The 922746-nt window shown below is 58.8% G+C and carries 822 protein-coding genes, 10 tRNA genes, 1 other RNA gene, 9 pseudogenes, 2 riboswitches and 1 other annotated feature (2 of these 845 running past the window's edge); of the genes and pseudogenes, 376 read left to right on the top strand and 466 right to left on the bottom strand.

The features are described 5' to 3' along the window. Together ACR2R1_RS18995 and ACR2R1_RS18990 are read right to left on the bottom strand one after the other, a co-directional pair. On the bottom strand, positions 1–1220 hold the beginning of the coding sequence (locus tag ACR2R1_RS18995; RefSeq protein WP_156879724.1) for a bifunctional YncE family protein/alkaline phosphatase family protein. The gene continues 1324 nt to the left of window position 1, outside the view; 1220 of the gene's 2544 nt are visible here — the first part of the coding sequence; the start codon lies at positions 1218–1220; its stop codon lies off the left edge, out of view. Between the two features lie 233 nt (positions 1221–1453). Then, the gene (locus ACR2R1_RS18990) at positions 1454–4408 is read right to left on the bottom strand and encodes a bifunctional YncE family protein/alkaline phosphatase family protein (protein WP_434111459.1); all 2955 of its coding nucleotides are present in this window, start codon (positions 4406–4408) and stop codon (positions 1454–1456) included. A 370-nt stretch (positions 4409–4778) separates the two neighbouring features. Here ACR2R1_RS18990 and ACR2R1_RS18985 point away from each other — a divergent pair. Continuing rightward, positions 4779–5394, top strand: a pseudogene (locus tag ACR2R1_RS18985) (IS3 family transposase). Beyond that, positions 4906–5020 (top strand) — a sequence feature (AL1L pseudoknot). (Overlaps the previous pseudogene by 115 nt.) Positions 5395–5551: 157 nt before the next feature. Here ACR2R1_RS18985 and ACR2R1_RS18980 read toward each other — a convergent pair. The 3 genes from ACR2R1_RS18980 to ACR2R1_RS18970 form a co-directional block, all read right to left on the bottom strand. Then, the gene (locus tag ACR2R1_RS18980) at positions 5552–6295 is read right to left on the bottom strand and encodes a site-specific integrase (RefSeq protein ID WP_434111457.1); all 744 of its coding nucleotides are present in this window, start codon (positions 6293–6295) and stop codon (positions 5552–5554) included. A 208-nt stretch (positions 6296–6503) separates the two neighbouring features. Further along, entirely contained in the window at positions 6504–8132 is a 1629-nt protein-coding gene (locus tag ACR2R1_RS18975) for an FAD-binding oxidoreductase (RefSeq protein ID WP_434111455.1), read from the bottom strand. Positions 8133–8140: 8 nt separating this feature from the next. Next, positions 8141–9757, bottom strand: a complete 1617-nt coding sequence (locus tag ACR2R1_RS18970) for a cytochrome P450 (RefSeq protein ID WP_434111453.1) — start codon at positions 9755–9757, stop codon at positions 8141–8143. Positions 9758–9898: 141 nt separating this feature from the next. Between ACR2R1_RS18970 and ACR2R1_RS18965 the strand changes: the two genes are divergently transcribed. The 4 genes from ACR2R1_RS18965 to ACR2R1_RS18950 all read left to right on the top strand — a co-directional run bounded on the left by ACR2R1_RS18965 (position 9899) and on the right by ACR2R1_RS18950 (position 15373). After that, positions 9899–10501, top strand: coding sequence for a hypothetical protein (locus ACR2R1_RS18965; RefSeq protein ID WP_077731475.1), 603 nt, complete (start codon positions 9899–9901; stop codon positions 10499–10501). Between the two features lie 167 nt (positions 10502–10668). Further along, positions 10669–12696 carry a 2,3-oxidosqualene cyclase gene (locus ACR2R1_RS18960; protein WP_434111451.1) on the top strand — a complete coding sequence of 676 codons (2028 nt, stop codon included), beginning with the start codon at positions 10669–10671 and terminating at the stop codon, positions 12694–12696. Positions 12697–12914: 218 nt separating this feature from the next. Further along, positions 12915–14267, top strand: coding sequence for an FAD-dependent oxidoreductase (locus tag ACR2R1_RS18955; protein WP_077731474.1), 1353 nt, complete (start codon positions 12915–12917; stop codon positions 14265–14267). A gap of 212 nt (positions 14268–14479) precedes the next feature. Continuing rightward, positions 14480–15373: a DUF72 domain-containing protein gene (locus ACR2R1_RS18950; RefSeq protein ID WP_077731473.1), complete on the top strand. Its 894-nt coding sequence runs from the start codon at positions 14480–14482 to the stop codon at positions 15371–15373. 62 nt (positions 15374–15435) lie between these two features. Here ACR2R1_RS18950 and ACR2R1_RS18945 read toward each other — a convergent pair whose 3' ends face one another. Both ACR2R1_RS18945 and ACR2R1_RS18940 read right to left on the bottom strand, forming a co-directional pair. Further along, entirely contained in the window at positions 15436–17601 is a 2166-nt protein-coding gene (locus tag ACR2R1_RS18945) for an amylo-alpha-1,6-glucosidase (protein WP_434111448.1), read from the bottom strand. Positions 17602–17628: 27 nt separating this feature from the next. Next, complete coding sequence (locus tag ACR2R1_RS18940; RefSeq protein ID WP_077731471.1) at positions 17629–18750, bottom strand: glycosyltransferase family 4 protein; 1122 nt, start codon at positions 18748–18750, stop codon at positions 17629–17631. Between the two features lie 331 nt (positions 18751–19081). Here ACR2R1_RS18940 and ACR2R1_RS18935 point away from each other — a divergent pair, with 331 nt between their 5' ends. Next, the gene (locus tag ACR2R1_RS18935; RefSeq protein ID WP_168175477.1) at positions 19082–20080 is read left to right on the top strand and encodes a TraB/GumN family protein; all 999 of its coding nucleotides are present in this window, start codon (positions 19082–19084) and stop codon (positions 20078–20080) included. A 16-nt stretch (positions 20081–20096) separates the two neighbouring features. Here the strand turns inward: ACR2R1_RS18935 and ACR2R1_RS18930 are convergent, their stop codons facing one another. The 9 genes from ACR2R1_RS18930 to ACR2R1_RS18890 all read right to left on the bottom strand — a co-directional run bounded on the left by ACR2R1_RS18930 (position 20097) and on the right by ACR2R1_RS18890 (position 29291). Further along, positions 20097–21977, bottom strand: coding sequence for a SurA N-terminal domain-containing protein (locus ACR2R1_RS18930; protein ID WP_156879730.1), 1881 nt, complete (start codon positions 21975–21977; stop codon positions 20097–20099). 108 nt (positions 21978–22085) lie between these two features. Beyond that, positions 22086–22162 (bottom strand) — tRNA-Asp (locus ACR2R1_RS18925). Positions 22163–22168: 6 nt separating this feature from the next. Beyond that, a tRNA-Val gene (locus tag ACR2R1_RS18920) sits at positions 22169–22244 on the bottom strand. Between the two features lie 11 nt (positions 22245–22255). Further along, on the bottom strand, positions 22256–22528 hold the full coding sequence (locus ACR2R1_RS18915; protein WP_077731468.1) for an HU family DNA-binding protein: 273 nt from the start codon (positions 22526–22528) through the stop codon (positions 22256–22258). Between the two features lie 219 nt (positions 22529–22747). Further along, a complete protein-coding gene (gene lon, locus ACR2R1_RS18910) occupies positions 22748–25174 on the bottom strand; it encodes an endopeptidase La (RefSeq protein WP_086135098.1) in 2427 nt (808 codons plus the stop codon). 512 nt (positions 25175–25686) lie between these two features. Beyond that, positions 25687–26967 (bottom strand): ATP-dependent Clp protease ATP-binding subunit ClpX, encoded by a 1281-nt coding sequence (gene clpX / locus ACR2R1_RS18905; protein ID WP_077731466.1) that lies wholly within the window; start codon positions 26965–26967, stop codon positions 25687–25689. 101 nt (positions 26968–27068) lie between these two features. Continuing rightward, positions 27069–27713 (bottom strand): ATP-dependent Clp endopeptidase proteolytic subunit ClpP, encoded by a 645-nt coding sequence (clpP, locus tag ACR2R1_RS18900; protein WP_077731465.1) that lies wholly within the window; start codon positions 27711–27713, stop codon positions 27069–27071. Between the two features lie 19 nt (positions 27714–27732). Further along, positions 27733–29055: a trigger factor gene (tig, locus tag ACR2R1_RS18895; RefSeq protein WP_077731464.1), complete on the bottom strand. Its 1323-nt coding sequence runs from the start codon at positions 29053–29055 to the stop codon at positions 27733–27735. Positions 29056–29206: 151 nt separating this feature from the next. Further along, positions 29207–29291 (bottom strand) — tRNA-Leu (locus tag ACR2R1_RS18890). A 239-nt stretch (positions 29292–29530) separates the two neighbouring features. Between ACR2R1_RS18890 and ACR2R1_RS18885 the strand changes: the two genes are divergently transcribed. After that, complete coding sequence (locus ACR2R1_RS18885; protein WP_156879731.1) at positions 29531–30151, top strand: class II aldolase/adducin family protein; 621 nt, start codon at positions 29531–29533, stop codon at positions 30149–30151. Here the strand turns inward: ACR2R1_RS18885 and ACR2R1_RS18880 are convergent. Both ACR2R1_RS18880 and ACR2R1_RS18875 read right to left on the bottom strand, forming a co-directional pair. Further along, positions 30143–33988, bottom strand: coding sequence for a GH36-type glycosyl hydrolase domain-containing protein (locus tag ACR2R1_RS18880; RefSeq protein WP_156879732.1), 3846 nt, complete (start codon positions 33986–33988; stop codon positions 30143–30145). The genes ACR2R1_RS18885 and ACR2R1_RS18880 overlap by 9 nt on opposite strands. A gap of 27 nt (positions 33989–34015) precedes the next feature. Further along, positions 34016–37228, bottom strand: coding sequence for a discoidin domain-containing protein (locus ACR2R1_RS18875; protein WP_168175476.1), 3213 nt, complete (start codon positions 37226–37228; stop codon positions 34016–34018). A 207-nt stretch (positions 37229–37435) separates the two neighbouring features. On the opposite strand from ACR2R1_RS18875, the gene ACR2R1_RS18870 reads away from it, so the two are divergent. The 3 genes from ACR2R1_RS18870 to ACR2R1_RS18860 all read left to right on the top strand — a co-directional run bounded on the left by ACR2R1_RS18870 (position 37436) and on the right by ACR2R1_RS18860 (position 39529). Continuing rightward, positions 37436–38227, top strand: a complete 792-nt coding sequence (locus tag ACR2R1_RS18870) for a polysaccharide deacetylase family protein (protein WP_086135094.1) — start codon at positions 37436–37438, stop codon at positions 38225–38227. A 192-nt stretch (positions 38228–38419) separates the two neighbouring features. Beyond that, on the top strand, positions 38420–38815 hold the full coding sequence (locus tag ACR2R1_RS18865) for a hypothetical protein (RefSeq protein ID WP_077731460.1): 396 nt from the start codon (positions 38420–38422) through the stop codon (positions 38813–38815). A gap of 9 nt (positions 38816–38824) precedes the next feature. Further along, the gene (locus ACR2R1_RS18860; protein WP_434111444.1) at positions 38825–39529 is read left to right on the top strand and encodes a class I SAM-dependent methyltransferase; all 705 of its coding nucleotides are present in this window, start codon (positions 38825–38827) and stop codon (positions 39527–39529) included. Here ACR2R1_RS18860 and queF read toward each other — a convergent pair. Beyond that, a complete protein-coding gene (queF, locus tag ACR2R1_RS18855) occupies positions 39516–39905 on the bottom strand; it encodes a preQ(1) synthase (RefSeq protein WP_133717136.1) in 390 nt (129 codons plus the stop codon). The two genes, ACR2R1_RS18860 and queF, sit on opposite strands and share 14 nt — an antisense overlap. 213 nt (positions 39906–40118) lie before the next feature. Between queF and smc the strand changes: the two genes are divergently transcribed. The 3 genes from smc (at position 40119) to ligA (ending at position 46479) form a co-directional block, all read left to right on the top strand. Further along, positions 40119–43625 carry a chromosome segregation protein SMC gene (gene smc, locus ACR2R1_RS18850; protein ID WP_434111442.1) on the top strand — a complete coding sequence of 1169 codons (3507 nt, stop codon included), beginning with the start codon at positions 40119–40121 and terminating at the stop codon, positions 43623–43625. Between the two features lie 101 nt (positions 43626–43726). Beyond that, on the top strand, positions 43727–44464 hold the full coding sequence (locus tag ACR2R1_RS18845) for a cell division protein ZipA C-terminal FtsZ-binding domain-containing protein (protein ID WP_077731457.1): 738 nt from the start codon (positions 43727–43729) through the stop codon (positions 44462–44464). A 2-nt stretch (positions 44465–44466) separates the two neighbouring features. Continuing rightward, on the top strand, positions 44467–46479 hold the full coding sequence (ligA, locus tag ACR2R1_RS18840) for an NAD-dependent DNA ligase LigA (RefSeq protein WP_434111440.1): 2013 nt from the start codon (positions 44467–44469) through the stop codon (positions 46477–46479). A gap of 72 nt (positions 46480–46551) precedes the next feature. On the opposite strand, the gene ACR2R1_RS18835 is transcribed toward ligA, so the two are convergent. Next, positions 46552–46986 (bottom strand): hypothetical protein, encoded by a 435-nt coding sequence (locus ACR2R1_RS18835; protein ID WP_077731455.1) that lies wholly within the window; start codon positions 46984–46986, stop codon positions 46552–46554. A 354-nt stretch (positions 46987–47340) separates the two neighbouring features. On the opposite strand from ACR2R1_RS18835, the gene ACR2R1_RS18830 reads away from it, so the two are divergent. Further along, a complete protein-coding gene (locus ACR2R1_RS18830; protein ID WP_205780825.1) occupies positions 47341–47580 on the top strand; it encodes an MBL fold metallo-hydrolase in 240 nt (79 codons plus the stop codon). A 49-nt stretch (positions 47581–47629) separates the two neighbouring features. Here ACR2R1_RS18830 and ACR2R1_RS18825 read toward each other — a convergent pair whose 3' ends face one another. The 4 genes from ACR2R1_RS18825 to ACR2R1_RS18810 all read right to left on the bottom strand — a co-directional run bounded on the left by ACR2R1_RS18825 (position 47630) and on the right by ACR2R1_RS18810 (position 50559). Beyond that, complete coding sequence (locus ACR2R1_RS18825; RefSeq protein WP_347257260.1) at positions 47630–48112, bottom strand: type II toxin-antitoxin system RatA family toxin; 483 nt, start codon at positions 48110–48112, stop codon at positions 47630–47632. 151 nt (positions 48113–48263) lie between these two features. Further along, positions 48264–48725, bottom strand: a complete 462-nt coding sequence (locus ACR2R1_RS18820; protein ID WP_077731453.1) for a PAS domain-containing protein — start codon at positions 48723–48725, stop codon at positions 48264–48266. 82 nt (positions 48726–48807) lie between these two features. After that, entirely contained in the window at positions 48808–49278 is a 471-nt protein-coding gene (locus tag ACR2R1_RS18815; RefSeq protein ID WP_205780824.1) for an SRPBCC family protein, read from the bottom strand. 126 nt (positions 49279–49404) lie between these two features. After that, positions 49405–50559 (bottom strand): NAD(P)/FAD-dependent oxidoreductase, encoded by a 1155-nt coding sequence (locus ACR2R1_RS18810; protein WP_347257261.1) that lies wholly within the window; start codon positions 50557–50559, stop codon positions 49405–49407. A gap of 274 nt (positions 50560–50833) precedes the next feature. Between ACR2R1_RS18810 and ACR2R1_RS18805 the strand changes: the two genes are divergently transcribed. The 3 genes from ACR2R1_RS18805 (at position 50834) to ACR2R1_RS18795 (ending at position 53638) form a co-directional block, all read left to right on the top strand. After that, complete coding sequence (locus ACR2R1_RS18805) at positions 50834–51205, top strand: response regulator (RefSeq protein ID WP_077731451.1); 372 nt, start codon at positions 50834–50836, stop codon at positions 51203–51205. An 835-nt stretch (positions 51206–52040) separates the two neighbouring features. Next, entirely contained in the window at positions 52041–53114 is a 1074-nt protein-coding gene (locus tag ACR2R1_RS18800; RefSeq protein WP_434111437.1) for a sialidase family protein, read from the top strand. Between the two features lie 41 nt (positions 53115–53155). Next, positions 53156–53638, top strand: coding sequence for a redoxin domain-containing protein (locus tag ACR2R1_RS18795; RefSeq protein ID WP_168175475.1), 483 nt, complete (start codon positions 53156–53158; stop codon positions 53636–53638). 476 nt (positions 53639–54114) lie between these two features. Here the strand turns inward: ACR2R1_RS18795 and ACR2R1_RS18790 are convergent, their stop codons facing one another. Continuing rightward, positions 54115–54933 carry a class I SAM-dependent methyltransferase gene (locus tag ACR2R1_RS18790; protein WP_434111434.1) on the bottom strand — a complete coding sequence of 273 codons (819 nt, stop codon included), beginning with the start codon at positions 54931–54933 and terminating at the stop codon, positions 54115–54117. Positions 54934–55371: 438 nt separating this feature from the next. On the opposite strand from ACR2R1_RS18790, the gene ACR2R1_RS18785 reads away from it, so the two are divergent. The 5 genes from ACR2R1_RS18785 (at position 55372) to ACR2R1_RS18765 (ending at position 60529) form a co-directional block, all read left to right on the top strand. After that, the gene (locus ACR2R1_RS18785; protein ID WP_077731447.1) at positions 55372–55782 is read left to right on the top strand and encodes a gamma-glutamylcyclotransferase family protein; all 411 of its coding nucleotides are present in this window, start codon (positions 55372–55374) and stop codon (positions 55780–55782) included. 265 nt (positions 55783–56047) lie between these two features. Then, entirely contained in the window at positions 56048–56383 is a 336-nt protein-coding gene (locus ACR2R1_RS18780; RefSeq protein ID WP_077731446.1) for an STAS domain-containing protein, read from the top strand. 13 nt (positions 56384–56396) lie between these two features. Beyond that, the gene (locus tag ACR2R1_RS18775) at positions 56397–56828 is read left to right on the top strand and encodes an ATP-binding protein (protein WP_156879738.1); all 432 of its coding nucleotides are present in this window, start codon (positions 56397–56399) and stop codon (positions 56826–56828) included. 94 nt (positions 56829–56922) lie between these two features. After that, positions 56923–60282: an NAD-glutamate dehydrogenase domain-containing protein gene (locus ACR2R1_RS18770; RefSeq protein WP_434111432.1), complete on the top strand. Its 3360-nt coding sequence runs from the start codon at positions 56923–56925 to the stop codon at positions 60280–60282. 170 nt (positions 60283–60452) lie between these two features. Then, positions 60453–60529: transfer RNA gene (locus ACR2R1_RS18765), tRNA-Arg, on the top strand. A gap of 102 nt (positions 60530–60631) precedes the next feature. On the opposite strand, the pseudogene ACR2R1_RS18760 reads toward ACR2R1_RS18765, so the two are convergent. Then, positions 60632–60780: pseudogene (locus ACR2R1_RS18760) on the bottom strand (transposase); the annotation flags it as partial. Between the two features lie 101 nt (positions 60781–60881). On the opposite strand from ACR2R1_RS18760, the gene ACR2R1_RS18755 reads away from it, so the two are divergent. The 6 genes from ACR2R1_RS18755 to ACR2R1_RS18730 all read left to right on the top strand — a co-directional run bounded on the left by ACR2R1_RS18755 (position 60882) and on the right by ACR2R1_RS18730 (position 71238). Continuing rightward, positions 60882–61259, top strand: coding sequence for a hypothetical protein (locus ACR2R1_RS18755; protein WP_077731971.1), 378 nt, complete (start codon positions 60882–60884; stop codon positions 61257–61259). 165 nt (positions 61260–61424) lie between these two features. Continuing rightward, on the top strand, positions 61425–62627 hold the full coding sequence (locus ACR2R1_RS18750; protein WP_434111429.1) for a TolC family protein: 1203 nt from the start codon (positions 61425–61427) through the stop codon (positions 62625–62627). After that, entirely contained in the window at positions 62624–63736 is a 1113-nt protein-coding gene (locus ACR2R1_RS18745) for an efflux RND transporter periplasmic adaptor subunit (RefSeq protein WP_077731969.1), read from the top strand. The genes ACR2R1_RS18750 and ACR2R1_RS18745 overlap by 4 nt, the downstream gene beginning before the upstream one ends. Before the next feature lie 3 nt (positions 63737–63739). Continuing rightward, positions 63740–66841 (top strand): efflux RND transporter permease subunit, encoded by a 3102-nt coding sequence (locus tag ACR2R1_RS18740; RefSeq protein WP_434111428.1) that lies wholly within the window; start codon positions 63740–63742, stop codon positions 66839–66841. A gap of 13 nt (positions 66842–66854) precedes the next feature. Then, on the top strand, positions 66855–67181 hold the full coding sequence (locus ACR2R1_RS18735; protein ID WP_077731967.1) for a P-II family nitrogen regulator: 327 nt from the start codon (positions 66855–66857) through the stop codon (positions 67179–67181). Positions 67182–67296: 115 nt separating this feature from the next. Further along, positions 67297–71238, top strand: a complete 3942-nt coding sequence (locus ACR2R1_RS18730; RefSeq protein ID WP_434111425.1) for an HAD-IC family P-type ATPase — start codon at positions 67297–67299, stop codon at positions 71236–71238. A gap of 47 nt (positions 71239–71285) precedes the next feature. On the opposite strand, the gene ACR2R1_RS18725 is transcribed toward ACR2R1_RS18730, so the two are convergent. The 4 genes from ACR2R1_RS18725 to ACR2R1_RS18710 all read right to left on the bottom strand — a co-directional run bounded on the left by ACR2R1_RS18725 (position 71286) and on the right by ACR2R1_RS18710 (position 77593). Then, positions 71286–71696, bottom strand: a complete 411-nt coding sequence (locus tag ACR2R1_RS18725; protein WP_434111423.1) for a hypothetical protein — start codon at positions 71694–71696, stop codon at positions 71286–71288. 347 nt (positions 71697–72043) lie between these two features. Continuing rightward, positions 72044–73345 carry a TolC family protein gene (locus ACR2R1_RS18720; protein ID WP_434111421.1) on the bottom strand — a complete coding sequence of 434 codons (1302 nt, stop codon included), beginning with the start codon at positions 73343–73345 and terminating at the stop codon, positions 72044–72046. Then, positions 73342–76434: an efflux RND transporter permease subunit gene (locus tag ACR2R1_RS18715; protein WP_077731963.1), complete on the bottom strand. Its 3093-nt coding sequence runs from the start codon at positions 76432–76434 to the stop codon at positions 73342–73344. Before ACR2R1_RS18715 ends, ACR2R1_RS18720 begins: the two co-directional genes overlap by 4 nt. 10 nt (positions 76435–76444) lie before the next feature. Further along, positions 76445–77593: an efflux RND transporter periplasmic adaptor subunit gene (locus tag ACR2R1_RS18710; RefSeq protein ID WP_434111419.1), complete on the bottom strand. Its 1149-nt coding sequence runs from the start codon at positions 77591–77593 to the stop codon at positions 76445–76447. A gap of 199 nt (positions 77594–77792) precedes the next feature. Here ACR2R1_RS18710 and ACR2R1_RS18705 point away from each other — a divergent pair, with 199 nt between their 5' ends. Next, entirely contained in the window at positions 77793–79286 is a 1494-nt protein-coding gene (locus tag ACR2R1_RS18705) for a sensor histidine kinase (protein WP_434111417.1), read from the top strand. Then, entirely contained in the window at positions 79283–80641 is a 1359-nt protein-coding gene (locus ACR2R1_RS18700; protein ID WP_077731961.1) for a sigma-54-dependent transcriptional regulator, read from the top strand. Before ACR2R1_RS18705 ends, ACR2R1_RS18700 begins: the two co-directional genes overlap by 4 nt. Before the next feature lie 83 nt (positions 80642–80724). Here the strand turns inward: ACR2R1_RS18700 and ACR2R1_RS18695 are convergent, their stop codons facing one another. Both ACR2R1_RS18695 and ACR2R1_RS18690 read right to left on the bottom strand, forming a co-directional pair. Next, a complete protein-coding gene (locus tag ACR2R1_RS18695) occupies positions 80725–81063 on the bottom strand; it encodes a DUF3147 family protein (RefSeq protein WP_156882028.1) in 339 nt (112 codons plus the stop codon). An 84-nt stretch (positions 81064–81147) separates the two neighbouring features. Continuing rightward, complete coding sequence (locus ACR2R1_RS18690; RefSeq protein WP_434111414.1) at positions 81148–82467, bottom strand: hemolysin family protein; 1320 nt, start codon at positions 82465–82467, stop codon at positions 81148–81150. 642 nt (positions 82468–83109) lie between these two features. On the opposite strand from ACR2R1_RS18690, the gene ACR2R1_RS18685 reads away from it, so the two are divergent. Next, positions 83110–84654: a PhoX family protein gene (locus ACR2R1_RS18685; RefSeq protein ID WP_434111412.1), complete on the top strand. Its 1545-nt coding sequence runs from the start codon at positions 83110–83112 to the stop codon at positions 84652–84654. Between the two features lie 48 nt (positions 84655–84702). Here ACR2R1_RS18685 and ACR2R1_RS18680 read toward each other — a convergent pair whose 3' ends face one another. Beyond that, positions 84703–87105, bottom strand: coding sequence for a tetratricopeptide repeat protein (locus ACR2R1_RS18680; RefSeq protein WP_434111410.1), 2403 nt, complete (start codon positions 87103–87105; stop codon positions 84703–84705). Positions 87106–87546: 441 nt separating this feature from the next. On the opposite strand from ACR2R1_RS18680, the gene ACR2R1_RS18675 reads away from it, so the two are divergent. From ACR2R1_RS18675 to ACR2R1_RS18660, 4 genes are all read left to right on the top strand, one after another. Next, complete coding sequence (locus tag ACR2R1_RS18675; protein WP_156881756.1) at positions 87547–88122, top strand: polysaccharide biosynthesis/export family protein; 576 nt, start codon at positions 87547–87549, stop codon at positions 88120–88122. A 61-nt stretch (positions 88123–88183) separates the two neighbouring features. Continuing rightward, positions 88184–89443, top strand: coding sequence for a hypothetical protein (locus tag ACR2R1_RS18670; protein ID WP_086135646.1), 1260 nt, complete (start codon positions 88184–88186; stop codon positions 89441–89443). Positions 89444–89460: 17 nt separating this feature from the next. After that, a complete protein-coding gene (locus ACR2R1_RS18665) occupies positions 89461–91212 on the top strand; it encodes a GumC family protein (protein ID WP_434111408.1) in 1752 nt (583 codons plus the stop codon). Between the two features lie 32 nt (positions 91213–91244). Then, positions 91245–92018 (top strand): CpsD/CapB family tyrosine-protein kinase, encoded by a 774-nt coding sequence (locus ACR2R1_RS18660; RefSeq protein ID WP_240502682.1) that lies wholly within the window; start codon positions 91245–91247, stop codon positions 92016–92018. 664 nt (positions 92019–92682) lie between these two features. Here ACR2R1_RS18660 and ACR2R1_RS18655 read toward each other — a convergent pair. The 9 genes from ACR2R1_RS18655 to ACR2R1_RS18615 form a co-directional block, all read right to left on the bottom strand. Further along, complete coding sequence (locus tag ACR2R1_RS18655) at positions 92683–93429, bottom strand: hypothetical protein (protein WP_077730074.1); 747 nt, start codon at positions 93427–93429, stop codon at positions 92683–92685. Between the two features lie 223 nt (positions 93430–93652). Then, positions 93653–95383 carry a putative porin gene (locus tag ACR2R1_RS18650; RefSeq protein WP_077730073.1) on the bottom strand — a complete coding sequence of 577 codons (1731 nt, stop codon included), beginning with the start codon at positions 95381–95383 and terminating at the stop codon, positions 93653–93655. 35 nt (positions 95384–95418) lie between these two features. Then, positions 95419–96081 carry a TonB family protein gene (locus ACR2R1_RS18645; RefSeq protein WP_156881686.1) on the bottom strand — a complete coding sequence of 221 codons (663 nt, stop codon included), beginning with the start codon at positions 96079–96081 and terminating at the stop codon, positions 95419–95421. A 21-nt stretch (positions 96082–96102) separates the two neighbouring features. Beyond that, positions 96103–96507: an ExbD/TolR family protein gene (locus tag ACR2R1_RS18640; RefSeq protein ID WP_077730071.1), complete on the bottom strand. Its 405-nt coding sequence runs from the start codon at positions 96505–96507 to the stop codon at positions 96103–96105. 3 nt (positions 96508–96510) lie between these two features. Beyond that, positions 96511–98325: a DUF2341 domain-containing protein gene (locus tag ACR2R1_RS18635; protein WP_156881685.1), complete on the bottom strand. Its 1815-nt coding sequence runs from the start codon at positions 98323–98325 to the stop codon at positions 96511–96513. Between the two features lie 143 nt (positions 98326–98468). After that, a complete protein-coding gene (locus tag ACR2R1_RS18630) occupies positions 98469–108659 on the bottom strand; it encodes a filamentous haemagglutinin family protein (protein WP_434111404.1) in 10191 nt (3396 codons plus the stop codon). A gap of 42 nt (positions 108660–108701) precedes the next feature. Then, complete coding sequence (locus ACR2R1_RS18625; RefSeq protein ID WP_434114267.1) at positions 108702–110294, bottom strand: ShlB/FhaC/HecB family hemolysin secretion/activation protein; 1593 nt, start codon at positions 110292–110294, stop codon at positions 108702–108704. A gap of 264 nt (positions 110295–110558) precedes the next feature. Further along, a complete protein-coding gene (locus tag ACR2R1_RS18620) occupies positions 110559–112127 on the bottom strand; it encodes a hypothetical protein (RefSeq protein ID WP_434111402.1) in 1569 nt (522 codons plus the stop codon). 31 nt (positions 112128–112158) lie between these two features. Then, positions 112159–112929, bottom strand: coding sequence for a VPLPA-CTERM sorting domain-containing protein (locus tag ACR2R1_RS18615; RefSeq protein ID WP_434111400.1), 771 nt, complete (start codon positions 112927–112929; stop codon positions 112159–112161). Between the two features lie 160 nt (positions 112930–113089). Further along, positions 113090–113167: riboswitch (cyclic di-GMP riboswitch) on the bottom strand. Positions 113168–114297: 1130 nt separating this feature from the next. On the opposite strand from ACR2R1_RS18615, the gene ACR2R1_RS18610 reads away from it, so the two are divergent. The 3 genes from ACR2R1_RS18610 to ACR2R1_RS18600 all read left to right on the top strand — a co-directional run bounded on the left by ACR2R1_RS18610 (position 114298) and on the right by ACR2R1_RS18600 (position 119116). Continuing rightward, positions 114298–114906, top strand: coding sequence for a transglutaminase-like cysteine peptidase (locus tag ACR2R1_RS18610; protein WP_434111398.1), 609 nt, complete (start codon positions 114298–114300; stop codon positions 114904–114906). Continuing rightward, on the top strand, positions 114903–116810 hold the full coding sequence (locus ACR2R1_RS18605; RefSeq protein ID WP_434111396.1) for a bifunctional diguanylate cyclase/phosphodiesterase: 1908 nt from the start codon (positions 114903–114905) through the stop codon (positions 116808–116810). Before ACR2R1_RS18610 ends, ACR2R1_RS18605 begins: the two co-directional genes overlap by 4 nt. 1622 nt (positions 116811–118432) lie before the next feature. After that, complete coding sequence (locus ACR2R1_RS18600) at positions 118433–119116, top strand: VPLPA-CTERM sorting domain-containing protein (protein ID WP_434111394.1); 684 nt, start codon at positions 118433–118435, stop codon at positions 119114–119116. Positions 119117–119364: 248 nt separating this feature from the next. On the opposite strand, the gene ACR2R1_RS18595 is transcribed toward ACR2R1_RS18600, so the two are convergent. Continuing rightward, complete coding sequence (locus ACR2R1_RS18595) at positions 119365–120564, bottom strand: PAS domain-containing sensor histidine kinase (protein WP_347258800.1); 1200 nt, start codon at positions 120562–120564, stop codon at positions 119365–119367. Between the two features lie 329 nt (positions 120565–120893). Between ACR2R1_RS18595 and pssA the strand changes: the two genes are divergently transcribed. Continuing rightward, positions 120894–121406 (top strand): CDP-diacylglycerol--serine O-phosphatidyltransferase, encoded by a 513-nt coding sequence (pssA, locus tag ACR2R1_RS18590; protein WP_077730081.1) that lies wholly within the window; start codon positions 120894–120896, stop codon positions 121404–121406. A 453-nt stretch (positions 121407–121859) separates the two neighbouring features. On the opposite strand, the gene ACR2R1_RS18585 is transcribed toward pssA, so the two are convergent. Beyond that, the gene (locus ACR2R1_RS18585; protein ID WP_077730061.1) at positions 121860–122909 is read right to left on the bottom strand and encodes a DUF2278 family protein; all 1050 of its coding nucleotides are present in this window, start codon (positions 122907–122909) and stop codon (positions 121860–121862) included. 30 nt (positions 122910–122939) lie between these two features. Next, positions 122940–124664 (bottom strand): phospholipase D-like domain-containing protein, encoded by a 1725-nt coding sequence (locus ACR2R1_RS18580; RefSeq protein WP_434111392.1) that lies wholly within the window; start codon positions 124662–124664, stop codon positions 122940–122942. A 753-nt stretch (positions 124665–125417) separates the two neighbouring features. On the opposite strand from ACR2R1_RS18580, the gene ACR2R1_RS18575 reads away from it, so the two are divergent. Beyond that, a complete protein-coding gene (locus tag ACR2R1_RS18575) occupies positions 125418–127217 on the top strand; it encodes a bifunctional metallophosphatase/5'-nucleotidase (RefSeq protein WP_434111390.1) in 1800 nt (599 codons plus the stop codon). 331 nt (positions 127218–127548) lie between these two features. On the opposite strand, the gene ACR2R1_RS18570 is transcribed toward ACR2R1_RS18575, so the two are convergent. Continuing rightward, positions 127549–129120 (bottom strand): choice-of-anchor I family protein, encoded by a 1572-nt coding sequence (locus ACR2R1_RS18570; protein ID WP_434111388.1) that lies wholly within the window; start codon positions 129118–129120, stop codon positions 127549–127551. A 314-nt stretch (positions 129121–129434) separates the two neighbouring features. Between ACR2R1_RS18570 and ACR2R1_RS18565 the strand changes: the two genes are divergently transcribed. The 4 genes from ACR2R1_RS18565 to ACR2R1_RS18550 all read left to right on the top strand — a co-directional run bounded on the left by ACR2R1_RS18565 (position 129435) and on the right by ACR2R1_RS18550 (position 132504). Continuing rightward, positions 129435–130151 carry a hypothetical protein gene (locus ACR2R1_RS18565; RefSeq protein WP_434111386.1) on the top strand — a complete coding sequence of 239 codons (717 nt, stop codon included), beginning with the start codon at positions 129435–129437 and terminating at the stop codon, positions 130149–130151. 491 nt (positions 130152–130642) lie between these two features. Then, positions 130643–130843: a hypothetical protein gene (locus ACR2R1_RS18560; protein ID WP_086134631.1), complete on the top strand. Its 201-nt coding sequence runs from the start codon at positions 130643–130645 to the stop codon at positions 130841–130843. A gap of 217 nt (positions 130844–131060) precedes the next feature. Beyond that, positions 131061–131240 carry a hypothetical protein gene (locus ACR2R1_RS18555; RefSeq protein ID WP_205780751.1) on the top strand — a complete coding sequence of 60 codons (180 nt, stop codon included), beginning with the start codon at positions 131061–131063 and terminating at the stop codon, positions 131238–131240. A gap of 727 nt (positions 131241–131967) precedes the next feature. Then, positions 131968–132504, top strand: coding sequence for a methyltransferase (locus ACR2R1_RS18550; protein WP_086134630.1), 537 nt, complete (start codon positions 131968–131970; stop codon positions 132502–132504). 384 nt (positions 132505–132888) lie between these two features. Here the strand turns inward: ACR2R1_RS18550 and asd are convergent, their stop codons facing one another. After that, a complete protein-coding gene (asd, locus tag ACR2R1_RS18545) occupies positions 132889–133767 on the bottom strand; it encodes an archaetidylserine decarboxylase (protein ID WP_210024316.1) in 879 nt (292 codons plus the stop codon). Positions 133768–134209: 442 nt separating this feature from the next. On the opposite strand from asd, the gene ACR2R1_RS18540 reads away from it, so the two are divergent. Then, the gene (locus ACR2R1_RS18540; protein WP_077730054.1) at positions 134210–134833 is read left to right on the top strand and encodes a hypothetical protein; all 624 of its coding nucleotides are present in this window, start codon (positions 134210–134212) and stop codon (positions 134831–134833) included. Positions 134834–135003: 170 nt separating this feature from the next. On the opposite strand, the gene ACR2R1_RS18535 is transcribed toward ACR2R1_RS18540, so the two are convergent. Then, on the bottom strand, positions 135004–136692 hold the full coding sequence (locus ACR2R1_RS18535; RefSeq protein WP_156881674.1) for an aminotransferase class III-fold pyridoxal phosphate-dependent enzyme: 1689 nt from the start codon (positions 136690–136692) through the stop codon (positions 135004–135006). A 577-nt stretch (positions 136693–137269) separates the two neighbouring features. Between ACR2R1_RS18535 and ACR2R1_RS18530 the strand changes: the two genes are divergently transcribed. Next, positions 137270–138034 (top strand): SapC family protein, encoded by a 765-nt coding sequence (locus ACR2R1_RS18530; RefSeq protein ID WP_077730051.1) that lies wholly within the window; start codon positions 137270–137272, stop codon positions 138032–138034. Between the two features lie 300 nt (positions 138035–138334). On the opposite strand, the gene ACR2R1_RS18525 is transcribed toward ACR2R1_RS18530, so the two are convergent. The 6 genes from ACR2R1_RS18525 to ACR2R1_RS18500 form a co-directional block, all read right to left on the bottom strand. Beyond that, positions 138335–140671, bottom strand: a complete 2337-nt coding sequence (locus tag ACR2R1_RS18525; protein ID WP_347258226.1) for a PhoX family protein — start codon at positions 140669–140671, stop codon at positions 138335–138337. A gap of 550 nt (positions 140672–141221) precedes the next feature. Beyond that, complete coding sequence (gene tatC, locus ACR2R1_RS18520; protein WP_347258227.1) at positions 141222–142010, bottom strand: twin-arginine translocase subunit TatC; 789 nt, start codon at positions 142008–142010, stop codon at positions 141222–141224. Then, the gene (gene tatB / locus ACR2R1_RS18515; protein WP_156881671.1) at positions 141991–142314 is read right to left on the bottom strand and encodes a Sec-independent protein translocase protein TatB; all 324 of its coding nucleotides are present in this window, start codon (positions 142312–142314) and stop codon (positions 141991–141993) included. Before tatB ends, tatC begins: the two co-directional genes overlap by 20 nt. Positions 142315–142337: 23 nt before the next feature. Continuing rightward, complete coding sequence (tatA, locus tag ACR2R1_RS18510) at positions 142338–142553, bottom strand: twin-arginine translocase TatA/TatE family subunit (protein WP_077730047.1); 216 nt, start codon at positions 142551–142553, stop codon at positions 142338–142340. 413 nt (positions 142554–142966) lie between these two features. Continuing rightward, entirely contained in the window at positions 142967–144472 is a 1506-nt protein-coding gene (locus ACR2R1_RS18505) for an alkaline phosphatase PhoX (RefSeq protein WP_434111381.1), read from the bottom strand. 667 nt (positions 144473–145139) lie between these two features. Further along, a complete protein-coding gene (locus ACR2R1_RS18500) occupies positions 145140–146156 on the bottom strand; it encodes a metallophosphoesterase (RefSeq protein WP_434114263.1) in 1017 nt (338 codons plus the stop codon). A gap of 535 nt (positions 146157–146691) precedes the next feature. On the opposite strand from ACR2R1_RS18500, the gene ACR2R1_RS18495 reads away from it, so the two are divergent. The 6 genes from ACR2R1_RS18495 (at position 146692) to ACR2R1_RS18470 (ending at position 155786) form a co-directional block, all read left to right on the top strand. Further along, the gene (locus ACR2R1_RS18495) at positions 146692–147099 is read left to right on the top strand and encodes a hypothetical protein (RefSeq protein WP_133718421.1); all 408 of its coding nucleotides are present in this window, start codon (positions 146692–146694) and stop codon (positions 147097–147099) included. Positions 147100–147191: 92 nt separating this feature from the next. Then, a complete protein-coding gene (locus ACR2R1_RS18490) occupies positions 147192–147794 on the top strand; it encodes an HdeD family acid-resistance protein (RefSeq protein WP_434111379.1) in 603 nt (200 codons plus the stop codon). A 694-nt stretch (positions 147795–148488) separates the two neighbouring features. Continuing rightward, complete coding sequence (locus ACR2R1_RS18485; protein ID WP_077730042.1) at positions 148489–148860, top strand: cupin domain-containing protein; 372 nt, start codon at positions 148489–148491, stop codon at positions 148858–148860. Between the two features lie 21 nt (positions 148861–148881). After that, positions 148882–151803, top strand: a complete 2922-nt coding sequence (locus ACR2R1_RS18480) for a glycosyl hydrolase family 65 protein (protein ID WP_434111377.1) — start codon at positions 148882–148884, stop codon at positions 151801–151803. A gap of 200 nt (positions 151804–152003) precedes the next feature. After that, entirely contained in the window at positions 152004–154031 is a 2028-nt protein-coding gene (ftsH, locus tag ACR2R1_RS18475; RefSeq protein WP_133718423.1) for an ATP-dependent zinc metalloprotease FtsH, read from the top strand. A 204-nt stretch (positions 154032–154235) separates the two neighbouring features. After that, positions 154236–155786, top strand: coding sequence for a phospholipase D family protein (locus ACR2R1_RS18470; protein WP_434111375.1), 1551 nt, complete (start codon positions 154236–154238; stop codon positions 155784–155786). Between the two features lie 20 nt (positions 155787–155806). Here the strand turns inward: ACR2R1_RS18470 and ACR2R1_RS18465 are convergent. Together ACR2R1_RS18465 and ACR2R1_RS18460 are read right to left on the bottom strand one after the other, a co-directional pair. Beyond that, positions 155807–156484 (bottom strand): annotated as a pseudogene (locus ACR2R1_RS18465) (integron integrase); the annotation flags it as partial. A 3-nt stretch (positions 156485–156487) separates the two neighbouring features. Next, the gene (locus ACR2R1_RS18460; RefSeq protein ID WP_434111373.1) at positions 156488–157060 is read right to left on the bottom strand and encodes a phage integrase N-terminal SAM-like domain-containing protein; all 573 of its coding nucleotides are present in this window, start codon (positions 157058–157060) and stop codon (positions 156488–156490) included. 133 nt (positions 157061–157193) lie between these two features. Between ACR2R1_RS18460 and ACR2R1_RS18455 the strand changes: the two genes are divergently transcribed. From ACR2R1_RS18455 to ACR2R1_RS18445, 3 genes are all read left to right on the top strand, one after another. Further along, on the top strand, positions 157194–157454 hold the full coding sequence (locus ACR2R1_RS18455) for a hypothetical protein (protein ID WP_434111371.1): 261 nt from the start codon (positions 157194–157196) through the stop codon (positions 157452–157454). A gap of 138 nt (positions 157455–157592) precedes the next feature. Then, positions 157593–158435, top strand: a complete 843-nt coding sequence (locus ACR2R1_RS18450; RefSeq protein ID WP_434111369.1) for a Dimeric alpha-beta barrel — start codon at positions 157593–157595, stop codon at positions 158433–158435. A gap of 114 nt (positions 158436–158549) precedes the next feature. After that, positions 158550–160190: a hypothetical protein gene (locus ACR2R1_RS18445; protein ID WP_434111367.1), complete on the top strand. Its 1641-nt coding sequence runs from the start codon at positions 158550–158552 to the stop codon at positions 160188–160190. A gap of 105 nt (positions 160191–160295) precedes the next feature. On the opposite strand, the gene ACR2R1_RS18440 is transcribed toward ACR2R1_RS18445, so the two are convergent. The 6 genes from ACR2R1_RS18440 to ACR2R1_RS18415 all read right to left on the bottom strand — a co-directional run bounded on the left by ACR2R1_RS18440 (position 160296) and on the right by ACR2R1_RS18415 (position 165305). Then, on the bottom strand, positions 160296–160931 hold the full coding sequence (locus ACR2R1_RS18440; protein ID WP_434111365.1) for a group II intron maturase-specific domain-containing protein: 636 nt from the start codon (positions 160929–160931) through the stop codon (positions 160296–160298). A gap of 9 nt (positions 160932–160940) precedes the next feature. Beyond that, entirely contained in the window at positions 160941–162593 is a 1653-nt protein-coding gene (locus ACR2R1_RS18435) for an IS1634 family transposase (RefSeq protein ID WP_434111363.1), read from the bottom strand. Between the two features lie 60 nt (positions 162594–162653). Beyond that, positions 162654–163115: a TIGR02453 family protein gene (locus ACR2R1_RS18430; protein WP_434111361.1), complete on the bottom strand. Its 462-nt coding sequence runs from the start codon at positions 163113–163115 to the stop codon at positions 162654–162656. Positions 163116–163157: 42 nt separating this feature from the next. After that, positions 163158–163451, bottom strand: coding sequence for a DUF1330 domain-containing protein (locus ACR2R1_RS18425; protein ID WP_434111359.1), 294 nt, complete (start codon positions 163449–163451; stop codon positions 163158–163160). Between the two features lie 75 nt (positions 163452–163526). Then, the gene (locus ACR2R1_RS18420; protein WP_434111356.1) at positions 163527–164207 is read right to left on the bottom strand and encodes a peroxiredoxin-like family protein; all 681 of its coding nucleotides are present in this window, start codon (positions 164205–164207) and stop codon (positions 163527–163529) included. A 48-nt stretch (positions 164208–164255) separates the two neighbouring features. Next, on the bottom strand, positions 164256–165305 hold the full coding sequence (locus ACR2R1_RS18415) for a haloalkane dehalogenase (protein ID WP_434111354.1): 1050 nt from the start codon (positions 165303–165305) through the stop codon (positions 164256–164258). A gap of 122 nt (positions 165306–165427) precedes the next feature. Here ACR2R1_RS18415 and ACR2R1_RS18410 point away from each other — a divergent pair, with 122 nt between their 5' ends. Next, positions 165428–166291: a LysR family transcriptional regulator gene (locus ACR2R1_RS18410; RefSeq protein WP_434111352.1), complete on the top strand. Its 864-nt coding sequence runs from the start codon at positions 165428–165430 to the stop codon at positions 166289–166291. 82 nt (positions 166292–166373) lie between these two features. Here ACR2R1_RS18410 and ACR2R1_RS18405 read toward each other — a convergent pair whose 3' ends face one another. From ACR2R1_RS18405 to ACR2R1_RS18380, 6 genes are all read right to left on the bottom strand, one after another. After that, complete coding sequence (locus ACR2R1_RS18405) at positions 166374–166655, bottom strand: hypothetical protein (RefSeq protein WP_434111349.1); 282 nt, start codon at positions 166653–166655, stop codon at positions 166374–166376. Between the two features lie 73 nt (positions 166656–166728). Then, on the bottom strand, positions 166729–167058 hold the full coding sequence (locus tag ACR2R1_RS18400) for a TfoX/Sxy family protein (protein ID WP_434111347.1): 330 nt from the start codon (positions 167056–167058) through the stop codon (positions 166729–166731). Next, complete coding sequence (locus ACR2R1_RS18395) at positions 167058–167435, bottom strand: nuclear transport factor 2 family protein (protein WP_434111344.1); 378 nt, start codon at positions 167433–167435, stop codon at positions 167058–167060. The genes ACR2R1_RS18400 and ACR2R1_RS18395 overlap by 1 nt, the downstream gene beginning before the upstream one ends. Positions 167436–167466: 31 nt before the next feature. Continuing rightward, positions 167467–167868, bottom strand: a complete 402-nt coding sequence (locus ACR2R1_RS18390; RefSeq protein WP_434111342.1) for a hypothetical protein — start codon at positions 167866–167868, stop codon at positions 167467–167469. A gap of 283 nt (positions 167869–168151) precedes the next feature. Next, positions 168152–168691 (bottom strand): carbonic anhydrase, encoded by a 540-nt coding sequence (locus ACR2R1_RS18385; protein ID WP_434111340.1) that lies wholly within the window; start codon positions 168689–168691, stop codon positions 168152–168154. Between the two features lie 123 nt (positions 168692–168814). Then, positions 168815–169954 (bottom strand): NmrA family NAD(P)-binding protein, encoded by a 1140-nt coding sequence (locus tag ACR2R1_RS18380; RefSeq protein WP_434111338.1) that lies wholly within the window; start codon positions 169952–169954, stop codon positions 168815–168817. 82 nt (positions 169955–170036) lie between these two features. Between ACR2R1_RS18380 and ACR2R1_RS18375 the strand changes: the two genes are divergently transcribed. Beyond that, positions 170037–170624: a TetR/AcrR family transcriptional regulator gene (locus tag ACR2R1_RS18375; protein ID WP_434111335.1), complete on the top strand. Its 588-nt coding sequence runs from the start codon at positions 170037–170039 to the stop codon at positions 170622–170624. A gap of 207 nt (positions 170625–170831) precedes the next feature. Further along, positions 170832–171125 carry a hypothetical protein gene (locus tag ACR2R1_RS18370; RefSeq protein ID WP_156879979.1) on the top strand — a complete coding sequence of 98 codons (294 nt, stop codon included), beginning with the start codon at positions 170832–170834 and terminating at the stop codon, positions 171123–171125. A gap of 131 nt (positions 171126–171256) precedes the next feature. On the opposite strand, the gene ltrA (ACR2R1_RS18365) is transcribed toward ACR2R1_RS18370, so the two are convergent. Beyond that, positions 171257–172591, bottom strand: coding sequence for a group II intron reverse transcriptase/maturase (gene ltrA / locus ACR2R1_RS18365; protein WP_205780748.1), 1335 nt, complete (start codon positions 172589–172591; stop codon positions 171257–171259). Positions 172592–174097: 1506 nt separating this feature from the next. Between ltrA (ACR2R1_RS18365) and ACR2R1_RS18360 the strand changes: the two genes are divergently transcribed. The 4 genes and pseudogenes from ACR2R1_RS18360 (at position 174098) to ACR2R1_RS18345 (ending at position 176238) form a co-directional block, all read left to right on the top strand. After that, positions 174098–174415 (top strand): hypothetical protein, encoded by a 318-nt coding sequence (locus ACR2R1_RS18360; protein ID WP_166642655.1) that lies wholly within the window; start codon positions 174098–174100, stop codon positions 174413–174415. A 143-nt stretch (positions 174416–174558) separates the two neighbouring features. Next, entirely contained in the window at positions 174559–175206 is a 648-nt protein-coding gene (locus ACR2R1_RS18355) for a LysE family translocator (RefSeq protein WP_077730030.1), read from the top strand. Between the two features lie 91 nt (positions 175207–175297). After that, positions 175298–175723: pseudogene (locus ACR2R1_RS18350) on the top strand (VOC family protein). A gap of 68 nt (positions 175724–175791) precedes the next feature. After that, positions 175792–176238 carry a GNAT family N-acetyltransferase gene (locus ACR2R1_RS18345; RefSeq protein ID WP_434111333.1) on the top strand — a complete coding sequence of 149 codons (447 nt, stop codon included), beginning with the start codon at positions 175792–175794 and terminating at the stop codon, positions 176236–176238. 73 nt (positions 176239–176311) lie between these two features. On the opposite strand, the gene ltrA (ACR2R1_RS18340) is transcribed toward ACR2R1_RS18345, so the two are convergent. Continuing rightward, a complete protein-coding gene (gene ltrA / locus ACR2R1_RS18340; RefSeq protein WP_205780748.1) occupies positions 176312–177646 on the bottom strand; it encodes a group II intron reverse transcriptase/maturase in 1335 nt (444 codons plus the stop codon). Between the two features lie 577 nt (positions 177647–178223). Between ltrA (ACR2R1_RS18340) and ACR2R1_RS18335 the strand changes: the two genes are divergently transcribed. From ACR2R1_RS18335 to ACR2R1_RS18315, 5 genes are all read left to right on the top strand, one after another. Continuing rightward, complete coding sequence (locus ACR2R1_RS18335; RefSeq protein ID WP_077730025.1) at positions 178224–178733, top strand: opioid growth factor receptor-related protein; 510 nt, start codon at positions 178224–178226, stop codon at positions 178731–178733. A 104-nt stretch (positions 178734–178837) separates the two neighbouring features. Beyond that, on the top strand, positions 178838–179227 hold the full coding sequence (locus ACR2R1_RS18330) for a GFA family protein (RefSeq protein WP_077730024.1): 390 nt from the start codon (positions 178838–178840) through the stop codon (positions 179225–179227). Between the two features lie 94 nt (positions 179228–179321). After that, positions 179322–179771: a hypothetical protein gene (locus tag ACR2R1_RS18325; RefSeq protein ID WP_077730023.1), complete on the top strand. Its 450-nt coding sequence runs from the start codon at positions 179322–179324 to the stop codon at positions 179769–179771. Between the two features lie 94 nt (positions 179772–179865). Next, positions 179866–180321, top strand: a complete 456-nt coding sequence (locus ACR2R1_RS18320) for a DUF4260 domain-containing protein (protein ID WP_346425841.1) — start codon at positions 179866–179868, stop codon at positions 180319–180321. 30 nt (positions 180322–180351) lie between these two features. Beyond that, positions 180352–180882, top strand: a complete 531-nt coding sequence (locus ACR2R1_RS18315) for a hypothetical protein (protein ID WP_077730021.1) — start codon at positions 180352–180354, stop codon at positions 180880–180882. Positions 180883–180967: 85 nt separating this feature from the next. On the opposite strand, the gene ACR2R1_RS18310 is transcribed toward ACR2R1_RS18315, so the two are convergent. Then, positions 180968–181567 carry a TetR/AcrR family transcriptional regulator gene (locus ACR2R1_RS18310; protein ID WP_133718439.1) on the bottom strand — a complete coding sequence of 200 codons (600 nt, stop codon included), beginning with the start codon at positions 181565–181567 and terminating at the stop codon, positions 180968–180970. Positions 181568–181708: 141 nt separating this feature from the next. Between ACR2R1_RS18310 and ACR2R1_RS18305 the strand changes: the two genes are divergently transcribed. After that, complete coding sequence (locus ACR2R1_RS18305) at positions 181709–182260, top strand: carboxymuconolactone decarboxylase family protein (RefSeq protein WP_434111330.1); 552 nt, start codon at positions 181709–181711, stop codon at positions 182258–182260. 472 nt (positions 182261–182732) lie between these two features. Here the strand turns inward: ACR2R1_RS18305 and ACR2R1_RS18300 are convergent, their stop codons facing one another. Next, the gene (locus ACR2R1_RS18300; RefSeq protein WP_434111329.1) at positions 182733–183125 is read right to left on the bottom strand and encodes a winged helix-turn-helix transcriptional regulator; all 393 of its coding nucleotides are present in this window, start codon (positions 183123–183125) and stop codon (positions 182733–182735) included. A 99-nt stretch (positions 183126–183224) separates the two neighbouring features. On the opposite strand from ACR2R1_RS18300, the gene ACR2R1_RS18295 reads away from it, so the two are divergent. From ACR2R1_RS18295 to ACR2R1_RS18185, 23 genes and pseudogenes are all read left to right on the top strand, one after another. Further along, positions 183225–183668 carry a GFA family protein gene (locus tag ACR2R1_RS18295; protein ID WP_077730016.1) on the top strand — a complete coding sequence of 148 codons (444 nt, stop codon included), beginning with the start codon at positions 183225–183227 and terminating at the stop codon, positions 183666–183668. Between the two features lie 6 nt (positions 183669–183674). Continuing rightward, positions 183675–184064, top strand: a complete 390-nt coding sequence (locus tag ACR2R1_RS18290) for a TfoX/Sxy family protein (RefSeq protein ID WP_434111326.1) — start codon at positions 183675–183677, stop codon at positions 184062–184064. Beyond that, positions 184061–184342: a hypothetical protein gene (locus tag ACR2R1_RS18285; RefSeq protein ID WP_434111324.1), complete on the top strand. Its 282-nt coding sequence runs from the start codon at positions 184061–184063 to the stop codon at positions 184340–184342. The genes ACR2R1_RS18290 and ACR2R1_RS18285 overlap by 4 nt, the downstream gene beginning before the upstream one ends. 123 nt (positions 184343–184465) lie before the next feature. Further along, positions 184466–184891: a VOC family protein gene (locus ACR2R1_RS18280; RefSeq protein ID WP_434111322.1), complete on the top strand. Its 426-nt coding sequence runs from the start codon at positions 184466–184468 to the stop codon at positions 184889–184891. A 179-nt stretch (positions 184892–185070) separates the two neighbouring features. Next, positions 185071–185469 carry a VOC family protein gene (locus tag ACR2R1_RS18275; protein ID WP_434111320.1) on the top strand — a complete coding sequence of 133 codons (399 nt, stop codon included), beginning with the start codon at positions 185071–185073 and terminating at the stop codon, positions 185467–185469. A gap of 75 nt (positions 185470–185544) precedes the next feature. Next, a pseudogene (aac(6'), locus tag ACR2R1_RS18270) lies at positions 185545–185985 on the top strand (aminoglycoside 6'-N-acetyltransferase); the annotation flags it as partial. A 137-nt stretch (positions 185986–186122) separates the two neighbouring features. Continuing rightward, the gene (locus tag ACR2R1_RS18265) at positions 186123–187184 is read left to right on the top strand and encodes an AbiJ-NTD4 domain-containing protein (RefSeq protein ID WP_086135729.1); all 1062 of its coding nucleotides are present in this window, start codon (positions 186123–186125) and stop codon (positions 187182–187184) included. Between the two features lie 135 nt (positions 187185–187319). Next, positions 187320–187724 carry an SgcJ/EcaC family oxidoreductase gene (locus tag ACR2R1_RS18260; protein WP_077730077.1) on the top strand — a complete coding sequence of 135 codons (405 nt, stop codon included), beginning with the start codon at positions 187320–187322 and terminating at the stop codon, positions 187722–187724. 567 nt (positions 187725–188291) lie between these two features. Continuing rightward, on the top strand, positions 188292–188717 hold the full coding sequence (locus ACR2R1_RS18255; protein ID WP_077730010.1) for a GFA family protein: 426 nt from the start codon (positions 188292–188294) through the stop codon (positions 188715–188717). 211 nt (positions 188718–188928) lie between these two features. Continuing rightward, positions 188929–189711, top strand: coding sequence for a class D beta-lactamase (gene blaOXA / locus ACR2R1_RS18250; RefSeq protein ID WP_077730076.1), 783 nt, complete (start codon positions 188929–188931; stop codon positions 189709–189711). A gap of 139 nt (positions 189712–189850) precedes the next feature. Next, positions 189851–190174 (top strand): hypothetical protein, encoded by a 324-nt coding sequence (locus ACR2R1_RS18245; protein WP_208110192.1) that lies wholly within the window; start codon positions 189851–189853, stop codon positions 190172–190174. 217 nt (positions 190175–190391) lie between these two features. Continuing rightward, complete coding sequence (locus ACR2R1_RS18240; RefSeq protein ID WP_077730008.1) at positions 190392–191039, top strand: dihydrofolate reductase family protein; 648 nt, start codon at positions 190392–190394, stop codon at positions 191037–191039. 76 nt (positions 191040–191115) lie between these two features. Beyond that, on the top strand, positions 191116–191523 hold the full coding sequence (locus ACR2R1_RS18235) for an SRPBCC family protein (RefSeq protein ID WP_077730007.1): 408 nt from the start codon (positions 191116–191118) through the stop codon (positions 191521–191523). Between the two features lie 218 nt (positions 191524–191741). Further along, positions 191742–192500, top strand: a complete 759-nt coding sequence (locus tag ACR2R1_RS18230) for a hypothetical protein (protein ID WP_086135723.1) — start codon at positions 191742–191744, stop codon at positions 192498–192500. Between the two features lie 109 nt (positions 192501–192609). Then, a complete protein-coding gene (locus ACR2R1_RS18225) occupies positions 192610–193044 on the top strand; it encodes a hypothetical protein (protein WP_434111316.1) in 435 nt (144 codons plus the stop codon). A 308-nt stretch (positions 193045–193352) separates the two neighbouring features. After that, positions 193353–193943 carry a GrpB family protein gene (locus ACR2R1_RS18220; protein WP_086135721.1) on the top strand — a complete coding sequence of 197 codons (591 nt, stop codon included), beginning with the start codon at positions 193353–193355 and terminating at the stop codon, positions 193941–193943. Positions 193944–194099: 156 nt separating this feature from the next. Beyond that, entirely contained in the window at positions 194100–194537 is a 438-nt protein-coding gene (locus tag ACR2R1_RS18215) for a hypothetical protein (RefSeq protein WP_434111314.1), read from the top strand. A gap of 414 nt (positions 194538–194951) precedes the next feature. Next, positions 194952–195752 (top strand): 4,5-DOPA dioxygenase extradiol, encoded by an 801-nt coding sequence (gene ygiD / locus ACR2R1_RS18210; protein ID WP_434111311.1) that lies wholly within the window; start codon positions 194952–194954, stop codon positions 195750–195752. A 573-nt stretch (positions 195753–196325) separates the two neighbouring features. Further along, entirely contained in the window at positions 196326–197498 is a 1173-nt protein-coding gene (locus tag ACR2R1_RS18205) for an MGDG synthase family glycosyltransferase (RefSeq protein WP_434111309.1), read from the top strand. A gap of 311 nt (positions 197499–197809) precedes the next feature. After that, positions 197810–198133 carry a hypothetical protein gene (locus tag ACR2R1_RS18200; RefSeq protein WP_434111307.1) on the top strand — a complete coding sequence of 108 codons (324 nt, stop codon included), beginning with the start codon at positions 197810–197812 and terminating at the stop codon, positions 198131–198133. A gap of 119 nt (positions 198134–198252) precedes the next feature. Beyond that, positions 198253–198945 carry a hypothetical protein gene (locus ACR2R1_RS18195; RefSeq protein WP_434111305.1) on the top strand — a complete coding sequence of 231 codons (693 nt, stop codon included), beginning with the start codon at positions 198253–198255 and terminating at the stop codon, positions 198943–198945. Positions 198946–199161: 216 nt separating this feature from the next. Beyond that, positions 199162–199971 (top strand): hypothetical protein, encoded by an 810-nt coding sequence (locus ACR2R1_RS18190; protein ID WP_434111303.1) that lies wholly within the window; start codon positions 199162–199164, stop codon positions 199969–199971. Positions 199972–200278: 307 nt separating this feature from the next. After that, a complete protein-coding gene (locus ACR2R1_RS18185) occupies positions 200279–200671 on the top strand; it encodes a lysozyme inhibitor LprI family protein (RefSeq protein WP_077729997.1) in 393 nt (130 codons plus the stop codon). A 648-nt stretch (positions 200672–201319) separates the two neighbouring features. Here the strand turns inward: ACR2R1_RS18185 and ACR2R1_RS18180 are convergent. The 27 genes from ACR2R1_RS18180 to nrtS all read right to left on the bottom strand — a co-directional run bounded on the left by ACR2R1_RS18180 (position 201320) and on the right by nrtS (position 231792). After that, the gene (locus ACR2R1_RS18180; protein ID WP_086134071.1) at positions 201320–201826 is read right to left on the bottom strand and encodes a YetF domain-containing protein; all 507 of its coding nucleotides are present in this window, start codon (positions 201824–201826) and stop codon (positions 201320–201322) included. Positions 201827–201912: 86 nt separating this feature from the next. Next, on the bottom strand, positions 201913–202410 hold the full coding sequence (locus ACR2R1_RS18175; RefSeq protein WP_434111301.1) for a hypothetical protein: 498 nt from the start codon (positions 202408–202410) through the stop codon (positions 201913–201915). Between the two features lie 15 nt (positions 202411–202425). After that, the gene (locus tag ACR2R1_RS18170) at positions 202426–205641 is read right to left on the bottom strand and encodes a DUF6519 domain-containing protein (protein WP_434111299.1); all 3216 of its coding nucleotides are present in this window, start codon (positions 205639–205641) and stop codon (positions 202426–202428) included. A 12-nt stretch (positions 205642–205653) separates the two neighbouring features. Beyond that, complete coding sequence (locus ACR2R1_RS18165; RefSeq protein ID WP_434111297.1) at positions 205654–207864, bottom strand: hypothetical protein; 2211 nt, start codon at positions 207862–207864, stop codon at positions 205654–205656. Next, positions 207861–210785 (bottom strand): putative baseplate assembly protein, encoded by a 2925-nt coding sequence (locus ACR2R1_RS18160; protein WP_434111295.1) that lies wholly within the window; start codon positions 210783–210785, stop codon positions 207861–207863. The genes ACR2R1_RS18165 and ACR2R1_RS18160 overlap by 4 nt, the downstream gene beginning before the upstream one ends. Further along, positions 210785–213358 (bottom strand): putative baseplate assembly protein, encoded by a 2574-nt coding sequence (locus tag ACR2R1_RS18155; protein ID WP_434111293.1) that lies wholly within the window; start codon positions 213356–213358, stop codon positions 210785–210787. Before ACR2R1_RS18155 ends, ACR2R1_RS18160 begins: the two co-directional genes overlap by 1 nt. Beyond that, positions 213355–213720 (bottom strand): GPW/gp25 family protein, encoded by a 366-nt coding sequence (locus tag ACR2R1_RS18150; RefSeq protein WP_156880484.1) that lies wholly within the window; start codon positions 213718–213720, stop codon positions 213355–213357. The genes ACR2R1_RS18155 and ACR2R1_RS18150 overlap by 4 nt, the downstream gene beginning before the upstream one ends. A 202-nt stretch (positions 213721–213922) precedes the next feature. Continuing rightward, positions 213923–215080 (bottom strand): integrase core domain-containing protein, encoded by a 1158-nt coding sequence (locus ACR2R1_RS18145; RefSeq protein WP_434110856.1) that lies wholly within the window; start codon positions 215078–215080, stop codon positions 213923–213925. 473 nt (positions 215081–215553) lie between these two features. Next, on the bottom strand, positions 215554–215874 hold the full coding sequence (locus tag ACR2R1_RS18140; protein ID WP_434111291.1) for a hypothetical protein: 321 nt from the start codon (positions 215872–215874) through the stop codon (positions 215554–215556). Position 215875: 1 nt separating this feature from the next. Beyond that, the gene (locus ACR2R1_RS18135) at positions 215876–216391 is read right to left on the bottom strand and encodes a phage baseplate assembly protein V (protein ID WP_077729989.1); all 516 of its coding nucleotides are present in this window, start codon (positions 216389–216391) and stop codon (positions 215876–215878) included. Continuing rightward, positions 216388–217530: a hypothetical protein gene (locus ACR2R1_RS18130; RefSeq protein ID WP_086134066.1), complete on the bottom strand. Its 1143-nt coding sequence runs from the start codon at positions 217528–217530 to the stop codon at positions 216388–216390. The genes ACR2R1_RS18135 and ACR2R1_RS18130 overlap by 4 nt, the downstream gene beginning before the upstream one ends. Then, a complete protein-coding gene (locus ACR2R1_RS18125) occupies positions 217520–217885 on the bottom strand; it encodes a hypothetical protein (protein ID WP_077729987.1) in 366 nt (121 codons plus the stop codon). Before ACR2R1_RS18125 ends, ACR2R1_RS18130 begins: the two co-directional genes overlap by 11 nt. Before the next feature lie 45 nt (positions 217886–217930). After that, entirely contained in the window at positions 217931–218293 is a 363-nt protein-coding gene (locus tag ACR2R1_RS18120; RefSeq protein WP_434111287.1) for a four helix bundle protein, read from the bottom strand. A gap of 95 nt (positions 218294–218388) precedes the next feature. Beyond that, a complete protein-coding gene (locus ACR2R1_RS18115; RefSeq protein WP_347258974.1) occupies positions 218389–219048 on the bottom strand; it encodes a hypothetical protein in 660 nt (219 codons plus the stop codon). Next, entirely contained in the window at positions 219045–219383 is a 339-nt protein-coding gene (locus tag ACR2R1_RS18110) for a hypothetical protein (protein ID WP_156880494.1), read from the bottom strand. Before ACR2R1_RS18110 ends, ACR2R1_RS18115 begins: the two co-directional genes overlap by 4 nt. A 53-nt stretch (positions 219384–219436) precedes the next feature. Continuing rightward, positions 219437–221182, bottom strand: a complete 1746-nt coding sequence (locus ACR2R1_RS18105) for an eCIS core domain-containing protein (RefSeq protein ID WP_347258975.1) — start codon at positions 221180–221182, stop codon at positions 219437–219439. 211 nt (positions 221183–221393) lie between these two features. Further along, on the bottom strand, positions 221394–222689 hold the full coding sequence (locus tag ACR2R1_RS18100; RefSeq protein WP_347258976.1) for an eCIS core domain-containing protein: 1296 nt from the start codon (positions 222687–222689) through the stop codon (positions 221394–221396). Beyond that, complete coding sequence (locus ACR2R1_RS18095) at positions 222686–222943, bottom strand: hypothetical protein (protein ID WP_434111284.1); 258 nt, start codon at positions 222941–222943, stop codon at positions 222686–222688. Before ACR2R1_RS18095 ends, ACR2R1_RS18100 begins: the two co-directional genes overlap by 4 nt. After that, positions 222940–224865 (bottom strand): ATP-binding protein, encoded by a 1926-nt coding sequence (locus ACR2R1_RS18090; protein ID WP_434111282.1) that lies wholly within the window; start codon positions 224863–224865, stop codon positions 222940–222942. Before ACR2R1_RS18090 ends, ACR2R1_RS18095 begins: the two co-directional genes overlap by 4 nt. Beyond that, positions 224862–226163, bottom strand: coding sequence for a DUF4255 domain-containing protein (locus ACR2R1_RS18085; RefSeq protein ID WP_434111280.1), 1302 nt, complete (start codon positions 226161–226163; stop codon positions 224862–224864). Before ACR2R1_RS18085 ends, ACR2R1_RS18090 begins: the two co-directional genes overlap by 4 nt. Next, positions 226160–226882, bottom strand: a complete 723-nt coding sequence (locus tag ACR2R1_RS18080) for a hypothetical protein (RefSeq protein ID WP_434111278.1) — start codon at positions 226880–226882, stop codon at positions 226160–226162. The genes ACR2R1_RS18085 and ACR2R1_RS18080 overlap by 4 nt, the downstream gene beginning before the upstream one ends. Then, the gene (locus ACR2R1_RS18075) at positions 226879–227592 is read right to left on the bottom strand and encodes a hypothetical protein (RefSeq protein WP_434111276.1); all 714 of its coding nucleotides are present in this window, start codon (positions 227590–227592) and stop codon (positions 226879–226881) included. Before ACR2R1_RS18075 ends, ACR2R1_RS18080 begins: the two co-directional genes overlap by 4 nt. 5 nt (positions 227593–227597) lie before the next feature. Continuing rightward, the gene (locus ACR2R1_RS18070; RefSeq protein WP_077729977.1) at positions 227598–228122 is read right to left on the bottom strand and encodes a phage tail protein; all 525 of its coding nucleotides are present in this window, start codon (positions 228120–228122) and stop codon (positions 227598–227600) included. A 16-nt stretch (positions 228123–228138) separates the two neighbouring features. Next, positions 228139–229737 carry a phage tail sheath family protein gene (locus tag ACR2R1_RS18065; protein ID WP_434111274.1) on the bottom strand — a complete coding sequence of 533 codons (1599 nt, stop codon included), beginning with the start codon at positions 229735–229737 and terminating at the stop codon, positions 228139–228141. Positions 229738–229798: 61 nt separating this feature from the next. Then, on the bottom strand, positions 229799–230191 hold the full coding sequence (locus ACR2R1_RS18060) for a hypothetical protein (protein ID WP_077729975.1): 393 nt from the start codon (positions 230189–230191) through the stop codon (positions 229799–229801). A 245-nt stretch (positions 230192–230436) separates the two neighbouring features. Then, a complete protein-coding gene (locus ACR2R1_RS18055) occupies positions 230437–231501 on the bottom strand; it encodes a cobalamin-independent methionine synthase II family protein (protein ID WP_434111271.1) in 1065 nt (354 codons plus the stop codon). A gap of 66 nt (positions 231502–231567) precedes the next feature. Next, positions 231568–231792 carry a nitrate/nitrite transporter NrtS gene (nrtS, locus tag ACR2R1_RS18050; protein ID WP_205780742.1) on the bottom strand — a complete coding sequence of 75 codons (225 nt, stop codon included), beginning with the start codon at positions 231790–231792 and terminating at the stop codon, positions 231568–231570. Between the two features lie 196 nt (positions 231793–231988). On the opposite strand from nrtS, the gene ACR2R1_RS18045 reads away from it, so the two are divergent. Continuing rightward, entirely contained in the window at positions 231989–232483 is a 495-nt protein-coding gene (locus ACR2R1_RS18045; protein ID WP_168175393.1) for a MerR family transcriptional regulator, read from the top strand. Positions 232484–232802: 319 nt separating this feature from the next. On the opposite strand, the gene ACR2R1_RS18040 is transcribed toward ACR2R1_RS18045, so the two are convergent. Continuing rightward, positions 232803–235628: a PAS domain S-box protein gene (locus ACR2R1_RS18040; protein WP_434111267.1), complete on the bottom strand. Its 2826-nt coding sequence runs from the start codon at positions 235626–235628 to the stop codon at positions 232803–232805. A gap of 546 nt (positions 235629–236174) precedes the next feature. On the opposite strand from ACR2R1_RS18040, the gene ACR2R1_RS18035 reads away from it, so the two are divergent. From ACR2R1_RS18035 to ACR2R1_RS18025, 3 genes are all read left to right on the top strand, one after another. Further along, positions 236175–237533, top strand: coding sequence for an SIR2 family NAD-dependent protein deacylase (locus tag ACR2R1_RS18035; protein ID WP_434111265.1), 1359 nt, complete (start codon positions 236175–236177; stop codon positions 237531–237533). Between the two features lie 389 nt (positions 237534–237922). Further along, the gene (locus tag ACR2R1_RS18030) at positions 237923–238258 is read left to right on the top strand and encodes a hypothetical protein (RefSeq protein ID WP_077729970.1); all 336 of its coding nucleotides are present in this window, start codon (positions 237923–237925) and stop codon (positions 238256–238258) included. Beyond that, a complete protein-coding gene (locus ACR2R1_RS18025) occupies positions 238210–238833 on the top strand; it encodes a hypothetical protein (protein ID WP_168183798.1) in 624 nt (207 codons plus the stop codon). Before ACR2R1_RS18030 ends, ACR2R1_RS18025 begins: the two co-directional genes overlap by 49 nt. A 447-nt stretch (positions 238834–239280) precedes the next feature. Here the strand turns inward: ACR2R1_RS18025 and ACR2R1_RS18020 are convergent, their stop codons facing one another. After that, complete coding sequence (locus tag ACR2R1_RS18020; RefSeq protein ID WP_434111263.1) at positions 239281–239922, bottom strand: hypothetical protein; 642 nt, start codon at positions 239920–239922, stop codon at positions 239281–239283. A gap of 489 nt (positions 239923–240411) precedes the next feature. On the opposite strand from ACR2R1_RS18020, the gene ACR2R1_RS18015 reads away from it, so the two are divergent. The 3 genes from ACR2R1_RS18015 (at position 240412) to ACR2R1_RS18005 (ending at position 241922) form a co-directional block, all read left to right on the top strand. Continuing rightward, entirely contained in the window at positions 240412–241170 is a 759-nt protein-coding gene (locus ACR2R1_RS18015) for a dienelactone hydrolase family protein (RefSeq protein ID WP_156880518.1), read from the top strand. An 82-nt stretch (positions 241171–241252) separates the two neighbouring features. Further along, positions 241253–241570: a hypothetical protein gene (locus ACR2R1_RS18010; protein ID WP_086134049.1), complete on the top strand. Its 318-nt coding sequence runs from the start codon at positions 241253–241255 to the stop codon at positions 241568–241570. Between the two features lie 43 nt (positions 241571–241613). Beyond that, positions 241614–241922 carry a hypothetical protein gene (locus tag ACR2R1_RS18005; protein WP_077729965.1) on the top strand — a complete coding sequence of 103 codons (309 nt, stop codon included), beginning with the start codon at positions 241614–241616 and terminating at the stop codon, positions 241920–241922. A 204-nt stretch (positions 241923–242126) separates the two neighbouring features. On the opposite strand, the gene ACR2R1_RS18000 is transcribed toward ACR2R1_RS18005, so the two are convergent. Further along, complete coding sequence (locus tag ACR2R1_RS18000; protein WP_156880520.1) at positions 242127–242504, bottom strand: thioredoxin family protein; 378 nt, start codon at positions 242502–242504, stop codon at positions 242127–242129. Positions 242505–242573: 69 nt separating this feature from the next. Next, positions 242574–242885: a Rieske (2Fe-2S) protein gene (locus ACR2R1_RS17995; RefSeq protein ID WP_077729963.1), complete on the bottom strand. Its 312-nt coding sequence runs from the start codon at positions 242883–242885 to the stop codon at positions 242574–242576. A 521-nt stretch (positions 242886–243406) separates the two neighbouring features. Between ACR2R1_RS17995 and ACR2R1_RS17990 the strand changes: the two genes are divergently transcribed. Continuing rightward, positions 243407–244558, top strand: a complete 1152-nt coding sequence (locus ACR2R1_RS17990) for a Glu/Leu/Phe/Val family dehydrogenase (RefSeq protein WP_156880522.1) — start codon at positions 243407–243409, stop codon at positions 244556–244558. 434 nt (positions 244559–244992) lie between these two features. On the opposite strand, the gene ACR2R1_RS17985 is transcribed toward ACR2R1_RS17990, so the two are convergent. After that, entirely contained in the window at positions 244993–246639 is a 1647-nt protein-coding gene (locus tag ACR2R1_RS17985) for a thiamine pyrophosphate-binding protein (RefSeq protein WP_156880524.1), read from the bottom strand. A 67-nt stretch (positions 246640–246706) separates the two neighbouring features. Continuing rightward, positions 246707–248071, bottom strand: a complete 1365-nt coding sequence (locus ACR2R1_RS17980) for an APC family permease (protein ID WP_347258734.1) — start codon at positions 248069–248071, stop codon at positions 246707–246709. Between the two features lie 315 nt (positions 248072–248386). Here ACR2R1_RS17980 and ACR2R1_RS17975 point away from each other — a divergent pair, with 315 nt between their 5' ends. After that, on the top strand, positions 248387–249835 hold the full coding sequence (locus tag ACR2R1_RS17975; protein ID WP_156880528.1) for a sensor domain-containing diguanylate cyclase: 1449 nt from the start codon (positions 248387–248389) through the stop codon (positions 249833–249835). A 337-nt stretch (positions 249836–250172) separates the two neighbouring features. Here ACR2R1_RS17975 and ACR2R1_RS17970 read toward each other — a convergent pair whose 3' ends face one another. Then, positions 250173–253589, bottom strand: a complete 3417-nt coding sequence (locus ACR2R1_RS17970) for an HAD-IC family P-type ATPase (RefSeq protein ID WP_205780741.1) — start codon at positions 253587–253589, stop codon at positions 250173–250175. Between the two features lie 374 nt (positions 253590–253963). On the opposite strand from ACR2R1_RS17970, the gene ACR2R1_RS17965 reads away from it, so the two are divergent. Together ACR2R1_RS17965 and ACR2R1_RS17960 are read left to right on the top strand one after the other, a co-directional pair. Next, positions 253964–254605, top strand: a complete 642-nt coding sequence (locus tag ACR2R1_RS17965; RefSeq protein WP_434111256.1) for a YsnF/AvaK domain-containing protein — start codon at positions 253964–253966, stop codon at positions 254603–254605. Positions 254606–254658: 53 nt separating this feature from the next. Further along, on the top strand, positions 254659–255750 hold the full coding sequence (locus ACR2R1_RS17960) for a DUF2382 domain-containing protein (protein ID WP_077729958.1): 1092 nt from the start codon (positions 254659–254661) through the stop codon (positions 255748–255750). Between the two features lie 669 nt (positions 255751–256419). Here ACR2R1_RS17960 and ACR2R1_RS17955 read toward each other — a convergent pair. Together ACR2R1_RS17955 and ACR2R1_RS17950 are read right to left on the bottom strand one after the other, a co-directional pair. Continuing rightward, complete coding sequence (locus tag ACR2R1_RS17955; RefSeq protein WP_156880532.1) at positions 256420–258570, bottom strand: molybdopterin oxidoreductase family protein; 2151 nt, start codon at positions 258568–258570, stop codon at positions 256420–256422. Positions 258571–258609: 39 nt separating this feature from the next. Beyond that, a complete protein-coding gene (locus tag ACR2R1_RS17950; RefSeq protein WP_086134041.1) occupies positions 258610–259287 on the bottom strand; it encodes a DJ-1/PfpI family protein in 678 nt (225 codons plus the stop codon). Positions 259288–259401: 114 nt separating this feature from the next. On the opposite strand from ACR2R1_RS17950, the gene ACR2R1_RS17945 reads away from it, so the two are divergent. Then, positions 259402–259998: a TetR/AcrR family transcriptional regulator gene (locus ACR2R1_RS17945; protein WP_086134040.1), complete on the top strand. Its 597-nt coding sequence runs from the start codon at positions 259402–259404 to the stop codon at positions 259996–259998. A gap of 356 nt (positions 259999–260354) precedes the next feature. Here ACR2R1_RS17945 and ACR2R1_RS17940 read toward each other — a convergent pair whose 3' ends face one another. Further along, on the bottom strand, positions 260355–262088 hold the full coding sequence (locus ACR2R1_RS17940) for an FG-GAP-like repeat-containing protein (RefSeq protein WP_434111253.1): 1734 nt from the start codon (positions 262086–262088) through the stop codon (positions 260355–260357). 526 nt (positions 262089–262614) lie between these two features. Then, positions 262615–264477: an FG-GAP-like repeat-containing protein gene (locus tag ACR2R1_RS17935; protein WP_434111251.1), complete on the bottom strand. Its 1863-nt coding sequence runs from the start codon at positions 264475–264477 to the stop codon at positions 262615–262617. A gap of 635 nt (positions 264478–265112) precedes the next feature. Here ACR2R1_RS17935 and leuA point away from each other — a divergent pair. Then, on the top strand, positions 265113–266825 hold the full coding sequence (gene leuA / locus ACR2R1_RS17930; RefSeq protein WP_434111249.1) for a 2-isopropylmalate synthase: 1713 nt from the start codon (positions 265113–265115) through the stop codon (positions 266823–266825). A gap of 112 nt (positions 266826–266937) precedes the next feature. Here the strand turns inward: leuA and ACR2R1_RS17925 are convergent, their stop codons facing one another. Continuing rightward, positions 266938–267285 (bottom strand): hypothetical protein, encoded by a 348-nt coding sequence (locus tag ACR2R1_RS17925; RefSeq protein ID WP_139841056.1) that lies wholly within the window; start codon positions 267283–267285, stop codon positions 266938–266940. Positions 267286–267397: 112 nt separating this feature from the next. Then, positions 267398–267709 (bottom strand): hypothetical protein, encoded by a 312-nt coding sequence (locus tag ACR2R1_RS17920; protein ID WP_077728724.1) that lies wholly within the window; start codon positions 267707–267709, stop codon positions 267398–267400. Between the two features lie 633 nt (positions 267710–268342). On the opposite strand from ACR2R1_RS17920, the gene ACR2R1_RS17915 reads away from it, so the two are divergent. Then, positions 268343–268813 (top strand): hypothetical protein, encoded by a 471-nt coding sequence (locus tag ACR2R1_RS17915; protein ID WP_434111245.1) that lies wholly within the window; start codon positions 268343–268345, stop codon positions 268811–268813. Here ACR2R1_RS17915 and ACR2R1_RS17910 read toward each other — a convergent pair. Further along, positions 268766–270085 (bottom strand): hypothetical protein, encoded by a 1320-nt coding sequence (locus ACR2R1_RS17910; RefSeq protein ID WP_434111242.1) that lies wholly within the window; start codon positions 270083–270085, stop codon positions 268766–268768. The two genes, ACR2R1_RS17915 and ACR2R1_RS17910, sit on opposite strands and share 48 nt — an antisense overlap. Positions 270086–270314: 229 nt before the next feature. On the opposite strand from ACR2R1_RS17910, the gene ACR2R1_RS17905 reads away from it, so the two are divergent. From ACR2R1_RS17905 to ACR2R1_RS17890, 4 genes are all read left to right on the top strand, one after another. Next, positions 270315–271115 carry a haloacid dehalogenase type II gene (locus ACR2R1_RS17905; RefSeq protein WP_168175342.1) on the top strand — a complete coding sequence of 267 codons (801 nt, stop codon included), beginning with the start codon at positions 270315–270317 and terminating at the stop codon, positions 271113–271115. 71 nt (positions 271116–271186) lie between these two features. Beyond that, positions 271187–271594, top strand: a complete 408-nt coding sequence (locus ACR2R1_RS17900; protein ID WP_086134036.1) for a GFA family protein — start codon at positions 271187–271189, stop codon at positions 271592–271594. Positions 271595–271679: 85 nt separating this feature from the next. Continuing rightward, positions 271680–272075 carry an MAPEG family protein gene (locus ACR2R1_RS17895; RefSeq protein WP_077728719.1) on the top strand — a complete coding sequence of 132 codons (396 nt, stop codon included), beginning with the start codon at positions 271680–271682 and terminating at the stop codon, positions 272073–272075. Between the two features lie 5 nt (positions 272076–272080). Then, positions 272081–273031, top strand: coding sequence for a ketopantoate reductase family protein (locus ACR2R1_RS17890; RefSeq protein WP_240506935.1), 951 nt, complete (start codon positions 272081–272083; stop codon positions 273029–273031). Between the two features lie 263 nt (positions 273032–273294). Here ACR2R1_RS17890 and ACR2R1_RS17885 read toward each other — a convergent pair whose 3' ends face one another. The 3 genes from ACR2R1_RS17885 to ACR2R1_RS17875 form a co-directional block, all read right to left on the bottom strand. Next, positions 273295–274176 (bottom strand): AraC family transcriptional regulator, encoded by an 882-nt coding sequence (locus ACR2R1_RS17885; RefSeq protein ID WP_347258159.1) that lies wholly within the window; start codon positions 274174–274176, stop codon positions 273295–273297. 454 nt (positions 274177–274630) lie between these two features. Then, positions 274631–275995: an ATP-binding protein gene (locus tag ACR2R1_RS17880; RefSeq protein ID WP_205781039.1), complete on the bottom strand. Its 1365-nt coding sequence runs from the start codon at positions 275993–275995 to the stop codon at positions 274631–274633. Positions 275996–276001: 6 nt separating this feature from the next. Continuing rightward, entirely contained in the window at positions 276002–276739 is a 738-nt protein-coding gene (locus tag ACR2R1_RS17875; RefSeq protein ID WP_434111237.1) for a response regulator, read from the bottom strand. A gap of 149 nt (positions 276740–276888) precedes the next feature. Here ACR2R1_RS17875 and ACR2R1_RS17870 point away from each other — a divergent pair, with 149 nt between their 5' ends. The 4 genes from ACR2R1_RS17870 (at position 276889) to ACR2R1_RS17855 (ending at position 279623) form a co-directional block, all read left to right on the top strand. Further along, positions 276889–278016, top strand: coding sequence for a methyltransferase family protein (locus tag ACR2R1_RS17870; RefSeq protein WP_166642692.1), 1128 nt, complete (start codon positions 276889–276891; stop codon positions 278014–278016). A gap of 15 nt (positions 278017–278031) precedes the next feature. After that, positions 278032–278445: a hypothetical protein gene (locus ACR2R1_RS17865; RefSeq protein WP_077728706.1), complete on the top strand. Its 414-nt coding sequence runs from the start codon at positions 278032–278034 to the stop codon at positions 278443–278445. Positions 278446–278548: 103 nt separating this feature from the next. Further along, complete coding sequence (locus ACR2R1_RS17860) at positions 278549–278986, top strand: VOC family protein (RefSeq protein WP_133718823.1); 438 nt, start codon at positions 278549–278551, stop codon at positions 278984–278986. A 223-nt stretch (positions 278987–279209) separates the two neighbouring features. After that, positions 279210–279623 (top strand): YybH family protein, encoded by a 414-nt coding sequence (locus ACR2R1_RS17855; RefSeq protein ID WP_077728703.1) that lies wholly within the window; start codon positions 279210–279212, stop codon positions 279621–279623. Between the two features lie 101 nt (positions 279624–279724). Here the strand turns inward: ACR2R1_RS17855 and ACR2R1_RS17850 are convergent, their stop codons facing one another. Together ACR2R1_RS17850 and ACR2R1_RS17845 are read right to left on the bottom strand one after the other, a co-directional pair. Then, a complete protein-coding gene (locus tag ACR2R1_RS17850) occupies positions 279725–280318 on the bottom strand; it encodes an MAPEG family protein (protein ID WP_086134033.1) in 594 nt (197 codons plus the stop codon). A gap of 152 nt (positions 280319–280470) precedes the next feature. After that, positions 280471–280908 carry a winged helix-turn-helix transcriptional regulator gene (locus ACR2R1_RS17845; protein WP_168183797.1) on the bottom strand — a complete coding sequence of 146 codons (438 nt, stop codon included), beginning with the start codon at positions 280906–280908 and terminating at the stop codon, positions 280471–280473. Between the two features lie 97 nt (positions 280909–281005). Between ACR2R1_RS17845 and ACR2R1_RS17840 the strand changes: the two genes are divergently transcribed. From ACR2R1_RS17840 to ACR2R1_RS17735, 22 genes are all read left to right on the top strand, one after another. Further along, positions 281006–281461: a hypothetical protein gene (locus ACR2R1_RS17840; protein ID WP_205780664.1), complete on the top strand. Its 456-nt coding sequence runs from the start codon at positions 281006–281008 to the stop codon at positions 281459–281461. A 30-nt stretch (positions 281462–281491) separates the two neighbouring features. Further along, positions 281492–281827 (top strand): TfoX/Sxy family protein, encoded by a 336-nt coding sequence (locus ACR2R1_RS17835; RefSeq protein WP_133718821.1) that lies wholly within the window; start codon positions 281492–281494, stop codon positions 281825–281827. A gap of 43 nt (positions 281828–281870) precedes the next feature. After that, positions 281871–283049 carry a methylated-DNA--[protein]-cysteine S-methyltransferase gene (locus ACR2R1_RS17830; RefSeq protein WP_077728699.1) on the top strand — a complete coding sequence of 393 codons (1179 nt, stop codon included), beginning with the start codon at positions 281871–281873 and terminating at the stop codon, positions 283047–283049. A 14-nt stretch (positions 283050–283063) separates the two neighbouring features. After that, the gene (locus tag ACR2R1_RS17825) at positions 283064–283696 is read left to right on the top strand and encodes a glutathione S-transferase family protein (protein ID WP_347258156.1); all 633 of its coding nucleotides are present in this window, start codon (positions 283064–283066) and stop codon (positions 283694–283696) included. A 36-nt stretch (positions 283697–283732) separates the two neighbouring features. After that, positions 283733–284296, top strand: coding sequence for a hypothetical protein (locus ACR2R1_RS17820; RefSeq protein WP_434111233.1), 564 nt, complete (start codon positions 283733–283735; stop codon positions 284294–284296). Between the two features lie 281 nt (positions 284297–284577). Further along, positions 284578–284922, top strand: coding sequence for a YciI family protein (locus ACR2R1_RS17815; RefSeq protein ID WP_077728697.1), 345 nt, complete (start codon positions 284578–284580; stop codon positions 284920–284922). 48 nt (positions 284923–284970) lie between these two features. Then, the gene (locus tag ACR2R1_RS17810) at positions 284971–285351 is read left to right on the top strand and encodes a YciI family protein (protein WP_077728696.1); all 381 of its coding nucleotides are present in this window, start codon (positions 284971–284973) and stop codon (positions 285349–285351) included. A 44-nt stretch (positions 285352–285395) separates the two neighbouring features. Then, positions 285396–286076 carry a DUF899 domain-containing protein gene (locus ACR2R1_RS17805; RefSeq protein ID WP_077728749.1) on the top strand — a complete coding sequence of 227 codons (681 nt, stop codon included), beginning with the start codon at positions 285396–285398 and terminating at the stop codon, positions 286074–286076. A gap of 68 nt (positions 286077–286144) precedes the next feature. Next, positions 286145–286579 (top strand): YybH family protein, encoded by a 435-nt coding sequence (locus ACR2R1_RS17800; RefSeq protein ID WP_086134029.1) that lies wholly within the window; start codon positions 286145–286147, stop codon positions 286577–286579. Between the two features lie 199 nt (positions 286580–286778). Further along, positions 286779–287225, top strand: a complete 447-nt coding sequence (locus tag ACR2R1_RS17795) for a YybH family protein (protein ID WP_086134028.1) — start codon at positions 286779–286781, stop codon at positions 287223–287225. A gap of 85 nt (positions 287226–287310) precedes the next feature. Next, positions 287311–287769 (top strand): SRPBCC family protein, encoded by a 459-nt coding sequence (locus ACR2R1_RS17790; RefSeq protein WP_077728693.1) that lies wholly within the window; start codon positions 287311–287313, stop codon positions 287767–287769. 35 nt (positions 287770–287804) lie between these two features. Continuing rightward, on the top strand, positions 287805–288221 hold the full coding sequence (locus ACR2R1_RS17785; RefSeq protein ID WP_077728692.1) for a VOC family protein: 417 nt from the start codon (positions 287805–287807) through the stop codon (positions 288219–288221). Positions 288222–288305: 84 nt separating this feature from the next. Next, positions 288306–288722: a YciI family protein gene (locus ACR2R1_RS17780; RefSeq protein WP_077728691.1), complete on the top strand. Its 417-nt coding sequence runs from the start codon at positions 288306–288308 to the stop codon at positions 288720–288722. Between the two features lie 68 nt (positions 288723–288790). Continuing rightward, positions 288791–289318, top strand: coding sequence for an SRPBCC family protein (locus ACR2R1_RS17775; protein ID WP_434111227.1), 528 nt, complete (start codon positions 288791–288793; stop codon positions 289316–289318). Positions 289319–289388: 70 nt separating this feature from the next. Continuing rightward, positions 289389–289790, top strand: a complete 402-nt coding sequence (locus ACR2R1_RS17770) for a YciI family protein (protein ID WP_133718811.1) — start codon at positions 289389–289391, stop codon at positions 289788–289790. Between the two features lie 87 nt (positions 289791–289877). Further along, on the top strand, positions 289878–290171 hold the full coding sequence (locus tag ACR2R1_RS17765) for a putative quinol monooxygenase (RefSeq protein WP_434111224.1): 294 nt from the start codon (positions 289878–289880) through the stop codon (positions 290169–290171). Positions 290172–290324: 153 nt separating this feature from the next. After that, positions 290325–290960: a DUF2239 family protein gene (locus ACR2R1_RS17760; RefSeq protein WP_077728687.1), complete on the top strand. Its 636-nt coding sequence runs from the start codon at positions 290325–290327 to the stop codon at positions 290958–290960. Between the two features lie 147 nt (positions 290961–291107). Then, positions 291108–291578 carry a VOC family protein gene (locus ACR2R1_RS17755; protein WP_086134022.1) on the top strand — a complete coding sequence of 157 codons (471 nt, stop codon included), beginning with the start codon at positions 291108–291110 and terminating at the stop codon, positions 291576–291578. 8 nt (positions 291579–291586) lie between these two features. Continuing rightward, positions 291587–292930 (top strand): RNA polymerase sigma factor, encoded by a 1344-nt coding sequence (locus ACR2R1_RS17750; protein WP_086134021.1) that lies wholly within the window; start codon positions 291587–291589, stop codon positions 292928–292930. Between the two features lie 308 nt (positions 292931–293238). Next, a complete protein-coding gene (locus ACR2R1_RS17745) occupies positions 293239–293667 on the top strand; it encodes a GFA family protein (protein WP_240502398.1) in 429 nt (142 codons plus the stop codon). 59 nt (positions 293668–293726) lie between these two features. Further along, positions 293727–294158: a GNAT family N-acetyltransferase gene (locus tag ACR2R1_RS17740; protein WP_086134020.1), complete on the top strand. Its 432-nt coding sequence runs from the start codon at positions 293727–293729 to the stop codon at positions 294156–294158. A 259-nt stretch (positions 294159–294417) separates the two neighbouring features. Further along, the gene (locus ACR2R1_RS17735; protein WP_133718806.1) at positions 294418–295113 is read left to right on the top strand and encodes a hypothetical protein; all 696 of its coding nucleotides are present in this window, start codon (positions 294418–294420) and stop codon (positions 295111–295113) included. Between the two features lie 172 nt (positions 295114–295285). Here the strand turns inward: ACR2R1_RS17735 and ACR2R1_RS17730 are convergent, their stop codons facing one another. The 4 genes from ACR2R1_RS17730 to ACR2R1_RS17715 all read right to left on the bottom strand — a co-directional run bounded on the left by ACR2R1_RS17730 (position 295286) and on the right by ACR2R1_RS17715 (position 300716). After that, positions 295286–296518, bottom strand: coding sequence for an HlyD family efflux transporter periplasmic adaptor subunit (locus ACR2R1_RS17730; protein WP_077728682.1), 1233 nt, complete (start codon positions 296516–296518; stop codon positions 295286–295288). Positions 296519–296626: 108 nt separating this feature from the next. After that, positions 296627–298126, bottom strand: coding sequence for an efflux transporter outer membrane subunit (locus ACR2R1_RS17725; protein ID WP_077728681.1), 1500 nt, complete (start codon positions 298124–298126; stop codon positions 296627–296629). Beyond that, positions 298123–299718: a DHA2 family efflux MFS transporter permease subunit gene (locus ACR2R1_RS17720; protein ID WP_434111221.1), complete on the bottom strand. Its 1596-nt coding sequence runs from the start codon at positions 299716–299718 to the stop codon at positions 298123–298125. Before ACR2R1_RS17720 ends, ACR2R1_RS17725 begins: the two co-directional genes overlap by 4 nt. A 104-nt stretch (positions 299719–299822) precedes the next feature. Beyond that, positions 299823–300716 (bottom strand): hypothetical protein, encoded by an 894-nt coding sequence (locus tag ACR2R1_RS17715; protein WP_086134019.1) that lies wholly within the window; start codon positions 300714–300716, stop codon positions 299823–299825. 538 nt (positions 300717–301254) lie between these two features. On the opposite strand from ACR2R1_RS17715, the gene norR reads away from it, so the two are divergent. Continuing rightward, on the top strand, positions 301255–302826 hold the full coding sequence (gene norR / locus ACR2R1_RS17710; RefSeq protein ID WP_086134018.1) for a nitric oxide reductase transcriptional regulator NorR: 1572 nt from the start codon (positions 301255–301257) through the stop codon (positions 302824–302826). A gap of 349 nt (positions 302827–303175) precedes the next feature. On the opposite strand, the gene ACR2R1_RS17705 is transcribed toward norR, so the two are convergent. Further along, positions 303176–304012, bottom strand: a complete 837-nt coding sequence (locus ACR2R1_RS17705; RefSeq protein WP_086134017.1) for a sensor histidine kinase — start codon at positions 304010–304012, stop codon at positions 303176–303178. 236 nt (positions 304013–304248) lie between these two features. Further along, on the bottom strand, positions 304249–304521 hold the full coding sequence (locus tag ACR2R1_RS17700) for a TraR/DksA C4-type zinc finger protein (protein ID WP_166642682.1): 273 nt from the start codon (positions 304519–304521) through the stop codon (positions 304249–304251). Between the two features lie 292 nt (positions 304522–304813). Here ACR2R1_RS17700 and ACR2R1_RS17695 point away from each other — a divergent pair, with 292 nt between their 5' ends. Beyond that, positions 304814–305455 carry a hypothetical protein gene (locus tag ACR2R1_RS17695; RefSeq protein ID WP_434111218.1) on the top strand — a complete coding sequence of 214 codons (642 nt, stop codon included), beginning with the start codon at positions 304814–304816 and terminating at the stop codon, positions 305453–305455. Between the two features lie 187 nt (positions 305456–305642). Here ACR2R1_RS17695 and ACR2R1_RS17690 read toward each other — a convergent pair whose 3' ends face one another. Beyond that, positions 305643–306041: a hypothetical protein gene (locus tag ACR2R1_RS17690; protein ID WP_347257294.1), complete on the bottom strand. Its 399-nt coding sequence runs from the start codon at positions 306039–306041 to the stop codon at positions 305643–305645. A gap of 231 nt (positions 306042–306272) precedes the next feature. Further along, positions 306273–307868, bottom strand: a complete 1596-nt coding sequence (locus tag ACR2R1_RS17685; RefSeq protein WP_168175340.1) for a GGDEF domain-containing protein — start codon at positions 307866–307868, stop codon at positions 306273–306275. A 145-nt stretch (positions 307869–308013) separates the two neighbouring features. Between ACR2R1_RS17685 and ACR2R1_RS17680 the strand changes: the two genes are divergently transcribed. From ACR2R1_RS17680 to ACR2R1_RS17670, 3 genes are all read left to right on the top strand, one after another. Continuing rightward, positions 308014–308247 carry a hypothetical protein gene (locus tag ACR2R1_RS17680; protein WP_077728672.1) on the top strand — a complete coding sequence of 78 codons (234 nt, stop codon included), beginning with the start codon at positions 308014–308016 and terminating at the stop codon, positions 308245–308247. A 232-nt stretch (positions 308248–308479) separates the two neighbouring features. Next, entirely contained in the window at positions 308480–308929 is a 450-nt protein-coding gene (locus tag ACR2R1_RS17675) for an RDD family protein (protein WP_240502397.1), read from the top strand. Between the two features lie 109 nt (positions 308930–309038). Next, the gene (locus tag ACR2R1_RS17670; RefSeq protein ID WP_077728671.1) at positions 309039–310859 is read left to right on the top strand and encodes an adenosylcobalamin-dependent ribonucleoside-diphosphate reductase; all 1821 of its coding nucleotides are present in this window, start codon (positions 309039–309041) and stop codon (positions 310857–310859) included. A 156-nt stretch (positions 310860–311015) separates the two neighbouring features. Here the strand turns inward: ACR2R1_RS17670 and ACR2R1_RS17665 are convergent, their stop codons facing one another. The 3 genes from ACR2R1_RS17665 to ACR2R1_RS17655 form a co-directional block, all read right to left on the bottom strand. After that, complete coding sequence (locus ACR2R1_RS17665) at positions 311016–311378, bottom strand: HPF/RaiA family ribosome-associated protein (protein WP_077728670.1); 363 nt, start codon at positions 311376–311378, stop codon at positions 311016–311018. A 335-nt stretch (positions 311379–311713) separates the two neighbouring features. Continuing rightward, a complete protein-coding gene (locus tag ACR2R1_RS17660; protein ID WP_434111215.1) occupies positions 311714–312952 on the bottom strand; it encodes an aminotransferase class I/II-fold pyridoxal phosphate-dependent enzyme in 1239 nt (412 codons plus the stop codon). 117 nt (positions 312953–313069) lie between these two features. After that, complete coding sequence (locus ACR2R1_RS17655; RefSeq protein WP_347257290.1) at positions 313070–314041, bottom strand: L-threonine 3-dehydrogenase; 972 nt, start codon at positions 314039–314041, stop codon at positions 313070–313072. A gap of 217 nt (positions 314042–314258) precedes the next feature. Here ACR2R1_RS17655 and ACR2R1_RS17650 point away from each other — a divergent pair, with 217 nt between their 5' ends. Then, positions 314259–314636, top strand: a complete 378-nt coding sequence (locus ACR2R1_RS17650; RefSeq protein ID WP_086134011.1) for a 4a-hydroxytetrahydrobiopterin dehydratase — start codon at positions 314259–314261, stop codon at positions 314634–314636. Here ACR2R1_RS17650 and hflD read toward each other — a convergent pair. Continuing rightward, positions 314623–315252 (bottom strand): high frequency lysogenization protein HflD, encoded by a 630-nt coding sequence (gene hflD, locus ACR2R1_RS17645; protein ID WP_156880572.1) that lies wholly within the window; start codon positions 315250–315252, stop codon positions 314623–314625. The two genes, ACR2R1_RS17650 and hflD, sit on opposite strands and share 14 nt — an antisense overlap. 51 nt (positions 315253–315303) lie before the next feature. Next, entirely contained in the window at positions 315304–315660 is a 357-nt protein-coding gene (locus tag ACR2R1_RS17640; protein ID WP_086134010.1) for a nucleotide pyrophosphohydrolase, read from the bottom strand. 154 nt (positions 315661–315814) lie between these two features. Between ACR2R1_RS17640 and ACR2R1_RS17635 the strand changes: the two genes are divergently transcribed. Together ACR2R1_RS17635 and ACR2R1_RS17630 are read left to right on the top strand one after the other, a co-directional pair. Beyond that, positions 315815–316123, top strand: a complete 309-nt coding sequence (locus ACR2R1_RS17635) for a hypothetical protein (RefSeq protein WP_077728665.1) — start codon at positions 315815–315817, stop codon at positions 316121–316123. A gap of 5 nt (positions 316124–316128) precedes the next feature. Beyond that, complete coding sequence (locus tag ACR2R1_RS17630) at positions 316129–317181, top strand: metallophosphoesterase (RefSeq protein WP_133718759.1); 1053 nt, start codon at positions 316129–316131, stop codon at positions 317179–317181. Here the strand turns inward: ACR2R1_RS17630 and ACR2R1_RS17625 are convergent. The 4 genes from ACR2R1_RS17625 to ACR2R1_RS17610 are packed head-to-tail and all read right to left on the bottom strand — an operon-like array spanning position 317178 to position 319231. Further along, positions 317178–317657 (bottom strand): CDP-archaeol synthase, encoded by a 480-nt coding sequence (locus ACR2R1_RS17625; protein ID WP_434111211.1) that lies wholly within the window; start codon positions 317655–317657, stop codon positions 317178–317180. The genes ACR2R1_RS17630 and ACR2R1_RS17625 overlap by 4 nt on opposite strands. 55 nt (positions 317658–317712) lie before the next feature. Beyond that, positions 317713–318378, bottom strand: a complete 666-nt coding sequence (locus ACR2R1_RS17620; protein ID WP_077728663.1) for a DUF1614 domain-containing protein — start codon at positions 318376–318378, stop codon at positions 317713–317715. A gap of 58 nt (positions 318379–318436) precedes the next feature. Further along, entirely contained in the window at positions 318437–318943 is a 507-nt protein-coding gene (locus ACR2R1_RS17615) for an Hsp20/alpha crystallin family protein (RefSeq protein ID WP_086134008.1), read from the bottom strand. Between the two features lie 33 nt (positions 318944–318976). Beyond that, a complete protein-coding gene (locus ACR2R1_RS17610) occupies positions 318977–319231 on the bottom strand; it encodes a hypothetical protein (protein WP_139841055.1) in 255 nt (84 codons plus the stop codon). Positions 319232–319285: 54 nt separating this feature from the next. On the opposite strand from ACR2R1_RS17610, the gene ACR2R1_RS17605 reads away from it, so the two are divergent. Continuing rightward, positions 319286–320575 (top strand): hemolysin family protein, encoded by a 1290-nt coding sequence (locus tag ACR2R1_RS17605; RefSeq protein ID WP_240502395.1) that lies wholly within the window; start codon positions 319286–319288, stop codon positions 320573–320575. A 50-nt stretch (positions 320576–320625) separates the two neighbouring features. On the opposite strand, the gene ACR2R1_RS17600 is transcribed toward ACR2R1_RS17605, so the two are convergent. The 3 genes from ACR2R1_RS17600 to ACR2R1_RS17590 are packed head-to-tail and all read right to left on the bottom strand — an operon-like array spanning position 320626 to position 322796. Further along, positions 320626–320811: a hypothetical protein gene (locus ACR2R1_RS17600; protein ID WP_086134007.1), complete on the bottom strand. Its 186-nt coding sequence runs from the start codon at positions 320809–320811 to the stop codon at positions 320626–320628. Positions 320812–320828: 17 nt separating this feature from the next. Then, positions 320829–321440, bottom strand: a complete 612-nt coding sequence (locus tag ACR2R1_RS17595) for an alpha-ketoglutarate-dependent dioxygenase AlkB (RefSeq protein WP_077728744.1) — start codon at positions 321438–321440, stop codon at positions 320829–320831. Between the two features lie 15 nt (positions 321441–321455). Next, on the bottom strand, positions 321456–322796 hold the full coding sequence (locus ACR2R1_RS17590; protein WP_434111208.1) for a nicotinate phosphoribosyltransferase: 1341 nt from the start codon (positions 322794–322796) through the stop codon (positions 321456–321458). Between the two features lie 112 nt (positions 322797–322908). Here ACR2R1_RS17590 and ACR2R1_RS17585 point away from each other — a divergent pair, with 112 nt between their 5' ends. The 3 genes from ACR2R1_RS17585 (at position 322909) to ACR2R1_RS17575 (ending at position 324679) form a co-directional block, all read left to right on the top strand. Beyond that, positions 322909–323202, top strand: coding sequence for a hypothetical protein (locus tag ACR2R1_RS17585; RefSeq protein WP_143735059.1), 294 nt, complete (start codon positions 322909–322911; stop codon positions 323200–323202). A 9-nt stretch (positions 323203–323211) separates the two neighbouring features. Then, on the top strand, positions 323212–323418 hold the full coding sequence (locus ACR2R1_RS17580) for a heavy-metal-associated domain-containing protein (RefSeq protein ID WP_077728659.1): 207 nt from the start codon (positions 323212–323214) through the stop codon (positions 323416–323418). Between the two features lie 280 nt (positions 323419–323698). Then, positions 323699–324679: a malate dehydrogenase gene (locus ACR2R1_RS17575; protein WP_347257286.1), complete on the top strand. Its 981-nt coding sequence runs from the start codon at positions 323699–323701 to the stop codon at positions 324677–324679. A 46-nt stretch (positions 324680–324725) separates the two neighbouring features. Here ACR2R1_RS17575 and argF read toward each other — a convergent pair whose 3' ends face one another. Then, positions 324726–325625 carry an ornithine carbamoyltransferase gene (gene argF, locus ACR2R1_RS17570; RefSeq protein ID WP_077728658.1) on the bottom strand — a complete coding sequence of 300 codons (900 nt, stop codon included), beginning with the start codon at positions 325623–325625 and terminating at the stop codon, positions 324726–324728. After that, positions 325622–326809 (bottom strand): acetylornithine transaminase, encoded by a 1188-nt coding sequence (locus tag ACR2R1_RS17565; protein WP_434111205.1) that lies wholly within the window; start codon positions 326807–326809, stop codon positions 325622–325624. The genes argF and ACR2R1_RS17565 overlap by 4 nt, the downstream gene beginning before the upstream one ends. A 307-nt stretch (positions 326810–327116) precedes the next feature. Here ACR2R1_RS17565 and ACR2R1_RS17560 point away from each other — a divergent pair, with 307 nt between their 5' ends. Next, positions 327117–327656, top strand: coding sequence for a ferritin-like domain-containing protein (locus ACR2R1_RS17560; RefSeq protein WP_077728656.1), 540 nt, complete (start codon positions 327117–327119; stop codon positions 327654–327656). A 66-nt stretch (positions 327657–327722) separates the two neighbouring features. Here ACR2R1_RS17560 and parE read toward each other — a convergent pair whose 3' ends face one another. The 7 genes from parE to alaC all read right to left on the bottom strand — a co-directional run bounded on the left by parE (position 327723) and on the right by alaC (position 334593). Further along, entirely contained in the window at positions 327723–329609 is a 1887-nt protein-coding gene (gene parE, locus ACR2R1_RS17555; protein ID WP_086134003.1) for a DNA topoisomerase IV subunit B, read from the bottom strand. Positions 329610–329933: 324 nt separating this feature from the next. After that, positions 329934–331025: a threonine synthase gene (gene thrC, locus ACR2R1_RS17550; protein WP_434111201.1), complete on the bottom strand. Its 1092-nt coding sequence runs from the start codon at positions 331023–331025 to the stop codon at positions 329934–329936. A gap of 34 nt (positions 331026–331059) precedes the next feature. Further along, a complete protein-coding gene (locus ACR2R1_RS17545; protein WP_086134001.1) occupies positions 331060–331353 on the bottom strand; it encodes a type II toxin-antitoxin system RelE/ParE family toxin in 294 nt (97 codons plus the stop codon). Beyond that, the gene (locus ACR2R1_RS17540; RefSeq protein WP_240506925.1) at positions 331350–331607 is read right to left on the bottom strand and encodes an addiction module protein; all 258 of its coding nucleotides are present in this window, start codon (positions 331605–331607) and stop codon (positions 331350–331352) included. The genes ACR2R1_RS17545 and ACR2R1_RS17540 overlap by 4 nt, the downstream gene beginning before the upstream one ends. Positions 331608–331724: 117 nt before the next feature. Then, positions 331725–331964: a hypothetical protein gene (locus ACR2R1_RS17535; protein ID WP_139841054.1), complete on the bottom strand. Its 240-nt coding sequence runs from the start codon at positions 331962–331964 to the stop codon at positions 331725–331727. Positions 331965–332063: 99 nt separating this feature from the next. Next, a complete protein-coding gene (locus tag ACR2R1_RS17530) occupies positions 332064–333374 on the bottom strand; it encodes a homoserine dehydrogenase (RefSeq protein WP_077728649.1) in 1311 nt (436 codons plus the stop codon). Positions 333375–333408: 34 nt separating this feature from the next. Further along, positions 333409–334593, bottom strand: coding sequence for an alanine transaminase (gene alaC / locus ACR2R1_RS17525; protein ID WP_077728648.1), 1185 nt, complete (start codon positions 334591–334593; stop codon positions 333409–333411). A gap of 178 nt (positions 334594–334771) precedes the next feature. Between alaC and thiD the strand changes: the two genes are divergently transcribed. Further along, complete coding sequence (gene thiD, locus ACR2R1_RS17520; protein ID WP_434111198.1) at positions 334772–335551, top strand: bifunctional hydroxymethylpyrimidine kinase/phosphomethylpyrimidine kinase; 780 nt, start codon at positions 334772–334774, stop codon at positions 335549–335551. Positions 335552–335650: 99 nt separating this feature from the next. On the opposite strand, the gene ACR2R1_RS17515 is transcribed toward thiD, so the two are convergent. From ACR2R1_RS17515 to ACR2R1_RS17505, 3 genes are all read right to left on the bottom strand, one after another. Continuing rightward, positions 335651–336409 carry a BON domain-containing protein gene (locus ACR2R1_RS17515; RefSeq protein WP_077728646.1) on the bottom strand — a complete coding sequence of 253 codons (759 nt, stop codon included), beginning with the start codon at positions 336407–336409 and terminating at the stop codon, positions 335651–335653. A 59-nt stretch (positions 336410–336468) separates the two neighbouring features. Beyond that, positions 336469–337035: an HPF/RaiA family ribosome-associated protein gene (locus ACR2R1_RS17510; RefSeq protein WP_077728645.1), complete on the bottom strand. Its 567-nt coding sequence runs from the start codon at positions 337033–337035 to the stop codon at positions 336469–336471. Between the two features lie 158 nt (positions 337036–337193). Continuing rightward, the gene (locus ACR2R1_RS17505; protein WP_077728644.1) at positions 337194–337688 is read right to left on the bottom strand and encodes a BCAM0308 family protein; all 495 of its coding nucleotides are present in this window, start codon (positions 337686–337688) and stop codon (positions 337194–337196) included. A gap of 287 nt (positions 337689–337975) precedes the next feature. On the opposite strand from ACR2R1_RS17505, the gene ACR2R1_RS17500 reads away from it, so the two are divergent. Next, positions 337976–339592 (top strand): NAD+ synthase, encoded by a 1617-nt coding sequence (locus ACR2R1_RS17500; protein WP_434111195.1) that lies wholly within the window; start codon positions 337976–337978, stop codon positions 339590–339592. Between the two features lie 885 nt (positions 339593–340477). Here the strand turns inward: ACR2R1_RS17500 and ACR2R1_RS17495 are convergent. The 8 genes from ACR2R1_RS17495 to ACR2R1_RS17460 form a co-directional block, all read right to left on the bottom strand. Beyond that, a complete protein-coding gene (locus ACR2R1_RS17495) occupies positions 340478–341254 on the bottom strand; it encodes a VPLPA-CTERM sorting domain-containing protein (RefSeq protein WP_434111193.1) in 777 nt (258 codons plus the stop codon). Between the two features lie 646 nt (positions 341255–341900). Next, positions 341901–344423 (bottom strand): hybrid sensor histidine kinase/response regulator, encoded by a 2523-nt coding sequence (locus ACR2R1_RS17490; RefSeq protein WP_434111191.1) that lies wholly within the window; start codon positions 344421–344423, stop codon positions 341901–341903. A 170-nt stretch (positions 344424–344593) separates the two neighbouring features. Beyond that, positions 344594–345385: an ABC transporter permease gene (locus ACR2R1_RS17485; protein ID WP_077728637.1), complete on the bottom strand. Its 792-nt coding sequence runs from the start codon at positions 345383–345385 to the stop codon at positions 344594–344596. Further along, positions 345372–346082, bottom strand: a complete 711-nt coding sequence (locus ACR2R1_RS17480; protein ID WP_156880602.1) for an ABC transporter ATP-binding protein — start codon at positions 346080–346082, stop codon at positions 345372–345374. The genes ACR2R1_RS17485 and ACR2R1_RS17480 overlap by 14 nt, the downstream gene beginning before the upstream one ends. After that, a complete protein-coding gene (locus ACR2R1_RS17475; protein WP_156880604.1) occupies positions 346069–346710 on the bottom strand; it encodes an MBL fold metallo-hydrolase in 642 nt (213 codons plus the stop codon). Before ACR2R1_RS17475 ends, ACR2R1_RS17480 begins: the two co-directional genes overlap by 14 nt. Positions 346711–346952: 242 nt before the next feature. Continuing rightward, positions 346953–348755: a sodium-extruding oxaloacetate decarboxylase subunit alpha gene (oadA, locus tag ACR2R1_RS17470; protein ID WP_347258058.1), complete on the bottom strand. Its 1803-nt coding sequence runs from the start codon at positions 348753–348755 to the stop codon at positions 346953–346955. Between the two features lie 7 nt (positions 348756–348762). Then, entirely contained in the window at positions 348763–350181 is a 1419-nt protein-coding gene (locus ACR2R1_RS17465) for an acetyl-CoA carboxylase biotin carboxylase subunit (protein ID WP_156880607.1), read from the bottom strand. 265 nt (positions 350182–350446) lie between these two features. Further along, complete coding sequence (locus tag ACR2R1_RS17460; protein ID WP_156880608.1) at positions 350447–351184, bottom strand: hypothetical protein; 738 nt, start codon at positions 351182–351184, stop codon at positions 350447–350449. 743 nt (positions 351185–351927) lie between these two features. On the opposite strand from ACR2R1_RS17460, the gene ACR2R1_RS17455 reads away from it, so the two are divergent. Next, entirely contained in the window at positions 351928–354117 is a 2190-nt protein-coding gene (locus tag ACR2R1_RS17455) for a TonB-dependent receptor plug domain-containing protein (RefSeq protein ID WP_434111186.1), read from the top strand. Between the two features lie 218 nt (positions 354118–354335). On the opposite strand, the gene ACR2R1_RS17450 is transcribed toward ACR2R1_RS17455, so the two are convergent. The 4 genes from ACR2R1_RS17450 to ACR2R1_RS17435 all read right to left on the bottom strand — a co-directional run bounded on the left by ACR2R1_RS17450 (position 354336) and on the right by ACR2R1_RS17435 (position 359427). Beyond that, the gene (locus ACR2R1_RS17450) at positions 354336–356027 is read right to left on the bottom strand and encodes an autotransporter domain-containing protein (RefSeq protein WP_434111183.1); all 1692 of its coding nucleotides are present in this window, start codon (positions 356025–356027) and stop codon (positions 354336–354338) included. Positions 356028–356302: 275 nt separating this feature from the next. Continuing rightward, positions 356303–357022 carry a response regulator transcription factor gene (locus ACR2R1_RS17445; protein WP_156880611.1) on the bottom strand — a complete coding sequence of 240 codons (720 nt, stop codon included), beginning with the start codon at positions 357020–357022 and terminating at the stop codon, positions 356303–356305. Between the two features lie 239 nt (positions 357023–357261). After that, positions 357262–358905 carry a sensor histidine kinase gene (locus ACR2R1_RS17440; protein WP_077728628.1) on the bottom strand — a complete coding sequence of 548 codons (1644 nt, stop codon included), beginning with the start codon at positions 358903–358905 and terminating at the stop codon, positions 357262–357264. 309 nt (positions 358906–359214) lie between these two features. Continuing rightward, positions 359215–359427 (bottom strand): hypothetical protein, encoded by a 213-nt coding sequence (locus ACR2R1_RS17435; protein WP_086133981.1) that lies wholly within the window; start codon positions 359425–359427, stop codon positions 359215–359217. Positions 359428–359864: 437 nt separating this feature from the next. Here ACR2R1_RS17435 and ACR2R1_RS17430 point away from each other — a divergent pair, with 437 nt between their 5' ends. Continuing rightward, positions 359865–361379 (top strand): CAP domain-containing protein, encoded by a 1515-nt coding sequence (locus tag ACR2R1_RS17430; protein ID WP_434111180.1) that lies wholly within the window; start codon positions 359865–359867, stop codon positions 361377–361379. Positions 361380–361900: 521 nt separating this feature from the next. Further along, positions 361901–362527 carry a hypothetical protein gene (locus ACR2R1_RS17425; RefSeq protein ID WP_434111178.1) on the top strand — a complete coding sequence of 209 codons (627 nt, stop codon included), beginning with the start codon at positions 361901–361903 and terminating at the stop codon, positions 362525–362527. A gap of 420 nt (positions 362528–362947) precedes the next feature. Here ACR2R1_RS17425 and ACR2R1_RS17420 read toward each other — a convergent pair whose 3' ends face one another. The 12 genes from ACR2R1_RS17420 to ACR2R1_RS17365 all read right to left on the bottom strand — a co-directional run bounded on the left by ACR2R1_RS17420 (position 362948) and on the right by ACR2R1_RS17365 (position 377149). Then, positions 362948–364246, bottom strand: coding sequence for an RICIN domain-containing protein (locus ACR2R1_RS17420; protein WP_168183861.1), 1299 nt, complete (start codon positions 364244–364246; stop codon positions 362948–362950). 348 nt (positions 364247–364594) lie between these two features. After that, positions 364595–364753, bottom strand: coding sequence for a hypothetical protein (locus ACR2R1_RS17415; RefSeq protein WP_208110268.1), 159 nt, complete (start codon positions 364751–364753; stop codon positions 364595–364597). A 98-nt stretch (positions 364754–364851) separates the two neighbouring features. Then, positions 364852–365028 (bottom strand): Mor transcription activator family protein, encoded by a 177-nt coding sequence (locus ACR2R1_RS17410; protein WP_434111176.1) that lies wholly within the window; start codon positions 365026–365028, stop codon positions 364852–364854. 381 nt (positions 365029–365409) lie between these two features. Continuing rightward, on the bottom strand, positions 365410–366555 hold the full coding sequence (locus tag ACR2R1_RS17405; RefSeq protein ID WP_434110624.1) for an IS701 family transposase: 1146 nt from the start codon (positions 366553–366555) through the stop codon (positions 365410–365412). Between the two features lie 389 nt (positions 366556–366944). Next, positions 366945–367814 carry an oxidoreductase gene (locus ACR2R1_RS17400; protein ID WP_434111174.1) on the bottom strand — a complete coding sequence of 290 codons (870 nt, stop codon included), beginning with the start codon at positions 367812–367814 and terminating at the stop codon, positions 366945–366947. Positions 367815–367956: 142 nt separating this feature from the next. Next, a complete protein-coding gene (locus ACR2R1_RS17395) occupies positions 367957–369111 on the bottom strand; it encodes a sensor histidine kinase (RefSeq protein WP_434111172.1) in 1155 nt (384 codons plus the stop codon). After that, positions 369101–369724, bottom strand: coding sequence for a chemotaxis protein CheB (locus ACR2R1_RS17390; protein WP_434111170.1), 624 nt, complete (start codon positions 369722–369724; stop codon positions 369101–369103). Before ACR2R1_RS17390 ends, ACR2R1_RS17395 begins: the two co-directional genes overlap by 11 nt. 8 nt (positions 369725–369732) lie before the next feature. Then, a complete protein-coding gene (locus ACR2R1_RS17385) occupies positions 369733–370551 on the bottom strand; it encodes a CheR family methyltransferase (protein ID WP_434111168.1) in 819 nt (272 codons plus the stop codon). A gap of 8 nt (positions 370552–370559) precedes the next feature. After that, positions 370560–373670 (bottom strand): response regulator, encoded by a 3111-nt coding sequence (locus ACR2R1_RS17380; protein ID WP_434111166.1) that lies wholly within the window; start codon positions 373668–373670, stop codon positions 370560–370562. A 236-nt stretch (positions 373671–373906) separates the two neighbouring features. After that, the gene (locus tag ACR2R1_RS17375; RefSeq protein WP_434111164.1) at positions 373907–374632 is read right to left on the bottom strand and encodes a sulfite oxidase heme-binding subunit YedZ; all 726 of its coding nucleotides are present in this window, start codon (positions 374630–374632) and stop codon (positions 373907–373909) included. Between the two features lie 481 nt (positions 374633–375113). After that, positions 375114–376046, bottom strand: a complete 933-nt coding sequence (gene msrP / locus ACR2R1_RS17370) for a protein-methionine-sulfoxide reductase catalytic subunit MsrP (protein WP_434111162.1) — start codon at positions 376044–376046, stop codon at positions 375114–375116. 278 nt (positions 376047–376324) lie between these two features. Continuing rightward, on the bottom strand, positions 376325–377149 hold the full coding sequence (locus tag ACR2R1_RS17365) for an SDR family oxidoreductase (protein WP_434111159.1): 825 nt from the start codon (positions 377147–377149) through the stop codon (positions 376325–376327). Between the two features lie 599 nt (positions 377150–377748). Between ACR2R1_RS17365 and ACR2R1_RS17360 the strand changes: the two genes are divergently transcribed. Beyond that, positions 377749–378276 (top strand): REP-associated tyrosine transposase, encoded by a 528-nt coding sequence (locus tag ACR2R1_RS17360; RefSeq protein ID WP_434111157.1) that lies wholly within the window; start codon positions 377749–377751, stop codon positions 378274–378276. Between the two features lie 128 nt (positions 378277–378404). Here the strand turns inward: ACR2R1_RS17360 and ACR2R1_RS17355 are convergent, their stop codons facing one another. Beyond that, on the bottom strand, positions 378405–380303 hold the full coding sequence (locus tag ACR2R1_RS17355; RefSeq protein WP_434111155.1) for a sigma 54-interacting transcriptional regulator: 1899 nt from the start codon (positions 380301–380303) through the stop codon (positions 378405–378407). A 395-nt stretch (positions 380304–380698) separates the two neighbouring features. Here ACR2R1_RS17355 and ACR2R1_RS17350 point away from each other — a divergent pair, with 395 nt between their 5' ends. Continuing rightward, on the top strand, positions 380699–381679 hold the full coding sequence (locus tag ACR2R1_RS17350; RefSeq protein ID WP_434111152.1) for a phage tail protein: 981 nt from the start codon (positions 380699–380701) through the stop codon (positions 381677–381679). A 44-nt stretch (positions 381680–381723) separates the two neighbouring features. Then, positions 381724–382908: a diguanylate cyclase domain-containing protein gene (locus tag ACR2R1_RS17345; RefSeq protein ID WP_434111150.1), complete on the top strand. Its 1185-nt coding sequence runs from the start codon at positions 381724–381726 to the stop codon at positions 382906–382908. 152 nt (positions 382909–383060) lie between these two features. Here ACR2R1_RS17345 and ACR2R1_RS17340 read toward each other — a convergent pair whose 3' ends face one another. From ACR2R1_RS17340 to ACR2R1_RS17305, 8 genes are all read right to left on the bottom strand, one after another. Next, entirely contained in the window at positions 383061–384872 is a 1812-nt protein-coding gene (locus tag ACR2R1_RS17340) for a sigma 54-interacting transcriptional regulator (protein WP_434111148.1), read from the bottom strand. A gap of 468 nt (positions 384873–385340) precedes the next feature. Further along, positions 385341–388001 carry a response regulator gene (locus ACR2R1_RS17335; RefSeq protein WP_434111145.1) on the bottom strand — a complete coding sequence of 887 codons (2661 nt, stop codon included), beginning with the start codon at positions 387999–388001 and terminating at the stop codon, positions 385341–385343. Continuing rightward, positions 387998–388453: a hypothetical protein gene (locus ACR2R1_RS17330; protein ID WP_434111143.1), complete on the bottom strand. Its 456-nt coding sequence runs from the start codon at positions 388451–388453 to the stop codon at positions 387998–388000. Before ACR2R1_RS17330 ends, ACR2R1_RS17335 begins: the two co-directional genes overlap by 4 nt. Positions 388454–388455: 2 nt before the next feature. Then, positions 388456–389499, bottom strand: a complete 1044-nt coding sequence (locus tag ACR2R1_RS17325) for a hypothetical protein (protein ID WP_139841126.1) — start codon at positions 389497–389499, stop codon at positions 388456–388458. Positions 389500–390059: 560 nt separating this feature from the next. Beyond that, positions 390060–390710, bottom strand: a complete 651-nt coding sequence (locus ACR2R1_RS17320; RefSeq protein WP_434111141.1) for a hypothetical protein — start codon at positions 390708–390710, stop codon at positions 390060–390062. Positions 390711–390744: 34 nt separating this feature from the next. After that, the gene (locus ACR2R1_RS17315; RefSeq protein ID WP_434111139.1) at positions 390745–391671 is read right to left on the bottom strand and encodes a UbiA family prenyltransferase; all 927 of its coding nucleotides are present in this window, start codon (positions 391669–391671) and stop codon (positions 390745–390747) included. 389 nt (positions 391672–392060) lie between these two features. After that, a complete protein-coding gene (locus ACR2R1_RS17310; protein WP_434111136.1) occupies positions 392061–392600 on the bottom strand; it encodes an IS630 family transposase in 540 nt (179 codons plus the stop codon). Further along, the gene (locus ACR2R1_RS17305) at positions 392597–393118 is read right to left on the bottom strand and encodes a helix-turn-helix domain-containing protein (RefSeq protein WP_434111134.1); all 522 of its coding nucleotides are present in this window, start codon (positions 393116–393118) and stop codon (positions 392597–392599) included. The genes ACR2R1_RS17310 and ACR2R1_RS17305 overlap by 4 nt, the downstream gene beginning before the upstream one ends. 418 nt (positions 393119–393536) lie before the next feature. Here ACR2R1_RS17305 and ACR2R1_RS17300 point away from each other — a divergent pair, with 418 nt between their 5' ends. Then, on the top strand, positions 393537–394493 hold the full coding sequence (locus ACR2R1_RS17300; RefSeq protein ID WP_434111132.1) for an IS110 family transposase: 957 nt from the start codon (positions 393537–393539) through the stop codon (positions 394491–394493). Positions 394494–394569: 76 nt separating this feature from the next. Here ACR2R1_RS17300 and ACR2R1_RS17295 read toward each other — a convergent pair whose 3' ends face one another. The 4 genes from ACR2R1_RS17295 to ACR2R1_RS17280 form a co-directional block, all read right to left on the bottom strand. Next, complete coding sequence (locus tag ACR2R1_RS17295; protein WP_434111130.1) at positions 394570–395409, bottom strand: carbohydrate ABC transporter permease; 840 nt, start codon at positions 395407–395409, stop codon at positions 394570–394572. After that, a complete protein-coding gene (locus ACR2R1_RS17290) occupies positions 395406–396275 on the bottom strand; it encodes a carbohydrate ABC transporter permease (RefSeq protein WP_434111127.1) in 870 nt (289 codons plus the stop codon). Before ACR2R1_RS17290 ends, ACR2R1_RS17295 begins: the two co-directional genes overlap by 4 nt. Before the next feature lies 1 nt (position 396276). After that, positions 396277–397845: an ABC transporter substrate-binding protein gene (locus ACR2R1_RS17285; protein ID WP_434111125.1), complete on the bottom strand. Its 1569-nt coding sequence runs from the start codon at positions 397843–397845 to the stop codon at positions 396277–396279. Positions 397846–397985: 140 nt separating this feature from the next. Beyond that, entirely contained in the window at positions 397986–398261 is a 276-nt protein-coding gene (locus ACR2R1_RS17280) for a hypothetical protein (protein ID WP_434111123.1), read from the bottom strand. Between the two features lie 896 nt (positions 398262–399157). Between ACR2R1_RS17280 and ACR2R1_RS17275 the strand changes: the two genes are divergently transcribed. The 4 genes and pseudogenes from ACR2R1_RS17275 to ACR2R1_RS17260 all read left to right on the top strand — a co-directional run bounded on the left by ACR2R1_RS17275 (position 399158) and on the right by ACR2R1_RS17260 (position 404347). Next, a complete protein-coding gene (locus tag ACR2R1_RS17275; RefSeq protein WP_434111121.1) occupies positions 399158–399403 on the top strand; it encodes a hypothetical protein in 246 nt (81 codons plus the stop codon). A gap of 59 nt (positions 399404–399462) precedes the next feature. After that, positions 399463–400197, top strand: a pseudogene (locus ACR2R1_RS17270) (DUF6531 domain-containing protein); the annotation flags it as partial. A 12-nt stretch (positions 400198–400209) separates the two neighbouring features. Beyond that, positions 400210–403911, top strand: a complete 3702-nt coding sequence (locus ACR2R1_RS17265) for an RHS repeat-associated core domain-containing protein (protein WP_434114258.1) — start codon at positions 400210–400212, stop codon at positions 403909–403911. After that, complete coding sequence (locus ACR2R1_RS17260) at positions 403904–404347, top strand: hypothetical protein (RefSeq protein WP_434111119.1); 444 nt, start codon at positions 403904–403906, stop codon at positions 404345–404347. The genes ACR2R1_RS17265 and ACR2R1_RS17260 overlap by 8 nt, the downstream gene beginning before the upstream one ends. A 203-nt stretch (positions 404348–404550) precedes the next feature. On the opposite strand, the gene ACR2R1_RS17255 is transcribed toward ACR2R1_RS17260, so the two are convergent. From ACR2R1_RS17255 to ACR2R1_RS17225, 7 genes are all read right to left on the bottom strand, one after another. Next, positions 404551–404709 (bottom strand): hypothetical protein, encoded by a 159-nt coding sequence (locus tag ACR2R1_RS17255; protein WP_434111117.1) that lies wholly within the window; start codon positions 404707–404709, stop codon positions 404551–404553. Between the two features lie 761 nt (positions 404710–405470). Then, positions 405471–405650, bottom strand: coding sequence for a type II toxin-antitoxin system HicA family toxin (locus ACR2R1_RS17250; RefSeq protein WP_434111115.1), 180 nt, complete (start codon positions 405648–405650; stop codon positions 405471–405473). Between the two features lie 99 nt (positions 405651–405749). Beyond that, the gene (locus ACR2R1_RS17245) at positions 405750–407306 is read right to left on the bottom strand and encodes a PAS domain-containing sensor histidine kinase (protein WP_434111113.1); all 1557 of its coding nucleotides are present in this window, start codon (positions 407304–407306) and stop codon (positions 405750–405752) included. Between the two features lie 205 nt (positions 407307–407511). Then, positions 407512–407790 carry a c-type cytochrome gene (locus ACR2R1_RS17240; RefSeq protein WP_434111111.1) on the bottom strand — a complete coding sequence of 93 codons (279 nt, stop codon included), beginning with the start codon at positions 407788–407790 and terminating at the stop codon, positions 407512–407514. A 271-nt stretch (positions 407791–408061) separates the two neighbouring features. After that, positions 408062–410695 (bottom strand): PAS domain S-box protein, encoded by a 2634-nt coding sequence (locus ACR2R1_RS17235; RefSeq protein WP_086134943.1) that lies wholly within the window; start codon positions 410693–410695, stop codon positions 408062–408064. A gap of 440 nt (positions 410696–411135) precedes the next feature. Then, on the bottom strand, positions 411136–411507 hold the full coding sequence (locus ACR2R1_RS17230; protein ID WP_077728601.1) for an exosortase system-associated protein, TIGR04073 family: 372 nt from the start codon (positions 411505–411507) through the stop codon (positions 411136–411138). A gap of 149 nt (positions 411508–411656) precedes the next feature. Continuing rightward, positions 411657–412352, bottom strand: coding sequence for an SDR family oxidoreductase (locus ACR2R1_RS17225; RefSeq protein ID WP_434111109.1), 696 nt, complete (start codon positions 412350–412352; stop codon positions 411657–411659). 133 nt (positions 412353–412485) lie between these two features. Between ACR2R1_RS17225 and ACR2R1_RS17220 the strand changes: the two genes are divergently transcribed. Genes ACR2R1_RS17220 through ACR2R1_RS17205 form a run of 4 tightly spaced genes read left to right on the top strand, consistent with a single transcriptional unit; the run spans position 412486 to position 415584 of the window. Next, complete coding sequence (locus ACR2R1_RS17220) at positions 412486–413106, top strand: DUF2076 domain-containing protein (RefSeq protein WP_077728599.1); 621 nt, start codon at positions 412486–412488, stop codon at positions 413104–413106. 44 nt (positions 413107–413150) lie between these two features. Next, positions 413151–413504, top strand: coding sequence for a hypothetical protein (locus tag ACR2R1_RS17215; RefSeq protein ID WP_434111106.1), 354 nt, complete (start codon positions 413151–413153; stop codon positions 413502–413504). Beyond that, on the top strand, positions 413501–414106 hold the full coding sequence (locus ACR2R1_RS17210; protein ID WP_434111104.1) for a c-type cytochrome: 606 nt from the start codon (positions 413501–413503) through the stop codon (positions 414104–414106). Before ACR2R1_RS17215 ends, ACR2R1_RS17210 begins: the two co-directional genes overlap by 4 nt. After that, positions 414106–415584, top strand: a complete 1479-nt coding sequence (locus ACR2R1_RS17205; RefSeq protein WP_434111102.1) for a cbb3-type cytochrome c oxidase subunit I — start codon at positions 414106–414108, stop codon at positions 415582–415584. Before ACR2R1_RS17210 ends, ACR2R1_RS17205 begins: the two co-directional genes overlap by 1 nt. A gap of 153 nt (positions 415585–415737) precedes the next feature. Here the strand turns inward: ACR2R1_RS17205 and ACR2R1_RS17200 are convergent, their stop codons facing one another. After that, complete coding sequence (locus ACR2R1_RS17200; protein WP_434111101.1) at positions 415738–416619, bottom strand: hypothetical protein; 882 nt, start codon at positions 416617–416619, stop codon at positions 415738–415740. 276 nt (positions 416620–416895) lie between these two features. On the opposite strand from ACR2R1_RS17200, the gene ACR2R1_RS17195 reads away from it, so the two are divergent. Next, a complete protein-coding gene (locus ACR2R1_RS17195; protein WP_139841128.1) occupies positions 416896–417201 on the top strand; it encodes a hypothetical protein in 306 nt (101 codons plus the stop codon). 202 nt (positions 417202–417403) lie between these two features. Here the strand turns inward: ACR2R1_RS17195 and mltB (ACR2R1_RS17190) are convergent, their stop codons facing one another. The 3 genes from mltB (ACR2R1_RS17190) to ACR2R1_RS17180 form a co-directional block, all read right to left on the bottom strand. Continuing rightward, positions 417404–418594 (bottom strand): lytic murein transglycosylase B, encoded by a 1191-nt coding sequence (gene mltB, locus ACR2R1_RS17190; protein WP_077728593.1) that lies wholly within the window; start codon positions 418592–418594, stop codon positions 417404–417406. Positions 418595–419155: 561 nt separating this feature from the next. After that, positions 419156–419737, bottom strand: a complete 582-nt coding sequence (sodB, locus tag ACR2R1_RS17185) for a superoxide dismutase [Fe] (protein WP_077728592.1) — start codon at positions 419735–419737, stop codon at positions 419156–419158. A gap of 271 nt (positions 419738–420008) precedes the next feature. Beyond that, positions 420009–420470 carry a YybH family protein gene (locus tag ACR2R1_RS17180; protein ID WP_086134892.1) on the bottom strand — a complete coding sequence of 154 codons (462 nt, stop codon included), beginning with the start codon at positions 420468–420470 and terminating at the stop codon, positions 420009–420011. A gap of 127 nt (positions 420471–420597) precedes the next feature. On the opposite strand from ACR2R1_RS17180, the gene ACR2R1_RS17175 reads away from it, so the two are divergent. The 8 genes from ACR2R1_RS17175 to ACR2R1_RS17140 all read left to right on the top strand — a co-directional run bounded on the left by ACR2R1_RS17175 (position 420598) and on the right by ACR2R1_RS17140 (position 427653). Further along, on the top strand, positions 420598–421521 hold the full coding sequence (locus tag ACR2R1_RS17175) for a LysR family transcriptional regulator (RefSeq protein ID WP_077728590.1): 924 nt from the start codon (positions 420598–420600) through the stop codon (positions 421519–421521). Between the two features lie 66 nt (positions 421522–421587). Further along, a complete protein-coding gene (locus tag ACR2R1_RS17170; protein ID WP_077728589.1) occupies positions 421588–422061 on the top strand; it encodes a CYTH domain-containing protein in 474 nt (157 codons plus the stop codon). A gap of 80 nt (positions 422062–422141) precedes the next feature. After that, positions 422142–422699 (top strand): SRPBCC family protein, encoded by a 558-nt coding sequence (locus ACR2R1_RS17165; protein WP_077728588.1) that lies wholly within the window; start codon positions 422142–422144, stop codon positions 422697–422699. A 363-nt stretch (positions 422700–423062) separates the two neighbouring features. Further along, on the top strand, positions 423063–423242 hold the full coding sequence (locus tag ACR2R1_RS17160; RefSeq protein WP_077728587.1) for a hypothetical protein: 180 nt from the start codon (positions 423063–423065) through the stop codon (positions 423240–423242). A gap of 43 nt (positions 423243–423285) precedes the next feature. Then, positions 423286–423669, top strand: a complete 384-nt coding sequence (locus ACR2R1_RS17155) for a hypothetical protein (RefSeq protein ID WP_240507080.1) — start codon at positions 423286–423288, stop codon at positions 423667–423669. A gap of 477 nt (positions 423670–424146) precedes the next feature. Beyond that, positions 424147–425541: a sodium:solute symporter family protein gene (locus ACR2R1_RS17150; protein ID WP_434111098.1), complete on the top strand. Its 1395-nt coding sequence runs from the start codon at positions 424147–424149 to the stop codon at positions 425539–425541. A gap of 9 nt (positions 425542–425550) precedes the next feature. Continuing rightward, positions 425551–426156 carry a CPBP family intramembrane glutamic endopeptidase gene (locus ACR2R1_RS17145; RefSeq protein WP_077728585.1) on the top strand — a complete coding sequence of 202 codons (606 nt, stop codon included), beginning with the start codon at positions 425551–425553 and terminating at the stop codon, positions 426154–426156. Positions 426157–426339: 183 nt separating this feature from the next. Further along, positions 426340–427653 (top strand): IS1380 family transposase, encoded by a 1314-nt coding sequence (locus ACR2R1_RS17140; RefSeq protein ID WP_086135644.1) that lies wholly within the window; start codon positions 426340–426342, stop codon positions 427651–427653. A gap of 170 nt (positions 427654–427823) precedes the next feature. Here the strand turns inward: ACR2R1_RS17140 and ACR2R1_RS17135 are convergent, their stop codons facing one another. The 3 genes from ACR2R1_RS17135 to ACR2R1_RS17125 are packed head-to-tail and all read right to left on the bottom strand — an operon-like array spanning position 427824 to position 431598. Next, positions 427824–428954 (bottom strand): XdhC family protein, encoded by a 1131-nt coding sequence (locus ACR2R1_RS17135; protein ID WP_434111096.1) that lies wholly within the window; start codon positions 428952–428954, stop codon positions 427824–427826. A gap of 11 nt (positions 428955–428965) precedes the next feature. Continuing rightward, positions 428966–431134, bottom strand: coding sequence for a molybdopterin cofactor-binding domain-containing protein (locus ACR2R1_RS17130; RefSeq protein WP_434111094.1), 2169 nt, complete (start codon positions 431132–431134; stop codon positions 428966–428968). Between the two features lie 2 nt (positions 431135–431136). Beyond that, positions 431137–431598, bottom strand: a complete 462-nt coding sequence (locus tag ACR2R1_RS17125) for a (2Fe-2S)-binding protein (RefSeq protein WP_347257982.1) — start codon at positions 431596–431598, stop codon at positions 431137–431139. An 86-nt stretch (positions 431599–431684) separates the two neighbouring features. Between ACR2R1_RS17125 and ACR2R1_RS17120 the strand changes: the two genes are divergently transcribed. Then, entirely contained in the window at positions 431685–432305 is a 621-nt protein-coding gene (locus tag ACR2R1_RS17120) for a nucleotidyltransferase family protein (RefSeq protein ID WP_077728581.1), read from the top strand. Positions 432306–432374: 69 nt separating this feature from the next. Here the strand turns inward: ACR2R1_RS17120 and greB are convergent, their stop codons facing one another. The 4 genes from greB to smrA all read right to left on the bottom strand — a co-directional run bounded on the left by greB (position 432375) and on the right by smrA (position 435398). Continuing rightward, positions 432375–432881 (bottom strand): transcription elongation factor GreB, encoded by a 507-nt coding sequence (gene greB, locus ACR2R1_RS17115; protein ID WP_077728580.1) that lies wholly within the window; start codon positions 432879–432881, stop codon positions 432375–432377. Between the two features lie 42 nt (positions 432882–432923). Further along, on the bottom strand, positions 432924–434015 hold the full coding sequence (locus tag ACR2R1_RS17110; RefSeq protein ID WP_077728579.1) for a phosphotransferase enzyme family protein: 1092 nt from the start codon (positions 434013–434015) through the stop codon (positions 432924–432926). A gap of 176 nt (positions 434016–434191) precedes the next feature. Then, complete coding sequence (locus ACR2R1_RS17105; RefSeq protein ID WP_086134898.1) at positions 434192–434473, bottom strand: GIY-YIG nuclease family protein; 282 nt, start codon at positions 434471–434473, stop codon at positions 434192–434194. A gap of 328 nt (positions 434474–434801) precedes the next feature. Then, positions 434802–435398, bottom strand: a complete 597-nt coding sequence (smrA, locus tag ACR2R1_RS17100) for a DNA endonuclease SmrA (RefSeq protein ID WP_156881105.1) — start codon at positions 435396–435398, stop codon at positions 434802–434804. 238 nt (positions 435399–435636) lie between these two features. Between smrA and ACR2R1_RS17095 the strand changes: the two genes are divergently transcribed. From ACR2R1_RS17095 to ACR2R1_RS17085, 3 genes are all read left to right on the top strand, one after another. Further along, positions 435637–436866: a CapA family protein gene (locus tag ACR2R1_RS17095; protein ID WP_434111090.1), complete on the top strand. Its 1230-nt coding sequence runs from the start codon at positions 435637–435639 to the stop codon at positions 436864–436866. Between the two features lie 240 nt (positions 436867–437106). Continuing rightward, positions 437107–438660, top strand: coding sequence for an MBOAT family O-acyltransferase (locus tag ACR2R1_RS17090; protein ID WP_133718354.1), 1554 nt, complete (start codon positions 437107–437109; stop codon positions 438658–438660). A 16-nt stretch (positions 438661–438676) separates the two neighbouring features. Next, positions 438677–439966 carry a hypothetical protein gene (locus tag ACR2R1_RS17085; protein ID WP_434111088.1) on the top strand — a complete coding sequence of 430 codons (1290 nt, stop codon included), beginning with the start codon at positions 438677–438679 and terminating at the stop codon, positions 439964–439966. A gap of 106 nt (positions 439967–440072) precedes the next feature. On the opposite strand, the gene ACR2R1_RS17080 is transcribed toward ACR2R1_RS17085, so the two are convergent. Further along, entirely contained in the window at positions 440073–441107 is a 1035-nt protein-coding gene (locus ACR2R1_RS17080) for an OmpA/MotB family protein (RefSeq protein ID WP_434111086.1), read from the bottom strand. 15 nt (positions 441108–441122) lie between these two features. Further along, positions 441123–441923: a motility protein A gene (locus ACR2R1_RS17075; protein WP_434111084.1), complete on the bottom strand. Its 801-nt coding sequence runs from the start codon at positions 441921–441923 to the stop codon at positions 441123–441125. A gap of 260 nt (positions 441924–442183) precedes the next feature. On the opposite strand from ACR2R1_RS17075, the gene ACR2R1_RS17070 reads away from it, so the two are divergent. Then, positions 442184–442429, top strand: coding sequence for a hypothetical protein (locus tag ACR2R1_RS17070; RefSeq protein WP_077728571.1), 246 nt, complete (start codon positions 442184–442186; stop codon positions 442427–442429). A gap of 8 nt (positions 442430–442437) precedes the next feature. Here ACR2R1_RS17070 and ACR2R1_RS17065 read toward each other — a convergent pair whose 3' ends face one another. The 3 genes from ACR2R1_RS17065 to ACR2R1_RS17055 form a co-directional block, all read right to left on the bottom strand. Next, positions 442438–443262, bottom strand: coding sequence for an NYN domain-containing protein (locus ACR2R1_RS17065; protein ID WP_077728570.1), 825 nt, complete (start codon positions 443260–443262; stop codon positions 442438–442440). After that, positions 443246–444019, bottom strand: coding sequence for a tRNA pseudouridine(65) synthase TruC (gene truC, locus ACR2R1_RS17060; protein WP_434111082.1), 774 nt, complete (start codon positions 444017–444019; stop codon positions 443246–443248). The genes ACR2R1_RS17065 and truC overlap by 17 nt, the downstream gene beginning before the upstream one ends. A gap of 64 nt (positions 444020–444083) precedes the next feature. Then, positions 444084–444998 carry a D-hexose-6-phosphate mutarotase gene (locus tag ACR2R1_RS17055; protein WP_086134903.1) on the bottom strand — a complete coding sequence of 305 codons (915 nt, stop codon included), beginning with the start codon at positions 444996–444998 and terminating at the stop codon, positions 444084–444086. A 244-nt stretch (positions 444999–445242) separates the two neighbouring features. Between ACR2R1_RS17055 and ACR2R1_RS17050 the strand changes: the two genes are divergently transcribed. The 4 genes from ACR2R1_RS17050 (at position 445243) to ACR2R1_RS17035 (ending at position 449846) form a co-directional block, all read left to right on the top strand. Further along, positions 445243–445674, top strand: coding sequence for a YcgN family cysteine cluster protein (locus ACR2R1_RS17050; RefSeq protein WP_077728567.1), 432 nt, complete (start codon positions 445243–445245; stop codon positions 445672–445674). Between the two features lie 28 nt (positions 445675–445702). Next, entirely contained in the window at positions 445703–446914 is a 1212-nt protein-coding gene (locus ACR2R1_RS17045) for a molybdopterin molybdotransferase MoeA (protein WP_434111080.1), read from the top strand. Beyond that, a complete protein-coding gene (locus ACR2R1_RS17040) occupies positions 446904–448850 on the top strand; it encodes a molybdopterin biosynthesis protein (RefSeq protein WP_434111078.1) in 1947 nt (648 codons plus the stop codon). The genes ACR2R1_RS17045 and ACR2R1_RS17040 overlap by 11 nt, the downstream gene beginning before the upstream one ends. Before the next feature lie 84 nt (positions 448851–448934). After that, positions 448935–449846: a substrate-binding domain-containing protein gene (locus tag ACR2R1_RS17035; protein WP_434111076.1), complete on the top strand. Its 912-nt coding sequence runs from the start codon at positions 448935–448937 to the stop codon at positions 449844–449846. A 326-nt stretch (positions 449847–450172) separates the two neighbouring features. On the opposite strand, the gene ACR2R1_RS17030 is transcribed toward ACR2R1_RS17035, so the two are convergent. Next, entirely contained in the window at positions 450173–450802 is a 630-nt protein-coding gene (locus ACR2R1_RS17030) for a hypothetical protein (RefSeq protein WP_077728564.1), read from the bottom strand. A 563-nt stretch (positions 450803–451365) separates the two neighbouring features. Between ACR2R1_RS17030 and ACR2R1_RS17025 the strand changes: the two genes are divergently transcribed. The 20 genes from ACR2R1_RS17025 to ACR2R1_RS16930 all read left to right on the top strand — a co-directional run bounded on the left by ACR2R1_RS17025 (position 451366) and on the right by ACR2R1_RS16930 (position 469846). Next, entirely contained in the window at positions 451366–452910 is a 1545-nt protein-coding gene (locus tag ACR2R1_RS17025; RefSeq protein ID WP_347258637.1) for a porin, read from the top strand. A gap of 65 nt (positions 452911–452975) precedes the next feature. Then, on the top strand, positions 452976–453758 hold the full coding sequence (gene modA, locus ACR2R1_RS17020) for a molybdate ABC transporter substrate-binding protein (RefSeq protein WP_434111073.1): 783 nt from the start codon (positions 452976–452978) through the stop codon (positions 453756–453758). Then, entirely contained in the window at positions 453755–453991 is a 237-nt protein-coding gene (locus tag ACR2R1_RS17015; protein ID WP_434111071.1) for a hypothetical protein, read from the top strand. Before modA (ACR2R1_RS17020) ends, ACR2R1_RS17015 begins: the two co-directional genes overlap by 4 nt. A gap of 100 nt (positions 453992–454091) precedes the next feature. Next, positions 454092–454856: a molybdate ABC transporter substrate-binding protein gene (modA, locus tag ACR2R1_RS17010; protein ID WP_434111069.1), complete on the top strand. Its 765-nt coding sequence runs from the start codon at positions 454092–454094 to the stop codon at positions 454854–454856. After that, entirely contained in the window at positions 454853–455266 is a 414-nt protein-coding gene (locus ACR2R1_RS17005; protein ID WP_205780655.1) for a TOBE domain-containing protein, read from the top strand. The genes modA (ACR2R1_RS17010) and ACR2R1_RS17005 overlap by 4 nt, the downstream gene beginning before the upstream one ends. Then, a complete protein-coding gene (modB, locus tag ACR2R1_RS17000; protein ID WP_077728561.1) occupies positions 455256–455927 on the top strand; it encodes a molybdate ABC transporter permease subunit in 672 nt (223 codons plus the stop codon). Before ACR2R1_RS17005 ends, modB begins: the two co-directional genes overlap by 11 nt. Continuing rightward, positions 455927–456835 (top strand): ATP-binding cassette domain-containing protein, encoded by a 909-nt coding sequence (locus tag ACR2R1_RS16995; protein ID WP_077728560.1) that lies wholly within the window; start codon positions 455927–455929, stop codon positions 456833–456835. The genes modB and ACR2R1_RS16995 overlap by 1 nt, the downstream gene beginning before the upstream one ends. Before the next feature lie 14 nt (positions 456836–456849). After that, the gene (locus tag ACR2R1_RS16990; protein ID WP_168175332.1) at positions 456850–457662 is read left to right on the top strand and encodes a TOBE domain-containing protein; all 813 of its coding nucleotides are present in this window, start codon (positions 456850–456852) and stop codon (positions 457660–457662) included. Between the two features lie 231 nt (positions 457663–457893). Next, on the top strand, positions 457894–458235 hold the full coding sequence (locus ACR2R1_RS16985; protein ID WP_077728558.1) for an ArsR/SmtB family transcription factor: 342 nt from the start codon (positions 457894–457896) through the stop codon (positions 458233–458235). Beyond that, on the top strand, positions 458232–458747 hold the full coding sequence (locus tag ACR2R1_RS16980; RefSeq protein WP_434111065.1) for an arsenate reductase ArsC: 516 nt from the start codon (positions 458232–458234) through the stop codon (positions 458745–458747). The genes ACR2R1_RS16985 and ACR2R1_RS16980 overlap by 4 nt, the downstream gene beginning before the upstream one ends. Before the next feature lie 42 nt (positions 458748–458789). Continuing rightward, entirely contained in the window at positions 458790–459362 is a 573-nt protein-coding gene (gene arsD / locus ACR2R1_RS16975; RefSeq protein ID WP_434111063.1) for an arsenite efflux transporter metallochaperone ArsD, read from the top strand. Between the two features lie 203 nt (positions 459363–459565). After that, positions 459566–459994, top strand: a complete 429-nt coding sequence (locus ACR2R1_RS16970) for an ArsI/CadI family heavy metal resistance metalloenzyme (RefSeq protein WP_434111061.1) — start codon at positions 459566–459568, stop codon at positions 459992–459994. 11 nt (positions 459995–460005) lie between these two features. Continuing rightward, complete coding sequence (locus ACR2R1_RS16965; RefSeq protein WP_434111059.1) at positions 460006–460497, top strand: arsenate reductase ArsC; 492 nt, start codon at positions 460006–460008, stop codon at positions 460495–460497. A 177-nt stretch (positions 460498–460674) separates the two neighbouring features. Next, complete coding sequence (arsB, locus tag ACR2R1_RS16960) at positions 460675–461832, top strand: ACR3 family arsenite efflux transporter (RefSeq protein ID WP_434111057.1); 1158 nt, start codon at positions 460675–460677, stop codon at positions 461830–461832. A gap of 22 nt (positions 461833–461854) precedes the next feature. Continuing rightward, positions 461855–462400: an aspartate carbamoyltransferase gene (locus ACR2R1_RS16955; protein WP_086134912.1), complete on the top strand. Its 546-nt coding sequence runs from the start codon at positions 461855–461857 to the stop codon at positions 462398–462400. Positions 462401–462907: 507 nt separating this feature from the next. Continuing rightward, entirely contained in the window at positions 462908–464596 is a 1689-nt protein-coding gene (locus ACR2R1_RS16950) for an FAD-dependent oxidoreductase (protein WP_434111055.1), read from the top strand. A gap of 584 nt (positions 464597–465180) precedes the next feature. Continuing rightward, positions 465181–466953: an SIR2 family protein gene (locus ACR2R1_RS16945; protein ID WP_434111053.1), complete on the top strand. Its 1773-nt coding sequence runs from the start codon at positions 465181–465183 to the stop codon at positions 466951–466953. Positions 466954–467135: 182 nt separating this feature from the next. Then, complete coding sequence (locus tag ACR2R1_RS16940) at positions 467136–468368, top strand: argonaute/piwi family protein (protein WP_434111052.1); 1233 nt, start codon at positions 467136–467138, stop codon at positions 468366–468368. A gap of 278 nt (positions 468369–468646) precedes the next feature. Then, positions 468647–469204: a hypothetical protein gene (locus ACR2R1_RS16935; protein ID WP_434111050.1), complete on the top strand. Its 558-nt coding sequence runs from the start codon at positions 468647–468649 to the stop codon at positions 469202–469204. A gap of 201 nt (positions 469205–469405) precedes the next feature. Beyond that, positions 469406–469846 carry a hypothetical protein gene (locus tag ACR2R1_RS16930; protein ID WP_077728549.1) on the top strand — a complete coding sequence of 147 codons (441 nt, stop codon included), beginning with the start codon at positions 469406–469408 and terminating at the stop codon, positions 469844–469846. Positions 469847–469929: 83 nt separating this feature from the next. Here ACR2R1_RS16930 and ACR2R1_RS16925 read toward each other — a convergent pair whose 3' ends face one another. Further along, positions 469930–470445, bottom strand: a complete 516-nt coding sequence (locus ACR2R1_RS16925; protein WP_077728548.1) for a V4R domain-containing protein — start codon at positions 470443–470445, stop codon at positions 469930–469932. A gap of 446 nt (positions 470446–470891) precedes the next feature. Here ACR2R1_RS16925 and ACR2R1_RS16920 point away from each other — a divergent pair, with 446 nt between their 5' ends. The 6 genes from ACR2R1_RS16920 to ACR2R1_RS16895 all read left to right on the top strand — a co-directional run bounded on the left by ACR2R1_RS16920 (position 470892) and on the right by ACR2R1_RS16895 (position 475051). Further along, positions 470892–471254, top strand: a complete 363-nt coding sequence (locus tag ACR2R1_RS16920; RefSeq protein ID WP_156881088.1) for a YceK/YidQ family lipoprotein — start codon at positions 470892–470894, stop codon at positions 471252–471254. Positions 471255–471284: 30 nt separating this feature from the next. Continuing rightward, positions 471285–472262, top strand: a complete 978-nt coding sequence (locus ACR2R1_RS16915) for a methionyl-tRNA formyltransferase (protein WP_086134920.1) — start codon at positions 471285–471287, stop codon at positions 472260–472262. A 312-nt stretch (positions 472263–472574) separates the two neighbouring features. After that, a complete protein-coding gene (locus ACR2R1_RS16910; RefSeq protein WP_086134921.1) occupies positions 472575–473303 on the top strand; it encodes a TSUP family transporter in 729 nt (242 codons plus the stop codon). Positions 473304–473305: 2 nt separating this feature from the next. Next, positions 473306–474016: a fluoride efflux transporter CrcB gene (gene crcB / locus ACR2R1_RS16905; RefSeq protein ID WP_205780654.1), complete on the top strand. Its 711-nt coding sequence runs from the start codon at positions 473306–473308 to the stop codon at positions 474014–474016. Next, on the top strand, positions 473992–474306 hold the full coding sequence (locus ACR2R1_RS16900; protein WP_077728544.1) for a DUF190 domain-containing protein: 315 nt from the start codon (positions 473992–473994) through the stop codon (positions 474304–474306). Before crcB ends, ACR2R1_RS16900 begins: the two co-directional genes overlap by 25 nt. 466 nt (positions 474307–474772) lie before the next feature. Beyond that, positions 474773–475051 carry a DUF5666 domain-containing protein gene (locus ACR2R1_RS16895; protein WP_077731555.1) on the top strand — a complete coding sequence of 93 codons (279 nt, stop codon included), beginning with the start codon at positions 474773–474775 and terminating at the stop codon, positions 475049–475051. Positions 475052–475760: 709 nt separating this feature from the next. Here the strand turns inward: ACR2R1_RS16895 and ACR2R1_RS16890 are convergent. From ACR2R1_RS16890 to ACR2R1_RS16870, 5 genes and pseudogenes are all read right to left on the bottom strand, one after another. Continuing rightward, the gene (locus ACR2R1_RS16890) at positions 475761–476249 is read right to left on the bottom strand and encodes a low affinity iron permease family protein (RefSeq protein ID WP_434111046.1); all 489 of its coding nucleotides are present in this window, start codon (positions 476247–476249) and stop codon (positions 475761–475763) included. A 207-nt stretch (positions 476250–476456) separates the two neighbouring features. Continuing rightward, the gene (locus ACR2R1_RS16885) at positions 476457–477146 is read right to left on the bottom strand and encodes an ABC transporter ATP-binding protein (RefSeq protein ID WP_086134924.1); all 690 of its coding nucleotides are present in this window, start codon (positions 477144–477146) and stop codon (positions 476457–476459) included. Then, a complete protein-coding gene (locus ACR2R1_RS16880; protein WP_434114255.1) occupies positions 477143–477547 on the bottom strand; it encodes an ABC transporter permease in 405 nt (134 codons plus the stop codon). Before ACR2R1_RS16880 ends, ACR2R1_RS16885 begins: the two co-directional genes overlap by 4 nt. 90 nt (positions 477548–477637) lie before the next feature. Further along, positions 477638–478387 (bottom strand): annotated as a pseudogene (locus ACR2R1_RS16875) (ABC transporter permease); the annotation flags it as partial. Continuing rightward, a complete protein-coding gene (locus ACR2R1_RS16870) occupies positions 478387–479406 on the bottom strand; it encodes an efflux RND transporter periplasmic adaptor subunit (RefSeq protein WP_077731493.1) in 1020 nt (339 codons plus the stop codon). The pseudogene ACR2R1_RS16875 and the gene ACR2R1_RS16870, both read right to left, overlap by 1 nt. A gap of 297 nt (positions 479407–479703) precedes the next feature. Here ACR2R1_RS16870 and ACR2R1_RS16865 point away from each other — a divergent pair, with 297 nt between their 5' ends. Then, positions 479704–480105: a hypothetical protein gene (locus ACR2R1_RS16865; RefSeq protein ID WP_133718698.1), complete on the top strand. Its 402-nt coding sequence runs from the start codon at positions 479704–479706 to the stop codon at positions 480103–480105. Positions 480106–480157: 52 nt separating this feature from the next. On the opposite strand, the gene ACR2R1_RS16860 is transcribed toward ACR2R1_RS16865, so the two are convergent. From ACR2R1_RS16860 to ACR2R1_RS16835, 6 genes are all read right to left on the bottom strand, one after another. Continuing rightward, complete coding sequence (locus ACR2R1_RS16860; RefSeq protein WP_077731495.1) at positions 480158–481210, bottom strand: AI-2E family transporter; 1053 nt, start codon at positions 481208–481210, stop codon at positions 480158–480160. A gap of 993 nt (positions 481211–482203) precedes the next feature. Then, a complete protein-coding gene (locus ACR2R1_RS16855) occupies positions 482204–483379 on the bottom strand; it encodes a DesA family fatty acid desaturase (RefSeq protein WP_434111043.1) in 1176 nt (391 codons plus the stop codon). Between the two features lie 136 nt (positions 483380–483515). Beyond that, positions 483516–483761, bottom strand: coding sequence for a GlsB/YeaQ/YmgE family stress response membrane protein (locus ACR2R1_RS16850; protein WP_133718699.1), 246 nt, complete (start codon positions 483759–483761; stop codon positions 483516–483518). A gap of 30 nt (positions 483762–483791) precedes the next feature. Next, a complete protein-coding gene (locus tag ACR2R1_RS16845; protein WP_133718700.1) occupies positions 483792–484226 on the bottom strand; it encodes a phosphate-starvation-inducible PsiE family protein in 435 nt (144 codons plus the stop codon). Further along, positions 484223–487969 (bottom strand): chemotaxis protein CheB, encoded by a 3747-nt coding sequence (locus ACR2R1_RS16840; RefSeq protein ID WP_434111041.1) that lies wholly within the window; start codon positions 487967–487969, stop codon positions 484223–484225. The genes ACR2R1_RS16845 and ACR2R1_RS16840 overlap by 4 nt, the downstream gene beginning before the upstream one ends. Positions 487970–488275: 306 nt before the next feature. Beyond that, positions 488276–489241, bottom strand: a complete 966-nt coding sequence (locus tag ACR2R1_RS16835; protein WP_434111039.1) for a CvpA family protein — start codon at positions 489239–489241, stop codon at positions 488276–488278. Positions 489242–489506: 265 nt separating this feature from the next. On the opposite strand from ACR2R1_RS16835, the gene ACR2R1_RS16830 reads away from it, so the two are divergent. Both ACR2R1_RS16830 and ACR2R1_RS16825 read left to right on the top strand, forming a co-directional pair. Beyond that, positions 489507–489977: a hypothetical protein gene (locus ACR2R1_RS16830; RefSeq protein WP_133718704.1), complete on the top strand. Its 471-nt coding sequence runs from the start codon at positions 489507–489509 to the stop codon at positions 489975–489977. Positions 489978–490149: 172 nt separating this feature from the next. Beyond that, a complete protein-coding gene (locus tag ACR2R1_RS16825; protein ID WP_133718705.1) occupies positions 490150–490491 on the top strand; it encodes a zinc ribbon domain-containing protein YjdM in 342 nt (113 codons plus the stop codon). A gap of 159 nt (positions 490492–490650) precedes the next feature. On the opposite strand, the gene ACR2R1_RS16820 is transcribed toward ACR2R1_RS16825, so the two are convergent. The 7 genes from ACR2R1_RS16820 to ACR2R1_RS16790 form a co-directional block, all read right to left on the bottom strand. Beyond that, a complete protein-coding gene (locus ACR2R1_RS16820; RefSeq protein WP_077731503.1) occupies positions 490651–491085 on the bottom strand; it encodes an NUDIX domain-containing protein in 435 nt (144 codons plus the stop codon). A 99-nt stretch (positions 491086–491184) separates the two neighbouring features. Then, positions 491185–492288, bottom strand: coding sequence for a DNA polymerase IV (dinB, locus tag ACR2R1_RS16815; protein ID WP_434101513.1), 1104 nt, complete (start codon positions 492286–492288; stop codon positions 491185–491187). Between the two features lie 668 nt (positions 492289–492956). Then, positions 492957–493340, bottom strand: a complete 384-nt coding sequence (locus ACR2R1_RS16810) for a DUF427 domain-containing protein (protein ID WP_086134932.1) — start codon at positions 493338–493340, stop codon at positions 492957–492959. 61 nt (positions 493341–493401) lie between these two features. After that, the gene (locus tag ACR2R1_RS16805) at positions 493402–493785 is read right to left on the bottom strand and encodes a VOC family protein (RefSeq protein WP_133718706.1); all 384 of its coding nucleotides are present in this window, start codon (positions 493783–493785) and stop codon (positions 493402–493404) included. Positions 493786–493845: 60 nt separating this feature from the next. Continuing rightward, positions 493846–495462, bottom strand: a complete 1617-nt coding sequence (locus ACR2R1_RS16800) for an ATP-binding protein (protein WP_434111037.1) — start codon at positions 495460–495462, stop codon at positions 493846–493848. A 340-nt stretch (positions 495463–495802) separates the two neighbouring features. Further along, a complete protein-coding gene (locus ACR2R1_RS16795; RefSeq protein ID WP_434111035.1) occupies positions 495803–496522 on the bottom strand; it encodes an RES family NAD+ phosphorylase in 720 nt (239 codons plus the stop codon). Then, entirely contained in the window at positions 496488–496868 is a 381-nt protein-coding gene (locus tag ACR2R1_RS16790) for an MbcA/ParS/Xre antitoxin family protein (RefSeq protein WP_133718708.1), read from the bottom strand. Before ACR2R1_RS16790 ends, ACR2R1_RS16795 begins: the two co-directional genes overlap by 35 nt. A 339-nt stretch (positions 496869–497207) precedes the next feature. Here ACR2R1_RS16790 and ACR2R1_RS16785 point away from each other — a divergent pair, with 339 nt between their 5' ends. Next, positions 497208–499712 (top strand): AMP-binding protein, encoded by a 2505-nt coding sequence (locus tag ACR2R1_RS16785; RefSeq protein ID WP_434111033.1) that lies wholly within the window; start codon positions 497208–497210, stop codon positions 499710–499712. Between the two features lie 226 nt (positions 499713–499938). On the opposite strand, the gene der is transcribed toward ACR2R1_RS16785, so the two are convergent. From der to ndk, 7 genes are read right to left on the bottom strand one after another with little or no spacing between them, the layout of a single operon-like run. Next, positions 499939–501330, bottom strand: coding sequence for a ribosome biogenesis GTPase Der (gene der / locus ACR2R1_RS16780; RefSeq protein WP_434111031.1), 1392 nt, complete (start codon positions 501328–501330; stop codon positions 499939–499941). A 3-nt stretch (positions 501331–501333) separates the two neighbouring features. Next, positions 501334–502689: an outer membrane protein assembly factor BamB gene (gene bamB, locus ACR2R1_RS16775; protein ID WP_434111029.1), complete on the bottom strand. Its 1356-nt coding sequence runs from the start codon at positions 502687–502689 to the stop codon at positions 501334–501336. Further along, complete coding sequence (locus tag ACR2R1_RS16770; RefSeq protein WP_156881118.1) at positions 502689–503324, bottom strand: YfgM family protein; 636 nt, start codon at positions 503322–503324, stop codon at positions 502689–502691. Before ACR2R1_RS16770 ends, bamB begins: the two co-directional genes overlap by 1 nt. A gap of 27 nt (positions 503325–503351) precedes the next feature. After that, a complete protein-coding gene (hisS, locus tag ACR2R1_RS16765) occupies positions 503352–504620 on the bottom strand; it encodes a histidine--tRNA ligase (protein WP_434111026.1) in 1269 nt (422 codons plus the stop codon). Between the two features lie 40 nt (positions 504621–504660). Further along, on the bottom strand, positions 504661–505431 hold the full coding sequence (pilW, locus tag ACR2R1_RS16760; protein WP_434111024.1) for a type IV pilus biogenesis/stability protein PilW: 771 nt from the start codon (positions 505429–505431) through the stop codon (positions 504661–504663). Continuing rightward, the gene (gene rlmN, locus ACR2R1_RS16755; protein WP_434111022.1) at positions 505428–506528 is read right to left on the bottom strand and encodes a 23S rRNA (adenine(2503)-C(2))-methyltransferase RlmN; all 1101 of its coding nucleotides are present in this window, start codon (positions 506526–506528) and stop codon (positions 505428–505430) included. The genes pilW and rlmN overlap by 4 nt, the downstream gene beginning before the upstream one ends. Beyond that, on the bottom strand, positions 506503–506934 hold the full coding sequence (gene ndk, locus ACR2R1_RS16750) for a nucleoside-diphosphate kinase (RefSeq protein ID WP_077731515.1): 432 nt from the start codon (positions 506932–506934) through the stop codon (positions 506503–506505). Before ndk ends, rlmN begins: the two co-directional genes overlap by 26 nt. Before the next feature lie 815 nt (positions 506935–507749). On the opposite strand from ndk, the gene ACR2R1_RS16745 reads away from it, so the two are divergent. Beyond that, positions 507750–508700: an IS5 family transposase gene (locus ACR2R1_RS16745; protein ID WP_434111020.1), complete on the top strand. Its 951-nt coding sequence runs from the start codon at positions 507750–507752 to the stop codon at positions 508698–508700. A 639-nt stretch (positions 508701–509339) separates the two neighbouring features. On the opposite strand, the gene ACR2R1_RS16740 is transcribed toward ACR2R1_RS16745, so the two are convergent. The 6 genes and pseudogenes from ACR2R1_RS16740 to iscR form a co-directional block, all read right to left on the bottom strand. Next, on the bottom strand, positions 509340–509663 hold the full coding sequence (locus tag ACR2R1_RS16740) for a YbbC/YhhH family protein (RefSeq protein WP_086133836.1): 324 nt from the start codon (positions 509661–509663) through the stop codon (positions 509340–509342). Beyond that, a pseudogene (locus ACR2R1_RS16735) lies at positions 509660–510292 on the bottom strand (RHS repeat-associated core domain-containing protein); the annotation flags it as partial. The pseudogene ACR2R1_RS16735 and the gene ACR2R1_RS16740, both read right to left, overlap by 4 nt. Positions 510293–510761: 469 nt before the next feature. Continuing rightward, on the bottom strand, positions 510762–515261 hold the full coding sequence (locus ACR2R1_RS16730) for an RHS repeat-associated core domain-containing protein (protein ID WP_434111018.1): 4500 nt from the start codon (positions 515259–515261) through the stop codon (positions 510762–510764). A 579-nt stretch (positions 515262–515840) separates the two neighbouring features. Then, the gene (locus ACR2R1_RS16725; RefSeq protein WP_077731521.1) at positions 515841–516164 is read right to left on the bottom strand and encodes a HesB/IscA family protein; all 324 of its coding nucleotides are present in this window, start codon (positions 516162–516164) and stop codon (positions 515841–515843) included. A gap of 61 nt (positions 516165–516225) precedes the next feature. Further along, the gene (locus tag ACR2R1_RS16720) at positions 516226–517386 is read right to left on the bottom strand and encodes a cysteine desulfurase family protein (RefSeq protein WP_086133839.1); all 1161 of its coding nucleotides are present in this window, start codon (positions 517384–517386) and stop codon (positions 516226–516228) included. Between the two features lie 12 nt (positions 517387–517398). Next, positions 517399–517887 carry a Fe-S cluster assembly transcriptional regulator IscR gene (gene iscR / locus ACR2R1_RS16715; protein WP_077731523.1) on the bottom strand — a complete coding sequence of 163 codons (489 nt, stop codon included), beginning with the start codon at positions 517885–517887 and terminating at the stop codon, positions 517399–517401. A 115-nt stretch (positions 517888–518002) separates the two neighbouring features. Between iscR and ACR2R1_RS16710 the strand changes: the two genes are divergently transcribed. Continuing rightward, positions 518003–521650: a hydantoinase B/oxoprolinase family protein gene (locus tag ACR2R1_RS16710; RefSeq protein ID WP_434111015.1), complete on the top strand. Its 3648-nt coding sequence runs from the start codon at positions 518003–518005 to the stop codon at positions 521648–521650. Positions 521651–521738: 88 nt separating this feature from the next. Continuing rightward, positions 521739–522338, top strand: coding sequence for a TIGR00730 family Rossman fold protein (locus ACR2R1_RS16705; protein ID WP_077731525.1), 600 nt, complete (start codon positions 521739–521741; stop codon positions 522336–522338). 270 nt (positions 522339–522608) lie between these two features. On the opposite strand, the gene ACR2R1_RS16700 is transcribed toward ACR2R1_RS16705, so the two are convergent. Both ACR2R1_RS16700 and ACR2R1_RS16695 read right to left on the bottom strand, forming a co-directional pair. Then, the gene (locus ACR2R1_RS16700) at positions 522609–522806 is read right to left on the bottom strand and encodes a DUF2283 domain-containing protein (protein WP_086133842.1); all 198 of its coding nucleotides are present in this window, start codon (positions 522804–522806) and stop codon (positions 522609–522611) included. Positions 522807–523081: 275 nt separating this feature from the next. Then, positions 523082–523219: a hypothetical protein gene (locus ACR2R1_RS16695; RefSeq protein WP_434111013.1), complete on the bottom strand. Its 138-nt coding sequence runs from the start codon at positions 523217–523219 to the stop codon at positions 523082–523084. A 358-nt stretch (positions 523220–523577) separates the two neighbouring features. On the opposite strand from ACR2R1_RS16695, the gene ACR2R1_RS16690 reads away from it, so the two are divergent. From ACR2R1_RS16690 to ACR2R1_RS16655, 8 genes are all read left to right on the top strand, one after another. Further along, positions 523578–524357, top strand: a complete 780-nt coding sequence (locus ACR2R1_RS16690; protein ID WP_434111011.1) for a hypothetical protein — start codon at positions 523578–523580, stop codon at positions 524355–524357. 695 nt (positions 524358–525052) lie between these two features. Continuing rightward, complete coding sequence (locus tag ACR2R1_RS16685; RefSeq protein ID WP_434110266.1) at positions 525053–526009, top strand: IS110 family transposase; 957 nt, start codon at positions 525053–525055, stop codon at positions 526007–526009. Positions 526010–526344: 335 nt separating this feature from the next. After that, positions 526345–526593 carry a hypothetical protein gene (locus ACR2R1_RS16680; protein ID WP_156881065.1) on the top strand — a complete coding sequence of 83 codons (249 nt, stop codon included), beginning with the start codon at positions 526345–526347 and terminating at the stop codon, positions 526591–526593. 696 nt (positions 526594–527289) lie between these two features. After that, positions 527290–527916 carry a PEP-CTERM sorting domain-containing protein gene (locus ACR2R1_RS16675; RefSeq protein WP_086133844.1) on the top strand — a complete coding sequence of 209 codons (627 nt, stop codon included), beginning with the start codon at positions 527290–527292 and terminating at the stop codon, positions 527914–527916. 618 nt (positions 527917–528534) lie between these two features. Then, a complete protein-coding gene (locus ACR2R1_RS16670) occupies positions 528535–531519 on the top strand; it encodes a beta strand repeat-containing protein (RefSeq protein WP_347258165.1) in 2985 nt (994 codons plus the stop codon). A 230-nt stretch (positions 531520–531749) separates the two neighbouring features. Next, positions 531750–533519 carry a type I secretion system permease/ATPase gene (locus tag ACR2R1_RS16665; RefSeq protein WP_347258166.1) on the top strand — a complete coding sequence of 590 codons (1770 nt, stop codon included), beginning with the start codon at positions 531750–531752 and terminating at the stop codon, positions 533517–533519. After that, a complete protein-coding gene (locus tag ACR2R1_RS16660; protein ID WP_434111008.1) occupies positions 533519–534841 on the top strand; it encodes an HlyD family type I secretion periplasmic adaptor subunit in 1323 nt (440 codons plus the stop codon). Before ACR2R1_RS16665 ends, ACR2R1_RS16660 begins: the two co-directional genes overlap by 1 nt. 3 nt (positions 534842–534844) lie before the next feature. Continuing rightward, the gene (locus ACR2R1_RS16655) at positions 534845–536188 is read left to right on the top strand and encodes a TolC family outer membrane protein (RefSeq protein WP_347258168.1); all 1344 of its coding nucleotides are present in this window, start codon (positions 534845–534847) and stop codon (positions 536186–536188) included. 51 nt (positions 536189–536239) lie between these two features. Here ACR2R1_RS16655 and ACR2R1_RS16650 read toward each other — a convergent pair. The 6 genes and pseudogenes from ACR2R1_RS16650 to ACR2R1_RS16625 form a co-directional block, all read right to left on the bottom strand. Further along, positions 536240–536470, bottom strand: a pseudogene (locus ACR2R1_RS16650) (IS3 family transposase); the annotation flags it as partial. 664 nt (positions 536471–537134) lie between these two features. Beyond that, positions 537135–537749, bottom strand: a complete 615-nt coding sequence (gene gmk / locus ACR2R1_RS16645) for a guanylate kinase (RefSeq protein WP_077731538.1) — start codon at positions 537747–537749, stop codon at positions 537135–537137. A 130-nt stretch (positions 537750–537879) separates the two neighbouring features. Beyond that, entirely contained in the window at positions 537880–538266 is a 387-nt protein-coding gene (locus ACR2R1_RS16640) for a c-type cytochrome (protein ID WP_077731539.1), read from the bottom strand. Continuing rightward, complete coding sequence (locus tag ACR2R1_RS16635; protein ID WP_156881115.1) at positions 538236–539090, bottom strand: quinoprotein dehydrogenase-associated putative ABC transporter substrate-binding protein; 855 nt, start codon at positions 539088–539090, stop codon at positions 538236–538238. Before ACR2R1_RS16635 ends, ACR2R1_RS16640 begins: the two co-directional genes overlap by 31 nt. Before the next feature lie 16 nt (positions 539091–539106). Then, positions 539107–540813: a methanol/ethanol family PQQ-dependent dehydrogenase gene (locus ACR2R1_RS16630; RefSeq protein WP_347258327.1), complete on the bottom strand. Its 1707-nt coding sequence runs from the start codon at positions 540811–540813 to the stop codon at positions 539107–539109. 1056 nt (positions 540814–541869) lie between these two features. Beyond that, on the bottom strand, positions 541870–542277 hold the full coding sequence (locus tag ACR2R1_RS16625; RefSeq protein ID WP_434111005.1) for a hypothetical protein: 408 nt from the start codon (positions 542275–542277) through the stop codon (positions 541870–541872). 506 nt (positions 542278–542783) lie between these two features. Here ACR2R1_RS16625 and ACR2R1_RS16620 point away from each other — a divergent pair. After that, positions 542784–543671 carry an alpha/beta hydrolase family protein gene (locus ACR2R1_RS16620; RefSeq protein WP_168183857.1) on the top strand — a complete coding sequence of 296 codons (888 nt, stop codon included), beginning with the start codon at positions 542784–542786 and terminating at the stop codon, positions 543669–543671. Positions 543672–544238: 567 nt separating this feature from the next. On the opposite strand, the gene ACR2R1_RS16615 is transcribed toward ACR2R1_RS16620, so the two are convergent. Further along, complete coding sequence (locus tag ACR2R1_RS16615) at positions 544239–545108, bottom strand: YicC/YloC family endoribonuclease (protein ID WP_434111003.1); 870 nt, start codon at positions 545106–545108, stop codon at positions 544239–544241. A gap of 163 nt (positions 545109–545271) precedes the next feature. Between ACR2R1_RS16615 and ACR2R1_RS16610 the strand changes: the two genes are divergently transcribed. The 3 genes from ACR2R1_RS16610 to ACR2R1_RS16600 all read left to right on the top strand — a co-directional run bounded on the left by ACR2R1_RS16610 (position 545272) and on the right by ACR2R1_RS16600 (position 547434). After that, on the top strand, positions 545272–546198 hold the full coding sequence (locus ACR2R1_RS16610) for a serine/threonine protein kinase (RefSeq protein ID WP_434111001.1): 927 nt from the start codon (positions 545272–545274) through the stop codon (positions 546196–546198). A gap of 162 nt (positions 546199–546360) precedes the next feature. After that, a complete protein-coding gene (locus ACR2R1_RS16605; protein WP_077731904.1) occupies positions 546361–546801 on the top strand; it encodes a sigma D regulator in 441 nt (146 codons plus the stop codon). A 78-nt stretch (positions 546802–546879) separates the two neighbouring features. After that, positions 546880–547434 carry an NUDIX hydrolase gene (locus ACR2R1_RS16600; RefSeq protein ID WP_077731905.1) on the top strand — a complete coding sequence of 185 codons (555 nt, stop codon included), beginning with the start codon at positions 546880–546882 and terminating at the stop codon, positions 547432–547434. A 374-nt stretch (positions 547435–547808) separates the two neighbouring features. Here ACR2R1_RS16600 and sucD read toward each other — a convergent pair whose 3' ends face one another. Together sucD and sucC are read right to left on the bottom strand one after the other, a co-directional pair. Continuing rightward, positions 547809–548684, bottom strand: a complete 876-nt coding sequence (gene sucD / locus ACR2R1_RS16595) for a succinate--CoA ligase subunit alpha (protein WP_077731906.1) — start codon at positions 548682–548684, stop codon at positions 547809–547811. Then, positions 548681–549841: an ADP-forming succinate--CoA ligase subunit beta gene (gene sucC / locus ACR2R1_RS16590; RefSeq protein WP_077731907.1), complete on the bottom strand. Its 1161-nt coding sequence runs from the start codon at positions 549839–549841 to the stop codon at positions 548681–548683. The genes sucD and sucC overlap by 4 nt, the downstream gene beginning before the upstream one ends. 248 nt (positions 549842–550089) lie before the next feature. On the opposite strand from sucC, the gene ACR2R1_RS16585 reads away from it, so the two are divergent. Then, a complete protein-coding gene (locus ACR2R1_RS16585) occupies positions 550090–551709 on the top strand; it encodes a sensor histidine kinase (RefSeq protein ID WP_086134856.1) in 1620 nt (539 codons plus the stop codon). Continuing rightward, positions 551706–553136 carry a sigma-54-dependent transcriptional regulator gene (locus ACR2R1_RS16580; protein ID WP_077731909.1) on the top strand — a complete coding sequence of 477 codons (1431 nt, stop codon included), beginning with the start codon at positions 551706–551708 and terminating at the stop codon, positions 553134–553136. Before ACR2R1_RS16585 ends, ACR2R1_RS16580 begins: the two co-directional genes overlap by 4 nt. A gap of 111 nt (positions 553137–553247) precedes the next feature. On the opposite strand, the gene ACR2R1_RS16575 is transcribed toward ACR2R1_RS16580, so the two are convergent. Together ACR2R1_RS16575 and msbA are read right to left on the bottom strand one after the other, a co-directional pair. Continuing rightward, positions 553248–553652 carry a hypothetical protein gene (locus tag ACR2R1_RS16575; RefSeq protein ID WP_077731910.1) on the bottom strand — a complete coding sequence of 135 codons (405 nt, stop codon included), beginning with the start codon at positions 553650–553652 and terminating at the stop codon, positions 553248–553250. Positions 553653–553907: 255 nt separating this feature from the next. Beyond that, entirely contained in the window at positions 553908–555710 is a 1803-nt protein-coding gene (gene msbA / locus ACR2R1_RS16570) for a lipid A export permease/ATP-binding protein MsbA (protein ID WP_086134869.1), read from the bottom strand. A gap of 99 nt (positions 555711–555809) precedes the next feature. Here msbA and ACR2R1_RS16565 point away from each other — a divergent pair, with 99 nt between their 5' ends. Both ACR2R1_RS16565 and ACR2R1_RS16560 read left to right on the top strand, forming a co-directional pair. Next, positions 555810–557126, top strand: coding sequence for an O-antigen ligase family protein (locus ACR2R1_RS16565; protein WP_434110996.1), 1317 nt, complete (start codon positions 555810–555812; stop codon positions 557124–557126). Beyond that, a complete protein-coding gene (locus ACR2R1_RS16560) occupies positions 557119–558198 on the top strand; it encodes a glycosyltransferase family 4 protein (protein ID WP_434110994.1) in 1080 nt (359 codons plus the stop codon). Before ACR2R1_RS16565 ends, ACR2R1_RS16560 begins: the two co-directional genes overlap by 8 nt. Before the next feature lie 78 nt (positions 558199–558276). Here ACR2R1_RS16560 and ACR2R1_RS16555 read toward each other — a convergent pair whose 3' ends face one another. The 8 genes from ACR2R1_RS16555 to ACR2R1_RS16520 form a co-directional block, all read right to left on the bottom strand. Beyond that, the gene (locus ACR2R1_RS16555; RefSeq protein ID WP_086134859.1) at positions 558277–559374 is read right to left on the bottom strand and encodes a glycosyltransferase; all 1098 of its coding nucleotides are present in this window, start codon (positions 559372–559374) and stop codon (positions 558277–558279) included. Beyond that, positions 559371–560429 (bottom strand): glycosyltransferase family 9 protein, encoded by a 1059-nt coding sequence (locus ACR2R1_RS16550; RefSeq protein ID WP_086134860.1) that lies wholly within the window; start codon positions 560427–560429, stop codon positions 559371–559373. Before ACR2R1_RS16550 ends, ACR2R1_RS16555 begins: the two co-directional genes overlap by 4 nt. A gap of 5 nt (positions 560430–560434) precedes the next feature. Beyond that, complete coding sequence (locus ACR2R1_RS16545; RefSeq protein WP_434110992.1) at positions 560435–561517, bottom strand: glycosyltransferase; 1083 nt, start codon at positions 561515–561517, stop codon at positions 560435–560437. A gap of 1 nt (position 561518) precedes the next feature. Beyond that, positions 561519–562202, bottom strand: a complete 684-nt coding sequence (locus ACR2R1_RS16540; RefSeq protein WP_077731915.1) for a sulfotransferase family 2 domain-containing protein — start codon at positions 562200–562202, stop codon at positions 561519–561521. An 18-nt stretch (positions 562203–562220) separates the two neighbouring features. Continuing rightward, a complete protein-coding gene (locus ACR2R1_RS16535; protein WP_434110989.1) occupies positions 562221–563366 on the bottom strand; it encodes a glycosyltransferase in 1146 nt (381 codons plus the stop codon). Then, positions 563366–564487 carry a glycosyltransferase gene (locus ACR2R1_RS16530; protein ID WP_434110987.1) on the bottom strand — a complete coding sequence of 374 codons (1122 nt, stop codon included), beginning with the start codon at positions 564485–564487 and terminating at the stop codon, positions 563366–563368. Before ACR2R1_RS16530 ends, ACR2R1_RS16535 begins: the two co-directional genes overlap by 1 nt. Then, complete coding sequence (locus tag ACR2R1_RS16525) at positions 564484–565602, bottom strand: glycosyltransferase (RefSeq protein ID WP_205780851.1); 1119 nt, start codon at positions 565600–565602, stop codon at positions 564484–564486. Before ACR2R1_RS16525 ends, ACR2R1_RS16530 begins: the two co-directional genes overlap by 4 nt. Before the next feature lie 106 nt (positions 565603–565708). After that, positions 565709–566425, bottom strand: coding sequence for a TVP38/TMEM64 family protein (locus ACR2R1_RS16520; RefSeq protein WP_166642674.1), 717 nt, complete (start codon positions 566423–566425; stop codon positions 565709–565711). Between the two features lie 108 nt (positions 566426–566533). Here ACR2R1_RS16520 and corA point away from each other — a divergent pair, with 108 nt between their 5' ends. Beyond that, entirely contained in the window at positions 566534–567499 is a 966-nt protein-coding gene (corA, locus tag ACR2R1_RS16515; protein WP_434110985.1) for a magnesium/cobalt transporter CorA, read from the top strand. 140 nt (positions 567500–567639) lie between these two features. Here the strand turns inward: corA and ACR2R1_RS16510 are convergent, their stop codons facing one another. The 3 genes from ACR2R1_RS16510 to ACR2R1_RS16500 are packed head-to-tail and all read right to left on the bottom strand — an operon-like array spanning position 567640 to position 570754. After that, complete coding sequence (locus ACR2R1_RS16510) at positions 567640–568578, bottom strand: glycosyltransferase family A protein (protein WP_347257758.1); 939 nt, start codon at positions 568576–568578, stop codon at positions 567640–567642. A 51-nt stretch (positions 568579–568629) separates the two neighbouring features. After that, entirely contained in the window at positions 568630–569601 is a 972-nt protein-coding gene (locus ACR2R1_RS16505) for a glycosyltransferase family 2 protein (RefSeq protein WP_434110983.1), read from the bottom strand. Then, complete coding sequence (locus ACR2R1_RS16500; protein WP_434110981.1) at positions 569588–570754, bottom strand: O-antigen ligase family protein; 1167 nt, start codon at positions 570752–570754, stop codon at positions 569588–569590. The genes ACR2R1_RS16505 and ACR2R1_RS16500 overlap by 14 nt, the downstream gene beginning before the upstream one ends. Before the next feature lie 382 nt (positions 570755–571136). Here ACR2R1_RS16500 and clpB point away from each other — a divergent pair, with 382 nt between their 5' ends. After that, positions 571137–573716 carry an ATP-dependent chaperone ClpB gene (clpB, locus tag ACR2R1_RS16495; protein WP_086134867.1) on the top strand — a complete coding sequence of 860 codons (2580 nt, stop codon included), beginning with the start codon at positions 571137–571139 and terminating at the stop codon, positions 573714–573716. 284 nt (positions 573717–574000) lie between these two features. Beyond that, entirely contained in the window at positions 574001–575389 is a 1389-nt protein-coding gene (locus ACR2R1_RS16490) for a sigma 54-interacting transcriptional regulator (protein ID WP_434110978.1), read from the top strand. Between the two features lie 263 nt (positions 575390–575652). Here the strand turns inward: ACR2R1_RS16490 and ACR2R1_RS16485 are convergent, their stop codons facing one another. Beyond that, entirely contained in the window at positions 575653–576345 is a 693-nt protein-coding gene (locus tag ACR2R1_RS16485) for an MgtC/SapB family protein (protein ID WP_077731927.1), read from the bottom strand. Between the two features lie 161 nt (positions 576346–576506). After that, a complete protein-coding gene (locus tag ACR2R1_RS16480; protein WP_434110976.1) occupies positions 576507–578873 on the bottom strand; it encodes a penicillin acylase family protein in 2367 nt (788 codons plus the stop codon). Positions 578874–578970: 97 nt separating this feature from the next. Between ACR2R1_RS16480 and rph the strand changes: the two genes are divergently transcribed. Beyond that, positions 578971–579699, top strand: a complete 729-nt coding sequence (gene rph / locus ACR2R1_RS16475) for a ribonuclease PH (RefSeq protein ID WP_077731929.1) — start codon at positions 578971–578973, stop codon at positions 579697–579699. A gap of 33 nt (positions 579700–579732) precedes the next feature. On the opposite strand, the gene ACR2R1_RS16470 is transcribed toward rph, so the two are convergent. After that, positions 579733–580311 (bottom strand): beta-class carbonic anhydrase, encoded by a 579-nt coding sequence (locus ACR2R1_RS16470; protein ID WP_156881457.1) that lies wholly within the window; start codon positions 580309–580311, stop codon positions 579733–579735. A 125-nt stretch (positions 580312–580436) separates the two neighbouring features. Between ACR2R1_RS16470 and ACR2R1_RS16465 the strand changes: the two genes are divergently transcribed. Continuing rightward, positions 580437–581036, top strand: coding sequence for an XTP/dITP diphosphatase (locus tag ACR2R1_RS16465; protein ID WP_077731931.1), 600 nt, complete (start codon positions 580437–580439; stop codon positions 581034–581036). Between the two features lie 17 nt (positions 581037–581053). Here the strand turns inward: ACR2R1_RS16465 and ACR2R1_RS16460 are convergent, their stop codons facing one another. The 3 genes from ACR2R1_RS16460 to rluD form a co-directional block, all read right to left on the bottom strand. Beyond that, complete coding sequence (locus ACR2R1_RS16460) at positions 581054–581887, bottom strand: ZIP family metal transporter (RefSeq protein ID WP_077731932.1); 834 nt, start codon at positions 581885–581887, stop codon at positions 581054–581056. A 251-nt stretch (positions 581888–582138) separates the two neighbouring features. Further along, positions 582139–582864, bottom strand: a complete 726-nt coding sequence (gene pgeF, locus ACR2R1_RS16455) for a peptidoglycan editing factor PgeF (protein WP_434110974.1) — start codon at positions 582862–582864, stop codon at positions 582139–582141. Next, positions 582861–583808: a 23S rRNA pseudouridine(1911/1915/1917) synthase RluD gene (rluD, locus tag ACR2R1_RS16450; protein WP_205780852.1), complete on the bottom strand. Its 948-nt coding sequence runs from the start codon at positions 583806–583808 to the stop codon at positions 582861–582863. The genes pgeF and rluD overlap by 4 nt, the downstream gene beginning before the upstream one ends. 57 nt (positions 583809–583865) lie before the next feature. Here rluD and ACR2R1_RS16445 point away from each other — a divergent pair, with 57 nt between their 5' ends. From ACR2R1_RS16445 to ACR2R1_RS16435, 3 genes are all read left to right on the top strand, one after another. Next, positions 583866–584711 carry an outer membrane protein assembly factor BamD gene (locus tag ACR2R1_RS16445; protein ID WP_434110972.1) on the top strand — a complete coding sequence of 282 codons (846 nt, stop codon included), beginning with the start codon at positions 583866–583868 and terminating at the stop codon, positions 584709–584711. A gap of 40 nt (positions 584712–584751) precedes the next feature. Next, positions 584752–585687, top strand: coding sequence for a carbohydrate kinase family protein (locus tag ACR2R1_RS16440; protein WP_086133769.1), 936 nt, complete (start codon positions 584752–584754; stop codon positions 585685–585687). A 202-nt stretch (positions 585688–585889) separates the two neighbouring features. Then, entirely contained in the window at positions 585890–586177 is a 288-nt protein-coding gene (locus ACR2R1_RS16435; RefSeq protein WP_133719098.1) for an RNA-binding protein, read from the top strand. Positions 586178–586328: 151 nt separating this feature from the next. On the opposite strand, the gene ACR2R1_RS16430 is transcribed toward ACR2R1_RS16435, so the two are convergent. The 30 genes from ACR2R1_RS16430 to ACR2R1_RS16285 all read right to left on the bottom strand — a co-directional run bounded on the left by ACR2R1_RS16430 (position 586329) and on the right by ACR2R1_RS16285 (position 617401). Beyond that, positions 586329–588176: a hypothetical protein gene (locus ACR2R1_RS16430; RefSeq protein WP_434110969.1), complete on the bottom strand. Its 1848-nt coding sequence runs from the start codon at positions 588174–588176 to the stop codon at positions 586329–586331. Between the two features lie 198 nt (positions 588177–588374). Continuing rightward, a complete protein-coding gene (gene phoU, locus ACR2R1_RS16425) occupies positions 588375–589067 on the bottom strand; it encodes a phosphate signaling complex protein PhoU (protein WP_166642721.1) in 693 nt (230 codons plus the stop codon). 39 nt (positions 589068–589106) lie between these two features. Continuing rightward, positions 589107–589940: a phosphate ABC transporter ATP-binding protein PstB gene (pstB, locus tag ACR2R1_RS16420; RefSeq protein WP_077731937.1), complete on the bottom strand. Its 834-nt coding sequence runs from the start codon at positions 589938–589940 to the stop codon at positions 589107–589109. Between the two features lie 105 nt (positions 589941–590045). Further along, positions 590046–591359: a phosphate ABC transporter permease PstA gene (pstA, locus tag ACR2R1_RS16415; protein ID WP_347257418.1), complete on the bottom strand. Its 1314-nt coding sequence runs from the start codon at positions 591357–591359 to the stop codon at positions 590046–590048. Beyond that, positions 591352–592731: a phosphate ABC transporter permease subunit PstC gene (gene pstC, locus ACR2R1_RS16410; RefSeq protein ID WP_434110967.1), complete on the bottom strand. Its 1380-nt coding sequence runs from the start codon at positions 592729–592731 to the stop codon at positions 591352–591354. The genes pstA and pstC overlap by 8 nt, the downstream gene beginning before the upstream one ends. A gap of 78 nt (positions 592732–592809) precedes the next feature. Further along, on the bottom strand, positions 592810–593898 hold the full coding sequence (locus ACR2R1_RS16405) for a PstS family phosphate ABC transporter substrate-binding protein (protein ID WP_240502616.1): 1089 nt from the start codon (positions 593896–593898) through the stop codon (positions 592810–592812). Between the two features lie 146 nt (positions 593899–594044). Then, positions 594045–595007 (bottom strand): alpha-L-glutamate ligase-like protein, encoded by a 963-nt coding sequence (locus ACR2R1_RS16400; RefSeq protein WP_086133750.1) that lies wholly within the window; start codon positions 595005–595007, stop codon positions 594045–594047. A gap of 4 nt (positions 595008–595011) precedes the next feature. Beyond that, on the bottom strand, positions 595012–596541 hold the full coding sequence (locus tag ACR2R1_RS16395) for an inactive transglutaminase family protein (protein ID WP_086133751.1): 1530 nt from the start codon (positions 596539–596541) through the stop codon (positions 595012–595014). A gap of 40 nt (positions 596542–596581) precedes the next feature. Beyond that, positions 596582–597145, bottom strand: coding sequence for an ATP-dependent zinc protease family protein (locus tag ACR2R1_RS16390; protein WP_348529981.1), 564 nt, complete (start codon positions 597143–597145; stop codon positions 596582–596584). Positions 597146–597360: 215 nt separating this feature from the next. Next, positions 597361–597975 carry a c-type cytochrome gene (locus ACR2R1_RS16385; protein ID WP_086133752.1) on the bottom strand — a complete coding sequence of 205 codons (615 nt, stop codon included), beginning with the start codon at positions 597973–597975 and terminating at the stop codon, positions 597361–597363. 231 nt (positions 597976–598206) lie between these two features. Further along, positions 598207–602400, bottom strand: coding sequence for a DNA-directed RNA polymerase subunit beta' (rpoC, locus tag ACR2R1_RS16380; RefSeq protein WP_077731957.1), 4194 nt, complete (start codon positions 602398–602400; stop codon positions 598207–598209). Between the two features lie 80 nt (positions 602401–602480). Then, a complete protein-coding gene (rpoB, locus tag ACR2R1_RS16375; protein ID WP_347257420.1) occupies positions 602481–606557 on the bottom strand; it encodes a DNA-directed RNA polymerase subunit beta in 4077 nt (1358 codons plus the stop codon). Positions 606558–606823: 266 nt separating this feature from the next. After that, a complete protein-coding gene (rplL, locus tag ACR2R1_RS16370) occupies positions 606824–607198 on the bottom strand; it encodes a 50S ribosomal protein L7/L12 (RefSeq protein WP_077731946.1) in 375 nt (124 codons plus the stop codon). A gap of 33 nt (positions 607199–607231) precedes the next feature. Next, positions 607232–607759 carry a 50S ribosomal protein L10 gene (rplJ, locus tag ACR2R1_RS16365; protein WP_077731947.1) on the bottom strand — a complete coding sequence of 176 codons (528 nt, stop codon included), beginning with the start codon at positions 607757–607759 and terminating at the stop codon, positions 607232–607234. 205 nt (positions 607760–607964) lie between these two features. Then, entirely contained in the window at positions 607965–608660 is a 696-nt protein-coding gene (gene rplA / locus ACR2R1_RS16360; RefSeq protein ID WP_434110964.1) for a 50S ribosomal protein L1, read from the bottom strand. Then, positions 608660–609091: a 50S ribosomal protein L11 gene (rplK, locus tag ACR2R1_RS16355; RefSeq protein WP_077731949.1), complete on the bottom strand. Its 432-nt coding sequence runs from the start codon at positions 609089–609091 to the stop codon at positions 608660–608662. The genes rplA and rplK overlap by 1 nt, the downstream gene beginning before the upstream one ends. A 94-nt stretch (positions 609092–609185) precedes the next feature. Beyond that, a complete protein-coding gene (gene nusG / locus ACR2R1_RS16350) occupies positions 609186–609719 on the bottom strand; it encodes a transcription termination/antitermination protein NusG (protein ID WP_077731950.1) in 534 nt (177 codons plus the stop codon). Between the two features lies 1 nt (position 609720). Next, on the bottom strand, positions 609721–610098 hold the full coding sequence (secE, locus tag ACR2R1_RS16345) for a preprotein translocase subunit SecE (protein WP_077731951.1): 378 nt from the start codon (positions 610096–610098) through the stop codon (positions 609721–609723). Positions 610099–610142: 44 nt separating this feature from the next. Further along, a tRNA-Trp gene (locus ACR2R1_RS16340) sits at positions 610143–610218 on the bottom strand. Between the two features lie 57 nt (positions 610219–610275). Further along, positions 610276–611466, bottom strand: coding sequence for an elongation factor Tu (gene tuf / locus ACR2R1_RS16335; protein WP_434110961.1), 1191 nt, complete (start codon positions 611464–611466; stop codon positions 610276–610278). A gap of 40 nt (positions 611467–611506) precedes the next feature. Beyond that, positions 611507–611582: transfer RNA gene (locus tag ACR2R1_RS16330), tRNA-Thr, on the bottom strand. Between the two features lie 24 nt (positions 611583–611606). Then, positions 611607–611680 (bottom strand) — tRNA-Gly (locus ACR2R1_RS16325). Positions 611681–611700: 20 nt separating this feature from the next. Then, positions 611701–611785, bottom strand: a tRNA-Tyr gene (locus ACR2R1_RS16320). 48 nt (positions 611786–611833) lie between these two features. After that, positions 611834–612430: an aminoacyl-tRNA hydrolase gene (gene pth / locus ACR2R1_RS16315; protein ID WP_156881173.1), complete on the bottom strand. Its 597-nt coding sequence runs from the start codon at positions 612428–612430 to the stop codon at positions 611834–611836. A 37-nt stretch (positions 612431–612467) separates the two neighbouring features. Continuing rightward, positions 612468–613076 carry a 50S ribosomal protein L25/general stress protein Ctc gene (locus tag ACR2R1_RS16310; protein ID WP_077732581.1) on the bottom strand — a complete coding sequence of 203 codons (609 nt, stop codon included), beginning with the start codon at positions 613074–613076 and terminating at the stop codon, positions 612468–612470. 43 nt (positions 613077–613119) lie between these two features. Beyond that, on the bottom strand, positions 613120–614073 hold the full coding sequence (locus ACR2R1_RS16305) for a ribose-phosphate diphosphokinase (RefSeq protein WP_077732582.1): 954 nt from the start codon (positions 614071–614073) through the stop codon (positions 613120–613122). 41 nt (positions 614074–614114) lie between these two features. Continuing rightward, a tRNA-Gln gene (locus tag ACR2R1_RS16300) sits at positions 614115–614189 on the bottom strand. Positions 614190–614211: 22 nt separating this feature from the next. Beyond that, positions 614212–615063: a 4-(cytidine 5'-diphospho)-2-C-methyl-D-erythritol kinase gene (gene ispE / locus ACR2R1_RS16295; RefSeq protein ID WP_434110958.1), complete on the bottom strand. Its 852-nt coding sequence runs from the start codon at positions 615061–615063 to the stop codon at positions 614212–614214. A 3-nt stretch (positions 615064–615066) separates the two neighbouring features. After that, positions 615067–615654 (bottom strand): lipoprotein insertase outer membrane protein LolB, encoded by a 588-nt coding sequence (gene lolB, locus ACR2R1_RS16290; RefSeq protein WP_168175540.1) that lies wholly within the window; start codon positions 615652–615654, stop codon positions 615067–615069. Positions 615655–615676: 22 nt separating this feature from the next. Beyond that, positions 615677–617401, bottom strand: a complete 1725-nt coding sequence (locus ACR2R1_RS16285) for a tetratricopeptide repeat protein (protein ID WP_240502656.1) — start codon at positions 617399–617401, stop codon at positions 615677–615679. A gap of 249 nt (positions 617402–617650) precedes the next feature. Between ACR2R1_RS16285 and hemA the strand changes: the two genes are divergently transcribed. From hemA to ACR2R1_RS16265, 4 genes are read left to right on the top strand one after another with little or no spacing between them, the layout of a single operon-like run. Further along, a complete protein-coding gene (gene hemA, locus ACR2R1_RS16280) occupies positions 617651–618913 on the top strand; it encodes a glutamyl-tRNA reductase (protein ID WP_086133756.1) in 1263 nt (420 codons plus the stop codon). A gap of 3 nt (positions 618914–618916) precedes the next feature. Beyond that, positions 618917–619999 (top strand): peptide chain release factor 1, encoded by a 1083-nt coding sequence (prfA, locus tag ACR2R1_RS16275; protein ID WP_347257452.1) that lies wholly within the window; start codon positions 618917–618919, stop codon positions 619997–619999. Between the two features lie 4 nt (positions 620000–620003). Beyond that, positions 620004–620918, top strand: a complete 915-nt coding sequence (gene prmC / locus ACR2R1_RS16270) for a peptide chain release factor N(5)-glutamine methyltransferase (protein WP_347257453.1) — start codon at positions 620004–620006, stop codon at positions 620916–620918. After that, on the top strand, positions 620908–621321 hold the full coding sequence (locus tag ACR2R1_RS16265; protein WP_077732587.1) for a Mov34/MPN/PAD-1 family protein: 414 nt from the start codon (positions 620908–620910) through the stop codon (positions 621319–621321). Before prmC ends, ACR2R1_RS16265 begins: the two co-directional genes overlap by 11 nt. 20 nt (positions 621322–621341) lie before the next feature. Here the strand turns inward: ACR2R1_RS16265 and ACR2R1_RS16260 are convergent, their stop codons facing one another. From ACR2R1_RS16260 to gatC, 5 genes are all read right to left on the bottom strand, one after another. Continuing rightward, a complete protein-coding gene (locus tag ACR2R1_RS16260) occupies positions 621342–621959 on the bottom strand; it encodes a DUF502 domain-containing protein (protein ID WP_077732588.1) in 618 nt (205 codons plus the stop codon). Between the two features lie 94 nt (positions 621960–622053). Next, the gene (gene trhA, locus ACR2R1_RS16255; RefSeq protein WP_156881168.1) at positions 622054–625578 is read right to left on the bottom strand and encodes a PAQR family membrane homeostasis protein TrhA; all 3525 of its coding nucleotides are present in this window, start codon (positions 625576–625578) and stop codon (positions 622054–622056) included. Between the two features lie 64 nt (positions 625579–625642). Next, positions 625643–627076 (bottom strand): Asp-tRNA(Asn)/Glu-tRNA(Gln) amidotransferase subunit GatB, encoded by a 1434-nt coding sequence (gene gatB / locus ACR2R1_RS16250; protein ID WP_077732590.1) that lies wholly within the window; start codon positions 627074–627076, stop codon positions 625643–625645. A 9-nt stretch (positions 627077–627085) separates the two neighbouring features. After that, entirely contained in the window at positions 627086–628540 is a 1455-nt protein-coding gene (gatA, locus tag ACR2R1_RS16245) for an Asp-tRNA(Asn)/Glu-tRNA(Gln) amidotransferase subunit GatA (protein ID WP_434110953.1), read from the bottom strand. 69 nt (positions 628541–628609) lie between these two features. After that, positions 628610–628897, bottom strand: a complete 288-nt coding sequence (gene gatC / locus ACR2R1_RS16240; protein ID WP_077732592.1) for an Asp-tRNA(Asn)/Glu-tRNA(Gln) amidotransferase subunit GatC — start codon at positions 628895–628897, stop codon at positions 628610–628612. Between the two features lie 105 nt (positions 628898–629002). Here gatC and ACR2R1_RS16235 point away from each other — a divergent pair, with 105 nt between their 5' ends. The 15 genes from ACR2R1_RS16235 to ACR2R1_RS16165 all read left to right on the top strand — a co-directional run bounded on the left by ACR2R1_RS16235 (position 629003) and on the right by ACR2R1_RS16165 (position 643959). Then, the gene (locus ACR2R1_RS16235) at positions 629003–630049 is read left to right on the top strand and encodes a rod shape-determining protein (protein ID WP_077732593.1); all 1047 of its coding nucleotides are present in this window, start codon (positions 629003–629005) and stop codon (positions 630047–630049) included. A 44-nt stretch (positions 630050–630093) separates the two neighbouring features. After that, complete coding sequence (mreC, locus tag ACR2R1_RS16230; RefSeq protein WP_077732594.1) at positions 630094–630978, top strand: rod shape-determining protein MreC; 885 nt, start codon at positions 630094–630096, stop codon at positions 630976–630978. After that, the gene (gene mreD, locus ACR2R1_RS16225; RefSeq protein ID WP_434110951.1) at positions 630965–631459 is read left to right on the top strand and encodes a rod shape-determining protein MreD; all 495 of its coding nucleotides are present in this window, start codon (positions 630965–630967) and stop codon (positions 631457–631459) included. Before mreC ends, mreD begins: the two co-directional genes overlap by 14 nt. A gap of 27 nt (positions 631460–631486) precedes the next feature. Next, positions 631487–633331, top strand: a complete 1845-nt coding sequence (gene mrdA, locus ACR2R1_RS16220) for a penicillin-binding protein 2 (protein ID WP_077732596.1) — start codon at positions 631487–631489, stop codon at positions 633329–633331. Beyond that, complete coding sequence (gene rodA / locus ACR2R1_RS16215; RefSeq protein ID WP_077732597.1) at positions 633328–634464, top strand: rod shape-determining protein RodA; 1137 nt, start codon at positions 633328–633330, stop codon at positions 634462–634464. Before mrdA ends, rodA begins: the two co-directional genes overlap by 4 nt. Continuing rightward, positions 634461–635468 carry a lytic murein transglycosylase B gene (gene mltB / locus ACR2R1_RS16210; protein WP_280858710.1) on the top strand — a complete coding sequence of 336 codons (1008 nt, stop codon included), beginning with the start codon at positions 634461–634463 and terminating at the stop codon, positions 635466–635468. The genes rodA and mltB (ACR2R1_RS16210) overlap by 4 nt, the downstream gene beginning before the upstream one ends. Positions 635469–635565: 97 nt before the next feature. Continuing rightward, entirely contained in the window at positions 635566–636711 is a 1146-nt protein-coding gene (locus tag ACR2R1_RS16205) for a D-alanyl-D-alanine carboxypeptidase family protein (RefSeq protein ID WP_434110949.1), read from the top strand. A gap of 19 nt (positions 636712–636730) precedes the next feature. Beyond that, positions 636731–637579 (top strand): aminotransferase class IV, encoded by an 849-nt coding sequence (locus ACR2R1_RS16200; RefSeq protein WP_434110947.1) that lies wholly within the window; start codon positions 636731–636733, stop codon positions 637577–637579. After that, positions 637576–637848: a YbeD family protein gene (locus tag ACR2R1_RS16195; protein WP_434110945.1), complete on the top strand. Its 273-nt coding sequence runs from the start codon at positions 637576–637578 to the stop codon at positions 637846–637848. The genes ACR2R1_RS16200 and ACR2R1_RS16195 overlap by 4 nt, the downstream gene beginning before the upstream one ends. Before the next feature lie 191 nt (positions 637849–638039). After that, positions 638040–639482: a magnesium transporter gene (gene mgtE / locus ACR2R1_RS16190; protein ID WP_434110943.1), complete on the top strand. Its 1443-nt coding sequence runs from the start codon at positions 638040–638042 to the stop codon at positions 639480–639482. Between the two features lie 10 nt (positions 639483–639492). Then, positions 639493–640140 (top strand): lipoyl(octanoyl) transferase LipB, encoded by a 648-nt coding sequence (lipB, locus tag ACR2R1_RS16185; protein WP_434110941.1) that lies wholly within the window; start codon positions 639493–639495, stop codon positions 640138–640140. Further along, positions 640133–641110: a lipoyl synthase gene (lipA, locus tag ACR2R1_RS16180; RefSeq protein ID WP_434110939.1), complete on the top strand. Its 978-nt coding sequence runs from the start codon at positions 640133–640135 to the stop codon at positions 641108–641110. Before lipB ends, lipA begins: the two co-directional genes overlap by 8 nt. A gap of 28 nt (positions 641111–641138) precedes the next feature. Beyond that, a complete protein-coding gene (locus ACR2R1_RS16175; protein WP_086133763.1) occupies positions 641139–642350 on the top strand; it encodes a carboxynorspermidine decarboxylase in 1212 nt (403 codons plus the stop codon). 47 nt (positions 642351–642397) lie between these two features. Continuing rightward, a complete protein-coding gene (locus tag ACR2R1_RS16170; protein WP_086133764.1) occupies positions 642398–642967 on the top strand; it encodes a C40 family peptidase in 570 nt (189 codons plus the stop codon). Beyond that, complete coding sequence (locus tag ACR2R1_RS16165; RefSeq protein WP_086133765.1) at positions 642964–643959, top strand: zinc-dependent alcohol dehydrogenase family protein; 996 nt, start codon at positions 642964–642966, stop codon at positions 643957–643959. Before ACR2R1_RS16170 ends, ACR2R1_RS16165 begins: the two co-directional genes overlap by 4 nt. Positions 643960–644023: 64 nt before the next feature. On the opposite strand, the gene rpiA is transcribed toward ACR2R1_RS16165, so the two are convergent. After that, positions 644024–644680 (bottom strand): ribose-5-phosphate isomerase RpiA, encoded by a 657-nt coding sequence (gene rpiA, locus ACR2R1_RS16160; RefSeq protein ID WP_086133766.1) that lies wholly within the window; start codon positions 644678–644680, stop codon positions 644024–644026. Between the two features lie 122 nt (positions 644681–644802). Between rpiA and ilvA the strand changes: the two genes are divergently transcribed. Continuing rightward, a complete protein-coding gene (ilvA, locus tag ACR2R1_RS16155; RefSeq protein ID WP_086133767.1) occupies positions 644803–646332 on the top strand; it encodes a threonine ammonia-lyase, biosynthetic in 1530 nt (509 codons plus the stop codon). A gap of 524 nt (positions 646333–646856) precedes the next feature. Here ilvA and ACR2R1_RS16150 read toward each other — a convergent pair. Continuing rightward, positions 646857–647315, bottom strand: coding sequence for an EVE domain-containing protein (locus tag ACR2R1_RS16150; protein WP_077732608.1), 459 nt, complete (start codon positions 647313–647315; stop codon positions 646857–646859). A gap of 135 nt (positions 647316–647450) precedes the next feature. On the opposite strand from ACR2R1_RS16150, the gene ACR2R1_RS16145 reads away from it, so the two are divergent. Continuing rightward, on the top strand, positions 647451–647582 hold the full coding sequence (locus ACR2R1_RS16145) for a hypothetical protein (RefSeq protein WP_347257465.1): 132 nt from the start codon (positions 647451–647453) through the stop codon (positions 647580–647582). Between the two features lie 21 nt (positions 647583–647603). Next, entirely contained in the window at positions 647604–648173 is a 570-nt protein-coding gene (locus ACR2R1_RS16140; protein ID WP_077732610.1) for a Uma2 family endonuclease, read from the top strand. A 56-nt stretch (positions 648174–648229) separates the two neighbouring features. On the opposite strand, the gene ACR2R1_RS16135 is transcribed toward ACR2R1_RS16140, so the two are convergent. The 4 genes from ACR2R1_RS16135 to ACR2R1_RS16120 form a co-directional block, all read right to left on the bottom strand. Next, the gene (locus ACR2R1_RS16135) at positions 648230–648832 is read right to left on the bottom strand and encodes a 5-formyltetrahydrofolate cyclo-ligase (RefSeq protein WP_077732611.1); all 603 of its coding nucleotides are present in this window, start codon (positions 648830–648832) and stop codon (positions 648230–648232) included. Positions 648833–648912: 80 nt separating this feature from the next. Continuing rightward, positions 648913–649098, bottom strand: a non-coding RNA gene (gene ssrS, locus ACR2R1_RS16130) — 6S RNA. 61 nt (positions 649099–649159) lie between these two features. Beyond that, complete coding sequence (locus ACR2R1_RS16125; RefSeq protein WP_240502661.1) at positions 649160–649462, bottom strand: cell division protein ZapA; 303 nt, start codon at positions 649460–649462, stop codon at positions 649160–649162. Beyond that, on the bottom strand, positions 649459–649671 hold the full coding sequence (locus ACR2R1_RS16120) for a TIGR02449 family protein (protein WP_205780892.1): 213 nt from the start codon (positions 649669–649671) through the stop codon (positions 649459–649461). The genes ACR2R1_RS16125 and ACR2R1_RS16120 overlap by 4 nt, the downstream gene beginning before the upstream one ends. A gap of 115 nt (positions 649672–649786) precedes the next feature. Between ACR2R1_RS16120 and ACR2R1_RS16115 the strand changes: the two genes are divergently transcribed. The 3 genes from ACR2R1_RS16115 to ubiH are packed head-to-tail and all read left to right on the top strand — an operon-like array spanning position 649787 to position 652839. Continuing rightward, positions 649787–650323 carry a UPF0149 family protein gene (locus ACR2R1_RS16115; protein WP_077732614.1) on the top strand — a complete coding sequence of 179 codons (537 nt, stop codon included), beginning with the start codon at positions 649787–649789 and terminating at the stop codon, positions 650321–650323. 12 nt (positions 650324–650335) lie between these two features. Continuing rightward, entirely contained in the window at positions 650336–651652 is a 1317-nt protein-coding gene (pepP, locus tag ACR2R1_RS16110; RefSeq protein WP_077732615.1) for a Xaa-Pro aminopeptidase, read from the top strand. Further along, a complete protein-coding gene (gene ubiH / locus ACR2R1_RS16105; protein ID WP_077732616.1) occupies positions 651649–652839 on the top strand; it encodes a 2-octaprenyl-6-methoxyphenyl hydroxylase in 1191 nt (396 codons plus the stop codon). Before pepP ends, ubiH begins: the two co-directional genes overlap by 4 nt. A 14-nt stretch (positions 652840–652853) precedes the next feature. Here ubiH and ACR2R1_RS16100 read toward each other — a convergent pair whose 3' ends face one another. Continuing rightward, the gene (locus ACR2R1_RS16100) at positions 652854–653252 is read right to left on the bottom strand and encodes a hypothetical protein (RefSeq protein ID WP_139841035.1); all 399 of its coding nucleotides are present in this window, start codon (positions 653250–653252) and stop codon (positions 652854–652856) included. A gap of 138 nt (positions 653253–653390) precedes the next feature. Here ACR2R1_RS16100 and ACR2R1_RS16095 point away from each other — a divergent pair, with 138 nt between their 5' ends. Further along, entirely contained in the window at positions 653391–653837 is a 447-nt protein-coding gene (locus tag ACR2R1_RS16095; RefSeq protein WP_077732618.1) for a hypothetical protein, read from the top strand. Between the two features lie 49 nt (positions 653838–653886). On the opposite strand, the gene rsmI is transcribed toward ACR2R1_RS16095, so the two are convergent. Beyond that, positions 653887–654756, bottom strand: a complete 870-nt coding sequence (gene rsmI, locus ACR2R1_RS16090) for a 16S rRNA (cytidine(1402)-2'-O)-methyltransferase (protein ID WP_240506860.1) — start codon at positions 654754–654756, stop codon at positions 653887–653889. Between the two features lie 37 nt (positions 654757–654793). Here rsmI and ACR2R1_RS16085 point away from each other — a divergent pair, with 37 nt between their 5' ends. The 4 genes from ACR2R1_RS16085 to ACR2R1_RS16070 all read left to right on the top strand — a co-directional run bounded on the left by ACR2R1_RS16085 (position 654794) and on the right by ACR2R1_RS16070 (position 659156). Then, positions 654794–656689, top strand: coding sequence for a penicillin-binding protein activator (locus ACR2R1_RS16085; protein ID WP_240502621.1), 1896 nt, complete (start codon positions 654794–654796; stop codon positions 656687–656689). A gap of 10 nt (positions 656690–656699) precedes the next feature. Beyond that, positions 656700–657062, top strand: a complete 363-nt coding sequence (locus ACR2R1_RS16080; protein WP_077732014.1) for a YraN family protein — start codon at positions 656700–656702, stop codon at positions 657060–657062. Positions 657063–657175: 113 nt separating this feature from the next. Then, on the top strand, positions 657176–657763 hold the full coding sequence (locus tag ACR2R1_RS16075; protein ID WP_077732015.1) for a phosphoheptose isomerase: 588 nt from the start codon (positions 657176–657178) through the stop codon (positions 657761–657763). Between the two features lie 4 nt (positions 657764–657767). After that, entirely contained in the window at positions 657768–659156 is a 1389-nt protein-coding gene (locus ACR2R1_RS16070; protein WP_086133675.1) for an FAD-binding oxidoreductase, read from the top strand. A 10-nt stretch (positions 659157–659166) separates the two neighbouring features. Here ACR2R1_RS16070 and nadC read toward each other — a convergent pair whose 3' ends face one another. The 16 genes from nadC to ACR2R1_RS15990 form a co-directional block, all read right to left on the bottom strand. After that, positions 659167–659997, bottom strand: coding sequence for a carboxylating nicotinate-nucleotide diphosphorylase (nadC, locus tag ACR2R1_RS16065; protein ID WP_077732017.1), 831 nt, complete (start codon positions 659995–659997; stop codon positions 659167–659169). Positions 659998–660019: 22 nt separating this feature from the next. Continuing rightward, positions 660020–660397 (bottom strand): DUF1499 domain-containing protein, encoded by a 378-nt coding sequence (locus tag ACR2R1_RS16060; RefSeq protein WP_434110931.1) that lies wholly within the window; start codon positions 660395–660397, stop codon positions 660020–660022. 49 nt (positions 660398–660446) lie between these two features. Continuing rightward, entirely contained in the window at positions 660447–661553 is a 1107-nt protein-coding gene (locus tag ACR2R1_RS16055) for a substrate-binding domain-containing protein (protein WP_240502622.1), read from the bottom strand. 163 nt (positions 661554–661716) lie between these two features. Continuing rightward, on the bottom strand, positions 661717–662748 hold the full coding sequence (locus tag ACR2R1_RS16050; protein WP_077732019.1) for an OmpA family protein: 1032 nt from the start codon (positions 662746–662748) through the stop codon (positions 661717–661719). Positions 662749–662876: 128 nt separating this feature from the next. Beyond that, positions 662877–663842 (bottom strand): PstS family phosphate ABC transporter substrate-binding protein, encoded by a 966-nt coding sequence (locus tag ACR2R1_RS16045; protein WP_156881161.1) that lies wholly within the window; start codon positions 663840–663842, stop codon positions 662877–662879. A 77-nt stretch (positions 663843–663919) separates the two neighbouring features. Next, positions 663920–665245 (bottom strand): phosphate regulon sensor histidine kinase PhoR, encoded by a 1326-nt coding sequence (gene phoR, locus ACR2R1_RS16040; RefSeq protein ID WP_077732021.1) that lies wholly within the window; start codon positions 665243–665245, stop codon positions 663920–663922. A gap of 200 nt (positions 665246–665445) precedes the next feature. After that, entirely contained in the window at positions 665446–666138 is a 693-nt protein-coding gene (gene phoB, locus ACR2R1_RS16035) for a phosphate regulon transcriptional regulator PhoB (RefSeq protein WP_077732022.1), read from the bottom strand. Between the two features lie 141 nt (positions 666139–666279). Then, positions 666280–666822 (bottom strand): disulfide bond formation protein B, encoded by a 543-nt coding sequence (locus ACR2R1_RS16030; protein WP_077732023.1) that lies wholly within the window; start codon positions 666820–666822, stop codon positions 666280–666282. A gap of 75 nt (positions 666823–666897) precedes the next feature. After that, positions 666898–667107, bottom strand: coding sequence for a dodecin (locus ACR2R1_RS16025; RefSeq protein WP_077732024.1), 210 nt, complete (start codon positions 667105–667107; stop codon positions 666898–666900). Between the two features lie 36 nt (positions 667108–667143). After that, positions 667144–668190 (bottom strand): formate dehydrogenase subunit gamma, encoded by a 1047-nt coding sequence (locus ACR2R1_RS16020; RefSeq protein WP_434110928.1) that lies wholly within the window; start codon positions 668188–668190, stop codon positions 667144–667146. Between the two features lies 1 nt (position 668191). After that, on the bottom strand, positions 668192–668374 hold the full coding sequence (locus ACR2R1_RS16015; RefSeq protein WP_077732026.1) for a hypothetical protein: 183 nt from the start codon (positions 668372–668374) through the stop codon (positions 668192–668194). A 5-nt stretch (positions 668375–668379) separates the two neighbouring features. Then, a complete protein-coding gene (fdh3B, locus tag ACR2R1_RS16010; RefSeq protein WP_240502623.1) occupies positions 668380–668988 on the bottom strand; it encodes a formate dehydrogenase FDH3 subunit beta in 609 nt (202 codons plus the stop codon). Between the two features lie 423 nt (positions 668989–669411). Continuing rightward, complete coding sequence (locus ACR2R1_RS16005) at positions 669412–669981, bottom strand: Uma2 family endonuclease (protein WP_077732028.1); 570 nt, start codon at positions 669979–669981, stop codon at positions 669412–669414. A gap of 1 nt (position 669982) precedes the next feature. Further along, complete coding sequence (locus tag ACR2R1_RS16000) at positions 669983–670213, bottom strand: hypothetical protein (RefSeq protein WP_077732029.1); 231 nt, start codon at positions 670211–670213, stop codon at positions 669983–669985. Next, complete coding sequence (locus ACR2R1_RS15995) at positions 670182–670472, bottom strand: BrnT family toxin (protein ID WP_347257469.1); 291 nt, start codon at positions 670470–670472, stop codon at positions 670182–670184. Before ACR2R1_RS15995 ends, ACR2R1_RS16000 begins: the two co-directional genes overlap by 32 nt. Then, the gene (locus ACR2R1_RS15990) at positions 670469–673369 is read right to left on the bottom strand and encodes a formate dehydrogenase subunit alpha (protein WP_434110925.1); all 2901 of its coding nucleotides are present in this window, start codon (positions 673367–673369) and stop codon (positions 670469–670471) included. The genes ACR2R1_RS15995 and ACR2R1_RS15990 overlap by 4 nt, the downstream gene beginning before the upstream one ends. Positions 673370–674074: 705 nt before the next feature. Here ACR2R1_RS15990 and ACR2R1_RS15985 point away from each other — a divergent pair. Genes ACR2R1_RS15985 through ACR2R1_RS15965 form a run of 5 tightly spaced genes read left to right on the top strand, consistent with a single transcriptional unit; the run spans position 674075 to position 676376 of the window. Then, a complete protein-coding gene (locus ACR2R1_RS15985) occupies positions 674075–674386 on the top strand; it encodes a nucleotidyltransferase family protein (protein WP_077732032.1) in 312 nt (103 codons plus the stop codon). Beyond that, positions 674361–674741: a HepT-like ribonuclease domain-containing protein gene (locus ACR2R1_RS15980; RefSeq protein ID WP_077732033.1), complete on the top strand. Its 381-nt coding sequence runs from the start codon at positions 674361–674363 to the stop codon at positions 674739–674741. Before ACR2R1_RS15985 ends, ACR2R1_RS15980 begins: the two co-directional genes overlap by 26 nt. Next, complete coding sequence (locus tag ACR2R1_RS15975; RefSeq protein WP_077732034.1) at positions 674738–674962, top strand: DUF4007 family protein; 225 nt, start codon at positions 674738–674740, stop codon at positions 674960–674962. The genes ACR2R1_RS15980 and ACR2R1_RS15975 overlap by 4 nt, the downstream gene beginning before the upstream one ends. Positions 674963–675013: 51 nt before the next feature. After that, positions 675014–675397 carry an HIT family protein gene (locus tag ACR2R1_RS15970; RefSeq protein WP_077732035.1) on the top strand — a complete coding sequence of 128 codons (384 nt, stop codon included), beginning with the start codon at positions 675014–675016 and terminating at the stop codon, positions 675395–675397. Position 675398: 1 nt separating this feature from the next. Next, a complete protein-coding gene (locus tag ACR2R1_RS15965; protein WP_077732036.1) occupies positions 675399–676376 on the top strand; it encodes an HNH endonuclease in 978 nt (325 codons plus the stop codon). A 122-nt stretch (positions 676377–676498) separates the two neighbouring features. Here ACR2R1_RS15965 and ACR2R1_RS15960 read toward each other — a convergent pair whose 3' ends face one another. The 3 genes from ACR2R1_RS15960 to ACR2R1_RS15950 form a co-directional block, all read right to left on the bottom strand. Next, entirely contained in the window at positions 676499–676876 is a 378-nt protein-coding gene (locus ACR2R1_RS15960) for a type II toxin-antitoxin system VapC family toxin (RefSeq protein ID WP_434110921.1), read from the bottom strand. Beyond that, the gene (locus tag ACR2R1_RS15955; protein ID WP_156881147.1) at positions 676873–677118 is read right to left on the bottom strand and encodes a type II toxin-antitoxin system prevent-host-death family antitoxin; all 246 of its coding nucleotides are present in this window, start codon (positions 677116–677118) and stop codon (positions 676873–676875) included. The genes ACR2R1_RS15960 and ACR2R1_RS15955 overlap by 4 nt, the downstream gene beginning before the upstream one ends. 95 nt (positions 677119–677213) lie before the next feature. Continuing rightward, positions 677214–679769, bottom strand: a complete 2556-nt coding sequence (locus tag ACR2R1_RS15950) for a DNA phosphorothioation-associated putative methyltransferase (protein WP_434110918.1) — start codon at positions 679767–679769, stop codon at positions 677214–677216. Positions 679770–679937: 168 nt separating this feature from the next. Here ACR2R1_RS15950 and ACR2R1_RS15945 point away from each other — a divergent pair, with 168 nt between their 5' ends. Genes ACR2R1_RS15945 through ACR2R1_RS15930 form a run of 4 tightly spaced genes read left to right on the top strand, consistent with a single transcriptional unit; the run spans position 679938 to position 683095 of the window. Next, positions 679938–680318 carry a DUF3306 domain-containing protein gene (locus ACR2R1_RS15945; protein ID WP_086133684.1) on the top strand — a complete coding sequence of 127 codons (381 nt, stop codon included), beginning with the start codon at positions 679938–679940 and terminating at the stop codon, positions 680316–680318. A gap of 13 nt (positions 680319–680331) precedes the next feature. After that, positions 680332–681966, top strand: a complete 1635-nt coding sequence (locus ACR2R1_RS15940) for a 4Fe-4S binding protein (RefSeq protein ID WP_434110916.1) — start codon at positions 680332–680334, stop codon at positions 681964–681966. Continuing rightward, positions 681963–682574 (top strand): TorD/DmsD family molecular chaperone, encoded by a 612-nt coding sequence (locus ACR2R1_RS15935; RefSeq protein ID WP_434110914.1) that lies wholly within the window; start codon positions 681963–681965, stop codon positions 682572–682574. The genes ACR2R1_RS15940 and ACR2R1_RS15935 overlap by 4 nt, the downstream gene beginning before the upstream one ends. Beyond that, a complete protein-coding gene (locus ACR2R1_RS15930) occupies positions 682571–683095 on the top strand; it encodes a CAP domain-containing protein (RefSeq protein WP_434110912.1) in 525 nt (174 codons plus the stop codon). The genes ACR2R1_RS15935 and ACR2R1_RS15930 overlap by 4 nt, the downstream gene beginning before the upstream one ends. Before the next feature lie 115 nt (positions 683096–683210). Here ACR2R1_RS15930 and ACR2R1_RS15925 read toward each other — a convergent pair whose 3' ends face one another. The 6 genes from ACR2R1_RS15925 to ACR2R1_RS15900 all read right to left on the bottom strand — a co-directional run bounded on the left by ACR2R1_RS15925 (position 683211) and on the right by ACR2R1_RS15900 (position 688126). Beyond that, a complete protein-coding gene (locus ACR2R1_RS15925) occupies positions 683211–683651 on the bottom strand; it encodes a molybdenum cofactor biosynthesis protein MoaE (RefSeq protein ID WP_077732043.1) in 441 nt (146 codons plus the stop codon). Position 683652: 1 nt separating this feature from the next. Next, positions 683653–683886 carry a molybdopterin converting factor subunit 1 gene (moaD, locus tag ACR2R1_RS15920; RefSeq protein WP_077732044.1) on the bottom strand — a complete coding sequence of 78 codons (234 nt, stop codon included), beginning with the start codon at positions 683884–683886 and terminating at the stop codon, positions 683653–683655. A 180-nt stretch (positions 683887–684066) separates the two neighbouring features. Beyond that, complete coding sequence (locus ACR2R1_RS15915; RefSeq protein ID WP_434110910.1) at positions 684067–684687, bottom strand: amino acid kinase; 621 nt, start codon at positions 684685–684687, stop codon at positions 684067–684069. Next, complete coding sequence (gene pabB, locus ACR2R1_RS15910) at positions 684665–686071, bottom strand: aminodeoxychorismate synthase component I (RefSeq protein WP_434110908.1); 1407 nt, start codon at positions 686069–686071, stop codon at positions 684665–684667. Before pabB ends, ACR2R1_RS15915 begins: the two co-directional genes overlap by 23 nt. Then, the gene (locus tag ACR2R1_RS15905; RefSeq protein ID WP_156881141.1) at positions 686068–687126 is read right to left on the bottom strand and encodes a hydantoinase/oxoprolinase family protein; all 1059 of its coding nucleotides are present in this window, start codon (positions 687124–687126) and stop codon (positions 686068–686070) included. Before ACR2R1_RS15905 ends, pabB begins: the two co-directional genes overlap by 4 nt. 1 nt (position 687127) lies before the next feature. Next, positions 687128–688126, bottom strand: a complete 999-nt coding sequence (locus tag ACR2R1_RS15900; RefSeq protein WP_434110906.1) for an ATP-grasp domain-containing protein — start codon at positions 688124–688126, stop codon at positions 687128–687130. Positions 688127–688137: 11 nt separating this feature from the next. Here ACR2R1_RS15900 and ACR2R1_RS15895 point away from each other — a divergent pair, with 11 nt between their 5' ends. Beyond that, a complete protein-coding gene (locus ACR2R1_RS15895) occupies positions 688138–688857 on the top strand; it encodes a HisA/HisF-related TIM barrel protein (protein WP_434110904.1) in 720 nt (239 codons plus the stop codon). An 81-nt stretch (positions 688858–688938) separates the two neighbouring features. Here the strand turns inward: ACR2R1_RS15895 and fae are convergent, their stop codons facing one another. The 6 genes from fae to ACR2R1_RS15865 all read right to left on the bottom strand — a co-directional run bounded on the left by fae (position 688939) and on the right by ACR2R1_RS15865 (position 694586). Beyond that, a complete protein-coding gene (fae, locus tag ACR2R1_RS15890) occupies positions 688939–689451 on the bottom strand; it encodes a formaldehyde-activating enzyme (RefSeq protein ID WP_077732049.1) in 513 nt (170 codons plus the stop codon). 107 nt (positions 689452–689558) lie between these two features. Further along, the gene (locus tag ACR2R1_RS15885) at positions 689559–690446 is read right to left on the bottom strand and encodes a triphosphoribosyl-dephospho-CoA synthase (RefSeq protein WP_434110902.1); all 888 of its coding nucleotides are present in this window, start codon (positions 690444–690446) and stop codon (positions 689559–689561) included. A gap of 11 nt (positions 690447–690457) precedes the next feature. Beyond that, positions 690458–691372 (bottom strand): ATP-grasp domain-containing protein, encoded by a 915-nt coding sequence (locus tag ACR2R1_RS15880; RefSeq protein WP_240502624.1) that lies wholly within the window; start codon positions 691370–691372, stop codon positions 690458–690460. Between the two features lies 1 nt (position 691373). After that, on the bottom strand, positions 691374–692369 hold the full coding sequence (gene mch, locus ACR2R1_RS15875) for a methenyltetrahydromethanopterin cyclohydrolase (RefSeq protein ID WP_133717975.1): 996 nt from the start codon (positions 692367–692369) through the stop codon (positions 691374–691376). A 42-nt stretch (positions 692370–692411) separates the two neighbouring features. Beyond that, a complete protein-coding gene (locus ACR2R1_RS15870) occupies positions 692412–693527 on the bottom strand; it encodes an ATP-grasp domain-containing protein (protein WP_139841036.1) in 1116 nt (371 codons plus the stop codon). A 45-nt stretch (positions 693528–693572) separates the two neighbouring features. After that, complete coding sequence (locus tag ACR2R1_RS15865; protein WP_086133694.1) at positions 693573–694586, bottom strand: beta-ribofuranosylaminobenzene 5'-phosphate synthase family protein; 1014 nt, start codon at positions 694584–694586, stop codon at positions 693573–693575. A 408-nt stretch (positions 694587–694994) separates the two neighbouring features. On the opposite strand from ACR2R1_RS15865, the gene ACR2R1_RS15860 reads away from it, so the two are divergent. Beyond that, the gene (locus ACR2R1_RS15860) at positions 694995–695459 is read left to right on the top strand and encodes a hypothetical protein (RefSeq protein WP_077732054.1); all 465 of its coding nucleotides are present in this window, start codon (positions 694995–694997) and stop codon (positions 695457–695459) included. Here ACR2R1_RS15860 and ACR2R1_RS15855 read toward each other — a convergent pair. Continuing rightward, a complete protein-coding gene (locus tag ACR2R1_RS15855; RefSeq protein WP_139841037.1) occupies positions 695456–695647 on the bottom strand; it encodes a hypothetical protein in 192 nt (63 codons plus the stop codon). The genes ACR2R1_RS15860 and ACR2R1_RS15855 overlap by 4 nt on opposite strands. A gap of 111 nt (positions 695648–695758) precedes the next feature. On the opposite strand from ACR2R1_RS15855, the gene ACR2R1_RS15850 reads away from it, so the two are divergent. From ACR2R1_RS15850 to ACR2R1_RS15805, 10 genes are read left to right on the top strand one after another with little or no spacing between them, the layout of a single operon-like run. Further along, positions 695759–696097, top strand: coding sequence for an SBBP repeat-containing protein (locus ACR2R1_RS15850; protein ID WP_086133696.1), 339 nt, complete (start codon positions 695759–695761; stop codon positions 696095–696097). Next, the gene (locus tag ACR2R1_RS15845) at positions 696094–697506 is read left to right on the top strand and encodes an SBBP repeat-containing protein (RefSeq protein ID WP_434110898.1); all 1413 of its coding nucleotides are present in this window, start codon (positions 696094–696096) and stop codon (positions 697504–697506) included. Before ACR2R1_RS15850 ends, ACR2R1_RS15845 begins: the two co-directional genes overlap by 4 nt. A 27-nt stretch (positions 697507–697533) precedes the next feature. Continuing rightward, positions 697534–699849, top strand: coding sequence for an Ig-like domain-containing protein (locus ACR2R1_RS15840; protein ID WP_086133698.1), 2316 nt, complete (start codon positions 697534–697536; stop codon positions 699847–699849). A gap of 11 nt (positions 699850–699860) precedes the next feature. Continuing rightward, positions 699861–700556 (top strand): hypothetical protein, encoded by a 696-nt coding sequence (locus ACR2R1_RS15835; protein WP_077732058.1) that lies wholly within the window; start codon positions 699861–699863, stop codon positions 700554–700556. After that, complete coding sequence (locus tag ACR2R1_RS15830; RefSeq protein ID WP_077732059.1) at positions 700553–700957, top strand: hypothetical protein; 405 nt, start codon at positions 700553–700555, stop codon at positions 700955–700957. Before ACR2R1_RS15835 ends, ACR2R1_RS15830 begins: the two co-directional genes overlap by 4 nt. 9 nt (positions 700958–700966) lie before the next feature. Next, entirely contained in the window at positions 700967–701815 is an 849-nt protein-coding gene (locus tag ACR2R1_RS15825; protein WP_077732060.1) for a hypothetical protein, read from the top strand. Positions 701816–701824: 9 nt separating this feature from the next. After that, a complete protein-coding gene (locus tag ACR2R1_RS15820) occupies positions 701825–702505 on the top strand; it encodes a carboxypeptidase-like regulatory domain-containing protein (RefSeq protein WP_077732061.1) in 681 nt (226 codons plus the stop codon). Further along, positions 702502–702819, top strand: coding sequence for a hypothetical protein (locus ACR2R1_RS15815; protein ID WP_077732062.1), 318 nt, complete (start codon positions 702502–702504; stop codon positions 702817–702819). The genes ACR2R1_RS15820 and ACR2R1_RS15815 overlap by 4 nt, the downstream gene beginning before the upstream one ends. A gap of 25 nt (positions 702820–702844) precedes the next feature. Then, the gene (locus ACR2R1_RS15810; RefSeq protein ID WP_434110894.1) at positions 702845–704719 is read left to right on the top strand and encodes a hypothetical protein; all 1875 of its coding nucleotides are present in this window, start codon (positions 702845–702847) and stop codon (positions 704717–704719) included. Positions 704720–704738: 19 nt separating this feature from the next. Continuing rightward, positions 704739–705158, top strand: coding sequence for a hypothetical protein (locus ACR2R1_RS15805; protein WP_434110892.1), 420 nt, complete (start codon positions 704739–704741; stop codon positions 705156–705158). A 198-nt stretch (positions 705159–705356) separates the two neighbouring features. On the opposite strand, the gene ACR2R1_RS15800 is transcribed toward ACR2R1_RS15805, so the two are convergent. Beyond that, positions 705357–706313, bottom strand: coding sequence for an IS5 family transposase (locus ACR2R1_RS15800; RefSeq protein ID WP_434110401.1), 957 nt, complete (start codon positions 706311–706313; stop codon positions 705357–705359). Between ACR2R1_RS15800 and ACR2R1_RS15795 the strand changes: the two genes are divergently transcribed. From ACR2R1_RS15795 to proB, 10 genes are all read left to right on the top strand, one after another. Then, on the top strand, positions 706305–707051 hold the full coding sequence (locus ACR2R1_RS15795) for a hypothetical protein (RefSeq protein WP_434110890.1): 747 nt from the start codon (positions 706305–706307) through the stop codon (positions 707049–707051). The genes ACR2R1_RS15800 and ACR2R1_RS15795 overlap by 9 nt on opposite strands. After that, positions 707048–707272 carry a hypothetical protein gene (locus tag ACR2R1_RS15790; RefSeq protein WP_077732066.1) on the top strand — a complete coding sequence of 75 codons (225 nt, stop codon included), beginning with the start codon at positions 707048–707050 and terminating at the stop codon, positions 707270–707272. The genes ACR2R1_RS15795 and ACR2R1_RS15790 overlap by 4 nt, the downstream gene beginning before the upstream one ends. Positions 707273–707439: 167 nt before the next feature. Further along, the gene (locus tag ACR2R1_RS15785) at positions 707440–708723 is read left to right on the top strand and encodes a formylmethanofuran dehydrogenase subunit B (RefSeq protein WP_434110888.1); all 1284 of its coding nucleotides are present in this window, start codon (positions 707440–707442) and stop codon (positions 708721–708723) included. Positions 708724–709324: 601 nt separating this feature from the next. Next, complete coding sequence (locus ACR2R1_RS15780; RefSeq protein WP_133717962.1) at positions 709325–710995, top strand: formylmethanofuran dehydrogenase subunit A; 1671 nt, start codon at positions 709325–709327, stop codon at positions 710993–710995. 84 nt (positions 710996–711079) lie between these two features. Beyond that, the gene (gene fhcD / locus ACR2R1_RS15775; protein WP_077732069.1) at positions 711080–711976 is read left to right on the top strand and encodes a formylmethanofuran--tetrahydromethanopterin N-formyltransferase; all 897 of its coding nucleotides are present in this window, start codon (positions 711080–711082) and stop codon (positions 711974–711976) included. Then, positions 711973–712785, top strand: coding sequence for a formylmethanofuran dehydrogenase subunit C (locus ACR2R1_RS15770; RefSeq protein WP_077732070.1), 813 nt, complete (start codon positions 711973–711975; stop codon positions 712783–712785). Before fhcD ends, ACR2R1_RS15770 begins: the two co-directional genes overlap by 4 nt. A 122-nt stretch (positions 712786–712907) precedes the next feature. Beyond that, positions 712908–713219, top strand: coding sequence for a 50S ribosomal protein L21 (rplU, locus tag ACR2R1_RS15765; protein WP_077732071.1), 312 nt, complete (start codon positions 712908–712910; stop codon positions 713217–713219). A gap of 20 nt (positions 713220–713239) precedes the next feature. After that, on the top strand, positions 713240–713503 hold the full coding sequence (gene rpmA / locus ACR2R1_RS15760) for a 50S ribosomal protein L27 (RefSeq protein WP_077732072.1): 264 nt from the start codon (positions 713240–713242) through the stop codon (positions 713501–713503). A gap of 77 nt (positions 713504–713580) precedes the next feature. Further along, a complete protein-coding gene (gene cgtA, locus ACR2R1_RS15755) occupies positions 713581–714615 on the top strand; it encodes an Obg family GTPase CgtA (protein ID WP_347258491.1) in 1035 nt (344 codons plus the stop codon). Continuing rightward, positions 714599–715723 carry a glutamate 5-kinase gene (proB, locus tag ACR2R1_RS15750; RefSeq protein ID WP_077732074.1) on the top strand — a complete coding sequence of 375 codons (1125 nt, stop codon included), beginning with the start codon at positions 714599–714601 and terminating at the stop codon, positions 715721–715723. The genes cgtA and proB overlap by 17 nt, the downstream gene beginning before the upstream one ends. A gap of 43 nt (positions 715724–715766) precedes the next feature. Here proB and rpsT read toward each other — a convergent pair whose 3' ends face one another. After that, entirely contained in the window at positions 715767–716045 is a 279-nt protein-coding gene (gene rpsT, locus ACR2R1_RS15745) for a 30S ribosomal protein S20 (protein WP_077732075.1), read from the bottom strand. Between the two features lie 224 nt (positions 716046–716269). Between rpsT and murJ the strand changes: the two genes are divergently transcribed. From murJ to lspA, 4 genes are read left to right on the top strand one after another with little or no spacing between them, the layout of a single operon-like run. Continuing rightward, positions 716270–717826: a murein biosynthesis integral membrane protein MurJ gene (gene murJ / locus ACR2R1_RS15740; protein WP_434114251.1), complete on the top strand. Its 1557-nt coding sequence runs from the start codon at positions 716270–716272 to the stop codon at positions 717824–717826. Between the two features lie 10 nt (positions 717827–717836). Beyond that, complete coding sequence (ribF, locus tag ACR2R1_RS15735; protein ID WP_077732077.1) at positions 717837–718793, top strand: bifunctional riboflavin kinase/FAD synthetase; 957 nt, start codon at positions 717837–717839, stop codon at positions 718791–718793. Further along, positions 718790–721609 carry an isoleucine--tRNA ligase gene (gene ileS, locus ACR2R1_RS15730; protein ID WP_434110884.1) on the top strand — a complete coding sequence of 940 codons (2820 nt, stop codon included), beginning with the start codon at positions 718790–718792 and terminating at the stop codon, positions 721607–721609. The genes ribF and ileS overlap by 4 nt, the downstream gene beginning before the upstream one ends. Before the next feature lie 4 nt (positions 721610–721613). Next, entirely contained in the window at positions 721614–722090 is a 477-nt protein-coding gene (gene lspA, locus ACR2R1_RS15725; protein WP_133717956.1) for a signal peptidase II, read from the top strand. Positions 722091–722300: 210 nt separating this feature from the next. On the opposite strand, the gene ampD is transcribed toward lspA, so the two are convergent. Next, positions 722301–722885 (bottom strand): 1,6-anhydro-N-acetylmuramyl-L-alanine amidase AmpD, encoded by a 585-nt coding sequence (gene ampD, locus ACR2R1_RS15720; RefSeq protein WP_434110882.1) that lies wholly within the window; start codon positions 722883–722885, stop codon positions 722301–722303. A 629-nt stretch (positions 722886–723514) separates the two neighbouring features. On the opposite strand from ampD, the gene ACR2R1_RS15715 reads away from it, so the two are divergent. Continuing rightward, complete coding sequence (locus ACR2R1_RS15715; protein ID WP_434110880.1) at positions 723515–725482, top strand: heparinase II/III domain-containing protein; 1968 nt, start codon at positions 723515–723517, stop codon at positions 725480–725482. Positions 725483–725575: 93 nt separating this feature from the next. Here the strand turns inward: ACR2R1_RS15715 and ACR2R1_RS15710 are convergent, their stop codons facing one another. From ACR2R1_RS15710 to ACR2R1_RS15695, 4 genes are all read right to left on the bottom strand, one after another. Continuing rightward, a complete protein-coding gene (locus ACR2R1_RS15710) occupies positions 725576–726211 on the bottom strand; it encodes an NADPH-dependent FMN reductase (protein WP_434110878.1) in 636 nt (211 codons plus the stop codon). A gap of 46 nt (positions 726212–726257) precedes the next feature. Further along, on the bottom strand, positions 726258–727583 hold the full coding sequence (locus tag ACR2R1_RS15705; protein ID WP_434110876.1) for an amidohydrolase family protein: 1326 nt from the start codon (positions 727581–727583) through the stop codon (positions 726258–726260). Positions 727584–727921: 338 nt separating this feature from the next. Beyond that, positions 727922–728896 carry a nitrate- and nitrite sensing domain-containing protein gene (locus tag ACR2R1_RS15700; RefSeq protein ID WP_156881820.1) on the bottom strand — a complete coding sequence of 325 codons (975 nt, stop codon included), beginning with the start codon at positions 728894–728896 and terminating at the stop codon, positions 727922–727924. Positions 728897–728921: 25 nt separating this feature from the next. Beyond that, positions 728922–730946, bottom strand: coding sequence for a methyl-accepting chemotaxis protein (locus tag ACR2R1_RS15695; protein ID WP_434110874.1), 2025 nt, complete (start codon positions 730944–730946; stop codon positions 728922–728924). 519 nt (positions 730947–731465) lie between these two features. On the opposite strand from ACR2R1_RS15695, the gene ACR2R1_RS15690 reads away from it, so the two are divergent. Continuing rightward, the gene (locus ACR2R1_RS15690) at positions 731466–732647 is read left to right on the top strand and encodes a hypothetical protein (protein WP_434110872.1); all 1182 of its coding nucleotides are present in this window, start codon (positions 731466–731468) and stop codon (positions 732645–732647) included. A 388-nt stretch (positions 732648–733035) separates the two neighbouring features. Here ACR2R1_RS15690 and ACR2R1_RS15685 read toward each other — a convergent pair whose 3' ends face one another. Beyond that, positions 733036–733407 (bottom strand): thiol-disulfide oxidoreductase DCC family protein, encoded by a 372-nt coding sequence (locus ACR2R1_RS15685; protein ID WP_434110870.1) that lies wholly within the window; start codon positions 733405–733407, stop codon positions 733036–733038. A 330-nt stretch (positions 733408–733737) separates the two neighbouring features. Between ACR2R1_RS15685 and ACR2R1_RS15680 the strand changes: the two genes are divergently transcribed. Further along, positions 733738–734652 carry a dihydrodipicolinate synthase family protein gene (locus ACR2R1_RS15680; RefSeq protein WP_434110868.1) on the top strand — a complete coding sequence of 305 codons (915 nt, stop codon included), beginning with the start codon at positions 733738–733740 and terminating at the stop codon, positions 734650–734652. 167 nt (positions 734653–734819) lie between these two features. On the opposite strand, the gene ACR2R1_RS15675 is transcribed toward ACR2R1_RS15680, so the two are convergent. The 11 genes from ACR2R1_RS15675 to ACR2R1_RS15625 all read right to left on the bottom strand — a co-directional run bounded on the left by ACR2R1_RS15675 (position 734820) and on the right by ACR2R1_RS15625 (position 746387). Then, positions 734820–736358: a cytochrome B6 gene (locus tag ACR2R1_RS15675; protein ID WP_434110866.1), complete on the bottom strand. Its 1539-nt coding sequence runs from the start codon at positions 736356–736358 to the stop codon at positions 734820–734822. Positions 736359–736661: 303 nt separating this feature from the next. Further along, a complete protein-coding gene (locus tag ACR2R1_RS15670) occupies positions 736662–738029 on the bottom strand; it encodes an FAD-dependent oxidoreductase (RefSeq protein WP_434110864.1) in 1368 nt (455 codons plus the stop codon). Further along, positions 738019–739290, bottom strand: coding sequence for a kynureninase (kynU, locus tag ACR2R1_RS15665; protein ID WP_434110862.1), 1272 nt, complete (start codon positions 739288–739290; stop codon positions 738019–738021). Before kynU ends, ACR2R1_RS15670 begins: the two co-directional genes overlap by 11 nt. Then, positions 739287–740105, bottom strand: a complete 819-nt coding sequence (locus ACR2R1_RS15660; RefSeq protein ID WP_434110860.1) for a cyclase family protein — start codon at positions 740103–740105, stop codon at positions 739287–739289. The genes kynU and ACR2R1_RS15660 overlap by 4 nt, the downstream gene beginning before the upstream one ends. Beyond that, the gene (locus ACR2R1_RS15655) at positions 740102–741112 is read right to left on the bottom strand and encodes an amidohydrolase family protein (RefSeq protein ID WP_434110858.1); all 1011 of its coding nucleotides are present in this window, start codon (positions 741110–741112) and stop codon (positions 740102–740104) included. The genes ACR2R1_RS15660 and ACR2R1_RS15655 overlap by 4 nt, the downstream gene beginning before the upstream one ends. Before the next feature lie 110 nt (positions 741113–741222). Further along, on the bottom strand, positions 741223–742380 hold the full coding sequence (locus ACR2R1_RS15650; RefSeq protein ID WP_434110856.1) for an integrase core domain-containing protein: 1158 nt from the start codon (positions 742378–742380) through the stop codon (positions 741223–741225). A gap of 90 nt (positions 742381–742470) precedes the next feature. Beyond that, positions 742471–742857, bottom strand: coding sequence for an endonuclease domain-containing protein (locus tag ACR2R1_RS15645; protein ID WP_347258746.1), 387 nt, complete (start codon positions 742855–742857; stop codon positions 742471–742473). Positions 742858–742987: 130 nt separating this feature from the next. Next, entirely contained in the window at positions 742988–743500 is a 513-nt protein-coding gene (locus ACR2R1_RS15640) for a 3-hydroxyanthranilate 3,4-dioxygenase (RefSeq protein ID WP_086133723.1), read from the bottom strand. A 15-nt stretch (positions 743501–743515) separates the two neighbouring features. Then, positions 743516–743935, bottom strand: a complete 420-nt coding sequence (locus ACR2R1_RS15635) for a RidA family protein (RefSeq protein ID WP_434110854.1) — start codon at positions 743933–743935, stop codon at positions 743516–743518. A 5-nt stretch (positions 743936–743940) separates the two neighbouring features. Next, positions 743941–745389 carry an aldehyde dehydrogenase gene (locus ACR2R1_RS15630; protein WP_434110852.1) on the bottom strand — a complete coding sequence of 483 codons (1449 nt, stop codon included), beginning with the start codon at positions 745387–745389 and terminating at the stop codon, positions 743941–743943. A 2-nt stretch (positions 745390–745391) separates the two neighbouring features. Further along, complete coding sequence (locus tag ACR2R1_RS15625) at positions 745392–746387, bottom strand: SDR family oxidoreductase (RefSeq protein ID WP_434110850.1); 996 nt, start codon at positions 746385–746387, stop codon at positions 745392–745394. Between the two features lie 123 nt (positions 746388–746510). Between ACR2R1_RS15625 and ACR2R1_RS15620 the strand changes: the two genes are divergently transcribed. The 3 genes from ACR2R1_RS15620 (at position 746511) to ACR2R1_RS15610 (ending at position 752599) form a co-directional block, all read left to right on the top strand. Continuing rightward, positions 746511–749420 carry an FAD-binding and (Fe-S)-binding domain-containing protein gene (locus ACR2R1_RS15620; RefSeq protein ID WP_434110848.1) on the top strand — a complete coding sequence of 970 codons (2910 nt, stop codon included), beginning with the start codon at positions 746511–746513 and terminating at the stop codon, positions 749418–749420. A gap of 614 nt (positions 749421–750034) precedes the next feature. Beyond that, positions 750035–750709: a carbonic anhydrase gene (locus tag ACR2R1_RS15615; protein WP_434110846.1), complete on the top strand. Its 675-nt coding sequence runs from the start codon at positions 750035–750037 to the stop codon at positions 750707–750709. Between the two features lie 189 nt (positions 750710–750898). Beyond that, a complete protein-coding gene (locus ACR2R1_RS15610; RefSeq protein ID WP_434110844.1) occupies positions 750899–752599 on the top strand; it encodes a SulP family inorganic anion transporter in 1701 nt (566 codons plus the stop codon). 78 nt (positions 752600–752677) lie between these two features. On the opposite strand, the gene ACR2R1_RS15605 is transcribed toward ACR2R1_RS15610, so the two are convergent. Both ACR2R1_RS15605 and ACR2R1_RS15600 read right to left on the bottom strand, forming a co-directional pair. After that, on the bottom strand, positions 752678–753766 hold the full coding sequence (locus ACR2R1_RS15605) for a saccharopine dehydrogenase C-terminal domain-containing protein (protein WP_434110842.1): 1089 nt from the start codon (positions 753764–753766) through the stop codon (positions 752678–752680). Positions 753767–753781: 15 nt separating this feature from the next. Continuing rightward, positions 753782–754957 carry a hypothetical protein gene (locus ACR2R1_RS15600; RefSeq protein WP_434110840.1) on the bottom strand — a complete coding sequence of 392 codons (1176 nt, stop codon included), beginning with the start codon at positions 754955–754957 and terminating at the stop codon, positions 753782–753784. Between the two features lie 341 nt (positions 754958–755298). Between ACR2R1_RS15600 and amaB the strand changes: the two genes are divergently transcribed. Next, on the top strand, positions 755299–756870 hold the full coding sequence (gene amaB / locus ACR2R1_RS15595; RefSeq protein WP_434110838.1) for an L-piperidine-6-carboxylate dehydrogenase: 1572 nt from the start codon (positions 755299–755301) through the stop codon (positions 756868–756870). 137 nt (positions 756871–757007) lie between these two features. Here amaB and ACR2R1_RS15590 read toward each other — a convergent pair whose 3' ends face one another. Beyond that, on the bottom strand, positions 757008–757829 hold the full coding sequence (locus tag ACR2R1_RS15590; protein ID WP_077730926.1) for a cyclase family protein: 822 nt from the start codon (positions 757827–757829) through the stop codon (positions 757008–757010). Positions 757830–758183: 354 nt separating this feature from the next. Here ACR2R1_RS15590 and ACR2R1_RS15585 point away from each other — a divergent pair, with 354 nt between their 5' ends. Then, positions 758184–759419, top strand: a complete 1236-nt coding sequence (locus ACR2R1_RS15585; protein ID WP_434110835.1) for a GNAT family N-acetyltransferase — start codon at positions 758184–758186, stop codon at positions 759417–759419. Positions 759420–759906: 487 nt separating this feature from the next. Here the strand turns inward: ACR2R1_RS15585 and ACR2R1_RS15580 are convergent, their stop codons facing one another. The 5 genes from ACR2R1_RS15580 to ACR2R1_RS15560 all read right to left on the bottom strand — a co-directional run bounded on the left by ACR2R1_RS15580 (position 759907) and on the right by ACR2R1_RS15560 (position 765237). Then, positions 759907–760344, bottom strand: a complete 438-nt coding sequence (locus ACR2R1_RS15580; RefSeq protein WP_434110833.1) for a nucleoside deaminase — start codon at positions 760342–760344, stop codon at positions 759907–759909. Between the two features lie 155 nt (positions 760345–760499). After that, complete coding sequence (locus ACR2R1_RS15575; protein ID WP_434110831.1) at positions 760500–761393, bottom strand: methane monooxygenase/ammonia monooxygenase subunit C; 894 nt, start codon at positions 761391–761393, stop codon at positions 760500–760502. A 68-nt stretch (positions 761394–761461) separates the two neighbouring features. After that, positions 761462–763873: a PAS domain S-box protein gene (locus tag ACR2R1_RS15570; RefSeq protein WP_434110829.1), complete on the bottom strand. Its 2412-nt coding sequence runs from the start codon at positions 763871–763873 to the stop codon at positions 761462–761464. Positions 763874–764039: 166 nt separating this feature from the next. Further along, on the bottom strand, positions 764040–764441 hold the full coding sequence (locus tag ACR2R1_RS15565) for an ATP-binding protein (protein ID WP_077730929.1): 402 nt from the start codon (positions 764439–764441) through the stop codon (positions 764040–764042). A 394-nt stretch (positions 764442–764835) separates the two neighbouring features. Further along, positions 764836–765237: a hypothetical protein gene (locus ACR2R1_RS15560; RefSeq protein WP_434110828.1), complete on the bottom strand. Its 402-nt coding sequence runs from the start codon at positions 765235–765237 to the stop codon at positions 764836–764838. Positions 765238–765997: 760 nt separating this feature from the next. Here ACR2R1_RS15560 and ACR2R1_RS15555 point away from each other — a divergent pair. Then, positions 765998–766627, top strand: coding sequence for a ribonuclease H family protein (locus ACR2R1_RS15555; protein WP_166642450.1), 630 nt, complete (start codon positions 765998–766000; stop codon positions 766625–766627). 47 nt (positions 766628–766674) lie between these two features. On the opposite strand, the gene ACR2R1_RS15550 is transcribed toward ACR2R1_RS15555, so the two are convergent. After that, positions 766675–767370, bottom strand: coding sequence for an SDR family oxidoreductase (locus ACR2R1_RS15550; protein WP_434110826.1), 696 nt, complete (start codon positions 767368–767370; stop codon positions 766675–766677). Between the two features lie 428 nt (positions 767371–767798). Here ACR2R1_RS15550 and ACR2R1_RS15545 point away from each other — a divergent pair, with 428 nt between their 5' ends. Then, positions 767799–768029 carry a hypothetical protein gene (locus ACR2R1_RS15545; protein WP_205780798.1) on the top strand — a complete coding sequence of 77 codons (231 nt, stop codon included), beginning with the start codon at positions 767799–767801 and terminating at the stop codon, positions 768027–768029. A gap of 197 nt (positions 768030–768226) precedes the next feature. On the opposite strand, the gene ACR2R1_RS15540 is transcribed toward ACR2R1_RS15545, so the two are convergent. The 6 genes from ACR2R1_RS15540 to ACR2R1_RS15515 form a co-directional block, all read right to left on the bottom strand. Then, complete coding sequence (locus tag ACR2R1_RS15540; protein ID WP_156879868.1) at positions 768227–769210, bottom strand: ribose-phosphate diphosphokinase; 984 nt, start codon at positions 769208–769210, stop codon at positions 768227–768229. Next, positions 769207–769872, bottom strand: a complete 666-nt coding sequence (locus ACR2R1_RS15535; RefSeq protein WP_077730935.1) for a dienelactone hydrolase family protein — start codon at positions 769870–769872, stop codon at positions 769207–769209. Before ACR2R1_RS15535 ends, ACR2R1_RS15540 begins: the two co-directional genes overlap by 4 nt. A 32-nt stretch (positions 769873–769904) precedes the next feature. Continuing rightward, a complete protein-coding gene (locus ACR2R1_RS15530) occupies positions 769905–770561 on the bottom strand; it encodes a phosphoribosyltransferase (protein ID WP_086134843.1) in 657 nt (218 codons plus the stop codon). Between the two features lie 62 nt (positions 770562–770623). Beyond that, positions 770624–770818: a hypothetical protein gene (locus tag ACR2R1_RS15525; RefSeq protein ID WP_086134842.1), complete on the bottom strand. Its 195-nt coding sequence runs from the start codon at positions 770816–770818 to the stop codon at positions 770624–770626. 24 nt (positions 770819–770842) lie between these two features. Continuing rightward, on the bottom strand, positions 770843–771358 hold the full coding sequence (locus ACR2R1_RS15520; RefSeq protein ID WP_434110822.1) for a type 1 glutamine amidotransferase domain-containing protein: 516 nt from the start codon (positions 771356–771358) through the stop codon (positions 770843–770845). 17 nt (positions 771359–771375) lie between these two features. Next, positions 771376–772134 (bottom strand): BON domain-containing protein, encoded by a 759-nt coding sequence (locus ACR2R1_RS15515; protein WP_077730939.1) that lies wholly within the window; start codon positions 772132–772134, stop codon positions 771376–771378. A gap of 249 nt (positions 772135–772383) precedes the next feature. Here ACR2R1_RS15515 and ACR2R1_RS15510 point away from each other — a divergent pair, with 249 nt between their 5' ends. The 3 genes from ACR2R1_RS15510 to ACR2R1_RS15500 all read left to right on the top strand — a co-directional run bounded on the left by ACR2R1_RS15510 (position 772384) and on the right by ACR2R1_RS15500 (position 777008). Continuing rightward, positions 772384–773016, top strand: coding sequence for a hypothetical protein (locus ACR2R1_RS15510; protein WP_205780799.1), 633 nt, complete (start codon positions 772384–772386; stop codon positions 773014–773016). 27 nt (positions 773017–773043) lie between these two features. Next, positions 773044–773949, top strand: a complete 906-nt coding sequence (locus tag ACR2R1_RS15505) for an alpha/beta fold hydrolase (protein ID WP_077730940.1) — start codon at positions 773044–773046, stop codon at positions 773947–773949. Between the two features lie 185 nt (positions 773950–774134). Beyond that, positions 774135–777008 (top strand): discoidin domain-containing protein, encoded by a 2874-nt coding sequence (locus ACR2R1_RS15500; RefSeq protein ID WP_434110820.1) that lies wholly within the window; start codon positions 774135–774137, stop codon positions 777006–777008. A 141-nt stretch (positions 777009–777149) separates the two neighbouring features. On the opposite strand, the gene ACR2R1_RS15495 is transcribed toward ACR2R1_RS15500, so the two are convergent. Next, positions 777150–778736 carry a glucan biosynthesis protein gene (locus ACR2R1_RS15495; RefSeq protein ID WP_077730942.1) on the bottom strand — a complete coding sequence of 529 codons (1587 nt, stop codon included), beginning with the start codon at positions 778734–778736 and terminating at the stop codon, positions 777150–777152. A 681-nt stretch (positions 778737–779417) separates the two neighbouring features. Between ACR2R1_RS15495 and ACR2R1_RS15490 the strand changes: the two genes are divergently transcribed. From ACR2R1_RS15490 to ACR2R1_RS15470, 5 genes are all read left to right on the top strand, one after another. Then, positions 779418–780917, top strand: coding sequence for a DUF4118 domain-containing protein (locus tag ACR2R1_RS15490; protein WP_434110818.1), 1500 nt, complete (start codon positions 779418–779420; stop codon positions 780915–780917). Beyond that, the gene (locus ACR2R1_RS15485) at positions 780914–781618 is read left to right on the top strand and encodes a response regulator (RefSeq protein ID WP_434110816.1); all 705 of its coding nucleotides are present in this window, start codon (positions 780914–780916) and stop codon (positions 781616–781618) included. Before ACR2R1_RS15490 ends, ACR2R1_RS15485 begins: the two co-directional genes overlap by 4 nt. A 218-nt stretch (positions 781619–781836) precedes the next feature. Beyond that, the gene (gene nhaD, locus ACR2R1_RS15480; protein WP_077730945.1) at positions 781837–783264 is read left to right on the top strand and encodes a sodium:proton antiporter NhaD; all 1428 of its coding nucleotides are present in this window, start codon (positions 781837–781839) and stop codon (positions 783262–783264) included. Between the two features lie 274 nt (positions 783265–783538). After that, entirely contained in the window at positions 783539–784996 is a 1458-nt protein-coding gene (locus tag ACR2R1_RS15475) for a TrkH family potassium uptake protein (RefSeq protein ID WP_077730946.1), read from the top strand. A gap of 16 nt (positions 784997–785012) precedes the next feature. Next, positions 785013–785219 (top strand): hypothetical protein, encoded by a 207-nt coding sequence (locus tag ACR2R1_RS15470; protein ID WP_434114249.1) that lies wholly within the window; start codon positions 785013–785015, stop codon positions 785217–785219. Here the strand turns inward: ACR2R1_RS15470 and ACR2R1_RS15465 are convergent. Then, positions 785179–785254 (bottom strand) — tRNA-Glu (locus ACR2R1_RS15465). The genes ACR2R1_RS15470 and ACR2R1_RS15465 overlap by 41 nt on opposite strands. A gap of 186 nt (positions 785255–785440) precedes the next feature. Then, positions 785441–786466 carry an isocitrate/isopropylmalate dehydrogenase family protein gene (locus ACR2R1_RS15460; RefSeq protein WP_077730947.1) on the bottom strand — a complete coding sequence of 342 codons (1026 nt, stop codon included), beginning with the start codon at positions 786464–786466 and terminating at the stop codon, positions 785441–785443. Positions 786467–786628: 162 nt separating this feature from the next. Between ACR2R1_RS15460 and grxD the strand changes: the two genes are divergently transcribed. Next, a complete protein-coding gene (gene grxD, locus ACR2R1_RS15455) occupies positions 786629–786964 on the top strand; it encodes a Grx4 family monothiol glutaredoxin (RefSeq protein WP_077730948.1) in 336 nt (111 codons plus the stop codon). Here grxD and rnt read toward each other — a convergent pair. Further along, the gene (gene rnt, locus ACR2R1_RS15450) at positions 786953–787603 is read right to left on the bottom strand and encodes a ribonuclease T (RefSeq protein ID WP_077730949.1); all 651 of its coding nucleotides are present in this window, start codon (positions 787601–787603) and stop codon (positions 786953–786955) included. The genes grxD and rnt overlap by 12 nt on opposite strands. Positions 787604–787754: 151 nt before the next feature. Here rnt and ACR2R1_RS15445 point away from each other — a divergent pair, with 151 nt between their 5' ends. Both ACR2R1_RS15445 and ACR2R1_RS15440 read left to right on the top strand, forming a co-directional pair. Next, positions 787755–788561 carry an MlaA family lipoprotein gene (locus tag ACR2R1_RS15445; RefSeq protein WP_434110812.1) on the top strand — a complete coding sequence of 269 codons (807 nt, stop codon included), beginning with the start codon at positions 787755–787757 and terminating at the stop codon, positions 788559–788561. A 146-nt stretch (positions 788562–788707) separates the two neighbouring features. Then, positions 788708–789853 (top strand): IS701 family transposase, encoded by a 1146-nt coding sequence (locus ACR2R1_RS15440; RefSeq protein WP_434110624.1) that lies wholly within the window; start codon positions 788708–788710, stop codon positions 789851–789853. A 406-nt stretch (positions 789854–790259) separates the two neighbouring features. On the opposite strand, the gene ACR2R1_RS15435 is transcribed toward ACR2R1_RS15440, so the two are convergent. From ACR2R1_RS15435 to ACR2R1_RS15425, 3 genes are all read right to left on the bottom strand, one after another. Next, entirely contained in the window at positions 790260–791420 is a 1161-nt protein-coding gene (locus ACR2R1_RS15435; RefSeq protein WP_434110810.1) for an alkaline phosphatase family protein, read from the bottom strand. 85 nt (positions 791421–791505) lie between these two features. Further along, complete coding sequence (locus tag ACR2R1_RS15430) at positions 791506–791916, bottom strand: EamA family transporter (RefSeq protein ID WP_086133008.1); 411 nt, start codon at positions 791914–791916, stop codon at positions 791506–791508. Continuing rightward, positions 791913–792785 (bottom strand): aldo/keto reductase, encoded by an 873-nt coding sequence (locus tag ACR2R1_RS15425; RefSeq protein WP_434110808.1) that lies wholly within the window; start codon positions 792783–792785, stop codon positions 791913–791915. The genes ACR2R1_RS15430 and ACR2R1_RS15425 overlap by 4 nt, the downstream gene beginning before the upstream one ends. Before the next feature lie 200 nt (positions 792786–792985). On the opposite strand from ACR2R1_RS15425, the gene minC reads away from it, so the two are divergent. From minC to ACR2R1_RS15405, 4 genes are all read left to right on the top strand, one after another. Continuing rightward, positions 792986–793723, top strand: coding sequence for a septum site-determining protein MinC (gene minC, locus ACR2R1_RS15420; RefSeq protein WP_086133009.1), 738 nt, complete (start codon positions 792986–792988; stop codon positions 793721–793723). A 29-nt stretch (positions 793724–793752) separates the two neighbouring features. Beyond that, positions 793753–794562, top strand: a complete 810-nt coding sequence (gene minD / locus ACR2R1_RS15415; RefSeq protein ID WP_077730955.1) for a septum site-determining protein MinD — start codon at positions 793753–793755, stop codon at positions 794560–794562. 2 nt (positions 794563–794564) lie between these two features. Beyond that, on the top strand, positions 794565–794843 hold the full coding sequence (gene minE / locus ACR2R1_RS15410; RefSeq protein ID WP_077730956.1) for a cell division topological specificity factor MinE: 279 nt from the start codon (positions 794565–794567) through the stop codon (positions 794841–794843). A gap of 557 nt (positions 794844–795400) precedes the next feature. After that, positions 795401–797089, top strand: a complete 1689-nt coding sequence (locus ACR2R1_RS15405) for an ABC1 kinase family protein (RefSeq protein ID WP_077730957.1) — start codon at positions 795401–795403, stop codon at positions 797087–797089. A 112-nt stretch (positions 797090–797201) separates the two neighbouring features. Here the strand turns inward: ACR2R1_RS15405 and ACR2R1_RS15400 are convergent, their stop codons facing one another. Together ACR2R1_RS15400 and thiC are read right to left on the bottom strand one after the other, a co-directional pair. Further along, positions 797202–797600: a hypothetical protein gene (locus tag ACR2R1_RS15400; protein WP_434110805.1), complete on the bottom strand. Its 399-nt coding sequence runs from the start codon at positions 797598–797600 to the stop codon at positions 797202–797204. Positions 797601–797818: 218 nt separating this feature from the next. Beyond that, on the bottom strand, positions 797819–799693 hold the full coding sequence (thiC, locus tag ACR2R1_RS15395) for a phosphomethylpyrimidine synthase ThiC (RefSeq protein WP_156879875.1): 1875 nt from the start codon (positions 799691–799693) through the stop codon (positions 797819–797821). 57 nt (positions 799694–799750) lie between these two features. Beyond that, a riboswitch (TPP riboswitch) is annotated at positions 799751–799899 on the bottom strand. A gap of 149 nt (positions 799900–800048) precedes the next feature. On the opposite strand from thiC, the gene ACR2R1_RS15390 reads away from it, so the two are divergent. Continuing rightward, positions 800049–800228, top strand: coding sequence for a hypothetical protein (locus ACR2R1_RS15390; protein WP_133716295.1), 180 nt, complete (start codon positions 800049–800051; stop codon positions 800226–800228). Positions 800229–800255: 27 nt separating this feature from the next. Here ACR2R1_RS15390 and ACR2R1_RS15385 read toward each other — a convergent pair whose 3' ends face one another. Beyond that, the gene (locus ACR2R1_RS15385; RefSeq protein ID WP_077730961.1) at positions 800256–800681 is read right to left on the bottom strand and encodes a hypothetical protein; all 426 of its coding nucleotides are present in this window, start codon (positions 800679–800681) and stop codon (positions 800256–800258) included. Between the two features lie 529 nt (positions 800682–801210). On the opposite strand from ACR2R1_RS15385, the gene ACR2R1_RS15380 reads away from it, so the two are divergent. The 7 genes from ACR2R1_RS15380 to nhaD (ACR2R1_RS15350) all read left to right on the top strand — a co-directional run bounded on the left by ACR2R1_RS15380 (position 801211) and on the right by nhaD (ACR2R1_RS15350) (position 811914). Then, complete coding sequence (locus tag ACR2R1_RS15380; RefSeq protein ID WP_434110802.1) at positions 801211–803457, top strand: CHASE2 domain-containing protein; 2247 nt, start codon at positions 801211–801213, stop codon at positions 803455–803457. Between the two features lie 435 nt (positions 803458–803892). Continuing rightward, positions 803893–807240 carry a tetratricopeptide repeat protein gene (locus ACR2R1_RS15375; RefSeq protein WP_086133014.1) on the top strand — a complete coding sequence of 1116 codons (3348 nt, stop codon included), beginning with the start codon at positions 803893–803895 and terminating at the stop codon, positions 807238–807240. A gap of 273 nt (positions 807241–807513) precedes the next feature. Next, positions 807514–807744: a hypothetical protein gene (locus tag ACR2R1_RS15370; RefSeq protein WP_086133015.1), complete on the top strand. Its 231-nt coding sequence runs from the start codon at positions 807514–807516 to the stop codon at positions 807742–807744. Positions 807745–807777: 33 nt separating this feature from the next. Continuing rightward, the gene (locus ACR2R1_RS15365; RefSeq protein ID WP_434110799.1) at positions 807778–808404 is read left to right on the top strand and encodes a hypothetical protein; all 627 of its coding nucleotides are present in this window, start codon (positions 807778–807780) and stop codon (positions 808402–808404) included. A 486-nt stretch (positions 808405–808890) separates the two neighbouring features. Further along, positions 808891–809142 (top strand): hypothetical protein, encoded by a 252-nt coding sequence (locus tag ACR2R1_RS15360; protein WP_077730966.1) that lies wholly within the window; start codon positions 808891–808893, stop codon positions 809140–809142. A gap of 253 nt (positions 809143–809395) precedes the next feature. After that, positions 809396–810061, top strand: coding sequence for a Crp/Fnr family transcriptional regulator (locus ACR2R1_RS15355; protein ID WP_133716301.1), 666 nt, complete (start codon positions 809396–809398; stop codon positions 810059–810061). A gap of 413 nt (positions 810062–810474) precedes the next feature. Further along, entirely contained in the window at positions 810475–811914 is a 1440-nt protein-coding gene (gene nhaD, locus ACR2R1_RS15350) for a sodium:proton antiporter NhaD (protein ID WP_434110797.1), read from the top strand. Between the two features lie 102 nt (positions 811915–812016). On the opposite strand, the gene ACR2R1_RS15345 is transcribed toward nhaD (ACR2R1_RS15350), so the two are convergent. After that, the gene (locus ACR2R1_RS15345) at positions 812017–812325 is read right to left on the bottom strand and encodes a hypothetical protein (protein ID WP_240502555.1); all 309 of its coding nucleotides are present in this window, start codon (positions 812323–812325) and stop codon (positions 812017–812019) included. Between the two features lie 242 nt (positions 812326–812567). Here ACR2R1_RS15345 and ACR2R1_RS15340 point away from each other — a divergent pair, with 242 nt between their 5' ends. The 3 genes from ACR2R1_RS15340 to ACR2R1_RS15330 all read left to right on the top strand — a co-directional run bounded on the left by ACR2R1_RS15340 (position 812568) and on the right by ACR2R1_RS15330 (position 813473). Further along, on the top strand, positions 812568–812939 hold the full coding sequence (locus tag ACR2R1_RS15340; RefSeq protein ID WP_434110795.1) for a cupin domain-containing protein: 372 nt from the start codon (positions 812568–812570) through the stop codon (positions 812937–812939). A gap of 15 nt (positions 812940–812954) precedes the next feature. Then, positions 812955–813230, top strand: coding sequence for a cupin domain-containing protein (locus ACR2R1_RS15335; RefSeq protein WP_086133021.1), 276 nt, complete (start codon positions 812955–812957; stop codon positions 813228–813230). Positions 813231–813314: 84 nt separating this feature from the next. Further along, the gene (locus tag ACR2R1_RS15330; protein ID WP_347258436.1) at positions 813315–813473 is read left to right on the top strand and encodes a DUF7230 family protein; all 159 of its coding nucleotides are present in this window, start codon (positions 813315–813317) and stop codon (positions 813471–813473) included. 462 nt (positions 813474–813935) lie between these two features. Here the strand turns inward: ACR2R1_RS15330 and ACR2R1_RS15325 are convergent, their stop codons facing one another. From ACR2R1_RS15325 to ACR2R1_RS15310, 4 genes are all read right to left on the bottom strand, one after another. Then, positions 813936–814622, bottom strand: coding sequence for an HAD family hydrolase (locus ACR2R1_RS15325; protein ID WP_156879879.1), 687 nt, complete (start codon positions 814620–814622; stop codon positions 813936–813938). Continuing rightward, positions 814619–814897 carry a hypothetical protein gene (locus tag ACR2R1_RS15320; protein ID WP_077730970.1) on the bottom strand — a complete coding sequence of 93 codons (279 nt, stop codon included), beginning with the start codon at positions 814895–814897 and terminating at the stop codon, positions 814619–814621. Before ACR2R1_RS15320 ends, ACR2R1_RS15325 begins: the two co-directional genes overlap by 4 nt. Positions 814898–815027: 130 nt before the next feature. Then, on the bottom strand, positions 815028–815990 hold the full coding sequence (locus tag ACR2R1_RS15315) for a nucleotidyltransferase domain-containing protein (RefSeq protein ID WP_434110792.1): 963 nt from the start codon (positions 815988–815990) through the stop codon (positions 815028–815030). 14 nt (positions 815991–816004) lie between these two features. Then, positions 816005–817249 carry a multifunctional CCA addition/repair protein gene (locus ACR2R1_RS15310; RefSeq protein WP_434110790.1) on the bottom strand — a complete coding sequence of 415 codons (1245 nt, stop codon included), beginning with the start codon at positions 817247–817249 and terminating at the stop codon, positions 816005–816007. Positions 817250–817317: 68 nt separating this feature from the next. Here ACR2R1_RS15310 and ACR2R1_RS15305 point away from each other — a divergent pair, with 68 nt between their 5' ends. Together ACR2R1_RS15305 and ACR2R1_RS15300 are read left to right on the top strand one after the other, a co-directional pair. Then, complete coding sequence (locus ACR2R1_RS15305; RefSeq protein ID WP_434110788.1) at positions 817318–818124, top strand: sulfite exporter TauE/SafE family protein; 807 nt, start codon at positions 817318–817320, stop codon at positions 818122–818124. A 91-nt stretch (positions 818125–818215) separates the two neighbouring features. Continuing rightward, complete coding sequence (locus ACR2R1_RS15300) at positions 818216–818512, top strand: SelT/SelW/SelH family protein (RefSeq protein WP_347257833.1); 297 nt, start codon at positions 818216–818218, stop codon at positions 818510–818512. Between the two features lie 56 nt (positions 818513–818568). On the opposite strand, the gene ACR2R1_RS15295 is transcribed toward ACR2R1_RS15300, so the two are convergent. The 7 genes from ACR2R1_RS15295 to ACR2R1_RS15265 all read right to left on the bottom strand — a co-directional run bounded on the left by ACR2R1_RS15295 (position 818569) and on the right by ACR2R1_RS15265 (position 827365). After that, entirely contained in the window at positions 818569–819042 is a 474-nt protein-coding gene (locus tag ACR2R1_RS15295) for a type IV pilin protein (protein WP_347257832.1), read from the bottom strand. Positions 819043–819076: 34 nt separating this feature from the next. Next, a complete protein-coding gene (locus ACR2R1_RS15290) occupies positions 819077–824044 on the bottom strand; it encodes a PilC/PilY family type IV pilus protein (protein ID WP_347257831.1) in 4968 nt (1655 codons plus the stop codon). Between the two features lie 24 nt (positions 824045–824068). Further along, positions 824069–824611 carry a pilus assembly PilX family protein gene (locus ACR2R1_RS15285; RefSeq protein WP_347257830.1) on the bottom strand — a complete coding sequence of 181 codons (543 nt, stop codon included), beginning with the start codon at positions 824609–824611 and terminating at the stop codon, positions 824069–824071. Positions 824612–824618: 7 nt separating this feature from the next. Continuing rightward, on the bottom strand, positions 824619–825779 hold the full coding sequence (locus ACR2R1_RS15280) for a PilW family protein (RefSeq protein ID WP_347257829.1): 1161 nt from the start codon (positions 825777–825779) through the stop codon (positions 824619–824621). Then, positions 825776–826288, bottom strand: a complete 513-nt coding sequence (gene pilV, locus ACR2R1_RS15275; protein WP_434110783.1) for a type IV pilus modification protein PilV — start codon at positions 826286–826288, stop codon at positions 825776–825778. Before pilV ends, ACR2R1_RS15280 begins: the two co-directional genes overlap by 4 nt. Then, the gene (locus ACR2R1_RS15270) at positions 826279–826842 is read right to left on the bottom strand and encodes a GspH/FimT family pseudopilin (protein ID WP_347257827.1); all 564 of its coding nucleotides are present in this window, start codon (positions 826840–826842) and stop codon (positions 826279–826281) included. The genes pilV and ACR2R1_RS15270 overlap by 10 nt, the downstream gene beginning before the upstream one ends. Positions 826843–827053: 211 nt before the next feature. Beyond that, the gene (locus ACR2R1_RS15265; RefSeq protein WP_133716313.1) at positions 827054–827365 is read right to left on the bottom strand and encodes a hypothetical protein; all 312 of its coding nucleotides are present in this window, start codon (positions 827363–827365) and stop codon (positions 827054–827056) included. Between the two features lie 285 nt (positions 827366–827650). On the opposite strand from ACR2R1_RS15265, the gene ACR2R1_RS15260 reads away from it, so the two are divergent. Both ACR2R1_RS15260 and ACR2R1_RS15255 read left to right on the top strand, forming a co-directional pair. Next, positions 827651–827851, top strand: a complete 201-nt coding sequence (locus ACR2R1_RS15260) for a hypothetical protein (protein WP_077728335.1) — start codon at positions 827651–827653, stop codon at positions 827849–827851. A gap of 91 nt (positions 827852–827942) precedes the next feature. Continuing rightward, a complete protein-coding gene (locus tag ACR2R1_RS15255) occupies positions 827943–828173 on the top strand; it encodes an acetyltransferase (protein ID WP_077728334.1) in 231 nt (76 codons plus the stop codon). A gap of 32 nt (positions 828174–828205) precedes the next feature. On the opposite strand, the gene nfi is transcribed toward ACR2R1_RS15255, so the two are convergent. The 7 genes from nfi to gcvH all read right to left on the bottom strand — a co-directional run bounded on the left by nfi (position 828206) and on the right by gcvH (position 834764). Continuing rightward, on the bottom strand, positions 828206–828868 hold the full coding sequence (gene nfi / locus ACR2R1_RS15250) for a deoxyribonuclease V (RefSeq protein WP_077728351.1): 663 nt from the start codon (positions 828866–828868) through the stop codon (positions 828206–828208). Positions 828869–829145: 277 nt separating this feature from the next. Continuing rightward, a complete protein-coding gene (gene mazG, locus ACR2R1_RS15245; RefSeq protein ID WP_434110780.1) occupies positions 829146–829940 on the bottom strand; it encodes a nucleoside triphosphate pyrophosphohydrolase in 795 nt (264 codons plus the stop codon). Further along, positions 829937–830881, bottom strand: coding sequence for a carbohydrate kinase family protein (locus ACR2R1_RS15240; protein WP_077728332.1), 945 nt, complete (start codon positions 830879–830881; stop codon positions 829937–829939). Before ACR2R1_RS15240 ends, mazG begins: the two co-directional genes overlap by 4 nt. Before the next feature lie 14 nt (positions 830882–830895). Further along, complete coding sequence (locus ACR2R1_RS15235) at positions 830896–831258, bottom strand: diacylglycerol kinase (protein ID WP_077728331.1); 363 nt, start codon at positions 831256–831258, stop codon at positions 830896–830898. Between the two features lie 10 nt (positions 831259–831268). Next, the gene (gene gcvPB / locus ACR2R1_RS15230) at positions 831269–832717 is read right to left on the bottom strand and encodes an aminomethyl-transferring glycine dehydrogenase subunit GcvPB (protein ID WP_434110778.1); all 1449 of its coding nucleotides are present in this window, start codon (positions 832715–832717) and stop codon (positions 831269–831271) included. A gap of 19 nt (positions 832718–832736) precedes the next feature. Continuing rightward, complete coding sequence (gene gcvPA, locus ACR2R1_RS15225) at positions 832737–834098, bottom strand: aminomethyl-transferring glycine dehydrogenase subunit GcvPA (protein ID WP_434110776.1); 1362 nt, start codon at positions 834096–834098, stop codon at positions 832737–832739. 279 nt (positions 834099–834377) lie between these two features. Then, positions 834378–834764 (bottom strand): glycine cleavage system protein GcvH, encoded by a 387-nt coding sequence (gene gcvH, locus ACR2R1_RS15220; protein ID WP_086133035.1) that lies wholly within the window; start codon positions 834762–834764, stop codon positions 834378–834380. Positions 834765–834882: 118 nt separating this feature from the next. Here gcvH and ACR2R1_RS15215 point away from each other — a divergent pair, with 118 nt between their 5' ends. From ACR2R1_RS15215 to ACR2R1_RS15170, 10 genes are all read left to right on the top strand, one after another. After that, complete coding sequence (locus ACR2R1_RS15215; RefSeq protein WP_086133036.1) at positions 834883–835344, top strand: hypothetical protein; 462 nt, start codon at positions 834883–834885, stop codon at positions 835342–835344. 379 nt (positions 835345–835723) lie between these two features. Next, the gene (locus ACR2R1_RS15210; RefSeq protein ID WP_133716318.1) at positions 835724–836392 is read left to right on the top strand and encodes an ABC transporter substrate-binding protein; all 669 of its coding nucleotides are present in this window, start codon (positions 835724–835726) and stop codon (positions 836390–836392) included. A 354-nt stretch (positions 836393–836746) separates the two neighbouring features. Beyond that, the gene (locus tag ACR2R1_RS15205) at positions 836747–836935 is read left to right on the top strand and encodes a hypothetical protein (RefSeq protein ID WP_077728326.1); all 189 of its coding nucleotides are present in this window, start codon (positions 836747–836749) and stop codon (positions 836933–836935) included. Positions 836936–837050: 115 nt separating this feature from the next. Further along, positions 837051–837623, top strand: coding sequence for a hypothetical protein (locus ACR2R1_RS15200; RefSeq protein WP_347257436.1), 573 nt, complete (start codon positions 837051–837053; stop codon positions 837621–837623). Positions 837624–838425: 802 nt separating this feature from the next. Next, complete coding sequence (hflK, locus tag ACR2R1_RS15195; RefSeq protein ID WP_347257437.1) at positions 838426–839400, top strand: FtsH protease activity modulator HflK; 975 nt, start codon at positions 838426–838428, stop codon at positions 839398–839400. Next, on the top strand, positions 839401–840381 hold the full coding sequence (gene hflC, locus ACR2R1_RS15190) for a protease modulator HflC (protein ID WP_077728323.1): 981 nt from the start codon (positions 839401–839403) through the stop codon (positions 840379–840381). Between the two features lie 127 nt (positions 840382–840508). Next, positions 840509–841318 carry a M48 family metallopeptidase gene (locus ACR2R1_RS15185; RefSeq protein ID WP_240506764.1) on the top strand — a complete coding sequence of 270 codons (810 nt, stop codon included), beginning with the start codon at positions 840509–840511 and terminating at the stop codon, positions 841316–841318. Between the two features lie 94 nt (positions 841319–841412). After that, positions 841413–841823, top strand: coding sequence for a YkvA family protein (locus tag ACR2R1_RS15180; protein ID WP_434110772.1), 411 nt, complete (start codon positions 841413–841415; stop codon positions 841821–841823). Positions 841824–841878: 55 nt separating this feature from the next. After that, positions 841879–842979 (top strand): YkgJ family cysteine cluster protein, encoded by a 1101-nt coding sequence (locus ACR2R1_RS15175; protein WP_347257438.1) that lies wholly within the window; start codon positions 841879–841881, stop codon positions 842977–842979. A gap of 155 nt (positions 842980–843134) precedes the next feature. Further along, positions 843135–843620, top strand: coding sequence for a hypothetical protein (locus tag ACR2R1_RS15170; protein WP_077728320.1), 486 nt, complete (start codon positions 843135–843137; stop codon positions 843618–843620). Positions 843621–843663: 43 nt separating this feature from the next. On the opposite strand, the gene glmS is transcribed toward ACR2R1_RS15170, so the two are convergent. From glmS to mnmG, 15 genes are all read right to left on the bottom strand, one after another. Continuing rightward, positions 843664–845496, bottom strand: coding sequence for a glutamine--fructose-6-phosphate transaminase (isomerizing) (gene glmS / locus ACR2R1_RS15165; protein ID WP_077728319.1), 1833 nt, complete (start codon positions 845494–845496; stop codon positions 843664–843666). A 3-nt stretch (positions 845497–845499) separates the two neighbouring features. Continuing rightward, positions 845500–846870: a bifunctional UDP-N-acetylglucosamine diphosphorylase/glucosamine-1-phosphate N-acetyltransferase GlmU gene (gene glmU / locus ACR2R1_RS15160; RefSeq protein ID WP_077728318.1), complete on the bottom strand. Its 1371-nt coding sequence runs from the start codon at positions 846868–846870 to the stop codon at positions 845500–845502. A 165-nt stretch (positions 846871–847035) separates the two neighbouring features. After that, positions 847036–847458, bottom strand: coding sequence for a F0F1 ATP synthase subunit epsilon (locus ACR2R1_RS15155; protein ID WP_434110769.1), 423 nt, complete (start codon positions 847456–847458; stop codon positions 847036–847038). 19 nt (positions 847459–847477) lie between these two features. After that, positions 847478–848860 carry a F0F1 ATP synthase subunit beta gene (gene atpD / locus ACR2R1_RS15150; protein ID WP_156879896.1) on the bottom strand — a complete coding sequence of 461 codons (1383 nt, stop codon included), beginning with the start codon at positions 848858–848860 and terminating at the stop codon, positions 847478–847480. Between the two features lie 45 nt (positions 848861–848905). Continuing rightward, on the bottom strand, positions 848906–849769 hold the full coding sequence (gene atpG / locus ACR2R1_RS15145) for a F0F1 ATP synthase subunit gamma (RefSeq protein ID WP_133716329.1): 864 nt from the start codon (positions 849767–849769) through the stop codon (positions 848906–848908). Positions 849770–849779: 10 nt separating this feature from the next. Continuing rightward, a complete protein-coding gene (gene atpA / locus ACR2R1_RS15140) occupies positions 849780–851321 on the bottom strand; it encodes a F0F1 ATP synthase subunit alpha (RefSeq protein WP_077728314.1) in 1542 nt (513 codons plus the stop codon). A gap of 13 nt (positions 851322–851334) precedes the next feature. Continuing rightward, positions 851335–851871 carry a F0F1 ATP synthase subunit delta gene (locus tag ACR2R1_RS15135; RefSeq protein WP_077728313.1) on the bottom strand — a complete coding sequence of 179 codons (537 nt, stop codon included), beginning with the start codon at positions 851869–851871 and terminating at the stop codon, positions 851335–851337. After that, positions 851871–852350 carry a F0F1 ATP synthase subunit B gene (locus ACR2R1_RS15130; RefSeq protein ID WP_086133831.1) on the bottom strand — a complete coding sequence of 160 codons (480 nt, stop codon included), beginning with the start codon at positions 852348–852350 and terminating at the stop codon, positions 851871–851873. Before ACR2R1_RS15130 ends, ACR2R1_RS15135 begins: the two co-directional genes overlap by 1 nt. A gap of 52 nt (positions 852351–852402) precedes the next feature. Next, positions 852403–852666: a F0F1 ATP synthase subunit C gene (gene atpE / locus ACR2R1_RS15125; RefSeq protein ID WP_026611179.1), complete on the bottom strand. Its 264-nt coding sequence runs from the start codon at positions 852664–852666 to the stop codon at positions 852403–852405. 42 nt (positions 852667–852708) lie between these two features. Then, complete coding sequence (gene atpB, locus ACR2R1_RS15120; protein ID WP_077728311.1) at positions 852709–853488, bottom strand: F0F1 ATP synthase subunit A; 780 nt, start codon at positions 853486–853488, stop codon at positions 852709–852711. 11 nt (positions 853489–853499) lie between these two features. Then, positions 853500–853877 carry an ATP synthase subunit I gene (locus ACR2R1_RS15115; RefSeq protein WP_077728310.1) on the bottom strand — a complete coding sequence of 126 codons (378 nt, stop codon included), beginning with the start codon at positions 853875–853877 and terminating at the stop codon, positions 853500–853502. A 66-nt stretch (positions 853878–853943) separates the two neighbouring features. Further along, positions 853944–854789, bottom strand: coding sequence for a ParB/RepB/Spo0J family partition protein (locus ACR2R1_RS15110; RefSeq protein WP_077728309.1), 846 nt, complete (start codon positions 854787–854789; stop codon positions 853944–853946). 9 nt (positions 854790–854798) lie between these two features. After that, positions 854799–855593 (bottom strand): ParA family protein, encoded by a 795-nt coding sequence (locus tag ACR2R1_RS15105; protein ID WP_086133830.1) that lies wholly within the window; start codon positions 855591–855593, stop codon positions 854799–854801. A gap of 7 nt (positions 855594–855600) precedes the next feature. After that, the gene (rsmG, locus tag ACR2R1_RS15100; RefSeq protein WP_347257440.1) at positions 855601–856221 is read right to left on the bottom strand and encodes a 16S rRNA (guanine(527)-N(7))-methyltransferase RsmG; all 621 of its coding nucleotides are present in this window, start codon (positions 856219–856221) and stop codon (positions 855601–855603) included. Positions 856222–856227: 6 nt separating this feature from the next. Further along, positions 856228–858102: a tRNA uridine-5-carboxymethylaminomethyl(34) synthesis enzyme MnmG gene (gene mnmG, locus ACR2R1_RS15095; protein WP_077728306.1), complete on the bottom strand. Its 1875-nt coding sequence runs from the start codon at positions 858100–858102 to the stop codon at positions 856228–856230. A 231-nt stretch (positions 858103–858333) separates the two neighbouring features. Between mnmG and ACR2R1_RS15090 the strand changes: the two genes are divergently transcribed. The 7 genes from ACR2R1_RS15090 to ACR2R1_RS15060 all read left to right on the top strand — a co-directional run bounded on the left by ACR2R1_RS15090 (position 858334) and on the right by ACR2R1_RS15060 (position 868625). Beyond that, positions 858334–859275 carry an NADH:ubiquinone oxidoreductase gene (locus ACR2R1_RS15090; protein ID WP_077728305.1) on the top strand — a complete coding sequence of 314 codons (942 nt, stop codon included), beginning with the start codon at positions 858334–858336 and terminating at the stop codon, positions 859273–859275. Further along, positions 859275–860789: a nickel-dependent hydrogenase large subunit gene (locus ACR2R1_RS15085; protein ID WP_434110765.1), complete on the top strand. Its 1515-nt coding sequence runs from the start codon at positions 859275–859277 to the stop codon at positions 860787–860789. The genes ACR2R1_RS15090 and ACR2R1_RS15085 overlap by 1 nt, the downstream gene beginning before the upstream one ends. 2 nt (positions 860790–860791) lie before the next feature. Next, positions 860792–861250 (top strand): hydrogenase maturation protease, encoded by a 459-nt coding sequence (locus ACR2R1_RS15080; protein ID WP_077728303.1) that lies wholly within the window; start codon positions 860792–860794, stop codon positions 861248–861250. Then, positions 861247–863868, top strand: a complete 2622-nt coding sequence (locus ACR2R1_RS15075; RefSeq protein ID WP_434110764.1) for an EAL domain-containing protein — start codon at positions 861247–861249, stop codon at positions 863866–863868. The genes ACR2R1_RS15080 and ACR2R1_RS15075 overlap by 4 nt, the downstream gene beginning before the upstream one ends. Positions 863869–864770: 902 nt before the next feature. Next, positions 864771–865685, top strand: coding sequence for an AAA family ATPase (locus ACR2R1_RS15070; protein ID WP_086133825.1), 915 nt, complete (start codon positions 864771–864773; stop codon positions 865683–865685). A gap of 1 nt (position 865686) precedes the next feature. Further along, positions 865687–866640: a DUF58 domain-containing protein gene (locus ACR2R1_RS15065; protein ID WP_086133824.1), complete on the top strand. Its 954-nt coding sequence runs from the start codon at positions 865687–865689 to the stop codon at positions 866638–866640. Further along, entirely contained in the window at positions 866637–868625 is a 1989-nt protein-coding gene (locus ACR2R1_RS15060) for a transglutaminase TgpA family protein (RefSeq protein WP_434110761.1), read from the top strand. The genes ACR2R1_RS15065 and ACR2R1_RS15060 overlap by 4 nt, the downstream gene beginning before the upstream one ends. A gap of 11 nt (positions 868626–868636) precedes the next feature. Here ACR2R1_RS15060 and ACR2R1_RS15055 read toward each other — a convergent pair whose 3' ends face one another. Together ACR2R1_RS15055 and ACR2R1_RS15050 are read right to left on the bottom strand one after the other, a co-directional pair. Beyond that, on the bottom strand, positions 868637–869077 hold the full coding sequence (locus ACR2R1_RS15055) for an NfeD family protein (protein ID WP_077728298.1): 441 nt from the start codon (positions 869075–869077) through the stop codon (positions 868637–868639). Next, the gene (locus ACR2R1_RS15050; RefSeq protein ID WP_077728297.1) at positions 869078–870001 is read right to left on the bottom strand and encodes an SPFH domain-containing protein; all 924 of its coding nucleotides are present in this window, start codon (positions 869999–870001) and stop codon (positions 869078–869080) included. Between the two features lie 517 nt (positions 870002–870518). On the opposite strand from ACR2R1_RS15050, the gene ACR2R1_RS15045 reads away from it, so the two are divergent. Beyond that, positions 870519–871154: a hypothetical protein gene (locus ACR2R1_RS15045; RefSeq protein ID WP_077728296.1), complete on the top strand. Its 636-nt coding sequence runs from the start codon at positions 870519–870521 to the stop codon at positions 871152–871154. Positions 871155–871169: 15 nt separating this feature from the next. On the opposite strand, the gene ACR2R1_RS15040 is transcribed toward ACR2R1_RS15045, so the two are convergent. Continuing rightward, on the bottom strand, positions 871170–871985 hold the full coding sequence (locus ACR2R1_RS15040; protein ID WP_156879905.1) for a tetratricopeptide repeat protein: 816 nt from the start codon (positions 871983–871985) through the stop codon (positions 871170–871172). 251 nt (positions 871986–872236) lie between these two features. On the opposite strand from ACR2R1_RS15040, the gene ACR2R1_RS15035 reads away from it, so the two are divergent. Further along, a complete protein-coding gene (locus tag ACR2R1_RS15035; RefSeq protein WP_077728295.1) occupies positions 872237–873487 on the top strand; it encodes an EAL and HDOD domain-containing protein in 1251 nt (416 codons plus the stop codon). A gap of 39 nt (positions 873488–873526) precedes the next feature. Here the strand turns inward: ACR2R1_RS15035 and cysE are convergent, their stop codons facing one another. Together cysE and ACR2R1_RS15025 are read right to left on the bottom strand one after the other, a co-directional pair. Beyond that, entirely contained in the window at positions 873527–874285 is a 759-nt protein-coding gene (cysE, locus tag ACR2R1_RS15030) for a serine O-acetyltransferase (protein ID WP_077728294.1), read from the bottom strand. Positions 874286–874291: 6 nt separating this feature from the next. Beyond that, a complete protein-coding gene (locus ACR2R1_RS15025) occupies positions 874292–875017 on the bottom strand; it encodes an RNA methyltransferase (protein ID WP_434110757.1) in 726 nt (241 codons plus the stop codon). Between the two features lie 88 nt (positions 875018–875105). Between ACR2R1_RS15025 and ACR2R1_RS15020 the strand changes: the two genes are divergently transcribed. Next, positions 875106–875939: an inositol monophosphatase family protein gene (locus ACR2R1_RS15020; protein ID WP_077728292.1), complete on the top strand. Its 834-nt coding sequence runs from the start codon at positions 875106–875108 to the stop codon at positions 875937–875939. Positions 875940–875946: 7 nt separating this feature from the next. On the opposite strand, the gene ACR2R1_RS15015 is transcribed toward ACR2R1_RS15020, so the two are convergent. Beyond that, positions 875947–878349 (bottom strand): DUF3772 domain-containing protein, encoded by a 2403-nt coding sequence (locus ACR2R1_RS15015; protein WP_434110755.1) that lies wholly within the window; start codon positions 878347–878349, stop codon positions 875947–875949. A gap of 86 nt (positions 878350–878435) precedes the next feature. Next, positions 878436–879899 (bottom strand): 4-hydroxy-3-polyprenylbenzoate decarboxylase, encoded by a 1464-nt coding sequence (gene ubiD, locus ACR2R1_RS15010; protein ID WP_086133819.1) that lies wholly within the window; start codon positions 879897–879899, stop codon positions 878436–878438. A 540-nt stretch (positions 879900–880439) separates the two neighbouring features. On the opposite strand from ubiD, the gene ACR2R1_RS15005 reads away from it, so the two are divergent. The 3 genes from ACR2R1_RS15005 to ACR2R1_RS14995 all read left to right on the top strand — a co-directional run bounded on the left by ACR2R1_RS15005 (position 880440) and on the right by ACR2R1_RS14995 (position 883991). Next, positions 880440–882032: a GGDEF domain-containing protein gene (locus tag ACR2R1_RS15005; RefSeq protein ID WP_434110753.1), complete on the top strand. Its 1593-nt coding sequence runs from the start codon at positions 880440–880442 to the stop codon at positions 882030–882032. Positions 882033–882227: 195 nt separating this feature from the next. After that, complete coding sequence (locus ACR2R1_RS15000) at positions 882228–882614, top strand: hypothetical protein (protein WP_086133817.1); 387 nt, start codon at positions 882228–882230, stop codon at positions 882612–882614. Positions 882615–882902: 288 nt separating this feature from the next. Beyond that, the gene (locus ACR2R1_RS14995) at positions 882903–883991 is read left to right on the top strand and encodes a tryptophan 2,3-dioxygenase family protein (protein ID WP_077728287.1); all 1089 of its coding nucleotides are present in this window, start codon (positions 882903–882905) and stop codon (positions 883989–883991) included. A gap of 100 nt (positions 883992–884091) precedes the next feature. Here ACR2R1_RS14995 and ACR2R1_RS14990 read toward each other — a convergent pair whose 3' ends face one another. Beyond that, positions 884092–884337 (bottom strand): hypothetical protein, encoded by a 246-nt coding sequence (locus ACR2R1_RS14990; RefSeq protein ID WP_077728286.1) that lies wholly within the window; start codon positions 884335–884337, stop codon positions 884092–884094. Positions 884338–884686: 349 nt separating this feature from the next. Between ACR2R1_RS14990 and ACR2R1_RS14985 the strand changes: the two genes are divergently transcribed. After that, a complete protein-coding gene (locus ACR2R1_RS14985) occupies positions 884687–885253 on the top strand; it encodes a class I SAM-dependent methyltransferase (protein ID WP_240502376.1) in 567 nt (188 codons plus the stop codon). Positions 885254–885351: 98 nt separating this feature from the next. Here ACR2R1_RS14985 and rpoH read toward each other — a convergent pair whose 3' ends face one another. The 5 genes from rpoH to ACR2R1_RS14960 all read right to left on the bottom strand — a co-directional run bounded on the left by rpoH (position 885352) and on the right by ACR2R1_RS14960 (position 888668). Next, positions 885352–886206, bottom strand: coding sequence for an RNA polymerase sigma factor RpoH (rpoH, locus tag ACR2R1_RS14980; RefSeq protein ID WP_077728284.1), 855 nt, complete (start codon positions 886204–886206; stop codon positions 885352–885354). 83 nt (positions 886207–886289) lie between these two features. Continuing rightward, the gene (ftsX, locus tag ACR2R1_RS14975) at positions 886290–887279 is read right to left on the bottom strand and encodes a permease-like cell division protein FtsX (RefSeq protein ID WP_086133814.1); all 990 of its coding nucleotides are present in this window, start codon (positions 887277–887279) and stop codon (positions 886290–886292) included. Between the two features lie 18 nt (positions 887280–887297). Next, complete coding sequence (gene ftsE / locus ACR2R1_RS14970) at positions 887298–887957, bottom strand: cell division ATP-binding protein FtsE (RefSeq protein ID WP_077728282.1); 660 nt, start codon at positions 887955–887957, stop codon at positions 887298–887300. A gap of 58 nt (positions 887958–888015) precedes the next feature. Further along, complete coding sequence (locus ACR2R1_RS14965; RefSeq protein ID WP_434110749.1) at positions 888016–888240, bottom strand: DUF3641 domain-containing protein; 225 nt, start codon at positions 888238–888240, stop codon at positions 888016–888018. After that, complete coding sequence (locus ACR2R1_RS14960; protein ID WP_434114306.1) at positions 888180–888668, bottom strand: hypothetical protein; 489 nt, start codon at positions 888666–888668, stop codon at positions 888180–888182. The genes ACR2R1_RS14965 and ACR2R1_RS14960 overlap by 61 nt, the downstream gene beginning before the upstream one ends. Before the next feature lie 193 nt (positions 888669–888861). Between ACR2R1_RS14960 and sodC the strand changes: the two genes are divergently transcribed. Next, on the top strand, positions 888862–889374 hold the full coding sequence (gene sodC, locus ACR2R1_RS14955; protein ID WP_434110746.1) for a superoxide dismutase [Cu-Zn] SodC: 513 nt from the start codon (positions 888862–888864) through the stop codon (positions 889372–889374). Between the two features lie 49 nt (positions 889375–889423). Here the strand turns inward: sodC and ACR2R1_RS14950 are convergent, their stop codons facing one another. The 14 genes from ACR2R1_RS14950 to gshB form a co-directional block, all read right to left on the bottom strand. Then, positions 889424–890704 carry a dihydroorotase gene (locus ACR2R1_RS14950; protein WP_434110743.1) on the bottom strand — a complete coding sequence of 427 codons (1281 nt, stop codon included), beginning with the start codon at positions 890702–890704 and terminating at the stop codon, positions 889424–889426. Continuing rightward, positions 890701–891696 (bottom strand): aspartate carbamoyltransferase catalytic subunit, encoded by a 996-nt coding sequence (locus ACR2R1_RS14945; protein WP_434110741.1) that lies wholly within the window; start codon positions 891694–891696, stop codon positions 890701–890703. The genes ACR2R1_RS14950 and ACR2R1_RS14945 overlap by 4 nt, the downstream gene beginning before the upstream one ends. Beyond that, entirely contained in the window at positions 891693–892211 is a 519-nt protein-coding gene (gene pyrR / locus ACR2R1_RS14940; protein ID WP_434110738.1) for a bifunctional pyr operon transcriptional regulator/uracil phosphoribosyltransferase PyrR, read from the bottom strand. Before pyrR ends, ACR2R1_RS14945 begins: the two co-directional genes overlap by 4 nt. After that, the gene (gene ruvX, locus ACR2R1_RS14935) at positions 892204–892677 is read right to left on the bottom strand and encodes a Holliday junction resolvase RuvX (protein WP_077728276.1); all 474 of its coding nucleotides are present in this window, start codon (positions 892675–892677) and stop codon (positions 892204–892206) included. Before ruvX ends, pyrR begins: the two co-directional genes overlap by 8 nt. Positions 892678–892680: 3 nt before the next feature. Then, positions 892681–893247, bottom strand: a complete 567-nt coding sequence (locus tag ACR2R1_RS14930) for a YqgE/AlgH family protein (RefSeq protein WP_434110735.1) — start codon at positions 893245–893247, stop codon at positions 892681–892683. Between the two features lie 216 nt (positions 893248–893463). Beyond that, entirely contained in the window at positions 893464–894210 is a 747-nt protein-coding gene (locus tag ACR2R1_RS14925) for a phosphate/phosphite/phosphonate ABC transporter substrate-binding protein (RefSeq protein WP_086133813.1), read from the bottom strand. Positions 894211–894237: 27 nt separating this feature from the next. After that, a complete protein-coding gene (locus ACR2R1_RS14920; RefSeq protein ID WP_086133812.1) occupies positions 894238–894711 on the bottom strand; it encodes a PAS domain-containing protein in 474 nt (157 codons plus the stop codon). 40 nt (positions 894712–894751) lie between these two features. Further along, positions 894752–895114: a roadblock/LC7 domain-containing protein gene (locus ACR2R1_RS14915; protein WP_077728272.1), complete on the bottom strand. Its 363-nt coding sequence runs from the start codon at positions 895112–895114 to the stop codon at positions 894752–894754. 58 nt (positions 895115–895172) lie between these two features. Next, positions 895173–895817: a hypothetical protein gene (locus tag ACR2R1_RS14910; protein ID WP_077728271.1), complete on the bottom strand. Its 645-nt coding sequence runs from the start codon at positions 895815–895817 to the stop codon at positions 895173–895175. Then, positions 895814–896356 (bottom strand): GTP-binding protein, encoded by a 543-nt coding sequence (locus ACR2R1_RS14905; RefSeq protein ID WP_434110732.1) that lies wholly within the window; start codon positions 896354–896356, stop codon positions 895814–895816. The genes ACR2R1_RS14910 and ACR2R1_RS14905 overlap by 4 nt, the downstream gene beginning before the upstream one ends. Positions 896357–896374: 18 nt before the next feature. Beyond that, positions 896375–897571: a hypothetical protein gene (locus ACR2R1_RS14900; protein ID WP_434110729.1), complete on the bottom strand. Its 1197-nt coding sequence runs from the start codon at positions 897569–897571 to the stop codon at positions 896375–896377. Continuing rightward, positions 897568–898326, bottom strand: a complete 759-nt coding sequence (locus ACR2R1_RS14895) for a type IV pilus assembly protein FimV (protein ID WP_434110727.1) — start codon at positions 898324–898326, stop codon at positions 897568–897570. Before ACR2R1_RS14895 ends, ACR2R1_RS14900 begins: the two co-directional genes overlap by 4 nt. Before the next feature lie 236 nt (positions 898327–898562). Continuing rightward, entirely contained in the window at positions 898563–899414 is an 852-nt protein-coding gene (locus ACR2R1_RS14890) for an energy transducer TonB (RefSeq protein ID WP_077728267.1), read from the bottom strand. A gap of 12 nt (positions 899415–899426) precedes the next feature. Continuing rightward, complete coding sequence (gene gshB / locus ACR2R1_RS14885) at positions 899427–900377, bottom strand: glutathione synthase (RefSeq protein ID WP_086133810.1); 951 nt, start codon at positions 900375–900377, stop codon at positions 899427–899429. 101 nt (positions 900378–900478) lie between these two features. Here gshB and rpmB point away from each other — a divergent pair, with 101 nt between their 5' ends. Then, entirely contained in the window at positions 900479–900715 is a 237-nt protein-coding gene (gene rpmB / locus ACR2R1_RS14880) for a 50S ribosomal protein L28 (RefSeq protein ID WP_077728265.1), read from the top strand. Positions 900716–900729: 14 nt separating this feature from the next. Continuing rightward, positions 900730–900885, top strand: coding sequence for a 50S ribosomal protein L33 (rpmG, locus tag ACR2R1_RS14875; protein WP_077728264.1), 156 nt, complete (start codon positions 900730–900732; stop codon positions 900883–900885). A gap of 321 nt (positions 900886–901206) precedes the next feature. Here rpmG and ACR2R1_RS14870 read toward each other — a convergent pair whose 3' ends face one another. The 11 genes from ACR2R1_RS14870 to ACR2R1_RS14820 form a co-directional block, all read right to left on the bottom strand. Beyond that, positions 901207–902157 carry an acetylxylan esterase gene (locus ACR2R1_RS14870; RefSeq protein WP_434110725.1) on the bottom strand — a complete coding sequence of 317 codons (951 nt, stop codon included), beginning with the start codon at positions 902155–902157 and terminating at the stop codon, positions 901207–901209. Between the two features lie 181 nt (positions 902158–902338). Further along, positions 902339–903289 (bottom strand): virulence RhuM family protein, encoded by a 951-nt coding sequence (locus ACR2R1_RS14865; protein WP_434110723.1) that lies wholly within the window; start codon positions 903287–903289, stop codon positions 902339–902341. Between the two features lie 158 nt (positions 903290–903447). Continuing rightward, positions 903448–904800 carry a hypothetical protein gene (locus tag ACR2R1_RS14860; RefSeq protein WP_347258577.1) on the bottom strand — a complete coding sequence of 451 codons (1353 nt, stop codon included), beginning with the start codon at positions 904798–904800 and terminating at the stop codon, positions 903448–903450. After that, a complete protein-coding gene (locus ACR2R1_RS14855) occupies positions 904797–907280 on the bottom strand; it encodes an N-6 DNA methylase (RefSeq protein WP_347258578.1) in 2484 nt (827 codons plus the stop codon). The genes ACR2R1_RS14860 and ACR2R1_RS14855 overlap by 4 nt, the downstream gene beginning before the upstream one ends. A gap of 690 nt (positions 907281–907970) precedes the next feature. Continuing rightward, positions 907971–909161 (bottom strand): DUF3322 domain-containing protein, encoded by a 1191-nt coding sequence (locus ACR2R1_RS14850; RefSeq protein ID WP_434110721.1) that lies wholly within the window; start codon positions 909159–909161, stop codon positions 907971–907973. 194 nt (positions 909162–909355) lie between these two features. Next, entirely contained in the window at positions 909356–912721 is a 3366-nt protein-coding gene (locus tag ACR2R1_RS14845) for an ATP-binding protein (RefSeq protein WP_434110719.1), read from the bottom strand. Between the two features lies 1 nt (position 912722). Further along, positions 912723–913364: a DUF4194 domain-containing protein gene (locus tag ACR2R1_RS14840; protein WP_434110717.1), complete on the bottom strand. Its 642-nt coding sequence runs from the start codon at positions 913362–913364 to the stop codon at positions 912723–912725. 2 nt (positions 913365–913366) lie between these two features. After that, a complete protein-coding gene (locus tag ACR2R1_RS14835; RefSeq protein WP_434110715.1) occupies positions 913367–914812 on the bottom strand; it encodes a DUF3375 domain-containing protein in 1446 nt (481 codons plus the stop codon). 48 nt (positions 914813–914860) lie between these two features. Then, positions 914861–915532: a ribonuclease T2 family protein gene (locus ACR2R1_RS14830; protein ID WP_434110713.1), complete on the bottom strand. Its 672-nt coding sequence runs from the start codon at positions 915530–915532 to the stop codon at positions 914861–914863. A 187-nt stretch (positions 915533–915719) separates the two neighbouring features. Continuing rightward, the gene (locus ACR2R1_RS14825) at positions 915720–916835 is read right to left on the bottom strand and encodes a methyltransferase (RefSeq protein WP_434110711.1); all 1116 of its coding nucleotides are present in this window, start codon (positions 916833–916835) and stop codon (positions 915720–915722) included. 11 nt (positions 916836–916846) lie between these two features. Continuing rightward, complete coding sequence (locus ACR2R1_RS14820) at positions 916847–917467, bottom strand: TetR/AcrR family transcriptional regulator (RefSeq protein ID WP_434110709.1); 621 nt, start codon at positions 917465–917467, stop codon at positions 916847–916849. Positions 917468–917719: 252 nt separating this feature from the next. Between ACR2R1_RS14820 and ACR2R1_RS14815 the strand changes: the two genes are divergently transcribed. From ACR2R1_RS14815 to ACR2R1_RS14800, 4 genes are read left to right on the top strand one after another with little or no spacing between them, the layout of a single operon-like run. Further along, complete coding sequence (locus ACR2R1_RS14815) at positions 917720–917872, top strand: hypothetical protein (protein ID WP_166642458.1); 153 nt, start codon at positions 917720–917722, stop codon at positions 917870–917872. 8 nt (positions 917873–917880) lie between these two features. Continuing rightward, positions 917881–918402 carry a cupredoxin domain-containing protein gene (locus tag ACR2R1_RS14810; RefSeq protein ID WP_077728254.1) on the top strand — a complete coding sequence of 174 codons (522 nt, stop codon included), beginning with the start codon at positions 917881–917883 and terminating at the stop codon, positions 918400–918402. 4 nt (positions 918403–918406) lie between these two features. Further along, positions 918407–920035, top strand: coding sequence for a cbb3-type cytochrome c oxidase subunit I (locus ACR2R1_RS14805; protein ID WP_434110707.1), 1629 nt, complete (start codon positions 918407–918409; stop codon positions 920033–920035). A gap of 1 nt (position 920036) precedes the next feature. Continuing rightward, on the top strand, positions 920037–920693 hold the full coding sequence (locus ACR2R1_RS14800; protein WP_434110704.1) for a c-type cytochrome: 657 nt from the start codon (positions 920037–920039) through the stop codon (positions 920691–920693). A gap of 257 nt (positions 920694–920950) precedes the next feature. Here the strand turns inward: ACR2R1_RS14800 and ACR2R1_RS14795 are convergent, their stop codons facing one another. Together ACR2R1_RS14795 and ACR2R1_RS14790 are read right to left on the bottom strand one after the other, a co-directional pair. Beyond that, positions 920951–922027, bottom strand: coding sequence for a cytochrome-c peroxidase (locus tag ACR2R1_RS14795; protein WP_168183836.1), 1077 nt, complete (start codon positions 922025–922027; stop codon positions 920951–920953). Between the two features lie 424 nt (positions 922028–922451). Then, a protein-coding gene (locus tag ACR2R1_RS14790) for an EAL domain-containing protein (protein ID WP_156879920.1) crosses the window boundary here: on the bottom strand, positions 922452–922746 show its end. It continues 1940 nt past the right edge of the window; only the last 295 of its 2235 coding nucleotides appear in the window; the start codon falls outside the window, past its right edge; the stop codon is at positions 922452–922454.

Below are 922746 nucleotides of genomic sequence, written 5' to 3'. Positions count from 1 at the left end.
GGGACGTCGATCACCGATAGCGAGCCGATCATCTGGTCGCCGATATAGGTCTGAGGATAGGCGTTCTGGCCCAAGCCCACGTCCTTGGAGTTGGCGACGTAGAGCTTGTCGCCGGCCGGGCTGATGCTGAGCGCCGTCGGGTACCAGCCGGTGGGGATGCGGCCCCTTACCCGATAGCGTTTTTCCGGATCCTTTTTCTGATCTTCCAGATCGACCACCACCACGGCGTTCTCGCCGGCATTCAACACGTAGAGGGTCTCGCCGCCGGGGGAAACGGCCAGGGCATTGGGTGTGCTGCCCGACGGGGCGTTCTTGTAGGGCTGCACGTCGATGTCGAACAGCCAGGCATCCGTGGCGGTGTCGATCACGGAAACGTTGTCGCTGTTGGCGTTGGCCACGTACAGCCGGTCGCCGGAGGGGCTGAAGACCATGGCGTTAGGGTGCTGGCCCACCGCGATGCGTTTGGTCACGGCAGCGGAATCCGGGTTATTCACATCCACAACGGCGACGTTGCCTTCCTTCCAGTTGGACACATAGAGCTTCTTGCCGTCGGCCCCGAGCAGTACACCGTAGGGAAACATGCTGGCGTTGTAGGGGTCGGCGCTTTTACCCATCGGGATGCGGTGGGTGACAGTGCCGGCGATGGGGTCTAAAACCGCCACGTCCCCGCCTTGGTGGTTGGCCGCGAACAGCCGGCTCTCGTCGGCCGACAGGGCAATGCCGGTGATGAAGCCGCCCTTGCGGCGGGAATCCACCTGGATTTGCCCGGTTTCGGCGATGCCGCTCTCCGTCACCTCATAGACGCGCACCAGGTTGGTATGGCCGCCCGAGGCATAGATACGCCTGCCGTCCTTGCTGTAGGCCAGTCCGATGAACAGGCCTTCCGGCGCGTCGTAGGGAAGGTTATCGCGAATGGCGAGATTTGCCCGGTCGATGCGCATGAGGGAGTGCTGGCCGTAACCGTTGTTGCTGATCAGCAGGTCGTTGCCGTCCGGACTGAGGATCATGCCCAGGGGCACGTGGCCGACCCGGATCTTCTCCCCGGCGGGGGTAACCTGCCAGTTATTGGGGGTGATGCCCGTCAGACCGTCGGGGCTGGGGCCGGCGGGGCGGGTCAACAGGTCGGGGGACGCCGCGCGAGCGGTATTGCCGAAACCGAGAAGGCCGACGGACAGGATGCCGCTCACTAGGCCGGCGATGATCTTTATTCTGGGTTGCATGTGAATTTCCAATAACGTTGTGGTGGGTACGGGGGAAGTTATTAATCACGCGGCTTGTCGCCGCGCCGGGGCATCCCTGCCCCGGATTAACCCGGCCTATATTTATAGGCCGGGTTAATATCTCCCCCCGACGAACATTGACTCTTGGGCGCGGGTCACCGTCCGGAGAAAAACCGGAACGATGACAGGGGCCTGCCCCTGTCATCGCTGCGTACCGGATGCGCGGCCAACGGCTAATGATTTGAAGCGACTGGAAGGGCCTCACAGTGCCGGGTCGCTGCCGCGAAATGCTCCTTTAGCAGCGCCGCGCGATTTTCGCGCAAATCCGCGCCGTCGCGGTCTGCCGGGTAAGGCGCGTTTTCGCCTTTCAAACCCTTCCACAGCGCGCGGTTGAAGGCGTCGACGTCGAGACGGTCCTCCACCGAGAAGTCCTGCTGACTCATGGCAGCCATCCAATAGGTCGCATCCCGTTTGGGCATGCCCGAGCAGTTGGGCGCCGAGGCGATCAGGGCGGCATCGCGTGGCGGCAATTCGAGCTGGGTGCTGTAAAGAATTTCCGGGACCACGGCCTGGTAGCTCCAGGATTCCTGTTTTTTGTCGAAAAGATCCGCCATCGGCGCGGTCAGACCGTCGTTGATGCCCAGCGGCGGAAGGCCCAGAACTTCTTCGATCGTTCGGATCATGCTGACCGTCGTGTAGCGGGTGGATACCAGCGCACCCTGCTTGACGTAAGGACCCACGACATAGGCGATGCTGCGGTGCGCATCCACGTGGTCGCCACCGTTCTGCGCATCGTCCTCGATGACGAAAACCAGCGTATCGTCCTTGAAGCGGCTCTTCGCGACTTTCTCCACCAGCCGGCCCACCGCGTAATCGTTGTCCGCCATCTGGGTTTCCACCGTATTCACGCCGAACCGGGCGGTAGCGAAATTGCCGAAGTGGTCGTGGGGCAACCGGACTAAAGAGAGATTGGGAAGCTGGCCACTCTCGACGTAATGGTCGAACTCCCGCTCCCATTCCTTAAACAGGTAAAAGTCCGAGTTGTTCTGATCGTAACCTCTGAAATATTCGTCGGTGTACGGTTTCAATGCCTGCTTCAGAGCCACCGCCTGTTTGACGCCTTGCCCGAAGGGTTTGTCGACCACCGGGGCACCGGGGAGGTTGGTCACGTAGAACCCGTAGTTCCGTATCGTCAAGCCGGCGCGCAGGGCGGCATCCCACAAATAACCGGTGCCCGCTTCGCCATCCCGTGAGTCCGGGGCCGCCACGTCGGCGCTGCCGGCGAGCATATCGGGATCGGTCAATCCGGATGCCTGTCGTTCCTCCGGCGTGAACGACACCGGGAAGTTGCGGTTGGCCCCTTCCCAGTCGTAGCTCAGGCCGCGCCCGGCGTAGTTGGGCGGCTGGGTCTTCTCGGTGAAGTCCGTAGTCCGCGCCGCCGTGGTCCAGTTCCAGCCGACGCCCGAGGTTTCGCCGCTGTCGTAGAAATTGTCGAGCGTCACGAACTGGCGGGCCAGCCGGTTGTGGTTGGGACTGTAGGGAGACAGGATTGCAAGGTCAGGGTCGCCGTTGCCTTTTTCCAGATCGCCATGGATCTGGTCATAGGTGCGGTTCTCCTTGACCACATAAATGACGTGTTTGATCCGGCTGCGCAGGAAGGCCATGGTGTCTTCCCATCTGGCGTGCTCGTGAACGGTGGGGAAGTCGTTGTTGTACGCGACCTGCCAGGTGAGCCGTGCCAGATCCTTGCCCTCCGGAACGGGCAGCGTTAGAAAGCCCGCTTTCTCCAGTTGCCAGACGTACTGGTTGGCGGCGTTGCAGGCGCCAAGAGAACCCGGCGCGGTGGAGAGCGTGTTGCGGCAGGCCTGGGTGTTTGGTCCGGCGACCCCTTTGCCGTTCACCACGTAGAGCGTGCTGCCGTCCGGTTTCACGCCGACCGCATTCGGATACCATCCGGTGGGGATGAGACCGATTAGCCGGCTCTTCTTATCCCCAGCATCGTCGCTGTCCTCCGCCTTAGTTGTTTTCTCTGCTCCGCCGCCTTCGAGCTGGATAACGGCCACCGAGTTGGTGCCGCCGTTCGTGACGAACAAGGTTTTTTCATCCGGCGAAAGCGCAACGTTGTTGGGATTTGCGCCCTTGAATCTTTTCGCTTTGGGGAAAACCTGCTCGGGTGCGGTGGTCAGGATCTCCTCGATGATCCGATCTTCGACGGTATCGATGATCAGCACCGTATCGCTGTTGTCGCTGGCGACGTAGAGCCGGTCCTGGGCTTTGTTCAAAGTCATCTTGCTGGGCTGCCCCTGGGTCTTGATGCGTCCGCGCACGGCCATCGTGCTGTCGTCCACGTCGAGAACGACCAGTTCGCGATCGCGCTGGGACGAAACATAGGCCTTCTCATTTCCCTTGAAAGACACCGCCAGGGGATAAGTTCCGCCCGGGGTGCCGGCTCGGGAAGGATCAGTCTTGCCGTGGCGAAGATCCAGCTCGCCGATCTTGGTGCGCGTGCTCAGGTCGACCAGACTCACGGAATCGTTTTCGTAATTGGCCACCAGCAACCGGTCGCCCTTGGCGTTGACGGATAAGCCCGCAGCCATCGGCCGAATATTCAGACCAGCACCCTGGTTGGCGTGTCCCAGCGGAATTTCCGCGGCCTCGGACCACTGCCCCGCATTCCGCGTGTACACGCGAACCGTATCGTCCACACCACCGGACACATAAAACTCGTGTCCGCCGGGATTCCAGGCCAAACCGTTGAAGGTGTTCGGCACCAGGATCGCCTGTTTCTGAACCGGTGCGAGCCCGGTTATGTCGAAGACGAACACATATTCCATGGATTCTTTTGCCACTCGGGATCCGGTGGAGCTGTTATTGCGGTTATAGCCGCTGGTCAGGATCAGCAGAGTGCTGCCGTCGGGGCTGACGGTCGTATCGACGGCGTGATCGGCCAGGAAATCGGGACGTGTGGGTAGGCCGGGATTGAGCGGCTGAAAGAGGGCATGAGGGGCGGCATCCGGTGTGATGCGCTTGCCGGTCGGCAGGAACTCTCCCTCGGTAAGGACAATACCGGCACGAGTGGAAGTACTCGCGTCGTCATTGCGGCCCCATGCAAGGGTCGATGTCCCGAGTGACAGTATCAATTCAATAGAAATAATCGCGGCAGTTCTTCTTTGCCATAGGCCATTCATATCTAGTCTCCGTCGGGTTGATCACAAGAAACGTGTGGCGCACGGTGAAGGTCGCGCTGGATCATAGGCGTACCACGTTTCAATCTGCTTACCGATGCGTGACAAAATGGAGGCCGTTCTGTGACATAACAGCATGGGCAACGAGAGAACGGCCGGAAATTGCGGGCCACTGAACCGCCCCGGGATTTCCGGAGACTCCGTTTCTCGAGAGGATGGAGTCATGAAAAAGTCATCGAAATTTTCACCAGAGACCTAAGAGCGGGCGGTCCGCCTAGTCCTTGAACATCAAGGGGAGTATGAATCGCAGTGGGCGGCCATCTGCTCGATCGCGGGCAAGAGGAGCGGCGCCGCGGAAACGTTGCGCAAGTGGGTGCGTCGGACGGAACGCGACTCCGGGCAAGAGGGCGCGTGTGCGGTTCGGAGCACGATCGGCTCAAGGCATTGGAGCGGGAAAACCGCGAGCTTAAACGGGCCAACGAGATTCTGCGTAAGGCGGCGGCTTTTTTCGCTTAAGGAGCTCGACCGCCGACTGAAATGAGGGTGGCGTTCATCGACAAACACCGGGTCGCCTATGGGGTCGAGCCGATCCGCGCCCTGTTGCCGATCGCCCCATCGACCTACCACGAGCACAAGACGCGACAGGTGGACCCAGCCCGGTTGCCGCCACGGGCGCAGCGTGACATCAAGCTCTCGAGGGAAATCCGCCGGGTATACGAGGAGAACTTCCAGGTCTACGGCGCCCGTAAAGTCTGGCGACAACCCGAGCGCGAAGGCATTCGGGTGGCCCGCTGCACGGTCGAGCGCCTGATGCGCGCCCCGGGCTATACAAAACCGAGGGCCTCCATCGCCGGGGGCCTTGGCGACACCTCGATGCGGTCGAGTACGCTACCCTGGAATGGGTGGATTGGTTCAATCACCGTCGGTTGCTGGAGCCGATCGGCCATGGGCCTCCGGCGGAGTTGGAACAGGCGTATTATCGCCAATAGGCCGAGTCGGTCATCGCGGCCTGACTCAACATTAACTGTCTCCGGGAAAACCGGGGCGGTTCATTCCGGAACGGCGCACCAGAATGAAACCCGTCAGTCCCGAGGATGTGCAAGCAGCCCGCGATGAGTTGCGGGACACGTCGGAGCCGGTACAGTCTTATTCGACCACCTGGTGAGAGGCACTACCTCGAGTGGTTAACTCTTCGAGCTGGCGGCACCAAACTTCAAGGGCAGCCCGCTTTTCTGCAACGTAGTCGTATCGATCATAGTGCTTCGCCGAAATATCATTCAATGCATGATTCTGAATTCGGTCCCGCACCAGTTTATCGATCCCCAATTCGCCCATCCGCGTCTTTACGGTACGTCGCAGATCCTTCGGGGTCCAGGGCAGCATCTTGGTTTCCTCACAAAAGTCCTGCACGGCATGCGGTAAAGTGGACTCGTTCCAAGGCTTCACAGATAACGGATTGTGGCGACCGGGAAACAACCATTTGCTTTCAGGGTAGATGCTGCGCAAGTCATTCAGAATATCTAGGGCGAGTCGGGTGAGCGGAATGAGATGATCACGTTTATTTTTCACACGAGCAGCAGGAAGCAGCCATAGACCGGCATCAAGGTCGAATTCCGACCAGGCAGCGCGGGTTACTTCGCCTGACCGTTGTCCACCGGTGGCCAACAATAGACGAATCGCCAAGCGATAAGGCAAATGGAAGCCGTCCGTGTTCCAAATCGTCCGGATCTCTTCCCAGGATAGAGCGTCGTACAGGGTAAGTGCCCAAGCGAAGAAAACGTCTGCGCCCGTGAAGTGTGTATTGATAAAAGAACGTTTTGACGCCGGCGGCGGTAACTTGGACACCGAAACTGGGATCACTGCCTCCCTCGTAGCGCCGATAATTAACACCTGTGACTGCCAGGCCCTTGATATTTTTATCCGAAAACGCAGCCATTTGACCTCATCCGTAGCGCATGGCGTTAGTCGCCTTGTAATTCTCCTGAAGCGATCGACGTTTACACATCGGGACTCATCCAGTTCTCTGCACGACCGAATGCAACAGGCGTTCTCTGGTAAAGAGCCTGGTCTTCAAGTAAACGGCGTTTTGAAAGCCGAATTACCGTGGATGCCGTGGCCTCACCTTATTCATACGCCTCAGCTCGACCGGCGAGGTCCGGCCTTTTGACGATACCTTGTCGTAAATCTCATCGAAGGCCAGCTTGCAATACGGCAGCTGCTCCCGCAGTCTGTCGTAGTCTTTGTGATCGAACATGGTTCTAAAATTCTCTCGGCTCAGGGTCGTTCTGGCGTACAGCGCCTGATAACCCCGATGGTCCAGGACGAACTTTTCGAGCGAGGGCAAGGCTGAGGCGTTGTCGAAACTGTCCTTTTTCGGTGTGCCATACGCGCCGATGTCGACATAAAGCTCATCCAGAATGTCACCCTCGCCTCGGAAGGGATGTATGAACCCGAGCTTCCGCTCGTTCTCGTAGACCGCCATGGGCGAAAGCCACAATGGATAGAGTTCGAAATGATCGTCGAAATATTGAATGGATTTGGCCAAGTATCGGATCGGCATCAACATATCCTGAACGACGTGATGTTTTTCCCGAAGCCTTCGGGTCGTTTCCGTTTCCGTATACTTCAATAGCTCGATCCGCGGCGGCAGCGCCCATCCCAATAGCCATCTGAAAAGCGGATGATTGCCGAAGGGAATGATTTCTTCCATCGCCCAAAAGTAGCTTCGAGTATGTCGATGAAAATAATCCCTGAGCGGTACGTACTCGAACCCTTCTTTTCGTTCCGTGAGGTAGGTTTGTGCGTGCTTGTAGAACCATGGCTTATACCATCGTCCGATGGCGTTCAACGGTCCGTCGGCCCCCTTCTCGTCGGTCATCATGCCGCACAGGATGACTGCGGTGTCGCGACTGTAGACCAACCCTTCCACGAAGTCATTTTTCTCCTTATTCCTGCTCTCCGCTTCGAAAACGTCGACCATATCGTCGAGTGAGTAAACGGGACGATAGTGAAGCCGGACGTATTTTTTAGCAGGGATTATTCTGAGTTGAACGGCGACCAGAAAACCCAGCGTGCCGTGGCTCCAAGGGATCAGGTAGTAGAGGTCCGGGTTCTCCGACGCACTGCACCGGAGCAGCTTCCCTTCGGCCGTCACAATGTCGAAGGATTCGCAGATGTGCTGAATCAACCCGTATTTGTGGCTGCTGCTTTCCACCCCGAAGCCCATGATCAAGCCGCCCACCGTCAGGTCGTCCAGCTCCGGTACTACGGGCAAGGTCCATCCGCGCGGCACCAGGCATCGTGAAATCTGGCCCATCGTAGCCAGCGGCTCCACCCTGAGAAGCATGCGTTCTTCGTCGATCTCGAGGATGTCGTAAAGACTGATGTCGATCTTTCGATGGAAAAGTTTGTACTTGGGCACCAACTCGCTCATGGATTTCCAGCCTGAGCGCGCGGTGCACAGCTTTTCCCGGCAACCGTCCCGCTTCCATGCCTCGATCTGCCCGATCACCTTCTTTACCTTTTGATCATGCTTCGCGGGAGCGCTCTTGAGGCGGAAGGCGATGCGGTCGCGAACCGAGACATACGCGCCATACAACGCCGAAACCGGCAAAAGGACGACGGTCGCGAACAGCCCCCGATAATGGGTGAGAATGTGTTCGACAACACGGGATGTAGGGTCGCCTGTCGCTTTCACCGGAACTTCGCTGGGTACGAGCTTGGTCATGCCTCGAATCAGGATTCCGAGTCGTTCAGTATTCTTATCGCCTGATTCGGGCAGTATTTTTCCGCAGCCCTCGCTTTCTCGATCAGCGCCACCGATGGCCGCTCCTCGAGCACCTCAAGACGGCCTTTTTCGTCGACCAGGAAGATTTCTGGCGCTTCCGCCACGCAATGGGCATGACCCTTACATAGATCGCGGTCGACAACGATCCTAAAACGCCCGGTGAGCGTGCTGCTTCGAACGCTTGCAGTCTCTTTTCGGGCTCTGTTCAGAGCCGAAACCTGCCGTCTCCGATAACGAACGAGACAAGGGGAGGCAGGCTCGACCACCATTTTTCGGTAATCGTCCCGGTAACTTTCAGGTGAGTTCACCAGTTCGAACTCATAACGCCTCAGCAGCACGCAGAAGATGGCTTTGATTTGAAACAGGGCAAAGGCGTTGCCCGAGCATTTGTGACGCCCGCCGCCGAAAGCCTGCCAGCCGAACAGGTCCCTGTCCTCGGCTCGTTCCGGCGAGTACCGGTCCGGATCGAACCGGTCGGGTTGGGGGAATAATTCCGGAATTCTGTGCGTAACGGAGGGCGCCGCGCAGACGAACTTGCCGGCCTTGATGACGTAGTCCTTGACATAAAAATCCTGCATCACCTTGCGCATGAGAATGATCAGCGGTGGATGCAGGCGCAGAACTTCCTTAATCACGTTTTCGAGTTTGGGAAGCTGCCTCAGCGACTCGAAATCGACCGCGCCGTCCATACCGAATCGTTCCTCGATTTCAGCAATGACGGCCTTCATGTGCTCGGGGTGGCGGAGCAACTCGATCAACACCCAGGCGGCGGTTCCGGAACTGGTGTGATGGCCCGCGAAAACGGCGGCGATCAGCATGCCGGTAATCTCGTGTGCGGTCAGTTTGCTCCCGTCTTCGTAGCTCGCGTCGATCAGCATCTGGAAGACATTGGTTCGGTTCTCCGACTGCTGCGCGCGCTTTTCCATGATCTGAGACACCAATTCTTGAAGCCGCGCCCGAGCCTTGTCGCGGCGGCGGAAGACCGGCAGCGGCAGATCGGGAAAGACGTAGGCGATGGGTTGAATACCCTGCTCCAGGTCGCGATAGATTTCGACGAACTCTCGGTTCAGCTCGTATCTAAATTCGGCTCCTAGCAAGCAATGGCTGGACGTGTAAATCGTCAGTTCCTTGGTGAACTCGAGCAGATCGATTTCGCCGGAATCGCCCCAGCGATCGAGCAGAGTCGCGACCTCGCCGACGATGATATCGGAATAGGTCCGCATGGGCTTGTCCCGGAGTGCCGGCATCAGCATTAGTAGCTGCTGGTTTTTTCTTGCGATGGGCGCGTCGAAAACCACGCCCTTGCCGAAAATCGGAGTCATGATCTTGTAGGCGGGCCCCTGGTCGAGCACCTCGTCGGGAGCGCGATAGAAAGCCTCGCTGGCTTCCGTGCCGGTCAGCAGCACCATACTTTGGTGGAAGAGCTTGAATTCGGCCACGTCTCCCAGTTGCCGGCGCAGCCGCATCATGAAAGCATGCGGATTCTTGCCGAAACTGAAAATATGCCCCGCGAGCGGGAACGCGCCCGAGAGTTTCGGGGGCTCTTTGAGTTGCCCTTTGGCCATTGCCGAGTCCTAGTCGATGGCGTTATCGTCCGCCGGTTGAAAAGATTAGTATCATGCTTCGCGATCAAGGTGTTCATGAAATCATTTTTTTCATGTACATCAAACCTTATTCGTGCAAGGACTACCCCGAAAGGAGCCGAAATGCCTGCCTATCCTCGTGAAGAGCTGGAAGAAATGGTCGAACGCTGGCTTGCCGCCAATCGTCAAGCCGAGCGGGAGGGCAACTGGATCAAGCACCTCGGCGTGATGTACACCGAGGATGCGGAATACGGCTGGAACATGGGACCAAACCGAGAATTCATCGCCAGAGGCAGAAAGCAGATCGAGGAGTGGGCGCTCGGGGCGCACATGGAGGGATTCGAGAAATGGCGCTACCCCTACGAGAAAATCCTGATCGATGAAAAACAGGGCGAGGTGATCGGCATCTGGCGCCAAGTCGCGCCGGTGAAAAGGGAAGACGGCAGCGATTACGAAGTCGCCGGCATCGGCGGTTCCTGGTTCCGCTACGGCGGAGGATATCAGTGGTGCTGGCAGCGCGACTTCTTCGATCTCGGCAATGTCAAGGCGATGTTCATGGAACTGGCGGCCGACGGCAAACTGGATCTTTCCGTAAAGCAGAGGCTGAGCAAACTGGCGAAAGGTCAGCCGCTCCCCGGGGTCGCTCCCATTCATACAAGCCGAGGCATCGGCAAAAAATTGAAAGGCATTGTCGCCATGGCGCGCACGGTACTATTCGGGGTTTAGTGGAACCGTATCGAGTGACTTCGTCCGAAGCAACTAGACGCAGGAGCGATATTCCCGCACAATCAACGCGATGTAACGTATTTTTCCATGCGCCATCGATAAGCGCCCGAAGGAGACAACGTGGTCCTTGTGCTTTGCCGGTCAATGATTTGTCTTGGACAACGTTCGTGAAGCATCAATGGAATGAAACCGCCGGCGGGCACACCGGGACGGAAACGCCCGTTCCGCCTCTCAGATGCGCGTGGGAAGCCAGCCGCCGCGCACAGCGGCGTTTGCTGGATCTGCAGCGGCCCTGCGGCGACTGGGAAGGGGAAATGGTCTGGTGCACCATGATTCTCGCCCAGGCCGTCATCGTGCGTACCATAGCGGCCCGCCCCTACAGCGACGCGGAAAAAGCACGCATCGTCATTCATTTCGAAGGTAACCAGATGAATGACGGCTCCTGGGGCATGCACCCCGAATCGCCTGGCTACGTCTTCTTTACCACTCTTGGCTATGTTGCCCTGAGGCTGCTCGGCGTTCCCGCCGATTCGCCGACGCTCGTCAAGGCGCGCCGCTGGCTGCATACCCAGCCCGATGGCGTAAAGGGTATTCCCACTTGGGGCAAGTTCTGGCTGGCCATGCTGGACCTCTATGCCTACGAGGGACTCAATGCCGTCCCGCCGGAACTTTTCTTGATGCCGGAATGGTTGCCGATACACCCGCGACATTATTACTGCCACACCCGTCAGATTTACCTCGGGATGGCCTTTCTTTGCGGCATGCGATTTCGCGCGAACCTGCCGGGCACGCTACGCAGCGAATTGCGCCGGGAGCTCTACCCGGAGCCTTACGAAACCATAGATTTCGCCGCTCTGCGAGACACCCTGGCCGCGAGCGATGTCTATGTCCCCATCAGCCCGGTATTGCGCCTGATTTACAAGCTGCTAGCCGCTTACCAGCGTCGCCATAGCCGGGCGCTGCGGCGGAAAGGCCTCGACCTGTGCTTCGACCGGATACTTTACGAGCAGCGGGTTACACGCTATCAGGGGATATCTCCCGTGAGCGGACTCCTCAACTGTCTGGCCATCTTCGCTCGCGATCCGAACCATCCGGACCTTTTGCCCAGCCTCGAAGGCGTCGAGGACTGGCGCTGGGAGGACGAGGAGGAAGGCATCCGTTATGCGGGAGCTCGCTCCAACACCTGGGATACCGCATTCGCCGTCCAGGCTCTGGTCGAGGGACCGTCGGCTGTCGAAGGGACGGCAAAAGCGCTCGAGCGGGCTCACGATTTTCTCTGGGGTGCCCAGATAACCGAGGAGCTTCCGGATTACGACGGCGCCTGGCGGGACCCGGCACTCGGCGGCTGGTGCTTTTCCGACGGGCAACACCGTTGGCCGGTGAGCGACTGCGCAGCGGAAGCCTTGAGCGCCCTGCTCGCGCTCTACGCACATCCCGAGTACACGGTGGCGTCGCCGCTCGAGCCCGAGCGCCTCCGCCAGGGGGTGATCTTCATTCTGTCGCGGCAGAATGCGGACGGCGGTTTCGGAACCTACGAACGCCGGCGCGGCGGCAAGCTGCTCGAAATGGTCAATCCGTCCGAAATGTTCGGCCAGTGCATGACCGAACTCTCCTATATCGAGTGCACGGGGTCGGCGCTGGCCGCCCTCGCGCATTATCGCAAGCGTTATTCCGATTTCCCAGGCGGAGAGATCGAGCGAGCGATACGCAAGGCCGTAGCCTTCCTGCGCCGGCGTCAGCTTGCCGACGGATCCTATCCGGGGTTTTGGGGCATCAATTACACCTATGCCGTCTATCATGCGACCAAGGGGCTGCGAGCGGCCGGCGTTCCCGCCTCGAACCCCGCGATTCAGGGTGCCGCCCTCTGGCTGGTCCGGAAGCAGCGGCCCGATGGCGGCTGGGGCGAGCACTATTCGAGCTGTCTCCAAGGCCGCTACGTCGAGCACGAGCAAAGTCAGGTGGTCATGACGAGTTGGGCCTTGCTCGCACTGCTCGACATCCTGCCGTACGATAATGAATCGATCAAACGTGGATTCGAATGGCTGATGAGCCGGCAACTGGAGGACGGCGGTTGGCCGCGGCAGGCGGTTAACGGCGTTTTCTTCGGCTCGGCGATGTTGGATTATCGCCTCTATCACACCTACTTCCCGACTTGGGCGATGGCCCGTTATGCGCGCCTGACGAGCCCGCCATAGCCGGAGTCTTCAGGGCATTTTTTCGACTTGGCGTCGGAAGATGTAATCTTCCGGCTCAGCTCCGAAATTCGGACCGAAAGTCCGATAAAAGGCCCTCGCAAATATCAGCGGGACCTTGAAATCGCACTGCAAGGGATTGTCGTCGGTGGATTCTGTGAAGTTCAACATTCGAGGCGCAGCCCGCCCGGGCTGCTCTCACCAATTATCGGAAAAGCATTATGCAAGGACGAGTCATTTATCAGGAACATATCGATGTGCTGATCGCCGGAGGCGGCGTAGGCGGCGCAGCGGCCGCTGCGGCACTCTCGCAATTGGGATTGCGCATCTTGATCATCGAACCCGGCCCGGCCCAAGGCAGGCGCCTCGCCGGAGAGCTCATCCATCCGCCCGGCATCGATGGCCTGTGTCGTCTCGGCTTGCTGAGCGACCGATCGATGCCCGGTTCGCCGGTAAAAGGCTTCGCGATCTTCCCTGCCGATAAAGACGACCCCGCAAGCTCGGTGACCTTACGCTACGGCGAAAAGCCGGGAACTCGCCATTTGGGACGGGCGATCGAGCACCGGATCCTGAAGGATCATCTGCTGGAAACCGTACAGCGGTTTCCCGGCGTTACGGCCTGGATAGGCGCACGGGTCACACGGATAGAGGAAAATCCCGACGGGTCATTCACGGCGATGGTACGAAGTAACGACGGCGAGGAAATACGAATTCGCCCTCAGTTATTCCTCGGCGCCGATGGACCGATGTCCAGAGTGCGCAAATTGATCGGAATTTCTCACGAGACTCGGCGCTATTCCGGCATGATGGGCATCGAAGTGGAAGACACCCATCTGCCCAATAACGGCTACGGCAATATCTTTCTGAATTCCGCCGGCGTCGCCTATGCCTATGCGATCGGGGGAGGACGGGCAAGGGTCATGTTCGAGGTGCTGAAAGGCGCCGATTCGAAGGAATCGATCAAGACGCACCTCGGTCTCTTCCCTCCCTTGTTCAGGCTCGATATCGAACGCGTCCTGGCCACGAGCAAACCTTTGGCGGCAGCCAATTTCTGCATCGTCCCGAATGCCAGCGTACGAGGTAATGCCGCACTGGTCGGGGACGCGAGAGGCTGCTGCCATCCGCTGACCGCTTCGGGGATTACTGCGGCGGTAAAGGATGCGCTGATCTTGCGGGATGCGCTTAGCGAGTCGAATCTCGATATCGCAACGGCCCTGCGACGTTATTCTCGCCGCTGCGGCCGTCTTGAATTGACCCGGCGCACCCTGGCGGAAGAACTGCGCGAAGCGTTTCTGGCCCAGACGCCCGAGGCGTTACTGCTCAGAGAATGCATCTTTTCCTACTGGCGCACCAGCGATAAGGCATGCGTTCGGTCCATGGCGCTACTTTCCACGGTGGACACTAGTATTTTTTCTCTGGCCACCCAGTATGGGACGGTTGCGCTGCAGGCCTTCCGCCTGTTGCCGCGTTGGTTTTTCGAAAAAACCGTCGTCGATTGGCACAGGGGAGTGCTCAGGCTGGTACACAAGAGCCTTGCCTTTCAATATGCCGCGATCCGCCAATGGTTATATTGATAGTCAGGATCATGGCATCCGGAATAATGGCAGCGCGGCATTGAGCAAAATCGCGTCGCCTCGGCGCCGAAGGGATGACTTTCCACCGGAATACTTGTCGAAATATCGAGATACCTGCTTCAGCCGACATTACCGCATTTCGGTAAAAGCGGATATTTGCTGTCGTATGCCGTAATTGGCGCGACTCATGCCATTCAAAGTCGAGGGAAGCGATGATTCTGGTAGGCACCGCCTCTTGGGCCGACAAAAATCTGATCGACTCCGGCTTGTTCTATCCGGCCCACATCAAGACGCCTGCGGATCGGCTGGGTTATTACGCCAGTCAGTTTCCTCTGGTCGAGGTCGACAGCAGCTATTACGCCCTGCCCTCGGAGCGGAATGCGGCCCTATGGGTCGAACGGACTCCGCCGGGCTTTGTATTCGATGTCAAAAGCTTTCGGCTGTTCACGCAACATCAAACGCCGCCGAAAGTGCTTCCAGTGGATATTCGTGCAGCCCTGGGGCCGGTCGAAAAAAAGAACATTTATTATGGCGACCTGCCAGAGGAACTCCGCGGCGAACTCTGGTCACGGTTTCGCTCAGCCCTTAAACCTTTAAAACATGCAGGCAAGCTTGGCGTCGTACTGTTTCAGTTTCCGCCGTGGTTCGTCTATCGGCAAAGCAATCTCGAGCATATCGCCGCTTGCGCCCGAGTAATGGAAGGATTTCGCATTGCCGTGGAATTCCGTCATCGATCCTGGTTTGACGATAGGCATCGCGAGGACGTGCTCGAATTCGAACGGAGCCGGGGATTGACGCACGTCGTCGTGGATGAGCCGCAGGGATTTGCCAGCAGCATTCCTTCGGTTTGGGAAACCACCTCCCCGGAAATAGCGGTGGTCCGCATGCACGGCCGAAACCGCGAGACCTGGAGTCAGAAAGGGCTCGAGTCGTCCGCCGATCGCTTCAACTATCTCTATTCGGCCGACGAATTGCAGGAATTGGCGGGGTCCATCGAGAAGCTCGCCGCAAAGGCGCGAGAAACACACGTCATTTTCAATAACAATTTCGGAAACTTCGCACAACATAATGCCGGAGAGCTGAAGCAGCTTCTGGCTAGGCCCTAAATTCGGTGTATTAGCCGCCCACTGTTGTGGTTAAACTTCCGTCGGGATGCGAGGCATCCGCATCAGACCACGACGGTCACTTCGATATCGCCTTCCTTGCGTTCTACATTGATGCCCACATCGTGGGCATGGCGAGTCAAGGCTAAGTCAATGACGCCATCGTCAAAACGCAAGTTGCTGATCCTGAGCCAGTTGAGATAATTCGGGAGTCGCGGATGATAAAACCTGATCTGCGGTTTTTCGGGTGAAAAGCTCAAGCCGAGACAGCCTTGCAAGAGCTGAAATACCGCTCCGCTGGCCCAGGCCTGCGGAGAACAGGCTACCGGATAGAGAGTTGGGCCTTGCCCCGGAAGCCTGGAGAACCCACAGAAAAGCTCAGGCAAGCGATGCAAATCGAGAAACACGGCGGCCTCGAACAAACCGGTCAAAATCTTCAAGGATTTGTCTTTGAAACCGTAACGCGCCAGGCCCATGGCCGCGATGGCAGTATCGTGGGGCCAAACCGAACCGTTGTGATACGCCATCGGATTGTAGCGGCTCTGCCCCTCTGCGACCGTGCGAATTCCCCATCCATTGAAAGATTCCACCGCCAACAGCGTCTCGGCGGTGCGACGAGCATAATCGGGAGCCGCAATCCCGCTGAATAAGGCATGGCCTGCGTTAGAGGTTCGCACCGCACAACAGCGTTTGTCGCCGTCCAGTGCGAGCGCAAATGTATCGAGTTCGTCGAGCCAAAATGCTTCATTAAAGCGTTTTTTCAGCGCTGCAGCCTCCTGCCGCAGCCGCTGCGCCCATTTTCCCCGGCCGAGCAATTCGGCCAGTTCGGCCGCCAGCAGTTTAGCTTCATAGACGTATCCCTGCACCTCGCAAAGCGCGACCGGTGCCGGCGCCAGGTTTCCGTCGGCGTGAAATACCGAGTCGTTGGAGTCCTTCCAGCCCTGCTGTATCAACCCGTTTGCGCTATGTCGGGCGTATTCCACAAAGCCGTCGCCGTCCCAATCGCCATGATGATCGATCCAGTCCAGGGCTCTTTCGATGTGAGGCCAAATCGTTTCCATGAAAGCCCGGTCGCCGGTACGCCGATAATAGTGGCCGGCAAGAACGATAAAGAGCGGCGTGGCGTCCACCGTACCGTAGTAACGCTTAAACGGAATTTCTCCTAAAGCGGCCATTTCTCCGGATCTCGCTTCATGAAGAATCTTGCCGGGTTCGGCATCGCGTTCGGGTTCCAAGGATTCAGCCTGGGTCGCGGCAAGATAGGTGATTACGCCCTTCGCGAGTTGCGGCCGAACCCACAGCGTCTGCAACGCGGTGATGATGCCGTCGCGACCGAAAGGCGTGCTGAACCACGGGACTCCGGCGTAAGGATAAGGTCCATGAGACGTTTCCGTGACCAGCATATCGAGATCGGCGGCAGACCGACCGAGCCAATCGTTGAACTGTTCATTCGAAGTCACGATGTGGGCGACGCTCGACCGGGAGGCTGCAGTGTCCGCCCCTATCCTATCGATCGCGTGGTAATAATCACCTTGCGATACGCTCGCATCGTCGCAAGCGCAGCTTACCGAGACGTGCAGATGAATCTCGTCGCGTATTCCCAACCGAAGCGCTGTGCTACAACTCGAGGCATTGAGCTGATCGGGTCGCCAATGGAATTGGATGTGAGTTCGGCGCATTTCGCCGTCCAATCCGCGATAACCGAGTATCGCGGCATCGTCCTTAATGTCCGGCGTCAGCATTGTTCCTCGGGCCGGTCGATGGACACCGCGCACTTCGAATATATCGCGATAATCGGCAGCGAACCGAAACTCGACGTTCAAATTTACCGTTCGATCGCCGTAGTTGACCAAACGCAAATGCTCATGCCTAGCCTGGCTTAACAACACCACCGATCGGAACACGTGCACGCTGCCTCTCGGGATGACTAGGACTTCGCTCTCATAGAGATCGGGCATGGTCATGTCGACCGCCAGCAAACTGTTGTCTTTCTTGATGGTGGAATTGAGCAAGAAGGGGCGTTGTCCGTTGATTCGCAGCTCCAGGTGAGAAAGATAGCGTGTCCCGCCTTGGTAAAGTCCCTGCTCGCTCGAACTCACCTGATAAATATCGCCGTGACGATCGAAGATACCGAACATATCTTCCGCTTTTAAGACTCGAGAGGGTTCATCGCCCCGTGGTGCGGTGGCAGCGACATACCACTGGTTTTCGGTGGAAGCCGGATCGTCCATGGATCACCCGTTCGAGGAATCGAAAAACTAGATCGTTTGCTTGCCCAGCATAGAAAGGCGACCGAGGTCCTTCTCGATGACGTCCATACCGAGAACCTTTAGCGCTGGAGAGACTTTCTGCTTACACTTTTCACCGAGCTGTCGGTAGATCTGAATATAGTCGCTCGCCATGCGGCGGGCGGAAAAGCGATTTTCGAACGCCTGTCGACACATTGCCCGATTGATCTCGCCTACCCGTTCGACTGCCGATACCGCTTGGTGAAGATTCTCGACAACGAAACCTGTCGTTCCGTGCCGCATAACTTCCGGCACCGAACCGTTCCTGAAGGCGATCACAGGCGTACCGCAAGCCATCGCCTCGATCATCACGAGCCCGAAAGGTTCCGGCCAATCGATGGGAAAAAGCAAGGCGTAAGCATTGCCGAGCAGCTCATTCTTTTCTCGCTCGTTGACTTCGCCGATGAACTCCACCAAAGGATGATTGAGAAGGGTCTTGATCTCCTGGTCGAAATATTCGCGGTCGGCCTTATCGACTTTCGCTGCAATCTTGAGCGGCATGCCGGCACGAATTGCAATTTCGATCGCTCGGTCGACGCGCTTTTCCGGGGAAATACGCCCCAAGAATGCCAGATAGGTGCCCGGCTCGGCACGGAACGTATAAAGCTCCTCCGGCAATCCGTGATAAACCGTAGCTACCCAATTCCCCCAACCGACCGGCGTGCGTTGGTAATCCGAAATGGAGATCAACGGCATGTCCCGAAAGGCTTCGAGGAGGGCATCTAACTCTCTGATGTCCAAGCGTCCGTGTAAGGTGGTAACGTGCGGGGTCGAGCATTCGCGAAATACCGGAAAATGAAGGCAACCGGTATGAAAGTGAATGACATCGAATTCACTGGCCGCTCTGCGCACCCGATCCAACATCAAGAGATGGGGTAGTAACGGATCTAGTACATCTTGGTCGAGACGCAGTGCCTTGGAAACAATCGGCTCGAGCTTGGCGCTCGTCTCCGAATCAGCACTGGCGAAGAGCGTAACATCATGTCCGGCGCCTACTAGCTCTTCGGTAAGATAATGCACGATGCGCTCGGTGCCGCCATAAAGTTTTGGCGGTATGCTCTCATACAAAGGCGCTACCTGCGCGATTTTCATACTCCTCCTTATACGCTGTTCACGTCCGGGCTGGCAGCAAGAGCGCCACCAGAGTTCGTCGTTTGCGCTATTAATTTTTGATCGAAACCGGGACTCAAGAGTTCACCATAGTGGCTCATCATCGAGACTCAAGACACGCGACGGCTACATCCCGCCCTCAACGGAACGACGGTTCACGTGACCAGGTCGGTCTTTCCGTCACAACATACCTTCGCCCCGTCTTCGTCTCCCATACTTCGGTCAAAAATTGTCAAGCTGGACACTTGAGCTACATTTTGGATGTCATCGAATCGCTTCGCCGACCTTTTGATCACTGGGAAGAATGACGCCTATGTTCCATCTCGTAACCCGCTCCAACCTATTGGTCTTCGCGCTCGCGTTGCTGCCGACCTCGATATTCGCCGATGTTTATAAGTGTCTGGATCAGAAAGATAAGGTCTTTTATCAAGACCGACCATGTCAGGAGTTGACGTCGGCTCAACTGCCGCCCGGCTTGTCTCAACTAGCAGCCAGCGATAACAAGCCGCACTTTCTTTGGAAGGCGACAATTGCGGAAGGCACGGTCTACCTCATGGGCGCCCTTCCTTATGGCGCGAGCGATATGTATCCCCTCCCGGAAGCGATAACGGACGCCCTCTCGGGGTCGGATGTGCTGATCGTCGGAGCCGATGTCGCTGCGCTGCCTCAGGCCGAACTACTTCCCATCGCCGCAAACCGAGGCGCGTACACGGACAATTCCGATTTAAGAGACCACATCAAAGCCGCCACCTGGGAAAGAGTGCTCAAGCTCTCCAAGGCTTTGGGCATGGCAGAGGAAACGATTCTCACCCAGAAGCCATGGATGGCGTCACTGAGTTTGATGAGCCTAGCCGCTAAACAGGCGGGCTATACGCAAGAGCTCAGCATCGAAAAAGGCTTTGTCAAGGATGCGCAGATGCGAAAGCCGGTACTTCAATTAGACTCGGTAGATGAACAAGCGAAACTGTTGGATGGCTTGTCCGAGATTGAACAGGAGCAAATACTCCTGCAATCGCTAAATGAGATTGAACGTGGGGACGACTATTTCAAATCGATGATCGAAGCCTGGACGAGCGGAGATTCCTCGACCGTTGAGCTGATCGTGCGTCGCCGCTTCGATAGTCTTCCGGCTTCGGACAAGCTCTTCAAGCTCTTGTTCACCGATCGAAGCGCAGCGATGGCGGAGAAAATCGGGGAATTGGCGGCCGATGGTAGGACTTATTTCGTTGTCTTGGAAGCCGGCCACCTGGTCGGTGAACACGGCCTCCTAAACCTGTTGCAATCGAAAGGCTTCAAAATTTCGCAGCTATAGCTCGAATCGATCCGGATCAGTTTTCAGCCTCGGGCTTGACGTAAACATCGGCGAGTTCACGTAATTGTGCCACAAAGGACGAAAATTCGCGCTGCGCGGCGTTTTTGGCGAGGAACTGGCGAGCAGCGTCCGCTTCCTTGGGATCTCCTTGCGAAGCGCCATCCTTGACGGCGATCAGCTTAAAGACGACTTGATCGCCGTTTTCAAGTTCCACCGTTGAGATAACGGGCTGCTCGGCTGACGGTCGAGCAGCCTTGAATACGGCATTCGTCAGCACTGGCGGTACATTTTTTGCATCGCGGCGCAGATTCGACTCCTTGGAAACCTGCATACCGTGCTCTTTGGCCAAACCCGTAAGCGGAGCACCCTGCTGCGCTTGGCGCAAAAGTTCTTCCGCTTGCTTGCGGGTCTCCTGTCTTGCGTCCTCGGCACGTAATTTGCCAACGATATCTTCCTTCACTTCTGCGAGGGGCTTATCGGACGCCGGTTGATGGTCTTTTATCCGCAAAACGACTGCTTTCTCGCTCCCCAATTCGACCGGATCGCTGTTCCGTCCGTTCAGAACGTCCTCACTGAACGCGGCTGCTCTTACCGTGGACTCGGCGGCGATACCGTCTCCTGCCTCACGCGTAAAGTATCCGGTGCTCTCGATTTTCAGATTGAGGGCTTTCGCGGCCGGCTCCAGACTGTCGGGATGTTCATAGCTGAGCTCCGTCAGCGTTTGTCCCTGTTCGTAAAACTTGTTTTCTGCCGCATTGCGCTGGAACGTTTTCAGCAGTTCGTCTTTTACTTCCTCGAATGGCTTGACCTTAGCCGGAGACAACTCGGTTACTTTGATCAAGTGATAGCCGAAAGATGTTTTGACAGGCTTGGATAACTCACCCTGCTTCAAAGCAAATGCCGCATCGGCAAAATTTTGCTCCATGGCCCCCTTGGTAATGAAACCCAAGTCGCCGCCGTTCTGAGCGGATACCGGGTCATCCGACGTTTCCTTTGCGGCCTTAGCGAAATCTTCGCCCTTAGCCAAACGGTCTTGAATCTGATTGATCTTGGCCAAAGCCGCCTGCTCGGCGGCTTCACCGCCTTCCGAATCGACCGCGACTAGGATATGGCTGACCTTGCGCCTTTCTTCGGACGCGAAACCAGACTTCTGCTCTTCATACAGATTGCGCAGGTCGTCTTCGGTGACTTGGGTCTCCTTCGCGATATCGTCAAGACGAACGGCGATGTACTCGATCGATACACGCTCGGGATTTTGGTAAGCCTGAAGATGTTTCCGATAGTAATCTTCGATTTCCGCATCGGAAATAGTGCGAGCCGATTTCTTCAAAGGTATTTTGAGATATTCGACCTCACGCTCCTGATTTCTGAGCCGAAAGAGCGAAGCGATTTGATTCGGGGTTACAAATGCGCTGTCAAGCAATCCGCGCTGGTATTGCTCCATCAACAAAGCTCTTCTGACCTGCGCAACGAATTGGGCAGAACTCAAGCCCTGAGATGACAGCATGATGTTGTATTTTTCCTTATCAAACTTGCCTTCGGTTTGAAAATAAGGGAGCGTCTGGATGAAGTCGCGCACGGCGCTGTCGCTGACGGCAAGGTCCTTAGCCTCCGCATTTTGCGCAATGATTTCTTCTCGAATCAGCCGCTCTAAAGCTTCATGTTTGAGCTGCCTATCGTCGACCTCCGCCAAACCCACCAGATTCGCAAGACTCTGCTGATAGGCCTGGTTTACCTCGCGCTCAAAAATATCCCTGTCACCGACGACAGCCAGTGGCTGCTCCTTGCCGGAATCCAGATAATTCTGAATTCCCCATAGAGCGAACGGCACACCGACAAGAATCAACATTACCCATGCGAAGATACCTTGGGCACGATCACGAATCGCTTGAAGCATATGCAGAACCTGATACGGCTTTAAGAGCAATCATTAAACGAAAAGACAGGCAGCCCCCTGCCCTCAAAAAAAAACCCGCTGCCTCAGGGGCGCGGGTTTTTTGAAATTTGGCGGAGCGGACGGGGCTCGAACCCGCGACCCCCGGCGTGACAGGCCGGTATTCTGACCAACTGAACTACCGCTCCAATTTATGGTGGGTGCTGTAGGGATCGAACCTACGACCCTCGCCTTGTAAGGGCGATGCTCTCCCAGCTGAGCTAAGCACCCGAAAGAGTCGACTAGCTTACAGCATCTTTAAGTGCTTTACCAGCCTTGAATGAGGGAATTTTTGCAGCTTTGATGGTAATCGTGTTTCCCGTCTGCGGATTACGGCCTTGACGCTCGGCACGCTCTTTAACCCCAAAGGAACCAAAACCCACGAGTGAAACGGTTTCGCCGTTTTTTAAAGCTATCGTGATAGCGTCAATCATACCGTCGAGTGCGCGCCCGGCATCGGCCTTCGTCAGGTCCGCCGACTTAGCGATCGCATCAATTAGTTCCGCTTTATTCATTCTTTCCCCCTTTGATCGATGATGTTGAATCTAAGTTCTTCACATGGCCGCAAGACTTCGTCCATTCCTATATGCTGTTGGCTACGCGTGAACTCGCCGGCCGAAATGTAGCAGTAGACAAAAAGCACTGTCAAGCCGCATAGCGTCTGGGATTCAGCGAATTTTAGCGATCCGTCGCATTTCTCTGAACACGCAAAAAGCAACTCCCTCCAATTAGGACTAATGAGCAACGATCATGCCTGCCGTACCCGTCGATTTAGTCACACCCTCGGATTCGGGAGTAACCGGCGGTTTCAACGGTTCCGGCATGTGTTTTAGTGCGGTCTCGAGGACTTGATCGATAGAGCGAACCGCGACGATTTTGAGATCCTGCTTAATGTTCTTTGGAATCTCAGCCAAGTCCTTCTCGTTTTCCTGCGGAATCAAGACGGTCGAAATACCGCCCCGATGCGCCGCCAACAGTTTCTCCTTTAGCCCTCCGATGGGCAAAACCTCCCCGCGAAGCGTGATCTCGCCCGTCATGGCAACGTCCGATCTCACAGGGATTTGAGTCAATGCGGAAACCAAAGCCGTGCACATACCGATACCGGCGCTGGGACCGTCTTTGGGCGTGGCCCCTTCCGGCACGTGTATATGCACATCGTGCTTCTGATAAAACGCCGGATCGATACCCAGCGTTTCTGCTCGGCTCCGGGCTACCGTGACAGCGGTTTGTATCGACTCCTGCATGACCTCGCCGAGTTTTCCGGTATAGGTTTGCTTGCCGGTTCCGGGCATAACGACCGATTCGATGGTAAGAAGCTCGCCTCCCACCTCGGTCCAGGCCAGGCCGGTAACCTGCCCGACCTGGTCCTTCTCCTCGGCTCGTCCGTAGCGATAACGCCTGACGCCCAAAAAGTCATCCACGTTACGATGAGTCACGTTCAGTTTCTTGGTGCTCGGTTTGAGGACCAAGCTCTTGACGACCTTGCGGCAAATCTTGGCTATTTCGCGCTCAAGGCTACGAACACCGGCTTCTCGAGTATAGAAGCGGATAATATCTCGAACCGCCGATTCGGTGATATGAATTTCGCTGTCCTTAAGCCCGTTGTTCTTGACCTGCTTTGGAATCAGATAGCGCATGGCGATGTTGACTTTCTCATCCTCGGTGTAGCCAGCGATGCGGATCACTTCCATGCGGTCCAGAAGCGGCGCCGGGATATTCAAAGTGTTCGCCGTTGCAATGAACATTACTTCGGACAAATCGAAATCGACCTCCAAGTAATGGTCGTTGAAAGTATGGTTCTGCTCCGGGTCCAAAACTTCCAACAATGCGGCAGCAGGATCACCGCGGAAATCCATCGCCATCTTGTCGATCTCGTCGAGCATGAACATCGGATTGCGGGTCTTTACCTTGGAAAGGTTCTGCAGGATTTTACCCGGCATCGAGCCAATGTAAGTTCTGCGATGGCCGCGAATTTCGGCCTCGTCACGAACCCCGCCCAAGGCCATGCGAACGTACTTCCGGTTGGTCGCTCGAGCAATCGACTGACCGAGCGAAGTCTTGCCCACACCGGGCGGTCCAACCAAGCACAATATTGGGCCTTTTAGTTTCTTGACGCGCTGCTGAACGGCCAGATACTCGAGGATACGCTCTTTGACTTTCTCCAAACCGTAGTGCTCGGTTTCTAAAATTTCTTCGGCACGCTGCAAGTCGTGACTGATCTTGGTGCGCTTCTTCCACGGCATGTTGACCATCCAGTCGACGTAATTCCTGACTACCGTAGCCTCGGCAGACATCGGCGACATCAACTTGAGCTTGTTCAACTCCGTCTCGGCTTTGGTACGAGCCGCCTCAGGCATGCCGGCCTTTTCGATTTTGCGCGATAGCTCCTCGAATTCGTTCGGCACATCGTCCATTTCCCCCAACTCCTTCTGGATGGCCTTCATTTGCTCGTTCAAGTAATACTCGCGCTGATTTTTTTCCATCTGCTGCTTGACCCGCCCGCGGATACGCTTCTCCATCTCCAGCATATCCACCTCGCCTTCCATGAGCGTCATCAAACGCTCCAACCTGGCCGTCACATCGCTCATCTCCAGAATCGACTGCTTGTCTTCGATTTTGATGGTCATATGTGCGGCGATGGTATCCGCCAACCGGCTCGGGTCGTCGATGCCGGCAAGCGAATTCAACACTTCGGGCGGTATCCGCTTATTGAGCTTGACGTAATGATCGAAGGTGTTGATGGCGGTGCGCATCAACACATCGATTTCTTGATCGGTGATGTTGATCTCGTCCAGCTGCGGCGAAACTACGGCTACGTAGTGCTTGTCGGCGACACGGTACTTATCGACGTTGCAGCGCTCGCTACCCTCGACGAGCACTTTCACAGTGCCGTCCGGAAGCTTCAGCAATTGCAGGATGTTGGATAAAGTGCCGATCTGGTACAGGTCATCGAAGCTGGGATCATCCAGTTCGGCTTCTTTCTGCGCTACGAGCAAGATTTGTTTGTTGTCCCGCATGGCAGAGTCTAGGGCCAGAATCGACTTCTCTCTGCCGACGAAGAGCGGTATGACCATGTGGGGATAGACTACGACGTCCCGTAAGGGAAGCACCGGTACCATCTTTTCCGGCTTTGCACGATTTTCAAGCGAGGTATTTTCCATTAGCCACCCATGGATATTAGTGAGTACGCGTTGTTACTGAGTATATAGGTAAGCTTCGGGCAAAAAACAAGACTAAGCCCGATAAAATCGGGGACTATTTGATTTGGCCAAAAACTTCAGATGAAGAGATCAGCAAAAATTCTGCGATCCCGTCCGGGTAAGTACGAAAAACTACTTAGATGCGAATGTATCGTCGAGATTCCCGAATCCGAACGATTTTCTATACAAAATGCGTAGATCAATGCGCGGTGACGCTTACGCGCTGAAATAAGCGACCGCTACCATTAGGATCAGTGAATGCAAACAGGTGTTTGTGCCGACAGGCGAGCAAGAACGCAAATTCAACTTGAAGGCTGCCCTAACGAGCTTTAAGACTGAGAAGCTATCAGCCATTAGTCAGACAGTGAAGTTCGGCCATCGATCAAGATCTGAAAATTGGCCGCATAACAAAACCCTGAATCGGCTACCGACGCCCGCTCGCCGCAAGGCATCGATAGCACTCGGAAGATATTTCACTCTACCGAAGCACAGTGCTTTTCTTCGGTTTGATAAATCAGATACGGGTCCGATTCGCCGCGAATAACCTTTTCATCGATCACAACTTTGGAAACATGTTCGGCGGAAGGCAATTCGTACATCGTATCCAGCAACACGTGTTCGAGAATCGTTCGCAGACCGCGTGCGCCGGTTTTCCGTTCCATTGCCCTTCGCGCGATCACCCGCAAGGCGTCCTCGCGAATCTCCAGATCGCAACCCTCCATCTCGAACAACTTCTTGTATTGTTTGACCAGAGCATTTTTCGGTTCGGTCAGAATTTGAACCAATGCCTGCTCATCCAATTCTTCCAGAGTCGCCACCACCGGCAAACGACCGACAAACTCCGGAATCAGGCCGTATTTGATCAGGTCCTCCGCCTCCACGTCCGCCAAAACTTCGCCGACATTGCGGCGTTCGTCCTTGGTCTTGACCTCCGCGGAAAAACCGATGCCGCCCTTTTCGGAGCGTGAACGAATGATTTTTTCCAGTCCGGCGAACGCTCCGCCGCAGATGAAGAGGATATTCGCCGTATTGACCTGCAAAAATTCTTGCTGAGGGTGTTTGCGTCCGCCTTGTGGCGGTACCGAGGCCACAGTGCCCTCGATCAACTTCAGCAGAGCCTGCTGCACACCTTCACCGGACACGTCGCGGGTGATCGAGGGATTATCCGACTTACGGGAAATCTTATCGATCTCGTCGATATAGACGATACCGGACTCGGCCTTCTCCACGTCGTAATCGCATTTCTGCAAGATCTTTTGGATGATGTTTTCGACATCTTCCCCGACGTAACCCGCCTCGGTCAGCGTCGTCGCGTCGGCGATCGTGAACGGCACGTCCAACAGCCGGGCGAGCGTCTCGGCAAGCAAGGTCTTTCCCGATCCGGTTGGGCCGATCAAGAGGATATTGCTCTTGGCCAGTTCGACATCGTTCTTCTTCAGGTGGTTATGCACCCGGAGCCGCTTATAGTGGTTGTAGACCGCAACCGACAAGATCCTCTTGGCTTTCTCCTGGCCAATGACATACTCGTCGAGTACGGCCTTGATCTCTTTCGGTTTGGGCAACTTATCTACGCTAGCGGCAACATTTTCCTGAAGCTCCTCGCGAATAATATCGTTGCACAACTCGACACATTCGTCACAGACGAACACAGCCGGACCGGCAATGAGCTTTCTGACCTCATGCTGGCTTTTTCCGCAAAACGAGCAGTAAAGAAGTTTCCCGCCCCCGTCTTTGCCGTGCTTATCATCACTCATCGCAAACCTCTTATTCGTCAGATGACTGTTGTAGCAACCTACGCGAACCAACCGCTACCGGCATACGTCCACTAGTCCTTCGAACTCGAATTCCAATGCGTTTAACCGCTAGAACCCGGTTCTCGGCTAGCGAGCACCTTGTCGATTAGACCATATTGCGCTGCGTCTTCTCCACTCATGAAATTATCACGATCGGTATCGACTTGAATTCGTTCCAACGGCTGACCTGTATGTTTCGCCAATATTCGATTCAGTCTGTCGCGGGTCGCGAGAATTTCGCGGGCATGAATGTCAATGTCGCTGGCCTGTCCCTGGAAGCCGCCCAAAGGCTGATGGATCATGACTCGCGAATGGGGCAGACAATATCTCTTGCCGGGCGCGCCGCCCGCCAGCAGCAACGCTCCCATGCTAGCCGCCTGACCGATGCACAGGGTGCTGACGTCGGGTTTGATGAACTGCATGGTATCGTAAATCGCCAGTCCCGAGGTGACTATGCCGCCGGGAGAATTGATATAAAGATGGATGTCCTTGTCCGGATTTTCCGATTCCAGAAAGAGCAGTTGAGCGATGATCAGGTTGGCCATGTAGTCTTCGACCTGCCCAACCAGAAAAACCACCCGTTCCTTGAGCAAGCGGGAATAGATATCGAACGCCCGTTCGCCACGCGCCGACTGCTCGATAACGACGGGCACCAACCCCGTCGCCCGAGTATTGACGGTTTTATCAAAATCGCCGGTAAACATCATGAGATCTCTCGGGTTAAAGTTACGCCGCTTGTGAGGAACTGCCGGTAACCTGCTGCATCAACTCTTGAAACGCGATCTTTTCCTCGGTCACCTTTGCCTTGTCCAATACCAAATCCACCACCTGATCCTCCATGACCACGTTTTCCACTTCGCGAAGCCGCTCCGGCTCGGCGTAGTACCAGCGCACCACGTCTTCCGGGCTCTCATAACTCGCGGCCAATTCGTCGACGGTCGAACGCACCCGCTTTTGATCCACGACAAGATTATTAGTTTCAATGATCTTCCCGAGGATCAGCGCCAAGGCGACTCTTCGTCTCGCCACTGGCTCTAGCTGCTCCTTCAGCTTGGCTTCATCGAGATCCTGCCGCCTTTTCTGGGCCGCTTGCCGGTAGGGCGCCAACAAATGCTCAAGCTCATCTTGGATTAAGGCGTTGGGCAGAGCAATCGCATTCTTGGCGAACAGAGCATCCATCACCGAGGATTTCGTTCTCGTCTGCAGCGCCCGCTTCATCTCGCGCTCCATGTTAGCGCGGATATCGCTGCGGAAAGCTTCCACGCCACCTTCCTCGATGCCGTAGGATTTTGCGAATTCCGCGTCCACCTCGGGCAATAAGCTTTCTTCGACTTTCAGCGGCTCGATGGCAAATTGCGCCGTGTTGCCGGCCAGCTTTTGGTTGGGGTAGTCGGCCGGAAACGGCAATTCGAATTCGAGCGTCGACCCGGCCACTGCGCCGACCAACTTATCTTCGAATCCCGGAATCATTTGGTTCGTGCCCAGGACAACGGGCAGATTCTCAACTTTTCCGTCGGTAAACGACTCATCGCCGATCTTGCCTTCAAAGGCGATCGTAACACGATCCCCCGTTGCCGCCGCGCGCTCGACCTCTTGCCAGCTCTTCCGCTGCTCTCTGAGACGTTCGATCATGGCATCGATATCCGGCTCGGTCACTTCCGAAACGAACCGCTTGACCTCCAATGTCTCCAACGGCATCAGCACGAACTCCGGCATCACTTCGAAGCTCGCTTCATATTCCAGCCCACTGCCCTCGTCGACTCGGCGAGCGGTGATCTGCGGCACTCCCGCTGGTTTGAGCCTCTCCTCCCGGACGGCTTCATAAAAGCTCGATTGGATCAGATCCGAAAGGACCTCCTCCCGGACCTGCTGTCCATAGCGCTTTTTTACCAGACTTTGAGGCACTTTGCCGGGACGGAAACCGTCGATCTTGACCTTGTTCGCCAAAGTTTTGAGGCGTGAGGCTATTTTTTCCTGGATCTCTTCTTCCGGCACCTGTACGGTCATTTTCCGGCTCAATTCAGATGTCGTTTCGACAGAAACTTGCATGTCGCTGTTACCTCAAGAATGGAAAAAAGTATCGGAGGGACTGGCTCGAAAAGCACAATCGCCTAAATTGCTGGCTGATGCGCCGAACTCTGATATCCGTAATCGGATATTTATGCTAGGAAGCTTGGCTTCTTGGTGCTTACTGAACATTTGGTGCGAATGGAGAGACTCGAACTCTCAAGGGTTGCCCCACTGGAACCTAAATCCAGCGCGTCTACCAATTTCGCCACATTCGCACATAAAATCTGCCCGGATTATACTCCGTTTGCCGAGGAATTTCCGGCTCGGTCCCGCTTCCCTTCAAGATTCGATCCAAAAACTCGCCCCGCCGATCGGATGCAAGCTTTCTATTATAAAACGCGCGAATATTTTTTCATCTGTTCGTTCTTTGGACGCATAGCGGATTTTGCCGTTTTTCGCTTTTTCGTCCGGCCTGTAGTAATAAATATGTTCGGCCAAGGCTATGGATTTAAAGATGGATCAGAAACAGGACAGAGAAGGCGTCGTCAAGTATCGCCTCGATTACACGACGGCTCCGCCGGTAGATTCGGAAATCGTCGCCGAACTGAATGCCTGGCGGACCATCCTCTATCGTCTCGGACTCACCGGGCAGGACTCTCGTCGGTATGACGGCCTGGCCTACGGCAACGTCAGCCTTCGCCGCGGTGAAACCGCCTTCCTTATCAGCGGAACGCAGACCGGCGGCAAGCCCAAGCTCACTAGCGAACATTACTGTCTCGTCACCGGATTCGATCTGGAGCAAAACCTCATCATCGCCGAAGGACCGATAGCGCCCTCTTCCGAAGCCCTGACCCATGCTGCGGTTTACCAAAGCGGAAGCGGGATCGATTGCGTACTGCATGTCCACTCGCCCGAATTATGGGAAAAGGCCGAAGCCTTGGCCATTCCCGTGACTGACCGGCAAGTCGGTTACGGCACGCCGGAGATGGCCCATGAGGTCGGGTTTCTGGTTCGAACTTCGAAAAGCCCGGTCATCGCCATGGGTGGCCATGAAGACGGCGTCATCGCGTTCGGCCGCACCGTCGAGGAAGCCGCCATATGCCTGATTCGCAGCCTGGCGCAGGCATTAGCCTAAGATCACGACAACGTCGTGAGACCGCCCGTCCGATAGCAAAGGAATTCGTGCCGTTTCCCCTTCGACCGGCATCGGCCGTCCGTCCAGATCCGCACTGAGAACACGCCGAGGCGTTTTATTCGGATTCGTTACCCTGATCGTATAGCGCGTCGGATTGCCCGGATGCCGATAGCGGATCACAAACTCCGGCCACTCGGCCGGTATACAGGGTTTGAGCTCGATGAAAGCGCCCTCCTTCACCCGAAATCCCAAAATCGATTCCAAGGCGACACGGTACATCCAGCCTGCGGACCCCGTGTACCACGTCCAACCGCCGCGGCCCACATGCGGCGGTTCGCCGTAAACGTCGGCGGCGACTACGTAGGGCTCGACCCGGTAAACATCGGTTTCTTCCTGCGTCCGCGCGTGGCTCACCGGGCTGAGCATTTCCAATAGCCGCGCGGCCCGGTCGTTCCGGCCGAGTTCTGCCACGGCGCGCACCACCCAGCACGCGGCATGGGTGTATTGCCCGCCGTTTTCGCGCACGCCGGCCACATAGCCCTTGATGTAGCCCGGGTCATGCGGTGTGTTGACGAAGGGCGGCGTCAATAAACGAATGAGACCATTATGATCGGAGATCAGGTGCTCCTCGACCGCATCCAAAGCTCGATTCGCCCGCTCCGCCGGCGCCGCGCCTGAAATCACCGCCCACGCCTGGGCCAAGGCGTCGATTCGACACTCATCGCCGTGTTTGGTGCCTAAAGGGGTACCGTCGTCATAGTAGGCGCGTCGATACCAGTCGCCATCCCATCCCGCGTCATTGAGCGCCTGGTAAAGATGCTCTCGATAAGCCCGGTAAGCTTCGATCCTCGCCTGGTCGCCGCGCTTCTCGCAGATGGGCAGGAATTCTTCGAGAACGTGGTAAAGAAAGAATCCCATCCACACGCTCTCGCCGCGCCCTTCGCGGCCCACCCGGTTCATGCCGTCGTTCCAGTCGCCCGTGCCCATCAAGGGCAAACCGTGCGCGCCCCGGGTCAGGGAGCGGTCCAGCACTCGACAGCAATGTTCGTAGATGTCCGCAACCTGACCGGCATCGTCGGGTTTCAGATAAGCCTCGTCCTCCCCCTCCGCCAGTAAACGGGCAGTCACAAACGGCGCGGATTCGTCCAGCACGCTCCAATCGCCGGTGTGACGGATATAAAACGCCGTGACATATGGCAGCCAGACCAGATCGTCGGAAAATCGGGTGCGCAATCCCCGCTCCAGGGGTTCGGGATGCCACCAGTGAAGCACGTCTCCCTCGACGAACTGATGAGCGGCGTGAAGCAGAATCTGGGCTCGAGTGAGCTCGGGGCGCAGATAGATCAGCGCCGAGGCATCCTGAAGCTGATCGCGGTAACCGAAGGCGCCTCCGGACTGATAGAACGCGGAGCGCCCCCAGATCCGGCAGCTCAGGTTCTGATATGCCAGCCAGCCGTTGACCATCAGATCGATCTCGGGAGACGGCGTCTCGATTTGGATTCCGGAGACAAAATCGCGCCAAAAACCTTGGGCTTCGGCCAAGGCGTTCTCGATGGCGCCTCCTTGCCGGTATCGCTCGATGATCGAACGGGATTCGTCCTCGGAGAGGGTTTCGCCCAGCAGGAACGCACATTCGAAGGTTTGCCCCGGTTCCAAGTCGATTTGAAGCTGAAGCGCCGCGCACGGATCGAGATTAGCGCCATTCCGTCCATCGAGCGATGCGCGTGCGAGCAAAGCCGCGGGGGCTTCCGGGCTGCCGTTCCGCCCGATGAAGCTCTCCCGATCGGCGGTGAAATACATGGCACCCGGCTGCCCTACCGCCGCCGCGAAGGCGACGCCGTCGGAAAACTCTCCGGCTTGGCGATTGATAGCGAACAGCGCCGACGTCTCCGGATCATGGCGGGTGATCACGAACCGGCTGCTGTCGGACGGCGTTCCGCCCAGAATTAAGCGCTGGTATGAAAACAGCGACAAGCGGCGGCGGCTAGCGCCCCCATTCGTCAGACGCCATCGGAAAATTTTGACCGGATCGTGGCGGGCCGCAAACAGTACGACGTCCTGATCCAAACCATCGTAGGTGCTGGTAAACCGGCTGTACCCGAACCCGTGGCGCGCCTCGTAAGCGGCGGGTGCCGAACAAGGCCCCGGCAAGGGAGACCAGAACGCGCCGGTTTCCTCGTCCCGGAGATATAACGCTTCGCCGAACGAATCGCTGACGGGATCGTTGAACCAAGGCGTCAACCGATGCTCGCGGCTGTTCCGATGCCAGGTATATCCCGCTCCCCGCTCGCTGACCAGAAAGCCGAAGTGTTCATTGGCGACTACGTTGATCCATGGAAGAGGCGGCCCTTGCAACTCGCCGTCGGTCAAATCCAAACGAACCACGTACTCGGTGCCGTCCGCGGCAAAACCGCCATATCCGTTGAAAAATCGAAGCGCTTCGAGCCCGGCCTTGAGTTTCGGCGTCTCCGGCGGCAAAAGGGCGCGCCGCGCTCTCGCGCTTGGAACCGGAAGCTCCGATCGAAGCGACGGCGCGCTTTCATCGACCACCAGGCGCGCAACGGCGCACAGCAATTCGAGATCGGCCGGCGCAATGTCTTTTTCCGCGCGAATAAAGATGTCCTGATCAAGCCCGCCCAACCCACCGAAGTCGGCCCCCTTGTCCGGACTCAAGATCATCAGCGCGAAACGTAAGCCTTTCGCCAGCCAGTAGCGCTGCGCCTTGATGAGTTCGGCAACCCGTGAATCCTCGCGACTGTCACTGGCCCGTACCAGAACGATCGGCCGGTAGAACGGCAAGCCGTAGCGGTCGAGCCGCGCAAGAGGACCGCAGGCGCTCCGCAGCACCGACTCCGGAGCCCGAAGCTTCGGATCGCCGTAAAGCAACGCACCGGCGAGGGCTTGAAAAAACTCCGCCTCCGTTCCGGTCATGTCGAGCCGCCGGACGAGTTCCCGCTCGCCTTCGGCCGCGCGGGCGTAGATAGTATTTATCGCTTTTTCCGCCGAGCAACGCTCGATGAGTTTCAGCGCCTGCATCCTGTCTTCGGCCGCGCCGAACAGAAACACCACATCTCCCTGCGTGTTGGGAGCAAGTTCCAAGCAGCGCCGCAGAGCGAAAACCGGGTCGAGCACGTTGCCGATCCCGCCGGACAGCGGCTGTGTTTCACGAAGCGCCTGCGGCTCCGCCGGCGTCCGGTTCCGGCCGAGGAAGCGCATCCGGTCGGTCTCGTACTCCAATTCACCCGGCCCGAACGCCGCGCCGACCAACCACGGATAAACCTCATGAGCGCTGCGCGGCCTGCGACGAGCGAGCAGCGCTTCTCGTTCCGCCACGAACTCGGTTTGCACGAACAACTTGGAGAAAGCCGGGTGCGCCGCATCGGCCGCAGGATGATTCAGGACCACTTCGAGATAGCTCGTGATTTCGATCCGTCTGGGCCGATTCGAACGATTTCGCAGCGTGACTCGGCGCAGCTCCAGATCGTCGTCCGGGCTGACGCACACATCCAAAACGGCCTCGATACCGCTGTTCTCGCACTGAAGCCTAAACCGGCCCGGCTCGTAACGAGCGGTCCGTGCATCGGCTTCCATCCCCGTCGGCTGCAAACCGAGCGACCACCAGTCTCCGCTATCCAAATCCCGGAGGTAAATGAACCATCCCTCGCCGTCTTCGACGCGGTCTCCGCTCCAGCGGGACAGCGCGTGGCCGCCAAGCATCGAAAACCCGGTGCCGGCCGATGTCAGCAATACCGTGTAGCGTCCGTTGGACAGAAGGCGCGACGCCGGGACCGAATCGTTCGGTCGATCGAGACCGGCCTGGTTAGGATCGAAGCTCATGCGGACTCCTTAGGTCAAAAATCGAAATCAATTGGCTTGCTGCGTAATTGCCGCCCCGTAGTTCACCGTCACTTCCGCCGGAAACTCGCCGATCACCGCTTGATCGGCGGTAAACGTATCGACCGGTTTTCCGTTGACGGTAAGCGACCGGATGGGCTGGTCGGCGGGTGCCTTGAGAACGATCTTGCCTGGAGGCAGGGCGAGATCGCCGGAGAGCACGAGCCGCAATTTATCGGGTTCTTCCTGGCGCAAGGTATAGTTCAAGGTTCCATACCACGTGGGCAAACGCTTCACGCCCACATCGCCGCCACCCTCCAGCCACGCTTTCGGAATTCCTGCCGCCAGAACCAATGCTTGATCGCTTTCACGTTCATACGCGTACAGAGCGCGCATCGCCCGCACGAATTCCGCCCCGATCCAGGCATGGGGCATATCGCCTATGAACTTGGGATGCTTGGGATCGCGCCAGACGACCTCCGCCCAGTGATTCCAGTCGGCGGGACGTTGATCCTTGAGCAGAAAATTCAACAGCTCCAGCGCCTGCTCGCGCCGCCCCATACGGACCAGCGCTTCTACGGTACGCACTTCGTACGGCGTGTAAGCGATCCATTCCAGCTTGTCGTCGCGCCGCTTGTTGAAATAGTCGTAGAAATTGTCGAAGGTCTTGTTCAGCGCCTCTATCGGAAGATTGGTCTGCTCGCCGCCGACCGCGACCGCCATGGCCGTGGCGGTGGCGTCGAAATCGCCCAGCTCCGCCGAACCCGGCATGAAGGCGATCTTGTGCTTGGCCATGGTGCGCTTGATGGATTGGTACAGGTCGCTGCGAAAATCGTCCCGCAAAGCGTCAAAATGCGCGGCATTGTTTTCGTCCATGACCAGCACGGCCAAGTCGGCGGCATCCTTGAGCCCGCGCAAGGTCCAAAAGCCGTCCCAGTAGGAGTGTACCGGATGGGCGCTGTAACCTTCGTGACTGATGGATTCGGGCATCATGCCGAAAAACATCGATTTATCGGAGGACTTGTACTCTTCGCTCTTCCGTTGATTGCGCAACTGCTCGATATAGTGCACCGATTTCACGATCGTCGGCCACATCTCGTATACAAAACCGATATCGCGCGTGTAACGGTAGTATTCGGCGACAACGTAAATGAACTCGCCGTGGCTGTCGTTCTCGGGGACGCTATCGGGCCCCCTGTGATCGACGCAGCAGGGAATCTTCCCGTTGGGAAACTGGAACCCGGCATACCATTCGATGAAGTGCCGTACTTCTTCGGTATACCCCATGCCGAGCAAGGCGGCGGACATCAAGGCCGCGTCGCGAATCCAGGAGCGGGCGTAGGAGCGAGAACCGGGATAAAGCGCGGCGCCGTCCCGGTTGATGAAGATATAGGCCAGATTGCTCCTCACCGTATCCCGAAGCTTTTGCGCCTCGGGCGGAACGATCAGATCGGCGCGGACGATCTTGGCCTCCCAGAAGTTGACGGCATCCCGAAACCGGGCCCGACCGAAGGCACTGCCGTTCCCCTCCACTATATTCGCCGCCTCCAGAATGGCCTCCGGATTCTGATACGGAATCGCCAGATAAATCTCCCGCGACGCGCCGGGAGGCAAATCCAGCTCGTATTCCAAGGCGGCGGACGCATAGCCGAAGGGGTCGTGAGCTTCGGTCTGCTGCGGCACCTTGCCTTCCATCAAGAAATCGGTAATCGAACCTTGGTCGAAGGTCGTCGCACCAAAGTGATGAGGCGGGGTCAAGGGGATTACCGAGCGATTCTCGTCGACCCGGATGATTCGCCCGTCCAGCGCGATATCGTGGATTTGCGCCACGCCCCCCACCATATTCAAGGCCTGCCAGGGCGGATTGACTTGAAACGGACGGATCGCGAGCAAGAGCTTCAACTGCTCACGCTCGCTGCCGTTGTTCTCCACCCGATAGCGCGCATAAAGCGCCTGCCCGGGCTTGCTGGCGGCGAAAGCCGTCGTCTTCATTTCGACCGAATCGGACCGCCAGGTCACCGAGGGCACGGGCAAATAACCGCGCTCGAGCTCCTGTACCGGAAACACGTCGTTCCAGGTAACGAGCTTGCCTTTGGTGTATAAGAAGGGTTCGATGGAAAATGCGTTCTTATCCACTTCCAGCGCCCCTTCCTCGTTCAGCAAACCCTCCTTGTCGCTGCCGTTGGCGCCGATGACGGTGAAATAACTTTGCTCGCCGTAAAAATATTTCGGGTAGATACCGCGGGGCGCTTCACGGGCAATGGTTTCGAAAAATGCGTTCGGCGAGGCGGAAAAGTCGAACGGTTTTATGGTCAGCGAGCTGATGCCGTATCCCCGGCCGCGGCTGCTTTTCTGCAACTCCAGCCGCAAATAGCGGGATTCGGCGTCGGGCATATAAATGTAATCGCGGCGCCCGTTGCCCAGACTGACCGTGTACACCGGCTGCCATAGCTTGCCGTCTTGGGAAATCCGAACCTGATAAGCGGTGGCGTAATCGTCGCGGTCCCACTCGATGATCAAGCCGCCATATTCGCGGCGCTTCAGAAAATCGACCTGCAGCCACTGGCTTTCCGCGAGCGCGCCGCTTTGCCATGAGGTTTCGGGCTTCGCGTCCAGCACCGACTCCGGGTCGTGATCCTTGGCGGTGGTCGAGGCCGTGACTTTGGGCGTGAGATTGTAGGCGGTAATCGGCTCGCGCTTCTCGAAGCGGAAATCGTCGAGCCAAATCGATCCCTTGCCGCCGGTGCTCGACGTGATCGAGAACTCGACGAATCCAACCTGCTTGAGTGGCGTATTGGACGGTCCCCACGCGAAGTCGAACATGCGTTTTTTCACGCGGTACTGTTGCCAGTCCACCGGCAACTTGAAATCGAAGCGCCGTCGCCACCAGACGTTATCCCCGGAGGGGTCGATGATCTTAAACTCGACATTGTTGGCCGGCGCTTCCGCCCGCGTATAAAACGTGAATGCGTAATTTTCGGGCAGCGGGATGGAGAACTTCTTGCGCACGGTAACAAAGCCCGTACCGCCCCTGAAATCGAAATCGAGGCGTAGACCCATGCCGGTCCGGCCGGTATCCTGAGCCAATTCCACATGAGTGCCTTCCGCGGCCACGGCGGTCCAGCCGCTCAGCGTTTCGAAATCGTCCAAAATCACTGCTGCGGAATTCGCCGCCCGCGCCAAACCGAACCCCACCAGACATGCCAAGCCCAACAAGAGCTTGATCAGTTTTCGTCTATTCATTTCTATCAATCGGAAAAGCAGGTCTTCTCTAGAGATATAGACAAGCTTCGAGACCTTCTTGACGAGAGCGTAAGCCTGATCCGCTCGGCCAGGCAAGCATGGAGGTCCCCGGAATATCGTTGATCAAGCGGCGGGCATCTCCCCACGGATAAGAAAATCGGTTTTAATCCTCAAGCTTTGCTCTCCGACTCGATACACATAACGCCGATGCACTCCGTCCGCCACTGGCTTCCCTCGCCTTTTCTGCGCTATTCCGCGGCTTTTCAAGTCATCGGCGGGTCCGCCGCGCTTCTTGCGCCCGATGGATCGACGCTGCTCGTCGAGGCCCTCGCAGCCAATCACGCGATCGTATTCGGCGCGAGCTTTTGGCCTACCAGCCCGCTGCTCGGCCCGAACCTCACCCGGCTCCCCGCCGAACGAGCGGAACGCAAGGAAATCGCACTGACCTTCGACGACGGCCCCGACATCGAAACCACGCCGAAAGTGCTCGATCTGTTGGATCGTTACCAAGCCAAAGCCAGCTTTTTTTGCATCGCCGCCAGAGCCGAAAAGTATCCGGAACTGGTTCGCGACATCGTATCGCGAGGCCATCGCATCGAAAATCACACATACCGCCATGCGCATACCTTCGCCTTGAGCGCCGTCGGCGGTTTCAAGGCGGAAATCGGGCGAGCGCAAGCGGCGTTAACAGCTCTCACGGGCGCCTCACCGCGCTACTTCCGGGCCCCCGTCGGCATGCGCAACCCGTGGCTGCAACCCGTGCTGAGCAGCTTGGATCTGACCTTGGTTTCATGGACACGCCGTGGCTACGATGCCGTGTTCGGCGACCCTCAAAAGATCGTGCGGCGTTTGTCCAAAAACCTCCGCGGCGGAGATATTTTGCTGCTGCACGATGGCTCTTCGGCCCGCGACCGGAACGGCCGCCCCGTCGTACTGGAAGCCTTGCCGAGATTGCTGGACGAAGTCGCTCGGCTGAACCTGATTCCCGTTCCGCTATGACGACTCCAAGCTTTAAAAAGCTGTTACGCACATAGAAGTTTCGGGATCGACGCTGACTTAATGTGAACGATTGTTGCCCTGAACGCGGATCCTTTGCACAATCGATCTGGGGGATAAAGGATCGTCGGAACAGCGATTCGTGCTTAGCGTCCTCTTGGGATTTTCCGTCAACCAACAAAAAGAGAAAAAACAATGAGACTCAAACCCGTACTCGTCGCCTTATTCGTCGCCGCTTTCGTTCTCCTGGCCGGTTGCCGGACTTCTCCGGTATACAACGTCTACGACGCGCCGGTCATGGTGACGGGCAACAAGCCTTATACCGCCGAGGACGTCGAGAAAGCCATCATTCGGGCAGGTGCCGGACTCGGCTGGCAGGTCAGAAAAGTAAAGCCGGGACAGCTCATCGGAACGCTGTTCATCCGCTCCCATATGGCGGAAGTGGACATCACCTACAGCAAGGACAAATACAATATCCGCTACAAGAACAGCAACAACCTGAACTACGACGGCACCAAGATTCACAGCAATTACAACGGCTGGATTCAGAATTTCGATAATGCCATCAAGCGCGAGCTGTTGAGCATTTAAAAACGCGCAGTGATCGTCGATTTCGGCCATTTGGCCGAACAAACCGCCCGCCGCTATCGGGCGGCGGGCCGCTTCACCGAAGGATTCGTGCGCGGCAAGCTGCGGCACGATCCCGTGTACGCCTATCTCCTTTCCAATCCCGATTGGCTTCCCCGGACCGGCGCGATTCTCGATCTCGGCTGCGGGAGAGGCATTCTCATGAGCCTATTGTCGGAAGCTCGGAGACTCGATCTGATTTCGCTGAGCAACGCGCAATTTTTCGGCATCGATCTGCGTCCGAACGACGTAGCCGCCGCCAGGCTGGCCTTGGGCGACGAGGCGAAAATCGCCGTCGCCGACGTGCGCACCGCAGCCTTGCCCGCCTGCCGAGCGGTTGTTCTGCTGGACCTTTTGCTTTATCTCGCGGCGGAGGAACAGGAGGCGCTGCTCGAGCGAATAGCGGACGTACTGCCCGATGGCGGTGCGCTGGTCATGCGGGAGGCGGATGCCGGTTCAGGCCTAAGCTTTCAAGCCACCCGAACGGCCGAGCGGCTGTGCGCGCTGGCGCGGGGCCATTTTCGGCAGCGTTATCATTACCGCAGCGAACCGGAATGGAAAGGCTTGCTCGAAGCCTTGGGATTCTCCGTGAAGGCCGTTCCGATGAGCGAGGGCACGCCGTTCGCGAATGTGCTTTTCATCGCCCGGCGTCGCAATCCGTCGCTTACGGCAGATTGACCAGCCGCGGCGCTTCCCAAGCGGGATCGCGGTGCTCGGCGACAACCGTGGTGTAGATACCTCCACGTACATTGAAGCGGGCGGTCACGCGCATGAAGTTCGGAGCGCAGGCCCTGACGAGATCATCGAGAATTCGATTGGTCACCGCTTCGTGGAACGCGCCCTCCTCGCGGAAAGACCAGATATAAAGCTTGAGCGATTTGAGCTCCACGCACGATCGGTTCGGCACGTACTCGATCAGAATGGTGGCGAAGTCCGGCTGGCCGGTTTTGGGGCACAAGCAGGTAAACTCCGGAATCTCGATGCGGATAGTGTAATTGCGGCCGGGTTGCGGATTATCGAAGGTTTCGAGGTCTTTGCTAGGTATTGATGGCATAGGAGAACGGTAAAGGATCTTCAGAAATGCGCGATGCGCAGTAGTGGCGGAACACAGACAGGACATAAACAAGTACGGAATGACGCCGTGACTTAGTCCGCTATAATAGCGCCCGGTTCCATTACAAACCAGACTAACGGACTTGCCCGCCATCGCGCCCACCATCATTTTCCTGCTGTCGTCTCGTACTGCAAAACTCATTTACACCCTCTGATGCGGCTGGACAAGATCAAACTCGCGGGCTTCAAGTCCTTCGTCGACCCCACGCCGATTCCGCTTCCCGGCAATCTGGTGGGCATCGTCGGACCGAACGGCTGCGGCAAATCGAACATCATCGACGCGGTGCGCTGGGTGATGGGCGAGAGCTCGGCCAAGCATCTCCGCGGCGACACCATGGCCGACGTGATCTTCAACGGGTCCAGCACCCGCAAGCCGGTGGGCATGGCCTCGGTGGAACTGATCTTCGACAACAGCGAAGGCAAGGCGCCGGGCGAATTCGCCAGATACCCGGAAATTTCCATCAAGCGCCAGGTCACGCGGGACGGGCAATCGACCTACCTCTTGAACGGCACCCGCTGCCGCCGCAAGGACATCACCGACCTGTTCCTCGGCACCGGGCTCGGCTCCCGAAGCTACGCCATCATCGAGCAAGGCACCATCTCCCGGCTGATCGAAGCCAAGCCCGACGAACTGCGGGAGATCATCGAGGAAGCGGCGGGCATCTCGAAGTACAAGGAAAGGCGTCACGAAACCGAGCTCCGCATGGGTCACACCCAGGAAAACCTAGACCGGCTGCAGGATCTGCGCGACGAGGTGGCGAAACAACTGGACAATCTCCGGCGGCAGGCGAGAAAGGCCGAAAAGTACACGGGCCTCAAGCAGGAGGAGCGGCGCTACAGAGAGCAACTGCTCGCCATCCGCTGGCGCAAATACGACGAGCTCCTGCGCGATCATCAAAAGTCCCTGGCAACATCCGAACAGCTGTTCCGACAACTGGTCAGCGAAGGCAACGGCTTGAACGAAACGCTGGAGCAATATCGAGACCAGCACGAAGCGCTGCAACACCAACTCGGCGAGCACCAAGGCCGCTTTTACGAGCTGGGCTCCGAAGTCAGCCGGCTCGACCAGGCGATCAAGCACGCGCACAAGACGCGCGAAACCCTGCGTCAGGAACAAACCCGGCTCCAAGGGGAAAAAGAACAGGCGCTGCGCGACCTGGAAAACGATCGACACCAACTCGAAGCCGTGCGGGAAGAGCTCGCGTCAGTCGAGACCGACCTTGATCGGGGTTTGGCCGCCGAAATCGAAGCGGTCAAATACCGAGACGAATCGGACCGGGCGCTCAGAAACCTGCGCCAGGCCTTCGAATCGCTGAGCGGCGAAATCAACCGTTGCAAAGGCCAGGCTGAGCTTCAGAAATCGCGGCTCAAGCAACTGGAACAACAGGAGCGACAATTCCAGTCCCGGCGGGAGCGGCTGGAAACCGAGCGCGACGAGCTCGAAGACACGCTGCAAACCGAGGGGCTGGAAGCGCTGCAACAGGATCTGGCGGAACTGGAAGCCGAACGCGCGGCGCTGCACGAGCAGCTGCAAAGCCTGGTCGAACGAATTCAGCAGGAACGCCAGCGAGCGAAAGTCTGCCAGGACGAACTGAACGCCAGCCGTGCCGAAGTGCATGCCATACAGGGCCAGATCAGCTCGCTGGAAACGCTGCAACAGCACGCCATGGGCAAGGACCGCGCCGCAGTCAGGACATGGCTGGCCGAACGCGATCTCGATCGTGCCGGGCGCCTGGCCGAACACCTGGACGTGCGTTCCGGCTGGGAGACGGCGGTCGAAAGCGTCCTCGGCAGCCATCTCGAAGCCCTGTGCGTCGAGGGACCGGCCGTCTATTGGCCGCATCTGGACAAACTTCCCGGCGAGTCGCTGAGCTTCTTTGAAACCCACTCGCCGAATGGGGCTGCCACGCCGGCCGCAGAGAAACTCATCGGACAAGTGCAATCGCCCTGGGATCTCGGTCCGCTGCTCGGTGCCGTATATTGCGCGGAAAATCTTGCGGCAGCGAAAACCGTGAGCGAGCGGCTGGCGGACCACGAATCGGTGGTGACTCCGGACGGCATCCGCCTCGGCCGGGGCTGGCTGGCCGTCCACAAGCCGGAGGACGGAAAGGCCGGCATGATCAAGCGGGAGCGCGACCTGCGGGAACTCAAGACCCGGCGCGACAGCCTGCTCGAAAGAAGCCGGATACTGGAGCACGATCTCGCGCAAGCCGATCAAGCAGTGAAGGATGCGGAGCACGAGCGCGAGCGCCTGCAGTCTCAGGAGCGTGCTTTGGGCGCCGATCAAACCCGTCTCAAGGCCGAGTTGAGCGCCGCCACGGCACGCTGCGAGCAGGCTGCGAAGCGTCTCCGGCAGCTCGAATACGAGCTGGACGATCTGGAAGAACACCAGTCTCAAATCGTCGAAGAAACCACCGAGGCCAAGACTGCCTTGCTCGAGGCGGAAGAACGGCTTGCCGAGCTGGAACCGAAAACCGCGGATCATGCCGCCCGGCGGGAGGCGCTGGAAAATGTTCTCGGCAACGCCGATGCGTCCTTGAAAGCGGCGCGCGACCGGGTCCACGAACTCAAGACCCGTCTCGAAACCCTGAAGTCGGCTGAAGGTTTAACCCGAAAACACCTTGAGCGGGCCCAAAATCAGTACGACCAGTCCCTGGGACGGCTGGAAACCGTCAGCGCACAGATGAACGAAGCAGAAACACCGGTCGAGGACGAACAAGCCCGGTTGGAAGAACTGCTGGAGCAGCGCGTCGAGGTCGAGCGGACACTGTCGGATTTACGCAAGCGCGTCGGCGACCTGGAAGCCGAAATTCGCCGCGTCGACCAAGCTCGGGTCCGTAATCAGAGGGACTTGGACGGCCTCAAACAGCGCCTCGAACAGACCAAGCTGGAACTCCAGGCCAACGAAGTGCGCCGACAGACGGTGCAGGAGCAATTCGATGAACTGGGCGCGGAACCGGACGCGGTTTTAGCCGAATTGCCCGAGGACGCGGATGAAAAGATCTGGCAGAAGCGAGTCGCCGAACTGGGGGAAGAAATCATCAGGCTCGGCGCGGTCAATCTGACGGCGATGGAAGAATACCTGGCGCAAGAAGAACGCATGAAGTTTCTCGATCAGCAGCACCAGGATCTGATCGAATCGCTGACCACGTTGAGAGAAGCCATCGAGAAAATCGATCGGGAATGCCGAGCCCGCTTCAAAGAGACCTTCGACAAGGTGAATGCCGGCCTGCAACGCATGTTTCCCAAGCTGTTCGGCGGAGGCCAGGCATCCCTGGACCTCACCGAACGCGATTTGCTGGAATCCGGCGTCAGCATCATGGCGCGGCCGCCCGGCAAGCGGAACAGCTCGATCCACCTGCTATCGGGCGGCGAAAAAGCGCTCACGGCGGTAGCGCTGGTGTTCGCCATCTTCGAGCTCAACCCGGCGCCCTTCTGCCTGCTCGATGAAGTGGACGCTCCGCTGGACGACGCCAACGTCGGCCGTTTCAGCCAGTTGGTCAAAGAAATGTCCGAAAAGGTACAATTCCTGTTTATTTCGCATAACAAAGTGACGATGGAAATCGCCCAGCATCTGGCCGGCGTTACCATGAAAGAACCCGGCGTGTCCCGCATCGTCGCGGTCGATATCGACGCGGCGGTGGAAATGTCGGCGGTTTGAGTTCCTGTGCCGTGTGCGGGCCGGTTTTCCGCACGAGATAACTTGGCCGCCATTGGCGGCTTCCTTGTTTGCAGGCTGTCAAGTGCCTTTGAGGAAAGGAGATGGATAGAGATACCGTACGTTTGGTCCTGCTGGTGATCGGCGTCATCGTCATCGCCGGCATCTATGTCTGGGGACGCCACAAGCAAAAAGTCCTGGATTTTCTACAACGGCGCGGCGAGTTCGACGAACTGGATTTCGACCCTTCGATCGATAAGGAGTCGCCTGATTACGATGAGGAAGAATTCGAAAGCGTTCGCGTCCTGAATCGAAACGAGCGGCATTTTTCCGATAATGAATTCGATTTCGAAGACGAGGCGGAAGACGTGATCGAGGCGCCGCAGGAACCGCCGCGAACAACGCAGAGAGAAGCGGACAGAACCGCCGCTTTGGGCGCCCCGTTTCTGATACAACTCAGCGTGGTGGCGGGAGACGAGTTCGTTTTTGCGGGTGACGAACTCAAGAATGCTCTGTTGGACCTCGACCTGGTCCATGGCGAGATGGGCATCTTTCACCGTTATGACCGCGAATTCCGCAAACCTCTGTTCAGCGTGGCCAGCCTCGTGAAACCCGGCACCTTCCCCGTCGACGACATGGCGTCGTTCGAGTGCCCCGGCGTGGTCCTGTTCTTTCAACCCGCCACGGTCGACGATCCCTTGGGCGTGTTCGACGATTTGGTCAACACTTGCCATGAGCTGGCCGTTCGATTGGACGGGATCGAGTGGGACGACGCCCGCCGTCCGCTGACCGGGGAAAAAATCGCCCAGATGCGCAACCGCCTGGAAGAAGCTTACGAGTAGCCGTGAACGCGCCGGAAGAGATTAAACGTCGCGCGGACGAATTGCGCAAAGAAATCGAATTCCACAATCTACGCTACTATCAGCTCGATTCGCCGCTGATTTCCGACGCCGAGTACGACCGCCTGATGCAGGAGCTCTTGGCGATCGAGCGCCAGTATCCGGAACTTGCCATCCCCGATTCCCCGACACAGCGGGTCGGCGCTCCGCCGGTGGCAGCATTTGCCGCGGTACGCCACGAAATCCCCATGCTGTCGCTGGACAATGCCTTCAGCGATGAGGACACCGAGGATTTCCATCGCCGCGTGAGCCAGCGACTCGGACGCAACGACATCGGATATCTGGTAGAACCGAAGCTCGACGGCCTCGCGGTCAGCCTCATCTACGACAAGGGCGTCCTGGTTTGCGGGGCCACGCGCGGCGACGGTCAGACCGGCGAGGACATCACCCACAACGTCCGCACGATCCGCGACATTCCGCTGCGGCTCAGGGGCAGCGGCTGGCCGGAACGCTTCGAAGTGCGGGGCGAAGTGTTCATGCCGAAAAAGGGTTTTCTCGCCTTGAACGAGCGGGCGCGGCAAAACGGCGACAAGGTCTTCGTCAACCCGCGGAATGCCGCCGCCGGAAGCCTCCGCCAACTCGACCCAAAGATTACCGCCTCACGCCGCCTCTGCTTCTTTTCTTACGGCTATGGCATCTTTCCGAGCGACCAGCTGCCGGATACCCAGAAAGAGTTGATGGACCGGTTCAAGTCCTGGGGCATTCCCGTCAGTCCGGAACTACACGTGGTCCAAGGCATAGCCGGCTGTCTTGCTTACTATCGGGACCTCTTGGCCCGGCGGCACGATCTCCCCTACGAAATCGACGGCGTGGTTTACAAAGTGGACCGTCTGGCGGACCGGAGCGCATTAGGTTTCGTCGCTCGCGCGCCGCGTTGGGCCATCGCCCATAAATTCCCCGCGGAAGAAGCCACCACCAAAGTCATCGCCATTGAGGTTCAAGTGGGACGCACCGGCGCCCTGACCCCGGTGGCGCGGCTCGAACCCGTTTTCGTCGGCGGCGTCACCGTAACCAATGCGACGCTGCACAATGCGGATGAAGTGCACAGGCGGGATATTCGGGCCGGCGATACCGTCGTCGTCCGGCGCGCCGGCGACGTGATCCCGGAAGTGGTGAAAAGCCTGCCGGAACTCCGCCCGGCCGACGCCCCGGTCTTCCAAATGCCTAGCCACTGCCCCGTGTGCGGCGCGGAGGTGGAATTGGAGCCCGGCGAAGCCATCGCCCGTTGCAGCGGCGGCCTCTTTTGCCCCGCGCAGCACAAGGAATCCATCAAGCATTTCGCCTCGCGCCGCGCCATGGACATCGACGGCCTGGGCGACAAGCTGGTCGATCAGATTCTCGAAAACAAGCTGATCGAGACGGTCGCCGATCTCTACCGACTGACCGCGGAACAGCTGGCGGCACTGGAGCGCATGGGGCGAAAATCGGCGGAGAACCTGATCAATGCGCTGGAACGGAGCAAGCATACTACCCTGTCCCGCTTCCTTTTTGCGCTGGGCATTCGGGAAGTCGGCGAAGTCACGGCGCACACCTTGGCGGCTCACTTTCGCACCCTCGACAACATCGTGGCCGCGGACGAGGAAGAACTGCAGAATGTTCCCGACATAGGCCCTTCCGTGGCCCATCATATCCATACCTTCTTCCGGCAAGCGCACAATGTCGGGGTGGTCCGAGCTCTGCTCGATGCCGGGGTGCATTGGGAAGAAGTCGCGGAGGTAAAAACCGAGCAACCGCTCCAGGGCCGAACCTTCGTCATCACCGGCACGCTGTCCTCCATGAGTCGAGAGGAAGCAAAAGCCAGGCTTCAGGCTCTAGGCGGCAAGGTCACCGGTAGCGTGTCCAAGAACACCAGCTACGTGATAGCCGGAGCCGATCCCGGCTCGAAACTGGCTAAGGCCCAGGAACTCGGTGTCGAGGTATTGGACGAAGCGGCGTTTCTGGACTTGGTAGGAAATTAAGGACGTAGGCGGATCAGGTTTAACCGGTCCGCGAACGGTCGATTTTTGCTCGGTCCACCGTGCGCCTTTCGATCAGAACTGAAAGTAGATCGCAAGAATGACGGCGATCAGCAGGCTGGCACAGATGGCCAGTCTTTGCCGGTTCGATATTCGGGTTTGATGTAGATTCAAGCGGTCCGACCTTAGCGCAATCCATTCGCGAAACAGGCTTACAGTCTTACGAAAAATGAACCAGCCGAGCAGCAGGAATAGGAAAAGCCCGGTCCAGGCCGTCAGGATCTGTGCTGTGCGTTGAGATACATGAAATGTCGCTTCGATCAGGTGCTCAAGGCCCAGTTCCAATACCTCGATCGCGTAATGCAATAACGATCCGATCCAACCCAGAACGACGTCGCCATAGAGCATTATGACGATAGAGCCGGCCATGAGCAGGACCATCCGTTCATCCATCTTGGCCTTTATCCAGAAAAGCAAATTATTCAGCTTCACTGAGAAGCGACCCATCATGCCTGATTGCCCTCCACGAATCAGCACCTTCGACCAGAGGATTTCGCGAATCGATTTGCAACCACAAAAAAAAGGTCGGCTGAGGAGGCTCGGGCCGACCCTATAAGTCTTCCTTCGCTAGTTCGTTGAGGTATTGAATCTAGCTACTGCCTTGAGGGGGACACGACGGCAGTGAAGTCATATTATAGTTTCGACTCGATATATTCAAGCATTTTTTAAAATAAGAAGAGCCCCGTTGAGGTCTTTTCATTATTAGCACTCATCGAGTTCCGTTCTCATGTCGACACCGCCAAGAATTCCATTCGCCATCCGGACATCGATCTGGGACTGTTTCATCTCGGTGGCACCCGGATTATGAGCATCCTGGTCACGATGGACGCTAAGGAGGGCATTGAAGCGATAAGAATCGTTAACCCTCGCGAGGCGATTCCTATCCACTACAACGATTACCGGGTTTTCAAATCACCGCTCGAAGACTTCAAGAAGGCCGTAACCGCCGCCGGTCTCGATGATCGGGTGAGATATCTGAGTCACGGCGAAACTTACCGCTTCGAGGTTCCGGATCGCCGACTTTCAGCCGGACCGCGCAGTTAAGGTTCAAGGACCGGGTTGCACCGCGCATGCGGCGAGGTGCCGTTGTCTCTTATGTGAGCTTTCCATGGCCATGAAGAGACTCGGGCGGATGAGTCTCCCGCTCGCCATATTTCTTGGCCGCCTGGCGGCAGAAAGCTTCGACAAAGGACTCGGTCACTTCCTTGAAAAAGCCGCCGAAGGCCATTCCCAGCAAGGCGTTGGCAAACTCGAAATCTAGGCGGAAAGTCGCCTCGCAACCGCCGGTCGCACTCGGCTCGAAACGCCAATGCCCGCGCAAGTGCTTGAACGGCCCTTCGACCAGATTCATCCGGATATGCCTGCTGTCCTCCATCGAATTTTCCGTCGTGAAGGAAAACTTGATCTTGCCTTTCGACAGCGTGATGGTAGCCCTGAGGGCATTCGGTGTTTTTGAATGCAGCTTTACATTGCTGCACAAAGGAAGGTAGCTGGGATAGGATTGAACGTCGTTCACCAAATCGTACATTTCTTTGGGCGTATAGTTGACGCAAACGCTCGTGCAAATAACCGCCATATCAAAACCTTAACTTGCTCATAATCTGCATTTACGGCGTCGGCCTAGCGACACGCACATTTGCGGCCGAACGCGAACAGCGCCGGGAAACTTCTTGACCACACCGTCTTATCGCTCATGCGTCTTTCACACGGCAAAGACGCCGGCTTTTTTATTTCGTCAGCCTAGAGACATTCTCCAAGTTTTCGCTCAGGCGCTTGATCTCTTCCTCGGCCCGTACCTGGTTGGTCACATCGTACTGAATCCCGAGATAATAAATCACCTTCCCGTCTCGATCGAAGAGCGGCGTGAGTGCGAGATGATTATAAAAGAGCTCGCCGTTCTTTCGATAATTGCGGAGCGTCACTTCAACCGGCTGAGCGTTCGCCAGCGCTTCGCGGATCTGGGTACGAGCGTCCTGATCTCTATCGTTTCCCTGTAAAAACCGGCAGTTTTTCCCCACTATCTCTCCCTGGTCATATCCCGTTATCTCTTCGAAGGCTTTATTGACATAAACGACGGGCATATCGTCCAAATCCGGGTCGGCCAGCGTTACGCCATTGACGCACGAATCAAGAATCTTAGCCAGCACCTGCGGGATCAGTCCCGGATCTTTTTCCACAATGAAGGCCATAATCGGTTCCTCCTAATTCTTCACTTCAATCTCTCGCTTCCGCTTATTGTTGATCGAAAAACCTCGCCAAATTCCTTTTGACTCACGAATGGCCCTCGATGAGGCCTTTTAGATTTTTCACCGTCTGCTCGGCACCATCCTGCACGGCGACTCGAATCAATTTCTCGAACGGACGCATGAACAGCTCGAGCTCCGATAACTCAAAGGTAAACGCGACCTGCGTGGATGGCGACTGCGTACTCTTTTGCTCGAAATCATAGACACAGCGGAAAGGGCTGGACACTCCGCTGAAGCAAAGCCGCTTGTTCGGTTGATAATCAGTCACCCTGAACGTGGATTCGGTCCGGTGCCCATGATCGACTCGAACCTGCCGCGCCAGAGTGCCAAGACGCATTGGCCCTTCCGACAAGGGTTTCAATTCGACGACTTCGGGTGACCACTTCGGGTAATTTTCGAAGAACTCGTCGCTTATAAAATGAAAAACTTCCTCTACGGGTTTGTTGATGACCGTGGTCGCCTTGGCTTTTACGGGCTGACTTGAGCCAAACATCATTTGCGCCTCCTGAATTTTCTGGCGTCATTATTGGACGCACCGATATCCCATATGAATCCAGTTCACCTGCTCACGCTTTGACAACAGCGCCGCAAATATACGCCTTGCCACCTTTCCTCCAGCCGGTCACAACACATAGGTATCGATGCCCGCAAGCAATAGATCGTATTGCGCTTCGACGATTTCTTTCACGACCGCTGCGGGAAATCCCCCGACCACATTGCGTTCCAACGCCACCCATCCCACGGAATCCTGAGGCCCCAGGCTGACCAGATAGCCCAGATCGCGATGCAGATACGGCTCCAGCAATTTGACGAGCCCCGAATGCCTGAGAATGTTTCGAGCGGCCAACTTGCCTTTGCGCACGGCGGACTGAGCCGTCATGGCGTTCGATCCCAATGAGCGATAGTACGAGCAGTCGCCGGCGGTGAAAACCCGGTCCAAAATGTCTCCGTCCACAACGACTTGGCCGAAAAAATTGGCGTGCAAACGGATGTTGGCGCTCTTGCCGACGAAAAGCAGGCTCAGCTGGGAATCGAGTTCGGACAGCTCGCCCGTCTCAACCTCCTCGAGCACGACACGATCCGCCTCCTGAGCGCGGAAAAAACGACCTGTCACATGCTCGATTCCGAGGTCCGCCATTCGAGCCTCCGCATACTGCCCCAATTTCGCATTGAACTGCGTCAGCACCCTGTGCTCGGAGTCCACCAGACGAAGCCGACAGGGAATGCGGCGCTCCCGCACGAAATTGGCGATCTCGAACAGATACTGGATGCCGGTCGCACCGCCTCCGACCGCGGTAATCCACGGAGCGGAAGAGTTCGCAGCCGCCAAGTTCTCTTGCAGGACCTCCGGCCCCGGCTTTTCGATGAAATCGTCGAGATCGATCACTCGGCTAGGTTTCTCGAGCTTCTTGAAACCCGCTCCGGTGGCGATCAGAAGATAGTCGAACCCGATCTCCTCCTGCCCGACCGGTATGACCCGGTCGCTTTGCCACTGTTTCAACGCCGTATCGTCGAATCTCAGATCCGCCATGACATGGCGAAAATTGAACCGCTTCTCCAAGGCCGCGAAAGACACTTTGAAGTCCGTCAGAGGACGGCGAAAACTTTCGTGCAGATGGGTAATCTTAAGGTGATAAGGCCGGCGATCGATCAAGACGATCTCGGCGTCGGAACGGTATTCACGGATCGTAATCAGCGCCGACAGCCCTGAATAGCCGCCGCCTATGATGACGAGCTTGAGCGCTTCCTTACTGGGGAAATAAAATGGCAAAAACATATCCGTTCTCTTCTTGTTGTTTCTTCTTGTATGAACTTCCCATGGTCGACGGACTGATTTCCAGAAGCACGGTATCTTGGCCGCCTTGCCGGGGAAATTCCCGCTCTTCATAAGACTTGCCGGCCCGACAAAGATTCCCCTTTGTTCGGCTCCCCATTGCTCCGGCTATTCACGTCTTATTTGTGTAGACGCGTCGCTCGACCTATGAAAGCCCCCGGTTAGATCGTATTGTGTTACCCGGCATTTCCGAACTGTGACAAAAAGGAACTGATGTATGACCGACCAAGACACCAAATCCAAGCGTATTCTCGTGGTCGATGACAACACGGATGCCGTCGAAAGTTTGGCTTTATTACTGGAACTCGAAGGCCATGACGTCCGAACCGCACTCGATGGGCCGGCCGCTCTCGATTTGGCATCCGAATTTAGGCCCCAGGCCGTGCTGTTGGACATCGGCCTCCCGGGCATGGACGGCTACGAAGTAGCCCGCAGACTGCGTGAACGTCCGGAGACGCGCGAAGCGCTGATCATCGCCATAACCGGTTATGGCCAGCAAGAAGACCGAGCTCTCACCAAAGCCGCGGGGTTCGATCATCACCTGGTAAAGCCGGTCGATCCGGAAGAATTGGGCGCCCTGCTCGGATAGCCCTACCGAGATGTAGCCCACGCTCTCTCGTCAGAGACATCAAGAAAATATGTGTGCGTCATTTCAAACACCTGACTGCGTGATTTGCCGCAGTTTTACGGATGGCTTCGGAACCGAGCGCCAAGCAACCTTGCGCCGCGCAACGGGTTCGGCATGCTTGGCTCGATTTCTGCGTGATGCTCCGCCCATTTGACCGGCCTTTTACAAAAGCCTTGGCGATCTGCGAAAACACACACTTCAACATTTACCGAAGCAAAGAGTTTTTCTTTACTCGTGGAGCAAGAAGCAAGAAATGCATGCCGTAACTTTGACCATCGGCCTTTGCAGCCAAAGGACTTCGATAACGGCGGCCAAGTTCTTTAAGGAATCTCTGATTAAGTCCTTCGACAGGCTCAGGACGAACGGTAACGTATTGATTCCGTTCGTGATGAGCCTGCCGAAGGGCATGACCGGAATCCACTTGTTCAGAGCTTCCTTAATGTTTCACCGGCTGGTGTTGTTGCGGGCAGCGAAACCTTAAACATGGCTTTTCGTACGATGTCCCTCATCGCGACCGAGTTGAACGGTTACCCGGCGGAACCGGGTTACCGCATCGCCGGTCGAACCAGGGTTACGTGCAGATGGGGCGGCTAATTTGCGAACCGGGGGTTTGATTTCAAGCGTGTTGTCGATCGGACTCAAACGAAGAGCGATTCGGACGAGGTCTTTCTCCGGCGTCCGCAATCATCTGGCCTCGCTGTGTTTCTGGGCTTTGTCCGTGGCGGTCTTGTCCGGTTGCGCGTCCATAGGTTCGCGAACAAAGCCGATTTCGGACGGATTTGAACATTATCGCGGCATGGACATAAAGCTTCCGGTCTCGGCGGCTTTCGGCCCCGACCGACGGCTGTGGCGCGTCGTGCCCACCACCGACCGCGTCTACGTCGATTTTTCCAGCGATTACGGCAAAACCTTCAGTCCCCCGGTAGCAATCAACCCGGAGCGCGTGCCGATCAGGACGCAAAGCGAATACCGCCCGCAGATCGCCGTCGATCCCGCCGGCCGAATCTACGTCGCTTACCCGGCCTTCGGCTTGCAGCCCTGGACCACCTATTTGAGCATTTCCGAAGATCAGGGGCGGCATTTCACCGCGCCGGAGCCCTTGAGCGACATGGCCAGAACAGCCAACTCGTTTCAGGCCGTACTGGCGGTTGATCCCCGCGGCGATTTGCACGCGTTTTGGCACGACGAGCGCGAGGGCGTCGACGAAGCACGGGGCAACGACATCTTTCACACCGTCCTGGGCGCCAACGGAAAGCCCCTTCAATCCAATCAAAAAATCGTGGACGACGTTTGCAGTTGCTGCCGCCTCGCCGTCGATTTCGATACCGATGGGCGGCCGGTTTTGATCACCCGGTTCATTTATCCCGGCAACATCCGCGATCATGGCCTTCTAAAGCCCGAGGACGGCCGTGCCGAGTGGGCGGCGACACGAGCCACGAATGACGGCTGGAAAATCGAAGCGTGCCCGGTTCATGGACCGGCACTTTCCATAGGCCGGGACGGCCGCTACCACGTCGCATGGTTTACCCAGGGAACGAAACGCCAGGGCCTGTTTTACGCTTATTCCGACGATCGGGGCCGCAGCTTTTCAGAGCCCATGGCCTTGGGCGATCCCGACCGATTGCCGGGACATCCGGACGTCTTGGCCGCGGGCGATCGGGTGATTCTCGCCTGGAACGAGTTCGACGGCCGGAAGAATCGGGCGATGGTCAAACAGTCCAGGGATGGCGGAAAAACATGGTCCGAGGCAGTCGCAACGGTGGAATCGGACGCCGAAGTCGATTTTCCGTTCCTCTTGACCGACGGCCAAGCGATTTTTCTATCGTGGAATAGCCAAGACAAGGGTTACCGCCTGATCCGCATCGATTAATCGATCCGCTTTTATCCCTTCCGATTCTTATGAATACCCATATGAAAAAATTATTCGCTCTGCTTTGCCTGTTCCTGACGCTATTTTCAGCTCCGTCATTCGCCGAAAATCAAACGCAGCCATTCAGGGCCGGCAGTCTCAGCGATATCTTGAAAACCCGCCAGGGAAAACCTTTCATTCTCATGTTCTGGTCCCTGGACTGCGCCAGTTGCATGAAAGATTTGGACGCCCTGGCAGCCTCGATGAAAAAGCATCCGAAGCTGGATCTGGTGATGGTCTCCACCGACGAAGCCGAATTTGCCGGCGAAGTGAGTGATATGCTGGCGAAACACAAGCTGAAGCAGGTCGAATCGTGGATTTTCAGCGATTCCAATGCGCAGCGGCTGCGCTACGAGATCGACTCGTCCTGGTACGGCGAGCTGCCCCGCAGTTATTTCTACGATGCGGGCCATAACCGTCTGCCGGTCAGCGGCGCGATCACGACCGAACACATCGACGCCTGGGTCGCCGCGGTCAAGCCTTGAGGAGTCTCTGAAAAAGCCTTCTCCCGCAAGGTGTCGCAAAAAACCCCTCTCCCCTTGGGCAGAGCGAAGCGAGGGAGATGAGGCCGGTCGGGGTTAGCTCCCCGGTAACTGATCAGGAAAGCATTTGAGAAGGCCTTTGTTTGCTCTCCCGGTTGTTATTAATCAGGCCCGTAAATACCCTCCTGGTATTTCGGGCCGCCGCCCAGGCCCGGTACACGCCCGGCCTGGACTCACGCGGCTTATCGCCGCGCCGGGGCATCCCTGCCCCGGATTAACCCGGCCTATATTTATAGGCCGGGTTAATAGATTGGGCATCGATTCGCAACGGCCAATGGGAGTGAAACCTGATTTGCCGGGATTTGCTTCGCTCTTCCAGCCCACATGGACTGCCCCTTTTCCCGTTGGAGACCAACGTCCGCCGAAGGCGGTCGGCTGGAACGACGAGTCGGGCATTGCAGCAAGCAGGGGGCGGGGCACTACTTTACGATTTGAGCGCTGAAAAGTATCCGGCCGGCCAGAAATGGCGCCATCGGCTTAAATAGAATGAGCAGAATGCGATCGATCTTTGCAAACAATTCAGATTGATCGGGGATAATTCTCGTAACCAGAAAGTTGAAGTGCTTCTCAACACGCCGCGCCTGCAGAGGCTTGGTGATCTCGGCAAGGTCGCTTTCATTGAGTTTCCGTTCATCTTCCGTGATATAGGGCTTCTCGGGACCATAAATCAATCGTCGCATGCGCGGATACAAGAACGACTCAACAAGAGAGGAGCGGCGGACCTTCTCGGTTATAGAATGTGAATAAATCTCGTTCACAATGAACTGAGCCCCTGGCTTTGCCACGCGAACAATTTCGCTCATGGTTTCGGGGATGTTGACGTGGTGGAGGATATCTCTGCAAATCACATAGTCAAAACTGGCGTCCTTGTACCTCATTCGTTCAGCGGGCATTTCGTCGAAGGCGATCTCCAAGCCCTCGCGAGCGGCGAGGGTCCTCGCGATCTGGAGCACGTCCGGACTCAAGTCGAAAGCACTTACTTTTGCACCGAGTTTGGCGAGCCGTAGAGCGTCGTCTCCGAAGCCGCATCCTACAACCAGTACATCCTTGCCCTTGAGATCGCAACTCACAAGGTAGGCGTACATCTGCCAGTAGGCGTTCCACCATCGACGACCGGGGTTCAGAAGCACATCCCACGAAAACGGCTCGGCAAGAATCGCTCCGTGTTTCTTCGCATGTTCTCGATGATAGTCGAGCTCTCTCTGCTGCCGTTCCGTTAGCTCAGGTTTCATGTTCATGAGTTGTTCCTATAGTAATGCTCAACTGGAAATAACACTCTAAGCGGCACAAACCATTGCACCTTCGAGGTGGAAAATGTTAGTCATGTGCCTGTATTGATACAAGCGTAACCTTGATTGAGTGTTACAAGCCGATAAGTTGTCGGGTTTCATAAGAGTCTGAGAAGGGAGGAGTAAATAGGATGGAACGGCTACAGGAGGTCGTGAGGACGTGTAAGGGGCAGTGTAAAAATCTGGCTTTTGTCATCTGTTTCTGTTTAAGCGATTCCGGTCTCCACAGTGGGAATTGACCAAGCCTACTGAGCCGGAAGGACGAAGACAAAGACGAACAAGAAAATCCTGACTCCTTTTCCAACGACATTGGGCCAAGGGCGCAGTCCCTTGGATCAGGGCCGGCGGCCGGTTAAGCTTCCGTTCTTTGCTCAACGTACTGCCGTCATGTTCAAGATTTTCGCCTATGGCACGCTCCAGGTTCCGGAGGTAATGCGAGCCGTCACCGGCAGTGTTTTCCCATCGCAACCGGCCCGGTTACATGGTTTTGCCCGCTATCGTATTCGCAACCGGGTCTATCCAGGACTTCGCAGAGAGACGGGCAGCTTTACCGACGGTGTACTCTACGAAGATGTCTCGGCACGCGCGCTTAAAGATCTGGACGCGTTCGAGGACGACTTTTATCGGCGCGAAACCCTGACCGTGGTCACCCGCACGGGGATTCAAGCCGATGCGGAAGTTTATATCGTTCCGCCCGCGCATTACCGGCTGCTCGTCCGGCGGAGCTGGAATCTGGAGGACTTCAAAGAAACGTGGCTCCGTGAATTTTTAACTCATTGCCGCCGTCTAAGTAATTAAACCAATCGTTTCACGCCGGTAGTTCCGGCCCGATAAGAACATGTGAACGGTAAGCTGCTGCAAGATCTGCTCTCGATACGACTCGCAATCGTCACAAGTCCCCGGATTAGAAGGCGCTGAAACACGACCCGATTGCCGCGCCGGTATTCGGCGCGAAAACTTACCTACAAGAACTTTGCGCCTATGTCTTTGCCGATGAATTCCACGTTATTATTCTCCGTGCAACTTGTCCTATAGAAACAATTGCGGATGCTGGAGCCAAACGATGAATATCTCGACTGAAAATCGTAACGGCAGGACCATCCTCAGCCTAAAGGAAGAGCGCCTCGATGCGCATAACTCCGGCGAACTGAAGGATTACATCCTCAAGCTTTTGGAAGACGGTCACACGCGCTTGGTTATCGATTTGTCGGGCGTCCGTTTCATCGACAGCTCAGGCTTGGGCGCTTTGCTGTCCGGTTACAAGAACGCTTCCTTGCGTTCCGGCAGCTTCGTACTGGCGGGACTACAGCCGCGTGTACAATCCATGTTCGAGCTTACCCGCTTGCACCGGGTGTTCGATATCTATCCCAGCCTTGGGGAGGTACCGAGCAGCAACTAGCCAGGAGATTTCGATGGGCGGCGAAACCGACATTATCAACGTCGAAATTGTGGTCCCGAACCAAACTCGGTATTTGAGTTTAATCGGCAATATCGCCGAACAGGTGGCCAAGACTTTGGATGTCTACACCGGCGACCGCGATGCGCTTGCCTATCATCTCAACCTGGTTTTGACCGAAGCGATGGTCAACGCCATTCAGCATGCGGCACCGGGCGACGCGAACAAGACCGTTAGGGTGTGCATGCGCATAAGAGACAAGGATCTCCGGATTTATGTATACGACCATGGTCAGGGTTTCGATTTGAATGCCGTACCGCCTCCTAATCTCGATGCCTTGAACGAACGCGGCCGAGGCATTTTCTTTATGCGGACATTTATGGATTGGGTCAGCTACCGTAAGGCGGACAACGGCAACGTGTTGGAAATGTACAAGAGGCTGGCCTAGACCTCATCAATCGGCCGAACTCGGATGCGGCGAAACTCTAACCATCCCAGCCGCGAATACAACCGGCATTCCGATTCGGCAGGAGAAAAAGACTATGCCCTGGGAACGCAGCTTCAGAATTTTTCTCGACCAGGCCGCTCGGGAATTCCATCAAACCGCCCCCTCGTTTCCTTATGAGCAGGCTTTCTCCGCCGAATACCGCGCGCTCGTTCCTCCACAGTTGGCGACTCGTGACGCATTCAAGGTAGAACAAGTCATCCGAACCGGCCGGGAAGCCGTCGACCTGTGGGAACCCGACCGGCAACTCGGCGATCCGTTCCATCGCCTTCAGCTTTACGGGCTGCGCGAGCGGAGCCTGGACGAGATCATTCCGATCCTCCAGGACCTGAACTTACGGGTGGTCGATCAGGTTCAGTTCAGGGGCGAGATCGGATCGCAGCGCATCTATATCCGCAGCTTCTCGGTCAAGCCCGCCGCGGACGGTTTCGATTCCCTGATACCCGTCAAAGAGCCGTTGCTGGAGGCCTTCATGGCACTGCTGACGGCACGGGCGGACAACGATGCCCTCAACGGTTTGCTGCTGCTGACGGGGCTTTCGTGGAAGGAAATCGACGTCTTCCGCGCTTACCGAAACTACTATTTTCAGCTCGGCAGCCGTTTCGGCCGTTTCCGCTTTCATCAGGCGCTGCTCAACAATCCCAAAACGGCCCTGCTGCTTTTTCACTATTTCGAGAGCCGCTTCAAGCCCGACAGGCGCTGGATCGATCTCGCCCGGCGCGAGGACGAAGCCATGTTGCCGATCCGCATGGAACTGGGCTCGTCGCTGAACGAGGTGGAAGATTCGAACGAGGACCGCATCCTCCGCGATCTGTTCAACCTCATCGACGCCACGCTGCGGACCAACTTCTACCGGAGGATGGATCAGCCGGACCATTTCGTCGCCTTCAAAATCAGCAGCCTCGGGATCATCAACATGCCGGCGCCGAGGCCGTTGTTCGAAATCTACGTCCATTCGGCGCTGATGGAAGGCATACACCTGCGCGGGGCCAAGGTGGCTCGCGGCGGCATCCGATGGTCGGATCGGCCGGACGACTTCCGCAGCGAGATTCTCGATCTGATGCAAACTCAGATGATCAAGAATTCCTTGATCGTTCCGCACGGGGCCAAGGGCGGATTCATCGTCAAGCAGACGGCGCGGGATCCGGCCGATCGCGAGCGGCTGGTCCAGGAAGCGTATTCCACACTGATTCGCGGGCTCTTGGACTTGACCGACAATCTACAAGGCACCGTCGTGACGGCCCCCTCCGAGGTCGTGCCCCACGACGATGCCGATCCCTATCTCGTGGTCGCCGCGGACAAGGGGACGGCGCGGCTGTCGGATCGCGCCAATATCATCGCATCGGAGTACGGATTCTGGCTCGGAGACGCCTTCGCCAGCGGCGGCTCGCATGGTTATCACCACAAGAAGCTCGGCATTACCGCCCGCGGCGCCTGGGAGTGCGTGAAACGGCACTTCCGCGAATTGGGCCAGGATATCGACACCCGACCGTTTACGGTGATCGGCATCGGCAGCATGGACGGCGACGTGTTCGGCAACGGCATGCTGCTGTCCGACAAGATTTGCCTGCGCGCCGCCTTTAGCGCCAACCATATCTTCCTCGATCCGAGTCCCGACCCGGCGCAGTCCTATCGAGAGCGAAAGCGCCTGTTCGATCTTCCCTACTCCAGCTGGGACGATTACGACCGCGGCTTGATCTCGCCCGGCGGCGGCGTGTTCCGGCGCGATGCGAAGGACATTCCACTTTCTCCGGACGTCCGCGAGTGGCTCGGGGTGCACCACGTCACGGTCGACGGCGAAGAACTGATCCGGCTAATGCTGACTGCTCCGGTCGATCTGCTCTGGCTCGGCGGCATCGGAACCTACGTCAAAGCGAGCACCGAGACCAACGAGGACGTCGGCGACAAAGTCAACGACAGCACCCGCGTCGACGCCAACCAGATCAAGGCGAAAGTCGTCGGCGAAGGGGCCAACCTCGGCTTCACCCAACTCGCCCGTGTCGAATACGCTCTGAGCGGAGGGCGCATCGATACCGACGCGATCAATAACTCGGGCGGAGTAGATCTGTCCGATCACGAGGTCAATCTCAAGATCCTCATGAATCTTCTGCAACACAAAGGACTGATCGCCGACCGGGAGGAACGCGACCGATGGCTGGCGGAAGTCAAGGACGATGTTTGCCGTTCGGTCCTGGCCAACAATTATTGGCAAAGTCTCTGTCTCTCGCTGGACCACCAACGCTGCCTACAGGATGCGGAACCGTTCCTCGAAGCCGCCGCGCGCCTGATCAACGCTGGACTGCTCGACCCGGCGGTGGAGTCGTTTCCGTCCCGCAAGGACATCGCGGCACGCTCCCAACAAGCCTTGACCCGACCGGAACTCGCGGTATTGATGGCTTACGCCAAACTAGCCTTGAAGCGGGCTTTCTTCGATAACCCCGAGTTTCTGTCGGCATCCTGGGCCGGGGATTGCCTGGCCGGCTATTTTCCGGCCGCGGTACGGGAGCGTTTCGCCGAAGCGCTCGACGAACATTCGCTCGCCATGGAAATCACCGCCACGGTGATCTGCAACACGCTCATCAACCAGGCCGGCGCGGGCTTTCTGGTTTGGGTCGACGAACTCGAGCCCTCTCTCCTCAATCAAGCCGTCAGGGCTTATCTCCTGTTCGACCGTGTACTCGACGGACGTACGTTGCGCTACAAGATCTGCGCTCTGGACGATCGAATCGCAGCCGCTCGGCAGCTCGAGCTTTTGCTGCGTTTGGAAAGCCTTCTGAACTCGTTCTGCCTCTGGGCGCTGCAAAAAGGCAAAGCGCTGCATCCGAGTCCCGAATCGGTAGCCCTGTGGCGCTCGGACCTGGCACAGCATCTAGCTTATCTGGCGGAAAGTCTCGCAACGAGCGAGCTCCCGGATTACGAGCAGCGTATCTCGGATTCGGAAGCTTTGGGCTTCACTGTAGAAGAAGCCCGTCTCATGGCGCTCATGGAACGGCTGCACAACTTTCCGGCCTTGGTCGACTTGACCGCCCGCACGGGCGAGCCGCTTTCAAAGGTAGCCGAACTGAACGATGCGGTCGCCGACTATCTGGACTTAAGACGGCTGATTCCCCGGCTCGATGACGTAAAACCCCGCAACCGCTGGGAACGCCGGGTACAAACTGCATTACTGGAACGGCTGAAGTCCGGCTCGGTTCGCTTCAGCCTTGCCATGCTGCGCGCCGGATTACGCGATCCGGCCGCATTTTTCACCGGACCGCGTCTCCAACAACGCCTGGCGAAACTGCGCCGATTCGGACGGGAACTCAACGAATCTACGGAAGTCTCCCTGATTCCGTTCACTGCCCTGGTTACGGCGTTGGACGCCTTGCGGGAAGCCTGCGACGATCCCAACGATTGACCGGACGCTCAAGGGTATTCCCCCTCGCCTTTGCGGGAGAATGCAGTCGAAATCACGCGGCAAAATATGAATTTACTGGCCTTCGGGCGGGTCTTAGAGGTACACTATAGCCGCTTTTTTAAAGCTATCCGCCTGATCTAAAAGCCTTTACGGCAAAATCAATCCGCTCCGCCCCGGTAGCTCAGTAGGATAGAGCGTCCCCCTCCTAAGGGGAAGGTCGTACGTTCGAATCGTATCCGGGGCGCCAATTAAATCAATCACTTAGCCAAACCTTGATGGTCTTTCACGACCGTCAACGTGACTATTTCGTGACTTATCCAAGAAACTCAACGCAGCCCTGGTATTTTCCCAGTTTTGAAAAGGCCTGCTCGATAGGATTGAGATCCGGACTATGGGGCGGCAGTGCCTTGAGAATGGCTCCACGGGCTTCGATGGCCGTGCGAACCTCGTTGCCGCGATGCGGGACAAGTTATCCCAAACGACGATCGAGCGTGATTTTCCAGGTCTCGAAATTACGGTTAGAATACCCGCCGTTCGATAGCCCATCTTTTTGGTTTCAAGCCCGAAAACTCCCGTATGTCTTCGGCTTGAAACAATACATGAAACAAGTAAAACAACGCGTTCGGCCTACCCGCCCTGCGGGACACTACTTTTATCTGCTCCTGTTGACGCTGAATGTCGTCACCGGTCTGTGGCGGATTCAGGTGGTTATGGATCTGGACCTGTCTTTGCCCCAGGCCGACTACGCGTCCCCGCTCGAAACCGCCGAGCGTTCACCGGATTGGGATGACGACGGAGAGTCGGATGCCGAGTCGCAGGACGAGGCGGATTATTCCAACCTGGATGACGACAGCCTGGCCCAGGATTCCTTGAGCTATTCGCCATGGGGGATAAAACCGGTGCGTTATCGGTCGGCCCCCGTCCTGTCCCGTTCCCAAGACATCATTCCCGAGCCGCCTCCCCCTCGCCGCTGTTAGCCCCCGATCCCGTGGATGAAGCTGGCCCCAGGCCATCTTTATCCGCCAGGCGCGATGAATGCTTATTCATCGCCTCCCGATCGACGACATCAAGCGAGAGCCATGACGGGTTCATCCCTACAAAAGACCCCAGCGCTACTACTGTGCGGGTTCTTGATTCTTTCCATGTCCGCCTCGGATTCGGCCGGTTCCTCGTTGAGCCTGGCCGACCTTCTGGCTTTGGCGGAAAAACATAATCCCGAGCTAACGGCTGCCCGGACCCAAATCGAGGGTGCGGAAGGCGATCTGATTACTGCCAAAGCCTATCCCAACCCGGAGATTCAGGTCGAGGCGGGCGAATCGGTGGCCCGTGATACCGGCGTCACCCGCGGCATTTTAACCGGCGCCGATATCGCCCAGCCGATCGAACTCCCGTATGTCCGCCGTCCCCGGCGGGAAGCGGGCGAAGCCGGCGTGGACGCGGCGAAGGCCTTTTATCGAACTATTAGCCTCAACGTGCTGACCCGGGTCAAGCAGGCGTTCTATAACGTGCTGCGGCAGCAGGAGCTGCTGGCGATGGCGGAGGCCAACCGGAGCCTGCTCGAATCCATCCGCGACAAGATCCGCATCCGCGTTGAAGTCGGCGAAGCCTCGCGTTACGAACTGGTCAAGGCGGAAGCGGAACTCCTCGGGGCCACGAAGAACCGTGAGAGCGCAGCGCTGCGCGTGGAGCAGGCCAAGACGGCCCTCAGGGCCTTGGTCGCCGGACGGCTCCCGCCCGACTCGGACCTGGTCGGCGAGCTCCCCGCGGCCCGCCGGGAACCGCCGAACCTCGATGCGCTCCGCGATCAAGTGCAGCGGAACCATCCGGCCCTCATTCAGGCGCGGGCGGAAGTCGACCGAGCCACGTCTCAGCTCGAACTGGAACAGGCGCTGCGCTATCCCCAGCCCACCATCAAGGCCGGCGTCTATCGAGAGCCCAATCTGGAGCAGTGGCGGGTCGACCTCATCGTGCCGCTTCCTCTGTGGAATCAGCGGCAAGGCCCCATCGCCCGCGCCGCCGCCGACCGCGCACGGGCGGACGCCCTAGCGGATCGGCAACTGCTGAGCCTTCTGTACGAACTCGACACTGCGATTACCGCCTACCGCATCGCCAGTCAGCAAATCGAGACCTTCGAGTCGGGTCTTCTCCGAGAAGCGGAAGCTGCCCTCAAGGTAGCGGAGGCCGCTTACCGTCTCGGCGAAAGAGGCATTCTCGATTATCTCGACGCCCAACGCACCTTTCAGGCGGTACGCGTCGACTATATCAACGCCTTGTTCGATAAGAACGCCGCGCTGCTCGAAATCGAGCGGCTTCGGGCTCAGGACTACCAGGATCAGTCGCTATGAAAATACTCATTCCCTTAGTGTTGTGCCTCATCGGCCTGGCGCCGGCCTACGGGCAGGACGCTGCCGGCGCGGTGACGGTAACCGCACCGTCCTCTCTACTCCAGAGACTAACCATCGCCCCGGTCGCTCCTAAGGAGACTGCCGAATCCCTGCATCTTCCAGCCCGAGTAGCCCTGGACGAGCATCGCGTGGCCCGCATCGGTCCCAGCGTCAGCGGACGGGTCGCCGAGATCAACGCCTTCATCGGCCAAACCGTCAAAAAAGGCGAGATCCTAGCCCGCATCAACAGCACCGAACTCGGCAACGCCCAAGCCGCCTATCTGAAAGCGAAAACCCGGGTGAATCTGTACAAACTTGCGGTGGATCGCGCGCGACGCCTGCTGCAAGCCGACGTGATCAGCCGGGCGGAACTCAAGGAACGGGAAAGCGAATTGATGGAAGCCGAGGTGGAGCTTCGCGCCAGTGCCGATCAGCTGCGCGTGATGGGCATGAGCGAGGGCGCCATCCAGCGCCTCGCGGCCACCGGCCAGATCGATTCGGTGACCCCGGTGACCGCCACCGTGGCGGGGACCGTGATCGAGCGGCATGTTTCCCTAGGCCAGATCGCTCAGACCACGGACGACCTGTTTACGATTGCCGACCTGTCCCGCGTGTGGGTGGTGGCCGAAGCGCCGGAACAAAAGGCCTATCTGATCGAACCCGATGGCCAGACCGAAGTGCAGATTCCAGCGCTGCCGGGACAGAAAATCAGCGGCAAGCTGATCTACGTCTCCGACATCGTGAACCCCACCACGCGCACGGTCACCGTGCGCATGGAGGTGAACAATGCGGAGCGCAAGATCAAACCCGAAATGCTGGCCACCATGGTCATCCGGAAGCCGGCTTTGACCGGCCTCGGTGTCCCGGCCAAAGCCGTGGTGAGAAGCGGCGATCAGGACTATGTCTTCGTCAGGATCGCCGCCGATGGGTTCGCCCTGCGTCCGGTTTCGCTTGCTCCCGAGCAAGGCGGATATCGCCGAGTGATCGAAGGGCTCACGGAAGGGGAACCGACTGTTGTAGATGGCGCGTTCCATCTGAACAACGAACGTATCCGCAAAGAACTGGAGTAGGCCATGATCGAAAACTTGATCCGCGCCGCCCTTAAGCAGCGATTGGTAGTCGTGATCATCGCGTTGTGCCTGGTCGCGTTCGGCTTTAACGCCATGCAGAACCTATCCATCGACGCCTTTCCCGACGTGACCAACGTCCAGGTCCAGGTGGCGGCCGAAGTGCCTGGCCGCTCTCCCGAGGAGGTCGAGCGTTTCGTCACCGTCCCGCTGGAAATCGCCATGACGGGGCTTCCCGGCCTGGTCGAGATGCGCTCGGTGAACCGCAACGCGTTGTCCCAGATCAATCTGGTGTTTACCGATGAGACTAACGTCTATTTCGCCCGGCAACTGGCGCTCGAACGGCTGATCGAAGCGGCGGAACGCTTGCCGGAAGGCGTTATACCGATTCTCGGACCGGTTTCCACCGGCCTGGGCGAAGTCTACCAATACACCCTGGAGCGGCCTGACGACGGCGAACGCGCCCTGACCGAGGAAGAACTGACCGAGCGCAGGACGATTCAGGACTGGGTGGTGCGTCCGCTGCTCCGCGGCATTCCCGGCGTCGCCGAAATCAACTCGATCGGCGGCTTGGAGCGTCAGTATCAGGTCCTTCCCAATCCCGACCGCTTGCGCCATTACGGCCTGACGCTAAAAGACGTCTACACGGCGCTGGCGCTCAACAATGCCAACAGCGGCGGCGGCAAACTGCCGCAATACGCCGAACAATACCTCATCCGCGGGATCGGTCTGATCGAAGACCTCGACGACATCGGCAATATCGTTCTCAAGGAAAGCGCCGGCACTCCGGTCTTCATCCATGACGTTGCCGAGGTGCGCATCGGTCATGCCGTGCGTTCCGGCGCGGTGATCAAGAACGGCTACACCGAGGCAGTGGGCGGTATCGTGATGATGATCCGCGGCGGCAACGCCAAGGAGATCGTCGGCCGGGTCAAGGAGCGGGTCCTGGAGATCAACGAACACGGCATGCTGCCGGGGAGCTTACAGATTACGCCTTATTACGACCGCACCGGCCTAGTCGATGCGGCAATCCACACGGTGACCAAAGTGCTGATGGAAGGCGTCGTGCTGGTGATCGTGGTCTTGTTGCTGTATCTCGGGGATATCCGCTCCAGCCTGATCGTGGTGGCGACGCTGATCATCACGCCGCTGGTGACGTTCATGGCGATGAACCACTACGGCATCTCGGCCAACCTCATGTCCCTCGGCGGGCTCGCCATCGCCATCGGCATCATGGTGGACGGCTCGGTGGTCGTGGTGGAGAACGCCTTCCGCCACCTGGGCGAGGCTAAAGAAACCGGCGAAAGCCGGAGCTTGATCGTTTTGCGCGCCGCCGCCGAAGTGGGCACGCCGGTCCTGTTCGGGGTGGGCATCATCTGCCTGGTGTTCCTGCCGCTGATGACCCTGACCGGCATCGAAGGCAAGATGTTCGCGCCGCTGGCCTACACCATCGCGATCGCGCTCTTTATCTCGCTCATCGTGTCGCTCACCCTGTCGCCAGTATTGTGTTCGTATCTTTTGAAAGGCGGCGCGGAGCACGACACGCGGATCATTGCTTTTCTCAAGCGGCCCTATCTGAGCCTATTAGACTTCGCCTTAAATAATCCCCGCAAAGTGATCATTGCCGCGATTCTGGTGTTGATCGGCAGCGTCTCGCTCGCGCCTTTTCTGGGGACCTCCTTCATTCCGGAGATGAAAGAAGGCTCCATCGTGACGGGCATCAACCGGGTTCCGAGCATGTCGCTGGATGAGTCCATCCACCTGGAGACGGAAGCCATGCGTCTGGTGACGGACGTGCCGGGCATCGCCCTGGCGGTGTCCCAGTTGGGACGTTCCGAAAACCCCACGGACACGCAACCGGAGAACGAGTCTACTCCTATCCTGACCCTCAAACCGCGGGAGGAACTGCCGCCCGGTTGGGATCAGGACGATGTAATGGATGCCTTGCGGGAAAAACTGAGCGTCTTGCCCGGCGTGCAAATCGTGATGGCGCAGCCGATCTCGGACCGGGTGGACGAAATGGTGACCGGGGTGCGCTCCGATATCGCCATCAAGCTGTTCGGCGACGAACTGGAAGTGCTGAAGCAAAAGGCCGATGAAATCATCAGGGTGCTCAACTCGATCGAAGGCGCCGCCGACATCCGCGTCGAACGCGTGAGCGGCCAGCAGTATCTCACCATCGATATCGACCGCCAGGCCATCGCCCGCCACGGCATCAACGTGGCCGACATCAACGACATCATCGAGACCGCCATCGGCGGCCGCGTCAGTACCGAAATCTACGAGGGCGAGCGGCGGTTTTCGGCGGTAGTCCGGTTTCCTGAAAAATTCAGAAACAATCCGCAGGCCATCGGACAAATACTGCTGAAATCCCCCAATGGCGCCCTGGTGCCGCTGGAAGATTTGGCCATCATCGAGGTCGTGGACGGACCGGCGCAGATCAGCCGCGACAGTGCCCGGCGCCGCATCGTGATCGGCGCGAACGTCCGGAACCGGGACCTCGGCGGCTTCGTCGCGGAACTGCAAAAGGCCGTCGCCGAGCGAGTGAAGCTTCCGGAAGGCTATTACGTCACCTGGGGCGGACAATTCGAAAATCTCGACCGGGCCATGCACCGCCTGATGGTGATTATCCCCATCACCATCGCGGCGATCTTCTTTCTGTTGTTTTTGCTGTTCAACTCGTTGCGCTTCGCCGCCCTCATCATTCTGGTGCTGCCGTTCGCCTCCATGGGCGGCATCTTCTCGCTGTTTCTCACCGGAGAATATCTATCGGTGCCTGCCTCGGTCGGCTTCATCACCTTATGGGGCATTGCGGTGCTGAACGGGGTGGTGCTGGTGTCTTACATCCGGGGACTTCGGGACGAGGGCTTGCGCCAGCGGGAGGCCATTGTCGAAGGCTGCAAGCAGCGCTTCCGGCCGGTGATGATGACGGCGACGGTCGCGATGCTCGGCCTGGTGCCCTTCCTGTTCGCCACGGGGCCGGGCTCCGAAGTCCAGCGCCCGCTGGCGATCGTGGTGATCGGCGGATTGATCACCTCAACCTTGCTCACCCTGGTGGTGCTGCCGGCCCTGTACCGATGGTTCGAAGAAAAACGTATCGAAGTTTGAAAGAGGAGAGTCCATGAAAGAGATCAAAGCCATCATCCAGCCCCAGCGGCTGAGCAAGCTCAGAAACGCATTCCGCCAGATGCGCGGCTTTCCGGGAATGACTGTGAGCCGGGCGGAAGGGTGTAGTCCGCATGACGAACCGGAAGTCGGGCATAACATCCGGGAAGAACTGACCGATTTTTCGCCCAAGGTTCGGGTGGAAATCGTCGCCCCGGACGATAAGGTGGAGGAAATTGTCCGCATCATCCACGCCCATGCCCATACCGGGCAGCAAGGGGACGGTCTCGTTTGGGTGACGGACGTGGTGAACGTCCAGTCCATCCGGCTGGAGCCGGTCTAAATTGGAAAGGGAGGCTCGAATCCGATGACTTCAGAAGCCTTCGGGGTGCGAATGCCTTTCAAATTTCGTCAACCCAACTAAACCGAGCATAGTGGTCAAAGGATACTTTAAACAGTTGCCGGGGATCATCGATGAAAGCATTCGTGCCGATTCCGGAAGCGTCGTTCAGCCGATGAACGATCTCGCCGCGTCTTGGCACTCGCTTCCGGTCGAGCAGGTCTTCGGGGAGCTGAACAGCTCGCCGGACGGGTTGTCGGCATCTGAGGCGGAGACGCGGTTACGCGAGCACGGCCCTAACCGGATCGAGCGGGGGCCGCGTCGGAGTTGGCTTAGGATCCTGTTGCATCAGCTCGCCGATCCGCTCGTGTACGTCTTGCTCGCGGCGGCGCTGCTCGCCGTGCTGATGGGCAAGGTAACCGATGGCGTCGTGGTCCTGGCGGTCGTCGTCCTGAACACGCTGGTAGGCTTCGTGCAGGAGATGCGTGCCGGCCAGGCGATCGAAGCGCTGAGCCGAATGGTCCCGCAGAACGCGACCGTTCTGCGCGACGGGGATCAGACCGCCGTGCCCGCGCACGAACTCGTGCCCGGCGACATCCTTATCCTTCAGCCGGGCGACCAAGTCTCTGCCGACGTACGCCTGTTCGAGGCCAATGGGCTCCTCGTGGAGGAAGCCGCGCTCACCGGCGAATCGGTGCCGGTTGCCAAACACGAGGCACCGGTCGAGCGCGATGCGGTGCTCGGTGATCGCCGTTCGATGGCGTTCGGCGGGACATTGGTCGTCTCCGGCACCGCGAAGGGCGTGGTCACCGCCACCGGGCCGCGGAGCGAGCTCGGCCGGATTTCCCGGCTGCTGAGTGAGACTGCGGAGTTGGAAACGCCCCTCACGCGCAGACTCGCCAGCCTCGCCCGCGCCATCATGCTGGGAATTCTGGTTGTCGCGGGACTGATCTTCCTCGTGGGTATGATGCGCGAATACCCGCTGCTCGACAGTGCGTTCGCGGCGATCACGCTCGCGGTGGCCTCGATTCCCGAGGGCCTCCCCGCCGTCATCACCATCGCCTCGGCGATCGGCGTGCGCCGCATGGCACGCCGCCACGCGATCATTCGGCATCTGCCCGCCGTGGAGACGCTCGGCAGTACGACGGTCATCTGCACCGACAAGACCGGGACGCTGACCCGGAACGAGATGACGGTGGAAGCGCTGTGGACGCCGGCCGGCCCGATCGAGGTGACCGGGATCGGCTACGCGCCGGAAGGCGAACTTCGCGCCGGTGACGAATCCGTCGATCCGCTGCCCGATGCCGTCAGGCACTTGCTCATTTCCTCCGTGCTCTGCAACGACGCGACTCTGGAGCTGGACGACGGCCGCTGGACAATCGTGGGCGACCCGACCGAAGGCGCGCTCGTCGTCGCGGCGCGCAAGGCGAAGCTGGACGAGACGGCGCTCCGCACGACGTTCCCGCGCGAGGACGCGATCCCTTTCGATTCCAAGCGGCAGTTCATGGCAACCCTGCACGTCGGTTCCGACAACCGTGCCCTTGTCTGCCTGAAGGGCGCACCCGAAGTCGTGGCTAAGCTCTGCCCGGCCTTCGCGGGCGGCCAGCCGATGACGCTCGACCTCGTTCACGAGGCGGCGCACGCCTTGGCAGCACGAGGCTTGCGCGTTTTGGGCGTGGCTTCGGCGATGCTCGACGAGCCGATCGCCAGCCTCGAAGGCACCGCGTGGCAGCGCGACTTGCGTTTCCTCGGGCTCGTGGGCATGGTGGATCCGCCCCGCGCGGAGGCCGTCGAGGCCGTGCGGACATGCGGGCGCGCAGGCGTCGCCGTGAAGATCGTGACGGGCGACCATCCGGCCACCGCGCGTGCCATCGGGGAGATCTTCGGATTGCTCGACCCCGGCGGGTCCGGTCCCGGAGTCATCACGGGGCATCAGATCGAGACTGCATCGGACAGGGAACTCGCCGCACTCGCGCAGACAGCCAATGTCTTCGCGCGGGTCGCACCCGAACACAAGCTGCGGCTCGTCAAGGCGCTCCAGGCCGACGGCGAGATCGTTGCGATGACCGGCGACGGCGTCAACGATGCGCCCGCCCTGAAGCGAGCGGAGATCGGCGTCGCCATGGGCATCAGCGGCACGGCCGTGGCCAAGGAAGCCGCGGACATGGTGCTCGCCGACGACAACTTCGCGTCCATCGGCGCGGCAGTCGAGGAAGGGCGACGGGTCTACGACAACCTGACCAAGTCGCTCGCGTTCATCCTGCCGACGAGCCTCGGCCAGGCGATGATCATCCTCGTCGCGGTGCTGTTCTTCCCCGTCACCGAGGGGCGCCTGCTGATGCCGATCGAGCCGGTCCAGATCCTCTGGGTCAATCTGGTCGTAGCCATCGCGCTCGCGCTGCCGCTCGCGTTCGAGACCCACGAACCGGACGTGATGGAGCGGCCGCCGCGGCCGCCGAACGAGGCGCTGCTCAGTCCCTTCCTGATCTTTCGCACCTTCCTCGTCGGTGCGCTCATGACCGCGGGCGCCGTGAGCCTGTTCTTCCACGAGTACAACACGGACCTGCGGGAAGGCGTCGCTGCGGAACTCGCGCGTGCCGAGTCGCAGACGGTCGCCGTCACGACCATCATCCTGTTCCAGGCGATCTATCTCCTTAACTGCCGCTCGCTCACCGAGAGCGTTTTTCGCATTGGACTGCTCAGTAACCCGTACGTGTATTTCGGCATCGCGGCGACGATAATGCTGCAACTCGGCTTCATCTATCTGCCGCCGTTCAATCAACTGTTCCACAGCCATCCGCTGGATGCGACGGACTGGATCGCCCCGGTAGCGGTCGCACTTGCCGGCTTTCTCGCGATTTCGATGGAGAAATGGCTCTGGCGTCAGCGGTGGAATGCCGACTTGACTGGTAGGCACGACACCGATCTCTCACCCGACAGGGGAACTCTGCACATGACTCCATCGGAACCTGCCACGCTCCCCGTCCTTCCCTCGCCTGAAGCAGACCGCTTCTGGTCGCAAAGAGGACTCTCCGACCTTGCGCTGCTCGCGCTCACCGTTCTCGCCCTGTTTCTCTGCTACCTGATCGCGCGGCCTTTCGTTTCGTCGCTCGCCTGGGCAACGGCGCTGGCGGTCGTCGGCGGACCACTGCATCGTCAGGTAACGAAATGGATTCGCTCGCCAAGCCTGGCCGCCGGGTGCTCCGTCGTCGCGATCGCGGTGCTCCTGATCGTTCCTGCCGGGATGCTCGTTCCAGGCTTCATCAATGAAGCGGTCAAGGGATTCACGTTGATCAGGGCGCAGATCGAATCGAACGCGTGGGACGATGCGATCGAGCGGCACGAATGGATCGGGCCCGCATGGGAATGGGTGAAGGAGCGCGTGGATCTCAGTGACTTGGTCCAACAGGCGGGCGCCCTCTTGACCGCGGCGGGGTCGTTCGCGGTGAAGACTTCATTCCTCGGCGTGATCGAGCTCGCGCTCGTTTTCTTCTTTCTGTTCTACTTCCTCCGCGATCGCGATTCGCTCCTCGGGGGCATCCGCTCGCTGCTTCCCCTTGCATCTGCCGAAATGGATCGCATCATCGGTGTCGCGGCGGACACGATCTTCGCGACGGTCTACGGCAAGGTGCTGGTGAGCATCGTGCAGGGTCTGCTCGGCGGCTTGATGTTCTGGTGGCTCGATCTCCCGGCGGCGTGGTTCTGGGCAATCGTGATGGGCGTCTTCGCGATCATTCCGCTGCTCGGTGCGCCGGTCGTTTGGCTGCCGGCGGCCGGGTTGCTGCTGCTCGATGGCCAATGGAGCCAGGCCGCGATCCTGGCGCTCTGGGGCGCCGTGGTCGTGGGGTTGGCCGATAACCTGCTTTATCCGATCGTGGTCGGGAAATATCTCCATCTGCACACGGTGCCACTCGTGATTGCGTTGATCGGCGGCATCATCGTCTTCGGGGCGGCGGGATTCTTTGTCGGCCCGGTCGTGGTCGCGATCACCTTTGGGGCGCTCGATGTATGGCGTTTGCGCGCCGCAGCCTCAAAGACTTCACCGGGACGGCAGGCATGAAGACCTTGCGCCTCCGTCGCAGTGGAAGACGAAACAATCCTAAACCTTCAATACAGGATAATCCGTTTACACTGATTCTGGTCGGCGAGATACGAAAGGGGCAAGAAAGGGGTCCCTGCGATCAATCCAGCGAAAGTGCCGAAGAACCAGGAGGCATTGCTGAGCGCTGATGCTATCGGTGGGGGGTGTTCCGAAGGAGGTTTCGGGGTGATGAAATAATCGATGGGGCCGCCCACCAGATAAAGCGGAAGAACGGCAACGGCTGCCCCGATGCCGACAAGGTGACCTACGACGGTGGCCGGCATACACACGATGGCGTTTCGTCCATACGGACCCTGCTCGAAAAGCTTCTCGGAGAACCGGTAGGCGGGCAGGGCTTCCGGATGCTGTTTCGGACTGACCGCGCATCCGGTTAGAACGACCATAGCCAGAAAGACGAGCATTCGTTTGTATCGCACGTTCGCACATCTCCATGAATCGTCATCCGTATCGTGCCGAAAGGCGTGAATCGCAGCCAGACTTCCTAAAGGATGCGCTCGGGGTAAATTGCCGTCAAGCAATGAGCAACGTAAGAACGTTCCGGCAAGGGTACTGGGCCGAGTACGCTTCGCCGAGGCTGATCGTGCGATAACCTCCATATTGGCGTAAGCCATTTGAGTACGGAAGCGGCGAATATCTCAAAAACACGATCGATGAGTCCTGGGCGCCTCGAATCTGCCGACCTGGTGGTACATCAGCACGGAGATCGGCGGCTTTTTCACGCTCTGTTGGCAACATCCCCGCTTTCCCAGTTGTTCGAGGTACGTCAGCGGGATTCCGGACCGGCCTGCATGGCGGCCGACTCCAACAGCCCAGCCGCCGCCAGCGCATCGATTTCCGCCAGCACCAAGGACTCGGTGAGTTCCACCCTTCGTAAGGCGATCTCGGTACGCGAACGGGTGGCGTCCAAGAGTTCGAGGAGGCTCCCCTTGCCGAACCGGTAAGCATCCTCCGCCATCTCTTTCAACTGGGGTAGACGCCCCGCCACATCCCGTTCGAACCGGACGAGGTTCTCCCGATTTGTCAGCAACACCCCCGCTGCGCGCTCCAATTCCGCCAGGATCGCATACAACAGGGCCTGCCGCTCGAAGGTGGCCGTACGCTTCTCCGCCTTGGCCCTGGCGATGGGACCCTGGCCATAATCGAAAATGGGTACTTCCACGGAAAGGCCGGCAAAGGAGGCTAGCCCGTAAGGATTGTTGGTCCAGACATTGCCCACGCTGATCACCGGGGTGGGCCAACGCTCCCGCTTGGCCTTTTCGATGCCGGCCTCGGCGGCTTCCTCCTGCCGGCGGGCGGCGTTCACGGCGGGGTTCATGGCTTCGGCCTGCTGCTTCAGGGCGGCAAGGTCGACGCTCACCCCGAGCGGCTGCAGCATTCCCTCCGCCCTGGGTTTCCAGCCGGGCAGGCTCAGCGTGGTTCCGATCTGACCGGACAGGTCGAGCATCTCCGCCCGTACCTGCTCGGTTCGGGCGCGAAGATCCGCCGCTTCGACGTCCATACGCACCACTTCGTAGCGGCTGGCGGCGCCGGATTCCGCGCGGCCGGTCACGATAGCTTTGAGCCGATCCAGCTCGCCTTCGGTCTGCTCCAATGCGACGCGCTTTTCCTGAGCCGCCAGCAATTTCACGAACAGTTGCCAAGCGTCTTTCAAGAATCCCGCATAGGCATTGAGAACTTGCGCCTCCGCCGCCGTCACGCCCCGCTCCGCCGCCTCCCGTCGGGCGGGGCGCTGGCCGGCGATGAGTACCGGGATGTCCAGCTGGGCCTGTTGCTGCTGGCTGCCGTCGAACAAGGTGTTGACGCCCCCCAGGAGATCGTAGCGGCCGTAACTGACCACGGGATTGGGCAGAACGCCCGCCGCCACTACGTCGGACCGGGCGATGTCGATGCGGGTGCGCTCCGCCTGAAGGCGCGGGCTTTTTTCCCTAAGGATCTGCACCAACTGCTCCAGATTCACCGATTCAGGCAAGACGGACGTTTCCGCATGGGCGCCGGAGAAGCCGGCGAACATACATAATACCCATCCCGCCCACCATTGGCGGAGGATCATCCGTTTTCGCATCATAGTTCGTCTTGTTCCTCAGGCGTCAAAAGCCGCTTGGGCGTCAGATAGGTGTAGAAGACCGGCAGCACGAACAGCGCGACCAAGAGGGTCGTCACCATGCCTCCGACGATGACCATAGCGAAAGGTTTCTGGGTTTCGCTGCCGACGCCGGTGGACAGGGCCATGGGCAACAGGCCGAACAGGGCCAGCAATGAGGCCATGAGAATGGCGCGCAGGCGTTCCCGCGCACCCGCCAGAATGGCCGGCACCAGTTCCTCTCCGGCACGGCGGCGGCCTTCGATGGCGCTCAGGATGAGCAAGCCCATGAGTGAGACCTGTCCGAGCAGGGCGATGAACCCCACGGCCGCGCTGATGGACAAGGCGATATCGGTCAGCAGCAGCGCGAACACGCCCCCGGTCAGGGCGAATGGTACCGTCAGCATGATCACTGCGGCGCTGCGGCCGGAGCTGAGCGCCCCGTACAACAGCGCCATGACGATAACCACGGCGACGGGAACCACCAGTCGCAGGCGCGCCATCGCACGCTGCTGGTTCTCGAATTCGCCGGTCCACTCAAAGGAATGGCCTTCGGGCGGCTTGACCCGCTCGCTCACCACGCGCATGGCGTCGTTCACCACCGAGCCCAGGTCGCGGCCGTCCACGTTGAACTTAAGAGCAAGGAAGCGGCTGTTCTCCTCCCGGAATACAGAAGCCGGCCCCATGGCGACCTGGATATCCGCCAGATCGACGAGGGGAATGTGCGCGTCTGCCGGGGTTTCCACGGTGATTTGCTCGATTCTCTTAGGGTCGGCCTTTTCGGCGAAGGGAAGACTGACCCGGATGGGTACCGGGCGTTCCTTTTCCCACAGCTCGGTCACCACTTGGCCGGCCAGCGCGGCTTCGACGGTTTCTTGCGCCGTTTTTACGCTGATGCCGTTCCTGGCCAGGGCTGGCCGATCCAGCTTGATCTGGAGTTGGGGCACGACGGCGTCCCGGTAAAGGTCGAGATCGACGATACCCGGCACCTCCCGCAGCGCCGCCTTGACCCGCAGCAAGGTGGCGCGCATGGCCTCGAAATCGTCGCCGAACAGTTTGAGAACCACCTGGCCGCGCGCGCCGGCGAGGGATTCCTCGACGGTATCTCGGATGGGTTGGGAGAAATTGAAGATCACCCCCGGAATCTGATTCAGATTTTCCCGCATGGAATCGATGAGACGGTCCTTGTCCAAGCCATTCCGCCATTCGTCCCGAGGTTTGAGCAGGACCGTCACCTTGCCGAGATTGACGGTTTCATTGTCGGTCCCCGCCTCGGGACGACCCTGTTCGCTCAACGCTCCGCGCACCTCGGGGAAGGTGAGCAGCCGCTTACGGATTTCCTCGATGGTGGCCTGCCCCTGTTCCAGAGAGATGCTCGGAGGCATTTCCGCGAAGATGAACATATCCCCCTCGTCCAGTTCCGGCAGGAATTCGGTGCCGAGGCGGCTGCCCGCTAGGCTGCCGAGGGCCAGCAAAACGAGCGCCAAGCCGATCGCCGCCCGCCGCCGGGTCAGGAGCCACGCCAGCAGGTTGATGTAGGTATTGCGCAGTTTTTCCAGGAATGCCGGTTCCTCGCCCTTGACATGCTCGGTTTTGAGCAGCAGCGCGCAGAGCGCCGGGACCACGGTGAAGGCGAACACCAGAGCGCTGACCAGAGCGAAACTGTAGGTGAGAGCCAGCGGCTGAAAGATGCGCCCCTCGACCCGTTGCAGGGTGAACACCGGAATCAATGCGGCGATGATGATCATCATGGCGTAGAAGGTCGGCTGCCCCACATCCAGCGCGGCGCGGATGATCAGCGCCAAGCGTTCGCGCCGGGTCTTGGGTTTGTGTTCCTGAATCTGATGGATCACGTTTTCCACCAGAACCACGGCGCCGTCCACCAGAATGCCGAAATCGATGGCACCCATGGAAATCAGATTGGCGGACATACCCAGCGCATAGAGACCCGTGAAGGCCGCCAGCAGGGACAGGGGAATGATCGCAGCCACGATCAGCGAGCCGCGCAGGCTCCTAAGAAACAGCCAGACCAGCCCTACGATGAAGACGAAGCCGTGCAGGAGATTGTCCTGCACGGTCTCCAGCGTCTTCCCGATCAGGCTGCTGCGGTCGTAGAGAACTTCGATCCGCATGCCTTCGGGCAGGACGCTCCGGTTGATTTCCTCCGCCTTGTCGTGGAGAGCGTCCAGAACCAGGGTGGGGTTCTGGCCACGCCTGAGCAGCACGATGCCTTCCACATCCTCCCGGTTTTCATCGAGCGCGACGGAGCCGCGGCGAGGGGTATGTGACTGGAGCACACGGGCGACATCGCCCACGGTGACCGGGGTTCCTCTCTCGCTGCGCAGAACGATCTTCCTGATATCGTCCGCGCTCAGCAAATACCCGATGCCGCGGATCACCAATTCCTGGTCGCCCTGCGGGAGAAATCCGCCCCCCACGTTAAGGTTGGATTGCGCTAGGGCCTCGGCCACGTCCCGGATGGAGAGTCCGTAGGCATTCAGCCGCGCGGGGTCGGCTTCGACGTGCAGTTCCTTGTAAAAACCGCCGAAGGTGAAGACGTCGGCGACCCCGGGAATCCGCCGGAAGAGCTTCGCGACATTCCACTCCTGTTCCGAGCGCAGCTCATAGAGCGTATGGCGGTCGCTGGTGAGCCGGTAGATGAAAATCTTCCCTAGAGGCGTCGCATCGGGCGCCAGCACGGGCACGATGCCGTCCGGCAGATCGGCGGTGCCCAAACGTTCGGAGGTCAGCAGACGGGCCTTGAAACTGTCGAATTTGTCCTCGAAGGTCAGGATCAGCATCGACAGCCCGAAATAGGTCTCGCTGCGCAGACCGGTCATGCCGGGGGTGCCGTTCAGTGCGCGCTCCAGAGGAACCGTTACCTGCCGCTCCATTTCTTCCGGCGCAAGGCCGGGTCCCTGGGCGATGACGAAGACCTGGACGTCGGTCACGTCCGGATAGGCTTCGATGGGCGTATTCAAATAGGCGCGGACACCGAACAGGGCGAATGCCAGGGTGAGTGCCACCACCGCGACGCGGCGGTGCACGCAATGCTCGATCAGGGTTCGCAACATGCCGGATTTCTTACAACAGTTGCTCGGCTTCGCCGTCGAGCAGCAAGGCGCCGCGCACGACCACCCGTTCGCCCGGCCGGAGGCCGTCCAGCACCGGCACCCGGCCCTCCGAGGACACGCCTACGGTAACCGGGCGTTGCTCGTACACGCCCTCGGCGGTTTCCACATAGACCACCGTGCGTTGGCCGTTTTTGACTAATACGGCGGAACTGGGCAACAGCACCCGCTCGACTTGGCGAGGCCGAATCGCCACCCGCGCGTACATGCCGGGCCGGAGGCTCGGTGCCGATTCGCTCAGCGTGATGTACACCGGAGCCCGGCGCTGCTCGTCCGCGAACACGGCTCCCAAGGCCGTGACTTTGCCTCGGAGCGGACGGGTCGGCGACACCGAGATCTCCACATTGGTCTCGTCGCCTTCTCCTAACAAGGAGAGGTCCCGCTCGAATACCTCGGCCACGATCCACAGGGCGCCCGCATCACCCAGCTCCACCAGGGCTTCGCCGCCCGGTTCCACCGCCGCCCCCACTGTGGTTTTCAAATTCAGCACGGTTCCGGCGATAGGCGCCTTGACGGCGACCTGTGCGCCATCCCCCTTACCCAATAGTTGCGCAGCGCGGCTGGCCCGGTCGAACTCGGCCTTCGCTTCCGTGAGCTGCCGGTCCGCCTCCAGTTTTTCCAGTTCCAGACCGACCCCCCGCGCCAGCATCTGCACCTGGCGCCGCGCAGTCTCCTCGGCCAACTTCAGGCCCGCCCGCGCGGTCGAGAGCGCCGCGCGGGCGGCATCGGCATCGGGGCTATGCAGCACCATCAGCACGTCGCCGGCACGCACCTTGTCACCGGCCTGCACCCGGATGGCGGCCACCCGTCCGGCGACCTGAGTGCCAACGCCGGATACCGCCTGTTGGCGAAACTCGACCCGGCCCGGCGCCCGCACCGGCTCGGTCGGTTGCAGGACAGAAACCGGCTCGACGGTCAGGAAAGGGCGAGACTCGGTCCGAATGCGGACGGTTTTGGTCTTCGAAGTCGGTTCATCGGGGATTGCCTGGCCGGGTTGAGCATCCGTCTCCGGCTGGGATTTTCGATCATCGGATGATGTACACCCGGCAACGGCCGACAAGATGAGCAATGGGACGAGATAGGCGCAACGAGAAATCGGCATGAGGATTCAAGGTCAGGGAAGTCATCCCTAGCCTTAAACAAAAGAAGTGCCAATTCCGCGCACCTCCGTGGAACGCCCGCCAGCGCAGGCGAACGGGATGGCTGGATACTTTGTATGGCGAAAGATACTGTTGCATTTTGCGGCATCCCTGTAGACTAACGCAGCAGTCAAGAATCTCTTTGGGGATCGAAGTCGAACCTTGCGTATCGTCACCAAACTCAGCCTGTCCCTGCTCGCTCTGAGCATGGCCGTATTCGGCGCCTACGGCGTCATTCACGTGCAGACCGAACGCAACGATCTGCACACCGCCCTGGAGCGGGAAACGCGCCTTCTGGCTTATGGTCTGCAAGTGGCCGTGGAAAATGCCCTGCGCGACCGGCAGCTCGAAGACGTGCGGGAACTGCTCCGTCAACTCGAGCGCATCGATCCTTCCGTGGATGTGCGCGTGTATATCCGTGACGGCCGCGTGGTCCGCTCCGACGCGGAATCCCTGCCTTGGGCCGCGCCGCTGGAAGCCGCCTTGCACGGTGCCGCCCTCGGGGGGGCGTCGCGATTGTTGTATTACCCGGATGCCGATCCCGAATTCATCGCGTTGTCACTCCCGTTTTCCGAAAAAGAAACTGCCGCCCACGGCAGCCTGGCGGTGGTGCGTTCATTGGAGGAACTCCGCCGCGATCTGCGCCGCACGGAGCGGGATATCCTGATTTCCCTCGCCTCGTTCGTCGCTTCGACCTCTCTGCTCTGTTTGGCACTGGGCCGGGTCTACATCTCCGGTCCGCTGCGAAGGCTCGGGGACGCCATGCGCCGGTTCCGGGGTGGGAACGATCCGCCCGATCCCCTGCCGATCGACCGTCGCGACGAATTGTCCGCCGTGGCCGAGGAATTCAACCGCATGGTGACGGAACTCTCGATGGCTCACCGCCGGCTGGATACCGAGACGGAAAAGCGGCGCCAACTGCAACGCGCCCTCCAGGAAGCCGACAAGCTGATCACCATCGGCCAGTTGTCGGCGGGGCTCGCCCATGAGATCGGCTCGCCGCTTCAAGTCGTCAACGGCCGGGCCAGAGCCCTGGCCGCGTGTGCCGACCGTCCCGAGGAAGTGCGACGCCTCGCGGACATTCTGGTCGCGCAGACCGACCGCATCACCCGCATCGTGCAACGGCTGCTGGAGTTCGCCCGCCGCCGACCACCAAACTTCGTGCGCATCGATGTAGCCTCCGTAATAGGCGACGTGCTCGACCTGCTGCGGCATGAAGCGGGCCGCCGCCGTATCGAGCTGAAGTTCGAGCACCCCGATCTCCTGCCGCCCGCCCGCGTCAATGCCGACGGCGTGCAGCAGATCATCTTGAATCTGGTCGGCAATGCATTGGCGGCGACCGAAGACGGGGGCGTGATAACCGTCGATTTGCGGGAAAGCGCCATGGTAACCAACGATACCGAAGTTCCGGCGCTACGGCTGATCGTGGCAGATACAGGCAGCGGCATTGCACCGGAGCACCTGCCGCGCCTGTTCGAGCCTTTTTTCACCACCCGCGGCGGCCGGGGCGGCACGGGTCTCGGGCTAGCGGTGGTAAAGACGATCGTCACGGAGCATGACGGCACGATCGCCGCCGAATCCAAAATGGATAAGGGCAGCCGCTTCACCGTCCATTTGCCCTTGAACGGGCCATCTCGTCTTAAGGAGGCAGTATGAAATCGGATCGGAATCGGCGTCTGCTGGTCGTGGACGACGATTCCGGCGTCGTGGACTTTCTGGTGGAGATGTTGAAGCAGGCCCGATACTCGGCGCTCGGCGTGACCGATGCCGGCCAGGCCTTGGACGCCCTCGCCGAAGAACCCTTCGACCTGGTGATCACCGACGTGGAAATGCCCGGCATGCGCGGCCTGGACCTCATGGCTGCGATTCATGAGAAGCGTCCCGATCAGTTGGTGCTGTTGATGACCGCTTTCGGCAGCATCGATCTGGCCATGCAGAGCGTTCGGGCCGGCGCCTGTGACTTCCTGGCCAAGCCGTTCCGCATCGAGGAGCTCTACGCCTCCGTGGAACGGGCCTTGCGCGACCGGCAGATGCGCCGGACGGCGGTGCGGGTGGGTGCGCCGGATACGGATACGGTTACGGAGACGGGCGAACTCGGCTTCACCGCCCGGAGCCCTCGGATGCAACAGGTATTGAAGCTGGCGAAACGGGCGGCGGCCGTGACCTCGACCGTGTTGTTGGCGGGCGAGAGCGGCACCGGCAAAAGCGCCATTGCCCGCTGGATTCACGAACTGAGCCCGCGCCGGACAGGCCCGTTCGTGTCCGTCAATTGCGCTGCGCTGCCGCAGACCCTGGTGGAAAGCGAGTTGTTCGGCGCGCGCAAGGGCGCCTACACCGACGCCCGCCAGGATCGGCCCGGTCTGTTTGCCCAGGCCAACGGCGGCACCTTGTTCCTGGACGAGATCGCCGAACTGCCACTGGAGGTGCAGCCTAAACTGCTACAGGCGCTGGAAGCGGGAACGATCCGTCCTCTCGGCCACACACGGGAAACCGTGGTGGACGTGCGGCTGATTGCCGCCACCAATCAGCCGCTGGAACAGCGGGTCAATGAGCGGCTGTTCCGGGCCGATCTTTATCATCGCATCAATGTGATCCGGCTGGAGATACCGCCTTTGCGGGAACGGACGGAGGATATCGACGACCTGGTGGATGTCCTCATTCGTCGGATCGGCTTGCGCCTCCGGAAGCCCTCGCCGGCGGTGTCGGTAGATGCCCTGCGTTGGATCCGCGCCTACCGCTGGCCCGGCAACGTGCGGGAACTCGCCAACACCCTGGAGCGGGCCATCGCCCTGGCGGAACACGACACTCTGCTGCTCGAGGATCTGGCGCAGGCGTCGCGTCTGCCGGGAAACGATCATTTCCTGCACGACGCCCTGGCCCGCGGCTGGACCCTGGAGGACGTGCAACGGGCCTACATTCGGCACGTGCTGGATGCGACCGGCGGCAACAAGATCCAGGCCGCGCGCATTCTGGGCGTGGACCGGAGCACGCTGTATCGTAAGTTAGGTTGAACTGTTCGGCGAAGGATTGAGCTCGATCGTCTCGCCAATATGCATAAAGATCGCGGCCTGGCCTTTCAGCTCATAAACCACGCCTATTGAAAAAGGCTCCGCAGCAATAACGCCAAGCCATAACACACGCTGGTCGTTATCGCCGCAAGCCCGAGTGCGAGCCAGAAATTCAGCGCGCATTCCAGCAGCAGAGGCAAGATCCAGAAGAAGGCCAGCGAAGGCAGCACCAGCCAGACGATTTGCCGCGAAAGCTCGGTTATCAGCTCGGTATCCCCGGTGTCGACATAGAGCCAGATGAGGGCCAAGATCGACGTGACGGGCAGGGAAGCAATGAGGGCGGCAACTAGACTACTCCGTTTCGCCGTCTCGGAAATGGCCGCGATCAGGAGGGCGGATATCAAGACCTTGATGGTGAAGTGCATGGGCTGTTTTTGTCGGCGTTCTGGACGAGGGCCGAGTGAGTATGCCAAAGTCTGGCGGCCGCGCAGCACTTTACTAACACACGCTCAGGGTTGATGTGCGGATAGGGATCTGGGTTCATGCAGTTGCGAGACCAGTATCTTGTCCACCCGGTTGCCGTCCATGTCGACGACTTCGAGCCGCAAGTCCTCGAATTCGAAACAGTCGGTGGCCTTGGGCACCCGGCCAAGTCGCAGCATGACGAAACCGCCTACGGTGTTGAAGCGTCCGTCGCGTTCCTCCGGCAATTCGTCCAGATCGAACAGTTCCTTCAGACGGTCGATGTCCACCATGCCGTCGATCAGCCAGGAACCGTCGTCCCGGCGGACGATGTCCGGTCTGTCCGCCCGCCCCCCGGCGGGCAAATCGCCGACGATAGCCTCTAAAACATCGCCAAGGGCCACCAGTCCATCGATTTCGCCGTATTCATCCACCACCAGCGCCGTGTGGAGATGGGATTTCCTGAACTCTTCCAGCAATTCCATGAGTGTCAGGGAATCCGGCACGAACAGCTCGTTGACCGCGATGGCGCGCAAGTCCGGCCGATCCCCCTGAAGCACACGATCCAACAGGTCCTTGGTTTTCACGAAGCCGACGACATCGTCTAGGCCGTCGTTGCACAAGGGCAAAACCCAGTGGGTGTGTTCCAGGATGCGCCTGCGGTTTTCCTCGAAGGGCTTTTGGAGGTCCAGACAAACGATGTCCTTGCGCGGGGTCATGATGGCACCCACCTTGCGGTCACCCAGGCGGAGGATGTTTTCCATGAATTGTTGCTCCGCTTCTTCGAAAACCCCTTCCTCGGTACCCTGCTCCAGCAAGATCTTGATTTCTTCCTCGGTGACCGTGGGCTCCTTTTTCGGTTTGATCCGCAGCAGCCACAACACCAGTTCCGTGGAGAGGCTGAGCAGTTTCACGGCCGGCAGCAACACCAGGGACAGCCCGTGCATGGGCCTGGCGATCCACGCGGCGATGCGCTCGGGGAAATTGAGGGCGAGGCGTTTCGGCACCAGTTCTCCGACGATCAGGGAGAGATAGGTGATGACGACCACGGTGACCGCCAGCGCCAGTTCCTCCGCATAAGGCGCGAGCTGCGGAATTTGCTCAAGGTAGGGTAACAGCGGCTCGGCAATGGCGTCCTCGCCCAAGGCGCCGCTCAGAATGCCGATGGAGGTGATGCCGACCTGGATGGTCGACAGGAACCGGGTCGGTTGCTCGGCCAGTTCCAGGGCCTTGGCCGCCCCGCCGCTCCCGCCCTCCGCCAACTGCTGCAAGCGCACCCTGCGGGCGGACACAATGGCCATTTCCGACATCGCGAATATGCCATTCAAGAAAATCAACAATAAAATCAAACCGAATTCAAAAGCCATTCGTTAAATACTCAAACCAAAAAAAATCGTAGCTGTTGATCTGGAAGCTGTCTTCAAACTGCCGCGCGTCGCCATACCGGCTTTGCTCAAGGGCTCGAAATGCGGATGAAAAACATCCCTGTTTCTCACTCACCACATCTCTGTGGTTCGCCCCTATGGGCGGCCAAGCCGTGCACCAATTTGCCGGGAGCAAATCGGAACGTGCGAAGCACGACCCGGAGGACGAGCCTCAAGGAAGAGGCGAGTAAATCGACCTCGCCACGCTACGCTGTCCCGCTTCGCTCGCGAGTCCGGGGCAGCCCGTCCCTGGCCTGCCCGCTCGTCGCGTTGCGCCTCGCCCTGCCGATTTGTCACCTTGCCGGGTGCGCTATTGCGCGTCCCATTTCTCTCCATGGACTTTACCAATCCAACGGCTTGTCATCATTTAGTAATGACACCGTAAATTAATCGTCAACGATATGTAACAGTGCTCGCCTATCGTCACGCTCTCAAGCATCTGGTTGGGCTAAAGCTACGAGCAGTGTAATGATGAGCGACCGACAATCTCACATTCAGCGGGAAAGCGCCGGCGGTAAGCCATCAAATTACCGATCCGGTAATCCCACCTTCCGATCGATTTCGGCAAAGCGCCCGATTCAGAGCATGGTTTTAAGAGGTGGCACGGCGCGTGCCCTCTCGTCCGGCCTTTTGGAGCAATCAGGCACATTCAACGCGCTCTTGGCAATCCCAGCGTCAAAACCCGGAGAACAGCCGTCCCTTCGCATCAATCCGTCGGTATTCAATGCGACACCGGTAATGCGAACCGCTACCGCCACAGCATCGGCCGAACACGCCGAAAAGCAGCTCATTCTCTGGAGTCCACCGCTAGCAGGCAGCCATTACGCAATCAACGCCAAACCCGCTCCCGGCGACGAACCGGAGCAGCAAATCGGCTCCGAGCATTACGGGATGTATCTTTTTCCGATGGCCCGCGCCACCTTGACCTCTCATGGCCTTCTTTGCGCTAACCGCCGATATCTTAGCCAGCGGCTGCTGCATCCCTGCACGATTATCGGCGGAAAGCGTCCGGTCGACCCGATATCGAAAAAAGTCGCCGCTTATGGCGTGACTATCATGGAAATCAAAAAAGACGGCGCAGGTGAATGGAGCGTAATACCCGGCAAATACAATCGACGGATCACCGACAGCACGCCGGTGGACATTGCGGGGCCGGCGCGAGGTTCCGGCTTGCTGAAAACCGAGTACAGCCCGGACGGAACCAAAACCCGCGGAGTCTTCGTCAATTGCGCCTATAGTTTCACGCCTTGGCGAACTTATCTGGTCTGCGAAAGAAACTGGGCCATATACTTTATCAACCGAACCGGTCGTCCGCGAGAACATGCGCGTTATGGCATCAATACCGGCGGCGTCCGCCGTGAGTGGAGCGAGGACGACAGCGGCACCGGCGAGCACGCCCGCTTCGATGCTTCGGCAAGAGGCGCCGACGCCACGGAAGATTATCGCAACGAACCAAACTGTCAGGGCTGGATTTTGGAGATCGACCCTTTCGATCCTGAAAGCACGCCCAAGAAACGTACCGCCATGGGACGGCTCGCCCATACCGGCGCCTGGCTGGCACCGGTGAAGGAGGGTCATCCGCTGGTCTGGTACATGAGCGATGACGACCCGGACGAGTACATCTACAAATTCGTCACCAAGGCTCGGTTCCACCGGCGAACCGCCAACGGCGACATGCTGGACGAGGGAACCTTGTACGCGGCACGGTTCAACGAGGATGGGACCGGCGACTGGCTGGCTCTGGACTTGGGCGATTCTTCCTTTCGAACCGCTGCCGCAGCTCGATCTGCGGTATTCAAGAACCAGGCCGATGTTCTAGTGAATACTCGTCTGGCGGCAGATGTAGTCGGAGCGACCGCGATGGACCGTCCGCAATGGCGTTCCGTCCATCCTCTATCCTGCGAGGTCTATCTCGCGATGACCGACGATCCCGACCGCACGGCACCAGGCACGCCGCGCGCCCCGAACAGCTGCGGCCACATCGTTCGCTGGAGCGAACAAGACAATCGCTCCTTTGCCACGAAATTCAAATGGGATCTCTTCGCAATTGCGCCCGAGAGCGACGCCCCCGCGCAGTCCGAGGCTCATGGTCCGGAGCGCTTGCCCAAGCGGACGGCTTCGCCGGCCTGAGCAACGTACGGATCGTTCCCTGAAAGTCTTCCCGGCCCGCGCATCCGCTTAGGTGGACGAATCGCCGGAAAACTGGCTCAACGCGCGTTGGGCGTCCTCGCGACCGATATAGTCGCCTTCGGTCCTTACGGCCTTTTCCAGGCGCTCCTTGGCCTGGGCCTTATCGCCCGCCTGGAGGTACACCATGCCGAGGTGATACTGGAAAATGGGTACCTCGGGCGCCTGCGCCACGGCCTTTTCCAACAGCCCCCGCGCCGTCGTCAACTCGCCCAACTGCCGGTAAATCCAGCCGAGCGTGTCGAGGAACGCGGGCTCGGTCGCCGTCTCGAACCGCTGGGCCAACGCCAGCGCCCGCTGGAGTTTGTCGCGGTCGGCCGCATCCAGGCTGAGCAGGGCGGCCAGGTTGTTGCGCGCCAGCGCGTCATTCGGGTTGCGGGCCAGGACCGCCTCATATTCCGCCATGGCCCCCGCCCAGTCCTTGCTGCGCTCCAGGACCCTGGCCAGTCCCATCCGCGCCGCGCGGTCCTCGGGCGCCGCCGCCAGCGCCCGCCGGTAGGCCGCCGCCGCGCCCTTCAGGTCCTTTTTCTGCTCATGGACCGCGGCAAGGTTGTGGTACGGCAGCCGCCATTGGGGATGGATCTCGATCGCCCGCTCAAAGGCTTGGATGGCCTCCGTCTCCTGTTTCCGCGCCAGATGGTAGAGCCCCAGTAACTGGTGGGCGGTCGGGTGCTTCGGATCGTCCTTCAGGGCTTTCCGGATCCGCGCCAGCGCCTTCTCCGGCTGCTGCGCGGCGAGGTGGAGCCCGACGATGGCCTTCAAGGGCTCGTAGTCGTTTTGGGCGCGGGAAAGCGCCGTTTCGTATTCCGCCAGCGCCGCCTCGGGCTGTTTCCGGCTTTGGTAGAGTTGGCCCAGGCGGAACGGCCCGACGGCTTTATCGGGGAAGCGGTCCTTGATCTCCTTGAGGAGCGGCTCCAGGGCGTCCGTCTGCTGGCTCGCCACCAGCAGGTCCGCCTTGAGGTTGAGCCCGTCGAGGTGCTTCGGCTGTTGCTTGAGGAATTCGTTGAGCTTGTCGAGGGCCAGGCTGGGGTTTTTCTGCCCGACCAGGAATTCGACCAGCAGTTTCCTCAGCCGGTAGTCCGCGGGATTCACGGCCACCGCCTTGTCCAGCTGTTCCTGGGCCAGGGCGGGCTTGCCGTCCAGGAGATAGGCCTGGGCCAGCCGGGTCAGCACCTCGGTCGACTCCGGCTGATCTTTCAACAAGGCCCGGAACGCGGCGATGGCGTCCTGGGCTTCCCGCCGCGCCAGCGCCAGCCGGCCTTCAAGCGATAGCGCCGGATGGTCTTTGGGGTTTTCCGCCAGCACCTGTTTCACCAGGTCCCGCGCCTCGTCGCTCCGCCCGCGCTTCGCCAAAAGCTCCGCCAGCTGCGTCATGGCCTTGAAGCCGTCCGGCTGGTTTTCGTGGTCGGCGATCAGGGCGCGGTAGACGCTTTCCGCCTGATCGGCTTCGCCGAGCTGTTGGTGCACCTGGGCAAGGCCGAAACGCAGGGCGGTGTGCGTCGGGCGGGCCGCGATGACCGCGGTCAGTTCGCTGACCGCGCGCGCCCCGTCGCCGCGCTTCACGAAAAACTCGGCGAGCCACAGCGGTGCTCTCGGGTCGTCGGGGAAATCCTTCTGGGCGGTGCGGAGCGTTGCTTCCGCGGCGTCGAAGCGACGCTGCTTGAGGTAAAGTTCGGTCAGCAGCCCCCGGTGTTCGAGGCGGTCGGGTTGGGCCGCGATCAGGGCCTTGAGGGTCTCTTCCGCCGCCTCCGCCTGGCCCTGTTGCTGGTGCAGCCTCGCCAGCGCCATCAGCAGCGCCGGCTGGTTCGGCTGGACCTTGAGCCCGGTTTCGAGCACCCCGATCGCTTCGGCCGGCTGTCCTTGCTGGGCCCAATGGAGGGCCAGCACCAGATAGGGGTCGGGCCGGGCCGGCTGCTCCGCCACGATCGCCTCCAGTTGCGCCCGCATCGACGCGCTGTCCCCCTGGAGGTTCGCGATCGCCGCCTTCAGCATCCGCACTTCGAGGTCCGAGGGCCGTTCCTCGGCCACCGGCCCCAGGAGTTCCTGGGCTTTCGCGGCGTCCTTCGCCAGCAGGTAGAACTTCGCCAGTTTGAGCTGGGCGTCGCGGTGGGTCGGGTCGAGTTCGACCGCCTTTTGATAGAGGGCGAACGCCTCGCGCCAGTGCTTCTGGTCCTCTTCGATCCGGCCCAGGTAGAAATAGGGGCTCGCGGCCTTGGGGTCGATCTGCAGGACGTTCTTGAACTCGACCTTGGCCTTGTCCAGATTCTGCGCCTCGACATACTGGAGGCCGCGCGCCAGGTGCGCGGCCTTGCGCTCCTCCGCCCCGCCGCACGCGGTCAACACCCAGGCCACCATCACCCAGGCCGGAACGGGCCGAACCAGACTCAATTTCATAAACGCTCCCTAGCTCGATAGAGACAGCATTGCAGAAAAATCAGGTAGGCTAGGTGTTACATAAGCAACACCGACAGCCCACCGTCTAAGCCGAATATGACAGCATGGCTTCATGTCAGCTTTGTGAAACGGTGTTCCGTCGTTGGAACGGAACTGTAACAATCGTCTGTTAGCGTAATGCTGGATAGGCGACAAGAAGCTGTCTTCAAACGTCACGAGCGACGTCAGGGCAAAGCGCGAAAGGGCGAGCCCCAGGGATGGGGCGAGTCAAAACCGGAGTGTACAGAGAAGTGCATGCGGATTTTAAGCCCTTGAGCAACGAAAGCATGGCGGCGCGCAGTAGTTTGAAGACAGCTTCTAAGACGGACCCATCGTCTGAATCGTCGGGCGAGTATTGCCCGCTGTTCCTTCATTTTCGTATTTCTCTGCGTCACAGCTCCTATGTATCTCCAATTGCTCAAATTTGCAGCACTCTTGGCATTCGCTACCGGCGCACTCGGAAATGGCGAAAATTCGCCGCCCCTGATAGAAAGCCACAGGGACTACCGCATTGTCCCCGGAGACGTGCTGGAGATTTCGGTGTGGCGCGAGGAGGGCCTTACCAAACAGGTCCTGGTCCGCGCCGACGGCGGCCTCTCCTTCCCCCTGGTCGGCGACCTCGCGGCCGGCGGCCTCACCGTCGAGGACGTCCGCGCCACCGTCACCGAACGCTTGAGCGAGTACCTCGCCGACCCGGTCGTCTCGGTGTCGGTGATCACCACCAGCCAGAAGATTTATGTGGTCGGCAAGGTCAATAAACCCGGCGAGTTCGTCACCCCCGGCCGGGTCACCGTGATGCACGCCCTGGCGCTCGCCGGCGGGCTCAACCCGTTCGCCGACCGCGACGACATCACCATCCTTCGCCAACGGGGCGATCAGACCACGCCCCTGCCGTTCGATTACGATGCCGTGGCCGCCGGCGAGGACCTGGAGCAGAACATTCTGCTGATGAACGGCGACGTCGTGGTTGTCCGTTGAGGCGCCGGGTCCGCGTGAGGCGCGATCCGGCCGGCCCCAGGCGCGCGCGAGGCGGCTGAGCATGCGGGGGACGATTCAGCGGCTGGCCTGGGCCGGCGTGGGGCTCGGTATGGCCGTCGCCCGCCCGAGCTTCGGCGTGGACTGGCACCTCGAGGCGGCGGCCAGCGTGAGCCAGCAGTATCATTCCAATATCCAGCTGTTGCCGGACCGGCTCGATCCTCAGGCGGTCTTCGGCACCGATCTCGGCTTCACCACCCAGCTCGTCGCGGCGGAGCCTCACTGGCAGGTGAAGAGCCGGGCGCGCCTGCAAAATCTTTTTTATACGCCGATCGACGCCATCGACACCCAGAATCAGTATCTGGACCTCGATGCCCATTATGCGACCGAGCGGTCGCGCTGGGCGCTCACGGTGAACCATACCGATGACGCCCTGCTGTCGTCGCAGTCCGATGTCCTGGTCGGAATCGTGTTGACCCGCGTGCAGCGGGCTGAAACCACCGTCGCCCCGTCCTGGACCTATGCGCTGGACGAGCGCACCCGGCTGACCCTGGGCTATGCGTATCAGGCCTCGGATTACGAGGCCCGGGCTGGGTTCGCCTTTGTCAGTTCGACCGCGCATACGGCGTCGTCCGGACTCGAGCATCAGCTGACCGAACGCTTGTTGCTCTCGGGGACGCTGGCTTATACCGCCTATCGCGCCGACCGGCGCGCGATCGATTATCTCAACGCCCTGGCGGGCTTTCAGTACGCCCTGACCGAGACGCTCGAGGTCGGCGTCTCCGGCGGCGGTCAGTTCAGCGATTCGGAGACTCAATTGGAAACCTTGCGCCTCGACGGTTTTCAGATCGTCAGCCTGGACCCGCTGCTGCTGGTGCCGGTCACGGTCCGGGAGACGGTCACGCTCAAGGACCGCCAGTTCGGCCCCTTGGTCACCGCGAGCGCGCGGCAGCGCTTCGACACCGGGGACGTCGAGCTGAATTACGCCCATCAGATCAGCCCTTCGATCAACGGCACCCTGTTCGAGTCGGATCGGGTGACGGTCACGGCCCGCCGGCAGGTGTCGGAGCGCCTGAACGCCGCCCTGAATCTGTCCTACACCGATCAGTCGCTGCCCGATGCGAACGGCGATCGCCTGACCCAGGCGTATTACCGGATCGGCGGCGATCTGTCTTATGCCGTGACCGAGCGCTGGCGCCTCGGCGCGTCGTATCAGTACACCCTCCGCGATCTCGGGGAGCGCGGCGGTTTGTTTTCCGGCCGTCAGGAGGCCCATGCCGTCTTTGTGACGCTCAAGTACGACTTCGACCCATTCCAGTTTTGAGTTTGAGAGACCGATCAATGGAAGAAAAAGCACTCAGCGATTATCTCGCCACCTTTCGCCGCCATCGCGCCGCCTTCGGCGCGATTCTGGGCGGATTGTTCACGCTCGGCGTCCTGACCGCGCTGCTGTTGCCCCCGACCTACCGCTCGACCGCGACGATTCTGATCGAGGAGCAGGAGATCCCGTCCGACCTGGTCCGCTCCACCATCACGAGTTATGCCGCCGAGCGGCTGCAGATGATCAGCCAGCGGGTGATGACCCGCGCGCATCTCCTCGCGATCGTCGAGAAATTCGATCTCTATGCGAATGAGCGCCAGAAGAAGACCACCGACGAGATCGTCGAAAAGATGCGCGAGGATATCGCCTTCCAGCCGATCAGCGCGGAGGTCATCGATCCCCGCTCCGGCCATCCGACCAAGGCCACCATCGCCTTCAGCCTGTCCTACGACGGCCGCCATCCCGATACCGTGCAGCGGGTGGCCAACGAGATCACCTCGCTCTATCTCGAGGAGAATCTGAAGACGCGCACCCAGAAGACCCAGGAAGCCTCCGGTTTCCTCACCGAGGAGGTCGAGCAGATCGGGGCCTACGTCACCGAGCTGGAACAGACGCTGGCGCAGTTCAAGGAAGCCCATCTGTACGCCCTGCCGGAGCAGAAGGCGCTGAATTTGCAGTTCCTGCAGCAGACCGAGCAGGAGCTTCAGTCGCTCGATCTGCAGCTTAGGACGCTCCAGGAGCGCGCCCTTTATCTGGACGCGGAGCTCTCGCAAATCGCCCCGGAGACGCCGATCGTATCGGGCACCGGGGAGCGCATTCTGAGCAAGCAGGACCGGTTGAAGCACCTTGAGACCGAGTTGGTCGCCCTGACCAGCCGGTATGCCGATAAGCACCCGGATGTCGTGAAGGCGCGGCGCGAGATCGAGGCCTTGGAGCGCGAACTCGGGCCGGTCGATCACGCGCTCGACACGGTCAAGACGCTCGCGCATCTGAAGGGGGAGTTGGCGGTGCTCGAGGACACCCATGCGCCCGATCACCCCGATGTCGTCGCCGTCACGGCCAAGATCGCCGCTTACGAAAAGGCCCTGGCCGAGCCTTCGGCCGAGACGACGGCGCGGGCGATCGCCGCCCGCCAGCCGGACAATCCGGCCTATGTGAATCTGTCCGCCCAGAAAGCCAGCACCCGCCAGGAGATCGAGGCGCTCAAACAGCGCCGGCTCGAGCTCGCGGCGAAGCTGGCCGATTACCAGGACCGGCTGCAGCGCACGCCGGACACCGAGCGCCAGTATCTGGCCCTGATGCGGGATTACGAGAACGCCGCCAACCGCTATCGGGAATTGAGGGCGAAGCAGATGGAGGCCCAGATCGGGGAGCAGCTGGAGCGCAAAAGCAAGGGCGAGCGCTTTTCCATCATCGAGCCGCCCCTGTTGCCGGAAAAGCCGATCAAGCCGAACCGCCCGGCGATCGTCATCCTCGGCCTGCTGTTGGGCCTCGCCGCCGCGGTCGGCACGATCGCGCTGCGCACCACCTTCGATCAGACCGTCCGCACCGCCCGGGCCGTCGCCGCCCTGGTCGGCACCGCCCCGCTCGCGGTGGTCCCGTATCTCACGACCGATGAGCTCGCAATCGATCAGAGCCGCCAGCGCCTGATCCTGGCCGGCCTCGGGTTCGGCGCCCTGCTCCTGACCGTGTGCCTGATCCATTGGTTCTGGACCCCGCTGGATGTGCTCTGGTTCCGGGGTCTTCGGAAGCTCGACACCGCCCTCGGCTAACCCTGTCTCTCTTTTTACCCGGAGTGCCCGTGATGGAATCGATTGCCCCTTCGTTCGCAACCCCCACCCCCGGTCCGCGCGGCGGATCGCCCGCGGCCCCGGCGCCCGCCGAGCGGATCGAGTACACGACCACCCGCTCGATCGAGGTCCGCCGCGAGGTGCTGCGCCGCCAGCGTCTCATCGCCGGCTACCCGCCCGGCCCCTATGTGGATGCCTATAAGGTGCTCCGCACCAAGGTCTTGCAGATCCTCCGCGAGCGCGGCTGGAACGCGCTCGCCGTCACCAGCCCCACCCCCCAGGCGGGCAAGACCGTCGCCGCGATCAACCTGGCCCTGAGCCTCGCCCTCGACGTCAGCCAGACCGTCCTCCTGGTCGATGCCAATCTCCGCCATCCGAGCGTCCACACCGCGTTCGGCTTCACCCCCCAGTACGGGCTCAGCGATTATCTCCTCGACGATGTGCCGATCGAGCGCCTGCTGATCAACCCCAAGGGCATCGGCCGCTTCGTCGTCCTGCCGGGCCACCGGCCCTTGCCCGATGCCTCGGAACTCCTCGCCTCGCCGAAGATGGCGCGCCTGGTGGACGAATTGAAGCACCGCTATCCGAGCCGCATCGTGGTGTTCGACCTGCCCCACTTGACCACCGCCGACGCCCTCGCCTTCGCCCCCCATGTCGACGCCGCCCTGCTGGTGCTCGAGGCCGGCCGCACCACCCACGCCGAACTCGAAGAGGCCCTCGCCCACCTCAACACCACCCCCCTCCTCGGCACCCTCCTCAACAAGGCCGAACCCGGACCGGGCAGCTGACGGCCCCACCGGCGGGAAAGGATGCCCGGCCTCAGTGATGTCCGGTCATCCCGTACATCGCCCAGTGCCGTTAAGTTAAGCCGTCATTCCCGCAGGGATTGCTCACCCCATCCCTGGGTTCGTCCTACGGACCGTGCTCCGCACGTCCAAATTTGCTCCTGGCAAATTTGTGCCGGACAAATCGGCAGGGCGAGGCGCAATGCGGCGAGCGGGCAGGCCAGGGAAGGACTGCCCAGGACTCGCGAGCGAAGCGGGACGGCGTAGCGTGGCGAGGCCGATTTGCACGCGAAGCGCCCGTAGGGTGCCGCACAGGGACTGTGCGGCATGAATCCAGTGCACAAGGACGTGATAGGCCTCTGCCATCCATAGCGTCTGGACCCCGGCATTCCAATCGCAAACGGTGTCTTCGGGAACACCAAGGCGACGATTTCCGACACAAAGCCCGTCGGCAAAGGATTGCCGACCTACGTTCTCCCCTCCTGGCACGAATCCGTACACCGGGATGGAAAACGCTCTAACGGCATTGGTACATCGCCTGGGTGGGCCGGAAGGTCGGCACCCATTTGATCGGGAAGGGATTTTCGAACTATATGGAGCCTCTATCCCGGTAGGCCCGCCAAACCCAGGCGTGCCGTCCGGCCGAGTCGTATGCGCCCGTTTCCGTTCACTCTTCGTCCTCCTCCTCATCGGGCGGCGGCGCATTCTCACTTGCGGCCGGGCTTGTTTCCGAAACGGCCACGCCGGCTTCCTGCCAAGGCGTGACCTGGAGGTCTTCGAGTTTGAATTGGAACTCCTGAGCTTCGTTTTCGGCCTTCACCGAACTGATTTGGGTAAAGGGTTCGCCTTCGGTGAGCGCATCCCAAAATCCCTTGCCTTGATACTTGTCCAGCAATTCGCGGTTTGCTTGGTACAAGCCTTGGTTTTTCTCCGTGCACGCCTCAATCCATCGGGATCGCTCGGCCACCGCGCCGACCAGAAGCGCATTGTCCTGCTGGTATTTCTTCAACTGGCCGACCGCAGCGCGCAAACGCTCGTTGAGGCCGCGAATGCGTTCGGAATCCTGATGGATGCGCCCCTGCAGCGATTCGTTACCGGCTCTCAAGTTATCGAGACTGGCCTTCTGCTGCTGGACCACACTCTCCAATCCTTCGAGTTGCTTGATCTTGTCTTCAAGCTTTCCGACCTGGTCCAGCAAGGCGCTCTTTTCCCCTTCCAAAGCCGTCTTCTCCTGGCTCAACTGGCGCAGCATGCCCTGCGCCTTGCGCAAGGCTTGAGCCGCAGCACTGTCTTGCTTGGGCGCCTGGGCGTGTACTGCCGAAGGGCCAACCACGGCGCACCACAGCAACAGAAAAAGGACGGCGTTTTTCGTCCGCCGAATCAAGAAAAGCGAACGCATGTCGAATGGGCTCATGACTCGATCTCGATGTTTTATTCCAAATCGCTTTTAATCAGGAATTGTTTTGTAGGGTGGGTTAGGCCGCGAGGCCGTAACCCACCGAGCACCCGCGGACCTGTCCTGAGCCAAGTCGAAGGGTCGGTGGGTTACGCGGAGCCGAGGGGCTAACCCGCCATCGATGGATTTCGCTTCGCTCTACCCATCCTACGATGAATGTTCTATCGAATGCCGAATGGAATTAGAACCGCGCGTTCAAGTCCACCAGCAGCACGTCGACCCCGAACGGAGGACCGTCGATTTCGTCGGCCGAGAGCCAGCGGATATTGGCCCAAGTGTTTTTCGCCAAGCCATATACCATGCCGGCCATCCATCCTTTCGCATCGGTCCCGGCCAAGTGGAAATTGGAGTCCGTGAACGCATCCAGTACCGAATCTCGCTCGAGATACTTGTATGCGAAGAAAGTGCTCCAGTCGCCGAATTTACGGATTTCCGGCCGGCCCACGTCGAGACGGACCTGAAAGGCGGTAGTCTTGGGCTTGATGGTTTCTCCGGTACGTTTCAGGATTTCCTTTTCATCAAAGCCGATGTTCTCCGAGTAATTGGCAGTGAACATCACGTGGTTTTCGCCGAAGCCACCGTAATCCAGGGCAAACATTGCATCTACGATATTAAAGTCGGATGCAAGGCCAACCAGACAAACGATTTCATTGACCGCGCACCCGTCTGGATCATTACCGGGACTGCGTATCGCAGCCAAACTATTGCCCTTGGTGAAGAATTCCGGCGCCGTCCAATCATTCCTGCGGCTACCGAGCGCATTGGGCTGCGCCACGATATTCTTGTAGTCGTAATAGGCAACGCCCGCCTTCACCCGAGTGTTGGTACCGAAAAGCCAATCCAGGCCGCTTTGTGCCGCCCACAGCCACTTGTCCTGAGATTCCAATTCGATTTCCTGCAAGGGAAAGGCGCCCAAGGTTAGGAAGGCCGTGTTAGGCGTCGAAAATCCCATATTGATTTGACGGTACTGAGGCCCCGACCTGAAGAAGTCCTGGGCAAGCTCTGCCTTGGGTCCGATAGGCAGGCGGAACGTGCCGGCGAAACCTTCGAAACTGAGGTCCGGGTCGAACAGGTTGTCCGTGGAAAGCCATGGATTGGCGAAACGCCCGGCCCATACGGTAAACCAGTCCGTTCCCTTTCCGTCCACGTGGTCGTATTGAAGAAAGGCCCGATCCAGCGCCACCTCATACTGTTTCCCGTATTGTCCCAAGGTTTGGTTGATGGAAATCGGGCTGCGATCGTTGCTGGTGGCCAGGCGAATGCCAGCTTTGAAGTGATCGGCGATTTGCGCCTCCAGTCCAAGGCGCACGCGAATTCGGTAACGCTGCCGGTCGACCGTGGTATTCAGGAAGGCATCCTCTCCCGCAGCAGTGATGCCGCCATCTTCATTGATTACCGGCCAGTTGAGATAACTGCCTTCCTGATTGTCGTCCGCAAATAACTGATCCTCGAAACGCACGCGAAAATCGCCCGACAACTTGAACCGGTTCACCCAATCCGGCAGAGCCGCCGGCACGCCCCATTTTTCCGTCTTGGCCTGGGACTTGACTTCCTTTACCACTTCGTCGCGCAGTTCCTTGCTCACCTCGGCGCGAATCTCGTCCTTCACGAAATCAGGGACGTAGGTCACCCGTACCGGTCCCGGCTTGCCCTTGTCCGGATTACCCTGTTTTGCAGCGACCTGCTCTTCCTTCGCGGCTTCCGCCTTGGCTTCCGCCGCAGCCTTGGTTTCCGCCTGCTTGATCATGTCCTCCGCTTTCGATTTGTCGATGATTCCCTGCTGCACCAGGATGTCGATCAAATTGAGCGTGGTGTTCTTGAGCTTCAGCAGTTCTTCTTTTTCTCCCGCCGCCGCGGTGGACGCCAAAATCAAGGCCAAAGGCGCGGCGAGCAGCTTGCGGTCTGCTTTCATGGAATTCCCCAAGTCGTGTTATTTCTGAGTCTGTTTTAGGAGCGGATGCGGATCTTCACCGGCTGCGGCATGTTCTCCGGAGGAGCTTTGAGCCTGGAGCGGAGTGTCCCCAAAGCCGAACGCAAGGCTTCGTCCACATCGCCGTCCCCGCTGGAAGAGGCCAGTTCGGCACGGGAAACGCTTCCGTCGGCGCCGATCCAGATATTCGCAATCACCGAAATCTTCTTGTCCCGCGCCTTGCTCTGGCTCAGCTTCTCCCGCAGTTCGTCCGCGATCTGGCGCTGCAACTGCTGGCCGTACCAGATGATGGCGTTGCCGCCGCCTCCCCCGATGAGCCCCCGTCCGCCTTTCTTGCCGACCAGCCCGAAAGCGTCGGACCCGGCGGCACCCTCGGCGTCGACGCCCAGATCCTCGCCGGGAGGCGGTTCATCCGCTTGCTGCTCGGGTTCCGGCTCGGGCTCCGGTTCCGGTTCTTCGATCTTCTCCTCCTTGATCTCCGGCTCCGGCGGCTTTTCCTCGGGCGGTGGCGGCGGAGGTGGCGGGGGCGGTTGGATCACGGTGATCTGCTGGACCTGTTTCTTGGTCTGCACCGGCTTTTCGAAAAGGTCCTTCAGAAAAAAAACCGCCACCGCGATCAGGACGATCAGAACCCCGCCGATCCCGAGCGGCAGATAGCGAAGCCAGGTTTTCTTGCTCATGGCGGGCGACGAAGAGGAGCCTTACTTCACCAGCTTCTGCGTCACCAGACCGAGCTGGCTGATCTGCAGGCGCGTGACCACGTCCAGCACGTCGATGACCTTTTCATACTGGATGGCGGCATCGGCCTTGAGCACCACCGGAAGGTCCGGCGTGGCCGCCTTGTACTGCGACAGACGGGTTTCGAGCTCCTGAAGGCTGACCGGATAGGTGTCCAGATAAATGGTGCCGTCCTGGGTAATCGAAATCGCCTTGGTCTTCGGCTTGGACAGAGCGGGCGTGGCGCTGGCCTTGGGCAGATTGACGGTGATGCCTTGCACCGTGGCGGTGGTCATGATGATGAAGATCAGCAGCAGCACATAGGCCACGTCCAGCATGGGCGTGATGTTGATGTCGTCGTAGACCTTCTCTTCGGATTCGACTTTCATGGCTTATCCCCCGCGGTGACGCTCGGCCAGGCGCTCCGACACCATGGCCAGAAACTCGTCGGTGAACACCCGCATTTCCGCGGTGAGATCCTTGATTTGGGTGAGCAGGTAGTTGTAGCCGAACAGGGCCGGGATAGCGACGGCGAGACCCGCGACGGTGGCGAGCAGCGCGCCGGAGATACCGGGCGCGATGGAGTTGATGTTGACGTCGCCTGTGGCGGCGATCACGGCGAAGGTGATCATCACCCCGAGCACGGTACCCAACAGGCCCAAGAACGGGCCGCCGGAGATGGCGATAGTGAGCAATACCATATTGCGGTTGAGCTTTTGCCCCTCGCGCACCACCGCCGCGTCGAGCCGCGCCCGCAGAACGTTGAGCGCCTCGTCGGTCAAGGGTTGGTTGGCCAAAGTGCCGAAGCGCTTTTTGAGCTCCTGAACCCCCGCGTGGTAGACGTGGTAGACGGGAGAACTCTGGAAGTGATCGTGCTTGCCCACCACCGCGGCAAGAAAATCCGATTCGCCGAGTTCCTTCTCCTCCTCGGTTTCTTCCTGATCCAGCGCTCCGGGATCGGCGGAAGCGTCCATGTTCCGGTATTGGTCGAGGAAGGCGCGGTTGTCCTTATTGGCCCTGGAGATAGCCAGCCCCTTGGTGACCATCACCAGGGCGCTGATCACGAACATGACGCCGCACAGGGCGATCACCACCCAGCCGTCGACGGTCAGACTTTGCAGGATGATGACGAAATAATTGGGACCGCCCGCCCCTTGCTTGGATTCGTCCTGGCCAAAACCGAGAACGTTGAAATCGGCGCTTTGGCTGCGCGCCAAGAGCTTGATCCAGTCGGCGGTACGCGCCGTGTTGGCAATCTGAACTTCGTCCAGAAAGCCGATGAGGCTATCGCCTGCGGCGCCGGCGCCCAGGGTCACCAGCGGATTCATCGGCCCCGCCGAAGCCGGCGACTCGCCCGCCTTGTTGCCGTCCAGGTACAGTTCCAGCTTGTCCGTCCGCAGAACCACGGCGATGTGCTGCCACTTGCCGAGTTGCAACGGCGCGGGAGGCGTCTCGACCCCTTGGCCGTTGTTCGCATATTTCGCGACCAGGCCGGTGTCCCGAACCGATAGCTCCAGCGCGTTCTCGCCTTCCGCCGCGTGCAGGACATAAGCCTCCGGCTGGGCCTGATCGATCTTCAGCCAGGCGGAAAAGGTCCAGCCTTTATCGGGCGAGAGTTGCAGAGCCGGATTGGCATTGATCGTAATGCCGCCCGCTCCGGTGAATTTGGCCGCTGCGCCGATCCAGCCCGCCGGCTCCGCCGCGGCCTTGGAATCCGCCGCATGGTTGCCGTAGGCGGTGGCGTCCTTTGGCATCGGGTCCGTCTCGTCGAAATGCAACACCAGCGCCTGATGCACGTCGTAGGTCCCGTTCGCGTCGCCGCCATCCGGCGCTTCGGCGTTGCCGTAATACATCCAGATCGAATCGGTGCTGATCCCGCCGCGGAACTGCGGCGCCTTGACCCAGACCAGGGCCATCTCGTTGATCGCGTCGAACTTCTCGACGTGATACTTCAAAGGCGTCTTGTCGTCCGCCATGAAGCGAATATCCTTGCCGTTTTCGGCCAGGTCCATGAAGTAGGCGAAGTTTCCGGTATGCAGGCGGACCAGCACCGGGAACTCGGCCAAGGTCTCCTGGATATCCGCGCCGGTAGCTCCGCCGTCCAGCGAAATCTGTTTGCGCGACGACCAGGCGTCGTTCCACCAGGCGTGAACGATGCTCGGAACGAGCACCAACCCCAAGGCCAGAGCGTAGACCCTCACTTTCATGTAAGTTCTTGTATTTACTGATTTTGAAAGCATGTATTGTGTTACATCAATGTTTCAGATACGTGACGATTTCGCCCCGATCGGGATGCCGAATTCAGGCACCTGGAGCGGAAAATCACCCGTCGATATCCCTGGATCGGAGATCAACTGCAGCCCGCCTTGCCATCCCTCACGTCGCCCACGCTGCAGTTGCCGAAGCCGATGACTTCCGTAGTAATCACGCTCAGCCCGGACTTGGCCTGGCCGGATTGAGCCTGCTGGCCATCGCCCGAACCGCCGACATTGGCCTGGTCCGTAGCCTGTTTGGCAGCGCCGGTTGCAGAATTGTCGACTCCTGCCGGTACAACCGGAGGGGGAGGGGCCGTGGGAACGCCAACCGTTCCCTGGGACGCCTGGATATTCGAGGCACCAATAACCGCGGTGGCCGCGATGACGACCTGGCCGCCGCGGATGCCCGCCTCGCCCGCATTCACCACGCCTTTCGGCGCTGCCAGAATGACCGATCCCTCGGGTTTGTCCGGCGTGCTGACGATCGCCTGGATGCCGCTGCCCGACACGATGGGAGGGAATATCGTTTTTTGGTTTCCTTCCTCGTCGAAGGTCGTAATAGGAGGCGGTGCTGAAATAGCGGCTTTCGCCCCCCGCCCGGCGTCGATGTCGCCTTCGGCCGACCAGATCACGATGTCGCCGCCGTCCATGGTAAACACGCGCGACTCATTGACCTGGAAATCTCCTTTGACGAAAGCGTTCAGGTCCCCCTCGCGCTGCACGACGATGCCGAGTTCGCTTGCGTCCTTGGCACCGGTAAACGCCACCGCCAGACCGGCGTTCACCAGCCCGCCCGGAACGGTAATATCGATGTCGCCGCCATCTAGCGTCTTGATCTTGCTGAAGAACAGTTTCAGATCGCCTTGGTATTCCTTATCCGGGAATAGCGTTTGAATCGCGTCGAAACCTCTCTTGTACTGCCTTGCGCGTTTGGCTTCGTCGCTCTCGGCCGCCGCCGCGGAGGCGGATTGGCGAATTTCGTTGAAGAGAATTTTCAGCAGCTCGCGCCGTTGACGCTCGATGGGCAGGGTCTTGAAGTAGGCCAGCGAAGCTTCGGGATCTCGTCCGCCGATGTCCAGCTTGTAGCTCCCGGAATCCAGATAACGCGCCATAAACGCTTCGACGTCCATTTTTCCGGCCAATCCGGTCTGCACGATGATGTTCGCGCCGCCGCTGCCCAAGGCCGGGTTGAACAATCCGCCGATGGTGGAAACGCCGTTCGACGACCCGAGATCGATGCTTCTCCCGGCGAGCAGTTGCAACTCGCCGGGACCCGCCAATTCAATCTGGTAGTCTACGTTCGCCAATCCGCCGACGGGATTGCGCGGGGACCTGAACCGAATATCCCGTCCGGCGTGAATGACGGTGATATCGTCGTCCCTCAGGTTCTGCCCCTTGAAGGTGAAATCGCGTATATCCCCCCCGGCCTTGATGACCGCAGCTTTTGGCGTGTACAAGCGGAGCTCGTTGCCGCGTCGGAACGCAATATTCCCGTGCTCCGCGACGACCCGCACCGGAACCGTATCGGACGCATGGACCGGCACCGCTGCGTGAATGAGCTCGGCGCGTCCGCGCGGATCGAACCGGGCGTCCGCCGTGGTATCACTGCCGGACATCACGGATGCCGGAATTTGCGGATTCGGGAGAAGCGCTGGATCGGCGTCGGACATGTTGATGTCGACGAACCCCCCTCCCGCCCCGGTGCTTATGTTATTGGCGGCGAGGAGCTCAAGCTGTCCCCGCGCAGCGGGATACATCTTGAACGAACGCTCGATCGAAATATCGCCGGAAAAGGCGGTGGCCTTGAGCGTCCCCGGATAAATCGACGCGGCGAATTTGCTCTCCGACGTCAAGCTCCCCAGGGCCAGCCGGTCGGTATCGTTCTGCAGCGTCACCTTGCCGCCGACGGACGACAAATCGATCGCACTGGCATCGCTGTAAGTGAAGAAATAGCTTTCGATTCCCGAAATATCCGGCTTCTTGATTTGTTCCAGAACCGTCGGATTGAAGGCCGCGCCCAAGGTGAGATTCTGCCGGGCGGAAAGCTCGAATTGGGAGGACCCCAGCGCCACTACCGGAGCGAGACCGTTCGCCCCGATCCCGAAATTGCCGCCGGCCTGCATGCGCCCCTCGCCAAGACCGGTGAAATAGACACCACCCAGGAGATCCTTGCCGGCCGAAACATCGATATTGCCGCCCCCCTGAACCACGAACTCGTTCGTCAGGAAGTTGACAGGGTCGTCCGGGCTTGCACGTTGCCCCACCGGCTTGCCGGTCGTGGGAACCATGACCGACAGATTCTCCACGCTGCCCCCGGCGCTGACCCGGACGTTGCCCCCGCCCAGGGCGCCGACGTTCTGATTGAAAAACCGGCTATCCGGTGCGTCGGGATCCCCGCTCAGATTGATGCCCCACATGGTCGGCCGTTCCTCGGTGTGGTCGTTCCGACGACTCCAGTCGCCGGTCCGCACCAGCCAATCGGTCATCAATTGGCCGGTAGCGGCGCCCTTAATGTTGCCGCCGGCTTTGATCGCGATATCGCCGCCGTCGACCGGATATTCCGCATAGAATCCTAGCGCCACCAGCAAATCGTCCATCGAGCCATAGCGCCGATCGGCCGCCGGATCGTCCGAATCCCCATCGGTCGGACGGCCGACGGTATAGACCGCCGCGGCGCGATCAGAGTCGGTGGCTCCTTCCTCGAACACGATATCGCCTCCCGCTTCCAGCGTGATGGTGCCGGTGCCCGTGCGAACCACCTGATTGGCCGCCAGATTGATGTTATTCGCGGCGGTCAGACGATAGCTCCAGGAATGTCCGGATTGCAGAAAATCCTGATAAACGGGATACCCGAAACCGAAGGGGTCCGGCAACGATCCGGGCGCGAAGGCGTCGGTCAGCGACGCCTCGACATCGATGTTTCCTTCGGTTGCGTTGAGAGTCAGGTAACCTGGAATGCCGTCCGGATGCCACGATGGATAGTCCGAGGCGAAATCCCAGGTCGACACGAGCTTCAGGTTCGCTCCGCGCACTTCCACCCCAGGAGTTAGCTTGATCGCTGCCCCGGATTCGTCTACCAACGCGGGCGGAGTGGCCATGAAGGTCTCGATATCGCTCCGGAAGGCTTCGATTCGGGCCGCGTTGATGTCGCTCTCACCCTCGAACACCCGTGTCGCTTCCAGATCCGCCTGCGACGCACCCGTGATTTTCGTGCGGATGTCCGTCACGGCGACGTTCCCTCCCGCGTCGCGCCCGCTGCGAAGATGCAAGAATCCGCCGGCGCCGCCGCTGCCGCCCGAGACGTCGATCAAGCCGCCGGACGCGGACAAGTCGAGCAGGCCCGATCCCGCGTCGTCGGGATGCACCGTATCCAGCGTCACGCGGCCGCCGCGCTCGCCTTCGCCGTGTGCGGCGGCTCGTAGACGGGCGCCGCCACCGAGCACGATCCCGTTGCGGGCCGCGATCTCGATCTCCCCGCCTTCCGTTCCAGACGCGTCGATCTCGCCCGAGATATCGACCGCGCCGTCGTCCGCCCGCAGGCTGAACCGGCGGGCAAGGACAACATCGCCCCCGCCGATCGCGACGTCGCCGCTACGCTGACGCAGATCGATTTCATCGGCAAAACCCGCATCGCGCAGATGAGCATTGAGCGCCGAGAATCCGCCGGGCCCGAAGTCCATCTCATCCAGCATCAACGAGCCCTGCCGGTAACCGTCGGCCGCACCCGCGGTGACCTGCCCTTCCCAGCGGAAGGTTCCGTGCGGTGCCCGTATGTTCAGGAGGCCGGCATCGCCGCCGCCTACGGCCCCCGCCAGATTGACCGATGCTCCCGATGCGAAATCGATATTCCCCGAGTTCGCGACCAGATTCAGCCGACCGGCCGGAGCGAACCGGACCTGATCATCGAATTTCACGCTTCGTCCGGAAAGGTCGATACTCGAGCCGGCTCCCACCAAGATATCGCCGGTCAAGGCGATGAGATCCAATGCGCCGCCCGGCAAATCGAAACGGCCTTGCTGCACGATCGCGTCGGCGGTAATCGACCAGGCCGCGCCCAGCGGCGCCGAAGTGGAATCGGGAACGTTGCCGGTCGTCCGGACTGCCACGGTGTGACCGCTCGCATCGATCGTCGTCGTCGATCCCGACGCCCCGGTGATCCGGCCGGCCGCGAGAACGAGGTCGCCGTCCGCCGAATAGTTTCCCTCTCCCTGCCCGCCGAGGTTTTCCGCGGCGTTGAGAGCGACCTGCCGAAATCCGGACAGCGCGAAGTTTCCGCCGCCCAGCGTGATGTTTGCGGCATCCAGCGTCAGCGTCCCCTCCCCGTTTCCCGCTCCGGCAGTCGCCGGGGAGGAAGTATTGGCCAGATTGATCGCCTCCGCCGAAATCCTTGCTTCGTCGGATACCTCGGCGAAGCCCCGCAATGCTGCGGCATCGATGGTAAGCCGCTTCAGACCGACGGAAACGCCGTCGTAAATATTGACGTCCGAGCGACTGGTCAGAATCAGGTTGTTCGCGCCCAGGGCGCCCACCTGCCCGGACGACAGGACCAAACCGCCCGTACCGGCAGGAGCCTCGCCCAAGCTGATCGCGCCGGCGCGGAACTCCAAGTCTCCTCCGGGAATTTCGACGGTTCCGTGGAACACGGTGTCCTTGGTGGAGTCTAGGAGAATCGAACCGGAAGACTTGAGGAGGGCTCCGGCTTCGACGGTCAAAGTCCCGCGGGCTCCGCTGACGGCCTTGTCCCTCGTGACCGTCGCAAGACCCGACGACGATACCCGGACCAAGGCGCCGTTGCTGTCCGCAGCTCCGGTCTTCGGATCGTTGCTCACCAGCAGGGTTTCGCCCGACGATTCCGTTTTGCCGACGCTCTCCACCGCCGCACCTTGTGCGATAGTCAGATTTTCCCGTGCGGCGAGAAGGAGTTCCTGTCCGCTCAGCCGCGCCCCGCTGCCAACGATCACCGAGCGCGAATTGACAGAGAGCCTTCTTCCCGTGTTTTCCCGGCTCCGGGAACCGCCCAACATGATACTTCCGACGTTCAGGTCATTGAGTTCCTCGGCGACCAAACCGACATAGCCTTCTCCGATCGCCGCGAGGTCCTCGCGGCGCCCCACCACCGCCAGCCGGTCGGCGCCGATATCCAGACGCCCGCCGAGCCCTCCCGAGGACGAAGACGCCAGAACCGTCCCGCGTAAAGACAGGCTGGCCTCCGCGAACACGGCGACGGTACCCGCGGAAGCGGACAAGTCCGGTACCGGCTTTTCTTCGGCTGCGGCTTTCTCCTCGAAGAACTCGTTAGCCAGATACTCCTGATATTCGGAGCGTGTTCTGGCGATGTCGCCGGTCTCCACGGCGAATCCGCTCCAGCGGGAGTCGCGGATGGCCGTTCCCGCCGCCTCCCATTGCCCGGCGACGATGGGTACGCCGTCGAGCCTGCGCGCGACCGAACCCGGCGTGACGTCCTGCGTTCCCGGCTCCGGCGAGATCAGGTAGGCGCCGGGCAGCAAGGCGTAATGGGCGGGCAGCAGTGTGTAGTGGCCTTCCGGCAGGCCCGATCCCCCGGCGAGGTAAACGCTGTCCCCGACCGTCAGGCCGGAGCCCGGAAATTCGATGGGATCATAAGGAGTCATGAGTCCGTTAAGACCGGGAATCACCGCAAACGACGGCCTATAGGCGAAACTGCCGTCCAGGAACCCCGGGTCGCCCGGATTCAGCCAGTCGACGGAACCCCCTTGTCCCTTGACGAATTCGAAGGCATAGAGATCGCCGCTGCCGGAAATGTCCACGGTGGCGCCTTCCTGGAGAGCGACCTGGCGGCCTCTCAGATTGATCCGCTTTTCCGGCAGCAGCTCGGTACCCTGTTGCAGGTCACGTTCCAAGCCGAACACGCGGTTGTTATTCTCGGCTAGGGGAAAAATCCAATCGAGACCGCCTTGCGTCCGGCCGAAAGGAACGATCAATCCTTCGCCGGAAACCGAGGCGAGGCTTCCGCTGGTCAGTTCGAGCAAATCGTCGGCGTCGAGCGTCAACGTGCCGAAGGGCGCTTTCAACACTCCCGAGCTGATGATGTTGGGCGCGTTGATAGTCAGGCTGCCTCCCGCCGAGAACACGGGGGAAGAAGCGCGCCCCGACGACTCGATTCGTATGGTGGCGCCCGGCGCATCCTCGACCCGGATCGCATAATCGGTGAGGGTCGCCGGATAGATCTGCGCGGCGCGCAGCTCCAGATCGCCGGCGATCCGGAACTCGCCCTTGTAGTCACGCTGGGCGTTGGCATTCGTAATGATGCCTCTAGCGCGTATATCACCCGAGCTGTTCAGGTTCGCACCGGAAAAGCCCTGGAGACTCGCACCTCCGATCAAGTCGATGGCTTGCGCATTGATGGCGAGAGCGCCGGCGCCGGAAGTCGCCGCCGGAACCACGCGGCTATCGGTGGACCCCAGCGCCGCATAGGCGGCTTCAAGTACGACCCGTCCGGCATCCGTCGAATCCTCCCGCTGCCAGGAAATCTTGGGCGCATCGAGCACGATTTGCCGCTCGGCTGCCAGGGAAACGTCCCCGGAAAACCGTATTTCTCCGACATTGCCGTCACCGTTGGATCTCAGCCTGACGGAAGCGAATCCCCCGTCTTGTATCTGAGCGCTCTCGACCAAGGCCTGTGCGTAGAACCGATCCGGGATTTTGGCGCCCGGAGCGAGACCGTCGGGAATCAGGGTCCGATCCGATGCGGAGACCTCGATGACACGAGGGATGGGAAGCTCTTGGTCGGAATTCGGACCATCGTCCGGGAACGGCACCCCCCCGATGTCCCGCGCTTTGAGGCGTAGACGTTTATCCAGCTCGATATTGAGACTGCCGCCGCCGGCGTTTGCGCCGCCTGATGCCGCGCGGAAAGAGCCGTCCCAGAGAATGCCCTCGGCTGCGGTCAGGTTCACCGTGCCGCCGCGCGAAGCGACCAGCCGGGGAGTGATTTCAAGGCCCAGGCCGCCGCTCGTTCTTTCGAGAATATCCAGCGTGCGGGAAGAGCCCGAGGCATCGATCAGCGAATCCTCCTGCGCGAGAATATAGCCGCGGCCGGCGACGAGACTGATTTTGCCGCCGGGCAGCAGTTCGCCCTTGCGAAGCCCGAGAGGATCCAGCTCCGGCTTGAAAGCGCCGCGCGCCAGCAACCGGCTCCCGGTCTCCAGCCAGATCGCCTGGGAGTCGTTGAAGCCCCGATCTACGTTCGGTTTAGTGATTCGGAGCGAGATTTCACCCGAAGGGGCGTCTATCGTGCCGCCGAGGGCAATCCCCGTATCCGAAGCCAAGGCCACTTTTCCGCCCGCATCGGTGCGAATTTCGGCGCCGCGTTGAACGGTCAGCCATTCCTTGCTGTCGTAAGTATTCGCCTGATCGACCGCCAGGCTCAGGATAGCGGCGGGGCGGAGAAATTCCGGCAACTCCACGATGCGGCTGTACACGGCCAAATCCCCGCCGTCGGGCAGCGACTCGAATCCCTTCCCCAACTCCAGTGTGCGCACCAAGGGATGGACCAGCCCCGGGGTGACGGTTATGCCGAACACGTTCGACGTCAGCCGGTAATCCGTAAACCCGCCTCGCTGGAAAAAATCGGACGGCAGCACCAGCGGCTTCAACACGGAACCGGCATGCGGAACCACCGGCCCGTCGCCGATGGCGATCTCGTTGGTGGTCAGGCTCAGGGTGCCGCTCCGGTCGATGCCGAATCCACGCAAATCCCCGTCCAAGACCAGACTCGCGCCGTTCAAACCGGTCGCGGCCAGACTGATATCGCCTCCCCGGCCGGCGGTAAGGCGGCCGTCCGCATCCAGCCAAGCCCCGCCGCTCACGTCGATTCGGCTGCCGGCCTCCAATACCAGATCCCCTTCCCTGGTCTTGATCGCCACCGTTCCGCCGTCTATGGCAATCGGAGAAAAGCGGTTGCTTCCCGGAAGATCGGGCGTATCGTTCACCCATGCTCCCCGTGCATCGATCGCCGCGCCGGAGGCCAGCGTGACCTCGCCGGACGTCGGTGTCCCCGCGCTCCCGAGAGATTCGAGACTGATCGATCCGGAGGGGATGCCAATCTCGCCGGCTACGTCGATTCGGTCCCCTGTAAGCTTGAGGCTGCCGCCGGCCGGAAGCGCCAGACGGGCGTCGTCCTGTATCGTGATTCCCCGACTGCTTTTCACGGCCACATGCCGGGACTCCGAATTCGCCAGGGCGCCGGTGTCCAGCACCAGGGGCGCGGGGATGTTTTCGCTGCCCGACCCGCTCTTCGGAAACTCATCTTTCTCGCCGATATCGCGAACGATGTGGTCACCGGCAAAGACGACCGCCTGCCGCCCCTGGCCGATGCCTACGTCGATCGTCAAGGAACTTCCCGGCACCCGCTTCCCGACGGTGCGCTGCAATCGGCCGTCGACCGTCTCTCCGCGCAGTACTCCGTCCAGCGCCACGCGGTAGCCGCTCAGTTCCAGAGCTCCGCCGGGCTTTCCCTCCACGTAGCCCGCCTCGAAGCGGCCGAGACCGAGCGGCCCCGGAATCGACCAGCGGCGGGTAATGCCCCACTTTTCGTAAACCTTGATCACTTCTCCGAACACGCCGTCGTAAATGCGGTTCGGATCCGCTTCGCCGATATCGTATAGCCGGCCCTGCGAAATCAGTTTGGTAGTGCTGATGTAGCCGTCGCGATACGAGACCGAGCCGCCCGAATAGTCCAGCACCGCGCCGGGTTTGACGATCACGTCGCCCTCCGAGCGGATTCGGATCGTTCCGCCGGCGGTGCTGCGCTCGTCGATATTCCGTTCGATGCGGGCCAAGGCTCCCGAAATATCGGCGATCTTGATCGGATCGCGGATATCCACACGCACGGTCTTGCCTTTCAGTATCCCGTTTTTCTGCAACGGCGAGTCCCGCAGCTCGAAAGAGCGCAACTCCACCTCCGCCACGTTTCGCTCCATCGGAAGGGAAACGTCTCTCAGGCCGGAAGCATCGATGCGGCTTCCCGACTCCATGTATATCCGGCTGTCGTTCTCGACCCCGGCTACCAGCGGCGTGGCCGGACTTTTCGTAGCGGTTAGCTCGATCTCTCCCGCCGGGGCGTAAACCGTCGAATCCTTGCGAAGCACGATCTTGCTGCCGCTGATCTCGATTTTCGAGCGTGCCTGGGGCTGGGCGTCCACGGCGGTTTTCGACTTATCCGAGTCCGGAATCACCTCCGTAACACTGTTCGGTCCCAGCTCTACCGTAGCTCGTGTCCCAAGTCCGTCCCCGAGATCCTGGACGCGGGCCGTGCTCATCGGGCGCAACAGCTTTCTGCCTCCGCTTTCAACGGTTTGGTGGCCCTCCCGCGCCAGCAAGCGTACCGACCCGTTCAGACTGACCGAGGTGGTAGCCGATACCCGGCCTTCTTGATTGACGGCAAAACCGATCAGGGTGGCATTGCCTCTTTCCGTGATGATCTTGCCGACGTTCTTGACGTCACCCCCGGTCTCAACCTCCACCAGAAGCCCTCGGATGCCGGAATCGGGATCGGCTTCCTGCAGATACACCTTGTCCTTAGCCGCCGCCAGGATCGTCTGGCCGTCCGGGGTCTCGATCGCCCCCTGGTTCACCACCGACGGCGCGGCAATGATGATCCGCCCGCCGGGAGCATTGGTTTTCAATTGAGCGCCCGGCTGGACGAAGATTTGGATTTTGACTTTTTCACCGTTCTGGTCGAAGACGAAACGGCCTTGCGCGTCCTTGAGATAAGTCTCGCCGCCCGCTTGCAGCGCGGCGGTTCCGTCCTGGTCGAACGCCTTGGTAATGCCGCGCTTGAATACGTCCTCGCTGATGTTGAGCGTGGTGGCAACCAGCGAATTGACGTTGACTTGGGCGTTCTTGCCGAATACGAAGCCGTTCTTGTTAACGAGATAAATCTGCCCGTTGGCCGTCAGGGCACCGAAAATGCGGCTGGGGTCGTTTTGATGGATGCGGTTCAGGGCCACCGAGGTAGCGGCCGGCTGATTGAAGTGAACGGCATTCTCCGCGCCGATGTTGAAACTCTTCCAGTCGAGAATGGCTTTGTCCGTCAACTGGTTGATCACCATCGTGCCGCCATTCACGCTGCGGGTGGCGTTTCCCAGGGCCGCCCATACGTCGGCGGCGACCGGCAGCTCGGCATGGACCGGCGGCGGGCTTGCGCTAAGCAAGATACCGCTCGCCATGCATGCCCGCACCGCGGCAGCGAGCGGCTTCAGGGCAATCGTCTTATTCTCGGGTTTATTCCGGTTCTTAACAGACATCCTCTTTACCTCGATACTTGCGCCCGTGGTACTGCCTAGGAATCAGAACTCGTAGGCCACGCGAAAATCCACCCGCTGTTCGCCCACGTCCACCGTGCCCTGCGAATACAGCGGATACCCCCAATCCAGCTCGCCCGTCACATGCTGAAACATCCGAAGCCTCAAACCCGCGCCGGCGGACGCAAGCCGATAAAAGCTCGGATTGGCCGGAAGCGGATCGACGATCCACAGATAGGCCCAGTCGAAAAACGCCAGCGCCCGCAGCTGATGCACGAAACCCCATCCTTCCGCGATCAGCGCCGGGCTTTGCAGTTCGACCGACAGGTTCACGCCATGGTCGCCCAACTGCTGGGTTTGGTAGTAACCCCGGACGCTCTGCGGTCCGCCCACCGCGAACTGCTCGTTGCTGATGAGGGGCGAGTCGGTTACCTGCCCGGCCCCCTTGGCGAGGAACCGCAAGCCGAGCGGAAGCTCCCGCTCGTGTCTCAAATCGGCCGTGAAGTACAGATAATTCGCTCGGGCGCCGAAGCGCTTGTCCTCGAATTCCTTCTGCTCGTTTCCGAGTCCGCGGACGGAAAAATGGGAGGCAAGGCTCATGGCGGTCACGGCGGACTCGTCCCGCCACGTGCCGTCGTAGCTCAAGGTAAAGGGAGCGTAGGTGATGGGCGTGTTCTGCTGATCCTGCCCCACCAGGCTCAGGCCCTGATTGAATTCCTTGTAGTCGAATCCGAAAGTGAGGCTGTGAAAATAGCCGTCGAGCGGCTCTAGCGGTTTCACCACGCGCAAGCCGAAAATGTTGCCGGTACCCACTACCGACAAAGCTCCCGCGGTGGCGATCTGAGTGTTGGAACTGATGCCGACGCCATACAGTGCCAGCCGGGTATCGGCGATTCCGGTGGGCAACACGTAGGTTCCGGCCCACACTTCCACTTCGTCGTAGTTTTCGGGACTTACTTGGTATTGCAGGGACGCGCTATGGAAGCGCTGCCAGAGATTGTCGTAACGCAGCGAGGCGATCAGCCGGGAACGGCTCGTGCCCTCGCTATTGCGGCCGTTCATCTCCACGCTGCCGTGCAGCGGCAATCGGTCCTTCACCTGCAACTCCACTTCCAGCTTGCCCGGCGTCGATCCCGCGCGGAGGATCGGCGTGATCTCCCGGTCCGGCGATTCGCCCCCCAGTTTTGCCAACTGGCCCTGCACCGCCGGCATATTGGGAATCTCCCCTTTTGCGAGTGCCGGCACGCCCTCTCTGATCTTTCCGAGAGAGTAATATCGCGATCCGGTGATCTTGAGCCGCTCCACCTGTCCCTCCGTCACCTGGAGCCGAACGATGCCCTGATCGACGTCCTGTTCCGGAATATCCACCAAAACCGTCTGAAAGCCGGCTTTGTGGTATACCGCTTCGAGCGCCTCCCGAGCCTTCTCCACGTCGTCGATGCTCTTGCCCGGCCCAAGAAAGGGGTAGACCGTCTTTTCGACGGTCTTCGATTCCAGCACGGTATTTCCCTCGACCAGGTATTCCATGACGTCGAAAATCGGCTGTTCCGCCGGAGCTTCTGTCGCCGCATCGGGCGCGGCGGTGCCGGCGCCGGGCGGTTCCGCCCAGGCTTCGCCGAACCCCGACAAGAGAAGCACAAACAAGGACGTGCAACTTATCTTCGGCAAGCTCGAATTCGGAAAACGTATAAACAAGGTTTTTCTACTTCTTCTATCAGCCCCTGCGGGGCACCTTCGCAATCGTGGCTCGCCGGACCGAAAACATCCGTTAGGCCTCTCTTCGATCGCTCGCCGCACAAACGCAAGCGGGGGATGGGCGAAAAGCCCCATCCCCCTTCCCTGCCTTGGCCGCGAGCCGAATGGCCCGCGGCCCTTCAGGCATCCCAGCCGGTCCCTTGTCCTTTACAGATCCAACAGATTTTTGTTGGCAGTGGTGTTGACCGTCGGCGCGCGGCAGTTGTCCAGCGAAGAACCCTGTTTATGGGTCAGGTTGATCGTCGGATTGTTGGCCGCATCGAATGGGAAGGTCTGGGCGTTGGTGCCGTTGGTGCTGAGAGCCAGGAAGCCCGACTGGCCGAACGGATGGTTGAACTCCACGTTCAGGTCTTTCACGATCGACGGCTTGCTGGCGTCCTGAGCGATCTTCTGCAGGATCGTCAGCACGTCTCCCGTCGGGCCGCCCACCGAAGCCTTGCGCCACTGGAAGGTCTGCTCCACCCAGTCCGGGTAGCGGCCGGCAGCGACCTCGGCCAGCGTCGGCGCGGCGCCGTCGATCTTCACGAAGCGGTAGTTCTTGCGGGCAATGGGATTGCCGTTCTTATCCCTGCCGGAGTTCTTCTCCAGGCTCTGGATGCCGATCGCCCAGCGCTTGGACGTGTTACCAGATCCGCCGGTGTTGGTGCCGTCGTTGAAATCGGCCAGGCAGTTGTCCACGTCCCCGGAGCCCGACTGGCCGACGCCGTTCAGGGCGAGGTTGGTCGAGGGCACGATCGGTCCGCTCAAGTTATTGGTACCGCCCACCGGATTGACCGCGCCGCTCATGCACGGATTGTTCAGGAACACCGCGTTGGCTTGCGCCTGCGTGCCAGAACCGTCGACGCGGCGGCAGATGGCCACCTTGTTGTCGGTCAGATTCATGCCGCCGGAATAATTGTCGAAAAAGTTGACGGACGCCGCGCCGATCTGAACCTTGAACCGGTTCCAGTTCTGCACCTTGCCGGCCAGCAGCGAAGCCACTTGCTCGGAGCTGAGGCTGGGCATGCAATCGGGATTGCTGTCATCCCCCAGCGCGCAACCGGCGGGGATCCGGCCCTGGTCCATCTGCGCGTCCTGCAGGGCGGTATAAAGAGACAGCGTTACCGGAATGCCGAACACCAGGCCCGCGGCCGGGGTCACGTCCAGCAAGCTCGAAACCTGGGCGGTCGTGACATCCGGCTGCTTCACGCCGTCCTCCCTGGGCGCGTTGACCCCGCGGAACAGATCCGGGTTGACGTCGCTTACGCCGAGATCCGACTCGTGCAGAATGGTGTCGCCCGCGCTGCTGACTCGGCAGCGGTAGAAGCTGTCGGGCGCGGTCTTGGTGCAGTTGCCGTTGTTGATCTCCATGTGCGTGATCGCCTGATCGAGAATCAGCGGCGTTACGCCCTGCGCCGAGCCGCCCTGAGAACGCTTGTGGAACAACACGTTCGGATTTACGGTGCCGAGGCCGGTCACCTTGGTGGAGTCGAGCCGGCAGAAATAAGCCGAGTGCTGCGCTCCCGGCTTGGACGCGTTGGCGTTGTCGCGGTAGATATCCAGAGATCCGGCCACGCAGAGTTCGGAAAAGAGCGCTTCCACGCCCTTGTCCTGTGCGGTGGCGCCGGATGCCCAGATTTCGATATCCACGGCCGCGCCGGGAGCGAGAGCGAAGGCTTCGCCGGCGCCGAGCAGCGCCGTTGCCGCCATGGCGACAGACAAACGATTGACTTTCATCGAATTTTCTCCGTTAAGGATATTTGGGAGATTACGCTTTCTGGCCGCGGCGGCTGACCAGGGTCAAGCCGGCCAGAGCGGAGCCAAGCAGATAGATCGCCGCGGGAACCGGTACCGGAGAGGAGCCGGCCGGGCCGAATTCCAGGGTGCCGTTGCTCGACAGCAGCCAGCGCCCGGCAATCTGATTGACGATGCCGTCGCTGTCGTCGCCGGTGTTATTGGTCACGTGGAAGAAAAGGGTTGCCAGGTCGACGCCGCCGGCGGTGGAGGCGAACACGCTGGGAGCGGCGCCCATCAGCGGACCCCAGTTGCCGTCGTCCCAGGACTGCGGCAGCCCGTTATCCACGACGCCCGACACGTTGTCGCCCAGCGCGGTGTTCAGTTTGCTGATATAGCCCTGAATGTTGGTAATCGTGGATAAAACATTACCGAAACCGCCGTTGAACGAAGACCCGGTAGCCAGAATACCCCATTGATCGATATTGGCACCGCCCTCGTCGAGGGTGTACACGGCGGCGATGTTGTACTGCAGGTCTGCCTTGCCGGCAAAGCCGGCATAATTGGCGTCAGCACCCAGATTGACGCTGAACGCCCAGTTCGAACCGGCGTTCAGCACGTCAGTGAGTGAAACGTCGAGATCGCGGAAGTAGGTGCGACCCAGGCCGCCGTTCGCGCTGGGATCGAAAATCGACACGAACAATTCGCCCACGTTCGGATACTGCCCATCGCTAATCGACGCTTCTGCGCCGGTGGCGCCCAAAGCCAATAGCACGCCGGCGGTAATCGCTTTCAGTTTGTTCATTTCCATGCCTTGTTTAAAATTGCGGTTGAAAATACCTTGCAGACGTCTTCTCAAGGTTTATCTGCAGGGCCGTTTTCGCCGGTCGCTTTTCGGCGACCGGCTTTTTTGTGCCGTTTTTCAGGCACCGAAAACAAAAAAGCCGGGCTGCCATCAACGTTGGTGTGGCAACCCGGCTATCTTGCAATCAAGACCCGTGGCTTTCCGGCCCCGCCTCGCGACGAGTGTGGCTTTGTCCTAGCAACCCTCCTGGACCGGGCTCCTGCTCCCCGGCCGCAACTGAACCGCACTGCGGTTTTCTTCCGTCCCTTTGAAGGCGAGACAGACTTTAATGTCGCTTTTTTACAACCAAGTTAAGTTTGTGTGACACCGATGAAATTTTTTGAAAAAACTCAACGCACGGCTCCCGCGCATCAACTAAGTCTTTGTTTTGGATTACATTTGCGTGCTGTGTTTTTTTTTCAAAACTTTAAGTCGCAGATGATTGCAAGCTGCCCCGGCTGTAGCTTTTTCGCTGAACGACTTTACGGATTCGCAACATGAAGGCGGGGGAATCGAGGAAGGGCACCGCCGGACCTGACTTCTTCCGAGCGCCTTGCCCGGTGTATCAGGTGGTAGGTCGGCAATCCTTTGCCGACAAATCCCGTCGGGAAGGGTCGCGATTAACGCGACCGTTTGCGATTGGAAGGGGCCGATTAAAGGCCCGTTTGCGATTGGAAGGGTGGCTCCGGCGCTCCCGGAGACACCGTTTGCGATTGGAAGGGATTCCCGACCTACTCCGCGGTTCGGTGCCAGCCGGCCTGCAACCGATTGATCCGGCATGCCTCCGTCGTTAGGCTGGTTCCCGAACTCCCGTTTGGGAACCGACGTTGAGAAGCTCCCGCTTCTCGATTCGAATGATGTTTCGAGAAGCTCGAGCTGCTCGGGTATAGCTCCCAGGCGGAAGCTTGGGAGCCAGCGAAAATCCATACCGGAATGGCGGTCCGCTGACCTGTATAGCAGCGACCGTTTGCCATCAAGCGCTGACGCTTAGCCGGGCCTGCATCCGGACGCCTTCGTCGGCAAAGGATTGCCGAGCTACGGCCGCTCGTTTCGGCCTACATTTAGAGCCTATCCCAGTAGGTTTCAAAAACCCTTCGACTCGGCTCTGGGCGAACGGCCTACTGAGATAGGCACTTAGAGGTACGGGGCGGCTTCCCAAGCCACGCCGCTACACTTCAGTGAAAAACGCTGAAGCACCGGGTTATGAGGTGGCGAAATTTCGCCGAGATGGGGCAAGATACGCTTCCTTCAAATCACCCCCCTTAGCTCTTGAAACGCTTATTGATATGGAGCGCCGCTTTTGCGGTCCTTGCCGTGGCGGGCGTCGAAATGGACCTGCTCCCCAATGCACGAACCTTGGAACTGGTCGGCCAGCGCTATGGCCTGGCGGCCGTCGAACGTCTGTCGGCGTGGCGCGACCTGGTTCTGCATCTGGGCAGTGCCGGCGAACAAGAGAAGCTGGCGCGAGTCAACGATTTCTTCAACCGCCTGCCCAATATCTCCGACCCTGACCAATGGGCGCGCCGCGACTACTGGGCGACTCCGGTGGAACTCCTGGCCGCCAACGGCGGCGACTGCGAGGATTTCGCCCTGGCCAAATATTTCACCCTTCGAGCGGCAGGAGTGGCTCCCGACCGATTGCGGGTCACTTATGTCCGGGTCTGGCGGCCACAGCTGAGCCGCATGGAGCCGCACATGGTCCTGGCCTACTATCCCGCCCCGGCATCCGAACCGCTGATTTTGGACAATCTGATCGGCGATATCCGGCCGGCCGCCGCGCGGACCGATCTAGCGCCGACCATGAGCTTCAATGCGGAGGGGTTGTGGTCGGCCAAGCAGCGCGGGCAGCATGGCAAACTGGGTGAAGCGTCCGACATACGCCACTGGAACGATCTGTTGGCGCGCATGCACCACGAAAAGACGGGAGCGATTCGATGACGACGATGAGCCTGAAAACCCTGCTGGTCCTGCTGCTCGGTCTGCTGTTTCTGCTGCTGGGGCTGGCTCTTTTCGCCACCGGCCTGGTGAATACCCACGGCTTTCTGCAACGCCAGTTGCACGCTCATGCGCAAGAAACGGCAACCACTCTGGCGCTGGAACTATCGCCCGCGCTGGCGAGCAACGACACCGCGGCGGTGGCCAATGCGGTGGACGCTCTCTACGATAGCGGCTACTACCGGCGTATCGCCGTGATCCGCCCCAACGGCGAATCCGTCGTGGAGCGGGAACTCCCCTTGAAAGTGGACGGCGCTCCCGAGTGGTTCATCAGCCGCGTGCCGTTCGACGCTCCCGCGGGTCGGGCCGAATCGATGGCCGGCTGGAAACTTTCAGCCGTGGTCGACGTGGCCAGCCATCCCGGTTTCGGATATAGCCAACTTTGGCAGATGACCTGGTCCATCCTGGGCTGGACTCTGGGTTTCTGGCTGATCTCCGCGCTGCTGTCGGTATGGCTGCTGCAAAAGGCATTACGTCCGCTGGACCGGCTGGAAAATCTGGCGCTTCGCATCGGCGAAGGCAAGTTCGAGCCTTTGGCGGAGCTGCCCCGTATTCGCGAACTGCATCATATCGGCTCGGCGTTCAACCGTATGTCGGAAGCGGTGCGGCGCATGCTGAACGCGAAGATGGAAACCATCGAGAAACTACAGCGGGATCTCCACCACGACCGGCAAACCGGTCTTTTCAATCGCGCGTATTTTCTCGCATCGCTGGACGCGGCCCTGGCAATATCCGGAACGCAGCACGCCATTGCCATCCTTCAGCTCACCGGACTGGCGGAATGCAATCGCCGATTCGGACGCGATACGGGAGATCTTGTCGTCAAATTTCTCGCCGATGTTGTGGAAGCTGTCGCCGAAAAGACGCACGGCTCGGCGGCGCGAATCGACGGCGCGCAGTTTGCCGTGCTGTTGGAGCACGCCGATGCCGATTGCCTGAACGATCTGACCCATCACCTCGCCCAATCGACGGTCATGGCTTTGCTCGAGACCGGAATCGCTTCGTCCTGCACCGTCCATATCGGGGCGGCCCTCTCTTCCGGCGATAGCAGCACGGCACTGCTCGCCCGGGCGGACGCTGCGCTGCGCGACGCGCAGATGGGGTCCAGCGGGAGCTTTCGGATTGCGGAGGCAGATCCGACGCCGGGCGGGAGCGGCCGGCTCGCATTGCTGCGGCAGGCTTTGGGCAACGGTCAAGTGGAACTGGAGCGGCAGCCGCTCATGTGCCGGAACGCTTCGGCACCCGAGCATTACGAGGTGTTCGCGCGCATCGTGACGGAAAACGGATTACGGCTTTCCGCAGGCGCCTTGGCGCACATTGCCGAGGAAACCGATCTGGCTCCGATGCTGGACAAACTTGTCGTCGCGCGCCTTCAGGAAGCGATGGCGGAAAAACCCGAAGCGGCGTGGTCCGTCAATTTGTCGGTGGCCACCATCATGCAGCCGGGATTCGCTCAATCTTTTAGACATAAAGTGCCCGCTCGATCAAATCTGGCCATAGAAGTCCCCTTGAATCGGCTGATTTTAGCCCCGCAAGCGGCCGAGTCCGTTAGCGAGCTCAGGAGAGACGGTTTTCGGTTCGTGCTGGATCGCTTCATGCCCTATCCCGGCGCACTGGCCTGGTTAAACGAATTGATGCCGGATTGGGTAAAGGTGGAAGGGGCTCTCTGCCGCCGGATATTCGATGACGCCGGCAATCAGGCCCTGCTCAAGGCGCTATGCCAATACGCACGAGAGTTGGGTATCCGCGTTGCCGCCACCGGCGTGGAACGGGAGGACGAGGCCGATCTGCTTTTTGGCCTCGGGTTCGACGCGGTGCAAGGCCGTGTGTTCGAGAAGGCGAGCTAGAACGTTTTCATACCTACTGTACGGGCACTGGCGAGTAGGTCGGGAATCCCTTCCCAATCGCAAACGGTCGCTTTAGTCGCGACCCTTCCAATCGCAAACGGCGTCTTCGGGAGCGCCGAAGCCCCCCTTCCCGACGCCGCCGTTGGGCCAACGGGTTCGTCGGCAAAGGATTGCCGACCTACGAAAGATTGAATCGATCTACCCTAGCCGAAGGCGCCAACGACGTCCGCCAAGCCTGTTTTGCCGTACGAGCGAGATGAAAACGCCCTAAGTACATTCAGGGAAGTCTTGCGGCATAGGCAACCTGCAGGACAACCCCGCCAGTCAAGCCAATCTGTCGAGATCCCGCAAATATTTGCGGAATGTACTTAGAACATTCTCCACCGTGGCTTAGCGGTGTGAATTGGGAAAGCCGCTCCGCACTCCAAAATGGCGGCCGGACTAAGTCAGTAGGTCGGGAATCCCTTCCCGACTTACTGGAGACGCTACACCAAACCGGAAAATTCGCCTGCCGGAGGGGATGTCTCTTCCCGGCGACGAACGGATCGCTTCAGACGCCTTGTAAATCCATTCAACATTCAACATTCAAGCGAACATTATCGTAGGGTGGGTTAGCGAAGCGTAACCCACCGATCCGAGGCCGTTCGGCGGGTTACGGCCTCGCGGCCTAACCCGCCCTACAAAACAATTCCTGATTGAAAGCGATTTGGAAAAATACCTGAAACGGTGCGCCTGGGGTATTTTCCTGGCGTCAGCGAATTTTACGCCCACCGTAGATTTTCATCCTATCCCATTGATTCAGCGAAACACGAGTCCTTGGCTCAGAGTTTGCAGCTGAATCCTTAGAAATCCGAATCCGACGGGAGACTTTTCACCTAAACGCGGATCGACGTCGGACTGCTATTCAGCAAGCAGCTCACGCCGCCCGTTACGAAAACACCGTATACGCCCTCTCGCATGTTCTGGTTCGCCATCGGTCCCGGAGCCGTCCGCCGGGGCCAAGAGCGACCACATTCCGAACCACCAATAGGCCGCCATCGAAATTTCTCAAAATGTCACAGACCCTTAACAAAATCTTCACAGAACTTCGATTTAATAAACAAAAACTGAAAGATTTTTTTGTCGTTGACCTTCTCGGCATGAAAGCGCCGGAAATCATCGAGCGACGCCCTGGAACCCAAAGGCATAGAAACCGTGCTGTCGGTTGAGGGTGTACGACTGAAGCGACCTGCACTGGGTGTGTGCTGGTTCCCAAACTCCCGTTTGGGAACCGACGTTGAGAAGCGGGAGCTTCTCGGGCGGGGCGCCCAAGCCGAAGCTTGGGCGCCAGCGGAGAGGCCGTTTGGGATAGGAACGGTATATCGAGGCTTGTCAGAGCATTTTGGGGGGTATCAAAGGTCGTTCGGAAACAGCCTTATCTTGGTTATCTCGCCGAATCGATAAACCAGGCAGGGATAGGTGGAATTGGAGTGTGGAAATCCGGGCATCGTCGCCCGTCATACCTCTACGCGCCTTTCGCAGACGTATAGGGTCGCCGCTTTTGTAGGACGAGAGATACGAGGGAATGTTTGGAATTCGGGTTTTTCGTTGCGTTTTAAACTGACTGTAAGGAGTCACTGCTCATGAAGACATTTATCGGTGCAATCACAGGCATTTTTATCTTTTTCAGCGGGGCTGCCGCGCAGGCCGCCCTGCTGGAAGGCCAATCGGTTTATTTCCAGTTTGCGGACGAGGACCTGGATTACTTCGGGACACCGTCCATCGACGGCGATACCCTGAGCTTCGCCTTTTCCGATCGTTTTGCCGCCTCGGCTTCCCAGCGCCTAAGGGAAACCATGGAATTTCAGGTCATCGCCAAGGACGGATTTCTGATCAATCAGTTTCACTTGGCCGAGGGCGGCGACTATGCGCTCGCCGGAAAGAACAGCGGCGTTTCGGCCAGCAGTCGGCTCCGGCTCGACGACTTTAGCAACGACGAGTTGTTCCGCGACTCGGGTGAAAAATCCTTCCGCCTCGGCGGCAGCGGCGGCGAAAAGGCGGGCAGCTGGACCACGCTGTTCGAGCAGTCGATCGCCCGGAGCGAAGAACTGGACGTCCTCTTGACGACGATGCTGGGGGCCGTTCCGGTGGGCAGTCAGGGTGAGGCCTGGATCGATCTGAACGCGATCCGCGTGACCATCGGCGCGGTTCTGTCCGGCGGCGAACCGGCCCCGGTGCCTTTGCCCGCGGCCGTGTGGCTCTTGGCCTCCGGACTCGCCGGTTTGACCAGCGTGATGGCGGCCAAGAAAAATCAGGCACGCTGCTGAATCAAGGCGCAGATCTCGCCATTTTGGATCAGACTGCTCTCCGAGCCGCCGCTTTGCACGTCGATCGCGTTTGTCGGCAAAGGATTGCCGACCTGCGACGGCTGCCGAACTGGAATCGTAAGATGCCACTTAAGGAAGCTCTGATTAAGTCCTTCGACGGGCCTGTCCTGAGCCTGTCGAAGGGCCTGTCCTGAGCATCGTCGAAGGGCATGAACGGATTCCACTTGTTCAGAGCTTCCTTAAAAGCATCAATCCGCCACGGAATCGGTGCTTGCCTCTTGCGGCAAGGACGTAGGCGAATCGAGCGGCAACCGCACCACGAATTCACTGCCCTTTCCCTGCCCTTCGCTGCGGGCCTCGACCTGTCCGCCATGCAATTCGACGATTTTTTGCACGATGGTCAGCCCCAACCCCAATCCTCCCTGAGAGCGGTCCAGAGTGCGGTCGGCTTGAGTGAAGGCGTCGAACAGGCGGGGCAATAACGCGCTGGGAATTCCCTCTCCGGTATCGCGAACGCAAATAACCGCATTCCTATCTTCAACGAATGCGGTAAGCCAAATGAAGCCGCCTTCCGGGGTGTACTTGGCGGCATTCGATAAGAGGTTCGAGATTGCTTGTACCAGGCGCGCAGCGTCAATCTCGAGCCGAATCGGATCAGCAGGCAACGAAACCGTAAAACGGTGGTGGCGCTGGTCCATGAGCGGCTTACAGGTCTCAACCGCCTGATCGATCACCACCGTCAAATCCATAGGCACTCTGCGCAGAGTCAGCTTGCCTTGAACGATCCGCGAGACATCCAAAAGATCGTCCACGAGCCTCGCCAACTGAGTGACCTGCCGGTCGACCACGTCCCGTACCCATCGAAGCTGGGAGTCCGGCGCATCGAGTTTCCGCATGATCGCCATGGCGTTGCGTATGGGCGCCAGGGGATTCCGGAGTTCGTGCCCCAGCATGGCAAGAAACTCGTCCTTGCGACGCTCGGATTCGTGCAGGGCGCGATTGGCGGCTTCGAGCTGGAGAGCCCGCTCAGCCAGTTCGATTTGCGCCTTTCGTACGGCCGCTTCGGCCTTCTTCCGCTCGCTGACATCGATTATCGAGACCCAGTAATGAACATCCGTCCCGGAATCGTCTGGCGCGCCCATTCGACTGTCCAGCACGACCGGCAATCCTCGCCCCTCGACGGTTAGCAAGGTGAGCTCGGTCAGGCCGGTGCCGCATATCCGGCAGTCCCGGAGATGTTGCAGGAACTGATGGCGGTCTTGTTCGGCGATGAGGTAAAGAAAGAGAGAACCGAGGAAATGATCCCGTTGACCACCGAGCAGGCGCGCGCCGGTCGCGTTCAGGGCACGAATGATGCCGCACGCATCCAAACCTACGTAACCCACGGGCGCGAACTCATAGAAGTCCGCATAGCGGTTGCCGGAGAAGCCGTTCATTTGACAAGGCATCACTGATCTTGACTCCAGTTCCGTATTAGGCGTGTGCCACTGGCGAATCCTTTCGGCTGATACGACATTGATAGCGCCCTTTTGTTTCGGCCGATCGGATGGCGCGTGGCGAAAGGTCTGGAAAACTTGCGCTGTCATGGCTGCGTCATAACGTCTGGGCATGATCCGATGAGCTCGCCGGAAAAGAGATGTGAGCGACGAGATCGAAGGACATCGTCTACGCCGCTACGACGAACTTCGATTCGCAAAAGTAATTGTCGTCTTATTCCGAGGACCAACGGCCGGGAGACATCGAGCAAGCGCGACCATCACGAGAAGGAATCTATCCCATGAAAATGCTGGAACTAATAAAAGTTGCCGATCTGTTTACCATCAGCAATCTGGCCTCCGGGCTGATGTCGATTTTCTTGGCCACCGAAGGCCATCCGGACTGGGCCTCCGGTTTCCTGGTGCTGGCCGTGCTCTTCGACAGCCTGGATGGCAAGATCGCGGCCCTACTTCACCAACAGAACCTGTTCGGCAAACAACTGGATTCGCTTGCCGACCTGGTGTCATTCGGCGTGGCTCCGGCGTTTCTCTATTTCTCGATCGACACCCATCACTGGATCAAGACACTGATCCTGATCATGTTCGTCACCTGCGGAATGCTGCGTTTGGCGCGCTACAACATTTCGCAGGGCAATGCCTTTGAAGGGGTTCCGATCACGGTCAACGGTGTCCTGTTCCCGACCCTGTTCCTGGTCGCCGCGTTCGTACCGGAAAGTGTCAATGCCTGGCCGATGATATTCCTGGTGCAAAGTTTCCTGATGGTTTCCAGCCTTAGAGTGCGGCGGCTTTTCTGAGTCCATTTGTCTCCGCTGTAACGGGAGCACCGGCTCCCCCGATCAAGACTAGGCACATCGAGACATGCAAGCTTGGCAGGCAACGGGGTCGCCGGCAAAGGATTGCCGGCCTACGAATGCTTGAATCCATTCACCCGAACTGAAGGCGCCAACGACGTCCGCCAAGCCTGTTTTGCCATACGAGCGAGATGAAAACGCTTTAGAGCGTTTTCCGAATCGGTGTAAGGGATTCGGATATGTAGGTCGGGAATCCCTTCCCAATCGCAAACGGGCCTTTAATCGGCCCCTTCCAATCGCAAACGGGCCTTTAATCGGCCCCTTCCAATCGCAAACGGTCGCTTTAGTCGCGACCCTTCCGACAAAGCCCTTCGCCGAGCCGATACGTCGGCAAGGGATTGCCGACCTACGTTCTCCCCTCCTGGAACGAATCCGTACACCGGGATGGAAAACGCTCTAAAACACGAGCGTCCACCCCGGCTCGCGGGCCTGATCGCGCGTGTAGCTCACGCCGTGCACTTTCAGCCCTTCGGCATTGAGAAGCGAGATGATTCCGCCCTGGTTGGACAATTCGATGTCGGGCCGAACGTGGATGATCATCGGTTCGCCCGGATTCAGGGTGCCCGTCAGCGGCTTTCGGTGCTTGGCGCGGTCCAGCAGTGCCCAGCCGTCGAGATCGATAGGCCGTGGCGAGGTATTGAGCAGGATCACGGTTTCGTCTTCCGGCGATTCGATCGTATTGACCTTTGCCGCTACGATACGCACCAGGCCGTCCGGTACCGCATGGGTGGGAGGCCATACCGGCGTCGGCCGGGGCGGAAGGCCGTGTTCGGCGGGAGGACCGCCCGGCTCTTCGGGCAACATATGCCCGGTACGATCATCGGTATGAATCGCCTGCGACTGAAATTTCAGGAAGAGGGCCACCCATTCCTGCTGGTCCGCGTACCAGAACAGCAGCCCGCCATCCTGCCAGACGCCGTCGTCCTTGACGAAATCGTCGGCATTGCCCTGATTCATGTGGATGTCGTGAACGCCGCGGCCGGGCGCGAAACCGAAGATCTTGTCGCGCTTGTTCTCCGGCCCCCAGGGCTCGCCGAACGCATACACCCAGGCGTTCTCGCTGGCCATGGCGCGCTGCACGTAGCGGTCGATCTTCTCGTTGAGGTCGTTGTCCGGGCCGGGCACGGAAAACGGGAGAGGCGTCATTTCGGCGAACGAGCCGAACAGATTGCCGCGGATGTAATCCAGCGCGACTCCGCCGGGCTTCGAGGGCAGCTTGTGCCAGCCCGGCTCCAGTTGTTCCAGCGACTCGGTTATGGGATGCCGGAAGTGCGGCACGATCAGGTAGGACAATTCCGACGGCCACAGCTTGGACTTGACGTTCACCGCCAGGCGGTACCGATCCTGATCGTCCACCGCCAGAATCTGATAATGGGGGTTGTCGCCGGTCCCGAGATGCCGATCGACCGGCGTCGCTCTCAAAACGCCATAATTTTTCAGGGGCATGGTGGCTTTCTCCGTGTTAAGAGATCGAGGTCATTCCTGCGCCATCGCGCGGCGCGATTTGTATTCCGGCGTACCCGGCGAGTAATGCTTGCGGGCCCATCCGGCATCGGGCCGCAGCTTGAACTTGCGGCGGCCGGAGGATGGGATTTCCCGGTCGCGGTAATACGCGGCGCGGGCCCGGTAGTGTTCGTACAGGCGGAAGAACTCCGCGAGATAGATCGCCGCGATGCGGCGGGAGCCCAGGATTTCCAGCAGGTTTTCGTCGTTCCGGTGCAGCGAGTTGTTGCTCATGTTGGCGGAACCGGAGTAGATCACCGGCTGAGGCGTTTCGCCGTCGATCACGATGAACTTGTGATGGATGATGACCGGCGGGAACGGCGGCGGCGCTTCCCCCGGAAACAGCATGAGTTCGGTATCGAAGCCCTCCGGGGTATCCGACCGGCGGAAACGCTCCGCGCCGATCACGTCGCGACCCTGGCGGGAGCGGTGGTAGAGTTCGAGCGCGGCGATCTGGTCCGCGCGGACGGCCTCGTCCGTTTTCGGCCTGGCGATCCGGTTGACCAGTCCGAACATCATCTTGCCGTTGTCCCCCGCCATGAAACAGGCGTCGCGAAGCTCGGCGTCGGTCGGCGTGAACAGGCAGAAAAGCACCGAACTCCTGGCCCGATGGATGGCTTCGACGATGGTGTCGATGGATTCGCGCTGGGAACTCGCTTCCGGCGAAAAGAAAACCCGCACCCCGGCATCGCCCACCGTAATCGGACTCGACCAGCGGGCATTCCGCGCCAGGGATGACAAAGGCGGATTGTCTTTGAGCCGCTTGAAGCGGTCGAAATACAATTCGGCCAAGGCGGACGAATCGAAGGTGTGCATCAAATTCGCCTGGGTCGACAAAGCCCCCGTGGTGTAGTTGGCGGAACCGCACACGACCCGCCCCGCCGACGGGCGGCGACCGGCGAACCCGCGGCCCGACACCAGGTATTTGTTGTGCATGATGGCGGCCTTGTCGCGGGGGAAAAACGCCACCCGGTCCTTCATCCGGTCCACCGCCGGTTGATTGGGCGAAACCCTGTCACCGTCCGCCGATTCCGTTTTCTTTGCGTCGTAGACCAGAGCCAGGGAATGATTCCGGCTGAAGGTGTCCAGCGCCGGAACGATGAACAGTTCGTCGGTCAGATGATAGATTGCCCCGACCGCCTCCCTCGCCTGCCTGAGAAATGCCGGGACCACGCCGTCCAGACCGTTGGCCAGCCATCGGCGCAATTCGCGCGCCTGCTCCGCGCTGGGTTTGTCGTCGAGCTCCAGCCCCATGCCGCGCAGCTTCCGCATGAAACCCTGGGAGCTCAGCACCGCACGGTTGAACCAGGTGCCGATGCCGTGTTCGATTTCCGCCGGAAGCGTGACGTCGAGCGTTCCCGCTGCTTCCGCAAGCGGCTGGAGATTCCCCGGCGTGCCGATCACCGGGAAAACCTCGTATCGAAAAACCGGATTGCGTCCGGCGCTCGCGGCCGCCCGGTCTTCATCGCCGATTCGTGCGTCCCACCACAGAAACTTCTGGATCGGCGCTTCGTTGCTGGGAAAATCGGGCTGTTCCGGGTCGGCCGGACCGTTGAAGTCGATGCGGTTCAGAAGCCAGCTGGAAGGGGCGTACCGGCGCGTCGCGGGATCGCGAAATCCCGGTGTGCGCCTGGCGGCGAAACCCAGGAAATCCTTACGCCGGCTCCCCTCGTCCCAATCGAAGGCGAGCAAGATCATTCCCGGTGCCGGATATGCACGGATGGCGACCTTTTCCATATGCCCCCTATTATGTGCCCGGCCGTCAAGCGGCCGATACCGTTATCTCAAGGCTGTTGGCGAACAACTCCGATAACCGGCGCCCGCGGCTCCTAGAGCATTTTCCAATTCGGTGTCAGAGAGCCCGATATGTAGGTCGGCAATCCCTTGCCGACGTACCGGCTCGGCAAAGGATTGCCGACCTACGTTTTTCCCGCCCGACACGAAGCCGTACACCGGGATGAAAAACGCTCTAGCCCCTCATTCCACTCGAACACGAGATCGCAGCTTTTGCGGTTCATTGTCCAGGCATCCGCCGGCGACCCGCATGCGTCGTTCGGTTTACCGTATTAAACACCCGAAACCATTACAGCCCTGTGAAGTTTTCACCCGAGACCGACACACCGGGCGGCTTCGCGCGGAGATATCCAAGCTCCGGTCTTCGCTGCTTACACTTTCGACGACCGAACTTATTATTAATCAGGCCCGTAAATACCCTCCTGGTATTTCGGGCCGCCGCCCAGGCCGGTACACGCCCGGCCTGGGCTCACGCGGCTTGTCGCCGCGCCGGGGCATCCCTGCCCCGGATTAACCCGGCCTATATTTATAGGCCGGGTTAATAACCTCCCGGTAATACAACTGTCAGGTCGCCTTAACACGGATGCTGTTTGATACACGGCGGTCCGCCGGGACTCGCCCGGCCTTTCTCAGGAACAAACCGAGGAATATGACACCATGAAACTCAACAAACTCGCCTGTGCCGTAACGCTGATCTTGGCCGGCGGCACCGCCTGCGCCGGCGCCGGGCCGGCCACGACGGTCAAGATCGTCGCTTTCAACGATTTCCACGGCCAGCTCGAATCGCCGGGCTCCTTCGGCGGCAAGCCGGCGGGCGGCGTGGACTGGATCGCCGGGTACGTGTCCAAGCTGAAAAGCGAGAACCGCTACACCACCGTGGTCTCCGCGGGCGACCTGATCGGCGCAACGCCCCTCGTTTCCGCCCTGTTCCACGACGAGCCCACCATCGAGACCATGAACATGGCCGGGCTGGAAATCAACGCCGTCGGGAACCACGAGTTCGACGAAGGCAAGGACGAGCTGAAGCGCATGCAGAAAGGCGGCTGCCATCCTACCGATCCGAACTCCTGCCAGGGCGCCTCGGTCGGCGCGCCTACCGCCGATGATGGTTCCTTTGCCGGCGCGGACTTCAAGTTCCTGGCCGCCAACGTGGTCGACACGGCTACCGGCAAGCCCGTTTTCCCGCCTTATGTCATCAAGAACTACGGCGGCGTCCGCGTGGCCTTCATCGGCATGACCCTCATGGAAACTCCCACCATCGTCACGCCGTCCGGCGTCTCCGGACTGGAATTCAAGGACGAGGCCGATACCGTCAACGCGTTGATCCCCAAATTGCGGCGGCAGCGGGTCGAAGCCATAGTCGTGCTGATCCATCAGGGCGGCACGCAGCCCGTCGCCCAGAACGCCACGACCATGAACCAGTGCGCCGGCAACCTGGACGGAACCCCCATCAAACCCATCGTCAATCAACTGGACGATGCCGTGGACATGGTGATTTCCGGCCACACCCATCAGGCCTACAACTGCAGGATCGCGAACCGGGAGGGGCGTGAAATCCCGGTGACCAGCGCCAATTCCATCGGACGCATCCTGACCGACATTGACCTGACGATCGACCGGAAAACCCGTGACGTGACGGCAGTCAGCGCCACCAATATTCTGGTGGACCAGACCGACGCGACGGTCACCCCGGACGCCGGCATCAAGGCCGTCGTCGACGGCTACAAGTCACTGGCCCAGCCCATCGCCAACCGGGTAATCGGCGCCATCACCGCGGATATCACCCGCACAGCCAATGCGGCCGGCGAGTCCGCTCTGGGCGACGTCATCGCCGACGCGCAACTGAAAGCCACAGAAGCTTCGGGCTTCGGCGACGCGGTAGCCGCGTTCATGAATCCGGGCGGAATCCGTGCCGACCTGAGTTACGCATCCGGCACGGCCGGCGAAGGCGACGGCCACGTGACCTACGGCGAAGCCTTCACCGTGCAGCCCTTCGGCAACAGCGTGGTGACCATGACCCTGACCGGCGCCCAGATCGAAATTCTGCTGGAACAGCAATTCACCGGCTGCGGCGCCGACAATGCAACGGCCGCCTTCAACTATCCGGCCGGAGACTCCGGCCAGGCGTTCGACCGCGTCCTGCAGGTCTCCAAGGGCTTCGCCTATCAGTGGTCGGCCAGCGGTTCGCCTTGCGACAAGGTCGACCCGGCCGGCATTCGGATTAACGGCGAAACCGTCGACCCGGCCGCGAACTATCGCGTCACCGTGAACAGCTTCCTCGCCGACGGCGGGGACAAGTTCTACGTCCTGAAGCTCGGCACCGATCGGCTCGGAGGCGCCCAGGACCTCGACGCCCTCGAAGCCTGGTTCAACCATCCGGAAGCCGATTCCGATCCGGCCGAGCCGGGCGTACAAATCGCGCCCGGTCCGCAAGATCGTATCGTGCGGATTCCCTGAAAAACCGGCGTCGGAGAGCTCCGGCCTCCGCCGCACCGTCTCTGAAACATAGAGCTCTACGCAAATTTTCGAATCCCGGAAACTCCGTTTTCAGGTTGTATTTATTCAACTCGGCATTGGAGTGAACATTCATCGTAGGATGGGTAGAGCGAAGCGAAACCCATCGATGGCGGGTTAGCCCCTCGGTTCCGCGTAACCCACCGATTGACGGTCGTTCGGTGGGTTACGCCGCACGCGAAGCACAGTGATCGGCGATCGGTCAGTGCTGATGTGCGCCTAACCCACCCTACGAAACAATGCGTAATTGAACGCGATTTCGAATAACCTGCCGTCACTCGCCCTTCGGTCCCCACAAGCTTACGGTGCCGGACACCTCGTTCGAAACGGCGATTAGAGGCTTGCCGGTCGGACTTTTATGGGCCGGCACGAAGTCGATCACTTCCGGGCCGCTGTCCGGCCCCACCGGCGTGGCTGCAAAATCGCGGTTTTGCAGATATTGGACGATGGCCGGCGAGGCCGGATCGCCCAAATCGACCACGACCACCCCGCCCACGCGCTCGAGGCCGATGAACCCGTAGGTCCGGCCGTCCACCACACCGGTGGCGGCGGCTTCGGGCTCGGGGCCCTTGTTGTCGCTGCGGTCGTCGAAGGTGTTGGCCTCGTTGTTGGAATTGAAGTTGGCGGGCAGCTCCGCGGCGATGATCTGTTCGAGCTGATCTCCGCTGTCATAGACCAGGTCGCCGGTTTCGCCGTCCCACACCGAAAACGATCGGGCGCCGAAAGCGTAGACCGTCGATTCCGCATCCGACCCGGCGGCGGGCATCTTCGTGGTTACGGTGAGACGCCCCAGCGCAGCATTGTCGCGCAGTGCCGCCGTGAAGGAGTCATTGGTCGTAACGCTGCGCACACGTGCTTCTTCGACCAGACCGGGGTATTCGCGGGCGTCGCCCTCGTTGGCGGAGAGCACATAGTCCTTGCCGCCGATCCGGAAAGCGGCGAGCCCATCCGGCTGGTACATGCCGTAGACCCGCCCCTGAGGCCAGGTGCTGATATTGACGGCATTGTCGCGGTCGCTGGCATCGAGGCCATTGCCGGCCTGCGAGTGGTCCTTGAAGCCGAGGTCGACGATTTTGTCCACCTCGAGGGCTTCGAGGTCGAGTATCGCGATGGCGTTGTTTTCCTGCAGCGACACCCAGGCCTTCCGGCCGTTTTCATCGACCGCGATGTATTCTGGCTCGAGATCGAGCGACGGCCGCGTGGACCCAAAGATGCGCACGCCCGGCGGCAGATCGCCGGCGCGCGGCTGATCCGGGTCGAAGGCTTGGAAACCGATCGTCTTCACCGAAAACTTGCGGCGGGGCAGTACGTCGATCACGCTTACCGAGCCCTCAGGATCGACATGGCCTTCTCCATATCCCGAAGGCTCGCCCTCGTTGGCGACCAAAACCCTCTTGCCGTCCGGCGTGAAGGTCACCATATCGGGGCCGGCGCCGACCTCGACCGCTCGCAGATTGGAACCGCCCGGCGAAAAGAAAACCACTTTGCCCGGTTCGGTGCCCGACTCCACTGCCGCCGCCACGAGCCCGTTCCCGACGGCGACGCTGGTGACTTCGGAACCGTACGCGGACAGGTCGAGCCGCTTGAGACGCACCGGTTGTTTCGGATCGGAGATGTCTACGATGTCGACCGAAGCGTTCGCGGCATTCGAAACGTACATCTTGTCGCCCTTGACGGCCACGACCTCGGCCGAGGTCTGGCCGGTCAGACCGGTGGCATAGCTGCCGACCGGCTCGAACGCGGGGCCTGCTGCGGCGGCCGGGCCGGGCAGGATTCCCGCAAACAGGGCGGCAGCACCGACCGAGGTCGTCCGCGCCGCATCGAGCGCGCGAATGCCGCTCGCCAAGGCCCCCTCAAATTTCAAACGGAACAGTTTGGTTTTCATTCTTGTGACTCCGAGTTAGCGCAGGTGAAATGAACGCGGTTCAAAACAATCCTTCCAATGGCTGGACTATCCGAAAGTCGGGACGCTACTGGAATCACGTTAAGGCGGTGTGACAAGCCTGCTCCGGAGTATCGGCTAAGCCGGACCTACGCCTAACGCGGAAGGTCGCTTCAAGCGGAAAAAACGAACACCCGTAACACAAACTTAACCCATTTGAAAGAAAGCGAAGATACAGTGTCGCCAGTCTTACAAACGAGAAGTCGAGGAGACCGATCATGCTTGCTCATGTCAGAAAACCGCCTGTCGTTTTTGCATTGGCGCTCGGTCTTGGGTTGAGCCCGGCAGGGCATGCCGCCATCTGGAAAGCGACATTGAATCAATCCAATGCCGAATCCGTGTTTCCGGACAATGCGGATTACCTGACCGTGTTCATCCGGGACGGCAGCGATGCCGCCGGACTTTTGCTGAACGGCTATACGACGACGAGTGATGACGTCGTGTTCAGCGTCGACGCGCTTTCCGTGCTGGACTCGAAAGCGGGTACCAACTACGGTATCGATACTTTTGCATTCAACACCACATTAAACCCTGGCGGTTTCACCGCTAATAACTTCAAGTTGCCCAGCGGATGGAGCCTCGGGTCCGGCAATGCCGATGGTTTCGGCGATTTTGAACTCAGGACAGGCGGCGGCCAAGACCGCTACGATCCGGTCTGGTTCGCCATCACCGGGATCAACGGCGATAACGCAAACCACTATTTCGCTCTTTCCGGTAAAAACGCCGGCCAGGGCAATTATTACTTCGCCGCCCACGTCGCCGGTTTCAACGAAGCCCTGACCGGCGGAACGGGCGGCGCGTGGTTCGCAGGCTCGAACGGTCAACCGGGTACCGCGCCCGAACCTGTTCCCGTTCCCGCAGCTTTTTGGCTGTTCGGCTCCGCTGTCACCGGTTTCGCTTTCGCCTCCCGGCACTCCAAACCACGCCTCGTGTAAAAAGGGAGTCTTGAAGGAGAAAGACGCGAAGCCTATCGCTCGTTGCCGGATGAAGAACGAGGTTGCGTGTAAATGGTGGCCGATAAACGCGAACCGAAACACCGGGACCGTACGAGCGCCACTCACTCCGCGCCAATGGCTGGAGGTGCTCCTTGCCGCAGCCTGATCCTCGGCATTAGCGGTGCGCGGTAGAGCATCCGCCTCACTTGGGATGAAAGACCGATGCCACCGGGCCACTTGCGTGCTTGCAAAATAAGCAGCCGGTTTGACGGAGGTCAAGTCTCGATCTGGATGCCGACTGCGGCGCTGGCTATCATGCCCTAGATGTTGACGCAGACCCGCCGGGTAGCCCGCAGACGGAGCGGATGATCCCCCGGACGTCTCGCCTGCGCCAACCACGCACCTCCCGCCTCACCCCGATCGTCCCGATCGCCGGGCGAAGCTTCGGGGAGGCCGAGTTCAAGCTTTCCAACTAACGAGGAGTTGTCCTTATGAATAACCACCTTGGCGACGACCGATCGTGCCGCGCTTATTTCCACATCGTCGACATCGACCCCGCCACCGAGAGCGTCGTGATCCAATACGTCGAGAATGATTGGCTGCGCGGAATGGACCAGACTCGGCACCTGCCTTGGGTGGAGTTCTTGAACGGCTTGAGGGAGGGGCGCTATGAAATTCATCGCGCGAACTGACGACTGAGCCCCTTCGGCGGCAGCCGTCCGCTTCCTCCATGATCTTCCAAACGCATCCCACGCGGCGAATCGCGATCTCGGTCCGGCCTTCCGAACCCGCCGACAATCGACTCGGATTTCGAATCATCGCTGCCATCCCGAAATCATCCTGACGGATGAACCATGTTCGGCGCTCGACCCCATTGCGACGGCCAAAATCGAGCACCTGGTCGCGGAATTGAAGCGTCAATTCACCCTTGTAATCGTGACCCATTCGCTGCAGCAGGCCGCGCGGGTTTCGGAGCGCATCGGATTTTTCCATCTGGGACGATTGATTGAAGTGGGGGAAACGGCCGAGGTCCTTACCCATCCGCGTCATCCCTTGACCAAAAGCTATATCACCGGCCGCATCGGCTGATTCCGAATTCCGATACCGGGCGCTTGACGCGACGACCGTATGCCCCTGACCTTTTTCGTAAAAGGGTTCTCGATGCCGCATTAGAGCGTTTTCATCTCGCTCGTACGGCAAAACAGGCTTGGCGGAAGTCGTGGCGCCTTCGGCTCGGGTGAATTGCTTCAATTCGTAGGTCGGCAATCCTTTGCCGACGAAGACGCGTGGCCGGGACGTGGCGTCGGGAAGGGATTCCCGACCTACAGGGTGCATGGTTGTAGGTCGGCAATCCCTTGCCGACGAACCCTTTGGCCCAACGGCGTCGTCGGGAAGGGTCGCGACTAAAGCGACCGTTTGCGATTGGAAGGGGCCGATTAAAGGCCCGTTTGCGATTGGGAAAGGATTCCCGACCTACTCGCGAATGCCCGTACAGTAGGTATAAAAATGCTCTAATCGAACTGCACGGCAGGATGGTCGATACTTTCAGCAGCCGAGAAGCGATCTCCACCCCCGGCCTACCGCCTCAAACGGTTCGCTGAACATGTGCCGTCGGCTGTCCGACGTTCACAATAAAATCACCGAGTATCCAGGTGAAGGATTCTCTTTTCCCGAATTCTTCGACGCGCCGAACGCATAGGTATTACCGTATTTTTATCGACAGGTTTGATGTTTTCCGTTTCGAGGTTGCGATCCGTTCTCTGATTCTGTTTAATTCTGTTTAATTCGATTAACTGGATTTTCAAGGAATAAGATTATGCTGCTTTGGTTATTTCTGACCGCAGCTCTATTGTTAAGCATAGAACGGATAACCTACCTGTGGATTTGGCATCATCCTGATACCTTTAAGGCTGTCTGCAAATATCCCGCAATCGTTCGTTTTGGCGAGCCGATTTCCGCCCTGGAGAAGTTATTTTATATATTCAAGATATTGCAAATAGGGATATTCCTTGCCTGGTGCATGCTGCTAGGGAATACCCTGATTCCACTCCCCACCAGCAGTCTGGTTCCAATGTCATTGGGGATTGGGTTGATTGTTATCGGCCAAGTATTTAATTTCGGCGTCTTTTATCGCCTAGGGCGGTCCGGAGTGTTCTACGGCAACAAGTTCGGTTATGAAATCCAGTGGTGCAACGCCTTCCCATTTTCAGTGCTTAACCATCCCCAATACGTCGGTACATTATTGTCGATTTGGGGCTTTTTTCTGGTCATGAGATTCCCTCATGACGACTGGATTCTGTTACCTCTTGTGGAGACTTTATATTACGGCGTCGGCGCGTACTATGAGCGTTGATCGATAAGGAAGCTCTGATTATTGCTTCGGCAGTTAAATCAGAATCATCGTTCGAATGCATCTCCGATCTTACCTTGCCCAATCAATGACTTGGGTTAATCGCAATTTGCCGAAAATCGCGCTTTAATTGCCGAAGCGATACTAAACGTAAACGAATGAATGTCACTTTGCTCGTCATTCCGGCATGGATTGCCGGAATCCAGAAACCAGGGATGGCAAGGCTGATACATCCATGTAACCTGGACCCCGGCATTCCCCGCCAGGGTGACGGTATAACTTTTCTTTCTTATCACTTAGTAAGTCCTTCGACAGGCTCAGGACGAACGGAAACGGATTGATTCCGTTCATGGTGAGCCTGTCGAACCATGAGCGGAATCGACTTATTCAGAGTTTCCATAACGGAAGCATCAGCAGTCGTCGCCCCATGCGGATGACGGTGCCCTGTTCCAGCTGAGGGCAGAGCTTGAACCCGTTGGGCGCCAAAACGATGATCGTCGAACCATGCTGAAACCACCCTAGTTCGTCACCTTTACGAAATGGCGCTTTGCATGGAATCACGTTAGGGCCGCGGTACTTGAGGTGCAGCAGAACATCCAGGAAATGAAGCCGTATGCTGGCCACGAGCACGGCGGCAACGGGCACCAAAGCGATTAGGTGGTTGCCGGGGCTCAACCGCGTCCGCAGTACGGCGCGCTCGTTCTTGCAAAAAAGACCCGGTATTCGCCTGAGGGCAACCGGATTGACATTCCAGGTGTCTCCCGAAATGTAGGTAACCTGATCGATCTCGCAGTCATACGGCGCGTGGAACCGGTGGTACATGCCGGAAGTGAGCCGTAAGGTCACGTAATAGCCATTACGGTAATGGCTTGCCAATTCCCCATCACAAACCAGTTCGTTCAGGGCGTACGGGATGCCTTTGGCCTGAAACAGCGTCGTGCCTTCGATATCGCCATGTGCCCCTATGATGGCGTCGCACGGACTGACCAGAACGCCGGGATCATCGTCGACGGGACGGGCGCCTTCCTTAAGTTCGCGGGTGAAGCATTCGTGCATGCTGCGGAACTTCGTTTTCTTGGCGTCGCTCAGGTCGACTTGGGCAAACAGCCGCCACAAGGCAATGGATAGACGACAGACCAGAGGATGCTCGATTTGGCTGAACCAACCCACGAACCGCGTGAGAAATTGGCGCGGAATGCGATTGGTCAGCAAAAAATTGACATCGTCCTGTTGGGTAATTTGCGCGATTAGGGAGCGTAAGGTCATTGTTTGTAGGGCTTTGTACTATCGGTGCTCATCTCCAAAAGCCACAGGACACGCATTATTGTTCCGGCAGTCGCGAGCGATGCCTGTCCTGAGCCCGGTCGAAGGGCGCTTCCCGATGGTCGGCACATCCTACGGACTGCATTTGTCGAAGATCGCTTCTTTGTGCCAAAGCAATAACTACGGAATCATGCGAGTCATCCGGCTGTCATCGTTCAGTCAGGAAATTGCATTAACTCTGTAACACTCGAATCTTATCCTTAATGGATGGATTGGCATCGAATGGTCAGCCGCCTTGAAGTGCTGTGGCAGCAGGGATGCTCGTTGATTCTTTGGGTTTCGGACTTTTTGCTTTGTCTCTTTCTCTCCTGTCCGCACGGCGCTGTTCGTACGCTTCACGCACGGACACACCGTGCTTTTTTTTGCGCTATTCATCGGAGGATCTATGCACGGTTTTCTTAAAGCTCTGGAAATACAACGTTGGGACGATCACCGTTACTATCATCACAGCCGGATAAACCAGTCGCTGCATTTCGTCAGCGCGCTGAGTTTCGTATTGGCTTACGCCTTGGTGTTCACCGATCCGGTCGCCGCGGCGCTGATCGGGTGGCTGTTCGCAATGCTCACCCGTCAAACCGGTCACTTCTTCTTCGAGCCGAAAGGATATGACGTCGTCAATCAGGCGACCCACGAGTACAAGGAACAGGTGAAGGTCGGCTATAACCTAAGGCGGAAGGTGGTCCTCATGGCTATCTGGGCACTCTCTCCGATCGCTCTTTACCTGGATCCAACGCTGTTCGGGCTTTTCGACTCCAACTCCACCGACAGTAGCTTCATGCACCACCTGGGCTTGTTATGGCTCGCGATCGGAATCGGCGGCCTGCTGTTCCGAACCGTGCAACTGTTCTTCCTGAGAGACGTCCAAACCGGGCTGGTTTGGTTGGCCAAAATCCTTACCGATCCGTTTCACGACATCAAGCTGTACTACAAATCCCCTATTTGCCTGCTCCGAGGACAGCTCATCGATCCCATGACATCTGAAAAAGAGGAATCGGAACAGCACGCTTGAGCTCCGCCAGGGTTCCAAATTCATTTTATGAAGGCCGCGACGGAAAGCGGCCAGCCCTTTCAAACCGATACAATCAACAAACTCTGAGCATACGTATCCGGACTCGTTCAGCATTTGTCACCCACAGATGCGTGTAGAACCAGCGAGGAAACGGAAGCTCGCGCTTAATCCTAGCCTTCTCGGTTTTGACGGTACTCGGAACCTACTAACCGGAAACGCTTGGCAAGCATCTCGCGAAGCACCTGTCGTCTTATGGCCTTGTTGGACAATCCCCCCTCGTACCACCACCATCCGTCCTGCCTCATCTTCTCGGCCGCGGTCACGAAGCGCTCCGCCACGGTTTTGAAATCGGATTCGGTGTAATTGAGGCTGAAGATGAGCCGGCCGGTTCCTACCCAGCTCAGGGTCAGATCCTGCGCACGCAGGTAATATTGAAACATCCAGTTGTAGCGGGAGGGCCGGGTATAGAAAACAGTCCAGATGGACGCCAGATTGGCCACCCGTACCGGCAGGTCCTGGTCGCGAAGCCTTTGATTCAACTGCTCGGCCCTGGCATTCCACACGGAATCCAGGTCCAGATAGAGATTCCGGATCTCGGGTTTGTCGAGACAATTCAGGAATTCATTCATCGCCGCCATCACGTAAGGATGGGAATTGAATGTGCCCCTGGCAAAGCAGATATCGGTAGGTCGGTCGTCGCGAAAGCGCTTCATCAAGTCCTTGCGGCCGCATACGACGCCGACGGGCAGGCCGCCGCCCAAAGTCTTGCCGTAGGTGACCATGTCGGCCTGAACGCCGAAATATTCCTGAGCGCCGCCCGGCGCCAGGCGGAAGCCGGTAAACACCTCGTCGAAGATCAGGACGATGCCCCTTTCACTGCACACCGTGCGTAGCCGCTTCAACCAGTCCGTGTAAGCCGCCCGATCGAAACCGGCGGATCGGCTGCTGTCGATCAGGGTTCCATCGCCCGGAGCGCTCGCATTCGGATGCAGCGCCTGCAAAGGATTCACCAGTACGCAGGCGATGTCCCGGCGCTTGCGAAGCACGCGCAGCGTATCGTCGTCCATGTCTTTCAGCGTGTAGGTTTCGTGCGCCGGCACCGGGTTGCCGACCCCGGGCTGCACGTCGCCCCACCAGCCGTGATAGGCACCGCAGAAGCGCACCACATAAGCTCGCCCGGTGTGGTACCGCGCCAGCCGCACCGCCTGCATCACCGCTTCGGTGCCGGACATGTGGAACGACACTTCGTCGAGTCCCGAGATGAGTTTCAGCCGCTCCACGTTGCTGACGATCACCGGATGATAAAGGCCCAGTACAGGTCCCAGCTCGTGAACGCGCTCGCCGGCCCGTTGCAGGCACTCCTTGTAAAAGTCGTAACCGAACACGTTGACGCCGTAAGACCCCGCGAGATCGTAGGAGACGTTGCCGTCCGGGTCGGTGAGGGTGACTCCCGAAGACGATTGAACGAAAGCGCCGGTTTTGAGGTATTCGCGGACCAAGCGCCTGAACTGGAAGGGTACGCGATAGGCGGAGGTGAACTGCAAATCCGAGATGCCGTCCGCCGCCGACTCGTTGAGCTCGAGCGTACGCGGAGACCGCTTGCGCAAGAACTCCGCAAGCCGCATGAATCCGGCGCGCCGTTGTGCGGCGATTTCTTCCGGAGCGCCATCGCAGCGAAAAAAATGTTCCTCGTCGTATTCGTAGAACGGCACCAGTTTGGCGATGCGGCGGGATAGATTGGAATGCCCCGCCAGGGAGGGGTGCTTGGCCCTCGACAGATCCAGTCTCAGTTTCAATTTCGGCAGCGCCGCCGCAGCGACAGCCGCGCCCAGCCAGTAAAGGGCTACGCTTGTATCCATTTCATTCCTCGGCGATGGGACATTACGGCAAGGGCTCGCCAAACCGGTAGGACGCGAAGAGCAACTTCATGTCCACCGGTGGCATGAGAAATCCGAGTTTCATATCGGCCAGAATGATGATCCCCAAAGGTGCCGAGGTTTCTTCGTGAAGGACTCCTCGGGCGTCAACGTGCTCCAAACTGTAACAATCGAATGTTTCAGATTTGTTGCATGGCAACCCCAGATCGCATTCGTCCGTTCTGGAACAAGATCTCGGTGTCAGCTTTGGAGAGCGGGACTCGGCATGCCGCATCCGAACGCGCTTGTGTTTCGGAAACTGTCACATGATCTTCAAACGGTCGTCACAAAACACCGCTACCGTTTCTCCGACACGGGTCCATCAACGGACTCAAGGGCGCGGATGTCGGTGTCAACGAAACATCGTCCGGCGCCGCTCTACGGCCGACCGCCTTGTGGTTTTTTAAGCTGCGGCCTGACACGGTTGACGGCAAGGGGCGCATTCAGGAAAAGCCTTGCGATCGGCGACGCCCGATAGACTTTTACATACTCGGCAACGATTGTTTTTTCAAAACCCGAAATGACTGCGGAAACAAGCAAATCACGCTCAGAACCGACCGGACTGCTCTTTTATCGAAACATCGTCGCTTTGAATGCCGAAAGGCATCAGTCGTTAAGAATCGGCGCCGCCAACGACCATCGTTTCGCGGCAAAGAGCCATTGGGTTCCGCTCCTCGCGGCGGAATTCGCCGAAGCCTGCAAGGACTACCCGATCGGTTTCGCCAAGGCGGGCAATGACGGTTGGGTTCCAGTGGCCGTGCTTGGATTCGAACGGGAGGAAAATCTTTTCATCGACGGACACGGACACTGGACGGCGGATTACGTGCCGGCCTTCGTTCGCCGATACCCTTTCATTCTGGCGGAAAGCGACGTTGATCCCGAACCGCAGCACGTGGTCTGCGTGGACGAAACCTGCGGGTGGTTGAGTGTTGAAGCGGAAGGGGAACCGCTATTCGTCGGCGGAAAGCCTTCTGCTTATCTGCGAGAAACCATGGATTTCCTCCAGGACTACCATCAACAGGCCAAGCGAACCGCGCGGTTCGGTCAAAAACTTGCCGACTGGAATCTGCTGATCGAGACGCAGGCGGCGGCCACCACGTCGGCCGGGCAGAGCTTCGGGCTGTCGGGCTTTTGGATCGTCGATGAAACGGCATTGAATCGGTTGACGATCGAGAAACTGCACGAGCTTCACACGGCGGGCGAACTCGGCTGGGTTTTCCTGCATCTGGCCTCGCTGACCAATTTCCGCAAACTGCTGGTGCGGAAGAATACTGCGGCTGCGTGACTCTCCGCGCATCTAACCCACGCTGCACCGGAAACATGAACGAAACCTTGTTTTCAGCCGTTACTAATTCCAAATCGCTTTCAATCAGGAATCAATTTTTGTAAGAGTGGGTTAGGCGGCGAGGCCGTAACCCACTGAGCGACCTCGGACCTGTCCTGAGCCAAGTCGAAGGGTCGGTGGGTTACGCTTCGCTAACCCACCCTACGATTCATGTTCATTCGAATGCCGAATGCAATAAGAATCCGGCATGACTATGTGTCGCGGCGGGGCATGCCCGCCCCGCCGCTGAACGCACGGATCCTACGAACCGATGATGCCGCCATCGTCCTTGGTGATGACCAGGACGGAGGAACGCGGACGGCTCAGGCCCGGAGTGTTAGGCAAGGGCTGGCCGGCGCTGTTGACGGTGAACTGGCTTTGCGGCCAGTTGCTGTACTGCGTCGGGTTAGACGCGGGCGAATCTTCGCCGGGATGCTGGACGCCGACGAATAGGGTCTTGCCGTCGGGCGTGCTGGTGACGCCGGTGACTTCGCACTTGTGGGGTCCGGTCAGGAAACGGCGCACTTCCTTGGTGTTGGGGTCCGCGCAGGCCATGATGTTGGCACCGATGTTGACCCAATCGCCGCTCGCATCGCCGGCCTGGTCGGTCTGTATCCACAGCCGTCCGAACTGGTCGAACCACAGGCCGTCCGGCGCTCCGAAATCGGCGGAGCCCGCCGGTGCGTCGACAATGTCGCCCTCATAGTACGGACCGGTGCCGGCGGCGCCGTTCACCAGATTGCCGGACTGATAATTCGCCCCCAGAGTCTTGGCGGTGATCGAATCGCCGCAGAGCATGAAGATGTCCCACTCGAAGCCGGTCGCGGTGACGACATTGCCGTCCTCGCGCCAGCGGATGATGTGACCGTAGTCGTTGTCCGGGCGCGGGTTGGCCATATCCACCGGCGGACGTGCGCTGGCGGCCGTCGTCGTGCCGTCGGCCTTGTTGGACGAGGTCGCCGGCGTACTGCCGCCACCGCCGCGGCGGTTGTTGTTGGTCAAGGTGCAATAGATTTCCAGCGGACGCTGGTCGTTGTAGACCGAGTAACCTTTGAACGAAAACTCGGGATCGTAATAAGTGCGCAGCGCGGTCCATTCCGGGCGGTCCATCATGGTGGCGCCGACCGCATCGGCGGCCTGACGGGTCTTGATCAGGATCAGGGCCTGCACTTCCGCGTCGTCCGCGCCGGCAAACTGCGGCAACTCGCGCAGCTTGTAGTATCCGCCCGCGCCATTGGGAATCACGGACGTCGTATCCGGCTCCAGCGCGATCCATTCGCCGCGATAGGTTTCCGCTCCGGCGCCAGGCATGTCGGTGAACCTGGCGACGTAGAGCGTGCCTTTGTCCAGCAGGTTGCGATTGTCGGCGCGTTTGTGGCGATTGAACCGTTTGGCGGCAACGAATTTGTAGATGTATTCGTTGCGTTCGTCGTCGCCCATGTAAAAGGCGACCCGGCTGTTGCCATCCACGGCTACCTGAGCGCTCTCGTGCTTGAATCGGCCCATGGCGGTGCGCTTGACCGGCTTGCTCTCGGGATCGAAAGGATCGATTTCCACCACCCAGCCGAACAAATAGGGCTCCAGCGGGTTGGTGGCTGCATTGAACCGCGGGTCGGCTTCATGCCAGCGATAGCCGAAACCCCCGGCCACGATGCCGTAACGGGCTTGATCGTTGAGAATTGCTGCGCGTTTCGGATCGGCCGCATCGACGCTTTCGCCGCTGTTCCACCCGAAGTAGCCGTTCCAGTTTTCTTCGCAGGTCAAATAGGTGCCCCAGGGGGTGTAACCGTTCGCGCAGTTGTTGAGCGTTCCGTGGCAATGGTAGCCGTCGTTGATGCCGACCTCGACCGAGCCCGCCGGCTGGATGTCGAACTTCTTCGACTGCATCAAGGCATGCCCGGCCGCCGGGCCGGATATTTTCATCCGGGTGTTGCCGGTGATGCGGCGGCCGAAGGGTGAGGTACCGATGACCTGCCATTTTCCGCGGTTCTTGCGCACTTCGACCACCGATATGCCATGGCCGGCCTGGGATTTGCGTACCTTCGCGATGGTGACGCCGGCGCCGCCGGCCAAACCTTCCGCGCCGTGCAGAATTTCTTCGTGAGTGTATTCGTGATTGACGCACAACAGGCCGCGCACCGGACTCCTTCCGTGACCGATGCCGTGCGAGGAAATTGGGAAGTAGTGCATGCCGTCGTTATGCATGCCGAACTGCTTTTCCTGAGCGGCGGCATCCTGGCTGGCGTCTTCGTCCCAAGCCGGCGCGCGCTTCATGATCGGATCTCCCCAGGACGCCAGTACTTCCACCGTATATCCTGCCGGGACCGTTACTTTATCGGCGACCGGCGCCAGGCTGGGCGGTACGCTCTCGAAACCGATCCCGGCGAAGCCGTTGCCGGCGGGCAGCGGCGCGGCTTCCACAGCGCCAATGATGCTCTTCATGTTGACGCCGCCGATGGCAGCCAGAACAGACGCGCTGATCGTCGTTTGCATGAAATGCCGACGCCCCAAGTCGGTACGCTCGATCACGTCGCGAATGGATTCGTTGCCCGACGGATTCATGGTCACGTCGTTTTTCGGATGTCGCTCACCTTTCATCGAATACTCCAGAGTTCTTGTTGGAATTGGTCACCACGCAGGAATAAGCCGCGGATATTCCGATGCGGTTGCCGGCACATTCACTGCGGGTCGGGCGTAACTTAGCCGACCATCATGACCGGCTAATGAATGTTTGATGACATGTGGATGTCGGACGCGGGATTTCCGAGGTGCGGTCAGGGGGAAGGCCGAGCGAGTGACAGGATCGGCGATCGTTATGTTGGAATATGCACATGATCGTTCGGCCAAGGCGTCGTAGATCGGGAATCCCGTCGCGGCCCAGCGTCGGCAAAGGATTGCCGACCTACGACACCTTGAGTCGCAAAATGGCAAACTTCTGAGGAATCGCCGTGGAGCATTCGTAGGTCGGCAATCCTTTGCCGACGCACCCGTTGGCCCAACTGCACCGTCGGGAAGGGCGGCTTCGGCGCTCCTGGAAGGATCGGTTCGGTGCTCCCGAACCGATCGTTTGCGATTGGAGACACCGTTTGCGATTGGGAGGGATTCCCGACCTACGCGCGAGTGCCCGTACAGTAGATATGAAAATGCTCTAGCCGATATCCTGAGTAACCGGCGTTTCCGCGTCTTGCGAGGATTTCGCGGTGGAAAAGTACGCGAGGACCACGCCGACCTCGAATAACAGCCAAATCGGCACGGCCATGAGAGTTTGCGAGATGACGTCGGGCGGCGTCAGAACAGCGCCGACGACGAACGCCGCCACGATGGCGTACGGGCGTTTTTCTTTCAGGTCGCGGTAATCGACTGCACCGCTCTTGACCAGGAGCAAGGTCAATATCGGAACCTCGAACACGGCGCCGAAGGCCAGCAAGAGAGACAGCACGAAATCCAGATAATGGGAAATATCGGTCATGACGGCGACTCCCTGCGGGGCGGCAGCGGCCATGAAGCCGAATATCACCGGAAAGACCGCGAAATAGGCGAATGCGATACCGACGTAGAACAAGATCGTACTGGCCAGCAAGAGCGGGATGAACACGCGTCTTTCATGACGATAAAGGCCGGGCGCGACGAAGGCCCAGGCTTGGTAGAGGATGAACGGCACGGCGAGGAACACCGCCACCGCCAAGGTCAGCTTGAAAGGCGTCAGAAACGGCGAGGCCACCTCGATGGCGATCATCTGCGAGCCCGCCGGCAAATGCCGCATCAGCGGTTCGGCCAGACAGGAATAGATGGGGTTGGAAAAATAAACCAATCCAAGAAAAAGCAGCAGCACGGCGAGGACGGATCTGAGCAATCGATTCCTCAGCTCGACCAGATGGCTCATCCAGCCCATTTCGCCAAGACTCTCGGACTCGATGTCAGGCTTCCGGTTCCGCATTTCTACCACCGTTACCGATTGTGGAGGCGTCCGTTTCCGGCTCGGAGCCCGTCCGCTTCGCGCGGGATGACGGCGTCTCTTCCAAGAGAGAGATACGCCTGCCGGCTTTCACCTTCAATGACTGCCTGATCTCTTCGAGTTCCAGTTCGCGATCGATATCCGCCTTGACCGACCCTATGGCGGACTTTGCCTTCCGAACCCACAGTGCCGTCTTGCGGGCCACGCGTGGCAACCGCTCGGGCCCCAGGACCAGCAGGCTGACAGCGCCCACGAGCACCATTTCCCAAAAGCCGATCTCGAACATAACGACGGGCAGTAGAAGAGAGATTAGGCCTTCGGGCTTGCGACGTCGGACGGCGAAGTCCCGAATTCCGCATCACGTTCGCCAACGGGAGACTTGTCGTCCTCGGCTTCGTTCATGGATTTTCTGAAACTCCGAATCGCCCCGCCGAGATCGCCGCCTATGGTCCGCAGCTTCTTGGTGCCGAAAATCAGAAGGACGATCATAAAAACCAGCAACAATTCCCAAACGCCTATGCCCATGTGTACCTCAAAAAAATTATTAATCAGGCCCGTAAATACCCTCCTGGTATTTCGGGCCGCCGCTCAGGGCGGTACACGCCCGGCCTGGGCTCACGCGGCTTGTCGCCGCGCCGGGGCATCCCTGCCCCGGATTAACCCGGCCTATATTTATAGGCCGGGTTAATAAATCTCGAACGAAGTCCGCGCACGCTAGCAGGCGCGCGTTACGAGAGAATGACCAAACGCCGTTCAGGGTTGTGCCGCCCGTGTCAGAAGCACATTGACGTGATCGGTCCCTGTCGTCCCCAAGACGTTCTTCGCGAACGCCCGGGGAAATGACGTAGCTCCAACCGTTGGAGCCGGCGTATCCCTCGCCGTCTTCCCTGCTTGACATCGCCCTGTGAGGGCAATCCACAAATCGTCGCCGCGCTGTTTTACAGCGCGCCGTTGCTCCACGGCCCGGTGATGGCAAAGGTAATGCCCGGATTGGCCTGGATATTGACAAACAGCCACTCGTCCTGGAAGGTCGCGCCCGCGAACTCCGCACCGCGCTGGTTTCTGTCGTAGGTGACACCGTTACGCGAAATCGGGCCCATGCCCTCGGCTCTGAAATCCATGTTGTTTTCGCAGAACGGGAAGATCTTTCCGTCGATGGTCAGGCCGTGCATGCGCGAGACGGCGTTGCTGCCGTCTTCGCAGAGGATTAGGCTGCCGCGCGGACTCCAGGCAATGTTGTCCGGGTTGTCCAACACGTTGCGATCGGCCGATTCGTAAACCAGGCTGAAGGTTTCGTTGACCGGGTCGTAGGCGAAGATCTGGCCGCGGCCCGCGACACCGCCGCTGGTCGAGCAGACGTAGATGATGCCGTTGCCGTACCACACGCCTTCGCCGCGGCGCAGGCTCGCGGCGCCCTGCATGATGCCCTGGGAAACCACGCCGCCGTACGTGGTGCCGGTGATGAAGGGCTTGTTCGGCTCCTCGATATCCACCCACTCGACATCCCATGTTGCACCCTCGGGCTGGGCGACGCCGGTGTCATAGTAGGGGTAAGAAACGCCATTGATGGTGCGGGTGGCATTGGGAGCAACAACGAGTTTCATCATCTGCAGCTTGCCACCCATGGCCGGCTTGCCCGGCACGTTGGGAATGAAGCGGTAGAAACCGGACGGCGTGCTGTCCTCGGTCTCGTAGATGATGCCGGTGGCCGGATCGACCGCAACGGCTTCGTGGCTGAAGCAGCCCATGTCGACCAGCGCGATGGGTTTGGCTTCGCCCACGGCGGGAACGTCGAAGCAGTAACCGTGCTGCTTGGTGTAGGCGGGGTTGGTGTGCAAGCCGTTGGTGGTTTCCTCGCAGCTGATCCACGAATTCCAGGGCGTGGGGCCGCCGGCGCAGTTGCGGATGGTGCCGGAAATCGAGGCCCGGCTCGATGCCCATTTATTGCCGCGCGAATTCGGGGCGAAGATGAGATTGGTCGTGCCGCCGTCGCAAGCCGGATCGTAAGTCAGTTCGGGAGCCGCGAAGGAACCGGTCACGCCGCCTTTCTCGTGGTTGCGCACCAGCACGTAGCGGCCGTGATTGGCGGCAACCACGGCCATGCCGTCGTGATTGCTCGGGGTGGGAATGCCGTCGTCCATGATGTCGCCGGTCCAGCCGTACGACCAGTACCTGAAGCCTTCCGGCAGATTCAGCAGCGGCAAGCCGGTAGCTTCGTCAAATACCGGCGAGAGCGGGCCGTAATCGGGACTGAAGGGAATGTTTTCGGCGCGGGCCTGCCCCGAACCGAGAATGCTGTAAGGCATGGCGACAGCGGCTGCAGCGGCGATACCGCTCTTGATGAAACCGCGGCGGCTGAGCGTCCAGTTGGGGTCGAGTTCTTTCCTGGCATCGGCGGCCGCGAGGTCGCGGATCAAGTCGATATGGTCGTCACGAGTTGTCATGTGATCTCCGTTATTTTGCGTTGCCATTAGTCGAGAAGCGTGTTCCAAGCGTTCTCCCGCCACGACCGTCCATCCCCATCGGAATCGATGGTGCGGATTTCGTTGCGGGGCATCCGTGTGGCTAATTCTCGAATTCAAAAATGACGGGTGTGAGTAGATCTGGTTACAGTTTGGCGACCCCGACGACTGTAGGGGAACTCGCGAGTAGGTCGGGAATCCTTCCCAATCGCAAACGGCCGTCCTGGGAGCGCCAGGACGCCCCTTCCAATCGCAAACGGTCGCTTTAGTCGCGACCCTTCCAATCGCAAACGCCGAAGTCGCCCTTCCCGACGGCACAGTTGGGCCAACGGGTGCGTCGGCAAAGGATTGCCGACCTACGAATGCTGGAAAGAGTTGAGCTCTTGGGATACTGCCGGAATGTCTGCAATTTCGCCCGTGCAAGCGAGCAAAAGAAAGGACCGCGAAAGCGGTCCTTTCACCGGCTAAAACGTACCCCGGAACTTCTCGCAGGGTGTTTCGTCGGCCGATTAGAACGTTTTTCATCCCGGTGTACGGCTTCGTGTCGGGCGGGAAGAACGTAGGTCGGCAATCCTTTGCCGACTTATCGGTTCGGCAAGGGATTGCCGACCTACATATCGGGCTCTCTGGCACCGAATCGGAAAATGCTCTAGGGCAACGGATGCTGTTCCAGGTTCTTTTCGACGATTTCCTGATGAACCGAGAAGACGTCCGCCGAATTCGGATCGACGACGACCCGCAGCCAGTGCACGTCGTCGGCACCGAAGGTTTCCACGCGCGTCGCGTTCTCGATGCGCCGCTTGCTGTTACTGCCCATCATGGGCTTGTCCACACGGTAATAATGCGAGTCGCCGTGAGCGAAAACGACCGGCTTCTCGAACTTGATCGCTTCCGCTTCCATGTCGGCGAGAATTTCCTCGAAACCGCGCCGCCCCGCGCTGCCCTTGGCCAGCTCGAAACCGGGATTGGCTTGAAACAGAAGCAGCACGCCGCGTGCGTCTTCCGCCTCGGCTTTCGCGAAGGTCTCGCTGATCCAGGCGCGGGCCGCCTCGATGCGGCGAGCGACTTCCTCGTCGTCGGCCGGGGTGCGGGCGGCGAACGGCGCCAGGCCGTTATTGCTGCCGACGATGTGCACTGTCGCGAACATGACGTGCTGTTCCATCCAGCGCGTGTTCTCGACGAATTCCGGATAGCTCGGATCGGCGGCCTGGGTTTCCACCGTCATGGTTTTCTCGCCCAGCGTCTGACCGGGCACCGGATAGAACATTTCTCGCAGCTTGGCCAGCCGTTCCAAAGGCTGATAGGAGCCATTGTTGGCGCGATGGCAATCCGTCCATTCATTGTCACCGGGGGTCAAAACGAAGGGAATCTCGAAACGCCGGAAGCGTTGCAGCCGATCCTCGAACACTTCGTCCGAGCACAGGGTGGAACCGTTCTTGATGTCGCCGGCATGCAGAACCCATTTCAATTTATGGTTCGCATTGATTTCCGCGATCACGTTATCGAGCTTCCAAAAATCGGCCGGGGCATACGGCACGTCGCCGATCAGGGCGAACTCGAACTTGCCGTAACCGTGGGCGTTATTGTGCTCCGGTGCGGCACTGGCGGTTTGGCCGAGTGCGACGGCGCAAGCGGCGGCGAAAAGCAGGGATTTGACTGGTGTCATGTTCACAATGAGCTCCGGGTTGGAAAGAAAATAAAAGGGCCGCAAGCGGCCCCTTTCCAATCGGCGAACTCGACGGTTACCAGGTGGTCGAGGCCCGACATTTGTTCAGAAGCGCGGCCATTTAATCGGCGGCGCATTACAGGTCTATTAGGATTTCGTAACGATTCGGTGACGGACTGGCTATCGTCGGTGCTCCCTTTTCACATCCATGCCTTGGTTGTGGGCGTTTCGGGTACGCCTCGTGGGATATCGGAGAAACATGTCCCGCGATCGGGTAACGAAACGTTTCATCGAGGAGCGGAATCCGACGCGTGGTACGCAAGGTTCCGGATGAGATCCAGAAAGAACCGCGGACCTTGATATTCCGGATCGCTGTCAATGAGGGATTGATTTTGTAGGTGAGTTAGGCCGCGAAGCCCTAACCCACCCTGGCGGCGCCAACGGCGGGAACAAACGCGGCTTTAGTATTCGCAGTCAAATTGCCTAATCCAGCTGTCTAAAGGACTAACGATGTCACGTCAAAGGAGCATGAATCATGAGCAATCAAGAACCGCGCACGCCCCCTAAGACCACGGACTTCGGCATTTTTTATCCTGTCGGCTACCTGGTCGTCGCGTTCCCGAAACAGGAGGACGCACAGCGGGTACAGCAAGATCTCCTAACCGGCGGTTATGAGCAGGCGGATTGCCAGCTTTATACGTGCGAAGAAGTGGCTGCCGCCGCGCAGCGTAATCTTGCGGAAAACACGGGCTTTCTCGCGCGATTGGGCTGGAGCGACGATGCGGTGCAAGCCCATCTGGATGCGGCCAGGCAAGGCTCCGCATTTTTGCTGATCTATGCACCCGGCGACACCGACGCGGCACGCGCGATGAACGTCGTTCGCCGCGTACCGTTCGATTTCGCGCACCGTTACCACCGGCTGGCGATCGAAGAACTGAAGTAATCGCCCGATCCTGACATGCCTGCCGAGAAAGCGAACGAAGCGCCCGACGCTGCGGTCAAACCCTGTCTGCATCTGACAAGGAGGACTTCGTCATGTCATATATGGAACGATTGACCGGCGCGGGCGGCCCGGACGTTTTCTTCGGCGAACTCAGACAGAATTGGGGTTGGCTCCTGGCCCTGGGAATCGTATTGATCATTCTCGGTACGATCGGGCTGGGCATGACGTTTTTCTTGACCGTGGCCAGCATGGTTTATTTCGGAGTCCTGTTGCTCATTGGCGGAAGCTTCCAGATATTTCATGCCGTCAAGGCCACGGGATGGAAAAGCATCATTCTGTCCGTACTCATCGGCATCCTCTATTTGCTTGCGGGTATAACCATCATTAACAACCCTGTGGCCGCATCAACCCTTCTTACCTTGGTCCTTGGCGGAGCGCTGATCGGCATCGGTATCGCGCGGATGGTTATGGCCCTTCAACTCCGCGGGCTCAAAAGCTGGGTTTGGCCGCTTGCAAGCGCCATCCTCGAAATACTGCTGGGCGTCATGATCGTGGCGAAATGGCCGGTTTCGGGACTTTGGGTCATCGGTCTTTTCGTCGCGATCGAACTGATCATGAACGGTTGGAGCTGTATCGCGATCGCACTGACCGCAAAGGAATCCGAAGCCTGGGAAGGATCGCCGAATAAGGCCTAGTCCTGCCACGAGTAAACGGCACGAAAACGCCATTTGGGTCGTGGGACGGGGCATGGGAGCGAGAGTCATCTTCGGATGGGTCAAAAAGATACCGGACCGCGTTTGTTTTCGTTTTCCCCCAAGCCTTTCCCTCGGCCCGTCCAACAAGAGGGATACGAAAGACCGAATAAGCGGAGTCCGGTTTACGCGGCTCGATAATCCTCCGGAATGCCCCGTCTGTTTTTTGTGGCCCCCTTCTGGGGACCGGTCGCCCGGCCTTCGCCTGCGAGCGGCGCACTTCTTATTGTCTCGCTGGTCTCAAGAATGGAATCATCCGCCAAGGAGGGCCGCACCATGCAGACTTGCCGCGTAGCCTTTATCTCAATATTCGTCCTGATGGGCTATGTGGGAAGCGCCGGGGCGCAGACGTCCGGCGGGAGGGGCTCCTGTCCGCCGTTCGAAGCGCGCGCCGGACCAGCGCCCGGCGTTTCCCGGTCAGGCCCGCACGTGCGCCGTCCAATCCAATGTCGCCTTCGACGTCGTCGTGCTCGCAACGGGGCTCGAGCAGCCGCGGATTGTACGTCGTCACCGACGAGACCGACGGTGAGCTTTGGAAAATCGTACCGGGACGATAGGCGCGAGAGGCGCTTCGAAGCCGGCGGACTGACCGCTCATTGAATTTTCGTCTTGCCGCAATCGTTTTTGGAGGTGACTTATGATCGGATACACAACGGACATCGAACGCGATACGCTGGCAAACCAGGACTACCGCCGCGTGCTCTATACCGGCCGGAACACCCAGCTGGTGCTGATGACGCTCCAGCCGCGCGAGGAAATCGGAGTCGAAACCCATGAGGAGCACGATCAGTTCATCCGCATCGAAGCCGGAACCGGCGTGGCCGTGCTAAACGGCGAAGAGCACCCGTTGAGCGATGGCGTGGCGGTGGTGATTCCGGCGGGCGTCGAACACAACGTGATCAACACCTCATCGGACCAGCCGCTCAGGCTGTACACGCTCTACAGCCCGCCCGAGCATCCCGACGGCACCGTGCACCGAACGAAGGCCGACGAGCCCGCAGAACACTGAGATCGGCATTCGAGTGCCGAGATGAGCACTGCCGGCCCCATCGTCACTCTTTTGCCGCGCGATTACGATGCCGTCTTGCTCGACCTCGACGGCGGATATTTTGCGCGATATTCGGAGCAGCATGGGGCCATCGAAGTCGATCAAGCCGCGATCGATCTGGTGCGGTCGCTCCGGGCGCAGGCGATTCGAACGGCCGTGGTAGCTACCGGCAACGACTTTGCAGCGGTGCAGGAGGCCGCCGGTATCGCGCCGCTGTTCGATATTTATGTGGACGGGTCGGAGATCATCCGTCCGGAGCTCGAGGGCAAGCCGCCGCTCGATGCGCTTCTGGAGGCGGCGCGGCGGCTCGGAGTGGAACCGCTGCGAACGGTCGTCGTGGCGGATACGGTCGGCGAGGTCGAGGCGGGACACATGGGCCGGTTCGGCCTGGTTATCGGCATCGACCGCAGCGGTCGGTCGCAGGCCTTGCGGGAGGCCGGCGCCGATGCCGTCGTGACCGGCTTGGCGAACATCCGCGTGTCGCTCGAACCGCCCTCTGCCTGGGTGTTGGCGTACGAGGACTTCGACCCGGCACGCGAGGGCATCCGGGAATCCTTGTGCGCCCTCGGAAACGGCTATTTCGAGACGCGCGGAGCAGCGCCCTGGGCGCGGGCGGACGATATCCGTTATCCCGGCACCTACCTGGCAGGCGGCTACAACCGGCTGCGGACCGATATCGCCGGACGGGTGGTCGAAAACGAGGACCTCGTCAACTTCCCCAATTGGCTCGCGCTCGAGTTTCGCATCGCCGACGAGGATTGGTTCGATGAGCGAAAGGTCAGAATCCTGTCACATCGTCAAGAACTGGACCTCCGCAGCGGCCTGCTGTCGAGGGCCATACGCTTCGAGGACGGCAAAGGGCGGCGGAGCACGCTTACGGAGCGGCGCCTGGTGTCGATGGTCGACATGCATCTGGGTGCGATCGAGCTCACCCTGACCGCCGAGAACTGGTCTGCACGCATCACGGTCCGCACGGCCATCGACGGGCGTGTTGTCAACGCGGGCGCGAAGCTTTATCGGAAATTCAACAATCAGCACCTGGAGCCGCTGACGGGTGAAATCGTCGGCGAGGACGGGGTGTGTCTCGAAGTGCGTACATCTCAGTCGAAGCTGCATGTCGCGCAGGCGGCGCGAACGCAGGCGTTCAAAGGCGGCAAGCTTGTCAAGACGCCGCGTCGAACGGTTCGCGAACCCGGGTATATCGGGCAGGCGTTCGGCATGCGGCTCAAGCCGGGGGAGACGCTGGTGCTGGAGAAACTCGCCATGCTCCATACCTCGCGCGATCGCGCCATCTCCCAGTGCGCCCTGGCGGCGCGCAAGGCGATGGCGCGAGCCGGACGCTTCGAGGCCGTGCTGTCGGACCACGTCCTGGCCTGGATGCACCTGTGGCGAAGGTTCGACATCCACATGGAACCCGCCGGACGCGATTTCGGGCTGAACGCGCCGATGATGCTTCGGCTGAACATGTTTCATCTGCTGCAGGCCGTGTCCCCCAACTCCATCGATCTCGATATCGGCGTGCCGGCACGCGGCTGGACCGGCGAAGCCTATCAGGGCCATATATTTTGGGACGAACTGTTCATCTTTCCGTTTCTCAATTTTCGAATCCCCGAGATCACCCGCTCGCTGCTCATGTACCGCTATCGGCGCCTAGACGAAGCGCGAGCTGCGGCGAAAAGCGCCGGATTCCGGGGCGCCATGTTCCCATGGCAAAGCGGAAGCGATGGGCAGGAGGAAACCCAGGAACTCAACCTGAATCCGCGCTCGCAGCGATGGGTGCCCGACAACTCTTATCTGCAGCGCCACGTCGGCAGCGGCATTGCCTACAACGTCTGGCAGTATTTTCAGGTTACCCGTGACATCGAGTTTCTGCAGTTCGCCGGTGCCGAGCTGATGCTCGAGATCGCCCGCTTCTGGGCTAGCATCGCGAGCTTCGGTGAAGAAAAGGGCCGCTACGAGATCCGCGGGGTGATGGGCCCGGACGAGTTCCACGAGGGCTATCCCGATGCGCCGACGCCCGGTCTCGACAACAACGCCTATACCAATATCATGGCCGTGTGGGTGCTGCGCCGGGCACTGGACGTGCTCAGGCTGCTCCCCGATCTCCGGCGGTTGGAGCTCATGCGCGAGCTTCCGTTGTCCGCGGAAGAAACCGCGCGTTGGGAGGACATCAGCCGGCGAATGTTCGTGCCGTTTCACGGGAACGGGGTCATCAGCCAGTTCGAGGGCTACGAAAAGCTCATCGAGCTGGATTGGGAGGACTACCGGAGGCGGTACGGCAACATCCAGCGCCTGGATCTCATTCTCGAAGCGGAGAACGACACGGCGAACCGCTATAAGCTGTCGAAGCAGGCCGACGTGCTGATGCTGTTCTATCTGTTTTCGGCCGAGGAGCTGAGCGATCTGTTCACGCATCTCGGCTATCCGTTCGAATATGAAACCATTCCGCGCAACGTCACGTATTACGACCGCCGTTCGTCGCACGGCTCCACATTGTCGCGGGTCGTGCACGCGTGGGTCTTGGCGCGATCGAACCGGCCGCGCGCGATGACCTACTTCGCGGAGGCGTTGCAGAGCGACTTGAGCGACATTCAGCAAGGCACCACGGCCGAAGGCGTGCACCTCGGCGCCATGGCGGGGACGGTCGATCTGATGCAGCGCGTAACGACCGGTGTCGAGGTTACGAGCGATGTCCTCAGGCTCAATCCGCAACTGCCTGCGGAATTGGAGCGCCTCGACATGCGCATCCGCTATCGCGGGCACACGCTCGATTTGCATCTCACCCGCGACACGCTTACCGTACACGGGCGCGAACCCGGAATTGCACCGATCCGCCTGGCATTCAAGGATGAAGTACACGACTTCCCCGGCGGCAGCACGCGGGTTTTCGATCTCGGCAAATAGGGGCCTATCCCGGCAGGCCGTTCGCCCTGAGCTCGTAGGATGTGGTGAACGAAGGGAACCGCATCATTCGCGGTGCGTCGGTGCGGTTCGTTCTTCACCGCACCCTACGAGCTTAGCTCAGGACAGGCCCGTCGAAGGGATTCTTGAGCCTACTGGGATAGGCTCTAAGACAGAAGAATGAGCACATCCTCGGAGGCACCATGAATTGGCCGACACCAAAGACGCCGCGCAACCGGGACTCGGCGCCCGACCCGCGCTTCCAGCCGGCCGAGCGCCGCCCGGAACAGCCGCAAGGCGCGCCGCGCAGAATTTGGCTGACGTTCCTGATCCTCCTCCTCATCAACTACCTGCTGATGCGGTCTCTCTTTCCGGAACCCGGCGAGTCGATCACCATCCCTTATACCGCCTTCAAGGAAGAGGTCGCGAGCGGCAACGTCGAGGCTATTTACAGCCAGGGGGCGAGCGTCGAGGGCCGGTTTGCGTCGCCCGTCACCTGGCCGCCGAAAGATAGAGAAGACGTGGCGCCCGACGAGCGGCGCCTGACCGAACCCGAGCCCAAAACGGCGGACACCTTCACCACCGAACTGCCCGCGTTCGTGGACCCCGGACTGGAGGCGTTCCTGATCGAGCACAAGGTCGAAATCAGCGCGGTGCCGATCCGGGAAGGCAGTCCCTGGATCACGCTTCTGTTCGGCTTCGGCCCCGCGATCCTCATCATTCTTTTCTATGTCTGGATTTACCGGCGAGCCGTGCAGCAGGGCGGCGGCATGGGCGGACTCATGAACATCGGCCGGAGCAAGGCCCGCCGCTACGACCAGGAGGCGAGCGCCAGGGTCACCTTCGACGATGTGGCCGGCATCGACGAGGCGGAGAACGAACTGGTCGAGATCGTGGATTTCCTGAAGTCCCCCGAAAAGTACACCCGCCTGGGCGGAACCGCGCCGAAAGGCGTGCTGCTGGTCGGCGCGCCGGGGACCGGAAAGACCTTGCTGGCGAAGGCGGTCGCCGGGGAGGCTGAGGTTCCGTTCTTCTCGATGAGCGCGGCCGAGTTCGTGGAGATGATCGTCGGCGTGGGGGCGGCGCGCGTGCGGGATCTGTTCAAGCAGGCGCGCGAGCACGCTCCGGCCATCATCTTCATCGACGAGATCGACGCGATAGGCCGCGCGCGCGGCCAGGTGGCGATCGGGGCCGCCAGCGAACACGAGCAGACGCTGCAGCAGATCCTCACCGAGATGGACGGTTTCACCGGCCGCGAAGGCGTGATCGTGCTGGCCGCGACCAACCAGCCCGACGTGCTCGACCGGGCGCTGCTCCGGCCCGGACGCTTCGACCGGCGCGTGGTGGTGAACCTCCCGGACAAGGTCGGCCGCGAAGCGATCCTCAAGGTTCACACCCGCGAGGTTCCGCTCGCGGACGACGTCCGCCTGGACGAGCTGGCCGCCACGACGCCCGGACTCTCGGGAGCGGACCTCAAAAACCTCGTCAACGAGGCGGCGCTGCTGGCGGCCCGGCGCGAAGAGAGCGCGGTCCGCCAGAAGGACTTTCTGGACGCGCTGGAGAAAATCGTGCTCGGCCCCGAGCGTCCGCTCCTCCTGACCCGCGAGGACCGGGAGCGCATCGCCTATCACGAGAGCGGACACGCCATCCTCGGCCTGGTGATGCCCGGCGCCGACCCGGTGCACCGGGTCACCATCGTGCCGCGCGGACAAGCGCTCGGGGTGACGTATCAGCGGCCCCAGACCGACCGCTACAACTATCCGGAAGCGTATCTCCGCGCCAAGATCGTCGGCATGCTGGGCGGCCGCGCGGCCGAGGAGATCGTGTACGGCACCCGGACCACCGGCGCCGAGAACGACATCGAGCAGGCCACCCAGCTCGCCCGCAACATGGTCACCCGCTGGGGCATGAGCGACAAGCTCGGGATGGTGCAGCTCGCGCCCCGCGAGAATCCCTACCTGAGCGGCGCCGGCGGCGGCTATGTCGGCGCCAAGCCCTTCGGCGAGGAGACCGCCCGCATCATCGACGCCGAGGTGCAAAGAATCATCAACGAGAGCCACGAACAGGCGAAGAGTCTCCTGAAGGCGCATCGCAAGGAGCTCGATGCCCTGGTCGACGCCTTGCTCGCGCGCGAGACGCTGGGCGAGGAGGAAATCCTCGAGGTCACCGGACTGCCGCCCGCGCCTCCGCTGGAGACCCGTCCCCTGGCGATGGCCGGGCGAGAAAAATGAGCGCCGCGCCGGTTCGGATACCTGAGACTGTGCCCTATCGCTTCTGCAGCAGGCGTTTTCGACCGTGGCCTTGAGCGCGGGCGACTGGCTGCGCTGCATCGCGGTGGCAAGCTCGGTGCTGTGGCTTCGCGAGTCGAGCAAGCTGGTTGCACGCGAGCAATCGAGCGGGCGATGCGGCATGGATAGCAACTGAGCAAGATTTGTGTGAGTAGGCGCATCGGTTTTTTCATTCTGGCGTTTGGCCTGGTCATAGGCCTTTTTGAGGGATGCAGCACTTTGCCGTCACTGGAAAACCGCAGCGTTTCGACCGCTCTGGTCGACACCGACACCACCCGGCTCGGGCGGGCGATCTCCTCGGCGGTCGCCGCGCATCCGGGACAATCCGGCCTCTATCCGCTGCCGGATTCGCGCGACGCGTTCGCCGCGCGGATGCTGCTCGCGCGGGCCGCGGAGCGCTCGCTCGACGTCCAGTACTACATCTGGCGCAAGGACCGGTCGGGCACCTTGCTGTTCGAGGCGCTGCACGCCGCGGCCGAGCGCGGCGTCCGCGTGCGCCTCTTGCTCGACGACAACAACACCGCCGGGCTCGATCCTACGCTCGCCGCGCTGGACGCTCATCCGAACATCGAAGTCCGGCTGTTCAACCCGTTCGTGATCCGGAAACCGCGCCTGATCGGGTATCTGACCGACTTCTCCCGGCTGAACCGGCGCATGCACAACAAGTCGTTCACGGCGGACAATCAAGCCACGATCATCGGCGGCCGCAATGTCGGGGACGAGTACTTCGACGCCGCCGAGGGTACGGTGTTCGTGGATCTCGATGTGATGGCGGTGGGGCCTATCGTCGAGGACGTGTCGAACGATTTCGACCGTTACTGGGCGAGCGGTTCGTCCTACCCCGTCGGCCTGTTGCTGCCGCCGGCCGACCCCGCGCGGCTGGAGCAGCTCGCATCTCAGGCGTCGTTGGTCGAGCGCGACCCCGCCGCGGCGGCTTACATGGCTGCGATACGCCAATTGCCGTTCGTGCGCGAACTGACGGAAGGCCGCCTGGCACTGGAGTGGGCTCCCGCCCGCATGGTCAGCGACGACCCCGCCAAGGCGCTCGGCCGGGCCGAGTCGGACGAGCTTTTGCCCCATCAGATGAACGAAATCATCGGCGAACCGGCCAGGGACGTCGAACTCGTATCGGCTTATTTCGTGCCCACCGCCGCGGGTGTCGAATCGTTCGCCGGCATGGCGGAACGCGGCGTGAACGTCACGATACTGACCAATTCGCTGGAAGCCACCGACGTGGCAGCGGTGCATGCCGGGTATGCGAAGCGGCGCAAACCGCTGCTCCAAGCGGGCATTACGCTCTATGAATTGCGGCGCTTGTCGCCGCGAACGAACCGACGCGCGGGACTGCCGGGCAGTTCCGGCAGTTCCGCGTCGAGCCTGCACGCGAAAACCTTCTCGGTGGACGGTTCTCGCGTTTTCATCGGCTCGTTCAATTTCGATCCGCGCTCGGCCAAGCTGAACACCGAAATGGGCTTCGTCATCGACAGTCCGGCCCTGGCGAGGAATATCTCCACGGCGTTCGACAGCCGCATTCCCGCCAACTCATACCAGGTGCGCCTGTCAAACAATGGGCAGTTGTACTGGACCGAGCACCGGTCCGGGGAGTGGGTGCGGCACGACGCGGAACCCGGCACGAGCTTCTGGCTGCGCGCCGGCATCCGGCTCCTGTCGGCCTTGCCCATCGAGTGGCTGTTGTGAGCCGCAGTCGATCATGGCGATCACATCCGATCGAGCGGACTGACCACGCCTTGTCCGCCGCGATTCAGCGCATGGGTATAAATCATGGTGGTGCTCACGTCCTTATGTCCGAGCAGTTCCTGAACGGTTCTGATATCGTAGCCCCCTTCGATCAGGTGCGTGGCAAAACTATGCCGCAACGTGTGCGGCGTCGCCGGCTTGGCTATTCCGGCAGCCTGGACGACTTTTTTCATGGCCCGCTGCAATAATTTTTCATCCACATGATGCCGCCGCTCGCGACCGCTGCGCGGATAGATCGAACAGCTCCCGGAGGGAAACACATACTGCCAGCCCCACTCTTTCGGCCTTTGAGGATACTTGCGCGCCAGGGCATCGGGAAGATACACCTCGGATTTCCCCTCGGCCGAATCCTGCTCATACAGCTTGCGGCGCTCCGCAAGGTGAGCCTGCAACGCCACTCTTAAACTCTCCGGCAACACGGTCACCCGATCCTTGGCTCCCTTGCCATCGCGAATGAGAATTTCCCGTCGCTCGAAGTCCACATCCTTCACCCGCAAGCGCACGCACTCCATCAATCGCATGCCGGTTCCGTAAAGCAAGCGCGCCATCAGCCCGTAAACGCCATCCATGCGGGCGAGCACTGATTGAACCTCGGAACGGGTCAACACCGTCGGCAACCGCGTCGGCCGCTTAGCGCGTTTTCATCGCGCTCGTACGGCAAAACCGGCTTGGTGGACGTCGTTGGCGCCTTCGGCTCGAGTGAATTGATTCAAGCATTCGTAGGTCGGCAATCCTTTGCAGACGAAGACGCTCGGCCGGGACGTGGCGTCGGGAAGGGGGGCTTCGGCGCTCCAATCGCAAACGGTCATCCCAGGAGCGCTAGGATGACCGTTTGCGATTGGGAGGGATTCCCGACCTACGCGCGAGTGCCCGTACAGTAGATATGAAAATGCTCTAGCCCGAACTACGTCTTTAAGTCCCGGTAAATTGATGCCCAATACCTCTCGATAGAGAAATAAGGGCGCCGCCAAGGCTTGATTTTGCGTCGAGGCGGAAACATTGCCTTCCACCGCCAGATGAGTAAGAAACGCTTCCACCTCGACGATGCCCATGTTGCGGGGATGGCGTTTGCCGCTAAATAGGATAAAGCGCCTGATCCATTGGATATATTGTGTTTCCCTACTAACATCGTAATGTTTGGCCCTGATACGGGCGCGTACCTGGTCCAGCAACTTCGGACCACCTACGCCAGGCGGTGTATTTGCTTCAGCCATGAGTCCTGTCTACATGAAACTAGTTTATAGAATACAGAAGCTTAGGATAGAACATCCCGAGTTATACACCTCACGGATCGGTGTTATACGCCTGGGCTAGGTGTCTAATACAAAGTTGGGCCGCACAAAAATAATGATCAACGCCAAATCACATCCTGTCGGGTGGGCTCTTATGCTCACGGAGCTAGAAGACGCGCAGGAACACTTGTCCAATCTTGTTAAACAGATGGATGCGGCTGGCGGGATCGAGGAAGAGGATTTTGCGGTTCAGCTAGGCCACGTGTATGCGCACCTAAATCGCATCTGGCATGCTCGTAATGAGGAAGAAGGCCTGAAGGAGGAACAATGGTCGGAGTTCAGCCAGTTTCCAAAAGACCTGAAGCCAGTCGGATGAAATCGGCAGGCCCAACAATCGGTTGCACCCGACCCGCAAAAGCGGCGCAGTTTTGGTGGCACGTTTCAGCTCCGGTGCAGCCGCTTTTGCAGTCGGGTGAACCGAAGCGTTAGGCATCACAAACGAGTACCAACTGGTATGGCTATTTCAAAAGATAAAGAATCATGCTGTAAAGCGTTGGAGGAGGCAGGCGCAAGAAAGGTGGCGTTTGTCTACCACTTGCGAGTCAGGGATTCAAATGGCTACGACAAATGGCTTAGTGATAGCGAAAATAGTTTTAATGGGAAAAGACTGTTTAGAGTTAAAGCCGATCAGGTCGCTCGAGAAGGGATGTTGATAGATGAAATTGTGATCGATGAATTCCCTGCGATCCAAGATGCTTGCAACTTCTTGTCGGCTTTCGATGAAACTCTAAAGCGGATTTTCACTGAATATACTGTTCTTGCAATTATCCCGGAACCACCGGCCACTTTTCATTTTGTTAAGGGTGTCTCATGGCTTGTTCGGTTGTTCAAAGGAGTTGTCGACAAAGGTACTCCTACTGCAAGGTGGAAAGCCGAAAATGTTGCTGTGTGGCCAGATGAAAATCAAATGAACGTGGCAAGAGCCCAAGACCTTGACGAGCCACTCTTTGTTTACAACTTAAATAAATACAAGCTCCTTGCTGATTATGATGATATTTATCACAAAGACGCCAAAAAGATCAGTGGCAAGGAGGCCTATGATCGCTACGCCAAGATTGCTGGATTAGAACTACTGCGCAGAGGTGCATATCCAGTCTATGGTGGAAAGCCCGCTTGTCTCTTTGGCAGTCGCGAGGATTGTATGCTGGCAGATAGCTGGGATCATTTTATATTTGTCCGTTATCCTCAGCGACGGAACCTTCTGGCAATGATTGAAAGTGATGAATTTCACAATGGGGAAGTCCACCGCGACGCGGGCTTGGAACGCTCGGCGATTTTTATGACCAAAAGTGCCTAACTATGCGTTCAACCAGACCAACCTCCGCTGCGCTCCGGTTGGCGGGTTAACGCAACGTTGGGCACCTCAAGAAACGTATTTGCCATCCTTGGACCTTCAGAGGGCACGACCTAGATGCTGACAATTGATGAAGCGCTTAAACTACTGCGTGACGGTGAGAAAAGGCAGTGGTTGATAGCTGACTGGGGCTGGCACATCAGCGGACGCGGAAATGGGGGTGTTTACATTGGCCTTGTCCGAGGAGACACGGCCGACAACTGCCTTGATGACGCAAGTTGGACTGTCAGTAAGGGCGATGGGCTAACCGGATTCTCAATGTGGTGGGAGGGCGGAGAAGAACGTACAGAATATTCTTACGATCCGGCATCGAGAGAATCTTGGCCCCTTGTTATTCATCGCGATTTTCACGGGTTGGAACAGGACCAATTCGATCTTCTGGAGGAGTTTCGCTTGTTCCACAACTTGTGGCACGACCGAAAAACAGATAACTATTACAAGATTCTAGAAGACGGAACTAAGCAGAAGGTTGTATTCCGCGATTCATCTGGCGCAATGCTCGTGGATACTGTGGCGATTCGAAAGTTCTGCGCAGCGCGGGGTTTGAAAATTCTTCTACAAGTTGATTCGGTGCAATTTTTTGATGAGCCTCAAGAGGAAAGCTCGGAAGAAATAACCGATTCCGGGCTTTGCGCGAGTCGGCATGTAACCAATGATTCAATTTCTGGAAAGCCCGCGTTTGGTCGGCTTCTGGGCAAGCGGCTGATAGAGGCGCTGCCAATTGAAAACTGTGGTGTCTGGCCGTACGAGGATGAGAGCACTTATGAAGCTTTCATCATCGGAACCCGCGATGATGGATCAGATGCGGTTTTTACGTCAGATCCTGATGAACTCGCAGATTATTTCGGAAACAATGCGGATAAGCCTCACTATCTCACCCCCATTCATTTCCGCAAGGATGTACTGAAAAAGTACCTTGAAAAGCCCAGTCTCTATTCAGTCGAGGATGGTTATCTACGCTGCGGGAGTATGTGGGGCCTGCGTATGGATAACGACCATGAAGATAAGGTGGTTGTATTCCTGGGTGACCTGGGGCGTGACCTTCCAGAGTCGGAGCAGCGGTACTGGCGCTCGTTCAACGTTCGACCTGATGGCGGACTCAGCGAGACTTGCTTCAAGCGCTCCTTTTTAGCTGAGTTTGCCGATCCAACGAATCCAGATCTCGCTATTAAGTTTGAGCGTCGCAGGCTTTTGGAAAAATGGCATGAGGCTTTCGGGTTCGAGCTTTACGTTGAATTTCACAAAGATGATGCGGGTGTGCTCACAGATCTGCGGGTGCCTATATCTGATGAATGGATCGAGTTTGATCGTTGCACAATCGCGGCAACCAAGGTCTTTATCGACTACCTGAACGAATCGCAGCTCGCTAAATTGGCAGCTACAGAGGTTGCAAGGATGAAGGCAAACGATCCTGACAAGCCTGTTCGGGGGATTGACAAGTTACAGGCATGGCTCCGCCAAAATGGAGGCGGCAACGCTCCAGAGGACTTGATAGCCTCACTTCGCCTGTTGCAGGAGCTTAGATCGAAATCGGCTGCTCACCGTAAGAGCAGCGCATTGACTGCCTTGCTGACTGATCGCGGGCTGGACGATGAGTCTCCACGAGAGGTCTATCGCCAACTGATATTGGAGCCAATGCTTGACTATTGCAGGCGTCTTTCAGAATTTTCTGAGAACCATACTCAGGTCTCGGAGTAGCCGGTGCCCAATTGGGTAACCCGGGGTTTCTAACCCCCAGTCCCCACACCACCACGGCATGCGGGTCCGCACCGGGCGGTTCACGAAAGGGAGCACACGATGATGTCAGGCATAACCATGGGCCTTCATCCAGAGATCACGGATAGAAATCAGCCCTTGGCTTCTCAGCCATTCGTTGGTCATCCCGGTCTGCGTCGCCAGTGTCCGCGACAGATGCCAGTAGCTCTTGCTGCTGATCGCGGTCAGGATAGCCTGGCGTTTGCTCGTCCCCAGACCCAGTAGGTTCTTGACCTTGGTACGCACGTAGCGCCACTGCTTCCAGTAGCACATTCGCACGCGGCGTCGAAGCCAGTGGTCGAGTTCGGGGATCGGGCGGTAGTAGTCGGAGATGCCAAAGTAGCCCATCCAGCCGCGGACGTACTGGGCCAGCTTGTGGAACCGGTAAGCCATCGAGACGCCCCAACTACGCCCGGTCAGTTTCCGAATGTGGTGCCTGAAGTCCTCGAAAGCCCGGTCGGACCAGCGCAGCTTGGTTCCTCGGAAATTGAACCCCAGGAACTTGGCCTCGTTGGTTTTGACCACCCGGCTCTTCTGCTCGTTGACCACCAGCCTAAGCTTGCCTGTCAGGTAGCGCGTGACGCTGTCCTTGACCCGCTCCCCGGCCCGCTGACTCTTGACCAGAATCCCTAAGTTCGACAGTTGCGCGCGTAAGGCTATGACTTTGAAGGTGTCGACCTTCAAAAAATGCCACTACAGGGGGTGTTTGGGTGGGGTGATCTCGAGTGCTGCGAAAAGGTCGAGTTGTGCCTTGGTCGCCTTGCTGATGCCTGTGTATTCCTGGGCGCCGACGGTGGCCTTGTGCTGCTGAATACGCCGCAGCCGTTCCAGAGCGGTTTTCGGACTGGCCGTGCTGCCATTCGCGCGCAGACGCATACGCATCACGCGGTAGAGAACCAGCGCCATGAAGCAGATCAGCGCATGGGCTTCGATGCGCTCAGGCAGGCGGTGGTAGACCGGCGCGATTTCAAGATCGGACTTCAGAACACGGAAGCCTCGCTCAATGTCGGCGAGAGCTTTGTAGCGGTAGACGATTTCCTCTGCCGAAAAGTCCTGCACGTTGGTCACGAGCACGAGTTTTCCGTCGAAGCGCTCCGCCTTCTCGATGGCCTTCTCGTCGAGCCAGTAGCTGAACAGCTCCGAGTTATAGTCCGCCTTGATAAAACGGGTCAACTCGGCCTCAGCGACGGATCTCACGAATCGAGAATAGGCACCCCGATCGGACGCCCGGCGTCCTGGCTCGGATTGCCCCTCATCCTGCGCATTGAGCTTGTTGACCAGGGCTTCCGCAAAATCGACTTGCTCCTGAATGCGTTCACGTCGACGCGCCGTTTGCTCGGCGGCCCGAACGGGATCGTGGGCGACGACCAGGCGGTGACCGGCGAACGTGGACTCGGCAAGCCCATCGGTCCAGGTGAGCGTCTCGAAGGTGTCGCATAATTCACTGTAGCGTCGCGCGGGAACCGCCAGGATGAACTGAAGTTGACGGGCCTTCACGTCGGCCAATTCCGTCAGTTCCGCGATATTGTCCACGCTGAGGAGTCCTCGATCAGCGACCAGAATAACCCGCTCGACCGGGAATTGCGCCAAGACCTGGGTCAGCATCGATTGCAGCGTTTTGGTCTCGGCGACGTTGCCGGGATGCACCGTGTGCATGAGGGGTATCCCCTCCGCACTCTGCACCACACCGAGCACAAACTGCCGGGCGATGCCGCCGGTCTCCTTGTTCATCCCGTGGGCGCGCAGATCGTTGTCAAGGCGTGCTTCGCCATGAATGCGGATGGTGGTCAGATCGTAAAAAACGACCGACAGCTGTTGATCGAGCAAGGGGCGCAGCTGCTCGGCCATGAGCTTCTCGATCTGTGTGCCGTGCTCTATCAGGGCATCCATGGTGCGCAGAAGATGCTGATGCGTGACCACTGCCGGCATGTCGGGAATGGAGACCGTTTCAAGCCAGTCCAGACAGCCGAGTTTTGAATCAGGGGCGCAGAGGCGATTGAACACCATCAGGCGAACGAGCGCCTCGGCATCCGTAGTTCTTTTCGACGAGCGCAGGCTCTTTCGAATGGCTTTGGAAAATCCCAGTTGATGCCAAAGTTGATGGAGCAAAAAGACATCTCCATAGGCTTTGGCACTCTCGTATTCCGGCGTGAAGGCCTCGTTGCGGGTGCGGCCTAGCGCCCGGTTCAGTCCATTGATGAGTGGATCAAGGTCCTTGGGCTCGAGTTGGTCGAGACGCCCCAGGTTCGCGATCACGCGTTGTCGCACGCTGCCGCCCGCAACTCGATAGGACTCTACGAGTTGCGGGTAGCTTCTACCGCCGGAGCGTGTAATGCGCGTGTACATGTTTGCACGATATCACCTAAATAAGCTGATATCAATGTTCATAAAGCCCTCTGCGTGACACTACACTTGCACGGCGGATTCAGCAATTCTCCAGGTATATCCCCCTGAATCACAAGGACTGCCGACATCAGGAACGGCCAGAATCGCCAAGCAAGTGTCGAACTTCGGGGCACCGGGCTGCAGGTGCAGGTAGAAGCCGAGCGCGTGCGCACTCTTGCCGGTGACGTGACGGAAGTGACAACCGACGTTCTCCTTGTACGGGCGTTTGTCATGGGAAAACCGCGTATCGCGGTAGATGCGGAACATGGAGCCGCCGTTCGGTCGCGGATCGGCAGTGAAATGGGGGCTAATCCTGTTCAGACGCTCGCCCATGGCCTGGATAAAATCGCTGACCGGCGCCACCACCGACGTCTGATAGCGCCGCTTGTTCGCAGTGAACCATTCCCGGTTGTTATTCATGGAAAGTTCTTCCAGGAAACGAAACAGATCTTCTGGGAAACCTACAAACCGGTTTTTAGTCATGTAACTAGCCTCACACAATCTGGATACGGATGCGGGGCTTCATTACGCTGCTGGCTCTTGATAACTAATCGCCGTTACGGTCGCCGCAGCATCCCGCACAGGAAGCAACGCCTGGTATGCCTTCGACGCATACCATTCGTGTGCTTTGTCCAGATTGGGGAATCGAATGATACCGACGTTGCTATGTTCGTGCTCACCGGAGAGGACCCTTTCCACTTTACCTTTGGTCAGGAGCGTGCCACCAAAGTGCGACAGTGTGGCTGGCACGGCACTGGCGTAACTGGAGAAGGCTTCTGGATTTGATACCGTGGAATGAAAAATTATAAATGCTGACATATTCTGACTCTCCCATATTGTGGTAATAAGTTGCGATGCACGTTCGAATTAGTGTGGGGGTTTTCAATTTTCCGCTCAGGATTTTCCCTGAGCCACGGCATCCAGTATCTGATCAACTTCAGCACGCTTACGGTAATTGTTGGGCACGAACGCCCAGACAATTTCCCCGGTCGGCTTGACGACATAGGTGGCCGGGTCGGGAAAGGTATATGTCGAACTGCCGGTCAAGGCCTCAATATCGACACCCAGCGATGAAAGCAGCGTTCGATGACTTTCAGGTAGCTCGAAGATGAGGCCAAGCGATTCCGCCACTGTGCTGTCGACATCGTGCAGTACATCAAATGGTACGTGCTCGACGGCCATGTCGATTACATCCTGCGGCGCACCGCTGTCACGCAAAATATTGACGGATCCCGGCCTTTCAGGGGTTATCGCCACCAGTGTCGCACCAGCGGCCTGAATGTCCTTATGCCGGTCGGCGTAGGCTTTGAGCTGCAGGTTACAATATGGGCACCACACGCCGCGATAAAAGGTGACAACCAGGGGGCCTTTGGCTAGGTATTCCGCCAGCGAACGGGCGTCACTATGCTGGTTCTTTAAGGCAAAGCCCGGCATTTGATCACCGGCCTTTTTGGCTTGCTCAATAATATCCAGGGCGCTGATTTCGCCGGCGCCCTGCTCAATGAGCGCACTGAGGTCGGCCGGAAGGTTTTCACGAAAGAATTGAATTGTTTCTCGAATTTGCTGATTTAACATTGGGTTCTCCGTTATACACTATGGTTTAAAATGCGATGAGAGTTCGAATCAGTTGCGATGCCGACGCAACCAGTCCTTAAGGGCGCGGCCTATCGCCTCGGGCTGGTCTTCCTGGACAAAGTGCAGACCCGGGCCGATATACACTGTCTCAAGGTTCTTGATCTTGTTCTCATACCAGGGCACCGCCGCCGGGGGTACCACCGCGCCAGGAGATGCATACAGCAACAGGATTGGAAAGCCCGTTGCCGACATGAACTCCTCGATCGATTTCAAGGTTGCCGTGGTATCAGCTGGTTGACCGCCGATCGGTATCTCCAGCGGCCATATCAGTGTCGGTGTCCGGCTCCCCGCACGGGTATAGGGGGCGCGGTAGACGGTCATTTCCGCATCCCCGAGTGGCCGGTTCGTGAATGCCGGCAACAATTGCTCGACGAATCCGTTGTTGTCGATCACCATCTCCCTGCCCTTGACCGGATCCTTCAGTGTGCGGAACAGGCCGCCCATGTCCTCGCCCATCGCCTCGAAGCTGGGTTGGGGAAACGTGGGCGGTAGAACGCCTTCCATAAAGGCGATCGACTTGACCCGATCGGGATGCCGGCGCGCATACTCGAAACCCAGGGTCGCGCCCCAGTCGTGGACAACAAAGGTGATATTGCGCAGGCCCTGTTTTTCGATGAATGCCTCCACGTATTGGTAGTGTTCACGGAAGGTATAGCCGATGTCGGGCTTGTCGGATTTCCCCATGCCGATCAGATCAATCGCGATGGCACGGTGGTGATCGGTGACGTAGGGGATGATGTTGCGCCACAGATAGGACGAAGTCGGATTCCCATGGATAAAGATCACCGGGTCGCCCTGTCCTTCATCGACGTAGTGCATACGTGAACCACGGACATCAAGGTATTTCGATTCGAACGGAAACGCCGCGGATATCGTGGCCGTTGGTAGCTTGTATCCGAGACTCTCCTTTCTGTTACCTTGTACATCCGCCTGTGCTGCGCCACCCTGCGTGTCGGCCGGCACCATGAAGCTGCACGCGCTCAAGCCCAGCACGGACAGGAAGGTCAGTCCTGATGACAGGAAATTTTTTGTCTGCATTGCTGTATTTCTCCTCTGTGAATTTGCCCGAAAATAGTGCTTTCATCCCGCTTGGATGCTATAAACATACTCAATGCAATAATGCATTGGTATGGACATATATACATATATGGTTTGCAAACATGCATAGCTGGGACGACATCCGTTTTTTCCTGGCCGTGGCCCGCACCGGCTCGGTCAGTGCTGCGGCTGAAAAGCTGGCGGTGAACCAATCCACCGTATCGCGACGCATCAACGGTTTCGAAGCGGAAATGAATGTCCGCCTGTTTGAACGCTTGACGACCGGTTATCAGCTCACGGCCGAAGGTGAAGAAATGCTGCGACGCGCCATGCGCATCGAGAACGAAGCGGTGGCGATCGAGCATGAGGTCATGGGGAAAAATATTGAACTGAAAGGCCCTTTGCGGGTGACGGTCTCATTGACCGTCGCCAGCTATGTGCTCATGCCGCTTCTGAAGGAGTTTAATGCGGCGCACCCGGGAATCGAGTTGCGGCTGGATCTCTCGGATAATCTCTACAACTTGACACAGCGCGAGGCCGATGTGGCGCTGCGGGTGACAACCGAACCGGTACCCGACAATCTCATCGGACGGGAGCTGGGCAAGATCGCCCTCGCCGTGTACGGTGAAAAGCACTATCTGAACAGATATCTCCGGTCGAGCAAACGGCAACCCTTACGCTGGATCGGCGAAAACAATAACGATCCACGACCCGCCTGGCTGCACAAACATACCGACCCACTGGAATTGGTCATGCGCACCAACGATGTCCTGGCAACCGCCTCAGCCGTCCAACAAGGCTTGGGCGTGGGCCGCTTGCCCACCTTCGTAGGCGATGCCTTATCCGGACTCAAACGATTCGAGAATGCACCTGTGTTGCCAAAGCGCCCCTTGTGGCTGCTGACACATCCCGACTTGCGGCGGATGAATCGTGTCCGAGCCTTCAACGCCTTCCTGACTGAGAGGTTGCCTGGGCAATTGGCATAAGGTGACTGATCAACGTACTTCGCCTCCAGTATTTCCCCTCATCCCATCGTTGGAAATCAGTCGTGCCGTTTCGCCGGCGACTTTACCTAAGTTCGTAGACTCGAATGCTGGAAATGAATGGATTCTTCTTGGCAAGTGCTTCTGCAGCTTCTAGGCTCTCCGCCTCAATGATGTTGTAACCAGTGATTGAGTCTTTATCCCACGACAGTTCGTTTGTGCCGGACCTGGAAATCTCCAACCCACCACTGAAGCCGCCTTGCGCGACCTGTATATCTGCAATGGACTCAAACCATGCCTGCCACGCTGACATGATTTCCGGAGTGGGTTGCACGAAGCCAAAATGTAATAGCATGTATTTTTTCATAGGGGTCTCCTGGTTTCAGTAGCCTGGTAAAATAGAGGATTTCTAGATCAAATCACTCGACAGCTGAAAATAGTTATTTCGGAGGTAAAATGCTGACAAAATCGAAGGCGTTTTCGATGAAACCAGCGAGAGCTTCTTCGTCCACGTATCCCGCTGGGGCCACCATCACCCATCCTTTCATGGGTTTTCCCGTGATATCCATGGGTTTTACATGACGCATCTTGAGAAGCCTATCCGCAGTTTCAGTACCGACACGCAATACTAGGTACTCCTTGTAGGCGCCGATACACATATTGCCACTGAGCAACCAACCGACGCCTCCGAACATCTTCGTTTCCTGCATGCCGTCGCGGCCGGCCAACAGATAGGCCAGCCGCTCGGCGAGTTCGGGATCGTAGGGCATCAGGCGGCTTGTCCTGCTTTCAGTTGTTTCAGGAACTCCTCGGGAAATTTTCCCGTATCGTAGTACAAATTGGACGAACGAATCCTGCCCTCCTCGACGACCAGCCATTCGCACATGGGGATCACCGCCTCGAAAGGTTCCCTGACATGCCAGTTCAGCTTTCTGACCACCACATTCACATTTTCTGTAAGCTCTACATCCTCGTCATCCGCGACGAAGGGCAATTCCTTCATCACCTGTTCCATTTGCGCCCGGCCTTGAACCTCCATGGTTGGCCCCATGAAGTGGTAATCCTCGTGCATCAACTTGGACATGCCGGGGATATCCTTGCGGCCAAAGGCTTCGAAATATTGCTTGACGACATCGATCGGTTGCATCGTTCTCTCCTTCCTATCGTTAGTTTACATATCACGCGCGTGATCGCGCACCGTAAATCAGCCCGATCGCGATACCGGCCAGAGTGAACTGCACCAACCCGGCCACCGCTTCTACCGCCATCCATGAAGGAACGGAAGGAACGACATACTTCGCGGGCTCCGCCAGTGCGATGTAACTCACGAGGATCGATCCTGTCATTATCCCGAACTTGCATCCTTCAACGACTGGTCGGCCTCTTCGGTAATAGTGGGGATACAGCCAGGCGAGCACAGTGCCCTGTATCACCATGGAGACGATACCGAGGGCGAAAATGGGCTCCGGCCGCAGATGAGGAATGGCGGCGTAGTGCTCCGTATTGATTCCAAAATGAGAGGCGGCTTGAACCGCGAAGGTCACTGCGATGTATGCGAGCGCGCCGAGGATTATTTTCATGGCTGCAGCCTTTTGATTAACGCCAGGCCTAATGACAGGAAGTTTTTTGTTTGCACCACTTTATTTCTCCTCTGTTAATTTGCGAGAACATACATAGTGCAATAATGCATTGGTATAGGCGTATATGCATAGTTTGTTTGCAGATATGCATAACTGGGTTGGCCCCCGTTTTTCTTGCCCAAATAGATCTCAATGCGCTCCGGGCAGATGCGCTCCCAGTTTGTTGAAGGCGCCTTCCCAGCCCCACTTGTGCAGCTCGCAGGCCTCGCGGCTGGCGAAACGTTCATGACGCAAACGACCCCAGTGGGGTCGGCGCGAAGACTTCGCGGACACGGCCGTTCTGCACGTCATAGAGCAATCCAGAAACAACGATGTACCCGGGCACACCGGGCGCACCGCGAAGGCGTTCGACATCCTCACGCAGGCTCTGTTCGTGGTCGGCGATGGCGGACGAAGATACGTCCACGCCAATGTGCTCCTTGAGGACGCGCTGAAAGTCTGGGTCGGCAAAGCGTTCGGCGCCGCATTTGGTATGTTGCATGAGGACCAGTTCCCACGGGCGGGGTTCGGGCCCGTCCATTTTTGCGACCATGAATGCCAGCGTGGCGACCTCTTCCACCACAGCCTCTGTCACCCGTCCGCCATTGTTGCGCATGACGGCGACCTCGCCGAGTTCAAGACCGAGGATGTGCGCCGGGTCGACACGCTGGTCGGCGCAGGTCAGCACCACGGTGCGCAAGCGTGGCAGGACAGGTAGATCGGCCGCGGCAAAATCGCTGGCGAACTGGCGGTTGCGATCAAGAAGGATTGTTGTGCTGGACATGAGTAATCTCCTGTTTGATTGGAAGTCGTGTAAAGAGGGGGGCGCGGAATATTTATTGGCGCTCAATTTGATCCGTTAACCGGTTCCCACTTTTCGGAATTATTGAAACCATAAGAGCGGTCATCAGTCGGCTCTTCCGGACTGGACGGCGGTGGCCCGAGGGGCGTGCGTCTCCAGCCATTCCGGCGTGTCCGGGCAGAGACGCGGTTTTCGTAGGCGCACGTAGTCCCGATCGTCCTGCACCTTGTTCAGGTCGAGCGGTTGGGTGAGCAGAATCTTCCCAAAGTCCCGCACTGCGCGGAGCCGCCTGGGCAAACTTGCGCTCAGATCGGGGCGTGCAGCGACCGTGCGTCTCACGATGCTCTCGAAATCCTCGGGAGTGCGCCTTCCCACCAACTCCACGTCGCGGGTTGGGGCGTTCACGGCGAAGCTGCCGCGGCGGTACTCCTCGGCATAGATTGCGAGTTGAGACACCATGGCCTCGGAATAATTCGACGGTGGCAGTGCTCTCAGCGCCTTCGTCATCATTTTTTCCGAAATGTCCATATATTTGACCTTGCGCCCCAAGGCGCGGCCCATCGCCGCCGCGATCTCATTGGGTGAAAGCAGTTCGGGGCCGGTCGGACGGTAGGTTTTCCCGGCATGGGTTCCCGGATCGATGAGCGCGGCCGCCGCGACGCTCGCTATGTCTTCGTTCGACGGAGGCGCATTCTTCTTCACCTTGCCATCACCCAACGGCATGGTGAAAAGGCCAAGATGCGCGGCCATGTCCAGAACCATCAGGTAGTTGTCTGCAAACCAGCCAGGGTTGACCGATGTGACGCTCATCTTGGGAGACATCCGGATCAGGATGTCGCTCAAGTAAACCTCGCGCGTGAAGAGCGATGGATGATCCGGAGCGGACAGCCACTGGCCAAGCGTCACGACATGCTCCAGCTCCGCTTCAAAGGCGGCCGCCGTGAAGACCGCATTGAAGTGCAGTCCGTTCGGGGCCGTGGGGGCGCATTGGTATGCGCGCTGAACGCCCGTCATTGCCCGGCGCATGTCGCTTAAGGAATACTGGTCCCCTTCGAAGATCTCCGCTCCAGCCTTCGCCAGGGTGTCGGCTCTTGCGTCGCGGCGGCGCACGAAGGCGCGGACTGGATATCCTTGTTCGAGCAACTGAAACGTCAGGGGCATACCCGTCTTGCCTGCTGCGCTGGTGACGAGAATCCTGGGAAGTGCTTGGATTCTGGCTTTATGCAGTTCACTGATAGTTGTCATGACATTCTCATTTAGATGATTAGTGACATCTATGCATAAAGATGATATATAACATCTAACTTGTCAAGCGGAGGCTGCGAACGTGCCCAGAGTGTCGGAAGCGGAGAAAACGAGGAGCCACGAGCGCATCGTCGATGTCGCGTCAACGATGCTGCGGCAGCGCGGAATCGAGGGGACAAGTGTCGCCGATGTCATGGCGGCAGCCGGAATGACGCATGGCGGCTTCTACCGCCACTTTCCCTCGAAGGAGGCGCTTGCAGGGGTCGCGATCGACCACGCCGTCGAGCAGTCCCTGGGGGAAGTGGAAGCGGATTTGGCGCGCGGCGCGGGACGCCGCGCCGTGCAACGCTACATTGATCACTATCTATCCGACGAGCACGTGGCGGCGCCCGCGCGCGGCTGTCCACTTGCCGCGCTGTCCAGGGATGCGGCGTTGTCCGGGGCGGAGGTCCGTGCGGCTTATGGCAGAGGCGTAGAACGCACGATCGAAGTCCTCGCCGCAGGCATGGAGGGAACCGCACTCTCGCGCCGTCGCCGCGCTCTGAAATTGCTGTCCATGTTGATCGGTGCCGTCAGCCTTGCCCGCTGTTCGGGCGCCGAAACGCGCGCCGAAATCCTTCTTTCGACCCGACAGAGCGCGGCAAGAATCATGGCGGCGACAAATAACTGAAAGCCCAGCGTGCGCGCCTTCCGACTACTTAGCCTGCTCGAGAATCTGCTATCGTGCCAAACGCCGATAACCGCGGACGCCTTGGCCGCCTCGCAAGCTGTAGCCCAGCCGCCCAACAACAGCATGCAGCGGACGGCGCTCCGCGCCGCCGCTGATGCTGAACGTTAGGCAGCCAATTCAATTAGGGGGGCTAGCGAGAGGCTGAACATGATCTTTGCCGAGCTAAGATATCCTGATCGCTATGAAGACTTTCACGATGAGCTGCTTGCGTTTGTCCGCACGAGGTTCGCTGACATTGAGTCAGGCCTCCAAGGAGATTCTTGGATATGGATCACGGACGGAGGTGAGAAGGTCGCGTTGGATACGTTTTCGTCCATGAAACATCAGGTAAAGTCGCCTAAGCCCGGCCCGCATGTCAAAAAAGTCATCGACGCCTTAAAAGAAAAATACGAAATTACGATATACGGCGCGCCGGAGTTGGAAGCGCATGAAGATGATTAGCCGCTTGGCTGCCAGTTTGAATGGCAAAATGCCTAATCGGGTAACCAGGGGTTTCTAACCCCCAGTCCCCACACCACCACGGCATGCGGGTCCGCACCGGGCGGTTCACGAAAAGGGAGCACACGACGATGTCAGGTGTAGCCATGGGCCTTCATCCAAAGATCACGGATAGTGATCAGCCCCTGGGTCTTCAGCCATTGGTTGGTCATCCCGGTCTGCGTCGCCAGCGTCCGCGACAGATGCCAGTAGCTCTTGCTGCTGATCGCCGTCAGGATTGCCTGGCGCTTGCTCGTCCCCAAACCCAACAGGTTCTTGACCTTGGTACGCACGTAGCGCCACTGTTTCCAGTAGCACATGCGTACCCGGCGTCGAAGCCAGTGGTCGAGTTCGGGGATCGGGCGGTAGTAGTCCGAAATGCCGAAGTAGCCCATCCAACCGCGGATATACTGGGCGAGCTTGTAAAACCGGTGAGCCATCGAGACACCCCAGCTACGCCCGGTCAGTGTCCGGATGTTGTGTTTGAAGTCCTCGAATGCCCGGTCGCCCCAACGCAGCTTGGTTCCCCGGAAATTGAATCCGAGAAACTTGGCCTGGTCGGTTTTGACCACCCGGCTCTTCTGCTCGTTGACCACCAGTTTGAGCGTGCCGGTCAGGAAGCGCGTGACGCTATCCTTCACCCGCTCGCCGGCCCGCTGACTTTTGACCAAGATCAGCAGGTCGTCCGCATAGCGGACGAACCGGTGGCCACGCCCTTCCAGTTCCTTGTCCAAGTCATCCAACAGGATGTTGGCGAGCAACGGCGACAGCGGTCCGCCTTGCGGCGTCCCCAACGCCGTTACCTGGATGGACTCGCCGACCAGAACACCCGCCCGCAAATACCGGCCAACCAGCGCCAACAGCCGCTTGTCGCCAACCTTGCGGGCCACACGAGCCATCAAGACATCGTGCCGGACGTTGTCGAAAAATTTCGCCAAGTCCAGGTCACAGGCGATGCGGTAGCCGGCCTGAAGATGACCTTGTGCCTGCCTCAACGCTCCATGGGCGGAGCGTCCCGGTCGGAAACCAAAACTCGACTCCGAAAAGCCGGGGTCGAAGATCGGCGTCAATACTTGCGCGATGGCCTGCTGGATCACCCGGTCCATGACGGTCGGGATACCCAGCAGTCGTTCGCCCCCTCCCGGCTTCGGGATCGACACCCGTCGTACCGCTTGGGGTTGATAACTGCCATCGGCCAGTTGCTGGCGAATCTCGGCCCAATGCGAGCGCGCAAACTCGGCGAAGTCCTCGATGCGCATCCCGTCCATGCCGGGCGCACCCCGATTGGCCTTCACCCGCTTCCAGGCCCGTCGCAGGTTCGCACGGTCCAACACCCGCTCCATCAGATCGTCGTGCAAGGCTGGCTGCGTGACGCCACGCCGGACATCGGCTCCCCCGGTCGGGTTCATCGTCGATACCGAGTCGCTCACGGCTCCTCCTTGTCTTCTTGTGTTCGGCCCTTCACCGTCCGGTCTTCCAGGCCGATGCGGCTAGTATGGCCTCTGCTGACTTCTGCCCGGTCACACCCTGCGTTGCCGCAGAACGCGCTGCCAAAGACAGGTCGTAGGGTCCGGTGGCTATTCCAAGGCTTTCGCCCTGGACCTCAGTCCGACTCCCATAACCTATCCCAGCCGCTCGCCGGACAGATCTCCCCGAATAAGAACATGAGCTTTCAGCGCACAACCGCCGCATTTACCCTATCTCCCGTACCCGGCGGGTTTCGTCATCATGTGCTGACTCACCCGGAGACTGAGCCTTCTATGCGGTTTCTGTTCGTCGGCTCGCACCTTTGCGCTCGGGCTTCCTTCAGACCACTCCTCGCGGAGTTGCCCTTGCCGTCGGCTAGTAGTTACATTGGCCCAAAGAATGGGCATTACAGGTACTCCTACAGGGGACTCTCACCCCATCAGTTCATGCCCATGTCGGGCGTACACCCATCATTCCACCGGACCTGCGCAAAGAGCCGCGCAGGCCGGTGAATTCAGACGTTATGCGTAACTCTCGATTGCGCTACTTAGTGGGTGCTGGGCTACTACTGGTCGCTGGCGCGACTGCCGCGGATGAACTGAGAAAAGGAATAGAGCGTCAAGCGGCCGAGATCTGCGGTTGCAGCCGTTCCGAACCTTGTCTGATCGAAATCTCGGAACGGGACCAAGGTTACAGTGTTGGAGTTCTGAAAATTGTCGCCATTGACGAGGGCGGAATCGCGAGAGTTCTTCCTTCAAAGACATACATCATGTTCGACTCCAAGGGGGGATTCGTGAAGAAGGTCGGTACTCCATGAAATTGTGCGACGCAGGCTATTCCATTGCGAGCTATGGAGATAATGGGCGCGAAATCTCGCATAACAACCGCATGCAGCCGACGCGGCTAATGCGGAGCGTTATGCCCTGAGAAGAACATGAGACTCAACGGGTGGCAAAGAGCGTGGGTCGTCCTATCAGTCGTCTGGATCGCCGCTATCTCGTCCGTGGCAATCACTTCGCAGCGTTCTGAGGAACAGAGATATAACGACTTGTTCAATGAGCTAATCCAGTATCTAATCGCACAGTCCACGGATCTACGTGGCCACACCACAGTATCGGTGCGGGCCGCTTACTCCGATATGTCGGATAGGCAGCTCGTAGAGGCCGCGCATGACAAATATTTGAACAAACATCCTGCATACAGATACGGCTTCTCGGAAATTGACGCGAAGCACAGCCCAGGAACTGCGAGCACCCTCACGCCAAACTTGCAGCGGGGCTTGGCGGCGTTGGGCGTGCCTTTAGCTCTATACTTGCTGGGTGTAGCAGTGGCGTGGGTGCGCGCGGGGTTCAGGCGTGCATAACAACGCCACCAACTCGGACGGCAAAAAGCGTCGCTTCTTCGTCGCGCCACTTTTTGCCGCCGGTTATGGCGAACGTTAGGCAACAAAAACTTAGGATTACGTCATCATGGACTTCAAGTGGTCTGATTCGGAGAAAAAAGTCGCAAGGCGAGCCTTTGATAAAGCGCTCGAGAAGGAATGCGCTTCAATCATGGCCAAGTTCAAAGATATGGCCGCGAAGGTGGAAAAACCCGAAGACCTTTGGGCGGTTCACGACTACCTCACCAAGCAACGAAGAGCGATTGATGAAAAATACGATTACCGCTATTCGCAACTGATCTTTGTATTTGCAAGGTTACTGGGCGAGAAGTGGATCGATGAAAAAGACCTACACGGTCTGAGTGCAGAGAAGCTTCAGGCCATTCAGTACATCTTGTCCAGGTAAGCGGCTATGAAAATACAGACAGTTTTGGCCGCCAGCCCTAACTATCCAGTCAACCGGACCGCCGGCAACCGTCGTCGCTCTAGCCTGCCGCCTCGCGCGGCGTCCGGTTACTTTCGCCGTTGGGCCTGTCAAGGAAAGTGACCATGACTACTTTGTTTTCATCCTGGTCACTGTTTTCCGCATTCTTGCTTGCGAGCGTTGTGCTCGCAGTTACGCCAGGCCCGGGCGTGTTCTACATCGTTACTCGGAGCCTCGTCCAAGGCCGCCGTTCGGGGCTGGTTTCAGTGGCTGCTGTCGCTTTTGGTAACCTTGGCAATGTATTTGCCGCATCTGTCGGTCTTGCAGCTTTGTTTGCTGTTTCCTCAGCCGCCTTCACAGTCGTCAAGTACGCAGGGGCCTTCTACCTTGTTTATCTTGGTGTGCAAATGTTGCGTGAGTCACAAGCCGAGGTTTCAACCTCCGTGCCTCAGGCAGCACCAGTTGGCCACATCTTCCGCGATGGCTTCGTTGTAGCGCTGTTTAACCCAAAGACCACAGTTTTCTTCGCTGCGTTCCTGCCCCAGTTCTTGAGCCCGGAGGCATCGCCGATGTTTCAAACTATGGCGCTCGGTTCGATCTTCGTTGCAATTGCCGCAGTCACGGACAGCACCTATGCCTTAGCGGCCGGTGCAGTCGCACCCGCGTTGACGCGCGCTCGTGGCGCCCGTCGTATCGGTTGTTGGCTTGGGGGTGGGGCGTTTATTGGCCTCGGCGTTTTCACCGCGCTGGCGGGGTCTCGCAGTGCCAAATAGGCCCAACACGGCGTTCGAGAGGGACGCGCCAAACGCGGCGCGCCACTCAACTTTACGTTAGGCGCTTTACCCACCACAGTCGGAGATCTTAGTGAAGCAATCGCTCGGCCTCGTTTCCCTCGTTGTTCATGACTACGATGAAGCTATCGACTTCTTCGTCGGTACTCTCGGTTTCAGACTCGTTGAAGATACGTTCGTACCTGAGCAATCCAGGCGATGGGTTGTCGTCTCGCCACCTGGCGCAACAGAATGCTAACTCCTGCTCGCGCGCGCCTCAAGCCCAGACCAGGAAAGCCGCATTGGCGGCCAAACAGGTGGTCGGGTGTTCCTCTTCCTCTACACTGATGACTTCTGGCGCGACTATGAGTCCTATCGATCAAAGGGCGTCGTGTTCGTCCGTGAACCAAAGCATGAGTCGTACGGGACGGTTGCCGTGTTTCTCGATCTCTACGGCAACATGTGGGATCTTCTTCAGCCAACGGAATCGCACATCAGACTTCGCAATGGCAGCGCCTAACAATTCATTCAAGCCGATGCCACTTCACGGCACGGCTTAACTCAAGCGTTGGGCGCAGGAAACACCGCATGAAAGTACAAATAGCAAGATCGGATGAAGAAATACTTGCCTGTTTCCCGTTAATGCCCGAGCTTCGGCCGCAACTGGACGAAGGCTCTTTTGTCGCAAAGGTGCGAGCCCTTGAGGAGTCCGGGTATCTCTTGGCCTATCTACAAGAGCCCGAAGGGCCTGTCGCCGCAGCTGGATTCCGGCTGGGCGAAAGCCTAGCGTGGGGGCGCTTCTTGTACGTTGATGATCTCGTTACGCTATCAAGCCACCGCTCTCGCGGCTTCGGCTCTGCCCTACTATCATGGCTCACCGAGTTTGCTGAGAAGCAGGGGTGCGAGCAGCTACACCTCGATTCAGGAGTTCAGAGAAAGGACGCTCACCGGTTCTATGAACGAGAGGGGATGCTATTGGCAAGCCACCATTTCTCCAAGCTCGTCGCGCCTAATCGGGTAACCAGGGGTTTCTAACCCCCAGTCCCCACACCACCACGGCATGCGGGTCCGCACCGGGCGGTTCACGAAAAGGGAGCACACGACGATGTCAGGTGTAGCCATGGGCCTTCATCCAAAGATCACGGATAGTGATCAGCCCCTGGGTCTTCAGCCATTGGTTGGTCATCCCGGTCTGCGTCGCCAGCGTCCGCGACAGATGCCAGTAGCTCTTGCTGCTGATCGCCGTCAGGATTGCCTGGCGCTTGCTCGTCCCCAAACCCAACAGGTTCTTGACCTTGGTACGCACGTAGCGCCACTGTTTCCAGTAGCACATGCGTACCCGGCGTCGAAGCCAGTGGTCGAGTTCGGGGATCGGGCGGTAGTAGTCCGAAATGCCGAAGTAGCCCATCCAACCGCGGATATACTGGGCGAGCTTGTAAAACCGGTGAGCCATCGAGACACCCCAGCTACGCCCGGTCAGTGTCCGGATGTTGTGTTTGAAGTCCTCGAATGCCCGGTCGCCCCAACGCAGCTTGGTTCCCCGGAAATTGAATCCGAGAAACTTGGCCTGGTCGGTTTTGACCACCCGGCTCTTCTGCTCGTTGACCACCAGTTTGAGCGTGCCGGTCAGGAAGCGCGTGACGCTATCCTTCACCCGCTCGCCGGCCCGCTGACTTTTGACCAAGATCAGCAGGTCGTCCGCATAGCGGACGAACCGGTGGCCACGCCCTTCCAGTTCCTTGTCCAAGTCATCCAACAGGATGTTGGCGAGCAACGGCGACAGCGGTCCGCCTTGCGGCGTCCCCAACGCCGTTACCTGGATGGACTCGCCGACCAGAACACCCGCCCGCAAATACCGGCCAACCAGCGCCAACAGCCGCTTGTCGCCAACCTTGCGGGCCACACGAGCCATCAAGACATCGTGCCGGACGTTGTCGAAAAATTTCGCCAAGTCCAGGTCACAGGCGATGCGGTAGCCGGCCTGAAGATGACCTTGTGCCTGCCTCAACGCTCCATGGGCGGAGCGTCCCGGTCGGAAACCAAAACTCGACTCCGAAAAGCCGGGGTCGAAGATCGGCGTCAATACTTGCGCGATGGCCTGCTGGATCACCCGGTCCATGACGGTCGGGATACCCAGCAGTCGTTCGCCCCCTCCCGGCTTCGGGATCGACACCCGTCGTACCGCTTGGGGTTGATAACTGCCATCGGCCAGTTGCTGGCGAATCTCGGCCCAATGCGAGCGCGCAAACTCGGCGAAGTCCTCGATGCGCATCCCGTCCATGCCGGGCGCACCCCGATTGGCCTTCACCCGCTTCCAGGCCCGTCGCAGGTTCGCACGGTCCAACACCCGCTCCATCAGATCGTCGTGCAAGGCTGGCTGCGTGACGCCACGCCGGACATCGGCTCCCCCGGTCGGGTTCATCGTCGATACCGAGTCGCTCACGGCTCCTCCTTGTCTTCTTGTGTTCGGCCCTTCACCGTCCGGTCTTCCAGGCCGATGCGGCTAGTATGGCCTCTGCTGACTTCTGCCCGGTCACACCCTGCGTTGCCGCAGAACGCGCTGCCAAAGACAGGTCGTAGGGTCCGGTGGCTATTCCAAGGCTTTCGCCCTGGACCTCAGTCCGACTCCCATAACCTATCCCAGCCGCTCGCCGGACAGATCTCCCCGAATAAGAACATGAGCTTTCAGCGCACAACCGCCGCATTTACCCTATCTCCCGTACCCGGCGGGTTTCGTCATCATGTGCTGACTCACCCGGAGACTGAGCCTTCTATGCGGTTTCTGTTCGTCGGCTCGCACCTTTGCGCTCGGGCTTCCTTCAGACCACTCCTCGCGGAGTTGCCCTTGCCGTCGGCTAGTAGTTACATTGGCCCAAAGAATGGGCATTACAGGTACTCCTACAGGGGACTCTCACCCCATCAGTTCATGCCCATGTCGGGCGTACACATGGCGCTCAAGCGGGACAGGCCAAATGCTGCGCATTTGTCCTGCCCCTTAGCTTTACGTTAGGCATGTAAACATGAACCATCTGATCTTGTTCTACATAGGGAGCCATCCAGATAGTCGAGGTCGGCTGCTCGCAGAAATTCTTGAGCAAGACGACTACTGGCTGGAAGTAACCCACGACTATATTCAATGGTTATTTCCCAACAAGGAAAAAAGCCGGGTTACCCCAGGTGCGCCAACCATCACAAAAGAGATTCAGGAGGAATTCTTAAATGATGAAATATTACAGCAGCATTTGAAGGCGAGCTTCAATCGTATGTTGGCTTTCTATGGTCTTGTCGACACTGGCAGTGGAATAAAGAAATCGGAAAATTGGGAGCGTAAAAAATCCAATTGGTTTGTTAAAGATACGCATAACAATTTGCGAATAACGAGAATTTTGAAAAGCCTTCGCAGTCTCGGTCTGGAAACAGAAGCAATTAAGTTTCACGAGGCTTTAGTGGAGCTGGCAGAAACTGAAAAAGATTGTGGCATAGGGGAAGCGGCGCAGCGTTTTTGGGCCGAGGCGGTGAAAAATGCCTAACAAGTGCATCAAGTTCGTTCGCTATTGCTCACTGGGACGCTCCGCTTCGCTGCGCGCCCCTTATGCATAGCGTTAGGCGTCGCACACCCACTCCGCATCCACCAATGACCCAGCGCACCGCTTCTTGTAGCTGCGGCCAATTACAGGCCAAGGTTGCTGCCGACCCAATCCGCATGTCCGTCTGTCACTGCCTGGCTTGTCAGCAGCGCACGGGAAGTGTCTTTGGTGCACAAGCGCGCTTCGCGCAAGAGGCCGTCACCATCTCTGGCACATCCAAGGAGTTCGTTCGCGTCGGAGACGAAGGAACACGAATCACCTTCAACTTCTGCCCACACTGCGGCTCCACGGTCTACTACAAGCTTCCAGAGGGCTTTGTCGCAATCCCCGTCGGCGCATTTGCCGACCCATCTTTCCCGGCGCCCAGCGTATCCGTGTACGAGGAGCGCATGCATTCCTGGGTGCAAATACCCGGCGCAGTCACCCACATAGCGTAAGAAGCCAGCGACGCCTAACCCTTCGCTGGAGCGGGACCTCCACCGGCATGGCACTTGGCCCCTCAGCTCAAACGTTAGGCCTTAGGAATCTACCGTGCTAAACGACGACGGTGACATTGTTGGGGGGCTCGGCTTCGTAGCGCTATACTCCGCATACTTGGAGGAGCAAATCGATAGTTTGCTGTTCATGCTGAACGCAGTGGAGGAATTCACTGAGGAAGAACAGCGGTGGCCGGTAAGTCGGAAAATTAAGAAGGCGAAGTCGGTCGCTGCCAAACTCGATTTCGAGGGCCGTGATGACCTAATGGCGGTTCTAGACAACGCAAAAAATGCCTTCGAGGACCGCAACAAAATTGTTCACGGGCGCATTTACGGCAACTTTGATAGGCCAGACACCTTGAAGTCTGGTAGGCCAAATATTCCCGATCAAGAAATCGCGTCCGATGAGCTCTATGCGTTGGCAAACTACTTTTCCGATTTCCAAGGAGAGGTACTCCGTCCAATGATTTTGAAAATTCCAAGGGCCTTAGCGGGCAATGGTTGAGCTAAGGCCTAACAACGCCATCAACGCGGACGGTCTTGGTCAACGCGTCCGGCGAGTCGCCCAAGCCTGCCGGTTATGGTGAACGTTAGACGCTATGCAAGGAGATCAAATGTCCGGTGAAACTACAGGTGCTGTACGTTTAATGCTTCGACTTGAGGGGCTGTGTGTTCTCCTCGCAGCGGTGCTTGCTTACTCGAAATTGGGCTTTAGCTGGGGTACGTTTGCATTGTTCTTTCTCACCCCGGACGTTTCGTTTCTAGGTTATCTCGCTGGGGCACGGGTTGGTGCCATAACCTACAATGCCGCACACTCGTATATCGGTGCGATTGCCTGTCTTCTCGTAGGGTTCCTCCTCCCTGCCCCTGTGCTTTCATGTGCGGGCGTCATATGGTGCGCCCACATTGGCTTTGACCGTGCTCTAGGTTACGGGCTCAAGTATTCAGTGGGGTTTGGTTTTACCCATCTCGGCATTATCGGTCGGTTTGCCAGGCCCGCTCCTAACCCTGCATTCGAGAGGGACGCGCCAAAAACGGCGCGCCCCTCAATTTGAACGTTAGGGGCTCACGCAGAAGGAAGCCTTATGTCCAGCCGAACTGAAAAGCTCCACACAATTACTAAGCGGCTTATTCTCATGACAGCCTGCGCTCTCGTGATAGTGGTTTCGATATTCGGGCTGTCATTCCTCTTTCACCAGCGACTCATGGTGTCGTGGTTATGCTTTGGTTGCGGACTACTTGGTGGTTTTGTAAGCATCCAGCAACGCCTGAAGAAGCTTGCCGATGAAGAACTTGAACTATTGTCCCGGTCATGGTTTCAGATTCTGCTAATTCCAATCTACGGTGGGATATTCTCTCTCGTTCTATACGTGGGCTTTTTGAGTGAAATCTTGAACGGACCACTCTTTCCTCATTTTGCATTTCCCCCATTTTCTGAGCCTCTACCAACAGCAGACGACCTGATCAGATTCATCAACTCTACCTATCCAGCATCAGGGCAGGATGTAGCAAAGCTTCTCTTCTGGGCATTTATTGCTGGTTTCTCAGAACGCCTCGTCCCACAGATTCTTCAGAAGAGCGAACAAGGGCTTTCCGACGAAAAGCCACACCCCTAACCATTCGGTCGAGAGGGAACCTGCAAGCTGCGCTTGCAGGTTCCCTCCGCGGCTACGCCGCTCCGGCGGCCCCTCACCTCAAACGTTAGGCGGCTGCAACAACTGTCACCGCCGATATCACGCGGCGAAATATCTGCGGGTCGTTTGCGACCTTTGCCAATAGGAGCGCCCCCTCCAGCAAGGCGAATATGTTCTTCGCTCGTTGCCGGTTATCACCCGCCGGAATTTCACCTGCCTGTTCCGCGCGGATAAGCGCGGCTTCGATGAACTGGCAGTGAGAGTCGAAAATCTTCTGCAACGCCTCTCGTATTTTCTCGTCCTGGCGCGCCATCTCCTGTCCCAAGTTGCCGAAGGGGCACCCTAGAACTCCTCCCTTTTCAGCGGAGACTTGGACCTGCAATTCATGAATTCTTTCAATCAGCTCACGAAGCTGAGTCAGGCCGCTCTCCGAGCCTGAAAAGACTGGCTCAAAAATCCCAGCTCTTGCGTGTTCCCAAAAGCTTTCCATGGCCGCAACCGCAAGATCGGACTTTGAGGGAAAGAAGTGATAGAAGCTGCCTTTCTTTGCGTTCGCACGCTGGCACAACTCATCAACCCCGGTAGCTTGGAAGCTGCGTTCCCACATCAGGGCGGCGGCTGTTTGGAGCAGACGGTCACGCGTATCGAGTGATTCTGCGGGTTTCATTTTGGGTTACCCCTAATTCTTGCTGAGTCATGGTGCAACGTTACCAACAGTTGACCGGTCTGTCTACTCTGCGCTAGTCTGTACCGACCGGTCTAGTCGGAGGGCTTGCCGGCATACTCAACTACATTTTCCGGAGAAATCATGAGCATCTTCACTCAACACTCAGACATGACCGCGCCGGCAGGTGCCGCCGAAGTTCTGGCGAAAGTCAAGGACCTCTACGGCTTCATTCCGAATCTGGGGGCCTATGTGTCCGAATCGCCTCTGGTACTCGATGCCGTACTTAACCTCGACAGGGCTTTCGACAAGGTTTCGCTGACGCCGCAGGAAAGACAGGTCGTTTTGCTTACCGTCAGCACGCTAAACGGGTGCAGCTATTGCAAGACGGTACACACCGCGTTGGGACGTAGGGCCGAAGTTGATGGCGCTGTCTTGAAGGCGGTTATTGCCCTTGAGCCACTGCCCGACCGGAAGCTCAATGCGCTGCGCGACTTCACTCGCAAGGTCGTGGAAGAAAAGGGATGGGTCAAAGAAGATGACGTGCAGAAATTCCTCATGTCCGGCTTTACCAAGGCTCAAGTATTTGAGGTGGTGATGGGGGTGGCCCTGAAAACGCTCACCAACTATAGCAATCACTTGGCCGGTGCCGTACCTAATCCCGAGTTCATTGCAATGGCGGAAGGCACGGCCTAATCCCCGAAGTATTTGCTGGCGCAATCGGAATACCGCTTGCGCCAGCTATTCCCTAACCGAACTCAGGAGCGCCGACGATGGCTGACAAAGAATGCGCACATGCTGGTCTTCCTCCGACCGGGGTACCATGTCCAAGCTGTAAACAAGGTACTTTGGAAGTCGCTCGGGGCCGTTTCGGTCCTATTTACAAGTGCACGTCCAAGGGGTGCGATTACTGGCTACCCGAGCGTCCAACGGGAAAAAGATGCTCGTTCATGCGCGACGGAAAGAAATGTGGTGCACTAATGGTCATGGGAACAAAAACCATCCCGGAGAGATGCAGTGACAAAACATGCCCAAATAGAAATCCGCACAAGCTGCGGGCATCCGCCTAACCGGACCGCCCGCAAGCTGCGCTTGCGGGTTCCCTCCGCCCTTTGGGCTCCGGCGGCCGGTTACCTCAAACTTAGCCATAAATTAGCGAATCACAACGCTATTTTTCCTGCGGAAGGTCGCCTGGCTTTGCGTTCAAGAACCAGTCGGGTGGAGACCAACTTCCTTGAATGTGCTTGTGTCCCCAAAGCGCCAGCTGTTGTAGTACTGGTAGCAAATCCGCCCCCTTGCGGGTCAAAGCGTATTCGTACCTTACGGGCTTCTCTTGATAAGGACGTTTTTCGATGATTCCGTCTCCTTCAAGTTTACGCAGGCGGTTTGCGAGAATATTTGTCGGAATGCTCTCTGGAGAATCCTGAAAATCCTTGTATTTTCTTTTGCCGATCATCAAGTCCCGAACGATAACTAGGCTCCACTTGTCACCCAGCAAATCGAGCGACGCAGCGACGGGACATTGAGAACGGAATGCGGGTACGTCAACTTCTTTGCTCATATCGTTACGCTACATGAGTCACTTGCAATATGCAAGTCTACATGTCATGATTCTGTCGCTTGCACTTTGCAAGCACCCATCTAATACGGAGATAAGAACATGAACACAGAGATAAATGCCTCAGTCGACATAAAAGGCGGCTGCCTGTGTGGCGCCGTACGATATGAAGTCACCGCAGCCCCGGCCATGACGGGGTTTTGTTACTGCGAAAGTTGCCGCAAGCTCAGCGGTTCAGGACATGCCTTTCACGCGCTGGTACCGGAAGCCGCAATGAGGATCAGTGGTAACGTCCGCGGATTTGAATGGAAGGCGGATAGCGGGAACAGCGTTATCACGAGTTTCTGCCCAACCTGTGGGAGTCCCTTGTTCGGAAAGAGTTCCGGCATGCCAGGCATGGTGACATTCAGGGTGGCGAGCCTGGACTCCCCTGCAGCCATATCGCCGCAAATGGCGATTTACACGAAGCGGTTGCAGGCATGGGATCACCTTGACCCGGCACTGCCTGCCTTCCAGGAAATGCCCCCCATGCCTCAAGAGGGGTAATCCGTGATGAATACGCACCAACATTCCGGTACCGCAAGTCTTGAAGACAGAATCCGGAACTCGCTCATCGGCTTGCCGGTTTCAGAGAAGCGCATGTTTGGCGGCGTAACCTTTCTGCTAAACGGCAACATGCTGTGCTGCGCTTCAAAGAAAGGCCTGATGGTTCGCGTCGGCAAAGATGCCGAACCGCAGGCACTTGCCAATGCCATGGCAAAGCGTTGCGACGGTGGCGGTCGTCCCATGCCTGGTTTCATATCGATTGAACCTGCTGGAATAAGCCAGGACAATGCTCTCGAAAGCTGGCTGCAAATGGCACTGACTTACGTTGGCACTCTACCCCCAAAGACAGAAAAATCCAAAATCAAGCCTCAATACTTTACCAGGAGAAACCAATGAAAAAGTTTATGTTCCTGCATTATGGATTTGAAAAACCCACCCCGGAAATCATGAAGGCTTGGCAGGCTTGGTTCGAGTCCATTTCAGACAAGCAAGTCGAGCGGGGCGGGTTCGCCGGTGGTCGAGAAATCTCAAAGAACGGCACCAGGGATCTACCCTGGAATATGGAGTCCATTACGGGTTACAACATCATCGAAGCAGAAAGCCTTGATGCCGCCGAAAAACTAGCCCAAAGCAATCCGTTTATTTCAAGTATTCGAATCTATGAGTTGAGGTAAGCATCACTGGCTAACAACGCCATCAACACGGACGGTGGAAAGCGGCGCTCCTTCGTCGCACCGCTTTCCACCGCCGATTATGGTGAACATTAGGCGCTTTACCCACCACAGTCGGAGATCTTAGTGAAGCAATCGCTCGGCCTCGTTTTCCTCGTTGTTCATGACTACGATGAAGCTATCGACTTCTTCGTCGGTACTCTCGGTTTCAGACTCGTTGAAGATACGTTCGTACCTGAGCAATCCAAGCGATGGGTTGTCGTCTCGCCACCTGGCGCAACAGAATGCCAACTCCTGCTCGCGCGCGCCTCAAGCCCAGACCAGGAAAGCCGCATTGGCGGCCAAACAGGTGGTCGGGTGTTCCTCTTCCTCTACACTGATGACTTCTGGCGCGACTATGAGTCCTATCGATCAAAGGGCGTCGTGTTCGTCCGTGAACCAAAGCATGAGTCGTACGGGACGGTTGCCGTGTTTCTCGATCTCTACGGCAACATGTGGGATCTTCTTCAGCCAACGGAATCGCACATCAGGCTTCGCAATGGCAGCGCCTAACAATTCATTCAAGCCGATGCCGCTTCACGGCACGGCATAACTCAAGCATTGAGGCCGTAGAAAACCCTCAACTCGAAAATTGAGCCCACGAACAATCAATCGGTTGTTTGCCCTAAAATGCTCGAAAATAGGGTCTTTCTACAGCTTCGTTAAGCGTCCAACACCAGTCGAGGTATCTAATGCCAACAGCCAGACCATTCCTCATGTTTCAGGGCGGCAGCGCGCAGGCTGCGCTTGACCTGTATTTCGCCACTTTCCCTGATTCCCGCATGGTGCGAGTCGAACACTGGACTCAAGGCGAGCCGGGTGCTGCCGGCACGATAAAGGTCGCCTTATTCACTATTTGCGGCCGCGAGTTCATGTGCTCGGATAGCCCGATAAAGCATGATTTTTCGTTCACGCCTTCGAGTTCCACTTTCGTGGAATTTGGTTCGGCAGCAGAGCTAGAGCAGGCATTTGAAACGCTGTCTGAGGGCGGCCAAGTCCTGATGCCTTTGGACAACTACGGGTTCAGCCAGCGGTTCGGCTGGGTCAATGATCGCTTCGGCGTATCTTGGCAGCTGAACCTTGCTGCCTAACACGGCACGCCAGCCGACCGTTTTGCCTCCGCTCCGCCGCGGCAAAACGTCGGCCGAGTTCAGGCGTTGGGCGGTATGAAGATCGAGCGGTTGGCCACTGCGCTGGATCCTGACTGGCTGCGCTTGCGCCTCGAGTTGTGGCCTGATGGGCGCGCAGACGAGCATCTGGACGAGATGGCCGCCTTCTTGGTAGAGCCGGAGCGCTACGCTCAGTTCATCGCCCGGTCAGCAGAGCAAGGAGCAGTTGGTTTCGCCGAAGCCTCCATCCGGACCGACCACGTGAACGGCACTAAGTCCGCGCCCGTCGCATTCCTGGAAGGTCTGTACGTGAGCCCAGGCGCCCGAAAACGAGGCGTGGCAAGAGCTTTGGTCGAAGTGGTGGCTCAGTGGGCCACTTCTAGAGGTTGCGTGGAGTTGGCTTCCGACACGCCCATCGAGAACGAGGTGAGTCAAGCCGTCCACCGCAAGCTGGGCTTCGCAGTGACGGAGCGAGTGGTGTACTTCAACAAGACGCTCAAACCCACGAATGCCGCCTTGCCCGCGCGGCCGGCCGTGGAGGGTCGCGTTAGCTCGAACGCTAGTGCGCGGAAGGAGATTCTTCGCGATTCTGAGTAAGATCGGATTCCAAGAGTTCGGACATAAATGGCCTGTCGATGCTCACAGACATCTTTGCTTATAGATACCTGGAAACTCCCATATGGGACGACTTCGACGAAAACGCGCGGAGATTGCTGGTTCAAGGGTTTCGAATCGTTGCCGAGCAACTGTTTCCCTACTACGACGCCAACGGCAAGGAAAAACCAGAAGCTAAGGTGATATGGGACGGCCTCAACAAGAGGCTAGCGATGGAGCTTGGCCTTAAGGATTTGTCCTCCCCGACTTATGGTTACTACACCGAGTGGAATGGGAATAAACACTGGACTAGCGGAACGTGGGCGAAAATCACGGTGTGCGAGAACTTTGTTCTTGCCGCATACGATGGTTCCGTGCCAGCCGATCAGTTTGTCAAGGAGCGCCTGAGCTTCATAGAACTAGCGTTCCGCCATCGAGAAGAACAGCTTTCAGCGCTCAACGCAAGCCTCGATAGACAGGTTCAAGAAGCTGAGCTAGAGGAGAAGCGGGGGCTGCATCGGGGGATACGCCTGCCCGGCAATCGAGCTGATGGACTTCGTGCGTGGAACAAAACTCAAAACGAGATGTTTCGGGCATCGTGCAACGAACTAAACGAGCGATTCCGTCGTTCTCGGGCGAAGCTTCACTATCACAATGGGTTCATTCAAATCTCGGAGGATGAAGTCATTGTGCGACACATAGAACAGCCGTTCTGGCTGTTGGTTGGCGATCCAATGTGGCAGAGCGTCGATCATGACATGAAAGAAGCTATTGATCTCCGGGATAGCGGAGGACGGGACCCGGCACTATTTGCGGCGAAGGCTCTGGAAAGCACCATCAAGATCATATCTGACACCAAGGGGTGGACCCGGGGTAACGAAAAAGGCGCGGCAAACTACATTGACAATCTTCGCGCAAAAGCAAATGGTGAGTTTATCAATGGTTGGGAGCGAGACAACTTGGTCGAGTTCTTCTCTAAGGTTCGCAATCCGTTCGGTCATGGTGCGGGGAGCCAACCAGTTCCAGAGCTTTCGCCCCCCCAAACAGATTGGGCAATTGAGTTTTGCATGATATGGGCGAAGAACTTAATTCGGCGGCTGTAATGAGCATCTCACGCCGCGCTCTAACAACAGCTTGCACACGGACACTTGTCCGCTGCCTCCCTTCGCTATCGCTCCGGTCGTTGCGGTCAAGTGCCGGTGAAGCTGGTCGTTAGGCGTCCCATCAACAAGATCAGTATGTTGAGCGATGAAGACCAAATCCGCGCGCTTGTTCAAACGTGGCAGTCCGCCACCAAGGCAGGCGATATAAAGACCGTGCTTGGTCTCATGACAGACGATGTTGTCTTTCTCGTTCCTGGCCGGCCGCCTATGCGAAAGGCGGAGTTTGCGGCCCTGTCACAGGTCCCGCCCGGCAGCCCTCGTCCGAAGTTCGAGGGCACGTCGGAGATTCAGGAGGTTCAAGTTTCTGGTGACATGGCGTTCGTATGGACCAAACTTTCTGTCGCGGTCACACCGCCAGGGGCGAGCCAGGCGATAGAGCGAGTGGGGTATACGCTTACGGTCCTGCGGCGTGAGCATGGCGAGTGGCTCCTGGCCAGAGACGCAAACCTCTTGTCACCAGTTCAGCGTTCTAGCACATGACGTCCAACCGATCGCTCCAACCGACGCGCTACAGCGAGCTTTGCCCGCTTCCGCGCGCGTGTGAGCTCAAACGTTAGGCTCAAGAATATGGCGCGAAGATACCTCACCCAGTCCGAAGCAGAGTCCGCCCTGAGTAGAGGGAAAGCAATTGAGTGCTTCCTCGGCGCTTGTGTCAGAGACGGGAAGCCAGGCATTCGGTGGCTTTCTGCGCGTGTCTCTAAAGAGGGCTTCACTGTCTCAGTCTATGAGAGCGCGAATATCGGGAGCGCAGAGTTTACTGACGTTTACGAATTCGGACCGCTCGACCCGGAACTTGAGTTTGAGGATCCGGTAGAAACGTTCAGCGCCGACTCCTTTTCCAAGCTTACCGCTGAGCTAGAGCGTCGGTTCTTTTGCTGCACAGAGCGCTTAGTGAACGAGTTCGTAATTCAAGATGAGTATGCAGACTATTTGGCGCAGAAGCGCTCGTAAGGTGGGGCCCAACAAGGCGCTCGAGGCGACGCCGCTAAGCTTTGCAGCTTTATCAGGCATCGTCATCGGCGCGCGTCAGCTTGGTCGTTGGGCGGCATGAACACACCGCGCGATCCATCGTCGAGCATTCGCTCGTTGTCGGGCAAATGCCTATGCGGTGCCGTCCGGTACACGGTCGAAGATAGCTTCTGCTACGCACTCAATTGCCATTGCTCGAACTGCCGCCGCGCTACTGGGGCTGCCTTCAAGCCGTTCGCGGGTATCGAGCGTGAGAAGCTCATCCTCAGCCAGGGGCCCGAATCCCTGCTCATCTTCGGAGAGGAACTTGCCCACGACGCACGGTGCGCGAAGTGCGGTTCCCTCCTTTATTCCGTGGTTCGAGAAGGTCAGTTCGTCCACGTACCGCTCGGGACGCTTTGCGATGAACCTACCATCCGTCCCTCGGCGCACATCTTCGTCGGCTCGAAGGCGCCGTGGTTCACCATCACCGACAGACTCCCTCAGCACAATGAGTTCGACTGAGAACCAAGGCGCCCGCATGCCGCCCGACCCTTCGTTGCACCCGATTCGCTACAGCGGGCTTCGCCCGCTTCCGCGAGCGGGTGAACTCAAACGTCGAGGGTGTAGAAAAACGCTCAACTCGAAAATTCAGTCCATGAACAATCAACGAGTTACAGACCCTAGAATGCGCGAAAAAAGGGTTTTCCACAGCCTCGATAGGCAGAAGGAAATTATGAAGCAGCTACTCGCTGTGGTATTTGTACTGTTTACATTTCGAGCCTATGCCGTTGGTTGGGAAGAAAGCGACAAAGTAGCTGCCATATTTAAAGGCTCCGGCGTGAACGGCACGTTCGTTCTCTATGATGTCACCGCGCAACGATTAATTGGCTACGGCAAAGCTCGCGCCGAAACACGTTTTGTTCCAGCCTCAACGTTCAAGGTTCCCCACTCGCTGATCGGACTCTCAGTTGGCGCGGTAGAGAGTGTTGACGAAGTCCTGCCTTACGGTGGTCACCCACAGCCGTTCAAAACCTGGGAGAAGGATATGGGATTGCGCGATGCGATTACCCTGTCCAATGTCCCGATCTACCAGAGTTTGGCCCGACGTATCGGCTTAACGCGCATGAGCGAGAATCTTTCGCGGCTTGATTTCGGAAATGGAGAAATAGGTACTTCCATCGATACCTTTTGGCTGAATGGCCCACTCAAAATCAGTGCAGTGGAGCAAACTCGTTTTCTTGCTAAGTTGGCTCAGGGGGCATTGCCGTTCCCCCGGTCGGTTCAGAAAAGCGTTCGCGAAATCGTTCTAATGGAGCGGGGAGAAAATTGGGCGCTATATGGTAAAACGGGTTGGGAAAACGCTCCTAACCGAGGTATTGGCTGGTGGATCGGGTGGGTACAAAAAGGCGATCGTGTATATGCGTTTGCATTGAATATGGATATTCAGCAAGCAACCGATGCCAAGAAACGTGTAGAACTGGGTAAAGCGAGCCTTAAAGCGTTGGGGATACTGTGACGACAAAACAGATGCCTAACAATCGCATGCACTCGGACAGCAAAAGGCGCCACATCGCTCTGCCTTTTGCTGCCGGTGATGCACAGCATTAGGCCACGCAAGCAGGACTATGCACTGACTCGTCGCACTCATGATTCACGTGCCTGTACCGTCAGAGGCTCGTACCTGGTATCAGCGGGCGTTCCCCGAAGCGGATCAGGTTCACTCCATCTCAGGACTCCAAGCGGTTCGTGTCGGCGATGTTCAGTTGGAGTTCGTGCCCTCCGACGAGAAGGTCTCCTCTGGTCCGGCGGGTACCGTCGCCTACTGGCAAGTGCCAGAGTTCAACGCAGCGTTGGCCGCACTCCAGGATCTCGGAGCCACGCTCTACCGCGGGCCGCTGAACATAGAGAATGGTCTCGTCATATGCCAAGTCCGAGCCCCCTGGGGCAACTGCATTGGCATCAAGGGCAAGAGAAGCTAGGCGCTCGCGCGGCGGTGGACTGCTCGTCTCACGTCAAGGCTGCTTTCGCCCGAACGCGTGGCCTTACCCTTCGCCAGAGCCGATCTCCACCTGCATGGCACTTGGCCCCTCGGCTCAAACGTTGGGCGTCATCGAAGCCATGGTTAAACGGCCGTGTCGAAATTGGACAGCACCGTTCGACTACGTAAAGAGCATTTCGCTCGCTTAGGAGATCACGATGAGTAAGGTACGCGTGCTGTGTTTCAGTCTTTCCCTTGATGGATTCGCCGCCGGGCCCGAACAGAGCCTCGAAGATCCGAATGGTATCGGGGGTCTGGATGTACACGAGTGGTTTTTCCCGACCGCAACGTTTCAGCAACTGCTGTACGGCAAAGAAACGGGCACAACCGGAATAGACAACGACTTTGCGGCGCGCGGCATCCAAAACATCGGAGCGTGGATTTTGGGCCGCAATATGTTTGGCCCGGTTCGCGGCCCTTGGCCAGACGAGCACTGGAAAGGCTGGTGGGGTGAGAACCCTCCGTTTCACACACCGGTCTTTGTGCTGACGCATCATGCACGCGCGCCCATCGCGATGGCAGGCGACACGACATTTCATTTCGTCACGGAAGGAATCCACGCGGCCCTAGAGCGCGCCAGAGCGGCGGCAGGTGGTATGGATGTGCGCCTTGGCGGTGGAGTGGCAACGGTTCAACAGTATTTGCGCGCGGGTCTAGTCGACGAACTCCATCTTGCTTTTGCGCCTGTTCTGCTAGGTTCAGGGGAGAACTTGTTCTCCGGCATCAACATGCGCTCGCTCGGCTATCGATGCGTGGAGCGTGTGGCTACCGACAAAGCAACTCACGTTGTCCTAAGAAAAACCTGAGTATCGAGATAATGCCGCCCAACAAGGCCCGTCGGCTGCACTTGGGCGTTAGCTGCAATCAAAAAGGAGACACGCCATGAAAATTACCGTTGAAACCACCGTAGCTGCACCCATCGAGGAAGTCTGGCGTGCATATACGACACCCGAGGACATCAAACAGTGGAATGCTGCATCCGATGATTGGCACACAACCGCTGCCACGGTCGATTTACGCGTTGGCGGTACCTTCTCCTCACGAATGGAGGCAAAAGACGGCAGCATGGGGTTTGATTTCGCTGGCACTTATACGAATATCGTGAAGCACAAATTGATCGAGTATTCCTTCGGCGATCGCGCAGCGCAGGTAGAGTTCGCTGATAGTCCGAAAGGCATTAAAGTACGCGTAACCTTCGATAGCGAGCCAACTCATTCTATCGAACAACAGCGCGAAGGGTGGCAAGCCATTCTTAACAACTTCACTCACCATGTTGAGGCAAGCAGGTAGTTTCTCGCGGCGCCAATCGCCGCCGACAACCCGTTTCGACACCGACTCGCAAAAGGGGCCGCCTCCCGCCCCTTTTGCTCGCGGGTTAACGCGAACGTTGATGCTGTAGAAAAACGCTCAACTCGAAAATTCAGTCCATGAATAATCAACGAGTTATAGACCCTAAAATGCTCGAAAATAGGGTTTTTCTATACCCTCGTTACACTTCGAGATCGTGTATGAGGAAAGTCGCCTTTTTTGGGATATTGCTGCTACTTTTCGGTAGGAATGCGGTAGCGGGGTGGTATCAGGTCACTAATTACATCGGCAAAATTGGTACGTACCCCATCCATTTTTCACTTCAGGAATACGACTTTGGCAGTGGCCTAGCCTTCCACGGGAGCTACTACTATGACAAGAACATTATTCCGATTCCGATCTACGGCAAACGCGGTAGCTCAGGCACTATTGAGCTTTGCGAAATTCATGACGAGACTGAATTTGATCGCATTATTGTTCAAGGTTCCCGATCTGGATTTGACACATCATCTTGCCAATTCAAGCTGAGCGCAGATGAGACTGGTGCTCAGGGAACATGGGTCAGTGGCGGAAAGAGCTACGATGTGAGCCTGCACCGAAACACTATTTTGGATGACAAGACCGGCGCGGGATTGACGAAAGGCAATATAGAAATCCCATTTTGGGGGCAAACCAAGAATCACGCATTCATTGGTGTTTATGAAGGTACCGAGTCCGGCGTGATTTTCAAAACGATCAAAGTGATAGACAAGCACACCCGAACCGTAACTCAGGAGTTTAATCCGCAAGACCACGACTGTTCATTCGGGTTCATCATGACGCCTATATACATGAATGTCGGGAGCTATAAATCTAAGGTAGAACAAATAACCCTTAGTTGTGACAGAAAAGACAGTGATTTTGCTTTTTACGTCTTCAATCAGAAATCCAAACAATTTGTATTTTCGCAGACGAGGTAATCCAACTTCCGGTCCCAGCTGCCCGGCAAAAGCCGCGTGGTTTCGGTGTTACGAGTCACTGTTTGGACGGCCGCTTTTGTGGTCGGATGAGTAATTCTTTAAGTCTGCCATGAAGAGATTGCTTGCGCTCTGTCTCCTCGGATCGCCGGCGAGCTTCTACGCCGCGGACTTTTGTGAACGCGATACAACAATCGATCCGGAGTTTCCTGCCGGTCTCGGTGGTTCCTACGAAATCGTCGGGAAGGACCCTCTTACGGGATCCGCCTATGCGGGATCGCTTATTGTCGATTACGGCAAATCCACCTATTCGCTCACCCGCTCGGCTCAGGATGATAAGGTCCATGGAAACGCTTGGATCGAGCGCTGCGGCGCCGACAAGATCGTCGTTTTGATCGCTCGCCACTACACCAAGCCCGCACCGTTGGATCTCAGATGTTCTCTCGGAGCAGATGGCGGCAACTATTATCGAACGACTTGTAGAACCCGTTACCTGGGCACCCACCGTTGGAGCGGTCTGGAAGCATGGTTTCAAGAACAGGAGTGAGCTTGCCTATCAACACCGTCAACACGGACGGCCACAAGCGATGCGCCTTCGGCGACGGTAAATTGATTCAAGCTTTCGTAGGTCGGCAATCCTTTGCCGACGAACCCGTTGGCCCAACGGCACCGTTGGGAAGGGATTCCCGACCTACGCGCGAATGCCCGTACAGTAGGTATGAAAATGCTCTAAGTACATTCAGGGAAGTCTTGCGGCATAGGCAACCTGCAGGACAACCCCGCCAATCAAGCCAATCAGTCGAGATTCCGCAAATATTTGCGGAATGTACTTAGCGTCATACGGAGAAAACGAGAATGCCGCTTTCTGACGATTCAAAAGCTCAGGCGGGCACGAGCAACGAATATCTTCTTGCGGTAACGGTCGGCGAACGCAAGCCTCTGAATAGCACCGTCTATCTGGCACCCTACGATCACTATTGGCCGAAACAGTTTGCGTTGCAAGCCAGCAGAATTCGTGACGCCCTATCCGAGAAGGTGCTGCTGCTTGAGCACGTCGGTTCCACATCGGTTCCGGGATTATCAGCGAAACCGCTCATCGACATGGTCCTCGCAGTGTCCGATTCCGCGGATGAATCGTCCTATGTCGCTCCGCTTGAGTCGCTCGGCTTTGTGATGCGCATTCGCGAGCCCGATTGGTTTCAACACCGAATGCTAAAAGCCCCGGAGCCTGACGGTAATCTTCACGTGTTCACTGTCGGATGCCCTGAAATCGATCGGATGCTGGCATTCCGGGATTGGCTCCGGACACATGATGACGACCGGAAACTCTACGAGGAGACCAAGCGTCAATTGGCAGCACGAATCTGGAAAGACATCCAGGACTATGCGGACGCAAAAACAGAGGTCATTCATGACATACTCGCTCGGGCACGGCGTTCACCATGAAAACCATAGCGACGTATTTAAGCTTGGATTGCGAGAGCGAAGCGAAACATAATCTAAGCTTATTCATTCGAGTTAGATGCCTTCCAACGGGCTTTGCCCGCTCCCAAGCGACCCTGAACTCGGGCATGTTAGAGGACATAATCGGAGTCCAGTCAAGTGAATGTATCTGAACAAAAAATATCGCCGTCAGCTATGGCGGCGGCGAAAAACGGAAACATCATCGAAGCCATTAAGATCGTTCGGGAAGATACCGGCCTGGATTTGAAACAGGCCAAGGAATTGGTTGAAAGAGAACTCAAGCATGATGGCCGGTCTTCATCATCTTCACCGCACTCGAGTATGCCGATCAATGCGCTTGTGGCATTGCAAAATGGTCAACTGATAGATGCCATTAGACATTACCTGGAACATAACAAAATTGGCTTGAAGGACGCGAAGGAAGCAATAGAAGACTACTTGGCAAAAAACCCATCGGTTCATCAACAGTTTAAGGCAGCCGCAGCTAAGGGGAGGAATCCTGTCGCAAGGATACTATGGGCAATCGTCGCAGTAGGCTTGATAGCCGTTGGAGGATACCTGGTTACCAAGAATTAACGCTTTAACCGGGAACCCAAGGTAACGAGCCTGACGAGAGCCGTTTGGAGAGTTGTTCTTATTTGCAGCTTTGGGTTTTTGAAGGATTTTCCCCGTCGAGCCCATTAGCTAACACGTTGACGTTTTATAAAACGTTTAACCCGCAAATTAAAATCATAAATAATCGATGAGCCCGCGCAGGGGCGCATTAGCTTAACCGTAACGCCCCCCCCTGCGCGAGTTCGGTCAATGGTCTTTGTCCGTTCACAGAGCCGATAGCGCCATATCCACCATCGACCACAACCCTGCCCAAGAGGTTTTTCATCGGCCATGGGCGATCAAGTCTATTGAAGCTCCTGTTCCGATACATTGGTCTAAGGGAGACGCGAAAACGCCGGACGCCGATCTACCGCCAAATTTCCCGCGAGTCTGCCCATGAACTCTGTACCTGCGACCAGCTATCGACAACCCATCGTATTTTTCGGCCACGGCAGCCCGATGAACACGCTACAGCACAATCGACATACCGACGCCTGGGCATCATTCGGAAGGCGGTTGCTGCAACACCCGCCGTCGTCCGTGCTCTGCATTTCGGCGCACTGGTATATCCACGGCACCGCTGTCACCGCAACGGCCGCGCCGCGCACGATCCACGATTTCGGCGGTTTTCCGAAGGCCTTGTACGAAGTGGAATACGCTGCACCGGGCTCCCCAGAGCTGGCACAACGCGTGGCGGAATTGTTGTCGCCGCTCGCCGTCGCACTCGATCGGAACTGGGGGCTGGATCACGGCACCTGGTCGGTGCTCACGCATGTCTTTCCGCAGGCGGAGATTCCCATCGTGCAGTTGAGCATCGATGCGAGCAAGCCGCCCCTGTTTCATTTTCAGCTCGGCCAGAAACTGGCGGCATTGCGCGATGAAGGCGTGCTGATCATGGGCAGCGGCAATACCGTGCACAATCTGCGAATGGTGAACTGGGACCATGACGCGCCCGCCCACGATTGGGCGCTGCGTTTCGACGAACGCGTGCACGATTGTCTCGTCAATGGGGACCATGCGTCATTGATCGACTATGAGCGACTTGCCCCCCAGGCTCTACTCGCCGTGCCGACGCCGGATCATTATTTGCCGCTGTTGTACGTCTTGGGCGCGCGCCAGCCTGGAGACGACCTCCAATTCATTACCGAAGGTCTCGAGCTGGGTTCGATCAGCATGCTGGCGTTTGCCTTTTCCTGACAAGCAATCGGGTGAATCGGTGAACACGAAAGGCATCGGCACGGCGGATTGGATGGAGCGTCAGCGAAACTTATCGCATCTTTAGCCGGTTTCTCGGGCGAATCTCGCCGGTTCGGTCGCTTAAGGCGGACCTGCCGGCAGCCTTTTCACGAAAAACCTGTAAACAAAAACTCACACGCCAAAACGGTCTCGCAAACGAACCCTTCCGCATAAGGTCCTAATTCACAGAAAACAACGCATAGTGTTGCAAAAAGCTATCGTGATCGTCTTACAGATGGCACAAGGACGCTAGAGCATTTTCCGATTCGGTGTCAGAGCGCCCGACAGGTAGGTCGGCAATCCCTTGCCGACAAAATCCTTTGCCGAGCCGATAAGTCGGCAAGGGATTGCCGACCTACGTTCTTCCCACCCGAACACGAATCCGTACACAGGGATGAAAAACGCGCTAGCTCATGAAACACGGAACCGCGCAAGAAGACGCATACCGAGAGAAAAGGCCAGGACGTATTGGGCGGCTTTTCAAAATCGGAGATTGATCGCGAATCGTTGTACCCAGTACACGGAAGGTGCTCTATGACGAAAACCGTTGAGATTTCATCGATTCACGAGAGGCCTGTAACCGAAGACGGCAAAAGCAAGAGAGTCGACATCGTTTACTTCAATGGTGGGGGCGCCCACAAAGGCGTAGCCATGGCTCTACAGGCCGAACTGCAACGCTCTCTTCCCGAAGCCGATGTTCGGGCGGTCAACACCGACCAGATTTTTTCTCACGTTTCTTTGTTGGATTGGCTCACCCGAGCGGGCATTAAGCTTTACAACACGGGTCTGCAATGGGAAACGATGATCGGTTTGCGGCAATACATCGCGCTCGGAAGGGGATTGATGACCTGGATGCAGCCAGCGGCCCCGCGCCTTGCCGCGTTTTGGAAACACGCAGCGCCGCATGTCGTGATCTCGACGATTCCTCTTTGCAATGGAATCATTTTCGCCGCCGCCCGCAAGAGCAACCCGGAAGTGCGTTGCGTGACGATTCCGGTCGATTTCGAAGAGTTCCATAGCCGGTACTGGTTCGACCCGGCCTTGATGTCCTACTACTTGTGCGGAACCGAGCGGCTCGTGCAGCAAGCCTTGCAAAGCGGCGTGCCGGAATCTCGTGTCTTTCCGCTCCGGGGTATGCCGGTTCACCCGTCTTTTCGCGAACCCGCCGATACCGACCCGGCGAATGCTCTCGAAGAATTGGGATTGCGAAGGGATCTTCCGACAGTCCTCGTTTTCTTCGGCGGGCAGGGCTCGAAATACATGGTCGATATCGCGCGGCGGCTGGATGCTTTGGCGACTCCCTGGAATCTGATCGCCATCTGCGGTTGTCACAAAGTGGCCTACGAGTCGCTGTGCCAGTGGCGATCGCGCAAGCCCAAGCTGATTGTGGGATACACCGCCAAAGTCGCGGAATACATGAGGCTTGCGGATGTCATGGTAGGCAAGCCGGGCCCGATCTCCATCCATGAAGCCATAGCCTGTCGCGTCCCGCTCGTGCTCATGGACAATCCGTCCATGCGCATACTTTTCGAATACAACATCCGTTGGGCAGAGGAAAACGGTATCGCTAAGCGGGTCCGGTCCCTGGCGGAAATTCCCGAGGCAGTACATGAAATCCTGGCATCGGACCGCTGGCATCGGAACGTGGCTCGCATAAACGTCGATGCCAATGCGTGCGTTGCTGCTTGTCTACGGCAATTGATGTAAGAGCGTTAGCGGTAGGATGGGTAGAGCGCCAGCGAAACCCATCGCTTCTTTAAGCTGCGCGGCTCGATCGAATAGAGCACTTTTATCTCACCCTTGGGCGCTGCCGTGAATATCACGTGTACGGGCGACCCGCCGGCCTCCTCTACTCCTGGCTTGTAAATACTCCGGCTCGAACTACATTTTTCAGTTCCGGAGATCGATACCTAATATCTCTCGCCAAGGAAACAAGAATGAGAATTGTCGACTTAATACACCTTCACGGGTTCGTTTATACGCCTGCTTAAGGTGCCTGATTAGAAAAGGAGTTTGAAATGGCTGCGGGTGGAGCGAATTTCTTACTGTTTGCCTTATTTAGTGGATTTGTAGCATTCCCATTTGGGTCGGCTATGGCAATTTTGGTGATGCGGCGTCGTGCAAAATTATCGGATCGAATCGCTTGGGGAATTGCGTCAGCCCTTCTTCCACTCTCCCTTATTTTTTTAGCACTCGCGTTGAGTCACCTGGAAACCATAAGAAACAATGCCATCATGGGTTTAACAGTGATGAGCCTGTTTGTAGTCGCACTTTTTTCACCTTTTCTCGTGCTGGAATTTTTTTTCCGCCGTTTTCCTTCCAAAAAGTTGGAGTCGCGTTAGCCATATGACTAATCGGAGACAGAGCAGGATTAAAGAACCTTTGCCTAACGAATGCTTCGAAAGGACGTGGCAAAGCGGCCGCGCCCCTCGAGCAAGTCGTTATATGACGAAACAACTTCATGATTGATTCAACCGCAGCCAAGAAGCTCAGAGCGCTGGTCGAGCGCTACAGGCTTGATGTGCCAGCCCCCGTAACCGGAAATTGGAAGCGGAAGAGTGACGGTGACCTATGGGCCTCTGTGATTGTACAAATAGCTGTCGTGGGAAGCGCTGCGTCTGGAACGGCACTGAATGAAGTCCTTTCAGACAAACAAGCTTGGTACGAGAGCCTTGTAACAAAGGCCCCGAAAGCTAGGTCCAAAGATATCCATCAGAAATTCCGAGAGGCGGGCGTGCGCTACTCATCAAGCGTTATCGATGAGTGTCGCAAAACTGCGGCAGCCGCCTACAACTTTGAGGTCCTAAAGGCCCATGGTGGACCGCGAGCCTATTTCACCAAGATTGCTGCGATTCCCGACGAACACTGGCGAATAGCGGTGGTCAGCGATGAGCTTTCCTACATCAAAAACAAAGGGGCGCGCGACCTTTTGATCGGCCTCGGAATGGTGGCCCGCGCAGTCGCGTTCGATAGCAGACTAATCAAGATTCTTGAACACATTGGGGTTCGGCTCCCCAAAGATCTGGCGACAAATAAGCCCAAGTATAAAGTGTTAGAGCGTGAGCTCTTGGACAAGGTCTGCGAGCCGTGTGGCATAAGTGGCGGGCATTTGGACCGAATCCTGTTTAATAAGTATGAAGACATAGTCGTGTAACAACTAGTTACACGCGGCCTACTACGCCAGCGCGTAAATCGGCACATTAGGCATCGAACCATGGTGACTTACCCGCAGGAACGAGCTCTCAGAGGCTCTCAATCTCGCGTCTGTACGGATACGCGAATCTAGCGGAGATGGAATAGCACACTGTGTCCTCGGCCCTCCCGTATGGACCCAATTCATATACCAACAAACCCTAACAAGAGGAGCCCCATGCCGGAGATTGAGCATCAATATCGTGGTGAAGCCGTATTCAACTTTGCAAACACGTTGAAGAATGCAAAGAATTGGTCCGGCGTTTCAGCGCAAGACATGGCCATCTACAACGCACTCGGTAAGGACTTGATGGAGTGCTTGTTCAAGACGGGCTCGCCTAACGCCTGGTTCGAGATTTCCGGAATCTATCGGCAAGCATGGCTCGATGAGATCAAGCGCCGGATCAGAGGCCGAGAACTCGTCCTGCTGACGAAGCAGGGCATCAACGACGAGACCCGGTTCATCATGAAGAACGGAGCACTCTACGGCGGCAGTGCGATGCCTACTTCTCTGCTTTTCTCTCAGTTCAAGTGCAATGAACACTTCCAGACCAACTACGGCGACTCGCCCGGCTGGATTGCCTCAAAACGAATAGTCGAAGTCGTGGCGGCGCTCCGTACGGAACCGGCAAAGAGCATTGATTTCCGAATCTCGGCCTCTTACCTGGGGGGTAAGTGGATTGCGTGGAACAATCGGGGATTCGCGACTCATTGCCTCGCCAACGTGATACCTATGCGGATCGTCCCGAATCCTTCGCCTTCGGAAGACGAACAGTTCCGGCTGAACGAAGTAATCGATGTAAAAACCTTCAAATATTCGACTTCGGTTCCGGAAAGCCGACGAACACCAAGTCACTGGGAACCGGGTGCGCCTTGTTCGGTAATCTCCATCGTGAACGGGGCTAACGGCACACAGGTTCTGTACACCATCAAAAACGGATTCCAGCGTGATAACGGAAACGAAACCGTTTTCAACTCCGTTCGCTGAAGCCTGCGTAGGATGGGTAGAGCGAAGCGAAACCCATCGCTTTCTGGCTGCTTGGCTGGCTCCTTGAGCCGGCTTGGCTTGCCGGAATGCGACGAATGGGGATGCAGTCGCTCGCAGCGTTCAAATTCCTGGTTGAAAACGGGACCCTACAAGGGCGATCATTCCGGGCTTCCGATGGCTCCGACCACATACTAACGGCAACTGAATCAACCCAACGAAACGACCAACGCTTCGCTGCACCGGACGGCAATTCCGCCGTGTTCCATAGCCGCCGGTGAACTTTGGCGTTGGGCATAAGGATACCTGCATGATTAGGCATCTCTCTATTGCACTGCTCGTGATTCCAGCGATTGCGCTCGCAGACAATCACCGCCCCGAGGACTGGCCAGAGGGCAGCGCGATGCACACGGGACGTTCCGCGCAAGTTAGTCTCGCCGCCGCTGATAAACGCCTCAATGAGATTTACCAGAAGCTGCTTCGATCCATGCCGGCAGATGAGCCGGACAATTTCCCAAAAACTGCACTCATAGCGGCACAGCGGGCCTGGATCAAATTCAGAGATGCGGAGTGTGCCCTGGTCGGTGAAACCGAGGGAGGTGTGCGCATGTGGAAGTCAGCATTCGACACGGCGTGCCAGTCCCAGATGACGGAGGAACGCGTTGAACGGCTGGAGAAGCTTCTTACCGGCTATGAAAATTAGAGCGTTTTCCGAGTCGGTGTAAGGGATTCGGATATGTAGGTCGGCAATCCCTTGCCGACGTATCGGCTCGGCGAAGGGCTTTGTCGGAAGGGCAGCTCTGGCGCTCCCAGAGATGCCGTTTGCGATTGGAAGGGTCGCGACTAAAGCGACCGTTTGCGATTGGGAAGGGATTGCCGACCTACGTTCTCCCCTCCTGGCACGAATCCGTACACCGGGATGGAAAACGCTCTCGAAGCAGCAGACAAATAGGGTCGATTCGCGATTGATGCTGGACTCGCCTGTCCCACGCTTTGCGGCGGAGCAGCCCGCAGTGGCGGATTGCAAGGCTGTTGTTCATCGGCGTTTCGCCTCCTTGAACAAGGCGGATATTGCAGCGCGTAGCAGTTTGAAGACGACTTCTTAGGACAACGATATTCACGAGTCCCGTTTAACCTAAAAACGGCGGTTGGACGTGCTCGAGTGTGCGGCGGGCGGGTCGGATGGCAAGGCGCGACGAGGCCGCGGGGTAGTCTCCCGCAACGAGGAGCAACACCGCCAGGCGGCCCGCCCGCCGTGCAATCGGGTGCGTAGCAACGTCACCCAAAGGGTGAGACCCCCGATGGCTATAAAGGGGTTCTCTCATAAGAGCTTATTTAGCCATCGAAGCGGTCAACCGCCGTTTTTAGGTTTAACCACGCTGATGGTGCCATCCCCTTCCATGTACGCTGCCTGTATCTGGGACAGGTCCGCTACCCCGCTCTCGCGGACCTTGCGCATCAGTTCCTCCTCGGTCAAGAACTCTCGGCGCAAGTTGCGATGCAGAATGCGCCCGTCCTTTATCAGTTCGAGTGCTTTAGGTGCCAGGACGCGCTCGATCCATCGGAACCGGTAAGCGGCCCAATCGAGCAGGAAATTCCAGAACACGATGGTGCTGATCAAAATGAGTCCGTCGGTGATGGACTTGTAGTCGGCCGCCATGGCGTTCTGTGCCGCATCGGCGATGATCACCACTACGATGAGGTCGCTGACGGCAACCGAGCCGATATCACGCTTGATGATCAGGCGGAAGATCAGGAATAAGAACCAGTAGACCAGCGTCCCGCGAATGATCGTCTCCGCGACGGGAGCGCTCGGGATGAAGAGTTCCGCCCAATCGATGTTGAGAAACGCGTCCACTGCTCGCTACCTCGTGACTGCTTTCCCCTAAATAGACTGCCGGAACCGGTAGCGAGTTTGTGAAAAGGTTAGAAAAAGCCGCTCGATCAGACGAGGGAGGAAAGATCCTTTTCGATCTGAGCGAACACCTCGTCCTGGCGTTTCATGTCTTGCGGCAATGTCTTGGCCGCCTGTTTCAGCGAATCGGTGAGATCCCTGGCCAGTTCCTCCGCGCCCGGCACGTTCTTCAGCAAGGCCGCGACCTCACGCTGCTTGAGCAGTTCCAGTTGGGCCTTGATTTCGCCGTTCTCGGCTTCCAGCCCCGCCGCCAAGCGGGCGCGATAGCCGGACACCGCCTCCCGGAGGCCGTCGATCAGATCGTCGCGCGGATCCTTGTTAGCCGCCGACGGCTTGGGCTTCACGCCCGACACTTCGGGGAGCCGCACCACCGCGCCCGGCTTGAAGGCGTCGGCGCGGGCAAGATGGGGGTTGGCCTTGAGCAGCGACGCCTCGACGGCCTTGCGCGTTTCCGGCGTGAGATTGGCGAAGAGGCGATCGGCCAGGGCACCGATATTGGCTTCGCTCCTGAGCGTAATGACACGCATGAATTCACTCCTTACCTAAATATGGACATTTAATGCGTTCCACGGTGCCGGCAACGCCGTTCCGTTGACCTCGATGGCACCGCTGGTCAAATTTCCGAGGACCGCAAAATTTCTCGCGGTCAGCGACAGGGTCGGAAATTCGGTCACGCCGACCAGACGGTTGTTGGCCACGCTCGCGTGATCGCAGCCGATGCGCCCGACCAGCGGCGCCGGTCCTGCGGTGACGACACTGCTCAGTTCGGCATCGTTCTGATCGAAGAGACAGCTCAGCACGTCATCGATTTCCACCAAAGGCATTACCGTAAGCGTCCCGCGCAGGCGGTTTCCCCTCAAGCTGGTATTGCCGCGCGCCAGGCTCGCCAGGATGCGCGCCCGAAAGGCGCTCAGGTAGAGGTAGCCTTCCTTCACGGGCAAGACCATCACCCCCGGCGCGGTCACCGTAGTCCCGCCCGCGGGTCCGCCCTGCGCCGCGCCGGACGGGGCGACGACGATCGCTTGCCAAGCGGCGGCACTCGTGGTTTCGGTCCCCTCCAGGCGCGCCAGCGAGTTGTCTTCCACCGCCAGTTGGCTGAAGCTGGCGCCCACCGCCAATCCCACGGTGCGCCCCAGGAAACTCTGGGGGCCGATGCCGAACATCCGGTTGCCCGCCACCCGCAGTTCCCCCGAAGCCACCGCCAGCAGTGCCGCGCGCAGCGGGCTCTGGTTGGCTTGACGGGCGACGCCGGCGAACAGGTTGTTGACCACATCGGCCCGCGCGACATCCGCCAGGAGCACGCCGAAAAAGGGCCGACCCTCCTGATTGAATCCCGCCCCCAGGTTCGAAAACTGGTTGTTTTCCAGGCACAGATAGGCGGCGCCGGCCTTGCGCTCCATGACCAGCGCGCCGAGTCCCGTGTCCTCGATGACGTTGGACTTGATCATGGCCCTGCCCAGCGTTTGGCGGATCGCCAGGCCGTTGCCGCGTAGTCCGCGAATCCGGTTGCCGTGGATCATGACCCGATCGATGGAAACCTTGTCCAGGCCGGGTTCCAGCACGATGCCGTCCGCCGCCGCCTCGCCCGAGCCCACGATCTCGTTGTCGACGATGCGCAAGCCGCCGGTGCCTGCGACCACCCCGGCGCCGGTGATGTGCATGAGGTTGCCGGCGATGGCGATGCTCGCCGCCGGCAGCGCTCCGCCCGTCACCACGACGCCCGCCTGGGAGCAACGCAGTAACAGGTTGCCCGCCAAGCGCAATTCGCCGTAATGGAGGCTCATGCCGGCGAAGCTCACTCCCCGCTGGCTGCACAGGAACACGTTGTCGGTCACCCGGCATTGCCCGGTAAGCAGATAATTGCGCTCCCCGGTCAGGGCCACCACGCCCTGCTCGGCGACCAGGGTGCAATCGCGGATCGACGCGGCGAGCACCGAGCCCGAGAGGCCCACCGCGGCGGAGGTCGCATCGCCGGCCGCCACGCCGAGCACGGCCAGATGCACCAGGTGCAGGTCGATGCAGGCCGCAACCTCGATCAGCGCGGTTGTGCCCCCGCCGGCGGCCGCCCCGACCAGGGCCAGGTTCTCGACGGTCACGCCGATGCCCTGGGCGATCCGCATCAGGGGCCCGGCGGCGGCCCCCTGCAGAAGAGTCTGCCATCCCTGACCGCGAATCCTCAGGGAACGGACGCCTTCCAGGTTGAGCGGCGCGTCCAGCCGGTAAGTCCCGGTATCCAGACAGATGGTGCCGCCGCGCTGGCGGATGCTGTCGATGGCTTGCTGGATCGTCGCGGTGCCCGCGTTATGTCCCTCGGGGTGGACGCACACGGTGCAGTCGCAGCTCTCGCCCACCGCTTCGGGCGGCCAGAATACCCGGCAATCGGTCTCGCTATCGGGCAGGGTTACCACCGCGAGCCGGGCATAATGGTGATGAATTCCCCGGGGCGGGGCATGGTCCAGCGGCTCGATGCTGCCGTCCGCCACCCGCGCCGCGAACACCCAGTAATCGCCGGCCCGGTATTCGCCGCCCGCCGGGTCCAGGTCGAATTCGACGAGAATGCCGTTCTCCAGCGCCAGCCGGGTTCCCGCGGGCGGCAGCGGAATGCCGTCCGAGCTCGCCGAGGCGTTCAGATCGTGGAAGGTGGAACCGTCGGCGCGACGCACCAGCCCCGACTGATCCCAGCGGCGGATGCGGGTATGACGGGTAGCGTTGGTGCGGCCCTGGGCGTCGACGGGAAAGAGTCCCGCGGGCAGCGCGTCTTCGAGCAAAATCGAGCGGGTGGCGGCGTCCACTCCGTCGCCGGACCGGATGCGCCGCAGCAGGCCGGGTCTCCCGTGCAACTCGTGCCAGTCGTCCAGGATTTCGATCCAGTCTCCGGCATGAAAGCCGAGCACTTCGTCACGGCCGACGCTATCCACCACCAGCCGGTTGCCGCCCTGGATCTCGATGACTCGGGTAGCGACCGTGGCATTATCGCGGGACCACTTGAAGGTGGCCGTTCCCTGCCCGCCACCGCGATGAATCTCCACCCGGTACAGCTGGTTCTCCAGGCCCTTGTAGCCCGCGGTGGGCGGTACCAGGCACGGATCGGGATCGCCCGGCACATCCCCCGTGGAATTGGTGAGCCGGCCCGCCGAGGGCCGGATGACCGCCGCCCAGCCGGGCACCTCGCCGTCCGGCGTGGCGCAATTGGCGTTGTCGATGCCGGCCAGCACCTTCACCTGCCAGACGGTTTGCAGGCGCGCCGTGGTGTCCACTCCCACCGCCTTCTCGACCAAGGGCGGTTCCTGCAAGTGGGTGACCTCGCGCTGCCAGACGTCGAGATACACCAGGTGCGGCCCCCCCGTGAGCACCGGACGGTTGAAGATATCGGCAGGCGCGGCCTGATCGGTCGCGTTGAACGGCAGGTACGGCTGCCCGAAAAACGGCACGTCGCCGGTGCCGGTGAGTTCGGCGAGCGTGGCGTCCCACCGCGCGGGCTGTGCGCCGTGATTCTCCGCCAGCAGGCCGTCCACATACAGGCGTCCCGGACCTATGGTCAACGCCCCGGCGGTGGCGAGGATGCGGAAGCCGTTGGGCGTGGTGCGGGGCACCACCGCGCGGCCCACGGTATCCAGCGTCCCGGCCTGGAGGCGGCGCGCGAGCTCCGCCACCCACTCGTTCCAGTCGGAATCCAGTTGCACCCTCCCCTGTTGCATCACCACCCCGAAGAAATCCTTCCACGGGTGAAAACTGAAACGGCTGCAGTCGAAGCTCATGGCTCGGGCTCCTCAAGTCTCGTAGAAAACGCCGGACGACAGCCCGACGCGTAGAAATTCGCGCAGACGAATCTGCAAATTGGCCTCGCGCTGGGCGGCGAACAGCGCGTGATAGGCGCCCATCTCGCTCTCGTCGTCCGCCCCGCGCCGGATTTCGTCCGGAGTGCTGCGCATGAGCTGGCAATACGCCGGGACGCCGTAGCGCAGCGAGGTGAAATGCGGAGCAATGTCGGACTCACCCTCCGCGCTCTCCGGCTGACAGCGATGGCGGCGCGGCACCAGCGAGGCGAAGGGCAGATAGGAAAAACGCACGCAGCCGGTCTGGCGGCGCCGCGCGTACACCGGCGGCAGGGTGTCGCCCGGCGCGGCGCGGGCCAGGAGGATGCTGTTGGAAATAAGACCCACGGCGTCCGCGTTGATCTTGCCGATTGCGGTGCAGGCGGCGAGGGAAAGTTCGCCCCCAGGCGAAACCTCGTCCGGCGCGCAATAAGCCGTGGCGGCGGAATCGTTGGCATCGAGAATGGCATCCGTGGCCGCGAGTCTCGCCCCCTCGGCCACCCGTAGGGCGCCCAGGATCGCCCGTTCCAGTTCCACGGCCAAGCCCGGCAGTTCGGCCACCAGGCTCGCGGCGCCCGGTGAAACGGGATCGCCCGCCCCGTCCAGCGCCAAACCGGGCACCAGGGTGGCATGGGCGATGCGAAGGCGCGCGAGTTCGTTGCCCGCGGCGGCGGGCACGTGCAGCCGCGCGCCGGCCACCAGCAGCCCCTCCAGGCTGAAGGCGCTGTTCGCCCCACCCGTGACGGGGAAATCCCCGCCGAGGATCAGCGTCGGCCGGCACCGCTCGGCGGCCCGCAGGATCACATGCCCGCCGGCATTCACGTTCACCGCCAGGGTTTCCTCGTAGCGCCCGCTGTCGGTGATTTCCACCACCCCGTCGCCGGCCAGGGCGGCCAGGGCGGCCAGGGCGGCCTGGATCGTGGCGTGGTCGTCGGGTACCCGGATCACGGAAGTTCCCGGCGCGTCGGCGCGACGTTCGCGGGGATATTCGCCGCCGCCCAGGTCCGCCGGGAACCCGTAGTGATAGGTGACCCGAAGGCTTTGGGGCACGGCCACGGAATCCCCCAGCGCGATTCTTCCCAGCACGGGATCGATGCCGTACTTGTCGCCCAGGGTCGTACCGTCGGGCAAGTTCCCGCTGAGCGGCGCGTGCGCCCAATCGGCGCCGTCGTCGGCCAGGTTGCAGGCCACGACGCTCCCTCGGGGCACCTCGACGCCGTCCGCGTACAGCACGAGACTGGGCTCGGCATTGTCGACCTCCGCCCCGGACGATTCCCGCGAACCGTAATAAAGGGCCTTGCGGGCATCCAGCATTCGGCGGCCGATCGGGTCCGGCACGTTGATGGGCTCGGCCAGGTGGGTGATTTCGTCCTCGGCCACGGGGTTGGCGTAAAGCTGGAGCGGATGGCCCAGGGGGCTCACCAGGTAACGCCGGTCGTCGACCCGCACCGCCGGGCTCCTGGTGTGCCGATAGGCGTCGATTCGCCAGAGGAATATCCCGACATTGGGGATGTTGAAGCGCCCGCGCCGGCTCTCGATCCGCCGGACGTCCACGGTGTGCGCCGTCGAATCGAAGGCCGTGCCGATCCGCGCCAGCGGTTCCCATTGCCGGAGGTCGGGCGCGTACCGGCTGTGCGGCCTGAGATGGTTCATGTACTGGGTGGTCCCCAGCAACTGGAAGAACTCCACCGCGCGGGCGTTCCACCCGGTGACGTCGCGGGCGAGCTGCTCCAGCACCGCCGCCGTACCCTTGCGGCGGCGCAGGGCGATGGTGTGGGCGACCTCGGCGCGGGCCAAACCGCGCGCTTCGCCCAGGGCGTGCAAGGGTTCGTAGCCGATCAGGTCGCCGATATAGGGAATCGCCCAGTCCGCGCAGGTCTCGATGAAAAGGTCGTCGTAGATCTGGTCGAGATTCTCCTCCAGGACCGCGAACTCGTCCGCGAAGGCCATCAGCAAGGCCTTGAGGGGGCCGCGGGCGGCTTTCCCGCGCAGCGCCTCGATCCGCTCCTGCTCGGCGACGGTCGCACTAGGCAAAGCTTCCAGGGCGGCGAGCTCGGCGGCTTCCGCCGGCGTCAGCAGGCTCTTTAAACCCGTGGCGAGCTCGGCGTCGCGGATGCGGTGTATGGCCGGCAGTAGCCGGAACAGGGTATCGGCGTCGAAGCTCATGACATCGTCTCCAGCACCAGGGGCGCGGCATCCAGGGTGAGCAGCTCGGCGGCCAGCGGCGTCTCGGCGAGCGAGGCCACAGGCAGCACCGCGGACAAGCGGGGCACGAACTTCGGAACCGGCGTGTCGCTCCGGTGCAGCTCGGCCACCTGCACCGCCTCGACGCCGGTTACGGCCTGGGCGACGGCGGCCACCTCGTCCACCGAGACGCCCTGGCCGAAGCCGCGCGCCTCGAAGCCGAAGGCTTCCCTGAGGCGGGCTTCGACGCCGGCAAGCACCAGTTCCGGCTCGGCCTCGGCGGCGACTTTCACCGCCAGCCGCGTCCGGAACCGCGCATCCCGATAGCTGACCAGGGTCAGCGGCAGGAGCGGATCGCCATAGCGGCGCAACGCCGCCAGCAGGTTGCGGAACGTGTCGCCGTTCGCCGGAACGGCGCTCCCCTCCTCGCCCGCGACGGTGAGGAACACCCCGCGGGCCGGACCGCTGGGCAGCCACAGGGCGTGGGCCTTGGCGATGCCGGCGAAGGCGCGGGCGAAATCCCGGTAGTCCCGGATCGATACCGCCCGCTCCAGGGTGAGCACTGTGAGCGGCGCGTTGACCCGCGCCCGCTCCTCGGCTTCCGGGTCTTCCCCGCCGCCCGCCGGCTCGGGATTGGTGGCGCCGGTGACGCCCAGGGGACGCGAGAGCAGGGTGGTGAGCTTGCCCGCCGCGACATTGCCCGCGAGCCCCAGTCCCTTGCGGTAGATGGCGCGCAGGTTGTGGTCGCCGGACGGCGGGCGGGCGCCCTCGATGCCGTCGCCGAACCGCACCATGGCTCGCGCCTGGTCGTCGACGGCGAGCTCGTAGACCCGCTCGTTCGGACCACGGGCGTAGAGGCTGGGAACCTCCTGCCAGAGGAGGTCGTTGGCGCGCAAGGCCAGGGTCGATTGGCGTCCGCTCGGGGTGGCCGCGCTCACGAAGGTGAGCGGCGCCTGGCGCAGGCCGAAGCCGGCGTTGGCCACGCGGGCGTCGCCGCTGCCCAGGATCTCGTTCACCGTTTCCCCGTGGGTGGCGCGCGCGACGTTGGCGTTGACGCGCACGGACTCGCGGTCGTAGACGTGCTTGAGGGGCGCCGCGAGGGTGAAATAGCTGCGGTCGCGGTCCTGGCTCACGGAAGTAGCCAGTTCCCCGACGAAAGCGATTTCCGACACCTCCTCGTCGCCCGGTTCCGGCGGCGCCGGTTCGATGGCCGCGGCGGCCGCCTCCAGCACCCCTTCCCGCCCGTCCCGGTCCAGCAGCCGGAGGCGCAACTCCGCGCTGCCCGGGTTGGCGAGCCGCTCGCCGAACTGCGGCGGGGAGAGCACCAGCCATGCGCTGCCGGATTTCTGCTCCGGCGCGGCCGCGAGGCGCAGGGAGTCTCCTTCCTCGACGGTCACGCTGCCCCCTTCCACGAGCGTCATGGTCACAGCGCTCCTGCCCTTGCGCAGCCGCACGCGGGCGCGCTTGCCGCCGATCGCCAGCGCACGGCCGGGGCCGATTCCCGGCGCGAGCCGGCCCAGCGCGAGCAGGTCGCCGTAGAGAGGAAATCCGAGCGGCGTCGAGGTCACCGGCAGCGGCTCGGACTGGGCCAGCACCAAGGTCTCGCGCAGACCGAACAGGCCGATGTTTTCGGTCGTGTCCGGCACTATGCGGGTAATCTTCCCGCTCAAGCCGTAGTCGCGGCGGGAAAGATGCGCGACGGATTGGGCGCGATAGAGTTCCACATACCCTGCGGCGAGCTTCGACGAAACGGCACTGGCTAAACCCGACGGCATCGAGGAGAGTGCGCTAGCGACCGGTGACGCCACGGCCGAGTTGGCGAAAGCCACCGGAATCAACTCGATGGGGCCCAGAATCCCGATATCCACAGAATCGGGCGGCGGCGCCGCGGCGACCAGGGCGATCCAGCTGCCCGGAACGATTTTCGGATACTCCGCGTCGAGATCGATTCGGGAACCCTGAATCCCGAAGTTAGCCCACTGCTGCCCGTTTGCCGTAAGCAGACCCTCGGGCGCGGGGTTGTTCGGGGTGAACAGGATACGCGGGTCCGGCGCATTGTGACCGAACAGCGCGGCGCGCTGGCGGAAGATGTAGACGGTGGCACCCGCGGCGGCCGGCTCGACATGGGGGCTGGTGCTGCCCAGGGGTTCGTCCCAGGCGATCCGGGTGCGCTGTTTCTCCCTGTCTTCCTCCACGAGGGTCAGCAGCCGGACGTCCCAGCGCTCGCTGCCGGTATCGTCGAGCCGCTCCTGGCCCACCACGAGGATGACATCGCCCGCCCCCACGCCGTTGCCCACTCCGGCCAGCCACAGCTCGCGGTCGCCGAAGCGCGGGCGCCAGGGGACCGAGGTCTGCACAGGAATGGCGTTCCATTCGGCGCGGGCTTCCACCGGCTCCACGGTCTCGAAGGTCTGGGGCTGCTCGCCCGGACCCGGCACGCTCTGCACCCTGGCACCCACCGGAATCTCCACGGGACCCGCGGCCAGCGCGGGACTGCCCGGAACCTCCTGCAGGGTGAAGGCGAGAAAGGTCGAGGCGGCCACGCCGGGCGCGAGCTCGTAGCCGATCAGGCGGGCCAGTTCGAGAATCGAGCGGCGCTCGGTCGCCGTGCGCAGGAAGTTCTCGTTGGCAATGCGTTCCTGATAGAAGGACAGCACGTCCAGGGTGGTGGCCAGCGCATCGCAAAGGGCGATGGTGAAATCGCCGCCGTCCCGGGTGGTGAGCCCCGCGAGGGCCGGCAAGCCGCTGCTCGAAAGCCGGGCGAGCAGGGATTCCCTGAAGCTCGCGTGCACGCCGACCCGGTAGGCGACGGCGGACTGGCCGGGCGGGTTGTCGATGCGCGCCGGCGTCTCGGCGTCGAGGCCCGCGCAGCATCCGCAGTGGTCGAGGCTGGAATCGGCCATCACTTGCCTCCGAATAGGGACAGACGAAGCACGCCGTGCTCCGGGAAATTGGGATCGTTGTCGAGGCGGGGAATCTCCAGCCGGGACAGGCGGAGAAAACCGTCGGCGAGCGGTCCGGTATCCTCGCTGCCCTGGCGGTGGAAGCGGGTCACCTGCACCGAACCCACGCCCGCGACCTGGCGGGCCGCCGCGTACAGCGAGCTCAGGTAGACGGTTTGGCCGAAGCTCAGGTTATCGGGATGAAACAGTCCGCGCCGCCCGTCGGGCAGCATCCGGTTGCCCAGGACCTCCAGCAATCCCGCGCGCACGTCGGAACGGAAATAGTTCGCCTGGACGCAGACCAGGAGATCGATTTCCAGGGAGACGAACACCGGATCGTTGATTTCGATGTCGTGGCCCGCCATTCGGTAACGCTCGAGGTGACGGGTGATCCGGGTCTCGAAGTCCGCGTCCACCGGCAGGCCGCCGGCCCGGTCCACGGTGACGAACACCGTGTGCCAGCTTCCGGTCCAGCGCAGGGTGGCCGCCGCCCGCTGCACGCCGGAATGGCGCTCGGTGACCTCGGCGTAGTCCTCCGGCGTGACCGCGCGTTCCTGGCGGCGGAAGGCTTGCGGAGCACGCCGGCGCACCACCGCGGCGTCTTCCGGGTCCGCGCCGCCCTGGGCGGCCAGGGGATTGCGCGCGCCGAGCACCGCGCCGTCGCCGCTCGCCACGTGGGCGATGGCGTCCGCGCCGACGTTCCCGGCGCGGCCGTTGCCGACCCGGTAGCGCGCGGCGAACGCCGTGCCGGCCTCGGGCCGCCGCCCGTGCACGCCGTTGCCGAAGCGCAAGGCGGCCGAACCGTCGTGCTCCACTTCGACGACAAAGTGGGGATCGTCCGGCTCGCTGTTCAACAGGTCGCGCCGCGCCGTCCAAGTGCCGCCGTTCAGGGTGATCGCGGGCAGGCAGTCCTCCATAAGCCATTGCATCGCGAACGCCGCCGGCGCTTCCGGATCGAAGGCCAGGCGTTCGGTGCGGCTCACACCCTCCTTCACGGTCGTCTTGAGCACCGTGCCCGCGTAGGTGAGCGGCAGGTTACGGAGCCTCGGCGCGAAACGCGGCGAAAGCTCCACGGGCTCGGCGCCGGTGCAGCGATTGGCGTCGCGCTCGGGCGGATAAACCAGCCGCGTCGGGGGCACGCTGCCTAGATCCTCGTCCGCCGGCAAGGTGAAACCGTGATCGGCGAGCACCAGGTTGCCGCGCGCGACGCTGACCCGGTCGAGTTCCACTTCGCCGTGCGCCTCGTCGGTGACCGAGGAAATGCACAGCGGGAATGGCAGGGCGTCCTCGGCGGCCCAGGCGATCTCGGTAATCTCCGCGCCGCTGACGGGATCGGTGAGCGGCGCCGCGGGGTCGTCCGGCGAGAACTTGCGTACCGAGACCAGCCGCACCACGTGGCGGTGCGCGGGATCGGCGTCGCCCGGCTCGCCGGTCGAAGGTCCCAGCACCTCCTCGAACAACAAGGCGTCGCCCGCTTCCAGCGCGGCGAGATGACCGGCGAGCGTCGCCCGGGTCGCACCCTTGGGCAGACAGCAGCGGCGATCGCCCCAGGCATGGAAATCGATTTCGTTATGCGCCGCGTGCAGCACGGCGTCGTGCAGCGGCTCGAAAATCGCGGGACTTTTCCGCAAGGCGGCTTCGTCATCCCGCGATCCGGGGACGATACGCGACGGCAAACCCGGCACCCGGCCGTAGAAGCGGGTGCCCGCCCGCGGCAAGGCCACCCCGTCCGCATTCACCGCCACGTGCAGCCAGACTCGGGCATTGCAGCCTTCGTGCATGGGATAGTCGACCAGCAGGGCATGGCGGCGGAGCGAAGTGCGCAGGCGCGCGGTTTCCAGGTAGGCTTCGGTGGCGATGGCGTCCTGCCGGTAGGACAGTTGATCCGCCACGTAGGCCATGAGTTCGGCGAGGGTCACGCCCAGGTCGGCGGCGCTGCGCTCGCGCCAGTCCGGCACCAGTTGGCTGATCCGGTCCAGGATGAGCCGGCGGAAGCTCGGATAATCCTTGGCGAGATAATCGATCTCCGGCGCCGGGACGGGCTCTTCGGGACAGTCCTCCCGCTTCCGGCAGTCGAACTCGCTGTCGCACTCGACCTTGAACGAGAATTCCACCTCGGAAAGCCGCGGGTCGAAGTTTTGCGGCGGCGTTTCGTCCAGCGCCGAGCGCACCAGACGCAACCGGTACGGCGAGAAATCGCCGTAGCGGTCGACGCGGACCAGCAGGACGTGGTCCGGCTCGGGCAGGCCGGCGAAGAACGCCGCTTCGGCGGGGGTGGCCTCCGCCGGCGGCGCGGAAGCCGGCGCCACCCATTCGACGCGGACGCCGCGCACCCGCTCGCCGCCTTCGATGCGGACCTGCTGGGCCGCGAAACCCGGCGGAACCGCCTTGAACAGCCGGACCAACAAGGTTTGCTGGCGCGGGCTGCCGAGCGGCGCTTCGCGGTCCAGCACTTCCAGATAGTCGATGCCGTTGAGGGTGGGATGGGCGGCGACCTTATTGCGGCGCCGTTCGTCGCAGCAATGGTAGATCATGGCAGCGCCCCTCCGCGTTCGAACGTCGCTACTTGGCTGGTACCGGTACGGCGGATCGCATAACGCACGGTCACCCTCAGGGTCGACTCGATCGCTTCCACCTCCACGCCGTCGAGCGCGATCAGATGGCCCAGCCATTGCTGCAGCGCGCCCTGCACCAGGAACTGGGTGGTCGCGGCCAGTTCGACGCTATTCGGCGCGAACACCAGTTGCATGAGCCCGCTGCCGAAATCGGGCCGCATCACCCGCTCGCCCGGCGAAGTGAACAACACCTGCTCGATCAGGCCACGAATGTACGCCTCCTCGCCGGCTTCGCCGGTACGCCCTCGATCGTCGAACTGGTAGGGGTATTGAAGGTTCATAGATGTTAGCTATCAGTTGTCAGCTTTCAGCCGTCAGCTTTCAGTTTTTCTTCTCGTTCCCGCGCGCCGCGTCACTGCCATTAAGTTAAGAAAATCCGCTGTCATTACTGAACACAGGCGGCTTATTCCTCCCTCTCCCCATACCGGTTTCGCCCTCCTGTGCAAGCCGTGCATGGTTTACAAATTAAACCGGGCGGATGGTTTACAAATTTTCTCCCTTTCCATGCCATTGGCTGGGAGAGTTTATTTTCTGGGTTTGCTCATCGAGCACCCCCAGAAGGTGAAAGCTATAGCGCACTTCCCACAGGAACTCGTCGATCTGGTTCAAGCCAAGCGGTTCCTTGGCCAAAAGGTCAGAGACATAGAGCAAATGCCCGTTCCACTTGATTTCACCGTTCTGCCGCACGCGGCGGACCGTTACTCCGGTGGCATACTCCACAGGCGGCAGCTTCGCGGGATAAGCCCTGGGCGAGGCGGTGTACAGCTCGCTGGGCGTGCGCCGCTCCAGCGCCTCGTGGCTGCGCTCGTCGTTATATTCCGCGACAAACCGGTGAAAACGTTGCTGCTGAGCCTCCAGGGTCGCGGCCGGGGGAACCACCACCGCCGCTTTCAACGTCCGATGCATCCGTTCATGCCGGCCATTTTGATCCGGGCGGCCGGGTTCAGTCCGCTCAGGACGGATCCCCAACCGAATCCACCAGGCCGACAGCCGACTCAAGCCGCCCACCGCCAACGAGGCAAACGGGGCGCCATTGTCGGTCCGGATGGCTTCGGGCAAGCCGTATTCCCGAAACACCCATTCGAACCACGGTTGGGTCTCGGCCCAGGTCGGTTGGGGCAACCCCCGGCACTGCAACAGGTAGCGACTGAAGTTGTCAGTGATCGTCAGGGGATAACACCGCCGCCCATTGCCCAGCGCAAAGTCGCCCTTGAAGTCCGAACTCCACACCGCATTAGCACCGTCACAATGAGCCAACGGCGGGCTGTGCGGCGGTACTCGCCGACGACGCCGCCGCGGCGCCACCAGACCGGCCCGCTTCAGAATCTCACCCGCGGTGCTGTCCGCAGGCCAGTTCACCGTCGGATCTTCCCGACGCAAACCATCCATGACTTTCTTCGGACCAAACGACTGATGCTTCAACTTGTACCGCACCATCCGCTCACACAACTCGGGGACAACCGCATTGGGGTGATGCTGGGCTGCCCGCGACAACTCTTGGAGCCCGTCCAGCCCCCACCGCTGATACCGATCAATCCACTTGTCGCCCGTTGGGCGACTGATCCCATAAAACGCGCACAAATCGGTCTTGGTGTACTGTCCACTCAGCCAGTCACCGATAAATTGAACTCGTTGGTCCATGGCACAGGTCTCTTTCCACGGCATCGGCGTTTCCTCCTCGCCAATACCTTAATGGATGTAAACCATGTGCCCGGTCTGTTTTGTAAAGGATCATACCGGTTTGTACCTCCTCGCTTCGCTCTCCCCTCGGGGGAGAGGGGTTGGGGAGAGGGGCTATGACACGGCAACTGCCTCAACTTAATGGCATCGGCGCGCCGCGCCCCTTACGGCCCGCAGCGCGGGCCGAATCGGTTCCCACGCCACACGTCACTGCCATTAAGTTAAGCAGAGATGTCCGTCATTCCGGCAGGGATGCCGGAATCCAGCGTCCATGGATGGCAAGCGGGCTAACATCCTTGTCCCTGGATACTGGCATCCCTGCCAGTATGACGGCTTAACTTAATGGCAGTGACGCCACACGTGGGAATCAGAAATCAACTCGCTGTCAGCTTTCAGTTCTCGGCTGACAGCTGATAGCTGATAGCTGTCAGCCATCAAGCTCCTATCACCCGCGTCTGTGCCGCCACCGGCAGGAGCGGCGTGCCGTTCGGCGCGCAGACGGCCTGACTGTCCATCAGCACCAGCGGCTGGCCGTTGGAAAAGACCCGCGTGGCCGCCACCACCCACTGTCCGGTGACGCAGGGCACCGGGCTGCCGCTCACGTTGAACGGGCAGCCGGCGATGGCGTAGGGCGCGGCCATGGTTACCGTGGGCTGGCCGCTCACCAGCACCCTCGGGTTCGGAGCGGTGGGCGTTGCCGTGCCGCCGTGCGCGCACAGTACCGAAGCGCCGACATGCAGAAGCGGTCCGGGCATCTCAGACCACCGTCAGCGCGCCGTTGTTGATGGTCACTGTCGGCCCGACGAGGGTGATCATCGCGCCCTTGCCGTTCTGGATGTAGATGCCGGTGTCGTTGACGATCAGCGTCGCCCCCGTGGCGCTTTTCAGCATGATGCCCCCGGTGGGGCCCGGCAGATCCGAAATCGTCAGTCCGTTCTGCAACGGCGTCTGCAGGGTGATGGCGGACAGGCCCGGCGGCGTGGCGCGGGCCAGCGCCGGCACTTCGGCCCCGCTGCCCCAGAAACAGCCCACCCAGATCGGATAGTCCGGATTGCCCTGCTCGAATTCGATCCACACGCCCGAACCGATGATGGGCAGGGCGAACATGCCGTTCTGGATGCCGGCGATCGGCACGCAGGGCATGGCCCAGGTCGCCGGGGCGAGGCCCGCCACGTCCGGCACCTGCACCTGCAAGCGGCCCTGCTGCAAGGGATCGATGTTGTTGAGCACCATGCCGCGGTACTTGCCGTAATATTTGCCGCTCTCGTTCATACGGGCACCCTCGGCGTGATGGAAACCAGGCCGTTCCGCGTGAGCCGAAAGCTCTGCTTGAACTCGCCGCGCTTGAGAGTGCTGGTGACGCTCTCGACGTAGTAGAGCCCGTCGTAGGCCACGCCCGCACCGCGTACTCCCACCAGTTGCCGGGCCTTGAGCACCCGGCCGTAGCGCAGCACGTCCAGGCTGCCGTTGGCGCTGACCGCGTCCTGCGACTTCTTGGCCTCCGCGAGTCCCATGGAAATCGCCTGCATGGGATTCATCTTGGCCGTGTCCTTGAGCACGGTGAGATTGGCGATGGGCGTCGGCAACGCACCCAAGGGCGGTTGCAAGGGATTGAGATTGGGGATGGGAATCGGAATCGGCACACGGGTCAGCTGATTCTGAATGAAGACCACCGGCAGCACCCCCTTGGTGGGATCGAAGGAAAAGCTCAGCGACTCCACGTTGGTCAGTGCGTCCATGTCCACGTTGAGCGCCGGCTGCGGCACGCCCACTTTGATCTCGGGTCCGAAGTAGGCGATGTTGGTGCCGGGCGTGGGCCCCGGCTCGATGTAGAAGACGTAGCCCACCTCGTCCGCCAGTTGCCGGATGTACTGGAGATCCGTGCCCTGCTGGGCGGGAATCTTGTCGACGGGGATGGGCACGTCCGGAAACAGCGCGGGAATCACCAGCGGAATGATGCCGAACGGCGCGTACTTGGCGCACAACAGCGCCACCCGCGCCTCGATGGGCAGCGCCGGGAACGGCAGGCCGCTGAGATCCAGCATGTCCATGGCCTTGGTGAGGTCTTCGCCGGTGACCGTCACCGTGCCCGGGGCCCCGTTGCTTCCCGCCTGCACCTGGACATTGGTCATGACGCCGTCGAACAGCGGCTGGGGCGTACCGTTCAGGGTCACGATCAGCATCACCCGCAAAGGCGGCGTCGCGGGACCGGTGCTCTGCGCCCCGGCGATCAGAAAGATCGTGTTCAGCTCCGACTTGCTGCCGAACTGGAACGAAAGCTGGAAACCGCTGTCCGCGCCCGCCGCGGTCCTGACCTCGACGCTGTCGAGCGCATCCATCACCACCCGCGGGGCCGGAACGGGCACCACCGGGCCCATCAGCAAGGTGAGCTGAATTCCTTTAGCCAGCATCCGCTACTCCCGGAACGCCTTCCGGCAAGGTGATGCGCAGTCGCCGCCCGGCGGTCTCGGTCAGTTCCTCCGGGCGCATGGCGCGGTTGGCGTCGCAGATGCGCCAGTATTGCAGCGGATCGCCGAGATAGCGCGCGGCCAGATTGTCCAGCCGGTCTCCCGCCGCCACCGTGTGCTCCTGGAGCAGCGCGAAGTTTTCCGGCGGCGGCACGAAGCGGCGTTTCAGATAAGCGACCGTCGTGCCGTCCGGCCGCACGAGCTGGGCCGCCGCGATGCCGTGATAACGGCTGGTGGCGGGAAACAGCGGCGTGACCAGGGCGTTGGCTTGCAGAAAGGCTTGGATTGGATCAGTCATTAGTTAGCTCTCGGTAGTTAGCTGTCAGCCGTCAGCTTTCAGCAATTAGCTGTCAGCTTGTCTCAGCGTCTTAAGGAAACCCGCTAGCATCCTCTTTATCTCCATAATGTCGTCTCCAAGTTGATCGCACGTTGCCTTATCTAAGTATCGGAGATCGCCGGCCAGTAGCGCTTGGTATTCGAGCTCACTCGCCGAGCCCATGGCGATTTGGAGAAACCGGGCAAGCTCCGCATCTCCGCTACGGCCACAACCTTCAGCAATATTGGCCGGGATCGAGGCGCTCGACCGCCGCATTTGGGTCATCAATCCGTACAGCTCTTCCGGGGGAAAGCGCTTCGTAACGTGATACACGATCAGGGTCGGTTGATGAGATCTTTCCCATACTTTCAACTCTCTAAAGTTCCGCATTGTTAAGCTATCAGCATTCAGCTATCAGCGATTCCAACTTATTTGCTGACCGCTGATAGCTGACGGCTGACCGCTGAAAGCTGATAGCTGACGGCTCATCCAACCCCTCCGATGCCGAGCGCCGCGAAACTGCCCGGCTGGGCCTTCGCCGCGAGTTGTTCCTTGGTTTGCAGATAGCTCATGAACAGGCTTCCGCCCTTGTGGGCGAAGCCGAGGTCGTCCACCGAGAGCACGCGCAGCCCCAGGCTCACCTTGGCGCGGATCGGGTTCAGGGCGGGGTCGAAAGCTTCCTCGGTGATGGAGAAATCCGTCAGCCGCACCGGCACCACACGGCTCTTGCTCCACACGAACAGCATCAGCGGCGCCTCCATGGGCGCTATTTCCAGCGTCCCGGAACTGGCCTCGGCATCGACCCGCAACAACTGGGCGCTGGTCGGATGCGCCAAGGATTCGAGCACCGCCAGTTGAGGCTGGATGCCGTGCTCGACCACGGCGCGATGCTGGTCCGGAAACTCCAACTGGTCGGCGGCATCGATCTCGGCGTCCAGCTTGATCGTCTCCACCGCCGGCCCCTTGAAGCGCATCGGCTCCGAGCGGTTGGCCGCTTCCCCCCCGGCCGACTGGATCTGCAATGTGCGCGACAGCGAGTCCGGGTTGTACTGCAGCGAAATGATGCGCAGCACTCGCGCCGACTCGGGATCGATCAGCACCAGGCCGCCCTTGAGGACACGCGGAGAATTGGGAAAGGTGGTCATTCAGGCACCTCGGGCACTCTCGGTTTGCGATCGGGCAGATCGACCTTGGGCGGCTTGGGTTTGGTGCCCGAACAATCCTCCGTATCGCCGCTGAGGTTGTAGATACTGCCGTTGCACTGATCACAGGGCGTATTGTCCGGCGGATTGATGAGGGTCCTCCCCCTGGAGTTGATCTTGACCAGGTTGGTCTGCCAGCCCAGGCACCAGGTGATGGCGTCCTTGAAACCGCGCGTGCATACCTTGAAGGCCGTGCTCAGCGCCTGTACCGGCGTTCCGGAAGCGCCGAAATTGCAGCCATGGTCGGAAGTCGGGAACCTAGTTGTGCTTGCGTGCATGTCGTTCTTCTACCGCTCTTCATATCAGGAAACTGCAAACCTCATCGGGAGATCTAGGGCGGCCCCCGGTGGCAGATTTTGTCGTGCCACCACACCGTATCGGTTCCGGACTTGAGGCCATACTTCGGCTTAACGCCGTAAGTGCTGCCCTTGGCATGGCCTAACGGAGCTAAAAAGTTCGCGATTCCGTCATAGAACCGTTGCAGGTCGAAGCAACGGGGGTCGCAGTGGCCGCCGGCAAACGCGTCTTCGACAAAGTGGGTCGTGGTCATGGGCCATACCCCCGCCGCGACTGCCGCTCTCAGATACATCAGGGTCGTATTCCAATATTGTTCGGCCGAGTAAGGGGGATCGGGGAGCGGCAAAATATCGGGATTCGAAGGATCGCAGGTGTTCTCGCTTTTCGCGCCTTTCTTGACACCCACCTGTACGAGCTCGACCGAAACCGTCGCTCTCGCCCGCTGCGCGCGGGCTTCGAGCACGGGTCCGATCACCTTGCAGCCTGATGTCAGGTCCGCCTCTTTACCCTTTACGGCGACCGCCGCCGCGCCTTCCTTCTTCTCCCGCCGGCAGATCTCTGCGACGGCCCAATTGCCCGTGGAGAAAATCTTCCCGCTCGTCGCATCCAACTTGTCCTTCGCACCTTTTTTCTCATCTGCAACCTCCTTTGCGCTCAAGGGAAGCCCAGTCAACGCATCAGCCAAGGCTTTGTCTTTTGCTGCCGTATTCGTTGCTTTCCAGACTTTGCGTAATGCGGTCTCACGGTCTGCTTCCCGAAGCAGGTCCTCGCCCTTTTCAAATTCGGTGGTGGTCGGGCGGCGAGGATCGTAGAAATCCGGGCGCTGGATGATTTCCTGCCCGGTAGCGGGCACGAAAACGTTTGGACCGCTGCCCAGAGGGCCCCGTGCTTTCTTGGCTTCCGTCTCCAAATGAGCCCGGGAGCTGGCCCCAGATGTGTCATGCAACAAGAACTTGGCGCCTGCGACGGAGCCGAAGGATTTGACGGGAGCAACTCCGATATCCTGAAACAGCGAGATGGCCAAACCCTGTTTTTCATCCTTAGGAATGGTTTTTCCCGCCCAATCATCTTTCTTCGCCTCCTTGGTACCCTTGTCGTCCGGGTCACGGAAAAGCCGATCCGGCGTGCCGCCCGCCAGGGATGAAATCGGGAGCCGGTCACTTCTATCGGCTCTTTGACCGGAGCCTGTTCCCGCCGCACCCGACTGCTGCACCACGTGCGTCAGCTCATGCGCCAGCAGGCGCTGCCCCTCGCGCGTCTCCGGCGCGAACCTACCGGTGCCGAACACGATGTCACGTCCCACGGTATAGGCGTGGGCGTCGACCTCCCGAGCCGAGCGCTCGGCGTTCGCGCCGGTGTGTATGCGTACCCTGGAAAAGTCATAACCAAAGCGCTGTTCCATATCCCGACTCAGTGCCGGCTCGAGCGGCCGGCCGGAACCGGCCAAGATCTGGTCGACACTGGTGGGCACCGCTTCGCCGGCTGACTGCCTAGCGAACCGCTGGATACGCAACGGCGCGACACGGACGGCGGGCCGCGCCGGCATCGCTAGCACCTGATCGGCGATCCGATCCGCTTCCCGTTCGTACGCGTCGTCGGGTTCGCCAACCGCCAGCTTGGTCTGGATGCCCGCCATGCGCTTCTTGCCGCATTCCTCGCATTCGCCGCTCAGACCAGGCGAGCCGCCGCAGGCGCACTTGCGCTGCAAGAGTACGCCGCGTCCCGTTACTGACGAGGCTCCGGCGGTGTTCTTCGGCTGTGTTCCCGTGTACGTAATCATCGGTCTATACCTTGGACGGCGCTCCTCAGAATCTCCGGTTTATTCTTAAAAACAATTCCGACGCTGACCTCGTTCGTGCGAAGCGGCCTCCATTCCTCTTGCACCGCTTGTCGGGATTCTTGTCCCTCGACCCCGACCAACGCTGCTATAGGGTGAGCCTCCCATTGATGGGTTTCGCTGCGCTCTACCCATCCTACGCAAGGCTCTCCAGCTACGGGCATTTCTTGGCGTCCTGACCCTTGCAGGGATTCGACACCATGAACCCCTTGGTCTTGAAGCGTTCACAACATACGTTTTTAAGCGCGGATGCACTGTATGAGACTTGGACTTTGGTGCCGCCCTCTACAGAGTGATAGTTGATCTTTCTGATCGTGTCCTGCTTGGCTACATGCACACAAGCCAGCGAGCCTAAACTCAGGCTGCCTTCGTGAATGGCCTGGTTGCCGGTCTTTGGCCCCTCGACAAAGAACACCGCGAAATTCATTGTCGCTTTCGAAGTGTCTTTGAAGTACTTGCCGGCGCGCTTATGGCCGGTGATTTGTTCCGCCTTCGGAACCGACGTGTGGTGATATCCACAGCCCTCGATGCGCGTGACGGTGTGCGCTCCACTATCGGTAAGTCCTTGGGACGCCTTCCCTCCGACGATTCCCACCTTGATATCAGCTAGGCTGACGGGGCTGGAAAAGTACTTAGCCGTAAGTTCGCCGGTTGGTACCAAGTCTCCGTCCGCGTCCGTCGTTGTTCCGGTGAAATCAATGCTTATCTTTTGTATCCAGGGCTTTTTGTTCTTGTCGGTTTTCATCGTGAATGAATCCTCGACGTCCGCCCCATGGTCGCAAACGCCGAAGTTGGCGCTAGTCTTTGGCCGATAAGGCATGATGGCCAGTTGTGGCTTGTTGTGAGCAACACTGCTCCAATCTGGATCTGATTGCTGAACGACATGGGTCAATTCATGGGCAATCAAGCGTCGTCCTTCGCGCGTCTCCGGTATGAACCAACCCGTACCGAACACTATGTTCTGACCAACTGTGTAGGCATGGGCGTTCACCTCCAGCGCCGATTGCTCGGCGGCTCCGCCCAAATGCACTCTTACTCGTGAAAAGTCGTGGCCGAAGCGTTGCTCCATGTCCTGCCGTAACGCGGGCTCCAGTGGCCTGCCGGGACTCGCGAGGACTTGATCGACGCTGGCAGGCGCAACCTCCATTTGCCCCGAAGGTCTCCCGGTAAAACGCTGGATGCGCAGGGGCGTCGCACCAGCCGCAGGGTGTACCGGCATCGCCATCACCCGATCGGCGATCCGGTCCGCTTCCAGCTCTAATGGGTCGTTACTCGCACCTACCGAGAGCTTGCGCTGCAACGCGCGTGATTGGCACTCGTCGCACATTTCCCCCAGTGGAGATTTCGAGGAGCCGCAGGCGCATTTGCGCTGGAGCAGTCCGTCGGCGACGGACACGGCCGAAGCTTTGGGCTTGGCGGGTGCGGTTTGAAGGGCTGCGGCGGCGCTCATCGCCCGGTCTCCCGCGCAATACCCCGAGCTAACTGCGCCCCCACAGTCACCGGTTTTGACTCCGTTTCGATGCGAACTCCGCCTATCTTGAGCCGCGGTAAACTTCCTCGGGACACGAAATGCGCCGCGGCATTCGGTTCGGCGAGGAGAAGACGGTTCAATTCCTCGCGCAAGCCCTTGGCAATGGCGTGTCGGTCCTCGTGCCGAAATCCTTTCAGCACCAGCCGATCGATATGCACTACGACACGCTTCATACCCACCCCCGCGTTTCCACGTCCGTCAGGGGCCGCTCGCGCTTGGCGGCTTCGTCGTAGGCGGCGCGCAACAGGTGCGGCATGCGTACCGGTTCCGCGGCTTCGGCGGCGAAAAAGGCGGCGTTGAGGGCGATGTTCCGGATGTTGCCGCCGGCGACGTGGAGCCGGGCGAGCTTGGCGGGGTCCAGCCCCTCGGTCGGGGTGGCGGCGGGAAAGATGCCGCGCCAGATGGCTTCGCGCTCCGCGGCGTCCGGGAAGGGAAACTGGACGACGAAGCGCAGCCGGCGCTGGAAGGCCGTGTCCAGGGCCGCCTTCTGGTTGGTGGTCAGGATGGCGAGGCCGCGATAGGCCTCCATGCGCTGGAGGAGATAGCTCACCTCGATATTGGCGTAACGGTCGTGGCTGTCCTTGACCTCGCTGCGCTTGCCGAACAGCGCGTCGGCCTCGTCGAACAGGAGGATGGCGCCGCTGTCCTCGGCGGCGTCGAATACCCGCCTGAGATTCTTCTCGGTTTCGCCGATGTACTTGCTGACCACCGAGGACAGGTCGATGCGGTACAGGTCCAGGTGCAGCTCGTTGGCCAGCACTTCGGCGGCCATGGTCTTGCCGGTGCCGCTCTCGCCGGCGAACAGCGCGGAAATGCCGAGCCCGCGCGCGCCTTTGCCGGAAAAGCCCCAGTCCTCGTAGACCTTGAGCCGGTGCCTCACGTGGGCGGCTATCTGGCGCAGCGTGGCTTTTTGCGGCTCGGGCAGTATCAGATCGTCCCAGGTGGCGGCGGAGTCCAGCCGCTGTGCCAAATCATCGAGCCGGGTTCGGCCCAGCGTCCGGCAGGCTCGCCAGAGTTCTGCGTCGGGATGGGAGCTCGCGGCCAAGGTCGCGCGCAAGGCCGTGCCGGTGTTCGAAATCGTCTCGGCGCCCAATCGGAACTGGCCGGCAACCCCCTCCAGCGCGCCGTTGAGCCGGGTAACCGCATTCCCCAAGGCCGCTTCCCACAGCCGTTTTTGCTCACTGGCGTCGGGTTTGTTGACGACGAACCGCAGGTTCGCCCGGTGTACGGCCAAGGGTTCGGGGGCGGAGAGGAACACCAGGCCGCCGAGCCGTTCGGCCAGCCGAACCGCCGGTCCGTAGGCCGTTTCTTCCCGGTCGCAGTCGATCAGCAGCGCGGCTTCCAGCAACACCGCCTCCCGCTGCCACAACACGGCCAGCGAATCCAGTTCGTGGACGGCGGCGGGAACGTCTCCGGCCCGCAGAACGCAAAGCTGCAAACCCATCGCCGAGGCGACCCTAGCCGCGACGTCCTGCCGTCCCGAGGCGTCATCCCCTGCCAGTTGCACTATGGGCCAGGATTCGCGTCTTTCAAAGGCTTCCAGCACCGCTTCGGCGACCCTGAGTTGAGATTCGGCCATCGCCCGGACCGGCGGGCGCGGCTGCAACAGCGGCTGCAGCCGAACATCGAGATAATTCACCCCGGCGAGATAGTGCAGGACCCGCTCATCCATCTTCAGGCGGGTGGCGCTGAGTCCGGCGTTCTCGTCCACCTCGATCAGCCGCCAGCGTCGCAGCGGGCGGGCCGGCGTAAGCGCGCTCCAATGGGCGTCTTCCAGGACGGCGAGCGCCAGGCCGAAAGTGACATGCGTCCTGGAAGGCTGACCCTGGGCAGCCGCGCAACGGGCGGCCAGTTCGCTGTCCATCTCCAACCCGGCGCAGAGGAGAATCAGGTCGCGCTCGAAAGGACTCAGATCGAACCGTTCGGCCAGGTGGTCGATGGCGGCGGGCGCGGGCATCGCGGCCCTTGCATTATCCAAAGCGGCCGGATTATCGCTCCCGTGCCCGTCGAGCCGTGCTTTCAGGCGGGCGAATTCCGCCGTCAGCAGGCGCTGGTTGGCGGCGGTCCAGTCGTGTTCGAACTCCCGGGCGTTCATGTGATGGTAATCCGGCGATCGAGGAACACCGGCGGTTTGGCCGCGCGGTCGATGATCGGGCTATCTATCCCGTCGATCCGGAGCCGTGCCAAATGGGAGCCGACCGGTGCGTCCTCGATCACGAAATTGAGCGCGGTAACCGGCGGGACGTAAGCCACCGGAGCGAACTCCTGATGGCCTAGCACCAGAACCGCCCGCTGTCCGGCGCGCAAGGCGGGATGGAAATTCAGCGTGAAACTGGCAGTTCCGTTGCCATCGCGGACCACGTTCATGGGCAAGCCGGTGATGTCCGGAGCCAGCGTCAGGGCGAGCCGGTTGGTCTCGCGCGGCTCGGTCTCACCCGGACGGACCAGCCGCGCGCCGACACGCCAGACCCCGACCGGAAAGCTGGCCGCCTGCGCCGCGGGAATGGAAAACCGAATCAGCGCGGCGCCCCCCGTTCCCATGGCAGCGATACTCTGCTCCACCTCGAAACGATCGTTGGTGAGCAACACCGTGCGCCCGGTCCCGTCCAGGTGGTGGCCTTCGAGATCGATGGTCTCGCCCAGCCGCGCCACAGGCTGACCGCCGGACGGCTTGACCGCTTCCAGCATGGGCAGCGACGGCACCAGGCCGGGTTCCACCACCACGCCGCGGTCACGTTGGGTGATCGGATCGATCGGACCGCGGGACAGCACCGGGAGGGGCGAACGGACGGGCTGGTCCGCCTCGATCAGCACCACGCTCGCCAGGTAGGCGGCGGTGGGCCGGTAGTGGCTCTGGATCGCGGTCCAGAGCTTGGACATTTCCTCGGTATTGAGGTACGCGGGGGTGATCTTGATCTGTTCGATCTGGTCCGCGAGGCCCGACTCGGCCAACGCGCGCTGCAGCGGGGTGCCTGGCGGCGGTGAGGGAGTCAGGGCGTTGCGGATCGCCTGGCGGGCGAGCACCGGGGTTTCGTGCAGGAATTGCATGGCGTAGCCGAGCAGGATCTCGGCGTGCAAGTCGCCGCTGCTGTAGGCCGAAATGAGATAGTGCAGGTCGAGTGCAAGGGGCGGATTGGAAAGGCGATGCCGACCCGAGGCGTCGCGCGAGGGCAGGCCCTCGTTGCGCCAGCCGGTGTTGGGCGTGACCTGGTGCAGGAACAGGTTGAGCTGGGAAGCTTCGCTGCCGTTGGGCGGCACCACCCGGTCGGGCGGGCCGACGCTCACCGACACCGAACTGCCGATGACGCCGGCCACGTTCTGATTGATCAGGCCGTCGTTGAGCAGGTCGCGCAACACGGCGGTGACTCCGGCGATGGCGAGCGCGCTGCTCATGGGCGCTCTCCCCGCCGCCGCGCCAGGTATTCTTCCAGGGTCATCGGCTTGGCCGACGGCGGCGTCCGGCGCTTGGACGGAGGCGCTTCGTGCACCGCGGTGACCTCGATCCGGCCTATGGTCACGTGCACCTCGGTGGATTCCCCGGCCCGGCTTGCCGAGACGGCGCCCCGTGAGGAATCCGGCGGCCGATTCCCCGCATTCCATGCCGGCGAATGCATGGCCCGTTGCGGAGGAAGAAGCGGCTCGACCATGTATGCCAGGCCATGGACATTGACTCGTCCTTCACGACCCGCGGAATCGCTCTCGATCATCCTGCGGGAGCTGCGAGGCACGAGGTCTGCCACGGATTCAGCAGACGATTCCTCAAGGCTTTCTGCATCCATAAAGCCCGCTTGTCCCGTCTCGGCTGTGAACGGCGGCGGCCCGATGCTCGCTCTCGGTGCTTCCGGAACGACCGCCGCATGGTCGGTAACGCGTGCTTCGAAAGCGGGCTTGTCCGGTACGTTCTCCGGAACATCGAGCCGCCGCACCGGGTCCTCTACGGTCCACTGGCGGGCAGACCGGCTGTCGCCGGGAACCGAGTTCGGCAGAACGGCTTCCGGCAACTCCGGTTCGATCAGGGTGGGCGGCGGCGCATAGGGCAGCCGCGCGGCGGAATGGACGCTTTGCGTAAGGCCCATGGCCCGTCCGACGAGACGCTGCACGAATCCGCTCATGATGCGTCCACCATTTCGAGATAGATCGCGCGCCGCTCGGGCGAGAGCGCCAGAATCTCGGGTTCGGTCCAACCGTAGGCGCGGGCGAGACGATGAACTTCGGTCAGCAGCGCGCGGGCACGGGCCTCGATTTCCTCCCAGAGCAGCGCGCCGATGTCGAGGCCCGCCACCCACCGGTGTCCGCAAGCGTCGCAGGCCAGCTCCAGGGCGATGTCGGCCATCGGGTCCAGCGCTTCCAGCCCGGCCTCGACTTCGGCCCGCAGATCGGCGTCTTCGGTCCAGGCCGTATTCCCGCCGTCGACCCGGCAGCGGTCGAGAAACTTCCTGCTCGCCGTCTCCACGTCGTGTTCCCCCGCGACCGCTGCAAGATCGCGGCTCGAAGGCGCGCGAAAACGGAAACCGGCGACCTCCAGCTCGGAACGCCCGTCGCCCTGCCCCGTGCCGGCGAGCAATTGCCGGCTATCGAGCGCGAACTCCAGCCGTTCGCCGCAGCGCTCGCAGTCCAGGTACGCCTCGATGCGGGGCCCGAAGCTGGCCTCGCGTAGGCCCAGCAACGCGGCGTTGATCACACCCAAGGGGAGATCGGGGAGGCGGGAGGACGGAAGGTCCGGACGGGCGAAACCGCCCAGCAACAGCGCCCGATCGATCGGGTGCCGCGTCCGGCCGCGCTCCCACAGCGCCAAGAGTTCCGCTTCGCTCGGAACCCGCATGAGCTTCAATCCGGTTCGGTGAAGCTAGTCTCGGCGGGCTCGGTCACGTCGTAATCGCGCTCCCAGCCCTCGTTCTCGAGCTTGATGGTCTGGATCGCCACGGCGTTGGCATTGGCGTCGAGATCGGGCAGCGCCTGGTACTCGGACACCCAGCAGCGGAACACCTTGTAGGCCAGCGCGAGTTGCCCGGCCTCGTTGTAGACCTCGATGATGATGTCCTTGCGGAAATCCTTCAGCGAGACCTCGGCGCCCAGGCCGGAGCCGAAGTTCCACACCTTGTTCGCCCATTTCTCGAATTCGGTATCGTGGGTGACGCCCCGTTCGAGCGTGATGGCCTCGAACTTGGTGCGACCGGGAGACTTGCGCGAGGTGGAAGGGTCGCCGCCTTCGCGGTGTTCGACCATCTCGGTGGAGCGCTTGAGAGCGCCCACCTTGGAGATGCCGGCGACGTAGCGGCCGTCCCATTTCACGCGGAATTTGAAGTTCTTGTACGGATCGAAACGCTGAGCGTTCACGGAAAACTGCGCCATCTTGAATTCTCCCCGGTTAAGCCTGAATCTGTCCGGCCAACTGCTGGATGCGGATCACCACGAATTCGGCGGGCTTGAGCGGAGCGAAGCCCACCAGGATGTTCACGATGCCCAAATTGATATCGTTCTGCGTGGTGGTTTCGCGGTCGCACTTGACCAGATACGCTTCCCTGGGACTCTGGCCCTGGAAAGCACCCTGGCGGAACAGGTTCTGCATGAACGCGCCCACGTTGAGCCGGATCTGCGCCCAGAGGGGCTCATCGTTGGGCTCGAACACCACCCACTGGGTGCCGCGGTAAAGACTTTCCTCGAGGAAGAGCGCCATACGCCGCACCGGCAGGTATTTCCATTCCGAAGCGAGCAGATCGGCCCCGACCAGGGTGCGGGCACCCCACACGACCTTGCCGGCGACCGGAAAGCTGCGCAGGCAGTTGAGGCCCAGGGGATTCAAGCGCCCGTTCTCGCCGTCGGTGAGGGTGTAGGTGAACTCCTGGACGCCGGAGAACGACGCTTCCAGGCCGGCCGGCGCTTTCCACACGCCGCGCTGGGCGTCGGTCCGCGCCATGATCCCGGCCACTGCGCCGCACGGGGCGAAGCTGCCCAGGCGATTCTCGTTGAGGGGGTCCGGCATTCGGAGCCGCGGGAAATACATGACCGCGTTGCGGGCGTCGTCGTTGCCGATGGTTCCGCGGACCACGTTCACCCCGGTCTCGGCCGTGGCGACCGTCGTGCTCGGATTCGCGGTCCAGGCCGCGGGCGGGTCGACGATCAGCATCGCCCGGCGGTCCTGGCAGTAACTTGCCGCGGCGGCCCAGGTCGCGTTGTCGACATCCGGCCACGACGCACCGGTGCCGGCCGGCGGCGTATCCCGCTCCGTTCCCAGAGGCGGAATGCAGAGCAAGTTGAACAGGTCGACCGGCTCCAGGGCATGGATCCCGGTGCGCTGATTCGGATCGCCGGTGATTTGCCCGTCGACCAGCGGGTCTCCGTCGTCGGTGGCGTTGCCTACCGCCGCTTGCGTGGCGTCGGTGGGGCTTTCGCCGTCCGGTGCCGAGGTACGCACCCTCACGAAACTCGACCCCTGGGCGAGAACGGTATCGACGAAGCGCGGATCCGTGACCTTGCCCGACACGTTGCGAAAACGCTCGGAGGCGATCACCCGTGTGCCGCCGGGGCGGTCGAGCTGCTCGACGGTCAGGTTGAACAGGGCCGTGTCGCCCGGATCGCGGGTTTCGTGATCCACCGTAGCGCGCAGGGCGGCACCCCAGGTGCCTGGGCTGGATGCTTCCAACACCAGGTTGCCGGTCGTCGTGACCAGGGTGATGGTCGCGGTGCTGGCCGCCACGTCGCCATTGAAGACCCGCACGATGATCGCATCGCTCCCGCCGTGCTGGAAGAAATGGCTGACGGCATAGCTCATGGTGCTGGCCTGCCACAAACCGCCGAAGAGGCGGGTGTACTCGGCGAAGCTCTGGATGCGAACGGCTTGGTTCACGGGGCCTTGCAACGCCCTTCCGATGAAGGCGGTAATGGAGGTGGCCACGCCCGTGATGGTTCGAACGCCGCTGGGCACTTCTTCGATATAGACACCGGGATAGGTAAGAGCAACGGGCATGGCGATCTCTCCGTATCGACTGGTTGGTTAAGAACGGGGACCTGCATCCCCGGCCGTCATATCAAGGCGTGGCATCCCGCGCGACGAGGATCTCGACGCTGGCGGGCTTGTCGGAGCTGCTATTGGTGAATTTCATTTGGCGTGGCGCCACGCCGAACAAGGCGACGCCGCCACCGGAGAAGATTTGGGGACTGTCCAGTGTCAGAGAGGAGGAATCGGTGGTCCCGTCACTGACCTTGAAGCTCAGATGCGTACCGTAAGCGGAAGACTTGATCACCAGAAGGTGAATGGCGCTGCTTCCCCCCGGTTGCAGGTCGATGACCTTATCGCTGTCGCCCGGCTGGATCGAAACCTCGATCCGGTCGGTTGCCTCGATCTCCTGAGGCGGGCGGGAAAGAGTCACCGCCGCGCTGCCACTGACCTGTATCGTGAGCGACCAACTCAGAGTTGCCATGAGCTTTCTCCTTTTTTATTTGAGCGTCATGAGCCTTTCCCGAGCGGTAATACGCCTCTTGAGGACCCTTTGTCAAGGCCGAGAGACATCCGTCGATATCTTGAGACGGAATACGAGATTTACGCAGTCGTAACCATCACGGCAGCCGGACATGGCGTACCGGGTGACGGGAGAACAGGCGGGCCATCAAAGCGCCAAAGCCTGACCGACTTTCCATGTCCCCGTCTTCCAACCCTCTCGATCGGCTATCGTTCCAGAATGAGCTCGGCTAGCTTCGTACCCAGCACTCTCGATCGAATCTTTCCGAACGCCGTATCGCGGCCGGTCGAGGTGTCGTCCTCGAACGGCGAAAAGCCGCAATCATCGGTCGTTCCCAGTTGATCGAGCGAAAGGTATTCTGCGGCCTTCAACACGCGATCGCGCACCGCCTCCGGCGTCTCGACCTCCGGATTGAGCACGTCGATCACGCCGACGAAAATCCTCTGCCCCGGCCACACATGCCGCCGAAGCGCGGCGAGCGCGCGGTCGGACTGTTTTTCGCTGGCCAGCTGAACGTAAAAATTGTCGGCCTTGAGCTCGAGCAAACTCGGCAAGAGTTCGGCATAGTCCACGTCCGCACTATGGGTCGAGTCGCGGTCGCCGCCGGGGCAGGTATGAACGCCGATGCGCCGCCGCTCCTCGGGAGTGAAATGATCGAGCACGCGATTGTTCAAAGCGATGAATTCCCGAAGCAACCGCTTCGAGGGATCGAGCTTGACCGCAAGCCGACCCTCCGTGAAATCGATCTGCACGCGATGGGCTCCCGCCTCGAGACAACCCCGGATATCCCGGGCGGCTTCCCGGACGAGGTCGTCGAGGAAAGCTTCCCGAGGATAGCCTTCGATCCCGTCGGGCGGATAGATCAGACTGAGCGCCGAAGCCGAAATGACGGCCTGCTTCACGGGCAATGAGGTCAGGCGTTGGGCAGCCCGGAGGTATTGGTCGGCGTACGTCGCGTAGCGAAACGGCCCCGCCGTCAACCGCGGCAACTGGCGCGTATGGCCATCGGCAAACGTAATGACCGCGCCGTCCGGGGCGATGTTGGGAAGGCCCTGTAGCGGATAAGTGGCAAAGCTCGGCTTGGTTTGCTCGCCATCCGTAACGACTGGCGACCCGGTATCTTCGAAGCGGCGGAGGGTATCGCGCAGAGCCTCCTCGGACACCGTCGCCAGCCGCTCCGAGGAAGCCCGGCCGGCACGAAATTCCCGCAATAACGCTAAAAGCTCCGGAGGACGGGGGATGCTGCCGATCGGTTCAGTTGGAATCGTCATGGTATTCTCCGCAAGGTAACGAGATGGAGGGGTTCACTTTCGGCCGCAAAATATCCGTATCGGGGTTCATGCCGAGCGGCCGTTCTGTCGGATGCTCCCGGACACGGCGCCATAGGTGGCGACAAGAAAAGGCACCGCATACGTCAAAATCGCCTGCGTCAAATTCCAGGGCGACGCGCCCAGGAGAGCCTCGGGTTGGTTGATAAGATTCAAGAGCGTGCCGACGACCAGGGTAACCCGCAGCGAGCGAGGATAAACTCCGCCCGTCAGCGCCAACCGGTGACAGGCCATCACTTTCGTCCTGTAACGGAATAACATGTCAACCCAAAAAGCCTTGTTTGCTCGCATTCCTGAAGCTCATCAATATCTATATTTAATTAAAATTCATTAATATAAAACCAATCTTGGATGGAAACCTTATAACTCGGCTCCATCCGATGCGTCAACAGAATCTTCCGTAAACGTCAAATATAGAGATGTAATGGTTATGCGCCTCCCTCCGCGCGACCAGCGCGACATGCTGAAGATCGGCGAGTTAGCCGAAGACCTGGGAACCACGCCCAGAACTATCCGCCTGTACGAAGAACTGGGCCTGATCGCGCCCGAACGGACCCGTGGCGGGACCCGGCTTTACCGCAAGAAAGACGTCAAACGCATGGCGATCGTCCTCCGGCTTGCCCGCTTGGGGATGGAATTGAGCGATGTGCAGCGGCTCGCTTGCGTTCGCGAGCAATGCGGCTCCGGGGCGGAAGCCGTATCGAAGGTATTGCCGCTCCTGGATGAACTGCGGGGATGGATTGATTCGACCCGGAGCGAGCTGGAATTGGTGGAACGCGATCTTGAACGGGCTGAGATGCTGATTCGCCAATGCAGCCGATGCCCGAATCGGCCCAATCGCCTGGATTGCCCGCAATGTCCCGTCGACCGGGATGTCGATTTGACGGATCTCGCCCGTCTTATTTGGGATCCGACCAGTCCCTGATCCGGAACGCCTATCCGGCTATGCCGCAGGACCGGCATTGCCCAAGCGGGCGATGCGTTCAATGTCACCGGCCCATCACGGGCTACCCGGATATCGCCGTCGGAAAATTCGAGCAGCAGGCCGCGAGGCCGTAACCCATCGCGCGACCTCGGATCGGTGGGTTACGCGGGGCCTGTCGCGAGCGGAGCCGAGGGGCTATCCCACCATCGATGGGTTTCGCTTCGCTCTACCCATCCTACGATGAATGTCCATTCGAATGTCGAATGGAATTAGCCGCCACCACGATTCAACGCGGCGACTCGTGCAGAGACGGCCTGGCTTACGGAACCGCGGCTTCCGAGATCGCGGCGTCGGCCGAAGCGGCGGCGGCCAGCGGCAGATACACCACGAACTCGCTGCCCCGTCCCGATCCCTCGCTGTGGACCTCGACCCGGCCGCCGTGCAGCTCGACCAGGCGGCGCACCAGGGCCAGCCCGATTCCCAGCCCCCCTTGAGACCGGTCGAGGGTACGGTCGACCTGGGTGAAAAGATCGAACACGTGGGGCAACATCCCGGCCGAAATACCGACGCCAGTGTCGCGGACGCGGACGACGGCCTCGTTGCCCATGTGCGCCGCCGTGAGATGAATGTGTCCGCCGGCAGGCGTGTACTTGGTGGCATTGTTGAGCAGATTGGCGAAAATCTGGGCAATCCGCACCGGGTCCGCATCGAGAAGCAAGGGTTCCGGCGGGAGGGAAACGCTCAGATCGTGGTCGTTTGCCTGGATGAGCGGCTGATTGGTTTCAACGGCATGACCGATGACAACCGCCAGATCGACTCGTTCCTTCTTGAGCTCGATCTTGCCGCGGGTGATGCGGGACACTTCCAGGAGATCGTCCACCAGCCGGACCAAATGGTTCACCTGGCGCTCCATCATCGTGAGCATGGCACGAGTGCGTTCGTTGGCCACAGCTTCGGCGTCGGATCTTTGCAGCACGTACAGGGCATTGCGGATCGGGGCCAGCGGATTTCTCAGCTCGTGCGCCAGCATCGCCAGGAACTCGTCCTTCTGGCGGTCGGCAGCGCGCAAGGCTTCCTCCATGTGGTGGCGCTCGGTCATGTCGGTTACCAGCGCCACCAGGTGCGCCGGCGCATCCGCCGATTCACGCAGCAGCGAAACGAACTTGCGCACCCAGACCGTTTGGCCGTCCTTGCGCAGGTAGCGGTTTTCCATTTCGAAGTAAGGAAGTTCCTCTTCCCGCAGGCGGCGGAGCGCGGAAAAATTGGCGGCACAGTCGTCGGGATGCACCAGGTCGGGCAAAACCAGGTGGCCGAGTTCCTCCTGGGTATAGCCGAGCAGAGTGCAAAATGCGGGATTGCACTTCAGAACATGTCCCTCTTCGTCGGTGATGGCGATGCCGGTCCCCGCATGCTCGAAGATGGCGCGGAAGCGCTGCTCGCTGGCGCGGAGGGCCTCGTCGGCGCGCTTGCGCTCGGTGATGTCGTTGAAAAGAATCGCCACTTTTCGTTCCTCCGGCGCGCCGATCCGAAAGGCGTAAACATCGTAATAACGGTGGAGCTGCGCCGCGCGGTTCTCGAAACGCATCGGCTCGCCCGTCAAGGCGATCCGGCCGTAAATCTCGAACCAGTGTTCCTCGTGCAGAGGGGCGATTTCCCGCATCCGTCTGCCGGCCGCGTTGGGAATTCCCGTCTGGCGTTCAAATGCCGGATTGACGGTCAGGAACCGGTAATCCACGGGTTTTTCGTTTTCATCGAACAACACTTCGATGGTACAAAACCCCTGGTCTATGGACTCGAACAGGGCTCGGTATTTCTCTTCCGACTCGCGCACCGCGTTCTCGGCGACCTTGCGGTCGGTGATGTCCTCGGTAAAAAGGATTATCCCGCCGATGGCGCCATCCGCCCCGCGCCACGGCCGCACCTCCCAATGCTGCCATTGGACGGTTCCATTGGTTCGGACGAAGTGGTCTTCGTCGGCGGTAACGACTTCGCCGGCCAGTGCGCGGCGATGGGCGTTTCTCCAGCGCTCGGGAATCTCGGGGAAGACGTCGTAATGGGAACGGCCCCGCACCTCGCCTTCGAGACTGTAATCGTCCAGCCAACGGCGGCTGACGGCGAGATAACGCATTTCACGGTCGAACATGGCTACCGCCGCGGGCGCATATTCGATAAACAGCCGTAGCCGCTCCTCGTTCTCGCATGCCTCCGCCGTACGTTCGAGCACGCGGGCTTCGAGCTCGCCGTAGGCGCGCTCTAAACTGAACAGCGCCTGCCGGTGTTGCCGGGTAAGGGCGGCGACCACGAGCGCCGAGAAGGCGACGATGACCAAGAACATCTGTACCAGCCACTGCCGCTCATCGGGAGCGAAGTCGGGATTTGCGAACAGCCCGAGCCCGCCCGCCGTGTAGCGCACCGCCATGACCGTCAGGATGGCCATGGTCAGCGCCATTCCGAAAATTTCGAAGCGCAGCGTGGCCCACAGCAGGGGCAGCATGATGATGTAGCCGTACGGAAATCGGCCGGTGAAGACGAGGTGGGCAATAGCGACGAACACGGCGATCATCGTCCCGGCTTCAACCCAGCGAGCGACTTGGATGTCCCGCCATTTCCATCGAGCCTGAAAGACCTCCAGGACCAGGGGAGCCACGATCAGGACGCCCACGCCGTCGCCGACCCACCAGAGCGGCCAAACCCAGGTGAACGCCTGCCACCCGAGCGCGGCCAAGATCGCGGCACCCAACGTCGCGCTGAGGACGGGGCTCAACAACGCGCCGAAGAGGATCAGCACCAGCACCTCCCGCAACCCGCGCAACTGAAACGGCGCGCCGCACCAGCCGCGCACCAGGCTTGCGCCGGCCAGTGCTTCGAGCGTATTGCCCAAATAGATGGAAAAAGCGGCGGAAAGCGGAATGTGGAACAGCCACAGGTCGCCGGCCGCTTCGGCGGGCAATCCGGCCAATATCCACCAAGGCCAATGGCGTTTCTCGCTCAACAACAGCACCGCAAGATAGAGACCGCTCGGCGGCCACAAGGTTACGCCCGATCCGGGCAGCAGCGTCAGCCAATGGCCGAGCCAGGAACCCAGCAGGTAGGCGGCGGGGAATAAGGCAAGGTGAAGGAATTTTGGGCGGGGCGACTCGAACACGGCTTTACCAGGGTCGTAATTACGGGGCAGGCAGGCAGATGGACCGATCGATTTCGGCGGAGTGGAAGACCGATCTTCCCCGCGTCACGCCCTGGATATCCAGGCGTTTGCCAGGCTCAACGGGCGCACCGGCAGGAGTTGTAGTCTCATCCTAATGTACAGAAAGGGTATTCCGTTTGAATCAACGCATTTTCGCATTTGGTTCGAAGCGAAGGAAGGGTAAACGGCTCGCGGTAACGGAACCGACAGGCGAGTGCACGGCCACCCGGCCGGGCAAAGACGTCTTTGGAGGTCGCGGATCGAAGCCTCAAACGCGCCATGGGAGTGCGGCCTCTTTATGGCGTTTCGACTGTTTCGGTTGAGCCGACAAATTACCGGCTGGACGGGGCCGTTTCCTCTTGGCCCAGTCCGCCTAAAAATCCTTGACTCGAAAATTCGGCTTTTGGATCATCGACGAGCTACCGTCCCCAATCTGTTCATACCATTGCGTTTTTCATGCCCGTCAGGGCGGCAAATGCGCGATTGCTGCAATCGGAGGACACGAAGATGCCGCAAGATCCGTCATTGGTCCCGCGCCCGTCGGAGCAGCACGCCGCCTGGCAAAGAGCGCTGCACGGCGGCGATCTTTCGCGATTGGAACAGCTCGCTCTCAACGACGATCCGGCCGCCGCGCTGTTCGAGCTCGAAACCTACGTCAACGGGATCTACCGGGCCAGTCAGCATCCGCTATCCAACCGTCCGCTGCCCGATATCCGCTCCGAAGTGCGTCTGGTACTGCCTTACATCGAGGAGATCCGGACCCGGCTCGGATGGCGCATTCGGGAGTTCGATCTCGGACCGCTGCGCCTGATTCGCCGATCGAGTGCGCTGTCGCCGGTGCTGGGAGCCGGAGTCTCGATGGGCGCCGGTGCGCCGTCCTGGTCGGATCTGGTGCTCTTGATGCTGGAGGAAACGCTCGACAAGGGCCTGGAATTCCATGAATCCGTGCCCGCCGCCGACAATCCTCCTCAAGCTCCGATCGAATTCCTTCCCGACGGCACCGTGCGCACCGGCGGGAGCGGCACCTGGCGCTTTGAGCAACGGGTCAGCGAAGTGAGGCGCTTTACCTCGGAGCAGGAGCAAATCGCACGAAGGATCTTCGCCGAGGTGAAGGCCAAACGCTCTTCCACCGATGTCGAGACCCTAATGCAGGGAGCGCAAGTGTGTTACGACCTTTGCGGTCAACACCTGTTTCGCCTGCTCACCAGGATTCTCTATACGCGCGCGAAAGAGCCCAGCGAGATCCACCGGGCCATCGCCGAACTGGCGCATGCGCAGGAGGTGCCGGTGCGCGGTCCCGGCCTGTTTCCGGGCTGGGACTCGATCATTACCTACAACTTCGATGCCCTCATGTCCGAAGCGCTCGCCGAACAGAAGATCCCGCATGCAGCCTGGGCCATGAAGGGCGATGAGCTTCGAGGCGACCCCGACGAACTGGCCCGCAACAGCCGGTGGCACCAACCGGTCTTTCATCTGCACGGCTACACGCCCAGACGCATTTTTTTGATAACGGACGTCCGCTTTGTCTTTTCGACGTCCCAGTACCTGACGGTGTACAAAGGTCCGCGATCCAGGATTCTGGAGACGGTTTATCGGGGATTTCTGGCCAATCCGGTACATATCGCGCTCTATATCGGTTGTTCGTTCACCGATGACGCGATGAACGACCTGCTTCGGGAAGCCATCGCGGAATACCCGGGCCGCTACCACTACGCGCTCCTGAAGTGGCCGCACGACAGACAGGGGAAGGAACCGGCCCCGGACGAGATCGAGGCGGAATCGGCCAAATACCTCGAATTCGGCGTGCGTCCGGTATGGTTCGACGATTTCAAGGAATTGCCGGGTTTGATCCGGCACTTGCAGTGATGATGGCTTCGGTAACGAGCGTACATGCCGGTGCCGTGTGCGCCCTTGCTGAATGATCATGCGCGCTCGTTGCCGGCGATCAACACACCCAATCGCAGGCGTTTCGGCGCGCATGAAAGCGTGCGGGCATTTCCGATCTTCGCATTCGTGGTCTTCGTCAGGAGGCCGCTTCGCGTTTTTTCCAAGATCATCAATCGCTCAGCTTCGGGCGGGTCGCGCCGACATCAGCCGTTTTCGGAAACAGTGCGCTGCTCGATAAGAGCGCGATCAGCGTCACCGGCAGCTAACTCTCGGCGGGAAATGCGGGTAATAATAAGCCGTCCCGGTCAAGGCCAAAGGTCGTCTTGGTCCATCGACCGGTCGAATCCGACGGAATTGTGTAGAAAGCGATGAATAACGTTACCTCATTGATTCGATTGATCGACAACGGGCTCTCGACCCAAGTGATGCTTAACGACGGCGGCATGATCTTCGGGTTTTGGCCGCACGACATCATCGCGCGGGGAAATGTAGAGGCGGGGGTTGTCGTGGTAAGGGGGATGGTTTGCGTTGATTGTCAGCCGCCGCAGGACCGCGTCATTCCGCTATGCGACATCGGCGGCGTGTTCAGCGAGCGGCCACGACAAACCTTCATGGCTGACCCGGCGTTTTTCCAGCGCAACCCGGTACCGAGGGGATGGACGACGATTCACACCTTGCTTCCGAGTACCGTCGCCGCGCGCTGAGAAGAACCGGATCAGGCCGGCATCTCCCGAACAATCCAGTGGTTTATGTTGAGCTCTCTCTTAGCAGGGAGGGGAGCGACAATGCCCACGGGCACATTAAAGGCAAGATTATGGCTTCATTAGTAAAACATATCGCTTCGATTGAACTGGCGCCCGCCAAAACCACTGGACTCAACGATCTGGGCGTTCCCATCGGCGAGACGACGCAGGTGAAAAAGGGAAAATTGCAGGAGTTCCTGCAAACCCTCGACACCGGCGCCGTTGCCCGCCGTTACCAGAATATCCGTGTCACCGCGGTCAAGACGACCGAAGCGGGCCGCCTGTTTTCCAAGCTATTCATCCAGTTCGAAGTGTTCGGCGATGACTGGAGCAGCCGTGGCGACAACACCGGGGTCGAATACGTGCTCTACCGAGGGGACAAGGTTTTGCACCACATCCATCAGGGGAGGATCTTCCTACCGTATTGCCGCAGCTGGTATGAAAACCAGTACGAGCACACCATTCCCAACGAGGTATTCGACGAAGTCACGCGCATCGAATTTGTCGCCAATACCGATGAAATGCAGCCTGGCTGACAGGAAAGACGAAGCCCGCGCGCTTGCGGCGGCAGAGAAGCAGGCTCACGCCAACATAACGCGGGCGCCGGGCTCCCTGCCCTGTGCTTAAGGTGCGTCCGAAAACAATGTTCCGATTCGTATATCTGGTGTAGGGTGGGTTAGGCGCGCACTCCCACGAAGCATTCGGCAGTCACGGAACTCTTCGCGCGCCGTAACCCACCGGTTGCGCGGCCTTGGTCGGTGGGCTACGGCGCGCGGAAACACCAAAGGAACTTTGCAGGTGTCGTGCGATACGCGCCTAATTCCATTCGGCATTCGAGTGAACATTACGTAGGGTGGGTTAGCGGAGCGTAACCCACCGATTCGAGGTCGCTCGGTGGGTTACGGCCGCGCGGCCTAACCCACCCTACTACGAAATCGTTTTCGGATAGAACAGAATGTTATCGGCGACCAAGTCCGTAACGATCAACTGCCGTTTCCGGTGTCACCGGAGCCGGTTTGCTTTTTCCTCGCGATAGCTTCAGCCAATTGATCCGCCGCGGCGGTGATTGCGGCGGCGCGCCTGCGCATTAAAGCCAGCATCTCGTTCAACAGGACTTGGGGATGGTCCTCTACCACGCTTTCGCCCACCAGCCAGCAAGCCAGTGCCGGTTCGTCCCGGCCCAAGGCCCGAGCAGTGTCCCGCTGCCAATCGCTGCCGAACAGAAACCGCGCCGCATTGCGAAACAGGTCCCGCTCGGACGCATCGGGGTCGAATACGCGCGTGGCGGAATCGCCCGTCGACGGGTTTGACTCATCCGCACGTGCGTCGAGTGGCGGCTCCTTTTGAGCGGGCGGAGCAGGCACTCTGAACTCCTCGTGAGTGGCCTCGGCCAGGCGCGAGATTTCAGGCAACACCGAACGTATCAGCTCGGCGCCGGCCAGGGGCACCTTCCAGTGGCGTTTCTCGGGAACCCATTGCACCTTCGGAACCCAGCGCAGCATCCGGTGCAGCGTGTCGCTATAGCCCGCCTTGATGATGATGCCGTCATCGGTAACTTGTACCCACGGGTTCGGCGGTAAGGGGTTGGCCGCCAGGGCGGCGCGCGCTTGGTTTTCGTCAGTCATAAATTCGGTACGGAGACTTGGCCTCGACAATCAAGTGAAGCGAATAAGGTAACGCAGCCTGTCAACCTGGAAACGGCAGTTCAACCTGCTCGAGTGTGCGGCTGGCCAGGTTCTTTTGTTCGAACAAACCCGCCACAAGTGTGGAGAATTGTCGACTAAATTACAAGGTTATTTGTGTGGAAATTCGCTGCGTTGCAGTATTCCGCAGCCATCGGCGAGGCCGGAGCGGCGATAAAATTCGTTCATTCGCCCGCTCGTAGTGCCTTATTTTTCCGTCCCGCAACGGCAAACTCGACTGACCGCTCCCGCCCTAATCACACCGAAAACATCTGCCTCACGCACTCAGACCACGGTTTGGCGCGACAACTGCTTAGTTATTCAAAAAGGCCCGAATCGTCCCGTTTGCCGGAATGTGCTTCGTCTATACGGTGTCGATGTGACGGCCTTCGCAAGGGTATCGATGAGGATTGACAGATTGCGGGGTGTGCGATGATCGAGATTTCTGCGGCCGACGGCCACGTATTTTCCGCTTATCGGACCGAGCCGCCGGACGCGCCCAAGGGTGCGGTGGTGGTGCTTCACGAGGTGTTTGGCGTCAACCGGCACATTCGGACGGTGACCGACGCATTCGCGGCGAAGGGTTATATGGCCATCGCGCCAAGCCTCTTCGATCGGGTAAAAAAAGATGTCGAGTTGAGCTATGACGACGCCGGTGTTGCCGAGGGTCTGGATCTCGCGCGGCAGGTAGGACTGACGAACGCCATCGCCGACATTCAGGCGGCGGTCGATGCCGTCGCCAGTGCCGGCAAGGTGGCTATCGTCGGCTACGATTGGGGCGGCTACCTGGCTTACCACGCGGCCAACATGGTGAAGGGGCTGGCTTGCGCCAGCATCTATTACGCCTGCGGGGTGACCCAGGATTTGTACGGAAAGCGGAAGATTCAGACGCAGCTGCATTTCGGGTCTCTCGATCCGTATATCCCTTTCGAGCTGGTCGTTCAATTCCGTTCCGCCAGACCGGACGTCAGCGTTTACGATTATCCGGCGGGACATAGCTTCAACTGTGAAGAGCGCGATACTTACGACGCTTCGGCGGCCCAGAAGGCATTCGAGCGTACCTTGACGCTGATTTCCCACAACTTGGAAGGCCCGCCTCCCGTCACCCTGAAGAACGCGGGAAGCTACGCCTCGGCGAAAGTCGAGAAGAAGAAAAAGCAGGCTTCGGACGACCTCGGACCGCCGCTGTAACGGGAAAGGTACGAAATCCCGAGCAGTTTCGGCGTCTTGAGTTCGGAGCCCGCCGAGAGTTTGAGAAAGAGTCGGAGTGGTTATGACGGTCATCGAGCGCAATTTCGGGAAGAGAACACGCCAGACGATAAGGCGCTTCGGGGAGCTCTTGTGCCTGGATGCCCTGCATGAAGCCAATATCAAGGCTAATCCGGTGCCTTACCTCGAGCGGGCGAGCGAACGCATCTTTCAATTGGAACGGGCTTTATTCGAAGCCGCCCAGGCCGTCGCGCCACCGGCGGAAGTCTCTCCGTCAGGCGAGTGGGTTCAAGTCGACAAAGCGGAGTACGAACGCCTACTGCGCTGCCGCGACATCGTCGAAAAAGCGCTCGCCGAGCATGCGAGGGATGAGGAGTTTTAATCATCGGGCGCGGCCCGGTGCTCGATTTTTGGAGACTTTTGTTATGGCCATGAATCTTAGATCGTTTTTCAACGGCCCCGAGTGGGCGGAAATCGGCATTCCCGACTGGTTTAAGGGACGAGCGGAGGCTTTGATCGCCCAGCTCGGCGACGACAATCCCGATGTCCAGGTATTCAAGGACATTCTTGCCGCCGGGCGGATCGGGCAGGAGGCCGTGATGCGTGCGGATAAGCTGGCCGGAACGACCAAGAACGCCGATGTCTTTCTCCTCGCCGTCGACATCGCGACCCATGGATTTACCGTATTGCAGGTGATCGCACAGATGGTTCCCCTGCGCCGGAAAGCAGCCTAGGGGCTTTCCGATCACGTACGCCGGAGCCCGGCCGCCCCCGTGCTGCCTGCCGGCAAGCCCACCGGTACGTGCTCATTCCTCCTGTGACTGGGAGTTGCGTACCGCCGGGGTGGCGGGAAACCGGGAGAGGTCGCGCCAAAGCGGTCAGGACATCCCCTGCCCCACGAACTGATCGGCCGGATAAAACAGAATGCAGCCGGGCGCTCAGCCCGAAACCGCGGCCTTGTCCCGAGCGTCGAGTTCCGCGCGGATCTTATCCATGTCCAGCGCCCGGACATGCTCGATCACTTTTTCCAGCGAACTGGCGGGCAATGCGCCGGATTCGCGAACCACCACGATCCTGTCTCGCAACACCATCAGCGTCGGCACCGAGCGGATATCGAATCCTTGCGACAGCTGGCGTTGTTGATCCGTATCGATCTTGCCGAAAAACAAATCGGGGTGTTTTTCGGAGGCGGCTTCGAAAACCGGCGCAAAGGCGCGGCACGGGCCGCACCAGGTTGCCCAGAAATCCAGAACGACGATGGGATGGGTTTCGATCAGCTGCTGAAAGGTGTCGTCGGTGACTTCGATAATGGCCATGACTCAAATATCAGGGTTGTTGGGGTGGAGAAAGAGGTCGGCGCAGGTTCGCTGCACCGATGGCGAAAGCTAGCCGGTGATGTCCACCTGCACCATGCCGTTCTGCAGGCGCATGGGATATTCCTTCATCTGCCATCCGGCAGGTTGCAGAGACTTGCCGCAGCGACCGTCGAACACCCATCCATGCGCGATGCAATAAAGAATTCTGCCGTTGAAATCGCCCTGCCCCAGGGAAACGCCTTCATGCGGACAACGCGCTTCATAGGCTTTCGGCTCTCCGCCGTCCGGCCACATGATGACGATCTCTTTGTCGCCCACCTTGCAGGGCACCAACTCCCCTTCGCCGATCAGGCTTTGTTTGCAAACGTCTTCATAGGCCATAAAGGGTCTCCGGATGATTCAAACCAGGCCGGGGTCGATGGAAATGCGCCATTTTCGGTTCAGACAGGACCATGCCTGCAACGACACCGTAGGAGCGGCCTCTTTGCACGGTATCCAGATTTTTTGTGGCACGTATGTATTGGAAGCGATAAACATGCCATCGGTTTGCAACGGCAATTTCTCAATGATTTCAGGACGATCGTCCCTCGATGCAATGTCCGGAACTGGACAAACCCGACAAACCTGATCGCTGTTTTCCGAAATCGGCAGAGCCTTACGACTATCTTCTTGAATGATGCGGCGCCTTACTCCCGCCTGGCACGCATGCAGGGTGACGAAAAAAGAGGCCGGCAGGACGGTCGGGAGTTTGGCCGAACGATAGGCCTCTCATTCAGAAAGCAGAACAGTGATAAAGTTGGTCGTAGTGCGTAGGCAGGGCTTCGCTCGGAGAATTTCCTGAACTTGGCCTGTCCGCGCGGCCTCCTTGACTGGGCATCAAACCGGCACATCGGTGAATCGAGATGAACGCGAGCGATGTTTTTGGGTTTGCGGACGCATTGGGTCCCGCCAGGATCATTCACGTTTATGAACCCTCCGCAGGGTTGAAAGGCATTCTGGTCGTAGACAATGTTGCGAGGGGTCCGGCCATCGGGGGATTGAGGATGGCGCCCGATGTCAGCGTGGCGGAATGCTTTCGTCTCGCCCGGGCGATGACGTTCAAAAACGCGGCCGCCGGTTTGCCTCATGGCGGCGCCAAGTCCGTCATTTTCGGCGATCCCAAAATGCCGGGACCGGATAAGGAAAGACTCATCCGCGCTTTCGCCTCGAGTTTGAGAAACGAGAGGGATTATATTTTCGCGCCCGACATGGGTACCGATGAAAACTGCATGGCCTGGGTGAAAGACGAAATAGGCCGTGCCGCGGGTTTGCCCAGCGATCTGGGCGGCATTCCGCTGGATGAAGTCGGCGCAACCGGCTGGGGGATTTATCAGGCCACGGAAATTGCGGCGCGCTACTGCAATATGAAGATCGACGGCGCCCGAGTCGTGATCCAGGGGTTTGGCGCCGTCGGCCGGCACTCGGCGCGCTTTCTGGCGCAAGCCGGGGCAGTCTTGGTCGGCGCATCCGATAGTCGGGGCGCCGTTTACAATCCTCGCGGCCTGGATGTCTCGGCTCTGATGGAACTGAAAAAGACGGGAAAGAGCGTTTCCGACGTTACGGCCGGGGAGAAACGGGACCGGGACGCCGTGATCGACATGGAATGCGATATCTGGATTCCCGCCGCACGGCCGGATGTGATCAACGCGGCGAACGCATCGCGTCTCAACACCAAACTGATTGTCGAGGGGGCCAACATCCCCGTCACCCCCGAAGCCGAAAAATTCCTGCACGAGCACGACGTGCTCTGCGTTCCGGATTTCATCGCCAATGCGGGCGGCGTGATATGCGCTGCCCTGGAATATCGCGGCGTCACTCAAGCGATGGTATTTTCGTCGATTGGGGAAAAAGTGCGAAGCAATACGGAGCAGGTCTTGGAGGCCGTCAGTACCAAAGCCATTCTTCCGCGGCACGCCGCTTTGGAGCTCGCCGAGCAACGGGTCAAAAAAGCCATATCTTACCGGCGCTGGTCTTTATTTTCCTCGGCGGATGATAATCCTAGAAGCGGCAGTTGACCGCTTCGATGCACCAGAAACGCCCGATGAATCCTGAACGCTCGGTCTGGTATCAGTCTCACCTGGTGGGTGAAACCGCTACGCACCCGATTGCACGACGGGCGGGCCGCCTGGCGGCGTTGCTCCTTCTAACAGGGGCCGACCCTGCCGCGTCGTCGCGCCTGGCCAGTCGACCCACCCGCCGCACACTCGAGTGCGTCCAACTGCCGTTTCTAGGATAATAGCCGTAGGATGTGGTGAACGAAGTGAACCGCATCGTTCGAGCGACCTCGGATCGGCGGGTTACGCTGCGCTAACCCGCCCTACAATAAATATTCATTTGAATACCGAATGGAATTACTTCACCCAAAGGCGCTTTCCGGCCGCCGCTCAGAACAGCAGCGATGGCCAGGAGCGGGTAGTCCAAGTTTGGTTCGTTTTTCGCTGACCCAGCTTCAGCCCTTGACCCTGGATTTCAAATGCTCCGCAAGGCGCCTCATGGCCGACGAACTGTCATCGGGCGCAAGGCGAACATTGATGATGCTTGGCGTGGCGCGGTCTGCGAGCGATTTGACGAGCGCCTCCTCAAACGCTTCCTCATCGGGCGCATCGTATCCGTTCAGCGGACCGAAAAGCTCGCCCAGCCGGTCGAAACGCCAACAGCCGATGTCGTTGAAAGGCCCGTCGAGGATGAACCGTTCGGTGCTGTAACCGCAATTGTTGAAAACCACCACGATGGGAGCCAGGCCGAAGCGTACGTGCGTCGAAAGCTCGGTGCCGGTCATTTGAAACGCGCCGTCTCCGACCAGGATGAGCGCACGATGATCCGGACGGGCGATTTGCGCGCCGAGCGCGGCGGGCACCGCAAAGCCCATCGTGGTATAGAAAGCGGAGGACAAGAACTCGCTCCGCTCGTAGACCTGTAGGTCGATCGCGGCAAACAGGCAATCGCCCACGTCGCAGACCACGATCATGTCGGAGGTAAGCGCCCGATTCAGCCGTTCGATCAAACGGGCGATCGTCATCGGCCGGTTCGGTTCGGGAAACCCGCTCGCTTCAGGCACGGCGGGCGCCGCCGGGAAGGTTTCGCTCCGAGCTTTCACCGAGCGCGCCAAGGACATGACGAAATCCGACAGGGTGACGCGGGGATAGCGGTGATAGCGGATCACGACTTCGTTTTGAGCCGCGCGCACGATGCGATGGGGATCGAGACGCGCGGTGTAGATGCCGGTATCGATGTCGTTCAAGGTGACGCCCAGCATCAGCAGCAAATCGGATTGTTCCACCATGTAACGCGCGTTCTCCGAACTCATCGCGCCTTCATAGACGCCGAGATAGGCCGGGTGCCGCTCGGCAATCACCGACTTGCCGGTCAAAGTGGCCGCCACCGGCAAGCGTGCCCGTTCGACCAGTTCGACCAGAGCGTCCTGAAGTCCGCGTCGATGCAGTTCGAGGCCCGCCAGAATCGTCGGCGATACCGACTTCGTCATGAGCTCCGCGGTCTCGGCGACCGCTTCCGATAAGGCGGCTCCATCGCTCGAAGGCTCTTCGAGCGGCTCTTCCGGCACCGAATAGCCTTCAGCCATGACCAGATCGCGCGGGAGCTCGATGTAAACCGGTTTGCACGACCGGCGGGCGGTCGCGATGGCGCGGTCGATTTGACGAAAGGCGATGACCGGGTCATCGAGCACGACCGTGGCGCAGGTGATGCGATCGAAAATCTCGCGCTGAAACGTGAAGGGGCCGAAGCGGTGATGAATCAGTGGATCTTCTCGCTGTTCGCGCACGCCCGGAGCACCGCTGATGACGACCACCGGCGAGGACTCCGCATGGGCACCGGCGACCGCGTTGACCGTATTCAGCGCTCCCACGCCGTAAGTCACCGCCAGCGCGCCTATGCCCTGGCAGCGAGCATAGCCGTCCGCGGCAAAGGCGGCGGTGTCCTCCCGCGTGGTGCCGATGTGCTGGATCGGGCTTTTGACCATCAAATCGTAGAAGCCGAGCACATAATCGCCGGGAACGCCGAAGATATGTTTGACACCGGCATCGTATAGACGCTTGAGGAGGTATTGTCCGATAGAATCCGATTTTGCAGTGCTCATGACGATTTCTCCGGTACTTTCAAATTTGACTGTTTTGGCCGCTTCCGATTGCGTATCCGTAAGTCCATCATCGTTTCCGGGCCAGCCTCGGCCGGCCGATCCACCACCGGTTGACTCCCCACAACACGATGCCGACGCCCAGCAGCGCGAGCGAGATCGCGTAGTCGCTGGCCGGCCGTCCGGATAGTACCGGTAGAGCCAGATAGCCGCAGAAAATCGCGCCAAGCACGGGCGTTCCAGGCGGCGCCCGGAAGTGCGCATGCTCGACTTTCTCCCGGCGCAGCACCAGACAGGCGATATTGACCCCGGTGAAAACGCACAGCAAGAGCAGGGCCGTGGTGCCGCCGAGCTTCCTCACGCCATCCTCGCCAGCCGTAACGACCAGCGCGACCGCAATCGCGGTGGTGAACAGGATCGACACCCATGGCGTGCGCCGGGTCGGATGCACGGCGCCGAACACCGGCGGCAGAATCCGTTCGTTCGCCATGCCGTACAGCAGCCGGCTGGCCATCATCATGTTGATCAGGGCCGAGTTGATCACCGCAATCAGGCCGATGCCGGCAAATACCTTCAGCGGAAACGCCGGCGCACCCACGGCGACCACCTTCAAAAGCGCATCGGATCTGGCGGCCGAAAGCGTCTCGGCCGGAATCAGCAGCGAAGCGGTAAGCGCCACCAGCTCATAAATCAGGGCCGCGGCAATCAGCCCCGATAGCAGCGACCGCGGGAAAATCCGCGCGGGGTCCCGGCACTCCTCCGCCATGTTTACCGCGTCCTCGAATCCGACCATGGCAAAGAAGGCCAAGGAAGTGGCCGCCGAAATCGAGAGCAGCAGGTTTCGGTCCTCGGTGTCGAATTCGAGGAGCCGGCTAGGCTCGCCTTGACCGCTCCCCGCCGCGTACACGCCTATGGCGATGACGATCACAAGGCCCGATATTTCGACGCCGGTCAGTACCATATTGATCTTCACCGACTCGGCCACCCCTCGAAAGTTGATCAGCCCGAGAACGAGGAGAAAACCGACCGCCACCGGCAGCACCGGCCAGGGAGCGAACGGCTGGAGGTAGGTAGCGGCGAATGCGCGAGCCGCCGCCCCGGCGGCCGTAATGCCCGAACTCATCACGGCGAAGGCGACCAGGAAGGTCAGGAACGGGATTTTAAACGCCCGCTGGGTGTACAAGGCCGCGCCGGCCGCGCGGGGATATTTGCCGACCAGCTCCAGGTAGCTGAACGCGGTGAGGAACGCGACTCCGAACGCTACGAGAAATGGCAGCCACAGCGCTCCCCCGATCTGGCCGGCCACGCTGCCGACGAGGGCGTAGATGCCGGTGCCGAGCACATCGCCGATCACGAAGAAGAACAGCAGCTTGGGACCTATCGCCCGCTTCAGCGCCGGCCGGCTCTCAACCGTGCGCTCGCCGGTCTCGCTCATCTCGTCGTCTCGCCATAGCGGACCCCGGCACAAAACAGCACCCGAGAATGTGTTTCGGCGATGCTCCGATCGTTCCCTTGCGGCACTGGGTGCTCCGAGGCAGTAATCCGCATTTCTCACGGATAGAGTGTGCATTAAGAACCGAAAACCGGGAAACTTGTTTTACCATGCTCGTTATCAGGTTATTGCTAAAATTCCATTTAACAAAGGCGCAGGTTGAAATGCAGTAAACTTATCCGCCACCTTAAAAACGCAGTCCTCGTGATCCCCTCGACGGTCCAATCGAAGCTCGTTGCCGCACTTCAGCACAAACGAATGATACTGGCTCGCGTGCTGACGCTCGTCGTGATGTTGAGCGTCGGCGGAGTCGGGGAATATATGGTACGGCTGGAACGACAAAACGCCGAACGCGAGCAGCGCAGCCAGGTCATCAGCGAAGTCGGCCAACTCAGAGCCGCGCTGGAAAGCGAGCTTAACGCCACGCTGTTTCTGACGCAGGGCATGATCGCCTATGTCACCACACGCTCGACCCTCGAACCCGAGGTGATCGAACCGATGCTCAAAACGCTCTACGAGTACGGACGGCATGTCCGCAACATCGGACTTGCGCCCGGCAATCGCCTGACCTACATCTATCCGCTCGAGGGTAACGACAAGGCGCTTGGACTCTACTTCCCGGATGTGAAGGAGCAGTGGCCCGCCGTCGAGCGAGCCATCCGCGAACGCAAACCGCGACTCGCCGGCCCAACCCAATTGAAGCAGGGCGGCGTGGGCCTGATCTACCGGATTCCGGTATTCCTCGGCGCCCAGGGAGACTATTGGGGGCTGCTCAGCATGGTGATCGATATCGAAAGCCTGTATGCGCACGTCGGCGTAGCGCCCAATGTACGGGGATTACAGCTTGCCTTGCGAGGCAGGGACGGCACCGGTTCGGAAGGAGAAACCTTCCTGGGCGACGACTCGTTATTCGATACCGATGCCATTATCGCCGAGGTCATTACACCGGGCGGAACCTGGGAACTGGCAGCGCGGCCCGACCGTGGCTGGGGCCGAGGCGGCCACTTCGGCTGGCTGCGCGGCGGCTTCTGGCTAGTCGGAATCCTGTTGGGGGGCGCCTTGCATCAAGTGCTGCTCTTCGCCGTCCGACGCGAACAACTCTCGGAGCAGCTGCGAGAACGTACGATCGAACTCGAACAAAGCCATGCCATGCTCATCGCGGAAGTCGACGAACGCAAGCGTCTCGAAGAAGAACTGCGCCACTTCGCGTTTTATGATGCTTTGACGCGGCTGCCCAATCGCCGTTTGTTGCTGGATCGCCTTCATCAGGCGCAGCTCGCGAGCGCGCGCCAAAGATCCCATGTTGCCGTGATGTTTCTCGACCTGAACAATTTCAAGGAGCTCAACGACAATCACGGCCACGATATCGGCGACCAACTCTTGATGGATGTCGCCCGACGCCTGCAAAGCACTGTCCGGGAAAGCGACACGGTCGCGCGTCTCGGCGGCGATGAATTCATAGTGATGCTGGAGGGACTCGGCCCGGAGGCGGAAAAAGCGCGGAATTACGCCGCCGCCCTTGCCGACGATATCCGCAATGTGCTGGGTCAAGAATACGTCCTGGGCGATATCCGGCACCAATGTTCGGCAAGCATCGGCGTCAAGCTGTTCCTGGGCACTAACGAAGACCCCGACCAGATTCTCAAGGATGCCGATATGGAAATGTACCGAGTCAAACAGCGTTCCGGCAGGGTGGCTTGGGGCTGAATGTAAACGATCGATGACGGTAAGACACACTGTCGGCAAAGGATTGCCGACCTACGCCCCTATGGCGCGGAGGTCGTAGGGTGGGTTAGGCGCACTATACCGCCGATCGATGCCGAACACTGCGCTTCACGTGCGCCGTAACCCACCATAGTAGGTCGGAAATCCCTTTCCGACACACGGTCGGCAAAGGATTGCCGACCTACCATCCTAGAGCAGTTTCCGTTCGTCGCTCAATCGCGGGCTAAAGCCTGCTCCCACAGGCCGTAAACCAATCCGACAACCACCCTATAATCCGGCAGAAACGGCATGGCAGTTGGCACATGGCCTCCCTATCGGCTTATTGGATGATTTCATGGCGAAAGGAAGACGCGTCTTCCAAAGGTTCGATATGGGTCACGATGAGGAGATTCGGAATGACCTCGCGGATATCGGACTCGATGCGCTCCAGGAGTTCGTGTCCCTCCTGGACCGTCATCGCGCCGGGTACGAGCACATGCAGGGTGATCAGCCGCTGGGTGCCGGCGACGCGGGCGCGGAGGTCGTGGAACTGGATGCCTTGCCGCCGGTAGTTGTCGAGAATGCGTTCGATGCGATGGCGTTCCTCGGGAGGTATGGCGGCGCCGAGCAGCCCGGAAAGCGAGCGCAGTATGAGCTGGGTGCCCGAGACCACGATATTGAGGGCCGCCAGAAGCGCGATGGCCGGGTCCAGCCATTGCCACCCGGTCAATGCGATTCCGCCCAGCCCTGCCAGTACGGCGCCGGTGGTCCAGACGTCGGTCATCAAATGCTTGCCGTCGGCCTCGAGCGTGATCGATCCGGACCGGCGTCCCGCCCGCAGCAGCACCCTGGCCACCGCCAGATTGACCAGCGCTGCCGCCACCGAAACCAGCATGCCCAGATTGATCGCCGCCAGCGCCTGAGGATGCATCAGGCGATCCCAGGCCGCCCAGGCAATGCCGGCGGCCGCCACGACAATCAGCGCGCCCTCGAAACCGCTGGAGAAATATTCGGCTTTACCGTGCCCGAACGGATGGTTCTCGTCGGCCGGTCGCGCGGCCAGCGTGAGGACGACCAAGGCCGCCGCGGCTCCGAACAGGTTCACCAGGGATTCGGCCGCATCGGACAGAAGCGCCACGGAACCGGTCACGAGATAGGCGACCGTCTTCAAGGCGATCGTCACGAGGGCCGCGAAGATCGATAGCCAGGCATAGCGGGTGAGCGGGGCCTCCGGCGATCGCGAAGCGGTTACTTCATTCCGACCATCCTCAGCGGCGCGACGAAAATAGCCGGCGAGAAAATTACCCGCCGCCCGGACGAGACGCCTCGCCGCATAGTACAGAACCATGGGGCCGGCGACGGATAACAGCCCGCCGAACATGGCGATCAGCCAGTCGTCCCGGTGTAAGGGTTGCAGACTCAAACGCGCGGCCAGCCAAGGCGTCTGCACCAGAACCAGCGACGATCCGACGGTCGCAACGACCATCAGCCAGGCGGTCTTCGTCCGCAAACGGCTCAGAACGGCAGTGGCCGCCGCACTGGCGCAGGTCAGCGCCACCATCGCCATGGCGCGCGCATGTTCGACACTGCCGCCCGGCAGAAGGCTGCGGTCGTAGGTCCACAAGATCAGCGCAGTGATCAGAGCTCCGATCGTGGCGATCAGGAACCACTCCCCACCCGAGAAAAATCGCGCCTCCCGGCGCTTCGGCACCAGCCGTAGCGGCCCGCGCGCCGGCAGTTCCTGAAACACCAAAAGCGCCGTCGGGTGGATGAGCGTCTCCAGCCAGACAATATGTACGGGCAAGTACAGGATGGGATGCCCGATCAGCGGAATGAAGGTGGCCGTAATGACCAAGGGAATGTGGATCAGCAGCAGATATTGGAAGCTGAGCTGGAGATTGCGGAATAGCTGCCGCCCCTCGGCGATGGCCCGCACGATGGTGCCGAAATTGTCGTTGAGCAGGACGATGGAAGCGATTTCCCGTGCGCTACGGGTACCGCGCTCACCCATGGCGATGCCGATATCGGCAGCCTGAAGCGCCGGAACGTCGTTCACGCCGTCGCCGGTGACGGCCACGATCTCGCCTTCCGCCTTCAATGCCCGCACCAGGGCCAGCTTCTGGGTAGGCAGGGCGCGCGCCACCACGTCGACATCCGGACGAAGAGAGGCACCATCATCGAGACGGCGGACCAGTTCGTCGCCCAGAACGATGCCGCCCTTCATCCCGATCTGCCGCGCCACGCCGCCCGCGGTCGCCGGGTGATCGCCGGTGACCATCACCACGCGGATGCCGGCGGCGCGGCATTCCCGCACCGATTCGATCACGCCGTCCCGGATCGGGTCCTCGAAAGCCAGCAATCCCAGGAACCGGCCGCCGCGGTCCGGTTCGCCGCCGCTCCAGGCGCCATCCAGATGCCAGCATGCGCAAGCGAGCACCTTGTGGCCTTCGGCGGCCAGGCGGTCGACCCGCGACGCCCAATCGGTCCGTTCCACCTCGCTAAGGTTTACCAGCGCCAGCAAGACTTCAGGAGCCCCCTTGCTGGCCACGTGTATCCTGTCGCCGATCCGCACCACCACGGTTTCGCGGCGGCGCTGCTCGGTGTAGGGATAGGTCTCGAGCACGACATCGGCAGCGGCCGAAATCGCACGTTTCTGAACGCGTTCGAGGATCGCCGTATCCATGGGATCGCCGGATTCCGCACGGGACGCAAACGCCGCCCATCGGAGCAGTTCATCTTCGGAAACGTCCGCGCCGGGGGCCAGATGTTCGAGCCGAAGACGGCCCTCGGTAATCGTGCCGGTCTTGTCGGAACAGATGCAGGTGATGCGACCGATGTTCTCCACCGATACGCCGCGCCGGACCAGCGCCTTCCGCCGCGCCAGCCGATACACGCCGACGCCCAGAAACAGGGTGAATACCACCGGAAACTCTTCGGGAAGAGCCGCCACCGCGAGGGTCGCCGCGCTGACCAGGGCGTCCACCCAGCCGTGGCCTTGATGCAGCCGCACGCCGGCCAGAATCAGGCAAAGCACTCCGGCAGCCGCGATCAAGAGCGTCACCAGGTTGGAAATGGCGGTCTGCAACGGCGTGCGCTCCCGTTCGCCGGCGGCCGCGGCACGGACGATCTCGCCGTAAAGCGTTTGCCCGCCCGTATACACTACAGTCATTTCCGCCTGGCCGGTCAACAGGCGGGTACCGGCGAATCCCCAATGCACATCGTCGATCCAGGCTGATTCGTCGAATCGCAGCGGCATTGCTCTGAGAGCGTGCTTCGGCACCGGATACGCTTCTCCGGTCAGAGACGATTCATCCGCCTGCAATTGCTCCCCGACGGAGATCAACCCGTCGGCCGGAAAAGCCTCGCCGGTCTCGATCCGCACCCGGTCGCCGGGAACCAGCTCGGAAGCGGAGATTTCCAATAGCGCACCGTCACGGACGACACGGGCGGTCTGAGCAAGCTGCCGGCCGAGTCCTTCAGTCGATACCTGTGTCCGGCGATGCAGAAAGGCATCCATGCCCAGCAACGGCAGAATGGCCGCCATTAGCGTCATCGCCTCGGCATAACTGCCGAGCACGGCATAAATGAGACCGGTTCCGACCAGGAACCAGATCATGGGGTCCTTGAGCGTATCGCGCGCCAGTTCCAGCCACGGACTGCCGGCGATTTCGAGAATGTCGTTCCGGCCATATCGTTTTCTGCGTTCGGCGATATCGATAGAGGACAGTCCGCGTGGGTCATGCGGAAGATCCTTCATTCGTACAGCGGGAATATCGCGACGCATGGCGGTGACGGTCTCTTTGGAAGGAAGCGGCCGGCCGAACCGGGCATTCTGGATAGTTGGCCCCGTATTATCGGCGTCGATGCCGCCGAATGTCACCGTTGCCGTCGCGACACAAGACCTGGATGGTTCTCCGCGTGCAAATAGCGTCGGAACTTGGCGGTTCGCGGGGAACTCCGCGATGCTGTCCGTTTCCAAATAGAAACATCGGCGTTACTTGATAAGGAATCGAGACATCAGGATGCAAAGAGGAATCACTTTAGTCTCGCCGCGCGAATCCGCATTCGCGGGTGTACAGAATCCACCGCCCTACCAGTCCGAATCGGAGACCTCAAGCTAAGCCGTACGCCATGGAAAGCTCATTCCAACCCGGTGCGGTAGTCGTCAGCAGAGACGGTTTACCGGGTTTTGTCGATCCCGCATTCCTTCCCGTCAACGAACAGGCCGTAGTGCAAGTGCAATTCGAGCGCGGCGAACGGCTGGTGATCCCCGTGAACGTCCTCGATCGGCAGGAAGACGGAACCTATGTTCTGCCCATGACCTTGGCCGAAGCCATGACCACTTGGCGGGACCCGTCGGAAAACGGCGAAACGCTGACCATTCCCGTAGCGGAGGAACGACTGGTACGGCAAATCCGCAAAATCGAAACCGGGCGGGTGCGCATCACCAAACGCATTTCTACCCGGGTCGAAGAGGTCGATGATCCACTAATCCAGGAAACGCTTCATGTCGAGCGGGTCGCCGTAAACCGTCCTATCGATGAGCCGGTGCCCGCCCGGCATGAAGGCGACACGCTGATCATTCCCGTATTCGAAGAAACCCTGGTAGTGCGGAAGCAGCTGATTCTGAAGGAAGAGCTGCACGTGACCCGACGCAAAACGGAATCGCACCGGCCGCAACAAGTGACCCTGCGGCGCGAGGAAGTGTCGGTCGAGCGGGTTCCTCCGGAGAGACAGACGACGGACCTTGAACAGCCTGGAGTCTCAAACTGAGATGCCTCAATGTTTTTGATCGTATTTTTTAACGTTCGGACGAGGAGAAAGCCATGATTAACACAGTGGTTGGATTACTGGATAACCGATCGGAAGCCGAAAAAGTCGTGCACGACCTCGAGCGTGAAGGCTTCGGCCGAGATCACATTCATGTCATGACCAGCGATGTCGAATACGAGCGCGAGCTAGGCGCAGCCGGTGGAGCCCAGAAGGAATCCGGCCTCCGCTTCGTCCTTTCCAAGCTCGGGCTGCTGGAAGAGCGCCGGCATGAAATCGGGCTTCCTGCGGAGGACATCCGTTATTACTCTGAAGGCGTACGCCGCGGCGGCCTCCTGGTCACCGTCGAAACCGACGAAAGCCACGCCGACCGTGCTGCAGAGATTCTGGAGGAACACGGCGCGGTGAATATCGAGGAGCGCGCGGGTCAATGGCAGCAGACCGGCATGACACAACAGCCGACCATGGGCAAAGCGGGCACTACTACAGAACCTATGCGTACCGCCGAGGAAGCGAAAATCCCGGTCGTCGAGGAAGAGCTGAAAGTGGGCAAGCGCGCCGTCAAGCGTGGCGGAGTCCGCGTCTATACCCATGTCAAGGAGCGGCCGGTTGACGAAGACATCACTCTGCGCGAAGAGCACGTCAACGTCGAACGCCACCGGGTCGACCGTCCCGTGTCGGACGCAGACATGGCAGCCTTCAAGGAAGGCACCATCGAGCTCACCGAAACGGGGGAAGAAGCTGTAGCCTCCAAGGAAGCACGGGTGGTTGAAGAAGTCACCGTCAGCAAAGGCGTGACGGAACATATCGAGACCATCCACGATACGCTGCGCCGGACCGAAGTCGACGTGGAAGAATTCGGCAGAGGCGCAGCCGAAACACCGTCCGGCTTCGAGCGTTTCGATGCCGATTTTCGCCAGCACTATTCGACCCATTTCGGCAATCAGGGACAGCCTTATGATCGGTACCTGCCCGCCTACCGCTTCGGCCACGCGCTGGGTAGCGATCCCGCCTACTCCGGCAAGGACTGGGCAGCGCTGGAACCGGATGTCCGGCGTGTGTGGGAGAAAAAACAGCCGAGCAGCAAATGGGACCAGATGAAAAACGCGATCCACTATGCTTGGGAACGCGCGCGGGGTCATCGCTGAATGCATCCGGCTCGCCTAACCCTTTAGGAATTTCCTGAGAAAGCCCTCTCCCCTCTGGATGGCGTCGCGAAAGCGCCCCCGCCACTGGGGAGAGCACAGCTGCCCGGTCAGGCTGGAATCCCTTCCCAATCGCAAACGGTCGCTTTAGTCGCGACCCTTCCAATCGCAAACGGTCGCTTTAGTCGCGACCCTTCCAATCGCAAACGGTCGCTTTAGTCGCGACCCTTCCAATCGCAAACGGTCGCTTTAGTCGCGACCCTTCCAATCGCAAACGGTGTCTCCGGGAACACCAAGGCGACGATTTCCGACACAAAGCCCGTCGGCAAAGGGTTACCGACCTACGACTGTAGCACCCTGTAGGTCGGGAATCCTTTCCCGACGCCACGTCCCGGCCGAGCGTCTTCGTCGGCAAAGGATTGCCGACCTACGCTCTCCCCTCCTGGAACGAATCCGTACACCGGGATGGAAAACGCTCTAAGTACATTCAGGGAATGTCTTGCGGCATAGGCAACCTGCAGGACAACCCCGCCAATCAAGCCAATCTGTCGAGATTCCGCAAATATTTGCGGAATGTACTTAGCAACAGGTCGACCATGCTCGGTCAACGACCTGCCCCGGCGGCCGTTAACGAGAATGAGCGCGTGATGATCCGGACGTGGATCCTGCTCGCTATTGGAGCCGGACATCCGCCCGCCGCACCTCGACCAGATTGTCCGAGAACGTCGGCGCATGACCGAAGTTGCAGTAGGCGGCCGAACTGATCACATTGACCGAGCCGTCGCTGCGATTGCGGCTCCGCCAGTATCCGAGAGTCGCGACCACCACGCCCGGCGGGGTATCCTCGGTAACCCGCGCGTCGGCTTCGAATTCGCCGCGGTCGTTGAATACCTTCACATTATCCCCTTCGCGAATGCCGCGCGGTTCGGCGTCGGCCGGGTTGATGAGCACGAATTGCTCGCCCTGGGCGCGAATCTTGTGCTCTTCGTTCGCGTAACAGGAGTTCAAAAAGCCGTGGCTTTTGGGCGAAAGGATATTCAGCGGAAACCGTTTCGCCCGCTCGGGATCGCTCTCCGGCCGCTCGCGGCAGGGCACGTAATCGGGCAAGTCGTCGATCGGTTCCGCGCCTTGGCCGCTTTCGTACATCTGCCGGAAAACGGCGCCGACGAAATTGCCCTGCGCGGCGCCCGAGGCCTTGAACTCGCACTTTCCCGAGGGCGTCGGGAAGTTGCCCTCGGCGTGCGGCGCCGAGGTTTCCGGTTTGCCGCCTCGGATATGGGCGTAACCGCGCCGCTCCAGATAAGCCAGGTCGATGTCCCGAAGCTGCGGCGCATTCCAGTCGACGTAGTGTTCGATCATCTCGCGATCGCTGCGCGTGAACTGTTCGTCGTCGAATCCCATGACTTTTGCCAGGCGCCGGAACAATTCGGTGTTGGGTACGGCTTCGCCCGAGGCCGGGACGGCTTTCTGGTTGAGGGTCAAATAGAGGTGGCCCCAGGACCACATGATGTCGTCCATTTCCCCCGCCATCGCGGCGGGCAGGACCAAATCCGCGTAGGCGGCGGTGTCGGTGATGAAGTGCTCGCTGACCACCGTGAACAAATCCTCGCGCTTCAGGCCCTCGACGATCCTGTTGGTTTCCGGCGCCTGCGACACCGGGTTGGCGTTGTAGACCATCAGGGACTTGACCGGCGGCGCGAGCGGCATGCGCCCTGTCAGCGCGTCGCCCAGCTTCAGGATGTTGATCACGCGGGTCCCCGGCTTGATCCATTCCGGCCGGCACACCCGATCCCAGTGAATCGGAAATTCCCAGACCGGCATCTGCAGCAAGCCGCCGCCCACGTGTCGCCAGGCCCCGGTCAAGGCCGGCAGACAGCACACCGCGCGGATCGTTTGCCCGCCTCCGTGATGACGCTCCAGCGCGACGCCTATGCGAATCGCCGCGGGCTGGGTCGTGGCATATTCGCGGCTCAACTTCCGGATGTCGTCGGCGGGAATGCCGGTGATTTCGGCTGCGTACTCGGGCGTGTAGCGCGCCGCCCTCTCCTTCAGATCCTCGAATCCGATCGTGTATTGGGCGATATAGTCGCGATCCAGCAAATCTTCGGCAATGATCTGATGAATCATCGCCATGGCCAGCGCGCCGTCGGTGCCGGGCTTCGGGGCCAGATGCCAGTCGGCCTGCTTGGCGGTGCGGGATTTGTAGGCGTCGATCACCACCACCTTGGCGCCGTTTTTCTGCGCCTCGTGGACGATATGCCAGTGATGCAGGTTGGTGCTGACCGAATTGCAGGCCCAGATGACGATGTATTTCGACTTGGCGAAGCTTTCCGGATCAACGCCGCCGGTGGGGCCGACCGTGAGCAGCCAGGCGGTGGACGAACCGCTCGCGCAGAACGTTTTTTCCAGCACGCTCGCGCCCAGCTTGTTGAAAAACGCATCGCCGACGGTCAGGCCCTGAAGAGTGCCCTGGTTGCCCAGGTAGTTGTAGGGAAGAATCGCTTCCGCGCCGTACTCGTCGATGATGGCAGTCCAGCGGGTCTTGATCTCGTCCAGCGCCTCGTCCCAGGAAATCCGCTCGAACCGGCGCGAGCCTTTCGGCCCCACGCGGCGCGAGGGATACAGCACGCGCTCCGGATTGTAGTGATGGTCGTGGAAATCCTTGAGCTTGGTGCAAAGGCCGCCCCGCGTTAGCGGATGATCGGGATTGCCGCGCACATTGACCAGCCGGTCGTTTTCGACTTCGTAGAGCATCGCGCAGGTGTCCGGGCAATCGTGCGGACACGCGCCGAATACGGTTTTCTTCTCGCTGGCAGCTGCCATTTCTTCTCCTCCGGTCAATCGTTTTTATACAAATTTCAATCAAGATGACGCATGGGAATCGTCATACTCGATGTCCGTCGCGTACACATCGTAAGCCTTGCTGTATTCCATGACCCGAGCCACCTCCGCGATGAAATCTTCGCCGTACCCGGCCCGGCGCAGCAGGTGAAATCCGACTTCCATGCCCGAACTGATGCCGCCGCCGGTAACGATCCGTCCGGCGTCGACCACCCGCGCCCGGCTGATGCGGCAGGCCGGGGCCAGCTCGGCCAGGCGGTCGATGGGCACTTTGCCCGACGGGGATTGTTCCACGCGATCGGGCTCCTTGCGGTTGGTCGCCGCTTTTCCGTCCAACAGCCCCATCTTGGCGTAAATCCAGGAACCGGTGCATACCGAAACCAGCAGGGTTCTCTCGGGCAAGCCGCGGATGAACTCGTGCAGATGCCCGTTGTTGATTTCCTGCCGCGTGCCGAAACCGCCCGGGATCAGGAAGGCGTCCATGTCGGGCCGGTCCGCAAAGGAATAGTTGGGCAGCACCGTAAAGCCGGCCTGCGCCTGCACCGGACGCAAGGACTCGGCGATGAAGAAAGCCTCCAGCTCGGGATCGAATCGCCGGGCGACCGAGAATACGCCATAGGGCGCTGCGAAGTCGACGATTTCCAGATCCTTGCAGATGTAAATGCCTAATCGGAAACCGGGTTTAAACGTGTAACTCATGGTCGTTTCCTTGTGCTGGTCGAGGAGCAATCCGCCATGTAGACAGATCTGTCTACAGCATTGATGAGACAGACCATTCTGTCAATAATCCCGTAAACGCTTTCAAAACCTCTTATGACTCAAGACGCCACGCCTATTACGTCCTCGGCACGCGACCGCATCCTGGAAACCGCGCAACGGCTGTTCTACCAATACGGCATCCGCGCCGTGGGCGTCGATCGCATCATCGCCGAATCGGGCGTCGCCAAGATGTCGTTCTACCGCCACTTCCCGTCCAAAAAAGACCTGGTGATCGCGTTTCTCGAACGGCGCCATCGATTCTGGATGGATTGGTTTACCCGGCGCGTGCGGGAATTGGCCGAATCCCAAACTTCGCCAGGCCTCGGCATCATCGCGGATGCCCTGAAGGAATGGTTCTCGGATCCCGACTTCCGAGGCTGTGCGTTCATCAATACGGTCGCGGAACTGAGCGAGGATTCGGCGGAAGAACGCCGGATCGCGGCGGATCACAAGCGGGAACTGCGGGATTTCGTCCGAACGATGATCCCGGAGCGGCCGGGACGCTCGGCAAACGACGCGGCGGAACTGGCTCTGCTGATCATCGACGGCGCCATCGTGCGCGCCCAAATGACGGGCAATGCTGAAGTGGCTGAGGAAGCGCGCACCTTGCTCGAATTTTTGGATGGGGAACCGTTCGGATCAACCGCTTAGAACCTACTCGAGCGCCGGAATCGAAGAGGCGACGGCTAGGGAGGAGACACCGCGGAAAACCAAGCGGCGACCAGGGCGTCGGAAGAAGGACTTGGTCGGTCCGCTGAACGCCGGCTTCGAAAGAAACGCGGCGATAGAAGGCGGCAGATCAGAACATGCCGAATCTCCCCAGCCCGAGGTGTCGTGAAAGGCTGCCATCAGAGACAATCAGCTTGCCCAATCGACGATCCGCGACGCTCGTCCCCGTCGCTGATTTCTTCCCGGAGGGGAAACGCTTTTACGGCACCCTCGATCCAGGAGAGGCTGCCAGGCGGAGAATCCATTTTCCGCCCCGCTCATCGGTAAAAAATCGTCGACTAGGGCGCGCAGTTCCGCACGGAATCCTGCTGGTCGGCAATGCAACGGTCGCCGTTGACATGGGGGCCGCCCTCGATCAGGTCATCGCCCGCGCCGCCCCAAAGGATATCGTCGCCCTCGCCGCCGTCGATCATGTCGTTACCCAGGCCTCCGCGCAGCACATCGTTGCCGTCGCCGCCGCAGATCAGGTCATCCCCGCCGAGGCCGTCGATCACGTCGTGGCCGGCCAAGCCGACGATGACGTCGTTGCCCGGCGTTCCCCGCAAGACATCGTTGCCCGGAGTGCCGATGATCGTGGCCGGAACGCCGAAGCACGCGGGCGAAGCGGGCGCGCTGACGAAAAGCACGGCCTGGCCCTGGAAAGCATTGCCGGCCACCGTTTGGCCCAACGCCCCCACCAGGAAGTCGGGTGCGCCATCGCCGTTCACGTCACCCGTCCCGGCTACCGCAGAACCAAACTCCGCGTTCGTTTGGGGCGTCGTATGATCGAAGGTGTGAAGGAGGGTCCCATCGGCCCCGCTGAAGACAAAGGCCTGGCCTTGTTGGCTGTTGCCGGCCACGTTCTGTCCGGGCGCGCCTACCAGGAAGTCGGATTTGCCGTCGCCGTTGACATCCCCCGCGCTGGCCACGGCGTTGCCAAAGTAGGCGTCGTCCTGAGGCGTCGGGTTATCGAGGGTGTGCAGCAGAGTCCCATCCGCCCCGCTGAAGATATAGGCTTGGCCCTGGTCAGCGTGGCTGCCCACATCCTGGAAGGGCGCCCCCACCAGGAGGTCGGAAATCCCGTCGCGGTTGACATCCCCAGCCCCGGCCACGGCAAAGCCAAACCGGGCATCGCCTTGAGGCGTCGGGTCGTCAAGAGTATGGAGCAGACTCCCGTCGGCCCCGCTGAGGACGAAGACATGGCCGTGAATCACGTCGCAGCACGTGACGCCTCCGGGCGCGCCTACCAGAAGGTCGGATTTGCCATCGCGGTTCACATCGCCCACTCCGGCCACCGCAGAGCCAAACTCGGCGAAGGATTGGGGCATCGGGTCATCGAGGGTCAGAAGCAGACTCCCGTCGGCTCCGCTGAAGGCGAAAGCCTGGCCTTGGTTAGTACGTCCCCCCACGTATTGCCCAGGCGCTCCCACCAGGAAGTCGGGGATACCATCGCCGTTGATATCGCTCACCCCGGTCACGGCAAAGCCGAAATAAGCGAGTTCATCGGGTATGGGCTGGTTGACGGTATGCAGCAGTCTCCCGTCCGCTCCGTTGAATATAAAGGCCTGGCCCCGATAAGCATTTTGCGATGGCGCCCCCACCAGAAGATCGGAGCTGCCGTCGCCGTTCACATCCCCCACCCCGGCCACGGCCTGGCCGAACTCGGCCTGCATCTGAGGCACGGGATCATCGAGGGTCAGGAGGACACTGCCATCGGCTCCGCTCAGAACAAACGCCTGACCTTGGTCAACATTGCCGGCCACCGGCTGTCCCCATGCCCCGACCAAGAGATCGGGGATGCCATCGCCGTTCACGTCCCCCGCTGCGGCCACGGCCTCGCCGAACAGACCGCCTCCCGTCATGGGATTGTCGAGAGTCAGTGGTGTATACGGGGCCTCGGCGCGGGCCGAGACCAGCCAAACCCCGGCCAGCAGGCCGAGACCGTAATTCAATACCCTGGGCCGGACTCCGGCCCTGAAGGCTGCATGGAGAACCGCCGACGAGCCGGTCCTTTTTCCGTCATCGCTTTTCATACGAGTTCCTCCCTAATCGAATTGGTATAACCGAACGAAAGCCTCGGCTTTTTGGAATTCTTGCCGGGGCTCGGTGATATTGCGAAATTGATGCCACCGAGTGACAGCAGGTCGGGTCGGATGGAATCCGGATTTGGCCGTCGAGCGTAAGACGCAGGCACTTAAAGCAAGCAACTCATTGATTAACGATTAATTTTTACCGGATTCACGCACGATATGGGGCCGTGCAAGCATCGTTCTTAAAAGACTCGCTAAACGTATGGGGAAGTTTGTGGATCATCGGGTTAGCTCACACCCAGGCTCGGAATCGAGGGAAGGATGGGCCGGGAAAAGACCTTGGGTCGCCCGCCCGGTTGCCGGTTTCAAGAGAAGGGCGACGATCTGCCTGGCGTCCGAATGCCGTCCACCGCTATGCCGGACCGGAGGATGCAAAGTCCCTCCCTCGGTGGAAAAGGGGTTAGTAGGTGCGGAATCCGTTTCCGACATCACCGATCTATCGGCCACGGCTTGTCGACCTATGGCGACATTACAGGTTACAGTTTTGCACGGTATCCCGGTTATCGGCGGCGCAACGATCGCCGTTGACATGAGAGCCGCCGTCGGCGATGTCGTTGCCACCGGCACCGTCCACGACATTCAGCATATCGTCCCCCTCTCCGCCCCGAAGGATATCGTTGCCTGAACCGCCGCTGGCCCGGTCTCGACCGGGGCCGCCCTCGAGCAGGTCATCGCCCGCGCCGCCCCAGAGGATATCGTTGTCCTCGCCGCCACTGAGCTTATCGTTACCCGTGCCCCCACGGAGCGTGTCGTTGCCGTCGCCGCCGCAGATCAGGTCATCGCCGCCGCGGCCGTCGATCACGTCGTGGCCGGCCAGGCCGACGATGACGTCGTTGCCCGGCGTTCCCCGCAAGACATCATTGCCCGCAGTGCCGACAATCGTCGCCGGCATGCCGAAGCACACGGGCGTCGTCGGCCGGCTGACAAAGAGCACGGCCTGACCCTGACCAGGATTGCCGTCCACGCTTTGGTTCCAGGCACCTATCAGGAGGTCGGTTTTGCCGTCGCCGTTGACATCCCCCGCGCTCGCCAGTACCTGACCGAAGTGGGCGTCATCCTTGGGCGTCGGATGGTCGAGGGTGTGCAGCAAGATGCCATCGGCCCCGCTGAAGATGAAGGCCTGCCCCTGATGTGCATTGCCGCCCACGGTTTGCCTGGGCGCTCCAACCAGGAGGTCGGATTTGCTATCGCCGTTCACATCGCCCGCGCCGGCCACGGCCGAACCGAAGTGAGCACCTTCCTGAGGCAGGGGAGTATCGAGGGTCTGAAGGAGGGTCCCATCGGCCCCGCTGAAGACAAAGGCCCGTCCCTGGTACTCGTTGCCACCCACGTCTTGCAGGTAAGCTCCCACCAGAAAGTCGGGGGTGCCATCGCCGTTCACATCGCCCGCGCCGGCCACAGCATCACCGAAGTGCGCACTTTCCTGGACTATCGGGTCATCGAGGGTGTGCAGCAGGGTGCCATCGATCCCACTCAGGACAAAGGCCCGGCCTTGGCCGCGATTGCCGGCTACAGTTTGCCCGGACGCTCCCACCAGGAGGTCGGGAACCCCGTCGCCGTTCACATCGCCCGCGCCGGCCACGGCCGAACCGAAGTGAGCACCTTCCTGAGGCAGGGGAGTATCGAGGGTCTGAAGGAGGGTCCCATCGGCCCCGCTGAAGACAAACGCCCGGCCCTGGCCGAAATTGCCCCCCAAATCTTGCGAGGATGCCCCCACCAGGAGGTCGGAAATCCCATCGCGGTTGACATCCCCCGCACCGGCCACGGCATCGCCAAAGTAGGCGTCGTCCTGAGGCGTCGGGTTATCGAGGGTGTACACCAAGGCCCCATCGGCACCGCTGAAAATATAGGCTTGGCCCTGGTCAGCGTGGCTGCCCACATCCTGGAAGGGCGCCCCCACCAGGAGGTCGGGAATCCCGTCGCGGTTGACATCCCCAGCCCTAGCCATGGCTCGACCAAAATAGGCGACAGCCTGGGGTGTCGGGTTATTGAGAATGTGCAACAGACTGCCGTCGGCCCCGCTGAAGACAAACGCCCGGCCTTGGGCATAGTTGCCATCCGCGTTTTGCCAGGACGCCCCCACCAGGAGATCGGAAATCCCATCGCGGTTGACATCCCCCGCACCGGCCACGGCGTCGCCAAAGTAGGCGTCGTTCTGGGGCGTCGGGTTATCCAGAATAAGGGGCACATAGGGAGACTCGGCGTTAGCCGACGCCAGCCAAAATCCGACCAGGACTCCGAGACCGCGCTTCAGGACCATAAGCTGGATTCGGGCACTCAAGGCCTCGCTTGAGAGCCGCCAACGGGCCGGTCCGTTTTCCACGCTTTTCATACGAGTTACTCCCTATCTCTATGGGTATCATCGAACAAAGGCCGCGGTTTTTTTTGCGTTTTTACCGGGCATCGGTGAGTGTGCGAAATTAATGCCATCCGTGGACGGTTGGGTCGGATCAATGGGATCCGGATTTGGCCGTCAGGCGAGGAATGCGGAGTTGGATCAATGTCACATTCGGAATGAACTTCTCTGTTCGCCGGATAGTCGCACCGCACTTGTCCTTGCAACTGCTGCCTTCAAGAAGCTTGCTTCGTCACATGCGACGACTTGCGGTTCGCGGAATTCGTATTGACACCATGGCGACCGAGCTGTTAGCGTGAAGCCATGAATCGACGGCAGCCCTCCATCCCTCCTCTTCTGGCTCTTACCCCGAGCCTCGGTCTGCTGCTGCCCCGCGCGGGCAAATAACTCACCTCATTTTTTCCTTCGATCGACTGAACACCCTTCATGGGATAACTGCGTCCGTACGACGCCTTTTCCTGGAGTACGACCATGAACCACCTGACGCCCGCCCTACCCCTGCTTCGACTTCAACCCGGTTGCCGGGCCTTGCGTTCGCGGCAGCCCGGCAGCCTTTCCGTCGCCGCAATGGACACTCATCGCATCCGACGAAAACCCAGGAGTCACCGATCATGTTGAAGCAGCCGAACACCAAATACCGTTCCTTTCCCAAGGTCCGACTCGCGGACCGCACCTGGCCCGACCGGGTCGTCACCCAAGCTCCCATCTGGATGAGCACCGATCTTCGCGACGGCAATCAGGCGCTGTTCGAGCCCATGAACGCCGAGCGCAAGATGCGCCTGTTCAAGAGGCTGGTGGATATAGGCTTCAAGGAAATCGAGGTCGCCTTCCCTTCCGCCTCGCAGACCGAATTCGACTTCGTCAGGACTCTGATCGAAGGCGGACACGTCCCCGCCGACGTCACCATAGAGGTGCTCACTCAGGCCCGCGAACACCTGATCCGTCGCACCATGGAATCGCTCTACGGCGCCCGCCGGGCCATCGTCCACGTCTACAACGCGACCGCCCGGCCGTTCCGGGAAATCGTTTTCGGCATGAGCCCCGACCAGGTCATCGCGATGGCGGTTTCCAGCGTGAAGCTGGTTCGGGAACTCGCGCAGGCGCATCCGGACACCGAATGGGTGCTCGAATACAGCCCGGAAGCCTTTACCGGCACCGAACTCGAGTTCGCCCGCGACATCTGCGACGCGGTAGTGGAGGCTTGGGGCGCGACGCCGGAGCGCAAGGTCATCATCAACCTGCCGGCGACGGTGGAGATGGCGACACCCAATGTCTACGCCGACCAGATCGAATGGATGCACCGGAATCTGGCGCGGCGCGAATGCGTCGTTCTGAGCGTCCATCCCCACAACGACCGGGGCACCGCGGTCGCCGCAGCGGAACTCGCGGTCATGGCCGGGGCCGATCGTGTCGAGGGTTGTCTGTTCGGCAACGGCGAGCGGACCGGCAACGTGGACTTGGTGACTTTGGCACTCAATCTGTACACCCAGGGCATCGATCCGGGCCTCGATTTTTCGAACATCAACGAGATCGCGCGGACCGTGGAAGACTGCATCCGCTTGCCGATCCATCCGCGCCACCCTTACGTGGGCGATCTGGTATTCACGGCCTTTTCCGGCTCGCATCAGGATGCGATCAAAAAGGGCCTGGCTCATCAGCGGCCCGATACATTCTGGGAAGTGCCTTACCTCCCCATAGACCCGGCCGATTTGGGCCGTTCCTACGACGCCATCATCCGGGTCAACAGCCAGTCGGGGAAAGGCGGCATCGCCTACCTGCTCGAGTCGGCCTATGGACTGGTGCTGCCTCGCCGGCTACAGGTCGAATTCAGCGGCATGGTGCAACGGCATGCCGACGCCACCGGCGCCGAAGTCATGCCGGACGAGATTTGGCGAATGTTCTCCGAAGAATATCTGGGACCGGCGACGACCATCCGCTATCTCGAGCATCATCTGGTCGAGCATGGAACGGTTCAGGGAATTCGCCTGATGCTGGAGACGAACGGCCGGCGGATCACGCTGACCGGCGAAGGCAACGGTCCCATCGATGCCGTGGCTCACGCCTTCGGGGGAATGGTGCGGGTGCAATCCTATGAAGAACGTTCCATGGGACAAGGAGCCGACGCCAAAGCCGCCGCCTTCGTCGAAGTCGCGATCAACGGCATTCCCGGCATCCGCTATGGCGCCGGCATAAACGCCAACATCGTCACGGCGTCGGTGCTGGCGATCGTCAGCGCCCTGAACCGCGGCCTCAACGGCATCGAACCCGAGGCGCGGGAAGAGGTTGTCGCCATTTTGGAAAAGTCCGTGCGACAGGTCGCTTGATTCGCCGGGAAGCGGAACGAGACGAACGGCGTTTGTCGCGAGAGCGAAGTCCAGGGAGGGACTTCGTCAAAAAAAGGAAACCGGCAAACCAATCAGGACGCTGAGAAGCTCATCATATTCTGCGTGCCCGTGTTTCCGTCCATTGGAAGACTTCCATGACGGGACTGCGCTCGGCACGCCAAATTGAAAATCGGTGTACGGACCGATGCGCCATCACTGTTCTTTCAAGCACCGCCGCTTGCATCGCGGCTTGTTGCGATGCCGGATCAACCGAGCCGGACGTAATATCCAGATCTCCTTCCACTCGATCGAGCGCGCTGTCGTCCAGCCTTGACGATGCAATACCCGTTTCTTGCCGGGACGGCTTATCCAAGGCACGAAACTCGGATTGACCATAGGCACTGGTTATGGATGAGAGCACAAGCGATAACAGACCACCCCGTGTGAATGATTTTTTCATCCGGCTCTTCATGATTTTCTGATCGAGGTAAAAAAGCGGGGGAGCGCATGACCGCTCCCCCGCCTGGTTCTCCGGCCCTCATCAGCATTCGATAGGGGCCCGAGGCTTCTCGTTATTTACCGCCAATGCTCTGCTGCGTGACCGACACGATAGTCTGATCGGCGCCGCCCTTACTAAAAAGGGCTAGATTGACCGCAGTTATCGTGGTTACGGCTATGTTCTGGTTAACGTTACCAGCGTTGACCTTACCACCGTTATCTTTCTTAAACGGTATCAAAGTCCCGCCTTCGACGGCAGAGAGTTGCCCTTCGGTCATCGGTTTTAAGCTGGACACCTTGCCCAACGCACGGAAGTCGTTATCGGCCATTGCAGGCCCGGCAACCATAACCGATGACAATACAGCCGCTAATGCATAAGACTTCATAATGGAACTCCTTCTCTCATGATCCAATAATTATGATGACGACGATTTGATCCCAGAGAAATCAAAGTATGCCGATTTTTCACGGAACCCTATCCAACCGGGCTCCGTAACCGAGCTGGCCCGGATTTTACGGACACTAATTCGAACTCCTTTTGCTCATCGTCCAAGTTTTCGATGGCCGCTTGATACGAGAGTTCAACGAAATTCTACGTACGCCGCTTGACGCAGCCGTTGCCCATCCGACTCGCGGCCGTCAGCTTACTGCACGCTTTTAGCCACCTGAGGAAGCTCTGAACAGTGGATTCCGTTCATGCCCCTTCGACAGGCTCAGAGCAGGCTCAGGAGAGCGTTCGACAAGCCTGTCCTGAGCCGAGCCGAAGGGCCTGTCCTGGGCCCTTCGACAAGCTCAGGACAGGCCTGTCGAAGAACTTAGAGCGTTTTTCATCCCGGTGTACGGCTTCGTGTCGGGCGGGAAGAACGTAGGTCGGCAATCCCTTGCCGACTTATCGGCTCGGCAAAGGATTGCCGACCTACCTATCGGGCGCTCTGACACCGAATCGGAAAATGCGCTCATCAGAGATTCCCTGACAGGCGTGACTGTAATCCGGCCGCCCCGATCGGAATAAGGCGGCCTTGGCTTTAATAGCGGAACACTGCGGGCTGGAACCGGATGCCGTCATCCGAAGCACCGACGACCGCTCGTCGCAGCGGCGCGTGCTGAAAGGCGTTGTTCGCGGCCAACGGGAAGGATTGTTCGGAGTGCCCTTCTTCGTCTACGGTCCGCACCGCTACTGGGGCAATGACCGTCTCGAGTGGTTGTGGCAATGGCGTATCGCCGATCTTGAACCGTTTGCGCAGCTGAACGCCGATCCGCGGGTGGCGGAAACGTTTCAACGCCCGGCCATCCGCTCCGTGAGCACTGTTTGTATCGCCTGCCCAAAGCGCGATGGGAATGCCCTCCCCGATTTGGAGGAGGGCGCAAAGTGCGCCGGTCTTGCCGATAAAAGCCAGACCTTTTACGGCATGCGGTGGTTTTCACTTGGGGCTCCGGCAAATTTACGGATTGCAGTTTTGGAAAGAATTCTTCGAATTGCCCGCGCATAAGTCCCGACCGGCGCCACCGTCGATTCGATCATTGCCCGGACCGCCACGAAGCCGGTCGTTACCCTCGCCACCACAAATCAGATCATCCCCGCCACGGCCGTCGATCGTGTCGTTGCCGCCCAAGCCGGAAATGACATCGTCGCCCGACGTGCCGCGCAACGCATCGGGGCCATCCGTTCCCTCGATCGCTCCGGCGGGTGGGGAGCCAGCGCACGGGTCCGTTGCCGAGGCTACGGCTATCCCTGACGGCTGGACAATGTGGGGATCGGTAATCGAAGTCAGCAAGACGCCGGTGCGCGCGTCATACACCTTGACATCATTGGCATAGTATTCCGAGACGTACAATTTCCCCTTGTAGGGATGCAGCGCGATCTGATCCCATCCGATCGATGCGAACGTACTGGAAACCGGAATTGAAAACAGATGCTCGGCGCCGAGTACCGCGGTAACTGCGTTATACGCAAAGACGTCGACGAGACCCTCGAAGCCGCTTCTGGCAAAGACCCGGCGTCCTGCGAAATCCACCAGGCCGGAAACGCCCTGTATACCGGATAACGGTCGTGTGTCGACCTGTTTTAGCCCGGGGATCGTGAACGACTTAATTTCAGCAGGAAAGCCATTAAGGACAAGGCCCGACGTGCCACCCGGAGCGCAAAAGACATTGTTGGGTTCATCGGAACCGAGAGACAGGCCCTCGCCCGTATCCCTCAACAGGCCCGCGCCATCGATGGTGAGGCGGCGCACCCTCCTGTCCGTATACGATACGGCCAGCACCGAGCCATCGCTGCAGACTTCGATCGAACTGGTATCAGAGCCCACGAACAAGGTATGGATCTCGGTCTGGCTGGCGATGTCGACGACCGAGATCGGTTGAGGATCAATGGAATCGCACACCAGCAGGAACTTGCCGTCCGGGCTGATCGCGAGCTCCTCGCCATGATTGGAAATGGGAATCGGGTTTGGGCCTTCGGCAAGTCGGGGTGGCAACGCGGTCAAATCGATGACGAAGACCTCGCTGTTGAAATTGGTCACAAAGCCCCGAGTCTGATCCGGCGTAATAACAACGTCACCGATACTGAAACCTGGGATTGTCGTTACCGAGCCCAACACCGTATCGGTGTCGGCATCGAATACCGTAACTGATCGTGTAGCATCATCCGCTACCATGCCGAGAGTCCTCGCGAAGAGCGAGGGGGCCTGTAAGGCCAGGACAAGAATAACGCCATTGAGCACCGCCGCCGGGCCAATCCTTGTCCCGTAATCGCTATCCATACGACTTCATCCCTGCAGGTGTGATTGAAAGGCGGTCTGCAAAATCCATTGAAGAAAAGGTGCATAATCTTGGACACACTCAGGATCGGACCATTCGTATCGGATCCAAGAATTAACGTGAAGCGCCGTATGCGCATCAGTCGGTCGACACGGACCGGACCCATCCAATTTCCACCCTTCGTTCGAGGTACCAAGAACTATGAGTTCGTCCATCACCCGGAGAAAGTTTATGCTTGCCGCGTCGTCACTCGGGCCTCTCATCCTGACCAACCCACTTTACGTCTTCGCCAAGACCGGCCGTGGTGACTCGGAAGTATCTCGCCCACGCAATGAGGCAGAGCGACGACCGCGATCGGGTGACGAGCGGAAGCCTCGCATCCTGGTCTTCGACGTCAATCAGACGATGCTGGATCTGAATGCGCTTCGGCCGCAATTCGAGCATGCGTTCGGCAACGGCGCCGCGCTGGACGAGTGGTTTTCGCTTCTTTTGCAATACTCGATGGTTGTGTCCCTGACCGACGCGTACTCCGACTTCGGATCGATCGGCAAAGCGACGCTGGACATGCTGGCTGACACCAAGGGAATCAAGCTCTCCGCCGAGGACAAGAAGCGTATTCTGCAAGGCATACTGACGCTCCCGCCCCACCCGGACATGGTCGACAGTTTGGAACGCTTGCGCGCCGCGGGCTTCCGAATGGTCACGCTGACCAATTCGAGCCCAGCGGCCGTCAAGGCACAGCTGGAAAACGCCCGGCTCACCGAGTATTTCGAGGAGTCCATCTCGGTGGACTCCATACACCGTTTCAAGCCCGATTTGCAGGTCTATCGGAGCGCAGCCGAGCATCTCAGTGCCAAGCCGAACAAACTACGGCTCATCGCCGCGCATGCCTGGGACGTGTTCGGCGCGATGCAGGCGGGATGGCACGCCGCGTTTGTCGCGCGACAGGGAATCCCCCTGTTCCCGCTGGCTCAGAAACCGGATATCGTAGCCTCCGACATGAAAGGCGTGACCGACGCGCTCCTGCGGTAAGGTCTTGCTCTACGAGCAGCTGGCACCATCACCGTTGCTCCCCTACCGAACAACCCTATCGAGGACACAGAATGATTACCGGCGGCTGCCTGTGCGGCACGATCAGATATGAAATGGATAACCCGCTTCAGTTCGCGCGTAACTGCCACTGCGCCATGTGCCGAAAATCTACCGGCGCAGCCTTCGCGACCTGGGGCTATGTCGAAGTCCAAAATTTTCGGTGGGTCCAGGGGGAGGAGTTCTTGGGACACTACCCGTCGTCTCCCGAGATCACGCGAACTTTCTGCGAGGTGTGCGGTTCGACCCTGCAGTTTCTTGCCATGCGGGCTTCGGCGGCAGCTTTCGGTTTGGCATTGGGCACGGTCGACAGCGATCCCGGCTGCAAACCCATGCGTCATGTGATGGTCGGTTCCAAGGCGCCATGGTTTGACATCACCGATCATTTGCCGCAATCCATGCTGGCTGCGCCGGATGACTAATTAGCCGGCATTCCGTGCTCCGACCTAAAAAGGACATACCACAGTACGTCCGTTCTAAACCAGGCAGTTCGACGCCCTCAGGAGAATCCAGCTTCATGAACACCTATCTGGTCTTCTCGTCGTCTTATACTTTCTGCTGAGTGTTCATGTCTCCGGGCGTCAGGGGGCTAGCAAAACGCTCATCGGCATGGATGCCGATCCGTCGAGCCCCCTCAACAAGGCCATTCGCGCGCATGGCAATGCCGCGGAGTACGTGCCCCTGTTGATCGTTCTTTTTCTTTACTTCAATACCGTTGGCGCCGGCGCATGGGTCGAGTGGACGGTAGTCGCCCTCACCCTCTGCCGAGTGCTTCATGCGGCGGGCATGCTGATGTCCGCCGATCTCAACCGGCCCCATCCGCTTCGCATCATCGGAGCCTTGGGTACTTACCTCGGCGGTTTCGCCCTCGGAATCGCTCTCTTGCTTAGCACAGCATCGTGAAAGAAATGAAAATAGCCATCATCGGAATCGGCGGGGTGGGCGGGTATTACGGCGGCAAGCTGGCCCGGTTTTACGCGGCTGGAAATGATCCCGAGATCGTGTTCGTCGCCAGGGGCGAGAACTTGAGGGCGATCCAGGCTCACGGCCTTCGTCTGACTACCGAAAACGAAAGCTTTACCTCGCGGCCTCACGTGGCCACCGACGATCCGTCCGAGCTTGGGGTCTTCGATTTAGTCCTGTTTTGCGTCAAGTCCTACGATCTCGAATCCAGCGCGCATTCCCTCAAAGGCAATGTCGACGAACGGACCACGATCATCACGCTGCTCAACGGCGTCGACAACGCCGAACGCTTGAAAGCGATTCTCCCCGAAGCGCGCATTTGCAACGGTTGCGTCTACATCGGCGCCCGCCTCGCTGCCCCAGGCGTAGTCCACCAGGCCGGAGGATCGTGCAAACTGTTTTTCGGCCCGGAGAGCGCAACAGCCGGAGATTTCGAAGCGATCGAAGCGCTCCTGCGGAAAGCGGACATCAAGGCCGAGTACCGGCGGGACATCGACGCCGTGGTCTGGGAAAAATATCTGTTCGTTTCGCCTTTCGCGAGCGCGACGGCCTATTTCGACAAAACTCTCGGCGAACTCATGGACGACGACGAAAGCAAGGCGGTCCTGATCAGACTATACGAAGAACTCGAACGCGCCGCACGGGCGAAAGGCGTTCGTCTCCCGCTCGACATCCGGGAGCTCTCGCTGGGCAAGGCCGCATCGTTTCCCCATGGTGCGAAATCGTCCATGCACATGGACTTCGAAAAAGGCGGGCGGACCGAATTGGAAACGATGACGGGAGCCGTGGTCGGAATGGCGCGCCAGTACGGAATTCCCGCGCCGCTCCACGAACAGGTCTATCGCGCCTTGTCGGCGCGTGCGGAACGGTTCGTCCAGAAAAGCGAACCGGCGTGAATGCGCTTCAGCTCATAGGATGCGCTGAGGTACGACAAATCGGCAGGGCGAGGCGCAACGCGACGAGCGGGCAGGCCAGGGACGGGCTGCCCCGGACTCGCGAGCGAAGCGGGACAGCGTAGCGTGGCGAGGCCAATTTGCACTGCGGAGCCGCCCACAGGGTGCCGGATAGGAAGGTCCGGCATGAACCGCATCGATCGCGAACAATGCCTGTCCTGAGCCCGGTCGAAGGGGGCTTCCCTTCGTTCAGCGCATCCTGTGAGCTAATAAATGGGCAGAAATACGTCAGTAACAGCCTCGCCTTCCGACACATCCGGAAAGAACCGGATTCGTTGCAAGAACATCGGAAAATCTCTCGGTTCTTCTCCGCTTTGCGGCAACCATTCGGAATAAAGGTATCGGATGGTATCTCGAAGGGTGTCATCGGAGCCGATGTGCCGCAACACCGCGCATCTGCCTCCGGGAATGGTTTTGCTCACTATTCGGACTTCGTTGTTGGCGAGGTCGTGAACGGTTGCTGCACATATGTCGATACGATAATCCTCAGGGGCGATTTCTGCCGGGTCGTTGTAGAGAATGTTGAATGTGGCACTAACCTTTGGCGAGAGATGATTCTGCTTTCGCCATTCGATGAATTTCCGTATTGAGTTACCGATCAGTTGTGGGTCGCCACGATGTTCAAGCGCGGCGACCTTGGTTTCATTGAAGGTGACGATTTTGACCTGCTCGCCGTTCGTTATCGATTTCATGTGATTGCTCCTTAGTTCGCTCAATCGTTGATAGGTCGCGTACCAAGGATTCCACTGCGGCTGACGCCTGAATTCGGAAGGTGACTGCCCGATGCTCTTTTTGAATGCGCGAGAGAACGACTCTGGCCCTTTGTAGCCACTGGTCAAAGCTATGTCGATGACTTGGCGGTGGCTGCGAAATGCTAGCTGATAAGAGGCTCGTTTCAAGCGACAAAGTTGAACATACTCGTATACACCGATCCCGAAGAGTTCAGAGAACTGCCGGTGGAAATGATATTTCGAGAAGGCCGCAACACCGCTGAGTATTTCCACGGAAAGGTCGTCCTCCAGGTGGTTATCAATGTATTCAAGCACCTTCCGGAACCGAGCGTGGACCTTCGCTGTGTTAGTGTTCAAAGAAACGTCTCCTTGGCGTTCAGGAGACTATCGTTCCAAGAACGAAGGGGCATAACAGATCTTGCGGAGCTAACGTTTTTGTTGACACATAATCGGGATAGGGCGATGCCTTACGGCACCGCTCCTCCCACACCACCGGGCATACGGGTCAGGTACCACGGCGGTTCGATGAATAACGGCCATCTCATGCTGCCAGCTCCGGCAGCCCCAGGTTAAGGAAGGTACGGCGCGGTAAGGCCAGCGTCAAAGCGGGCGTCTTGCTAAGCCGCCAGGGGCCATGCGCCGATTTACTAGTGTTCCAGGCTTCCCGGACGCTGACCCCGCATCTTCTCAGTTCGCGGTAACCCGCTCTTCCCCATTGCTTCCACTGATAGTAGCCGTAGGCGAATCCGGTTATCGAGCCGTTGTCGGCAAAGGGTTGCCGACCTACAACATCTGTAATCGCCGATGTCAGTCAGGGGCCGGCAAAAACCGGGGACGACACCTTGGGCAAAGTCACCTTCACCAGCAAGCCGCCGCCCGGTCGGTCGGCCAGGGCAATTTCGCCGCCGTGGCGGCGCACGACCATGCGGGCGATGGTGAGCCCCAGCCCGGTGCCGCCGGTTTTGCGGCTGCGCGAGGCTTCCAGGCGGAAGAACGGGACGAAAACCCGATCCCTCATCGCGTCGGGAATTCCGGGTCCGCGGTCGCCGATGGTGATCTCGATGCAGTCGCCGCTATCGATCAGCACCACGTCCGCTGCTCGCCCGTAGGTCAGGGCATTGTCGATGAGGTTGGCGAAGGCGCGGCGCAGCGACACCGGGCGGCCCGAATATTTCAGATGCAAGGGGCCTTCGCAGGAAACAGGCTTTCCGGCGTCGGCGAAATCGTCGCATAGGCTTTGCAGCAGTACCGACAGATCGAGAACGGTCGGAGGTTCCGCCGCCGAATCGTCGCGGGCGAAGGACAAGCTCGCTGTCAGCATCGATTCCATCTCGTCCAGGTCGGCGGCCGCTTTCCGGCGTTGAGCGGGGTCTACTATCAATTCCGTGCGGAATCTCAGCCGGGTCAGTGCGGTTCTCACATCGTGGGAAATGGCGCCCAGCATTAAAGTACGGTCTTCGATCAGGCGGCGGATGCGGTTTTGCATGTCGTTGAAAGCCGCCGCGGCCTGGCGGATTTCGCTGGGGCCGGTCTCGCTCATGGGCGGGACATCCACATTGGCGCCGAGCCGTTGCGCGGCAAGGGCGAACCGGGCCAGTGGAGCGGTCACCTTGCGCGCGGCCCATAGCCCCAACGCCATGATGCCGAATAATGACACGCCGATTGCCAGCACCAGCCGCAAGGTCGAAAGCGCGCCGACACGCTCGGTTGCCATCGAGAACTGCACCCAGGTGCCATCCGACAGCGCCACCCAAACGTGCAGAGGGCCCGGTGCCGGCATCATCCAGTCCAATGCCGGCCGCTGCGCGCCGGCCGGATACCCGGCCTCGACCCGCTCTAGCCCGTAAGACTCCGAAAGAACGCGGACATCGCGCGCCAGATGGTGGGTCATCGCGTCTTGAGCCATGGCGGGCGGCGTTTCTCCGGGCCGCCAGGCAACCGACAGGCCCGGTTCGCTCAAGGCGGGAATCAAGGCCGGCCGGGAATCGGGGGACACCCGATTCAGCACCGAGGCGACGACGGCGGTACGGTGCAGGTTTCGGAAAGTCTCGTTCCATCCCTTGCCGTGGAACAGATCCAGCATGAAGATCGACAGGCTTGCCAACATGGTGAGAGCAAGCCCAGCGACGAGCAGCCCAACGATCCTGCCGGCGATGCTGTCGGGCCAGAGTCTCATTGGGTCTCACTTCTCGCGAAGGACACGGGGCACGAACAAATAACCGCCGCCGCGCACGGTCTTGATCAGCGTCGGGTCGTTGGGATCGGCCTCGATCTTGCGGCGCAGCCGGCTCAGCTGTACGTCGATGCTGCGGTCGTACGGGCCGGCAATGCGTCCTTTGGTCAAGTCCAGCAACTGGTCGCGGCTCAAGACGCGTTGCGGATGTTCCGCGAAGGCAGCCAAGAGATCGAACTCGCCGCTCGTCAGCGGCATCAGCACGCCCTCCGGTGAATGCAGTTCCCGCTTGGCGAGGTCGAGCCGCCAGCCGTCGAAGACCAATGTCTTGGCTCCGTCGGACGCATGGCTCGGCGCTCCACCGGTACGCCGCAGCACCGCCTTGATTCGGGCCAGGAGTTCGCGCGGGCTGAACGGCTTCACGACATAATCGTCGGCACCTATTTCCAGTCCGACGATGCGGTCGGTCTCCTCGGCGAGCGCGGTGAGCATGATCACCGGCAGATTCGACGTCGCCCGCAGCCGGCGGCAGAGCGCGAGGCCGTCGTCGCCCGGCAACATCAAATCCAGCACCACCAGATCGAAGCGCGCGACATCCATGGCTCTCGCCATGGCGTGTCCATCCGCCGCCGCATCCACTCGATAACCATGCCGTGCGAGAAACCCGGACAACAATTGGCGGAGTTCGCGGTCGTCGTCTACGATCAGAATACGCGGAGACTTCGACATGGGCGGATTGTCAGACATCCTTCACAACATTCCAGAAAAACTTTGTAACTTTCGGTAACAGATGGCGCAAATGAAATCGGCCGTTACAAATCTGCCACTCGGCGAAACCGTTCCGTAACCGATCGGGATTATCGTGTTATCCAACCCGAATGGAGAGGTCCCAAGCAATGAACGCCCCGTCTCGACCCGAGAATTCCACTACCCCAAAACGGCTGCTGAAGCCGACCGCATGGATCGTTTACCTGGTCATCGGTTTCGAAATCCTGTTCATGATCAGTCCGGCCGCCCTCTATTTTTACTCCTTGTACGGGCCGGCCTTGAATGTTCTCAACCGTTGGGAAGCCACGGCCTGGCTGACCCAGTTCTTTCTGCCCCATATTTCGACGACCCGGAGTCCGGTTCTCAACGCGCTGCCCTGGATCGGCGGGGTCTTCGCAGTGATCGGAGCGGCATGGTTCCTGGCCTCGGCGGGCCAGCTCTATTGGAACAAGTTCCGCCAAAAAGGACTGGTCACGACGGGCCTGTATGCCTTCAGCCGTCACCCGCAATATACCGCGCTGGCGCTGCTTGGACTGGGCACCCTGCTGATGTGGCCGCGCTTTCTCGTCTTGATCGCATACGTGGCGATGCTGTTCATGTATCGCTATCTCGCCGCCCTGGAAGAGCGGCGCTGCGAAGCGGAGTTCGGCCAAGCCTACCGGGATTACCAAGCCCGCACCCCGCCGATTCTGCCTTTCATTCCGCATTCCGCGGATCGCGGCGGACATCCCCGGATCGGACTCGGTGCATTGGGCGCCGTCGCGAGCATCATCGCTGCCTTGCTCATCGGATTCGGTTTGCGGGAATATACGCTATCGGAAATCACGGCGGTTTACCCAAACCGCGCCGCCGTGTTGTCGCCTGCTCCGCTCAGCGAGGAGGAACTGCTCGCGGCCTATCGTACCGCACTCAAGAACTCAGAGGTTCCGCAGCTGCTGGCGCGCTTTGGCGCGGATCCGCTGGTGGTCCATGTGGTACCTCGGGATTGGCACCTGGCCGACTTGCCGATCGACCTCGAGCCGGGGCGAGGAGGCCACCACACGCCGGCGAACTTCGACAGACGTTACTACAAGATCCTGTTCAGCCAAGCGCGCATCCATGAGAAGCGCGCGGCCGGGACGGACATCGTTCGATCGGCCTATGGTGTCGATCCGTTGCTGTTGGTCGAAGTCGACATCGCCGCCGGCAAGGTTACCGCCATCGAAACGCCCCCTGCCCACGTCGTGTGGGGCGATATTCCGACCCCTTTGTTTTAATCACGGAGATTCGTTATGAGGTTGCATCGTCTTGCAAGGTTCGTTGTCACGGCTGCGCTTGCGGCTATCGCGTCCGCTTGCGCCGACAAATCCTTGGTCGGCACGGCAGGAAACGGCGACATTGCGACAGTCAAGGTGTCCGGAGCAAGACAAGACATATCGGCCTCACATCCAAGCCTGTTCGACCTCTACGTCTCGGGAGACGGCAATACCGTTCGGGTGCCTTCCGGGAGCGCCATCAGGACATTGTGGGTTAGCGGAGTCAATCACAGGATTACCGTTTTATCCGGTGCGACCGTGCAATCCATCCAGATATCCGGAGTCGGAACGTCCATACGTCTGCCCGAGAACATCCATGTCGCCGTGAGCAGCAGCGGGGTGGCTGGCCGGGTTGTCGATGACACTGATGGTACGGGGCTCGACGATTAGCCTCCGCGCATTTGGAAAGAGGGAGGGGACCGGCAAACATCACGCACGCACTGAAAAAGAACCATTTTGGACAATCTGAACCCATTTCGCGAAGGAGATAGAGATGACCGTTAAACCGATTCCCGACGGCTTTCATACCGTGACGCCTTTTGTAGTCGTGGAAGGCGTCCCCCGGCTGATCGAATTCCTCAAGACCGCATTCGGAGCCATCGAGTGCATCAGAATTCATGACGCCGAGGGGCGCGTCATGCATGCCGAGGTCAAAATCGGAGATTCGATCGTGATGATGGGCGAGGCGATGGAACGACGTCCTTGTATACCGGCACTGCTTCATCTCTATGTACCCGATACGGATGCGACCTATCGCGCGGCACTGGATGCCGGTGCGACGTCGTTCATGGCACCGGGCGATCAGTTCTGGGGCGACCGTATGGCAGGCGTCAAAGATCCGGCCGGCAACCACTGGCTGATAGCGACCCATGTGGAGGATGTCGAGCCATCCGAGATCGCCCGGCGGGCGCTGGCTTTCAAGAAGGAATGAAACGACGACCTACCAAGGCAGTTGCCACTGCGGAATTCATACCTTTGGCGAAGGCACCGACCCCTCGGGCCGCGCCATGGCGGCCATCAATGCCCGCTGTCTCGAAGGCATCGATTGGTCACGAGTTTCGACCAAGCACTTCGACGGGCGCAGCCTCTGACCGTGTCGTCCGGCGAGGAGCGACAGCGATCAGGCAGACCGCTTTTAAAGCAAGGAACCATTCATGACACGCGACGAGCAATCCATACGCGAACTGATAACGACCTGGCATCGCGCTACCGCATCCGGCCAGGTGTCCGAGATTCTGCCCCTCATGTCGGAAGACGTCGTTTTCCTGGTCGCAGGGCAAGCTCCGATGTGCGGCCGGCAGGCATTCGAACAAGGCTTTCGCAACGTGCTGCAAACCCACCGCCTGCATGTCGAGGGCGAGATTCGGGAGATCGAGATCTCGGAAAATTGGGCTTATTGCTGGAGCTGCCTATCGGTTACCGTGACGCCCCGAAACGGGGGGGTTCCGGTACAGCGGACCGGCGACACGCTAACCATTCTCCGCAAGGGAGCTGATGGGGCTTGGAGGGTTTTTCGCGACGCCAACCTGCTGGCCGTCGCGGCGTCCGAGAAGACCGATGATGCTTAACCCGGCGTGGCTCGGAAAACATGAACGTAAAAGAGCGGCCTTGTCCTTGTGGCGGCGCTCACTCCGGTTCGGCGCGTATTTCTACATCGTGCCCAGTTGGTTCATATGCTCTGTGCCGCAAATCGAGTCCAGATGACCGTAAGCGTGATGAACCCGGCAAAAAATGCGGCAAACCGGACCGGCACGTAATTAAAGCCGATATGGATAACCGCATGGGCATAGCGCGTTGCCACGAAAATCCAGGCCAAAGCAACCTGCACATTGTCGAACTTGCCAGTCGTCAACATGAACAAACAGACAACATAGAAAAGGACGGGGAGTTCCAGGAGGTTCATATACGCTCTGGCAGGACGTTCAATCCATTCGGCGGGCACTGGCGCAGTCGACGCATAAGTCCGGAAGTAACGCTCCGATGCCGTGCCACGGATGAATGCAAGGTTTCTGTATACGACCATCAGTACCGTCACCATGGCTGTAAGGCCGGCAAGCGCAACAACCGGCTTAATCAACATGCCGGGATTCAGGTGGACATCCGCAGTAGCGGGCGTCATCCGAATAGCCGCCACCAGCATCGCAACGAATAGTGCGACGATAATGCCGACCATAATGTATGTTCTAACCAGTGTATCCGTGGGGACTTTCTCAACTGTCCAATCAGTCTGAAGGTGTCCGTGCTGCTTGGAAGGGCTGGTCATAGTGTCTCTCCTTGCTGCGGGTCGGGATAGTTTCGGGGCGCATCGCTCCACGCTTCGAGGCGCCCCAAGCTTAAATACTTGTATTATGCAAGCGCTGTACTTTCGCACATGGCATTGCCTTTGCCAAGTGCCGGCTTGGCTCGGGAGACGGTTCAGGCCAAGTGCTCAGCTTCCCAGCGTTCCAGCTTCTCCAGAACTTTCCTGACAAATTCGTCGCGGTTCCCCTCCAACTGACCGGCGACGTCGGGCGGAATCTTGGCAGTGCCCACATGCTCATCGGACCATTTGACGATTTCGATCATGACATGGATCAGCGCCTTGCCGGATGGCGTCAGGTAGTACAGCTTGCGGGTCTTGCTTTCCGGGTGCGCGACGGATTTGATCAGGCCGGCCTGAACCAGGCGGCGAAGCCGGTCGGCCAGGATATTGGTGGAAATTCCTTCGAAGGAATTGAGGAGATCTTTGTATTCGTGCAGGTTGCGGAACATCAGGTCGCGGACGATCAAGAGCGTCCATCGATCACCGATAAGGTCCAGGGCATGGGCCAGCGGACAGGGCGAGCTGTCGCTATGGCATAACAGTTTGGGCAAGACAAATCTCCAGAACAACGCTTGCGTTACGCAAGCGTTTGCAGTAGTTTCTAAAATGCTTTTGATAAACAAGTATTTTAAGCTTTGGAGGAATTCCATGACGAAAAAGTTTCTGTTGGCCGTGCTGGCTTATGTCGCCCTCTCGTTCGCCATCGGCGCCCCCTGGCACTTCATTCTGTTCAAGGATGTGTACCACGAGTTGGGCATATACAACCGTGCCGAACCGATCATCCCCCTCGGTCTACTTTCGATGTTCGTCCAGGGCGCGATCATCGCCCTGCTGTACCCGTACTTCGGCTGCGAAAAGACGCCGATTCGCTCAGGGCTGGCTTTCGGCGGCCTCATGGGCTTGTTCCTGTTCAGCGTGTCGACCTTGGCGAACGCGGCGAAAATCCAGGTCTCTTCCATCGAACTCTGGCTGACGGTTCAGAGCACCTTTCACCTGATCCAATTCGCCGCCGCGGGGGCAGCTATCGGCTGGATATACGGCAGCGACTTCAAACATGCCGGTCGATCCCAAGCTCCGGTGCGAGCCGCCGGTACCGTCCGATAATGCTGAACCGGACTTTTGGAGGAACTGATCATGGCTTGCGATCCGGGCTTGTCGCAGCGCTTGGAGGAAATGCTCGCCGAGCGTGCCGGCTTCGAGGCCAAGAACATGTTCGGCGGCATCGGCTGGCTGCTGCACGGCAACATGTGTGTCGGCATTTATCGATCATGGCTGATCGTCCGGGTGGGCGAACATACGGCCCGCCGGCTTTTCGAGGAAACCCATGTCAAACCGATGGATATCACCGGAAAGCCCATGAAAGGCTGGGCCATGATCTCCGACGAAGGGCTGGCGGAAGATCGTCAACTTCAGCATTATGTCGACTTGGCTATCGAATTCGTTACCGGCCTGCCCCCAAAAAATCCGTGATGGTGATATGAACCGTCCGCATCGATCCGGAGGACCAATCCCCATGAAGCCGTCCGACTACTGCATCTTCGACACCCCGCTCGGTCCTTGCGGAATCGCCTGGCGCAACGGCTGGACCAAAGGCGCCCCGCCGGCAGTGACTTCGTTTCAGCTTCCCGACCACACGGCGCAAGCGACGGAAGCGAGGCTCGCACGGGAATCCGGCGCGCGCCCGGCTAGCGCTCCGCCGCCCGCGATCGCGGCCATCATCGAGCGAATTCGCAGGCACTTCGAGGGAGAGGCCGAGGATTTTCGGGACATCGATGTCGACCTCGACGGCGTGGGACCCTTTGCACGGGAAGTGTATGAAGCCGCTCGTGCCATTCCGGCCGGGCGAACCATGACATACGGCGAGATCGCGGAAGCCCTGGCGCGCCCCGGTGCGGCGAGGGCCGTCGGCCAGGCTCTGGGGAAAAACCCGATCCCCCTGATCATCCCCTGCCACCGGGTACTGGCGGCCGGCGGCAAGCCCGGCGGATTTTCGGCGCCGGGCGGACTGGCGACCAAATCCCGGATGCTGGCCGCCGAAGGAGTCGCTTGGGCTCTGCCGCCGACACTCAAGTCGGCACAAGATCTCCGGCGTGCGGCGGCACGCCTTAAAGCCCTCGATCCCCGCCTGGTCGATTGCTTGTCCCGGCCCATCGCATTCAAGCCGAATGCCGAACACTCTCCCTATGCGGCGCTGCTAAGCGCGATCGTTTACCAACAACTGACGCCCAAGGCGGCAGCCACCATCCTGAACCGGGTGAAGGGACTTTATCCGGGGACGACGATTCCGGAACCCGGCGAACTCCTGAATACCCCCGACGAGGCTTTGCGGGAGGCGGGCCTGTCGAAAGCGAAAACCGCCGCGCTGAAGGATCTGGCGGCCAAGACTCTGGACGGTACCGTACCGACGGCAAGGGCCATCGTTGCGCTGCACGACGACGAGATCGTGCAACGGCTGATCTCGATTCGAGGCGTGGGGCGGTGGACGGTGGAGATGCTGCTCATCTTCAATCTTGGCCGGACGGACGTCTTTCCGGTCGACGACTACGCGCTCCGAAAAGGTATCGCGAGAGTCTACGGGATGCCGGAAGTCCCCTCCCCCAGCCAGCTCATTTCTCTGGGGGAGCGTTGGCGGCCCTATCGCACGGTGGCCTCGCTTTACCTCTGGAATGTCGTCAATGCCGAAGTCTTTTGAACGAGAGTAAACCTATGATGGATGGCAACCGCCAAGTCACCCTGTTTCATGCCCCCAATACCCGTTCTCTCGGCACCCTAACCCTGCTCGAGGAACTCGGCGCCGATTACCGGCTGCACGTGTTTAACCTGAAAACGGGCGAGCAGCGCAAGCCCGACTATCTCGCCATCAATCCCATGAGCAAGGTGCCCGCCCTGCTGCATGGCGATGCCCTGATCACCGAGCAGGTGGCAATCTTCATCTACCTCGCCGACCTCTATCCGGAGGCGGGACTCGCGCCCGCCGTCGGCGATCCCCTGCGAGGACCTTATCTACGCTGGCTGGTGTTCTACGGTTCCTGTTTCGAACCGGCCATGGTGGACAAAGGCTTGGAGCGTGAGGCCGCTCCGCGGTCGACCTCCCCGTACGGCGATTACGACACTATGTTAAAAACGCTGACCGATCAGCTCGCAAAGGGGCCTTACATTCTGGGCGAGAGGTTCACCGCCGCGGATGTGCTTTGGGGCATCGCCTTCGCCTGGAGTACAGCGTTCAAGCTCGTGCCGGAATCGCCGACGATCAAGACCTACATCGACCGCATCAATACCCGCCCAGCGGTGGCGCGAGCCAGAGCCAAGGATGCCGAGCTCGCCGCGGCTCAGGGTTAGGGCCTCTTTTCGCTTTTGTATCAAAGGGATCCATAAATGATTCGGCTTTCGTTGCAGAGGCGTGGCTTGATGCTTCTGTCGGCTGCCACCGTTCTTTTTTCTTCCGCTGCCCCTGCTCAGGAGAAAAATGAGAGCCCCAAGGAACTGGAGCTCAGTTATGAGACCTTCGACCAGCGCCCTGGCAGCGGCTGGCGCAAAATCGCCGATCAGGGAAAGTATCTGGAAGCCGCCAAGCTGATCGACCGGTACGAAAAAGAAGCCAAGGTCCTTGAGGAGTGGCAGCGCGTGAACCTGCGGTTCCATGCGGGTCAGCTCTATGCAGCGGCCGAAGAGAAAGACGAGGCGCTCGCGCGCTTTAGGGCCGCTTTGTACGAAAATGAACCGGCCGAGTCACCGATCCGGTGGAACGCTTATGTCCGGGCGACAATCGCCTTTCTGGAACGAAACCGCGAGAAACTGGCCGAACTCCGGGAAGAGATCGCCAAAGGGCCAAGACTTCAAGGTGCCGTACCGAACCTCGACGTCGTCGATCGCTTGATCACATGCTTCGACGAGCCTTATTCGGTTGCGTATGGCGGAAAAACAAAAGCGTGCAAGTGACCCATCCGCGAAAGCCGACGAAAGGATTCAGCGGGCACACGCTCGCTCATGCCGAACCTTGACCTCACGAAGCGAGTATCTGTACTCGGCTTACTCGTACGTTTGATATAGGGCGGTCCGGCGGCATCGCAGCGCTCTGCGCTGAAGCCACGGTCGCTTCTCTGCGTTTTCGGAAAGCGCCGGAAAAATTTTTCCCGATTTCACGATCAAGTGTCGAATCGGCGCTTCCCCGAACGACTATCCAGCGCCTACAGCCTTTTCATCACGATATGGAGGAAGCCATGAAATACCTGTGCCTGGTTTACAGCGAGGAAGAAAAGCTGCACAGCCTCCCCGAAAGTCCGAAAGATGCCGAATGCCTGGCCTACGCCAATTCGCTCCGCGAGAGCGGGCATCTGCTTGGCGGAGAACCCCTGGAATCGGTTCAGACCGCCACGACCGTACGGGTCCGCGGCGGCAAGGTGTCGGTCACCGATGGCCCATTTGCCGAAACGAAAGAACAACTGGCCGGGTTCTACCTGATCGATGCACGGGATCTCAACGAGGCTATCCAGATCGCCGCGAAGATCCCGCCGGCGCGCGTGGGCAGCATCGAGGTGCGTCCGATCCGGGAGTTGAAGCCGTAGGACGAATACGGTCCATCCCGCCCGTGAAATTCAACAAAAGAGAAAGCCATGAAATATCTGTGTCTGGCGTACGAAGCGGAAGAAAAACTTAACGCTTTGTCCGCAAGCGAGTGGGATGCCCTGCGGCGCGAGACGCTCGCCTATGTCGAGGAGCTTCGCGAAAGCGGCCACCTGATCGTCACTCACGCCCTCAAGAGCGTTCGAACCGCCGCGACGGTACGGGTTCGGAGCGGCGGACTATCGGTGACGGACGGTCCTTTCGCCGAAACCAAGGAGCAACTGGGCGGTTTCTTTCTGATCGAAGCCGCCGATCTGAACGAGGCGGTCCGGATCGCATCGAGGTGGCCGTCGGCGCGCCTTGGCAGCATCGAGGTCCGCCCCATCGAGCCAGTGCTGAACGTGGAAAGCCGCTACGGCGGAGCCCCGTGACGCTGCCCGACGCGAATACCATGCGATCGCAGAGAGAGGTCACCATGAATCACCCTATTTATCTACCGAAAATCGTATCCAAGGCCGAGTGGCTCGCCGCACGCGAGGAACTGCTCATCAAGGAAAAAGAACTCACCCGGGCGCGTGACGCGCTGAATGCCGAACGCCGCCGGCTGCCGATGGTGAAGATCGACAAGGCTTATGTCTTCGAAGGTCCGGACGGCCAGTTGAATCTGCCCGATTTGTTCGAGGGCCGCCGCCAGCTCATCGTCTACCATTTCATGTTCGACCCAAATCGGGACGAGGGTTGCGTCGGCTGTTCATGGGTGGTCGACAGCATGGGCCACCCCGCCCATCTTCACGCCCGCGACACCTCGCGGGTCCTCGTCTCCCGCGCGCCGCTGGCCAAGATCGAGCCGTTCAGGAAACGCATGGGCTGGGACGTGCCCTGGTATTCCTCTTTCGGAAGCGACTTCAACCGGGACTTCGGCGTCACCACCGAGCAGGGCGAAACGTTCGGCGTGAGCGTCTTCCTCCGCGAGGGAGGAAACATCTTTCAAACCTACTTCACGGCCGGACGTGGCGCCGAGTACCTCGGCAGTCATTGGAGCTACCTCGACTTGACACCCTTCGGCCGGCAGGAGGATTGGGAAGACTCTCCGGACGGATGGCCGCAAACTCCACCGTATGGATGGTGGCGCCACCATGACAAATACGCTGGGTGAAAGGGAGCTCATGTACCCCCCACTTCGGTGAAGCCCGACTCAACCCATCCATCTACGGGAGAAAAGCCATGAAAACTGAAACGACCGAAACCGAGATCCGAAACCTGGTGAACAGCTGGCTGAAAGCCGTGCTGGACGGAAACATGGACGCAATCGTTTCCCACTACGCCCCGGACATCCTCGCATTCGATGCCGTATCGCAATTGCAATTCAAGGGCGTGGACGCGTACCGACAACACTGGGAAGCCTGCCTTGCCCTGTGTCCCGGCCCGATGATCTTCGAAATTCACGACCTGAGCATCGTGGCAGGCAATGACGTGGCGTTCTGCCATGCTCTCAACCGGTGCGGCGGAACGGGAGAAAACGGCGAGGAAAAAGTCGGATGGATGCGGATGACTGCCTGCTACCGCAGGCTGAACGGACAATGGAAGATCGTGCACGAGCATTTTTCGGCGCCCTTCGATATCGAGAGCGGCCGCGCCTTGCTCGACCTCACGCCGTAACACAGCCATGAGAAAACTGCTCCGGTCGACGGTAACGTCCCTGGACCGCTCCATGGCCGGGCCTAACGGGTGCTGGACTGGCATGCCGAGGGAGAGGACTTCGGTGATGTCGATTTCGCGGTTCTTCATTCGACCACCTAGCGGCAGTTGGGCGTTTTCCATCTGTTCGCCGAAAACCAACCGATAAGGATCCACCACCATGGCAACCGAAACCATCCAAGCCTACGACGAAGCCCAGATTAGACAACTCATCGCCGATCAGATGGATGCCGTCTGCGCCAAGGACGTGGGCCGAATCATGTCCCGCTACGCGCCTGATGTCGTTTTCTACGATTGCAAACCTCCGTTCCAAACCAAAGGCGCAGAGGACTACCGCCGTATTTGGGAAGAGTGCTTGCCGTGCTTCCCGGACTCTTTCGCCATAGAAACGCGGGACCTCGACATCTTCGTAAGTGGAGACCTGGCGCTCGCCCACTGGCTGTTCCGCTTCACCGGGGAAGAAAAGGACCATCCGGCAATGCAAACCTGGATGCGGCTCACGGCCGGCTATGAGCGGAAAAAGGGCAGCTGGCGGATCGTGCACGAGCATTGCTCCCTCCCCTTCGATCCGCCTACCGGCAAAGCCGTATTCACGCTCGACCTTTAGCCCGATCCCATGACGACAGCCGCCCCGTTCGATCTTGGATGACGACTGTTTTTTTCATCAATCGATAAGAGGAGAAAAAATCCATATGACCGATTCCACCCCGACAAGCGCTGCCGACCGTGAAATTGTCAGCTCGCGAGTGTTCGATGTACCGCGCGAGCGCTTGTTGAAGGCGTGGCGCGATCCCGCCCAATTGGCCGCGTGGTGGGGGCCGAAGGGTTTTACCAACACTTTTCACGAATTCGACCTGCGGCCGGGCGGCGTCTGGCGTTTTGTCATGCACGGTCCCGACGGGGTCGATTATCCGAACGAGAGCGTCTTTCTCGAGGTCGTCGAGCCCGAGCGCATTGTGTTCCAGCATGTGTCAGGTCCGCGATTTCAGATGACGGTCACCTTCACGGAGGAGGCCGGAGGAACCCGGCTCGAATGGCGGATGCTCTTCGAAAGCGCCGCGGAATGCGACAAGGTCCGGGCGGTGTGCGTCGAAGCGAACGAACAGAATTTCGACCGCCTTCAGGCACAACTGGCGAAGCTGACCCCGTAGGCGTCTTAATACCTCAACCGAGAAAAGGAGATACCATGCATATCCAACCCTATTTGTTCTTCGAAGGCCGCTGCGAGGAGGCGCTCGATTTCTACCGCCGCGCGCTCGGCGCCGAAGTAATGATGCTGATGCGTTTCAAGGAAAGCCCTGAGCCCCATCAGTGCCCGCTCCCGCCCGGAGCCGAGGAAAAAGTCATGCATTCGAGCTTCCGTATCGGCGAGAGTACGGTGCATGCTTCCGACGGTTTCTGCCAGGGGCAGCCGAACTTCCAGGGCATTTCGCTATCGCTCTCGGCGCCGAACGAAGCGGAGGCCGATCGCCTGTTCGCCGCGCTGGCCGAAGGCGGACAGGTGCAGATGCCGTTGGGCAAAACCTTCTTTTCGCCGTGCTTCGGCATGGTCATCGACCGCTTCGGCGTGGCGTGGATGATCATCGTAGAGAGTGCGGAATAGAGCCAACCCAGGAGCTCGGCTTCCGCCGGTCCAGGCCGTCCGGAAGCCGAGCTCCTTAATCGAAACTGAACAGGACAAACGCCCATGCGATTCATGATCATCGTCAAAGCCACCAAAGACTCCGAGGCGGGCGTCATGCCGACCGAGGACCTCATTGCCGAGATGGCGGCATACCACGAGGAACTGGCAAAAGCCGGCACACTGATCGATGGCTCCGGGCTCCAGCCGAGCGCGAAGGGTTGGCGCATCGAGTACTCCGGCGAGAAGCGTTCGGTGGTGGACGGACCCTTTGCCGAAACCAAGGAGTTGATCGCCGGCTACACCATTATCCGGGTGAAATCCAAGGAAGAGGCGTTTGAATGGACCAAGCGCTTCCCTAATCCAGCCGGTGACGGCAGGGAAGGCGAGATTGAGGTCCGCCAGTTGTTCGAGCTGGACGACTTCGAACCGGGTGAGGCGATCGAACGCTGTCGCAAACTCGGGATCGGTACGGAGAACTAGCCGCGTATCGTCTCCCGCCGGGTCCCTGACAGTCCCTTCTTGCGTTCAACACCGCACTGGAAAAATCGATGTTCAAGAACATTGCCGTCGTAGCTACCCTTGTGATCGCCGCGGTCCTCATCTATGCCGCGACCAGACCCAACACTTTCCGCGTCCAGCGCTCGACCAGCATCTACGCGCCGCCGGAAAAAATCTTCTTGTTTATTAACGACTTGCGCAAAATGAACGAGTGGTCGCCATTCGAAAAAAAGGACCCGGCGATGAAACGGACCTATACCGGCGCGGCCGACGGCAAGGGCGCGGCGTACGAATGGGACGGCAACACGGATATCGGCCAGGGTCGCCTCGAGATCACGGAGTCGTCTCCCCCTTCCAAGATCACCATGAAACTCGACTTCATCAAGCCTTTCGAAGCCCACAACATCGTCGAGTTCACGCTACAACCGCAGGGCGACGTCACCCGGACTACCTGGTCCATGCAAGGCCCCAGCCCTTACATTTCAAAACTCATAGGACTCTTCATCAGCATGGACAAGATGATCGGCAAGGACTTCGAGGCCGGCCTCGCCAGCTTGAAAGCCATCGCGGAAAAGTAAATGTTGCGCAGAGCCGCCGTCCCGGTCGCTTCGTCGACGCGGCGGAGTACGTCTTGAATAGGAAAACGTGATGAAGTACCTGTGTTTGATTTGTGCCGAAACGGTGATGGAGCAAATGCCGGAAGCCGATGCGGAGAAGCACCTGGAAGAGTACCGCGAGTTTACCGACGGTATCCGGAAAAGCGGCCACTTCGTCGGGTGCAATCGGCTGCTTCCGCCCGCTGCCGCGACCACGATCCGGGTGCGGAACGGCAAAGTCTCGGCGACCGATGGACCCTACGCGGAAACCAAGGAGCAGCTCGGCGGTTACTACGTCATCGAAGCCAAGGATATTGATGAGGCGATCGAGGTCGCCTCGATGATTCCCGGGGCCAAGATCGGATGCGTCGAGATACGGCCCATCGCGGAGGATTCCAAGACGCTGAGCGCGCTTGGCTTTGTCGGGCTGACCACAGGAGACGGTACGGCGTGACGGACTCCCGCCAAGTTCGGCGCCGGTACCACGCCCCTAACGTCGATGCGCGGTGTGCGAGTTTCGTTGTATAGACAACATCAGAGGATGATCACGGTCATTTGGGATACTTGGCTGAAACCCGGTACGGAACGAGAAGGGCTCCGGCTGACGCGCCAAGTGTGGTCGGACATGCGAAGCTTCGACGGTTACATCTCGCATCAGATTTTCATCGATCAGGACGATCCGGGACATATCATCGCTCTCGCCAACTGGCGAAATCGGGCGGATGCGGACGCCGTCCGGGAAAAATACAAGGACTCCGAGATGATCCGCCAGTTCACCCCGCTCCTCGCCCGCCCCCGGGAACGATGGACGACTTGCGAAGATCAGGCGTCGTGAACAAAGCCGCCCCTGTACCAGACCGGCAACCGAGGTTGGATTGTCGGGCGGTCCAAGGCGAACACCCGTAAGCACGACTTTTACCCGTGTAATATTGACATTAGTTTTTACCCGGATAAAATTGACTTCGTTATTTTCAAACGAGGTCGCCTTATGAACACTAATCCACAACCGACATGGATCGCGTTTGCAGGAGCCAAACGCATCGCGCTGGGTCCGCCCCGTGACGTGGCCGCGAAGGTGAAGTCTTTCGTCGATACGGATAGCCAAGACATCGTCTTGATCTTCGACGCCGTCACCAGCGCGCCCGTAGAGCTGGACCTCCGCGGCTCCGTGTCCGCGGTTCTCGATCGGCTGTCGCACGCGCAGGGCAACCAGACCGAGCCGGTCGCGGACACCTCGGCGAGCGCACCGCGAACCGCCGGACGACCGAAGCTCGGTGTCACGGCCCGCGAAGTCACCTTGCTGCCCAGGCATTGGGAGTGGCTGACCTCCCAGCCCGGAGGCGCCTCCGTGGCGTTGCGAAAGCTCGTCGAACAGGCCATGCGCGCGAACAGACAGGACGATCAAGTCCGTCAGGCGCGAGAAGCCGCGTATCGATTCATGAATGCGATGGCCGGAAACGAGCCCGGCTTCGAAGAAGCCATACGGGCCTTGTTTGCCGGCGATCAAGACCGATTACATCAGGCTGTCGCGAAGTGGCCCGCCGACGTACGACAACATACGCTCACCTTGACGGAAACGGCTGCCGTTACGCGTCCCAAGCCTGAGACGGCGCCGGCGGATTGAGTTCGCCCGGCGTCGGCTCGCCACTTTCTAGGCGCGAGATATCCATCAAGCGATATAACAGGCGCTTGGAAACCGATGCCAGCGGTTCGCACGGAGCGCTGGGTCGCCCATGTCGTGAGTGATCTTTTACTTGGAAGGAGCAAGGAGATGACGGTTAAAGCGATCCCCGACGGATACCACAGCGTGACACCGTACCTGGGCATCAAGGGTGCGGCCGAGGCCATCGAATTTTACAAACGGGCATTCGGCGCTGTGGAGCTTTTTCGTCTGGTGGCGCCCGGCGGCGAAATCGGACACGCCGAGATCAGAATCGGCGACTCGACCGTCATGCTGGCCGATTCGTGCGAAGCGAGTCCGTTACGCAGCCCGCAAGCGCTGGGCGGCTCGTCGGTCGGTCTTCATGTGTACGTGGAAGACGTGGATACTCTGTTCACCCGCGCCGTCGACGCCGGAGCGAAAGCCGTCAGGCCGGTGCAAGACCAATTTTACGGCGACCGCACCGGCACGCTGGAAGATCCTTTTGGGCACGTCTGGTTTCTCGCGACCCGCAAGGAAGAGCTTACCCCAGAGGAAATCAATAGGCGTGCCGAGGCAATGTTCAAGCAAAGCGACGCCTAGAGCGACAGATGTCGTCGTCAAACGAGAACGCTGCAGAACGGGTGCGTGAGACGGTAGACGCCATCTACCGTTCCGATTCGCGCCGCGTGTTCGCTACCCTGGTGCGTTTGCTCGGCGACTTCGATCTCGCCGAAGAAGCGCTGCACGATGCCTTTCGGGCGGCGCTGGAGCAATGGCCGCAGGAAGGCATGCCAGCCAATCCGCGGGCTTGGCTGGTATCCACCGGCCGCTTCAAGGCCATCGACAACCTGCGCCGGCGTGCACGGTTCGTCGACTTGCCGCCGGATGCCGCCGAACGGCTCGGCACCGATGATTCGGAGGGACGGGACCCCGCGGATATCGGGAACGGCGGGGCATCGCTGATGGCGCTCGCCGAACGGGTAGCGGACGGGCTCGGCGATCCGGCGGCATGGGACGACGAGAGCGTCGAAGACGACCGGCTGCGGCTGATTTTCACCTGCTGCCATCCTGCCTTGTCGCCGGACGCGCAGGTCGCGCTCACGCTGCGCGAGGTGTGCGGCCTCACCACCGAAGAAATTGCTCGCGCTTTCCTCACCGCCCCGTCCACACTGGCTCAACGTATCGTGCGCGCCAAGGCGAAAATCCGCGACGCCCGCATTCCCTATCAGGTGCCGACACGCGAAGATCTGCCGGAGCGCTTGGACGCCGTGCTGCGTGTTGTTTATCTGGTGTTCAACGAGGGCTACTCCGCCTCGCTGGGCGGCTCGCTGACAAGACACGATCTCTCGGAGGAAGCGATCCGTCTCGGGCGGTTGCTGATCGAACTGCTGCCCGAACCCGAAGCGCAGGGGCTCCTGGCGCTGATGCTGCTGCACGAATCGCGCCGTGCCGCGCGCACCTCGCCCGGCGGCGAACTGATACTGCTGGACGAGCAGGACCGCGCGCTTTGGAACCGGGACCAGATTGCGCAAGGGCTGGCGCTGGTGGAACGGGCGCTGTCGTCGCGACGGTTCGGCCCGTACACGCTGCAGGCGGCGATCGCGGCCGTGCATGCCGAAGCGCCGAGCGCCGGCGAGACCGACTGGGCGCAGATCGTCGGGCTATATAACGTGCTGTTGCGAATCGAGCCGTCGCCGGTGGTGGAACTGAACCGCGCCGTGGCGGTGGCGATGTACGACGGGCCCGAGGCAGGCCTCACGCTCGTGGACGGCATTCTCGCCCGAGGCGATTTAGAGGACTACCACCTGGCGCATGCGGCTCGCGCCGACCTGTGCCGCCGGCTGGAACGAACGGCGGAAGCCCGCGCCGCTTACGAGCGGGCGCTTAGCCTGACACGGCAGGAACCGGAGCGGCGGTTTCTCGAACGGCGGCTGAACGAGCTTTTGGATTGAAACGGCCGGTACTTATGGAAGAACATCGCGAGTTGCGTAGGAATCGGAAAGAGCCCCTGGCCGTGCCATCATTCGCGTCCTCGATAGCCTCGCTAGGCTTCAATCGCCCCGAGCATTATCATGTTCCTCCGGATCGTTATTAATCAGGCCCGTAAATACCCTCCTGGTATTTCGGGCCGCCGCCCAGGCCGGTACACGCCCGGCCTGGGCTCACGCGGCTTGTCGCCGCGCCGGGGCATCCCTGCCCCGGATTAACCCGGCCTATATTTATAGGCTGGGTTAATAACACATGCCGCTTACAGTCGGTCATGACGGTCCGCAATATCGGCATTCTTTTTCATGAGACGGAAACCATGCTCTACCGCGGTAGTTGCCATTGCGAAGCGGTCCAATTCGAGGTCGAGGCCCCCGAGCGCGTTGTCTGCCAGGACTGCAATTGCTCGATTTGCTCCAAGTCCGGCTTCCTGCACCTCATCGTCCCCAAATCGCAATTCAGGCTGATAAAGGGTGAGGAGAACCTCGTTGTCTACACCTTCAACACTGGCGTCGCCAAGCACCTGTTCTGCAAGACCTGCGGCATAAAGCCCTTCTATATCCCTAGATCGAACCCGGACGGCTACGACGTGAACGTCCGCTGCCTGAGTCCGAAGCCCAAGGAACTGGTCATCGAGCCCTTCGACGGCCAAAACTGGGAATCCCATGCGCACGCGCTGGCGCATCTCAGCCGGGAAGCTTGATCGTCCGCGCCGGTAATGCCGAACGAAGCCGGAGCCGATTCTCCTCTGGGAGGCTGCTCATGAAGGTGCGCCCCGCGGCATCCTCGGATTGTGAACGGCTGATCCGCCTTTTCCGGCAACTGGGCTACGTTATCGACGTCGGCGAACTTCGGGCGAGACTCCTCGCCTATGACGGATCGGATTCTGATCTGGCGCTGGTGGGCGAAATCGGCGCGGAGGTGGTCGGAACGATCGTTCTGCACGTCGTTAGTCCGCTCCACGAAATCGGAAAATGGGGACGCATTTCCGCTCTCGTGGTCGACCAAAGCATGCGACGACGAGGCATAGGCGCCGAATTGCTGCGCGCAGCGGACGACTTCTTCATCGGGCGGGGATGCACCCGGGTCGAGTTGACCAGCAGCGACCTGCGCACAGACGCCCACCGCTTCTACATGGCGAACGGGTACGAAAACCGGTCGAAACACTTCGTAAAACATTATCCGAACGCCTGACCGGCGAGCCGCCCTAACGGGCATGAGCGTTTTTCGGCTCACGACGATGCTTCCGTTGGCGGACTCCATGTCTCTCGATCCCGCAAAAGCTCCGTCCCGCGCGGCAATATTCGGGATCAAGTCGGGCCGAGCGAGCCGATTCCGCCGCCTTCTACATTGTTAAATGACATTGAAGGCATCAGAGGCCGAATGCAGACTTCCGCAGTTACCGATGATCTCGGGATTGTGCACGACTCATGTCGAACAAGGAGGAAAGGGCATGCCAGCTTTCATCTTCAGCTCAACGCTTTGCCAATATCTACGGGTCTTATTGCCGCTAGCTTCCGCCTTGGCGGCCGAATCTGCCGAGGCGACGGTTTTTACCGTAGGCGGAAGCGCCGATAAAAGCACGGCTTGCACTCTGGCCGATGCCATTACGGCGGCGATATTCAATACCCGGACCGGCGGCTGTCCCGCGGGCTCCGAAGACGACACCATCGAACTCACCGGCGACGTCGTCCTGACGGAAGCATTGCCCGTGGTGGCGAGCGACTGCCGTTACTACCCGGATCCCTGTGTTCAAACGCGCATAACGATAGACGGCAACGGCCATTCGATTACACTCTCGGACGCCCCGAATACGCCCGTCTTCGATCTGCTATCGCTCCGTGTGGCATGCGGCGATGGCTTTTATTCGGTACCGCCCAGCGTCATGCTGTACAACGTAACGCTTCAACAGGGCAAAACCGGAATTTCTCCGATAAGCGATACCACGGGCTTGGAGTGTCCGCCAATGCTGGTTCTCACGAATACTCGCGTTTTCGGTAATCGCGGAGACGGCATTTCGGCGCGTTTTGCATCGATGCAGATCGCGAACAGCCCGATCGCCGACGATGGCGGCCGGGGCATCAAGGGCCATGGCGGCGGCATTGACCCCACCCGCCTTCGCGCCACCCTCGGTGAGCGGCACCGTTGAAACGGCCTGGAACACCATGAGTTACCGCTCCGATTATCCTGGAAACGGCAGTTGGGCGTGCTCGAGTGCACGTAGCGGCTTCACCCAAGCGGTGAAATCGGTAGGAGGGACGACGGTCAGAATCCATGAGGCGTTTCTACTCCATCCAAGCGGTCAACTGCCGTTTCTAGGATTATCTCCGCCGAGGCGGGGTTTGCGTGGCATGAAGCGGTGCGCCGGACCGGCTGCAGGAAGACTCCAAGGAATCGTCTTGCGGCACCACGTTGGCCGTGATGATTTCCTGCGCCCTGAGTTCCGCGGAGGCAAGCTCGTCTCTGAAAATATCGGTTTCATACGCCGGAGCGGTAACTTCCGCTAGCGAGGTGTCCAGCGGCCGGCCGGGTTCATCGATATGGATGGACGTCACCGTGGACAATCCGGGGCGGATGGGCCGTTTCAGGATCTCGTCCTTGCGCAGGGCGATGCGCACCGGCACCCGCTGGACGATGTGGATGAAATTGCCGGTCGCATTGTCCGGCGGCAACAGGGCGAACACGCTGCCGGTGCCGGGCACCAGGCCTTCGACCGTGCCGTGATAGACACGGCGCCGTCCGTACAGATCGACGATCACCTCGGCCGACTGGCCGGGCCGCACTTTGCGCAGCTCGGTCTCCCGGAGGTTCGCCTCCACCCAGAGATGGTCCAGCGGCACCACCATGAGCAGCGGATCTCCGGGATGGACCCGATCCCCGACCTGAGCTTTGCGTTTCGCCACATAACCCGAAACGGGCGCCCGGATGCGCTGTCGGACGAAATCGAGGTAAGCGTTGACGAAGCGGTGCTTGGCGGCCTCCACTTCGGGGTGTTCGGTGCGACTGGTTCCCCCGACCCGCGCCTCGATGGACTGGAGTTCCGCGCCGACCTCCCGCAGTTCCGCTTCGAGGGCCGTCATCTGATCCTCGGCGTTTTGCAGGACTTGCTCCGAAACCGAACCGCTGGGAAACGCCTGACGGAAGCGAATGACGTCGTGGCGCACCCGGGCGAGCTGGGCCGAGCGCGCGTCCAGTTTCTGGCAGAGTTGCTGGCGCGTCGCGAACAGCGCGCCGATCCCGCGCACGGTCCGCCCCAGGTCACCCTCGCTTTGCCCCAGGGCGGCATGGGCGCGGTGTTCGTCGAGCCGGACCAGCAGGTCGCCCTTGTTCACGAACTGGGTTTCCTCGGCCAGGACCTGGGTGACGATGCCGGTCGCATCCGCTTCGACCGGAATCAGATTGCCGGCGACGAAGGCATTGTCGGTCTCGACCCGGAAACGGCCATGCACCCACCAGTAGATGGCCGCGGCCAGAGCGCACGCGAGCACGGCCAGCGCCACCAGCAAAAGACGACGGTTGCGCCGCGCGCGGATCGCCTTCGGATGAATCTTCATAGATGCCTGTTCGAGTTTTTGGAATTATTTTGAATCGAGTGGAAGAGACTGTCTTTGGGCTCGACAGAATAGCGCCTAGGCTTGGTCCATGTTTCGGCAGGAGCCCTCTCAATCTGAAATCGGTCGGAGGCGGGTGTCGTCGAGACCGTTGGCGTATCCGCCGCCCAATGCCTCGATGAGATCGGTCATGGCAACGAGCTGATCGGTTTCCAGGGTCTTGAGCGTGAATTCCTGATCCAGAACGGAATGCCGGCGCGCCAGCATCGTCCGGCGATCGTCCAGGCCGCTGCGAAGCCGCTCTTGAGCCAGATCGAGGGCTTCCCGCTGCGAAGCCAGCAGGCGGTTGTGCGCTTCGACGATGGCCCGGGTGTCGCGCCAACTGCTGAGACTGTCGGCGACTTCCTGCACCGCTTGCAGCAGGGTCTTGTTGTAGAGCTCCACGGCTTCGTCGTATTCCGCCCTTTGCACCGACAGCTGGCCGCGCAGCCGCCCGCCTTCGAAGATGGGGAGCCTGAGGCCAGGCGCGACGCCATAGGCGAAGCTGTTACCCGAAAAAAGGATATTGGCGAGGGAGCTCGCACCCTTGGTCATGCGAAGGGCGTTCAAGCCGACGAACGCGGTCAAATCGACCGTCGGGTAAAAACTGGCTCTGGCTACCTTGATCCGTTGCGCCGCCGCCTCGGCCCGGTGCAGTGCGGCAGCGAGGTCCGGACGGTGGGCGAGCAGTTCCAGCGGAAGCTTTGTGGGCAGCGGAATTTTTTCGGGCAGCGTCACGCTGCGATTAAACAGGTGCTGTGTCGCATCAGGACCGCGGCCGATCAAGCGGGCAAGCAAGTTCCGCTGCAAGTCCAGGTAGTCGCGGGTAATGGCTCGGCGCTTGCCGGTCGCTTCCAGCTCGGATTCGGCCTGTTTGACCGGATCCGCGGAGTCCAGCCCCAGCTCGTAACGCGTTTCGGCCAGTTGGAGCAAATTACGCCGCAATTCCACCATGTCATCAGCGAGATCGAGCTGCTGCCGCAGCGCGACCCCTCGGAAGTAACACCTCGCTATCGCGGCGGTCAATTGCAGCCTGACTTCGGCCTGTTCCGCGTCTTCGGCTGCCGCTTCGCCCAGAGCCGCCTCCAATGCCGCCCGATTTTTTCCCCAGAAATCGAATTCGTAGCGGAGGCTCAAGGGATTGATCAACGCCGAGACGGTATGCGCTCCCCTAAGGGCGACATTGAAGCTGTACTCGGAAAACCGCGCCGTTGCGACCTCCGCCTCCGCATCCAGGAACGGCAGCAGTCTCGCCCCCTCCACGCGGGCAAAGCCTTCCGCCTCGCGCAGCCGGGCGGCAGCGACCTTGAGACCTGGGTTATCCTTGAGCGCCATGTCCATCAGGTGGTTCAGCTCGGAGCTGCCGAACTGCCGCCACCAGCTCTCCTGTGGCCACGAATTCCGTACCCCCAGAAGCTCACCGTCGCGGGCTTCGGACAGTTTCTGGGTAATGCCCGGGGCGTCGGCAAATTCGGCACGCTGCCCGCCGGACGGAATCCAGGCGCAGCCTGCGATCAGAAACAGGACGCTAAGACCAGCAATCAGGCGACGATAGGCAGATCGGCGATTCATGGTTGCTCCATCAGTTCCTCGGCCTTGGTTTCCCTCAGGTCCTCCGCCGGACTCGGACGCAGCGGCCTGTGAGTGGGATGGGCCAGCCACACCAGCCCGGCCAGCCCGAGAAAGAGATATCCCGCCATCAAGAAGGCATCGTTGACCGCCAGAATGGCGGCCTGCTGTCTGATGAGGGCCAGAAGCTTGCCCTGTACGATGCCGGGATCGAGGCCGGCAGTCTCCAGACGCGACGAGAGCCGCGGCAGCAAGTCCAGCGACGGAAACCGGCGCCCCCCGAATTGATCGGCCAGATGAAGCTGATGAAAGGGGCTGCGCCGAAACAGCATGACGCCCTGCAAGGTAATGCCGAGCGCACCCGCGGCGATTCTCAGCGCTGCTGCCTCTTCCGCGGCGCGCATCATTTGGCTCGGCGTCAGCCCGTGAAGGGCGATGGCGGTCAGCGGCGTGAAGAACGAACCCAGAAAAAAGCCGAGGAGCAGCATGGGCCAAACGATCTGATCGAACGATCCCGGATCGTCGAAGAGCCCGATCCAGGACAGGGTGAACGCCAAGCCCAGCAGGTTGAGGCAGGCGAACACCCGCGCATCGACGCCCTTGATAAGCTCGTGCATGACGGCGATCGCCGGCGCCGCCAAAAAGATCATCACCAGGAACAAGAGGCCGGCAAGAAATGACGAGTATCCCAGCAGCAATTGGAGCTGGACGATGAACAGCGACAGCAGTCCCTGGATCGCCAAGAAACCTAGGACAAGGCAAATGATGCCAATCGTGAAGTTGCGATGGGTAAACAGCCGGATGTCCATCGCAGGGTGCCGCTCTCCCAGTTCCCAGATGACGAAACAAGGCAGCGCTACGACAACGGCGATCAGTACGCCGCGCAGAAAGGGCGAATCGAACCAGTCGAAATCGTTGCCCATATTCAGAATGGTTTGCACGCCGCCGAAGATCAGAGCCAACAGGATAAAGCCGGCGAAATCGAAACGGGTGTAGCGCCGCTGGAATCCCCGCCCATAAAGTAATGAACCGGTTACGCCGGCAATGGCCAGGGCGACGGGGATGTTGAGATAAAACAGATAACGCCACCCGATTTCGTCGGCCAGCCAGCCGCCGATGGGAAATCCGATCGTAAACGGCATCAGGGTGAACAACCCCCATATCCCAAGCCCCACCGATTTGAGCCGAGCGGGATACTCTTTCAGCAACAGGGCTTGTCCGATTGGCAGCGTAACGCCGCCGGCAAAGCCGAGAACGATGCGCGCCGGCAGGAACAGCCGCAAAGTTTCGCTGATGGCGCAGAAATAAGAGGCCGCTGCATAGATCACAAAGGCCGTAGCGAACAAGCGGTAATCGCCGAAACGCCCGGACAGCCAGCGGGCGATGGGAAACGCCAAGGCCAGGGCGATCATGAAATCGGTCTGGGCCCAGGTGCCGAGGCTCGGCACTACCCCTCCCAGGTCGCCCGCGACATGCGGCATCAGCGCGATATAAGAGCCGGCGTTGAAGAGCACGACCATGTGCCCCAAGCCGAGCGCGATGTTGAACAGAGTGAAGCGCCAGCCGCGAAGGCGTCTGGGGAAGAAAACGGTCACCTAATCGACGCCTTGACCGCAGTCAGCCGGGCGGCGCAGCGGCCATCGGCCGGCGCCGCCTTTTCCAGAGGGCAGGCGATGAGCATGAAGCGCAGCCGCCCTTGTCATTCGGAGCGACTGCTCGCCATAGCCGCCGAAGCGGCTTCGATGCTCTGCTGATCGGACCGGGCTTGCCGCGGCGCCGGCAGCCCCAAGTCGGCCAAGCCGCGGCGAACGAGCTTCGCGCCGACATCGGTCACGAGCTGCTTGAACTTTTCCGCTTCGTGGTCGAGAAGATTGGGTGCCGCTCCGGCCACCGGATACGCATCGGCATCGGCTCTTCCGATGACGTGCCCGGTGGCGGGGTCAATCAGCTTGACCAGCACCTGCAAGGGCGTCTGCGACTCGAAAATCCTGTAGGTCCCGATTCCCACCTCCAGCACGGCATCCACCCGCTCTTTGGCGTGGGACCGATAATCGACGGACGAGGTGTCGCCGTTGTACCACTGCCGGATGGCGTTATGCCAGTAGGCGAGATTTGCGGTGCGGTTGCCGGGGGCGATCGGCAACGGGTAGTACTGCTCGGCGGAAACGGCTTTGAATCCCCCGGCGGTCAACATCTCGGCCGCTTCCCGCGCCAACACCAGCGTGGGGGCCCAGTTCTCCGCCAGCGAGGCGACCGGAGCCAGCTCAGGATTGTCTGCCACGGACGCGATTCGCGGGAGAGACGGTTCCGGCACGATATCATTGTGGCTTACCAGTCCGGCGATCAGTACTCCGCCGGGATTCCGGTAAATCTTCCTTTCCAGAAACAGATCGTAAGGAACGGTATCGTTTTGCCGATAAATGGGCAGCCGGGATTCGATGAGGTCCGGCATTACTTCGAGGGGCGGCGGTTCCACCGGAATCACGAGGATCGACTGCAAGCTGCCCGACCGGTCGGCAGGCGGCTTGATCGGAGGAGCGAGACAAGCGTTCAGTGCAACCAGCAAAAACAGCAACAAGCTATAACGTTTCATATTTGGGAGGTACCCCAGTCCCATGGAATCCAGTGCGAGATAAAGAACCCGGACATCGCTTCGAACAAGCTATTCGTCGCTTTCCGACGTAGACATGTCCGATGCGCCGGGCACCCGTGCCCCATCCTTAGCAACCCTAATGCCACAACGCAGGTGATTGAATTCAAAAAACATTTCAAAGAAACACCGGCCAATGTCGTCATAATGACATCGACTCGACAACAAACAACAACCCGGCCTGACCTTCAACCCTCCAACAAAGCTTCGAATCCATTAATCAGGCCCGTAAATACCCTTCTGGTATTTCGGGCCGCCGCCCAGGCCCGGCACACGCCCGGCCTGGGCTTACGCGGCTTGTCGCCGCGCCTGGGCATCCCTGCCCCGGATTAACCCGGCCTAATTTAGAGGCAGGGTTAATAACCGTGCATTCGGAAATAACGCGCCAATTGCCACAAGAACTCATTGCTGTCACTATGACAGCACTGTGGTTAATTCGACTACGCCTCTATGGGAATGTTCGACTACGAACCTTTGAAATATGAACGAACGCTCGAAGATAAGAACGACCGAGAGCGCGATTCGCGAAGCGGTCTTGAGCCTGACGGCGAATCTTTCGATGAAAGAGCGCCTCGAGGGATTTCTCGAAATTTTCGCCAAAGTCACGGGAAATCACGCTTGCGCCCTGTTGCGCTTCCAAGACGGGGTACTCGTGCCCGTGGCGACGCGGGGCCTTTCGCCCGAGGTCATGGGACGCCAATTCGCCCCGGAGCAACATCCCCGGCTGGCGGCGATCCTCGGTTCGAGAACACCGATCCGATTCGAGGCCGACGACCCTAGGCCCGATCCTTACGATTCGCTATTGCTGAATGATGCCGGAGGCCGATTGCCCGTCCATTCCTGTATCGGCTGTAGCCTTTATAACGAGAACACCCTGCTCGGAGTGCTCTCGGCGGATGCGTTAAAACCCGGCGTATTCGACGGCATAGACGACCACATATTCCAGACCTTTGCCGCCATCGCGACGGTGGCGCTGCGTCACGAATCCTTTATCAGTGCGCTCGAAAGATTGGCTAGACACCGCGAACTGGTGACCAGCGAACTGGTCAACGAGGCCCTACAGCGCCGCGGGCAGATACTCGGCGACAGCCCCGCGCTGCAGGAACTGAGGCGCAACATCGGTATCGTAGCCCGATCCGATCTGACGGTCCTGGTGATGGGAGAAACCGGGGTGGGCAAGGAGGTGGTCGCTCGCGTCATACACGCGCAATCGCTGCGGGCCGACCAACCCCTGGTGTACGTGAACTGCGCCGCGCTGCCGGAGTCCTTGGCCGAAAGCGAACTGTTCGGACATGTCCGCGGCGCGTTCACCGGCGCCCATACCGATCGGGCCGGCAAATTCGAGTTGGCGGAGGGAGGCACTTTGTTTCTGGACGAAGTCGGCGAACTGCCCCTGGCTATCCAAGCGAAGCTGCTGCGTGCCCTGCAATTCGGCGAGATCCAGCGGCTCGGCTCGGACAAGAGCCACCGGGCCGACGTCCGCATCATCGCCGCAACCAATCGGCAGCTCGACGAAGAGGTGAAGGCGGGGCGGTTCCGAGCCGACCTCTATCATCGGCTCAGCGTGTACCCTTTGAACGTACCGCCGCTGCGGGAACGGCTCACGGATATTGCACCGCTGGCCGGATATTTCCTGGATCAGGCGCGGACGCGCCTGGGCTTGGACCGCGCCAACCTGGCGCCCGCGACCATCGAAGCCCTGAGGGCCTATTCATGGCCCGGCAACGTACGGGAACTCGAGCACGTCGTTCTCCGCGCCGCTCTGCGCGCCTCGGCGGACCGGGGACGTTCGTTGACCTTGCAACCCGAAGATTTGGACATCGGCTCTGAAATCCACTGGAGCGTGGATGCCAAGACCGGCTTGGCGTTCGGAACGAACCCGGTATCGCTTGCACGCGCGGTGGACGATTTTCAGCGGCAGTTGATCCTCAAGACGCTGGACGAATGTCGTTTCAATTGGTCGGAAACGGCTCGCCGCCTGGGACTGGACCGGGGCAATCTGCATCGCCTTGCCAGGCGCCTCGGACTAAAGCCGATCAGCCGCATGGCTTGACGCCGCGGCATTTCTTATCGTCGTTTCCGTTGGCGCGTATGGATTGATTGCAGGCGCCTTATTCCAAATCGCTTTCCGAGGAATTCATTCTTGTAGGATGGGTAGAGCGAAGCGAAACCCATCGAGCGACCTTGAATCGGTGGGTTACGCGGAGCCTGTCCCGAGCGGAGCCGAGGGGCCCGTCCTGAGCCTGTCGAAGGGCTAACCCACCCTACGATGAGTGTTCACTCGAATGCCGAATGGAATTATGAGTGGGAGCGGGCTTTAACCCGCGATCGAACGACGAAAAAAGCCGGACAACGTCCGGCTTGAGCTTAGGAAAGCAACCATAGTCTCAGGCGGTTGATCACTACGTTGCCAAAAAGTTTAGCCGGGACCAGGTCGCCGGAGAATCGTGAGGATCGCGACCGGAAATAAGGCCTTGTTCGCCTCGGAGCGGCAGCCACACGACGAACTCGGTGCCTCGTCCTTCGCCCTCGCTGGAAACCTCCACTTTCCCGCCATGCATTTCGATCAAGCGTCGCACCACGGAAAGCCCTATCCCCAGGCCGCCTTGCGTGCGGTCCAATGTCCTCGGCCCTTGAGTAAACAGATCGAAAATGTGGGGCAAAAGCTCGGGAGGTATGCCGATTCCCTCGTCCTTGACGTGCACGGCCGCTTGGCCCGATTCGATCTCCACCGAGAGCCAAATCCGCCCCTCCTCGTTACTGTATTTTGCGGCATTGTTGAGAATATTGGCCAAGGCTTGGGTTAGGCGCACCTCATCACCGTCCAGATCGAGATCGAGCGGCCCCGATTCGACGATGAGCTTGAGCCGACGGGCCTTGATCAGCGGCAAATTGACTTCGATCGCCCGAACGATTATGGCAGCGAGATTGAGCGGGGCCGGGCGAAGCGCAATCGTCCCTCGGGTAATCCTGGATACGTCGAGCAAGTCGTCGATCATTCGGGACAACTGAGCCGCCTGGCGGTCCACCACCTCCCGTGCCCACTCCGCCCTTGGCTCTTGCAAGTCCAAGCGGCGCAACACTTCGACCGCGTTACGGATGGATGCCAACGGATTGCGCAATTCATGAGCCAGCATCGCGAGAAATTCGTCTTTTCGCGACTGAACCGAAATGGCGTCTTCGGCGGATATCGAATCGTCAATGTCCATGAGCTGGACGCTACAATCGGATGGCAACATAACACTCGGTCCATTTTGGTCCTTGAAAACATCTTTGCCGTATCGCGCGGATACCGAGCGACCCGGCAAATCCCATTGCTGCTCTGGATGCGCGAGAGCCTTGCAGAGCAGCACGAATAAATCGGCGAAACCAACCGTATCGCGAGCAAACGGTAGACTCGATCAGGTCTCGTACCGGTTTTCGCAAAAGCGGCGGGCAATTACGCCGAACAGATGCTGGACCAAAGTGCGAGACCTCACTTATCCCGGTCATCGAAATTCGGATATAACCGAGCCTCGTTCTGCTGCTCGCGGTCGTACTCCAGTTGGCAATCGATGCAGCGTACCGCGCGGGGATTGGCCGCAAGGCGCTCCAAAGGAATAGGAGCCTCGCAATCGAGACAAACCACCAGCCCCCGTTCGGGGTCGGTAATTTGTTGTTCGTTCTCGGCCAATGACGCCTTCAGGCGTTGCAACGCTTCGGCTCGCGTACATTCTTCAACGATCTGAGCAATATCGATATAGTCCATGTCGGCAGCCTCCTTAGCATGAGGGAAATTTCCGCCTGGAACCGTATCAGCAAGGCACATCAGGCGACCTAACCCCTTCGAGAAAGTCGCCGCTTATTCAGTTCCCGCTACCGTATTGGTACTTAATGGTGTCGAGTAAGTCGAGCCGACGGTATAGGTTTGTACACCTATGGAAGCATACTTATGTTATGCCGCGAATTGATGCGGGTATCTTCTTGTACGCACAATTTGGTAGCTGATCGGGACTCCGAACGAGACACGAGCGACGGAAACCATCTCAAGGAAGAACCCTATGAAAACCCTCAGCATTGCCGCTGCCGCCGCAGCGGTTTCGATTTTGTCGGGCGTCGTCGCCGCTAAGCCGGCCGTTCCGTCGAGCATCTCGTTCGGTGCAAAGTACCCGACATCCTTTGACGTTGACTCGCATTTTTCCTTCACGGAAACCGACCGCTGCATCGTCAGACAAAGGACATTCGAACAGGGGGAGCCGGTGATAAAGGCCGTTTCGGAATGTGAAAAGCCGATCATTATGGTCTTCTGCATTCTTACGGTGGAGGACGGCTGGTCTTGCTGTTCAAATGCCGAATATCCCGGTCAACCGCTGATGGGCCGCGGTGACTATCATGCCCTCGGCAGCCGCGATCTGGTTGAATCGGAACCTCGTAACAGTTTTGCTGTCGGTTGCGTACCGACCAAGGTCGGCCCTGCCCTACGAACCTTGAATCCGCTAAGCCTGGGGTCCGTCCCGGACGATCCATGCTATTTAGCGATACACGGACTCGATCAAGCCTTGCTTCAAACTCCACAAGGCGACCCACATGAAATCTTGAAGACGCTCGGCTTTACCGCAATGGCCCGGCCGCTTCGGCCATTCACGCTATCGGCAAAACCGTTCGCCTATCTCCGTAAGACTATGCCTGGCAAGACGGGATAGCCAATGCTCCACTTGAAATGAGGGTGCCGCCGAAAGCGACACCCGATGCGACCCGAGGAAAGATCACCTTCTGAGCAGCCGTGAGCCGTTGAAAGCGGCAGGGATAGTTGCGGCGCCCCCGGAGGAATCGGCAATAGCGTCTTCGAGGTGGAAATGACAATGCGCCAGTCCGCATTTACGTAGCCGGCTATTCGACTGGTTCGTTCTGCTCGAACTTCGAAAACTCATCCGGATCCAATTGGCCATCCTGATTCCTGTCCATTTCGCGCCAACGCTCCATTAACTTGCTGTCGGAGCGACCTTCGCTTTCGGAAATCAGGCCGTCGCGGTTCTCGTCCAGCTTTTTGAAACGCTCGCTCTTGATTTCCCGTTCGACCTCGACCTGATGCTTGGTCGCCGGTATGTCCTTTTCGATCTGCTGGCCGGACGGGCGCTGGGCCGGCGGCTCGGCCGGCTGGTTGGTAATGTCCAGGGATCTTTCAGTCGCTTCATCCGGGTTGGGAGTTCCCGGAACTCGCTGTTGCTCAGCCGCTGCCCAGGATGAACCCAGCAGTGCGAGCACGGTGATGATGATTGATGTTTTCATGACAGACCTCCGTATCCACAATGAATATTCAATGCTTTGAAGCAGTAATCGGAGGATTTCCGCTCATAATGATTAGGACCCGCCTATCCCTGCGCGGTTCTGAAACGAAGTCGCCGGTATAAATCGCGATAGCTGAATGGACCCCAAAAAACGCCGGAGCCGGACGCAAACGAGCTCAATGCGCCGCTCCGGAAGTACTTGTGACGGGATGCGTTGGAAAAGCAGTGATCGTCACCACGACGCCGGATGACAATCCAGAGATTTGAGTACAAGGGTGGGACTCTGTTGGCTCTTGCCGACGGCCTTGTCCCGATACATGGCTTGATCGGCTGCCCTCAGCAATTCGGCGGTGGTCGAGCCGTCTTCAGGATAGACGGCGATGCCCACGCTAGCGCCTAAGACCGGCATCAACTTATTGGTTCCATTGACGTCCACGGACGGTTGGAAAAACGCTTTCTTGATTTTCCTGGCCACGGATTCCGCACCGGAACGGTCTCCGATATTCTGCAGAAGCACTACGAATTCGTCTCCTCCCAATCGGCCTACGGTATCCGTTTCCCGAACGGAATGCTGAAAAATGCGGGCGGCGCGTTGCAAGACCTTGTCCCCGGTCTGATGCCCGTAATAGTCGTTGACCTGTTTAAATCCGTCCAAATCGAGGTAAAGCACTGCCACCTTCCGCCTCGACCGGTGAGCTTCGGCCAGCGATTGATCCAACCGATCCATGAATAACTGACGATTGGGCAGTCCGGTCAACGGATCGAAATTGGCCAACAAAAATAGCCTGTTGCCCTCCTCGAGTTTACGTTTTTCATAGCGGTCATAGATTCTGGCAACACTGAAAAACATGAGGAGACATGCCAAGGATCCCACAAAAATCAGGTTCAGCCGGTTCCAATCAAGATTCGCCCACCCCAATTGTTGTTCGATTTCGAGAGATAAGTGTTTCTCCGGCTCTCCGAAAGAGCTGCGAAAAAGCAGCTTGGGAAACAAGCTGGATTCGAGGGGCGTTGCCGGCGAAGCCTGCTTATGAATCAACTTGTCACCCGGATTTGCTCCAGCGTGCACCGACTCGAACAGGGTGAGCGCCAACGCAACGGAATCGGAAGGGAGATGGAAAAGAGCCTTCACCCTGCATATCACTACGGCGAAACTTACGCCGCCTGTTAAACTTACCGGCTCCACGAGCGCATAACCCCAATCGCCGTTATTGAGCAGGAACGAGCGACTGGCGGCAATTTCTCCGGACCTCAGAGCGCGCTGAAAGGCGTTTCCGAGTACCGATACCAAATCGACATCGGTCTCCGACAAGGGTCGCGTCTCATCGGCGTCCGGCGCAATGGAATTCGGAGCATACAAGAACGGTTTGCCCACAGCCGCAACTCGAATCAGGCGATTCCTACGATCGGAAAAAAGATGTACCGAAGAAGCGACACCCTCATGAAGCCTTAAGGCAACGAATTCTTCCAAAGTCTCCTTGTCGAACTTCGGAACGGTGCCCATGAAGTAGATGCCGGCATCCTGGTCCGAGATCAGGCGCGCGTAGGTAGTGATCTTCTCCTGATTTATGGGCTCCTCGGTCTTGAGGAATGCCGCCAGTCCATGTGTCGCATCAACATAGCGGCGCGTTTGCGAAACCAATTGCGTTTGAATCAGGGCGGACGTCTCGGAAAACCGCTGGGTTTCCCGCTGAATGTCGAGAAAAACGGCGAACGCCAATCCCGCAGCGGCGATCAATATCCAGCATATCGTCAACAAGGCGTAGAAGGAAAACCGCTTGACGATCAGTTCGATTATCCCCTTTTGCAACAACGCCGCGGCCTGCATAGCCTTTATGCTACTATTCGCTGCCGGCTGCCCGACTTCAAGGATTCCCGGATTGCCACCGGAATGGCGATCCAGCTCGAAGGGGATGTACGATTCTGCATCTCTACGAATCCATGATTGCAAAAGATTTTGGAAGAGGAGATACATGTTTAAACCCAGACTCGACGTATTCCTTGCTTGCCCGATTCATACCAGCGCTCTCATCGCGAACTTTTTGGTTCTGCTGTTCTTGCCCCTGGTACGCCCACCGATCACCCTGTCCATGCTGCTAGTCGCGCTACTGGTCTACCTCTCGATGTTCTTTGGCGCCAAATCGGCGGCTAACGAAACTCAGAGACTCTTGTCGTTGAGTAACGACGATAAACCAAGCGTTCACTGAACGGTCATCCTGCTATCTCGCCGGTCGAAACTGTTCGACGTTCAGCTTACATGCGGACGGCGCGAGATAATGTGATTTAGTACCAACTTCCGGAAAAACCGCTCGTTAATGATTAATGCAAAAACCATGCACAAGCCAAATGTTTCGAGCGCCGCAGTTGATGTTTCATCCGCTGCGACGAACTCCGCATAAGGCGGGGACGCGCGTCGAAGACTCCGATTGAGTCGCCTTTGTGACTCCGAAGCACAACTCACCCGGCTTGCTGCGCCGCCTGGCGGCGCTCGTTTACGACATGGTCGTGCTGGTTGCGGTACTCTTCGCCGCAACGGTCCTCCTGCTGCCGCTTCATCACGGAGAAGCCTTTCAACCGAACCACGGGCTGTATAGCGCATATCTATTGACGGTCAGCTTCGCGTTTGTCGGGTGGTTCTGGACCCATGGCGGACAAACTCTCGGAATGCGTTCCTGGAAAATTCGCCTGTGCACGACAGCCGACACTTCCATCTCCTGGGGCCAGGCTTCGATTCGCTTCTTCTGCGGCTTGATATCCTTCGGCTGCCTAGGCCTCGGCTATCTCTGGGTTTTGTTCGATTCGCAAGGCCGTAGCTGGCACGATCTCGCGTCCCGGAGCAAAATCGTTTGGCAAGATTTAGAGCCTTCAGAGAAAACAGGGATGAATTAAGCGTCTAAGGCAAGAACAATGTCGGATGTCGCGGCGAAATCGGGCATCCAGCTTGCCCCCGCCGCTCATCCCGGCACAACGATCTCGCAAAACGCAGCGGAGATGTCTCATGCAGGACCGCGCCGATGTATTCGAAAACCCCGTGTCACGGGAGGTCTGGAATTGGAAATACCGTCTCACGGACGAAGCGAGCCGCGACTTTGGCGTAAGGGATACCTGGCGGCGTGTAGCGCGAGCCCTGGCCAGCGCGGAGCCCGAAAATTCCGCCCATTGGGAACGCGTTTTTTTTGAAGCCTTGGAAGACTTCCGGTTCTTGCCGGGCGGGCGAATTCTGGCCGGAGCCGGCAGCCGACACGATGTCACGCTGTTCAACTGTTTCGTAATGGGCACTATTGAAGATTCCATGGAAGGCATCTTCTCGGCGCTCAAGGAAGCGGCGCTCACCATGCAGCAAGGAGGCGGCATCGGTTACGACTTTTCCACCCTGCGCCCGTCCGGCATCCCCGCCCACCGATGCGGTGGCGTCGCCTCCGGCCCGGTATCTTTTATGCGCATTTGGGACAGCATGTGCGCCACGATTCTTTCGACCGGTGCCCGACGTGGTGCCATGATGGGTACATTGCGCTGCGATCATCCGGACATCGAAACCTTTGTCGGTGCCAAACGAACCCTCGGCGAGCTACGGAACTTCAATCTTTCCGTACTGATCACGGATGATTTCATGGACGCGCTGAAGCATGATCGGGATTGGCCGCTGGTATTTCCCGTCAATCCCGAGGGAACCCCTGCCGGTACAGGACAGATCGTTCTGAGACGCTGGTCCCATACCGACACCCCTGTTCCCTGCCGCATCGTTCGAGTGATCAGAGCCCGCGACCTGTGGAATGCCATCATGCGGTCCACCTATGAACATGCCGAACCGGGCGTTCTGTTCATCGACCGCATCAATCGGGAAAACAATCTTTGGTATTGCGAACACATATCGGCCACCAATCCTTGCGGCGAAATCCCCTTGCCCCCTTACGGCGCTTGTGATTTGGGCTCCATCAATCTCACCCGCTTCGTATCGCGGCCGTTCGAGGATCACGCCGCTCTGGATTTCGCGGGCATCGAACGGATTACCGCCGTGGCTGTGCGCATGCTGGACAACGTCATCAATGTCAGCCGGTTTCCCTTGCCGCAACAGCGGAATGAAGCGCTCGATAAACGGCGTATCGGTCTGGGAATTACCGGGCTGGCGGACGCCCTGATAATGTTGGGTGTGCGCTACGACGACGAACAGGCGTGTCAGCTTGCCGACAAAATCATGCGAACCGTGTGTCTCGCGGCATATCGGACGTCGATCGAACTGGCGAGCGAAAAGGGTTCTTTCCCCTGTTTGGATCGCGACAAATACCTACAGAGTCCATTTGTTCGGGCCTTGCCGCGCACCATCAGAAAAGGCATTTCCGGACACGGCATTCGGAACAGCCATCTGCTGGCGGTCGCGCCCACCGGCTCCATTAGTCTGCTCGCGAACAACGTGTCCAACGGGCTCGAACCGGCATTTGCCGAGCGCTATCAACGACGCGTCCTAACTCCCGAAGGTCTTCAGAACTACGACATCGAAAACTATGCGGTCCGGTTGTGGAAGCTCGAATGTTCGAAGCACACGCTGCCGCCGGCTTTTGTCACCACCTTCGAATTGTCGCCGCTCGCACATTTACGTATGCAGGTCGCAATCCAACGTTCGGTGGACAACGCCATTTCGAAAACGGTCTACCTGCCCGAGAACTTTCCTTTCTCCGATATGGAGTCACTGTACCGCCAGGCCTACGACATGGGACTAAAGGGTTGTACCACTTATCGGCCCAATCCCATTACCGGAGTCGTAATCAGCCCGACGGAGCCCATGACGGATTCCGCTATCTGCTGCGAACAGAACGATTAGCCCGTGACGCCGCCGGCACATGTCGCTCTGTCACGACACTCGGATATAAAACAGGCGCGGAACTGAGAAAGGGGTTTTGGCGGGAACCGGGACACCGGCGGGGCGTAAGAAGCAATTAAATCTCGTTACGCCCCGGACCGTCGTGTGGTTAAACGATTAGAGGGCGGTGGACGAAATTTTATGGTTCTTGATTTCGCCACGCTGCATGCGGACGTGCTCCTCGAGCTGACGCTTTGCGGCATCGAACGCGTCGCGTAACGCGACGTACACATCCTCATGTGCCTGCTTGTCGTGATGGTCGCGGCTGACCACGATCTGCTTCTGAGGAACGCTCAAATCGATTCTGACTTTATAGAGATTACCCTGGTGCTGATGATGATGCTCCGCCTCGACGGCGACTCTACAGCTGATGATGTGATCACAGAATTGCTCCAGTTTTGCGGCTTTCTCCCGAATGCGGGTTTCAACGGCGTCGGAATGAGGAATGCCTCGAAACGTAATCTCTAGTGGTACTTGCATAGGTCTTTCCCATTAAGTGTCAAGTCTGTAAGTAGTTCAAAAAGTCTCCACCGAAGCCCTGGTCCAGCGCATGCTGTCCGGCTCGTCCAAATTTCCGGCTTCTGCTTGGTGGTTCGGTCCATTGGTTGTTGTGTTGTGACCCTGTAAGGCTTGGGTCGATGGGGCCGAATATGCGCTCAGCCCCTTATTTCCGTGCCGCTCCGGGCACATGATATACAACCCGAAGTCGCCCTGTCGACTTGCGCCCCGCCGCATATTCACGCGAAAGCTTATTCATAAGACTCGTGCGCTCGAAAACGGTTGCCGGCCGATTTGCCACGGGAACCGGTGTTCGATTACGAGGCGTTCGTTCGCCTGAACTCGCGTAGCGCCGCCAAGACCTCGTCTAGGTCCGCCTCGGTATGATCCGCGGAAACCTGAAACCGGATTTCTTCGTCGCCGCGGGGCACTACCGGATAAACGATCCCGGTCGCCAGAATGCCCCGCTCGCGCAGATGAAGGACCATGCTTCGGGTCCTTTCGGTATCCCTGAGCATCAAAGGGACGATCGGATGCGCGCCGGGAAGCGTCTCGAATCCCGAATCCGTTAGACCTTGCCGGAACTTGGCCGTCAAGTCCCGCAGCCGCGCGAGCCGCTGCTGCCCCTCGGAACCGCTCACGATTTCCACGGCTCTCGCGCCGGCGGCCGCTTCGCCCGGCGTGATCGGGTTCGAATAGATGTAGAGCGGGGCTTTTTCGCGCAAAAAATCGACCAGCAGCGAACTGCCGACGACATACCCCCCGTTGACGCCGAAAGCCTTTCCCAAGGTACCGATCAAAATATCCGCCGGCCCGCACTCCGCATACTCCTCGGTGCCTCGGCCGGTTTGCCCGAAAGCGCCGACGCCATGGGAGTCGTCAACGACGACGAACACCCCTTCGGCAAATTTTTCATCATAGGCCTCGGCCAGCGCGAGCAGCTCCTTTAGGGGGGCATGATCGCCGCGCATGCTGAAGATGCCGTCGGTCACGATGATTCCCCGCCGGCACGACTCGGCCGCCTGCCGTAAAAACGTCTCGGCCTGATCGAGGTTCAAATGCTCGTAAACGAACTTCTCCTTCGGCCGGGCCAGACGGATCGCATTGATGATGCAGTTGTGGTTCAACTCGTCGCTAATCACCGCAGTCTCGAGGCCTATCAGGGTCGGCAAAACGCCCATCACCGCCGCGTAAGCCGAGCTGAACAGCATTGCCGCCTGGCGGCCGTGGAACTCGGCCAGACGCTGTTCCAGCCGCACATGCGGCTCGTAGGTGCCGCTGATGAAGCGCACGGCTCCGGGACCCGCACCGTAATTCCGGACGCCTTCCTCCTCCGCCCTCATCACGTCCGCGTGATGCGCGAGCCCAAGATAGCCGTTGGAGTTCATGCGGAGAAACGGACGGTCTCCCTCTCCTTTCAGCAGATAACGGATGCCGTGCCCGTCCCTCGGCGGCAGAACGCCGGTAATGATCGTTTCCCGGCTCTTGCGCACGCCGGACCGGTCCAGCTGCGCCAGCTCTTGCTTCAACAAAGCCTCCATTCGGTCCATGGCCATAGTTCACCTCGTCGCTCAATAATTGATTCCGGAAACGGCAATCGGACGCGAATCAAAGCCGGGATAGCCGGGCTCCATGGAGCTTTTCCAATCCGTTCAGGCAGTCCGCTGCCGTCCCTATGCAGATACACCCTGCAATTTTGCGCGAATCTTTTCGAGCATGTCGCTCGTCATACGCGTTATGTCGTAATGTGGCGTCCAGCCCCACTCCGTCCGTGCCGCGCTGTCGTCCAGGGATTGGGGCCAGGAGTCGGCAATCGCCTGACGCACCGGGTCCACCTCATAGTCGATCGCAAATTCCGGAATATGTTTCCGAATCTCGGCAGCCAATTCGCCAGGGGTAAAACTCATGGCGGTCACATTGAATGCATTGCGGTGTTTCAGCCCGGCGGCGTCGGCTTCCATCAGCATCATCATGGCTCGAACGGCATCGGGCATGTACATCATGTCGAGACGCGTGTCGGCCCGGAGAAAACAGGTGTAATGACGATAGCGGATCGCTTGGTAGAAGATTTCCACCGCGTAATCGGTGGTTCCGCCGCCGGGCGGAGTCCGATAGGAAATGATCCCCGGCAGGCGCAGGCCTCGGGTATCGACGCCGAACCGGCGAAAATAGTAGTCGCAGAGCAATTCGCCGGTAAGCTTGGTGATGCCGTAAATCGTCGTCGGACGCTGGATGGTGTCTTGAGGCGTGTCTTCGCGCGGCGTGGTCGGTCCGAAAGCGCCGATCGAACTCGGAAAGAATACGGCGCATCGGTACTGGCGGGCGACTTCCAGCATACGATACAAACCGCCCATATTGACGTTCCAGGCCACCTGAGGCCGATCTTCGGCTACGGCGGAAAGAAGTGCCGCCAGATGATAAATGGTCTCGATCCGGTAACGGCGCACCACGTCCTGAATCTGGCGCAACTGGGTACAGTCGAGATGCTCGAACAGGCTATCGCTTTCGCCCGCGCCGGCGGGGGGCATGCGAATATCGGCCGCCACCACGAGGCCGTCTCCGTATCGGGTCCGCAACGCCGGAATCAGCTCCGAACCGATTTGGCCGAGCGCGCCGGTCACCAAAATTCGACCTTGTGTACCCATCGTATTCTCCTTCCCCTCGCGGAGCTCCGGATCAGCAGAAAGCCAGCGGTTTCCGAGAGATCGATAGGCCAAGGTTAAATCTCGCCGATGACCGGGTCAATGCAACGGGGATGACGGCGCTGATGCTACTGCTCAGAACCCGTATGAGCCTTGACAATAGGTTTCGGGAACCACAAGCTGGGTCACTGGTCAGCACTCGTGCCCGGAGGTATTCACCATGACCAAAAAAGAAGAAAAGGCCTATTCCCAGGAAGAAATCGAAGAGCGCCTGAAGCAGGAGCTTCCGCATTGGTATTACGAAAACGGCTGGATACGCCGAAAATTCCGAACCCACAGCTGGAAAGCCACCCTGATGGTGGTGAATACGGTCGGACATCTCGCGGAGGCCGCCTGGCATCATCCCGATCTGACCGTGTCTTATGCGTTCGTCATCGTCAAGCTGATGACTCACACGGCAAAAGGCGTAACGGACAAGGATTTCGCTCTGGCGAAAAAGATCGAGGAGGTCGTGCAATGGCAGCCTGGCGCGGAAACCGGCGGCATCCTGGAAGGCACACCGGACGATCCGCGCTTCAGGTATCTCAAGTACGACTGAGCGACTCGAGCAACTGCTGCGCTTCCTTTTGCAGCTTCGGACGAAGGAACAGCAGTTTCCATCGGCTGCCGCCGCACTTTCGCCACAGCACCACCGAGCGGATACCGGCCAGCAAGAGCGCACGGATTCTGTTGCCATTCTCCGGATCGGACAGATACATCTGCTCGCCCGCCACCATCACCCGCGGCTTCAGTTGGCTGACGGTCTGATGATAGGTTTCGGCAAGCGTTGCGAGCACTTCCTCATCCAGAACACCCCGCTCTTCGGCAATGGCGGCGGCTTTTTCCATGCCTGCACGAATGGCCTCGAGCATGCGGGGCTGCTTCATCAGCTTGCGCTCGAGAAAAATAAGCGTCGAGGCGTAGCGCGCCTGCTCCGGATCCACGACATCGGGACCGCCCAACTGTTTTTCGATTTGCCTGAGCCCCGTCATAACGCAGTGGAGACCGCCGTAAACATCCACCACGTCCCCCGAGTCGATCTTGAGCACGCTGCCGATGCTGGCCGCCATGTCCTCGCGATCGGCCGTTCCCCGCTTGGCGATGTGCTGCACGAGGTAAACCGCCTGGGACAGGCCGGCCAAAGCGATCACTTGATTGCGTAAAGTTTTTGTCATCACAGACTGCAACGAATGGCGAAAAATGACAGACCCATTCTCCGCGAGGGATTATTGGTCGCGCCGATTGTATTTCACCGCGTTTCCCTTGGCCAATTCGACAGGATACTTTTCAGCGTTCTTCCGCATCTTTTCCTGCACGGCCTCCTCCAAATCGATACTCATGAGGTCGGCCAGCCGCAGCAGATAAATCAGAACGTCGGCGATCTCCTCCCGCACTGCGCGATAATCTTCGGGATTTTCGGCCAGACGATGCGATTCATCATCCTTAAGCCATTGAAAACGCTCCAGCAGTTCCGCCGCCTCCACGGAAAGCGCAATCGCGAGATTTTTCGGACTGTGGAATTGGTCCCAGTCTCTGTCACGGGCAAACTCTCGTAGAGCCTGTTGTATCGCTGCAATGTTCATGGAAAGCTCTGTTAGCGTATTTTTTTATTGAGGCGGATTAAGCGAAAATAGTTAACACGAACATGGCAAGAGAATGAATACAACAAGCTCTGGACGAACTCCGTGTGATTTCGTTCAATGTTTGTAAACAATCGCTCGTGAAGGTGTAAAAAAAATGGAAAGTCTTATTCAGAACCTGCAACGCACGATTCGCGCCTTGGAAACCCTGAGCGAAAAAAAGCTGCCCGAAGCCGATCAGGTGGACGAACTGCTTGATCAACTGTTTCAGCAGAAAATCGACCTTGTCAATATCACCATCAGCAGCTCGTCACCGGTCTACCAGCAGGCGGTTCAGGCCATGAACCAAGCGGCGGCTCGGGTCGAAAGAGCCGTCAAGGAGCCGTCCCGCATAGGCGATGCCGTTCCGGTCGTGTACGATGCGGTGGGCAAGCTGGCCAAGCTTTTGAATCATGTGATGCCTTGACGCGAATGCAGCCCACGCCACCGGGCCAGCGCTTTCCCTTTCCGCCGCTGAAGGCGGCCGGAGACGCGGCGCTCGCGTCAGAATCCATTCCCCTCGGCCACCTCCGTTGTCCGCCCATCGATTCAGAGACCTATCGAAGGTTGGAAAGGCGGGTAGGGCGCTGCCACCTCAACCAAAGACTGGGCATAGAGCATGATTTCGAGGCTCGCGTGTTCGGCCAGGGACGCACTTTATTCCATATCGAAAATTGGTATTCCGTTCATGGCTTGATGCGCCATATCCTGCGACTCTTGTGGCTGCACAACCGAGGCCGCGAAAATGCCCGAACCATCCAAATCCGTCATAACGAGATCAAGCTCGAACGGCTCCCGCGGGCGTTCGACGGTTTTACTCTGCTGCACATTACCGATCTTCATCTGGACATCTCGGAGGATATTCCCGACACGCTCATCGACGCCGTAAACCGGGTCGATGGCTACGACATCTGCGTTCTGACCGGCGATTTTCGTGCACAAACCTATGGTCCGTACGAACCGACGCTGACGGCCATGCAAAAGGTTCGTCCGTTTCTGAAGGGGCCGGTCTACGGCGTCCTGGGCAATCATGACACCATCCGCATGTCGCCTGGGCTGGAAAACCTGGGAATCCACATGCTGTTGAACGAGTCTATCGCCCTAACTCGCGGCGATGCGACCATCTATCTCGCCGGCATCGACGACCCTCACTACTACCGCGCCGACAACATCGAGAAAGCCACCGATCAAATTCCACAGGAGTCGGTTTCCATTCTGCTTTCGCACTCGCCGGAGATGTATCGGCACGCGGCCTATGCCAATTTCGACGTGATGCTGAGCGGCCACACGCACGGCGGCCAGATTTGCCTGCCCGGAGGCATTCCCATCATTCTCAACGCAAACGCCCCTAGAGCGTTCTGCAACGGACCATGGCGTTACCACTCCTTGCAGGGTTACACATCAGCCGGCAGCGGTGTCAGCATCGTGGATGTGCGTTTGAACTGCCCGCCCGAGATAACCCTGCATCAGTTGCGCTCGACCTAGTAGGGCTGCTCGCGTATCCGGAGCTGGAAAAGGATACGCGAGACCACGAGTTCCATGAATGTAAAGCCGGCGACGAGACCGGCCACATGGATAAGCTCCAAACCCAGCTCGACACGCACGGCAAGTAAAGGGAACAAAGACTCCGGAATTTGATCCAGTCCTAATGCCATGCCACTGGCCGGAACACCAAGACGCCTCTTGATGAAGCTGGAAAAGAGATCGCCCAGCATCGCCGTGGCGCCGATGCAAAGACCCAGCTCGAAGGGAAATCCTACCCCCGCGGCGGCCAGTCCGGTAACCGGAATCGCAGCAATGAACCCTCTCCAGGTCTTGGACGAGCCAAACAGCGGCCGCCGGTCGACGAAATGCGCGCCGCCGTCTATAGGCCATGCCAAACGCTCGCCCAGTCCCTTGTTGATCAGTATGGGAACGCCGTTAGCGGCCATTAGCAGGAATAGAAGTTTAAGAGTCAGCATTGTCACCGTAATCGGCCGCCCAAAACCGGTACCGCAATTCGAGAATGTCGCCGCTTCAGCTCAAGAGCACTGCCACCAGGCCGGTTATGAAAATGCCGTCGAAAGTGCCGGCGCCTCCGATGGATGCAATCGGAGCCGCCATTCGGCGAATATCCTTCAGGCGCAAGAGATCGGCACCGATCAAGACCCCCAACGATCCCGAGATATAGGCGAGAGGAGCCCGATATTCCTCTCCCAGGAAAATGGCGGCCAGAGCCGCCGCGAGCGGAGCGACCAAGACCGGCATGCCGATGCCGACGCCCGGAATGGGCCGGCTCATGAAGTAGCTGACCGAAGCGACAAAAGCCGTAGCCGCAATAATTTGCAAAGGCGGAACACTGTAGCTGTTGACCAGGTACAGCGAGAACAGCACCGGCACCAAACAGCCGCCCACGTTTACCGCGACTTGAGTGCGGCCGGTAAAAGGCACCGGCGGCCGGCGCAGCAAGCCGTATCCTATTCTTTCAATCGGCGGTGGCGCGGCGGATACCCGCAGCGTAAACAAAGGCAGATTGATGGCGCTGCCGAGCAAGGAGGTAATCAACAGCGTCAGCGCCGATTCCGGATTCAAACCGAGTTTCTGGAAAGTTAGGGTAATCAGCCCCAGCTTGATACTGAAGATAATCCACAGCAGCAAGCCCAAAAAGAACAAAAAGTAGAGAGGTGAAAACGGTGATCGCATCAGCGCTGGTCCAGCCCATAAAAAAGGCCGTGGGGCATGTCCCACGGCCCCTCATGGGTTATTCGACTTTAATGCTTTTACGCTTGGAGGTGGCCACCTTGGGAATGGTCAACTCGAGCACGCCATCTTTGAAATTCGCCTTGACCTTATCCCCTTCCACCGGGCAAGGCAGGCGGATGGTCCGCTGAAATTCGCCCCGACTCAGCTCGCGCCGGTAGAACTGGCCTTTTTCCTCCTCTTCCTCGCGTCGGGTCGTGGCCCGAATGCTGAGTGTATTGTCCTGCAGCGAGACATCGAGGTTTTCCTTGCTGACCCCCGGCAACTCCGCACGGACCAGCAACTCCGGTTCGCGGTCGATCACATCCACTCTAGGCACGCGCCCGCCGAAGACGGACTCTCTTTCCGGCCAGCCCCGTCCAAAAAAGAACGGTTGCATCCAGTTGCGCCGCACCTCGTCGAACCATTGCTCGAGCTCGTCCAAGGGGCTTAGGAATTGCCCCGCTTGCGGCTGCGTCACTTCTTTGCCGGTGGACTTTTTGGTCTGACTCTCTCGCTTGTCGGTCATAGCATTTCCTCCTTTATAAACGCAAACTTGGATTCACATATCAGGCACGCTAGAGAGAACAAAGCCGGACATGCCGGTTTCTGAAATAAGACCGTTAACGACATTTTTCAACGGCTTTGCGACGAGCTGCTGCCTTCCATAGGTCGTGCAACATTCGACAACAACCCATGTCAAAGTGTTGCAAGAGAAAGCCGTATCGGCAACATGGCGTGGGGTTCGCAAGATGTCTCCTTCGGTTTTCTTTTCCCCTTCTTCAACTGTCGGCGCTTCAAAACACCATTTTTGCATCGCCCTTTCTTATTCGCTACTCTAGCTTACCGGATAAACAACCGCTATCTTTTGATGGAAATTCTCATATTGGTCTTTCTTTTTCTGTTGAATGGCGTATTCGCCATGTCGGAAATGGCCATAGTCTCCGCCCGGAAAATCCGCCTGCAACAGTCCGCCCAAGAAGGCCATTTCGGCGCTAAAGCCGCCCTCCAGTTAGCCAACGAACCTTCTCATTTCCTTTCCACGATTCAGGTCGGCATCACCTTGATCGGGATTCTCATGGGCGCTTTCGGTGAAGCCGCCATTTCCGGCGAACTAGCCGAATATCTCGAACAGTTTCCGGAAATTGCGCCTTACAGCCGCGGTCTATCGCTGGCCGTGGTGGTCATCGGGATTACTTACTTTTCTCTGATCATCGGCGAGCTGGTTCCGAAGCGGCTAGCGCTGCAAAAGCCGGAGAAAATCGCCATGGTTATCGCCCGGCCGATGAATTTCATTTCGCTGGTGGCGTATCCTCTGGTCAAGATTCTGAGCCTATCGACCGACTTCATTCTGCGGCTGTTTAGAGCGCGACAGCCCGAGGAGCCGCTGATCACCGAAAAGGAAATCAGGATCATGATCGATCAGGGCACCGCAGCCGGCGTGTTCGATAAATCCGAACAGGAGATGGTTTCGAACGTCCTGCGCCTGGATGTGCTTCGCGTCGGGGCGATCATGACGCCTCGGATGGATATCTATTACCTGGACATCAAGGATTCATTCGAGGAAAACCGCCGAAAGATCATCGACAGCCCCTATTCGAGAATCCCCGTCTGCAAAGACGGGCTCGACAACGTCATAGGATTCGTCCAGGCCAAGGATCTGCTGACCAAAGCCCTCCTCGGCGATTCCATCGACCTGGGCCGACTGATCAAAACGCCACGCTACGTGCCGAAATCCCTCAATCCCATGCAACTGTTGGAGGAGTTCAAGCGCTCGAAAACGCCCATGGCTTTAGTCGTGGACGAATACGGCGAAGTCGCCGGACTGGTCACGCTCAAGGATGTGATGGAAGCCATCGTGGGCGACATTCCTATGGCTGAAGGGGAAGAAGAACCGGAAGCCATTCAGCGAAACGACGGTTCCTGGCTTTTGGACGGAATGCTGAGCACCGCGAAATTCAAGCAGATCTTCGACTTGGAGGAACTACCCGACGAGGCCACGGGCAATTTCCATACGATAGGCGGCTTCGTCATGCTGCAGCTCGGTCACGTTCCGCGCGCGGCCGATCATTTCGAATGGAATCACCTTCGTTTCGAAGTGGTCGACATGGACAAGAATCGAGTGGACAAGTTGTTGGTTTCGCCGATCGATTTCGGCTAACAAGGCTTGAGACGACGGAGAAACTCGACGTAGCCCTAAACTTGGCTTGATCAGCGTGACTCGTTCTTCGTGGTGCCGCAGCGTTCGCACCGATAAACGGTAATCAGCTTGCCCTGCTTGACGTCAAAGGGCTTTTCCCGCACCACTATCCATTTGTGAAAACCGCTCCGGCACAATGTCTTGCCGGCGTGCTTTTCCGAGGCCTTCGGCCGCCGGAAATTAACGACATCGCCCATGGATCGAACTCCTCAACTCAGGAAAAAATGGTTCTGAAAGTCAAATTAATGCGTTCGGTCTTAGGCTCCCGCGCTTTCGGCACGGAATGTCGCCACCCATGCTGCAAACGCCCGCCCATGAGCAGCAGACTGCCGTGGGTCAAGACGATTTCCAAGGTTTCTCCGGTCTTGTTGTGGCGAAGCCTGAACAGCCGTTCGGCGCCAAAACTCAAAGAGGCGATGAACGGGTTCGATCCGAGCTCTTTCTCCTTGTCGGCATGCCAGCCCATCGAGTCCCGGCCGTCTCGATAGAGATTGCCGAGCACGCTGTTGAACCGCCGCCCGCAAAACCTTTCAACGCGGTCCTTCAGCATCGACAAGGTTTCGTTCCAAGGCAGCGGTTCATGGCTCACGCCGGAGTAGCGGTAAGCCGCGCCCGCGTCCCCGTACCAGCACACCAACCGCGGTACCCTCACCCGCCTGCCGAAAACCGTGATGTCTTCTTCCTGCCAAGCCAAATCCCGCCGCAAAAGGATATGAAGCGCATCCGCTTCCGGGCGAGAAACGAAATCTTCGACGAAATACAATTCGCCGTCCCGAGGCGCGAGATTAACCGTGGGCCATTGGGCCGGTGAGCCTGGCTGACGCAAACCGAACAACCCCGTTCAAAGACCCGCGCTATCCATCCGTTCCACCAAACGCTGCAGACCATCGGAAATCAGAACGGTGTACGCCGCGCCATCTTCGATGGCTTTCAGGGCGGGCGGCAATTGCTGCAATTGTCCCCGTAGCCGCTCCCGCATGACAGCGAGCGTCTCCTGTGCACCGACGCGCTTGCCTTTGGCCATTACCTGGCGAAGCAGCGGTTCGCCTTCGATCTGAGACTCGCTTTCCTCGGCCATCACATCGTGCAGCATGTGGCCTTCATCGTCGTAACGGCGGTACACCTGCTTGCGCCCAGGCCAATTCTCCTTGCCTTTCGATCGCTTGCGTCTGGGACGCCCCGCATATTCCTGCAACTTGTAAGCGCAGTTCAAGTACGGCATATCTTGGGACGTCGTCAAACGCGTTCCGACTCCGAATCCATCGATAGGAGCGCCCGCCCCGAGCATCCTCAGGAGTTCGTGCTCGTCCAGATCGCCGCTGGCGAAAATGCTGCACTCCGTGAGCCCGCCCTCATCCAGAATCGACCGTACCCCCTTAGCCAGTTCCGCCATATCGCCGCTGTCTAAACGCACCCCTTTTATGGGGATGTTTCTTTCGGCCAGCCTGGGAGCCAAAGCAACCACTTTTCGGGCGGCTTCCAGCGTGTCGTAGGTATCGATCAGAAGCAGCACGTTGCCCGGCAGGCTTTCCGCAAACCGCTCGAATGCTTCGACCTCGTCGTCATGCGCCATGATGTAGGAATGGGCCATGGTGCCGTAAACCGGAATGTCGAATAATTTTCCGGCCAGAACATTCGACGTGCCGTCGAAACCGGCCAGATAAGCGGCGCGGGCGGCCATCAGACCGGCCTCGGCGCCGTGGGCGCGGCGCAGTCCGAAATCCACCAAAAGCTTTCCCGGCGCGGCGAGCGCCGATCTAGCCGCTTTCGAAGCGATCATGGTCTGGAGCTGAACGATATTGATCAAACGGGTCTCGATGATCTGGGCCTCGGCAATCGGCGCCGTTACCCGAACGATCGGCTCGTTCTGAAAAAAGACCGTTCCTTCCGGGATGGCATAAACATCCCCGGTGAAGCGAAGCTTGGACAAATGGTCGATAAACTCGGGCGTAAAGTAATCCAAAGTACCGAGCCACTCGCACTCCTCGTCGGAAAACTCGAAGTCTTCCAGGAATTCGACAAGCTGTTCCAGCCCGGCGGCAATCAGAAAATTTCGGTTCGGCGGAACCTTCCGTACGAACAGTTCGAAGGTCGCGGTGCCGGACATGCCCTCCCGATGATAGGCCTGCAGCATGGTAAGCTGATAAAGATCGGTAAGGAGCGCGGCGTGTTGTGTTTTCATGCTGTAATCCGGTCCTGCGATATCAGACGGGCGTCCGAGACAAAGTCGGCGATTATTAACGGCCTTAAAAACTACGCGGAATTTTTTGGCTGTTCGGAGTCACAAATAAATAATGTCTAGCGATATCGAATCATCGGGCGATCGGACATCGGCTGTCAAACGGACTATTGCTTCAAATGCCGTTCGAGCCGGTATTGAATGTCTGGTTCGCTCCAACGCCAAGACTTATAATTCTTGGGCGTCCGGACATGGCATCAAGTTCAAAGCCTGCTTCAGAAGCGGCATTGCCCTGTTTGAACTTCGGCGCAATCCACCGGCTTTTAGTTCAGACGATGTCGCACTGGCGAGATCACAATCGCGGCTGGCCCGCGAGTCCGTGTCGAAAATCACAGATTTCACAGATTGAGTATGACCAATGGCTAAAATTGTCTTGAAGGTAACGGGCATGAAGTGCGGCGGCTGCGAAAATCAGGTCCAGGACGCCGTTAAATCCTGTGTCGGCGTTTCATCAGCCAAGGCTTCCCACACGGCCAGCACGGTCGAAATCGATTACGACGAAACAAGAACCGACCTGGCCTCGGTTAAGCAGGCAATCACCGAAAAAGGCTTCACGGTCGGCTGAAAGTTCCGTCACGCGAGCTTTTGCGCCAGGCGGTACTTTCCTCCGTTAGGATGAGCAATCCGTTCGGCGTTGCAGGGACCGTAGCCGCGTCCACAAATCCAGCACACGATAGGAAAAATGTTTGCCGACTCGTAATGGTATTCGGAGCAGTGCCGATGGATAGAATGGAATGGCGAATCGCGCCGCATCCCTGTCTAATGTCTGAGAGGTTTTCAAGCAGGGAGATGCTTATCGGCCTTCGTGCCGCGGCTCGATGCTCAACTATAAAAAGGGTATTCACATGAAAACGCCTGCGCATATCGCCGTTACGGGAGCGGCGGGGCAAATTAGTTATGCATTGCTGTTTCGGCTGATTGCAGGGGACTTGCTGGGCGACGATCAACCCATCGTATTGCATTTGCTCGAGATTCCGGAGGCCATCGTCGGATTGGACGGCGTAAGGATGGAACTCATCGATTGCGCCGCGCCCTTACTCCACGATGTGATCGTATCCGATGATCCTTATGTGGCGTTCGAAAATGCCGATCTCGCCTTCTTGATCGGCGCGAAACCGCGGGGGCCCGGCATGGAGCGCAAGGATCTCTTGAGGGTGAATGCGGACATCTTCGCCATCCAGGGCCGGGCGCTCAATGCCGCCGCCAAACGCAGCGTCAAAACGCTGGTGGTCGGCAATCCCGCCAACACCAATGCCTTGATCACCCAGCACAACGCCCCCGACCTTCCGCCGGAAAATTTTTCCGCCATGACCCGGCTCGACCACAATCGGGCGGTAAGCCAGTTAGCCCTGCATTGCGGTTGCTCGGTGAGCGATATTCGGAAAGTGATCATCTGGGGCAATCATTCGACCACGCAGTACCCGGACTTGCATCATGCACTGGTTCAGGGAAAGCCGGCGCTCGACAGGGTCGAATGGGATTGGTACGAAAAGGAGTTCATTCCGACCGTACAGAACCGTGGCGCGGTGGTGATTCAAACACGCGGAAAATCGAGTGCCGCTTCCGCCGCCAACGCAGCGCTAGACCATATGCGGAATTGGCTGTTCGGCACGCCGACTGGGGACTGGACCAGTATGACTATCCTCAGCGACGGCAGTTACGGTATCGCACCGGGCCTCATGTTTTCCTACCCGGTCGAAATCGAGGACGCACAGTACCGGATCGTACAAAATTTGGAAACCGGCGAGTTCAGCCGGGAGAAACTCAAGATAACCGAAGCCGAGCTGTTGGCCGAACGCGAAGCGGTGCGGCATCTCCTCCGTTGAACGCGGGCGGCGGCGCAGTGTCGGCCGCCGCGTCCCGGATAAAAAGTCAGTTTTTTACCAGCAGCAATTCCAGCAACGCCTTTTGCGAATGCAAGCGGTTCTCGGCCTCGTCCCAGACCACGCTTTGCGGGCCTTCCAGCACTTCGGCGCTGACCTCCTCGCCGCGATGGGCCGGGAGACAATGCATGAATAGCGCCTCCGAAGCCGCCAGTTCCATCAGAGTCGAATCGACTTGGTAGCCTTGGAAGGCATTCCTGCGCTGCGCCTGTTCGGATTCCTGCCCCATGCTTGCCCAAACATCCGTCACCACCAAATCCGCTCCGCGCGCTGCGTCCGACGGATCGCTCAGCAGTTCCACGCGATCGCCGGCCCATTCGATCAATGCCGATTCCGGCTCGTAACCTGCGGGGCAAGCAATCCGGAGCTTGAAATCGAGCAATCCTGCCGCGTGAATATAGGTCTGGCACATATTGTTGCCGTCGCCGATCCAGGCCACCGTCTTGCCGGCAATGTCGCCGCGGTGCTCGAAATAGGTCTGCATGTCGGCGAGCAGCTGACACGGATGGAATCTATCCGTGAGACCGTTGATGACCGGCACCCGCGAATAGGCCGCGAAAGTTTCCACCGTTTCGTGGGCATGGGTACGCAGCATGACCCCATCGACCATGCGCGAAACGACGCGGGCGGAGTCTTCGATGGGTTCGCCCCGTCCCAACTGGGTATCCCGCGGCGACAGAAAGATCGCGGCACCGCCGAACTGCACCATGCCGACCTCGAACGACAATCGGGTGCGGGTGGAGGACTTCTCGAACATCATCCCGAGCACTTTGTTTCTCAGCGGCTCGTATGGGCTCTTCATGTGCTTGAGCTCGATGGCCCGTCGGATGAGCGCGCGGAACTCCTCGCTGCTCAAATCCAAAAGAGTAATCAAATGACGTGGTTTCATACGCGTTCTCCGACCCCATGGGCCGTGTAGTCGGCGACCAGAGCAGAGATCCCTTCGATTAACAGCTTCTCTTCATCGTCGTTCAAAACGAACGGCGGCAACAAGCGTATCGTTCGGTCCGCCGTAACATTGATCAAAAACCCGCGGCTCAGCGCCTGAGCGACCAGATCGATGCAAGGGGTATCGAGCTCGATGCCGATCATCAGCCCTTTCCCGCGGATATCCACGACACGAGGATTGCCGGCCAGCTTGTCGCGAATCCCGATCAACAAACGCTCGCCGAGTTCTCCCGCACGCTCCACCAAGCGGTTTTCGGAGATCGTCCGCAATACGGCCAGTGCGGCGCTACATGCCAGGGGATTGCCGCCGAAGGTGGACGCGTGCTTGCCGGCGGTCAACATGTCCGCCGCAATTCCTCTGGCGAGGCAGGCACCGATCGGTACGCCGTTGCCCAAGGCTTTGGCCAGGGTCATGACATCGGGCATGATGCCGTGGTGCTGGAAGGCGAACCATTTGCCGGTCCGGCCGATACCGGTCTGGACCTCGTCCAGCATCAAGAGCCAACCGCGCTGATCGCAGATGCGGCGAAGGCCGGGCAGGAAATCGTCAGCCGGAACGCGTACGCCGCCCTCGCCCTGCACCGGTTCCACCAGGACCGCCACGACATTGGGGTTGGCCACGGCCTCGACAGCCGCGACGCTGCCGTACGGCACTCGCACGAAGCCTTCGACCAGGGGTTCGAAACCCTCCTGCACCTTGGGATTGCCGGTGGCGCTCAAGGTCGCGAGCGTGCGGCCGTGAAAGCTGCCCTCCATGACGATCACGGCGGGCCGATCGATGCCGCGATGATGCCCGTAACGGCGGGCGATCTTGATGGCCGCTTCGTTCGCCTCGGCGCCGGAATTGCAGAAAAAGGCGTTATCCAGTCCGCTCAGGCGGCACAGTTCGCCGGCGAGCTCTTCTTGCAGCTCGATGCGGTAAATGTTCGAAGTGTGCAGCAATTTGCCCGCCTGTTCGCAGATCGCACGGGAAACGGCTGGATGGGCATGACCCAGGCTGCATACTGCCACCCCTGAAATGGCGTCCAGATAGCGCTTGCCCTCCGTGTCCCAAAGCCATGCACCCTCGCCCCGGTCGAACGTTATCGGCAACCGGGCATAAGTCGGCATTACCTGACTGGTCATCACTCGTCTTCCCCAAAATAAAAAGGCAGTCGCAAGACTGCCCCAAAAAGAAGGGAAACATTATAGTGAAAAAATGCTTAGGTACAAGCACTTGGAGGCTTGAAGGCCGGATACCGGCAACGACTCGGCAGCTTGGCGCCGGTTACCCGAAGTTCTCGGCTTTTTGCAGGATGATCCCTCAATTCCGGCGTCATCTCTTCGATACTGGCTCGACTTTTTTGCAGGATCAGCTGTCTTAACGAATAGCGGGTCAAGACCTGCCAAGCGTCGACAGCAAGATGTCCATCACCAGTAAGGAGATTCGGCTATGGGAGATCGACCGTTTTTGACCGACGTCAAAACGTTAAGAGAACGCGCAAGGCAGCACATCGAGCAGGGCGCGGTGACTCCGGGATACAAGGCCGACCGAGAGGTTGTGATCCGACTGCTCAACGAAGCACTGGCCACGGAAATCGTATGCGTGCTCCGTTACAAGCGCCACTATTTCATGGCGACCGGCATCAATGCGCAAAGCGTCGCCCAAGAGTTCCTGGAGCACGCCAACGAGGAACAGATGCACGCGGACAGCATTGCCCAACGCATCGTGCAGTTGGGCGGAGAGCCCGATTTGGCGCCGGAAGGATTGCAATCGAAAAGCCATTCCGAATACGTGGAGGGCGAGTCGCTGATCGATATGATCAAGGAGGATCTGATAGCCGAGCGTATCGCGATCGACAGCTACCGAGAGATCATCGAGTATCTCGGGAATAACGATCCCACCACCCGCAATCTTATGGAAGGCGTCCTGGCCAAAGAAGAGGAACATGCCGAGGATCTGGTCAGCCTCTTACAGGAGCTCGGACAGTAAACCGATGAGTGTCGGCAGGAATTAACGCGCGGCGGATCATCAAACCCTGACTGTTCGAAAATAGGCTCAGACTTCCGCCAGATTGCCCTTTTCCTCGAGCCAAACCTTGCGATCGGCGGCGCGCTTCTTGGCCAGGAGCATATCCAGGCGCTCGTCGGTCGCTTGCTGCTCTTCCAGGGTCAGCTGAACCAGCCGCCGGGTGTCGGGATTCATCGTGGTTTCGCGGAGCTGCGACGGATTCATCTCGCCCAAGCCTTTGAAGCGCTGGACGTTAATCTTGCCCCTGATCTTTTCCGCCTCGATCCGGTCGAGCACGCCCTTTTTTTCCGCTTCGTCCAGGGCGTAATAAACGTTCTTGCCCACGTCGATCCGGTACAAGGGCGGCATGGCGACGAAGACGTGGCCAGCCGAAACTAAAGGTCGGAAATGACGGACGAACAGCGCGCACAGCAAGGTTGCGATGTGGTTGCCGTCGGAATCGGCGTCCGCCAGCACGCAGATCTTGCCGTAACGCAGACCGCTCAGATCGGCGGAACCCGGCTCTACGCCGATCGCCACGCTGATGTCGTGCACCTCCTGAGACGCGAGCACGCCGCCGGAATCCACTTCCCAGGTATTGAGAATCTTGCCGCGCAAGGGCATCACCGCCTGGTATTCCTTGTCCCGCGCCTGTTTCGCGGAACCGCCGGCGGAATCGCCCTCCACCAGGAACAACTCGGTCAGCTGCATGTCCTGGGAACTGCAATCGGCGAGTTTTCCAGGAAGAGCAGGCCCCGCCGTGATTTTCTTGCGGGTCACTTGGCGGCTGGCCTTGAGCCGCTTTTGGGCGCTCTCGATCACCAGTTCGGCAATGCGCTCGCCGATGGCAGGATGCTGGTTGAGCCACAAACTGAACGCATCCTTAACCACCCCGGACACGAACGCCGCGCATTCGCGGGAACTGAGCCGTTCCTTAGTCTGGCCGGAAAACTGAGGCTCCTGCATCTTGACCGAAAGCACGTAATGGCAGCGCTCCCAGACGTCTTCCGGCGCGATCTTGATGCCGCGCGGCAGAAGATTACGGAATTCGCAGAATTCCCGCACCGCCTCGGTCAGTCCGGTACGCAGCCCGTTGACGTGGGTGCCTCCTTGGGGCGTCGGCACCAGATTAACGTAGCTCTCCGTGACCGGCTCGCCTGCTTCGGGCGTCCAGAGCACCGCCCAGTCGGCGGCCTCCTGATGGCCTTCGAGATTGCCGACGAAGGGTTCTTCCGGAACGCACTCGTTCGATCCGATGCGGTCCAGCAGATACTGTGGAAGTCCGTTCTCGTAGTGCCATACTTCCTCTTCGTTGGCCTGTTCGTCCTTGAGAGTGATTTTGAGCCCCGGACACAGCACCGCCTTGGCGCGAAGCAAGGCTTTCAGGCGCGGAACGGCGATGCGCGGCGTATCGAAATAGCGGGCTTCGGGCCAGAACCGGACCGTGCTGCCGGAATCGCGCTTGGCGGTAGTTCCGATTTCGCGCAGCTCGGAGGTTTTTTCACCTTGGGCGAAACTCATCGCATAGATTTTCCCGCCCCGGCGCACTTCGACTTCGAGCCGGTCGGACAATGCATTCACGACCGAAACGCCGACCCCGTGCAGTCCCCCGGAGAAGCGGTAATTCTTGTTCGAAAACTTTCCGCCCGCGTGCAGCTTGGTCAGGATCACCTCCACCCCGGATACGCCGAGTTCCGGGTGAATATCCACCGGCATGCCGCGGCCGTCATCCCGGACCTCCACCCCGCCGTCAGCCAGCAGCCGCACTTCGATGGATTTCGCATAACCCGCCAAGGCTTCGTCGACGCTGTTGTCGACCACTTCCTGGACCAGGTGATTCGGGCGCGCGGTATCGGTGTACATGCCCGGCCGCTTGCGCACCGGGTCTAGTCCCGAAAGAACTTCAATGGATGAGGCGTCGTAAGTTTCGTTCATATCGTTTGAGAAACACTGGAGGAGGACATGATCTTCCCTCCTTTTGAGCGACAATCGAGTAAACCGATTTAGCCGCTAATTGTAGACGTCAAGACTTAGCATACCGGCAACACGCCAGCGCAAAACAAGACTTCTCGTTCTCGTGTGACGCACGCGGCCGCAGGTGATACTTAACTTACAAGTATGCCTTGACGATCACTCCGCAGGACCACGCTTTGAGATCAGAGGAAACCGCTCTGGATGGCGAATGGAATCCGGATGCAGATCGATGTCCAACTCCAGCCAATGAAGATGGTGGCTTGAGGCCGCTCCACTAGCAGCGACTTACATCGCCTCCAAAATCGCCCGCTTCACCGAATCCAGGGTCGCGTCCACCGTCACCGGTTTGGCCGTGCACTGGGAGATGGCCGTGTCGGGGTCCTTGAGGCCGTTGCCGGTGAGGGTGCAGACGATGGTGCTGCCCTCGGGAATGCGGCCGGACTTGATGTCGTGCAGGGCTCCGGCCAGGGAGGTGGCCGAGGCCGGTTCGCAGAAGATGCCTTCCCGTTCGGCCAGAAGTTTCTGTGCCGCCAGGATTTCCTCGTCGGTAAAAGGCGCGAACCATCCGCCCGATTCCTTCTGCGCTCGCCAGGCGCCGTCCCACGACTGCGGATGACCGATGCGAATGGCGGTAGCAACGGTTTCGGGATGATCCACGAACTCGCCGCTGACGAAGGGCGCGGCGCCCGCGGCCTGATAGCCGCACATGATCGGCCGTTTGTCGGTGACCGGCGCGTGGGTTTCGGTGCCGAGAGCGTATTCGCTGTAGCCCTTCCAATAAGCCGTGATATTGCCGGCGTTGCCGACCGGCAGGCAGTGATAATCCGGAGCGCGGCCGAGAGTATCGACGATTTCGAAAGCAGCCGTTTTCTGCCCTTCGATGCGATACGGATTGATCGAGTTCACGATGGTCACCGGCGCATGGTCCGCGATCTCCTTGACCAACTGCATTCCGGCATCGAAATTGCCGTTGATCTGGATCACCTTGGCGCCGTAGATCATGGCCTGGGCCAGCTTGCCCATGGCGATCTTGCCGTCCGGGATCAGCACGAAAGCGGTGATGCCGGCACGCGCGGCATACGCGGCGGCGGCGGCCGAGGTGTTGCCGGTGGAGGCGCAGATGATGGCCCGGCTGCCCTCATGCACGGCCTGGGTCACGGCCATGGTCATGCCGCGGTCCTTGAACGAGCCGGTAGGATTCAAGCCTTCGAACTTGACGTAAATATCCATATCCTTGCCGATCAGCGTCGGGATGTTGACCAACTGGATCAGCGGCGTGTTGCCCTCGCACAGGCTAATGGGCCGGGTGTCCGGGGTTACCGGCAGGCGGTCGCGGTATTTTTCGATGAGGCCGGTATAGCGGGTCGAATATGCCATGATGAGTCTCTAAGCGATTTGTTTAAAAACTTGATTATTTTGCTCGATCGCACCAGTAACCGGGCTCGCGATGCAGGTGGGCGATAGCCACAATCAGGATTTCGTGGTCCAAGAGCTGATAAATCATGCCGTAGGGAAAACGCTTCGTCCGATAACGCCGGGTGTTTTCGCTAAAGCGGTGCCAAGCATGAGGAAACCGTTTGACATTCTCGACGGCTTCGCGAATTTCCGACAAAAACTGAATACCTAAGCCGGGCAGTTGCGATTCATAGTATTCCACGGCTTCGTCCAATTCCTTCTGTGCCGGAGCGAGAAACCGGACATTCATTTAACGGAATACTTCGCCATCACATCTTCCATCGAGACGGATTCCATTTTTCCGGAGCGATAGTCTTCCAGACGCCTTTCTGCCTCTTCGGCCCACAATTTATCGATGGCCTCATCCGGCTGGTCAAGACTATTTAAGACTTGTTCGATCAACTCGATTCGTTCGCCGGGGGGCAGAGCCAATGCCTGCTTGATTAAATCGTTTGTCGCTGACATATCATTTTCCTCTGGCGCCGTTGCGATATCGCCTGTCATAGATAGAGAAGCATCACGAAGTTCATAGTTCGTCGATCTGAGGCGAGCAAGAGTATCTTCCGCAATGTTCAGTTTCCCTCGCCTAAATTAGGCTGACATATGCTGCACCACCCCCTCCTACGAGATTTCGGAAAGAAACAGTTCCTTCAATTCTTTAGTCAAAGATGACTGAACGTTATTTGGTGGCCCGTAAAAATGCTGCTTCTCGGCATCTAAATCAAAATTAGCTGGCGGTTTGCCACCGCGTCGCTCATCCCAACGCTGCCCATAATCATCCCACCCGTACAAATACGCCCATCCTCTTTCATCGTGCGGACATGGATTACCTTCATGTGGCTTCTCGAAAATCTCAAACATCTTGTGTTTCCGTCCGAGGAGATATGCCTCTCGAATTTCCCATTGGGTCGGGTTGCGTTTATATCGGAGTGCCATTGGGTAATACCTCGAATTGGAATGTTACCCCAGTGTTTCCAACCGAATCCGCTTCACCGGTCCGCTGATGGCGGACAGCGCTTCGATCTCCCGGACGGCGTCGTTCAGCTTCCGCTCCTGGACTTTCTGCGTCAGCATGATGACGGGCAGATGGCGTTCGCCTTCCGGCGGTTCCTTCTGGATAACGGCCTCAATGCTGATATTGTGATTGGCCAGAATGCGCGTCACGTCGGCCAGAACGCCCGGCTTGTCCTCGGCGCTGAGGCGGAGATAGTAGGCCGTTTCGATATCCTCGATCGGCAAAATGGGAATGTCGGAAATCGCCTCGGGCTGAAAGGCCAGATGCGGCACCCGGTTCTCGGGATCGGAGGTCAATGTGCGCACCACGTCGATGATGTCCGCCACGACCGACGAGGCCGTGGGCTCGGCCCCGGCGCCCGCGCCGTAGAACAGGGTCGGGCCCACGGCGTCACCCTTGACCAGAACGGCGTTCATGACGCCGTTGACGTTGGCGATCAAGCGCCGCTCGGGAATCAAGGTGGGATGCACCCGCAGCTCGATGCCTTTTTCGGCGCGACGGGCGATACCGAGCAGTTTGATGCGATATCCCAAGGCTTCCGCATAGGCCACATCGAGGGCCGTGATGCTGCTGATGCCTTCGGTCCAGACCTTCTCGAACTGGAGAGGAATGCCGAAGGCGATGGAGGCCAGGATCGTCAGCTTGTGAGCGGCATCGATGCCTTCCACGTCGAAGGTCGGATCGGACTCGGCATAGCCCAGCGCTTGGGCTTCCTTAAGCACATCCTGAAAATCCCGCCCCTTTTCGCGCATCTCGGTCAGGATGAAATTGCAGGTGCCGTTGATGATCCCGGCCAGCCACTCCACCTTGTTGCCCGAAAGCCCTTCCCGCACCGCCTTGATGATGGGAATGCCGCCGGCCACGGCCGCTTCGAAAGCCACCATCAGCCCTTTTTCGCTGGCCTTGGCGAAGATCTCGTTGCCGTGGAGGGCGATGAGCATCTTGTTGGCGGTGACCACGTGCTTGCCGGCGTCCAGCGCCCGCATTACCAGATCTTTCGCCGGGTCGAGACCGCCGATCAGTTCCACGACGATGTCCACCTCGGGATCGGTAACGACTTCGTACGGGTCCGTGGTCAATCGGATGCCGGCAGTGTCGCAAATCCGGGAACGGTTGAGGTCTCGAGCCGCCACGACGCTAATGTGGATTTCCCGGCCGGCTCGGCGCGTAATTTCGCCGGCGTTCCGCTTGAGGACCTTGACCGTGCCGCCCCCGACCGTGCCCAAACCGAGCAAACCGATATTTACGGGTTTCAAGACGCTCTCCTGTGTAGCAACAAAAATGCCGAAATTATACCGAGTTATCCTTGCGCATCATATGTCGTATTCCTCGGATCGCCTGGCGGGTGCGGTGTTCGTTCTCGATCAGGCTGAAACGGACATGATCGTCCCCGTACTCGCCGAAACCGACGCCGGGAGACACCGCCACCTGGGCTTCCAGCAGCAGTTTCTTGGCGAACTCGAGGGAACCCAGATGCCGGTACTGCTCCGGAATGGGCACCCAAACGAACATGGTGCCTTTGGGCTTTTGGACCGTCCAGCCGATGTTGTCCAGGCCTGCGCACAACACGTCGCGGCGTACGCGGTAGGTTTCCCGGATCTCGGCGACGCAGTCCTGAGGACCCTCCAGGGCGGCGATCGCGGCCACCTGGATCGGCGTGAACGTGCCGTAGTCGAGATAGGACTTGATGCGCCCCAAAGCCGCGACCAGTTCGCGGTTGCCGCACATGAAGCCCACCCGCCAGCCGGGCATGTTGTAGCTCTTGGAGAGCGTGAAGAACTCGACGGCGATGTCGGTGGCTCCGGGCACCTGCAGGATGGAAGGCGCGGCATATCCGTCGAACACCAGGTCCGCGTAGGCGATGTCGTGCACGACCCAGATTTTGTATTCCCGAGCCAGTTCGACGACCTTTTCGAAGAACTCCAGTTCCACGCATTGGGTGGTCGGATTGCCGGGGAAGTTCAGAATCAGCATCTTGGGCTTGGGCCACGAGGTCTTGATGGCTTTTTCCAATTCATCGAAGAAATCCACGCCCGGCACCAGCGGCACGTGGCGCACATCAGCCCCCGCCAAAACGCAGCCGTAAGGATGGATGGGATAAGCCGGATTCGGCACCAGCACTGCATCGCCCGGCCCCAGGGTGGCGAACATCAGATGGGCCAGGCCCTCTTTAGAACCGATGGTGACGATCGCCTGGGAGTCGGGATCGAGATCCACGCCGAAACGGCGCCGATACCATCCGCAGATGGCTTTGCGAAGACGGGGAATGCCTTTGGAAACGGAATACCGGTGGGCGGTTCCTTTCTGCGCCACCTCTACCAGTTTGTCGACGATATGCTGTGGCGTGGGCCGGTCGGGATTACCCATGCCGAAGTCGATGATATCGACACCCTGGGCGCGCTCCTTGGCCTTGAGTTCGTTAACGATATTGAAAACGTAGGGGGGCAGGCGCTTGATACGTTGAAATTCTTCCATCCAGGACTCTTTGCGTAGGGGGTATTTTTTTAAGCGGAATGCGTAGGCGCGTGGCCAAACAACTTAAAGTACCGATGCGCTTTTAGACTGTCAACGGCGCTTTGGGCCTGACAGGCTAGCCGAATGCGGCCAGCCGTGGGAAACTGCGCCTGCATCGCGATCTAACTTTACGCCATCCATGAAACCCCAGCTCCCCGTTGTCTTGTGCTTGTCGGGACACGACCCCACCGGCGGCGCCGGCATTCAGGCCGATATCGAGACCGTTTCCCGATTCGGCTGTTATCCCTGTTCGGTGGTGACTGCTTTAACCGTTCAAGACACGCATAACGTCCGCAAGATCTTGCCGCAAAGGTCCGGGGAACTTCTGGAGCAAGCGCGCACGGTGCTTCTGGATCTGCCCGTCGACGCCGTCAAAATCGGTCTTCTGGGAAGCGTCGACATCGTTTATGCAGTAGACGAGCTACTCAAGATCGCTGGCAGCATTCCGGTCGTTTTGGACCCGATTCTGGCGGCGGGAGGCGGAACAAACCTGGCAAACGAGGCGCTGATCGAAGCGCTAATAGAGACGCTGATTCCACGAGCGACGGTGCTGACGCCGAATTCGCCCGAGGCCAGAAAATTGACGGGAATGGAGGATCTGGACGATTGCGCCCGCGCGCTCCTCGCACTCGGTTGCCCGAATGTCTTGCTGACGGGGACCCATGAAGGGGATGACGAAGTCATCAATCGCCTTTACCGCAGCTCCGGCAAGACAACTTACCGTTGGCCGCGCTTGCCGGGAAGCTATCACGGCTCGGGCTGCACCCTGGCATCCGCCGTCGCCGCCTTGCTAGCCCGAGGCCGGGACATCGAGTCCGCTGCGTCGGAGGCTCAGGATTTTACTTGGCAAGCTTTGAATAACGGATTTCGGCTGGGCGGCGGACAACTGCTCCCCAATCGGCGTTATTCCGCGCCGTGAGGAGAGTCGTTTCGCACTGCGTCACTCAGTAGGTCGGGAATCCTTTCCCGACGTTAACAGCACGCTTGTCGGCAAGGGATTGCCGACTTACGACTTTAATCACCCCGCGACTTGAATGCGGTCTACCACATCGTGCACGCCGGGGACGTACCACGCGTCGAGCACCGCCAGGCGCCTCTCTTCATCGCTGGCGAGATATCCTTCCAGCGTTACCGTTCCCTGCTCGGCCGTGATATGGATCTGCGGCTGATGAACCAGAGGGTCTTTTTCGAGCACCATGAGCACGGCATCTGCCAGCTCGCCGTCGGTTTCCTGCTCGGGAGGGACGACGTGCAGCAAGTTGACGACCGATTCGCAGCCGGCCGCCCACCACGCGAGCACCTCTGCGAAGCGGCGATGAGACAGGCTGAGCACGGTGCCCGACAACGTGACGGTTCCATCCTGCACCTCGATCTCGATGCGCTGCTCGCCCCAATCGCCTTCGCTGCGATCGGGCCACTCGCTGCGACCGACACGAATCGTGTCGAGCCGGTCGCTTTCGCGCACATAGAGGCCGCATTCCCGGAAAACCGGCTCCTGCTGCAATAGGTTAATGATCTCGTCGCGCAACCCGCCCTCCCTCTCGGAGGGAGGCACGGCGACACGCAATCGATCCACGACCGGTGAATTGTCCGCATGGCGATACGCAGCGGCGTGCGCAATCCGTTTTGCCGCGATGTCGCCGACCATACCCTCCAAGACTATGGCACCGTCCTCGACATCGACACGGATTGGATAGTCGTGCAGATTGACCCGGGTGTCATGTTCCAGGTCGGCCAATATGGCCTTGATTCGATCAGCATGCGGATTGGTCGGCATATCGCCCTCCTTAACTCCGAATTGCGCGGGCGCTGTTCGATGAAACAGACGAATCTTTCCTAACCCACAACATGGTGTTTTCCCTCCACGGCCACCGAACTCGCCTGAGGCCCCTGCTCGCCCATTTCTTCAACGAAACGGACGGTATCGCCGATGCCCAATTTGTCGAAATCGCCTTGCACCACGCTGTTCCGATGGAAATAAATCAGGCGCCCGTCCGGTGTCTCGATCATCCCATAATCGCCCTCCGGGTTGATTTGGGCAATGCTTCCATGCGGCATAACCTCGTGGGCCTTGATGTCCTGCCGAACGCGCCGGGCGTAATCCTCCAATTGCCGGCGGGCGGCGTCGAAGGCATCGCGGATCGCCACGTAAGCATCCTCGTGCGCATGATCTTTGCCGGGATCGCGGCTGACCACCAGTTCATCGCCCGGCACGGTGATATCGATTCTGACATGGTAGGTATTGCCTTGCCGGTGGTGGCGATGAAGTGCTTCGACCATCACCCGGCAGGACATGATATGCTCGAAAAACTGATCCAGTTTCTCGGCGCGGTCGTGAACGGCTTTTTCCATCGCCTCGGATGGCTCCATATTTCGAAAAGAAATTTGTAACGGCAGTTGCATGCTCTCGCTCCTCAATCCGATCCAGAACTGTAGTTATCCACAGATTCGGCGGAAAAGCATGACGTAAAAGCCCGTACCCCTTGCGCCTCCATGAGGCAGCCCGGAAACCGCCGGTCGGCGATACTTCGCCACACCGACAATCGCGGATCGCGGGGACCTCAACGTGACCAATTCACCCGAAGGAGATACTCCTCCTCCTGATAGGAAAAATCGAGATCGCCCTTGTAGGCGTGCTGGACGGCTTGCCCGGCCGCCCTGGCGAGTTGGGGATTGGTGAATGTCACCAGCATGCCGCCGTTCTGTTCCTCGACGGCCATGATGCGTTTCAGCGGGTGTTCGGCCTTCTCCCTTTCCTCCACATTACGGATGAGATGCAGAATCTCATCTTTGTGTTGAGCCAAAAACTCGCCCGCCAAAGTCAGAAATCCGGCCGGACATTTATCGTGGATACGATGACAGGCGGGACAAAGCGACTCGTTCGCGCCAGCAGGCGCGTCCGACCATTGCCACCGGCCGTCGTGATAAACCGCTCGGCATTCCGGACAAACCGTAGGTTCCGGCAATTTTTGCCGTATTTTATAGGTGTCGTGCTCATGCTCACGGATCAGACGATCTTGGCGATCTCCGTGGTATAGGTTGGGTGGTTGAGTCATGACGGAATCTCCCTGCTTGGATATGTCGCCCGCAAACCTGATGCGAAGTATTTCTTCCCACGCTTGAAATCGACGGCGAATCATCGGGCCATTCGGCTTAGATTACAGATTGAAGAATATGCCTCTCGAACGGGCGCAGCAATACTCGATCGGACACGAGTGTGGCATTTAAATTCACAGATCCTATATTTCACCGTCACAGGCCACGGACATCGTTTTTGCTCGTTCCCGCCGCGATTTCAGGCGAAAATAGCCGCACTACCTTAGACATTTGAATCGCTACAATCGTGAACCTTCGTATCGCTATCGCCCAACTCGACTTTCTGGTCGGCGACCTTAGAGGCAATGCAAGCCGCGTACTGCACACCGCCAGCGAGGCCCGCGACCGGCTTCGCGCTCATGCCGTGGTTTTCCCCGAACTGGCCCTGGCGGGCTATCCGCCCGAAGACCTGATCCTGCGCCGCGATTTCATGGCGCAGGCCGAGCGCATCCTCGACGAAATAGCGGGGCAAGTGCACGGCATCGACGTCATCGTGGGTTTTCCGGAGAACCGAACCGGGATGCCTTACAACAGCGCCGCCGTGCTGCGGGACGGCAAGATTCACGCGATCTACCGCAAGCATGCCCTGCCCAATTACGGTGTGTTCGACGAGAAACGTTATTTTCTGCCCGGATCCGAACCCTGCGTGTTCGACTTACAGGGTGTGCCGGTGGGGATTACCATTTGCGAGGATCTTTGGTTGCCCGGTGCGGTGGAGCAAGCCGCGCAAGCCGGCGCCAAGCTGATCCTGAACATCAATGCTTCGCCCTATCACGCCAATAAAATCAAGGAACGAGAGGCAGTCGCCCGCGAGCGCATCGCAGTGACCGATGTCCCTCTGGTTTATGTCAACTTGATCGGCGGGCAGGACGAACTGGTCTTCGACGGCGCGTCATTCGTGATGAACCGGGAAGGAACCGTGATCTTCCGCGCGCCGGAGTTTGAGGAAGCGCTGTTACCCGTCGACTTTGCCTGCGGAGACGCGGTGGAGCCGATTGCCGACGGCGTTACCGAACCGTTGACCGAGATCGAAAGCATCTACAAGGCTCTCGTTACCGGCATCCGCGATTATGTCGGCAAAAACCGTTTCCAAGGCGCGGTGCTCGGATTGTCCGGCGGCATCGACTCGGCCTTGACCTTGGCTCTCGCCACGGACGCTTTGGGAGGCGATAAAGTCGAAAGCGTTTTGATGCCGTCGCGTTACACCGCGGCGATGAGCATCGAGGATGCCCGCTTGGAAGCCGAGGCCCTGGGCTGCCGCTATCACATCATTCCCATCGAACCGGCCTTCGATGCCTTCCTCGGCATGCTCGAGGAGAGCTTTGCCGGCTTGCCGCCCGACACTACCGAGGAAAACATCCAGGCGCGTTGCCGGGGCGTCATTCTCATGGCGTTTTCCAACAAGAAAAGGAAAATCCTCCTCACGACCGGCAACAAAAGCGAAATGAGCGTGGGCTACGCCACGCTGTACGGCGATATGGCCGGCGGATTCGCGCCGTTGAAGGATGTCCCCAAGCTTTTGGTGTACCGCTTGGCGGAATACCGCAACAGCCTCTCGCCGGTCATTCCGCAACGGGTAATCGAGCGTCCGCCCTCCGCCGAACTCAAGCCCGACCAAAGGGACGAGGACTCGCTGCCGCCCTATTCGATTTTGGATCCGATCCTCGAAATGTACGTGGAGCACGACAAATCGGTGGACGAAATCATCGCCGCCGGATTTCCCGAGCACGAAGTCAAGCGGGTGGCGAAGATGGTGGACAGCAACGAATACAAGCGTCGCCAGGCCCCGCCCGGCGTCAAGATCACGCGCCGCGCCTTCGGCCGGGATCGGCGGTATCCGATCACATGCGGATATGGGCGATAGGGAAACAATCGGACGAACGACAGTTACGACCCGAACGACATTTTCGATTGTGCTAAGGCAAAAAAAGAAGGCAGAACAAAGTGCTTGGGGGGGGATGGGGGTGTTCTGCCTTCTGGGGAAGTCTTACAGCGGTCCGGCTTACGGCCCGCTTACCACTTACGGTCGGAGGAAAACTCTCGAACGCTTGCTATCGGCTGACATCGCTGATGTTTTCTTCGGTCCGGAACATTTCCTTGCGCCTATGCCCGGCACGAAGATCCGCCTTGCGTCCTTATAAGTCACCTCCGCGAAAATCACTTACATCAACACGTCTCAATCGGTGCCGTCGTCTCATTCGCGAACCTGGGCTTCTCCCGCCTTCGTCGTTCGCAATCACTCCTCGACAGGCGAAAAAAAAGAAACATCCCTATTTCAACTCGCATCCCATCGATCGACTCCTTTCCACTAGGGCGGATATCACCGTTCCATGACCGCCATTCCAATCAGATTCGGAACATTCCGACTCCGTTCAGAAGGTTCCGAATCACTCACGTCGGACGGAACATCCAATCCCGTCGGGACCACCCTGTCCCTGGCGACATCCTCACTCCTTTCGCCACATCCTAACTTCCTAGCGGAAACTCCTGTCTCCGGCTCGATGCCGTGTCGTGGTTTTCACCTCCGACGACGGTTGCTCTCGAGTGGTTGCTATTAAACCGTGGTTAACTTTCACCGAGAATACGGATGAATTCGTACGTGATTTCGCACAAAGACGAAGTTCACTTTCGAAAAGCCACGGCATGACCGATTCGAAAGCCGGTGGATTCCGGCGAAGTGCGCTGCCGCCAAGGAAGGGCGTCCGCCGCGATATGGCGGCAGCGCGGTAAGTGGGCGAATCACTTTGGGTTACGCCGAAGCGGTTCCCAAATGACGTCGACCGATCATGATCAGGCCGGACAGAGCAGACCCCAGCAGCCAGACCGAGGCTGGCACCGGAATCGGCGCGACAGCGCCGCCTGGACTTACGTCAATCCTCAAGCTGCCGAAGTCTTTCTCGATCCAGGCAAAGCCGTCCGCAGGCGCATAAGCCGCAAGAATGTCTTTTATCGTCAGCTCGATTTCGACAGTGTCAGCGGCCACAGAGTTACTGGCAGTCAAGTCCCAAGGGCCTCCGTTGGTGCCGTCGTCAGCTCCGAACGCGGAGAATGTCTCGGCCTGTGTATCGCCGATGGATTGATGGGTTTCCGGATCTACAATCCGCAGAGATGAGAAAGCCGATACCCAGGAGCCGTCTCCGGTTACTTGATAAACGCCATTCTGACTCCAGCTCACGTCGGTAATCGTCTGATCAGGTATAACCGGTTTAACCGTGGCTCTGATTGTGAATCCGGCAATTTCGGTATCGACCTGACCAATACCATTGCCATTGCCATTGCCGTTGCCGTTGTCGGCCTGACCAGCACCGACAGATAGCGCGTCGAATGTCAACGGGCCAGGATTGAAGTTAAGACTGACGCCGGTGTCGTCCCGAACGACTTCCGGGTCTCCAAGTGCGCCTAGATCACCCTCCACCAGCGTGAAGTCGATGATATCGCTCGTCCACGTCTGTGCATGGGCAGGCGCCCACGCCAATCCCAGCGACAGCACGGCAGCTGGCGGGATGAATGTCTTTAGCTTAAACATAGTGCCTCCAACACTTTTTTCCCTAAACGCCACCCGATTTGTAAAGCGAACCGCAACGTTTCCGTTACGCCGCCAAACCGGATAACAGCCACTTTCCCTTGGCAACTCTGGACGCCTCGTGTCCGGCAGGAGGGTGACTACCCACCATGACGGCACCGTGGCTTGCCACTCAAGCTCCGAAGGCTATCGACATCATCGCTCAATCCTTTCTCGGCCGAGAGCGAGGAGAGTCGCGCCCGCGGCTATGCGTCACAGAGCAGCTAGGTTGTTGACACAAATCGGCAGGAACCGACTGTGATCCACAAAAAAACGGGCCCTCTCGCCCATAGCGAAGAGAACCCGCTTTCTCAGGATAACGCCCCACCAGAGGTGGGTTTCGCAATCGAAACGACCGGCTGGACCGAATCGATTGCCAACGAAAATCATGATCGCCGAGCTCCGCTTTTTGGCATACATTTCCGGAATAACCCCTTTTCGGAACTGTCCCACTAACGTTCATGAACGGACCGGTAAGCAGCCAAATAAGCGAATCCAAGAAACTACATTTAAACGCCTATACCCCCTCTCCGAAAATACGCGCAAACTCGTAAGTATCTTGTCACGAGACCGTCACATTATCGAAAAACAAGCAGCCGTCCGCCGAGCCTCAGTCGGGCCTCAGCGTCGCCAGCAACGCGCTCAAAATTTCAGGGTCGACCGGTTTCACCAAGTGATGATCGAAACCCGCGGCCTTCGAACGGGCGCGATCGTCCGCCTGGCCGTAGCCCGTAACGGCGATCATCAGCGCCTTTTGCAATCCCGGTAACCCTCGCATTTGCTTCGCGACTTCATAACCGTCCATTCCCGGCAATCCGATATCGAGCAGCACTGCCTCCGGCTGGAACTCCGCGGCGACCGCGAGAGCGCCAGGGCCATCGAAGGCGGTACGCACGTCGTGTCCGTCCAGGCTAAGCAGCAATGCCATGCTTTCCGCGGAATCGACGTTATCGTCGACCACCAGAACCCGAACGCCAGCCAAACTCGATGCGGATTCGCCGCCTGCCGACCCCGAACCTTCATGAGTCGGCGCAGCCGCCATCCGCGGCAAATGCACAATGAACTCGGCACCGCTGCCGGACCCCGCGCTTTGTGCTAACACTCTCCCCCCGTGCATTTCTATCAGCCGCCGCACCAGTGCCAGCCCGAGCCCAAGCCCACCCTGGGAACGATCGAGCGAACGGCTGCCCTGGGTAAACAACTCGAATATATTCGGCAAAAGTTCGACGGGAATTCCCATGCCATTGTCGCGCACCCGTACCAACACTTCGTCCGCAGAGCTTTCGACGATCAGATCGATACACCCGCCGGCATCCGTGTACTTGGCCGCGTTATTCAGTAGATTGGCGATCACCTGAACAAGCCGCGTCAGATCGCCTTCGACTTGCACCGGCTCCTGCGGCAAATCAACGGTCAGCTTGTGCCGGCGGGACTTGATCAACGGCAGGCTGGTTTCGACCGCCCGATCGATTACGGCCGAGATTTCGACCGCCGTCTTTTTCAACACGATGGTACCGCGGGTAATGCGGGAAATATCCAGCAGATCGTCGAGCAAACGGCTCATCTGGACCACCTGCCGGCCGATCACTTCACGCGTCCATTTCAGCTCGGGGTCGGTCAGCCCCAATTGGCGCAACACCTGCACGGCATTCCGGATCGGCGCCAGCGGATTCCGTAGTTCATGGGCCAGCATGGCGACGAACTCGTCCTTCAAGCGGTCGGCCTCGCGCAAGGCCTGTTCCGCCTTTCGGTGATCGGTCACGTCGATTGCCATGGAGGCAAGGAATGGCCTTCGATCGGGCAAACGCATGGGAGCCGACCCATAAAACAGCCAGCGCCGCGGCTCGCCGTTCTTGGTCCACACCGTAATCTCCTCGGGCTCCGCAATCGAGCCTTCGGTAAACCGCCGCTGTGTTTCCGCCAGAATGCTGTCCACCGCTTCCTCGGGAATCCGTCGCCCCTTCAGAAACCAGGCTCGCGCATCGGGAATGTCCTCATGGGTCCACCCCGTCAATTCGGTGACCGCACAACTGATTTCGAGGATCTGGCCGTCCATGGCGTGGACGAAAATCGGGATCGGCGCCTGTTCGACCACCCGGCGGAAACGCTCTTCGCTCTCGCGAAGAGCTTCTTCGGCCTGCATGCGTTCGGTTATATCGCGCACGATACCCAGTATTGCCGGACGCCGATTGAAATGTATGCGGCGCGCGCAAAGTTCGACGCAGATGCGTCGTCCGTCCCGGTGCAGGAACGCCGCCTCGCGACGCCAGGGAGACTCAAGTCCCTCGGAGCCGCTCTGTATGAATAGTTCGCTCCACGATTCGAAATCTTCGGACGCGATCACCGATCGAAACGACAAGCCGATACAGTCCTCGCCCGTATAACCCAGCAAGGCCGACAACGCGGGATTCGCGAAGACGAAACGGCCGTCGTGAGCCACGAATACGCCGTCATCGAGAGAATCGAGCAGCGTCTTGTATTTCGCCTCGCTTTCCGATAGCGCCTGAGCGGCCTCCCGGCGCACGTTTCTGAGCTCGATATGGGTCGCTACACAGGCCAGTAGCTGGCGCGCGGAGAGGGGCTTGATCAGATAATCGTCCACGCCGGCGTTCAATTCTTCGCTACAGGTTTTTTCCTCCGAGCGCGCCGCGGTCAGAATCACCGGGATGTGGTGAATCTTGGCGTTGCCCTTCAAGGCGTGCAAAAGCACGGGACCGTCACGCTGCAGGGTCCTGAGGTCGGCCAACACCAGGTCGGGAGGATCACTCAGAACGGCATCAAGCGCTGCCGTGCCGTTGGTTACGACCAGGACCTCGTAGCGATCGCCCAAAAATCGCTGGAAATAACTGCGCATCTCGGCGCTGCCCTCGACGATGAGCAGACGGGCATGCCGCTTGTGCCGTCCGCCCCTCCGGACGACTGTGGGCACCGAAACGCTGTCCGTGTTTTGCTGGCGAAAACTAGACTTCGGGACTATGGCAGCAGCGCTATTGTTGGATAAGCGCCGCGAAGCGCTGAATGAATCGCGGGCGGGCGGGGTAGGATTGTTCTTACGAAACACCCGGAGGTGGTCGCTGAAGCCCTTGCCCGCAGCGGCCGATCTTCCTGCGGCAATTTGGTCATCCTTCTCCATGCTGGTCATCCTGTCGTGTTTATGAGCTGGCGAACCATACTCGAAACCATAAATTCTACCCGAAACGGTGTCCATTCCAAGGGTTCCGAGCATGCATAATCCTCTTATTCGATTGCTTTTACCGCAATTCGGCTGAGCGAATCAAGCCTCCCCAAAAATCGAGCCGCTTGTTAGCCATCCTCGGCGATATCCGACTTCAACACGTCGAATTCATCGAACGCGATATTCAGACTAAGTGCCAAGTTGAGAATGCTGGCAAGGGTGGTGCTGGCAAAGATGCACAGCATGATGGCAATCTGATATTTCACCGCCAGCCACGGTTCGCTGCCGCCCAGGATCTGGCCGGTCATCATGCCGGGCAGCGATACCAGCCCCAAAGTCGCCATGCTGGCCAGGGTCGGGTTGATCGCCGCTTTGACGGCTTCGCGAAAATAGGGCCGTACCGCCTCCCAGCGGGTGGCGCCGAGCAGCAGATAGGTCTGGTACTCGTTTTCGTTTTTCTTGAGTGCGGTATAGAAGCGCTCCAGTCCGATGACATTTCCCTGCAGGCAATTGCCGAGAATCATGCCTGCGAGGGGAACCAGATAGCGCGCGTCGTAATAGAGCGGCGGCCGTATCACCAAAAACAACAAATACGCCGTGGAAAACAGGACGCTGGCGGTCACCGCCGCGAAAGTGGCGGCGAAGAAGTAACGCCGCTTCAAGCCGGCGCGCTTCAGAATCGACCAATCGGCTACTACCAGCATCACCAGAACCCAAAGGCCGTTCAGCCAGGGATTATTGAGCGTGAACAATGTCTTCAGATAAACGCCCACCAAGGCCAATTGAAGGCTCATGCGGAGGATGCCGGTCGCGATCGCCCCGCTCAAGCCCAGTCCGATCAGTCCGAGCAGCAGCCACGGCAACAGCACGACGCCGTAAAGCACCGTCATTTGCGGCAGGGCGATATCAAGCGTTTCCATCGCGACGCGTACGGATCAGGCGCCCGCCGTCCAGTTCCAAAACCACATCGCAGCGCGCGTCCCAGTCGGGATCATGGGCCACGGAGAGCACGGTGAAACCGGGATCGCCGAATACGTCCTGCACCGTCCGCTTGCTTTCGGCATCCAGGGCGCTGGTCACCTCGTCCAGGAGATAGAGATTTTTCCCCAGCAACAAGGCACGCGCGATGGCGATGCGCTGCTTTTCGCCGCCTGAAACGCGGCGGCATTCCTGCTCCAGAATATCCGGGGACAGGTGAAGACGCGCCAGCGCATCGATCAACCGACGCTCGGACGGTTTATTTTCCCGATGCGTCTCGAATTGAAACGGCAACATCAAGGCTTCGCGTACCGTTTCGGCGCCGAGGATCGGCTCTTGCCCGATATAGGCTGCGCGGCGCCGGATGATTCGCACGGCCGACGGATCGAGCGGCTCGTCGTCGAACAGAATTCTTCCCCCGGCCAGCGGATAAAGTCCCAACAAGGTCTTGAGCACCGTGCTCTTGCCCGAGCCCGACCTGCCGCGGAGCACGGCCTTTTCACCCGCGCCCAGCGTGAAGCTGAGATCGGTCAGGATCGGCTTGCCGCGTACCGATACCGAGACCCGGTCGAAGCGGATCAGCGTTGCGTTCGCCGTCCGGCCATCGACCGGTTCATGTACCCGGTTACCGGGCGGCATCGCCCACGAACGGATTGGTGCGGCGCTCGTCGCCGAAGGTGGACGCGGGACCGTGGCCCGGAATGAAAACGATATCGTCGCCCAAGGGAAAAAGCCGCTCGCGGATGGACCGCACCAGCGTGCCGTAATCGCCCCCGGGAAAGTCTGTCCGCCCGATGGAGCCTTTGAACAGCACATCCCCGACAATGGCGAGACGTTCGCCGGAGTGGAAAAAGACCACGTGGCCGGGCGTATGACCGGGGCAATGTATCACTTCGAGGGTTTGATGCCCGAACTCCACCGTATCGCCGTCCTCCAGCCAGCGGTCGGGGGTGAAGGCGGCTGCCGGCGGAAAACCGAACATCTCGCATTGCTTCGGCAAAAGATCGATCCAGAACCGGTCTTCCTTCTGCGGGCCTTCGATCGGAATTCCGAGCTGCCCGGCCAAAGCCGCCGTGCCGCCCACATGGTCCACGTGGGCGTGAGTGAGCAAAATCTTGACCAGCGTCACGCCGGCATCTTCGACCGTCTTGAGGATTCGATCGAGATCGCCGCCCGGATCGACCACGGCGCCTTCCATGGTTTCCTCGCACCAGAGGAGCGAGCAGTTTTGCTGAAATGCCGTGACTGGAATGACCGTAGCTTTCATGTCGAAGTCGGGAATTTGAGTTCAAGGGAAGATGATACCGGAAGAAAGCCAGCGTACGGGCCTGTCATCAGGCGAGAACGGTCGCCGTCCTTCGCCCAGGTTCAGAGTCGTAGGTCGGCGATCCTTTGCCGACGTGCCGGATTTGCCGGGAAAGGGTCGCCGATCTCCAAACTTCGGCCGGGTTCGGCCCCCTGTGTCGGCAAAGGATTGCCGACCTACAAGTTGCCGACGAATGCGTAAGGCTATGGCTCGATCTCCATCAATACCTCGTTGGGATTCACCCGGTCGCCTTTCTTGACGTGAATCGCGGCGACCGTGCCGCCGACGGGGGCCTGGATTTCCGCTTCCATCTTCATCGCCTCGGTGACCAGAACGCCCTGCCCTGCGCTCACCTTGTCCCCCGGCTGCACCAGGATATCGACGATATTGCCCGGCATCGCGGTCACCACATCGCCCGGTTTGCCCGGCACGGGACGCCCGCTTGGCGTGACGCTCCGCCGGTAGCCGCTCAGCACCTCGAGATCCACTTCCTGAGGCACGCCGTCCAAGGTGATGTAGAACCTCCGGTGGCGCGGATCGTTGAAATTGGCGCCGGTGATGTGGACATCGTATGCCTCGCCGTGAACGAACACCTTGAACTCGGTGGGCACGTCGCCGCGCTCCGCCGGCTGGGACGGCGCCTCCGGCGGAGCCAAAGGCTCCGGCTGGAGCCGGCCTTCGCGCCGCTCCTGAAGGAATTTCCGGGCGACCTCCGGAAACATCACATAGATCATCAGATCGGTTTCGCTCTCCGCCAGATCGCCGATTTCCGCGCGCAAGTTGTCCAGTTCCGGCGGCAGAAGGTCCGCGGGGCGGCATTCGACCGGTTGCTCGCGGCCGATGGCGCGGCGCTGGAGGTCCGGATCGACCGGCGCCGGCGGGCGGCCGTAACCGCCCTGGAGATAACGTTTGACCTCGTTGGTAATGGACTTGTAGCGCTCGCCGGTGACCACGTTCAGCACCGCCTGGGTGCCGACGATTTGCGAGGTCGGTGTCACCAGGGGCGGATAGCCGAGGTCGCGGCGCACCCGCGGGATTTCGTCGAAAACGTCGAGGATGCGGTCGAGCGCGCCCTGCTCCTCCAACTGCTTGGCGAGGTTCGACATCATCCCGCCCGGCACCTGGTTGATCTGAACGCGGGTATCGACGCCGGTGAATTCGCTCTCGAACCGGCGGTATTTTTTTCGGATCTCGGCGAAATAGGCGGCGATGTCCTGCAACAGTTCCAGATCCAGGCCGGTGTCGTGGCGGGTGCCGCGCAAGGCGACCACCATACTCTCTGTCGGAGGATGGCTGGTGCCGCCGGCGAAGGACGAAATGGCCGTGTCGATGTGGGTGCAGCCGTGCTCAACCGCCTTGAGTTCGCACATTTCGGCCAGCCCTGAGGTGGCGTGGGAATGGAGATGCAGCGGCACGCTCAGGCTGGCCGAGAGCGCCGAAACCAGCTCCGCCGTGGCCATGGGCGTCAGGAGTCCCGCCATGTCCTTGATGGCGATGCTGTCGGCGCCCATCCGGACCAGGGCCTGGGCCTGCTCCACATAAAGGTCGACGGTGTGGACCGGGCTCAGGGTATAACAGATGGCGGCCTGGGCGTGCTTGCCCGCCTCCTTCACCGCCCGGATGGCGGTCTCCAGATTGCGGAGGTCGTTGAGCGCGTCGAAGATGCGGAATACGTCGATGCCTTCCTTCGCCGCAAGCCGGACGAACTCCCGCACCACGTCGTCGGAATAATGCCGGTAGCCCAAAAGATTCTGACCGCGCAGCAGCATCTGCAAGCGGGTATGGGGCAAGGCGCGGCGGAGCTTCTTCAGCCGTTCCCACGGATCTTCCTTCAAAAACCGCATGCAGGCGTCGAAGGTGGCGCCGCCCCAGACTTCCAGCGACCAATAGCCGACCCGGTCCAGCTTGTCGCAGATGGGCAGCATGTCCTCGGTGCGAAGGCGCGTCGCGATCAAGGACTGATGGGCGTCGCGCAATACGGTGTCGGTGATGTAGACCTTGCTCATGATGGTTTCAAAGCCCCACGTGGGCGGCGATGGCGGCCGCGACGGCCAAAGCCGCGTCGTCGTGGCTGCGTTTCAGTGAATAATTCAGGAGTTCGGGATGATCCTGCAGAAATCCGGTGTCGAAGCGCCCGGCGATGAAATCGGGATGATCGAGGATTTCCCGGTAGAACGGCATCGTAGTCCTCACCCCGCTGATGGCCATATCGCCGAGCACCCGACGGCCGCGGGCGAGCAATTCGGTCCAGGTGCGGCCGCGCACGATGACCTTGGCGCACAGCGAATCGTAATAGGGCGGAATCTCGTAGCCGGTATAAATGGCGGTGTCGATGCGGACGCCGGGACCGCCGGGCGCGTAATAACGCGTGATGCGGCCGTAGCTCGGCAGAAAATCGTTTTTCGGGTCTTCGGCGTTGACTCGGAATTGCATGGCATAGCCGGCGACCTTCACGTCTTCCTGGCGGAAAGGCAAAGGTTCGCCGTCGGCGATGCGGATTTGCTTCTGCACGATGTCGAAACCGGTGATTTCCTCGGTAACGGTGTGCTCCACCTGCACCCGCGTGTTCATCTCCATGAAATAAAACTCTCCGCTCTCGGTAAGCAGGAATTCCACCGTTCCGGCGTTCCGATAATTCGCCGCGCGGGCGGCGTTCACCCCGAGCTGGCCCACGCACTCGCGCTGTTCCGGCGTGAGCTGGGGCGAGGGCGCTATTTCGATGAGCTTCTGATTGCGGCGCTGAATCGAGCAGTCGCGCTCGTACAGATGGACCACGTTGCCGTGGTGATCGCCCAGCACCTGCACCTCGATATGGCGGGGCCGCTCGATGCACTTTTCCAGAAACACTTCGGCGTTGCCGAACGCCTTGGTGGCCTCGGAAATGACCCTTTCGTAATTCTGGCGGAGCTCTTGGGGCGTATCGCAGCGCCGGATGCCGCGCCCGCCGCCGCCCGAAGTCGCCTTGAGCATGACCGGATAACCGATACGTTCGGCTTCCTTCAGCGCCCGATCGAGACTGTCGACGTTGCCCTCGCTGCCCGGCGTTACCGGCACGCCGGCGCGGATCATGGTCTCGCGGGCCACGGTTTTGTCGCCCATGCGCCGGATGGTGTCGGCGTCCGGACCGATGAAAACAATGCCGCGCGCCGCGCAGGCGGCGGCCAGTTCCGGGTTTTCCGACAGAAAGCCGTAGCCCGGATGCACGGCGTCGCAGCCGGTTTCCACGGCCAGGTTGACGATGCGGTGGGGATTCAGATAGCCGGCCAGTTCTTCCGAACCGATGCAGTAGGCTTCGTCCGCTTTTTTCACGTGGAGCGCGAAACGGTCGGCCTCGGAAAAAATGGCCACCGAGCGAATATCCATTTCGGCGCAGGCGCGAATGATGCGCACCGCGATTTCGCCGCGGTTGGCGATGAGAATTTTCCGAATCATGTGGTTTCTCGTAGATCGGAACCGATTTATCCGAATGGAGAAATCCTATTCTACAGAAACCGAATGCCAAGACTAGTTGGACAATGCCTTGTTTTTATTATGGAAATCATAAGAATTTCGAATGCACGAGCAGCGAAGAAGATTTCCGAGGCTCGTTCGAGCGGCCGGAAAACCATCGCCCCTCACCGCAGGCCGACCACCGCCGTCGATTCAGCCAACATTCCTTGAGTGCCATCCAGCGGTATCGGGAGAGAATCGGCCGGCATCATTTGCATGGTCGGTTGCCGCCGCCGGGATCGCCCATGAGCAGATACAGCACCCGGTCGTCGCCGCGGCGGCCCGCGCTGTAGTCCGCCAGAGCGGTCTCCAGTTCCCCGTTGGGTCCCGCCGAAACGAGCCGTGCATTGCCCGGCAGCCACACATCATCGCTATCGCCGCAGACGCCGTTGCGGTTCAGATCGTCGCAGGGAATCTGGAGCAGGATCGGATTTCTGCAATAGCGCTCGGCGTCCGAATTCGTGCATTCGGGCGCATGGCGTCCGAATCCGTCGAGAACGCCCGTGTCGCCGTTGGCCAAACCGTTGATGAAACGGCCGCTGTTGCAGCTCGCGTCGGAAAAGCTGCAATGGGCCTTGCGGACGTCGATCCGCACGCCATCCGTCAGGTACGGGCCGCGCCAGCCGCGCCCGCTCGCAGGATCGAAGGTCCGAAGATGCGGCGGCAATGACGCCGGGTCGAACAGGTCGCGGATCGAGCGCGGAATCTCGCCGACGTCGGCACGGTATCCCCCAAGGCCGGCCCGTCCGCCCAGAATCGCCGTGCGGATGGCGCCCAGGCTGGCGTCGGTGACAGCGCATTCGGCCGCGAAATCGTCGCCGCGCACGAGCGACATCACCACGCCTATCGATACCGAGACGATGACCAGTACGGCCGCGCGCTCGGCCAGAGTCATCCGGCGGCGCGCCTTGAAAAAGCGGTGTAGCGGTTGGTTCGACGCGATCATGTGCGGTTTACTTGGTTGGTCGGATCAGCACCGGCGAGACTTTGATAACAGAAAGCGTGCCATTGGTTTAAACGATTGATTTGCCGCACTCGGTTTGATGAGCACGGCGAGTCCGGTTCGTGCGCCCTGGACAAAACGCCCGGTGGCACACGGGAAATAGCACAGAGCACCGGGGCGAATGGCGCACATCTCGCGCGCAGGGTACGAAAGTAGATCGGAAATCGCTTTTAAACGCAAACGGCTGCCGCCGTCGCAACGCTTCCGGGTACTACGGTTTCGTCGGCAAATGATACCAATCTGCGACAGCTGACTCGCGTCTATATTTTTTCGGCGCAGGAACCCGCCATGAAGGCTGCTTTCCAACCCATGCAGAACACCCCTGCTGCGACAAACGCTTCAGCGCTTCGTCAACGCTCTGGCGAATCGCCGACCGACCGCGGTATTTGCCACATCCGCCCCCGTGCCGGCCGCAAGATTTGGTTCTGGGCTGCATCGCCTTAGCCGTAACTCGTGGCGGAAATTCAAGCATCTACCAAATCTTGCCTTCCTTAAGTCGCCAAAAGTGAGCGATATCCCTCACAAAAGCGAGGCATTTACCACACACTACAGCGCCAAAATTGGGGAAATAATCCTTAAACATTTGATAATACGATAATGTTTTAATGTGGTGCAGTCTTTGCCATAACGCTCCGCGTCGGCGCCCGCCGTCCGATTCTCTTGTGTGTACTTAGATGAGGTTATGCGTGAAAAAGACTGTGTTTAACGAACGATTGACGAAGGCGCTGACCGGCGCCCTGTCATTTTCCTGCGCGATCTCGGCATTCGCCGCCGACAAGACGGAAAGCCAAAGCGGCGATGCCGTGCGACTCGAAAAAATTCTCGTGACCGAATCGTGGACACCGAATTTCAAGTCGCTGAACACCAGCGAACTGACCGGCAAGACCATAGCCAGGAAGCAGTCTTACACCAGCGATACCGCTGCGCTTTTCGACGACGTGCCGGGATTCAGCCGCTATGGTTCGGGCGGATTATCCAGTCTCCCGGTGATTCACGGCCTCAACGACGACCGGGTCAAGGTACGGATCAACGGCATGTCAATCACCTCCGCCTGTGCCAACCACATGAATCCGCCCCTGTCCTATATCGATTTGCGCAACGTGGAACAGGCGACGGTCGTGGCGGGCATCACGCCGGTCAGTCTCGGCGGCGACAGCCTCGGCGGAACCATCATCCTCGATTCCATCACTCCCCGTTTCGCCACGGCCGAGGAAGGGGCGATATTCGGGGGCAGTATTTCCTCGTTCTATCGCACCAACGGCGAAGCCTTCGGCGGCAGCGTGACGCTCAACGCGGCGGGCGAGCACATGGCCTTGTCCTATACCGGTTCCCACACCGAGAGCGACAACTACAAGGCGGGCGGCGGCTTCGAGGTCAAATCCAGCCAGTACGAGGCTCAGAACCACTCGATGACCCTGGCGCTCGGCAACGACGATCATCTGCTCGTCGTCAACGCCGGGCAGCAGAACATTCCGCGCCAGGGCTTTCCCAATGCCCGCATGGACATGGTCGACAACGACAGCACCTTCGGCAATGTCCGGTACAAGGGGAAATTCGGCTGGGGCGATCTGGAAACCCGGTTTTACTACGAGCACACCGAGCACGAGATGAACTTCCTGGAGGACAAACGACCCGGCGACATGCCCATGAAGACGAAAGGCAACAATCTCGGCTACCAGATCAAGGCGGAAATACCGCTATCGGATCGGGATACCCTGCGCATCGGCAACGAATATCATAGCAACGAACTGGACGACTGGTGGCCGCCGGTCGCCGGCAGCATGATGATGGAACCCGACATCTTCTGGAACGTCCGCAACGGCGAACGCGACCGCATCGGCACATTTGCCGAATGGGACGCCCGCTGGAGCGAGGAATGGAGTTCGCTGCTCGGACTGCGCCACGATCACGTGAGCATGAATGCCGACACCGTGCAGCCTTACTCCTCGACGTCGATGATGCAGCGCGCCGACCAGCGGGCGGCCGGCACCTTCAACGCCAGAAGCCGCGACCGTACCGACGACAACTTCGACGTGACCGCCCTGGTGCGCTACACGCCGAACGACACCAGCCATTTCGAAGCGGGCTACGCGCGCAAGAATCGCTCCCCTAACCTTTATGAACGTTATGCCTGGGGTTTGGGCAGCATGGCCATGTACATGAACGGCTGGTTCGGCGACGGCAACGGCTATGTCGGCGATCCCGATCTGGAGCCGGAAGTAGCGCATACCATAAGCACCACGTTCGGTTGGCATGACGCGCAGCAACAGGAATGGGACGTCAGGATCACGCCTTATTACACCTATGTCGAAGATTACATCGACGCGGACCGCTGTCCGGTGACCGCCGGCACGCCGTGCACGGCGGCCAATCTGGCGGCGACCGACGGCTTCGTGTTCCTCAAGTTCGCCAACCATGACGCTCAACTCTACGGCGTCGATTTCTCCGGCAAGGCGCTCCTGGGCGACACCCGATTCGGGCGCTTTACCGGCCGGGGCGTGCTGGGTTATGTCCGCGGCGAAAATCTGGATACCGGCGACAACCTCTATCACATGATGCCGGTCAACGGCAAACTGACCGTCGACCACCAGTGGGGCGGCTGGAACAACGCCGTCGAACTCCAATTGGTGGCGTCCAAAACCGATGTGGCGGACGTCAGGAACGAACTCAAGACGGGCGGCTACGCTTTGGTCAACCTGCGCACCGGCTACGAATGGAAGCATGTCCGCATCGACGCCGGCCTCGACAACCTGCTCGACAAGAACTACGACTTGCCTCTGGGCGGCGCCTATCTCGGTGCGCGCCCGTTTGTCTATGGCACCGCCCTGCCCGGCATGGGGCGCTCGGCTTACGTGGGGGTGACCCTGACGTTCTGACGAGCGCGTCCCGGAGCGGCTTCCAAGGCCGGCGGAATTTCGTGCGATGCCTTGAGCGTTTTTCACCACAGTATAGCGGGGTGAAACGGGAACTCGGCACGCACACCCCCGGAATGCAGGCCAAAATAAGCTGGTAGGTCGGCCATCCTTTGCCGACAATGATGTCGGGAAGGGATTCCCGACCTACTGGGCGGCGCTACGCCAGACCGAACAATGTCCTAAAACGAAATTCTGACGCCGGCCTCGACGATATGACTGGACACGGCCTGCTGGCCTAACCGGGTTTCATAGCGCAGAAAAGCGGCGTTGCCGCCGGGCAAGGTGGCGGCCAATGATCCGCCCAGATTGAAATAATCGCGGTCCGGAGCCGAGTTGGAGATGGAGAAGCTGCCGGTGCCGGCGGCCGCGTCCGCGAAACGGACGCGGAGGTCGCGCGAACCATTCTGGTACTGGTGTTCCCACTCGAAGCGAATCGACGGCGTCAGCACCGCCCAAGGCAGGCTGAACGACCGGCCTATCTGCGCGCCCAGATCCGTGGTCAGGGAATGATCGTCCTGGCTGCCGAAGGCCAGGCCCAGGCCGCCGCCGCCTTTTTCCTGGTAGGCGTCGATCTGGAGCTTGGCATACTCCATGCGGAGGTACGGGTTCAGGTTCCATTCGCTGATCGCGAAATCCTTGCCGAAACTGACGGCGAAGCCGTACTGATTGCCTTCCGGATTGCTGCGCGCCCGCGACGAAAATCCGGTATAGCGGATATTGCGCTTCATGTCGTAATCGTGGCGGGTGAAATTTCCTATCCAATCCACGTAGAAATCCGCCGGCAGGTAATAACTGCCGTAGAAGGAGCCGTGGTAGGAATCGGTGTCCATCGCGCCGGAATCCTGGCTGAAGACGGCGGAGGTGCCGTCGTAGCCGAACGCGAGGCCCAGGATCAGCTGATCGGTCAGCCGGTAATCGGCACCCAGGGTAAGGCCGCCGGTCGTGAACCGGTAGCCCTGCTCCTCGCCGGTAGAGTCCCTGTCGCCGCCGTTGAATCGGCCCTGCACGAAAAACCCGAAGGGACTGTCCCGCAACGGATCGTCCGGTCCGTCGCCCGCCGCACCGCCCGATTCCTTCCCGAGCGCACGCGCAAGCTGGGCGTAAGAAATGTTTCGGCCGTCGATATTCATGGCCAGGTCGAGACCGCCGCCGCCGTGCCGCAGTATGGTCAAGCGCTGCTTCAGGTTGGCCATGCGCCCGGTGCCTATGCGCAGCGGCATGCTGGTTTGGGAAGCCACCTGCTCGGGGGTGATCAGGCTCAAGGCGGCGATCTTCTCGGCGTCGGTCAATCCGGAGCCCAACAGATCCGAACAGCGCTGGGCCAGTTCGCCGGTGGCTCCGTCACAGGCCCCTACCAGGGCATTGGCCACGGAGCGCTGGTTTTCGGTGAGTCCGGGAAGCTCGCTGAGCGGCGTTGGCGTCGGTGCCGGAGTGGGCGTGGTTGGCACAGGCGTGATGGTGATGGTGACGGAACTGGTCGGAAACTGAGCTGCGGCGCAGGGGCCTTCCGACGAACTGTCGTTACAAGTCAAGCTGAGTGTGAATGTCCGCTCGGAAGCCAGACTCGGGTTGTTCACGATGGGAATCGTGATGGTCTGGGTTTGCGTCAATGGTCCTTGTTCGCGATCGAAGCTCGTCTGCCCGCTCACCCCGGTATAGTCCGCCGGAGCCGTCGCGGTACCGTCGATCGTTATCCAGGTTACATCAAGAGTACCGAATACGTCAGTCTCACTCGGACCTCGCGAATAGGTGAGCGTGATGTCCACCGACCCGGCGTCCGCGCGCACCGAAGGCGCCGTTGGACTGACCGTGACGGTATCGGCCAGTGCCAGGTGTTGGTATCCGCCCAGGGCAATCGCGAGCGCCGCCATCGACCATCGTAAAGGGGTGATGAAAAAAAGAAGGAACCGTGTAAAACATGATTCTTCCCCACGGGAGCCCCCACCCCGATATTCGCCTGCGGACAGGCCATGGATAACCCTATTCATGAGATGCACCTGGTGATGAGTTCGAACAATCGATTTGCCCGAATTATTTATTGTTCGTAATCCGCCGCCCCCGGAAGCCCACTTCGGGCATGCAGATAATACCGCAACGGATCGGCGTGGGCGCACATGAGTGTGCTTCAGCGTCCCCTGCGCTTTACTCAGGCCTCTGCGCCACCCTGGGCGATCGCGTCCGATTCCTGCGAGGCGTCCAGCTTGTAGCCGTAACCCCGAACCGTCTTGAGAAGCTTATGGTCGTAATTCTCATCGATCTTGCGCCGCAACTGGCGGACGTACACGTCGACCACATTGGTCATGGGATCGGCGCTATAACCCCAAACCTGCTCCAGAATCCGCGTTCGGCTCAACACCTTGCCGGGAGCCTTCATGAAACTCTCGAGCAGCGCGAACTCCTTGGGCGTCAGATCGATCATCTGATTGCCGCGCCGGACCTCATGGGTCTCCTGGTTCAGCACCAGATCGGCGATGCGGAGTTCCCTGGCCTCGCTCTTGATCCCTATTCCGCGCCGGCGCATCAGCGCTTCGATGCGTGCGAGCAATTCTTCGAACGAGAAGGGCTTGGTCATATAGTCGTCCGCCCCGGAGCGGAGACCGGTCACCTTGTCCTGCACCGTATCCATGGCCGTCAGCATGAGTATGGGCGTGTCGACGTGATCGGCGCGCAGGCGCTCGCACACTTCGAGACCGGTAAGATCGGGCAGCTTTCGATCCAGGATGATCAACCGATAGGCCGCCGTGTTTCCCAGAGCGATGCCGTCCCGTCCGGTACGGGCGACATCCACCGTATACCCCTCGGCCTTCAACCCTCGTCTGACGAATTCGACGATACGCTCGTCGTCTTCCACCAGCAGAATATCCAAGGTCTTGTTACCTCTCCCAAAAAAAGCGTTTTATTAGACATTTTGCGCATTCCGTTGGAGCAGGCTCTAGCCCGCGATTCCGAACGGCTGCCCATCGCGGGCTAGGTAGGATGGGCAAAGCGTAGCGTGCCCATCGAAACGTCTTCGTCGGCAAAGGATTGCCGACCTACTAGCCTCGGGCGCTACATCGCGACGAAATCAGCTCTAAAGCCCGTTCCCACAAAACGCCGGCCTTCGAGCTATGCGGCCGATTCTCGGACGTAGTCGAAATCGTCGGCGCTCGCATCGACAGCGCTGTCTTTCAAATCAACTTGCGGCAATGTTACTGCAAATGTCGTTCCCGCTTCTTCGCTGCTGTCCGCCGAAATCTCCCCGCCGTGCGCGGCCACGATGGCTTTTGCGACCGGAAGCCCGAGGCCGGTGCCGTCGTCGCTGGAACGGCGGGCGTTCGTGCTGCGGTAGTAACGGTCGAAGATCATCTTGAGGTCCTGGGCGGGAATGCCTATGCCGTGATCGATGACGCGCAGAAGCGCTTCCGTTCCGTCGCCCTCCAGATCGATGATGATCCGGCCGCCGGCATGCGAATACCGGCAAGCATTGTCCCCGAGAACGAAAATGATCTGTCGAAGCCGCTGTTTGTCGCCGCGGACCCACACCGGCGTATCCGTTACGTTCAGCGTCACCTCGATCGATTTCTCCTGCGCCAGCACACGTATATCCTCGGCCGCATTGACGACCAGTTCGACGAGATCGAGGGTTTCCCACTCGAACTGTAGGTTCGCGGTTTCGGCCCTGGCGAGGAACAACAGATCGTTGACCAGCTTACCCAATTGCAGCGACAGTTCGAGAATGCGCTGCAAGGATTCCTTGTACTCCTCGGCATCCTTGTTCCTCCCCCGAAGCGTCACTTCGGCCTCGCCGCGGATCACCGTAATCGGGGTGCGCAGTTCGTGACTGATATCGGCGAAGAACTGCCTCCGCGCATGATCCATGCGTTGCAGCTCGCCGTTGAGGTGGTTCAGCTCGAGCGTCCGCTCCGCCACCTTTTGTTCCAGCACAGTGCGCGCCTCGCCGAGCTTCCGCTGCTGGACTTCCAGCTCTTGCGCCATTTGATTGAAGTGCTTGGCGAGATAACCGAATTCGTCCCGGCTATCGATGGGAATGCGATAAGGGAGATTGCCGGCCGCGATTTCGTCGGTGCCTCGCATCAGGGCCTCGATCGGCCTTCGGATGCTTCTGAAAAGCATGGCGCCCGCGGCGATGCTGAAAACCACCGAGACGATGGCCGTGCTGATGGAAATCCAGCTGGAAAGCCCGATCAGCCCCATCAATCGCTCTCTCGCCACCAGGGCCCGCTCACGCTCGCGATTGATCGCATCATCGATCAGCGGGTCGAATTTGCGGTCGATGTCTTCCTCCAGAACTTCCGACAGCAGCAATAACGCCGCTTCGCGCCGACCCTCCTGCCGCAGGCGGTCGACCTGGTCGAACCGATTCATGCCGGCTTCGAGCGAGGCGCTCAGACGGGCGATGCTGTCCAGTTCGCTCTGACGGGTCTGCCAGACCTCGATATCGCTGGCGGCGTCCAGGTCGGTTGCCGCGGCTTTCCGCAGGCGTTCTACCGCATCGTGCAGACGCTGGCGGGACATCTCGACATCAGCCGCCGTGCCTTGCTGATCGACCAGGAGCAGATCCATGCGTTGCTTAAAATAGCGATAAGCTTCCCGGTAGAGCTGCTGATAGCGGTCGAACGCCTCGTAAGCCGACTGGCTGCGGGACGAATACAGGGCGATTTTGTGAGACCCCCAGTACAGCGTAAAGCCGAGCACGAAGACAAAACACAGAGAGATGGCGACAACCATCGCCAATCTGATACGCAACATGAGCTATCCCACCGAAGGATGAGGCCGATCGAATCCGGATTTCGTTTCGCCCGTTTTCATCAGCCAATAAGCGACAACAGCCGTTTTATTTGTCGGGGGATAGTAATACGAAAAGCGCCGAATGCCGAATTCGGGCGCATTTGTCGGAAAAGAATTGCCGACCAGCGAATGGATTCCTTTCCACAATACAAGTGCAGAATTCCGCCTCGTGTTCGAGGCTTATTCCTGTGGCAGTTCCTTGAATTTGTCGAGGGGCTTGTAATCCGGGGTCGCCACCAGCCCGGAGCTGGTGGCCGATGATGCTGTCCTTCACAGCCTCGAGATTGCCGCCGGCGACACCGGAATTCCGGGCCAGGTCGCGCAAACGAGGGTGAGGAGATCGAATTCCGGCAGGAGGTCCGCGTCGGCGGAACCGGGCGAGGGAATCCAGTAGGCCAGCCGGGCGTCGGCGCCGTGGGCGCTGTCCGCCATTTCGACCGATGGCCCGACCACCTTGTCGATCAGCGCCAGCAGCCGGCTCACAGCACCACCTGGAAGGGCTTTCGCGTGGGCTAGCCGGCATTGCACCGAAACGGCATATGGAGCCTACATATAGCGACAGCAGCAATAGGATGGGCTGAGCTTGCGAAGCCCATCGAGCGCGAACGATGCCTGTCCTGAGCGAGTCGAAGGGCGCTTCCCGATGGTCAGCGCATCCTATGGACCTGCGCCCTGCCGGGGTCGTTCAGTGAAACGAAAAGAGCCGAAGCCGAACAATAAACCTTGACCCGGCAACCTGATTGACAATTCGCTCGACCCAGCGATATCGTCTTTTTGAAGAAAAACGACGTTTCAAGTTTCTATTCGCCTCTACTGACGGGATGCCGCGGCGATATACTGCGGCCAACCGGCACCCCATGCCTGGGGCGATAGCTGTTCTAAGTCTCGCGGGCTTCCGCACTCCCAAGGAAGGGAAAACCATGAAAATACTGTCTCCGACTGGCACGATGGCGCTCATCCTCCTTTGCGCAACCGTTATGAGTGCCGTAGTAACTCCCGCCAGAGCGCAACCACTGGCAGGTAAGGATACATGTGGCGCCGATGTAAATACCCCTCCGTCCACCATCGACCTTGCAACTCAAGGTCACCGAATACGTAATGCCATCCTTTGCCTTATTAATGCCGAACGCACCAGCCGCGGGCTGGCGGCGTTGTCCGCGAACTCAAAATTGGCGAGCGCCGCCGATGGACACGTGCAACGGGCCGTGACCCTGAAATGGTGGGGTGAGAGCGATCCGCACGTCGACCCGCAGGTTGACGTCGTACCGGGGACCAATCCTCCAATTCCACTGGGACGCAACGAAGCGATCGCGGCACGCATAAACCGCGCGGGATACTGTCCGGAAGGCGCTACCTTCGTGAGTGAGATCGCCAAAGATGGCGCGGGCACCAACGTGACCGAATGTCCGCCTGGCGCCTGCTCGACGCCATTCTTTGCCGTCCACTGGTGGATGAATATAAGCACGGCCGGTCACAGGGAGGCAATTCTGAATCCGGCGATCAAGGAGATTGGCGTCGGCGTCCGTGGGGACGTGGCGAATAAGGATCCGGCGCAGAACGCGCAGAGTGAAAAAGGGGCCTATGTCGTGAATTTCGGAGCGTGTCCCTACATAGTGCAGCCTCCACCCCCACCCCCGCCTGACGGGCAAACGAGAGTTGAAGTTACCTTTACAAAAATGCACGTCAATGACTGCCCGGAAGCTGGCATATGCGATTGGAAACTTACCTGTCGACTTGGTAACCAGCAGGAAACAGAATTCTTTACCATGGTGGAGATCAATACCGGTAAAGATAGAGACATTAAACGCATGCTAGCTCAGGATGGAGTTCTGCCGGTTTCTGTTACATGTACAGTTAAGGAGCGCGATGGTCCGTTCCTTTTCTTCGATGACCCCGTATGGGAACACGTCGGCACTAGCACTGCTTCTATTCAGGTATCTGGAAAACATGACATTCGGATAAATCAAAATAGCGATGAAGGCGATGTCACGGTGCATTTGGATGTGAAACAGCTCGGCTCGACAGCGGGTGGTTTGACACAGCAACCCTCCCCGCCACCAGTTCCAATAGGCTGTCATATCCCAGAAGGTAGCGCCGCGACCTGCGGCTATATGAGCATTGTATGCAATGCCCCATTACCCATGGCTGATGAGATGGTTGTTATGGCCGGTAGCGGTTTTACAACAGAGGTGTATCGAGTCGTCTCTGACATTGGCCTCATCAACGCCGAGTATGGGGGCGAAGGAAATGCCGTGCTGGCAGTATGTGCGAAAAACAGCAGAGGGATGAGTTGCGGTGAGGGTTTCTTTGCCACGCTGGGGCCTACAATCTGTCCCTATTCGCCGCCACCCCCAACCTGTCCGCACGGACAGTTTATATGCCCTGCCCACGGCGGAGTCTGCAAACCGATCACCGATTGTCCCCCTCTTTTATAACATTCACAGGGGGTACACACGCCGGGCAAGGCTTTTCGCTCTTTTCGGTTACACGGGAGCGGAACCGGCTGAGCTCGGACGAAGATCGGCGGCGCGAAAGCACTGGAGGCCTTGAAGAGAAGATTGACCGAGGAAACCGATCCTGACGTCAAGGCGACCATTTCCAAGGCACTTCCCTGAAGCCACAAAACCAGCCATCGAGAGCATAGGGAAAGGGGCCAAGCTCGATTAATGGCAGTGATGCCTAAACTCGGCGCTGGAGAGGGACGCCGCAAAAAACGCGCGTCCCACAGCTTGAGTCGTCAGCCATAACGAGCAAAACGGGTCAGCCCGCGTAGGGCGCATTAGCATTAGCGTAATGCGCCGAATACAATACCTCCTACGGCGGAATACGCGAGTACGCTATTCCGCTCTACAGTCCTTAGGCTGGCCGCCTCGCGCGGCATCCGGTTACTTACATCGTTAGCCATCATTGACTCGTGATCGAACCTGTCCAGTCCTGCGTTTACTGTGGTGTCGCCGTGAGCGTCACAGCCGATCACGTCCCACCCAAGGCCTTCTTCCCACGGCCGCGGCCCAGCAACCTGAAAACAGTGCCCGCTTGCTTTGCCTGCAACAACGCAGCGGGCCGCGACGAAGAGTACTTCTTGGCAGCACTTATGTTCTCGGACGCGGGCGTAACGGAACCGGGAAAGAAACTTTGGAACCAGAAGCTCCAGCGCATGTACGCAAAGAACTTGGGCCTTCGTAGACATATCGGTAGCGCCCTTCAAGCTGTACAACTCACAACGCCTGCGGGCATTCATTTGGGTCGTCGGATGGCGTTCAGCATTCAAGAACCACGCCTCGAAGCTGTAGCCACCAAGATTGTGCGAGGACTGCACTTCCTCGAAACAGGCTCAGCCGCCCCAGCCGACTGGGACGTCATGTGCCTCTTCGTCCGAGAACGTCGTCATGTGGAGGCGGTCGCCCAGTACAACCATATGCTGAATCCCGGCGCGCATTCGTGGCCACAGATCTTTCAGTATCGTCGCGGAGCTGTCCCTGGTCAGCCGTTGAAGTCGATGTGGCTTCTGTGTTTCTGGCGCACCCATATCTTCTGGATCACAACCCAGCCAGGTTCTTCGGATGCATCGAATGACGGCTAACCCTCCCGTCGAGCGGATGGCTTCTGGCAAACTGGCGCTCATGTCGAAAGTTGGACGTCATAATGAGGACCGTAGGCTGAGTTGTAGCGATAGCGAAAACCCAGCGAATCCACGTGTCAAAGAGCTGGGTTTCGTTCCTCAACCCAGCCTACGGCACTCCCCGCCGAGGAGCGGGCAAGCTGCACGGCATGTCCGACCTGTTTGCTACCTGCTGAGCCTCAAGGCCTGCACCGCATCCATAGCTTTAGAAGACTGCAATCAACGCAATTTCAGGATCAGATTAGTTGCCACTATCCGGCGGATTGGGCTGGACCGATAGAGCCGGACGTTACCATGGGGGAGCGAGATTAAACTTACAGGGCAACACGGCTACCCGCTGTACGAGGGCTAATTGTCCCGTCATTAGCCCTCTGTTACGCCTTATTGAAGCAGGTTCTGAAGATCCCTGACAGCCTCACCATAGCGCGTATTGTGACCTTTAACTATCGCCTTCGCCAGCAGGTCTAAGTCAACGTCTGCCATTCTACGTGGCGAGGAAGCGCCCGGCGCATGCTCATAGTTAAAGACAATCACGTCTATAAACACCGGTCGCCGGAGCTGCTTGCCTCCAAGCATCTTAATCAGCGCTCCGGTAATTGCGGGATAAGGTGTAAAGCTGGGGTTGCTAAGCCAATCCCTTAGATCCGCTTCCGGGACGCTGAAATCGACCCCAGCCAAGCGCAATGCATGCATAGCGTCGATTTTTATGGGTACTGCCTGCAGCTGCTCTGCAGATAATGGTTGTTGGATAACGCCCAGCGGTTCGATAGTGAAGTTTATTGTGACCTTGCCTTCAGAATTATCCATTTGCATTGTTCCTGGCCCCGCCGCGCCAAAAGTCCTGGTCACGGTACCTACAACTTCCCAAACATCGGGATCAAAAATGCCGCGATCGAACTCGCGGACCTGGCAAGTGACAGTCACGGGCAGTCCGCTCTCGTGGATAAGTGTGCGGTTTACGTCGATAGTCCCACCTGTATCCTTCTCCACCATTCCCACTAACTCTGTATCCGCCTCATTGCCAATGCCACAGTGAAGCTTCCAATCACAGGCGCCGCCTTCGCGACAGTCATCGATCTTCATATTGTTGACGGTAACGTGGACCTTGCGCGTGACTATGCCTTCGGATGGGAAGGGCATACCTTCTTGCCGCAGACTCCACTGCTGCACATTTAGACCCTCACACTTCGAGAGCATCATCTCAAAGAAGAATTCGAAAGTAGGTAAACAAAATCCGCCGCCTCCCACTTCTGGAAATTCGCAGCCGGGGTCAACGACTGCAACGTCTAAACCCCAGCCCGTCGGCGGCTTGCCAACGCGCGTAGCGTGGGTCAGGCATTTATTGGGGTCCACTCCGACAGGCCGTAAGCGGCTATCAAACGGGAAAGCCCATTTCTGTGCTGCGTTGTCATTGCAGACGCTTACAGAGACGCCCATGCCGGTTCGAACAGGGCCATTCAAATCGAAACACAACTGCGGAGCCGAGCGGTGCATCACAAGACGCGACGTGCCGGGGTCGAACCGAAAATCCTGCGCAGCAGAGCTGTTGCAATCCATCAACGATAACAATCCTCCCTGAATCGATCCCTCAACGCACTTACCCGGAAAGGCCGGGGAGGTGATCGGCTCAGCCCAGGCAACCCGCGCGCCGACCGTCATTATCGCGCTGAGTAGCGACATCGCTATGGATCGACTCAACATCGGCAAATTGTGTCGCGATAGATTGATTTCGACTGCGAGACACCGAGTCGTGCTTGTCCTAGATACTTTGTGCACCATAACAACCTCCCCTGTCCACTGTTGAGTTCCCATGATGGGCGTGAGCGGTATTAGGTGTCAACGGCGCCGCCCGCCCGCCTGCCAGGCACTTCTCCCCGCCTGGAAGGAAAAACGGGTCAAAAAACGGGGCATTTAAAAAACGGGGCAGGCTTTGGCTTTTTGATATTTAGCGTGGCGGATACGGTCACTTACGGAAAGCGTAGCGCTCCCGATTGGGGGAATCGAAACTGGGCGATCCGCAGGGGCGAGTTAAAAGAAGGCTTTGAGGACCAGCGAGAGGACCCCGGCCAGCAGTACGCCCATCATCCACTTGAGCACGGCCAAATCAGTGCGAATGGGGGCCAGGGCGGTTTCCAGATCGGTCTTGGTAACCGATTGGGTGTGGGTGTCGGCGGTTATAGTGGTCATTCAACTCAAGAGATGTCTGACCTGAGAAATATTCCTGCCGGACTTGCGGCGGCTGCGCGAGAGTAGCCTCGGAACCGAAATGGCGTCAATGCCGCGCTTTACTTTCCCACGATGGCATATACCGCCGACCGGCTCAGGCCGTACCGGGCCATCAGCTCTTTCACATTCCGCCCGTTCCATTCGGTCAGGATGCGGGCGTTTCCTTCCTCCCGCGTGAGCGGTGCCTCGGCCGGCTTGTGGCTCAGCCTCGATTCGACGGTCGCGGCGGATCTCAACGGCTTTGTGCACGTCGACGGAGAAGGCGACGGCGGCGATGATCTCGGTGCGGAGTTCCTTGGGCGAGAGCATGGGCTACTCCGGGATGTAGGGCCGTAGGCTGGGTTGCAGCGATAGCAAAAACCCAGCGAATCCACATGTCAAAGAGCTGGGTTTCGTTCCTCAACCCAGCCTACGGCACTGGCTGGAGAAGTGGACTTAGTACTACAGTCGCAGTTATGGTGGACGACCACGACAGCGGCGTCGGTAATGGCACTGCCTGGCGCGCCACTGATGACGGCGCCGCCAGAGTGACCAGGCCAGCACATGCGCCGCCTCGGGACGCCGGGTCCAGAGCACGTGGACCAGCAAGCGGCGGACTTCCGGGGCAGTAAATGGGATCAAGCCGGCCTCAGTGCCCCTTTTTTCGCTTGGGTGCTCATAGCCACCAAGAACGCCTGGGCCAGCAGCGCCAAGGTGATATGCCGATGCCAGGCGTCCCACGTCCGTCCCTCATACTCGTCCAACCCACAGTCCTGCTTGGCCCTCTCGAAGCCCACTTCAATGGTCCACCGTCGCCCGGCGACCTGAATCAGGGTCTCCAGCGTCGTGCCCTCCCGCGGGGCAAACGCTACGTAATACGCCAGCTTGCTCGGATCCTCAAGACTCCGGCGCACCACCAGCCAATGGCCCCAGGCCCGCTCCTCAGCGGTCGGTTGCCACCGCCACAAAGGCTGCCACGCCCAGTCGTACTCCCGTGGCCCCTTGGCACCGTCTCCGGCCGAGTGCCGCTGCCACGCCGAAGCGGGTAGTTCGGCGGCGAGTTCCTGCGCCGGCCGATACACCGGACCATCACGCCACAACGGCACGTTACAGGCCACCCCCAGCACAAACGGCTGGCGCCGTTGCTCCAGCCAAAACCGCAGCCGCCGATCGCCCCCATACACCTCATCACCGGTCACCCAGCGGCACGGCACACCGGCGTCCAACGCGCGTTCGATCATCTCCAACGCTAACCCAGGCTTGGTGCGAAACGTCACCCCTTCAGGCACGTGCGCCTCGGCGCGGCGATGGGGGGCGGCGGCCCACTCCTTGGGCAGGTACAGTGCCCGATCGAGAAAAGCCGCCCCGTGCACACTGGCATAAGCGAGAAAAACGCCGACCTGGCTGTTCTCGATGCGGCCGGCCGTGCCACTGTATTGGCGCTTGACTCCGACCGAGTGCGTGCCTTTCTTCAAAAAACCCGTCTCGTCCACCACTAACACCGCCTCTGGATCGGCCAACCGCTCCACCACGTAAGCCCTCAGGTCATCCCGTACCCGATCGGCATCCCACTCAGCGCCATTCAACAGCCGCTGGACGCCATCCGGGGTCCGCTCCCCCAAGTGCTCCGCCAGCTGCCAGCCGTTCTTGCGCGCGACCGGACTTAACAGCCCACGCAGATACCCCAACGCGCGTTGCCGCGGTTCCGCCCGCCGAAAACGCGAGCCAATCCGCGCATGCAGTGCGGTCAGCTCCGCGTCCCACTGTCGTATCGAGTCTTGCATGGCAGTCTCCTCAGTCGATTACCATGCTTGTTAGACCTAAATAAATGCGGCTGTAGTATTAGAGCCTATCCCAGTAGGTGCCCAAAACCCTTCGACAGGCCTGTCCTGAGCGGAGTCGAAGGGCTCAGGGCGAACGGCCTACTGGGATAGGCTCGTAGCCGGGGCCCGGCGCGCGGATGAGTTTTTGCACATCGCCTTTTTCGATTCTCCTTCGAACGGTTGATATAGCTCACCGACAGGCGCGGCAATGCGCCGATCATCTCTCTGATGGGTTTATAGTCCACGGATCACGGTGGTCGACGGCCAGCCGGTGCCGGAATGCGACTGACCGGCGCTACCGAACTCCGCCCTCAAAGGGGTGAGGAGCTAAAACACGAGCGGGCATCGCGCTACTTCGGTTCCATCGGCACCATCCGCGAAACCGCCGCATCCCAGATCCGGTCCGGCATCAAGCCGTGCAGCAGGGACATCAGCTTGGAAGGCGCGCCGACGTGATAGCGGGTGTCCGGCTTCGGGCTTGTCGCCGCCTCGACGATGACCTCGGCAACCTCCCGGGCCGTCAGCACCCCCGTCCTGCCGAACCTGAGCATTTCCCTCGTGGTCTCGGCAAGGTTCTGTTTGAACACTCGGTAGGGACTGTCCGCTCCCGTGTCGGGAATGGTGCTGATCGCCGCTTCGGCGAACCGGGTCGCGACCGGTCCTGGCTGGACGTCCACCACATCGATGCCGAAGGTGCTCGCCTCCATGCGTAGGGTTTCGTTGATCGCCTCCACCGCGTGTTTTGTCGCATGGTAGAAACCGGCACCCGGCTGGGTGATTTCGCCGGCGACGGAGCTGACATTGATGATGCGGCCCCTGCCCGCGCGGCGCATTCCCGGCAGTACCAGCTGGCACATACGGACGAGGCCGAAAACATTGACCTCGAATTGCCGCCGCACGGCATCCATGGGCACCTCTTCGACAGGCCCGTACTGCCCGTATCCCGCATTGTTCACCAGTACGTCGAGGCGTCCGTGAGCGCTCTCGACGGTTTTTACGGCATTTTGCATCGAAGCTTCGTCGGTCACGTCGAGCTGAACCGTCTCGCAGCCCTTCGCTTTCAACTCCTCGATATCGGCGACCCGGCGCGCGGTCGCGACGGTCATGAATCCGGCTGCCCTAAGAGCCAGGGCGGCCGCCCGCCCGATGCCCGAGGACGTGCCGGTTATCAAGGCGACGGATTGCTTTTCCGAGGCGGGATTGATTGGTGTATCGGCCATGACGCGTTCCTCCTGGCTAACCCGAAACGATAAAAAGGTTTCGAGATTAGACAGAATTGATCTTCGGGCTTCCCCCGGATTTCGTCGAAACCTTCGCCGCGATGGCCTGGACGGTCGTCGTCGTGAACCGTTCCACAGAGTCTCAAGCCAGCACCGGCAGCCACACCGAGAACTCGCTCCCCTTCCCCGGTCCTTCGCTGTAGGCCTCGATTCGCCCCTGGTGCAACTCCACCAGGTTCTTGACGATGGCCAGACCTAGCCCCAGCCCGCCCTGAGCGCGATCGAGGGTTCTCTCGGACTGAGTGAAGATATCGAAAACATGGGATAACAGCGATTCCGCCATGCCTTCCCCGTTATCCTTTACTCGGATTAGAGCTTCTTCGCGCTCCCGAGTCACAGTCAGCCAAATGGTCCCTCCCGTGGGCGTGTATTTGGCGGCGTTGTTCAGCAGATTGGAGATCAGTTGCGCCAGACGCGCTCCGTCCCCCATGAGCCGAATGGGAACATTCGGGACCGAAACGATCAATTCGTGCTGACGCGACTGAATCAAGGGCCGGGTGCTTTCCAAGGCCTGATCGACTACCGCTGCGAGCTCGATCGGTTCCTTCCGGATGGTGATCTTGCCCTGCTCGATCCGAGAGATATCGAGGAGATCCTCTACCAGGCGAGCCAAATGCCCGGTCTGACGGTCGATAACCTGCTGAACCGTTTGAAGCTTCGGATCCGATACGTTCATTTTTTTCATGATTTGCGCGGCATTCTTGATCGGCGCCAACGGATTCCGAAGCTCATGGCCGAGCATGGCCAGGAATTCGTTCTTGCGCCTGTCGGCTGCCTTCAGCGCATTCTCGATCCGCTTCCGTTCGGCGAGCGCAACTTCAAGCTCGCGCACGCGTTTCGCCAGTTCCTGCTTCTGCCGGTAGAGCTGCATGAAGACGGCGACTTTGCTCGACAGGATGTGCGGGTCCAGCGGCTTGAACAGGAAATCCACGGCCCCCGAGTCGTAACCCTTGAATACGCGGGCATGGTCGTGAATGCCGGCGGTGACGAAAATGATGGGGACCTCGCGGGTGCGCTCGGTTCCTCGCATCAATTCGGCCAGCTCGAACCCGTCCATTCCCGGCATCTGCACATCGACGAGCGCCAGCGCCACCTCGTGCACGAGCAGAAAATCCAATGCCTCCTCGCCGGAACGCGCGCATAGCAGATCGGCCTCATGCCCGCTTAAAAGGCCCGCCAGCGCCACGAGATTCTCCTCGCGATCATCGACCAACAGGATTTTCGGTTTAGCGGTCATGATTTTCCTTACGCTCAGTTGCTTCACCGCACCCCGCCGACCGGAGCAGATATGCGCGAATGCCCGCGGCCGGCAGCACGCGGGCATGCTTGCACAGGGCAATGGCGGCGTTCGGCATGACCGGAATCGAGGCGTCTTCCGGAGCCTGGACGATGGCGAGCCCGCCTGCGTCCTCGATGGCCTTGAGACCGCTCGCACCGTCGGCATTGGCGCCGGAGAGCAGGACTCCGATCAGCCGCGCGCCGAAGACATCGGCCGCGGATTCGAACAGAACATCGATGGAGGGTAAACTGAAATTTACCGGCTCGTCTACCGAGAAGGCAAAAACCACCTCCCGATCGATCAGCAGGTGGTAGTCGGCCGGAGCAACATAGATCATCGAACTTGAGACCGGTTCCTTGTCCAGTGGTTCCCGTACCGGGCGGCCGGCCTTGGCCGCGAGAACTTCGGGCAGCACGCTGGGCTTGTGCCGCGGCAAATGCAGAACGATAACGATGGGTACGGTGAAGTCGTCGGGCAAATCGGCGAGCAGAGTCGAGAGCGCTTCCAGCGCCCCGGCGGAACCGCCCACCACGATCGCCTCCACTGTGGCCGGCATCGTCCATGATTCCATATTGTGTTTCATTCCTTCTGATAGATTCTTTCGGCGCCCGCGAACTCGCTGAATTCCACAGCGTGATCCGAGAACCGCAGCGTCTCCTTGGCCCCCAGGGCCAAAAATCCCTTCCGGGACAACGAATCCCGAAACAGCCCTATCGCCCGGTCCTGCAACGCGCGGTCGAAGTAGATGAGGACGTTGCGGCAGGTGACGAGCTGAACCTCGGCGAAAACATTGTCGGTCGCGAGGCTGTGGTCGGAAAACAAGATGTTCTTGCGCAGAGCTTTGTCGAACACGGCCGAACCGTAGGCCGCGGTGTAATAATCGGAGAGCGACGTACGTCCGCCCGCAGCCTGGTAGGCTTCGCTGAACCCCGCAATCCGATCCAGATCGTAGATGCCCGCCTTGGCCTTCCGCAGCGCTTCCGGATTGATGTCCGTCGCATAAATCAGGCTTCGGTCGAGCAGTTCCTCCTCTTTCAGCAAGATGGCGAGGGAATAAACCTCTTCGCCGGTGCTGCAACCCGCGACCCAAATCTTCAGGGACGGATAAGTTTGCAGAAAAGGGACCACTTTTTCGCGCAGCGCCAGATAAAACGCGGGATCGCGAAACATCTCGCTCACTATGATGGTGAGAAACGACAAAAGCTCCGGAAAGACGCCGGGCTCATGCAGGATTCGCTCCTGGAGCCCCGACAGCGATCGACAGCCGAACCGCTGCATCGCCTGGGAAAGCCGGCGCTTCAGCGATGCCGGCGAATAATGGCGAAAGTCATAGTGAAACCTGAGGTAAATCGCCTCGAGGATTAACTTGAGCTCCGTGTCGAAAGTGTCGTCGTGCAAAGCATCCTCTACTTGGGGATCCAGACCTTGATGAGCGAAATCAGCTTATCGATATCGATTGGCTTCGCGATGTAATCGTTGGCGCCCGCTTGAAGGCATATCGCGCGGTCGTCGGGCATCGCCTTTGCGGTGAGCGCGATGATCGGGAGATTCTTCCATTCCGGGCGCTTGCGGATCTCCCGCGTTGCGGTGAGGCCGTCCATCTCGGGCATCATGATGTCCATGAGAACCAGATCGACCGCGGCATCGGGCTCCTGCGCGGAACGCTCGAGGACCTCGAGCGCTTCCCTGCCGTTGCGGGCGATGCGCACCTTGGCGCCTTTCGGCTCGAGCACGCTGGAAATCGCGAAGATATTGCGCACGTCGTCCTCGACCACCAGGATGTTGCGGCCTTCGAGCGCTTCCTCGCGGTTGCGCAGCTCGCGCAGAATCTCCTGATGCTCTCGGGGAAGCTGGGCCTCCACCTGGTGGAGAAAGAGCGTCACCTCGTCCAGCAAGCGCTCGGGCGATCGCGCGCCCTTGACGATGATGGTGCTGGCATAGCGGCGCAGCCGGCTCTCCTCCTCCCGCGTCAGCGTCCGCCCGGTGTAAACGATGACGGGCGGGAACGAGAAGGCCTCGCCGGAAGCCATTTTGTCGAGCAGTTCGTAACCCGAGATGTCCGGCAGGCTGAGGTCGAGGACCACGCAGTCGAAGGTCGAGTCCTTCAGCTGGCTCAGCGCCTCGCTGCCGGTCCCGACCGAAACGACCTCGACCCCCTCGGTGCGGAGAAGCCGCTCTATGCTCTCGCGCTGGACCACGACGTCCTCGACCACCAAAACGCGGCGGACGTTCTGTTCCAGCTTCCGCTCCAGCTTGCGGAAAGCGCTCACGAGCTGCTCGCGCATGACCGGCTTGAGCGCGTACCCGACCGCGCCCATTTCGAGGGCTTGCTGGGTATAGTCGGAAATCGAGATGACGTGCACCGGGATATGGCGGGTCGCGGCATGGCCCTTGAGGCTCTCGAGCACGCTGAGCCCCGAATGGTCCGGAAGGTGGATATCGAGAATGATCGCGCTGGGCAGGAATTGCTCCGCGAGCGCGAGGCCCTCGCCGGCACTCGCCGCGATCAGGCACTGGAAACGCATTTCGTGCGCGAGATCGCGCAAGATGCCGGCAAACGCCCGGTCGTCCTCGATGATCAGAATGCTCCGATCGCCCGGCGCGAGACGCTCGCGGTCGTCCTGCGCCGGCTCTCCGGTCGGGTCCGCGGAGACTCTTTCCACGCTCGGGGCGGAACGCTCGGCCGCCGGACGGGCCTTATTCAGGAAAATCACCTCCGCTTCGGGAGGCCGCTCCTCGCCGGTTTGCTGTGCGAACTCGGTAGGCAGAACGAGCGTAAAGGTGCTTCCTTTACCGGGAACGCTCTCCACCGAGATTTCGCCGCCCAATCGGTGTGCGAGTTCCCTTGAAATCGTCAAACCCAACCCGGTGCCCCCGTGCCGTCGCTGGGTACTCCCGTCGGCTTGGCGGAATGCCTCGAATATGGCGTCCTGGTGCTCGGGCGGAATGCCGATACCGGTGTCGCGGACGGCAAAGCTGATCCGGTCCGGTCCGACTTGCTCCACGCGCAGGCCGACCTCGCCCGCCTCGGTGAACTTGCAGGCGTTCGAGAGCAGGTTTCTCAGAATCTGCTGGAGACGGAGCGGATCGCTAGTGATCACCCTTGCCGTCCCGGGCTCTAGGCGAGCTTCGAATGCGAGCTTCTTCTGCGAGGCCACCGGTTGAAAGCTTCGCTGGAGCGTCTCCACCAAGGTCTCGAGTTGAACCGGCTCCGGCCGTATCTCCATGCGGCCCGCCTCGATCCTGGAGAGATCGAGAATATCGTTGATCAGGTCGAGCAGGTCGTTGCCCGACGAGTAGATGATCGATGCGTACTTGACCTGCTCCGGGGTCAGATTGCCGTCCCTGTTGTCGGCGAGGAGCTTGGCAAGAATGAGCGTGCTGTTGAGCGGGGTGCGCAGCTCATGGCTCATGTTCGCCAGGAATTCCGACTTGTATTGGTTGGCTCGGGCGAGATCCTCCGAGCGCGTCATCAGCTCCGCCTGAGCTCGCGACAGCTCGTCGCGCTGTTCCTCGAGCCGGGCGTTGATGTCGGTCAGCTCCTCGTTCTGCGCCTCGAGACGAGCCTCCGACTCGGACAGCGCCTTGCTCTGGCTCTCGAGCTCCTCGTTGGCCACTTTCAGCTCTTCCTTTTGCCTCTGCAGTTCGTCGGCCTGCCGCTGCGTTTTCCGGAGGAGGTCCTCGAGCCGGGTGCGGTACAGTGACGAGCGAATCGCGCTGGCCACCGGCTCGGCCATCGTGCTGAGGAGATCCATGTCCGAGATGCCCACCGGATGGATGAATCCGAGCTCGACCACCGCCTTGACCTTGCCGTCGATGACCGCCGGCATTACCACGAGGTGCACGGGGTCTGCTCCCCCGAGCGCCGACGAAACCCGAAGATACCCGTCGGGCACGCCGTCGAAACGCAAAACCCGCTGGTCCTTGACCGCCTGGCCGACCAGTCCCTCGCCCGGCTTGATACGGTCCGGACAAGCCGAATCCGGCCCGATCGCGTACGACGCCATGCGCACCAGTTCGCCGCCGTCATGCTCGGCGGCATAGAGTACGCCCACGGGCACTTCGAGATATTCGCAAAAAAAGCGCAGGATTTTGTCGCAAAGCACTTCGAACGCCTGCTCGCCCTGCATGCGCAGGCTCAGATCCCGCTGCCCGGAACGGACCCAGTCGTCTTCCTTGAGCTGGAGTTTCACCAGGATGCTCTGCCGAGCGACCACCGCCATCACCCAGATCGCCAGCGTGCCGAGGGTTCTGTTCAACCACGGTATGGTCGGCAAGGGATCTATGGAAGGCGGGGAGAGAAGCCGGCCGGCGACGATCAAGACCGTTGCGACGACGGCTACGGCGATCGGCATCCGCGGACGCCGAACATAGAGACTGAAAGCGAGCGGGAAGAAGTAGACGGCCCATGCAGCGATGCCGAACGGAGTCATGATGTCGCTCACGAAGCCGAATGCGACGCCGAGCACGATGGCGGCATCGGCCACCGGGGTGCGCTGCTTCTCGAACCGTATCATCGCGCGGCTCTCGGCTTTCGAGAAACGACGCGCTGAATCTTGCCGATGGCAAACATGGAAATTTCGAGCGACACGGTAATGTTTCCGGAGAAGAGTGGGAAATTTAATCGATGCGACACCTTTCACCGAAAGGGTGCGTTCCAGCTAAGACGCTGTCAAGCGAAGAAAAATCCGACATGCGGATGAAGAAGCCGAAAACGAAGGGATTCGGCTACCCGAACGGACGAGAGGCAGGTCTACGGCGTAGTCTCGGAATGGGCATTTCCGTCCAAGACCGATAGGCCCGGCGGATGCCGACTCGAACTCGGTCCGTCGATATTCGATGACTTCCGCTTCTCCTCCGATCGAGCCCCGGAAACTTGTTTCCGGACCGCGTCAATCATCCGAAAACCCAGCAACAAGGCCAAGATCGCGGCATCGATGGCGGGCCTCGAGATATCTTTCTTGACCAGCCACCAGAAATGAACGACACCGAGAATGGCGATCGGATAAACCAGTCGGTGCAGCACTCGCCAGCGCTTCCCGCCGAGACGGCGGATCATCCCGTCGGTCGAGGTGACGGCGAGGGGAACGAGCAGAAGGAAGGCGGTGAATCCCACGGTGATGTACGGCCGCTTGGCGATGTCCTTGACGATGCCGGCCCAATCGAAGAACTGGTCCAGAACCAGGTAGGTGAGGAAATGAAGGCATCCGTAGAAAAAAGCGAACAGCCCCAGCATCCGCCGGAAACGCCCCGGCCAGGACCACCCGAAAAACCGCCGGAGCGGCGTCACCGCCAAGGTGACCAGCAGCAGGGTCAAGGTCCAGTACCCCGTGGTCCGGGTGATTTTCTCGATCGGATTCGCCCCCAACTGATCGAGCACGCCGTCGGCGATCAGCTTGAACAGGGGGATCGATAAGATCAGGAAGAGTCCTCGCTTGAGGGCGGCTATCGTCTTGGGATGGGGATTTCGAATATTCATGACGTCCAATTAAGAAAACCTGAGAAGCTTGGGTAGGTCGGGAATCCCTTCCAATCGCAAACGGTCGCTTTAGCCGCGACCCTTCCAATCGCAAACCGTCGCTTTAATCGCGACCCTTCCCGACGCCTTTGTCGGCAAAGAGCGATGTAGGGCGGGTTAGCGTACTCGCGTAACCCGCCTTACGAGGTTCATCGAACTTACGTAACGGACGTCGAAAAAAGCGGAGCATTGCGTACTTTTTCAACCAGTGGGGGGACAAACATTCCATCCCAAACCCAACATACCTTAAGGATGCTCTGATTAAGTCCTTCGACAGGCTCAGGACGAACGGTAACGTATTGATTCCATTCGTGGCGAGCCCTTCGGCTTCACTCAGGACAGGCCCTTCGACTGGGCTCAGGACAGGCTTGTCGAACGCTCTCCTGAGCCTGCCCTGAGCCTGTCGAAGGGCATGAACGGAATCCACGGGTTCAGAGCTGCCCTAAAAAAACTTACGCAAATCCATCCCCGCATATAACTGCGCCACCTGATCGCCATAACCGTTGAAAGGCAAGGTGGGACGCTTGAAGAATTCGCCGATGCGGCGTTCCTTGGCCTGGCTCCAGCGGGGGTGGTCGACCTCCGGATTCACGTTGGCGTAAAAGCCGTATTCCCTCGCGCCCGCCTTCATCCAGGTGGAGACCGGCTGCTTTTCCACGAAGCGGATGCGCACGATGGACTTGGCACTCTTGAAGCCATACTTCCAGGGCACCACCAGCCGTATCGGCGCGCCGTTCTGGTTGGGCAGGACCTCACCGTAAAGCCCCACCGCAAGGAGGGTCAAGGGGTGCGCGGCCTCGTCCATGCGCAGCCCCTCGACATACGGCCAGTCCAGCACCGCCGAGCGCTGGCCGGGCATCTGCGCGGGGTCCAGCAAGGTCGTGAACTCCACGAATTTGGCGTTGCCGGTGGGTTCCACGCGCTTGATCAGTTCCGCCAAAGGAAAGCCGGCCCAAGGCACCACCATGGACCAGGCTTCGACGCAGCGCAGCCGATAGACGCGCTCTTCCAGCGGGGCCAGTTTCAGCAGCTCGTCGATATCGTAAGTCTTGGGCTTGCGGACTTCGCCTTCCACCGCCACCGTCCAGGGACGGGTTTTCAGGCTCCCGGCCAGTTTCGCGGGGGACTCCTTGTCGGTGCCGAATTCGTAGAAATTGTTGTAGCGGGTGATGTCCTCGTAAGGCGTGGTCTTGTCCGCGAGCACGTAATCGCTCTTCCGGACCTCCGGCAGCTTCTGTCCGGCGGCGAGACCCGGCGGCAGTAGAGCCAGGGCCGAGGCTCCGGCCGCGAGTTGCAGAAACCGCCTTCGGCCGTAAAACAGCTCGCGCGGGGTGATTTCCGAGGGCTTAATATCGGAGGGTTTATTGATCAGCATCGCGATCGACCTCTTGAACGGAATGGGCCTGAAAAAGCGCGTCCAGGCGTTTTTCGAGCTTCGGGATTATTTGATAAGAGCGGACATCCAACTCGCGCGTACCGGTTCATGCTTCCCCCTCCCGATTCGGTCCGCAATTTCGTAGGGCGGGTTAGGCGCACACCGGAGCCGGCCAACCACCGATCACTGCGCTTCGCGTGCGCCGTAACCCGCCAAAGCAGAGCTACGTTCGGGGGCTTTCCAGGGAAAGCCGCATCAAAAGTCATCATACGCAACTGTCAGCCTCCGTCCTCGAAACCGGGGTACAGCGTCATCCCGCCGTCCACGTACAGGGTGGCCCCGGTGACGTAGTCCGACTCGTCCGAGGCCAGCCAGACCGCCGCCTTGGCGATGTCGCGGGTGTGTCCGACCCGTCCGTAGGGAATCAGCTCCAGCAGCCTGGCTTCCCGTTCCGGAGTCATCCAGGCGTCGTAGTTGATGCAGGTCTTGATGGCGCCCGGCGAAATGCCGTTGACCCGGATCTTGTGGACCGCCAGTTCCTGGGCCAGGGTTTTCATCAGCATCGCGACACCCCCTTTGGAGGCCGCGTAGTTGACGTGGCCGGCCCAGGGAATCACATCATGCACCGAGGACATGCAGATGATCTTGCCGGCGGAGACCGAAAGCTCCGGATTCACGCCCCGGCGGATGAATTCCCGCGCAGCTTCCCTCGCGCACAGAAACTGCCCGGTCAGGTTGACGCGGATTACCGTTTCCCAGTCGTCCAGGCTCATTTCGGTCAAGGGCGCGTCCCTCTGCAAGCCGGCGTTGTTCACCAGGATGTCCACGCCCCCGAAAGCTTCCAGAGCGGCGCCGAACACGGCCCGCACCTGTTCCTCTCGGCTCACGTCGGACTCGACGGCGACGGCTTCGCCGCCGTTATCCAGGATGCGTTGCACCAGTGCCTCGGCCTTGTCGGGTTCGGCCACATAATCCACCACCACTCTGGCTCCGGCTTCGGCCAAACCCTCGACGATGGCCGCCCCGATGCCGGTGTTGCCGCCGGTGACGATGGCGCGCTGGCCTTCCAGCAGGCGCTTTTTCGTGTTCGCAGTCGAGTTCATGGTTTTTCTCCCTATCAACGAACGTCTAGCTATTCGACAGCGTTACGGAGCATCAGTCGCGGTGCGGCTCAGCGGAATGACGGCACCTAAAGTGGAAGAAACGACAGATGCGGAATTTGTCATGATCCTTAATAAGGGGTTTAAAAGTGCTTTCCGCGCGAGACCGACTCGCGACATGTTTTATAGCAGCCCTCGCGCCATCGGTAGCTCAGGACAAAAAAGGGGCTAAATAACAAACGGTTATCGATGCCATGCGGGCAATGGCGAGAAACTGGCGAGCATTGGAGCCACTAATAATTGTGGGCGGCCACGGGTATTTGTGGGAGGGGGATTGTAAGGCAATGCCATTTAGCGAAGATGGATGACGTCACCCCGGCAAGGAAGGGTGGCTTCGGTGCTCCCGAAGACACCGTTTGCGATTGGAATGCCGGGGTCCAGAAGCCATGGATGGCGGAAGCCTGCCACATCCGTGCGCTCTGGATTCAATGCTGGCTTGGCTTGGCCTGTCCTGCCCGGCACCCTTCCGCCAGTTTTGTAGGGCGGGTTAGCGGAGCGTAACCCGCCTTTCGCGAAACCGAGACATCGGCCACACTTTCCCTATGCCCAACTACATCCGCGCCCATGTCCCCGGCGGTTCATACTTCTTTACCGTAGCGTTGCTGGAACGTCGCCGTCGCTTGCTCACCGACAACATCGACGCATTACGCGAAGCCTTTCGCACCGTGCGCAGCCAACGACCATTCCGGATCGAGGCCATCGTCATACTCCCCGATCATTTACATTGCCTTTGGACCTTGCCGCCCAATGACGCCGATTTTCCGACTCGCTGGCGCTTGATCAAGTCGGCCTTCGCGCGTGCCATTGCGCCGGGGGAACGGCTATCGACCCGAAGGGAGATGAAACGCGAACGCGGTATCTGGCAGCGGCGGTTTTGGGAACATGCCATCCGGGATCAAGGCGATTTCGACGCCCATCTCGACTACATCCACTACAACCCGGTCAAGCACGGCTGGGTGCGACGCGCCGCCGATTGGCCGCATTCGAGCTTTCACCGATTCGTTCGGTTGGGGCAGTATTCCTTGGAATGGGCGGCTCCGATTGATATTCGGGCTTGGGATTTGGAATAAGGATCGAATCTCGGAAGGCGGGTTACGCGAGTACGCTAACCCGCCCTACAAAACTTTATGTTTACTTATGTTCAGGAAAGCCACAAGGACGGGTTAGCGGAGCGTAACCCGCCTTCCGTGCCCCCCGCTCAAACCTGCTTCGGCCGCCTTATCCCCAGCTTTTGCATCCGGTAACGGAGCGTGCTGGGCGTAAGGCCCAATTTCGCGGCGGCGCCGGTTCTGCCTTCGATGATCCAGCGGGACTCTTCCAGGACCTTCAGCAGATGGCCGCGCTCGACGGCCTCCAGTAGCAGCTCCGAGGCTTCCGACTGCGGCGGGTCGGGAGAGGCATCGTCCAGCTTGAGGTCGATGCCGACCAGCGGCGTTTTCGCGAGCACGGCAGCCCGCTCGATGATGTTTTGCAGTTCCCGGACGTTGCCGGGCCAGGTATAGCGTTCCAGCGTCCGCAACGATTCCGGTGCGATGCCGGCAAGAGGCTTGCCGAGCTTGCGGGCGAATTGGCGGAGGAAATGATCGGCGAGGATGGCGATGTCCTCGCGCCGCTCCCGGAGCGGCGGTACCCGCAGGGGAAACACGTCCAGCCGGTAGTAAAGGTCGACGCGGAATTCGCCGGCTTTGACCGCGTCCGCCAGATTGCGGTTGGTGGCGGCGATGACCCGGACGTCGACCCGGATCGTCTGTCCGCCGCCGATCCGCTCGAACTCCCGTTCCTGAAGCACCCGAAGCAATTTGGCCTGGGCCGGCAGACTCAGCTCGCCAACCTCGTCCAGGAACAGCGTGCCCCGGTCGGCCATTTCGAACCGCCCCTTGCGCTGCGCGGTCGCGCCGGTGAACGCGCCTTTCTCGTGGCCGAACAGCTCGCTTTCGATCAATTCGGCGGGCAACGCGGCGCAATTAAGCTTGACCAGAAGCCGGTCCTTGCGCGGGCTGAGATTGTGGATGGCATGGGCGATCCGCTCCTTGCCGGTGCCGGTTTCGCCTATGATGAGCACCGTGGAATCGGTGCCGGCCACCTGTTCGACATCGGAAAACAGGCTGCGCATCGCCGGCGATCCGCCGATCATTTCCTCGAAGCGGTACGGCGCGCTGATTTCTTCTTGCAGAAAAACGTTTTCGGTTTGCAGGCGATGGAGTTCCGCTTCGATCTTCCGGCGCTCGTCGACGTCCCGAAGTATGAAGGTGTAGTACCGCTTGCCGCCCAGTTCCAGGGGGGACAGGGTGGCCTCAATGGGAAACTCCTCCCGATTGGCGCGCAACGCGGTCAATCCCTCCGGCGCCCACACCGGTTGCGGTTTCGCGCTCTCTCCCGTGCTCTCCCGAAGATGGCGTTCCAGGAGGTTCCGGAAACCCTTGGACAGGAAACGGTCGAACGGCTGGCCCTGCGCCCAGATCTTCGAGCATCCGAAAATCCGCTCGGCGGCGTTGTTGAACAAAGTGATGCGGCGGCTCTCATCGATGGTGACAATGGCGTCCATGGCCGAGGCCAGGATGGAACCCAGCCGCTCCTCGCTGCGCCTGAGCAGTTCTTCCGCCCGCATGCGCTCCAGCTCAGCCCCGGCCCGTGCGGCGAAGATTCTTAACACGGAAAGCTCGGACGGGTCTCCGCTCATGGGTTTGACGTCGATCAGGGCCAGATGGCCCATCACCTCGCCCGCCCTGTCCGCGAGCGGAATCGCGAGATAACTCTCGGCGCCGATGGCGGCCAGTTCCTCCCGGTGAGACGGAAAAAGATCCTGGACGCCCGCCTTGTAAAGACGCATTTCCCCGGCCAGAACCGCTTCGCAGGGCGTGCCCGGCAGATCGTATTCGAAGTTTTCGAGAAACTCGCCGTCGGCCCAGAACGCGAGCGTTCCGACGCGGGTTTTCACCTCGGTGAACTCGGCCACGAACGCGTACTTGACGTCCAGGGCTTCGGCCAGATGGCGCACCAGCGAGCGCATGAAATCGTCGCCGGTGACCTCGGCGGTACCTTCCGCGATGATCCTGAGGAGCTGATCGATATGCAGGTCGGTAGAGGTTCTGGACATGGATGGGAGCTGTTCGGCCTCCAGCCCGGTTTGGTTGAAATCACGTTTTCCAGAATACGCGGAATCTTCGTCCGAGCAAAAGCCTTCCAAGCCTGACCGTACATACCGGATCGAGAAGGCCCGGACGAACTTACGAGATAGCGTGCATTGACGACATTTCGTAAAACACGTCGACGAACTCCTGCCGGACCCGAACTGAAACGTCATCCAATTCAATTACTTGCACACGCAGACCTTATTGGCACCGCTCTTGCGCCTAGTCTGCCGACCGCGCATCGACACGCCAGTTCGAGGGGCAGACCAAAACGTCAGAACGTGGAGACGGTCGTCCCACCGAGAGGCGTCTGTCGTTAAGCGGACTAGCAGTTCATAAACACCGAAAAGGGACAATGACAATGAACATTCAAACGCAACGCGCATTCTTTATGCACGCCCTTAGCCTACTGGGCATGCTGGCAGCACTGTTCTCTCCGCTGCGGGCCACGGCGGCGGCATCTTACTCGCCAGGCATCTATGTCTTCGAATTGAACGGCAAGCCAGTCGCTTATCTCTCTTCGTTCGAAGGGAGCGAAGCCAGCGGACAGGTCATCTCGCAACCCGCCGGGCCGGCTCAGTTTCCGAACAAAGTCCTGGGAGAAACCCGGTACAAGGATTGGACGGTAAAGCTGGACGTGGCTCCGGAAGGCGAGTTGCTCAACTGGGTCCAGGCCAGTCTGCATTCGAACTTCTATGCCGCTCATGCGGGGATCGTCATCCTCGATCTCCACGGAAACGAAATGCGGCGAGCCACCTTATTCAATGCCGTGATTTCGGAGATAAGCATTCCGGCGCTGGACAGGACTTTGCGGGAGAAGCTGCAACTCACGCTCAAGCTACGGCCCTCGTATGTCAAATGGCAAAAAGGCGGAGCGCGCTATGCGGGACTGGAGCGCGCCGTCAATCAGTCAAGAATGCTGAAGTCCAACTTCCGGTTGGAAATCGATGGGCTGGATATGTCCAGAGCCATCGGCGTCGGTGCTTTGACCGTCAAGAGAAAGCTCCAGGAGAGAGGCGAGTTTCGCGAGTATGAATACGATTTTGCCGGCCGGGAAGTGTCGAACCTGAGCGTTGCCATGCCGGAAGCGGCTTCGGGCGGACTGATCGAGTGGCACCAGGATTTCGTCCTGAGCGGCAACTCGTCCGATGCGAAGGAACGCAAAGGAAGCATCACCTTGCTCGCTCCGGACCTGAGAACTCCCCTTCTGACCATCGGTCTCGACCATCTCGGCATCTATTCCCTCGATTACGGTCTTGGCGGGTCGGGCGGCGACTCGCGCCCGACGTTCAAGGCCGGGCTTTATGTCGAGGGGATTTCGTTCGACGGCGCAAAGCCCTGATCAACCGACGCCGCTCCGCCCTACCGAGCAGAAAGGAAAAAGAAATGATCGAATGTCGATATCTTGGCGATCCGGCGGTGGTCGAGGCCTTCGGGTTCATCGCAAGCAAACCGGTCCAACCCGCTTTCGCTTCCCGTTCCGAACCGGTCTTGGGGACCGAGGAACCGTTGCGGAGACCTGCCGGATCTATGGAGCGCGAGCCGACTCGCGGAGTTCCCGCCGGATCATCCCGGAATCCGGCCGGAACGGCGGACGAGCATGAAACGCGTGTTCGCCTCCGGAAGACTGCGGGATTCGCGCACGCACATTGCAAGAACGAGTACGAAAGCTTCTTCGAATTCGGCTTGCCCGGAATGGTGATTCTCAGTCCTGCCCAAGGATGGGTGAAGGTCAATCGGGCGTTTCGCGAAATGCTCGGCTACTCCGAGGAAATGCTGAACGGCACGAGCTGGGTGGAAATCACCCATATCGACGACTTGGCCGAGGACTTCGCCCATTTCGAACGTCTCTGGAACGGGGAAATCGATACCGTCCGCTTCAAGAAACGGTTCGTCCACAGCAACGGACAGCTCATTTATACCGACACCTCGGTGCGAGCCTTGCGGAACCCGCAGGGCGGCCTGCAGCGCTTCCTGGTTACGGTCTCGGACATCACGCAAGAGGTGGAACGCCGGCAGAGCCTGGAACGCCTGGCTTATTACGATTATCTGACCCAATTGCCCAATCGCGCCCTATTCGCGGACAGGCTTCGCATGAGCAGAACCCAGCGCTCCAAGCGCCAGCTCGCCGTTTGCTATCTCGATCTCGACGACTTCAAGCTCATCAACGACACCTTCGGGCACGAAACCGGCGATCGACTGCTGGTGGAAGTCGCAAGGCGGCTCCGCGAGGAACTGCGCGAAGGCGATACCGTGGCCCGGCTGGGCGGCGATGAATTCGCCCTGCTGCTGAACGACATCGGCGGCCCGGCGGATTGCCGCGAAACCGTGGCCCGCATCTTCGCCGCGCTGGCGAAGCCTTTCCCCGTTGTCGACGATGTCATTCCAATTTCCGCGAGCATCGGGGTGACCCTGTTCGCCGGCGCGGGGGATGACGATGATGGCTTGCTGCGGCAGGCCGACCAAGCGCTTTATCTCGCGAAACGGGCGGGCCGGAATCAATGCTGGCTGTTCGACGGCGATTCGGCGGAGCGGCTCCATGCTTCCGGCGAAAGGGCAAGGAGGGAGTGAGGCAATGCTCTTAGAGCTGCTGCCGGATTGGTGTACGGCCCGCTCCCACACTAAGCGAGTAGGTCGGGAATCCCTTCCCGACAAAGGTTCTTACCAAGCCAACGTGTCGGCAAAGCATTGCCGACCTACGACCACAATGATTTCGGCCTGCATCAGGCCGTGGTCGAGTGCCGCGTGATGCCGAGCCGTTCCATCCGGGAACGGAGCGTGGTCGAAGGCATACCCAGGATCACCGCCGCGCCCTTTTCGCCGCTGATCCGCCAGCTTGTGGCCTCCAGCACCTTGAGGATATGCGCCCGCTCCACTTCTTCCAGGGTGGCGAAGCCGCCGTTCCGCGTTTCCGCGGTGGGACGCTGAATACAGTCGATGGGCGCCAGTTCGCCGCCTTCGGACAGAATCACGGCTCTTTCGATCACGTGCTGCAGCTCGCGGATATTGCCGGGCCAAGGATAGGCGCAAAGCGCCGACAGTATCGGCTGCGGCACGGTCTCGATCCGCTTGCCGAGCAGGGCGGCGTACTTTTGGACGAAATGCCGGACCAGCAAGGGAATGTCGTCCGCCCTTTCCCGAAGCGGGGGCAGATGGATGGGAAACACGTTGAGCCGGTAATAAAGATCCGCCCGAAACTGGTTCTCGCGGGACATTCGGCCGAGATCGCGGTTGGTGGCCGCGATGACGCGGACGTTGACCTTGATCGTCTGGGTGCCGCCCACCCGCTCGAATTCGCCCTCCTGCAATACCCGCAGCAGCTTGGCCTGAAGATCCAGGGGCAACTCCCCGATTTCGTCCAGGAACAGGGTTCCCCCGTCGGCCAGTTCGAAGCGCCCCTGCTTGCGCGACAGCGCCCCGGTGAAGGCGCCTTTCTCGTGCCCGAACAGCTCGCTCTCCGCAAGATTGGCCGGAATGGCCGCACAGTTCAGTTTGACCAGCACATTGGCTTTGCGGCTGCTGAGATTGTGGATCGCGCGGGCGATGAGCTCCTTGCCGGTGCCGGTCTCGCCGGTGACCAGCACCGTGGAATCGGTCTCGGCCACCTGGTTGATGAGCGTCACAACCTGCTTCAGCGCCGCCGATCCGCCGATCAGTTCGTCCAGATTGTGGGCGGCCTTGATTTCTTCTTCCAGGTAAAGCTTGATGCCCTTGAGCTGCCGGCATTCCGCCTCCGCTTGCATGCGCCGCTGCCGCTCGCCGGCGTCGCGCAGAATCACGGTGAAAAGCTTTTCGCCGCCGGCTTCCACCCGCGATATCGAACCTTCGATCGGCACCTCCGCGCCGTCGCCCCGCAGAATGCCGACGCCTTCCGGCAGCCAGATCGCCTGGTCCGACGAGTGGTCCATGCAGTGGCCAAGATGCTCCCTGAGCGCGGGCGTCAGGAATCGCTCCAGGACTCCCCCCACGGCTTCGCTCTCCCGGCATTTCAACAGTTTTTCGGCCGCAGCATTGAAAAGGACGATCCGGCCTTCCGCATCCACCGTGATGATGGCGTCGAGCGCATAGGTCACGATCCGGGAAAGCCGTTCCCGGCTGGCCTGCAGCTCGCTTCGGAGCCGCGCCAGCGTCAAATGGGTATTGACCCGCGCCAGGACCTCCTCGTGCTGAAAGGGCTTGGTGATGTAATCGACGGCTCCGAGCCGCAAGCCCTGCAGCTTGTCGGCGGTATCGTCGAGGGCGGTCATGAAGAGTACCGGGATGGATTCCGTCTTCGGAGATTCCTTGAGCTTGGCGCAGACGGCGAATCCGCTCATGCCCGGCATGAGCACATCGAGCAGGATGAGATCGGGAACCACGCGCTCGGCCTGGAGGATGGCGCTGGCCCCGCTTTCCGCGATCGATACCTCGTATTGCGCCTCCGTAAGCAAATCGTACAACTCGGCGAGGTTCACCGGATTGTCGTCCACCATGAGAACCAGGGGTTTTCGTTCCGTGTTGCGGGTCATATCCGGCAATTCCATCAGTAAGAGCATTGCTGATTTTGTATAGTGCCCGCGGTAGCGGGCGCTATACGTCTTCCCAGTCCCGTTCGAGCGCCCCCGAGCATTGGAGCCCGGCACCGGATCTGTCCCAGGAGCACGCGATGGATCGCGTGCGGCGACCGAGGCACACGGACGTGCCTTCGGTCGCCCCCGGCGCCGGGCGAAACGCGCAGGACCAGGGCGCTCGTCGGGTGGCCTTTTCTTTGGATACTTTCTTTTGGCCAAGCAAAAGAAAGTATCCCGCATGCGGGGCGGCTCCCCGCTCTAAAACAAGCGCCGCGCTCAGCGGCACCTTGACAGCGTTTTCGGATGACATTTGCTGTGCGTAAAGCAAGTAAAGCCTGTTTGAATCGCCCTCACCCCAACCCAATCACTCCGCAAGCGGCGCTCGCGCGTGCAAATCGGCAGTCCTGCCGATTTATCCCAGAGGGAGAGGGTGCTTTTGTGGCTTTTCGAGCCTCAGGCCGGCGGGTCCGGCTCGTCCAGGAACCGCTTCAAGGCGGGGAGCAGCCGGCCCATTTCGGATTTCAATACCTGAAAATCCGCCTTCGCATTCCCGAACTCGGCGGTGCGGCCGGCATTCTCGAGCCGTTGGGCGATCTCCGACACGGTGGCTGCGCAAAAACTCGCCGTCGAGCTCTTGAGCGTATGAGCGGCCCTCTCCAGGGTGGGTCCGTCGGCGCTTTCGACGGCCGCCTCGCATTGGTCCAGCAGATCATCGGATTGTCCGATGAAGATTTCGGCCATACTGCGCAGCAGAGGCCGCCGGTTGCGGACCCGGGCCAAGGCTTCGGAGAGATCGAACGGGGGTTGGTCGGACGACATGGCGGATGCCCCTTGAGTGTCGGAAGATGCCGGCTCCTCGTTCCAGCGTTCGACGGCCGCCAGCAATTCCGCCTCGCGTATGGGTTTGGATACATAAGCGTCCATGCCGGCCGCGAGGCAACGTTCCTTGTCGCCTTTGAGCGCGTGAGCCGTCATCGCCACGATGTAGGCATGGCGGCCGGTGTCCCGTTCCCGCTCCCGAATCGCGGCCGTGGCCTGCAAGCCGTCCATCACCGGCATTTGCACGTCCATCAGCACCGCGTCGAAGGATTCCCGCTCGAGCAAGCGCAAGGCTTCCTCGCCGTTGCCCGCCATCAGCACGGAATGCCCGCGGTCTTCCAGCAAGGCCTGCACCAGCCTCTGGTTGACCGGATTGTCCTCGGCCACCAGGATGCGCAGCCCGCGCTGCACGGCACGGAACGGCGATGCCGGCAACACTTCGGGCGTAACGGGCGCGGCTTCCGACTCGTCCAGGGCAGCCTGGATCGCCTCCATCAGCTCCGAATACTTGACCGGCTTTCGAAGAAATCGCGAAATGCCCAAGCGGCGGGAAAGTTCGAAGTCGCCGCCGCGGTCCGCCGAGGACAGCAGCATGATGGTGGTCAGGGCCGTGCTGGGCGTCGCCTTGATGTGGGCGGCCACCTCGAAACCGTCCATCTCGGGCATCATGGCGTCCAGCAGGATCAACCGGAACGGCGCCCCTTGCTCGTTGGCCCGCTGGATCTCGTGCAGCGCGGCCTTGCCGGAATCGGCCTGTACCGGGCTCATGCCCCACTGCGTCAGCATCTCCATGAAAATGTAGCGGTTGACCGGATGATCATCCACCACCAGGACTTTGACCCCGTGCAGATCGAAGGATCTTTGCCGGGGGCCCGGCGCCGTTTCCGACGGTACTTTTAACGGAACCGTAAAATAAAAGGTGCTGCCGCGGCCTACTTCGCTTTCGAGGCCCATGCCCCCCCGCATCAGATTCACCAGGCGCGAGGAAATCGCCAATCCCAGCCCGGTTCCGCCGAACATGCGCGTGGAAGAGGCATCCGCCTGGGTAAACGCGTCGAAGATCACCGTTTGCTTGTCCGCTGGGATTCCGACACCGGTATCGCTCACCGAGAAGCGGGGACAGATGCTGTCGGCACAGCGGTCGCATCCGGACTCGACCCGCACCACGATCTCGCCCTGCGGCGTGAACTTGATGGCATTGCTCACCAGATTGATGAGAATCTGCCGCAAACGGCCGACGTCTCCGGAAACGATGTCGGGTATCTGGGGATCGATGAGATAAGTCAGCTCCAGGCCTTTGGCATGAGCCTGGGGCGCCAGCAGCTTCAGTGTGTCGCCCACGGCGTCGCGCAAATCGAACTGGATGCACTCGAGCTCCAGCTTTCGTGCCTCGATCTTCGAAAAATCGAGTATGTCGTTCAGCAGGCGCAGCAGGGATTCGGCGGATGAACTGGCCATGATGAGATAGTCTTTCTGCTGCGGCGTGAGTTCGGTGCGCAAGGCCAGTTCCAGCATGCCGATGACGCCGTTCATGGGCGTGCGGATTTCATGGCTCATGTTGGCCAGGAATTCGCTCTTCGTCAGCGCCGCCTGAAGGGCCGCGTCGCGCGCATGAATGAGGCCCTGTCGCATCCGTTCGAGATTCTCCGCCAACGCGGCCACTTCGGCGATTCCGGAACGGGTACCGAACTCGGTGCCGTGGTCGCCGGCCGTGATCTGATCCGCCTCCCGCCGAAGAATTTCCAGCGGCCGAACCAGGCGCCTTCCCAACAAGGCTACGACGATCAGGGTCAGGCCCAGATAAGCCGCCACCAGATAAATGCCGCGGCGGTACAGGGACATGAGCTCCTGCCGGACCGGGGTTTCGTCGTAACCCAGACGCAAGACCGGCTGTCCGCCGGCATCGCCTTCGGTCAAAGGCACCGCGATGAAATAAATGCCATCCTCATGCTGTCCGAAGAAGAAATCCTCGTTGAAAGGTTCTTGTGTGGCCAGCGGGATATTGGGCGGTATTATCCGGTCGCCCATCTGCACCTCGGCAAAAATCAGCCGGCCGTTCAACAGAAACTCGCCCATGAGCGCCGCGATTTCCGCCGTATCCCCCGTCGTCAGCCGAGAACCGATCAAATTGCCGAAAAGCAATGCATCCGAGCGCACCTGATTGACGAATTGCCGCTCGACACCAGGCTTTGCGATCAAATAAACCCCGAACAGCAACAGGGGCACCAGCATGATATGAACGCCTACGATGGACAGCAGCAGGCGCCCGTTGAAGCTATGGAAGAAACGTTTCAATCGGCAGACCCCGCCCATAGAGTGTTAATAGGTTTCAGCCCTCTGTACTGATCCAAATCCTTGGCCCACATGAACGTCACCGAATCCGGATGTTCCAGCAAGGCGGCGTTCAGGGTCTGTCTATCGTGAAAAGCCTGGGGCCTCCGGCCGCCGAGGCGGAATACGATCGCCAGAACCTGTTTCTCGTAGGCGTCGGAGGACATGAAGGTGACCTTCTGCAAAAATACTTCGAACAGCAGGGACTCGCTGACATTCAGCAGAGGTTTGATGGTCTTGCCGTTCTTCTCGACCGGTACGCCTAGATAAAGCTTCCGGGTCTCCTGCAGCGAAAGCTTGGGAATGTTCGACTGGGAACTTGCGGCGAGAACGAGTTCGCGCAAGCCGTCGGCCTCAATGGCCAGCGCGCTGGACGCGAGCGATAACAACAGGATCAGGAACGACAGCTTGGACATGGCTAGGGGAACACCGCGCTCCATTGGAGCCCCACCTGCCCGAAGGCGTCATCCCTCGTGTGCTCGCGCGAAAGCTCGAGTTTCAGAGCCATCTTGTAGGGCAGTTCGTAGCGTACGCCGCCCATGTATCGATCACGCACGAAGTTTCGAAAATGATCGAAGTACAAGTCGCCGTTATCGTTGAACGTGCCTTCAATCCGGCTGTACAAGGTCAGATCGTCGGCCACCCGCCATTCCGCCTGCCCGTAGAGGTTCAGCACGTCGGATTCGGGTTCCGAAGCGCCGCCCGTGAAATCGTTATGGATGTAAAAGGCCTCGCCCAGGAAGCCGAGATTCTCCGATCGCCAATTGGCAAAGACGCCCGCCACGATCTGATTGATTCGGTCCACGCCGATCCGGCGGCCGGATATTTCGGTATAGCTGAAGGAAAAACCGATCTCGTCGGAACCGAAGCTGACCGGCTGATATCCGAGGCGCAAAGTCACGGCCGGGAGCCGCGTACCTTCCGGGTCCAGAACGTCGAACGCGTCCAGCCGCTTCTTCTCGAGGTCCGGACCCACTCCGGCATTCAGAACGTAATAGAGACTGGAATCCCCGAGTTCCCGAACCCCTTCGACGTAAAGCCCGGTGACATGCATCGGCAGCGGGCCGCCGGACGTTTCGTAAGTCATCACACCGGGACGGGTGATGCTGGTCATCATGTAAGCCCCGTGATGAAAATGGATGTTCCAGTAGCCGATGGGATTGTGAAAGCGGCCCACCCAAAACGTGGTGTCCTGCCAGCGCCAGCCGAGCTGCAACCTCTGGACCTCCTGCGCGGAGCGGTCCACCAGCCACTCCAGCAGGAAGCGGAACCGGCCTTGATCCAAGCCGTAGAAGAGATTCAGCCCCGGATTGATCCAATAGTTCTTCAGGCTGGAACCGTCTTGAAGATCGAAGCGATGGAGACTGGTGAGCTCGGGAAAGAGCAGCAGATCGCCGGGAAAGGCATCGGCAGAGGCCGTCTGCGGAGCCAAAACGCCGGACAGTACCCCGGCAAGAATCACTCGCCGAGAGCAAGCGTTGCCGTCAAGAGCTGAAAGAAAAGCTTTCCGAAAGAGTGTTCTGGTCCGACTCCGGATGCTGTGACGAACTGCCATCAGTGCCGTATTGCCTTTTAATTGTTCTTTTCCGACTGCGCGCCCGTGAAGGCAAGCCATGGACCTGCTACTCCGGACGTTTTCCCCCTAACAGTCTAAGAAGCCGTCTTCAAACTACTGCGGGCCAGGCTAACGGCCGTTTCGTCCGCGGGTCCCGCGGCTTCGGGTCGCCCTTTCGCGCCTTGTCCTGACATCGCTCGTGACGTTTGAAGACCGCTTCTTGCAGCAACCGGCCGTCACATGGACAAACACGGAAACGGGCGGTTGACCCGCCCGATTTTTGACCGCTCGACTTGGACCACTTGACAGTGGCAAAAGCGATAACTTTTCTTATCAACTGTATATGGTCGTATACACGGACACCCAAGGTCAATGATCGGCGGAATCCATATCCAAACAACTGCTTCCTGAAAGCTGCGCCGGAAAAACCGGGTCGATAAGACCTAACCCGTTCCACTCTACGAAGCTTAAACCCGCGCCCAAGGATTAATCCCCTCCGAACGACACTGCCTAACCAACAAGAAAAGGTATATCGCGTCGAACACGATGAATCCCGCATACAAAAACGGCAGGAGAATCGACTCGGGGGTTTGGACATACTGCGCGGGAATCAGAACAATCGAACCGAACATCCGCGTCAGGACGATATAGACCGATTGGCCGCGCGTGCTTCCGCGGCGGGCCAACAGATACAGGTAGGTTATGGAAATCAGCAGCTGATCTCCCCATCCCGTGTAGTTCCCATGAAAGTCCTTGAATTCCAGGGTAATAGCGATAACCCCGAAAAACGCCGTCACCAGCCCCAGGGCGAAAGCCGGGACAAACGAATGCTTTGGAAACACAGCAGGAAATTCTTCCCGCCCGAACCGCAGATATTGATAGACGATGGCCAGATCGATGAAAAACCAAGCGATATTCGCGTAATTCACCGGCGGGATATCCGGATAAACGAAGCCGAAAATGAATTCGTAGGAGACGTTCACGCACATCGGCGCGAACGGCATGCCATACGTTCGATCCTTGAAGCCGCGGCGGATGATGAGGATATAGGCGGCAATCCATAGGGTCATCGATGCCGTGGCTGAAATCTGGAAAATGAGTTCTTGTTGTGGCGTCATGGCTGGGTACCTTTGGAAGTGTCGGAGCCGTCGTTCACAGGCCTAGCGCCAACCCGCCCAAGACCAGGGGCAACCACAGGAGGAATTCGGCATCCATCGCCGCATCGCCGGGATTGCCGTCGGCGGCTACCAGCTTTTGGCCATGATCGACGATTGCCCGGACATAGAGGTGAACCGGCGCCAATGCCAACATCCAGGCCGGAATCCACTGCAGATGGACGGACACTGCCAATACCATGAGCGCAATGCCGTTCACCGCTTGAATAAGCTTGCTCGTCCTCGCCACGCCCAGCAGCAGGGGCAGGGTCTTGACGCCTTCCACCCGATCACGCGCCAGATCTTTGAAGTCGCAAAAGACGGTATTCACGAAGTCGGAAAGCATCATGTAAACGAAGAAAAATACGGTTTGGCGCAAATCCTGAGCATCGACGAAACGGGAAGCATAGAGCATCAAAAGGCCCCAGAAGAATGCCGTGTAAAAGGCCTTGATGCCTGGAATGTCTTTCAGTCGCCAATAGGGTAGAAGTTCGCCGGCCAGTGTCCCGAACAGTGAGGTTCCGTACAGGGCCACCGCCAAAGGAAAACAGAGGAGCAATAAAAACGCTTCCAGGCCGGAGAAAACCAAGGCTATGCCCGCGGCGGCTACGAATGCGGCCACGCCGAAGGCGGTAAACAGCGATTTTCTCGAAAGGGTCTTGGTGCGCGTCGACTCCAGGTTTCCATCCAGCCTGCCGACATCGGCGAGATGATCGATCAAATAACTGGAATACACACAGAGAAATGCGGACGAGGCGAGAGGCAGCGAAATCTCGCCGGTATGGGCCAGGGACACCACCGACGTGACGCTGGCCGCGCCGAACGGCAGAACGAGGCCGAGATTGGCGGTATTTTCAAGAAACCTTCGGAAGCTGAACAACGGCTCCGGGTTCTCGGCAAATTTGGAGACTTGGTAAATCGACATAAATCCTCCCGAGTATTTTCATTTTTCGAAACGCCTGGCGTGTTGGGCTCGATGTGATCCGCGTGACCGTGAGCCCGGTGCCGAATACAAGGGAGGAATCATGCCAGCACAAATATTGTTCTATTTTTCAGTCACTTATCTGGCATATACAGCTATGGAAAGAAACCGGCACCGTTTGCCCAGCCGAACGGCATTTCCGGAAAAATGCCGTATCTCATTAAAAATCAAGGATTGTTAATGTGTTGGCCTCGACCAACACCCTGTTGGGGTGACTGCGCGGTAAAAGTCGGAGGACCGTCTTTCCGGGTCTCGGCATTCCAGATTCCGATGACATGCGGATCGATTTGTTCGCCTGCCCGCCTACCGCGCATCCGAATCTCTAAGTACATTCATGAAACTTTTGCGGCATAGGAACCGATAATCGAGAGCACCAGCTGTGGAGAGCGGTTGTGACGGTCGAAGAACTCGCGGGCGGCTTGGAGCAAGGCGGCCACCGTCTCGAAGAGTTCGCAATGGGTCACTTCGCGGCGGAAATGGCGCCACAGCATCTCGATCGGGTTGAGCCAAGGGCTATAGGTCGGCAAGTACAGCAGGACCAGTCGCCCGGCGGCTCCGCGCACGACCGCTTCGATCTCGTCGTCTTGATGCGTGTCGGCATTGTCCCACGCGACGTAAATCGTCCCCGTGGGATGCTGGTCCACTATGGCTTGCAGCAGTTCGGCCACCTCCCGACGGCGCTTGTGTCGTTTGAATAAGACCACGGTTTCACCGGTATGGTAATTCACCGCTCCCAACCCATAGCGCTTCTTAGGCTGACCTGGGGTCGGAATCATAATTTGCTGGCCTACCGGGCTCCACAACGCCGTCAAGGTAGGCAGCCAACTGAGGTTAAACTCGTCGGCGTAGTAAAACACATCGCCCGGTTTCAAGTGATCGCGGGTGTCTTCGACCGCTTTTTTTTCACCGCATAGTCTGGATCAGGGCTGCTGATCTTATGCTGCGGACGACTGAGCACAATCCCTTCGCGCTTCAAGGTTTGGCGCAGGGTTTCCAGAGCGATGCGAATCCCGGTTTGCTCGGCCAGGTAATCCACCAGCCGTTGCAGGGTCCATATGGAAAACGGCAGGTCCAAACTGCGCGGACGGCGCCGTACCGCCGCCACCAGGGCGGCCCGATACGCCGCCGTCACTTTGGCTTGCCGTCCCGCTCGCGGCGCATCTTTCAGCCCGTCCACGCCTTCGCTCTGATACCGTTTCAGCCACCGCACCACGGTGTCCTCGCTCTCCCGCACGATCCCCGCGATCTCCAGCGCTTTGAGACCCCGCTCGGCCGAGAGCAAGACCATCTGGGCACGAGTTCGGAGTCGTGGGTCCTTGGTCTTTCGATACAGGGTGTCTAACTCACTCTGTTGCGCTTTGCCCAACGGGGGGATCAGGATGGCTTTCATGCCACCAGTGTACGCCCTTTCCGCAGAACTTTATGGGATGTACTTAGAGCGTTTTTCACCGCAGTTTAGCGGTGAGAATCGGGAACTTGGTAGGTCGGCAATCCTTTGCCGACAAAGCCCCTCACCGCCCCAATGTGTCGGCAACGGATTGCCGACCTTATATCTCGATTCTGGATTCCACAAGAGGCAGAATCTCCGACTGATCATCGGACCCAGACGCTGGGCAAGACGTTGCCGACCTTGGGCCTGAAGCCCGCGCCGTAGATCGTCCCCCAGCGTCCCTTCCTCGCCATAGAGTTCGAACGGTATCGTAGGGCGGCCTTGGGCAACACCCTGGATGGATAAGGCTGAACCCGGCAGGAGCGGTTTCGATCGGTCAGCACTTTGCCCCATCGTCAACGCAGACCCAGGAGACCCTATGACGTTCAGCCCCATCGGGATCGACATCGCCAAAGCCAAGTTCGACGCCGCCGCGCTACGCAACGGCAAGTACAAAACCAAGGTCTTCCAGAACACGCCCGAAGGGTTTAGGGCGTTCCTGGCCTGGCTGCAAGCCTTCCCAACGCCCCACGTGTGCCTGGAGGCCACCGGCCGCTATGGTGAGGGCTTGGCCCTGTTCCTGGTCGACCACGGCCTCGCCGTCAGCGTGGTCAACCCCGCCCAAATCCACGCCTTCGGCCACGCCGAACTGAGCCGCACCAAGACCGATAAAAGCGATGCCAAGCGCATCGCCCGCTTCTGTCTCAGCCAACGGCCGCTGCTCTGGCAGCCGCCTCCGCCGGCCGTGCGCCCATTACAAGCCTTAGTGCGTCGGCTCGAGAGCCTCCTCGAGATGCGGCAGATGGAAAAAAACCGCCTGGACGGGGCCGACCCCACCGTACGCCCCTCCATCGAAGCCGTGCTCGCCACCCTCGACGCCGAGATCGCCGCTACCCAACAACGCATCCGGGAGCACATCGACCACGATCCGGACCTCCGGCAACGGCGTGACCTGCTCGACACCATCCCCGGTTTGGGCGACGCCACCATCCCGGTGCTGCTGGCCGCCCTGGGCGACGTTCACCGCTTCGAAAACGCGCGCAGCGTCGCCGCCTTTGCCGGGCTCTCGCCCAAAGAGCACCAGTCCGGGAAGTGGAAAGGCCATACCCGCCTGTCCAAGACCGGCGATGCCCTGCTCCGCAAGGCCCTTTACCTGCCGGCCATCGTCGCCTGGCGCCATAATCCGCCGATCCGGGCCTTCTGCGAGCGCCTCAAGGCCCAAGGCAAGAACGGCAAACTCATCGTCGGCGCCGCCATGCGCAAGCTCCTCGTCCTGGCCTACGGCGTCCTTAAGTCCGGCCGACCGTTCGATCCCAATCATGGGCTTGCATCGTGATTTCTAAGACGGTATCTACTGCACCTTCGGGGCGCTACGCCAAACCAGAAAACGCTCTAGCTCCACGCTCTAGTGTTCACCCTTTCAATCCACTCGTGGCGATGCCCTGAATGAAAAGGCGCTGGAAGACCAGGAATATGATTAGTGTCGGAAGGGCGATGAGCACGGCGCCCGCCATCAGCATGGTCCATTCGACCCTGAATTCGTAGCGGAACATGGCGAGGCCGACCGGAAGGGTGAACCGGTCGCTGGTGGTGGTCACGACCAGCGGCCACAGGAATTCGTTCCAATTGCCCTGGAAGGTATAGATGCCCAGCGCCGCCAGCGCGGGCCGGGACGCCGGCAACACCACCCGCCAAAACACTTGGAATCGGTTGCAGCCGTCGATGCGGGCCGCCTCTTCCAGCTGCTTGGGGATGGACTCGAAAAACTGCTTCATCAGGAAAATGCCGACCACCTGAACCATGGCCGGCGCGACCAGCGCGGTATAGGTATTGACCAGACCCAGGGCATTCAAGAGCATGAATTTGGGCACCAGGGTTACATGAGCGGGCACCATCAGCGTCGCCAGCAACAGGGCGAATAGGACGTTCCGCCCCGGAAAGCGCAAGCGGGCGAAGGCATAGCCCGCGAGGGCGTCGAAGAAAAGGTTCGCCAGCGTCACCGCCAACGCGACGCCGCCGCTGTTGAGCAGCCACCGGGCGAACGGAATTTCGGTCCAGAGCCGCCGATAATTCTGCAAGGTGAACTCGTCAGGAATGAGCTCGATCGGCCAACTGAAAACATCTCCCGGCGGTTGAAACGAGATGGACAGGGACCAAATAAAGGGGAGCGTGAAAATGCCGGTGGCCGCAAGCAAGAGCGCAAGGACGGCCGACCTCCGGATTGCGTTTCGAACGGTCCGAGATCTGTTCACGGCGCTTCCGGACGGACGATCTTCCGCTGCATCCGGGTGACGAGCAGTATGATCGCGAACAGCACCACGGCCGCCGCCGCGGCATAGCCGAAGCGGAAATACCGGAAGGCGCTGTTATAAATGAAATAGCTGAGCGTGGTGGTGGCGTTGACCGGTCCGCCCGCGCTCATCATGTAGATTTGATCGAACACCTGGAAGCTGCCGATGATCCCCAGGGTCACCACGAAAAACAGCGTCGGCTTGAGCCCCGGCACCGTGATATGCCGGAAGCGCGCCCAGGGACTCGCGCCGTCGATCCGGGCGGCTTCATAGAGCGAAGCCGGGATGCTTTGGAGTCCGGCCAGAAACGCCACCATGAAATAGCCCGAGGTCGACCAGACGTTGAGCACCATGATAGCGCCGAGCGCGTATTTGGGCGATCCGATCCAGTCCGGGCCCACGATTCCGAACTGCGACAGGACGTAATTGAGCAAACCCGGTTTCGAGTAGATCCACAGAAAGATGATGGACGTCACTACCGAGGAGGTGATGGCCGGGATGTAAAACGCCGCCCGAAAAAATCCCCGGGCGGGAATGTTCTGATTGACGGCGAGTGCCAGCAACAGGGCCAACAAAGTCTGGGCCGGCACGACGCCGAGGACATAGACCGCCGTATTGCGCAGAGCGGTGAAAAACAGCTCGTCGCCCGCCAGTTCGACGAAATTCGCCACGCCGCGGAAATGCTGCTCGGGCCGAAAAAGATTCCAGTCGAAAAAGGCGACGACGAAGATAAAAATCAGGGGGCCGAACACGAACAGCGAAAGAACGGCAAGTGCCGGAAACAGAAAGAAATAAGCAGCCCAGGCCTCGCGACGGCGCTCCTGCATATCAGCGTGACGCCTCGGGCCGATTTTGCAATTCATAGCGTTGAGCGTCGGCCTGAAGCCGCCCTCCTCGTTCTGGAATACCGTTTTTTGTTAAGTCGTCATGCCGGCAAGGAATGCCGGCATCCAGAGCACAAGGATGTGATTCAGGTCGAAACCATCCCTGGCTTCTGGATTCATGCCGGGCTATCCTGCCCGGCACCCTTTGGGCGGCTCTCGCCGTGCAAACCGGCTGTCCTGCCGGTTTGTCATGCCGGGCTGTCCTGCCCGGCACCCTTTGGGCCAGTGCCAATCCGCTCCCGGCGGATTGGTCCGGCAATCCCTGCCGGAATGACGAGATACGGCTGAATTTAACGGCACTGCCCCAGTCCACCCGGCGTTTCAAATCGTCCAGTGTCGATTGAACATCCGCGCCGGTGAGAAAGATGGCTTGCAGCGCGCTTTGGGTTTCGTCCAGGACGCGCTGGTTCACCCGAAATTGCCAGATCCGCGCGTGATCGAGGCTTTGCAGGAAAACCCGCTTCAAGGGATCGGCCTCGATCGCCGACTCCCGTGCGACCGAGCGCCGCGCCGGCAGCCCGACATCGGATTTGACCCAAATGCGCCCGCCTTCGCGGCCGGTGAGATAGCGGAGTAGCAGCCACGCCCGGTCCGGGTTTCGGGTCCGTTTGGGAATGGCGTAGCCGGCCACGAACGCGACCGAAGCCGCCTGTTTTCCGACCGGCAGCAGCGCGGCCCGGTACGGGGTGCTCGCATAGGTCTCGTTCAGGAAATTCGCCGCCCAGAGTCCCGAGATCGCCATGGCGACGCGCCGCCGGCCGAAGGCGTCCATGCTCCAGGCCGCCCCGACGTCCGAGGGCATGACGGCAATGCCGTCGGTCTTCATCCGCTGAAGGAAACTGAGCGCCTCCGCGAAGGCGGGATCGTCGAAAGCGATTCGGCCTTGCGCATCGATATAGTCGCCCCGGTTCTGCCAGACAAAAGGCAGCGAATATTCGAGATCCTCGGCATGGCTGTATCCGTACTGGTCGACGCTGCCGTCGCCGTCGGTATCGCGGGTAAGCCTTCGGGCATACTCGGCGAATTCGTCCCAGGTCTTCGGGACTCCCGCGAGACCAGCCACGGCAAACATCTCCGGATTGTAATAAAGCGCCAGGGTCGAATAATCCTTGGGCAAGCCGTAGAGCGAACCCTTGGAACGAAATGCATCGAGCAGCATCGGCTCGAAGTCGTCCGGAAAAAAGCCAGGGTCACGGGCGAGAAAATCGTCGAGCGGCAACAAAACGTCGTACTCGACCAGCAGCGGAATCCAGAAGGCTTCGATCATCACCACGTCCGGCGCGGTCCCGGTGGCCAGCATGAGCAGCAGCTTGTCCATATAATTGGCCGTGATCGGCTCGTACCGGACCGGAAGGCCGGGATGCCGTTGCTCGAACGTGTCTATGAACGTCCGCGTGAGATTTTCTTCGACCGGCGACGCGATCCAGCCGGTCATACGGATCGAATCGGAATCCGGCCGCCCGCAACCGAAGAGAAAAACCGCGATGAATACAGCAATCGGTCGTAAAGGCATGATGCGGCTCATCGACTCAGTCCACCTCCCTTGCGAGTTGCGGCATGGCTAGCGCCCACGGAGCTCCCTGACACAAGAATTCCGACAGCCTATAAATTTGCGACCGCCGCCTGAATGTGAAGTTTTTGCCCGGAGAAAAACTAATCGGCCCGGTCGGCCTGGGTAATCACCATGATCGGCCAATAGGTGTCGGTCGGATAACAATGCCAGAGCTGGGATTCTTCCATGAATTTGGCGAAGAGATTTCTTTCCGCATAAAGCGCCCCGTCGGCACCCCAAAAACGAACAACCGGTCCGAACGATTCCGACGGATCGCCGGCAATATCCTCGAAATGGATCGATGCGCTATCCAGACAATCGTAGCGCGTGAAGTGCCGCTCCTGAACTTCCCAGAAATGGTTCCGGTATCTCGCCACGACGGATTTTTCCGGTCCTTACCGGATGAGTGCCACCGATCCGGAATAAAGGTGCTGGGCAAAGCGTTATGGCGTATCCCGGGTCACTGCTTTCGAATATGAGTCGAATCATGCTCCCTGCTCCCGAATGGACTTTACTTTAGGCATCCGAGGCCGGACAAAGTTTTTGGTTTTCGGCGTGCCTATCTATAGAGGAGAGGACTGAAATCCTAACGTGCTAGGAATGCATTCATCACAAATTCAGGACCACATTAGTTGCAACTGTCTCGGTAGGGTTTAGACCAGGGACTGGCGGTGTTCCAAATGGTCCGGACCAACCCTAATGAGACGGGAAAACTGTCTCAGCCTGACCGTCTCGGTTGGGTATACCTTAACCAGACGATCCCCTTGATGGCCAAATCACAAGCAGGAGCGGTTAAGGACGGAATCGCACCGCCGACCCGGGGATTTTCAGGGCCAACACCCCGGAATGGTGTTCTAACCATCAATGCCTAGCAGACGCCTGCGCTCTGGCATGAAAGGTTAAAGGCTGGAAATCAAAATCCACTCAACGCAAAGGCTACGAAAGGGCTACGGTCAAGCGATCGGTCCGGGTTGCCGCCCGCACCTTTCTGAAAAAATAACGGCGGTTTGGGTAATTTGTCACAGACTTCTGTGATTAGCGTGATATTCAATCGGCGAACCTGACGAGCGACTGCGTAGCGCTCTTCGAGCATACCTGTCGAAACACATTCAGAAGGTGAGTGTCACTTCGGCGAACACTCAGCCAATGAAGATCGCAAAGCGAACTGGGGGATCTATATGGCAATACGAGTTGCCATGCCTATGACCTGAGCCTGAACCTCGAAACGGCGCGCATCGAGGGCATTGCGCCGGGCGGGAGTTGCCCCGCCGATGTGACGGCCTATACGCCGGCCGTCGGGACGGTGGAACGCAAGATCACCACCGCCTGGCACCTGGATTGGCGGCTGGAGGTGCAACGGGCCGAACCGATCATGCATCAGATGCCGATCGGTGCTGCAACAGTTTCAGCTTCGATTATCCCGGTTTCGCCTTTCGGCAATTTGATTCGAGCTATCGGATCCATCGACTTTCGATCCGAAAAATCGAACGCAACTAGCTCAAGCGCGTTCCGACGTTAAAAACTCATTCTGTATAAATTAATTGCTATATCAGCTTTGGCAAAACTCCGGAAGAATCCATGACGAATAAACATAAAGTGGTTGTTCCAAGAATAACGCCGCTCATTTTTGTAGCAATGACCTTTACGATGAGTCAGGCGGTCTCGGCGTTTGAAGCTAGTCCACCGAAGGTCGGTGGACCTCCGTATTATTCCTTGTATAAGGGGGGCAAACTTGGATCTTATCCAAGTGTTGACGAAATGGCGGGCGCCATTTGGGCTGATCTGCTTTCAAGTCAACCCGATGGAGTTATTAAAATCAATGATGTGGTCTGCGGATATACGGTTATCAGACACGATCCACCACAAAACGGAGGCAAAATAGTGTACACCAACGCAGCCACTGGAGAGCTTGGCTGTGGCGGTTGGCTCACTACACCCGACATTTCGCCTTCATTTGTTTATATCGAACCCACCTGGCAATGTCCTGTTGGCTATGCGCCGCGACAAAGTGATGGAAAATGCATTTCAGGGGTCTCGCTGAAGGCCGAGAAAAACAAAGGCCAACCGAAGTTCTGTCCAAAGGGTAATCCCATCAATCATGCTACGGGCAACAAGCTTCAGATTGAGGTCGACTACCGCGGAAGCGGCCGTTTCCCGCTGGAGTTCGTGAGGACATACAACAGTGCGATCACCGTAATCCCGGGAGCTGAAACAGAAAGCGGCTCCATGGGATGGGGATGGACCAACAATTACATGATTCGAGCTTCCGGAAGTACGGGACAGGGCGCCGTAACGATCTTTCGAAGCGACGGTCGCGTCCTCAATATGAGCTATAACCCAGCGACCAATCGCGTCGAACCGGATTCCGATGAAGACGTATCGATTGAGGCGGTCTGGGAAAACGGAAGCCGCGTCGGGGATCGCTTCATAGACGAAGATAACAGGATTGTGATGCTCAGTGGATATGCCAAATCGATTAGTAAGGGCGGGCTAACGGTCAATATCAATCGCATTGCCAATTCCGGCGGCAAGATTTCTACGGTCACAGATAATGGCGGACGCACGCTAACCTTCACTTATAACGAGAACGGCCTAATTCATACCATGACTGATCCGGCTGGCGGCGTTTATAGCTATACCTATGATGCCGACCGCAATCTGACCGGCGTTACCTATCCAGATGGCACCACTAAGACCTATCTATACAACGAACTGGCCCATACCTCTGGCGCGAATCTACCACATGCACTAACCGGCATCATTGACGAGAACGGCAACCGGTACGCGACTTTCACTTATGATGCCCAGGGAAGGGCAATTTCAACCGAGCATGCCGGCGGCGCCGATAAATACCGCGTCACCTACAATGCGGGTCAGTCCAGCACAGTAACCGATCCGCTCAATACGGTTTATACCTACCAGTTCCAACATCTTCTCGGAAGCGCCCGTCTTAAGAGTGTCAACCAGCCATGTATGTCTGGCTGCGGCACGGCAGCAAGCAATCTGACTTTCGATGCTAACGGTAACGTAACGAGTCTGACGGACTTCAAGGGGGTAAAAACGACTTATGTTTACGACCTCAACCGTAACCTGGAGATCAGTCGGACCGAAGCAGCAGGAACCCCCGAGGCGCGCGCAATCACGACCCAATGGCATTCGACCTTTCGGCTGCCGACCAAGATATCTGAGCCAGGTCGAAGCATCAGTTTTACCTATGACAGCCACGGCAACCGCCTCACCAAGACCATTACCGCGGGCGGCCAAAGTCGCACCTGGACCTACACCTATAACGACGATGGCCAAGTCACGAGCGTCGACGGTCCCCGCACCGATGTCGCCGACCTGACGACCTTGGCCTATGATGCCCAGGGCAACCTGAGCACCGTCACCAATGCCTTGGGGCACGTCACCACCTACGGCGCCTACGACGCCCACGGCCGGGTCGGTCGCATCACCGATCCCAACGGGCTCGTGATCGATCTGGCCTATGATGCTCGCGGCCGACTCATTAGCCGGACTGTGGACGGGACGACCGCCACCTTCCAATACGACGGGGTCGGCCAATTGACCCAGGTCACCCTGCCTAACGGGGCTTATCTCCAATACACCTACAGTGCCGCCCGCCGGCTGACCGACATCACCGATGCCTTGGGCAACACCATCCACACCACCTACGACCTGGCCGGTAATAAGCTCAGGGAAGAGGTGTTCGATCCCGCCAACACCCTCGCCCGGAAACACCAGTGGGTGTACGACAGCCTTTCCAGGCTGGCCCAATCGATCGGTGCGGCCGGTCAGACCACCCACTACGGGTACGACGCCAATGGCAATCTGACCAGCGTCACCGATCCCTTGAACCGGGTGACGACCTACGCCTACGATGCCTTGAACCGGCTGGTGTCCGAAACCGACCCCCTCACCGGCGTCACCGGCTACAGCTACGATGCCCTCGATCGGCTCCTCGCCGTCACCGACCCCGCCAGCCTCACGACCAGCTACACCTACAACGGTTTCGGTGATCTCCTCCAGGAAATCAGCCCCAACACCGGCACAATTCTCTACAGTTACGACAGCGCCGGCAACCGGCTCACCCGCCAAGATGCCAACGGTATCACAACGACCTCGAGCTACGATGCCCTCAACCGGCTCTTAAGTGTCGATTATCCCGGTACGGCATCGGATGTCAGCTACACCTATGACCAGGGACCCCATGGGCTAGGCCGGTTGACCGGCCTGACCGACGGCGCTGGCGATACCGCCTACCAGTACGACGTTCGTGGCCGGCTGACGACCCAAACCGTAACGATCGATGGACTGTCGTATACCACCCGTTACGGCTACGACGACGCGGACCGCTTGGTGAGCCTGACCTACCCGTCTGGGCGGGTGATCGGTTATCCGCGGGACAACACGGGACGGATCACGGAGGTCCGGAGTACCAGTCAGGGACAGACCGAGGTGGTAGCGACCGGCCTCAGCTATCGGCCGTTTGGTCCTCTGGCGGAGCTCACCTTCGGCAACGGTTTGATCCTGACGCGCAGCTTCGATGCCGATGGGCGCCTGACCGAGCAGGCGGCGGGTACGGTACAGCATCACGCTTACGCGTTGGACGAAGCAGACAATATCCTCGGTATCACGAACAGGCTGGACATGGGCCGCAACCAGAATTTTACCTACGATGCCCTGGACCGACTGATCGGCGCCAATGGTCCCTACGGCAGTCGCGGTTGGAGTTACGACGAGGTCGGCAACCGCCTCCTCGAAACCCGCAGCGCGGGTCAGACGGCATACCGCTATGCCCTGGATACTCATCGGCTGCTCGCGGCCGAGGGGCTGGACAACCGCAGCTTTGCTTATGACGAAGCCGGTCGCATGGTCGGCGCGGGCAGCTACCAATTCGGCTATCGTGAGGACGGCCGACTCACAACGGTCAACCAGGAGAGCCTGCCCCGGGCCGCCTACCGATACAATGGTTTGGGACAGCGCGTACAAAAAACCACCTTCCAGACTACGGGCTACCACTACGATGCGGCCGGGCACCTCATTGCCGAAAGCGGCGAAGCAGGCCAGCCCCTGCGGGAATTTGTCTATCTCGACGATCTGCCGCTGGCCTTCATCCGCTCTCCCGAGGGTCGCGAGCAGGACTTCAACCGCGACGGGGTCATCGACCGGAGCGATGTGGACATCCTACTTCAAGCCCGCAACCAGCCGGTTGGCCCCGGCGACCCCCGCGACCTCGACCGCGACCATTGGATTACCGTCCTCGACGCGCGCCGGCTGGTCTTGCGTTGCGATTACCCGACCTGTGTCGGCGGCGCCCCACCACAAAGCGAACCCGCCGTCTATTTCGTTCAGGCCGACCACCTTGCTGCGCCGAGGCTTCTGACCGATCAAAATCAGACCGTAGCCTGGTTTTGGGACTCCGATCCTTTCGGGGGCGGTCGCCCCGAGGAAGACCCGGATGGCGATCAACAGCCCCTCACACTCAACCTGCGCTTCCCGGGCCAGTACTACGACGGCGAGTCGGGGCTACACTACAACTACTTCCGCGATTACGATCCGAGCCTCGGGCGGTATCTGGAGAGCGATCCGATCGGGCTCGTGGGTGGTCTAAATACCTATGCCTATGTCGGGAATAATCCGATCCGCTACACCGATCCCAGGGGATTGGAAGCCGTTATGCCGTTTCCGGCCACGGGGGCCGTTGGCGGCGCTGCTGCCGGTGCGTTAGGGACAGCCCTTGGCGTTCTCGGTGGACTGATTTACCCAAGTCCCGTCGGCGAAGGGTCGGATATCGTCCCGCCAATGAAGGCCAATTTCCCGCCTGGATATTGGCCTGGTGACAAAGGAGCTGACGAATGGGGACGAAGAAATGGCTGTGGCGCAAAAGAAGGACGCCGACGTTTCCATGACATTAAAAAAGACGACAATATGAGCAAGGCAACGGACAAGTACGGTGTCAATCCTTCGACTGGCGATGTCATTGATCCGGAAGGCGAAGTTATTGGGAATCTCGATAGTGAATAGTCGCGACAGCTTGGAAAGCTCACAACCATTGGTGGATGTTGTTCTCTATTTGCGCGGACATTCTCTCGATCCGGCCTTAGTTTCTGCCACGCTTGGCGTAGACGCATCAAAGGCACGGATGACGGGAGAAAAATGGCGTACCCGTACGGATAAAGAAGTTGTGACAAAGATCGGGTTTTGGAAACTAATCTCACAGACGGAATCGACATCGCTATCGGATCGAATAGGCTGGCTTCGGCAGAAGCTTGTTTCCGCTAAATGTTCTCCCTCTGACATCCCCGGTGTACAAGAGGTGGAACTCAGTATATTTGTCGCGCTAGGTTCAGACGAGGAAGGGGCGGTAGATTATGAATCCCAATTTACAGCGGAAGATTTGGCTTGGCTAAGCAGCATTGGCGCCACCGTTTCGTTCTCATTCACTTACGTAAAAGACTGACCCGAGAGCCAGACAGAAGGGTACGCACCGCGTACCTTTCCCCTGAGCTCCCAATAGCCGTAGGCTAACGTCGTCAGTGCTGAGCTGTCTTCGCTTGTGCACGACGGCCACATGGCGGATTCGCGCGGCAATTCACCATGATGCGGAGAGATAATCCGAGAGTCATTCCTTGGCGATCAGGTTTTTTATCCTGACCTAAACGTTTATTTCACCGCCTCAATCAAATCGATGTCCCGTTTGAGCATGTCGTTGACCAGGCGGTTGACCTCGATGCCCTTGGCCTTGGCGCGTTCCTGCAGATACACCCCCACTTCGTCGTCCAGCTCGCGTAGGGAATACCGTACTCGCGTATTCCGCCGCATGAATTCGGCCTTTATTCGGCGCAATACGCGAGTACGCTATTGCGCCCTACCGCGCTGGACTGATCCGGATGGACTAAAACGGGGACGCGATGGAGATGATCGCGGACGTAATGGGCGTGGTGGTCGAGACGCGGAGCCTTGGCCAAGTCCAGATGACTGGCGGGGTCAATGCATTCGCCTATATGAACGATGCGTAATACAAAATTGAAGAGGAGACTGCGGCGCTTGCTTGAACAAATGTACAGCGCAGCAGGAATGGCCGTTCCAAGGTCCCGGATCGTGTAGTCCTCGAAAAAATCAATGCGAGTAAGAAATGCCTAACGATGACGTTGACAAACTATTCGGCCGATTGCATGACTTCGCCGAGCTGGATCCTCATCAGTTACAAGAAAGGTACTGTGAGGAGAATGTCGACTTTTTGCGAGAGATAGTCTCAAAGTACTGGCGAGGAAGAACAGCGCCGAATTCACTATCACGCCAGGAGTTCGTCGATTTGATATATGCCCTTAGAAGCGACGAGTCAGAGTGGTCCAAGAAACTGGGCGCAATGCTTATAGCTTCAGAAGATTGTATGCGTGAAGGGAGAAAGGAGAAAGTGGCGGAATATTTTGAATATTTTTTAGAGCATTGTCCTTGTATCTCCCTATCAGCCATAGCAGAGATAGAAAAAAACAAATTTGGAGTTTAACTAACCAGCCACGACCGTACCGCGCGTTGCGACGGGACAGCCCGGCTACCGAGATACACTCGTGTACTGTCCGTTATCCCTTCAAGACTATTTCTGGCTCAATTCCCGCCTGCCTGAAAATGGCCTGGGGCGTGCCTTCCGACGTGTCGCCGGGATGGTTGGGAATGGTGGTGTAACGCCGGTAGCGGGGGTGTACCCGCTCATGACTTCCTGCGCGGTCTGGTGGTGACCGTCGCAGCCCTTCTGCGTCCACACAAATTGCCCATGTGCACCGACGGCGGTCAGTTGCAACTAAATGTGGTCCTGGTCCGGATGATTTCAGTCCTCTACACCTATCGGCCCCGGCGGACGGTCAACCCGAAAGGCTTTCGGATTTGTTCACGGCTTCCCTAAACAGCGAATCGGTCTCGAGAGCCGGCGCTAAAGCCGGTAGATATACGATAAATTCGCTTCCCCTGCCGGGACCTTCGCTTTTGGCTTCGACCCAGCCGCCATGCAATTCGACGATTTTCTGCACGATGGTCAGGCCCAGCCCCAGGCCTCCTTGCGCGCGGTCCAAGGTGCGTTCGGCTTGCGTGAAAAGCTTGAAGAGCTTGGGCAACAAGTTTTTCGGAATACCTTCGCCGGTGTCGCGCACCGAAATAATCGCTTCGCCGTTTTTCCGAGCGGCCGTCACCCAGATCGTCCCGCCATCCGGCGTATACTTCGCGGCGTTGTTGAGCAGATTGCCCACGACTTGCGCCAGGCGTACGGCATCCCCGTCCAGCCGCAGAGGGGCCTCGGGCAGCGTGAGCTTGAGTTCGTGATGGCGGGCCTCGATCAGCGGGCGGGCGGTTTCGAGCGCCAGCTCGATCACTTTATCCACTTCGACCGTAGTCTTATGCAAGGTGATTTTGCCCTGGACGATGCGGGAAACATCGAGAAGATCGTCCACCAAGTGCGCCAGTTGGTTGACTTGCCGGTCGATGACGTCGCTCGCCCAGGCTAGCTTGGGATGGGGCAGACCGACCTTCTTCATCACCTTTACGGCGTTTCGAATCGGCGCCAAGGGATTCCGGAGCTCGTGCCCCAACATGGCCAGAAATTCGTCCTTGCGGCGGTCCGACTCGCGCAGCGCTTCTTCCGCTTGCTTGCGCTCCGTGATGTCCAGGAAGGCCCCGATACATTGGCGGACCGTCCCATCGGCATCCCGCGAAAAAACCGCATCGCGCGACAAGCACCATATCCAACGGCCGTCCGCGGTCTTGAAGCGGTATTCGATTTCCGAAACGTCGCCATCCGCGATGCGCGTAAGATTCTCCAGATGGGCGACGACTCGCGCCTGGTCGTCCGGGTGAAACAAGGCGAAAAACGCCGGTCCGGGCAGAGTCTTGAGATCATCGAGCGTATAGCCGGTGAGCCTCGTATACTGGGCGTTGATGAAGGTATCGGTACCGGTCTTTACGTCGTAGATGTAAAGACCGTTCAGGGAAGACATCAGCACCTTGCGGGCAAAGGTTTCGCCATCCTTCAGCTTTTGCTCGGTCTCCCAATGGTCGACGATTTCTCTCTTCAGCTCCTTCTCGCGATCGATCACCGCTTCGCGCGCCCGGGCCTCCGATTTTTTCAAGCGATCGAGCACCAGGCTGAGCAGCATTCCGACGCTGAACAGCAGGAGCAAACGCAGTCTTTCGGCGGTTTCAGCGATATCCAGCGAATAACTGGGCTCGACCAAGAAGTACATGCCGACAAAAGTACTCAGGGCAGTGGCAAGAAGCCCCGGACCGAGCCCCCCGCGCCAAGCCGCCGGCAGTACCGCAACCAAAAACAGCAGCAGCGGCGGAGATCCGGCGAAAACCGGATTGAAAAACGCCAGAATGAGCGATACGGCCAAGGTGCCGAGTACCGCTATGACGTAGCTGTTCAACAAAAACCGTTTGATTTGAGTGCGCTCCCTGTTGAAAGCACTCCTTGCCGGTAAGTAGAGTTACCTAAATTGACGAACCTCGATAAGACCCCAAAGTTAAAGTAGAAGTTTCATCACTCGGGCCGATTTGCCCCCTTCTGACCGAAGTAATTGCACCGTTCCCGAAAATCCCGGCGGCGAGGTCGGCATTGCGCCACCCATTCGGCAGCTAATCGCCGCTCGCAATCTGCCTGATCATGTAATGGACCGCATCTCGAACGGCGTCGTCGCTTAAATCGGAATGGGCGCCTTTTTCCGGCATGCCCAAAAAACCTTTGGCCGCATGATCCGTCAGCAGCGACGGCAATTCCAGGGTCCGCGATTCCCAGGCTTCGGAATCGTCCAGCATGGGGGCCCCGTCTCGGCCGGAATCATGGCACTCGGCACAGAAGGCGCTATACACATACTTGCCGCGGGCGTAATCCGAGGGGCGGGATGCCGTCTGCATAGACGTTTTCGTCTCGGATTCCGCGCAGCTTGCCAAGATCAGGGCGAAAAAGACGACAGTAATCGGGCGTTTTAATACCATGCGCATAAGAAATCAACCAAGGTAAGGCTAAGTTAAGAAAGCTCTGAACAAATCCGCGCGCCGAGCATAACGCGCCTGTCGGGGAACGGCTCCGCCTGATCGCGACCTACGAGAGCCACATCGCTACAACGAAAAGGCCAGCATCCCTTGGAGCCGGGCGAACCGGACGCACCAAGCGAAGTTTGCCCGCTCAGCGAACCTGTAAATTCACCATGGTGATGTCGTCCGCGAACTCGTTCTCCCCGCTGAAGGTCCGCAGCTCGCTCATCAGTTTTCGAATGGTCGCTTCCGGCGATTCCGAGCGGTCGGCGGCGAAGATGTTGCACAATCGCGAAATGCCGAAGAATTCTCCCTGTTCGTTCTGCGCCTCGATCACGCCGTCGGTGTAGAGCAGCAATCGGTCGCCCGCCTCCAGAATGAGGCTTTTTTCCTCGAAAAACACGTCCCGCTTGACGCCGAGGATCAGTCCTTCCGCGTCCAGTTCGCTAACGGTCCAATCCCGCTGCCTCCGCAACAAGGCGCGGTTGTGTCCGGCGTTGGCATAGCGCAGCAGGCGTTCTCCGAGATCGTATTTCAGATAGAACATCGTGATGAAAAGCTCGGCCGCACTCAAATCCTCGTAAAGGAGATGGTTGAGTGCCCGCAACACCTCGGCGGCGCTCTGCGGAGCCGGATTGTCCGGCGTCCTTCGGGTCTCGGCTTTCAAGGTGCTGCGCATTTCGGTCATGATGAGAGCGGCACCGACGCTATGGCCCGATACGTCGGCCACGACGATATCGGCATTTCCATCGTAATGGAAGTAATCGAAATAATCGCCGCCGACGTGGCTCGCCGGGACGCAGACCCCGGCGATCTCGGCCATCGGAAGCCGCAGCGGTCTTTTCGGCAGCAGCGAGAGCTGAATGTGCTTGGCGATTTCGAGTTCGTGCCGTTCCTCTTCCGCCCGCCGGCGCTCGGTCACATCGGTCTGAATGCCGATGTAGTGGGTGACGACACCCTGTCCATCCCGCACCGGCGACAGCAGCAGCTCATTCCAGAAGGGAGTTCCGTTCTTCCGGTAATTTCGCAACACGACCTCGCAACTGGTTCCTTGCCTCAATGCTTGGCGAATCGTCTCTTTAGCGGCTTCTTCGGTTTCCGGACCCTGCAATATCTTGAGGTTTCGTCCCAGCAACTCCTCGCGCGAATAGCCGGTAATCCGGCTCAACGCCGGGTTGACGTAAATATTCGGGTAATGCGGCTGCCGGGCGTCGGCGATCACGATACCGACACTCGCCGCTTCGATGGCTCGCTCGCGCAAGCGCAGGGTATCCTCGGCTCGCTTGCGCGCCGTAATATCCAGATCCATGCCGCGCCATTTGACGACCTGGCCCTCGTCGTCGAATATCGGGGCGCCGGTGGATTCGGTGAAAACCTCGTGTCCGTCCCGGTGGCGGTAATGATTGATGAGCCTGTAAAAACCCTCGTGAACGCGTTCGGTCGGCGGCAAGGTCTCGGCCCAGTGTTGCCGATCCTCGGGAGTCAGGAGATCCAGGTAGCGCTTGCCGATGATTTCTTCGGGCTTCAAGCCGAGGATGGTATAGACCGAGCCGCTGCTGTAAACGTAACGGCCTTCCGGGTCCTGCTCCCACAACCACTCGCCGACCATCTCCGCGACTTGCCGAAAGCGCTCTTCGCTCTCCTGCAACGCTTCCTTGGCGCGCTTCTGCTCGGTGATGTCCCGCTGGGTCGCGAGATAACGGGTGACCTTGCCGGAAGCATCGCGGATCGGGGTGATCGTTTCGAGCGCCCAATACAGTTCGCCCGATTTTTTCCGGTCTTGAATCTCTCCCTGCCACTCTTTGCCGGCCCGAATCGTTTCCCACAGCCGCCGGTAAACCCCCTGCGGCGTCTGGCCCGACTGCAACAGCCGCGGGTTCAGACCGATGACTTCGTCGGCGCTGTATCCGGTCAGGCGGCAAAAGGCCCGGTTCACAAAGGTGATGCGACCTTCGAGATCGGCAATCATGATCGCGTTCGGGCTTTGCTCCACCGCACCGGACAGAATCGACAGGTATTCCTCGTTCTTTTTTCGCCGAGTCAAATCGTGGGTGATGCCGACGAATAAGCGGCGATTCCCTTGCCGAAGCTCGCCGATGGAGAGATACATCGGGAAAACGCTGCCGTCCTTGCGCTGACCGGCGACTTCGCGGCCGGTACCGATAATCTTCTTGATGCCGGTCTTGCGGTAATTGGCGAGATAGCCGTCGTGCTCTTCGTGATAAGGCGAGGGCATGAGCCGGTTGACGTTCTCCCCGATCAGTTCCTCCCGTTTGTATCCGAACAATCGCTCGGCGGCCGGGTTGAGCAATTGAATAATCCCGACATCATTAATGACGATGACGCCGTCGCTGATGGTGTCGAGTATCGCCCTGAGATTGGACTCCGTATCGAATACGCCGTCGCGCTTCTCGCACGGACCGATGCAGGTCAGGTGAAGAAGGTTCATACGGACGCCGTCTTCCTTTAGAGGCGTGAGTCTATACCGGGCACCAAATACCGTTCCGTCCTTGCGGCGGAACCGAGTCTCATTGGTATTGAAGAAACGTTCCTGCGCAACCGTCGTAGGCTTGCGATCCCAGCGGAGCGGCGTTGATTCCGCCGGCACTTCCAGTTCCGAAAACACGGATCGTCCGCGAAGCTCTTCTTCGGAATAGCCGAACAACTCCTCCGCTGCCCGATTCATGAAAACGACGTTGCCTGCCTCGTCGAGCATGCACACCGCGTCGTCGAAGCCGTCCAGCAAGGTTCGGGTAAACCGGTCTATCGATTTAAATCCGGACATCCCATCCGGAAACGCTGATGCTGGATTGCTTTTTTTTTCCTTTGGCATATACCGACCTATTCAGACAAAACCATCTGTTCGTCCTGGATCTGAAATATAGCTAGCGATTAAATGGCGACAATCAGTGAATTCCCGCGTTCCATGTTGTCGGCGGCGGTTTCGATGATTCGGAAAACCGCTCGAATTCCAGGCTGATAGGATAATTAGACCGGTCAACGCGGCTGATTGTGCTTACCTACTTGGACCTATTATGACCGGTATGATTTCGAATCGAGAATTATCAATGACGGGATCGATCTCCGCCTTAAATCGGCCGGAGACAACGCTGGGGACGGACATGAGGGCTGGGGTGAGTCGGCGCTCCATGCCGGGAGAACCTCGGTCACCCCGTCTTGCTTCGAGAAAGGCGGACCTTGACCAACGGTCCGCCGCGCTCCGACTTAATCTTTCAACTGAAAGACGGGACCATACTGCGTTTCGACGCCGAAGTCTTGCCACACGAAGGTAGGTTTCGTGATCGGTTGCGTAGGCAAGGGAAAGGTAATGACATCGACGAGGCCGGACGCGATACGGCCTAGAGTGTGCAACCCGCCTTTCAGAAACCCGCCGGAGAGCCCAAAAATGACGTTGGTTTCGTTCGTGGTATTGATCATGTTCTTGGGGAACTCGACCCATCCCATGGCCAGATTGCTCAGCCCCGAACCCAATTTCATGCCCACGTCATGACCGTAATTGTCCGAAGCCATCGACGCGGACGACATGACCAGCGCCGCCGTCGCCGAAAGGAAAATGGTTCTTATTGATCTCGACATGAGTGGCCCCTTGCTGGCAAACAGTGATTTTCGTGACCATAGCAACGAGAAAGTTCTTTCACCTCGAAGCTTCGCTTCGATCTTCCCGTGTTCCATGAAGCGTAGGCAAAGGTCCGTGTTTTTTCAAATGACACGCTTGCCGTCTTTCTTCACCAGGGAAGTTCGCGTCCGCGAAAATCCAGGAACCGCCCCGAGTCGCGGAGAGCGAAACCTTCGATCGTCCGCCGCATGCCTGCGACGCTTTCGGCCGGCGACGTCGGCGCGTTTGAACCGCCCATGTCTGTCTTCACCCAGCCGGGATGCAAAATCATCACACCTACCCCGCGGGGCTTGAGATCGATCGCAAGGCTCTTCATGGCGGCATTCAGCGCGGCCTTACTGGTGCGGTACATGATTGCGCCGCCGCTCGAGTTATCGGCCATGCTGCCCATGAGGCTGGTTATGGCGACCACCAACTTGCGCTCACTGCGCGAAACATGGGGAAGAAACGCCTCGATCATCTTGACCGGCGCCTCCGCATTGATCTTCAGAACCCGCGCCCAAAGCTCGTAATCGAGCGCCCCAAGGACATTCCGGCCGGAGTCGCCGTAGATTCCGGCGTTATTGATCAACACGTCGATCGTTTCGGACGCCTGGGCGTGCGCCAGCGCATCGATCTGGTCGAAATTTCCGAGGTCCAACTGATGAATGGAAACCGACGGATGATGGATGGCCAAACCCTGCAAATCCGACGCTTGCTCGGGACGGCGGCAACACGCCAGAACTTTCCAGCCCGCATCAGCGTATTGCCTGCAAAATTCGAGACCGATGCCACGATTGGAACCGGTTACCAGTACAGTAGCCATGCTGATTTCTCCTTTAGAACCATTTCATTGATTGCCCTGGCGCACGACAGCGGCGCCGTCCGTCGGACCTTGTAAAATGTTTGACAAATCCTTAACTTCAGCATCATTCAACATATTCCACGCGGAGACCCTGATGCACACCGAAGAACGACGTCTGCTGACCAATTTCCTCGACCAGCTCAAGCAAATTAAAGTATCCAGCAAAGATCCGGAAGCCGACACTCTCATCAATCAGGCCACGGCACAACAACCCGATGCCGTTTATCTGCTCGTACAGAAAGCGCTGTTGCAGGAAAGAGCGCTGAATGCCGCCAAGGCCCAAATCGAGCAACTGCAAAATCAGATCAATCAATTGCAGGTTAAAAGCTCCCAAGCGAGCGGTTTTCTGGGTGCGGACCCTTGGGGCACATCCCCCAACCGGCCAGCGTCCATGCCGCCTGCCGGTGGACCGCCGGCATCGCCCCATGCTACGAATATGGCCGGACAAAGCTCCGCCATGAGTTTCTTAGGTACGGCGGCAGCGACTGCGGCCGGAATCGCGGGCGGCGCGTTTCTGTTCCACGGCATCGAAAACCTTTTGCACCACGGTTCCGGCGGCGGATTCCTCGATTCGGCATCGACTTCTCCTGAAAACGTCGAAAACATCACCATCAACGAGTACTACAACGCTGACGAACCGGCTTCCGATTCCGGCTTCGACGACTCCGGCGATGGATTCGACGAATATGACGACGACGAATCGTTGGACGTGTAGCGCTCCCGGTTGAACGCACACAAGCGGACATCCTTGCACCGCCGATGATCGAACCGGTCGCGCTCGACGATTTCTTCGTTAACGTCTTCTCGGCCGCTACGATCATCCTCGCTGGCGCCTCTTATGCCGCGCTTTTTGCCTGGGGCAAGCTGGCGCGCCGTCCCGGATTCTTGATTTTGGCCTATGTCAGCTACGGCGTTCTGGCCGTCTCGGTTTGGCTGTTGGCGGAAACATCCCATTTCGAAGGCTTTTGGCGCATCATCGCCGGCCTCATGCTGATCGGCTACTTCGCCGCGCCTCAGGCGATCTGGCGGCTATGCACGGTCACTCATGCCGGCGAACACTCCGAACACGATCGTCCGATCATCAACCAACAACAAGAGGGGGAACAATCGTGAACACTACGCCTCTATGGGCATCCGAAACGTTTTGGAAAAAAACCGCCATCTGGGTGACGGCGGTTTCGTTTCTGCTGCTGATCGTCCTAACCTTCGACTCGATGGCCAAGGTGTCGGCCGGCAGCACCGCGCGCGTACCCGCCTACAGCGTCATCAACAAGAAGATCGATTACCGTCTCAACGCCAAGCTGAACCGCTACGTACCGGTTGTCGAAAGCGATGCGCCTCTGTTCGGCAAGACCTTGAGCGACGAAGAGGCGGAAAAGCTCGTGACCCTCGGCAAGAAGACCTTTCAGGCGAAGAACTGCATCAACTGCCATACGATTCTGGGGAACGGCGCCTACTACGCGCCCGACCTGACCAAGTCCTGGCTGGATCCGAATTGGGTGGACGAAGCCAACCGCGAGACGCTGATGCTGGCTTTCCTCCAGGACCCGGCCGGCAACGCCAGGTCGTACGGCACCGGGCGCAGGATGCCCGACCTCGGCATCACCGAAGACGAGGCCAGGGGACTGATCGCTTTTCTCAAATGGACGGCGGCCATAGACACCAACGGCTTTCCTCATAACTTCAAGACCCTATACGCACAGGAGAACCAATAATGAGCGTCGGAGTCCTTGACAGTCGAAATCTCAACGGCGGACAAAAGCTCGCGGTGAAATATTTCATCGTCGCGATGATTCTCTTTGTGGCGCAAATCCTGTTCGGTCTGCTCGCCGCCATTCAGTTCCTCGCTCCCGGCTTTCTGTTCGAAACCCTGGATTTCAGCGTGAACCGCATGCTCCACATCAACGCGATGATCGTGTGGATGCTGTACGGGTTCATCGGGGCCGTCTACTGGTTTCTCGAAGAAGAGAGCGGAGTCGAGATCGTCGGGCTCAAGCTCGGGGAGATCGCCTTCTGGGTGCTGACGGCCGCGGTCGGCGTCGTCGTGCTGGTGTATCTGTTCCTGCAAATCGGCGCGGGCGACGATACCACCCGGTGGCTGATCAACGAAGGGCGCGAATACATCGAGGCACCTCGGTGGGCGGATATCGGCATCGTCGCCGTCATGCTGGTGTTCTTCTACAACGTCGCGGGAACCTTTTCCAAGGGCCGCTGGTCCGGCGTCTCCGGCGTGCTCACACTCGATCTGGTCGCCCTGGTCGGTCTCTATCTGGCGGGGATGTTCTACACCACCAACGTGACCGTGGATCACTATTGGTGGTGGTGGGTGGTCCATCTCTGGGTGGAAGCGACCTGGGAGGTGCTGGTCGGCTGCATCATGGCCTGGAGCCTGATGAAGCTCCTGGGCGCCCGGCGCAAGATCGTCCAGACCTGGCTGTACATCGAGGTGGCGCTGATGTTCGGTTCGGGCATCCTGGGGCTGGGCCATCACTATTTCTGGATCGGCACCCCCGAGTACTGGTTCCCCATCGGCGGCTTCTTCTCCGCCCTGGAGCCGATTCCGCTGGTCGCCATGGTGGTGCACTCCATCTATGACGCCGGCGTCCACAAGTTCAAGAGCACCAATCATCCCGCGCTGGGCTGGGTGATCGCGCACACTTTCGGCAACTTCTTCGGCGCCGGCGTCTGGGGCTTCATGCACACCCTGCCGCAAATCAATCTCTACACCCACGGCACTCAATGGACGGCTTCCCACGGCCATTTGTCGTTCTTCGGGGCTTACGCCACGATCAATATCGCCTTCTTCTATCTCGCGGTACAACAGTGGCGCGGCAATGTGTGGATGGGCGCCAATCTCGCCGACAACGGCTGGAAGTGGAAATGGTCGATGGTCCTCTTGAATCTCGGCGTGGTCGGCATGACCGTGGCCCTGCTCATCGCCGGCTACGAGCAATCGTTCATCGAACGTGCTATCGAAGGCTCGACCTGGAGCGGTTATTTCGCCGCCCAGACCCACCCCTGGTTCACGCAGGCCATGTTTTGGCGGCTGATTTTCGGAATCGTCACCGCCGTCGGCCTGGTTCTGCTGATCTGGGATCTGGCGACCATCGGCGCTCGCGAAACCCGGCCCGCGCTGGTCATCGAACGGCCCGAAGAGCCGGGAATCAAGGCGGCTGTTGTGGAAACGGCGTAATTCCCGAGGGCATTCAAATGAACGTTCGCTGTAGGGCGGGTTAGCCCTTCGACAGGCTCAGGACAGGCCCTTCGACGAAGCTCAGGACAGGCTCCGCGTAACCCGCCGGTGTGGGGTTCTTCGGTGGGTTACGGCCTTCCGGCCTAACCCGCCCTACGAGGCCCGCGAGACCGCCCGCTCGATCAAAGCCGCATCGGCCTCGCCGAACCCGCCGTCGATGAGACGCAGCATCGCTTTCTCGGCGGCCGGCGAAAACGCCCAGCAACGGCTCAGGGTTTGCAGCAGTTCGGCTAACTCGTCCCCGGCTGCGGACGACAGCGTTTCATGCGGCGCCTTCCCTTCCCGGCGCAAGATGCACTCGATCAGAATCGCGCCCAGGAAGCGCAGGCTGTGAATCACGTGGGTATTCATGTCGCTGATCAGGTAATCGAACTTCTCCGCAAAAACCTTATCGCCCAGATAGGGACTGAATAAACCCTGCCGAACCGTCTCCCGAAGCAACCCGAAAAATTTCCTCTGTCCGTCGTGGACATTGGGGTCGTGGAAGAACTTGAAGGCATGTTCGAGGTCGTGCACGAAAAAAGCGAAACCGTTCGGCTTCTTGAGAACCGGCCGCAAGAGCCGCGGATAATCGGCCACGACCGTGACCGGCCGCCGGCCCGTCGCCTGCATCTCAAGGACTTCTCCGGGCGGCGGAATCCGCTCGGTCAGCAGTAGGGGCCATTCGCCGCGCAACCACGCCGAGAGCGCCACCGAAGCATTCGGGATAAGACCGAAAAAGTGATAACGCTCGATCCGATCGACCAGCACCCGCTCCAATTCGCTTCCGGCCGATCGGTCGAAATCCGCCAGCCAACTTGATGCGTCCGGCCTCGGATCGCTCTTGACCTTGCGCGACGCGAAACGCGGTCCGTGCATCCCGATCTGCCAGATAAAGAAATACAGCGCCGCATAGGCGGCATCGCTCAAGCCCCCGGAACGCCAACGTGCGGTCAGTTCGGGAATTCGGACCAATCGGTCGGAGAAATTCTGCACTCGCGGTCTCGTGATATGCCAATTTGACCTTATTGTCGGCCAGACGCCTTTTTCGACAAAGGATTGTCAACCCACGCTTCTTGGATCAGCTCAGGGGAGAGCCGTGGCGAGACGAAAAACATATCGAAATGTCCGTGCTGAGCTTTCTGCCAAAAAGAGTAAGAAACATGGAAAAACGAAAACAACTAAAACTAAGACATATCATGCCCTGGTGCCTGGTAGCCCTGTTCGGCCGGGCCGAAGCGGCAAGGAGGAAAAGCCGCCTCCTCGCCCGCGATATCGCTTGCCGCCGCGACATCGAAGAAAGTCGCGCTGCGACTCGTGGGGCTGCACTCCACCAACGGCACCTTCGCCATCAAGGACAGCGCCGGAAACCTTAAATCCGTCACGATCTATGTTCAGGACGGGCGCGCCCTGCCGACCCCGAAAACCGTCACCAGCGTAGACATCTCTCCCGGTCAGCGCTTCGACGTGTTGACGACACTCCCCACCACCAGCGGAACCTGGTATCCGCAAGTCACTTACAAACGGCTGCGGGACAATTCTCCCTATGCCACCGTCTACGGGAAGATAACGTTTTAACAAATCTTCCTTCTCCGATTTATTCCAAATCGCCTTCAATAAGGAGCTCATTTTTGTAGGGTGGGTTAGGCCGTGAGGCCGTAACCCACCGAGCGACCTCGAATCGGTGGGTTACGCTGCGCTAACCCACCCTACGATTAAAGTTCTGGGGGAAACCGAGAGCCAATCGTCCGGGTCGTTGAGCCGAGAAACGCGCTATCCGTTACTGCAATAAAGCCACACTCTCGAAATAACGGCGCTTGATCGCCTGGGCGAGCTGATGCACGGCCATGGCGTAGTGGGTGCTGTGGTTGTAGCGGGTGATCACGTAGAAGTTTTGGTGACCAAGCCAGTATTCGTCGCCGGAGTCGGCGCTGAGGCGGAGCAAGCGCACCGTGGAATCGCGGCCTAAGGCGGCGACGGGTTGAATGCCGTAGCTCGTCAAAGCGGCCAGGGAATAGCGGGTATCGAACCCCGATTCGAGATTTCTGGCCATGGCGCTGCCCCGGGCGGCGGTCACCACCGGTTCGCCCGGCCGCCAGCCGTGGGCTGCGAAATAATTGGCGATGCTGCCGATCGCATCTACCGGATTCCACAAATCGCGGTGACCATCACCGTCGAAATCCACCGCCCATTGCAGAAAACTGCTGGGCATGAATTGGCCCAGACCCATCGCGCCGGCATAAGAGCCTACCGGATAGAACGGATCGACCCGTTCGTCCCGTGCCATCAACAGGAACTTTTCCAGTTCGGTCTTGAAATAGTCTCCCCGGCGCGGGTAATCGAACGATAACGTGGTCAGCGCATCGATCACCCGATGGTTGCCCACATTGGCGCCGTAAATCGTCTCCACTCCCATGATCCCGAGAATGTACTCGGGCGGCACGCCGTACAGCGCGCCGGCACGCTCCAACGCCGAAGCATGACGGCGCCAGAAGGCGGCCCCGCTGGAGATGTGCTTCTCGGTAAGAAACTTGGAGCGGTAGCGCGACCAGGCTCCGGGGCGCGGCTGTCCAACCGCATCGGCCTGTTTACCCAGGTAATCGAGCGTCCACTGTTTACGCTTGGCTTGCGAAAACACGCCGCTCAGATACTCGCGGGAAAATCCGTGCCGGCTGACCATGTATTCGATGAACTGTTGAAGCGCCGGGTAGCCGGCGTAATCCCCGGTGATCCGGAATGCCCGGTAATGACTGCCTCCGGATGAACTGCGGATCGAAGGGTAGGATGATTCGGGCCTACGCCGCGCAGCCGCGGAGGCTTGTGCGGACGAGTTCCGGGATAGCCGGGTCGGAGGAGAGACATTGGCCTTACCGATTTTTTTCGGCGACTTCGCGGGCGGCCGGCTAGCACAGCCGGCTACCAGAAGTGCCGCCAATAGCAATAGGACCAAGGGTTTCAGCTTTACGGTCATGGGCGTTTCGGAACGGGGAGGAGCACGGGTTGGAGGCTACATATCACACGTAGGATTACCTATTTGTCAACGGCCATGCACAAACAGTCTCTCGGCTTATTCTTGGCCGTGCTCCTCCCCGGCCGCCGAAGCGCAGCTTTCGCCGCTCGGAAACAAGGAAGCTCTGATTAAGTTTTTCGATGGGCTCAGGACAGGCTTGTCGAATGCTCTCGTGAGCCTGTCGAAGGGACATGAACGGAATTCACTTATTCAGAGCTTCCTTAACTGTAGACGTTTGCGCTCTTCCCTCCGGGTGGATTGCACTGGCCACTGCGCTCCCTGATTAGGCGACAAAAAAGCCGTTAATCGAAAACGATTAACGGCCTCGTAAAATGATTTGGATCGACGAACTGCCGATCCGTTATTTATTATTAACCCGGCCTATAAATATAGGCCGGGTTAATCCGGGGCAGGGATGCCCCGGCGCGGCGACAAGCCGCGTGAGCCCAGGCCGGGCGTGTACCGGGCCTGGGCGCCGGCCCGAAATACCAGGAGGGTATTTACGGGCCTGATTAATAATACCTAAACGCCGAAATTCTTCTCGACGAAATCCCAGTTGACCAGGTTCCAGAATGACTCGACGTATTTCGGACGGGCGTTGCGATAGTCGATGTAGTAGGCATGCTCCCAAACGTCGCAGGTGAGCAGCGGCGTTTGATTGCTCGTCATTGGGTTGCCGGCGTTGCTGGTGCTGACGATCGCGAGACTGCCGTCTGCGTTCTTCACCAGCCAAGCCCAGCCCGAACCGAATGTGCCGATGGCGCACTTGGTGAATTCTTCTTTGAACTTTTCGAACGAGCCGAACGATTGATTGATCGCGCCGGCCAATGCTCCGGCGGGTTCTCCGCCGCCGTTAGGTTTCAGGCAATTCCAATAGAACGTGTGATTCCAGACTTGAGCGGCGTTGTTGAAAATACCGCCCGAGGATTTCTTGATGATGTCTTCCAGGGACAGATTCTCGAATTCGGTCCCGCCGATCAGGTTATTGAGGTTGGTGACATACGTCTGATGATGTTTACCGTAATGGTATTCGAGAGTTTCTGCAGAGATATGCGGCTCCAACGCATTCTTGGCATAAGGTAACGGGGGAAGTTCATGAGTCATCAGATTCTCCTTTTGTCTATTGATAAAATCAGCACACCCAATCGTGTCGACGGGTGAAATTCCAACTTAAATAGTAGGGAATATAGTCTAACATCCGAAAGGCAACGCAAAAAGCATGTGAAGCATCGATCGACATGTCCGTCCTCTTTTCCTTTGACAAAAAAAAGAGCTTCCCATGAAGCTCTTTTTCGGAATACCTGATTCTCAGGTCGATTTCGGACCATCGCTGTTTTTACCTCTCAACAGGTGGATTGGCCATTCTCTTTAGACTTTAAATCTTGTGGTTACCGGTCCATTGCTGGACTTGCGCCTTCCAGCTTCCGTCCGCTTGACGTTTCAATACACTGTAAAGTACCCCGTCGTAGCGATACTTCATCACTTGCGACGGACCTTGCAGCGTCTTGATGTCGGACAACTTCGTCGTTGCGACGATGGTATCGTCCTTCTCGCCGCGCACATCGACGACATCCATCGCATAAACGCCTTTCTGAATCAGTGTTTGCCAAAACGCGCGGATTTCGCCGACACTTTTCGATACTGAACCGTTAGGCTGTACCAGCATTGCATTATCGGCATACAAAGACAGAATCTCGTCGACTTTGCCTTTGGCGAAAGCGGCATTCCACTTTGCAATACTGGACTCCGCAATTTGTCTAACATCTTCGGCTGCCTGGGACGCTCCCGTTCCCGAGGCGGCGAATAATGCGACTATCAGTCCTAAGCTACGTCTCATGTGACCACCTCCTGAGGCTAAAACTTTTTGCCCACGACTGTAGACTATAGAGCAACAAAGTTGGTTTACAATATCTAATAACCTTTACGAATTGTTTCCATAATTAAAATTATCAACTCGGATCACCATGGATAAATTGACTAGCATGTTGGTATTCACCAAGGTCGCGAAAGCCGGGAGTTTCGCTTCGGCTGCCAAAGAACTCGGACTGTCCCGAGCCATGGCGACCAAGCACGTGATGCAATTGGAAAACGGCCTCGGAATCAGGCTGTTGAACCGCACGACCCGAAACCTCAGCCTCACCGAGGTTGGAATGGTTTATCTGGAACGCTGCCTGCAGATTCTCGACGAAATGGAAGAAATGGAAATCGCCGTCACCCGGTTGCAAACGGAACCCCGCGGAACTCTCAAGGTGAATGCGACGCCGTTCTTCGGCGCGTACCATTTGGCACCGGCGATAGCCGCCTACATGGAGGCGTTTCCGGAGGTGAACGTCGAGCTGGTGCTGCAGGCGGGCTATATCGATTTGATCGAGGAAGGATTCGACCTTGCGATTCATCTCGACGAAATGCGCGATTCCAGTCTGATCGCCCGCAAGCTGGGCAGCTCTCAGCGTATCGTTTGCGGCTCGCCCCAGTACTTCAATAAGCACGGAATACCCAAGACGCCGGACGATCTCCGTAAGCACAACTGCTTGACCAACTCCAGCTTGCCGCCGCGCGACCAATGGCAGTTCAGCATACCCGGCGGCGAAACCACCGTGGTCAAGGTCACCGGCAACATGGAAGCAAATGTCGCAGATGCCTTGCGCATGGCCGCGATCAACGGTCTGGGCTTGGTGTTGCTGCCGACTTATATGGTCGGCCAGGACATCCGCAAAGGCAGACTGAACCCGGTGCTCACCGATTACGTACCGGCGCCCTTGGAGATTCATGCGGTTTACCCGCATCGCAAGCACTTGTCGGCCAAAGTTAGAACCTTCGTCGATTTCTTGAGCGAACGGTTTCATCCGAAACCCTACTGGGAAGACTGGGCGGATGCACAGGAATAAGCGCTGCATTCGGATCGCGGCTCTCGACCGAGACCGCATCACCTTCTTCCACGGCAGATATCGACGATGGCGCTTGAAATCGAACGTAAATTTTTGGTCCTAAACGACAGTTGGCGCAATTCGGTCAGGGATTCCGCCTATTTTCGTCAGGGGTATCTCAATAACGAAATCCATTGCTCGGTCCGGGTGAGGGTTTGCGGCGACCGGGCTTGGCTCAACATCAAGAGCGTTACCATAGGTACCCAGCGGCAGGAGTTCGAATACGAAATTCCGGCAAACGACGCTCACACCATGTTGAGCACCTTGAGCCGCAGGCCCCTAATCGAAAAAACCCGGTACTTCGTCGACGTGGGGCCCCATACATGGGAAATCGACGTTTTCGAGGGCGACAACACCGGCCTCGTGGTCGCGGAAATCGAACTGGGAAATCCGGACGAAACGTTCGAGAAACCCGGCTGGTTGGGTGAAGAAGTGACTTACGATCCGCGTTATTACAACACGAGTTTGTCGACGAACCCCTATAATAGCTGGCAAGATTAAGTCCAGCGGAGGAGCGTTCCTCCGTCGTTCTTCCGGACTCTCAACGGAAATTTGGCTTCCTGGCCGCCGGGGTCGGCAATATGACGACTTTTTTCTTCATCGTGCTGCTATTCGCCGTCTTGATCTTGGCGGCGACGTTCGTCGGGAGAAAATTGCCGAAAACCCATGTGGCCGCCAGCCGGATCCGCCTTAGCGCCCCGCCGAATAAGGTTTGGGACATCATCAATGATTTCGAATCTTACGCGACGTGGCGGCCGGGATTGCACCGTACCGAGCGCGGTCCCGATATCGACGGGCTGCCCAGTTGGTACGAAATCTGTTCCCAGCATAGCCGAGTACATTTTCGAGTAGTCGAACGTAAACTGCCTTCACGCCTCGTCACCAAAATCGTCGGCGACGACCTTCCCTTGAGCGGTACTTGGATTTACGAACTCGAAGAAGACGGCGACGGTACCGTTTTGACCATCACCGAGCAGGAAAACATCCATAATCCGCTACTTCGATTCTTCGACCGTTTTGTAATCTGTTATTACGGCGTCATGGATGTCTATCTGATTGCCCTGGCGATTAAGCTAGGCGACTCGGCCAGACCGCAACACCTCAGCCTCAAAATCGACGATTCGAGCATGACCGCCTGATCCGTCGGCGTAAAGACGCGCCACGTGATTCGGAGACGGCTGTCGTGAGCGGATATCGATCACGCCGGCGACCTCATCGCTCGCCCAAAATAATCGAAGCGCCCTAGTTGACAGGACTTACAAGCCGGGCATAAAGTATTGACCCGATACCAAAAGCAGCGGCCGGGCGTTCCCGCATGCCCTGCTGCAGCCTGAAAAGTATCGATAGGGCCCCGTTTTCCGGGTTCCAAAACGGGCTTCTTCGTATTCTAAACGCAGAAACCGCAATGACCTTATACCTTTTATCGGCATCTGCGGCAACTCTGGCTCCTAACAACCCCTGGCCATTGAAGGCCAGCTTATAACCGGATTAGGGTGAAAAAAATGAATGTCGAGAACCAAGCAGTAAAGAAAGATTATTTCTGGATTTATGTCGCTCTCGCAACGATCGCGCTGGTCGGCGTCATCGCGATGGTGAAGTTGAGTGAAAACGACAAATACGACCCGATTCGCCAGCAACTGTCCGAAGAGGCGGCCCAAATGAATATCCGAGTTTTGAACTAATCGTCGCCTCGTATTACGAGACCACCATCAAGAGGTCACCTTCATGAGAACAAGAGCGTTAAGTTCCAAATTACTTTGCGTGTTGGCCGCCGTCTTCTTTTCCTGCGGCACGGCGTTTGCGGCCGAATATATAGAGCGAACCCTCATGGGAAATACGATACCGGCGCAAAAATGTGCCGTAAAGGACGAAGCCTCGCAAAAAGCTACCGATAAGTACACCATCGACAAATTCACAAGACGGTTCTGCGAAACGCAAGGCTACGGATGGTATGTTTCCGAAGCTAAAGACCAAGGGAAGCTGGTTTGCGAGGAATGCAGCGGCGATGCCTCCGGAGCAGGTAAATACAGATGCCACGTGGAGGATATCGTCGTAGCCTGTAAGCGCCTCAAACCGGGCTCGGTAGGGCTGTTTCCCGGAGAAGGTTAAAAAAGGTTAAAACCGATCGCCCCCGCTGAACTCGGCAGTCAGGCGAAAGCTGCCATCGGTTCAGCGGTTTCCGGCGATATGCCGCAATAATATCGCCAATATCGCCTGACGTTTGCCTTTACCCCCTCGTCGACGGCGATGACAAACACCTAGAATACTCGGGCAAAGGCTTCAAGCCGAGTTCCCAAGCCCATGCCCAAGCCCCTGGTCTGCCAGACAAAGCAAACTCTCCTTCTAACAAAAGCGAGACGAGAATGGCGCCAGGCGCGATTAACCGACCTGTTCGACGAACGTCCGACAACGGTTCGGCGCGTATCAGCCGAGAATTGACCGCTTTCCAGGGCGGATATTCTTCCATCACATCAACCCTTTACGCGTATTCGACGCATCACAGCGCAAGTTTTAATCTGTGGTGCCATTTTCCGTTAGAATTACGCGCCCATCGCTTCACCAATTTGCCTTAGTGTGCTGCCGCCCATGAATATCGTGCTGCTCGGCATCGTCGCCTACATCCTGGTCCAGCTGCTGATCGGCATGCTGGTGTCCAGACATATATCCAGCGAGGACGATTATCTTTTAGCCGGCCGTAGGCTTGGGCTTAAGCTAGGCACTTTCACGGTTTTCGCCACCTGGTTCGGGGCGGAAACCTGCATCGGGGCCGCCGGATCGATCTACCAGTCAGGACTTTCCGGCGGGTCTGCCGATCCTTTCGGCTATGCCGCTTGTCTCCTTCTGATGGGACTCTTTTTCGCGGTGCCCCTTTGGCGCAGAAAACTCACGACTTTGGCGGATATGTTCCGAATCCGTTATTCCCCCAAAGTCGAGCGGCTGGCGGTGCTTATGCTCGCCCCGACGTCCATCATGTGGGCCGCGGCACAGATTCGTGCGTTCGGACAAGTCATTTCGGCCTCTTCCGATTTCGAGGTCGAAATCGCCATTACGATAGCGGCGACGGTGGTCATTATTTATACGGTTTACGGCGGTTTGTTCGCCGATGTCATCACCGACCTGATCCAGGGCATCGCGCTCATCGTCGGCCTTGCCGTTCTTTTTTACGCCGTAACCAAGGCCAACGGCGGCTTAGCAGAAAGTTTCGGTGCGATCGAGCCATCTCGACTCAGGCTGTTCGGCGGCGGCGAGAAACCACTGCTGGAAGTGATTGAAACTTGGGCGATACCGATCACCGGCTCATTGTTCGCTCAGGAGCTGTGCGCACGCATCCTGGCGAGCCGCTCCCATCATGTCGCCCGAGCGAGCTGTCTGGCGGGAGGCGGACTGTATCTGCTGGCCGGATCGATTCCGGTCTTTATCGGACTGCTCGGCGTTCACCTGCTGCCGGAACTCGAAAATCCGGAGCAGATCCTGCCGAGACTCGCGCAAGAGCACCTCTCCACTTTTGCCTACGTGCTGTTCGCCGGAGCCCTGATTTCCGCGATTCTCTCGACCGTGGACAGCGCCCTCCTCGCCGCCTCGGCTCTGGTTTCCCACAACCTCGTGATCCCTTTGGCGGGAAACGTATCCGAATCCGGCAAGGTCCGCATTGCCCGCACCGGCGTGTTGATCTTCGGTATCGTGGCCTATGTGTTGGCGCTCTACGCCGAAGGCGTGTATGCGCTTGTGGAAGAGGCTTCAGCTTTCGGCGGCGCACCGATTTTCGTCGTTATCCTGCTCGGCTTGTTCACTCGCATCGGCCAAGCCAAAAGCGCTGCCGCAGCGTTGGTCGTCGGCATGACCGCATGGCTCATCGGCAGTTATGCGCTGGAGCTGGCGACCCCTTATCTGGCATCTCTGGCGGCCAGCCTAATAGCCTATCTTTCCGTGGCCGTTTGGGAAAATCGTACCTTGAATACGGCTGCTGAAGCCTCCACATGATGTGAAACCATGTTAGACCAACAACCCCCCACTCGATATAACCAATTCCTGAAGATCGCCACCTGGTTCGAAGGCGGCCTGATTCTCCTTGCCTACGTGATAGGCTGGGCGGTTTCGATCAATCCGTTGGCGCATATCGGATTCAGCCCGATGGCCTTGGTTTGGGGCATCGTGGGCACATTGCCCCTCTATTTGCTGTTTGCCCTGTCCTATAACCTGCCTTGGAGCGGCATGCGTGCGGTAAAGAACTTCTTGGTAGAAAAACTAGGGCCTTTTCTGAGCCGCTATCGCTGGCAAGAATTGCTGTACCTGGGCTTTTTGGCCGGCATTTCCGAAGAAATCCTGTTTCGCGGCCTGCTTCAGCCCTGGTTCGAACAAAACTGGGGATGGATAGGCGGCATCGCCTTCAGCAACTTGGTATTTGCCCTGGTGCATTGGGTCACGCCTCTTTATGCACTGCTTGCCGGACTTACCGGCGTTTATCTCGGGATCGCGCTCGATTTCGGCGGCGAACGCAATCTGGTCATCCCCATTCTCATCCATGCCATCTACGACTTCCTGGCTTTCATCGCCGTGGCACAGACCTACCGTCGGGAAAAAAGCCGGTCGTTCTGATCCGCTGGTTACTCGGGCCCATGTGTCGGCAAAGAATTGCCGACCTACGTCTGGCCGAGAATTCCCGCGCCGGCATCTCGCGGAAAGCGCACTAGCCTGGATATTTCATGAAAGGAGGGGTGGCGGAATCGAAAAGCCCTTAAAATTCAACTGCTGACATCGAATTTGTGAGGAGATTCCGCCGTGACACATTGTACCGGACAAATCGAGCTGTTTGCGCCCGTGGCACGCCGCCGCATCGATGTGGCCTTCGACGGGGGCGCTGTGACCAGCGATGCCGGAGTGCTGCTGTTGCGGCAGGTCGATCGCAAGCTGGGTTTGCTGGACAGCGTGGCCCAACGCTTGAAGGACCCGCGTGATCCCAGCCGGTGTGCCCACGCCGTGCTCCACCTGCTGCGACAGCGGGTTTATGGCCTGTGCCAAGGCTATGAAGACCTCAACGATCACGACACCTGGCGCCATGACCTGGCGTTGCAGACGGCCTGTGAACGGCTGTCGCCCGGTGCCTCCAGCCCCACCTTGTGCCGCTTGGAAAACCGGATGGATCGGGCGGCGGCCCTGGCGATCCATGAGGTGTTTGTCGAGCAGTTCATCGCTTCATTTCCGACGCCGCCGGATCAGCTCATCCTGGATTTCGACGCGACCGATGATCCGGTCCATGGGCATCAGGAAGGCCGGTTCTTCCATGGCTACTATGACCACTATTGCTTCCTGCCGCTTTACGTCTTTTGCGGCGATCAGTTGTTGGTCAGCTATCTCAGGCCCTCGAAGATCGACGCGGCCAAGCACGCCGGGGCGATCCTGAAAGCTCTGGTGCAACGGCTGCGTGCCGTCTGGCCCGAGGTGAAAATCATCTTCCGGGCCGATTCGGGCTTCTGCCGACGGCGGATTCTGGCCTGGTGCGAACGCCACGGCGTCGGTTATCTCGTGGGCCTGGCCAAGAACAACCGCCTTTTGAAGCTTGCGGCGCCTTGGCGCCAGGCAGCGCAAACCCAATTTGCCGCCACCTCGGAAAAACAGCGGGTCTTCGGTGAGTTTGCCTATACCGCCGGCACCTGGAAACACCCCCGCCAGGTGATCCTCAAAGCCGAGCATGGACCCCAAGGCGAAAATCCAAGGTTCCGGGTCACCAACCTGGCGGGCGACTCCCAAGCGCTGTACGAAGACGTCTATTGTGCGCGGGGCGACATGGAAAACCGGATCAAGGAACAGCAACTCGGCTTGTTCGCGGACCGCACCAGTTGTCACGTCTGGTGGGCCAACCAATTCCGGCTGCTGCTCGCCTCGCTCGGCTACCTCTTGTTGGAAGCCCTTCGTCGCCTCGGCCTCGCCGGTACCGAACTCGCTCGGGCGCAGTGTTCCACTCTCAGGGGCAAGCTCCTCAAAATCGGTGGCGTGATCCTTCGAAATACCCGTCGCATTCGCTTCCTGTTGCCGAATGCTTACCCCTGGCAGGCGCTGTTCTGGCACATCGCCGAGCGCTTTGCCCCCGGCTGAGCCGGGCCGAGTGGGTTCCCCGGCACGTTGATTCTCTGGGGGTAAGGGGGACGTTTGCCTGAAATTCAGACTTTCACCCCAAACGAGCACTCAACACGCCTTTTTCTGGTCCCGAACCCAGAACGCGACCGGCCTCCTACCTTCACTGAGGTCCTGATGAAATATTCAGGCTAGGCCCGGCTATCGTGTATCGGCGCTTCGCGGTACTTGAGGGGTGCCCCCGAACGGTCGGACGAGACGGCCAGGATTTCGGCGATGATGGACAAGGCTACCTGTTCCGGCGTTTCCGCGCCGATGTCCAGGCCGACGGGACCGTGGAGGCGACCTAGTCGAGCTTCATCTAAGCTCAAACCGTCTTGGGCCAATTCTTCGAGCATCTTTTGAGTGCGCTTACGCGGACCGAGCATGCCGATATAAGACACTGGCGAATGCAACAAATGGGCGAGAATGGCCCGGTCGTGATGATAATTGTGATTCATTACCACCGCCGCGCCGGCTCCTTCGAGCGAAATCTCGTTCGCCACGGCGTCGGCCCGGCACAAACGCACCTCGTCCGCCATCGGAAAGCGCTCCCGTGCGGCATACGCGGGGCGGCCATCGACTACCGTGACATCCCAGCCCAGCCGTTTGGCCAGATCCGCCAAGGGAATCGCGTCATGGCCGGCACCGAAGATGATCAAAGCCAACGGCGGCCGGATCGCCTCGACGAAAATCTCGAGCTCGCCCGAACCGCTGCCGTAAGTTTTTAGTTCCGATCGGCCGCTGCTCAACACCATCCGCGCATCGTCGACGATTCGCTCGGCATACGGGCTTTGTCCAAGTTCTCCGCCGATGGTGTTATCCGCGCCGATCCATAGACGCTCACCCGATCGGTGACGAAGATCGCCTCCGCAGCCGACGACCACGGCCACCGCTAGCGGTCGCCGTGATCCGAGACTATTTTCGACGGCCTGAAGATAGGCAGGAATCTCCCCTTGCAACAGCGGTTCGACCAGGACGCGGATCACGCCGTTGCAGCCCAGCGCCAGTCCGAACACCAAATCCGCATCGGAGGTATGGTCGTAAGTGACGACTGCCGGCCGACCGTCCGCGGCAATGTCTTCGGAGCGGGCGCAGATATCGGCTTCCAGGCAGCCGCCGCTGACACAGCCGACCGTCGAGCCGTCTTCCAGAATCAGCAGGCGCGCGCCGGCACGCCGATAGGTGGAGCCTCTAGCTTCGATCACCGTTGCGAGGGCGCGCGGCTTCGTGCCGTCCTTGAGTGCGGACAGGATGTCCTGCAATTCCTTGCTTTGCGACATGGGGATTTCCCTTAAGCGGTTTTGAGATCGTGCCTGGACAAAGGCAGCGAGCGGACGCGTTTGCCCGTCGCGGCGAACAGCGCGTTGGCAACGGCCGGCGCCAGCGGCGGCACCCCGGGTTCGCCCACGCCGGACGGCGGCTCCCGGCCAGGTACGATGTGCACCTCGACCGCCGGCATCTCGTCGATCCGCAAGATCGGATAGTCGGTGAAATTGCTCTGCTCCACTTCGCCCTTGTTCAGAGTGATTTCCCCGTAGAGCGCCGCGGAAAGCGCCCAGACGATGCCGCTTTCCATTTGCGCCGCGATGGTGTCCGGGTTGACCACTTGGCCGCAATCGATGACACAGACGACCCGATGCACTCTGGGTTGTCCGTCCTCCACCGAAACCTCGGCGACTTGCGCCACATAGCTGCCGAACGAGGAATGCACGGCGATGCCGCGCCCGCGGCCTTTCGCGAGGGCCGAGCCCCAGCCGGCTTTCTTCGCCGCCAGTTCGAGGACGCCCCGATGCCGGGGATGTTTCGTCAGCAGTTCATACCGCAACCGGTACGGGTCCTTGCCGACGGCATGCGCGACTTCGTCGATGAAGCTTTCGACCACGAATGCGGTATGCGAATGACCCACCGAACGCCACCACAGCACCGGAATGTCGAGCTTGGGACTGTGCAGATCGACGCGGATGTTCGGAATCGCATAGGGCAGATCGGCCGCTCCTTCGACGGATGACACATCGACTCCGTCCCGCACCATTGCACCTTCGAACGGCGTCCCGATGGCGATGGATTGGCCGACGATGGTATGGGTCCAGGCGACCAGCCTGCCTTTCGCATCGAGGCCTGCGGTCAGCCGGTCGTGGAAGGCCGGGCGATAGTAGCCGCCCTTGATGTCGTCCTCGCGGGTCCAAACCACCTTGACCGGTTTCTTCACCGCCTTCGCGACGTGCACAGCCTCGCTGACGAAATCGGACTGCGGGTTTCCCCGCCGACCGAAACCGCCCCCGAGGAAAGTGGTGTGAAGCTCGACCTGTTCCGGCTTGAGCCCTGCGATGGTAGCCGCCCGGTTGCGGTCGGCTGTCTGGAACTGGGTGCCGGTCCAAATCTCGCAGCGGTCCTCGCGAAGATCCACCGTGCAGTTCAAGGGTTCCATGGGAGCGTGGGCCAGATAAGGCACTTCGTACTCGGCGCTGAACGGTTTGGCGATTTTGGCGAGAATGCCGGTTGCATCGCCTCTTTCCTTGGCCGGAAGCCCCGACATCCTGGCCAATCGGGCGAAATCCTCGCGAAGCTTCGCGGAAGAGAGATCGGTATTCACCCCGCGATCCCACACGATCTCCAAAGCATCGCGTCCCTTCTTGGCCGACCAGAAATCCTTAGCCACCACGGCGATACCGGACGGAACCTGAACCACGTCCACCACACCGGCAACGGCTTTGGACTTGGCGGCATCGAAGCTCTTCACTTTGGCGCCGAACACCGGCGGCCGCGCAATCAGGGCGGTCAACAGCCCCGGCAACTGCACGTCCATCCCGAATTGGGCCGTGCCGTTGGTCTTGGCCGGCGTATCGAGACGGCGGGTCGGCTTGCCGATCAGCTTGAACTGCTTGGGATCTTTAAGTTTAACTTGGGCCGGCATCGGCAGCTCGGCGGCCTTGGCGCTCAATGCACCGTAGGACAGGCGCCGCCGGGTCGGCGTATGGATGACATAGCCGTTCTCGGCACGACAGGAATCCGGCTTGACCTTCCAGGTATCGGCGGCGGCCTGAATCAAAAGCGTCCGCCCGGCCGCACCCACCTTGCGGAGCTGCTCCCAGGAGGTCGCGACGCTCGTGCTGCCGCCCGTAGCCTGTATGTTCCAGACGGTATGGTTGTAAACCGGCGCAACCGGAGCGGCTTCGACCCGGACCTTGCTCCAGTCGGCCTCCAGCTCGTCGGCCACCAGCATCGCGAGCGAAGTGTAAACGCCCTGCCCCATTTCGGACTTGTTGATCAGGATCGTGACGGTTTCATCCTCGCCGATGCGGATGAAGGCATTGGGCGGATAAGTTTTGGCCGGATCTTCCGCCGCCATGGCGAACTTCATGGTGCGCGGCAGATAAAAGGCAATGACCAGGCTGCCTCCGAGCGCTGCGGACGATTTGAGGAATTGCCGGCGTCCCGGATTGGCGGGTTCGATGCTCATGACTAAGCTCCTTTTGCCATATCCGCGGCCCGGCGTATCGCCTTGCGGATGCGTTGATAGGTTCCGCAGCGGCACAAGATGCCGGACATTGCGCTATCGATATCGGCATCGCCGGGATTGGAATTTTTCGCGAGCAGCGCCGCGGCCGCCATGATCTGGCCCGACTGGCAGTAGCCGCATTGCGGCACGTCCACTTCGATCCAGGCCTTCTGTACCGGATGATCGCCCTGTGCGGACAAGCCTTCGATGGTCGTCACCTGTTTGCCGCCCACGCTGGACACCGGAGTGATGCAGGCGCGGGCCTGTTCGCCGTCGACATGTACGGTACACGCGCCGCACACGGCCACACCGCAGCCGTACTTGGTGCCGGTGAGACCGAGATGATCCCGCAGAACCCAGAGCAAGGGGGTGTCTCCGGAAACGTCCACTTGATAACTTTTGCCGTTGACGTTCAGCGCGATCATGTATTCCCTCCTCTGGCTATAATGGAAACCGCACCGGACATGCGGTTTAAGAAGTCTATTCGGCAAAATGCCCGAGGCGCCCAACGATGTCAACCAACCCGAACCAGCCGGAAATCGGCCTGGTGCTGCTTGCCGCAGGAGGCTCCCGGCGTCTCGGCAAGCCCAAACAGCTGCTGCACCATCGCGGAGAAAGCCTCCTGCGCCGGGCGGCGAAGTCGGCCCTGGCCTCACGATGCTCGAAAATCGCAGTCATTCTTGGCGCCGACGCCGAGGCATGCGCCCACGAACTCGAAGAGCTTCAGCTGCTGACCGTTATCAATCCGGAATGGGAAGAAGGCATCGGCAGCTCGATCCGGATGGGAGTGACGGCGCTCAACAGCGCGGCGCCGGAGCTGGACGCGGTGCTTCTGGCTTTGTGCGATCAGGCTTTGATCGATTACCGCCATTTGAACGGCCTGGTCGAGGCTTTCTGCACATCCCGCCCGACTGTGGTCGCCTCCCGGTATGGCGATGCCTTCGGCGCACCGGCGGTGTTTCACCGTTCGCTTTTCGGCGATTTGGCTGGTCTTGCGGGCGATGAAGGCGCAAAGAAAATCATCGTGCGGCATCTTCGATCCACCCTATTCGTCGACTTGCCGGAAGCCGGCATTGATGTCGATACGGTCGAGGATTACGCACGCCTGACAGGTTCGCCGAGAAGCGGCTGAACGTTGCGCGCGCCTTGAACAGCGGACGGCGGCGAGTTGGAACGCCGGCGCAATCGGGCCCGAACGACTTCAGGACCTCTCCGGCTTGTAACCGATGTCCACGATCACGCATCGCAGCGGTCCCGTGGGCGCATTGACGATCACTTCGTCGTCGATGGCTTTCTTGAGCAGGGCTCTAGCCATGGGCGAATCGACGCTGATCCAGCCTTTCTGCGGATCGAATTCGTCGGGACCCACGATACGATACGTGGATTCCTCGCCATCGGCGTTCTCGAGTGTGACCCAGGCACCGAAAAAGACGCGCTCCCGGTCCGAGGGCAATTGGGCGACGACTTTAAGCTCCGGCAGCCGTTTCTGCAGGTAGCGGATGCGCCGGTCGATCTCTCTTAGTTCTTTTTTCCGGTAGATGTATTCGGCATTCTCCGACCGGTCACCTTCGGCGGCAGCGGCCGAAAGATGCTTGGTCACATCGGCGCGGCGCTCCCAAAGCCCCTTGAGTTCGGCCCGAAGCTTCTCCGCGCCTTCCGCGGTGATGTAAGGTGAGGATTTGGAGGATGGAGGCCGCCAGCGCGCCATGTCGATATACAGTGACTCTTTTTGTTTTGGCGGAGAAGTATATCAAGGCCGCTCGTCGATCACGTTCCGGATGAATTTTTCCTGTGCCTCGACGCTTTCCGCCAAACGGAACTGGACCAGAGCCCGCTGCAAGTTCTGCCCCGGCTGCTCGACCTTGAAATAGCGGTCGCCTTCCAAGTGGTCGGTCAGGAAACGTAAACCGAGCTCCAAGGGAAGCAGCCGAATCGCGTCGTACAAATAGTAGCGCTCGATGTCCGTCAAAAAAGCCCCGGTTTCGGCGAAATAAGTCCGGAGAATGGCACGGCAGACGTCGAGATCGAACGTCACTTTCGCGGAATCGTCCGCCGCTTCGCCCGATCGATTGCAGCAGGAGCGGAGGCAATCCCCCAAGTCGTAATGAACGAGTCCCGGCTTCACCGTGTCGAGATCGATCAGACTGGCGGCGCGTCCGCTCTGCGCGTCGAACAGCACGTTATTGAGCTTGGGATCGCCGTGGATGACTCTGAGGGGTAGCTTGGCCTCTTCCAGAACGGCAAAAACAGAGCGGCGGGCGTTCACGAAATCCAGGGCGAAACGAAGCTCCGCATTTTCCGAGGCCCCTACGCCATTGGCGACGACTCGATCGAAACGGGCGAGGTACCGGGGTGCGATGTGAAATCCAGGCAAGGTGTCGTGCAGCAAACAGGCATCGAGATCGCTGGTCAAGGCATGGAACCGACCCAGGGCATAACCCACATTTTCCGCCTGGGCGGAATCCTGCAAGGTGTTTTGGCTCCGTGTATCCGGAATGAAGCTGAGGGCGCGCCAAAAGTCGCCCTCATCGTCGACCCAGAAGCTTAAGCCGGCGCGGGTGGGCCGAATTTCGGGAAATCTCAGATCGCGGACGGCGTCGGTGCCGGCTTGACGTTCCGTAATATGGCTCAACAGAACCCGCAGGTTCTCCATGATCAACCGGGGCTCCGGGAAAACCCGACGGTTGATGCGTTGAAGAACGAATCGCCCCCCGCCAGGCGGTTCGGCGACAACCAGAAAAGTATCGTTGATCAGCCCTTCGCCCAAAGGCTCGACGCTCAGATGGCCGTCTTCGTCCACGAAATGGCGAGCAATGCGGTTTCCGATTTCGCTCAAGTCCATGATCGTTCGAACTTCTCCAAATGGCAAACGGTCCATTCCGCGGGCGCCTATGCTCTGCTCTGATCGTTATACACAAATACTCGCGAGACTCGAATCACGCCCTCAGACTCGTCATTCCGGCAGGGATGCCGGAATCTAGGGCCAGGGATGGTAGTTGGCCAGTCACCAAAAACTTCTCACGAACTGGCAGTCAAATTCGTCCACAAATCCCGCCACTCCGGATTACTCTGCTCGATTAAGCCCAGCTTTGCAACGCGGGGCCATCTCTTGATTTGCTTTTCCCGCAAGATGGCGCTTTCCATCTGCTCGTGGAGTTCGTACCAAACCAGATGGTGAACCTCGTATCGCTTCGTAAATCCCTCGATAAATCCATTCCGATGTTGGAAAACCCGTTTGATCAAATCCGAGGTCACTCCAACATAGAGTGTCCCGTTCCGCCGACTGGCGAGAATGTACACACAAGGTTGTTTATCGAGAGAGGTTCACGAGTTCATCGATAAATTTGTGGAGATCGGGGAGCTACCCTCCTTGGCACTGGATTCCGGCATCCCTGCCGGAATGACGGATTCGGAGGCATTATTCGAATCACGCAGACACTTGCGTATAAAGCTGAGAGCTCCGCTTGGGCGCTATGCCCGAGAAGCTCCGGCTTCTCGCAGCCGCATGCGAATCGAGACGCAGGAGCGTCTCGAAATAGGTTCCCAAACGGGAGTTTGGGAACCAGCGTAAAGCGGGATGCGGAAGTAGTAGATCGGGAATCCCTTCTCGACGCATCTGCTGCGACGGTCAGGGTACGGGTTTGCCCGAGGACAACCCCAGGCGTTCGCGGGTTTTTTCCTTCTGTTTCTCGCTCTTGCGGAGCAGCAGATACACCGCGCCGGCGCCGCCGTGCCACTTCTGCGCGCTGTGAAAAGCCATAATCTCGGGAAACATCGGCAGCCAACGCGTCAGATAGCTCTTCAGCAAGGGCTTCTGCTCCTTGTTACCGCGTCCCTTGCCGTGGCTGATCAGAGCCGATCGCACGTCGTGGCGCACGCAGTCACGGATGAATCGATAGACTTCGTGGCGCGCCTGCTCCACCGTCAGACCGTGCAAGTCCAACATGGCTTCGATCATGTAGCCGCCCTGCTGCAGCTTGCGAAAGACGCCGTTTTGAATGCCGTCGCGTTTGAAACTGATGATGGCCTCGGGATGAACGAATTCGACGAACGCCGTCGGAAGCTGGTTTTCATCGAAGGCGGTACCGCGCTGGGCCGATTCGCGCCTGTAAAGCTGGCCGGGCGTGGGCGCCTCGCGATGGGTCAGAATGGCTCGGCCGGATTGATCGATGGGCCGCACATCGGCCATTTCTTGCTGAAATAATTTTAGGTCGTCGTCGGTCATATCTTTTACCTCGATCTAATGTCGAGTTCGTGCGACGGGTTTGACGATCGTTGTCATGATCGATGTTCGTTTCGATCCGAACTCGGTCCGCGCCGCCGGGTGAAATCCGCCGACGGGCAGCAGCCGTCGAAAGGCTTACGCTTAGAGCATAACAAACTTTACCGGTAGACACGGAAGATTCCCGATGCTATCGGCTGAAACCAAAGCCGGATTATGTCGACGGAAAACGGGATGATCTATGAACCGCAGTCGCCGAAAGTTTCTCTTACGCTACGGGATTGCCGGCCCGGGCCTGCTCGCCGCCCGCGAACCGTTTCGACAACTCTACGGGAAAGAGGTTTCTCCCATGGAACAGACTCCCCACAGAACCAAGCTTTTTTTGTGCGGCGACGTGATGACCGGACGGGGCATAGACCAGATCCTGCCGCAGCCCAGCGATCCCCAGCTCTACGAGCCCTATGTCAGGAACGCCAAGATTTACGTCAAGCTGGCGGAACGGCTCAATGGCCCCATCTCTCAACCCGCCGATTTCTCCTACGTTTGGGGCGATGCCCTCGCTGAACTCGAGCGTGCCGGACCGGATGTTCGCGTGATCAACCTCGAGACGGCGATCACTGCCAGCGACGAGTACTGGCCCGACAAAGGCATCAACTACCGGATGCATCCGGCCAACACCCCCTGCCTCACCGCTGCCCGGATCGATTGCTGCGTACTGGCCAACAATCATGTGCTCGACTGGGGCTATCAAGGGCTGGCCGACACTTTGGACACCTTGAAACAAGCCTCGCTGAAAACCGCGGGTGCCGGCCGAAACAGCCGGGAAGCGGAAGCCCCGGCGGTTCTGAATCTGGCCGGCAAGGGGCGTGTCCTGGTTTTCGGCTTCGGCTGCGATTCGAGCGGAATCCCGCCCGAATGGGGGGCGACGGACGACAAGCCCGGCGTGAATTGGCTGCCCGACCTGTCGTTGGGAACCGTGCAACGGCTTGCCGATCGAATAAGACGCATCAAACAGGAGCGGGACATCGTCGTGGCATCCATACACTGGGGCGGCAATTGGGGCTACGCGATTCCCGACGAGCAGCGACGTTTCGCGCATGCATTGATCGACGAAGCCGGCGTCGACGTGATCCACGGCCATTCGTCCCACCATCCCAAGGCCGTGGAGGTTTACCGGGACAAGCTCATCCTCTACGGCTGCGGCGATTTCATCAACGATTACGAGGGCATCGAAGGCTACGAATCCTTCCGGGGCGATTTGGCGCTGATGTATTTCCCGACCGTGAATCCCGCCGACGGAACACTGTCGGATCTCGAAATGGTCCCGCTGCACATGAGGCAGTTTCGCTTGAACCGACCTTCCGCGGATGACTTCCGCTGGATTCGGGACCGGCTCGACCGGGAAACCGACAAGTTCGGCGGAGCCGTGGAAACGCTCGATGAGCGGCGTTTGGTCCTGCGCTGGCGCTGATCGAGTAGTTTGAATCCGACTTGTCAATCTCATTGCCGCTAAGGTAACAGGCGTCGGTGCGGCGTCGCGCGCCGCACGAATCGAATCGCGGCAAAAACGTGGCCGACCGCGCGTCGTGGCTTCGCCTAAAATTGTTATGGCCGTTCGGATCGCCCGCTCTTTTCGGAACCTAGGATATTTATATATAGGCCATGTAAGATACGTCGCCGTAAGCGCGCATCGGAAAACAAATAGAAAAAAATGTTATTCAACTCGGTCGAATTCCTGTTTTTCTTTCTACCCGTCCTGCTGTTCGCTTTTTTCCGATTGGGGCGCCACAGTCGGCGACTCGCCGCCCTTTGGCTGACCGCCGGATCCCTGCTCTTCTATGGCTGGTGGAACCCGGCATATCTCGGCCTTCTGCTCGCCTCCATCGTTTTCAACTATCTGGTCGGCTACGCGATCGCACGCGGCAACGACATCGGCTCTATCCGCCGCAAGCGGTTTCTAACACTAGGGATAACGGTGGATCTCGCGTTGCTCGGGTACTACAAGTACGCGAATTTTTTCATCGATAGCGTCAATGCCGTCTTCGGCACTAGCCATGGCATTGCTGAAATCGTCCTACCTCTCGGCATTTCGTTTTTCACCTTCACCCAGATTGCCTTCCTCGTGGATGCCGCTCGAGGCGAAGCCAAGGAATTCGATTTCGTCCACTATAGTTTGTTCGTGACTTATTTCCCGCATCTGATCGCTGGTCCGGTATTGCATCATAAGGAAATGATGCCCCAGTTCGGCCAGGCATCGACGTATCGTTTCAGCCACGAGCACCTGACGGTCGGGCTGACGGTTTTTGCCATGGGCTTGTTCAAGAAAGTCGGCCTGGCCGATGGTGTCGCTCCCTATGTCTCGGCGGTATTCGACGCCGCCGAGAGAGGGGAGGTTCTCGGCCTCTTTCAAGCCTGGGGCGGTACGTTGGCGTACAGCTTACAGCTCTATTTCGATTTCTCGGGTTACTCCGATATGGCGATCGGGCTCTCATATATGATCGGCGTACGTCTGCCGATCAATTTCAATTCGCCCTATAAAGCGGTCAACATCGCCGACTTCTGGCGCCGCTGGCACATGACTCTGTCTCGGTTCCTGCGCGACTATCTCTACATTCCATTGGGCGGCAACAGAAAGGGACCGGTCCGCCGCTATGTCAATCTGATGACCACTATGTTACTGGGCGGACTTTGGCACGGCGCGGGCTGGACATTCGTCTTGTGGGGCGGTCTGCACGGCCTGTATCTGATTATTCATCAAGTTTGGCAGGCGCTCCGCGCTCGCTTGGGCCACGATCCCGCCCGCACCTCGATCGGCGGACGCATCCTGGGCGTGACCCTGACATTCCTGGCCGTTCTGTTGGGCTGGGTTTTCTTTCGTGCGCCGACTGTAGCCGGCGCGCTATCTATTCTGCACAGCATGGCCGGGTTGAACGGCGTCACTCTACCGGACGCCGTTGCGTTGCGCATTGGCCCGGTGGCGGCATGGCTCGGTGAATTGGGAATAGTGTTCACGCCCGGTGGAGGCCACGAGTTCCTCATGAATTTCGTTTGGCTCGCCGTACTCCTGCCAATCGTATTCCTGGCGCCCAATACCCAGCAGATCATGCAGCGTTTCAGGCCATTTTTGGACTATCACTCGAAGGCCGACGGTTCGCGCCTCGCTTGGTCGGCCGAATGGCGATGGGCGCTGGCGATGGCTTTTGTGCTGGCCTCCGGCTTATTGTCGCTGACCCGACCGAGCGAATTTCTTTATTTCCAGTTCTGAAAGTCTCGAACCGTTCATGAAGCGCTACCTCCAGTTTTGGCTGATCTTGACCGGGACGATGTTGTTGGCGGTGGCGGCATGCAACCTCGTGGCGGACCCCTATGGCTTGTTCCGATTGGTGGACGAACCTGGATTCAACCGCATTAAGCCCAGTGCAGGCGCTCATGGAACCATGGCCAAGGCTTACCAGGTCTTGCGTGTGCAGCCACGTGGCTTGATTCTCGGCAATTCGCGCGCGGAAGTCGGCTTCGATCCCGAATACGAGGCTTGGCCGGCGGACTCGCGTCCCGTATTCAATCTGGCTTTGCCGGGCACCGGTACCGAGACCACCATACGCTTTCTGCAACACGTTCTAGCCAATGACAATGCCGGCTCCAAAGTCGTACCCAAGGTAGTCGTTTGGGGTATCGACTTCATGGACTTTCTAATCGACGCCCGTACATCGCGCCGCATCGCCGTGACGAGCAAGGAAGGAAACCGCCTTCTGACCAACCTCGATGGCTCCCCGAATCCCACGCGAGCGCTACAGCAGGCACGTGATTATCTCGAGTCTACGCTTACGCTGGGCGCCTTCATCGACGCGATAGAGACGCTTGGCCACCAAGGAGATCCGTATGCGGTAGATTTGACTCCGCTGGGGTTCAACCCCATGCGCGACTACCTCAAGATTACAGCCGACGAGGGGTACTGGGCGGTATTCAGGCAACGAGATCTGGAGAACGTCAAGGCGTACCTGCGCCGCCCAAAAGACATTTTCGATGCCGACGGACATTCGTCACCTCGGCTGGACGATCTAAGACGGGTCCTTAGCCTGTGCCGACAACACGGCATCGCTCTACATCTGATCATTTACCCTTATCACTCTCATCTGATGGAAATCATCCGTATTACCGGGCATTGGCCGGCTTTCGAAGACTGGAAACGAGCGATTACGCATATCGTCGGGACGGAAGCAGGCAGGCGCGGCGAGCCGCCCGTTTTGCTTTGGGATTTCAGTGGGTTCGATGAACTGACCACGGAAGCCGTCCCCGGCAAGAATGACCGGCAAGCTAGGATGCACTGGTATTGGGAAGCAGGACACTTCAAACGGGAGCTGGGCAATCTGATTTTGGATCGCATATTCACGCTCGCGGACGCCGGCGATCAATTCGGCACATTACTCCGGCCGGAAAATGTGGAGGCGCAAATTGCCTTGCTACGGACACAGGAGGCGGAATACCGCAAAAGCCACCCACGGGATGTGGCGGAACTGGAGAGTATCGCCGAACAGATCAAATCCCGGCAACGAGACCTTAGAAATCATTAATGCTCCGGAAGTCCTCAGCCCTTCGTCGCGCCGGCAGCAAACCGGCGCTGGCGCGAGGCGGCTGCGGACCCGACGCCGTGCAAAACCAGGATTGAATCCGCCCCGCTCAGGTCCTCACGCCGCCTCCGCGCGGGAGGAACATCACGATGGAGACGCGCCGGTTTCTTGCCCTGCCCTCCGGCGTATCGTTGGCCTCACGCGGCTGGGTGTCGGCCAGGCCGACGGCGCGCAAGCGCTCGGGCGAAATGCCGTGTGCGATCAGATAGCGGGTGACGGTGCTGGCCCGAGCAGTCGACAGCTCCCAATTGGACCGGAACTTCGCCGTGCCGATGGGGCGGTCGTCGGTATGCCCCTCGACCTCGATCGTCCCGCCTTGAGCACCAAGCACGCTGGCCAGACGGTCCAGCACGCTCGCACCTTCGGGTTTAAGCTCGGCGCTGGCCGGGTCGAACAATATCGCGTCGTTAATCTCCAGGCGAACTTCCCCGCTGGCCGCCGAAATCTCGACCGAACCGCCGAGATCCGCGTCCGAGAACGCTTTGTCGAGGGATGCTGCCGCATTTAGCGCCATGTCGCCGGCTTCGGCTATCCAGCCTTTTTCGGGAACCGCCGCGACCGGCTTGCTGGAAGGTCCGGCCACGTTTGACGTTTCCTCGGCCTTTTGCGCCGGAGGAACTGCCTCGACAATCGCATCCTTATATTCGGGCTCGCGTCGGGATAACGCGGATACAGTCCTCGCCGCATCCGGATAAGCGGGGTAAACCTTGATCTCGGCTTCCGCTATAGGGTTCCTATCCTGGGCCGTCCGGACAGGCGGAGACGCTGGGGCCCGGTTCGTCGAAATGGTCTTCGATGCCTTGATGACCGCGGGAGAAACCGGAATCGAAGCCGCAACTTGTGTCGATTGCGTCGCTGTTTCGGGATGGGCGGTTTTCGCCTCCACCGTCAGCGCCTTTTGATAGGCGAACAGGAATACGAAAAACGAAAACAGCAAGGTCATCACGTCGAGATAGCTCAACAGCCAGCCGCCCTGCTCGGACGGCCGTTCGGCCCCCGCCGCTCGCCAAGGATCGGTGGTGGCGTCCCGCCGAGTCTCCGGACGCCGGAACTGGGTCATCGCCGATGCGTGATTCGATGACATTCGGACAACCCGCCGCTACGATTTGGCCACGCTGAGCGGGAGCGAATCGATCGGTTCGCTCGCCTCCGGGTGGTCGAAGAAGGCCTGCCAATAATCCCGGAACATCGCCGCATGACACCGGTCATGCAACATGAGCACCGATTCCATCTGCACGTATGCCCAAGCCAGGTTCTCGTTGGCGCGCCGTTCCAAGCGCGTTGCCAGGGGTTTCAACACCAGATTGGCCAATACCAGCCCGTACACCGTGGTCAGCATGGCGAAGCCCATGGACTCTCCGATCTGCTCCATGCGATTCGCGTCCAAACCGTACATCATCCCGATGAGGCCGAGCAGCGTTCCCAGCATGCCGAAGGCAGGCGCGAAAGCGCCCATGGTCCGGACGATCTGGATTTCGGCCTGATCGCGCTCTCGCTGCGCGCCGATTTTCCACTGGAGCATGCGCGTCAGGTCGGCCTGCGGCGTGCGATTGATCACCAGCTCCGCGCCGGTTCGAAGCAGAGATTCCTGAAGCCGCCGGGCCGACTGCTCGGCCGCGCGGACACTGCCGCGGCGATGCGCTTCCACGAGGTGCAAGAACACATCCAAGTCTTCGCTGTCCATCGACGCCTTATTTGTTAGCTTGCTCCGCAGCCGGCGCAACAAATCGGTCACGCCGCGAAACGAATGGGCAAGCACGGTGGCGGCGAACGTTCCGACGACTACCAGAAAAAGGCCCGAAAGATTGAAATACCGGCCCGACGGGTCGGCCCACAAGAGAAGAACGAACAGGCCGAACAACCCCGACCCGATCAATACTTTTACGATAACGGCTTTCATGACGCTTCCGCTCGATTTTGGTTGTATCGGAAGCGTTTATGCAGGTTCCGTTCCTATCGGATATTCATTTTTAAATCAATAACATGATGAAATTTTCCGCCATTTCGTCGGATTTTTGACGCGCCAAAGAGGCGGCGGCTTGCCGGAACCGGCAATAGTTGCCGGCGACTTGATGACAGGATCGATTTGCAGCCTTACTCGACATTCGTAGTGAACGAAGCGCCGCCCGTCAAAGTCGAATCGCGTAAGGTGGCCGAAAAATGGAAACAGACGAATCAACCGCTCAAATCATCCCGTTTCCCGACCCGAAACGGTGGCCGGCGATTGCCCGAATTTATATCGATTACCTGACGCTGGGCGATCCCCGCGCGGCGTTTTTCTATCTGGAATACCAGTTGACCGCGATGAGCCTGCGGGAAATTCCGACCGCGCTCAAAAGCGAAATCGAACGCGAGTACAAAAGACGCGGCTTTCGGGGCCCGGTGTATTTCGGCAAGCCGTGGTAAATTCCGGGCTAGTCCTCTCGGGCCAGGCCCTTGATGATGTAACCCCCTGATTTTTCATCGTATTCCAACTTTAACAGCTTCCGCTCCTGGGCTTCTTCCAGCAGTTTTCCGAAGGTGCGGAAACCGTGATAGCTTTCGTTGAAACCGGGTTTTCGCCGTTTCAGCGCCTGCTTGACCATGGACCCCCACACCTTTTCTTCTTCCCCGCGCTCTTCCAGAAGATCCTCGACCGTCTCGAGCACCCAATCGACCGCTTGTTGCTTCTTGTCTTCCTCGGCTTTCTTTTCGCCTTCCGGACCCGGCTGGCGCGCCGTCTTGGCGGGCGCGCGCCTGGCCTTGGGCCTCGGCTTCGCGGCCTCGCGCACCAAATCGTCGTAAAAGATGAATTCGTCGCAATTGGCGATCAGCAAATCGGAGGTGGATTTCTTCACCCCGACGCCGATCACGACCTTGTTGTTCTCCCGCAGCTTACTGACCAGGGGTGAAAAATCGGAGTCGCCGCTGATGATCACGAAGGTGTCGACGTGCGACTTGGTGTAGCACAGGTCTAGCGCATCGACGACCATGCGGATGTCGGCGGAATTCTTGCCCGATTGGCGCACGTGCGGAATTTCGATCAGCTCGAAGGCCGCCTCGTGCATGCCGCCCTTGAATTCCTTGTAGCGGTCCCAGTCGCAATAGGCCTTCTTGACCACGATATTGCCCTTGAGAAGCAGCCGCTCCAGCACTTTCTGGACGTCGAAGGCAGCGTATTTGGCGTCGCGCACGCCGAGGGCTATGTTCTCGAAGTCGCAGAACAAGGCCATGATTTGAGTCTTAGGTGTGTGGGTCATAGATTGGTTTATGTAAATGGCCGGATTCGGGGACCTTGTTCAAAACGTCGGCCCAGCCGAGATTGTCCACGATGCGCCGAAAAGAATCATCCAGGGGCGCTTCCAAACGGAGCCTCTCGCCCGTATCGGGATGAGTGAATGCCAGACCGGTCGCGCACAGCAGCAATCGATGGCAGCCGAAATGACTCCTGAAAAAATTGTTGTGGCGCCCGTCGCCATGGCTGGTATCGCCTACAACCGGGTGAAAAATATGCTTCATGTGGCGCCGGATCTGATGCTTCCGCCCGGTTTTGGGTGAAATCCGCAACAGCGAGTAGCGGGCCGTCGGGTAACGGCCGACAGCGAAAGGGAGTTCCGCAATCCCTAGCCTGCGGTAGCACGTTACCGCCGGCTGAGCCGGTTTGTCCCGTTGCGCATTGGCGTCGGTGATCCGGTCTAGCTGTTCTTCCAGCGCATAATCGATAATGCCGGTTTCGTCCGCATAGCCGCGGACTACGGCGAGATAGGTCTTGTCGACGCCGCCGCCGGAGAATAATTCCGTCATCCGCCGGGCGGTATCCGCATCGAGCGCGAACACCAGTATGCCCGAGGTCGGCTTGTCCAGGCGATGGACCGGATACACCCGGCGGCCGAGCCGGTCGCGAACGATCTGCATGGCGTACCGGGTTTCGTGGCGATCGATCGCGCTCCGGTGGACGAGCAGGCCGGCGGGTTTGTTCACCGCCACGAGAGAGTCGTCTTGATAGAGGATTTCCATGCTTCGGCCGAGTCGCCTTAAAGGCCGCGGTTCACAAAGCGCGACACAAGGTCTGCCAAAGCGCTCAACGCAACGGCTCCGCCGTATAGCGCACCCGGAGACGGTGCGTCCCGCCCGGCTCGATCGTCACCACATCGTCCGCCGCGTTGGCGCTTTCCACGCACACCATGCGGAGATAACCGTCCTCGTCGAAATCGCCCAGCGCCTCGGCCCTCTCGGCCCAAGGATTCCACACCACCGTGGAGCGGCTGCCCCGGTTGGCGATGCGGATGCGGCGATTCAAGCCCGGATCCTCGATCACGCAATCAGCCGTGGATTCGAGATAAATCCGGTCGGTTTCCCCGGAAAAGGTCACGGGGCCCGACTGCTGTTTGCGTCGTCCCTCGTCCGTTTTGTCGATATAGGAACAGCCATCGAGGCCGTGTATCGAGATCCGACGAATGTCGCTGACCTGAAAATATGTGTGCAGAGCCTCGCCGATAGTGATCGGCGCAGGCCCGTCGTTATGCGTCACCAGTTCCATCTCCAGCGCCGTGCCTATGGTCATATAGAGTTCCAGCGGTGTCGAATGCGGCCATAGTGCGTAGGTCTCGTCGCTCCGGATGAGGCGAAAACCCAAGCGATTCGAACCGTCCTCCAGCGCCAGCACTTCGATCACTTCCCACGGCTGGGTGCGCGCGAAACCGTGAGCGGGAAAAGAGGATTCGCCGGGATGCGGCCCGAACCAAGGCCAACAGACCGGCACGCCGCCGCGGATCGATTCGCCCGGCCCGAACTTCGCCTTCGGCGACAGCCAAATGACCAGTTCCTCCTGATGCGGCGCCCAACTCATCAAATGAGCTCCCTGCAAGGCGATGCTCGCCATGGCGAGACCGTTGCTGATCTCCACCACACCCTGCCCGTTCGGACCTTCCTTGAAAACAACCTCGCCGGTGATGCCAAAGCGCTGGTCTAAGACGGAAATATCGTTCGGGTCCATAAATCCTCCTGTCAGGGTTGAGGTTGATTAAAGAGACTTAGCCATTAGACAAGTCGACGAGTTGGTGCGATGGGCGCCGGCTCACCGGGGGCAAACTTTATTGCAAAAGCGTGTCGCTGTTGCAACAGATGTCACATTTTTTCGCGAAGAATGGGGAGATGTAGGATGGGCAAAGGCCGACAAAAGGCTGTGCCTTTCAAGCTAAAATGAGCCTTCCGAATCAACCCACCCCATCGCCGACCCCATGAAAACACCCTTCTGGCGCGAAAAATCACTGGCCGAAATGAGCGAACAGGAATGGGAATCGCTGTGCGACGGATGCGGAAAATGCTGTCTGCACAAGATCGAGGACGAAGACACCGGCGAATTGTTCTTCACCAGCGTGGCGTGCCGGCTGCTCGACATCGGGGCTTGCCGCTGTACTCATTACCAAGAGCGCACGGTCTTGGTTCCGGAATGTCTGGACCTGCGCGCCGGCTTCACGCAATACCATTGGCTTCCGTCCACCTGCGCCTACCGGCTGCTGGCGGAAGGCAAAGACCTGCCCGCTTGGCATCACCTGGTTTGCGGCGACCGCGAAGCCGTGCACGATGCCGGGGTTTCCATACGCCGTTATGCAATACCGGAAGCCGAAGTAGAGTCCGTGGAAGATCACGTGATCGAATGGATGGATTGAAACCGGATTCCTCATCGGATCGTCACCCGTGAAAACGTTCACCCGCTACGAATCCGTCGACGAGGTGCTGCGCTGGCTGGACCGGCAGGTTTCCGCGTTGCCGCCGGAAACGGTCGCGGTGTCCGAAGCCTGCGGGCGCGTTCTCGCCGAAACGGTGCAGTCGCCCATCGATGTGCCCCCATTCGACCGCGCCGCCATAGACGGTTATGCCGTACGCGGATTCGAAACCATCGGTGCGGGCGCCTACAGCCCGGTGATGCTGAAATTGCACGATACAGCAGTCGCCCTACAACCCGGAACGGCAGCGAGAGTCGTGGCAGGCGCGCCACTGCCGGACGGCGCGGATACGATCGTTCCGTTCCCGCTCGCCGAGGAGGCCGGCGGTTTCGTGAATATCGCGGCGGCGGTTGCGCCGGGCGAACACATCGTCCGCCGAGGCAAGGACATCGCCTGCGGCAGCCCGCTGCTGCCCGAAGGCAGGCTTTTGCGCGCCCAGGATCTGGCCTTGTTGGCCGCCTGCGGATTGGATCGGATAATCGTCGTTCGACGACCCAGGATAAGGCTCGTGACCACCGGCGACGATTTGGCGGTTCCGGAACAGCCTCGCAGTGCTCATCAGCATTTCGAGGCCGGCTCGTCGATGTTGAAAGCGCTCGTGGCGCGGGACGGGGGCGAAGTCGCAGCTTGGATGCATGTAACCGACGATGCGATCGGGGAGGCGTTGCGCACGGATGAAATCGACGCGGTGCTGATCGCGGGAAGCAGCGGCGAAGGCTGGAACGACCGTGCCGCCGAAGCGCTGGAAACGGCCGGAGAGCTGGCCTGGCACGGCATCGCCCTGGAGCCGGGGCGCTCGACCGGCATCGGCCGGATCGGAAGCACCTTGGTGTTTCTTCTGCCGGGAGAACCGGTGGCCAGCTTCTGCGCCTATGATCTTTTCGCGGGCCGCGCCATACGGCGCATGGGCGGCCGAAGCACGGCCTGGCCTTATCCGGCACGGCGGGTCGTCTTGACCAAGAAAATCAGCTCGGAACTCGGCAGCACCGACTATTGCCGGGTACGGCTGACGCCGAACGGCGCCGAACCCGTCGCCGTGGGCGGCAATACCCGCCTCTCGGCCCTTGCCGCTGCCGACGGATTTCTGCTGGTGCCCGAAGACTGCGAAGGTTATCCGCCCGGCACCGAAGTGACCGTATACCTTTATGACTCCCTCGACTCGGAACCGAATCATGTCCTCTAACGACGACCTCAGGCGCGCGGCCCGCCAGGAGCAATTTCTGGACGTCATCGACCGCACGGAAGCGGCGGCGCGGTTTCATGCCCATCTCCGGCTGGAGCCGTCCGGCCGTGAAACCGTTCCGCTCGCCGATGCCTTGGGCCGGGTGCTGGCGCGCACCGTGAGCGCGCCCGTGGACGTGCCGGCCTTCGATCGCGCCAGCGTGGACGGCTTCGCGGTCCGGTCCGGGGATACTTACGGCGCGAGCGACGAAGTTCCGGCGGCGTTGTCCCTGAACCCGGAGGTGCTCGCGCCCGGCGTCGAACCGTCGATGGCCGTCACGGCCGGGACCGCCACCCCCATCGCGACAGGCGGCATGCTGCCGAGGGGCGCCGATGCGGTGGTGATGATCGAGCACACCGAATTGCTGGAAGATCGCCAGCCGCTCCGCATCGAAATCCGCAAACCCGCCCTGCCCGGCCAGTTCGTCGCTTTCGCCGGCACCGACGTCGCCAAAGGCGAAACCGTGATGCGCGCCGGGCAATGGCTCACGTCGCGGGAGCTCGGGGTGTTGGCCGCCATCGGTCTGGACCGGGTGGACGTTTATCTCCGCCCGCGCGTCGCAATCATCTCCACCGGCAACGAAATCGTTCCGCCCGGCGAGCCGCTGCGCCCCGGCAAGGTCTACGACTCCAACGGCACGATACTCGCGGCGGCCGTGCGCGAACTCGGCGGCGAACCGGTGAGCCTCGGCGTGGTGCCGGATGACGAGTCGGCACTCGATAGCGCGTTGAGGCGGGGCTTGGAATGCGACATGGTGCTGCTCTCGGGCGGCACTTCGAAAGGCGCGGGCGACCTGTCCTACCGCGCCGTCAGCGCCTTGAAGAACCCCGGCATCGTGGCGCACGGGGTGGCGCTCAAACCCGGCAAGCCGATTTGCCTGGCCGTGACCGACGGCAAGCCTGTGGTGGTGCTGCCCGGCTTTCCCACCTCGGCGATCTTCAACTTCCACGAGTTCGTCGCTCCGGTATTGAGGCGCCTGGCGGGACTGCCCGCCGCGAGAACACGGTCGGTCGAAGCCACGCTGCCCATGCGGGTTACATCGGAGCGGGGACGCACCGAATACCTTTTGGTCAGCCTGATGCCGACCGACGACGGACTCGCGGCCTACCCAATGGGAAAAGGCTCCGGCGCGGTGACCGCTTTCAGCTTCGCGGACGGGTTCATCGCCATCGACCAGCGCACCGAACAGGTTCCGGCGGGCAGCGCAGTCTCGGTGCAACTGCTCGGCCAGGCGCTGGAACCCGCCGAACTGGTGTTCGTGGGCAGCCAGTGCGCGGGGCTGGATTATCTGTTGACGCTATTGCAGCAGCGGGCCTTAAGCGTCAAAGCCTTCTACGTCGGCAGCATGGGCGGCGCGGCGGCGGCCAAGCGGGGCGAATGCGACATCGCCGGGGTGCATCTCATGGACCCCGCGACCGGCGAATACAACCGCCACCTGCTGACGGCGGAACTCGAACTCGTCCCTGGCTACCGCCGCATGCAGGGCATCGTGTTCCGCAAGGACGACCCGCGGTTTGCCGGAAAACCGCTCGAAGCGGCGCTGGCCGCTGCGCGCGAGGATGCGAGCTGCCTCATGATCAACCGCAATGCCGGCAGCGGAACCCGCATCCTGATCGACCGCTTGCTCGAAGGCGGGCAGCCGCCCGGCTACCCCGTGCAACCCAAGTCGCACAACGCGGTGGCCGCCGCCGTGGCGCAAGGCCGCGCCGACTGGGGCGTCGCCATCGAAACGGTCGCCGCCCAATACGGTCTCGGGTTCATACCCGTTCAGGACGAACATTACGATTTTCTGGTGGCGAAAAGCCATTTGGAAAAACCCGGTGTTCGCCGTTTTCGGGAGTTTCTCGGGGATGATCGGGTGAGGCAGGCGCTAGTCGATATGGGCTTTCGTTTATAGCCATAGCCCTTGGGTTACAATCCCTTTGGTTTATGCAGGTACAGTCCTGAATTTCTTACTCCAAGAAACGATTGAGACCCAATCATGGTAAAGGACGAATCGGATACGCAGAACATGATGACGGTTCCGGAAGTCGCGCGTTATCTGCGTCTCAAAGAACGCAAGATTTACGATCTGCTTGCCCAGAAACGCATTCCCTGCACTCGGGTCACGGGCAAGTGGCTGTTCCCGAAGGAGCAGATCGACATCTGGCTCAAGCAGAACAGCGAGTTCCAGGTACAGCCGGGCGCGGAAGTCCGCCCGCTGCCGCAGGTGGTGGTCGGCAGTCACGATCCGCTGCTGGAATGGGCACTGGGAGAAACCGGCTACCCCTTGGCCATGCAGATGAACGGCAGCACCGAGGGTTTGGAACGGTTCACCGCCGACGAAGGGGTGCTGTGCGGCATTCACCTGCTCGACCCGGCAAGCGGCGAATACAACTTGCCGGCGGTCAAGGAACATCTGAAAGGCGCGGAAATCGTGGTTCTGCACTGGGCCTGGCGGGAGCAGGGACTGGTGCTCCCGGCCGGCAATCCGCTCGGCATCCGTGCCCTCTCCGATTTGGCCCGGACCCGCGCGCGGATCATCGAAAGACAGGAAGGCGCCGGCAGCCGTCTGCTCTTCCGGCATTTGCTCAAGCAGTCGGGGCTTTCGATCGAGAGTTTGAATCTCCTGCCCCAGCCGGCCCGCGGCCACGTCGACATCGGGCTTGCGGTCTGCAGCGGCCAGGCGGACGCCGGCATCGCGGTGCAGTCCGTGGCCCGGCAAATGAAACTGGAATTCCTGACTCTGGCGCGGGAACGCTTCGACCTCGTCATCCGCCGGCGCGATTATTTCGAGCCGCCGTTCCAAACCCTGCTGAAATTCACCCGCGCCCCGGAATTCGCGGAAAAGGCCCAAAGCCTGGGCGGCTACGATATCGGGGCGCTGGGCGAAGTGCTGTACAACAGCCCGTGAACTGGCGGCTATCGCCCTATCCTGCGTAGCATGTTGCTCGTTTCCCGAGTCGTTCTACGGCTTCGGTCATTCGACAAAAAATCTAGCGAATGTCGGGAAGGGATTCGCGGCCTACAGGGTGCACGGTCGTAGGTCGGCAATCCCTTGCCGACGAAGACGCTCGGTCGGACCGTAACGTCGGGAAAGGATTCCCGACCTACAGGGTGCTCAGTCGTAGGTCGGCAATCCTTTGCCGACGAATCCGTTGGCCGGACGGCGGCGCCGGGAAAGAATTTCCGAGCCGCGGGCCCACGATCCGGAAAATTCGCGGATCGAATACGCCGCCATTATTCACACATACTCTTCATTTGAGCGAGCGATTGCGCCATCTGCTGCTCGCAGGTTTGGCGGGCCGCTCCCGTCGCGCCGGCGCACGCAATCTTCGGGTCCATCTGGAACATCTGCGCTTTCATCGCCTTGCAGGCTTCGCTGTTCTTGTCGAAGCTGATGGCCGGCTGCCCGCCGTTTCCCTTGCAGGGCCCTTCGTAGGTGTAGCGTGATGTCATGGCGAAAGAGCCTTCTGGGCTCTTCCCGGCGGCTTCGATCAAGAACGAACGCGGCCCCTCACGGGTTATGGTGCTGCGGTAGACGCCGCTTTCGCACGTGGCCTCGTAAACGGCGCGATTATCCTTGTTTTCGAGGATCTTGCCGCGGCATGTGCTCGGCCCCTGCTGCTGCTCACTCTTCTTGGCCATGTCCATGATGCTGTCCATGCACATCGACATGCTTTTGGGCATGGCGCTCACAGCCTCTCCGTCGCCTTCGCCGCCGTCGAACTTGAGAATCTCCATGCGCCATTGGCCTTTCTGGGCCGGCGCATCGCGAAATACTTTGGGCACTTCTTCCGCCGAGGCGGCGGACGCGCCGCCCGCAATCACCAGAATCCCCACCACACCGAACTTGCCGATCTTGTTCACAGACATCTCCAATTAGGGGTAATACTCAGGACACCGGCAGGCAACGGTGCCCGTTCCGGCGCCATGGAAGCTTAGCCGAGTTCTCGCCCGACTGCCGTGATCCGCCGATCGCTTTTGTTGGAAAACCGACATTCTTCCTGTTCGAAACCTGACATTCCTTTCGCCACCATAGCTATCCGACGCTCGCCGGCCGAACTACTTGTATCGATATTTATTAACGTATATAACGAAGCACAAACCGAACGATTAAGCCCAAGCGAAAACGCGTTTCCGCCGAATATTCAACAGCATAGGCACTAGGCCTCCGGCAGTTGCGGGACGCCAGCCGTTGCCGACCAATTCCCTCTCGTCGAGATGTTCGCCCCATTATTGGCCCTGTTTTTGCTCGATTATCGTTATAACTTTAAATAAATAACGAATTAACGTTCAAAGGGTTTTTCGGCTACGCAATGACGTGGACCGGAAGGGGGGAAACACCAATCAAAGAACCAGCCATCGCGATCGGAGACGGCTTGCAATGAGGCGTCGCAGCTTAACGGCCAAACAAATTGGGGAAACTTCTCATGACTATAAGAAAAAAAACAGCGCTCGCCGTCGCTTGTCACGGCTTACTCTTTAGCTCGCCTCACGGCGTGTCTGCGGCGACCATGGAAGAACGCATGCAGGCGATGGAACGGCGCCTCGTGGAAATGGAAACCCGCCTGGAACAATCGGAGAATGAAAACACGCAGCTTCGTAAACAAATCGCCGCAAAAACGCAGGAAACGAATCCGAAAAATCTCCCCGTTGCCACATCTGACGGCGAGGTAAAAGCGCTGAACGACAAAGTCGCCACGCTCGAGAAAAAAATCGAGCAGGATCGCAAGGTGACGGCGGAAGCGGCAAAGAATGCGCCCAAGGTCGAGATCGGCAACAAGGGCCTGGTCGTCAAATCCGCCGACGAGAACTATCGCCTGAGCCTCCGCGCCTATGCCCAGGCCGACGGCAATTTTTTCATGGACGATTCGACGGGCGATGCGATTCCGGACAAGTTTTCCATCCGCCGCGCCCGTCTGACCATCGACGGCACCTTCTTCAAATGGGCGGATTTCCGTTTCTCGCCGGATTTCGGCCAAGGCAATCTGCGCCTGTTCGACGCCTTCGCCGATTTGCACTATTTTCCGTACGCCAGCCTGATGGCGGGCAAATTCAGACCGCCCATCAACGGCCTGGAACGTCAGCAAGGCGCGCCCAATATCGCGTTCGTCGAGCGAGCACTGACCCAGAACCTCACGCCGGCACGCGATATCGGCGTAATGCTGCACGGCCAGATCCCCTACCCCGGCTATAAAACGCAGTACACGATCTTGCCGGTGTTCAAGGAGTTCTTCGGCTACGAACTCGGCGTCTTCAACGGCGCCCGCGACGGGGGTAACGTAGACAGCGAGCGGGACGACAACAAGGAGTTCGCCGGCCGTCTCATTTCGCATCCTTTCATGCACAGCGGCATCCCGGCTTTGGAAGGCCTGGGTATCAATCTTGCTGGCAGTTGGGGGCAACCGAGAGGACACAGCTTGAACCGGCTGACCTCGGCCGGACAGCAGGCTTTCCTGAATTACAACCCGAACGTCACCGCTTTCGGAGACGCCTACCGCATCACGCCCGGGGCTTATTGGTACTGGGGGTCGTTCGGGCTGCTGACCGAGTACGTGATTTCATCCCAGCGCCTCGCCGACGGTACGAGAACCCGAACCGCGCGCCAGGACAACACCGCCTGGCAAGTGCAGACCTCGTATGTGCTGACCGGCGAAAGGAACTCGTTCTTCGGGATCAAGCCGGCCCGAAACTTCGATCCCTTCGCCGGCACCTGGGGCGCTTTCCAGATCGCCGCGCGATGGGGCGAACTGGACGTGGACGACGACACTTTCAAGTACAACGGCGCTTTCGCCAACCCGTCCACCTCGGCCAGCAAAGCCACCGAGTGGGCGCTGGGCCTGAACTGGTTTCTCAACCCCAATATCAAGTTGATGGCCGATTACGCCCAGACCTATTTCGACGGCGGCGCGGCCCGAGGCCGGGATCGTCCGACGGAAAAAGTGTTCCTGACCCGGTTTCAGTATCAGTTCTGATACAAGAGCCGAAAACCCGGATTTCTCGAAAAACCCGATCTGTTCAAACTGTGGAGAACTCAGCCATGCATCGCTTCTTATTGATCTTTTTGCTCCATCTGATAACCGTAGGCCACACCGCTCAGGGCGCCGAGACAGGCAAGCTCACCATCGCCGCCGCGGCGGATCTCAAGTATGCAATGGACGAAATCGTGACATCCTTCAAAGACCGCCACCCGGAAGCGACGGTGGATCTCGTCACCGGTTCGTCCGGCAAGTTTTACGAACAAATCGTGCACGAAGCGCCTTTCGACATCTTCTTTTCGGCCGACATCAAGTTTCCGGAAAAGCTTAAAGAGCAGGGGCTGACGGCTTCCGAGGTCAGGATGTACGCCCGCGGCCGCATCGTGCTGTGGAGTGCACGGACCGACGCCAGCAAGATGACACTAAAGAACTTGGACAGTCCCCAAATCACCAGGATCGCCATCGCCAATCCCAAGCATGCCCCCTACGGCATGCGTGCGGAGGAGGCACTGAAGAAAGCCGGTCTGTGGTCGAAAGTGGAAAAGAAATTGGTGTTCGGCGAAAACGTGGCGCAGACCGCCCAGTTCGCCGAGACCGGCGCCGCCGATGTCGGCATCATCGCCCTGTCGCTGGCCGTGAGTCCCGCGCTGAAGGAGAAAGGCGGGTATTCGCTGGTTCCGGAGAATCTGCATTCCCCTCTGGATCAGGCCTACGTCGTCGTCAAGCGGGCCGAGAACAATCCATTGGCCGAGACGTTCGCCGAATTCGTCGCCGCCGAACCGGCGCGGGCGATCTTCCGTCGCTACGGCTTTGTTCTGCCGGGCGAAGCGGCGCCCGCGCTATGAGTCGGCACGCCGATCCGAATCTCACTGCGCCCGCGACGACGCGGCGCGGGGTATCCGCCTTCGGCGGCGGGGCGCTAATCGTTACCCTGGGCGGCCTGATCGGACTGGGAGGCGCGGAATTCCGCTTGCCGCTGCTCATCGGGACATTTCAATTCCCGGCCCTGGAAGCGGTCATCGTCAACAAGTTCGTCAGTCTGGCGTTGTCGGTGATCAAGATGTGGCGCGCTGGATAATCGCCATGTTCTCGCTTACCGTCGCGATGTTCGGCGGACACGGCGCTACCGAATCGGCTATCGGTGAACGTGTTTTTGTTTGACGATATTCAAAGGTCCTATGATGAAACACCCGTTCTTCGTACTTTCCATTTGCCTTTTGGCCACAGCGCCGCCGCTCGCGGCGCGGGACACTCTGACGGTGGCCGCCGCGGCGGGCATTCAGGCCAACTTTCCGGAACTGAAACAGGCTTTCGAGCAGGAATCCGGCATCGAGATCGAGCCGGTGTTCACGTCCTCGGGCAAGATCGCCGCCCAGGTCGAACAGGGCGCGCCCTTCGATGTCTTCGTTTCGGCGGATGTCAGTTATCCCGAGCATCTGTACAAATCCGGTTTGGCCGTCACGCCGCCCAGGGTCTACGTCTACGGGGCGCTGGTGGCGTGGACCCTCGGCGACATCGCCTTCGACAAGGGCTTGACCGCGGTGCTCAAGGCGCCTGGCATCCGCAAAATCGCTCTCGCCAATCCGAAGGGCGCGCCTTATGGCCGGGCGGCCATGGAGGCTCTGCGCCACTATCGGTTGCTGCCCGCTCTCCAAGAGAAAATCGTTTACGGCGAGACCGTTCCCCAGGTCAACCAGTTCGTGCTGTCACAGGCGGCCGAGATCGGCTTGACCGCGAAGTCCACGGTGTTGACGGCGGCGCTGAAGGACCGGGGACACTGGATGGAAATTCCCGAGGAAGCCTATCGACCCATCGCCCAGGCCGCCGTCATTCTGAAGCACGGGGAGGAACATCGGCCCGCGGCGGCGAAACGCTTTTTCGACTTCCTGTTTTCTCGGACCGCACGGGACATCTTCGCCCGGCAAGGGTATCGGCTGCCGTGAACCGATTGCCGGGAATCATCGTTGCCGTCGCCAGCGAAGGGGATATTTCGCTGGTCGATGTCGCCGTGGGAGAAAACACGCTGACCGCGATGCTGGTGGAAACGGCGGAATCCGCTCCCTATCTCGAAGCGGGCAACGCCGTATCGGTCCTGTTCAAGGAAACGGAAGTTTCGCTCGGCAAAGACTTGAGCGGTCGCCTGAGCCTGCGCAACCGGCTACAGGGCGAAATCGCCGACATCCGCAAGGGCAAGCTGTTGGCCGAGGTGACGCTCGATTGCGGAGGCCACCGCCTGGTGTCCGTTATCACTCGCCGGGCCGCCGAGCGGCTGGAATTGGCCGTGGGCGATCGCGTCGAGGCCTTGGTCAAGGCCAACGAGGTCATGCTGGGGGAACGCGCCGATGGCCTATGATTGGCAACCCCTGATCCTCACTCTGAAGCTCGCCACGGTCACGACGGCGATATTGTTCCTCATCGGCGTGCCCCTGGCTTACTGGCTGGCTTTCGGCCGCTTTCGCCTGAAGGCGGCGGTGGAAGCCCTGGTCGCCATGCCCTTGGTCTTGCCGCCCTCGGTGCTCGGCTTTTATCTGCTCCTGGCTTTCAGCCCCAAAAACGCCTTCGGCCGTTTTCTGGACGAGACCTTCGGGCTGCGGCTCGTGTTCAGTTTCGAAGGACTAGTCGTCGCGTCCGTATTGTTCAGCCTGCCGTTCATGGTCCACCCGGTGCAGTCGGGTTTTCAGAACCTGCCGCGCAGCCTCACGGAGGCGGCCTACACGCTCGGCTTGTCGCGCTGGAAAACCCTGACGCGGATTCTGCTGCCCAACATCAAGCCCTCCCTGCTTGCCGGAGCCGTGATCAGTTTCGCCCATACCATCGGCGAATTCGGCGTGGTGCTGATGATGGGCGGCAGCATTCCGGGCGTGACCCGAGTGGCTTCCATCGCCATTTACGATGAGGTGGAATCGCTCAACTACGATGCGGCCAATTTTTATGCGTTCGTCTTGTTCGCCCTGAGCTTCTCCATACTGCTTGCGGTATTTTTCATCAACAAACGCGCATTGGGACCCCATTGATGCTGGAACTATCGCTGCGAAAAAACCTGCACACCGCGGAAGGGAACGTGACCCTGGACATCGAGCTCGAAGCCGAGACCGGACAGTTTCTCACCTTGTTCGGACGGTCGGGCGTCGGAAAAACCACTTGCCTTCGCTGCATCGCCGGGCTGACCGAGCCCGATCACGGCAGAATCGCCGTAGGCGGCGAGATCTGGTTCGACCGGACCAAGGGCATCGACATCCCGCCCCAGAAGCGCCGAGTCGGTTTCGTATTCCAGGACTATGCCCTTTTTCCGAATCTGAGCGTGCGCGAGAATCTCCGCATCGCGCTGGGGGATCCCAAGGACGAACGCTATCTGGACGAACTCCTGGAGCTGATGGACATACGGGAACTGGAGCGGCGCCTCCCGACCACCCTGTCCGGGGGACAACAACAGCGGGTGGCGCTGGCCCGCGCCTTGGCCCGGAGACCCCGGCTCTTGCTGCTGGACGAGCCGCTTTCCGCCCTGGACGGTGAAACCCGCCAACGCCTTCAAAACGAAATTCTGCGGATACAGCGGCATTTCAGGATGACCACCCTGATGGTCAGCCACGACCTCGGCGAAGTTTACAGGCTGTCCGATCGGGTCATCGTCATCGAGGGCGGCCGAACGGTCGCCCGCGGACGCCCCGCCGAGGTTTTCAGCAATCGCCGGATCAGCGGAAAATTTCAGTTCACCGGCGAAGTGCTCGCGGTCGAGCCCAACGACGTCGTGTTCACGCTCTCGATCCTGATCGGCAACCGGGTGGTGCAAGTGATCGCCACGGCACAGGAAATGCAGGACATCCAAGTCGGCGACACGGTCATGCTGGTTTCCAAAGCCTTCAATCCGCTCGTGATGAAAGTGGATCGGAATCCCGGCCGCCTCTCCCCATCCCGTTCATGAAGAGCCAACAATCGATGACGAATCCGAATCACAAGATCGATCCGCCCGCCTTGGTCGAGGGCGAACTCCGACTGATCGGCGGCCTCAACGAACGTCTCTTTCGATTGCTCGCCGCCATCGGAAAAACGGGTTCCATCAACCGGGCAGCAAAAGATGTGGGCCTAAGTTACAAAGGCGCCTGGGAAATGGTGGAGCGGGCCAACAACCTGTCGCCGGAGCTTCTGGTTTCCACCGCCGTGGGCGGCCGCCACGGAGGGGGCACCAAGCTCACCGCCGTCGGCCGGGAGTTATTGGCGCTTTTTACCGGATTACAGGAAGAACACCGCCGCTTCCTGGATGCGAAAAACCGGCAACTGGCGGACAACCCGAACCTCATTTTCTTATTCAGGAGATTGAACGTGAAAGCAAGCGCGCGCAACCAGCTCTTCGGCAAAGTGACCGACATCCGTACCGGCGCGGTCACCGTGGAAGTATGCATAGGACTCAAGGGCGGAGAAACGATCGTGTCGGCCATCACCAAGGAATCGGCGGAATCGCTGGGCGTCAGGAACGGCGACGACGCGATGGCGCTGATCAAGGCCCCGCTGGTCATGATCGTCAAGGATTTCGGCGGATACCGCCTATCGGCGCGCAATCAGTTGAAAGGGACGGTCAAGCGCATTCAAAAGGGCGCGGTGAATTCCGAAGTGGTGATCGAACTGGCGGGCGGCGATTCGATCGCCGCCACCATCACCAACGAGAGCGTGGACTCGATGGGGCTGCGCGAGGGCGATGCGGCCCATGCCGTGTTCAAGGCCGGGTCGGTCATACTGGGAGTCGCGGACTGAGCCCGCGTAGGCCGGGATAAGCTTGTCCTGAGCCGAGACGAACGGCTCGATCCGGCCTAGTTCTTTTTCTACGGGTTCCCAAGCTTTCGGGCTTGGGAACCCGGTCTTGCAAGCTCTTGCTTGCTGTCGTTCGGGAAGCGGGGGCTTCCAGGGTAGCGTTCCCAATCCGGAGATTGGGGACGAGAGAAAATTCCGCTTGCAATTATTTTATATTTCTATAATCTTTGAAACATGGAAATTAAATCAGTCGTCACCGCCCTCGCAGCGCTCGCCCAGGAATCCCGCCTGGCCATCTTCCGCCTGTTGGTGCAAACCGGGCCGGAAGGCTTGTCCGCCGGGAAGATCAGCGAGACGCTGGGCATTCCGCCCTCTTCGCTCTCCTTCCACATGAAGGAACTCGCCCACGCCGATCTCGTTTCGTCCCGGCAGGAAAGCCGCTACGTCATCTATTCGGCCAATTTCCGGACCATGAACGAGCTGCTCGGCTTTCTGACCGAAAACTGCTGCAGCGGCAAGCCCTGCAAGCCGACCGCCACATCCGATTGCGCCGGCATCGAGGAAACCCAGGCATGAGCGACAAAACCTTTACTGTGCTCTTCCTGTGCACCGGCAACTCGGCGCGCAGCATTATGGCGGAAGCCCTATTGAGCCAGATCGGCCGGGGCCGTTTCCGCGCCTTCAGCGCGGGCAGCCACCCGGCGGGAACGGTCAACCCGTTTGCCCTGGAAAGGCTGGCAAAGGAAGGAATTCCCGCCACTGGCGCACGGAGTAAACACTGGAACGAATTCGCGCAAGCCGACGCGCCGGATTTGGATTTCGTCATCACCGTTTGCGATAACGCAGCGGGCGAAGTTTGCCCGGCCTGGCCCGGACAGCCGATCACGGCCCACTGGGGCGTGCCCGATCCTGCGGCGGTCGCCGGTTCCGATGATGAAAAGCGCCTGGCCTTCGCCAAGGCATTCGCCGTTCTCCATCGGCGCATCACCCTATTCGCGAACCTTAATGCCACGAGTTTGGAGCGACTCGCACTGGAACGAAAAGTCCGCGACATCGGGCGTATCGATATGCCTCACGGTGGCGAATAGCCGGTGGCTGCCCACTGTTCCTTTGCCTAAGAGGAGACTTCCATGAAAAAGCTCGAAATCTACGATCCCGCTCTATGCTGCGGCACGGGCGTGTGCGGGGTTGAGGTCGATCCCGTTCTCGCGCAATTCGCCGCCGATGTGCAGTGGTTGTCGGAACAAGGCGTCGAGGTCGCCCGCCATAACCTTTCCCAGGCCCCGCAAGCGTTCGCGGCGAATCCGGTCGTGAAGGCCTGGCTGGAGAAGGAAGGTAACGAATGCCTGCCTTTGCTTCTGGTGGACGGCCAAATCGGCAGCAAGGGCAGATATCCGGCCCGAGCGGAACTGGCGTCCCTGGCAGGACTGAACATCGAAACGCCTGCGCCCAGCATTTATACGGACGCCGTCGCCGAACTCGTTGCGATCGGGGCCGCGATTGCCGCCAACTGCGAGCCCTGTTTCAAATATCACTTTCAGCAGGCGAAGAAGCTGGGGGTCTCGCGCGATGACATGATGCTCGCCGTGAAGACCGCCCAGAGCGTGAAGGAGACCCCCGCAAGGGCGATGTTGCAACTGGCGCACCGTTTTCTCGAAGAAGACCCGGTCGAGCTTCCAGTTGTGCAGAGTTGCTGCGGCTAAGGTGCCGCGATGACGAACGTGCGGTTCTTCGAACTGCTCCCGCGCTCCTGTTCTCATCGGCAAGGGCGACGCGGGCAAGACTATCCTCGCCGTCGGTGCAACAACGGGCACTGGCCGAGATGTCGGCAGAACCGCCGTTACGTGAAGTTGAATCCGCAAGAATGATGTCCGCGAAACCTGAGTAACCTATCGGAGCATTTGCCATGAAAAGATTCCATGTCCATATCGCCGTCGACGATCTCGAAAAGAACATCCGTTTCTACAGCGCCTTGTTCCAGACCGAGCCCAGCGTCCTGAAAGATGACTACGCCAAGTGGATGCTGGACGATCCCCGCATCAACTTCGCCATTTCCGCGCGGGGAAGCCGGCTCGGCCTGGATCACCTGGGGCTCCAGGTCGAATCCGGCGAGGAGCTGGAAGAGGTCAACCGCGGCCTGAGCGACGCCGCCCTGCCGGTCGAGGCGCAAAAACAAGCCGCCTGCTGCTACGCCCAGTCCGACAAATACTGGACCGTCGATCCCCAAGGTATCGCCTGGGAGGCCTTTCACTCGCTGAGCAGCATACCGACCTTCGGCAAAGACACGGCCATACAGATCAAATCCGCCTCGAGCTGCTGCAGCCCTTCAAAATAAGGAATCCATCCGTGAACCCGCGTCCGCTCAACATTCTCGTACTCTGCACCGGCAATTCCTGCCGCAGCATCCTGGGCGAAGCCCTGATCAACCGGCTGGGCGCGGGACGTTTTCGCGCTTTCAGCGCCGGCAGCCATCCGACCGGCCGGGTCAACCCGAACGCCCTGGCGACGCTGGCCCGCCACGGACTCCCGACCGAAGGCTATGCCAGCAAGTCTTGGGACGCACTCGAAGACACGCCGATCGACATCCTGATCACGGTCTGCGATTCGGCGGCGGGGGAAGCCTGCCCGGTTTACCTGGGATCGGCCGTTCGCGGGCACTGGGGCTTGCCGGACCCGGCCCACGTCACCGGCAGTCCCGAGACCATCGAAGCCGCTTTCGAAGCGACCTACACGGCCCTCGAAAAACGTATCCGCCGACTGCTGGCACTGCCGGTGGAAACGATGTCCCGGTCGGAACTGGCCGAGGCGCTTGATCGGATCGGCACGGAAACCCATTAGAGTGTTTTTCATCACGGTGTACGGATTCGTGTCGGGCGGGAAGCACGTAGGTCGGCAATCCCTTGCCGACAAAGCCCTTTGCCGAACCGGTAAGTCGGCAAAGGCTTGCCGACCTACATATCGGGATCCCTTACATCGAATCGGAAAACGCTCTAATAGCTTGAGAGACGTATAGCCATGAATAGACAGAAAACCCGAAGTGCCGCCCGAAGCGCCCATCCCTCTGATCGCGGGCCGGGCGAAAAAGCCAAAGGCATGAGCCTGTTCGACCGCTATCTGACGGTTTGGGTATTCCTCTGCATCGTCGCCGGCATAGGGCTGGGGCATCTTTTCCCCGCAGCGTTCCAAACCGTGGGACGGCTGGAAATGGCGAAGATCAATTTGCCGGTTGCGGTGCTGATCTGGCTGATGATCATCCCCATGCTGGTCAAGGTGGACCTCAAGGCGCTGAAAGGAGTCGTGAAGCACTGGCGCGGGGTGGGCGTGACCCTGTTCGTCAACTGGGGCGTGAAACCGTTTTCCATGGCGCTCCTGGGCTGGCTTTTCATTGGTCAGTTGTTCCGGCCCTGGCTGCCGGCGGATCAGATCGATTCCTACATCGCCGGGCTGATCCTCCTGGCCGCAGCGCCGTGCACGGCCATGGTGTTCGTCTGGAGTCATTTGTCGCGCGGCGAGCCCCATTACACCCTGTCCCAGGTGGCGCTCAACGACATCATCATGATTTTCGCCTTCGCGCCCATCGTCGGCTTGCTGTTGGGGCTGTCGGCGATCACCGTGCCCTGGGACACGCTGCTCCTGTCGGTGCTGCTGTACATCGTCGTACCCCTGATCCTGGCCAACCTCTTGCGTATGGCGGTTCTGCGCCACGGGGACGGATACGCCCGTCTGGACCGGCTGCTGAAAGTACTGCACCCTGTCTCGCTGACGGCGCTATTGGCCACCCTGGTGCTGCTGTTCGGTTTCCAGGGCGAGCAGATCCTGACTCAACCGATTGTGATCCTGCTCCTGGCCGTACCCATCCTGATCCAGGTGTTTTTCAACTCGGGACTGGCTTACCTCCTGAACCGGGCCGTACGCTCGCCCCATTGCGTGGCGGGTCCTTCGGCGCTGATCGGCGCCAGCAACTTCTTCGAGCTGGCCGTGGCCACCGCCATCGCCCTGTTCGGCTTCGAATCCGGCGCGGCACTCGCAACAGTGGTCGGCGTCTTGATCGAAGTGCCGGTGATGCTGCTCGCCGTCGGCGTGGTCAACCGCAGCCGCGCCTGGTACGAACGCCGCACGGGCGTGCCGGGCTACGAAGAATGCTGTCCGGCGCATCTGAAAACCGGGCATTGACGAATTGACTGGAGATCGTGTCATGCAAGGCCGTAATCGAAGACTTTGGGCATTTGCCGGGATCGTTCTCGCTCTTGGATTACCCACAGTGGTGCCGGCACAGACGGCAAGTCCGGAACGCGTGGAGGAAATCTCGAAACGCGGGGCCGAGGTCATGCCCTTCGACCTCAAGCAAACCCAGCACGTTTTTACCAAGACCGAAACGGGAGGGGTGCAGCAAGTCGTCGTCCGGGACCCGGCCAATGCCGGGCAGATCAAACTCATCCGGCAGCACCTGACGAAGATTTCCGAGGAATTCGCCCGCGGCGATTTTTCCGATCCTGCTCGCATCCATGGTGAAAACATGCCGGGCCTCGCCGAGCTGAAAAACGCCCAACCGGGAACATTGCACGTGGAATACCGCGAACTCCCGAATGGAGCGGAGATCGTTTATTCATCCGGCGATCCCGCTCTGATCGCCGCCGTACACCGATGGTTCGACGCCCAGCTCGCCGAGCACGGCCCGGATGCCATGCCGGGACATCCTCACGGCACCATGCATCCCATGCATCCCATGCATGATAACTAGCGGGATTGCTGGGATTCCTTCGTCATCCCAGCCTACTTTCGATACATGGCATTTGTAGGTCGGCAATCCTTTGCCGACGATGCCATGCGCCGCCCTGGGATGTTCGGCAAGGCCTCCTGACCACATTGGCACCCCCTGTTCGCAGCATTCATAGGTCGGCAATCCTTTGCCGACAACTACGCTCGCAAGCCTGCTACGTCGGGAAAGGATTCCCGACCTACTTGGCGGCACAGGTTGGTATGTCGGCAACCCCTTGCCGACGATTCCACGTGCCGACTCCTTGTGTTCGGCAAGGATTACTGACCTACTCGGTGACGCCAGTTCGTAGATCGAGCGCCGGAACTGGCTATCGCCTTGTTCCGGCCTACCCAGCCACGCGTCACTATCTCGGACCAAGGGTGTTCTAACGGTGTTGCCGCCCCGTCGCGAGCGCTACAATCGGCCGTCCTGGCTCGGACATTAGCCCGTGAATACCTAACGCAACTCGCTGACTGGAGATTCGATCTCATGAACGCCACGAAAAAACGCATCCTCATCGTCGGCGGCGTGGCCGGCGGCGCCACTTGCGCGGCTCGGGCGCGCCGGCTGTGCGAAACCTGCGAAATCCTCGTGTTCGAACGCGGACCGCACGTGTCCTTCGCCAACTGCGGCCTGCCTTATTTCGTGGGCGACGTGATCGAATCGGAAGCCAAACTGCTGGTGGCCAGTCCCGAAGTATTCAAGAACCGATTCAACATCGCCGTGCATACGGAAACCGAGGTCACCCGTATCGATAGGCAAGCCAAAACGATCGAGGTGCGCGATCTCAAGACGGGCGCGACGCGGCAAGAATCTTATGACGCGCTGGTCCTCGCGACCGGCGCCAAGCCCGTCCGTCCGCCTCTGCCCGGCATCGACCTGCCCGGCATCCACGTGTTGCGCAATATTCCGGACAGCCGGAAGATCAAGGCAGCAACGGCCAGGGCCTCCCGCGCGCTGATCGTGGGCGGCGGATTCATAGGCCTCGAAATGGCCGAGAATCTGGTCGGACTGGGGCTCGAGGTCACCTTGCTGGAACTGGCCGACCAGGTGTTGCCGCCGCTCGACCCTGAAATGGCCGCCTATGCCGCCGAACGGCTGAAATCCCGCGGCGTCAGCCTCAGACTGGGCGAAGGCGTCGCGGCCTTCGACCAGCACCCGGAGCGCGGCTTGAACGTGCTGACATCCAAGGGCGACACCATCTCTGCCGATCTGGTCGTCCTCGGCATCGGCGTGCGCCCGGAATCGGGACTAGCGGCCGACGCCGGCTTGGAACTGGGCGCCCTGGGCGGCATCCGGGTCGATGAATACATGCGCACCAGCGACCCCGCCATATGGGCCGTGGGCGATGTGGTCGAAGTGAAAAACCGCGTCACCGGAGAATGGCAGCTCGTCCCGCTGGCCGGCCCCGCCAACCGGCAGGGGCGCGTGGCGGCCACCGCCATTCTTCATCATTTCGATCGCAGCAACAGTGCACCGCCGCCCCTGAGATTCGACGGCGTTCTCGGAACCGCCGTGTGCGAAGTGTTCGGACTCACCATCGCCTGTACCGGCGCCAACGAAAAGCTGCTTAGGCGAGCCGGCATGAATTACCAAAAGATCTACCTGCATCCCGGCCACCATGCGAGCTATTTTCCGGGCGCCAAGCCGATCCACATGAAACTGCTGTTCTCCGAGACCGACGGCAGGATTCTGGGCGCGCAAGCCGTGGGCGAGCTCGATGTGGCGCGGCGCATCGATGTCATCGCCACGGCCATGATGGAAGGAGCTTCGGTATTCGACCTGGAGGACCTGGAACTCTGCTACGCCCCCCAGTTCGGCGCCGCCAAGGACCCCGTCAACGTGGCCGGCATGATCGCCGCCAACCATCTGCGCGGGGATTTCCCCCTGGCGGATTGGGACGAATTGGCGTACACCTCGGCCCTGCTGGTGGACGTTCGAAGCGAAACCGAGTTTGCCGGCGGCCACATCCCGAACGCACGGAACCTGCCGCTCGAAACCCTGCGCGACAGGCTTCACGAACTGCCGCAGGACCGCGAAATCTGGCTGATCTGCGGCGTCGGACAGCGTGCTTATTACGCCTTTCGGCTATTGGCGCAGAACCGCCTTCAGGTCAAGGTGCTTTCGGGTGGGATGCAGACTTATCAGGCACGAATGCAAACACAGGCGGGCAGCTGAAAAGCGTGAGGCAATAATACCTTTCACGCGTGGCATGGATACCTTCTTTGAAATAATCCAATGTTGACGTCTGTCAGCTCGAAATCAGAAGACGAAAGCTAATCAGATGCCACGGACTACGTCCAACCCTTACCCGCCGCTATAATTCCGGGAGACAAGAATCTAGCTGCCGAAACGATATTAGAGCGTTAATTAAGTAGCCAATTCCGCTTGCGGCAGAAGGGGAAAACAACGAAATTCGGAGCCATATTAACCTGGGGGCATCAATGGATGACATAACAACAAAATCGAACTACTGGGGCACATCAGCGGGTCAAAACGACCTCGTCGCGAAGCTGAGTCACACAGATTTTCAAACGTTTAACCGAAGCCTAAGAGGCTGAGGCTCCACCTGCGTTCCGGTGAACCGTTGTGAAATCCATCGGAACCTTACATGAAGCGCATGCCTGAACTAGATGTGGCGCGAGGGGACTCACTGGGGACTCGAGTGATGAAGACACTATTGCCAAATCGCGCGCAAGTTAGGCTACAGCATCTTTTGCGAAGAGCCGTCAGCGGTTTAGAAAAGGCGATTGCGAGGATAAGTGTTCGGTTATGGTCAAGAATCTTCTATGAAGAGTACCAGTGAAGAGCTAAAAGAAGTCACGGCTGATGACTTCTCCCGTCGCTTCTCCCAACGAAGCGGCAATCTCATGTGGTTCCTCGGTGCGGGAGTTTCGGCCTCTGCAGGAATTCCAACTGCTTCGCATATGATCTGGGACTTCAAGCAGCATCTTTACGCTAGTCAGCGGCGCGTTTCAGTGAAAACAGTCTCTGACTTGTCCAGCCCGGCGATCCGCGCTCAGCTTCAGGCCCACATTGACTCGCTTGGTACGCTTCCAGCCGCAGGCGCCGCCGATGAATATGCCGCACTGTTTGAAGCGACTTATCCGGCAGAAGCGGATCGACGCACCTACATCGATGCCAAGATAACTGGTGCAAAGCCTTCTTATGGGCACATGGCGCTGGCAACTCTTATGAAAGCTGGTTTCACGCGCATCGTCTGGACGACAAATTTCGATCCGTTAGTTGCGGATGCTTGCGCGAAGGTTTACGACGCTACCGGTCCACTAACTACCATTGCGCTCGATGCTCCGGAACTAGCGGCCCAAAAAATCGAAGAAGGCCGATGGCCGATCGAAATAAAGGTACATGGCGACTTCCGTTCACGACGGCTAAAGAACACAACGGACGAACTCCGCCATCAGGATGCAAAGCTTCGACAAATTCTAGTTAATTGTTGTCGTCGATGGGGATTGGTAGTAGCAGGATACAGCGGGCGGGATGCTTCAGTTATGGACGCATTGGAGGATGCCCTAAGCCACTATGGTGCCTTCCCGGCTGGTCTGTTTTGGCTCCATCACAGCGATAACGTACCTTTTGCTCGAGTGGAGCAACTGCTGACAAAAGCTGCAACAGCAGGCATCGAGGCGGCCCTTGTTCGCATTGAGAACTTCGATGAAACGATGCGTGATCTGTTGCGCATGATTCCTTCATTGGACACAAGCGCTATTGATGCATTTGCCATTAATCGTCGCTGGCGGACCGGTACTCCATTCCCGCGCGGAAATGTCGGATGGCCAGTGATTCGTCTCAATGCAATCCCCATAGTAGAAATGCCAAACGTCTGTCGCAGGGTGGTCTGTAGTATTGGAGGCCATTCCGAGGCGAAAGCAGCGATAGAAGCAGCCGAAGTTGACGCGCTGGTTGCTAGAACGAAGGCCGGTGTGCTGGCATTTGGCAACGATGGCGTAATCCGTTCGGCGTTTCATGCATTTGGAATTACCGATTTCGATCTACATACCATCGAAAGCAAGCGGCTTCGTTACGACTCAGGAGAACGGGGACTTCTTCGAGAAGCATTAACTCGTGCATTGAGTCATCACCACCGTTTAAAGGCAATTCACAGACGTAGCAGTGACTTGCTTGCGCCCCTTGATCCCAGTGATCCGAATTGGGCACCTTTGAGAAACCTGGTCGGGCAACTGAACGGAACAGTCACCGGATTTCCCGAGTTGCAATGGCAAGAAGGAATCGGCACTCGCCTAGATTGGGCGAATGATCGCCTCTGGCTTTTGATCGAGCCTCGAACCATCTTCGAAGGGATAAATGACGAAAACCGAGCAGCCGCAACCGATTTTGCAAGAGAGCGAACGGTAAGAAGATATAACCGCCAATTGAACGAACTCATAGCATTCTGGGCCAATATCATGGCCAATAATTCAGAATCTCTTCGGGCCTTGGGAATAAGCGATGGGGTCGATGCAGTCTTCCGCCTCTCGTCGATCACCGGCTTCTCGCGGAGGGTCGGTGCATGAGGTGCCAGATCGCGCCTCACATCTGCTTACCCGAGCCGATGCTGGCATTCCATCCGGACAGACTATCTGATCGCGATATTCATCCACTTAACGGGCTGCTTCGGTTCGGGCCATACTCAAGCGGATTCGTTCTAGATCCAATTCGAGTCGCTACTCTTGCACCGGCGGGCGAGAGCCTCCGGTTGTTCGACTTCATGAAGGGGCTCAAATCTCCGGCAAAAGCAACTGAACGACGCGATTATCTTCCTGACTGGCCCGGCTTCCACCAGGTTTTTGGCTTACGCATGTGCGGAGCAGCATCTGATTGTCATATCGAGCTTGATAGGAGGCTCGAACAGGAATTTCGGGCGTCGCCGACGCCACATATCGTACTTGCTGATCGTTTGACCCGGGCCATTCAGAGCTTCGATGCCCGCAGAGCCGACTTTGATGTTTTGTTCATCTATATCCCGCAACGCTGGGCCTCGGGTTACGTAGGGGGCCCGGACGAAGATTTCGACCTTCACGACCACTTAAAGGCTTTTACGGCGGCGCGCTGTCTCCCCGTTCAATTGGTTCGGGAAGATAAAGCATTGGCATATCCACATAAGGCTAGCGTGATGTGGCGAATTGGTCTTGCTCTGTATACGAAGGCGGGTGGTGTGCCATGGAAACTGGCAGAGTCCGACCCAGATACGGCGTACATTGGGATCTCCTATGCCGTTCGGCCACCCGAGTCTAACTGTCCTCGATTTGTTACTTGTTGTAGTCAGGTCTTCGATGCGGACGGGGCAGGCCTGGAGTTCATTGCCTACGATGCTCATGAGGTGGAAGTTCAGCGTGAAAACCCGTTCCTGTCCCGTACTGAAATGTTTCGAGTAATGACTCGCGCGATGGATCTCTACAGGCGGCGTCACGCGGGACGATCACCACGGCGCGTCATGATCCACAAAACTACCGAGTTTAAGTCAGATGAAGTGAATGGTTGCATGGAGGCGTTACACCTCTGTGAGATGATCGACCTCGTGCAAGTGGTTGAAGAAGTTGGCTGGCGCGGTGTTCGGTTAGAAAAAGCTGTTGCTTCTGAAAAAGGTGCACCAGCCGACTTTCCAGTGGCTCGGGGCTCACTGCTCGGCATTGGCCCCATGGAAGCTTTACTGTGGACGCATGGTAGTGTGGGGGAAATTGGGCAGCGTACCTATTTTCAGGGCGCACGAAGTACACCTAAACCGCTCAAGTTGGTCAGGCACGCTGGGCACGGCCCTTGGGATGACACGGCAAGTGCAGTGCTCTCGTTAACAAAAATGGATTGGAATAACGATGCGCTCTACGATTCGCTACCAGTAACCCTCGAGTATGCAAAGGTATTGGCACGGGTTGTAAAACGGATGAATGTTCTTGGAAGCGCCCCCTACCAATTTAGGTTTTTCATGTGATCGATGTCGTGCGCCATTTCCTCGGGATGAGGTATTTTTTTGCTGCTTCCGAAACTCTGGCCAGAAACCCAATCGTGTTCTAAACAAGCAATATCGCACTTTCTTACCGCGACGCTTAATCAGCGGAACTAAGGTAGGATTGCAGGATTCAATCGACGTTACTCAGACCTCTGGTGACAGAAACAGGGTACTGGAGTTTGAGGCCACCGGTTTTCCAACGGGGCCTTCGGGACCAGCAAACCGACCCGCGGTGCCGATAGGCGTTTTGGAGAAAAATAATGAACATATCAAACACGCTGATTCTATTCATCGCCTTGGCCATTTGCGGCTTTGGCACGACGGCGGCAGACGAAGGAAAGGACGAGTCTGGAAAGGGAAACGACAGACATTACCTGGAGAACGACTGGAAGGAAAAACAATCACGGGAAGGCGGGAAGGACCGGCAGAAGGGAACGGACGGGTATTACTCGGAAAAGGAATGGAAGGAGAAACAACATCGGGGCTACAGGAAAGATTGGAGGGATGATAGGCATGACCCTTACTTCCACGAACACGGCTACACCCGCCTCGATATCCCGCCGGGGCATTATCCCCCTCCGGGCGAATGCCGTATCTGGTATCCGGGCCGACCTGCCGGGCACCAGCCTCCTCCCGGCCAGTGCCATCGGTTGCGCGCCAAGGTGCCGCCGGGCGCCTGGCTCATCCGGCATCCGAGGGATAGGGCCGACCACGTCCACGTGATCGTCTATGACGACTATCACCCCGGCACCATCCGGGTCATTGGGGAGTTCGATATCGGTACGGGCATATTCGTGGACCTCGTCGTGGATAGATGAAGCCCGAAAGGGTATTTCAGCGGACCGGCCACAATGTCGCTAGACTCCGCTTGCGTGCGTCCGCCGAACATCAGTGCCGGAATGTTGAAAAATCCTTGGATCGAAAACTCAGCCTATGCACATTCAACGAATTAAACGTCCCAAAATGCTCGAAGCGATTTTTTTCACTTCGTCGGATAGCAATTCAACCGAGGAGCAAGCATGGCGTTTCTGATCGGAGCGGTTCTGGCCATTGTGATCGGCCTGTCGGCGACCTTGTTCGGCCTGGATCGTGATCGTGCGTTTTATCCCACGGTGATGATCGTCATCGCGTCGTACTATGTCCTCTTTGCGGTCGTGGGCGGTTCCATGAACGCATTGATTATTGAGCTCATCGTTGCCGCGGTGTTTTTGGGCGCCTCTATCGCCGGATTCAAGTACACCTTGTGGCTTATCGTTGCCGCCCTGCTCGCACACGGCATCTTTGATTTCGTCCATGGCCGGTTCATCGCAAACCCGGGCGTGCCGGCCTGGTGGCCTGCCTTCTGCCTCACGTATGACGTCGCTGCCGCGGCTTACCTCGGATGGCTGCTCACGCGTAAGCGAGTTCGGGCCGATGCCATCCCAGGAAGCGCATCGAAGCGCATCGCAAATTTCAAATAACTAGGTTTTTGATCCGCCGACCCGGCAGCTTATCGGGCTGGCGAGTCAATCGACAGGGCGCTCGGGATAGAACTCTTGACCGGCTATTTGATCTCGCCGAGGAGTTCGAGATCAAAACCACAGGTACGGTCGCCCAATCCGCCGATGCAGCTTACCTCCACGGCTTGCGTGCGTCTTCGCGTTACGTGCTCCACGACCCCGGCGATCAGCCCTCCCTCAAAATGGCAGAGTGTACGCCCCACGGGTTGGAGACCGCTGCACGTGACGCATTCGTAGACATCGACATGAATCTTGTCCTCGGTCAGCAAGGGGACTTCGATGATTCCGATCTTGAGGGCCGCGCAGAGCCCGAGAAAGTCTTCGAGCTTGCCGATTCCAAGACCCATGCCCAGTTTTTTGCCGGCGTAATAGGCCATCGCCGAGGCACCCCTGCCGAGGATATCTTCGATCGCCACCAGTCTCAGCAGTCTGAAGAGCGCCACACCGGCATCATCCCCGAGGCTGGGACGCACGATGTTCAAGGCGTTGGCAATATCGACCGTGGGGTACCCGGCTTCAAGCACTTTCGCCGAGCCGGTAAATGGGGTTGTCGAATGCATGAATGATGGTCCTCTTCTACTTGATCGTTGCGTCAGAAGTGCAATAAAAACCGTAGAGACATAAGGCTCATTTACCCTCGCCCTGTGTCATGATCGGCCGCCCGGCGCCCCCGACCTCAGTGGTTTAGCTCAAGCATAGATGAAAATGCGAAATGCAAGGTCTAACGCCGTCCAGCCAGGAGAACACCCTATTGACGAAATTTGACATCAAGAGCTAGTTTGACCTAGCTTCATGATGCTGATGCTCGAGCCGATGGCGGTGCCAGCGGGCCTCGCCTGACAGACAACCGGATTGAGATGTTCGTCCGCCGGGAGACCGCCTTCATTTCGGAAGCCTCTACCGCCCCTCTCTTTGCTTCTCCAGGATCGGATGATTCGTCAATCCGTTCCCGAAAGCTCGGCTTCCATATAACCGTGACACCTCTATTCGTTTATAAGGAAACGCGATGAAAGTTGACGTTGGAAAATGGGCCGTTATTGTTCTTGTGATCGCCCTGGCCGCCGGTTGCTCGAGCATACGGGCGAGGACCGAGATACTCGAAAACGAGTGGGCGGTTTACCCCGGCGTTCGGCAAGACGCGAAAGAGATCGGCGAAATTTTCGGCGGCGAGCGTTCGGCATCCGCATGGCTCAACGGACTGGTGGCATCCGTCCTTATTTTCGATCTGCCTTTTTCGGCCGTCTTCGATACGTTTGTGCTTCCATACGACTGGCATCGCGTTCGCAACCCGGGCGCTTCCGAAGAAACCCGCGACTCGTCGACAGAATCACCGGCTCCCGAATCCGGGGAAATCGAAGAAGCGCGTTGATCTGAAATTCATGTTGTAAGGGATCTACTCATGATGACCGCATCTTGCATGGGAAGCTACGGAATGGCACCCGTGAGCGAGCAATATCGCTTGAATATTGCCCTGGTGGCCGAGGAAGGTGCGGGGCTCCGCGCCTTGAAGGCGCTAGACGAAAGCGGACACCGGGTTGCGATGGTGCTCACGTCGCCTCCGGACACGCGCAAATCGGCCTTGTGGTCGTACGCCGAAAGGCGCGGACATTGTCTCTTGCCCGCCTCGGCCGTCAAGGACGCCGCTCTCGCCGACATTTTCCGCAAAGAGAATGTGGACCTCCTGCTCAACGTCCACTCGCTGCACGTCGTAAATGGCTCGATCCTGGAGGCCCCCCGGATCGGCGCGTTCAACGTGCACCCGGGCCCCCTGCCCCGTTATGCCGGTCTCTACGCGCCGGGCTGGGCCATCCTCCGCAGCGAACACCGGTACGGCGTCACCGTTCATCGCATGTTCGCCGGCATCGATACCGGACCCATCGCCTATCAGACGCTCTTCGACCTGACCGAAAGCGACACCGCATTTTCGGTGGGCCTGCGCTGCGTGGAAGAGGGTCTCTCTCTCCTCTCCACTCTGGTCGCCGCGGCCGCCCTCGACCCGGCCTCCATTCCCCACATCGAGCAAGATCTCACGATGCGCGAATACTTCGGCAGGGTAATCCCCGAGGGCGGCACGCTGTCTTGGGATCGCCCCGCCGCCGACGTCGACCGCTTCGTCCGCGCCTTTTGCTATTTCCCCTTCCCGTCTCCGTGGGGAGCACCGAAGACGCGGGCCGGCACTCGGGAGATCGGGATCGTGAAAACCTCGCCCACCGGAGAGCCGAGCTCTGCGCCGCCGGGGACGATCGAGACGATGCCCGGAGGTGAAGTGTGGGCCGCGTGCGCGGACGCGTGGCTTCGGCTCGAGGTGATCACGGTCGACGGCCGGCGCGTCCCGCCGGCCACGGCGCTCTCCGCCGGCGATCGCCTGGGCGCCTGACGCCGGGGACGGCGAGGCTGTGCCCGTGAATTCCGATGCGCGCCCGGCGGCTTCGGTGCGGCGCCGAGGCCGACGTGACCCGATCGAATGGCGAGCGGCTTCGCGACACGGGATTCGAGCTGACAAAGAGCCCGCCCGACGCACCCGTTCCGATACCTTCTGTAGCCTGAAGGTTTACAATGGCGCGCCATAAAAACATTACGGGGCGAACGGCAGCTTGGGGAAAGCCTATGACATCCGGGCTTCCCTGACTGCGCGAAGCCCGGTTTAACGAGTGGCGGAAGCCAACGAGATCAAGCCTAGGGGGAATTCATGTCGGTCGACATTCTGCTGACCGTGGTCGCCACGGCCACCGTGCAGTCCATTTTCGGCGCAGGCGTCTTGCTGTTCGGCACGCCGATCCTGTTGCTGCTCGGTTACGAATTCGTGGACGTGCTTATCGTGCTGCTGCCGATTTCGATCGCCATCAATCTGTTGCAGATCGCGAAGCACCATGCCCACATCGATTTTACCTTTTACCGGAACGTGCTGTTTCTGACGCTGCCGCCCATCGCGCTCTTTCTGTTCCTGGTGACTCATACCCGGATCAACATCGGCGTGTTGATCGGATCGTTTCTGCTGCTCATCGCCTTGAAGGAATATTCGCCGACCGTGACCCGCGCCATCGACGCCCTGATGAAGTACGAAAAGGCTTACTTCGCGACCATGGGCGTTGTACACGGGCTCAGCAATCTGGGCGGCTCGCTCCTCACGGCGCTGGTGCACCACAAGGACTATGCAAAGGATGTGGCCCGCGTCACCGTTGCGGCTTCCTACGCCACCTTTGCCGTGGCGCAAATCCTCACCTTGTGGCTGTTCAGCCGGTCGCAGATCGATGTGCCTTTTGCCGAAAATGCAATCTATCTGGTAGTCGGCGCTCTGGTTTTTCTGCTGACCGACGAAATGCTTTACACGCACATCGAGCAAGCCAGGTACCGCCGCATCTTCGCGGGTTTTCTGGCCATCGCCGGAATAGTGTTGATGATTCGAGCTTTGAGTTAGATATGATGAGCCAACTCTTCGCCATCGCCTTGGGCGGATCGCTCGGAGCCGTGACGCGTTACCTGGTCGCCACCGGCATCTACGCCTGGCTGGGTCGAGGCTTTCCTCACGGCACCCTGTTCGTGAACGTATCGGGCTCGTTTCTGATGGGATTCCTCACCGAACTGATGCTGCAACGATTTTCGCTGGCCGTCGAATACCGGGCGGCGATTCTGGTAGGGTTCCTGGGCGCCTACACGACCTTCTCGACCTTTGCCATCGAAACCTTGTACCTGTTCGAAGAAGGCAATCTCGCCAAAGCCGGATTGAATATTTTCTTGAGCGCCGTGTTGTGTCTCGCGGCAGTCTGGATCGGACTGGTACTGGGCCGGCAGATATTTGCCTCCGATCTCTATCCCTGGCTCGGGCACGGGTTTCCGTACGGCGGCCTGGCGCTCGCCCTGACGATCGCCTTTACCCTGGCCGCAGCGGCCGAATTCGTTTTTCTTTACTTCGATCTGTCTACCCTGTACCGGGCGATTGTCTTGATCAGTCTGCTCGGTGTGATGACCCTGGCGGCGACCTTGTGGCTCGCATTCCAATTGCCCGAAATTCGGGCGGAGTTTCAGGGTCTATTGAGCATCTTCGCCGTGAATGCCCTGCTCGGCGTTACGGCGGTCTGGTTGGGCACACTCACGGGAAACTGGTTATGGCACATCAGCAAGTCACCATAGCGCGGATTTATCTTAGGGAAGGCGAACATATCCTGTCCAAGCTCATGAAGTTCCTGCACGAAGAGGAACGGGTGGCCGGCGTCACCGTACTGCGGGGCATGACAGGATTCAGTCGAAACGGAAAAATCCGTACGGCCTCACTGGTCGACCTGTCCCTGGATTTGCCCCTGGTGATCGAGTTTTACGACGAACCGGATAGGGTGGAAACCGTGATCCAGGAACTGCTGCGGCGGATGGATTTATCCCATGTGGTCACATGGTCCGGAGTCCGCCACATGAAAGAGGAATAATCGGCCACTTCGGTCATCGAGCATATTGGCGATCGGCGACTTAGAGTGTTTTTCAACCCGGTGTACGGATTCGTGTCGGGCGGGAAGAACGTAGGTCGGCAATCCCTTGCCGACTTATCGGCTCGGCAACGGACTTTGTGGGAAGGGGCGTCCTGGCGCTCCCAGGACGGCCTTTTGCGATTGGAAGGGGGACTTTGGTGCTCCCAAAGTTCCCGTTTGCGATTGGAAGGTCGCGACTAAAGCGACGTTTGCGATTGGAAGGGTCGCGACTAAAGCGACCGTTTGCGATTGGGAAGGGATTGCCGACCTACATATCGGGCTCCCTGATACCGGATCGGAAAATGCTCTAATTCGGTCTGTCCGGCCATAATGCCGGCGTCATGATGCTCGGCCTGGCTCGGATGGACGAATTATCGGTACGCGATGATTGTCCAAAAAACTGGACCATTCAAAAAAGGAGCGAGCGATGAAACACCTGATAAGCATGCTGTTGCTAGCCAGCGCCGTCCTCTCGGTATCGCCGAGCATTCAAGCGGGCGAAGAGTTCTACGGCACCATTGAAAAGCGTCCCGAAGGCAAGGTCGGCACCTGGATGATAGGCGGTCGCGAGGTCGTGGTGACGGAAAAAACCAAGTTGGAGGAAGACGACGGCCCTCTGGTGGTTGGAGCTTGCGTGGAGGTCGAGTACGAGGGAGGCTCGGTCGAGGAGATTGAAACCGAAAAGCCGGGGAAGTGCCGGAAGTAACGGAACCCCTTTCATATGCCAATGGACTTGGAGAAACCTGAAGCCGGCCCCGCGAGAATTGGCCTTGAGCCGGGTTATGATCAGCCAGGGCGCGGCTTCAGTAGTTCCGACATTGGCAACGATTTCCTGCCGAATCCGGCCACGCGGGATATAACCGCGCCCTAGCCGACCGGAAAGCTCGGCACTACCGCGTCGTTCAAGCTAGAGCATTTTTATACCTACTGTACGGGCATTCGCGCGTAGGTCGGGAATCCCTTCCCAATCGCAAACGGTCGCTTTAGTCGCGACCCTTCCAATCGCAAACGGGAACTTTGGGAGCTCCAAAGTCCCCCTTCCAATCGCAAACGGCGTCTTCGGGAGCGCCGAAGCCGCCCTTCCCGACGCCGCCGTTGGGCCAACGGGTTTGTCGGCAAAGGATTGCCGACCTACGAATGTAGCACCCTGTAGGTCGGGAATCCTTTCCCGACGCCACGTCCCGGCCGAGCGTCTTCGTAGGCAAAGGATTGCCGACCTACGAAAGCTTGAGTCGATCTACCCTGGCCGAAGGCGCCAACGACTCCTGCCAGGCCTGTTTTGCCGTACGAGCGAGATGAAAACGCTCTAAGTACATTCAGGGAAGTCTTGCGGCATAGGCAACCTGCAGGACAACCCCGCCAATCAAGCCAATCAGTCGAGATTCCGCAAATATTTGCGGAATGTACTTAGCTCCTCATGGCTTGCCTGCGGAGGAATCCACTTTCGTTTCGGCCCTCGCCTTTTCGCGGGCCACGCGCGCGAGGGTCACGTATTTGCTGCGCAGTATCGCCAATTCCTCTTCTTCCAGCTCTTCCAAATCCAACAGCGTGTCATCGGCTTTTTCGATGGCACGGATGAGTTCGTCCAGTTTCACTTGGAGGGCTTCGGTATCCCGGTTCTGGGTGTGCTGAATCAGGAATACCATCAGGAACGTCACGATGGTGGTCGCCGTATTGATCACCAGCTGCCAGGTATCGCTGAATCCGAAGATCGGTCCGCTGACGACCCATACCAGGATCACGATCATTGCGATGTTGAAAGCCAAGGGCCGCCCCGACAAGCGAGAGAACAGTCTCGCGAACCGGTCGAACTTGGCGTTCCAGTAAGCGGTATTCTCGAGGTTCTTCTTAGCCCAGGCGGCGCATTTGACTAGAAAAGCAAGCATACGGATATACCAAGACATCGCGGCATTCCTCCAGATTTCGGATCTTTGTAGCTCATTGTTTTTAGATCGATCGGACCAAGCTTGAACACGACCGAGCGGTCCACTAGCCAGTGTAGGGTTTTGCCGCGTGGACAGCCAGAGGCGTTTTGAAAGAAATCAATCTCGGCGGCCGGCTTTGGTAAATCGGCCTGGATCCGGCAATAGAAGAAGAGAATTCGACTGAAACTACGCCGGCCGCCAGTCGGCGTTGATTTTGCCGTCGACAAGGCCGATGCGCCGGTCGGCGGCCGAAGCGAATGCAGCGTCGTGGGTCACGGCGACCACCGTCTTGCCCATTTGGTGAGCCAGATCGTGGAGAATCTGCCGCACCGTGGCACTCGATACCGAGTCGAGATTGCCGGTCGGTTCGTCGGCCAGAACGACCAGGGGATCGTTGGCCAGCGCGCGGGCGATGGCGACGCGCTGACGCTGCCCCCCCGAGAGCTGGTGCGGATGTTTCGCGCTTTGCTCGGCGACGCCCAGCCGAGCCAACAACTCCATGCCGCGCGAACGGATCGCGGCATCGCCGAGCTTGCCGAGCCGGCGCATCGGCAGCGTAACGTTGTCGAGCACCGAGAACTCGGCGAGCAGGAAATGGAACTGGAACACGAATCCCAGTTTCTCCAGCCGGCGGTTCGCCAACTCGTTCTCGCCGTACGCCGAAGTATCCTCGCCGTCCAGCCACACCCGCCCCGAGGTGGGAACGTCGAGCAGACCGAGCAGATAGAGCAGCGAGGACTTGCCGGAACCGGAAGGCCCCATGATGCAGACGAATTCGCCCCGCTCGATCTCGAGGTTGATGTCCTCCACCAGGGTCACCGAAACTTCCCCGGCCAGCGTGCGCCCCAGATGCTCGGCGCGGAGAACCGCCGTCATGCGGCACCCCGCAGAATCTCCACGGGATGCACGCGGCCCGCGCGGCGTGCCGGCAGATAGGCGGCGAGAATGCACGAGGCGAGGGCGAAAGCGGTGGCGATGGCGAATTGTTCCGGTCCCCACCAGATCGGCATCTGTACTTTTTCCGTAATGCCGGGCGGCCTGAACTCGATGGTCGACAGCAGCTTCATGAGTCCGGCCCCCAGAACCAGGCCGAATACGCTGCCCACCACGCCGATGATGCCCCCTTCGAGCAAAAAGATGAGGCGTACATCGCGGGCGTGAAAGCCGATGGATTTCAGGATCGCGATATCGCGGGTCTTTTCCATCACGATGGTCGACAGGGTGTTATATATCCCGAAGGACGCCACGATGAGGATCGCCGACACGACGCTGTACATGATGATGTTGCGTACGATCAGCACGCTCAAGATATCCTCGGAGGCTTCGATCCACGACACCGACTTGTAGCCGGCGACCGCTTCGATTCGCTGGGCGGCATCGCGGGCCTCGTAGGGGTCGTCGAGCTGGATGATCAAGCGGTTAACCCGATTGGGCCGGTCGAACATCACCTGGGCGCGCTTCAGCAAGGTGAACGTCTGGGTCTCGTCGTAGTTCGCGTTGCCGGTGCGGAAGATGCCGACCACCTTCATCGGACGGCTGGCGCCGTTCGCGGCGACCACGTTCACGTTGCGGCCCAGGCCGAGATTGAATTTCTGCGCCAGCCCCGTGCCGACGACGATTCCGTTCGGATTGGCCGCGAGCGCGTCGATCGAGCCTTCGATCATCTTCTCCTCGAGCGTCGACACCGTCTTCATCTTGTCCGGCACCACGCCCGAGAGGGTGACGCTTTCCTCCCGGCCGGCGAATACGAGCACGGCCGAACCGACCAGTACCGGCGCGACCTTCAGCCCGGGCATGGACTCCACGAATTCGAGTTTTTCGCGATAACCGCGGATGCCGCGCGTTTCCGTCTGCGGCTTGACGTTGCTGATCCGGATCGCGCCGCCCGCCCAGCGCAGCTCCGCCGGCTGCGTCCGGGGCAAGCGGTATTCGTCGTAGACCGTGATGTGCGGGCTGTTGTCGATGAGACGCTTGATGAAGTCCTTCTCGGAACCGCGCATCAGGGACGACACCGCCAGGAAGAAGGCGACGCCGAGTATGACTCCGGTAAGCGAAACAAAAGTCTGGCGTGTGCGACCCGTAAGATGCGTGAGCGCCACCTGGAGCTGGATGCGCATCAGGACACCGGCACGGGAGATGACGAACGGATACGGGCGGCGCGTCCGTCGCGAAGGTTTTCCGAAGGCGTCTCGACGACTTGGGCCTCCGGAGACAGTCCCTCGACGATTTCGGTACGAACGGCGCCGGTTACGCCGGTCCGCACCGGCTGCTGGTGTAGCCTCCCGTCCTCAACCACCCAAATGGTGCCGTTCTGGACCGCGGTGGACGGTACCAGCAGGGCATTTTCCCGTTCGGAAACGATCAGGTTGGCGTCGACCGTCATGCCCACCTGCAACTTCTCCGGGTCGGCGAGCCGGATGCGAACCCGGTAGCTGCGTGCGATCGGGTCGCCCTTGGGCGTGATTTCGCTGACTTCGCCGTCGAGCACTTCGTCCGGCAGCGCGTCGGCGCGCAACACCGCCTTCTGCCCCACATGCACCCGCAAAATGTCTTCTTCGTCCACCTCGGCCGTGACCCGCAAAGGCGCGCAACAAGAGAGATAGAACAGGGCCTGTCCGGCGGGAATGAACTGGCCGATCTCGCCGTCGCGCCGGATGATCAGGCCGTCCGCGGGCGCCGTGAGAGTCATGAAATCACGCTGAGCCCGCGCGCGCTCCAGCGCCGCCTCGGCCGCTTCCAGATCGGAGCGCGCCCGGTCCAGTTCGACTTTGGCAATGACATTGCGGCGCACCAGTTCCTGCAAGCGCTGATACTGCGTGCGCGCGAACCGCACGCGGGCGGCCAGTTCCTCGACCGTGTTCCTCAAATCCGCGTCGTCGAGCCGAGCGAGTACCTGTCCCTTACGCACTTGACTCCCTTCATCGACGTTGAGTTCAACCAAATGGCCTGCCTGCCGCGCCGCGATCGGCAGCATGACCGTCGGTTCCACGGTGCCGGTCGCGTAAATCGCCTCCACCGCGGGCCCGCGAGTCGGCGTCACGACGGTGACCGTGACAGGACCTTCGCGCCACCAATAAATTCCGCCGGCGGCAGCGAGCACGCCGATGGCAAGAATCCAGATCCACTTTCTTTGCATTGTTCGGAAGGGGAGAATGACGGTCGTCGATGGTGGGTCTATTGCTGGTTAATTGTTATAGCAAGAAAGGCGGCCCGGTTCCGGGCCCTGTCGAGACTGCCAGACTCGCCCGCATCGGGTTCTTGTAGAGGAAACATGCTCCCATTTTAAACGACATCGAGATGACGAAGCGCGGTCGGCTTGTCGATGCTCCCGACGATCACCCGTGCCGCTTCGAGAACTTTCTGCGACTTCATCGGATTGCCGCATGAACCGACGAAACCTCGGCAGTCTAATCGAAATGAAAGCATTATGCGGATGAGCCAAGATATGATCAGTCTGATCTTCGAATCCGAGCAGCTAGCGAAAACCACCAAGCTTGCACCGGCGCCTTTCTTCCGAATCACCGGCAATTTCATCAGCCAAGGGCCCAACGGGACAGTGGTCGCCAAATTCAGCAATCACTTCTGGGATATGCAAGGCCAGCAGCACTTCACCCAGTACGCCTGCCATGACCGGACGTCGATCCATTTTGAGGATGCGCTGGCAAACACCTCGGAAAGCTTCGGCCCGTTCGATGAAATCTCCGTTGCCGATGGAGTGGTCTACGCCAATGGCCAACTCTTCGCCCGGTTCACCGAGGAAACACAACTCTGGCATTGTTACAAGACCGATACCTATTGGTTGAGCATGATCATCGCGTCGCCGCCCTCGCTGTAGATTGAGTCTTCCTGCAAGGGATTCGACGCCACTATTTCGCTGGGTCCGTTCCCTAACTTAAAGCTCTTTCCCGGGCACTCCATTCCTGAAACGAGGCATAGGCTATGGCGAGCAAGGTCGGACCCAGAAATATGCCGAGGAAGCCAAAGGCCATCACCCCGCCCAAAGTTCCGAGAAACACCAGGATGAATGGCAGATGACTCCCTTTGCCGATGAAATAGGGCTTAAGAAAATTATCGACGAGCCCCACCACTAGAAGTCCCCAGAGCACGAGAAAGACGGCCCACCCCGTCGAACCCTTTCCGAACAGCCAGATGGCCGCGGGTAACCAGATTAATGCGGGACCGACGGGAATCAAGGACAGAACGCACGCCAGCACGCCGAGCAACAGGACACGGGGGATGCCCGCGATCCACAACCCGATACCAACCAAAATCCCCTGAATCAGCGCGGTACCGATAACGCCGTAAACGACGCCTTTGATGGTGTCCCCCGCCACATGGAGTAATGCCGGCGCCCGTTGGCCGCCGACCCGGGTGAATAAGGGGGCCAGCCTTGTGGATAACGCGGCACCGTCCCGATACAAAAAGAACGCGATGAACACGCTGAGGCTTAAGTACAGGAGACTTTCTCCGAAGTTTGCCGCACTGCGCAACGCCCAATCTCGCAGGGGCATGAGGTACTTCAGCAACGCCTCGGTCAAGCGGGCGCCGCTCCCCGCCATCTCTTGCCAGTGGTCGTGCAGACGCGAACCCACAACCGGCAGCTTGGCTACCCACGCGGGTGGGGTCGGCGGTCCCTCGCTGAGGAGTTGCCGTGCCATCTCCACGAGCGCGGTCACGTCTTCCGCCAAACTGGTGCCGAGGAGCGCCAAGGGGACAATCAAAACGGCTGCCACTATCAGGACCATCAGTCCACTGGCCAATCCTTTCCGGCCCGCGACGGCCGATTCGATCCTTTGATAAACCGGCCACGTGGAAAAGGCCAGGATGACCGACCACAGGATCGCCGAAAGGAACGGACGCAGCACGACGAAACAGCCCAGGATCAATACGAGGACTACGGCGAAGCCGGCCCACTGGTCGACACGGTTTTCGCTCAGCACGTCGTTTTCTCAGATCGACTGGAAATGCCCAATCACCACCCGCTTACTGTTCGTAACGAAAGTCAAACCACATCGTCACCCCGGCAGGGAAGGGGCCGACTAAAGGCCCGTTTGCGATTGGGACTGCCGGGGCCCAGGTTACAAGGATGTAGAGGGCAGGCCATCCTTGGCCTCTGGATTCCGGCACTCCCTGCCGGAATGACGGGTAATACTGGCATTGCTTTCTTCACTCACTGTAAAAGATAAGGAAAGGTCGAGCCCTGTCGTTCTCCAAAGCCCTTGGTAGTCTAAGAGGGTGTTTAGAAAGCGTCACGAGCGGCCCGAAGGCAAGCCTGTCCTGAGCTCCGTCGAAGGGTCCGTCCTGAGCTTGTCGAGGGGCTGCCCTCAGGCCGTGCAGTAGCTTCTCGCACACACGCTAAGCTAACCCACGACCTCTTTGGCTTCGGCATATCAAACTCAATCGTTATCACTCCAAGCGCTCGCATATCCGCGCGTTTCGCGTCAAGCCAAGGACTCGAACGCTGTCCAGGCTAGAGCATTTTCATACCGACTGTACGGGCATTCGCGCGTAGGTCGGGAATCCTTCCCAATCGCAAACGTCGCTTTAGTCGCGACCCTTCCAATCGCAAACGGTCGCTTTAGTCGCGACCCTTCCAATCGCAAACGGTCGCTTTAGTCGCGACCCTTCCAATCGCAAACGGGAACTTTGGGAGCACCAAAGTCCCCCTTCCAATCGCAAACGGCGTCTTCGGGAAGGGGCTGGCCGGCGCTCCCGGCCAGGCCGTTTGCGATTGGAAGGGTCATCCCAGCGCTCCTGGGATGACCGTTTGCGATTGGAGCGCCGAAGCCCCCCTTCCCGACGCCGCCGTTGGGCCAACGGGTTCGTCGGCAAAGGATTGCCGACCTACGAAAGCTTGAGTCGATCTACCCGGGCCGAAGGCGCCAACGACTCCTGCCAGGCCTGTTTTTCCGTACGAGCGAGATGAAAACGGCCTAGGCTCTTGGGAGCGTATATCGGCGCAGTAGTCGGGCGAAGTCGCCCAAGGCCTCGATGCCGGTGTCTTCCGCCTGCCGGCACCAGTTCTCGAGCAATTGCACGCGGGCTTCATAATGGCTGGCGGATCGGATCCAGAGCTGTTTCAGGTCGTGTTTGGAACGGTAGATCGTCTCCAGCGTCCGGCTCAAGTTCAGCGCCTGTTTTAAGGTTTGGCAGGCCGCTTCATCGAGTTCGACGCCCTCCCGGACCAGAAGCGTTTTTACCTTATGCAGCAAAGGCCGGTGGGCGGAAGGAGCGGCCTTCCACTCGTGCCGCAGTACCGGGAGCACGACGCGACGCCCGTACAAAGCCAGGATATGATAGCGGTTGCGCATCACGGCCTGGACCGTGGCCGGATTGATCGGTTTGGGAGCGCGCTCGAGGCGGATTCGAGGCGCCGTGCGGCGGATCTCGGCCAGCCGAAACCTTTGCAGCAGGCGGATGTAGACCCAGCCGATGTCCAATTCCCACCAGCGATGGGCGAGACGGGCCGAGGCCGGATACGCGTGGTGATTGTTATGCAATTCCTCGCCGCCGATGAGGAGCCCTAAGGGAAACAGGTTCGTGGAGGCGTCCGGGGTTTCGAAATTGCGATAGCCCCGGTAGTGGCCCAGGCCGTTGATCACGCCCGCCGCCCAAAAGGGAATCCAGAGCATTTGCACCGCCCAGACCGTGATGCCATACAGGCCGAATAGCACGACATCTATGACGAACAGCAGGGCAACACCCCCGCCTCGATAGCGGCTGTAAAGGTTCCGTTCGATCCAGTCATTCGGGGTGCCATAGCCATAGTGGTCCAGCGTTTCGACGTGGCGGGCTTCGGCCCGGTATAACTCGGCGCCTTCCCATAGCACTTTCCGAATGCCGAAGACGCGGGGGCTGTGAGGATCTTGCGGGCTTTCGCAATGGGCGTGGTGTTTGCGATGAATCGACACCCATTCCTTGGTGACTATACCAGTGGTCAGCCACAGCCAGAATCTGAAGAAATGGCTGACGACAGGATGGAGATTCAGGGCGCGATGCGCTTGGTGACGATGCAGGAAAATGGTCACACTGGCAATGGTGACGTGGGTCAGGCCCAGGGTAATGGCAATAAGCCCCCATCCGGGAATGTTGAGCAATCCATCAATCATCTATCCCTATCCTATAAACGGGGGGAATAACATGTTTAGTCCTTCATCGAATTAGAGCGAGTACGACCGGGAAGGTTTTGCACCGTGTCGCCAGCGTGCGCAGGCGATTTTTTGACGTTGCCGGCACGGGCCTTGGCTAATCCTTTCTGATCAGACGCAACAGAAGCAAGAAGGCTACGGCGCCAACCGTCGCGATGATCAAGCTCCCAAGCCTGCCGCCCCCGGCGGACAAACCCAGCACATCGAACAGAACACCGCCCAACACGGCACCGAACACCCCGACAATAATGTCTCCGATGGTGCCAAACCCGCCGCCTTTGACCAATTGCCCCGCCAGCCAACCGGCTGCCAGGCCAATCAATACATACCACATCACTTCCATAGAGCCTCCCGTTTACCCGGGTCAATCGAGTTATTGATTTCCAGTCTGAACGTCCGTGGGGCCGAATGCTTTTTTAAGAACCAGATAGGTCGCCGACAATCCCAGGAGGATAGCTCCAATGCCTATGAGTAGGCCGGGCTCTGCATGTTTTAGGTCCAGGGTGATGAGTTTGTTGCCTAACGCGATGATGGCAACTTCCACCACGAAGGCCGGGTTGATGGAGCCCTGCACGAGATAGCTTTTGATGGACTTGAGGAGCTCCAACCCGATGACCAGGATGAGAAAAAGGCTGAATGATTCGAATAAGCGATCGATATCAACCAAGAAGAAAGAAGACTCGATAATGTTCTTGATGACGACCCGGCTGAGCTCGAGGGTCCCCAAAATCACGGAAATCAGCAGCAAGAAAACCAGCACATAGACGATGTATTTTTCAGCGCTATCAATGGTTCTTAGCACTTTCACGAGGTTTCCTCAGCGTCGTTCGCCTTCTTCCGGCGTGGGTAGGCTCCCATCAATGCTTTGAGCCGGTCGAGGTCGACCGGTTTGACCAGGTGCCCATCGAATCCGGCGGTCCGGGATCGGTCGCGGTCTTCCTCCTGTCCATAGCCGGTCATCGCCACCAGCAGCGCCCCCTCCAACTCGGGCAGCGCCCGCAGACGGCGAGCCACCTCGTAGCCATCCAGACCCGGCAATCCGATATCGAGCAGGACGATCTGGGGGTGAAACATCGTCGCGGCTTCAAGAGCGCTCGGACCATCGAGTGCCGTCTGCACCTCGTGACCTTCGAGTTGCAGCAACAGCGCCGTACTCTCCGCGGTGTCCATGTTGTCATCGACCACCAGGATACGGTAGCGCATGAGGGGCATGGCTTGGGCCGCTTCGGTTTCCGCCGGAGCGGCAGGGACGGCCGTTTCCGGCAAGGCCGGCAAACGGACCGTGAACTCGCTTCCCTCACCCACCCCGGCACTGTGTGCGCTTATCTGTCCGCCGTGCAATTCGACCAGGCGGCGAACCAGCGTGAGCCCGATGCCGAGGCCGCCTTGGGCACGATCGAGGGATTTGTCGGCCTGCACGAAGAGGTCGAAGATCGAAGGCAGAAGTTCCGGGCTGATGCCGATACCGGTGTCGGCGACCTTGAGCACCGCGTCCTGCCCTTCGTGTGTCAGGGTCAGGGTGATATCGCCGTGGGACGGCGTATATTTGATGGCGTTGCCCAGAAGATTCGAGACGATCTGTTGCAATCGGGCCGGATCGCCTTCGACCGACAGGCCGTGCTCCGGCAGCGACAAGCCGAGCCGATGGTGGTGCGCGTCGAGCTGAGAGCGGGCATCGTCGACCGCCTGCGCCACCAGGTGCGTCAGATCGACCGGCTGTTTCTGAAGCACGACTGTTCCACGGGTGATGCGGGACAGATCGAGGAGATCGTCGAGCAACCGCGCCTCCAGGCGGAGCTGGCGATCCAGCATGGCCTGGGCCTGCTTCTCCGCCGCCTCGTCGGCATCGCCGCGCCGCCATATCTCGAGGGCGTTGCGGATGGGCGCCAGAGGATTGCGCAACTCGTGGGCGAGCATGGCCAGAAACTCGTCCTTGCGCCGATCGACCGTTTTGAGCGCGTCCAGCGCCGCCCGTTGCTCGGTGATGTCCTCGATCGCCAGGAGGATGCGCTCCTGATCGCTCCAGCGCAACACCTGCGCGTTGAGACGCATCGTCCGCTCTCCGAGCTCGGGAAAGGTCTGGGTGATCTCCTTATCCTGGAAAGCGGCCTGGGCGGGCAAAACGTCTTCGAGAAGCTGGCGCAAGGCGGGAATGTCCCATTGCCCATGGCCCAATTCGTAGAGCCGGACCTGCTCGGTCGCTTCGCGCGTGGTTTTGAAGTTCCGGTAGAAGGCGCGGTTCGCCTGCTGAATACGGAAACCGCCATCGAGCACGAGCAGCGGCTGACGCATGGTTTCGACGACAGCCTCCGCGAAATCGCGCGATTGCCGCATCTCGTCGTTCAGCACGTTGAGTTCGCGGTTGCGGGCGCGCAGTTCGTCGTTGCTCGATTGCAGCTCTTCCTGGGCGGTCTCGAGTTCCTCGTTGGTACTCTGGAACTCTTCGTTACTCGATAACAGTTCCTCTTCCGTTGCCTTCAGTTCTTCCACCGTTGCCTCGTGTGTATCCAGCATGGCCCGAATGTAATCGCGGGCCGCTTCGAGGTCGTGCGTAAGCCTCTGGATTTGCAGGTCTTTTTCGCTATCCAGGGGGAAGTCTTCCTCCCGTCGACCCGAGTTCATTCTTCTCAGGAACGAACGCCAAATTTCCCCGACAACGGTCGCGCCTTGGTCCCGTACCAGTGAGGCTTGCGCTTCGAAAAAAATCAGAAACCACGGGTTTTCCGCCCCGGCGATCCGAACCGGCATGACCTCGATGTTGACTGTGCCGGTGCCGTCCGGCCCCTCCACGTGCACGCCCTCCCGCCGCACCGGAGCCCCTTCCGTGCGGGCCTGCTCGACGGCGCTGCTCAGGTCGACGAGGAGGCCCGGACGGGCCAGCTTTTGCAGCTTGAAAGTCGGAGGACCGGCCGGATTCGTCAGATACGGGCCGGTCTCGCCTCGGAACTGAAGCACGTTCATCTCCGAATCGCACAGGACGCCCGGCGGCACGTAGCGAGCCATGGCCAGGCGATCGGCCTCCCGTTGCAAGCGCTCCGCCTCCACGGGTTCGCTGGACAGCGCCAACTGTTTCGGGCGGGACCGGTCCGGCAACGCGGGATACTCCTCCAGCAACGCCAAGTGATTCTTCTGTCCGGGCAGGATCGCCTTGGAATAGATTTTGAGCCGCTTGTCGACGGAACTGAACAGCTCGGAGAAGGGGCCTACGGTTTCGGAGGGTCCCAGCACAAGAAATCCGCCCGGATTCAAGGCGTAATGGAACAGCGGGATCACCCGCTTCTGCAAAGCCGGCTCGAGATAGATCAACACGTTGCGGCAACTCACGAGATCCAGTCGCGAGAAAGGGGGATCGCGGGCCACGTCGTGGCGGGCGAATACGCACAAATCGCGGATCGTGCGGGTGATTTGATAGTGGCTGCCGACCTTGACGAAGAAGCGCCGGAGCCGCTCGGCGGAGACGTGGCGAGCGATATTTTCCAGGTAAAGTCCGGTACGCGCCTTCTCGATGGCGGACTCGCTGAGATCGGTGCCGAAAATCTGAATCGGGGTTTGGGTCAGGCGCTCGCCCAAAAATTCCAGAAGGCAGATGGCGATGGAATAGACCTCCTCGCCGCTGGCGCACCCCGGGACCCAGATCCGCAGCGGAGCTTGAGATGGACGTCGTTCGAACAAGCGCGGAAAGACGGTTCGGCTCAACTCTTCGAACAACTCGGGATCGCGGAAGAAATCGGTCACCTGAACCAGCAGGTCCTGAAAGAGGGCCTGGGTTTCCTCCGTGTCGCTTTCCAACAAATTCAGGTACTCCGGCAGCGTATCCAATCCGTGCAGGGCGAGGCGGCGCGCGAGTCGCCGCTGCACGGTGCCGCGCTTATAGTGCGTGAAGTCCACGCCGGAGACGTTGCGGAGGCGACGAAAGAGCCGGTTGAGCGTTTCCTCGTCCGTGGGCGGAGGTTCGCCGGCGGAGGCGGTGCTGTCTACCTTCAGGTATGGATGGCCGCCAAGGCGAGCGAGTTCGCGGGCAATCTCGCGCGGGGGCAGCACCCGATCGACCACGCCGAGATCTACCGCCGCCTTCGGCATGCCGCTGAATCTGGCCGAGCCTTGGTCCTGGGCGTAGGTGATACCGCCGGAACCCTTGATCGCCTGCATCCCCAGCGCGCCGTCCGAGCCCGTGCCCGAGAGAATGACCCCGACCGCATTGGCCCCCTGCTCTTGCGCGAGGGAATAAAACAAGCGGTCGACGGGCATGGGCGGCACGGGAAGCCCGTTGCGGGCAGCGAGAGCCAGATGGCCCTGGACCAGGGTCATGACGGCATTGGGCGGGATGATATAGATGTGGTCGGGTTCGACCGCGAGCCCCTCCGTCGCCTCCTGGACCGGCAAGGCCGTTCTGGTCGAGAGGATCTGCGTCAGGACGCTTTCGTGGTGGGGGTCGAGGTGTTGGACCAACAGAAAAGCCATACCGCTGGTGGCGGGAAGGTCGGCCAGAAATTCCGACAATGCTTCCAGTCCGCCGGCGGAAGCTCCGATGCCAACAATGGGAAACGCCATCAAGCTGCATACTCCTGAGTAAGAAATTCTGTCTCGATATTCGACATTATCCGGTACGGCGATGTCCAAGTCCGATTAAAACAAAGGTCCACCTTGAGTGGCGAGCGACGGCGTCCGCACGCCTGCCCGACTCTTTAATCTTTAAGGAAGCTCTGAACAAGTTGATTCCGTTCATGGTTCGACAAGCTCACCACGAACGGAATCAATACCTTACCGTTCGTCCTGAGCCTGTCGAAGGACTTAATCAGAGCTTCCTTAACAGTACACTACACGGATTGGTCTGCACCTGCTTGAATTGCCGGCCGCTCAATTCCGGAATTTTTGCGTCACGATCAAGCCGTGAACGCCGCCGTCCATGATGCCGATACCGACACGCCCGAATTGCGGCCGCAAGATATTCGCGCGGTGGCCGGGCGAGTTCATCAAGCCGGCGTGCGCGATGTGAACGCTGGGGGCGAGAGCCAGGTTTTCGCCGGCGATCAGAAAACCGACATTCGATTCGCGCATTCGGTCGAACGGGCTTTTACCTTCCGGAGTGTAATGAGAAAAATAACCGCGGGCGAACATGTCGGACGAATGTCTTCGCGCCACTTCGGTCAAGGCGGGATCGATCTTCAGCGGCGAAAGTCCTTCCGTGGCGCGCTCGCGGTTGACGAGTCCAAGCATTTGCTCCTCGAGCGCCGGTCTCGGCTGCGGGGCTCCGACCCTGAACGGCAACGAAATATGCTCGTCGGATTCCGGGTAAACCGGAAGCCGGCGGTTCAGCCCGTGGGTAAGCGCATCTTCGAAAATCGGCATCAGAGCCGTGGTCAGCCGTTCCACCAGAACCGCGAAGCGGTTCGCCGTCCCGCTTTCGCGGGCATCCTCGCGTAGATCGCCCGGCAGCGGGACCACGAACAACAAGGCGGCGGCGATGGCTGCCGTTATCAGCCCGTTGGCCAATCCCGGAAGCGTGCCGAACAGGTGATTGAAGAGCCGTCGGTGAATGCCATGCGGCAAGCGTTTGAGCAGCGCATTCCCGAGCAGCCCGATGGCCAAGCTGGTGAGCAGAACGATGAGAAGAAACGCGGCAGGCTGCTGCCACGTACTCGACAAACCGGTTTTCGAACCCAGTAAATCCGCCACCGGTCGATAAAAGAACCAGGCCGCAAGCAAGCTGCCCAGCCAGCGCAGAAGATTGAGAAAACCCAGGATGAAACCGCGCCGCCATCCACCCCAGACGGCGAACAGAATCAGCAGAAGAAGGAAGACGTCGATGACGTTGAAGGCCATGTCGATAATCCCGTTACCGGCCGATGCACTTTATTAGATGTCCGTGGTTGCGCATTTGCTTGTCGATGCGGTTCCTATCCCTGAATCGATCGAGCAGCCCCCGCCGCGGTTTGTCCGGCCGCCCTTCTCCGGAAAGGAACCCCGGTTCGCCCGGAAGGTCATCTTTCGTAAAGGGCGAGCTGCCGTTTCGCAGGGAAGTAGAGCGGAACGGCGAGCAATTCGGGAAAGGATCGCACGGAAGCCGGACAGCCGGCGGGAGATAGCAATGCGTACGAACAGCAACGGCAGTTTCGATGCACTGATTTCCGGGACGATCGTCGGTATTGCCACAACGCTCGCGGCGGCAGCGTGCGGCAAGGCCGAGCGTTCCGGCGCCGTGGCGCCTTTGAACGCCGTGAGTCACGTTACCTGGGGCGACCGGGCCGCCCGGCAGAACGATGTCAGCCTCAAATACACGGGCACCGGATTCGTGCTCAATCACGCCGCGGCCGTTCTGTGGGCGAGTCTCTACGAACGCTGGTTCGGACGAGCCGCCGAGTCGGGCGATGTCGCCAGAGCATTGACGGGCGGAGCGATAGTCGCTGGCCTTGCCTATCTGACGGATTATCATCTGGTCCCCGAGCGCCTGACGCCCGGATACGAGAAGCGCTTGTCGGGCAAGTCGCTGGCGACGGTTTTCGGCGCGTTGGCTTTGAGCCTGCCGCTGCGCGGATTGGTTCAGCATTTGAGACGCTAACCCTCGCTTCGAGAGAGCTTTTCGCCGCCTTGCCGGACGGAGCCGTTCACGGCGATGACCGTCATTCCGCTTCGACGTAGCCGGTCTGGATTCTCTGTTGCACATGCATTCCGTTCTTGGGCGGTTACCGATCCCTTATAATGCACACCCCAACTTATTTTTGAGCGGAATCATGTCCACTATCCCAGCTTGCCCCCAGTGCACTTTAGAAAACACCTACCCGGACGGCGACAATTATGTGTGCGCCGACTGCGGCTACGAATGGCCGATCGAGGAAACCGCGGCCTCCGACGACGACGCGGATGCGGTCGTTAGAGACGCCAACGGCAATGTTCTGTCCGACGGCGACACGGTCGTGCTGATCAAGGATCTGAAAGTCAAAGGCTCGTCCATCACGCTCAAAATGGGCACCAAGGTGAAGAGCATCCGTTTGGTTGGCGGCGACCATGAGGTCGACTGCAAAATGGATAACGGCAATTTCATGCTGAAGGCCTGCTTTTTGAAGAAGGTCTGATCAGTCGCTTCTGGCCGATAGCGCTCTTATTCCAAATCGCTTTCAATCAGGCATTCATTTTCGTACGATGAATGTTCACTCGAATGTCGAATGGAATTGCGCCGGGATTTCGCAAAGCTTCCATCCCGGCCTACAGGCTCTATCGATTCCGGCTCTCGTTCACCGCAGCGGCGCCACTCGTCCGGTCGCCCGGAATTCCCGGTAGTCCTCGAGCACCTGGGCATGGTCGAAGACCAGAGGCTGCGGCAGTTCATCCGGCATGACCACGCTGCAATGCTTGGCATCGTCTGCGGCTATCGGCTCGCCGCTAGCCTCCGCGACGTACACGACGGTTACGGTATGGCCTCGAGGATCTCGCTTGGGGTCCGAATAAATCCCCAGCAGGGCAATCAGGCGAACCTCCAGCCCGGTTTCCTCTTGGGCTTCGCGTCTGGCAGCCTGTTCCACGGTTTCGCCTATATCGACGAAGCCACCCGGAATAGCCCAGCCTTGAGGCGGAAAGGCACGTTCGATCAAGACAATGGGCCGGCCGGGCCGGTCGGTCAATTCGATGATAGCGTCGGCGGCAAGGGCGGGAGTCATCGGTCGCGGCATGGCGTTTTCCTGTCGTTCAAGCCTGATCCGATAGACACTTTATCAAATCCAAGTTCTGAGAAAAGTCGGGCGTGGCTTGGATGGCCCCCTTGGACAAGGTCAGTCCGGCGCGAACAGGTCCAACGTCACCGGACGTTGCGCGTTTTCCAGGACTGAAAAGCTGACGCCCAACAGGCGGACCTTGCGCCGGCCGGCTTCGGTGCGATTTAGAAGTTCCGCAAGGTGGGGCCGGACATCGCGGATGTCGCGGAAGGGCCGATCCAGGGTTCGGGCGCGGGTGACCAATTCGAAGTCGTCGTATTTGACTTTGACGGTGAGGCCACGAGCTTGTAGGCCGTGCCGGGCCAGTTTCTTCAGAACGCCTTCGGCGAGTTTGGCGAGGTGCTGGCACATTTCGGCCCGGTCCGAGAGGTCGGCGGGAAAGGTGGTTTCCGCGCCCCAGGATTTCCGCGGGCGGTTGGGGACGACCGGCCGCTCGTCGATACCGCGGGCGATCCGGTAATAGTGCTCGCCGGCCTTGCCGAACTGCTGTGTCAACGTGGCCAGCGGCAGGCGTTCGAGATCCCGGCCGCAACGAATGCCCAGCGCGAGCATTTTCGCTTCGGTGGCTTTGCCTATGCCGTGGAAGGCGCCGATGGGGAGTTCCGCGATGACGGCCCTCCCCTGTTCCGGCGGAATCAGGCAAAGCCCGTCGGGCTTGTGGCGGTCGGAGGCGATCTTGGCGAGAAACTTGTTGTAGGAAACTCCCGCGGAGGCGGTGAGCTGGGTCGCTTCCCGGATGCGCCGCTTGATTTCCCCGGCTATTCGCGTGGCGGAACCTTGGAGAATCGGACTTGCCGTGACATCCAGATAGGCTTCGTCCAGGGAGATGGCTTCGACCAGGTCCGTGAAGTCGAGGAAGATGGCGCGAATTTCCGCCGAGACCGCCCGGTACACGTCGAACCTCGGCCGAATGAACACTGCCTCGGGACACAGCCGGTAAGCCTTGGCCGCAGGCATGGCCGAGCGGATACCGAACACCCTCGCCTCGTAGCTGCACGTCGCCACCACCCCTCGCGAGTTCGGGGCGCCGCCGACCACCACGGGTTTGCCGCGCAATTCGGGAAAGTCCCGCTGCTCCACCGCCGCGTAGAAGGCATCCATGTCGATGTGGATGATCTTTCGTGGGCGTTGGGGCGGCGGAACTTGATCAGAGCCGTTCAAATAGGGTCACCGGGTCTCGTTAGGGCTGCTGTCGGACTGCAGTCTCGAGCCGGCTGTCGCGGGCTAGAGCATTTTCATATCTACTGTACGGGCACTCGCGCGTAGGTCGGGAATCCTTTCCCGACGCCACGTCCCCGCCGAGCGTCTTCGTCGGCAAAGGGTTGCCGACCTACGAATGCTTGAATCCATTCACCCGAGCCGAAGGCGCCAACGACGTCCGCCAAGCTGGTTTTGCCGTACGAGCGCGATGAAAACGCTCTAAAGCCCGCTCCCACGGCAAGATCAATTGCAATCAATACCTGGAAATAGAAACGGCTCCAAGGATACCCGGACCTCGATCTCATCCAAAATGATGTATCCCGCCGGGCGGCCGTTGCGCTAAAAGCGGTCGTCGGTCGGTGTCAAGTCTTGTCGGCGAGACAGCTTTGTCGGAAGGGGCGTCCTGGCGCTCCAATCGCAAACGGTCTGGCCGGGAGCGCCGGCCAGACCCTTCCCAGGACGACCGTTTGCGATTGGAAGGGGGACTTTGGTGCTCCCAAAGTTCCCGTTTGCGATTGGAAGGTCGCGACTAAAGCGACGTTTGCGATTGGAAGGGTCGCGACTAAAGCGACCGTTTGCGATTGGGAAGGAATTGCCGACCTACTTACCCCCGAATTTCGACATGCTGCCTAGGCCCCAACTTCGACACGAATGTCCGAAAACTTGTCGTCGTAAAAGGCGATCCGGTCTTTCAGTTCACGATGCTCTTCGTAGGGGTCCTCGTAGGTCCAGACCGAATCCTCGAGTTTCGTTTCGCCGAGCTTCAGATCGAAGTAATGAGCGGTCCCCTTGAACGGGCACTCTGTCGTGGTATCCGAGCGTTCGAGCCGATCCAGCCTGACGTCGGAACGCGGGAAATAATAACGCGCAGGATGTCGGTCTTCGTCGACTTCGATCACGTCGCGCGAGTCGGCAATCACTTCGTTGTCGATTTTGACTTGCACTCTTTGACCGAGATGCTTTTCTTGCACTTTATGCTCTGGCCATTTTTGGTGTCCGGGCGATTTTTTCATGTTGACCTCCTGGCTTCTTGGCCATGATCGATGTCAAAGGCAGTCTCTACGGCCCGCATGCCTATCGGCCGCTGCCGTAGGGACGGGTGATAATCTCCAGAAGATGACCGTCCGGGTCTTCGAAATACACTCCGCGGCCGCCGTCGTTGCGATTGATCTGGCCCGGCCGGTGCTGGCCGGGATCGGCCCAGTACTCGAGACCCTGCTCGAGTATGCGGCCGAAGATCCGATCGAAGTCGTCTTCGCCGATCAGAAAAGCGTAGTGCTGCCAGGCGATCTCGCCGTCGGTCTCGTAGAAATCGAGCGAAACGCCGTTGCTGAGCTCAACGACGAGGAAAGGTCCGAACGGTTTCGGCGCCGGCAGGCCGAGAATTTCGGTGAAGAACGTCGCCGACTTCCGCTTGTCCCGGCACGGGACGATGGTGTGATTGAGCTGTACGCTCATCTGCGATGCTCCCTGACGCCAAGTCTGTTAGCTTTGTGACCGAACGCAAGGTCAAGCAGTTCAACCCGGCTTCGCCGAATCATCGATCTCGCTGATCGGCAGTCGGACAACGAATTCGCTACCCTTTCCCCGCCCCTCGCTAAATGCTTGTATGGTGCCGCCGTGCATCGCCACCAGACTTTCGACCAGCGATAGGCCGATCCCCAAGCCCCCTTCGGTGCGGTCAAGAGTCCGGTCCACCTGGTAAAAGAGATCGAACAGATGACACAACGCCGCCGGATCGATGCCGCGCCCGTTATCGCGGACCCGGATGGCGACCTCGTCGCCTTCGCGTTCGACGCTCAGCCCGATTTGCCCTCCCTCATCGGTGTACTTGGCGGCATTGTTGAGCAGATTCGAGACCACCTGCGCCAGCCGCACGAAGTCGCCTTCGACGTGGATAGTTTCCGAAGGCAGTTGCACGCGGAGTTCGTGCCGGCGCGCGTCGATCAGGGGACGGCTGGTTTCTACCGCGCGCTGCACGATATCGGCCACTACCAGCAATTCCCTGCGCAGTTCGATCTTGCCGCGGGTGATGCGGGATACGTCCAAGAGATCGTCCACCAGCCGGGCCAAATGCTCGACCTGCCGATCGATAACATCCCGCGTCCACTGAAGCTTGGGATCCTCCGTTCCCAATTTGCGCATGATTTGAACGGCGTTGCGGATCGGCGCCAGAGGGTTGCGGAGCTCGTGGGCCAGCATGGCGAGGAACTCGTCCTTCCGGCGGTCGGCCTCGCGTAACGCTTCCTCCGCACGTTTGATCTCGGTAATGTCCTGGAGGATGCCGCGGCCTTGGGAACGCGGGTAAGCCGCGCCCCGGAAGTGTAAAGTTACGAAAATTCCGTCGGCACGAGTGCCCTGCAGTTCCAGGTCAAAAGCCGAATCGGCGGATGCGGTGTGCAGCACGTCGAGCACAGCTGCATGATCCTGAGGGTCGATGAACTGCAGCAGTCCCTCAAGATTGCACGGAAAGTCGCTTAAGGGATCCACCGCAAAAATGCGGCGGATGTTTCCGTCGCACAAGAGCTTCTGATCCACCGGGTCCCACTGCCAGACGCAAATGGCGGCTAACGCTTGGAGATCCCGAAGTTGCTCCTCGGACAGTTGCAACGCGACTCGCTGGCGGAATCGACGAATCAGGAACCAGGCATGATCCGCGATCGCCTGGAGGGATGCGAGATCCTCGTTATCGTAGTCGACTGTTTTGTTGCCGACACCGACCAGCAGCACCACGCGATCATCGTATACGACCGGCACCCCCAAATGGCGCACCAGATGGACATGACCTTCCGGATAGCCCTGCTTGCGACTGAGCCCCTGGTAATCGTTGTGAACGTAGGGCCTGCGATGGCGGGCGCAGTCGGCCCAAATACCGGCGGTGCTTATCGGGTAATGGCGTTGATATACCGCTTGGCACTGGCGAAGGGTTGCGGCCGACCAGGTACCTAGTTCGATAGTCACCTGGTCTTCATTGACCAGATGGAAGTAGCCGACTTCACTGTCCGTCACTGCGACCGCCGCCTCGATAGCCGCGGAGTACAATCCGGGTTCGTCTGCGTCGAGAGCGTGGCGATATAAGTCCAGTAACGCGGATTTTGCCTTGTCGGGGATTGGGGCTAAGGGCGTATTAATCATTGATAAGAAATCATGTCACAGTGAAACAAGGCAGGCTTGTAGCCTTTCTCACCATTCTGGCCCGATGGCAAGAACGAGAGGGATTAGGGGCGCATGACGCTCAACTTCACAGCAACGTAAACAAAACTTCGATTTAGGCCCGCGTGTAAACCTTATCACGCGATCGCGAAGAGGTCCCAAGGGTCGGTTGTATCACGCTCTCGCCGCCCGGAAGGTTTATCGTGTCCCTTTAATCTGGAATCGAAACCGAACGCATCGGTATTTATTGATAACTGAATGGCAAGAACCCGCAAGTTCGACCATTTTTTTCGGACAATGTTTTCGTTTTTTTGCCTGCCCGTCAGAACTCGAAAGCCCAGCTTTCCCGGTCCAACTGGCGCTGCAGCACGATACGGCGCGGCGGCTGGATCAATAAGGTCCAGGTTTGCTGATTGTTGCGGTACGGCTCCTTTACCGATTTGAAGGGTTGGGGATTCAGCACGGCCAGGCAGAAGCCGCCCGGCGCGCGCACCGATTCGTAACGAATCAGGCCGACCCCGGCTTCCCGTGCCTGTTCCGCCAGCAGCTGCGTGCCGGCGTAATCGGAAGGATGCGTCCAGGTCTCCCGATGGGACACCAGGGGCGGCTTCGAAAGGTCGATAGCCTTATCGGCGGCGGCATGAAATTCGAACAGGGTCAGCTCGACGCTCGCCGGACGGCCTGACAGGCCTTCGCTGTCCAGCCAGAACCGCAACCGCCAGTAGCCGCATTCGGCTGTGGCCGTTCGGCGATCCTCGGCGCCGTAAAAAACGCCGGGGTCGGTGCGCCGGCGAAATCGAGAACCGCCCGGCAGCGGCCAATAGCGGAACGGCGTCGCCAGCAGCCAGTGCAAGCCTTGGGCGTCAGCGGGCAGGCGCGGCTTGGCCTCGTCGAGGATGTCTTCCAGCAATGTCTGATCGTCCAGATTGCCCGAAGCGAGGTGCATGGTCGCAACCCGATGCTGCGCCTCGACTGCCCGCCAGCCGCTGCCCCGCCAGGGGCGGGATTCAGACGTGAGCGCGGTGGGCGTCCAGGTACTCACAGGCATATATCAGGCCGTCGACCCGCTTGATGACCTCCAACGGCCGCTGCCCGTCAAAAGCGCGGTTGGCCGATTTCAGCCAGCTTCGGGCCAGTTCGTCGTCGCCGCCGACCAGCGATGACAGGGAACGATACAGGCGGACGAAATGGGCGGCCAGCTCCCAGGGTTTGCCGCCTTCCGGAAGAGCGTATCGGCCGTTCAACAGCCGGGACGCGGTCGGTTGGCTGGCGCCGATAATGCTTTTCAGATCGCTGGGCCCCAATCCCAGACGGCGAGCGGCCTCGATCACTGCTCCGGTGAGGACGCGCGAGCGGTCTGTGGCGGGGGCTGAAGCTGGGTGTGTCATGGGGTCTTTCCTCTCTTGCTTGCCAACGTGTTTATTCTATTGAATAACCCTATCATAAAACACACCGTGTGAATATCCGTTAACAGCCGGATGCACGCCAGATCTACCGAGACGATTATTTCGTCGATCCATCACTCCTGATCCACTTTCTCGATGCGAAAAATACTCGGTTGGCGGACAATCCTAAGCTCGGCTCTCCGTTCCGAAGGTCGAACATGAAAGCAAGCGTGCGTAATCGGCCGGAAGGTGTGGTCAAACCTATACGAAAGCGCTTGATGAGTTTCGAAGTCGCGATCCAGCCGACGAGGACGTGAAAAAGACCGACCGCCCCAAACCGACATGAAGAAAAACACCCTCCTAGCTCAAGAAGGCCGGCATCCCGATGACTCGCTAGCCGCGTTCTTCGAACGGCAAACCCGGCGTCACGGATCTCGGGAAGCCGTTCGCTATAGGCCAAGATACCGCACCATTCGCTGGAGTTACGACATGCTCGGCGAGCGCGTGTTCGGATTGGCACAAACGCTGGCCGCACACGGCATCGGAACGGGCGATCGGGTCGCTCTCTGCGCGGAAAATTCGCCACACTGGGTTGCGGCCTTCTTCGCCATCCTGGCCCGCGGCGGCGTGGTGGTGCCTCTGAATCCGAAAAGCACTCCGGATCAGATCGACCGGATCAGCAAATCCGCCGAGCCTAAGTTGGCCCTGCTATCCCCCTCGCTCGCCTGGCCCGACGAGGCCGTGCCGTGCTTGCCGACGGCCGACTCGTCCTACTCGGCGAACGAAGCCGCGGCCATGCGGGACAAAGCCGTCTTCGAGAACTCCGGCGGGCTCGCCGAAATCATCTACACCTCGGGGACGACCGGCGATCCGAAAGGCGTCATGCTCTCTCACGGAAATCTCCTGGCCGATCTCGACGCCGTGATGAAAGCGGTGCCCTTGACGCCCGACGATCATATCCTCACCTTGCTCCCCTTGTTTCACGTGTTCGGTCAAATGACGAGCCTCCTGTGCTCGCTGTACAGCGGATGCTCGGTCACCTATATCGCCGCCCCGACGACCCGCGCCATTCGGGAAGCATTGACCTACACGCCGGCGACTCATCTGGTCGTGGTGCCCGAAGTGCTCAAGACCATGATGGATCGTCTGGAAAGCCGGCTGGGCCGAATCCCCGGTTTCCTCCGGCGCGCGCTGCGCGACCGCATCCGTTCCCGCATCTCCCGGACACTCCGGACCATCGTTTGCGGCGGCGCTCCGCTCGATCCGACGATCGAGGACAAATGGTGGAACCTGGGTTTCGAGGTCTTGCAGGGCTACGGACTCACCGAGACGAGCCCGGTCGTCAGTACCAACACCTCCACCGCCCATCGCGCGGGATCGGTCGGAAAGCCTCTGGACGGGGTCGAGGTCAGGTTGGCTCCGGACAACGAAATCCTGGTCCGAGGCCAGATCGTGATGCAGGGGTACTATCGGGATGCCCAACGCACCGAGGCCGTTCTGGACCACGGCTGGTTCAAGACCGACGATGCCGGACGCTTCGACGAGGACGGATTCCTGTACGTCTTCGGACGCAAGAAATACATGATCCTGGGGCCGAGCGGCGAAAACGTCTTTCCCGAGGATCTGGAAGCCGAACTGAGCCGGGTTCCCGGCGTCATCGACAGCGCCGTAGTGGGCTTGCCGAGGAACGGCCGGACCGTCGTTCATGCCGCGCTGCTCTGTGAGCCGAACCGAGCCGCCGGCGCCGTGGCCGAAGCCAACCGGCATTTGGCGCCGCACCAGCAAATCACGAGCTGGTCTGTTTGGCCCGAGCCCGATTTCCCGCGTTCGGTCACGCGCAAGGTAAAAAAAGAGGAAGTCATCAAAAGACTCGGCAGCGAACCGGCCGGCCGGCCGTCTCAAGGCGGGCGGATCACGCCGCTCAAGCGGCTCTTGGTCGAGGTGACGCAAACGGAGATCGGAGAAATCGACGATTCGACGCGGATCGTAGCCGACCTGAACCTGGATTCTCTACTGCGAATCGAGCTGGTCTCGCGGATCGAGGACGAATTCGGGGTTTATATCGAGGAAATGCAGATCACGCCGGAACTCACGGTCGCCGATTTGGACGCGCTTGTGCAAGGCCAAAAGGGACGAATGCCCCAGTTGGGGCGTTATCCACGCTGGTCGAACTCGGCTTGGGCCGGCCGATTGCGGCCCGCGGTAAATCAGGTTGTCTTCCGCTGGTGGCTTTCGATCTTCTGCCGCTTGCGCATAAGCGGCGAGGAAAACCTGACGAATCTTCAGGGACCGGTGCTGTTCATGGCGAACCACCGCAGTTTTCTCGATCCGGTCATCGCGACCTGGACGATTCCAGAAGTTATTCGCTCGCGCCTCGGCATCGCGGCCGGCACCGAGGTTCTCTACGGCAAATACCCTTGGTTCGCGCCGCTGGCGGAACTCGCGTTCAATGCCTTCCCGTTTCCCACCGGAACCCACGAAAACATCCGGCCGGGGCTCGATTATATCGGCCGCATGCTCGACGACGGCTGGAACATTCTGATTTTCCCCGAGGGAGGACTGAATCGGTCCGAACGGCCGCTGCTCGATTTGAAGGGCGGCACCGGCGTGGTCGCCGTCGAAATGGGCGTCCCCGTCGTGCCGCTCGTCATTCAAGGCACCGAGAAAATCCTCCCTCCCGACACCCTCGTGCCGAAGAGGCGGGGTCAAGTGAGTGTCCGCTTCGGAAAGCCCTTGAATTTGGCAGGACAGGAATACGCCGACGCGACTGCGAGTATCGAATCGCATCTGCGACATTTACTTGAAGATCGGGAAAACCGCGAATCAGCTCGTCGTAGGCCGGAATAAGCGCAACGTTTCCGGCACCGGTTCCCGGCGATGAGTCCTTGTCCCCGACATCGTTTGACCCAAACCAAGATGTCGGGAAAGGATTCCCGACCTACCAGACGGCCCAGGCCCGTAAGTCGGCAATCCCTTGCCGACAAACCCGCTGGATCGCGGAAAGGGTCGCGAATAAAGCAACCGTTTGCGAGCGGGCGCTACCGCAGACCAAAAATGCTCTATCCGAAGACTGTCAGGTCTTTTTCTTGTGCCTGATCAGGCGCCGACGCTTTCGAACCTGGCGGGCGGAAAGAATGTTGCGTTTGCCCTTGAACGGATTCTCGCTGCTCCGGAACTCGAGCTTGATCGGCGTTCCCTGTATGTCCAAGGCGTCCCGGAAGACGTTGATCAGGTAGCGTTTGTACGCCCCCGGCACTTCTTCCGTTTGATTGCCGTGGATCACGATGACCGGCGGATTCTGGCCGCCCTGATGGGCGTATTTGAGCTTGATGCGCCGGCCGCGAACCAAGGGCGGTTGGTGCGCGACCAGGGCGTCCTGAAGGATTTTGGTTAGCCGCGAAGCGGACAAATCCCGCGTCGAAGCCTCGTAAATGGCTTCCACCGTATCCAGCAGATTGCCCACGCCCGTGCCGTGCAGCGCTGAGATGTAATGCTTTTCCGCGAAATCAAGGAACGGCAGTTTCAAATCGATCTGGCGCCGCACGTTGTCTTTCTGGTCCGGACTGAGCCCATCCCACTTGTTCAGGCCGATGATGAGCCCGCGGCCGATTTCCAGAACCATGCCCAGGAGATTGGCGTCCTGATCGGTCACGCCCTCGCGGGCATCGATCAGGAAAATCACCACGTGGGCCGTTTCGATCGCTTGCAGGGCCTTGATGACGCTGAACTTTTCGATGGTTTCCGAGACCCGCCCGCGGCGGCGGATGCCGGCGGTATCGATCAGGGTATAGGCTTTGCCGTGACGCTCGAAGGGAATGTAGACGCTGTCCCGCGTCGTTCCGGGCTGATCGTAGACGACTACCCGCTCCTCTCCCAGAATGCGATTCACCAAGGTCGATTTGCCGACATTGGGACGCCCCACCACGGCGATGCGAATGCCGGGCGATTCTTCAGTCATTTCCGGCTCTTCCGGAGCCGGCAACTTGGCTTCCAGCTCGTCCAGCAGCGTATCGATTCCGATCGCATGGGACGCCGAGATGGGGTGGGGCTCACCGAGGCCGAGAGCGTAGAACTCGCCCGCAACGACCGCCAAATCCGCCCGGTCGATCTTGTTCACCACCAGAAGAACGGGCTTTCCGGTCTTGCGCAAGCGTTCGGCAATGGCTTCGTCGCCGGCATTGAGGCCGTGACGGGCGTCGACCAGCAGCAGGATCAGGTCCGCTTCCTCCAGCGCATAACTAACCTGGCGCATAGCCTGTTCGTCGATGCCGAGTTCGGTCTCGACGATACCGCCGGTGTCGACCACGAAATAGTCCTTTTGACCGCGCCTTACCCGGCCGTATTGCCGGTCTCGGGTCAAGCCAGGGAAATCCGCCACGAGCGCGTCGCGGGTCCGGGTCAGATAATTGAATAGGGTGGACTTGCCTACATTAGGGCGGCCCACCAGGGCGACCACGGGCAACATAAACTACTCCAATCGCAAACGGTCATCCGGGGAGCGCCCGGATGCCCCTTCCAATCGCAAACGGTCATCCGGGGAGCGCCCGGATGCCCCTTCCAATCGCAAACGGTCATCCGGGGAGCGCCCGGATGCCCCTTCCAATCGCAAACGGTCATCCGGGGAGTTCCCGGATGACCCTTCCACCGCGATGGCGGCCAAGGTGCCGCCGCTGGTATAAACGTAGATGACGTCGTCGAACACGACTGGCGTCGCCGCGATTGGGCTCTTGTCCACCCTGACCCGGCCCACCAAGCTGCCATCCTCCTGGGAAAGCAGATGGAGATAGCCCTCGAAATCACCTACCACGACATAGTCCTTGACCAAAGCTGGCGCCGTCAAACGCCGGAAGTGCAACTCGTCCTGTTTCCACAGATCGGCGCCGTTGCGCACGTCCAATTGCCAAACATCGCTGCTGGCGTCGGTTACGAACAGCGAGCGGCGGGCCGCCGCCATGCCGGTGTAAGAAGATAGTTCGGCCTGGCGCCAGAGCACGTCGCCGTCTTTTAACGATACGGCGGCCACGCCGCCTTGATAACCCGTCACGTAGATGGTGTCTCCTTTCACGATCGGATCGGAATCCATATCGACCAAACGCTCTATTTCGGAGCGACCGTGGGGCAACGCAATCGTCGCCTCCCATTCCGGTTTGCCGTCAGTCAAATTCAGGGCGATCAGCTTGCCGCTGCCATAACCGTCCAGCACGAAATCGTCTGCGATTGTCGGCGAACCACGGCTGCGAATCGAAAGTGCCGGTATCGTCCGGTCATGGTACCAGCGCGTCCCACCGGTATTTTCGTCGAGCGCGGTAATGCGCCCGTCGCTGCTCCGTATCACCACCGTGTCGCCTTCGACGCGCGGCAAGGCGAGAATCTCGCTGGACACGTTGGTTTTCCAAAGCACCGAACCGTCGCCGTCATTCAGCGCCACGATCTCGGCGTTGCTGGTGCCGAGTATGAGCTTGCCCTCACCCGCCACGGGTCCGGCGGAAACGGCCAGCTCAATATCCACGGACCACAGCTTGTCGCCGTTGAGACGGCTGCGCGCCTGAACTTCGCCCTTGCGGTCGGCCGCGAAAATCTTGTCTTCGGTGACGGCGGGAACCAGGTTCACATATTGCTCGGCATAACCTTTGCCGATATTGACATCCCAAAGCACCGTCATCTTGACCGCGGGCTCGAAATCTTTGAGCTCCGCGGGCGGGTCGGCATTATCCGAAGCTCCGAAGTACTCTCCTATACCGGAGGCTGCTTCTTTCAGTGGACCAAGCGCACTACAGCCGGTCAGCAGCAGACCGCACAAAAACAAGACCAGAAAACGGCGCATCAGGACCCGGCTGGTTTCGGCGCGGCCGGTAGATCGTTAAGCTTCAGCTCCAGCAGCGGGGAAGCTTCGCCGAATTCTTTCGCGGCTTCGTAAGCTCTACGGGCTTCGTCGGGCCGGTTGGCGGCCGCGTACAGATCGCCTTTGAGCTCTTGGTAAAGACCCGCAAACTTGCCCATCTGTTCCGCGGTCAACGGCTCCAAAAGGCTCAGTGCCGGACCGGTTTCTCCCGAAGCCAGCATCACCTGGGCGAGACGGAGCCTTGCGATATGCTTGAAGTTTTCGTCCTTGGTTTTTGCAAGCGTCTCTTCCAGAACGGCCTTCGCGCCAGGCAAATCATTGGAATCGACCTTGAGCTTGGCGAGCAGCAACCGGGCGTAATCGGCATAGGCGCTCGACGGGTACGTGGCGATGACCCGCTCGCCCAATTTGATCGCGGGTTCCGTTTGCTTGGTTTCCGACGCCTTCAGCATTTGCAGATAAAGATTGGAAGCCTGCTCGTTTTGGCTGCGCACATTGCCCTGCCACATGTTCCAGCCGATGATGAGCGCGACGCCCAGAAGAACACCGAGAATCAGCGATTGCCGATTTTCTTTCCACCACCGCTGGAGCGCTTCTAAGCGCTCTTCTTCTGTCAAATACGTTTCCACTCGAACCTCGTCGCGTTAAATGAGTGCTTGCAAAAAGGGGATCAGCTCGGATTGCGAAAGGGTCGTCTGGCCGGCCTCGGTGCGTAAGTATTTGATGCCGATCAGCTGATCTCGCGCCTCATCTTCACCCATGATCAGCGCCAGTATTGCGCCGCTTTTGTCCGCCCGTTTGAATTGGCTCTTGAAACTGCCGCCGCCGCAATTCACCACCAGCCTCAAGTTCGGCAGGGCATCGCGCAAAGCCTCGGCCAGCACGGCGCCCTTGCGTTCGGCGTGTTCGCCCACGCGGATCAGATAAGCATGGGGCAGCGCCGCGGCATCCAGTTTTTCCGGGGATTCCAGTAGCTCGATCAGGCGCTCCATGCCGAGAGCGAATCCGGTTGCGGCGGAACCTTTTCCGCCCAATTGTTCGATCAGGCCGTCGTAACGTCCGCCGGCGCAAACCGTCCCCTGAGCGCCCAGTTCGTGGGTGACCCACTCGAAAACGGTGCGGCAATAATAATCGAGGCCGCGCACCAGCGTGGGATTCACGGAATAAGCAATACCGGCTTCGTCGAGAAGCTCCCTCAATCGCTGGAAATGTGTTTTGGATTCCTCGCCCAGTTCGTGCGTTAAAACCGGCGCCGCCTGGATCAGCTCGCGCATATCCGGATTCTTGCTGTCCAGAATGCGCAAGGGATTGGATTCCAAGCGCCTCTGGCTGTCTTCGTCGAGCTTCCCATAGTGCGCACGGAAGTAATCCACCAGCTTGGCGCGATAAACATGCCGCTCTTCGGCCGTTCCCAGGGTATTGATTTGCAGTTCGAGCTTGTGCGCGATGCCGAGTTCCCGCCACAGCCTGGAGCTCAGCAAAATCAGCTCGGCATCGATGTCGGGGCTCGCCATGCCGTAAGCCTCGACACCCACTTGGTGGAACTGGCGATAGCGGCCCTTCTGCGGACGCTCGTGGCGGAACATGGGTCCCGCATACCACAGCCGGTTGATCTGATTGTGCAGCAGGCCGTGCTCCATGCACGCCCGCAGGCAGCCAGCGGTACCTTCCGGACGCAGCGTCAGGGAATCGCCGTTGCGATCCTCGAAGGTATACATTTCTTTCTCGACGATATCGGTGACTTCGCCGATCGAGCGCTTGAACAGTTCGGTCCTTTCCACCAACGGCAGACGGATTTCCTCATAGCCGTAGCTCGCCATGACACGGCGCACCACCGACTCGACATGCTGCCAGCGCGGCGTGCGATCGGGCAGTATGTCGTGCATGCCGCGAATCGCCTGAATCTTTTCCATAGTCGAAAGGGTTGTCGTGGGGTTATTTAAGAAGCGGGAGTCAGTCTACCGAAATGTAGCGCTTGGCCTGCACGGCTTCCTTGGTATTTGGAAATTTCGACCGCAGGGTTTTCGCATAGTCTCTGGCTGCATGGAAATTGCCGAGACCGGCTTCGGTCTCGACGCCGATCCAAAGCGATCTCGGATCCGGTTCCGCCACGGCGTGATAGCGCTCCAAAAACGCGCGCGCAGACATGCCCTGACCGGTTTCGCGGCTCAGCTCGGCCATCTCGATCAACGCCGGCGCAAAGCGGGGATCGTATTCCAGCGCCTGACGCAGATACTGCTCGGCTTCCCCATTTTGACCTGCCGACCGGGCGCAAATCCCGGCATTGGTGAGCGCGATCCAGGGCGAGTTATAGAGCTTCGAACCGATGACTTCCCGGAACTGGCTCATGGCTTCGGCGTACCGGCCCTGCCCGCACAAAAACCGGCCGTAGTTGTTGCGGACGCCGAAGTTTTCGGAATTCGCCGACAAGGCCTTCTTGAACTCGCGCTCGGCGTCGGCCGGCTGATCCAGCCGCTGATAGAGCACCGCCAGCGCGTTGTAGGCCTCGCTGTTTCGTCCGTCCAGTTCGGCGGCCTTGGTCAGATCCTGTAGGGCCACCTCGTAGTTGCCCGCTTCCATGTATTGGATGCCCTTTCGAACATAAATGTCGGATTGGCTGAGCGAGCCGTAGGGATCGTTAGGACGGGTATTGTGCGTCTTCGACGCTCCGCAGGCCGCGAGCGCCACACACACTATCGGACCGATCAAAACCCGGAATTTCATGACTGTACAACCTGTAAGCGGTGGTGCCTGCGCGTCCGGTCGTTCACCCGCCCCACCAGCTGGCCGCAGGCCGCGTCGATGTCGTCGCCGCGCGTTTTGCGGGTCGTGGCGATCAATCCGGCGGCGTGCAGCATGTCGCTGAACCGGCGTATGGTTTCCGGACCGGAGCACCGGTAATTGGAACCCGGAAACGGGTTGAACGGAATCAGGTTGACCTTGGATGGCACGTGACTCAAGAGGCGAATCAAGGCCCTGGCGTGCGCGGGCGTATCGTTGATGCCGTCAAGCATCACGTATTCGAAGGTCACTTTGCGGCGATTTTCCCGCCCGACATAGCGCTTGCAGGCTGCCAGAAGCTCCTTGATCGGGTACTTGCGGTTGATCGGCACCAATTCGTTGCGCAATTCGTCGTCCGGCGCGTGCAGGGAGACGGCCAGGGCGATATCTGACACTTCGGCCAGCCTGTCCAGAGCCGGAACGATGCCTGAGGTGCTGAGCGTCACCCGGCGCTTGGAGAGCCCGTAGGCGAAATCGTCCAGCATCAGGCTGGTGGCGGCGACAACATTGTTGAAGTTGAGGAGCGGCTCGCCCATGCCCATGAGGACCACGTTGGTCACCCGGCCTTCACCGAGTTCGCGCCGCGCCACCCAGAGCTGGCTGATGATCTCGGCGGCGCTCAGGTTGCGATTGAACCCCTGCCGCGCCGTGGAACAGAACGAGCATTCCAGAGCGCAACCCACTTGGGACGATACGCACAAGGTGCCGCGCCCGTCTTCGGGAATGAAGACGGTCTCGATGCGGTTTTGGTCATCCAGTTGCAGCAACCATTTGCAGGTGCCGTCCGATGATTTCTGCGCATAGGCGATCTCCGGCACGCGGATTTCGCAACGTTCGGCCAGCCGCGTCCGCAGCGACTTGCTCAAATTGGTCATCGCCGAGAAATCGGCGACGCCGCGCTGATGTATCCATTGCAGCAACTGCGTCGCACGAAAAGGTTTTTCCCCGATCTCGACGAAGTAGGCTTCCATCGCCTTCCGGTCTAGGCCGAGGAGATTCAGCTTTTCGCCGGAATTAACGGGTGCGGGGGCAGAGCTCATTCTCTTTGAAGAAAAATGCGATTTCCTGTGCCGCCGTATCCGGTCCGTCGGAACCATGCACCGCGTTTTCGTCGATGCTGACGGCAAAATCGGCACGGATGGTGCCGGGTGCGGCTTCCTTGGGATTGGTGGCGCCCATGATTTCGCGGTTCTTGGCGATGGCATTCTCGCCTTCCAGAACCTGCACCATCACGGGACCGGTGATCATGAAATTTACCAGATCGTTGAAGAACGGCCTTGCCTTGTGGACCGCATAAAATCCCTCCGCTTGCTCGCGGGAAAGATGCAGCATTTTAGCCGCGACGATTTTGAGCCCCGCTTTCTCGAAGCGGCTGTAAATTTCGCCGATCACGTTCTTGGCTACAGCGTCGGGTTTGATGATGGACAAGGTGCGTTCGACCGCCATTGGATCTCCTTGATTCGGATTCGCCGGTGTTGTGTAGTGAATGAAAACCGAGCGTTCTCGGCTTTCGGAAAAACGTTCGCCGCCCAGATACGGGCAGATAAAACATTGGGATTTTACTGGAAAATTGAGCCGATGATAAGAAATACCGGCCCTTGAACCCGTTTTCAAACGCCATGAGCAGCATCATGGCGTCGCACGGCAGATTGAAGCCGGCCTTTAGACCGCGAAACCTTCCCCGCAACCGCAGGTCGCCTTGACGTCGGGATTGTCGAAGCGAAACGCTCCGTTGATCCCCTCCCGGCGATAATCCACCCGAAGTTGAAGACTCAACTCGCCGGGCCAGAACTCCGGCCACCCTGGAAACTTATCATTATCATTCCCAAATCGACAGGAGAAGGGCGCAGGCTTTCGTTGTTTGACTTCCATGACCGCGCCAACGGAGTATCAACGGCGCGGGTGGGTTAGCAGAGCATAACCCGCTTTCAGAGATTCACCGACGCCCCCCGGCGCGATACGCGTCGCTGCTTCCCGCAGGGAGGTGGACTGATTCAAAATTAAAAGCAAATAACCAAAGTCTGACCCCTTCGCTCGCAGGAGCGATAAGTCCTATTTCGGTTATCTTTAACGCGTCCGCCGAGTTGCGTGGCAATTTCAATCATCCATTTTAAAGTCTTCTCGTCGGAATTCTTTGTCATCAAATGACTTTTTGATAAAAATAGTTTTCCTGGAATATCCCCCATAGGGTCAAATACTAAGGAACCTCTGAATAAATCGCCATGTTAAGCTTTTCGCCATTCGACTGGAGTGGTGACGCGATGAAACAAATCAGCTTTGCCTCGTTGGCGTTTGACGCCAAGAAGAAACAGACTCGCCGAGAGAAATTTCTGGCCGAGATGGACCAGGTGATGCCCTGGGAGGCGCTGTTGGCGGTCATTGAGCCGCATTACCCCAAAGCCGGACGCCGGGGTCGTCAGCCCATGCCACTGGAAGCGATGTTGCGGATCTACTTTCTGCAGCAGTGGTATGCGCTGTCCGATCCGGGCCTGGAAGACGCCTTGTACGAGATTGAGTCGATGCGGCGGTTCGCCGGGTTGGAACTCGTGGAAGACGCGCTGCCGGATGAAACGACCATCCTCAACTTCCGTCGCTTGCTGGAGCGGCACGAGTTGACCGCCCAGTTGATGAACACCATCAATGATGTGTTGGAACAAAAAGGTCTTTTGCTCAAAGGCGGCACGATGGTGGACGCCACGATCATTCATGCGGCGCCTTCGACGAAGAACAAAGGGAAAGCTCGGGACCCGGAGATGCGGCAAACCAAGAAAGGGAACCAGTGGTTTTTCGGCATGAAAGTCCATGTGGGGGCGGACGTGAACAGCGGCTTGGTGCACACCGTGTCGGTGACGCCGGCGAACGTGTCGGATCTCAGCCAGTTGCCGAACCTGCTGCGGGAAGACGACCGGGCGGTGTTGGGTGATGCCGGCTATGTCAACAACACCTTCAAGCGAGCGGCCCGCAAAGCCGGCGTGTTTTGGGGCGTGGCGCTGAAGGCGCGTCCCAAACGCACGCTGACAAGCGGACAGAAACGGCGGAACCGCAAGCTGGCTTCGGTCCGCAGCCGGGTGGAGCACATCTTCCGGGTGGTGAAGTGCCAGTTTGGCTACATCAAGACGCGTTATCGGGGAATCGCGAAGAACGCCGCCCAAGTCTTCACGCTGATTGGGCTGACCAATCTGTATTTGAAGAGGCACGCGTTGATGAGTTGACGGGCGAAGTCTGCCCGCGGTTCGCCCAACCGGGCGAATCCGGCCGGACGGACCGGAGAAAACCGTGGAAAACTCGGAGGAATGGCATGCTTGCATGGGTTTTTTCAGACAAGCCGGATTCTACTGGACCAATGTGGGCTTTATTCAGAGGTTCCCTAAAGTATCTTTCTCCGCCCTGCTGCCTGTGTCACTTTCCTTGAGAGCAATATCGTTACGCGCTTTGGCTAACGCCTTTAGCTGGGCAAGCGATGGCGGTAAATAATAGAAAAGTTTCTTTCTGCCGAGCCACCACGGGCCATATCGTGTTTTTAGGCCCAGGACTATAAAAAATAAACCTTTCTTTACCGCCATTGCTTTATAAGGGGTGGTTATTTGAACGATTTTATGACACCTGCACCACTGTAAAGTCTATTGACATTGGTCAAGCCCTTACCACGCTCATATAACAGAGGAATTCCAAGGCCATAATCAGCGCTATAATCCCTAACATGATTAGCCCATTGCCCTTTAGTCGTTAGGTCTGCCCAAAGCGCGGTAGGGCGCAATAGCGTACTCGCGTATTGCGCCGAATAAAGGCCGAATTCATGCGGCGGAATACGGGAGTACCCTATTCCGCCCTACGCGAGCTAAATGAGCAGATTATTTACCGTGACTAACTCGGATAACTTTTGCATCTCTTTTTGATATTTCTATCATGGCCACTCCACCCATTAGTCCTTCTGGTAACGTTCCTTTTATTACCCAAACGGTATTATTAAGGACCGCTTTTAGAGGTTTTTGTCTATCAATATTTTCCACACCATATATCGGTTTTAAAATCGCCTCCGCCACGACTACGGCCGTCATCTCGTCGGGAATAAAACCTTCATCAGGAACATAGGAGTGTTCCTGCGCCATAACGCTATAGCTTTCAGCTACCATTAAAAAAAATATAAAAAAGACACGACTTATCCGCTGACTCATTTGGCTCCGCTCCCAACTGTTTGGACGGTGCCGTGAAGTGGGCTATTTGGTAACGGTGTATACATTTTTATCTGTCCTTGAGGAGTGCCGAGTAATCCTGGAAGATTATCTTTGTCAAGATTTCTCTTGTCATCCTCTGAGAAGTTCTCGTTGTCATATCTTTTATCGTAACTGCCATGGGTATGATAGTTTCCGGCAGCTTTGGTACCAGTGGGACATACCCCATCATATGACCAATCTTTTCCACCCTTATTGGGAGGTGTATAAAAACAGCTTCCATTTGCATAAGTACACAGCCTACCGGCATATTCGACGCCATCCTTAATTGATTGCGGATTAATATCCCTAACGGCCTGCTCCCCAGCAGCTTGAGCACTCGGATACTCTGCGTAGGGTTCCAGCCCAAATGGATCGATGTAATTCAGCGGGTTATTCCCCACATAGGCATAGGTATTTAGACCACCCACGAGCCCGATCGGATCGCTCTCCAGATACCGCCCGAGGCTCGGATCGTAATCGCGGAAGACGTTGTAATGCAGCCCCGACTCGCCGTCGTAGTACTGGCCCGGGAAGCGCAGGTTGAGTGTGAGGGGCTGTTGATCGCCATCCGGGTCTTCCTCGGGGCGACCGACACCGAACGGGTCGGAGTCCCAAAACCAGCGCGGTAGGTATCAAGTCCCGGCTGTTTATAAACCTTTTTACGGAAAAGATGGGGATGGGATGTTTGCCAATTTTTCAGCCCGCGTAGGATGTGCCGACGAAGGAGGCGCATCGATCACAAACTCGAACGATGCGGTTCCTGCGTCACCGCATCCTACGCGAGCTTTGCTTATCCAGCTTATTGAGGGCAAACTGTCTTTATGGGTAGGCCATCTTTGTAAGCATAGTATTCGACGCAAGCTTTCTGATTTCTAATAACCTCGCGCTTACCAATATCACTACCATATATGACCTCGGCAATTGAGGTTGTCCCGTCTTGATTCCAGTCCATTTCTCGCCACGAGTATCCGTGCCTATAACTGGAAGATGCACGAGAAATAAGATATATGAGTAGAAATATAAAAACCACGCCAACAATTTTTGTCATGAGCTTTATCATCACCTTGCCCATGGAGCACTAGTCCCATCGCTTGATCGAGTAGCAGGATAATTCGTCGTTCCATTGGCCGCTTCGGAAGAAAGTAATCCATTACCAAGATCTACTGGTAAGACGTGGTTTCCATTTATGCCCAAAGTTGTTTCTCCATGTTTAAAAAAGTCATTTAACCCCGCTTCTCGAAGACATCGCTGCACAGGGGATGCACAGTTATTGGTTAGCGCATTATATCCACCTTGCGATCTCCGAAGGCACGCCTCAAATACTGCCTCCTTCTCAGGCGGCAACTTTAAATTTACTCGCGTGCCATCTCGAAAACCATTTTTGTCTACATACTCGGATGTAGGAAGATTGGTCATCCCGCTCGGACCAAAAGAATAAGTGGTGCCGTTAACATCGGCAGATGCATGACCGAACGACGAGCTGCCCCATCCAACCGGCTGCCAGATCGTTACACCGGCTTCTAATCCAAATGGATCAATCCAATTGACCGGATTATTCCCGACATAGGCATAGGTATTTAGACCACCCACGAGCCCGATCGGATCGCTCTCCAGATACCGCCCGAGGCTCGGATCGTAATCGCGGAAGTAGTTGTAGTGTAGCCCCGACTCGCCGTCGTAGTACTGGCCCGGGAAGCGCAGGTTGAGTGTGAGGGGCTGTTGATCGCCATCCGGGTCTTCCTCGGGGCGACCGCCCCCGAAAGGATCGGAGTCCCAAAACCAGGCTACGGTCTGATTTTGATCGGTCAGAAGCCTCGGCGCAGCAAGGTGGTCGGCCTGAACGAAATAGACGGCGGGTTCGCTTTGTGGTGGGGCGCCGCCGACACAGGTCGGGTAATCGCAACGCAAGACCAGCCGGCGCGCGTCGAGGACGGTAATCCAATGGTCGCGGTCGAGGTCGCGGGGGTCGCCGGGGCCAACCGGCTGGTTGCGGGCTTGAAGTAGGATGTCCACATCGCTCCGGTCGATGACCCCGTCGCGGTTGAAGTCCTGCTCGCGACCCTCGGGAGAGCGGATGAAGGCCAGCGGCAGATCGTCGAGATAGACAAATTCCCGCAGGGGCTGGCCTGCTTCGCCGCTTTCGGCAATGAGGTGCCCGGCCGCATCGTAGTGGTAGCCCGTAGTCTGGAAGGTGGTTTTTTGTACGCGCTGTCCCAAACCATTGTATCGGTAGGCGGCCCGGGGCAGGCTCTCCTGGTTGACCGTTGTGAGTCGGCCGTCCTCACGATAGCCGAATTGGTAGCTGCCCGCGCCGACCATGCGACCGGCTTCGTCATAAGCAAAGCTGCGGTTGTCCAGCCCCTCGGCCGCGAGCAGCCGATGAGTATCCAGGGCATAGCGGTATGCCGTCTGACCCGCGCTGCGGGTTTCGAGGAGGCGGTTGCCGACCTCGTCGTAACTCCAACCGCGACTGCCGTAGCGCCCATTGGCGCCGATCAGTCGGTCCAGGGCATCGTAGGTAAAATTCTGGTTGCGGCCCATGTCCAGCCAGTCCGTGATACCGACGATATTGTCTGCTTCGTCCAACGCGTAAGCGTGATGCTGCACCGTACCCACGGTTTGCTCGGTCAGGCGCCCGTCGGCATCGAAGCTGCGCGTCAGGATCAAACCGTTGCCGAAGGTGAGCTCCGCCAGAGGACCAAACGGCCGATAGCTGAGGCCGGTCGCTACCACCTCGGTCTGCCCCTGACTGGTACTCCGGACCTCCGTGATCCGTCCCGTGTTGTCCCGCGGATAACCGATCACCCGCCCAGACGGGTAGGTCAGGCTCACCAAACGGTCCGCGTCGTCGTAGCCGTAACGGGTGGTATACGACAGTCCATCGATCGTTACGGTTTGGGTCGTCAGCCGGCCACGAACGTCGTACTGGTAGGCGGTATCGCCAGCGCCGTCGGTCAGGCCGGTCAACCGGCCTAGCCCATGGGGTCCCTGGTCATAGCTATAGCTTACATCCGAGACCGTACCGGGATAGTCGATGCCCAAGAGCCGGTTGAGGGCATCGTAGCTGGAGATCGCCGTGGCACCGGTGGCATCTTGTCGGGTGAGCCGGTTGCCGGCGCTGTCGTAGCTATAGAGAACTGTGCCGGTGTTGGGGCTCGCTTCCTGGAGGAGATCGCCAAAGCCGTCATAGGTGTAGGTGGTGGTGAGATTCGAGGGATCGGTGACCGCGAGAAGATGATCCAAGGCATCGTAGCTGTACCCGGTGCTGCCGGCTAAGGGGTCAGTCTCTGAGACCCGGCGGTTCAAGGCATCGTAGGTGTAGTGAGTCACCCGGTTGAGGGGGTCGGTGACGCTGGTCCGGTTGCCGTTGGCGTCATAGGCGTAGGTGGTGGTCTGACCGGCGGCGCCGATGGATTGAGTAAGCTGCGAGAGGGTATCGTAGACCCACTGGTGTTGCCGGACCAGGGTGTTGGACGGATCGAATACCTCTTCTTTCGTCTTGTTGCCGGAGAGGTCGTAGGTGGTGTGGATGTTATTGCCTAAGGCGTCGGTGATATCGGTCCGCCGGTGGGCGGCGTCGTAGGTGTACTCAAGAAACGCGCCGTTAGGCGGCGTGACTTTGGTCAACTGGCCGACGCCGTCATACTCGAACGTCGTGCTCTTGCCGCCCACGGCGCGGTTGATCAGCCGGCCTCGAACGTCGTAGGCCAGATCGATGATGAGCCCGTTGGGATCGGTGATGCGACCGACCCGGCCGTGGGCGTCGTAGGCGCCGTAGGTGGTGACGTGCCCCAGGGCATTGGTGACCGAAGTCAGGTTGCCCTGAACATCGTAGGTCAAGGTCGTCACGTCGCCGACATCGGTGCGGGGACCGTCGACGCTGGTGACTTGACCGAAGTCGTTATAAGTGTAGGTCCAGGTGCGGCTTTGGCCGCCCGCGGTAATGGTCTTGGTGAGGCGGTTGCCGTGGGCATCGTAGGCGAAAGTCGTGGTCCGCCCCGGCTCGGTGATCCGGGTCGGCAGCCGGAAAGCCGGGTGCCACTCGGTGGTGATCGTCCGGGCTTCGGGCGTCCCCACGGCTTCGGTGCGGCTGGTCTCGAGGTTGCGGGCGAGATCGTATTGATAAGTGGTAGTGACTCCCTTGAAGTCGGTGCGGCTGACGACGTTGCCGTTGGCGTCATAGCTGGCCGAACTGGCTTGCTGACCGCAGCCGCTGCCGCAAGGCTGGGTCACACCGGTGCTGCGGGCGACGTTCAGAATGGTTTGGAACCCGTAGGTCCGGGCTGTTCCGAGCGGATCGGTCACGGTGCTGGAGCCGTCGGCCTGATAGGTCAGGGTCATTCTATCCGCGCCGCCGGCGTGTTCGGTGAGGATACCGCGGCCTTGTTCGTCGTAGGCGAAGGTCGCGAAACGTTCGCCGTTTTCGTCGATAATCCCGGTCAAGGCATAGGGGAACCGGATATCTTCGTAGGTGTACAACCGCTTCGGGTTGTCCGACAGGGTCTCGGGGGTGCTGTCCGGATACAGAACCGTACCGAGGCGTCCGAGCACATCATACTGATAGGTGTAGACGTTGCCGGCCGGGTCGGTCACGGTGCTCAGCCGATTTTGGGCGTCATACGCCAACAGCAATTGGCGGCCCGAGAGGCGATCGGTCACATGGTAAAGCCGCCCCAGGCCGTCGTAGGCCAAATCCTGGGCCAGCCCTTCTCGGCTGACGATCGCGGTCAATCGGCCGGTGACATCGTAGTATTCCGAAGTCTCGTCCTCGCCGAAGGAATAGCGCCAGCCCGTGATCGTGCCGGCCTCGCTGAGCGGGGCAAGGGTATCGGTGACATCGGCGTCGGGCCGCCATTCGCTGCCGACCTTGGCAAAGCGATAGGCGCGGCCGTCAGGACGCACGACATAAATGTCGTTCGCGGTCAACGCCAACTGGCGATCGTAACTGTGGCGCCAGCGTAACCCCAGGGTCCGATGTTCCGGGTAGGCGCTGTTGTAATAGCGCCTGAATTCCAGCGGCAGCCGACCAGTTCCGGTATAGTCGGATTCCGCCTGGAATTTGTTGCCGGTGGCACCGTTGACGGGATTGGTGCCGTTGCAGGCCTGCGGTTGTCCCGCGTTCTTTTGGGCCGGCGGCGGGGGTGGGGCGTAGTAGACCACCATGCTGTCCGAGGCGCTGCAGCCGTTCACGCTGCCGTGGACTTCGAAAACGTTGGGGCCAGGCTGGAGCGTCACCGAGGCGGCGCCGGACCCGAGGAAGTTGATGAGGGTCGTGAAGGTGCCGGACTGCTGGAAAAACGGGACGCCATTCAGGGTGGCCGTGACCTGGCCGACATCCCCCTGATTGGCGGTCCCGGAGCCGGTACCGGCGACACCGACCTGGGCCGTCACCACCGTGCTGCCGCGAGCCGGCGCCGTGAAGCTGAGCGAGCAGGCGTCGGCCGCGCCGGCCGCAAGAAGATTCAGAACCAGCAGCGCGCAAACGAGCATGCGCGATGTTCCCGTGGTGTTCCCAACCAGGGCACAGAATCGTCTCCCTGCCCCCCATCGTTTTTCCATCGTAGATCTCCCGAAAACGTGTTTTACCGTCGCCGCTGAAACGTCCGGCGCTGGCTTCGCCGCTGAAGTTAAGCAGCGATTCGGGAGTCGGTTTGTAACCAACGTCGCAAAAACGAAAACACGTCCCCGATCACCGATGTCCGGTGCCGAGCTGAACGGCAGAATTCGTCGGAGTAGAAGATGCGTGAGTCCGACCGTTCTTGTAGCTTCCGATGAAACATCCCCGCACGAAAGCCGAACGATACGGTAGGTCGACTAAGTACATTCCGCAAATACTTGCGGAATGTACTTAGCGCGAAGGTCGGCCGGGACAGGCAAGTCTTCCGGATGAGCGGATTTGTCGGTGTGGCAGAATCTTGCTCGCTAGTTGCGACAAGGAAAAGGACGCGGCTCGCCGACTAGGAGCCTACCCCAGTAGGTCACAAATCCCTTCGACACGCTCAGGGCGAACGGCCTACTGAGATAGGCTCCAGCATTGCACTGCCAAGGCGCGGCCGGCCAAGAGCAGGCGGTAAACGGCGAGCCTCACGAGATCACCGGGGTGCCGATGTATCGGCTCTTCCGATTGAAGAGAGAATCTTAGACGGCGAAACTTTCCCCGCAGCCGCAGGTCGCCTTGACATTGGGATTGTCGAATCGAAACGCTTCGTTGATTCCTTCCCGGCGATAATCCACCTGAACGCCCGAGAGATAAGCCAGATCGCTGTCTCTCACGACGACTTTCACGCCGTGCTGTTCGAATACGGCATCGCCCTGCTCCACCGCATCGGCGTAATCGACTACATAGGCGAAACCGGTGCAGCCGGACTTTTTCACGCTCAGACGAAGCCCTACCCCTTTGCCGCGTTTTTGCAATTGCTTGGCGATTTGCTCCGCCGCTTTTTCAGTTAAGGTAATGGACATAATACGTAATCTCTGTCGGATCGCTGATTCAAAAAGCTTATAAACGCTCGGGGCATAATCTTTAAATGACCGGCATCACCGGTATCGCTCCCCGGCTCTCAGACGTGGGTATGCCCACGAGGTTTTTCAAGACCTCCAGAAAACGGTCGACTTCCGCCTCGGTGTTGCTCTTGCCGAAGCTTGCGCGTATCGCGCTCTTGGCAACTTCCGGCTCAACGCCCATGGCGATGAGCACGGGGCTCGGCTCGCCGGCGCCGCTGGCGCAAGCTGAACCGCTGGACACCGCGATGCCCTGCCGATCGAGGTTCATGACCAGGGCTTCGCCGTCGTAACCGTCGATGCCGAACTGCAAAGTATTGGGCAGCCGCTCCGCATGTTTGGCGAACAAGATCGCTCCGGGAATCGTCTCCAAACCGACCTCCAGCCGTTTGCGCAGACCGAGCAGCTGAGCGCGTCGTCCCTCCAATTCGGACAAAGCCAACTCCGCCGCTTTACCGAAACCGACGATGGCCGCCACGTTTTCGGTGCCGCCGCGTAGGCCTTGCTCCTGTCCGCCGCCATGCAGCAGGGGTTCTAGCATGACGGTTTTGTCGAGAATCAGCGCGCCCACGCCTTTGGGACCGTAAATCTTGTGCCCGGAAAGGGACATCAGATGAGCGCCTGAGGCTTTGAAATCGAGCGGAATCTTGCCCGCCGCCTGCACTGCGTCACAATGAAAAACGATGCCGCGCTCGCGGAACCAATTGGCGATGGACGCGATATTCTGAATCACGCCGGTTTCGTTGTTGGCCATCATGAGGGTGGCGAATCGAAGCTCGCCGGCCGGCAAAGATTCGATATACGACGCATCGGCCATACCATTCCCGTCCACAGGAATGGTTGCGACCCGCCAGCCTCTGGTCTTCAGGAACTCCAAAGGCTCCGAAACCGATGGATGCTCGGTAGCGCCCGCAGCGATCACGCCCGACTCGCGAGAAAAGGCCAAGCCTTTTAGCGCCAAATTATTCGCTTCGGTCCCGCCGCTGGTAAACACGACCTCGGACGGATGCGCGCCCACCAGGGCAGCGACCTGCTCCCTGGCCGTATCGACCGCGCCGCGGCAGACCCGCCCCATCCGGTAAAGACTCGACGGATTGCCGTAAAAGGCGCCCAGATAGGGCACCATCGCATCCAAGACCCGCTCATCCAGCGGGGTGGTCGCATTGTGATCGAAGTAGATCATTTCGTCAGAACGCTAAATATGCGTTTCCCGACGCAACAGCATATCGATGCCCTGAACGCCGGACGCCTGCTTGTCCTGACGCTCTGCTACCAGGCGCACGTTCTTGCGCTGCAAGACGTCTTGCAAGCTGATGGAGGCCAAATAGTCGCGAATCTGCTCGCTCAATCCCAGCCAAAGATCATGGGTGAGACAGGGCTGATTGTTCTGGCAGTTGGCTTTGCCGCCGCAGCGCGTCGAGTCGATGGTTTCGTCGACCGCGATAATGATTTCGGAGATATTGATCTGGCTGGCGTCGCGGCTCAATTGATAGCCGCCGCCCGGCCCTCGCACTCCTTCGACCATTCCGGCCCGACGCAAACGCGCGAACAACTGCTCCAGGTAGGACAACGAGATGTGCTGTCGTTTGGCGATATCGGTCAATGTCACCGGCCTTTTTTCGCTATGATAGGCCAGATCCAGCATGGCGGTGACGGCGTAGCGGCCTTTCGTCGTTAAGCGCACGGAATGACTCCCGGAAATTCACACTAAATACGTGGGAATTCAGGTTCACATATCCTAGAAAAATAGTCAATTATTAAGGCACCACAGGGTTTTTGCTGTCAAGATAACCGGCATCATGCATTCGCAATCCTGGCAATTTTGGATCGATCGCGGCGGAACCTTCACCGACATCGTCGCCCGCCGGTCGGACGGCCTCCTGTTGACCCACAAGCTCCTTTCGGAAAATCCGGACCGCTACCGCGACGCCGCCCTGCAAGGCATCCGCGACATTCTGGATCTGGCTCCCGATGCGACCCTGAAACAGGCCAACATCCAGGCCGTGCGGATGGGCACCACGGTGGGGACGAATGCGCTGCTGGAAAGGAAGGGCGAACCGACGGTCCTGGCGATCACGCGGGGCTTCGCCGACGCCCTCCGCATCGGCTATCAGAACCGGCCGGATATCTTCGCCCTGAATATCCGCCGCCCCGAACCGCTTTACCAAAAGGTCGCCGAAATCACCGGGCGTCACGACTCCCGCGGCTCGGAGCTGGAGCCGCTGGATCTCGGCGAAGCGGAACAACAATTGACCGGGGCCTACCGGGAAGGTTTCCGATCGATCGCCATCGTGCTCATGCACGCCTGGCGGACGCCCGATCACGAACTCGTACTGGAAAAGCTGGCCAAGGCAATCGGCTACACCCAGATTTCCCTCTCCCACCGCGTGAGTCCCGCCATGAAATTGATCGGGCGGGGCGACATCACGGTGGTGGATGCTTATCTGTCGCCGGTATTACGCCGTTATGTCGATCAAGTCGCCGCCGGCTTGGGCATCGGCCCAGCCCATGAAGTGCAACAAGATCACAAGCTCAAGTTGCTTTTCATGCAGTCCAACGGCGGACTGGCGGATGCCCACCGGTTCCAGGGCAAGGACAGCATTCTGTCGGGTCCCGCCGGCGGCATCGTCGGCGCGGTGGCGGTCTCCCGTCTCGCCGGCTTCGATCGGATCGTCACCTTCGACATGGGCGGCACATCCACCGACGTGGCCCATTACGCCGGCGAATTCGAACGCAGCCAGGAAACCGAGATCGCCGGCATCCGGCTGCGGGCGCCCATCCTCAATATTCACACCGTCGCAGCGGGCGGCGGCTCGATCCTGCGTTTCGACGGACTTCGCTTCCGGGCCGGCCCCGATTCGGCCGGTGCCAATCCGGGCCCCGCCTGCTACCGGCGCGGCGGACCTCTGTGCGTGACCGACGCCAATGTGATGGTAGGAAAGATACGCCCGGAATTCTTTCCGAAAGTGTTCGGACCGACCGGCGATCAGCCTCTGGATACGGAAATCGTGCGGCGCAAATTCCGGGAACTGGCGGAAACCGTCCGGTCCGGCTCCGGGCAAACGCTCTCGCCCGAAGAAGTGGCGGAAGGCTTCATCGACGTGGCGGTGGAAAACATGGCCGCCGCGATCAAGAAGATCTCTGTGCAGCGCGGCCACGATCTGGCCGATTACGTCCTGTGCTGCTTCGGCGCGGCCGGCGGCCAGCACGCCTGCAAGGTCGCGGAACGGCTCGGCATCGCCAAGATTTTTCTGCATCCTCTGGCTGGCGTCTTGTCCGCCTACGGCATGGGTTTGGCCGATTACCGCGTCATCAAGGAACGGGCGGTCGTCGCTCTGTTGAACGATGCCGCCGTCCCGGAGTTGCGGACGGTGCTCGACGCACTGGAAACCGAAGGACGCGCGGAGCTCTCCGCCCAGGAGGTCCCGCCGGAACGGATCGTCGCGGCTCGCCTGGCCATGCTCCGGTACGAGGGTACCGACACCCTGTTCGCCGTGCCGTTCGGCGATTCGGCGGAGATGCGGGCGAAGTTCGAGGACCGGCACCGCCAGCGCTTTGGCTTCGTTTATCCCGACAAGGCTTTGCAGGTGGATACCGCGACCGTGGAGCTGTCCGGCTTGAACGAAACCATCGAAGAACCGGAATACCCGTTACAGCCCGACGCTTCTCCGGAACCGGTCGCGAAGGTCCGGATATATTCCGGCCGAAACCATCACGATGCGCCAGTTTATCGGCGCGAGGACCTGAAGCCGGGGGTCCGCTTGCAAGGACCCGCGATTCTGGTCGAACCGAACTCGACCACGATCATCGAGCCCGGCTGGCAGGGCGAGATTACCGTCCGCAACCATCTTATCCTCAGCGCTCGTGAAGCAAGCGACTGTGCGAATTCCATGTCGGAGGCAGAAGAAACGGAGCAGCCGGTCGATCCGGCGCGCCTCGAAATCTTCAACCGGCTGTTCATGTCGGTCGCCGAGGACATGGGCTATACGCTGCAAAACACCGCCCATTCGGTGAACATCAAGGAGCGCCTCGATTTCTCCTGTGCGCTGTTCGACGGAAACGGCGGACTCGTCGCCAATGCGCCGCACATTCCGGTACATCTGGGTTCCATGGACGAGAGCGTCAAGGCGCTGATCGCGGGTCACGGGGACGAACTGCGACCGGGCGACGTCTGGCTCATCAATTCCCCCTATCACGGCGGTACGCATCTACCGGACATTACGGTAATCACGCCCTTGTTCGACGATACGGGCGAATCGGTCCTTTTCTATCTCGCCTCGCGCGGTCATCACGCCGACGTGGGCGGCATCACGCCCGGTTCGATGCCGCCCCGCAGTACGTCCATCGATCAGGAAGGCGTTCTGAGCCCGGGTCTTAAGATCGTCGAAAACGGACACATACGCGAATCGGCCATCCGCGACTGGCTCAATGCAAAGCCTTATCCGGCCCGCGATCCCGACCGGAATCTGGCGGATCTCCGCGCCCAGATCGCCGCCAACGTGAAAGGCATGCAGGCGCTGCGTGGCATGCTCGAACGTTATTCGCTGGCGACGGTCCGGCGCTACATGGGGCATGTGCAGGACAACGCGGAAGAAGCGGTGCGGCGGGTCATCGCATGGCTTTCCGACGGCGAATTCGCGGTGACGATGGACTCGGGCGCGGTCATCCGCGTGGCGATCCGGGTCGATTCCGAAAACCGGCGGGCCTTCATCGATTTCACCGGGACCTCGCCGCAGCAGCCGGACAATCTGAACGCCCCTGCCGCCGTGTGCAAGGCGGCCGTCCTGTATGTGTTCCGCACCCTGGTGGACGACGATATTCCGCTGAACGCCGGCTGTCTGCGCCCGCTCGAAATCCGGATTCCCGAAGGCTCCCTGCTCAACCCCCATTATCCCGCGGCGGTCGCGGCGGGCAACGTGGAAACCTCGCAGCACATCGTCGATGCCTTGTACGGCGCGCTGGGCGTGCTGGCCGCTTCGCAGGGCACGATGAACAACTTCACCTTCGGCAACACGCGCTACCAATACTACGAAACCATCTGCGGCGGGGCCGGCGCCGGAGCCGGTTTCGACGGCGCGGACGCCGTGCACACCCATATGACCAATTCCCGCATCACCGATCCCGAAGTACTGGAGTGGCGGCTTCCGGTGCTGCTGGAAACCTTCGCCATCCGCCGGGGCAGCGGCGGCGAGGGCTTGCATAAGGGCGGCGACGGCGTGATCCGAAAGATCCGGTTTCTGCAACCGATGACCGCAGGAATCGTCTCCAGCCGCCGCCTGCAGCCGCCGTTCGGCCTCAACGGCGGAAACCCTGGCGCATGCGGACGAAACCTCGTGATCCGCGCCAATGGAGAGCAGGAAATTCTCGGGTCGCAGGCCGAAACCGACATGGACGCGGGCGACACGTTCGTCATCGAGACGCCCGGCGGCGGCGGATATGGAAGTTAGATTGTTCCGAATCCCATAGCCTCCTGGCCTCGGACAGCTGCTCGTTGACGGCCGTTTTCACGACTGTTTTGGACATCGAGGTGATCACTTGAAGAGCATTTGCGTATTCTGCGGTTCCAACCCCGGCAAGCGCCCCGAATACCGGATCGCTGCCGAAACCTTGGGCCGGCTGCTGGCCGAAAAAGGTTTGGAACTGGTGTATGGCGGCGGGACCGTGGGTCTCATGGGCATTCTGTCGAGTGCCTGCCTTGCGGCCGGAGGACGGGTGATCGGCATCATCCCGAAAGCTTTGATCGGCCGCGAGGTGGCAGGACGAATGGTGGAACACACCAGCCTTACCCGGCTGGAAGTGGTAGATTCGATGCACACCCGCAAAGCCCGCATGGCAGAAATCGCGGATGGCTTCATCGCGCTGCCCGGAGGTTTCGGAACCTTCGAGGAGCTGTTCGAAATCCTTACCTGGGCCCAACTTGGATTTCATCGTAAGCCGATCGGACTTCTCGATGCGGAAGGCTACTACGAACCTCTCCTAAGCTTGTGCGATCGGGCGCTCGCGGAGGGCTTCATGAAACCCGAGAGCAGAAGGCGGCTGCTGGCCCATACCGACCCGGAAATGCTCCTGGAGGCCCTGGCCGCATATCAGCCCGAACCGGTCATCCCGTGGATTCGGGACGAGAGGCAGCTGTAATTCCATTCGGCATTCAAGCGGACATTAATCGTAGGATGGGTAGAGCGAAGCGAAACCCATCGATGGCGGGTTAGCCCCTAGTCTCCGCTCGGGACAGGCCCTTCGACAGGCTCAGGACAGGCTCCGCGTAACCCACCGATTCGAGGTTGCCACACCTGAATTCAATTGAAAGCTACGCGCTGAGAAGCTCCGGAGCGTAATGGCTGCCCCGGTTCGTGGCGAGCCTCAGCCCCCAAGTGAAAGGCGCATGAAAGTGAAAGGGACAGGCAGTCAAGCGGCGACTTGCTCATACGAAAAGCTCGGGAGATCCGCCCTCTCCTTTGCATGCTCGATCGTAATCCCGCAAATATTCCCGTGCTGGTCTAAATCAAGCAGCGTGTTTTCGTCCAAGTCCCGCGTTTCAGAAACCTGGGCGGGCTTCAACTCGATATAAAGGGTGTCCGTATCCTGGAAGTACGTGATCTTCATGGCTTGAGCGTCCTATCGAAAAAAGAATTGTGCACGGTTTCCCGGTCCTCCAGCAAAATCACTTGTAGTCGGAAACGATCACGCGGGCCATGGGGTATTAGCACAATAACCAAAGCCTGACACCTTCTTTTTGTTGCTAAAATTAACGTGCGTTGTTCATTTCAGGAATGCATTGGTTTCATTTCTCCTTGAAGCAAAGCATCACAAAGTTGCTCGCACAAAACTTTTGCGAGAAAATAAAAGGTGAAGACGCGGGAGTCCGCTTAAGTTACTGGTTACGCTTTAACCAGAATGGGAAAAGCTCGAAGCCCATATGCTTTCGCATAGATACGACGACCCTTTACGGTGATCCAAGCTCGAAAGGCAATTTTATAACCTTCTGGGATTGGAAAGTCGAGTTCGAGTTGCTTCATAAAATCACCTCCTTTTCTCGGGAGGATTTGCATGCCGCTAACATGCATCCCGAGCAGCAAGGGTTAATAAAGAACTCTCGCGCCTTCTCAAACTGCACCACCACGGCCCTGCCAGCTACCACTCTTGCCGGAGAATGCTGCCAGGGCCTTTCTCTAGCCCCTGCCGGGCGGCATCAACAGGGGCTGTACGCTCTTCTCATTAGAAGTCTCCTTGTTGGTATAACGAGATTTTAACGTTAACGCCGTCCCTGTCAATTCCATTGCGCTTATTTTTTCAAAATAAGCGTCCCACACAGATTGATGGACAACGCTAATTAGCCTACGATATTAGCGTAACAGTAAGCGCGAGGGCGTAAAAGTGAGCAATCATCAGAGTCGATACCGTTATCCAGTAATCGGATTAAGAGACGCAGTAGCGAAGATCGAGGCTCTTTTTCATAAAGAGCATCGAAATCCCATGTCGCCCGAGACCGTTGCTCACCACATTGGTTACGGAAGTCTTAATGGAGCTTCCCAGAGGGTGATCGCTGCTTTAAAAAAGTACGGCTTACTTGAGGGAAGAGGCCACGACCTTGTTATTACTACTGATGCAATTACGATCATCGCTGATAAGGATGTTCAAGATCAGTCAGACCGTGCCGCAGCTCTAGAGCGAGCATTAGTCAGTGATTCATTATTTGAGGAACTTAGGAACCGTTTTGGCGATCAGGTAAGTGAGGTAAATGTCACCTCTTACCTTGTTAAGAAGGGGTTAATGCCTGACTCAGCAAAGCGAGCGTGCGCTTCTTTTCTAGACTCGGTCGCGTTTATTAAGGAAGAACTTAACGGCCACAACGATTCAGTTCAGGAGGAACAGGCATCAATGGTCAAAACAGAACACGATAAATCAGGTAGCGGCATCACGCGTGAAGAAACACGGATTACACAAAAAGAGAGCAATCAACCACTTACGCTTCGAAACGGCGAGGATTTTGCCGTTTTTACATTTGATCTTGATGAGGGGCAAGCCGTCATAAAATGGCCGCGCAACCTCAGCATAGAAAGCGTTAATGATCTGGAGAGTTGGCTTGAAGTAATTATGCGAAAAGAGAAACGGAAAGCTATGGCACGAAGCCAAGAGACGCAAGATAAGGAGTAACCATTTTCCGATCATTAAAAAGAGGCTGGGCGGTGCAATCTGCCCAGCCTCTTTTTGTCATCACAAGAGGGTGAAAGGGTCAGTGAAAGGGTCAGCAGTGAAAGGGTCAGGCTTTCATTATTTTGCTTATGCCACGCTCATGGCGTTCGCTTCCGACCGTGTTTTCATTTCGTCCAACAGTACAGTAAATCGGGAATTCTTTCCCGACACGACTGCCGGCAAAGGATGGCTGACCTACGACTTTGCCGGAAACGCAGAGCCTGTCCTGAGCGAAGCCGAAGGGCTTATTCCGGCCTAGACATTTTCCGATTCGGTGTCAGAGAGCCCGATATGTAGGTCGGCAATCCCTTCCCAATCGCAAACGGTCGCTTTAGTCGCGACCCTTCCGACAAAATCCTTTGCCGAGCCGATAAGTCGGCAAGGGATTGCCGACCTTATATCTCGATTCTGGATTCCACAAGAGGCAGAATCTCCGACTGATCATCGGACCCAGACGCTGGGCAAGACGTTGCCGACCTTGGGCCTGAAGCCCGCGCCGTAGATCGTCCCCCAGCGTCCCTTCCTCGCCATAGAGTTCGAACGGTATCGTAGGGCTGCCTTGGGCAACACCCTGGATGGATAAGGCTGAACCCGGCAGGAGCGGTTTCGATCGGTCAGCACTTTGCCCCATCGTCAACGCAGACCAAGGAGACCCTATGACGTTCAGCCCCATCGGGATCGACATCGCCAAAGCCAAGTTCGACGCCGCCGCGCTCCGCCACGGCAAGTACAAAACCAAGGTCTTCCAGAACACGCCCGAAGGGTTTAGGGCGTTCCTGGCCTGGCTGCAAGCCTTCCCGACGCCCCACGTATGCCTGGAGGCCACCGGCCGCTATGGTGAGGGCTTGGCCCTGTTCCTGGTCGACCACGTCCTCGCCGTCAGCGTGGTCAACCCCGCCCAAATCCACGCCTTCGGCCAAGCCGAACTGAGCCGCACCAAGACCGATAAAAGCGATGCCAAGCGCATCGCCCGCTTCTGTCTCAGCCAACGGCCGCTGCTCTGGCAGCCGCCTCCGCCGGCCGTGCGCCCATTACAAGCCTTAGTGCGTCGGCTCGAGAGCCTCCTCGAGATGCGGCAGATGGAAAAAAACCGCCTGGACGGGGCCGACCCCACCGTACGCCCCTCCATCGAAGCCGTGCTCGCCACCCTCGACACCGAGATCGCCGCTACCCAACAACGCATCCGGGAGCACATCGACCACGATCCGGACCTCCGGCAACGGCGTGACCTGCTCGACACCATTCCCGGTTTGGGCGACGCCACCATCCCGGTGCTGCTGGCCGCCCTGGGCGACGTTCACCGCTTCGAAAACGCGCGCAGCGTCGCCGCCTTTGCGGGCCTCTCGCCCAAAGAGCACCAGTCCGGGAAGTGGAAAGGCCACACCCGCCTGTCCAAGACCGGCGATGCCTTGCTCCGCAAGGCCCTTTATATGCCGGCCATCGTCGCCTGGCGCCATAACCCACTGATCCGGGCCTTCTGCGAACGCCTTAAAGCCCAAGGCAAGAACGGCAAACTCATCGTCGGCGCCGCCATGCGCAAGCTCCTCGTCCTGGCCTACGGCGTCCTTAAGTCCGGCCGACCGTTCGATCCCAATCATGGGCTTGCATCGTGATTTCTAAGACGGTATCTACGTTCTTCCCGCCCGACACGAAGCCGTACATCGGGATGAAAAACGCTCTATGAGTCATATCGGCCTGTATTTTGACTTGTGCGGGGCAGTTTCCCATGGCGCGCCGCTATATAGCAGTGAAAAATGCTTAATTGCTCCGGCAGCTTAGTGGAATCATGCCAATGATAGCTGGTATGGGATGGGCTGAGCCTGCGCAGCCCATCGATCGCGAACGATGCCTGTCCTGAGCCCAGTCGAAGGGCCTGTCCTGAGCGAGTCGAAGGGCGCTTCCCGATGGTCGGCACATCCTACGGACTGCATTTGTCGAAAATCGCTCTTTGTGCCATAGCAATAACAGCCGTGTCTTGAGCGCGGCTGTCGCCGGAGCCCAGGCGGGCGAATTGATCCATGAATACGTCTTGGCAATGTGCAAGAATCTGAAGGTATCCGATCTCGCCGGGACCATACACATCTACCCGACCCTGGCGCAAATCAACCCCCGCCTGGCCGAGCAACGTCTCAAGGCTGGCCTGACCCCGACGGCAAAACGCTGGCTTAAATGCCTGTTTGGCTTGCGCGGCAACTAGTAGTACAGCCGCAGCTGTTCCCGCCGGTGGCGCCGATAATGGCAATCTCGAGCGCGGACTTCAGGCAGCAAAAACCCTACTCACTTCAGCGTCAGCACGAGCGTAACCCATTGAATCTACGATGATGAAAAAATCAAATCTGCGCGGATTCGAGCTGATAAGCTGGTTTAGATGATTTTTTCAACACAATCGGCCAAAAGCCGCCAGTCGCCAAATCTCCGTGGACGGTCGGTTCCTTTGGAAAAATCGGCCATTTTGCGGCAGCGACGTGAAGTGCGACGCATCCCCAGCATATCCGCAGAGTTACTGATTCGGTAACTAGGGCTAGATCATGGCGTCCGAGAAGGATGACTACACGTCCAGCGAAACAGCGGAGTGATGAGGCGCTAACCGATTCGTCCAAACTTTCGTTTTTCTGCTCTCCCGCTAAGCGGCCGTTCAATTTCAAATGGCGTTTCTGTGTACGGCCTGTTACAAGCATGTCAGGATTTTTTACAGAGCCCCAAAGATACAGAGGGAACCGCTGGGCGCGAGGCACTCTAAAGAGTTTTATTTCAAGGTCTTACGGTTAGTATTGGAGGCGATGGCCTAAATCCTGCTTGGCACTTCGAAGGTGCTAGGGGGTCGTTCCGAGGCGGTAGCGACGGTTTACCATCATGCTCACTCGTGAGCGCAGAATTAGGGAAAGTGAGACCAATGAAAACTCTGTGGATAATCGTTTGCCTAGTCGCTTCGTGCCTTGCCTGGGGAAGCGCGCATGCTCTACCGACGCTGCAGGTGACTAACGGCATATTGACCGGGGCCACCGGCGTCGAAGTCACCGTCAACAACGTGACCACGCTATACGATGTCACATTTCAGGGTGGGACCTGTGCCGGGTTGTTCAGCGGGTGCGATTCCAGCAACGATTTCGTGTTTAAGACGGAAGGGGAGGCATTGGCCGCCTCGCAAGCCTTATTGGACCAGGTCTTTTTGGACGGGGCCTTTGGCGCCTTCGATTCCGCCCCGGATACAACCGCGGGGTGCTCAGATTTCGTTCTTTGCATGGTGCTGACGCCCTATGATTTTGGGCTCACCGTAGGCGGGTTGGCCGATGTGGGTTTTGCACAAAATCTGTTTGGCCCGTTGGACGACGTTTCTGGTCTCCTGATTGTTTCCCCCTCGGACGACCTAACTTCCGAAAGCTTCATCTATGCCGTGTGGTCCCGCGTACCGACCAACAACGTCCCGGAGGCGCCGTCACTGGCGCTGGTGGGGGCGGGCATGATGGCCTATGCCGTTTTCCGCCGCCGGAGTTCGAGTCAGCGCAACCGCGCTCGGTAAGGTTCGACCAACAAGCTTCACACGCGCTGCGAGTCATCTGCGCGCGATATCCGAACCCCTGGCTGGGGCCGGGCGAGACTGGTGGGGAAGGTCGCGATTAAAGCGACGTTTGCGATTGGAAGGGGTGGCGATTAACGCCACCGTTTGCGATTGATTCGACCAGTGCGCCGACCGCCGGGACTCGTCGCCACGATAGGTTCTTTTGGATGACCGGGATGCCATACAAGGGTTTCGTAAAAAAATCCGCCGCAACGCTGGATTTTTTGAACCTTTCTCGCTCGGAGGGAGAAATACCGATACGACGCGTCAGTGGGAGGTGCGGCGGGCGGTGTCATGGCTGGGCCGGATAGACCGGCAAGCGCTTCGAGATCAGGGCCATGAAAGGGATGATCGGCCATGGCTCCGTTCAGGTTCTTGTGAATGTACCGCCGGAGTTAGTCCGAGCGAAATCGGGAGGCGGGCCGAAACGATGATCCGGCACCGCATTTTGAGCCGAATCCCGATAAGAAGTTTCGGATGGAGCCGGATTAGGACGGGGCGTTCAATCCTTAACCCTAGTCCACCGAAATTTCATACGGCGTTATCGAGTGATCATCAAAAATAATTAAGGAGAAAACCATGGGTATGTCCAACCTCGGCCGGAAACAGCCGGTACCCGCACCAGAAGTGCTTGCATTGGATCAGCTACCGTTCCGAGCCCCCTCGGAGAGCGGTCTGTCGACCGAAGATGTCCGACCGCTCGCTCTTACCGCAAGCGCAGACATCACCACCCAGACGGTCACCGGAACGTTCACACCTTCCACCGGGGTTCTGACGGCACTCGGTGATGCATTCGACAACACGATCGAATTCAGCCGCAATGCGGCCGGAACCATTCTCATCAATGGCGGCGCCGTTCCGGTCGGGGGCGGTACCGCGACCGTCGCCAACACGAGCCTGATTCAGGGATTTGGGCTGGGCGGAAACGACACCATCACGCTCGACGAAACAAACGGTGCTTTGCCCCGCGCCAACCTTTTCGGCGGCACGGGAAACGACACGCTGACCGGCGGCTCGGGCGGCGACCAGCTCTTCGGGCAGGCGGGCGACGACGTCCTCTTCGGCAAAGGCGGCGTCGACTTTCTGTTCGGCGGTTCTGAAAACGATACGCTGACCGGCGGCGACGGCGATGACCAGATGTTCGGCGAGGCCGGCAACGACCGTATGATCTGGAATCCGGGCGATGACAGCGATCTGATGGAGGGCGGAACCGGCATCGACACCGCGGAAGTGAACGGCGGCAACGGCGCCGAGGTGTTTACGGTAACCGCCAACGGATCGCGCGTCCGTTTCGACCGCCTCGACCCGGCCCCTTTCGCACTCGATATCGGCACGACCGAGAATCTCGTCGTCAACATGAACGGCGGTAACGATACGTTTTCCGCAACCGGCAATCTAGCGAGCCTCATCCAGATCACTGTCGACGGCGGCGCCGGCGACGACACGATCCTGGGCAGCAACGGCGCCGACGTTCTCCTGGGCGGCGACGGCGACGACTTCATCGACGGCCAGCAGGGCAACGACGTCGCCTTCCTCGGCGCCGGCAACGACGTATTCCAGTGGGATCCGGGCGACGGCAGCGACACCGTCGAAGGCCAGGCCGGCTTCGACACGATGCTGTTCAACGGCAGCAACGTGGCCGAGAACATCGACGTTGCCGCCAACGGCGGCCGCGTGCGCTTCTTCCGCAACGTCGGCAGCATCACCATGGACCTGGACGACGTCGAGCGGATCGATTTCAGGGCGCTGGGCGGCGCGGACAACGTCGTGGTCAACGATCTGTCCGGCACGGACGTGACCGAAGTCAACATCGATCTCGCCGGAACGCTCGGCGGAGCGGCGGGCGATGGGCAGGCCGATACGGTGGTCACGAACGGCACGGGCGGCAACGACATCATCGACGTGTTCGGCGCCGGGACATCGGCGTCGGTGGTCGGACTGGCGGCGCAGGTTAACATCGCCAACAGCGAAGGCGCCAACGATTCGCTCGTCATCAACGGCGGGGCAGGCGACGACGGGATCACTGCGACCACCCTCCCGGCGGGCGTGATCAAGCTCGTGATCGACGGCGGCGCCGGCAACGACACGATCCTGGGCAGCCAGGGCGCCGACGTCCTCCTGGGTGGCGACGGTGACGACTTCATCGACGGCCAGCAGGGCAACGACGTCGCCTTGCTCGGCGCCGGCAACGACGTGTTCCAGTGGGATCCGGGCGACGGGAGCGACACCGTCGAAGGCCAGGCCGGCTTCGACACGATGCTGTTCAACGGCAGCAACGCGGCCGAGAACATCGACATCGCCGCCAACGGCGGCCGCGTGCACTTCTTCCGCAACGTCGGCAGCGTCACCATGGACCTGAACGACGTCGAACAGATCGATTTCAACGCGCTGGGCGGTGCCGACAACATCGTGATCGGCGATCTCAGCGGGACGGACGTCACTCAGATCAACATCGACCTGAGAGGCACCGGCGGGGGCGGCGACGGCGCGGCGGACACGGTCACGGTGAACGCCACGAATGGCGCCGACGTGTTCGGCGTCGCGGGCGATGCCGGCGGAATTACCGTCTTCGGTCTGCCGAGCCAGGTGAACATTTCCGGCCAGGAGGTTGCGAACGATCGGTTGACGCTCAATGGTCTTGGCGGGGATGACGTCATCGATGCTACCGGTCTGGAGGCTGGCGCAGTCCAACTGACGATGAACGGCGGCCTCGGCGCCGACGTTCTACTCGGCAGCGAAGGGGACGATCTGTTCAACGGCGGAGACGGCAACGACCTCGCAATCATGGGCGCGGGCGACGACACCTTCGTCTGGAATCCGGGCGACGACAACGACATCCTCGAAGGCCAGGCCGGCTTCGACACCATGCTGTTCAACGGCGCGAACGTCAGCGAAAACATCGATATCTCCGCCAACGGCGGCCGCGCGCGCTTCTTCCGCGACGTCGCCAACGTCACCATGGACCTGGACGACGTCGAGCGGATCGATTTCAGGGCGCTGGGCGGCGCCGACAACATCGTGGTCAACGATCTGTCCGGCACGGACGTGACCGAAGTCAACATCGATCTCGGCGCTTTCGGCGGCGGTAGCGACGGCCAGGCGGACACCATCTTCGTCAATGCGACCCAGGGGGACGACGTCATAATCGTCGTGGGCGATGGCAACGGAGTCTCCGTGCTGGGTCTTGCGGCCCGGATCAACATCACGAATTTCGACCCGACAATGGACCGCCTCGTGATCAACGGCCTCGCCGGCGATGACGTGATCGAGGCGTCGGGGTTGACGGTGGGCAGCATCCAGCTCACAGCCAATGGCGGCGATGACGACGACGTGCTGATCGGCGGTGACGGCAATGACGTGCTGCTCGGCGGCGCCGGCGACGACGTGCTGCTGGGTGGCGCCGGACTCGATGTGCTCGACGGCGGCACCGGGGACAACGTTGTGATCCAGAGCCTGGTGAGCGGTTCGACCACGGAGGGTGCCGGGATTGCCCCTCTGGGTATTCCGGAGATCAGCCTGGTGGGCGTAGGCGCGGAGCTGCAACAGAACGAGTTTCTGATCTAGCGGGTCTCCTCTGATCCGATATGGCGGTTCGCCTGCGAAAGCCCGGTTGCCCTGCCTTGCCGCCGAAGGCGCCGGGCAGGCGCAGCCGGCCTGATTCCGGTCAGAACACGAGCGCTCATGTTTCGGGAAGGAACGAATGCCCGATCCGCAAGGCCCGGCTTGAAGGCTGCCCGCTCTAATTTCATGCGGAGCGTTGAGGGTATCCGTTCAGCCTCTACTTAGGAATTCGAATGGGTACCCACCAACCGCAACCACAACACCAGGGTACATGGGTCCGGTCGGATCTGCGCCGGGCGCTGCAAACTTGCCGGACCTCCTTCTGGTCGGTAGGGTTCTTCAGTTTCTTCATCAACTTGCTGCTTCTGGTGCCGTCGATCTACATGCTGCAGGTCTACGATCGCGTGCTGAGCAGCGGCAGCGAGTCGACGCTCCTGATGCTGACGCTCATCGCGGTGTTCCTCTTCATCGTGATGGGCGGGCTGGAGTGGGTCCGTACCCAGATTCTGATCGTTACCAGCGCGCGTCTGGACAGTCTCCTGGGCGGGCGGGTTTTCGATGCGGTGTTCGCCCAGTCCCTCGCTTCCGGGGGCAGGATATCGTCCGCGCAGCCTTTGACCGACCTGCTACAAATCCGGCAGTTCCTAACCGGGCCGGGCCTCTTCGCGTTTTTTGACGCCCCCTGGTTTCCGGTTTATCTGGGGATGATGTTCCTGTTCCATCCGGTTTTCGGGGCAGTCGGCCTGATTTCGGCGTTCGTGCTGGCGGGCCTTGCTGTCTGGAACGAAGCGGCTACCCGCAAACACCTGCAGGAAGCCAACCGGCACGCCGTGGAGTCCAACCAGTTCACCCAGCGCAATCTGCGCAACGCGGAAGTGATCGAGGCCATGGGCATGCTGCCCCGGATGCGGACCCGCTGGCAGGACAAGCAGACCCTGTTGCTCGAGCTGCAAAGCCAGGCCAGTGCCAAGGGCGGCCTGATCGCCGCGCTGTCGAAGACTTACCGGCTGACCATCCAGTCGCTGATCCTTGGTCTCGGCGCCTATCTGGCCATCCACAGGGAGATCACACCGGGTTTGGTGATCGCGGGTTCCATACTGCTGGGCCGCGCCTTGGCGCCTCTGGACCTGATGATCAGCACCTGGCGGGGTTTTTCGCAGGCGCGGGCCGCTTACCAGCGGCTCGACGAACTGCTCAGCGCCGCCCCATACCGCGAACCGCCGATGCCGCTGCCCGCCCCGAGGGGTGAAATCCTCCTGGAAAGCGCCGTCGTCCAGCCGCCGGGCGCGTCCGCCCCGGTGCTCAAGGGCATCAGCCTTCGGATCGAACCGGGCACCGCACTGGGCGTGATCGGAGCCAGCGCCTCCGGCAAATCCACCCTGCTCCGCGCGATCCTGGGGCTTTATCCCGTAAGCCAGGGGGCCATCCGGCTTGATGGCGCCGAAACCACCCAATGGGACCGGGAGGCGCTGGGCAACTACATCGGCTATCTGCCTCAGGACGTCGAACTTCTCGACGGCAGCATCGGCGAAAACATCGCGCGATTCGGCACCGTCGACCCCGACAGGGTAGTGGCGGCCGCCCGCGCCGCCGGTATCCACGACATGATCTTGCGGCTGCCGGAAGGCTACGACACCAAAATCCTCGGCCACGGCAATATCCTCTCCGCCGGACAGCAGCAGCGGCTGGGACTGGCCCGCGCCTTGTTCGGCGACCCGAAGCTGGTGATCCTGGACGAGCCCAATTCCAACCTGGATCAGGAGGGTGAAAATGCCTTGGTCGCCGCCCTGGCCGAACTGAAGCGCAAAGGGTGCACCGTGATCGTGGTCACCCATCGCAAGAGCCTCCTGAGCCAGGTGGACAAGATCGTTCTGCTGGCGGAAGGTCTGGTGGCCGTGTCGGGACCGCGCGACCAGGTTCTGGCGAGCTTGCAGAATTCGACGCCGCGGCCGGCCGGCGGCCTCCGCCCCGTCGCGGCCGCTCCCGTCCACAATCCGTCTTGATGGCCGTGACGACCTCAGCCCAGCCATCGCTGCTGACCGACGACCGCCGTTTCCGCCGGCTCGGGTTCCTCGTCGTTTTCGCCATCTTCGGCGGCCTCGGCACCTGGGCGGCCCTCGCTCCGCTCAGCAGCGCAGCGCTGGCCCCGGGCGTCATCACCGTGGAAAACTACCGCAAGACGGTCCAGCATCTGGAAGGCGGCATCATCAAGACCATCCGGGTCCGCGACGGCGATTCGGTCGAAAAGGACCAGGTTTTGGCCACCCTCGACGACACCCAGCCGCGAGCCCAGCTCGAAGTCCTGCGCGGGCAGTATTACATCGCCGCGGCACGGGAAGCCCGCCTGATCGCGCAACGCGATGGCCTGAATGAGGTCCGCTATCCTCCCGATTTGCTCGTCCATGCAGACGATCCCCGGATCGATGACGCCATCCGCATACAGAACCACACTTTCACCGTCCGCAAGACGGCCCACGACGGCGAGATTTCCCTGTACCGGCGGCAGATCGAACAGCTCCGCGCCAAGCTCAAGGGTTTGCAGGCCCAAATCACCAGCCGTGATCGCCTGGTGAAGTCATTTCGGCACGAACTGGAGGATTTCGAGGCCCTTCTCAAGGAAGGCTACACCGAGAGGCAGAAAGTGCGGGAACTGGAGCGCAATCTGGCACAGAGCGAGGGCCAGCGCGGGGAATTGGCGTCTGAGCTGGCAGCCACCGAATTACAGATCAGCGAGACCGAACTCAAGATCCTCCAGCTCCAGAAGGAGCTGCAGCGGGAGGTCGCGAAAGAACTAGGCGAGGTCCAGGCGGCCCTGTTCGAGTTGCGAGAAAAGATTCAGTCCCTGGAAAGCACAGTGGCGCGCACGGTCGTCAAGGCACCCGAGCCCGGCATGGTCCTGGGTCTGTCCGTGCACACCCTGGGGGGCGTCATCCAGCCGGGGGGAAAGATCCTGGACATTGTTCCGCAGGATGAGCGCTTGGTCGTGGAAGCCCGGCTGTCGCCTCAGGACATCGACCGTATCCAGCTCGGCCAGATGGCGGAAGTGCGGTTTACCGCCTTCAAATCCCGCGATACCCCAAAAATCGAGGGCAAGCTGATGGTTGTTTCCGCCGACCGTCTGGTGGACGAACAAACCCAGACTTCCTATTACCTGGCGCGGGTGGAAATCACGCCGGAAGGGCTTCAGGACCTGGCCCGCCAGAAACTGGACCTGGTGCCGGGCATGCCGGCCGAGGTCTTGATAAATACGGGCGAGCGCACCCTGTTCGAGTATCTGACCGACCCCTTCGTGAACACCGTCACCCGCTCCTTTATCGAAGATTGATCCATGACATTAGCCGGTTTCGGAAAGGGCCTCCTGTGCCTGGCGGTACTTGCTCTGCCTTCGGCCTCTTGCGCCGAGTCCCTGCTGGAGCTGTACCAGCGCACCCTGGAAACCAACCCCGTGCTGAAAAGCCGCGAATACTCGGTGGATCGAGCCAACGCCCAGAAAGACCAGGCATTCAGCAAATTGCTGCCGCAGATTTTCGCGGTCGGGAATTACTCTTACAACGATCTGCATCAACAGGCCGGACAAAGTTCGCTGAGCCTGAGCAGCTTGCCCGCGATCGATCAGCAATACAGCGGCCTGCGCGGAACGGTGCAGTTGCGCCAGGCCTTGTTTGACCTAGCCTCTTTCTATCGCTGGCAGAGCGCCGAAAATGTCATTTTGCAGTCGGAGCAGGAACTCGAGGCGGCGCGCATGGCTGTCGCGGGGGACCTGGTGGACCGGTATCTCAGGGCAGTCGAGGCTACCGACAACATCGCCTACGTGGCATCGGAAACAAAAGCCGTGGAAAGCCAGCTGAAAGGCCTGCAGCGGATGTACGAGCGGCAGATGGTGAAGGTGACCGATCTGTACGAGGTCGAGGCCTATTACCAAACGTTGGCCACCCGCGGGATCGAGGCGCGAAATGCCAAGGATGTGGCGCTGGAGAAACTGCGCGAGCTGGCCGGGGGTTCGGTGCGGGATGTCAACCCGGTCGGCCGGGAGCACTTTCCCCCCGTCCCGCGCGCTCCGGACGAATGGGTGCAGGAAGCGACCCGTAACAACCCGGCCCTGACCGCGCTACAACACGGCATCGACGCCACAGACAAACTGGTGACCAGCAGCCGGGCCGAGCATGCTCCGCTGCTTACCCTGCAGGTCTCCGAGACCTATGCGGACACCGGATTCGATAACCGTTCCCAGCCCCCTTACAACGTGTTCACCGCCGGCGTGCAGCTCACCGTCCCGATCTTCGAGGGCGGCCGGGTTCAGGCGGGGGTGAGGGATGCACAAGCCAGGCATCGGATCGCCCGGGAGCAGTTCGAGCAGAAGCGCCGAGAAATCGAACAGGAAACACGAACGGCATACCTGGATGCCATGGCCAGCTACTCGCGGATCGACTCCACCCGCCAGGAAGTGCGCGCGCAGGAGAAAGCCGCCGAGGCCCAGGAACGCGGCTATGAGCTCGGCGCTTCGACGATCGTCGACCTGCTCGAGGCCCGGCGCCGGCTGCTGAAGGCACGCGTCGAGCAGGCCAAGGCCCGCTACGACTACATCCGCGGGCTTGTTGGATTACAGGTCAGGGCCGGCAGTCTGTCCACGCCGTTCATGGAGGAGATCAACGGCTGGATGGCCGGGAAGTGATTCAGCGAGCGGGGCACGCGTTTGAAGAGCAGCGTCCAAAGGTGGCCTCCATTACCGCCAGTGGCGCCGTTGGCGGTTGTAGAAGATCTCGATCCATTCCGTGATGTCCGCGATGGTTTGTTGTCGCGTAGCATACCGCCGGTGACGGACCCGTTCGTTCTTCAGCGTGCCCCAAAAGCTCTCCATAGGAGCATTTGGAGGCTTGAAACCGAACTGCTCCAGCAACGCCCGATAGGCATGGGCACAATACTGGCTCCCCTGACCGGAATGGTGAATCAGGCCTGGAGCGGCAATGCCGTTAAGTTAAGACGAATAACGTCACCCCGGCAGGGAAGGGGCCGACTAAAGGCCCGTTTGCGATTGGAATGCCGGGGTCCAGAAGCCATGGACGGCAGAGGCCTATCACTTCCTTGTGCACTGGATTCATGCCGCACAGTCCCTGTGCGGCACCCTACGGGCGCTTCGCGTGCAAATCGGCCATCCTGCCGATTTGTCCGGCACAAATTTGCCAGGAGCAAATTTGGACGTGCGGAGCACGGTCCGTAGGACGAACCCCAGGGATGGGGTGAGCAATCCCTGCCGGAATGACGGCTTAACTTATTAGTCAGGCCCGTAAATACCCTCCTGGTATTTCGGGCCGCCGCCCAGGCCGGTATACGCCCGGCCTGGGCTCACGCGGCTTGTCGCCGCGCCGGGGCATCCCTGCCCCGGATTAACCCGGCCTATATTTATAGGCCGGGTTAATAATGGCATTGCCTGGAGCGGGCCGCTTTGCCGACACCTCCCGCCACAAAGACTGGCTGACCAAGGCCGTCGTCATGCGTTCCCCGCGAGCGTAGCCCACGATCTCTCCGGTAAACAGGTCCTTGTGGCTGGCCCGGCACAGCCAGCCTTCCCCGGTCGGGGCCTGTAACGCCCGCTGCCGCAGGCGTTACACAAAATGGAATTAGGCCAATAGTCCGCCGATCAGATCTTTGTGAACTTCGGACTGCCGCCCCGTCTTGAGCCGGCTGGCGACCACGACGCTGCGCAGCTCGGCGAGAGCCCGATCGAAGTCGTCGTTCACGATGAGATAGTCGTACTCGCTGTAATGCGACATCTCCGAGATGGCATCGCGCATGCGGCGGGCGATGGTGTCAGGATCGTCCTGGCCGCGCGCCTTGAGCCGTTCTTCCAGGGTGCGGCGCGAGGGCGGCAGAATGAAGATGGAGATGCAATCGGGCATCAAGTTCCGGATTTGGCGGGCGCCCTGCCAGTCGATTTCGAGCAGCACGTCCTGTCCTTCGGATAGGGCTTTTTCCACGGTTGCCCGAGCCGTGCCGTAATAGTTGTCGAACACCCTGGCGTGCTCCAGAAACCCGCCCGATTCGATCATCCCTTCGAATTCGGCATGATTCACGAAGAAATAATCCCGGCCGTGGACTTCTCCGGGACGCTGCGCTCGCGTGGTATGCGACACCGAAACCGTGAACCCCTCGAGGTTTTCCCGCAGTGCCCTGACCAAACTGGTTTTTCCCGCCCCGGACGGGGCTGAAACGATGAACAGCGTGCCGATACTCATGTGCCTTGAAATGATCCGGAGTGGTCTTAACGGTTGTCCGACGAATGGCGGTTTCCGACCCATGCCGCAGCAGGGGCCGAAAACCGTTAGCTTAGCATGTCATACCGTAGAGGTCGTGAGAATCAGCCGTCTACCGCAGCGTATAGAGAAAGCTGGCAAGATGGCGGGCATCCGCTTCGGTAACACCCGTGTTCGGCATGGCGGTCAGGGGATCGATAGCGGGCGGATCTTGAATCCAGCGCATCAGATTTTCCGGCGTGTTGGTCAGCACGCCGGCGATGTAGACGCGGCTCGCGATTCCGCTCAAAGGCGGCCCCACCAGACCGTTTGCGCCTTCGATTCCGGGGATGACATGGCAGGACCCGCAGCCGTACCGTGAAATGGCTTCCCTCCCCTGTGCGGGATCGCCGCCGGCTACCGATACCGCTGCGGGGTCCTCCTGGCGATCGCAGGCATTCAGAAGAAGAACTGCCGCAATCGCACAGGCTAATGCCGAGAGCTTATGACCGATTTCCATCCTGACCGTCCGTTTCGGCTGGAAAGGCGGGTTCCGATCCGGGGCACGCCATACTCGTCGAGTATGGCTTCGATCTCCTTGCTCCTGCGCTCGATGATGCGTTCCAGTTCTGTGCGTAACCGTTTATCGCCGTGCCTCACTCCCATCGCGATATCGAACACGAAGGGAAGAGACCGGTCGGCCGGCGGCGAGACGGGCACGACGGCGAGCGGAACCGCTTGGTTCTTGGCAAAGTAGCCCGCCAAAGGTCCCCATACGACGGCGATATCGATGTCGCCCGCCACTACCGCATCGATGATCCTGGCCGGCGGATTCTCCTTGGAGTAATCGCCGTAAACGGTGTAACCGACCACGTTATCGATGATCTTTCGGCTGGTCAGGGCATGGGCCGGCGGGGTGTTGGCGAAGTCGTCCCCGACCATCTGCACGCCGATCCTGACGTCGTGCAGCGTAGGATCGTTGAAGGAGCGGATGTTCAGCCCCGAGTCCAGGCGGTAAACGAACACGTAGCTGGACCGATAATACGGCGTCGTCGTCAGTGCGGGCCCGAAGTTGCTCGGGACGCCGAGAACCAGGTCGCAGCGATGGGATTTGAGCGTATTGCGGATAAAGCCGCGCCGCTGCGCCCACCAGGTGTACTCGACTTCGGCATTCAATTCGTGGGCGATGAGATCGCCGATCTTGTTTTCGAAGCCTTCCTGCCTCTGGTTGGAGAAGGGCAGATTATTGGGATCCGAGCAGATGCGGAGAGTACGCTTTGGAGAATGATCATCCACGACGGCTGACGCCATGCCCGGCCAAAACGCCGCAAGCAAGGCAAGCATCGAGAAGAACCCGGATCTACGGCAATGCGAAGACATACAGCATCCCACCCCGCGTCGTATACTCCGGTAAATCGGTCATCGCATTGATGAATCCCAACGCTCCGGTACCGTCACGAGAATCGAGCTCGCCGGCAACGATAGCCCCGGACCAACCGCCGACGCCGGACAGAGTCGCCACGTATTGCTTGCCGTCGGGCCCCCGGTAAGTCATTGGCTGGCCGATGATTCCGGAGCCGCACTTGAATTGCCACAATAACTCGCCGGTCCGGGCATTCACCGCCTTGAACCAGCCTTCCATGGTGCCGTAGAACGCCACGTCGCCCGCCGTCGCCAAGGCGCCGCTCCAGACCGGGAACTTCTCCCTGATCTTCCAGACCGCCTTGGCCGCAACGGGGTCCCAGGCGGTGAACTCGCCCCGGTGTCCGCCGGGACCCGCGTGCATCCGCACGTTGGCGCCGACATAGGGCGTGCCTGCGATATAGTTGGCTTCGACGCCCTCTTCGTCCATGCAGATATTCTGATGAGGAATGTAAAGCCAGCCGGTTTTCGGGGAATAGGCCGAGGGCTGCCAATCCTTCCCTCCTGGCGCTGCGGGACAAATATCGTGCACGACGGTGTTGAACCGGGGCCTTTTCTCATGCACTTCGATGGGGCGTCCGGTTTTCAAATCGACGCCCCTGGTCGTCGTGATATGCACGAAAGGCGTGGCCGACAGCACCTCGCCGGTGGTTCGGTCAAGGACGTACACGTAACCGTTCCGCTCGGGATGGACCAGAACTTTCCGGATCTGCCCGTTAATGGACAAGTCCAGCAGGACGTTTTCGTTAACGCCGTCGTAGTCGTACAGGTCGTGGGGACTCCACTGGTAAAACCAGCGCGCTTCGCCGGTGTCGGGATCGCGTGCGAAGACCCCAGCCGTCCACTTGTTGTCGCCTGGGCGCTGTTCCGGATTCCACGGCCCGGGATTGGCGGTACCGTGATAGATCAGATTCAAGGCAGGATCGTAGGAAATGAAGCCCCACACGGTGCCGCCGCCGATTTTCCAAGCCTCGGGCGGCCAGGTCGCAACGCCCAGATCCTCGCCACGGTCTTGGGGGTAAAACGGCTTGAACCTGGGGCCGATCAGCACGTCCTTGTCGGGGCCGGTGGAGTACGCTTTCCAGACCACGCGGCCGTTGCCGGCATCGAGCGCCGTAAGCCAGCCGCGCACGCCGAACTCGCCGCCGCTGTTGCCCACCAGCACTTTGTTCTTCACGATCAGCGGCGCCATCGTAATGGATTCGCCCAGATTGATATTGCCGATCCGTGCTTTCCAGATTTCATTTCCGGTCTTGGCATCGACCGCCACGGTCTGCCCGTCGAGCGTGTTGAAGAAAATTCGTCCCTTCGAGTACACCGCTCCTCGATTCACGACATCGCAGCAGGCCAACCCTTGAGCCGCGGACAGCGGCTTCGGCTCGTACTTCCATTTGAGAGGCGCGCCCGGACGGGTCAAATCCAGTGCGTAAAGAGTGTTCGGATAAGGGGTCACGATGTACATCGTGTTGTCGGCCACGATAGGCGCGGCTTCGTGGCCGCGTGACAGACCGGTCGAGAAGGTAAAGTTCAACCGCAGATCGTGGACGTTTTCGGCTTTGATCTGGTCGAGCGCGCTGAAACGGGTATTGGCGTAATCCTTGGCCGAAATAAGCCATTGCCCGTCTTCGTCGGACGCTTTTTGCAAAGCAGTGACCGGAGGCTCGGCTCTTTGGGTGTATGCCGCTCCGCCGAAAGGCAGAGACAACGGTAACGCGAAAAGAATTATCGGCAGGGGGAATCGGTAGGCGTACCGTTCATGAAAAGATGGTGAACATAGCCTCCGTGACGTTCGCATCAAGCCTCCTGCTGAGATAGCTTCTCCTTCTGCTCATGGGAGGTGGAGTCTTATCTTGAGACATACCTGATCGGCGAGCGTTCCAAAACTGAAACCTGGCTTACAAAAGCCAAGGCTTTCAGCTCGGCTCCGAACCGGAGCGGTTCAACCCGGCTCGTCTACGAAATGCCGCTTCGCTCTCTCCCTGTGCTCTCTTGACATCCAAGTCGGGAAAGCAACCCGCTTGGCGGGATATGATTCGCCGTAACCCGCTGCTGTCGTAAATCAACCGGATGATCCGCATCGGCGGAGCGCGGTCATTTTGCCCCTGTCGGGCGGCAATTGAGGGTTCAAGTCGGTTCATTTCCGTTGCTCCAACAGCGTTAAACGACACCACCGTAAATTCCGACAGCTTTCAATCGAATCTCCCACATCGATTCCATCTTGGCTTCGCATTCACTGTCTGTTTGATCGCGAAACAACCCGCCAGGTTTCCAAACGTCCCTTTACGGGGAAATCGCTCCTGCGGCATACCGGTACCGAACAGCGTCCAACATAAGAAGCCGAGGGTAAACCGCGCTACATAAACGCCTGGCCGATCGATTCGCCACGGTTCGTAATACTAAACCCTCAAGAATCTCCGCCCAATACCGCAATCACCCCAAGTTGACTACGGTTGCCAAAGCGGTTTGGACATCACTCGTCAGCGTCGTGAAACCGTTACGGAGCACCGAAACGAGAGGCCACCCGATAAGCTACTTTGGAATAGCGTTTAATGGATTCAAGCCTTTTTCGTAAGATGTAAGACCATCGGTGTCCTTAACTATTCCTATAAGCCGGAACAGCCGGAATCGGAAGCTGTAAAAACCCGGCTGAGATAATGCCCGGCCGGGTTATATCGCTATCCGTTCCGGATTGGTTGGTTATTTATTCTTGCCTTTGCCTCATGCCTCGCCCGCCCCTTCCCGCGCCGGCATCCTCGGTCAAACCCCGCAGCCCTTTTCTTTCTTCGCGCAATTCCCGGTACTGGTTTTGATATCGCTCACGCTCCTCCGGCATCATCAGCGGCTCACGCCTGCCTTCCATCTCGCCCGGACGCACACCCTCCCGCCCGACGCCCCTGTCCCGCGCACGTTCTTGAACCTCGCCTTGAAATTCTTGCTGAAAACTTTTTCGCTCCTGCCGAAGATCTTGATACCGCTCCCGATATTGCCCACCCGATGGTCTATCGAGCTTCCGTCCATTGCCGCCCCCTCTCTCCGCCCAGGCCTGGTTCACCGCTAACATGGAAAATCCGATCAACAGCGCCAAAATAGCGTTCTTATGTTTCGTCATTCGCTTCCCCTACTGATAATCCTAGAAACGGCGGTTGGACGCGGCCGAGTGTGCGGCTGGCGGGCCGGCTGGCAAGGCGCGACGCCGCCGTGGGGCCATCCCCCACAAGAAGGAGCAACGCCGCCAGGCGGCTCGCCCGCCGTGCAATCGGGTGCGTAGCGACTTCACCCGAGTGGTGAAATCGGTAGAAGGTAGGACGGTCAGAATTCATAGGGCTTTTCTACTCCATCTAAGCGGTCAACTGCCGTTTCTAGGATAATTGATCAATGACGGACATTCCGGATCGTCTTGTCGCTCGCTTCGATACGTTCGGCTACTATTGCTTGCGGCTCGCTTGCCCTAGCCCGCTCGCCAAGACCCAAGCCGACGTAGCGGCGGCAGAACCAGTTTAGCACTGCCCATCCGTGACGCTGATGACAATGAGGACGTGGCGGAAACATCGAAGCAAGGCGCACAGATCGCCTACCGTCCGAGAACAGAATCCCGGCCATGCCGTCTTGAGATGGATGTCGATCCTTTGTTTGGCGCTGGACCTGTACCGTCCGGCCGCGGCTCAAATTCCCGGCGTTGCCGAGGAATCGGCTGGCCAAATCGGCGGAGTTCCCGTCTCGGTCTGGACCTATCCTAGCGATGGCCTGAAGGTCAAAGGCTTGCTGTTCCTGCCCTGCGCCAAAGACAAACTGCCGCTGATTCTCTTCAACCATGACGGCGTTTCGGGCATTTCCGTGGAACACATGCGGGCCAGTGCGCGTCTGGCGCAGGCGGGGTATGCCGTGTTCACCCCGTCCTATCGAGGCGAGGACGGATCGGAAGGAGACATCGAAGTAGCCGCCGGCGAAGTGCGGGATGTGCTGAATGTTCTGCCGCTGCTGGCCCAAGTACCCGGCGTCGACGGCCGGAAAGTGGCCATGGTCGGGGTCTCGCACGGCGCTCTTATCAGCGTGCTGGCAGCCGCGCGGCAGTCTGAGGTCGATGCCGTGGTCACGGCCGACGGGGTGATGGACATCTACGCCTGGTGGCGCCATCTTCAACAAAACGGAATCTCGGGCCGCGACGAACTGACCCGGCGAATCTACGGCGACGGCCCGGAGGACAAACCGCTGGCTTTCTCGACCCGCCACGCCCTGGCTCAAATCCCGAACTTGAAGGCGCCGGTGCTGATCCTCCAGGGCGGCCGGGACGACATCGTACCCGCCCAGCAGGCGATTACATTCAAGGCGAAATTGGACAGAGCCCGGCATCCGGCCAAATTGAAAATTTATCCCCGCTGCCGGCATGGCTTTCTGGTTTACACACCTTACCTGAAGAACGGCGCGGCACCGGCTGAACGCATCGAGACCGAGAAGGCGTGGCAAGATCTCTTGGGATTTCTCGAAAAGCATCTCAAGTCTTGAAATCCTCTTCGGAATTGCCGAAATAGCTCCGTAAACTGGGTTGGTAAACTCAGCTGTCAGAGCAGTTTCCGTTCGTATGTAAGGATTGATTGTAAATGGCCTTATTCCATTCGGCATTCGAGTGAACATTAATCGTAGGGTGGGTTAGCGAAGCGTAACCCACCGATTCGGGATCGCTCGGTGGGCTACGGCCTCGCGGCCTAACCCACCTACAAAAATTAATGCTTTATTGAAAGCGATTTGGAATTAGTGTGGGAGCGGGCTTTAGCCCGCGATAATCGCTCAATCGCGGGCTAAAGCCCGCTCCCACAAGCCCTAAACCAACTTGAAGTACGCAAAAAATGCGGCTATTTATGGAGGAATTTTCGCCAAGTGAACGCCGGATTTCCCGACATCGGCTTGAGGTGTAGAAAAAAGAAACCCGGCCGAGGCCGGGCACTCAAGACTGCTTCTTGGTGATTCTTAGCGGAATCTTCCCCCAATTCCGTGCAGTCCCCTCCAGCTTAGCCGAAAATCGACTGTGTGCAAGACCTTCCCGCGTCCCCAATGCGGGAACATCCCGATACGTCATTCAATATTCTGCGTCTGTTCTCTCATTTGTTCGATCAGCACTTTCATCTCGACCGAGGACTTGGTCGTTTCAGCATCGGCGGATTTCGAGCCTAGCGTGTTGGCTTCGCGGTTCATTTCCTGAAGCAGGAAATCGAGACGGCGGCCCACCGGCTCTTTCTGGCGCAAGGCCCGCAGCACTTCATCGACATGGGCATCGAGCCTATCCAGTTCCTCGTCGACATCCAATTTCTGTGCGAGGTAGACCATTTCCTGCTCCAGCCGCTCGGAATCCGGATTGGCGCAGACTTCGGCCAGCCGTGCCATGATCTTCTGCCGAATGGATTGGAGTACTTCCGGCATACGCGCCCGCACCGACGATACGTGTTCCCGCAGTTTGACGCAGCGTTCTTTCAACAAAGCCGCCAATTGGCGCCCCTCGTTTTCCCGTACGACTATGGCTTGCTTCAGCACGTCGGTCAAAAGGTCGAGAATTTCGGCGGCAAGTTGTTCTCGGTCGGCCTCGGGCTCGTGCAAGGCGCCCGGCCATTTCAAGACGTCCAGGGCACTGAAGCCGGCCAAGGGCCTATCGCTCAGATCGTCCACCTCCCGGGCGGTCGCCAACAGCTTGGTGACCAACTCACGGTTCATGCGGATGTCGGCACCGCCTTCGACGCTTTTCTTATAGGACAAAATGCAATCCAAGCGCCCTCGGTTGATGAGCGCACCGACGCGGCTGCGGGCGGCAGGCTCCAAAAAGCGGAATGCATCCGGCAAACGCAGGGAAAGATCGAGGTAGCGGTGATTGACCGAGCGTACCTCCCAGGTGAAAAGCCAGTCCCGAATTTCTCGTTCGCCGCTGGCGAAAGCGGTCATGCTGCGGATCATGGAAAATCTTGCTTTATACTGAGTAAATTGAATCACGCATTTAAGTCTTCTGGCCTGTCCCGAATTTTGTCGGTTCGCCCTTTTTTCCGGAGGGAAGAGAACTGAAGTCGGTCCTGCGTAAAACCCTAATGCGAAAGAACGGAATATTAAGCTGAATCCTCCCATGCGGAAACTCTGGCCAGACTCTTCGGACAAGCCTCCGAAAGAGTTTTACTTTTTGAAGTCCGGAACGATCGTCGATCAATACATGATCGAGCGCCCTTTGGCCGGGGGCGGATTCAGTTCCGTCTACCTGGCGCGCCAACTGGCGGATCAGCACCAGGTAGCCATCAAAGAGTACCTGCCGCGCCGCCTGGCGCACCGCACGCCGGAAAATCACGTGATGCCGAACAGCGAAGAAACTCGCTCGATGTTCCTGCGCGGCCGGCGACTGTTTCTTGAAGAAGCCAAAGTTCTCACCAGGTTCAAACATCGCAACATCGTCGAGGTCTTGAACTTCTTTCAGGCCAACTCGACGGTCTACCTGGTAATGACCTTCGAATATGGAAAAATCCTGGGCGATTATCTGCTGAAAGAAAAGAAAAACGGTGTGAGCGATCAGTTCCTGCGCATGGTGTTTCCGGCGCTCCTCGATGGCCTCAGGACGATCCACCAAAACGGGCTGCTGCACCTCGACATCAAACCGCAGAACATTCTGATCCGTTCGGGCGGCGATCCTTTGCTGCTGGACTTCGGAGCCTCGCAGCCTTATCCGTACGAGGAAAACACGCGAATCGGCAAAGTCCTGACCAACGGCTTCTCTCCCATCGAACAATATCAGGACGACGGCGCCTTAGGCCCGTGGAGCGACATCTACGCCATAGGCGCAACCATGCGGATGTGCTTGGACGGCCTCCCGCCTCCCGCGGCTCCGATTCGCGCCGAACGCGATAGCCTCATCCCGGCGGTCAAAGCGTTCAAACGCCGCTATCCGCAAAATCTGCTGCAAGCCATCGATTTGGCCATGATCGTAGATCCCGCGCAACGTCCGCAGTCGATAGAAGAATTCTCGCGGCTCCTCTCCGCGGACAGCCGACCGGCCGAAAGTTGAACGGCCGGAGATCGACTCCGGGTCTCCATCGCTCCACCGTAAGATTCCCCCCCTTCTTGGCCGCGCCTAAAGGTATTTAACTTTGCGGCAAAGGATTGTTCCTCTGCGGAAGATGGCATAATGTATGCCCGCCTTTCTGGAAAAGAAAAATCAGGAACAGTCATGATGAGTGCGAGCATCAACGAACGCAGGCAAAACACGAATCACATGATCGAGGAGCTTCTGGAGGAGAGGCGGCAAGTTTGGTCGCTGTACTGCACAATTGCGGGAATGAAGCCCTTTACGGTCGAGCAGCCCCTTCGGACGAAAGTCCAGGAGTTCTGCCAATTGCTCATCGATTACATATCGCTGGGGCATTTCGGGATTTACCAACGCATCATCGACGGAACCGAACGAAGGCGGAAAGTACTTGAACTGGCGGAAAACATTTACCCTCGCATCGCCGAAACCACCGATGCGGCGGTGGAGTTCAACGACAAGTACGAAACGCTGATCGGAGACGGGCTCAAAACCCATCTCGAGGATGATTTGTCCAAGCTCGGCGAGGAATTGGCGATGCGCATCGAACTTGAGGATCAACTGATTTCGAGCATGATCGCCTGATCAATGCACCGCAACGGGCGGAAGCACTCGTGAACTGGTGGCGACAGTGCCGCCCAAGCCTGAGGCACCATACGGCCGATGAACTATTGCACACACTGCGGAACATCGCTTCGAACGGGCATTCCCGAAGGCGATGACCGTCCGCGCCACATCTGCGACTCCTGCGGGACCATCCATTATCAGAACCCCAAGCTGATCGCCGGATGCATTCCTGTGTGGCAGGACCGGATACTGCTGTGCAAGCGCGCCATCGAACCGCGTCTCGGCTATTGGACACTGCCCGCGGGCTTCATGGAACTCGGCGAAACCTTGCCGGACGCCGCCCGCCGCGAAGCTCGCGAGGAAGCGAATATCGAGGTGGAGCTCGACTCGGTGTACACCATTTTCAGCCTTCCCCATATTTCGCAGGTGTACGTGTTCTTTCGTGCCCACATGCTGGAAGAACGCTACTCGGCCGGCTCGGAAACCTTGGAAGCGCGCCTGTTCAGGGAGGACGAGATCCCCTGGACCGAAATCTCCTTCGAAACGGTTTATCGCTCGCTGCGTCTATTTTTCGCCGATCGCAAGCAAGGCAGCTATGCATTCAGGCTGGAGACCATCACGCCGGATCAGCGCAGAATGCGGGGAGGTTAGAGCGTTTTCCGGTTTGACGCCGCGCCCCAAGGTACGGTAGGTCGACATTCCTTTCCCAATCGCAAACGGTCGCTTTAGAGCGTTTTTCATGCCGGTGTACGGCTTCGTATCGGGCGGGAAGAACGTAGGTCGGCAATCCTTTGCCGACGAAGTCCTTTGCCGAGCCGATAAGTCGGCGAGGGATTGCCGACCTACGCATTTCCCGATCCTCACCGCTAAACGGCGGAGAAAAACGCTCTAACCTCCCCGTTCGTCAACTCAGCGGCGAACGTAGGCCGGGATGACGAAGGAATCCCGGCAACCCCGCGACAATGCCGGGTTTCGTTCCTCACCCCAGCCTACATGCTGGGCGCCCTGAAACCGGAGAAGCCTTTTCAGGGCTTCCCTAACAGTGCACTCATCCGTTGCCCCATATCCGTAGGCGTATCGACGACGTCCACGCCCGCAGCCCGCAGGGCCGCCACTTTGCTCGTTCCCGTCCCTTTGCCGCCGGTGATGATCGCACCGGCATGACCCATGCGTTTTCCGGGCGGCGCAGTGAGACCGGCGATGTAACCGACTACCGGCTTCGTGACATGCGCCTTGATGTATTCGGCCGCTTCTTCCTCGGCGCTGCCGCCGATTTCGCCGACCAGAATGATGCCCTTGGTCTGATCGTCATTCTGAAACAAAGCCAAAAGATCGATGAAATCCAAGCCCTTGATGGGATCTCCGCCGATCCCGACGCAGGTGCTCTGACCGAGTCCCGCTTTGGTGGTTTGATGCACGGCTTCGTAAGTCAGGGTCCCGGATCGGGACACGATGCCCACCGAACCCTTTCGATGAATGAAACCGGGCATGATGCCGATCTTGCACTCGCCCGGCGTAATCACGCCGGGGCAGTTGGGGCCGATCAATGCGGTGTCGTAATGGGCCAGGGCCGCTTTGACCCGGAGCATGTGCAGCACGGGAATGCCCTCGGTGATGCAGACGATCACTTTTATACCCCCGTCGGCCGCTTCCAGGATGGCATCCGCCGCGAACGGCGGGGGCACGTAAATCATGCTGGCCGTGGCGCCCGTTTCGCGTACCGCCTGCTTGACCGTGTCGAACACCGGCAAATTCAAATGGGTTTGCCCGCCACGCCCCGGCGTCACGCCGCCGACCAGCCGGGTGCCGTATTCCAGACACTGCTGAGAGTGGAAAGTGGCCTGCTTGCCGGTAAATCCCTGGCAAATGACCTTGGTGTTCTTGTCGACGAGTATGCTCATTGCGCAGCCTCCACAGCCTTTTTCGCCGCCTCGTCCAAATCCGACGCGGTTATCAGCGCCAAACCGGACTGCTCGAGCAAGCGCCGGCCCTCCTCGGCATTGGTTCCTTCGAGCCGAATGATCACCGGCACCTGAACGTGCACCTCTTTGACGGCCGAGATAATGCCTTCGGCGATCAGATTGCAGCGTACGATGCCGCCGAAAATATTCACCAAAACAGCTTTCACCTTCGCGTCGGACAAAATCAGTTTAAACGCCTCGGCGACTTTCTCCGCCGTGGTTCCGCCGCCCACATCCAGGAAATTGGCCGGCTCTCCCCCGTAAAGCTTGATGACGTCCAGCGTCGCCATCGCGAGTCCCGCCCCGTTCACCATACAACCGATATTCCCGTCCAACGTGACATAGCTAAGTCCATGCTGGCGGGCCGCAGACTCCTTGGGATCCTCTTGGGCCGGATCGCGGAGCTCAGCCAGATCGGTATGGGCGAACAAGGCGTTGTCGTCGATGTTGATCTTGGCGTCCAGCACCAGTAACGCACCGTCTTCCGTCACCACCAAGGGATTAATCTCGATTTGGCTCAAATCCTTGTCCAAAAACAGCCGATACATTCCGTTCATGATCTTGGTCAACGCGTTGACCTGGTCGCCCCGAAGCCCCAGGGCAAAGCCGATTTCCCGGCACTGGTAGGCCTGAAGTCCGGCGGCAGGATCGACCGTCAGACTCAGAATTTTCTCGGGGTGCTGCGCAGCCACCTCTTCGATATCCATTCCGCCGGCGCTGGACGCCAAAAACAGCACCCTGGCGCTGGATCTGTCCACCACCGCGCTCAGGTAAAGCTCCCGCGCAATCGGGCGGACTTCCTCGACCAGCACGGCATTCACGGGCAACCCGGCGCTGCCCGTCTGAGCGGTAACCAGACGCGACCCCAGCAATTGACCCGCCGAGGCCCCGACCGCATCGACGCTGCCGACCAGCTTGACGCCGCCCGCCTTGCCTCGCCCGCCGGCATGCACCTGGGCCTTCACCACCCACTGCCCGCCGCCCAAGGCGGTCGCAGCTTCGACCGCCTCTCGCTCCGAAAATGCCGGGGTGCCGCGGGGGACCGGCAAGCCGTAGGACGAAAACAAATGCTTCGCCTGATATTCATGTAGGTTCATTGGATACTCCGTTTAGCTCTCGCGCCGGGCATCAATCCTCAAATCGATGCTACTCTTAATGTCTACGGCTATTCTAATAGACCCGCTCCGAAACCGCACCGCAGCCATGTCGCAATGCCACGCACCGACCCCGAACTCGGGCGAGTCTCCGCTCCCCGTGAAACGAGGGAGCGCAAGGTACCTGCAAACGGTTTTGCGGTGAACGACCCGGCACGAGGCTCTACGGCGCTCAACAGCTGCTACGGACAATGGACTTCGACAACAAGCAAATATCGCCCTGTCCGTTCTCCAAACATTACCGCATTCCTGAAAACCAAGCCTGGCAGTCGCTAACGGTTTATCTTCTATACCGTCTGACGCTGGGTAGCGTTTTGGTGTTCCTGTTTTTTTTGGGTGCGCTGCCGTCGTCGCTGGGTAAACACGACCCCGTGCTTTATGCAGCAGCCAGCAGCATCTATCTAGGATCTATTTTTTTCTCGGCTATTCCTCTGCTCCTGCGCCGCCCCGCCTTCCCGCTTCAAGCACAGCTGCACGTGCTCGCCGATCTAGTCTTGATCCCCAGTATCATGCACGCTTCGGGAGGCGTGGAGACCGGCGTCGGCGTATTGCTGGCTTTGTCGGTGGCGGCTGGCGGCATCCTGACCGGCGGTCGCTGCGCTTTGCTGCTGGCGGCGCTGGCCAGCGTGGCAGTCCTGGGAGAAGAAGTTTACGCCGATCTCTCCGGAGCGTTCGAAGCGGCCTACACTTACGCCGGCATGCTCGGGGCCTCGTTCTTCGGCATCGCGATTCTCGCCCTGGTGCTGGCGAGACGCGCGGAGCAGAGCGAAGCGATCGCGGCGCAACGCGGCGTCGACCTGGCCAATCTTCAGCAGCTCAACGAATTCATCATCCGCCACCTGCAGTCGGGTATTCTCGTCATCGATGAGCAGCATCGTATTTGGATGATGAACGATTCGGCCGCTCGGCTTCTCGGCATCTCTTCGACCGCCCGGTCCTTGGAAACCGCCTGTCCGGAGTTGGCCGAGCTGTTTTGGGATTGGCTGGACGATCCGATCCCCGGCACGGTGGGTCTCGGTTCTCGGGCAGGACAACCCTTGCAAGTTCGCTTCACCCGCTTAGGGCCTACATGGCCTCCGATTTACATGGCATTCCTGGAAGACAATGCCCTGTACAATCAGCGGGTACAGCAAAGCAAGCTGGCTTCGCTCGGCCGCCTCACCGCCAGCATCGCTCACGAGATTCGCAACCCCTTGACCGCCATCAGCCATGCCGCTCAGCTTCTGGCCGAGTGCTCGTCGCTGCAATCTCAAGACCGGCGCCTGATACAGATCGTTCTCGACCATACCGCACGGGTTAACATCGTCATCGAGAATGTGCTTCAAATCTCGCGACGAGGCCAATCGAAGCGAGAAATACTTCCCTTGGCGTCTAGTTTGAAAAAGTTTCTGCGCGACTACCGAATGGCGCAGGGAATACATGAAAAAGCCTTTCAACTCGATATCAAGATCGGCGATGCGCTGGTCACGGTCGACCCCAGCCATCTCAAACAGATTCTTGAAAATCTTTTTTCGAACGCGCTGAAATACGGCGAGCCGCAACGCGGGGCCATCCGGGTGCGCGTAAGGCGCCAACGGGGCGAACCATGCGTCGAAATCATCGATCATGCAGCGCCCATCGATAGTCAGACCGTTCAGCAAATGTTCGAGCCATTCTTCACCACCTCCGCCAGCGGCACCGGACTCGGGCTTTATATCGCGCGCGAGCTGGCGGAACTCAACCAGGCTAAACTGGAATATGAACCTGTCGCCGGCGGCGGTTGCTTCCGGCTCCGTTTGGCCGACGCAGAAAAAACCACAATCGAATTATGAACAGACCGTCCGCCCTGGTCGTCGATGACGAGCCCGCCATCCGCGAATTGCTGGAGATCACGCTCGAGCGCATGGATATCGACGTGCAATCGGCCGGCGCATTGCGGCAGGCCCGAGAACTCCTGCAGAACCGGCATTTCGATCTTTGCCTGACCGACATGCGTCTGCCCGACGGCGACGGCTTGGACCTGGTGGAATACATCCAGCTCAACCTTCCGGCACTGCCGGTGGCGGTCATCACCGCGCATGGCAATATGGAGTCGGCCATTCGCGCCTTGAAGAACGGCGCCTTCGACTTCGTCTCCAAGCCGCTGGATCTGCACATTCTTAGGAACCTCGTGAACACGGCGCTCAAGCTCGGTCAGCAAGAAGGCAGGGACCGCCGCTCCCGCCATATATTGCTCGGCGATTCGCAAGCGATGCGCGAAATCCGCTCCAAAATCACCAAGCTGGCACGCAATCAGGCGCCTATATTCATCAGCGGCGAATCGGGGACGGGTAAGGAATTGGTTGCGAGACTGATCCATGCCATGAGTCCGCGGTCCGAAAAGCCGTTCGTCGCGGTGAACTGCGGTGCGATACCGCACGACCTGATGGAAAGCGAATTTTTCGGCCACAGAAAAGGCAGCTTTACAGGAGCGGTCGGGGACAAGCAGGGCTTATTTCAAGCGGCTCACGGCGGCACGCTGTTTCTGGACGAAGTCGCCGACCTGCCGCTGTCGTTGCAGGTCAAATTGCTGCGCGCGATTCAGGAAAAATCGATTCGACCGCTGGGCGAACCTCGGGAAATTCCGGTAGACGTACGTATCGTCAGCGCAACTCACAAGAATCTCGCGGAGATGGTCCGAAACGGCGATTTCCGGCAGGATCTTTTTTACCGCATCAACGTGATCGAGATGCATGTTCCGCCCTTGCGCGAGCGCCGCAGCGATATTCCGGCCTTGATCGACCACATACTCGCAAAACTCACCTCCCCCGGAGATACCAAGGCCGAACTGAGCGCCGAAGCCTTGACCGCACTTATGAGCTATCCGTTTCCGGGCAACGTACGGGAGCTCGAAAATATTCTGGAACGGGCCGTCGCACTCTGCGACGGGCATCGCATTCTGGTCGAGGACTTGAACCTTCCGGAAGGGTCATCCGGGCGCTCCCCGGATGATCGTTTGCGATTGGAAGGGTCATCCTGGCGCTCCCTGGATGACCGTTTGCGATTGGAGATGATCGAAACGGCTTTTCCGACTGCGTCGGAGGAGAACCCCGTGAGGGAACACGGTCTGTCGCTGGAAAGCTATATGGACGAGATCGAAAAGCAGGCGATCATCAAGGCTCTCGAAAAAAACCGTTGGAACCGGACCGCGGCGGCGAAGCAGTTGGGCATCACGTTCCGCGCACTGCGCTATAAGTTGAAAAAGCTGGGACTGGACTGAGCAAATGCGGAAAACCGGTGAGGATGGACGGCCGAGATACACAACGGAGGCGAGTCAGCCGTCGCCCTGAACTAAAAAAATCTAAAGGGCTTACTCCATCGCCCAACGCCGTCAAGCCCGATATTTATCCAGAGTCTTGAGCTTATCCAGAGCGTCCTTGATCTTCCCGGCAACCGCGTCGTTCAGCTCCGTAGGCTTATAGACTCGATCCAGCAATCCTTCCGCGACCAGGGCTTCTTTGACCCATTTCTTGGCGAAACGATAATTTGTCGGCACTGGAGAGACTTCGCCCGTAGCCGGATTGCGCAACTGTCCGCCGCGCTCGGTTTGCGCGGCCTCTTCCTCGGCGGGCGCGGCCGTTTCGGCGACAGCAGGCGCGCCGGCGGCTTCCTCGGCTTTCGTTTCGGGCGCCGCTACCGGGGTTGGCGTGCTATCCGCGCGAGACACGGTCTTGAATACCTCGTAGATCACAAATACGACGAAGATCACCGTCAGACCGACCAGCAATTGCATCATGATCTTTCTCCTCCTCTTCTTGTAGTTTCTATCGACTCGCCAGCCGCCGCCTGAAGTTCCGAGCGTCACCGCGGTTGCGTGCGAGCCGACACACCATAGGCCGAAACGAATAAAACCGCAATATCTCTCTTGACTTTAGTCAACAATTTGCGCAAGAAATCCCCGAAACTCGCATTTTTTGTAAACGCCGATTTTGCCGCTAGCCGGTTCGTCCCGAACTTCTCGAAGGGCCTCGAGGGCTTGCCGGGACAGCTTCTAAGGCATCGCGTGAACGTGGGGGACAGGCCTGAGCGCCTTGTGCTCGAACTGCAAGCGATGAAGCTCCGCGTAATAGGATTGTCCGCGCAGCAATTGCTCGTGAGTGCCGCTTTCGATGATACGACCGTCCCGCATGACATAGATCCGGTCCGCATTCTGGATGGTGGACAGACGATGAGCGATGACCAAGGTGGTCCGGCCTTTCATCAATACCTCCAGCGCCTCCTGGACGTGCCGCTCGGACTCCGCATCCAGCGCGGAAGTCGCTTCATCGAGTATCAGGATGGGAGCATTCTTGAGGACGGCGCGCGCGATGGCGATACGCTGCCGTTGTCCGCCCGAGAGCACGATACCTTGCTGGCCGACGACGGTGTCGAAGCCTTGCGGCAGGTTTTCTATGAATTCCAGCGCATGGGCGGTCCTCGCCGCCTGCCGAATCTCCTCGAAACTCACCGACTCCCGGCAACCGTAAGCGATATTGCTGGCAACGCTGTCGTTGAACAAGGTAACTTCCTGCCCCACGTAAGCAATATGCCGGCGCAGACTCTCCAGGGTGAACTCCCGTATGTCCCGCCCGTCGAGGCGGATTTCGCCTTGAGTGGGCTCGTAAAGGCGAGGCAGCAAGCGTATCAGCGAGGTTTTGCCGCTGCCCGACTGTCCGACCAACGCAATGGTTTCGCCCGGCTTTACCGTCAACTCGATATTCTTCAGCGCGTAATCTCCGTCATCGTGATACGCAAGACCGACTTTCCGGAATTCGATATGTCCCTTTACCGCGTCGAGTTCTCGCGTACCGGTATCGTGTTCGCGCTCCTTGTCCAATAGCTCGAAGATGCTGTCCCCGGCGGCGATCCCCTTCTGCATGATGTTGAGGACCTGGGTGGCACGCTTGATCGGGCTCAGCATCATGGCCATCGCCGCAATGAAGGCAATCAGACTGCCGGGCGTGATGGTGTGGCGCACCGAGTCCAGGGAGACCACGTACAAAATCGCCGCGAACCCGCTGACATAGATGAGCTGTATGAGCGAGCCGCTAACCGCGTCGGTGACGATCAGCTTCATTTGCCGCCGCTGGTTGCGTTCGTTTTCCTTGGCGAACTTTTCGGTTTCGTAGCCTTTCCCGTTGAACACCTTGACGATGCGCTGCGCATCGATCACTTCCTGCGCCACGTGGCCGACATTGCCCATGGACTCCTGAATACGCATGCTGATCTTGCGAAAACGCTTGCTGACCAGGCGAATGCTGATGCCGAGCACCGGGCCGACCACCATGAAGACCAGGGACAACAAGGCATTTTCGTAAACCATCAACAAAGTGAGACCGACGATGGTCAATCCGTCCTTGAACACCGCGACCACGCCCTTGGTCAAGGAATTCGCCACCTGCTCGGTGTTGTACAGCAGTTTGGCGAGCAACTGCCCCGACGAGGCGTGATCGTAATAGGCACAGGGAAGATTCAATAGCTGATCGAACAAATCCCGGCGGAGATCGGCGATCACCCGCCGTCCGACCCATCCGGAACAGTAATCCCCGGCGAACCCGGCGATACCACGGGCGATCGACAAACCCAGCAATATGAAAGGCGCTTGACGCAGAATCTCGGGGTCATTCTCGATGAAACTGCCGTCGATGAGCGGCTGAATCAGCTTGGCGAAAGCGGGTCCCAGCGAGGCATAGGCAATCATGGCCACTATTGAAGCCAGGAACATCTTCCAGTAGGGCAAAGCGTATTTGAGCAGCCGCCGATAGATGATCATTCCATCGGTGAGTGGCTTTCGGTCGGAGTGTTTTTCGCTCATGAGGTCGTGCAGGCTTAATAAAAGGCCGTCCTGATTTCTCAAGCGGCCTGTTCGACTTTGCTAAAATCGTGGTTTTTTCACACGGATAGAAATCATCCAATGGTCGCTGGAGTCATCGCTCCCCCGGTCCAGTATGCCAATTATACCGGCGTCACGGCTGCCTTGGCTTTCGCCTTTTTTGCCTGGCTGAGTCCGGCCGGCACCAATATCGCGTTAGCCGCGTTTTCGCTGGCATTTCTGTTGAATCCGTCGGCATGGCCGGTGTTTCGCCGCGATCCGATGTTCGGGCTGTTTGCCGCTTTCGCGATTTATGTGGCCATCGGGGCTTATTTCGCGATCGACGAATTTCCCGAAACGCGCAAACTTCAGATCCGAGACGCCTCGAATTGGCTCAAATTGTTCGCCTTTCTGCCGTTTGCCTGGTGGCTGCGCGGCGACCTGCGGCGCATCCACTGGACGCTGATCCTGGCCACCGGGGGGCTCCTGATCGGCATGCTTTGGAAAGCCGATTGGTCGAACTTGTATCACATGACCGTCGCCGAAAGAACCGGATTCAAACTCCGAATCATCTTCAGCGGCCTGGTATCGGCATCGGCAATTCTGGGACTCTTGATCTATACCCCGCGAATCTGGAGCACCCGCACGAGTCCCCTGAATGACCTATTTCGCCTCGCCTGTTGGCTGGCCGCCCTATATCTGTCCAGTTTCATGCTGATTTCTTCCAAATCCCGCGGCGCCTGGCTTGCCGCACTCATAGCCGTTCCCAGCGCATTGGGTATCCATTATTTTTGGAAGACAAAAAGAACCGACCTTCAGCTCGGAAAGTCGGTTCCTTTCATGCTCCTCGCGCTGGGCGTGGTTGTGGGTCTGTTTGCCCTGAACCACGGCGAGATCCGGACCCGGATCGATCAGGAAAACGCGGTCGTTTCGTCGATTTTGCAGGGAGAAAACCAGCACTTGCCGCGCACGTCGATCGGCTATCGCCACGATATTCAGAAATTCGGATTGCAAAAATATTTGGATCGGCCCTGGTTCGGCTGGGGCCCCGGCTCTACCGAGCATCTCGTCGAAATCAGCGGTCAACCCGAACTGATCCATCCGCAGGCGAAAGGGGCGGCTTGGATGGACCACTTTCACAACACTTACCTGGAGATCCTGGTCCGCTTCGGCCTTCTGGGCGCACTGGTCTTGGCCGCAACGGTTCTTCTGGTGATAAAAAACGTATGGCACAGCTATAAGACCGGGATTCTGCCGAAAGACCATTTCGCATTTCTGGCCGGGAGTTTCATTCTCTTGGCGGTCTGGAGCCTGTTCGACTTCCGGGTTCTGCACGGCGACTGCCGGGCTTACTGGATCTTGCTGGCCGGGATCGCCTATAGCTTTGCCTGGCATCCCGATGCGGCCCGCCATGACTAGGCCACCCGTCGTTTATCTGGGCCGAAGCCGCCTGCAACGAAATCGCGCCAATCTGATTCAGACCTTGCAGATGATGGAGGCATTCCGCCAAGCGGGCGTCGACGCTACGCTGTATTTGCCGCCGTGGCCGGGTTCGCTGGACCTGGAAAGCCGGCTGCGCGATTTCGGCATCGAATCGTCCTTGGACATCCGTTCCAGCTGGCTGCTGAATCGGCGCTGGAACGCCCGCCCGTTCGTTCGGCTTTATGGCAGGCGACTTCGGAAGGCTCTTGGCGTTTACACCCGCTCCGTGCAAATCAGCGCCACATTGGCCGCTGCCGGAATACCGCATCAACTGGAAATCCACGAGGCGGAGCGCGAACTGATCGGCAAAGGGTATTTGGCCGGCATCGTGAAGCATCATCGGCAGGGACTCATCGGATGGCTCGTCCCCATCAGCCATGCCGCGGCAGACGTATTGATCCGGGCCGGGGCCGTCGCGGAGCGCGTGCTGGTCAGTCCGAGCGGGACCAAACTTTCCGCATTCGACCGGATTCCGGCCTTCGATCCCGACCGTCTCTCCGCCCCTCGCATCGTGTACCTCGGGCGCCTCAGCCGCGACCGAGGCCTCGACGTCTTCCAGGAAATCGCTGCAACGGAAATCGCCGACGTCACCTTGGTGGGCGAACAGGAAGATACGGTCCAAGCCTCGGGCAAGCTGCACGTCGTGCCTTTCGTGCCGCACCGGGACGTGCCGACCTGGTGGGAGCGCTCCGATTTGGTCCTGCTGCCCTACCAGCGAAGCCTTCCCCATGCCGATTCGATCAGCCCCATCAAGCTGTTCGAGGCGATGGCGGCGGGACGTCCGATCATCGTGAGCGATCTGCCCGCGATTCGGGAAATCGTCGACCACGAGAAAACCGCTTTGCTGGTCGAGCCGGCGGACACCGGAGGATGGATCGCGGCGATCAGGCGGCTGCAAAACGATCCGCAACTCGCCTGCCGTCTCGCGCAAGCGGCGAAGCAAAAGGCCCGAGAGTACAGCTGGGAGAAGCGCGCCGAGCGGATTGCCAAAGCGTGTGGCTGGATCTGACGACTTGACTGGCGCGTTTTCACTGCAGACGAAGGCGTCGGCAAAGGATTGCCGACCTACGCCAAATCGGAAAATCCTCTAGCCGCGTTCAGCAACCGTTTCCGTAACCTGCCGGTAAACCCGGTAATTGCCCTCCACCATGGCTTCGACCGAGAACCGTTCGAGAACCAAACGCCGCCCGGCCTGGCCCAGTTCACGGCGCCGCGTCGGATCGTCCAGCAGTTCGACGATAGCGGAAGCCAATGCGGCGCTGTCGCCGGGCTCGATCAGGCGGCCGTTGATGCCGTCCTTCACGATTTCGGGAATGCCGCCGGCCCGTGTTGCCACGATCGGAACCCCAGAGGCCGCAGCCTCCAGCAGCGAGACGCCGAGCCCCTCCATCCAGGCGGGATGGACCACCAGATCGAGACAAGGTATGACCCGCGCCATATCGGTTCGATAGCCGGCGAAAATTACGGTGTCATCGAGTCCGCGGGCACGAGCCGATGTCCGAAGTTCGGCCTCCACGGGGCCCTGCCCGAACAGCAAAACCCGCGTTTGGGGGTGACGAGCCAGGACCACGGGCAAGGCGTCGAATAACACCTCATGCCCCTTGCGGCCGATCAGCTGGGCGATCATGCCGATCGCCGTCTCGCCCTCCGCGAGGCCGAATTCCGAGCGAAACCAAGCCTTATCGCATTCCGGACGGTAGCGCTCGGTGTCGACCGCGCTCGGAACGCAGACCACCCGCTCGGCCGGCACGCCAGCTTCGATGAGCACCTCGCGTATGCCTTCCGATATGGTGACGATGGTCTCGAACAGCGGAAACTTGATGCGGGTGTCGACCCAGCGCGGCGGATTGTCCACTCGCCGGCTATGGATCATCGGAATGTTTTCCAGCCGTCCGGCCAAAGCGGCGAGAAGATCGCCGCGGCGGCTGTGGATGTGCAGCACGTCCGGTTTTTCGTTTCGAATCAGCCGCCGCAGCCGGCCGATAAAGCCGAGATCCGAGTCGCCCCGGAACGGAAGCGGTCGAATCTCGACGGCGGGATTTTGGATAGCCCCGACGATCTCGGCGCCCTCGCTGCATACCAGCACATGCTCTCCTGGAAACCGGCTCAGGCCATTGAGAAGGTAGGCCACCTGCCGGGCACCGCCGTATAGGTGCCGCCCCATTTCCACGTGCAGCACTTTCATGATCTTTTTTCCAGAAGCTCGATGGCAGCGCCGAACACCTTGTCCACGGTATGGAGACGCATGCAATCGAACGTCCCTCCGCAGGTCGGACGACGGCGGCAGGGCGAACATTCGAAGCGCTCGTAAAGCACTCTCGCCGTGGCCCGGCCCGTGTCCAAATAGGGCCGGGTGGAACCGAAGATCGCCACGGTCGGAGCGCCCAGAGCGATGCCGAGATGAGTCAATCCGGTATCGACGCCGATCGACAGCCTCGCTTTCTCGATGATCGCCGCGCACTGTCCCAGGCTCGTCCGGCCGGCCAAATTAATGAGGCCCGGCGTCTGCCTGGCGATGATTTCGGCACGCGCCTTGTCCGCCGGACCGCCCAGCATAACGACGGCGAGCCGGCGTTCGCCGGCCAGGCGGACCGACAGCTCCGCCCAGCGTTCGTCGAACCAATGCTTTTGAGGACGGGTAGTGAACGGGCAGATGACGGCATATGCTCCGGTCACGCCTGCCGATTCCAGCAGTTCTCTTGCCCCTTTTCGATCGTCTTCCGAAACGGCGATATCGAGTTCAAAAGTATCGGTCTGGCCGGTCAAGGTCTCGGCGAGCATCCTGTATTCCTTGCCGATGCGGAGATCATCCACGCGCCGGTCGATAACCTCCGTCATCAGAAACTGGCTGCCCTCGCGCGAACCGAGGCCGATGCGCCGCCGTCCGCCCGAAAGCCAAGCCCAGACGCCGCTCTTGAGCAAACCCTGGAGATCGATCACCCAGTCGAAGCGTTCGACTCGAAGCGATCGGATCAAATCGAAAGCTTCCCTGGCGAACGCACGGTAGCGGCGCTCCCGGCGCAACTGCCGCCAACGGCCCCTCGGCCACAAATAAACCTGGTCCAGATGCGGGTTATGGCGCAGGAGATCGGCGTTGGCGGATTCCGTCAGCCAGGCGATGCGGGCGTTCGGATACGCCTTGCGCAGCGCAGGAATCAGTCCCGAAGCCATGATGACATCGCCGATGGCGCTGAGCCGGATGATCAGGATGCGTTGCGGCGGAGAATCGATTTCCGGCATCAGTGTCAGTCGCCTCTGTCCGCCATGAGTCGCTGATAAAGCTCGAGGTACGCGCCGACCACCGCCTCGCGGCTGTACCGGGTTTGCAGCAACGCATGACCGGCTTCGCCGAGCGCGCTTCTTTCGGTATCGGAAAGCGCGAGCGCCCTCCGGATTTGCGCCGCGAGTCCCGAGGGGTCGCCGCACGGCGCCAGGAGCCCGGTTTCCCCGTCTTCGATCAGCTCCAGAGCGCCGTCGGTCGCCGTGCTGACCACCGGCAGGCGGTAATTCCAGGCTTCCAGGATGACGTTGCCCAAGGGCTCGTGGCGCGAGGGGCAGACGAACAGATCGGCGAAGGCGTAGAACGGGTCGGGTTGTTGCCAGCCCAACCAGCGGACGCGAGGGGTTAATCCGAGGCTATCGCTCAGCGTCTTCAGCCGATCGACCGCGGGGCCGTTGCCGGCAACGAGCAGGATCAGCGGGCGTCCGTTCGATTCGGCCGGAAGTTCGGCAAAGGCATGCAGCAAATCGTCGAAGCCCTTCTTGTCGATCAGGCGCCCCAAGGCGAATAACACGAGCGCGTCGCTTGGGATATTGTGTTTGTCGCGGAGCTCTTCGAGGTGTTGGCTCGAAAAAACGAAGGGCTCCGGTACGAAATTGCCGATGTGGAACACCCGTTCCGCGGGAAGACCGGACTTGACCAAATAGTCGCAGATGCCTCGCGTATTACCCACCCAGGCATGGGCGTGGCGATAATAGCCGTCGATCTTGTAGAAACCGCCCAGGCGGGCGATATGCACGGCCTTCGCCTTGGCAGGCAAACGGGTCAGGCGCGTCGCGCGCCCCATGTAGGTCTGGACGATGCACGGCTGTCGCCAGGCCACCAACTCGCGAATCCGCCAGACCGACCAGAGATCCCATTGATTGGCGAGCGGCAGGTGTACCTGCTCGATGGCGCTAGTCTTCAGGGCTTCTGCCACCGGACTGCCGGACCGGTTGACGGCGATCACCCGCTGCCCGGCTTCGTGCAGCGCGCCCAGCAAGCGCACGTAGAACTGGTCCGCACCGCCGAACTGTCGGCTGCCGAGAATATGCAGCGACGGGTACATCTCAGCCGGTCAGATTGGAGGCCAGCGGCTCGTCGAACCGATAGCCGAACCGCTCGATGTCGGGTCGGTAATGATCCGCCACGAGTTGGGCCGTCACGTCGTTATAGTAATCCCGATAGTCCTTCCGGCGGTCGGTCGCCTTGCGGCTGTGGGGCAGTTTCGGGGTCTTGATGCCGATCCGCTTGCAGGCCGTTTCGAAGTCCTCGGCCAGGAATTCGTAGCGTCCGAGAAAATCGACGACGGTGTTGCCGTGCAAATCGATCACATAGTCGCTTTGCAGCTCCGTCGACATGTCGGCGTGATACTGCGGCGGGCGGGCCGGATCGAGCTTCCAGCGGAGAAACGCCTCGAAGCTGTCGATGTGGGTAATCAGCTGCGGCCGCTCGCGGCGGATGTGATGATAGGAACTCACCTGCAAATCCCAAGGGTTACGCACGAAGGCGAACTTGAACAAGCTCTCGAAGACCTCTCGCGGGAGCATTTCCTTGGCGGCGATGATCTTGGCGTGGCGCGGGAACTTGGCTCCGATCTTATGGCCGGTCATCCCGCTCAGCTTGCTGCAGAGAAACTGCGGAATCCGGTACGGATCGGTCCACTTTTGCCGCCAAAGCGAGTCGCGAATGCTGGTGCCGCCGGTTTTGGCGATGTGGACGAACAGGAAGTTGTATTTGAGGGAGAGCAACATGGATTCAAAAGAGTTGTGTCAAACCGGATGCAAAACCTTAGCGGAGCCGGAAGGCGTAAATCCCAGCACCTCCAGATAGCGAGCCGCGCTACGCTCCACCGTATACTCCGACGCTGCCTCGCGAAGCAACCGGTTCTCAAGCGGAAACTGCAAGGTGTTCAACATCGCATCGGCCAAGCGCTCCACGTCGCCTACCGGCACCAGCGGACCATAAAGGCCGTCCCGCAGAATCTCCCGCGGACCGCTGGGGCAGTCGGTGGACACCACCGGCGTTCCCAGGGCCAAGGCCTCGGTCAGCACATTGGGCGAACCTTCCCAGGCGGACGACAGCACGAACAGCGAACTCCGCGCCATGTAGGCATACGGATTCGCGACATGGCCGAGCAGCGCGACGGCATCGGCGATCCCCAGATCGGCAGCCAGCTTTTCCAGACTGGGGCGCAGCCGGCCTTCGCCGAGGATCACCAGCCGCGAATCGATGAAGGCCCGCACGCGGGCAAAAGCGCGGATCAAGGTCGAAAAGTCCTTTTGCCGCGTCAAGCGTCCGGCTCCCAGAATGACGGGAACGTCCGACGACGCGAACCAGGGGTGATCCACCGGCATGCGGCTCTTTTCCATCATCTCCGGGGTAATGACCGGGTTTCGGATCACCACGATCTTTTCCGGCGGCAATTTCGCGATCCGCCGCGTGTCCTCCGCGACGCCTTCGGACACGGCGACAATACGGTCCACCGCCGAGTACATTTCGCGCATCGGCCATTGGCGTGCCCAGCGGATCAGTGCCGGCTTGTTCGCCATGGCGGCCGAAAGATGAGTCCCGAGGCGGCCCACCAGACGGGTATCCGCTCGGCTCACGCGCTTGGCGAGCACCGCGGCGCGAATGGCTCTGTCTTTGGCGGCCAACAGGGCAAACGGCCTTTCGGTCTTGAGATAGCGGACCAGCCCCGGCACCGCCAAGGCGGTGTGTCCAACGCCCAAGTCCAGAACCCGCAACCCCGAACCGTTCAGCCTTATGAGTTCGGGCGCGGGCTTGCGCAAGATGGCCAGGAGATCCACCGCCAACCCCTCCTGCGAGAACGCGGGCAACAGATTCATCACCATGCGCTCCACGCCGCCGGTGCCGGAAAACGAAATCAGTACCGCCAGACGCTGTGCACGACCCATTACCCCTCTCCTCTCAGCAGACCCAGAGCATTCAGATATTGCCGCGCGCTGTTGGTAACGGTGTAGGGCATCGTCGCCTCGTGCAACGCTTCGGGCGAGGTCGGACTATCCAGCATGTCGGCGATTTTCGCCGCGAGGGCCGATGAATCGCCGACCGGAACCAGCGGACCATAACGACCGTCTCCGAGCACTTCTTTGGGACCGCTCGGGCAGTCGGTCGATACCACCGATGTGCCGCAGGCCATGGCTTCGATCAATACGACCGGCATGCCTTCGCAAATCGACGTGAGAGCGAAAACCTTGGCCCGGCGCATGTAGGCATAAGGATTGGCCAGGAATCCCGGCAGGTCGACATCGTCCGACACGCCCAGATGACGGGCGAGTTGCTGGAGCTTGTCGCGCTGCCGCCCCTCGCCGCCGATGATCAGACGGCAAGGACGGTCACGCCGCAGCTCCGCGAAAGCTTTCAGCAGGGTGGCGAAATCCTTGCGCGCGCACAATTCGCCGATGCCGAGTATCACCGGCGGCTCGCCCGGCGCGAACCAGGGATGATCCACCGTCGCTTCGGCCATCGCATCGAAACGGTCCGTGAGCACCGGGCTGGGCACCACGGTCACCGCCTTGAGCGGCAGCCCCGCTATCCTGGCCAGATCTTCCGCCGCGCCTTCGGAAGGCGTCAGGATGCAGTCGGCGTGGCGGTAGAACAGTCGGATCGAAGCCAACTGGCCATTTCGCGCCCACCAGCCGCGGCGCTCGAGATTCTTGGAGACCGTCGTGCCTATCCGCACCGCCACGCGGGTATCGACGCGAGCCAGCGCCCGTGCCGTCAAGGCGGTGCGGTTCACCTTGTCCTTGTCGCTCAATAGCACTTCGGGCCGGCTGCGGCGCAAATAACGGACTAACGCCGGCAAAGCGGTGTTGACATGGGAAACGCCCAAGTCGATCGTCCGGACATTGTGCGGCAGATCGTCCCAATGAGGACCATGGCCTTTCACTCTAAGGAGATCGATCCGCAGACCCCATCGGGCAAACTCCGGGACCAGATTGCGCATGATCCGATCGACCCCGCTATGACCGGAAGTCGCCAGAAATAAAGCCAGATCTGTACGGCTCGAACTCATGGGTGGCCCAGCCCGAAAGATTCCAAATAGGCGCGACTGCTGTTTTCCAGAGTGTACGGCCGTACCGCCTCGCGCAAGAGCTCGGAAGGCGGTGGATTTTCCAGGGTCGCGGCCATCGCCTCCGCGAGAGCTTCGGCATCGCCCGGCGCGACGATCCGCCCGTAACGACCTTCAGCCAGAATCTCCCTAGGCCCGCTAGGACAATCCGTGGCCACAGCAGGTGTACCGACCGCCAGAGCCTCGATGAGCACGTTCGGACAACCCTCCCACAGCGACGACAGAACGAACAGCGATGCCCTGGCGAGAAAAGCGTAAGGATTGTCCACGAAGCCCGGCAGGTCGAAATCATCCTGAACGCCGAGCTCGGCCGCCAGGCTTTTCAGCTTTTCCGCTTGCCGGCCCTGCCCCAGGATCATCAAGCGGCAAACCCGATCTCGACGCAGCCGGGCGAACGCCTTCAGCAAGGTCGGGAAATCCTTGGCGCGCCCTAGCCGCCCCGCTCCCATGACGACCGGTGGACTGCCCGGCTTCAGCCAGGGATGATCCACCGGTTTATGGACAAAGTTCAGCAGATCCGGCGCTACAGTGGGATTGGGAAGCACGCTGATGCGTTCGAGCGGAATGTTCAGGAAAGCCGACAAATCGGCCGCCGCGTCGCGGGAATTGGCGATGATGCCGTCGCTTTGCGAGAACAGGCGTTGCTGTCTGCGCCGGAACAGCCACCGCGACCACCAAAACCGATGCTTGAGTTCGGTCCGGGCACCCAGCGAAGTACCGACGCGCAAGAAAAACCGTATGCCGGAATCCCGCAACTTTTTCTTGACCTTCAATGCGATGCGGTCGTCCCGCCCTTGGCCGGTCATGACGACAGCCGGCCTATTGGTCCGCAGGAACGCGAGCAGATCTTTTTCGAGCGCCAGGTCGCTCTGGCCATGGAGGGCCACCTGCTCGACTTCGGGGTTCAACCGGTCGGCGAAGACGGTATCGGCTTGGTTGACGATCAAAGCCGTTGGTACGCCGTGGGCGGAAAAACCATTGGCAAGGTGAACGAAGGTGCGCCCAACGCCGCCATTGCCGAAGCTGGGGATGAAAAGACAAACTCGAGGAGGCGTCACGAATCTAAGGACGTCAATTGAACCGTTCGAAATTTTTCATGAAGTCCCTAGTCTAGTGTAGAGCGAGCGGCATGCGGCCATCGGGCGAAACATTCCGCGCAGCCGATCACGCATCCTTATCGGCCAAAAAAGACAACTCGGTGTTCTTGGCGCATACGAGTCGGTGGAGCCGTTTCAACGCATAGCCCAAAATCACCGACGAAGCCAATGCCAAGGCGATGTATTCGGCGGCCTTGGCAAAATCGGTCTGGAGTAAGCCGGCGCCTATCAGACAGGCGGTAATCCCCATAGGCAAAAACCCGATGAAGCTTCCTATGAGAAAATCCAGATGACCGACATCCGTCATCCCCAAAAGTACATTATTGTAGAAGCCGTTCAGTGGAAGCTGTCGAATCAGCACCACGGCCAATACGCCGTTTTGCTTGATCTGCCGTGCCAATCGCTCAAACTGACGAACCTTCTTCAGTCCGTAGCCTACGCCGAATCGGCGGATGAGCAGAAGCGTCACGTATGAACCCAACACCGTCGCCAGTTGGCTCCACACCAGTCCCCAAGCAAAGCCGAACGCCAATCCGCCAAGAGAGCACAAAATCAGGCGAGGCGCCCCGATTGCTGTGAGCGCTACGCCGGCCGAGGTAAAAACCAAGGGCGCCGCCAAACCGTAACTCGCCAACTCGGCTTTGAGCATCAAGCCTTGATCCAGCCAGCTTTTCAGCGGGGTAAAATAAAACGTAACGCCCAAAGCCAGTACGGCCGCAACAGATGCGCCGCGGAGAACACCGCCCGTTCGCGTGGCACCCATCAAGCGCTTTGCATCGACCATCAAAAACCTATCAAGGGAAATCATCCATTCGACTGATCGTATTATATGTAACTAATACGTACAAAAACCATGACCAATTGTCCCGCTCGGGGCTGAAAAGGATTAATCGTGTATATCAGATGCGCCGCCTATCGCAACGGCCAGCGAATCGGAGACGTCAGCGTCGAAAACATCAGTGAACTGCTTGCGGAACCGGATACCTTCTTATGGGTTGGCTTGACCGAACCCGATCCGAACGAGTTGCTGCAACTCCAGGAAGAATTCGGCCTGCACGAACTCGCGGTGGAAGATGCCCGCTCCGCACATCAACGGCCGAAATTGGAAGAATACAAAGGATCATTGTTCGTGGTCTTGCACACTGTAGAGCTTCAGGACGGCAAGGTTCATTTCGGCGAAACGCATCTGTTCGTCGGCAAGCAATTTTTGATATCGATCCGTCACCAATCGTCGCTAGGCTACGGCCGTGCCCGAGTCCGTTGCGAGAGCATGCCGCAACTCCTGGCCAAAGGCTCCGGATTCGCGCTTTATGCAGTCCTCGACCTCATCGTCGATAACTTCATGCCGGTCGTCGAACATTACCAATCGCTGCTCGAAAAACTAGAAGAAGACATCTTTGAAAACCGCTTGCATCGCGATGCGATGGAACGCCTGTACGATCTCAAACGCTGCCTGCTGCGGCTGCGCAATGCCGCGATGCCTTTGCTGGACGTCTGCAATGCACTGATGCGGCTTCACCCCGATGTTGTCTCCAAGGAATTGCGCGTTTATTTCCGCGACGTACACGACCACGTGCACCGCATCATCCGCGCCACCGACACCATGCGTGAAACCCTGTCGGATGCCATGCAAGCAAACCTGGCGCTGATCACGGTCCGGCAGAATGAAGTCGTCAAACGCTTGGCCGGATGGGGCGCCATTTTGGCGTTGCCGACCATGGTGTTCAGCATGTACGGCATGAACTTCAAGTTCATGCCCGAGCTCGATTTCCGATTCGGCTATCCCGCCACTTTGGCGGGAACCTTGATCGGCTGCGTTTGGCTGTATAGACGCCTGAAACGCGCGGAGTGGCTGTAAGAGGGTGTGTGAGAAGCTACTGCGCGGCTCGATGGCCGCGTTGCGAAGGTGTAGCTGTAGGTCGGAAATCCTTTTCCGACGCCTTGGTCGGCAAGGGATTGCCGACCTACGACTTCTCACACCTCTTAAGAGCGCCCGCATCAGTTGCGCGTTTCTTTCCGATTCGGCTTGTATCCCTTTTTGAAGCGCAGCCGGTAGAGATCCACCAGCCAGCGGCCGAATCCGGCAGGCACCAGCGCCAGCCATAAGGGATCATAGCGGGTCAGCCTTCCCTGCTTGAGAAGACCGGCACCGGCATGAAAGGAAAAACGGATGAAATCGACCATGCTGCGCCGCCGTTGGCGGCGGCTGAGCCATGCCCGGTGCTCGGTTACGTCTTCCAGATAGTAAAGCTGGAATCCGCGCGGGTTGCGCATGCGCAGACGAAAACGGTCGGAAGACAGACCATCGGCCAGGTACTCCACCTGCTGGAAGGGTTCGTTGACACAACGAAAGACATAATGGTGCGAAATCCGTTTCCAGGTCAGCGAGGGCCGGATATGCCTTTCGCCGGCAAAGACCGGATACGGAAACCGGCGCGCGACATCGGTCCGAATCGCATGTTTTTTGTCGCCGCCCACGCCCAGGCGATAGCGCACGTCCAGAAAGCTTGCATCCAGCGGATTATGGGGATAAGGAATGGTCAGCGACCGCTTCCCGTCCATACTCTCCACCAGACCTTCGACACCGGCGAAACGTCCACGCTCACTTTCGGGGATGGACTCCCAATGACGCCGGATACGCTCCAAGGTATCGGGTAAGAGACGGTCGTCCGAGTCGAGATTGAAAAAAAGCCGCCCCCTGGCCAATTCCACGCCTTTGTTGTGAGCGGCGTGCTTGCCCTGATTGCTCTGTTTGACATAAATGACTGGGAATTCGACGCCCGCTTTCCAACGAGCCACGACGGCAGCAGTGTCATCGGTCGATCCGTCGTCGACGATGACGACCTCGAAGTTCCGATAGGTCTGGGCCTCGATGCTGGACAAAGCCCTAGTCAACAAGCCCGCGCGATTATAGGTGGGAATAAAGACGGTAAACATCGGCCTGTCCCTAACCATAGGGTCTCCGTAATTTCACGAACACGTTAATAATCAAGCCTTCAGGCCAAAACTCCGCTCGACGGCGTCGACGATACGCCAAAAATCCAGGACTTGGTGCTTCCGGATTTCGGCTCGTACTCGAAGCGCTTCCGGAAGGCGGCGCAGTGCGGCAAAAAAGCCTCTGACGTATACCAGATCGAGTCTTAGCAAGCGTCCGATCAACTGGAACAGATAGCCCGGCAAGAGATAGAGCATCAAGTCCTTCCCCGGCATATGTGTCCATTCGAGCAAGAATCGATTGCACACCCGCGTCTTTCTGACTCGATCGGCGGCCACGTTTTCCGAAATCGAACCTTTTTTTTCATGCACCACCCGACTCGCAGGCTCCAAGAGCGTTCGCCACCCGCGTTTCCAGGCGCGCAAACCCAAGTCGAAGTCTTCGGAATAGAACGGCTTGTAAAGCGGCAAATAGCCGCCCAGCGCCACAAACATCGATTTTCGCAGAGCGACGGAGCCTCCGGAGGCAAATAAGCTCTCCGTCGGCGCAGCGGACTTCAGGTCGTCGAAGCGCCAGCGCACCGACCTAAGCCGGCCCCGTTTTATTCGGAAACACCGCCACGAAACCGGGCTCACCCGTCCGTCCTCGTCCAGAACCAGGGGCGATACGGAGAAGACCTCGGCCTTTTCCAGATGCCGGATCAACGGCGCCATGAAGTCCTCCTGCGGCCGCACATCGGAATTCAGAAAAATCAGGAATTCCGCGTCGGCGGCATCGACCCCCGAATGGATCGCTTCGGCGAAACCGCGATTGGCTTCATGGACGACGACACGAACCGAAGGGAACTCGGTCCGGAGCATCTCGGCACTTCCGTCCGCCGATCCGTCATCCACCACAATGATCGAGCAGGTGCCGGGATAAGCTGCGGCGGCCCGTATCACGGACGGCAGATTGCGGCGCAATAAATGCACTCCGTTGAAATTGGGAATAATCACGCCCACCGGCGGAAAATCAGGCTGAGCCATGAGAAGCTTTAAAAAAACGAAAACCGCCCCCCACAATCAAGCTCAACGGATAGAGCGTCGATCGGGAGAAAAAAGGCAGCGTAAGAAAGGCATGCGCAAAATGGACCGTCGTCACGACAATCAAAAGGACGCCTATCTGCCTGCGTGTATCATTATTGGCAGTCGCCGTATGCACCCAGAGCTTCGCGAAAAATAGCCCATAGCCGGCGATTACAACAATAAGTCCAATCAATCCGTGACTATACAGCAGTTCCAGCAAGAAATTGTGCGGAAAGGAGAAATCGACCACCGAATGAAAGCTGGAAACTCCCTGATAATCGCGGTAGAACTGCCCGAATCCATGCCCGAAAATCCATTCTCGAACCGAACTCGCCGACTGCATTTCGGCAGTCTCCGTCCAAATGGCCACCCGTTCTTCCTTGCGCAAATCACCGAAGAAATCGTCCATCCTGTCGTCGAATCCATAAATTCCCGATGCGTACAGCAAGCCGGGAATAATCAGCACCGCCGCGAACGTCATCCACCGGTACCTGACCGCCACGAACGGGACGATCACCAGCGAGCCGGCCAGCAGAGCCAGAAAACCCGGCCTGGACTGGGTCTTCAACAGCAACAGCGCATCGCCGAGCAACGCCAAGATGAACAGCCACCGTTGTCCTCCGCCGTTCGCGATCGAAAAATAGAACAGGATCGGCAGCGTCAGCAAGCAGTACAGCGCCAAGAAATGAGGATTGGCGAACAGCCCGAACTTATCGGGAAAAATCGCAAAGCCGATCCACTGGGCGACAACGTAGAACGCAGCCAGCACGGCGATAATCGGCTTATGGGTCAATTGCCAGCGACTGCCGAATCGCTCGGGCAGCATCACCACACCGGCAACCGCCGCCACCGGCCAGGATAGATGCTCCAAAAAGCGAAAGTCGGTCTCGTTGGCGGACGCCATGAGATAGCCTTGTCCGGTCAGCAAAACAACGAGGGACAGCAAAGCGGCCATCGGCCGATCGATTGGGAAGCCGCTGCGGGACAACAGCGCCAGACAGATGACGACAGCGGCGCACAAGTACAGAAAAATCTTATGGATACCGAACCCGAGCAGGAGGGAGATTCCGAAGCCGTAAATCGAGGCGCTCAGAAGGCCGGCGAGAAAACTCATGCCGACGCCTGGAAAACTTCTATTGCTTAAAGCCGTCGTCTCCATCACGACGGCCTACTTTTCCGTTAGGAGACGAGAGAGGGTTCCGTTGGGCAATTGTCCGGAGAGGACCTCGGGTTCGGAAAACCGGAAGCGGCTGATTGCCGCGAAGGGCACTGCATCCTGCATGGGAGTTCCGCGCATAAAAGTGGAAATGGAAGGCGATCGTATTACAAAGCTCCGACGCACGTCAAAGCGGCTTTTAAGGCTGGAACTTCACTACAATGCCTTCCTATAGAGGATCGATAACGAGCGACTGCATCGCCGGCTTCGCTTGAAAAGCGGGTACGGCACCCCAATCTATTGAGTCATCTCGATTAAGCAACATAAAGGCATTTTTCCAATGCGAATGGACAAACTGACCAGTAAATTCCAAGCAGCCCTGGCCGAAGCGCAGAGCCTGGCTTTGGGGCACGACCATCAGTTCATCGAGCCGATTCACGTCATGGCGGCGCTGCTCGATCAGGAAGGCGGCACCGTGCGGCCCCTGGTCTCGCAATGCGGCGTCAACGTCAATCAGCTCCGTACCTCTCTGGAAGAAGCGCTCCACCGCATCCCCCGCGTAGAAGGTATCGGCGGAGACGTACAGATCTCGAACGAACTGGGCCGGTTGTTGAACCTCACCGATAAGCTGGCGCAAAAACGCGGCGACACGTTCATCACCAGCGAAATCTTCGTGCTGGCGGCCATCGAAGACCGTGGCCAGCTCAGCGATTTGCTCAGGAAAGCGGGACTGGACCGGAACAAACTGGAGCAAGCCATCGAACAGATCCGGGGCGGCCAGAAGGCGGACGACGCCAACGTGGAAGAGCAACGCCAGGCGCTTCAGAAATTCACCATCGATCTGACCGCGCGCGCCGAACAGGGCAAGCTCGATCCGGTGATCGGGCGCGATGATGAAATCCGCCGCACCATCCAGGTTCTGCAGCGCCGCACCAAGAATAATCCGGTCTTGATCGGCGAGCCCGGCGTCGGCAAAACCGCCATTGTCGAAGGCCTGGCGCAGCGCATCGTCAACGGCGAAGTGCCGGAAGGGGTCAAAGGCAAGCGCCTGCTGGCTCTGGACATGGCCGCCCTGATCGCCGGCACCAAGTTCCGCGGCGAATTCGAGGAGCGGATGAAGGCGCTGCTGAACGATATCGCGAAACAGGAAGGCAGGATCATCCTCTTCATCGACGAGCTGCACACCCTGGTCGGCGCGGGGCGGGCTGAAGGTGCCATCGACGCCGGCAATATGCTGAAGCCCGCTTTGGCTCGGGGCGAGCTGCATTGCATAGGCGCCACGACCTTGGACGAATACCGTCAGTACATCGAAAAGGACGCGGCCTTGGAACGGAGGTTCCAGAAAGTGCTGGTGGACGAGCCCAGCGTCGAGGACACTATCGCGATTCTGCGCGGGCTCAAGGAAAAATACGAGGTACATCATGGCGTCACCATCACCGACCCCGCGATCGTGGCGGCGGCGACCCTGTCGCATCGCTATATCACCGACCGCAATCTGCCGGACAAGGCCATCGACCTGGTGGACGAGGCCGCCAGCCGCATCCGCATGGAAATCGATTCCAAACCGGAAGAAATGGACCGTCTGGATCGCCGCCTGATCCAGCTCAAGATCGAGCGCGAGGCCTTGAAGAAGGAAACCGACGAAGCCTCGCGAAAACGGCTGGAAACCCTGCAAGACCACATCTCCGAACTGGAACGGGAATACGCTGAACTGGAAGAGATCTGGAAATCCGAAAAGGCCGCGCTGCAAGGCACGGCCGCCATCAAGGAAAAGCTGGAACGGGCTCGGCTGGACCTGGACGCGGCACGGCGCAACGGCGATCTCGCCCGCATGTCGGAACTGCAATACGGCGAGATTCCCAAGCTGCAAAAGGAACTGGATCTCGCCACACAGGCCGAGATGCAGGAAACCAAGCTGATGCGCAACAAGGTCACCGACGAGGAAATCGCCGAAGTGGTCTCCAAGTGGACCGGCATTCCGGTATCGAAAATGCTCGAGGGTGAGCGGGAAAAGCTGCTCCACATGGAGGAAAACCTGGCCCGGCGAGTCGTGGGCCAACAGGAGGCCATCAAAGCGGTGTCGGATGCCATCCGCCGCTCACGCGCCGGTCTCGCCGATCCGCGCCGCCCCAACGGCTCCTTCCTGTTTCTGGGGCCGACCGGCGTGGGCAAGACCGAGCTGTGCAAAGCCCTGGCCGAGTTTCTGTTCGACACCGAGGAAGCCATGGTCCGGATCGACATGTCGGAATTCATGGAGAAGCACTCGGTGGCCCGCCTGATCGGGGCGCCGCCGGGTTATGTCGGTTACGAGGAGGGTGGCTATCTGACCGAGGCGGTGCGCCGCAGACCCTACTCGGTGATCCTGCTGGACGAGGTGGAAAAGGCCCACCCCGAGGTGTTCAACATACTGTTGCAAGTGCTCGACGACGGACGGCTCACCGACGGCCACGGCCGCACCGTGGACTTCCGCAACACCGTCATCGTGATGACCTCGAACCTGGGCTCCGACCGTATTCAGGAGCTGGCCGGCGAGGAAAATTATCAGCGGATGAAGGCGGCGGTCATGGAAGTGGTCACCCACTACTTCAGACCGGAATTCATCAACCGTATCGACGAAGTGGTGGTCTTCCACCCGCTGATCAAAGAGCAGATCCGCGCCATCAGCCGCATCCAGATCGGCTACCTGCAAAACCGCCTGGCCGAGCGCGATATCGCGCTCGAAGTCAGCGAAGCCGCGCTGGACAAACTCGGAGAGGCCGGGTTCGATCCGGTCTACGGCGCACGCCCGCTGAAGCGCGCCATTCAGCACCAACTCGAGAACCCCTTGGCGCAGGATATCCTGGCCGGCAAGATCGCCGCCGGCGATACCGTCAGCGCGGACGTGGAGGACGGAGAGATCGTCTTCCGCAAAGCGGCCTGAGCTGACTGCCCTCTAACTTCGGCACAGGGAAGTGCCGTCGCTTGCTCCGCTCGCATGATCGAGAACGGCGCTATCCGTCGTCGGGTTCTTGCGCCGGCTCATGTAGCCTGAGATTATATGATGCCGACCGGTGGGTTTTTAGGCCGCGGCCTCGATCCGCTCCTTGAAGCCATCGTAATCACCGCAACCCTATACAACAACCGGTGACAGGCATCCGACTTATGGATTCCAAGAATCCAACATCCTCGGCAGTTCCTAGACTTGTGAACCAGGAAGGACAACATATGGATATGCGCAAGGTACTGTGCTTCAATTTTTCGGCCGCTCGGAACGAATCGCTCGATCCCCTGCGGTCTCTCGAATGGACTATCTTTTCCACTGGCGATCTGAACGAGGCCAAGAATCTCATCGATCATCATCGTTTCAAGGTTGGAATGGTTTTCTTCGGTTCCGACCTGCCAAACGACTTATCCTCGATCAAGAATCTTTTCACCGCACGCCGCTCCATGGAATGGATCGGCTTGCTGGCGGCTGAGACCTTGAACAGACCGGACCTATGCGAGCTGATTTCTCGCTACTTTTACGATTATCACACCCTGCCTTTGGATACCGGGCGCCTGCAATTGACGCTCGGCCATGCTCTGGGCATGGCGGATATCTTGGAACGCACCGCAGCCTCCTCGATCCATAGAAATCGCGAGGAGCTGATCGGATGCAGCCCGGCAAGCCTCAGGCTATTCCGAACCATCAAGAAAGTCGCCGCCATCGAGGCGCCGGTATTGATCATCGGCGAGAGCGGCACCGGAAAAGAATCGACCGCTCTCGCCATACATCGAGCCTCTACTCGATGCGACAACCCCTTTGTCAAGGTGAGCTGCGATGGATTGCCGCCGGAAGTCATTCGATCGGAGCTGTTCGGGCACGACAAAGAACGGCATGACCGCATCCACGAACCGGGCAAGAGCCGTCTGGAAGCTGCGGCGGGAGGCACGCTGCTCTTGGATGAAGTCGGCAATCTGACCGAAGACCTTCAAACCGAATTGCTCAACTTTCTCCGGGAAGGGACCACCCCGTCAGGTAGCGACACCGCGAAAACGCCGATCGACGTCCGGATCATCGCCACCGCTCAAACCGACCTGGAACAAACGGTAATGGACGGTCGCTTCCGGGACGATCTCTACCGGCGGCTCAAGGCTTTGACCTTAAACGTTCCGCCGCTGCGCGAGCGTCAGGACGATATCGAACTTCTCGCCAAGCACTATCTTCGCGTGTTCGCCAACGGCGACGGCGATTCCGCCCAAGGCTTTGAGCCCGAAGCATTGAAAGCGATGCGTCGTTACGAGTGGCCCGGCAATATTCGCGAGTTGATCAACCGGATCAAACGGGCCAAGGTCATGTGCGAAGGTCCTTTGATCAACTCGGCGGACCTGGGCTTGAACGACTTCCATCCGAGCTTTGGCAGAGTATTCGACCATCCTATGACCCTGGAAGAAGCCAAAGACCAAACCGAAAAGGAAATTATCCAGCTTACGCTGCAAGCCACGGAAAACAATATTTCTCGTGCGGCGCGGCAATTGGCGGTGTCGCGCATGACACTCTATCGTTTGATGTACAAACATCAGATCAGAAGCCATTGGGTCGGGGAAAATTTGGGAATCGCGGTCCAGGAATGAGCGTCCCACGATCCGCTTCATAGTGCAGCCCATATCGATTGGCCGATCGGATCCGGCCGATTTTATATCTCATCCAATTTGAGCCGGATCAGAGCGACGCCTCCACCAAGGGGCGTCGCGAAATCGATCGTAGCGTGCCCGAAACGCGCACTTGCGAACCGCCCATGAGAGTTGACGCGATGTTCAAGGTTGAGATCACTTGCATGACGCGGCAAGTTCAACATATCTCGACCACTCGCCAGATTTGACGGGATAAATGGGGGCTAATCCCCCACCGGTGAAATGCTGAACTCAAGAAGGTCGGTTTCTTGCCGTAGCCTATCGGCAAGCCGGCTGAAATGGACTAGATCGTAAGTGCGGATGACCATGCAGTACTCGAAGGCTTTGCCGCTGTCGACAAGACGGTAGCTCATGCCCGCGATGCGCGCCTTGTATTGAACGATCAACGCACAGACGGACGATTCATCGGGCGCCGAATCCCTCGAATACCGCAGCCTCAGCTGGGCGTATTGTTGGCTCGGTATCCAGTACTCGATCAATCGGAACAGAGCCAGAGTACCCAAGACCGCACCCGTAACCAGAATCGCGGGGTAATAGAAGCCTATGCCGTAAAGAATGCCGAGGGCGGCAGTCATCCAGATGGATGCGGCCGTGGTCAGGCCGCGGATGGTGAGCCTTTCCTTGAAGATCACCCCGGCCCCCAGAAAGCCGATGCCCGTCATGATGCCTTGGGCCATGCGCGTCGGATCGGTCTGGATCGTGTCCAGCGGAACACCCTTCAACCACAGCCTCTGGTAGCCGGTCAGCAACATCAGTAGCGCTGAAGCCAGACAGACCAGAGCATGCGTGCGAAATCCGGCCGGACGACCGTGAAAGGTACGTTCGAGTCCGATAAGGGCGCCGGCCGTCCATGCGCTCCCTAAACGGATCGCGATTTCGAGGTATTCGTCGCTCATAACGTCCTCCCTAGCGCAGCAATGCCGTTAAGTTAAGCCGTCATGCCGGCATCCAGGACACAAGGATGTGATTCAGGCCAATGCCCTCCGTGGCTTCTAGATTCCGACGAAGAATGACGAAGCAGGACCTGACTTAACGGCATTGCCCGGTGCAGGCCGGATTATTCGGGAATCAGCGTCAAATGATGTTTGGCCGCACCCGGCAGGAAAGGCAAAGCAACGCCTTTGAGCCAGGCTTGCTGCTGGTCGCGGTAATGCACCGAGAACGGGTGCCCGGATTGGCCGCCCGGCATATGGAGAATGCCGTCCTCGGGATGATTCGGCGACACCGCCATGCGCTCGCTGGCGCCGTGGCCGTCAAACAGCACTCGCACGCAGAAGCTGCCGCAGCCGCTCGCGGGCTCCTCGGGCATATCCAGAACCCAGCCGGCGAGTGTGAACGTCTGACTGAACGGATGGCTCAAATGGACCCGGTTGATCTCACCCCATGCCAAATTCTCCAATCGGTCGACGCCGTTCCGCTGCTTGGCCTCTTCGGCACTGCGGCGGAGCGTCTCGATCAAAAAACTGCGCCAATCGGCATATTGCCGATCCGGCAGCGTTTCCGGAACCTGTTCCGTGAGCAGCGTACGAAGCGGCGTTTCCTGCTCGCGCCAGGCATAGGCGAAATTCGGATCGGCCGCCGCGCACCGACTCACCAGAGGAGCGAACACGGCTTTTGCGAGATTTCGCCGCCACTCGACCAATAGCCCTATACCGATGCTATCGGCATCGAGCCGGCCGTTCCAGCGTTCGATCGAGCGCTTCGCCTCCGCCAGAATTGCGTCTTCTGGCTCACCGTTCAGCACGGACAAGGCCAGGCGGCGATAGAACTCGTAAAACTCGCTGACCGTATCGAGCTGCAAGGCCAGCATATCCTGTTCCGAAACCCGAGGCATCCCCTTAAGCTTCTCGGCGATTCGGTAGGCACGGTAGCTGAAGGAGAAATTGTGGCCGATCACGTAAGGATATTCCTTGCCCAAAGTACGATTGTTGGCGGTTGCGAGAAACCCTTCGGCGGGATCGACGACCCGCGGCAGTTCTTCGGGCGGAATGAATCCGTCCCAGCGGGCGCTACCGTTTGCCCAGGAAACGCTGACGCTCCCGTCGAAGCCCACCCGCCTCGGGAAAAAGCCCATGTAAGTCCAGGCGATGTGCCCCGCATCGTCCGCCAGAACGACATTCTGGGGCGGCGCGCCGGCGCGGTTCACGACTGCCATGGCCTCATTCAGGGTTTTGACGCGGTCCATCCCCAGTAATCCCAGATTCACGGCTCGCGGGTCCAGCGCAGTCCAACGGACCGCCACAGGCTGGCCGAGCAGCGGCTCCGGTGCGAGCGGCCCCCAAACCGTGCTCTTCAGCTCGAGGGGCTCGGCACTGCCATCCTTAACGACTATGGTCTCGGTCCGGGTCTCGAACCGACGCCAGCCTTCCGGCGTCCGGTATCGGCCGGGATCGGCGGGATCCAGTTCGACCCGCACCAAATCCAGCAAATCGGCGTCTACATTGGTAAATCCCCAAACCACATGACGGTTGCTGCCGACTACGACCAGCGGCACTCCCGGCAGAGTGACACCCGACAAATCCACGTCTCCGTAGAGCAGCCGGGCACGATACCAAATATTCGGCACCGAAAGTCCCAAGTGCATGTCGTTGGCCACAATGGCGCGCCCGTCCTTGGTTTTAGTTCCGCCCACCGCCCAGTTGTTCGAGCCGATGCTGGGCGCTTCCGGCTCGATGACGCTGCCGAGCTTCTGGTCCCCGACCTCCTCGATCAAGCTCGCGATCGATTTCACCGGAACCGGGCGCGCCGGCCGGTGCGAATCGCCGCCGCCCAAGAGAACGGTAACATAGGGATCGGTGTCGGGAGTCAGGAAAGCGGTCACCTCGGCAGGAAGGAGACGATCCATCAGCGTAAGGGTTCGCTCGTCCTTGTCATGTCCGTTCAACGTTTGAAACATGCCCAGCGCGACCAGCATGCTGTCCTCCAGCCGCCAGGCATCGGGATGATAAGCCAGGACGCGGAACTCGAACGGCAAGGCCTTAGCCCGGGAGATGAACGCATTCACGCCATCCGTGTAGGCTTGCAAGACCTTGCGTTGATCCGCCGGCATCCGGTTCACAGCATCCTCGGCCGCGCGCTGAAACTGGTAAGCTCTTTGCCGTTTATCGAGGAGCAACGCTTTCGCGCCGAAAACTTCCGCCAATCGTCCGGCCGTCTTGCGCCTCATCAGGTCCATTTGGAAAAGCCGGTCGCGCGCATGGAGATACCCCAACACGCGGAATGCATCCTCCCGCGTTTCCGCCCGCACCGAAGGAATTCCGAACTCATCCGCTTCCACCTCGGCCTTTTCGGAGAGTCCTGGCAGCCCCGCCTCGCCGTCCATGACCGGCAGCGACTGGGCAATCCTGTCGATCTGATAAGCGGCGGGCGCAATGACGAACAACAACGCGAAACCGAACAAATATAAGAACCGTTTAGCATTCATGAGCGATTATCGTGACTTCTGTTATGGATCGCCGGTAAAAAGCGAGGGCAGTTGAATTCGGGTATACTGCCCCGATTTTCGAAGAGCGAGCAATACCATGAGACCGAGCGGACGCCAGCCGGATGAACTGCGAGAGATCGCATTGACCTGCAATTATACGAAACACGCGGAAGGCTCGGTGCTCGTCGAATTCGGCGATACCCGCGTGATCTGCACGGCCAGCATCGAAGAAAAAGTACCACCTTTCCTCAAAGGTAAGGGCAGCGGGTGGATTACAGCGGAATACGGCATGTTGCCGCGCTCCACGCATGAGCGGATGGGAAGGGAGGCAGCCAGAGGCAAACAGGGCGGCCGCACCATGGAAATCCAGCGGCTCATCGGACGTTCCCTGCGGGCGGCGCTGAACCTGGAAGCCCTTGGCGAGCGGACCATCACCATCGACTGCGACGTGATCCAAGCGGACGGCGGTACCCGAACGGCCTCGATTACCGGGGGCTATGTGGCCTTGTCCCTGGCCGTAGGCAATCTGATGAAACAAAGAAAGCTCCGGATCAATCCTATCCACGGCCAAATCGCTTCGGTGTCGGTCGGCATCTACAAGGGCGTGCCGGTGCTGGACTTGGACTACCGCGAGGACTGCGAGGCAGAGACCGACATGAACGTGGTCATGAACGAGGCCGGCGCCTATGTGGAGGTTCAAGGCACGGCGGAAGGTCATGCCTTCCGACGCGATGAACTCAACACCATGCTCGATTTGGCCGGCAAAGGAATCGCAGAATTATTGGCTCATCAGCGAGCCGCGCTCGAAAATTGCAAAGCCGGCTGAAGCCGGCTTTGCCTCAGACCATCCCGGAACGCCTTATAGCGGACGTCCAGCGGCCATGGCCGCCGGCACCTCCACCAGCTTGCCCGATCTTACGTCGTAGATGAAACCGTAGATCGGAATGTTCTTCGGCACCAGGGTGTGATTACGGATGCGTCTCACGTCCTCGGCAACGCTCTGTTCCTGATTCTTGATGGTCAGCCAGTTGATGTATTTGCCGTCGGTACACCCCGGCCCTTTACCCACATCGTGCCAACCGCTGGCGTCGATGGTCGCGGTTTCGAGGCTATTGCTCAGAAGATCGCCCATGATCTCGTTGGTGAACAGTTCCATACCGCAATCGGTATGGTGAATCACGAACCATTCGCGGGTGCCGAGCAGCTTGTAGGAGATCACCAGGGAACGGATGGCGTCGTCGCTGGCCCGTCCGCCGGCATTGCGGATCACGTGGGCGTCGCCCTCGGTAAGACCGGCGTACTTGGCAGGATCGAGGCGCGCGTCCATACAGGTCAGGATCGCGAAATGCCGCCCCGGCGGCAAGGGAAGATGGCCCTTGTTGAAACTCGCCGCGTACGCTTGATTAGCGCTGAGCACTTCGTTCAAGATTTGGCTCATATCTTTTTCTCCTCTGAGATTGTTATTGTTTATGACGCCGCCTGCTCAAGCAGCAGCCGACGCACCGGCTGATACGCCCCCTTCCCGGAAAGCGATTCGGCCCGCCATCGTGAGACAAGCCGACGATGAAAAAAATCCTGCTCGCCAGCAATAACCCCGGAAAGGTCCGCGAAATCCAGGCCATATTAGCAAACGATGACATAGAGATCGTACCGCAATCCGCTTTCGGAGTCCCGGATATCGAGGAGGTCGGATTGACCTTTGTCGAGAATGCGATTCTGAAAGCTCGGCACGCCAGCCAGCTTTCCGGCCTGCCCGCCATAGCCGATGATTCGGGACTGGAAGTCAACGCCTTGGGCGGCGCGCCCGGCGTTTTCTCGGCCCGATATGCCGGCCCCGGCGCGAACGATGCCGAAAATAACGCCAAGCTGCTCCGCGAACTGGAGAATATTCCGGACGCCGAGCGGACCGCCCGATTTCGCTGCGTCATGGTTTTTCTGCGCCACGCGCAGGACCCGAGCCCATTGATCGGACAAGGCGTATGGGAAGGCATCATTCTGCGCGAACCGCGCGGCAAAGGAGGCTTCGGTTACGATCCGCTGTTTTTCGTGCTGGAAAAAAACTGCACCTCGGCCGAATTGTCCCCGGACGAAAAAAATCGCCTAAGCCACCGCGGCAAAGCTCTGCGGGAACTCGTGGCGCAAATGCGCGATTCGGCTAAATGAGCGTTCGGCCGATATTCCTACGGGACGATGGCGGGGCATTTCGATGAAACAGCCTCGGGGGAATGATCTTTATGAAATTCCTCGGTATAGGCATGCGCCGAAAAGATCAGCAGCACGCCGGCACTGATCATGGCGATTTGTTGAAATGCGGCACTGGCATTGGTGCGGTGGTGCAAACTGGGAATCAGGTCCGCAACCGCTACATAAATGAAACTCGATGCCGCCAAGGCGAGGAAATAAGGCAGCGCCTCGCGCAGATTTTCCAAGCTGTAATACGCCAGGACACCGCCCAGCAGAGTTGCCAAACTGGACAGCAGATTGTAGAGCAAGGCCTTGGGACGGCTATAACCGCTTTTCAAAAGAATCGCAAAATCGCCTACTTCCTGGGGAATCTCATGGGCGAACACCGCCAGGCTCGTGACTATCCCCAGATGTACATCGGTAAGAAAAGCCGCGGCGATCAGCACGCCATCCACGAAATTGTGGATACCGTCGCCCAATACGATGAGAGTGCCGGCCGGCTGGTGAAAGTGGTCGTCCGTATGCGTCTCGCAGTCGCCGGCGTGGCAATGCCGCCAAAGCAGCAGTTTTTCCAACAAAAATAGCGCCAAGATTCCGAGAAGAACGGCGGCGAAGACGCTCTCCGACTGCTCCGTGCCGACCGTTTCGACAGCATGGGGCAAAAGATCCAGAAACGCCACGCTCAATAACGCGCCCAAGGCGAAGCTGATGCCGTGAGGGAGCACGCGGGGATGATGATGGTCGGGAATCATCAGGAACAGCGATGCCGCAAGGACGCTCAAAACGCCGCCGATCAAGGTAAAAATAATTATCCAGAGGAGAAGGTTCATGTCTTATTTAAACCTAGAAGCGGCGGTTGGACGTGCCCGAGTGTGCGGCAGGCGGACCGGATAGCAAGGCGCGACGACGCGGCGGGGTATTCTCCCGCGAGGAGGAGCAACGCCGCCAGCCGGTCCGCCTGCCGTGCAATCGGGTACGTAGCGGCGTCACTCAAACGGTGACGTAGGTAGAAGGTAGGGCAATAAGGATTCATGGAACTTTTCTAGTTATTTAAGCGGTCAACCGCTGTTTCTAGGTTTATTTATTCGCGCCAGATCAACGTAGCCATGCGGCCCGTCACGCGGTCGCGGCGATAGGAAAAAAACTCGTCGGCATTGCCGAAAGTGCAAAAGCCCCCGCCGTAGATTGCCGAAACCCCGGCATCGTTCAGTACGATACGTGCGAGGTGATAAAGATCCGCCAGCCATTTTGCGTTCTCCGTTTGGCGAAACGCGGCGGCGAATGCCGCTCTCTTGCGGACGAAGGTCTCCCGGACCTCATGACCTACCTCGAACGCGTCCGGACCGATTGCAGGCCCGAGCCACGCCAACAAATCATCGCCTTCAAGCGCTTCGACGGCGGCTTCGATGACGCCCGCCGCAAGCCCTTTCCAGCCGGCGTGCACCGCCGCGACCCGATCGCCTTCCTTCGAACACAGCAAAACGGGGAGGCAATCCGCCGTCATGACCGTGCAAACGATGCCGGTTTGGCATGTGAATGCGGCATCCGCGCTTCGATAGGTCGATACGTCGGCCCGAATGACGTGTTTTCCGTGCACTTGATTCAGCCACACGGGTTCCGCGGGCAGACTCAAGGCCTCCCGCAGCCGATGCCGGTTTTCCGAGACCCGACTCGGCTCGTCCCCGACGTGAGCGCCGAGGTTGAGGCTCCGATATGGGCCTATGCTCACCCCGCCCCGGCGCAACGTGCTCGCCGCCCGGACGCCGGGCGGCACGGGCCACTCGGGTTCGATCCAGAATCGGCTCATGCCTGTTCTCTCAATGCCGCAAGCAGACCGGAGAAATCCGCAGGGAGTGGCGACTGCCACTCCGTGTACTCACCGGTTGCGGGGTGAATGATCCCGAGCTTTTCGGCATGCAAGGCCTGTCTTTTGAAATTTCGGATGACTGTGATCAGCTCTTCGCTCGCGCCGGCCGGTATCTTGAGCCGACCGCCGTACACCGGATCGCCGACCAGCGGATGATGGATATGGGCCATATGGACGCGAATCTGATGGGTACGCCCGGTTTCGAGCTTTACCCGAAGCAGGGTGTGGTGGGGGAAGCGCTCGGCGATGCGGTAATGAGTGACGGCAGGCTTGCCTTCCTCGCGGACGGCGAAGCGCTTCCGATCGGTGCGATGCCGGCCGATCGGCTCGTCCACTGTTCCGCCGGCGGTGATGGCACCCTGCACCAAGGCCAGGTATTCCCGATGCACGGTCCGAGTCTGGAGCTGCTCCACCAGCGATTTGTGCGCGGACAAGGTCTTGGCGGCCATCAACAATCCGCTGGTATCCTTGTCCAGCCTGTGAACGATACCGCAACGCGGAATACCGGCCAGCCCAGGGGCATGATGCAGCAAAGCATTTTGCAGAGTTCCGTCACGATGGCCGGCCGCCGGGTGCACGACCAGACCCGCGGGCTTGTCGATGATCAGGACCGCGTCGTCCTCGTAAAGGATCGCAAGTGGGATATCCTGGCTCTCGACGGCCGTGGTCTCCTCGACTTCAGCATGCAGGACCACCCGTTCGCCGCCCAGAATCCGGTGCTTCGGAGACAAAACAGCCCCATCGACTCGGGCAGCTCCGTTTTTGATCCAGCTTTGCAGACGATTTCTGGAAAAATCCGGAAACAGTTCGCTTAGAGCTTGATCCAGGCGACGGCCGGCTAGCGATGGAGGAATTTCGGCGGTAAGAACGCGGGTGGAATTCACTTCTATGGGATAGATAATTCAATGTATACTGCGAGCGTTAAGACTGCCGCTCCTATCATGTCGTCTTTTTTCACTTTTTTTCGGCCTGTGCGCTTCGTTCTTTGGCCGCTCGCCTTTGCCATACTGCTATTCGGCTGTTCTACCACTCGCGAAGAAAGGGATGAATACGCCGACTGGACCGCGGAGCAGTTTTACACCGAGGCCAAAAAGGCGCTGACGGAAAAACGTTACGAAAAAGCGGTGAAATTATACGAGAAACTGGAAGCTCGTTATCCGTTCGGCAAATATGCGACTCAGGCGCAACTCGACATCGCCTACGCTTACTACAAAAACGACGAGCCCGATTCCGCTCTTGCCGCCACCGACCGCTTCATCAAGCTCAATCCGACTCACCCGAACGTCGATTACGCCTATTACCTCAGGGGCTTGGTCAATTATAACCGAGGCATAAGCTTTGTTGATCGTTTTCTGCCGACGGACTCGTCGCAGCGTGACCCTGGATCGGCTCGCGATGCCTACAGAGAATTCGAAGAACTGATTGCCAAGTTCCCCAAGAGCCGCTATGTGGACGACGCCAAGCAACGTATGGTGTCGTTAAGAAACAATCTGGCCATGTACGAGGTTCACGTTGCCGACTTTTACATGCGACGTGGGGCCTATCTTGCGGCGGCCAGGCGCTGCACCGAAATCATTCGCAACTATCAGCGTACTCCGGCCGTGCCCGTGGCTTTGCAGATCATGGAACAGGCCTACCGCAAGCTGGATATGAAGGAATTGGCCGACGATGCGGCTCGCGTCTACGCATTCAATTATGCTCAAGGCGTTCCCGGCCAGGCTAAAGATCTGGTTTACGAGCCGTCTGCCATGGAGCGCTTGTGGAACTTTCTCGGTTTGGAAAAATAGGCTTCCGCTTCGTTCGGTGGATAGGATGAGCTTCACAAGGATGAACACACCCTCCCCTAAAATTGAAAGCCAAAATATTCACGTATTGTGCGTTGGACACGCATCGTACGACCTCATCTTTTCCGTACCGCACCATCCTGAAGCGGACGAAAAAATCTTCGCCGAATCCCTGATGTCCTGCGGCGGCGGTCCGGCCGCGAACGCGGCCGTAACCGTAGCGCGTCTCGGCTATAACGCGGCTTTTGCCGGTTATTTGGGAAACGACCCCTATGGACAAATCCATTTCGAGGAATTGCAACGGGAGAACGTGTCTACCGATCTCATCGTCCGCGGCGCGTCGCCCACGCCATTGTCCGCAATTCTGATAAAACCGGACGGCAAGCGGGCTCTGGTCAATTACAAGGGCGCCAGGGCGCCTTTGCCGGCGGACAGCATCGATTTTTCGGACGTTACGCCGAAAGTCATCTTGTTTGACGGGCACGAGCCCGCCCTCTCCGAACCATTGTGCGCCTGGGCGAAGTCCAGAAACATTCCCACGGTCCTGGACGCCGGCTCTTTGCACAAGGGAACCGACGCGCTGATGTTCTCGGTGGACTTCCTGGTGTGCTCGGAAAAATTCGCGCGGCAATGGCTGGATGATGACGATCCGGCGCAGGCTTTGAATCGTTTGGCCGAACGCTCACCCGCAGTCGTCATAACCTTGGGCGAAAATGGGCTGATCTGGAAGAAGGGCGTCGAGTCGGGAAACCTCCCTGCATTTCCGGTAAAGGCCGTGGATACTACCGGAGCCGGCGATGCGTTTCACGGAGCATTCGCCGCCGCCCTTGCAAGCGGCCAAAATTGGCAGGATATCTTGCACTACGCCAGCGCCGCCGGCGCCCTTTGCTGTACCAAGGAGGGCGCGCGACCAGGCATTCCCGATCGGGAAACGGTCGAACTGTTCTTGAAAAATCAGAAACAATCACCGAGTTATTGACATCGGACAACTTCCCTTTGAAGCTTATGGAATCTCGGGATACGTTCAGCCTTTCTCCATTACCGGGTATGAATGGGTGTATAGGCCGCCAATTTGGCTCCGTAGAGGGAGTCGATCATCAGTTCTTGATCTTAGTGCCATTCGTTAAGCAGCTGATGTATTTAATAAGGAAATGGCACGAAGTGATGAACAGGTGTTTTCGATGAATATCTACGTCGGCAATTTGTCCTATCAAGTCACCAGCGAGGAATTGCGTCAAGCTTTCGAACGCTTTGGCGAGGTTACCAGCGCGAACGTCGTGATGGATAAACTTACAGGTCGCTCCAAGGGCTTCGGCTTTGTAGAAATGTCGGATCGGGCTAGCGCTGAAGAGGCTATCAAGCAGCTAGATGGCGCCGATCTCAAGGGGCGTAATATCCGGGTAAACGAGGCACGCCCTCGCTCCGAAAGCCAGTCGAATTTTCCGCCTCGGCGCGCCCGGCACATTTGACGGCTAAAAACGCGCCGTCTCCACATTCCAACTCTTTGGAACACGAGACGGCGTTTTAGCCCCGTTGCGGGCCGATCGTCCTGCGCCGCTAAATGTGCCCAGGAATCAGTTTATTATCAAACGCGCATGAGCTGCGCGGCTTTACGGATATTCAGTTAAGCCGCTCTACGAATCCGGCGTCGACTCTGCAACCACCCAGGTCCGGATAGTCGCGCAAATTCTGCAAATGATCGCGATAGACCGGATGCTGGAAAGCAATGCGTTCGACCTTTCCGCCGTCAAACTCGAACTCCAGGGCTCCGCCTTTAGCCAAAGGACTCCCGATTCTTGTCGCAAAAAGCATAATCGCCAAGTTTTTGAGCGGTCGCCCCTGCTCGAATGCAGGTCGAGCGCAGCTCAAGGCATCAATCTGAAGTGCCGAAAAAACCTGAGCCAATTGCGCCGAGGTTGCTACAATCCCGGCCCCCGGCACGGCCGGAACATTCAATATCTGTTCGAGACCGAAATCCGCGAGATGGTTTTGTAGCAATACGGTGCCCGTCCCCTTTTCGTCGGATGCAATTAAAGGAAACAATTGACGCTCGGCCACCGCAGGATCGGAGTTCGTCATCGCCGCGGTGAGTTGGCGCTCCACGGAGCGAATGGCAGCGAAATAGCTTTCTTTCTCTTGGGTCTGTTGCAAGATTCCTCGCCAATCCTCCTCGGAATTGACCGACAACCCCATTTTTTTCATCGTCTCATAGTCTTCCGAGGCCAAGCATCCGCCGAAGCCCTTAGCCCGGTACTGCTGTAACTGGCTATTGGGAACAGTTCCGCTGAGAACTTGTTGCCCCGGCACGTTGTAGTTCCTCCAATCGGCGCTCTTATCCAAGAAGTAGTAAAGCACGGCATTGCGGTCGAATTTATTGAAGCCGAGATCTTTCATCACGACCTTGAGCTTCCGACAACTGCTCTCGACGTCCTTATAACTGTCCCAGTTCGGCTGAAGATTCGGGCGATCGGGATGATCCGCCTCGGCGATGTATTTCAACAAGGTCCCATTCGCTGATCCCCCCTGCATTTTCGAGCGCCAAAGCTCTTCGAGAGAGAGATCTCTCGCATCCGGCAATCCGTCCGGATTGATCTTCATCAGGAGGGACGAGCGCAAGGCGCCATGGACCCTGACCTCGCCCAAAGCCTTTGCATCGGTGCCCAGGATTGCGACGGGACTGTCCGAAATCTCACGGATGACAAATCGGGTTTTATTGACGATGCCTCCCTGGTTGTTCAGCGTAATGGCCGCTGGGAGCGAATGTGTCTCACGCCTGCTTTGACTCCCTGAAGCATCTGCCTGCGTCATTTCCGCAGACCGATTCTCGTTATTCAGCATCCACCCCGAGGCAAGCTGCCCCACGAGGGCCACACCGGCTCCCGCTCCGGTGAGGGCCAGCACGCCACTCGCCGTGCCGACATCGCTCGCCAGCTTGGCGAAATCGACGTCGCTGTTCAAACTATTGACGAAACTGAAGTCGATTTGGGTGTCTTCGGCGGTATCGAGCCTCATCCAAGGCGTCAGATAAACTTTCTTGGCATTGAAGGTAAAGCTGCACTCTCCGGCCGCCGTCTGATAAACGAGCGCGGGCACTTCCTGGTAAAGCTTGAGCTTATCGTTTCTGATTTGGAATAAAAGTGCGGCCGAGGTACCGCCCTTCTGATAGCTTCTGCCGAAGTCCTGGCATGGCTGTCCGCGGCTTGCATCGCGCTCGAATTCGAATTCGGAAATCAGTTGAACATAGAAATCATCGCCCTGCACCGCAGACATGCCCGGCAAGGCGCGCAGTTCTGCCGATTCCGTCTCCGGATAATCGATGGAAACCTCCCGCGTTCCGGCACACCCCGAGAGGATTAACACTCCCGCGGCGGCGAATCGAGTCAAACTGGAACGGAGGAGCACAAGACGTCGCAAAGCGATCAGCCTTCGTTCGAATACGAAGGTTCGTGGAATTGTCGATTTTGGCATCTGTGTATATTGGCGCACACTACCGGCTTCGGTTAACGCCACCGGCCGAAAAACCGTAGTAATACGGGCGCGATCGCTAAAAGAAGATGAGGGTTAAGGCATGCGCTGCTTTAGAAAGAGTTGCGCTTCAGCATAGGACTATACCGTGTCATTGCCGGCATATCCAGCCGACGGCGGTCTATCGCAATGGGCGAGCCATCATGGACTTTGGTGCCTGACGTCTTTTCCCTTAATCTGAAAAACGACATACTCGGCAAGATTCTGCGCATGGGCGCCGACACGCTCCAAGGCCTTGACGGCCAACACCGTGTTGATCGCGAAACCGATGTTTCGGGAATCCTCCATGATATAAGTCATCAACCGCCTTAAGCTCGCCTCGAACTCATCCTCGAACGCGCGGTGATGGGCGATGATGTCTCGGGCCGCGTCTTCATCGGACCGGTCGAACGCATCCAAAGCTTTTTCCAGCGCATCGACCGCCATTTGCCCCATGACGTGCACATCGCGCAGCAGATGCTCGTTCGGGTCGCTGGTATCGTTTCCATAGATTTGCAGGGCGATGTTCGCAACCCTCATCGCTTCGTCGCCGATACGTTCCAAATCGGTAACGCCCTTCGACACCGCCATGATCATCCGAAGATCCCCGCCAACGGGGCAGCGGCGCGCAAGAACCTCCACAATAGTCCCATCGGTCTCCACTTCGAGAAGATCGAGCTCGTTCTCGCGCTGACCGATCTTGCTGGCCAACGCCATGTCTTTGGTCTTGATCGCCCGCAATGCATCCTTGAGCTGAGACAATGCCAACCCGCCCATTTCGACGATGCGGTAATGAAGCTGGCTCAACTCGCCGTCAAAGCGTTTGACGATGTGCCCTTCACCCTGAGTTGTCATCGCGTCTCCCATCTCGGTTCATGGCCGGATTCCGTTTCATCAACCGAAACGTCCGGTGATGTAATCCTCGGTCAACTGATGGCGGGGATTCGTAAAAATCTGCGCCGTTTCGCCCACTTCGATCAACCGGCCGAGATGAAAATAGGCCGTCCGCTGCGAAACGCGCGCCGCCTGCTGCATGGAGTGCGTTACGATCGCGATCGTGTAATGCGAGCGAAGCTCGTCAATCAGTTGCTCGATCTTGGCCGTCGCGATCGGATCTAGCGCCGAGCACGGCTCATCCATCAGAATCACCTCGGGGTTGACCGCGATCGCCCTCGCGATGCAGAGCCTTTGCTGCTGTCCGCCCGACAGGCTGGTCCCCGGCTGATGCAAATAATCCTTGACCTCGTCCCAAAGGCCCGCGCGCCTCAAGGACGTCTCCACCACTTCTTCGAGCTCCGCCTTCGAGGAAACCAAACCATGAATCCGCGGTCCGTAGGCCACGTTCTCGAAAATAGACTTCGGAAACGGATTGGGTTTTTGGAACACCATGCCGACTTGAGCGCGTAACGGCACCACATCGAGCGAGCCGTCATAGATATCCTGACCGTCGAGTACGATTTGCCCCGTGACTCGGCACCCCGGGATGGTGTCGTTCATTCGGTTGAGACATCGGATAAAGGTCGACTTGCCGCATCCGGACGGCCCGATAAGCGCAATCACTTCATTGCGGCCGATATCGAGACCAACATCTTGAATGGCGTGCTTTTCACCGTAATAGACGTTTACGTTGCGGCATACGATGCGTGAATTCGGTGAAGTAATTTCACCGACCGTGTGTGAATATTCCCGGTTGAAGGAAGCTTCCGAAATTCTTTCGCGGACTTTCATTCGTGGCGGCTCTCTGTGCGATACCGACGTCTTAAATTCCATAAATGAATTCATACCTCGACCTATTATCTTTCCGACCGTTTGGTGAAAGCGCGTTCTTAGTGATTACCAGCGTCGCTCAAAGCGCTTGCGGATATAAACCGCCAAGCCGTTCATAAAAATCAAAAACACCAGCAAAACCATGATGGCCGCCGATGTACGCTCGACAAAGGCACGCTCCGGACTATCGGCCCAAAGATAGATTTGCACCGGAAGAACCGTCGAAGGCTCCATGATGCTTTGGGGGACGTCGACAATGAACGCCACCATACCGATCATGAGGAGCGGAGCGCTTTCACCCAGCGCACGCGCCATGCCGATAATAGCCCCCGTCATCATCCCGGGAACAGCCAATGGAAGAACGTGATGGAACACCATCTGCATCGGGGAAGCACCCACGCCCAGCGCAGCTTCCCGCACCGACGGCGGAACGGCCTTCAAAGCGGACCGTCCGGCAATGATGATAACGGGCAGGGTCATCAAGGTCAGCACCAAGCCGCCGACCAACGGCGACGATCGCGGCAGCCCGAAGAAGTTGATGAATACCGCAAGCCCGAGCAAACCGAATACGATCGATGGAACCGCCGCCAGATTATTGATATTGACCTCGATGAGATCGGTCCAACGATTCCGCGGCGCGAACTCTTCCAAATAAATCGCCGCGGCCATGCCGATCGGTAGCGAGAGACTGAGGGTTACCAAGAGCGTAAACAAAGACCCCATCACGGCGCCCCATATCCCCGCCAACTCCGGCTCCCGCGAGTCGCCCGACGTAAAGAAGGCCGTGTTGAACGATTTCTTGATACGGCCATCAGCCTCGAGCTTATCAATCCAGGCGATTTGATTATCTTTGATGCGTCGCTCGCCCTCCGCTCCGGTCCGTCCCAACTGCCCTTTCACAAGCATGTCGGTATCGTCGTCGGCGGAAATCCACACCTTCTGAGTCTTCCCGATGAGCTCCGGGTTGGCCAAAACAAGGTCGCGGAGATCGTAGGAAGCGCCTGCACTCAAGAGGCTATAAAGCGCTCTCTTTGCCTGGCGCTCCTTCACGTCGAGGAACATCGAGCTCAGAGCGTTTTTCAAAAGCCGGTCATAATCCGCTTCCATGAGAGCGGACGGGTCGCGTCTACCGTCAGGATCGATGAGTTGGGGATCGAAATAGACGTCCAGCGCGATCGACGTTTGTTGAAAAGCCGTATACCCCCTGGCGATGATGCTTCCGAATAGAAGGACCAAGAAACACAAACCGACAACAATGGACAAGAGCCCATAAAGTCGGAAACGCTTCTCCGCCTGTCGCCGTTTGACCAGGCTAGCATGGACGACATCGATAGTCCGGTCGGATGAAGAGCCCCCCGAAATTTCACAGATCTCATTCATACTGTTCCCGATACTTGCGCACGATATGCAGAGCGATGATGTTCAGCGCCAAGGTCGCCAAAAAGAGCACCAGTCCGAGAGCGAAAGCCGCCAAGGTTTTTGGACTGTCGAATTCCTGATCGCCAACCAGCAGGGTTACGATTTGGGTTGTGACGGTGGTGACAGCCGCCAGAGGATTAGCCGTGAGATTGGCCGTGAGCCCTGCCGCCATAACCACGATCATGGTTTCGCCAATGGCGCGAGACACCGCCAACAGAACACCACCCACTATGCCCGGAAGGGCTGCCGGTATGATCACCTGCCTAATCGTCTCGGATTGGGTCGCACCCAATGCGTAAGCGCCGTCGCGAAGCGATTGAGGCACGGCGTTGATGAAGTCATCGGAAAGCGACGACACGAACGGAATAATCATGATCCCCATGACCAACCCCGCAGCCAGAGCGCTTTCAGACGATACGTCCAGACCGATCCGCACACCCAGATCGCGAACGAACGGGGCAATCACCAGCGCCGCGAAGAAGCCATAAACAACGGTAGGTATACCGGCAAGAATTTCCAGAAGCGGCTTGGCCGTGGCACGGAATCTGGGACTAGCGTATTCCGATAGATAGATGGCCGAGAGCAAACCGACCGGAACCGCCACCATCATTGCGATCAAGGAGATCAACAGAGTGCCTACGAATAGAGGCACGGCGCCAAAAGCCCCGGAAGAACCGACTTGATCCTCCCGGATAGCCATCTGCGGGCTCCAATCCAAGCCGAACAAAAATTCGGTAATGGGTACTTCTTTAAAAAAGCGGATCGATTCGAAAAGAACCGATAAAACGATGCCGATCGTCGTAAAAACGGCAAGGGTCGAGCAAACGATCAGAAAAACCGTTATCGATTTTTCCACGTGGTTCCGGGCTCGATGTTCTTTGCTGATTCGTTGGCGAGCGTAGGCGGCTCCGGTGATAGCCACGAAAGTGGCCAATACGCTCAGTAAACGATTACTCGTATCCTTGAGCCTAAGATAGTGATTTGCCGCAGCCTCGACGGCTGGCTCGATCTCCCCTGCAACGGCGCCGCTTGCAACATTCCGAATATCGTTGACCAATAAGCCGATCCGATCCGGTGGGGCCGAGCTCAATTCTTCCGGGAGTGCCGAAACAACCAGTTGGATTACGATCGAATTTTCAAAGGCGGTCCATAAAAACAAGACCAATAACGCCGGAATTCCACACCAAAGCGCAGCATAATAGCCGTAATAACTCGGTAACGAGTGAAGACTCCTGACCGTTCCACCGGCCACTTGTAGAGACCGCCGGCGACCGATGTGGTAGGCGGCCGCACTTAGCAATACAAGCAGGAACAGAAGTGTGGATTTCTGCATTCTAAGGCAAGCCCTCGAAAAACAAGCGACCGGGATTGCAACCCGGTCGCTGAAATATCGCTTCTCGAATGACTTTCGTCACATCGAGTAGTTCTTCAAACTCTTTGCATTCTGTGCAACCTCCTTGCGCTCGCTATTAGGCAAAGGAATCAGACCTTTATCCGTCAGATAGCCTTCCTCCCCCATGGCTTTCTCGCTCGTAAACTCCGCGACATAAGCTTCGATTCCCGGAATCACGCCGACGTGGGCCTTTTTAACATAAAAGAACATCGGCCGGGAAACAGGATATTGTTGGGCCGAGATAGTGTCGTAATCCGGTGCGATTCCATCCATGGGAATGGCTGAAATTTTGTCGCCATTTTGGTCCAAGAAACTGAAACCGAATATACCTAAAGCTTTGGGGTTGGCATTCAGCTTTTGAACGATCAAATTGTCGTTTTCGCCCGCCTCGATGTACGCGCCGTCCTCCCTGACCGTTTGGCAAATTCCTTTATACTGTGCTTCGTCCTTTTCTTTCCAAGCCTTAATCCATTTGAAGGTCTGACAGCCGCCTTCCAGCGCCAACTCGGCAAAGGCGTCTCGTGTACCGGAAGTCGGCGGCGGCCCCAGCACTTCGATCTTGACATTCGGCAAAGCCGGATTGATTTGGTTCCAAGTCTTGTACGGATTATCTACCAGTTTGTCGCATTCTTGGCAGGATGGATCGGGCACTTTCTTGGCGAGCGCCAGAAACACTTCGCGGCGCGTCAACTCCATCGCCTCCGCTGACTTGGCGTGGGCCAACACAATCCCGTCATAACCGATTTTCACCTCGGTAATTTCTTTTACGCCGGCTTTCTGACAGGCAGCCAACTCGGCCTTTTTCATCGGACGTGACGCATTGGCGATATCGGGGTATTGAACGCCAACACCGCTGCAGAAAAGCTTAATGCCGCCGCCGGTTCCGGTCGACTCGATTTTTGGAGTCTTGAATTTGCCGCCTCTCCCGAATTGTTCCGCGACTACCGTCGCAAACGGATAAACAGTCGAAGAACCCACAATACTGATGTAATCGCGGGCTGCTTCGGCGTGTGCCTTAGCGCCGAACAGCGCCATCGAGATGACCGCTGCGAACCCCAAGAATTTATTTTTCACTAGATCCCCCATCGTAAACTGAATATCAACCACGGCTAGATTCCGGAAATCGCCTCACAGCAGGACATTTTTAACAAAGAATTGTTACCGTAATATTTCAATCCGCCATGGGTCCGAACGCCGTATTTAGATCTCATCAACCTACAAAAGTGTGCCCCAATCAACTCGAGGCCGAAAAACTATGGATTTGAAGTGGCCAGGTTTTGTGCCAGCTCGACTCGGTCCTCTACAGAAAGCGGTATTTCAGCCATACGTTCGACTTGGCGCAAACGAGGCAGAATGCCGATTTTATTGGCGAGCTGAATGCTCAAGCCCGGTCTAGCGTTAATTTCAAGCATCAATGGACCAAAATTCTTATCCAAAACAATATCGACACCGATAAACCCCAACTTGACCAAATCGTGACAGCGCGCCGTCAGCGCAAGAATTTCACTCCAATACGGAATTTCCAATCCGGCTAGCTTGCCTCCCGTATCCGGATGCTGATCAATGGGCGTTTCGCGCCAGACACCGGAAAACGTTCGCCCACTCGCCAAATCTATCCCGACCCCAATGGCACCCTGATGGAGATTCGCCTTGCCGTCGGATAATCGCGTCGGCAGCCGCATCATGGCCAACACCGGCACCCCTCGGAACACGATTGTTCGGATGTCCGGCACGCCCTGATAGCTGATCTGATCGAATATCGGGTCGAATTTGACCCGATATTCGATCAACGCCGAATCGGGCAACCCGCCCAGACTGTACATACCGCTCAAGATATTGGAAATGTGATGCCCCACTTCATCATCATTGGCCAAAGCGCCACTGGCTTTTCGATGGCGTCCGTTTTGGCGGCCGACGATGATCAGGATTCCCTCGCCACCGCTGCCGTGCGCCGGCTTGATGACGAAATCCTCATACGGCTCGACCATCTCCCTTAACTTCTCGATTTGATGTTCGATCTCGACGATTCCGTACAGTTTCGGCACGGCAATGCCAGCGCTCAAAGCAAGCGCTTTGGTTTTGGACTTGTCATCGACCAAGGGAAAATAGCGGCGGGGATTATACGGGAGAATGAAATCAGCATTGCGTTCGTTCATTCCCATAATTCCCTGGCCGCGCAGGCGCTCCCAAGGAAATCGAATGCTCCAAAATCCCATATGCCTATCGTCTCAGCGCCGCTCTGAAACGCCATAGCTCGGTCAGGCGATAACCGGTATAGCGTCCGAGCAACAAGGTCATAGCGAGTACCACCAAGAGGATTTCCGGGAACACAAACACGAGATGTCCGAGGGTTTTACTGCTCATAATGAGATAGGCAAGCGAAGCAACCAGCAGACTTCCCAGTCCTTGTTTCAGGGCTTCGGCAGGACCCGACTCTTCCCAAACCAGAGACATTCGTTCTATGGTCATCGCTAAAATCACCATCGGGAACAGGGCTATCGAAAGACCACGATCTATACCCAATTTGTGGCTAAATAAGCTGACCGTCGCCATCAGCAAGATAACGATGATCAGCACCGACGCCAAACGGGGAACCAATAGAAGCTTTAGATATTCCAGATAGAAGCGGATGAGGAGTCCCGACGCCACGAGTACGCAAAAAAGCATCACGCCCCATAAGAGTTCGGTCTCTCGAAAAGCCAACGCGATCAAAACCGGCATAAAGGTACCGAACGTTTTGATGCCGATGACATTGCGCAAGAACACGATAAAAAACGCGCCTACCGGCACCAAGAGCAGCACGCGATAGACGTTTTGAGTTTGTACCGGAAGGCTGAACAGAGAAAACTCCATGATGCGCGAACCCATCTGCCGCGCTCGCTGCTCGGCTACTAGGGTCATGTCCTGAGTATGTTTTCTCACCGAATATTCGACTTTGGCATGCTTGCCGCCCGTTACCTCGAGCACCGGAGAATCTCCCAAATGCCACACGACGGCTTCTTTGGGAAATCCGGTTTCACCCGTTTCCGGACCGAACGGCAGCCAACCGACACCGTCGAAGATTTCCAGCCAAGGCGTCAAGGCGCCGTGACTGATACCGTCCCTGAGAATCAGGACATGTGTCATTCGCGCCGGAACATCCGCGGCAGCCAGCAAATTTATGACTCGGCGAACCCAGTCTTCGGAACCCTGGATGTCCTGCCTGAGCAAAACGACGTTAGGATCGGGAGTCGGCGCATTAAGGCGCAACAACAGCTCACGGGCAAACGTAGCGGCATCGGCGGATTTGCTGCGCACCTCGTCCAGCAAGGCCCATGCGGCCGAACGCATCAACTCCGGAAACTCGGATGCCTGTACACTGGGTACCGAAGAGATTGCGGAAGGCAAGGTCGCCATCGGATCGCGGGCCAGATTAATGCGGTAATAAAGCACCTGATAACCTTTTACCCGCCGCACTGCCCATTCAGCGAAGCGCCGTGTCCCGTCATCCTCGGTCGTCAGGCCATAATTGCTGGATACGAAGTTCTCGTCGACGACCGTGTAACCAACAGGGGCGCGGGGAATGGAGAAATGCACCTTTACCGGCGTATCCCGCTTCGCCTTGAATTCGATGCGCGCCTCGACGGTCCACACTTCCGCCTGCTCTGTAGGCAGCAAAGGCAAACCGAGCCGGGTTACCTTGTACCAGCACAGCGAAACACCGATGGCCACCAAGACCAATGCCAGTATCTTAACGTGCAGGTTCCGCAAGAATTTATCCTACGTTAAGGGTGACAGTCGAACCGTGCGTCTATTTGCTTTTGTTTTGGTCAGACTCGCTAGACACACAAGGGTCGCTATCCGCTTTATACAAAAAGGTGTCCCCCGAGTCGACCAGCGCTACGTCTTTGAGAAAACTTCGGCCTAAAAGCACCGGGTAATTGAAATTGCTCCGATCGACAAGAGTGAACTCGGTTTCGTAATTTCTGCCATTCTTGCACAGCACCAGCTTCACGACGTCACGCTTGGTCGCGCGTGTCTTACGCTCCTTGATATAAACAGTCCGGACTAGAGGACGCTCAACCGTGATGGATTTATCGTCGTCGGTTCCGGTCAGCGTGAAACGTACCCATTCCTCACTATTTTTCGTAAAGTGCTCGATGTTGTCGGCATGCAAAGACGACGTTTTGGCGCCGGTATCCAGCTTCGCCGTTATGCGGATGTTCCATGGCTTGAGAAACACGGATTCCAGCCAGCCCATGACGGCTTTTTCGCGGACGGCCGATTGCGCCTCGGCAGCCAAAATCGCGATTGAGAGTGTCAACAAGAAGATCAAGGTGCCGAATCGCATCACGAAGCTATAGATTTGGAGCACTCGTCTACGCTAACGGGAATCGACGAGCGGCGGAACACGATTAAGGACGTGAGGCTGGTGGCGTCGGATAGCTGCCAACGGCGTAGAATGGCACGACCGCAGATACTCTTCACATTCACCACGCGGGGAACGACTTGCCGAAGCTGACTTCTCCGGCAAGTACAAGAAAGCAAAACTAATTTAGAATCGATCCAAACCGGGGAGTTGGATCAAGACTAATCTTCGACTATCGTCAAACCTTTTTTCTGGCTCGCGTAATAAGCGGAGATATCCTTCATATCTTCCTCTGACAGCCCCTCGGCGATGCCATTCATGATCGGATTTTTCCGGGCCCCGGATTTGTAATCCTGCAAAGATTTAATGAGATAGCTCTCATGCTGTCCGGCAAGACGCGGAAAGTTCGGATCGGTCGTATTGCCGTCTTCTCCATGGCATCCCCCACAGCTTTCCGCTTTCCCTTGCCCGACTGCCGGATTGCCAGTAACGGGCAATTTGACGTTTATTGCACGGAACCGCGATATATAAGCGGCGATGTCCTCTATATCTCGATCGCTCATGTTTGCCGCGTTTCCAAGCATGCTTCCGTGCTTACGCTGTCCGGAGCGGTAAGCCTTAAGCGCTGAAACGACATAATCGGCGTGCTGCCCCCCGACGCGCGGCACATGATAGGTGGGATAGGCATTCGTGTACCCAGCCACCCCGTGACACCCTTCGCAAGTATAAAACTTCGTTTTTCCCGCTTCGGGATCTCCGGCCGCATTGACGCCCGGAACGATTAACGCACCAGCCAAACCTGCAGCCATCAGGCCCCACAAATTATTTGTTTTCATTCAATGTGCTCCAAGAATCTACGGACTTATCAAACTAGCGAAACAGGCGCCGCGATGAATTGCTCCCCCGCACAGACAGCAAAAACCCGGATTGAACCGGGCAGCATGTCGGGGACAACGAGGACCCCAAAGTTAAACGAATTATATTACCGATAAATCACTGTTTGACAATCGCTCGACAAAAAACGGCAAGCCGATTTTGAGAGATCGGCCCGCCGCTTGGATGCCGTCCTACATGCTCAGCGCTTGTTTCAAGGCTTCTTCTACGTCACCCGCATCGATCGTTGCTGCCGCTTCGACTTCCTCGCCCTCCGCGAGCTTCGCCCGGCGTTTGCGATCGAGATGGTAGGCCAATCCCGTTCCGGCGGGAATCAAGCGACCAACGATAACGTTTTCCTTCAGCCCGAGGAGTTTGTCGCTCAAACCGCGAATCGCGGCTTCCGTCAGCACACGAGTAGTCTCTTGGAAAGAGGCGGCGGAAATAAACGACTCGGTAGACAACGAGGCTTTTGTAATACCCAAGAGAACCGGCTCGTAGCACGCCGGAATCTTGCCTTCGGCCTCGGCCTTATCGTTCTCCTCCAGCACCCGCGCACGATCGGCTTGCTCACCCTTGAGGAAAATGGTGTCGCCGGGGTCCGTAATTTCAACCTTTCTCAGCATCTGGCGAATGATAACCTCGATGTGCTTATCGTTGATCTTCACGCCTTGCAGCCGGTAGACGTCCTGGATTTCCTTCACCAAATAAGATGCCAATTCGGCCACCCCACGAAGCCGGAGGATGTCGTGAGGCGTCAGATCGCCCTCGGCTATCGTTTCACCTTGTTCCACATGCTCGCCCTCGAACACCGTGATGTGACGCCATTTCGGGATGAGCACTTCATGCTGGTGGCCGTGGGCATCGGTAATAATGATGCGACGCTTGCCTTTCGTCTCCTTGCCGAAGCTGACGGTGCCGGTAGCCTCCGCCAAAATTGCCGGATCTTTCGTCTTACGGGCTTCGAAAAGATCGGCAACTCGAGGTAGACCACCGGTAATGTCGCGAGTCTTACTGGACTCTTGAGGAATCCTCGCCAAGACGTCACCGACCTGCACCAAATCGCCGTCGTGAATACCGATGATGGCACCGGCCGGCAGAAAATATTGGGCCGCGATTTCCGTAGAGGGAATCCGAATGTCGTTCCCTTGCTCATCGACCAGCTTGACCATCGGCCGCAAATCCTTGCCCGCGCCACCTCTCTGCTTGGGATCGATGACCACCATGGAGCTCAAGCCCGTCACTTCGTCCGATTGCTCGCGAACCGTGACGCCCTCAATGAAATCGACCAGCTTGGCGTAACCCTTAACTTCGGTAACAACCGGGTGGGTATGCGGATCCCAGTTCACCACGACCTGACCGGCCCTGACCGGACTGCCCTCGCGTACCGACAAAACGGCACCGTAAGGGATCTTGTAGCGCTCACGCTCACGGCCGTGTTCGTCGATCACGCTGACTTCACCCGACCGCGAGACGGCGACCAGGTTGCCGTCCTTGTTGACGACCGTCTTCAGATTAGTCAGCTTAATCGTACCCGCGGATTTCACTTCCACGTTGCTAATGGCTGCCGACCGGGACGCCGCACCGCCGATGTGGAAGGTGCGCATGGTCAGCTGGGTGCCGGGTTCGCCGATCGACTGAGCCGCGATAACCCCAATCGCCTCGCCGCTATTGACCTTGTGGCCACGCCCCAGATCGCGTCCGTAACACGTAGCGCAAACGCCGTAGCGGGTTCTGCAGCTGATGACCGACCGTACGCGCACGTTGTCGACGCTATGGGCTTCCAGCACATTCACGGCGTGTTCATCCAGGATCGAGCCGGCGGTCAGGATCAACTCCTGAGTGGACGGATCTCTGACGTCCTCGGCCAATGCCCGTCCGAGCACCCGCTCAGCCAGAGGCTCGACCACATCGCCGCCCTCGATCAAGGGCGCCATGAGCAAACCGTCATTGGTGCCGCAATCGTCTTCGGTGATGACCAAATCCTGGGCCACATCCACAAGCCGGCGCGTGAGATAACCCGAGTTCGCGGTCTTGAGCGCGGTATCGGCGAGACCTTTACGAGCGCCGTGAGTCGAGATGAAGTATTGAAGAACGTCCAATCCTTCCCGGAAGTTGGCGGTAATGGGCGTTTCGATGATCGACCCGTCCGGTTTCGCCATAAGGCCGCGCATACCGGACAACTGGCGAATCTGCGCCGCGGAACCACGGGCACCGGAATCGGCCATCATAAAGATCGAGTTGAAGGACTTCTGCTCGGCGGTTTGTCCATCGGGCATCTCGACTTTTTCCGTACCCAGTCCTTCCATCATGACCTTAGCGACTTGGTCGTTCGCATGCGACCAGATATCGACGACTTTGTTGTAGCGCTCGCCGTCGGTCACCAAACCCGAAGCATACTGATTCTGGATCTCCTTAACTTCCAGTTCTGCGGCCCGGATAATTTCTTCCTTCCGAGTCGGGATAGCCATGTCGTCGACACCGAAAGACATGCCGGCGCGGGTCGCGTGAGAAAAGCCCAGATACATCAACTGATCGGCAAAGACAACCGTGGCTTTGATGCCCAAAGTGCGATAGCAGTAGTTGATCAGTCTGGAGATCGCCTTCTTGGTCATATCCTGGTTGATCATCTCGAACGGGATTCCCTCCGGCACGATGGTCCAAATCAGCGCGCGCCCCACAATGGTTTCAACCCGCTTAAACGCGGTCGTTCTTTCGCCGTTCTCCCCGACAATGGTTTCATGGATCCGAACATGCACGCGGGCATGGAGATCGACCGACTTGGTTTGAAACGCCCGATGAACTTCGGCCACGTCCGCGAAAAACATGCCGGTTCCCTTGGCATCGATTCTTTCGCGGCTCATGTAATAGAGCCCTAACACCACGTCCTGGGTAGGATTGATGATCGGCTCGCCGTTGGCCGGCGACAGAATGTTGTTCGTCGCCATCATCAGCGTGCGAGCTTCCAACTGCGCCTCCAGAGAAAGCGGAACGTGAACCGCCATCTGGTCGCCGTCGAAGTCGGCATTGAAGGCCGTGCAGACCAAGGGGTGCAACTGGATCGCCTTACCCTCGATCAGGATCGGTTCGAACGCCTGGATGCCGAGCCTGTGCAGCGTAGGCGCACGGTTCAGCAAGACCGGATGCTCGCGGATCACCTCGTCGAGAATATCCCAAACTTCCGCGCTTTCTTTTTCCACCATTTTCTTGGCGGCCTTGATCGTGGTCGCAAGCCCGCGGAACTGAAGTTTGCTGAAGATGAACGGCTTGAACAATTCGAGAGCCATCTTCTTCGGCAAGCCGCACTGGTGCAACTTCAAGGTAGGACCGACAACGATCACCGAACGGCCGGAATAGTCCACGCGCTTTCCGAGCAGGTTCTGGCGGAATCGCCCCTGCTTGCCTTTGATCATATCGGCTAGCGATTTGAGCGGCCGCTTGTTCGAGCCGGTTATGGCGCGTCCGCGACGGCCGTTATCGAGCAAGGCGTCGACAGCTTCCTGCAGCATGCGTTTTTCATTGCGCACGATGATGTCCGGCGCATTGAGATCCAACAGCCGCTTCAGGCGATTGTTGCGATTGATCACGCGGCGGTATAGGTCGTTCAAGTCCGAGGTGGCGAAACGGCCGCCATCGAGCGGAACCAGAGGACGCAATTCCGGCGGCAATACCGGCAAAACGGTCAGAATCATCCACTCGGGACGATTGTTGGACGAAATCAGCGATTCGATCGCCTTGAGGCGCTTGGTGTGTTTCTTGATCTTCGTTTCGGAATTGGTCGAATCGATCTCTTCCCGCAGCGTGGCTACTTCCGCGTTGAGATCCATGGTCTTCAGCATCTCATAGATCGCTTCGGCACCCATTTTCGCGACGAATTCATCGCCGTGCGTCTGTACCGCCTGCTGATATTCCTCTTCGGTCAAGAGCTGGCCGCGCGTGAGCGGGGTCATGCCATGATCGATAACGACATACGATTCGAAATAGAGCACCCGCTCGATTTCGCGCAGGGTCATGTCGAGCAGCAACGCGATTCGAGACGGCAGCGATTTGAGAAACCAGATATGCGCGACAGGGCTGGCCAGTTCGATATGGCCCATGCGCTCCCGACGGACTTTGGACAGAGTCACTTCGACGCCGCATTTTTCGCAAATGACGCCGCGATGCTTCAGGCGTTTGTATTTGCCGCAAAGACATTCGTAGTCGCTGACCGGGCCGAAAATTTTTGCGCAGAACAAACCGTCGCGTTCCGGCTTAAAAGTACGGTAGTTGATCGTTTCGGGCTTCTTCACTTCTCCGTAAGACCAGGACCGAATCATATCGGGCGAAGCAAGACTGATGCGGATGCTATCGAATTCTTCCGCCTGGTTTTGACGCTTTAAGAAGTTAATGAGATCTTTCACAGACGTTCTCCTAAATTCGGTTCTGCCGATCCGGACCTTTAGACGGTCCGGATCATGCGTCTAGCGTATTAGTCCTGTTCCAACTCGATGTTGATGCCGAGGGATCGAATCTCTTTGATCAACACGTTGAACGACTCGGGCATGGCCGCCTCCATGCGATGGTCACCATCGACTATGTTCTTGTAGATCTTGGTACGCCCGGTGACGTCGTCCGATTTGACCGTGAGCATTTCCTGAAGGGTATAGGCTGCGCCATAAGCTTCCAGCGCCCAGACTTCCATCTCCCCGAAGCGCTGACCGCCGAACTGGGCCTTGCCACCCAAAGGTTGCTGCGTAACCAGACTGTACGGTCCGGTGGAGCGGGCATGCATCTTATCGTCGACCAGATGGTTAAGCTTGAGCATATACATATAGCCGACGGTGACGGCCCGATCGAAGATTTCGCCGGTACGTCCGTCCGTTAGCCGCGTTTGGCCGCTTTCCGGTAGATCCGCCAAGCGCAACATGGTCTTGATATCGTCCTCGGTGGCACCGTCGAAAACCGGCGTAGCCATGGGCACCCCTCCCCTGAGGTTGGAGGCGAGTTCGAGAATCTCGTTATCGGACAACAGGTCTAAATCTTCGTTCTTGCCACTGCAGTTATAGACTTCCTTCAAGAACTGGCGCGTTTCCTCGATCTTGGCCTTGGCTTCCAGCATCTTGCCGATCTTGAGCCCCAACCCTTTGGCAGCCCAGCCAAGATGGGTTTCCAATACCTGACCGACATTCATACGCGAAGGCACGCCTAGCGGGTTGAGCACGATGTCAACTGGAGTTCCGTCCGCAAGATAAGGCATATCCTCGACGGGGACGATCTGAGAAATAACACCCTTGTTACCGTGGCGTCCCGCCATCTTGTCACCCGGCTGGATGCGACGCTTGACGGCCAGATAGACCTTGACCATCTTCAAGACCCCGGGCGGCAAATCATCGCCCATGGCGATCTTTTTCTTTTTTTCCTCCAGCCGCTTGTTCATTTCCTCGCGCTGCTGAGCGATCTGCTCGGCGATGGCTTCGAGTTGAACGTTCAAGTCTTCGTCTTGTAGGCGAATCTCCAGCCACTGGGACTGTTTGAGTCCCTCCAGATACTCGCGGGTGATTACCTCTCCGGAGCGCAGCCTGTTCGGGCCCGATTCGGCCAGCTTGCCCAGCAGCATCTGCTCCACACGCTGGTAAAAGTCCTTTTCGATGATCCGCAACTGGTCGTTCAGGTCCTTCTTGACCCGGTCGATTTCCGCCTGCTCGATCTGCTTCGCCCGATCGTCCTTTTTGACGCCGTCACGAGTGAACACTTGGACGTCAATGACAGTGCCGTCCATGCCGGAGGGCACGCGCAGAGATGTGTCTTTCACATCCGACGCCTTCTCGCCGAATATGGCCCGGAGCAGTTTTTCTTCAGGGGTCAGCTGGGTTTCGCCTTTGGGCGTGACCTTCCCCACCAGAATATCGCCCGCCTTTACCTCGGCCCCGATATAAACGATCCCGGACTCATCCAGCTTGGCCAGCGCGGCTTCGCCGACATTCGGAATATCGGCAGTGATTTCTTCCGGTCCGAGTTTAGTATCGCGAGCGACGCAAGTTTTTTCCTCGATATGGATGGTCGTGAAGCGGTCGTCCTGCACCACTCGTTCGGAAATCAGGATAGAGTCCTCGAAATTGCATCCATTCCAGGGCATGAACGCCACCAGAAGGTTCTGACCCAAGGCTAGTTCACCCATGTCGGTGGACGGTCCGTCTGCGAGGATGTCGCCCTTCGCGACGCTGTCACCCAGTTTTACTAGGGGCTTTTGATTGATACAGGTGTTCTGGTTCGACCGCGTGTACTTGGTCAGGTTGTAGATATCGACGCCCGGTACGCCTGCTTCGGTTTCGTCGTCGTTCACACGCACGACGATACGTCCGGCGTCCACGAACTCCACCGTCCCGCCACGCTTGGCGATAACCGTTACCCCGGAATCTCTGGCTACGATGCGCTCCATGCCCGTGCCGACCAAGGGCTTCTCGGTCCGCAGTGTCGGTACGGCCTGGCGCTGCATGTTGGATCCCATCAATGCCCGGTTGGCGTCGTCATGCTCCAGGAACGGGATCAGCGATGCCGCGACCGACACGATCTGGCGTGACGACACGTCCATGTAATTGATTTGATCGGCCGATGCAAGGGTAAACTCGTCTTTGTGCCGGCAAGAAACCAGGTCATCGATCAGTCGACCATTTTCATCCACCTTGGCGCTGGCCTGAGCAATGAAATACTTGCCCTCTTCAATCGCGGAAAGATATTCGATTTCGTCGGTGACGATGCCGTCGATCACCTTACGGTATGGCGTTTCGAGAAATCCGTATTCATTGGTACGCGCATAAACCGCCAATGAATTGATCAGACCGATATTGGGTCCTTCCGGCGTTTCGATGGGACAAACGCGCCCGTAGTGGGTCGTATGGACGTCTCGCACCTCGAAACCCGCACGCTCCCTAGCGAGGCCGCCCGGTCCCAAGGCCGAAACACGGCGCTTGTGGGTCACCTCGGACAACGGATTGTTCTGGTCCATGAACTGAGATAACTGGCTCGAGCCGAAGAACTCCTTGATCGATGCCGCGACCGGTTTGGCATTGATGATTTCCTGCGGCATCAGGTTCTCGGCATCCGCCAGGGACAGGCGCTCCTTGACGGCGCGCTCGACGCGGACCAGACCCAGCCGGAACTGATTCTCCACCATTTCGCCAACGGACCGTACACGGCGGTTGCCCAGATGGTCGATATCGTCGACCGTGCCTATGCCGTTACGAATATTGATGAGTTCCCTGAGGACATCAATTATGTCTTCTTTCGTCAGTACGCCCGGTCCGGTAATCTCCGAACGCCCGAGGCGGCGATTGAACTTCATCCGACCGACCGCCGACAGATCATAGCGGTCCGGGGAGAAGAAAAGATTGTCGAACAGCGTCTGCGCGGCTTCTTTGGCTGGCGGCTCACCGGGCCGCATCATGCGGTAGATTTCCACCAGCGCATCGAGCTGAGTCTCGGTCGTGTCGATCCGCATGGCGTTCGCCATGTACGGGCCGCGGTCGAGGTCGTTGATGTAAAGCGTGTCGATGGCCTCGATGCCGGCCGCAATGATGCGGCTCAATAGGTCCTCCGTGATCTCGTCGTTCACCTTGGCCACCAACTCTCCTGTGCTCGGGGCGATCACATTATGAGCGAGAATTTTGCCATAGAGGTAATCCCGCGGCACGTCCAATTGCTTCAGCCCCGCTTTATCCATCTGCCGGATGTGCCGAGCCGTGATCCGATGCCCCTTTTCTACAATCATCTGACCATCGGCCTTGATGTCGAAACTGGCGATGTCGCCACGCAAACGTTCGGGAATCAAATCAAGCAGAATGCCTTCTTTGATAAACGAGAAGCGATTGGTCTCGAAAAACAGTTTTATGATCTGCTCGTTATCGTAACCTAGGGCCCGCAAAAGAACTGTGGCGGGCAGCTTTCGCCGACGGTCTATTCGTACGTAGACACAGTCCTTGTGATCGAACTCGAAGTCCAGCCAGGATCCCCGATAGGGAATGATCCGCGCATTGAACAGAAGCTTCCCGGATGAGTGGGTCTTTCCGCGATCATGATCGAAGAACACGCCGGGCGAACGATGCAGCTGCGAGACAATCACGCGCTCCGTTCCATTGACAACGAAAGTCCCCGTGTCCGTCATGAGCGGGATTTCGCCCATGTAAATTTCCTGCTCTTTGATATCCTTCACGACCTTGGCACTGGCAGGCGCCTCACGGTCATAGATCACCAAACGCACCAGCACACGCAAGGGGGCCGCGTAATTCGCGCCCCGCTGCTGACATTCTTTGACATCGAACGTGGGCTCGCCCAAGGAGTAATTTACGTATTCGAGAATGGCATGCCCAGTATGGCTCTCGATCGGAAAAACTGATCTTAACGCGGCATGCAGACCCTCATCGACACGCTTGCTGGGAAGAACGTCAGCCTGCAGAAATCTCTTGTATGAATCGACTTGGGTTGCTAAAAGATAAGGGACTTCAAGTACGTCACGACGCTTGCCAAAGCTGTTACGAATGCGTTTTTTTTCGGTGAAAGAATAGGCCATAGTGGTTCCTTACCTTAAATGTTCAAACGAAATTACCACGATGTCTAAAAGGAAATTAGAAGACTCGGATGACCACTTGCGGATTAGAATTAGACATAGGACAGTAGAAGTAATTCGGCCGGGGACTCGATTGCACTGTACGCCTCAACTGCTCTCCGCTAGGACGAGCCATACACGTTTACGAAAGATCGTCGCAAGCGCCGAAAGGCCGGCAGCCATCAGCTGCCAGCCTTATAAAGGTCGACCTAGGTCAGACGGAGCAACAATTATTTAATTTCAACCGCAGCGCCGGCTTCGACCAATTGTTTCTTGATATCTTCGGCCTCTTGCTTGCTCACGCCTTCCTTGACCGTCGAAGGAACACCTTCGACCAGATCCTTAGCCTCCTTCAGACCCAAACCGGTGATCGCGCGAATCACTTTGATGACGTTCACTTTGTTATCGCCGAAGCCGGTCATAACAACATCGAACTCGGTCTTTTCTTCAGCCGCCGGTGCAGCCGATGCTGCCGGTGCCGCTACAGCTACCGCAGCTGCGGCGGAAACGCCGAATTTCTCTTCCATGGCGGAAATCAAATCCACTACTTCCATCACCGTCATGTTGGCAATGGTTTCTAAAATATCTTCTTTAGATACAGCCATCGAAATACTCCAAAATAAATCTTCTAACCTTGCTTACGCTGCCTGCTTTTGATCGCGCACCGCTGCCACCGTCCGAACCAGCTTGGCATGAGGCTCCGCCAGGGTTCTGACGAACTTCTCGATCGGCGCTTTCATTACGCCCATCAACATGGCCAAAGCTTGTTCTTTGTTCGGTAGCTTGGATAGCCGTTCGATCTCCGAGGCGCCATACAGCTTTCCACCCACAGCAACCAACTTCACTGCCAGTTTTTCATGCTGCTTCGAAAAGTCGTAGACCACGCGAGCCGCGGAACCTGGATCTTCAATCGAAAATGCCAAGATCAACGGCCCGACCAACCCTTCTTGCATGCACGCAAACTCGGTGCCTTCCACGGCCCGACGGGCGAGGGTGTTTTTGATAACCCTCAGATACACACCCGATTCGCGCGCAACCTTACGAAGGTTGGTCAGTTCAGAAACGGTTAACCCGCGATACTCTGCAGCTACTGCAGAGTGCGCTTGAGCGGCAATAGCAGCGACTTCTGCGACGACGGCTTTCTTGTCATCCAGTCTTAGCGCCACCTTTTACCTCCAATAGTAGTCTGAACAGTTGGGAACCATTCAGAGCCAAAAAACATCCAGAATCAGGATGCCCCTAAAAACGGCTCCTTTCACCGATCACGGATTCAGTACACCGTCTGCGCAGGCTTTATCGATTAAGCGCACCAGGCGCGCCTGCGGTCTTTGACGGTTACCGGCGGTGCCGGTAACCCAAAGTCTGTCTTACTTATGCCGCCAGACTACCATGATCGACCTGCAATCCAGGCCCCATGGTGGATGACACGGTAATTTTCTTCAGATAGACGCCCTTCGAAGTGGAGGGCTTCGCCTTCTTAAGGTCGGATAGCAGCGCCTCGAGATTCTCCTTCAGCGCCACCGCCTCAAAGTTCACTTTGCCGATGGTGCAATGAATAATGCCTTTCTTGTCGGTTCGATAACGAACTTGTCCCGCCTTGGCGTTCTTGACCGCCCCTGCCACATCCGGAGTTACCGTGCCGACTTTGGGGTTGGGCATCAGGCCGCGCGGACCGAGAATCTGACCTAACTGCCCCACCACGCGCATTGCGTCAGGCGAAGCAATGACAACATCGAAATTGAGTTCACCTGCCTTGACTTGAGCGGCGAGGTCGTCCATACCGACGATATCCGCACCAGCCTCTCTCGCCGCGTCGGCGTTAGCGCCTTGCGCAAACACGGCGACACGAACGGATTTTCCGGTACCATGGGGCAGCACGGTCGCACCACGAACCGCCTGATCCGACTTTCTCGGGTCAACACCGAGATTTACGCTTACATCGACCGCCTCGACAAACTTGACTGTCGAAAGCTCTTTCAAGACAGCGAAGGCCTCGTCGGCAGCGTATATTTTTCCAGGCTGGAGCTTTTCTTTGATCGCTTTAGCACGCCTACTCAACCTCGCCATTACACACCCTCCACATTCAGACCCATGCTACGCGCACTGCCCGCTATAGTACGGATCGCTGCATCCATATCGGCCGCAGTCAGGTCAGGCGATTTCAAGGTGGCGATTTCCGCCAACTGCTCGCGAGTAACGGTTCCCACTTTGTTTGTATTCGGGTTGCTGCTACCCTTAGCCAAACCGATCGCTTTTTTCAGCAAAACCGAGGCCGGAGGCGTTTTCGTGATGAATGTAAAGCTACGATCGCTATATACCGTGATAACAACGGGCAGAGGCAATCCCTTTTCGACACCTTGCGTGTGAGCATTGAATGCCTTGCAAAACTCCATGATATTTACACCGCGCTGGCCGAGCGCCGGCCCGACGGGAGGACTGGGATTTGCTTCACCGGCCTTGACCTGAAGCTTAATATATGCGGTTATTTTCTTTGCCATTATTTACTCCTGATGGGTGATAACGCTTTAAAGCTCCCCATGCCCGCAACATACTGCCTACGCTCGCCGCGGGAAATTATGAACAACAGTAGGATTATGCTTTTTCGACCTGACCGAAATCGAGCTCAACCGGAGTTGAACGCCCGAAAATCAAAACCGACACACGGAGTTTGTTTTTCTCGTAATTGACTTCTTCCACCACGCCATTGAAGTCCTTAAAAGGACCCTCAACTACTCGGACAACCTCACCAACCTCGAAAAGCACCTTTGGCTTTGGTTTCGTTGCGCCTTCTTCGACCCGACTCAAGATGGCCTCGGCCTCCCGATCCGAGATCGGCGCCGGCCGATCCGATGTTCCGCCGATAAAACCAAGAACGCGCGGAACCTCTTTAACGAGATGCCAGGTCTCGTCGTTTAGCTCCATCTGAACCAGAACGTATCCCGGAAAAAACTTGCGCTCGCTTTTCCTTTGCTGCCCCATGCGCATCTCAACAACCTCTTCTGTAGGGACAAGAATCTTCCCAAAGAAGCGCTCCAAGCCCGACCGCTTAATTCGCTCTTCCAGAGAACGCTTTACTTGATTCTCGAAATTGGAGTACGCATGCACTACGTACCAACGCAATGCCATGCTATGCCCCCTGCCCGGTCAGCTGGCTAATTACCCAGAACAGGAACATATCTAGCAGCCACAGCATTAGGCCGACAAGGAAAACCAAGGCCATAACGATTAATGTTGCCTGCACCGTTTCTTGGCGCGTCGGCCACACCACCTTTCTAACCTCAACCCTCGCCTCTTTCAGAAAACCCCAAAAGCTCTTTCCGAGCGAGGTCGTTAAAATCATTGCAACCGAGGCTATCGACAAACCGACGACACCGAGCACTCGGTACAATAGCGACTGCTGCGAGAAGTAGTAAAAACCGACTACTCCAGCAATCAACAAACCGATTGCGAGCACGAGCTTCGCCGTGTCGATGACCGAAGAACCTGACTCTGCTCGAGCAGCCATGAACACCCTAACCAAAATTAAAAGCGATTACTTTGCAGCAGAGATGGCAGGCCAGGAGGGACTCGAACCCCCAACCTGCGGTTTTGGAGACCGCTGCTCTGCCAATTGAGCTACTGACCTATATACCCTGCCGACTTGACAAGTCGCCCGCGCGGTAACACGCAGAACCCGCGACTTCTACTCCAACACCTTGGACACGACACCGGCCCCGACGGTCCGGCCGCCTTCGCGTACCGCAAAGCGCAAGCCTTCCTCCATCGCGATCGGCGCGATCAATTTCACCGTGATCTTGACGTTGTCCCCCGGCATGACCATCTCCACCCCTTCCGGCAACTCCACCGCCCCCGTCACATCCGTCGTCCGGAAGTAGAACTGCGGCCGATAGCCATTGAAGAACGGGGTATGACGCCCACCCTCTTCCTTGGACAACACGTAAATCTCCGCTTCAAAATGGGTGTGCGGGGTAATCGTGTTCGGCGCCGCCAACACTTGACCACGCTCCACATCTTCCCGCTTGGTGCCGCGCAACAACACCCCGACGTTATCGCCCGCCACCCCTTCGTCCAGGAGCTTCCGAAACATCTCGACACCGGTGCAGGTAGTCTTGGTGGTCTCACGCAGACCAACAATGGAAATCTCGTCCCCAACCTTGACCTTGCCGCGCTCGATCCGCCCCGTCACCACCGTGCCGCGCCCCGAAATCGAGAACACGTCTTCGATCGGCATCAGGAACGGCTTCTCAATGTCGCGCTTCGGCTCCGGAATATACGCATCGAGCGCATCCACCAGCTTCAAAATCGCCGGCACACCGATCTCGCCCTGATCCCCTTCCAGCGCCTTCAGCGCCGAGCCACGCACGATCGGAGTGTCGTCTCCGGGGAAATCGTACTTGGACAGCAGCTCGCGCACTTCCATCTCGACCAATTCGAGCAGCTCGGGATCATCCACCATATCGGCCTTGTTCAGAAAGACCACGATATAGGGCACCCCAACCTGACGCGCCAACAGGATGTGCTCACGGGTCTGCGGCATCGGACCATCCGCGGCCGAGCACACTAGAATGGCACCATCCATCTGCGCCGCACCGGTAATCATGTTCTTGACGTAGTCGGCGTGACCGGGGCAGTCGACGTGCGCATAGTGTCGTGTGGGGGATTCATATTCCACGTGCGCCGTCGCGATCGTAATGCCGCGCGCCCGCTCTTCCGGCGCCGCATCGATCTGATCGTATGCCTTGAATTCGCCACCAAAGCGCTCCGCACCCACCTTGGTCAGAGCCGCCGTCAGGGTCGTCTTGCCATGGTCAACGTGACCAATCGTCCCGACGTTCACATGCGGCTTTGTGCGCGTAAACTTTTCTTTGGACATCCGCCAATACCCCTTAATCTGATAACCGATACATTCAAACTGGAGCCCATAACCGGACTTGAACCGGTGACCTCTTCCTTACCAAGGAAGTGCTCTACCGACTGAGCTATATGGGCAAGAAACCTGACGCCCTTTTTTGCTGGAGCGGGTGATGGGAATCGAACCCACGCCATCAGCTTGGAAGGCTGAGGTTCTACCATTGAACTACACCCGCGCGCAAAATCCTAAATCTAATGGTGGAGGGGGAAGGATTCGAACCTTCGAAGGCAGAGCCGTCAGATTTACAGTCTGATCCCTTTGACCGCTCGGGAACCCCTCCAAGGGTTAAGATGTGAATTATTCGGCATTCGATTGTCGGTGTCAATATTCAAGACGCGCCAATTCTTGAATCGTTATGCAGACAGCTTGTTACAGCGCCGAGATCCCCCTGCAAGATCGCGGGAAACAGCTCGATCACTCGAGAAATTGCGCGATCTATTGATTCGCGCTCGTCACTACCCGGCTTGCCGAGCACATAAGGTACGACATCGTCGCGATTACCGGGGTGACCGATGCCAATGCGTATACGACAAAACCCAGCCGCCCCCAACTTATCGATTAGATCCCTCAAACCGTTATGCCCCCCGTGCCCACCGCCGCATTTCAGTCGAGCGACACCGGGAGCAAAATCGAGCTCATCGTGAGCCACCAATATCTGCTCGACACCGATTTTATAATATCGAGCCAGCGCCGCGACCGATTGCCCACTACGGTTCATGAACGTCATCGGCTTTAGGAGCAGAACGCTTTCGTCTTCGAGTTCCGGCGTCGCGACCAATCCCTCGAAACGCCGATCCTCTCTAAACGGAACGCCATACGAAGATGCGAGCTCATCCACAAACCAAAACCCGGCGTTATGCCGGGTTTTTTCATATTTGGTCGTCGGATTCCCTAAACCGACAACCAGCCGGAATCGAATAGACAAAAGCCCCTCCCGGCCATTTTGTCAGCAATGAACCAGCCTATTCAGCCGGACTCTCCGACGATTCAGCAACCTTCCCGGACTGAATCGCCGCGACCGGCAAATCGTGCTCCGGTCCATGAGCGAGAGCGAGAATTTCAACTCCTTCAGGCACCTTCAAATCCGAGAGATGGACCGACTGCCCCACATCAACATGCGCCAGATCAACCTCTATGTATTCGGGTAGCTGGTCCGGTGTACAAGCGACCTCCACGTCGACCAAGTTGTGGGTTACTACCCCGCCTTTTTTCACGCCAACCGAGATATCCTGATTGACGAAATGCAAAGGCACATGAACGCGAATCTTCTCTCCCCGGCTTACACGCTGAAAATCCATATGCATGATAATCGGCTTACTCGGATGCCTCTGCAAACCCTTCAGGATCGCCCGCTCCTCTCGGCCACTGACCTTAACAGTCAGAACATGGGAATAAACGGCCTCGCTCTCCAGACTCTTCACGACCTTATTGTGCTCCAGCACCAAGCCAATCGGGTCGGCGTTACCGCCGTACAAAACCGCCGGAACCTTGCCAGCCCGACGCAGCCGCCGCGCATCACCTTTACCGGTATTCGTTCTCAATTCAGCATCAAAGACAAAACTGCCTACCATCTTTCTCTCCAAAATACTCTTAGCAGTGAGTTAAAAAATTGGATCAATCTACATAAAGCGAACTGACCGACTCGCCGACCGCGATACGGCGTATCGTCTCCGCCAACATCTCAGCGACGCTCAACTGCCGGATCTTTTTACATTGCTGAGCATCCCGACGCAGCGGAATCGTATCCGTCACAACCAACTCATCGAGCACCGAATCTTCGATATTTTCTATCGCCCGCCCGGACAACACAGGGTGAGTACAATACGCCACTACTCGCCGCGCACCATGGTCCTTTAATGCGCCGGCCGCCCGGCACAAGGTTCCGGCCGTGTCCACCAGGTCATCGACCATGATACAGGTGCGCCCTTCGACATCGCCGATGATATTCATCACTTTAGCCTCATTCGGCCTCGGACGACGCTTGTCGATGATCGCCAAATCGGCATCGTCGAGACGTTTGGCCAATGCCCGCGCCCTTACCACCCCACCCACATCGGGGGAAACAACAATCAGATTCTGATATTTCTGCCGCCAAACATCGCCCAATAAAATTGGCGACGCGTAGACGTTATCCACAGGAACATCAAAAAAACCTTGAATCTGATCGGCATGGAGATCCACGGTCAACACCCGATCCGCTCCGGCCGCACAAATCATCTTGGCAACCAGCTTTGCCGTGATAGGAACGCGGGCCGACCTGATCCGTCGGTCTTGGCGCGCATAGCCGTAGTAAGGAATCACTGCCGTAATCACGGACGCCGACGACCGACGAAAAGCGTCGATCATGACTAGCAATTCCATGATATTTTCATTGATTGGCGCGCAGGTGGGCTGAATCAGAAAAACCTCTCGCCCACGGACATTTTCCTCGATCTCGACTGCTATTTCGCCGTCAATGAATCTTCCAATGGTTGCCATCCCCAAGCGCATGTTCAGCTTGCGTACAATGCCTTCGGCCAAGGCAGGATTGGCATTCCCGGAAAACACCATAAACGAGGCGTCTGTCATTCAAGACACTCCAAAGTCGAGACGTCGAGTCGGAATTACTATGGCTGGGGCGCCAGGATTCGAACCTGGGAATGCCGGGATCAAAACCCGGTGCCTTACCGCTTGGCTACGCCCCAATAATGTTGTTGACGGCCCTATTCAGACCAGCTTCAGCGCCTGATGGAGAGCCGACCGATTCCGTCCTCGCGCGACAAACACCGACCACTCGCTCTCTAATGTCATGGCCGCCGCCCGCGCATCAGCTTCATCAGAAAATGCGGCAAACACGCAGGCCCCGGTACCGGTAAGTCTGGCGGGCGCAAAACGCCCCAAACTGCTCAAGGCAACTCCAACTTCCGGGTAGAATTCCGAAACCACAGGCAAACAATGGTTTTCCTGCTGCCCCGCAAGAAAGTCCGCTATTTTGATCGGTTTGTTATTTCGTGTCAAACCGGGCGCCGAAAAAATTTGCGCGGTCGCCACATGGCAGCTAGGCACCACGACGACATACCAAGGCTCCGGCAGCTCCAATGGAGTCAACACCTCCCCAACCCCCTCGGCCCAGGTCGAACAACCATTGACAAAAACCGGAACGTCAGCGCCCAACTGAAGACCCAACACCATCAGATCCTGCAAAGACAAGCCTGTCCGCCATAAGGCATTCAACCCAAGCAGCGCTGTTGCGGCATCCGAGCTTCCGCCCCCAAGCCCACCTCCCATGGGCAGATTTTTCTCAATTTCAATCTCGACTCCGTATTCAACATCGGTTACGCGACGCAGGAGTTGCGCAGCCCTTACCGTGAGATCCTGCTCTTCCGGCACACCGGGGAGCGGGCTCAACAGCCGAATGCGGCCATCGGAGCGACGGCGCAGCGTAATCCAGTCGCAACGATCGATGAATTGAAATACGGTTTGGAGCAAGTGGTAACCATCGTCTCGCCGGCCCACTATTCTCAGCATTAGATTAAGCTTGGCCGGTGCTGGCAGACGAAGCACTTCCGCGTCCATCATGCACTACCCCTTAACACGCCAGCTATCCGCTATTAGTTTGAGCCTAACATCTGGCCCTTGAATCGCGATCTTCTGCGGCATAACCCGGCCCCCCACATTCATATAATTTTGGAACTGGAGCGTCCAACCCGATTGCCTAAACCCCAGCAAGGAACCGGACTCCCCATAAACAGGGGTATGCGTTTCGTTCGGATCGGGCAACCCCACAATCCAGTACCGCAAGCTCGACAATGGCACGGCGAACCCCAGCCGGTCCTTTAACATGGCGTCGGGATCGCGGGACAACTCTGTAACCCCATCGCCTTCGTTAACGTAAATCAGGTCTTTTTGCAGAATGATAGAAACCATGCCCTGGCTAAAAGGCCCCGACACTCGCAAGCGATCCTGCTCCGCATCGTGCTCCCAGAACAGATTAGCCTGCCAGGCATCGTTCGCGGTTTGCACGCCAATCCGCCCCTCCAGCTGCCAGACTTTTAAGTCATAATTTTTCTCTTCGGCCTTTGGGGCTAGAGCAGGACGAGGCGGCTCCTTTTTGAAAACAGCGCAACCGGTCAGCGACGCGACCAACACAAAAACAAGGAATCTAAACAAAATTAGGCCTTTCTAACACCCGCTATTTGAAGGCTTCCCGATACTTGATCTTAATTTTTTTCATGTCCTCATGGCCTGGATCCTTCTTGAGCGCCTCTTTCCATATCTTTTTGGCTTCTTGATGTCGACCGGACTCCCACAACACCTCCCCCAAATGTGCCGCTATCTCAGGATCACTGACCGACTCATAAGCGCGCCGCAGATAATCGAGTGCCGAATCGTAGTTTCCCAAACGGTATTGCAGCCAACCGTAACTATCCAGGATAGCCGGATCGTCTGGCTTCAGCTCTATTGCCCGATCGAGATACCGCTTGGCTTCATCCAATCGGTCGCCGCGATCGGCCAGGGTGTAACCCAAGGCATTAAGCGCGTTGGCATCGTCTGGATTCTTTTCCAATACTGCACGCAGGTCCGCCTCTAACACCTCGACACGGTCTAGCTGTTCGGCAACCAAAGCGCGGGAATAAAGCAACTCCATCTGGCCCGGCATTTCTTCCAACGCCTCCGTCAGCAAATCAAACGCCGCCTCATAGTCCTTAGTTTTGGACAAGAGCTCTGCCTCCAGCAGGTAGAGCCGCAACGCCTCATTCGGAAATTCTTTGCGCACGTCAACTAAACGCTGCCGAGCGTCGGCCATACGGCCGAGATTAATCAACGCGGTAATTGAATTAACCTTAGCGTCGAATTCCAATGGCCCGGACCCAACTTTGTCGAACCGCTCCAGCGCATTTTGCAGGCGATTCTGGCGCGCTTCGATCAACCCCAAATAGAAATAGGCCTGTCCCCGCCACTTGGGTACGGTCGTTAGATCGGAAAACTCTTTCCTCGCCTTCTCGTCTTGCCCCGCCTCCATCAACAATGTCGCAAGGCCGAAACGCGCATCATGGTTATCCGGATCCTTCTCCAAAATACGAGTCAGCTCTTTCTCCGCCCCTCGAAAATCTCCAGCTTTCGCCAAAAATTGGGAATAGATCAGGCGCAAACGGACATTATTGGGATCGCTCCTCAGCGCCTTCTGAACCGTAGCCCTCGCCGCCTCGGAGTCACCCATCTGAGACATGACTTGGGCCTGCAATAGGCGAGCCCTATTCCAATCAGGGTGCAGAGCCAGCGCTTTTTCCGCTTCCTGCAGGGCTAACTGATACTCACCCCGGCTGCTGGCCAAAAGCGCATACGCGAAGTGAATCTCGGCCATACTCGGAAATTCCGTGACCAAGCGCTGCATTACTTTCGCCCCATCTTCCTTCGGAACCTCCGAATCCAGCCACTTGACCAATTCGATCAATGCATTTTCCAGGTCTACGTCGGGCAGGGTCAGTAGCGCCCTCAATTGATCCAGAGCCTTATCAGTTTGCCCGGCTTTCAGAAGCAACAAAGCCGCAACACGACGCGCCGAGGCATTTCCCGGATCTCGTTCGCTCCACAATGTAGCCGCTGTTAGAGCTTTTTCTGTATTCTTAAGATAGAGCCCGATTTGTGTTGCTCGCTCTGCAACCTGAGCATCTTGGGTAAGCTTGGCTGCTTCCAAATAATTGTTCAGAGCAATCTCGTACTGCCCGCGCTGGCCGGCCAATTCTGCCGACAATAACAAGTAGACGACTTCCGAATGCTGATTAAGCTCTTGGACATCTGCTTGACGGACCCCTTCCAAGGACTCGTCAGTATGAGGCCGCGATGGATTAATACCCGCGCATCCCGATAGCCCAATAGCACCGACACACGCCAAACAGACCAATCGTTTCAACACTGACGAAATTCCTAAGCCGAAGTTAATAAAAGAACCTTGGATAGTATTGACAACGCTTTTCTCCCTTCATCCGAAGCAGCATCGCGAAAATGTCCCGAGCTTTCGATTAAAGCGGGGTAGACTGACTTATAAGCCGGCGAGATTGTACGCTGTCCGTAACATGCAACAATAGACCCGAACCAACGGTATTTGGCTGCATTTGAGGTTTTTCTTAGAATTATATTTGGAAAGTCTCAGAAATTTGAGCTCATGAGCATTTTAACCTTAGGGTTGAATCACAACACAGCACCGATTTTGATCAGAGAACGCCTGGTCTTTCCGGCCGAACGAATCAAATGTGCCTTGCAGGATCTGATTCAATTACCCCAAATTGGCGAAGCCGCGATTCTATCCACGTGCAACCGAACGGAATTGTACTGTGGCGTCGAAACCGATGATCAAAACATTCTGATCGACTGGATCGCTCAAGAGCAGAGTCTTCAACGGGAAGATTTTCAACCGTATCTCTATGTCCACACCGACGGTGAGACGATCCGTCACATGTTTCGCGTCGCCTGCGGGTTGGATTCGATGATACTGGGAGAGCCGCAGATTCTCGGACAGATGAAATCGGCCTACCAAGCCGCAGCCGAAGCCGGAACTCTCGGCAAAACCTTGAGCAAACTGTTTCAGCACACCTTCACCGCCGCCAAGAAGGTACGAACCGACACCGCGATAGGTTCCAGCCCGGTTTCGGTTGCCTTTGCCGCGGTGCGCCTAGCACAACGAATTTTCGACGATCTTTCCGAACAGGCTGCCATACTGATCGGCGCCGGAGAAACGATCGAACTGACAGCCCGCCATCTGGCCGAAAGCAAAATCGGCCATCTGATAATCGCCAACCGCACCTACGACAAAGCACACACTTTGGCCACCCAGTTCAACGGGTTTGCCATCTCATTGGCCGAATTGCCGAAGCATTTGGCCAAGGCCGACATCGTCGTTTCATCCACCGCCAGCCAATTGCCGATTTTGGGTAAAGGCGGCGTCGAGAGCGCCCTCAAAGCCCGCAAGCATAAGCCGATGTTCATGGTGGATTTGGCCGTGCCTCGCGACATCGAACCGGAAGTCGCCCAACTGAGGGACGTTTATCTCTATACCGTCGACGACCTGCGGAACACCATCGAAGAAAACCTGAAATCGCGCCAGGAAGCAGCCAAGAAGGCCGAAGAAATTATCGACACCGAAGTGGAGCATTTTTTGGGCTGGTTGCGCGCTCAGGGTGCGACCTCCACCATCCGCGACTTCCGCAGCCACGCCGAAACGATCCGAGCCGAAGCCTTACATCGAGCAAAACAGGCATTACGATGCGGTAAATCTCCCGAAGAGGCGCTGGATCTTTTGGCGAATCTGCTCACCAATAAATTGATTCACATACCCAGCGTCCAAATCAAGCAAGCGGGCATCCATGAACGGCACGATCTGATTGCCGCCGCCCGAGAACTTTTTCAACTCAAAAACAGCTCTTCTTAATACGTGAAACCATCCATTCGCCAAAAACTCGATCATCTTGCCCAGCGATTCGAAGAAATTACCGCCCTCCTTGCCGAACCGTCGATTCAGAACGATCAAGACCGCTTCCGTGCCCTGAGCCGCGAGTACGCTCAACTCAATCCGTTGGTCGGCTGTTTCAACAAGTATCTCGGTGCAATCGAAGATCTTTCCTACGCGCAGAGTCTGCTCGACGACAGAGACCCGCAGGTGCGTAGCCTCGCCAAGGAAGAACTGGCCGATGCCGAGGGCAGAAAGGAAGCCTTGGAAAAGGAGCTGCAAATCCTTTTGCTGCCCAGGGATCCAAACGACGAACGCAATATCTTTCTGGAAATCCGGGCCGGCACCGGTGGTGCCGAGGCCGCACTGTTCTCCGGCGATTTATACCGCATGTACAGCCGCTATGCCGAGCAAAAGGGATGGAAGGCGGAGGTGATCAGCGAAAGCGAGGGCGAACACGGCGGCTACAAAGAAATCATCGTCCGCATCAGCGGTCAGGACGTTTATTCACGCCTCAAATTCGAGGCCGGCACCCATCGTGTACAACGCGTGCCGGAAACAGAAGCCCAGGGCCGTATTCACACTTCGGCCTGCACGGTCGCGGTACTGGCCGAGGCCGACGAAATCGACGTCGACATCAGCCCGGCCGATCTTAGAGTCGATACCTACCGCGCATCGGGCGCCGGCGGCCAGCACGTCAACCGGACCGATTCGGCGGTGCGCATTACCCATATACCCACCGGGATTGTCGTGGAATGCCAGGACGAGCGCTCTCAACACAAGAACCGCGCTCGCGCCATGTCTTTGCTGAAATCGCGCATCCTCTCCGCCGAACAGGAAAAACAGAGCGCCGAAATCGCCGCCTCACGTAAACTGCAAGTCGGCAGCGGCGACCGTTCGGAACGCATACGTACGTACAACTTTCCCCAGGGCCGACTCACCGACCATCGCATCAACCTGACTCTTTATCGGCTCGAAGCCATCATGGAGGGCGATCTCGACCCGGTAATCGATCCCTTGATCAATGAGCACCAAGCCGAATTGCTGGCGCAACTGGCCCAGGACTAATGCGATGAGTACTCCTCTTGCCTCACCGAGATCCAGCGGCATCACCATAGCGGCCGCGCTTCAGACCGCCAGAAGTCGCCTCGAAGGTTTGAGCGAAACGGCGCGGCTCGATGCGGAAATTTTGTTAGCCCGCGCATTAAACCGAGATCGATCGTATCTTCGCGCATGGCCGGAGCGAAAGCTTTCGCCCGATGTAGAAGACCGTTTTCACCATCTGATCGAGCGACGACAGTCCGGAACTCCGGTCGCGTACCTATTCGGCGAAAAGGAGTTCTGGTCTCGTACGTTTAGGGTTAGCCCCGACGTGCTCATCCCACGCCCCGAAACCGAGTTGCTGGTCGAATTGGCGCTGGCGGCCACTCCGGCATCCCAGACGGCCGATATTCTGGATCTGGGGACCGGCAGCGGCGCCATTGCCGTGACTCTCGCCGCAGAGCGCCCGGCAGCCCGCGTCACCGCAACGGATCTTAGCCCCGGCGCTTTGAACCTCGCGCAGGAAAATGCGGTTCTGCACGGCGTCCGCAACGTTCGCTTTCGACTGGGCGATTGGTTCGATGCGGTAGCAAGCGACGAGCAGTTCGATTTGATTGTCAGCAATCCGCCTTATGTCGCAGACGATGATCCGCATTTAAACCGAGGCGATGTGCGCTTCGAACCGAGTTTGGCACTAACAGGCGGACTACACGGACTGGATGCTTTCCGGATCATTGCTCGGGAAGCCTGCGATTACTTAAAACCGCATGGACAACTCATACTGGAACACGGTTTCGATCAGGCGGATTCTCTGGCTGACCTTCTGAACGAATTCGGTTACGCCGAAATCAGCCGCCATTCCGACCTTCAAGGTCACTTCCGCGTCACAACCGCACGGTGGGAACCGAGCAGCCGATCCTTTTCGGAACAAAAGCATGCACGATAAAGAAATTCATATCCCCCGCCCCTTAGTCAACCAACTGTTGCACTATGCCCAAACATCGCCGGAAGTTGAAGTCTGTGGTCTGATCGGAGCGAAAGACGGCACCCCAAGCCACTGTTATCCGGTCAAGAATGCGTCGACTACGCCCGACTGCCGGTTCCAGATGGAACCTCAGGACCAAATCGATGCCATGCGTAAAATGCGGGAGCGAGGAGAGGAACTGTTCGCGATCTTTCATTCGCATCCGGCCGCCCCAGCCGAGCCTTCCGCCGTCGATCTCGAACAAGCGGCCTATCCCGATGCGGTATATATCATTATCTCCCTGAACACAAAGGGAGTTCTTGAAATGCGAGGTTTCCGGATCAATCAAGCGCGCCAAATCGAAGAAATCGCGTTGCTCCTGTAACGCTCACGGCGCAAAGTCGGCTAACGGGGCAGGCCTAGAGCCTCTTGCGATTTCGGAAAATCAGACCCCACGCTCATGACGAAACTCGTCACCTCCGAGATATCGAGAGCGGATTTGACTACCTTCGACTCGTGCACGATGACGGTGAACCCATTGGTCGGATTCGGCGAAGTGGGCACGTATAGAACATATCTGTCGCCCTCTCGGTTCGTGACGTAAGCCGGCAGCCACATCCCTTCCCTAGGATATTCCACATAAACGATTTCCCGCTTTTGCTCATCGGGCCTGCTGCGAAACATATCGACAATCTTTTTGGTCACCCGGTAAACCGTGTTTAGGAACGGAACTCGCTCTATCGCGAGATCGACTAGGGAAAGAACCAGGGAATGGCGCCGTTTGTTGACGGTGTGCCCGATGTAAGTCAGCAGGCCGAAAACGCCGGCGAACGCGAGAAAAGTTATGCCGTAATTGCCGACCGCCTCTTGCACGCCGAATACCGTACTCAGAATCAAATGGGCGAGAAATATGACGATCTGCGCCACTACGATGATTGGCAGTACCGCCAGAGTACCGATCAAGAAATTGTTCAAGACGATCTTGGCGAGGTGCTTGGCCTCAGCGAAATTACTCGGCGCCATGAGTTTTCTCCCTGAATGTCTAATTTGCCTTGTTAGACAATACGCCGCGCAACAATGATCACCAGGCCTCCTCATGCCTGAAGCGGCGGCTCCTTCACTGACTCGGCCCGACTTCGGTCCGGCTGTCGAACCACCCGCGCCGAATCATCCACTTCGCTGCTTCCAACACCGGGAGTATCGTGGCCGACGCGCCCAGCACTACCGCCCACTCGATTCGCGACAGGCCGAAAGTGCCGAATGCCTCCTGAAAGAACGGCACATAGATGATAGCGAGGAGCAACATCGCCTCCCAGGCGATCGCCAGATTCAGCCATTTGTTCGCGAACGGCCGACGAAACACGGAAAAACGGTCGGATCGAAAATTGTAGGCCTTGAAGAACTCGATCGAGACCAGCGTCGCGAAAGTCACCGTCATCGCCTTGGAAAGCTCGTTGCCGTTGTGTAACGCCCAGACAAAGACACTGAGATTGACCAGAGTCGACCAAATACCGCCGACCAGCATCAGCGAAACGACGGGAAAACTGAAAATCCCCTGCTTCGGGTCGCGCGGCTTCTGTTGCATCAAGGCTTTGTCCATCGGATCGACCGCCAACGCCAGAGCGGGAAGTCCATCGGTAGCCAAATTCACGTAAAGAATTTGCACCGCGCTTAAAGGCAGCGGCAACCCTGCCAGCGTAGCGCCCGCCATCAGGCCGATTTCACCGATGTTGGAAGACAACAGATACATCAGGTATTTCTTGATGTTGCTGAAAATCCCCCGCCCTTCCTCTACGGCGGCGACGATGGAGGCGAAATTGTCGTCGGTGAGCATCATTGCAGCGGCCTCCTTGGATACATCGGTGCCGGTGATGCCCATAGCCACTCCGATGTCGGCCTGTTTGAGAGCCGGAGCGTCGTTCACGCCGTCTCCGGTCATGGCGACGATGCGGCCTTGTTCTTGCAGAGTCCGGACGATGCGAATCTTATGCTCGGGAGCGACACGGGCGAAGACCTCGATTCGCCTGACCGCCTGCGCGAATTCTTCATCGCTCATCGCGTCCAGTTCGACGCCCGTAATCACTCGTCCGTGGTTCAAAATGCCCAGCTCGCGGGCAACCGCTCGGGCGGTGGCAGGATGGTCCCCCGTAATCATGATGACCTTAATGCCGGCCTTTTCGCAGGTGGCGATGGCGGACTTGGACTCGGAGCGAGGCGGGTCGATCATCCCGACCAGCCCCAGGAAACACATGTCTTTTTCAGCCGTTTCCAGAGACGTGTCTTCCTTTTGCGCCACTGCCAGAACACGAAGCGCCTCGCCGGCCAAGCGCTCGGCTTCGGCCTGTATCACGCCGCGGGCCGCATCGTCCAAAGGAGCCTCCCCCTCTGCGCTCAGCCAGCGATCGCTGGCGCTAAGAATGACCTCCAAGGCACCTTTGGAATAAGCTATCCGCCCGCCCTCGGCATTCTCATGGAGCGTCGTCATCCGCTTGGATTCCGAGGTAAAAGGAATCTCGCCCACGCGCGGAAACCGGCGGTCCAATTCGGAGGGTTTTAACCCGGCCTTGGCGGCAGCGACCACCAACGCGCCTTCCGTGGGATCGCCTTTAACCTGCCAGCGGCCCTCTTCAGTTCGATGCACGCCCGCATCGCTCGCCAGTGCCGCCGCTTGAAGCAGATTCAACACTGGAGGGGTAGGAGCGACTTCCCGAGCCTTGTGGAGAAACCGGCCCACCGGTTCGTAACCGGCACCGGTAACGCTGAACAAGTCTCCGCCGGTCCAAATCTTGCGGACGGTCATCTCGTCCTTGGTCAAGGTCCCGGTCTTGTCCGAACAAATAACGGACGTGCTGCCCAGGGTCTCGACGGCCGGCAGACGCCGGATGAGCGCGTGACGCCGGACCATCCGGCGAGCGCCGATGGCCAGAGAAATCGTCACCACGGCAGGCAGGGCTTCGGGCACCACGGCAACGGCCAGGGCAATGCCGAAGATCAGCATGTGCTCGAAGGATTCGCCGCGCCAAATACCGAGAGAAACGATAACAGCGACGATGAAAATGGCGGCGACGGCGAGCACGTTCCCGACTTTGTCCAGGCTCTTCTGCAGCGGCGTCTCGCGCTGTTCAGCCCCGCGCAAGAGCCCCACGATACGCCCGAATTCGGTTTCCATCCCGGTCGCGACGACAATGCCCTGGCCCCGCCCATAGGTCACGGCAGTGCCGGCAAACCCCATATTTTGGCGATCACCGATGGCTAGCCCAGGATCGTTCAGCGGCGCGGTACGCTTTTCCACCGGCGCCGATTCACCTGTTAGGGGCGCCTCGTCGATTTGAAGGTTTACGGCTTCGATCAGACGCAGATCGGCGGGAATGCGGTTGCCGGTCAGCAAACGGACAACGTCTCCGGGAACCAGATAGCGTGCGGGTATCTCCACGAACTTGCCGTCGCGCATCACGCTAGCCATCGGTGCCGCCATCTGCTGCAGGGCTTCCATCGCGCGTTCGGCGCGGTACTCCTGGAAAAATCCGAGCAATACGGCGAATAAAACGATCACCGCGATGACGATGGATTCGACGGTATGCCCCAAATAAGCCGAAAAGCCGATGGCGACCAGCAGAATAACGACCAGAACGCTTTTGAACTGCGACAGAAAAAGTCTGAACGCCGGGGCCCCCTTGCCCTGCTCGATCTCATTGAATCCATGCTTGGCGAGACGGTGATCCGCCTCCTCTTCGGTCAATCCGCTTGGACCGGATCTAACGGCCTCATAAATCTGTTCAACCGTCCTGGCATGCCAGGACGGTTGCTGCTCCGTTACATCGGCCAGATCGGGTTTTATCAGCTCGATCCGATTCAGACTATTCCACACGAACCGCCAATGGAAACCGATGCCGGCCAACACAGCAACATGGAACAACTCGTGGGGGCCTAACACCCCGCCGACGATAACCGGCCATCGCAAAAAGTCGAGAAGCGCTCCCGAGGTGTAAGCCAATGCGCTGAACAGCAGCGTTTTGACGAATGAAAAACCGTAACGGCGCCAAACAGCTATCCCGGACGCCAGCCCCAGCCAGCCTAACCCTAAATACAGCGTCAAACCGAGCGCTTCCGGGATGTCCTGGAAAAAGATGACCTTGAGGGTCAACCCCGTAATCGCCAATCCCCAAATCAAAAGCAAAAAGCCCCAGCGCCAAAGACCGGAGAAAAGAATGCAGTGGACAGGGGTGAAACTCCCGGCGATCAACAAAAAGATCGCGGCATGATCCAGCCGCTGCAATACCGCACGTCCTGCCCCGCCGACGGACAGCAGATGGAACACGCCGCTCATGGAGAGGAGAAAAATGCAGGTAAAAACGAACACCCCGACAGCCACTATGTGGCCGACGTTGCCCCTGGCCCGGCGAATCAAGAAAAACCCCAGAACGGCAAACACGCCTGCGGCCAGCAAATGCATGAGAGAGCTTACGGGATCGGCAAAACCAGGAATCGAATAAGTCTCCATAGCGGGATAGGGCGTCAAAACGGCCAATTGAAAGGGGCAGGGATCTTGCGCCGGCGATGGAGTGCGGCCAAGAAACGGGGCTTGGGCCGGCAAACGCGCGAACGGTCCCACCGCGCCGAAACATCTCGCTTCGGGCGGCACTTAGATTCGGGAAGTGATCGATGGGACCTTAAGGGCTTGCTGATCGCCGCGGTATGACGCAAGGCTACTGCAATTTTTTCTTTAGCAAATCGTTCAACTGCTGCGGATTGGCCTTGCCTTGGGTCGCCTTCATAGCCTGGCCGACGAAAAATCCGAACAGCTTGTCTTTACCGGCCTTGTACTGTGCCAACTGCTCCGGATTCGCCGCAATGATTTCATCGATGATTTTCTCGATCGCTCCGGTATCGGTGATTTGTTTCAGCCCCTGTTTTTCGATAATGGCGTCGGCGGTCTCGCCGGATTCCCAAAGCGCTTCGAAGACCTGCTTAGCCAGTTTTCCTGAGATCGTACTATCGGCGATGCGCCTGATGAGACCCGCGAGGCGAGGCGCTTCGATCGGACATTTCTCGATCTCTAGACCGGCCTTGTTGAGTGCACCGGACAAGTCGCCCATGACCCAGTTGGCACATAACTTGGGATCGCTGCCCGCCGACTCCCTGACCACGGCTTCGTAATAATCGGCAAGCTCCCGCGTGGCCGTCAGCACGGTCGCGTCGTAATCGTTCAGACCGTACTGGGACTTGAAACGGTCGCGCTTTTCGTCCGGCAACTCGGGCAACCCCTTGCGCACGTCTTCGACAAAATTGCTCGATATTTCCAAAGGCAGCAGATCGGGATCGGGAAAATAGCGGTAGTCGTTCGCTTCTTCCTTGCTGCGCATGGAGCGGGTTTCGTCCTTGTTGGCATCGTACAAACGGGTTTCCTGTACGACTTGTCCGCCGTTTTCGAGAATTTCGATCTGCCGCTCGATTTCGTAGTTGATGGCACGCTCCACGAAGCGGAACGAGTTCAGGTTCTTGATTTCGGCACGGGTACCGAATTTTTCCTGACCTTTAGGGCGAACCGACACGTTGGCGTCGCAACGGAACGATCCCTCCTGCATGTTGCCGTCGCAGATCTCCAAATATCGAACTAGGGCATGCAGCTTTTTCATGTAAACCACCGCCTCCTTCGCCGAGCGAAGATCCGGCTCGGACACGATTTCCAGCAGCGGCGTGCCGGCCCGGTTCAAGTCGATTCCGGTAAAGCCGTGAAAATCTTCATGCAAGGACTTGCCGGCGTCTTCTTCCAAATGGGCGCGCGTGATCCCAATGATTTTCTCGATGCCGTCCACGGAAATGTTCAAATGCCCCTGGCTTACGACCGGAAGATCGTATTGGCTGATTTGATAGCCCTTCGGCAAGTCGGGGTAGAAGTAGTTCTTGCGCGCGAATACCGAAAAAGGAGCCACGCGGGCGCCGATGGCGAGACCGAATTTGACCGCCATGCGCACCGCCTCGCCGTTCAAAACGGGCAATACGCCGGGCAAACCCAAATCCACCGTACAGGCCTGGGTGTTGGGCTCGGCGCCATAGGCCGTAGCCGCACCCGAAAAAATCTTGGATTTAGTAGCGAGCTGGGCGTGAATTTCCAACCCGATGACCGTTTCCCATTCCATACAAACCTCTTAAACGAAATCTTTCGGAGCCCGCCGGTGCCAATCGGTCGCTCGCTGATACCGATGCGCGACATTGAGCAAACGCTCCTCGGAAAAGTAATTGCCGATGATCTGCATGCCGACCGGCAAATTCTTGGAAAATCCGACCGGAACCGACATGCCGGGGAGACCGGCCAAATTTACGGCGATCGTATAGATGTCCGACAGGTACATCGCGATAGGGTCGGCGGTCTTCTCGCCGAAGCGGAATGCAGCGGACGGCGAGGTAGGCCCCATGATCACGTCGACATCCTCAAAGGCCCGTTTGAAATCGTCGCTGATCAAGCGTCGGACTTTTTGGGCTTTAAGGTAATAGGCATCGTAGTAACCCGCGGACAGCGCATAAGTGCCGATGAGAATGCGCCGCTTCACTTCCGCACCGAAACCTTCACCGCGAGAGCGCATGTACAGATCGTGCAAGTCTTTCGGATCCTTACAGCGATACCCGAAACGGACGCCGTCATAGCGGGCCAGGTTGGACGAACATTCGGCGGGTGCCACAACGTAATAAGCCGGTACCGACAACTTCATGTTGGGCAACGAAATCTCTTTCACGGTCGCGCCCAGCTTCCGATATTCGTCAATAGCGTCGTCAATCAGGCGCGCGATGTCCGAATCCAAGGCCTCATCGAAAAACTCTTTGGGCAGGCCGATCCTGAGCCCTTCCAAGCTGTTGTTGAGAGAGGCGGAATAATTCGGCACCGGCCTATCTACGCTAGTCGAGTCCTTTTCGTCGAACCCGGCCATGACTTGAAGCATGAGCGCGCAGTCTTCCGCGGTTCGGGCCATGGGACCACCTTGGTCGAGGCTGGACGCGAATGCGATCATTCCCCAGCGGGAAACCAAACCATAGGTGGGTTTCAAACCGGTGATGCCGCAAAAAGACGCAGGCTGGCGAATCGATCCGCCAGTATCGGTTCCGGTGGCCCCCGGAGTCAGACGGGCCGCCACCGATGCCGCCGAGCCGCCGGACGAACCGCCCGGAACCGCATCGTTGTCCCACGGATTTTTTACCGGTCCGAAATAGCTCGTTTCGTTGGATGACCCCATGGCAAACTCATCCATGTTGAGTTTGCCCAGCATGACCGTTCCGGCCTGCTTGAATCGCTCAACGACCGTGGCATCGTACGGGGCGATAAAATTATCGAGCATCTTCGAACCGCAACTCGTCTTCACGCCTTTGGTGCAGAAAATATCTTTCTGAGCGATGGGGACGCCGGTCAAGACACCGGCAGAACCCTGTGATATCGCCGCATCCGCCGCTGCAGCCTGCGCTAGCGCCTGCTCTTCAGTGACGGTCACAAAGCAATTGAGTTGCGGATCGTAGAGCCGGATGCGTGCCAGAAAAGTCTGTGTCAATTCGATGCTGCTGAATTCTTTTTTTCTGAGTCCGTCAGCTAATTCGGCAATGGTTTTGTCGTGCATGAGATAGTTCCGAAATCCAGAATACGCGCGAAACGGCGGTAGCCCTCCGGCTTCGGCCGTTCCTATCGATCACTCGATAACCTTGGGCACCAGATAAAGCCCCGCTTCCACCAAGGGTGCATGGGCCTGGAATAACTCCCGCTGGTCGGTCTCGCTCACCGTATCCGGCCTCAAGCGCTGAGCCTGATCCAAAGGGTGAGCCATCGGAGTGACCTCCGAGGTATCCACGGTGCTCATTTCCTCGACAAAATCCAATATGCCTGTAAGATCTCGAGCATAAGCGGCCGCTTTTTCGGCATCAATGGCAAGCCGGGCAAGCCAAGCAATTTTGTAAACTTGGTCAATATTTAAGGACATATTTGCATCCGATGTTTCGTTCAGTCATATAATACCTGATATATGGCTTTTGTCGCTCCGGGCTATCCGTTGTAAAATCACGGCATTCACAAGGACTATATGCCTATGTTCTTCAGACACCTCCGAGGATTTTTCTCGAACGACTTGTCCATCGACCTTGGCACCGCAAACACCTTGATCTACATCCGTGGCCAAGGCATCGTGGTGAACGAGCCGTCAGTGGTGGCTATCCGCGAGGATCGCACCCGCGGACAGAAATCCATCGCGGCAGTCGGTTCGGCTGCAAAGTCGATGTTGGGGCGAACCCCCGGCAACATCACTGCCATCCGGCCTCTCAAGGACGGAGTGATCGCCGACTTCACCGTCACGGAGAAGATGCTCCAGTACTTCATCCACAAGGTACACAGGAACAAGCTTTTTCGGCCTAGCCCCAGGGTTTTGATCTGCGTACCGTGCGGTTCTACCCAAGTAGAACGACGGGCGATCAAGGAATCGGCGGCCGGAGCTGGGGCCCGGGAGGTCTATCTCATCGAAGAGCCCATGGCGGCAGCCATCGGTGCCGGACTGCCGGTGCATGAAGCGCGCGGATCGATGGTCCTGGACATTGGCGGCGGAACATCCGAAGTAGCGGTAATCTCGCTGAACGGTATCGTCTACTCCGCCTCGGTGCGCATCGGTGGCGACCGCATGGACGAAGCCATTATGAATTACGTACGCCGGAACTATGGGACACTGATCGGAGAGTCCACCGCCGAACGGATCAAGTACGAAATCGGTACTGCCTATCCGGGTAGCGAGATCAAGGAAATTGAAGTCAAGGGACGCAACCTGGCGGAAGGCGTCCCGCGCAGCTTTGTCTTGAACAGCAACGAAATCCTCGAAGCGCTTCAGGAACCTTTACAGGGGATTATCGGAGCGGTAAAAGTGGCGCTGGAACAGACACCGCCCGAACTGGGTGCTGATGTCGCGGATCGGGGCATCGTTTTGACCGGCGGGGGCGCGTTGCTTAAGGACATGGACCGCCTGATCGCCGAAGAAACCGGACTTCCCGTTTTTATCGCGGAAGATCCGATGACCTGCGTTGCTCGCGGAGGTGGGCGAGTACTGGAACTGCTGGACGAAATTGGCGCGGCAGCATTCTCACTTGAATGAAGTCGGCCGGCTGCCGGCTCGCGTCGTTTTAAGAGGATTGGGATATCAAACGGCTGTTCACGCGAGGCTATTCACTCAATATCCGTCTATTGCTGTGTTTGGCGGCTGCCTTGGTCTTGCTCGCCGCCGAGCAACACGGCGTCTTTCATGCCGCGCGAACGCCTTTCGCGTCCGCGACCTACCCTTTACAGCAAATCGTTAGCTCGCCCGTACGTTTTGGACAGCACATTATAGAATCCGTATCTACATACGCGGGGCTGGTGGCGGAAAACCAAAAATTAAGGGAGGAGCAGCTCGTCCTCAAGACGAAGCTGTTGAAATTCGCCGCCTTGGAGCAGGAGAATATCCGGCTTCGCGGGCTTTTGGACACCTCTTATAAAGTTGGCGAGCAGGTATCGATAGCCGAGCTACTGTCCGTCAATCTTGTCCCCTACGAGCATATCGTCGTGGTAAACAAAGGTGCCCGATTCGGCGTTCATGCAGGCCAACCTGTGTTCGACGCGAACGGAGTCGTGGGACAGGTGCTGCGAGTTGGGCCCTACAGCGCCGAAGTGATGCTGATTACTGACCCGAATCATGCCATTCCGGTACAGGTAAATCGGAACGGCCTTCGTACTCTTGCTTTGGGCACCGGACAAACCGATCGCCTGGCACTACCCTATCTTTCCAGCAATGCCGATATTCAGGTAGGCGACCTCCTCGTAACCTCGGGACTCGGAGGCGTTTTTCCCCATGGTTATCCCGTGGCGACGGTAACAGACGTCGCACCGCAAAAAACATCCTTTGCAAAAATCTCTGCCGCGCCGGTAGCCCAGCTCGACCGAAACCGCGAGCTGTTGTTGGTCTGGAGCGACTCGCGATCCATCCCGCGCATCCCTGCCGGTCAAGAGCAGCATTCAAACACTTTACCCCCTAATGGCGACCGTTAAATCGTCCTCGGCCGGACTGATGGTGGTACCGCTAAGCCTGGTATTTGCCATGACTTTGCGCATTCTGCCCTTACCTCACGAGCTATTCGTACTCAACCCTGATTGGACCGCTTTGTTCCTGATTTACTGGACGATTGCGATACCGGACCGTGTAGGGGTAGGCACGGCCTGGCTCACCGGACTTTTCGTCGACACCCTAACCGGGCGCATGTTAGGTCAGCATGCCCTGGCTTACTCCGTCATTGCCTATGTCAGTCTGCGATTGTATCGCCGACTGCGCCTTTACCCGCTCCCCCAGCAATCTCTCTGGATACTCCTGCTCCTGCTGATCAGCCAATTTCTGATCCTCTGGACGCAAAACATCAAAAACATGAATGTCCTAAATTGGGCATATTGGCTACCATCATTCACCGGCGCACTCGCCTGGCCGGCGGTTTTGATGACGCTACGGCGAATCAGGCGCCATTTCAGCATCTTCTAACGTTCGGCTATGCGGTAAGTGATCGCTATGAGCCGCCCCTTCGACCTCAAAGGCAAGTTTTACGAGAACCGACTGTTTCTCAACCGCATCGCCGCCAGCGTGCTATTCATGCTGCTGGCTACCGCGGGACTTGTAATTCGCCTGATTTATCTCCAGGTGATGGGGCACGAGCACTACACGACCTTATCGCGAGACAATCAGGTCAAGATATCTCCATTAGCGCCGTCCCGCGGCTTGATTCTCGACCGTAATGGCGAAGTTCTGGCAGACAATACGGCCACTTATAGCTTGGAAATCATTCCCGAGCAGGTTCCGGATCTGAACGCCACCTTAGCCGAACTCAAGAACCTGCTCAATCTGAGCGACGAAGATATAAGCCGATTCAAAGCTCAAAAAAGCCAACGAAAAAGTTTCGAAAGCGTACCCTTGCGCCTGGAATTGACAGAGGAAGAAATTGCCCGCTTCGCTGTCAAGATGCCTTATTTCCCCGGCGTCGAAATCCGAACTCGGTTCATGCGCAGTTACCCTTACGGCCATTTGACATCCCATGTCGTAGGCTACGTAGCTCGCATTAACGAAGCTGAGCTCCGATCACTGGACCCGGCACAATACCGCGGAACCTACCATATCGGAAAGAGCGGCATCGAAAAGGCCTACGAATCCGTTTTGCATGGCAAGACTGGCTACGAGGAATACGAGACCAACGTCCAGGGCCGCGCTATCCAGGTGCTGAACACCACTGATCCCGTAGCGGGAGCCGATCTTTATCTTTCGCTGGACATCCGATTGCAGAAAACCGCGTTCGATGCGCTCGGCGAGTATGACGGATCGGTGGTCGCCCTAGATCCTGCTACCGGCAGAGTATTGGTATTAGTTAGTAAACCAGGCTTCGATCCTAATCCGTTTATCCACGGCATCCGCAAAGAAGACTACGATATCCTTCAGAATGCACCGGAGCGGCCGCTATACGACCGGGCACTGCGGGGCGCGTATCCCCCGGGCTCGACGATTAAGCCGTTCGTGAGCTTGGCGGGTTTAAAAATCCTGGACATAAGTCCGGCAAGACGAGTGCTTTGCCCCGGTTATTACCGCCTTCCCAACGCGGACCACAAGTACCGGGACTGGCGCAAGCAAGGACACGGCTCAGTGGATCTCAAATCGGCCATCACCCAATCCTGCGACGTTTTCTTCTACGACCTCGCCCACCATATCGGCATCGACCAGCTACATGATTTCATGCAGCTATTCGGCTTCGGGGAGCGAACCGGAATCGATCTCGTCGGCGAAAAATCAGGCCTCTTTCCTTCGAAGGAATGGAAGAAAAAAAAGCGCAAGCAAGTATGGTATCCCGGCGAGACGGTCATCGCGGGCATTGGACAGGGCTATGTCCAAGTTACGCCTGTCCAACTAGCCAGAGCCACGGCGGTACTCGCCAGTCGAGGGCGAAACGTGGAACCTCGGGTCGTGGACACCATGAAAGCTCCGTACGAGATCCAAAACCCCTACCCTAAGAGCGGTGACGAATTTGTCGCCGATCTCAGACCCGAGCACTGGCGTACGGTGATTGATGCTATGGTCGATGTGGTCCATAGTCAACGGGGTACAGCCAAAGGAATAGCCCACGGGCTTTCATATACCGTCGCCGGCAAAACCGGGACCGCACAGGTGTTCACCGTGAGGCAAGACCAAGAATACAAGAACTTGAAGATTACCAAGGCTATGCGCGATCACGCCTGGTTCATAGCCTTCGCGCCGGCGGAAGCGCCTCGCATCGCGATCGCCGTACTTGCCGAAAACGGTGGGCATGGCGGGTCCGTCGCTGCCCCGATCGCCCGCGCCATCATGGATCAGTATCTACTGGAAAACCCATGAACATAGACCCCGTTCTCGCTCAACTCCGGATCACGCCGCCTCAGCACGTTTCGCCGCTGCAAAAGTTCCATATCGACGTGCCGCTGTTGGCCGGACTGGGAGGATTGTGCACTCTCGCCTTCATCATCCTTTATAGCTCCGGCGGCCAAGATATAAACGTACTCTTACGTCAGTCGGCGCGCCTCGGGCTGGCGATGGCCATCATGATCGCCATCGCGCAAATTCACCCGCGTCACTTCAAGTTTTATAGTCCGGTTCTTTATCTGCTCGGAGCACTGCTTCTGACAGCCGTTCTGGTGATGGGCAAGATAAGCATGGGCGCCCAACGCTGGCTAGACCTCGGAATCATTCGCTTTCAACCATCCGAACTGACCAAGTTGTCCACCCCCATGATGATCGCCTGGTATTTGTCCGGAAATACATCTCCGCTACGATTGAAGCAATTGGTTCTTGCCGGTGTATTGGTTCTGATTCCCACGGCGCTGATCGCCAAGCAGCCGGACCTCGGCACGGCTGTATTGGTAGCCAGCGCCGGCTCGGCCGTGGTGTTCCTCGCGGGAATCCCGTGGCGCTACATACTGGCCCTTGCAATTTTGGGTGGAAGCTTGCTACCTGTAGGCTGGCACTTTATGCACGGCTATCAGCGGGATCGGGTTTTGACATTCCTGAACCCGGAAGGGGACCCTTTAGGACGCGGTTATCACATTATTCAATCCAAAATCGCGATCGGTTCCGGCGGCATCTACGGCAAAGGATGGCTACACGGCACGCAGGCGCACCTGGAATTTCTGCCGGAGCGCTCCACCGATTTCATTTTTGCGGTGTTCGCCGAGGAGTTCGGATTGGTCGGCTGCTTGGGCCTTTTGGGGCTTTATTTGTTTGTTCTCGGGCGTTGTTTTTACATCGTGGTCCAGGCGCAGGACAACTATAGCCGACTCCTGGCCGGGGCGCTGACCGTGACTTTCTTTGTATATGTATTCGTCAACATCGGCATGGTGATCGGCATTCTCCCTGTGGTGGGAGTACCCCTGCCCTTGATCAGCTACGGCGGCACGTCAATGGTGACCCTGCTCGCCGGGTTCGGTATGCTAATGTCCGTCCAGACCCATCGTAAACTCCTGCCGAACGGATGATTATGAGATCCCTCAGTCTCATTTTGCTCATTGCTTCTCTTTATGGCTTTTCTTCACTCGGGAAGGCTGCGGAAAGTCTGCCGCAGCGACCGGACGTCCGAACTTTCATTCGGGATATGAGCCGCAAACATCACTTCAGCGCCTCAGAACTCAACAAGATATTCCAGGACGTGACCATCCAGGAAAAGATTCTCGAAGCCATGGCCAAACCATATGAAGCCAAGCCTTGGCATGTCTACCGCAAGCTGTTTCTCACCGAGAAACGCATACAAAGCGGGGTCGACTTCTGGGGCAAGAACGCTGCCGCTTTGAAGGCCACGGCCAGTAAATACGGCGTTCCCGCCGAGGTGATCGTCGCCATTATCGGAATCGAAACCAGCTACGGCCAGTCGCCGGGCAAGTACCGGGTGATCGACGCACTTTCAACTCTGGCCTTTGCCTATCCGAAACGGGCCGAGTTTTTCCGGCGCGAGTTAGAAGAGTTCCTGGTGTTATGCCGGGAAGAACACATGAATCCCGGCAGTCCCACGGGATCCTACGCGGGCGCGATGGGTATGCCGCAGTTCATGCCGAGCAGCTATCGGAGATATGCCGCCGATGGCGACGGCGATCAACGACGCGACATCTGGAACAATCCGGCCGACGCCATTGCCAGTGTCGCCCGTTATTTCTCCGTTCATGGATGGCAGTCGGGCGAGCCGGTAGCCTTCCCCGCTTCGGTGAACGGCGCTGTACACGAGCGGCTGGCAAACGGCAACCTAAAACCGAGCCGAACCTTGCAGGAATGGCTTTCGCTTGGCGTCATCGATTCCAGCGCGTCCTTGCCCGCCAACGTCAAGGCTGCTCTGGTCAAACTCGATGAAGAAACGGGGCCTGTCTATTGGCTGGGGCTTCACAATTTTTACGTCATCACCCGCTACAACCATAGCCCGCTATACGCGATGGCCGCCTACGAACTGAGTCGTGAATTGGTTTCTCGCCGTAGCGCCGGTAGTTCGTCCTGACCCAAAGACTCCAATGCCTTATCCGGCGGCCCCGGAACGCCGCATGCCCGTGTTACAATGCGGCGCCGATTTTTAACCTGACCGAAAGCAGAAAGCCGTGAAAATAAAATTACCCAGCTTGCTTTTCCTTTTCGCCTTGCTCGGATTTTACCGTCTCAGCCTCGCCGATCAGGTTTTGATCCCGGCGCCCCCCGAAATCGGCGCCAAGGCTTATATTCTGGCGGATTTCAACAGCGGACGCGTGCTCGCCGAGAGCAATGCGGATGAACGCCTCGAGCCTGCCAGCCTGACCAAGATCATGACCGCCTACGTGGTATTCCGGGAATTGGCCGCAGGCCATCTAAAACTGGATGACATGGTCATGGTGAGTGAAAAAGCCTGGCGCACCGAAGGATCGCGCATGTTCGCCCAGGTCGGCGCCCAGATTCCGGTCGAAATGCTGCTCAAGGGCATGATCGTTCAGTCCGGAAATGACGCTAGCGTGGCCTTGGCCGAACATATTGCCGGCGACGAAGCCGTGTTCGCTCAGATGATGAACCAACAGGCCGAACGGCTGGGTATGAAGAACACCCATTACAAGAACAGCATGGGCTTGCCGGATCCCGAGCATTATACGACCGCTCGCGATTTGGTTATTCTCACTCGTGCCATGATCGACGAATTCCCCGAGTTCTATAAATGGCACGCCATCAAGGAATTTGAATTCAACGGCATCAAGCAGCATAACCGCAACCGCCTATTATGGCGCGACCCGACCGTTGACGGCGTGAAAACCGGACATACCGAGGGCGCGGGATTCTGTTTGGTGACATCCGCGGTAAGAGAAAACATGAGACTGATCTCCGTAGTCTTGGGCACCAAAAGCGATAATGATCGAGCCAATGCCAACCAGGCTCTGCTCAATTATGGCTACCGTTTCTTCGAAACTCGGCCGATCTACAAAGCCAACGAAAAATTATCCGAAACCCGAGTGTGGAAGGGCGAAGACACCGAACTGGCTTTGGGTCTCAACCGTGATTTCTACGTCACGTTCCCGCGCGGCCAGTACCAAAATCTCAAAGCTGGCATAGAAGTCAACGGCATGGTCGTCGCTCCGGTGAAACAAGGCGACAAACTCGGCATGGTAAAAGTGACATTCAATGATCAGACCGTCGGCCAACAGGATCTGGTGGCCCTGAAAGTCGTCAACCAAGGCGGATTTTTCCGTCGAACGTTCGACCAAGCCCGATTGTTCTTCAAATAAACACGGGGAGCCGGCTTAAATGGCACAAAACGACTGCCTCGTCTATCTGAACGGGGACTATTTACCACCGAACAACGCCAAGGTATCCGTTTTGGACCGCGGCTTTCTATTCGGCGACGGCGTTTACGAAGTCATTCCCGTCTACGGGGGACGTCCGTTCCGGCTGGACGAACATTTGCGCCGGCTAGATAACAGCCTGCGCGGCATTCGGATGACGAATCCCCTTTCGGATAGTCAATGGGCGGACATATTCGACCGTCTTATTGCCGGGGCGCATGATCAATATCTCTATCTACAAGTCACGCGCGGAGTCGCGCCAAAACGGGACCATGCCATCCCGGCGGACGTCAATCCGACCGTATTCGTCATGTGCTCGCCTATCGCGCCCATTCCCACCAGCGGGGTATGCGCCGTCACCATGGACGATATCCGCTGGCAGTGGTGCCATATCAAAGCCATCACGCTGCTCGCTAATGTGCTGTTGCGGCAAGAGGCCGTGGATCGCGGCGCAGCGGAAGCCATCCTGACCCGTGACGGATGGGTCACCGAAGGCGCCGCGAGCAATGTATTCGCGGTTGTCGACGGTATCCTGGTGACCCCCCCCAAGGGCAACGACCTCTTGCCTGGGATCACCCGCGATCTGGTGTTGGAACTGGCACTGGAAAACAACGTGCCTGCGGTCGAACAGCGCATCCGTTTGGATGATTTGAAGCGTGCTTCAGAAATTTGGCTGACCAGTTCGACCCGGGAGATTCTCCCCGTCATCGAACTCGATGGCGTACCCGTTGGCGGCGGTGAACCAGGGCCCCTTTGGTCGCGAATGCAAGCCATTTACCAAGCATATAAACAGAGGTTACGCACGGCATGAATACCGAAACTCCCGCTGCGCTGCTCCAGTTCCCTTGCGACTTTCCGATCAAGGCGTTCGGCCACAGCCGACCGGACTTCGACGGGTTGATTGCCGAAATTGTGCGCCGTCACGCTCCGAACCTGACCGAAGACGCCGTGACCGCTCGTCCCAGCCAAGGAGGGAGGTTCACGGCAGTCACCGTGACTATCCGGGCCGAAAGCAAAGCGCAACTGGATGCCATTTATCAGGATCTGACCCGTTGCACCGAGGTCATCATGGCTCTGTGAGATGTAAAGCTACTACGCAACAGCCCGATGGCAGCGTTGCGCGGTGCTCGGACAGTCCGGGCAAGAGCCTGGCGCAACCTAATATTTAATATTTGAGAGGAATCTCGCCTTATGCAATAACCGATCCGCTCGACTTCGCCCACCTCGCATTGTCCTTCCGAACCCGCTGAGCAGCACCGACCGAGCGTTTCATGGCAGAACCGAATACCACTCCTCCCGAAGAAACACTCAAGCATCATCTGGAAGAGGTCATCACGCTGCTTAACAAACAGAAGCTCGAGGAGACCATTCTCCAACAGCGCGCGATGCCCCGCCACGACTTGGTGGAAACCCTGCTGCACAAGCGCCATCAGGCGGCACTGAAACAAAAGCTAGACCAACTCCATGCGGCAGACATCGCCTACATTCTTGAGGCGCTGCCTCTGGAACAGCGGCTGTTGGTCTGGAACCTGGTCAAGTCCGAACTCGACGGACAGATCCTGCTCGACGTGTCCGACGCCGTGCGCGAAACCCTCATTTCCGATATGGACACGGAGGAGCTGTTATCCGCCACGGGACAGCTTGAAACGGACGAAATCGCCGATCTTGCAGCGGACTTGCCGGAAGAAGTCTTGCAGGAACTTCTGGAGAAACTGAACGATCAGAACCGAAAACGTCTACAATCGGTGCTGTCGCACGAAGAGGACACCGTGGCAGCCCTAATGGATTTCGGCATGGTCACGATACGGGAGGATATCAGCCTGGGCGTGGTGTTGCGCTATCTCAGACGTCGCGGCGATCTGCCCGAACACACCGACAAGCTGTTCGTGGTCGATGAGCACAATGTATTGAAGGGTGTGCTGCCTCTGAAACGCCTGCTCACCACCTCTCCCGAAAAGCCGGTCTCGGAAATCATGAGCAAGGACGTGGTGTCCTTTCATCTCGATGACGACGCCGAAGAGGCGGCCCGAGCCTTCGAGCGCTACGATCTCCTGTCGGCACCGGTGGTGGATCGCGAGGGAAAGCTGCAGGGGCGTATCGGCGTAGACGCCATCGTCGATTATATTCGCCGAAAATCGGACGAAGAGATGCTGTCCCAGGCCGGCCTGTTGGAAGAAGAGGACATTTTCTCCGGCGTCTGGAAAAGCGCACAAAACCGTTGGTTCTGGCTGGCAATCAATCTCGTCACGGCTTTCATCAGCACACGGGTGATCGGCCTTTTCGAGGACACTATCGTCAAGGTGGTCGCTTTGGCTTCGCTCATGCCCATCGTCGCCGGCATCGGCGGCAACACGGGCAATCAAACCAGCATGATGATCGTCCGCTCCATAGCCCTCGGCGTGATCAATCCCTCGAATGTGAAGCGGCTGGTTTTCAAGGAACTGGCCATCGGTTTCCTCAACGGAGCCGTATGGGGCTCCGTGCTGGGCTTGATCGCCTATCTGCTTTACCGTGACGTCGAGCTCGGACTGGTCATGATGGGCGCCACCTTGCTGAATCTGTTGGTGGCGGCGATCATGGGGATCGCCGTGCCTCTGGTGCGCGACCGGTTGGGGCTCGATCCCGCGGTCGGCACCAGCGTACTGCTGACTGCCATGACGGACGGCATGGGCTTTTTCATCTTTCTGGGTCTCGCGACACTGGTTCTCCTGTAACACCTCTCCCATGAGCGACACAACCGAAGTCCTGCACCTGCGCAATCTGGGCCTTACAGAGTACGAAACCACTTGGCGCGCCATGCAAGACTTCACCGAGCAGCGCGACGAGGACACGCCGGATGAGCTGTGGCTATTGGAACATCATCCGGTCTATACCCTAGGGCTGAATGGAGATGTCCGGCACATGATTCGAACGACGGACATTCCCGTAGTGAAAACCGACCGCGGCGGGCAGATCACCTACCACGGCCCCGGCCAACTGATCGCTTATGTGCTGGTCGATCTTCGACGGAAAAACCTGGGAATTAGGCGCTTGGTCAGCGCCCTGGAAAACGCGGTGATCGGCCTGCTCAAGCAGTATGGCATCACGGCCGAGGCGCGGCGAGACGCACCCGGCGTCTACGTCGACGGACGTAAAATTGCGTCGCTAGGTCTGCGCGTGCGCAAAGGTTGTAGCTATCATGGTCTAAGTCTTAACGTGAGTTCGGATCTGTCGCCGTTTTCGGCCATCAACCCCTGTGGCTATGCAGGTCTCGAAGTCACCAGCCTGACCGCGCTCGATGTGGCGATTCAACCTCACGAGGCGGCCGCGCCATTGACTGTGGAAATCATGCAAACTTTGAATTACGAGCGAGTGGTCCCTATCCGTGGCTGACAAAGATTCCTATTTGGCCCCCTCCAGGCTGAGCCCCGACACCCATCAACGCAAAGCCGACAAGCTGAAGCGTATCCCGATCAAGGTGATTCCAAGCGAGTCCCCTTTGCGCAAGCCTGCCTGGATACGCGTCAAGGCGGCGAGCGGCGAGAGCGTGAATCGGATCAAGCAGATCCTGCGCGAACAGAATCTCCATACGGTCTGCGAAGAAGCCGCTTGCCCGAATCTGTCGGAGTGCTTTGGCCACGGCACGGCCACGTTCATGATCCTGGGCGATATCTGTACCCGCCGCTGCCCATTCTGCGACGTGGCCCACGGCCGCCCCTCGGAGCCGGACCCCAACGAACCCGAACACCTAGCGGAGGTCGTTCGGCAGCTAAGGCTCCGATACGTCGTCATCACCTCTGTAGACCGGGACGACCTTCGCGACGGCGGCGCCGGTCATTTCGCCGCCTGCATCCGAGCCGTCCGCCATCGGAATAAGGACATCAAAATCGAGATACTGGTGCCGGACTTTCGTGGACGCATCGATGCCGCGCTCGATCGATTGGCAGCGACGCCCCCCGATGTCTTCAACCACAATCTCGAAACCGTACCACGCCTCTACCGACAAGCGCGCCCCGGCGCGGATTACCATGTATCTCTCAACTTGCTGGCCCGCTTCAAGCAGCTCCATCCGGAAGTGCCCACCAAGTCGGGATTGATGCTGGGCCTGGGCGAAACGCTCGATGAAGTGAAACAAGTCATGGCGGACTTGCGCGAACACGGCTGCGATATGCTGACCGTCGGCCAATACCTGCAACCGAGCCGAGACCACTTGCCGGTAGCCCGCTACGCGACGCCCGAGGAATTCGAACACCTCGCCGAAACCGGCCGAAATCTCGGCTTCTCCGCGGTCGCCAGCGCGCCGATGGTGCGCTCGTCCTATCATGCCGATTTGCAGGCATCTACGGTGCTGGAAGATTATTGAGCCGTAACCCGCTTCTTCCCGCAGCACCTTGGATATCGAGCGCCTCAAAAATGCCCTGCCGGAAACCCCGGCCTTCGTCTACGACGAAGCGCGGGTCATTCAAATGCTTGACCTCCTGGATCGAGTACGCGAAACCTCCGGCTTACGTGTCTTGTACTCGATCAAGGCATTTCCTTTCGCCGGGGCACTGCGCCTGATTCAGCCCAGAATCGACGGTTTTTCGGTCAGCTCTCTGTTCGAAGCCCGCCTGGCCTCCGGGATTGTCGAAACGAGCGGTCATCCGCCTCAGAAGCGCTCTCTGCACATCACCACGCCGGGCCTCAGAACAAACGAAATCGAGGAGGTCGCCGCACATTGCGATTTCATCAGCTTCAATTCTCTGGAACAGTTCGAACGGCTCGGACCGCACGTGGCCGGGCGGGCGAGCATCGGGCTGCGTGTCAATCCGCAGCTTTCGTTCCTCGCCGATGGCCGCTACGATCCTTGCCGGCCGTATTCGAAATTGGGCATTCCTGTCGATAATCTCGCCAGCATTCTGGATCGGAATCCGTCTTTAATGAGCGGTATTGCCGGACTCCATTTTCATACTTCGTTCGAATCGCGTTCCTTCGCTCCCCTGAAGGCGACTCTCGACCGGATCGAAGTCGCACTCGGCGGGCTTATGAACAGGCTCGAATGGATCAATCTGGGCGGCGGCTATCTCTTCGAAAATGGCGGTGATCTGGACGAATTATCCGAGTTGGTTACCGCTGTGAAACGGCGACGCGACGTCGAGATCTATTTCGAACCGGGCAAGGCCGTCGTCGGTCGCGCCGGTTATCTCGTCGCGAGCGTTGTCGACCGATTCGAGCGGGGCGGCAAATTCATTGCCGTCCTGGATACGGGCGTAAACCACCTTCCGGAGATCTTCGAATATCAGAAGGTCCCTCCGGTTGCTGAACATCGGCCGGATGGGGCATTCGAATGCCTGCTCGTCGGCAGCACCTGCCTCGCCGGCGATGTCTTCGGCGAATATCGATTTCGCGAACCCTTGAGAGTCGGCGACCGTGTGGTCTTTCCCGATGTCGGAGCTTACAGCCTGATCAAGGCCAACCGCTTCAACGGTTACGATTTGCCCGCGATTTTCGCATCCGATCGTTATGGCCGAGTCAAGGCAATGAAGCGTTTCGGGTACGAAGACTACCGAACCCAATGGATGGCCTCCGAACCCGATCTTGCCGCCAATCGCAGCCGAGACTAAATTTAAGGCAACTTCGCCAGCCCGAATCAAACACCCGGAGCCAACACATGGAGTCGGCTATCTATCAACTTTTCCGCAAACCCGTCATTTCGCAACTGCTCGCACTAGCCGCCGTCTCGGTTCTGCTCGCTGGATGCGCCGGGACACGGGAAGTCAAGCGGACGGTCCATTTTCCCGCTTCGAACGAAGTGGCACGTTACGCCCTCAGCCTGCAAGGAGCACCCTATCGCTACGGTGCCGAATCGCCGCGGGAAGGATTCGATTGCAGCGGCTTCGTCAAATACGTCTATGAAAAATACGGCGTTCGCCTGCCGCGAACCGCTTATCAAATGGCTGCTGCGACCCCGCGTGTCGACAGCCGGAACCGACGACCCGGCGACTTGGTCTTCTTCAATACGACCGGACAGCCGTTCTCCCATGTCGGGATTTATATCGGTAACGATACATTCGTACATTCCAGCAGCGTAAAAGGGAAAGTGATCGTCTCCAGTCTTGAACGTCCTTATTGGCTGGAGCGCTTTTTGGGCGTACGCAGACCTTACCTCCCGGACGGTGCGTCAGTCGCCGCTAGTGCCGAGAGACACGAACTTAATCATCACAGGGTAGGAAAGCCATGAAAGCGATCTTGATGACGCAACCGGGACTGCCGGATCTGCTCGAACTGCGGGATATCGAAGAACCGGCCATCACCGAGCCCAGCCAAATCAAAGTCCGGCTCAGGGCGGCCGGGATCAATCCGGTCGACACCAAAATACGGCGAAACGGTCTTTTTTACCCAAATCCCTTACCGGCGGTGCTCGGCTGCGACGGTGCCGGAGAAGTGGTCGAAATCGGCGGAGCCGTGAGCCGATTCAACATCGGCGACTCGGTATGGTTTTGCCATGGCGGACTGGGCGGCGACCAGGGCAATTATGCCGAGTACACCGTGTTGGACGAGCGCTGGGCCGCTCCCATGCCGCAATCGCTCGATTTCGAACACGCCGCCGCAGCGCCCTTGGTATTGATTACCGCTTGGGGCGCCCTTTACGACCGTGGACGGCTACAAGCCGGCCAAACCGTTCTGATTCACGCCGCAGCGGGCGGCGTCGGTCATGTGGCGGTCCAACTGGCAAAACTCCGCGATGCGCGGGTGCTCGCCACCGTCGGTTCGGCGGAGAAAGCCGAACTCGCCAAGAACTGGGGCGCGGATGCGGCGATCGATTACCGACAGGAAGACTTCGCACAGCGCGTAAACGAGCTGACTGACGGACAGGGCGCGGATCTGGTGATCGACACGGTCGGACCCGATGTGTTCAGACATAGCATCGACTGCACCGCCCATTTCGGCGATCTGGTCACGCTGCTGGACCCGGGCAACATCTCTTTGCAAGAAGCGCGGATGCGCAATCTCCGGATAGGCTTCGAGCTGATGCTGACCCCGATGCTGCGCAACCTGCACGAAGCCCGCGATCACCACGTGGAAATTCTGCAGCAATGCGGCGAATGGATCGACCAAGGCGTGTTGGACATTCATGTCAGCCAGGTATTGCCGCTGGAAAAAGCCGCCGCCGCGCACGCCCTGATCGAAACCGGACATACCACGGGCAAAATCGTCTTGAAAATATCGTAGGGCGGGTTAGCCCTGAGCGTAGCAGTAGCGAAGGCGAAGGGCGTAACCCGCCAAAACAAGATGGCTAATCCAGCTTTCTAACGCCGCTTTCGCCGCCGAGAAGAACGATGTCCGCGCCGCGCAAAGCGAAAAGGCCGACGGTCACGACACCGGGGATGTTGTTGATTTCCCGCTCCATCTCCACCGGATTCAGGATGTTCAGATTGTGCACATCGAGAATCTGGTTGCCGTTATCGGTGATATAGTTTTCGCGCCACTGCGGTTGCCCGCCCAACTTTACGAGCTGACGGGCCACATAGCTCCGGGCCATAGGGATGACTTCCACGGGCAGCGGAAACTTGCCCAGGACATCCACACATTTGCTCTCGTCCACGATACAGACGAATTTACGGCTGGCCGCCGCGATGATTTTCTCCCGGGTCAAGGCTCCGCCGCCGCCCTTGAGCATCTGTTTGTGAGGATTGACCTCGTCGGCTCCATCGACGTAAACCTCCAATGAGCCCACGGCATTTAAATCCAGAACCGGTATACCGATTTTCTTGAGCTTAGCGGTGCTCGTCTCCGAGCTCGATACGGCACCTTCGATATCCTGTTTGAAATCGGCCAACAAATCGATGAAATGATTGACCGTCGATCCTGTGCCGATGCCTAGCACCGACACGCCCTTTACATAGTCTAGGGCGGCTTCCGCCACTTTCTTCTTAAGCTCGTCTTGGGTCATTTTCGTCGCTCCATCATGTGGTTACTTGAAAATTGCGGGATAATAGCGTGATCATGCCGGCGCTGTCATGCTTCATAGCGGTCCCGGCCGCGTTTCTCACTTGTATCTTTTAAGACTAAAAAATGATTCATAAGTATATCGAGCGCATTTTGCGCGCCCGAGTTTACGACGTTGCTTCGGAAACTCCCCTAGACTTCGCGCCGGGGCTAACGCGCCGCTTCGACAACTCGGTTTACATCAAGCGCGAAGACCTTCAGCCAGTCTTTTCCTTTAAACTTCGAGGCGCTTACAACAAGATCGTTTCACTGGATGATGCAGCAAAACGGGCCGGCGTAATCGCAGCCTCGGCCGGCAATCATGCTCAGGGCGTTGCGCTCTCGGCCCAGCGACTGGGCATCCGGGCGGTCATCGTGATGCCCTGCACCACGCCGGCCATCAAAGTGCGGGCGGTGCAGAATTTCGGGGCGGAAACCGTTTTGTTCGGCGATTCGTACGACGAAGCGTACGAGCACGCTATGAACCTTGCCGAAGAGCAAAAATTGAGCTTCGTCCACCCCTATGACGATCCCGAGGTTATTGCCGGCCAAGGCACCATCGGCATGGAAATTCTGAGGCAGCACACGGGCGACATTCACGCCATCTTCATCCCGGTGGGGGGCGGCGGATTGATCGCGGGCGTGGCGACTTACGTGAAATTCGTTCGCCCGGATATCAAGATCATCGGCGTCGAACCGGACGATGCGGATTGCTTGAATCGGGCGTTGAAGGCAAAACGCCGGGTCATCCTGAGACAAGTCGGACTGTTCGCCGATGGCGTCGCCGTGCGGCAAATCGGCAAGGAACCGTTCCACGTCGCACATCAATACGTGGATGACGTCGTTACGGTCGATACGGATGAGATCTGCGCGGCCATCAAAGATATCTTCGACGATACCCGATCGGTCGCCGAACCCGCGGGCGCTTTGGGTGTTGCGGGTTTGAAAAAATACGCATCGATGACCGGGGTGCGGGATCAGTGCCTGATCGCCATCGAAAGCGGGGCCAATATCAATTTCGACCGGCTGCGCCATGTGGCGGAGCGTGCCCAGGTTGGTGAACACCAGGAAATGCTCTTGGCGGTAACGATTCCGGAAAAGCCCGGCAGCTTTCTCGAATTTTGCCGCGTTCTAGGTCGGCGCAGCATTACCGAATTCAACTACCGCTATTTCGACGACAATGCCGCCCATATCTTCGCGGGCGTCGCGATCGCCAACGGCAGCCGGGACAGCGAGGAACTGATCGCACAACTGCGCGAACACGGCTTCACGGTTACCAATATGACCGGCAACGAATTGGCGGTGGAGCACATCCGCTACATGGTGGGAGGCCATGCACCGCGCCTGTTGGACGAAACCGTATACAGCTTCGAGTTTCCCGAACGCCCCGGCGCGCTTTTGAAATTTTTATCTTTTATGGGCGGACGTTGGAACATCAGCCTGTTCCATTACCGGAACCACGGTGCTGCATTCGGGCGGGTGCTGATGGGAATTCAGGTACCGAAGACGGAACGGCGAGCCTTCAAGGAATTTCTCGACGCCATCGGCTTCGCCTATCGGGAGGAGACGGACAACCCGGCGTATCGACTGTTCGCAGGCGGAAACGCGACCTCTTGATTTCCTTTGCTTCACCGCAACATGGTGGCAAGATCGAAGAGATAGCCCGAACGCCTCATCATTTTTCGGCTTTCGCGTCTTCACGGCAAAAGAAAGTTACATTAAACAGCTCTGCTCGCTGGGATTGGACAACCGTGTATTCGTACCCGAGCTTGAGAGCGTTGCGCGAACTGGTGCCGTTTCCCCGGGGTGCCTTTTCGCTTGGGTCGACGGGAATCTCAATTCGGTCGATTTCTATGCCGAATGGGAACTACCGGGCCGGGAGGTACCGGAAAAAATCTATTACTCCGAATTTCTTCACACCGACCGCATCGTCGAGGTATTCCACGATCTGGCATATGTTCGGCGCTGCAGCCGGTCATTCGGCAGAAACGGACGATCAGGCTTTCCAGAGCGATTACCTCAAGCACGATTTCTATCATCTGATTTCTCGTCCCGCCCAGACACACCATTGTTTTCGGGTACGGCTGGAGAAGACGGCAAGCCATATCATATCCCGGCACAAAGGCATCCAGTGGGAGTGTTTATTCCAGCGACAAAATATACGTCCACTGCGCCTCGGTAACCGGCATGACGGACAGCCGGTTGCCGCGGCGAACGAGCGCCAGACCGTCGAGTTCCGGCCGGTCTTTTAGTTCGCTTAAAGTGATAGTGCGTTTGAGCTTGCGGACGAACTGCACATCCACCATAAACCACCGCGGATCATCCGGCTTGCTGCCGGGATCGTAATGCTTGTTATCGGCGTCAAACGCGGTGAAATCCGGATAGGCTTCACGCGAAATTTTCGCGATGCCGACGATGCCCGGCGTATCGCAATTAGAATGGTAAAAAAACACCAGGTCCCCCACTTTCATTTCATCGCGCATCATATTTCGCGCCTGATAATTGCGCACGCCGTCCCAGTGCTCGATCTGATGAGGCCGTTTCTCCAGGTCGTCGATGCTGAACTCCGAAGGTTCGGATTTCATCAACCAGTAACGCATCTGTCTTCCCCCCGCGAAAAGTAATTTCTCAATAACGTTATTAACTACAGCATGTTAGCGGAAGTGGCCGTCTTAAAACATCCTGACGCGGCAGCAAAAACCCCATTGTTCACGCGAAAAAGAGATCTGTGGAAAATGGCTGCTGTAGTCCGCCAGCATGGTCCGACGCTGCTCGAATTTCCGTCCCAGCGGCCCGTCGAACATTGGGAGGCCAATACAGCGGGGACTCAACTGTTGGTCGAGCCGGTGGATAATGACTATGTTTGACGTAAAGAACGGAGGTAACTGATGTCCGCCGTAATTCAGGAATCGAGCCCGTATGAGCGCTTGCTGGCGCTGCCGGAAAATCTGGTCGGAGAAATCATCGGCCGAGAACTGTACACCCAGCCCGGCCGAGCCGGGCCTCATGCTTCAGTCGCCCCTGTGCTCGGGATCGATATCGGTTCAGCCTATCATCGCGGCCGGGGCGGTCCGGGCGGTTGGTGGATCATCGATGAGCCGGAATTCCATTTCGTCCGCGATACCGAAGTGCTGGTCCCCGATATCGCCGGTTGGCGCCGCGAGCGCATGTCGAGCTTGCCGGAAGACCATCGCTTCGAGGTGGTTCCGGACTGGGTGTGCGAAATCCTTTCGCCGACGCCCCAGAAAAAGGATAGGGTCACAAAAACGAGAGCTTACGCGCGCTACGGCGTAGCGTTTTTGTGGCTTGTTGATCCCCTGGCGCGGATTTCGGAAACCTATGCCTTGGCCGACGGGCAGTGGACCGTAACCGGCTTATACCAGGACCACGACGAAGTTTCCGCTGCACCCTTCGAGGCCGTCACGATCGCCCTCAGCGACCTGTGGGCCGGTTCCTGACCACCTCTTTTCGTCCCGCCTCCAGCGCGTCAGCCGCTGCCACATTGCACTTTATCTTAACGACAGAGGTCGTCGAACAGGTAATAAGCCTCTTCGGTAATCACGCCATTCAGCGGCACATCCCAAGGCTGCGCCGGTATTTGGTCCCATTTCTGGCATTCGAACGCCAGGCCGATGAGAATCGGCGTGCGCGGTTGATTTGCATTCTTAAGATAAGCGAACGTACGGTCGTAATAGCCGCCGCCCATACCGATGCGGTTACCGAAAAGATCGAAAGCCACCAGGGGAACGAACGCCATATCCAGCATCCACGGCTCAGTAATCGTATCTTCCCCGATAGACGGCTCGGGAATCCGAAATTTATTCGGAGTCAACGCCGTGCCCGGCCCGTAATGCCCGAACCATAGCGAACGCTGGGGCGACGAACGGAGAATCGGTAGGTAACACGCTTTGCCACATGCCCACAAGCTCTCGATAATAGCCTGGGTTTCGACCTCGCCGTCGTTACTGAGATAAGCCGCGACATGCTGGCCGCGTTCGGCAATCGGCGATGTAATGAAGCGTTCCGCGATGCGGAGACTCTTCTTACTAGCCAATACGAGCGGCATGCTTTGTCGAAGAGCTCGACTCTGGCGCCGGATATCCGCCGGAAGATTCATTCAGATAGATCGGATGAAACTGGCGAGTGCATATTCGCACATCCAGCAAAGGGAGTTCCTCTAGAACGAGGAGAAGTGAAGTATTCCCCGCCTGCGCCGTAAACCGCTTTCGCCCTTGAACCGGAAGGTTCAGGTGGGAGCGTAGGAACGGCGAATTAGGCTTTCCGCTCGGAGCGGACTTGCGCACATCGCTCGTTCGATGGTTCCCGGGGTTTTAGATTAGGCTCAAGAAGTAACCCAGCTGCTTTCGCACGCCGCAGGGAATACGTGAATCAAATTCTACTAGGTCGACAAATTGATGCAATACGTATCAGCGCCGAAACAGCTTTAATCCGTATCCAGGGCTGCGTCTAGCCTTTCGTGCAGCGACGAAAAGCGATCCCGCAAATCCTGCGATAACAATTTGTTCTGCTGTTGCGCTTGTAATAGCTCATGCGCGATATTCAGCGCTGCCATCACGGCAATGCGTTCGGTGCCGATCACGCGGCCGGTACCGCGTATTTGACGCATTTTTTCATCCAAATAACGTGCTGCAATCAAAAGATCGTGCTGTTGGTCTTCAGGGCAGGAAATAGGATATTCCTTGCCGAGGATCTGAACTTTAATCGGCGGATTCATTTCGCTCATCATTCGTGTCCTATGGATTTCAGGCGGGAAATCATCGCTTCAACGCGACTCTTCGCCATCTCGGTTTTATCGGATAGTTGCACCCGCTCTCGCATCCATTCGTCTAACGTGGACTTCAGCACCTGATTTTCATCACGTAGCCTTTCGCACATGGCGGCCAGTGAATCGATCTTATTTTCCAATCGTACTAGCTCGGCATCCAAATCAAACATATCGGCTATCATGATTTTGGAGCCTTAAAGATGGGGTTAAACTTCGGTGCTAGCTTTCGATCCGGCTATTCGAAGTGTTAGCATAAAGAATTAGAGCAGGGTCGACAAGGCTGGAATGAGCAACGATTTATCCTATCAGAATGTCCAGGACGTCGTCCTGAACAACGACTCGGCGGCTAGCGCAGCCGAAGTGCATGGGGTGCTATCGGGATTGCTGTGTCTGAACAGCCAGACCGATTGCGATCAGTGGCTGGAAGCCGTTTTCGGCGAAAGCAGGACCAACCTTAACCCGGCGGAACATGCCTTGCTTTCGGCGCTGTGCGAGACGACTCGGCACCAATTGGACGATTTCGACTTTTCGTTCGAGTTGCTGCTGCCGGATGACACGCTCCCCCTGAGTGACCGCGCCAATGCTTTGGGAGAATGGTGCCAAGGTTTTTTATACGGCCTCGGTTATCGATCGGATGGTGCCGACTGGCCGGGAGAAAGCACCGAAGTCCTCCACGACCTTCTGGAAATCTCCCGCCTGAGTCCGGATTCCGCCGGAGAGTCGGACGAAGTGGCTTATGCCGAGATCACGGAATATGTCCGCATCGGCGTACAGTTGATCCGTACCGAATTGCAACAGCAACCGCCCTCGCGACTTCACTGATATTGCAAACTCATGCTTCAACCGAGCGAATTCAAACAGCGCCGTAAACAGCTAGCGCGCCGTATCAAGAAGAAAAGCGTAGCTCTGATCGCGAGTGCGTCTGCGAGCGTACGCAACCGGGATGTGGAATATCCGTATCGTCAAGACAGCGATTTTCATTATCTGACCGGATTCGACGAACCCGAAGCGGTGGCCGTCTTCGCCCCCGGCCGAAAACAAGGGGAGTACATTCTTTTTTGTCGCGAATTCGATCGTGAAAAAGCGATCTGGACCGGAAGGCATGCCGGGCTCGAGGGCGCTCGCAACGCATTCGGAGCGGACGAAGCATTCCCCATTGATGAACTGGACAAGGTTTTGCCCGGCCTTCTGGAAAATCGCGAGCGGGTTTATTTCCCCATCGGGCACGATCCGAAGATCGATCGTCAGGTGTTTTCCGCGGTAAACAACGTGCGGGCGAGAGTCCGTACCGGTGTACGTGCGCCGTTCGAATTCGTATCTCTGGAGCATCTGCTTCATGAGCAGCGCCTGATCAAAACGTCGCATGAAATCCAATTGATGCAGAAGGCCGCCGAGGTTTCGGTACGCGCTCATAAACGCGCGATGTCAGTCTGTAAACCGGGAAAGTACGAATATGAAATCGAAGCCGAGTTGCTCTACGAATTCACCCGGCATGGCATGCGAGCGCCTGCCTATCCTTGCATCGTCGCAGGAGGACACAACGCTTGCGTACTCCATTACACCGAAAACAAGGACGTACTGAAGGACGGCGACCTTCTTCTGATCGACGCCGGGGCAGAGTATGAAAACTATGCTGCTGACATCACCCGTACTTTTCCCATCAATGGAAGATTCAGCGAAAGTCAGCGACTCCTTTACGACTTGGTTCTGGAGGCCCAACTCGACGCTATCGAGCAGGTGCGTGCTGGCAACCGCTGGAATGCGCCTCACGATGCTGCCGTACACACCTTGACCAAAGGGCTGGTCAAGCTGGGTTTGTTGGAAGGGCGTGTTTCGAAGCTGATCAAGGACGAAGCCTACAAGAAGTTCTATATGCATCGAACCGGCCACTGGCTGGGCATGGACGTGCATGATGTCGGGGAATACCGGAGCGATGGCGAATGGCGTTCGCTGGAGCCCGGAATGGTATTGACGGTGGAACCCGGCCTTTATGTCGCGCCGGACTGCCATGACGTAGATCCCAAATGGCGCGGCATCGGCATCCGAATCGAAGATGATGTTTTGGTCACCAAAGACGGTTGTGAAATCCTCACGGCCGGACTGCCCAAAACGGCAGCGGAAATCGAAGCATTCATGGCGAATCCCGAATGAACCACGATTTCGATCTATTGATCGTGGGCGGCGGACTGGTCGGAGGTAGTCTCGCTCTGGCCCTGCGGGACGCGCCGCTTCGCGTGGGAATCGTCGAAGCGCTGACGGAAACCCAACGACAGGCCCTGACGGCCGGCGATCGCGCCTTGGCCCTAGCGCGAGGCACGGTCCAAATTCTCGACCGGCTCGGCGTATGGCAAGACGTGGCGCCCAAAGCCATGCCCATCCGTCATATCCATGTCTCCGATCGCGGCCGTTTCGGAAAAACGCGGCTGCATGCTCTTGAAAAAGGAGTCGACGCGCTGGGCCATGTCATCGTCGCCCGAACGCTGGAGGATCGCATTGCTCGGGAACTGCGCGGACTCGATGCGGAGCTGATATGCCCGGCGAGGGTCATCGGTCTCAAAGCAGGCCCGAATGGCGTGTGCGTCACCCTCAAGAAAGGCGAGGAGTGCCTCAATCTCACGGCCGCTCTGGTGGTTGCCGCCGACGGCGGAAATTCCACAGTGAGAAGGCTCCTGGGAATAGAACAAAACGTCCGGGACTATGGACAGACGGCGATCGTGACTGAAGTCAGCACGGAGGCAGATGTGAACTTCACGGCTTACGAGCGTTTCACGACCGCCGGCCCGTTGGCCCTGCTGCCCTTGGAGCGCAAAAAATGCTCGGTGGTCTGGACGATGAAGGATCAGGAGGCCGACGAACTCTTGAGTGAATCCGACGCGAACTTCACCGCAAACTTGCAGTCGGCATTCGGTTATTGGCTAGGGAAAATTCAACTGGCATCGCGACGGCAAGGTTTTCCGCTCAAGCTGATCCGGGCAGAGAAGATGGCGGACGACCGTGTCCTCTTGATCGGCAACGCGATGCATCAGGTTCACCCCGTTGCCGGTCAAGGCTTCAACTTAGGTCTCCGTGATGCGGCATCCCTGGCGGAGCGATTGCTCACCAAACTGGCGTTCAACGAAGATATCGGCGAAAAAGCGTTCCTCGATCGTTACGCCCGAGCCCGGCAGAGAGATCTGGCCAATACGATCCATTTTACCGACGGCCTGATACGGGCGTTCTGCACCGATTTTCCACCCTTCGCCTTGGCGCGTAATGCCGCCATGATCGCCCTGGATTGCTTCCCGCCGGCGAAGCGCTTGCTGGCTCGTCACGCGATGGGATATGGCTTTAGATTTTGAACGCTTGAATCACGCTATTCGAATTTTGGAAAAGAGCTATCCAATAGCCACTGCTTTTTTTCGACGTCAAAATGCCATTTTTGCTCGTCGGTCAGACTTTTTTCCACGAGCCGCTCATTATCGATATAGCGAATCTCGACGGTTTGCAGCACGATTGTCCCCTCGTTCTGCACCTTCCGGAATACTGAATCGTAGCCGGTAACTTTTATATTTTTGAGCGCCTTGAAATCAGGCGCCCGTTTCTGTTTGTCGGTCTGAAAATCCCAGGCTTTTTGGAAAGCTCCCCATCGAATAGCTGAACCATAGCTGTTCAGTGCCTCCTCCATTTTCATCACCCTCATGTCGTGGGCGCATGCTACAAGCGCAAAACTTAAACCGATCCATATTGTCCTGAAAACGCGATCTCGAGCCATAGAAGTACCCCAAATTAATAAATGATAAAAAGGCGCGAGGCAGGACTTTGACTTCGGCGTGACGCTGCGAGAGCTTTTGACATCAATGTTGCAGCGAGATTATATAATGTTCGCCCCCAATACTTTCGGAGATAAACAATGAAAATACTAGCCGGTCTTTTTCTGGCATTGCTTGCCGTCATTTACTTTCTGCCCGCGTTTATGTCGCGGTCCGACGAAATCAACGGGACCTCGCGGGAAGCGGTTTATAAATCGGCAATCCAAGTCAAACGCTACCTCAATACGGACGAACGCGTTTTGTTCGATACCGCCTTGGGAATTTTAGACAAAATCAAATCGGAAGAAGGACCGGATGCCTTCGTCAACACCGTGGACGGAAAGACACCCGACGAAGTCATCGAAATGGCGAAGCAAGAGGTCAACACCAAGATTGCAGCCGGCCATCCCGATTTCAAGCAATACACCTCGTGGGACGATATGATTCAGAAGCTGACCAATGGTAATGGAAGGAAGCCGTCCGCTCGTCCCAATGCCTCTTCCGATCACTCCTTACGCGACTCCGAGCGTCCGGATCGTCCTCAATAAATCGGCTCAAAGATCGACCTCCACTCACAGTTTCGCTAGACACGGCTAGTCAATCGGTCTTACGCCACTCTTCAGTCAATCGGAGCGCCGTCCGGTAAACCGTTTCCCGACGCGCTCCGGTGATCTTTACGGTCAAGGACACTGCCGTCTTGACCGAACAGTCCTCGAGCAGAATCCGCAATACTCGTTCCTCATCCACGGTAAGCCCTTCCGTCCTGCCGAGATCGGGCGCGCCTTCCAGTACCAGGACGAATTCCCCTTTTTCCATATTCGGATCGCTTTCGAGGAGCGAGAGCGCCTCGCCGACCCGTGTATCCACTATCGTTTCGAATAGCTTGGTCAACTCTCGGGCAATGACCAATCGCCGATCAGACGGAAAAATCGCCGTGATGTCCGCTACACTTTCGAACACGCGATGACTGGATTCGTAAAAAATCAGCGTTCTCGAATCATTCCGCAGGACCTCCAGGCTGGCCTTGCGCGCCGACGATTTTCGCGGCAGAAATCCCTCGAAGGCAAAACGGTCGGCGGGGAGGCCGGACGCCGAAAGGGCTGCGATGAGAGCACATGGCCCCGGAATCGGAACGACGCGAATACCTGCGGCCCGAACCGCCCGCACCAGGGGAAATCCGGGATCGCTGATCAGCGGCGTTCCGGCATCCGAGATAAGGGCAATGGACTCGCCCCGCTGCAAGCGTTCGACCAGCCGCAGCGAAGCGACATCCTCGTTATGCTCGTGGAATGCCGCGGTCGGCGTGGAAATCCCGTAGTGGTCCAGAAGCGGCCGGCTATGCCGGGTGTCTTCGCAAGCGATGAGATCGACTTGCTGCAGAACGTCGATGGCGCGGAACGTAATATCCCTTAGATTGCCGATGGGCGTCGCTACTAGGTATAGTATGCCGGGTTCTGTTTGCCTCACTATCAAACTCCTCGCTTTCTCGAACGGAATCCCGCCTATGTCTCTATTGATCCGCCTCTGTCTCGCTCTCCTCATACTGATGGCAGCCGCTTGCGCCCGCGACACCACCAGACGCGGAGCCATGAATGCGCGCGCCGCGCAGGCCGAAAGCCTGCTCCAGAGCGGCGACTATGCAGGAGCGATGAGATTATTTCAGCAGCTCGCGGAAACGTCGGGCGATCCCGATTACTACCGGCTTCGAGCCGCCGATTCGGCTCTCCGGGCGGGCGATGGAAGAACGGCGAAACGGCTGGCCGATGCCGTCGCTCCCGACGAACTGGAGACCGTGGACCGGTACGATTACACGCTTCTGCAAAGCAGGCTGGATCTCAACGTGGGCCGAGCACGGGAGGCCTTGGCCAAGCTCGATAGCCTGCCCTCAGGCCGGCTGGAGCCGTCGCAAAAGGTGCATTATCACACACTGCGCGCCTCGGCTTATAACCAACTGGGCAACATGCTGGAAAGCGCCAGGGAGCGTGTCAGGCTCGGCCAACTTCTCACGCGTCCCGACGCTGTGCAGAAAAATAATGAGGCCATTTATGACGCGCTGAACCGGATTCCCGAAAAAGTCCTGACCGCCATGCAACCTCCCCCGCCCGATATATTGGGCGGCTGGATGAATTTGACCCAGATCGTCAAGTCCACGCCTCCGGCCGGATTGAACACGGAATTGGCCAAGTGGCGGATTCGCTTTCCCGGACATCCCGCCGACGGGGCATTCCTGCAAGGGCTATTGAGCCAGCGTCAAAGCCCGCCTCCGGGCCTGGCTCAAACGGGAACGACACCGCCTACGGCAGCCGCGCCCGGCTCCGGAGCGTTCATTGGCGTAATGCTGCCTCTGTCAGGTTCCTATGCTCCCGCTGCCCAGGCCCTGCGCACGGGCATGCTTGCCGCCTACTATGCGGATACCAATACCGCAAAGCCGCCTTTGCGGTTCGTCGACACCCAGTCGGGAGACATCTATCAGCTCTACCGGAAATTCGCCGATGGAGGCGCGAAAGTGATCGTCGGCCCCTTGATCAAGGACGACGTGGCCGTCTTGGCCAAAGCTGGGGATTTGCCCGTCCCCGTCCTAGGACTCAACCAAACGCCGGAGGTCAGCAATGACCGGGTCTATCAGTTCGGCCTCACCCCGGAGCACGAGGTCGAGCAAGCAGCCGGGAGCGCCTGGTTCGACGGTCGTCAGAGTGCACTGGTGCTGGCGCCGGCGAATCAGTTCGGCCAGCGCATGATCAAGCACTTTGCGGCCTATTGGAACCAGCTCGGGGGGAACATTCGTGCGATCAAGACCTATCCGTATCACGGCGAGGATTTCACCGCCTCGGTAAAAGAACTGATTTCCGCGGCACCTTCTGCCACGCATGCCCAGCTTTCCTTCCCGACCGTTCCGTCGGTCACCAAACAAGGCGCGGATTTCATCTTTCTCATCAGCGACGCCCGCGATGCTCATCTGATTCTGCCTCAAATCGCCTTTCACAATGGCGAGCATCTCCCGGTCTACGCTACCTCTCACGTGTACGGCGGCAGGGCCGACTCGGAAGCCGATCGAGATTTGAACGGACTGATTTTCTGCGACATTCCGTGGTTACTCGATCCGGCCGAAAGTGGTCCACTGTCCCATCAAGCGCTGAGCAAGCAGATTCAACAAACGCCGTCGGATTACGTGAGACTTGTCGCGCTGGGGATCGATGCTTACCGTTTGCTTCCGGAACTCGAACGATTCAAGACAGAACCGCAGTTTCGGTACACCGGCGCGACCGGCACGCTCTCGCTGGGCACCGGCAACCGCATTCAGCGCCAGCTCCATTGCGCCCAATTTGAAGACGGAGTTCCGCAACCACGGGGAATCGCACCGCTTCTGAAACCGGGCGATAGTGCTCCGGGGCTCCGGTAAAGGCGCTGAAATGACCACCCTTGGCCAGGCCAAAGGGCGTATCGCCGAGGAAGAAGCGCTGACTTTTTTGCAGACCCATGGCCTGCGGCTGATAGAGCGCAATTACCGCTGCCGATACGGTGAAATCGATCTGATTATGGAAGACGGGTGCGCCATCGTGTTTGTGGAGGTCCGCTATAGGGGAAGTATCCAGTTCGGCGGTGCACTGGAGAGCGTGGATCGGCGCAAGCAAGCAAAGCTGTTGGCAAGCGCCGCCCACTTTCTTCGGGAAAAGCGGATGGATCGGCCGGCTCGTTTCGATGTGGCGGCGCTGGCCCCCGCAAACGGCGGGCTTGCTGTAAAATGGGTGAAAGATGCTTTTCAGGCGACTTAGAGCCTATCCCAGTAGGCCGTTCGCCCTGAGCTTGTCGAAGGGTTTCTTGAGCCTACTGGGATAGGCTCTTAACCGATTTTAAGGTTTTCGCTACGCAACCTTGATAGCAGGGCATGAATTTACAAGAACGAGTCTTTCGTCAATTCGAGACCAGCGTTGAAGCAAGCCGCGAATCGCTGGCCAGGCTCGGAGAGATCATCGAAATTGCCGGAGTCAGGCTGGCTCAGTGTTTACTCAGCGACGGCAAAATTCTTTGTTGCGGCAACGGCGGATCGGCAGCGCAAGCGCAGCATTTTTCTTCCGAGATGCTGAATCGCTTCGAGCGGGAGCGCCCCGGCCTGCCCGCTATCGCGCTCACTTGCGACACATCGACCTTGACCTCGATTGCCAACGATTATCGGTTCGACGACGTTTTCGCCAAGCAAATCAGAGCCTTGGGCCACAGCAACGATCTTCTCGTCGTCTACACCACCAGCGGCAATTCCTCCAGTATTTTGAGCGCGGTTACTGCCGCCCATGATCGGGACATGTCGGTGCTGGCCCTGAGCGGCCGGGACGGCGGAGCGCTGTCGCCCTTGCTGCTGGAAACCGATATCGAGATCCGCGTACCCTCGGAGACGACGGCCCGAATACAGGAAGTCCACCTGCTGATCACGCACTGCCTGTGCGATTTGATAGACCACCAATTGTTCGGGGACTGATTTCTTGGCTTTACCCAGCGCCTTTTTGAACCGGTTGGCGCAAATTTTCCCACCCGGCTCGCTTTACACGGACCCCGCCGATTGCTGGGCTTACGGCTACGACAACAGCCGCCGTCAAGCTCTGGCGGAAGCGGTCGTTTTCCCGACCAGCCACACCCAGACGGTCGAACTGGCCCGCTTGTGCAACGAGCATCGGGTGCCTTTGACCGCGCGCGGCCGCGGCACCGGCACGACCGGCGCGACAGTGCCTTTACGGGGTGGAGTTGTGGCTTCGTTCGAGCGGATGAACCAGATTGTGGAATTCTCGCCGGGCAACCGCTACATCGTCGTCGAACCGGGCCTGACCAATCAGGCGCTACAGGACTTTCTCAAACCGCACGGCTTCTTCTGGCCGCCCGACCCGACCAGCGCCGCCTTTTGCAGTGTAGGCGGGAATCTCGCCTACAATTCCGCCGGCCCACGCGCGGTGAAATACGGCACTCCCCGCGAAAACACCCTCGCCTTGCGAGCTGTGACCGGTTTGGGGACGGAGATCCGTACGGGCGTCTTCACCACCAAGGGCGTCGTCGGGTACGATCTGACCCGGCTGCTATTGGGCTCGGAGGGAACGCTTGCGCTGATTACCGAGGCGACGCTCAAGCTGACGCCGTTGCCCGAAGCCAAACGCACCATGCGGGCGATCTATGCCGATTTGGACCATGCTACGGAAGCCATCACCCGAATCATGGCTCAACCTGCGGTTCCTTGCGCCCTCGAATTCATCGATGGAAACGCAATCGAACTGATTCGCCGTTACTCTCGCGCCGACTTGCCGGAGCGCGCCGGTGCTTTACTAATGGTCGAAGTGGACGGATTTGCCGAGGGAATGGCGGTACAGATCGAGAGCGTGCGGCGCGCTGCTCAAAACGAGGGGCTTCTGGAGTTTCGCGTTGCGGCGACCGCCGATGAAGTCGAAGCCTTATGGCAAACGCGCAAGGCACTGTCGCCGGCGCTGCGGAAGGTCGCGCCGAAGAAAATCAACGAAGACGTGGTAGTGCCCGTCACCGAGTTGCCTTTGCTGATCGCCGGACTAAACGAGCTGTCGCAGCGGTATGACTTGGCGATCGTCAACTTCGGCCATGCGGGAAACGGGAACATTCACGTCAACCTGCTGTTCGATCCCGCCAAACCCGGCGAAACCGAAAAGGCCCACGAATGCCTGGGGGAGATCTTTTCGCTGGTGCTGCGGCTGCGCGGTACCTTGTCCGGCGAGCACGGCGTCGGTCTCGAAAAGAGGGATTACGTTGACCGGGAAATCGACACCGGCGCCCTGGAATTGATGCGCGCCGTCAAACGTCAGTTTGATCCGAACGGCATTTTGAATCCCGACAAAACCTTGCCTTTGGCCGACTGACTCGCAGAGCTCAGGCGGTAATCGAGATCCGCATCGACAAATCGGTTGCTCGAACGTTCTTGGTCAGGGCACCGACCGAAATGTAATCCACCCCGGTCTCGGCGATCTGCCGGATGGTATCCAGGGTCACGTTGCCGGATACCTCGAGCTTGGCGCGGCTTGCGGTTTCGGTAACCGCTTCCCGCATCATCGCAATCGTGAAATTATCCAGAAGAATCCGCTCGGCGCCGGCCGCCAAGGCTTGCTGCAATTCATCGAGATTTTCCACTTCGACTTCGATCGGCACGTTAGCGCCCAGGGCTTTCGCGGCGTGCACGGCTTTTTCGATGGACCCGCAAGCCAGGATATGGTTTTCCTTGATCAAAATGCCGTCGTAGAGTCCCATCCGATGGTTATCACAGCCGCCGCAGCGGACGGCGTATTTCTGTGCCTTCCTGAGGCCGGGAATGGTCTTGCGAGTGTCGAGGACCTTCGCCTTGGTGCCGTCCACGGCTTTGGCATAAGCACGCGCCAAGGTCGCGGTGCCCGACAGAGTCTGTAGAAGATTGAGCGCCGAGCGTTCGCCGGTCAGGAGCGCTCGGGCGGGGCCTTGCATCGCGCACAGCTCGGCGCCCGCCTCGACTTGTTCGCCCTCCGTCACCAGCCAATCGATTTGAACCGAACCGCCGAGCCGGGCGAAAACGGCGGCGAACCAGGCCTGCCCGCACAGCACCATGGACTCGCGGGTGATCACGCGCGCTCTCGCCGTTGCGTGCTTCGGAACAATCGAAGCGGTCAAGTCGCCTGAACCGACATCCTCTTCCAAGAAACGGTCGATTTCGCTTAAATCCAACGGATACATCGTCACTTCCACCGCGTCGCGGTTATCGCCACAAGCCCTCACGCTTCAGCGCTTCGCGCAAGCGCTCGACCCGCCGGCGGTTGACGCCCAAATCCCAATAGCCGACCCGCGACGCGGAGCGAACGTGCATGAGGTGCTCCTCCGGAATAAGCTGGAATTCCACGTCGTCCACGAATCGGAAAAGACGGCTCGTGGCCTCGGCGCGGAGATACCATCGCTCGTTGTCCTCCTCGACAACCCGGGTGCGGGGTTCCGCCCCCAATACGCGCTTCAGGGCCGCCCAAGCTTCGTCAGGCGCTATGTCCACGCGAAAGGGAGTCGCGTAATGATCCTGATCCCGAGAGAGACTGGACACACAATTGGGACTATCCGGACAATCTGAAATTCTCGACGAAGCCATGGAACCTCCTCGACCCAGTGCTAACGCCGTCAAGGCGAACAGCACGACCTTAGCGAGCCACGCGCTGCGCATCCGGCAAGCTTCGGCTTGCGGCGACCGTGTCGATCGGTGCCGACATCGGCTTTCGCTTCTTCACATCTGCTGCGTAGAGTTTACGTTCTTCCGCGGACATCGGGACCAATCCCAGCTGAGCAAGATAGCCTTTCTCGCCCCACGCTTTGTCATTCGTAAACTCGGCGAGATATTGTTGCAGCCCCTTCACTTTGCCGACATGATCCGCCTTGAAATAGAGGAACAAGGGTCTGGCGATGGGGTAACGGTTTGCCGCAATGCTCTCGACACTCGGGACGGCTCCGTCGATACGAGCGGCATTCAGCCGATCGGTATTGCCCGCATATTGTTTGTACGACACAAACCCCAACAGCCCGGGGTTCTTGGCCAACATGGCCGCTATCGCATTTCCGCTTTCTTCGATATAGGCGCCATCGCTGCGGGCGGTGAAGCAGACTTCCTTATACTTGGCCTTCTGCGTTTCCTTCCAAGCGGCAATGAAGGGAAAACTCTCGCACCCAGCCTTCGAGACGGCCTCTTCGAACAATTCACGTATGCCGGAACCGATCGGCGGAGCGACGACTTCGATCTTCGTATCGGGCAGCGACGGATTGATGTCTTTCCAGGTCTTATAGGGATTCGGGACCAGCGTGTCGCAATTCTTGCATTTAGGATCAGGCACCTTTTTTCCTAAAGCCAAAAACAACTCTTTCCGGGTGATATCCAGCGCCGGCACCTTCTTGGAGTGCGCGAGCACTAGGCCGCTATATCCGATCTTTACCTCGACGATGTTCTTTATGCCGGATGCCTGACAGGCTTCGAATTCCGATTTTTTCATCGGCCTCGAAGCATTGACGATATCGGGAGATTCGCCGGTTTCGGGCTCGCAAAACAACTGAATTCCACCGCCGGTACTGTTCGACTCGACCCATGGCCGTTTGATCTTGCCGGACTTGCTGATTCGGTCGGCCACTGCATCGGCAAACGGCCTAACAACATTCGAGCCGTTAATATGCACAAAGCCGCGCATTTCGGCAGCGGATGCAGCCTGCATCATCAGAGGCGCTGCAAACAATGCAGCGAAAAAATTAACACGCTTATTCACAATTTACCTGCGGACGGGTTGCACGAGGAACGAACCAGCACAATAGCCTAGTTCCACGACATTTTAGTATTAAAACGAGCAGAAAAAACCCGCTCCGGGGAGCGGGTTTTTGATTGACGGCGGTTGCTATCAGGCAACCATGCCGCTTGATATTGCGGTGTATTTATTCACCCATAAAGACCAGCTGAACGCGGCGGTTCTGCTCGCGACCGGCTTCCGTGCTGTTGTCGGCGATCGGATAGTCCTCGCCGTAACCTTTCGCATACAGTCGGTTCTTCAAGCCTGCGGACTTCAGGTAATCTGCCACCGATTGAGCACGGCGCTGCGAAAGCTTCAGATTGTACTGAGAGCTTCCTTCGCTGCTGGCGTGTCCCTGGACTTCGATATCGCGCATTTCGTTTGAAGCAACGAGCTGCTCAACAACACCGTCCAGAATGCTTTTCGCGTTCTCGGTGAGCTCATCCGAGTTATATTTGAAGTTGACGCCCTTAAGCTCGATTCTGATCGGACAGCCTTGGTCGTCGACTTTCGAGTCAGCCATGGTGCCGGGGCACTTGTCGTCGCAATCGTTCACGCCGTCACGGTCAGAGTCGCGGGCAGCACAATCGTCTGCGGGCGCGGGAGTAGGTTCTGCTTCTGCCACGGCTCTCGGTTTCTCGCCGAAGGGAACAACAAAGCCGAGATTGACGACCATGTCGTGGAAATCGTCTTCGTTCCGGTATACGCCGCCATTTCCTTCGTAGACGTAGCGATAACGGACATCGCCGCGGAGCAGGAAGTTGTCGTGCAACTCATAAGTCGCACCGACGCCAGCCTCGCCGATGAACGATGCGCCGCTTCTGCCGGCTGCGCTGGTATTCATGCCACCGGCGCCGATAACCGCATACGGCGAGAACACATCGCGCATGAAGTAATACTGCAGGTCCACGGTGCCGCCGGTAAGATCGCCGTTATAGCCCTTGCCATTCAGGTGTTGCCAAAAACCTCTGACCTCGGCATTGAAATATTCGTTGATGATCTTACCGATTCCCAAGCCAGCGCCCCAATCGTCTTTCGCATTACGGTCGCCGCCCGGATTGAAGTATGTGCCGAACGGGGCGACATACCACCGATCATCCATAAAATGCTCCTCGGCCTGCACTGCTGTCGCCGCGACGCTTGCTATGCCCAAAGCAATTAGAATTTTTTTCAACATATCCATCTCCCTGTAGTTGGAATACCAACAAGATTTGAAAACTTACAACAGGCACAATCTTAGTCGCGGATCAGCCGCGGCGCAACTGAATTGAAGGAAAATGCTCAATTCAATAGTTCGGCCCAACCTCAGGGTTGCCCTGTGCCAATCAATTTCTGTTCCTTTTTTGCAACATCCGGGGTAACCGGGATGTATCCGTAGCGGCTGGCAATTTGCTGACCTTCCGCCGACAGCACAAATCGGACGAAGTCCGCTTGCACACCCGCTAGCGGTCTATTCGGGCTCTTATTGACATATATATGGAGAAACCGCGTCAGCGGATAAGCACCGCTAACGGCATTGCGCTCGCTCGGCGCAACAAAAGGCATATTCGCGTCTACCGCCAGCGGTACTGGCTTCACGGATACAGTTGTCGAGTCGCCTCGGCCGTAACCGATGGCATTCAAGGATTCACTCACGGCACCGGCGACCGATCCGGAATCGGGCCGCACCTGAACGAATTCACCCAGTGCGCCTCCGCACAGGACTTGCTCGCTAAAATAATCGTACACATCGTCGGCGGATCCGATCGCAAATACCTGTAACGGCCGGGTTCGCCATTCCCCGATCAAGCCCAACGCTCCCCAGGTCGCCAGGTACTGAGCACCTCGACACATCGGCGAACGCGAGAAAACTGAGCCGGCCTGGGCCAGCGTCATGCCTCGGATCGGATTATCCCGGTGTACGAAAATCGTTACCGCATCGAGAGCGACTCGAATCGGGGTTGGCTTGTAACCGAGTTTTCGCGAAAAACCATCGATTGCCTCGCGGTTCAGCCGATAGCCGACGTAAATCGCATCGCCGCGCGCCTCGTCGAATGCGCCCGGTGAAGCGAGCGAGCGGGCCGGGCGCAAGCGAAGCGTAGCCCCGGCATGATCTCGCTGAAACGCGCTGGTCCAATCCCGGATCAGCCTGCCGAGGTCACTCGCCCCGAGCTCGTCGCTGCCGGCATCCCCGCTGATGGTCTCCGCCCCTTCGGATGATCCGTAGACGGCACCGGCGCCTCCAGCCAAAAGCACCGCAGCGAGAAAGAGGTGAATTCCCTGCCGTATCAAACCCGAAAACCGACGGCTCGGCTGCCCACGCGAGCCGAGACGGACGGAACCGGCAACTCGTCTATCCGCTCTGGATATCACATTCTTTGCGCGAGCTTGGCATCGGTGCGGGAGTCGACCCGCACGATTCGATCTTCGGGGAAACTACAGCTGAAGCAACTGCCCCGCCCGAGCGTGCTCGCAATTTTGAGCTCTCCGCCGTGCCGGGACAGCGCATGCTTGACGATAGCCAATCCAAGCCCGGACCCGCCTTTATTCTTACATCCGTCAACGGCAACCCGGTAAAACCGTTCGGTAAGCCGCGGCAGATGGTGTTGCGCGATGCCCGGCCCGGTGTCCTCGACGTCCAGCCTAGCTCCCTTGCCCTCGCAGCGCCAACGCACGGTAACCCGGCCCGTGGCTGGCGTATATTTCACCGCATTGACGATCAGGTTTGAAAACGCGCTGCGCAATTCCTGCTCGGCGCCCAGCAAATGGGCGTCGGTTTCGAGGACCAGCTCGATGGCGGGGTGTTCGTCGGCCAAGAGCTTGACCTCGTCGCAAATGTCTTGCAGCATCGCCGGAACGTTTATCCGCTTTTGCACCGTCTGATGCGCCGCCGACTCCAATCGCGTCAGTGCAAGAAGGCCGTCGACCAAGCTTTCCATCCGGGCCGTCTGTTCCTCCATGCGCTGAAACACTTTCAGATGCGATTCCGGCAGAGATCCATCCACCTGGCCCAAGGTTTCAAGATAACCTTTCAAGACCGTCAGCGGCGTGCGCAGTTCGTGGGACACGTTCGCCACGAAATCGCTGCGCACGCGCTCCATAAATCGCAGTTGAGTCACATCCTGCGCGACCAGAAGGCGCAAATCTTCTCCATAAGGCACGATGCGAATTTCAAGCTGCATGTTTTCGGTGAGGGGCGATGGAATGCTGACCGTAGCACGATAATCGGCAGTCTGGAGGTATTGGCTGAGCTTCGGATGGCGCAGCAGATTGCCGATCTGCTGGCCGATATCGCCACGGCGCAGCCCCAGCAGGCGCTCGGCCGCTTCGTTGAACCAATCGATTTCATCCCGAGGCCCCAGCACCACGGTTGCATCCGGTAATGCCGCCGTCGCCGTGCGGAAACGCTCGAGCATCCGGATGAGCTGCTTTTTGCGACGCTTGTTGCGTCGCCTCAAGCGATAGATGAGGTAATAGATTTCTTCCCAGACGCCGTTGCCCTGAGGCGGCTGGCCGGATCTGCCGCTGCGCAGCCAAACCAGCAGCCGATTTGCATAAAAAAGCTGTCTCGCCAGATAGGCCAGCAGACAAACCCAGAGCACGACGGCGAAACTGTTCAGGACCTTACCGAGGAAAGTGCCAACTAACAGTGTTAAAAAGAGAAAGGAAAATTCCGATCGCCAGGGGCTCGACATGAATCAGGTTTGGTCAGGGGTTGTAAAAAAACCGTCGCGAGCGGTTCGAGTCCGCGCCGACAAATCGGCAGGAATGCCGATTTGCACGGCAGTTGCCGCCCACAGGGTGCCGGACACGGAGGTCCGGCGTGAAAAGCGCAGGCGTACAAAGGGGTACGTTGAGCATCGCAGGTGCGGACTCGAACCGCGCAGTAGGTTTTTCACAAGTTCTCAGAAAAACGGTATCCGAAACCGCGCACCGTCTGGATAACCTCCTCGCGGTCATGTTCGGCCAGGATCTTGCGCAGGCGCCGGATGTGGACATCGACGGTGCGTTCCTCGATGAATGAACTTCGCCCCCAAACCTGGTCGAGCAACTGGCTACGGCTGTAGACCTTGTCGGGATGGGTGAGGAAGAATTCCAATAATCGGTACTCAGTCGGACTCAGAATAACGTGGCTGTCGGCAATGCTAACCCTATGTTCGTCGACATCCAACGCGATCCCGCCAATCTCGATTCTTCCGCCCTTGCCGTACTTGTTGCTACGCCGAAGAACCGCCTTGATCCGCGCTATCAATTCGCGCGGCGAGAACGGTTTGGTGACATAATCGTCGGCCCCGACATCCAACCCCCGGATTTTATCTTCTTCCTCGCCGCGAGCGGTGATCATGATGATGGGAATTTCGCTATATTGTTTGTCTTTCTTGAGACGGCGAGCCCATTCGACGCCGCTCAAGCCGGGCAACATCCAGTCCAATAAAATCAGATCGGGAACCGACTCATTCAAGGCCGATTGCGCCTGGTGGGTATCCGCAACGGCCCTGACGGCGAACTCGGCCTGTTCCAGGACCAAACCAAGCATTTCACGAATCGCATCTTCATCTTCGACAACGAGCACGTTTATCACGGACATTCTCGATACTCACTCCTTCGGATAATCGTTCAATGTACGTTGCAAATGTGACCTTTCCGTGACATGTGTATCGGCAAAGCCACAACTGTCGAATCTCGCCGGAATTATCTAACGATGCCTTAACGCTTCGCGTTAACGCCTTCAGCGAAACGGCAGTTCGCTCTTAGTCGAAAAATATCGTTGATCTCCACGCACAGCCGAACTGTTCCAGAATTGGGTAAGGCTGAGCAGCGCCAAGATGAAGAAGCTGATCAACACCCAGGCGGGCATACTGAGCCCGAGCAGCGTCCAATCGACTTTGGCGCAGTCTCCGGTCCCGTTCAGCATCGCCTTGAGGGTCTCGGTCAAGGGAAAATACTGGAACATGTATTCCAATCCCGGACCGCAGGCCGGCACTTCCTCCGGCGGCAAATGCTGCAGCCAGACATGCCGGGCCGAAACCGTTCCGCCCAGCACGGCCATGACGAACCCAAGAATCGCGTAGACCTTGACCCCAGTCCTCTTCGGATTATGCAGAACCGCAACCAGCATCACCAATGCGACGGCGAAAACCATGATGCGCTGGGACACACATAGCGGACAGGGCTCCAGCCCGCCGGAAAATTGGAAATAAAGAGCGGCCGCGAGCAGCCCCATGCAAAACAGAAAACCAACGAGAAAATAGAATCTGGGCTTGAAAACCATGTGAATTCCCGAAAATTAGAAAGCCTTCGACCACGAAGGGCGATTTTGGACGTCCATACGAATGTAGCGGTTGACTCAGTCTTCGAGCCGAAATCCGACCTTCAAGACCACTTGATAATGGGCGATTTTGCCGTTGGCAATCTGACCCCGCGTTTCGACAACTTGGAACCAGTCCAGGTTCTTGACCGTTTTCGATGCTTTTTCTATGGCATTTCGGGTGGCCTCGTCCGTTCCGTGCGGCGAAGTCCCGACGATTTCGATCAGTTTATAGACACGGTCCGTCATAGCCATCACTCCTTCAGGTAAGAAAATAAAGAGACATCACGAGGCGATGCGGCTCGTCTCCGGAAGGGGCGGCCTGTCGGGAACCGAAGAGCCGGATTCGTCCGCGGCGAGTTGCTCGCACCACAAATCATGATGCTGAATCGCCCAGCTCTTGTCGACTCTTCCGCGCACCATGCCTTCGAGTGCTCCTTCCGTCCCGATCGTGCCTATATAGATGTGTCCCAAGGCTCCCGCCATCAGAACCAAAGCGAAAACGACATGAATCAGATGCGACAGTTGCAATAGCCAACGTTCCTGGCCGAAATTGGGAAAATCCAGCAGCAAACCGCTTACGCTCACCGCCAGCCCGCCGCTCGCCAAAAGCCAGAACCACATTTTTTCGCCGGCATTCATGCGTCCGGCGGACGGATGACGATCGCCGACCATGCCTCCGAAGGCCCTGAGCCAGTCGATATCGATCCGGCTCGGAAGATTGTCCCTGACCCACGCGACAAACATGAGCAACAAACCGACGATGAACAAGGGGCCGATGAAGTTGTGCAGCAGCTTGGCAATCTCGGCGTAGACGGAAAAGGCCTTATGCCCCACGAGCGGAATCAGCAGCGCTCGACCATAGAGCAAACTCAAACCGGTAATCGCCAGAAAAATAAACAGCAGCGCCGTGTACCAATGCAGAACCCGCTCGGCGAGCGTCCAGCGCACCAGGGTTTCGCCGGATCGGGGCTGGCTGAGCTTTACCTGTCCGCGCCAGAGATAAAACGCTCCGAGCGCGAAAACCACAACTCCCAAGAGAACGCCGCCGTAGCTCGCTATGGGGCCGTTCCGGAGCCGCCGCCAATTCTGGCCGCCGCCCTGGATCAGAACGTTCGTCTCCTGTCCCTTGACCGCGGTGTAGCCCTGAACGCCTTCCCGCACCTGCCGCCAATAGTCGGATCTGGGATTCACCACCGATTCAGCCTTGTGCAGTTCGTGTCTCTCGCCTTCATGGGCTCGCAGCGTTCCAGAGATCGCCAGCAGAACCAGCATGAGCGCGAAAGCCGACAAAATCCGCCAAAACGACGCTTTTTGAACTTGAGTCATCATGCTAACGGTCGCTCTGTACGGTCTTGAAGCGCAATCTCAACTGTTCCCGCCGGTAGCCCGCATCGCCCACATGGCGGTCTTCCTTGCCTTTATATTCATGAGCCCGGTGCAGAGTCACGTCCGGATCTTCGTAACAGCCTTGCAGGATTGGAATGATCAGCAAGAACAGGCCAAGCCGTCTCATGCTGCCTACCCTTCCTTGTAAGCGGTCTCCCAGCCCCAGGGCTTGCCCTGCGGCTGGCGCTGCAAATCCGGATTGTCGTTGCCGGCGCGGCGAACCACCCGTTCGCGGAAGATGTCTGCCACCATGTCGGCGTCGCCCGCGAGCAGCGCCTTGGTGGAACACATTTCGGCGCAGAGGGGAAGCTTGCCCTCGGCTAGACGATTCCGGCCGTATTTCTTGAACTCTTCCTCGGAATGATCCTGTTCCGGACCGCCGGCGCAAAACGTGCACTTGTCCATCTTGCCGCGCGCGCCGAAAGCGCCGTCCTGCGGGTATTGCGGAGCACCGAACGGACAGGCGTAGAAGCAGTAGCCGCAACCGATGCACAGGTCCTTGTCGTGCAGCACGACGCCGTCCTCGGTGGTGTAAAAACAGTCCACCGGACAGACCGCCTGGCAAGGCGCATCGGAACAATGCATGCACGCGACGGAAATGGTTTTCTCTCCAGGCAATCCGTCGTCCAGCGTGATCACCCGCCGACGATTGACGCCCCAAGGGACTTCGTGCTCATTTTTACACGCGGTGACGCAGGCGTTGCATTCGATGCAGCGCTCTTCGTCGCAAAGAAACTTCATTCGGGCCATGGTTCAAATACGTTTGGAACAATTAAATCCGACAGTTCAAATGACCTTGAATCGCCCCTATCCTGGCAATGTGGTTAAGCCGTCAGCCGGCAGGGAATATCGGAATGACAGGCTTAGAATTCGGCCGCCAATAACATCCTGTTCTACTTGAAAACGATTGTAGGGTGAGTTAGGCGCGCTGCCACGAACCATTCCATGACAACGGGACTCTCTGCGCGCCGTAACCCACCGGTTCCGCGGCCTTGCGTGGTGGGTTACGGCGCGCGAAAGCACCACAGGAACTTTACTGGTTCCGTGCGATGCGCGCCTAACCCACCCTACAACACGAATCGGAACGTTGTTTTCAGCCATACCCGCAACTTAAAGGCATTGACCTTTTACTTTACCCCTTCAAAACCCGTCCCGTCGGAGTCCTTACGTCCATAGCTCCGCCAACGAAAAAGTGATGGCGTCAAACGGCCGCATCGATACAGGGTCTTCGTCTTTCAGCGTAGCCAGCAGCACCCAAAAGCCCTCGCGCAACTCGAACGCTTCCAGGGTCCGCTCGAGCGGGTCGACCAGCCAGGCATGAGCCACGCCGTAGCGGGCGTACAAAGGCAGCTTGATGGCGCGATCTTTTTTCTCGGTGCCGGGCGAGAGGATTTCGCACACCCAATCGGGCACCACTTCGAAGCGATGGTCTCTCGGAATCTCCGGCATCCGCTCGCGCCGCCAGCCGGCCAGATCGGGCACGGCGACCTCGGTATCTCGGACGAAGTGGACCTCGGGTTCCGGAAGAATCTGCCAACGACCGGAGCCGCTTCGAGTTTTGCAAAAAGGAGGTACGAGTGAGCAGAGCAATCCACCCTTCACCAGATGCTGTGGGCCTGTGGGGCGGGTTTCGGTATACAACCGAGCGCCGAGCACTTCCCCGACCAGATTTTCCGGCAAGGCGAGCAGACATTCATACGACGTCGGCACAGCAGCGCTGTGACCCTGAGTCATGTCAATCTACTTCTGGTTTGGTCGGACGCTCCGAACGCTTGGCAATCTCGATTAAGAGGCGCAACGCTTCGTTTACGGCATCGGCATTTGGGAACGCCTCCGCTACATCAGGTTCCAAGCGAACCACGTCACCAAACGCTTTTCGTTTCGGCCCGAACCGTCTTACTCGTAAACTCTTCAGGTCGTACTCCGACCGAAGTTCATCGTTCAGTTCCGTATCCACCTTGCTCATACGCTTTTCGCTCCGCTTTGGTTGCCTCTCTCGCACTAATCAAGCGAATACTATCCTCTCGTTCCGTATAGGACACCAATAACAAACGCCCGTTTTGAGTTTCCCCCACGAGGATATAACGATGTTCGTCTTCGGAATGGTCTGGATCGTAAAAGTCGATAAATAAAGGATCGCTGAAAGCCGTGCAGGCTTCTTCAAATGAGACACCGTGCTTCGCTTTATTGGTGGCAGCTTTCTCTTTATCCCATTCAAACTTCATTTCTCAGTCACTAAATCCGGCTCTATCCGGCACAGCGAAACCTTGGTCTCCTGCATCGCCGTTACCGAATCGTAGCCGTAGGTGAACACGATGTTGCAGGATTCGCCCAGCACGTACGGCGCGCTGCCTTCCGGGTATTTCGGCCGCAAGTCCTGCCCCTCGTAGTGCCCGCCGAAATGGAAAGGCATGAAGACGACGCCCGGTCGGACCCGCTCGGTGACGAAAGCCATGACGCTAATCCTTCCGCCTTCGGGGCCGGCGACCCACACCTGTTCGCCGTGCCGCACCCCGGCGTTGTTGGCGTCGCGCGGGTTGATCTCGACGAACATGTCCTGCTGCAGCTCGGCCAGCCAGGGATTGGAGCGGGTTTCGTCGCCGCCGCCTTCGTATTCGACCAGGCGTCCCGAAGTCATGATCAACGGAAAATCCTTGCTGAAGTCCTGCTGCTGGATCGAGGCGTAACGGGTCGGCAAGCGCCAGTAACGCTTGCGGTCCTGGTAAGTCGGGTATTTCTCCACCAGATCGCGGCGCGGCGTGTACAAAGGCTCGCGGTGGATCGGCACCGGATCGGGGAAGTTCCACACGATGCAGCGGGCCTTGGCATTGCCGTAAGGCGCACAGCCGTGCTTGATCGCGACCCGGATGATGCCGCCTGAAGGATCGGTCTTCCAGTTCTTGCCCTCGGCCAGTTTCTTTTCCTGCTCGGTCAAATCCTTCCACCAGCCCAGTTTCTTCAGCAGCTCGGCGCTGAATTCGGGATAGCCGTCCCGGATATCCGCTCCCTTGTTCGAGGAGCCTTCCGCCAAAAGGTTCTTGCCCTGGTATTCCGTGCCGAAACGGGCGCGGAACGGCGAACCGCCCTCCGCCACCGTCTTGCTGGTGTCGTAGAGGATATGCGAACCGGGATGCTTCATTTCCGGCGTACCCCAGCACGGCCAGGGCAGGCCGTAATACTCGCCGTCACAAGGGCCGCCCTGCCCCTTCAAGGTCGTGGTGTGGAAAGTGTGCCAGTTCTCCTGATGGGCCTTGAGCCGCTCCGGGCTTTGGCCGGTATAACCCGCCGCCCAGGCGCCCCGGTTGATCTCCCGCAGGATGTCCTCGATCAGCGGCGTGTCGTTCTCGACTTGGATGTTCCTGGTCAACTCCTTTTCGAACCCGAACTTGCGGGCGAACTGGTACATGACCATGTGGTCCGGCCGCGACTCGAACAGGGGCTCGATGATCTGGCTGCGCCATTGAATCGACCGGTTGGACGAGGTCAAGGAACCGTAAGTCTCGAACTGGGTGCAGGCCGGAAGCAGGTAGACGTTGTCCGTGCGGTCGTGCATCACGGCGGTGACCGTCGGATACGGATCGATTACGGCCAAAACGTCCAGTTTTTCCATCGCGGCTTTCATCTCGGGGCCGCGCACCTGGCTGTTGGGCGCATGGCCCCAGAACACCATGGCCTTGATGGGATTCCGCTGCGAGATGTTCTCGCCCGCTTCCAATACGCCGTCGATCCAGCGGGAAACCGGGATGCCGTTGTTGAACATCGGCTTGATCTTCTTCCCCGCACCGTCGTCATACTCGCTTTGGTCGAAGCGGGCGGCGAGCCAGTCGAAATCGATGTCCCACACTTTCGCCCAGTGCCGCCAGGCATCCTCGCTCAAACCGTAATAAGCCGGCAGACTGTCGGCGTTCGGGCCTACGTCAGTCGCCCCTTGCACGTTATCGTGCCCGCGAAACACGTTGGTGCCGCCGCCTTCTAGCCCCATGTTGCCGAGCGCGAGCTGAAAGATGCAGTACGCGCGGGTATTGTTGTTGCCGATCGTGTGCTGCGTCCCGCCCATGCACCAGATGAAGGTGCCGGGCCGGTTTTGCGCCATGATCCGCGCGGCCTTATGAGCGAGTTCTTCCGGCACTCCGGTAACCCGCTCGACTTCTGCCGGCGTCCATTTCGCCACTTCCTTGCGGATTTCGTCCATCCCGAACACCCGCTGCTCGATGAACGTCTTGTCCTCCCAACCGTTTTGGAAAATGTGCCACAACAGGCCCCAAATGAACGGCACGTCGGTTCCGGGCCGAATGCGGATGTGCAAGTCGGCATGGGCGGCGGTGCGGGTGAAGCGCGGATCGACCACGATCAGCGGCGCGCCGCGCTCCTTGGCGCGGAAGATATGCTGCATCGACACCGGATGCGCCTCCGCCGGATTGCCGCCGATGATGAAAATCGACTTGGCGTTGTGGATGTCGTTGTAGGAATTGGTCATCGCCCCGTAGCCCCAGGTATTGGCGACGCCGGCGACCGTGGTCGAGTGGCAGATGCGGGCCTGGTGGTCGATATTGTTGGAGCCCCACAAGGCGGCGAATTTCCGAAAGAGATAAGCCTGCTCGTTGTTGTGCTTGGACGATCCGAGCCAATAGACGGAATCGGGACCGTATTGCTCGCGGATGGCAAGAAGTTTGTCGCCCAGCTCGTCTATGGCCCGATCCCAGCCGATGCGCTGCCACTTGCCGTCGACCAGCTTCATCGGATATTTGAGCCGTCGCTCGCCATGGCCGTGCTCCCGCACCGACGCCCCTTTCGCACAATGCGCCCCCAGGTTGAACGGATGGTCGAAAGCCGGCTCCTGGCCGATCCACACGCCGTTCCGCACCTCGGCAATGACCCCGCAGCCCACCGAGCAATGGGTGCAGACGCTTTTGACCTTCTTGATTTCCCCTGACGGCTGCGCGGGAGCGCCCGTCGCATCGACCTTTTTCATCATCGATAGAGGCACGGCTCCCGCCAAGGCCGCGCCGCCCACGGACAGCCCCGACCGCCGCAGAAACTCGCGGCGGTCAATGCCGTGCCCCGAGGTTTGCGACTTGGAAGACGAATCGTTTTCGGAAGCGGGCCGCTTGAACAGTTTCATGATCGAATTTTAATTCTTAGAGGAAATTGGACGAAGCAAACCGGGCTCAAAACCGCGCTGCATCATAATAGGCGCGGACGTGCTCGGTCTCCCGATAGCCTTTTTTAGCGGAGTCGACCGCCGGTTTCCCAGGAGCCTCAATCTCCCCGCCGCAAGCGCTGCGCTGCGACACAAACGCACCAAACAGCCCCCCGACCAAAGCCGTCATTCTCCGAATGAAACTTCGCCGCGGTTTCGATGCGGGAATAGGGTTCGAATCGCTCATGAACAAGCCTCGAGGAAAGCTGTAAACGTGTGCCAATTAAACAATCTGCGGCACACCGGGTCAAATTCCGAGCGTGCTTGTCAAGTATTTTCGCCGCTGTTGCAGACCGAATCCCGATTGATCTCGGTTCGACGAGGACGATGTGCAGTTTCCGTCCGGCCCGCCGAAAGGCGAATACAAGTTTCTGCCCCGCCATTCCTCCATGGTAGAAGATGAAGGTTTGCCGCCGACGAGTAACGGAAGTTCTGATACGGCGTGCTTCCGCTCGTGTTGTCGTCCTGAAGTTGTGAATGTCCCACATCTGCGGTATACGCTTGTTTTATATCGAAACAGGGATCTCCTATGCCCAAGACCGCTAAAATTTTCATGAATGGAGCCGTGGACCGAGTGCCGCTGGAGGTTGTTGGAGTACTCGCGTTTACGCTGTACGGGATAGGCAAATGACCGTTCATATACAAATTCCCCAAAAGGCTCTGCAATCCCTCTGTCGGCGTTACCACGTGCAGCGGCTCGCCCTGTTCGGCTCGGTGCTGCGCGAGGACTTCGGGCCAGAAAGCGATGTAGACGTATTGGTGGAATTCGAGCCGGGACACACGCCGGGCTTGGGTTTCGTTCGGTTACAGCGCAATCTCTCCGATCTGTTGGGGCGCCCCGTGGACCTACACACCTACCGGAGTCTGAGCCGTTACTTCCGCGATGAAGTGGCAAGAGAAGCCGAGGTGCAGTATGAGCGTAGAACGCAAACGCCCTAAGCTCGACGACACGGCCCGCATACGTCATATGCTCGATGCAGCACGCCGGGCCTGCGAGTTGGCCCAAGGCAAGGAGGTGGGCCGTCTCGACCCCGACTGCGAGACCGCCCTGGCCTTAACGCGGCTTTTGGAGATCCTGGGCGAGGCGGCCAAACACGTGACCCAGGAAACCCAAGCCAAGCATCCGGTCGTGCCTTGGCGAGACATAGCCGACACTCGCAACCGTATCATCCGCGAGTATTTTGATGTCGACTACGACATCGTCGAAGCCCTGATCCGCGTCGACCTGCCGCCCCTGATCAAACAGCTCCAGGTCGTTTTGGGGACATTGCAGGCAGATCCGAAGCAACTATGACCGGTACCACAAAGATGATCCCGCTTAACCCGGATAGATATACCCTCGGACGCCATGAAACCATTCCCGTGCGCTTCGGTTCGCTGACTAAACGCTATCAAGCCTGGTGCGAGAACCCAAACGTGCTCGAAGACAAGGCCAAGGTTCGGCTCGGGGTCGGCAGGGATATGGCCTCGGTCGTCAAGTATTGGCTGATTGTTGCGCAGGCGGTTCAGTCCTAGCGGAAACTTTAAGTGGCTATAGTTGCCACCGAAGCGTTTGAGTAAAAATCCATGAGCGAAGACTGCCCTTTCTGCCAATTGTCGCCTGAACGCATAATCGTAGGTGACGATCTCTGTGTCGTAATCCGGGATGCTTATCCCGTTTCCCCCGGCCACACGCTAATAATGCCACGGCGTCATGTGGGCTCATTCTTCGAAACCTCTGCCGACGAGCGCGCGCGCCTGTTGCAGTTCCTCGACTTGGCTAAGAAAGACGTTTTAGGTCACTTCCAACCCGACGGTTTCAACATCGGCATCAACGACGGGCCTGCTGCCGGCCAAACCGTCCTCCACCTGCACGTCCACCTCATCCCCCGCTACCTAGGGGACCAAGCCGACCCGCGCGGTGGTGTGCGCTGGATACTGCCGGACAAGGCAGCGTATTGGAAAAAGTGATATGGAACTAGAAGACTACTACCGCCAGTTTGCCCAGTTAAAGCGTGCCCCGAACCGAATCTTTCCGGAAACTACGCGCCACAAAGCGCCGCACAAACCACTTTTGCTCTTGGCCATCATGGAGATGATCGCGCGAGGAGAGATTACTTCCCGCTTCATCAGCATTGCCGATGAAATTACCGAGCTGAATGACTTATTTTCCGCTTACTGGCGGGCGCTGATGCCTATTACCCAAACCAGCAGTATCGCTTTTCCATTCTCCCGCCTGCACAGTGAGCCATTTTGGGAATTGGTACCTTTGCCAGGAAGGCAAATCAGCCGCGAGGCTATCAATGGCGTCTCTAGCGTTTCGCAGTTACGTCAGTTGGCTTTGGGGGCTAACTTGGATGAAGACTTATTTCGCTACATGACGTACGCGGAGAGTCGCACCAAGCTGACTGACGCCCTCCTGCGTGCCTGTTTGTCGGATCAAGGCCAAACCATCCTGATGGCGGAGCTTGGTGTGCAACACCAAGCCTTTCGATACAGCTTGGAGCTGGAGGCCAAAGCGCACAAAATCAAAGAGCCATCCACGGAAGTGCCCTATGCCGACGCCGTACGGGATCAAGGATTCCGAAGAGTGATCGTGAACTGTTATGACCATCGCTGCGCGCTGTGTGGCGTGCGTATCGTGACGCCAGACGGCCATACTGCGGTGGAAGCCGCGCATATCAAACCGTGGAGTCAGTTCAAGGACGATGATGTACAAAACGGGATGGCGTTATGCCGCCTCTGCCATTGGGCTTTCGATGAAGGCCTAATGAGCGTAGACGGTGACTACAGAGTTTTAACGTCCCGGCAAATGACTGCTGCCCCGAACGCCGCCGGTTTCCTCATAACTTTGGCGGGTCGTCCTATCATTGGGCCAAAGGACCAAGCCCTATGGCCGGACCTTGGCCGCTTGTCCTGGCATCGGCACTATGTTGCGGTTGGGTTGTGACGTGGGGCTGAGCACCGAGGAATTGCAGAGCAAGAGCCGCTCTGATGATGGCGGTTTTCAAGGACGGAGAAATTCGTTTGTCTCCGTAGTATCGGAAATCGAAAACGACCGAGCCGGCCGACCTATATAAGAACGACCAGTTCAGAGTAGCCTGCCAAGGCCCGATCCGCGGTCATGAACCGCAAGGGTTCGGTAATCGCTTGGGCGATGAGTGTCCTGTCAAACGGATCGCGATGGAGATTGGGAAGTTTCCGCACGGCATTGGCATGCTCCCAGGTGACGGGCAATGGGAGAAAGCCCGCCTCGATCAGACGATCCGGCAGACAACGCTGATCGATCTTGAGCTTTCCCAAAGCTGATTTGATGCTGATTTCCCATATCGAAGCCGCACTTGCATAAACCGCCTCTGCCCGATCGATCTCGGCACGCGCCGTATTGGATAAGGCAGCATCATCGGCCAATACCCACAGGAGCACATGAGTGTCGAGGGGCAATCTCACTGACCGTCACCTTCAAAATCAGCGACGATCTCATCGGGCAAAGGGGCGTCAAAATCTGCGGCAATTTCGATTTCGCCTTTCATCAGGCCGAAACGGATGGTTTTTCGAGTCTCGGTGCGATAAGGGACAAGCTTAGCGGCGGGCTTGCCGGCCTTCGCGATCACGATTTCCTCGCCGGCCATAGCCGCATCCACCAGCTTGGAGAAATGGGTTTTCGCTTCGTGAATGTCGACGTGTTGCATAACGTGCTCCCAGTAGGTGGACTAACCCGAAGTCTAATTGGAAGCACTGTAGCGGGGAAAGGTACTCTGAACAGCGCTACGAATCTGCCACTTCGTCATTCAAAAACTCTCGGCATTCTTCGGCCGCCAATCACTCTCATTTCATACGCTTCCCGCGCCGAACGCTCCGAATAGCTGACGTGCACCGGCTTGTCCGGGCCATAGTAGTACAGCCGGTCGTACGGAAGGTTCGCCATGAGCCAGCGGGCGACTTCTTCCATGTTTTCGTCCCGCACCAAGAAATCCACCGCCGCGCCGAGCCGGGGGCAGATCGGTCTGCCTTTCCGGTTCAGTTCGTGGGCGGCGTGCTGGTCCAGTTCCGGGGCGATTCGGCCAGCGATTCGCTTGGCGAGTTCCGACGAGCAGAAGCCGTAGGTGAGTTCGATCATCCCGAAGTAGTCGATCACCGGGTCCAGAATGTTGACGGCGAGATCGTACAGCGCGGAATAGCTGTCGGGTTCCTTGGGACGATTGGGTAAACCGGTGCGGGCCAGGGTCTCGCCGCACTCAATCAATTGGCGGTAGGTGAAATAACGCCCGCAAGGGGCCTCCAAATCGGGAATGCTGCGGCTGCGGACGAGGCGCAAACCGTCGACGGTCCAGCGGGCGGCGTCCAGGCGAGCATGAAATTCCGCGGGGCTGAGACCGTAGCCGCTGAAGTCGACTACTCCCAGGTTTTCCAGCGCTTCGTCGAAAGCCAGCTGCTCGGCGTAATTGGGGAACTCTTCGTTGATGAAGCGTGATTTCCGATAGAGATAAGGCGGTTCGTACGGCTCGCCGTAATCGAAGATGTCGAGCTCCTGGGTGCGAAGGTTGATCTTCACCCGTTGCAGCATTCGCGGCAGCGGTTTGCCGGAAAAATCGTCGAAGCTCATCAGGGTGAGCTTGCCGGAACGGATATGAATCTTGATGAGATCGGCGCTGCTCACGTCGCCATAGAGGAGAACGCCGCAACCGACATAGGCGCGCAGGATGGCGGGTAGTTGCACCACCAGCCGCGTGGGAAGTTGCAGCGATTCGCCCTCCTCCAGCCAGCCGATGCCTTGCTCCGCGGCTTCCCGGCAAGCTTGTTCGATAGCCTCGGGACTGGCGGCGGCAAACAGGAGCTCCCGGCCGGATTCGAGAGCGGCCCGGTAGTCGCCAAAGAAGGCCTTGATGTCCTTTTGCAGGCGGGTTTCGAGATGGCGGTAGGGTTTCCGCTTTTCGAACTGCCACAAGGCAAAGTAGACGCGAAGGTCGTCGATGCGGGATCGCCGGGCCTGTTCCAGGATGGCATCGGCGTTTTCCTTGCGGGACTTGACGAAGCGCAAGGCCGCCGAGAGCGAGCCGAAATGGGCGGCAACGGCGTCCAAGTGTGGAAACTCGCTGCGATCAGGGTCGCGGCCGAGCTCCAGGCAGCATTCCCACAGCGAATCCAGGAGCTCGCGATGTTGTTCATACTTGGCTTCCGCCTTGCCGATTTTTGCCGGCTTTGTCGGGCGGGAGAGATGGGAGAGTCGCAGGATGTTCCGCCGATTCTCCAGCCGTCCGACCATGAAACGCTGCTCGGTGTCCTTGTCCTTGAAGACGTAAAAGATGCCGGGGCCGACCGGCAAAGGCTCTTCGTCCAATACTTCGGCGATGAAGGCGCGGAGCTCGCCCTGGGTATAGTATTTCTGAAAGGTATTGCGCGACGTCAGAATGCCGTCGCCATAAGACGTGCCGCGCACAGCGTCCGGGTTGGCCAGCATGGCCGAAACCACCAGCAGTTCTTCCACCAGCCGATAGGCGCCTTGCAGGGCTTCGATGCGCTCGCCCATGTCCTCGATGACGTTGATCACGAACCCCAGGTTGACGATATGGGCGTTCCGCCGGGTTTCCTCGGGCGCGTAATAGGGGTCCCAGCCGGCGGCTTCGATACCGTTTTCCTTGAGTCCGCGCACGTCGTCTCCTCGTCCGCAGCCGTAGTCGAACACTGTTTTCGAACCGTCCAGAAAGCCGAACCGGGTGAGGGTTTGGATCGGTGCGGAGAATCCGTAGCGGGTGAGAGCGGTGAGATGGCGGGCGATGCCGCCAATCCCCCCTAGCCCCCCTTTTCCAAAGGGGGGAATAGAGGTAAGGAGACCAGGGGAATCCGATTCGTCATTACCGATAGGCACCAGTTCATGCCCGGCCAATCTGAACCCGCGCTGTGCCAGCAGGATTTCCCAGGCTTGCTTGAACCCGATGCGACAAGGGTCGTCGAACAGGCCGATTTGCTCGGCAGCTGAGGTCAAAGCCTCGAACATTTCCCGTTGCGGATGGCTTGCGGGCAGAAGCAGTTCCTTGCGATGCAATATCGGCGGGTTGAGGGAGTTCTCGTAGGTGCGGAAGCGGACGGTGTGCTTTTCGAGGTCGACCGTCCAGTAGCGGCGTAGAACCGGAAAGCCTTCTTCGAAAAAACCCGAATAATCGAGCAGCGAAACGCTGTTCTGCTCCCGGTTCAGCTTGACGACGTTGTAGTCCTCGCCCGGATGGATCTGAGCAACGCGGCCGGCGGCGTGAATCGCGTCGCGCGATTCCGGCTCCAATGTGTCCAGCAGGCTTACGTGGAAATAAACGTTCCGGGCGACGGATTTGCCGAACGGCGGCATGAAGCGAACTCCTACGATTCAAGCAACAGGCTTGGGTCCGAACACGTTCTTTCCAGGCCCATGGCTACGGTGGTAATGTTCACGGTTCCGATCTTCCGCCTTGTCACAGGGGACAGAAACAGATCTCCAACGCAGTTCCGAAAACCGAATTAACCGCAGTTTGCCGAAATGAAGAAACACGATTCTTTCTTCAGGCGTTGGGCTGAAGCGAAGCTTAACGCGACAAAGAATAACGATGTGGCCGAGTTGCCGAAAGTCGCTAGCGATGGGTCGGCCGAGGCTGCGGAAAACGCGTCGTTCGACGCTTTCGCCCTGCGCGAATTGTTTCGACGGCCGGAATTTGCCGTGCGCGACGGGCTGGACGACTACGACGGCGACTACACCGTTTTCGAGCCCCGCGGCGAATTCATGACCTCCGACATGCGTTGGGCCCTGGAACGCGCCCAGGCGACCACGTCCGATACTGCCCGCTCCCCGGAATCGTCCCCTGCAACGGCAATGGCGGACAACGCTCCGAACAGCACCGACCAGGCGGAATCTTCAAGCTGATTTTTCTTCCCGAATGCCCCAATCACCCGACAGTTGCCGGCCGAATCCGCGGCAAGCATCCGCTTACGAGACCGAACCGACTACATGGGTATCGTACCGGTCGAACGGACGCCTGCTGATCATCGGGGACAGCGATGCCGTTGTCCCGGTAACGGAACGCCTTCCGGCCATGCTGCGCCGCTTTGTCCTGTTTACCGATAGTCCGCCAGAGCCGCTGGCCGAGTCGTTGAAAAGCCGGGAAATTCCCTATTTGGAGCCGTGTGCGGACATAAACATCGAAGGCCATTTGGGGGCTTTTCGGGTGGAAACACGCTGTGGCGGGATACGCATCGATGCCCGAGTTGCGCTGCTGCCGCCGGAAACCGCTTTCGATCTGATCCTGGATCTGCAAAACCCACCGGCTATCGATCTGCCCGTCCCGCCGATCGGCTATTTCGCACCGGGCAGAGACGCGGAAAAGCGGGAACAGGCCCTGAATGCGCTGGCCGAAATGGTCGGCGAGTTCGACAAGCCCAAGTTTTTCGAATATAGGCCCGAACTCTGCGCTCACGGCGCGAGCCGCATCGAGGGCTGCAGATCATGTCTTGATGCCTGCGGAACCGGGGCTATCGAATCCCGCGGCGATCGCGTCTCGGTCGATCCCTATCGCTGCCAGGGCTGCGGCGAGTGCGCCACGGTTTGTCCCTCGGGAGCGATGAATTACCTGTATCCGCGCCGGATAGACAGTTTGAAGTGCTTGCGGCTCATGCTGGACGCTTTTTTCGAGGCGGGCGGCGACCGACCCGAACTCTTGTTGCACGACAGCAGCGCGGGCGCGACCTGGATAGCCGAGTACGAATCCGAACTGCCGGAGAATGTTCTGCCCTATGAGTTGGAAGCTCTGGGAGCGAGCGGCATGGACTTTTGGCTGTCCGCCTTGGCTTACGGCTTCGAGCGCGTGACTTTATTGGCGGCCGGAAAACTGACCGAGCCGACCCGGCGAGTTCTGGCCGAGCAAATCGGTTACGCCGGCGAAATCCTGTCCGGCATGGGTTATCCGTCCGATTCGATACGCCTGATTTGCGCGGAGGATTGGCCGAGTGCTCTTGAACCGCTCCCTGCTTCGCCATGCCGGACACACGCCCGTTTCGCCGCGGACGATGACAAGCGCACCGTCATCCGCCTCGCGATCGAGCATCTATACCGGCAAGCGCCGTCGCAGCCGGAATCGACAGTCCTGTCCGCCGGAGCGCCGTTCGGCGAGATTCGGGTGGATAAGGAAAAATGCACGCTGTGCCTCGCCTGCGTCTCGGTCTGCCCGGAACGCGCCTTGGCCGACGGGCAGGATGTGCCGCAACTCAAGTTTATCGAAGCCAATTGCGTCCAATGCGGATTGTGCGAGAAAGCCTGCCCGGAACACGCCATCTCGCTGGCGCCGCGTTATCTCTTCGATCAGCAGGAGGCGCGGCGTGTGCGCCTGCTGCATGAGGAGGCGGTATTCCGCTGCGTCGAGTGCGGAAAGCCCTTCGCGACCGCCGCCATGATCAAGACCATCACCCAGCGCTTGCAGCACCACCCGATGTTTCAGGGGCCGAACCTCCGTCGGCTTCTGATGTGCGACGACTGCCGGGTCAAGGCCCATTTCGAACACCTGTCGCAAAAACCATGAACGACACCACGCTCTCGCCTATTCCCGAAGAAGATCGATGGCGGGCGGAAACCTACGGCCTGCTGGCCCGGCTTCTGGCTGCCGCACCGGATAGGGAACTGCTGGAACGGATCGCCGCCATTCCATGCGAGGAGAGTCCCAACGACCCACCGCTGGCGCGAGCCTGGAAACGGCTGGCGGCTGCCGCCCGCGACGCCGGCGAAATCGAGCTCGCCGAGGAATATCAAGCGGCGTTCATAGGCCCGACCCGCGGCGAGTTGCTACCCTATGCTTCCTGGTATCTCACCGGCTTTCTCATGGAAAAGCCTCTGGCCGCCTTGCGCGACGAGCTTCGGAGCTTAGGTTTAGAACGGCAGGCATCGGCGAAAGAACCCGAGGATCATGTCGCCGCGCTGTGCGAAGCGATGAGCCTTCTGATTATCGAGGCAGACGGACGCGAGGCGGATTTTTTCGCTAAACACTTGGCGCCTTGGATCATGCGCTTCTTCAGCGATCTGAAAGAAGCCCGGTCCGCTCGTTTCTATCGAGCCGTAGGCGAACTGGGAACGGCTTTTCTGAACATCGAACAACAGTATTTGGAGATGGCGCAGCCCAAAAAACCGATATGACACGACTCGTCCTTAGCCTGATTTTGACCGCTGGTTTGGTACTGCCCGTCTTCGCCCGCGAAGCTCCAACAGCCCGATGCCCTTCCGCCGACACCATCAGGCGCGAAATCCTCGAGGAACTAAAAGCCGTTCGTGCCAAGCCGAGATACTGCGGCCGGAAGCGATTTCGACCCGCCAAGCCGCTGCGGTGGAATCAAAAGCTGTTCGAAGCGGCGAAAAAACACGCCGAGGAGATGAGCCGCAACGACCGACTCTCGCACAGAGGCCGGGATGGACGAAAGGCGGGGGACCGCATTACCCGAGCCGGCTATGACTGGGAGGTTTATGGCGAAAACATCGCCCAGGGGCAGCGCACGGTGGGGGAAGTCATGCGGAGTTGGCTCGACAGCACCGGGCATTGTTCCGCCATCATGGAGGCTGATTTCGACGAAGTCGGTGTCGCCTGTGCGAGCAGCGGCGGCGGAGGCTCGCCTTATTGGGCGATGGTCTTGGCCGCTCCGCTGTCGAATTCCGGCCGGTAGAGCGTTTTCCGATTCAGTGTAAGGGATCCGGATATGTAGGTCGGCAATCCCTTGCCGACGTTTCGGCTCGGCAAAAGGAATGCCGACCTACGATCCGCGCATCCGGCGGAACTCGTCAATAGCCGCTGGTATTCTTTTCCACCCAGCGCTCGCCTTCCTTCAGGGTTTCCTTTTTCCAAAACGGCGCGCGGCTTTTCAGCTCTTCCATGATGTAGCGGCAGGCGTCGAAGGCCGCGCCGCGATGGGAGGACCACACCGCGACCAGCACGATGGGCTGATCGGGAAGTATCTCGCCTACACGGTGAATGACGAGCGCATCCAAAAAACACCAGCGGGTCTGGGCTTCTTCGACGATTTTCTCGAGCTGCCGCTCGGTCATGCCGGGATAATGGTCGAGAAACATGTGCCGGACTGTCTCATTTTCGTTGAAGTCGCGCATGGTGCCGACAAATGAGCAGGTCGCACCGTATTTTCCGGTGTGGCCCAGTGTTTCCGTTTGATAGCGCTGTAGTTCCGAGTAAGGGTCGATTCCGGTCGGGCGCAGCTCGATCAGCACTTCAGCCCCCGGTCACCGGCGGAAAAAAAGCCACTTCGTCGCCGTCCTTGACCGGCGCGTCCGGATCGGCATAGTCCATATTCACCGCACAGAGGATACGATCCGGCAGATATTGGCCTTCGCTCACCGCTTTCCACACGTCGCTTACCGTATCGATGTCTTCCGCGGCAAGACTGTCGTCCACTCGCCCCATTTTTTCCCGGAGGCTTCCGAAATAACGCACTCTAATCGACATGCGATTTAATCTCTGTCTTCACCAAAAACCATCCAAGAGCCGCCATCGTGTTACTGAGCGCAAAGAAAGTAGATCCCTAACGGAACACGCCGGTCTTCGTTCGCTCGGCACATTCCGGCTGTTCCGCGTGCACACTTTCCACGGGCATTCATTTTTACTTCGATCAAACCCGGAACTTTTTTATCCGGCGGAGCGATTAACGCGCGTAAAGACATGGGATGGCTCTCGCAGACCTGCCCGCACGCGCGGGTGATCTTGCCGGTGACCGAGCCAGACTGCGAACGCGGCCTTGGCGGAAAAGCGCTCGAAAGCGGCATCGACCAGGCCTTGTGCGACAAGTCCGCCGTACGAAGTATCGTCTGAAAAGATCGCCACCGATTTGACCAGGAGCAAATTCGCGGCATTCAAACGTCCGGCCAGCCAAGCCGCGAGGCTGTCCGAAGTGACCTCCCAAGATGCGGGAATGCCCGGATCGTTCATCAGGGACAAACCGGGCAGCCAAATCGTGGAGCGGCCGGATTCCACCAAAGCTCGAAGCGCAGGGACATCGCTCGCGATTCCGAGCTTCGGGCACAATCCGCTCAACATCAAACCGTATTGCCCCATGGCCAAGAGCGCCATGGCGTGAGCCGCCTCGTCGCCGAACGACCAGCGTTGCTGCGCCGACCGGACCTGGTCGGCGAAAGGCCCGCCTCCCGGCACGATGACGAGGTTCGCATCGGCCAAAGCATCCAGCCAGAACGGGAGAGTATCCGAGTCGGCCAGGCTGCCGCCCAGCTTAACGACCCATGTGATCGGCACCGGTCCTCTGGACTTGGAATTGCTCGAGCAGATGCAAGAGGGCCGTAGCTTTGTCGTAGCACTCCTGGTACTCCTGGTCCAGGACCGAATCGGCCACGATACCGCCGCCGGCCCAGAAGCGGATCGTACCGTCCGAGTGCACCAAGGTACGGATGGCGATGTTGCTGTCCATGTTGCCGTCGAAGCCGACATAGCCGATCGAGCCGCAATAGACGCCCCGCTGATGCGGTTCGAGCTCCTCGATAATTTCCATGGAACGAATCTTCGGCGCTCCCGTAATGGAACCGCCGGGGAAACAGCCGCGCAAGAGATCCACGGCGCTATGTCCTTCGGACAATCGACCGCGGACTGTGCTCACCAAATGATGCACGGTAGCGTAGCTTTCGATCTCGAACAGACTAGGCACATGGACCGAGCCCGGCTCGCAGTTCTTGCCGATGTCGTTGCGCAGCAGATCCACGATCATCAGGTTTTCCGCGCGGTCCTTGACGCTGTCCCGAAGTTCCTGCGCCTTGGCGGCGTCCGCGTGCGGGTCCTGCGACCGAGGGCGGGTGCCCTTGATCGGCTTGGTTTCAACGATGCCGTTGGTCACTTTGAGAAAGCGCTCCGGCGAGGAACTCAGCACCTGAACCTGCGGGAAGTTGAGATAGGCGCTGAACGGCGCGGGATTGTAAGGCCGCAAAAGTTGGTAGGCCGCCCAGGGATGTCCTATGCAATAGGCCGAAAAGCGCTGCGCCAGATTGACCTGATAGCAGTCGCCCTCGCGAATGTAATGCTGAATGCGTCCGAAAGCCTTTGCATAATAGGCTCGGCTCATATTCGAGACGACGTCGCTGAGCAGATAGAAGTCGGCCTGCTGCCATCCGATGGTCTGGATTTGGCTGAAGGCCTGAACCAAGTGGGGCCAGCGTACCGCGAGGGCGGGATCGCGCCCTTGTGCGACCAGCCAGGTACGGCGCGCCCAGTGATCCACGACGACCGCCCAATCGTAGATGCCGACGACCATTTCCGGGATGTTCTCCGCATCCAGGGCCTTGTCGGGCAGTTTCTCCAGCCTCCTCGCCAGATCGTAGCCGAAGTATCCGATAGCGCCGCCGCAGAAAGGCAGGCCCGGAAGCTGCGGAGCCTTTTCGCCGAGATATTGCTTGACCAGGGTAAACGGGTCATCCGGCGACAGTGTGATAGAGCCCTGCGATCGAATCTCGGTGAGCGGCCCGCGCGTGACCAGCGTCGCGACGGGATCCGCCGCGATGATGTCGTAACGTCCCTGTCGGCTATGCGGAAACCCGCTATCCAGAAAAACCGCCCAGCGCCGCTCCGCCCAAGGCAGAAACAAAGCGGCGCTGTCCTCGAAATAAGGCAGCTCTTCGATTCTCGGCGTCATGTCCGCCCCACCTCCCGCAATGCCAGACAAGCTACGGCTGCGGCTGGGGCGCAATCCGAAGCGTGAAAATCGTTTTGCGACGTCAACATTGAAAACAGTTCGCTGAAGTCCTTATAAGGAAAACCCGATCGTGCCGCCAATTCTCGCACCAGAAATCGTCCCACGCCAGCACCGATCAAAGGCGCATCGTCGCCGATCAAGCCGCGCGAAAGCTGGCGATCCAGAGCCGAACGAAGCTTCGCGAGTTGCCGCTCGCGGAAGAACCGGGCCGCCTGCCGCCATTGCTTCAACGATGCCGACTCCGCATCCCGCCCGAACAAGCGAGCTAGACGCCGGGCGCTTCCCTGGACGGTTTTTTCGCCGCTATCGGCCGCCGGCATCTGATCGGCGTGCTCGGGCAATTCTCCGCACAGCCGGTAGACGTCGGCAGTGGTCGCGAAATGTTCGGCCATGATACCGATCCACTCGCCCTCGAAGGGCGCCCGATCGGCAAGCGCCATCGCCGGGGTACGGACTATCCCGGTATAAATCAGCTCATCGTAACGCATTCGTTCATAATCGGTATAGCCTCGAGTTTCGACCCGGTGGCCGCGAATCAACGCAATATCGGTGGTCGTGCTCCCGATATCCACGAACATGGCATCGCGCAGATTTTCCGCCACCCAAAGCGCGCTCGCCAGCCAGTTGGCCGAAGCGATTTTTGGAACGCTTTCCGGGGTGATGGCATTGGCATCGAGAAACCCGTCGTGTCCGGCAAACACCTGCACCGAATTCTGCCGACAGCGCTGAATCATCGCTTCGACCAAGGCAATCACGCCTTGCTCCCGGTTTTCGAAAAAATCCACCAACTCGCCGGTCATGGTCATCGCATGGCGGCAGCCCGGTCTCGGCGAAATGGCTTCCAGGATTCGGCTCATGGCGCCATGCAGTCGATCCAAACCCAGCCACAAGGGACAGGGCTCCTGAATGACCGCGACGATTTCGCCGGCGCCGTTCAACGCCGCCGCTTTGAGATGGGCTCCACCGATGTCCCAGCCGATCATTTCAATGCTCATTTCACGTCTCCAAACCAATCTCGACGGGCTTTGCCGATTCCGCGTCGAATTCGGGCAAGATTCCGCTCCGCCACAATTCCAAAACCAGCGCGGCCGGATTAATGCCTAAGGATTGCCGCAGCCCGGCGTAGGACGTGGTCAGTCGCGGATTGATCTCGAGCACCCTCGGCCCCTGTTCGCACTGCATCAAATCGACCCCGGCATAGCCCCATAATTCCGGCACGGCCTCCGCGATCCAATCAGCCAAGGCTCGATACGCGGCAAGACCCGACCGGATGGCGCCGACCTCGCAGCCGCGCAAGGCAAAACCGCCCCGCGACCTGACGATCCGTTGCCGGTTACAGCTCAGCAGCCGCGCTTTCCCGTGAGCAAACAGTGCGGACAGGCTAAGCGATTCGCCTTCGATCAAAGGCTGAACGACATACCGGGCAAGGTCGTCGGTTTCGGCCGCCCAAGTCTTCCAGACCCACTCGGTTTCGATGATGCGGGCGCCTTCGCAACCAACGCCGTCGTCCGGCTTCACGACACGTGGGAATTCCAGAGGAATCGATTCGCTCAGAGCGTAAGTCGAAACGGCAGAAACGCCTTTATTTTGCAGGCGCTTCACGGTCGCCAGCTTGCTTGCGGCAAGGCTGACGGCGTCGGACGGGCTGGTCAACAGCGCCTTGCCGGCCGCCTCGACTCGACGACAAAGACGCTCCAGAATGCCGCCGGTTTCAGGCGCGATCGGCCACACCGCGTCGCAACGCTCGATCTGATCCACAAGGTGGCACTCAAGCTCGTCTTTCCGATCGACAAAGACCCATGAGGCCCCGGAAAACTTCCGGCCCGAAAGGGGGAGCCGCGCATCCCTGAACACGACCGTCCGAACATCCGGCAAGTCGGACAAATCCCTGAGGAGCGCCGTAAGCATCAACTCCCCTTCCTGCGCCAACGAGCGTGGAATTGCTTCGCCGAGCATCCCGCCGCCGGTAATATATTCGAAAACCAGTATCTTCATTCCTGCATCAAATGGACATCATCCCCGTCGTCGACATCATGGGCGGTGTCGCCGTGCACGCCAGGGAGGGCCGGCGCGAGCAATACCGTCCGCTGCAAAGCGTGTTGTGTTCGACTCCCAAACCGGAGGCCGTCATACGCGGTTTGCTCAGCTTGTATCCGTTCAAAAGGGTCTATATCGCCGATCTCGATGCGCTCATGGGCAAAGACCCCCAAACTAATTTGGCGGTCGAGCTGGAGCACTGCTTTCCGAAGGTCGAATTCTGGATAGATCGAGGACTGCCACGCCTCGGCGAACTGGAGTCTTTTCCAGTTAAAAAGCACGCCCGATCGGTCGTCGGCAGCGAATCGCTTTCCGAGGAATCTTTGCCGCTTCTGGCCCGTTCATGTCCGGGCTTCATCTTGTCGCTGGACTTTCTCGGCGACCGCTTGTTAGGGGCTGAGCAACTGCAGTACAGCCCGGAACTTTGGCCGGAAACCGTGATCTTGATGAGTCTCTCCCATGTGGGTAGTACGGCGGGTCCCGACTTCGGCCGTTTGGCGTCGTTCAGCCGCAAACATCCCCACCGACGCTTCATCGTAGCCGGCGGCGTGCGGGACGAACAAGATCTGATACGGCTTAAATCCATGGAAACGGCCGGCGTGTTGCTAGCCAGCGCCCTGCATTCCGGCACTATTGACTCGCGGCTGATCGGGCGTGTGATCGAGGATTCGGAGGAGGCGGTGACTTGAGGAAAGTCCGAGAATTCGTGACTTACGGACGAAAAAAAACGTTGCCCCGGTGCCGGGGCAACGTTTTTTCGACAAGCGCGATTATTTGTGCGCTGCGAAGGGGTGCTCGATCTGACCCTTCTGAGCCACGACTTCGGCTGCCTTCGGCTCGCCGGCAACGGCGCGCTTGATCGCCAGCTTGGTGGCTTCGTAGTTGTAGTCCTGGATTTTCGCGTCGTCTTCAGCCAGCCAGTGGATGAATACGCCTACGCAGACGAAAATGTCGTCGGCTTCGTCGGCAGGAATGGTGCCGTCTTCGACGCAATCGGCCACAGCCATGGCAACGCCGCGCTGTGCAGGCCCGAACATCTGGGTAGCCTGCTTGCCGTTCTTGATGGTGACTTTGTTGAACATGACGGTATTCGGCTTGGCCATCAGGTTCGGCGCGACTACGGCCAACAAGCTGCTGAATCCGTCTTTGTTATTGGTGATGCAGTTGGCGAAAGCCGTCTCTGCGGCGCTGCCGCGCGGACCCATGATCAGGTCGATGTGGGCGATTTCGTTGCCGCCGCCGCACAGAGCCTCACCCACCAACATCTTATTGATTTTCCCCATTGCTAACTCCTCTTTGGTAAAAGAAAAAACTTTCGAAGTAACGACACTGCCATATCCTCCTCCCCAAGCGAAGCATAAAAAATCCCTGTTGTTGTGCCGACGTGCCTCTACGCTTCCAGAAAACAGCCCGTCTTTCGCTTGCGCTGGCCCAGCAACGCTTCCAGGCGCACGGCCAGCAAACACGCTACTGTGAGATCGGCCGTCGTACCCGGATTGATTCCGCCGGACTTGAACTCCGCATCCACTGCTCGGAGGAGCGGCATGACTTGTTCCGGTCTATCGGAAACGGATAACGCCTTATCGATCTGCGCCATTCGGCTGGCAACTATCCCTGTATATCGAGCGCCGAACTTACGCTCGATGTGGCTGTCGGGAATATGCTTGAGTAAGCCTACGAACACCGCCACTGCCGACCATTCTTTATCGCCCCACTGGGACAATTTCCTATGATAACGTGGAATCGCGAAATCAAAAACATCTGCAAAAGAATTAGTGTATTGATAAGCGATGCGATCACGATGTTCCGCAAAACGCATGGCTTCGAGCAAAGTTACCTCCGGCGCGTCGCGAACATCCTGATCCGGAGACTCGCCGAGGCCGCCCGGCTGCGCCAGCCGTATGGCCTTGTAAGTCCAGTCCGCGTCGGCTTGCGTCGTCGCACCGAGAACCCGCCGGAGCGCATCCCTGAGCGTTTCGCCTTCGCGAATCTCCTGAACCGCCTGAAACAGGGGCGCGGCCAGCAGGATGATGCCGAGATTGGTATTGCAGGGGACGACCTCGCGAGTCGCCCGAGTCGCGTGATAGATCTTCTCGCCCAGGGAAAGATCGGAGTCGCACAAGAAAGGCCCGCTGGCCGCGGCGCTACGCCGGAAGTCCTCCACGGTCATATCGTGCGCCTCGGAATAAATGCTGACGTTCCCCGGCTTGAAGGCGCGAAGCTCCGTCTCGCAGGCATCGAGGTAAGCGGACAATAAAGCGTCCCGTTGAATAGGCATCGGAACCGACGTCACCGAACCCGGATTTCCCCGTGAGGCTCGGGGTGACAAAGCGACAGGAAGTCGTCGACCAACAAATCGGCGATCGATACTTTACTGACGCTCTGCAAGCCCTTCCACGCCGGAATGCTGTTGACCTCGAGCACGCTGTACCGACCGTGGTGATCGCGGATGATGTCCACCCCCGCGTAGCCCATGTCCAAAACCTTTACCGCATCCTCCGCCAATCGGCACAGCAGCAGATCGTCGAGACGCACCGGTTCGCAGCGAGCGCCCTGAGCGACGTTGTTCAGCCAGCTCACACCGCATCGCCGCATGGCGGCCACCGCCTTGCCCCTGATGACGAATACGCGGAAGTCGTGGGGCTGTTCACCGCAACTCACGAAACGTTGTAGGTAGAAAACGCCGCTGCTATCGCTCAGCCCCGCCAGGTCCTCCGGCTTTTCATATCGCTGCAAGCCCTGTCCCTGGGAGCCGAACAAAGGTTTGGACACGAGCTGATGGCCCGCGCGCAACTCCCGCTCGGCCAGATCGAGTGCCTCTTCGCGGCTGCCCAGCACCCAGGTGGGCGGCGTCGGTATGCCGGCGCACTGCAACATGAAACTGGTCATGGCCTTGTCCACGGTGCGCTCGACCGCCCGACCGTCGTTGTATACCGGAATCCCGAGCAGCTTCAATGCGTGCAGCACGTCGAGGTAGAAAACGACCTGATCCAGCGACCCGCCCGGCACGCCACGCACGAAAACGCCGTCGGGAAGGCCGTCCTCGAAGCTCGGCAGGAGCACCGGCAAACCGCCGGACTCGAGATTCAGCCGGCAGGCAGTCAAGGACACATAGGAATAGCCATACCCTTTCGCTGCCAATGCCTCGCGAAGTCGTGCGCCGTGCCAGCCCGGATCGTCGGTGATGATCGCGATGCGGCCCAAATTATTCTCCGAAGGACCGTTCCAGGAGCGCTTCGTCGAGCTTGCCGGCATGGAAGCTGCGGCCGGACTCGACTGCCGTGACAATGACGCTGGCTGGGCTGAACAGCATCGGATCGACCTTGAAAAAATCGTACTTGTAATCCTTGAACACCTCGGCAAACGGCCTGCCGTAATCGCGGGAAACCGAACTCGGCAGTTCGTTGGCCAGCATTTCGGCCGCTTCGTCGCTGCCCTTCACGAACAGATGCACGGTACCGCCGAACAGAATGGCGTCGTTGGTGCGCCCCATGGCTTTGACGAAATTGGGATGAGGCGGCGGAACCGGAGCGGTTCCGGTACCGTCGATGATGTTTCCCAGAGGAAAATGAAGCGAATGGGCCTTGTGCAGGGCGACCTCCAGTACGCGGCCGACGACCTGCATGCCGCCGGCGAGGCTGGAAGTGGGCGTCAGAATGACGTTGACCCCGCTCGTATCCACTTTGCAGGCCTTGGCGATTTTCTCGATCACCTCGACCGGAGGAACCTTGTCGACCTCCATCACGATGGCCGTCTCCTTGCCGTGGTCGCGATAGCCCAGTTCCTTATAAAGCTCTTCGACGGGCTCTTCGTTGCCGTCCTTGACCTTGGTCGCCATCGCACGCGCCGGGCCCGAACCGAGCGCGTAAAAGGCGCTTTTGCCCTCTCCGTGGGACAGGCTCCAGCCGGCATACTGGCTGCCCAGGCAGGAAATTACCGGATTCGTGGAATGGACGTTCACGGTCAGAGGCCAGCGACTGAAGGTTGAAGAGTGAGTAAGCGTGACGGTCCCAAGTCCACCCATGCAGATTTCCGCGATCAAGCGCCCCGCCTCCAGACCGCCCACCGCCTCGATACCGGCGTCGATGATGGTGCAGCCGTTTCCCAGCTTGTCGATCTTGAGCCGCAGCTTGTCGGCATTCGCGATCATGTACTTGACGATGGGAAGCGCGTGCGCGTTAACGCTGACAGTGTGTTGCATGGTTACCCTCTTGCCCGGTTCATTGAAGAAAAGGTGATTGTACTAGCCGTACAGTCGTTCGTGCAGCTCGGTTGTCCGCAGCTCGATCAAACGTTCAACGTCGGGACAGTCGGCCCCCTCCGCGCGAACGGTGCACACCGGTTGACCAACGTCGATCAGCGTGCGCGGCACCGGCGTATCCGTACACCAGTCCGGCCAACACATGGTTTCGGACACGTCGAGCTCCCGCGATGCGAAAAAAACCTTGAAGGCCCGGGTGACGCCGCCGGTGTCCGCAGCACCCGGAATTCCCCCTCGGCACGCCCGAATATGTTCGGCCAATAACCCGCGTGAAAAATCCTCATCGTACAAGGCCATGGTGGCACTCGGCCTAGGGTTGATTTCCAGAACCCGGCACACCTCGCCATCGAGCATGAAATCCAGGCTGTTCAGCCCCTTGAGCGGAACCGCTCGGATCAGGCGAGCGACGTACGCCTGCACCTGCTGCCGCTGCTCTAACGCAAGTTCCGCTCGATTGATGGCGCCGGCAAACAAAAACGGCTGATCGACATGACAATCAGCCGTCCACAGCGTGTTGAAACCGATGATCCGCGCATTTTCGCCGTTCGCCAGAAACAGGGCGGACATGGCCTTGCCGGGAAGCCTGCGCTGGTAATAGCCGCTCGAATCCGGTTCCGCTCGGGCACAAAAACGCACACCCTTGCCGCCTTCGCTACGAGCGGACTTCAACAGCCAGTTCTCCGGATCGGGCGGCCACGTTCGGCTGGATTCCGGGTAAGGAATATCGAGCTGCCGGAGCAGATCGAAGAAGGCATCTGGCGTTTTCAATAAACGGAGAATTTCCGGCGAATTGCCGTAGAGCGTCCGCCCTTGCGCAAGTCCTTCCAAAATGCCGGGATCGGCATCCAAACCGCTACTGTAAACCAGAGCGTATCCGAGCTCCGCCGGAGCAAGCCGCTCGGCGGCTCGCAAGACGCTTTCCCGCTCGAAACCTATGTCGGCGCCGTTGACGGCTTCGCAGCGCTCGGAACAGGCGCGTGTTTCCCGATCGGCGAAAAGATCGATCGAGACCGGCCGAATTCCGGCACGCGCCGCCGATTGCGCCAGCATTCTCGCCGAGCAGCCGATCAGCAGCAGGCGTTCCGATAGGTCGCGCAAACTTTCCAATGATCGCTCAATGGCTTCGCCGCCGACGCGCCGCGGCTATAAACGCAACGTCTTTTCGCGCGACGCATCCGTTCGCTCCAACATAACATCCGCGCCTTTGTTGCGGGGGGTGGCCAGCAGAAACCGGAGACCCGCCGTGCCGGCGAACTGCCGCCGCGCCGCGGTGACCAGCGTTTCCCCGCGCGTCGTGTTCTCAACCAGGCAAAAACCGGTCGGCCCCCAGGAGCTCTGACCGATGCCGACGGCGCCCTGAGCTTCGAGAAAAGCCAAGGCCTTGGCGACGCCGGCGCTGGTGAAGCGTCCGCCCTGAGCAGGTGCGAAATAATCGCCCACCGAACGTTGCAACTCCGCGATCACCTCGCCGAAACCTCGGATGTCGCGCTCGACTAATGCGGGCAAGCCTTTCATGAGCAGCAAATGACAGAGATGCGCGGCTTCCTTGGCGGGAAAAACCGGCAAGGCGCGGAAAGCCTCGATCTCGTCCTTGCCGTGCAAGCCCAGATCCCGCTCGTCCAACACCAGAATGAGACGCCAGTCCGCGGGAAATTCCAGGCGAGCGACGACCGGCGGGATGACCGTGTTTTCGCCGCGCCCGCCGTCGACCACCAGGCCGCCCTGCTCGAATACGGCGATACCGATGCCGGAGCGTGCGCCCCGCTCGACAATGGGAGCGAGATTGCGCACCGACAGGTCGAGACCGTAAAGCCGGGACAGAGCCATACCTACGGCCAGTTCGAGCTGCGTGCCGGAGCCGAGTCCGATGTGCCCCGGTATGGCGTCCTCGATCCGAATCTCGACCGCGAAATCCTGCTCCAGCGCGGAGACGAACTTGTTGACGGCAGCGATGGCCCGATCCGCGCCGGGTCCGTGCGCGGTCAGCCGATCCGAAGGCATCATCGATAGTCTCGTCGCGATTTCGTTGACACCGACGCCGATACTGCCGAAACGCCGCCCCAAGGACCCGCCCAGATCGAGAAAGCCCATGTGCAAACGCGCCGGAGCGATAACTCGCGCACGAAGCTTGTGGTGGGATGAGGAATTGACTGACATTGGCTAGAACGACTTCCGGAGAGCCGCGGATATTTCCGCTCGAGAAGTAACTGCAAAGGGACATGCTATTGCATGGTCTCCGGTTTGTCGACCTTGGAGCTTATGGAACCAGATCGATCACGCATGAACAGTGCGGGATTAACGCCGACATACGACAGCAATGCCTTTGATAACGGAATGGCATGGATTCTCACATAGAGTTCATAGAGGCGGCTGATTCAGCTCGGACGGAAGGGCGCTGCCGCCGGACAAGATAGGCCGGAAATTGCAGCTATACTTCCGGCTACTGAAAAAAGCAACTCTTCAGGAATAAGAACAACTTGCGGTGAGGACTTCGCTTGTACCGCGCCGCAGCTAGCGCACCTTTCATGAAGGTTAGCCATCGACCATCACTTCGGGGGAAAAGGAATGAGCCTATTTTTGAAAGGTCTGGGACTTGTCTCGGGTTTATTGGCTTGCGCCGCCTGCATCGCGGCTGATCCGCGGCCGGATGGCAATGAGACGACGAGCGGCAGGGCCGTCGAATCCGCGGCATCGTCGCACCAGGGTCTCGATTCCGGCCTGATTCTGAGAAGCTACGGAAAGTTGCCCATGGCCTTCGAGAAGAACCATGGCCAAGCCGACGATGCGGTCGACTTCGTCGCGCGGGGAGCCGGCTACCGAGTGTTACTGATGCATTCGGAAGCGGTCGTCGATTTGGCAGGTAGCCCACTCGAACCTGCACTCGACACACTCCGCATGCGCTTTGTCGGAGCACGCCGGGATGCCGCGGTAGCAGGCATCGACCCACTCCCCGGCAAGACCAGCTATTTCAGGGGCTCCGACTCTTCCAGGCATCTCAGCGGCATCGAAAGTTTTGCCCAGGTCCGCTAGCCGCAATCTATCCCGGCATCGACCTCGTCTATTACGGCAACCAGCGGCATCTGGAATACGACCTGGTTGTCTCGCCGGGCGGCGATCCGGCACAGATCAGGATCGCTTTTGAAGGTCCCGAGCGTATCGAGATCGATGACGACGGAAATCTGGTGCTTCACACCGGAAGCAGGCAATTGATCTTTCAACGGCCGTTCGTCTACCAGCTTGCAGAAGGAGAGAAACGAGCGGTCGAAGGACAGTACGTCCGTACGGCAGAAAACCAAGTTGGCTTTAGTGTCGCCGCCTACGATACGCGAATGCCTCTGGTCATTGACCCGGTGCTGAGCTATTCGACCTACATCGGAGGAACCTCGGACGACGCCGGCACTGCCATTGCCGTTGATGCGGCAGGGTACGCCTACGTTGCGGGGTATACGTATTCTTCCAACTTTCCGCTCAAGAATCCTTACGACCGGTCGTTGGGCAACAGCGATAGGGATGTCTTCGTTACCAAGATCGACCCGACGGGATCGGCCCTGGTGTATTCCACCTATCTGGGGGGACGAAACACCTTGGATTGGGCGACGGGTATCGCCGTCGACGAAGCCGGAACGCTTACGTCACCGGCCGGACCACCGGCAGCGATTATCCCGTGACAAGCGGCGCCTACCAATCGGGCGTGACGGGCGGAGGCGCATTCGTCACCAAATTGAACGCAAGCGGCACCGGGCTCGTATATTCGACTTATGTCCTTGGCGCAACCGGCACCCGCATCGCCGTCGACGCCTCTGGCGCCGCTTACCTCACCGGCAGCGCCAAACCGGATTTCACTACGACTCCGGACGCCTTTCAGCCGACCAGCGACAACACGGGCGGCACCGACGCCTTTGTCGCCAAGCTCAATCCGAACGGCACCGGGATGGTTTACGCGACCTTTCTCGGCGGCAACGGCACCGATGCGGGCAAAGGCATCGCCGTCGACGTTAGCGGCGATGCTTATGTCGCGGGCTCGACGACGTCGGATAACTTTCCTACCGCGAATGCTTTGCAGGCAACGCGTCAGGGCAGACAGGACGGTTTCGTAACCAAGCTGAATGCCTCGGGCACGGCGCTCGCTTTCTCCACCTACCTCGGCGGTTCCATGGACGACTCGGCGAACGCCATCGCGGTCGATACCCAAGGTAGCACCTACGTGGCGGGAGAAACCTACTCCAGCAACTTCCCCGTCAAGAACGCCTTTCAGCCCACCAAGTCCGGGTACCTTCTCACCAACTCGAGCCTGGGTAATGCTTTCGTCGCAAAGCTCTTGCCGGGGGGAGACGGATTCGCCTATGCGTCGTTTCTCGGGGGCGAAATCTGTACCCGCTATTGCTATTCGGTATTCAACGCCTTCCAGATACGCGGAGACGTCGCCTATGGCATAGCCATTGATGATGTGGGGCATGCGTATGTGACGGGACTTGCCAGCACGTACACATTTCCGCTGATCGATTCGCTTCAGCCCGGCAAACAACAGGACAGTGAAGATTCTCTTTTCGTATCGAAAATCGGCTTGGCCGGGAATGTCCTTCTTTACTCCGCGTTCGTCAGAACCGGCCCCACACCGGGAGGCGATGTGGATGACGGCCTGCCCTCCGGAGCCGGTAACGCGATTGCCGTCGACAGCACTGGCAACGCCTACGTAGCGACGGAAGACGCTGGCGGTTTTGAGACGACTACCGGCGCTTTTCAAACGGCGAACAAAGGTGGTGAGGATGCGGTCGTGTTCAAGCTCAGTGCGTCCTCGGTTGGGATGACTCTCAGCTCATCGGCGAACCCGGCAAGTTCGCGAACATCGACGACACTGACCGCGACTGTTTCCGACCCGAACCTGACCGGCAATGTCTTTTTCATGGACGGCTCGTCGCAATTGGGTAGCGCCCCTCTGAACGGCGGCTCCGCGACTCTCACGACGACGCTGTCGGCCGGGATCCACCGGCTCACCGCCGTGTTCCGCAGCAACCCAATCACCGCAGACTCGGCCTTGCTTCACCTGGTCGTCAATACGGGTCTCGTCTGCAACTGAAGCGATTGAACAGGAACGGGAGAAACCATGTCTCGCCTCATCTATCGTATGGTGTTCTGGCTCGCCGCTGCGGTGCCCCTGACGGCGGTCGCCGGCAAAAACATCGCCCCCACTGTCAGCCTCACCGCACCGCTCAATAGCGCGAGCTTCACTGCCCCGGCCACGATCGCACTGTCGGCCACCGCCACCGACACCGACGGCAGCATCGCCAAGGTCGACTTCTATCAAGGCACGACGCTGATCGGCACGGCTACCGGCACGCCCTACACATACACGTGGTCCAATGTACCCGCAGCCAGCTATACGCTTAGGGTCATAGCCACCGATAACCTGGGTGCTTCCGCTATCTCCGAGCCGGTCGTCATCACTGTCAACCGGCCGCCACTAGTGGCGCTTACTGCGCCGGCCAACTGCGGCGCATTCGACACCTCGACCGGCCTCGACCTGAACGCCGACGCCGTAGACCCCGACGGCCACGTGGTCCGGGTCGACTACTATGCGGATGACGTCCTCGTGGGCTCGGTCGACAACCCCTCATCTTATCTGGAGGCCGGCAACGCCTACTGGTTTCATTGGGCCGGCATGTCCGCCGGCACTTATACCCTCACTGCCCGTGCCATAGACAACCGCGGCGCGGTCGCGACCTCCGAACCGGTCATCCTCACCATTGCCCCGGCCAATCAGCCGCCATCGGTATACCTCACTGCCCCGGCGAATGGCGCGGTTTTCGGGACCACCGAACCAATCTCCGTCTCGGCGGAAGCCCAGGACAGCGACGGCAGCATCGCCAAGGTGGAGTTCTACCGTGGTACAACGCTCATCGGCACCGACACCGCGCCACCTTACTCTGTCATTTGGAGCGGCGCCAAATCGGCCGGGCAATATGCGCTGTCGGCCCGCGCTACCGATAACCGCGGGGCGCTGACCGTATCGGCGGTCGTGTCCATTACCATCAGCGCCAACGCGCCGCCTACCGTCAGCCTCACCTCCCCAGCTAACGGCGCGAGCTTCACCGCACCAGCCACGATTAATCTCGCTGCCAACGCCGCCGACTCCGACGGCAGCATTGCACAGGTCGAGTTTTTCAGCGGCTCGACTCGGCTTGCCACGGTCACCACTGCACCCTATGCCTACACTTGGTCCGATGTGCCTGCCGGGAGCTACTCCCTGACAGCAAAAGCCACGGACAACCTCGGCGCGACGGCTACTTCCGCGGCGGCAAGCATCACGGTAGCCGCCCCACCGCCCAACACCCCGCCCACGGTGAGCCTCACCAGCCCCGCGGCGGGCGCCAGCTTCCAGGCGCCGGCGACGATCACTCTCAACGCCAGCGCCGCCGACGTTGACGGCAACATCGCCAAGGTCGACTTCTACCAGGGTACGACGATCCTAAGCACAGCCACCAGCGCGCCTTACACGTTCAACTGGACCAATGTCGCTGCGGGCAGCTATACCCTTACCGCCGTGGCCACCGACAACCTGGGCGCAAGCACGACCTCGGCACCGGTGAGCATACTGGTGAATGCGCTCGGGCTCACTATCATGAGCCCCGCCGACGGCGCCACTGTTGCGGGAGATCACGTGACGGTGAGCGGCCGATTCCTCGCGCCCCTCCATTCCGGCATCAGCGTCAATGGCGTAGTAGCCACCCTTGTGGACGGTGATTTCTACGCCTATGACGTGCCGATTGCCACGGAGACTCAAACCCTCACCGCGACGTTAACGACGCTCGACGGACAGACGGTCAGCCAGTCGATCTCGGTCGCCGGCGCACCGGCGCCGGGCGTACTGATACATGCCGAGCCGCAGAGCGGCCTGTCGCCGCTCAAGGTGGATTTCAGCGTCACGAACAACACGTCGAGCCCGGTGCAGAAGGTGGAGGTCGATTGGGACGGAAACGGCACCATCGATTTCACCGCGAGCGTGAACTTCAACCTTACATATTCGACGCCGTGGACCTATCGGACGGCCGTCAAAGTGACATTGGAGGATGGTTCGGTCTTCACCCAGAGCTTCCCGATCGTGGTGCAGGATCCGGAGCAAACGGATCAAATGTTCCAGTCCCTGTGGACCGGCATGAACAGCGCCCTGATCGCCGGGGACAAGATAACGGCGCTGAACTATCTGAGTCCTCCGGCGCGAGCGAAGTACGGACCGGTGTTTGATGTGCTTATGCCGCATATGGCCGAAATCATCGGCAGCTATACCGAGCCCCAGTTAGGAAGCTATGCCGAAGGCATGGCTGAGTACGCGATCGGCCGCACGATCGATGGCGTGAACCACGTCTTCCTGATCTATTTCCTGCAAGATCCCAGCGGGATCTGGCGCCTGGATTCCATGTGAGGTAAAGCCCGATGAAAACCCTTTTCATGACCTGTCGCTTGCTTCTTGTCCTCACGTCGCTATCACTGCCGGCCTGCGCCAAGACCTATTCGGCCAAGCCGATTACCGCAACCGTGGTCGACGCCGAGACTTGGGAGCCGCTCGAAGGCGTTAATGTCGTGGCGGAGTGGATATTGCACTATCCCACTTGGCGGAGTGATGGCTCCCTGGAAGTTGCCGAAGCGGTGACCGATAAAAAAGGGCAGTTTCATATTCCCGGCTGGGGACCGAAAGCGGTTCCCAGTCATTTGCCGCATGGCACGAGACTGGGAAATATAGACCCAGGGCTTTACTTTTTTAAGAGTGGCTATCGGGTTCGCGCCCTAGACAACAGTCGTCGGCAGCCGGAACGGCTTCTGCCCAGGAACGACATCCCCGTGCGCTATTCCGACTGGGATGGCAAGCTCATCTGGCTGGAGAAGTTCAAGGGCAGCCTGCAAGACTACGCGAGCATGGTCAAGTCCGCTTCCGGTTTTCATTTCCAGGACTGCAAATGGGTGAAGTTCAGGCGGTGGCTGATGGCGATGTTCCGGGAAGCGGACAGGCTGAATGCGGCCGGAGTGAGCGGAGTGCGCAACAGCACCATCGATTACCGATGGTGGTCCTCAAGACGCGATAAGAACGAATGTGGCCGCTTGGAAGAAATCTTCTCGGAATATCTGAAATGAAACGGCAGACGATACCCGCTTTGGCCTTGGCGGCGCTGGTGAATGCTTGGCAGACACACGCGTATGAGATTCCGGCCCACGGCGAATTGTCGAGCGCAGCATCCGACAAATCCATGCTGGCCGACCAGTCCGTACTGCGGAATCTTGGGCTTGACGCCACCCAGAAATTTCCCGCGACCCAAGGTGACGATTCGGAGGAGTTCGTGAATTGTAAGCACGGTGAATCTTATCTGATAGGGGAACTCATCGCCTGTGGCGCCCAGTTCGAGGACGTGCCGAACGACCGCAGTACGAACCACTTCTTCGATCCGGCTCATAAATCAACGCTTTTTCCGGATGGCGCGCCGCTCACCGTTCTGCCATTTCCTACGGGGAGAGGATGGCGTTTGGATTTCATGTGAGGACTGGTCATGAAAAATTTCCTGCTTCCCATCTTGACTGCGCTGCTGTTGCCCCTGCAGGCCTGCGCGACGAAATACTCGGCGGAGCCTATTCAGGCGCGGGTGGTCGACGCCGAAACGAAACAGCCGCTAGAAGACGTGAACGTGGTGGCGAACTGGCAACTGGAAGGGGGCCTTGAAGGCGGCACCAACCTGGGACAGATGATGGTAATGGAAACCGTCACGGATAGTGCCGGGCAATTCAGTTTCCCGGCCTGGGGGCCGAAGGCGATACCGAGCGGATATCCGTTGGAGTACCAGAACGCCCGGTTGAAAGATACGGATCCCCAATTGCTGTTGTTCAAAAGCGGCTATAAGTATCTAGCCCTCTATAACCGCAAGACAGCGGAGCAAATGCGCGGCAAAGGGCCTTCCGTCAGAACGTCCGATTGGAACGGGAAGACTATCGAGATGCGAAAGTTTAAGGGAAATCTTGAAGAATACGCGGGAGAGCTTTCTTATCTAAATATCCTCTTGGAGAATGTGGCGGTTCTTTATCCTACAGAGCTTCCTCAGAACCCCTGCAAATGGAAAAGAATTCCATTGGTGATACTGGCTACTGGCAAGCAAAATGAAGTCTTTAAGGCTAACCATATCCGTTTCCGGACTTTGGGGTTATATGACCGGTTGCTTTCGAACGAAAAGTACTATTCAGAAAAAGGGTGCGGATCGGTCAAGGCATTTTTCAGGGAGTATGAAAAATGGAGCTCAAATGGCGAATTTTTTCGAACCGGCACACTAACGGCCTACATATCCTGGATGGGACTTTATGAAACTTGGGCTTGCTGCCCCTACGGGCAAGATTTCCTCGATGAATGAGATAGCAAAATGAGCAAGTTCCGATTCCTGTTACTGGCGTTCGTGCTGATTTCTTTGCTGGGCTGCGGCGCGCCTTTCTACATCGCCGACCCGATCGAGGCGCGGGTGGTGGATGCCGAGACGAATCAGCCACTGGAAGGCGCGAACGTGGTAGCGAACTGGCAATTGGTGGTCGGCAGCCTCGATGGTGAGCGTGATAGAGGCCAGCTCGAAGTAAAGGAAACCGTCACGGACCAGGCCGGCCGCTTCCACTTCGAAGGCTTCACTAAGCTCAATCCGATGCTGTACGAACTGCGCGATCAAGACCCTCGAATCATCATCTTCAAGCCGGGCTACGAGTGGAAGATGATCACAAACAACTATCCAGGGGCTGGGACGAAAACGCCAGGCATTCATCGCAAATCGTGGGTGAGCGGGCGAACTATAAAGTTAGCGAAAGCGGATCCCGTTGTTACTCACACAATGATCAAGATTTTCTACGGTGGATTGTATTCATATTTGGTAGATATTGTGGAAGATTGCGAGTGGAAAAAAATACCGCTCATGATCTTGGCCATGGATGCTGAAAAAAAACGCCTCAAGGCAATTGATCCACAGGCCGATATTGAAGTTTGGTCAATTGGTCTCCTTGATCAATATAAAGGAAGATGCGGATCGGCGGAGGAGTTTTTCAAGGAGTATGCCAAATGACAATAAAATCGTTCTTCTTTATATTTATAGCCGCTATATTGGCATGGGTGATTCCGGCCTGTGGATACGAAGTAGGGACGCATACGACAATGGCAGCTTATGCAGCACAAGATTCGATTCTAAGCAAACTTTCGACGCTAAAACAGCTTGGGCTGAAAGGCGTAGACCTCTACGATGAGAGCCAAAAATTCCCTAATTCAGACACGTTGTTAGGCTTTGGCGTTAGCAACCTGATGACCATTAGCGCACTGATACAGCATGGTGCCGCTTTCGAAGACAATCGCCGCGATATCCAGGCGCTCTATCACTTTTAATCCAGTAAATGGGCAAGGCTTGACGGTGGACGGCTGGATGCCGGGTGCGCCCTCTCCGAATTGGGCGTTGGAGGATATCCAGGATTTCAGCACGGACCAGCCGTTTTCTTACAAGAAAGGGCGGCAGTATTTTTATAACGCGCTGACCAAGCCTGACAAGGCGGAGCGGGGCAAGAACTGGGGCTTGACCTTCCAGACGCTGGGGCACGTTATCCACCATTTACAGCACATGGCCCAACCCCAGCATGTGCGCAACGAACCGCATTGCGATGGACTGATTTGCGCATTTCCCGGCTATTTCCTGGGCCTGTGGAATCCAAGCCTCTACGAGAAGTGGACGCTGAGAAATCCCCCGGCCAATATGTGGTTCACCACTTATGCTCCGGTATATTCCGCCGACGATACCGGCAATTTCACCACGCCGCGCCAGTTCTGGACAACTACTGAAGGAAACGGCACTAGGGGAAACGGCATCGCCGAATACACTAATCGAGGATTTTTTTCCTCCGGGACGCTTTTCAGCTCGGAGGCACTTCCTTCTCCGACATTGTCTTCCTTGATGAAGGGACAGCCCCTTGATGTCGTAACTGTGTGCGCAGAGGCCGAGGCGCAAGGGCGGCCTCCTTGCCCTCCCGCCATCTCGGGTGAGATTACCTTCTTTGCAAACACCGTCACAGATAGTCTCCGGCCCAGCGAAACCAGGGACAATCCACGGGCAGCGAGCTATTCGCTATTCGATCCAGAACTAGAAAAGAAAGGAGTGGCTCCTGTCTTTGCGCTGAACCGCTTTGACTTGGATTCTGCCCACGAGTTCCTCATCCCCCGCGCTGTCGCCTATTCCGCCGGCCTGATCAACTACTTCTTCCGCGGCAAGATGGAAATCTCCCTATCCGACGAGGGCGTCTACGGCGTCGTGGATCACTCGGTCGAGAAAGCGAAGAACACGGACGGCTTCCGCAAGATCAAGCTTAAGTTGAGAAACGTCACGCCCGCCGTCACTGGAGTGGAACCCATGGGAGCGCCGGGCAAGCTCCAGGCCGTGGCCAAGTTTCACCGCAACAGCTGCTATCAGCCGGACCTGTCGGGGGAATACGGCGCCGAGGATGAAAATAATGCCAGGATTAACGACTGGAAACAGTGCCGCTCGGAGAACGAAGACATCGTCGTCTCGGAGGAGACCGACGTGCCCGCCGGCATCAATGCCGACGCGCAGCCGGTTACGTTCCTCTTCCCGACTCCCATCCCCATCAACGCCACGGACCTCTACCTGCAAGTCGTCTATCGCGGCCCGTTAGGGCAGGAGGAAGACGCGGTGGCGGTCGCCACCAAGGACATCGCCGAACCCGACTTCCAAATCGGCAGTTACAATACCATGGAGCAATATTTATGGGGAGGGTTGCCTTTTGGGTTATACCCTTTCAAGCAGTACTATTGTGACCAGATCCTCAAGGTCGATTATGATACCTGCAAGTACCGGTATCGATTCTCCGCTTACTTTCGTTTTGTACCCCCGACGAATTTCGATCCCGCCAACCCGGTTGAGACGTATGCCGCGACGGCAGCGATCGAAGGCGTTCTGGTGAGCCGGTATGGACGGCTCGCGGTGCTGACCGACCCAGGGTCTTTTTCCGCCTATTGGATGAAAATCTTTCCGGAAGGGTATCCGGCAGGGTCCACTCCGGATCTCAGTTCAGAACCCTCTCTTCATACGTATACATACACTGCGACAATCAACCAACTCGATCCGGAAACCAATACTATGGATTCCACCCCGTACCGCGAGAAACGGGGAATCTATGGCGCTCAGGCTATATACGAAACATTAAGCGACACTAACCTCTCCGAACCCCCACCGCTAATAAACCCGCTCGATCCCGTGCCTGCGCGGGTAAATTATTGATCCATGCGGGATCCCATTCATGAAACCCGGACTCGAGCCGCCCCTGATTACCCTGGTGCTCGCGCTACTCCCGCTATTCCACGACGCTGCCGGACGTGAAAATCGCAAATCCGGAAAAGCATTTTGCCGAGAAAAGCAGGTCGAGAAAGAGTTCGAGGCGAAGCGGAAAGCCCTGTATACAATCCAGAATGCCCTGCAAACCCTCAAGAACACCCAGCCCAACCAATACGTTGCCGATTATCAAAATTATCTGAAGAGCTTGGAGCGGCTCGCGCACGGAAAACGGGGCCAAAAAGATAAAGGGGGCAGACCCCTTTGTAAATTCGCGCGCGAGTACTTCTACCAGGTGCTCACCTCGCCGCCGTTGCCGGACCGGGAGGACAACTGGGGCAAGCTGTTTCAGACGTCGGGCGGCATCCGGCAGCCCGCTTCCGTGTGAAGGAGCGTCCATGGAACTACCCCGCATCATTTTGTACTTATGGAAGCTCTGAATAAGTGCGTTTTATTGGTGGCTCCGATAAACCGGCCGGGGCTACCAGCCGAAAAAGGTCGTTTTTCCCTCCCCAATTGGCGCCCGCTATCGGCGCTCTTTCCGCCCCTCGCCCCCGGTTTTCCGGGACGATGCACGGATTGATCCCTAGGCCGCCATCAACTCCTCCCGCACCTGGTAGAGATTGCCGAGGGCAAACAGCAGGTAGAGTTGCTGCCCGTTTTTGAAGAGTCCCCGGTACCGGACCTTGGTATAGCCGAATTGGCGTTTGACGATCCGGAATGGGTGTTCGACCACCGCCCGCAGCGCGGCCAGCATGCGGTTGTGAAGCGCTTGTTCCGCAGGCAAGTCCTCGCCCTTCTTACGCTTGAAGGGAAACGCCCAGACCGGCTCGCCCTCCTGGCGTTCGACCTCCAGATTGCGGTCCTTGCGGGTATAGGCCCGATCGCCCAGGACGACCTGCTCCTCGCCGTGCAACAGGGCATCGGTCATGACCCCGTCCGCCACCTTGGCGGTGGTGACTTCCATCGTGTGCACCAAGCCTGAATCAGCATCCACGCCGATGTGCGCCTTCATGCCAAAGTGGTAATTGTTACCCTTCTTGGTCGAACTCATCTCGCCATCCCGCTTCCGCTCGCGGTTCTTCGTGGACGGCGGGGCGGCGATCAGGGTGGCATCCACGATGGTCCCTTGACGCAACAATAAGCCCTTTTCCGCCAATAGTGCCGCCGTTTCATCGAATAGGGTTTGCGCCATCTGATGGGTTTCCAACAGGCGCCGGAACTTGAGGATCGTGGTTTCATCCGGCATGGCGTCCTCGCCCGCATCCAGCCCGGCAAACTCGCGTAGCATCGGAATGTCATGCAGCGCCTCTTCCATCGCCGGATCGGAGTAGCCGAACCAGTGCTGCATCAGGTGGATGCGCAACATCGTCTCCAAAGGAAAGGGACGCCTGCCCCGGCCGGCCGTCGGGTAGTACGGCGCAATCCGGCTCGTCCACAACCCCCAAGGAATCACCTGCTCCATGTCCTGGAGAAATTTCTGACGCTTGGTCAGCTTCGGTTTCTTCACAAACACGGTGGCACTGAGTCCGAGTTGCTTCATCTGGTATCGACCTGTCGAAAATTGGACGTTGGGCGTTATTTTATCGGGGCCAGGGACTTATTCAGAGTTTCCTTATATCTTCTTCTCACCGCACTATCGTTGCCGGCCTGCGCCAAGACCTATTCGGCCAAGCCGATTACCGCGACCGTGGTCGACGCCGAGACCTGGGAGCCCTTGGAGGGCGTCAACGTGGTGGCGGATTGGCAACTGCACTATCCGAACTGGCATGGCGCCGGCTCCCTGGAAGTCGCCGAGGCGGTGACCGATAAAAAGGGGCAGTTCCATATCCCCGGCTGGGGGCCGAAAGCGGTACCCAGTCATTTGCCGCATGGCACGAGGCTGGGAAATGACGATCCAGGGCTGGTTCTTTTCAAGAGCGGCTATCGGATTCGCGGCTTGAGTAACAGTCGGCAGCCGGAACGGCTCCTGCCGAGAAACGACATTCCCGTGCGCTATTCCGACTGGAACGGCAAGCTCATCTGGCTGGAGAAATTCAAGGGCACCTTGGAAGAATATGGGAAATATATCTACGATCCGGCGGCGCACATGGGTGCTGGAATTCCATGCCCATGGAAAAAAACGCCACGACTGTATGCCGCGCTGATCAAGGAACGGGAGCGGCTCGATAGCCTGGGTATCCATAACACCGATCTTCCTTCCCTACAGGCCATGGAAAACTACTTCAGCTTTGAAAATTGTGGTTCCGCCAGGGAATTCTTCCGGGAGTACCTGCAATGAGCAGACTAACTTCCAAGCTGTTTGGAGTTCTGTCGGCGGCTGTCTTGGGCGCATCGGCTTTCGCCTATGAAATGCCGACTCACCGTGTGCTATCTGAGCAGGCGGCAGCAAAGTCCAGACTGAGCCAACCCGATGTCCTGGCTGATCTGGGGCTCACCAAACCCATCACTGATCCCACCCAAACCTTTCCGATCGATTACGGCTCGTGCCGCCGAAAATAGCAGACGATTACGGGGCCCAAGTATTAGCTGGCCCGAAGTTGAAAGTTGAGGCCGAAAGACCTATTCTTGCGCGATTTGGTGCAACACCTGCGCCTGTCCGCATATGATCCTTTACCTCTTCGGCGGCTACGCCACCCGACGTCTTGATATCTCTTGAGAGAAATGGCATGACCGAAAGTACCCAAACCCGCGTTTTCGAAAACGTTCCCAGCCCGTTTTGCGGCATAGCCTCGGACGACCTGAAAATCGAAGTCGAGGGCCAGCGGGTCAGAATCCTCGAGAACGGTGACGCCGTAACGATTCCCGGCTTCGAGCAAGCGATCGCCGATACCGTTCCACGCATCGCCGGAAAGCCGGCTACGCTGGACCAGGCCGTCGCGCGCGCCTCGGAAATATTGAAAAGCACTCGCCTCCCGGTATTCAGCGGCTTCGGCACCGATGTCGACGAAACCCGCGCGGCGCTTTCCTTGATCGACCGTTGCCGAGGCGTGTTCGATCAAATGCGTGCCGAAGGCGGCTTGCGCAACCTCTTGGTGCTGGCCGATTCCGGCTGGATGGCGACGACCTTGGGCGAACTCAAGAATCGGGTGGAGGTTCTGGTCTCGTTCGGTACCGATATCGAACTCAATTTTCCGCGCTTCTTCGAACGCTTCGTCTGGAACAAGGAAACGCTGTTCAACGGTGACACCGGCAAGCGCGAAATCATCTTCATCGGCCGCGCCCCGACCGGCCAGGCGGCCACCGCCCCCGACGGCCGCCCGCCGAAGGTCATCCCCTGTGCCCAGGAGAGCCTGCCGGATGTGGCGGCGGCGCTTTCGGCTCTGGCCAAGGGCGCGAAACTTCAAGCGGAACAGGTCGCCGGCATCCCCGCCTCGGAGCTGCAATCGGTCGTGGATCGGCTGCGCCAAGCCCATTACAGCGTCGTGACCTGGGCCGCGGGACAACTCGCCTTTCCTGACGCCGAACTGACCGTACAGCAGCTGTGCCAGATGGTGGCAACGCTGAATAAAGACACCCGCGCCGCCGTATTGCCACTGGGCGGACAGGACGGCGATCGCACCGCCAGCCAGGTGTGCGCATGGATCAGCGGTTATCCTACGCGCGTCAGCTATGCCCGAGGTTACCCCGAATACGACCCCTACCACAACGGCGCGGCACGACTCCTCGCGAACAGCGAAGCGGATGCCCTGTTCTGGATTTCGAGCCTGAGCTCGACGCCGCCTCCGGCGAGTGACGTACCCACGGTCGTGATCGGCCGCTCGGGAATGCGCTTCGAATCCGAACCCGACGTGTTCATTCCCGTGGGCGTGCCCGGCATCGACTTTGCCGGCCACATGTACCGTTGCGACAATGTCGTCGCCATGCCGCTGTACCAACTCCGCAAGTCCGAGCTATTCAAAGCATCCGATGTGCTTCGAGCGATCGAGCAAGCACTCGGCTCTACCACGTAGCAACAGTCTCCGATAGTTCCTATTCCCTCCCGGCGTGCCCCGCCGCATTCCAGAGCAAACCGGGAGGACAGGCACAGAATCAGCCCGTTCAAACCGCTGTTTGCACCCCGCCCCATACTCTGGCGATACCCTTTTCCGTCCGAACCGATGCCGTCGAGTTGAAAAGTTAAACCGGGTTGCTTATTCTTCCGGGCTATACCAAGCCTACGGAAGAGGCATTGTGTCAGATTGATTCGAGTTTATTGGCCGTCCCTTCCAGAAAATCCTGGGACCGCGTGTTTTTGCATAACTTTGTGAATACGCGGGTCCAACGATGAGAAGTGGCGAATGCTTTGCTGGGACTTGGACATATTTAGCCTCTTCCGGCTAGGAATGGCTCCATAAAGACATTTACATCAGTTCGATGCCAGTACCGCCTTTTCATCCCACCCATCGATCTCCAGCGTCATTGCATGACGACTGCGGCGGCAAGACCGATCCGCTGAGATTGGTGTTTCTGACGACGACCCCGAGGTGCGACCGCCCGGACTGGGTCGGATTCCGGATATAACCGGACCAGCGGTATCACCTTGCGGTAACGATCCACAGGAGAGCTTGTTTCATGCTGATTAAACTCACGGGCGGCACTGTCTACGATCCCGCGCACAACATCGATGGCCAGGTGCTGGACATTTACATCCGCGACGGCCGGATCGTTCCTCACTCCGATATTCAAGGCATGGCGCCCGATCAGGAATACGATTGCCGCGGCAAAGTGATCATGGCCGGAGCCATCGACATGCACACGCATATCGGCGGCGGCAAAGTGACGATCGCCCGCAACCTCCTGCCGGAGGATCACCGCGCCGATCCATCGCCCCGTTCGGGATTAAAACGCGCCGGCTGCGGCCATGCCGCGCCCTCCACGCTGACCACCGGTTATCGCTATGCGGAAATGGGCTATACCGCCGGCTTCGAACCGGCGGTGCTCCCCATCAACGCCCGCCAAGCGCACATGGAAATGGCCGACGTACCGCTGATGGACGTAGGCGGCTATGCCATGCTCGGCAGCGATGATTTCTATCTGCGCCTACTCTCGTCCGGCGCCGACCAGCAGGTCATCAACGATTACGTGGCCTGGACTCTGCACTCCAGCCAATGCATCGGCATCAAGGTGGTCAATCCCGGCGGAATCAGCGCGTTCAAATTCAACCAGCGCAAGCTGGATCTGGACGATCAGCATAGCTATTACGGCGTCACGCCGCGCCAGGTTCTGCAGAAACTGGCCAGGGCGGTACACGAATTGGGCGTACCTCACCCTCTGCACGTGCACGGCTGCAATCTAGGGGTGCCGGGCAATCTGGAAACGACGCTGAACACGATCACCGGCATCGAAGGCTTGCCGATGCATCTAACTCATATCCAGTTCCATAGTTATGGCACCGAGGGCGACCGCAAGTTTTCTTCGGGCGCGGCACAGATCGCGGAGGCCATCAACAAGAACCGCAACATCACGGCGGATGTAGGGCAAATTCTGTTCGGCCAGACCGTCACCGCGTCGGGCGACTCCATGCGCCAGTTCGTCAATTCCCATCATGCCCATCCGAACAAATGGGTGTGCATGGACATCGAATGCGACGCCGGCTGCGGGGTGGTACCGTTCAAGTACAGGGACCAGAATTTCGTCAATGCCCTGCAATGGTGTATCGGGCTCGAAATCTTCCTGCTGGTGGACGATCCCTGGCGCATTTTCCTCACCACCGATCACCCCAACGGTGCGCCATTCACCACCTATCCCCATTTGATCCGGCTGCTGATGGACAAGAGCTTCCGCAACGACATGCTCTCGACCATCAACGCCGATGCCGCCGCGCTGAGCACGCTCGGCTCCATCGACCGCGAGTACAGTTTGTACGAGATCGCGATCATGACCCGCGCCGGAGCCGCCAGGCTTCTCGGCCTCAGCGACCGCGGCCATTTGGGCGCGGGAGCCGCCGGGGACATTACCGTATACACCGAACAGGAGGACAAGGAGGCGATGTTCACCAAGCCCGATTATGTCTTCAAGGACGGTGAACTGGTCGTCCGCAACGGCGAAGTGGTCAAAGTCGTCTGGGGCAATGTGCACACCGTCAAGCCGGAGTTCGAGCGCGCGGGTATCGAAGGGCGACTGCGGGACTATTTCGATCGCTACCACACCATGAAGATGGACAACTTCATCATCCGCGACTGGGAAATCGAGAACGATGGACGCAGCAAGATTCTCGTTCATCCCTGCCAAGGTCAGGCCTAACAAGAATGGCGCGAGCATTCTCCCCCGTTGAGACGCAAAGCACCCGAATTCTGCAAATAAAACAAAAGAGCCGTGAGGAACTGCATGAACATTAACGGCGTCCAGATCGATGCGACTTTCGCCGAAGCCTTTCCGATGAGGGCCACACGGGTCATCATCACCGCTCAAAATCTCAAATGGGCTTATCATGCGGCTCAGGCCATGACAGGCTTCGCCACTTCGGTAATCGCGTGTGGCTGCGAAGCAGGCATAGAGCGAGAACTCGATCCGAGTGAAACGCCGGACGGACGACCGGGCATCTCCGCGCTGATTTTCGCCATGGGCGGCAAAACCTTGGCCAAGCAAGTGGAAACCCGCGCAGGCCAGTGCGTGCTGACCTCGCCCACCTCGGCACTGTTCGCCGGCATTCACGAAGGCGACAAGATTCCCTTGGGCAAGAATCTCCGCTTCTTCGGGGACGGATTCCAGATCTCCAAGCGCATCAACGGCAAACGGTATTGGCGCGTCCCGGTCATGGACGGCGAGTTCCTCTGCGAAGATACCACCTGCACCGTCAAGGCCGTAGGCGGCGGCAACTTCCTGATCCTGGCGGAAAGCCAGCCGCAGGCCTTGGCCGCTTGCGAGGCCGCCATCGAAGCCATGAAAAAGATCCCGAACGTCATCATGCCTTTCCCCGGCGGCGTGGTGCGCTCGGGCTCGAAGGTCGGCTCCAAGTACAAAGCCTTGTCGGCGTCGACCAACGACGCGTTCTGCCCCACGCTCAAAGGTCAAACCAGGACGGATTTGAGCCCCGAAATCGAATCGGTCATGGAGATCGTCATCGACGGCTTGACCGATGACGACATCAAGAAAGCCATGCGGGTCGGCATCGAGGCGGCTTGCAGCCTGGGCGCCGAAAACGGCATACGCCGCATCAGCGCGGGCAATTACGGCGGCAAATTGGGTCCTTTCCTATTCCATCTTCAGGAGATCATGGCATGACGGCGCTCACCTTCACCCTGAAGGCCGAACTCGAACAACGGATCGACGTGTCCCCATTGACGCCGGATCGGCTCGCCGACAAATCCGCGAGTGAAATCGGCGCCGAATTGCTGCAATACGGCAACCGGCAAATACGTGCCGATGAACTGTTTTCGATCGAAGGGCAAGGTTCCGACCGCCTTATCTTCCGCGGCAGCCGTAAGCTCGACTATATCGGGAAGGGCATGAGCCAGGGGGAAATCCGCGTCGAGGGCGATGCCGGCAGTTATTTGGGCATGCACCTCAAGGGCGGACGCATCATCGTAAGCGGCAACGTCGACGCTTACGCCGCTTGCGAAATGAAAAAAGGCGAAATTTTGATTCGCGGCAACGCCGGAGATTTCCTCGGCGCAGCCCTTCCCGGCAATAAGAAGGGCATGGCCGGCGGCGTGGTCATCGTCAAAGGAAACGTCGGCGACCGCGTGGGCGACCATCTGCGGCGCGGCGCCATTCTTATCGAGGGCAACGCCGGGAATTATCTGGGTTCGCGTATGACTGCCGGCACCATTGCCGTCCTCGGCGAAGTCGGCGCACACCTCGGTTATGCCATGAACCGGGGTACCGTGCTGCTTGCCCGGACACCGGCATCCATTCCGGCTACCTTCAATGATTGCGGCACCCATACGCTCGGCTTCATACCGTTGCTTCTGAAAGGCTTCCAGGGATTGGAGACCCGGTTCTCCGAAATGTCCGACACCCTCAAGCGGGTACGGCGCTATGCCGGAGACATGTGCGGACTGGGCAAGGGCGAAATACTCGTTGCCCTCTGACGGCGTCACGCCGGTTGCGATTCGCAACTCGGCAGGCAAAAAACTCAGCTGGTTGACGGATTTAGGCATACACGGTTATCATTCCGTGTTTAAAAGAATTTTCTGCGTTGGAGCCAACAAAAATGTACGCGGTTATACAAACAGGCGGCAAGCAATATCGGGTGAAACAGGGCGACGTGGTCAAGGTCGAAACCCTGAGCGCCGAAGCCGGCCAGCAAATCGAGTTCGACAAGGTGCTAATGGTTCAAACGGATTCCGGCTTGAAAGTAGGCAAACCCTTCATTGATGGCGGCAAAGTAACCGCAACCATCAAGGCTCATGGCCGGCACCCGAAAATTAAAATCGTCAAGTTCCGCCGGCGTAAGCATTACATGAAGCAGGCGGGCCACCGGCAGAATTACACCGAAATTCAGATCACCGGTATCTCTGCCTAATCGAAGAGCGAGGAATCACGATGGCACACAAGAAAGCAGGCGGCAGCTCGCGCAACGGCCGCGATTCAGAATCCAAACGACTCGGCGTGAAACGCTTCGGCGGTCAGTTCGTGCAAGCGGGCAGCATTATCGTGCGGCAGCGCGGCACCAAATTCCACGCCGGTGAGAATGTAGGCTGCGGAAGAGACTATACGCTTTTCGCATTGGCCGACGGACAGGTCCAGTTCAAGGTGAAAGGCCCGCTCAAGCGCAAATACGTCAGTATCGTTCAAAGCGAAGCCTAAGGATCAAAGCGGCTTTACGGGCCGCCCTTTTAAATAGGAAGAAGCCTCGTCCGTGACGGGGCTTTTTTGTCATTACCATGAAGTTTGTTGACGAAGCGGAAATTCGGGTGGAAGCGGGCGACGGCGGCAACGGCTGCGTCAGCTTTCGGCGCGAAAAATATGTTCCTTTCGGCGGCCCCGACGGGGGCGACGGCGGTGACGGCGGCAGCGTTTTTCTGGTCGCCTCCACCAATCTCAACACGCTGGTCGACTTCCGCTTTCACTCGCGATTTCGCGCCGAACGCGGACAAAACGGGTCGGGCGGCAACTGCACCGGCCATTCGGGCGCCGACTGCATCGTCCACGTACCTACCGGCACCGAGGTGTTCGACGCCGAAACCGGCGAAAAGCTCGGCGACCTGGTCAAGGAAGGCGAAAAATTATTGGTAGCCCAAGGCGGCTTTCACGGCCTCGGCAATACCCGATTCAAGAGCAGCGTCAATCGCGCGCCGCGCAAGGCCACCAGCGGAACGCCGGGCGAACGGCGCACCCTGCGCCTGGAGCTGAAGCTCATCGCGGACGTCGGCTTGCTGGGCATGCCCAATGCCGGAAAATCCAGCTTGATTCGCAGCGTGTCCGCCGCACGTCCCAAGGTTGCGGATTACCCTTTCACCACCTTGTATCCGAATCTTGGCGTCGTGCGCGTCGACGATCAGCGCAGCTTCGTCATGGCCGATATTCCCGGCCTCATCGAGGGCGCATCGCATGGAGCGGGACTGGGAGTGCAGTTCTTGAAGCATCTTGCCCGTACCAAGCTGCTGCTCCACGTAGTGGATGTCGAACCCTACGAAAGCCTGGAAGACCCGATTACGGCGGCACAAAAAGTGATCGCCGAGCTTCAACAGTGGGACCAGGGCCTGGACCAGAAGCCGCGCTGGCTGGTATTGAACAAGATCGATCGGCTGGCCGACGACGCAGCCCAACAGCGCTGCCGCGAAATCATAGAAGGTCTCGAATGGGCCGGCCCCGTCTTTAGGGTCTCCGCCGTTCGAGGCGACGGCCTCAAAGACTTGGTCTACAGCGTTATGGCGTTCCTGGAGCAGGACCAAACAAAAGATGCAGAACAGGACTGAATTTGCCCACGCCCGCCGCATCATCGTCAAGATCGGCAGTGCCTTGCTGACCGGGGGCGGGCGCGGACTGGACATGCCCGCAATCACCGATTGGGTGGCTCAAATTGCCGTCTTGCGCCACCAAGATATAGAAATTCTTCTCGTTTCTTCCGGCTCGGTCGCCGAAGGCATGTGCCGGCTGGGCTGGAAAACCCGCCCACGCTCCCTGCACGAACTCCAGGCGGCCGCCGCCGTGGGACAGATGGGCCTGATTCAGACTTATGAATCCCTCTTTCAAGGGCACGGTCTTCATACCGCGCAAATCCTGCTGACCCACGACGACCTATCGGATCGGCAGCGCTATCTTAACGCCCGAAGCACCCTACTCACCCTGCTCGAATTGGGGGTGGTGCCGGTCATCAACGAAAACGATACGGTAGCGAACGAGGAAATCCGCTTCGGAGACAACGACACGCTCGCCGCTTTGGTGGCGAATCTCCTGGAAGCGGATCTCTTGATCATTTTGACCGACCAAAAGGGACTTTACGAACGCGATCCGACCCTGGACCCCACCGCCCAACTCGTCTACCAGGCCAGCATCAATGATGCGCGCCTCGGCGAGATGGTGGGCGAGAGTCGCAGCGGACTCGGCCGGGGCGGCATGATCACCAAACTGCGCGCCGCTCGGCTGGCCTCCCGGTCCGGGACGGCAACGGTTATCGCCAGCGGGCGGGAGCAAAATGTCATGGCAAGGGTGGTTGCGGGCGAGGAATTGGGTACCTTTCTGATTCCCGATGTATCCCCGATGCTGGCCAGGAAGCGTTGGCTGGCCGGACAGCTCAAACTCAAGGGTAAGTTGCACTTGGATGAAGGTGCTGCGCGCGTCTTGAAAGAAGACGGCAAAAGCCTCTTGCCCATCGGCGTAACCGCCGTGGACGGCGACTTCCACAGGGGCGACCTAGTCGCTTGCGTGGATATGGAGGGAAAAGAGGTGGCTCGCGGGCTGGTGAATTACGGCGCTGACGAAACGCGCGTCATCATGCGACAACCGAGCTCGCAAATCGAATGCCTGCTTGGATATGTCGATGAACCGGAACTGATTCACCGCGATAATCTGGTACTGGCTTGAGAGAGGCAGGCGGGCCAGCCCGCCTCGCCTTTCCGCCAGAAACTTAGGCGGATGCGCTCAGAACCAGCGCTTTGACTCGGGCGTTGAGACGGCTCTTGCTGCGAGCGGCCTTGTTCTTGTGGATCAAGCCCTTGTTAACCGACGAGTCGATAACGGGAACTGCGGCGCGAAATGCGGCCTGCGCTTGCTCCAAGTCGCCGGATTCTACCGCCAGAATGACCTTCTTGATGAAGGTCCGCAACCGGCTGCGCTGAGCCGCGTTGTGGGCGCGATGTTTTTCCGATTGTATGGCGCGTTTTTTTGCTGAAGCAATATTAGCCAAGGTGAAAACCTCTAATCCTAATCGTTTTAAGCGAATTCGTTATTTTCGTCACAAGTAATTCAAGAGTCAAGAGCGCAATTTTCACAAAATTATCGGGCCAGACGTTTTCGCAGGTTATAGGCCATTTTCGGATAGCTTTTCGCAGCGTATCTCTAACAGTGCCTTGATCGCCCAAATTCCTTATACTACGGCCTTTTCTTCAACGAAAGCACTGGTTTTAGGCTCTGAGCAAGCATCTACTGAAATCCACGGCGGCCGTCGGCGGCATGACCTTCGTCTCCCGCCTTTTAGGGTTCGTTCGAGATGTCGTCATCGCCCGTTATTTCGGTGCCGATCCCGGCACCGACGCGTTCTTCGTCGCGTTTAGAATTCCCAACTTCCTGCGCCGCCTCTTTGCGGAAGGCGCCTTCTCGCAGGCCTTCGTGCCGGTTCTGTCAGATTACAAGGAGCGCCACGACCCGACCCAGCTCGGGCCGTTCTTGGATCGTACGGCCGGCAGCCTGTCGCTGGCCTTGTTGCTTGTCACCTTCGCCGGCATTATCGCTGCGCCGGTCTTGATCATGCTGTTTGCGCCCGGTTTCTATCGAAATGCGGAGCAATTCGAGCTCAGCGTCGAGATGCTGCGCATCACCTTGCCGTATCTTTTCTTCATTTCCCTCACGGCATTCGCCGGGGCCATTCTGAACACCTGGGGACGTTTCGCCATACCGGCCTTCACGCCGGTCTTTCTGAACCTTCTGATGATCGCTGCGGCGATTTGGTTCGCCCCTTACCTGTCCGAACCGATTACCGCCTTGGCCTGGGGTGTGCTGATCGCCGGCGTCGTCCAGCTCGCATTTCAAGTGCCTGCGCTCCTCCGGGAGGGCTTGCTGCCGAAACCCCGCCTTGGGTTTCACGATGCCGGCGTTCGCCGCATCATCAAGATGATAGGACCGGCGATTTTCGGGGTTTCGGTAACCCAGGTGAATCTCCTGGTCGACACGGTGATTGCCTCCTTTTTAGTGTCCGGCAGCGTCTCCTGGCTTTACTACTCCGATCGGCTGGTGGAATTCCCTTTGGGCATTTTCGGCGTCGCTATCGGCACTGTAATGTTGCCTCATTTGTCGAAAAATCATGCAAACCGTGATCGCGACGGGTTTTCCCGTTCGCTGGACTGGGCTCTCCGCTGGGTCATCCTGATCGGCTTGCCGGCGACCTTGGGCCTAGCGCTACTCGCCGAACCGATGATTTCCACCCTTTTTCAGTACGATCGGTTTTCTTCGCATGACGCCGAGATGGCCAGCCGGAGCCTAACGACTTACTCCATCGGATTGATGGGCTTCATCGCAATCAAGGTGCTGGTTCCGGGCTTCAGCTCGAGACAGGATCTCCGCACCCCGGTCAGGTATGGCGTCTACGCCATTATCGCCAACCTCGCGTTGAACCTGGCTCTGATTTTTCAACTCGCGCCGATCGGCTGGGGTCACGCGGGTCTCGCTCTGTCGACGGCGTTGGCGGCGCTCCTTAACGCCGGACTGCTCCTGGCCAAACTTTTGAAGGAGCAGATTTACAAACCGGAACCGGGATGGCCGATCTTCCTGCTGCGTGTAGCGCTCGCCAGTGGCGTGATGGTCCCGATCCTGGTCTATGCGTCCAATGCTTATCCGTGGCAGATCTGGTCGCTCGCCGACCGAATTTCGCATCTGGCTTTGTGGATTCTGCTGGGCCTCGCGACTTATCTGTCGTGTCTTACCCTGACAGGGCTCCGTCCCAGGCACATGCTGGTTCCGGAAGGTACCTGAGGACCGTCGCATGCGCTTGATTCGAGGACTCGCCGAACTGAAACTTCCCGAACGGGGCTGCGTCGCCACGATCGGCAACTTCGACGGCGTCCATATTGGTCACTGCCAAGTGATCGAAAGGCTGGCGGAAGCAGGACGGAGGCTGGATTTGCCGGTTGTGGTCGTCCTGTTCGAACCGCAGCCACGGGAATATTTTTTCCCGAACGAAGCACCGGCCCGTTTGACCCGGCTCCGTGAAAAGCTGGCCCGCTTGGCTGAATTGCCGATCGATCAGGTGCTGCTGCTGCGCTTCAACCGGCAGCTCGCCATGTTGCCGGCGGAAAGCTTCATTCAAGACATCCTGCTCGAAGGACTGCGCATCAAGTATCTGGTGATCGGAGACGATTTCAGATTCGGCAGAAACCGGCTCGGCAACTTTGCCTTGTTGCGGCAGGCCGGGAAAGAATTCGGCTTCGAAGTGGTCGACACGCCGTCGGTATTGGTCGATGGACGACGCGTCAGCAGCACTTCGATCCGCAAAGCCCTCGCGGCAGGCGATTTAGCTCGCGCAGCGCGACTCCTGGGGCGTCCTTATTCAGTCTGCGGACGCGTCATCCATGGGGCGAAGCGCGGCCGAACGCTCGGCTTTCCCACGGCCAACATCTTGATGAGACGGAAAAACACTCCTGTACAGGGTGTATTTGCCGTTACAATGTCCGGAATAGGCGAACATCCGCTGCCGGGGGTCGCGAACGTAGGCATACGCCCGACTGTCGCGGGAGGACGTACGGTGCTCCTCGAAACCTATTTGCTGGACTTCTCCGGAGACCTCTACGGAAAACAGGTGGAAATCGTTTTTCGCCACAAGCTCCGGGACGAAAAGCGCTTCGACGGCTTAGCCGAACTGCAGGCCCAGATCGAACGGGACGTCATGACTGCAAGAGGCTATTTCGCCATCTCAAATTCAACATCATCCTCTGCATCATGAGCACGGATTACAAATCGACACTGAATTTACCCAGCACCGATTTTCCGATGAAGGCCAATCTGCCGCAGCGCGAGCCCGAGCAGCTCGAGCGCTGGCGCAGCATGGATCTTTACCGGAAGATTCGCGAAACGTTCCGTGGGCGCCCGAAGTTCATTCTTCATGACGGCCCCCCCTACGCCAACGGCGAAATCCACATCGGCCATGCCGTAAACAAGGTGTTGAAGGACATCATCGTCAAGAGCAAGGGATTGAACGGTTTCGACGCGCCCTATGTGCCCGGCTGGGATTGCCACGGCCTGCCCATCGAATTGATGGTGGAGAAGAAGATCGGCAAAGCCGGCGTGCAGGTCAACGCTTCCGATTTCCGCAAGGCCTGCCGCGCCTATGCGACCGAGCAAGTGGATATCCAGCGGCGCGAGTTCATCCGGCTCGGCGTTTTCGGCGACTGGGAAAATCCGTACCTGAGCATGGACTTTCGCTTCGAGGCCGACATCCTGCGCGCTTTGGGCCGAATCTCCGCGCGCGGCCATCTGATGAAAGGGGCAAAGCCGGTGCATTGGTGCACCGATTGCGGCTCCGCGCTGGCCGAAGCCGAGGTCGAATACGAAAACAAGCGCTCGATCGCCATCGACGTGCGGTTCAGGGTTCTCGACGAAACCGCGCTGATCCAGCGTTGTCACTCGGTTCCGGGCCATCCGGGCGAAGGCCCGCTGTCGGTGGTCATCTGGACGACGACACCCTGGACCCTGCCGGCCAACCAGGGCGTGGCGCTCAACCCGGATCTCGATTACGCCGTGGTGCAATGCCGGGAACCGATGGAGCGGTTGGTCGTGGCCGAAGCCCTGATGAAACATGTCATGATGCGTTGCGGCGTCGACGATTACCGCGTCGTGGCGTATTGCAGGGGCTCGGATCTCGAGGGATTGATGCTGCACCATCCGTTTTACGAGCGCGAGGTGCCTATCGTTCTCGGCGAGCACGTGACGCTCGACGCCGGTACCGGCGCGGTGCATACGGCGCCCGGCCATGGCCAGGAAGACTACGTCGTCGGTCAGCGCTATGGGCTGCCGGTCGAAAATCCGGTGGCGGACGACGGCAAGTTCCTGCCGAGCACGCCGCTGTTCGCCGGCGAACACGTCATGAACGCCAACGGCCATGTGGTCGAGGTGCTCAAGGAACGCGGCACACTGCTGCACGAAGCGCGCATCGAGCACAGCTATCCGCACTGCTGGCGGCACAAGACGCCGGTCATCTTCAGAGCGACGCCCCAGTGGTTCATCGCCATGGACAAGAACGATCTTCGCCGCCAGGCCCTGGAAGAAATCCAGAAAGTGGAATGGATACCCGATTGGGGGCAGGCGAGAATCGAAGGCATGGTCGGCAACCGGCCCGACTGGTGCGTCTCCCGGCAGCGGAACTGGGGCGTGCCGATCGCCTTGTTCGTCCACCGCGAGACCGGCGCCCTGCATCCCCGCACCGAGGACCTGATCGAAGCGGTCGCGCAACGGGTCGAGGAACGCGGAATCGATGCGTGGTTCGATCTCGACCCCGCGGAATTGTTGGGCGAAGAGGCTGCGCAGTACCAGAAGATCAACGACACGCTGGATGTCTGGTTCGATTCGGGCGTCAGCCACTTCTGCGTGCTGGATCGGCGGGAGGACCTGCATTCGCCGGCCGATCTGTACCTCGAAGGCTCGGACCAGCATCGCGGCTGGTTCCAATCGTCCTTGCTCGCTTCCGTGGCGATCCGCGACGCCGCGCCGTATCGGCAGGTGCTGACCCACGGCTTCACCGTGGATGCGGAAGGCAAGAAAATGTCGAAATCCAAGGGCAATGTCGTGGCTCCGCAGAAAGTGATGCAGAACCTCGGGGCGGATATCCTGAGGCTTTGGGTCGCGGCAACCGACTACCGGGCCGAGATGAGCGTTTCCGACGAGATTCTGAAACGCACGGCGGACGTTTACCGGCGGCTGCGGAATACCGCCCGCTATCTGCTCGCGAACATGAGCGGCTTCGACCCGGAGCGGCATTCGGTCGAACCCGAAAAGATGCTGGCGCTCGACCGCTGGGCGGTGGACCGGGCTTTCCGTCTCCAGCAGGAAATCGTCGAAGCCTACGAGACCTACCAGTTCAACCTGGTCTATCAAAAGGTCCACAACTTCTGTTCCATCGACCTGGGCAGCTTCTATCTCGACGTGCTGAAGGACCGCCAGTACACCTGCCGCGAGGACAGCCTGCCGCGGCGATCCGCACAAACCGCGATGTACCACATCGCCGAGGCACTAACCCGCTGGCTGGCGCCCATCCTGAGCTTCACGGCCGATGAAATCTGGCGTCATTTGCCCGGCAAGCGGAGCGAATCGGTGTTTCTGGAGACCTGGTACGAGGGACTGTTCCCGCTGGACGAATCCTCTCCGTTCAACCGCGAGTTCTGGGATTTCCTGCTCAAAGTCCGCGAGGCGGTGAGCAAGGAACTGGAAGTACTGCGGGTGCGCGGCGAGATCGGCTCGTCCCTGGACGCCGAAGTCGAGCTTTACGGCAGCCAACCGATTCTCGAACGGCTTGCGCCTATCGAAAGCGAGCTTCGATTCTTGTTCATCACTTCGTATGCGAGCCTTCGGCCCGAAGGGGACAGCGGCACGCTTCCGACGGGGATCGAGGGACTGGAGCTGAAAGTTCGGGCTTCCGATAAACCCAAATGCGTACGCTGCTGGCATCACCGCGAGGACGTCGGCAAGCACCCCGACCACCCCGAGCTTTGCGGCCGCTGCGTGGAGAACGTGGCAGGACAGGGCGAAACCCGTCTTTACGCCTGATCTCATGTTGAATTGGCTTTGGCTTTCCGCGCTGGTCGTCGGCCTGGACCAGCTCACCAAGCAACTGGTCGATCGCTCGATGGAACTTTACGAGTCGGTCGGCCTGCTGCCTTTTTTTCAGCTCACTTACCTACGCAACCAGGGCGCCGCGTTCAGCTTTCTGAGCCAAGCCGGAGGATGGCAGCGGTGGTTCTTCATCGGCCTGGCCGTCATCGCCAGCGGCGCTATCTGCTATTGGCTGAGCCGGCTCGGCAAGGGCCAACGTTGGGAAGCCGCGGCCTGGGCGCTGGTTCTGGGCGGCGCGCTGGGCAATCTCATCGATCGCATCATTTACGGATACGTTATCGATTTTCTCGACGTGTTTTATGGAGAATGGCACTGGCCGGCCTTCAACGTGGCCGATTCCGCGATCACCATAGGCGTAGCGATGCTGCTGATCGACTCCGTGAGACCGCGACAGTCGACGGCCAGCCTGGTGTAGACCTATTTGCCGGCAAGGGATTGCCGGCCTATAAACGATAGCCAAGTAGGTCGGGAATCCTTTCCCGACACAACGGACGGGCAATCGGCTTTGCATGCAAAAGATTTCCGACCTGCTGGATCATAGACCGGAACAAGCCCAGCATTCCCGGAGTAAGGCGCATTTACCGGGAACGGCTATCGCCTCATCCCCGCCTACGACGGTTTCACCTCAGACGAGAATGCCTCTGCCTCCGGTCGGCTGAAAACCTCTTGCGGACAGCAAGCGGTAAAGCCTTTCCCAATCGAAACTCGGGCCCGGATCGGTTTTGCGTCCCGGAGCGATGTCGCTGTGACCGACGATCCGGTCCGGTGACAAGCCCGGATAATTCGCCAGCAAGGCGGAGAGCAAATCGGCCAGGTGCTCGTATTGCCGGTCGGTATAGGGAATACCGTCGGCCCCTTCCAACTCGATGCCGATCGAGAAATCATTGCAGCGCTCCCGCCCCTCATAGTTCGAAATCCCGGCATGCCAAGCGCGCCGGTGGAACGGAACGTATTGAACGATCTCGCCGTCGCGGCGAATGAGCGCATGGGCCGATACCCGAAAGCCGTGTATGCGCTCGAAATAAGGGTGGGCAGTCGGTTCCAAGGTATTGGTAAACAAACAGTCGATCCAGTTGCCGCCAAACTCGCCCGGAGGCAAACTGATGCCATGTATCACCACCAGCGAAATATCCCCTGAATCGGGCCTGTCGTCGCAATTGCAACTCTCTAGCCGCCTCGCGTTTGCCAGCCAGTTATCGATTATCTTCATTTTCCAAACCGAGTTGTAAATCGTCGAGAATTCGTCCTGTCCGCCGAGTATATCTACAAGACAATCTGTCCGCTTTCGGTTTTGTGGGTCGAGTCACGATATAAAAAAGACTTTCCCTTTAAAGTAAGTCCCGCGACGAATATAAAGCGCATTGTAAGAACCGAGTATAGAGTTATCGCAATGTGCGACACCGAAAATCATCATCGATTGCTACCGGTCCGGCAACGCATAGACTGAAACGGATTCAGTAAAGCTACAACACATTCGATATACCTTAAGCCGCGATTTTTCGAGGTACAGGTCGAAACCTTTCCGATTCGAAATCGGCCGGCAAAAATAATAATCCCGGCAGAAATGTTTCGACTTGAAAACAGAGCTCTTAAAGATAACAAGAACCGTGTCGGCCATGATAAAAAAGAAGCTGTTTCTTTCCATGGTACGCTGCATACCGAATATACGACTCGGTATCCCGCGAAATAGCAAAACAGTACGGGCAAAGGCAATCCCGGCACGCCGCATACATTATATTACCCGTTTTCGATGCATTAAGACGGCTGAAATCGAACTTAACTTCCCGGGCAATTCACGACAGTTTTTTCATCCATGACCATCAAGGGAGTGCTTCAAGCATGAGAGATTTCCGATTATGGAGCAGGCTGGCTCTAGCGCTAGCGGGGGTATTTTTCAATCCCATGGCCGTCGGAGAAACCCCGCCGTTGTCAGGGCTGCCTAGCAATGAGGAAAGCAAATCTGCTTTCGCCACGCTGAAGGCCGGCGAGGGCGGCTATGCACCGGCCCGTGCCGCCCGTGAGTACTGGGACGCGGCCCGCCGGCGCGTGGCACAGGATCCTCGCTGGACGGCTTGGTTGCAGGAGCGAACCGACTGGATCGATCACTGGATGACCACGCCCCGCGAGAGCGCGGACTGGGTCGCCGGCTGGATCCACGACTACGTCGATCCGAACACGGGCGTTCTCCTCCACTGGACCCCCGATCAGCCGATACCGCCCGACCAGCCCGGCCACGAAAAGCTGCGCGCCGCCTGGATCGCCCATAATCGGATCTACAACATCGACCGCGTGCTGGACGCCGCCCGACTGTTCCGCCTGACCGGCGATACGCGCTACTTGGATTGGGCGGCTTCGCAGCTCGATTTCTACGCCGACGCCTACCGCGGCTTCCCGTTGCAGACCTGGAACGGCCGAGCCCAGCTGATGAATCAGAGTCTGGACGAAGCGACCCGCGCCCTGGTGTTGATCGAAGCGGTCCGGCTGCTGAAACCCCATGTCCCGGCGGCCCGCGCCGACCACTGGCGCGAGGGGCTGTTCCTGCCGTTGGCGGCCAATGTGATGGCGTCGTCGCGCGAGGTCCACAACATCGCCGTCTGGCATGCCGCGGCCGTGACGCTGATCGGACTCGAGTTCGAACAACCCGAGTTGATCGGCTTCGGCAAGCATTCGGCCTTAGGTCTTCCGTCGCTCCTGGCGACCGGTGTGTCGCCGGACTGGTTCTGGTACGAGCACTCCCTGTCCTATCAGGAGTATACGGTTCAGGCCTTGGTGGAGCTGCTGGTCGGCGCCTCGTTGCGCGGGCGGCTGGCCGAGTTCGCCCGGGAACTCTGGATCGCGCAGAACCTGATGATTTCTCCGGTGACCGTGCGCTTTGCCAATGAAGACGCCCCGACCCTCAACGATTCGCCGCCTAATCGCAAGGCGCCGAACCGCAAGTTGTGGGCGGCCTCCCGCCGGGTGTTGCCGACCTGGCTCGGGCTGGACGAAGCGAAGGGCCAGCTGAGCTGGGACACCCTGCTCGATCCGCCCAAGCCGGTCGATTCGATGCCCCTACTGCCCGAGCTGGCGTCGGGACCGGTGCCGGGTCTCGATGCGGTTCAGCTCGTGAAGAACGGCTGGCATGCCCTGTTGCGCTATGGCCAGAAAGCCCGGTTTCATGCCCAGCAGGAAGCCCTCACTTATGAACTGCAATACGGCGACACCTGGCTTCTCAAAGACGCCGGCACGGTCGGCTACGGCTCGCCGCTGCACAAGGGCTATTTCAGCCGGGCACCGGCGCACAACGTGCCGCTGGTCGACGGCGACGGGCAAAATCCCTGGCCGTCCGAGGGACAGCTCGATGAGGTCGCGCCGGACGGCTCGTTCGCGGCGGTGTCCCATCCGAGCTATCGTCCGGGCGTGACCGCAACCCGGCGGCTCGCCATCGGCGCCGGCGACTTTATCGATCAGGTGCGGGTGACCACCGGCTCGGACACGCCGCACGCGATCGGTGTCGTCATGAACACACCCTGTGCCGTGACCTCCGGCAGTCAAGCCGTGGCGGAAGGGGCGTCGCTGCCCGCTGCGACGGCCTTCGGTTACTGGAAGGACTGGACCGCCTATGCGGCGGCGGGCACTTGGAGCGGCACGCTCGACTGCGCCGGCCGCCGGTTTGCCCTGGCGATCGCCGGCGCCGAGCTGCAGCGGGTGTTTGTGGGCACCGTCCCCGATTCCGCCGCGCCGTACACCCGCCGGGGCATCTACCTCGAAGCCATGGCAACGGAGACGCAGTTCTACCTGGTATTCCGCCCGCTCGATTCGCCGTAGGCGTATGCTGAAATACGGCGCGTAGCGGCATGAAGACAGCCAAGGCGTTGTTGTTCCACGACCGCTCGGCCTTTCTCGCTCTGTGGCCGAACCTTACCCGATTCGGCTCAGATCGTGCCGACGCTCCTCCGGCTCGGGCATTAGGGTCTGTCCATGCAATTTCGCCAAAGTGGCGGCGAGATTTGCCCCCAAGGCTTCGACGGCGGCGTGTTGTTTGGGATCGGTCAGCGTGCCCTCGGGCTGGAACGCTTCGTGAGCCTTGGCCACCGCCAATTGGTCGGGCAGGACGATGACACCGATGTTGCCCAGGATCGCCCGCAAGTGAACCAGGCCGCGGAGACCGCCGAAGCCTCCGGGCGAAGCCGACAGCAGGGTGGCGACCTTGTTCCGGAAAGGCGCCAGGCCATCCTCGCCGCCGACCGGCCGGGATATCCAGTCGATGGTGTTCTTGAGGAGCGGCGAAATCGAGCTGTTGTACTCGGGCGAAGCGATCAAAAGCCCCTGATGCGCCATCATCAGATGTCTGAATTTCAGGGCGTTGGCGGGAATGCCATCGCGGCTCTCCAAGTCACCGTCATAGATCGGCATCGGAAAATCGCGCAGGTCTGCCACCGTCACCTCGGCGCCGGCCCGACGGGCGCCTGCCGCGGCGATCCGCACCAGCATTTTGTTGTAGGAGCGTTCTCGCGCACTGCCGGCAAAAGCGAGAATTTTCGGTTTGGCTTCCATGGATATCTCCTCGAAATTCAACAGCGTACTTTGTTCGAAGTTCGTTTCAAAGCCGGGATCGCATCGACGGCTTTTGCTCGTCCCACGCTCGGGGATCGAAAACGGCCCCTCCCTTGACCACGCGGAAAATGCGGCGCAAATGAATGACATCGGCCAGCGGATCGGCGTCGAGCAGCACGAAATCGGCGATTTTGCCCTGCTCCACGGTCCCCAATTCGGCGCTTCGCCCCATGACGCGAGCTCCGCCTTGCGTCGCGGCAGTCAGAATCTCGTGGGGCGACAAGCCGGCCTCGGCCATCAGCTCGAACTCCCGGTGCAGCGCCGGCCCGTGCAAGGTGCCGATATTGCCGGCATCGGTCCCGGCGGCGACCGTCACGCCGCTCTGCTGCAAACGCTTCAGATTCCAGAATGCGATATCCCGGCTGAACCAGTGGAAAGCCCAGGGCCTTTTCCAAACGGGCAGGCTAGCCAGCTCGTCGAACGTCGCGATCGCCTCGGGATCGCCGAGGCGGCGTTCGATGTCGGTCAGCCGAACCTTCCGTCCCAGCACCTCCTGATAACCCTCGTTGACGACGAGGGTGGTCACGTACACCACGTTCCGATCCTTCAGTAGCTTGATGAAGGCCTCGTCGACCCGGCGGTCCTCCACGCTGTGGGCGAGAATGTCCGCACCCGCCTGCACCGCCGCCCGTGCGGTCTCCAGTTCGGTCGCGTGCACCACGACCCGAGTGCCGGCGGCATGGCTCGCCTCGATCGCGGCCTGCACTATGGCGGTCTGAAACGCAGGACTCCGGCCCGGCAAGGGAATGAACCAGATTTTGATGAGGTCCGGCTTGCGCGCCAAAATCTCTCGCACCGTGGCGCGGCTTTCCTCGGCAGAATCGACCTTGATCAGCGCCGGATCCTCGGCCTTGAGTTCCTGCGGAAAATAAGTCGCGATCAAGGGTCCAGCCACCGCGACGCGCGGCGCCCGTTCGGTCCGCCTCGCGAGATCCCGCACCTCGAAGGTCCAGAACGGACCGCCGACATCCACCACCGAAGTCACGCCGCTCGCCACGTATCGAGCCAAGGTGTCGGGGACGCGCTGCCTGATCCCGGTGATCTCGTCCGCATAAGGGCGAACATCCCGCAGATCGATCACATCCGGACGGGTATAAAGACCGCCCGATTGAAAGAAATGTATGTGCGCATCGATCAAGCCGGGAACGATCCATTTCCCGCTCGCGTCGATCACCCGCGCTTCGGGAGGAATCGGTATCTCGCCCCGGTTCCCCACCGCCGCAATCCGCTCGCCCTCCACCACGATTACGGCATCGGCGCGTGGCGCGCCGCCGGTTCCATCGATCAGGGTACCGCCGACAAAAGCCTTCATATCCGCTCTACTCCCGCTGGCGAACACCAGGAGCGACAAAAAGATTGCCAATAACCCGTGCATGCACGGCGATCCGTATCGCCTCATCTTCCCATTCAAGAACACGCGAACTATTTCTTTCGACCGCGGCACGGGCCGTTCATTGCAGCGCAGCGAACGGGATTCACGCGTCTTGTGCCTTCCGCACCGGGGAAAAGAGCCTGGGAGATTTTTCGGTTTGGTGTGGCTCCCTCCTGTTGTAGATCGGGAATACTTTCCCGACACTAACGGGCCGGCAAGCAGGTTTGTCGGCAAGGGATTGCCGACCTACAACGATTCGGGAATCTCCCGATACGGACTTAAGGCAGCAGCCACGTCAGCGGGACAAGGGCAACCAGGATCGAAACGGCCGCGGCGAACAACGGCACATAGCGCTTCGGCCTTGCCAGTTCGTTGGCTCGCAAGGCAAATACGCCGTGGAGCGTATCCATGAGTTGATCGATCAGAGCGATATTGGCCTCGATTGCCCGGGTCGCCTCGGCAAAATAGGGCTTGAGCTTGAGCTCGATGCGGCTCGGCTGAATGATGCGTTCATTGAGGAGATTCACGAATTTTCGGGTCGATTCGCGGCTGGTTGCCAAACCCGCTTGCAGATCCAGCCCAGTCGGTGGAGAAAGGTCCCGCAGCGCCGTCTGGATCTCGTTCAGGAGGCCGTCGATGCGATGGGCCAAAAAACCGAGTTTGATCCGGAACACCGGCGGGCATTTTCCGGACGCGATCACCCCCGCCCCGAGGCCGCGTCCCTGCCCGATCTGCTCGATCAGTTCGGGAAGCCGGCGTACCAGAATCGCCGCCATGCACCGATTGGACGGATCGGGATCGAACATTATCCCGGAGCCATCCGCCGCCTCCTCCATGAGGCACAGGACTTCCCTGATGATCCGCGTATGGGCGGCGAAACTCTCCGCGGGAGAGAGGTCGAAGAGCCCGCGTTTCAGTTCCTGCCAGGAATCGTGAATGGCTCGCCAGCGGGACAACTGCCCGGCATGCGCATCGGCACCTTCGTCGGCGAGAGGCATTGTCGCCCGCAACTGCTCTTCGATGTTCTTCTGAACGGACGGCAGACGCGCCCGGAAAGCCGTATCTCCGTTCAGACAGGAATTGGCCATGCCCCGGTGTTGCTGAAGACTGATCATCAATTCCGTGGTTCGGCGCAAATGGAGGATACCGGCCGCTTTACGGTCGAGCAGCGCTCTCTCGAATCGCTGCTCGACGGCAACGAGGAGCACCAGAAAAGCCAGTAACAGGGTCAGGCCGGTCAGAATCGGAAACATGAGAATCTCCTCTACGGATGCGGAATCAAATCTGGAAGTGGTGAACCATCGTCTTGAGGTTCGCTGCCAGTTGTTCGAGATGCCGGGCAATGGCGGACGTTTCCTGGGCAACCGTCGTGCTTTCGTCGGCCTTCCCGGCAATTTGCTCGACGTGCTGCGCGATATCCTGGCTGACGACGCTTTGCTCCTGAGTGGCGGCCGCAATGGTCGTGATGCTCTGCACGGTCTGCAACGCGCCTTCATGGATGGATGCGAGGGAGCTCGCCGCCTCGGTCGCCAGTGAAACCCCGGCCGAGACCTGTTCGCTGCCGGTCCGCATCGCGCTCACGGCCCGGTCGATGCTGTCCTGGATGGACACGATGGTTTGCCTGATTTCGTCCGTCGCATGGCGGGTACGGGCGGCGAGCTGCCGGACCTCGTCGGCGACGACGGCAAAACCGCGCCCCTGTTCGCCGGCGCGGGCCGCCTCGATAGCGGCATTGAGAGCGAGCAGATTGGTCTGATCCGCGATTTCGGCGATGACCTTGACGATCGCGCTGATTTCGTTGGAGCGCGCGCCGAGCGCCGTGATCATCCCGGAGGATTGATGGACCGAGTCGGCCAGTCTTTCCATTTCACCGGCGGTGCGGCGGACGACGATCTCGCCTTGCGCGGACAATTCCCTGGCCCGGCTGGAAATCCGCTCCGCTTCGCCGGCGTGGCGGGCGACCTCGCCGATGCTGACCGTCATCTCCTCCATGGCAGCCGCCGTACTTCCGGCTGCGTCGGACTGAAGATTCGCGCTGTAGGCGACCCGCTCGGTGGCGCCGGAGAGTTCGCTCGCGGCATTGCTCAATTCCTCGGCCGATGCGACTACGCCGGCAATAAAGCGGCTGAACTCGCGGGCGACGCCGTTGAAGCCGTCCGCCACCTGCACCAGCTCATCCCGCGAGTTTATGTGCGTTTTCGCGGTCAGATCACCGGCGGCCAGACGCCGGCCGCTGCTGACCAAAGTGTGGACTGTCTGCCGTACCGACAGATAAAAGGCGGCAAATAGATAGACGGACAGCAAAGCCGTGGTGACGGCGATCACGACGACCAGACGGTTTTTGGCGTCAAAGGCGGCGATACGCTCCTCCAGCAAGCGATCCAGCGTGGGCAGAACCGCATCGTAGAGGGCGAACTGGGCGTCTATGGCGCGGGTTCCGGCGGCAAAATAGTCGGAAGGCGCCATCACGATGGAATTTTTGGAGATCAGCTCGTTCCACTGTAAATCCAGGAAAGTCTTGAGACGAACGAGACTCTGTTCGAGACCGGCAGCCAACGCGGGCTTGACCGACGAGTTGGTCTGGAAAACGACGTCCATGCCTCGCTCGATGGCGCGCTGATTTTCCAGGATAAGCGTGTTCAGCATGATCAGGCGGGATTTCTCGTCCGGGTCGTTCGCCTGGCGAGCGGCCATTCCGGTGCCCAAGCCCCGCGCCTGCCCCAGGTTCTCCATCAGGGCCGGAAGTTTGAGGATTGCGGCATCGGCGAGGTAGGCGCTATCGAGAACGGGATCCAGGACGAGATTGGAGGTCTCTCCGATGTGGCCGATCAGCCCCTGCAAGCCGGCGATCAGGGACGTGTGGGCGGCAAAATTTTCCTTCGCATCCGCGCCCGCGGATTGATTCGCAAGACGATTCCACGCTTGTTTCACGGCATTCCATCGGGTTGCGGTGTGCAACGTGGAATCCAGCCGACTGTCGATCTCGTTCACCGCGGCTTTAGCTTCCTCGATGCGGGCTCGCAAGTTCCGAATATCGTCGTCGAAAGACCGGTCGCCGTTGAGTGCGGCGTAAACCATCCCGCGGTGTTTCGGAAAATCCTGCAGCAAAGGCTGCAAAGCCCTCAGGTATTCCACGCCGGACCGCTCTTTGCGGGCGAATGCGCTGCCGGCGTTCATTTCGACGATCAGCAGGTACAGGTAAACGGCAAGCGGCAGGACGAAGATCAGACCGATGAACAGAAATTTATAAGGAAAGCGAAGATGGCTCAGCAAAACGATAGCTGGCCGAAGCACGTTGTACATGGATGTTCCCTTGCAATTAGGAGCTGTTTGCAGCCTGAGCGATCGTCGGGCAAAAAAAGCGTCCAGCGGGGTCGCAATGACCGCCGATGGACGCCGTTGTCCGTTGATTCGTGCCCCCTTTAGCACTTCATGACGAAAATACATAATGCATGCCATACGGAAGCGCAGAGAGCCGGGCGAGGCAATCCCCCGGAATCGGGCCGATTGCGGGGAATATCTTGTATACCAAGGACATGCGGCGGCACATCGATCCGGCGCACAAAGATAGGGGGCGCGCACCATAACGGGACACTCCCGAAAGCGATCGCTCTCTCGGCTGCGGAAACTCACTCTGCGCACACGGGTTTCGCATGTTCCTTTCGAAGTTGGTCATCGGGCCGTTTTTGAAGGATTGGCCTCGGCGTGCAACTCCTTTTCCAAGGACAAGTCTCATTAACCAAACAAGCGCAGCAAGGAGCGGATTCCGCGCATCGAAAAACCGCGGCCATCGCTCGATCGCAACAGCAGGGATGAAGTCACATGAACAGCGATTACAGGAAAAGGACCGGCCTGGCAGCGATTCTCATGGGTGCCATCTTGGTCCCGGCCTTACAGGCGCCTTCGGCGTCCGCAAGGGCTCTCGGCATGGTGGCGGACAACACCACGGCTTCGGTCACGATATTCGATGCCGATACCGACACCGTACTGGGATCGGTGACCATAGCGACCGCCGGCCTGGCGATCGGTGACGTTCTCATCACGCCGGATCAGACCCGGGGATTCGTGACGAATTTCAACAGCGAAGTCTTCGTCATCGACCTGACCGCGTCGCCTCCCCGCCTCGCCGAAGGCACGAATCCGATTCCCATCGCCAACAATGGCGAGGATCTCTCGATCAGCCCCGACGGGAAGTTCCTGCTGGTGTCCGATGGCCTTTTCACTCAGCCGATCTCGGTCATCGACATCGCCAAACAGGCCGAGATCAGCACCTTGTCCGTGGGTACCGATACCAATTCGGTCGAGGTTTGCAGCGACGGCTCGGTACTGGCCACCTCGTCCGCCGATGCAACGGTGCGCCGGCTCACGCTCAGCGACACCGGGACCTTGAGAGATACCGGCGAGATGCTGTCTCTCGGTTTCGCCGAACCCAATAATGTCTTCTGCGCTCCGGACGGCGGATCGGGCCTCGTCATCGCCCGTGGCGCTCCCGAAATAACGTCGTTTGCGATTCCGGGACTGGAACGGGTCAACATGCGCGCATTATCCGGCACGTCCTCCGGGATTTCCGGTTTGGTCGACTTTGCAGTAGACCGGGCCTTTGCCCGGAGTAACGGCGAATCCCCGGGAGATGCGGGTTTCCTGGACGTCTATCGTTATGACGCCAAGAACGCGACCTTCAGCAACGAACCGCTGTTTTCGGTTCCGATTTCCAACGCTCCCGAATTCTACGGAATGGATCAGATGGCGCTGCATCCGAAGAAAGCGAAATTGTACGTCTCGCAACCCGATGCCTTGAGGGTGTACGACGCGAACACCGGGACCCTGCTGACGTCCATCACCGATCCCGGCATCGTGCAACCGACCGGCGTGACCGTGGCTAAGGATTTCTGCGAAGATCCTCCGCCTGGCGGGATGACTACGGAAGCCGACGCTCCGCAATGCGCCATGAAAAGCACCGGCTCTGCCGATCACCCGATCGACGGCGGCGATCAGGTCAAATAGAGCGTTTTTCATCCCGGTGTACGGCTTCGTGTCAGGCGGCAAGAACGTAGGTCGGCAATCCCTTCCCAATCGCAAACGGTCGCTTTAGTCGCGACCCTTCCAATCGCAAACGTCGCTTTAGTCGCGACCTTCCAATCGCAAACGGCATCTCTGGGAGCGCCAGAGCTGCCCTTCCGACAAAGTCCTTTGCCGAGCCGATAAGTCGGCAAGGGATTGCCGACCTACATATCGGGCTCTCTGACACCGAATCGGAAATTGCTCTAGTATCCCTGTGCGGTCAATCGTGAGCGACAGGTTTGCTTCTCGGCATGGCTCGTCCGATGGTGGGCGGAAGGATTGAACGAAATAAAAAGCCCGATTCTTGGAGCGATAGTGCTCGGCGAGCCCGCTACAGCCGCCCGCTCTTTTTCAACCGGCGGATTACCATTTTGTGATAGAGACGAGCCAGCAGCGGACGGATCACCGGCAGTCCGATAAGCCAGGCCAAGGGTCTTAGAAACGCGACTCTCTCCAGCAAAAGGACGTAAGCATCCAGCTCGGACGCGATCCGCCCGTTTTCGTCGCGGACATGCAGTTCGGTCAGGGCCTTGCGGGGATCGATGCCGATCTCGCGGAGTCTGTCCTCCCGTCCCGTGATATCGAACCAACAGACCCGCTCGCCGCTTTTTCCCGCCAGCCGCTCGTAGCGGCGGCGCTCCCGGACACAGCGCGGGCAGGCGCCATCGTAATAGACGGTGATCTTTCCCTGGTCTTCGTTCATGGATTCTGCCTCTTATTCCAATCGGTGAGTTACGCGGAGCCTGTCCTGAGCCTGTCGAAGGGCCTGTCCCGAGCGGAGCCGAGGGGCTAACCCACCATCGATGGGTTTCGCTTCGCTCTACCCATCCTACAATTAATGTTCACTCGGATGCCGAATGGAGTTAAAACCTGGTGGTCGACGGCAACGGGCGAGGCGACCCACAAGATCCGCCGGCACCCCCATCCCGTAGATTTCACCGTGGTTCCCCGGTAACCTTTCCTGAAACGCGCGGCAGTCGGTGCGTACTTAAGATAGGCGCATCCTCACCCGGATTCTGAGGAGGACTTCACCATGACGGAACCCGCTCCCATACGCGGACTTTGGTGTGCAACGCTGACGCCGCTCGGCCGGGACGGCGGCGTGGATCATGCGAGACTCGCCGCACTGGTGCGGGAACTGCTCGCGAAAGGCGTAGCCGGTATCGTGCCGTTTGGCACGACCGGCGAAGGTCCCTCCTTCTCGGTGGCCGAGCGCTGCGAGGGGCTTGACGCGCTGCTGGCTGCCGGCATCGCGCCGGACCGCCTGCTCGCCGCCACCGGATGCGCCGCACTCTCCGACACCGTGGCGCTGACCCGGCACGCGCTGAAAACCGGCTGCCCGCGGTGCCTGATCCTTCCGCCGTTCTTCTGGAAAAATTTGACCGACGAGGCGGTGTTCCGTTACTACTCGATGCTGATCGATACGGTGGGCGATACGCGTCTGCGCGTTTATCTGTATCACATTCCGCAACTCTCGGCCGTGCCGATCCGGCCGGAAGTCGTCGCCCGGCTGGCGGCCGCTTATCCCGGCATCATTGCAGGGGTGAAGGACAGCGGCGGCGATTTCGAACATACCGCCGGGCTGTTGAGACGCGTGCCTCAGCTTTCGGTCCTGGTCGGCCACGAATCGCATCTGCCGCGCCTGATGCGCGCTGGCGGAGCCGGAACCATCTGCGGCATCGCGAACCTCTTTCCGGACCTTATCGCAGCACTGCTCAAGCCGGACGTGCCGCCGGACGACGAAACGCGAGTCCGTATGTTCCTGGACATCGTCCTGCGCTACCCTTTCGTTCCCGCATTCAAGGCGATTCGCGCCGCGCAGACGGGCGATCCCGCCTGGCTTGCGCCCCGGCCGCCGCTATTGCCGCTCGCCGCAGACGAACAGACAACACTGCTCGCCGCGCTTCACAGCGCCGGCTTCGGCATTGTGCCGGAGAGAAGCCAATGATGACCTAAGATTCGCTGGCTCCCAAGTTCCTACTTGGGAGCCATACCCGAGAAGCTCCCGCTTCTCGAAACCGCAGTCGAATCGAGAAGCGGGAACTTCTCGCTTTGGGTTCCCAAACGGGAGTTTGGGAACCAATCTAAACTTCAAGCGCTTGGAAAAAGCGATTTTTACAGCGCCCGCATGAACGCCGCCAGGTCCGACTTTTCCTGCGTGTTCAATTTGAGCCCCAGCACCAGGTTGAAAAACTCCACCGTGTCCTCCAGGGTCAGGCAGCGCCCGTCGTGCATGTAGGGCGGGCTGTCCTTGATGCCGCGCAGGGTGAACGTTTTCATCGGTCCCGGAGGCGCCTCGTTGACGAAGCGTTCGAGGCGAAGATCGTGCATGCGGTCATCGAGATAGACGGGCGGCACATGGCATTCGGCGCATTTGCCCTTGCCGAAAAACACTTCCTCGCCGCGGCGCTCGGCCTCGGTGGCCTTGGCGGGGTCGAGCCTGGCGGTGGCAACGTCGAGCTTGGGCGCCGGCGGGAAGTCGAACATGTTCTGCATCTGCGCCATGTGCGAAACCTGCACCCGATCGAACTGGGTAAAACCTTTCTTCATGGCGTGGATGGGATCGCCGTTGAAATAGGCGGTGCGGAATTCGAATTCGGTGAAGTCCTCGACCGAGCGGAGACTCCGCTTGGAACCGTGCAGTTGTTGATTGAACACGCCGCGCAGGCTGACCGTGTCGAGGCGGAGGCGCCGCTCTTGCGGCCGGTTGTCCGGATTGAGGTGGAATTGTCCGGTCGTATGACCGTTGATATGGCAATCGAGGCAGGTGACGCCTAGGCTCGGCTGTTCGCTTTTCCGGTCGTCGGTGGGATTGAATTCTTCCTGGGGAAACGGCGTGAGCAGCAGGCGCAGGCCGTCGAGCTGAACGGGCGTCAGCAGGTCCTTGAAAAGCGCATAGTAATTGTTGATCGAGACGACCTCGCCCCGGGATACGTCACCCAGTTCCGGCCGGTTTTGCAGGAACATGGCGGGCGGGAACTCCGGCAGAAAGGCGTCCGGCAGATCGAATTCCACATCGAAGCGCTCCAGCCGCGGGAACATCTCGATCTGCATTTTCGGGAAGACCTGGCCGCCGGTGGCTTGCTTCGGATGCGGCAGGGCGGGATAAGGGAAGAGTCCCTTTCCGCGAATCTCCTCGGGCGTCATCGCGGCCAGCGTGTCCCAGGTCATGCCGTTGCGCAGCCGCGCGGTGGGACCTACCGGAATGGGTTTACCCCGCGACATTTTCGCCTCTCGATGGAGTCTTGGGGTCAGATCATAGCGGCTTTCCAGCAGTTTTCGCTGATCGGCGGTGATCTTGGGCTTGGCCGCCTTGTCCTCCTGCATGATCTCCTCGAAAGTCTGCATGGGCCTCTTGGCATTGAGGGGATCGCGGTAGAAATCGAAGCCCAGCACCTTGCCCTGATCGGGCTGGCCGCCAAAGGCGTTCGAGGAAGGCTGGGCATGGGGGGCGCGGAAAGCGCCAGAGCGGTCATGCTCGGATTTCTGCGACTCCGGCCGGGAAGAGGGAGCGGCTCTCGGCGTTTGCGCCTCGGCAACGGCATCCAACGGCTTGCCGTTGGTTTGAGCGGCCGCTACGGCCACGGGAAAAACAAAGCTGCCGAGGAACCAACGGGCAGCGCTGCTTGAAATCGCCTTGTTCCGGAATCGCATAACACCTCCTTGCGAGCCATCTACCGGAGATAAATCGGATCGGGGTAGTTCTAGATTTGAATTGCCGATCAATCCATTGGTTCCGGATACCTACTGCTCTTTCGGCGGTTGACGGAAACCGGAATGTCGTAGGGCGGGTTAGGCGCACGCCGGCATCCGCTGGCCGCTGATCACCATGCTTTCCGTGCGCCGTAACCCGCCGGACCAATGCTCGATGGTCGTGCCGCTCGCTTCGGTGGGTGGCCGCCAGCCTCGCTGGGTGATGTGCGGGTAGTGCGGAGCGCACTGATGCCCCGCCCGCCATCAAGACCGCGATGGCATTGCGGCCAAGGGCTGCAAGCTTTCCGTGACGAGCCGGTCGGCCAGGTCGAGGTCTACGTCGTCTACCCGGTTTATGGATTCCGACAAACGCTCGATGATGCCGGACTGGACGTCGCCGCGTTCTTTGGCGACGGCATAGGGAATGCGGTGAAACATGACCATGGCGTAGCGCGGGATGAATCTCGCCGGGTGGCGCTCTTCGAGCAGCCATTCGATGTGCTTCCGCAAGTGAAACTTGGGGTCACGGACGGAATCGCGCATCTCGATATAGTTTTCCAGCGCCATGTCGGCGATGGCCTCGGCGTTCGGCTTTCTCTGGGCTTCGAAGTTTCGGTAAAGGCTTTCGAAGTTATCGTGTTCATCGAGCAACCGGTCGAGAACGACGCAATCCTCGAAGGCGCAGTTCATCCCTTGCCCGTGAAAGGGAACCACCGCGTGGGCGGCATCGCCCAGAATCAGCGCCTGATCGCCGACATGCCAGGGAAAGCAGCGAATCGTGCCCAAGGTCCCGGTGGGATGGTTCAGAAAATCGTGAACCGGGTCGGACATCAGGGGAAGCACGTCGGGAAACTCGGTTTCCAGGAAATGCAGGATGGCGCCCTCGTCGCTGAGCGTCCGGAAGCTCTCGAGGCCCGAATGGGGCAGGAACAAGGTGGCGGTAAAACTGCCGTCCCGATTGGGCAGGGCGATCAGCATGAAGCCGCCGCGCGGCCAGATGTGCAGGGCGTTCTTTTCCAGCCTGAAAGCGCCTTCGGGTCCTGGCGGGATGGCCAGCTCCTTGTAGCCGTGCGGCAGGTGCTCGTCTCGGCAGTCGATGCCTTTCTGTACGATCATGGCCTGGCGCACCGCGGAACCCGCGCCGTCGGTGCCGATCAGCGTATCGAAAGGCAGAATGCGCGGGTTATCGTCGTCTTCACGCCGGAGCAGCAGATGCCGGTTTTCGAAATCCATTCCTTCGCACTTTTCGCCGAAAAAAAGCTCGGCCCCGGCGGCTTCGGCCCCATCGAGCAGGATCTTGTTGAGCGCGGCCCTTTCCACCGAATAATGAACGGCGGATTCGTCCCTGCCATAGGGTTGATAGAGCAGCTTTCCGTCCCTGTCGTGGATCATGCGGCCGGGCATGGCGACCAGATGTTTTTCGATATTCCGGTATAGCCCGACTTCCTTCAGGGCATGGATGCCGCGGGTGGACAGCGAGAGGTTGATCGACCGCCCCGCCGGAATTTGGTGTTTGCGCATGTCCGGCAAGCGCTCGAAGACCCGGACGGAAAACCGCCGGCGGGCCAGGAATATGGCGAGGAGGCATCCGGCGAGCCCTCCGCCGATCAGGGTGATAACTTTAGTCCGCATGTTCGATCACTCCCTTGAGCCGCTCCACGAAATCGAAGATTTCGATGTAGCGGTTGTAAAACGGGACCGGCGCCACGCGGATCACGTCAGGCTCCCGCCAGTCGCAAACGATCCCGGAAGCGCTCAGCTTTTCGAACACCCGCTTGCCGTCCTTCAATCTGAGCGAAAGCTGGCACCCCCGCTCGGCGGGCTCGGTCGGCGTGAGGATGGCGATCTCGTCGTCGAAGCGTTCCTTGAGCAGGTGTTCCAGATAACCGGTCAACGATTCCGACTTGGTCCGCAGCGCCGTCATTCCGGCTTGATCGAACAGATCCAGGGACGCAAGCAGGGGCGCCAGGGAGAGAACGGGCGGATTGCTGAGCTGCCAGCCTTCGGCCCCGGGCAAGGGACTGAACCTCGGCGGCATGACGAACCGGGTGGATTTGTCATGCCCCCACCAGCCGGCGAAGCGGGGAAGATCGAAGCGTTCGGCATGCCGCTCGTGGACGAAACAGCCCGCGACGGCTCCGGGTCCCGCGTTCAGGTATTTGTAGGAACACCAGACGGCGAAGTCCGCGTTCCAGTCGTGGAGTTTTAAGACCAGATTGCCCACGGCATGGGCCAAGTCGAACCCGACCACGCAGCCTTTCTCGTGCCCCGCTCCAGCGATTTCGTCCATGGCGAAGGCTTGGCCCGTGTAGAACTGAACGCCCGGCCACAGGATCAGCGCGATGCCGTCTCCTTCCCGTTCGATGAGCTCCAATATGTCCTCCGTGCGAAGAGTCACTTCGCCCGGACGGGACCTGGCTTCGATCAGCGACTCATCCGGGTCGAAGCCGTGAAAGGCGATTTGGGAAGCCATGGCGTAGCGATCCGACGGGAAAGCGTGTTCCTCGATCAGGATCTTATGGCGCTCCGGCGTCGGACGGTAAAAGCTCACCATCAGGAGATGAAGGTTGACCGTCAGGGAGTTCATCGCCGCCACTTCGACGGGCAGGGCTCCGACCAACCGGGACAGTTTCTCCGTCGCGAACTCGTGATAAGGCAGCCAGGGATGATCTCCCTCGAAGTGTCCCCGCACTCCCATCCGCGCCCACGCGGCCAGCACCTCCTCCACGTAGCGCCGCGCCGATTTCGGCTGAAGTCCCAGAGAATTGCCGCAAAAATAAATCTCTTCCGAGCCATCTTCCCGCTTCGGGATGTGAAAGTCGCTTCGGTACGAACCAAGAATATCCGCTCGGTCCAGCGCCTCGGCGAGAGATCGGTGCGCTTCGAACCTCATGGAACCTCCACGGGAAAGATCAGCGGCCGGCTGGGTGCCGCATCGCCGCGGAAAGGCGCGATTTGAAGATTGAGCAGGTAATAACCGTCCCGAATGTCGTCGCCCACGAAGATGAGTTCGGTAATCGTTCGAAAAGGCGCTTTGCAGCGATTCAAATCGTGGGCGTCGGGCGGCAGCTCCCAGAAAAGGCGGTGATTCGACAGCCTGCCCTCGTCTTCCATGCGGTCGACGGACGGCATATCCACCAAAAGATGCTTGACGCCGCGTCGGACGATTTCCGCCATCGCCTCATTGGAAAAATAAGGCGTCGCCAAGTACTGCCGTGTTCTCTTGGACGGTGAATTGGGCAGCGAGCGGATGACGAGCACTTGGTGAAAATCTTCGTCATCCAGCGTTCTTAACTTTTCGACTAGCGCCCTCCGGGTAATGAGCGCATCGCCTTCCGCTTTGCCGGGGATATAACTTTCCGGGCAATCCATGCCTTTTTCCGGCTTCACGGAAATCAGGGTGGCAGGAATCCAGGCATCCTTCAGAAATGCCGTTACCGATACGTCCTGATCCACGATATGGCCCACGCATTCGGTATGGGTGCCGTGGCAATGGGGGATGAAACGGTATTCCCTCACATTGCAGCTGCCGCCGCGCCGGGTGTCGCCGACGAACCAGGCGTTTTCCACCGTTTGCACGCCGGCGGGCGGTACCCCGAAGGCGCTGAGTCCTCGGACATCAAAATCGACAGGGATGGACAGGTCGAAATGGTTTGCCGAGTCGATACGGAAGGTCCGTGGTCCGATATGGACATCAACGGCGGTCATGCGAAGGATTCCGCTGTGAGACCGAGCCATTCCAGGGCAGTGCCGTGAAACAGCCGCGCCTTGGTCGATTGCGGCAGCGCCATCTCGGCTATCATCCTGCCGGGCCGGTTTTCGCCGAGCGGGAACGGATAGTCTGAGCCGAGGGCGATCGAGTTCGCGCCCAAAAGATCGATCAGGCAACTCAGGAGGCGTGGATCGTTAACGCATGAATCCACATAGAAGCGCCCCAGGTATTCGGCAGGCTCCACGGCATTGTCCACGGCGCAAAGATCGGGGCGCACCTCGAATCCGTGCTGAACACGGCCGAAAGTACCCGGGAACGCCCCGCCGCCGTGGGCAAACGCGACACGAAGCCGGGGAAATCGCTCGAAGACGCCGCCGAAAATCATCGAGCAGATGGCCAGGGCGGTTTCCGCGGGCATGCCGACCAGCCAGCTCAGCCAGTATTTCTTCATCCGCTCGGTGGCGAGAACGTCCCAAGGGTGGACGAAGAGGGCCGCTCCCAAATCTTCCGCTGCCTCGTAGACAGGGAAGAAAAGCGTCTCGTTCAGGTTGAAGCCGTTGACGTGGGTGCCGATTTCGACGCCCGCCAGCTTCAGATCGCGGACGCAACGCTCCAGCTCCCCGACCGCGAGTTTCGGCGCCTGCATGGGCAGAGTGCCCAGCCCGACAAAGCGCTTGGGGAACTCGGCGACGACGCCGGCGATGTGATCGTTCAGCAGTTTAGAGAGATCGAGTGTGTGCTCCGGTTTCGCCCAGTAAGAGAACATGACCGGCACGGTGGAAAGCACCTGAACCTGCACGCCGAATTCATCGTAGTCCTTGAGCCGGGTCCCGGCATCCCAGCAGTTGCTCCTGATTTCCCGGAAGCATTCGCCGTTCCTGAGCATGCGGGCGCAGCCCGGCCGGTGATGATCGAGCTGAATAAACCCGCCATAGCCATACCGCTCCCGAAGATCGGGCCAGTTCTTGGGGAGGATGTGGGTATGGATGTCGATTTTGAGCATGTTTGTTTTCCATGTGCCTAATAATGAGCCGTTCTCAAGCCCCTTCCTTTTTACGAAGTACCGGTCTGTGCAAGCCGTGCATGGTTTACAAATTAAACCGGGCGGATGGTTTACAAATTTTCTCCCTTTCCATGCCATTGGCTGGGAGAGTTTATTTTCTGGGTTTGCTCATCGAGCACCCCCAGAAGGTGAAAGCTATAGCGCACTTCCCACAGGAACTCGTCGATCTGGTTCAAGCCAAGCGGTTCCTTGGCCAAAAGGTCAGAGACATAGAGCAAATGCCCGTTCCACTTGATTTCACCGTTCTGCCGCACGCGGCGGACCGTTACTCCGGTGGCATACTCCACAGGCGGCAGCTTCGCGGGATAAGCCCTGGGCGAGGCGGTGTACAGCTCGCTGGGCGTGCGCCGCTCCAGCGCCTCGTGGCTGCGCTCGTCGTTATATTCCGCGACAAACCGGTGAAAACGTTGCTGCTGAGCCTCCAGGGTCGCGGCCGGGGGAACCACCACCGCCGCTTTCAACGTCCGATGCATCCGTTCATGCCGGCCATTTTGATCCGGGCGGCCGGGTTCAGTCCGCTCAGGACGGATCCCCAACCGAATCCACCAGGCCGACAGCCGACTCAAGCCGCCCACCGCCAACGAGGCAAACGGGGCGCCATTGTCGGTCCGGATGGCTTCGGGCAAGCCGTATTCCCGAAACACCCATTCGAACCACGGTTGGGTCTCGGCCCAGGTCGGTTGGGGCAACCCCCGGCACTGCAACAGGTAGCGACTGAAGTTGTCAGTGATCGTCAGGGGATAACACCGCCGCCCATTGCCCAGCGCAAAGTCGCCCTTGAAGTCCGAACTCCACACCGCATTAGCACCGTCACAATGAGCCAACGGCGGGCTGTGCGGCGGTACTCGCCGACGACGCCGCCGCGGCGCCACCAGACCGGCCCGCTTCAGAATCTCACCCGCGGTGCTGTCCGCAGGCCAGTTCACCGTCGGATCTTCCCGACGCAAACCATCCATGACTTTCTTCGGACCAAACGACTGATGCTTCAACTTGTACCGCACCATCCGCTCACACAACTCGGGGACAACCGCATTGGGGTGATGCTGGGCTGCCCGCGACAACTCTTGGAGCCCGTCCAGCCCCCACCGCTGATACCGATCAATCCACTTGTCGCCCGTTGGGCGACTGATCCCATAAAACGCGCACAAATCGGTCTTGGTGTACTGTCCACTCAGCCAGTCACCGATAAATTGAACTCGTTGGTCCATGGCACAGGTCTCTTTCCACGGCATCGGCGTTTCCTCCTCGCCAATACCTTAATGGATGTAAACCATGTGCCCGGTCTGTTTTGTAAAGGATCATACCGGTTTGTACCGTCTTTCTCCCTCTCCCTCCGGGAGAGGGTTGGGGTGAGGGGATCGAACAACTATGGCAATCCGAATTGCCTCTAACACTGCCTCAAGATCGCCGAGCACTTCATGATTCCAAAACCGCAACACCCGATAACCCAAAGCCTGTAAGTACCGGGTTCGCTGATTGTCCTGTTCCTGTTGCTCGGTATGCTGTCCACCATCGAGTTCAATGATCAGCTTTGGTTCTAGATTAAGGAAGTCAGTGATGTAGGGGCCGATGGGTTGTTGCCGACGGAACTTGCAACCTTCCAGCTGGCGGTTTCTCAACCGGCTCCACAATAATTTCTCCGCGTTGGTCTGTTGTTTTCGTAGCGTTCGGGCCAGTTGTTTCATCGGAAGAAAACCTAGTTTCGATCCCCTCACCCTAACCCTCTCCCGGAGGGAGAGGGAACTGAGGGCCGAAGTAATGGGCACAGACTACCACCGGCCTTTGCCCATCCTACCGTGTGCCGCGAGTGTGTATTCAAGGCGCCTCCATCACCGTCCCGCACTTCTTGCACGTCCGGTTTTCCTCGCTGGAATAGAACCGCTCGAAAACCGGCGGCAAGTCCTTCTCGATGTTTTCGAGGTGGAAATATTCCTCGTAGAGCAAATTCGAACAGTTGTCGCAGTACCATAGGAGACCGTCGTTTTCCGCCGGTCCTCGCTTTCGCTCTATGACCAGCCCCACCGTGTCGGCGAAGCGCTGAGGGGAATGGGGGATGCGCGGCGGAAGCAGAAAGATATCGCCTTCCCGGATGCGGATGTCCTTGGGGTTTCCGTCCTCCATGATCTTGAGAACCATGTCGCCCTCGACCTGGTAGAAGAACTCCTCGCCTTCGTCGTAGTGATAATCCTTGCGGCGGTTGGGGCCGCCCACCGCCATGACGATGAATTCCGCGTCCTCGAACACCTGTTTGTTGCAGACCGGGGGCTTGAGCAGATGGCGGTGTTGGTCTATCCACTCGCGGAAGTTGAAAGGCTTGAGTTCTCTCACGGCGATTCTCCGTTCTCATTCGATGGTCGCGATGCACTTCAGCTCGATCGCGATCGGGGTCGGCAGCCGCGACACTTCGACGGTCGTCCGGCAGGGCTGATTGGTCCTGAAGTATTCCGCGTAGAGCCGGTTGTAAGCCGGAAAATCCTTTTCCATATTCGTCAGGAAGACGGTGACGTCCACCAGCTTGTCCCAACGGGAGCCCGCTTCCTCGAGGATCAGGCGGACGTTTTCGAAGACCGAGCGGCATTGCGCCTCGATTTCGTAGGCAACGATATTCCCGTCCTCGTCCAGCTCGACGCCCGGAATAATCTTGCTGCCGCGTTTTCTCGGCCCGACCCCAGACAGGAACAAGAGATTCCCCACCCGCCTGGCATGGGGATAGAGGCCCACGGGTTCCGGTGCTTTTTCCGAGTCGATACGCTGACCCGCCATACGCGCTATCCTCCGAGATAAACGCAGACGTTCTTGGCTTCGGTGAAAAACTTGAGCGCCTCGAAGCCGCCTTCCCGGCCCACGCCCGATTGCTTCATGCCGCCGAAAGGCGTCCGGAGGTCGCGGAGCAGCCAGCAGTTGATCCAGATCACCCCGGAATGGATCCGGTTCGCCAGGCGATGGCAGCGCTTGAGGCTTTCGCTCCAGACTGTGGCGGAAAGCCCGTACATCGTGCTGTTGGCATACTCGACCGCTTGGTCTTCGCCATCGAAAGGCATCAGGGTGACCACGGGGCCGAAGATTTCCTCCTGATTGACCCGGCAGTCCGGGGAGAGACCTTCGATGATGGTCGGCTCGACGAAGAATCCGTTTTCGCAGCGGCCCTCAAGACGCACCTGCCTGCCGCCGGTCAGGATCCGCCCGCCCTCGGTCTGCGCCAGATCGATGTAGGACAGCACCTTGCGGAGGTGGCTTTCCGAAATGAGCGCGCCGACGTCGCAGTCTCCGCTCAGTGGATCGGCCACGCGCAGCGCCTGGGTCCGTCGCAGGAATTCGTCCCTGAACGTTTCGTAGATCGGCCGTTCGACGAAGATCCGCGACCCCGACAGACAGATTTCGCCCTGATTGAAAAAGGACGAGCGGACCGTGGTGCTCACGGCGCGTTCGAAATCGCAATCGGCAAAGATGATGTTCGGATTCTTGCCGCCGAGTTCCAGGGAGAGCTTTTTGAACTTGGGAGCCGCGGTTTGAGCGATCCGGGCTCCGGTTTGGGTGCCGCCGGTGAAGGAGATGGCCTCCACGTTCGGATGCTCGACCAGGCGTTGCCCGGCCTTGGCGCCGGTGCCGTGGACGATGTTCAGAACCCCCGGCGGAAGCCCCGCTTCCTGGCAGATTTCCGAGAGATAAAACGCCGTCATCGGCGTCAGCTCCGAGGGCTTGGCCACGACAGTGTTCCCCGCGGCCAGCGCGGGCGCGACTTTCCAGGTAAAGAGATAAAGCGGGAGGTTCCACGGCGAAATACAGCCGACGACGCCGAGCGGCACGCGGAGCGTGTAATTCAGCGCTTGGCTTCCCATGGCATGGGATTCGGAGAAGAAATGCTGGATGGCTGAGCTGAAGAATTGGAAATTGGCGGCGGCTCTCGGGATGTCGACCTGGCGCGCCGCGCTCAGGGGCTTTCCGGCATCAACCGATTCCGCGCGGGCGAGCGCGTCCGCCTTGGCTTCGATGAGATCCGCGATCCGGCGCAGCAGCCTGGATCGCTCTTCCAGCGGAGCCTCGGCCCAGGCGGGAAACGCCGTCCTTGCGGCGGCTGCGGCGTGGTCGATATCGGCGGAATCGGAGTCCGGCACTTCCGAAAACAAACGGCCGGTGGCCGGTTCGATGTTTTCGAGATAGCGGCCGGAAACGGGCGGAACGAGTTCGCCGGCAATGTAATTCGCGATTCGTTGCATATTTACAAGCTCATCGTACGTCCCCCGTCGACGGGCAGATTGATCCCGGTGATATACGAAGCCAAATCGGATGCGAGAAAGCCCGCCGCATAGGCAATTTCTTCGGGCTTTCCGAAACGTCCCAGGGGAATCGAGCGTTTAGTCTGTTCGACCACGTCATCGATGGATTTGTTCGAGCTTCGGGCTTTGGCCTCCATGATAGCCCGGAGCCTCGCCGTCTCGGTCGCTCCCGGAAGGATGTTGTTCACGGTGATGCCGAAGGGCGCGAGTTCTCCGGCCAGAGTCTTGGCCCAGTTGGCCATGGCGCCGCGCACCGCGTTGGAGACGCCGAGTCCCGGAATCGGCTGCTTCACCGAGGTTGAAACGATATTGATGATCCGGCCGAAGCTCTCGCTCCTCATGCCGGGGAGCAGGGCTCGGACCAGGATATGGCTGCAAATGAGGTGCTGGGTGAAGGCTCTAGTGAATTCCTCGATCCCGGCTTCATACAGAAGCCCGCCCGGCGGTCCGCCTGTGTTGTTGACCAGGATGTGAATGGGAAGAAGCGCCGGCAGGCGTTCTTCCAGGATCTGCTTCAAGCGATCGGGACAGCCGAAATCGGCTATCAAGTAGCCGTGCTTCTGCCGATGTGCGGAACTGAGCCCCCCACAGACGAGCTTCAACGCCGACTCGTTGCGGGCAAGGAGAACGACCTCGGCGCCTTGATCCGCGAAAAGCATGGCGATGGCCCGGCCGATCCCTTGACTGCTGCCGCACACCAGCGCCCTTTTACCATCCAGTAATCCCATCGAGATCGCTCCCATCGGTTTTCTGCAAACCTTACAACGAATGATCAGCGTGTGCCATAAACCCGTTTCGCCGGGTTGATCCATGTCGTAGGGTGGGTTAGGTGCGCCTACATACCGCCTGTACGCGGCCCACCGAGTCAGGCGCGCACCGTAACCCACCACACCGCGCGTTGGTGGGTTACGGCGCACGCAAAGCACAGTGATTGACATCGGAGTATGCTGGAGTGCGCCTAACCCACCCTACGAAATCCCGGTTTTCCGTCAGACCTCGACATGGAAGGCTCTAACCTCCGATTCTATCCCCGGTCTAAGCAGTTAACGAGCCCACCCGTCATGACATCCGAACCGCTATCAAAACTCTCGGTTTTAAGCCGAGCGCTCGAAGGGGAGCTTTTGACCGACCGGCTCTCGCGCCTGCTTTACGCCACGGACGCCTCGCCCCACCAGAAGATGCCTCTGGCCGTGGCGCGGCCCAAGCACCGGGACGATTGCGTAACGCTGATGAGATTCGCCGCGCAGGAACGGCTGCCGCTGATTCCCCGCGCAGCCGGAACCAGCCTGGCGGGGCAGTGCGTCGGCGACGGTCTGGTAATCGATTTCACCCGCCACATGAACCGGATCGTCTCGATCGACCCGGAGCGGAGGCGGGCACGGGTCCAGCCGGGCGTGATCCGCGACGATCTCAACGATGCGCTGAGCCCGTTCGGGCTGATGTTCGCCCCCGATCCCTCCACCTCCAACCGCTGCACGATAGGCGGCATGTTCGGCAACAACGCCTGGGGCAGCCATGCCTTGCGCTACGGCACGACCCGCGATCACAGTCTGTCCGCCGAGGCGGTCTTGAGCGACGGCAGCATCGCCCGGTTCGAATCACTTGAAGGCGAACAGCTTCGGGAAAAATTAGCGCTGGACAATCTGGAGGGGCGGATTTACCGCGCCGTGTATCAGGCGATCGACCGCCATCGGGCGCTGATTCTCGATCGCTTCCCCCGCCCCGACGGCATTCCCCGCAACGCCGGCTATCCCTTGGACGTGCTGGCGCGCGGGCAGCCTTGGGAATCTCGGGGGCCGCCTTTCAATCTGGCCGGACTGCTGTGCGGCAGCGAGGGAACCTTGGCCTTGATCAGCGAAATCGAAGTCGGGCTCGTGCCGCTACCCGACCGGCGCCGCTTGGTCTGCGTCCAGTTCGACAGCCTGCCGCAAGCGCTTTCGGCGGTGGCCGTGACGCTGAACCATAAGCCGTCGGCATTGGAATTGGTGGACCGGCATATCCTGGAGCTCACCAAGACCAATCTGGAGCAGCAACGCAACCGCTTCTGGATCGAAGGCGATCCGGCCGCCGTGCTGCTGGTCGATTTCGTGGACGAAACCGGCGGTGAAGTCGACGCCACGGTCTCAAATCTGACGGCCGAATTGCGTTCGCTGAACCTGGGTTATGCCCGGAAAGTGCTCGATTCGCCGCTCCGGGAGCGGGCGCTGGCCCTGCGCGCGGCAGGATTGGGTCTGCTCATGGGCATGCCGGGTCCGGTCAAGGCCGTCACCGGCATCGAAGACACGGCAGTGTCAGTCAAGGATCTGCCCGCTTATGCCGAGGCGGTTTTCTCGGTCATGGCCCGCCATGGTGTAGATTGCGTCGTCTTCGGTCCGGCCGGATGGGGCGTGTTGCATTTCCGCCCCTTGCTCGATCTGCGCAGCCGGGAAGGCCGGCGTCTTTACGAGCGCATCGTCGAAGAAGTGTTCGAACGGGCGATCGGTTTCGGCGGGACGATCAGCGCCAAGCATGGCGACGGTCGCCTGAGATCGCCTTATTTGGAAGGTCTTTTGGGTGGGGAACTTTATGGGCTCCTGCACGGGATCAAGGCCGCCTTCGATCCTCACGATCTTTTGAACCCGCACAAGATTTTCGATCCTCCGCCGTTGGTTTCGGATCTGAGAGCCCATGAGAACGGGAAACCGGTTGCCGCCTACTTCGACTGGAGCCGCGAAGCGGGCTTAAGAATCGCCGCTTCGAAGTGCAACGGCGCCGGGGTCTGCCTGAAAAGCGCCGGGCGCGGCACGATGTGCCCCTCCTATATGGCGACACGGGAGGAAAAACACGGCACCCGCGGCCGCGCCAACATCTTCCGGCAGGTCATGGACAGTTCCGAACCCTGGACGGCGATGAATCGCGAGCTGCTGCGGGATGTCCTCGACCTTTGCCTCGCCTGCAAGGGCTGCAAATCGGAATGCCCGGCCAATGTCGACATGGCCCGCATGAAGGCGGAATTCCTACAGCAGCACTACGACCGGGCCGGAGTGCCGTGGCGGGCGCGTATCGTGGGGAACTTCGACCGGCTCAGCCGGATCGCGAGCTTCGCGCCCGCGTTGTCCAACCGCTTGCTGGCGCAGATCTGGGTCAAATCCCGGCTGGGCTTTCATCCGGAGCGCCCGCTGCCGCCCCTTGCCGGCGAGCCTTTCAGCCGATGGCTGAAGCGGCGGCGTCCGGCCGAACCGGCTGGCCAGAAGGGCGAGGTCCTGCTGTTCAACGATCCCTTCACCGAATTCTACGAACCCCGGCTGGCGATCGCGGCCTTCGAGGTTTTGGAACGACTCGGGTTTCGCATGGCGGCAACGCCGTGTCTCGAATCCGGGCGGATACAGATCAGCCAAGGTCTCTTGCGCGCCGCCCGGAAACGGCTGAGCCGGGCCGTCGAGCGGCTATACCCTTCCGCAGTGACCGGCCGCTGGATCATCGGGCTCGAACCTTCGGAAATCCTGACCTTCCGTGACGAAGCGGCGGACTTGCTGCAGGGCGAGGAGCTCAGGAAGAAGGCGCGCATCGTGGCGGATCGCACCCTGACCTTCGAGGAATTCATCGACCGAGAGATCGGGCGGCTTAACGAAAATCCGTTCGGCGATGCGCTGACGGGCAAGACGCTGCTGGTGCACGGTCATTGCCACCAGAAAGCGCTGCTCGGAATACAGCCGCTGTTAAAGGCGCTGTCCCTGATTCCCGGTGTCGAGGTTCGACCCATTCCCTCCGGCTGCTGCGGCATGGCGGGCGTTTTCGGCTACGAACAGGAGCACTACGCCGTCTCGCTGGACATTGCCGAGCTGGTACTGTTTCCTGCCATCCGCGAGGCTGGAACCGATACGCTGATCGTGGCTCCCGGCACCAGCTGCCGCCGCCAAATCGCCGACGGGCTCGGGGTGCGCGCCTATCATCCTGTCGAGGTGATGCTTATGGCGATGGGATTGCCATGAAAATACAAGCTTGTGGGAGGGGCTCTCTCGATTGAGCTCGGCTCGTAGGACGCGCCTCGTGCCTCTGTATATCCTGTGGACCTTATTCATAGTGCCGAAATTTACTTTGGCCGGAGCTTTCCTTATTTCAAATCGCTTTCAATAAGGCATTCATTTTCGTAGGGTGGGTTAGGCGCACATCAGCACTGACCGACCGCCGATCACTGCGCTTCGCGTGCGCCGTAACCCACCGAACGGCCGCGGACCTGTCCTGAGCCAAGTCGAAGGATCGGCGGGTTACGCGGAGCCTGTCCTGAGCCCTTCGACGATGCTCAGGACAGGCCTGTCGAAGGGCCTGTCCCGAGCGGAGACTAGGGGCCAACCCGCCATCGATGGGTTTCGCTTCGCTCTACCCATCCTACGATGAATGTTCACTCCAATGCCGAATGGAATTGGGAGTCGCAGCGGTTCTCCGGCACGGCTTCCAAAAGCGGTTGCTGAACCAAAAGGCCCGGCATGGTCAAACAGAGATTAAACCACCGAATTTGTATCCGTAAGTCGGCGGGGCGGTATCACTCCCTCTGAGCTGAATAAAATGCCTTTGCGCGTGTGCCCATGGTGAGGAAGGTAATCCCATGAAAGAACTGGTGGAAGGCTTTCACAGGTTTCAGCAGAGCCTCTCGAAGTCAGAGAGAGAGTCATTCAAAAAGCTGGCGGGCGGACAGAATCCACTTGCCCTTTTCATTACCTGCTCGGACTCGCGTATCGACCCGAACTGGATCACGCAGTCGAAACCGGGCGACCTGTTCATCCTGCGGAATGCGGGGAATATCATTCCTCCTTATGGGGCTAGCGGCGGCGGGGAAGCGGCCACCATCGAGTACGCCGTCGCCAATCTGGGAGTGAAGGAAATCATCGTTTGCGGCCATACCTATTGCGGGGCCATGCAGGCGCTGCTGAGCGGCCCGGAAAGCGTGGCCGACCTCCCGGCCGCTCGCGCTTGGCTCGGCCATGCCGAGGCGACCCGCCGGATCACTCGGGAAAATTACGCTCATCTGGAAGGCAATTCCCTCTTGACGGCCGCCGTGCAAGAGAATGTTTTAGTTCAATTGGAAAACTTGCGTACGCACCCCGTGGTTGCCGCGGGACTCGTCCGAGGGACTATCAAGCTCTATGGCTGGGTTTACAAGATCGATAAGGCCGAAGTTTTCGCCTATGTCCCTGGACGCGGCCAGTTTCTCGCTCTGCCGGAGCACGCGTCCGTACCTATCCCCTCCGCCATGCAGCTTGCCGTCAAACGAATCATCTAATGCCTTGAAGCTCATATCGCCCTCCCGCATCAGGATCGCCCGCCGGGCTTGCGGCTCGAGGAATCCGTTCTCGGGTGCGTCATTTCGTCCGCCTATACCGGAGATGTACACTTGCTCACAGATAGGCTGCCGGTAAGCAGCTGTCTCTAAGCTTATCGCCGCCTGAAATGTGGCAAGAGAGATCGAACCATGAAACCGCTGATCTACGGTCTTCACTTCAATAATCTTCGCGGCGACATCTACGGCGGCCTCGTTGCCACGGTCGTGGCCCTGCCTTTGGCGCTTGCCTTCGGCGTAACCTCCGGGGCAGGGGCCATCGCCGGACTCTATGGAGCCATCTTCGTGGGTTTTTTCGCCGCCTTGTTCGGCGGAACGCCCGCTCAGGTCTCCGGCCCCACGGGTCCGATGACCGTGGTCATGGCCGAAGTCCTCCTGCTCTATGTCCATCAGCCCGCCCTCGCCTTCACTGTCGTGATGATGGGCGGCGCCCTCCAGATTCTCATCGGCCTCCTCAAATGGGGGCGCTACATTCGGCTGGTCCCGTTTCCGGTGATTTCCGGCTTTATGAGCGGGATCGGCTGCATCATTCTCATTCTGCAAATCCCCGCCCTGCTGGGGCACTCCCCCAAACCGGAAGGGGTGCTAGCCACGCTACGGGCGATCCCGGAGTTCTGGGACAGCCTCGATCCCCAGGCGGTCGGACTCACCCTCCTCTCACTGGGGATCGTGTCGCTGACCCCCGTCCGTATTGGCCAGTGGGTTCCGCCGCCGGTCCTGGCCCTGGTAATCGGCACGCTCACCGCCTATTTCTGGCTACCGGCCGCGCCGGTCATCGGCGAGGTGCCGGAAGGCTTTCCCACCCTCATCATCCCGACTTTTCAGGCCGATCTCTTGCTGGTGATGCTGGAATCGGCGGCGATCCTGGCCCTTTTGGGAACCATCGACAGCCTGCTAACCTCGCTGATTTGCGACAATCTCACCCGGACCCAGCACGATTCGAATCGGGAGTGTATCGGTCAGGGCATCGGCAATATAGTCGCCGGATTCTTCGGCGGATTACCCGGAGCCGGGGCCACCATGCGCTCGGTGGTCAACGTTCGCACCGGTGGACGCACGCCCCTTTCGGGCATGCTCCACGCAGTGTTCCTCCTGGCCATCCTATTGGGGCTGGGCCCGTTAGCCGAAAAGATCCCGCTTGCCGTACTCGCCGGCATCCTGCTCAAGGTGGGCATCGATATCATCGACTGGTGGTTCGTGCGGCATGTCGTTCATGCGCCCCGGGCCGACGTGCTGATCATGCTGGTGGTGCTGGGCCTGACGGTATTCGTGGACCTCATCCAGGCGGTGGGCGTTGGCGTGGTACTGGCGAACCTCCTATTCGTAAAGCGCATGGGGGAATTCGAAGAATCGAGGCTGCGCATCATCACCCACGAGGCTCCGGAACCGCCCCTGATCTCCGAGGAGGCGGCTATCCTGGCCCGCAACAACGGCCAGATCATACTTATCCATATCGATGGGCCCATGAGTTTCGGCTCGGCCAACAACATGGTCCGCCGCCTGGAGCGGGTACGGCAATTCAGCACCTTCAAGAGCGTGGTCCTGGACCTATCCGATGTACCTTTCATCGATACTTCGGCAGCCAAGGCGGTGGAAGACATGATCCGCATGACTCGGGAGCACAAACAACACCTCTTCTTCGTGGGTATGCAGCCGCAACTGGTCAAGGTGTTAAGGGGTCTGGACGTGTTGAGCTTGATTCATCGGGACCATCACTACGCCAAACGCCTGGACGCCCTGCGTCATGCGGCTCTCATGGCGGGCTCCCGCCATCCGGGGGACAGACCGCTGTCACGTGGGGAAAAGGAAAACCTATCCTCCACTTCCGTATAACCGGATTACAGCGGTTTAGAGCCATGGGGCGTTGAGGGACGAAGCGCATCCTACACCCTCGCATCCAGGCGATTCACCTCATCGGTAATACCGCCCGAACCGGTTCTCCAAAAAATCCTCGAGCCGAAAGCTCTCCTGCGTCACGAAGCCTTGGTAGAGCTCGGTCCGGTTCAACACCTGATCGACGACTGCGCAAAGGGCGGCGGCGGTGGTCACCTGGATGGCCGACCACAGCTTCCCGTAGATCGTCTGCGGATAAATTTTCTTCACGTAGTTCTCTTCGTACAGTTCGCCGCGCTGCTTGCCGCTGACCGAGACATAAACCAGCACCACGTCCTGCACGGTCTTGGGGATGGCGTTTTCGAGGATCCGTTTGAGGGTTTCCCGATCTTTGTTGAGCTTGAGATCCCGCATCAGGAAATGAATCTTCTCGCAGTGGCCGGGATAGCGCAGGGTTTTGTAGTTCAGCGCCTTGACCCTGCCGCTGTAGGTATCGGCCAGGGTGCCGAGGCCGCCCGAGGTGTTGAAGGCTTCGTAGAGCAGCCCGTCGATTTCGATGGTTTCATAGCCTTCCAGCGGCATCAGGACGACTTCGTGGCCGTCCTCGAGCCCATAGCAGAAATTGCCGTATTCGTTGATCAATCCGTCGGTGGACCAGGTGAGCGAGTATTTCAGGACGTTGCTGGGGTGCACCGGCAGCGCGCCGACCCGCAGCTTCACGGTGTCCAGCTCGTCGAAATGTCCCATCAGATCGTTCGCCACGATGTTGATGAAACCGGGCGCCAGGCCGCACTGCGGAACGAAAGCGGTTTCCGCATCCTGGCTGAGGTTCTGGACGTAACGGGTAACGGTCACGTCCTCGGTCAGATCGAAATAATGCAGGCCCGATTCGATGGCGTACTCGGCCACCAGCGGGTTGCAGTAATACGGCAGCGCGGAGATGATCGCTTCGAAAGGATAATCCGACAGGCAATGTCGAAGCCCGCTGCCGTGGATCGCATCCACGGCGAGGGGCGTCAGGTTTTGTCGATCGATGTCCTCGGCAGCCCGCTTCAGGGCGTTTTCATCGTGATCGACCAGATGAACGGTATAGTCGCCCGCACGGGAAAGCAGGCCGGCAATCAGGGAACCGATGGTGCCGGCCCCCAGGACGCAGACGTTCCGCATGACATCGTCTCCTCGCTAGGCGGCGGTCTGGACCGAGGTACGAATGACGTGGGCCGCCTGTTCCGGCAGGAAATAGTTGTAGATCGGGGCGGAATGAAGCGGGTTGTCCCGCTCGTAAGGAATGTCGTACAGCGCGAAGAATCGCTCGGCCAGTTCCGGGCTCGTTTCCCGGCGCGACAGAAGTTCGAGGAGCTTGGCGTTTTCGATGACGGTTTCCAGCTCCGCACCGTGAGTCCTCAAGACCTCCCGAATCCGTTCCGGAACTTCCCGGTTCCGCTCGGGCCGGGTGAATACCTGTAGCAGCAGCCGATCGGTGTAGTCACCCGTCGGGGTCATGATGGCTATGCCTTCCGCCTCCATGGTATGCATCAGCTTCGACAAACCGACCGCGACGCGCCGGCCTTCCTCGAACCGCGTGGCCCGGATCGCCAGATGATGGGCGGTGTAGCCGTAAACGTGATTCCAATGCTGGATGATCTGGGTGGGATTATCGGCATCCGACTGATCGATGAACAGCCGCAGCACCTGGCCGTTTTCCAGGATTTTGTAGAGCAGGTAGGCGTTCCAGCCGTCCTCGAACTGATAGAAATCTTCGCCTTCGACTTGCGAGGGCACATAGCCGTGATGGCGGCGCAGGTTTTCCACGACCCGTTCGGCATCCCTGTGGGCCGACGAGCCGCAGCGGATCGCGAGATGATCGAAATGGACGGTCCAGCCCAGGCGCGGCGCGATCTTCAGCAAGGTCAGATCGGCCTGGCTGTACAGCAGCGATTCGATGGCCTTGACCGCCACGTAGACATCGAGCCGGCCGACCCAGTCGCCGATCAGCTTCGCCTCGGCATCGGTCAGAAAACTCCGGGCACGGGCCAGCACGCCGTCGAGAAACTCGCGGGCATAAGGGTCCACGTGTTCCAAGGCTTCCGGCGGATCCTCTTCGAACGGTTTCGACTGCCGAGCTTCCCGATAAGCCGTCAGCAGTTCATCTACGGATCTGATTCCGTGAAAATAATGGCCGGCGGTCATCGGCTGGGGTTCCGCTTCGAAAGGCGTGAGATCGATGCCGGCCATCCGGCCGTCGGGGCGCGGTACCAGCAGCTTGGCGGGACGATCGGGATGGGCGCGAAGGGTGGTCGGACCCGCAAGCACCTCGCGGACCAGGCTGTGGGCAAAGTCATCATGTGGGCTGGACATTGCAAGACCTCTCTGCCTCTGTGAAAAGCGTACGATAGGGCGGGATTAAGGCAAACCCTCGTCCCAAACCGTTCTCCCAAAAGGAAGGTCGCGACTTAGCGACTATTGGCGATTGGGAAAGGGTCCCCGATCTACTCGGGGCGATTGACAGATTTCGTAGGTCGGCAATCCCTTGCCGACGAACCCGCTTGTCGACCCCGGTGTCGGCAAGGGATTGCCGACCTACGATAGATTAGACAGCCGAAGTCTCGGAAGGTTGATGATCTCGGCTATCCGAACCTCTCCCTGCCGCCCCGAATCTAACTGGCACAAGGCTCTATGCCTCAAACCGGAAAATACCTATGCACATTCACGACAACGCCTTCAAGGATCGACTGTTCGAGACTTTGCATCTTCTGGACGTCAACGTCGGCAGCTATGCCGCCTACGAAGGATGGCTGGAGGCTCGCGATGCTCCGCGGCTAAGCTCCTGCAATCCGGCTACCGGCGAGATTATCGCCGAAGTCACGCTGTGCTCGGAAGCGCAGTACGAAACCGTGCTGGAAGAGGCCCGGAAAGCCTACGAGGAGTGGCGCCTGGTCCCGGCGCCCGAGCGGGGCGAGCTGGTCCGCCGGATCGGCGATGCCTTGCGCGAACACAAGGATGCGTTGGGCAGCCTGGTGGCGCTCGAAACGGGAAAGATCAAGGCGGAAGGGGATGGCGAGGTGCAGGAGATGATCGACATGGCCGACTATGCCGTCGGGCTGTCGCGCATGTTGTACGGGATCACGATGCCTTCCGAGCGCCCCGAACACCGGCTCTACGAGCAATGGCATCCCTTGGGGCCGATAGGCGTCATCACGGGCTTCAATTTCCCGGTGGCGGTTTGGTCCTGGAATGCGTTCGTCGCGACGGTGTGCGGCGATACCGTGGTCTGGAAGCCATCCCCCAAGACGCCTCTTTGCGCCATGGCGGTCCAGCACCTGTGCGACCGAGCCGTGGCGGAGATGGGGTATCCGGGTATCTTTTCCACCTTCTTGCCGGAAAATCCGGAATTGCTGGACCGTTTCGTCCGCGATGCGCGGCTGCCCTTGATCTCCTTCACCGGTTCCACGGCCGTGGGCCGCCAGGTGGCGGCGAAAGTCGCCGAACGCTTGGGGCGGAGCCTTCTGGAGCTGTCCGGCAACAATGCCGTCATCGTCGACGAGACCGCCGACCTGAACCTCGCGCTCCAGGCCATCGTGTTCGGTGCGGTGGGAACGGCCGGCCAGCGCTGCACCAGCATTCGGCGGCTGATCGTCCACGAGGACGTCCATGACGAACTGGTCGAGAGGCTGATCCGGGCTTACGGCCAAGTGCGGATCGGCGATCCCCTGGACCCTTCGACCCTCATGGGGCCCCTCATCGACCCGGCGGCCGTCGAGGCGTACCGTAACGCCGTGCATGCAGCACGGCGCCAGGGTGGCGAGGTGCTCTACGGCGGCCGGGTGCTCGATCGGCCCGGCTGCTTTGTCGAGCCGACCTTGATCCGGGCGGAAAACCACTGGGACATCGTGCAACGCGAAACCTTCGCGCCTATCGTCTACGTGATGACGTTCCGCCGTCTGGAAGAGGCGATCGCCCGGCAGAACAGCGCATCGCAAGGACTGTCCTCGTCGCTGTTCACGCTGAATCTCAGATCGGCCGAGCGGTTCCTGTCGGCTTCGGGCAGCGACTGCGGTATCGCCAATGTCAATGTCGGCACGTCGGGCGCCGAAATCGGCGGAGCCTTCGGCGGCGAGAAAGATACCGGAGGCGGTCGCGAAGCGGGTTCCGATGCCTGGAAGATGTACATGCGGCGGCAGACCAATACCATCAATTGGGGAGAGGCTCTTCCGCTGGCGCAGGGGATATCGTTTTTCGCAGCGGATGCCGGGCAGGACCGGAAGTCATGAACCGGGAAACGACAGGTCGTAGGTCGGCAACCCTTTGCCGACCAAGCCCGTTGTCGACCCGGTGCGTCGGCAAAGGATTGCCGACCTACTTCACTTTAGCCCGCTCCCACAAGCCGTAAATTAGTCCCGCAACCGCCTTATCGATTCTTTCCAGGCACCCACGCGATAATCCGGAGAGGCGCGCCGCTGCCGCCCTCGATCTTCATCGGCAGGGCCACCACCATGGCGCCCGTCGTGGGCAGTTCGCCGAGCCGGGCGACGTTTTCGAAAATCGGAATGCGCTTTTCCGAGAGAATTCTATGGGCCTCGAAATGCGATGACTGCCCATAGTCGATGCTCGCCGTATCCAATCCGACGGCTTTGATGCGGCGCCGTTCGGCCAACCAGCGCGCGGCTTCGGGGGCCAGGCCGGGAAAGTGGAGTTTCGCCACCGCCGCCTCGCCCCGCTCGGCGGTACCCAAATACTTGACCGGGTCCGGCCAAAACCGGCCATAGCCCGTATGCAGCAATACGATCGCCTCTTCGGGTATCGGTCCGTGGCTCTTTTCCCAAGCGGCAAAATCGTCTTGGCCCACCCTGTAATCGGGATTTTTCACGGCATTGGACGATACGTCGATCACGACGGCTGGACCGATCAGCCGGTCGAGCGGAATCCGGTCGACCGCGAGACCGTGAGCGGAAAAATGATTCGAGGCATCCAGATGAGTGCCGCCATGTTCCGCCGCTTGGAACTGATAGGCCTCGTAATGAAAGCCCTTTTCGGTCGTCCCGACAAACACCGGTTCCAGACGGAAGGGCGTCGCAGTGGGCCAGTACACGGTCTCGGCAGAAAAAGAATGGGTGAGGTCCACCCACCGGCCGGACGACCCCAAATCCGGCTGCGAAGCGCAACCCGCCAGCGCGGCCAGCAGAGCCGCCGGCACGCTCGGTTTAAATCGGGATCGAACGGTAACACGCATGGCTCGGCACCTCGATGATCGTTTCGGATCGCCTCTTGACGACATTTTGTCCAAATCCCATTATTTCACGATCAGGGACGCCAAGGCTTCTACACTGACGTTCTTTACGTTTTCTGCGAAGGGATTCCATGAACGAGTCATCACGCATTTCCGGCCCCGAGCCGATCCTGTCGAACCGAGAGCAAACAAGATTCCTCTCTCCTCCCGACGATGTGATCAGGTTTCCAATCGAGCCCGATAGGGTTCGAGAGCGCTCCACTCCTCCAAACATGAAAGGACTGCGCAAACCCTTGTCCCGCGCGGGACGCTCGGAGGCGGGTATTGAAACGGCACTCGACGGGCAGGAATGACTGGTTGAACCGAACTGCCCGAGCCGCGCGCGGCGTCTCTCGGCCGAGTATATTTCCGTTCGGGGATGCGCGCCTAGGTTCGGTCACCGTCATCGACACGATCGAAGGCATCGAACACCATCGCGAGGCTCTCGAAGACCTGGCGGAAAAAGCGGCGCACCCCAATCCTTTCTACGAACCGTGGTATTTTCTGCCGCTGCTCAAGGCCTCGAAAAGCAAGCAGCGCCTGCGTTTTCTGCTCGTTCACGGGACCGACGACAGCGGTTCGGAAGCGCCCGAAACGCTGATCGGCTTCTTCCCGTTCGAGCAGACACTGCTCCACCCGCTGTGCCCGGTTCGCTGTCTGCGTCCGTGGCAGGACGCGTATCGTTGGACGCTGCGCCGCACGCCGCTGCTCCGCTACGGGGCGGTCGGCAACAGCCTGGCGGCATTGGGCCGATGGCTGCTCGCCCGGCAGCACCCGCCGACTATCATCCTGTTCAAGGACCTGCCCGGCGACAGCGAGATCCTCCGCGCGGCCGAGTGCTGGCTTACCGAGGACCATCGATTGTGCCATGTACATGATGTCCGCGAATCGCACCTGTACCGCCGCCAAACGGATGCCGAGACCTATTTCGCACGCGTACTGTCGGGCAAACGGCGCCGACATCTCAGGCGCTTGCGCCGCCTGCTCGAGGATCTAGGACCGGTACGGGTCGCCGATCTCGACAGATCCGACGACGTCGACCGTCTTTTCGACGAATTCATCTCCCTGGAATTCAGCCAATGGAAGGGAAAGATCGGCACCTCCATGGCATCCATGCCCGATGGCGCTGCGATCGCCAAGGACATTCTCAAAGAGGCGCACCGCCGTAAGCGCCTCTCGCTGCTTACTTTGCGGGTCGGCGACAGGCTGGTCGCGGCGCGCAGCGCCTTCCTCGCGCCTCCGGGATGCTTCGGGTTCAAGATGGCCTACGACGAGAGTCCGCCCTATGCCCGATGCGGTCCGGGTTTTCTGCTGGATTTGGAGGGCATTCACCGCCTCCATGACGATGCGGACCTCCTAGGCACCGGAATCGAATGGCTGGACAGCTGCGCCGTCAAGACGGCCGCGCTGCCGCTGAGCATGAAGACGGAAGCCTTGCCGCTTCACCGCTATATGGTGACCGTGCGCGGCGGTATCGGCGAGGTCGTGACGCGCCGGTTTCCCAAGGTCATGCAGGCGCTTCCATGGAGAATACGCCGGCTGTCCGCGTTTTAGAGCGTTTTCATCTCGCTCGTAGGGCAAAACAGGCCTGACAGGAGTCGTTGGCGCCTTCGGCCAGGGTAGCTCGACTCAAGCTTTCGTAGGTCGGCAATCCCTTGCCGACGAAGACGCTCGGCCGGAGCATGGCGTCGGGAAGGGATTCCCGACCTACTCGCCAGTGCCCGTACAGTAGGTATAAAAATGCTCTAGCGGTTGTCGGCAAGGGAGTGTCGGCCTACAAGCCGTAAAGGGCGGGGCTCCATCCTGACAGACACAGTTTGTCGGCAAGGGATTGCCGACCTACGACTCACGAGGGGCGTTGCCCCATAGCGCGATCACCCTATTAATCAGGCCCGTAAATACCCTCCTGGTATTTCGGGCCGCCGCCCAGGCCGGTACACGCTTAGGCCTTAGCTCACTCGCTTGTCGCCGCGCTAAGGAAACCCTGCCCCGGATTAACCCGGCCTATATTCATAGGCCGGGTTAATAGTTTGAGCTCGTTTTAGACACCGATATCTTCTCCCCACAGCTCGGGGTGAGTCTCGATGAAGCGCGACATGAGGCGAATACAGTCGGGGTCGTTGCGTACCTCGACGGAAATGCCGCGCGACCGCAGCAGCTCCTCTTCACCGAGGAATGTCCGGTTCTCGCCGATCACGACCCTGGGAATTTGGTACAGCAAAATCGCTCCCGTGCACATGGCGCAGGGCGATAGCGTCGTATAAAGCGTGCTCTCGCGATAAACCGATACAGGCTGACGTCCGGCATTCGCCAAGGCGTCCATTTCCGCATGCAGGATGGGATTTCCTTGCTGCACGCGCCGGTTGTGGCCGCGACCGATGATGCGATCCCGATGCACCAGCACCGATCCGATCGGTATTCCCCCGGTCTGCAATCCCTTCTCGGCTTCTTCGAACGCAGCCTGCATGAATGTATCCATGCCCTTTGCTCCATTAGTCGATGATAAAGAGTCGGTGCGTAAGCAATTCTTGCCACGGTCCGTCTTGAGCCGAGACCGGACGACGGCGATGTCGCAATGATTCTCGATGTCGGCCCCCAAGGCAACCACTTTCACGCCGCCGTGATCTAGCGCTTTCAGCCGTTCGGCGTTGGTCGCGAATCCGGCTCGGGCGACAGGTCTTTTTTGATCAGATACAAAATGCTGGCAAAAACCTGCAGCAATACGCCGCCGATCGACAGCGCGAACCAGGCGAAAACGACGAAGCCGTAGTGCAGGGGCGCTACGAACACCTCTTCCATGAACCAGAAGGTATGGCCCCATTCGTTGTAACCGACGTTCGGCAAAAGCGTGAACGGACCGACCACGGAAAACAGGTAGGGCACGGAAAATCCCTTGGCGAAGTAAGGCAGGCGCGTCTTGGCATACAGAAAGGCACCCCAGCCGGTAATGATGTAAACGGGGTAGCTCATGTAGAACACGATGATGTGATTGGGGGTAAAGTCGGTGTCGCGCACGACCGTTTGATGCCAGGTCGCATCCTGCTCCGTGAAGAAGCTGGTTCCCCAATAGAAAGCCCACGCATAAGCGGCCAGCCAGATCAGGTGGGTCATGTTCCGGCGCAGCTCCTCGCGCGGGGTCAATGTCACGACATCGCGATCACGCGTTTTCCATAACAGTTCGCGCAAGGCTTCGCCTTTCGCTCTGGACAGCGCAGTCTCGGTGTCGATGAAGTGCGCCCAGTACCTCTCCAAATTGCGATCCCGGCTCCGCCATAGCCAGCCCCAAAGAAGAGCGGCCACGATCGTTTCCACCAAGATTTCGGCGTAAAAGAGATTCATCCAGTAGGTCTCGAACTCCGGCGCGAAAGCGTCGAGCCCCGTCGACCACGCGTAAGTCCCCTCATACCAGCGAGCCGTCAGGTAGAGCGCCGCATAACCCGCCAGTACCAGCACCAGACGCTTCAGACTGAACAAAGGCGGTTCTTTCGCGGCAATATCCGAAGCTCCGGTCCGAATCGACGTGGACACAAGCCACCTCTTTGATAAGTCGAAAATCCAATCATTGGACCCCCGGCATTCGAAAAACGCTCCTCGGCTTAAAGCGCTTTCAGCACCACGAGAGAAATGTCGTCATCGAAGGACCGGCTTTGACAAAACGCGCCGAGCTCGTCGACGATAATCTGGATCAGCTCTTGAGGGGATGCCTGAGCATGCGCGATAACGAGCTCGCAGAGACGGGATTCGCCGAAAAACTCCCCTTGTTTATTGCGCGCCTCGGTAATCCCATCGGTATATAGCAGCACCATATCGCCCTCGTTCAAGGCGAGTGCTTTCTCTTCGAAGGTCACTCCTTTCTTTACCCCCAAAATGAGCCCCTCGGCATCCAGTTCCGTGCAGTTCCGCTCCCCATTACGCAGCAACAGCGGACGGTTGTGCCCCGCGTTGGCGTAGCTGATCCGCCGGGTATCCGAACGGTAGCTCAGGTAGAACATGGAGATGAAAAAGCTGGCCTGGTTCAAATCCTCGAACAGGAGATCATTCAAGACCGACAGAGTCCTTTTTGCGCCGTTGCGGAGCCTCGCCTGGCCTTTCGCCATCCAGTCGGTTCCCATTTTCAGCGTGCTGCGGGTTTCGGCCATGATCAGAGCGGCGCCCACCGAGTGCCCGGACACGTCGGCGATCACGATATCGACCCCGTCTTCGGTGGCGAAATAGTCGAAATAATCGCCGCCGACATGGACCGCCGGCAGGCAATACCCTGCCACCTGAACGCCTTCCATCCGCAACGGAACGCTCGGCAAGAGGGACAACTGGATCTGCCTTGCGATTTCCATCTCGTGACGCTCTTCCTCGATGCGCCGCAATGCCGTGACGTCGGTCTGGGTGCCGATGAAATGGGTCACCCGGCCGTTTTCGTCCCTCACCGGAGAAATGAACAGCTCGTTCCAAAACGGCGTGCCGTCCTTGCGGTAATTTTTCAGCGTCAGATGGCAATCACGCTCTTCCCATACGGCTTTCCGAATCTCCTCGATCGCCTTCGGATCGGTTTCCGGACCTTGCAGAAAGCGGGGATTCCACCCGATCACCTCGTCCCGGCTGCGGCCCGTCATCTGGATGAAGGCGGGATTGGCGTAGATGATGGGATTGCCCGGCTGATGGGGATCGGTGATGATGATACCCACGCTGGACGCGGCGATGGCCCGGTCCCTAAGCCTTAGGGCGTCCACGAAGCGTTTGCGTTCGGTAACGTCGTTATCCACCCCGCGCCACCTCAGCAAGTGGCCCCGGCTGTCGGAGAGCGGGATGCCGGTCGATTCGGTAAACACTTCGCGGCCGTCCTTATGCTGATACCGGTTGATCAGGCGAACAAAGGACTCTTCGCGAGCGATCAGTTCCGGTGCCAGCACCGCAGAGCGTTCTCTGTCTTCCGGGAAGAAGAGCTCGTAATAGGGTTTTCCGATGATTTCCTCGGCGTCATAACCGAGAATACTTTTAACCGCGGTGCTGGAATAGGTGTAGCGGCCTTCCGCATCCTGTTCCCAGATCCACTCGCAAGTCATATCGACGATCTGACGAAACCGGGCCTCGCTTTCCCGCAAAGACTCCTCGGCGACCTTGCTTTCGGTGATGTCCTCGACCATATCGATGGCGAATTGCAGTTCGCCCCTGAACCCGTAGGTTCCGGAAACGATCTTGCGGACCCAGACCACCGTGCCGTTTTTCCGGATAAAGCGCTTTTCCAGGCTATAGTGCTTGTATTTCCCCTCGACCAAGCCCTTGAACCGCTGAATGCTGACTTCGAGATCGTCCGGGTAGCTCAGGTCGAAAATGACCCGGCCGTGCAGCTCCTCGGCACTAAAGCCCAGCATCTCCTGCAGGGCGAAATTGCATTCCCTGATCCTTCCGTTCTTGTCCAAGAGTGCGATGCCGATGCCGGCCCGCTCGAAAATCGCCCGGAACCGGGCTTCGCTTTCCCTGAGAGCGATTTCGGTGAGCTTGCGTTCGGCGATCTCCGCATGCAGGGTCGCTTTGGCCGTTGTAAGCTCCATGCTCTGCGTCTTCGCCTGCTTTTCCAGCTCGAGGTGACACATGCGCAAGGCTTCCTCGCTTTGGCTCAATTCGGCGATGGCTTGTTCCTTGTCGCGGTAGATCTCGGTCAGGCGCTTATTGGTCCTTTCCAAACTCTCGTTGAGCAGGCGCATTCGGGTCATGGCGTCATCATGGCTGCGCGACGTCCTTTCGAAAGGCGCGAGCGTCTCTCGAAAAAATACCTCCGCCTGCAATTCGACATCGACGCCTTCGGAAGGAGCGATGGCTCGAGCCGAAAGGCCCGCCAGCGCTTTATGATGAATCGCGGCCACCGCCGAAAGGCTCAAATTCGCCGCGACAGCCTGGCGTCCCAGCCGATAGGCGCGCAGCAAAGGATTTCCTTCCACGCCGGCCAAATAGTCATACAATGCCGCCGTGTATTGGGCCGCGAGTTCATCCTCGACCCTTTCGTCATTCATTGCATGGCTCCAAGATACGGCCCTGCGGCATCTGGCCGGAAAAACGCAGCATTTTCACGGGGCAAAATAACGACTTGCTCGGCTATTGGACTCCCGGACCGCCGCTCAATTCAATCCGCCGGAAGTCGGCCTGCGGCGCTTCACCCATAGACCGCTGGACCGCAACCTACCGCACCCATTTCTTCATCGTCACGGTCGTCCCTTTCCCGACGTCGGACACGACCTCGAACTCGTCCATCAGCCGCTTGGCACCCGCCAGACCCAGCCCGGCTCCCCCGCTCGTCGAATATCCCTCCTGCATGGCCAATTCGACATCGGGAATACCCGGCCCATCGTCGCGGGCCACGACGACGATGCCCTGGCTGCCGTTCTTTTGAGCCTTGCTCAGAATGACTTCGCCTTTTCCGGCGTACTGAAGGATGTTGAGGGCCACCTCCGAGATGGCCATGGCGATAAAGCTTTGTTCGACCGACCAGAAGCCCAGCTCCGCCGCCAACAATCGGGCCTGCTGCCGAGCGATTAGAATTTGCGACTCCGAATCGATGGGTACGCGTATTCCGTCGATCATGAACGCGCCTCTCCGTTCGCTGCATCATTCATGTTTATGGCGTGAAGCGCTCCTACGGTTCTCTTTCCGATTCCGGCAAACGAATAATTTTTTGCCTGACGATCCGGATTATCGTCCGCTATTCCGCTCGGCCACGCCAGCACCGCCGGAGCGTCCAACGAAATGGCAATGGCCGTCGCCGAAAAAGGAAAGAGTACGATATCCGGGCGGTTCATTCGAATATCCGCCGCGGGCGCGGAATCTCGCACCCCGAAGCGGATTTCCGATGCGACACGGGCTCTTCCCGCAAAACCACGAATTGTCGTTCGCGCATCCGAACCGGGCCGGTCCGTTTCGGCGGGCCATGCGCCGGATAGAAAGACTCGTATCGACACGGATCCGGCTGACAGGCGTACTATCCGCGGGCGATCAGAGCCGCCAATACGAGTCCCGCAATGACATTCCCGCCGATGCTCACGAACAGCTCCCGCGTGAAAAAGGCCTGCGGTCGCATCTTGCCGAGCTTGGGATTCTTGTGCTTGGCGGTAATCTCGATGGTTCCGGCGGAGATGTTCCGTGCAATGGCCCGGACCCGCTCGATGACCTCCGCCTCGGTATGCAGGGCGGGGTGATATTTGATCAGAAAGGTCCCCGTAGTGATGTTCGGTTCGGCATGGTAGATCCCCCTCGCCTGAGCGTCCCCGAGCAGGCTTTGCTTGAGCAGCTCGGCCATAGTCCGCTTATTTCTGATCAGAGGCACCCGGATGCGGATTCGAGCCGGGACCTTATTGTGAACGATCACAATCGTTTCGGGCATTGCGTGCCTCTCGAGCCGGAGTGAAAAAGCCGATGGCTTTTTTCAAAGTGATTTGATCATTCAGACATGAAAATGCGTGAAGAATGCCGCAAAACGCTCTTCGGTCTTTCGGCAGGGTCACGCTTGTCTGATCAGAGGCGCCCGGATGCGGATTATGGATAATTTCTTGCGGGAGCGGGCCTTTCGACACAGCTCAAGACAGGCTTCAGCCCTCGATCGAAGGCGATTGGCGGGCATTCGTCATTCGAGCCGCCGGGTTCTTGTTCGACATAAAAAAGCCGGGGCTTCCAAACCCCGGCTTTTTATGCGCGTATGGCGCGAACGCTTGCTCATTGTTTGTCCTTATCGTCCATCCGGTCGTAATTCTTCAGGCAGAACCCGATGGACCCGCCGGTGGTGCCGAAAAATACCAATGCCAAGAATATTTCAACGCTCGTCATAGTGATTTCCCCTTGCTGATGTACATCCAGTTAGTATCAGTATCGTCACGATTGTTCCTTTTGTTTAATAACGATTTCTTATGGATTAGATCAGATAGTTTAATTAAACATCATAAAAGTCTTTTTATTTACGATAATGTTTCCATTTTTGAAACAATCCAGACATGAAAAACCAACGCCCGTTGGCTTTACCAAGGAGAGCAGGCACTAGACCGTTTTCGAAAACGCTAGGAAAAAACGCGAGTCGCGAAATCAGCGTCCGGCGGCGTCTGTGGGCGTGGGCAAGAAAACTTGCTCCCTCTTCCCGACTCCAACCGGTGATGAATACCAGTCGCAACGAATCCCGACATCTCAACCGGATGATCGATGGGCTGCTCGACGCGGACTCGGATACGGCCGAGCTGATCGCTGCGGCCAAGCAGGCAGGTCCGGCAGCGCTAGCCGAACGCATCCGGCAGCGCAGCGCGCGGCAGGTGCGCCTACAACCCGCGCGGGCGCAAACGATCCTGCAGATCCGCGATCGCCTGATTTGGCTGGTTTATGCGAGCCCGCTTCCCCCGGAAGGATTTTCAGCCTGGTGCGACGGCTCGAGCGTCCGCACGGCTTCGGGCGCAGCGAACGGAATCGGGGCGATCGTGACCGATGCTCATGGAGAAGTCGTGGCGAAGAGCGCCGGGCGGGTGCCGTCCGTTCTCCCACCCTTCGAAACCGAGATCGGGGCGTTGGAACGGGCTTTGGAGCTGGCATTGGAGTCCCGCGGGACCGTTCTCCGAGTGCACACCGACTGCCCCGCTCTGGTTCAGCTCTGGCAGCGGCACCCGCACGATCATCGATTCGCCGCAATCCGCCGTTTGGCCCGTCGGTTCGAGCGGCTCGACCTGTGCGCAGTGCCGCGAGAGCACAATCAAGCTGCCCATCGCTTGGCGAAAGCCGCCGCGAGCGCTATGTGACGCCGGTTCCGAGGAGCGGCCGGCATCGCACGAGCAGGGAGTATTTCTTACCAGGGAATCTCGGTGCCGTCATAGCGAAAGAAACGGCCGGTATCCGCCAGTGTGAACTTGTCGATTAGCTTTCGCATGCCGCGCACGCTTTCTTCCGGCGTCAAAGGCGCGCCGGTGCCGCCCATCCGAGTCCCCACCCAGCCGGGGTGTAATAGAAGCACGCCGATGTTCAACGGCTTGAGTTCCAGCGAGAGTCCCTTCATCACCGCGTTCAGCGCGGCCTTGCTGGATCGGTAAAAGTAACTGCCGGGGCTGTCGATCTCGGCAATGGAGCCCATATGACTGGTGATCGCCACCACCAACCGCTTTTCGCTGCGCGCCAGAGATTCGACGAATGCCTTGGTGATGCGGAGCGGAGCCATGGTGTTGACCTGAAACGTGTAGGCCCAGTCATCGTAATTGAGGGGCGCGTTCAACGGCAGGTATTTCTCGGTATAAACCCCGGCATTGTTGAGTAGGAGATCGATGGGCGTCTCCCGCAGTTCCTCGGCTAAGGCAACGATCCGGCCGGCGTTCGTCACGTCCAGCTGATGGATGCGTACCGCTCGGTACCGGTCCGCCAACCGCGCCAATTCATCCGCCTCGTCGGGGTATCGGCAGGTAGCGAAGACCTGCCATCCGGCCTGGGCGTACTGGCGGCACCATTCCAGCCCCAATCCGCGGTTGCTCCCCGTGATGAGAACGCTCGTCATGACGCTCGAAACTCCGGTTATTGTAAGAATCCCACAATAGGACTTCCTCAACTGAGACCGCCGGATTCCCATGCGAGTTCGCGGCCGGCACCCGTCGTAAGGCGCACCGGCCAGACCAAACTCGTCGGCCCTGAGCCGGTCTAATTTTATCCGGCGTTCGAGTGAACATTCATCGTAGGATGGGTAGAGCGAAGCGAAACCCATCGATGGCGGGTTAGCCCTTCGACAGGCTCAGGACAGGCTCCGCGTAGCCCACCGACCCTTCGACTTGGCTCAGGACAGGTCCGAGGCCGCTCGGCGGGTTACGGCCTCGCGGCCTAACCCACCCTACAAACATGAATTCCTTCTCGAAAACGGTTTGGAATAAGTTCGACCAAGGTCGGCTTGTTCCCATTCGAACATCGGTCCGAACGGCAGAGGACAGGGCTATGGCCAGAGGAAGTAAAGAAAAGTACACCGAGAAGCAGAAACGGCAGGCTCGGCACATCGAGGAAGGTTACGAATCGCGCGGCGTCCCCGAAGAGGAAGCCGAGCGGCGCGCGTGGGCCACGGTGAACAAAATTCACGGCGGCGGGAAAAAGCGGGGCGGCAGCGGTCACGGAAAAGAGGAGGATCGCGAGCCGACGCGCAAGGGCGGACATAAAGGCGGCAAACATTAAACCGGGCTGGCGTTTATCGGTCCAAGCTCAGGTTCGCAGGTCGGCAATCCTTGGCCGACGGACCCGTTCGTAGGATGTGCTGAACGAAGTTAGTAGGTCGGCAATCCTTTGCCGACAAGCCTGCGTGCCGACCCGTTAACGTCGGGAAAGGATTCCCGACTTACTTGTTGGGCGCTCAGCGGTTTCGGCCGGCTCTTTCAATCCTCCATCAACGCGCTGACGGAACCGCCGGCATGGATCTGCCGGACGGCTTCCGCGAACAGCGGCGCGATCGGGATGACCGTCAGCTTCCCCTGAGCCGTTTCCGGAGGAAGCCTGAAAAGCGGAACGCTGTCGGTGACGGCCAGGCTGTCCAGGACGGGATCGGCCACGACGCTCGCGGCCTCGCCGACGAACAGCCCGTGGGTTGAGGCGACGTGGACGGCTAAGGCGCCTTGTTCGCGGCAAACCTGGGCGGCGCGCGCTACGGTGCCGCCGGTGCTGATCATGTCATCGACGATGAGGGCCGTTTTGCCGCGCACATTTCCCGCCAGAATCGCACCGCGTACCGTGTCATCGCTGCGGTACTTTTCCATGAGGGCGCTGCCGACAGTCGCGCCGAGCCGCCGGGACAACTTGCGGCGGAAGCTCTCTGCCCGTTTGAGCCCACCTGCGTCGGGCGAGACCACGGCCACGTCTCCGTGGAGTTTCGCCGCGAAATGCTCGATCAGCAGCTTCCCGGCTTCCAAATGGTCGGTCCGGCAGCGGAAGGCATTCTGAAAACCCGCCAGATCGTGGACGTCGAGGGTGATAACCCGGTCCGCGCCCGCGGCCTCGAACAGCTGCGCCACATAACGCAGCGTGACCGGTTCGCGCGGCCGGGTTTTCCGGTCGGCCCGAGCATAGGCCAAATACGGCACGACCGCAGTCACCGAGGCGGCGGACGCATCCTTGAGCGCACCGACAAAAAACCACAGGCGGCACAGTTTGTCGTTGACGGTCTTGCCGGGCTCGTCGTACAGCGATTGCACCACGAATACGTCGGAGTCCCGCACGTTCTCGGCCGGATACGCCTTGTGCTCGCCGTCGTCGAAATCTTTTTCCTCGACTAAGGACAAGTCAGAACCCAATGCGCGGGCGATGTTTTCTCCCAATGTCCGGCTTTCGCTCAGCGCGAACAGGCGAAGCGGGCCGCGGTTCATCGACGCAGATACTTCAGGAACCAGTCGCGGGCGAGTTCTTCCACCTTTTCCAGCGTGCCGGGTTCCTCGAACAGATGGGTCGCGCCGGGGACTATCTCCAGCCGGTTCACGGCATTCATGCGCTCCGCCGCCAAGCGGTTGAGCTCGATGACCACATCGTCGTAACCGCCGACGATCAGGAGCGTGGGTGCCAGAACCTCGGGCAATCGCTCCTCCGCGAGATCCGGCCGTCCGCCCCGCGATACCACGGCCGCCACCGATTCCGGACGCTCGGCCGCGGCCCGGAGCGCCGCCGCCGCACCGGTGCTGGCGCCGAACAATCCGAAGGAAAGGTCGGTGGTCAATTCGTATTGCGTGGCCCAGTCGATCGCGCCCACCAGGCGGTCGGTCAAAAGGCCGATGTCGAAACGGAATTGACGGGTGTACTGGTCGACCTCGTGTTCCTCCGCGGTGAGAAGATCGAACAGCAGCGTAGCGAGGTCGGCGCGGTTGAGGAAATCGGCGACGGCGCGGTTGCGCGGGCTGAACCGGCTGCTGCCGCTGCCGTGGGCGAAGATCACGAGTCCTTGAGGCTGGTCCGGAATGAACAGCGAGCCGGACAGCGTCACGCCCGCCGGACCTACCGGAAATTCAATGGAATCCGAGGGTGCGGCTTGATTCATCTCTTCATCTCCCTGCCGAACAAAAAGCTTGTTTAATCCGATGTCTCGCCCCAGGCTCGGGTAAGAATCTCCCGAACCTCGTCATCGGTGGTCTGGGAAAAGTCCCGGTATCCTTGACCCACTGCAAAAAACGGCTCGGGAGTCATCAAGCAGACCACCTCGTCGACTTCGGCGCGCAAACGCTCCACCGTATCCACCGGCGCCAGCGGCACGGCGACCACGATGCAAGCCGGGTTTCGCTGGCGCAGGGCGGCGAGGCCGGCGCGCATGGTCGCTCCCGTGGCGATGCCGTCGTCCACCACGATGATGCAGCGGTTCTCGATATCGGGGTACGGACGATCGCCCCGGTAAAGCCGCTCGCGGCGCTCCAGTTCCTGGCGCTCTTTCGCGGCGGCGTTCTCGATAACTTCGTCGCTGATCCGGTAGATCGATACCACATCGCGGTTCAGCACGGAGGCGCCCCCGCTGGCGATCGCGCCCATGGCCAACTCCGGATTGCCGGGTGTTCCGAGCTTGCGCACGATCAAAAGGTCCAAGGGCGCTTTCAGGGCACGGGCGACTTCGTATGCCACCGGCACCCCGCCGCGCGGCAGGGCGAGAACGATCAGGTCGGAACGGCCGGCATAAGCACCCAAGGCCTCCGCCAATTTGCGGCCGGCGTCCGTGCGGTTTTCGAAAAGTGTATCCATAGGAGTCCCAACAACGGCTGAAAACCCGAGTTTCGTTCCTCAACTCGGCTGGTATTTCTGCTTTACGGTATTTCCAAGCGTCCGCCGCGCCACTCGCTCAGCTGTTCCGCGCCGATCCGCAGTTTTTCCCTTAGCGCCTCGATCCGCTCCTTTTGCTCGAGCCGGGTCGCTGGCCACGCTTCCAGCCGGTCGAGTTCGGCTTGCCATTCCTCCATTTGCATTTGGAGTTCCCGCAAGCGGGCTTGTTCGGTATTCATGGCTGTTCCGGTAATTCTTCCATATCAACGAGAAGCCCTGTTTTTCAGGAGCTTCATGAATTCCCGCATGAACGCCGGGAGATCCGCGGGTTGTCTCGACGTTACCAGATTGCCGTCCACGACGACCTCCCGGTCTTCATAATGGGCTCCGGCTTGCCTCATTTCGTCCGCGACGGCCCGATAACAAGTGGCGTGCCGATTCTTCAGCACACCGGCCGATATCAGGATCTGCGGCCCGTGGCAAACGGCCGCTACCGGCCGATCGTTCTGCATGAAAACCTTGGCGATCGCCAAAGCCGAGGGTTCCTCCCGCAATGCGGCCGGCGCTTTGCCGCCGGGGAGCAGAAGAACGTCGTAATCTTGCGGAACGATTTCCGAAAGCTTCTTGTCGACCGCCACTTCGTAGCCGTGTTTGCCGATGATCGTCCCGGTTTTGTCGGAACCGATCTCGACCGGAATTCCCTCCTCTTTCAGCCGGTAGTACGGCACGAGGAGTTCGGCATCCTCGAAATAGTCTGAACTGAGTATGAGGACTTTCATCCTGAGTCTCTCTTCTCTTAATGGAGCGCTTCCTCCCGTTCGGACGGGGGAGGCTGTTGGGTCGTCTCGGGTGCGGGGCGAGGCGATTGAATTGCCTCGGGACGGTAGCCCTCGGCGACGCTCGGTCCGCCCGTGAGCGGTTTGTTGGTCAGTGCCCGCAGGATCAGGGTGGAACCCGCCAAACCCAAAACGGCCGTGAGCGGACTCGCATGCCGCAGGGCATTGACCGCCAGGGTGGTTCCGGTTGCGCCGGCGATCAGCCGGGTGGCCGGCGCCCAGTTCTCCTGCAGGATGTCCGGGCGTATCCGGCGGCGCGGAACTCCGCCCTGAAGTTCGGGGATCTGCTCCGCGGTCTCATGTACTTCCAGCCGATCGTCCACACCCCTGACTCCGCGTACCGAGGCCACACACCGGTAGAGCGGCTTGTGCTCATGCGCCAGTACCGGACCGGAGAGCGTCACAAAACCGTCCTGCACCTTGACGTCGATGACTTTGGGATGGGAGACCACCCGTCCGATATTGGACCGTACCCTATCAACCAGCAAGTCGTCGGGGACAGGCCCCGCCGTCAGCCACCCGTTGAGCTCCGCGACCATGCCGACCGCGCGATTGCGAAGGTCGCGCAGGGCCACCTGAAACGCGTCATCGAATCGGTTCATGCTGCTCGTCGTCTTGTCGCGGAGAACGGCCCGGCGATATCGCCCGCGATCCGGGTCGAGCAAATACATCAACGCGGCCCCCACGGCCGCCCCGTACAGTGTTGAGTTCCGCTTCATGGCATTCTCCTCCGAGTGATCCGTACTGCTCTCGCCTGACTAATCAGACTCGTCTCCCGAAAGGGAGTTGCACGCGAGTGTTACCGAAATGAAAAAGGCGGCCGAACGGATTGCGGGTGATTCGGAAATTCCGTCGGCTATTCGCCGATCACCGTGCGAAGTGGCGCGATCGAGCACGCCGCGCGACCGACAGGAGCATACGGATGAGGCCGGCGTCTAAACAAAGAAGACGATCCGAAAGGAAGTGTGATGTCCGAACCGAAAGCCATTGCGGCAACGATCGAAACCGTGGTGCCCGGGGTGTGGCGCTGGTCCGTACAGGATGATCGTATCGGTTACGAGAGCGATGCGCACGCCATCGCGTCGGGTGACCGCATGGTCCTTATCGATCCCTTGAGGGTCGAGACAGCGGTCCTCGAACGCTTAGGGCCGGTGGAGGCGATTTGCCTCACCGCCGCCTGCCATCAGCGGGCCGCCTGGCATTACCGCCGTCGTTTGGGCGTGAAGGTGTATGCGCCCGACGGCACGCGGCCCATGGACGAGGAACCGGACCTGCGCTACCGGGCAGGCGATGTGCTGCCGGGGGGCCTTCGGGCGATCCACACGCCGGGACCGGAATCCGCGCATTACGCCTTCTTCTTGCCGAAGCGTCCCGGCATCCTGTTTTGCCCGGATCTTCTGTCGCACGGAGCCGGCGAGGCCTTGGCCTTTGTTCCGGCCGAGTATCACGAGAACCCGGCGCTAACTCGGCAGAGCGTGCGGAATTTGCTGGACCTGGACTTCGCGGTGCTCTGCTTCGACCATGGCCGCCCCCTCCTCGACGAGCCCAAGGCCGCGCTGCGGGCCCTGCTCGCCGAGAAGCCGGGGACCTCGCACAGCTGACTTCCGCGCAGCAGCTATCGATAAGGTATGGCACCCGGAGAGGCATCATCCCGGCACTGGAATCACCGCTACGCGGTAGTCAACGGAATACGCCTGCACTGGGTGGAAGCCGGAACCGGGCCTCTCGTCGTGTTGCTGCACGGATTTCCGGAATTCTGGTACTCATGGCGTCACCAAATCCCGGCACTGGCGGAAGCGGGCTTTCGCGTAGTCGCCCCGGATCTCCGCGGCTACAACGAGTCCGAAAAACCCGCTGGAATCAGGCGTTATCGCCTGGAAACCCTGGCGGACGACGTGCTCGCGATCATTCACGCGCTGGGCCAAGAGCGATGCGCGGTGGTCGGACATGATTGGGGCGGTGCCATCGCCTGGTTTCTGGCCATGCGCCATCCGCAGGCGGTAGAGAATTTGATCGTCCTGAATGCCCCGCATCCGGAGCGTTTCTTTCAGGAACTCAGGACGCCGGCGCAGTTGCGGAAGTCCTGGTACGTATTCTTCTTCCAGCTCCCGTGGCTGCCCGAAAGGCTGATTCGAGCGGATGATTATGCCGGATTAGGCCGGATATTGCGGACCGATCCGGTGCGGCCCGATGCGTTCACCGAAGCCGACATTCAGTGCTACAAGCAAGCCCTGGCGCAGCCGGGCGCGCTGACTGCGGCGATTCATTATTACCGTGCCCTGTTCCGCCGCAACCTTCTCCGATTCCGGCGGCAGATCCGCCCCATTCATGCGCCGACACTTTTGATCTGGGGTGAGCAGGATCGCTATCTCGGTATCGGGCTGACCCAGGGTTTGGAACGATGGGTTCCGAATATCCGGGTCGAACGCATCCCCGAGGCGAGTCACTGGGTTCAGGCGGACGCGCCCGAGCGTGTCAACTCGTTGATCATTGGCTTTCTTCGAAAACAAGGGCATGGCATGGGGCGAAGTTGACGTCTTCACCGGTATTCCGTGCGCAGTGGATGTGCCGAGGATTCGGCTATCTCTTTCTGCACGAAATTGTGGCGCAAGAATACCTCGAGCCGCCTGCCGCGGAAGGGTGAAGCCAGCAGTCGGATCAGCGCTGCAATGGTGTTAATCTTCTGAGCCAACTCACTACACCCGACTGCGGAGTGCGCATGAATGTCCCCTACAAAGGCCGATGGACGGTGACTGCCAGCGGCGGCGATCCCCGAGCCGCCATCGACGACTCCTACTCGACGCGATGGGTCTCCGAACCGTCGGTGCCCCCCTGGCTCGAGATCGATTTCGGCCGGATCGCGATCCTCGGAGGACTCGAGGTTTACTGGGGCAGGCATGCGCCCAAGGTATATTCCTTCGTGTCCTCGCTCGACGGCGAAGCGTGGACGCCTCTTTGTGCCACCCGCCACGGCGAGGGCGGTCAAGACGTCTTCGCGTTTCCGCCGACGGAGGCTCGATTCGTGCGCTGGACTTGCGCCGATCCGGAGCCGGAGCGGGGCCTCGAAATCGTCGAAATCAACCTGTACGGTCCGGGCGAGGCCGCGTCGGTGCAAGAGCCGGGGCGAATCGCGGCGTTGGGCCGTGGGCCGGTCAAGATTCCGCCAGGCGAGAGCATTACCGTCGATTTCGGGTATACGCGATCGCCGCTCGGCGTGCTGGTCCAATGGGGAGAGACTTACGGAACCGACTTTTCGGTCGAGCTTTCCGACGACGGCAAGAACTTTCGGGAGGTCGGCCGCATCATCCTCGGCAACGGCGACTACGACAGCTTTTATTGGCGATCCACCACGAGCCGCTATCTGCGCTTCACGGTTCACGAGGCAAGCAGTCCGGAAGGGGCTGTCGTCGACGAACTCAAGCTCCGCATCCTGAACAAGGACAGAATGCCGATCGGCCAACTGGAGCGCGCGGCGCAAGTGGCGCGCAGCGATCTTTATCCGCAGGCTCTTCTGGAGCGGCAGGTCTATTGGACCGTGCTCGGGGAGATCGATCGGTCCGAGGATGCCCTTTTCGACGAATACGGCAATCTCGAGCCCCGCCCCGGTTCCGGCCAACTCATGCCGTTGCTTCGACTGGACGGAACGCTTCACGGCGCGCCCGGCGCTTCCGCGATCACTCAAACGCTGGCCGACGGCGCGCTGCCCATTCCTTCCGTCGCGTGGTCGGCACGGGAGGTGGAACTTAGGGCGACCGCCCTCGCCGATGCAGGGCAAGCGATAGTCGAGTACCGCATCACGAACCGCGCCGGCGTGCCGCAGCAAGGGGCGCTCGTCCTCGCGCTGCGCCCCGCCCAAATCAACCCGTATTGGCAACACGGCGGACACGCGATCATCAACTCGATAGCCATCGACGGAAAGGAGGTTCGGGTCAACGATGGGTGGTATGCCGGTTTTTCGAGTGCCCCCGATGTCGCGACGATCGCCGAATTTCACGACGGAGACGTGGTGAAACTGATCGAGAACCAGCCGCAGCACACCGAACGCTGCTTGCATTCCGATTCCGGTCTCCTGAGTGCCGCATGCGAGTTCGACTTTTCCCTGGCCCCGGGCGAGACCGCTTCCTTCGTCGTATCGGCTCCGCTCAGGGACGGTATCGCACCCGACACGGAGGTCGACTTCGCCAGCATTCGCGAGAAGGTCGCTCGAGTTTGGCGCGAGAAGATCGGCCCGCGCAGAATCACGGTGGGAGACCGCGAAGTCAGCGATACGGTCGAGGCACAGACGGGACTCATCCTGGTGAACGCCACCCGCTATGCCTTCAAGCCCGGTCCGCGCAATTACGACCGAACCTGGATACGCGACGGCTCCTCGCAGGCCCTTGCCCTGCTCTACGCCGGTTTGATCGAAGAGGCCGAGCGCTACGTGCTGTGGTACTCGAAACGCATCTACGACAACGGCATGGTGCCGCCGATCCTGAATCCCGACGGTAGCGTAAACCGCGGCTACGGAAGCGACATCGAGTTCGACGCCCAGGGCCAGTTCGTGGCGATCGCAGCCGACACCTATCGCTTCAGCCGGGATCGCGCCTTTCTCGAAGCCATTTTCGAACCCGTCGTCCGGGCCACCCGATTCATCGAGGAACTCTGCGCGCGAACCAATGCGCTGCACGGGCCCGAAACGCGGTTCCATGGGCTTTTGGCGCCATCCATCAGCCACGAGGGTTACAACAAGCCGACCTACAGCTACTGGGACAACTTTTTCGCGTTGCGGGCGTGGCGCGACTGCGCCTATCTGGCCGCCGAGATCGGCGATGCGGAAATCGCGAACCTGGCCGAAACCAAGGAACAGGAGTTCGCCGCAAACCTGGCCCGCTCATTGCGAATGACGACCGAAGAGCTCGGTTCGGGGCTGGTCCATGCCTCCGCCGATCGCGAGGATGTCGATCCCACGTCGACCTCCATCGCTTTCGAACCCTGCCGTGTGGAGGATGTGCTTCCGGCGGAGTACATTCAGGCAACCTACGATCTGTATCTCGACCATCTCGAACTCATTCGCGCGCCCGACTTCCAAGGGGGCTTTACGCCGTACGAGATTCGCAATCTGAACGCGCTCGTGGCGCTGGGTCGAACCGAGGAAGCCTTCCGGCTCCTCGGGGATGCGCTCACCTGGCGCAGACCCGCCGGTTGGCGTCATTGGGCCGAGGTCGTCTGGGCCGACCCGCGCGTGCCGGACTATATCGGCGATATGCCTCACACCTGGATCGGCGCCGAATTCGCCACCGCGATCCGCCGCATGTTGATTAGGGAAAACGGCGGCACGCTCGAACTTTTTCGAGCCGTCCCCGATGCCTGGTGGGAAGGCGAAGGCATTACGCTGAACGAGCTGCCGACCTGCTTCGGAACGGTCAGTCTCAGAGCCCGCCGCGGCGAATCGCAAGTGACGGTCGATCTGAGCGTGACCGGAACCGCGCCGAAACGGATCGTCCTTCGCTATCCGGGCGCGCGGCAAGCCCACGCCGACGGCAAACCGTGCGAGATCGACGGCGATCTCATCAAGGCACCGAATCTGAACCGGCTCGTGATCGATCTGTAGACTTGTAGGGTGGGTTAGCGAAGCGTAACCCACCGACCCTTCGACTTGGTTCAGGACAGGTCCGAGGCCGCTCGGTGGGTTACGGCCTCGCGGCCTAACCCACCCTACAAAAATCAATTCCTGATTGAAAGCGATTTGGAATTAGGCCGGGCCCGCGCGGAACTGGTAGAGCCAGGTTTCGGTCAGCGCATCGCCGTTGCCGCGGATGTAGAGCCGGAGCTCGACAGGATCGCTGCCGGTCGGGACGAGGTCGAAGATAGCCCTCCAGCGGCGCGTGCCCGGCACCGGCTCGATGAAGGCGCCGGAGACGGTTCCGCCGGACGCGGAGACGACCGGTTCGGCCTTGACCGAATCGCCCCACAGCGGATCCAGCGCCGAGCCCGCGAATTCGACGCAAATCTTGTACACGCCCTTCGGCCGGGGTTTTCCCGGCTGACCGCCACGCCCGATCCGGGTCGCCACGCAGCGGGCCACCTGCGCCGGGTGGGGCTCGTCCCCCAGCCAGTGCAGCCGATAGCGCAGCCGGTAGGAATTGCCGGCACGCGCCGGTCCGTCCGGCCGCCAGTAAGCCACGATGTTGTCGTGGATTTCGTCGTCCGTAGGCAGTTCCACCAATTGGACGGCGCCGGGGCCCCAGTCGTCCAGCGGCTCCACCCACAGGCTGGGCCGCCGTTCGTAGTTGACGCCGTCGAGATAGTTTTCGTACACCCGGTCGCGCTGCATCAGGCCGAAACCTTTCGGCCCCTTGTCGGCGAAGCTGGAGGTCACGGCGAAGGGCTGATTGATCAACGGACGCCAGAGCCGTTCGCCGTTGCCGTTCCAGATCGCGAGACCGTCGGAATCGTGGACTTCCGGGCGCCAGTCCTCGCGTTGGCGTTTCTCCTTTTCGCTGAACCAATACATGGAGGTCAATGGGGCCAGTCCCAACCGGGTGATGTCCTTGCGCAGGAAAAGAACCACCTCGACGTCCTGTATCACGCCCTCGGTACGCCGGATCGAAAAATGATAAGCACCGGTAAGGCTGGGGCTATTCAGCAGAGCGTAAACCGAGACCGGCTGGTCCTCTTTCCGAGCGCCCTCGATGAAAAATTCGGTGAAATCCGGAAATTCTTCAGGCGTGGGTTCGGCGGAGTCCACGATAACGCCGCGGGCGGACAGTCCGTACTGGCCCAAGGCGCCGATGGCCCGAAAATATGAGGCGCCGAGAAAGGCTATCCAGTCTTGGGTTCGCCAGTCCTTGCGCTTCCGAGATTCCTGCAGGCGAAAACCTGCAAAGCCCGTATCTTCAGGCAGCTTGCGGGCGATGCTGTCCTTGGGCATCGAAAAATACTTGGGTCTGTACAAGATTTCCCGCGCCACTCCGTGCTCCAGAACGTGCATCTTGACCGACTTCTGGAAGAACTGGCCCACGTGAAAAAAAGTAGCCGGATAGAGGGACGGCCCATTCGCGAACAAAGCATAATCGGGACGGTAACGGATATTCCCCCAAGCATCGTAATCGATCTGCTGAACGACTTTGGGCAGGGGTTTGGGTGGTGATTCATAGGGCGCCTTGGCCATGGCAGCAGCCCGCTCGATCAGCGCCTCAAAGGAAAAGAGCTGACCAGGGCCCAAACGAAGCCCTTCGGACGCAGGCGGGACAGCCCGAGCCACGTTGAAAAGCGTTCCCCCTAAGGCTACTAAGGAAGCGGATTTCAAGAATCCGCGCCGACTCAACTTCTGATTCATTGGATTGTAATTCTGTAACTGGTACTAATGACTTAGCGTTTCAATAACGAACGCCGATGAAATCGTATGAAACCGGCATTGTCTTGGCAATTCCGAGAAGTGCCCGGCTCTTGCCCCGAACGCGATTCCTAATTCCATTCGGCATTCGAGTGAACATGAAACGTAGGGTGGGTTAGCGGAGCGTAACCCACCGATTCGAGGTCGCTCGGCGGGTTACGGCCTTGGTTCCGAGGTAACGCCGCGGCCCCGATAGGCCAGAGTACGCTTGGAGGCAGCGCGGTAGGTCAATCGCCGGGGGAGCGGTTTGATATCGATCACGGTGGAGGGCGATGGCTGACATCTCGATTGCTTTCTGTTTTGAAATAAATATGCCACTCATTATTGACGCAAAATTTACACCATCTTTAGATCCGAAAACCTAGAGTGAACGGCGCAGACCCGGCGGAACAGTACCTCGGCTACGCATGCTTCGAGAGAGCTTTAGCAAGGATATCGGCACCCTAGGACTAGTCCAAAGACGCGATTGAGGCCGGCCGAAGTCACGAATACGGCGAGTTCGCCTCGGTCAATTCCGGCCTTTTAGAGCAGCCAAAGCGCATGGTATCCGCCACGAGCACCTCATCCCACGCCCCTACTTCCTTGCATAGGCCCTACCGCCGAGCGGTTGGATATTTCTGGGGGTTGGCGGCTCCCACGCTTTGCACGTTGATCAATTGGCCGCTGCGCGGTCAGATCAGCCCAGCGAACATCCTGATGATTTACTTGCTGGGCGTGTTTTTCGTGGCTATCCGGTTCGGACGCGGCCCCTCCATCCTGGCCTCTCTTCAGAGCGCCGGGACTTTCGCCTTTTTCGTTGCCCCTCCGATTTTTTCCTTCGCCGTCTCCGATACGGAGCATCTGATCGGCCTTGCCGTCATGCTGATCGTTGCGGTCGTGACCAGCAGCCTGATGGATGCGCTTCGATCGCAGGCCGCCGTGGCGGCGCAGGGGGAACAGCGCGCCTCGACGCTGTACCGGCTGAGCAAGGAACTGGCCGGTACGCGCCAGGAGGCGGACGTGATCGCAGCCGGCATCAAACATATCTACTCCGAATTTGGGCTCCCGAACACCCTGCTCGTTCCGGACGGCCAAGCCCGGCTGCACTGTCCGGAAGGCGATCTTTGGCCGCCAGGCATGCCGGATCTGGATCTTGCCCTTGCACAACAGGCTTTTGACCAGGGGCAACCGCAGCCGCCCGGCGGCGGCACCGACACAAATTCTGTAGGGACCTCGCTCTACTGGCCCTTGGTCGGCTCCGAAGGCGTCCTCGGCGTATGGGTGATGGCGCTCCCGGCCCACCGAAGGCTTTCGCCGGAAGAACGGACGCTCCTGGATCTCTTTCTCCATCAAATCGTTCAATCTCTGGAGCGGGTTCGGGCTGCCGAACAAGCTCGCTGCACGGCCATCCGAATAGAGGCGGAAACCCTGAGGAATTCGCTGCTGAGCGCCATTTCCCACGATCTCCGCACCCCGCTTTCGACGATCGTCGGCGCCTCGGGAACGCTGGTCGAAGGCGACGAACACCTGGATGCCGAGCACCGCCAAAAGCTGATCCGAGCGATCCATGAGGACGCGAAGCGAATGTCCGATCTCACGCATAAGATCCTGGACATGGCCCGGCTCGAAGCCGGGAAGGTTGCTCTGAATCGACAGTGGTACGCCCTTGAGGAAATCATCGGCAGCGCCCTGCGCCGGATGCGAAAACAGCTTGAAGACCGACCGGTCACGGTCGAACTGGATAACGGATTGACGCTGGTCCATGTCGACGCGGTTTTGATGCAGCAAGTCTTGGTCAACCTTCTCGAGAATGCCGTCAAATATACGCCGGAAGCGAGCTCCATCGAGATTACCGCAGAACTGTCCCCGAAATTGCTGACCCTCTTCATAGCCGACCGGGGTCCCGGCATTCCGGAAAAATTCGAGCACCAGATCTTCGACAAGTTCTTCCGCGTTTACCCGGAAGCGCCTCAGGGCGGCGCCGGACTCGGCTTGGCCATCTGCCGGGCCATCATCAGCGCACACGGCGGCGACATTCGCGTCGAGCCCCAGGCCGGCGGAGGATCCGTCTTCCGCTTGGAACTGCCGCTCACGGAAACACCGCCGGACATCGAGCTGGAAAACGAGGCTTTATCGCGGTCATGACGGAAACCCGCCCCGTCATATTGGTCATCGAGGACGATCCGCACTTGCGGATGTTCTTGAGCACATGTCTGAGCGGCCAGGACGGTTGGTCGGTGATCACGGCCGAGACCGGGACCGAGGGTTTGGCTTCGGCGCGAAGCGTCAAACCGGCACTCGTGATCCTCGATCTTGGACTGCCGGACATGGATGGCGTGGAGGTGGTGGATCGGTTACGGAAACGCACTGGAGTCCCTCTGATCATCCTGTCGGCCCGAAATCACGAAAACGACATCACCCAGGCCCTCGATGCCGGCGCGGACGATTACCTGACCAAACCCTTCAGTACGGCGGAACTCGTGGCGCGTATCCGGGCATTGCTGCGGCGCGCCTCGCAGCGTTCGTGGGGACCGCCGCGAGATGTGTTTCAAGTCGGCGACCTAAAGGTCGAACTGACCCGGCGGAAAGTTTCTCTCGAAGACCGCGAGATCCATCTCACGCCGATCGAGTATCGCCTACTGACCGCCCTGATCAGTCAAGCGGGAAGTGTCGTCACCCACAGACAGCTGCTGAACGAGGTCTGGGGTCCGGGCCATACCGAGCACAGCCATTACGTCCGGATTTACATGGGCCAGTTGCGACACAAGATCGAGGCCGATCCCGCCAGACCCCGCTATCTCCTGACGGAACCCGGTGTGGGATACCGTCTGTGCGACGACGAATGATCGAAGACCCACGAGCGCGTGCATTGATGCAGCCAAGCAATGACCGGCGGCGCTCGCCTTTGCATGATCAGGTCTGCATTGCCTTTTCGTTCAACATTAAACAGCGGAATGCCATCCATGCTTCACGTCTTAATAACGAGACAAGCGGGCAGCCGTCATCAGCGGCTGATCGGTCAAGAAACACGGCTACATCGTACTCACCAACAAGCCGATCAATCATGAATAAGAAATGGCTGATGATCGTGCTTGCCGCCTTACCGGTCCCGGCCCTGAGCGCCGAGGGCAGCCTACCGCCGCCGCTGGATCTGACCCATCATGCCGTCGGCTATCTGGCCGTCGCGATCTTCCTCGGAGCTTATGCGCTGGCCATGATCGAGGAGGTCACGGAACTGCGCAAATCGAAGCCGATGGTTCTTGCCGCCAGCCTCATCTGGGTCTTGATTGCTGCCGTATACGTCCGGGACGGCCTTGGCGAGCAGGCCGAGCAAGCATTCCGCACTGGGTTGGAGGGGTACGCGGAGCTATTCCTGTTCATACTGGTTTCGATGACCTACCTCAACGCCATGGAAGATCGGGGGGTGTTCGAATCCCTGCGTATCTGGCTGCTGCGCAAGGGCTTCAGCTATCGGCAGCTGTTTTGGATCACCGGATGCCTGTCCTTCTTGCTGTCCTCGGTGTGCAACAATCTCACCACCGCCCTTTTGATGGGCACCGTGATCATGGCGATGGGGCGGGATAACCGCCGCTTCATCGGCGTGGCCTGCGTCAACGTGGTGGTTGCCACCAATGCCGGCGGCTCCTTCAGTCCGTTCGGCGATATCACGACCCTCCTGGTCTGGCAAAAAGGGGTCGTGCCGTTCATCGAGTTCTATTCGTTGCTGGTCCCCTCCATCGTCAATTTTGTCCTGCCGGCAGCCATCATGTACTTCTGGGTTCCCAAGGAAAAGCCGGCACCCGCTCTGGAGGCTTTCGCCCTGCGGCGCGGGGCGAAAACGATTATTCTGTTGTTTCTGTTGACCATCGTCACCGCCGTCTGTTTCGAGAACTTCCTGAGTCTCCCGCCGGCCGCCGGCATGTTGGCGGGGCTCACCTATCTGAAATTCTTCAGCTATTACCTGCAGAAGACTGCGGCGCCACGCGGCAATTCGGGCGAAGTCGCCGATACCGATGCCATGGAAATCCCCTACGACCTGGAGGAACGGCATCATTTCGACGTATTCCACAACGTCTCGCGATTGGAATGGGACACGCTGCTGTTCTTCTACGGCGTCATGGTCAGCGTCGGGGGTTTGAGCTTCATCGGCTATTTGAACTACGCCTCGCAGTTCCTTTATACCGATCTCGACCCCACCATCGCCAACGTGCTGGTGGGCATCATCTCCGCCTTCATCGATAACGGCACCATCATGTTCGCCGTGCTGACGATGATGCCCGATATCTCACAGGGGCAATGGTTATTGGTGACGCTGACGGCGGGTGTCGGGGGAAGCCTGCTCGCCATCGGCTCGGCGGCGGGTGTGGGACTTCTCGGTCAAGCCAAAGGCTTCTATACCTTCAGCACACACCTGAAATGGGTTCCGGCCATTGCGCTCGGGTATGCCGGCAGCATAGTCGCGCATTTCGTGATCAATGCCCGGTATTTTTAGCGCGCCGGGTAAGTTCTGGAATGGCTATCGTCTCAAAGAAAATGGGATAGTGATCGCTTACGGACGGAAATTCCGATGCCTTTTATTCTGCGCATACAGAAATCTTATTAATCAGGCCCGTAAATACCCTCCTGGTATTTCGGGCCGCCGCCCAGGCCGGTACACGCCCGGCCTGGGCTCACGCGGCTTGTCGCCGCGCCGGGGCATCCCTGCCCCGGATTAACCCGGCCTATATTTATAGGCCGGGTTAATAAGAACAAAAAAGCATTTCAGCATGATTCAATTTCTGTCACTGGCCCGGGTTTTCGGGCTGATGCTAATGGTCTTCAGCATGACCTACATCTTGCCTATTTTGACGTCGCTCATTTATCGGGATGGGACGGAACTGCTTTTCATCGAGGACATGCTGCTCACCTTGGGTGCGGGTTTGCTACTTTGGATACTGACCCGCCAATTCGATAGGGAGTTGAAGGCCAAACAGGGCTTTATGCTGGTGGTGCTCGCCTGGACGGGAATGGCCGCCTTTGCAACTTTTCCACTCATGTCGTATCTGAAGAACCTGTCGTTTACCGACGCCTACTTCGAAACGATGTCCGGACTTTCGACTACCGGCGCCACGACTCTGACCGGATTGGATCGGCTGCCGCCCGCCATCAATTTATGGCGGCATGAACTCAACTGGTTGGGCGGCATGGGAATCATCGTCTTGGCGGTGGCGATTCTCCCGGTGCTCGGTGTCGGTGGCCGCCAGCTGTTTATGGCCGAAACGCCCGGCCCCATGAAAGACAGCCAGCTCACGCCGCGCATTACCGAGACGGCCAAGAATCTCTGGCTGGTTTACGGCAGCATCACCGTGGCCTGCATTTTTGCCTTGAAATGGGCAGGGATGACGTGGCTGGACGCTGTCTGCCATGCATTTGCAACCTTGTCGCTCGGCGGGTTCTCCACCTACGACGCCGGTGTCGGCCACTTCAATTCGCCCGCAATCGAGGCGGTTTTGATCGTTTTCATGCTGCTGGCGGGGATGAACTTCGCCACGCATTTTCTGGCGCTCCGCGGCAGGAGCCTGATGCCGTACAAGCATGATGTCGAGTTGCTACCTTATCTGGTGCTTGTGGTGGGCAGTTGCGTGGCAATTGGGCTTTATCTGTGGCTTCAGGGCACTTATGCGGATTTTCCGACCGCCCTTCGCCACGCGAGCTTCAGCTTGGTGTCCATCGGCACCGACTGCGGGTTTGTCACCGCCGATTTCAACGAGTGGCCGATTTTTGCGCCGCTGTGGATGTTCTTCGTGAGTTGCGTTGCCGTCTGCACCGGATCCACCGGCGGCGGCATCAAGATGATGCGGACCCTGATTCTCGTCAAACAAAGCCAGCTCCAGATGTTCCTGCTGACTCACCCCACTTCGGTCAACCCGCTCAAACTCGGCAATATGGTCATTCAGTCACCGATCGTCCTGTCGGTGCTCGGATTTATTTTTGTCTATTTCATGAGCGTCGTGGTCCTTACCTTATTGCTCGTAATCAGTGGACTCGATTTCCTGTCATCGTTCTCCGCCGTGCTCGCCAGCATCAACAATGCGGGTCCCGGATTGGGGGAAGTGGGACCCGCCACGAACTACGGCGGATTGACCGACTTTCAAACGTGGATCTGCACCTTGGCCATGTTTCTTGGCCGCATCGAGGTGTTCACGGCGCTGATCCTGTTCACGCCGGCCTACTGGCGCAAATGAGCGTCACTCCAGAGGTTTGACGCGCTGGATGCAGCGCGATGTGGCCGCGGCACGAAAAGCGCTCCGGCAACTGCTCAAGGAACCGATTCGGTGTATTCCGGTGGAACGGAAAGGCAAGAAAGTATTGCGGGCGGAAGGACAAACGACCGTCGGGACCTTGCTGTCCCAAGGTTATATAAACTTGGCGTCCCCAAGGGGGTTCGAACCCCTGTTGCCGCCGTGAGAGGGCGGAGTCCTGGGCCGCTAGACGATGGGGACGTAGCGGAAGGCCTAATAGATTAGCGCGAGACGTCCGATTGATCAAATCCAATTTTTCCTATTCGCGCCTTGGCGAACAAGGTCCGTCTGCGTTTGGCCCCATGTAAGTCGGTCATGGGGCCAATCTTGAGATACTGTGTGGGCTGCCTGGCAGCAGAAAACTTCTACATGAACGGTGCTTTCCGATCAGCCTTGCTCGATGAGCTCGCGGATTATGGCATCGGCCATATGTTGTGTTCCGTAGGGCGAATTCGCGTTTAGGTCGGGCGTCACGATTCTGCCGTCGCGGATGACCTTACGGACGGCTTGTTCGATTTTCCGGGCAGCGTCGAGCTCCCCGATATGTTCGAGCATCATGGCGCCCGCCAGGATCATGGCCGTCGGATTGGCAATGCCCTTGTCGGCAATATCCGGCGCGCTGCCGTGCACGGCCTCGAATAAAGCGGCATCGGTGCCGATGTTCGCGCCTGCGGTCAATCCCAACCCGCCGATGAGACCTGCCGCCAAGTCGGACAGAATATCCCCGAATAAGTTGGTGGTAACGATCACATCGAACACTTCCGGCCTCATGACCAGTTGCATCGAGCAGGCGTCGACGATCTTGTCTTCGAACTCGATCTCCGGATAAGCCTTGGCGACTTCCCGACCGATTTCCAAAAACAGCCCGGAGGTACACTTCAAAATGTTGGCTTTGTGCACCAGCGTCACTTTTTTGCGCTGGGTTTTGCGCGCATATTGAAAGGCGTATTCGATGATCCGTTCGGAGCCTTTCTTGGTAACGATCGCGATGCTTTCTGCTCCCAGTTTTTCCGCATCGACCTTGATGAAATGCTCGATACCGGCGTAGAGGCCTTCCGTATTCTCGCGAACCGTCACCAGGTTTACATTTTGAAACGGTGTGCTGGTGCCTTCGAAAGAAATGGCCGGACGAACATTCGCATACAAGTTGAATGTCTGTCGCAAGGTTACGTTGACGCTTCGGTAACCCCCGCCGACCGGCGTGGTCAGCGGGCCTTTGAAGCAAATTCGATTGTTCCGGATTGATTCGATGGTCGCATCGGGCAATGGATCGGCATGTTTTTCGACAGCCGCCATGCCGGCTAATTGCCGATCCCAGTGGATTCTTACGCCGGTCGCTTCGATCACGCTGACCGCGGCATCGACGATGGAAGGTCCGATACCGTCACCGGGAATGAGGGTAATCTGATGCATGCAGAGAATTCCTTATTTATTTTGAGTGATGAAATTGTCGCTTTAGCGGATTATCCAACAGTAAACGACAAAGTTTAAGCATCAGAGTCGGCCTTCCGAGCGCCGATCATTTCTGATAGATTCACTAAGGTATTTTATCCACTTTAATTTGAGACAGCCGGTATGGACGTTACAGAACGCATCAAGAAACAACTCGCCGAGAATCCGGTGATCCTTTACATGAAGGGGTCTCCCGATTTTCCTCAGTGCGGCTTTTCGGGACGGGCAGTGCAAATTTTGGAACGCTGCGGCGTCGAGTACGCTTACGTGAACATCTTCGAAGATCCCGAGCTGAGAGAGGGGCTGAAGGTATTTTCTCAATGGCCGACGTTTCCGCAGCTTTACATTAACGGCGAGCTGGTCGGCGGAAGCGATATCATGTTGGAGCTGTTCGAAAGCGGCGAGTTGCAGAAGCGGCTGAGCGAAGCGGCTCCTACTTCGGTGGATTCATCCGAGTAAATCCTCCGGGCTGCCTTTTTCAATCGTTACCAGGTCTTTCCAGCGATTTACGATCGTACAGAACAGGCGAGCGGTTTGCTCGGCGTCATAAATCGCGGAATGCGCTTGGTCGTTGTTCCACTCGAATCCCGCCGCTTGCACCGCCTTCGCCAGCACGGTTTGGCCGTAAACCAGACCGCTTAAAGTAGCGGTATCGAAAGTGCTGAAAGGATGAAAAGGATTCCGCTTGATCCCGCACCGCGCCACTGCCGCGTTCAAAAAACCGATGTCGAAGGCGGGATTGTGCCCGACCAGGATCGCCCGAGTACACTCGGTGCGCCGGACGGCGGCGCGAATGGGCTGGAAGATCTTCGAGAGAGCTTCCTTTTCATCCACCGCGAATCGAAACGGGTGATAGGGATCGATCTTGTTGAAACTCAAGGCAGCCGGATCCATGCGAGCACCTGGAAACGGCTTGATATGAGTGGAATGGGTCTCACAGATCTGGAGATGGCCGTTGCCGTTCATCTCGGGAATAACCACGGCAATTTCCAGCAAAGCATGTTCCGAAGGGCTTAGACCCGAGGTTTCGACGTCGACGACGACAGGCAAATAGCCGCGGAAGCGGCGCGCCAAACTGGCGAGATGATGATCAGGCATTATTCGATCGCATTTTTTTCTCGACTAGGTTCGCTAAGCTCATTATATTTTCCCGTCAACTCGAATTTAAGTTCACGGTAGCTCGAAGCTTCGCCCTGGATATGCTAATTTTAGAGAAAGCCTGATCGACTTCGGGAAAGGAACAAAAAAAATGAAAACAACTCGCCAGTTACGCCCTTCATTGCCGGTCTTCGGACTCGCGCTTATCGTGAGTCTTGCCGGCTGCGCGACCGCCACCAAGCATGATCCACGTGACCCTTGGGAAGGGTGGAACCGCGGCGTTCAGAAATTTAACGATACTCTGGACGATTATGTCATGAAGCCCGTCAGTCAGGGCTATCAATATATCACGCCGTCGTTCGTCGATAAGGGTATCACCAACTTCTTCAGCAATGTGGACGACATTGGCGTAATCGCCAACGACCTATTGCAATTCAAGCTTCTCCAAACCGGGCAAGACACCGGCCGATTCCTGGTCAATACGGTTCTGGGTGTGGGCGGATTCATCGATGTCGCCTCCAAGCTCGATCTACCGAAACACAACGAAGATACCGATCAGACCTTGGGCGCCTGGGGCATTCCGTCGGGTCCTTATCTGGTTCTGCCGTTCATCGGACCGAGCACGCCCCGCGGTGCCCTCGGCTTGGCCGGAGACACCGCCGCCAACCCCATCAACTGGATCACTCCGGCCGCGATTCCCTATGGAACGGGCACTCTGAAAACGGTCGACATGCGCGCCGACCTGCTGAGCGCCACCAAAATCGTTGACGAGGCCTCGGTCGACCGTTACGAGTTTATTCGTAACGCTTACTTTCAGCAGCGCAATTACCTGATCCATGACGGCAACCCTCCTCTGGAGGATGAGTTCGAGCAGGAAATGGACCTTGAATTGGAAGGCTTGAGCCCAACCAACGGAGATACCGAAAAGAAGGAAAAACCGGAAAACGAACAGCTTTAGCCCGTTTTCCGAATCGGTGTAAGGGATTGCCGACCTACGTTCTCCCCTCCTGGCACGAATCCGTACACCGGGATGGAAAACGCTCTAATACTACAGCCGCATTTATTTAGGTCTAACAAGCATGGTAATCGACTGAGGAGACTGCCATGCAAGACTCGATACGACAGTGGGACGCGGAGCTGACCGCACTGCATGCGCGGATTGGCTCGCGTTTTCGGCGGGCGGAACCGCGGCAACGCGCGTTGGGGTATCTGCGTGGGCTGTTAAGTCCGGTCGCGCGCAAGAACGGCTGGCAGCTGGCGGAGCACTTGGGGGAGCGGACCCCGGATGGCGTCCAGCGGCTGTTGAATGGCGCTGAGTGGGATGCCGATCGGGTACGGGATGACCTGAGGGCTTACGTGGTGGAGCGGTTGGCCGATCCAGAGGCGGTGTTAGTGGTGGACGAGACGGGTTTTTTGAAGAAAGGCACGCACTCGGTCGGAGTCAAGCGCCAATACAGTGGCACGGCCGGCCGCATCGAGAACAGCCAGGTCGGCGTTTTTCTCGCTTATGCCAGTGTGCACGGGGCGGCTTTTCTCGATCGGGCACTGTACCTGCCCAAGGAGTGGGCCGCCGCCCCCCATCGCCGCGCCGAGGCGCACGTGCCTGAAGGGGTGACGTTTCGCACCAAGCCTGGGTTAGCGTTGGAGATGATCGAACGCGCGTTGGACGCCGGTGTGCCGTGCCGCTGGGTGACCGGTGATGAGGTGTATGGGGGCGATCGGCGGCTGCGGTTTTGGCTGGAGCAACGGCGCCAGCCGTTTGTGCTGGGGGTGGCCTGTAACGTGCCGTTGTGGCGTGATGGTCCGGTGTATCGGCCGGCGCAGGAACTCGCCGCCGAACTACCCGCTTCGGCGTGGCAGCGGCACTCGGCCGGAGACGGTGCCAAGGGGCCACGGGAGTACGACTGGGCGTGGCAGCCTTTGTGGCGGTGGCAACCGACCGCTGAGGAGCGGGCCTGGGGCCATTGGCTGGTGGTGCGCCGGAGTCTTGAGGATCCGAGCAAGCTGGCGTATTACGTAGCGTTTGCCCCGCGGGAGGGCACGACGCTGGAGACCCTGATTCAGGTCGCCGGGCGACGGTGGACCATTGAAGTGGGCTTCGAGAGGGCCAAGCAGGACTGTGGGTTGGACGAGTATGAGGGACGGACGTGGGACGCCTGGCATCGGCATATCACCTTGGCGCTGCTGGCCCAGGCGTTCTTGGTGGCTATGAGCACCCAAGCGAAAAAAGGGGCACTGAGGCCGGCTTGATCCCATTTACTGCCCCGGAAGTCCGCCGCTTGCTGGTCCACGTGCTCTGGACCCGGCGTCCCGAGGCGGCGCATGTGCTGGCCTGGTCACTCTGGCGGCGCCGTCATCAGTGGCGCGCCAGGCAGTGCCATTACCGACGCCGCTGTCGTGGTCGTCCACCATAACTGCGACTGTAGTACTAAGCGCTGCGTCAGAAGACGCATAAACCGGCACCGGACGTTCCCGTGCCGGTTTTTTTCTTTGCACGCCTACCTTGGAATCCCTTCGCATCGTGATAGACAAAGCTTCGACTCTTCGGGTCGAAGTGCGATCTCCGAGGCCGCATCTAACCGAGTGTCCGCATAGCCCGAGCGCTCGGAATCACCGCATGAATTCGCCCGAGCCTACTCGTACGCAGCCTTCCCGCCTAAGCCGCCGCCACGATAAGCGGGACGAACATCTCCTCCGGGCTCATGCCGCCGTGGACACCGATCTGCCGATATGGGCGTTCGCCAGGGAGCCAATCCTTTATCACGTAATTCTCCTTCATGATCAGCATGTAATCGCCTATGCGTTCGGTCAACCGCGGGTGAGGCGTGCCTGAACCGAAACAGCCGGAAGCGAGAAGATCCCGACTGAGATGCAATTCGAGATAAGCGGTCAAGTTATCTTGTACATAACGTTCGAAGCGTTGCGCCTCTCCCGATTTCACATAGCAATATGCAGCCCGTCTTTCACCGCATAAAGGTAATATCAGGCATTCATTCAGCTCCGAATGATCGTCCAGCTCGATGACACGCTCGGGGCTGGTATCGATTTGACCGTGGTCCGCCGCGACGATGAGCAGCGTATCGCTTCCCGCAATGTTTCCGAAAAACGCCTCGAAGGCGCTGTCCAGTTCAGCCAGATGCTGTTCCGCCTCCGGGCTTGCCGATCCATTCTCATGGCCGATATGGTCGAGCTCAGACCAGTAGGCATAAATGAATTTGCGATGAACATCCTTCCGGAGAGTCCGAACGATCACGCCGAAAAATTCCTCGATCGTATCGAAATCTCGCAATTCGGCTCTGCCTTGATGCGCCAAATTGAAGTCCGAATGGGCTATACGGCGCGGGGAAACGATATAGCAAGGCAGCGGAATGCGATTGAAGATCGGCACATGGCCGAAAAATTTTTCGGCTTCGATGCCGCATTTCCCCAGCGGTATCCCGCCGTATCGAGGCACACCAGGCAATACCGACAGTACGGCACCCAATTCCTTGAAATACATGTGCCATCCGGTCAAACCGTGCTGTTGCGGCGCCAGTCCGGTCAAGAAGCTCGTTATGGCCGTCGCGGTAGTGGACGGAAAGACCGATGTCATGCGTCCGCGGAGATGTTGCCGCAAGAAACTGCCGCAGTCCTGCCTGATCAAGTATTCATAACCGAGTCCATCGACTACGATCAGAACAACATTGCGGTAAGCGCCCACCTCCGCCGATGATAGGCCGTTGAGGGGCGCATAGCCGTTCGGCTCGCCACCGAGCCCGGTAATGAGCGAGCTGAGCAGATTTACGATGCCGGCGCCTTGATAGTCCGGTAATTGCATGCGCGTTTTATTCCCTGGCAAGCATCATTGCCGGTATGGGCTACGCAACCTTAAGGCGCGTTGCGCAGAACCGACTAATCGCTCTTCAAGTGCTAACCAATACCATCGCGATCAGACCTAGTACGATCCCGATCGCTTGCTTGAGAGTAACCGACTCGTTCAAGAAAAAATAGGCCAGAACCACGGCGACGGTCGGATACAAGGCCGTAGCCGTGGAGACCAACACAACCGGGCCTTTGGTCATGGCATAAAGATAAGCGAAAGCTCCCATGGCCCCGAGGACCCCGGTGCTCAACGCCAACACCATGCCGCGCGGCTCCGTGGCCGGCTTGAAGACGAAAAGGGCCAGAACAACCAACGCTACGACGAGCCCGCCGGCAGCCTCGTAAATAATGGCGCTTTTGGGATCGATATAGCGCGTGGTGAGTTTCGGCAGAAATGCCCAAATTCCCCAGCAGATGAATGCCGTCGTCGCGGGCAAAAGCCAATGAGTCACCGAAGTTCCGGTATGTTGTCGATTGCGCGAATATCCTCCGGATCGAGGTGGACGTGCAAGGCGCGCATGCTGTCCGCGATGCTGGTCGGCTTGCTGGCTCCCGGAATGGGAATGATATGCTCGCCTTTGGCCAGCAGCCAGGCCAAGGCGATGCCGTAACGGGACGATCGGTACTTTTCGGCCAGACGTTCGAACAATTCGCTGTGACCGAGACGAACGTGACCGTAGTGTCCGCCTACCGGACTATGAGGGATATAGGTGATGCCTTTCAAACCGCAATAGTCGATCACGCCGTTGGCGAAATCCTGCTTTTCGAACGGATTGCAACGGTTCTGGACGGAAACGATAGGCGCGTGATCGAGAGCGGCCTGGAGAATGTCCAGGCTAGTGATATTGGATAGCCCGATATGCCTGATTTTGCCTTCGTCCCGGAGCTTTATCAGCTCTTCCAGAGAAGGCAGCAAGCCGATATTGGGATCGACGGCATGAAGCTGATATAACTCGATGCAATCCGTCTTCAGGTCTTTGAGGCTTCGTTCGCAGGACTCCCGCAAAAATTTCGGGGCGCCGTCGATCACCCACTCGCCGCCCGGGCGCCTGAGACCGCCTTTGGTTGCGATGACAACCTGACCCCGTTTGCCGAGTTGGTCCAGAACTTTGGCGATGAGGCGTTCATTGTGCCCGATGTCGGAATCGTCCAGACAATAAACGTTTGCCGTATCGATAAAATTGCCGCCCTCGGCGAGAAAGGTCTCGATGACTTGAAACGCTTGTTCTTCGCTGGGCCTGCCTTGGATGGACAACGGCATGGCACCTAGCCCGACGGGCACAACCCTAATGCCGGTACCATCTATCTCTCTTTGGCTCATGAAGCTTCCCTCCTGGCTACGCGCGACGCAGCAAACTGGCGATCGTTTCGAAGATCATAGCATCGTTGGCGCGTGCCCTGCTCGCTCGATGGAACCTCAGTCGAGAAATTCGCTTTTCGCGGCTTGCGTTTACGCAAATTTTAAGGGAGTGATAGAATGCGCCCATCGCAAATTCCGCCGATGAGCCCCGCCCAATCAGGATGCCCGTCAAGTCTAACGAACAGTCGGCCCGGTCCGTTTCGCTCGAAATCAAATCGGGTTCCATTACGCTGCCGATCCTGAAGCTTTCGAACAGCGACAACGCGCTTGTCGCCCAACAGCTCAGAGACAAGATCCGGCAAGCACCGGAATTTTTCCGTAACGCCCCGGTGGTGATCGATCTCAGCGACCTTCCCAACAACGCCTATGTCGATTTCTTCGATTTGATCGACATCCTGCACGATCATCATTTGGTTCCGGTCGGCACCCGCGGCGGAAGTTCAAGGCTGCAAGCGGCGGCGCAAGACGCGAAACTGGCCATATTTCCGGAACATAAGCACGAAACCGTCGCCGGACCAGCGCCTGCGCCTTCCGCTTCGAAATCCTCATCGCGCGCGACGGCCAAGCTGCCGAGCGGAAGCAAACTGATCGAGCAGCCGGTCCGTTCCGGGCAGCGGATTTACGCCTCCGGCGCCGACCTGATCGTTCTGTCCCAAGTCAGTCCCGGGGCGGAGGTCATGGCGGACGGAAATATCCATATTTACGGCTCACTCCGCGGACGTGCATTGGCGGGGGTACAGGGAAACCTGGATGCGCGGATTTTCTGCGCGGACCTGCAAGCAGAACTGATTGCCATCGGCGGACACTACAAGATCAGCGAAAATTTGGACGAATCCATGCGCGGCAAGCCGGTGCAAATTTATCTGCGCGACAGTTCGTTAATCATCGAAAACCTGTAAACAAAGCTTTTTGAATCTGGAGAGCACGAGTGGCGAGAATTATCGTTGTGACTTCCGGAAAGGGGGGTGTTGGCAAAACGACCACCAGCGCCGCCGTTTCCATGGGATTGGCGTTGAAAGGCCACCGCACCGCTGTCATCGATTTCGACATCGGGCTGCGCAACCTGGATCTCATCATGGGGTGCGAGAGACGCGTGGTCTATGACTTCGTGAACGTCATCAATCAGGAAGCCACCTTGAATCAGGCCCTGATCCGAGACAAACGCTGCGAGAACCTTTACATTCTGCCCGCTTCGCAAACCCGCGATAAGGATGCGCTCACCCTGGATGGTGTCGAGCGAGTTCTGAACGAGTTGTCCGAAACCTTCGAATACATCGTCTGCGACTCCCCCGCCGGCATAGAACGCGGCGCGAATCTGGCGATGTATTTTGCCGACGACGCGATTGTCGTCACCAACCCGGAAGTTTCTTCGGTCCGCGACTCGGATCGCATGCTGGGCATACTCGCCAGCAAGTCCCGCCGCGCCGAACAGGGACTTGAACCGATCAAGGAATATCTCCTCTTGACCCGCTATTCCCCGCAACGGGTCAAACTGGGCGAAATGCTCAGCGTGGACGACGTACAGGAGATTCTCTCCTTGCATCTGCTCGGCGTAATACCGGAATCGAAAGCCGTGCTCAGTGCATCCAACGCGGGAACGCCGGTCATTCTCGACGACAAGAGCGATGCCGGCCAGGCATATGCCGATGTGATACGCCGGTACTTAGGCGAAAATGTCCCCCATCGCTTCCTCGAAGAGGAAAGGAAAGGCTTGTTCGGTCGGCTGTTCGGGGGTTAATTATGGGACTCTTGGATTATTTTCGAAGTTCTCGGCCGTCGAGTGCGGCTATCGCCAAAGAGCGTCTTCAGATCCTGGTGGCGCACGAACGCTCGCAGCGCTCTCAACCCGAATATCTCGCCGCCATGCAAAAGGATTTGCTGGAAGTGATCCGCAAATACGTGAACATAGACCAAAACGCCATCACGGTTTCCATGGAACAGGATGAAAACCGCGAGATTTTGGAACTCAATATCGTCCTGCCCGAAGATAACGAGCGCAAGCGAAGTCCACGGCGCTGAATGACACGCCATAATGACCCTCAGCCAAGCGTCGACGCCGCTGCCGACGAAAGCTGAATGCGCCCCGACGCGCAGCCGGGAAACCGACCTAGATAGGTACGATGTCCAGCAGACGCTCGGCTGGCTGGCGCGATAAGCCAATCGTGTAACATAAGGTAAGAAATATCCCCCTTGGCAACCGATCTAAGGGTTCGGCGAGCGAATCGGCGTCCGCAGCGGGATGGGCATCTCTGGCGCTCCCAGAGATGCCGTTTGCGATTGGAAGGGGCGCTTCGGTGCTCCAATCGCAAACGGCCTGGCCGGGAGCGCCGGCCAGCCCCTTCCCGAAGCGACCGTTTGCGATTGGAAGGGTCGTCCGGGTGCTCCCCGGATGACGTTTGCGATTGGAAGGGTCGTCCGGGTGTTCCCCGGATGACCGTTTGCGATTGGAGGGTGTAAGGAATGCGGGCTAGGATAGCGGCGTTCAGGCAGCCCGCCACACAACCGCGCTCGTCGAATTCCGTCGCGGCGATCGGCACGGATTTTGAGCGTTTCCTCCAATAGCGAATCATTCGACGATGATACTTGAAACTCTGAGTGCAATGCGTGATCTCGGGCGATTGCACGACATCGCGTCCATCCTGATCCGCTATGGTTTCGGCGACATGGTCAAGCGCCTGGGACTCGAGCGGCTGCTGGAAAAGGCCGGGCGGGCGCTCAACTGGACCCGCTTCGAGGAGCTGCTTCGCCTCGATCCGCCGCAACGCGTGCGCAAGGCCATGGAAGAGATGGGGCCGACCTTCATCAAGTTCGGCCAAATCCTTGCCACTCGCGTGGACTTGTTTCCACCGGACTGGATCACGGAATTCGAAAAACTGCATGACCGGGTGCCGCCGCTTCCTTTCGAGAAACTGCGATCGCAGATCGAGGAAGATTTGAGCGGGTCGGTCAGCGAAGTGTTTGTCGAGTTCGACGAAACGCCTTTGGCCGCCGCCTCCATCGCACAGGTCCATCGAGCCCGTCTTCCCGACGGTCAACAGGTGATCGTCAAGATTCGCCGCCCCGGTATCCGCCCGACCATCGAAGCGGATTTACGCCTGCTCGAGCGTCTGGTTGGAATCGTCGAGCACGAATTCCCCGACGTCAGTCGATTCCATCCGCAAGAAGTACTGCGGCAATTCAAGATCTCCCTGCGCAACGAGCTCGATCTGCTGACCGAGGGACGGAACACCGAGCGGGCCGCCGATAATTTCGCGGGCGACCCCACGATCGTGATCCCCAAAGTTTACTGGGAATACTGCGGCGAGCGGATCAATGTTCAGCAATATATCGAAGGGATAGCCGGACGGGATCTCAAGGCGCTCGACGCCACGGGACTCGATCGCAAGATTCTGGCTCAACGCGGCGCGGACGCCGTGCTCAAGATGGTATTGATCGACGGCTTTTTCCATGCCGACCCACACCCCGGCAACTTTATTTTTCTACCCGAAAACAGGCTGGCTTTCATCGATTTCGGCATGGTCGGCTCGCTGTCGGAATCGCGGCGGGACCAAGTGGTGGACATGCTCAATGCCATCGTGGTCCGGGATGCCGCCACGGTGGTGGACGTATTGCTGGATTGGGCAGGCGAAGCCGCGCCCAGCACCGAGCGACTGGTCGCCGAAGTGGGCATGTTCATCGATAAATATCACGGCGTCGCGCTCAAACAGCTCCGTCTGGGCGACATGCTCACAGAAATGACGAGTCTGATGCGGGACCACCAGCTTACCCTGCCGCCAGATTTGACCATGCTGTTCAAGGCGCTGATCACACTCGAGGGTACCGGACGCCAGCTCGATCCCGATTTCGACATCGTCGCGCAAGCGACTCCGCTATTGCAGCAAGCCAGCGTGCTTCGGTACCACCCGGACACACTGCTTCGAAAAGGCCGGCGCAATCTGGCCAGCCTGATGTCGGTCCTGAGTGCCCTGCCGCAAGACATCCGAAGGCTAATGAGGCTCCTCCGGAGCGGAGCCGTCAACGTTCACGTGGACCTCAGCCAGTTGGACCGTTTCGGGATGCTCATGGACCGGGCCGCCAGCCGATTAACCGTAGGCATGGTGACCGCTTCGCTCATCATCGGATCGTCCATCGTCATGACCGTCAGCGGCGGCCCCACCCTGTTCGGCCTGCCCGCCCTCGGCGTTTTGGGGTTTACCGCCGCCGGCATCGGCGGATTATGGGTGCTGATCTCGATTTGGAAAACCTCGCGCAGAGGGGAAAGATAGCCTCGAATCGGTTCTTAGCGCAGATTTTCGTCGCGCCGCCGGAGACCGCCCGCGGCGGAATCGCCGTCGCGATCCGCTCGATCCCTGCAGGCGGGTCTTCGTTCTCCGAGGCTTATTGGTGGTGTACCGGACGCGGCGCGCTGGGAGCGGTGGTCGCGGCTACATCGTTCTCGATGATGGTGCGGTCGTCGATCTTCAGAAGGGTGATGCCCTGATCCATGACGTAACGGCATTCGGCGCGTTTCGCCGAGCCGACGTTGTTCCAGATCAAGGTGACGTATTTAACGTGATCGCTGTCGGATTCGGACGGGCTGTAGGGATGAGTGCCGATTTCATTCTTTACCGCCTCGGTGCATTTGTCCAAAGCCAAACTGCTGAGCAGGTTCGATGTTTGCAGGAAGGCGCCTTGCATTTTTTCCTGCTGAGTTTCGCGCGTCGTGCCGACGATGATAAAACCGACGATCATGACGATGGCGAACCCGATTGCGCCTTTGACGACGTTCGATTCCATGATTTCCTCTCTTTTCTTATGGTTGGAAACGCAGGCGACTATAGCAAAAATCACGATACATTAGGTCACCTGCCGTCAACTCAACCGCCGCCTCGATAAAATTTTTCTGCGCGGCACGGCACTGCTATGGGGCATCAGAGAGGGGACAGCCTGCAACCGCGTATTGCGACCGCAGGCGAGCGTCACCACGATATGAGCAAGATTCCATTCGGCAACGGTCACGCCTTACGGTAAATCTCCGCCCCGCTCTTCACGAATTCCTCCGCCTTCTCCTCCATGCCCGCCGTCAAGGCCTCGTTTTCCTTGAGTCCATGGGTTTGCGCGTAATCGCGCACGTCCTGGGTAATCCGCATCGAGCAGAAGTGCGGGCCGCACATGGAGCAGAAATGGGCCAGCTTGGCGCCTTCCTGGGGCAGTGTTTCGTCGTGGAATTCCAGGGCCTTTTCCGGGTCCAGGCTGAGATTGAACTGGTCCGCCCAGCGGAATTCGAAACGCGCCTTGGACAAGGCGTTGTCGCGAACCTGAGCACCCGGATGGCCCTTGGCGAGATCGGCGGCGTGGGCGGCGATCTTGTAGGCGATGATGCCGTCGCGGACATCCTGCTTGTTGGGCAGTCCCAAGTGCTCCTTGGGCGTGACGTAGCAGAGCATGGCGGTTCCGAACCAGCCTATCATGGCGGCGCCGATGGCCGAGGTGATGTGATCGTAGCCCGGCGCGATGTCGGTGGTGAGCGGCCCCAGGGTGTAGAAGGGCGCTTCCCGGCAAAGTTCCAATTGCTTTTCAACGTTTTCCTTGATCATGTGCATGGGCACGTGGCCGGGGCCTTCGATCATGGTCTGCACGTCATGTTTCCAGGCGATTTCCGTCAGCTCGCCCAAGGTCTTGAGTTCGGCGAACTGCGCCTCGTCGTTGGCGTCGGCGATGGAACCGGGCCGGAGGCCGTCACCGAGACTGAAGCTAACGTCGTAGGCTTTCATGATCTCGCAGATTTCCTCGAAATGCGTGTAGAGGAAATTCTCCTTGTGATGGGCCAGGCACCACTTGGCCAGGATCGAGCCGCCGCGCGACACGATGCCGGTCACGCGTTTCGCGGTCAGCGGGATATACCCGAGGCGCACGCCGGCATGGATGGTGAAATAATCCACGCCCTGCTCGGCCTGCTCGATCAGGGTATCGCGGAAGATCTCCCAGGTCAGTTCCTCGGCTTTGCCGTCCACTTTTTCCAAGGCCTGATAAATGGGTACCGTACCGATCGGCACCGGCGAATTGCGGATGATCCACTCGCGGGTCTCGTGGATGTTTTTGCCGGTGGACAAATCCATCACCGTGTCCCCGCCCCAGCGGATCGACCACAGCATTTTTTCCACCTCTTCCTCGATCGAGGAGGTGACGGCCGAGTTGCCCAGGTTGCAGTTGATCTTCACCAGGAAATTGCGGCCGATGATCATCGGCTCGGATTCCGGATGATTGATATTGGCCGGGATGATGGCGCGGCCGCGGGCGACTTCGTCCCGGACGAACTCCGGGGTGATGACCTTGGGGATGGACGCGCCGTAGGATTCGCCCGGATGCTGGAGCTTGTACATCTCGCTGACCGCTTCCAGGCGCTGATTTTCGCGGATGGCGATGAATTCCATTTCCGGCGTGACGATGCCTTTCCTCGCGTAATGCATCTGAGTCACGTTAGCCCCGGTTTTGGCCCGGCGCGGCCGGCGGATATGCTCGAAGCGGAAATGGGCGAGAGAGGGGTCGGCCTGGCGCTTCCGTCCATACTCGGAACTCGGCCCGGAAAGCTCCTCGGTATCGCCGCGCTCCCCGATCCAGGCTTCGCGCAAAGGCGGCAAGCCCAGACGCAGATTAATACTTACTTGCGGATCGGTATAAGGCCCGGAGGTGTCATAGACATAAATCGGCGGGTTCTTTTCGGCGCCGAAACTGGCCGGAGTGTCGGATTGAACGACCTGGCGCATGGGCACGCGGACATCGGGACGGCTGCCCTGGACATAAATCTTTTCTGAAGCGGCGAACGGCCGTATGGAAGCTCGTTTGGCGGTTACTGCTTCATGCAGGAATTCTTCGGGAAATGCGCTCATCGCTTTCTCCTGGTTCAAAAACGGAAAAAGGGGGCGCAGGCAAGACGGGTCCATCGCCAGGCTCAGGACAGGCTTTCCTACGCCGGTGTTAACCGGATCAGGTTCGAAGGGTGTTTCTCAGCCCTGCGGGACACGGTCGTCGGTGAGCCGGTTCGCAAATGATCGACCACGCCGAGAACGGCAGCAGGGCACCCCCAGCCTTACGGATATGGGGCTAAGCTAAAGCATGAAAGGGGATTTGGCAAGGCAGGGGGCCGCCGAGTGCGAGGCGATCGGAGCGTTTCGATTCTTCCGCCCATCGAGCGGATTTATCTGCCGAAATGAATGGCGTACGCAGATTGCCAAGGAGGTACCGATGGAAACGGTAATCAAAAATGTCATTCGCATGTTTAACGGATATGGCTATGCCGTTGCGGGCGTCGTGATCGGCTTTTTCGACGATCCCGCCCAGGCACAGGCATGTGCCTTTCAGATCATTAATCTGACCCATTACGAAGTCGACGTTTTCGGAAGTCAACTGATCATGGTGCTTTGAGCGTGGAGACAGGGTGCTACGCAGCCCCTACCAGCTCTGAATGGCGGCTTGCGACCGTCTCGGCCGTCCGAGCGCAAACTGTCGGTATATGAACCAGAATCGCCACACGGATTCCGGAATTTCCGGCAGAGTGTGATGCCGCAGTCCGGGATCGAATAGCGCTCGCGGCTCGAACGCATCGTACGACCGCAGATCGTCAGCCGTGAGCCGGCCGGTGCGAAACGTGTCGGGAGATACCGGGGCAATGAGCAAGCGCCCATGTTTGAGCTCCGGTTCCGTCAGCGCCAGCAGCAGTTTCCCATTGACCGCATCGGCACCCTCGATCAGACGCCCCTCCGCATCGCACCAATACCCGCCGGTCTCGAGGGGAATATCGGTGGAACCTTCGAAACGCAAGCGAAACGTATAAATCTCCAGGTCCGACGCCCTTTCATTATGCGGATTTGTCTTCATCGGCCGGGCCCCTCCAACGTTTCGTAGATGCCTTAGGCTAGGACGAAGCAAACGATAATTCCGTGACGTATTTCCCAATTTCACTCCGTATAATGTAGCCGGCTCCAGGAACTAGCCCGCATTTCTCACACCTTTTCGTAGCGAGGGCGTCGAGGCGCCGCTGTGGCGCGCCGCACGGACTGAGCGACGGCGAAGGCGTAGCTGACACTACGTCGAGATCGCGAACGATGCCCGTCCTGAGCTTAGTCGAAGGGCGGTTCGTTCCTCACCGCATCCTACTGCCTCTGTTTGCGATTGGAAGGGTCATTCGGGTGCTCCCCGGATGACCGTTTGCGATTGGAGGGTGTGAGAAATGCGGGCTAGTGCCGGCGGGACCGTGGACTGTTCTGGACAGTTCCCCCCAACCGGCGAATTCTGCGGCGAAGGATTCTTGCGATCAGGACGGATTCCTTTCAGGATTTGTTGTAGTGACATCAGCCAATAACCGTTCCCATCGTCAAAGTGCGAACCACGGGACTCGAAACACCTTATGAGCATTCGTATCCGCCTGGTGCTTGAGGGCCTTCGGCGCGTCCGAGCGCCGCTTCTGATCGCGCTCAGCGGTTTAATGCTCGGCGTCGTACCCGCACTGACACAACTCGAACAGGAATTCGATCTCGGCCTGCTTTACCGTCTGAGAGGTGCAGAAAAACCTCCCGAGGATATCGTGATCGTCGGCATTGATCACGAGTCCGCGTTGCGCCTGCAGACGCCGAACGATCCGCAGTCATGGCCTCGTCGGCTCAATGCGCAGGTCATTCGGAACATTCAAGCATCCGATGCCGAACTGCTCGCGTTCAATGTGTTTTTTTTCAGTCCGGCGTCCGATCCGGACGACGACCGGGACATGGCCGACGCCATGCGCCGGATGGGGCGCGTCGTACTGACCGATTACGTCAAGCCGCGCCAGGTTTCCGAGGGCGTATACCTGGAATCGGTGGTACATTCCACGGACCAATTGGCCGATGCGGCTCTGGCGACCGCGCCGTTTCTGCTGCCGAGGGAGGACAATGGGATAAACCGCTTTCTCACCTTCTTCGGAGAAGAAGGTCAGGCGACCTTGCCCACCCGGCTGTTGTTGGCCCATGCCTTGCTTAAGGCCCGTGACGATTTGTTACGCGTTTTCGGGGACGCTGCACCGGGCGCCGCAGACTTCCTCAAAAATCAGCCGACCGAGCGGGAGCAATTCGATACCTTGCAGAGGGAACTCACCGCACTGCTCCAATCGCGGTCCGATCTGCTTCCAATTCTCGAAAAGACCCTACAGCAAAGACTCATACCGGAAAAAACGCGCCTGATGCTGCGCGCCCTGTTCCGTGTTCATGAAAACGGGCGGTCGCGTTATTTCAATCACTACGGACCCACTCGCACCTTTCCGACCATTCCCTATTACAAACTTGCCGAGTCGTCATCCGAAGAACTCTTGAAGTCGCTCGGGGGCAAGATCGTCCTGATCGGGTATCTCGAGGATTTTCAACCCGAATATACCGAAGGTTTGTTCAATTCACCGTACTCCACGGTCAGTTCGGTGGAGCTGGCGGCGACGGCGCTGGCCAACCTGCTCGAAGACAAATCGGTGCTGCCGGCGCTTACACCGCTGAAGGAACTCATTTGGCTATTCCTTTGGGGACTTGCGCTCGGTTCATGCGCTCAACTGCTCTCGATTCAAAGGGCTATGGTCTTTATCGCGGCGCTGAGCGGCGGGTATTTGTTGACGGCATGGGCGCTATTCCGCGCCGACGGCTTGTGGCTGCCCCTGTTCATCCCGCTGATTTGGCAGGCACCGGCAGCCGTAATGAGCAGTGTGCTCATTAGCCATCTGCGGCGGGTTCGGCGCGAGGAAAAAATGCAGTCGGTGATCGAGCGCTTCATTCCGGTCGACGTGTTCAGCCAGCTCACCCGCGATGAGGACATAAAGGCATTGCCGTCGTACGGGCGTTTGACCCACGGCATCTGCCTCGCCACCGACGCGGGGCGCTACTCATCCTTGGCCGAGACCATGGAGCCGATGGCTCTCGCCGATCTTATGAACGATTATTACCGGGTCATCTTTCAGCCCGTGGCGCGGCACGGGGGTTGGATCTCCGACGTAATCGGGGATGCCATGCTGGCGATTTGGATCACCGAGGGAGACGATTCGGAAACGAGGCGCAACGTGCTGCAGGCCGCCTTGGAAATCCAGCAAGCGGTCCGCCGGTTCGAACAAACTCATGGGCTCGATTTTCCGGTGCGGATCGGGATTCACTGCGGCGAGCTCCGCATCGGTTATATCGGCACCGACAGCCGCGGCGAAATCCGGGCGGTCGGCGATACGGTCAACATCGCCGCGCGACTGGAAGCCTTGAACAAGATACTCGGCACCGAAATCCTGGTGTCGGAAGCGGTGCTGGCGGACATTGCCGAGATCCGGGCCAGACACTTGGGGCAATTTCTCCTGGCCGGAAAAACCAGGCCGGTATCCGTAGCGCAGTTGATTTCTCCCTCGGAACCGGAAATGTCCCGCTGGCAAGAACTCAATGCCCGGTTTCAGATTGCCCTGGGGCATTTCGAGGCAGAACGGTGGCCCGAAGCCTATGCCGCTTTCAATCAGCTTGTCCTACAATTACCCGATGACGGACCGGCCCGGTTTTATCTTAAGACATGCGAGACGCGTCTCGGGGGAGCGCATGCGGCCGGCGGCCAGCCGCTCGGCATTCGCATCGAAAAATCGGACTCGGCCCGTCCGTTGACCAAATGACGCGGTAGCGACGCAATGGGTTTTTAATTCACCAGGCAGGCACCGGCGTTTAGACGTAGGTCGGCAATCCCTTGCCGACGAACCCGTGGGCCGAGCCCTTGCGTCGGGAAGGGCGTCTCCGGCGCTCCCGGAGACGCCGTTTGCGATTGGAAGGGTCGCGACTAAAGCGACCGTTTGCGATTGGAAAGGATTCCCGACCTACAAAGCGGCACGATCGTAGGTCGGCAATCCTTTGCCGACAAGTCGCCGTTTACGATTGGAATGCGGGCATCCAGAGCACAAGGATGTGATTCAAGGCCAATGTCATCCCTGGCTTCTGGATTCATGCCGGAATGACGAGGTCGGGCTTAATTAACGGCATTGGAGCTTACCTGGGGGACCGGAGCACATGCGTAAGTCCATTAACAATAACTCAATAATACTTTTCGCAGCTCGATGCACATATCTGCCAAATTGTTCCTGACGATCGCTGCCGCACTCGTCGCAAGCAATCCCGGTATCGCCGCCACATGCGAACAATGGGCCGCCCGCCTGGTATCGGCGCAGGGCCAGGTCGAGATCCAGTCCTCGGGAAAGCCGTCATGGGCGCCGGTGGAGGCCGAACAGGTCTTCTGTCCCGGCGACAAAATCCGAACCATGATTCGCAGCCGCGCATCGCTGCTACTGCCGAATCAAACTTATATTTCGCTTGATCAGGACACCACCGTGGTGTTTTCCAAGGTGAAGGCGGAAGAGCCGTCCTGGCTCGAGCTGCTTACCGGCGCCTTGTATGCCCGCAGCCGAACGCCCAAGCCCCTCGATATCCGGACCCCATTCATCAACGCCGCCATCAAAGGCACCGAGTTCCTCATCAAGGCAGGACCGCAGGGCGGCCAGGTCACGGTATTCGAAGGAGAGGTGGAAACCTCGAACGCCGAAGGACGAGTCGTGCTCAAGGACGGCCAGACCGCCGTCGCTGCACGCGACGAGGCGCCGCGCCTGGCATTGGAGATGCGTCCGGAAGACGGCGTCCAGTGGGCGCTTTATTTCCCGCCGCTGGTGGATTACGCCGCCCTGCAGGCTCGAGTCCGCGATCCGGCCATCGCCGAGGGCATCCGCCTTTATGCCGACGGCGACATCGCCGGAGCCCTGGCCGCGCTGGACCGCGTGCCGGAAGCCAGCCGCGACGCCGATTTCGCCGCCCTGTACGCCGGTCTGCTGCTGAGCGTGGGGCGGGTGGACGAAGCGGAACCGCTGCTGGCCGTGTATATGGGCGAGAAAACGCCCGCGCCCATCGACGCCTTGCGCTCGGTCATCGCCCTGGCCCGCAACCAGAAATCCGAAGCGCTCCGATTGGCAAATGCCGCGGTTCAAACCGATCCCGCTTCGGCTCCGGGCTGGATGGCGCAATCCTATGCGCGCCAGGCCGATTTCGATCTCGAAGGCGCGCTCGAAAGCATCGACCGCGCGGCGCGCCTCGACAGCAACGACGCCTTGGTCCAAGCGCGCCGGGCCGAACTGCTGGCCGGTCTCGGCCGCTGGTCGGATGCGAGGAAAGCGGCCGAAAACGCGGTCCGGATCAACCCGCGCAATCCCCGCGCCCATGTCGTCTTAGGCTTCGTCGAGCTCATGGACGGGGACACGTCCGAGGCGCTGGCGAGCTTCCGCAAGGGAGCCGAGCTGGATTCGGCCGATCCCCTGGCCCGCTTCGGCTCGGGGCTTGCTTTGGTCCGGCGGGGCGAGCTGAAAGAGGGCACGGCGGCCATCGAAACCGCCGCCAGCCTCGACCCCAGCGACGCCCTGATCCGCAGCTATCTCGGCAAGGCGTATTACGAGCAAAAGCGCAACGCGGTCGCCGAAAAGCAGTTCGATCTCGCCAAGACCTTCGATCCCAAGGACCCCACGCCCTGGTTCTACGAGGCCATCAAGAAGCAGACCGAAAACCGGCCGGTGGAAGCGTTCAAGGATCTGCAACGGGCGATCGAGTTGAACGACAACCGCGCGGTCTATCGCTCCAAACTCGCCCTGGACGACGATCTGGCCGCCCGCAGCGCCGCCCTGGGTCGTATCTATACCGATCTCGGCTTCGGCCAGCGGGCCGTGGTGGAAGGCTGGCGCTCGCTCGGCATCGAGCCGGGCAATTATTCGGCGCACCGGCTCCTGGCCGACACCTACTCCTCGCTGCCGCGGCACGAAATCGCCCGCGCCAGCGAAGTGCTGCAATCCCAGTTGCTGCAACCGATCAACACCACGCCGATACAACCCCATTTGGCCGAGGCGCGGCTGCTGATTCCGGACGGGGCGGGACCTTCGCGGCTCTCGTTCAACGAGTTCAATCCCATGTTCACCCGCGACCGCTTCAGCTTCCAGGCCTCCGGCATCGCCGGCAGCAATGACACCTTCGGGGAAGAGCTGGTCCATGCCGGGCTGTGGGATAACTTCTCCTACAGCCTCGGCCAGTTCCATTACGAAACCAACGGCTTCCGCAAGAACAACGACCTGCGCCAGGACATCTACAACGTCTTCGCCCAGGGCATGATCAGTCCCGGCCTCAGCCTCCAGGCCGAATACCGTCATCGGCATCTGGAGCACGGCGATTTATTTTTCAACGGCGACCTGGAGGCTTTCGACGACACCTTCAAGCGCGAGCTGACCACCGACACCGTGCGGACCGGCCTACGTTATTCGCCCACAGCGAACTCCGACCTGATTTTTTCGGCCATGTATCTGGACACGTTGCGGAACCACGCCCAGCAGATTCCTTTCGGGCTCCCGGTAGATTTTTCGATAACTGCAAGTCAGCGCGGCTTCATGGGCGAAGCCCAATATATCTACCGGCGCGATCCCTTCGATCTGATCCTGGGCGGCGGCAGCCGAGATATTTCCGCCGACGTGTCCAATGACTTCAGCTTTTTCGCACAGCGGATTGCCTACGACATCCGGCACAGCAACGCGTATCTCTATTCCCATATCCGGTTTCCGAGCGCCATGACCTGGACGCTGGGGGTCAGCTACGACTCGTCCCGAAATCAATGGGTCGGCGATTTCGACCAGGTCAACCCGAAACTTGGGCTGATGTGGGAACTCACGCCCGACACCACCCTGCGTCTTGCCGCATTCCGTACATTCGACCGCGGCATCGAGGAAGACGTGACCATCGAGCCGACCCAAATCGCCGGGTTCAACCAGTTCTTCGACGGGCTGCCCGGTACGGATGCCCGGCGTTACGGAGTCGGCCTGGACCACAAGTTTTCGTCCCATCTTATGGCCGGCCTGGAAGCCTCGTTACGCGACGTCATCGTCCCTTTGCCGCTGGGTATCTCGTTGGATGCGCCGACCTTTATCTCGAAACGGGAAGAAATGCTGTACCGCGCCTACGGCTACTGGGCGATCAGCGATGATTTCGCCGCCAGCCTGGAGTATCAGTTCGATATATTCACAGATGCGACTCACCATGAAACGATCTACCAGAACCATATCGTTCCGCTCAGTCTGAGCTATTTCCATACCTCGGGCCTGTCGAGCTCCGTCACGGTCACCTATGTCAATCAGGAAGCCTTCGAGGGCAAGGACGAGTCCTTTAAGGGCCATGACGACAACCAATTCGCGTTGCTCGATTTTTCCCTAAGATATCGTTTACCTTATCGCTACGGTACGGCAGGATTCGTCGTCAAGAACCTGCTGGATCAAAGATTCGATTTCCTGGGGCAGAACGCCTTCGGGGGACGAACGGGGCGCCTGGAGGAAACGCCTCTGTTTATTCCGGAAAGGACGATGTTTTTTCAACTCACGCTGGCATTCTGAGGACGCCATGGCGATATCCCGGAATGCACGCCAAACTGGGAGGGACGTATGAGTAATCAGGCACCAGAACAACAAAAAGGCAACGCGGCTTGGGAACTGGCTAAGCGGTACAAAACGCCGCTCATAGCAGGCGGCGCCGGCGGCGGCGGGCTGCTCTATGCTGCGTCGCAATGCAGTTTCCTTTGCCCGACTGGATGGTGGTGGTCTATCGGAGCCTTTAGTTGCATACCCTGCTGAACTAACCGGGAGGGTGCGCTACGCGCACCCTCCATCTTGCCGCCGAATCCGCCCGCCGATATCGGCTCCAACATCCGCCACCTGTCGGCCATGTCATCCACATCCTACAAAAAAATCAGCCGAGGACTACAAGCCTTTTTGCCTCAGTTGCATGAAGATACACCGGGTTACATCCCGCCGAATCGCGCGACCACCAGCCGCCGGCAAGCCTTCACCAATCAGTCCGATAACAACACGCAGAAAGGATTCACTCTCAAGGTTTTTTGAACACTTCATACCAACTGATTTGGGAGAACTTGAATGTTGTGGAATCGACATCATCAGGCATTGTTAGGTTTGTTCGTGATTTCGATAGCGATAGCGATCGCACCTGCCGCGCAGGCGGCGGACGGCACGTGCGGCATCGATAGCTTGAAAGGCCGCTACGGCTTTCAGGCGTCCGGCCGAGTGGAAGGGCCGACCAAAACGAAGTCCGGGCTCGATTTTTCCGATAAGCAGACGGTTCATTTTGCCCAGATGGGCACCATCGATGCGGACGGCGAAGGCCATGCCCTCATCACAATGACATCGACCAGCGATAGACCCAAAGGCAGCGCCGTTTATACCGTCAACCCCGATTGCACCGGCACCATCCGCTACTTGCTGGGCGATCCCGAGGCCGACGCGGCCGAGAACGGTCCAGGCTATGCCTTCGTCCTCAAACCCGACAAAACCTTCAGCTTCATCAGCACTATCACCAACATGGTCTTGACCGGCTCCGCCTGGCAAATCACCGATGCCACCAACGAACCGGTCCCGGACGGAACGGCAAACGCAACGGGCGGCGCCGGCGGCGGGGGGCTGCTCTATGCGGCAGCGCAATGCAGTCTTATTTGTCCGGCCGGGTATTGGTTTTATTGGGGATCCGGAACTTGCATACCGTGCTGAACTGACCGGGAGGGTGCGCGTGGCGCACCCTCCGTCTTGCCGCCGAATCCGCCCGCCGCTCCCCGCACCGCACACCCCGGCTTTCCCGCCCACTCTCCAAACTCCCCCGATTTCGTAGGTCGGGAATCCTTTCCCGACGTAACGGGTCCGCCCGCAGCCTTGTCGGCAAGGGATTGCCGATCTACGACCGAGCTACCCGGTAGGTCGGGAATCCCTTCGCGACATTACCCCACTCGGCCTGCCGACCTACGACTACTGTCTAAGCCGGAACGCTTCGCCCCCTAGACCTCCGAGCGCACTGCACCAAAAAGGGGAATATTTCACAGAATTCCGTTCTCCGGGCGCGTAAGTTGAGTCTAGTTCCCGCAAGAACATCGGCTCATTCCGAAGGGACGATATGCGCGGTTCCGTTCCGCGTCTTCGGACGAGCATTTTGAAAATGTCCGACACGATCAGCCTGGGCGATCAACTCAAACGAATAGGCTTATGACATACATGGTTCAAAGAGGCTTTCCCGGACGCCCTACCAGGCTTCTCTATATCGGCGTGTCGGTGATAACGACGATCTTTGCCTTCATATTGGCCCTGGTGCTGTTCGTCTTTCTGCCGCGGGATGGCTTCGAAACCTCGGCGCGTGCGAAAGAACGTTCATCCTCCGGAGTAGTCGTGAACGCCACCGGTATCGATAATCCGGCGAAAGCCGCACTCCCCGAAAAACCGGAATCGGAAAATGAATGAATTCGCTAAGAGCCTATCCCGGTAGGCGGAGCTAAACGTACAGGCAGTCCAACCGTCCTCCGCCTTAGATAATCCGATTACGCCTCCGAGGCGACTCTTCGGGACCGAAATTCAGCGCCGGTCCCCTTTTTTTGAGGCCAATGGATCGAATATAAACTAACATTTAGATCTATCGCCCGTCGCACCGTACCTCGAAACTCGAAAAACGACGGGAGAGATCGAGTGTTTTCGTTTTCTTCAGTTGAACGCGATTGTGTCGAAAGAAACGCTTCAGGGGTTAAAAAGCGTCCCCTATTTTTCCGAAGTGCCCGACACCGCTCTGGCGGAACTGGCTTCCTGCGCGGCCATAAAAAGCTATCCCAAGAATTCGATTATCATTCGCGAGGGCGAAGAAGGCGGAGCGCTGTTCATTATTTTGTCCGGCAAGGTGCAGGCTTATCTGAGCAGCGCAAACGGGCGCATGGTGATTCTTTCGACTCAGGGTGCGGGCTCGTTTTTCGGGGAGCTGTCCTTGCTGGACGGCGAACCCCGTTCGGCTTCGATAGCCGCCCTGGAGCCAACAGTGTGCAGCCTGATTCCGCGGCTCGCATTGAAGACTTGGCTGAAAAGCCATCCGGACGCCGCATCCAGCATTATCCGGAGCCTCACTCAGCGGATCCGCAGTTTGACCGAGAACGTTCGAGGGCTCGCGCTGTCGGATGTGTACGGGCGATTGGTTAAAACCCTTTACGACATGGCCGTCGAGAACGAAAACGAATGGATCATCCGGGAAAAGCCGACCCATCAGGATCTGGCCAACATCATCGGCTGCTCGCGGGAGATGGTCAGCCGGATCATGAAAGATTTGGAACGCGGCGGCTATCTTTCCGTAGAACGCAAATTCATTCTCATCCGGCGCAAGTTGCCGGCATCCTGGTAACGGAATCGGCGGCCTTCGGCGGTTATGTCGGCAAAGGATTGCCGACCTACGAACCGGTGTCGCGAGTAGGTCGGGAATCCTTTCCCGACGGAGCTGTCTTCAATCGTGACCCTTCCAATCGCAAACGGTGTCTCCGGGAGCACCGGAGCCGCCCTTCCAATCGCAAACGGTTGCTTTAGCCGCAACCCTTCCAATCGCAAACGGGCCTTTAATCGGCCCCTTCCCTGCCGGAATGTTGGCCCGAGGTTTTGTGTAGATATCCCGGCTCCGGGGAGCCGGGGCATAAAACACATGCTCGGACTCGGAAGCGGCAAATGCTACCATTCTCTACTGAAACACTAAGAATTGTTTGACGCCGCGCTGTTGGCCAGACGCGGCGTGGTTTTTCGCACCGGAAGAAAAAAGGTTCTCGAATGGTTTTGAAGCAGAAGATTTTACTGGCGTTTTTTTTGGCGATCTTTCCGCTCGCTGCCCTGGCCATCCCGGCTGAAGGTCAAGCTTTGGATCTGACCGGGCATTTAGTCGGCTATCTGGCTATCGCCGCGTTCGTGCTGGCTTATATCTTCGTCGTCTTGGAAGAAGTCACGGAACTCAAAAAATCCAAACCCATGATGCTGGCGGCGGCGATCATCTGGGCCGCGATCGCCGTCGTCTACAACCTGCAAGGCCAGCCGCAGCTCGCCGAAGACGCGGTGCGGACCTTGGTGCTGGATTACGGCGAACTGCTCCTGTTCCTGATCGTGTCGATCACGTACGTCAATGCGCTCGAGGAACGGCAAGTATTCGAGGCTGTCAGGGCCTGGCTGGTCAGCAAGGGTCTCGGTTATCGCTCATTGTTTTGGATCACCGGGATTCTGGCCTTTTTCATCTCCTCCATCTCCAACAATATGACCACGGCGATGTTGATGACCGCCGTCGTAATGGCCGTCGGCAAGGATAACCCGCGCTTCGTCGCGCTGTCCTGCGTCAACACCGTGGTCGCCGTGAATGCCGGCGGCGCATTCTGCCCTTTCGGCGACATCACGACGCTGATGGTTTGGCAACAGCATAAAGTCACTTTCTGGGGCTTTTTCGTTCTGTTCGTTCCGGCGGTCATCAATTTCGTACTGCCCGCCGCCATCATGCATTTCGCGATACCGGACGCGCGCCCGGCCGAAATCAAGGATGTCACCAAAATGAAGCGGGGCGCCAAACGGATCGTCGCCTTGTTCCTGCTCACCATCGCGACCGCCGTCGTGTTCTCCAATATCCTGCATTTGCCCGCCGCGGTGGGAATGATGGCAGGTTTGACGTATATCCAGTTCTTCGGCTATTACCTGCACATCACCCATCGAGAAGAACCCGAGGTGCCGACCGAGCTATTGGAAAGGCACGAGGAGGAAGAAGAGGCAGAAGCCCTACCTGGCGAAGAGCGGTTCGATATCTTCCAGAAATTGGCACAGCTGGAGTGGGACACGCTGCTTTTTTTCTACGGCGTGGTGCTGTGCGTGGGCGGACTCGATTTTCTGGGCTATTTGGGGCACGTCTCGCAGTATCTCTACGGCGAATTGGGAGCGACTCCGGCGAACATTCTGGTAGGCATCGCCTCGGCCTTCGTCGACAACATCCCGGTCATGTTCGCGATCTTGTCGATGAACCCGGATCTCTCTATGGGACAATGGCTTTTGGTAACCCTGACCGCCGGAGTCGGCGGCAGCTTGCTGTCGGTCGGCTCGGCGGCGGGCGTCGCGCTCATGGGGCAGACGCGAGGCGCCTACACGTTTTTGAGTCATTTGAAGTGGATGCCGGCGATCGCGCTCGGCTATGCGGGCAGCATCGTCGCCCACTTCTGGCTCAATGCCGCGCTGTTCTGAATGGCGTTAAGCCTACTAGTTTGCGTCGGGAAAGGATTCCCGACCTACTTCGCTACAAAGCGGCACAATCGTAGGTCGGCAATCCCTTGCCGACAAAGCCGTCTAAAAAGACGTCTCGAACGGCTTCCGGCCCTTTTTCATCATGACCCCGTAACGGAACAGCACGGCGCAGACCGCTCCGGCCAGAATCGCCGTGACATCCATGCCGATTCCCAGCCAAAAGCCGTGTGTATGAAACGACTCGCCCAGTAGTGAGCGGAGCACGACTTGCATCCAAAACAGGAAACCGCCGTAATAAACGATGACCCCGGCTATGGCCCAAGCCAATGCGGGCAGATTCAACCGTTGAGCGGTTTGATAGAACCAAACCGCGATCGCCAAGATGACGATCATCGATAATGCCGCAATCATAGTTGTAGTTGCCTCCCGTTCGATTTTTTCGGCACTCTATCAAACCGGACAGCGGGCGTGAAGAAATGGAGGCGACCACCAGAGCACCCTGTGCAAAAATTTTGTGCAATCGTGTGCAGCCCTTATGTCATCGGGTCTGGAAGAAATTGTTCCAGGCTTTTGCAGAACTTTATCCACAGATTTTGTGAATAAGTGTTTCATTAGAGTGACAGCCATCGTTGCCTCTAAAGGAATTTTTCAGAATGCTCGAACTGCCTGAAGCATCGATGACCGCGTTACTGGCCGACCTGCCGGAGGACTTGCCCGAGGAAAAATTCGAAGTTCTGCTGGAAACGCCGGCTTTCCGGCTGGAGCGGATTCTTTCCAAGGGACATGCCACACCGGAAGGACAATGGTACGATCAGGACTGGGACGAATGGGTGCTGCTGCTTCAAGGTCAGGCAAGACTCGCGATCGAAGGGCGGAATGGCGAAACGTTTTTGCACCCCGGCGATGCCCTTTTGCTTCCGGCCCATTGCCGTCATCGCGTAAACTGGACTCCGCCGGATACGATCACCGTATGGCTGGCTTTGCACTATGGCCGAGGCTCTACCTCGAAACCGATCACCAAATGAAAAGGAGAGTACGAGATGAGCGATATCCGTATCGAAAAACAAGTCGGCGAAGACCGGCTCAAATCGCTGGGCGTACGGCAATGGCCGGTGTGGAGCAAGGAACCGTCCGAATTTCCGTGGACTTACGACGAGACCGAAACCTGCTATCTCTTGGAGGGCCGCGTGATCGTGACGCCTGAAGGCGGCGACCCCGTGGAATTCGGCAAGGGCGATCTGGTGACCTTCCGGACCGGCCTGCAGTGCACCTGGAAAATCCTCGAAACCGTGCGCAAGCACTACAACTTTTCTTGAGACCGGCTCGGGAACCGATCCTGTTCGGAGCGGTCTGAAGGGCGAGCCGGTATCCGGCGAAGACATTCAAACGAGAGCAACACCATGAGCAAGAAAACCAAGCGACCTCAGATCCCCCAGACCAATCCCGTCGCCAAATATGCCGGGAAGTTCAACCGAGCCGCCACGTTCCGCGACGGCCACACCTATACCCGCAAGCTCAAACACAAAGGCCAGGAGCCTTTTCCGATCCGCGCCGCCTGATCGGAAAAGGCTCTTGGATGGAGAAACAGCACGTCGGGAATCCCTTCCCGACCGACCGGCTGACACGGCCGTAGGTCGGCAATCCCTTGCCGACAAAGCCGCTGGCCCGGCCATGGCGTCGGGAAAGGATTCCCGACCTACCGAGTAACACCGATCGATCGGTCGAGCGGCAAGGCGACCGAACGTTGCCATGGTGGGTTACGGCGCACGCGAAGCATAGTGTTCTACGGCCAGCCTATACCGGAGTGCGCCTAACCCACCCTACGAAATCCCGGTTTCCGTCGTTACACCAAAGCGAAAAATGACCCGTGGTAGGGCGGGTTAGGTGCGCCGTCATGCAACCTGCGTGTAGCCCAGCGAGTCAGGCGCGCACCGTAACCCGCCAAACGAACGGCAAGGCCACCAAGGAAAAAAGCGCATGGAACGTTACTCGCGCCCTCGGCCCGGTGGAAACTTTTCCTCTCATCCGGTTGTTTCCAGCAACTGGGCCAGATCTAGCAAGCTAGGAAAGCTGAGCGCCGCCCACTTCGACAGTTTCCGGCGGATTTCGTGGCGCCGTTGAATCAGAACCGGAACAGTTCCCGCCGCACGGGCCGCTTCCAGGCCGGTTTCCGAGTCCTCCAGCACCAGGCATAGGTCCGGCGGAACATTCAAACGTCTCGCCGCATCGAGAAAGAGGTCGGGCGCCGGTTTCCCCCGTTCGACCTGGTCGCGGGTCACGACAACCTGAAAGGTCTTTTCCATACCCGACAGCCGCAGGCACTCCCATGCATACGGACCGTCGCTGTTGGTAGCCAGCGCATAGGGAATCGCCCGGTGTCGCAGAATAGCGAGCAGCTCTTTCAGGCCCGACATCGGCCCTATGCCGTGTTCGTCGAGATAGCGCCGCCAGTGGCGTTCGGCGGATTCATGAAACGACCTGCGATCGAACGCATCGCCAAGTGCAGTCTTAAGCGCCCGTTCCACGTCATCGGCATGGCGGCCGAACAACCCAAGGCAGAATTCTTCGCTCAGATCGAAGCCCAGATCGGCCGCCGCCGAACGCCAGGCGTGGCAATAAGTCGATTCGGTGTCCAGGGCCAGACCGTCCATGTCAAGAATGACCGCCCGGAAATCGGGAAGCGCCGACCGCGCACGGGCAAAAGTCATCGGGCCTGCTTGAGCATGACCAGGTTGCGAAACAGCGCAGCGCCCAAAGCGCCGAGCAGGGCGCCCGACACCTCCATCATGATGCCGGCGGTCGCGCTGTAATACGTGAATGACCCGCCCAGCAAAGGCTTGAGGATGGCGTACATCCAGATCGCCTTGATTCCGTAGTAGACGATCAAAGCGCCGACGATCCATTGCAGCACGTTGAGGTTGAGACGCAGCGCCGTGCGATAAAACCATATGCAAACCAGCACCGAAATGACGCCACCGATCATAATTTTCTCCTCCGAGTTCGTGAAAAACCCCCGTGCGACGGTTCTTTCGCGATCTCTATATATCGATAATTGGTTTAAGGGATGCAGGGGCGGAAATGTAACAAACGCAATGACGTTTGCCTATTCGGATTCAGGGCGTTCGCCGCTCGAACACCACCTTGATATATTCCCCCGCAGCTTCTCGGCTGGAACCCACTACGATGCGCCGCTGCCCCGAGTGCGATTCTTCCAGCAGACCCGAAATCTCGACGGTTTCTCCGGTCAGGGCCTGGCCCGCATAGGTGTGGGTAAAACTGACCGCTTCCGTGAGCTCGGGATGCGTCAATCGGTACACGGCCGGATAGTCGAACGCGTATGCCGCATCCGCTATTTGGGTCCGAAGCAGGATCGGCCCCAACTTGCGGACGGGGCCCGATGCTTTGGACGGTAGTTCGTCCACCAAGGTGATATCGAACTTTGTCCCGTCGATCAGCGCCTTGTTCAACTTGCGCCGCTCGTGCCAGAGAAATTCCTCGAACGTGAGCGCACAACCGCGCCGGTCGTAGGCGTCGCGCCATGCCGCATCGTCCAGCTCTTGCAGTTCTTCGGCCTCGATCAAGCGTCCGACGATCTCGCGAGCCTCGAAAAACGCTTCACGTCCGTAGATGACGAAATCGAGATCGGACTTCAGCGTTTGCGCGCCGATCAACAAAGAGCCGGTCAAACCGACCCGGCCCAAGTCCAGCCCGCAGGCACCGAATTTTTGCAGCAATCGAATCGCTTTCCGCTCGATTTCGTCTCGTGGCACCGAGTTCAGCAAATCTTGCACGCGATCCCGCGGTCGGAGATGGCGGCGTATGTTTTCCTGCGGCACGGCATGAAGTCGTGCGTCCAGCCGCTTCGACGAAAACAGATACCGGGGCGCCCGAGCTTGCAGGTAAGCATTGGCTTCGTCAGTGCCCATTTTGGCGAGCTTTCCTCCGATCGGCGCGTATCGAAGAAAACAGAGCACGCGATCATCCTCGAGCATCCCGTCCACGACGGCGAAAATCAGCCCTTCGTGGGTTTCGATGAAATCGCGCGGCTGATAAATGTCGGCAGGTTTTGGATTCATTACAAATGCTACATTCAACCGGAATTTCGGCTTTCCAAAAATTGCCGCCGACACGACGTCACGGCGTCGATCCGCTGCCGGCGCAGCTCTCGGCCCAGACTCTCTCCTTTGAATCCTTTCTCCAACAGCGGTTGAACCGGAATCGCCAGAGCTGTTTCCCGCGCCGTCCGCAGCCATTCGGCTTGCGGATAAAGCCGATTCTCGAAGCCGGGGCGGCCCTTGGCATCGGCTTCACAGGCGAGAAGAAAACCCTCCATGGAGGCATGGGCTCGGAGCGCATCGAGCCGCTGCAACAAATCCACCACGGTCGCGGGGCGCAGTTCGAGCGCCCGGTGACAATGGCCGTGGTAGCGCATCACTTTTTCAGCCAGCTTGCGATAGGCATTGGGCACCTTCAGCCGCAGGCAAAGGCTCTCCAATGCGCCAAGCCCGAGTTTTTCGTGGCCGTGATGCTTCGGCCACAATTCCTTGGGCGTCAAACCCTTGCCCAAGTCGTGAGTCAGGGCGGCGAAACGCACTACCGGGTCGGGACTCAGCCGGACCGCCTGGTCGAGGACCAGCAAGGTATGAATACCGGTGTCGATCTCCGGATGATGCTCGGCGGGCTGCGGGACACCGAACAGCCGGTCGATTTCCGGGCACAGCCTGGCCAATGCGCCGCACTCCCGCAGCACCTCGAAAAAAGCTCTGGGAGTCGGCTCGGACAGGGCACGGGCGAGTTCCGCCCAAACCCTCTCCGGCACCAGGGCGTCCACTTCGCCGGCGGCCACCATGCCCCGCATCAGATCGGACGTTTCCGCCGCCACCCGAAAACCGAGCTGCGCGAAACGGGCAGCGAAGCGGGCCACTCGGAGGATGCGCACCGGGTCTTCGCCGAATGCCGGCGAAACATGGCGCAGAATCCGGTCCTTGAGATCCCGTGCGCCGCCATAGGGATCGATGAGCCGGCCTTCCTCGTCCAGGGCCATGGCGTTGATGGTCAGGTCGCGGCGGAGCAGATCCTGTTCCAGCGTCACGTCCGGCTCGGCATGAACGACGAAGCCTCGGTAGCCCGGCGCGGTTTTCCGCTCCGTGCGGGCGAGCGCGTATTCATCACGGGTCTCTGGATGCAAGAACACGGGAAAGTCCTTGCCGACCGGTTTAAAACCTCGGGCAATCATGCTTTCCGGCGTTTCGCCCACGACCACCCAGTCGCGTTCCTCCACCGGTCGCCCGAGCAGGCTATCCCTTACGGCACCGCCGACAAGATAAGTTTTCATGGATTTTTAGCTTGGACCCCGGTTCCTGTTAGCATACGGCCCCTATTTTAAACGCGGATGAGCAGCGCATGTGGGAAGAACTGGGACTGTACCTGGCTTTCGGCAGCCTGGCCGGCGTGTTGTCCGGCTTGTTCGGGATCGGCGGCGGGGTCGTGATCGTGCCGTTTCTAGTCTGGTTTTTTTCAGTACGGGGATTTCCACCGAATTCCGTCATGATCATGGCGGTGGCGACTTCGCTTGCTACCATCGTGGTCACGTCCGTTTCAGCGGTTTATGCGCACCACCGTCTCGGTGCCGTGCGCTGGGATACGGTATCCCGGCTGTCGCCCGGCGTACTGATCGGCTCCATCCTCGGTTCGATCATCGCCGACCGATTGCCGGCACATTGGTTTAAACTGATTTTCGCGCTTTTTCTGCTTTATGTTGCCGCTCGTCTTCTAATCGATGTGAAGACTAAAAGCGATCAAAGTCGAACGCCAAGCGGGTGGCTATATTCAGCCGCCGGCTTAGGGATAGGCGCGGTTTCTTCCATCCTCGGGATAGGTGGCGGGACACTGAGCGTGCCCTTTCTCGTCAGATGCCATTTTCCGATCCGAAACGCCGTCGCCATCTCCAGCGCCTGCGGTTTTCCCATAGCGGTCGCCGGCTCTCTGACCTATATTGCCCTGGGTTGGGAAAAACCAGTGTTGCCGGCTTGGAGTCTAGGCTATGTTTACCTGCCCGCCTTTGCCGGCATCGTGGCGACCAGTATTCCGTTCGCGCCGCTCGGCGCTAAACTCGCGCATCGGCTACCGACGCGGAAACTCAGGCGAATGTTCGCGATCGTCGTACTGATCGTGGGAGTCAAACTGTTTTGGCAGGCCATTCAACCCTGAATCTGAATTTAAGTGCCGTAGGTCGGCCATCCTTTGCCGACAAATCCGCTGCGTCGGGAAGGGATTTCCGACCTACAAAGAGAGAGAAACTATGACCGCAAAACCCCGCATCGAAATCGAATACTGCACTCAATGCCGCTGGCTGCTGCGCGCAGCCTGGCTGGCGCAGGAACTTCTGACCACGTTCGAGGAGGAGATCGGCGAAGTGGCGCTGATTCCCGGCACGGGCGGAGTATTCGAAGTGCGCCACGGGAACACGGTGCTATGGTCCCGAAAGGAAGAAGGACGCTTCCCCGAAGCGAAAGAGCTTAAACAGCGGGTAAGGGATGAAATCGTGCCCGAAAAACATCTCGGACACAGCGATAAAAAGAATAAATTGAACGATTGAAGGTATCCGAACTTTGCAGTCGAATTGTGTGAATGTCGGCTTGCTTCCCAACACGGCTATTTTGCCCAAGTTGTTTCGCCGGTATCAGCGAAATCACCGTCGTTATTTTTATCCCACCGCCTGGCACCCGTCTGGTCGAGCTCCAGCATGCCGTCGTTTGCCTGTGGACCGCCTGCTACCGGCGTGGCTCTGAGCGTATAGCTGTTCGGCGTAGCCGCAGTTAGCGCCAAGTTGTAATAGGCTGTGCCCGATCTGGGTGAAACCGTAAACGGCAAGTCCGGATCGGCGTTGTCGCCCGAACTTGAGCAGCTTCCGTCGGCGCCCTTGTTCTCATAGCAGTTATTCTCGGTAAAAAAGCGTTCCATGAAACTTTGAAGCTCCATCAACGAAGCTTGGGCGTCAGCCCTTCGGCTAGTCCTGAGTTGAGCCTGATAGCTCGGATAGGCGATGCTGGCCAAAATAGCCACAACCGCCACGGTAATCATAAGTTCGATTAGGGTAAAACCGAACCGAGCTCTGAATCTGATCATGTTTGATTCCCCACCAGCATACATCTCTCCCCGACTACTTTATTTGCGCCCAAGACTGCCTACCCATGGGGGTGCCGGCAGACTCGGTGGTGACCTCCAAGCTGCCACTCGAGCCGCTTGTGTATTTGTACTCCTTCTCCCCAGCAGAAATCACACCAGGTGTCTTGATGATACCTATGCTTGACTTCTTCCCGGACGGTGCGTAATCAGAGCCGCCTATGTCTACCAAATCCTGAGAGTTTATCTGCCCATCCGGCGTGCCGCCTTCTCCGTAAACGTCCCAAGGTGCTCCGGTATTCGGTAACCGAGCGCCAGTTATGGCATCCACTTCCATCAGCCAACCGGTACCGCCATAATCGCACGGGTTGGCGGAAGGGATCAGTGTAGTGAAGATAATTCGCCCACCGCGGAGTAGCGGTGCGCTGATTACTCGCTCGCCCTCAGCCGTGCCGGGCTGCGGCGGCTTTTTGAGATCCATGAACCAGCCGCTTTTTTCATCATAATCGACATCATTTTGCGAACTGACACGCAGGTCGAAAAACCCCAAAGTTACTTCGTGATCTATGGTCTGCTCTTGCAAGACCGAGGTAGCGCCGGTCCGAAGGCTTCCATCGATGACATCCGTATTTCTATTGCCGGTGTTTCGGTCCCAGAGGCCGTAGAATGTCTGCACTTGGGGACTAGCGCCAACCACATTGTCGCCCTCCTCAAAATATTTACCCGTACCGAAGTAAACCATGAGCCCGCCATTTTGGTCCCCTCCAGGCCGTCCTACTTGCGGCTTTGCGGTAATCGGCTGCCGGTTTGCGCCCGTGCAAGGCGTAGCGTTCGAGCTGCACGCCACAAACAAGGGCTCTGGCGTTGAGCCATTTTTATAAGCCACCCCCCAACCGTTGGTATTGGCGCTGGTCACATCGAACTTCCAAAGATTTCCGTGTAGATCGCCCGCATAAACGTAATCCACGATCCGATCATTGTTACTGTCGACGATAATGGGTGTCGAAAGACCGTTATTTCCCGCTGCTCCGGTGTCGATTTTTTTGATAAGGCTGCCATCAGCGAGATTTATGATGAAAAGAACGGCCTTGTCACTTGTGCTGTTGTAACCGTTGGCGACAATGGCCGCCCATTGGCCGTTCGCCATTCGTCCTATCGAAACCTGAGGTAAGGTATAACCAAGATCGGTGTCGTTATCGCTAGTAAACTCCCAAAGTACGTTGGTAGCGTCGAAGGAGCCGGGTGTCGTCACATCGAGCGCAAACACGCCCCGTCCGCCAGCGCCGGTCGTCCCCACAAGAACCGAACGCCAGGCGCCGTTGACATAGGCATCGCCCACACGCGGCGAGCCGTCCACAAAATACTTGTGGGCATATGCGTCGCTCGCTAGCGTAGCCAAATTGCTGTTGATCACGGCGTTAGGAACATAAGCGAAGACTTCTTGGCCGTTGCCTAAATCGAACAAGCCCGTGTCGGAATCGTAGGTACCCGCGTTGATCGCATGCAGCATGCCGTCGTTCGCTCCGACATAAAGCATCCGTGTCCGATTCTTTTTGGCGGTGAGAAAAGCTTCGTATACGCCGCTTGCGCCTTCAGGAAGAATGCTATATCCGAAGTTCTCGCCTCCGGCAAACCACGGATCGGAGTTGATTATGTCCCCCAAGAGCTGAGTGCGCTTTCTGAATGGGCCGCTATTTTTCTCTTTGGACTGATCGCCTCTGAGAAAATTGACCAAATCCTCGCTATCCAAGGCGGCTTTTTGATCAGCATTCAGATTCGCCCAGGTAAAGCTGATTCCTTTGGTTCCTGCGGCCGTCGGATCGTAGGAGAAGATTTCGCGTGTAGACTCTGATGGGATACCGGCCGCTGCATCCCATACGGCATCGTCATCATCGATGACGCCATTGCTGTCGGCATCATTGATGCTGCCATCTGCATTAATCGAAAACGCAAGTAAGTGACCGCTCCAATCCGTACTGTTGAATTTCGCCTGGTAAATCAGTGTGCCTGTATCCAGACGCGTCGAGTTCGTGGCAATACTCGCTGCTGACCCTATACGGCCCTTGATTTCGTTGAAAGCGTTGGTCAATTGGTCGTTTAATTGTCCGGCATTCGTCACCAGGAAATAGCTGTCCGGAGAGCCGTTACCGTCGAGATCCCACTCGTCGCTGTCCAGTTGATTGTTGCCTTGGTTGGTGGAAGGTTCTTTCTTGTCAAAGAAGCCGCCCCATTTCGCTGCATACCAAAGAGGATCGTGTTTGATGAACGATGCGGTCGCCGCTCCCGGAGTGAATGTTCGCGTTGCATTCAAGGGCAGCGACTGATTATCTTGCCAGGTTCCTCCGGGTAGCTCGCCGGGTGGAGTGTCGAGGAAATAATCGACATCCGACGCCGTATCGGAATCCCTCACCTCCAAATAAGTACCATCTGCGGTGGTTCCGGAAATGACATATCCCATGTGCTGGATACAGCTGCCCGCCGCATAGTTCGAATTCAGGCTAACAGTAACTGTACCGTCGCTGTTGACGGTGAACGTGTATTCCACGATCGCGTCCATGTCGTGATCGGAGCCATATTCAGAATCTTCGTAATTAATACGGAATTTGCCATAGGCTCTCCCGTCATTGACGGTAGCATCCTGATTCGCCGCCCCGGTGTTCTTGATGGTGTCGACATAGAAATCGACGATAGTGTTTGTCGGTTGATACGAACCCGCAGCGGAACTGAAGCTACCGCAGCCACCGACGGTTTTTCCGAAAGGCACCAGCGTAACTGTGCTTCCGTCAACAGGAATCTCAATCCGCGGCAACGGTGAAGCCAAAGCTACGGAAAAGGTATCGGTTTTCTGGTCGCCACTGACATTATTGAGATCGTTAGTTTTGCCAAATAGAGCGGCAGCTGCGGAATAATAACCGCCCTGCCTCGTCGGTTCCTCGGGTGTTAGCCCACGAATATTGCTAAAACTGGTAACGGTTTTTGGCGTAGGCGCGCCGTCATAGGTGCTTCCGGATTGGCCGATAAAGATATCCGTTGTCTCAGTCTCCCCGGCCCAAATCGTGTCAGCAGAGCTTGACACGTTTAACCCCGTCAAGTCCCCAGAAAAACTGTTGAAATAACTGCCAGGCAGCTTGTCCGTATCGTACGACGGGTTAACGTCGCTGATCACCAACTGGCTCGGCTTTGAGCAAGTAGGATAGCCATTAGAATAGTTGGCTCCCATGTTTCCGGTGTATGGATTCAGCCAATTTGGTTGGGGTAGCCCCAGCGTATTGTCGTCGGTACCGCTGTTATTGACACCGCTTGAAAAGTCGGTGGTGGGAGACGCTTTGCCGGCAAAATATCGTAAACCTTCATACATCATCTCGCCGATAGGATTGCCCCACATTCGGCAGCGTCCCTCCGCTAGCGGGTTATTGACTTCCGGTACTCCGCAGTTTTGGTTGTATTGATAATCTCCGCCGAACCCGACTGTTTTCAGTTTACTAATCGTTTCCACAATACCGCCCGAGCCGGAAACAAACTGCCCGGTGCTTGGATTCACTTCATTAGTGAATGAGAGAACGTTTTTGCGTAGGACACCGCCAGACGTATTCTTGGTGTAGGAACCGGTGATAAGACCGAACATCATCGAGTCGTTTTCACCGTGTTCGTGCAGCAATCCCGTCGGTTTATAGATGGTCGTGCCATCCGAGGTATAACCTTTGCAATTGTCTTCCAGAAGACCACTCGTACAGACTTGGACGCGCACGTTGTAATCGGTCATCGCCGATGTCGGCACGGTCTTCTGCCAATACAAGTGATAGTTATCACCGCCACTTCGTTCTTGGTGACGAAAGACAATACTATGTGTCCCAGCCGTGAGCGTGACGCTTCCCGAATAAGGCGTGCAGCTATTGGGGTTGCAGTTACCGTGTGCGCCATACCAACTCGCGACTACGGCACCATCAATAATCACGTCGATGGCATCATCGCCATCTACAGCGAACGTGTAGACACCACTTTCTCCGCTAGGAATTACCAAATTGCCCTGAAATATCGTGAGATAGTCATCGTCCTGTCCAAAGGGATTGCCGCTGCCGTTGATGTTCGACACAGATCCGCTGCCGAATAGCTTTGCAGGAATTCCGTACGCGGAGACCAACGAGTTGAATTCGGCAGTATTATTCGGATATACACCATAACCAGTGGTGTTGTACGTCGTTTGAGTTAACCCTGAAAAATAACTCGCTGGCACGATTTGCCAGGTGGTTCCACCCGCTACCGCACAGTTTGCACGGACATTGTTTCCCGTAGCGCATTGTGTTCCCGCCACGGGCCTTTCGATCGACACCCATTCCCATATCCGGTACGAGCTGTTCGTCAATACGCGGAGCAGAGGGTCGGTCGTGTTGAGCAGCGTCGTGTTGGCAAATAGATGGCGGGTACCTGAAGCCGGAAGAGCGAGGGGGGTGTATTCGGTGATGTCATAACCGTCGACCGAGACACTAGTGTATTCCTTCCCCCAGCTATGGGCGTCCTGAGGAATATACGCTCGCTCGAGAACGGTTTGCGTTGTACTATCGGTACTGCGGTAACCGCCGAATAGCACTTTTCTCAGAGCATCCATGCGAGATGTGGTCAGGTAATTCAGAAAATCGCCGCTCCATGCGCCGCTACACTTTTTGTTGGCAGTGGTGACGGTCGGAACAAATATATTCGAACTGTAGCTGTAGCACTTGTACGAATCGAAGTATCCGTAGTAATCGATAGCTGGGTCGTAACGGATTTCCAGCACGCCATCGCCATTTAGATCGGACGCATCGTTGTAAGCCTCATAATAGAGCTTATGGTCTCGCCCCATGGTCAGCATGACCAACGGCGGAGCGCTGATTCCTACAAATAATGGAGACTGAGCAATCGTACCAGCAGTAGCAGTTAACGTAAGCAAGGAACCGAGCGCGCTGCCGCAGAGTACCAAAAGCAGTTTTTTCCATATGCTGCGTTTCTGAACCTGAATTTTCATCATCGCCCCATCCCGTATTGCGTGGCATTAACGCTTGTAAGTTGACTGAACCATGACGACGGCATTCTCAGTGCCGCCGATACCGCGTGCTGTGACGCGGTAATAATTAGCTTCACTTGGCACACCGGCTTCCAGACTGGCACCCGCCTCCGGAACGGCAGGGAGTTCCTCGATGATATAGGCGGGATCAGCTGCGATGTCAGTCAGCGTTCCCCCGGTAAAAGTAATCACCTGCGCTGGACTCCAATTAATGGCATCCCAGACGCGGGTCATCTCTTTGGTATTGTTACAATCGATGTCGTCTGCTTTGTATAAGCCGTCTGCACAGGAAAACATCGGTAAGGTCGCCGTCGTAAGACTTGCCTCTCCCGCTCGTAAAGCCGATTCGGCAGCCTGAAACGCTAAATTCCGATCGCGCATATTGCCCGCCATCTTCTCCTCCAGTGATGTAACCTGCATACCGGTGACCCCGATGAGGGTCATAACCAGAAGGATAAGAAGGCTAACGACCAGCGCACCGCCTTCCTGTTCGAGCGGATATGTCAGCCGTCGGGATGGGATGTGTTTCATGGGGCGATTACTGCAGTCGGTTGCGGAGAGTGACAGTCGTGGTGAAAACCCGTCTAAGGCGCCGATCGGGGGCAATGGCGGATTGGCCGTTGAAGGAGTAGCCTTGGGCTTCGGTGGTCAGATTGTTTTCGGCTGTGCGCATCAGAATGCTCAACCGCATGCTGACTACATTGCTCCAGTTGGCGACGGCACTGGCGGCGACGTATTGGTTGGGAGTGCCGTCCGAGTCGGTGTCTTCGCCATAAAGAATCTGCATATTCTCGACACCTTCCACCAATTCCTCGCCAGCACCAGCGGCAGCAGAGTTTTGCCCCCCTGATGCGCTGGAACCCAGCAACGGTTTTCGGAATAGAGCCGGTTCGTTTGCCGCGGCATCATTGCGCTTGCCAACGTAGTAGATATTGCTGACAAGCTTTACGAGTTCGCCGCCACTCTTAGTTAGCACGGGTAAAGCCGTAATATTTCCCGGCGTACAGCCAGACGATAACGTGTGATCAATTGTTATCCCACCACCAATGGCCTGTACATTACAGGCTTGTACCCAATCCGCGTTTTGACAGTCGCTGATCAACACAATATCGCCGTCAGCCGTATCGGCATTGGGTGTAGTATTGATAACCGTGTTCGCTCCCGGAGTTATGTTATTGATGAGTGCCGGATTTTCTCCACCACGCCAGATCCGGAAGATATCTGAATTGGGCACGGCGGTGGTCGCATCCAGGGTATTGCCGCCAGCGGCGCTCCACTGCCCGACTGCGGCTCCAATAGCTACGTTCACAGGTGCGGCGTTGATCTCAATGGGAACAGCAGTACCATAGCCCGTTCCATTGCCTTCCCAGCCTTGAATGCCATCGCCAGGATCGAAACTTGGCGGTGGGCCATTTAAAGTATTATTGATGCTCGGCACACGACTAATACAGCCCATAAAGCCTGCCATTCGTATGTCTTTCGACATTATTTCTAGGGCGAACCGGGCGTTTTCCTGCAACCTGGACTGAGCCTCCTGAACCCGATACGTCTGCTTGTTGGAAAGATAAACTTGGCCTACTCCGCCGATCAGAATTAGCCCCGCAACCAAGGCAACCATGATTTCCACCAGCGACACACCCTGTTGTGCCGCGCGGCGAGGGTGGTGGATCCGAGTGAAACGGATTGAGAAGAGATTCATGGCCGGAAACTCGTAACAAAACGTTGATTGGCTTCACCCGAGCGGTCGTCATCCCACCAGACCTTGATGGCATAAGCCGCTCCGTCGTTATCGCAAGCCGGGTCGTCCGCCTCGCCATCACTAGGGGTGCCGTCGATACACACGACGCCGGTACCGCTAGGTAGTTGCGCAGCCAATTCCGCGCTCCACTGCGCCAGGTCGTAACCAGCCATTTGAGCGGCAGAGCAGGCATTAGCCGCGCAGTCGTCATTGGTAGCTACTTGGTTGTTGTAGTTTCCGTTATTCAGTCCGACCGGGTTCGCGCGTATCCTGTCGGCCATGTCGTACGCCAGTTGAGTAGCCTGCGAACGGTAATACGCGCTTTGATTGTTGCGAAGTCCCGCCACCTGAAGACCCGCCATACCCAAGAGGCCGATTGCGAGCACGAGCACCGCGATCAAGACTTCGAGTAAGGTGAAGCCGCTTGCACGCGTGAGAGGAGATAAATGCTTAGCCATGGTCATGAGCATGGCGCCTTGCTTACCGCGGTCCTCCCCATTGCGTTGATTACAATGGAGCGTCCGCTACCTGATGAGTCGGGACAAAGCGTGAACGTCCCGGCTTGAAAGGCTCCGGAAGTCAGTTGGGTAAAGCCAGAGGAGACATAGGAGACGTAACCGGCGACGTTCGTGTTTCCGCTCAACGTCGAAGCACGCAGGCTCGAATAGACTTTTAGGATCGGTTCGCCTCCGTCAACGGAAGCATTGTTGTTGGTGTCGACGAACACTATCCAGCCTTGGTCCCAATTTCCGGAGTCACTGCAGTTGCTGCCATCGGAGCTTCTGCATAGGGTTATTCGTATTCCGCGTTTTATGGCTTCGCTTCTGGCGAAATTTAGTGCTGCGACAAACTCGTTCGCCTGTGTTGTTATCCGGTTATTTTGTATCAACTCTTGGAATCCTGGCACACCAATCCCTAAGACGATAGCCAGCACCGATACGGCGACCATCAGCTCGATTAATGTAAAACCGTTTTCATGATCTGTTTTCATGCCGATAGTTATAGCAGCGCTTTTTCGCTGCATCGGTAGAAGCCGACAATCGGTAGGATTTATCCGACGAACGGCCGTGATGGAGCGGCGCGTTCAAAACAGCCGCAAGAAGAGGATAGGGCGGATTGTTGCCCTCCGATGATCAAAGGGATGCGCTCGAATTACCGAATTCAAGCGGATCTCTTGTTTTCGATGGGCTCTCGTGTGTGCCGAGGGAACTGAAGAAGAAAAGGTCGGGCAGGTGTTATTTCACGTGGAACGGCCTTCGAGACACCTTGAAAGGAAACAATCGGCAAATGGCGCGCGACAGCCAATTGCGCTTGGCAAGGCGTTGTTCGCGCGAGCGTTCGAATTCCGCGTTGAAGAACGCTTTGGTGAGCTGTCCCGGCGTGGGAGTGTAACCGTGACGCGCCAGCCATGCGTCTCGGGCTTCCGCCAGAAGACGATAAAAGGCGATATCGTAAGCTGTATTGGCCTCGTAACTGAGTGGCTCGTCGTCGAAATGGATTCTCAGTTCATCCAGCCGCCGGCGGAACCACGCAGTCAGTTCATTCAAGGTGTACTCGTCGGATACCGGCATCTTTGCGAACCCGTTTCGTCTGTCAGTGTAATCACTAAGATTTCGTTACGGCCGATGAAGTTCAGCCGGCGCCCCGTCCCGGTGCGCACCTAACTCACCCAGCAAACTTCGGAGTACCGGGGAAAAACGTGGATTGCCGCGGGCTGGAGCCAGTCCTTAAGCCACTTAGCGGAGAAACGACGTCGACTGCGTCCAATTGTCGCTTCTAGGTTAAAGTTTGCCCGAGAACTTTCTCATCCAACTTTATAAGTTCGCTCAGCCATGAACACAGAAGAAATATTCAAACGATTGCGTATCGGCTTGTCGCTGGTAGTTGGATTTTTTACCGGCAAGTTTCTCGCGACCACCATGCAGCATCATGCGTCGGAGTTTTTTATCGGCGGTTTCGGGGTAGGCGTCGTTTTGACGCAGTTGGTTTACTGGGGCATCGAATCTCTTTGGGGCGGCGAACGTTCCGAGTGATTGCATCGCGCCCAAAATCGCTCTACAGTAGAATTCAATCCACGGATGACGAGCCTTTAAACGAATTCATTCCTGAGAGGAGACATGTGCCATGTTTCTCAAACTGAAAAAGAATGGACATCTGGTCGAGATTCTCGGTCTCAACGATTTGGTCAATCCGATACATAAAAACATAGTCGGGCGCTTGCATTGGGGCGAGGAGATGCAGGATCCGGAAAAATTCCCGAAGACCGAATTGGTATTTCCGTCAGGCGAAGAGCTTCCGGTTTGCTGGACGGATGTCCACTATCGCGACAAGGAACTCCCCGCAAGTAAACCGTAAGAGCACGCGGAGCTACGAGAATTTCGCGTTCGTTATCCCGAAGCGAGGCGGTGTGCATGCCGCGTCGTTTCGGGCAAGCGGTAACGCTTAGTGCAGCGCATCACCCATTCGACGGCCGTCTGCAAAGCGACACGGTGGCCGGGCGAGATGTAAACCGGTTTGACGCCCTGCCTCGTCCTTAACACGGCTCCGATGGTCTCCCCTTTGTCCAAAAGGGGAACCCAAGCGCCGCGCCGGTCTGGAACGCCGTCATGAACACCTAAGAGCCGTGTCTTTCCGACGCCTATCGTCGGGATATCGGTTAGTACCCCCAAATGACAAGCTATGCCCAAGCGGCGAGGATGCGCATAGCCTTGACCATCGACCAGCATCAAATCCGGCAGATCTCGCAAAGCTTGCAAGGCATCCAAGATGGCTGGAATTTCCCGGAAGGATAGAAGGCCCGGAATATAAGGAAACGAAGTCGGCCGCCTCGCAACGGCGCTATCGATCAACTCCAGCTCGGGGAAACTCAACTTCGCCACGGCAGCTCGCGTGACAGTGCCCCCTTCTTCGAAACCGACGTCCACCCCGGCTACGCATCGGACCGTTTCCGGTAATTCGTCCTGCAAACTGACGAGGTTTCGCAGCCGTTTCTGAATGGCGATCGCTTCTTGCGGTGTGACATCCCAGGGGTGTTCGTGTCGTAGCTTCAACTTCAACGTCCATTTTGGTGGATTAAACCTTTCGGCTTCGTCAGCGGGTTTGTCGGCAAAGGATTGCCGACCTACGTCCAAGGTGTAGACCCGAACAAATTCGTAGGATGTGCTGAACGAAGGGAAGCGCCCTTCGACTGAGCTCAGGACAGGCATCGTTCGCGATTGATGCGGTTCGGTTCATGCCGGGCTATCCTGCCCGGCTCCCTCCGGGCGGCTCTCTCCGTGCAAATCGGCGATCTTGCCGATTTGTCGTACCTCAGCGCATCCTACATGCCTAATCTGACAAACTTCGTTTTGCCTCATCCCACAAGGCGTCCATCTCGGCCAGTGTGGACTCAGTCAAGGATTTTCCCCGTGCCGACAATTGCTTTTCGATATAGCGAAAGCGGTTGATGAACTTTCGGTTGCCGCTCCGAAGCGCCGTCTCGGCATCGACCTCGAGGTGCCGGGCGAGATTGACGACGACGAACAGCAAATCGCCGATTTCTTCCCGGATATGGCTTTGGTCGCCCGTTGCCCAAGCGGCCTCGAGCTCGTCCAATTCTTCCCTGACTTTGGCGAAAACTGGCCCTATGTCGGGCCAATCGAAGCCGTGCCGCGCGGCCCGCTTCTGCAATTTCTGCGCGGCTACGAGCGCCGGCAAATTCGCCGCGATGCCGCTCAAAGCACTTTCGTCCTGCTCCGTTTTGCCTTTTTCCCGGCGCTCGGCGACTTTGGATGATTCCCAATACTCATGCCTTTCGGCATCGGTCTCGAATACGGTCTCGCCGAAAACATGGGGATGTCGGCGTATCAGCTTTTCGCTGATCGCGCCGGCCACGTCTTCGAAAGTGAACAAGCCGCGGTCCTCGGCGATCCGCGAATGGAAAACGACCTGCAAAAGCAAATCGCCCAATTCTTCGCGTAAATCCTCGATATCCCCGCGCTCCGCCGCATCGGCGACCTCGTACGCCTCTTCCAAGGTGTAGGGTACGAGGCTCGCGAAGTCCTGCTGCAAGTCCCAGGGACACCCCGTCTCGGGATGGCGCAAGCGCGCCATGATGTCCAACAGCCGCTGGATATTCGTCATATCCGATCGGGCAGCTCGCAGCCGAAGCTTTCCCGATAGCGCTCCTTGAACGCATGCAGGGTGAAGCTGTGATTCTGGGTGCCGAAGGTCTCGACCTTGATGGCTCCCATCAACGAGGCGATACGGCCTATGGTGGGCCAGTCGAATTCTTCCAGAAGGCCGTAGATCAGCCCGGCGCGGTAGGCGTCACCGCAACCGGTCGGATCGAGCACTGCAGTCGGCTTTGCCGGCGGTATTTCGTGGCGGATGCCATTGGCATAGATCAACGATCCTTGTGCGCCCTTGGTGACGATCAGCGCTTCGACGCGCTGCGCGAGTTCTTCCGGCGCGAGACCGGTGCGATCCTGCATGAGCTGCGCTTCGTAGTCGTTCAAGGTCACCCAGGTCGCCAGCTCGACGAAACTCAAGAGTTCCTGTCCGTCGAACATAGGCATGCCCTGGCCGGGATCGAAGATGAACGGGATGCCGGCTTCGGCGAATTGGGCGGCATGCTGAACCATGCCGTCCTTGCCGTCCGGCGCCACGATGCCGATGCGGATGCCGCAATCCGTGGGTACTCGGTTCAGATGGGAAAACGACATCGCGCCAGGGTGGAAAGCCGTGATCTGGTTGTCGTCCATGTCCGTGGTGATATAAGCCTGTGCCGTATAGCTGTCGCCCAGGACCTTGATGAAATCCTGATTAATGCCGCAGTAGCCCAGCCACTGCGCGTAGGGTGTGAAATCCTTGCCCACAGTGGCCATGGGCAGAGGATCGGCGCCCAAGAGCTTGAGGTTATAAGCAATATTGCCGGCGCAGCCGCCATATTCGCGGCGGAGTTCCGGAACCAGAAAGGAGACGTTCAGGATATGGACCTGCTCCGGGAGGATGTGATTCTTGAATCGATCCTGAAACACCATGATAGTGTCGTAGGCCACCGAGCCGCAGATTAACGCTGTCATTCTTTTTTACCTTTTTATCGAATCAAAATCAGTAACCAGACCGCACCGGCGAGGACCAGCGAGAAAAACACGGCCGCCGATCCAATATCCTTGGCGCGGCCGGACAATTCGTGCCGTTCGAAACCGATACGGTCGACGGTCGCTTCGACGGCGCTGTTCAACAATTCGACGATCAAGACGTTCAGCAGCACGCCGATCAAAAGCGCGCGTTCGATGCCGTTCTGGCCGATCCACAGCCCCAAGGGAACGCCGGCGAGGACCAGCAGACACTCCTGCCGAAACGCCTCCTCATTCAGCCAGGCGGCCCGGATACCCGAAATGGAATTGGTAAATGCCGCGTAAAAACGGGCAATGCCCGTGAGCGTTTGTCCTGCCATAGAGGGGTTCTTATTCTGATTTATAGGCGAGATCGGGGTGCCGCGCCGCCCGGACTTCATCCAAACGGCGCACCGGCAGCGAATGGGGTGCGCTCTTAAGCCGATCCGGGTCGGTCTCTGCTTCTTTCAGAATCTCGGCCATTATCCGGACAAACGCATCCAGGGCTTCCTTGCTTTCCGTCTCGGTCGGCTCGATGAGAAAACACTCGGGAATCAAGAGCGGAAAATATACCGTCGGCGCATGGACGCCATAATCCAACAGGCGTTTAGCGAAGTCCAGCGCCGTAACATGATGTTCTTTGGCCAGCCGCTTCAGCGTAATGATGAACTCGTGGGCGGCGCGGCGCTGCGGAAAAGCGGGTTCGAATCCGGCTTCGACCAGTTTCTTGAGCAGATAATTGGCGTTCAGGGTCGAGAATTCCGCCACCCGCTCGAGGCCTTCATGGCCTAGCATTCGGATGTAGACATAAGCGCGCAGGAGAACGCCGACATTTCCCGCGAACGTGACCAGATGCCCGATGCTGTGCGGCCGCTCGGTTTCGGTCAGCATGCGATAGCGCGACCCGTCTTTCACAATGACGGGCAGAGGCAGGAAGGGCAGCAGCTTGTCACCCACGCCCACCGGGCCCGCACCCGGACCGCCGCCGCCGTGGGGCGTCGAAAACGTCTTGTGGAGATTGAGATGAATGACGTCGAAGCCCATGTCGCCGGGGCGCACTTTGCCGGCGATGGCGTTCAGATTGGCGCCGTCGTAATAGAGCAGCCCGCCGGCCCGGTGCACGATATCGGCGATGGCTCGAATGTGCTGGTCGAACACTCCCAAAGTCGAGGGATTGGTGAGCATGATGCCGGCGGTTTGCGGACCCACGGCCAGCTCCAGTGCAGTGAGATCCACGTTGCCGTCGGCATCGGTGGCGACTTCCCGTACCCGAAAGCCGCCCATGGACGCCGAAGCGGGATTGGTGCCGTGCGCGGCGTCGGGCACCAGCATTTCGGTTCGAGCTAAATCGTCCCGCAACCTGTGGTAAGCGCGGATCATGCCGACGCCGGCGAATTCGCCCTGAGCCCCGGCCGCGCAGGCCAGCGAAACCCCGGCCATGCCGGTGATTTCCGCGAGCATCTCCTGGAGCTCGTACAGACAGGCCAAAGTCCCTTGCCCGGTCCGCTCCAGCCCCAGGGGATGGGTATTCAGAAATCCGGGCAGACTTGCGAGGTCATGGCAAACCTTGGGGTTGTACTTCATGGTGCAAGAGCCCAGGGGATAAAAGTGAGTGTCTATAGAGAAATTTTGCTGGGACAGCCGGGTGTAATGGCGAACGGCATCCAGTTCTGAGACTTCGGGCAAGGCCGGAGGAATTTTGCGCAACAAATGGTCTGGAATGGCCGGCGATTCACCGGATTCCGGGAGCAACTGGGCATGCGCGGCGCGCCCTCGGCGCGAACGATCGAAAATCAGCATTCTATCGGCTCCGACCTCTTCAGCCATGATTAAGCAGCGACGCTATTTGGCGTGCGTACGATTCGATATCCTCCTGAGTACGCGTTTCCGTGACACAAACCAGAATGGCTTCGCCGAGTTCCGGATAATCCCTTGCGAGTTCGTGTCCTCCAAGAATCCCCCGTTCCGCCAAGCCGTCCATGATCTCCCTGGCGGGCCTCCGCGTGCGGAAAACCGCTTCATGGAAGAAAGGCCCCGAGAAAACCCGCTCGACGCCGTCGACGGCAGTCAAGCTACTCATCAGGCTGAGCGTGTTTTGATGGCTCTGCAAAGCGACTCGCCGCAATCCTTCCGGCCCTAAGAGCGCCATGTAAATGGTCGCCGCCGTGACCATCAAGCCCTGGTTGGTGCAGATATTGGAGGTCGCCCGGCCGCGGCGGATATGTTGCTCGCGTGCCTGAAGCGTAAGCGTGAAACCGGGCTTGCCGTCCATATCCACGGTCCGGCCGACCAGACGTCCGGGCAGTTGATGGACGTGCGCCTTGCGGCAGCACATAAATCCGAAATACGGTCCACCGCCCGACAAGGGTATGCCCAAAGGCTGGCCGTCCCCGCAAGCGATATCGGCGCCCTCTTGCCCCCATTCGCCCGGGGGCTTAAGGAGAGCCAGTGCCATGGGATTGACCAGCGCGATGGCGATGGCGCCGTTTGCGGCGGCCCAAACGGTCAGTTCGTCTACGGCCTCGAGCACGCCGAAGAAATTGATCTGGGGAATCACCAAGGCGGCGATGTCCGTGCCCGAGTGGATTTCCAGAGACGCCGGATCGACGCGCCCGGTTTCGACGTCATAGGGCAGCTCGATCAGTTCCAGCGCCTGGCTCCCGACGATGGTCCGGACCACCCGCCGGTAAAACGGATGTACGGTCTTCGGCATCAGGATGCGGCGCGAATGCGATTTTCGGTTCGTCCGCACCGCCATCAACACCGCTTCCGCGAGGCTGGTCGCGCCGTCGTAGAGCGAAGCGTTCGATACGTCCATGGCGGTGAGGCTCGCCATCATGCTCTGATATTCGTAGAGCACCTGCAGCGTGCCTTGACTCGCTTCCGCCTGGTAGGGCGTGTACGCGCTGTAATACTCGCCCCGGCTGGTTACGGCCCAAACCGCGGCCGGTATGTGGTGCTCGTAAGCCCCGGCGCCGGCAAAGCATAGAAGCGGACGGTTCTGGCCGGCGCGTGCGCGCATCAAACGCGTAACTTCCATTTCTTTCAAAGCGGGCGGGAGATCGAGCGCGCCGCAACGCAACTCCGCCGGTATTTCGTCGAAGAGCGTTTCTGTCGATGGCACACCGAGGGCCGCAAGCATCTCGCGGATATCGGCTTCGGTATGAGGAATGAAAGGCATGTGGCTAAGGGTTTGCTTTCTTAATTATTTCTGGCCCCTCCGCCGGGCCAGAATGCTATGGGCTCAAGACATTCGATCTGGGCCTGGACAAGGCATGGGCGCTCCTGGCAAACACCGGACAAATCGGCATGTATCATCTGCCGGAGAATTTATGCCGATTGGCACGCGCGACGCGTATAACCCAAAGACATGCGAAACGCCGGTGCCTGTTCCGGCCGCTACACTCGATTCGCTAGCATCGCTACCGGAGGAGAACAAGCGATAAAACAAACGAACCGTTTAGTCGGCCTCAGCGTCTGCTTTATAAGCTTCGGCATCCAAAAGGGTGTTTAGTTCTGAAAGATCATCCGCCTTGACGCAGAACAACCACGCGGCATAGGAGTCTTGGTTGATCGCTTCGGGAGCATCCGACAATGACCCGTTGACCTCGACGATTTCGCCGGATACCGGGCTATAGATGTCCGAGGCGGCTTTCACCGATTCGACCACGGCGCATGCTTCGCCCGCCTTAACCCGCCGGCCGATTTCCGGCAGCTCGACATATACCACGTCGCCCAATTGCTCTTGAGCGTAGTCGGAGATGCCCACGCGTACATTCCCGCTCTCCTCCGGTTTCGCCCATTCATGGGTTTTCGCATACTTCAAATCGTCCGGCAGTCTGCTCATCGTTCTATCCTATTCACCCTAAATAACCGACACTCCGGTCAAATTACGGGAAAACCACGCGATGGTAAAGGGCACCCTATACGCCCGCCATGATTGAACGAAAAATTCCGGGATTGCCATGGCGCAAAGCCAAGGGCTCGCAGTCACGTGGTTAACGTCGGTAGCGATTATGTGGCCGAGGATTACGAAATGGCACACCGGAACCATAAGGCCGCCGTTCCCAGTGACGGAAAGGCTTATTGAACCGATGAGGCTGTCTGTCACGGTACTGAAAAGGTTTATCGAATCGATCGGGCCGTTTGTCGCGGTACTGGAACGGTTTATCGTAGCGATAAGGCCGTCTGTCCCAGTAGTAGGGGCGATGATAACGATCGAACCCATAAAAACGCCGGTCATAGCCATAGGGTCGCCGGTACGTGTAAGGGTAGGCGCCGTATCCGTGGAAATAGCTATAAGGATAATAATCGTACCGGTAGTAAGGACTCGGATATCCCGCGCCGATGCCCGCCCGATAATGAACACCTGCGCCGCAGCCGCTCACGAGCGCACCGATGAACGCGAACAGCAGGATCCGAAGTAATCGACAGGGCTCTTTGAAGCAGACATCCATAAGCAGCGCACGCCTATGAGCAGTCAGTGTCACAGTTTTGATATCGACCTATTAGACTCCTCTCGCACCAAAAAATCATGGGTGCAAGGATTATTTCCTTCGTGATCGGGTCGTACTTTAAACGTCAGAGCTGAAAAGATTTGGCACAGTGAATGCTTAAAGAACAGCGATGCCAGCTACGACAAACTACCGGTATACCGGGGAACAAAACCATTACCGCCGATCGGATAAGCCGGTATCATTTTGCTGTTTGTTCTGGACTCCGAACCCCGAGAAATCAGCATGCCGCCCGAAAAATTCGGAACGCTCGCTGAATGTCTTTTTTATATTTTGTTTTATGAGCTAGCCGATGACTTTTCAATTTACCTCAACAGGCAAAGCCCTCCTGGCTTTGTGCTCGATTTTTCTTGGGTTCCTCCCGGTTGTGACCGGTGCTGAAGCCCTGCTTCCACCCCAGCAAGTCATTCAGAAAACGTCCGATGAGGTAAAGCAAGCCTTACGGGAATACGACTATAAGCTCGACGTTCCCAGAGCGACGCGCATCGTCAAGGAGATCCTGGAGCCCCATGTCGACGTCGATCGCGCGGCCCTGCTCATTCTAGGCAAGCACTGGCGAACCGCCACTCCACAGCAGCGGGAACGTTTCAAAAACGAATTCCGTATGCTGCTCATTCGCACTTACACCGCGGCATTCACCGAATATAAGGACTGGGACATCCGCTATCTGCCGCTTCAGACACCGCTAGCCGACAAGAAAGCCGTCATCAAGACCGAGATTCTCCAGCCCGGCGCAAAACCGGTCGCCGTGGACTATCGCATGGTCGACACCAATGGCGCATGGAAAGTCTATGACGTGCTGATAGAAGGCATCAGTCTGGTGCAAAACTATCGCACGACGTTTAGCGAGGACATTGCCCGGACCGGCTCTTTGGACAGTGTCATCGACGAACTGAGCAAGCGCAACGCTGAAGGATCAAAAGCCTCGATAAACGGCGCTGCCCGTTCCCCGGCCACCTAGAACTGCTTTCCCGCTTACGCGGGTGTCGCGTTGCGCGATGCCCCCCTTGTCGCCCAGGAGAGACATCTCTGCCGGGCGACTTCGATCTTAAGTCAGCCGATCGGGGTGGCTTGCGACAGCAAGGCGAAGGTAATCTCCCGCCAAGGACGGACCGCCATCGATCCTGATACCTGAGCGCCAGCACGCTTTGTAAGCCTGGCTCTTGGGTAATTTCTCACAGAATCACATCTCGATTCTTTCTATCGTCTCGATCTGGCTTGGGGAAACGGTCGCACGCGTATTTTTTCCGTCGGACTCACTGGAAAAAAAGCGATCTCAAGCCCCTCCCTAAGTTTCTTTCGAGTGTTCCCCATTATGAATACTTACGACGTTTATCTTTATCTCGATGGCCGTACCGAGGTTATCAAGATAAAGGCACCAACCAGCCTTGAAGCCAAGGCGATAGCGGAAACCCGATTGGGAATCGCCGAGAGAGGATTCGACCAAAACAGGCATGTGTTTGCTGTAAGCGAGAGAGAAAATCAGAATTTTGGCCGGGAATAGTCTCTCCCATTCGATCTCTTCCCTAGAAATATTATCGAGTCGATCATATTATCGCTTCGGGCGCCGATCCGTGTTCGGCACCTTAACCAATCGCTAATATAAAGGAGATCTCTCGATGAAAACGATAAGATTGATGACCCTGTTCGGTTCCGTGGCATCGATGATCCTCGTGTCCTCCCCAAGTTGGGCCGAAACACCGAACTATCTGAAAGTGAAACAAGCGGAAGTCGAATGGGAAAACAAGAGCAAAGGGAAGGTTCTTGACGTGGAAATTGAAACATCGGCCGCCGTGCCTATGGACGGCAAGGCAGGCGCATTCGGTTATGGCGCCCTGACCGACGGCACCAACAACGTCCTGGTCCTGGTTACTCATTTGCCCATACAGGACAGCACGCACGTAGATCCCAAGAGCGGGTTTCACGCCCACGTGCTCGACCTGAAGAAACCCACAGCGGCCTGCGACGGAGCCACGCTCGAGGTGGATCTTGAGAATTCCGGAAACAATACCGGCTTCGACGCCAATTACACCTGGTCGATCAAAGGCACCAAGATCAAGATAGAGGGTGTTCCGGTAACCGATCTCGGCGATGCAGGTGTGGAAAATCTGGTGAGCTTTTCCATCAAGCCAGTACTAGACGCGCAGCAAAATCCGACCAATCTCTGCGTAACCGTAGCCGAACAGATCTAAATCAATCGTGTACAGCCGGCGGCGCTCAAATGTGCCGTCGGCGGTTTGAAATCAGCCTGTCAACCTCGATATGGTCGATAAGAAGGCTCGTTCAAAAGAAAGCCCCGGTAGACCGAGGCTGTTAAAGGTGAGGTTAAGAGGAGAGTCGATTATTACGCTGTAAAGGATTTTAACCTACCTATCTTATTACATACAAGACTATACATTGGTATCGTTATTCTATTTAAGAATAACAAAACTCTCCCTTTCTGACGCTCTCTAATTCGATCGGCCTCAGATGAGGCAAAGCCGACCTCCTGCACAACACGGTACCATGCTTTCCCAGTCCTAAAGAGCTCAACGCTTCGTTCCCCCGGCTCATCGGAAAATGCTCGGCCTGCGGGGCTATTCCATGCAGTGCGGCAAAATCCAGCATCATATTGTTGATCATCCCCGTGAGCCGGCAGGCGAGCCGGACACGCTTTTTTGCCCCGGGATCAGGCTCGTCTTGATTACTTGAATCGGCTCCAAAACGGCGCCCAGGCGCGAATTGCGTTCAGGCTTCCTTCCACGAAATCGTTAACGAGGATGACCTCCCGAATGACGGGCAACAAGAACTCTGATGCTGAATCAAACCGTCCGAATCATTTACTTTTTGCCGAACTGCACCGGCTTAAGTTTCAGACAAATTGAGACTTCGCATCCGGGGAAAGCTTGTGATGTGGCATCCACATGCACGCGTTATAGGGCTATCCTTGAGCTGTTCCATATCGCTAGAGTTTGCCGGACTACGGCTTAATATGTTTTTCAAAGGAAGAACTTCGTGAGTAACGTAAAACCTTTGTTCGGACGTTTTTCCGGCCCGCCGCCCATCTCCCTGCCGCGAATCCTCCTGATTCTATTGCTCATCGTCTTGGCATGGACCTCGTACTACACAATACCGGCGGAATCGGAAGGCATTGTGCTCCGGTTCGGAAAATACATTCTTAAAGTGCCGCCCGGCCTGCATTTCAAACTTCCGTTCGGCATCGACAACGTGATCGAGGTGCCGACCCAGCGGCAACTCAAGCTGGAATTCGGTTTGGTCACACCCGGCTACACCCACCCGGATCAGGTGGGCAAGGAGCCGGAAAAGGAAAAATCCATGGTGACCGGAGACTTGAATGCGGCGCTCGTCGAGTGGGTCGTGCAATACCGCATCACCGAACCCGAGACTTACCTCTTCGCGGTGCGTAATCCGGGACTGACCCTGCGGGACCTCTCCGAATCGGTCATGCGGGAAGTCGTAGGAGACCGGACAGTCGACGAAATCATTACGATAGGCCGCCAGGAAATCGAGGAATCGGTCCTCGATCGGCTGCGGGAATTGGCGGGCCGTTACCGCCTCGGCGTTTCCGTCAATCAGGTGCAGTTAAAGAACGTCAATCCGCCGGAACCCGTGCAGCCCTCGTTCAACGAAGTGAATCGGGCGCAGCAGGACCGGGAGAATGCCATCAATCTGGCCAACGGCGAATACAACAAAGCCGTGCCCCGCGCCCGCGGCGAGGCGGATCAGAAAATCCGCGCAGCCGAAGGCTACCGGTTCAAGCGGATCAACGAGGCGGAGGGCGATGCCGCCGCGTTCAGCGCCGTTCTCGAGCAATACATCAAGGCGCCGGAGATCACCCGGGCGCGTCTTTACCTCGAAACGCTGGGCGACGTTCTTCCCGAGGCCAAGCAATCGATCATCGTGGACGAATCGGTACAGCAGATCCTGCCGATGCTTCCCTTACCCGCACGGCTGCCGGAGGAAAGATAAATGAGCTTGGCTAAGACTCTCGCGATTCTTCTCGCGCTCTTGGCGGCTGCATTGGTACTGCTGTCCGCATTCACGGTCAACGAAACCGAGCAAGCAATCGTTACCCAGTTCGGCAGGCCGGTCCGCGACCCCATTACCGACCCCGGTCTACATTTCAAACTGCCTCTCATCCAGCAGGTCACCCGTTTCGACAAACGTTATCTGGCCTGGGACGGGCCCATGGTGGAAATGTCAACCAAGGACAAGACCTATATTCAGGTGGATACCTTCGCGCGCTGGCGCATCACCGATCCCATGCAGTATTACCTTCGCCTGCGGGACGAGCGGAGTGCCCAGTCGCGTCTGGAAGATATCTTGGGCAGCGAGACGCGCACGGCGATAGCCAGGCACGAACTGATCGAGGTGGTTCGCACCGACAAAACGCGTCGACCGCTGCAGGATGAAAGCGTCGCAGGCGCGCTATCGGCAGTAGGCGGGCTTGGCGTTTTGCGTCCGATCCAATACGGTCGGCTGGAAATCGAAAAAGGCATCTTCAACGCCGCCGCTCCGAAACTGGCCGAGTTCGGCATCGAGCTTCTGGACATCCGGCTCAAGCGGATCAATTACAATCCGGGCGTGCTCGAGCGCATCCACCAACGCATGATCAGCGAGCGGCTACAGATTGCCCAGCGGTTCCGATCCGAAGGCGAGGGTGAAGCCGCGCGCATTTCCGGCAACAAGGACCGCGACATCAACGAAATCGAATCGGCCGCCTACAAACGGGTTCAGGAAATTCGCGGCGAGGCGGATGCCAAAGCGACGGAGATCTATGCCAGGGCATACACGCAGCGCCCCGAGGCGGCCGACTTCTACCGTTTCTTGAAGAGCCTCGAAACCTATCGCAAGGTCATCAACGGCGAATCTACGGTCGTTCTTTCGACCAACAGCGATCTTTTTGCCTTGCTCAAGCGCATCGAGCAAAAAGGGCACCGTGACCAATAGCGCCACTGCATGGCCAGGCCGTTCGGCACGGCTCGTCGGAAGCTCTCGACCGGAACCAGCCGAATCTTTCGTCGATTTCGGCGTCAAATCGGGGGTATCCGGCGCTATGTCGAGGCAAAGTCACTTGGTGAATCGCTTCCTGGCTACTCTTCTTGCCATCCAGCTTTCTGTCGGAATCGCCGGCTGTGCGACCAATCCCATCACCGGCCGCAGTCAGATCATGTTGGTCAGCGACAACAAGGCCGCCCGGTACTCCGCACAGGCTTACGACCAATTGCTGCTGAATGCAGAAAAACAGCAGGTCCTAGACGAAGATCCCGCCACGGTCAATCGGGTTCGATCCATAGCACAGCCGTTAATTGCACAAGCCGCAGCGCTGCGTCCGGAGACCCGCCACTGGCAATGGGAGGTGCACGTTCTGAAAAGCGATCAAGTAAATGCCTGGTGCATGGCCGGTGGCAAGATCGCCGTATACACGGGACTGCTTCAGAAAATCCGTCCCACGGACGACGAACTGGCTCAGGTTCTGGGACACGAAATCGCTCACGCCTTGCTCTCGCACCAGGCCGAGAAAATGTCGCGCCTTCAGGTTCAAAAGCTTGGCTTGGGCCTAGGCGTTCTGGCCGGGGCAATCGCTGGCTATAACTTGGGCGGCGTGGCCGGCCTCGCCGATACCGTCGCCACCGTCAGCTTGCAGTTGCCCAACAGCCGCAAGGCCGAGAGCGAGGCGGACGCGGTCGGCATCGAGCTCGCCGCCAAAGCGGGATATGATCCTTTTGCCGCTATTTCCCTCTGGGAGAAAATGATCAAAGTCGGAGGCAGCGGCGGTCCGGACTGGCTCAGCACTCACCCCAATCCCGAACAACGCCTACAGAGCATGCGGGTAAAGGCTCAGCAGTTGATGCCTGTTTATGAAGCCAATCGCCGCGCGCCCTGAACCGGTTGTCGGATCGCTTGCGTAGCGGCTTTTAAATCGGCATGCTCGCTGCGAACGGAAGAACGGCAACCCGCCTTTGCACAATTCTTTTCCAATGCCACTTTTGATCGAGCTTAAGCAACGCGCCCGTCGCCTCAAAGCGGAGGCTTTCGCGCTGTATCTGGCCGCCCGTCATCCAAGAACGCCCCGGTATGCAAAGCTTCTCGCGGCCGCGATCGTGGCTTATGCGTTCAGCCCGGTCGATCTCATCCCGGATTTCATCCCCGTGCTGGGATATCTCGACGATCTAGTCTTGATTCCGCTGGGACTGGCCTTGGTGATTCGATTGATTCCATCCGCGGTACTCGCCGAATGCCGATCCGCGGCCGCAGACGCATTCACGCCCGGCAACAAACCGGTGAGTTATGCGGCCGGAGCCTTTATCGTCATGATTTGGTTAACGCTGGCCGCTCTAGGGATGATCTGGCTTTACGGTGTGTTCGCGGATGCGCCGGTCTCGCCTTGAAGACGGACAAGGTTCCACCTGGTAATATCGGCGACCCGATTTGCCGGCATCCGACATGACCGAGTTCCTCCGCTGCCCGACCCATCGTTACGACGACCCGCTCGCGCTGGTGTGGATTGCCTGCGCCGAACGCGTGGGCTTTCGCATCGAACGCACTCCGCACGCCTACGCCTCGACCGATGGGCGCGGCACGATCTTCATCGGCACCGACGACATCCTCGACCCTGACGATTCGCTCGCCCAGATGATTCTTCACGAGCTATGTCATGCCCTGGTCGAAGGGGAAGCCGGCGAAAGACAGGTAGACTGGGGGCTAGTCGGCAGCGGCGGCCGAAATCCATGGCGCGAGCATGCTTGTCTGCGGCTGCAAGCCTATCTGGCCGATAGCGTGGGCCTGCGGGATTTCTTCGCGCCGACCACCGATTTCCGCGTAAGCTTTTGGGAGTCGCTGCCCGCCGATCCATTCACGGCGTCGCCGAAAGAGGGAGGGCGCCGCGAGCGTAGCTGTGTCGCCGCACGCCTTGCCGCTTGGCGGGCATCGCAGCACCGTTGGGCGCCGCACCTCGACGAGGCGCTCGCCGCCAGCGCGGCCATTGCGGCTTTAGTTCCCCGTGTGAAGCACAACGCTAATGCTGGCCCAGACGCCTGCGGCGAAAGCGCGATGCCTTCGCTGTGGACGAAGGCGGCCGAACCACCCGCCCGGCATCCGGCGGGGCACGCGCCCATCGCGGCGTATCATAGCGGCCGCGGCTGTACCGGCTGTGCCTGGGCGTTCATCGAGCGCCGGGGATTGCGCTGCCGGCATGCGCCCGGCGTCCGGCTGCCAAGCGATGCGCCGGCGTGCTCGCGTTTCGAACCGGCCGACGAGCTCGATTGCCTTACCTGCGGCGCGTGTTGCCGCGAGGCTTATGATTCGGTCGAGATCTCCAAGCGCGAGCCGGTGATCAAGCGCCATCCGACCCTCGTCATCATTCACGATGCCCGCAGCAAGCTGCGGCGACACGGCTCGCGCTGTGCTGCGCTGTCCGGAGGCGGCACTTCCACCGAGAGCTACGCATGCGTGATCTACGACGACCGTCCAAGAACCTGCCGCGACTTTACCCGCGGCAGCGGAAACTGCCTCGATGCGCGCCGCAGGGTCGGTCTTTCGCTATGAATGACCGGTCCCTGCAATAAGCCGATCTGAAACCTGCCCAGCGGCATGAAGTCTTAATTTAAACGGGGCTAACCGCTGGCCAGAAGCTCATCGTAATGGCGCCGCGCTTGGTTTCAAGCGGGATACGGGAATCATTATTCAGGAGGAAACCTGTTATGGCTTATCACGATACGCCCATAGACACTGCGACACGGGGATTGTTCGGTTTTGTCGCGGGCTTTTTCGCCACACTGATTTTCCACCAGCTCACATTGGCGCTGCTTTGGGCCGTCGGTCTGGCGCCTTTCGCACCGTTCTCATTGGCGCCAACCTCGCCGTTCGGCATCCCGGCCGTGTTCTCGTTGGCCTTCTGGGGCGGTGTCTGGGGTTTTTTGTTTGCGCTGGTAGAACCCCGGTTTCCGCCGCCTCCCGGCTACTGGGTGACAGCGTTCCTGTTCGGCGCCATTCTGCCGTCGCTGGTGGCGCTCTTGGTGGTATTTCCGCTCAAGGGCCGGCCCTTGGGAGGCGGCTGGCACCCTCCTTTGCTCGCGACGGCGTTCCTGATCAATGGCGCCTGGGGGCTCGGCACCGGCTTGATCTTCAAATTACTCGCCACCCGCTGGCGTGGATTACGTGCCAGCCCTGCGGACCACCATCCGTAGTTCGGAACGTCCGTTCTGAGGACTGATAGTCACGCGATCCGGTTCACTCGACAGTGACGGATTTCGCCAAGTTGCGCGGCTGATCGACGTCGGTACCTTTGATTAATGCGACGTGATAGGCGAGCATCTGCAAGGGCACCGTGTAGACGATAGGCGCAACGATCTCTTCGGTCTCCGCGACGCGTAACAAATTGACGCCCGGCGCGCTCTCCATGGGCACGCGCACGTCGGCGAAGACGTAGAGTTCGCCGCCCCGGGCCTGAACCTCCTGAAGATTCGATTTGAGCTTTTCCAGAAGTTCGTTGTTCGGAGCAACCGCCACTACCGGCATCTCGGCGTCGATGAGCGCGAGAGGGCCGTGCTTGAGCTCGCCAGACGGATACGCTTCGGCGTGAATATAGGAGATTTCCTTCAGTTTGAGCGCACCCTCCATCGCGACCGGATAATGGGCACCACGTCCCAGATAGAGCGCGTGACGCTTGTCGCCGAAACGTTCCGCCCATTGCTGAATTTCGTCCTCCAGAAGTAAAACTCGCTCGATTTGCTCCGGCAGACTTTCAAGCTCCTTGACGATCCGCGCTTCCTGCTCCTGCGGGAGCCCGTTGCGCTTGCCCAGGGCGACGACCAGAAGGAGCAGGGCGGTCAGCTGGGTGGTGAACGCCTTGGTGGAGGCGACGCCGACTTCGGGACCGGCTCGAGTCATCAGGGTCGATTCGGATTCCCGAACGATCGAGCTTTCCGGCACGTTGCAGATCGCGAGGGTGTGCGCATAGCCGAGCTTCTTGGCCTCCTTCAGCGCCGCCAAGGTATCGGCGGTTTCGCCGGACTGCGAAATGCTGACGAACAGGGTCCCGGGCGGAACCACATTCTTGCGGTAACGGAATTCGCTGGCCACTTCCACGCTGCACGGAAGTCCCGCGATCGATTCCATCCAGTAGCGCGCCACCATGCCGGCATGATAGCTGGTACCGCAGGCGACGATCTGAACCGATTTGATGTGGTCGAACGCTTTCTCGGCATACGGCCCGAAAGCGGCATCGAGCACTTTTCCGGCCCGTATCCGCCCGTCGAGGGTTTTTTCGATTGCCACCGGCTGCTCATGAATTTCCTTTTGCATGTAGTGGCGGTATTCGCCGCGCTCAACGGCGTCGGCCGCCAATTTCGTTTCATGGACGGGCCGCTGTACCGGATTTCCGTGTCTATCGTAAATATCGACCGCCTCCGTGGACAAATCGGCGATGTCGCCGTCGTCGAGGAAAATAAAACGCTGCGTTTCACCGACTAGCGCGAAGACATCGGAGGCGATGAAGTTTTCGCTCTCGCCCAACCCCACCACTAATGGACTGCCGTGGCGCGCGGCGATCAGCCGCTTCGGTTCGTTGATGCTGATCACGCCGATGGCATAAGCCCCTTCGAGCACCTTGCAGGTTTCCTTGACGGCCTCGAAAAGACTCAGACCTTCCTCCAAAAATCCGTGGATCTGATGGACGATGACTTCGGTGTCCGTTTCCGATTCGAAATCGTATCCCTTTTGCCGGAGTTCCTTTCTAAGATCGTCATGATTCTCGATGATGCCGTTGTGGACCACGGCCACGGACTCGCGGCAGATATGAGGATGGGCGTTGCGTTCGGAGGGAACGCCATGTGTCGCCCAACGGGTATGAGCTATGCCGACTTTGCCGTCGACTAAGGAAGTTTCCAAAGCCTTTTCCAGCTCCCTGATCTTCCCTTTTCTGCGTACACGCTGAAGCTGAGCGGAATCGTCCAATACCGCCAGCCCCGCCGAGTCGTAGCCGCGATATTCCAGACGGCGAAGTCCTTCCAGCAGGACGGGGGTAACGACTCTGTGTGCGATGGCACCAACAATACCACACATGACTCAACTCCTTTTCTTGGTGGGTCGCTGCCAACCCTCGATGGTAACTTGGTTCGCTCGGCTGAGGGTCAGGGCATTTTCGGGCGCATCCTTGGTAACCGTTGCTCCGGCACCGATGGTTGCATTCTTGCCGACTCTGACCGGCGCGACCAACTGGGTATCCGAACCGATGAACGCGCCGTCTTCTATGACGGTTTGATGTTTATTGGCGCCGTCATAGTTGCAGGTGATCGTGCCGGCACCGACGTTCACGTCGCGGCCGATGATCGTGTCTCCGATATAGCTGAGGTGATTGACCTTGGAACGACTGGCTATCGCCGACTTCTTGACTTCCACAAAGTTGCCGATGTGGACGTGATCTTCGATCCGCGTTTCCGGACGGATGCGTGCAAACGGGCCGATGCGGCAGCCCTGGCCGATCACGGCATCTTCGATGACGCAGTTCGGAAGAATTTCCACGTCGTTGGCGATCTGGCTGTCCTTGATCACGCAATTGGCACCGATGCGGACGTTATCGCCGAGTTTGATCCGGCCCTCCAAAATGACATTGATGTCGATTTCCACGTCGCGCCCGATGGATTCGATTTCTCCCCGCACATCGAAACGCGACGGATCGCGCAAGGTGACACCGTTCCGCATCAAATCTTCCGCCACTCGTCTTTGGAAAACCCGTTCCAGGTGAGCCAACTGTTCGCGGTTGTTCACGCCCAGCACTTCGTCCGGATCGTGCGGCTGTACCGTTTCCACCCGAACGTCATCGGCAACCGCCATGGCGATCACATCGGTAAGGTAATACTCCCGCTGGGCATTATTGTTTTCCAACCGGCTCAGCCAGGTTTTGAGGTGTCTGCCTTTTATGGCCAAAATTCCCGTATTGACTTCGCTGATCTTACGCTCCTCCGGCGTGGCATCTTTTTCTTCCACGATCCTGACCACTCGACCGCTGCTATCCCGGACGATGCGGCCATAGCCGTAAGGGTCGGCAAGATCGACCGTCAACAGCCCCATCTGATCCGCCTCTGCCAGCGGAATCAGCTTTTCGACCGTCTCGTCGCCGAGCAAGGGCACATCGCCATAAAGAATCAGAACCGTGCGCGCTTCGTCGATGTCGTCCGCAACTTGCATGACTGCATGGCCGGTGCCGAGCTGTTCCTTCTGCTCGACCCAGATGACCTTCAGGTGCTCGAGGCTCTTGAGAACTGTCTCGCCACCATGTCCGTAGATCACAGTGATCTTGTCGGGGCACAACCGGGTGGCCAATGCATATACATGCTCGAGTAGCGTACGGTCGCCGATTTTATGGAGTATCTTGGGAAGGGACGAACGCATACGCGTTCCCTGGCCCGCGGCCAGGATGACGATTTCCAAAGGCATCTTCCGTTTTTCCTTGTTGAAGAAGCGGAAAATAAGGACTGGTTCGACCCGATCGAAAACAGCGACCGGATACTCGTATTTATATTAACGTGAAAAACTAAAAAACCCAGCAAAATACAGGAGCGGCGTGCCCGGTATTTTGCTGGGTCTCGAAAACGGCTGAACTTACGCGCGGCCTTTCCGATATTTCTCCAAGGTTCGAAGCTGCATGACAGCCTCGGCGAGCTGTGCCTGTGCCAGAGCGTAATCGATCTTGCCGGACTTGTCCGACAGCATCTCTTCCGCACGTCTCTTGGCTTCCAGCGCTGCCGCCTCGTCGATGTCTTTGGCGCGAACGGCGGTGTCGGCGAGTATGGTCACGACATGGGGCTGAACCTCGAGCATGCCGCCGGAAATGAAAAACGGATGGACTTCCTGATCGTTAACCTTTACCCGCACCTCGCCCGACTTCAGCCGGGTGAGGAATGGTGCGTGCCGTGCGGCAATACCCACTTCGCCCATTTCGGCCGGAGCAACCACCAATTCCGCGAGCCCGGAATAAATCTCCGCCTCCGCACTCACGATATCAACGTGGATCGTCATAGCCATAGTGCTTTTTCTCTTTGAATTATGCGGCGCCCCGGTTGGCTTTCTCCAGGGCTTCGTCGATGCTGCCGACCATGTAGAACGCCTGCTCGGGAATATCGTCGTATTCCCCTTCGACGATCCCTTTGAATCCTGAGATCGTATCCTTCAGGGATACGTATTTGCCCGGCGAGCCGGTGAATACTTCGGCGACGAAGAACGGCTGCGACAAGAATCTCTGCACTTTCCGCGCACGGGAAACGATCAGCTTGTCTTCTTCCGAAAGTTCGTCCATGCCGAGGATCGCGATGATATCGCGAAGCTCTTTGTAGCGCTGCAGGGTGCTCTGCACTTTGCGGGCAACCTGATAATGCTCCTGGCCGACGACGAGCGGATCCAATTGGCGACTAGTCGAATCGAGAGGATCTACCGCCGGGTAGATACCCAGCTCGGCGATCTGACGGGACAAAACCACGGTCGCGTCCAAGTGGGCGAAGGTGGTTGCCGGAGACGGGTCGGTCAAGTCGTCGGCGGGGACGTACACGGCCTGAATCGAGGTGATGGACCCCACCTTCGTCGACGTAATCCGTTCCTGGAGCACACCCATTTCTTCCGCCAGGTTGGGCTGGTATCCAACCGCGGAAGGCATACGGCCAAGCAACGCGGATACTTCGGTACCCGCCAGCGTGTAGCGGTAAATGTTGTCGATGAACAGCAGCACGTCGCGGCCTTCGTCTCGGAAATACTCTGCCATGGTCAAGCCGGTCAGCGCCACGCGCAGACGGTTGCCCGGCGGCTCGTTCATCTGGCCGTATACCAGCGACACTTTATCGAGAACGTTGCTTTCGCTCATTTCGTGATAAAAGTCGTTCCCCTCGCGCGTCCGTTCGCCGACGCCTGCAAACACCGAATAGCCGCTGTGTTCGATCGCGATGTTGCGGATCAGCTCCATCATGTTTACGGTCTTGCCGACCCCGGCGCCGCCGAACAGGCCGACTTTACCGCCCTTGGCGAAGGGGCAGACCAAGTCGATAACCTTGATGCCGGTTTCCAGCAGCTCATTGGCCGCCGCTTGATCTTGGAAGCTCGGGGCTTTCCGATGAATAGCCCAGCGCTCCTTCTCGCCGATCGCGCCCTTCTCGTCGATCGGATCGCCCAAGACGTTCATGATTCGACCCAAGGTTTCCTTACCGACGGGTACGGAAATCGGAGCTCCCGTATTCGTTACCTTCAACCCGCGCATCAAACCGTCGGTGCTGCCCATGGCGATCGTTCTGACAATACCGTCACCGAGCTGCTGCTGAACTTCGAGCACCAGGTCTTTATCATCCACCTTTAGTGCGTCGTAAACTTTGGGAAGGGTCTCCCGTGGGAACTCCACGTCGACCACGGCGCCGATAATCTGTACGATTTTGCCCGAACTCATGACTGTCCTCGTAAAAACTCTTGCGTTTATTCTGTAACGATTCGCTTAGACCGCAGCCGCGCCGCCGACGATTTCCGCGATCTCCTGGGTAATGGCCGCCTGCCTCGCTTTGTTGTAGATCAACTGCAACTCTTTGATGAGTTTTCCGGCGTTGTCGGATGCGCTTTTCATTGCGACCATTCGCGCCGCCTGCTCGCAGGCGTTGTTCTCCACCAGACCTTGGAAAACGATCGACTCCACGTACCGGATCAACAACTGATCGAGCACTTCCTTCGCGTCAGGCTCGTAAATGTAATCCCACTGGCCTTTCTGTTCTTCACCGATGTCCTCCGGTCGGATGGGAAGCAGCTGGACGAGCCGCGGCTTCTGAGTCATCGTATTGAGAAACTCGTTGTAAAGAACGTACAACTCGTCGATCTTGCCCTCGGAATATTCGTCGACCATGGTCTTTATGACGCCGATGATATCCTGCAGATGGGGACGGTCGCCGAGCTTGGTCGCCTGAGAAACCACGTTTGCACCGATCGAACTGAAGAACGCGGTACCCTTTTGGCCAATCGTGCTTAGGGTGACGGCCTTGTCTTCCGCGTTCCATCCGCGCATTCTGCGCAGAGCCAATCTGAATAAATTGGCGTTGAGCCCTCCGCACAGTCCCCGATCGGACGAAATCAGAATGACCCCGACCCGGCTTACCGGTCTCTCGATCGTGAATGGGTGTTTGTATTCCGGGTTCGCGTGAGCCAGATGCTTGATGATCTGCGCGATCTTCCGGGAATACGGCCGCGTAGCCTGCATTCGTTCCTGGGTTCTGCGCATCTTGCTGGCTGCCACCATTTCCATGGCCCGCGTGATCTTCTGAGTATTTTTGATACTCGTGATCTTCAGACGGATTTCTTTTCCGACGGCCATCGATCAATCCCTACCAAGTGTGGGTTTCTTTGTACTTCGTAACCGCAGCGTGCAATGCCGATTGAATCTCGTCATTGTAGTCGCCGGTCGCATTGATCTTTTCCATGAGATCGGCATGTTCCGACTTCATGTAATTTTGCAGACCGTCTTCGAAATCCTTCACCTGATTGACTTGGAGATCGTCCAAAAAGCCTTCGTTGGCGGCGAACAGAGATACGGCCATTTGCGCCACGCTAAGCGGGGAGTATTGGCTTTGCTTCATGATTTCGGTAACGCGCTGGCCGCGCTCGATCTGCTTCCGCGTAGCCTCGTCCAGATCCGAGGCGAACTGCGCGAATGCTGCCAACTCACGGAACTGGGCCAAATCGAGACGAATACCGCCACCCAATTTCCTGATGATCTTGGTCTGAGCGGCACCACCCACACGGGATACGGAAAGACCGGCGTTCACGGCCGGACGGACGCCCGCGTTGAACAAATTGGTCTCAAGGTAAATCTGACCGTCGGTGATCGAAATCACGTTCGTCGGAACGAAAGCCGATACGTCTCCCGCCTGTGTCTCGATGATCGGCAACGCGGTCAGTGAGCCGGTTTTGCCCTTGACCTTGCCGCCGGTCAATTTTTCGACTTCGGCCGCGTTGATTCGGGAGGCACGCTCCAAAAGACGCGAGTGCAGATAGAAAACGTCGCCCGGATAAGCTTCGCGACCCGGCGGGCGGCGGAGCAGCAGTGAAATTTGGCGGTATGCCCAAGCCTGCTTGGTCAAATCGTCATAGATGATCAATGCATCCTCGCCGCGATCCCGGAAGAATTCGCCCATGGCGCATCCGGCATAGGGTGCGATGAACTGCAGCGCCGCGGATTCGGAAGCGGAAGCGGCTACGATGATGGTGTGAGCCATCGCGCCGTGTTCCTCGAGTTTCCGGACCACGTTGGCTATCGAGGACTGCTTCTGGCCGATGGCGACGTAAATACATTTAACGCCCGTGCCCTTCTGATTGATGATGGTATCGACGGCGATGGCCGATTTCCCGGTCTGGCGGTCGCCGATGATCAGCTCGCGCTGGCCTCGGCCGATCGGAATCATCGAGTCAATCGCCTTCAGGCCGGTTTGTAGCGGCTGGCTGACCGACTGTCTAGCAATAACGCCGGGAGCAATTTTTTCGATGGGTGAACGTTCCTTGGTCTCAATGGGACCTTTGCCGTCTATGGGCCGGCCCAGAGCGTCCACAACACGCCCGAGCAATGCCTCGCCGACCGGAACATCAAGAATGCGCCCAGTGCATTTCGCGGTATCGCCTTCAGCCAGATGCTCATAGGCACCGAGCACTACCGCACCAACCGAGTCGCGCTCCAAGTTCAGGGCCATACCAAAGGTATTTTCCTTGAATTCGATCATTTCGCCCTGCATCACTTCGGTCAAGCCGTGGATGCGGACGATGCCGTCGGTCACGCTAACGATCGTGCCCTCGGTGCGGGCCTCGGCACCTATATCGAACTGCTCGATTCGCTTCTTAATGAGTTCACTGATTTCAGATGGGTTCAGCTGCATGATTCTTCTCGCTCTAAGTCCAGAGTCTCTTTGCTAATCTTTCAACCTGGCCGCGGATGGATGCGTCTATCACCCGGTCACCCGCCTTGATGTAAACGCCGCCGATCAAAGTTGGATCGACATCGACGCGCAAACGTGCTTTTTTCTCCAGAACACGCTCCAGCACGGAAGACAACCGCGTTTGTTCAGCGTCTTTCAACGGAAAAGCCGTGCTGACGTCTACCTCGATGTATCCTTCATCCTCGGCCTTATATTGGTTAAATAGCTCGGCGATATATTTAACCAGGTCAAGCCGGCGATTCCGGATCAGCAGCCGGACAAAATTTTGTGCCTCAGTGTCCAGGTGATCTTTGCAGAGACCGAGAAAAGCCTCCGAAAACTGCTCGCGGTTAGCCTTGGGATTGGCCGCGGCTTTAGCTAACTGCTCGTCTTGCATGAGCAGAGTGACGAAAGCGAGCGCGTCGCTCCACTTATCAGCCGTTCCCGTTTCTTTGGCCCTCTTGTAAACCGCAACGGCATAAGGCCTCGCCAACGTCGTTAACTCGCTCATTATGCTTGACCCAACTGCTTACCGAGGTTGTCGATAATTTCCCGATGCTTCTTTTGATCCACTTCTTTCTGCAGGATTTGCTCGGCCGCAGAAATGGCCAGCACCGCTACCTGTTGACGCAAACCTTCTTTCGCCTGCTGCAATTCGCGCTCGATCTCGGCTTTCGCCGCAGCAACGATCCGCTCGCCTTCATCCTTCGCCGATTGCTTGGATTCCTCGACCACCTCGCTGGCGCGCTTTTGCGCTAGATTTACGATGTCTGCGGCCTGATCCTTAGCTTCCCGCAACAAAGCGGTCGCGCGCTTCTCGGCCAACTCCATCTCATGCTTGCCTTTTTCAGCCGAAGCGAGACCGTCGGCAATCTTCTTTTTGCGCTCCTCGAGCGCTTGCATCAAAGGCGGCCACACGTACTTCATGGTGAACCACACCAGAAGCGCAAATGTGATCATTTGGCCGATCAGAGTGGCGTTAATACTCACAGCGCTTTCCTCTTTGGTTGTTTGCCATTAAAGCGTCGCAATCGCGGCTTTTTTAGCCCTTGAGTGCGGACAGGAACGGATTGGCGAAAGTGAAGAACAGAGCGAGACCCACGCCGATCATGGTTACGGCGTCGAGCAGACCGGCGACGATGAACATTTTGACCTGCAACATCGGAACCATCTCCGGCTGACGCGCGGCGCCTTCCAGGAATTTGCCGCCCAACAGGCCGAAACCGATAGCGGTTCCCATGGCGCCCAGGCCCAGGATGATGCCCACGGCGATTGCGGTCATGCCAGATACAGATGCGATTTCCATTGTTCCTCCGAATTATCGAACGTTAAGGTTGATTGAAAGAGATTAATGATCTTCGTGGGCTAGACTCAGATATACGATGGTCAGAACCATGAAGATGAAAGCTTGCAAAGTGATGATCAGAATATGAAAGACCGCCCAGGGGAAACTCAGCAAGGGCTGCACGTACCAAGGCAGCAGCGCGATCAATATGAAAATCAGCTCGCCGGCATACATGTTTCCGAAAAGACGAAGGCCGAGAGATACCGGTTTCGCCAATTCCTCGACAAGCTTCAGAATCAGGTTGAACGGGATCATCCATACACTGTGAAAAGGGGTCAGAATCATTTCTTTCCCAAAACCAATCGGCCCCTTCACTTTGAAGCTGTAGAACAGAATCAGGAAGAACACCGAAATCGACATCGCAAAGGTCGCGTTCAAATCCGTACTGGGAACCACGCGAAGATAGTCGAGCCCGATGGCCTTGCCGATATCGGGCAACAGGTCGACCGGAATAAGGTCCATCGAGTTCATCAAGAATACCCAGACGAAGATGCTCAACGCCAAGGGTGCGATTAACGCGCTACGCCCATGAAAACTATCCTTGACCTGAGCGTCAACGAATTCGACGATCATCTCCACAAAATTTTGCAGGGGGCCGGGTACGCCGGAAGTCGCCTTTTCAGCCGCCTTGCGGAAAATGATGACGAATAAGCCGCCTAAGAAAACAGAGAAAAACAGGGTATCCAGATGAAATGTCCAGAATCCTTCGCCGGTCGATAAGGGGGTCAAGTGGTGAACGATATATCCAGTTGCCCCGCCAGAGCCGTGTTCTTCTGTCGCCATATTCTCTCTCGTTAGCGTTCGATATCGCGCATCAAAAGCGCACACCAAAATACCATCAATACCGATACGAAACCGGCAAATAATGGCAGGAATAAAATGTTAGGCAGTTGGAAAATTAAAATAAATAAACCGGCGGTTATGATTATTTTTATGCTTTCGCCGATATAAAACGATCTCACGATGTCTTTTGCCGTTCTTGTTTTATCGGAAAATCCGAATTTTGCGGCGAAATAGACGTTCGGCAAAAAGGCTATCAACCCGCCGAGCAACGCTGACCTAGCTGCCAGCCAACCGAAGAAGGCCAACGTGAAACCGCCGATCAGTGCAATCGCAAGAAGCTGCATCAACAGAACCCGCTTGACGGCGAAAAACAACTTTTTCGCACCCATTGAGGGCCCCCAAACAAATGCTTCGGAATGATAACAACCAAAATGCGGAAGATCAATGTTGCATGTTTATTTCAAACGATCGAGCACACCTTCCAGTTGATCCAGGCTGTCGTAATGGATGACGAGTTGTCCGGCGCCTTTTTTTCCGTGTTTGATCAGCACGGGAGCGCCGATTCGCGTGGCGATTCGCTCTTCGAGGCGGCGAATGTCGGGATCCTTCATCTCCGGTTTTCGCGCCTTTTGCCCATCCCGGAGCTTTTGGATAAGCAACTCCGTAGCACGAACGCTCAACTTTGCCGAAGCGACTTTACGGGCAATTTCAGCCTGAAGCTGAAATTCCAGCGCGAGTATCGCCCGAGCGTGTCCCATTTCTATGGCACCGGTAAGCAGAAGATGCTTAGCATCCGGATGAAGTTCGTTCAAGCGCAGCAAGTTGCTGACGGTAGCCCGGGATTTGCCGACGGCATCCGCGACCTGCTGGTGGGTCATCTCGAACTCTTCGAGCAGGCGCTTCAGGGCTTCCGCCTCCTCGAGAGGATTCAAGTCTTCTCGCTGGATATTTTCGATAAGGGCGATCGCTAAGGCGGTCTGATCCGTAACCTCGCGCACGACCACCGGCAAATCGTGCAATCCTGCCAGTTGGGCCGCCCGCCACCGTCTCTCGCCGGCGATGATTTCGTACTGGCTGTCACCCATAGGTCTGACCACCACGGGCTGGACCACGCCCTGCGCACTGATCGAATCGGCCAATTCTTGAAGTCGCGCCGGGTCGATATCCTTGCGCGGCTGGAAACGGCTCGGCCTGAGTTGATCTATGGAAAGCGTTCTGAGCTTCTCGGTCTCGTTTTCGAGTTTCGCGCCGCCCAACAGGACATCGAGGCCGCGGCCGAGTCCTCGTCTTTTTGCCGTCATGACTTGAATTTATTGAAGAATTGAAGGAATTTTTCGCGATTTTTGATTGCGTCGCACGATTTCGCCCGCCAAGGCCAGATAAGCGACGGCTCCTCGAGAAGACTTATCGTACTTTATCGCTGGCAAACCGTGGCTCGGCGCCTCGGCAAGCCGAATGTTGCGCGGGATGATGGTGCGGAAGACCTTATCGCTGAAATGGGCGATCAATTGCGCGGAAACGTCATTGGCGAGCCGGCTGCGTGGATCGTACATCGTGCGAAGCAAACCCTCGATACGAAGTTCCGGATTGACCGAGTCGCGGATATTCCCCAGCGTATCCATTAAATCCGAAAGTCCTTCCAAGGCGTAATATTCGCACTGCATGGGAATCAACACGCTGTCCGCAGCGACCAAGGCGTTGAGCGTCAGCACGTTAAGCGACGGTGGGCAGTCGACGAGGATGAACTGGTAATCGTCGCGGCAACTCTTGAGCGCCTCGGCAAGCGCGCGCTCTTTGCCTGCCTGTTTCATCAGTTCGACCTGAGCGGCAGTCAGATCGGCATTACCCGGCAGAAGATCGAAGCCGATCTCGGTCAAAGATTTGACGGCCTCGCGTACCGTGGCGTGACGCGTCAATACGTCGTAAGACGAATTTTTGAGACTTTTCTTGTCAACGCCGCATCCCATAGTCGTGTTGCCTTGCGGATCCAGATCCACAAGCAAAACGCGATGCTTGATCGCCGCAAGCGACGCAGCCAAGTTAATGCTGGTGGTCGTTTTACCCACGCCCCCCTTTTGGTTGGCTACCGCAATAATTTTGCCCATGGTTTCCTCAGCCGATAGCTATTTCGATCAAATGACGTTCGACGTCCAGACCCGGAATCTTTAAACGATGACTCTTAACCGGCGAGTCTTTAAGGGTCTGTATTTCGCCCTCCGGAAACTGCCCTTTCTGAGCCAATATCACGCCGTGGGGAGCCAGCATTCTGCGCGTTGTCTCCATTATTTCCGCAAGGCTCGCATAAGCCCGCGCCAATATCGTGTCGAATCCGTGGTCCGGATGGTAGTCTTCCACCCGCGAGGTGACGACCTCCACGTTCGCGAGACCCAATTCGATCACGGCCTGCTGAACAAAACGGGTCTTCTTCGCGTTGCTGTCCAACAGAACGAAATGCCTGCTCTCGCTCATGACAGCCAAGGGAATACCCGGCAAACCGGCCCCGGTTCCCACGTCCAGTATCCTTTCGCCCCGGAGATACGGCCAAATGGTAAGACTGTCGAGCAGATGCAAATCCACTCCCGTCCGCAAGTCGCGGATGGCCGTCAAGTTGTAAACCCGGTTCCATTTCTGGATTAAGCGCAGAAAGGCCAAAAGCTTTTCGTGTTGCTCCGGCGTAAACGGTATGTTTAACGCGGTTATTCCGTCCGCTAGACGTCTACCGATTTCGTCCACTTAAGATCAGGCGCTCTTCTTTTTAAGATGGACCAACAGCAGCGAAATCGCCGCCGGTGTGACGCCCGGAATCCGCGCTGCTTGCCCGACAGTTTCGGGACGTTGTTGTTTGAGCTTTTCCCGGACCTCGTTGGACAACCCGATGACGTTCTGATAATCGAGACTTTCCGGCAAACGCCAATGGTCGTAGCGGCGAGAGCGCTCGATCTCCGCCTGCTGGCGATCGATGTAGCCTTGGTACTTCGCCTGAATTTCGACTTGATCGAGAACTTGCTCGTTTTCTTCTTCAGTTAACCGAGCGGATATCGCTTGGAGGTGTTCGATGCGGATCTCCGGTCGCCGCAGCAGTTCGAGTAGGGTGGATTCCCGCAACAGCGGCGCACTCAGGAACCGGCTTATGGTTTCGGCTTCGGCAGTATTCGGTCTGACATACGTTTTTGCCAGGCCGGTCTGTATCTCCGCAATGGCCTGCTGCTTCGCTTCGAATGCACGCCAGCGCTCGTCGTCCACCAATCCGAGTTCGCGGCCTTTCCCGGTCAGCCGAAGATCGGCGTTGTCCTCTCGTAGCAGCAACCGGTATTCCGCCCGGCTGGTGAACATGCGATAGGGTTCGCTCGTGCCCCGAGTGATCAGATCGTCGATCAGAACCCCCATGTAAGCCTCGTCGCGCATAGGCGACCAGGGTTCCAGATCCTTGGCCTTGCGCGCGGCGTTGACGCCCGCGATCAGACCTTGCGCGGCGGCTTCCTCGTATCCCGTCGTGCCGTTGATCTGTCCGGCGAAGAACAGGTTCTCGAGGTGCTTGGTTTCGAGCGAGGACTTCAGGTCGCGCGGATCGAAGAAATCGTATTCGATGGCGTAGCCCGGCCGTGTGATATGAGCGTTTTCGAAACCGCGTATCGACCTCACAAGCTCGTACTGCACGTCGAAGGGCAGACTGGTCGAAATGCCGTTCGGATAGATTTCGTAAGTATCGAGACCTTCGGGTTCAACAAAAATCTGGTGCGAATCCCTTTCCGCGAAACGCACGACCTTGTCTTCGATAGAGGGACAATAGCGCGGCCCGACCCCTTCGATAACGCCCGCATACATCGGCGAGCGGTCGAGACCGCAGCGGATGATATCGTGAGTCCGTTCGTTGGTACGGGTGATGTAGCAAGGCACTTGGCGAGGATGTTCCTCCCGCCGGCCGAGGAATGAGAACACGGGAACCGGCTCGTCGCCGGGCTGCTCCAGCATGACCGCATAATCGATGCTTCGCCCGTCGATCCGAGGAGGCGTTCCGGTCTTGAGCCGGCCGACCCGAAACGGCAGTTCGCGCAAACGCGCCGCCAAAGCGTTAGAGGGCGGATCGCCCGCCCGGCCGCCTTCGTAGTTTTCGAGACCGATATGAATCCGGCCGGCCAGGAAGGTGCCTACGGTGAGGACCACCGTACGAGCCCTGAATTTGAGCCCCATCTGCGTGATCACGCCGGCTGCGCGGTAATTTTCCACGATCAGATCGGATACGGCCTGCTGGAATAAGGTCAAATTCGGCTGAGTTTCCAGCACCCGACGCACGGCTTTCTTATAAAGCACGCGATCGGCTTGGGCCCGAGTCGCCCGCACCGCCGGGCCTTTGCTGGCATTGAGCACACGGAACTGAATGCCGGCTCGGTCCGCAGCATGCGCCATCAAGCCGCCCAGAGCATCGATCTCCTTGACCAAATGCCCTTTGCCGATCCCCCCGATAGCGGGATTGCAGCTCATCTGGCCAAGGGTTTCGATGTTCTGGGTAAGCAGCAGCGTCTTAGAGCCAGTCCGCGCAGCCGCCAAAGCCGCTTCCGTACCAGCGTGTCCGCCACCGACCACGATGACGTCGAATTCGGTGGAAAAATGCATGAGAGTTGAAATTTCAGGCAGATAGACCGGTTTTGCACTCCCCTGAAGTGCGCGCATAGCTTACTACATCGAACGCCAAAATTGGCATTGCGTTTAAGCCAAGACACGCCCGTACGCTCTGTGATGCAAAGCCACGCAATCTTTTTACCTATACACTATTGTTCAACACATTCTACACCTAGCGTTAACAAATCGAACAACACGGCTCCGCCAGTCCTTATCGAAACTCCGATGACTACATTACTTTGGCTACAAACCGGTGCCTGTGGCGGCGATACGATGTCGATCCTGTGCGCCGACAGTCCGTCGCTGGAAGAACTCCTGGATCAATACGGCATCGACATCCTCTGGCAACCGTCCTTGTCCTCAGAGCCCAAAGGGAAGCTGGACGCCCTGATCGAGGCCATTCTCAGGGACGAGCAAAGACTCGATATCTTGTGCATCGAAGGCAGCATCATGACCGGACCCAATGGATCCGGCCTGTACGATCCGTATCGCGGCCGTTCCAAGATGAGTTTGGTCAGGGAGCTGGCGGAAAAATGCCGTTATCTGGTTGCCATGGGTACTTGTGCGGCCTTCGGCGGCGTCCACGCCGCACCCCCCAATCCGACCGACTGCACAGGCATCCAGTTCGACAAGAAACTTCCCGGCGGCTTGCTGCCTGCCGAATGGCGGTCGCGAGCGGGAGCGCCGGTCATCAATGTCTCCGGCTGTCCGGCACATCCCAACGCCATGACCAAGACGCTGGCCATGCTGGCTTCCGGACTTCCGTTGGAACTCGACCATCTCAACCGCCCTAAGGATTTTTTCAATTCCCTGGTGCATCAAGGCTGCACGCGGAACGAGTATCACGAGTACGACGTCGAGGACAGCGCCTTCGGCGAAAAGGGCTGTTTGTTCTTCAACCTGGGCTGCCAGGGACCGACCACGCATGCCATTTGCAATACCGAGCTTTGGAACGGCCGCAGCAGTAAAACCCGCGCGGGAGTACCCTGTTTCGGCTGTACGTCCCCGGACTTCCCGCTGGACCAGGATCTGTTTCGCACCGAGAAAATCGGCGCCGTTCCGATAAACCTGCCCTTGGGGGTGGAGCGCGCCAATTATATGGCGTACAAGAGCCTGGCCCACGAGGCCGCGCCCGAACGGGTCCTGAATAAAGAAATGGATCCCTGATGGCTAGACGAATTATCCAGATCGATCTTAATCGGGTCGAAGGCGACCTGGAATTCCAGTTGGAGCTGGAAGGTCGCGAAGTGGTAGATGCCCGCTGCATCGGTTCGCTCTATCGGGGATTCGAGCAAATCCTCATAGGCCGAAAACCTAAGGACGCATTGGTCATTACGCCCCGAATCTGCGGCATTTGCGGCACCGCCCATCTCTATTCGGCCGTTCTGGCCCTGGAGCAAATCGGTCGTATTGCCGTGCCCCCCAATGCTTCCCGCATCCGCAATCTATGCCTGATGGCCGAGACGGTGCAAAGCGATCTGCGGCAATCGTTTCTATTCTTTACCGCCGATTTTTGCCATCCCAAATATGCCGGCCGGCCGCTTTACGAAAAAACACTGGGGACCTTCCTGCCCTTCAAAGGCTGGGCCCATCGCGGCACCCTGGAGCATTCGCGCCATGTTCCCGGGATCGTTGCCATCTTCGGAGGCCAGTGGCCCCATTCCTCCTACATGGTGCCGGGCGGGGTGACGGCTCCTCCCACCAGTCGCCGCATCCTGGACAGCCTGTCCATCATCAACAATCTGACCCGATGGTTCGAGCAGGCAGTCATCGGAACCGATCTGGGTCCCTGGCTGGAGCTCGAATCCGCCGACCAGCTCTTCGCCTGGCTCGAAGCCGCGGACACTCACGCGAATAGCGCCATCGGCCTGATGACGAGGATGAGCCGCGACATCGGCCTGCACCGTTCCGGTTTCGGAACTTCCCATATGCTGAGCTGCGGCGCTTACTACGATTCGGCCGGCGGGCAGATGTTCAAATCGGGCTTCCTCAATGGCGACACGGGGAAGATCGAACCTTTCGATCAGGCCGAAATCGCCGAGCACGTGCGCTATTCCTGGTTCGAGCCGTATGAAGGCGGCCGCCATCCGTTCCGCGGTGAGACCATTCCGGATTTTCAACCCCACTCCGATCGCTATTCCTGGAGCAAGGCGCCCCGCTATCGGAACGAGGTGGTACAAACGGGTCCCCTGGCCGAATTGCTGATCGACGGCGATCCGCTGATCGACTCGCTGTATCGGGCGGAGGGCGGAAACACCTGGTTGCGCCAGTTCGCCCGCCTGCGCCGCACGGCTTTGCTGCTCCAGAAAATGCGGGAGATCCTGCACGAGCTGGCCGCCCATCTGGACGATCCCCACTTTACTTCGCCTGCCGCGGACGAAATCCCGGACGGGGAGGGATTCGGACTGATAACGGCGGCACGGGGTGCCTTGGGCCACTGGGTGCAAGTCACCGACGGAGCCATTTCCCGGTACCAGGTCATCACGCCGACCGCCTGGAACGCATCGCCCAAGGACAGCGAAGGCCGGCACGGACATTGGGAGAGTAGTTTGATCGGCCTTACCGTCAACGATCCGGACGATCCCGTGGAGATCGGCCATATTATCCGCTCCCACGATCCCTGCCTGGTTTGCACCGTGCACCTGTTGGATACGGGCAAGCGGATGACGGTCTGGCCCTGATCATGGACGGTCGTCACATCGTCTGTTTCGGTAACGAGTTGCACGGCGACGACGGCTTCGGCATCCGCGTTTATCAACAGCTCCGCCGGCTGGCTTGGCCGAGGGACGTCAAGCTGTTCAACGCGGGCATAGCCGGACTGAATGCACTGGAATTCTTGACCGATTGCCGTCAGGCGATTCTGGTTGACGCATTGGCCGATACGGGGAATGCCGGCGCTGTTTGCGTATTCAAACCCGACGATACGGTCGGACGCTGGGAAACCCCCATCGGTCATGGCTTGGGTATTCCGTACTTGTTGAAGGCCCTCGAAATCGTCTGCGAGTCGCCACCGGACATCATCATCGTGGGGGCCGAGGTCGAGAAAAGGGCCATCAAGCCTTTCTCTCCCGGTCTGTCCGGCAAGTCGGAACGCGCCGTCGAAAAGGCGGTCCGTACTATCCAGCGTCTGGTGTCGGTGTGAAACCCCTAAACCCGCCGAGCCGCCGTATCGCCGTCGAATCGGTGACTCTCGTCGAAACGGCCTGTCCGCCCCGTTGGATGGGGCGCATTCTTTTTCCGGGCGAACGCCGATTCACGGACATCCTCATTTTCAGCAGGGATGGCCAATTCTGGGCGATTCCCGCCCATTGTCCGCATGAGGGTCACGATTTGACGGACTGTCCCTTGTTCGACGGCGGAAAGTTGATCTGTCCGGTGCACGGCCAGCGTATCGAACTGAATTCGGCAGCACTGAAGGTCGAAGTGGACAACGGCCGATTTAACATCCCCTTGCCGGAGAAGGGACCCTATTGGATTTGCAACACCGATCACGAACCAAGTCGCGGGGAAGAGGATTCCGAAGCCCTCCGCCAAATGAGGGAAGAAACCGAAAAACTGAGGCTGGCGAATCTGAAACAGGAAAAACGCATCCTGGCCATCACCCGAAGCATGGATGCCATGCTCAAGGAATCGGAGCAACAGAAGGCGAAACTCAAGGAAGCCATGGGACGCCAGCAGGCTCTCAGCCGCTTCATCCAGCGTGTGCTGGACACCATGGATGATGTTCTGGTCGTCGTCGATGCGGAGGGCCGCATCCGTCAGGTCAACGGAGCGGCGGAACGCCAGCTCGGGCTCTCCGAGGAAGCGTGGTCCGGTTCCCCTGTCGACGAACTGCTGTCTCCCGAAGACAGACGGTTTCTCGCCGCGCAATTGCCGTCTTTGCCCTGGCCGGCGAAATCGGCACTGCTGGAGACCATCCGTTTGCACAAATCTTATAGCGGCGAGCACCGTCTGTCCGTTCCGCCCCGCCAGCGCCCGGGCCCGATTTACTGGCTGAAGGGCAACCTGCTGCACTCGGAGCAGGGCAAGCTGGAAGGCGCCGTCATCACGGCGACGAACATCACCGAAATCAAAGCAAGGGAAACCCAACTGCGGCTGAACGCCAAAGTATTCGAGAACACCAGCGAGGCGATTTTCATCACCGATCTCGAGGGAACGATTCTGGACGTGAACGACGCATTTTGTGATATCAGCGGCTATCGGCGATCGGAGGTGGTGGGTCAAAGCACCCGTTTGCTCAAATCGGGTCTGCAAGACCAGGCATTTTACGTCCGTATGTGGAAAACCCTTTTAAGCAAAGGCTATTGGAAGGGCGAAATCTGGGATCGGCGGAAGAGCGGCGAGTGCTTCCCGATGCTGCTGACCATCAATGCCGTCGCCGACGAGCGGGACAGGCTCACCCATTACGTGGCCGTCGCCCTGGATATCAGCAGCTTGAAACATGCCGAGAGAAAATTGGAACAATTGGCCTACTACGATTCTCTGACGGGCCTGCCCAACCGCTTTCTCTTCAAGGAACGGTTCGAGCACGAAAGCGCTCTGGCGCTACGCAACGGAACCAGGTTGGCCGTATGTTTCATCGATCTGGACAATTTCAAGGATGTCAATGACACGCTGGGGCACTGGGCCGGCGATTACCTGCTGAAGGAAGTCGCGTCGCGTATCCGGAACTGCCTGCGCAAAACCGATACCGTGGCGCGGTTCGGCGGAGACGAGTTCACCATCATTCTGTCGAACGTCGCCGATGCCGCGGAACCCGCCGATGTTGCCCAGAAACTTATCGATACGGTGGGGAAGCCGATCCACATTCAGAACCATCAGATCTTCGTGGGCGCCAGCATCGGCATAGCTTTATTCCCCGACGACGGTCGGGATTTCACCACCTTGACCAAACACGCCGATGCCGCCATGTATGTGTCCAAGGCAAAGGGACGCCGGACATTCCGCTATTTCGAAGACCACATGAAAGAGGAGCCGCGCCAGCGCATGGTGATGGAAACCCAGTTGCGCCAGGCGATCGAGCGGGAGGAGTTCTTACTCTACTATCAGCCCAAGGTCGACTGCGTTTCGAACCGGATCACCGGCGCTGAAGCGCTGATCCGCTGGCGGCACCCCGAGCAGGGCATCGTATCGCCCGGCCGCTTCATCACCATTGCCGAAGAAACGGCCCTGATCATTCCGCTCGGTCAATGGATTCTCAGGACAGCCTGTTTAAGAACCAGCGCTTGGCAGCACAAACTGCCGGAATTCCGAATCGCTATCAACCTCTCGGCCAAACAACTTTTAGCGGACGATTTCATCGACTTGCTGGATCGCGTGCTGGCCGAAACAGGAACCGATCCCGGGGCCGTCGAATTGGAAATCACCGAAACCTTGGTAATGCACGACATCGAAAAAGCGTCCGAGCGGCTGAGCCGTATCCGGGATCGCGGCATCCATATCGCCATGGACGATTTCGGCACCGGCTATTCGTCCTTGTCTTATCTGCAAAAATTGCCCGTCCAGACCATCAAGATCGACCGCTCCTTCATCCATGCCTACACCGGCGACCCGACTTCGGAGCAAGCGGCGCTGATCAAGACCATCGTGACTTTGGGGCAAATCCTCAATTTAAAGGTCGTGGCCGAAGGCGTCGAAACTCGGGAGCAACTGGAACTTTTAAAATTCTATGGCTGCCACGAAATTCAGGGTTACTACGTTTCTCCCCCTCTGCCGGAGGACGAGTTCGAAAAACGCTTTATCGAGCAGCGGGACTCTTGAATCCAATGCCGCTCCGAGCATTTCTTTGAGCGTTTTTTCAGCATGCACGCGCAGCCCCCGAGTTCCAAGCATTCAGCCATAGAGCGGAGATACGAATTCGCCTAGATCGATTGTTCGGGGAGACTGTCCCAGCCGTTCAGTCCGTCCGTTTTCAGGCTAATCTCCAGTAGCAATTCGACCTCTATCCAGAACGGCCGTGCGTGCCGATGCAGTCCCGGGCATGCAGTTCCTTGTACTAGCGCCGGACATCCAATGCATCAAGGGTTTGCGCATCGGCTCGGAAAGCCCTGGTTCGAGCTTAGAGCATTTTCATATCTACCGTACGGGCACTCGCGAGTAGGTCGGGAATCCCTTCCCAATCGCAAACGGTCGCTTTAGTCGCGACCCTTCCAATCGCAAACGGTCATCCGGGGAAGGGGCTGGCCGGCGCTCCCGGCCAGGTCGTTTGCGATTGGAGCGCCCGAATGACCCTTCCAATCGCAAACGTCGCTTTAGTCGCGACCTTCCAATCGCAAACGGCGTCTTCGGGAGCGCCGAAGCCGCCCTTCCCGACGCCGCCGTTGGGCCAACGGGTTCGTCGGCAAAGGATTGCCGACCTACAAATACTTGAGTCGATTTACCCTAGCCGAAAGCGCCAACGACTTCCGCCAAGTCCGTTATGCCGTATGAGCGAGATGAACACTTCGCTGTCATTTCGGCGGGCGGTCAGAATCGCGGGCTTAAGATGCCTAGAAACCCATCGGGGCGTCGTTTTAGGTTATATCCCAAAAACATACCGGATTTTGGGATATAACCGATTCAGATGCTTTCGAATTGATACGGAAGCCCGCGTCCGGTCTCTGCGCCGTCGCGTCTTCCGACAAAGCTATACTTCGTTGCGAAAACGACTTCTCAGGTTCTCCATGCGCAACGCCCTAAACCGACTCTTCCATACCGCCAACACCGTCATCCTCGGCAAGCCGCGCCAGATCCGTCTCGCGATCTGTTGCCTGCTGGCGCGGGGGCATTTACTCATCGAGGATGTGCCCGGCGTCGGCAAAACGACCTTGGCGCACACTCTCGCCAACCTTTTGGGCCTCAAATACCAACGCATTCAGTTCACCAGCGATCTTTTGCCGGCCGATATCGTCGGCTCGTCGATCTTCGACGGGAACAACCATGCGTTTCATTTTCAACCCGGTCCGATCTTTCACCAAATGATCTTGGCTGACGAGATCAACCGCTCGACCCCGAAAGCCCAGAGCGCGCTGCTCGAAGCGATGGAAGAACACCAAGTTACGGTCGAGGGAGAAACCCGTTCGCTGCCGGAACCGTTTTTCGTCATCGCTACTCAAAATCCTGTGTGCCAGATCGGAACGTTTCCTTTGCCCGAGTCTCAATTGGACCGGTTCCTGATGCGCATTAGCTTGGGTTATCCGGATAGCCGGTCGGAGCGTGCCTTGCTCAAAGGCGAGGACCGCTTCGTTTTGCTCGAAAAACTCCCGGTCTGCCTTCAGACGGACGAATTAGTGGCGATCCAGGACCAGGTCAGGACCATACACGTCTCCGATGCGCTGTTGGATTATCTCCAGGCGCTGATCAGATTCAGCCGCGAATCCGGTCATTACGAATGCGGATTATCGCCGCGCGCGGGCCTCGCCCTGTTGAACGCCGCCCGCGCCTGGACCTTCATCGAAGGCCGTGAAGCGGTCCTGCCCGAGGACGTGCAGGCGGTATTGGCTCCGGTTTGCGGGCATAGGCTGCGCCCCGTATCGAGCGGCGCTACGAACGCCGACGTCATTGTGGCGCCGATGCTGGAACAGGTTGCGGCGGTTTGAGATGACTGCGCTCCCGCTTCGGGAACGGCTGGACCTTCGGCGCTTCCTCCGAGGCGAAAAAGCGATCGATGGGCCGGTCATGTTGTCTCACCGGCGAATCTTCATTCTGCCCAGCCGATCCGGCTTGGCCCTTGCGCTGCTCCTGTTGATTCAGTGGCTCACCGCCATCAACTATGGCAACAATCTGGCGTTCATCCTCACTTTCCTATTGGCGGCGGCTGCCATGTCCTCGTTGTTCTACAGCTACCGCAACCTTTCCGGACTGAGCGTCGGCGCCGGAAAAATGAGCCCCGTCTTCGCCGGCGACCTGGCATCTTTCGAGTTGCGGCTGACCAACTCCGCGGCTTTGCCGCGCTATGGCATCGAGTTGAGGCTGAAAGACGCCGAGGCGTTACGGATGGACATACCTCCCGAGGGTACTGTTTCGGCAATCCTTCGGGTCCCAGCGGAAAAGCGGGGCTGGCTCGAGCTCGACACCGTAACCATCAGCACCGCGTTTCCTTTGGGAATCTTCTACGCCTGGTCGCCGATCAATCTGAAATATAAGGTTCTGGTCTACCCGAGACCCACCCAGGAACGATTGCCTTTCCCACGTTCCGAGGACGATCATGTCGGTGCCCGACCACGAAATGCTTCCGATGATTTCCACGGGTTTCGGGCTTATCAACCGGGCGATCCGTTCAAGCACATTCATTGGAAAAGTCTGGCCAAAGGACGCGATCCGGTAATCAAGCAATACGCGGGGGACGAAACGGAAGTCCTTCATTTGAACTGGACGGATACCAAGGGATTGGATACGGAGGCGCGCTTGAGCCGGCTTTGCCGCTGGGTGTTGGATGCCGAGCAGGCTGGGATGCGATATGCCCTCAGCTTGCCAGGAACGACCATAGCCGAAGGTCACGGCGCATCGCACTGCCGGAAGTGTCTCGAGTCGCTGGCTCTGTTCGATCTATGAAGAAGCCCGCAGCAACGTCGTTCGTGCCGGATCGGACGCAGGAAAATCTGCTTCTATTCAGTGTTTTCTTCGTTGCCGCACCGCATCTTCTCAATCTCGGCTGGGCAATCGTTCTTTATTTTTCCTTGATGGCGGCCTGGCGATTCGCGTCAGGGTATCGGCCCGCCTTGCTGCCCGGCCGTCTGCTGTTGTTTCTTCTGACCTTGTCCGGCGCAGCTTTGGTTTACGTCGATTACCATCGCTTTTACGGACGCGAAGCCGGATCCAGCCTCTTTCTCGTCGGCCTGGGACTGAAACTGATGGAAATGCGGAACCGGCGCGACGTATACCTGGTGGTCTATCTCGCGTTCTTCGTAGCTCTGACTCAGTACCTGTTCTCCCAGAGCATCGCCCTGGCCGTCTATACGCTGGCTGCCGTTGCCTTGCTGATTTCCGTATTGATCGGCCTGAACGCGGGTCCTGTCCTGTCGCTCAAAACCCAGTTCAGAATGGCGGCGTCATTGGTGGCGCAAGCCATGCCGATCATGGTAGTCCTGTTCATATTCTTCCCGCGTATCGCGGGGCCTTTGTGGAAGCTTCCGGACGATCCGAGCAGCGCAAAGACCGGGCTCAGCGATATCATAGAGCCCGGCAGCGTCAGCCGCCTCGCCTTGTCGCGGGAGCCGGCTTTTCGCGCCGATTTCGAAGGTCCCTTGCCGCTGCCCGCCGAGCGCTACTGGCGAGGCCCGGTGTTCTGGCATACCGATGGAAGACGCTGGACCCTGCCGCCGGAACAAGGCCGGAACACCGTTCAGGCACCGGCATTCTCCGGACCGGCTTACCGTTACACGATCACTCTTGAGCCGCATCAAAAACGCTGGGTTTTCGCTTTGGATCTGCCCAAAGTTTTTCCCGAGAACCTCGCTCAGACGCCCGAATATTTGCTGCTGACGCCGCAAAACGTCGGCGAACGCCGGCAATACACGATCAGCTCCTATCCGAATTACCGAACCGGCGAACTCAGCCCCGCCGAGCGGGAACAGGGTCTCCAGCTGCCGGATAGACCTTCGGCACGCATGCTCCGGCTGGTCGAACGCTGGCGCCAGTCGTCGTCGGACCCAAAAGACATCGTGAACAAGGCGCTGCTCCATTTTCGCGAGGAGCCGTTCGTATACACGCTCAACCCGCCGGTCATACGCGACAAGCCGGTGGACACCTTTCTTTTCGAGACCCGCAAGGGCTTTTGCGAGCATTACGCCACGGCGTTCGTTTATCTGATGCGGGTGGCGGGAATCCCGGCGAGGGTGGTAACCGGTTATCAGGGAGGGCAATGGAACCCGGTTGGAAAATTCCTGGAAGTACGCCAGGCCGATGCGCACGCCTGGGCCGAGGTGTGGTTATCCGAACAAGGCTGGACGCGCGTCGATCCGACCGCTGCCGTGGCGCCGCACCGGATCGAGCAGGGGATAGACCTGGATCGGCAAATGGCCGATCACGAGGTCAGTTTCAGTCCTGTCGGACGGGCACTGGCCGACGCCGCTTTCGATCTTCACGACTGGTACGATCAGGCACGTCTCATCTGGGCCAGCGTCGATCACGCCTGGAACCAGCGGGTTCTCAGCTATAACCCGGAAAACCAGAAGCGTTTTTGGGAAGCTTTGGGTATCGTAGACTGGCGGGGATTGATCACCTGGCTGACTGCACTGCTAATCCTCTGCGGCGTGCTGGTCGGACTTTGGCTGCGCCCTCGCCGAAAGCCCAAGGCGGCCGATCCCGCCATGGCGGCTTACCATCGATTCCTCAAAAAAATGGCAAAAAACGGGCTGGTCAAACGGACCGGCGAAGGACCCCGTGATTTCGCCTTACGCGCCGCCTCCGAACGGCCCGAGGCCAAAGAGGCCATCGGCGCCATCACCACGCTGTTCCTGCGGATCCGATACGGACGACAGGCAGATCCGCGCGATATCGACCAGCTGAGGCGACGCGTGAGAGCGTTGAGGGTTTAAACGCGCGCGATTCACGCAGCCTTTTCGACCTTCAGAACAACGCCTTCGGCGGCCACGACGCGAACCTTGCTTCCCGGCTCGCAGTCCTCCCCTTGCACCTTCCATGTGGAATCGTCCACGCGGATCCGCCCCTGACCGTTGACGATCGGATATTCGAGCGTGAACAGTCGTCCTATATATTGCGCGGCTCGCTGGTTCAGCAAAGGCTGATCGGTCTCGATGGGATGTCTTTTGAGGAACAGCCGGAACACCGCGATGCTGACGATCGACAGTACCGAGAACAATATCAGCTGATACTCCCAGTCCAGCGCCGGCACGATCAGCTTGATCACGCCGACGACGAACGCCGATTCGGCCATCCATAGAAAGTACATTCCCGGCGCGAGGAGTTCGACGATAAGAAGAAACACGCCGAACGCCCACCAGTGCCAAAAAACGATCTCGAATGCCATTTAGCTTGCCTTCTTGGAAAACGCTTCTTTGGTGATTTCGCCGATGCCGCTTAGAGCGCCGATAACGCTGGAGGCTTCCAAGGGCATGAGAATAACCTTGCTGTTTTCGGCCGCGGCGAGGGTTTGCAACGCTTCGACGTATTTTTGCGCAACGAAGTAGTTAATCGCCTGAACATCCCCTTTGCCGATGGCCTCGGAGACCATCAGGGTAGCCCGCGCCTCGGCCTGGGCCAAACGCTCGCGGGCTTCGGCCTCGCGGAATGCGGCTTCCTTGCGCCCCTCGGCTTCGAGAATCGCCGCTTGTTTTTCGCCATCGGCGCGGAGAATCGCTGCCTGTTTCAAGCCTTCCGCCTCGAGTACGGCAGCGCGCTTGTCCCGTTCCGCCTTCATCTGGCGAGCCATGGAATCGACCAGATCTTGCGGCGGCGTAATGTCCTTGATCTCGATCCGCGTCACCTTGACACCCCAGGGCGTAGTGGCATCGTCCACCACTGAAAGCAGACGGGCATTGATTTCGTCTCGCTTCGACAACAGCTCGTCCAAGTCCATGGAACCCATCACGGTACGGATATTGGTCATCGTCAGCTGCATGATGGCAAGCTGCAGGTTGCTGACCTCGTAGGCCGCTTTGGCGGCATCCACCACTTGAAAAAACACGACGCCATCCACTTTGACCATGGCATTGTCTTTCGTGATGACCTCCTGCGAAGGAACGTCCAAGACCTGTTCCATCATGTTGATCCGTGCGCCGATCTGATCGATCACCGGCATGATCACATTGAGGCCGGGCTTGAGTGTCGCGGTGTATTTTCCGAACCGCTGTACCGTGAATTCGGAACCTTGAGGCACGAACTTGACACTCAGTACGACCAAGATAACGGACAGTACCAAGAGAAATAATACGAAAACGCCAAACGCGGTCATCTCTCCCCCCTTATCGATTTTTTGAATATGTAACGTTCTAGAAACTTTTTTCTTTTGCAACTCAGCCGCTTTTTCGCAAACAGGAATCGATATTCTCGTTTTTCGCGGCCTGTTAAAGCTTAGCCGCTTATCTAGACTCGGACCCGATTGGCCACATTACCAAATGTAAACAAGTCAAAAAATCTTTCCTTTAGTTACAAAGCCGGAAGAAGTCTGTTGACGCTCACTATTTTTCTTTTTTAAACAATGCATTAAGAAATATATAAAGGTGTGTTAAAAACAGTGTACGCCTGTGGCTGAGTTGTGGATAATTTTTTGCCGAGCTCTTTCGTGCTCGTTCAGCACACGCTGTCCACAAACTTTAGCAAGGGTTTTCCAGCGGGGGATGGAAAGTATGTGCTTGGCGTCTTCGGAAAGGGGGAGATCGCTTTACGGCCGTACCGGAATGTATGGCAGATATGCGAAACCTCGTCGAGCGTACTCATAGAGATGGTAAGGTGTTGCCTAAGGAGAAAAAATGTACAGGCTATCGAACAATGACTCCGCAAATGCGACGGATAACGTGCAAGCGTATTCGTCTCGAGGCAAACATCGCCGCTCGTCGTCCAAGACGAGGTTGATTTTTCTTTTATCCATTGTGTTGGTCGTAGAAACCACGGCGCTTTTGGTCTTGTTTATCCAGTTGACTCTAAGTGAACAGGAAAATCTGGATTTGACCGTATTGGAGAAGAAACAGGCGCTGGAGCTTCAAGCCCTGAAACCGGAAGTCGAAAAACTGCGGGCCGACATCGCTGCACTAACGACGTCTCGCCTGCCGAACTTGACCAAGCTCGAGTTCGATAAAGTGATTCCGCTCGATCTAGGCTATGTGAAAAACATCGTTTTCACCGTCGCCGGCAAGAACTCGGATAAACATTACGAGTATAAGATCGTTATGCACAATACCGACTTGACGCTCATCCATCCCGAGGTGGATGTCCTTTTTTTCGACCGGGTCGGCGTTCAAGTCGGCGTGTCCAAAATCGGTTTTCACCAAGACGGCACGCCGAATTTGGATATGCTGGAGCGGGGCGAGGTTCGTTCTTTCTCGTCAATGGTCGATTTGACCGGTGATGCCGATCCCGAATATTTCCGGGTCAAAATTCACAAATAAGAGCGAACCGCCGGATCAAACATACAGGGCACTGGAGAGACGGCCGCGATACTCCCGGGTCAGTTCATGATCATCGCCGAGAAACTTGAAAATGGCCAGGCAGGCTTTTCTGGCGCCATCGCCGTCATAATGACGCGCGGCTTTGACCACCTCGATAAAGGTCGATAAGGCCTGCTCGAAGTCGGCATTCTTCAAATACTCGATCGCTGATAAATAGGCAGGCTTCAGGGGAGCTTCCGGCAGCATTTCCGGGTTTTCGGCGTAACCGAACAACCGGGAAAAAGTGCGAATACTTTCCGCCATCGGATGAGAATCCGAATCGGGGCCGATTCGTTCCACGACTGCCATGGCTCGCCTGTGATCCGACGGAAGGAGCAAGCGAGCCAACATGATGGCGGCGACATCGTTATCCGGTTCTGCGGCAAGCACTTCTTCCAGGATTGCCGCGGCCTTGTCGGGACGACCGGCGAAGACCTCGGTTTCCGCTTGTTTGATTCTGTTCCTCAGTGGGCTGGGCAGAACACGGTTCAGCCACTGCTCGATCATGGCCTCCGGCAACGCGCCGCTGAACTCATCGACGACCTGTCCGTCAACGAAAAGCTTGACGTTGGGAATGCTGCGCACCTGATAACGGGCGCTGACGTCCGGCAATTCCTCGGTGTTGATCTTCACGAGCACGAAGCGGTCCGAATTTCTTTGTGCGAGCCGTTCCAAGAGCGGGCCCAAAGCGCGGCAGGGCGCGCACCAAGGCGCCCAGAAATCGACTAGAACCGGTATGGTGTGGCTGCGTTGAAGCACATCGGCATCAAAGTCTGGGATAGCGTCGGACATGATCGTTTCCATCTGAATGAGGTTTTGTTTATCTCGAATCTATTTTCGTAAAGCTGAACTATTCTTTCACTGAATCACGGCCAATCGGGCCAAGCGAGCGGAGAGTTCAAATCTTCGTTCCTGCCGGGTGAGCCACCCGACTTGTCGAGTGTGTGTCTCAGTCTTCGCTAAACTTTTCATGACTCATTACCTATCCGACGCTATCGTCGGTGAATCGGGCATAAATCGTAGCGCAGTAACCAGTCTGCAACATGCCAAACCGATTCAAACCTCAGACACAGGGCTCGATCATCGTGAGGAACGATTTTCTCATCGGACGGCAACAAATCTTTGACCGCGACTTGCGCATTTTTGCCTATGAATTGTTATTCCGCGACATAAACGGAGATACCGTTGAGACGTTCGGACCAACCGCCGCCAGCAATCAAATCGTCGTGGACAGCTTGCTTGAATACGGGTTGGATCAAATCGTCGGAGCACAACTGGCTTTCATTAATTTCACTCGGGAGAACTTGCTTTCCGAAACCCCTTTGCTGCTCCCCAAAGATAAGGTGGTTATCGAGGTACTGGAAGACGTCCACATCGACGAGGCTTTGATTCAAGCCGTGCGAGGCCTGGTTCAACAGGGTTATAAGATCGCGCTTGACGACTTTGTATTTGAAGAGCGTTGGCAGCCTTTGATCGAAATGGCCCATTTCATCAAGTTCGACATCCAAATGGTCACTCCGTCTGCGAGCGGACGTGTGATGGAACGACTGAAGAAGCTGCCGGTCCGCTTCCTGGCCGAAAAGGTGGAAACGCAGGAGCAATATCTGGAGTATCGGGAGCTGGGCTGCCAGTATTTTCAGGGATTCTTTTTCAGCCGGCCGAACATGGTGCGGGGAAAACGGTTGGAAACCAGTCAACACGCCGTTTTACAGCTGTTGGCAAAAATCAATCGGCCGAACATCTCGATACCCGAACTCGCGCGCACGATTTCGATGGACGTGGGACTCAGCTACAAACTGCTCCGCTACATCAACTCCGCATTTTACGCGCTGCCGAAACAGATCGATTCGCTGAAATTCGCGATTACCTATTTGGGTATCCGCGAAGTCCAGCGCTGGGCATCGTTGATCAGCCTGGCGAATTTTCCCGACCGGCCGAGAGAGATTGTCAAAATCGCTTTGATTCGAGCAAAAATGTGCGAATCTCTCGCCGCGTTCCTCAAGTTGCCGAACAGCGAGCAATTCTTCCTGGTAGGCCTGATGTCCACCATCGACCAGCTGCTGGAGACTTCCTTGGATGACGCGGTTGGCGGCCTGCCGCTATCGAGCGAGGTGAAAGATGCCTTAGTGCATCGCGCGGGATTGGCTGGAGAGGCCCTGAGTTGCGCCATCAACTACGAATGTTGGAAGCTGGACGAGGTGCGTTTCGAGAACCTGGACTTATCCCGAATAGGCAAGATTCATCTCGAAAGTGTCGGATGGGCGAACAAGATTTTTCAAGTACTGGAAAAATAGCGGCATCGCCACTCCCGATAGCCGTGGGGCTGAATTTGTTTATTTTTCCTCGCCCGTTTTCAGCTCGCAATGCTCCAGTTCGGGCAATGGCGCTTCCGAAACGCCGATACCCTGCTGTTTGAGGGCGCGCTTTAGCGCCTCGATCTGCTCGTCCAGCGCTTGTATGTGATCGAGCATGTGATTGATCGCGTGAGCCACCGGATCGGGCATGTCGGGCGTCAAACCATAAGCGTCGAAACGCAGTTTGCTGGCGATAGCCTGACGGCGCGCTTCCTGGGCTTGGCGGTCGGTACTCACCACATGACCGGGGATGCCCACCACCGTGGCGCCGGCAGGGACACTCTTCAGTACTACCGAATTGGAGCCGATACGGGCGCCGTCGGCAATGGTTATCGGACCGAGTATTTTGGCGCCGGCGCCGACCACCACTCCATTGCCCAAGGTCGGGTGCCGCTTTCCCTTTTTCCAGGACGTGCCGCCCAACGTCACGCCGTGATATAGCGTGCAGTCGTCGCCGATCACCGCCGTTTCACCTATGACCACTCCCATGCCGTGATCGATGAAGAACCGCTTTCCGATCCGCGCTCCGGGGTGGATTTCGATACCCGTCCACCAGCGGGCCAAGGTCGAGATGAATCGAGCCGGCCATTTGAGCCCGAAATTCCACAATCGATGGCTGAATCGATGAGCCAAAATGGCGTGCACCCCCGGATAGGTGGTGAAAATTTCGAAATAGGATTGGGCCGCCGGGTCACGGTCGAAAATACAGCTGAATTCTTCTTTCAATCGTTGCCACATAAGGGTTCACGCCGGGGGTCGTATTCGAAGCTGAACGGCCGTCAAGATGCCGCGCAAAAGATGAATTTCCTTTTTCTCCAGCATGGCTCGGTTAAAGATTCGCCTGAGCCTGCGCATCACCGAAGGTCCAGGCTTTCTTTCGTGGAGAAATCGGAGGTCGTACAAGGTGCGTTCCAAGTGTCCGTAAAAGGATTCCATTTCAGCCGCCGTAGCCAGGGCTGGACCGTTATTGTCGGTGTGAGCTTGTTTCTGAGTTGAGAGAAAAAGCTCGTAAGCCACGATCTGAACCGCCGCGGCGACATTCAGTGAACTGAAATCGGGATCGCAGGGAATATGCAGCAAGTAGTGACATCGCTCCAATTCCTCATTGGTCAGACCCGAATGTTCCCGCCCGAATAAAATCGCAGTCTTCGTATTACCCGCAGTGACCTGTTTCGCGCATTCCCGCGGATCGAGCTGCGGCCAGGAAATGGTGCGGAGCCGTGCGCTGGCCCCGACAACCAAAGCACAATCGTCGATGGCTTCCTGCAAGTCACGGCAAACCCGCGCCTCGGACAGAATATCGTCGGCACCGGATGCTCGCGCCGTCGCTTCTCCGCTGGGAAAGACCTTGGGCGCGACCAGAGCCAAATCGCGCAGCCCCATGTTCTTCATGGCGCGCGCCGCCGCACCGATGTTGCCGGGATGCGTGGTTCCAACCAGCACGATCCTGACATGGGACAAGCGATTCATGCTTCAGCGAGAGCTATAACCAAAAAAGGTAAAATACTATCAGAAATTTGATACCCTAAACCGCTTTTTAACCAGCGCCGATTCCAATATGGATCCCATGCTCACTATCGCGGTTCGCGCGGCTCGGACGGCGGGCGATATTATCGTTCGCTCGATGGACCGGGTGAACCTTCTTACGATCACGCCCAAGGGACGCAACGACTTCGTCAGCGAAGTGGACCGCCAGGCGGAACGTGAAATTATCCACACTTTGCAGAAAGCTTATCCCACTCACGCTTTTCTAGGGGAAGAAAGCGGTCGGCAAGGCCCGGCCAAGACCGATTTCGTCTGGGTCATCGATCCCTTGGATGGAACCACCAATTTCCTGCACGGGTTTCCTCAATTCTGCGTATCCATCGCTCTGCTCCACCGCGGGCGCATCGAAAAGGGCGTGATCTACGACCCATTGCGCCAGGAGCTGTTTACGGCGGCCCGAGGCGCCGGCGCGTCGCTCAACAATCGGCGTATCCGGGTAAGCAAGCAAAACGGCCTGAAGGGGGCGTTGCTGGGTACGGGTTTCCCGTTCAAGGATCAGCGTCACGTCGAGGCCTATTTGGGCATGATGCGCGATCTCATGAAAGATACGGCCGGAATCCGGCGCGCGGGCTCGGCGGCTCTGGATCTCGCTTACGTGGCAGCAGGGCGGTTGGACGGTTTCTGGGAAATCGGCCTGAAAAAATGGGACATGGCTGCCGGCCTTCTCCTGATTCAGGAAGCAGGCGGCATCGTTACCGATTTGGAAGGGAAAGACAAATACTTCGAATCCGGTAACGTGCTGACGGCAAATCCCAAGCTGCATCAAATCATGGCAAGCATCATCGACCCTCACTTGACCGAAGCGCTCCGCTATTCGGACAATCCGGCGGGCGATCAGTCGGAGTGATCCGGGTTCAATTCCCTGGCGGTGTTTTTTCCTCGCGCACCGTCAGGATCTGCTGCAACTGCTCGCCGTTAAGATTCAGGTTCAAATTCCGAGGCGGGAACGGAATCGGGATTCCTTCCTTGCGGAATATTTCGTCGATTTCGAAACAAAGATCGCTGGTCACTGAATCGACCTTTCCGGCATCGTGGAGAAGCGCGATCAGTTCGAAGTTTCGGGTACTTTCCGCGAACCCTTTGAACAAAACGACCGGCGGCGGGATGCGGCGGATTTCCGGGTGATCTAGCGCGATCTTCAGCAGAAGGTCCCGTACTCGCTTGGCATCCGTGTCATGAGACAGGCCGAGCGGCAGCACGACGCGCCCCACCGCTTTGTCGGCGTAGGTTCGGTTCGTTAGCGCGCCCGAAATCAGCGTGGAGTTCGGGATATACACCGAAGCGCGGTCTAAGGTCGTGATTTCGGTCGCGCGCACGCTGATCTTCTTCACATAACCCTGGTGATCGCCCACCACGACCCAATCGCCGGCCTTGATCGGGCGTTCGATGAGCAGAATCAGCCCGGACACGAAATTGTTGACGATATTCTGCAGGCCGAAACCGATACCTACGGATAATGCGCCGGCGATGATGGCCAGATTGGACAGGTCAATACCTAAGGTCGAGATCGCCAGCATCGCCGCGACAGTAAATCCGACGTAGCCGGTTCCGGAACGGATCGAATGCCGGATGCCGACATCCAGTCGCGTCCGCGGAAAGATACGCTGGTCCAGCGCTTTCTGAATCATCCGGGTGGCTGCGAGTAGCCCTGCAAAAAGCGCCAAGGCCAGCAGCATGTCGGCAAGGGATAGCGTGATGTTGCCGACCTTGAAGCCGAAAAACACGCTGTGAAGCCAGGCGGTGAGATCTTTGCCTGCGGCTCCCCACAATACCAACAGCAGGACCACGCCCATGGCCAGGATTAAGAGGCCAACGGTTCCGCTCAGCCAAAACTTGAGCATCTCGGCGCCGTCGTCGCTCAGGGCGAGGCTGCTGCGGAGCTTGGCCCCCAAGGGCGATGTTTTGCTCAAGACGTCGTCGATGAGTTCGTAGCTGATCTTGCGCAACAGGAGCACGGACAAATAAAGCCCGGCAGTCAACACCAGCTGTGTGGCCAGCAAACGGGACAAGGCCACGTAACCGAGCAAGCCCGATACCGGAATCGCATAAACGAGGACCTTCAACACGAAGCGAAGACGCTGCCAGGTCGGGCTGAGCGGGGGTCTGTCGGGCGAGAACCATATACTGCGACGCAGCAGACTCAGCAGCAAAGCTGCAATGAGCAAGCCGAACAGGAATTTTTGTAAAAGCGTCGATTCGACCGAGGCATTGAACTGGGTCCCGATTTCGCTCAATACCCGGTCGAGAGCGAATACGAAAGCCAAGCCGTTCACGGTGCGGCTGATAGCCCGGGCTCCCTCGTCATGGATTTGAACCAAGCGCCACTCCGGCTCGAACGGGGCCAGCGCCGCACGGGAAAAGCCTGCCACGAAAAACAGCGAAATCAGAGAGAGCAAAGCGGTCCGAGCCACGGCCAGCAGCGGCTCGGTCAACAATCCGGTATAAGACAGGCTCAGGAAAAGCGCCAAAACGGCCGCGGACGGTAACAGAGCCCGAATAAAGCCTGTGAACAAAGCCGTTCTCAAACGCTGGCCATAAGTCGGTTCGGCCTCGACTTCGATATAGCCGAATCTTCGAATCAAAGCCCTGCGCAAGGGAAACGCCAACAGGATCGCGACGCCTACGCCTAAGGCCAGACGCCAACCGATGGCCCGGGCATCTCGCGCAAAGGTATCGCTGGACCGCCACTGCTGAAGGTTTTGCGCGATGACGCTAAATCCGGTACTCAACTCGGACCAAGCTTTTCGCCAAACTGCCGGCGTCAGCGGCGAGATGCCCCGCTTCAAGACGTGCTCGGTGAAACGGATGCGCCGCAAGGTCTTAACATCACCCGCGAGTCGGCCGGCTCGAGCGATGATGAGCTCGGCCTCTTTGATTGCGCCTTCCGCCGCAGCGAGGCGTTCGTTCATGGCTTTGCGCTTGGCCGCCACGGTCGGCGCTTCGGGCGGCGCTCCCTCGGCCGGCGGCGGCCCCAAGGCAGCGAGTTCGTCCCGAATCACTTGTACTTCCGGCAAGGCTTCGTCCGATGCCCTGCGGGCATCGAGCTGCATGGTCGTCAGCTCTTCGCGCAGAGCCGCAAGCCGGCGGTCCGGGACGTCGGGTTTAGCCAAATCCTTTTCGGCCTGGTCCAGGACTTTCTGCCAATCCTTCACCAACTCGTTCAACGGGCGCGCCTGTTCAACCTCGGCCGACTGGCTGAGCCCGAGGTGGGATACCAGCATTAAAAAGAGTATTACCGGCCAAAGAAAACGCGGCATCGAAAAATACTTAGTCATTTTGAAATATAGAGAGATAGCGGCGGCGCCGATTGCGTGACCGTTTACATTTCGCTTAGAGGCCTCGCTTAAATGCCCAGACTATCCCAAAGCTGATCAATTTTTGACCGAACGGCCTCCGTCATCGCGATGGGTTGGCCCCATTCGCGAACCGTTTCGCCGGGCCACTTATTGGTCGCGTCGAACCCGACTTTCGAACCCAGACCCGAAACCGGCGAGGCAAAATCCAGATAGTCGATCGGCGTGTTTTCGATCAACGCGATATCGCGCGCAGGATCCATGCGAGTCGTCATCGCCCAGATCACATCCTGCCAATTCCGCGCATCGATATCCTCATCCACAACGATCACGAACTTGGTGTACATGAACTGCCGCAGGAACGACCATACGCCGAACATCACCCGTTTTGCATGGCCAGGGTACTGTTTCTTCATGCTGACCACGGCAAGCCGGTAAGAACAGCCTTCCGGCGGCAGATAGAAATCGACGATTTCCGGAAACTGCTTTTGCAGGATAGGCACGAAGACTTCGTTCAAGGCAACGCCCAGAATGGCCGGCTCATCCGGAGGACGTCCCGTATACGTGCTGTGGTAGATCGGGCTTTCCCGTTGCGTGATGCGCTCGATGGTGAAAACGGGGAATTCCTCGACCTCGTTGTAATAGCCGGTGTGATCTCCGAACGGGCCCTCCGGCGCCGTTTCGCCTGGATAGATGAAACCTTCCAAGACGATTTCGGCCGTCGCGGGCACTTGCAAATCGCTCAGAAGACAATTGGCCACTTCCGTTTTGGCGCCACGCAAGAGCCCCGCGAAGGCGTATTCCGAAAGCGAATCCGGCACCGGCGTCACGGCACCGAGAATGGTGGCGGGGTCCGCGCCCAATGCGACGGCAACCGGAAACGGCTGGCCGGGGCGGGCCTCCTGCCAGTCCTTGAAATCCAGCGCGCCGCCCCGATGCGCGAGCCAGCGCATGATGACCTTGTTTTTGCCGATGACCTGTTGCCGGTAAATTCCCAAATTCTGCCTTTCCTTATGCGGACCTCGGGTAATGACCAAGGCCCAGGTGATCAATGGTCCCGCATCTCCCGGCCAGCACGTTTGAATGGGATAACGGCCGAGGTCGACATCCGATCCGGCATAAACGATCTCCTGGCATGGCGCGTTCTTCACTTCCTTGGCCGGCATGTTCAGCACCTGCCTGAACATTGGCAGCTTATCGAACATGTCGCGCATGCCTTTCGGCGGTTCCGGTTCCTTGAGAAAAGCCAGAAGCTTTCCAACTTCACGAAGCGCTTCGACCGATTCCTGCCCCATCCCTAAAGCAACCCTGCGGGGCGTCCCAAACAGATTGGCCAGCACCCTGACATGCGATCCGGTCGGCCTTTCGAACAGTAGTGCCGGACCGCCAGCCTTGAGAGTCCGGTCGCATATTTCGGTCATCTCGAGGTTCGGGTCGATTTCCACGGTTATGCGTTTAAGCTCGTCGATCGACTCCAAATGGAGAATAAATTCACGAAGATCGCGATATTTCATGGAATGATGATTCGGACAATAGTAAGGCTGGCTATTGTACCGGTCGCAGAAGATTCGTTTTAGGCCGGATTTGCCAAAAACAGTTCATGTAAACCTCTCTTCGACAGTCCGCCCGCGAGCCGAAAAAACGCCATTCGTGCCTGCCAGGATGTCGATTCCAGCTCTGTGCAAATTCTTCTGCCGACTCCTCCGGAACCTCGAGCCGGCATGTGCAGAATATATCCAAAACCCTGTTAGCAAACTGTTCCGAGCCGAGAGAGCAACGGTTCATCTACATTTGTCCACAGTTCTTACCCGTGTGTACGATGATTTTTATCCACAATAAGGGGTTTCGTAGCTTATTGTTTTTTAATTAGAAATAACATCATTTCAACAAATGCACCGTGCTTACATTTAATTCAGAAAGAAATTTCTACTTATTTGCAATAAGTGTCGTTAATACCGCTGCGACATTCTCGATCCCGATTAAACTTTGTAAGAACCCGTTTCAGTCCACCTTTCTTTGGAAGGCAAGCCCGTCACGCCGCGACAGACACGACTATGAACAACCTCAAATCAGATGATCCGCAATACTGGAAAGCGAAACACACAACGCTGGCCGATGAATCGACGGGATCCCGGCAGAAAACGGACGAGCGCGAGAAATTACTGTGCCGCACCATTATTCGCCTGACCCTGGCGACCAGCGGGCTGGATCCCGCGATCGATCCTCACCTCCTTTATATCCGCGACCTGTTGAGGAAAGGTATTTCGAATGAAAAGCGCCTGGCCGAGTTGAACGACATATCGGAAACGCTGTTGCGGGACGTAAAGGATAGGGGCGGAAACAACAAGCCTGTTAAGCAGGAAAGCGGAATTCTGTTTCGCTTTGCAAAGCAACTTGCAATAAGCGACGAAGAAACAAAAGCGATTACATTGCTCGAACAAAAAGTCGGCCGGGGCGAAATAGCGGACTGGAAATGGTTGCTTTCCGAATTACGGGAGATTTTGCGTCACGACACACCGATTTCGGTTTCTGACAAAGCGGCAAAACCGGGATTTTTTGGCAGATTGCTTCAAACGAACAAAAAGTCGGAGGGAGAAACGGTCGAAATCGGTCCGGTCCGCGATCGTTTGCTACTGCTGCTGGATGTCATAGATCTTCCTTTGAACTTTAGGCAGCAGGCAGAACAGATCAAAACGCGTTTGAAATCGGAATCGGATACGGAAGTACTCGAAAGCCTGCTCGGCGAGGCTATCGGTTTTTTAAGCGACGTAAAAACGTTCATTCAAAAAGAGCAACTGGAAATCGAGTATTTTCTGGCCGGCTTATCCGGCCGCTTGACTGAATTGGGACATGATGCGATCGGAGTGGATGCCAGCACTAAGGCCTTCGTTCGCGATCGTGAGGCAGAACACTCCTCTTTCTCGCTGCAGTTTGAGAACTTGCGCTCGAAGATGGAAGTGATCACCGAAGTGGATCAGCTTAAGGTGCTAGTGAACAACGGATTGAGCGGGCTGCTGCAACAATTGCATACCAATCGTGATCGCGAATTGGGCCTTTTGCGGGACTCCACCGGAAGACTCGGCGAGTTGACTCGCAGGCTTCAGGAATTGGAGCTCGAGGCGGCTGAATTGCGTTCCAAGTTGAGGTTGGCGCATGACATGGCACTTAGGGATTCCTTGACGAACTTGCCTAATCGTATGGCTTATCAGGATCGTATTGCCCAAGAGATTGCCCGATCGCAGCGTTTTCAACAGCCTTTGTCGCTACTGCTGTGGGATGTCGATCATTTCAAGGGTATCAATGATCGTTTTGGACATTCGGCCGGGGACAAAGTGTTGGTGACGGTCGCCCAAGAGTTGGATAAATCCATCCGGCAGACGGATTTCGTAGCGCGCCTAGGCGGTGAAGAGTTCGCGATGATTTTATGCGGCGCCGATGGAGACGCCGCACTCCGGATTGCCGATCAGATTCGGCAAAAAATTGCCCACTGCGGTTTCAATTCGCAAGGACGGCCGGTTCAGGTTACCGTGTCTTGCGGAATGAGCCAGGTTCGGAACGGCGACACGTCGGAATTTCTCTTCGAACGGGCGGACAAGGCGCTTTATGAAGCGAAGAAAACCGGACGCGATCGATGTGTACTGAGTTAATTAGCAGATTCGAGCCCGCATTTCGCACAACCCCCTGCTGCTGACGCTATCCAATCGCAAACGGTCGGCCTGGGAGCGCCAGGGCGACCCTTCCAATCGCAAATGTCCCGTTAATGCGCGCTGGCGGATCAGAAACATTCTTGTGAATTTGACAGTCGAAGGGTATGGCGGTCAATAACAATGATGAGGTGTGCCATGATCCCCAGAAGACTGATTGCCGTGATATCGGTAGCATTTTCGCTGTTCGCGGGCGGTCTCGTTGCGGCTGAGCTTGACCGGCATAACACGGAACTGGATCAAAAGTTTCGACCCGGACTCATCTACCTCAATAAGGCGTTCAATAATGCGATCTATAGCTATTTAGTTCCCGAAAGCATAGTCTTCGAAGTGAAGAATCCGCAAATCGTTTACGTGAATAAGGCTTATGGACAATCGATATATAGCTATCCGAGAGTCGGACCGGATACGGTAACGGCTTTCAACGTGCAATACGTGAGCCCGGCCTATGGTCAGGCCATCTATAGCTATCCGGGTAACTATAATCTGCCGGGGCGATTGACGTTGTCTTCATGGGTCGACTGAGCCCGATCTTTCGAATAAAGAAACCGCCTCTCGTTCGCTTGCCCGGTCTCTTATGGCGCTTAGGGCGATCCATGCTCGTATTTTCACGCATAGACTGAAGATTTTTCGAAGGTCAATACTGGCGCTGCTTTGCGTGTAAATTTAAGGCTCATGTCGGCCGGTCCGAAAGTCGATATCAGGGGAACCGCCGACAGCTGGATTGACGGCGTCGTCGATCGGTATACACGGACATGCAGCCCCCGATCAAGGAGTTGCTTCGAATCACGACTCTAGGGAAAAGGGTTCACGATGAGAAGATCTACGGAAGAGTTCAACTATTCGGACTATTTACGGCTCGATATCCTTCTAAACGCCCAGTGTCCTGAAAGCGGGCGGGATGATCGAGAGGTCCATGACGAGACCTTATTCATTATCGCTCATCAGGTTCACGAACTTTGGCTCAAGGAAGTCCTCTACGAGCTGAAATCAGTGCTTGAATTGTTCTCGGCGATTCCCTTGGACGGACAGAAAGTCGGCTTGATCGCTGCCCGCCTCGGTCGCCTAGTGGCGATCCAGAAGATTATCAATCGTCAGATCGAGGTGCTCGAAACGATTTCTCCGCTCGATTTTCTCGATTTCCGCGATCATCTGTTTTCGGGCTCGGTATTCGAGAGCGGCCAGCTCCGAGAAATCGAGCTTCGTCTTGGTTTGGCCACGGAGCTTACTCCGGACTCGTTCGATCGATTTCGGTCTGAAGAGCGCGAGGCTCTCCTGAAAGCGCGTGAAGAAAAGACCTTGTTCGAGGCAGTCGATAATTGGCTTGCCAATATGCCTTTTCGGAATCCGGAAGGGGGCGAGTTTTGGCCGCATTACCGCCGCCTGGTGCATGACATGCTGCAACAGGATTATCAATGGGTACAGAACAACCGCTCACTGTCCGGTTGGGATCGTCGGGGGCAGCTCAGCAAGCTGGAAAACGGCCGTTACCGGTTCGACGCATTGTTTAAGCCGGAGGAATACGAATTGCTGCGGGATGAGGGGGTATTCCAATTCCGCCAAGCAGCCGTCCTATCCGCCTTGTTTCTCCTTCTTTACCGGGATGAACCGCTTTTGCAGGTCCCTTTTCGAGTGCTTAAACGGTTGATGGATATTGATGACCAATTGATCGGTTGGCGCATCAATCGTTCATTATTCGAGCAACACATGTTGGGAAATAAAGTCGGACCGGGAGGTAGCGTTCGCCACGATTATGTTCGCGAAATGATGGAAGAGAAAAGAATTTTTAGAGATTTGTTTGTTCTCACGACTTTTCTGGTGCCGCGTTCGTCTCTGCCGGAGTTGCCGCAAAAACTCAAACGCAGCCTTGATGTCCACTTCAGCCACAGTTCGGGCGGATAATGACCGTCGGCCATCACGTGCGGGACCGGGTCCCATGATGAGATCCGGCGTTTCGGCTCTTGCTATGAGCTTTGGCTGCGGCTTTAACGACGCACCGCCGTTAAGCGAAATAATTCCGCACGGCAGCTTCGATCAGATTCCACGGAACGATAAACGGCTTCTTAGAAATCCGAATAGAAAGCGTGTCGCCGCTGATATGGTAATGGCCCTCGATTCCATTACCGGCAAACTGTCCTCTTTCTTCGTCGCCGATCAAATGAATGCCCTTGTCGCGCGCCGCTTCCCTCGCTTTGGCGACGATTTCCTCCGCTGATTGGTTAAGCTTGACTTGTACCACTTTGCTCATGATCGAATTGCCCAACGCTGCGTTCTTAAACGGCTATATTAAATGAACTCAATAGCTCCGGGGTGGCGGTTCATGCAATAAACGTCCAATTACTGCCCGCACCAGAACTCAATCGGATTCCCATGTCCTTAGTTAACCTTTATTATCAATACTGATGTGGAAGATGATGCTGAAGTTTCAGCCGTGTGTTTATTGGGTGGGATGCCAAGCAAAAATTTTCTCGAAAAACAACAAGAAGTCTCGTCAATAACGCTACCGGACGGGAGGAGAGGACAACACAATGCAATTGGAATACATCCTAAAATCATACGCACGCTATGCGCCAGTATATGATCAGACTTTTGGCTGGATGCTGAGTTTTCGCGGCCGTTCGATGGCGGCGGGCGTTACCAACAAGCGGCCTGGCAAGGTACTCGAAGTTGGGGTGGGCACGGGTATTAGCCTCTCTTACTATCGTAAGGAGCACGAAGTGCACGGCATCGATATTTCTCCCGACATGCTGGAAAGAGCCCAGCAACGGGTAGCGAGAGGAAAGTTGAGCCATGTTTCCAGCCTTCGCATCATGGATGCCCGTGAACTGGAATTTTCCGACGATTCTTTCGATGCCGTGGTCGCAGCATACGTGATGTCGGTGGTTCCGGACCCGGAGAAAGTGATCCGGGAAATCGAGCGGGTGTGCAAGCCCGGAGGCGATGTGATCATCGTGAATCACTTTGCCGCAGAAAAGGGTTTTAGGCGGGATATCGAAAAATTCTTGGCTCCGCTTTCAAACAAGCTGGGTTGGCGTCCGGACATGCCTGTTCAGGAGATTCTGGGAAATACGTCCCTGCGCGAAGTTAAACGGCATACCTTGCCGCCGCTCGGCATGTTTACGATGTTGCATCTTCGGAAGGACCACGAGACCGCCCTGCAATAGGATCTAGAAGCCATCGGCCTCGGTGAGCGGAAGTCGGATACAAAAAAGGTGACTTTGCGTCACCTTTTTTAGTGCGTGGGGTCGAGTCTGCTCGAAGCTCAGGTGTCGACCAGGGAGTTTCGCAGCTTTTTCATAGCGGTATTCTCCAACTGGCGAATACGCTCGGCAGAAACCTGATAGCGTGTGGCCAGATCGTGCAAGGTCAGTTTTTCTTCGCTCAGCCACCGGCTCGTAACGATGTCCCGGCTGCGCTCGTCCAGTTGCTCGATGGCGGCAACCAGCCGTTGCTGCTTATGCTGTCCCCAGTCGTTATCTTCGAGCAAATCCGCGGGATCGGCATTTTCTTGCTGAAGGTAATGCACCGGAGCCGGTGCTTCTCTATCGTCGCCGTCGTTATCGCTGGGTTCGAAGGCGACATCCTGATTGTTCAGGCGATTTTCCATTTCATAGACAGTCGCGACATCCACACCTAATTCGTTGGCTAGAACGTGAGCCTCGTCGTGGCTCAGCCATCCCAAGCGGTTCTTGAACTTGCGCAAATTGAAGAACAATTTCCGCTGAGCTTTGGTGGTGGCGACTTTAACTATGCGCCAATTCTGAATGATGAATTCGTGGATTTCCGCCCTGATCCAATGAACGGCAAACGAAACCAGCCGGACGCCGACGGCAGGGTCGTAACGCTTCACGGCTTTCATGAGGCCGATGTTTCCTTCCTGGATCAAATCGGGCAGCGGCAAACCGTAGCCCAGGTATCCCCTGGCAATATGGACGACGAAGCGCAAATTGCCGAGCACTAACTGCCGTGCAGCCTCCAAATCGTTATGCTCGCGAAAGCGTACAGCCAGTGCGCGCTCTTCATCGGCGCTATAACGCGGCATCGAGTTTACGGCAGAGACATATTCTTCGATGGAGCCGAGCGAGAGATTAACCGGAAGAGTTAATGCGTTGCTCATAAGTGTCCTCAGTCTTAATTCCTGTTTTAGCTTAGCACTCAACAATGACGAGTGCTAATAGTATGTCTATAAAACCTCGTCAATCAAGTAGGATCAAGTTCCCGTAAATGATAAGAGACGACTATCCATGCCCCGATTATTCCCAATAAGACCGATGCTCCAATCAGGAGTTCTGTTTCCGATAGGCTCAGAAAGGAAAGCGCGTAAGGGCTGCCGTAGAGTTCCGCCAAGTGTCGGGAGGGGCCACGCAGGAACAACAGGAAGAAGCTGACCAACAACCAGGCAAGAGTTCCGCCGAGGAAGCCGTACCAAAAGCCGGCATACAAGAAAGGGCGGCGGATAAAACGGTCGGTGGCCCCGATCAGTTTCGCGACGACGATTTCCTCGCGGCGGTTTTGCAGTTCGAGACGGATGGTGTTGCCTACGATGAACAATACGCCAAGACTAAGTAGCACGCTGAACACGACTACGCTGCGTTGGGCGATCGTTAATATGGCGTGCAGCTTGTGCATCCACTCGGTATCGAGCTGGACGAAATCGGTTTCCGGCAGCGCTCGGAGCTCGCCGAGCAGTTTTTCCACTTCATCGGGACGAGTGAGGGAGTCCTTCGGTTTGATGCCGACGACCGCCGGCAAGGGATTGAAATCCAAAGCCTGTAAGGCATCGCCAAAACCGCTGTAGCTCTTGAGTTGCTGTAACCCCGCTTCTTTCGTAACCAGCTCGGCCACCGCGATTTGCGGGTGCTTATTGAGTGTTTCCGCGACCTTGCCGCCGGCTTCGTTGGTCAGTTCGGGTTTCAGGAACAGCGATATTTGGTTCGTCGCTTCGAGGGTCGAACTGGCCTGCTGAGCGTTCTTGATGAAAACATGGAAACTAGCCGGTATGGTCAATGCGATGGCGATCACCAGCACCGTCATGATGCTGGCGACAGGAGTTCGCCGAAGACGTACAAAACTGGATTTAAGCGTTTCGACGTGCAAGTCGACGTAGGCTCGCAGCCAGTTCGCCGGCCCATTGCCGGTTCGCCGGGCATGCGCCGCATTAGTATCGCGCCTCCTTCGAGGTTTCTGCATTCTTGCAATCGGCACGTCTCAGCCGCCTTCGACCAATTGGCCTTGCTGTAACTTGAGGGTTCGGCAGGCGAACCGCGAAATCAGGTCGAGGTTGTGACTCGCGATCAAGAGCGTTACGCCGACCTGGTTGAATTCCTTAAATAAATCCATGATCTCTGCCGAGAGGCCCGGATCCAAATTGCCGGTCGGCTCGTCGGCCAGAATCAGGGAGGGTTTGTGTACGATCGCTCGAGCGATGCCGACCCGCTGCTGCTCGCCTCCGGACAGCGCAAGAGGAAACCGCTTTTCCTTGCGGAGTAAACCGACCTTATCGAGGGCGGCCCGAACCCGTCGGGCGGTTTCTTGCTGGCTGAAGCCGGCGATGAGCAGGGGCAGGGCTACGTTGTCGAATACGGTTCTATCGTGCAGTAAGCGGTAATCCTGGAAGATCAATCCCAATTGGCGGCGAAGATAAGGCACTTGCCGTTTGGATATACGGTTGATGGGCTTTCCTTCGAAGAGGATCTGCCCCCGATTGGGCCGTTCGATGACCGGAATCAGCTTGAGCAAGGTGCTTTTCCCGGCCCCCGAGTGGCCGGTCAGGAAAGCCATTTCTCCCTTTTCGAGCTGAAAACAGACGTTGGACAATACTTCTCCGCTATCCGAATAGCGTTTGCTGACGTTGATAAATTGCAGCATGGGAAGCGGACAGATTAAGAAAAGGAGCTCTTACGAAAAGAAAGACGAAGGCGTGCGCTCAAGATCGCAGCGCCCCGCCGCAACTGCTGCCGGCGCCCAGTGGCAAATCGAGCATCTGGTTGAAATCGCGGTCGTATACATGACCTTGCCAGTCTACGCTGATCAAGCTGCGGCACATTACGTCTTCCGGATTTTTCGAATTGTGGCTGTTCCTCAACAAAGTCATGTATTCGTCGAACCTCCCCTGACTGATGAGAGTGCTGCCGAAACGCCGTATAGCCATATTGCCAAGGATGTACAATCGGTTGAAAACGATCCAGTAGCGGCTTTCCAGCTCGCGCTAATAGGCGTTTTCCATTGCGATTTGCGGCGGCGGCAGCGTCCCCCCTGTGGATTGTAGACCAGATTTAGCATCAGGCCCGAATCGAAGCCGCCGTAGCCGAAGCGATTCAGCTTGTGTAAAGCCCTAAGGCTCTTATCGAATACCCCCTTTCCGCGCTGAGCGTCCGCGTTCTGCTCAAGATAACGCGGCAGAGAGGCAACGATCTCGACACGACGTTCCGCAAGGAACCTAGCCAGATCTTTATGACCGGGCTCCTCCAAAATCCTCAGATTGCAGCGATAGCCCAGATCGACCTGAAGAGTCTCCAGCCGTTTCCGCGTGATACGGGGGAAATCGGTGCTGCGCAGCAAAGCTAAAGGATCACGCATGGTTCGAAGTACGTTCTGCCATCAGCTTATACCCATCGACCCCTATGGAGAGTAACGCTTCCTATCCAGGTTTTGCAAAGGCCGATAAGCATCGCTTCGGATTATGTCAAATTCGTTTAACGGACTTACGACAGGGATTGTCTTAGGCTTAAAATCGGTTGGACAGCAAAATTTAACAACGATACGGGAGGTTATGATGAACAAATTTGGATTGATGGCCGCAGGCGCGGCGATCATCTTCGGATTCGCGGTTTATGCCGAAGAGATCAGAGTGGAGATGAACAAGATCGACGAAACGGGAATTGCGGAGTCCATCGGTTCCGTCGTTGCCGCGGATACGGCCGCTGGATTGAAGCTGACCCCGGATCTCAGAGGTCTGCCGCCCGGGCCGCACGGCTTTCATGTTCATGAGTTCCCCGACTGCGGCGCCAAAGAAAAAGACGGAAAACCCGTGGCGGGATTGGCGGCAGGCAATCACTTCGATCCGAAGAAAACCGGAAAGCATGCGGGCCCCGCCGGCGACGGTCACGCCGGAGATCTGCCGGTTTTGAATGTGGCCTCCGACGGTACGGCTCAGGAAGCGGTCACCGCCAAGCGTTTGCGCGTAGCCGATCTCAAGGGACGTTCATTGATGATTCATGCGGAAGACGACAACTATGCCGATAAGCCGGGCGGAGCCCGTATTGCATGCGGTGTGGTGAAATAGGGTTTCGGTCGCAAGTCTGAATAGCTCGGGGATTTTATCGATGGTTTGGCTAGCGCTCGAAAACTACCCGGCCATCCACAAACGTACGAGTCACCCGGCCCTTGACGGTTTGTCCCCAGTAGGGAGTGTTCCGGCCGGTGCTTCGCCAAGTCGAGCTATCAACCGTCCAGGTGCACTCGGGGTCGAAGATGCAGATATCGGCCGGCGAGCCGACGCTGAGGGCGCCCGTCTCCGTGCCCATGACGGCGGCCGGGCCTTGTGTGAGGAGGGCGATCGCCTGACTTAGGGAAAGGACGTCCTCGTCGACCAGCTTCAGCGTCAGAGGAAGCAGCATTTCCAGCGAAGCCATGCCGGGCTCGGTGGACGGAAAGACGTCCAGCTTGGCGTCCGGCTCGTGGGGTTGGTGGTCCGAACAAATCGCCGTTATCACGCCGTTCCTGAGCGCCTCGCGCAGAGCATCCCTATCGGCCACGCTTCGTAGCGGGGGTCTAACGTGGCACATGGCGTTGAATCCGTCGATGTCCGTTTCGGTCATATGCAACTGATGAGCCGCTACGTCGGCGCTGACCGGCGCGCCTTTTTCCCGTGCTCTGGCAATCATCCGGGCGGCCCGCGCGCAGCTCAACTGCGCGAAATGAACCCGTGCCTCGGTGTGCTCGACCAGCGCCAGGACTTGGGCAATGGCTACGGTCTCAGCCGCGTCCGGAATCCCTGGCAAACCCAATCGAGTCGCGGTCGGCCCTTCGTGGACACAGCCTTGGTCGGCAAGCCATGGGTCTTCCGGACGGATGACGACCAGAAGGTCGTGACTCGCGGCATATTCGAGCGCCCGGCGCAGCACCAGCGTATTCGCCATCGGCGCGTGGGCATTGCTGAGCGCAACACAGCCGGCGCGCTTCAACGCACTCATTTCGCTCAAATCCCTACCTTTAAGGCCGCGCGTCAAAGCGCCTATGGGTAGTACCCTTATCTTACCGATCTGTTGCGCCCTTTCCCGGATCAGGTTGACCACGGCGGGTGTATCGATGACCGGATCGGTATCGGGCGGACAGCAGAGCGTGGTAATCCCGCTCGCGCTAGCGGCCTCGCTTTCGCTGGCGATCGCCGCCTTGTGCTCGTAACCAGGCTCGCGCAAACGCGCGCAAAGATCTATAAAACCGGGACATACGATCTGCCCTTCCGCTGAAATCGTTCGATCCGCCATGTAACCGTCCGGCGCGGTCCCGAGCGACACTACGCGCCCCTCCGCCAGGTAGAGATCGAGCGTTTCTTCGATGCCGTTCGACGGGTCGACGATATATCCGCCGAGGATGGCGATGCGTTCGGTCATGCTATTCGGTCTCCGGGCGAACTTTCGAGATCGGGGCGCATCGCCATGGACAGAATCGCCATGCGAACGGCGATCCCGTGGTCGACCTGCTGAAGTATGACGGAGTGGGGACCATCGGCGACTTGGGAATCGATTTCAACGCCTCGATTGATGGGCCCCGGGTGCATTACGATGACGTCCGGCTTGGCGCGCGCCAGGCGTTTTTCGGTCAGTCCGAAGCAGGCGAAGTATTCGTGCTCGGTCGGAATGAAGGCCCCGCTCATGCGCTCCTTTTGCAGGCGCAGCATGATCACGACATCGACGTTTTCCAGGCCTTCCTCCAGATCATGGAATGTGGTGACGCCCAAGGTCTCGACCGCAGCCGGCAGCAGCGTTTTGGGACCAATCACGCGCACTTCGGCGGTACCCAGGGTGTTCAGGGCATGAATCTCGGACCGGGCTACGCGGGAATGGAGGATATCGCCGACGATCGCTACTTTCAGATTCGAGAAATCGCCCTTGTATTTGCGGATGGTGAACACGTCCAGCATCGCTTGGGTCGGGTGGGCATGCCGTCCGTCTCCGCCGTTGATGACGCTGATATGGGGTGCCACGTGGCGGGCGATGAAGTGGGCCGCGCCGCTTTCCGCGTGCCGGACGACGAACATGTCGACGTGCATCGCTTCCAGATTGCGGATGGTATCCAGCAGGCTTTCCCCCTTGGATGTGGCGGAAGTGGCGATGTTCAGATTGATTACGTCGGCGGACAGCCGCTTCGCGGCCAATTCGAAGGTGGTGCGCGTGCGCGTGCTGTTCTCGAAAAACAGGTTGACCACGGTCTTGCCGCGCAGCAGCGGCACTTTCTTGACGGTCTGCTCGGTGACGCTGGCGAACGATTCCGCCGTGTCCATGATCTTGACCAGCAAGTCTCGACTCAAGCCCTCGACGGTCAGAAAGTGCTTCAATCGTCCGCTGGAATCTAATTGAAGATTGTCGGCCTGAATCGGATTCATGATTGCGGAGAAACCGAATGGATGCGCAGTTCGAGCGGGCTCGGCCCGCTGAGGGTGATGCGCTGATCGGCGGCGAGCGTAATTTTGTGCCCTATGCAATCGGGGCGAATCGGAATCTGCCGCCCGTTTCGCTCGATCAGCACGCCCAGCAAAACCTGGGCGGGGCGTCCGTAATCGAAGATCTCGTTCAGCGCGGCACGAACAGTCCGTCCGGTATAGAACACGTCGTCGATCAGCAATATGTTCCGGCCTTCGACGCGAAACGGCAGCACGCTTGGTTTGACTTGAGGGTGAATACCGGTCTGTGAAAAATCGTCCCGGTAAAACGAGATGTTCAAGAGTCCCAAAGGCTCGGCCAGACCGAGTCGGGCACGTAAGCGGTCGGCGATCCAGGCTCCGCCGGTGTGAATGCCGATCATGGCCGGGTCGGAAAACTCGCGCCGCGCCATTTCTTCGCGCAAAGAAGCTTCCAGCCGGTCGAGCAACAGGTCCACCCGCAAAGCCGTATCAAACATTCCCGACATCCTTTTCCTTCGTATGGGCCAACCAGGTTTGCAGAATCAATTGGGCGGCGAGTTCGTCTTTGACATCGGCGAAATGCGTCGACCGTTTGGAGCGCCTGCGATAAAAAATCTCGCGGGATTCGCTGGTCGACAAGGTTTCGTCCATCGTGTGGACCGGCAGGTGATAACGGCTTTCCAATTGACGGCAGAAGCGCAAAATGGGCTCGATGATAGGGTTTTCTTCACCTTCCGGGTTATAAGGGAAGCCGACCACGAACGCCGACGGCCGCCATGTCTGAACCAGGCGGGATATGGCGTCCCATAGGGCCTTGCGGCTGGTTACGCGTATCGTTTCAAGAGCTGTCGCGGTACCGGTTACCCGCTGTCCGACGGCCACGCCGATGTTTTTTTCTCCGAAATCAAAGCCGAGATAAGTGGGCTCGTTGGTCTCGTGCCGCACTGGATCGACGAAATCCATGAATTAGCCGTGCCCCGCTTGAGAGGACAGAAGTGAAATATCCACGCCCATCAGTTCGGCGGCGGCCTTCCAGCGATGGGCCGGCGCATAATCGAACAGAATGGCGTCGTCGGCGGGCGCACTCAGCCAGGAGTTCTCGACGATTTCCCGTTCCAGCTGTCCCTTTCCCCAGCCGGCGTATCCCAGCGCCACCAGGACCTTTTGGGGTCCCTTGCCAATGCTCATGGCTTCCAAGATGTCGCGGGAAGTGGTGAGGGAAATGGAGTCCGATACCTTCAGGGTGGAATTCCAGTTACCGCCCGGCTCGTGAAGGACGAAGCCGCGTTCGGCCTGCACCGGCCCGCCGAAGTAAACGGGAATTTGGCCTATGGCGGATTCCTGGACATCGATCTCCATTTGCTGCATCACATCGCCCAAGGTCAGCTCGGATGGGCGGTTGACGATGATACCCAATGCGCCTTCCGGACTGTGTTGGCACAGATAAGTGACGGTGCGGGCGAAAAAAGGGTCCGTCATCCCGGGCATGGCGATCAGAAAGTTGTTGGTGAGGTTCGCGATCGCTTCAATCATGGTCATAGTATCGGGGTAGACCGACGAGGCCGCAAGTCAGTTCACGGAAAGGCTGAAATTTCTTGTGGTACTCCAATCGCGCTCAAAGCGCGGAGCATAATCCTATGCGTGAAGCGAGGATCGTCAGCTTGGTGGATACGGGAACAGCGGCGATGTGCGAAAAGCTTCGCAGTCGAGCACAGAGGCTCCCGGTATTTCGATCGGGTGATCTCGTGCTCAGGTCACAAAGGTGTCCATGAGATCGATCATGAATTCCATCTCTTCGTCGTCGACCCGTTCCCAGCGGGGGATCTTCAGCGCTGCGAGAGCACTCTTGCCCTTGTCGTTTTCGGACATGGCCAGCAGCGCGCCGAGCAGGCGGTCTCGGTGATCCGCGAGCCTAGGGCTTATCATCAGCGCGTGATGGACCACCTGGATCTGGCTGTTGACCAATGCCCGCAGTTGCTTGCGTATGACCGAAGAGAGATCGTTGAACGCCTCGGCGAGAAAAACGCCGGCATCGCAGTAGCCTTTGAGCAATTCCTTGGCGACCAGCACATAGGAGTCGCAGACTTTTAGTTCGACCGATGCGGCATCGAGGTCGGCCGGCTCCAGCATGATCATGCCCATCATGTGGACATCGGGGTCTTCGGTGGTCGCCAGCTTGATCGAGCCGGGCAAATCTTCGACCTGAAGGTAAGGGCGTTCGGTACTTACCGCGATAACCGCCTCGTCCGCCTTGCCTTCCGGCTTGACCAAGGGTTTGAAGCCTTTTTCCCGCACCAGCATGGCGGCATCGTAAGGGTTGGCGTAGATCAGATCGATTCGGTCGGACTTGATGGCGTCCCGCTGACTGTGGAAGTCGTCATACAATTGCAAATGAAATGCCTCGCCCAAGGCCTTTTGCAACCAAGTATTGAAAATGAACCAGCCGGACAGGTGCTCGGGCGTAAAATCCGGGCTTACGGTGAAAACGTGGGGCATGGCATAGTCCTCGCGGAGTCGAGACGCTCAAAACAAGGTGGGATAGAGTTTCATGCATTCGGCGACTTTCTGTCGGGACGGCTTGCGCCGGACCGAGGTATAGCCGATGACCTGGGCGTTTCGAATGTTCGGGATGACCGTGGCCTTGACCCAGTAGAAACCGCCGTCCTTGCGCAAATTCTTGACATAGCCCTGCCATTTTTCGCCGCGCCGCAAGGTTTCCCAAAGATCCCGGAAAGCTGCCGGCGGCATATCGGGATGCCGCAGAATGTAGTGTGGCGCGCCGATCAGTTCTTCCTTGGAATATCCCGACATGTCGACGAAGGATTGGTTGACATGGGTGATGATGCCGGCCGGATCGGTGCGAGAAACGATCAAGCGTCCGTCCGGATAAGGCGACTCGATGTCGGTTACCAGCACTTTCCGGCGAGTCCCGTCGAAATGGACGAGCGTATGTTCTCGGTAGGCCCCGACGATGTCTTCGGGCTTCATGTCTTGCATGGCGGCCTCTTGGAACTACGGTTGTCGGGCTGTGCGCCGGTCAAATCAGGCCGGCTATGCTTTCGGCCGCCCGTTTTACGTCCAGAAAGATCAGACCCAACTTGGCATTGGGCTTGGCCATCACGGTCAGCACCGCTTCCTTGCCGGCATAAGTCATCAGCACGTATCCCCTGTCGCCTTTGATGAGCACCTGCTCGAGCGTACCCCGCGACAGTTCCTGGGCGGTCCTGTCGCCCAGGGACAGCATGGCGGCGCTCATGGCACCCACCCGATCCTCGTCCAGGTTTTGAGGCAATACGGCCGCCATCATCAAGCCGTCCGTCGAAATGACGCCGGAAGCTTCGATGTCGGCCGATGTGCCGTTCAACTCACTCAAAATGGAAGTCAACATTTCTGCACGCATAACTGAACCTCGCTCGCACTCGGATGATTCGGGAAAATTCGTTCTTGATTTATTTGCATCAGCTGCCGACGCCGGCATAGCGGCGACTCAATATCCAGACCAGGGTAACGAAATCCGGCTGGTTGAACCTCGGCATTCCGGCGGCGACCAGCACGAATCGCTCTTTCCCCAGGTATAGCGGCCAAAATCCCACTTTGCTGTTGCCCGCCGAGTCCACTACGGACCAGGCGCTCGAATTGAGCCCCAGGTTGTTGAGCAAGAGACCCGAGCGACGCTCATGCAGATTGGCCAAATCGGCGCTGAGCGCCGACAGCTCCTCGGCGACTTCGTGGGGAAAACCGTGGGTCGCAAGATAGAACCCTTGGCTGTCGGCCAACAGAACCTTGGCTTGGCTGCTGAGCTGGCTCAGCAGTTCGGGCAGAATTTCGGAAAGAGGCTGATTCGGGCATTTCAGCGGCGCCTTCAACCCTTGCAGCCATTTCGCTTCTTGTGCATGGTGGAGCATGGCATAGGCCCTTTCGGCGTCCTCGATAGCCGACCAGTCTTTCAGGCCGGCCAGGGTGAGCGCTGGGCTGGACTCCATCTGCAGCAAGTTTCTGATGAGCTGTTTGGCTGGGGTGTGCGCCTTGGTCGTGACCGCATGGTAGGCGCCGCCTGGCGTCGGATGAAGATAAAGGTGCTCCGCCAGCGCGTAGTCCTTCATTGATCCTCCAGCCCCGGATCGATGGAGTAGAGCAGCGCCTGTACCAGCAGAGAAACGTCTTTCTTGCGCCGGGCGTCGACCTCGAAAATCGGCGGATTCAGACCGGTCGCTTCCAACTGGCGATGGTAGTCCGATACCAGAGGCGTTGCACGGACGTCCATTTGGGTGACGCCTATGACCAGGCTCGTGGCCTCGATGAAGCTGCCGAATTTGTTCAAGAAAAAGCGCAGATCCTGGAAGGGATCGGCGCGGGTGTTGTCGAGCAGCAGCACCAGGCCGATGCCTCCGGTGGCCAGAATGTCCCACATGAAGTCGAACCGCTCCTGTCCCGGCGTTCCGTACAGATGAATCTTTTCCCCGCCGGGCAAAGTCATCATCCCGTAGTCGAGCGCGACCGTGGTCGAAGCTTTCCGGCTTTTGGTCATATCGCTGGCGACTTGGTCCGTTTTGACCGGCGGAACATCACTGAGCGAGGTGATGGCGGTCGTTTTCCCAGCGCCCACGGGTCCGGTGAAAATGATTTTGTTGTACTGAATCACGATTCGATTCCGCTCCCGTCAAGACATTTTCAAGTGTTTCAAAATCTTCCCGAGAAAGGACGTGCGCTCCGGCTCCGGTCTGGCGGTCGACGCCTGAATTTCCGCGCGGGCCGTCTGCTGTTTCGGCCGTTGCTCTATCAGTCGCAAGGCATGAGCGGCGCTGATGAAGGCAAACACATACTGCTGCCGTATGCCTAAAATCTGCGCCGCCTCGCATACGGTATGGGGGCTGTGATACAACAGTGCTGCGATTCGCATGGTATGAGGGATCAGCAGGAAGCGGGTCAGATTGGGCCAGTGTTTGAGGGCTACCTCGTGTTCGAACGAGATGTCCACAGGGATCTTGCCTTTTGACGTCCAGATCGCCATCTTCCATAAGAAGGCATCCAGCGAGATCATCCGGCTCGGATCGAGCTCGGCCTGGCCGGCGTCGATCGGCGTAACTTTCAGATCCTTGGCGGTTTGCGCGCGGGGTCCGCCGATGTCCATATGCGCAAGATTGTTAATGCGAATCGCGCAGGCGGCGCGCAATTGAGCTTCGTCTGCGTTGATCCATATCCGTCGAATCTGTGGAAAGACGACCAGCGGCTTCCATGGCGTTTCCACCCGCAAAGCCTGTTGATGCGAAATGGCGAGCGCGCAGGCCGATTCGAAGCTCCCCTGCAGAAAATCCTTGGGATCGTAGCGGACCGCCGCAGCCTGTTCGGGAACGGTCGGATCGATGTCGTCGCGGACGCCCAGAAAGCTCATGAAGCTTTGCTCATCCATTAGGGCGGCCACTTTGGATACGGATCCATCCGATTTTTCCGGCGCAACGACCGCCCGTAACGGAGTCGGGCGGGTTTCCGGCTCCGGCTTTCCGGCTTGCCGCGGTTGGCGGCCTTGGAGAATTTGCCGGACGCGCCGGATCGCCTGCAGCATGCTCTCGGCTTGGACCGGTTTCTTCAAAAAAACGGTCTCGGGCGAAGACGCACGGTCGTTCAGGGAAAGCAGGATAAGGACCCGGTCGGGATGGGTTTGCCGTTCCCGATCCAGCAATTCGGCCGCCCTCTGTGCGTCCATGTCGATCATACAGGCTTCCGCTTCTTCTCCGTCGCCGACGATCTCGGCCTGGTTTCGGCAAGGGCCGTGCAGGAACATCTTGAACAGTTTCGCAGTCCGCTCGTCCATCCCTAGAACCGCCAACCTTAATGGCGCGATGGCAAAATCGGTCATGGGGTATGTTCCTTTCGCAGATATCGTTCGCACTCGTCCCAAATCGCCGGCAGGGGGTCCATGATCGCCCGAAGCTTTTCACGCGTGCGCAAGAAATTGTCGAGATCACCGGTCGCCCGATACAGCAGCAGTAGTTCCTCGAGTAAATCGGTTCGCTCAGGCAGTCGGAACAATGCGCCTTCCAGTACCGCTCTCGCTTGATCGATCTGGCTGTATTCGATGTGTTCCCGAGCTTCCACCAGCGGGTCGCGTTCTTCGTCCGAGGCATCGATCGACACCTGGACCAAATTCAGCGAACCGATGACGCCTGGGGCAAGAACCGATTGCCCGGCCGGCGGCAGCTCGGCCCAGTCGGGCGTGTTTCCGCATTCAAGCCATCGATCGAGACGCGCATAGCAATCCTTCCTCAACCGATCCCGCGCCCCTGTCAGCAATCGCTTGCGGAGAGAGGGTCCCCTGTGTTCCAGGGCAATGAAAAGGTCCAACAAAGCGGCGTACAGGCCGTCTCGGTCGTTTTGATGGTAGTGGTGCAACACCCGCTGAGTGTGTCGCAGCAAGTTGTCGGGAACCGCAGACACGGAATGGGCCAGATAATCTGCGACGTCGTTTTCTGTGCCTAGGCAGAGCGGATTCGGTTGGAGCGAGTCCTCGATCAGAAAGGCCGGTTCGGCAAAATTCCCTGGACCAACGTCGGGCCCTGCCTCACCGCATCGCGGCAAGGCCGGTCGCTGAGCTTGGGAGAGATAATCGACCATCGGTGTTCTTAATGAGGAAACGGCTAGGCAATTAACAGGGATAAGGTGGACGGCTCTCTACAGGGTCGGCGGACATCGTTCTAAAGGGAAGATTCAGTCAGCGGGCCCAGGCGTCCTGGCCGGACACATCAAGAATAGTCGGTTTTTGGGGGAAGGCTAGGCGGTGGAAGGCTGCCTGGACAGGCGCTCGGACGTTATGGCGGAGAGTCCGAGCTTGCAGGGAAAGCTGGGGTGAATCAGGGGCCGGTTTGGAGACGGTGATCGTTCTCGAACCGCCAGGTGCGGGTGATGATCAAAACATCCGCTTCCTGTTTCAGCTCTTGGGGAAAAGGTGCGAAGGGAGCGGCAAGCTGCACGATATTCGTTGCGGCGTCGTCCAGAACTTGATGGCCGGAAGAATGCCGGACCTGTATGCTGTACACGGTTCCGTCCGGCTTGATGCCGACGCTCAGAAGCAGGCTTCCGGAAAGATTCCGGCGGCGGGCTTCGTCGGGATAATTAAGATTGCCGATACGCTCGATTTTGTCCTGCCAGGCCTTCTCGTAGGCAGCGGCCTTGTATTTGTGGGCGTTCACCGAGTTGATGTAAACCAGCTTGGGACGGCGGGCATAGTCTTCCCGCGATTTGTTCAGTTCGGCGCTCAATTCGGCAATCTGCTGGCTGAGCGCCGCGGCGGTGAGCTTTACGGGCTGCGGTTCCGGCAGTATCTCCGTGCCTTGATCCGTGACGATCTTCTTTTCGGATTTTTCCTGTCTCAGCACGCGTTTGAGTTTGGCTTCCTGAACATGCGCGGGATTGGGCGCGTTTTCGGTTTGCTGGCCCTGTCCTTCCTGCGGTGTGGGCTGGTTCCTCGGAATCGCCTTTTCGGTATGGGTTCCGCTGCCTATCTGGTTGTCCGGAGCGAGAAAGTCGGCCTTTTCCGGAGCCTTCTGCGAAGCATTTCGCACCAGAGCGATGGTCAAGGATTTCTTGATTTCCGGGTGCTTGGGCATTTCGAAGCTGACGCCCAGGATGAGAACGGCGTGTGCGATGCCGGCAAAAACCAGGGATAGAAGAAAGCGGTCGGAAAAAACCTTTTCGGTATTCATGAGTCGACGTTATTAAGCCCGCACAACGGACTCGATATGATTCATCAGCAAGGCACTGATATTCAAGCCGAACAGTGCATCCAGCTCCTGCACGCAGGTCGGGCTGGTCACGTTCACTTCGGTGAGATAGTTTCCGATCACGTCCAGTCCCACGAATACGAGTCCTCTCTCCCGAAGCGTTGGGCCTACTTGCTCGGCGATCCAGCGATCCCGCGGGGTCAGTTCGCGTCCCTCCGCGCGTCCTCCGGCGGCGAGGTTCCCGCGGCTTTCTCCCAGCGCGGGGATACGGGCGAGAGCATAAGGAACCGCCTCGCCGTTCACTAGCAGGATGCGCTTGTCGCCGTCGACGATTTCCGGCAGATAGCGTTGAGCCATGACGAAGCGCGAGTTGTGCCGGGTCATGGTTTCCAGGATGACGCTCAGATTGGGGTCTTTTTCCGCGATGCGGAAAATCGAGGCGCCGCCCATGCCGTCCAGGGGCTTCAGGATGATTTCGCCCTGTTCGTGCAGAAATTCGCGGATCTTGTGCCCTTCCCTGGCCACCAGGGTCGGCGGGCAGCACTGCGGAAACCAGGCGGTAAAGAGCTTTTCGTTCGCATCGCGCAGCGAGCGTGGTTTATTGACCACGTAAAGCCCCTGGTTTTCGGCGCATTCCAAGAGATAGGTGGCGTAGATGTATTCCTGGTCGAAAGGCGGGTCCTTGCGCATCAACACCACGTCCAAGGAATCCAGCGGCGCGACCGTCTCGCCGAGGAAGCTGAACCAGGACTGCTGGTTGCGCTCCACGCTCAGGCGGCGCATCCGCGCATAGGTGCGTCCGTCCCGCAAATAAAGATCGTTGAGCTCCATGTAATGGAGCTCGTAACCCCGCGACTGGGCCTCCAGCAGCATGGCGAAACTGGTGTCTTTGTGGATTTTGATTTTTCCGATGGGATCCATGACGATCCCGAGCTTTAGACTCATAGCGATTTTTCCGTAATAGGAGGAGCGCGGCTTGACTTAAAAACCTTGAATCATATATAAAGCCTGATTTCCGTTCCAGCTAGGCGAGTTAGAGGTCAACCATGTCCAGAGTATGCCAGGTGACGGGCAAGCGCCGTATTGTAGGCAATAACGTCTCGCACGCTAACAATAAGACGAAGCGCCTGTTCAATCCGAATCTGCACCAGCACCGTTTTTGGGTCGAAAGCGAAAACCGTTGGGTAAGCCTTCGCGTTTCCAGCCAGGGAATGCGCATCATCGACAAGAAGGGTATCGATGCCGTTTTGGCGGATATCCGCAAGCGCGGCGAAAAAGTCTAATCGAGGTCTGAACCATGCGCGACAAAATCAAATTGGTATCGAGCGCCGGCACCGGCCATTTTTACACGACCACCAAGAACAAGCGGAACATGCCGGAAAAGATGGAGATCAAGAAATTCGATCCCGTCGTCCGCAAGCATGTCCTGTACAAGGAAGCGAAAATCAAATAATCCGTGATTTGTCCGGGTCGCGGACCCAAATGACCTCCGTGATCCGGCTTATCGCCCGGCCGTTCCATTGAGCCGAGGCGGTCAGCCCGCCTTTTTTCGGCTCGATTCAAGATTAGTTCATTCGCTCGGCTGCGTAATCTGAGACCGGGCGCCGTCCTCACCGGAAACCCGCCTCGCTCCAAGCGGTTCGAAAAATCATTCGAGTTTAGTAGGTCGGCAATCCCTTGCCGACAAAGCTCCTCGCCGACCTACGAATTTTTCGGTCCTCACTGAAAAACCGCGGCGAAAAGCTCTTTAGCGGCACAGGAAATTTCGCCCTGCCTAGAGCGGTTCGAAAAAAGCGCCAAGCTCCGCCAGCAACGCCCGCTCCTCCTCGAGCCGTTCCGGATAATCGGAATGGCCGGCTTTGAGCACGAACAAGCGTTTCGGTCCCGCCAGGGCATTATAGATGGCGAATTGGCCGGGCGGTGCGACGAACGGATCGGACAAGGCCGCCGCGACATGAACGGGAATCCGAATGTGCCGCGCGGCGCAGGCGGCGTCGTAGTAGCGTAAGGTTTCCAGCACGGACCCGTGCCGGCGCTCGTATCTTCGGACGGCTTCCCCGCTTCCCAGGGTCGGCAGCGCAAGACGCAAAGGATGATGGCCGAAGGTCGGAACGTTCAGATGGGCCAAGCGAACGCGCGGCTCCCAAGGCAGGGCCAAAGCGCCGATGCCGCCGCCGAAGCTGATACCCGAGTAGCCGATATGCCCCTCGACTTGCGGAAAGACGCTCAGCAGCGCCGAGACCGCCAGCCACAAATCCTCGACGCAGCCGCCCAGGATGTAACGATCGCGCCGGTCGATGCTGTGCAGGACATGACGGGCGGGGTTGTCCGGCAGGCGCGGGTCGCGGCTCAAGGAAAGCCCGCGGAAGCAGGGAAACAACACCGCCGCTTCGCCGACCGGAAGATCGAAATCCGGACCCTCCCGGCCGCCGTAACCGTGCCCCACCACCAGCCCCCGCCGAATCGGTCCGTGTTTGGGACTCAACAGCCAGCCGCCGATCATATAATCGTCCGTCGATCGATAACGGACATCGTAAACATCGAAGTCCGGATGAACGTCTTTGCCGCGAGACAGCTCGGGGTTCGGGTAAACGCTCAGCGCGCGCCGGTAACGGGTTTCCCAGAACTCGGCGAAATCGCCGGGTTCCTCCGGGCAGCCGACCCGAAGCAGCGACTCCAGGGTGTAGCCGTAGGCGGGGTCGAAAGGGGGGTTGGCGGAGATCATGATTTGTCTCGAATGACTCTAATGCCGAATCGTCCAGACGAGCCCCATGGGCGAAGCGAACGAGCGGGCCAGGAGCCAAGCTTCGCTGGGCGAGAACGTGGGTTCCAAACCGGCTTCCTGCACACGGGTCGGTAATATAACCCCACGGAGCGGACGGACCATGGTACGAGCTGTCAAATCGCTATGACTTATCGCCAGGCTTCTTTCTTCGCTTGAGCGACGGCAGGGCTTTGGCCGCCGCTTCCAGCATCTTGATATTGTGCTCCTCGCCCTCGGCCTCCAGTAGTACTCTGCGCTCGGCGGCGAAGCGGCCGTATTCGCTTTCTGCGTGCGCATCGGCCTGCTTCTTTGAGATGCTGCCCGAATTCAGTAGCACGTTACGGTCGTTGAATTTGAGAAAGGCATCGAGCTTCTCCTCCCAGTCTTTCAGGAAGATTTGTTTTCGCCGCTTGGCTTGATCCTCTGCGAAGTCCAGCCACATCACGACAATACGGTTCAGCTCGCTGATTTCATGCTCCCGCAGGTAATTCTTGGCAATGGTGACGTCTGCCTTCTGCACTGAGCCGGATTTCCACGAGGTCAGCCCCATGTTCGGTTTGGTCGCATCGGCACGCTCGCGGATGATCTCCCCAGCCGTTTTGCCGGTGGCGGCGAAGTGCAGCTTGTTCTGAATGACCCGGAAAAACCGCGTCGTTTCCGCCAACGAGGGGGAGTAATCCGCCGCCATCGAGAAAATCTCGCGCACCCGCAGATACATGCGCCGCTCGCTGGACCGGATGTCGCGGATGCGTTCGAGCAGTTCGTCGAAATAATCCGGCACGCCGGAGCCCGCTACGGGTGGATTCTTCAGCCGCTCATCATCCAGCGTGAAGCCCTTCACGAGATACTCCCGCAGCCGCTCCGTGGCCCAGCGGCGGAACTGCGTGCCGCGCACCGAGCGTACTCGGTAGCCTACGGCGAGAATGGCGTCGAGGTTGTAATGATCGATGTTGCGGCTGACCTTGCGGTTGCCTTCCTGGCGAACTATCCGGAATTTCCGGATAGTTGCCTCCGGGTCAAGCTCCTGTTCCTCGTAGATGTTCTGCAGGTGTTCATTGATCGTACGAACATCCTTCTGAAACAACTCCGCCATCAGAGCTTGAGTCAGCCATAACGTGTCGTCGGCGAAGCGGCATTCGACGCGGGTACGCCCGTCTTCGGTTTCGTAGAGGAGGAATTCGCCGACGGTTTTTTCTGGCTGAGTCATAACATCAATCTCGCGAGTTCAGGATCGCTGCGAAAGAGCTTTCATCATTCACGCCATTGCGGATTCGCAGTAAACAGCGCGGATTCGAAGTTAGCCCAGGCGGTCGCTCGAAGAGTTTGGGCTTGGGCGCGTTTGGTTTCAGCTGCTGACGCGCTTTGCTGTAGCGCCTGCAGCAGATCCTGTTGATGGTTTGTTGGTAGAAGGGGAACAGGAAGGCTAGCAACCTCCCTGCTGTTGATCGATGCAAGATTCGTTGTCCGCTTGGCCTTGGAGCGAAAATAAGCTTGGCCGTACTCGCTGTTGATCACGGCCATCACAAACTCGGGAAGTAGCTTTTTCTGGTCGAGCCTGACCCGCAGCACATGGTTTTGATGAACGCAGTCTTCGATCTCTCCACGCCAAATAGCTCCGCGTCCTACAAGATCAGCGCTATTACCCTCGCAGAGGAGAATGTCACCCTCCTCTAGCCGAAACTTAGGCATCTCCTCATCGGGTACATTTATGTACTTGATCTCACGAAGATCCAAGATACCTCGCTGCACGTTCGCCACTCGAAGGTAAGGTCGAGCGTGTGTACTAGGTCGATTCGCGGGACACTTTTGAATGCCATAGGTCACTTTGCCAACGGAACCTAACGGAATCATCGGCCACATTGCTGAGGCCGTTTGGGGTTGAGCGATAGCGCGCAAGATGCCTTCGTGACTCCATCGTTCAACGTCCTTGAACCGCGCAATAAACACCGGCAACTCTGGCAGAGGTGGCGGCGGAGCGACACCCAGGGCTTCTTCGAAAGCCCGCAAGCCCGCCTGCTCAATGGTCTGTGCTTCCTGATGTAGCTTGGCAGCACGGGCGAGTGCATCTATATAAGTAGTGACCAAGGCCCGCTGCGCATCCAGTGACGGCAACGGGATCTTAAGGGCTTCGAACTGAGCGGGGCGAATCCGCGCTTTAGTCGTATTGCCCGAGCGTAGGCGCGATAGCCGTTGTTTGAAAGCGGTAGAGCGAATAACCAGCCGAATAAAGTCACCAGATACCCGCTCATGGTTGATCGAATACACCGGGTATTCGGCGCTGACGGCAAGGTGTCCGAGTTCATCAGGTACGATGCAGAGCGAACCCTGGGCAACGCGAATTTTTGATATCACCAGATCGCCGGAGTGCGCATAGAAAAGCGGCCCCTTGTAACCTCGCTTTTCCTCATCAGTTCGAATATGAAGATCACCGCCGAACGTGATTTTGGCAATAATGTTCAATTCATCGAGCGGAACAGTTGTACGGTCCACTGGAGCGACATTGCGCATGATGAAGTCGCTAAGGGAATATTCGGGAAAGGCACTTTGATGATTGCCTTCTTCGTCTTCGATCCAGCGTTCAATCTCCCTCCACCACCGGATCACGCAGCGGAGGGTACCGGAAAATTTGGTATTTCCTCCTGCGCGGCACCTTGAGCCAACCATGTCTCGAAGTTGCAAAAAGCCTCAAGCAATTGCGGCAGTTCGTTGGGCACGCCTTCTCCGGTTTCGCCGGTCGAGGTGATGCCCACCGCTTTGGGTGCGGCGACGAAAACCGCGTAGTCGAACAGCTCGCGAACCCGCGCCCATAGGGCAGCGTTGTGGGCTTCATCCACGGTGCGGTACTTGATCTTCAACTCGGACAGCAGCGCGTCGCTTTGTTTTTGTACTCTGCTCAAGGCAGCTTGCGCTCGGCGCTTGAGTTCAGCAGCGGCCTTCCTGTGCGCTTTGTCGGCCTCGCCTTGCCAGACGGGTTTGCCCTGCACCGTGGGGCCGATGGTCCTGGGATAAGCGGGCGGCTCGCCTCGTCGCCACGTGGGAAGGTTGCGGTTAATTCCGAGCGCCGCTAGTTTTGCCAGCAGGCTTACCGCTTCAGGGTCTTCGCCGCTGATGATGCGCGGGGCATAGTCGGCGTTCAGGGTGTCGCGTTGCCTATCGAACGAGGCATCCAGCTCGCTATGAGCTTGCGTCCAAGCCGCCTCCCAAGCCAGCGCGTCCGCCTCTGTGAATTTGCGCAAGAAGACCAGTGAGGCTTTGACCGTGGCGTTCGACGAGCGGAAGGTTTCTTCCGGCAGGCTCACCACGGCAAGCAGCTTGGCGCGGCCTTCGGCCCAGCGTCGCAGCCAAGCGAGCGAGGGATTGTTGAGATTGCCGTCGGGCAGAACAATGCCCATGCGGCCGCCGGGTTTGAGCAGGTTCAGGCAACGCTCGACAAAGATCAGCTCCGTGGGGCGGTTGTTCTTGCCCTTGCCGATTTCGAACAGATCAAGGATGGGCGTTTTTTCGGTGGCAGCCTGCAACAAGCGTTGGTGACTTTCTTCCCATGTTTCACCGTAACGTGCTTTGCAGCGGTACAGGTACTCAAGATCAGTCGGTACGCGCGTTTCGTCGCTGGCGCCCACTTTTTGGTCCGACCCGACATTGGAGCCGAACGGCGGATTGGTCAGCACCAGGTCGAAGCGGCCGTTGAAGATGCCGTTAATGTCGAGCAAGCCGTCGTGATAATGGATGCCGCCGTGCCCGTCTCCATGCATGATCATGTTCATCTTGGCGGTGCGGGCAGCGCGTGGCTCCGCGTCAGTGCCGTAGATGCACTGCCAAGCGAGCCGGCCCACGCGGGTGTCTATGGGCTGATTGTCTTCGCCGCTTGGCAGCAGCTCTCTGTTAAAGAGGGCAAAAGCCTGTTCGATTTTCCGATGCTCTTCGTCTTCGGATAAACCGAGCGCTTCGATGCGTGCGCGCTCTTCGTCCTTTTGCCGCTGGATGTCGGCGACGATCTGTGCACGGACGTGTTCGAAGGCCCGGATAAGAAAACCGCCTGAGCCCGCGGCGGGGTCGCAAATTAGTTGTCCCTCTTGGGGATTGAGCATATCGACCATGAACTCCACCACCGGACGCGGCGTGAAGAATTGCCCCAACTCGCCCCGGAAGGTGGTGCCGAGAAAGCGCTCGAAAGCCAGACCCTTGATGTCGTCGCCGGTCTTGGAGAGATCGAAGCGTTCCAATTGTTTAACGATGCGGCGGAACGTTTCTTCCGAGATGTCGAGCTTGTCGGCGACCGTGAACAGGTCGTCGGCCTTGTAGTAGTCCTTGGTCAATTCGAACAGGCCATCGTGGACTAGCGGATCGTTTGGCATGCGCGAGGCAGCACGCCGGTCGAGGTATTCGGTGGTGAATGTGCCGTGTAAGCCAGAGCGCTCGACGTACATCTTGATGAAGAGAATCTTGGAGATGGTGTCGAAGGCGCGGCCAGGGTCCATCTTATGCACGTCCCGTAGTATGCTGTGACAGACGAAAAGCAGGTCCTGGAATTCCTTACGGTTGAAAGCGCGTAAGCGGCTCTTGATCTCTTCGATGCGCCGGGCGTCGCCCCAGTCGCTCGCTTTCGGGATTTCGTTGATGGGGACGAATTCACCGGGCAGACCGGGTACCAGTTTGAATACGGCAGTATGCCGAACATTATGGGCTATGAAGAATTCACAACCCGTAGCTCGTGTGTAGGACTCGCCCTGGTAGTAGTCGCGTTCCTGGATCTCGATCGTTTCCGTCTTACACTCCACTACCAAGACCGGTGTGCGGTTGACTGCCTTATCAGCCGCCGATTGCCAGATCACGATGTCGGCCCGTGGACTCTTATGGCCGTGCTGAGTTCGACGTTCCTGATCCATCTGGTCGAGGCTATAACCGTAGTGGTCGACCAGAGTACGAATGAAGCGCTGGCGGACGATCTCCTCTGGTTTGACGGTGATTTCGCGCCATTCCCGACGCAGGGGAATCCAGAGCCAATTGCCTTCCTGGTGCAAGGTGTCGGCAGATGCAGGAAATTGGGTGGCGGGCTGATGGGCAGGTTTTTTAATCTTTGCCATGCAGATGGTCTCTTGATTTCAGTCTTATATTTTTTCGGTACTGTCCAATTCCGACTTTTCCATCCGACAGTACAGCAAGGGCGCCGGTGTGCTTGCAGCGGTATTTCACTTCGAAGGAGATCGATTGCGTGCCGATCTCGGCCATCAGATCGACTTCGCGGCCTTGGCTTCAGTCCAATCCTTCTTTCAAAGGGCAATGTTATTGATTTAAGTCGTCATACTCTGCCAGGGAATGCCGGCATCCAGAGTACAGGGATTAGGATCCGGGCCGATCCCTTCCTTTACTTCTGGATTTCGGCAATTCCTGCCGAAATGACGGAATAGGCTTTAACAGCATTGTCCCAAAGGGAGAAGGCTTATAAACCCCTTTTCCAATTACAAAACGCTTGCTTTGGTCGCAAACCTTCAAAATGGCAAAAGTCGCTTGGGCTGCGATCTTCTCCTTGGGAGAAGCGATGGAGAAGAGGATTTTCGGCCTGTCAGGTTAATTCCAACTGGCGGATTAGGTTAATTATTGTCATGTATAGATTGCAATAAACAAACAAAAACGAAAATTCTCGCGAAATTCGAATATTTCTGATGCGGTGGCGGACGATGGCGAGCCGCGCCGGGCATCCACTTCGTCAATCCCAAACAGCTTATCTGTTCCAAAATGCAGCTATCGATACCGCCGCGACGCAAACCACAAGTTCAGCCGTCACGCCCGAACCGCAGCCTATCCAGCGCCGCCTCGATCCAGCCGAAGCCGATCCGTTCCTGTTCGAGACGGAGGGAAGGACGGATGCGGTTGTCGCGGAGGTCGTCGTAAAGCGCCTGTTCCTCACGGGTGAGGCGGGGAAGATCGCGGCGGACCGGCTGGGGTTCGGTCACCCATTGGGACGGGTGGGCCATCAGGGTTTCGCGGTCCATCAGGAAGGATTCGGCATGGGGAAGATAGGTCCGCAGTTGGTCCAGGATGGCGAAGCCGTGGGTGTCGATGTCGCCCCAGTAGTGGACGGCGCAGCGGTGCAGCCAGGCGGCTTTGGCCAGGCTGTCGAATCCGTACCCGGCGCCGAATACGACCATGCTGCGGGGCAGGTTCGGGAAGGCGAGGAAGTTGATTTCGTTTTCGGTGACGAATACGCGGGCGACTTTCGGATCGAGCAGGGCGAAAGTGTCGTGGTCCAGGGTGATGTCCTGGTCGGTGGTGCCGGGCAGCAGTGCCAGTTCGGGATCGAGGATGCGGAATCGAATTCGGACCGGCTTGTCGCGGAATCCGTAGCGGCGGCAGAACTGGCCGAGGCCGACGGCGTCGGCATCGATCGCGTCGGGCGGCAGGGCGAGGTCCAAGAGTTCCGACAGCACCGAGCGATGGGTTTCGATGAACTTGGTATGGACGCCCGGAATGTCGATTTGCCTGAGATAGACGCTCGGACGCTGGTGGGTCTGCAACCAGTCGACGACATCCAGGAGCAACGGCCAGTGATTGGCCAGTTCCAGGGCTTTCAAGGGATGCTTGGCCAGCCAGGGGAGCGCCGAAGACTGGCGGTTGCGGGTGATCGCCGCCAGCTCGGCGAAGCGCTCGGCGTCGCGGCGTTTTCCGATCAGGGCCAGCGCGTCGTCGAGCGTGTCGATCCAGATTTCGTCGGGAATCCGGTTCGCGCCGAGAACGCGGTGCCGCACCTCGCGCATCACGACCCGGTAGTGCGCGCCTTGCCTGAGGTCCGCAATCCACGTCCGCACCTGTTCGAACCGGTCCGCGAGTTCGGAGGACGAAGGTCCCTTGAGCGTCAGTCGCCGGGGGAACACGGTCTCGCAGCCGGCCAGGCTGGCCAGGATCAGGCCTTTGTCCCACAGTTTTTGCACCTGGGCGCGGAGGTCGGTGGGGGTGGTCCAGGTCATGCCTCAATTTCTTCGGGTTTAGGCGTCATACCGGCAGGGATTGCCGGTATCCAGGACACATGGACGTGACCGGCCTTTGCCGTCCTTGGCTTCTGGACCCCGGCAATCCCTGCCGGGGTGACGATCTGCGTAGATATTTATGCTCCCACAGGAGAAGGGCTTTTTAAGAGATTCCGTAAGTGGATGAAAAGACGTCACGCCCTAGCCCTCGCCTTTTCCGCGCGATAGTCCTCGATGGTGAGGTTGCGCAGCTTGGAGGCGCGGCCTTCCTCGTTGTGCACGAATCCGACGCTGGCGACGAAGGGTTCGATGATGTGGATCTTCTGCAGCGGCGTGACGATCAGGAGTTGCAGGTTGAGCTGCTGAAACAGCTTCAATCCGTACTGGGCCGACTCGTCGGAGCCGCGGCCGAAGGCTTCGTCGATGACCACGAAGCGGAAGGAACGGGAGCGCACCGCGCCCCATTCCAGGCCGAACTGGTAGGCCAGGCTGGCCGCCAGGATGGTGTAGGCGAGTTTTTCCTTCTGTCCGCCCGATTTGCCGCCCGAGTCCGAGTAGTGCTCGTGCTCCGTTCCGTCGGCGCGCCAGCGTTCCGAGGCGGCGAAGGTGAACCAGTTGCGAACGTCGGTGACCCGCGCCGTCCAGCGCCGGTCCATGTCGGCCTGTCCTTCGCGCCCGCGGAAACGCTCGATGATTTCCTTCACCTGGAGGAATTTCTCTTCCGAGTATTGGGCGTCGTCCGAACCCGTCAGCGCGCCTTCGGTGCATTTGCGCAAGGCGGCCTGGAAGTCGCGCAGGTCGTTGTCCGGGGACAGCTGCGCTTCCAGCACGATGTAGCGGCCGGGGTTGTAGTCGATCTGATTCAGCGACGCATTGATCTGGGCGATCCGCTCCTTGATGGTCTCCCGCTCGCGGTTCAGTTGCGACTGGAAATTGGCGACCTCGCGGATGGTGTTTTCGTTGAGCAGTTCCTTGAAGCGCGCCTCGAAACGGGGCAGGTCGTCGGCTTCCAGTTTCGCCAGCATCTCGCGGTATTCGTGGGCCGCCTCGACGCTGACGTCGACGTCCTGGGTTTCCAGCCGGTAGGCTTCCTTGTATTCGGCCATGGCTTTGATGATCTTGTCACGCAGACGGCCGAGCTTGGCGTCCTCCGCTTCGATGCGGCCCTGCAGCCACTTGCGCGTGTCCTGTTCGCGCGGGTCGCAGTTTTCGACTTCGAGGCGATGTTCGCCCAAGGCTTCCGCCCGCATTGCGTCCAGCGAGGCGAAGCGGGCCGCGTGGACGGCATTGGCCGGGTCGTCGAGCACGGCCTGGGTTTGCACGCGCAAGGCGTCGGCATCGTTCCTCCTCTGTACTGCCCTCGATCGATCGTCCCTGCGGTCGACGAGCCGGCGTTCGGTTTCTTCCAGGGCGAGCACCAGGGCATTCAAGCGTTCACCGAGTTGCTTGAGCACGTCCGAGGCGGCTTCGAGCTGGCGTTTTTCTTCCTGTAACCTCGCCACTTCGCTGGCCAGGGGGTGCCAGTCGAGTTCGCGGAAGTCGCGGTAGACGTCGAGCTTCGACAGCGTCGCCAGGCGGGCTCTGATCGCCTTTTGTTCGGTGTCGAGGGCGGCGAGGCGGCTGCCCAGCTCGCCCAGCCGGGTCTCGAGCTGCCGTGCCCTGGATTCGAGAGTCGCGATCTTGGCGGCGTTGGACCAGCCGAGCACGTAGCGGCTGCGGTCGTCCAGGCGGTGCCGGTCGTCCTTTTCGTGGCGCTCGCCGGGCGCCTTGATCTGGCCGGCGCGGGTGATGGCCTTGGGTTCGCGGCGGAACTGCTCTTGCGTTGCGCAGCAGGCGTAATCGAAGCGATGGGCGAGTTCGCGTTCCAGCCAGTCGTAAAAGGCCGAATCGGGCTTGACCGCGAGCTTGTGCGCCAGCGAGTCGCGGTTGAGGCTGGGGAGCTCGCCGCGCTGGCCTTCCCGCACCCGGAAATAGACCAGCCGCCCCTTGAGGTGGGTGCGGTCCACCCACTCCGCGACCCGGGCGTAATGGACATCCGGGACCAGCATGGACAGGCCGAAGTTGCGCAGCAGGCGTTCCGCCGCACCTTCCCACTCGTGCTCGTCCTCGCGCACCTGGATCAGCTCGCCGGCGAACGGCATGTCGTCCTCGGACAGGTTCAGCGCACGGCACAAGGCGGTGCGCATAGCGATCTGCTGGGCGTCGATATTGCTGCGGCGGGCTTTCAGGCTCTCGATCTCGGCCGTCAGCGCCTTGTGTTCCTCGCGGCCCTGGGCGAAAGCGAAGTGCACTTCGTTTTGCTCGTTCTGCAGCTCCGCTTCGCGGGCGTCGGCCTGCTCCTGCAAGGCGGCGAATTCCCGCCGCTGGGCCAGAAAGGCGTCGTCGCTCTCGGGCGGAACGAGACCCAAGGACCGCACCAGTTCGGCATAGTCTTCGGCTTTCTTGCGCCGACGCGCCTGTTCTTCCTCTTTCTGGCGGATTTCCTCGCCGATCCGCTCGATGCGGTCGCCGCCGTTCTCGGCGATGCTGCGCCGAAGTTCCCTCTCTTCGGCCTGCTGTCCTTGCTTTCGTTCTTCCAGCCGCGCCACCAGCGTATTGAGTCGCGCCAGGTCGTCGTCGAGTGTCGCGATGCGCTTTTCCAGCAGGCCGAGTTTCAGGCGCGCAAAATAAGGTTTGAGCGCCTCGCGGCAGGCCCGCAGTTCCTCGCAGCGGGCGCTGACTTCCGTATGCCGGTCGCAGTCGGCCACCAGAGGCGTGAGCAATTCCACCTGGCGCTTGGCCTTGAGCACCGCCTCGTGGGCGCGGTTGAGGTCGTCGAAGTGAGCGATCAGGGCGGCGACGCGGGGAGCGACGTCGAAAGGCTCCAGCATGTGGCTGCGCACGAAGTCGGTCAGGTTTCCCACCGATTTCATCGACACCGTCTGGTGAAACAGTTCCAGCGCTTGTTCGTTGTCGATGCCGAAGCGGCGGCGGAACCAGGCGCCGTAAGGCGGGAAGCTGTCGAAGATTTCGACGCCCGAGTTGCGCAGCCGTTTGCGCAGGGCGCCGATGTCCGAGCCGAAATGGGCGAAATCCGCGGTGATGGACAGCGCGCGTTCGGCGCCGACGAAGAAGCGCGCGGGCTGCCCCTGCGGTTCCTTCATCCAGAACACCTGGGCCAGGGTTACGGTCTGGTCGTAGCCGGCGTTGTGGAACACGCCGAGAATCACCGAGTAGCTGTTGTGGTCGCGCAGGGCGACCGGCTTGGCCGAGCCGGTGGCGTCGCTGCGCTCGGACTTGTAATGACCCAGCACGTAGGAGCGCAGGGTGCGTTCCTTGCTGTCGGCTCCGGCCGCCTTGTTGTAGGCGATGCGGTGGGCCGGCACCAGCAGCGTGGTCACGGCGTCGACCAGGGTGGATTTGCCGGAACCGATGTCGCCGGTGAGCAAAGCGTTCTTGCCGTCGAGATGCAGCGTCCAGACCCGGCCGTCGAAGGTGCCCCAGTTGAACACTTCCAGGCGGTACAGGCGATAGCCGGTGAGCGTGTCGTCGCCGATGAAATCGAGGCTCAGCGTTTCCATGTCAGTCATTGTCTCGGTTGTCTTGTCGGTTTTCGAGCAGATGCGCCTTGTAGGCGTCCAGCCGCTGATCGAATTCCGCCAGCCATTGCGCGTCGATGAAGGCCTTGAGAATGCGCCGCACCTCGAACATGGCTTCCTGCCCGGCCGGCGGTTTCAGGCGGCGCAGGAAGCCGAGCTCCACGATCCTGTTGAGGTGGGCGTCCACCTGGTCGATCAGCCTGGCCTCGTTGCTGCCCTCGGGCAGGAACACCCGGATCAGCTCGACCGCCTCGCCGCGCGAGAGCACCAGGCGGGTGTCGCCGCCGCTCGCATCGAATTCGGCCAGTTTCTTGCGCAGCAGCGCCAGCAGCAGGCTGACCGGGAACGAGAGTGGGCGCCGGGCCACCAGGCGCGGCGTCCTGGCCGCGGCGTCGTCCTCGTCGTCGGTGCGCGAGCGCAGGAAGGCGTAGCCTTCGGCTTCGTCCAGCATCAGCTCCAGCCCGAGCACGGCCACGTAGTCGCGCGCGCGGCCCTGGAGATTGAGCAGCGCGTTCCACAGCGCGGGATCGCTTTCCTGGTAGATCACGCCCTTCAGCAGCGGCACCACCAGGGCCGACAGATCGGGCGCGGCGTTGTTCGGCGTTTCGATGTCTTGTTCCGCCATTGTTATCTCACAAAAATCACCCGCGGCAGCCGGGCCTGTTTCATGCGTCCGTCGTCGCCGTAGTGCCAGACAATAATCTCGGTGACCTCTTCGTCCACCACGGACTTGAAGGTTTCGCCCGCCAGTTGCAAGTAAGCGACCAGTTCGGCAAGTCCCTGCTTCAAGGGACGCTTCTCGCACAGTTCGCGCAGCGTGATTTGCGAGCGTTCCTGCAAGGCATGGCGGATGTGGCGCGACAGCGCCGTTTTGTCGACGACCACCTGGGAGAACAGCGCGGCAGCATCCACCTCGGCGTCGCCCGTTTCCAGCCCCAGGTCGGCGATGCGCGGCTTGATCGGCGGGACGTAGAGCGGCCTTTCCATGGGCAGCTCGATGGTCGCGGCGGCGTCGGCGACGGTCATCATTTCGCCCGCGGGCGGCGAGTCGCGCAGCTCCAGTGCCTTGGCCTCGATGTTACGGAGAATATCCATGATGCGCCGGTTCTCGAGCCAGGCCTTGTCGTCCAGGAAGCGCCGCAACTGTTGCGAAAGCTGAGCGACCGTGCGCTGGGTGTGCTCGCCCGCTTCCAGCCAGTCGTAGTGAATGCGGCGGGTGCGGGCGTCCGGGCCGAGTTCGGCCACCGGCGGCAGGCTCAGCACCCGGTCCAGCAGTTCCGTCAGTTCCTCCTGGCGGCGGCTGGACATGAGGAAGTCCCAGAAGGCGCGGAAGCTCCGGCCCTGATCCGAGTCGGCGATGGCGTCGCGCTCGCCCATGATCTCTTCCAGCAGCGCGCCCTTGCCGCCGCCCCACAGGGCGATGCGCTCCCGCACCCGCCGGTCCAGCGCGCGGAAATTGTGCTCGACTTCGCGAAAATCGGTGAGGAGTTCGCGAGCGAGCGCCATGAACTGCTGGAAGCGGTCCTTGAGCGCCGTGTCGTCCAGCAGGGGGATGTCGCCCTCCAGGATGCGCGCGATCTCGGCGTCGATCTCGCCGCGGCGCTTGTGGAGTTCTGCGATGCGCGCCTCGGGGTCGGTCTCGGAGCCTTCGCTCATCTGCTTGAGCAGTTCGAACAAGGTGAGCAGCCGCGATTCGGTGCCGACGAAAGCCCGTTCGGTCAGCGTGCCCAGCCAGGCAATCGCCTTTTCGGTGGAAGGCGTCAGATCGAAGTGCGGTTCGTCCGAGCCTTGCACGTAAAACTTCCGCAGCCAGGCCTTGTCGTTGCCGGCCCAGTCGTTCAGGTATTCGAGCGCAGGTTTAGGGAAAGCGCCTTCCCCGAGCCTCTCGCGCAGCCCGAACAACTCGTCCTCCAGCGCTTCGGCCAGGTCCGACTGCGCCATCGTCCGCACATTGGGCGCGACGAACACGCGATGCAGAAAACCCGCCACCAGCGGCGCGTGATCCGAGCGCAGCAAGCGCCAGGCCGGGTGGTTCTGGCGGAGGAGGTCGAGGGTGACGTAGTCGAGGCTCATGCGGGATGCAATCGCTTGTCTGTGCTTATTTGGCCAGCTTCTCCGCGTTCAACGCGCTCCGGTGACCGTGACGGTTTTCTGGGTCCGGCACGTGTCGCGGATGTTCTCGCAGCGGGTAAAGGCGTGGGTGTCGCGGTCGAAGCAAACGATGACCTCGTCTAGGGTCTTGGCGCTGCTCCTTTGGCCGTTCGCGCCGCAGGACAGCACGATTTCGTCGTCATCGAGCCCTGGATTCTTTTCCATGAACAGCCGCTCGATCTCCTCCGCTTCGGCGGTTTCGGCGAGGCTGGGCAAGTTCAGTTTCCGGAAAAGCGTTTCGGTAAGCTCGAAGTAGCCCCTGCGGGACAGAGCCGAGCAGGTTCCGTGGGCCTTCCATTCGTGACGGATGAGATAGTCCGATGGCATGAAGCCGTGAATCCTGCGTTTATCGACCCGATCCGGGCGTCCGCCGTCTTGGCAATCGCGCGGAGCGTCGTTTTCGCACTGAGGCCAAAGTCCGTGGACAATGAATCGACGGTTTTCCCGGCACTGCGGCTCGTCCCGGAGACCGGGATGGGAACGGCAGAATTCCGGCGACCAGGACAGGGCCAGCGCGTAATACTTGAATTTGCCGGCCACATTATCACTGCAGGCGTATTCGTCTTCCGCGCTCCAGTCCGCATATGCCGGAAGAGCTGAAAAGGCCAGTGCGAATAAGACGATTCTCTTCAGGATGTTCACAGTTTGCCCCCAAGAAGCGGTGTGGCTGAAGCGACCGTTTGTGACGGGTTTAGGATCACGGTTTTCTTATGTGTCTTTTCGGGGTTATTGTACTTGGGCATTTGTGCGGAATGCTCATGCGTCTCGGCGGCAAAATGTGAAGGCGGAATTTACCGGCGATTCGAGTTCAGGTCACCGGCAAATCTCGTTATCTCGGCTGTAGAACGAGTATCTTCGCAAACGATCGAAGGTTCACCACTTCTTCCAGCATCATCCCGCACCGGTCGAACAGACTCCGCCATTCATCGAGAGTCCTCTCTCTTCCTCGGGTGGCCATGAACATTTGCATGTCGAGAGCAGCGCCGGCAAGGTCGGCCCGCGATTCGGCCATGACCAGCTCCATCAGGGCGATGCGGGCGCCCGTTCCGGTGCAAGCGCCGGCAAGATTGGTGAGAGCTTTGGCGCAGGTCTCGTCGTCGAAGCCGTGCAGTACGGCGCTGAGCAGGTAGATGTCCTTGTCGCTCGTCGCCGTCGGGACCGCTTCGAGTAAATCGCCGGCCTGAAAGCTCAGGCGGGCGAGCAGCTCCGGAGCTTCGCGTCCAATCCAATATCGTTCGGCATCCCGGATAACCTGAACGCGATCGACCACCACGGCTTTCAGATGCGGATGCCGTTTCAGAATGGCAAGGGACTTACTGCCCCTCGATCCGCCGACATCAATCACGCGCTCGAAACGTCCCCAATCGAAGTCGCGGGCGAAGCTGTCTCCGGTCAAGGCTTCAACGCTGTCCATCGCCCGCGAGAACAGTGCGTCGAATTCGGGGTGGCTGTCCATATAAGCAAACAGGTCCTGCCCATGAGCGAGCCCGAAAGGAACTTCCCCTCTCTTGACGCCGTTTTCCAATTGTTCATACCAGGGGCGACTCATCTCCTCCGAGTTGTGCATCAGAATCATCGCGCGCACGCTTTTCGGGTGGTCCTTCCGCAGATAGGCGGAAACGCGGTTATTACCGAACACACGTGGCGACACTTCCTGGAAAACGCCCATGGCAGCGAGCATCCGAAGCAGCCTGTAGACCCCATCGGGCTGCGCGGAGACCTGCGCGGCGATCTTTTCGGCCGTGAGCTGTTGGTCTCCCAGCACCGTCGCGATGTCGAGTCGGGCGGCGACGTAAAGCGCCCGCGATTGCCAGAAAGCCGAGCCGATCTGCATTAGGCGAAACGGCGGCGGCGTCAGCTTGTCCGGGATGGTCTGGAGCCAGCCGGCGAATTTCATCGATCGGGAAAACAGCCGAACGGCTCCGGTAGCTTTTTGTAATGGCATCGCGGCTCCAGCTATTCGTGCGGGGCCGGTGCCAGGCCCCCTGTAAAGAGTCGGCCGTTGAACTCGGCCAGGTTTTCGATGAACGCTGCATCCATCGCATGCCCCATCTGTTCCTCGAAGATGTCTTTCAGCAGCATCGGCATCATGGCCAGGCTGACGAATGTCATTCTCAGGATGTCGGGGTCTACCGATGGGGCGATCTGTCCATGGCTTTTCAAGTCGGCCACTGTCCGCGCGCCGCGTGTGCGTCCCCGTTCCAGCAATTGCTGAATGAAGCGTCGGCCCGGGCCTTGGTTCAGCGCCAGCACTTTCAGGATCAGCCTGGGAAATTCAGGCCGTTTGGACATCGTGTCGTAGTAGAGACGGGGGAAATCCGTAAAGCCTTTCACCGACGACAGCATCGGGCCGTCCAGCACATCCAGCAACGGGCTCAACGTATCCCGGATCATCTCCTCGTACAGACCTTCCTTGCTGCCGAAGTAGTAACGGATCATCGAAATATTGGCGTCGGCCTTTTCGGCAATCCGTCGGGTCGTGACCTTGTGGTATTCGTCGGCGAGAAAGCATTCGAGAGCCGCCCTGAGCAGCCGGGACCGGACGGGGGCTGGAGCTTGTTCGGCGGCGACAGCCATGGACTTCTCCTATAGCGGATGACGGAAAGCAGAGTAGCATCCGCCTGTTGCCATCGATAGCGGTTTCGCCAATCAAAACGCGTCCTTTGATTGATTCATGGCTCGGCGCGCAGGGCTATTAGCTCTATCGCGTATTCGGCAAAACTTGTTGCGTTGCCGCCAAATCATAACGGATTAATGCTTGCGTTCGGCCATCAGGCGGGGCACACTCCACGACTGTTGAGGCACGGCTAATTTGTCAAGGGGACAAATATGGATATCAAAAATGAAGAAGAACGTTTTGATCCCTCGAAATTCACGCCGATCGGCACTTGGACACTGCTTTGCCTGATCGTCGCCGGAATGGTGATCGCCTGGCTTTTCCTTTACTTCGGGGTGTTTCTGCCGCGCGGCGGCGTCCAGTGAGGTGAGCCATGCACATCCACCCGCTCGAGAGAAGATGGATTTATGTCGTTCTGGCGGTCATCGGCATCTTTCTGCTGGCCATTTTCTACACCGCCATCGCACGAAACATCCATCCGCCCAGTCACATCGAAACCATCGATTCCGCCAGTCTCCATCTGAGCGAGGAATTCGCCGAGGATAAACTCGGCGTTTGGACCCAGCCCGACGGCACGATCAAAGTGACTCTGGTCGCCGCCCGCTACGGGTTCTATCCCCGCGAGATCCAGCTTCCCGCCGGAACCCAAGTGACGTTCCGCATCGCCAGTGCCGACGTCCTGCACGGCATCCATATCCCGATGACCAACATGGGCACGATGGTCGTGCCGGGCTACGTCTCCGAGATCACCACGACCTTTCCGAAGCCTGGCGAATATCCCATGCTCTGCAACGAATACTGCGGGCTCGGGCACGATCACATGTGGAGCAAGGTGACCGTAGTGGCCAAGGAAAGCTGGCCCGCGGCACCCAATGCGCAACCGGTAAGGAGATAAGCGTATGCTCGCAATCGAAATCAGAAAACTGGCGCTGAGCCATTTCGCGGTCGCTTTCGGTGCCTTCGCCTTGGCGGCGGTTATGGGGTTTTACCAGGTGCTGGAGCGCAGCGACCTGATCCCGGCCCTGCAGTCGCCCGGCGTGTACTTCGCTTCCGTCAGCACTCATGGGGTGTTGATGGCTTATGTGCTGACCACCTTTTTCATCATGGGGTTCGGCTACGTCACGGCCGTGTCCAGCCTGAAGATGCCGCTCTGGAATCCGAAATGGGCCTGGATCGGGTTCTGGACCAGCACGGTCGGGACGGGATTGGCCGCGCTTCCCTTGCTGCTCGGCCGGGCCTCGGTGCTGTACACCTTTTATCCGCCGGTGCAGGCCCATGCGCTGTTTTACATCGGTGCGACCCTGCTGCTGGCGGGCTCCTGGGTTTGGTGCGTGATCATGATCGTCATGCACGGGCAATGGAAGAACGCCCATCCGGGCGAGCCGGTCCCCTTGCCGATGTTCGCCACCACCGCCAATGCGATTCTGTGGCTTTGGACCAGCGTGGGCGTCGGCTCGGAGGTGGTGTTTCAGCTCATTCCATGGTCCTTGGGACTGAAGGATACGGTCGATCCCGGGCTTGCCAGGACACTTTTTGCCTGGACCCTGCACCCCATCGTCTATTTCTGGCTGATTCCGGCCTATATCGCGCTTTACAGCTTCGTTCCCAAGGCGGCGGGCGGGAAACTGTTCAGCCACGAACTGGGACGTGCGGCTTTCGTCATGCTCTTGGTGCTCAGTCTGCCGATCGGTTTTCACCATCTTTATATGGACCCCGAACAGAGTGCCGGCTTCAAGCTGTCTCACGGTGCGCTGACCTTTCTTGTGGCTGTGCCGACCTTGCTTACCGCCTTCACGGTGACCGCCTCGCTGGAAATGGCCGGCCGTTCCAAGGGAGGCACGGGCTTGTTCGGCTGGATCGGGGCCTTGCCCTGGCGCAACTCCATGGTGCTCGCGGGCATTCTTGCGGCTGCGATGCTGGTCCTGGGCGGTTTCGGCGGCCTGGTCAACGCGAGTTATGCGATGAATGCCATGGTCCACAATACCGCCTGGGTGGCCGGGCATTTCCATCTGATCTTCGGCGGGACCACCATCATCATGTACATGGCCACGGCCTATTACCTTTGGCCACACGTGACCGGCAAGCCGCTTGTTTCGTCCACGCTGCCGCTCGTGCAACTGTGGTCGTGGTTTTGGGGGTTCGTCATTCTGACGACGGCCTGGCATATTCTCGGGTTGCTCGGCCAGCCGCGCCGCATTTCGACCGTGACCTACAACAGTCCCCTCACCTTCGCGTGGGATCCCTATATATTGACCATGGTCGTCGGGGGAACCGTGCTGACGTTTTCGGCCGTGCTGTTCGTCTATATCCTCGCGAAATCGTACCGACAGCCGGAAACGGCGCCGATTCAGGTGGACGAAATCGAATACGCGGAATCGCTGGACCTGGTGACCCGGGTGCATCCGCTGTTGAACGGTTTCAGAGTGTGGAATATCGCGATCGCGGTGCTCATGCTGGTGAACTTCGGCTATCCGATCGCCCAGTTTTTCCTGATCAAGACCTTTGGCTCGGTCGCGTGGGGGTACTGACATGAAAAAGGGCTATGTTCTCGCATGGATCGTGCTCGCTGCGGCGAACGGTCAAATCTCGGCGGAGCCTTCGACCCAGGTGGCGTGGACCCCGGAAACCCTGAGGTTCGTCAAGAACGGCGATGCCGAGAGGGGTAAGGAACTCGCGCAAGCTTGCGAAGCCTGCCATGCCGCGACGCCGGAAAACGCCGAAAGCGAATTCCCGTATCTTCAAGGGCAATCGGCGACCTATCTCTATAAGCAGCTTCACGATTACAAGAGCGGCAGCCGCTCGAACGAGATCATGGTGGGCATAAGCGCCGGCTTGTCGGATCAGGACATGGCGGACGTCTCGGCCTGGTACAGCCGCCAGCCCCTGCCTTCCGCAAAGAAGGCAGATGAGGTTCCGGACACGATCCGCAAACTCGTCGACCGCGGCGACGGAACGCGCATCGTCGCGCCCTGCGCTGTCTGTCACGGTTCCGCCGGGCAAGGCCAGACCATGGATACGCCGGTTCTCGCCGCCCAAAAGGCCGCCTATCTCGAACAAACGATGCTGGCGTACAAATCCGAGGCGCGCCGCAACGATATCTACCGGCGCATGCGCCTGATCGTGCAGCAGCTCAACGACGAGGAGATCCGGCAGTTGGCGAGGTATTACGCCGGTTTGGAACGCTGATCGATTTTCCCTCTCATTTTTTCGCGTAACCGGAATAAGCGTTAGCCGGTCTGCCGGGAACGGCTAATTCCATTCGGCATGCGTGTGGACATTCATCGTAGGGTGGATTTAGCGGAGCGTAAACCACCGATTGAAGGTCGCTCGGTGGGTTACGGCCTCGCGGCCTAACCCACCCTACAAACATGAATTCCAGATTGAAAGCGACTTGGAATAACGCCTCTTCGACGCCGCTCGGGAAGGCTCATCCTTCTACACGGCTAATGCGTTTTGGTGCCCTCGGGTTTTACCGTACCTTCCGGCGTAACTTCCACGATCGGCAATGGCGTGTCTTTGGTGTGAGGCGGCAGGTGGGTCAATTCGATTTTGGGTTGATCGCCGGTCAAGGTTCTCAAAAAGGTGGTGACCGAGTCGATTTCCGGATCGGTCAGCTTGGCGCCCAGTTGCGCCGTGCCCATGATGGCCACGGCCTGCCGGAGATCCCACACCTGGCCGGAGTGGAAATAAGGAGGCGTCAGCACGATATTCCTCAATGAGGGCACTTTGAAGACGTATTCGTCGCTGGCGGTATTGGTGACGGTGAATCGTCCCTTGTCCTTCAGCGGCAGGATTTCCGCACCGGGTTTTTCCACGACGCCGAAAGGAAAATAGCCGTTGCCGCCGATGTTGATGCCGTTGTGGCAGTTCGAGCAGCCCTTGTCCATGAACAGCGCCAGGCCTTGTTTTTCCGCATCGTTGAGCGCTTTGTCGTCGCCTTTGAGATAGCGGTCGAACTTGGAATTCGGGGTAATCAGGGTCGCTTCGAAGGCCTCGATGGCCTTTGCCAGATTATCGAAGCTCACCGGGTTGGGTTCGTTCGGGAAAGCTTGCTTGAAGCGTTCGACATAGCCGGGGATGGTGTTCAGGGTTTTTTCGAGCCGCTCGGGGGTATTGTTCATCTCCACGCTGGCCTGCAAGGGACCCTTGGCTTGCGTTTGAAGATCGGCCGCCCGCCCGTCCCAGAACTGGGCGATATTGAACACGGAATTCAGCACCGTGGGTGCATTGCGGGGCCCTTTCTGCCATCCGTGTCCGATCGAAGTCTGCTCGAGATCGACGCCGCCCAGCGCCAGGTTGTGGCAGCTATTGCAGCTGATCATCCAACTCCTCGAAAGACGCGGATCGAAGTAGAGCATCTTGCCCAACTCGATCCTTTCCGGCGTAACGACAGTGTTCCGGATGGGCGGCGGTTCGGTGGGAATGGGTTTGAACAGGGCCTGCGCCCTTTGCATAAGCTCCTCGGCTGCCCATGCGTTTCCCACCACCATAAGCGGCAAGCACAAGATTAGTCTTTTCACCTTTCCTCTCCTCGTGAAAACCGAGTACCAGAACCGGCAAGCCCTGGCGAGTGATTATCCTAGAAACGGCAGTTGACCGCTTCGATGCATTAGAGAAGTCCAATGAATCGTAAGTGTCCGACCTTGTACCGATCTCACCTTCTGGGTGAAGCCGCTACGCACCCGATTGCACGGTGGACCGGCCGCCTGGCGGCGTTGCTCCTTCTTGTGGGGGACGGCCCCACGGCGGCGTCGCGCCCCTTCGACGGGGCTCAGGACAGGCTTGCCATCCGGCCGGTCCACCGCACACTCGCGCGCGTCCGACGGCCGTTTCTAGGATTATCGGATCGCATTTCGGCCACTCAAATGCGATTTATCAACTACAAGATTAGAGAATCGTGGAAACGGCCGTCGGACGCGTCCTGGCGCACGGCTGGCGGACCGACTATGGAATTCGAGTGTGGCGTGCGGCGTACGGTTCCGGATACCGGCCGAGAAACGCCTCGAATTCGCCGGCATCGATGGGTTTTTGGAGATAGTATCCTTGGCCGAACCTGCAATAGATGCGCTGCAGGAACGCCAATTGGTCCGCGGTTTCGATACCTTCGGCCACGGCATCCAAATCGAGGTGCTGAGCCAGGTTGACTATGGCTTCCACGATGGCGGCATCTTGTTGATTGTGCCCGATGCTGCGGATGAAGCTGCGGTCGATTTTCAGCTCGTCGAGCGGCAGTTGTTTG

Source organism: Methylocaldum sp. GT1TLB, assembly GCF_051027445.1.
GTDB lineage: Bacteria > Pseudomonadota > Gammaproteobacteria > Methylococcales > Methylococcaceae > Methylocaldum.
The sequence above is the reverse complement of the archived record's forward strand: the minus strand, read 5'-3'. Positions and strand labels throughout refer to the sequence as shown.

Coding starts and splice junctions, on each gene's coding strand:
- ACR2R1_RS17055 (WP_086134903.1), bottom strand. CDS start 444,998: ATGGACCCGAACGATATTTCCGTCTTAGACCAGCGCTTTGGCATCACC.
- mltB (WP_077728593.1), bottom strand. CDS start 418,594: ATGACCGTAAAGCTGAAACCCTTGGTCCTATTGCTATTGGCGGCACTT.
- ACR2R1_RS17575 (WP_347257286.1), top strand. CDS start 323,699: ATGAAAACGCCTGCGCATATCGCCGTTACGGGAGCGGCGGGGCAAATT.
- ACR2R1_RS18795 (WP_168175475.1), top strand. CDS start 53,156: ATGAAAAAATTATTCGCTCTGCTTTGCCTGTTCCTGACGCTATTTTCA.
- ACR2R1_RS17025 (WP_347258637.1), top strand. CDS start 451,366: ATGACTATAAGAAAAAAAACAGCGCTCGCCGTCGCTTGTCACGGCTTA.
- ACR2R1_RS17375 (WP_434111164.1), bottom strand. CDS start 374,632: ATGAATATTCGAAATCCCCATCCCAAGACGATAGCCGCCCTCAAGCGA.
- ACR2R1_RS17635 (WP_077728665.1), top strand. CDS start 315,815: ATGGAAAGTCTTATTCAGAACCTGCAACGCACGATTCGCGCCTTGGAA.
- lspA (WP_133717956.1), top strand. CDS start 721,614: ATGTTGAATTGGCTTTGGCTTTCCGCGCTGGTCGTCGGCCTGGACCAG.
- rplL (WP_077731946.1), bottom strand. CDS start 607,198: ATGGCTGTATCTAAAGAAGATATTTTAGAAACCATTGCCAACATGACG.
- ACR2R1_RS15020 (WP_077728292.1), top strand. CDS start 875,106: ATGGATCCCATGCTCACTATCGCGGTTCGCGCGGCTCGGACGGCGGGC.
- ACR2R1_RS17330 (WP_434111143.1), bottom strand. CDS start 388,453: ATGTCCAAGCTGTCGTTCCTGATCCTGTTGTTATCGCTCGCGTCCAGC.
- ACR2R1_RS17135 (WP_434111096.1), bottom strand. CDS start 428,954: ATGTCGCAAAGCAAGGAATTGCAGGACATCCTGTCCGCACTCAAGGAC.
- ACR2R1_RS18355 (WP_077730030.1), top strand. CDS start 174,559: ATGACTACTTTGTTTTCATCCTGGTCACTGTTTTCCGCATTCTTGCTT.
- ACR2R1_RS16720 (WP_086133839.1), bottom strand. CDS start 517,386: ATGATCTACTTCGATCACAATGCGACCACCCCGCTGGATGAGCGGGTC.
- ACR2R1_RS18575 (WP_434111390.1), top strand. CDS start 125,418: ATGAAACTCAACAAACTCGCCTGTGCCGTAACGCTGATCTTGGCCGGC.
- ACR2R1_RS18235 (WP_077730007.1), top strand. CDS start 191,116: ATGAAAATTACCGTTGAAACCACCGTAGCTGCACCCATCGAGGAAGTC.
- ACR2R1_RS17215 (WP_434111106.1), top strand. CDS start 413,151: ATGATCGAACCGGTCGCGCTCGACGATTTCTTCGTTAACGTCTTCTCG.
- ACR2R1_RS18160 (WP_434111295.1), bottom strand. CDS start 210,785: ATGGCCGATTCCAGCCTCGACCACTGCGGATGCTGCGCGGGCCTCGAC.
- ACR2R1_RS15400 (WP_434110805.1), bottom strand. CDS start 797,600: ATGGAATCGAACGTCGTCAAAGGCGCAATCGGGTTCGCCATCGTCATG.
- modA (WP_434111069.1), top strand. CDS start 454,092: ATGATGAAACACCCGTTCTTCGTACTTTCCATTTGCCTTTTGGCCACA.
- rpoB (WP_347257420.1), bottom strand. CDS start 606,557: ATGGCCTATTCTTTCACCGAAAAAAAACGCATTCGTAACAGCTTTGGC.
- ACR2R1_RS15530 (WP_086134843.1), bottom strand. CDS start 770,561: ATGGATACACTTTTCGAAAACCGCACGGACGCCGGCCGCAAATTGGCG.
- mgtE (WP_434110943.1), top strand. CDS start 638,040: ATGGCAGAACCGAATACCACTCCTCCCGAAGAAACACTCAAGCATCAT.
- ACR2R1_RS15345 (WP_240502555.1), bottom strand. CDS start 812,325: ATGATTGCGGCATTATCGATGATCGTCATCTTGGCGATCGCGGTTTGG.
- ACR2R1_RS18075 (WP_434111276.1), bottom strand. CDS start 227,592: ATGCGGGTTCCGAGCGAAGCGGAACTCTTGGCGCTGTGGGAGCGCGGC.
- thiD (WP_434111198.1), top strand. CDS start 334,772: ATGAAACCCCAGCTCCCCGTTGTCTTGTGCTTGTCGGGACACGACCCC.
- tig (WP_077731464.1), bottom strand. CDS start 29,055: ATGCAAGTTTCTGTCGAAACGACATCTGAATTGAGCCGGAAAATGACC.
- ACR2R1_RS16935 (WP_434111050.1), top strand. CDS start 468,647: ATGAACATATCAAACACGCTGATTCTATTCATCGCCTTGGCCATTTGC.
- ACR2R1_RS17625 (WP_434111211.1), bottom strand. CDS start 317,657: ATGCTGACTCTTAAACTTCTATTCCTGCTAATGGCCGCTAACGGCGTT.
- ACR2R1_RS15565 (WP_077730929.1), bottom strand. CDS start 764,441: ATGATCGACGGAATACGCGTACCCATCGATTCGGAGTCGCAAATTCTA.
- ACR2R1_RS18485 (WP_077730042.1), top strand. CDS start 148,489: ATGATCGGATACACAACGGACATCGAACGCGATACGCTGGCAAACCAG.
- ACR2R1_RS17900 (WP_086134036.1), top strand. CDS start 271,187: ATGATTACCGGCGGCTGCCTGTGCGGCACGATCAGATATGAAATGGAT.
- ACR2R1_RS18400 (WP_434111347.1), bottom strand. CDS start 167,058: ATGCCCTACGATCCCGAACTCGCCGAGCGGCTGGCCTATCTGTTGGCC.
- ACR2R1_RS18015 (WP_156880518.1), top strand. CDS start 240,412: ATGATCGAGATTTCTGCGGCCGACGGCCACGTATTTTCCGCTTATCGG.
- ACR2R1_RS15955 (WP_156881147.1), bottom strand. CDS start 677,118: ATGCAACACGTCGACATTCACGAAGCGAAAACCCATTTCTCCAAGCTG.
- ACR2R1_RS17715 (WP_086134019.1), bottom strand. CDS start 300,716: ATGAAACGTTATAGCTTGTTGCTGTTTTTGCTGGTTGCACTGAACGCT.
- ACR2R1_RS18775 (WP_156879738.1), top strand. CDS start 56,397: ATGGGCGGCGAAACCGACATTATCAACGTCGAAATTGTGGTCCCGAAC.
- ACR2R1_RS15895 (WP_434110904.1), top strand. CDS start 688,138: ATGGACATCATCCCCGTCGTCGACATCATGGGCGGTGTCGCCGTGCAC.
- ACR2R1_RS18435 (WP_434111363.1), bottom strand. CDS start 162,593: ATGTACACGCGCATTACACGCTCCGGCGGTAGAAGCTACCCGCAACTC.
- ACR2R1_RS16555 (WP_086134859.1), bottom strand. CDS start 559,374: ATGAAAGTGCTGCACGTGGAAATGGGGCGGCACCTATACGGCGGTGCC.
- ACR2R1_RS15060 (WP_434110761.1), top strand. CDS start 866,637: ATGAAGAAGCCCGCAGCAACGTCGTTCGTGCCGGATCGGACGCAGGAA.
- ACR2R1_RS14815 (WP_166642458.1), top strand. CDS start 917,720: ATGGATATCAAAAATGAAGAAGAACGTTTTGATCCCTCGAAATTCACG.
- ACR2R1_RS16855 (WP_434111043.1), bottom strand. CDS start 483,379: ATGATTGATGGATTGCTCAACATTCCCGGATGGGGGCTTATTGCCATT.
- ACR2R1_RS15840 (WP_086133698.1), top strand. CDS start 697,534: ATGTCTCGCCTCATCTATCGTATGGTGTTCTGGCTCGCCGCTGCGGTG.
- ACR2R1_RS17940 (WP_434111253.1), bottom strand. CDS start 262,088: ATGAAAAGCGATGACGGAAAAAGGACCGGCTCGTCGGCGGTTCTCCAT.
- ACR2R1_RS16865 (WP_133718698.1), top strand. CDS start 479,704: ATGAGCCAAGATATGATCAGTCTGATCTTCGAATCCGAGCAGCTAGCG.
- norR (WP_086134018.1), top strand. CDS start 301,255: ATGAACGAACGCTCGAAGATAAGAACGACCGAGAGCGCGATTCGCGAA.
- ACR2R1_RS18770 (WP_434111432.1), top strand. CDS start 56,923: ATGCCCTGGGAACGCAGCTTCAGAATTTTTCTCGACCAGGCCGCTCGG.
- ACR2R1_RS17690 (WP_347257294.1), bottom strand. CDS start 306,041: ATGAAAACATCAATCATCATCACCGTGCTCGCACTGCTGGGTTCATCC.
- ACR2R1_RS18525 (WP_347258226.1), bottom strand. CDS start 140,671: ATGAAAGGTGAGCGACATCCGAAAAACGACGTGACCATGAATCCGTCG.
- cysE (WP_077728294.1), bottom strand. CDS start 874,285: ATGTGGCAACGATTGAAAGAAGAATTCAGCTGTATTTTCGACCGTGAC.
- clpB (WP_086134867.1), top strand. CDS start 571,137: ATGCGAATGGACAAACTGACCAGTAAATTCCAAGCAGCCCTGGCCGAA.
- ACR2R1_RS17475 (WP_156880604.1), bottom strand. CDS start 346,710: ATGAAAGCTACGGTCATTCCAGTCACGGCATTTCAGCAAAACTGCTCG.
- ACR2R1_RS16655 (WP_347258168.1), top strand. CDS start 534,845: ATGACATTAGCCGGTTTCGGAAAGGGCCTCCTGTGCCTGGCGGTACTT.
- ACR2R1_RS16460 (WP_077731932.1), bottom strand. CDS start 581,887: ATGAACCTTCTCCTCTGGATAATTATTTTTACCTTGATCGGCGGCGTT.
- ygiD (WP_434111311.1), top strand. CDS start 194,952: ATGAACTCTGTACCTGCGACCAGCTATCGACAACCCATCGTATTTTTC.
- ACR2R1_RS16025 (WP_077732024.1), bottom strand. CDS start 667,107: ATGACGGACCGTGTCTATAAACTGATCGAAATCGTCGGGACTTCGCCG.
- ACR2R1_RS15805 (WP_434110892.1), top strand. CDS start 704,739: ATGAAACCCGGACTCGAGCCGCCCCTGATTACCCTGGTGCTCGCGCTA.
- ACR2R1_RS17545 (WP_086134001.1), bottom strand. CDS start 331,353: ATGAATGTCCGGTTTCTCGCTCCGGCACAGAAGGAATTGGACGAAGCC.
- ACR2R1_RS15260 (WP_077728335.1), top strand. CDS start 827,651: ATGAACACAGAAGAAATATTCAAACGATTGCGTATCGGCTTGTCGCTG.
- crcB (WP_205780654.1), top strand. CDS start 473,306: ATGATGAGCCAACTCTTCGCCATCGCCTTGGGCGGATCGCTCGGAGCC.
- leuA (WP_434111249.1), top strand. CDS start 265,113: ATGTTGAAGCAGCCGAACACCAAATACCGTTCCTTTCCCAAGGTCCGA.
- ACR2R1_RS17315 (WP_434111139.1), bottom strand. CDS start 391,671: ATGTCGATTTACCAAGTCTCCAAATTTGCCGAGAACCCGGAGCCGTTG.
- ACR2R1_RS15545 (WP_205780798.1), top strand. CDS start 767,799: ATGGCCAGAGGAAGTAAAGAAAAGTACACCGAGAAGCAGAAACGGCAG.
- ACR2R1_RS16665 (WP_347258166.1), top strand. CDS start 531,750: ATGGGTACCCACCAACCGCAACCACAACACCAGGGTACATGGGTCCGG.
- ACR2R1_RS16015 (WP_077732026.1), bottom strand. CDS start 668,374: ATGAGACGGCTTGGCCTGTTCTTGCTGATCATTCCAATCCTGCAAGGC.
- phoB (WP_077732022.1), bottom strand. CDS start 666,138: ATGTCCGTGATAAACGTGCTCGTTGTCGAAGATGAAGATGCGATTCGT.
- ACR2R1_RS17920 (WP_077728724.1), bottom strand. CDS start 267,709: ATGAAGTCTTATGCATTAGCGGCTGTATTGTCATCGGTTATGGTTGCC.
- ACR2R1_RS16440 (WP_086133769.1), top strand. CDS start 584,752: ATGAACACACCCTCCCCTAAAATTGAAAGCCAAAATATTCACGTATTG.
- ACR2R1_RS18685 (WP_434111412.1), top strand. CDS start 83,110: ATGGTTTTAAGAGGTGGCACGGCGCGTGCCCTCTCGTCCGGCCTTTTG.
- ACR2R1_RS18635 (WP_156881685.1), bottom strand. CDS start 98,325: ATGAAAGTGAGGGTCTACGCTCTGGCCTTGGGGTTGGTGCTCGTTCCG.
- ACR2R1_RS15860 (WP_077732054.1), top strand. CDS start 694,995: ATGAGCCTATTTTTGAAAGGTCTGGGACTTGTCTCGGGTTTATTGGCT.
- ACR2R1_RS18935 (WP_168175477.1), top strand. CDS start 19,082: ATGTTCCATCTCGTAACCCGCTCCAACCTATTGGTCTTCGCGCTCGCG.
- ACR2R1_RS17630 (WP_133718759.1), top strand. CDS start 316,129: ATGCAGCCCACGCCACCGGGCCAGCGCTTTCCCTTTCCGCCGCTGAAG.
- ACR2R1_RS17725 (WP_077728681.1), bottom strand. CDS start 298,126: ATGAATCGCCGATCTGCCTATCGTCGCCTGATTGCTGGTCTTAGCGTC.
- ACR2R1_RS14895 (WP_434110727.1), bottom strand. CDS start 898,326: ATGGTCGATTATCTCTCCCAAGCTCAGCGACCGGCCTTGCCGCGATGC.
- ACR2R1_RS15170 (WP_077728320.1), top strand. CDS start 843,135: ATGGCTTATCACGATACGCCCATAGACACTGCGACACGGGGATTGTTC.
- modA (WP_434111073.1), top strand. CDS start 452,976: ATGCATCGCTTCTTATTGATCTTTTTGCTCCATCTGATAACCGTAGGC.
- ACR2R1_RS18315 (WP_077730021.1), top strand. CDS start 180,352: ATGTCCAGCCGAACTGAAAAGCTCCACACAATTACTAAGCGGCTTATT.
- ACR2R1_RS16740 (WP_086133836.1), bottom strand. CDS start 509,663: ATGAGTCAGCGGATAAGTCGTGTCTTTTTTATATTTTTTTTAATGGTA.
- ACR2R1_RS16200 (WP_434110947.1), top strand. CDS start 636,731: ATGGCACAAAACGACTGCCTCGTCTATCTGAACGGGGACTATTTACCA.
- ACR2R1_RS15580 (WP_434110833.1), bottom strand. CDS start 760,344: ATGGATACATTCATGCAGGCTGCGTTCGAAGAAGCCGAGAAGGGATTG.
- ACR2R1_RS18135 (WP_077729989.1), bottom strand. CDS start 216,391: ATGAACGAGAGCGGCAAATATTACGGCAAGTACCGCGGCATGGTGCTC.
- ACR2R1_RS17235 (WP_086134943.1), bottom strand. CDS start 410,695: ATGTCCGGATTTAAATCGATAGACCGGTTTACCCGAACCTTGCTGGAC.
- ACR2R1_RS18410 (WP_434111352.1), top strand. CDS start 165,428: ATGCATAGCTGGGACGACATCCGTTTTTTCCTGGCCGTGGCCCGCACC.
- ACR2R1_RS15315 (WP_434110792.1), bottom strand. CDS start 815,990: ATGAATCCAAAACCTGCCGACATTTATCAGCCGCGCGATTTCATCGAA.
- ACR2R1_RS15390 (WP_133716295.1), top strand. CDS start 800,049: ATGGAAACGGTAATCAAAAATGTCATTCGCATGTTTAACGGATATGGC.
- ilvA (WP_086133767.1), top strand. CDS start 644,803: ATGATTCATAAGTATATCGAGCGCATTTTGCGCGCCCGAGTTTACGAC.
- gatA (WP_434110953.1), bottom strand. CDS start 628,540: ATGCACGACAAAACCATTGCCGAATTAGCTGACGGACTCAGAAAAAAA.
- ACR2R1_RS16915 (WP_086134920.1), top strand. CDS start 471,285: ATGATGACCGCATCTTGCATGGGAAGCTACGGAATGGCACCCGTGAGC.
- ACR2R1_RS18640 (WP_077730071.1), bottom strand. CDS start 96,507: ATGAAAGTCGAATCCGAAGAGAAGGTCTACGACGACATCAACATCACG.
- nrtS (WP_205780742.1), bottom strand. CDS start 231,792: ATGGCCTGTCACCGGTTGGCGCTGACGGGCGGAGTTTATCCTCGCTCG.
- ACR2R1_RS18450 (WP_434111369.1), top strand. CDS start 157,593: ATGGCTATTTCAAAAGATAAAGAATCATGCTGTAAAGCGTTGGAGGAG.
- ACR2R1_RS18260 (WP_077730077.1), top strand. CDS start 187,320: ATGTTGAGCGATGAAGACCAAATCCGCGCGCTTGTTCAAACGTGGCAG.
- ACR2R1_RS16990 (WP_168175332.1), top strand. CDS start 456,850: ATGACGAATCCGAATCACAAGATCGATCCGCCCGCCTTGGTCGAGGGC.
- ACR2R1_RS15715 (WP_434110880.1), top strand. CDS start 723,515: ATGAGAGATTTCCGATTATGGAGCAGGCTGGCTCTAGCGCTAGCGGGG.
- hflD (WP_156880572.1), bottom strand. CDS start 315,252: ATGACAAAAACTTTACGCAATCAAGTGATCGCTTTGGCCGGCCTGTCC.
- ACR2R1_RS18030 (WP_077729970.1), top strand. CDS start 237,923: ATGAATAACGTTACCTCATTGATTCGATTGATCGACAACGGGCTCTCG.
- amaB (WP_434110838.1), top strand. CDS start 755,299: ATGCACATTCACGACAACGCCTTCAAGGATCGACTGTTCGAGACTTTG.
- ACR2R1_RS17490 (WP_434111191.1), bottom strand. CDS start 344,423: ATGGAGAAGGATGACCAAATTGCCGCAGGAAGATCGGCCGCTGCGGGC.
- ACR2R1_RS15385 (WP_077730961.1), bottom strand. CDS start 800,681: ATGAAGACAAATCCGCATAATGAAAGGGCGTCGGACCTGGAGATTTAT.
- ACR2R1_RS14825 (WP_434110711.1), bottom strand. CDS start 916,835: ATGCCATTACAAAAAGCTACCGGAGCCGTTCGGCTGTTTTCCCGATCG.
- ACR2R1_RS15800 (WP_434110401.1), bottom strand. CDS start 706,313: ATGAAGCAACTCGGACTCAGTGCCACCGTGTTTGTGAAGAAACCGAAG.
- mreD (WP_434110951.1), top strand. CDS start 630,965: ATGGCGACCGTTAAATCGTCCTCGGCCGGACTGATGGTGGTACCGCTA.
- ACR2R1_RS18265 (WP_086135729.1), top strand. CDS start 186,123: ATGCTCACAGACATCTTTGCTTATAGATACCTGGAAACTCCCATATGG.
- ACR2R1_RS18690 (WP_434111414.1), bottom strand. CDS start 82,467: ATGGCTTTTGAATTCGGTTTGATTTTATTGTTGATTTTCTTGAATGGC.
- ACR2R1_RS18185 (WP_077729997.1), top strand. CDS start 200,279: ATGATTAGGCATCTCTCTATTGCACTGCTCGTGATTCCAGCGATTGCG.
- rpmG (WP_077728264.1), top strand. CDS start 900,730: ATGCGCGACAAAATCAAATTGGTATCGAGCGCCGGCACCGGCCATTTT.
- ACR2R1_RS15035 (WP_077728295.1), top strand. CDS start 872,237: ATGCCAAACCGATTCAAACCTCAGACACAGGGCTCGATCATCGTGAGG.
- ACR2R1_RS15505 (WP_077730940.1), top strand. CDS start 773,044: ATGGCACCCGGAGAGGCATCATCCCGGCACTGGAATCACCGCTACGCG.
- ACR2R1_RS15135 (WP_077728313.1), bottom strand. CDS start 851,871: ATGAGCGAGTTAACGACGTTGGCGAGGCCTTATGCCGTTGCGGTTTAC.
- ACR2R1_RS18070 (WP_077729977.1), bottom strand. CDS start 228,122: ATGGCGCAGTTTTCCGTGAACGCTCAGCGTTTCGATCCGTACAAGAAC.
- ACR2R1_RS18295 (WP_077730016.1), top strand. CDS start 183,225: ATGAACACAGAGATAAATGCCTCAGTCGACATAAAAGGCGGCTGCCTG.
- ACR2R1_RS18155 (WP_434111293.1), bottom strand. CDS start 213,358: ATGATCTACCATTGCTGCGACGAACGGCGCCGCAATAAGGTCGCCGCC.
- ACR2R1_RS16485 (WP_077731927.1), bottom strand. CDS start 576,345: ATGAGCGACGAATACCTCGAAATCGCGATCCGTTTAGGGAGCGCATGG.
- ACR2R1_RS15510 (WP_205780799.1), top strand. CDS start 772,384: ATGTCCGAACCGAAAGCCATTGCGGCAACGATCGAAACCGTGGTGCCC.
- ACR2R1_RS15240 (WP_077728332.1), bottom strand. CDS start 830,881: ATGACAGCGTTAATCTGCGGCTCGGTGGCCTACGACACTATCATGGTG.
- pabB (WP_434110908.1), bottom strand. CDS start 686,071: ATGACGCCGAGAATCGAAGAGCTGCCTTATTTCGAGGACAGCGCCGCT.
- prmC (WP_347257453.1), top strand. CDS start 620,004: ATGAGTACTCCTCTTGCCTCACCGAGATCCAGCGGCATCACCATAGCG.
- ACR2R1_RS17665 (WP_077728670.1), bottom strand. CDS start 311,378: ATGCAAGTACCACTAGAGATTACGTTTCGAGGCATTCCTCATTCCGAC.
- ACR2R1_RS16640 (WP_077731539.1), bottom strand. CDS start 538,266: ATGGAAATCGGTCATAAGCTCTCGGCATTAGCCTGTGCGATTGCGGCA.
- mazG (WP_434110780.1), bottom strand. CDS start 829,940: ATGACGAATATCCAGCGGCTGTTGGACATCATGGCGCGCTTGCGCCAT.
- ACR2R1_RS18595 (WP_347258800.1), bottom strand. CDS start 120,564: ATGCCTTGTCAAATGAACGGCTTCTCCGGCAACCGCTATGCGGACTTC.
- ACR2R1_RS17640 (WP_086134010.1), bottom strand. CDS start 315,660: ATGAACATTGCAGCGATACAACAGGCTCTACGAGAGTTTGCCCGTGAC.
- ACR2R1_RS18105 (WP_347258975.1), bottom strand. CDS start 221,182: ATGATTACGTACACGGGAACACAGCCGAAGAACACCGCCGGAGCCTCG.
- ACR2R1_RS16830 (WP_133718704.1), top strand. CDS start 489,507: ATGCGTACGAACAGCAACGGCAGTTTCGATGCACTGATTTCCGGGACG.
- ACR2R1_RS18335 (WP_077730025.1), top strand. CDS start 178,224: ATGAACCATCTGATCTTGTTCTACATAGGGAGCCATCCAGATAGTCGA.
- nhaD (WP_077730945.1), top strand. CDS start 781,837: ATGAATAAGAAATGGCTGATGATCGTGCTTGCCGCCTTACCGGTCCCG.
- ACR2R1_RS16020 (WP_434110928.1), bottom strand. CDS start 668,190: ATGATGACTCAAGTTCAAAAAGCGTCGTTTTGGCGGATTTTGTCGGCT.
- ACR2R1_RS17355 (WP_434111155.1), bottom strand. CDS start 380,303: ATGTCCAGAACCTCTACCGACCTGCATATCGATCAGCTCCTCAGGATC.
- ACR2R1_RS15475 (WP_077730946.1), top strand. CDS start 783,539: ATGATTCAATTTCTGTCACTGGCCCGGGTTTTCGGGCTGATGCTAATG.
- ACR2R1_RS16895 (WP_077731555.1), top strand. CDS start 474,773: ATGAAACACCTGATAAGCATGCTGTTGCTAGCCAGCGCCGTCCTCTCG.
- ACR2R1_RS16930 (WP_077728549.1), top strand. CDS start 469,406: ATGGCGTTTCTGATCGGAGCGGTTCTGGCCATTGTGATCGGCCTGTCG.
- ACR2R1_RS15650 (WP_434110856.1), bottom strand. CDS start 742,380: ATGGACCAACGAGTTCAATTTATCGGTGACTGGCTGAGTGGACAGTAC.
- ACR2R1_RS18275 (WP_434111320.1), top strand. CDS start 185,071: ATGCCAACAGCCAGACCATTCCTCATGTTTCAGGGCGGCAGCGCGCAG.
- ACR2R1_RS15325 (WP_156879879.1), bottom strand. CDS start 814,622: ATGACTTTTGCCCGTGCGCGGTCGGCGCTTCCCGATTTCCGGGCGGTC.
- ACR2R1_RS15425 (WP_434110808.1), bottom strand. CDS start 792,785: ATGAGCCAAAGAGAGATAGATGGTACCGGCATTAGGGTTGTGCCCGTC.
- ACR2R1_RS16670 (WP_347258165.1), top strand. CDS start 528,535: ATGGGTATGTCCAACCTCGGCCGGAAACAGCCGGTACCCGCACCAGAA.
- pyrR (WP_434110738.1), bottom strand. CDS start 892,211: ATGTTTGATACGGCTTTGCGGGTGGACCTGTTGCTCGACCGGCTGGAA.
- ACR2R1_RS16430 (WP_434110969.1), bottom strand. CDS start 588,176: ATGCCAAAATCGACAATTCCACGAACCTTCGTATTCGAACGAAGGCTG.
- ACR2R1_RS16195 (WP_434110945.1), top strand. CDS start 637,576: ATGAATACCGAAACTCCCGCTGCGCTGCTCCAGTTCCCTTGCGACTTT.
- ACR2R1_RS17950 (WP_086134041.1), bottom strand. CDS start 259,287: ATGAGTTACACGTTTAAACCCGGTTTCCGATTAGGCATTTACATCTGC.
- ACR2R1_RS18660 (WP_240502682.1), top strand. CDS start 91,245: ATGGAATCGATTGCCCCTTCGTTCGCAACCCCCACCCCCGGTCCGCGC.
- atpE (WP_026611179.1), bottom strand. CDS start 852,666: ATGGAAATCGCATCTGTATCTGGCATGACCGCAATCGCCGTGGGCATC.
- ACR2R1_RS15045 (WP_077728296.1), top strand. CDS start 870,519: ATGTACAGGCTATCGAACAATGACTCCGCAAATGCGACGGATAACGTG.
- ACR2R1_RS18865 (WP_077731460.1), top strand. CDS start 38,420: ATGAGACTCAAACCCGTACTCGTCGCCTTATTCGTCGCCGCTTTCGTT.
- ACR2R1_RS18610 (WP_434111398.1), top strand. CDS start 114,298: ATGGACCTGCTCCCCAATGCACGAACCTTGGAACTGGTCGGCCAGCGC.
- ACR2R1_RS15280 (WP_347257829.1), bottom strand. CDS start 825,779: ATGAATCTCTTCTCAATCCGTTTCACTCGGATCCACCACCCTCGCCGC.
- ACR2R1_RS18585 (WP_077730061.1), bottom strand. CDS start 122,909: ATGCCCCTGAAAAATTATGGCGTTTTGAGAGCGACGCCGGTCGATCGG.
- sucC (WP_077731907.1), bottom strand. CDS start 549,841: ATGAACCTACATGAATATCAGGCGAAGCATTTGTTTTCGTCCTACGGC.
- ACR2R1_RS16610 (WP_434111001.1), top strand. CDS start 545,272: ATGCGGAAACTCTGGCCAGACTCTTCGGACAAGCCTCCGAAAGAGTTT.
- ACR2R1_RS17035 (WP_434111076.1), top strand. CDS start 448,935: ATGGTAAAGGACGAATCGGATACGCAGAACATGATGACGGTTCCGGAA.
- ACR2R1_RS18880 (WP_156879732.1), bottom strand. CDS start 33,988: ATGAGCTTCGATCCTAACCAGGCCGGTCTCGATCGACCGAACGATTCG.
- ACR2R1_RS18950 (WP_077731473.1), top strand. CDS start 14,480: ATGATTCTGGTAGGCACCGCCTCTTGGGCCGACAAAAATCTGATCGAC.
- ACR2R1_RS17485 (WP_077728637.1), bottom strand. CDS start 345,385: ATGGAAACGCTTGATATCGCCCTGCCGCAAATGACGGTGCTTTACGGC.
- ACR2R1_RS18735 (WP_077731967.1), top strand. CDS start 66,855: ATGAAAGAGATCAAAGCCATCATCCAGCCCCAGCGGCTGAGCAAGCTC.
- ACR2R1_RS18310 (WP_133718439.1), bottom strand. CDS start 181,567: ATGAAACCCGCAGAATCACTCGATACGCGTGACCGTCTGCTCCAAACA.
- ACR2R1_RS18915 (WP_077731468.1), bottom strand. CDS start 22,528: ATGAATAAAGCGGAACTAATTGATGCGATCGCTAAGTCGGCGGACCTG.
- ACR2R1_RS15695 (WP_434110874.1), bottom strand. CDS start 730,946: ATGTACAACGTGCTTCGGCCAGCTATCGTTTTGCTGAGCCATCTTCGC.
- fae (WP_077732049.1), bottom strand. CDS start 689,451: ATGGGGAAAATCAATAAGATGTTGGTGGGTGAGGCTCTGTGCGGCGGC.
- ACR2R1_RS18695 (WP_156882028.1), bottom strand. CDS start 81,063: ATGCACTTCACCATCAAGGTCTTGATATCCGCCCTCCTGATCGCGGCC.
- ACR2R1_RS14925 (WP_086133813.1), bottom strand. CDS start 894,210: ATGCCCCACGTTTTCACCGTAAGCCCGGATTTTACGCCCGAGCACCTG.
- ACR2R1_RS16030 (WP_077732023.1), bottom strand. CDS start 666,822: ATGGTTTTCAAGCCCAGATTCTATTTTCTCGTTGGTTTTCTGTTTTGC.
- ACR2R1_RS18125 (WP_077729987.1), bottom strand. CDS start 217,885: ATGACTGATCCAATCCAAGCCTTTCTGCAAGCCAACGCCCTGGTCACG.
- sodB (WP_077728592.1), bottom strand. CDS start 419,737: ATGACTCATGAACTTCCCCCGTTACCTTATGCCAAGAATGCGTTGGAG.
- ACR2R1_RS17365 (WP_434111159.1), bottom strand. CDS start 377,149: ATGAACTCGACTGCGAACACGAAAAAGCGCCTGCTGGAAGGCCAGCGC.
- ACR2R1_RS15155 (WP_434110769.1), bottom strand. CDS start 847,458: ATGGCTATGACGATCCACGTTGATATCGTGAGTGCGGAGGCGGAGATT.
- ACR2R1_RS16500 (WP_434110981.1), bottom strand. CDS start 570,754: ATGAGTTTTCTCGCCGGCCTTCTGAGCGCCTCGATTTACGGCTTCGGA.
- ACR2R1_RS15495 (WP_077730942.1), bottom strand. CDS start 778,736: ATGAATCAGAAGTTGAGTCGGCGCGGATTCTTGAAATCCGCTTCCTTA.
- ACR2R1_RS15710 (WP_434110878.1), bottom strand. CDS start 726,211: ATGGAAGCCAAACCGAAAATTCTCGCTTTTGCCGGCAGTGCGCGAGAA.
- ACR2R1_RS15175 (WP_347257438.1), top strand. CDS start 841,879: ATGACCGAGTTCCTCCGCTGCCCGACCCATCGTTACGACGACCCGCTC.
- hflC (WP_077728323.1), top strand. CDS start 839,401: ATGAGCTTGGCTAAGACTCTCGCGATTCTTCTCGCGCTCTTGGCGGCT.
- pstB (WP_077731937.1), bottom strand. CDS start 589,940: ATGAAAGTCCGCGAAAGAATTTCGGAAGCTTCCTTCAACCGGGAATAT.
- ACR2R1_RS15200 (WP_347257436.1), top strand. CDS start 837,051: ATGAAAACGATAAGATTGATGACCCTGTTCGGTTCCGTGGCATCGATG.
- ACR2R1_RS16625 (WP_434111005.1), bottom strand. CDS start 542,277: ATGACGAAACATAAGAACGCTATTTTGGCGCTGTTGATCGGATTTTCC.
- ACR2R1_RS14865 (WP_434110723.1), bottom strand. CDS start 903,289: ATGGCGGAGTTGTTTCAGAAGGATGTTCGTACGATCAATGAACACCTG.
- bamB (WP_434111029.1), bottom strand. CDS start 502,689: ATGCGCCGTTTTCTGGTCTTGTTTTTGTGCGGTCTGCTGCTGACCGGC.
- ACR2R1_RS17220 (WP_077728599.1), top strand. CDS start 412,486: ATGCACACCGAAGAACGACGTCTGCTGACCAATTTCCTCGACCAGCTC.
- ACR2R1_RS18020 (WP_434111263.1), bottom strand. CDS start 239,922: ATGACTGACGAAAACCAAGCGCGCGCCGCCCTGGCGGCCAACCCCTTA.
- ACR2R1_RS16620 (WP_168183857.1), top strand. CDS start 542,784: ATGTCGATCCTTTGTTTGGCGCTGGACCTGTACCGTCCGGCCGCGGCT.
- ACR2R1_RS17130 (WP_434111094.1), bottom strand. CDS start 431,134: ATGAGCATCGAACCCGCCAATCCGGGACGCCGGCAATTCCTCAAATCG.
- ACR2R1_RS16925 (WP_077728548.1), bottom strand. CDS start 470,445: ATGCATTCGACAACCCCATTTACCGGCTCGGCGAAAGTGCTTGAAGCC.
- ftsE (WP_077728282.1), bottom strand. CDS start 887,957: ATGCTGCAATTTATCAACGTCAGCAAACGCTATTCGGATAGCGGAGAA.
- gatC (WP_077732592.1), bottom strand. CDS start 628,897: ATGTCCTTAAATATTGACCAAGTTTACAAAATTGCTTGGCTTGCCCGG.
- ACR2R1_RS17580 (WP_077728659.1), top strand. CDS start 323,212: ATGGCTAAAATTGTCTTGAAGGTAACGGGCATGAAGTGCGGCGGCTGC.
- ACR2R1_RS15330 (WP_347258436.1), top strand. CDS start 813,315: ATGAGCAAGAAAACCAAGCGACCTCAGATCCCCCAGACCAATCCCGTC.
- ACR2R1_RS17070 (WP_077728571.1), top strand. CDS start 442,184: ATGGAAACAGACGAATCAACCGCTCAAATCATCCCGTTTCCCGACCCG.
- ndk (WP_077731515.1), bottom strand. CDS start 506,934: ATGGCGGTCGAACGCACCTTGTCCATCATCAAACCCGACGCTGTAGCC.
- ACR2R1_RS16085 (WP_240502621.1), top strand. CDS start 654,794: ATGTCTCTATTGATCCGCCTCTGTCTCGCTCTCCTCATACTGATGGCA.
- ACR2R1_RS16880 (WP_434114255.1), bottom strand. CDS start 477,547: ATGTACAGCGTCGTGTCGGCGATCCTCATCGTGGCGTCCTTCGGGATA.
- ACR2R1_RS15785 (WP_434110888.1), top strand. CDS start 707,440: ATGACCGAAAGTACCCAAACCCGCGTTTTCGAAAACGTTCCCAGCCCG.
- ACR2R1_RS14855 (WP_347258578.1), bottom strand. CDS start 907,280: ATGGCAAAGATTAAAAAACCTGCCCATCAGCCCGCCACCCAATTTCCT.
- ACR2R1_RS18205 (WP_434111309.1), top strand. CDS start 196,326: ATGACGAAAACCGTTGAGATTTCATCGATTCACGAGAGGCCTGTAACC.
- ACR2R1_RS16685 (WP_434110266.1), top strand. CDS start 525,053: ATGACGTTCAGCCCCATCGGGATCGACATCGCCAAAGCCAAGTTCGAC.
- ACR2R1_RS15590 (WP_077730926.1), bottom strand. CDS start 757,829: ATGCGTGTTACCGTTCGATCCCGATTTAAACCGAGCGTGCCGGCGGCT.
- ACR2R1_RS15335 (WP_086133021.1), top strand. CDS start 812,955: ATGAGCGATATCCGTATCGAAAAACAAGTCGGCGAAGACCGGCTCAAA.
- ACR2R1_RS15085 (WP_434110765.1), top strand. CDS start 859,275: ATGGCTAGACGAATTATCCAGATCGATCTTAATCGGGTCGAAGGCGAC.
- ACR2R1_RS18670 (WP_086135646.1), top strand. CDS start 88,184: ATGCGGGGGACGATTCAGCGGCTGGCCTGGGCCGGCGTGGGGCTCGGT.
- ACR2R1_RS18650 (WP_077730073.1), bottom strand. CDS start 95,383: ATGAAAGCAGACCGCAAGCTGCTCGCCGCGCCTTTGGCCTTGATTTTG.
- ACR2R1_RS16585 (WP_086134856.1), top strand. CDS start 550,090: ATGGACTTCGACAACAAGCAAATATCGCCCTGTCCGTTCTCCAAACAT.
- thrC (WP_434111201.1), bottom strand. CDS start 331,025: ATGGCATATTCGACCCGCTATACCGGCCTCATCGAAAAATACCGCGAC.
- ACR2R1_RS16535 (WP_434110989.1), bottom strand. CDS start 563,366: ATGGGTCGTGCACAGCGTCTGGCGGTACTGATTTCGTTTTCCGGCACC.
- fhcD (WP_077732069.1), top strand. CDS start 711,080: ATGAACATTAACGGCGTCCAGATCGATGCGACTTTCGCCGAAGCCTTT.
- nhaD (WP_434110797.1), top strand. CDS start 810,475: ATGGTTTTGAAGCAGAAGATTTTACTGGCGTTTTTTTTGGCGATCTTT.
- hemA (WP_086133756.1), top strand. CDS start 617,651: ATGAGCATTTTAACCTTAGGGTTGAATCACAACACAGCACCGATTTTG.
- ACR2R1_RS17745 (WP_240502398.1), top strand. CDS start 293,239: ATGACGGTCCGCAATATCGGCATTCTTTTTCATGAGACGGAAACCATG.
- ACR2R1_RS17925 (WP_139841056.1), bottom strand. CDS start 267,285: ATGAAAAAATCATTCACACGGGGTGGTCTGTTATCGCTTGTGCTCTCA.
- ACR2R1_RS17705 (WP_086134017.1), bottom strand. CDS start 304,012: ATGTTGCCATCCGATTGTAGCGTCCAGCTCATGGACATTGACGATTCG.
- pstC (WP_434110967.1), bottom strand. CDS start 592,731: ATGCAGAAATCCACACTTCTGTTCCTGCTTGTATTGCTAAGTGCGGCC.
- ACR2R1_RS18875 (WP_168175476.1), bottom strand. CDS start 37,228: ATGAATAGACGAAAACTGATCAAGCTCTTGTTGGGCTTGGCATGTCTG.
- ACR2R1_RS17565 (WP_434111205.1), bottom strand. CDS start 326,809: ATGACCAGTCAGGTAATGCCGACTTATGCCCGGTTGCCGATAACGTTC.
- ACR2R1_RS17450 (WP_434111183.1), bottom strand. CDS start 356,027: ATGGCGGCGCTCGCGATTGCCCTGGGCGGATACCAACACCTGGCACTG.
- ACR2R1_RS18940 (WP_077731471.1), bottom strand. CDS start 18,750: ATGAAAATCGCGCAGGTAGCGCCTTTGTATGAGAGCATACCGCCAAAA.
- atpB (WP_077728311.1), bottom strand. CDS start 853,488: ATGGCGACAGAAGAACACGGCTCTGGCGGGGCAACTGGATATATCGTT.
- ACR2R1_RS17265 (WP_434114258.1), top strand. CDS start 400,210: ATGAGCTATAACCCAGCGACCAATCGCGTCGAACCGGATTCCGATGAA.
- ACR2R1_RS17985 (WP_156880524.1), bottom strand. CDS start 246,639: ATGAGCACTGCAAAATCGGATTCTATCGGACAATACCTCCTCAAGCGT.
- ACR2R1_RS16600 (WP_077731905.1), top strand. CDS start 546,880: ATGAACTATTGCACACACTGCGGAACATCGCTTCGAACGGGCATTCCC.
- ACR2R1_RS16580 (WP_077731909.1), top strand. CDS start 551,706: ATGAACAGACCGTCCGCCCTGGTCGTCGATGACGAGCCCGCCATCCGC.
- ACR2R1_RS18415 (WP_434111354.1), bottom strand. CDS start 165,305: ATGCAGACAAAAAATTTCCTGTCATCAGGACTGACCTTCCTGTCCGTG.
- ACR2R1_RS15820 (WP_077732061.1), top strand. CDS start 701,825: ATGAGCAAGTTCCGATTCCTGTTACTGGCGTTCGTGCTGATTTCTTTG.
- ACR2R1_RS17170 (WP_077728589.1), top strand. CDS start 421,588: ATGGCGCTTGAAATCGAACGTAAATTTTTGGTCCTAAACGACAGTTGG.
- ACR2R1_RS15940 (WP_434110916.1), top strand. CDS start 680,332: ATGCCCCAATCACCCGACAGTTGCCGGCCGAATCCGCGGCAAGCATCC.
- ACR2R1_RS18540 (WP_077730054.1), top strand. CDS start 134,210: ATGCACGGTTTTCTTAAAGCTCTGGAAATACAACGTTGGGACGATCAC.
- ACR2R1_RS15115 (WP_077728310.1), bottom strand. CDS start 853,877: ATGGGTGCGAAAAAGTTGTTTTTCGCCGTCAAGCGGGTTCTGTTGATG.
- nusG (WP_077731950.1), bottom strand. CDS start 609,719: ATGGCATTGCGTTGGTACGTAGTGCATGCGTACTCCAATTTCGAGAAT.
- ACR2R1_RS16075 (WP_077732015.1), top strand. CDS start 657,176: ATGAATTTACAAGAACGAGTCTTTCGTCAATTCGAGACCAGCGTTGAA.
- ACR2R1_RS15485 (WP_434110816.1), top strand. CDS start 780,914: ATGACGGAAACCCGCCCCGTCATATTGGTCATCGAGGACGATCCGCAC.
- ACR2R1_RS15000 (WP_086133817.1), top strand. CDS start 882,228: ATGATCCCCAGAAGACTGATTGCCGTGATATCGGTAGCATTTTCGCTG.
- ACR2R1_RS17890 (WP_240506935.1), top strand. CDS start 272,081: ATGAAAATAGCCATCATCGGAATCGGCGGGGTGGGCGGGTATTACGGC.
- mltB (WP_280858710.1), top strand. CDS start 634,461: ATGATTATGAGATCCCTCAGTCTCATTTTGCTCATTGCTTCTCTTTAT.
- phoU (WP_166642721.1), bottom strand. CDS start 589,067: ATGACAACTCAGGGTGAAGGGCACATCGTCAAACGCTTTGACGGCGAG.
- ACR2R1_RS15930 (WP_434110912.1), top strand. CDS start 682,571: ATGACACGACTCGTCCTTAGCCTGATTTTGACCGCTGGTTTGGTACTG.
- ACR2R1_RS16470 (WP_156881457.1), bottom strand. CDS start 580,311: ATGAGCCAAATCTTGAACGAAGTGCTCAGCGCTAATCAAGCGTACGCG.
- ACR2R1_RS16850 (WP_133718699.1), bottom strand. CDS start 483,761: ATGGAAGTGATGTGGTATGTATTGATTGGCCTGGCAGCCGGTTGGCTG.
- ACR2R1_RS17620 (WP_077728663.1), bottom strand. CDS start 318,378: ATGCGATCACCGTTTTCACCTCTCTACTTTTTGTTCTTTTTGGGCTTG.
- ACR2R1_RS16785 (WP_434111033.1), top strand. CDS start 497,208: ATGAAGAAAAACACCCTCCTAGCTCAAGAAGGCCGGCATCCCGATGAC.
- ACR2R1_RS18200 (WP_434111307.1), top strand. CDS start 197,810: ATGGCTGCGGGTGGAGCGAATTTCTTACTGTTTGCCTTATTTAGTGGA.
- ACR2R1_RS18405 (WP_434111349.1), bottom strand. CDS start 166,655: ATGAAAAAATACATGCTATTACATTTTGGCTTCGTGCAACCCACTCCG.
- ACR2R1_RS15290 (WP_347257831.1), bottom strand. CDS start 824,044: ATGATGAAAATTCAGGTTCAGAAACGCAGCATATGGAAAAAACTGCTT.
- ACR2R1_RS16820 (WP_077731503.1), bottom strand. CDS start 491,085: ATGCCGCGACCGATGACTCCCGCCCTTGCCGCCGACGCTATCATCGAA.
- ACR2R1_RS18990 (WP_434111459.1), bottom strand. CDS start 4,408: ATGAATGGCCTATGGCAAAGAAGAACTGCCGCGATTATTTCTATTGAA.
- ACR2R1_RS16805 (WP_133718706.1), bottom strand. CDS start 493,785: ATGAGCGTACAGCTCAATCACACCATCGTCCCGTGCCGGGACAAGCGG.
- ACR2R1_RS17305 (WP_434111134.1), bottom strand. CDS start 393,118: ATGAAAGCCATCCTGATCCCCCCGTTGGGCAAAGCGCAACAGAGTGAG.
- ACR2R1_RS15780 (WP_133717962.1), top strand. CDS start 709,325: ATGCTGATTAAACTCACGGGCGGCACTGTCTACGATCCCGCGCACAAC.
- ACR2R1_RS18115 (WP_347258974.1), bottom strand. CDS start 219,048: ATGACCACCTTTCCCAATTCTCCGCGTGTCCTCAAGGGCGGCCTGGTG.
- ACR2R1_RS18060 (WP_077729975.1), bottom strand. CDS start 230,191: ATGGCAACTCTGAGTTGGTCGCTCACGATACAGGTCAGTGGCAGCGCG.
- ACR2R1_RS18460 (WP_434111373.1), bottom strand. CDS start 157,060: ATGGCTGAAGCAAATACACCGCCTGGCGTAGGTGGTCCGAAGTTGCTG.
- ACR2R1_RS16635 (WP_156881115.1), bottom strand. CDS start 539,090: ATGCTTGCCTTGCTTGCGGCGTTTTGGCCGGGCATGGCGTCAGCCGTC.
- ACR2R1_RS18195 (WP_434111305.1), top strand. CDS start 198,253: ATGATTGATTCAACCGCAGCCAAGAAGCTCAGAGCGCTGGTCGAGCGC.
- ACR2R1_RS17085 (WP_434111088.1), top strand. CDS start 438,677: ATGAAGCGCTACCTCCAGTTTTGGCTGATCTTGACCGGGACGATGTTG.
- ACR2R1_RS15945 (WP_086133684.1), top strand. CDS start 679,938: ATGAAGAAACACGATTCTTTCTTCAGGCGTTGGGCTGAAGCGAAGCTT.
- ACR2R1_RS18565 (WP_434111386.1), top strand. CDS start 129,435: ATGCTTGCTCATGTCAGAAAACCGCCTGTCGTTTTTGCATTGGCGCTC.
- ACR2R1_RS16675 (WP_086133844.1), top strand. CDS start 527,290: ATGAAAACTCTGTGGATAATCGTTTGCCTAGTCGCTTCGTGCCTTGCC.
- kynU (WP_434110862.1), bottom strand. CDS start 739,290: ATGAGGTTCGAAGCGCACCGATCTCTCGCCGAGGCGCTGGACCGAGCG.
- ACR2R1_RS16465 (WP_077731931.1), top strand. CDS start 580,437: ATGAAAAAAATCCTGCTCGCCAGCAATAACCCCGGAAAGGTCCGCGAA.
- clpX (WP_077731466.1), bottom strand. CDS start 26,967: ATGAGTGATGATAAGCACGGCAAAGACGGGGGCGGGAAACTTCTTTAC.
- ACR2R1_RS15440 (WP_434110624.1), top strand. CDS start 788,708: ATGCAAGACTCGATACGACAGTGGGACGCGGAGCTGACCGCACTGCAT.
- ACR2R1_RS17735 (WP_133718806.1), top strand. CDS start 294,418: ATGCCAGCTTTCATCTTCAGCTCAACGCTTTGCCAATATCTACGGGTC.
- ACR2R1_RS15205 (WP_077728326.1), top strand. CDS start 836,747: ATGAATACTTACGACGTTTATCTTTATCTCGATGGCCGTACCGAGGTT.
- ACR2R1_RS16800 (WP_434111037.1), bottom strand. CDS start 495,462: ATGATTAATACGCCCTTAGCCCCAATCCCCGACAAGGCAAAATCCGCG.
- ACR2R1_RS14845 (WP_434110719.1), bottom strand. CDS start 912,721: ATGGAAACGCTGAGCCTCGATTTCATCGGCGACGACACGCTCACCGGC.
- ACR2R1_RS18095 (WP_434111284.1), bottom strand. CDS start 222,943: ATGAAGCGTGTCGTAGTGCATATCGATCGGCTGGTGCTGAAAGGATTT.
- ACR2R1_RS15300 (WP_347257833.1), top strand. CDS start 818,216: ATGACCGCAAAACCCCGCATCGAAATCGAATACTGCACTCAATGCCGC.
- arsB (WP_434111057.1), top strand. CDS start 460,675: ATGAATAGACAGAAAACCCGAAGTGCCGCCCGAAGCGCCCATCCCTCT.
- ACR2R1_RS18165 (WP_434111297.1), bottom strand. CDS start 207,864: ATGAGCTTCGACGCCGATACCCTGTTCCGGCTACTGCCGGCCATACAC.
- ACR2R1_RS15600 (WP_434110840.1), bottom strand. CDS start 754,957: ATGTCCAGCCCACATGATGACTTTGCCCACAGCCTGGTCCGCGAGGTG.
- ACR2R1_RS17780 (WP_077728691.1), top strand. CDS start 288,306: ATGCGATTCATGATCATCGTCAAAGCCACCAAAGACTCCGAGGCGGGC.
- ruvX (WP_077728276.1), bottom strand. CDS start 892,677: ATGGATTTCGTCGATCCAGTGCGGCACGAGACCAACGAGCCCACTTAT.
- ACR2R1_RS17395 (WP_434111172.1), bottom strand. CDS start 369,111: ATGACCGCTAAACCGAAAATCCTGTTGGTCGATGATCGCGAGGAGAAT.
- ACR2R1_RS14915 (WP_077728272.1), bottom strand. CDS start 895,114: ATGCGTGCAGAAATGTTGACTTCCATTTTGAGTGAGTTGAACGGCACA.
- ACR2R1_RS18620 (WP_434111402.1), bottom strand. CDS start 112,127: ATGAAAGTCAATCGTTTGTCTGTCGCCATGGCGGCAACGGCGCTGCTC.
- ACR2R1_RS18455 (WP_434111371.1), top strand. CDS start 157,194: ATGATCAACGCCAAATCACATCCTGTCGGGTGGGCTCTTATGCTCACG.
- ACR2R1_RS15040 (WP_156879905.1), bottom strand. CDS start 871,985: ATGTCCGACGCTATCCCAGACTTTGATGCCGATGTGCTTCAACGCAGC.
- ACR2R1_RS18740 (WP_434111428.1), top strand. CDS start 63,740: ATGATCGAAAACTTGATCCGCGCCGCCCTTAAGCAGCGATTGGTAGTC.
- ACR2R1_RS14950 (WP_434110743.1), bottom strand. CDS start 890,704: ATGACCGAACGCATCGCCATCCTCGGCGGATATATCGTCGACCCGTCG.
- ACR2R1_RS16115 (WP_077732614.1), top strand. CDS start 649,787: ATGAGCAACGATTTATCCTATCAGAATGTCCAGGACGTCGTCCTGAAC.
- ACR2R1_RS17880 (WP_205781039.1), bottom strand. CDS start 275,995: ATGAGACTCTGGCCCGACAGCATCGCCGGCAGGATCGTTGGGCTGCTC.
- ACR2R1_RS16950 (WP_434111055.1), top strand. CDS start 462,908: ATGAACGCCACGAAAAAACGCATCCTCATCGTCGGCGGCGTGGCCGGC.
- ACR2R1_RS15520 (WP_434110822.1), bottom strand. CDS start 771,358: ATGAAAGTCCTCATACTCAGTTCAGACTATTTCGAGGATGCCGAACTC.
- ACR2R1_RS14960 (WP_434114306.1), bottom strand. CDS start 888,668: ATGCGTGATCCTTTAGCTTTGCTGCGCAGCACCGATTTCCCCCGTATC.
- ACR2R1_RS18885 (WP_156879731.1), top strand. CDS start 29,531: ATGGATCAGAAACAGGACAGAGAAGGCGTCGTCAAGTATCGCCTCGAT.
- ACR2R1_RS17945 (WP_086134040.1), top strand. CDS start 259,402: ATGACTCAAGACGCCACGCCTATTACGTCCTCGGCACGCGACCGCATC.
- ACR2R1_RS15950 (WP_434110918.1), bottom strand. CDS start 679,769: ATGCCGCCGTTCGGCAAATCCGTCGCCCGGAACGTTTATTTCCACGTA.
- ACR2R1_RS18535 (WP_156881674.1), bottom strand. CDS start 136,692: ATGGATACAAGCGTAGCCCTTTACTGGCTGGGCGCGGCTGTCGCTGCG.
- ACR2R1_RS18090 (WP_434111282.1), bottom strand. CDS start 224,865: ATGAACGCCCGGGAGTTCGAACACGACTGGACCGCCGCCAACCAGCGC.
- ACR2R1_RS15090 (WP_077728305.1), top strand. CDS start 858,334: ATGACTACATTACTTTGGCTACAAACCGGTGCCTGTGGCGGCGATACG.
- ACR2R1_RS15215 (WP_086133036.1), top strand. CDS start 834,883: ATGGCGCAAAGCCAAGGGCTCGCAGTCACGTGGTTAACGTCGGTAGCG.
- ACR2R1_RS16150 (WP_077732608.1), bottom strand. CDS start 647,315: ATGCGTTACTGGTTGATGAAATCCGAACCTTCGGAGTTCAGCATCGAC.
- ACR2R1_RS18480 (WP_434111377.1), top strand. CDS start 148,882: ATGAGCACTGCCGGCCCCATCGTCACTCTTTTGCCGCGCGATTACGAT.
- modB (WP_077728561.1), top strand. CDS start 455,256: ATGGCCTATGATTGGCAACCCCTGATCCTCACTCTGAAGCTCGCCACG.
- moaD (WP_077732044.1), bottom strand. CDS start 683,886: ATGTCGATTAGAGTGCGTTATTTCGGAAGCCTCCGGGAAAAAATGGGG.
- ACR2R1_RS17875 (WP_434111237.1), bottom strand. CDS start 276,739: ATGTCTGACAATCCGCCCATGTCGAAGTCTCCGCGTATTCTGATCGTA.
- ftsH (WP_133718423.1), top strand. CDS start 152,004: ATGAATTGGCCGACACCAAAGACGCCGCGCAACCGGGACTCGGCGCCC.
- rpoH (WP_077728284.1), bottom strand. CDS start 886,206: ATGAGCAACGCATTAACTCTTCCGGTTAATCTCTCGCTCGGCTCCATC.
- ACR2R1_RS18600 (WP_434111394.1), top strand. CDS start 118,433: ATGAAGACATTTATCGGTGCAATCACAGGCATTTTTATCTTTTTCAGC.
- ACR2R1_RS18395 (WP_434111344.1), bottom strand. CDS start 167,435: ATGCAACCGATCGATGTCGTCAAGCAATATTTCGAAGCCTTTGGCCGC.
- ampD (WP_434110882.1), bottom strand. CDS start 722,885: ATGAAGATAATCGATAACTGGCTGGCAAACGCGAGGCGGCTAGAGAGT.
- ACR2R1_RS18605 (WP_434111396.1), top strand. CDS start 114,903: ATGACGACGATGAGCCTGAAAACCCTGCTGGTCCTGCTGCTCGGTCTG.
- ACR2R1_RS15055 (WP_077728298.1), bottom strand. CDS start 869,077: ATGGCATTCGAGATCGTTTTTTGGCACTGGTGGGCGTTCGGCGTGTTT.
- ACR2R1_RS18130 (WP_086134066.1), bottom strand. CDS start 217,530: ATGCTGGCTAAAGGAATTCAGCTCACCTTGCTGATGGGCCCGGTGGTG.
- ACR2R1_RS17090 (WP_133718354.1), top strand. CDS start 437,107: ATGTTATTCAACTCGGTCGAATTCCTGTTTTTCTTTCTACCCGTCCTG.
- ACR2R1_RS17515 (WP_077728646.1), bottom strand. CDS start 336,409: ATGCCGACCAATCCGCATGCTGATCGAATCAAGGCCATATTGGCCGAC.
- ACR2R1_RS16540 (WP_077731915.1), bottom strand. CDS start 562,202: ATGTTGCTCTCCCTCAAATACAACTTCCTGTTCGTCCACATCGCCAAA.
- ACR2R1_RS15705 (WP_434110876.1), bottom strand. CDS start 727,583: ATGAAGGCTTTTGTCGGCGGTACCCTGATCGATGGAACCGGCGGCGCG.
- ACR2R1_RS15015 (WP_434110755.1), bottom strand. CDS start 878,349: ATGCCGCGTTTTCTTTGGCCGGTAATACTCTTTTTAATGCTGGTATCC.
- rodA (WP_077732597.1), top strand. CDS start 633,328: ATGAACATAGACCCCGTTCTCGCTCAACTCCGGATCACGCCGCCTCAG.
- ACR2R1_RS18225 (WP_434111316.1), top strand. CDS start 192,610: ATGAAGAGATTGCTTGCGCTCTGTCTCCTCGGATCGCCGGCGAGCTTC.
- pepP (WP_077732615.1), top strand. CDS start 650,336: ATGCTTCAACCGAGCGAATTCAAACAGCGCCGTAAACAGCTAGCGCGC.
- ACR2R1_RS15675 (WP_434110866.1), bottom strand. CDS start 736,358: ATGCGATTCCGGAACAAGGCGATTTCAAGCAGCGCTGCCCGTTGGTTC.
- ACR2R1_RS16170 (WP_086133764.1), top strand. CDS start 642,398: ATGGAGTCGGCTATCTATCAACTTTTCCGCAAACCCGTCATTTCGCAA.
- ACR2R1_RS17770 (WP_133718811.1), top strand. CDS start 289,389: ATGAAGTACCTGTGTTTGATTTGTGCCGAAACGGTGATGGAGCAAATG.
- ileS (WP_434110884.1), top strand. CDS start 718,790: ATGAGCACGGATTACAAATCGACACTGAATTTACCCAGCACCGATTTT.
- rpmA (WP_077732072.1), top strand. CDS start 713,240: ATGGCACACAAGAAAGCAGGCGGCAGCTCGCGCAACGGCCGCGATTCA.
- glmU (WP_077728318.1), bottom strand. CDS start 846,870: ATGCCTTTGGAAATCGTCATCCTGGCCGCGGGCCAGGGAACGCGTATG.
- ACR2R1_RS17765 (WP_434111224.1), top strand. CDS start 289,878: ATGATCACGGTCATTTGGGATACTTGGCTGAAACCCGGTACGGAACGA.
- ACR2R1_RS18945 (WP_434111448.1), bottom strand. CDS start 17,601: ATGGACGATCCGGCTTCCACCGAAAACCAGTGGTATGTCGCTGCCACC.
- ACR2R1_RS15295 (WP_347257832.1), bottom strand. CDS start 819,042: ATGATCAGATTCAGAGCTCGGTTCGGTTTTACCCTAATCGAACTTATG.
- ACR2R1_RS15770 (WP_077732070.1), top strand. CDS start 711,973: ATGACGGCGCTCACCTTCACCCTGAAGGCCGAACTCGAACAACGGATC.
- ACR2R1_RS17965 (WP_434111256.1), top strand. CDS start 253,964: ATGGAAAGCTCATTCCAACCCGGTGCGGTAGTCGTCAGCAGAGACGGT.
- ACR2R1_RS18080 (WP_434111278.1), bottom strand. CDS start 226,882: ATGAGCGGATTCGTGCAGCGTCTCGTCGGACGGGCCATGGGCCTTACG.
- ACR2R1_RS17340 (WP_434111148.1), bottom strand. CDS start 384,872: ATGCTCTTACTGATGGAATTGCCGGATATGACCCGCAACACGGAACGA.
- minC (WP_086133009.1), top strand. CDS start 792,986: ATGCCCGTCAAGTCTAACGAACAGTCGGCCCGGTCCGTTTCGCTCGAA.
- ACR2R1_RS15865 (WP_086133694.1), bottom strand. CDS start 694,586: ATGTCAGTCAATTCCTCATCCCACCACAAGCTTCGTGCGCGAGTTATC.
- ACR2R1_RS17065 (WP_077728570.1), bottom strand. CDS start 443,262: ATGACCCACACACCTAAGACTCAAATCATGGCCTTGTTCTGCGACTTC.
- ACR2R1_RS18930 (WP_156879730.1), bottom strand. CDS start 21,977: ATGCTTCAAGCGATTCGTGATCGTGCCCAAGGTATCTTCGCATGGGTA.
- ACR2R1_RS17800 (WP_086134029.1), top strand. CDS start 286,145: ATGAAAACTGAAACGACCGAAACCGAGATCCGAAACCTGGTGAACAGC.
- ACR2R1_RS16480 (WP_434110976.1), bottom strand. CDS start 578,873: ATGAATGCTAAACGGTTCTTATATTTGTTCGGTTTCGCGTTGTTGTTC.
- ACR2R1_RS16730 (WP_434111018.1), bottom strand. CDS start 515,261: ATGGAAAAACGATGGGGGGCAGGGAGACGATTCTGTGCCCTGGTTGGG.
- ACR2R1_RS17700 (WP_166642682.1), bottom strand. CDS start 304,521: ATGGACTATATCGATATTGCTCAGATCGTTGAAGAATGTACGCGAGCC.
- ACR2R1_RS15975 (WP_077732034.1), top strand. CDS start 674,738: ATGACCGGTACCACAAAGATGATCCCGCTTAACCCGGATAGATATACC.
- ACR2R1_RS18385 (WP_434111340.1), bottom strand. CDS start 168,691: ATGTCCAGCACAACAATCCTTCTTGATCGCAACCGCCAGTTCGCCAGC.
- ACR2R1_RS17870 (WP_166642692.1), top strand. CDS start 276,889: ATGAACGCCCCGTCTCGACCCGAGAATTCCACTACCCCAAAACGGCTG.
- tatC (WP_347258227.1), bottom strand. CDS start 142,010: ATGCGGAACCGGAAGCCTGACATCGAGTCCGAGAGTCTTGGCGAAATG.
- ACR2R1_RS16565 (WP_434110996.1), top strand. CDS start 555,810: ATGGTCGCTGGAGTCATCGCTCCCCCGGTCCAGTATGCCAATTATACC.
- ACR2R1_RS14945 (WP_434110741.1), bottom strand. CDS start 891,696: ATGAATCCGATTCAGGCCGACAATCTTCAATTAGATTCCAGCGGACGA.
- ACR2R1_RS15180 (WP_434110772.1), top strand. CDS start 841,413: ATGCCACTTTTGATCGAGCTTAAGCAACGCGCCCGTCGCCTCAAAGCG.
- ACR2R1_RS16870 (WP_077731493.1), bottom strand. CDS start 479,406: ATGCAAAGAAAGTGGATCTGGATTCTTGCCATCGGCGTGCTCGCTGCC.
- grxD (WP_077730948.1), top strand. CDS start 786,629: ATGGACGTTACAGAACGCATCAAGAAACAACTCGCCGAGAATCCGGTG.
- ACR2R1_RS18390 (WP_434111342.1), bottom strand. CDS start 167,868: ATGAAAATAATCCTCGGCGCGCTCGCATACATCGCAGTGACCTTCGCG.
- ACR2R1_RS18320 (WP_346425841.1), top strand. CDS start 179,866: ATGCAAGGAGATCAAATGTCCGGTGAAACTACAGGTGCTGTACGTTTA.
- ACR2R1_RS16575 (WP_077731910.1), bottom strand. CDS start 553,652: ATGATGCAATTGCTGGTCGGTCTGACGGTGATCTTCGTCGTATTTGTG.
- gshB (WP_086133810.1), bottom strand. CDS start 900,377: ATGAGTCTAAAGCTCGGGATCGTCATGGATCCCATCGGAAAAATCAAA.
- ACR2R1_RS17935 (WP_434111251.1), bottom strand. CDS start 264,477: ATGAAAAGCGTGGAAAACGGACCGGCCCGTTGGCGGCTCTCAAGCGAG.
- ACR2R1_RS14985 (WP_240502376.1), top strand. CDS start 884,687: ATGCTGAGTTTTCGCGGCCGTTCGATGGCGGCGGGCGTTACCAACAAG.
- mch (WP_133717975.1), bottom strand. CDS start 692,369: ATGCAACACACTGTCAGCGTTAACGCGCACGCGCTTCCCATCGTCAAG.
- ACR2R1_RS17255 (WP_434111117.1), bottom strand. CDS start 404,709: ATGCGGCGGAATACGCGAGTACGGTATTCCCTACGCGAGCTGGACGAC.
- ACR2R1_RS18870 (WP_086135094.1), top strand. CDS start 37,436: ATGCACTCCGTCCGCCACTGGCTTCCCTCGCCTTTTCTGCGCTATTCC.
- ACR2R1_RS15110 (WP_077728309.1), bottom strand. CDS start 854,789: ATGACGGCAAAAAGACGAGGACTCGGCCGCGGCCTCGATGTCCTGTTG.
- ACR2R1_RS16910 (WP_086134921.1), top strand. CDS start 472,575: ATGTCGGTCGACATTCTGCTGACCGTGGTCGCCACGGCCACCGTGCAG.
- gcvH (WP_086133035.1), bottom strand. CDS start 834,764: ATGAGCAGACTGCCGGACGATTTGAAGTATGCGAAAACCCATGAATGG.
- ACR2R1_RS14870 (WP_434110725.1), bottom strand. CDS start 902,157: ATGATCTCCGCCAACCCCCCTTTCGACCCCGCCTACGGCTACACCCTG.
- ACR2R1_RS15680 (WP_434110868.1), top strand. CDS start 733,738: ATGACGGAACCCGCTCCCATACGCGGACTTTGGTGTGCAACGCTGACG.
- ACR2R1_RS17825 (WP_347258156.1), top strand. CDS start 283,064: ATGATGGATGGCAACCGCCAAGTCACCCTGTTTCATGCCCCCAATACC.
- ACR2R1_RS16445 (WP_434110972.1), top strand. CDS start 583,866: ATGTCGTCTTTTTTCACTTTTTTTCGGCCTGTGCGCTTCGTTCTTTGG.
- ACR2R1_RS17850 (WP_086134033.1), bottom strand. CDS start 280,318: ATGACCAGCCCTTCCAAGCAGCACGGACACCTTCAGACTGATTGGACA.
- ACR2R1_RS17320 (WP_434111141.1), bottom strand. CDS start 390,710: ATGACGCCACAACAAGAACTCATTTTCCAGATTTCAGCCACGGCATCG.
- ACR2R1_RS18700 (WP_077731961.1), top strand. CDS start 79,283: ATGAAATCGGATCGGAATCGGCGTCTGCTGGTCGTGGACGACGATTCC.
- ACR2R1_RS16605 (WP_077731904.1), top strand. CDS start 546,361: ATGATGAGTGCGAGCATCAACGAACGCAGGCAAAACACGAATCACATG.
- ACR2R1_RS18755 (WP_077731971.1), top strand. CDS start 60,882: ATGAAACAAGTAAAACAACGCGTTCGGCCTACCCGCCCTGCGGGACAC.
- sucD (WP_077731906.1), bottom strand. CDS start 548,684: ATGAGCATACTCGTCGACAAGAACACCAAGGTCATTTGCCAGGGATTT.
- secE (WP_077731951.1), bottom strand. CDS start 610,098: ATGGCTGCTCGAGCAGAGTCAGGTTCTTCGGTCATCGACACGGCGAAG.
- ACR2R1_RS18780 (WP_077731446.1), top strand. CDS start 56,048: ATGAATATCTCGACTGAAAATCGTAACGGCAGGACCATCCTCAGCCTA.
- ACR2R1_RS15360 (WP_077730966.1), top strand. CDS start 808,891: ATGACATACATGGTTCAAAGAGGCTTTCCCGGACGCCCTACCAGGCTT.
- ACR2R1_RS15500 (WP_434110820.1), top strand. CDS start 774,135: ATGAATGTCCCCTACAAAGGCCGATGGACGGTGACTGCCAGCGGCGGC.
- ACR2R1_RS15900 (WP_434110906.1), bottom strand. CDS start 688,126: ATGAAGATACTGGTTTTCGAATATATTACCGGCGGCGGGATGCTCGGC.
- ACR2R1_RS16235 (WP_077732593.1), top strand. CDS start 629,003: ATGTTCTTCAGACACCTCCGAGGATTTTTCTCGAACGACTTGTCCATC.
- ACR2R1_RS17860 (WP_133718823.1), top strand. CDS start 278,549: ATGACCGTTAAACCGATTCCCGACGGCTTTCATACCGTGACGCCTTTT.
- ACR2R1_RS18445 (WP_434111367.1), top strand. CDS start 158,550: ATGCTGACAATTGATGAAGCGCTTAAACTACTGCGTGACGGTGAGAAA.
- ACR2R1_RS15270 (WP_347257827.1), bottom strand. CDS start 826,842: ATGCAGCGAAAAAGCGCTGCTATAACTATCGGCATGAAAACAGATCAT.
- ACR2R1_RS16145 (WP_347257465.1), top strand. CDS start 647,451: ATGGCTGCTGTAGTCCGCCAGCATGGTCCGACGCTGCTCGAATTTCCG.
- ACR2R1_RS17505 (WP_077728644.1), bottom strand. CDS start 337,688: ATGACTCAACCACCCAACCTATACCACGGAGATCGCCAAGATCGTCTG.
- ACR2R1_RS18560 (WP_086134631.1), top strand. CDS start 130,643: ATGAATAACCACCTTGGCGACGACCGATCGTGCCGCGCTTATTTCCAC.
- ACR2R1_RS17350 (WP_434111152.1), top strand. CDS start 380,699: ATGAACATTCAAACGCAACGCGCATTCTTTATGCACGCCCTTAGCCTA.
- ACR2R1_RS15070 (WP_086133825.1), top strand. CDS start 864,771: ATGCGCAACGCCCTAAACCGACTCTTCCATACCGCCAACACCGTCATC.
- ACR2R1_RS17955 (WP_156880532.1), bottom strand. CDS start 258,570: ATGGCAGCTGCCAGCGAGAAGAAAACCGTATTCGGCGCGTGTCCGCAC.
- ACR2R1_RS15670 (WP_434110864.1), bottom strand. CDS start 738,029: ATGCGGACTAAAGTTATCACCCTGATCGGCGGAGGGCTCGCCGGATGC.
- ACR2R1_RS17750 (WP_086134021.1), top strand. CDS start 291,587: ATGTCGTCGTCAAACGAGAACGCTGCAGAACGGGTGCGTGAGACGGTA.
- ACR2R1_RS15310 (WP_434110790.1), bottom strand. CDS start 817,249: ATGAAAACTTATCTTGTCGGCGGTGCCGTAAGGGATAGCCTGCTCGGG.
- atpD (WP_156879896.1), bottom strand. CDS start 848,860: ATGAGTTCGGGCAAAATCGTACAGATTATCGGCGCCGTGGTCGACGTG.
- msbA (WP_086134869.1), bottom strand. CDS start 555,710: ATGAGCGAAAAACACTCCGACCGAAAGCCACTCACCGATGGAATGATC.
- ACR2R1_RS15320 (WP_077730970.1), bottom strand. CDS start 814,897: ATGATCGGTGGCGTCATTTCGGTGCTGGTTTGCATATGGTTTTATCGC.
- atpA (WP_077728314.1), bottom strand. CDS start 851,321: ATGCAGCTGAACCCATCTGAAATCAGTGAACTCATTAAGAAGCGAATC.
- pilV (WP_434110783.1), bottom strand. CDS start 826,288: ATGCTCATGACCATGGCTAAGCATTTATCTCCTCTCACGCGTGCAAGC.
- ACR2R1_RS17615 (WP_086134008.1), bottom strand. CDS start 318,943: ATGACCGACAAGCGAGAGAGTCAGACCAAAAAGTCCACCGGCAAAGAA.
- ACR2R1_RS17300 (WP_434111132.1), top strand. CDS start 393,537: ATGACGTTCAGCCCCATCGGGATCGACATCGCCAAAGCCAAGTTCGAC.
- ACR2R1_RS15905 (WP_156881141.1), bottom strand. CDS start 687,126: ATGAGCATTGAAATGATCGGCTGGGACATCGGTGGAGCCCATCTCAAA.
- ACR2R1_RS18425 (WP_434111359.1), bottom strand. CDS start 163,451: ATGTCAGCATTTATAATTTTTCATTCCACGGTATCAAATCCAGAAGCC.
- ACR2R1_RS16695 (WP_434111013.1), bottom strand. CDS start 523,219: ATGAAGCAACTCGAACTCGACTTTCCAATCCCAGAAGGTTATAAAATT.
- ACR2R1_RS16660 (WP_434111008.1), top strand. CDS start 533,519: ATGGCCGTGACGACCTCAGCCCAGCCATCGCTGCTGACCGACGACCGC.
- ACR2R1_RS17015 (WP_434111071.1), top strand. CDS start 453,755: ATGAGTCGGCACGCCGATCCGAATCTCACTGCGCCCGCGACGACGCGG.
- ACR2R1_RS18085 (WP_434111280.1), bottom strand. CDS start 226,163: ATGAGCAGCGCGCTCGCCATCGCCGGAGTCACCGCCGTGTTGCGCGAC.
- rplA (WP_434110964.1), bottom strand. CDS start 608,660: ATGGCGAGGTTGAGTAGGCGTGCTAAAGCGATCAAAGAAAAGCTCCAG.
- ACR2R1_RS18745 (WP_077731969.1), top strand. CDS start 62,624: ATGAAAATACTCATTCCCTTAGTGTTGTGCCTCATCGGCCTGGCGCCG.
- ACR2R1_RS18715 (WP_077731963.1), bottom strand. CDS start 76,434: ATGTTGCGAACCCTGATCGAGCATTGCGTGCACCGCCGCGTCGCGGTG.
- ACR2R1_RS15555 (WP_166642450.1), top strand. CDS start 765,998: ATGAATACCAGTCGCAACGAATCCCGACATCTCAACCGGATGATCGAT.
- ACR2R1_RS18845 (WP_077731457.1), top strand. CDS start 43,727: ATGGATAGAGATACCGTACGTTTGGTCCTGCTGGTGATCGGCGTCATC.
- ACR2R1_RS17080 (WP_434111086.1), bottom strand. CDS start 441,107: ATGTCATCGAATCACGCATCGGCGATGACCCAGTTCCGGCGTCCGGAG.
- ACR2R1_RS16265 (WP_077732587.1), top strand. CDS start 620,908: ATGCACGATAAAGAAATTCATATCCCCCGCCCCTTAGTCAACCAACTG.
- ACR2R1_RS18290 (WP_434111326.1), top strand. CDS start 183,675: ATGAATACGCACCAACATTCCGGTACCGCAAGTCTTGAAGACAGAATC.
- ACR2R1_RS17465 (WP_156880607.1), bottom strand. CDS start 350,181: ATGATTCGGAAAATTCTCATCGCCAACCGCGGCGAAATCGCGGTGCGC.
- ACR2R1_RS15660 (WP_434110860.1), bottom strand. CDS start 740,105: ATGACCGCCGTTGATGTCCATATCGGACCACGGACCTTCCGTATCGAC.
- ACR2R1_RS15515 (WP_077730939.1), bottom strand. CDS start 772,134: ATGAAGCGGAACTCAACACTGTACGGGGCGGCCGTGGGGGCCGCGTTG.
- cgtA (WP_347258491.1), top strand. CDS start 713,581: ATGAAGTTTGTTGACGAAGCGGAAATTCGGGTGGAAGCGGGCGACGGC.
- mnmG (WP_077728306.1), bottom strand. CDS start 858,102: ATGCATTTTTCCACCGAATTCGACGTCATCGTGGTCGGTGGCGGACAC.
- tuf (WP_434110961.1), bottom strand. CDS start 611,466: ATGTCCAAAGAAAAGTTTACGCGCACAAAGCCGCATGTGAACGTCGGG.
- ACR2R1_RS18145 (WP_434110856.1), bottom strand. CDS start 215,080: ATGGACCAACGAGTTCAATTTATCGGTGACTGGCTGAGTGGACAGTAC.
- ubiD (WP_086133819.1), bottom strand. CDS start 879,899: ATGAAATATCGCGATCTTCGTGAATTTATTCTCCATTTGGAGTCGATC.
- ACR2R1_RS15210 (WP_133716318.1), top strand. CDS start 835,724: ATGACTTTTCAATTTACCTCAACAGGCAAAGCCCTCCTGGCTTTGTGC.
- ACR2R1_RS14990 (WP_077728286.1), bottom strand. CDS start 884,337: ATGAGCAAAGTGGTACAAGTCAAGCTTAACCAATCAGCGGAGGAAATC.
- ACR2R1_RS18750 (WP_434111429.1), top strand. CDS start 61,425: ATGTCCGCCTCGGATTCGGCCGGTTCCTCGTTGAGCCTGGCCGACCTT.
- ACR2R1_RS18025 (WP_168183798.1), top strand. CDS start 238,210: ATGGACGACGATTCACACCTTGCTTCCGAGTACCGTCGCCGCGCGCTG.
- ACR2R1_RS18170 (WP_434111299.1), bottom strand. CDS start 205,641: ATGAGCTTCGACTGCAGCCGTTTCAGTTTTCACCCGTGGAAGGATTTC.
- ACR2R1_RS16700 (WP_086133842.1), bottom strand. CDS start 522,806: ATGAAGATCACGTACTTCCAGGATACGGACACCCTTTATATCGAGTTG.
- ACR2R1_RS16310 (WP_077732581.1), bottom strand. CDS start 613,076: ATGGTAGGCAGTTTTGTCTTTGATGCTGAATTGAGAACGAATACCGGT.
- ACR2R1_RS18420 (WP_434111356.1), bottom strand. CDS start 164,207: ATGTTAAATCAGCAAATTCGAGAAACAATTCAATTCTTTCGTGAAAAC.
- ACR2R1_RS16545 (WP_434110992.1), bottom strand. CDS start 561,517: ATGTACCCGTCGCTGCATATTCTCGGCAGCCGACAGTTCGGCGGTGCG.
- ACR2R1_RS17760 (WP_077728687.1), top strand. CDS start 290,325: ATGAACACTAATCCACAACCGACATGGATCGCGTTTGCAGGAGCCAAA.
- ACR2R1_RS16560 (WP_434110994.1), top strand. CDS start 557,119: ATGACTAGGCCACCCGTCGTTTATCTGGGCCGAAGCCGCCTGCAACGA.
- ACR2R1_RS17990 (WP_156880522.1), top strand. CDS start 243,407: ATGAACGCGAGCGATGTTTTTGGGTTTGCGGACGCATTGGGTCCCGCC.
- ACR2R1_RS17380 (WP_434111166.1), bottom strand. CDS start 373,670: ATGATACGGTTCGAGAAGCAGCGCACCCCGGTGGCCGATGCCGCCATC.
- ACR2R1_RS16955 (WP_086134912.1), top strand. CDS start 461,855: ATGCAAGGCCGTAATCGAAGACTTTGGGCATTTGCCGGGATCGTTCTC.
- ACR2R1_RS17805 (WP_077728749.1), top strand. CDS start 285,396: ATGAATCACCCTATTTATCTACCGAAAATCGTATCCAAGGCCGAGTGG.
- ACR2R1_RS17415 (WP_208110268.1), bottom strand. CDS start 364,753: ATGACCACTATAACCGCCGACACCCACACCCAATCGGTTACCAAGACC.
- nadC (WP_077732017.1), bottom strand. CDS start 659,997: ATGTATCCGTTGGATTTAAGCGAAATCGACCGTTTCTTGGAAGAGGAT.
- ACR2R1_RS15825 (WP_077732060.1), top strand. CDS start 700,967: ATGAAAAATTTCCTGCTTCCCATCTTGACTGCGCTGCTGTTGCCCCTG.
- fdh3B (WP_240502623.1), bottom strand. CDS start 668,988: ATGAAGTTTCTTTGCGACGAAGAGCGCTGCATCGAATGCAACGCCTGC.
- argF (WP_077728658.1), bottom strand. CDS start 325,625: ATGAAACCACGTCATTTGATTACTCTTTTGGATTTGAGCAGCGAGGAG.
- ACR2R1_RS16305 (WP_077732582.1), bottom strand. CDS start 614,073: ATGACAGACGCCTCGTTTATGGTGTTTTCCGGGAATGCCAATCCTGCC.
- rph (WP_077731929.1), top strand. CDS start 578,971: ATGAGACCGAGCGGACGCCAGCCGGATGAACTGCGAGAGATCGCATTG.
- ACR2R1_RS17535 (WP_139841054.1), bottom strand. CDS start 331,964: ATGTTTGAGATTTTCGAGAAGCCACATGAAGGTAATCCATGTCCGCAC.
- ACR2R1_RS17670 (WP_077728671.1), top strand. CDS start 309,039: ATGCAGGACCGCGCCGATGTATTCGAAAACCCCGTGTCACGGGAGGTC.
- ACR2R1_RS17150 (WP_434111098.1), top strand. CDS start 424,147: ATGAATATCGTGCTGCTCGGCATCGTCGCCTACATCCTGGTCCAGCTG.
- ACR2R1_RS17560 (WP_077728656.1), top strand. CDS start 327,117: ATGGGAGATCGACCGTTTTTGACCGACGTCAAAACGTTAAGAGAACGC.
- ACR2R1_RS16835 (WP_434111039.1), bottom strand. CDS start 489,241: ATGGCCTTCAACGTCATCGACGTCTTCCTTCTTCTGCTGATTCTGTTC.
- ACR2R1_RS15525 (WP_086134842.1), bottom strand. CDS start 770,818: ATGAATACCGAACAAGCCCGCTTGCGGGAACTCCAAATGCAAATGGAG.
- ACR2R1_RS14900 (WP_434110729.1), bottom strand. CDS start 897,571: ATGACCGATTTTGCCATCGCGCCATTAAGGTTGGCGGTTCTAGGGATG.
- ACR2R1_RS16125 (WP_240502661.1), bottom strand. CDS start 649,462: ATGATGAGCGAAATGAATCCGCCGATTAAAGTTCAGATCCTCGGCAAG.
- ACR2R1_RS14800 (WP_434110704.1), top strand. CDS start 920,037: ATGAAAAAGGGCTATGTTCTCGCATGGATCGTGCTCGCTGCGGCGAAC.
- ACR2R1_RS14835 (WP_434110715.1), bottom strand. CDS start 914,812: ATGAGCCTCGACTACGTCACCCTCGACCTCCTCCGCCAGAACCACCCG.
- ACR2R1_RS16615 (WP_434111003.1), bottom strand. CDS start 545,108: ATGATCCGCAGCATGACCGCTTTCGCCAGCGGCGAACGAGAAATTCGG.
- ACR2R1_RS18580 (WP_434111392.1), bottom strand. CDS start 124,664: ATGATCTTGCTCGCCTTCGATTGGGACGAGGGGAGCCGGCGTAAGGAT.
- ACR2R1_RS18810 (WP_347257261.1), bottom strand. CDS start 50,559: ATGTTTTTGCCATTTTATTTCCCCAGTAAGGAAGCGCTCAAGCTCGTC.
- ACR2R1_RS17975 (WP_156880528.1), top strand. CDS start 248,387: ATGATACTGGCTCGCGTGCTGACGCTCGTCGTGATGTTGAGCGTCGGC.
- ACR2R1_RS16790 (WP_133718708.1), bottom strand. CDS start 496,868: ATGACACACCCAGCTTCAGCCCCCGCCACAGACCGCTCGCGCGTCCTC.
- ACR2R1_RS15375 (WP_086133014.1), top strand. CDS start 803,893: ATGCACATATCTGCCAAATTGTTCCTGACGATCGCTGCCGCACTCGTC.
- ACR2R1_RS17290 (WP_434111127.1), bottom strand. CDS start 396,275: ATGCAGGAGCGCCGTCGCGAGGCCTGGGCTGCTTATTTCTTTCTGTTT.
- ACR2R1_RS16710 (WP_434111015.1), top strand. CDS start 518,003: ATGCATTCGCAATCCTGGCAATTTTGGATCGATCGCGGCGGAACCTTC.
- ACR2R1_RS17120 (WP_077728581.1), top strand. CDS start 431,685: ATGTCAACCAACCCGAACCAGCCGGAAATCGGCCTGGTGCTGCTTGCC.
- ACR2R1_RS17960 (WP_077729958.1), top strand. CDS start 254,659: ATGATTAACACAGTGGTTGGATTACTGGATAACCGATCGGAAGCCGAA.
- pilW (WP_434111024.1), bottom strand. CDS start 505,431: ATGAAATTCCGGGTTTTGATCGGTCCGATAGTGTGTGTGGCGCTCGCG.
- ACR2R1_RS18220 (WP_086135721.1), top strand. CDS start 193,353: ATGCCGCTTTCTGACGATTCAAAAGCTCAGGCGGGCACGAGCAACGAA.
- ACR2R1_RS15285 (WP_347257830.1), bottom strand. CDS start 824,611: ATGAAACACATCCCATCCCGACGGCTGACATATCCGCTCGAACAGGAA.
- ACR2R1_RS18530 (WP_077730051.1), top strand. CDS start 137,270: ATGACTGCGGAAACAAGCAAATCACGCTCAGAACCGACCGGACTGCTC.
- ACR2R1_RS18380 (WP_434111338.1), bottom strand. CDS start 169,954: ATGACAACTATCAGTGAACTGCATAAAGCCAGAATCCAAGCACTTCCC.
- ACR2R1_RS18505 (WP_434111381.1), bottom strand. CDS start 144,472: ATGACAACTCGTGACGACCATATCGACTTGATCCGCGACCTCGCGGCC.
- ACR2R1_RS17155 (WP_240507080.1), top strand. CDS start 423,286: ATGAGAACAAGAGCGTTAAGTTCCAAATTACTTTGCGTGTTGGCCGCC.
- ACR2R1_RS17240 (WP_434111111.1), bottom strand. CDS start 407,790: ATGCAGACGGCATCCCGCCCCTCGGATTACGCCCGCGGCAAGTATGTG.
- ACR2R1_RS15850 (WP_086133696.1), top strand. CDS start 695,759: ATGCCTCTGGTCATTGACCCGGTGCTGAGCTATTCGACCTACATCGGA.
- rlmN (WP_434111022.1), bottom strand. CDS start 506,528: ATGAGCTCTGCCCCCGCACCCGTTAATTCCGGCGAAAAGCTGAATCTC.
- ACR2R1_RS16260 (WP_077732588.1), bottom strand. CDS start 621,959: ATGGCGCCGAGTAATTTCGCTGAGGCCAAGCACCTCGCCAAGATCGTC.
- ACR2R1_RS17345 (WP_434111150.1), top strand. CDS start 381,724: ATGATCGAATGTCGATATCTTGGCGATCCGGCGGTGGTCGAGGCCTTC.
- ACR2R1_RS15625 (WP_434110850.1), bottom strand. CDS start 746,387: ATGTCAATCACTGTGCTTTGCGTGCGCCGTAACCCACCAACGCGCGGT.
- ACR2R1_RS15700 (WP_156881820.1), bottom strand. CDS start 728,896: ATGTTTCCGATTCTGACCGGCCTGACCCTGTTACTGGCTTTTCTGGTG.
- ACR2R1_RS15105 (WP_086133830.1), bottom strand. CDS start 855,593: ATGGGCAAAATTATTGCGGTAGCCAACCAAAAGGGGGGCGTGGGTAAA.
- ACR2R1_RS16435 (WP_133719098.1), top strand. CDS start 585,890: ATGAATATCTACGTCGGCAATTTGTCCTATCAAGTCACCAGCGAGGAA.
- ACR2R1_RS18835 (WP_077731455.1), bottom strand. CDS start 46,986: ATGATGGGTCGCTTCTCAGTGAAGCTGAATAATTTGCTTTTCTGGATA.
- ispE (WP_434110958.1), bottom strand. CDS start 615,063: ATGATGGACGCGGAAGTGCTTCGTCTGCCAGCACCGGCCAAGCTTAAT.
- ACR2R1_RS17660 (WP_434111215.1), bottom strand. CDS start 312,952: ATGGCCATGGACCGAATGGAGGCTTTGTTGAAGCAAGAGCTGGCGCAG.
- ACR2R1_RS16885 (WP_086134924.1), bottom strand. CDS start 477,146: ATGACGGCGGTTCTCCGCGCCGAGCATCTGGGGCGCACGCTGGCCGGG.
- ACR2R1_RS18710 (WP_434111419.1), bottom strand. CDS start 77,593: ATGCCGATTTCTCGTTGCGCCTATCTCGTCCCATTGCTCATCTTGTCG.
- ACR2R1_RS15630 (WP_434110852.1), bottom strand. CDS start 745,389: ATGCAACGAATCGCGAATTACATTGCCGGCGAACTCGTTCCGCCCGTT.
- ACR2R1_RS16745 (WP_434111020.1), top strand. CDS start 507,750: ATGAAACAAATCAGCTTTGCCTCGTTGGCGTTTGACGCCAAGAAGAAA.
- ACR2R1_RS18680 (WP_434111410.1), bottom strand. CDS start 87,105: ATGAAATTGAGTCTGGTTCGGCCCGTTCCGGCCTGGGTGATGGTGGCC.
- ACR2R1_RS14995 (WP_077728287.1), top strand. CDS start 882,903: ATGAGAAGATCTACGGAAGAGTTCAACTATTCGGACTATTTACGGCTC.
- ACR2R1_RS18965 (WP_077731475.1), top strand. CDS start 9,899: ATGCCTGCCTATCCTCGTGAAGAGCTGGAAGAAATGGTCGAACGCTGG.
- ACR2R1_RS18490 (WP_434111379.1), top strand. CDS start 147,192: ATGTCATATATGGAACGATTGACCGGCGCGGGCGGCCCGGACGTTTTC.
- ACR2R1_RS18825 (WP_347257260.1), bottom strand. CDS start 48,112: ATGGCGGTTATTTGCACGAGCGTTTGCGTCAACTATACGCCCAAAGAA.
- ACR2R1_RS17400 (WP_434111174.1), bottom strand. CDS start 367,814: ATGGCCGATACACCAATCAATCCCGCCTCGGAAAAGCAATCCGTCGCC.
- ACR2R1_RS18175 (WP_434111301.1), bottom strand. CDS start 202,410: ATGCGTGTCATTACGCTCAGGAGCGAAGCCAATATCGGTGCCCTGGCC.
- ACR2R1_RS16520 (WP_166642674.1), bottom strand. CDS start 566,425: ATGGTCGATGCAAAGCGCTTGATGGGTGCCACGCGAACGGGCGGTGTT.
- ACR2R1_RS14805 (WP_434110707.1), top strand. CDS start 918,407: ATGCTCGCAATCGAAATCAGAAAACTGGCGCTGAGCCATTTCGCGGTC.
- ACR2R1_RS16490 (WP_434110978.1), top strand. CDS start 574,001: ATGGATATGCGCAAGGTACTGTGCTTCAATTTTTCGGCCGCTCGGAAC.
- ACR2R1_RS15005 (WP_434110753.1), top strand. CDS start 880,440: ATGAACAACCTCAAATCAGATGATCCGCAATACTGGAAAGCGAAACAC.
- ACR2R1_RS18045 (WP_168175393.1), top strand. CDS start 231,989: ATGCGCCTCCCTCCGCGCGACCAGCGCGACATGCTGAAGATCGGCGAG.
- ACR2R1_RS18065 (WP_434111274.1), bottom strand. CDS start 229,737: ATGCCCGTTGCTCTTACCTATCCCGGTGTCTATATCGAAGAAGTGCCC.
- ACR2R1_RS15830 (WP_077732059.1), top strand. CDS start 700,553: ATGAAACGGCAGACGATACCCGCTTTGGCCTTGGCGGCGCTGGTGAAT.
- ACR2R1_RS17865 (WP_077728706.1), top strand. CDS start 278,032: ATGAGGTTGCATCGTCTTGCAAGGTTCGTTGTCACGGCTGCGCTTGCG.
- ACR2R1_RS15605 (WP_434110842.1), bottom strand. CDS start 753,766: ATGCGGAACGTCTGCGTCCTGGGGGCCGGCACCATCGGTTCCCTGATT.
- lipB (WP_434110941.1), top strand. CDS start 639,493: ATGAGCGACACAACCGAAGTCCTGCACCTGCGCAATCTGGGCCTTACA.
- ribF (WP_077732077.1), top strand. CDS start 717,837: ATGCGCTTGATTCGAGGACTCGCCGAACTGAAACTTCCCGAACGGGGC.
- ACR2R1_RS17440 (WP_077728628.1), bottom strand. CDS start 358,905: ATGTTGCGTATCAGATTGGCGATGGTTGTCGCCATCTCTCTGTGTTTT.
- ACR2R1_RS16000 (WP_077732029.1), bottom strand. CDS start 670,213: ATGAGCAAGGTGGATACGGAACTGAACGATGAACTTCGGTCGGAGTAC.
- ACR2R1_RS18110 (WP_156880494.1), bottom strand. CDS start 219,383: ATGCACGCAAGCACAACTAGGTTCCCGACTTCCGACCATGGCTGCAAT.
- ACR2R1_RS16135 (WP_077732611.1), bottom strand. CDS start 648,832: ATGAATCTTCCGGCGGATATCCGGCGCCAGAGTCGAGCTCTTCGACAA.
- rplK (WP_077731949.1), bottom strand. CDS start 609,091: ATGGCAAAGAAAATAACCGCATATATTAAGCTTCAGGTCAAGGCCGGT.
- asd (WP_210024316.1), bottom strand. CDS start 133,767: ATGACCTTACGCTCCCTAATCGCGCAAATTACCCAACAGGACGATGTC.
- ACR2R1_RS17420 (WP_168183861.1), bottom strand. CDS start 364,246: ATGTCGCTACTCAGCGCGATAATGACGGTCGGCGCGCGGGTTGCCTGG.
- ACR2R1_RS17040 (WP_434111078.1), top strand. CDS start 446,904: ATGTCCTCTAACGACGACCTCAGGCGCGCGGCCCGCCAGGAGCAATTT.
- ACR2R1_RS16080 (WP_077732014.1), top strand. CDS start 656,700: ATGACCACCCTTGGCCAGGCCAAAGGGCGTATCGCCGAGGAAGAAGCG.
- ACR2R1_RS16140 (WP_077732610.1), top strand. CDS start 647,604: ATGTCCGCCGTAATTCAGGAATCGAGCCCGTATGAGCGCTTGCTGGCG.
- thiC (WP_156879875.1), bottom strand. CDS start 799,693: ATGAGCGCATTTCCCGAAGAATTCCTGCATGAAGCAGTAACCGCCAAA.
- ACR2R1_RS17605 (WP_240502395.1), top strand. CDS start 319,286: ATGGAAATTCTCATATTGGTCTTTCTTTTTCTGTTGAATGGCGTATTC.
- ACR2R1_RS17810 (WP_077728696.1), top strand. CDS start 284,971: ATGAAATATCTGTGTCTGGCGTACGAAGCGGAAGAAAAACTTAACGCT.
- ACR2R1_RS17835 (WP_133718821.1), top strand. CDS start 281,492: ATGGCTTGCGATCCGGGCTTGTCGCAGCGCTTGGAGGAAATGCTCGCC.
- ACR2R1_RS14965 (WP_434110749.1), bottom strand. CDS start 888,240: ATGGCTATACGGCGTTTCGGCAGCACTCTCATCAGTCAGGGGAGGTTC.
- ftsX (WP_086133814.1), bottom strand. CDS start 887,279: ATGCAGAAACCTCGAAGGAGGCGCGATACTAATGCGGCGCATGCCCGG.
- ACR2R1_RS17855 (WP_077728703.1), top strand. CDS start 279,210: ATGACACGCGACGAGCAATCCATACGCGAACTGATAACGACCTGGCAT.
- ACR2R1_RS15255 (WP_077728334.1), top strand. CDS start 827,943: ATGTTTCTCAAACTGAAAAAGAATGGACATCTGGTCGAGATTCTCGGT.
- ACR2R1_RS14850 (WP_434110721.1), bottom strand. CDS start 909,161: ATGACCTGGACCACCCCCACCGACCTCCGCGCCCAGGTGCAAAAACTG.
- ACR2R1_RS15570 (WP_434110829.1), bottom strand. CDS start 763,873: ATGAATGACGAAAGGGTCGAGGATGAACTCGCGGCCCAATACACGGCG.
- ACR2R1_RS17585 (WP_143735059.1), top strand. CDS start 322,909: ATGTCTAGCGATATCGAATCATCGGGCGATCGGACATCGGCTGTCAAA.
- ACR2R1_RS15655 (WP_434110858.1), bottom strand. CDS start 741,112: ATGCTCAAAATCGACATCCATACCCACATCCTCCCCAAGAACTGGCCC.
- ACR2R1_RS18055 (WP_434111271.1), bottom strand. CDS start 231,501: ATGACGATTCCAACTGAACCGATCGGCAGCATCCCCCGTCCTCCGGAG.
- ACR2R1_RS15050 (WP_077728297.1), bottom strand. CDS start 870,001: ATGACCGCGTTTGGCGTTTTCGTATTATTTCTCTTGGTACTGTCCGTT.
- ACR2R1_RS18005 (WP_077729965.1), top strand. CDS start 241,614: ATGGCCATGAATCTTAGATCGTTTTTCAACGGCCCCGAGTGGGCGGAA.
- ACR2R1_RS15615 (WP_434110846.1), top strand. CDS start 750,035: ATGAAAGAACTGGTGGAAGGCTTTCACAGGTTTCAGCAGAGCCTCTCG.
- ACR2R1_RS15980 (WP_077732033.1), top strand. CDS start 674,361: ATGAGCGTAGAACGCAAACGCCCTAAGCTCGACGACACGGCCCGCATA.
- smrA (WP_156881105.1), bottom strand. CDS start 435,398: ATGACCGACGACGACCTAAAATTATTTCAGCAAGAAATGGCCGATGTG.
- ACR2R1_RS17110 (WP_077728579.1), bottom strand. CDS start 434,015: ATGGACTTGAGCGAAATCGGAAACCGCATTGCTCGCCATTTCGTGGAC.
- ACR2R1_RS15235 (WP_077728331.1), bottom strand. CDS start 831,258: ATGGCAGGACAAACGCTCACGGGCATTGCCCGTTTTTACGCGGCATTT.
- ACR2R1_RS18820 (WP_077731453.1), bottom strand. CDS start 48,725: ATGGCCTTCATTGTGGAAAAAGATCCGGGACTGATCCCGCAGGTGCTG.
- ACR2R1_RS16810 (WP_086134932.1), bottom strand. CDS start 493,340: ATGAAAAAATCGCCCGGACACCAAAAATGGCCAGAGCATAAAGTGCAA.
- ACR2R1_RS17730 (WP_077728682.1), bottom strand. CDS start 296,518: ATGAAGATTCATCCGAAGGCGATCCGCGCGCGGCGCAACCGTCGTCTT.
- ACR2R1_RS17830 (WP_077728699.1), top strand. CDS start 281,871: ATGAAGCCGTCCGACTACTGCATCTTCGACACCCCGCTCGGTCCTTGC.
- ACR2R1_RS16920 (WP_156881088.1), top strand. CDS start 470,892: ATGAAAGTTGACGTTGGAAAATGGGCCGTTATTGTTCTTGTGATCGCC.
- ACR2R1_RS17820 (WP_434111233.1), top strand. CDS start 283,733: ATGATTCGGCTTTCGTTGCAGAGGCGTGGCTTGATGCTTCTGTCGGCT.
- ACR2R1_RS14890 (WP_077728267.1), bottom strand. CDS start 899,414: ATGAATACCGAAAAGGTTTTTTCCGACCGCTTTCTTCTATCCCTGGTT.
- ACR2R1_RS17225 (WP_434111109.1), bottom strand. CDS start 412,352: ATGGCTACTGTACTGGTAACCGGTTCCAATCGTGGCATCGGTCTCGAA.
- ACR2R1_RS16890 (WP_434111046.1), bottom strand. CDS start 476,249: ATGTCTTGGTATATCCGTATGCTTGCTTTTCTAGTCAAATGCGCCGCC.
- ACR2R1_RS17180 (WP_086134892.1), bottom strand. CDS start 420,470: ATGAGACGTAGCTTAGGACTGATAGTCGCATTATTCGCCGCCTCGGGA.
- ACR2R1_RS18800 (WP_434111437.1), top strand. CDS start 52,041: ATGGACATAAAGCTTCCGGTCTCGGCGGCTTTCGGCCCCGACCGACGG.
- tatA (WP_077730047.1), bottom strand. CDS start 142,553: ATGGGCATAGGCGTTTGGGAATTGTTGCTGGTTTTTATGATCGTCCTT.
- ACR2R1_RS16100 (WP_139841035.1), bottom strand. CDS start 653,252: ATGGCTCGAGATCGCGTTTTCAGGACAATATGGATCGGTTTAAGTTTT.
- clpP (WP_077731465.1), bottom strand. CDS start 27,713: ATGATGTTTACCGGCGATTTTGATAAAACCGTCAATACTCGGGCGACG.
- ACR2R1_RS18675 (WP_156881756.1), top strand. CDS start 87,547: ATGTATCTCCAATTGCTCAAATTTGCAGCACTCTTGGCATTCGCTACC.
- ACR2R1_RS18000 (WP_156880520.1), bottom strand. CDS start 242,504: ATGGCCATTATCGAAGTCACCGACGACACCTTTCAGCAGCTGATCGAA.
- ACR2R1_RS15560 (WP_434110828.1), bottom strand. CDS start 765,237: ATGCCCGAAACGATTGTGATCGTTCACAATAAGGTCCCGGCTCGAATC.
- mrdA (WP_077732596.1), top strand. CDS start 631,487: ATGAGCCGCCCCTTCGACCTCAAAGGCAAGTTTTACGAGAACCGACTG.
- der (WP_434111031.1), bottom strand. CDS start 501,330: ATGTTGCCCGTGGTCGCCCTGGTGGGCCGCCCTAATGTAGGCAAGTCC.
- ACR2R1_RS17790 (WP_077728693.1), top strand. CDS start 287,311: ATGACCGATTCCACCCCGACAAGCGCTGCCGACCGTGAAATTGTCAGC.
- pgeF (WP_434110974.1), bottom strand. CDS start 582,864: ATGAGCCGATTCTGGATCGAACCCGAGTGGCCCGTGCCGCCCGGCGTC.
- ACR2R1_RS15995 (WP_347257469.1), bottom strand. CDS start 670,472: ATGAAGTTTGAATGGGATAAAGAGAAAGCTGCCACCAATAAAGCGAAG.
- ACR2R1_RS18615 (WP_434111400.1), bottom strand. CDS start 112,929: ATGAACAAACTGAAAGCGATTACCGCCGGCGTGCTATTGGCTTTGGGC.
- ACR2R1_RS15815 (WP_077732062.1), top strand. CDS start 702,502: ATGACAATAAAATCGTTCTTCTTTATATTTATAGCCGCTATATTGGCA.
- ACR2R1_RS15065 (WP_086133824.1), top strand. CDS start 865,687: ATGACTGCGCTCCCGCTTCGGGAACGGCTGGACCTTCGGCGCTTCCTC.
- ACR2R1_RS18240 (WP_077730008.1), top strand. CDS start 190,392: ATGAGTAAGGTACGCGTGCTGTGTTTCAGTCTTTCCCTTGATGGATTC.
- ACR2R1_RS17590 (WP_434111208.1), bottom strand. CDS start 322,796: ATGAAAACACAACACGCCGCGCTCCTTACCGATCTTTATCAGCTTACC.
- ACR2R1_RS17050 (WP_077728567.1), top strand. CDS start 445,243: ATGAAAACACCCTTCTGGCGCGAAAAATCACTGGCCGAAATGAGCGAA.
- minE (WP_077730956.1), top strand. CDS start 794,565: ATGGGACTCTTGGATTATTTTCGAAGTTCTCGGCCGTCGAGTGCGGCT.
- ACR2R1_RS16970 (WP_434111061.1), top strand. CDS start 459,566: ATGAAAAGATTCCATGTCCATATCGCCGTCGACGATCTCGAAAAGAAC.
- ACR2R1_RS15790 (WP_077732066.1), top strand. CDS start 707,048: ATGAGCAGACTAACTTCCAAGCTGTTTGGAGTTCTGTCGGCGGCTGTC.
- ACR2R1_RS16900 (WP_077728544.1), top strand. CDS start 473,992: ATGGCACATCAGCAAGTCACCATAGCGCGGATTTATCTTAGGGAAGGC.
- ACR2R1_RS18120 (WP_434111287.1), bottom strand. CDS start 218,293: ATGCGGAACTTTAGAGAGTTGAAAGTATGGGAAAGATCTCATCAACCG.
- ACR2R1_RS18430 (WP_434111361.1), bottom strand. CDS start 163,115: ATGACTAAAAACCGGTTTGTAGGTTTCCCAGAAGATCTGTTTCGTTTC.
- ACR2R1_RS16005 (WP_077732028.1), bottom strand. CDS start 669,981: ATGACTCAGGGTCACAGCGCTGCTGTGCCGACGTCGTATGAATGTCTG.
- ACR2R1_RS18975 (WP_434111455.1), bottom strand. CDS start 8,132: ATGACCAAGCTCGTACCCAGCGAAGTTCCGGTGAAAGCGACAGGCGAC.
- ACR2R1_RS16530 (WP_434110987.1), bottom strand. CDS start 564,487: ATGAGTTCGAGCCGTACAGATCTGGCTTTATTTCTGGCGACTTCCGGT.
- ACR2R1_RS16400 (WP_086133750.1), bottom strand. CDS start 595,007: ATGGGATTTTGGAGCATTCGATTTCCTTGGGAGCGCCTGCGCGGCCAG.
- ACR2R1_RS16985 (WP_077728558.1), top strand. CDS start 457,894: ATGGAAATTAAATCAGTCGTCACCGCCCTCGCAGCGCTCGCCCAGGAA.
- ACR2R1_RS15535 (WP_077730935.1), bottom strand. CDS start 769,872: ATGAATCAAGCCGCACCCTCGGATTCCATTGAATTTCCGGTAGGTCCG.
- ACR2R1_RS16550 (WP_086134860.1), bottom strand. CDS start 560,429: ATGCCGGAAATCGATTCTCCGCCGCAACGCATCCTGATCATCCGGCTC.
- ACR2R1_RS18720 (WP_434111421.1), bottom strand. CDS start 73,345: ATGATGCGAAAACGGATGATCCTCCGCCAATGGTGGGCGGGATGGGTA.
- ACR2R1_RS18370 (WP_156879979.1), top strand. CDS start 170,832: ATGATCTTTGCCGAGCTAAGATATCCTGATCGCTATGAAGACTTTCAC.
- ACR2R1_RS18790 (WP_434111434.1), bottom strand. CDS start 54,933: ATGAACATGAAACCTGAGCTAACGGAACGGCAGCAGAGAGAGCTCGAC.
- ACR2R1_RS17980 (WP_347258734.1), bottom strand. CDS start 248,071: ATGAGCGAGACCGGCGAGCGCACGGTTGAGAGCCGGCCGGCGCTGAAG.
- ACR2R1_RS15620 (WP_434110848.1), top strand. CDS start 746,511: ATGACATCCGAACCGCTATCAAAACTCTCGGTTTTAAGCCGAGCGCTC.
- queF (WP_133717136.1), bottom strand. CDS start 39,905: ATGCCATCAATACCTAGCAAAGACCTCGAAACCTTCGATAATCCGCAA.
- ACR2R1_RS15990 (WP_434110925.1), bottom strand. CDS start 673,369: ATGAAACTGTTCAAGCGGCCCGCTTCCGAAAACGATTCGTCTTCCAAG.
- ACR2R1_RS17390 (WP_434111170.1), bottom strand. CDS start 369,724: ATGGAATCATGGACGATGCCGGCCACAGTGGAGGCGATCGTGGTGGGC.
- ACR2R1_RS17785 (WP_077728692.1), top strand. CDS start 287,805: ATGCATATCCAACCCTATTTGTTCTTCGAAGGCCGCTGCGAGGAGGCG.
- ACR2R1_RS18630 (WP_434111404.1), bottom strand. CDS start 108,659: ATGTCTGTTAAGAACCGGAATAAACCCGAGAATAAGACGATTGCCCTG.
- ACR2R1_RS18830 (WP_205780825.1), top strand. CDS start 47,341: ATGAGCATCCTGGTCACGATGGACGCTAAGGAGGGCATTGAAGCGATA.
- ACR2R1_RS16120 (WP_205780892.1), bottom strand. CDS start 649,671: ATGTTTGATTTGGATGCCGAGCTAGTACGATTGGAAAATAAGATCGAT.
- ubiH (WP_077732616.1), top strand. CDS start 651,649: ATGAACCACGATTTCGATCTATTGATCGTGGGCGGCGGACTGGTCGGA.
- ACR2R1_RS17910 (WP_434111242.1), bottom strand. CDS start 270,085: ATGGATAGCGATTACGGGACAAGGATTGGCCCGGCGGCGGTGCTCAAT.
- ACR2R1_RS18360 (WP_166642655.1), top strand. CDS start 174,098: ATGGACTTCAAGTGGTCTGATTCGGAGAAAAAAGTCGCAAGGCGAGCC.
- ACR2R1_RS16095 (WP_077732618.1), top strand. CDS start 653,391: ATGAAAATACTAGCCGGTCTTTTTCTGGCATTGCTTGCCGTCATTTAC.
- ACR2R1_RS17145 (WP_077728585.1), top strand. CDS start 425,551: ATGTTAGACCAACAACCCCCCACTCGATATAACCAATTCCTGAAGATC.
- ACR2R1_RS17905 (WP_168175342.1), top strand. CDS start 270,315: ATGCTTGCCGCGTCGTCACTCGGGCCTCTCATCCTGACCAACCCACTT.
- ACR2R1_RS15685 (WP_434110870.1), bottom strand. CDS start 733,407: ATGAACGAAGACCAGGGAAAGATCACCGTCTATTACGATGGCGCCTGC.
- pstA (WP_347257418.1), bottom strand. CDS start 591,359: ATGAATGAGATCTGTGAAATTTCGGGGGGCTCTTCATCCGACCGGACT.
- ACR2R1_RS18500 (WP_434114263.1), bottom strand. CDS start 146,156: ATGACACCAGTCAAATCCCTGCTTTTCGCCGCCGCTTGCGCCGTCGCA.
- ACR2R1_RS16165 (WP_086133765.1), top strand. CDS start 642,964: ATGAAAGCGATCTTGATGACGCAACCGGGACTGCCGGATCTGCTCGAA.
- ACR2R1_RS17740 (WP_086134020.1), top strand. CDS start 293,727: ATGAAGGTGCGCCCCGCGGCATCCTCGGATTGTGAACGGCTGATCCGC.
- oadA (WP_347258058.1), bottom strand. CDS start 348,755: ATGAGCAAGGTCTACATCACCGACACCGTATTGCGCGACGCCCATCAG.
- ACR2R1_RS16995 (WP_077728560.1), top strand. CDS start 455,927: ATGCTGGAACTATCGCTGCGAAAAAACCTGCACACCGCGGAAGGGAAC.
- ACR2R1_RS17970 (WP_205780741.1), bottom strand. CDS start 253,589: ATGAAGGATCTTCCGCATGACCCACGCGGACTGTCCTCTATCGATATC.
- ACR2R1_RS17495 (WP_434111193.1), bottom strand. CDS start 341,254: ATGTTTAAGCTAAAGACATTCATCCCGCCAGCTGCCGTGCTGTCGCTG.
- ACR2R1_RS15690 (WP_434110872.1), top strand. CDS start 731,466: ATGAACAGCGATTACAGGAAAAGGACCGGCCTGGCAGCGATTCTCATG.
- ACR2R1_RS16385 (WP_086133752.1), bottom strand. CDS start 597,975: ATGAAAACAAATAATTTGTGGGGCCTGATGGCTGCAGGTTTGGCTGGT.
- ACR2R1_RS18645 (WP_156881686.1), bottom strand. CDS start 96,081: ATGAGCAAGAAAACCTGGCTTCGCTATCTGCCGCTCGGGATCGGCGGG.
- ACR2R1_RS18255 (WP_077730010.1), top strand. CDS start 188,292: ATGAACACACCGCGCGATCCATCGTCGAGCATTCGCTCGTTGTCGGGC.
- ACR2R1_RS15340 (WP_434110795.1), top strand. CDS start 812,568: ATGCTCGAACTGCCTGAAGCATCGATGACCGCGTTACTGGCCGACCTG.
- ACR2R1_RS14930 (WP_434110735.1), bottom strand. CDS start 893,247: ATGATTGAAGCGATCGCGAACCTCACCAACAACTTTCTGATCGCCATG.
- ACR2R1_RS17095 (WP_434111090.1), top strand. CDS start 435,637: ATGAACCGCAGTCGCCGAAAGTTTCTCTTACGCTACGGGATTGCCGGC.
- hisS (WP_434111026.1), bottom strand. CDS start 504,620: ATGGAAAAGATTCAGGCGATTCGCGGCATGCACGACATACTGCCCGAT.
- ACR2R1_RS14820 (WP_434110709.1), bottom strand. CDS start 917,467: ATGGCTGTCGCCGCCGAACAAGCTCCAGCCCCCGTCCGGTCCCGGCTG.
- ACR2R1_RS17815 (WP_077728697.1), top strand. CDS start 284,578: ATGAAATACCTGTGCCTGGTTTACAGCGAGGAAGAAAAGCTGCACAGC.
- ACR2R1_RS18150 (WP_156880484.1), bottom strand. CDS start 213,720: ATGAACCTTCAATACCCCTACCAGTTCGACGATCGAGGGCGTACCGGC.
- ACR2R1_RS16060 (WP_434110931.1), bottom strand. CDS start 660,397: ATGGCTTCGTCGAGAATTTCAGATTGTCCGGATAGTCCCAATTGTGTG.
- ACR2R1_RS17125 (WP_347257982.1), bottom strand. CDS start 431,598: ATGATCGCGCTGAACGTCAACGGCAAAAGTTATCAAGTGGACGTTTCC.
- ACR2R1_RS18345 (WP_434111333.1), top strand. CDS start 175,792: ATGAAAGTACAAATAGCAAGATCGGATGAAGAAATACTTGCCTGTTTC.
- gatB (WP_077732590.1), bottom strand. CDS start 627,076: ATGGAATGGGAAACGGTCATCGGGTTGGAAATTCACGCCCAGCTCGCT.
- ACR2R1_RS17650 (WP_086134011.1), top strand. CDS start 314,259: ATGACCAAAAAAGAAGAAAAGGCCTATTCCCAGGAAGAAATCGAAGAG.
- ACR2R1_RS16725 (WP_077731521.1), bottom strand. CDS start 516,164: ATGTCCATTACCTTAACTGAAAAAGCGGCGGAGCAAATCGCCAAGCAA.
- glmS (WP_077728319.1), bottom strand. CDS start 845,496: ATGTGTGGTATTGTTGGTGCCATCGCACACAGAGTCGTTACCCCCGTC.
- gcvPA (WP_434110776.1), bottom strand. CDS start 834,098: ATGCCTTTCATTCCTCATACCGAAGCCGATATCCGCGAGATGCTTGCG.
- ACR2R1_RS18010 (WP_086134049.1), top strand. CDS start 241,253: ATGACGGTCATCGAGCGCAATTTCGGGAAGAGAACACGCCAGACGATA.
- ACR2R1_RS15985 (WP_077732032.1), top strand. CDS start 674,075: ATGACCGTTCATATACAAATTCCCCAAAAGGCTCTGCAATCCCTCTGT.
- ACR2R1_RS17405 (WP_434110624.1), bottom strand. CDS start 366,555: ATGCAAGACTCGATACGACAGTGGGACGCGGAGCTGACCGCACTGCAT.
- ACR2R1_RS14840 (WP_434110717.1), bottom strand. CDS start 913,364: ATGGCGGAACAAGACATCGAAACGCCGAACAACGCCGCGCCCGATCTG.
- ACR2R1_RS18495 (WP_133718421.1), top strand. CDS start 146,692: ATGAGCAATCAAGAACCGCGCACGCCCCCTAAGACCACGGACTTCGGC.
- ACR2R1_RS18815 (WP_205780824.1), bottom strand. CDS start 49,278: ATGATGTTTGGCTCAAGTCAGCCCGTAAAAGCCAAGGCGACCACGGTC.
- ACR2R1_RS18190 (WP_434111303.1), top strand. CDS start 199,162: ATGCCGGAGATTGAGCATCAATATCGTGGTGAAGCCGTATTCAACTTT.
- ACR2R1_RS14920 (WP_086133812.1), bottom strand. CDS start 894,711: ATGCAAGACATGAAGCCCGAAGACATCGTCGGGGCCTACCGAGAACAT.
- ACR2R1_RS18330 (WP_077730024.1), top strand. CDS start 178,838: ATGACCCAGCGCACCGCTTCTTGTAGCTGCGGCCAATTACAGGCCAAG.
- gmk (WP_077731538.1), bottom strand. CDS start 537,749: ATGAGTATCGGCACGCTGTTCATCGTTTCAGCCCCGTCCGGGGCGGGA.
- ACR2R1_RS18655 (WP_077730074.1), bottom strand. CDS start 93,429: ATGAGCCCATTCGACATGCGTTCGCTTTTCTTGATTCGGCGGACGAAA.
- msrP (WP_434111162.1), bottom strand. CDS start 376,046: ATGCTGATCAATAAACCCTCCGATATTAAGCCCTCGGAAATCACCCCG.
- ACR2R1_RS17655 (WP_347257290.1), bottom strand. CDS start 314,041: ATGGGTACACAAGGTCGAATTTTGGTGACCGGCGCGCTCGGCCAAATC.
- parE (WP_086134003.1), bottom strand. CDS start 329,609: ATGAACGAAACTTACGACGCCTCATCCATTGAAGTTCTTTCGGGACTA.
- ACR2R1_RS15645 (WP_347258746.1), bottom strand. CDS start 742,857: ATGAAACAACTGGCCCGAACGCTACGAAAACAACAGACCAACGCGGAG.
- gcvPB (WP_434110778.1), bottom strand. CDS start 832,717: ATGCTGATTTTCGATCGTTCGCGCCGAGGGCGCGCCGCGCATGCCCAG.
- ACR2R1_RS17755 (WP_086134022.1), top strand. CDS start 291,108: ATGACGGTTAAAGCGATCCCCGACGGATACCACAGCGTGACACCGTAC.
- sodC (WP_434110746.1), top strand. CDS start 888,862: ATGATGAACAAATTTGGATTGATGGCCGCAGGCGCGGCGATCATCTTC.
- alaC (WP_077728648.1), bottom strand. CDS start 334,593: ATGGAAGAATTTCAACGTATCAAGCGCCTGCCCCCCTACGTTTTCAAT.
- ACR2R1_RS17360 (WP_434111157.1), top strand. CDS start 377,749: ATGCCCAACTACATCCGCGCCCATGTCCCCGGCGGTTCATACTTCTTT.
- phoR (WP_077732021.1), bottom strand. CDS start 665,245: ATGTCGAGCCCCTGGCGATCGGAATTTTCCTTTCTCTTTTTAACACTG.
- arsD (WP_434111063.1), top strand. CDS start 458,790: ATGAAAAAGCTCGAAATCTACGATCCCGCTCTATGCTGCGGCACGGGC.
- ACR2R1_RS15445 (WP_434110812.1), top strand. CDS start 787,755: ATGAAAACAACTCGCCAGTTACGCCCTTCATTGCCGGTCTTCGGACTC.
- ACR2R1_RS18035 (WP_434111265.1), top strand. CDS start 236,175: ATGCCGCAAGATCCGTCATTGGTCCCGCGCCCGTCGGAGCAGCACGCC.
- ACR2R1_RS16050 (WP_077732019.1), bottom strand. CDS start 662,748: ATGTTGAAAAAAATTCTAATTGCTTTGGGCATAGCAAGCGTCGCGGCG.
- ACR2R1_RS18970 (WP_434111453.1), bottom strand. CDS start 9,757: ATGGCCAAAGGGCAACTCAAAGAGCCCCCGAAACTCTCGGGCGCGTTC.
- ACR2R1_RS17795 (WP_086134028.1), top strand. CDS start 286,779: ATGGCAACCGAAACCATCCAAGCCTACGACGAAGCCCAGATTAGACAA.
- ACR2R1_RS16840 (WP_434111041.1), bottom strand. CDS start 487,969: ATGGCGTTTCCCATTGTTGGCATCGGAGCTTCCGCCGGCGGACTGGAA.
- ACR2R1_RS17460 (WP_156880608.1), bottom strand. CDS start 351,184: ATGATCGCGTCGAACCAACCGCTACACCGCTTTTTCAAGGCGCGCCGC.
- ACR2R1_RS15025 (WP_434110757.1), bottom strand. CDS start 875,017: ATGAATCGCTTGTCCCATGTCAGGATCGTGCTGGTTGGAACCACGCAT.
- greB (WP_077728580.1), bottom strand. CDS start 432,881: ATGGCGCGCTGGCGGCCTCCATCCTCCAAATCCTCACCTTACATCACC.
- ACR2R1_RS17995 (WP_077729963.1), bottom strand. CDS start 242,885: ATGGCCTATGAAGACGTTTGCAAACAAAGCCTGATCGGCGAAGGGGAG.
- ACR2R1_RS15540 (WP_156879868.1), bottom strand. CDS start 769,210: ATGAACCGCGGCCCGCTTCGCCTGTTCGCGCTGAGCGAAAGCCGGACA.
- ACR2R1_RS18100 (WP_347258976.1), bottom strand. CDS start 222,689: ATGAGCGCCGCCGCAGCCCTTCAAACCGCACCCGCCAAGCCCAAAGCT.
- ACR2R1_RS17205 (WP_434111102.1), top strand. CDS start 414,106: ATGAGCGTCGGAGTCCTTGACAGTCGAAATCTCAACGGCGGACAAAAG.
- rplU (WP_077732071.1), top strand. CDS start 712,908: ATGTACGCGGTTATACAAACAGGCGGCAAGCAATATCGGGTGAAACAG.
- ACR2R1_RS17540 (WP_240506925.1), bottom strand. CDS start 331,607: ATGACAGGCGATATCGCAACGGCGCCAGAGGAAAATGATATGTCAGCG.
- ACR2R1_RS17840 (WP_205780664.1), top strand. CDS start 281,006: ATGACGAAAAAGTTTCTGTTGGCCGTGCTGGCTTATGTCGCCCTCTCG.
- ACR2R1_RS15610 (WP_434110844.1), top strand. CDS start 750,899: ATGAAACCGCTGATCTACGGTCTTCACTTCAATAATCTTCGCGGCGAC.
- ACR2R1_RS15935 (WP_434110914.1), top strand. CDS start 681,963: ATGAACGACACCACGCTCTCGCCTATTCCCGAAGAAGATCGATGGCGG.
- truC (WP_434111082.1), bottom strand. CDS start 444,019: ATGGAAATCCTCTATCAAGACGACTCTCTCGTGGCGGTGAACAAACCC.
- ACR2R1_RS15365 (WP_434110799.1), top strand. CDS start 807,778: ATGTTGTGGAATCGACATCATCAGGCATTGTTAGGTTTGTTCGTGATT.
- ACR2R1_RS17695 (WP_434111218.1), top strand. CDS start 304,814: ATGAAAACCCTCAGCATTGCCGCTGCCGCCGCAGCGGTTTCGATTTTG.
- ACR2R1_RS15305 (WP_434110788.1), top strand. CDS start 817,318: ATGTGGGAAGAACTGGGACTGTACCTGGCTTTCGGCAGCCTGGCCGGC.
- ACR2R1_RS18285 (WP_434111324.1), top strand. CDS start 184,061: ATGAAAAAGTTTATGTTCCTGCATTATGGATTTGAAAAACCCACCCCG.
- ACR2R1_RS18955 (WP_077731474.1), top strand. CDS start 12,915: ATGCAAGGACGAGTCATTTATCAGGAACATATCGATGTGCTGATCGCC.
- ACR2R1_RS15460 (WP_077730947.1), bottom strand. CDS start 786,466: ATGCATCAGATTACCCTCATTCCCGGTGACGGTATCGGACCTTCCATC.
- rpmB (WP_077728265.1), top strand. CDS start 900,479: ATGTCCAGAGTATGCCAGGTGACGGGCAAGCGCCGTATTGTAGGCAAT.
- ACR2R1_RS17160 (WP_077728587.1), top strand. CDS start 423,063: ATGAATGTCGAGAACCAAGCAGTAAAGAAAGATTATTTCTGGATTTAT.
- rnt (WP_077730949.1), bottom strand. CDS start 787,603: ATGCCTGATCATCATCTCGCCAGTTTGGCGCGCCGCTTCCGCGGCTAT.
- ACR2R1_RS18140 (WP_434111291.1), bottom strand. CDS start 215,874: ATGCCCGGACCGCTTCTGCATGTCGGCGCTTCGGTACTGTGCGCGCAC.
- lon (WP_086135098.1), bottom strand. CDS start 25,174: ATGGAAAATACCTCGCTTGAAAATCGTGCAAAGCCGGAAAAGATGGTA.
- ACR2R1_RS14910 (WP_077728271.1), bottom strand. CDS start 895,817: ATGAAGGACTACGCGCTGGCGGAGCACCTTTATCTTCATCCGACGCCA.
- smc (WP_434111442.1), top strand. CDS start 40,119: ATGCGGCTGGACAAGATCAAACTCGCGGGCTTCAAGTCCTTCGTCGAC.
- ACR2R1_RS15970 (WP_077732035.1), top strand. CDS start 675,014: ATGAGCGAAGACTGCCCTTTCTGCCAATTGTCGCCTGAACGCATAATC.
- ACR2R1_RS17165 (WP_077728588.1), top strand. CDS start 422,142: ATGACGACTTTTTTCTTCATCGTGCTGCTATTCGCCGTCTTGATCTTG.
- ACR2R1_RS18665 (WP_434111408.1), top strand. CDS start 89,461: ATGGAAGAAAAAGCACTCAGCGATTATCTCGCCACCTTTCGCCGCCAT.
- ACR2R1_RS15080 (WP_077728303.1), top strand. CDS start 860,792: ATGGACGGTCGTCACATCGTCTGTTTCGGTAACGAGTTGCACGGCGAC.
- ACR2R1_RS17175 (WP_077728590.1), top strand. CDS start 420,598: ATGGATAAATTGACTAGCATGTTGGTATTCACCAAGGTCGCGAAAGCC.
- ACR2R1_RS16825 (WP_133718705.1), top strand. CDS start 490,150: ATGTCCACTATCCCAGCTTGCCCCCAGTGCACTTTAGAAAACACCTAC.
- ACR2R1_RS17510 (WP_077728645.1), bottom strand. CDS start 337,035: ATGCAACTGCCGTTACAAATTTCTTTTCGAAATATGGAGCCATCCGAG.
- ACR2R1_RS18300 (WP_434111329.1), bottom strand. CDS start 183,125: ATGAGCAAAGAAGTTGACGTACCCGCATTCCGTTCTCAATGTCCCGTC.
- tatB (WP_156881671.1), bottom strand. CDS start 142,314: ATGTTCGAGATCGGCTTTTGGGAAATGGTGCTCGTGGGCGCTGTCAGC.
- ACR2R1_RS17775 (WP_434111227.1), top strand. CDS start 288,791: ATGTTCAAGAACATTGCCGTCGTAGCTACCCTTGTGATCGCCGCGGTC.
- ACR2R1_RS17075 (WP_434111084.1), bottom strand. CDS start 441,923: ATGAAAGCCGTTATCGTAAAAGTATTGATCGGGTCGGGGTTGTTCGGC.
- ACR2R1_RS18230 (WP_086135723.1), top strand. CDS start 191,742: ATGAGGAAAGTCGCCTTTTTTGGGATATTGCTGCTACTTTTCGGTAGG.
- ACR2R1_RS16510 (WP_347257758.1), bottom strand. CDS start 568,578: ATGTTTACCGTCTTTATTCCCACCTATAATCGCGCGGGCTTGTTGACT.
- proB (WP_077732074.1), top strand. CDS start 714,599: ATGCAGAACAGGACTGAATTTGCCCACGCCCGCCGCATCATCGTCAAG.
- ACR2R1_RS18550 (WP_086134630.1), top strand. CDS start 131,968: ATGCTGCTTTGGTTATTTCTGACCGCAGCTCTATTGTTAAGCATAGAA.
- ACR2R1_RS16505 (WP_434110983.1), bottom strand. CDS start 569,601: ATGGCTCAGCCTGATTTTCCGCCGGTGGGCGTGATTATTCCCAATTTC.
- blaOXA (WP_077730076.1), top strand. CDS start 188,929: ATGAAGCAGCTACTCGCTGTGGTATTTGTACTGTTTACATTTCGAGCC.
- ACR2R1_RS18805 (WP_077731451.1), top strand. CDS start 50,834: ATGACCGACCAAGACACCAAATCCAAGCGTATTCTCGTGGTCGATGAC.
- atpG (WP_133716329.1), bottom strand. CDS start 849,769: ATGGCCGTCGGAAAAGAAATCCGTCTGAAGATCACGAGTATCAAAAAT.
- ACR2R1_RS15965 (WP_077732036.1), top strand. CDS start 675,399: ATGGAACTAGAAGACTACTACCGCCAGTTTGCCCAGTTAAAGCGTGCC.
- ACR2R1_RS15380 (WP_434110802.1), top strand. CDS start 801,211: ATGAGCATTCGTATCCGCCTGGTGCTTGAGGGCCTTCGGCGCGTCCGA.
- ACR2R1_RS17685 (WP_168175340.1), bottom strand. CDS start 307,868: ATGCAGGCCGCGGCGTTGTTGCAAAAGGGGATAATCGAACTGATCGTC.
- ACR2R1_RS17430 (WP_434111180.1), top strand. CDS start 359,865: ATGAAAATACTGTCTCCGACTGGCACGATGGCGCTCATCCTCCTTTGC.
- ACR2R1_RS15835 (WP_077732058.1), top strand. CDS start 699,861: ATGAAAACCCTTTTCATGACCTGTCGCTTGCTTCTTGTCCTCACGTCG.
- ACR2R1_RS17285 (WP_434111125.1), bottom strand. CDS start 397,845: ATGCCTTTACGACCGATTGCTGTATTCATCGCGGTTTTTCTCTTCGGT.
- rpiA (WP_086133766.1), bottom strand. CDS start 644,680: ATGACCCAAGACGAGCTTAAGAAGAAAGTGGCGGAAGCCGCCCTAGAC.
- ACR2R1_RS15405 (WP_077730957.1), top strand. CDS start 795,401: ATGATACTTGAAACTCTGAGTGCAATGCGTGATCTCGGGCGATTGCAC.
- ACR2R1_RS14810 (WP_077728254.1), top strand. CDS start 917,881: ATGCACATCCACCCGCTCGAGAGAAGATGGATTTATGTCGTTCTGGCG.
- ACR2R1_RS15635 (WP_434110854.1), bottom strand. CDS start 743,935: ATGGCGGGTCAGCGTATCGACTCGGAAAAAGCACCGGAACCCGTGGGC.
- pssA (WP_077730081.1), top strand. CDS start 120,894: ATGAAAATGCTGGAACTAATAAAAGTTGCCGATCTGTTTACCATCAGC.
- ACR2R1_RS16980 (WP_434111065.1), top strand. CDS start 458,232: ATGAGCGACAAAACCTTTACTGTGCTCTTCCTGTGCACCGGCAACTCG.
- ACR2R1_RS15435 (WP_434110810.1), bottom strand. CDS start 791,420: ATGCAATTACCGGACTATCAAGGCGCCGGCATCGTAAATCTGCTCAGC.
- ACR2R1_RS17230 (WP_077728601.1), bottom strand. CDS start 411,507: ATGTCGAGATCAATAAGAACCATTTTCCTTTCGGCGACGGCGGCGCTG.
- ACR2R1_RS15885 (WP_434110902.1), bottom strand. CDS start 690,446: ATGCCTATTCAACGGGACGCTTTATTGTCCGCTTACCTCGATGCCTGC.
- ACR2R1_RS17600 (WP_086134007.1), bottom strand. CDS start 320,811: ATGGGCGATGTCGTTAATTTCCGGCGGCCGAAGGCCTCGGAAAAGCAC.
- ACR2R1_RS17480 (WP_156880602.1), bottom strand. CDS start 346,082: ATGCCGCCCGGTAACCGGGTACATGAACCGGTCGATGGCCGGACGGCG.
- ACR2R1_RS17680 (WP_077728672.1), top strand. CDS start 308,014: ATGTTTAAACCCAGACTCGACGTATTCCTTGCTTGCCCGATTCATACC.
- ACR2R1_RS18305 (WP_434111330.1), top strand. CDS start 181,709: ATGAGCATCTTCACTCAACACTCAGACATGACCGCGCCGGCAGGTGCC.
- ACR2R1_RS15550 (WP_434110826.1), bottom strand. CDS start 767,370: ATGACGAGCGTTCTCATCACGGGGAGCAACCGCGGATTGGGGCTGGAA.
- ACR2R1_RS18785 (WP_077731447.1), top strand. CDS start 55,372: ATGTTCAAGATTTTCGCCTATGGCACGCTCCAGGTTCCGGAGGTAATG.
- ACR2R1_RS17610 (WP_139841055.1), bottom strand. CDS start 319,231: ATGCAAAAATGGTGTTTTGAAGCGCCGACAGTTGAAGAAGGGGAAAAG.